At 43.8% G+C, this 922,746-nt stretch carries 848 protein-coding genes, 18 tRNA genes, 6 rRNA genes, 4 pseudogenes, 1 CRISPR repeat array and 1 riboswitch (2 of these 878 cut by a window edge); of the genes and pseudogenes, 555 read left to right on the top strand and 321 right to left on the bottom strand.

Annotated features, from left to right (window positions below):
• A protein-coding gene (locus MARME_RS17165; RefSeq protein ID WP_013662531.1) for a choline kinase family protein crosses the window boundary here: on the top strand, positions 1–194 show its 3' end. It extends 682 nt beyond the left edge of the window; 194 of the gene's 876 nt are visible here — the last part of the coding sequence; the start codon falls outside the window, past its left edge; it ends in the stop codon at positions 192–194.
• A gap of 18 nt (positions 195–212) precedes the next feature.
• Positions 213–887, top strand: coding sequence for a uracil-DNA glycosylase (gene ung / locus MARME_RS17160; protein WP_013662530.1), 675 nt, complete (start codon positions 213–215; stop codon positions 885–887).
• Between the two features lie 29 nt (positions 888–916).
• Here ung and MARME_RS17155 read toward each other — a convergent pair whose 3' ends face one another.
• The 4 genes from MARME_RS17155 to MARME_RS17140 form a co-directional block, all read right to left on the bottom strand.
• Positions 917–1,903: an ABC transporter ATP-binding protein gene (locus MARME_RS17155; RefSeq protein ID WP_013662529.1), complete on the bottom strand. Its 987-nt coding sequence runs from the start codon at positions 1,901–1,903 to the stop codon at positions 917–919.
• Positions 1,900–3,573, bottom strand: a complete 1,674-nt coding sequence (locus MARME_RS17150; RefSeq protein WP_013662528.1) for an ABC transporter permease — start codon at positions 3,571–3,573, stop codon at positions 1,900–1,902. The genes MARME_RS17155 and MARME_RS17150 overlap by 4 nt, the downstream gene beginning before the upstream one ends.
• 9 nt (positions 3,574–3,582) lie before the next feature.
• Positions 3,583–4,542: an ABC transporter substrate-binding protein gene (locus MARME_RS17145; RefSeq protein ID WP_013662527.1), complete on the bottom strand. Its 960-nt coding sequence runs from the start codon at positions 4,540–4,542 to the stop codon at positions 3,583–3,585.
• 199 nt (positions 4,543–4,741) lie between these two features.
• Positions 4,742–5,755, bottom strand: coding sequence for a hypothetical protein (locus tag MARME_RS17140; protein ID WP_013662526.1), 1,014 nt, complete (start codon positions 5,753–5,755; stop codon positions 4,742–4,744).
• A 398-nt stretch (positions 5,756–6,153) separates the two neighbouring features.
• Between MARME_RS17140 and MARME_RS17135 the strand changes: the two genes are divergently transcribed.
• Positions 6,154–6,843 carry a cytochrome b/b6 domain-containing protein gene (locus MARME_RS17135; protein WP_013662525.1) on the top strand — a complete coding sequence of 230 codons (690 nt, stop codon included), beginning with the start codon at positions 6,154–6,156 and terminating at the stop codon, positions 6,841–6,843.
• 80 nt (positions 6,844–6,923) lie between these two features.
• Here MARME_RS17135 and MARME_RS22900 read toward each other — a convergent pair whose 3' ends face one another.
• Complete coding sequence (locus MARME_RS22900) at positions 6,924–7,340, bottom strand: YebG family protein (protein ID WP_013662524.1); 417 nt, start codon at positions 7,338–7,340, stop codon at positions 6,924–6,926.
• A 190-nt stretch (positions 7,341–7,530) separates the two neighbouring features.
• Here MARME_RS22900 and MARME_RS17125 point away from each other — a divergent pair, with 190 nt between their 5' ends.
• The 5 genes from MARME_RS17125 (at position 7,531) to MARME_RS17105 (ending at position 11,810) form a co-directional block, all read left to right on the top strand.
• Positions 7,531–8,412 (top strand): mechanosensitive ion channel family protein, encoded by an 882-nt coding sequence (locus MARME_RS17125; protein WP_013662523.1) that lies wholly within the window; start codon positions 7,531–7,533, stop codon positions 8,410–8,412.
• Between the two features lie 3 nt (positions 8,413–8,415).
• The gene (locus MARME_RS17120; protein WP_013662522.1) at positions 8,416–8,994 is read left to right on the top strand and encodes a DUF1439 domain-containing protein; all 579 of its coding nucleotides are present in this window, start codon (positions 8,416–8,418) and stop codon (positions 8,992–8,994) included.
• A 139-nt stretch (positions 8,995–9,133) separates the two neighbouring features.
• Positions 9,134–9,613, top strand: coding sequence for an FKBP-type peptidyl-prolyl cis-trans isomerase (locus tag MARME_RS17115; RefSeq protein WP_013662521.1), 480 nt, complete (start codon positions 9,134–9,136; stop codon positions 9,611–9,613).
• Between the two features lie 285 nt (positions 9,614–9,898).
• Entirely contained in the window at positions 9,899–10,246 is a 348-nt protein-coding gene (locus MARME_RS17110) for a hypothetical protein (protein ID WP_013662520.1), read from the top strand.
• A gap of 187 nt (positions 10,247–10,433) precedes the next feature.
• On the top strand, positions 10,434–11,810 hold the full coding sequence (locus tag MARME_RS17105) for a class II fumarate hydratase (protein WP_013662519.1): 1,377 nt from the start codon (positions 10,434–10,436) through the stop codon (positions 11,808–11,810).
• Between the two features lie 122 nt (positions 11,811–11,932).
• On the opposite strand, the gene MARME_RS17100 is transcribed toward MARME_RS17105, so the two are convergent.
• The 4 genes from MARME_RS17100 to MARME_RS17085 form a co-directional block, all read right to left on the bottom strand.
• Positions 11,933–13,900, bottom strand: a complete 1,968-nt coding sequence (locus MARME_RS17100; RefSeq protein WP_013662518.1) for a methyl-accepting chemotaxis protein — start codon at positions 13,898–13,900, stop codon at positions 11,933–11,935.
• Positions 13,901–14,095: 195 nt separating this feature from the next.
• Positions 14,096–14,809: an aspartate/glutamate racemase family protein gene (locus tag MARME_RS17095; RefSeq protein ID WP_013662517.1), complete on the bottom strand. Its 714-nt coding sequence runs from the start codon at positions 14,807–14,809 to the stop codon at positions 14,096–14,098.
• Positions 14,810–14,925: 116 nt separating this feature from the next.
• A complete protein-coding gene (locus tag MARME_RS17090) occupies positions 14,926–15,183 on the bottom strand; it encodes a DUF3820 family protein (protein WP_013662516.1) in 258 nt (85 codons plus the stop codon).
• A gap of 13 nt (positions 15,184–15,196) precedes the next feature.
• The gene (locus tag MARME_RS17085; protein ID WP_013662515.1) at positions 15,197–16,093 is read right to left on the bottom strand and encodes a LysR family transcriptional regulator; all 897 of its coding nucleotides are present in this window, start codon (positions 16,091–16,093) and stop codon (positions 15,197–15,199) included.
• A 188-nt stretch (positions 16,094–16,281) separates the two neighbouring features.
• Between MARME_RS17085 and MARME_RS17080 the strand changes: the two genes are divergently transcribed.
• Both MARME_RS17080 and fghA read left to right on the top strand, forming a co-directional pair.
• On the top strand, positions 16,282–17,397 hold the full coding sequence (locus MARME_RS17080) for an S-(hydroxymethyl)glutathione dehydrogenase/class III alcohol dehydrogenase (RefSeq protein ID WP_013662514.1): 1,116 nt from the start codon (positions 16,282–16,284) through the stop codon (positions 17,395–17,397).
• Positions 17,398–17,469: 72 nt separating this feature from the next.
• Complete coding sequence (gene fghA / locus MARME_RS17075) at positions 17,470–18,300, top strand: S-formylglutathione hydrolase (RefSeq protein WP_013662513.1); 831 nt, start codon at positions 17,470–17,472, stop codon at positions 18,298–18,300.
• Positions 18,301–18,392: 92 nt separating this feature from the next.
• Here fghA and MARME_RS17070 read toward each other — a convergent pair whose 3' ends face one another.
• Positions 18,393–20,015 carry a methyl-accepting chemotaxis protein gene (locus MARME_RS17070; protein ID WP_013662512.1) on the bottom strand — a complete coding sequence of 541 codons (1,623 nt, stop codon included), beginning with the start codon at positions 20,013–20,015 and terminating at the stop codon, positions 18,393–18,395.
• A gap of 225 nt (positions 20,016–20,240) precedes the next feature.
• Between MARME_RS17070 and MARME_RS17065 the strand changes: the two genes are divergently transcribed.
• Complete coding sequence (locus MARME_RS17065) at positions 20,241–21,074, top strand: SDR family NAD(P)-dependent oxidoreductase (protein WP_013662511.1); 834 nt, start codon at positions 20,241–20,243, stop codon at positions 21,072–21,074.
• Here the strand turns inward: MARME_RS17065 and MARME_RS17060 are convergent.
• The 5 genes from MARME_RS17060 to sbmA all read right to left on the bottom strand — a co-directional run bounded on the left by MARME_RS17060 (position 21,062) and on the right by sbmA (position 26,317).
• Positions 21,062–22,114, bottom strand: coding sequence for an alpha/beta hydrolase (locus tag MARME_RS17060; protein WP_013662510.1), 1,053 nt, complete (start codon positions 22,112–22,114; stop codon positions 21,062–21,064). The two genes, MARME_RS17065 and MARME_RS17060, sit on opposite strands and share 13 nt — an antisense overlap.
• 134 nt (positions 22,115–22,248) lie before the next feature.
• Positions 22,249–22,536: an HlyU family transcriptional regulator gene (locus MARME_RS17055; RefSeq protein WP_013662509.1), complete on the bottom strand. Its 288-nt coding sequence runs from the start codon at positions 22,534–22,536 to the stop codon at positions 22,249–22,251.
• A 200-nt stretch (positions 22,537–22,736) separates the two neighbouring features.
• On the bottom strand, positions 22,737–23,117 hold the full coding sequence (locus MARME_RS17050; RefSeq protein ID WP_013662508.1) for a hypothetical protein: 381 nt from the start codon (positions 23,115–23,117) through the stop codon (positions 22,737–22,739).
• Positions 23,118–23,607: 490 nt separating this feature from the next.
• Complete coding sequence (locus MARME_RS17045) at positions 23,608–24,786, bottom strand: MFS transporter (protein ID WP_013662507.1); 1,179 nt, start codon at positions 24,784–24,786, stop codon at positions 23,608–23,610.
• A 265-nt stretch (positions 24,787–25,051) separates the two neighbouring features.
• The gene (gene sbmA, locus MARME_RS17040) at positions 25,052–26,317 is read right to left on the bottom strand and encodes a peptide antibiotic transporter SbmA (RefSeq protein ID WP_013662506.1); all 1,266 of its coding nucleotides are present in this window, start codon (positions 26,315–26,317) and stop codon (positions 25,052–25,054) included.
• A 205-nt stretch (positions 26,318–26,522) separates the two neighbouring features.
• Here sbmA and MARME_RS17035 point away from each other — a divergent pair, with 205 nt between their 5' ends.
• Positions 26,523–27,389, top strand: a complete 867-nt coding sequence (locus tag MARME_RS17035) for a PhzF family phenazine biosynthesis protein (protein ID WP_013662505.1) — start codon at positions 26,523–26,525, stop codon at positions 27,387–27,389.
• Between the two features lie 122 nt (positions 27,390–27,511).
• Here MARME_RS17035 and MARME_RS17030 read toward each other — a convergent pair whose 3' ends face one another.
• Both MARME_RS17030 and MARME_RS17025 read right to left on the bottom strand, forming a co-directional pair.
• Complete coding sequence (locus MARME_RS17030; protein WP_013662504.1) at positions 27,512–28,735, bottom strand: aspartate aminotransferase family protein; 1,224 nt, start codon at positions 28,733–28,735, stop codon at positions 27,512–27,514.
• A gap of 50 nt (positions 28,736–28,785) precedes the next feature.
• Entirely contained in the window at positions 28,786–33,609 is a 4,824-nt protein-coding gene (locus MARME_RS17025; RefSeq protein ID WP_013662503.1) for an NAD-glutamate dehydrogenase, read from the bottom strand.
• Positions 33,610–33,904: 295 nt separating this feature from the next.
• Here MARME_RS17025 and MARME_RS17020 point away from each other — a divergent pair, with 295 nt between their 5' ends.
• Positions 33,905–34,930: a GlxA family transcriptional regulator gene (locus MARME_RS17020; protein ID WP_013662502.1), complete on the top strand. Its 1,026-nt coding sequence runs from the start codon at positions 33,905–33,907 to the stop codon at positions 34,928–34,930.
• Between the two features lie 192 nt (positions 34,931–35,122).
• Here MARME_RS17020 and glnK read toward each other — a convergent pair whose 3' ends face one another.
• On the bottom strand, positions 35,123–35,461 hold the full coding sequence (glnK, locus tag MARME_RS17015) for a P-II family nitrogen regulator (RefSeq protein WP_013662501.1): 339 nt from the start codon (positions 35,459–35,461) through the stop codon (positions 35,123–35,125).
• Between the two features lie 129 nt (positions 35,462–35,590).
• Here glnK and MARME_RS17010 point away from each other — a divergent pair, with 129 nt between their 5' ends.
• On the top strand, positions 35,591–35,959 hold the full coding sequence (locus tag MARME_RS17010) for a hypothetical protein (protein ID WP_013662500.1): 369 nt from the start codon (positions 35,591–35,593) through the stop codon (positions 35,957–35,959).
• Positions 35,960–36,081: 122 nt separating this feature from the next.
• Here MARME_RS17010 and hemE read toward each other — a convergent pair whose 3' ends face one another.
• From hemE to MARME_RS16995, 3 genes are all read right to left on the bottom strand, one after another.
• The gene (gene hemE, locus MARME_RS17005) at positions 36,082–37,182 is read right to left on the bottom strand and encodes a uroporphyrinogen decarboxylase (protein WP_013662499.1); all 1,101 of its coding nucleotides are present in this window, start codon (positions 37,180–37,182) and stop codon (positions 36,082–36,084) included.
• 162 nt (positions 37,183–37,344) lie between these two features.
• Positions 37,345–38,163 (bottom strand): DUF2927 domain-containing protein, encoded by an 819-nt coding sequence (locus MARME_RS17000; protein ID WP_013662498.1) that lies wholly within the window; start codon positions 38,161–38,163, stop codon positions 37,345–37,347.
• Entirely contained in the window at positions 38,105–38,644 is a 540-nt protein-coding gene (locus MARME_RS16995; RefSeq protein ID WP_013662497.1) for an NUDIX hydrolase, read from the bottom strand. The genes MARME_RS17000 and MARME_RS16995 overlap by 59 nt, the downstream gene beginning before the upstream one ends.
• Before the next feature lie 300 nt (positions 38,645–38,944).
• On the opposite strand from MARME_RS16995, the gene astE reads away from it, so the two are divergent.
• The 38 genes from astE to MARME_RS16805 all read left to right on the top strand — a co-directional run bounded on the left by astE (position 38,945) and on the right by MARME_RS16805 (position 78,368).
• Positions 38,945–40,024 (top strand): succinylglutamate desuccinylase, encoded by a 1,080-nt coding sequence (astE, locus tag MARME_RS16990; protein ID WP_013662496.1) that lies wholly within the window; start codon positions 38,945–38,947, stop codon positions 40,022–40,024.
• 79 nt (positions 40,025–40,103) lie between these two features.
• Positions 40,104–41,225 (top strand): zinc ABC transporter substrate-binding protein, encoded by a 1,122-nt coding sequence (locus tag MARME_RS16985; RefSeq protein WP_013662495.1) that lies wholly within the window; start codon positions 40,104–40,106, stop codon positions 41,223–41,225.
• 104 nt (positions 41,226–41,329) lie between these two features.
• The gene (locus MARME_RS16980; RefSeq protein WP_013662494.1) at positions 41,330–42,307 is read left to right on the top strand and encodes a KpsF/GutQ family sugar-phosphate isomerase; all 978 of its coding nucleotides are present in this window, start codon (positions 41,330–41,332) and stop codon (positions 42,305–42,307) included.
• 37 nt (positions 42,308–42,344) lie between these two features.
• Complete coding sequence (gene kdsA, locus MARME_RS16975) at positions 42,345–43,202, top strand: 3-deoxy-8-phosphooctulonate synthase (protein ID WP_013662493.1); 858 nt, start codon at positions 42,345–42,347, stop codon at positions 43,200–43,202.
• Positions 43,202–43,792, top strand: coding sequence for a KdsC family phosphatase (locus MARME_RS16970; RefSeq protein WP_013662492.1), 591 nt, complete (start codon positions 43,202–43,204; stop codon positions 43,790–43,792). Before kdsA ends, MARME_RS16970 begins: the two co-directional genes overlap by 1 nt.
• 14 nt (positions 43,793–43,806) lie before the next feature.
• Complete coding sequence (kdsB, locus tag MARME_RS16965) at positions 43,807–44,586, top strand: 3-deoxy-manno-octulosonate cytidylyltransferase (RefSeq protein WP_013662491.1); 780 nt, start codon at positions 43,807–43,809, stop codon at positions 44,584–44,586.
• A 33-nt stretch (positions 44,587–44,619) separates the two neighbouring features.
• Positions 44,620–45,366, top strand: coding sequence for a hypothetical protein (locus MARME_RS16960; RefSeq protein ID WP_013662490.1), 747 nt, complete (start codon positions 44,620–44,622; stop codon positions 45,364–45,366).
• A 179-nt stretch (positions 45,367–45,545) separates the two neighbouring features.
• Complete coding sequence (locus MARME_RS16955; protein ID WP_041647970.1) at positions 45,546–46,472, top strand: type II secretion system protein N; 927 nt, start codon at positions 45,546–45,548, stop codon at positions 46,470–46,472.
• Positions 46,473–46,488: 16 nt separating this feature from the next.
• Positions 46,489–48,360: a type II secretion system secretin GspD gene (gene gspD, locus MARME_RS16950; protein WP_013662488.1), complete on the top strand. Its 1,872-nt coding sequence runs from the start codon at positions 46,489–46,491 to the stop codon at positions 48,358–48,360.
• A 137-nt stretch (positions 48,361–48,497) separates the two neighbouring features.
• On the top strand, positions 48,498–49,088 hold the full coding sequence (locus MARME_RS16945; RefSeq protein WP_013662487.1) for an LPP20 family lipoprotein: 591 nt from the start codon (positions 48,498–48,500) through the stop codon (positions 49,086–49,088).
• A gap of 273 nt (positions 49,089–49,361) precedes the next feature.
• Positions 49,362–49,757, top strand: coding sequence for a flagellar basal body rod protein FlgB (gene flgB, locus MARME_RS16940; protein ID WP_013662486.1), 396 nt, complete (start codon positions 49,362–49,364; stop codon positions 49,755–49,757).
• 2 nt (positions 49,758–49,759) lie between these two features.
• Complete coding sequence (gene flgC / locus MARME_RS16935) at positions 49,760–50,209, top strand: flagellar basal body rod protein FlgC (RefSeq protein WP_013662485.1); 450 nt, start codon at positions 49,760–49,762, stop codon at positions 50,207–50,209.
• Positions 50,210–50,219: 10 nt separating this feature from the next.
• On the top strand, positions 50,220–50,930 hold the full coding sequence (locus MARME_RS16930; protein ID WP_013662484.1) for a flagellar hook assembly protein FlgD: 711 nt from the start codon (positions 50,220–50,222) through the stop codon (positions 50,928–50,930).
• Positions 50,931–50,943: 13 nt separating this feature from the next.
• The gene (locus MARME_RS16925; RefSeq protein ID WP_013662483.1) at positions 50,944–52,641 is read left to right on the top strand and encodes a flagellar hook protein FlgE; all 1,698 of its coding nucleotides are present in this window, start codon (positions 50,944–50,946) and stop codon (positions 52,639–52,641) included.
• A 192-nt stretch (positions 52,642–52,833) separates the two neighbouring features.
• Entirely contained in the window at positions 52,834–53,571 is a 738-nt protein-coding gene (gene flgF / locus MARME_RS16920; RefSeq protein ID WP_013662482.1) for a flagellar basal-body rod protein FlgF, read from the top strand.
• Between the two features lie 26 nt (positions 53,572–53,597).
• Positions 53,598–54,383 (top strand): flagellar basal-body rod protein FlgG, encoded by a 786-nt coding sequence (gene flgG / locus MARME_RS16915; RefSeq protein ID WP_013662481.1) that lies wholly within the window; start codon positions 53,598–53,600, stop codon positions 54,381–54,383.
• An 18-nt stretch (positions 54,384–54,401) separates the two neighbouring features.
• Positions 54,402–55,070, top strand: coding sequence for a flagellar basal body L-ring protein FlgH (gene flgH / locus MARME_RS16910; protein WP_013662480.1), 669 nt, complete (start codon positions 54,402–54,404; stop codon positions 55,068–55,070).
• 33 nt (positions 55,071–55,103) lie between these two features.
• A complete protein-coding gene (locus tag MARME_RS16905) occupies positions 55,104–56,198 on the top strand; it encodes a flagellar basal body P-ring protein FlgI (protein ID WP_041648887.1) in 1,095 nt (364 codons plus the stop codon).
• Between the two features lie 14 nt (positions 56,199–56,212).
• Positions 56,213–57,229, top strand: coding sequence for a flagellar assembly peptidoglycan hydrolase FlgJ (gene flgJ, locus MARME_RS16900; protein WP_013662478.1), 1,017 nt, complete (start codon positions 56,213–56,215; stop codon positions 57,227–57,229).
• A gap of 127 nt (positions 57,230–57,356) precedes the next feature.
• The gene (flgK, locus tag MARME_RS16895; protein ID WP_013662477.1) at positions 57,357–59,336 is read left to right on the top strand and encodes a flagellar hook-associated protein FlgK; all 1,980 of its coding nucleotides are present in this window, start codon (positions 57,357–57,359) and stop codon (positions 59,334–59,336) included.
• A gap of 11 nt (positions 59,337–59,347) precedes the next feature.
• Positions 59,348–60,562, top strand: coding sequence for a flagellar hook-associated protein FlgL (gene flgL / locus MARME_RS16890; RefSeq protein WP_013662476.1), 1,215 nt, complete (start codon positions 59,348–59,350; stop codon positions 60,560–60,562).
• Between the two features lie 17 nt (positions 60,563–60,579).
• Positions 60,580–62,133, top strand: a complete 1,554-nt coding sequence (locus MARME_RS16885; protein WP_013662475.1) for an HD-GYP domain-containing protein — start codon at positions 60,580–60,582, stop codon at positions 62,131–62,133.
• Between the two features lie 209 nt (positions 62,134–62,342).
• Positions 62,343–63,206 carry a flagellin N-terminal helical domain-containing protein gene (locus tag MARME_RS16880; protein WP_013662474.1) on the top strand — a complete coding sequence of 288 codons (864 nt, stop codon included), beginning with the start codon at positions 62,343–62,345 and terminating at the stop codon, positions 63,204–63,206.
• Between the two features lie 486 nt (positions 63,207–63,692).
• Positions 63,693–64,553: a flagellin N-terminal helical domain-containing protein gene (locus MARME_RS16875; protein WP_013662473.1), complete on the top strand. Its 861-nt coding sequence runs from the start codon at positions 63,693–63,695 to the stop codon at positions 64,551–64,553.
• Positions 64,554–64,613: 60 nt separating this feature from the next.
• A complete protein-coding gene (locus tag MARME_RS16870; protein WP_013662472.1) occupies positions 64,614–65,057 on the top strand; it encodes a flagellar protein FlaG in 444 nt (147 codons plus the stop codon).
• Positions 65,058–65,091: 34 nt separating this feature from the next.
• Complete coding sequence (fliD, locus tag MARME_RS16865) at positions 65,092–66,483, top strand: flagellar filament capping protein FliD (RefSeq protein ID WP_013662471.1); 1,392 nt, start codon at positions 65,092–65,094, stop codon at positions 66,481–66,483.
• Positions 66,484–66,500: 17 nt separating this feature from the next.
• Positions 66,501–66,923, top strand: a complete 423-nt coding sequence (gene fliS, locus MARME_RS16860; RefSeq protein WP_013662470.1) for a flagellar export chaperone FliS — start codon at positions 66,501–66,503, stop codon at positions 66,921–66,923.
• A 4-nt stretch (positions 66,924–66,927) separates the two neighbouring features.
• Entirely contained in the window at positions 66,928–67,248 is a 321-nt protein-coding gene (locus MARME_RS16855; RefSeq protein ID WP_013662469.1) for a hypothetical protein, read from the top strand.
• On the top strand, positions 67,245–69,344 hold the full coding sequence (locus tag MARME_RS16850; protein WP_013662468.1) for a motility associated factor glycosyltransferase family protein: 2,100 nt from the start codon (positions 67,245–67,247) through the stop codon (positions 69,342–69,344). The genes MARME_RS16855 and MARME_RS16850 overlap by 4 nt, the downstream gene beginning before the upstream one ends.
• Positions 69,345–69,492: 148 nt before the next feature.
• Positions 69,493–70,683 (top strand): UDP-N-acetylglucosamine 4,6-dehydratase, encoded by a 1,191-nt coding sequence (locus tag MARME_RS16845; protein WP_013662467.1) that lies wholly within the window; start codon positions 69,493–69,495, stop codon positions 70,681–70,683.
• Positions 70,684–70,696: 13 nt separating this feature from the next.
• On the top strand, positions 70,697–71,857 hold the full coding sequence (locus MARME_RS16840) for a LegC family aminotransferase (RefSeq protein ID WP_013662466.1): 1,161 nt from the start codon (positions 70,697–70,699) through the stop codon (positions 71,855–71,857).
• Positions 71,854–73,029: a UDP-N-acetylglucosamine 2-epimerase gene (gene neuC, locus MARME_RS16835; RefSeq protein WP_013662465.1), complete on the top strand. Its 1,176-nt coding sequence runs from the start codon at positions 71,854–71,856 to the stop codon at positions 73,027–73,029. Before MARME_RS16840 ends, neuC begins: the two co-directional genes overlap by 4 nt.
• Before the next feature lie 9 nt (positions 73,030–73,038).
• The gene (neuB, locus tag MARME_RS16830) at positions 73,039–74,112 is read left to right on the top strand and encodes an N-acetylneuraminate synthase (protein ID WP_013662464.1); all 1,074 of its coding nucleotides are present in this window, start codon (positions 73,039–73,041) and stop codon (positions 74,110–74,112) included.
• A complete protein-coding gene (locus MARME_RS16825) occupies positions 74,102–74,761 on the top strand; it encodes an acetyltransferase (protein WP_013662463.1) in 660 nt (219 codons plus the stop codon). The genes neuB and MARME_RS16825 overlap by 11 nt, the downstream gene beginning before the upstream one ends.
• A gap of 10 nt (positions 74,762–74,771) precedes the next feature.
• Positions 74,772–75,824 (top strand): nucleotidyltransferase family protein, encoded by a 1,053-nt coding sequence (locus MARME_RS16820; protein ID WP_013662462.1) that lies wholly within the window; start codon positions 74,772–74,774, stop codon positions 75,822–75,824.
• Complete coding sequence (locus tag MARME_RS16815; RefSeq protein ID WP_013662461.1) at positions 75,821–76,795, top strand: Gfo/Idh/MocA family protein; 975 nt, start codon at positions 75,821–75,823, stop codon at positions 76,793–76,795. The genes MARME_RS16820 and MARME_RS16815 overlap by 4 nt, the downstream gene beginning before the upstream one ends.
• A gap of 86 nt (positions 76,796–76,881) precedes the next feature.
• A complete protein-coding gene (locus tag MARME_RS16810; RefSeq protein WP_223295056.1) occupies positions 76,882–77,562 on the top strand; it encodes an acylneuraminate cytidylyltransferase family protein in 681 nt (226 codons plus the stop codon).
• Complete coding sequence (locus MARME_RS16805) at positions 77,559–78,368, top strand: SDR family oxidoreductase (RefSeq protein WP_013662459.1); 810 nt, start codon at positions 77,559–77,561, stop codon at positions 78,366–78,368. Before MARME_RS16810 ends, MARME_RS16805 begins: the two co-directional genes overlap by 4 nt.
• Positions 78,369–78,376: 8 nt before the next feature.
• On the opposite strand, the gene cysC is transcribed toward MARME_RS16805, so the two are convergent.
• Positions 78,377–78,940, bottom strand: coding sequence for an adenylyl-sulfate kinase (gene cysC / locus MARME_RS16800; protein WP_013662458.1), 564 nt, complete (start codon positions 78,938–78,940; stop codon positions 78,377–78,379).
• Between the two features lie 186 nt (positions 78,941–79,126).
• On the opposite strand from cysC, the gene MARME_RS16795 reads away from it, so the two are divergent.
• The 6 genes from MARME_RS16795 (at position 79,127) to MARME_RS16770 (ending at position 84,657) form a co-directional block, all read left to right on the top strand.
• Positions 79,127–79,753, top strand: a complete 627-nt coding sequence (locus MARME_RS16795; RefSeq protein ID WP_013662457.1) for an NUDIX domain-containing protein — start codon at positions 79,127–79,129, stop codon at positions 79,751–79,753.
• Positions 79,743–80,726: an acetyltransferase gene (locus MARME_RS16790; RefSeq protein ID WP_013662456.1), complete on the top strand. Its 984-nt coding sequence runs from the start codon at positions 79,743–79,745 to the stop codon at positions 80,724–80,726. The genes MARME_RS16795 and MARME_RS16790 overlap by 11 nt, the downstream gene beginning before the upstream one ends.
• A 44-nt stretch (positions 80,727–80,770) precedes the next feature.
• Entirely contained in the window at positions 80,771–81,229 is a 459-nt protein-coding gene (locus MARME_RS16785; RefSeq protein ID WP_013662455.1) for a DUF1249 domain-containing protein, read from the top strand.
• 74 nt (positions 81,230–81,303) lie between these two features.
• Positions 81,304–81,897, top strand: a complete 594-nt coding sequence (locus MARME_RS16780) for a YqiA/YcfP family alpha/beta fold hydrolase (protein WP_148231046.1) — start codon at positions 81,304–81,306, stop codon at positions 81,895–81,897.
• Positions 81,898–82,051: 154 nt separating this feature from the next.
• The gene (gene parE / locus MARME_RS16775) at positions 82,052–83,950 is read left to right on the top strand and encodes a DNA topoisomerase IV subunit B (protein WP_013662453.1); all 1,899 of its coding nucleotides are present in this window, start codon (positions 82,052–82,054) and stop codon (positions 83,948–83,950) included.
• A gap of 98 nt (positions 83,951–84,048) precedes the next feature.
• Positions 84,049–84,657 (top strand): UPF0149 family protein, encoded by a 609-nt coding sequence (locus MARME_RS16770; RefSeq protein ID WP_013662452.1) that lies wholly within the window; start codon positions 84,049–84,051, stop codon positions 84,655–84,657.
• A gap of 3 nt (positions 84,658–84,660) precedes the next feature.
• Here MARME_RS16770 and MARME_RS16765 read toward each other — a convergent pair whose 3' ends face one another.
• The 3 genes from MARME_RS16765 to MARME_RS16755 all read right to left on the bottom strand — a co-directional run bounded on the left by MARME_RS16765 (position 84,661) and on the right by MARME_RS16755 (position 89,246).
• Positions 84,661–85,254 carry a rhomboid family protein gene (locus MARME_RS16765; protein WP_041647968.1) on the bottom strand — a complete coding sequence of 198 codons (594 nt, stop codon included), beginning with the start codon at positions 85,252–85,254 and terminating at the stop codon, positions 84,661–84,663.
• Positions 85,230–87,818, bottom strand: a complete 2,589-nt coding sequence (locus tag MARME_RS16760; RefSeq protein WP_013662450.1) for a reprolysin-like metallopeptidase — start codon at positions 87,816–87,818, stop codon at positions 85,230–85,232. The genes MARME_RS16765 and MARME_RS16760 overlap by 25 nt, the downstream gene beginning before the upstream one ends.
• 231 nt (positions 87,819–88,049) lie before the next feature.
• Entirely contained in the window at positions 88,050–89,246 is a 1,197-nt protein-coding gene (locus tag MARME_RS16755) for an amino acid aminotransferase (protein WP_013662449.1), read from the bottom strand.
• A gap of 191 nt (positions 89,247–89,437) precedes the next feature.
• On the opposite strand from MARME_RS16755, the gene MARME_RS16750 reads away from it, so the two are divergent.
• From MARME_RS16750 to cas6f, 9 genes are all read left to right on the top strand, one after another.
• Positions 89,438–90,619, top strand: coding sequence for a methyltransferase (locus MARME_RS16750; RefSeq protein WP_041648875.1), 1,182 nt, complete (start codon positions 89,438–89,440; stop codon positions 90,617–90,619).
• 225 nt (positions 90,620–90,844) lie between these two features.
• Positions 90,845–91,708, top strand: a complete 864-nt coding sequence (locus tag MARME_RS16745) for a WYL domain-containing protein (protein WP_013662447.1) — start codon at positions 90,845–90,847, stop codon at positions 91,706–91,708.
• 128 nt (positions 91,709–91,836) lie between these two features.
• On the top strand, positions 91,837–92,814 hold the full coding sequence (gene cas1f, locus MARME_RS16740) for a type I-F CRISPR-associated endonuclease Cas1f (RefSeq protein ID WP_013662446.1): 978 nt from the start codon (positions 91,837–91,839) through the stop codon (positions 92,812–92,814).
• Positions 92,811–96,185, top strand: a complete 3,375-nt coding sequence (gene cas3f, locus MARME_RS16735; RefSeq protein WP_013662445.1) for a type I-F CRISPR-associated helicase Cas3f — start codon at positions 92,811–92,813, stop codon at positions 96,183–96,185. The genes cas1f and cas3f overlap by 4 nt, the downstream gene beginning before the upstream one ends.
• Positions 96,186–96,413: 228 nt before the next feature.
• Complete coding sequence (locus MARME_RS22315; protein WP_013662444.1) at positions 96,414–96,581, top strand: hypothetical protein; 168 nt, start codon at positions 96,414–96,416, stop codon at positions 96,579–96,581.
• A complete protein-coding gene (gene csy1, locus MARME_RS16730) occupies positions 96,574–97,851 on the top strand; it encodes a type I-F CRISPR-associated protein Csy1 (RefSeq protein WP_013662443.1) in 1,278 nt (425 codons plus the stop codon). The genes MARME_RS22315 and csy1 overlap by 8 nt, the downstream gene beginning before the upstream one ends.
• Positions 97,848–98,843, top strand: coding sequence for a type I-F CRISPR-associated protein Csy2 (csy2, locus tag MARME_RS16725; RefSeq protein ID WP_013662442.1), 996 nt, complete (start codon positions 97,848–97,850; stop codon positions 98,841–98,843). The genes csy1 and csy2 overlap by 4 nt, the downstream gene beginning before the upstream one ends.
• Positions 98,844–98,884: 41 nt before the next feature.
• Positions 98,885–99,922, top strand: a complete 1,038-nt coding sequence (gene csy3, locus MARME_RS16720) for a type I-F CRISPR-associated protein Csy3 (RefSeq protein WP_013662441.1) — start codon at positions 98,885–98,887, stop codon at positions 99,920–99,922.
• Positions 99,923–99,937: 15 nt separating this feature from the next.
• Positions 99,938–100,543, top strand: coding sequence for a type I-F CRISPR-associated endoribonuclease Cas6/Csy4 (gene cas6f, locus MARME_RS16715; RefSeq protein ID WP_013662440.1), 606 nt, complete (start codon positions 99,938–99,940; stop codon positions 100,541–100,543).
• A gap of 129 nt (positions 100,544–100,672) precedes the next feature.
• A CRISPR array of direct repeats spans positions 100,673–103,821; the repeat unit is 28 nt; unit sequence GTTCGCTGCCGTACACGCAGCTTAGAAA.
• Positions 103,822–104,066: 245 nt separating this feature from the next.
• On the opposite strand, the gene MARME_RS16710 is transcribed toward cas6f, so the two are convergent.
• Entirely contained in the window at positions 104,067–104,765 is a 699-nt protein-coding gene (locus MARME_RS16710) for a pirin family protein (protein WP_013662439.1), read from the bottom strand.
• Positions 104,766–104,920: 155 nt separating this feature from the next.
• On the opposite strand from MARME_RS16710, the gene MARME_RS16705 reads away from it, so the two are divergent.
• Positions 104,921–105,823 (top strand): LysR family transcriptional regulator, encoded by a 903-nt coding sequence (locus MARME_RS16705; protein ID WP_013662438.1) that lies wholly within the window; start codon positions 104,921–104,923, stop codon positions 105,821–105,823.
• A 69-nt stretch (positions 105,824–105,892) separates the two neighbouring features.
• Complete coding sequence (locus MARME_RS16700; protein ID WP_013662437.1) at positions 105,893–106,831, top strand: AEC family transporter; 939 nt, start codon at positions 105,893–105,895, stop codon at positions 106,829–106,831.
• Positions 106,832–106,862: 31 nt separating this feature from the next.
• Here the strand turns inward: MARME_RS16700 and MARME_RS16695 are convergent, their stop codons facing one another.
• The 5 genes from MARME_RS16695 to MARME_RS16675 are packed head-to-tail and all read right to left on the bottom strand — an operon-like array spanning position 106,863 to position 111,176.
• Entirely contained in the window at positions 106,863–107,906 is a 1,044-nt protein-coding gene (locus tag MARME_RS16695) for a Gfo/Idh/MocA family protein (protein WP_013662436.1), read from the bottom strand.
• A gap of 37 nt (positions 107,907–107,943) precedes the next feature.
• Complete coding sequence (locus MARME_RS16690) at positions 107,944–108,630, bottom strand: YceH family protein (protein ID WP_013662435.1); 687 nt, start codon at positions 108,628–108,630, stop codon at positions 107,944–107,946.
• A 4-nt stretch (positions 108,631–108,634) separates the two neighbouring features.
• Positions 108,635–109,438 carry a sterol desaturase family protein gene (locus MARME_RS16685; RefSeq protein WP_013662434.1) on the bottom strand — a complete coding sequence of 268 codons (804 nt, stop codon included), beginning with the start codon at positions 109,436–109,438 and terminating at the stop codon, positions 108,635–108,637.
• A gap of 35 nt (positions 109,439–109,473) precedes the next feature.
• Positions 109,474–109,923, bottom strand: coding sequence for a DUF1801 domain-containing protein (locus MARME_RS16680; protein WP_013662433.1), 450 nt, complete (start codon positions 109,921–109,923; stop codon positions 109,474–109,476).
• A 56-nt stretch (positions 109,924–109,979) separates the two neighbouring features.
• The gene (locus MARME_RS16675; RefSeq protein ID WP_013662432.1) at positions 109,980–111,176 is read right to left on the bottom strand and encodes a MalY/PatB family protein; all 1,197 of its coding nucleotides are present in this window, start codon (positions 111,174–111,176) and stop codon (positions 109,980–109,982) included.
• A gap of 441 nt (positions 111,177–111,617) precedes the next feature.
• Between MARME_RS16675 and betI the strand changes: the two genes are divergently transcribed.
• The 6 genes from betI to galU all read left to right on the top strand — a co-directional run bounded on the left by betI (position 111,618) and on the right by galU (position 118,301).
• The gene (betI, locus tag MARME_RS16670; RefSeq protein WP_013662431.1) at positions 111,618–112,199 is read left to right on the top strand and encodes a transcriptional regulator BetI; all 582 of its coding nucleotides are present in this window, start codon (positions 111,618–111,620) and stop codon (positions 112,197–112,199) included.
• A 66-nt stretch (positions 112,200–112,265) separates the two neighbouring features.
• Positions 112,266–113,198, top strand: a complete 933-nt coding sequence (locus tag MARME_RS16665) for a choline ABC transporter substrate-binding protein (RefSeq protein WP_013662430.1) — start codon at positions 112,266–112,268, stop codon at positions 113,196–113,198.
• Positions 113,199–113,518: 320 nt separating this feature from the next.
• Positions 113,519–114,364, top strand: a complete 846-nt coding sequence (choW, locus tag MARME_RS16660) for a choline ABC transporter permease subunit (RefSeq protein ID WP_013662429.1) — start codon at positions 113,519–113,521, stop codon at positions 114,362–114,364.
• A 3-nt stretch (positions 114,365–114,367) separates the two neighbouring features.
• A complete protein-coding gene (gene choV, locus MARME_RS16655; RefSeq protein WP_013662428.1) occupies positions 114,368–115,564 on the top strand; it encodes a choline ABC transporter ATP-binding protein in 1,197 nt (398 codons plus the stop codon).
• A gap of 274 nt (positions 115,565–115,838) precedes the next feature.
• Positions 115,839–117,125: an MFS transporter gene (locus MARME_RS16650; protein ID WP_013662427.1), complete on the top strand. Its 1,287-nt coding sequence runs from the start codon at positions 115,839–115,841 to the stop codon at positions 117,123–117,125.
• 345 nt (positions 117,126–117,470) lie between these two features.
• Positions 117,471–118,301, top strand: a complete 831-nt coding sequence (gene galU, locus MARME_RS16645) for a UTP--glucose-1-phosphate uridylyltransferase GalU (RefSeq protein ID WP_013662426.1) — start codon at positions 117,471–117,473, stop codon at positions 118,299–118,301.
• A gap of 159 nt (positions 118,302–118,460) precedes the next feature.
• On the opposite strand, the gene MARME_RS16640 is transcribed toward galU, so the two are convergent.
• Entirely contained in the window at positions 118,461–119,249 is a 789-nt protein-coding gene (locus MARME_RS16640) for an inositol monophosphatase family protein (RefSeq protein ID WP_013662425.1), read from the bottom strand.
• A 387-nt stretch (positions 119,250–119,636) separates the two neighbouring features.
• On the opposite strand from MARME_RS16640, the gene MARME_RS16635 reads away from it, so the two are divergent.
• The gene (locus MARME_RS16635) at positions 119,637–120,356 is read left to right on the top strand and encodes an RNA methyltransferase (RefSeq protein ID WP_013662424.1); all 720 of its coding nucleotides are present in this window, start codon (positions 119,637–119,639) and stop codon (positions 120,354–120,356) included.
• 128 nt (positions 120,357–120,484) lie between these two features.
• Here the strand turns inward: MARME_RS16635 and gndA are convergent, their stop codons facing one another.
• Positions 120,485–122,008: an NADP-dependent phosphogluconate dehydrogenase gene (gndA, locus tag MARME_RS16630; protein ID WP_013662423.1), complete on the bottom strand. Its 1,524-nt coding sequence runs from the start codon at positions 122,006–122,008 to the stop codon at positions 120,485–120,487.
• A gap of 447 nt (positions 122,009–122,455) precedes the next feature.
• On the opposite strand from gndA, the gene MARME_RS16625 reads away from it, so the two are divergent.
• The 4 genes from MARME_RS16625 (at position 122,456) to MARME_RS16610 (ending at position 126,275) form a co-directional block, all read left to right on the top strand.
• The gene (locus MARME_RS16625; protein WP_013662422.1) at positions 122,456–124,012 is read left to right on the top strand and encodes a phosphoenolpyruvate carboxykinase; all 1,557 of its coding nucleotides are present in this window, start codon (positions 122,456–122,458) and stop codon (positions 124,010–124,012) included.
• A gap of 152 nt (positions 124,013–124,164) precedes the next feature.
• A complete protein-coding gene (locus MARME_RS16620; RefSeq protein WP_148231045.1) occupies positions 124,165–124,926 on the top strand; it encodes a TatD family hydrolase in 762 nt (253 codons plus the stop codon).
• A gap of 31 nt (positions 124,927–124,957) precedes the next feature.
• Positions 124,958–125,818 carry a sugar nucleotide-binding protein gene (locus MARME_RS16615; RefSeq protein WP_013662420.1) on the top strand — a complete coding sequence of 287 codons (861 nt, stop codon included), beginning with the start codon at positions 124,958–124,960 and terminating at the stop codon, positions 125,816–125,818.
• A gap of 40 nt (positions 125,819–125,858) precedes the next feature.
• Positions 125,859–126,275: a DUF1761 domain-containing protein gene (locus tag MARME_RS16610; protein ID WP_013662419.1), complete on the top strand. Its 417-nt coding sequence runs from the start codon at positions 125,859–125,861 to the stop codon at positions 126,273–126,275.
• A gap of 131 nt (positions 126,276–126,406) precedes the next feature.
• Here MARME_RS16610 and MARME_RS16605 read toward each other — a convergent pair whose 3' ends face one another.
• Positions 126,407–127,255: a hypothetical protein gene (locus MARME_RS16605; protein ID WP_013662418.1), complete on the bottom strand. Its 849-nt coding sequence runs from the start codon at positions 127,253–127,255 to the stop codon at positions 126,407–126,409.
• Positions 127,256–127,264: 9 nt separating this feature from the next.
• The gene (locus MARME_RS16600; protein WP_013662417.1) at positions 127,265–127,801 is read right to left on the bottom strand and encodes a YceI family protein; all 537 of its coding nucleotides are present in this window, start codon (positions 127,799–127,801) and stop codon (positions 127,265–127,267) included.
• A 141-nt stretch (positions 127,802–127,942) separates the two neighbouring features.
• Between MARME_RS16600 and MARME_RS16595 the strand changes: the two genes are divergently transcribed.
• Positions 127,943–128,833, top strand: a complete 891-nt coding sequence (locus MARME_RS16595) for a LysR family transcriptional regulator (RefSeq protein WP_013662416.1) — start codon at positions 127,943–127,945, stop codon at positions 128,831–128,833.
• Between the two features lie 37 nt (positions 128,834–128,870).
• Here the strand turns inward: MARME_RS16595 and MARME_RS16590 are convergent, their stop codons facing one another.
• The 3 genes from MARME_RS16590 to MARME_RS16580 all read right to left on the bottom strand — a co-directional run bounded on the left by MARME_RS16590 (position 128,871) and on the right by MARME_RS16580 (position 133,393).
• Positions 128,871–130,787, bottom strand: a complete 1,917-nt coding sequence (locus MARME_RS16590) for a beta-ketoacyl synthase (protein ID WP_013662415.1) — start codon at positions 130,785–130,787, stop codon at positions 128,871–128,873.
• A 179-nt stretch (positions 130,788–130,966) separates the two neighbouring features.
• A complete protein-coding gene (locus tag MARME_RS16585) occupies positions 130,967–132,022 on the bottom strand; it encodes a glucosaminidase domain-containing protein (protein ID WP_013662414.1) in 1,056 nt (351 codons plus the stop codon).
• Positions 132,023–132,409: 387 nt separating this feature from the next.
• A complete protein-coding gene (locus tag MARME_RS16580; RefSeq protein ID WP_013662413.1) occupies positions 132,410–133,393 on the bottom strand; it encodes a glutathione S-transferase family protein in 984 nt (327 codons plus the stop codon).
• Between the two features lie 121 nt (positions 133,394–133,514).
• Here MARME_RS16580 and MARME_RS16575 point away from each other — a divergent pair, with 121 nt between their 5' ends.
• From MARME_RS16575 to MARME_RS16565, 3 genes are all read left to right on the top strand, one after another.
• Positions 133,515–134,675 carry a GGDEF domain-containing protein gene (locus tag MARME_RS16575; RefSeq protein WP_013662412.1) on the top strand — a complete coding sequence of 387 codons (1,161 nt, stop codon included), beginning with the start codon at positions 133,515–133,517 and terminating at the stop codon, positions 134,673–134,675.
• Positions 134,676–134,956: 281 nt separating this feature from the next.
• Positions 134,957–135,598, top strand: coding sequence for a TetR/AcrR family transcriptional regulator (locus MARME_RS16570; RefSeq protein WP_013662411.1), 642 nt, complete (start codon positions 134,957–134,959; stop codon positions 135,596–135,598).
• Positions 135,599–135,616: 18 nt separating this feature from the next.
• Positions 135,617–136,240, top strand: coding sequence for a LysE family translocator (locus tag MARME_RS16565; RefSeq protein ID WP_013662410.1), 624 nt, complete (start codon positions 135,617–135,619; stop codon positions 136,238–136,240).
• 153 nt (positions 136,241–136,393) lie between these two features.
• Here MARME_RS16565 and upp read toward each other — a convergent pair whose 3' ends face one another.
• Positions 136,394–137,050, bottom strand: a complete 657-nt coding sequence (upp, locus tag MARME_RS16560) for a uracil phosphoribosyltransferase (RefSeq protein WP_013662409.1) — start codon at positions 137,048–137,050, stop codon at positions 136,394–136,396.
• A 216-nt stretch (positions 137,051–137,266) separates the two neighbouring features.
• Between upp and lon (MARME_RS16555) the strand changes: the two genes are divergently transcribed.
• Both lon (MARME_RS16555) and MARME_RS16550 read left to right on the top strand, forming a co-directional pair.
• The gene (gene lon / locus MARME_RS16555; protein WP_013662408.1) at positions 137,267–139,705 is read left to right on the top strand and encodes an endopeptidase La; all 2,439 of its coding nucleotides are present in this window, start codon (positions 137,267–137,269) and stop codon (positions 139,703–139,705) included.
• Between the two features lie 135 nt (positions 139,706–139,840).
• Positions 139,841–141,220 (top strand): MATE family efflux transporter, encoded by a 1,380-nt coding sequence (locus tag MARME_RS16550; protein WP_013662407.1) that lies wholly within the window; start codon positions 139,841–139,843, stop codon positions 141,218–141,220.
• A 330-nt stretch (positions 141,221–141,550) separates the two neighbouring features.
• Here the strand turns inward: MARME_RS16550 and MARME_RS16545 are convergent, their stop codons facing one another.
• On the bottom strand, positions 141,551–142,318 hold the full coding sequence (locus MARME_RS16545) for a TlyA family RNA methyltransferase (protein ID WP_013662406.1): 768 nt from the start codon (positions 142,316–142,318) through the stop codon (positions 141,551–141,553).
• Between the two features lie 123 nt (positions 142,319–142,441).
• Here MARME_RS16545 and MARME_RS16540 point away from each other — a divergent pair, with 123 nt between their 5' ends.
• On the top strand, positions 142,442–143,311 hold the full coding sequence (locus MARME_RS16540; protein WP_013662405.1) for a sulfurtransferase: 870 nt from the start codon (positions 142,442–142,444) through the stop codon (positions 143,309–143,311).
• Positions 143,312–143,341: 30 nt separating this feature from the next.
• Here the strand turns inward: MARME_RS16540 and MARME_RS16535 are convergent, their stop codons facing one another.
• Positions 143,342–143,659, bottom strand: coding sequence for a hypothetical protein (locus tag MARME_RS16535; RefSeq protein WP_013662404.1), 318 nt, complete (start codon positions 143,657–143,659; stop codon positions 143,342–143,344).
• 119 nt (positions 143,660–143,778) lie between these two features.
• Here MARME_RS16535 and MARME_RS16530 point away from each other — a divergent pair, with 119 nt between their 5' ends.
• The 4 genes from MARME_RS16530 to MARME_RS16515 are packed head-to-tail and all read left to right on the top strand — an operon-like array spanning position 143,779 to position 147,417.
• Positions 143,779–144,948 (top strand): nucleotide sugar dehydrogenase, encoded by a 1,170-nt coding sequence (locus tag MARME_RS16530; protein WP_013662403.1) that lies wholly within the window; start codon positions 143,779–143,781, stop codon positions 144,946–144,948.
• Positions 144,949–145,006: 58 nt separating this feature from the next.
• Positions 145,007–145,873, top strand: coding sequence for a glycosyltransferase (locus MARME_RS16525; RefSeq protein ID WP_013662402.1), 867 nt, complete (start codon positions 145,007–145,009; stop codon positions 145,871–145,873).
• 9 nt (positions 145,874–145,882) lie between these two features.
• Positions 145,883–146,635 carry a glycosyltransferase family 2 protein gene (locus MARME_RS16520; protein WP_013662401.1) on the top strand — a complete coding sequence of 251 codons (753 nt, stop codon included), beginning with the start codon at positions 145,883–145,885 and terminating at the stop codon, positions 146,633–146,635.
• Positions 146,635–147,417 (top strand): glycosyltransferase family 2 protein, encoded by a 783-nt coding sequence (locus MARME_RS16515; RefSeq protein ID WP_013662400.1) that lies wholly within the window; start codon positions 146,635–146,637, stop codon positions 147,415–147,417. The genes MARME_RS16520 and MARME_RS16515 overlap by 1 nt, the downstream gene beginning before the upstream one ends.
• Positions 147,418–147,527: 110 nt before the next feature.
• Here the strand turns inward: MARME_RS16515 and MARME_RS16510 are convergent, their stop codons facing one another.
• The 4 genes from MARME_RS16510 to MARME_RS16495 are packed head-to-tail and all read right to left on the bottom strand — an operon-like array spanning position 147,528 to position 151,496.
• Positions 147,528–148,340: a glycosyltransferase family protein gene (locus MARME_RS16510; protein WP_013662399.1), complete on the bottom strand. Its 813-nt coding sequence runs from the start codon at positions 148,338–148,340 to the stop codon at positions 147,528–147,530.
• 51 nt (positions 148,341–148,391) lie between these two features.
• Positions 148,392–149,408: a lipopolysaccharide heptosyltransferase II gene (gene waaF / locus MARME_RS16505; RefSeq protein ID WP_013662398.1), complete on the bottom strand. Its 1,017-nt coding sequence runs from the start codon at positions 149,406–149,408 to the stop codon at positions 148,392–148,394.
• Positions 149,401–150,348: an ADP-glyceromanno-heptose 6-epimerase gene (rfaD, locus tag MARME_RS16500; protein ID WP_013662397.1), complete on the bottom strand. Its 948-nt coding sequence runs from the start codon at positions 150,346–150,348 to the stop codon at positions 149,401–149,403. The genes waaF and rfaD overlap by 8 nt, the downstream gene beginning before the upstream one ends.
• 11 nt (positions 150,349–150,359) lie before the next feature.
• Positions 150,360–151,496 carry an AGE family epimerase/isomerase gene (locus MARME_RS16495; protein ID WP_013662396.1) on the bottom strand — a complete coding sequence of 379 codons (1,137 nt, stop codon included), beginning with the start codon at positions 151,494–151,496 and terminating at the stop codon, positions 150,360–150,362.
• Between the two features lie 98 nt (positions 151,497–151,594).
• On the opposite strand from MARME_RS16495, the gene hldE reads away from it, so the two are divergent.
• From hldE to MARME_RS16480, 3 genes are read left to right on the top strand one after another with little or no spacing between them, the layout of a single operon-like run.
• Positions 151,595–153,022, top strand: a complete 1,428-nt coding sequence (gene hldE, locus MARME_RS16490) for a bifunctional D-glycero-beta-D-manno-heptose-7-phosphate kinase/D-glycero-beta-D-manno-heptose 1-phosphate adenylyltransferase HldE (protein ID WP_013662395.1) — start codon at positions 151,595–151,597, stop codon at positions 153,020–153,022.
• Positions 153,023–154,807 carry a lipid A export permease/ATP-binding protein MsbA gene (gene msbA / locus MARME_RS16485; protein ID WP_013662394.1) on the top strand — a complete coding sequence of 595 codons (1,785 nt, stop codon included), beginning with the start codon at positions 153,023–153,025 and terminating at the stop codon, positions 154,805–154,807.
• A 20-nt stretch (positions 154,808–154,827) separates the two neighbouring features.
• A complete protein-coding gene (locus MARME_RS16480) occupies positions 154,828–156,066 on the top strand; it encodes a 3-deoxy-D-manno-octulosonic acid transferase (protein ID WP_013662393.1) in 1,239 nt (412 codons plus the stop codon).
• Here MARME_RS16480 and MARME_RS16475 read toward each other — a convergent pair.
• Both MARME_RS16475 and MARME_RS16470 read right to left on the bottom strand, forming a co-directional pair.
• Positions 156,053–156,598: a rhomboid family intramembrane serine protease gene (locus tag MARME_RS16475; protein ID WP_013662392.1), complete on the bottom strand. Its 546-nt coding sequence runs from the start codon at positions 156,596–156,598 to the stop codon at positions 156,053–156,055. The genes MARME_RS16480 and MARME_RS16475 overlap by 14 nt on opposite strands.
• Positions 156,591–156,869: a DUF6471 domain-containing protein gene (locus tag MARME_RS16470; protein ID WP_013662391.1), complete on the bottom strand. Its 279-nt coding sequence runs from the start codon at positions 156,867–156,869 to the stop codon at positions 156,591–156,593. The genes MARME_RS16475 and MARME_RS16470 overlap by 8 nt, the downstream gene beginning before the upstream one ends.
• A gap of 169 nt (positions 156,870–157,038) precedes the next feature.
• On the opposite strand from MARME_RS16470, the gene MARME_RS16465 reads away from it, so the two are divergent.
• The 10 genes from MARME_RS16465 (at position 157,039) to MARME_RS16420 (ending at position 165,685) form a co-directional block, all read left to right on the top strand.
• Entirely contained in the window at positions 157,039–157,443 is a 405-nt protein-coding gene (locus MARME_RS16465; RefSeq protein ID WP_013662390.1) for a DUF2170 family protein, read from the top strand.
• A complete protein-coding gene (locus MARME_RS16460) occupies positions 157,440–158,129 on the top strand; it encodes a PspA/IM30 family protein (protein ID WP_013662389.1) in 690 nt (229 codons plus the stop codon). Before MARME_RS16465 ends, MARME_RS16460 begins: the two co-directional genes overlap by 4 nt.
• A 132-nt stretch (positions 158,130–158,261) precedes the next feature.
• Entirely contained in the window at positions 158,262–158,909 is a 648-nt protein-coding gene (locus MARME_RS16455) for a YjfK family protein (protein ID WP_013662388.1), read from the top strand.
• Between the two features lie 30 nt (positions 158,910–158,939).
• Complete coding sequence (locus tag MARME_RS16450; RefSeq protein WP_013662387.1) at positions 158,940–159,359, top strand: DUF350 domain-containing protein; 420 nt, start codon at positions 158,940–158,942, stop codon at positions 159,357–159,359.
• A gap of 10 nt (positions 159,360–159,369) precedes the next feature.
• Positions 159,370–159,975, top strand: a complete 606-nt coding sequence (locus MARME_RS16445; protein WP_013662386.1) for a DUF1190 domain-containing protein — start codon at positions 159,370–159,372, stop codon at positions 159,973–159,975.
• On the top strand, positions 159,976–161,142 hold the full coding sequence (locus MARME_RS16440) for a glutathionylspermidine synthase family protein (protein ID WP_013662385.1): 1,167 nt from the start codon (positions 159,976–159,978) through the stop codon (positions 161,140–161,142). It abuts the gene before it with no gap.
• A 141-nt stretch (positions 161,143–161,283) separates the two neighbouring features.
• A riboswitch (TPP riboswitch) is annotated at positions 161,284–161,407 on the top strand.
• 44 nt (positions 161,408–161,451) lie between these two features.
• Positions 161,452–162,459, top strand: coding sequence for a thiamine ABC transporter substrate binding subunit (gene thiB, locus MARME_RS16435; RefSeq protein WP_013662384.1), 1,008 nt, complete (start codon positions 161,452–161,454; stop codon positions 162,457–162,459).
• A 20-nt stretch (positions 162,460–162,479) separates the two neighbouring features.
• Complete coding sequence (thiP, locus tag MARME_RS16430; protein WP_013662383.1) at positions 162,480–164,093, top strand: thiamine/thiamine pyrophosphate ABC transporter permease; 1,614 nt, start codon at positions 162,480–162,482, stop codon at positions 164,091–164,093.
• Complete coding sequence (locus tag MARME_RS16425; RefSeq protein ID WP_013662382.1) at positions 164,080–164,769, top strand: thiamine ABC transporter ATP-binding protein; 690 nt, start codon at positions 164,080–164,082, stop codon at positions 164,767–164,769. Before thiP ends, MARME_RS16425 begins: the two co-directional genes overlap by 14 nt.
• Before the next feature lie 49 nt (positions 164,770–164,818).
• On the top strand, positions 164,819–165,685 hold the full coding sequence (locus MARME_RS16420; RefSeq protein WP_013662381.1) for a DMT family transporter: 867 nt from the start codon (positions 164,819–164,821) through the stop codon (positions 165,683–165,685).
• 31 nt (positions 165,686–165,716) lie between these two features.
• Here the strand turns inward: MARME_RS16420 and MARME_RS16415 are convergent, their stop codons facing one another.
• Together MARME_RS16415 and MARME_RS16410 are read right to left on the bottom strand one after the other, a co-directional pair.
• A complete protein-coding gene (locus MARME_RS16415; protein ID WP_013662380.1) occupies positions 165,717–166,622 on the bottom strand; it encodes a DMT family transporter in 906 nt (301 codons plus the stop codon).
• An 8-nt stretch (positions 166,623–166,630) separates the two neighbouring features.
• Positions 166,631–167,512 (bottom strand): DMT family transporter, encoded by an 882-nt coding sequence (locus MARME_RS16410; protein WP_013662379.1) that lies wholly within the window; start codon positions 167,510–167,512, stop codon positions 166,631–166,633.
• A gap of 130 nt (positions 167,513–167,642) precedes the next feature.
• On the opposite strand from MARME_RS16410, the gene rpsF reads away from it, so the two are divergent.
• From rpsF to MARME_RS16375, 7 genes are all read left to right on the top strand, one after another.
• Positions 167,643–168,050, top strand: a complete 408-nt coding sequence (rpsF, locus tag MARME_RS16405; protein ID WP_013662378.1) for a 30S ribosomal protein S6 — start codon at positions 167,643–167,645, stop codon at positions 168,048–168,050.
• 23 nt (positions 168,051–168,073) lie between these two features.
• Positions 168,074–168,304: a 30S ribosomal protein S18 gene (gene rpsR / locus MARME_RS16400; RefSeq protein WP_013662377.1), complete on the top strand. Its 231-nt coding sequence runs from the start codon at positions 168,074–168,076 to the stop codon at positions 168,302–168,304.
• A 21-nt stretch (positions 168,305–168,325) separates the two neighbouring features.
• Complete coding sequence (locus tag MARME_RS16395; protein WP_013662376.1) at positions 168,326–169,189, top strand: YybS family protein; 864 nt, start codon at positions 168,326–168,328, stop codon at positions 169,187–169,189.
• Between the two features lie 23 nt (positions 169,190–169,212).
• Entirely contained in the window at positions 169,213–169,659 is a 447-nt protein-coding gene (gene rplI, locus MARME_RS16390) for a 50S ribosomal protein L9 (RefSeq protein ID WP_013662375.1), read from the top strand.
• 202 nt (positions 169,660–169,861) lie between these two features.
• Positions 169,862–171,235, top strand: a complete 1,374-nt coding sequence (gene dnaB, locus MARME_RS16385) for a replicative DNA helicase (RefSeq protein ID WP_013662374.1) — start codon at positions 169,862–169,864, stop codon at positions 171,233–171,235.
• 133 nt (positions 171,236–171,368) lie between these two features.
• Positions 171,369–172,922, top strand: coding sequence for a methyl-accepting chemotaxis protein (locus MARME_RS16380; RefSeq protein ID WP_223294987.1), 1,554 nt, complete (start codon positions 171,369–171,371; stop codon positions 172,920–172,922).
• Positions 172,923–173,096: 174 nt separating this feature from the next.
• Positions 173,097–173,558 (top strand): YehS family protein, encoded by a 462-nt coding sequence (locus MARME_RS16375; protein ID WP_013662372.1) that lies wholly within the window; start codon positions 173,097–173,099, stop codon positions 173,556–173,558.
• Between the two features lie 187 nt (positions 173,559–173,745).
• Here the strand turns inward: MARME_RS16375 and bioA are convergent, their stop codons facing one another.
• Positions 173,746–175,029, bottom strand: coding sequence for an adenosylmethionine--8-amino-7-oxononanoate transaminase (gene bioA / locus MARME_RS16370; RefSeq protein ID WP_013662371.1), 1,284 nt, complete (start codon positions 175,027–175,029; stop codon positions 173,746–173,748).
• 195 nt (positions 175,030–175,224) lie between these two features.
• Complete coding sequence (locus tag MARME_RS21585; protein ID WP_049787789.1) at positions 175,225–175,728, bottom strand: ComF family protein; 504 nt, start codon at positions 175,726–175,728, stop codon at positions 175,225–175,227.
• Between the two features lie 268 nt (positions 175,729–175,996).
• Between MARME_RS21585 and bioB the strand changes: the two genes are divergently transcribed.
• The 44 genes from bioB to MARME_RS16145 all read left to right on the top strand — a co-directional run bounded on the left by bioB (position 175,997) and on the right by MARME_RS16145 (position 222,672).
• Positions 175,997–177,052, top strand: a complete 1,056-nt coding sequence (gene bioB, locus MARME_RS16360; protein WP_013662369.1) for a biotin synthase BioB — start codon at positions 175,997–175,999, stop codon at positions 177,050–177,052.
• Entirely contained in the window at positions 176,973–178,214 is a 1,242-nt protein-coding gene (gene bioF / locus MARME_RS16355; RefSeq protein ID WP_223294986.1) for an 8-amino-7-oxononanoate synthase, read from the top strand. Before bioB ends, bioF begins: the two co-directional genes overlap by 80 nt.
• Positions 178,215–178,228: 14 nt before the next feature.
• On the top strand, positions 178,229–179,035 hold the full coding sequence (locus MARME_RS16350) for an alpha/beta fold hydrolase (RefSeq protein WP_013662367.1): 807 nt from the start codon (positions 178,229–178,231) through the stop codon (positions 179,033–179,035).
• Complete coding sequence (bioC, locus tag MARME_RS16345) at positions 179,016–179,879, top strand: malonyl-ACP O-methyltransferase BioC (RefSeq protein ID WP_013662366.1); 864 nt, start codon at positions 179,016–179,018, stop codon at positions 179,877–179,879. Before MARME_RS16350 ends, bioC begins: the two co-directional genes overlap by 20 nt.
• Positions 179,880–179,889: 10 nt before the next feature.
• On the top strand, positions 179,890–180,570 hold the full coding sequence (bioD, locus tag MARME_RS16340) for a dethiobiotin synthase (RefSeq protein ID WP_013662365.1): 681 nt from the start codon (positions 179,890–179,892) through the stop codon (positions 180,568–180,570).
• Positions 180,571–180,644: 74 nt separating this feature from the next.
• On the top strand, positions 180,645–181,823 hold the full coding sequence (locus MARME_RS16335) for an ABC transporter substrate-binding protein (RefSeq protein WP_013662364.1): 1,179 nt from the start codon (positions 180,645–180,647) through the stop codon (positions 181,821–181,823).
• A 10-nt stretch (positions 181,824–181,833) separates the two neighbouring features.
• Positions 181,834–184,398 carry a hybrid sensor histidine kinase/response regulator gene (locus MARME_RS21580; protein WP_013662363.1) on the top strand — a complete coding sequence of 855 codons (2,565 nt, stop codon included), beginning with the start codon at positions 181,834–181,836 and terminating at the stop codon, positions 184,396–184,398.
• Positions 184,395–184,757 carry a response regulator gene (locus MARME_RS16325; RefSeq protein WP_013662362.1) on the top strand — a complete coding sequence of 121 codons (363 nt, stop codon included), beginning with the start codon at positions 184,395–184,397 and terminating at the stop codon, positions 184,755–184,757. Before MARME_RS21580 ends, MARME_RS16325 begins: the two co-directional genes overlap by 4 nt.
• Positions 184,758–184,762: 5 nt before the next feature.
• On the top strand, positions 184,763–186,433 hold the full coding sequence (locus MARME_RS21575; RefSeq protein ID WP_013662361.1) for a two-component system response regulator: 1,671 nt from the start codon (positions 184,763–184,765) through the stop codon (positions 186,431–186,433).
• Between the two features lie 215 nt (positions 186,434–186,648).
• Positions 186,649–187,113, top strand: coding sequence for a helix-turn-helix domain-containing protein (locus MARME_RS16315; protein WP_013662360.1), 465 nt, complete (start codon positions 186,649–186,651; stop codon positions 187,111–187,113).
• Entirely contained in the window at positions 187,114–188,274 is a 1,161-nt protein-coding gene (locus tag MARME_RS16310) for a sensor histidine kinase (RefSeq protein ID WP_013662359.1), read from the top strand.
• Position 188,275: 1 nt separating this feature from the next.
• Positions 188,276–189,628 (top strand): sigma-54-dependent transcriptional regulator, encoded by a 1,353-nt coding sequence (locus MARME_RS16305; RefSeq protein WP_013662358.1) that lies wholly within the window; start codon positions 188,276–188,278, stop codon positions 189,626–189,628.
• 67 nt (positions 189,629–189,695) lie between these two features.
• Positions 189,696–190,061 carry a flagellar hook-basal body complex protein FliE gene (gene fliE, locus MARME_RS16300; RefSeq protein WP_013662357.1) on the top strand — a complete coding sequence of 122 codons (366 nt, stop codon included), beginning with the start codon at positions 189,696–189,698 and terminating at the stop codon, positions 190,059–190,061.
• A gap of 31 nt (positions 190,062–190,092) precedes the next feature.
• The gene (gene fliF / locus MARME_RS16295) at positions 190,093–191,769 is read left to right on the top strand and encodes a flagellar basal-body MS-ring/collar protein FliF (protein ID WP_013662356.1); all 1,677 of its coding nucleotides are present in this window, start codon (positions 190,093–190,095) and stop codon (positions 191,767–191,769) included.
• Positions 191,770–192,783 (top strand): flagellar motor switch protein FliG, encoded by a 1,014-nt coding sequence (gene fliG / locus MARME_RS16290; RefSeq protein ID WP_013662355.1) that lies wholly within the window; start codon positions 191,770–191,772, stop codon positions 192,781–192,783.
• Positions 192,784–192,787: 4 nt separating this feature from the next.
• Positions 192,788–193,585, top strand: a complete 798-nt coding sequence (locus tag MARME_RS16285) for a FliH/SctL family protein (RefSeq protein WP_013662354.1) — start codon at positions 192,788–192,790, stop codon at positions 193,583–193,585.
• Positions 193,586–193,595: 10 nt separating this feature from the next.
• A complete protein-coding gene (gene fliI, locus MARME_RS16280) occupies positions 193,596–194,945 on the top strand; it encodes a flagellar protein export ATPase FliI (protein ID WP_013662353.1) in 1,350 nt (449 codons plus the stop codon).
• A gap of 147 nt (positions 194,946–195,092) precedes the next feature.
• The gene (gene fliJ, locus MARME_RS16275; protein ID WP_013662352.1) at positions 195,093–195,530 is read left to right on the top strand and encodes a flagellar export protein FliJ; all 438 of its coding nucleotides are present in this window, start codon (positions 195,093–195,095) and stop codon (positions 195,528–195,530) included.
• Positions 195,531–195,538: 8 nt separating this feature from the next.
• A complete protein-coding gene (locus MARME_RS16270; RefSeq protein ID WP_013662351.1) occupies positions 195,539–197,332 on the top strand; it encodes a hypothetical protein in 1,794 nt (597 codons plus the stop codon).
• Positions 197,322–199,178, top strand: coding sequence for a hypothetical protein (locus MARME_RS16265; protein ID WP_013662350.1), 1,857 nt, complete (start codon positions 197,322–197,324; stop codon positions 199,176–199,178). The genes MARME_RS16270 and MARME_RS16265 overlap by 11 nt, the downstream gene beginning before the upstream one ends.
• A gap of 33 nt (positions 199,179–199,211) precedes the next feature.
• Positions 199,212–199,508: an STAS domain-containing protein gene (locus tag MARME_RS16260; protein WP_013662349.1), complete on the top strand. Its 297-nt coding sequence runs from the start codon at positions 199,212–199,214 to the stop codon at positions 199,506–199,508.
• Between the two features lie 2 nt (positions 199,509–199,510).
• A complete protein-coding gene (locus MARME_RS16255; RefSeq protein WP_013662348.1) occupies positions 199,511–201,202 on the top strand; it encodes a SpoIIE family protein phosphatase in 1,692 nt (563 codons plus the stop codon).
• 105 nt (positions 201,203–201,307) lie between these two features.
• Positions 201,308–203,266, top strand: coding sequence for a flagellar hook-length control protein FliK (locus MARME_RS16250; protein ID WP_013662347.1), 1,959 nt, complete (start codon positions 201,308–201,310; stop codon positions 203,264–203,266).
• A gap of 293 nt (positions 203,267–203,559) precedes the next feature.
• Positions 203,560–204,084 (top strand): flagellar basal body-associated FliL family protein, encoded by a 525-nt coding sequence (locus MARME_RS16245; protein WP_013662345.1) that lies wholly within the window; start codon positions 203,560–203,562, stop codon positions 204,082–204,084.
• A gap of 9 nt (positions 204,085–204,093) precedes the next feature.
• On the top strand, positions 204,094–205,083 hold the full coding sequence (gene fliM / locus MARME_RS16240) for a flagellar motor switch protein FliM (protein WP_013662344.1): 990 nt from the start codon (positions 204,094–204,096) through the stop codon (positions 205,081–205,083).
• Positions 205,084–205,088: 5 nt separating this feature from the next.
• Positions 205,089–205,541, top strand: coding sequence for a flagellar motor switch protein FliN (fliN, locus tag MARME_RS16235; protein ID WP_013662343.1), 453 nt, complete (start codon positions 205,089–205,091; stop codon positions 205,539–205,541).
• Positions 205,542–205,572: 31 nt separating this feature from the next.
• Positions 205,573–205,959, top strand: coding sequence for a flagellar biosynthetic protein FliO (gene fliO / locus MARME_RS16230; RefSeq protein WP_013662342.1), 387 nt, complete (start codon positions 205,573–205,575; stop codon positions 205,957–205,959).
• A complete protein-coding gene (gene fliP, locus MARME_RS16225; RefSeq protein WP_013662341.1) occupies positions 205,949–206,704 on the top strand; it encodes a flagellar type III secretion system pore protein FliP in 756 nt (251 codons plus the stop codon). Before fliO ends, fliP begins: the two co-directional genes overlap by 11 nt.
• 2 nt (positions 206,705–206,706) lie before the next feature.
• On the top strand, positions 206,707–206,976 hold the full coding sequence (gene fliQ / locus MARME_RS16220) for a flagellar biosynthesis protein FliQ (RefSeq protein WP_013662340.1): 270 nt from the start codon (positions 206,707–206,709) through the stop codon (positions 206,974–206,976).
• Complete coding sequence (fliR, locus tag MARME_RS16215; RefSeq protein ID WP_013662339.1) at positions 206,977–207,759, top strand: flagellar biosynthetic protein FliR; 783 nt, start codon at positions 206,977–206,979, stop codon at positions 207,757–207,759. It abuts the gene before it with no gap.
• Entirely contained in the window at positions 207,752–208,888 is a 1,137-nt protein-coding gene (gene flhB, locus MARME_RS16210; RefSeq protein WP_013662338.1) for a flagellar biosynthesis protein FlhB, read from the top strand. Before fliR ends, flhB begins: the two co-directional genes overlap by 8 nt.
• A gap of 24 nt (positions 208,889–208,912) precedes the next feature.
• The gene (gene flhA / locus MARME_RS16205) at positions 208,913–211,039 is read left to right on the top strand and encodes a flagellar biosynthesis protein FlhA (protein WP_013662337.1); all 2,127 of its coding nucleotides are present in this window, start codon (positions 208,913–208,915) and stop codon (positions 211,037–211,039) included.
• A 143-nt stretch (positions 211,040–211,182) separates the two neighbouring features.
• Positions 211,183–212,451, top strand: coding sequence for a flagellar biosynthesis protein FlhF (gene flhF, locus MARME_RS16200; RefSeq protein WP_396627733.1), 1,269 nt, complete (start codon positions 211,183–211,185; stop codon positions 212,449–212,451).
• Between the two features lie 100 nt (positions 212,452–212,551).
• Entirely contained in the window at positions 212,552–213,289 is a 738-nt protein-coding gene (locus MARME_RS16195) for an RNA polymerase sigma factor FliA (RefSeq protein WP_041647962.1), read from the top strand.
• Between the two features lie 58 nt (positions 213,290–213,347).
• Positions 213,348–213,728: a chemotaxis response regulator CheY gene (locus MARME_RS16190; protein WP_013662334.1), complete on the top strand. Its 381-nt coding sequence runs from the start codon at positions 213,348–213,350 to the stop codon at positions 213,726–213,728.
• Positions 213,729–213,741: 13 nt separating this feature from the next.
• Positions 213,742–214,530, top strand: a complete 789-nt coding sequence (locus MARME_RS16185; RefSeq protein WP_013662333.1) for a protein phosphatase CheZ — start codon at positions 213,742–213,744, stop codon at positions 214,528–214,530.
• A 12-nt stretch (positions 214,531–214,542) separates the two neighbouring features.
• Positions 214,543–216,897, top strand: a complete 2,355-nt coding sequence (locus MARME_RS16180; protein WP_013662332.1) for a chemotaxis protein CheA — start codon at positions 214,543–214,545, stop codon at positions 216,895–216,897.
• Positions 216,898–216,922: 25 nt separating this feature from the next.
• A complete protein-coding gene (locus MARME_RS16175; protein ID WP_013662331.1) occupies positions 216,923–217,987 on the top strand; it encodes a protein-glutamate methylesterase/protein-glutamine glutaminase in 1,065 nt (354 codons plus the stop codon).
• Positions 217,987–218,724 (top strand): motility protein A, encoded by a 738-nt coding sequence (locus MARME_RS16170; RefSeq protein WP_013662330.1) that lies wholly within the window; start codon positions 217,987–217,989, stop codon positions 218,722–218,724. Before MARME_RS16175 ends, MARME_RS16170 begins: the two co-directional genes overlap by 1 nt.
• On the top strand, positions 218,717–219,559 hold the full coding sequence (locus MARME_RS16165; protein WP_013662329.1) for a flagellar motor protein MotB: 843 nt from the start codon (positions 218,717–218,719) through the stop codon (positions 219,557–219,559). The genes MARME_RS16170 and MARME_RS16165 overlap by 8 nt, the downstream gene beginning before the upstream one ends.
• A gap of 67 nt (positions 219,560–219,626) precedes the next feature.
• Complete coding sequence (locus tag MARME_RS16160) at positions 219,627–220,400, top strand: ParA family protein (protein WP_013662328.1); 774 nt, start codon at positions 219,627–219,629, stop codon at positions 220,398–220,400.
• Positions 220,401–220,407: 7 nt separating this feature from the next.
• Positions 220,408–221,733, top strand: coding sequence for a chemotaxis protein CheW (locus MARME_RS21570; RefSeq protein WP_049787788.1), 1,326 nt, complete (start codon positions 220,408–220,410; stop codon positions 221,731–221,733).
• 11 nt (positions 221,734–221,744) lie between these two features.
• Complete coding sequence (locus MARME_RS16150; protein WP_013662326.1) at positions 221,745–222,236, top strand: chemotaxis protein CheW; 492 nt, start codon at positions 221,745–221,747, stop codon at positions 222,234–222,236.
• A 19-nt stretch (positions 222,237–222,255) separates the two neighbouring features.
• Positions 222,256–222,672 carry a DUF2802 domain-containing protein gene (locus MARME_RS16145; RefSeq protein ID WP_013662325.1) on the top strand — a complete coding sequence of 139 codons (417 nt, stop codon included), beginning with the start codon at positions 222,256–222,258 and terminating at the stop codon, positions 222,670–222,672.
• Here MARME_RS16145 and MARME_RS16140 read toward each other — a convergent pair.
• Positions 222,663–222,911, bottom strand: coding sequence for an EscU/YscU/HrcU family type III secretion system export apparatus switch protein (locus MARME_RS16140; RefSeq protein ID WP_013662324.1), 249 nt, complete (start codon positions 222,909–222,911; stop codon positions 222,663–222,665). The genes MARME_RS16145 and MARME_RS16140 overlap by 10 nt on opposite strands.
• Entirely contained in the window at positions 222,911–224,749 is a 1,839-nt protein-coding gene (locus MARME_RS16135; protein ID WP_013662323.1) for a flagellar hook-length control protein FliK, read from the bottom strand. The genes MARME_RS16140 and MARME_RS16135 overlap by 1 nt, the downstream gene beginning before the upstream one ends.
• 170 nt (positions 224,750–224,919) lie before the next feature.
• Here MARME_RS16135 and ccmA point away from each other — a divergent pair, with 170 nt between their 5' ends.
• From ccmA to MARME_RS16080, 12 genes are all read left to right on the top strand, one after another.
• Positions 224,920–225,522, top strand: coding sequence for a cytochrome c biogenesis heme-transporting ATPase CcmA (ccmA, locus tag MARME_RS16130; RefSeq protein WP_013662322.1), 603 nt, complete (start codon positions 224,920–224,922; stop codon positions 225,520–225,522).
• A 2-nt stretch (positions 225,523–225,524) separates the two neighbouring features.
• Positions 225,525–226,187 carry a heme exporter protein CcmB gene (gene ccmB, locus MARME_RS16125; protein WP_013662321.1) on the top strand — a complete coding sequence of 221 codons (663 nt, stop codon included), beginning with the start codon at positions 225,525–225,527 and terminating at the stop codon, positions 226,185–226,187.
• Positions 226,187–226,930 carry a heme ABC transporter permease gene (locus tag MARME_RS16120; protein WP_013662320.1) on the top strand — a complete coding sequence of 248 codons (744 nt, stop codon included), beginning with the start codon at positions 226,187–226,189 and terminating at the stop codon, positions 226,928–226,930. Before ccmB ends, MARME_RS16120 begins: the two co-directional genes overlap by 1 nt.
• The gene (gene ccmD / locus MARME_RS21930; RefSeq protein WP_083799804.1) at positions 226,920–227,144 is read left to right on the top strand and encodes a heme exporter protein CcmD; all 225 of its coding nucleotides are present in this window, start codon (positions 226,920–226,922) and stop codon (positions 227,142–227,144) included. Before MARME_RS16120 ends, ccmD begins: the two co-directional genes overlap by 11 nt.
• Positions 227,128–227,589 (top strand): cytochrome c maturation protein CcmE, encoded by a 462-nt coding sequence (gene ccmE, locus MARME_RS16115; RefSeq protein WP_041648848.1) that lies wholly within the window; start codon positions 227,128–227,130, stop codon positions 227,587–227,589. Before ccmD ends, ccmE begins: the two co-directional genes overlap by 17 nt.
• 66 nt (positions 227,590–227,655) lie before the next feature.
• Positions 227,656–229,596, top strand: coding sequence for a heme lyase CcmF/NrfE family subunit (locus MARME_RS16110; RefSeq protein ID WP_013662319.1), 1,941 nt, complete (start codon positions 227,656–227,658; stop codon positions 229,594–229,596).
• Positions 229,593–230,102, top strand: a complete 510-nt coding sequence (locus tag MARME_RS16105) for a DsbE family thiol:disulfide interchange protein (RefSeq protein WP_013662318.1) — start codon at positions 229,593–229,595, stop codon at positions 230,100–230,102. The genes MARME_RS16110 and MARME_RS16105 overlap by 4 nt, the downstream gene beginning before the upstream one ends.
• A 22-nt stretch (positions 230,103–230,124) precedes the next feature.
• Positions 230,125–230,553 carry a cytochrome c-type biogenesis protein gene (locus MARME_RS16100; protein ID WP_013662317.1) on the top strand — a complete coding sequence of 143 codons (429 nt, stop codon included), beginning with the start codon at positions 230,125–230,127 and terminating at the stop codon, positions 230,551–230,553.
• Positions 230,550–231,662, top strand: coding sequence for a tetratricopeptide repeat protein (locus tag MARME_RS16095; protein WP_013662316.1), 1,113 nt, complete (start codon positions 230,550–230,552; stop codon positions 231,660–231,662). The genes MARME_RS16100 and MARME_RS16095 overlap by 4 nt, the downstream gene beginning before the upstream one ends.
• A 64-nt stretch (positions 231,663–231,726) precedes the next feature.
• Positions 231,727–232,782 carry a cell division protein ZipA gene (gene zipA, locus MARME_RS16090; RefSeq protein ID WP_013662315.1) on the top strand — a complete coding sequence of 352 codons (1,056 nt, stop codon included), beginning with the start codon at positions 231,727–231,729 and terminating at the stop codon, positions 232,780–232,782.
• Positions 232,783–232,928: 146 nt separating this feature from the next.
• On the top strand, positions 232,929–234,971 hold the full coding sequence (gene ligA, locus MARME_RS16085; protein WP_013662314.1) for an NAD-dependent DNA ligase LigA: 2,043 nt from the start codon (positions 232,929–232,931) through the stop codon (positions 234,969–234,971).
• Between the two features lie 2 nt (positions 234,972–234,973).
• Positions 234,974–235,207 carry a YheU family protein gene (locus MARME_RS16080; RefSeq protein ID WP_013662313.1) on the top strand — a complete coding sequence of 78 codons (234 nt, stop codon included), beginning with the start codon at positions 234,974–234,976 and terminating at the stop codon, positions 235,205–235,207.
• A 112-nt stretch (positions 235,208–235,319) separates the two neighbouring features.
• On the opposite strand, the gene luxS is transcribed toward MARME_RS16080, so the two are convergent.
• Entirely contained in the window at positions 235,320–235,832 is a 513-nt protein-coding gene (gene luxS / locus MARME_RS16075; protein WP_013662312.1) for an S-ribosylhomocysteine lyase, read from the bottom strand.
• A gap of 84 nt (positions 235,833–235,916) precedes the next feature.
• Positions 235,917–237,191 carry an L-methionine/branched-chain amino acid transporter gene (gene yjeH, locus MARME_RS16070; protein ID WP_013662311.1) on the bottom strand — a complete coding sequence of 425 codons (1,275 nt, stop codon included), beginning with the start codon at positions 237,189–237,191 and terminating at the stop codon, positions 235,917–235,919.
• Between the two features lie 160 nt (positions 237,192–237,351).
• Between yjeH and MARME_RS16065 the strand changes: the two genes are divergently transcribed.
• The 12 genes from MARME_RS16065 to rrf (MARME_RS16010) all read left to right on the top strand — a co-directional run bounded on the left by MARME_RS16065 (position 237,352) and on the right by rrf (MARME_RS16010) (position 249,829).
• Positions 237,352–237,783, top strand: a complete 432-nt coding sequence (locus MARME_RS16065) for an Lrp/AsnC family transcriptional regulator (RefSeq protein WP_013662310.1) — start codon at positions 237,352–237,354, stop codon at positions 237,781–237,783.
• A gap of 128 nt (positions 237,784–237,911) precedes the next feature.
• Positions 237,912–239,606, top strand: coding sequence for a chloride channel protein (locus MARME_RS16060; RefSeq protein WP_148231044.1), 1,695 nt, complete (start codon positions 237,912–237,914; stop codon positions 239,604–239,606).
• Positions 239,593–240,015 (top strand): protoporphyrinogen oxidase HemJ, encoded by a 423-nt coding sequence (gene hemJ / locus MARME_RS16055; protein WP_013662308.1) that lies wholly within the window; start codon positions 239,593–239,595, stop codon positions 240,013–240,015. Before MARME_RS16060 ends, hemJ begins: the two co-directional genes overlap by 14 nt.
• Positions 240,016–240,038: 23 nt before the next feature.
• Positions 240,039–241,322, top strand: a complete 1,284-nt coding sequence (gene hemL, locus MARME_RS16050; RefSeq protein ID WP_013662307.1) for a glutamate-1-semialdehyde 2,1-aminomutase — start codon at positions 240,039–240,041, stop codon at positions 241,320–241,322.
• 124 nt (positions 241,323–241,446) lie between these two features.
• Positions 241,447–242,337 carry a CDP-diacylglycerol--serine O-phosphatidyltransferase gene (pssA, locus tag MARME_RS16045; RefSeq protein WP_013662306.1) on the top strand — a complete coding sequence of 297 codons (891 nt, stop codon included), beginning with the start codon at positions 241,447–241,449 and terminating at the stop codon, positions 242,335–242,337.
• Positions 242,338–242,438: 101 nt separating this feature from the next.
• Positions 242,439–243,431, top strand: a complete 993-nt coding sequence (gene msrP / locus MARME_RS16040) for a protein-methionine-sulfoxide reductase catalytic subunit MsrP (protein ID WP_013662305.1) — start codon at positions 242,439–242,441, stop codon at positions 243,429–243,431.
• Positions 243,431–244,078 (top strand): protein-methionine-sulfoxide reductase heme-binding subunit MsrQ, encoded by a 648-nt coding sequence (locus MARME_RS16035; RefSeq protein WP_013662304.1) that lies wholly within the window; start codon positions 243,431–243,433, stop codon positions 244,076–244,078. The genes msrP and MARME_RS16035 overlap by 1 nt, the downstream gene beginning before the upstream one ends.
• A 256-nt stretch (positions 244,079–244,334) precedes the next feature.
• Positions 244,335–245,873 (top strand): 16S ribosomal RNA (locus MARME_RS16030).
• A gap of 72 nt (positions 245,874–245,945) precedes the next feature.
• Positions 245,946–246,022 (top strand) — tRNA-Ile (locus MARME_RS16025).
• Between the two features lie 129 nt (positions 246,023–246,151).
• Positions 246,152–246,227: transfer RNA gene (locus tag MARME_RS16020), tRNA-Ala, on the top strand.
• A gap of 338 nt (positions 246,228–246,565) precedes the next feature.
• A 23S ribosomal RNA gene (locus tag MARME_RS16015) occupies positions 246,566–249,452 on the top strand.
• A 262-nt stretch (positions 249,453–249,714) separates the two neighbouring features.
• Positions 249,715–249,829, top strand: a 5S ribosomal RNA gene (gene rrf, locus MARME_RS16010).
• The 16S, 23S and 5S rRNA genes sit together here with 2 tRNA genes alongside, the layout of an rRNA operon.
• A gap of 179 nt (positions 249,830–250,008) precedes the next feature.
• Here the strand turns inward: rrf (MARME_RS16010) and MARME_RS16005 are convergent.
• Positions 250,009–250,371, bottom strand: coding sequence for a hypothetical protein (locus MARME_RS16005; RefSeq protein WP_013662303.1), 363 nt, complete (start codon positions 250,369–250,371; stop codon positions 250,009–250,011).
• Between the two features lie 303 nt (positions 250,372–250,674).
• Here MARME_RS16005 and MARME_RS16000 point away from each other — a divergent pair, with 303 nt between their 5' ends.
• From MARME_RS16000 to MARME_RS15980, 5 genes are read left to right on the top strand one after another with little or no spacing between them, the layout of a single operon-like run.
• Complete coding sequence (locus MARME_RS16000) at positions 250,675–251,421, top strand: MipA/OmpV family protein (protein WP_013662302.1); 747 nt, start codon at positions 250,675–250,677, stop codon at positions 251,419–251,421.
• 11 nt (positions 251,422–251,432) lie between these two features.
• Complete coding sequence (locus MARME_RS15995) at positions 251,433–253,280, top strand: serine hydrolase domain-containing protein (protein ID WP_013662301.1); 1,848 nt, start codon at positions 251,433–251,435, stop codon at positions 253,278–253,280.
• Complete coding sequence (locus MARME_RS15990) at positions 253,264–253,938, top strand: hypothetical protein (protein ID WP_013662300.1); 675 nt, start codon at positions 253,264–253,266, stop codon at positions 253,936–253,938. The genes MARME_RS15995 and MARME_RS15990 overlap by 17 nt, the downstream gene beginning before the upstream one ends.
• Positions 253,931–255,046, top strand: a complete 1,116-nt coding sequence (locus MARME_RS15985) for a sensor histidine kinase (protein WP_013662299.1) — start codon at positions 253,931–253,933, stop codon at positions 255,044–255,046. The genes MARME_RS15990 and MARME_RS15985 overlap by 8 nt, the downstream gene beginning before the upstream one ends.
• A gap of 11 nt (positions 255,047–255,057) precedes the next feature.
• Positions 255,058–255,819: a LytR/AlgR family response regulator transcription factor gene (locus tag MARME_RS15980; RefSeq protein WP_013662298.1), complete on the top strand. Its 762-nt coding sequence runs from the start codon at positions 255,058–255,060 to the stop codon at positions 255,817–255,819.
• 427 nt (positions 255,820–256,246) lie between these two features.
• Here the strand turns inward: MARME_RS15980 and MARME_RS15975 are convergent, their stop codons facing one another.
• Entirely contained in the window at positions 256,247–256,468 is a 222-nt protein-coding gene (locus MARME_RS15975) for a hypothetical protein (protein WP_013662297.1), read from the bottom strand.
• A gap of 142 nt (positions 256,469–256,610) precedes the next feature.
• On the opposite strand from MARME_RS15975, the gene MARME_RS15970 reads away from it, so the two are divergent.
• From MARME_RS15970 to MARME_RS15960, 3 genes are all read left to right on the top strand, one after another.
• Positions 256,611–257,429, top strand: a complete 819-nt coding sequence (locus MARME_RS15970; protein ID WP_013662296.1) for a LysR family transcriptional regulator — start codon at positions 256,611–256,613, stop codon at positions 257,427–257,429.
• A 386-nt stretch (positions 257,430–257,815) separates the two neighbouring features.
• Positions 257,816–258,295 (top strand): GNAT family N-acetyltransferase, encoded by a 480-nt coding sequence (locus tag MARME_RS15965; protein ID WP_013662295.1) that lies wholly within the window; start codon positions 257,816–257,818, stop codon positions 258,293–258,295.
• A gap of 18 nt (positions 258,296–258,313) precedes the next feature.
• Complete coding sequence (locus tag MARME_RS15960; RefSeq protein ID WP_013662294.1) at positions 258,314–258,814, top strand: GNAT family N-acetyltransferase; 501 nt, start codon at positions 258,314–258,316, stop codon at positions 258,812–258,814.
• A 135-nt stretch (positions 258,815–258,949) separates the two neighbouring features.
• Here MARME_RS15960 and cpxA read toward each other — a convergent pair whose 3' ends face one another.
• A complete protein-coding gene (cpxA, locus tag MARME_RS15955; protein WP_013662293.1) occupies positions 258,950–260,359 on the bottom strand; it encodes an envelope stress sensor histidine kinase CpxA in 1,410 nt (469 codons plus the stop codon).
• A complete protein-coding gene (locus MARME_RS15950; RefSeq protein ID WP_013662292.1) occupies positions 260,359–261,072 on the bottom strand; it encodes a response regulator in 714 nt (237 codons plus the stop codon). The genes cpxA and MARME_RS15950 overlap by 1 nt, the downstream gene beginning before the upstream one ends.
• Positions 261,073–261,262: 190 nt before the next feature.
• On the opposite strand from MARME_RS15950, the gene MARME_RS15945 reads away from it, so the two are divergent.
• The 3 genes from MARME_RS15945 (at position 261,263) to MARME_RS15935 (ending at position 263,188) form a co-directional block, all read left to right on the top strand.
• The gene (locus MARME_RS15945) at positions 261,263–261,784 is read left to right on the top strand and encodes a CpxP family protein (RefSeq protein ID WP_013662291.1); all 522 of its coding nucleotides are present in this window, start codon (positions 261,263–261,265) and stop codon (positions 261,782–261,784) included.
• Between the two features lie 256 nt (positions 261,785–262,040).
• Complete coding sequence (locus MARME_RS15940; RefSeq protein WP_013662290.1) at positions 262,041–262,697, top strand: hypothetical protein; 657 nt, start codon at positions 262,041–262,043, stop codon at positions 262,695–262,697.
• Between the two features lie 182 nt (positions 262,698–262,879).
• A complete protein-coding gene (locus MARME_RS15935; RefSeq protein ID WP_013662289.1) occupies positions 262,880–263,188 on the top strand; it encodes a DUF1272 domain-containing protein in 309 nt (102 codons plus the stop codon).
• A 72-nt stretch (positions 263,189–263,260) separates the two neighbouring features.
• Here MARME_RS15935 and MARME_RS15930 read toward each other — a convergent pair whose 3' ends face one another.
• Positions 263,261–264,343, bottom strand: a complete 1,083-nt coding sequence (locus MARME_RS15930; protein ID WP_049787787.1) for a methyl-accepting chemotaxis protein — start codon at positions 264,341–264,343, stop codon at positions 263,261–263,263.
• Between MARME_RS15930 and MARME_RS21925 the strand changes: the two genes are divergently transcribed.
• Positions 264,342–264,482 carry an alpha/beta hydrolase gene (locus MARME_RS21925; RefSeq protein WP_083799801.1) on the top strand — a complete coding sequence of 47 codons (141 nt, stop codon included), beginning with the start codon at positions 264,342–264,344 and terminating at the stop codon, positions 264,480–264,482. The genes MARME_RS15930 and MARME_RS21925 overlap by 2 nt on opposite strands.
• Before the next feature lie 304 nt (positions 264,483–264,786).
• Here MARME_RS21925 and MARME_RS15925 read toward each other — a convergent pair whose 3' ends face one another.
• Positions 264,787–265,890: a hypothetical protein gene (locus MARME_RS15925; RefSeq protein WP_013662288.1), complete on the bottom strand. Its 1,104-nt coding sequence runs from the start codon at positions 265,888–265,890 to the stop codon at positions 264,787–264,789.
• Between the two features lie 273 nt (positions 265,891–266,163).
• Positions 266,164–268,560, bottom strand: coding sequence for a phosphoenolpyruvate synthase (gene ppsA / locus MARME_RS15920; RefSeq protein WP_013662287.1), 2,397 nt, complete (start codon positions 268,558–268,560; stop codon positions 266,164–266,166).
• 234 nt (positions 268,561–268,794) lie between these two features.
• Here ppsA and MARME_RS15915 point away from each other — a divergent pair, with 234 nt between their 5' ends.
• The 18 genes from MARME_RS15915 (at position 268,795) to MARME_RS15830 (ending at position 283,329) form a co-directional block, all read left to right on the top strand.
• Positions 268,795–269,631 (top strand): pyruvate, water dikinase regulatory protein, encoded by an 837-nt coding sequence (locus tag MARME_RS15915; RefSeq protein ID WP_013662286.1) that lies wholly within the window; start codon positions 268,795–268,797, stop codon positions 269,629–269,631.
• 331 nt (positions 269,632–269,962) lie between these two features.
• Entirely contained in the window at positions 269,963–272,620 is a 2,658-nt protein-coding gene (rnr, locus tag MARME_RS15910) for a ribonuclease R (protein WP_013662285.1), read from the top strand.
• Between the two features lie 23 nt (positions 272,621–272,643).
• Positions 272,644–273,405 carry a 23S rRNA (guanosine(2251)-2'-O)-methyltransferase RlmB gene (gene rlmB / locus MARME_RS15905; protein WP_013662284.1) on the top strand — a complete coding sequence of 254 codons (762 nt, stop codon included), beginning with the start codon at positions 272,644–272,646 and terminating at the stop codon, positions 273,403–273,405.
• 110 nt (positions 273,406–273,515) lie between these two features.
• Positions 273,516–274,583 carry a nicotinate-nucleotide--dimethylbenzimidazole phosphoribosyltransferase gene (cobT, locus tag MARME_RS15900; RefSeq protein ID WP_013662283.1) on the top strand — a complete coding sequence of 356 codons (1,068 nt, stop codon included), beginning with the start codon at positions 273,516–273,518 and terminating at the stop codon, positions 274,581–274,583.
• A complete protein-coding gene (locus tag MARME_RS15895; protein WP_013662282.1) occupies positions 274,573–275,352 on the top strand; it encodes an adenosylcobinamide-GDP ribazoletransferase in 780 nt (259 codons plus the stop codon). The genes cobT and MARME_RS15895 overlap by 11 nt, the downstream gene beginning before the upstream one ends.
• A gap of 67 nt (positions 275,353–275,419) precedes the next feature.
• Positions 275,420–276,025 (top strand): histidine phosphatase family protein, encoded by a 606-nt coding sequence (locus MARME_RS15890; protein WP_013662281.1) that lies wholly within the window; start codon positions 275,420–275,422, stop codon positions 276,023–276,025.
• A 128-nt stretch (positions 276,026–276,153) separates the two neighbouring features.
• Positions 276,154–276,786 carry a trimeric intracellular cation channel family protein gene (locus tag MARME_RS15885; RefSeq protein WP_013662280.1) on the top strand — a complete coding sequence of 211 codons (633 nt, stop codon included), beginning with the start codon at positions 276,154–276,156 and terminating at the stop codon, positions 276,784–276,786.
• Positions 276,776–277,390, top strand: a complete 615-nt coding sequence (gene cobO / locus MARME_RS15880; RefSeq protein WP_013662279.1) for a cob(I)yrinic acid a,c-diamide adenosyltransferase — start codon at positions 276,776–276,778, stop codon at positions 277,388–277,390. The genes MARME_RS15885 and cobO overlap by 11 nt, the downstream gene beginning before the upstream one ends.
• The gene (locus MARME_RS15875) at positions 277,384–278,418 is read left to right on the top strand and encodes an endonuclease/exonuclease/phosphatase family protein (RefSeq protein WP_013662278.1); all 1,035 of its coding nucleotides are present in this window, start codon (positions 277,384–277,386) and stop codon (positions 278,416–278,418) included. Before cobO ends, MARME_RS15875 begins: the two co-directional genes overlap by 7 nt.
• 132 nt (positions 278,419–278,550) lie before the next feature.
• Positions 278,551–278,994, top strand: a complete 444-nt coding sequence (locus MARME_RS15870) for a hypothetical protein (RefSeq protein ID WP_013662277.1) — start codon at positions 278,551–278,553, stop codon at positions 278,992–278,994.
• Positions 278,995–279,005: 11 nt separating this feature from the next.
• Positions 279,006–279,209, top strand: a complete 204-nt coding sequence (locus tag MARME_RS15865; RefSeq protein ID WP_013662276.1) for a hypothetical protein — start codon at positions 279,006–279,008, stop codon at positions 279,207–279,209.
• 2 nt (positions 279,210–279,211) lie between these two features.
• Positions 279,212–279,718 (top strand): superoxide dismutase, Ni, encoded by a 507-nt coding sequence (sodN, locus tag MARME_RS15860; protein ID WP_013662275.1) that lies wholly within the window; start codon positions 279,212–279,214, stop codon positions 279,716–279,718.
• 4 nt (positions 279,719–279,722) lie between these two features.
• Complete coding sequence (locus MARME_RS15855) at positions 279,723–280,022, top strand: S24/S26 family peptidase (protein ID WP_013662274.1); 300 nt, start codon at positions 279,723–279,725, stop codon at positions 280,020–280,022.
• 184 nt (positions 280,023–280,206) lie between these two features.
• Entirely contained in the window at positions 280,207–280,830 is a 624-nt protein-coding gene (locus MARME_RS15850) for a YitT family protein (RefSeq protein ID WP_013662273.1), read from the top strand.
• 157 nt (positions 280,831–280,987) lie between these two features.
• Positions 280,988–281,518, top strand: coding sequence for a GNAT family N-acetyltransferase (locus MARME_RS15845; protein ID WP_013662272.1), 531 nt, complete (start codon positions 280,988–280,990; stop codon positions 281,516–281,518).
• A gap of 48 nt (positions 281,519–281,566) precedes the next feature.
• Positions 281,567–282,253 carry a pseudouridine synthase gene (locus MARME_RS15840; protein WP_013662271.1) on the top strand — a complete coding sequence of 229 codons (687 nt, stop codon included), beginning with the start codon at positions 281,567–281,569 and terminating at the stop codon, positions 282,251–282,253.
• A 14-nt stretch (positions 282,254–282,267) separates the two neighbouring features.
• Positions 282,268–282,642 carry a DUF2750 domain-containing protein gene (locus MARME_RS15835; protein WP_013662270.1) on the top strand — a complete coding sequence of 125 codons (375 nt, stop codon included), beginning with the start codon at positions 282,268–282,270 and terminating at the stop codon, positions 282,640–282,642.
• Positions 282,643–282,714: 72 nt separating this feature from the next.
• Positions 282,715–283,329 (top strand): TetR/AcrR family transcriptional regulator, encoded by a 615-nt coding sequence (locus tag MARME_RS15830; RefSeq protein WP_013662269.1) that lies wholly within the window; start codon positions 282,715–282,717, stop codon positions 283,327–283,329.
• 66 nt (positions 283,330–283,395) lie between these two features.
• On the opposite strand, the gene MARME_RS15825 is transcribed toward MARME_RS15830, so the two are convergent.
• Positions 283,396–286,854, bottom strand: a complete 3,459-nt coding sequence (locus tag MARME_RS15825; protein ID WP_013662268.1) for a hybrid sensor histidine kinase/response regulator — start codon at positions 286,852–286,854, stop codon at positions 283,396–283,398.
• A 132-nt stretch (positions 286,855–286,986) separates the two neighbouring features.
• Here MARME_RS15825 and MARME_RS15820 point away from each other — a divergent pair, with 132 nt between their 5' ends.
• From MARME_RS15820 to MARME_RS15810, 3 genes are all read left to right on the top strand, one after another.
• A complete protein-coding gene (locus MARME_RS15820) occupies positions 286,987–287,337 on the top strand; it encodes a DOPA 4,5-dioxygenase family protein (protein WP_013662267.1) in 351 nt (116 codons plus the stop codon).
• A 159-nt stretch (positions 287,338–287,496) separates the two neighbouring features.
• Positions 287,497–287,979 carry an FKBP-type peptidyl-prolyl cis-trans isomerase gene (locus MARME_RS15815; protein ID WP_013662266.1) on the top strand — a complete coding sequence of 161 codons (483 nt, stop codon included), beginning with the start codon at positions 287,497–287,499 and terminating at the stop codon, positions 287,977–287,979.
• 465 nt (positions 287,980–288,444) lie between these two features.
• A complete protein-coding gene (locus tag MARME_RS15810) occupies positions 288,445–288,987 on the top strand; it encodes a porin family protein (RefSeq protein ID WP_013662265.1) in 543 nt (180 codons plus the stop codon).
• A 599-nt stretch (positions 288,988–289,586) separates the two neighbouring features.
• On the opposite strand, the gene MARME_RS15805 is transcribed toward MARME_RS15810, so the two are convergent.
• The 5 genes from MARME_RS15805 to MARME_RS15785 all read right to left on the bottom strand — a co-directional run bounded on the left by MARME_RS15805 (position 289,587) and on the right by MARME_RS15785 (position 293,385).
• On the bottom strand, positions 289,587–289,784 hold the full coding sequence (locus MARME_RS15805) for an RSP_7527 family protein (protein ID WP_013662264.1): 198 nt from the start codon (positions 289,782–289,784) through the stop codon (positions 289,587–289,589).
• 104 nt (positions 289,785–289,888) lie between these two features.
• Positions 289,889–290,533 carry a 5,6-dimethylbenzimidazole synthase gene (bluB, locus tag MARME_RS15800; RefSeq protein WP_013662263.1) on the bottom strand — a complete coding sequence of 215 codons (645 nt, stop codon included), beginning with the start codon at positions 290,531–290,533 and terminating at the stop codon, positions 289,889–289,891.
• Positions 290,534–290,699: 166 nt separating this feature from the next.
• Entirely contained in the window at positions 290,700–291,221 is a 522-nt protein-coding gene (locus tag MARME_RS15795; RefSeq protein ID WP_013662262.1) for a hypothetical protein, read from the bottom strand.
• A gap of 129 nt (positions 291,222–291,350) precedes the next feature.
• Positions 291,351–293,117 carry a sodium:solute symporter family protein gene (locus MARME_RS15790; RefSeq protein ID WP_013662261.1) on the bottom strand — a complete coding sequence of 589 codons (1,767 nt, stop codon included), beginning with the start codon at positions 293,115–293,117 and terminating at the stop codon, positions 291,351–291,353.
• Positions 293,118–293,121: 4 nt separating this feature from the next.
• Positions 293,122–293,385 carry a DUF4212 domain-containing protein gene (locus MARME_RS15785; protein WP_013662260.1) on the bottom strand — a complete coding sequence of 88 codons (264 nt, stop codon included), beginning with the start codon at positions 293,383–293,385 and terminating at the stop codon, positions 293,122–293,124.
• Positions 293,386–293,697: 312 nt separating this feature from the next.
• Between MARME_RS15785 and MARME_RS21565 the strand changes: the two genes are divergently transcribed.
• Entirely contained in the window at positions 293,698–294,492 is a 795-nt protein-coding gene (locus MARME_RS21565) for a MipA/OmpV family protein (protein WP_013662259.1), read from the top strand.
• 101 nt (positions 294,493–294,593) lie between these two features.
• Here MARME_RS21565 and MARME_RS15770 read toward each other — a convergent pair whose 3' ends face one another.
• Entirely contained in the window at positions 294,594–295,406 is an 813-nt protein-coding gene (locus MARME_RS15770; RefSeq protein WP_013662258.1) for a flagellin N-terminal helical domain-containing protein, read from the bottom strand.
• Positions 295,407–295,602: 196 nt separating this feature from the next.
• On the bottom strand, positions 295,603–297,045 hold the full coding sequence (locus MARME_RS15765; RefSeq protein ID WP_013662257.1) for an aminotransferase-like domain-containing protein: 1,443 nt from the start codon (positions 297,043–297,045) through the stop codon (positions 295,603–295,605).
• A 241-nt stretch (positions 297,046–297,286) separates the two neighbouring features.
• Between MARME_RS15765 and MARME_RS15760 the strand changes: the two genes are divergently transcribed.
• The 4 genes from MARME_RS15760 (at position 297,287) to MARME_RS15745 (ending at position 298,899) form a co-directional block, all read left to right on the top strand.
• Positions 297,287–297,499, top strand: coding sequence for a hypothetical protein (locus MARME_RS15760; RefSeq protein ID WP_013662256.1), 213 nt, complete (start codon positions 297,287–297,289; stop codon positions 297,497–297,499).
• A gap of 11 nt (positions 297,500–297,510) precedes the next feature.
• Positions 297,511–298,119, top strand: a complete 609-nt coding sequence (locus tag MARME_RS15755; RefSeq protein ID WP_013662255.1) for a LysE family translocator — start codon at positions 297,511–297,513, stop codon at positions 298,117–298,119.
• Position 298,120: 1 nt separating this feature from the next.
• Positions 298,121–298,402 carry a GIY-YIG nuclease family protein gene (locus tag MARME_RS15750; RefSeq protein WP_013662254.1) on the top strand — a complete coding sequence of 94 codons (282 nt, stop codon included), beginning with the start codon at positions 298,121–298,123 and terminating at the stop codon, positions 298,400–298,402.
• Between the two features lie 119 nt (positions 298,403–298,521).
• Positions 298,522–298,899: a VOC family protein gene (locus MARME_RS15745; protein ID WP_013662253.1), complete on the top strand. Its 378-nt coding sequence runs from the start codon at positions 298,522–298,524 to the stop codon at positions 298,897–298,899.
• 71 nt (positions 298,900–298,970) lie between these two features.
• Here MARME_RS15745 and MARME_RS15740 read toward each other — a convergent pair whose 3' ends face one another.
• From MARME_RS15740 to MARME_RS15710, 7 genes are all read right to left on the bottom strand, one after another.
• Complete coding sequence (locus MARME_RS15740; protein ID WP_013662252.1) at positions 298,971–299,972, bottom strand: serine/threonine protein kinase; 1,002 nt, start codon at positions 299,970–299,972, stop codon at positions 298,971–298,973.
• Between the two features lie 170 nt (positions 299,973–300,142).
• Positions 300,143–301,426 (bottom strand): response regulator, encoded by a 1,284-nt coding sequence (locus tag MARME_RS15735; RefSeq protein WP_013662251.1) that lies wholly within the window; start codon positions 301,424–301,426, stop codon positions 300,143–300,145.
• Between the two features lie 207 nt (positions 301,427–301,633).
• Positions 301,634–302,284: a 2OG-Fe dioxygenase family protein gene (locus MARME_RS15730; RefSeq protein WP_013662250.1), complete on the bottom strand. Its 651-nt coding sequence runs from the start codon at positions 302,282–302,284 to the stop codon at positions 301,634–301,636.
• A gap of 173 nt (positions 302,285–302,457) precedes the next feature.
• Positions 302,458–304,488: a glycogen debranching protein GlgX gene (gene glgX, locus MARME_RS15725; protein ID WP_013662249.1), complete on the bottom strand. Its 2,031-nt coding sequence runs from the start codon at positions 304,486–304,488 to the stop codon at positions 302,458–302,460.
• Between the two features lie 87 nt (positions 304,489–304,575).
• Entirely contained in the window at positions 304,576–306,744 is a 2,169-nt protein-coding gene (gene glgB, locus MARME_RS15720; protein WP_013662248.1) for a 1,4-alpha-glucan branching protein GlgB, read from the bottom strand.
• 75 nt (positions 306,745–306,819) lie between these two features.
• Positions 306,820–309,939, bottom strand: a complete 3,120-nt coding sequence (locus MARME_RS15715; protein ID WP_013662247.1) for a glycoside hydrolase family 15 protein — start codon at positions 309,937–309,939, stop codon at positions 306,820–306,822.
• A 406-nt stretch (positions 309,940–310,345) separates the two neighbouring features.
• Positions 310,346–311,896, bottom strand: a complete 1,551-nt coding sequence (locus tag MARME_RS15710; protein ID WP_013662246.1) for a methyl-accepting chemotaxis protein — start codon at positions 311,894–311,896, stop codon at positions 310,346–310,348.
• Between the two features lie 292 nt (positions 311,897–312,188).
• Between MARME_RS15710 and MARME_RS15705 the strand changes: the two genes are divergently transcribed.
• The 3 genes from MARME_RS15705 (at position 312,189) to MARME_RS15700 (ending at position 314,172) form a co-directional block, all read left to right on the top strand.
• Positions 312,189–312,905, top strand: a complete 717-nt coding sequence (locus tag MARME_RS15705) for a phosphatase PAP2 family protein (RefSeq protein ID WP_013662245.1) — start codon at positions 312,189–312,191, stop codon at positions 312,903–312,905.
• A 120-nt stretch (positions 312,906–313,025) separates the two neighbouring features.
• On the top strand, positions 313,026–313,451 hold the full coding sequence (locus MARME_RS21920) for a YqaA family protein (RefSeq protein ID WP_083799796.1): 426 nt from the start codon (positions 313,026–313,028) through the stop codon (positions 313,449–313,451).
• 19 nt (positions 313,452–313,470) lie between these two features.
• Positions 313,471–314,172 carry an SPOR domain-containing protein gene (locus tag MARME_RS15700; protein WP_013662244.1) on the top strand — a complete coding sequence of 234 codons (702 nt, stop codon included), beginning with the start codon at positions 313,471–313,473 and terminating at the stop codon, positions 314,170–314,172.
• On the opposite strand, the gene MARME_RS15695 is transcribed toward MARME_RS15700, so the two are convergent.
• The 3 genes from MARME_RS15695 to MARME_RS15685 form a co-directional block, all read right to left on the bottom strand.
• On the bottom strand, positions 314,169–315,194 hold the full coding sequence (locus tag MARME_RS15695) for a pectinesterase family protein (RefSeq protein ID WP_013662243.1): 1,026 nt from the start codon (positions 315,192–315,194) through the stop codon (positions 314,169–314,171). The genes MARME_RS15700 and MARME_RS15695 overlap by 4 nt on opposite strands.
• 350 nt (positions 315,195–315,544) lie before the next feature.
• A complete protein-coding gene (locus MARME_RS15690) occupies positions 315,545–317,680 on the bottom strand; it encodes a TRAP transporter permease (RefSeq protein ID WP_013662242.1) in 2,136 nt (711 codons plus the stop codon).
• Between the two features lie 259 nt (positions 317,681–317,939).
• The gene (locus MARME_RS15685) at positions 317,940–318,965 is read right to left on the bottom strand and encodes a TAXI family TRAP transporter solute-binding subunit (protein WP_013662241.1); all 1,026 of its coding nucleotides are present in this window, start codon (positions 318,963–318,965) and stop codon (positions 317,940–317,942) included.
• A gap of 374 nt (positions 318,966–319,339) precedes the next feature.
• Between MARME_RS15685 and MARME_RS15680 the strand changes: the two genes are divergently transcribed.
• From MARME_RS15680 to MARME_RS15670, 3 genes are all read left to right on the top strand, one after another.
• Positions 319,340–319,948, top strand: a complete 609-nt coding sequence (locus MARME_RS15680) for an HAD family hydrolase (protein WP_013662240.1) — start codon at positions 319,340–319,342, stop codon at positions 319,946–319,948.
• A gap of 107 nt (positions 319,949–320,055) precedes the next feature.
• The gene (gene acs, locus MARME_RS15675) at positions 320,056–322,011 is read left to right on the top strand and encodes an acetate--CoA ligase (RefSeq protein WP_013662239.1); all 1,956 of its coding nucleotides are present in this window, start codon (positions 320,056–320,058) and stop codon (positions 322,009–322,011) included.
• Positions 322,012–322,203: 192 nt separating this feature from the next.
• Positions 322,204–322,839, top strand: coding sequence for a response regulator transcription factor (locus MARME_RS15670; protein WP_013662238.1), 636 nt, complete (start codon positions 322,204–322,206; stop codon positions 322,837–322,839).
• Between the two features lie 15 nt (positions 322,840–322,854).
• Here MARME_RS15670 and yidD (MARME_RS15665) read toward each other — a convergent pair whose 3' ends face one another.
• Complete coding sequence (gene yidD, locus MARME_RS15665) at positions 322,855–323,088, bottom strand: membrane protein insertion efficiency factor YidD (RefSeq protein WP_013662237.1); 234 nt, start codon at positions 323,086–323,088, stop codon at positions 322,855–322,857.
• Positions 323,089–323,228: 140 nt separating this feature from the next.
• On the opposite strand from yidD (MARME_RS15665), the gene MARME_RS15660 reads away from it, so the two are divergent.
• Entirely contained in the window at positions 323,229–324,116 is an 888-nt protein-coding gene (locus MARME_RS15660; RefSeq protein WP_049787832.1) for a prephenate dehydratase, read from the top strand.
• Positions 324,117–324,152: 36 nt separating this feature from the next.
• Here the strand turns inward: MARME_RS15660 and MARME_RS15655 are convergent, their stop codons facing one another.
• A complete protein-coding gene (locus tag MARME_RS15655) occupies positions 324,153–324,914 on the bottom strand; it encodes an alpha/beta fold hydrolase (protein WP_013662235.1) in 762 nt (253 codons plus the stop codon).
• A gap of 276 nt (positions 324,915–325,190) precedes the next feature.
• Between MARME_RS15655 and MARME_RS15650 the strand changes: the two genes are divergently transcribed.
• A complete protein-coding gene (locus MARME_RS15650; protein WP_013662234.1) occupies positions 325,191–325,796 on the top strand; it encodes a CDP-alcohol phosphatidyltransferase family protein in 606 nt (201 codons plus the stop codon).
• Between the two features lie 120 nt (positions 325,797–325,916).
• Here MARME_RS15650 and yfaE read toward each other — a convergent pair whose 3' ends face one another.
• The 4 genes from yfaE to MARME_RS15630 all read right to left on the bottom strand — a co-directional run bounded on the left by yfaE (position 325,917) and on the right by MARME_RS15630 (position 330,838).
• A complete protein-coding gene (gene yfaE / locus MARME_RS15645; protein ID WP_013662233.1) occupies positions 325,917–326,219 on the bottom strand; it encodes a class I ribonucleotide reductase maintenance protein YfaE in 303 nt (100 codons plus the stop codon).
• Positions 326,191–327,324 (bottom strand): class Ia ribonucleoside-diphosphate reductase subunit beta, encoded by a 1,134-nt coding sequence (gene nrdB / locus MARME_RS15640; protein WP_013662232.1) that lies wholly within the window; start codon positions 327,322–327,324, stop codon positions 326,191–326,193. The genes yfaE and nrdB overlap by 29 nt, the downstream gene beginning before the upstream one ends.
• Positions 327,325–327,520: 196 nt before the next feature.
• Positions 327,521–329,785: a class 1a ribonucleoside-diphosphate reductase subunit alpha gene (nrdA, locus tag MARME_RS15635; protein WP_013662231.1), complete on the bottom strand. Its 2,265-nt coding sequence runs from the start codon at positions 329,783–329,785 to the stop codon at positions 327,521–327,523.
• A gap of 315 nt (positions 329,786–330,100) precedes the next feature.
• Positions 330,101–330,838 (bottom strand): heparan-alpha-glucosaminide N-acetyltransferase, encoded by a 738-nt coding sequence (locus MARME_RS15630; protein WP_013662230.1) that lies wholly within the window; start codon positions 330,836–330,838, stop codon positions 330,101–330,103.
• 19 nt (positions 330,839–330,857) lie between these two features.
• Here MARME_RS15630 and MARME_RS15625 point away from each other — a divergent pair, with 19 nt between their 5' ends.
• Positions 330,858–331,427 carry an alpha-ketoglutarate-dependent dioxygenase AlkB family protein gene (locus MARME_RS15625; RefSeq protein ID WP_013662229.1) on the top strand — a complete coding sequence of 190 codons (570 nt, stop codon included), beginning with the start codon at positions 330,858–330,860 and terminating at the stop codon, positions 331,425–331,427.
• 43 nt (positions 331,428–331,470) lie between these two features.
• Here MARME_RS15625 and MARME_RS15620 read toward each other — a convergent pair whose 3' ends face one another.
• From MARME_RS15620 to MARME_RS15610, 3 genes are read right to left on the bottom strand one after another with little or no spacing between them, the layout of a single operon-like run.
• A complete protein-coding gene (locus tag MARME_RS15620) occupies positions 331,471–332,241 on the bottom strand; it encodes an SDR family NAD(P)-dependent oxidoreductase (RefSeq protein ID WP_013662228.1) in 771 nt (256 codons plus the stop codon).
• A complete protein-coding gene (gene hisD, locus MARME_RS15615) occupies positions 332,234–333,568 on the bottom strand; it encodes a histidinol dehydrogenase (RefSeq protein ID WP_013662227.1) in 1,335 nt (444 codons plus the stop codon). The genes MARME_RS15620 and hisD overlap by 8 nt, the downstream gene beginning before the upstream one ends.
• A 20-nt stretch (positions 333,569–333,588) precedes the next feature.
• Positions 333,589–333,888, bottom strand: a complete 300-nt coding sequence (locus MARME_RS15610; RefSeq protein WP_013662226.1) for an antibiotic biosynthesis monooxygenase family protein — start codon at positions 333,886–333,888, stop codon at positions 333,589–333,591.
• Positions 333,889–334,128: 240 nt separating this feature from the next.
• On the opposite strand from MARME_RS15610, the gene MARME_RS15605 reads away from it, so the two are divergent.
• The 5 genes from MARME_RS15605 (at position 334,129) to MARME_RS15585 (ending at position 339,045) form a co-directional block, all read left to right on the top strand.
• The gene (locus tag MARME_RS15605) at positions 334,129–335,061 is read left to right on the top strand and encodes an NAD-dependent epimerase/dehydratase family protein (RefSeq protein ID WP_013662225.1); all 933 of its coding nucleotides are present in this window, start codon (positions 334,129–334,131) and stop codon (positions 335,059–335,061) included.
• Between the two features lie 96 nt (positions 335,062–335,157).
• Entirely contained in the window at positions 335,158–335,652 is a 495-nt protein-coding gene (locus tag MARME_RS15600) for a cupin domain-containing protein (protein WP_013662224.1), read from the top strand.
• A 110-nt stretch (positions 335,653–335,762) separates the two neighbouring features.
• Complete coding sequence (locus tag MARME_RS15595) at positions 335,763–336,980, top strand: MFS transporter (protein WP_013662223.1); 1,218 nt, start codon at positions 335,763–335,765, stop codon at positions 336,978–336,980.
• 115 nt (positions 336,981–337,095) lie between these two features.
• Positions 337,096–338,031: a LysR family transcriptional regulator gene (locus MARME_RS15590; RefSeq protein ID WP_013662222.1), complete on the top strand. Its 936-nt coding sequence runs from the start codon at positions 337,096–337,098 to the stop codon at positions 338,029–338,031.
• Positions 338,032–338,067: 36 nt separating this feature from the next.
• Complete coding sequence (locus MARME_RS15585; RefSeq protein WP_013662221.1) at positions 338,068–339,045, top strand: fumarylacetoacetate hydrolase family protein; 978 nt, start codon at positions 338,068–338,070, stop codon at positions 339,043–339,045.
• A gap of 103 nt (positions 339,046–339,148) precedes the next feature.
• Here the strand turns inward: MARME_RS15585 and pdxH are convergent, their stop codons facing one another.
• From pdxH to MARME_RS15565, 4 genes are read right to left on the bottom strand one after another with little or no spacing between them, the layout of a single operon-like run.
• The gene (pdxH, locus tag MARME_RS15580) at positions 339,149–339,790 is read right to left on the bottom strand and encodes a pyridoxamine 5'-phosphate oxidase (RefSeq protein ID WP_013662220.1); all 642 of its coding nucleotides are present in this window, start codon (positions 339,788–339,790) and stop codon (positions 339,149–339,151) included.
• Between the two features lie 4 nt (positions 339,791–339,794).
• Complete coding sequence (coq7, locus tag MARME_RS15575) at positions 339,795–340,427, bottom strand: 2-polyprenyl-3-methyl-6-methoxy-1,4-benzoquinone monooxygenase (RefSeq protein ID WP_013662219.1); 633 nt, start codon at positions 340,425–340,427, stop codon at positions 339,795–339,797.
• Between the two features lie 12 nt (positions 340,428–340,439).
• Complete coding sequence (locus MARME_RS15570) at positions 340,440–340,781, bottom strand: histidine triad nucleotide-binding protein (RefSeq protein WP_013662218.1); 342 nt, start codon at positions 340,779–340,781, stop codon at positions 340,440–340,442.
• Between the two features lie 55 nt (positions 340,782–340,836).
• Positions 340,837–343,146: a 7TMR-DISM family protein gene (locus tag MARME_RS15565; RefSeq protein ID WP_083799792.1), complete on the bottom strand. Its 2,310-nt coding sequence runs from the start codon at positions 343,144–343,146 to the stop codon at positions 340,837–340,839.
• Between the two features lie 31 nt (positions 343,147–343,177).
• Here MARME_RS15565 and MARME_RS15560 point away from each other — a divergent pair, with 31 nt between their 5' ends.
• Positions 343,178–343,429 carry a hypothetical protein gene (locus MARME_RS15560; RefSeq protein WP_013662216.1) on the top strand — a complete coding sequence of 84 codons (252 nt, stop codon included), beginning with the start codon at positions 343,178–343,180 and terminating at the stop codon, positions 343,427–343,429.
• 136 nt (positions 343,430–343,565) lie between these two features.
• On the opposite strand, the gene purD is transcribed toward MARME_RS15560, so the two are convergent.
• The 9 genes from purD to dsbD (MARME_RS15515) all read right to left on the bottom strand — a co-directional run bounded on the left by purD (position 343,566) and on the right by dsbD (MARME_RS15515) (position 354,675).
• The gene (gene purD / locus MARME_RS15555) at positions 343,566–344,852 is read right to left on the bottom strand and encodes a phosphoribosylamine--glycine ligase (protein ID WP_013662215.1); all 1,287 of its coding nucleotides are present in this window, start codon (positions 344,850–344,852) and stop codon (positions 343,566–343,568) included.
• Between the two features lie 30 nt (positions 344,853–344,882).
• A complete protein-coding gene (gene purH / locus MARME_RS15550; RefSeq protein WP_013662214.1) occupies positions 344,883–346,457 on the bottom strand; it encodes a bifunctional phosphoribosylaminoimidazolecarboxamide formyltransferase/IMP cyclohydrolase in 1,575 nt (524 codons plus the stop codon).
• Positions 346,458–346,544: 87 nt separating this feature from the next.
• The gene (gene fis, locus MARME_RS15545; RefSeq protein ID WP_041648813.1) at positions 346,545–346,823 is read right to left on the bottom strand and encodes a DNA-binding transcriptional regulator Fis; all 279 of its coding nucleotides are present in this window, start codon (positions 346,821–346,823) and stop codon (positions 346,545–346,547) included.
• A gap of 168 nt (positions 346,824–346,991) precedes the next feature.
• The gene (gene dusB, locus MARME_RS15540; protein WP_013662212.1) at positions 346,992–347,981 is read right to left on the bottom strand and encodes a tRNA dihydrouridine synthase DusB; all 990 of its coding nucleotides are present in this window, start codon (positions 347,979–347,981) and stop codon (positions 346,992–346,994) included.
• Positions 347,982–348,262: 281 nt separating this feature from the next.
• Entirely contained in the window at positions 348,263–349,612 is a 1,350-nt protein-coding gene (locus tag MARME_RS15535; protein WP_013662211.1) for a DUF3426 domain-containing protein, read from the bottom strand.
• Positions 349,613–349,641: 29 nt separating this feature from the next.
• The gene (gene prmA, locus MARME_RS15530; RefSeq protein WP_013662210.1) at positions 349,642–350,529 is read right to left on the bottom strand and encodes a 50S ribosomal protein L11 methyltransferase; all 888 of its coding nucleotides are present in this window, start codon (positions 350,527–350,529) and stop codon (positions 349,642–349,644) included.
• Positions 350,530–350,704: 175 nt separating this feature from the next.
• Positions 350,705–352,045, bottom strand: a complete 1,341-nt coding sequence (accC, locus tag MARME_RS15525; RefSeq protein ID WP_013662209.1) for an acetyl-CoA carboxylase biotin carboxylase subunit — start codon at positions 352,043–352,045, stop codon at positions 350,705–350,707.
• 21 nt (positions 352,046–352,066) lie between these two features.
• Complete coding sequence (accB, locus tag MARME_RS15520; RefSeq protein ID WP_013662208.1) at positions 352,067–352,513, bottom strand: acetyl-CoA carboxylase biotin carboxyl carrier protein; 447 nt, start codon at positions 352,511–352,513, stop codon at positions 352,067–352,069.
• A gap of 245 nt (positions 352,514–352,758) precedes the next feature.
• The gene (dsbD, locus tag MARME_RS15515) at positions 352,759–354,675 is read right to left on the bottom strand and encodes a protein-disulfide reductase DsbD (RefSeq protein ID WP_013662207.1); all 1,917 of its coding nucleotides are present in this window, start codon (positions 354,673–354,675) and stop codon (positions 352,759–352,761) included.
• An 87-nt stretch (positions 354,676–354,762) separates the two neighbouring features.
• Here dsbD (MARME_RS15515) and MARME_RS15510 point away from each other — a divergent pair, with 87 nt between their 5' ends.
• The 3 genes from MARME_RS15510 to MARME_RS15500 are packed head-to-tail and all read left to right on the top strand — an operon-like array spanning position 354,763 to position 357,188.
• The gene (locus MARME_RS15510) at positions 354,763–355,629 is read left to right on the top strand and encodes a putative periplasmic lipoprotein (RefSeq protein ID WP_013662206.1); all 867 of its coding nucleotides are present in this window, start codon (positions 354,763–354,765) and stop codon (positions 355,627–355,629) included.
• An 11-nt stretch (positions 355,630–355,640) separates the two neighbouring features.
• Positions 355,641–356,690 (top strand): DUF2333 family protein, encoded by a 1,050-nt coding sequence (locus MARME_RS15505; RefSeq protein WP_013662205.1) that lies wholly within the window; start codon positions 355,641–355,643, stop codon positions 356,688–356,690.
• Positions 356,691–356,693: 3 nt separating this feature from the next.
• Complete coding sequence (locus tag MARME_RS15500) at positions 356,694–357,188, top strand: GNAT family N-acetyltransferase (RefSeq protein WP_013662204.1); 495 nt, start codon at positions 356,694–356,696, stop codon at positions 357,186–357,188.
• Here MARME_RS15500 and MARME_RS15495 read toward each other — a convergent pair.
• Positions 357,185–358,534, bottom strand: coding sequence for an anti-phage deoxyguanosine triphosphatase (locus MARME_RS15495; RefSeq protein WP_013662203.1), 1,350 nt, complete (start codon positions 358,532–358,534; stop codon positions 357,185–357,187). The two genes, MARME_RS15500 and MARME_RS15495, sit on opposite strands and share 4 nt — an antisense overlap.
• A 125-nt stretch (positions 358,535–358,659) precedes the next feature.
• On the opposite strand from MARME_RS15495, the gene MARME_RS15490 reads away from it, so the two are divergent.
• Positions 358,660–358,959: a LysR family transcriptional regulator gene (locus MARME_RS15490; RefSeq protein ID WP_013662202.1), complete on the top strand. Its 300-nt coding sequence runs from the start codon at positions 358,660–358,662 to the stop codon at positions 358,957–358,959.
• 51 nt (positions 358,960–359,010) lie between these two features.
• Here MARME_RS15490 and MARME_RS15485 read toward each other — a convergent pair whose 3' ends face one another.
• Together MARME_RS15485 and pabB are read right to left on the bottom strand one after the other, a co-directional pair.
• Positions 359,011–359,691, bottom strand: a complete 681-nt coding sequence (locus MARME_RS15485) for an NUDIX hydrolase (protein WP_013662201.1) — start codon at positions 359,689–359,691, stop codon at positions 359,011–359,013.
• A gap of 3 nt (positions 359,692–359,694) precedes the next feature.
• Positions 359,695–361,095, bottom strand: a complete 1,401-nt coding sequence (gene pabB / locus MARME_RS15480) for an aminodeoxychorismate synthase component I (RefSeq protein ID WP_013662200.1) — start codon at positions 361,093–361,095, stop codon at positions 359,695–359,697.
• A gap of 67 nt (positions 361,096–361,162) precedes the next feature.
• Between pabB and MARME_RS15475 the strand changes: the two genes are divergently transcribed.
• The 6 genes from MARME_RS15475 to MARME_RS15450 all read left to right on the top strand — a co-directional run bounded on the left by MARME_RS15475 (position 361,163) and on the right by MARME_RS15450 (position 365,895).
• The gene (locus tag MARME_RS15475; protein ID WP_013662199.1) at positions 361,163–362,044 is read left to right on the top strand and encodes an alpha/beta fold hydrolase; all 882 of its coding nucleotides are present in this window, start codon (positions 361,163–361,165) and stop codon (positions 362,042–362,044) included.
• A gap of 87 nt (positions 362,045–362,131) precedes the next feature.
• Complete coding sequence (locus MARME_RS15470) at positions 362,132–363,532, top strand: DUF5610 domain-containing protein (RefSeq protein ID WP_013662198.1); 1,401 nt, start codon at positions 362,132–362,134, stop codon at positions 363,530–363,532.
• 198 nt (positions 363,533–363,730) lie between these two features.
• A complete protein-coding gene (locus tag MARME_RS15465; protein WP_013662197.1) occupies positions 363,731–364,231 on the top strand; it encodes a GspH/FimT family protein in 501 nt (166 codons plus the stop codon).
• Complete coding sequence (locus tag MARME_RS15460; RefSeq protein WP_041647955.1) at positions 364,225–364,548, top strand: hypothetical protein; 324 nt, start codon at positions 364,225–364,227, stop codon at positions 364,546–364,548. Before MARME_RS15465 ends, MARME_RS15460 begins: the two co-directional genes overlap by 7 nt.
• Complete coding sequence (locus MARME_RS15455) at positions 364,545–365,471, top strand: type II secretion system protein (RefSeq protein ID WP_013662196.1); 927 nt, start codon at positions 364,545–364,547, stop codon at positions 365,469–365,471. The genes MARME_RS15460 and MARME_RS15455 overlap by 4 nt, the downstream gene beginning before the upstream one ends.
• A gap of 7 nt (positions 365,472–365,478) precedes the next feature.
• Complete coding sequence (locus MARME_RS15450) at positions 365,479–365,895, top strand: hypothetical protein (RefSeq protein WP_013662195.1); 417 nt, start codon at positions 365,479–365,481, stop codon at positions 365,893–365,895.
• 28 nt (positions 365,896–365,923) lie between these two features.
• Here the strand turns inward: MARME_RS15450 and MARME_RS15445 are convergent, their stop codons facing one another.
• Entirely contained in the window at positions 365,924–366,169 is a 246-nt protein-coding gene (locus MARME_RS15445; RefSeq protein WP_013662194.1) for a PP0621 family protein, read from the bottom strand.
• A 73-nt stretch (positions 366,170–366,242) separates the two neighbouring features.
• Between MARME_RS15445 and MARME_RS15440 the strand changes: the two genes are divergently transcribed.
• Entirely contained in the window at positions 366,243–367,880 is a 1,638-nt protein-coding gene (locus MARME_RS15440; RefSeq protein WP_013662193.1) for an NAD+ synthase, read from the top strand.
• 387 nt (positions 367,881–368,267) lie between these two features.
• A complete protein-coding gene (locus MARME_RS15435) occupies positions 368,268–370,778 on the top strand; it encodes a bifunctional diguanylate cyclase/phosphodiesterase (protein ID WP_013662192.1) in 2,511 nt (836 codons plus the stop codon).
• 95 nt (positions 370,779–370,873) lie between these two features.
• On the opposite strand, the gene dapA is transcribed toward MARME_RS15435, so the two are convergent.
• Entirely contained in the window at positions 370,874–371,746 is an 873-nt protein-coding gene (gene dapA / locus MARME_RS15430) for a 4-hydroxy-tetrahydrodipicolinate synthase (protein WP_013662191.1), read from the bottom strand.
• A gap of 313 nt (positions 371,747–372,059) precedes the next feature.
• Here dapA and MARME_RS15420 point away from each other — a divergent pair, with 313 nt between their 5' ends.
• Positions 372,060–372,674, top strand: a complete 615-nt coding sequence (locus MARME_RS15420) for a LysE family translocator (RefSeq protein ID WP_013662190.1) — start codon at positions 372,060–372,062, stop codon at positions 372,672–372,674.
• 150 nt (positions 372,675–372,824) lie between these two features.
• On the opposite strand, the gene MARME_RS15415 is transcribed toward MARME_RS15420, so the two are convergent.
• The 3 genes from MARME_RS15415 to MARME_RS15405 all read right to left on the bottom strand — a co-directional run bounded on the left by MARME_RS15415 (position 372,825) and on the right by MARME_RS15405 (position 377,152).
• The gene (locus MARME_RS15415) at positions 372,825–373,757 is read right to left on the bottom strand and encodes a DHH family phosphoesterase (RefSeq protein WP_013662189.1); all 933 of its coding nucleotides are present in this window, start codon (positions 373,755–373,757) and stop codon (positions 372,825–372,827) included.
• 50 nt (positions 373,758–373,807) lie between these two features.
• Positions 373,808–376,432: a GDSL-type esterase/lipase family protein gene (locus tag MARME_RS15410; protein WP_013662188.1), complete on the bottom strand. Its 2,625-nt coding sequence runs from the start codon at positions 376,430–376,432 to the stop codon at positions 373,808–373,810.
• Between the two features lie 111 nt (positions 376,433–376,543).
• Positions 376,544–377,152, bottom strand: a complete 609-nt coding sequence (locus tag MARME_RS15405) for a flavin reductase family protein (protein WP_013662187.1) — start codon at positions 377,150–377,152, stop codon at positions 376,544–376,546.
• A 711-nt stretch (positions 377,153–377,863) separates the two neighbouring features.
• Here MARME_RS15405 and MARME_RS15400 point away from each other — a divergent pair.
• The 3 genes from MARME_RS15400 (at position 377,864) to MARME_RS15390 (ending at position 382,884) form a co-directional block, all read left to right on the top strand.
• Positions 377,864–379,786 (top strand): PrkA family serine protein kinase, encoded by a 1,923-nt coding sequence (locus tag MARME_RS15400; protein ID WP_013662186.1) that lies wholly within the window; start codon positions 377,864–377,866, stop codon positions 379,784–379,786.
• 256 nt (positions 379,787–380,042) lie between these two features.
• Positions 380,043–381,338: a YeaH/YhbH family protein gene (locus MARME_RS15395; RefSeq protein WP_013662185.1), complete on the top strand. Its 1,296-nt coding sequence runs from the start codon at positions 380,043–380,045 to the stop codon at positions 381,336–381,338.
• A complete protein-coding gene (locus MARME_RS15390; protein ID WP_013662184.1) occupies positions 381,319–382,884 on the top strand; it encodes a SpoVR family protein in 1,566 nt (521 codons plus the stop codon). Before MARME_RS15395 ends, MARME_RS15390 begins: the two co-directional genes overlap by 20 nt.
• 82 nt (positions 382,885–382,966) lie before the next feature.
• On the opposite strand, the gene MARME_RS15385 is transcribed toward MARME_RS15390, so the two are convergent.
• Positions 382,967–383,146, bottom strand: coding sequence for a hypothetical protein (locus MARME_RS15385; protein WP_013662183.1), 180 nt, complete (start codon positions 383,144–383,146; stop codon positions 382,967–382,969).
• A gap of 281 nt (positions 383,147–383,427) precedes the next feature.
• On the opposite strand from MARME_RS15385, the gene MARME_RS15380 reads away from it, so the two are divergent.
• Positions 383,428–384,360 carry a LysR substrate-binding domain-containing protein gene (locus MARME_RS15380; protein WP_013662182.1) on the top strand — a complete coding sequence of 311 codons (933 nt, stop codon included), beginning with the start codon at positions 383,428–383,430 and terminating at the stop codon, positions 384,358–384,360.
• A 56-nt stretch (positions 384,361–384,416) separates the two neighbouring features.
• On the opposite strand, the gene MARME_RS15375 is transcribed toward MARME_RS15380, so the two are convergent.
• The gene (locus MARME_RS15375) at positions 384,417–385,076 is read right to left on the bottom strand and encodes a putative 2OG-Fe(II) oxygenase (protein WP_013662181.1); all 660 of its coding nucleotides are present in this window, start codon (positions 385,074–385,076) and stop codon (positions 384,417–384,419) included.
• A 252-nt stretch (positions 385,077–385,328) separates the two neighbouring features.
• On the opposite strand from MARME_RS15375, the gene MARME_RS15370 reads away from it, so the two are divergent.
• The 11 genes from MARME_RS15370 to MARME_RS15320 all read left to right on the top strand — a co-directional run bounded on the left by MARME_RS15370 (position 385,329) and on the right by MARME_RS15320 (position 400,411).
• Positions 385,329–385,775: a hypothetical protein gene (locus MARME_RS15370; protein WP_013662180.1), complete on the top strand. Its 447-nt coding sequence runs from the start codon at positions 385,329–385,331 to the stop codon at positions 385,773–385,775.
• Between the two features lie 6 nt (positions 385,776–385,781).
• Complete coding sequence (locus MARME_RS15365) at positions 385,782–387,020, top strand: hypothetical protein (protein ID WP_013662179.1); 1,239 nt, start codon at positions 385,782–385,784, stop codon at positions 387,018–387,020.
• On the top strand, positions 387,017–388,069 hold the full coding sequence (locus tag MARME_RS15360; RefSeq protein WP_013662178.1) for a DUF2169 family type VI secretion system accessory protein: 1,053 nt from the start codon (positions 387,017–387,019) through the stop codon (positions 388,067–388,069). The genes MARME_RS15365 and MARME_RS15360 overlap by 4 nt, the downstream gene beginning before the upstream one ends.
• The gene (locus tag MARME_RS15355; protein ID WP_013662177.1) at positions 388,035–389,075 is read left to right on the top strand and encodes a hypothetical protein; all 1,041 of its coding nucleotides are present in this window, start codon (positions 388,035–388,037) and stop codon (positions 389,073–389,075) included. Before MARME_RS15360 ends, MARME_RS15355 begins: the two co-directional genes overlap by 35 nt.
• Positions 389,065–389,595 (top strand): DUF4150 domain-containing protein, encoded by a 531-nt coding sequence (locus MARME_RS15350; protein ID WP_013662176.1) that lies wholly within the window; start codon positions 389,065–389,067, stop codon positions 389,593–389,595. Before MARME_RS15355 ends, MARME_RS15350 begins: the two co-directional genes overlap by 11 nt.
• Positions 389,596–389,635: 40 nt before the next feature.
• Positions 389,636–393,793 (top strand): toxin VasX, encoded by a 4,158-nt coding sequence (locus MARME_RS22590; protein ID WP_013662175.1) that lies wholly within the window; start codon positions 389,636–389,638, stop codon positions 393,791–393,793.
• A 34-nt stretch (positions 393,794–393,827) separates the two neighbouring features.
• Positions 393,828–395,747 carry a TMEM134/230 family protein gene (locus MARME_RS15340; RefSeq protein WP_013662174.1) on the top strand — a complete coding sequence of 640 codons (1,920 nt, stop codon included), beginning with the start codon at positions 393,828–393,830 and terminating at the stop codon, positions 395,745–395,747.
• Positions 395,748–395,831: 84 nt separating this feature from the next.
• Complete coding sequence (locus MARME_RS15335) at positions 395,832–396,125, top strand: hypothetical protein (RefSeq protein WP_013662173.1); 294 nt, start codon at positions 395,832–395,834, stop codon at positions 396,123–396,125.
• Positions 396,126–396,159: 34 nt separating this feature from the next.
• Positions 396,160–398,079 carry a hypothetical protein gene (locus tag MARME_RS15330; RefSeq protein WP_013662172.1) on the top strand — a complete coding sequence of 640 codons (1,920 nt, stop codon included), beginning with the start codon at positions 396,160–396,162 and terminating at the stop codon, positions 398,077–398,079.
• A 33-nt stretch (positions 398,080–398,112) separates the two neighbouring features.
• The gene (locus MARME_RS15325) at positions 398,113–398,457 is read left to right on the top strand and encodes a hypothetical protein (protein ID WP_013662171.1); all 345 of its coding nucleotides are present in this window, start codon (positions 398,113–398,115) and stop codon (positions 398,455–398,457) included.
• A gap of 34 nt (positions 398,458–398,491) precedes the next feature.
• On the top strand, positions 398,492–400,411 hold the full coding sequence (locus MARME_RS15320; RefSeq protein ID WP_013662170.1) for a hypothetical protein: 1,920 nt from the start codon (positions 398,492–398,494) through the stop codon (positions 400,409–400,411).
• Positions 400,412–400,662: 251 nt separating this feature from the next.
• On the opposite strand, the gene MARME_RS15315 is transcribed toward MARME_RS15320, so the two are convergent.
• From MARME_RS15315 to leuS, 4 genes are all read right to left on the bottom strand, one after another.
• Positions 400,663–402,678 (bottom strand): methyl-accepting chemotaxis protein, encoded by a 2,016-nt coding sequence (locus MARME_RS15315; protein ID WP_013662169.1) that lies wholly within the window; start codon positions 402,676–402,678, stop codon positions 400,663–400,665.
• A gap of 103 nt (positions 402,679–402,781) precedes the next feature.
• Entirely contained in the window at positions 402,782–403,822 is a 1,041-nt protein-coding gene (holA, locus tag MARME_RS15310) for a DNA polymerase III subunit delta (RefSeq protein ID WP_013662168.1), read from the bottom strand.
• 40 nt (positions 403,823–403,862) lie between these two features.
• Positions 403,863–404,399, bottom strand: coding sequence for an LPS-assembly lipoprotein LptE (locus tag MARME_RS15305; RefSeq protein WP_013662167.1), 537 nt, complete (start codon positions 404,397–404,399; stop codon positions 403,863–403,865).
• 95 nt (positions 404,400–404,494) lie between these two features.
• A complete protein-coding gene (gene leuS, locus MARME_RS15300; protein ID WP_013662166.1) occupies positions 404,495–406,942 on the bottom strand; it encodes a leucine--tRNA ligase in 2,448 nt (815 codons plus the stop codon).
• Between the two features lie 171 nt (positions 406,943–407,113).
• Between leuS and MARME_RS15295 the strand changes: the two genes are divergently transcribed.
• Positions 407,114–407,530, top strand: a complete 417-nt coding sequence (locus MARME_RS15295) for a hypothetical protein (RefSeq protein WP_013662165.1) — start codon at positions 407,114–407,116, stop codon at positions 407,528–407,530.
• Between the two features lie 337 nt (positions 407,531–407,867).
• Here MARME_RS15295 and hepT read toward each other — a convergent pair whose 3' ends face one another.
• From hepT to MARME_RS15275, 4 genes are all read right to left on the bottom strand, one after another.
• The gene (gene hepT, locus MARME_RS22585; protein ID WP_041647951.1) at positions 407,868–408,287 is read right to left on the bottom strand and encodes a type VII toxin-antitoxin system HepT family RNase toxin; all 420 of its coding nucleotides are present in this window, start codon (positions 408,285–408,287) and stop codon (positions 407,868–407,870) included.
• Positions 408,284–408,694, bottom strand: coding sequence for a nucleotidyltransferase domain-containing protein (locus MARME_RS22580; RefSeq protein WP_041647950.1), 411 nt, complete (start codon positions 408,692–408,694; stop codon positions 408,284–408,286). The genes hepT and MARME_RS22580 overlap by 4 nt, the downstream gene beginning before the upstream one ends.
• Before the next feature lie 240 nt (positions 408,695–408,934).
• Entirely contained in the window at positions 408,935–409,903 is a 969-nt protein-coding gene (locus tag MARME_RS15280; RefSeq protein ID WP_013662162.1) for a transposase, read from the bottom strand.
• Positions 409,904–410,035: 132 nt separating this feature from the next.
• Entirely contained in the window at positions 410,036–410,545 is a 510-nt protein-coding gene (locus MARME_RS15275) for a tetratricopeptide repeat protein (protein ID WP_013662161.1), read from the bottom strand.
• 320 nt (positions 410,546–410,865) lie between these two features.
• Here MARME_RS15275 and MARME_RS15265 point away from each other — a divergent pair, with 320 nt between their 5' ends.
• A complete protein-coding gene (locus MARME_RS15265) occupies positions 410,866–411,813 on the top strand; it encodes an IS30 family transposase (protein WP_013660108.1) in 948 nt (315 codons plus the stop codon).
• 216 nt (positions 411,814–412,029) lie between these two features.
• Here the strand turns inward: MARME_RS15265 and MARME_RS15260 are convergent, their stop codons facing one another.
• The 10 genes from MARME_RS15260 to miaB form a co-directional block, all read right to left on the bottom strand.
• Positions 412,030–412,356: a cytochrome c-type biogenesis protein gene (locus MARME_RS15260; protein ID WP_013662160.1), complete on the bottom strand. Its 327-nt coding sequence runs from the start codon at positions 412,354–412,356 to the stop codon at positions 412,030–412,032.
• Between the two features lie 11 nt (positions 412,357–412,367).
• A complete protein-coding gene (locus MARME_RS15255) occupies positions 412,368–413,729 on the bottom strand; it encodes an RHS repeat domain-containing protein (protein WP_013662159.1) in 1,362 nt (453 codons plus the stop codon).
• A gap of 578 nt (positions 413,730–414,307) precedes the next feature.
• Positions 414,308–415,459, bottom strand: a complete 1,152-nt coding sequence (locus tag MARME_RS15245) for an RHS repeat-associated core domain-containing protein (protein ID WP_013662157.1) — start codon at positions 415,457–415,459, stop codon at positions 414,308–414,310.
• Positions 415,460–415,543: 84 nt separating this feature from the next.
• Positions 415,544–416,296 (bottom strand): ankyrin repeat domain-containing protein, encoded by a 753-nt coding sequence (locus MARME_RS15240; RefSeq protein WP_013662156.1) that lies wholly within the window; start codon positions 416,294–416,296, stop codon positions 415,544–415,546.
• An 8-nt stretch (positions 416,297–416,304) separates the two neighbouring features.
• On the bottom strand, positions 416,305–422,280 hold the full coding sequence (locus tag MARME_RS15235; protein WP_013662155.1) for a SpvB/TcaC N-terminal domain-containing protein: 5,976 nt from the start codon (positions 422,278–422,280) through the stop codon (positions 416,305–416,307).
• Between the two features lie 99 nt (positions 422,281–422,379).
• Positions 422,380–423,957: an apolipoprotein N-acyltransferase gene (gene lnt / locus MARME_RS15230; protein ID WP_013662154.1), complete on the bottom strand. Its 1,578-nt coding sequence runs from the start codon at positions 423,955–423,957 to the stop codon at positions 422,380–422,382.
• Position 423,958: 1 nt separating this feature from the next.
• Complete coding sequence (locus tag MARME_RS15225) at positions 423,959–424,825, bottom strand: HlyC/CorC family transporter (protein ID WP_013662153.1); 867 nt, start codon at positions 424,823–424,825, stop codon at positions 423,959–423,961.
• A gap of 12 nt (positions 424,826–424,837) precedes the next feature.
• Complete coding sequence (gene ybeY, locus MARME_RS15220; protein ID WP_013662152.1) at positions 424,838–425,305, bottom strand: rRNA maturation RNase YbeY; 468 nt, start codon at positions 425,303–425,305, stop codon at positions 424,838–424,840.
• A gap of 2 nt (positions 425,306–425,307) precedes the next feature.
• Positions 425,308–426,354 carry a PhoH family protein gene (locus MARME_RS15215; protein ID WP_013662151.1) on the bottom strand — a complete coding sequence of 349 codons (1,047 nt, stop codon included), beginning with the start codon at positions 426,352–426,354 and terminating at the stop codon, positions 425,308–425,310.
• A 51-nt stretch (positions 426,355–426,405) separates the two neighbouring features.
• A complete protein-coding gene (miaB, locus tag MARME_RS15210) occupies positions 426,406–427,758 on the bottom strand; it encodes a tRNA (N6-isopentenyl adenosine(37)-C2)-methylthiotransferase MiaB (RefSeq protein WP_013662150.1) in 1,353 nt (450 codons plus the stop codon).
• 188 nt (positions 427,759–427,946) lie between these two features.
• Between miaB and MARME_RS15205 the strand changes: the two genes are divergently transcribed.
• Entirely contained in the window at positions 427,947–428,636 is a 690-nt protein-coding gene (locus tag MARME_RS15205) for a hypothetical protein (RefSeq protein ID WP_013662149.1), read from the top strand.
• 49 nt (positions 428,637–428,685) lie between these two features.
• Here the strand turns inward: MARME_RS15205 and MARME_RS15200 are convergent, their stop codons facing one another.
• Both MARME_RS15200 and MARME_RS15195 read right to left on the bottom strand, forming a co-directional pair.
• Entirely contained in the window at positions 428,686–429,327 is a 642-nt protein-coding gene (locus tag MARME_RS15200) for an OmpA family protein (protein ID WP_013662148.1), read from the bottom strand.
• A gap of 107 nt (positions 429,328–429,434) precedes the next feature.
• Entirely contained in the window at positions 429,435–429,887 is a 453-nt protein-coding gene (locus MARME_RS15195; RefSeq protein ID WP_013662147.1) for an EVE domain-containing protein, read from the bottom strand.
• A 194-nt stretch (positions 429,888–430,081) separates the two neighbouring features.
• Between MARME_RS15195 and MARME_RS15190 the strand changes: the two genes are divergently transcribed.
• Positions 430,082–431,182, top strand: a complete 1,101-nt coding sequence (locus MARME_RS15190) for an HD domain-containing phosphohydrolase (protein ID WP_013662146.1) — start codon at positions 430,082–430,084, stop codon at positions 431,180–431,182.
• Between the two features lie 186 nt (positions 431,183–431,368).
• The gene (locus MARME_RS15185) at positions 431,369–432,229 is read left to right on the top strand and encodes a histone deacetylase family protein (protein WP_148231041.1); all 861 of its coding nucleotides are present in this window, start codon (positions 431,369–431,371) and stop codon (positions 432,227–432,229) included.
• 38 nt (positions 432,230–432,267) lie between these two features.
• Here MARME_RS15185 and MARME_RS15180 read toward each other — a convergent pair whose 3' ends face one another.
• From MARME_RS15180 to MARME_RS15170, 3 genes are all read right to left on the bottom strand, one after another.
• Entirely contained in the window at positions 432,268–432,903 is a 636-nt protein-coding gene (locus tag MARME_RS15180; RefSeq protein WP_013662144.1) for an RluA family pseudouridine synthase, read from the bottom strand.
• 33 nt (positions 432,904–432,936) lie between these two features.
• Positions 432,937–435,759 (bottom strand): RNA polymerase-associated protein RapA, encoded by a 2,823-nt coding sequence (gene rapA / locus MARME_RS15175; RefSeq protein ID WP_013662143.1) that lies wholly within the window; start codon positions 435,757–435,759, stop codon positions 432,937–432,939.
• 167 nt (positions 435,760–435,926) lie between these two features.
• On the bottom strand, positions 435,927–436,541 hold the full coding sequence (locus MARME_RS15170; protein ID WP_013662142.1) for a YigZ family protein: 615 nt from the start codon (positions 436,539–436,541) through the stop codon (positions 435,927–435,929).
• Positions 436,542–436,649: 108 nt separating this feature from the next.
• On the opposite strand from MARME_RS15170, the gene MARME_RS15165 reads away from it, so the two are divergent.
• Positions 436,650–437,936 carry a DNA recombination protein RmuC gene (locus MARME_RS15165; protein WP_013662141.1) on the top strand — a complete coding sequence of 429 codons (1,287 nt, stop codon included), beginning with the start codon at positions 436,650–436,652 and terminating at the stop codon, positions 437,934–437,936.
• Positions 437,937–438,050: 114 nt separating this feature from the next.
• The gene (locus tag MARME_RS15160) at positions 438,051–439,394 is read left to right on the top strand and encodes an SAM-dependent methyltransferase (RefSeq protein ID WP_013662140.1); all 1,344 of its coding nucleotides are present in this window, start codon (positions 438,051–438,053) and stop codon (positions 439,392–439,394) included.
• A gap of 187 nt (positions 439,395–439,581) precedes the next feature.
• Here MARME_RS15160 and MARME_RS15155 read toward each other — a convergent pair whose 3' ends face one another.
• From MARME_RS15155 to MARME_RS15135, 5 genes are all read right to left on the bottom strand, one after another.
• On the bottom strand, positions 439,582–440,751 hold the full coding sequence (locus tag MARME_RS15155; protein ID WP_013662139.1) for a cation diffusion facilitator family transporter: 1,170 nt from the start codon (positions 440,749–440,751) through the stop codon (positions 439,582–439,584).
• Positions 440,752–440,922: 171 nt separating this feature from the next.
• Positions 440,923–441,831: a recombination-associated protein RdgC gene (locus MARME_RS15150; protein ID WP_013662138.1), complete on the bottom strand. Its 909-nt coding sequence runs from the start codon at positions 441,829–441,831 to the stop codon at positions 440,923–440,925.
• A gap of 3 nt (positions 441,832–441,834) precedes the next feature.
• Positions 441,835–442,413, bottom strand: a complete 579-nt coding sequence (locus MARME_RS15145; protein ID WP_013662137.1) for a thymidine kinase — start codon at positions 442,411–442,413, stop codon at positions 441,835–441,837.
• A gap of 80 nt (positions 442,414–442,493) precedes the next feature.
• Entirely contained in the window at positions 442,494–442,829 is a 336-nt protein-coding gene (gene ybfE / locus MARME_RS15140) for a LexA regulated protein (protein ID WP_013662136.1), read from the bottom strand.
• Positions 442,830–442,988: 159 nt separating this feature from the next.
• On the bottom strand, positions 442,989–445,007 hold the full coding sequence (locus MARME_RS15135; RefSeq protein ID WP_013662135.1) for a carboxy terminal-processing peptidase: 2,019 nt from the start codon (positions 445,005–445,007) through the stop codon (positions 442,989–442,991).
• A 120-nt stretch (positions 445,008–445,127) separates the two neighbouring features.
• On the opposite strand from MARME_RS15135, the gene MARME_RS15130 reads away from it, so the two are divergent.
• The 3 genes from MARME_RS15130 to MARME_RS15120 all read left to right on the top strand — a co-directional run bounded on the left by MARME_RS15130 (position 445,128) and on the right by MARME_RS15120 (position 447,993).
• Complete coding sequence (locus MARME_RS15130) at positions 445,128–446,429, top strand: M18 family aminopeptidase (protein WP_013662134.1); 1,302 nt, start codon at positions 445,128–445,130, stop codon at positions 446,427–446,429.
• A 393-nt stretch (positions 446,430–446,822) separates the two neighbouring features.
• Positions 446,823–447,449 carry a LysE family translocator gene (locus MARME_RS15125; protein ID WP_013662133.1) on the top strand — a complete coding sequence of 209 codons (627 nt, stop codon included), beginning with the start codon at positions 446,823–446,825 and terminating at the stop codon, positions 447,447–447,449.
• A gap of 88 nt (positions 447,450–447,537) precedes the next feature.
• On the top strand, positions 447,538–447,993 hold the full coding sequence (locus MARME_RS15120) for an Lrp/AsnC family transcriptional regulator (protein WP_013662132.1): 456 nt from the start codon (positions 447,538–447,540) through the stop codon (positions 447,991–447,993).
• Positions 447,994–448,112: 119 nt separating this feature from the next.
• On the opposite strand, the gene MARME_RS15115 is transcribed toward MARME_RS15120, so the two are convergent.
• Positions 448,113–448,985 carry a DMT family transporter gene (locus tag MARME_RS15115; RefSeq protein ID WP_013662131.1) on the bottom strand — a complete coding sequence of 291 codons (873 nt, stop codon included), beginning with the start codon at positions 448,983–448,985 and terminating at the stop codon, positions 448,113–448,115.
• Positions 448,986–449,277: 292 nt separating this feature from the next.
• Positions 449,278–450,087: a serine O-acetyltransferase gene (cysE, locus tag MARME_RS15110; RefSeq protein ID WP_013662130.1), complete on the bottom strand. Its 810-nt coding sequence runs from the start codon at positions 450,085–450,087 to the stop codon at positions 449,278–449,280.
• Positions 450,088–450,204: 117 nt separating this feature from the next.
• Between cysE and MARME_RS15105 the strand changes: the two genes are divergently transcribed.
• The gene (locus MARME_RS15105; protein ID WP_013662129.1) at positions 450,205–450,534 is read left to right on the top strand and encodes a hypothetical protein; all 330 of its coding nucleotides are present in this window, start codon (positions 450,205–450,207) and stop codon (positions 450,532–450,534) included.
• 257 nt (positions 450,535–450,791) lie between these two features.
• Here the strand turns inward: MARME_RS15105 and mnmC are convergent, their stop codons facing one another.
• Entirely contained in the window at positions 450,792–452,813 is a 2,022-nt protein-coding gene (gene mnmC, locus MARME_RS15100; protein WP_013662128.1) for a bifunctional tRNA (5-methylaminomethyl-2-thiouridine)(34)-methyltransferase MnmD/FAD-dependent 5-carboxymethylaminomethyl-2-thiouridine(34) oxidoreductase MnmC, read from the bottom strand.
• Positions 452,803–453,354 carry a peptidylprolyl isomerase A gene (locus MARME_RS15095; RefSeq protein ID WP_013662127.1) on the bottom strand — a complete coding sequence of 184 codons (552 nt, stop codon included), beginning with the start codon at positions 453,352–453,354 and terminating at the stop codon, positions 452,803–452,805. The genes mnmC and MARME_RS15095 overlap by 11 nt, the downstream gene beginning before the upstream one ends.
• Positions 453,355–453,558: 204 nt before the next feature.
• On the opposite strand from MARME_RS15095, the gene MARME_RS15090 reads away from it, so the two are divergent.
• A complete protein-coding gene (locus tag MARME_RS15090) occupies positions 453,559–453,843 on the top strand; it encodes a SelT/SelW/SelH family protein (RefSeq protein WP_013662126.1) in 285 nt (94 codons plus the stop codon).
• 85 nt (positions 453,844–453,928) lie between these two features.
• Here the strand turns inward: MARME_RS15090 and MARME_RS15085 are convergent, their stop codons facing one another.
• Both MARME_RS15085 and MARME_RS15080 read right to left on the bottom strand, forming a co-directional pair.
• On the bottom strand, positions 453,929–454,225 hold the full coding sequence (locus tag MARME_RS15085) for a YciI family protein (RefSeq protein ID WP_013662125.1): 297 nt from the start codon (positions 454,223–454,225) through the stop codon (positions 453,929–453,931).
• A gap of 3 nt (positions 454,226–454,228) precedes the next feature.
• Positions 454,229–454,765, bottom strand: a complete 537-nt coding sequence (locus tag MARME_RS15080; protein WP_013662124.1) for a septation protein A — start codon at positions 454,763–454,765, stop codon at positions 454,229–454,231.
• 66 nt (positions 454,766–454,831) lie between these two features.
• On the opposite strand from MARME_RS15080, the gene MARME_RS15075 reads away from it, so the two are divergent.
• The 6 genes from MARME_RS15075 to MARME_RS15050 all read left to right on the top strand — a co-directional run bounded on the left by MARME_RS15075 (position 454,832) and on the right by MARME_RS15050 (position 460,221).
• Complete coding sequence (locus MARME_RS15075) at positions 454,832–455,686, top strand: PHP domain-containing protein (RefSeq protein ID WP_013662123.1); 855 nt, start codon at positions 454,832–454,834, stop codon at positions 455,684–455,686.
• Between the two features lie 111 nt (positions 455,687–455,797).
• Positions 455,798–456,418 (top strand): L-threonylcarbamoyladenylate synthase, encoded by a 621-nt coding sequence (locus tag MARME_RS15070; RefSeq protein ID WP_013662122.1) that lies wholly within the window; start codon positions 455,798–455,800, stop codon positions 456,416–456,418.
• Positions 456,419–456,528: 110 nt separating this feature from the next.
• Complete coding sequence (gene rluB, locus MARME_RS15065; RefSeq protein ID WP_013662121.1) at positions 456,529–457,425, top strand: 23S rRNA pseudouridine(2605) synthase RluB; 897 nt, start codon at positions 456,529–456,531, stop codon at positions 457,423–457,425.
• A gap of 22 nt (positions 457,426–457,447) precedes the next feature.
• Positions 457,448–457,909 carry a DUF1499 domain-containing protein gene (locus MARME_RS15060; protein ID WP_013662120.1) on the top strand — a complete coding sequence of 154 codons (462 nt, stop codon included), beginning with the start codon at positions 457,448–457,450 and terminating at the stop codon, positions 457,907–457,909.
• Positions 457,910–457,951: 42 nt separating this feature from the next.
• Entirely contained in the window at positions 457,952–458,686 is a 735-nt protein-coding gene (locus MARME_RS15055; RefSeq protein ID WP_013662119.1) for a winged helix-turn-helix domain-containing protein, read from the top strand.
• 5 nt (positions 458,687–458,691) lie between these two features.
• On the top strand, positions 458,692–460,221 hold the full coding sequence (locus MARME_RS15050) for an ATP-binding protein (protein WP_013662118.1): 1,530 nt from the start codon (positions 458,692–458,694) through the stop codon (positions 460,219–460,221).
• Between the two features lie 169 nt (positions 460,222–460,390).
• Here MARME_RS15050 and MARME_RS15045 read toward each other — a convergent pair whose 3' ends face one another.
• Positions 460,391–461,317, bottom strand: a complete 927-nt coding sequence (locus tag MARME_RS15045; RefSeq protein ID WP_013662117.1) for a LysR family transcriptional regulator — start codon at positions 461,315–461,317, stop codon at positions 460,391–460,393.
• 145 nt (positions 461,318–461,462) lie between these two features.
• The gene (gene argF / locus MARME_RS15040) at positions 461,463–462,368 is read right to left on the bottom strand and encodes an ornithine carbamoyltransferase (protein WP_013662116.1); all 906 of its coding nucleotides are present in this window, start codon (positions 462,366–462,368) and stop codon (positions 461,463–461,465) included.
• A gap of 221 nt (positions 462,369–462,589) precedes the next feature.
• Between argF and grxD the strand changes: the two genes are divergently transcribed.
• Both grxD and MARME_RS15030 read left to right on the top strand, forming a co-directional pair.
• The gene (grxD, locus tag MARME_RS15035; RefSeq protein ID WP_013662115.1) at positions 462,590–462,919 is read left to right on the top strand and encodes a Grx4 family monothiol glutaredoxin; all 330 of its coding nucleotides are present in this window, start codon (positions 462,590–462,592) and stop codon (positions 462,917–462,919) included.
• 87 nt (positions 462,920–463,006) lie between these two features.
• A complete protein-coding gene (locus MARME_RS15030) occupies positions 463,007–463,630 on the top strand; it encodes a peroxiredoxin (RefSeq protein WP_013662114.1) in 624 nt (207 codons plus the stop codon).
• 135 nt (positions 463,631–463,765) lie between these two features.
• On the opposite strand, the gene MARME_RS15025 is transcribed toward MARME_RS15030, so the two are convergent.
• The 3 genes from MARME_RS15025 to MARME_RS15015 form a co-directional block, all read right to left on the bottom strand.
• Positions 463,766–464,716: a LysR family transcriptional regulator gene (locus MARME_RS15025; protein ID WP_013662113.1), complete on the bottom strand. Its 951-nt coding sequence runs from the start codon at positions 464,714–464,716 to the stop codon at positions 463,766–463,768.
• 172 nt (positions 464,717–464,888) lie between these two features.
• Positions 464,889–465,767: a LysR substrate-binding domain-containing protein gene (locus tag MARME_RS15020; protein WP_013662112.1), complete on the bottom strand. Its 879-nt coding sequence runs from the start codon at positions 465,765–465,767 to the stop codon at positions 464,889–464,891.
• A gap of 35 nt (positions 465,768–465,802) precedes the next feature.
• On the bottom strand, positions 465,803–466,795 hold the full coding sequence (locus MARME_RS15015; protein WP_013662111.1) for a 2-hydroxyacid dehydrogenase: 993 nt from the start codon (positions 466,793–466,795) through the stop codon (positions 465,803–465,805).
• Positions 466,796–467,175: 380 nt separating this feature from the next.
• On the opposite strand from MARME_RS15015, the gene MARME_RS15010 reads away from it, so the two are divergent.
• The 3 genes from MARME_RS15010 (at position 467,176) to MARME_RS15000 (ending at position 469,403) form a co-directional block, all read left to right on the top strand.
• On the top strand, positions 467,176–467,385 hold the full coding sequence (locus MARME_RS15010) for a cold-shock protein (RefSeq protein WP_013662110.1): 210 nt from the start codon (positions 467,176–467,178) through the stop codon (positions 467,383–467,385).
• 154 nt (positions 467,386–467,539) lie between these two features.
• Complete coding sequence (locus MARME_RS15005) at positions 467,540–468,091, top strand: DUF2058 domain-containing protein (RefSeq protein WP_013662109.1); 552 nt, start codon at positions 467,540–467,542, stop codon at positions 468,089–468,091.
• Between the two features lie 373 nt (positions 468,092–468,464).
• Complete coding sequence (locus MARME_RS15000; protein WP_013662108.1) at positions 468,465–469,403, top strand: porin; 939 nt, start codon at positions 468,465–468,467, stop codon at positions 469,401–469,403.
• Between the two features lie 309 nt (positions 469,404–469,712).
• Here MARME_RS15000 and MARME_RS14995 read toward each other — a convergent pair whose 3' ends face one another.
• A complete protein-coding gene (locus MARME_RS14995) occupies positions 469,713–470,015 on the bottom strand; it encodes a hypothetical protein (protein ID WP_041647946.1) in 303 nt (100 codons plus the stop codon).
• 306 nt (positions 470,016–470,321) lie between these two features.
• Here MARME_RS14995 and MARME_RS14990 point away from each other — a divergent pair, with 306 nt between their 5' ends.
• Positions 470,322–470,984 (top strand): cupin domain-containing protein, encoded by a 663-nt coding sequence (locus MARME_RS14990; RefSeq protein WP_013662106.1) that lies wholly within the window; start codon positions 470,322–470,324, stop codon positions 470,982–470,984.
• On the top strand, positions 470,981–471,685 hold the full coding sequence (locus MARME_RS14985) for a fumarylacetoacetate hydrolase family protein (protein WP_013662105.1): 705 nt from the start codon (positions 470,981–470,983) through the stop codon (positions 471,683–471,685). Before MARME_RS14990 ends, MARME_RS14985 begins: the two co-directional genes overlap by 4 nt.
• Before the next feature lie 26 nt (positions 471,686–471,711).
• Here MARME_RS14985 and MARME_RS14980 read toward each other — a convergent pair whose 3' ends face one another.
• The gene (locus MARME_RS14980; RefSeq protein ID WP_013662104.1) at positions 471,712–472,185 is read right to left on the bottom strand and encodes a DTW domain-containing protein; all 474 of its coding nucleotides are present in this window, start codon (positions 472,183–472,185) and stop codon (positions 471,712–471,714) included.
• Positions 472,186–472,503: 318 nt separating this feature from the next.
• Between MARME_RS14980 and MARME_RS14975 the strand changes: the two genes are divergently transcribed.
• Both MARME_RS14975 and MARME_RS14970 read left to right on the top strand, forming a co-directional pair.
• Positions 472,504–472,716, top strand: a complete 213-nt coding sequence (locus MARME_RS14975) for a cold-shock protein (protein WP_013662103.1) — start codon at positions 472,504–472,506, stop codon at positions 472,714–472,716.
• Between the two features lie 43 nt (positions 472,717–472,759).
• On the top strand, positions 472,760–473,449 hold the full coding sequence (locus tag MARME_RS14970; RefSeq protein ID WP_013662102.1) for a glutathione S-transferase: 690 nt from the start codon (positions 472,760–472,762) through the stop codon (positions 473,447–473,449).
• A gap of 48 nt (positions 473,450–473,497) precedes the next feature.
• Here MARME_RS14970 and MARME_RS14965 read toward each other — a convergent pair whose 3' ends face one another.
• Complete coding sequence (locus MARME_RS14965; RefSeq protein ID WP_013662101.1) at positions 473,498–474,340, bottom strand: outer membrane protein assembly factor BamD; 843 nt, start codon at positions 474,338–474,340, stop codon at positions 473,498–473,500.
• Between the two features lie 120 nt (positions 474,341–474,460).
• On the opposite strand from MARME_RS14965, the gene rluD reads away from it, so the two are divergent.
• The 4 genes from rluD (at position 474,461) to iolG (ending at position 480,331) form a co-directional block, all read left to right on the top strand.
• Positions 474,461–475,444, top strand: coding sequence for a 23S rRNA pseudouridine(1911/1915/1917) synthase RluD (gene rluD / locus MARME_RS14960; RefSeq protein WP_013662100.1), 984 nt, complete (start codon positions 474,461–474,463; stop codon positions 475,442–475,444).
• A 73-nt stretch (positions 475,445–475,517) separates the two neighbouring features.
• Positions 475,518–476,258 carry a peptidoglycan editing factor PgeF gene (pgeF, locus tag MARME_RS14955; protein WP_013662099.1) on the top strand — a complete coding sequence of 247 codons (741 nt, stop codon included), beginning with the start codon at positions 475,518–475,520 and terminating at the stop codon, positions 476,256–476,258.
• Positions 476,259–476,448: 190 nt separating this feature from the next.
• Complete coding sequence (clpB, locus tag MARME_RS14950; protein ID WP_013662098.1) at positions 476,449–479,034, top strand: ATP-dependent chaperone ClpB; 2,586 nt, start codon at positions 476,449–476,451, stop codon at positions 479,032–479,034.
• Positions 479,035–479,329: 295 nt separating this feature from the next.
• Positions 479,330–480,331 carry an inositol 2-dehydrogenase gene (iolG, locus tag MARME_RS14945; protein ID WP_013662097.1) on the top strand — a complete coding sequence of 334 codons (1,002 nt, stop codon included), beginning with the start codon at positions 479,330–479,332 and terminating at the stop codon, positions 480,329–480,331.
• Between the two features lie 124 nt (positions 480,332–480,455).
• Here the strand turns inward: iolG and MARME_RS14940 are convergent, their stop codons facing one another.
• The 13 genes from MARME_RS14940 to MARME_RS14880 all read right to left on the bottom strand — a co-directional run bounded on the left by MARME_RS14940 (position 480,456) and on the right by MARME_RS14880 (position 488,614).
• A complete protein-coding gene (locus tag MARME_RS14940) occupies positions 480,456–481,112 on the bottom strand; it encodes a TIGR04219 family outer membrane beta-barrel protein (RefSeq protein WP_013662096.1) in 657 nt (218 codons plus the stop codon).
• A 106-nt stretch (positions 481,113–481,218) separates the two neighbouring features.
• Positions 481,219–481,293, bottom strand: a tRNA-Gln gene (locus MARME_RS14935).
• 20 nt (positions 481,294–481,313) lie between these two features.
• Positions 481,314–481,390 (bottom strand) — tRNA-Met (locus MARME_RS14930).
• Between the two features lie 15 nt (positions 481,391–481,405).
• Positions 481,406–481,480: transfer RNA gene (locus MARME_RS14925), tRNA-Gln, on the bottom strand.
• A 14-nt stretch (positions 481,481–481,494) separates the two neighbouring features.
• Positions 481,495–481,571: transfer RNA gene (locus MARME_RS14920), tRNA-Met, on the bottom strand.
• Positions 481,572–481,580: 9 nt separating this feature from the next.
• Positions 481,581–481,655, bottom strand: a tRNA-Gln gene (locus tag MARME_RS14915).
• A 232-nt stretch (positions 481,656–481,887) separates the two neighbouring features.
• On the bottom strand, positions 481,888–482,979 hold the full coding sequence (ychF, locus tag MARME_RS14910) for a redox-regulated ATPase YchF (RefSeq protein WP_013662095.1): 1,092 nt from the start codon (positions 482,977–482,979) through the stop codon (positions 481,888–481,890).
• Positions 482,980–483,023: 44 nt separating this feature from the next.
• Positions 483,024–483,608: an aminoacyl-tRNA hydrolase gene (gene pth / locus MARME_RS14905; RefSeq protein ID WP_013662094.1), complete on the bottom strand. Its 585-nt coding sequence runs from the start codon at positions 483,606–483,608 to the stop codon at positions 483,024–483,026.
• Between the two features lie 19 nt (positions 483,609–483,627).
• A complete protein-coding gene (locus MARME_RS14900) occupies positions 483,628–484,206 on the bottom strand; it encodes a 50S ribosomal protein L25/general stress protein Ctc (RefSeq protein WP_013662093.1) in 579 nt (192 codons plus the stop codon).
• A 69-nt stretch (positions 484,207–484,275) separates the two neighbouring features.
• Entirely contained in the window at positions 484,276–485,223 is a 948-nt protein-coding gene (locus MARME_RS14895) for a ribose-phosphate diphosphokinase (RefSeq protein ID WP_013662092.1), read from the bottom strand.
• 89 nt (positions 485,224–485,312) lie between these two features.
• Entirely contained in the window at positions 485,313–486,218 is a 906-nt protein-coding gene (gene ispE, locus MARME_RS14890) for a 4-(cytidine 5'-diphospho)-2-C-methyl-D-erythritol kinase (RefSeq protein ID WP_013662091.1), read from the bottom strand.
• A gap of 14 nt (positions 486,219–486,232) precedes the next feature.
• Positions 486,233–486,808 (bottom strand): lipoprotein insertase outer membrane protein LolB, encoded by a 576-nt coding sequence (gene lolB / locus MARME_RS14885; protein ID WP_013662090.1) that lies wholly within the window; start codon positions 486,806–486,808, stop codon positions 486,233–486,235.
• Positions 486,809–486,811: 3 nt separating this feature from the next.
• Complete coding sequence (locus MARME_RS14880) at positions 486,812–488,614, bottom strand: tetratricopeptide repeat protein (protein WP_013662089.1); 1,803 nt, start codon at positions 488,612–488,614, stop codon at positions 486,812–486,814.
• 278 nt (positions 488,615–488,892) lie between these two features.
• Between MARME_RS14880 and hemA the strand changes: the two genes are divergently transcribed.
• The 3 genes from hemA to prmC are packed head-to-tail and all read left to right on the top strand — an operon-like array spanning position 488,893 to position 492,140.
• Entirely contained in the window at positions 488,893–490,212 is a 1,320-nt protein-coding gene (hemA, locus tag MARME_RS14875) for a glutamyl-tRNA reductase (protein ID WP_013662088.1), read from the top strand.
• Positions 490,209–491,297, top strand: a complete 1,089-nt coding sequence (gene prfA, locus MARME_RS14870; RefSeq protein WP_013662087.1) for a peptide chain release factor 1 — start codon at positions 490,209–490,211, stop codon at positions 491,295–491,297. The genes hemA and prfA overlap by 4 nt, the downstream gene beginning before the upstream one ends.
• A gap of 6 nt (positions 491,298–491,303) precedes the next feature.
• Positions 491,304–492,140, top strand: a complete 837-nt coding sequence (gene prmC / locus MARME_RS14865; RefSeq protein WP_013662086.1) for a peptide chain release factor N(5)-glutamine methyltransferase — start codon at positions 491,304–491,306, stop codon at positions 492,138–492,140.
• 180 nt (positions 492,141–492,320) lie between these two features.
• Here the strand turns inward: prmC and yaaA are convergent, their stop codons facing one another.
• Positions 492,321–493,106 carry a peroxide stress protein YaaA gene (gene yaaA, locus MARME_RS14860; RefSeq protein ID WP_013662085.1) on the bottom strand — a complete coding sequence of 262 codons (786 nt, stop codon included), beginning with the start codon at positions 493,104–493,106 and terminating at the stop codon, positions 492,321–492,323.
• A gap of 90 nt (positions 493,107–493,196) precedes the next feature.
• On the opposite strand from yaaA, the gene MARME_RS14855 reads away from it, so the two are divergent.
• The 3 genes from MARME_RS14855 to MARME_RS14845 all read left to right on the top strand — a co-directional run bounded on the left by MARME_RS14855 (position 493,197) and on the right by MARME_RS14845 (position 496,111).
• Positions 493,197–493,397, top strand: a complete 201-nt coding sequence (locus MARME_RS14855; protein WP_013662084.1) for a hypothetical protein — start codon at positions 493,197–493,199, stop codon at positions 493,395–493,397.
• Between the two features lie 56 nt (positions 493,398–493,453).
• Positions 493,454–494,359 carry a hypothetical protein gene (locus MARME_RS14850; protein ID WP_013662083.1) on the top strand — a complete coding sequence of 302 codons (906 nt, stop codon included), beginning with the start codon at positions 493,454–493,456 and terminating at the stop codon, positions 494,357–494,359.
• Positions 494,360–494,557: 198 nt separating this feature from the next.
• Complete coding sequence (locus MARME_RS14845; protein WP_013662082.1) at positions 494,558–496,111, top strand: methyl-accepting chemotaxis protein; 1,554 nt, start codon at positions 494,558–494,560, stop codon at positions 496,109–496,111.
• Positions 496,112–496,186: 75 nt separating this feature from the next.
• Here the strand turns inward: MARME_RS14845 and MARME_RS14840 are convergent, their stop codons facing one another.
• The 4 genes from MARME_RS14840 to hemC are packed head-to-tail and all read right to left on the bottom strand — an operon-like array spanning position 496,187 to position 500,491.
• A complete protein-coding gene (locus MARME_RS14840; protein WP_013662081.1) occupies positions 496,187–497,428 on the bottom strand; it encodes a heme biosynthesis HemY N-terminal domain-containing protein in 1,242 nt (413 codons plus the stop codon).
• A complete protein-coding gene (locus tag MARME_RS14835; protein ID WP_013662080.1) occupies positions 497,425–498,786 on the bottom strand; it encodes a uroporphyrinogen-III C-methyltransferase in 1,362 nt (453 codons plus the stop codon). The genes MARME_RS14840 and MARME_RS14835 overlap by 4 nt, the downstream gene beginning before the upstream one ends.
• A complete protein-coding gene (locus tag MARME_RS14830) occupies positions 498,776–499,558 on the bottom strand; it encodes a uroporphyrinogen-III synthase (protein WP_013662079.1) in 783 nt (260 codons plus the stop codon). Before MARME_RS14830 ends, MARME_RS14835 begins: the two co-directional genes overlap by 11 nt.
• A 6-nt stretch (positions 499,559–499,564) precedes the next feature.
• Complete coding sequence (gene hemC / locus MARME_RS14825) at positions 499,565–500,491, bottom strand: hydroxymethylbilane synthase (protein WP_013662078.1); 927 nt, start codon at positions 500,489–500,491, stop codon at positions 499,565–499,567.
• A gap of 194 nt (positions 500,492–500,685) precedes the next feature.
• On the opposite strand from hemC, the gene argH reads away from it, so the two are divergent.
• A complete protein-coding gene (gene argH, locus MARME_RS14820; protein ID WP_013662077.1) occupies positions 500,686–502,086 on the top strand; it encodes an argininosuccinate lyase in 1,401 nt (466 codons plus the stop codon).
• Between the two features lie 143 nt (positions 502,087–502,229).
• Here the strand turns inward: argH and MARME_RS14815 are convergent, their stop codons facing one another.
• Positions 502,230–503,204 carry a hypothetical protein gene (locus MARME_RS14815; protein ID WP_041647944.1) on the bottom strand — a complete coding sequence of 325 codons (975 nt, stop codon included), beginning with the start codon at positions 503,202–503,204 and terminating at the stop codon, positions 502,230–502,232.
• Positions 503,205–503,417: 213 nt separating this feature from the next.
• Here MARME_RS14815 and lptM point away from each other — a divergent pair, with 213 nt between their 5' ends.
• From lptM to trxA, 6 genes are all read left to right on the top strand, one after another.
• On the top strand, positions 503,418–503,558 hold the full coding sequence (gene lptM, locus MARME_RS22895; RefSeq protein ID WP_013662075.1) for an LPS translocon maturation chaperone LptM: 141 nt from the start codon (positions 503,418–503,420) through the stop codon (positions 503,556–503,558).
• Positions 503,559–503,569: 11 nt separating this feature from the next.
• Positions 503,570–504,823, top strand: coding sequence for a diaminopimelate decarboxylase (gene lysA, locus MARME_RS14810; protein ID WP_013662074.1), 1,254 nt, complete (start codon positions 503,570–503,572; stop codon positions 504,821–504,823).
• A gap of 16 nt (positions 504,824–504,839) precedes the next feature.
• A complete protein-coding gene (dapF, locus tag MARME_RS14805; RefSeq protein WP_013662073.1) occupies positions 504,840–505,676 on the top strand; it encodes a diaminopimelate epimerase in 837 nt (278 codons plus the stop codon).
• Between the two features lie 31 nt (positions 505,677–505,707).
• Positions 505,708–506,373: a DUF484 family protein gene (locus MARME_RS14800; RefSeq protein ID WP_013662072.1), complete on the top strand. Its 666-nt coding sequence runs from the start codon at positions 505,708–505,710 to the stop codon at positions 506,371–506,373.
• Positions 506,373–507,086, top strand: coding sequence for an HAD family hydrolase (locus tag MARME_RS14795; protein ID WP_013662071.1), 714 nt, complete (start codon positions 506,373–506,375; stop codon positions 507,084–507,086). Before MARME_RS14800 ends, MARME_RS14795 begins: the two co-directional genes overlap by 1 nt.
• Positions 507,087–507,252: 166 nt before the next feature.
• Complete coding sequence (trxA, locus tag MARME_RS14790; RefSeq protein ID WP_013662070.1) at positions 507,253–507,579, top strand: thioredoxin TrxA; 327 nt, start codon at positions 507,253–507,255, stop codon at positions 507,577–507,579.
• Between the two features lie 100 nt (positions 507,580–507,679).
• Here the strand turns inward: trxA and MARME_RS14785 are convergent, their stop codons facing one another.
• Positions 507,680–509,059, bottom strand: a complete 1,380-nt coding sequence (locus MARME_RS14785) for a M23 family metallopeptidase (protein ID WP_148231038.1) — start codon at positions 509,057–509,059, stop codon at positions 507,680–507,682.
• Positions 509,060–509,200: 141 nt separating this feature from the next.
• Here MARME_RS14785 and tyrS point away from each other — a divergent pair, with 141 nt between their 5' ends.
• From tyrS to rrf (MARME_RS14755), 6 genes are all read left to right on the top strand, one after another.
• Entirely contained in the window at positions 509,201–510,505 is a 1,305-nt protein-coding gene (tyrS, locus tag MARME_RS14780; protein WP_013662068.1) for a tyrosine--tRNA ligase, read from the top strand.
• 205 nt (positions 510,506–510,710) lie between these two features.
• A complete protein-coding gene (locus MARME_RS14775) occupies positions 510,711–511,730 on the top strand; it encodes an AraC family transcriptional regulator (RefSeq protein WP_013662067.1) in 1,020 nt (339 codons plus the stop codon).
• A gap of 173 nt (positions 511,731–511,903) precedes the next feature.
• Positions 511,904–513,922 carry an acyl-CoA dehydrogenase family protein gene (locus MARME_RS14770; protein ID WP_013662066.1) on the top strand — a complete coding sequence of 673 codons (2,019 nt, stop codon included), beginning with the start codon at positions 511,904–511,906 and terminating at the stop codon, positions 513,920–513,922.
• 502 nt (positions 513,923–514,424) lie between these two features.
• Positions 514,425–515,965: ribosomal RNA gene (locus tag MARME_RS14765) — 16S ribosomal RNA — on the top strand.
• 357 nt (positions 515,966–516,322) lie between these two features.
• Positions 516,323–519,210 (top strand): 23S ribosomal RNA (locus tag MARME_RS14760).
• 262 nt (positions 519,211–519,472) lie between these two features.
• Positions 519,473–519,587: ribosomal RNA gene (rrf, locus tag MARME_RS14755) — 5S ribosomal RNA — on the top strand.
• A gap of 247 nt (positions 519,588–519,834) precedes the next feature.
• Here the strand turns inward: rrf (MARME_RS14755) and MARME_RS14750 are convergent.
• A pseudogene (locus MARME_RS14750) lies at positions 519,835–520,985 on the bottom strand (IS256 family transposase).
• Positions 520,986–521,411: 426 nt separating this feature from the next.
• On the opposite strand from MARME_RS14750, the gene MARME_RS14745 reads away from it, so the two are divergent.
• On the top strand, positions 521,412–522,122 hold the full coding sequence (locus MARME_RS14745; protein WP_013662065.1) for a ZIP family metal transporter: 711 nt from the start codon (positions 521,412–521,414) through the stop codon (positions 522,120–522,122).
• Positions 522,123–522,174: 52 nt separating this feature from the next.
• On the opposite strand, the gene MARME_RS14740 is transcribed toward MARME_RS14745, so the two are convergent.
• The 4 genes from MARME_RS14740 to MARME_RS14725 are packed head-to-tail and all read right to left on the bottom strand — an operon-like array spanning position 522,175 to position 525,267.
• Positions 522,175–523,158 carry an FAD:protein FMN transferase gene (locus MARME_RS14740; RefSeq protein WP_013662064.1) on the bottom strand — a complete coding sequence of 328 codons (984 nt, stop codon included), beginning with the start codon at positions 523,156–523,158 and terminating at the stop codon, positions 522,175–522,177.
• A gap of 48 nt (positions 523,159–523,206) precedes the next feature.
• A complete protein-coding gene (locus MARME_RS14735; RefSeq protein WP_041648780.1) occupies positions 523,207–524,514 on the bottom strand; it encodes a DUF3570 domain-containing protein in 1,308 nt (435 codons plus the stop codon).
• On the bottom strand, positions 524,501–524,725 hold the full coding sequence (locus MARME_RS14730) for a DUF4266 domain-containing protein (RefSeq protein ID WP_013662062.1): 225 nt from the start codon (positions 524,723–524,725) through the stop codon (positions 524,501–524,503). Before MARME_RS14730 ends, MARME_RS14735 begins: the two co-directional genes overlap by 14 nt.
• A gap of 5 nt (positions 524,726–524,730) precedes the next feature.
• A complete protein-coding gene (locus MARME_RS14725; RefSeq protein ID WP_013662061.1) occupies positions 524,731–525,267 on the bottom strand; it encodes a TlpA disulfide reductase family protein in 537 nt (178 codons plus the stop codon).
• A 146-nt stretch (positions 525,268–525,413) separates the two neighbouring features.
• On the opposite strand from MARME_RS14725, the gene dsbD (MARME_RS14720) reads away from it, so the two are divergent.
• From dsbD (MARME_RS14720) to MARME_RS14690, 7 genes are all read left to right on the top strand, one after another.
• Positions 525,414–527,276 (top strand): protein-disulfide reductase DsbD, encoded by a 1,863-nt coding sequence (gene dsbD, locus MARME_RS14720; RefSeq protein WP_013662060.1) that lies wholly within the window; start codon positions 525,414–525,416, stop codon positions 527,274–527,276.
• 269 nt (positions 527,277–527,545) lie between these two features.
• On the top strand, positions 527,546–528,355 hold the full coding sequence (locus tag MARME_RS14715; protein ID WP_148231037.1) for a response regulator: 810 nt from the start codon (positions 527,546–527,548) through the stop codon (positions 528,353–528,355).
• Between the two features lie 208 nt (positions 528,356–528,563).
• Positions 528,564–529,088: a P-loop NTPase family protein gene (locus tag MARME_RS14710; protein ID WP_013662058.1), complete on the top strand. Its 525-nt coding sequence runs from the start codon at positions 528,564–528,566 to the stop codon at positions 529,086–529,088.
• Positions 529,089–529,224: 136 nt separating this feature from the next.
• Positions 529,225–529,569: a carboxymuconolactone decarboxylase family protein gene (locus tag MARME_RS14705; protein WP_013662057.1), complete on the top strand. Its 345-nt coding sequence runs from the start codon at positions 529,225–529,227 to the stop codon at positions 529,567–529,569.
• Positions 529,570–529,799: 230 nt separating this feature from the next.
• Positions 529,800–531,035 (top strand): argininosuccinate synthase, encoded by a 1,236-nt coding sequence (locus MARME_RS14700; RefSeq protein ID WP_013662056.1) that lies wholly within the window; start codon positions 529,800–529,802, stop codon positions 531,033–531,035.
• Between the two features lie 251 nt (positions 531,036–531,286).
• Complete coding sequence (locus MARME_RS14695; RefSeq protein WP_013662055.1) at positions 531,287–532,180, top strand: ribokinase; 894 nt, start codon at positions 531,287–531,289, stop codon at positions 532,178–532,180.
• Positions 532,181–532,201: 21 nt separating this feature from the next.
• Positions 532,202–533,146 carry a nucleoside hydrolase gene (locus MARME_RS14690; RefSeq protein WP_013662054.1) on the top strand — a complete coding sequence of 315 codons (945 nt, stop codon included), beginning with the start codon at positions 532,202–532,204 and terminating at the stop codon, positions 533,144–533,146.
• Positions 533,147–533,297: 151 nt separating this feature from the next.
• Here the strand turns inward: MARME_RS14690 and MARME_RS14685 are convergent, their stop codons facing one another.
• From MARME_RS14685 to MARME_RS14660, 5 genes are all read right to left on the bottom strand, one after another.
• Complete coding sequence (locus tag MARME_RS14685; protein ID WP_223294983.1) at positions 533,298–533,576, bottom strand: hypothetical protein; 279 nt, start codon at positions 533,574–533,576, stop codon at positions 533,298–533,300.
• A gap of 193 nt (positions 533,577–533,769) precedes the next feature.
• Entirely contained in the window at positions 533,770–535,107 is a 1,338-nt protein-coding gene (locus tag MARME_RS14680) for an aspartate aminotransferase family protein (RefSeq protein WP_013662052.1), read from the bottom strand.
• A 353-nt stretch (positions 535,108–535,460) separates the two neighbouring features.
• Positions 535,461–537,002 (bottom strand): tripartite tricarboxylate transporter permease, encoded by a 1,542-nt coding sequence (locus MARME_RS14670; protein ID WP_013662051.1) that lies wholly within the window; start codon positions 537,000–537,002, stop codon positions 535,461–535,463.
• 4 nt (positions 537,003–537,006) lie between these two features.
• Positions 537,007–537,480, bottom strand: a complete 474-nt coding sequence (locus MARME_RS14665) for a tripartite tricarboxylate transporter TctB family protein (RefSeq protein ID WP_013662050.1) — start codon at positions 537,478–537,480, stop codon at positions 537,007–537,009.
• Between the two features lie 109 nt (positions 537,481–537,589).
• The gene (locus MARME_RS14660; protein WP_013662049.1) at positions 537,590–538,573 is read right to left on the bottom strand and encodes a tripartite tricarboxylate transporter substrate binding protein; all 984 of its coding nucleotides are present in this window, start codon (positions 538,571–538,573) and stop codon (positions 537,590–537,592) included.
• A 194-nt stretch (positions 538,574–538,767) separates the two neighbouring features.
• Here MARME_RS14660 and MARME_RS14655 point away from each other — a divergent pair, with 194 nt between their 5' ends.
• The 3 genes from MARME_RS14655 to MARME_RS22715 all read left to right on the top strand — a co-directional run bounded on the left by MARME_RS14655 (position 538,768) and on the right by MARME_RS22715 (position 541,471).
• A complete protein-coding gene (locus MARME_RS14655; RefSeq protein ID WP_049787784.1) occupies positions 538,768–540,441 on the top strand; it encodes an ATP-binding protein in 1,674 nt (557 codons plus the stop codon).
• On the top strand, positions 540,438–541,127 hold the full coding sequence (locus tag MARME_RS14650) for a response regulator (protein ID WP_013662047.1): 690 nt from the start codon (positions 540,438–540,440) through the stop codon (positions 541,125–541,127). The genes MARME_RS14655 and MARME_RS14650 overlap by 4 nt, the downstream gene beginning before the upstream one ends.
• A 209-nt stretch (positions 541,128–541,336) precedes the next feature.
• Complete coding sequence (locus tag MARME_RS22715) at positions 541,337–541,471, top strand: hypothetical protein (protein WP_013662046.1); 135 nt, start codon at positions 541,337–541,339, stop codon at positions 541,469–541,471.
• A 63-nt stretch (positions 541,472–541,534) separates the two neighbouring features.
• Here MARME_RS22715 and MARME_RS14645 read toward each other — a convergent pair whose 3' ends face one another.
• The 10 genes from MARME_RS14645 to metG form a co-directional block, all read right to left on the bottom strand.
• Positions 541,535–543,175: an EAL domain-containing protein gene (locus tag MARME_RS14645; protein WP_013662045.1), complete on the bottom strand. Its 1,641-nt coding sequence runs from the start codon at positions 543,173–543,175 to the stop codon at positions 541,535–541,537.
• Between the two features lie 97 nt (positions 543,176–543,272).
• A complete protein-coding gene (locus MARME_RS14640) occupies positions 543,273–543,890 on the bottom strand; it encodes a cache domain-containing protein (RefSeq protein WP_013662044.1) in 618 nt (205 codons plus the stop codon).
• Between the two features lie 248 nt (positions 543,891–544,138).
• Positions 544,139–544,774: an endonuclease III gene (gene nth / locus MARME_RS14635; RefSeq protein ID WP_013662043.1), complete on the bottom strand. Its 636-nt coding sequence runs from the start codon at positions 544,772–544,774 to the stop codon at positions 544,139–544,141.
• A 17-nt stretch (positions 544,775–544,791) separates the two neighbouring features.
• Positions 544,792–545,556 carry an electron transport complex subunit E gene (locus tag MARME_RS14630; RefSeq protein ID WP_013662042.1) on the bottom strand — a complete coding sequence of 255 codons (765 nt, stop codon included), beginning with the start codon at positions 545,554–545,556 and terminating at the stop codon, positions 544,792–544,794.
• 59 nt (positions 545,557–545,615) lie between these two features.
• Positions 545,616–546,233 carry an electron transport complex subunit RsxG gene (rsxG, locus tag MARME_RS14625; RefSeq protein WP_013662041.1) on the bottom strand — a complete coding sequence of 206 codons (618 nt, stop codon included), beginning with the start codon at positions 546,231–546,233 and terminating at the stop codon, positions 545,616–545,618.
• Entirely contained in the window at positions 546,233–547,291 is a 1,059-nt protein-coding gene (rsxD, locus tag MARME_RS14620) for an electron transport complex subunit RsxD (RefSeq protein ID WP_013662040.1), read from the bottom strand. The genes rsxG and rsxD overlap by 1 nt, the downstream gene beginning before the upstream one ends.
• Positions 547,292–550,381 (bottom strand): electron transport complex subunit RsxC, encoded by a 3,090-nt coding sequence (gene rsxC / locus MARME_RS14615; RefSeq protein ID WP_013662039.1) that lies wholly within the window; start codon positions 550,379–550,381, stop codon positions 547,292–547,294.
• Positions 550,381–550,977, bottom strand: a complete 597-nt coding sequence (gene rsxB / locus MARME_RS14610) for an electron transport complex subunit RsxB (RefSeq protein ID WP_013662038.1) — start codon at positions 550,975–550,977, stop codon at positions 550,381–550,383. The genes rsxC and rsxB overlap by 1 nt, the downstream gene beginning before the upstream one ends.
• A 9-nt stretch (positions 550,978–550,986) precedes the next feature.
• The gene (gene rsxA, locus MARME_RS14605; RefSeq protein WP_013662037.1) at positions 550,987–551,568 is read right to left on the bottom strand and encodes an electron transport complex subunit RsxA; all 582 of its coding nucleotides are present in this window, start codon (positions 551,566–551,568) and stop codon (positions 550,987–550,989) included.
• 420 nt (positions 551,569–551,988) lie between these two features.
• On the bottom strand, positions 551,989–554,040 hold the full coding sequence (gene metG, locus MARME_RS14600; RefSeq protein WP_013662036.1) for a methionine--tRNA ligase: 2,052 nt from the start codon (positions 554,038–554,040) through the stop codon (positions 551,989–551,991).
• Between the two features lie 324 nt (positions 554,041–554,364).
• On the opposite strand from metG, the gene apbC reads away from it, so the two are divergent.
• From apbC to fadA, 13 genes are all read left to right on the top strand, one after another.
• Positions 554,365–555,432, top strand: a complete 1,068-nt coding sequence (apbC, locus tag MARME_RS14595) for an iron-sulfur cluster carrier protein ApbC (RefSeq protein WP_013662035.1) — start codon at positions 554,365–554,367, stop codon at positions 555,430–555,432.
• Between the two features lie 39 nt (positions 555,433–555,471).
• Entirely contained in the window at positions 555,472–556,062 is a 591-nt protein-coding gene (dcd, locus tag MARME_RS14590) for a dCTP deaminase (protein ID WP_013662034.1), read from the top strand.
• Positions 556,059–557,132, top strand: coding sequence for a CobW family GTP-binding protein (locus MARME_RS14585; RefSeq protein ID WP_013662033.1), 1,074 nt, complete (start codon positions 556,059–556,061; stop codon positions 557,130–557,132). Before dcd ends, MARME_RS14585 begins: the two co-directional genes overlap by 4 nt.
• 317 nt (positions 557,133–557,449) lie before the next feature.
• The gene (locus tag MARME_RS14580) at positions 557,450–559,252 is read left to right on the top strand and encodes an acyl-CoA dehydrogenase C-terminal domain-containing protein (RefSeq protein ID WP_013662032.1); all 1,803 of its coding nucleotides are present in this window, start codon (positions 557,450–557,452) and stop codon (positions 559,250–559,252) included.
• Between the two features lie 130 nt (positions 559,253–559,382).
• Entirely contained in the window at positions 559,383–559,700 is a 318-nt protein-coding gene (locus MARME_RS14575) for an SCP2 sterol-binding domain-containing protein (RefSeq protein WP_013662031.1), read from the top strand.
• Between the two features lie 173 nt (positions 559,701–559,873).
• Entirely contained in the window at positions 559,874–561,562 is a 1,689-nt protein-coding gene (locus tag MARME_RS14570; protein ID WP_013662030.1) for an AMP-binding protein, read from the top strand.
• A 184-nt stretch (positions 561,563–561,746) separates the two neighbouring features.
• Positions 561,747–562,502: an enoyl-CoA hydratase-related protein gene (locus MARME_RS14565; RefSeq protein WP_013662029.1), complete on the top strand. Its 756-nt coding sequence runs from the start codon at positions 561,747–561,749 to the stop codon at positions 562,500–562,502.
• 541 nt (positions 562,503–563,043) lie between these two features.
• Entirely contained in the window at positions 563,044–563,526 is a 483-nt protein-coding gene (locus tag MARME_RS14560; protein ID WP_013662028.1) for a DUF3015 domain-containing protein, read from the top strand.
• Between the two features lie 95 nt (positions 563,527–563,621).
• Positions 563,622–565,502, top strand: coding sequence for an Lnb N-terminal periplasmic domain-containing protein (locus tag MARME_RS14555; protein ID WP_013662027.1), 1,881 nt, complete (start codon positions 563,622–563,624; stop codon positions 565,500–565,502).
• Between the two features lie 302 nt (positions 565,503–565,804).
• Positions 565,805–566,557 carry an electron transfer flavoprotein subunit beta/FixA family protein gene (locus tag MARME_RS14550; RefSeq protein WP_013662026.1) on the top strand — a complete coding sequence of 251 codons (753 nt, stop codon included), beginning with the start codon at positions 565,805–565,807 and terminating at the stop codon, positions 566,555–566,557.
• Positions 566,554–567,483 carry an electron transfer flavoprotein subunit alpha/FixB family protein gene (locus MARME_RS14545; RefSeq protein ID WP_013662025.1) on the top strand — a complete coding sequence of 310 codons (930 nt, stop codon included), beginning with the start codon at positions 566,554–566,556 and terminating at the stop codon, positions 567,481–567,483. Before MARME_RS14550 ends, MARME_RS14545 begins: the two co-directional genes overlap by 4 nt.
• 85 nt (positions 567,484–567,568) lie before the next feature.
• Positions 567,569–569,728, top strand: coding sequence for a fatty acid oxidation complex subunit alpha FadB (gene fadB / locus MARME_RS14540; protein ID WP_013662024.1), 2,160 nt, complete (start codon positions 567,569–567,571; stop codon positions 569,726–569,728).
• A gap of 28 nt (positions 569,729–569,756) precedes the next feature.
• Positions 569,757–570,935 carry an acetyl-CoA C-acyltransferase FadA gene (gene fadA / locus MARME_RS14535; RefSeq protein WP_013662023.1) on the top strand — a complete coding sequence of 393 codons (1,179 nt, stop codon included), beginning with the start codon at positions 569,757–569,759 and terminating at the stop codon, positions 570,933–570,935.
• 64 nt (positions 570,936–570,999) lie between these two features.
• Here fadA and MARME_RS14530 read toward each other — a convergent pair whose 3' ends face one another.
• Together MARME_RS14530 and MARME_RS14525 are read right to left on the bottom strand one after the other, a co-directional pair.
• Positions 571,000–572,214, bottom strand: a complete 1,215-nt coding sequence (locus MARME_RS14530) for a multidrug effflux MFS transporter (protein ID WP_013662022.1) — start codon at positions 572,212–572,214, stop codon at positions 571,000–571,002.
• Between the two features lie 32 nt (positions 572,215–572,246).
• Positions 572,247–572,933, bottom strand: coding sequence for a Crp/Fnr family transcriptional regulator (locus MARME_RS14525; RefSeq protein ID WP_013662021.1), 687 nt, complete (start codon positions 572,931–572,933; stop codon positions 572,247–572,249).
• 251 nt (positions 572,934–573,184) lie between these two features.
• Here MARME_RS14525 and MARME_RS14520 point away from each other — a divergent pair, with 251 nt between their 5' ends.
• Both MARME_RS14520 and MARME_RS14515 read left to right on the top strand, forming a co-directional pair.
• The gene (locus MARME_RS14520) at positions 573,185–573,805 is read left to right on the top strand and encodes a LysE family translocator (RefSeq protein ID WP_013662019.1); all 621 of its coding nucleotides are present in this window, start codon (positions 573,185–573,187) and stop codon (positions 573,803–573,805) included.
• 174 nt (positions 573,806–573,979) lie between these two features.
• Positions 573,980–575,434, top strand: coding sequence for a TrkH family potassium uptake protein (locus MARME_RS14515; RefSeq protein ID WP_041647941.1), 1,455 nt, complete (start codon positions 573,980–573,982; stop codon positions 575,432–575,434).
• Positions 575,435–575,448: 14 nt separating this feature from the next.
• On the opposite strand, the gene MARME_RS14510 is transcribed toward MARME_RS14515, so the two are convergent.
• On the bottom strand, positions 575,449–577,119 hold the full coding sequence (locus MARME_RS14510; RefSeq protein WP_013662017.1) for a glycosyl hydrolase family 79 N-terminal domain-containing protein: 1,671 nt from the start codon (positions 577,117–577,119) through the stop codon (positions 575,449–575,451).
• A gap of 263 nt (positions 577,120–577,382) precedes the next feature.
• On the opposite strand from MARME_RS14510, the gene MARME_RS14505 reads away from it, so the two are divergent.
• Positions 577,383–578,699, top strand: coding sequence for a DUF3422 domain-containing protein (locus MARME_RS14505; RefSeq protein WP_013662016.1), 1,317 nt, complete (start codon positions 577,383–577,385; stop codon positions 578,697–578,699).
• Positions 578,700–578,850: 151 nt separating this feature from the next.
• On the top strand, positions 578,851–579,528 hold the full coding sequence (locus tag MARME_RS14500; protein ID WP_013662015.1) for an anti-sigma factor: 678 nt from the start codon (positions 578,851–578,853) through the stop codon (positions 579,526–579,528).
• A gap of 62 nt (positions 579,529–579,590) precedes the next feature.
• Here MARME_RS14500 and MARME_RS14495 read toward each other — a convergent pair whose 3' ends face one another.
• The 5 genes from MARME_RS14495 to trpB form a co-directional block, all read right to left on the bottom strand.
• Positions 579,591–580,448, bottom strand: a complete 858-nt coding sequence (locus tag MARME_RS14495; protein WP_049787830.1) for a helix-turn-helix domain-containing protein — start codon at positions 580,446–580,448, stop codon at positions 579,591–579,593.
• A gap of 208 nt (positions 580,449–580,656) precedes the next feature.
• Positions 580,657–583,764 carry an efflux RND transporter permease subunit gene (locus MARME_RS14490; RefSeq protein WP_013662013.1) on the bottom strand — a complete coding sequence of 1,036 codons (3,108 nt, stop codon included), beginning with the start codon at positions 583,762–583,764 and terminating at the stop codon, positions 580,657–580,659.
• Positions 583,761–584,903, bottom strand: coding sequence for an efflux RND transporter periplasmic adaptor subunit (locus tag MARME_RS14485; protein ID WP_013662012.1), 1,143 nt, complete (start codon positions 584,901–584,903; stop codon positions 583,761–583,763). Before MARME_RS14485 ends, MARME_RS14490 begins: the two co-directional genes overlap by 4 nt.
• A gap of 251 nt (positions 584,904–585,154) precedes the next feature.
• Entirely contained in the window at positions 585,155–585,943 is a 789-nt protein-coding gene (trpA, locus tag MARME_RS14480; RefSeq protein ID WP_013662011.1) for a tryptophan synthase subunit alpha, read from the bottom strand.
• A gap of 3 nt (positions 585,944–585,946) precedes the next feature.
• Positions 585,947–587,212, bottom strand: a complete 1,266-nt coding sequence (trpB, locus tag MARME_RS14475) for a tryptophan synthase subunit beta (protein WP_013662010.1) — start codon at positions 587,210–587,212, stop codon at positions 585,947–585,949.
• A gap of 181 nt (positions 587,213–587,393) precedes the next feature.
• Here trpB and MARME_RS14470 point away from each other — a divergent pair, with 181 nt between their 5' ends.
• Together MARME_RS14470 and MARME_RS14465 are read left to right on the top strand one after the other, a co-directional pair.
• Positions 587,394–587,948: a TetR/AcrR family transcriptional regulator gene (locus MARME_RS14470; protein ID WP_013662009.1), complete on the top strand. Its 555-nt coding sequence runs from the start codon at positions 587,394–587,396 to the stop codon at positions 587,946–587,948.
• Positions 587,949–588,251: 303 nt separating this feature from the next.
• Entirely contained in the window at positions 588,252–589,115 is an 864-nt protein-coding gene (locus MARME_RS14465) for an isocitrate lyase/PEP mutase family protein (protein ID WP_013662008.1), read from the top strand.
• A gap of 99 nt (positions 589,116–589,214) precedes the next feature.
• Here MARME_RS14465 and MARME_RS14460 read toward each other — a convergent pair whose 3' ends face one another.
• The gene (locus MARME_RS14460) at positions 589,215–590,453 is read right to left on the bottom strand and encodes a multidrug effflux MFS transporter (protein WP_013662007.1); all 1,239 of its coding nucleotides are present in this window, start codon (positions 590,451–590,453) and stop codon (positions 589,215–589,217) included.
• Positions 590,454–590,650: 197 nt separating this feature from the next.
• On the opposite strand from MARME_RS14460, the gene MARME_RS14455 reads away from it, so the two are divergent.
• Positions 590,651–591,151: a hypothetical protein gene (locus MARME_RS14455; RefSeq protein ID WP_013662006.1), complete on the top strand. Its 501-nt coding sequence runs from the start codon at positions 590,651–590,653 to the stop codon at positions 591,149–591,151.
• Between the two features lie 125 nt (positions 591,152–591,276).
• On the opposite strand, the gene MARME_RS14450 is transcribed toward MARME_RS14455, so the two are convergent.
• A complete protein-coding gene (locus tag MARME_RS14450) occupies positions 591,277–592,551 on the bottom strand; it encodes a nitrate regulatory protein (protein ID WP_013662005.1) in 1,275 nt (424 codons plus the stop codon).
• 181 nt (positions 592,552–592,732) lie between these two features.
• Here MARME_RS14450 and MARME_RS14445 point away from each other — a divergent pair, with 181 nt between their 5' ends.
• Positions 592,733–593,566, top strand: a complete 834-nt coding sequence (locus tag MARME_RS14445; protein WP_013662004.1) for a dioxygenase family protein — start codon at positions 592,733–592,735, stop codon at positions 593,564–593,566.
• Positions 593,567–593,649: 83 nt separating this feature from the next.
• A complete protein-coding gene (locus MARME_RS14440) occupies positions 593,650–594,543 on the top strand; it encodes a GNAT family N-acetyltransferase (protein ID WP_013662003.1) in 894 nt (297 codons plus the stop codon).
• Positions 594,544–594,584: 41 nt separating this feature from the next.
• On the opposite strand, the gene MARME_RS14435 is transcribed toward MARME_RS14440, so the two are convergent.
• From MARME_RS14435 to xdhA, 5 genes are all read right to left on the bottom strand, one after another.
• Positions 594,585–595,118, bottom strand: a complete 534-nt coding sequence (locus MARME_RS14435) for a methylated-DNA--[protein]-cysteine S-methyltransferase (protein ID WP_013662002.1) — start codon at positions 595,116–595,118, stop codon at positions 594,585–594,587.
• On the bottom strand, positions 595,115–596,494 hold the full coding sequence (locus MARME_RS14430) for a DNA-3-methyladenine glycosylase 2 family protein (protein WP_013662001.1): 1,380 nt from the start codon (positions 596,492–596,494) through the stop codon (positions 595,115–595,117). The genes MARME_RS14435 and MARME_RS14430 overlap by 4 nt, the downstream gene beginning before the upstream one ends.
• Before the next feature lie 88 nt (positions 596,495–596,582).
• Entirely contained in the window at positions 596,583–597,893 is a 1,311-nt protein-coding gene (guaD, locus tag MARME_RS14425; protein WP_013662000.1) for a guanine deaminase, read from the bottom strand.
• Positions 597,894–597,942: 49 nt separating this feature from the next.
• The gene (gene xdhB, locus MARME_RS14420; RefSeq protein ID WP_013661999.1) at positions 597,943–600,306 is read right to left on the bottom strand and encodes a xanthine dehydrogenase molybdopterin binding subunit; all 2,364 of its coding nucleotides are present in this window, start codon (positions 600,304–600,306) and stop codon (positions 597,943–597,945) included.
• Positions 600,299–601,807, bottom strand: coding sequence for a xanthine dehydrogenase small subunit (gene xdhA / locus MARME_RS14415; RefSeq protein WP_013661998.1), 1,509 nt, complete (start codon positions 601,805–601,807; stop codon positions 600,299–600,301). Before xdhA ends, xdhB begins: the two co-directional genes overlap by 8 nt.
• 431 nt (positions 601,808–602,238) lie before the next feature.
• Between xdhA and MARME_RS14410 the strand changes: the two genes are divergently transcribed.
• Positions 602,239–603,000, top strand: a complete 762-nt coding sequence (locus MARME_RS14410; RefSeq protein ID WP_013661997.1) for a substrate-binding periplasmic protein — start codon at positions 602,239–602,241, stop codon at positions 602,998–603,000.
• A gap of 15 nt (positions 603,001–603,015) precedes the next feature.
• Positions 603,016–605,055, top strand: coding sequence for a putative bifunctional diguanylate cyclase/phosphodiesterase (locus tag MARME_RS14405; RefSeq protein ID WP_013661996.1), 2,040 nt, complete (start codon positions 603,016–603,018; stop codon positions 605,053–605,055).
• Positions 605,056–605,240: 185 nt separating this feature from the next.
• On the opposite strand, the gene MARME_RS14400 is transcribed toward MARME_RS14405, so the two are convergent.
• From MARME_RS14400 to MARME_RS14360, 9 genes are all read right to left on the bottom strand, one after another.
• Positions 605,241–606,515: a glycerate kinase type-2 family protein gene (locus MARME_RS14400; RefSeq protein ID WP_013661995.1), complete on the bottom strand. Its 1,275-nt coding sequence runs from the start codon at positions 606,513–606,515 to the stop codon at positions 605,241–605,243.
• Positions 606,516–606,571: 56 nt separating this feature from the next.
• Positions 606,572–606,949: a VanZ family protein gene (locus tag MARME_RS14395; protein ID WP_013661994.1), complete on the bottom strand. Its 378-nt coding sequence runs from the start codon at positions 606,947–606,949 to the stop codon at positions 606,572–606,574.
• Between the two features lie 25 nt (positions 606,950–606,974).
• Positions 606,975–608,357, bottom strand: coding sequence for an ATP-dependent RNA helicase DbpA (gene dbpA / locus MARME_RS14390; RefSeq protein ID WP_013661993.1), 1,383 nt, complete (start codon positions 608,355–608,357; stop codon positions 606,975–606,977).
• 85 nt (positions 608,358–608,442) lie between these two features.
• A complete protein-coding gene (locus MARME_RS14385; RefSeq protein ID WP_013661992.1) occupies positions 608,443–609,378 on the bottom strand; it encodes a LysR family transcriptional regulator in 936 nt (311 codons plus the stop codon).
• 61 nt (positions 609,379–609,439) lie between these two features.
• Positions 609,440–610,453, bottom strand: a complete 1,014-nt coding sequence (locus MARME_RS14380) for an ABC transporter ATP-binding protein (RefSeq protein ID WP_013661991.1) — start codon at positions 610,451–610,453, stop codon at positions 609,440–609,442.
• A gap of 2 nt (positions 610,454–610,455) precedes the next feature.
• Positions 610,456–611,451, bottom strand: coding sequence for an ABC transporter ATP-binding protein (locus tag MARME_RS14375; RefSeq protein ID WP_013661990.1), 996 nt, complete (start codon positions 611,449–611,451; stop codon positions 610,456–610,458).
• A gap of 19 nt (positions 611,452–611,470) precedes the next feature.
• Positions 611,471–612,412 (bottom strand): ABC transporter permease, encoded by a 942-nt coding sequence (locus MARME_RS14370; RefSeq protein ID WP_013661989.1) that lies wholly within the window; start codon positions 612,410–612,412, stop codon positions 611,471–611,473.
• Positions 612,409–613,389, bottom strand: a complete 981-nt coding sequence (locus MARME_RS14365; protein ID WP_013661988.1) for an ABC transporter permease — start codon at positions 613,387–613,389, stop codon at positions 612,409–612,411. The genes MARME_RS14370 and MARME_RS14365 overlap by 4 nt, the downstream gene beginning before the upstream one ends.
• Positions 613,389–615,017, bottom strand: a complete 1,629-nt coding sequence (locus tag MARME_RS14360; protein WP_148231036.1) for an ABC transporter substrate-binding protein — start codon at positions 615,015–615,017, stop codon at positions 613,389–613,391. The genes MARME_RS14365 and MARME_RS14360 overlap by 1 nt, the downstream gene beginning before the upstream one ends.
• A 423-nt stretch (positions 615,018–615,440) precedes the next feature.
• Between MARME_RS14360 and MARME_RS14355 the strand changes: the two genes are divergently transcribed.
• Positions 615,441–616,031: an acyl carrier protein phosphodiesterase gene (locus MARME_RS14355; protein WP_013661986.1), complete on the top strand. Its 591-nt coding sequence runs from the start codon at positions 615,441–615,443 to the stop codon at positions 616,029–616,031.
• A 328-nt stretch (positions 616,032–616,359) separates the two neighbouring features.
• Positions 616,360–618,852, top strand: a complete 2,493-nt coding sequence (locus tag MARME_RS14350) for a GEVED domain-containing protein (protein WP_013661985.1) — start codon at positions 616,360–616,362, stop codon at positions 618,850–618,852.
• Here MARME_RS14350 and MARME_RS14345 read toward each other — a convergent pair.
• The gene (locus MARME_RS14345) at positions 618,828–619,745 is read right to left on the bottom strand and encodes an AraC family transcriptional regulator (protein WP_013661984.1); all 918 of its coding nucleotides are present in this window, start codon (positions 619,743–619,745) and stop codon (positions 618,828–618,830) included. The two genes, MARME_RS14350 and MARME_RS14345, sit on opposite strands and share 25 nt — an antisense overlap.
• Before the next feature lie 205 nt (positions 619,746–619,950).
• Between MARME_RS14345 and MARME_RS14340 the strand changes: the two genes are divergently transcribed.
• Positions 619,951–620,877, top strand: a complete 927-nt coding sequence (locus MARME_RS14340; RefSeq protein WP_013661983.1) for an alpha/beta hydrolase — start codon at positions 619,951–619,953, stop codon at positions 620,875–620,877.
• Positions 620,878–620,990: 113 nt separating this feature from the next.
• Here MARME_RS14340 and MARME_RS14335 read toward each other — a convergent pair whose 3' ends face one another.
• Entirely contained in the window at positions 620,991–621,836 is an 846-nt protein-coding gene (locus tag MARME_RS14335) for a TSUP family transporter (protein ID WP_013661982.1), read from the bottom strand.
• Between the two features lie 150 nt (positions 621,837–621,986).
• Here MARME_RS14335 and MARME_RS21560 point away from each other — a divergent pair, with 150 nt between their 5' ends.
• Both MARME_RS21560 and MARME_RS21905 read left to right on the top strand, forming a co-directional pair.
• Complete coding sequence (locus MARME_RS21560) at positions 621,987–622,484, top strand: LysR family transcriptional regulator (protein WP_049787783.1); 498 nt, start codon at positions 621,987–621,989, stop codon at positions 622,482–622,484.
• The gene (locus tag MARME_RS21905; protein ID WP_083799787.1) at positions 622,478–622,894 is read left to right on the top strand and encodes a LysR substrate-binding domain-containing protein; all 417 of its coding nucleotides are present in this window, start codon (positions 622,478–622,480) and stop codon (positions 622,892–622,894) included. Before MARME_RS21560 ends, MARME_RS21905 begins: the two co-directional genes overlap by 7 nt.
• Before the next feature lie 52 nt (positions 622,895–622,946).
• Here MARME_RS21905 and MARME_RS14325 read toward each other — a convergent pair whose 3' ends face one another.
• A complete protein-coding gene (locus MARME_RS14325; protein WP_013661981.1) occupies positions 622,947–624,083 on the bottom strand; it encodes a DNA alkylation repair protein in 1,137 nt (378 codons plus the stop codon).
• Positions 624,084–624,450: 367 nt separating this feature from the next.
• Between MARME_RS14325 and MARME_RS14320 the strand changes: the two genes are divergently transcribed.
• The 6 genes from MARME_RS14320 (at position 624,451) to MARME_RS14295 (ending at position 630,953) form a co-directional block, all read left to right on the top strand.
• The gene (locus MARME_RS14320) at positions 624,451–624,873 is read left to right on the top strand and encodes a GNAT family N-acetyltransferase (protein WP_013661979.1); all 423 of its coding nucleotides are present in this window, start codon (positions 624,451–624,453) and stop codon (positions 624,871–624,873) included.
• A 175-nt stretch (positions 624,874–625,048) separates the two neighbouring features.
• On the top strand, positions 625,049–626,026 hold the full coding sequence (gene ylqF / locus MARME_RS14315) for a ribosome biogenesis GTPase YlqF (protein ID WP_013661978.1): 978 nt from the start codon (positions 625,049–625,051) through the stop codon (positions 626,024–626,026).
• Between the two features lie 86 nt (positions 626,027–626,112).
• On the top strand, positions 626,113–626,493 hold the full coding sequence (locus MARME_RS14310; RefSeq protein ID WP_013661977.1) for a YacL family protein: 381 nt from the start codon (positions 626,113–626,115) through the stop codon (positions 626,491–626,493).
• A 159-nt stretch (positions 626,494–626,652) separates the two neighbouring features.
• Positions 626,653–627,240, top strand: coding sequence for a hypothetical protein (locus MARME_RS14305; RefSeq protein WP_013661976.1), 588 nt, complete (start codon positions 626,653–626,655; stop codon positions 627,238–627,240).
• A 273-nt stretch (positions 627,241–627,513) separates the two neighbouring features.
• Positions 627,514–629,871: a fatty acid cis/trans isomerase gene (locus tag MARME_RS14300; protein WP_013661975.1), complete on the top strand. Its 2,358-nt coding sequence runs from the start codon at positions 627,514–627,516 to the stop codon at positions 629,869–629,871.
• A 101-nt stretch (positions 629,872–629,972) separates the two neighbouring features.
• A complete protein-coding gene (locus MARME_RS14295) occupies positions 629,973–630,953 on the top strand; it encodes an LLM class flavin-dependent oxidoreductase (RefSeq protein WP_013661974.1) in 981 nt (326 codons plus the stop codon).
• 153 nt (positions 630,954–631,106) lie between these two features.
• Here the strand turns inward: MARME_RS14295 and MARME_RS14290 are convergent, their stop codons facing one another.
• Both MARME_RS14290 and MARME_RS14285 read right to left on the bottom strand, forming a co-directional pair.
• Positions 631,107–632,027, bottom strand: coding sequence for a lysophospholipid acyltransferase family protein (locus MARME_RS14290; RefSeq protein WP_013661973.1), 921 nt, complete (start codon positions 632,025–632,027; stop codon positions 631,107–631,109).
• Positions 632,020–632,733 carry a 3-deoxy-D-manno-octulosonic acid kinase gene (locus tag MARME_RS14285; RefSeq protein WP_013661972.1) on the bottom strand — a complete coding sequence of 238 codons (714 nt, stop codon included), beginning with the start codon at positions 632,731–632,733 and terminating at the stop codon, positions 632,020–632,022. The genes MARME_RS14290 and MARME_RS14285 overlap by 8 nt, the downstream gene beginning before the upstream one ends.
• 139 nt (positions 632,734–632,872) lie before the next feature.
• Here MARME_RS14285 and MARME_RS14280 point away from each other — a divergent pair, with 139 nt between their 5' ends.
• A complete protein-coding gene (locus tag MARME_RS14280) occupies positions 632,873–633,889 on the top strand; it encodes a glycosyltransferase family 9 protein (protein ID WP_013661971.1) in 1,017 nt (338 codons plus the stop codon).
• On the opposite strand, the gene MARME_RS14275 is transcribed toward MARME_RS14280, so the two are convergent.
• Positions 633,882–634,838 (bottom strand): methylenetetrahydrofolate reductase, encoded by a 957-nt coding sequence (locus MARME_RS14275; protein ID WP_013661970.1) that lies wholly within the window; start codon positions 634,836–634,838, stop codon positions 633,882–633,884. The genes MARME_RS14280 and MARME_RS14275 overlap by 8 nt on opposite strands.
• Before the next feature lie 200 nt (positions 634,839–635,038).
• On the opposite strand from MARME_RS14275, the gene MARME_RS14270 reads away from it, so the two are divergent.
• The 3 genes from MARME_RS14270 (at position 635,039) to gcvA (ending at position 638,072) form a co-directional block, all read left to right on the top strand.
• Positions 635,039–635,581: a DUF1285 domain-containing protein gene (locus tag MARME_RS14270; RefSeq protein WP_013661969.1), complete on the top strand. Its 543-nt coding sequence runs from the start codon at positions 635,039–635,041 to the stop codon at positions 635,579–635,581.
• 114 nt (positions 635,582–635,695) lie between these two features.
• Positions 635,696–637,036: a DEAD/DEAH box helicase gene (locus MARME_RS14265; protein ID WP_013661968.1), complete on the top strand. Its 1,341-nt coding sequence runs from the start codon at positions 635,696–635,698 to the stop codon at positions 637,034–637,036.
• A gap of 124 nt (positions 637,037–637,160) precedes the next feature.
• A complete protein-coding gene (gene gcvA / locus MARME_RS14260) occupies positions 637,161–638,072 on the top strand; it encodes a transcriptional regulator GcvA (RefSeq protein ID WP_013661967.1) in 912 nt (303 codons plus the stop codon).
• A 95-nt stretch (positions 638,073–638,167) separates the two neighbouring features.
• Here the strand turns inward: gcvA and MARME_RS14255 are convergent, their stop codons facing one another.
• Positions 638,168–639,883, bottom strand: a complete 1,716-nt coding sequence (locus MARME_RS14255; protein ID WP_013661966.1) for a lytic transglycosylase — start codon at positions 639,881–639,883, stop codon at positions 638,168–638,170.
• Between the two features lie 100 nt (positions 639,884–639,983).
• Positions 639,984–640,760 carry a hydroxyacylglutathione hydrolase gene (gloB, locus tag MARME_RS14250; protein ID WP_013661965.1) on the bottom strand — a complete coding sequence of 259 codons (777 nt, stop codon included), beginning with the start codon at positions 640,758–640,760 and terminating at the stop codon, positions 639,984–639,986.
• Positions 640,761–640,844: 84 nt separating this feature from the next.
• Between gloB and MARME_RS14245 the strand changes: the two genes are divergently transcribed.
• Genes MARME_RS14245 through dnaQ form a run of 3 tightly spaced genes read left to right on the top strand, consistent with a single transcriptional unit; the run spans position 640,845 to position 642,737 of the window.
• Positions 640,845–641,585, top strand: coding sequence for a class I SAM-dependent methyltransferase (locus tag MARME_RS14245; RefSeq protein WP_013661964.1), 741 nt, complete (start codon positions 640,845–640,847; stop codon positions 641,583–641,585).
• A complete protein-coding gene (gene rnhA, locus MARME_RS14240) occupies positions 641,582–642,025 on the top strand; it encodes a ribonuclease HI (protein WP_013661963.1) in 444 nt (147 codons plus the stop codon). Before MARME_RS14245 ends, rnhA begins: the two co-directional genes overlap by 4 nt.
• A gap of 4 nt (positions 642,026–642,029) precedes the next feature.
• On the top strand, positions 642,030–642,737 hold the full coding sequence (dnaQ, locus tag MARME_RS14235) for a DNA polymerase III subunit epsilon (RefSeq protein ID WP_013661962.1): 708 nt from the start codon (positions 642,030–642,032) through the stop codon (positions 642,735–642,737).
• A 69-nt stretch (positions 642,738–642,806) separates the two neighbouring features.
• Here the strand turns inward: dnaQ and MARME_RS14230 are convergent, their stop codons facing one another.
• From MARME_RS14230 to fepB, 5 genes are all read right to left on the bottom strand, one after another.
• Positions 642,807–643,082 (bottom strand): hypothetical protein, encoded by a 276-nt coding sequence (locus MARME_RS14230; RefSeq protein ID WP_013661961.1) that lies wholly within the window; start codon positions 643,080–643,082, stop codon positions 642,807–642,809.
• A gap of 321 nt (positions 643,083–643,403) precedes the next feature.
• Positions 643,404–644,186, bottom strand: a complete 783-nt coding sequence (locus MARME_RS14225; RefSeq protein ID WP_013661960.1) for an ABC transporter ATP-binding protein — start codon at positions 644,184–644,186, stop codon at positions 643,404–643,406.
• Between the two features lie 12 nt (positions 644,187–644,198).
• Positions 644,199–645,239 (bottom strand): iron chelate uptake ABC transporter family permease subunit, encoded by a 1,041-nt coding sequence (locus tag MARME_RS14220; RefSeq protein ID WP_013661959.1) that lies wholly within the window; start codon positions 645,237–645,239, stop codon positions 644,199–644,201.
• A gap of 10 nt (positions 645,240–645,249) precedes the next feature.
• Complete coding sequence (locus MARME_RS14215) at positions 645,250–646,299, bottom strand: Fe(3+)-siderophore ABC transporter permease (RefSeq protein WP_013661958.1); 1,050 nt, start codon at positions 646,297–646,299, stop codon at positions 645,250–645,252.
• A complete protein-coding gene (gene fepB, locus MARME_RS14210; RefSeq protein ID WP_013661957.1) occupies positions 646,286–647,341 on the bottom strand; it encodes a Fe2+-enterobactin ABC transporter substrate-binding protein in 1,056 nt (351 codons plus the stop codon). The genes MARME_RS14215 and fepB overlap by 14 nt, the downstream gene beginning before the upstream one ends.
• A 240-nt stretch (positions 647,342–647,581) precedes the next feature.
• On the opposite strand from fepB, the gene MARME_RS14205 reads away from it, so the two are divergent.
• The 5 genes from MARME_RS14205 to MARME_RS21550 all read left to right on the top strand — a co-directional run bounded on the left by MARME_RS14205 (position 647,582) and on the right by MARME_RS21550 (position 653,086).
• Positions 647,582–648,748, top strand: a complete 1,167-nt coding sequence (locus MARME_RS14205; protein ID WP_013661956.1) for an isochorismate synthase — start codon at positions 647,582–647,584, stop codon at positions 648,746–648,748.
• Complete coding sequence (locus MARME_RS14200; protein ID WP_013661955.1) at positions 648,745–650,460, top strand: (2,3-dihydroxybenzoyl)adenylate synthase; 1,716 nt, start codon at positions 648,745–648,747, stop codon at positions 650,458–650,460. The genes MARME_RS14205 and MARME_RS14200 overlap by 4 nt, the downstream gene beginning before the upstream one ends.
• Positions 650,461–650,564: 104 nt before the next feature.
• Positions 650,565–651,470: an isochorismatase gene (locus MARME_RS14195; RefSeq protein ID WP_013661954.1), complete on the top strand. Its 906-nt coding sequence runs from the start codon at positions 650,565–650,567 to the stop codon at positions 651,468–651,470.
• The gene (dhbA, locus tag MARME_RS14190; RefSeq protein ID WP_013661953.1) at positions 651,470–652,327 is read left to right on the top strand and encodes a 2,3-dihydro-2,3-dihydroxybenzoate dehydrogenase; all 858 of its coding nucleotides are present in this window, start codon (positions 651,470–651,472) and stop codon (positions 652,325–652,327) included. Before MARME_RS14195 ends, dhbA begins: the two co-directional genes overlap by 1 nt.
• A 60-nt stretch (positions 652,328–652,387) precedes the next feature.
• Complete coding sequence (locus MARME_RS21550; protein ID WP_013661952.1) at positions 652,388–653,086, top strand: 4'-phosphopantetheinyl transferase family protein; 699 nt, start codon at positions 652,388–652,390, stop codon at positions 653,084–653,086.
• Here the strand turns inward: MARME_RS21550 and MARME_RS14180 are convergent.
• From MARME_RS14180 to hpf, 6 genes are all read right to left on the bottom strand, one after another.
• Entirely contained in the window at positions 653,081–653,407 is a 327-nt protein-coding gene (locus MARME_RS14180) for a TusE/DsrC/DsvC family sulfur relay protein (protein ID WP_013661951.1), read from the bottom strand. The two genes, MARME_RS21550 and MARME_RS14180, sit on opposite strands and share 6 nt — an antisense overlap.
• A 157-nt stretch (positions 653,408–653,564) precedes the next feature.
• On the bottom strand, positions 653,565–653,894 hold the full coding sequence (locus tag MARME_RS14175) for a DsrH/TusB family sulfur metabolism protein (protein ID WP_013661950.1): 330 nt from the start codon (positions 653,892–653,894) through the stop codon (positions 653,565–653,567).
• Positions 653,895–653,905: 11 nt separating this feature from the next.
• On the bottom strand, positions 653,906–654,259 hold the full coding sequence (locus MARME_RS14170) for a DsrE family protein (protein WP_013661949.1): 354 nt from the start codon (positions 654,257–654,259) through the stop codon (positions 653,906–653,908).
• 20 nt (positions 654,260–654,279) lie between these two features.
• Positions 654,280–654,672, bottom strand: a complete 393-nt coding sequence (gene tusD / locus MARME_RS14165; RefSeq protein ID WP_013661948.1) for a sulfurtransferase complex subunit TusD — start codon at positions 654,670–654,672, stop codon at positions 654,280–654,282.
• 308 nt (positions 654,673–654,980) lie between these two features.
• Positions 654,981–655,637 carry a Bax inhibitor-1/YccA family protein gene (locus MARME_RS14160; protein ID WP_013661947.1) on the bottom strand — a complete coding sequence of 219 codons (657 nt, stop codon included), beginning with the start codon at positions 655,635–655,637 and terminating at the stop codon, positions 654,981–654,983.
• Positions 655,638–655,900: 263 nt separating this feature from the next.
• The gene (gene hpf / locus MARME_RS14155; protein ID WP_013661946.1) at positions 655,901–656,218 is read right to left on the bottom strand and encodes a ribosome hibernation-promoting factor, HPF/YfiA family; all 318 of its coding nucleotides are present in this window, start codon (positions 656,216–656,218) and stop codon (positions 655,901–655,903) included.
• A gap of 246 nt (positions 656,219–656,464) precedes the next feature.
• On the opposite strand from hpf, the gene MARME_RS14150 reads away from it, so the two are divergent.
• From MARME_RS14150 to MARME_RS14100, 11 genes are all read left to right on the top strand, one after another.
• Positions 656,465–657,364: a DnaT-like ssDNA-binding domain-containing protein gene (locus MARME_RS14150; RefSeq protein WP_041648743.1), complete on the top strand. Its 900-nt coding sequence runs from the start codon at positions 656,465–656,467 to the stop codon at positions 657,362–657,364.
• The gene (locus tag MARME_RS14145; protein ID WP_013661944.1) at positions 657,315–658,091 is read left to right on the top strand and encodes a replication protein P; all 777 of its coding nucleotides are present in this window, start codon (positions 657,315–657,317) and stop codon (positions 658,089–658,091) included. The genes MARME_RS14150 and MARME_RS14145 overlap by 50 nt, the downstream gene beginning before the upstream one ends.
• Positions 658,092–658,240: 149 nt before the next feature.
• A complete protein-coding gene (locus MARME_RS14140; RefSeq protein ID WP_013661943.1) occupies positions 658,241–658,882 on the top strand; it encodes a response regulator in 642 nt (213 codons plus the stop codon).
• A 45-nt stretch (positions 658,883–658,927) separates the two neighbouring features.
• Positions 658,928–660,751: an excinuclease ABC subunit UvrC gene (uvrC, locus tag MARME_RS14135; RefSeq protein WP_013661942.1), complete on the top strand. Its 1,824-nt coding sequence runs from the start codon at positions 658,928–658,930 to the stop codon at positions 660,749–660,751.
• 132 nt (positions 660,752–660,883) lie between these two features.
• Positions 660,884–661,465: a CDP-diacylglycerol--glycerol-3-phosphate 3-phosphatidyltransferase gene (pgsA, locus tag MARME_RS14130; protein ID WP_013661941.1), complete on the top strand. Its 582-nt coding sequence runs from the start codon at positions 660,884–660,886 to the stop codon at positions 661,463–661,465.
• A 73-nt stretch (positions 661,466–661,538) separates the two neighbouring features.
• A tRNA-Gly gene (locus tag MARME_RS14125) sits at positions 661,539–661,613 on the top strand.
• Between the two features lie 23 nt (positions 661,614–661,636).
• Positions 661,637–661,710 (top strand) — tRNA-Cys (locus MARME_RS14120).
• A gap of 13 nt (positions 661,711–661,723) precedes the next feature.
• Positions 661,724–661,810 (top strand) — tRNA-Leu (locus MARME_RS14115).
• An 89-nt stretch (positions 661,811–661,899) separates the two neighbouring features.
• A tRNA-Gly gene (locus MARME_RS14110) sits at positions 661,900–661,974 on the top strand.
• A 29-nt stretch (positions 661,975–662,003) separates the two neighbouring features.
• Positions 662,004–662,077, top strand: a tRNA-Cys gene (locus MARME_RS14105).
• A gap of 16 nt (positions 662,078–662,093) precedes the next feature.
• Positions 662,094–662,180: transfer RNA gene (locus MARME_RS14100), tRNA-Leu, on the top strand.
• Between the two features lie 460 nt (positions 662,181–662,640).
• Here the strand turns inward: MARME_RS14100 and MARME_RS14095 are convergent.
• The 6 genes from MARME_RS14095 to MARME_RS21545 all read right to left on the bottom strand — a co-directional run bounded on the left by MARME_RS14095 (position 662,641) and on the right by MARME_RS21545 (position 670,763).
• Positions 662,641–664,287: a DUF4041 domain-containing protein gene (locus MARME_RS14095; RefSeq protein ID WP_013661940.1), complete on the bottom strand. Its 1,647-nt coding sequence runs from the start codon at positions 664,285–664,287 to the stop codon at positions 662,641–662,643.
• Between the two features lie 309 nt (positions 664,288–664,596).
• Positions 664,597–666,228 (bottom strand): methyl-accepting chemotaxis protein, encoded by a 1,632-nt coding sequence (locus MARME_RS14090; RefSeq protein ID WP_013661939.1) that lies wholly within the window; start codon positions 666,226–666,228, stop codon positions 664,597–664,599.
• Positions 666,229–666,581: 353 nt separating this feature from the next.
• Positions 666,582–666,986: a DUF4279 domain-containing protein gene (locus MARME_RS14085; RefSeq protein WP_013661938.1), complete on the bottom strand. Its 405-nt coding sequence runs from the start codon at positions 666,984–666,986 to the stop codon at positions 666,582–666,584.
• A gap of 224 nt (positions 666,987–667,210) precedes the next feature.
• Positions 667,211–667,558 (bottom strand): GFA family protein, encoded by a 348-nt coding sequence (locus MARME_RS14080; protein WP_013661937.1) that lies wholly within the window; start codon positions 667,556–667,558, stop codon positions 667,211–667,213.
• A 325-nt stretch (positions 667,559–667,883) separates the two neighbouring features.
• Positions 667,884–669,722, bottom strand: a complete 1,839-nt coding sequence (gene nadN, locus MARME_RS14075; RefSeq protein ID WP_013661936.1) for an NAD nucleotidase — start codon at positions 669,720–669,722, stop codon at positions 667,884–667,886.
• Between the two features lie 330 nt (positions 669,723–670,052).
• Positions 670,053–670,763 (bottom strand): S24 family peptidase, encoded by a 711-nt coding sequence (locus tag MARME_RS21545; RefSeq protein WP_013661935.1) that lies wholly within the window; start codon positions 670,761–670,763, stop codon positions 670,053–670,055.
• A 111-nt stretch (positions 670,764–670,874) separates the two neighbouring features.
• On the opposite strand from MARME_RS21545, the gene MARME_RS14065 reads away from it, so the two are divergent.
• Together MARME_RS14065 and MARME_RS14060 are read left to right on the top strand one after the other, a co-directional pair.
• Positions 670,875–671,096: a YdaS family helix-turn-helix protein gene (locus tag MARME_RS14065; RefSeq protein ID WP_013661934.1), complete on the top strand. Its 222-nt coding sequence runs from the start codon at positions 670,875–670,877 to the stop codon at positions 671,094–671,096.
• Between the two features lie 307 nt (positions 671,097–671,403).
• Positions 671,404–671,829, top strand: coding sequence for an acyl-CoA thioesterase (locus MARME_RS14060; protein WP_013661932.1), 426 nt, complete (start codon positions 671,404–671,406; stop codon positions 671,827–671,829).
• Positions 671,830–671,891: 62 nt separating this feature from the next.
• On the opposite strand, the gene MARME_RS14055 is transcribed toward MARME_RS14060, so the two are convergent.
• Both MARME_RS14055 and MARME_RS14050 read right to left on the bottom strand, forming a co-directional pair.
• Positions 671,892–671,976, bottom strand: a tRNA-Leu gene (locus MARME_RS14055).
• A 105-nt stretch (positions 671,977–672,081) separates the two neighbouring features.
• Complete coding sequence (locus MARME_RS14050) at positions 672,082–673,314, bottom strand: EAL and HDOD domain-containing protein (protein ID WP_013661931.1); 1,233 nt, start codon at positions 673,312–673,314, stop codon at positions 672,082–672,084.
• Positions 673,315–673,617: 303 nt separating this feature from the next.
• On the opposite strand from MARME_RS14050, the gene MARME_RS14045 reads away from it, so the two are divergent.
• The 10 genes from MARME_RS14045 to MARME_RS14005 all read left to right on the top strand — a co-directional run bounded on the left by MARME_RS14045 (position 673,618) and on the right by MARME_RS14005 (position 687,149).
• Positions 673,618–673,693, top strand: a tRNA-Ala gene (locus tag MARME_RS14045).
• Positions 673,694–674,021: 328 nt separating this feature from the next.
• On the top strand, positions 674,022–674,192 hold the full coding sequence (locus tag MARME_RS22570; RefSeq protein WP_013661930.1) for a hypothetical protein: 171 nt from the start codon (positions 674,022–674,024) through the stop codon (positions 674,190–674,192).
• 108 nt (positions 674,193–674,300) lie between these two features.
• Positions 674,301–674,552, top strand: a complete 252-nt coding sequence (locus tag MARME_RS14040; protein ID WP_013661929.1) for a type II toxin-antitoxin system ParD family antitoxin — start codon at positions 674,301–674,303, stop codon at positions 674,550–674,552.
• Complete coding sequence (locus MARME_RS14035) at positions 674,545–674,841, top strand: type II toxin-antitoxin system RelE/ParE family toxin (RefSeq protein ID WP_013661928.1); 297 nt, start codon at positions 674,545–674,547, stop codon at positions 674,839–674,841. Before MARME_RS14040 ends, MARME_RS14035 begins: the two co-directional genes overlap by 8 nt.
• Positions 674,842–675,235: 394 nt before the next feature.
• A complete protein-coding gene (recC, locus tag MARME_RS14030; protein WP_013661927.1) occupies positions 675,236–678,703 on the top strand; it encodes an exodeoxyribonuclease V subunit gamma in 3,468 nt (1,155 codons plus the stop codon).
• Positions 678,700–682,401, top strand: coding sequence for an exodeoxyribonuclease V subunit beta (gene recB, locus MARME_RS14025; protein WP_013661926.1), 3,702 nt, complete (start codon positions 678,700–678,702; stop codon positions 682,399–682,401). Before recC ends, recB begins: the two co-directional genes overlap by 4 nt.
• Positions 682,388–684,406 (top strand): exodeoxyribonuclease V subunit alpha, encoded by a 2,019-nt coding sequence (gene recD / locus MARME_RS14020; protein ID WP_013661925.1) that lies wholly within the window; start codon positions 682,388–682,390, stop codon positions 684,404–684,406. Before recB ends, recD begins: the two co-directional genes overlap by 14 nt.
• A 184-nt stretch (positions 684,407–684,590) precedes the next feature.
• Positions 684,591–685,601: a tryptophan--tRNA ligase gene (locus MARME_RS14015; protein ID WP_013661924.1), complete on the top strand. Its 1,011-nt coding sequence runs from the start codon at positions 684,591–684,593 to the stop codon at positions 685,599–685,601.
• A gap of 57 nt (positions 685,602–685,658) precedes the next feature.
• Positions 685,659–686,513: a Tim44 domain-containing protein gene (locus tag MARME_RS14010; RefSeq protein ID WP_013661923.1), complete on the top strand. Its 855-nt coding sequence runs from the start codon at positions 685,659–685,661 to the stop codon at positions 686,511–686,513.
• 123 nt (positions 686,514–686,636) lie between these two features.
• Entirely contained in the window at positions 686,637–687,149 is a 513-nt protein-coding gene (locus tag MARME_RS14005) for a chemotaxis protein CheW (protein ID WP_013661922.1), read from the top strand.
• 169 nt (positions 687,150–687,318) lie between these two features.
• Here MARME_RS14005 and MARME_RS22165 read toward each other — a convergent pair whose 3' ends face one another.
• Positions 687,319–687,495 carry a DUF6435 family protein gene (locus MARME_RS22165; protein WP_013661921.1) on the bottom strand — a complete coding sequence of 59 codons (177 nt, stop codon included), beginning with the start codon at positions 687,493–687,495 and terminating at the stop codon, positions 687,319–687,321.
• Between the two features lie 587 nt (positions 687,496–688,082).
• Between MARME_RS22165 and MARME_RS14000 the strand changes: the two genes are divergently transcribed.
• The 10 genes from MARME_RS14000 to MARME_RS13960 all read left to right on the top strand — a co-directional run bounded on the left by MARME_RS14000 (position 688,083) and on the right by MARME_RS13960 (position 694,685).
• The gene (locus tag MARME_RS14000; RefSeq protein WP_013661920.1) at positions 688,083–688,601 is read left to right on the top strand and encodes a hypothetical protein; all 519 of its coding nucleotides are present in this window, start codon (positions 688,083–688,085) and stop codon (positions 688,599–688,601) included.
• A 27-nt stretch (positions 688,602–688,628) separates the two neighbouring features.
• Entirely contained in the window at positions 688,629–689,807 is a 1,179-nt protein-coding gene (locus MARME_RS13995) for a hypothetical protein (RefSeq protein ID WP_013661919.1), read from the top strand.
• A gap of 169 nt (positions 689,808–689,976) precedes the next feature.
• Complete coding sequence (locus MARME_RS22890) at positions 689,977–690,192, top strand: phage integrase N-terminal SAM-like domain-containing protein (protein ID WP_083799786.1); 216 nt, start codon at positions 689,977–689,979, stop codon at positions 690,190–690,192.
• An 82-nt stretch (positions 690,193–690,274) separates the two neighbouring features.
• Positions 690,275–690,427, top strand: a complete 153-nt coding sequence (locus tag MARME_RS22710) for a tyrosine-type recombinase/integrase (protein ID WP_083799785.1) — start codon at positions 690,275–690,277, stop codon at positions 690,425–690,427.
• A 44-nt stretch (positions 690,428–690,471) separates the two neighbouring features.
• Entirely contained in the window at positions 690,472–690,951 is a 480-nt protein-coding gene (locus MARME_RS21890) for an IS91 family transposase (RefSeq protein ID WP_083799783.1), read from the top strand.
• Positions 690,952–691,615: 664 nt separating this feature from the next.
• On the top strand, positions 691,616–691,873 hold the full coding sequence (locus MARME_RS22310) for a DUF7683 domain-containing protein (protein WP_190273407.1): 258 nt from the start codon (positions 691,616–691,618) through the stop codon (positions 691,871–691,873).
• Positions 691,874–691,981: 108 nt separating this feature from the next.
• Positions 691,982–692,374: an SMI1/KNR4 family protein gene (locus MARME_RS13975; RefSeq protein ID WP_013661915.1), complete on the top strand. Its 393-nt coding sequence runs from the start codon at positions 691,982–691,984 to the stop codon at positions 692,372–692,374.
• 77 nt (positions 692,375–692,451) lie between these two features.
• Positions 692,452–692,907: a hypothetical protein gene (locus tag MARME_RS13970; protein WP_013661914.1), complete on the top strand. Its 456-nt coding sequence runs from the start codon at positions 692,452–692,454 to the stop codon at positions 692,905–692,907.
• 495 nt (positions 692,908–693,402) lie between these two features.
• Positions 693,403–694,023, top strand: a complete 621-nt coding sequence (locus MARME_RS22560) for an SRPBCC family protein (RefSeq protein ID WP_223294981.1) — start codon at positions 693,403–693,405, stop codon at positions 694,021–694,023.
• Between the two features lie 416 nt (positions 694,024–694,439).
• Positions 694,440–694,685 (top strand): hypothetical protein, encoded by a 246-nt coding sequence (locus tag MARME_RS13960; protein WP_013661913.1) that lies wholly within the window; start codon positions 694,440–694,442, stop codon positions 694,683–694,685.
• 54 nt (positions 694,686–694,739) lie between these two features.
• Here MARME_RS13960 and MARME_RS21885 read toward each other — a convergent pair.
• Positions 694,740–695,015 (bottom strand): annotated as a pseudogene (locus MARME_RS21885) (transposase); the annotation flags it as partial.
• 132 nt (positions 695,016–695,147) lie between these two features.
• Here MARME_RS21885 and MARME_RS13955 point away from each other — a divergent pair.
• From MARME_RS13955 to MARME_RS13930, 6 genes are all read left to right on the top strand, one after another.
• Entirely contained in the window at positions 695,148–696,116 is a 969-nt protein-coding gene (locus MARME_RS13955; protein WP_013661912.1) for a transposase, read from the top strand.
• Positions 696,117–696,327: 211 nt separating this feature from the next.
• Positions 696,328–696,723 carry a hypothetical protein gene (locus MARME_RS13950; RefSeq protein WP_190273406.1) on the top strand — a complete coding sequence of 132 codons (396 nt, stop codon included), beginning with the start codon at positions 696,328–696,330 and terminating at the stop codon, positions 696,721–696,723.
• 95 nt (positions 696,724–696,818) lie between these two features.
• Complete coding sequence (locus MARME_RS13945; RefSeq protein ID WP_148231034.1) at positions 696,819–697,151, top strand: hypothetical protein; 333 nt, start codon at positions 696,819–696,821, stop codon at positions 697,149–697,151.
• 107 nt (positions 697,152–697,258) lie between these two features.
• Entirely contained in the window at positions 697,259–697,885 is a 627-nt protein-coding gene (locus MARME_RS21540) for a DUF3885 domain-containing protein (RefSeq protein WP_013661909.1), read from the top strand.
• A 539-nt stretch (positions 697,886–698,424) separates the two neighbouring features.
• Positions 698,425–698,802: a hypothetical protein gene (locus tag MARME_RS13935; protein WP_148231033.1), complete on the top strand. Its 378-nt coding sequence runs from the start codon at positions 698,425–698,427 to the stop codon at positions 698,800–698,802.
• A gap of 356 nt (positions 698,803–699,158) precedes the next feature.
• Complete coding sequence (locus MARME_RS13930) at positions 699,159–700,358, top strand: YopJ family acetyltransferase (RefSeq protein ID WP_013661907.1); 1,200 nt, start codon at positions 699,159–699,161, stop codon at positions 700,356–700,358.
• 286 nt (positions 700,359–700,644) lie between these two features.
• On the opposite strand, the gene MARME_RS13925 is transcribed toward MARME_RS13930, so the two are convergent.
• On the bottom strand, positions 700,645–701,457 hold the full coding sequence (locus MARME_RS13925; RefSeq protein ID WP_013661906.1) for an SHOCT domain-containing protein: 813 nt from the start codon (positions 701,455–701,457) through the stop codon (positions 700,645–700,647).
• A 259-nt stretch (positions 701,458–701,716) separates the two neighbouring features.
• On the opposite strand from MARME_RS13925, the gene MARME_RS13920 reads away from it, so the two are divergent.
• The 3 genes from MARME_RS13920 (at position 701,717) to MARME_RS13910 (ending at position 704,758) form a co-directional block, all read left to right on the top strand.
• Positions 701,717–702,256 carry a GNAT family N-acetyltransferase gene (locus tag MARME_RS13920; protein WP_013661905.1) on the top strand — a complete coding sequence of 180 codons (540 nt, stop codon included), beginning with the start codon at positions 701,717–701,719 and terminating at the stop codon, positions 702,254–702,256.
• Positions 702,257–702,377: 121 nt separating this feature from the next.
• On the top strand, positions 702,378–702,632 hold the full coding sequence (locus MARME_RS13915; protein WP_013661904.1) for a TIGR03643 family protein: 255 nt from the start codon (positions 702,378–702,380) through the stop codon (positions 702,630–702,632).
• A 242-nt stretch (positions 702,633–702,874) separates the two neighbouring features.
• Entirely contained in the window at positions 702,875–704,758 is a 1,884-nt protein-coding gene (locus MARME_RS13910) for a methyl-accepting chemotaxis protein (protein WP_013661903.1), read from the top strand.
• Positions 704,759–704,889: 131 nt separating this feature from the next.
• On the opposite strand, the gene MARME_RS13905 is transcribed toward MARME_RS13910, so the two are convergent.
• Positions 704,890–706,188, bottom strand: coding sequence for an inosine/guanosine kinase (locus MARME_RS13905; RefSeq protein WP_013661902.1), 1,299 nt, complete (start codon positions 706,186–706,188; stop codon positions 704,890–704,892).
• A gap of 108 nt (positions 706,189–706,296) precedes the next feature.
• Between MARME_RS13905 and MARME_RS13900 the strand changes: the two genes are divergently transcribed.
• Entirely contained in the window at positions 706,297–707,049 is a 753-nt protein-coding gene (locus tag MARME_RS13900) for a HesA/MoeB/ThiF family protein (protein ID WP_013661901.1), read from the top strand.
• A 102-nt stretch (positions 707,050–707,151) separates the two neighbouring features.
• Complete coding sequence (trxB, locus tag MARME_RS13895; protein ID WP_013661900.1) at positions 707,152–708,105, top strand: thioredoxin-disulfide reductase; 954 nt, start codon at positions 707,152–707,154, stop codon at positions 708,103–708,105.
• Between the two features lie 80 nt (positions 708,106–708,185).
• Here the strand turns inward: trxB and ppa are convergent, their stop codons facing one another.
• Positions 708,186–708,716, bottom strand: a complete 531-nt coding sequence (gene ppa, locus MARME_RS13890; RefSeq protein ID WP_013661899.1) for an inorganic diphosphatase — start codon at positions 708,714–708,716, stop codon at positions 708,186–708,188.
• A 276-nt stretch (positions 708,717–708,992) separates the two neighbouring features.
• Between ppa and ihfB the strand changes: the two genes are divergently transcribed.
• The 5 genes from ihfB to MARME_RS13865 all read left to right on the top strand — a co-directional run bounded on the left by ihfB (position 708,993) and on the right by MARME_RS13865 (position 712,118).
• Positions 708,993–709,298 (top strand): integration host factor subunit beta, encoded by a 306-nt coding sequence (gene ihfB / locus MARME_RS13885; RefSeq protein ID WP_013661898.1) that lies wholly within the window; start codon positions 708,993–708,995, stop codon positions 709,296–709,298.
• Positions 709,299–709,370: 72 nt separating this feature from the next.
• On the top strand, positions 709,371–709,694 hold the full coding sequence (locus MARME_RS13880; protein WP_013661897.1) for a LapA family protein: 324 nt from the start codon (positions 709,371–709,373) through the stop codon (positions 709,692–709,694).
• Between the two features lie 6 nt (positions 709,695–709,700).
• Positions 709,701–710,873, top strand: a complete 1,173-nt coding sequence (gene lapB, locus MARME_RS13875; RefSeq protein ID WP_013661896.1) for a lipopolysaccharide assembly protein LapB — start codon at positions 709,701–709,703, stop codon at positions 710,871–710,873.
• 34 nt (positions 710,874–710,907) lie between these two features.
• A complete protein-coding gene (pyrF, locus tag MARME_RS13870) occupies positions 710,908–711,612 on the top strand; it encodes an orotidine-5'-phosphate decarboxylase (protein WP_013661895.1) in 705 nt (234 codons plus the stop codon).
• 200 nt (positions 711,613–711,812) lie between these two features.
• Entirely contained in the window at positions 711,813–712,118 is a 306-nt protein-coding gene (locus MARME_RS13865) for a ComEA family DNA-binding protein (RefSeq protein ID WP_013661894.1), read from the top strand.
• A 127-nt stretch (positions 712,119–712,245) separates the two neighbouring features.
• Here the strand turns inward: MARME_RS13865 and MARME_RS13860 are convergent, their stop codons facing one another.
• A complete protein-coding gene (locus MARME_RS13860; protein ID WP_013661893.1) occupies positions 712,246–713,958 on the bottom strand; it encodes a SulP family inorganic anion transporter in 1,713 nt (570 codons plus the stop codon).
• 26 nt (positions 713,959–713,984) lie between these two features.
• Positions 713,985–714,860, bottom strand: coding sequence for an MBL fold metallo-hydrolase (locus MARME_RS13855; protein WP_013661892.1), 876 nt, complete (start codon positions 714,858–714,860; stop codon positions 713,985–713,987).
• Between the two features lie 332 nt (positions 714,861–715,192).
• Here MARME_RS13855 and uvrB point away from each other — a divergent pair, with 332 nt between their 5' ends.
• The 7 genes from uvrB to MARME_RS22555 all read left to right on the top strand — a co-directional run bounded on the left by uvrB (position 715,193) and on the right by MARME_RS22555 (position 720,155).
• Complete coding sequence (uvrB, locus tag MARME_RS13850) at positions 715,193–717,223, top strand: excinuclease ABC subunit UvrB (protein ID WP_013661891.1); 2,031 nt, start codon at positions 715,193–715,195, stop codon at positions 717,221–717,223.
• Positions 717,224–717,233: 10 nt separating this feature from the next.
• On the top strand, positions 717,234–717,419 hold the full coding sequence (locus MARME_RS13845) for a hypothetical protein (RefSeq protein ID WP_013661890.1): 186 nt from the start codon (positions 717,234–717,236) through the stop codon (positions 717,417–717,419).
• A gap of 129 nt (positions 717,420–717,548) precedes the next feature.
• On the top strand, positions 717,549–717,824 hold the full coding sequence (locus MARME_RS13840; protein WP_148231032.1) for an EF-hand domain-containing protein: 276 nt from the start codon (positions 717,549–717,551) through the stop codon (positions 717,822–717,824).
• A gap of 105 nt (positions 717,825–717,929) precedes the next feature.
• Positions 717,930–718,006 (top strand) — tRNA-Val (locus tag MARME_RS13835).
• 764 nt (positions 718,007–718,770) lie between these two features.
• Positions 718,771–719,013, top strand: coding sequence for a DUF4177 domain-containing protein (locus MARME_RS13830; RefSeq protein ID WP_013661888.1), 243 nt, complete (start codon positions 718,771–718,773; stop codon positions 719,011–719,013).
• A gap of 2 nt (positions 719,014–719,015) precedes the next feature.
• Positions 719,016–719,219 carry a membrane protein insertion efficiency factor YidD gene (gene yidD, locus MARME_RS22885; RefSeq protein WP_013661887.1) on the top strand — a complete coding sequence of 68 codons (204 nt, stop codon included), beginning with the start codon at positions 719,016–719,018 and terminating at the stop codon, positions 719,217–719,219.
• Between the two features lie 399 nt (positions 719,220–719,618).
• Positions 719,619–720,155 carry a hypothetical protein gene (locus MARME_RS22555; RefSeq protein WP_013661886.1) on the top strand — a complete coding sequence of 179 codons (537 nt, stop codon included), beginning with the start codon at positions 719,619–719,621 and terminating at the stop codon, positions 720,153–720,155.
• A 33-nt stretch (positions 720,156–720,188) separates the two neighbouring features.
• Here MARME_RS22555 and MARME_RS22705 read toward each other — a convergent pair whose 3' ends face one another.
• A complete protein-coding gene (locus MARME_RS22705) occupies positions 720,189–720,323 on the bottom strand; it encodes a hypothetical protein (protein WP_013661885.1) in 135 nt (44 codons plus the stop codon).
• A 9-nt stretch (positions 720,324–720,332) separates the two neighbouring features.
• The gene (locus MARME_RS21875; protein ID WP_013661884.1) at positions 720,333–720,482 is read right to left on the bottom strand and encodes a hypothetical protein; all 150 of its coding nucleotides are present in this window, start codon (positions 720,480–720,482) and stop codon (positions 720,333–720,335) included.
• An 80-nt stretch (positions 720,483–720,562) separates the two neighbouring features.
• On the opposite strand from MARME_RS21875, the gene MARME_RS13820 reads away from it, so the two are divergent.
• From MARME_RS13820 to MARME_RS13810, 3 genes are all read left to right on the top strand, one after another.
• Positions 720,563–720,922, top strand: coding sequence for a hypothetical protein (locus tag MARME_RS13820; protein ID WP_013661883.1), 360 nt, complete (start codon positions 720,563–720,565; stop codon positions 720,920–720,922).
• A gap of 219 nt (positions 720,923–721,141) precedes the next feature.
• The gene (locus tag MARME_RS13815) at positions 721,142–721,720 is read left to right on the top strand and encodes a hypothetical protein (RefSeq protein WP_013661882.1); all 579 of its coding nucleotides are present in this window, start codon (positions 721,142–721,144) and stop codon (positions 721,718–721,720) included.
• 45 nt (positions 721,721–721,765) lie between these two features.
• Positions 721,766–722,290 carry a phosphotransferase-like protein gene (locus tag MARME_RS13810; protein WP_013661881.1) on the top strand — a complete coding sequence of 175 codons (525 nt, stop codon included), beginning with the start codon at positions 721,766–721,768 and terminating at the stop codon, positions 722,288–722,290.
• A gap of 69 nt (positions 722,291–722,359) precedes the next feature.
• Here the strand turns inward: MARME_RS13810 and MARME_RS22880 are convergent.
• The 8 genes and pseudogenes from MARME_RS22880 to MARME_RS13775 form a co-directional block, all read right to left on the bottom strand.
• Positions 722,360–722,560, bottom strand: a pseudogene (locus MARME_RS22880) (IS110 family transposase); the annotation flags it as partial.
• 79 nt (positions 722,561–722,639) lie between these two features.
• Positions 722,640–724,928 (bottom strand): TonB-dependent receptor, encoded by a 2,289-nt coding sequence (locus tag MARME_RS13805; RefSeq protein ID WP_013661880.1) that lies wholly within the window; start codon positions 724,926–724,928, stop codon positions 722,640–722,642.
• A 110-nt stretch (positions 724,929–725,038) separates the two neighbouring features.
• Positions 725,039–726,007, bottom strand: a complete 969-nt coding sequence (locus MARME_RS13800) for a siderophore ABC transporter substrate-binding protein (protein WP_013661879.1) — start codon at positions 726,005–726,007, stop codon at positions 725,039–725,041.
• Between the two features lie 12 nt (positions 726,008–726,019).
• On the bottom strand, positions 726,020–726,778 hold the full coding sequence (locus tag MARME_RS13795; RefSeq protein ID WP_013661878.1) for an iron ABC transporter ATP-binding protein: 759 nt from the start codon (positions 726,776–726,778) through the stop codon (positions 726,020–726,022).
• The gene (locus MARME_RS13790; RefSeq protein WP_013661877.1) at positions 726,775–727,725 is read right to left on the bottom strand and encodes an iron chelate uptake ABC transporter family permease subunit; all 951 of its coding nucleotides are present in this window, start codon (positions 727,723–727,725) and stop codon (positions 726,775–726,777) included. The genes MARME_RS13795 and MARME_RS13790 overlap by 4 nt, the downstream gene beginning before the upstream one ends.
• Positions 727,722–728,663, bottom strand: a complete 942-nt coding sequence (locus MARME_RS13785) for an ABC transporter permease (RefSeq protein ID WP_013661876.1) — start codon at positions 728,661–728,663, stop codon at positions 727,722–727,724. The genes MARME_RS13790 and MARME_RS13785 overlap by 4 nt, the downstream gene beginning before the upstream one ends.
• A gap of 121 nt (positions 728,664–728,784) precedes the next feature.
• Positions 728,785–730,131: a putative histamine N-monooxygenase gene (gene basC / locus MARME_RS13780; RefSeq protein ID WP_013661875.1), complete on the bottom strand. Its 1,347-nt coding sequence runs from the start codon at positions 730,129–730,131 to the stop codon at positions 728,785–728,787.
• Between the two features lie 58 nt (positions 730,132–730,189).
• Positions 730,190–733,087, bottom strand: a complete 2,898-nt coding sequence (locus MARME_RS13775; protein WP_013661874.1) for a condensation domain-containing protein — start codon at positions 733,085–733,087, stop codon at positions 730,190–730,192.
• A 265-nt stretch (positions 733,088–733,352) separates the two neighbouring features.
• On the opposite strand from MARME_RS13775, the gene MARME_RS13770 reads away from it, so the two are divergent.
• Positions 733,353–735,233, top strand: coding sequence for an AMP-binding protein (locus tag MARME_RS13770; RefSeq protein ID WP_013661873.1), 1,881 nt, complete (start codon positions 733,353–733,355; stop codon positions 735,231–735,233).
• 78 nt (positions 735,234–735,311) lie between these two features.
• Here the strand turns inward: MARME_RS13770 and MARME_RS13765 are convergent, their stop codons facing one another.
• The 3 genes from MARME_RS13765 to MARME_RS13755 all read right to left on the bottom strand — a co-directional run bounded on the left by MARME_RS13765 (position 735,312) and on the right by MARME_RS13755 (position 739,787).
• Positions 735,312–736,901, bottom strand: coding sequence for an ABC transporter ATP-binding protein (locus MARME_RS13765; RefSeq protein WP_013661872.1), 1,590 nt, complete (start codon positions 736,899–736,901; stop codon positions 735,312–735,314).
• The gene (locus MARME_RS13760; RefSeq protein ID WP_013661871.1) at positions 736,898–738,508 is read right to left on the bottom strand and encodes an ATP-binding cassette domain-containing protein; all 1,611 of its coding nucleotides are present in this window, start codon (positions 738,506–738,508) and stop codon (positions 736,898–736,900) included. The genes MARME_RS13765 and MARME_RS13760 overlap by 4 nt, the downstream gene beginning before the upstream one ends.
• A gap of 127 nt (positions 738,509–738,635) precedes the next feature.
• Positions 738,636–739,787 carry a histidine decarboxylase gene (locus tag MARME_RS13755; protein WP_013661870.1) on the bottom strand — a complete coding sequence of 384 codons (1,152 nt, stop codon included), beginning with the start codon at positions 739,785–739,787 and terminating at the stop codon, positions 738,636–738,638.
• A gap of 214 nt (positions 739,788–740,001) precedes the next feature.
• Here MARME_RS13755 and MARME_RS13750 point away from each other — a divergent pair, with 214 nt between their 5' ends.
• The 8 genes from MARME_RS13750 (at position 740,002) to MARME_RS13725 (ending at position 748,617) form a co-directional block, all read left to right on the top strand.
• Positions 740,002–742,284 carry a condensation domain-containing protein gene (locus MARME_RS13750; RefSeq protein ID WP_223294980.1) on the top strand — a complete coding sequence of 761 codons (2,283 nt, stop codon included), beginning with the start codon at positions 740,002–740,004 and terminating at the stop codon, positions 742,282–742,284.
• A 525-nt stretch (positions 742,285–742,809) separates the two neighbouring features.
• On the top strand, positions 742,810–743,469 hold the full coding sequence (locus MARME_RS13745) for a YoaK family protein (protein WP_013661868.1): 660 nt from the start codon (positions 742,810–742,812) through the stop codon (positions 743,467–743,469).
• Positions 743,470–743,808: 339 nt separating this feature from the next.
• Positions 743,809–744,234: a MarR family winged helix-turn-helix transcriptional regulator gene (locus MARME_RS13740; RefSeq protein ID WP_013661867.1), complete on the top strand. Its 426-nt coding sequence runs from the start codon at positions 743,809–743,811 to the stop codon at positions 744,232–744,234.
• A 38-nt stretch (positions 744,235–744,272) separates the two neighbouring features.
• Complete coding sequence (locus MARME_RS13735) at positions 744,273–744,929, top strand: aldo/keto reductase (RefSeq protein ID WP_013661866.1); 657 nt, start codon at positions 744,273–744,275, stop codon at positions 744,927–744,929.
• Between the two features lie 611 nt (positions 744,930–745,540).
• Complete coding sequence (locus MARME_RS22800) at positions 745,541–747,349, top strand: methyl-accepting chemotaxis protein (protein ID WP_013661865.1); 1,809 nt, start codon at positions 745,541–745,543, stop codon at positions 747,347–747,349.
• 502 nt (positions 747,350–747,851) lie between these two features.
• Positions 747,852–747,986 carry a hypothetical protein gene (locus tag MARME_RS22700; protein WP_013661863.1) on the top strand — a complete coding sequence of 45 codons (135 nt, stop codon included), beginning with the start codon at positions 747,852–747,854 and terminating at the stop codon, positions 747,984–747,986.
• A gap of 11 nt (positions 747,987–747,997) precedes the next feature.
• Positions 747,998–748,216 carry a hypothetical protein gene (locus MARME_RS22540; protein ID WP_223294979.1) on the top strand — a complete coding sequence of 73 codons (219 nt, stop codon included), beginning with the start codon at positions 747,998–748,000 and terminating at the stop codon, positions 748,214–748,216.
• Positions 748,141–748,617, top strand: coding sequence for a LysE family translocator (locus tag MARME_RS13725; protein ID WP_263053289.1), 477 nt, complete (start codon positions 748,141–748,143; stop codon positions 748,615–748,617). The genes MARME_RS22540 and MARME_RS13725 overlap by 76 nt, the downstream gene beginning before the upstream one ends.
• A 267-nt stretch (positions 748,618–748,884) precedes the next feature.
• On the opposite strand, the gene MARME_RS13720 is transcribed toward MARME_RS13725, so the two are convergent.
• A complete protein-coding gene (locus MARME_RS13720) occupies positions 748,885–750,612 on the bottom strand; it encodes an FAD-binding oxidoreductase (protein ID WP_013661862.1) in 1,728 nt (575 codons plus the stop codon).
• Positions 750,613–751,346: 734 nt separating this feature from the next.
• Between MARME_RS13720 and MARME_RS13715 the strand changes: the two genes are divergently transcribed.
• The 16 genes from MARME_RS13715 (at position 751,347) to MARME_RS13640 (ending at position 763,397) form a co-directional block, all read left to right on the top strand.
• Positions 751,347–752,519 carry an AAA family ATPase gene (locus tag MARME_RS13715; protein ID WP_041647938.1) on the top strand — a complete coding sequence of 391 codons (1,173 nt, stop codon included), beginning with the start codon at positions 751,347–751,349 and terminating at the stop codon, positions 752,517–752,519.
• A gap of 143 nt (positions 752,520–752,662) precedes the next feature.
• On the top strand, positions 752,663–753,988 hold the full coding sequence (locus MARME_RS13710; protein ID WP_013661860.1) for a helix-turn-helix domain-containing protein: 1,326 nt from the start codon (positions 752,663–752,665) through the stop codon (positions 753,986–753,988).
• Between the two features lie 230 nt (positions 753,989–754,218).
• On the top strand, positions 754,219–754,518 hold the full coding sequence (locus MARME_RS13705) for a RebB family R body protein (RefSeq protein WP_013661859.1): 300 nt from the start codon (positions 754,219–754,221) through the stop codon (positions 754,516–754,518).
• 44 nt (positions 754,519–754,562) lie between these two features.
• Positions 754,563–754,832 (top strand): RebB family R body protein, encoded by a 270-nt coding sequence (locus MARME_RS13700; protein WP_013661858.1) that lies wholly within the window; start codon positions 754,563–754,565, stop codon positions 754,830–754,832.
• A gap of 32 nt (positions 754,833–754,864) precedes the next feature.
• Entirely contained in the window at positions 754,865–755,131 is a 267-nt protein-coding gene (locus MARME_RS13695) for a RebB family R body protein (protein WP_013661857.1), read from the top strand.
• Between the two features lie 102 nt (positions 755,132–755,233).
• Positions 755,234–755,500 (top strand): RebB family R body protein, encoded by a 267-nt coding sequence (locus tag MARME_RS13690; protein WP_013661856.1) that lies wholly within the window; start codon positions 755,234–755,236, stop codon positions 755,498–755,500.
• 87 nt (positions 755,501–755,587) lie between these two features.
• On the top strand, positions 755,588–755,809 hold the full coding sequence (locus MARME_RS13685; RefSeq protein WP_013661855.1) for a RebB family R body protein: 222 nt from the start codon (positions 755,588–755,590) through the stop codon (positions 755,807–755,809).
• Positions 755,810–755,828: 19 nt separating this feature from the next.
• Positions 755,829–756,329: a RebB family R body protein gene (locus MARME_RS13680; protein WP_013661854.1), complete on the top strand. Its 501-nt coding sequence runs from the start codon at positions 755,829–755,831 to the stop codon at positions 756,327–756,329.
• Between the two features lie 74 nt (positions 756,330–756,403).
• Positions 756,404–756,760, top strand: a complete 357-nt coding sequence (locus MARME_RS13675) for a hypothetical protein (RefSeq protein WP_013661853.1) — start codon at positions 756,404–756,406, stop codon at positions 756,758–756,760.
• Positions 756,761–756,857: 97 nt separating this feature from the next.
• Positions 756,858–757,847 (top strand): hypothetical protein, encoded by a 990-nt coding sequence (locus MARME_RS13670; RefSeq protein ID WP_013661852.1) that lies wholly within the window; start codon positions 756,858–756,860, stop codon positions 757,845–757,847.
• A gap of 48 nt (positions 757,848–757,895) precedes the next feature.
• Entirely contained in the window at positions 757,896–758,741 is an 846-nt protein-coding gene (locus MARME_RS13665; protein ID WP_013661851.1) for a hypothetical protein, read from the top strand.
• Positions 758,738–760,351: a hypothetical protein gene (locus MARME_RS13660; protein WP_013661850.1), complete on the top strand. Its 1,614-nt coding sequence runs from the start codon at positions 758,738–758,740 to the stop codon at positions 760,349–760,351. The genes MARME_RS13665 and MARME_RS13660 overlap by 4 nt, the downstream gene beginning before the upstream one ends.
• Before the next feature lie 74 nt (positions 760,352–760,425).
• Positions 760,426–760,701: a hypothetical protein gene (locus MARME_RS13655; RefSeq protein WP_013661849.1), complete on the top strand. Its 276-nt coding sequence runs from the start codon at positions 760,426–760,428 to the stop codon at positions 760,699–760,701.
• Positions 760,702–760,976: 275 nt separating this feature from the next.
• Complete coding sequence (locus MARME_RS21870; RefSeq protein WP_013661848.1) at positions 760,977–761,918, top strand: eCIS core domain-containing protein; 942 nt, start codon at positions 760,977–760,979, stop codon at positions 761,916–761,918.
• A gap of 40 nt (positions 761,919–761,958) precedes the next feature.
• Entirely contained in the window at positions 761,959–762,648 is a 690-nt protein-coding gene (locus MARME_RS13645; protein WP_013661847.1) for a hypothetical protein, read from the top strand.
• A 35-nt stretch (positions 762,649–762,683) separates the two neighbouring features.
• Positions 762,684–763,397 carry an N-acetyltransferase gene (locus MARME_RS13640; protein WP_013661846.1) on the top strand — a complete coding sequence of 238 codons (714 nt, stop codon included), beginning with the start codon at positions 762,684–762,686 and terminating at the stop codon, positions 763,395–763,397.
• A gap of 49 nt (positions 763,398–763,446) precedes the next feature.
• On the opposite strand, the gene MARME_RS13635 is transcribed toward MARME_RS13640, so the two are convergent.
• Positions 763,447–764,469, bottom strand: a complete 1,023-nt coding sequence (locus tag MARME_RS13635) for a LysM peptidoglycan-binding domain-containing protein (protein ID WP_013661845.1) — start codon at positions 764,467–764,469, stop codon at positions 763,447–763,449.
• Positions 764,470–764,685: 216 nt separating this feature from the next.
• On the opposite strand from MARME_RS13635, the gene MARME_RS13630 reads away from it, so the two are divergent.
• The 7 genes from MARME_RS13630 (at position 764,686) to MARME_RS13600 (ending at position 771,890) form a co-directional block, all read left to right on the top strand.
• Entirely contained in the window at positions 764,686–766,098 is a 1,413-nt protein-coding gene (locus MARME_RS13630; RefSeq protein ID WP_013661844.1) for an ATP-binding protein, read from the top strand.
• A 306-nt stretch (positions 766,099–766,404) separates the two neighbouring features.
• Positions 766,405–767,016, top strand: coding sequence for a hypothetical protein (locus MARME_RS13625; RefSeq protein ID WP_013661843.1), 612 nt, complete (start codon positions 766,405–766,407; stop codon positions 767,014–767,016).
• A 298-nt stretch (positions 767,017–767,314) separates the two neighbouring features.
• A complete protein-coding gene (locus tag MARME_RS13620) occupies positions 767,315–767,959 on the top strand; it encodes a hypothetical protein (protein WP_041647936.1) in 645 nt (214 codons plus the stop codon).
• A gap of 136 nt (positions 767,960–768,095) precedes the next feature.
• Complete coding sequence (locus MARME_RS13615) at positions 768,096–769,121, top strand: cyanobactin maturation protease PatG family protein (protein ID WP_013661842.1); 1,026 nt, start codon at positions 768,096–768,098, stop codon at positions 769,119–769,121.
• Between the two features lie 33 nt (positions 769,122–769,154).
• Positions 769,155–769,967, top strand: coding sequence for a cyanobactin maturation protease PatG family protein (locus MARME_RS13610; RefSeq protein ID WP_013661841.1), 813 nt, complete (start codon positions 769,155–769,157; stop codon positions 769,965–769,967).
• A 16-nt stretch (positions 769,968–769,983) separates the two neighbouring features.
• Positions 769,984–770,913 carry a cyanobactin maturation protease PatG family protein gene (locus MARME_RS13605; protein WP_013661840.1) on the top strand — a complete coding sequence of 310 codons (930 nt, stop codon included), beginning with the start codon at positions 769,984–769,986 and terminating at the stop codon, positions 770,911–770,913.
• A 101-nt stretch (positions 770,914–771,014) separates the two neighbouring features.
• A complete protein-coding gene (locus tag MARME_RS13600; protein WP_041648702.1) occupies positions 771,015–771,890 on the top strand; it encodes a hypothetical protein in 876 nt (291 codons plus the stop codon).
• A 74-nt stretch (positions 771,891–771,964) separates the two neighbouring features.
• Here the strand turns inward: MARME_RS13600 and MARME_RS13595 are convergent, their stop codons facing one another.
• Entirely contained in the window at positions 771,965–773,050 is a 1,086-nt protein-coding gene (locus tag MARME_RS13595) for a GGDEF domain-containing protein (protein WP_013661838.1), read from the bottom strand.
• A 281-nt stretch (positions 773,051–773,331) separates the two neighbouring features.
• Here MARME_RS13595 and MARME_RS13590 point away from each other — a divergent pair, with 281 nt between their 5' ends.
• The 5 genes from MARME_RS13590 (at position 773,332) to MARME_RS13570 (ending at position 776,197) form a co-directional block, all read left to right on the top strand.
• A complete protein-coding gene (locus MARME_RS13590; protein ID WP_013661837.1) occupies positions 773,332–774,093 on the top strand; it encodes a sulfite exporter TauE/SafE family protein in 762 nt (253 codons plus the stop codon).
• Between the two features lie 226 nt (positions 774,094–774,319).
• Complete coding sequence (locus MARME_RS13585; protein WP_013661836.1) at positions 774,320–774,529, top strand: cold-shock protein; 210 nt, start codon at positions 774,320–774,322, stop codon at positions 774,527–774,529.
• A gap of 147 nt (positions 774,530–774,676) precedes the next feature.
• Positions 774,677–775,270: a hypothetical protein gene (locus tag MARME_RS13580; protein ID WP_013661835.1), complete on the top strand. Its 594-nt coding sequence runs from the start codon at positions 774,677–774,679 to the stop codon at positions 775,268–775,270.
• Positions 775,271–775,435: 165 nt separating this feature from the next.
• On the top strand, positions 775,436–775,666 hold the full coding sequence (locus tag MARME_RS13575; protein ID WP_013661834.1) for a hypothetical protein: 231 nt from the start codon (positions 775,436–775,438) through the stop codon (positions 775,664–775,666).
• Positions 775,667–775,726: 60 nt separating this feature from the next.
• Complete coding sequence (locus MARME_RS13570; RefSeq protein ID WP_013661833.1) at positions 775,727–776,197, top strand: CreA family protein; 471 nt, start codon at positions 775,727–775,729, stop codon at positions 776,195–776,197.
• Between the two features lie 189 nt (positions 776,198–776,386).
• On the opposite strand, the gene MARME_RS13565 is transcribed toward MARME_RS13570, so the two are convergent.
• Positions 776,387–776,632, bottom strand: a complete 246-nt coding sequence (locus MARME_RS13565; RefSeq protein ID WP_013661832.1) for a hypothetical protein — start codon at positions 776,630–776,632, stop codon at positions 776,387–776,389.
• 265 nt (positions 776,633–776,897) lie between these two features.
• Complete coding sequence (locus MARME_RS13560) at positions 776,898–777,800, bottom strand: LysR family transcriptional regulator (RefSeq protein WP_013661831.1); 903 nt, start codon at positions 777,798–777,800, stop codon at positions 776,898–776,900.
• Between the two features lie 139 nt (positions 777,801–777,939).
• On the opposite strand from MARME_RS13560, the gene speB reads away from it, so the two are divergent.
• The 7 genes from speB (at position 777,940) to MARME_RS13525 (ending at position 785,137) form a co-directional block, all read left to right on the top strand.
• Positions 777,940–778,896, top strand: a complete 957-nt coding sequence (gene speB / locus MARME_RS13555) for an agmatinase (protein WP_013661830.1) — start codon at positions 777,940–777,942, stop codon at positions 778,894–778,896.
• Between the two features lie 23 nt (positions 778,897–778,919).
• A complete protein-coding gene (locus MARME_RS13550; protein ID WP_013661829.1) occupies positions 778,920–779,768 on the top strand; it encodes a sugar phosphate isomerase/epimerase family protein in 849 nt (282 codons plus the stop codon).
• Positions 779,769–779,816: 48 nt separating this feature from the next.
• Complete coding sequence (locus tag MARME_RS13545; RefSeq protein WP_013661828.1) at positions 779,817–780,863, top strand: isopenicillin N synthase family dioxygenase; 1,047 nt, start codon at positions 779,817–779,819, stop codon at positions 780,861–780,863.
• A 69-nt stretch (positions 780,864–780,932) separates the two neighbouring features.
• Positions 780,933–781,727 carry an ABC transporter substrate-binding protein gene (locus tag MARME_RS13540; protein WP_013661827.1) on the top strand — a complete coding sequence of 265 codons (795 nt, stop codon included), beginning with the start codon at positions 780,933–780,935 and terminating at the stop codon, positions 781,725–781,727.
• Positions 781,728–781,861: 134 nt separating this feature from the next.
• Positions 781,862–783,412, top strand: a complete 1,551-nt coding sequence (locus MARME_RS13535) for an amino acid ABC transporter permease/ATP-binding protein (RefSeq protein WP_013661826.1) — start codon at positions 781,862–781,864, stop codon at positions 783,410–783,412.
• 40 nt (positions 783,413–783,452) lie between these two features.
• Positions 783,453–784,208: a class II aldolase/adducin family protein gene (locus tag MARME_RS13530; RefSeq protein WP_013661825.1), complete on the top strand. Its 756-nt coding sequence runs from the start codon at positions 783,453–783,455 to the stop codon at positions 784,206–784,208.
• 2 nt (positions 784,209–784,210) lie between these two features.
• A complete protein-coding gene (locus MARME_RS13525) occupies positions 784,211–785,137 on the top strand; it encodes a 2-hydroxyacid dehydrogenase (protein ID WP_013661824.1) in 927 nt (308 codons plus the stop codon).
• 284 nt (positions 785,138–785,421) lie between these two features.
• On the opposite strand, the gene MARME_RS13520 is transcribed toward MARME_RS13525, so the two are convergent.
• From MARME_RS13520 to MARME_RS13485, 7 genes are all read right to left on the bottom strand, one after another.
• Positions 785,422–785,913: a hypothetical protein gene (locus tag MARME_RS13520; protein WP_013661823.1), complete on the bottom strand. Its 492-nt coding sequence runs from the start codon at positions 785,911–785,913 to the stop codon at positions 785,422–785,424.
• 13 nt (positions 785,914–785,926) lie between these two features.
• Positions 785,927–786,415, bottom strand: a complete 489-nt coding sequence (locus tag MARME_RS13515) for a hypothetical protein (protein WP_013661822.1) — start codon at positions 786,413–786,415, stop codon at positions 785,927–785,929.
• Between the two features lie 570 nt (positions 786,416–786,985).
• Positions 786,986–788,410 (bottom strand): gamma-aminobutyraldehyde dehydrogenase, encoded by a 1,425-nt coding sequence (locus MARME_RS13505; protein ID WP_013661821.1) that lies wholly within the window; start codon positions 788,408–788,410, stop codon positions 786,986–786,988.
• Positions 788,411–788,533: 123 nt separating this feature from the next.
• Positions 788,534–789,343: an ABC transporter permease gene (locus MARME_RS13500; protein WP_013661820.1), complete on the bottom strand. Its 810-nt coding sequence runs from the start codon at positions 789,341–789,343 to the stop codon at positions 788,534–788,536.
• Positions 789,333–790,289 (bottom strand): ABC transporter permease, encoded by a 957-nt coding sequence (locus MARME_RS13495; RefSeq protein ID WP_013661819.1) that lies wholly within the window; start codon positions 790,287–790,289, stop codon positions 789,333–789,335. The genes MARME_RS13500 and MARME_RS13495 overlap by 11 nt, the downstream gene beginning before the upstream one ends.
• The gene (locus MARME_RS13490; protein WP_013661818.1) at positions 790,286–791,323 is read right to left on the bottom strand and encodes an ABC transporter ATP-binding protein; all 1,038 of its coding nucleotides are present in this window, start codon (positions 791,321–791,323) and stop codon (positions 790,286–790,288) included. Before MARME_RS13490 ends, MARME_RS13495 begins: the two co-directional genes overlap by 4 nt.
• 183 nt (positions 791,324–791,506) lie before the next feature.
• Positions 791,507–792,658, bottom strand: a complete 1,152-nt coding sequence (locus tag MARME_RS13485; protein ID WP_013661817.1) for an ABC transporter substrate-binding protein — start codon at positions 792,656–792,658, stop codon at positions 791,507–791,509.
• A 370-nt stretch (positions 792,659–793,028) separates the two neighbouring features.
• Here MARME_RS13485 and MARME_RS13480 point away from each other — a divergent pair, with 370 nt between their 5' ends.
• The 16 genes from MARME_RS13480 to MARME_RS13405 all read left to right on the top strand — a co-directional run bounded on the left by MARME_RS13480 (position 793,029) and on the right by MARME_RS13405 (position 802,504).
• Complete coding sequence (locus MARME_RS13480) at positions 793,029–793,940, top strand: LysR family transcriptional regulator (protein WP_013661816.1); 912 nt, start codon at positions 793,029–793,031, stop codon at positions 793,938–793,940.
• 17 nt (positions 793,941–793,957) lie between these two features.
• Complete coding sequence (locus MARME_RS13475) at positions 793,958–795,436, top strand: gamma-aminobutyraldehyde dehydrogenase (protein WP_013661815.1); 1,479 nt, start codon at positions 793,958–793,960, stop codon at positions 795,434–795,436.
• Between the two features lie 49 nt (positions 795,437–795,485).
• Positions 795,486–795,911 (top strand): VOC family protein, encoded by a 426-nt coding sequence (locus tag MARME_RS13470; RefSeq protein ID WP_013661814.1) that lies wholly within the window; start codon positions 795,486–795,488, stop codon positions 795,909–795,911.
• Positions 795,912–796,245: 334 nt separating this feature from the next.
• The gene (locus tag MARME_RS13465; RefSeq protein ID WP_013661813.1) at positions 796,246–797,439 is read left to right on the top strand and encodes an AraC family transcriptional regulator; all 1,194 of its coding nucleotides are present in this window, start codon (positions 796,246–796,248) and stop codon (positions 797,437–797,439) included.
• A gap of 82 nt (positions 797,440–797,521) precedes the next feature.
• Positions 797,522–797,722 (top strand): RebB family R body protein, encoded by a 201-nt coding sequence (locus MARME_RS13460; RefSeq protein ID WP_013661812.1) that lies wholly within the window; start codon positions 797,522–797,524, stop codon positions 797,720–797,722.
• 68 nt (positions 797,723–797,790) lie between these two features.
• The gene (locus MARME_RS13455; protein ID WP_013661811.1) at positions 797,791–798,054 is read left to right on the top strand and encodes a RebB family R body protein; all 264 of its coding nucleotides are present in this window, start codon (positions 797,791–797,793) and stop codon (positions 798,052–798,054) included.
• Positions 798,055–798,086: 32 nt separating this feature from the next.
• Positions 798,087–798,347 (top strand): RebB family R body protein, encoded by a 261-nt coding sequence (locus tag MARME_RS13450; RefSeq protein WP_013661810.1) that lies wholly within the window; start codon positions 798,087–798,089, stop codon positions 798,345–798,347.
• A gap of 106 nt (positions 798,348–798,453) precedes the next feature.
• Positions 798,454–798,708 carry a RebB family R body protein gene (locus tag MARME_RS13445; protein ID WP_013661809.1) on the top strand — a complete coding sequence of 85 codons (255 nt, stop codon included), beginning with the start codon at positions 798,454–798,456 and terminating at the stop codon, positions 798,706–798,708.
• Between the two features lie 40 nt (positions 798,709–798,748).
• A complete protein-coding gene (locus MARME_RS13440; RefSeq protein ID WP_013661808.1) occupies positions 798,749–799,012 on the top strand; it encodes a RebB family R body protein in 264 nt (87 codons plus the stop codon).
• A 72-nt stretch (positions 799,013–799,084) separates the two neighbouring features.
• Positions 799,085–799,378: a hypothetical protein gene (locus MARME_RS13435; protein ID WP_013661807.1), complete on the top strand. Its 294-nt coding sequence runs from the start codon at positions 799,085–799,087 to the stop codon at positions 799,376–799,378.
• 86 nt (positions 799,379–799,464) lie between these two features.
• Complete coding sequence (locus tag MARME_RS13430) at positions 799,465–799,890, top strand: RebB family R body protein (RefSeq protein WP_013661806.1); 426 nt, start codon at positions 799,465–799,467, stop codon at positions 799,888–799,890.
• The gene (locus MARME_RS13425; protein WP_013661805.1) at positions 799,887–800,156 is read left to right on the top strand and encodes a hypothetical protein; all 270 of its coding nucleotides are present in this window, start codon (positions 799,887–799,889) and stop codon (positions 800,154–800,156) included. The genes MARME_RS13430 and MARME_RS13425 overlap by 4 nt, the downstream gene beginning before the upstream one ends.
• Positions 800,157–800,164: 8 nt before the next feature.
• On the top strand, positions 800,165–800,443 hold the full coding sequence (locus MARME_RS13420; RefSeq protein WP_013661804.1) for a RebB family R body protein: 279 nt from the start codon (positions 800,165–800,167) through the stop codon (positions 800,441–800,443).
• 187 nt (positions 800,444–800,630) lie between these two features.
• A complete protein-coding gene (locus MARME_RS13415) occupies positions 800,631–800,819 on the top strand; it encodes a RebB family R body protein (protein WP_013661803.1) in 189 nt (62 codons plus the stop codon).
• 18 nt (positions 800,820–800,837) lie between these two features.
• Positions 800,838–801,104: a hypothetical protein gene (locus tag MARME_RS13410; RefSeq protein WP_013661802.1), complete on the top strand. Its 267-nt coding sequence runs from the start codon at positions 800,838–800,840 to the stop codon at positions 801,102–801,104.
• Between the two features lie 437 nt (positions 801,105–801,541).
• Positions 801,542–802,504: a linear amide C-N hydrolase gene (locus MARME_RS13405; protein WP_013661800.1), complete on the top strand. Its 963-nt coding sequence runs from the start codon at positions 801,542–801,544 to the stop codon at positions 802,502–802,504.
• A gap of 90 nt (positions 802,505–802,594) precedes the next feature.
• On the opposite strand, the gene MARME_RS13400 is transcribed toward MARME_RS13405, so the two are convergent.
• Complete coding sequence (locus MARME_RS13400; protein ID WP_013661799.1) at positions 802,595–803,296, bottom strand: hypothetical protein; 702 nt, start codon at positions 803,294–803,296, stop codon at positions 802,595–802,597.
• Positions 803,297–803,564: 268 nt separating this feature from the next.
• Here MARME_RS13400 and MARME_RS22305 point away from each other — a divergent pair, with 268 nt between their 5' ends.
• The 4 genes from MARME_RS22305 to lodB all read left to right on the top strand — a co-directional run bounded on the left by MARME_RS22305 (position 803,565) and on the right by lodB (position 808,473).
• Positions 803,565–803,741 carry a hypothetical protein gene (locus MARME_RS22305; RefSeq protein ID WP_013661798.1) on the top strand — a complete coding sequence of 59 codons (177 nt, stop codon included), beginning with the start codon at positions 803,565–803,567 and terminating at the stop codon, positions 803,739–803,741.
• Entirely contained in the window at positions 803,734–804,960 is a 1,227-nt protein-coding gene (locus MARME_RS13395; protein WP_013661797.1) for a hypothetical protein, read from the top strand. The genes MARME_RS22305 and MARME_RS13395 overlap by 8 nt, the downstream gene beginning before the upstream one ends.
• A 220-nt stretch (positions 804,961–805,180) precedes the next feature.
• Positions 805,181–807,361, top strand: coding sequence for a CTQ-dependent lysine 6-oxidase LodA (lodA, locus tag MARME_RS13390; RefSeq protein ID WP_013661796.1), 2,181 nt, complete (start codon positions 805,181–805,183; stop codon positions 807,359–807,361).
• Between the two features lie 2 nt (positions 807,362–807,363).
• Positions 807,364–808,473, top strand: a complete 1,110-nt coding sequence (lodB, locus tag MARME_RS13385; RefSeq protein WP_013661795.1) for a lysine-epsilon-oxidase maturase LodB — start codon at positions 807,364–807,366, stop codon at positions 808,471–808,473.
• Between the two features lie 76 nt (positions 808,474–808,549).
• Here lodB and MARME_RS13380 read toward each other — a convergent pair whose 3' ends face one another.
• From MARME_RS13380 to MARME_RS13355, 5 genes are all read right to left on the bottom strand, one after another.
• Positions 808,550–808,810 (bottom strand): XRE family transcriptional regulator, encoded by a 261-nt coding sequence (locus MARME_RS13380; protein WP_223294978.1) that lies wholly within the window; start codon positions 808,808–808,810, stop codon positions 808,550–808,552.
• Positions 808,811–809,007: 197 nt separating this feature from the next.
• Positions 809,008–810,135, bottom strand: a complete 1,128-nt coding sequence (locus MARME_RS13375; protein WP_013661793.1) for a hypothetical protein — start codon at positions 810,133–810,135, stop codon at positions 809,008–809,010.
• Positions 810,136–810,737: 602 nt separating this feature from the next.
• A complete protein-coding gene (locus tag MARME_RS13365) occupies positions 810,738–811,340 on the bottom strand; it encodes a DUF2589 domain-containing protein (protein WP_013661791.1) in 603 nt (200 codons plus the stop codon).
• Between the two features lie 66 nt (positions 811,341–811,406).
• Positions 811,407–811,904 (bottom strand): DUF2589 domain-containing protein, encoded by a 498-nt coding sequence (locus MARME_RS13360; RefSeq protein WP_013661790.1) that lies wholly within the window; start codon positions 811,902–811,904, stop codon positions 811,407–811,409.
• Positions 811,905–812,014: 110 nt separating this feature from the next.
• Positions 812,015–812,653 (bottom strand): DUF2589 domain-containing protein, encoded by a 639-nt coding sequence (locus tag MARME_RS13355; RefSeq protein WP_013661789.1) that lies wholly within the window; start codon positions 812,651–812,653, stop codon positions 812,015–812,017.
• 433 nt (positions 812,654–813,086) lie between these two features.
• Here MARME_RS13355 and MARME_RS13350 point away from each other — a divergent pair, with 433 nt between their 5' ends.
• From MARME_RS13350 to MARME_RS13335, 4 genes are read left to right on the top strand one after another with little or no spacing between them, the layout of a single operon-like run.
• Positions 813,087–814,556, top strand: coding sequence for an SLC13 family permease (locus tag MARME_RS13350; protein WP_013661788.1), 1,470 nt, complete (start codon positions 813,087–813,089; stop codon positions 814,554–814,556).
• 13 nt (positions 814,557–814,569) lie between these two features.
• Entirely contained in the window at positions 814,570–815,754 is a 1,185-nt protein-coding gene (locus MARME_RS13345; protein WP_013661787.1) for a hypothetical protein, read from the top strand.
• Positions 815,741–816,421: an HAD family hydrolase gene (locus MARME_RS13340; protein ID WP_013661786.1), complete on the top strand. Its 681-nt coding sequence runs from the start codon at positions 815,741–815,743 to the stop codon at positions 816,419–816,421. The genes MARME_RS13345 and MARME_RS13340 overlap by 14 nt, the downstream gene beginning before the upstream one ends.
• Positions 816,418–817,569, top strand: coding sequence for a transporter substrate-binding domain-containing protein (locus tag MARME_RS13335; protein WP_013661785.1), 1,152 nt, complete (start codon positions 816,418–816,420; stop codon positions 817,567–817,569). Before MARME_RS13340 ends, MARME_RS13335 begins: the two co-directional genes overlap by 4 nt.
• 185 nt (positions 817,570–817,754) lie before the next feature.
• Here the strand turns inward: MARME_RS13335 and MARME_RS13330 are convergent, their stop codons facing one another.
• From MARME_RS13330 to MARME_RS13315, 4 genes are all read right to left on the bottom strand, one after another.
• Complete coding sequence (locus MARME_RS13330) at positions 817,755–818,348, bottom strand: hypothetical protein (protein WP_013661784.1); 594 nt, start codon at positions 818,346–818,348, stop codon at positions 817,755–817,757.
• Between the two features lie 69 nt (positions 818,349–818,417).
• Entirely contained in the window at positions 818,418–819,101 is a 684-nt protein-coding gene (locus MARME_RS13325) for a hypothetical protein (protein ID WP_013661783.1), read from the bottom strand.
• A 36-nt stretch (positions 819,102–819,137) separates the two neighbouring features.
• Positions 819,138–819,437 carry a hypothetical protein gene (locus MARME_RS13320; RefSeq protein ID WP_013661782.1) on the bottom strand — a complete coding sequence of 100 codons (300 nt, stop codon included), beginning with the start codon at positions 819,435–819,437 and terminating at the stop codon, positions 819,138–819,140.
• 10 nt (positions 819,438–819,447) lie between these two features.
• Positions 819,448–819,900 carry a hypothetical protein gene (locus MARME_RS13315; RefSeq protein ID WP_013661781.1) on the bottom strand — a complete coding sequence of 151 codons (453 nt, stop codon included), beginning with the start codon at positions 819,898–819,900 and terminating at the stop codon, positions 819,448–819,450.
• Between the two features lie 171 nt (positions 819,901–820,071).
• On the opposite strand from MARME_RS13315, the gene MARME_RS13310 reads away from it, so the two are divergent.
• Positions 820,072–820,329, top strand: a complete 258-nt coding sequence (locus MARME_RS13310) for a hypothetical protein (RefSeq protein ID WP_013661780.1) — start codon at positions 820,072–820,074, stop codon at positions 820,327–820,329.
• Positions 820,330–820,388: 59 nt separating this feature from the next.
• Here MARME_RS13310 and MARME_RS13305 read toward each other — a convergent pair whose 3' ends face one another.
• The 3 genes from MARME_RS13305 to MARME_RS13295 are packed head-to-tail and all read right to left on the bottom strand — an operon-like array spanning position 820,389 to position 823,246.
• Positions 820,389–821,378, bottom strand: a complete 990-nt coding sequence (locus tag MARME_RS13305; RefSeq protein ID WP_013661779.1) for a hypothetical protein — start codon at positions 821,376–821,378, stop codon at positions 820,389–820,391.
• A gap of 49 nt (positions 821,379–821,427) precedes the next feature.
• Entirely contained in the window at positions 821,428–822,375 is a 948-nt protein-coding gene (locus MARME_RS13300; protein WP_013661778.1) for a lamin tail domain-containing protein, read from the bottom strand.
• Positions 822,353–823,246: an N-acetylmuramidase family protein gene (locus tag MARME_RS13295; RefSeq protein ID WP_041647933.1), complete on the bottom strand. Its 894-nt coding sequence runs from the start codon at positions 823,244–823,246 to the stop codon at positions 822,353–822,355. The genes MARME_RS13300 and MARME_RS13295 overlap by 23 nt, the downstream gene beginning before the upstream one ends.
• Before the next feature lie 450 nt (positions 823,247–823,696).
• On the opposite strand from MARME_RS13295, the gene MARME_RS21530 reads away from it, so the two are divergent.
• A complete protein-coding gene (locus tag MARME_RS21530) occupies positions 823,697–825,796 on the top strand; it encodes an RICIN domain-containing protein (RefSeq protein WP_013661776.1) in 2,100 nt (699 codons plus the stop codon).
• A 59-nt stretch (positions 825,797–825,855) separates the two neighbouring features.
• Here the strand turns inward: MARME_RS21530 and MARME_RS13285 are convergent, their stop codons facing one another.
• Both MARME_RS13285 and MARME_RS13280 read right to left on the bottom strand, forming a co-directional pair.
• Complete coding sequence (locus MARME_RS13285) at positions 825,856–826,554, bottom strand: VOC family protein (protein ID WP_013661775.1); 699 nt, start codon at positions 826,552–826,554, stop codon at positions 825,856–825,858.
• 113 nt (positions 826,555–826,667) lie between these two features.
• Positions 826,668–827,357, bottom strand: coding sequence for a GntR family transcriptional regulator (locus MARME_RS13280; protein ID WP_013661774.1), 690 nt, complete (start codon positions 827,355–827,357; stop codon positions 826,668–826,670).
• A gap of 260 nt (positions 827,358–827,617) precedes the next feature.
• On the opposite strand from MARME_RS13280, the gene MARME_RS13275 reads away from it, so the two are divergent.
• The 8 genes from MARME_RS13275 to MARME_RS13240 all read left to right on the top strand — a co-directional run bounded on the left by MARME_RS13275 (position 827,618) and on the right by MARME_RS13240 (position 834,948).
• Complete coding sequence (locus tag MARME_RS13275; RefSeq protein ID WP_013661773.1) at positions 827,618–828,631, top strand: ABC transporter ATP-binding protein; 1,014 nt, start codon at positions 827,618–827,620, stop codon at positions 828,629–828,631.
• Positions 828,632–828,653: 22 nt separating this feature from the next.
• Positions 828,654–829,988, top strand: coding sequence for an ABC transporter substrate-binding protein (locus MARME_RS13270; RefSeq protein WP_013661772.1), 1,335 nt, complete (start codon positions 828,654–828,656; stop codon positions 829,986–829,988).
• Between the two features lie 53 nt (positions 829,989–830,041).
• Positions 830,042–830,896, top strand: a complete 855-nt coding sequence (locus MARME_RS13265) for an ABC transporter permease (protein WP_013661771.1) — start codon at positions 830,042–830,044, stop codon at positions 830,894–830,896.
• A 1-nt stretch (position 830,897) separates the two neighbouring features.
• A complete protein-coding gene (locus MARME_RS13260; protein ID WP_013661770.1) occupies positions 830,898–831,707 on the top strand; it encodes an ABC transporter permease in 810 nt (269 codons plus the stop codon).
• A 47-nt stretch (positions 831,708–831,754) separates the two neighbouring features.
• On the top strand, positions 831,755–832,456 hold the full coding sequence (locus tag MARME_RS13255) for an aspartate/glutamate racemase family protein (RefSeq protein ID WP_013661769.1): 702 nt from the start codon (positions 831,755–831,757) through the stop codon (positions 832,454–832,456).
• A gap of 163 nt (positions 832,457–832,619) precedes the next feature.
• Positions 832,620–833,453, top strand: a complete 834-nt coding sequence (locus tag MARME_RS13250) for a TauD/TfdA dioxygenase family protein (RefSeq protein WP_013661768.1) — start codon at positions 832,620–832,622, stop codon at positions 833,451–833,453.
• 89 nt (positions 833,454–833,542) lie between these two features.
• Positions 833,543–834,490, top strand: a complete 948-nt coding sequence (locus MARME_RS13245) for an SPFH domain-containing protein (RefSeq protein WP_013661767.1) — start codon at positions 833,543–833,545, stop codon at positions 834,488–834,490.
• Positions 834,490–834,948 (top strand): NfeD family protein, encoded by a 459-nt coding sequence (locus tag MARME_RS13240; protein WP_013661766.1) that lies wholly within the window; start codon positions 834,490–834,492, stop codon positions 834,946–834,948. Before MARME_RS13245 ends, MARME_RS13240 begins: the two co-directional genes overlap by 1 nt.
• An 84-nt stretch (positions 834,949–835,032) precedes the next feature.
• Here MARME_RS13240 and MARME_RS13235 read toward each other — a convergent pair whose 3' ends face one another.
• Entirely contained in the window at positions 835,033–835,536 is a 504-nt protein-coding gene (locus MARME_RS13235) for a GNAT family N-acetyltransferase (protein ID WP_223295048.1), read from the bottom strand.
• A gap of 369 nt (positions 835,537–835,905) precedes the next feature.
• Between MARME_RS13235 and MARME_RS13230 the strand changes: the two genes are divergently transcribed.
• From MARME_RS13230 to MARME_RS13175, 13 genes are all read left to right on the top strand, one after another.
• Positions 835,906–837,348: a sensor domain-containing diguanylate cyclase gene (locus tag MARME_RS13230; RefSeq protein ID WP_013661764.1), complete on the top strand. Its 1,443-nt coding sequence runs from the start codon at positions 835,906–835,908 to the stop codon at positions 837,346–837,348.
• Between the two features lie 350 nt (positions 837,349–837,698).
• Positions 837,699–839,276: a cytochrome ubiquinol oxidase subunit I gene (locus MARME_RS13225; protein WP_013661763.1), complete on the top strand. Its 1,578-nt coding sequence runs from the start codon at positions 837,699–837,701 to the stop codon at positions 839,274–839,276.
• Between the two features lie 4 nt (positions 839,277–839,280).
• Positions 839,281–840,417 carry a cytochrome d ubiquinol oxidase subunit II gene (gene cydB, locus MARME_RS13220; RefSeq protein ID WP_013661762.1) on the top strand — a complete coding sequence of 379 codons (1,137 nt, stop codon included), beginning with the start codon at positions 839,281–839,283 and terminating at the stop codon, positions 840,415–840,417.
• Positions 840,418–840,580: 163 nt separating this feature from the next.
• Positions 840,581–840,688, top strand: a complete 108-nt coding sequence (gene cydX, locus MARME_RS13215; RefSeq protein ID WP_013661761.1) for a cytochrome bd-I oxidase subunit CydX — start codon at positions 840,581–840,583, stop codon at positions 840,686–840,688.
• A gap of 3 nt (positions 840,689–840,691) precedes the next feature.
• Entirely contained in the window at positions 840,692–842,479 is a 1,788-nt protein-coding gene (gene cydD, locus MARME_RS13210) for a thiol reductant ABC exporter subunit CydD (RefSeq protein WP_013661760.1), read from the top strand.
• Positions 842,445–844,127: an amino acid ABC transporter ATP-binding/permease protein gene (locus MARME_RS13205; protein WP_013661759.1), complete on the top strand. Its 1,683-nt coding sequence runs from the start codon at positions 842,445–842,447 to the stop codon at positions 844,125–844,127. The genes cydD and MARME_RS13205 overlap by 35 nt, the downstream gene beginning before the upstream one ends.
• Positions 844,128–844,363: 236 nt before the next feature.
• Entirely contained in the window at positions 844,364–844,897 is a 534-nt protein-coding gene (aroQ, locus tag MARME_RS13200) for a gamma subclass chorismate mutase AroQ (protein WP_013661758.1), read from the top strand.
• 244 nt (positions 844,898–845,141) lie between these two features.
• On the top strand, positions 845,142–845,354 hold the full coding sequence (locus MARME_RS21865) for an NUDIX hydrolase (protein WP_083799774.1): 213 nt from the start codon (positions 845,142–845,144) through the stop codon (positions 845,352–845,354).
• A gap of 22 nt (positions 845,355–845,376) precedes the next feature.
• Positions 845,377–845,589, top strand: coding sequence for an NUDIX hydrolase (locus MARME_RS21860; RefSeq protein WP_083799773.1), 213 nt, complete (start codon positions 845,377–845,379; stop codon positions 845,587–845,589).
• Positions 845,590–845,617: 28 nt separating this feature from the next.
• Positions 845,618–846,085 (top strand): GNAT family N-acetyltransferase, encoded by a 468-nt coding sequence (locus MARME_RS13190; protein WP_013661757.1) that lies wholly within the window; start codon positions 845,618–845,620, stop codon positions 846,083–846,085.
• A gap of 23 nt (positions 846,086–846,108) precedes the next feature.
• A complete protein-coding gene (locus MARME_RS13185; protein WP_013661756.1) occupies positions 846,109–846,507 on the top strand; it encodes a YiiD C-terminal domain-containing protein in 399 nt (132 codons plus the stop codon).
• A gap of 31 nt (positions 846,508–846,538) precedes the next feature.
• On the top strand, positions 846,539–846,922 hold the full coding sequence (gene gloA2, locus MARME_RS13180; RefSeq protein WP_013661755.1) for an SMU1112c/YaeR family gloxylase I-like metalloprotein: 384 nt from the start codon (positions 846,539–846,541) through the stop codon (positions 846,920–846,922).
• Positions 846,923–847,927: 1,005 nt separating this feature from the next.
• Positions 847,928–848,425 (top strand): REP-associated tyrosine transposase, encoded by a 498-nt coding sequence (locus MARME_RS13175; protein WP_013661754.1) that lies wholly within the window; start codon positions 847,928–847,930, stop codon positions 848,423–848,425.
• Positions 848,426–848,605: 180 nt separating this feature from the next.
• Here the strand turns inward: MARME_RS13175 and MARME_RS13170 are convergent, their stop codons facing one another.
• The 3 genes from MARME_RS13170 to MARME_RS13160 form a co-directional block, all read right to left on the bottom strand.
• Positions 848,606–848,896: a hypothetical protein gene (locus MARME_RS13170; protein WP_013661753.1), complete on the bottom strand. Its 291-nt coding sequence runs from the start codon at positions 848,894–848,896 to the stop codon at positions 848,606–848,608.
• 26 nt (positions 848,897–848,922) lie between these two features.
• Positions 848,923–849,756, bottom strand: coding sequence for a hypothetical protein (locus MARME_RS13165; protein ID WP_013661752.1), 834 nt, complete (start codon positions 849,754–849,756; stop codon positions 848,923–848,925).
• 166 nt (positions 849,757–849,922) lie between these two features.
• Entirely contained in the window at positions 849,923–850,945 is a 1,023-nt protein-coding gene (locus MARME_RS13160) for an N-acetylmuramoyl-L-alanine amidase-like domain-containing protein (RefSeq protein ID WP_013661751.1), read from the bottom strand.
• 232 nt (positions 850,946–851,177) lie between these two features.
• Here MARME_RS13160 and MARME_RS13155 point away from each other — a divergent pair, with 232 nt between their 5' ends.
• Positions 851,178–853,382, top strand: a complete 2,205-nt coding sequence (locus tag MARME_RS13155) for a transporter substrate-binding domain-containing diguanylate cyclase (protein ID WP_013661750.1) — start codon at positions 851,178–851,180, stop codon at positions 853,380–853,382.
• Positions 853,383–853,443: 61 nt separating this feature from the next.
• Here MARME_RS13155 and MARME_RS13150 read toward each other — a convergent pair whose 3' ends face one another.
• Positions 853,444–854,652, bottom strand: coding sequence for an MFS transporter (locus MARME_RS13150; protein ID WP_013661749.1), 1,209 nt, complete (start codon positions 854,650–854,652; stop codon positions 853,444–853,446).
• A 103-nt stretch (positions 854,653–854,755) separates the two neighbouring features.
• Between MARME_RS13150 and MARME_RS13145 the strand changes: the two genes are divergently transcribed.
• Positions 854,756–855,634 carry a LysR family transcriptional regulator gene (locus tag MARME_RS13145; protein ID WP_013661748.1) on the top strand — a complete coding sequence of 293 codons (879 nt, stop codon included), beginning with the start codon at positions 854,756–854,758 and terminating at the stop codon, positions 855,632–855,634.
• Between the two features lie 22 nt (positions 855,635–855,656).
• On the opposite strand, the gene MARME_RS13140 is transcribed toward MARME_RS13145, so the two are convergent.
• Both MARME_RS13140 and MARME_RS13135 read right to left on the bottom strand, forming a co-directional pair.
• The gene (locus tag MARME_RS13140; RefSeq protein ID WP_013661747.1) at positions 855,657–856,823 is read right to left on the bottom strand and encodes a DUF1501 domain-containing protein; all 1,167 of its coding nucleotides are present in this window, start codon (positions 856,821–856,823) and stop codon (positions 855,657–855,659) included.
• Complete coding sequence (locus tag MARME_RS13135) at positions 856,823–858,193, bottom strand: hypothetical protein (protein WP_013661746.1); 1,371 nt, start codon at positions 858,191–858,193, stop codon at positions 856,823–856,825. The genes MARME_RS13140 and MARME_RS13135 overlap by 1 nt, the downstream gene beginning before the upstream one ends.
• Positions 858,194–858,449: 256 nt before the next feature.
• On the opposite strand from MARME_RS13135, the gene MARME_RS13130 reads away from it, so the two are divergent.
• The gene (locus MARME_RS13130) at positions 858,450–859,856 is read left to right on the top strand and encodes a coniferyl aldehyde dehydrogenase (RefSeq protein ID WP_013661745.1); all 1,407 of its coding nucleotides are present in this window, start codon (positions 858,450–858,452) and stop codon (positions 859,854–859,856) included.
• Positions 859,857–859,915: 59 nt separating this feature from the next.
• Here MARME_RS13130 and MARME_RS13125 read toward each other — a convergent pair whose 3' ends face one another.
• The 4 genes from MARME_RS13125 to MARME_RS13110 form a co-directional block, all read right to left on the bottom strand.
• Complete coding sequence (locus MARME_RS13125; RefSeq protein WP_013661744.1) at positions 859,916–860,371, bottom strand: MarR family winged helix-turn-helix transcriptional regulator; 456 nt, start codon at positions 860,369–860,371, stop codon at positions 859,916–859,918.
• Positions 860,372–860,682: 311 nt separating this feature from the next.
• On the bottom strand, positions 860,683–862,002 hold the full coding sequence (locus MARME_RS13120; protein WP_013661743.1) for a TRAP transporter large permease: 1,320 nt from the start codon (positions 862,000–862,002) through the stop codon (positions 860,683–860,685).
• Positions 861,995–862,501: a TRAP transporter small permease gene (locus MARME_RS13115; protein WP_013661742.1), complete on the bottom strand. Its 507-nt coding sequence runs from the start codon at positions 862,499–862,501 to the stop codon at positions 861,995–861,997. Before MARME_RS13115 ends, MARME_RS13120 begins: the two co-directional genes overlap by 8 nt.
• Before the next feature lie 196 nt (positions 862,502–862,697).
• The gene (locus tag MARME_RS13110) at positions 862,698–863,750 is read right to left on the bottom strand and encodes a TRAP transporter substrate-binding protein (protein WP_013661741.1); all 1,053 of its coding nucleotides are present in this window, start codon (positions 863,748–863,750) and stop codon (positions 862,698–862,700) included.
• A 278-nt stretch (positions 863,751–864,028) separates the two neighbouring features.
• Here MARME_RS13110 and MARME_RS13105 point away from each other — a divergent pair, with 278 nt between their 5' ends.
• From MARME_RS13105 to MARME_RS13080, 6 genes are all read left to right on the top strand, one after another.
• Complete coding sequence (locus MARME_RS13105) at positions 864,029–865,585, top strand: acyl CoA:acetate/3-ketoacid CoA transferase (RefSeq protein ID WP_013661740.1); 1,557 nt, start codon at positions 864,029–864,031, stop codon at positions 865,583–865,585.
• A gap of 86 nt (positions 865,586–865,671) precedes the next feature.
• A complete protein-coding gene (locus MARME_RS13100; RefSeq protein WP_013661739.1) occupies positions 865,672–866,880 on the top strand; it encodes a thiolase family protein in 1,209 nt (402 codons plus the stop codon).
• A gap of 33 nt (positions 866,881–866,913) precedes the next feature.
• A complete protein-coding gene (locus tag MARME_RS13095) occupies positions 866,914–867,675 on the top strand; it encodes a crotonase/enoyl-CoA hydratase family protein (protein ID WP_013661738.1) in 762 nt (253 codons plus the stop codon).
• Positions 867,676–867,698: 23 nt separating this feature from the next.
• Positions 867,699–868,466: a 3-hydroxyacyl-CoA dehydrogenase gene (locus MARME_RS13090; protein WP_013661737.1), complete on the top strand. Its 768-nt coding sequence runs from the start codon at positions 867,699–867,701 to the stop codon at positions 868,464–868,466.
• Positions 868,467–868,607: 141 nt separating this feature from the next.
• Positions 868,608–870,464: a feruloyl-CoA synthase gene (locus tag MARME_RS13085; protein WP_013661736.1), complete on the top strand. Its 1,857-nt coding sequence runs from the start codon at positions 868,608–868,610 to the stop codon at positions 870,462–870,464.
• Between the two features lie 342 nt (positions 870,465–870,806).
• A complete protein-coding gene (locus tag MARME_RS13080) occupies positions 870,807–872,126 on the top strand; it encodes a methyl-accepting chemotaxis protein (RefSeq protein ID WP_013661735.1) in 1,320 nt (439 codons plus the stop codon).
• Positions 872,127–872,235: 109 nt separating this feature from the next.
• Here MARME_RS13080 and MARME_RS13075 read toward each other — a convergent pair whose 3' ends face one another.
• Both MARME_RS13075 and MARME_RS13070 read right to left on the bottom strand, forming a co-directional pair.
• Complete coding sequence (locus MARME_RS13075) at positions 872,236–874,548, bottom strand: FdhF/YdeP family oxidoreductase (protein ID WP_013661734.1); 2,313 nt, start codon at positions 874,546–874,548, stop codon at positions 872,236–872,238.
• A 9-nt stretch (positions 874,549–874,557) separates the two neighbouring features.
• Positions 874,558–875,394, bottom strand: a complete 837-nt coding sequence (locus MARME_RS13070; protein WP_013661733.1) for a formate dehydrogenase accessory sulfurtransferase FdhD — start codon at positions 875,392–875,394, stop codon at positions 874,558–874,560.
• Positions 875,395–875,652: 258 nt separating this feature from the next.
• On the opposite strand from MARME_RS13070, the gene MARME_RS13065 reads away from it, so the two are divergent.
• Positions 875,653–877,077, top strand: a complete 1,425-nt coding sequence (locus MARME_RS13065) for a peptidoglycan DD-metalloendopeptidase family protein (RefSeq protein ID WP_148231031.1) — start codon at positions 875,653–875,655, stop codon at positions 877,075–877,077.
• A gap of 286 nt (positions 877,078–877,363) precedes the next feature.
• Here the strand turns inward: MARME_RS13065 and hisA are convergent, their stop codons facing one another.
• Positions 877,364–878,143, bottom strand: coding sequence for a phosphoribosylformimino-5-aminoimidazole carboxamide ribotide isomerase (hisA, locus tag MARME_RS13060; protein WP_013661731.1), 780 nt, complete (start codon positions 878,141–878,143; stop codon positions 877,364–877,366).
• A 266-nt stretch (positions 878,144–878,409) separates the two neighbouring features.
• On the opposite strand from hisA, the gene MARME_RS13055 reads away from it, so the two are divergent.
• Positions 878,410–878,844, top strand: a complete 435-nt coding sequence (locus MARME_RS13055; protein WP_013661730.1) for a BLUF domain-containing protein — start codon at positions 878,410–878,412, stop codon at positions 878,842–878,844.
• 20 nt (positions 878,845–878,864) lie between these two features.
• The gene (locus MARME_RS13050; protein ID WP_013661729.1) at positions 878,865–880,556 is read left to right on the top strand and encodes a methyl-accepting chemotaxis protein; all 1,692 of its coding nucleotides are present in this window, start codon (positions 878,865–878,867) and stop codon (positions 880,554–880,556) included.
• 158 nt (positions 880,557–880,714) lie between these two features.
• Here the strand turns inward: MARME_RS13050 and MARME_RS13045 are convergent, their stop codons facing one another.
• The 3 genes from MARME_RS13045 to folX are packed head-to-tail and all read right to left on the bottom strand — an operon-like array spanning position 880,715 to position 885,297.
• Positions 880,715–881,518, bottom strand: a complete 804-nt coding sequence (locus MARME_RS13045) for a hypothetical protein (protein ID WP_013661728.1) — start codon at positions 881,516–881,518, stop codon at positions 880,715–880,717.
• Positions 881,515–884,925 (bottom strand): transcription-repair coupling factor, encoded by a 3,411-nt coding sequence (gene mfd / locus MARME_RS13040; RefSeq protein WP_013661727.1) that lies wholly within the window; start codon positions 884,923–884,925, stop codon positions 881,515–881,517. Before mfd ends, MARME_RS13045 begins: the two co-directional genes overlap by 4 nt.
• Positions 884,926–884,928: 3 nt before the next feature.
• Complete coding sequence (gene folX / locus MARME_RS13035) at positions 884,929–885,297, bottom strand: dihydroneopterin triphosphate 2'-epimerase (protein WP_013661726.1); 369 nt, start codon at positions 885,295–885,297, stop codon at positions 884,929–884,931.
• Positions 885,298–885,753: 456 nt separating this feature from the next.
• Between folX and MARME_RS13030 the strand changes: the two genes are divergently transcribed.
• The 10 genes and pseudogenes from MARME_RS13030 to MARME_RS12985 form a co-directional block, all read left to right on the top strand.
• Entirely contained in the window at positions 885,754–887,091 is a 1,338-nt protein-coding gene (locus MARME_RS13030) for a Na(+)-translocating NADH-quinone reductase subunit A (RefSeq protein ID WP_013661725.1), read from the top strand.
• A gap of 3 nt (positions 887,092–887,094) precedes the next feature.
• Positions 887,095–888,291, top strand: a complete 1,197-nt coding sequence (locus MARME_RS13025; protein ID WP_013661724.1) for an NADH:ubiquinone reductase (Na(+)-transporting) subunit B — start codon at positions 887,095–887,097, stop codon at positions 888,289–888,291.
• Entirely contained in the window at positions 888,284–889,081 is a 798-nt protein-coding gene (locus tag MARME_RS13020) for a Na(+)-translocating NADH-quinone reductase subunit C (protein ID WP_013661723.1), read from the top strand. The genes MARME_RS13025 and MARME_RS13020 overlap by 8 nt, the downstream gene beginning before the upstream one ends.
• Positions 889,082–889,083: 2 nt before the next feature.
• Positions 889,084–889,746: an NADH:ubiquinone reductase (Na(+)-transporting) subunit D gene (locus MARME_RS13015; RefSeq protein ID WP_013661722.1), complete on the top strand. Its 663-nt coding sequence runs from the start codon at positions 889,084–889,086 to the stop codon at positions 889,744–889,746.
• Positions 889,746–890,354, top strand: a complete 609-nt coding sequence (nqrE, locus tag MARME_RS13010; RefSeq protein ID WP_013661721.1) for an NADH:ubiquinone reductase (Na(+)-transporting) subunit E — start codon at positions 889,746–889,748, stop codon at positions 890,352–890,354. The genes MARME_RS13015 and nqrE overlap by 1 nt, the downstream gene beginning before the upstream one ends.
• Before the next feature lie 42 nt (positions 890,355–890,396).
• A complete protein-coding gene (nqrF, locus tag MARME_RS13005) occupies positions 890,397–891,623 on the top strand; it encodes an NADH:ubiquinone reductase (Na(+)-transporting) subunit F (protein ID WP_013661720.1) in 1,227 nt (408 codons plus the stop codon).
• Positions 891,624–891,687: 64 nt separating this feature from the next.
• On the top strand, positions 891,688–892,701 hold the full coding sequence (locus MARME_RS13000; RefSeq protein WP_013661719.1) for an FAD:protein FMN transferase: 1,014 nt from the start codon (positions 891,688–891,690) through the stop codon (positions 892,699–892,701).
• A gap of 94 nt (positions 892,702–892,795) precedes the next feature.
• On the top strand, positions 892,796–893,029 hold the full coding sequence (gene nqrM, locus MARME_RS12995; RefSeq protein ID WP_013661718.1) for a (Na+)-NQR maturation NqrM: 234 nt from the start codon (positions 892,796–892,798) through the stop codon (positions 893,027–893,029).
• A 21-nt stretch (positions 893,030–893,050) separates the two neighbouring features.
• Entirely contained in the window at positions 893,051–894,445 is a 1,395-nt protein-coding gene (sthA, locus tag MARME_RS12990; protein ID WP_013661717.1) for a Si-specific NAD(P)(+) transhydrogenase, read from the top strand.
• Positions 894,446–894,551: 106 nt separating this feature from the next.
• A pseudogene (locus tag MARME_RS12985) lies at positions 894,552–894,982 on the top strand (helix-turn-helix domain-containing protein); the annotation flags it as partial.
• Positions 894,983–895,063: 81 nt separating this feature from the next.
• Here MARME_RS12985 and MARME_RS12980 read toward each other — a convergent pair.
• A complete protein-coding gene (locus MARME_RS12980; RefSeq protein WP_013661716.1) occupies positions 895,064–895,621 on the bottom strand; it encodes a hypoxanthine-guanine phosphoribosyltransferase in 558 nt (185 codons plus the stop codon).
• Between the two features lie 51 nt (positions 895,622–895,672).
• Positions 895,673–896,446, bottom strand: a complete 774-nt coding sequence (locus MARME_RS12975; protein WP_263053288.1) for a YihY family inner membrane protein — start codon at positions 896,444–896,446, stop codon at positions 895,673–895,675.
• A 378-nt stretch (positions 896,447–896,824) separates the two neighbouring features.
• Between MARME_RS12975 and MARME_RS12970 the strand changes: the two genes are divergently transcribed.
• The 8 genes from MARME_RS12970 (at position 896,825) to MARME_RS12935 (ending at position 905,343) form a co-directional block, all read left to right on the top strand.
• A tRNA-Arg gene (locus MARME_RS12970) sits at positions 896,825–896,901 on the top strand.
• Between the two features lie 115 nt (positions 896,902–897,016).
• Entirely contained in the window at positions 897,017–898,351 is a 1,335-nt protein-coding gene (gene tig / locus MARME_RS12965) for a trigger factor (RefSeq protein WP_013661714.1), read from the top strand.
• Between the two features lie 75 nt (positions 898,352–898,426).
• The gene (clpP, locus tag MARME_RS12960; RefSeq protein WP_013661713.1) at positions 898,427–899,059 is read left to right on the top strand and encodes an ATP-dependent Clp endopeptidase proteolytic subunit ClpP; all 633 of its coding nucleotides are present in this window, start codon (positions 898,427–898,429) and stop codon (positions 899,057–899,059) included.
• Positions 899,060–899,079: 20 nt separating this feature from the next.
• Complete coding sequence (clpX, locus tag MARME_RS12955; protein ID WP_013661712.1) at positions 899,080–900,363, top strand: ATP-dependent protease ATP-binding subunit ClpX; 1,284 nt, start codon at positions 899,080–899,082, stop codon at positions 900,361–900,363.
• 193 nt (positions 900,364–900,556) lie between these two features.
• Positions 900,557–902,944 (top strand): endopeptidase La, encoded by a 2,388-nt coding sequence (gene lon, locus MARME_RS12950; protein ID WP_013661711.1) that lies wholly within the window; start codon positions 900,557–900,559, stop codon positions 902,942–902,944.
• A gap of 121 nt (positions 902,945–903,065) precedes the next feature.
• Positions 903,066–903,338: an HU family DNA-binding protein gene (locus tag MARME_RS12945; RefSeq protein WP_013661710.1), complete on the top strand. Its 273-nt coding sequence runs from the start codon at positions 903,066–903,068 to the stop codon at positions 903,336–903,338.
• Positions 903,339–903,346: 8 nt separating this feature from the next.
• Positions 903,347–903,423 (top strand) — tRNA-Asp (locus tag MARME_RS12940).
• 78 nt (positions 903,424–903,501) lie between these two features.
• Positions 903,502–905,343: a SurA N-terminal domain-containing protein gene (locus MARME_RS12935; protein ID WP_013661709.1), complete on the top strand. Its 1,842-nt coding sequence runs from the start codon at positions 903,502–903,504 to the stop codon at positions 905,341–905,343.
• A gap of 76 nt (positions 905,344–905,419) precedes the next feature.
• Here MARME_RS12935 and MARME_RS12930 read toward each other — a convergent pair whose 3' ends face one another.
• The 7 genes from MARME_RS12930 to MARME_RS12900 are packed head-to-tail and all read right to left on the bottom strand — an operon-like array spanning position 905,420 to position 913,304.
• On the bottom strand, positions 905,420–906,337 hold the full coding sequence (locus tag MARME_RS12930) for a Dyp-type peroxidase (RefSeq protein WP_013661708.1): 918 nt from the start codon (positions 906,335–906,337) through the stop codon (positions 905,420–905,422).
• A gap of 43 nt (positions 906,338–906,380) precedes the next feature.
• On the bottom strand, positions 906,381–908,228 hold the full coding sequence (locus MARME_RS12925; protein WP_013661707.1) for a BatD family protein: 1,848 nt from the start codon (positions 908,226–908,228) through the stop codon (positions 906,381–906,383).
• The gene (locus tag MARME_RS21525) at positions 908,222–909,955 is read right to left on the bottom strand and encodes a VWA domain-containing protein (protein WP_013661706.1); all 1,734 of its coding nucleotides are present in this window, start codon (positions 909,953–909,955) and stop codon (positions 908,222–908,224) included. Before MARME_RS21525 ends, MARME_RS12925 begins: the two co-directional genes overlap by 7 nt.
• Positions 909,952–910,965 carry a VWA domain-containing protein gene (locus MARME_RS12915; RefSeq protein WP_013661705.1) on the bottom strand — a complete coding sequence of 338 codons (1,014 nt, stop codon included), beginning with the start codon at positions 910,963–910,965 and terminating at the stop codon, positions 909,952–909,954. The genes MARME_RS21525 and MARME_RS12915 overlap by 4 nt, the downstream gene beginning before the upstream one ends.
• Positions 910,958–911,416, bottom strand: coding sequence for a DUF4381 domain-containing protein (locus MARME_RS12910; RefSeq protein ID WP_013661704.1), 459 nt, complete (start codon positions 911,414–911,416; stop codon positions 910,958–910,960). The genes MARME_RS12915 and MARME_RS12910 overlap by 8 nt, the downstream gene beginning before the upstream one ends.
• Before the next feature lie 4 nt (positions 911,417–911,420).
• The gene (locus tag MARME_RS21520) at positions 911,421–912,335 is read right to left on the bottom strand and encodes a DUF58 domain-containing protein (RefSeq protein WP_013661703.1); all 915 of its coding nucleotides are present in this window, start codon (positions 912,333–912,335) and stop codon (positions 911,421–911,423) included.
• Positions 912,336–913,304, bottom strand: a complete 969-nt coding sequence (locus tag MARME_RS12900; RefSeq protein WP_013661702.1) for an AAA family ATPase — start codon at positions 913,302–913,304, stop codon at positions 912,336–912,338.
• Positions 913,305–913,431: 127 nt separating this feature from the next.
• Here MARME_RS12900 and MARME_RS12895 point away from each other — a divergent pair, with 127 nt between their 5' ends.
• Both MARME_RS12895 and MARME_RS12890 read left to right on the top strand, forming a co-directional pair.
• Positions 913,432–913,653 carry a DUF2835 domain-containing protein gene (locus MARME_RS12895; RefSeq protein WP_013661701.1) on the top strand — a complete coding sequence of 74 codons (222 nt, stop codon included), beginning with the start codon at positions 913,432–913,434 and terminating at the stop codon, positions 913,651–913,653.
• A gap of 45 nt (positions 913,654–913,698) precedes the next feature.
• Entirely contained in the window at positions 913,699–914,733 is a 1,035-nt protein-coding gene (locus MARME_RS12890) for a quinone-dependent dihydroorotate dehydrogenase (RefSeq protein WP_013661700.1), read from the top strand.
• Between the two features lie 72 nt (positions 914,734–914,805).
• Here the strand turns inward: MARME_RS12890 and rmf are convergent, their stop codons facing one another.
• Positions 914,806–915,015, bottom strand: a complete 210-nt coding sequence (gene rmf, locus MARME_RS12885) for a ribosome modulation factor (RefSeq protein WP_013661699.1) — start codon at positions 915,013–915,015, stop codon at positions 914,806–914,808.
• Between the two features lie 122 nt (positions 915,016–915,137).
• On the opposite strand from rmf, the gene rlmKL reads away from it, so the two are divergent.
• The 3 genes from rlmKL to MARME_RS12870 all read left to right on the top strand — a co-directional run bounded on the left by rlmKL (position 915,138) and on the right by MARME_RS12870 (position 918,648).
• A complete protein-coding gene (gene rlmKL, locus MARME_RS12880; RefSeq protein WP_013661698.1) occupies positions 915,138–917,303 on the top strand; it encodes a bifunctional 23S rRNA (guanine(2069)-N(7))-methyltransferase RlmK/23S rRNA (guanine(2445)-N(2))-methyltransferase RlmL in 2,166 nt (721 codons plus the stop codon).
• A gap of 117 nt (positions 917,304–917,420) precedes the next feature.
• Entirely contained in the window at positions 917,421–918,278 is an 858-nt protein-coding gene (gene purU, locus MARME_RS12875) for a formyltetrahydrofolate deformylase (RefSeq protein WP_013661697.1), read from the top strand.
• A gap of 109 nt (positions 918,279–918,387) precedes the next feature.
• The gene (locus MARME_RS12870; RefSeq protein WP_013661696.1) at positions 918,388–918,648 is read left to right on the top strand and encodes a hypothetical protein; all 261 of its coding nucleotides are present in this window, start codon (positions 918,388–918,390) and stop codon (positions 918,646–918,648) included.
• A 135-nt stretch (positions 918,649–918,783) separates the two neighbouring features.
• Here MARME_RS12870 and asd read toward each other — a convergent pair whose 3' ends face one another.
• Complete coding sequence (gene asd, locus MARME_RS12865) at positions 918,784–919,641, bottom strand: archaetidylserine decarboxylase (RefSeq protein WP_013661695.1); 858 nt, start codon at positions 919,639–919,641, stop codon at positions 918,784–918,786.
• Between the two features lie 38 nt (positions 919,642–919,679).
• Entirely contained in the window at positions 919,680–921,149 is a 1,470-nt protein-coding gene (locus MARME_RS12860) for an HDOD domain-containing protein (RefSeq protein ID WP_013661694.1), read from the bottom strand.
• 126 nt (positions 921,150–921,275) lie between these two features.
• Between MARME_RS12860 and motA the strand changes: the two genes are divergently transcribed.
• A complete protein-coding gene (motA, locus tag MARME_RS12855) occupies positions 921,276–922,130 on the top strand; it encodes a flagellar motor stator protein MotA (RefSeq protein WP_013661693.1) in 855 nt (284 codons plus the stop codon).
• 13 nt (positions 922,131–922,143) lie between these two features.
• A protein-coding gene (locus tag MARME_RS12850) for a flagellar motor protein MotB (RefSeq protein ID WP_013661692.1) crosses the window boundary here: on the top strand, positions 922,144–922,746 show its 5' portion. It continues 300 nt past the right edge of the window; the window shows 603 of its 903 coding nt (coding positions 1–603); its start codon is at positions 922,144–922,146; its stop codon lies off the right edge, out of view.

Genomic DNA, 922,746 nt, shown 5'->3' with positions numbered 1-922,746 from the left:
TCTTGATTGAAGCCTACGATGACACTCTGAACGTGCAGGATACCTTGAAGACCATTCATGACTATGGCTTCGCTTACGCTTTGCGGGAGATGGCATGGTTGCTGTTAAAACACGTGATCAGTGTCGATGATCATCAGTCTTTAGATTATTACCGCGAGTTTAAAGACACCAAAAAGCTTAACCCCTTTATTTAATTGTTAGATGTGAAGAATATGTTGAATTTGACGTCAGATTGGCTCGAAAAACTCGCACCAGAAATTGAAAAAGACTATATGTTGTCGTTAACGGACTTCTTGGATTCAGAGAGCCAAAAAGGCAAAGTGATTTATCCTGAGGCGGAAGAGCGTTATACCGCATTAAATTGTACGTCTTTTGACAATGTGAAAGTCGTGATCCTTGGACAAGACCCCTATCACGGGCCAGATCAAGCGCATGGCCTTTCTTTCTCCGTAAAACCGGGCATCAAAGTCCCGCCTTCGCTGGTTAATATTTATAAAGAACTTGAATCGGATTTAGGCATTCCCGTCGCGCAGCATGGTTATCTAGAGAGCTGGGCGAACCAAGGTGTCTTACTGCTAAACAGTGTGCTGACGGTGGAAGCAAGTAAGGCAGGAGCGCATCAGAAGAAAGGTTGGGAAACCTTCACTGATCGAATAGTTACGCTTCTAAATGGGGAGCGAGAGGGTATCGTGTTTCTGCTCTGGGGGTCGTACGCTCAGAAAAAAGGCAAAATGATAGACAGATCAAAGCACTTAGTACTAGAAAGTGTTCACCCATCACCGTTGTCGGCATATCGTGGCTTTTTTGGCTGTCGACATTTCTCTGAGACTAATACCTACCTTAAGCAGACTGGGCAGGCCCCAATCGATTGGGCGGCTCATCTGTAAAAGACTTTGAACCTTTAAATGGCAGAGCGTTAAGAAAGTTTTACCAAAAGTTCGTCTTTTAGGGACACGGCTATCGATTGCTTTTTCTGATAGGGTTGGCCGCTATATAGGCACACTCTGTGTCCATTGAGACTGGCAACAATTTCGAAACGATCGTCTAAAAAAAGGCAATCTTCAACTTCCATGGTTAGAGCATTTTCATCGGTGTCTGATGCGAGGTTAAAAGCGGTTCTTGGCACTAGCCATTCGCCTCTTTCTCTTTTTAGTAAGTCACCGTCAAGTAAGTTTCCAGCGTTTAAAAACTCACTGGCCCAGCGGCTGGCGGGTTTTTGAAACAGCTCAGTTGGATTCGACAGCTGATGGATATAACCGTCTTTCATGAGCGCAATTCTATCTGAGAGAAGCTGCGCTTCACGTCGGTCGTGCGTAACGTTAACGCAGGTAATGCCCATTTCGCCAGTAAGTTGTCGAATTTCCAAACCTAACTCTTCTCTCAAATTGGCATCAAGGTTAGAAAGCGGTTCGTCTAACAAGATAATCTGAGGGGAAGCGGCTAACGCACGAGCAATGGAAACGCGTTGTTTTTGTCCGCCAGACAGTTTTTCAGGCAGTTTTTGGTCATGTCCAGTTAACTTGACGAGTTCAAGGACTTCGTCAACGCGCTGTTTGATTTCTGAGACGGGGCGTTTTTGCTGTTTCAAGCCAAACGCAATGTTTTCATAGGTACTCATATGAGGCCAAAGCCCGTAGTCTTGAAATACGTACCCTAATCCTCGTTTTGCAACGGGCAAAAATTGTTCTTTGTCTCGGTCAACAAAGGCACCTGAAAGCGTCTGAATACGCCCTGTATCTGGAAATTCTAAACCCGCAATGATCCTTAGTAAGGTGGTTTTTCCACAACCCGATGGCCCGAGTAAGGTTAGAAACTCACCTTTCTCAATAGTCAGGTTAATGTCATGAAGGATTGTTTTATCTTCAAACGATTTAGAAATATTACGTATGTCAATTGCGTTCATCGGGCATGTCTTTTGGCTAGTAATTGTCCAAGCGCAATCAACATACCGGAAACAACGATGACAACAAAACTCATTGCCATACCGGAGCTGACAGAGCCCTGATCAAATTGGTTAAACACATAGGTTGCGACGGTTTCAGTACCTGCTGGTGCCAATATTAGCGATGCAACTAACTCTCGTGTTGAAATAGCAAACACGATGCACCCTGCAGCGACAGAGATGGGTATGAGAAGAGGAAATAAAATGCGGCGTGCAATTAATAAAAGGTCTGCGCCATAAATCGCAGCCGCTTCATCGAGAGAGGCTGGTAGTTGTTTCATTGCCGCCGTCAGCATACGTATAGGGTATGACAGCATTAAACAGGTGTATGCCAGCAGTAAAATAAACAGTGTATTGTAGGGCGTTACAGGAAGAAATTTCTGATTCCACGTGAGAATTAAGCCAACCGACAAAACCATCGCAGGCATGGCGTTGGGTAGCAGCGACAGCGCATCCAGTATTTTGTGACCTTTTGGCTTGAGTCGTATTAACGTAAAGGCGACCAACATACCAATGACAGCGGTAATTAAAGCGGTCATTAGAGCCAGAGTTAAGCTGGTATAAATAGCGTCTAAAGCGCCATCATCCAATGAAAACAGTGTTTGATACGCTTCTAGAGAAAGGTTATTCCAGTGCAATCCCCGAGACATGGTTTGCATCATGGAAGAGGTCAAAATAGAGAAGAGAGGGACCACGACCGTAAACACAGCGACAAAGAAGAAAATCCCGTGGCTAACTAGCATAAAGCCTTTGTGGTTTAGTGGCTTTGAAGCCATGGTTTGGTTATCAACGCTGTCAGTGTAGCGCTTACTAATGGCGATTTGTATTAGATAAACGCTGATCGCAATGGTGATTAGGAGTAAGGACAAGACGGAAGCGCCGGGGAGATCAATGGGCCAGTCGGTCAGCTTCTCTTCGATTGAGGTGACGAGAACACTAAAACCAAATCGGCTACCTAAAATGTCTGGTGTGCCAAATTCTTCTATGGTCAGTGCAAATACAATTAACCCTGTGGATAGTAATGTAGGCACGATCAAAGGCAATAGAATGCGAAATGCGATCTGTACTGAACCAGCGCCATAAATCTTAGCGACGTCGCTGTAACGGTTGCCGACCACCTTGAAGGCATTAACAGCCGCAAAGTAAATCAATGGGAAAAGGTGCAATGTCATCACAAACACCACACCACTAAAAGAGAACAAAAAACCTGATAGATTAAGATCGAACCACTGATAAAAAAAGCCGTTGAACTGAAACATTTGAATCCACGCCATCGACGCAATGTAAGGCGGAATCAAAAAAGGAATCAAAAAAAGCACATCCCAGATTCGTCCGTAGTGGTCGTGCATACGACTACGAAGGTAAGCCAAGATGACCGCGATCATAATGGACATCAAGGTAACAGAGAACGCCAAACGTAGCGTATTCAGCGTGGATGTTAAAAGATGTGGGTTACTAAACTGAGGTATAAAGTTGCTGAACGGCCGAGCAAACGACAGTTCGTTAAAGCTTGGAAATATGGCAAACAGCACCACGGAAATCACCGGTAACCCGATGATCAAGAACAGAGAAAAAATAGAGACAAGGTTAAACGCGAGAGGGAGACGACTCCCTCTCGCGTTGGAATACATCGACATTCCTTATTGTCCCATAATGCTCGCAAACTTGTTCTTAGTTGCCTGCGCGTGCGCTGCTGCGGTCATTTGGTCAAACGTGATTAGTTTTAGATCATCAAACCCTGGACGTGATGTAGAGATGTCTGTTCTAGCAGGCAAGATTAATGTATTTGACACCATATTTTGACCTTTGTTAGACAAAATATAATCGACAAAGCGCTTTGAGGCGTCTGCATGTTGGGTTGATTTAAGAATCATAATCGGGCGTGGCGCGAGAACCGTGCCGTCTTCTGGGTAAATAACGTTTAGCGTTTCGCCTTTCTTCTTAAGACCTAACGCAATGTAGTCAACCGCACCAAATACGACGGACTTTGCACCCTGAAGGACGGGGTTTAGAGCCGCCTTGTTTGCTCCAGGAATCAGAATGTCGTTTTGTTTCAGGCCGGAAAACAACGTCCATGCATCGTCGCCCATTTTTTCAGTTAGACCTTCTACAAGCGTTAAAGCCGAGCCTGATTTACTAGGGTCGGGCATAGTAATCTGGTTTTTGTACTCCGGCTTCGTCAAGTCAGACCAAAGCTTAGGTTCTGGCAACGTACTTTGAGTGTTGTAGGCAATTGCCAGTACCGCTGCACCTTGAGAGACATAGGTATCAGACTTCAAAAAGTCAGGAACGTTTTTCGCATTAGGAGATTGATAAGGTAGTAATTCTCCAGCCTTCGTTAGCGTAATAGCATGACCTAATGATGATGAAATCATGACATCAACATGTGGATTCGACTTTTCAGCTTGATAGCGGGACATGATCTTGCCGCCTGTCGCCTGATAAAGATCTACTTTAATACCAGAGTCTTTTTCAAAGTTCTTGACGAGGGATTTAGACAATCCTTTTGGGCCAGCTGAATAGACAGTGATTGTTTCCGCTTGAGCGTTTAGAACTGCACCGGAAAGTGCGAGAACAGAGATCAAATGCATGAACTTCATAATGAATCCTTTGTGTATTGGTGCAAACCAAACTAATAATCCTCCTAATTTGTTGCGGAAATATGACGAAAAAATGAACAGTTTTAGGCGTCGATCTGAGGAAATCAGTCAATGAAGAGGGAAAGTGAGGCATTTATCTTAATTTTGATGACCGTAAATGCTTTCTTGGTTGCCGGTAATGATCACCGGTATTTTTTGATCAAGATTTAATCGGAAGCGACAGAATGGTTACAAACATGTCTTCATCGTCTGCGTCTTTGGGGCCTACTTCATAGAGTTCGAGAGCGGGTTTTGAACGGTTGTAGCGATAGCCATTTATCGTTGCTTGAACATTCAGTACTCGCCACGCTAAATAAAGGTGTTTGTATGGTCCATGGTACCTAAGTTGTAAATAATGGCTTGAAAATCGAATGCATTCGGGATGTAAGTTGCAATCCGTCAATCGTTGAACAGGCACCCCTAATTTTCCTGTGAAGCTATGAGTACTAAGGTCTGCTTTTGTATAAATGGCAAAACATCCTCCTGTGGGAGGGTTCTCGGGCCCTAAGGCAACGAACAGCTCATGGAACCCAATCTCCATGACTTGTGAAATGGATTGTTCTGTCGCTTCAAATGGGCGGATCACAGCATCAAGCGTATCAAGTCTTTGGCAACCTTCTAATTCAAACGTAATGCTGGAACGATGTTGAATTTTTCTTTCCATCCTATTTTTTAAAGAAATAAGCGATAACTCGATGTCCAAGGTAATATGAGATAAATGTTTTTGCAGTAAGTGTCGTCTAAAAAAAGGTATTTTTCCCTCAACATCAAAGGTGATAAGGGTGTTGTGTGATCGTTGGGTTAGGTGGGCATAGATGGTAAAGGACTGCCAGTATAGGCTTGGGCTGTCGATCAAAAAGGTAGCGACTTGCTCAACTTCATCTTCGGATTGTCTTTGAACGCTCGTCGGAGCAATCTTGTTACTCTCAATTATCAAAGACGACGCGGAAATGGATTGGCTATCAAAGTAGTCTAGTTGTATGTCTGCATCAGGGTCGTATGAGCGCCAAACGCACCAGCTTGGCCACGTCGCTAGGTTTGCAATTTCTTTATAAACCTCATTGCTGTCTGCTTCTATGTATTGATGTCTTTGAAACTGAAAATGTCCATGCGTTATTAGCCAATACACTAAAGCAATGAGAATACTTCCTACGACTAAACCTAATACAACCATATGTCCCATCCATCCAAGTGTGAGCGTATTACGAATGCTTCCTTAATTTTCTAAATGGATTGCTTGTTTAGAAAACGCATTAAAAGAGATCTTTGTATGACTGCTACGTGCTCCAATACCTTATTAAAAATAGATGCGAGATGTATATTTATAACTCATAAACTCCGCTTTTTTGTCTATTTTTACCTTGTTTTGGCGTCGCTCGTGACTCCGTGCAAAGGTCTATTAAAATAAAAAAGCAATATTTAAACCAAGAAGGAAACGTTATCGTTTTTAAAAAGTCTACTTTTCACCATGAATTTGTTATTTTTAATATAGATTGCGTTTGCGAAAACTTCCTTAAACTGAATCAAGAATTGAATAAATTGGCGCTGTGAGCGTATAACTGGAGGGCGATAATGAATAAAGCGAGTCAAACGTTAGTGTGGGATTGGCCAATTAGAGCATTTCACTGGTTATTAGTGGCTGCATTCAGTGTTTTGATTTTTACGGGTAAATCAGACGAAGATTATTTTCAGTGGCACTTTTATGCTGGATATATAATGTCTGCATTGATTATCGCTCGCGTGTTATATGGCTTTTTCGGGTCAAAGTACGCCCGCTTCAGTGAGTTTGTAAAAGGCCCTATTAGCGTATTGCAATACGCAAAGTCCTTGTTATCGAGCATGAAATCGCCCACTAAAGGAGATAAGCATGCAGGTCACAATCCAATTGGCGCATTAATGGTGGTGTTACTTATTGTATTGCTAAGCGCTCAGTGGATTTCCGGACTTTTTTCGAGCGACGAGGTGTTTTGGTATGGGCCGTTTTATGAAAGTGCTTCAGACGATACTCTTGAAACCATGGCGTATATTCACCATACCTTGCCAGACATCATGCTCTATCTTGTCGCTTTTCATATTGCCGCGGTTTTGTTTCATGAACTGAAACTAGGAGAGCGGTTAGTGCGAGCAATGATAACGGGACGAAAAAGCACGGCAGAACTTGTGGATGGAACAGATTCAGCAAGCACACCGCGTATCGCAACGATTATATGTCTAGGGTTGTCGCTGGCTTGGTTAGCATGGCTTATAAGCTTACCGATTTAAGAGCGGTGTTTTTAAATTCTGTTAGATGTTAGGTGTAGGCAATTCGTATTTGCCTACACCTTTCTCCCACGTTTTTTTGATTACGCGGCATCAGTATCTAGGTAATCATCGACCGCTTCAAACTGCGTGGTGCTTTCAGAGATATCGTCTTCTGAATAGGCGGTGTCTTCGTCTGGTTCGATAACGAGTTCATCCAACAGGTCGGGTGACTTAGGTTGAATGTCTGACGCTTTTTCAGAGGTAGCATCAAGCGAAGGTTTCGTTTTTTTGCGTTTGTTGCCAAGCGCTGCGAGCACGTCATTCTTATTGTTAGCTAAGAACATGGCCAGTGTCTCGACTTGAGCAGGGTCTTCTAGTATATATCCAGATGAGATAAGGTCTGCTAAGGCATCAGCGGTATCCAGCAATTTGTCATACGCATCAGCATCAGACTTGTTCGTAAAGGTCATTTTTTCACTTCCGTTACGTTCTACAACATATTTAATAATTACAGGCATAATTGAGCACCTCTCAGATAATATACTGTATAAATATACAGTATATAGCTTCATTGTCTAGTCCTATTTGTCCTGTATTATGCTGTATGGAATGGATACGTTTGTTTTAGTGGTTGTCAGCACAAAACAGCGAAGGTCATTGGTGCTAATATCGTTCTTACTATGATTTATTTTTGAAGGTCTATAACGGGTGAATTTCGATTTCTCACAACTTAATATGTCTGATTTAAATTGGACGTTTTTATCTACTAATTCTGAACTTCCCTATACGCTGGTTTGGGTGGTCGCTATCCTTGTTCTTCGGCGATATACCAAAAGGTTAGTACGTATTCACCCACGCTTAGAGCACGATATTAAAAGACAACGGCTGAATGCCATTGATAATTTTTTAAACTTATTGATGGTCGTCGGGTTAATCATTATATGGTCGACTGAACTTCAAAATATTGCTATATCCATCGCCGCATTTATTGTGGCGTTAATTATAGCGTTAAAGGAATTTATTCAGTGTATTGTCGGGGCATTTTATAAGGCCAGTGCTCGACCATATCAGGTCGGAGATTGGGTCAAAATAGGTCAATATGAAGGTGAAGTAACGGACAGTGATTGGCTTTCGACAACCTTATTTGAAGTTGACCTTATCGGCAGAAGTTATGCCTATACAGGTAGAACGACCGTCGTGCCAAATAGTCAACTATTGACGTCTGCGGTTCAAAACTTGAATTACATGCGCCGCTACATTGAGCATAGTTTTTCCATATCAAGACACACTGATGACGTGAATCTGTTTGAAATTAAAGATGAGATTTTAGAACGATTGCGAGAGTACAGTGAGCACTTTCACGAGGTCGCGATTCGATATAATAGTCTGATTGAAAAACGGCTGGATATTAAGATCTCGGGTCCAGAACCTAGAGTCAGAATAACGACAACATCCGAAGGATTTAATGTGTTTACCGTCTCTTTATTTTGCCCAACAGAAGAAGCGGTCGAAATTGAGCAGAAGGTCACAGAAGATTTTATGCATCTTTGGTTTAAAAAACGAAATATAAGACAATTGGAACAAGGTTAAAGAATGAGAAAGACTAGTTTACTGCTGATCGTGCTTTTTCCGCTGTTTTTAAGCGGCTGTAATGGCGTGAGTTTAAGCGAGGAAGCGCTGAATAGAGAGGTCGCAACAAGGTTGGCAGAAAAACAACCTGACCGAATTAGGCTGACATTGGAAGACAAAGCACTGGATCTCGTATTGTTAGTTAAGCGTGCAGATATTGATTTGAGCTCGGAGTTTGGCGGTATTGTTAAAATCGTCTTGGATACGGATATTCAAGGCTCAATAGAAGCCTTTGGAAAAACCTTTACGATGACGACATCCTTGGTGCCAAAACTAGAGTCGGGCGTTCGGCTTGATGACGATCTGGTTTATCTCGTTGCCCCTAAACTGACTGAAGTCTCTGTACAGGGAACGAACTTTAGCGATCAGATGCTCAGATCAACCTTGGGAAGTGTTCACGATGAGTTAGAGCAAGCGATTGTACAGTATTTTGATGTGCATCCTATTTATCGCTTAGATCATAATGCAACTGAGAAACTGGCAGCAACGCTCATAGATGAAATACACATTACCGATGATGCCTTAGAGTTTGGTGTTTTTTAGAGCGCTTGTTTGTTAAGCCTTCGCTGTTACTTCTTTGTTAAAAACTCTTTACCAACCGCTCTTTATTAGGCAATGCTTCCCAATGTAATTAGCTCGTGTAAAATTGCGCTTTTGCTTACGAGCTCTCTAAGGAACCAACATGGCAATTTCTAAAAACACCGTAGTGCAGTTTCATTACACTTTACGTGAGGGTGATGAGCTGATTGAAACGTCCGCTGGCAGTGATCCACTTGCCTATTTACACGGTCACGGCAACATAATACCTGGCCTTGAGAAGTCAATGGAAGGCAGAGATACAGGTGATCAATTTGACGTCACGGTTGCATGCGCTGATGCATACGGTGAGCGTAAAGACGATGCTGCTCAGCAGGTGCCGATTAAGCACCTTCAAGGCGCTAAACGTTGGAAGCCTGGAATGGTCGCAATGATTAAAACGGATCAAGGGATGCGTCAGGTTACCATCATTAAAGCAGGTCTTAAGCATGCGACGGTCGATACAAATCACCCGTTAGCAGGCAAAGAGCTTACCTTCTCGGTAGAGATTATCGATACTCGTGAAGCATCAGAAGATGAAGTCGCACATGGCCATGCTCATGGTGTGGGCGGTCATCACCACTAATCTTAGCGAATACAGCTAATCCGTATCTTTTGATCTTATTAGCCCATCACCGCGTAACCTTAGTGATTTTCCCTAAGGTTACGCTTTAGAAAGTTTCCTCTCTAAATAGCATTTATCAATTCGCCGTTTTCATAAAGTGCCGTTCATTCGCTCAAACTTGATCTGAAACATTAAATTAATGATTCTCATTATAAAAAATAAATAATTCTTACTTCGTTCTTGACAGAGTACGTATCCTGACTCAATATGATAATTATTATCATTTGCATCCTTGAGAGGTTAGCTATGAGTCATTTTATTGTTCCTTTTTCAGTACTTGAGCAAGTTATTAAACGAGGGCACTGCGAGGATTCTCCTCAGGTGCTAGAGCATTACTTAAAAACCTGCGAGCGTTACGCGGAACGACTAAACGTATCGGATGCAAATACTTTGTATCGTCGCGTGTTCGATGTATTGCTAGAAACCATCTGTGATACAAACGTCGCGTATCACTGGAGATCAATGTGTCTTGATCATATCTATCGACCTCTTCAAAAGCTAAACCGCTTAATTATCACTGAGCAGGACGCGACAGACTATTTCCAATTAGAGCAAGCCTTACGCACGCTAAGTCGTCGTTACTTAACGCAATAGCAATCTATCCGTCAGAGGCGAGAGCTTACTCTTTCTAGGGTTCCCTCGGGACCCCGTGTGGAAGAAAGAGTATTCAAAGCACTTGCAAAAAAGTGCTGATAAAAAGTACTGACAAAATGTACTTAAAAGAAAAGTACTGAGTAAAAAAGTGTTTTAGAAAAAGTACCTAAAAATGAGTGATATAAACGTGAATGTACGCATAGAAAAAGACAGTATGGGGGAACTTCAAGTACCCGAAAATGCGCTGTATGGCGCTCAAACTCAACGTGCAATTAACAATTTTCCGATCAGTGGGAAACCAATGCCAGAAGCGTTTATCCGAGCGCTTGTACTGATAAAATTGGCGGCTGCACGCACCAATTTTAAATTGGATTGTGTGTCGAAAGACGTTGCTGGTTCGATTGAGTCTGCGTGTAATGAACTTCTCGAACAGAATGATATTATGCAGCATTTCCCCGTTGATATTTTTCAAACGGGCTCGGGCACCAGTTCTAACATGAATGCCAATGAAGTCATTGCAACGCTGGCAACAAAGCACGCCACCGATAATGTGAACCCTAATGATCACGTCAATTTTGGGCAGAGTAGTAATGACATCATTCCTAGTGCCATTCATGTAAGTGCAGCGATTGAAATTTCTGATGTGTTATTGCCTGCGCTACAGCACTTAAAAGCTCGAATTTCAGCAAAGGCGACGGCGCTAAAAGGGGTTACGAAAACAGGCCGTACGCATTTGATGGATGCGATGCCCGTTCGGTTTGATCAGACATTTAATGCATGGGCGTCGCAGATACAAGATAACATCGACAATCTAACCGCTGTAAAATCAAAACTACTGCGTTTAGCTCAAGGTGGAACGGCGGTTGGGACTGGCATAAATGCTCATCCTGAATTCGCTACGCTCATCGCAAAAGAATTGGGTAATCTTACCAATGTTGACTTTGTCCCAGCGGATGATTTCTTTGCGCTCATTGGCTCCCAAGATACCGTAGTAGCGGTGTCTGGAGTATTAAAAACCATTGCAGTTACTTTTATGAAAATTGCAAACGACTTGCGTTGGATGAACTCGGGTCCACTTGCTGGGTTAGGTGAAATTACATTAGAAGCACTCCAGCCTGGCTCCTCTATTATGCCGGGTAAAGTAAACCCAGTTATTCCTGAAGCGACAGCCATGGTCGCAGCGCAAGTCATCGGGAATGATACGACGATCACGATTGGCGGGCAGTCTGGAAACTTTGAATTAAATGTGATGTTGCCTGTTATCGCCGCTAATTTATTGTTCAGTATTGAGTTGCTTTCAAACAGCGCCGTCTTATTGGCTGAAAAAGCGATCGACACGTTAGAAGTGAATCAAGATAAGCTGAACGAAGCATTGGATAAGAATCCAATTCTTGTGACGGCATTAAACCCCATCATTGGTTACCTAAAAGCTGCCGAGATAGCCAAGCTGGCTTACCGAGAGGGTCGAGCGATCATTGACGTTGCAGAGCAGGAGACTGACCTGAGTCGTGAAGAGCTAACGAGGCTGCTTGATCCAAAGGCATTGACTGAAGGCGGGTTATAGACACGCTCTTGGTCATCTTTCGTCATAAGTTCTGCCCTTCAATCATCCGAATCTAGTGACTGGCATCAATTAGACTCGAACAGGGCATAGGGAGCGTTTTCGCTCCCTTTTTTTAGCCTTTTTTATTCTGTCTTGAAACGAGTCACCATAGCGAAAAGGTGTTTGCTCAAGGAATCCTGTTGTTTACAAAGTGTCGCTACTTCGTCAGAAATGGAGGAGATATGGTGTGCGGAATCACTGATGTTTGTGATGTTCGCATTCACATCTTCCGTAACGGCTCGTTGCTCTTCAGCCGAGGCCGCTGTTTGCATGGTCATGTCTTTCATTTGCTTCACAACCTCTTCGATTTTATTAAATGCGTTAAGTGCTTCCATTGAAAGCCCTGTTGCGTTTTCGGATTCGTTGAGGCTTTCGATCATAGAACGTGAGGCCTGACTGGTTTTGCTGGATAGCTGTGTCAGTATGCCACCGATCTGCTCCGTTGATTCTTGAGTTCGTTGTGCCAAGCTACGAACTTCATCTGCAACGACTGCAAATCCTCGACCTTGCTCTCCAGCTCGCGCGGCTTCGATTGCTGCGTTTAAGGCAAGTAAGTTTGTTTGTTCTGCGATGTCTTGAATCGTCGATAGAATTTGATTGATGTTACCGGTCTCTTTCTCCAAATCCGAAATGATTCTATTCGATTCCTCCAGTCGACTTCCAAGACGCGTAACGCCGTCGGCATTAGTTTGGATAAGCTTCTTACCCGCAACGGTTGTTTCCAGCCCTTGCTCGGAGAATTTAGCGGTGTGAACGCAGTTCTCGGCCGCTTCGTTCGCCGCAAGCACCATTTGCTGACCCGCTGCCGAAATCAGTTCAATAGATTGCAGTTGATCGCCGGTTGAGCGCGCGACATCGTGCGCTTTCTCTGCGGTTTTCGCCGCCGTGTCGTCAATTTCGATACTAGAGTGTTTAATGTCTTGAATGAGTTTGCGTGTTGCTTCGATAAATTGGTTAAACCAGTTTGAGAGCACACCGGTTTCATCATTTGAATCGGTGTCAATTTTAGCAGTTAAATCGCCTTCACCTTCGGCGATGACTCGCAGGTGTCCAGAGACAGATTCGATTGGAGTAATCAAGCGTTTGGCAATAAAGAAGCTAAGTAGGATAAACGCGATCAACAAAACACTACTGACTAAAATCGTTGTCTTAATGAGTTCGATTGAGCCGGCATAAATTTCTGATGTTGGAACCAATCCAACAAATTTCCATTTTAGAGTGGGGGAGGTGTAGACGTTCGCCGCATAGTCTTTTCCTTCGAGTGAGAAACGGACTAGGCCAGATGAGGTATTTGCTATTTTTTGATACGCCTCACCGCTAAGGCTGTTGACCGCTTTAAAGTTATTTTCAGGATGCAGCGCGTCGACCAGAATGGTCCCACCGTCCTCAATTACCATTAGGCTGCCTTCTTTACCTAGTTTGGTTTGTCGAGCCATTTCCGTCAGGGTTTTTATCGAGAAATCGATCGCAACGACACCGCCTAGCTGATTACCTTTATTATACGATCGAACCGCGGATACATAGACTGCATCATCAGGCTCCCAGTAATAAGCTTCTCTTAAAACGGTTTTGCCTGCGTTTTTAACCGCTATATCATACCAAGGTTCATTTTTAGGGTGCCACTCGCTGTACCCGTAAGTGCCCGGCCATTCCATGTAACCGCCGTCTTTGTCCCCCATATAGACGTAAACATAGTTTGGGTTGTTCTTGCCTAGATCCTCAAACATATTGAAAAGAGCGGCTTCTCGTCCACCTACTTTTTGTGACACAGCGCTGGGTGCCTTGCCGGATGTTTCATAGTAGGTTGTAAGTGGTGCGGCATTCGCGGCGGTAACGTTATCGCTTTCAGAGAGGTAGCCGACCACATGTCGTATGTCGTCAATAAATTGATCAAATGACTTTTCGACAGCGGCGAGTGTTTGGTTACTGTTTTCAGAAAAGTCTTCTAAAGCTTGATTGGAAGACAGTACTGCGGTGATTATGGTTACTAGGGCGACGGGGAGTAGTGTCGCGACCGAAAATGCTATGAGCAGCTTGCTCTTAATTTTCATAGATAGATCTCTCGAAAGCCATCGTTATAATTCGAGATCTTTACACAACGACTAAGCGCTCTATTACCGTGCTAAAAATAGATTGGTTATTGATTCGCTCTCGACTTCGTATATAGGTCTCATTCTGATATTTCTATTTTTAATGATATATATTACGAAGTCGAGACAAATAAATATTTATTATGAGCGCACTATCTAGGGCGTATTATTTAGCTCGTCAACGAGCGCATTTACGGCAGCCGCACTTGCATGTATTTGGGTTGTGTCAAACAAAGGTATTGCGAGATCTTGTTGTTTGATGAGTAGAGTGATTTCTGTGCAGCCAGCGATGACGCATTCTGCACCTTCAGACCGAAGCTTTTCAATAATTTGGAGATAATGTTTTTTTGACGAGGCGCTGATTTTTCCCTGACAAAGCTCCTTATAAATCACGTTGTGGATTATTTCTCTGTCTTGTTCATTTGGTATGAGAACCTCTAAGCCATAGTTTGCCGACAGGCGTTTGACATAAAACTCACTTTCCATCGAAAAACGTGTGCCTAAAAATGCGACTTTCTTATAGCCTGATTCGACAATCAATTCAGCGGTTTTATCCGCAATATGTAGAATGGGAAGCTGGCATTTTGCTTGTATCTCAGGCACCAGTTTATGCATGGTATTGGTGGCAATGACGAGGAAATTGGCGCCTGCTTGTTCGAGTCTTTGCGCTTCGCTTGATAATACCTCGCCGAGCATTGGCCAGTTGTCTGCGTGCTGAAGCGCCGCGATTTCAGCGAAGTTGACACTGCTTAGGAGTATTTTGGCTGAATTTAAACCGCCCAGCGCTTTCTTAGTGTCTTCATTGATGATCTTGTAATATAAGCTGGTGGACTCCCAACTCATGCCACCTAATATTCCAATCGTTTTCATATCACACGCCTTGTTTGCCATTTTCTATTAGTGTAGAGCGAAGGCAATACTTTGTCCCGATACAGATGATCATCATTAAAAGGAGGACTGTATTGCAGTATTGCGATATCTCATCGTTAAAACTTGATACTGATCTGCGCTTTAGAGCGAGTGGGCTCTTTGGGTGCTTTCAATGGCTCGACGAGGTTTTCTAGCCCGTTTACTTTGATTTCAAGTGTTAGCTGGAGCCATCGACCTAGATTGCCTTCAGGCCAGCCTTCATGAGAAAACCACAGTAAGTAAGGCTCGGGTAAGTCTATCAGCAACTGACCTTGATATTTGCCAAACGGCATTGTTTGGCGAGCTACCTGTACTAAATCTTCTTTTTCAAACATCTTAATCGTCTCACTAGGTCGATATGTCGAGAATCTTATCATGTTCAAAGCGGTGAATCAGAAAATCACACACTGCTTTTAACTTGGGCGATGGCGTTTGTGATTTCGGATAGACCAACCACACGCCACTGTAGGGATATTGATATTGCGATAATAATGGTACGAGGCGACCTGAATCGAATTCTTTTCGAACGTAATAATCGGGTAATTGGGCAATTCCCAATCCCTTTTTGACCGCGTCTAGTAAGGCTAGACCAGAGTTGCTGCGCCACTGACTGCTGACTTTGACTTCTTTACGTTGGCCATTTTGCTGAAATAGCCAATGGTTCTTGGAGCCAATTAAACATTTATGTTTATTGAGCTCAGATAAGGTGTGCGGCATACCGTATTGATCTATGTATTCTCGCGAAGCACACAGGAATTCTTGACGATCGCAAAGACGTCGAGACAGTAGACTAGAGTCTTTCATTGCCCCCATCCGAATGGCCAGATCGTAATTTTCCTCGATCAGATCCACGGCGCGGTTGGTAAGGTGTAGATCCAACTCAATTTTGGGGTGGGTAGTCAAAAAGTCGTTCATGACTGGTGCTATGTATCGCTCACCAAAGGTCGTTGCGCAGGTCATTTTAAAGGAACCAATCGGCGCTTGATTCAGTGATGAAATGACTTCTTCGGCACTGCTGAGAGCGGCAGGTAAGCCTCGGCAATGTTGATAATACAACTCACCCGCTTCACTTAAGCGAATCCGTCGGGTTGTGCGAAACAAGAGTGTGCTGCCCAGTTCGGATTCCAGTTGCGTCACTAAGCGACTGATATGAGAAGCAGAGACACTTAGTTTTATGGCCGCTGCTGAAAAGCTGCCCTGTCGAACCACTTCTACGAAGGCTTCCATTGCTTCCCAGTTTTTCATTATGGTGGCCTCAATTGATTCAATATAAGATGTTATATTATAACTATTTGGTATGGTTTTTAAAACATTATTGCTATATGGCAATAATAAATTGCCAAAATGAACATTATCGCCTCAATGATTTACGACTAAACTCCTTTTACTTAATGTAGAAAATGTCGAATTCAAACCAATTTTTGGAGTGCGCAATGAAATGTAAAGCAGCTGTTGCTTGGGGACCAGGCCAACCGTTAAAAATTGAAGAAGTGGATGTTCAGGACCCACAAGCTGGCGAAGTACTTGTTCGCATGGTGGCAACAGGTGTTTGTCACACTGACGCTTTTACTCTATCAGGTGACGATCCAGAAGGTATTTTCCCTGCTATCTTGGGTCACGAAGGCGCGGGTGTCGTTGAAGCGGTTGGTGAAGGGGTTACCACGCTAAAACCGGGCGATCACGTGATCCCTTTGTACACGGCTGAGTGTGGCGAGTGTAAATTCTGTAAATCTGGCAAAACTAACTTGTGTCAGGCGGTTCGTGAAACTCAAGGTAAAGGCTTAATGCCTGATGGTACTAGCCGTTTTAGTATTAATGGCGAGCCTATTTTCCATTACATGGGCACGTCAACTTTTTCTGAATACAGTGTGGTACCTGAAATTTCATTGGCGAAAATTCACGTCGATGCGCCGTTGGAAAAAGTGTGTCTACTAGGTTGTGGTATCACCACAGGTATTGGTGCGGTATTGAACACGGCTAAAGTCGAAGAAGGCGCAACGGTTGCTGTATTCGGTCTGGGCGGCATTGGTTTATCTGTGATCCAAGGCGCGCGCATGGCGGGTGCTTCGAAAATTATTGCCATTGATATTAATGAATCTAAATTTGAAATGGCGACTCAATTTGGCGCAACCGATTGTGTTAATCCGAAGAACTTTGATGCGCCAATTCAGCAGGTAATCGTCGACATGACGGATGGCGGCGTGGATTACTCGTTCGAATGTATCGGTAACGTACAAATTATGCGTCAAGCACTTGAGTGCTGCCATAAAGGGTGGGGTGAATCCATCATTATCGGTGTTGCGGGTGCGGGCCAAGAAATTTCTACTCGCCCATTCCAATTGGTAACAGGCCGCGTATGGAAAGGCTCTGCTTTTGGTGGCGTAAAAGGGCGCAGCCAATTACCAGGTTATGTGGAAGACTACATGAATGGCAAAATCGAAATCGATCCATTTGTGACTCATACTATGTCGCTGGAAAAAATCAACGACGCTTTTGATCTTATGCATGAAGGTAAGAGTATTCGTACCGTGATTCTGTTTGATCAGTAAGAGTGAGCCTATACCGTAATTCAATGATGCGCATCGTCCACGAATGGCGGTGCGAATCCTAAGGAGAACAATATGGAACTCATATCCAGCACTAAAACCTTCGGCGGCTGGTTAAAGCGATACAAACATGAGAGTTTGTCTGTAAAAGGTGACATGACCTTTGCCATTTATTTGCCACCTCAGGCTGAAAACCAAGCGGTTCCGGTAGTGTATTGGTTATCTGGCTTAACTTGCACGGATGAAAACTTTATCCAAAAAGCCGGCGCATTTAAAAAAGCGGCCGAATTGGGCTTAGCCATTGTCTGTCCCGATACCAGTCCTCGCGGTACCGATTACCCAGAAGAGCATGATAGTTATGATTTTGGCTCTGGAGCGGGATTCTATGTGAATGCGACAGTGGACCCTTATCGACATAGTTATCATATGTATGATTATGTTGTTCAGGAGTTGCCTCACTTAGTTGAAGAGCATTTCCCTGTCACCCAAAAACGTTCAATTTCTGGACATTCTATGGGTGGACACGGTGCATTAATATGCGCACTGAAAAATCCAGGATGTTATCAGTCTGTTTCCGCATTTGCTCCGATCTCAAACCCAACTCAGTGTCCGTGGGGGCATAAGGCTTTTAAAGGCTATTTGGGTGAAGATCAGGCGACTTGGGAAGAATGGGATGCTTCTTTGTTGGTTGCGAACGCGAAGGAAAAACTGCCATTGCTGGTGGATCAAGGGGAAGCAGATGATTTTCTGGTTGAGCAATTGAAACCAGAAGCATTAGAAGCGGCTTGTCTTGCCGCGGATCACCCTTTAACTTTGCGTCGCCAGCCGGGATACGACCATAGTTATTATTTTATCGCGTCGTTTATTGATGATCATTTAGAACATCACGCAAGCGCCTTAAAGTAATGTGATTTGAAACTCTAACGAGCTTATCGCTAAAAAGCCGGTAAATGTCTTATTTACCGGCTTTTTTGTGCTTCTAAAATAACGTAAAACGCTTAAGAAAATTTAAATTGGTTAATTTGAGAATGCAGAGAGTTGGTCATTTCCGCAATTAACTGGCTACCGTCACTGAGTTGTTTTGTGTCTTCAAGCACTCTTTCTGAGACATTTCGTATTCCTAGAAGGTTTTCGTTGATCTCTTCTGCCACTGCGCCTTGCTGGCTGGCCGCTGTCGCGATATGGTGGCTGCGGTCTGAAACATCGTTAACTTCCGATGTCATATGCTTCAGCTTATCGGACGCGATATTCATAATTTCAGCGCTTTCTTCTGCTTGCTGGGTACTATTCTTCATTGATTCAGCTGCTGTATTAGACTGACTTTGAAGGGTAGCAATGATCTTTTGAATTTCAACGGTTGATTCTTGAGTGCGACTGGCAAGTGATCTTACTTCGTCTGCAACAACGGCGAAACCACGTCCCATTTCACCTGCGCGTGCTGCTTCGATAGCGGCATTCAATGCGAGAAGGTTTGTTTGCTCTGAAATGTCTCCGATAACGTCGAGGACGGCATCGATGTCCGTGGTTTGCTTTAATAACTGGATAATAACCTGATTCGCATCTTCCACGTGACGGGTTAATACGTGAATGTTTTGATTGGTTTCACTCAAATTTTGACTGCTTTCCTGCGTAATAGTTTGAACGGATTGCGTCGCGATGGCCGTGTCTTTTGCATGCTGTGCGACGTCTTTTATGGAGTAAGACATTTCATTCATTGCCGCGGCAAGCTTATCTACTTCTTGAAACTGATTGTTGACGCCACTCTTTGTACTTGATGTGTTTTCATTCATTTGAACGGTGACAGATTGAAGCTCGTTGATTGCATCTGCAACGCTACTAAGAGTATGGCTTAGCTGCTCTGACAAGGTGTTGGCGGCAAAGGCTAATTTTCCTATTTCATCATTTCGATTAATAGACACTCGCTGCATCATATCGCCTTGAGCCAATATTTGTAGATGGTTCGTAACCTGTTTAAGAGGTTGGGTGATATTACGTACTAGCATAGCGCTTAGCATAACCCCAATGGCGACAATGATCCCTTCTATGCTTGATGACAGCTTAAAGGATGCCCAGAATTCGTTTGTCACTTCTGAATACAGTACACCGGCACCGACAACCCAACCCCACTCATTTTGTTTTTTGACATACGATACCTTGGATTGACCTTCGTCGGAGTTCGGTGGCATAAAGTAATATTCGACAAATCCTTCACCCTTGGATTGCGCGACGTCAACCATGGCCTGCCAGTGGTGTTGTCCTTTAGCGTCTTTGACATTCTTCATGTCTTTGCCAACGGAGGAGGGGCGTAGCGGATGTGCTAGGAGTGTGTGATTAAGGTCATTTACCCAAAAATACCCTTTATCTCCAAAACGAAGGGAAGAAACTGCTTCAAGTGCCTGTCTTTGAGCTTCATCTTTACCAAGCTCGTTTGTTTTGTCGACATAGTGATTTATAAGGGAGTACGCATTTTCCACTTGTTCTTTCACTTGTTGCTTTCGACCATTTAGTAAGGTGTCATACAGTTCCGTATAGGCTGCCGTTTCGAACGTGATCATTATGATTAGAAATCCTGCTACTAATGACCAAAGCTTTGTCGCCACTGATATGTTTTTTAGTGCCATAAATCCTATCTCCAAGCCTTATGGGGTGGGCTAAAACGCCCCCATTCCCCTCTGTTATTATTACGGAGAATTATCGACTTATATAAAACTCAAGTGCTGACATAGATCAATAGATGTACTAAATGCTATAAAATGCTCTAATAAACATCACTTTTTCGAGTGTGTATTAAACGAGTGGAAAATATACGCTCGAACGATGATATTGAAGAATAACAAGGGTGATCAATGAAATTTTCGGTTTTAATAACAGGTTGTTCGTCTGGTATTGGTTTGGAAGCCGCTAAACGGTTACAGACCTTAGATTATTTGGTTGTCGCCAGTGTTCGAACCGAGAGCGATGTTGAAGTGCTCAAGCAGCAAGGGATAAAACATGTTGTTGTGTTAGACCTCGCTTCTGAGGAGTCGATAAAAAGCGGGCTTAATAGCGTGTTAGAGATTACCGGGGGGACATTATATGCGTTGTTTAATAATGGCGCTTACGGACAGCCTGGAGCGGTAGAGGATTTACCTACTGCGGCGTTAAGGCTTCAGTTTGAAACGAACCTGTTCGGCACTCATGAGTTAACAACTCGTGTAATAAAAATCATGTTGCAGCAAGGTTATGGTCGAATAGTGCAGAACAGCTCTGTATTGGGTATGGTCGCAGCACCTTTTCGAGGCGCATACAATGCCAGTAAATTTGCGTTAGAAGGGTTAACGGATACGATGCGAATGGAGCTTTCAGACACGCCTATTCAGGTGAGTTTAATTGCGCCAGGCCCAATTGAAAGTCAATTTAGAGCCAATGCCTTAAAGGCACTTCAAGCAAATATTAATATTGCCGAAAGTCGTCATCAAAAAGGCTATGATGAAGCCATTGAGCGCCTCTCTAACCCAGGTCCAGCGTCAAAACATACGCTTCAAGCGGAAGCGGTGGTTGCTAAACTTCGACATGCATTAGAAGCTAAGATGGCAAAACCTCGATATTTTGTAACAACACCGACATATGTAGCAGACGTATTGAGACGCGTACTCCCAACCCGCTTGTTAGATCGAATTATGCGTGCTCAAGGGAGCTGATCAAGCCAAACCGAAATACTCGCAATGTAATTCTTACGAATGTGCTCTGGTGACAAGTAAAGATCATGGTAACCACCTTCGACCTTTTTTGTTTCAAGATTGCGGTAAATTTGGTTCGCCGCGTTCATCATACTGTCGATATTCAGAACGCCATCACCAGCGGTCATTTTTGAGCATGATTTTTCATGTCTGGTCGTTTTATCTGAGTGACACATCAGAGTAGGGAGGGAGACTTGAGGGGCTTCTAAAAGCTCTCTTTGTGTCTTAATGACTTCTCTTAGCCACCTAAATGACAAAGGAAAACCGTTGGCGGGCTTCCAATCTAATCGATAATTCCATTGTCCTTCATAATGCTTATGTATTGATTTAGAGTAAGTGTTCACTTCGTTACTGTGCTTTGAGATAAAAGGAAGTGTGGTGGTTAAAAAGTGAATGACCGACGTTACTCTTTTATTCGTTTGAGGTGAGAAGGGCAAGGCCAAAAATGGGCTGTTAAGTATTAACCCTGACACCGTTGCCATATTCTCTAAAAGACGGCTTGTCTGTTTGTCCGTACCGGGTTTTTGAACGGCGTCGATCACTTGTATAAAACGGGAGGCAATCAGTCCACCTGTGGAATGGGCTAGAATCACACACTCTTCATAACCCTCTTTTTTTATGGTTGTTAGCGCTGATATTAGGTCGTTATGGTAAACAGACAATGAACGACAGCGATTCTCAGGTTGTTGAGGACGAATGGATCGACCGTACCCTTGCAGATCTATTGCATAAAACGCCCAGTCTTGCTCAGTGAGCAACTCAGCGAGACCGGATTGAAAGAAGTAATCGGTATAACCGTGTAAATAAAGTATAGCGCGAGAGGCGGTTGCTTTAGGTTGATGTTGTACCAACGTAGATTCAGAAAAACGATCATTAGACCTAAACGTCAATGTCCTATACGTGAAAGCATCGCCGAGATGATCTGTTGTCTTGATACTGCTTTCTATTGTGTGAACGGTTGAAAGCTTCATCGCTGCGATAGTGTAAAGGTCTTTTGTCACGGGCTACTTCCCTTAATGAGAAGGCGAAACATAATCGCCCAGAACTCAACGAAACGCATTGTTAATTTCCGAGCTTGTTATCATCATGTCGCCTTCTCAGCGTGCTTTATGTGGGTCGACAAATGTATAAGTGTCTAATCGAACAAGCGGTCTCCCAATTGGTCGATTGTTATCTTTGCTTTTCTGATGGTGAGCTCAAGACACTGGTCGCGGCCTGGCACTAGATCTGACCGGATAAACTTATGGTTTTTTTGACTCTCGCCTTCACCTTTCGAAATACTGGCAGCGACACGAAATTGGCCACCTTCACTTATTGGCGCTGGAGTAATGGAAAAGCCATTGTAATCGATGCTCTCTTCTACGGGTTGTGATTGGGCGTCAGCACCAGAAAATAAATTTTTAAGCCCAGATAAAAAACTCATTGTAATACTACCTTTTAGCGTGTCATTTAATGTAGACGTTATAATAGTCGCTTTACTAGACGATAGCATCAAAACGACACGGTTGGCGAGTTGGTCTATGTAAGAAAAGTGATTGGGTAAGAGAGCGTTCTGTGAACGCGTGAGGCAGAGGCTCTATTTGCCGCTTTTTAGCTAGGCCGCAGTGTTCTGCCCGTCCTTCGTTATATTCCTTTCTGGAAGAGCTTATAAAGGCCGCTAAAATCGGAGCTGTGAGTTGCTTCTTGTTTCTCATCTGAGTTTAGGAAATGCTCGTGATGAATAATGTTGAGATGATTAAACAAAATGGCATTGGCATCAATCGCTGTAAAGTTGTCCTTGTACCATCGACACCATGCTTGCAGTTCAGATAACCAAGTGGGAATTAAAGAGGTAGGTAAGCTTTCTACTAATTGATCAGCCGCAAATAAGCAGTCATGGTTTGCTTGCAGTTTTGCACTTTTATCTTCACTCACGAGCACGCCGAACAAAGAGCTAAGACTTTGATTCAACCTCTGTCGTCGTTCTTGTATGACAGTCTGTTGTACGTTAAGGGATTCAATCATGTTAAACCTTCCTTTTGCTTCTAGAAGCAGGCTATTGCCGAGTGCGTCGAGCCAATACTACTCAAATCATTATCAATAACGCCTTAGAGTAGTTATCGCCTAAGAAGTAAAAGGGTTAAGTAAAGTATTATTAAAAAGTGGCGTTCTTTCGCCATAATATTTTGGGGTTTTTACACAAACGTTCATTATAGTTTCATAAGTTTACACTTAATAGTTAAACTTTTGGATCTAATTGGTGAATAACACATATAATCTATTATGATTTCTTGAGAATATCCCCTAAAGTGCGACTTTAAGTTGTTAAATTTAGTTAAAGTGCGTTAAATCGGCATTATTGGTAATTAATATAGTTATTGTAAAATCGGAAGGTAGGGGCTTGGTGAATAGATCTCAGAAGACTGCTTGATGACGAATTTAAGAAGTGCATATTGTGAGTGCAAACAAGGATAAGCGCAACAAACGATAGAAGTGCTGCGCTTATGGTGATACGTCAACTCGGCTCTGTATAAAGTTCTGCTCTTTTACGAATTGCGGCGATGGTAATCATTGCACAGAATATCAAAGGAACCATCATTAGGTTCAAGAGTTCCCATCCCAGTAAATTTTGCCAATAACCCGCCAATAAGCTGGCTACTGCGCTACAGCTAAAAACAACCAAATCGTTAAGTCCTTGTACTTTGGCTTTTTCTGCTGGTCGGTAAGTGCCTGTTAATAGACTTGTTGCGCCTATAAAGGTGAAATTCCAGCCGATACCTAAGAAAGCCAATGCAATACTAAAATGCCAATAAGTTGCGCCAAATTGCGTTAGCGCAATACACGCAACAAGCATTAGACAGCCTGTTTGAATCACTTTACTACAGCCAAATTTGCTGATGAGCTTGCCTGTAAAAAATGAGGGTGCGAACATACCCAGAACATGCCATTGAATGGTCGAGGCAGTGTGACTGAAGTCATGACCTGCATGCATCATTGCTAGTGGCGTGGCCGTCATAATTAATACCATCACGCCATATCCGATCGCACCTGCGACGATAGCACCGACTAAATCATTTTGTTTCAGAAGCTCCCTATAGCTTCTTGTTGGGCCTTTTTGTTCTTCAATAGTTGGCTTTTTTAACGGTAAGGTTTGAATCAGAACCATCGTGATGAGGTAAACAACAATGAGCGCTAGAAACGCACCCTGATACTGGATATCTGGAATCCAGTTCTCAAACCAGATTGCAAGATTAGGCCCCAAAATCGCTGCAATAACACCAGCGCCCATAATCAAGCCAATAGCCTGTGGTATTTTGTTTGACGGAGCATGTTCTGCGGCGGCATAACGGTATTGCTGGCTAACGCCTATAGACATCCCCAGCATGAATGTACCACAGCAAAAAATATAGAAGTTGTCGACCGACAAAGCCATGTAGGCTAAACAGGCGCCGACAACGCCCAGTACATTGCCAATTAGAAAGCCCTTCTTTCGACCCACCCATTTCATAACATGTGCAGCGGGAAGTGTGACAAACATGAGACCAATGTATTGAAGTGCAATAGGCAGCGTTGCATACCCTAGTTCGGGGGCCAAATGTTGACCGACCAATGCCGTCACCGAAATAAGGAGTATATTGCCAGTTATAAGCAGAGCTTGTCCGAGGGCGAGTCCCCAAACATTAATTCCAAACATAGTCAGTCCAATAGTGAAACGAATAGAAAGTGGTTTCTATTAAAGGCGCTCTGTTAAACATAAATGAGAGAGTCTACGAGACCGCTAAAAAGCCACGCCTACGCCTATAGGTAGTTGCAAATTCAGTCTCAATTGACTTGAGCTTAGTTAGGGCAACAATTTAGCTAGGAGTATAACGCTTAGCTTTATGGCTGTGCTAGTTAATATGAGTGTGGTGAGATGGTATAGATGTTCTACCACACTCAATTTGATTAATTTATGGTGTCTAAGCGTTATCTATTGTCATTGAAGCTTCATTTTCGCCGATTTCTTTTTCAAAAGCTTTAAGACGTTTGTGAATAGAGAGGAGCTCTACTATCGTGGTCCATGAGCTCACCAAAAACTGAAAGGAGCCTTCAACTTGGTTAAATGCAGAAATGATTCTTTGCATGATACCCAACGTAAACGCACCTGCAACGATAGACGGCCCGAGTGCGATAAAAGGTATGAACTGGCCGAAACCTAGATAAGAATATCGAACGACATTGAAGTACAAATAATGGAAATAGAGTTTGAAATAGTTTTGTCTGACTCCGCTGAAGAGTTCTTTTAAATGCTCCGGCTCCGCCCGTTCAACATGATCTTCTCCGTAGACTAGCTCTTTGCGGTAAGCAGCTTCAACTTTTTGATTGTTGAACTCAAGGCCAGGCAATTTTATACCTGAGATGGCAAGTAATGCTGTACCAAATGCAGACCAAAGAATAGCAACAAATACTAGTGCTTGTGGTACTTCTCCTATTAATGGAAGCTCTTTTACATAACTGGAAAGCGTCCATAGAATTGGGAGGAAAGCGATAAGAGTCATGATTGAATCTAGAAAACGTACCCCTAATCCTTCGACAATAGAAGCGAAGCGCATAGTGTCTTCTTGAATACGTTGGGAAGCCCCTTCAATATGTCGCACGTTTCCCCATTTTTTCGTGTACGCATTGTTCATTGCAGTACGCCAGCGGAAAACATAATGGCTGATAAAGAAGCTTTTAAATATAGATACAGTCATGGATATCAGAACGATTACTGTGACGGAAGACAGTTGGAAGAAGTACTCTTGTAAAGTGACTTCTCCAGGAGTTGTTAGACTCTTTTGAATAAGGTCGTAGAAAGTGCCATACCATTCATTGATCCAAACACCAACCTGAACGTGGAACCAGGTGATAAACATAATTAGTGCCGACCCCGCAACAGACCACTTAGCCCACTTTTGTCCACCGTATATCATCCACCCAGCAATAAATAAGCCATAACAAACAGCCATATACTGGCATAGCCAGTAGTTGAGCGCAGTGCTTTGGGTGCTTTGAAAGGCTGCTTGAGCCGCAGCGTCTGCTTCAGCAGACAGTGTTGCGGGGAAGTCAACCCCAAAGAAGTACGCTAAGCTCAGTGTGCTTCCAAGATCTTGCACAAGCGTGTACCAACCAGTGACACATAATAGTGCCCATATAGCGAAGCTTAGAAAAAATAATCTGGGTTTGGGAAAAAAGGAATCGAACACGTTTGGGCTCTCTATTCAATAATTTTGCACAGTTTGTCAGCTTAAACCACTTACTTAACAAGAACAATGAAGTAGATGGTCGTTATCGTCTCAGACTTCACAAAACAACATAAGTTTCATGGTTGTCTATCCATATTTAAAACACTAAGCTGTGTTTTTGTTTTAGAAAACAGTTTTCAATGTTTCTTGCACAGAAGGTGCCGAGTTGATATCGAATAATATCGTTTACTTAGTCAATGCGTTTACATTCCAAGGTGTTGGGGGGAATCCAGCTGGTGTCGTGCTGCACGCTGATTCACTACCAAAGGAAGAGAGACAAAGAATAGCAACGAAAATTGGTGTGTCGGAAACGGCGTTTGTTAGTCGCAGCGAAGTCGCAGATTTTAAGATTGAGTTTTATACGCCAACAAGTGAAATTGATTTTTGTGGGCATGCAACATTAGCTACATTCTGGCTAATGAACCGCTTAGGTGTGTTAAATACAGGTCAGTATTGCCAAGAAAGTAAGGTCGGTGTTCTAGGGGTTGAAATAGATGGACAGGGCTTTGTGACTCAAGAGCAAGTTAAACCTCATTTAAAGGGGTATTTATCTGCATTCGACTCTATCGAATTGTTCGGTATGAATAAATCTATGTTCAATGAAGGTATGCCAATGCCAGAGATAATTTCAACGGGAGTGGCTGAAGTGTTAATGCAAGTACCTAATGGGGTACTGGATAAACTGAATCCTAATTTCGAATTAATAGAACGGTTTTCGAAAGAGCATAACGTATTGGGTTTTCATATTTTTGAAGTGAATCCAGCCGTCGAATATTTTACAGCAAGCGCTCGAAATTTCGCGCCGCTGGTAGGCATCAACGAAGAATCTGCGACAGGCAGTGCATGTGGTGCTTTGATCACCTTCATGTTCAGACATTATGGTATTGATGAGGCGTGGTTCGAACAAGGAAGAGTGTTAGGCAGTCCGTCAGCGTTGCATGCGTCACTTGATATTCAAGACGACGAAATTCAAAAAGTCTATGTAAAAGGGACTGCTAATTTAATGCGACAGTGGAGCTTGAGCGGGTTCTAACCGCTAGTAGAAAAAGCAAAGGCGTTTGATTTTGATATCAAACGCCTTTTTTTTGAGCTAACAAATGCAACTAAAAGGTTTGCTACTTATTGCGATTCAGTATGTTGTTACTTCAGGCGCTGTTATTTAGTTGATAATGTCTCAAGCACAACTTTGATCGTGTTTTCAAAGCGCTCAAGTCCGGCTTTGATGTCTTCTTCTGGAATGATCAGTGACGGCGCTAGGCGGATAACGTTTGGCCCGGCAACCAATATAAGCAAGCCTTGGTTTGCACTTTCAGCGAAGAAGTCTTTACCGTGTCCAGCGAGTTCATCGACCAGTTCGGCACCGATTAACAGCCCCATACCTCGAATGTCTTTGAATACATTGTATTTGTCGTTAATCGCTTTTAAGCCTTCCACGTATAACTCATGACGTTTCTTAACGCCACTAAGAACCTCGTCAGTGCCGATAATGTCGATCACCGCTTCGGCAATAACGCAGGCCATAGGATTGCCGCCATACGTGCTACCGTGCGTACCAAAAGCCAAACTGCTTGCGATTTTCTCTGTGGTTAACATTGCGCCGACAGGGAAACCATTGCCTAACGCTTTTGCCGACGTAAGAATGTCAGGAGTGACACCCAGTTGTTCGTACGCGAAGAACGTACCGGTACGACCCACACCAGATTGCACTTCATCGAAAACAAGCAGTGCATTGTGTGCATCACATAGTTCACGAACCTGTTTAGCAAATTCAAGGTTGGCTGGAATAACGCCGCCTTCTCCTTGAATCGGTTCCATCACAACAGCACATGTTTTATCTGATATCAGCCCCTTGAGTTGCTCAATATCATTATAATCACAATGTTTGATGCCTCCCGGTGCGGGTTCAAAACCTTCCGTGTATTTTGGTTGTCCGCCGACGGTAACCGTAAATAAAGTACGACCATGAAATGACTTATAGAACGAAATGATTTCATGCTTTTCAGGGCCAACATGATCGTACGCGTAACGTCGAGCAAGTTTGAAAGCAGCCTCGTTTGCTTCACCGCCGCTGTTCGCGAAAAAGACGCGTTCAGCAAAGGTTTTTTCCGTTAGCTTTTTCGCTAAACGGAGTGCAGGTTCGTTGGTCATCACGTTGGATAGGTGCCAAAGCTGATCCGCCTGATCGCGCATCGCTTTTACCAATGTTGGATGAGAGTGCCCGAGTGCGGTGACGGCGATGCCGCCAGCAAAATCGATGTACTCTTTTCCATTTTTATCCCAAACGCGAGAGCCTTCACCGCGCACTGGAATAATATCCGAAGGTGCGTAGTTTGGAACCATTACTTCGTCAAAGGTTGCTCTCGTTACTTGCTCTGTCACTTTATCTACCTCTTAAAATTCCGGCGGTCAGTCGTTTGACCGCCTTAGGTTTATATCAGATTTCTTAGCTCACGAATAGCAACAGAGATCATTGCTAGGCTTAAATCTGTTTCTGTTTTTATTTCGTTAAAGGTCGCGCGATAGTGACTAATATTGTCACTGTTTAGCTCACGCCAATGACTCAAACGTTCTTCTAGTTCGTTGATCTCTGCACTCGTTTGAATGACTTCTTGAGTCAACGTGCGAAGTCCGTTATCGACTTCGTCGCCAAGACCTGCTTTGGCTCTACGAGACCACATGTCGTCAGCCGGTAAGTCATTAACACTATGACGTAACCAATGAAGGTCCAAATCAGTTTCGAGCGTGAAGTACGTCTGAGCGACGTCTAATACTTCTCGATCTGTGTTAGTGGCCACTCGAATGATATCCAAACCGTAGAACAAGTAATGGTTTGAGGTCATTGCTTTCGCAACATCTTCAGGAACACCTTGTTCAGTCAGTGATGCCGTCAACTCGTCCAAATGCGCTAGGCTTGGTTCGGTTAGAATCGCCTGCATATTGGCGCGAATGGCTTCGACACCAGGTTTGTAAGTCTCGATCAAGCGTTGAATCGACAAGCTTTCACGCGTATTTCGTAGTAACCATAATGTCGCGCGTTCAGCCAAAACCTGAATGCGGATGAGCAGCTTATTGAGAACATCGTTTTCAACTTGGAAATCAAGATTGTTGATCGCATCCCAAAGTGCAGGGATGCCAAAGATCTCTTCGGCTGCCATGTAAGCACGCACAATGTTCAATGCTGACGCACTGGTTTCTTCCTGAACATGGGTGCCAAATGTCGGCCCCATACGGTTACCGACATTATTGGTAACGTGCGCTGCCACAATTTCTTGCGCCAGTGGGTGAGTTGCCATGTCGTCGCCAAAACGTTCGGTTAACGGCTTCGGGAAGTAATCTTTAATCTGCTCAATCAAATCCGCATCACTGCCGATACCGTCTTCCACCAACTGTGTGTAGAACTTAATCTTGGCATATGCGAGCAGTACCGAAATTTCGGGTCTGGTTAGACCAGCTCCTTTGTTCATACGTTTGCGAATTTGACCGTCTGTTGGCAAGAACTCGATCTGACGGTGCAAGCGGCCTTCGCGAACTAGAGACAACATTAAACGCCAATGGTCAGCCAGTTTCTCTGAGGCTTGTGAATTTTCCAGAGACAAGACATGGCTTTGGCCAACGTTGTGACTAAGTACCAGTTCGCCTACTTCGTCCGTCATTTCTGCTAAAAGCGTGTTGCGTTGCTTTTCAGTCATATCGCCATTCTCGACGACACGGTTAAGCAGAATTTTGATGTTTACTTCGTGGTCAGAGCTGTCTACGCCGGCAGAGTTGTCGATGGCGTCAGTACTCATCAAACCGCCATTTTGCGCAAACTCGATTCGTGCTCTCTGAGTTAAGCCGAGGTTACCGCCTTCACCGACAATCTTGCATCGTAGTTCATTACCGTTAACGCGCAGTGCATCGTTGCCGCTGTCGCCTGCGTCGGCATGTGACTCAGATTCCGATTTTGCATAGGTGCCGATGCCGCCATTCCAAAGTAGGTCGACAGGGGCTTTCAAAATGGCAGAAATTAAATCGGTCGGCGCCATTGATTTCGCATTGCCTTCAATGCCAAGCGCTTTACGAATATCTGCGTTGATTGGAATGGATTTCGCGCTACGACTAAAGATGCCGCCGCCTTTTGAAATCAACGCTTTGTTGTAGTCTTCCCAAGACGAACGAGGTAATTCGAATAAGCGTTTACGTTCTTCGAATGAAGCCGCCGCCTCTGGTGTCGGGTCGATAAAAATGTGCATGTGGTTAAACGCAGCGACCAAACGGGTATGTTCAGAAAGCAGCATGCCGTTACCGAATACGTCACCTGCCATATCGCCAATGCCGACTGCGGTGAAATCCGTTGTCTGACAGTTGAGGCCAATTTCTTTAAATTGACGTTTAACCGACTCCCATGCGCCGCGTGCGGTAATGCCCATTTTCTTATGGTCGTAACCGTTTGATCCCCCAGAAGCGAATGCGTCGCCTAACCAAAATCCGTATTTCTCAGAAATGCTGTTCGCAATATCAGAGAAGGTGGCTGTGCCTTTATCGGCTGCAACAACTAGGTATGGGTCATCTTCGTCATAACGAACTACTGAAAGTGGTGGTACAACTTCGTTTTGTACTAGGTTATCAGTGATGTCCAACAAACCAGAAATGAACGTGGTGTAACAACGCACTACTTCTGTTTGAACTTCTTCACGAGACGCGTTTTTCTTCAATTGCTTAGCAACAAAGCCACCTTTTGCTCCAGCTGGAACGATAACGGCGTTTTTAACCATTTGCGCTTTAACCAGCCCTAGGACTTCAGTACGGAAATCTTCCATACGATCTGACCAGCGAAGGCCGCCACGAGCAACTTTACCGCCTCGCATGTGAACACCTTCAACCCAAGGTGCGTAGACGAAAATCTCGAACTGAGGTCGTGGCAAAGGGACAGCAGGAATCTGAGTTGGATCCAGTTTGAAAGACACGTAATCTTTCACGTCGCCGGATTCTGAGACTTGGTAGAAGTTAGTACGAAGCATTGCTTGAATAACGGATAGATAATGCTTAAGGATTCGATCCTCATCCAGGTTTGCAACCTGATCAAAGGCCGCTTCGAGCTTTTCTTCTAGTTTTGCAATTTTGTCTTCGCGTTTGCTTTCCATTTCTGGATGGAAGCGTTGCTCAAAGAGTTGTACCAATAATTTCGCAATATTAGCGTTTTTCTCTAATGTTTGTTGCATGTACGGACGTGAGAACGGAATTTGCAACTGATTTAGATATTTAGTCACGGCACGAAGCATAGTGACCTGACGCCACGTTAGAGATGCATCCAGTACCAAGGCATTGAATCGATCGTTTTCAACACGGCGTAAGAAGACCTGATTAAACGCGTCTTGGAAGGCTTCACGTTGTGTCTTTTTCTCTAGGTTGACGCCGTCGTTCACACTGATCGCAAACTCTACAACCCAAGTGTTGGCTTTGCCGTCACCATTCTGGTCAAGTTCGTACGGGCGAGCTTCTAGTACTCTAAGCCCCATGCACTCAAGTATTGGAAGTACATCAGATAGAATAAGCGTTGTACCAGAACCGTATACTTTAAAGAAGTAGTTGTTCTTTGACTGACCCACTTGGCGATACAAATGCGTTGTAATGTCGCCCTCGCTTGCTAACTCGTTTAAACGTTCAATGTCTAAAACGGCCGCATTAGGAGAAAAGTCTTCACGGTAAGCCGCTGGAAGGTAAGGCGCGTAAGCTTCGAAAAGCTGATTGCCTTTTTCTTCACCCATGCTGGTATGCAGCGCTTCGAGAAGTTTGTCTTCCCACGACGCCATTGCTTCCTGCATTTTTGATTGAATGTCTTGAGCATCGATAACGCGATTCGTTTGCGGGTCCGCAATTTGAATAGTGAAATTGACACGTGCTAGGACTAATTGTGAGAACTGAACGTTGAATTCAGAGCTTGTGCCATTGCAAGCTTCCATAAGGATTTCTTGCATCTTGATACGCATTTCGGTGTTGTAGCGATGACGTGGAACATAGACCAATGCGTTAAGAAATCGGCCATAAATGTCCTTACGTAAGAAGACACGTAATTGTCGACGTTCCTGTATTGCTAAGATACTTTCGATTGTGTGAGCCAGCTCCTCAGCGGGGGCTTGTAGCATCTCATCACGAGGGTAGCTGTTTAGAATGTGCTTAAGGTTTTTGCCTTTATGGCTGTTATTGTCAACGTTAATATTGTCAACAATGTACTCAAGCTTCTTGCGTAGCAACGGGATATCTTGAAGGCGTGCAACATACGCGGTTGACGAGTATAGGCCAAAGAAGCGCCACTCTCCGACAACTTTACCGTTTTTGTCGAACCGTTTTACTCCTAAGTAATCTAAGTGAACGGGGCGATGTACGGTAGATATAGCCGTCGATTTAGTAATAACTAATATGTTGTTTGGATCAACAGCAAGTTCAGCTAGGCGGTCGCTTAGAGTGATATCTCGTTTCACTTTGCGCTTATCAAGGTCGCGGAATGTCCCCATTCCTGATCCATCAACAAGTTTAAGGTGTGTTTCTTTGTCGCCTTGAACTAAGTCGTATTCGCGGAAACCTGTAAAGGTAAAGTGGTCGTTTTCTACCCAGCGTAAGAAATCTAAATTCTCTTGGTGGGTCGGGTCGTCTTTCAGATGCTTAAATGTTGATGACTCTTTAATAATGTCACCAAGCTTGGCTTTCATGCCAGACCAGTCTTGTACAGATTTCACTACGTCGTCTAGAGTAGAAAGCAATTCTTGCTTAATCTGCTCCATAACATTGACGTCAGACAGGCGGTCCACTTCGAAGCGAATAAGTGCTTCGTTAAAGTGATTGTTAATATCCAGCTCTATGGACGTTAGTTCGCCTTTCTTAGAGCGAGTAACGGGTACCATTGGGTGCGCTGTAAAATGGATGGTGAGTCCAAGTCGAACCAATGCCATGTTAAAAGAAGATACTAAGAACGGCATGTCGTCTGTTAGTACTTCAATAACAGTGTGTGTTGACTGCCAGCTGTGTTCTTCGTAGTTCGGGTTATAAACACGAACTTTAGGCGTGCCAATAGTGCGTTGCTTCATGAAATCCCATTGGCAGACGATATTGCCGTATAGGTTTTCAATGGATTCATTTTCCATGTCCTCAATCAGAAGGTCATGAAAATAAAGTTGGCTTAGGTTAATTAGCTGCGCGGCTTCGGTGGCGGAAAAGTGATCGTGAATTTCTGCTTCAATTCTGGCGATGATTTCGCCTTTTTTGCTGTCAGTCATGTTAACTCATCCTCATGAGTGGGGGTGGTGGTCTAAACTTATTATTTAGTTATATTTATGTCAGAGCTTCTTCGAACCCGCATTAACCATTATTATGAAAAATACAGTGTTTTAGAAGTTTGCTACTTTTTTAATAGCGACATTTTGTTATATCTTTGTGTCGCAACAATTAAATATAGCTGAAAAAAAGAAAGCTGAGCTCTTAATATTCATTCTAAACCAAATTACATCGCTTTATAGTGGCTTATAGCAGGAAAATAAATTGGACAAAACTAGATATGCATCACGAGAAATCATGAAAGTAGGTCAAAAACCTCAAAAGTACGGTTTTTTACTACTTCCGGAGTTCTCTATGTTGGCCTTCTCATCGGCAATCGAAACCCTGTATATGGCGAATTGGGTGAGTGGTAAAGAGCTATACCGGTTTTGTACTATAGGTAAAAATACGAAAGATGTACTTTCGAATTCTGGCACGTTGTCTGTTGCTCAGTACCTTGCTAATGATGCTCCAAATGACCTTGATGCTGTCTTTGTTTGTGGGTCTTCTCCCGTTACACAGAGTGATGATCCCACAATGGAATCGTGGCTTAAACGTATGTCCTCAAAGGGGGTGTCTTTAGGAGGGATTTGTACAGGAAGCCACTTACTGGCAAAAGCGGGTCTATTGGATGGGTATCGAGCGACAATACATTGGTGGAGCATTTCAAATTTGAGGGATGACTTCCCGAAAACCATTGTATCTAATCATTTATTTGAAGTGGACCGAGATCGTTATACTTGCAGTGGGGGAACGGCTGCAATGGATATGATGTTGTTCCTGATAGGTAAAGAGCATGGAATGGAACTCGCGAGTAGTATTTCTGAACAATTTGTTTGCGAGCGCATCCGAACGCATGAAGACCCACAACGGATTCCTCTGCAAGCGCGAATTGGAACAGGACAGCCGAAATTAGTAGAAGCGGTTCAATTAATGGAAGCGAATATTCGTGAGCCTCTATCGTCAGATGACATTGCTTACCATGTTGGGGTATCACGGCGTCATTTGGAAAGGTTGTTTAAACAAAGTTTAGACACGGTGCCCTCAAGATACTATTTGGGGATCCGGCTTAAGCATGCGAGGCAACTGATTACTCAAACGGATCGTTCAATACTAGAAATAGGTCAAGAATGTGGTTTTACGTCCGCGCCGCATTTTAGTACGACTTACAAAGGCTTTTTTGATGTGACGCCTAGAGAAGAGCGAAAACTGCTTTCAGAGACGATAAAAAGTGGAGAGCCTGTTGATCGCAAGAAACGCCAACTTTGGAAAAAAACACGGTAGTTCTTTGAGTTCACTTTTTTGTGATCTCGTGTTAATAAGGGCGTTGAGGCGTTTAAGATAAGTGCTCAGGAAAGGTTCTGAGCAGAGGTTCTGAATAGAGAGATTATGGCATCGTATAATATGGCTCTACAGGCTGCTACAGGCTGCTTAGGGGTTATAGGTGGCCAGCTTGTAGCAGTAAAGAACTAGAGCTTAAACGGCATCAGAGCCAGTTTCGCCGGTACGAATTCGTATAATCTGTTCAAGATTAGTCACAAAGATTTTACCGTCACCTATTTTTCCAGTGTTGGCACTTTTCTGGATTATTTCAATCGCGTGATCAACTTCGTCATCGGCCACAGCGAGTTCTAATTTTACTTTCGGTAAAAAATCGACCACATACTCAGCACCTCGATATAGCTCAGTATGGCCGCGTTGCCTGCCAAATCCTTTTACTTCCGTAACAGTGATGCCGCTGATCCCAATCTCCGAAAGTGCTTCACGAACTTCATCAAGTTTAAACGGCTTCACAATCGCTGTGACTAACTTCATTGCCTGTCTCCGACATATCTAAAAAATTATGCCGTTAAAAGTATCACTCAATGCCAGAGTTCGCCACCAAAGTTCGTTCTTTAGACTATATTTACGGCCTGCCTTAATAAAAATAATTGAGATAAGACCATGAACCATGGCGAAATGATTAAGTTTGAAGCGGGTGTGGATGATTTTGTTGGTCATCTTAAATCCGAGCTGCGACGGAATGCATTGCAGCTTAAAAAGGTGTCAGTACCGCAATGTTTGGCGACCTACAGGGTGAGTAACTTGGAAATGCAAGCGCATTTAAGATTGGTCTTATTGGGGTACCCCAACGGAGAGCCGATTGCCAGAGTGTCGTGGTTGGGAAGCTCGGGAGAGGAACGAACATGCTGCTATGTCAACGACGTGTTTGAAGCGATTACGCTGAAATCTAACGGGCGTTGGGTTAGAAGTAAACGAAATCCCAAGGAAACGTGTTTACGAGAACTTGCGCATCTGCTAGATGGTTCTTGATTTGTTAGAGGGTGTCTGATTTTTTGATTAGGCGATTTTTAGGGGAAGGGGCATTAGTAAAGGAGGTTCTTTCGGAGAACCTCCTTCGTAAGAAGGGCAACTAGAGCAATGCTCGATTTCGACTAAAGTTCATTTAAGGAATCTAGGTCGTCAAAGGCTGGTTCGTGATATTGTCGCCCTAACTCATGTACCGCATCAATTAGAAATTTAGGGTGATCGGGGTTCACATATTGATGAATACCATGCCCTAAATTAAATACATGCCCAGAGCCATGTCCGAACCCTTCTAGAACCAAAGCGACTTCTCGTTCTATTACATCTTTGTCTGCATAAAGTACGCACGGATCGATATTACCTTGAAGAGCTACGCTCTCACCAACGCGCGCGCGCGCTTCCGCGATATCGGTTGTCCAATCTAGACCTAGTGCATCTGGGCCTGCTGCGGCCATATTTTCAAGCCATTGACCGCCGTTTTTCGTAAACATGATAACAGGGATTTTTTTGCCTTCGTGTTCGCGAATTAGTCCGTCCATGATTTGTTTCATATACATTAATGAAAAGCGCTGATACATCGGACCACTTAGCGCGCCACCCCACGTATCAAAGATTTGCACAGCTTGTGCTCCGGCTTTAATTTGACCATTTAGGTAATCTATAACGGATAATGCGAGCTTATTCAGTAATGCGTGCAGTACATCAGGTGTCTGATACATCATGGCTTTGATGTGTCGGAAGTCTTTGCTTGATCCACCTTCAACCATATAGGTAGCGAGCGTCCAAGGGCTTCCTGAGAAACCAATAAGAGGCACTTTTCCGTTTAGAGCCTTACGGATGGTTGTAACGGCTCTCATTACGTAGTCTAAGTCTGTTGTTGTCGCAATGGGAAGGGCGTCAACATCGGCTTTCGAGCGAACAGTGTGTTTAAACTTAGGGCCTTCGCCAGTCTCAAAGTAAAGCCCAAGCCCCATTGCATCGGGAATGGTCAGAATGTCAGAAAATAAAATAGCCGCATCCAGCTCATATCGCTCTAGTGGTTGCAGTGTTACTTCACATGCGAAGTCTTGGTTTTTACATAGACTTAAAAAATCGCCTGCCGTAGCGCGAGATGTACGGTATTCAGGAAGGTAGCGACCTGCTTGACGCATCATCCATACTGGGGTTGTGTCTACAGGCTCTTTTAATAGGGCACGTAGGAAACGATCATTTTTAAGCTCTGGAAACATTCAATCACTCCGACTATTGCGTACTCTCAACTGTATTCTTAAGAGTCGCCAGAAAAATATGACGGCATTTTACCGTAATGAGACGAAAAAACAGAAAAATAATATTATTTTATGACTCGGGTTAAGAAAAAGCTGTTTTTCCGCTCATAGGTTTTAACGTCCTTAGTCTCCTAAATAGCGTTTGAGGCTGTATTCCTGAACCAAATTGATTGCATTTTCAATCTCTTTAGTTTGATGAAGGTCTTTCATAATGTCGGGTAGAATTGCTTTTGTTTGCGTTACGTTGAGTCCAGTTTTTAGTCTGGGGGAATAAAGCGTTCTAAGTAATAAATAGTCGAGAGGGCTCAAGTAAATGTCGGTGCTCACATCATTAAATATGGAGGGGAAAACATCGCCTGAATCGTTTGGAAGCCCTAATAACTGAGTGATTTCTTCGACAATGCAATCTAGAAAACGCGCTTTTTGACGAGCGTAGTCAACGGGGATTATGATGACACTTTTGGTAATTTCGCTGTGTGTGTTTGTGAAAATTTTACCAAGGCAAAGAGCTTCGTCTAGTGCTTTTCGGCTTTTGTTGGGGTCGCCAGCGTATTGTCTAACTTTGTCTTCCATTTGATTGTAATACGTAAATATGGCATATAGATTGGCCTCCTCTGGGTCGAGCGTAAAGTCAATTGGGAGCCCTGTTATGTGAGAAAGGTGTTGTGCGTGAACGCTTAAGAGTTCTTTCTGAAAGGCGCTATCCCCCGCGTCACTGCTAAAAAAGATTTTTACGGGTTGTTCCCATCTAATGATCTTTGGATTTGCGGTTTTTTTATACTCTCTTTCAAGCGCGATCTTAATAAAGCTATTTTCTATATAGGCATCATGTTGCCATCGCTCAATGGCAAAAGTGCCATGAGAGAATAAACAGCTCCATATACTACAAAGGATCAGAAGGCTGTGCTTGCGTACGATGTTCGGCATAGTATTTAAAGGCATCTAAAGAGTCCGGTGTGAATGACAACCCTTCTGGGTTGCTGAGTATAAATTCAACTGACATTTCTTTAACAGCGGCCACTTCTTTGGGTTGAAGTGTCAGTTCCCCATGTTTTGTCTTATCATAGCAGGCGGAATACAGTTTCCCCCAAATTCGATAACCTTCCCCCTCAGTAAAAAATACGCCGTGAGACGTCAGCGGAAGTGAAACGCCGAGCTCTTCTTTTAATTCTCTTTCAGCACATAACTGGTAGGATTCGCCACTTTCAACCACACCGCCAGTCGTTATTCCGAAGTAGCCTGGGCAAAACTCTTTGTCGTCCGTTCTTTTTTGAACAATGAGCTTCTTTTCAGGGGTAAATACCAGTACATAGGTTACTCTGTGTATGTCGACGCCAAAGCGCATTTTTTTGCGAGATACTTCGCCAACGACGGTATTGTTTTCATCAACTAGCGCGATGATTTCTTCTTTAATGGGTGTCAATGTTAAGCCTTATGTGAAAGTCAAAAGCAGCGCTTTTTTTAATGTGTTCAGAGCGATTGGATCTAAGGTGTTCCTCCTAGATCGTATACTGTATTGCGCGTCTTATCTGTAGATAAAAAATCCCAACTAAAGAGTATCTATGTTTACAGTATATTAAAAGGAACAGCTCTTCATTTCTTGCTTTTTAAGTTGGCTTCCTTTCCAAAATGCGACCTGCACTTGCGCCATCTCTATTCGATTATAGGCTGATGCGCGGTATTTATGTAGCATAGAGCAAAATGCAAAACTTAGGGCAAGGTGATGATGATTCCTGACAATGACTTTCTGGCGCATACACTGAAGGCGTTAGATAACAACGACAGAGCCTCCGTTGACTATGGCTCGTTTATCGTTGTTACAGAGGGGCTTGGCGTGCTTCGCTTTGAACCTAAGTATCAAAGCGAAGCAAGTGGAGCAAGTGTTGATCAGAGTGGTATAGAGCGAATTGTTGTTTCAAAGACTAAATTTCAACCGGTGAGTTTGGTTATTTCGGTTGGGATACATGGTAATGAAACCGGGCCAATGGAATTGGTGAATCAGATCGTTAAAGATATGCTAAATCAAGATTTGTCTCCCTCTATTCGGCTATTGATTATCATTGGTAACCCACATGCTGCGGTAAAAGGCGAACGGTTTTGTGATGTAAATTTAAATCGCCTGTTCTTAGGTGCTCATAAAAACTACATCGGAAGAGAAGTAAAAAGGGCAATTTTTTTAGAGCATTGTGTGACGCGGTTCTTTGATGAGGCACCGGCAAACCACACTCGTCTTCATTATGATTTGCATACCGCAATTCGAGGGTCGAAATACAAAAAATTTGCAGTGCACCCTTATATAGGCAATAAGCGCTACAACCTTACGCAGTTTTCCTTTATTGCTGAATGCGGTATTGAAGCAGTGCTTTTGTCCCATCAACCGACGACCACGTTTTCTTATTATAGTTATGCAGAACACGATGCTCAGGCCTTTACTATTGAACTTGGGAAGGTACATCCATTTGGACGAAACGACTTATCGGAATTTGAGGCGATCAATGTTGGCTTAAGATCGTTAATAGAAACAGGGGCGCTTGTATCTAGCGAACGCTATGTCTCTATGAAGGTTTTTAAGGTGATTGACTCCTTAGTGAAAGATTCGGACGGTTACAGGCTTAATATTCCCGATGATATGGAAAACTTTACGCCTTTTGATAAAGCGACAGTGCTCGCAGAGTCGGACAAAGGTCGTTATGTCATTAAGCAAACAGGGGATTCCGTCGTCTTCCCAAATGTTAATCTTCCGGTAGGGCAAAGAGCTGGGCTTGTTATTAGAGAAGTAAAAAATAAGGATCTTTTTTCCTAGAAAGGAATTGCGCTTGAACTGCTGGGTCAAAAATCGTAGTGTTACGTTATAACATTGGTATCTTTTTCGGAGATTTAGCATGAAGAAAACGTTCGCTGCGTTAACTGCACTTGGCCTATCAGGAGCCGTTAGCGCTGATCCTGTTGTTGTTACAAGTATTAAACCTGTCAGTATGATTGTCGCAGCTATTGCGGGTGACCACGCGAAGGTTGAGCAGATTGTCTCAAACAACGCTTCTCCACATGACTTTGCACTGAGGCCTTCTGATCTTCGTAAATTGTCTAACGCTGATTCTATTGTTTGGGTGAGTCATTCTTTAGAGCATTTCCTTACTAAACCGATCGCTAATTTAAATGAGTCCAAAGATATTGAGTGGGCTGATTTAAGTGGTGTACATCTTCAAAATTTTGGCGACAAGCATGAACATCATCATGATGAAGATCATGACGAGCACGAAGATCATGATGATCATCACGACGAACATGCTGATCATGACGAACACGAAGGCCATGATGAGCACCACGACGAACATGCTGACCACGATAATCATGACGAACACGAAGGCCACGATGAGCACCACGACGAACATGCAGGCCATGACGAGCATGAAGGCCATGATGAGCATCACGACGAACATGCTGACCATGACGAACATGAAGGTCACGAAGGTCATCATCATGACCACAGTGGTGTGAACCCTCATGTATGGATGGATCCACACAATGCGATGGTATTGGCAGAAGCAGTAAAAGATCAGTTAAGCAAAATCGACCCAGACTCTGCAGCTTACTATGAAGAGAACTTCCATGAGTTTGAAGAAAGCGTGGAAGAAGCAGAGCATAAGATAGAGCATGAGCTTGAAGACGTTAGCGACGTACCATATGTTGTTTTCCATGATGCGTATGGTTATTTCGAATCTCACTTTGGTTTACACAATGCGGGTGCGGTTACTTTAAGCCCAGAGCGTAAGCCTGGTGCGAAAACAGTTGCGGATATTCGTGAGCGTATTCAGGAACACCAAATCCAGTGTATCTTCAGCGAGCCTCAATTTAGTCCTGCCATTGTTGAGACATTAGTGGAAGGGACGGACGTTAAGACCGCTGTATTAGATCCACTTGGTGGCAAAATCGAGATTGGTAAAAATGCTTATGTCGCGTATCTGAAGTCGCTAGAGGCATCGTTTATCAGCTGTTTGAAATAAGTGTTAACGCGTTTTAGTAACGCCCAACGGAAGGCCCAATTCACCTAGTCGAATTGGGCCTTCGTCTGTATAATACCGCCAACTCTAAACTCATGAGATGGCTTATGAATCATAGCTCTCACGCATTACGTTTAAGCGATGATGCAATTCTCCAAAGCGCTAGAACGACTCTGGACACTCAGGCAAATGCCTTGACTGGATTGTCTCAACGACTTTCAAATGAATTCTCTCAAGCGGTAAAGATGATCTTGGCGACATCTGGGCGCGTTATTGTTTGTGGAATGGGTAAATCTGGGCTCATTGGCAAAAAGATCGCCGCTACTTTAGCCTCTACAGGCACACCTTCCTTTTTTCTTCATCCCGGAGAAGCGTTTCATGGCGATTTAGGCATGATTCAAAAAGAAGACCTTGTTTTACTGATCAGCTATTCAGGGGAAACGGAAGAGGTAATTCGCTTGCTTCCATCGTTGAGTAATTTTGGTAATCCCCTTATCGCGATTGCGGGCAACCCTTCTTCTACCTTGGCGACGCACAGTCAGTGTTTCTTAAATATTGCTGTAGATCGAGAGGCTTGCCCAAATAATTTGGCTCCGACAACCTCTACCACGCTGACTGCTGCAATTGGCGATGCCTTAGCGGTGGCTTTGATGGAATGCCGAGACTTTCAGCCTCAAGATTTTGCCCGTTTTCACCCGGGCGGCAGTTTAGGTAGAAAGCTCCTGACGCGTGTTAAGGATTTGATGCATAAAGATAACCTTCCAACCTGTGCGCCTTCTATGCCGTTATCTGATGCTATTTCAGTGATGACAACAGGACGCATGGGGGTGGTGCTAATTGAAGATGAAAAACGTATTGTTGGCATCTTTACTGATGGGGATCTACGCCGTGCCTTATTAACAAAAGGTGGGGATATTATGTCGAAGTCGATGGCAGAATTGATGACAGCAAACCCTAAGACGATACATGAAAGTGTGATGATCGTAGAAGCGGAAGAGCGTATGATCAATGAAAAAATCACCTTGCTTGTCGTTGTAGACGATTCAGATTCTGTTGTAGGGTTGTTGGAAATTTACGATCGATAGCTCATATCGTTGCATCTATTTTTTTAGGTAATTAATTATGGCTCAAACAAGTAAAGTTATACGAATAGGCAATAAAGTGGACGTTGCCAACCATCTACCATTTGTCTTATTTAGTGGTGTGAATGTTTTAGAGTCCAGAGATTTAGCGATGCAAGTTGCCGAAGCGCATGTAAAGGTGACAGAAGAGTTAGATATTCCTTATGTTTTCAAAGGGTCATTTGATAAAGCAAACCGATCTTCAATCAATTCCTTTCGTGGGCCGGGTTTGGATGAAGGCCTAAAGATTCTTGAAGAAATTAAAAACACATTTGGTGTGCCAGTCATTACAGATGTTCATGAAATAGATCAATGTGCGCCTACGGCCGAAGTGGCAGACGTTATTCAATTGCCTGCGTTCTTGTCTCGTCAAACGGACTTGGTTGTTGCGATGGCGCAGACGGGCGCTGTTATTAACATCAAGAAGGCCCAATTCTTAGCGCCACATGAAATGAAGCATATCCTAACGAAGTGTCAGGAAGCTGGGAACGACCAGCTCATGCTCTGTGAGCGTGGCACAATGTTTGGCTATAACAACCTAGTGGTTGATATGCTTGGCTTCGGTGAAATGAAAAAATTTGATTTCCCGGTTATGTTTGATGTGACGCACGCCCTGCAACGACCGGGTGGTCGTTCTGATTCAGCCGACGGTCGAAGAGCGCAGGTGACTGAACTTGCTCGTGCAGGAATGTCGCTTGGCCTGAGTAGTATGTTTCTTGAGACTCATCCGTCGCCTAACGACGCACGATGCGATGGGCCGTGTGCATTGCCGCTGGATAAGCTCAGTCCATTTTTGAAGCAAATTAAGCAACTTGATGAGTTGGTTAAAACATTCGACGAGCTGGATACAAGCGCTTAATGGATACTCAGTTTTTATCGCAATACAAAGAAATTTCGGAAGACCCTTCTTTTATTGAGAGGTTGCAGGTCTTGTCTTTGGTTATTTTCGACGTTGACGGTGTTTTAACTGACGGCAGTCTGTTTTATTCAGGCTCAGGTGAGGAAGTTAAGTGCTTTAATGTCAAAGATGGCGTAGCGATGAAACTCTTGCCGAAATGGGGGGTGGATGTTGGTGTGATCACAGCGAAAGATTCAGCACCTTTACGCAAACGTATGGAAGATCTTGGGGTAAAACATTTTTACCCTGGCTGTCATGATAAGGCCGCTGCATTCAAAGACCTTCAAAGTAAGTTGAATATTAAGTCAAACAATATCGCTTACGTCGGAGATGACGTTGTTGATTTGCAGGTGATGCCTTTAGTTGGTGTTTCGATTTGCCCGAGCGATGCTCATCTCGTCGTGGCGCGTTACTGCGATGTTCGATTGAATGTTGGGGGTGGAAAGGGCGCTGCACGCGAAGTCGCAGACTTGGTGTTGGCGTCTAAGATGCCCTTAGAAAAAGCGTATGATTTAGCGATGCAACCAGAGTTCGAGTCGAAACAGAATTAAGAGATTTTAACATCATGACGAACCTTCCTGATTTTCATATTGTCATCCCCGCTCGTTACGCGTCCCAGCGTTTTCCTAAAAAGTTATTGCAAGACTTAGGGGGAAAGCCTGTTCTTCAGTGGGTTTTTGAACTTGCTAAAAAGGCCGGTGCTAAAAGTGTTACGGTCGCAACAGATCATAAATTGATCTATGACGCGGCGGCTTCGTTTGGTGCCGATGTCCTGATGACTCGAGAAGATCACGAGAATGGTACGGAACGACTGGCAGAAGTCGCTTTGGCTAAAGGCTGGTCTGATGATGAAATCGTGGTCAATGTTCAGGGGGACGAACCATTTTTACCGATAGGTTTGGTGCATAATGCGGTCGCGGCATTAGCTGGAGACACCGTGTCAGAAATGGCAACGGTTGCGTGCAAGATCGATCAAGTTGATGAGTTATTTAACCCGAATATTGTAAAAGTGGTACTCTCTGATAAAAATAGAGCGCTTTACTTTAGTCGTTCACCGATGCCTTGGGATCGGGAGAGGTTTGATAGTGCGAGAACCTCGATTGCGCTTTCAGATGATTATGTCGCCTATCGCCACGTGGGGCTTTACGTGTATCGTGTTGGACTTTTAGCTCGATATGCTGGAATGGCGGTTTCTCCGCTGGAAAAATGGGAGAAATTGGAGCAGTTGCGTTTTTTACATCACGATGTAAATATCCAAGTGGCGATTGCAGAGTCTTTACCGCCACATGGCGTTGATACGATCGAAGATCTTGAAACGCTACGTCATTTAATTGCCTCTCGTTAGCATCTTATATAAGAGAATCAAAAGGAAGTCGCCATGACCACTCGTCGAGTCGTTACCCACACAATATGGATTATTCTGGTGTTGTGCGCATCCGTCTCTTGGTATTTGCCATTAAATTATTGGCAGCCTCTTATCCAGCGTTTGGCTCTATCACCACAAATTTCAATTCAAACGTTAGAAGGTCATTGGTGGGGAGGGCAGGCTAATATTAAAGTGCCTAAGCTTAAAGGGCTGATTTCTATACGTTGGAACGGCGTACCCTTGTTTAACAATGCTGATATCAATATTGAGCATAATCAGTTTCAAATTTTAGGTGGGGCACGCGCCGATGGAGAAGGCGTTAGTTTTGATATAGATTACGCTAGAGTTAAGGCGGATATTGCCAACCCCATGTTGTCGGCGCAAAGAGTTGGCTTATCTGGCTTGCCTATTTATTTGAGTAAATGGCAGGCGAATTGGAATTGGGGTGTGTTAATGCCTACCTCTATTTCAGGTGAAGGGCACTGGTCGTCAGGCGATATTTTCTTTAGAAACGGAAATCGTTCTCAGAAAGCCGTTGTTTCGAATTGGCAATTATTGGTCATTACTCAAGAGAATCAGCCGCGTTTTGGTTTGCTTAATGCAAAAGGCGATAAAATGGTAGATATAAAGGGACTAGATAATGACGAGTTTGAATTGTCTATTATGCCGGCCTTTTTAAAGGCGCTTGGCATGAATTGGACAGGTGATCCTACTTATCCTGCTTTTGTTCTTGTTCAGCCAATTGAGCTGTCTATGTAATGCTCGTTATTAAGCAGGTCCTTTTTGATAGTTGTGTAGCCTCATAAATGTTCGACATGGGGGCTTGATGGAAGTAAAGTTGTTTCAGTTTATATTTGTCTCAGTCGTTTTTGCTAAAGATTAGTGTCTGATTTATACAGAAATTGGAAAAGATAAGTTGAGGATTAACTAACGTGTCAATGTTGCTTTCAAATGCAACTAAATCAATCTTGATTTTTAGTAGCGTTACTCTGATTGCATGGCAAACAGGAAAAGTTGTCACAGAAACTCTTATGGGAAGTGATGATCTGTATTTGCCAAGTATTCACGAGCCCAAACGACAGCCTACAGCGGTTTCTATTCCTACCCCGTCTAAGGACATGTTTGGTGTGCTTCCTGTCGTTAAGAAGGAAGTGGTCGAAGATAAGACGATAAAGAAAACAACATTAAGTTTGCTCCTTAAAGGGGTGTTTCCTGCATCTGAAAAACAGAATGGGATGGCAATTATCACGTCCAGAGGGGCAAAAGATAAGCTTTACAGCGTGAATGATGAAATATCTTCTAACGTCCGTTTGAGCGAGGTATTTGATACCTATGTCATTATTGAAAGGTCGGGCATCAAAGAGAAACTTTCTTTTCCCGATGCGACAAATAGCTTGTTTACCGCCAGTTCTAATTCGGATACTTTGCCGATAGCTGAGAACAAGCGTGCTCAGTCGGCAGTTTTGCCCGGTAGTGCTCGATCTGCTTATCAATCTATGTCTGGTGATTTGAAAGAATATGGGAAGTCTACCGCACAAAGAGACCCTTTGATTGAAGACTTAAATCAAATGACGGTGAAAGAGTTGATTGACAGCTATGAGAGTAAGTTTTTAGAGGATCCTAATAGTTTGTTAAGTTCGACAGGGCTTGAAGCAACTGGCAGTTCATACAAAGTGGTCGCAGGAAGTCCGTTGACTCGAGTTGGATTACGGGCAGGCGATGAAATTGTTTCGGTAAATGGTCAATCCGTAGGAAATGTATCTAAAGATTCAGGGTTAGCAAGTGTGATGCGATCTCAAGGGGTTGCACGAATTGAAATGCGTCGAGGATCACGACGTTTTTTTGTAAATTATCCTGTGAGATAGGAAAAGGATCGTATCTGTGATTAATGTAGTAAAAAAGGCGTTACTTGTTTCACTGTTGTGTCCTGTTTTGGCGTTTGCACAAACCTGGAAGGTGAATCTCCAAGACGCGGATATCAATTTATTTATCAGGCAAGTGTCTGAAATTACAGATAAGAGCTTTATCATCGACCCCCGTGTGAAAGGACGCGTAACGGTGATATCAAATGCGGATCTAGATAAAGAGTCTGTGTTTAAGCTTTTCTTGTCTGTTTTGTCAGTTCATGGCTATGCTGCGATTGAGTCCGACGAGGGGATTAAAATATTGCCTCAGAATGTGGCTAAGCAAGGCGGTCTTACATTTGATAAAGATGGTCGAACCGCGGGAGAACTTTTGGTTACGCGGGTTATACCGATAACAAACGCTGTTGCTTCAGAGCTTGTGCCTATTTTACGTCCTCTTATCCCGCAGTACGGTCATTTAGCCGCCGTTAACGAAGTGAATGCATTAATCATTAGTGATCATGCTGCCAACATTCGTGAGCTTGAGGACATTATTTCTCGACTAGACAGTACCGTCGAAGGCCAAATTCGCGTTGTTAGGCTTAAGCATGCGTGGGCTGGTGACTTGATTGAAATGTTAAGTCAGCTTGTTGAAGGCGCGGAAGCGGGTAATGGCCGAAAAAGCTCTGCGTCAAACACCAGTAAAATCATTGCGGATGAGCGCACAAACCGCCTAGTACTTAAGGGGAAAGAAGCAACACTAGATCAGATTGAGGATTTAATTCAGCAGTTGGATCAGCCTTCCGACTCTACGACGAGACTTAAGGTAATTCCTCTTCGTTATGCCGATGCGAAGACGACCGCTGAGCTTATTACAGGGTTACTGAGTGCCGAGAAGACAGCGCAGAGCTCAGATAGACCCGAAAGCTCTTTTGTGCAGGCTGACGAATCCTTAAATGCGCTTGTGGTAAGTGCAGAACCCAATGTCATGGCGGATATCTTAGGGGTTCTGAGTGAGCTGGATATCCCTAGAGCGCAAGTGTTGATCGAAGCCATTATTGTGGAAGTGAAAATGGAAGGCTCTGACGCGCTTGGCTTTCAATGGTTGTTTGGAGACACAAGTGACTCTACAACGCCTGTGTTGGGAACCAACTTTAGCTCTGCTGGGTCGAGCTTGACCGACATTGCTACCTCGGTTGTTGCAGGAACGCCAACGTTATCAAATGGCATAACGGTTGGAGCGGCGTCGTTTAATAGTGATGGTGATTTGAATATGGCAGGCATACTTCAAGCCATCGAAAGTAATTCTAATTCGAACTTATTGTCTACACCAAAGATCATGACACTCGACAACCAAAAGTCGAAGATTCTGGTGGGCGAAACGCGTCCGTTTCAAACAGGCGGTTATTCCGATTCTAGTAGTAGTGCGTTTGTCACTACTTCACGCGAAGACATCGGTCTAACCTTGGAAGTGACTCCGCATATTAATGCGGACAATGAAGTTAAAATGGAAGTAAATCAAATTGTTGAAGCAGCTTCTCCCGAAGCGAGCTCTTTAGGTACGATTACCACGAAACGAGAAATTGAAACGACGGTCATTGCTGGCAATCGTAAGACCATTGTTCTAGGTGGTTTAATTGAAGACAATGTTGTCGAAGTGGAACAAAAAGTACCGCTATTAGGTGATATTCCTATTTTGGGAGCGCTGTTTAGAAGCAAATCATATGAAAATAACAAGAAAAACTTGTTGGTTTTCATTAGACCTACTATTTTGCGAAGTGCCGTTGAGGCGGAAGATATGGCGCAATCAAAGTACAAATCGTTTAGGTCAATTGAATTGCAGATGCCGATCGAGGCAACACGCGCAGATTCGTTAGACGGCTTGTTTAATAACCCGTTAGTTCAATAGTTTATTGACTCAAAATCTATTGAATAGAGTTGTTTTAAATAGAGTTGCTTAAGTAGAAATAGAAAGGTGTTTGCTACTACCTCAAACAGTATGCAGACCAAAGTGATAAACATACGCCGGAATAGAGGGACAGAGAAATGAAATTAAAATTTTTAGGGTTAGGTGTTTTGGCGCTTGCGGTTGCAGCGTGTAGTTCCACAGATAAAAAAGAAGAATCAGTGGCTCCTGTTGTCGCGTGTATGTTTGCTGATGGTTCAAGCCAGCCTGCTCCTGAATGGGTGTGCGGAGCGCCAATTGACGGCATTAGTTTGTCTGCGGTTGGTTACAGTGAAAAGTCGGCCGCGGGTTATAATTATATGAAGCAAATGGCTGCAACTTCTGCTCGTGTTGAGCTCGCACAAGTATTGAGTGTTGATGTGCAAAACATGGTTAAGCAGTATGTTGAAACCACTGGTGCGGGCGACACTGAAACGGTCGATCGAGTGAATTCAGTTGTCACAAAACAAGTAACGGAGCAAACATTGATAGGTTCTCAAGTTGTCCGCCAAATGCCGACTCCGTCAGGTGGCTTGGTGGTTGCAGTAGGCCTAGATCCAGAGCAAGCAGGCTCTTTATCTGAATCTATCTTGCGTACGTCGATGAAAAACAATGCAGCCTTGTTCCAAAAGCTTCAAGCTGAGAAAAGTTTTGATGAGCTAGCAGCTGAGATTGCCAAACGTCAAAATTAATTCATAACTATTACGTTATAAGTCGTTTCTTAGTTAATAAATATGGTCTACATATATTAAAAGCCTTGAGGGATTTCCCCAAGGCTTTTTTATTGCCGCTTTTTGCCACTCTTGTCGTTTTGTTTGTTGCCGCTTTGGCCGTTAAAACACTGGGGAACCTTATATATAACGGTGTTTTCGAATTGGCACTCAAATTGCTTTATGTTGTGAGGTATAAGGTGGAATATTTTCAATAGCCTATAATTGGCTGATCAGAGTGAATTTGAGGGTAGTATGGCGATCACTTTTCAACAAGCTTTTGCAGGGCATGACGAAACATTAAAGTTTCGCAGTGCGCGCGCGTCTGTTTTAGCGAATAACATCGCAAACGCGGATACCCCTCATTACAAAGCAAGAGACATTACCTTTGATTCAATGTTGCAAAGTGAAGTGAAATGCTTGGACCTTGCGGGTAACGATGATCAACATATTGATGGTTCAAGTACATTTGGCTCTGATGATGCTCTCCTGTATCGCAACCCAAGTCAGCCGTCGTTGGACGGAAATACAGTGGATATGCAAAGAGAACAGGCGGAGTTTGCTCAAAACACCTTGCAGTTTGATACGAGTTTCTTATTTTTAGATAGAAAAGTTAGCGGCATGAGAAAAGCGCTGACAGGAGGGCAATAATAATGTCATTAAATAATATTTTTGCGATCTCCGGCTCGGCAATGAGTGCTCAGACCATTCGCTTGAATACGGTTGCGAGTAATATTGCCAATGTTGATAGTGTGGCAAGCTCTGTGGATGAAACCTACCGTGCAAGAAAGCCTGTTTTTGCTGAGATGATGGAAGAATCCATGCGTGAACGCGGCTGGCGTGATGTTTCTGACGATGACTTGCAGTCCGGCGTGGGCGTGCAAGTTGCAGGTATCGTTGAGTCTGATGCGCCACTGCAGCCAAGGTACGAACCTGACCACCCTATGTCTAATGAGGAAGGGTACGTTTTTTACCCGAATGTAAATCCTGTTGAAGAAATGGCCGATATGATGTCTGCATCTCGTTCTTTTCAAACAAACGTCGAAGTAATGAATTCTGCCAAAAGCATGATGCAAAAAATGCTGAGTCTTGGGCAGTCTTAGGAGATAAAAAATGGCTGATACTAGCGCAACAACAGGTCTGAATTCATTAATTGCTCAATATGGCACCGATTCAGCTAAAATTAAAGCAGGTGTGGCAACTGATTCGAGTTCGTCTACGTCGTCAAGTGATTCGCTTGCGGACAAAAATGTTTTTATGGAGCTGTATATAGCGCAGCTTAAAAACCAGGATCCTACTGCACCTCAAGAAACGGGTGATATGGTGTCTCAAATGGCGGAGTTTAGTTCGCTTGAGCAGTTAACAGATATGTCGTCCACTATGACGTCTATGTCTGAGGCTCTCGTCTCTAGTCAGGCATTGACTGCATCTACGTTAGTTGGAAAATCAGTGTATGTTGATCAAGACACGATTTCATATGATGGTAGTACAGATGCCTATATTAAAGCGACTATTCCTTCGGATTCCAGCGCGACTACCGTCACTATTACTGACTCTGATGGAAATGTTGTTAGAACAGATAGTCTTGATTCTGATGGTAAGTATACGTGGGATGGTGAAGATGATTCAGGAGAGGCTGTTGCAGCTGGTGATTATAGCGTCTCTGTAACGTCTAGTGAAACATCCGGTGAGGTAACTCAATTAACCTCGCAGGTGGCAAGTCGAATTAATGGTGTTAGCTTAAATGGTACAGACGGCACTTCGTTGAATATCAACGGCTACGGCACACTAAAATTAACAGATACTATCGATATTATCGGTTAAGCGGAGAATTCTCATGGGTTTTAACACAGCACTTTCAGGTATCAAGGCATCCGCAGATTATTTGGGCGTCACAGGTAACAATATTGCGAACGCTGATACGACTGGCTTTAAAAAGTCTCGTATTGAATTTGGTGACTTGTACAATACAAATGTTATTGGCTCGGGCAGCAGTAATACCATTGGTAGTGGTGTCAGTGTGAATAACGTTGCGCAAGATTTTTCTGCGGGTAATTACAACGATACTGGCAATAACCTCGACGTTGCTATTGATGGTAGTGGCTTTTTTGTAGTGGATCAAGGAGGTGTACAGACATACACTCGGGCAGGTGATTTTAAGTTAGATGAAGAGGGTAACCTCGTTACTAACGACGGTGGTTTTGTACAGGGTTATAACTCTGTGAATGGTTCGATTGGTGGTACACTAGAAAACCTTAAAGTACCTACTGAACGTATTGCCCCTCAGGCTACGACGAGTGTTGAAATTCAGGCAAATTTAAACTCCAGTGCTGAAGATGTTCCACCTTATATTTCTCAATCATTTGATCCGTCTGACACGGATACATATACCTACGCACAAACTGTAACAGATTCTGCTAATAATGTTGTAACGCTTTATTATGCAAAGTCAGAGACACCAAATACTTACCAAGTTTATATGACGGTCAACGGTGAGCTGCAGGATGACAGTGGCAATGCCTTTTTGGGTGACTATTTTGTTACTTTCGATGATGCTGATGGTAGCTTGACTAACACGGCTTACTCTGCTGTTTATAGTGGTACAACAGAACCTACTGTTGGTGATATTCCCACAGTGGCGCCCATTACGCCTACGACAATACCTCTGAATTATGCGGATGCGACTGCGACGGTTAATAATACCCCACTTGGCGACATCAACCTTGGTGCTGGGCTTGATCCGAGTGCAGGGGAGTTGACTACGTCAGAAGGTCACGCTCGTGAAAGCTTTGATCCACAAGATGCGAACACTTACACCTATAATAATACGAACACAATCTATGATTCATTGGGTGAGGCGCATACTGTCGGTTATTATTTTATAAAGCAGGGTGAGGATAATACGTGGGAAGTTAAGGTGACCGTTGATGGTGAAACGACGGATGCGAATGGAAATCTTTACTTGCCAGAAGACACTATTGTTAAGTTTGATTCAAGTGGTAACTTAACAGGGACATTTACGGGATATGAGCCTTATACCACCCCGGTGCCAGCAACGGATTTAACTATCACAGGTTGGGATCCAACGAATTTGACTGGCGAGTTAGAAATTAGCTTTGATGATTCCACTCAATACGCTATTACGAGCACAGATACTTTTTCACAAGATGGTTTTGCAGCGGGTGAATTGCAAGGCGTTAGCTTTGATGAAGATGGATTCTTAGTTGCGACCTATACAAACCAACAAACAGCGACGTTGGGGCAGATTGCGCTAGCGACCTTTGATAATACGGATGGTTTGAATCCATCGGGTGATACTGGTTGGGTGGCAAGTTCCAGCTCTGGAGCGGCAAATATCGGCAAGGCAAATACCGGTACTTTGGGTAGCATTAAAGGTGGCTCTTTAGAAGAGTCAAATGTGGATCTGACCTCTGAACTTGTTGCCTTGATAGAAGCTCAAAGAAACTATCAAGCGAACTCGAAGACGTTAGAGACTGAAAATACGGTTACTCAAACGATAATTAACCTTCGTTAAGCGTTTACGGGTTAAAGACAGACACAAAAAAGCCGACGAAAGTCGGTTTTTTTGTGTCTGTCTTATTTTTAAAAGGTTTTTAGAGGTTGTGGTGAGCTTCTTTAGTTGATGATCTGAAAGTGGCATGAAATTTGATTGCATTAAGTAATTGTAATATTAATTCGATTTATTTTTTGTTGATTGGAGTCAGTAATGGATAGAGCCTTGTATTTGGCCATGAGTGGCGGCACTCAAGTGATGAATGCACAGGGTATTCATGCCAACAACTTAGCCAATGTCGCGACAACCGGTTTTCGAGCTGATTTTGAGCAAGCTCGTTCCATGCAAGTCAATGGCGATTATTACCCCTCGCGTGTCTATGCCATGACTGAAAACCCTGGCACTCGAATGGAAAGAGGGGTGATGATTGAAACTGGGCGAGATATGGATGTAGCAATACAGGGGGATGGTTTTATCGCTGCTATGGATGCGACGGGACAAGAAGTCTATACCCGCGCAGGCGACCTTCAATTGACCTCCGCAGGCCAGTTGGTTACTGGAACTGGGTTGCCAGTGCTTGGTAGTGCTGGGCCTGTTTTTCTCCCCCCGTTAGATGCATTGCATGTTGGGTCTGATGGCACTATCTCATTTATTCCGCAGGGCGGTGATGCTACGCAAACGACGTCAATTGGTCGAATTAAGTTAGTAAATACGGATGGTGAAAATCTTACTAAAGGCAATGACGGCTTACTGCGTACAAAGAATGGACTTCCGCTTGATGAGGACAATAACATTAAGCTGATATCGGGCTTTTTAGAAGGCAGCAATGTAAATGCAGTTGAAGAAATGACAGAGATTATGGAACTGGCTCGTCGTTTTGAAATGAACATCAAAGTAATGGATTCTGTTAGACAAAACGCCACTGCATCGGCAAAAGTCTTAGAACGTTAGATAATTTTTTATAGGTAGTAGCGATTATGCAAACAGCACTTTGGACAGCGAAAACCGGCCTGACGGCAATGGACAGGCAGCTAAGTGTTATTTCTAACAACTTAGCAAACGTCTCGACGACTGGCTTTAAGAAAGAGCGCGCTGTTTTTGAGAATTTAATGTACCAAACGCTAAAATCCCCAGGTGGGCTGAGTGCGCAAAATACGGAGCTACCATCTGGTTTGCAAATTGGTGCGGGTGTTCGAGTAACGGGGATGCAGAAGAATTTCGAAGAAGGCGATTACAACGTGACAGACAGAAATTTAGATGTCGCTATTCAAGGTGCAGGTTTCTTTCAAATTACGCGTTCAGATGGTACAACGGCCTATACTCGAGACGGTTCCTTTCAATTGAACAGCGAAGGTCAGATGGTGGACTCTAGCGGCAACCTTCTTGATCCGCAAATTTCTTTTGATAGTGATGTTGTTGATATTACTATTGGAGATGATGGTACTGTCTCTGTATTGCGAGCGGGTGAAACGGATCAAGAAGAGATCGGATCCATTACGATTGCTAATTTTATTAATCCAGCTGGTTTGTACTTTTTAGGTGGAAACCTTTATGAAGAAACATCAGCGAGTGGTGCGCCAATCGTCGGTGTTCCTGGAGAGGAAGGACTTGGGGAGCTGGGCCAAGGTATGTTAGAGGCTTCCAACGTTAATTCAGTTGAAGAACTGGTAAATATGATCACAACGCAACGAGCTTATGAAATGAACTCTAAGGTGATTTCTACCGCAGATGGCATGCTTGGTTTTGTGACTCAGCAGCTTTAATTATTATAGGTCTGGACCATGAACCGTTATCGTTCTTTTTTGTTTGTTTTTCCTATTTTACTCGCTGGCTGTGCCGCGGTGGACCCTGCTCCAAAGGCTGATGATCCATTTTATACGCCAGTCGTGCAACCCACACTGCAATATTCTAAATCCGCAGACGGTGGTATTTATCAGGTAGGAATGGGTGATGTGTTTTTTGGTGATAAAAAAGCGCGAAGTGTCGGTGATATTTTAACCGTTACTCTTTCTGAAAGTACGAGTTCTACAAAAAGTAATGCTGCGAACCTGAGTAAAGACTCAAGCGCGACTATTGGCAATCCAACAATATTAGGTGTTCCCATTGGTTTAGATACGACGGTGCCTTCAGTGACCTCTGAGTTTTCGGGCAGTGCGGACGCAAATCAAAGTAACAGTTTAACAGGCAGCATAACGGTGACAGTATATGAGGTGTACCCAAATGGTTTGCTCGCTATCCGCGGAGAAAAGTGGATAACGTTAAATCAAGGCGAAGAATACATTCGACTGTCAGGATTGGTCAGAGAGGAAGATATTGGAGCGGATAATACGGTACAATCTAATCGATTAGCTGATGCCCGTATTGCATACTCTGGTACCGGTGAATTGGCTGCTGGGAGTGAGCAAGGATGGTTGACCCGATTTATAAATTCTAAATGGATGCCCTTCTAATCGTGTTTATATAAAGAGACGTTGATTATGGTTATGAAATGCTGTGTACGCCTGATAATCTTGTTTACACTTGTGGTGTCACAGTTGTCATTAGCTGATCGATTGAAGGATATTGCCTCTGTTGCAGGGGTACGAGAAAACCAATTGTTTGGTTATGGTCTTGTCATTGGTCTCAATGGAACGGGGGATAACACCGACTTTACGAATCAAAGCTTCCTTAGTATGTTGAACCAATTTGGTATCAACTTACCGGCGGGTACCGATGCTGATTCCGATAACGTCGCGGCTGTCTCTCTAACCGCTACTCTTCCTCCATTTTCTAAACCTGGTCAGCAAATCGATGTGACGGTATCTTCGTTAGGTAATGCGTCGAGCCTTCGAGGCGGTACCTTGTTGTTGTCTGCGCTAAAAGGTGCAGACGGAGAGGTCTATGCGATAGCACAGGGAAACTTAGTCGTTGGTGGCTTAGGAGCGCAAGGTGCAGATGGTTCTCGTCTATCTATTAATATTCCTACAGTTGGGCGCATCCCTAATGGTGCTTCGGTCGAAAAAGTCGTTCCGAGTAGCTTTAACCGTGGCGATACGTTGACGTTTAATCTTAATCGTCCCGATTTTACAACGGCGAAACAGGTCGCAGATAAAATTAACGGGCTTTTGGGGCCGGGAGTGGCGACGAGTTTAGATGCCACTTCGATTCGTGTAACGGCGCCACGTGATCCCTCTCAGCGCGTGACCTTTCTTTCTATATTGGAGAATCTCGATGTTCAGCTTGGCGAAGAGCGAGCAAAAATTGTCATAAATTCTCGAACGGGTACTATTATTATCGGGCAGCACGTTAAAGTGTCTCCTGCTGCCGTGACGCATGGCAGTCTAACCGTTACGATCAAGGAGAATCCTGAAATAGGCCAACCAAATGCACTAGCAGGAGGGGAGACTATTTTAGCGCCGAGATCGGAAATTACGGTCGATGAAGACAGTGGTCATATGTTTGTATTCGATCCTGGCGCGTCGCTTAATGATATCGTTAGAGCGGTAAATCAGGTTGGCGCTGCGCCAGGAGATGTGATGGCGATTTTAGAGGGCCTTAAGCAAGCGGGTGCAATTAACGCTGATCTGGTTGTTATCTAGATATAGGTGAAAATATGAGTCGAATAGGTGCTAACGAATTTTTTGCTGATTTTTCATCATTAGCGAGGCTAAAAACTCAGTCTCAAAAAGACCCTGATGCTGCATTGAAGCAAGTTGCCAAAGAATTTGAATCTATTTTCATCAATATGATGTTTAAGAACATGCGCAGTGCGAATGAGAATATTGGCAGCGATCTATTTAGCTCAAGTCAGATGAAGCATTATCAGGAAATGATGGACTCTCAAATGTCTCAATCCCTCGCTAACAATGGCGGAGTGGGGTTGGCCGATGCTTTGATTCGCCAGCTATCGAACAGGAGTGGTGTCGAAGCTACTCAGGCGTCATCGTCGATGACTCGTTCAGATTCAGATTGGTTGTCTCAATTAAATCGAATAGACTCTGGTCAACTAAATACCATGGTTAAGCTTGCTGCTGACAATGCGGCAAAAAGTGATTCGGAAAAAACAGCCCCTCAAAGCTCTATTTCGCAAAATTCTTTGTCTCAAAGCTCGTCATCCCAGAACTCTTTGCCCCCAAACACGGTATCCGCAAAAGAGGTGATTTTTGACTCCCCTGAAGCGTTTGTTGAAGCGCTTTGGCCTTTAGCTAAGCAAGCGGGGGAATCTATTGGGGTTGACCCTAAGGCTATTTTAGCTCAAGCCGCATTAGAGTCTGGTTGGGGAAAATATCCAATTGCTAAAGAAGATGGCAACGCTAGTTTTAATTTATTTGGTATTAAGGCGGATTCAAGATGGTCCGGCGATAAAGCGGTTGTTAATACGCTTGAATACCGAGATGGTATCGCTAAGAAAGAGCGCGCTGCTTTTCGGGCGTATTCTTCTTTTCAAGACAGCTTTATCGACTATGCTGACTTCCTAGATACAAGCGAGCGGTATAAAGATGCCTTACAGGCAGGTGACGATGCTGCAATGTTTGCCGCCTATCTGCAAAAAGGTGGGTACGCGACAGATCCTGATTATGCGACTAAAATTCAAAATATCCTATCAAGTAAATGGTTTACTCGCCTTTAGAGCTTGCGCACAAGAGCATTCGCTCATTGCTCTATGAATACCAAAAAATTGGTAAAGTAATTGCATAGCTTACCGATAATATATTTGTAACGAGTCGTTGCTTCATATCGTTTTTAGAGGTTTAGCTATGGGTACCAGCCTATTAAATATTGGTCTTTCCGGTCTTCAAACCAGTTCGGCGAGAATATCCACGGTAGGTCAGAACGTTTCAAATGTTGATACTGAGGGCTATAACCGTCAAGAAACGGCCACGAGCAGTGTGTTAGGTGGTGGAGTTAAAATCAACGACACATCTCGCCTAGTAGATCAATTCCGCAATCAACAAGTTTGGTCTGACAATTCGAAACTCAACTATTACAAAACCTACTCGTCTATGATGGACAACATGGATAATGTGGTCGGTGAAGACAGCGTTTCATTAAATACCTACTTGAGTAAGTCTTTTACCGATTTACAAACAGCCAATAGCGACCCTAGTTCAAGCTCCGCTCGGAATACGGCTTATTCTAGCTTTGAGAGTCTTGTACAGCGATACAATGAAATGGCTTCCATTGTTGATGAGCAAAAAACGACAGCAGATAAGCAAATTAATGCAGTTGTTGAAAGTGTAAATGAAATAACCAGTCAGATCTCTAATTTGAATACTGAGATCCTGAAACAAGAAACGCAAACCGGCACATCTGCAAATGAATTGAGAGATCAGCAAGAGCAGCTTGTTACTGAGTTATCTAGTTACCTCGATATTGATGTGGCATATGATGATAATGAATTGATGACGGTTAAACTGGCAGGAAGCACGCCGCTTGTACTACAGGGAAGTGCTAATGAAATTTCTCTTGAAAGAGAGTCTTCAGGCTCAGACAACCTAACGTTAAAGGTAGATTTTGGTTCCCACGATGTGGGTGCCTCGACCGATGATATCGGAGGGAGTTTAGGGGCTCTCATTGATTATCGTGACGAATTTAGTGATGAAGCAGAGCGTACTCTTGGGTTACAGGCTCTTGTTCTAGCTGACTCTCTAAACACGCAAAATAAGCTAGGTTTGGATGCTGATGGTAACTATGGTAATAATTTGCTTTCGACAGGTGATATAGAAGTTACACCTAACGATGATAACGGATTTAGCAGTGGCGACATTAAAGTAAGAGTGACTGAAGGTGCGTCGAATGAGCTGACAACTAACTCCTATGAAGTCGAAATGATTTCGAATACACAATTTGTTGTTAAGACGTACAACGCGAATGGTAAGGTGGTAGAGCAATCGAATCCAGTAGATACATCGACAGCGACACCTAACTCCGATGGGTACTTTGAAGTCGATGGCTTTGGAATAGAGGTCCAATTTGACACTGGTGGGACTTACTCTACTGAGGATAAGTTTTCCTTTGTGCCGACGGAAGGTGCTGCTAAAAACCTTGAATTATCAGCGTCAAACGGCGATGACTTTGCATTAGCTTCCCCTATTTCTGTTTCAAAATCGTCTTCGAATTTGTCCGACGTTGAAATTAGTGTTTCCACAATCACTAACTTGGATCCTGCAACGTCAGGGTTTAGTGTTGGTGGCGGATTAGATTCAACCGCACCTCAGTCTATTGTATTTACACCAGACAATACTACGTATGAGGTTCGAGACGGCGCAGGGAATACATTGGCAACCGTCGCTGGTGTTACGGACTATACTAACCTTCTAGAACAGGCCGGACTTGCAGCCGCCGCAGGGTATGATATTTCAGTGTCTTCAGCCCCAAAAGCGGGAGATGAATATAATATTGAATTCAATACGGACAGCGAGAATGATAACTATAATGGATTATTACTTGCTGAGATTCAGAATGCTTCTTTAGTGAATGGTAGTGAGACTTTGACGGAAGCTTATTCTTCATTTGTGACTAGTGTTGGTAGCCTTACTTCTACTTTGTCTTCAAATGAAACGGCTGCTGAAACTGTGTATAACCAGTCGGTCAACAGCAAAGATCAAATTTCTGGCGTAAGCTTAGATGAAGAGGCGGTGAACTTACTTAAATATCAACAATCTTACTCTGCGTCTGCCCAAGTTATTTCGGCGGCTAGAACAACATTTGACACCCTTCTGGGTGTTGTAGGATAGAGGAGAGCGCTATGAGAGTCACTAACCATATGATGTATACGCAAACGGCGCAGTCATTGGCGAAAGCGAACGAGCGTTATATGAATATCAACGAAAAAATCTCGGAAGAATCGAGTATCGTTCGTCCAAGTGATGACCCAAATGGGGCGGGTCAAGTACTGAATTATCAGGCTGAAAATGCGCGTAATGATCAGTATGAAAAAACGATGACACTTGCGAAAAATGCATTAGATTACGAAGAGGTATCGTTAGATAGTTTAAATACCTCTATGGACCGGGCTAACAGGCTATTGATTCAGGCTCAGAACTCAGCTAATGATGATGTTGATCTAGAGTCCATAGCAGAAGAACTCTCGCTTATTGTCGATTCCATGGCTGATCTAATGAATTCAAAGGACGCTAACGGGAATTATATTTTTTCTGGGTCCGATTCAGCTAGTCCTACAATGTCGAAGAATGGGGCAGGTGAGTACGTATATGGTGGTAACGAAACACAAAATTATGCTCAAATTGCTGATGGTGTTTCAATTCCAGTTAATGATACGGGAAAGAAGGTCTTTCAAGATGTTTGGACACGTAACACTTTTACGGCCACCGTTACAGCTGGCGGGGCGACATTGACGTCATTAGTGGATGATCAAGACGCTTACGATAAGTTTGTTGATGATAATTATGATGCGATAACGCCTGCCAATAATACTTATACCCTTTCAACGACGGCTGGCGCCCCTAATTCATACAGCTTTACGGATGTAAACGGAAATGTCGTTGACTCAGGTACCTATGAAGATGGCAATGCCATTAATGTTATGGGCATGTCTTTTACAATGGACAGTGCTGGCTCGACTGTGTCTGTCACGCTTGATACGCCGACTAGAGATAATGTTCTTAACGAATTAAACAATACTATATCCGTATTAAAGGATAGTAATGCGACCAGTGCGGAAAGAACTGCAGCATTGAGAGACGCGACAACCAGTATTAAAAATACGCAAGAAACTGTTGGTACTGCATTGTCTGAAGTCGGTTCTAGAATAAATACCATTAGCGCTCGAGAGGGTTATATCTCTTCCAAAGAGACCTCTAATACATTGGCGATGAATGAAATTGCGGGAATAGACCTAAGTGAGGCGGCTACCGAATTGCAGTCTGCTAACACCGCCGTGAGTGCAACGCAGTCTTTGTTTACTCGCCTTGCAAGCTTATCTTTATTTAATAGCCTTTAGTGTTTTAGGGATCTTGTGTGTCAATAGAAGACGTAGATCATTGTTTCGGAGTAGACATAAATTATGGCTACTTTGACATATCTGAGATCCTAGAGGCGATCAGGATAAAGTCTGATGTCTTGTCAGATTCTCGCGTATCAGGTCTAATCAAGAAGCATTCAAAAAAACATCAAATAGTTCATGTTGTTATGCGTCAAGTTGCGCTTGATGAACTCAAACCTTTGTTAAACGATTCTTTTCTTCCTTATGATCCTTATTTTAAGGAGTCGTCGATCGCAGGGTCTCATAGAGAGCGGCGATATGATGCGGAAGAGCGCTTTTTGCTTTTGTGTCTTTCGATTGCAATGGGCAAGTCTGTCCGAAGTATTCGTCGTTTAAATAAGCGCTACAGCTCCAGCTATCTTAGAAATATGTATCCAAAAGGTGTGAGCCTCTATCGTTATCTTCGAAGGATGCTTAATGATCATACTCGAGACTATATAATGGACTATAAATCCGGTAAGTATGATGAGTCGCTTCAGGAATCCCTCATAGATCCTGATGACAGTGTAAAGGATGTTAAGAGTGATAATACTGAAGGGAAACCTTTAGATTCTGTGCCAATCCAGCCTGCGCCGATGCCGACAAAAGAAAAAATTGTTAGAACGGTACCTTTTAGGGAGGAGGTGGATTCTGCGACAGATTTGATGGAAGAGGGGCTTCAGCAGCTTCAGAGCCTCTTTGAATCTGTTCGCCGTGGAGACGTTTCGGATTTAGCTTTGTTGGATCAACTTTGTAAAAAAATAAATCGCTCTTACCTTCGTAATCCTTATGCGCTCTTGGTTCTTAGGCATATTAAAAGTGCTGACAATTATCTTGCTCAGCATATGATGGGAGTCGCGGTCTTATCTTGTCATATGGGGCACGAGCTGGGTTTATCTAATGATTATATTCATGCTATCACGTTAGGTGGATTGCTGATGGATATAGGTCGTTCAAAACTACCAAATGAAATGATAAACAAAACATCCAAGCTTACAGATGCGGAGTTAGGGTTGTTTCATAAGCATATTGACTTTGGGCAACGGATTCTGTCGGCGTTTGAGAGGTTGCCTAAAGTTGCCTATCTTATGTTGGCTGATCACCATGAGAAGCCAGACAGTACAGGCTATCCAAAAAACAAAGAAGGCACTGAAATTAGTATCTACGGCAAAATCGGCGCTATCGTAGATGCCTATGATGCAATGACATCTGAGCAGGCTCACAAATCTTCAATGGGTGCTATTAAGGCGCGCCAGATTTTGATTAAAGAAAGCGGGGTCTCGTTTGATAAAGAGATCGTTGCTGTGTTTGTTAAGAGTATTGGCGTTATTCCTGTCGGCAGCTGTGTTCAGTTGTCAAATGGCAGAATCGGTTTTGTTATGACCCTTAATCGTAAAAAAGAGCCCTCTTTAGTTCGCCAGGTCTATAGTCTGTCTAGTAGTGCATTGATGGCTGCGACGGATATGCAAATTGATGTGGTCGATGTAGAGGTTGTTAAGGAAGTGAACCCATCTGATTTTAATATTCAATTTACCCGCTATATTTTCTAATTTTCTCTAAAGATATTTTCCTAGCTGACGATAAGCTTTGCATCTAAAGTGCATCTCTAATTTAGGTGTTAAAAAATCTAAAAAAAGTTAAAAAAACGTTAAAGATTTTTTAAGCTGATCCGATAAATAGAATATGCAAAGGGCAACCAAATAACTAACTAAATCAAATGGTTGCTATGAAGAAATAATTAATTTCTAGGAGAATTATCATGGCTTTATATGTAAATACAAATACCTCTTCTTTGAATGCTCAGAACCAGCTAACTAAAACTGGAAGTACGCTTGATACAGCGTTCCAGCGTTTGTCCTCTGGTCTACGTATTAATAGCGCAGCAGACGATGCGGCGGGCCTTCAGATCTCCAATCGTTTAACGTCGCAAATAAACGGCTTGAATCAGGCTGTCCGAAATGCAAACGACGGCATCTCTCTGGCTCAAACTGCAGAGGGAGCGCTAGATGAAACAACTAATATGTTGCAGCGTATGCGTACTCTAGCAGTTCAGTCTGCAAACGGTTCGAATACGGACGAAGACCGAGTTGCTTTGCAACAAGAAATGGGTCAGTTGGCAACTGAGATTGATCGAGTTGCAACGACTACCACCTTTGGTGGGCAAAACCTTCTTGATGGAACTTATGATGGTCAGTTTCAGGTGGGCGCCGATGCAAACCAAACTATTTCGTTTAGCTTAAGTACTGTTAATACTCTTGGTGCTGCAGGCGCGGGTTTCCAAATGTCTGGTTTGAATAGTGCTGGTTACCTAGCTTCGACAATTTCGATTTCGGCAGCATCTTTAGCTCAGTCCGTTATTAGTCAAATAGACAATATGATTGCGGCAGTAGACTCAAAACGAGCTGAATTGGGTGCAGTTCAGAACCGTTTTAGTTCTACCATTAATAACTTGAGTAATATTTCGGAAAACGTATCAGCTGCGCGTTCTCGTGTAAGAGATGCGGATTTTGCAACTGAAACGGCTACTTTAACAAGTGCACAGATCTTACAGCAAGCGAGTTCTACGATTTTGGCTCAGGCAAATCAGCGTCCGCAAACAGCGATTTCATTGTTGGGAGGCTAGTCTTTAAAAAAATAAAGCGGCTGATCAGGCCGCTTATGTGAAGAAAACTCGAATACGGGAGGCAAGAGGTTTGGCGATCGTATTCGAATGTTTTTGCTTCTTTCTCCTAGAAGTAATTGTTAGCCAAGTGTTGAAGGCACTTGGCTTTTTTTTGTGAGGTTGGCGCCTCACATATACTGTTTAGCACATTCTATGCCAACTAAAAAAAGCCCCTGATGAAGCTATTTAATGATAATTCACGAAAAAAAAATAAGAAAAAAGCGTCTCCTAAGTACTTGATATGAAAGCTTTTGCCGTTTTTGTAGGCTTTTTTTTGCCATGATGGGAAAAAAAATATCATCTTTTTTCTAAAGCAACTCTAATTATTGCCGTTACCTAATATAAGAGGTTTTTAATTGTGTATATATATCAGAGGTTGGCGCCTCAGATACACATCACGAGTCTACTTGCTAGTAGGCTTATAATGGCGAAAAATAGGAGGCTGTCATGGCTTTATACGTTAATACTAATACGTCATCTTTGAATGCGCAGAACCAGTTAACTAAAACTGGAAGCACGCTTGATACTGCGTATCAGCGTTTGTCATCAGGGTTGCGAATAAACAGTGCGTCTGATGATGCGGCTGGTCTACAAATTTCAAACCGTTTGACTTCTCAGGTTAATGGTTTGAATCAGGCAGTTCGTAATGCGAATGATGGTATTTCTTTGGCACAAACTGCTGAAGGTGCGCTAGATGAAACGACCAATATGCTTCAACGTATGCGTACTTTGGCAGTTCAATCTGCGAACGGTTCGAATACGGATGAAGACCGTTCTGCGCTTCAAGAAGAAATTACTCAGCTTGCAACAGAGATCAATCGTGTTGCAACAGACACTACTTTCGGTGGCCAAAACTTACTTGATGGCACATATGACGGTCAGTTTCAGGTAGGTGCTGATGCAAACCAAACGATTTCATTTAGTTTGAGTTCGGTTAACACGCTTGGTGCTGCTGGTGCTGGTTTCCAGATTTCTGGCTTGAACAGCGCTGGTTACGTAGCATCAACGATTTCTATCAGTGCTGCATCTTTAGCTCAATCTGTAATTACTCAAGTCGACAATATGATTGCCGCGGTTGATTCAAAACGAGCTGAGCTAGGTGCTGTTCAAAACCGCTTTAGCTCTACTATCAATAACTTGAGTAATATCTCTGAAAATGTATCTGCAGCACGTTCTCGTGTACGTGATGCAGACTTTGCAACAGAAACTGCGACACTTACTAGTGCGCAAATTCTACAGCAAGCAAGTTCTACTATTTTGGCTCAAGCAAACCAACGTCCTCAAACAGCCCTTTCTTTATTAGGCTAATTGAGCGATGCTTAAAAGCTGGAGCTTTTGCTCCAGCTTTTTGCTTTATGGGAGGCACTTATGTCTATTAGCTCCGATGTATCAAAACAGTCATTAACGCAACTGCATACCGGCACTGATGTTCAGTCAAATGCTCGTGAATTCCAAGAAGTCCAAAAAAAAGAAGCTCAAGTTATTAAGAAAAGTGTCGATATTACACCTGATAAAGATGCTAAGAATACTTTCGAGAATGAATTGTCCAATGCCACGAGTGAAGAAATTCTGTCATTCGAGGAATCTCAGACAGACGAAGTGAACCTGAAAATGAGACAGCTAAATGTATCGCTTTCCTTTGAACTTTCTGAAGAAGGCGGCGATAATGTAGTTAAGGTTATTGATCGAGAAACAGGTGATCTTGTACGTCAGATTCCAACAGAAGAATTTTTGAAAATCTCCAAACGTATTGATGATATATTTGAAGAAGTAAGCGACTTAAAAGGCAGTCTGGTCAATAGTGAAGTGTAATCTGGCTAATTAATTAGCCAAAGGAGCTATAAAAATGTCAGTATCATCACTAGGAGTAGGGTCTGGAATAGATCTTCAAACGTTGCTCCAAAACATGGTTAGCGTGCAGAAAGACACTAAAGTAAAGGCCTACGAGTCTAAAATTAGCGATTATAAGTCTGAAGTATCTGCATATGGCGCTATAAAGTCTGCTCTTGAGACCTTCGAAAAAGCCGTTGAATCTTTAAATGATGAAGATCTTTTTACAGGTCGGACGGCAACTAGCACTCAGCCCGAATCTGGTGATATTGTTTCTGTAACAGCAGATAAAGAAGCTGCAAATGGCTCTTACAATGTATCTGTTAGCCAGCTGGCTCAAGGTAGTCGAAGTGTTAGCTCGGCAGGTCTATTTTCCTCTACCGATGATGTAGTCAGTGCAACGGGAGGCGATTTAACTTTCACTGCTGGTTCAGATACTTTTACGGTATCTGTTGCTGCTGGCGCGACGTTATCCGAGGTCCGCGAGCAAATAAATGATTCAACTGATAACTTTGGTGTTTCAGCTAACTTAGTTGACGATGGCAACGGTAACGTATATCTGACCTTAGGTTCTGATGTTACAGGCTCAGGTAATGACCTGGTCGTTACAAATACCGACGCTACCTTAGACAGCGTTTCATCCGTAGCAACAGGGGCTGGTTCCGCGGGGTTGTCTATTGCCACTGAAGACGCGGCACAAGATGCTATTATTAATGTTGACGGTATTACGATTAATAGTTCTTCCAATACATTTGAAAACGCGGTTTCGGGCTTAACCATTAAGGCATTGGCGCAATCCGAGACTGGAACCGATGGTAACCCCGAGACCGCCAAGTCTGTCATTGATTTTGATACGGAATCTGTAAAAGAGACATTGGAAAGCTTCGTTGAATCCTATAATGCGTTGTTTACGACTTTTGACAAGTATTCAAGTGCTGGTGATATTTTAAATGGCAGTAGCCTTATTCGCGGGTTAGAAGGGCAACTCAACTCAAACTTGATGACAACTTTTACAAATGCCGGAGATCTTTCGACTATCTTTGATATCGGAATTGAAATGGATGATGATGGGAAGCTGTCTCTCAATAGTACTGACTTTGATGACGCTATGGAAAATAGCTACGATGATGTAGTGACACTGTTTACTGGCGATAATGGTATCGCTAGTATCATGGACAGCTATCTTGAAAACTTTACTGGTTCTTCTGGGGTTTTAAAAGACTTGAGTGACGCGGCGCAAACGTCTGCTGATAGTAAGGAAGAAGACAAAGAGAACTTTGAGTATAGGATAGGACTTTACGAAGCGCAGTTAAAGAAAAGGTTTTCAAATTTAGATGTTTTATTGGCAGGTTTGAATAATAGTGGTACAGCGCTTCTAACTAGTTTAAGTAACTTGAATCAAAAGTAAGAGATTGAATAACACATATGTATGGTAATAAAGGCATTCAGGCTTATAAAAAAGATTCGCTGAAAGCGGATTTGGCTTCTGCAGACCCTCATCGAATTATTCAGCTTCTGATGCAAGGAGCTTTAGAACGCCTTGCTCTCGCAAAAGGTTTTATGGAGCGAAAAGACCTTGAAAACAAATCTACGACACTTACTCGGGTAGTGGAAATTATTAACGCTCTACGTGATTCATTAGACAGAGATGCTAACCCAGAGCTCGTAGATAATTTAGATGGTTTGTATGAGTTTATGATTCTACAAATTCACGAAGCGAGTGTATCTCTTGATATTTCTAAGATAGATTTAGTTATGAAACTTATGCTTGAAATAAAAGGTGCATGGGATCAAATCAGCCAAGCTGATAAAGATGAAGCATATGCACAGCAAGCGATGAGTGAGTAGCTTAATGCCACGAGCGGATGCATTCTATTTCGAGCTAAACGCGGTTTTAGAGAAAGCGATAGAAATTAAGGATTTGGATACGATTTTTGAGCTGGAAAAGTATATATCAAAATGTCACTTTGACAGGCTAAAACCAGAAGAACTAGCGAGTAATGAAAAGATCCTTCGAACATTAGGGGAAAATATTCAACGAGCGGCTGAAATTGTTAGAGTAGAGCAGGAAAATATTGAGAAAGAGCTCGAAACAGTTAAAGATAAGCAAAATAGCGTAAAAAATAATCGAGCTAAAATTGTCAGCTACCATAAGGTTAAAAATCTTAAATGAAAGAAAACGCCTTTCTTGTCGAAGAAGAACTCTTAACTAGGTTAAATAAAGGCTATCAGCGTTTAGTTGAAAATGATCATGTCTTCAGTGGCCGGTTTTCTAAAAACCTTTCTGTCATAAAAAAGTTCTTCCCTGATGTTTATGATGTTATTGAGGGCTACGAGCCATCCGAAAAAAATGTCTTTTTAGAAAGTGATGGAGCATTAAATATTCTCTTTAAAGACACTGGGTTTACTCTGTTTTCAGAGTCTCCGTTCGATCAAATCGAGAAAAAATACACATCCTTTTGTAGTAACCCTCTATGTACGACAGTTAGCTTGAGTACTGATGTATCTGACAATACGAGACATGAATATTATTTAAGTAGAATACACACTCGTATCAAAGAGGTACTGAAGACAACGGAACGAAAAAGCGAACTCCCAGATTTTGCTGGAGGGGTTTTACTTTTTGGTTTTGATTTAGGTTACCAGCTCGTTCGAATTCTAGATAATCACCATGTTAAACATATTTACATCTATGAAGAAAACTTAGACTTATTCTACTATTCCCTTTTTGCCATAGACTGGCAGTGGGTAGTTGATATTATTGAAGAGAGAAACTCTACATTACACTTTTTTTTAGGTGTAGATGAAAAGCAGTTTATGAATGATTATGTTAGAACTCTGCGTTTTAACGGTCTATATATGGCTGCCCATACTTATTTATACATGAGTTACAGTCGTGAGCATATTGAAGATGTATTGAATGAATTTTTTAATCAATATGTTCGTCAGATTATGGGTTGGGGTTTTTTCGATGATGGTGTTATTGGGATTGCTCAGTACTTATCCCGACCAAAAGAGCGAACGCGCTTAGCTGTTATTCCAGATCTTTCGATAAAAAAACAAATTAATTTAGCCAACTGTCCTCTTTTTATATTGGGTAATGGACCGTCGTTAGATGAACATATTGATCTAATAAAAAAACACTACGATGATGCCATCATTTTCTCTTGTGGTACTACTCTTAATACATTAAAAAAATATGGTATTAAACCTGACTTTCATGTTGATGTTGAGCGGATGAGACATACAGCTGAAAAAATAGAAAAATTAGGTCCGGATTACTTGTCAGGTATAAATGCTCTTACAGTTAATGTAATGCATCCAGATTTTTATCAGTATTTTGATAACTCAATAATAGGTTTGAAACCAAGTGAGCCTATTTCTTCTATTATGATGCTGAGTCGTATTGTATCAGTGGGAAATCGTCAGAAATTATCGACCATGCATTATTCATCCCCAATAGTCGCGAACTTGGCAATGTCTTATGCTGAATTGTTCCGCTTCTCTGATGTATATCTGATAGGAGTGGACTGCGGTTTTAGAAAACTTGACAAACACCACTCTAAAAGCAGCGGCTACTATAATGATGATGGCTCGAACTCAGGTTTATTTAATAATAATTCTCAGCTGCTAAAGCGACCGGCAAACTTCGGCGGACAAGTTTTTACTACTACGTTGATGGATACATCTCGTGTCCAAATTGAGCTTAGTATTGTCAGATCAAAGAAAGTTAATAAGCTATTTCAGTGTTATAACTTATCTGATGGAGTGAAAATAGAAGGTTCTACGCCATTACGAGAAGAAAGTTTACTAATTCCAGATTCTCCTTCTGGTTTCAAGAAAAAGGTTATTAAACATATTTTAGAGACGTTCTCAAATGCTGAGGATGCTTCTTTTGAGGGGAAGGAACTTTTAGATGTTGTTGATACATTTAGAACGATCTCAAAAGAGTTTTCTAATATTCTAGCACGTGACTTCGATAATGAAGTGCAGATTGTTGATGCGTTCTCTGAGTTTAACTCTTTATTGATGCAGCAATACTACAAGGGAACACCATTTGTTTGTGAGCTTATGTATGGGTCTTTTGTTTACTTTGCTAATGAAGTCGTAACGATGATTTTTCATAATGAAGATGATTATACTGATATTGCGAAAGAGCAAATACAGTTTTTTATAGAGTTTATTGAAGAAATGCCAAGCCAATTAGAAAACTATTCGAATTTCGTGGATAAAGGAAATGGATATTTAGACGGTTTGTATAACTTCTAATTATTTTTGCATTTCAGATCTCTACTTTTTAAATATAAGCTATCTTTATAATATTTTAGATTAGATGAAAAGTAGAGGCTTCTTTTAAATCTACTTATAAAATTTTCTTGTTTCAAATAGTGTGAGATTTAGTGGGCTAAAGCAATAGATGAAAGATATATTAGAGCTTGTTGGTCGAGAAACCGATCTTTTTTCGGAAGATATTATACTTCGTGAGCGAAAAATTGAGGATATAGTGTCTCGTTCCTCGTTTTTGGTTCTTGGCGCCTCTGGTTCTATCGGTCAGGCTGTTACAAAAGAAATATTTAGGCGCGGGCCTGCTAAATTACATGTCGTCGATATTAGTGAAAACAATATTGTTGAGCTAGTTAGGGATCTTCGAAGTGAATACGGCTATATCGATGGAGACTTTAGGAGCTATGTTCTTGATGTCGGCTCTACTGAATACGAGGCATTTTTTAAGGCTGATGGGAAATATGATTATGTTCTAAACCTTTCTGCTTTGAAACATGTTCGAAGTGAGAAAGACCCTTATACTTTGATGCGCATGATCAACGTCAATATATTTAATACAAATAGAACTCTTGAATTAGCGATTAAAAGTGGTGTCAAAAAATATTTCTGCGTTTCAACTGATAAAGCGGCTAACCCAGTCAATATGATGGGGGCTTCGAAGAGAATTATGGAAATGTTTTTGTCTCGTTTTAGCAAGGAGATAGACATTTCAACTGCTCGGTTTGCAAATGTCGCATTTTCTGATGGCTCTTTATTGTATAGCTTTAGAAATAGACTATTAAAAAAGCAACCTATAGTCGCGCCTAATGATGTTAGACGTTACTTTTTGACTCCTCAGGAGTCAGGTGAGCTTTGTTTAATGTCATGTCTTTTTGGAAAAAATGGAGATGTTTTTTTTCCAAAACTTGATGATTCGCAGCACCTTATTACCTTTTCTGAAATCGCTCGTCGTTATCTCAAGCAGCAAGGCTATGAGGCGCTTGAATGCGAGAGTGAGAGCGAGGCACGAGATTACGGTTTCCAAAAGTGTGACTCTAAGTTATGGCCATGCTTCTTTTCATCCTCAAATACTACTGGGGAAAAAGATATTGAAGAGTTTTTCACCGATCTTGAAACTCTGGATATGGAACGATTTCGTAGTATCGGGATTGTAAAGTCTGGTGGCGAACCTGAGGATGATATTCTCGATGAGTTTGAAAATTCTATTAATGAATTGAGATTAAGAGGAAGTTGGAGTAAAAAAGAAATTGTTTCTTATTTTCTTAAGGTATTGCCGGAGTTCTCTTACGTTGATGTCGGGAAATATTTAGACAGTAAAATGTGACTTTATTATTCATATGGAAAATTTGTCAGTAATAAAATTTATTAGAAACCTATATCAAACGAATAGTAATATTCCATTACATGCCCCTATATTTTACGAAAAAGAAAAATCATACGTAGCGGAAGTAATAGACAGTACATTCGTTTCTTCTGTAGGGCGCTATGTCGACGAATTTGAGCGCAGAATTGAAGCTTTTACTGGCGCCGAAAAAGCAATCGCAACGGTAAATGGTACGGCGGCACTTCATACTGCTTTGTATCTAGCTGGTGTCGCTGATGGAGATTTAGTTCTTACACAGGCTCTGACTTTTGTTGCTACTTGTAATGCCATTCGGTATTTAGGCGCAGATCCTATCTTTATCGATATATCTATGGATAGTCTAGGTATGTGTCCTGTCGCGCTCGAAGAGTATTTGGAGCAGAACGCCTACACAAACGATAAAGGGTGTTTCCATAAGCTTAATGATCGTGCAATCAAAGCAATATTACCTATGCATACTTTTGGTCACCCAGTTGATTTAGACTCCTTAGTTGCGACATGCAATAAGTGGGGGTTAACGTTGATTGAAGACGCTGCAGAAAGTTTAGGTTCATTTTATAAAGGCATTCATACCGGATTGCATGGCGATTTTTCAGCAATAAGTTTTAATGGCAATAAGATCATTACTACTGGCGGTGGTGGTATGCTGCTATGTAATAGAGTCGCGATGCAGGAAAGAGCCAAACATATTACTACAACTGCTAAAGTTGCTCATTCTTATGAATATTATCATGATGAACTTGCTTTTAATTATAGAATGCCAAATCTCAATGCGGCTTTAGGTTGTGCTCAAATAGACTCATTGCAGAAAATAATAGCAGATAAAAGAGAGATAGCTTCTTGTTATGAAGCTTTTTTTGAGAATAGCAATTTGAACTTTGTTAGTGAGCCAAAATACGCTAAGTCTAATTACTGGTTGAACGCCGTAATATTCCCCAATAAAGTAGCTCGCGATGTCTTTCTGAATGAAACGAATCAAAATGGTATCTTTACTCGACCTGTATGGAGGCTGATGAATGAATTACCTATGTTTTCGCAGTCTCTAAAAGGCCCACTTAATAATTCTGAATACATTCAAGATCGACTGGTTAACTTACCTAGTTCCTCAAGGAATCTACAGAAGGATACTGAATGAAAGAATATCCTAAAAAAGTAGCTGTTTTTACGGGAACACGAGCAGAGTATGGGCTTCTGTTTTGGCTTCTCAAAGACATGAAGGCTGATACAGAGTTTGAGTTGCAATTGATTGTTTCAGGGGCGCACCTTTCACCTGAGTTTGGATTAACTTATAAACAGATCGAAAACGATGGGTTTGATATAGATGAGAAGATTGAATGCCTGTTGTCATCAAATACTGCTATTGGTGTTGCTAAAAGTTTTGGGTTGTCCGTGATAGGTATATGTGATGCTTTGTCTAGATTAAAGCCGGATTTCATGGTAGTTCTTGGTGACCGCTATGAGACCTTAGCGGCTGCTCAAGCCTCAATGTTTTTACATATTCCAATTTTACATATACATGGTGGGGAAGTGACCGAAGGCGCATATGACGATGTCATTAGGCACTCTCTTTCAAAGTTGAGCACGTTACATTGCACATCAACGGAGAGTCATCGCCATAGAGTTATTCAGCTTGGTGAGCACCCAAATAGAGTTTGCAATGTGGGGGCACTAGGATTAGACAACCTGCGTCGCCTGGAACTTCTTTCTAGAGATGAGCTTTCAACTTCAATCAACTTCAAGCTTAATAGGCCGTACTTTATCGTGACTTATCACCCTGTAACTTATGGGGAGGAGGATCCAAAGGAGACGATGGTAGCGCTATTAGAGTCTTTAGATCTGTTCCCTGATCATCAAATACTCCTTACATATCCTAACGCTGATGAAGGCGGAAGAGCTGTTATCCCATTACTTGAGGATTATGCTGCTAGCCAACCAGATCGCGTCGCTTGTTTTAAATCGTTAGGGCAGTTACGTTATCTTAGTGCTGTTAAGTATTCTAGCGCTGTTATTGGGAATTCTTCGAGCGGTATTATCGAGGTGCCGTCTTTTAGTAGGCCAACAGTAAATATAGGAATACGACAAAAAGGGCGTGAGTCAGCAACGAGCGTTATCCATGCAAATGTAAATAAACACGCCATTGTTAGTGCTATCAATCAGGCACTCGAATGCTACTCGGACCTGGAGCTCAACCCTGCCCTCAACCCATATGATAAGGGAGATGCGAGTTCCGAGGTTATTAAGCTTCTAAAGTCTTTTAACTCTAAAGACCTTAAGTCTTTTTATGATATTAGTTTTGACCCTCAGTAAGGGAAATAGATGACGTTAATAATTGCAGAAGCTGGTGTAAATCATAATGGCGATGAAAAGTTAGCATTTGAACTGGTAAAAGCTGCCTCTGAAGCTGGCGCGGATATTGTCAAGTTTCAGACCTTTAAAGCTGAAAGTCTAGTGTCTATTCATGGTAAACAAGCAGAATATCAACGCAAAAGTATGGGGGTTGAAGAGTCTCAATTGTCCATGTTAAAGCGGTTGGAGTTGCCTTTTGACACTTATATAGCATTAGCTAAATATTGTGCTGAGCTAGGGATTGAATTTTTATCTACTGCTTTTGATTCTGAAAGTTTATCATTCCTTGTTAATAATTTAGCGCTTAAACGCTTAAAAATTCCGTCGGGTGAGCTGACTAATGCGCCTTTCTTACTGGAGCATGCTCGAACGGGGTGTGATCTTATATTATCGACTGGAATGGCATCAATTGATGAAATCGAAGCAGCACTTGGCGTGTTGGCATTTGGTATGTTATCGGAAACAGATAAAGCGCCTTCAAAGCTATTGTTTGAACAAGCATACTCCTCTAAAGATGGAAAGCGTTTGCTGAAAGATAAAGTCACTATACTACACTGTACTTCTGCTTATCCCGCTCCAGTTACCGATATTAACTTACGAGCTATCAATACGCTAAATGCTACTTTTGGATTAAGAGTGGGGTATTCTGATCATAGTAAGGGAATAGCAATATCAACTGCTGCGGTAGCCTGTGGTGCGACGGTAATAGAGAAACACTTTACTCTAGATAAAAATATGGAAGGTCCTGATCATAAAGCGTCTCTAGAACCAAAAGAGTTATCAGCTATGGTCAATGCCATTCGCGAAGTAGAGCAAGGACTAGGTCATGCGATTAAGGCCCCTACCGCCTCAGAACTCGAAAATAAAGATGTCTCTAGAAAAAGCTTGGTGGCTCAGACTGCTATTATTGCGGGGGAGTCTTTTACTAAAGAGAATGTTGTCATTAAAAGGCCTGGAAATGGTATGTCCCCCTACCTTTATTGGAGTTTATTAGATAAACAAGCAACGAAAGATTACCTTCCAGGGGACTTGATTGTTGAATGATGATAATTTCCCCCTTATCTTAATTGGCGGAGGTGGCCACGCCTCTGTTCTTGCAGATATTCTCATTTCTCAAGGTCGTGAGATAGCAGCGGTTGTTTCTCCGGAGATTTCTAATGTTAGGCGTATTCTTGCCGATACACTTCATATAGAGTCCGACGAGCAAATATTGAAATTTGACAATCAAAGTGTACGTTTGGTGAATGGAATAGGGCTAATGCCTAATTCTCAAAACAGAAAAAAGGCTCATCAGTATTTCGTGTCATTAGGTTATCGATTTGAAACTGTTGTTTCTGACAGTGCGTTAATATCGACTCATGGCTGTATTGGCAAGGGAGCACAAGTGTTATCTCGTGCTGTTGTCAATACTGGATCATACATAGGAGAAAATAGCATCGTGAATACATCCTCTGTGGTAGAGCATGATTGTTCTATTGGGGAAGGTAACCATATTGCTACTAATGCAACATTATGTGGTCATGTTGTTACTGGTGATGATGTCTTTATCGGTGCCAATGCGACAATAATTCAAGGTGTGACTATTGGAGCGTCTTCTATCATTGGAGCTGGTGTCGTTGTAACGAGAGATGTTGCGCCTAAAAGTATACTCTACGCACCTAAGTCGCACATTAGCACACTTGGCAATAGATAAGGTGAAAGCAATGAATTGGGGCCAAATTATTTTAAAATCTGAGGATACAATTCAAAAGGCGTTGGAAATTATTAATAGTGAGGCACTAAGAATCGCTCTTGTTGTAGATGACAATGAAAAGCTAATTGGTGTTATTACTGATGGTGATATTCGTCGCGGAATTTTAAATGGTTTGTCTCTTACTGAATCGGTAGGTGCAGTAATGACAACGAATCCCGTAACAGCAGAAGTTGGTACGAGTAAGCGTAAGTTAAGTAATATTATGGGTGAAAAAGGCATTTTATCGATTCCATTAATAGATGATTTTGGGAAAATAGCAGGGTTAGAAACCTTGCATAGTGTTTCTCGAAAGTCTATCTATAAGAATCCTGTTTTTATTATGGCTGGAGGCTTTGGAACTCGCTTGCGTCCGCTTACTGATTCATGTCCAAAACCAATGCTACATATTGTCGATAGACCAATTTTGGAAATTACTTTAAAAAGTTTTATCAAAGCGGGTTTTGAGCGGTTTTATATCTCAACTCATTATATGCCCGAAAAAATAACGGAACATTTTGGCGATGGCTCTAAATTTGGAGTTGAAATAAATTATATTTATGAAAATGAGCCTCTAGGAACTGGGGGAGCTTTAGGGTTATTACCTGAAAAGGCTGATAAAAGCCTTCCTTTGATATTAATTAATGGCGATATTTTAACAAATGTTGATTTTCAGAGTTTACTAGATTTTCACAATACGAATAATGCGGAAGCGACAATGTGTGTTCGGGAGTATGACTACCAAATTCCTTATGGTGTGATAGAAGGTGTAGGCAGCAGAGTTGTTGATATAAAAGAGAAACCTATACAGCGTTTTTTCGTAAATGCAGGTATCTATGTGCTTTCTCCAAATATATATAGCTCTGTTCCAAGTAATCATCATTTGGATATGCCAGAGCTATTGGAACGTAATATGAACGCGAATAAAGACGTACTCATGTTCCCCATACATGAATATTGGCTTGATATTGGTCGAATGGAAGATTTTAATCGAGCTCAGTCTGATATCCATTCTTTAAAGCTATGATAATAGTCGAGTCATATGCCGTTATTGGGCTAGGAAATATTGCTGAGCGTCATAGAAAAAATCTGAAAACCTTATTTCCTAGCTCGAAAATCTATGCTCTTAGTGCCAGTGGACGTCAGATTAGTGAAACGATTAGTTTTTGTGATGATGTTTTAGACTCTATTGAAGAGATCATTGCACTTAATGTTAAGTTTGTGATCGTTGCTTCTCCTGCCTCATTGCATACTCAACACTCTTTACTCCTTATTCAGGCTGGTATACCTGTGCTAATTGAGAAGCCTTTATCGCTCTGCTCTCAAGATGCACTTAAAATTAAAGAAGCGTCTGATGTTTTTAATACGCCAGTATCAGTCGGTTACTGCTTACGCTACTTGTCTTCTTCTGATGTAGTTAAGAATTATATACAGGAAGGAAAGATCGGAACTTTATTTCATGTATCTGTCGATACGGGTCAGTATTTGCCTGATTGGCGACCTAACAAAGCGCTTAGTGAAACGGTGTCAACGAAATCTGAGCTGGGTGGTGGAGTGTTATTCGAGCTTAGCCATGAGTTTGACTACCTAATGTGGCTATTAGGTCCTCTTAAAGTGAAATCTGCAATATTAGACACGAGTGACATTCTAGCACTGGATGTTGAAGATTCTGTAGATATTATTTTAAAATCTGACAAAAATGTGACTATAAATGTACATTTAGATTTTCTTCAACGAAAAGCACATCGTTACTGCCGATTCAAAGGAAGCCAAGGAACAATCGAGTGGGATTTAATAAATAATCGAGTTTTTTTATTATCTCCCTATGAAAAGGAGCTTGTTTTCTCTGATGATACGGTAAATTCAAATAGTATGTATCTTTCTATGTTGCTTGATTTTATAGGTCAGATAGATAACAGCATTAACTATAGAAGTAATTTTTTTGATGCTATTGAAGTCGTCACAGTCATCGAAAAAATAAAATCGAATGATTTTTAGAATTATTTTTCAACTCTAAAAATCTAGATCATTTATATAACCTCTTTTTTTTATATAAACTATTTTGGAGTCAAATTTTGAGAAAAGTGTTTGCCTTTATTTTTGCTAGAGGGGGCTCTAAAGGGGTTAAGAAGAAGAATATCCGTGTATTGGGCGAAAAGCCTTTAATATGCTGGTCTATAGATCTTGCTAATCGTATGGAGTTTGTAGACTCTACTTATGTATCGACCGATGATAGCGAGATTTCAGAGGTTTCCACTCGTAACGGGGCTATGCTTATAAAACGTCCAGATTATTTAGCGTCTGATTCTGCACCTGAGTGGTTAGCATGGCAGCATGCCGTGAATTATCTTATTGAGGAGGGGAGCGCGACCCCGAACGATATTTTTATTTCTTTACCTGCCACATCCCCCCTTAGAACGTATGATGATATAAATGGGGCTTATCAAAAATATGTTGAAGTAGACTCTGATATTGTCGTTACAGGTGTTTTGTCTCATAGAAACCCGTATTTCAATATGCTTAAAAAGGGAGATTCAGGTTATGGGCTTGTTATTCCATCCGACGTTTCTCGCCGTCAAGATGCTCCCGAATGTTATGACATTACGACAGTGTGCTATGTTACGAGTTTTAAACATATACAAAGTGCGAAGGGCGTCTTAGACGGTAAAGTAGAGTTGCATAGTGTAAGCCAACGTTCCGCACTAGATATAGATACCGAACAAGATTTTAGGCTGGCTGAATTCTTATTGCAGGAGATGGTATGAGCGTTGTAAAAACATTATTTAGTTTACAGGGCAAAAATATCTTAATAACGGGTGGTTCTGGTCATATTGCCAAAACTGTCGCTCGAGCGTTTTACTCTTGTGGAGCAAATTTGATTCTCATTGACCAAAATGAGGATGCTCTACGTGAGGCTAAGGATGACTTACTTAAGGCTGGCACTGATGAGCAGCATATCTATATTTCAAGAGTTGATTTAGAAAATGGGTCTGAGGTAAGCCGGTTTTTACAAGAAATAAATGATGGATATAGTACGCTTGATGTGCTTATAAATGCGGCTGCATTTGTTGGCTCCAGAGACTTGGATGGGTGGGCTGTACCATTTCTTGAACAATCTGTTGATACTTGGCGACGTTGTCTCGAGGTGAATCTCACAGCCCCATTTACCTTAATTCAAGGTGTGTTTCACCTGATGAATAATGCAAAATCACCTAGTATAATTAATGTTAGCTCGATCTATGGACAGGTAGGTCCTGATATGAGTCTATACCATGGAACGGATATGGGTAACCCGGCCGCATATGGGGCAAGTAAGGCTGGTTTAGCTCAGTTAACTCGATGGTTATGCACATCCTTGCCGTCTAAATTCCGAGTTAATACTATTACTCCAGGAGGCGTAGAAAGAGGTCAAGATATTCATTTTAAAGCCCGTTATTGCGAAAAAACTACAACTGGACGAATGGCAAAGGAAGAGGATTTGGTCGGAACTTTTATGTTATTAGCAAGCGACGCAGGAAGTTATATTACTGGTCAGGATATTGCTATCGACGGCGGCTGGACAGCAAAGTAACGTACTATTTAGAGTATGTGATTTAGAGCGCCAGCATTGGTATTAGTGCTAAGTTGTTTCTTTCTTAATAAAACCTCTAGAAGTTGATTTACCATCTCATCAAGTTCTTCAATCGCCGTATCGAAGGTTAGTTCTGGATTTATAGGTGCCTCGTAAGGGGCATCTATGCCTGTCATTCCTTTTATCTTTCCTTGTTTGGCCTTCATGTATAGGCCTTTGGGGTCACGAGCTGCGCAAACTTCGATTTTAGTTGATAGGTAAATTTCAATAAAATTGCTCTCTTCAAACAATTTTCGAGCATTTTCTCTATCATTAATATACGGCGAAATAATGGCACAGATCGGAATGGTTCCAGTATTGCTGACAATTTTGGCAACGTGAGCCATCCGTCTTATATTTTCGCTTCTGTCTTCTGGCGTCAAGGATAAGTCGCTGCATAGCCCCTTTCTTAGTTCATCACCATCAAGTATATAGCTACTAACGCTTTGTTTATCGAGTTTTTCTTTTAGTGCCTGTGCAAAAGTAGATTTACCTGACGCAGAAAGGCCTGTTATCCAAATACAAGGTGTCATAGGTGCAGCTTCTCTAAAACTTCTATCCCAAGAACAATAAAACAGATATGTACTTTATAATAAAAATCATCAACTTAGTATATGAAATAGTCCCAATTCTTGACTTAGTGGGCATTAATATTTTCGTTGTTAATATTGCATGATAGACTTATGCAAATATTTCACCGACTTCACAGAGCCCCCGCAATGCCAATCATGCGAACATACTCTCAACAAGATGTTGAAGTTGTAAATGACGAATGTGTTTACGACGGTTTCTTTAAAATGCATAAGCAAAATCTTCGCCATAAAAAGTTTAACGGCGAGTGGAGCGAAATCTTTACCCGTGAAATGATGGTGCGAGACGATGCAGTGTGCGTGCTTCTATTTGACCCAATACGAGATAAAATTCTTCTGATTGAGCAGTTTAGGCCTTGCCTCCCTAAAAGCGAGTCTCCGTGGTTAATTGAACTGGTTGCTGGCATGGTAGAAGAAGGCGAGAATGACGAAGAGGTTGCTCGTCGTGAATCTTTTGAGGAAGCGGGCGTAGAAGTGAAGCGTTTAGAATATATGTTCAAATTTGTCCCTTCACCAGGTGGCCTAGTAGAATATCTTCGCATGTATGCAGCGGAATTTGATGCCTCAAAAGTTGACCTTAATCGATCTCATGGACTCGATTCAGAAAATGAAGATATCAAGTTGCATCTTTTTTCCAGTCAGGAGGCCATTGCCCTGTTGGAGGAAGACATTGAAAACGCAAGTACTATAATGGGATTACAGTGGTTTGCTCTCAATAAGAATAAGTTAATGAAAAAGTGGGTTGATGAAGTTTAGTTGTATCGTACAAAATGTGCTGGGCCGTTTTCCTTTACTGAGGCCGCTTGTTGGGTTGATTTCCTTTTTGTTCATGTGTTTCAACGTATTGTTTTGGGCGGGCGGGCTTCATATTATCGCCATTGGCTTTTTATTTCCTCGCCGTTTTAACGAGTCGAAGGTCAATGAGACTTGTAACCAATGTTTTGCGGGTTGGATTCGCACGAGTTACTGGTGGTTTAACAAAGTACTCGGCGTAGAGTGGCAGTTTGATGACGGTATGAAACGTGATTCCGCTTCATGGCATTTGTCCATCGCAAATCATCAAAGTTGGGTCGATGTCTTTATTATATTGTCTCAGCTTGAAGGGCGCGTCGTGCCACCTCGCGTCTTCATGAAGCAGGCCTTGTTTTGGATTCCGTTAATTGGGACCGCGACGCGGATTATGGGCTTTCCATTTATGAAGCGTCATAGCAAAGAAAAGCTTATCAAGCGTCCCGAATTAGCGGGAGAAGATTTAGAAACAACACGGCGTTCGTGTAAACGATTCGCCAAAACGCCCAATACCGTACTAAGCTTTGTTGAAGGAACTCGCTATACTGAACGAAAGCACCGTCAGCAAAGCTCGCCCTATGGACGGTTATTAAAACCAAAAGCGGGTGGCATAGGTTTTGTTCTCAAAGCGATGCCCGGTAAATTTGAAGACATTATTGATATTAATGTCGTATACCCTCATAAGCAGAACAGTTTTTGGGATTTGCTATGTGGCAGGCTTGCAGCAGCGAAAGTATCAGTACGAAATATTGCGATCCCCGCGTTTCTTAAAGAGCCGGATACCGATCCGCTAGGCCGAGACCGAGAAGCGTTTTTTAGTTGGTTTAATCAATATTGGTATGAGAAAGATCGTAGACTAGACGCTGAAATAAAAACCTGGGAACAGGAGCTAGCGCGAGAGAAACGCAGCCAAACTAGGGAAAGTTCTGCGATGAAGTAATGCCCAGCATGCTTCAATCATTATAACTTTACACTGGATAGGCGATGACAAAACAACACTATGTTCCAAATCTTGCAGAGCTTCAGCTATTGGGCGAATTAAATTATCGCCGGATAGGTAAAGTGCTGCGCACAAAAGAAGAGGAGCGTGAGTGGCACTTTGCGATCGATACGTCTGGTCATCAACGAAGCTGTCTAAGTCTATCTTTAAAAGACGAGAGTCGATTTACGTCCGAATTGCTTTTGGAGTTCATGCCAGAAACCCAAAGCGAGTTAATGTTTGATGCCAAGCTTAAAATGATCATTCGGTTGTATCATGATGTTGGGTTAGCTGAGATTACCGACGGCCATCGGCAATTTCGTGGCAGTTACCCGTACCCCAATGATGAAATGCGCCATAAGGATGAGAAGTTCCGTTTGAATCAACAGCTCGCCGACTTGCTAGAACTGTGCTTGAAGCACGGTCACCGTCTGGATGATGTGTCTTTTATTCAGATGGCTTAGGCACCGCTAGATTCTTAAATAAGCAGTTTCCAAATACTCCTTAAATTCCAGGTATGCCCTTAAAAGTACCCGCTATGACACTAATCTACGTACATGGTTTTAACAGCTCAGAACGCTCATTTAAATCTCAACTTATAAAGCAAGCGATGGCCTCTATTGGAAAAGAGGCTGATTTTTATTGCCCTAGATTACATTGGCAGCCCTATTTGGCTATTCAGCAATTAGAAGTATTGATCGAAGGTAAACTCGCATCTGGTCAGAATGTCGCGTTAGTTGGAAGCTCACTTGGTGGTTTTTACAGTCTATACTTATCTGAAAAATATAACCTTAAAGCCGTGCTGATTAACCCTGCTGTCGAAGCGCCGATCTTGTTACAAGATTTACTTGGTGTTCAGGAAAACCCTTATACAAATGAGCGCTATACTCTGACGCAAACACATATCGAAGAGTTACAAACGATAGATGTCACAAAGCCTACAGGGAACAACATATGGCTTATGCTTCAAGAAGGCGATGAAGTGCTGGACTATCAAGCTGCGCTCAATCGGTTTAAGCAAGTTGAGCGTCTTACTCATGAAAAAGGCGGAGACCACAGCTTTGTAGACTTCGATCGTTTTGCCGAAACCATTTTAGAGTTCACGGGCGTTATTGATCGAACGTGTCGTTAATTGACGCCACTTGCATGTTTTGAGTAAAACGTCTTGTGCCAGCGAGAAGGGAATAGCTGTACTCATTACCTTTTCCTACGACATAGTCATTTATTCAAAATGACACCTTTGATAGACTCCCTCCTAGCAAATTTTTTTGGAAGTAACTAACCGTATGTCAGTAAAAGAATACAACGCAGGATCGATAGAAGTATTAAGTGGTCTGGAGCCAGTGCAAAAGCGCCCTGGCATGTATACAGAAACCACGCGACCAAATCACTTAGGTCAAGAAGTTATAGACAACTCTGTCGACGAAGCGCTTGCGGGGCATGCGGATAAAATAGAAGTAACGCTCTACAAAGATGGCTCACTGAGCGTAGAGGATAATGGTCGTGGTATGCCTGTTGATATTCACCCTGAAGAAGGTGTCTCAGGGGTAGAGCTGATCTTAACCAAACTGCATGCGGGCGGTAAGTTCTCAGGTGACAGCTACCAGTTTTCAGGTGGTCTTCACGGCGTGGGTGTATCCGTTGTAAACGCTTTATCCAATCAGCTGGACGTTTGGGTTAAGCGAGATGGTAAGCAGTATCACATTGCTTTTGCCGATGGTTTTAAAACTTCTGAATTGGCAGAGGTTGGTACGGTAGGCAAAAAAAATACCGGAACAAAAGTAAAGTTCAAAGCAGACCCAAAGTACTTTGACTCAGCTAAATTTTCGCTGTCACGTCTTCGCCACTTATTGAAAGCAAAAGCGGTATTGTGTTCTGGTTTACACGTCGTTTTTGTGGATCAATCCGGCAGTGAAGAGACTCGAGAAGAATGGTTCTACCAAGATGGCTTAAAAGACTATCTCGCACTTGCAAATAAAGGCTACGAACTTCTACCTGAAGAGCCGTTCATCGGCTCCTTGATAGAAACCACACAGGGTGTTGATTGGGCGGTACAGTGGTTGCCAGAAGGCGGAGAGCTAATTACCGAAAGTTATGTAAACCTTATTCCAACAGCCCAAGGCGGTACTCACGTAAATGGGCTGCGCACAGGCTTGTTGGAAGCGATACGAGAGTTTTGTGATTTCCATAACTTACTTCCACGCGGCGTCAAGCTGACCGCAGAAGACGTGTGGGAGCGATGTAGCTATGTGTTGTCTGCAAAGCTGCAAGAACCTCAATTCTCAGGTCAAACCAAAGAACGCCTTTCGTCACGCCAAATCGTACCGTTTATTACAGCGACAGTAAAAGACGCGTTTAGTCTGTGGTTGAACAAACACGTTGAAGACGCACAAAAAATAGCCGACGTTATTATTTCGAGTGCGCAAAAACGCATGCGCGCCAGCAAAAAAGTAGTGCGTAAGAAAGTGACTCAAGGCCCTGCTTTACCCGGAAAGCTGGCTGATTGTGCGGGTCAAGATTCAAGTCGAAGTGAGCTCTTCTTAGTGGAAGGGGACTCTGCGGGCGGCTCTGCAAAACAGGCTCGAGACAAAGAGTTCCAAGCGATAATGCCGTTGCGAGGTAAAATCCTAAACTCATGGGAAGTGGATCAATCACAAGTGCTGGCTTCTCAGGAAATTCACGACATTTCCGTCGCGCTAGGCGTTGACCCAGGGCAAGAGGACTTATCCGGTTTGCGCTATGGAAAAGTCTGCATTTTAGCCGATGCCGACTCCGATGGTTTGCACATCGCCACATTGCTGTGTGCGCTTTTTGTAAAGCATTTCCCCACACTTGTGAACTCTGGTCATGTCTTCGTGGCGATGCCGCCGCTATATCGTATCGATATTGGTAAAGAAGTGCATTATGCGCTGGATGATGAGGAAAAAGACATCATCATTCATAAAATTGAGGCAGAGAAAAAGCGCGGTAAACTCGACGTACAGCGTTTCAAAGGTCTGGGTGAGATGAACCCGCCTCAACTGCGTGAAACCACCATGGCGCCAGATACACGACGCTTGATTCAGTTGACAATGGACGACCCTTTGGAAACCGGTGAGGTGCTCGATAAGCTGCTTTCGAAAAAGCGAGCAGCCGATCGAAAAGATTGGTTGGAAACATACGGAAACTTAGCCATTATTGACTAGTGAGTATAGAGAGCCGCGTTCAAAAATCATGAGCAATGCGTTTCTCTTGCTATACTTAAGGTGATATAGGATCGAAAAGGATTCTTACAAGAGTGATTATGTCAGACGAAAGCAATAATAATGAAAGTGTTGAGGCGTTATATTCGCGCCTTGATCACTACCTTTCGACCTTGGGATCGGACCGTTCCATTATGGGGGTATCCGAACTCGATGGCTTTTTGACGGCAGTCGGTTGCGCGCCGGATTCGCATATCCCTGGCGATTGGCTCTGGGCCATTTGGGGGCCAGAAGACGAACAACCAAACTGGGAGTCCAAAGAGCAGGAAGAAGAGTTTCTCGGTTTGGTCATGATCATGTACATGGAATCTGTAAATGGCTTAATTCAAGGGGACTTGCATCCTGTTTACCTCGAACACACCGCGCCAGACGGCAAAGTAAATATAATGATTGAGGACTGGTGCGTCGGTTTTATGCGCGGCGCGCATCTTCTAGGCTTAAACTACTCTGCGGATAAAGCGTTTATCGATGAAGTTATGGCCTGTGTTCGTTTATACGGAACGGAAAAAGGCTGGCAGAAACTTGAAGGTATGACGGAAGAAGAGCGACAGTTTTGGCGTAGCACGTTGGAAGAGTCGATCATGCGTTTGGCGCAGTTTCATCATCCTGAAATCGAAGTCGTGCCGACAGGGTCGCGTATTGTTCACTAGTGTCTAAGCAATTTTAACGTGCTTTGCATTCCAATGCCTAATAGCGAGCAAAACTATAGCGCCTAATATTCCCCCTGTAAACGCCACCCAATGCTGCGTTGTCGCGCCACTATACTGTATTAAATAGTCTGGCGTTTTCGTGAACAGCAATGCCACACCAAGACAAATAAGCGTGACCACTTGAATCAATCTCGAGTATTGAGAGACCACTAAAATCCCGAAGCTACACCAGCCGATCACTAAGCTTGATGAGCCAGAATAGAACCAGTTATCGCTTCTCAAATAAAGCGAACAGTCGATAAGAGCAATAAGATAAACGCTAATCACGCTCCAGCTTTTCAGAGAAACTTGCTTATGTGATACAACAAAAATACATACCATTCCAATACAGTTCGTAAACGCATGCATGTAATTTAAATGGGTGAAATGCGCACTGATTAAGCGCCAAGGCTCTGAGAAAAAGGCTGCACTCGACAGCCTCCAGTGATGTTGCCATCCATCCTCGAATGGCAACATCATGACAACCACAAACGTGATAAAGGCGTAAAAGTAGTGAACGCCTAACGAATTACCTAGGGTTGATTGTGTTTTTGGCAAAGCGGCCAAACCGTTTTGTTGAAGCGAGCGATATCATTGATCATGTTTACTCTCTCGTTCATTTCATCATCAGAGCGGATCACATCGCTTAACGATACATTAATCATTCCACAAAGCTGCTTGGCTTGAGCAAACTCTTTAGCATCCAGCCCCGGTAGCGGTTCGCCTCGCCCTCCTTGGGTAATGAGACGGTAATCCTCAGTATTTTTTACTCGTTCTAGCTCGCCTTTAAGCCAGCTAGATTTTTCCGGTTGAGCGTCTACCGTCGTACAACCCGTTGTTATCATGCCTATCAGTGCCCCTGTTAATGTAAGTTTGGTAAATTTTCTCCCTTTTACTAAAGAGCTGCTTAGTGTTAACAAGATTAACGGTATATAAAAAAGGAAGGAGGTTGAGCCAGATAGGAAAGAGCTCCCTGAACTCGAATTGCTAATGCTGGTGGTGTTATTGCTATTGCTGCTGTTAATAACTGAAGGGACGCTACGTGGCGTACAGGATTGAGAGGGCGATGTTTCGGATCCATTAAACGTAAAGTGACAGGGCGATAACGCGAAAAAGCTTTTGTTACTGCAGCGAAGCATAATATAGCGATTAGCAATGTTCAGGTTAGGTACCAAAATTGTAGTTTGCCCCGTGTTTTGTATATTCTCCGCCAGTATTTTTTCACCTGCTCCAGAGAAAGCGGTGTTTCCTTCATCTGCGATGAGTACATCGACATTCGAACAATTCACAGGAGATGAGGATGTATTGGCAACATTCCAGTTAAGAGTAACGGTTTCTCCTGTGTCTGCAGTGACATTAGAGTTTGGTGATGTGATATAAAAAGGGCCAGAATTTGAGTCAACCGTCACCACCTTATCGTCGTAGTTACTCCCCGCTAGACTGTTTCCGTTACTATCGGTTTGTCTCACTGTTAATCTGAAATTTAAATTTCGGCTACTTGCTGGGTAGGTCTCCCCTAGGGATAGTTCTCCATCAACGAGGTCTTCTAATCGTGGTAGGTAGCGCGTTGCACTAGTTACAGTCTCCCACGACCTGAAAAGAGTTCGAGTTCCATCGTCAGCCATGGTTGTAACTGAGGTAGAGGCGTTACCTGTATCCATTTCCTCCCAGATATAGGTTAGGTTGTCATTCTCAGTGTCTGTCGCACTGCCTATGAGCATGAAGGGTGTGTTTGCAGGGATAGTTATGTCGTCACCAGCGTCGACAGCGGGTGCAGTATTGGCTTGCGAGGTGACCGTGCCACAGCTTGAGCCTATCGTCGTTGCTAAATAGTTATTAATTTCGTTGATACTGTATGCATGAAAATGTGGCGTTGAGTTGTTTTGTAGGTTTAGTATTCCGCATATTCCTGCATATGCCATTATGGTTGAGCCGCTGCCGGGTTCTACGGCCGAGTCTTCGTTTCTATTTCCAGAACAATTACCTGTTGTCCCATTAAATGTATGATTGGCACCAAATTGATGTCCGACTTCATGAGCAACGAAATTAATATAGAAGGCATCGCCAGTAGGGGAGGGGATCCCTGTAACGCCTTGTGCTTTTTTTTCGTTATCACAAACCGAGCCAAGTGTAGCAAGTCCGCCGCCGCCAGTATTTACGATGTGCCCAATATCATAGTTCTCGTTGCCAACAATTGAATCAAGAAAGGCTTTATTATAACTGATGTCGTTACTGCTGTTATCAAAGGGGCCAGCGTTAGCACTGTTCACGATTGTGTTTGTACCTGATACCAAGGTGAAGGTGATGCCTAGATCTTTTTCGTATACCTCATTTAATCTGTTCACCATAGTCACAATGCCCGCGAGTGCTTGGGATTGTCCGCCATAAAATTCGGTAAACTGATACGATGCAGAGACTGCCAAACGATAGGTTTTTAGTGTCGGCGTATAAGAAGCGGTTCGCTGTTGCACTGCTGCGCTTTCAGTGTCGCCCTGAAGCACTGTTTCGTTAAAATTAGAGTCTAACCCGTTACTGCTACGTGCATAGTAGCTCGCATAGTTGTTTGTTTCTCCAACATGAGTTGGATCAAGTGTCACTTGTCCGTTTTGTGTATCAAATAACCCTCGAAAGCCAAGTTCAGATACATCGAAACGACCACTGAGTCCTGTATTATCAACGGCATAGCCTTTGAATTGACGCATGTCGGGAAACTGTTCAGCAACTGACTCACTCATAACATGCGTAGGCGCTAAAATATATTCAATCGATTGACCATCAGGAAGCGGTAGATCAATACGATATTCGCTTAAGCTGGTATCAAGAAGATACTGCTTCAAATCATTAAAATCACCACTAAGTGGACGAGTTGAATCCGCTTTGACCAACTTGTGTGATTGATTGTTTTCTTGGCTGTCTGTTTGGTTAACGGTTTGATCAATGTTCAACGAGCTTGATTTTGCAAACGTCTCCAACGTCGTGCTTCTATCATGAAAATAAGACGTATTCGGGAATGCAAATGCCATGCTACTGCTCATAATCGCAATAGAGGTATAAGTGATCAGTCTCGACAGAATATTAACAGTGTGGTGATAAGCACTTTTAGATGAGCTAGAGAGAAACACGTTACTTCCTTGATGAAAACATAAGACATCAGAATAGTACGATTAAAGCATGGCTAGAGCAATGTGACTCAAACAGTTTCGGTTCGACGGCTTGCTGTTGATTTACGACGGACAGCTTAATAATGACACGACTCAAGAGACAGGAATAAAAAAGCCCGTCGATGAGTCTTAGACGAGCTTTTTCTCTACTTTGCATTAGTGTTTTATATCTTTTTTATCAACAACTAATCGCTAACCAACGACTTTCGCGATGCTTTCAGACAAGTAATCAATATTTTGATCACTGATGCCTGCAATACTCATACGGCCAGAGTCAGCAATGTAGATAGAGTACTCAGAACGAAGCTGACGTACTTGTTCTAAAGATAAACCAGAATAGGAAAACATACCGCGTTGTTGCTCAATAAAGCTGAAATCTTTGCTTGCCCCAGATGCAGCAAGCTTTTGCACAAGCTTAGAACGCAAGTCATTAATACGATCACGCATCTGCGTGACTTCCGTTTCCCACAGTGCTTTAAGATCTGGGTCCGTCATAATTGTGTGTACTAGAGTCGCACCGTGTGCTGGTGGCATTGAGTAGTTCGCACGAATCGCTTGTCCTATGATCGAAAATGCGTTCTTCGCTTCCTCAGCGGTTTCAGCAATAACGCTCAAACCACCGCAACGATCACGATAAATACCAAAGTTCTTCGAGAACGAGTTCGCAACTAACAAACTAGGTACGCGTTCAGCCATATAGCGAAGCCCTGCCATATCTTCTTCAAGGCCGTCGCCGAACCCCTGATAAGCCGCATCAATAAGCGGCAACAAGTTGCGCTTATTCACCAACTCAGTCAGCGCTTCCCAGTGCTCAAGGTTAAGATCTACGCCCGTTGGGTTGTGGCAGCAAGCGTGCAACAACAACACGTCGCCTTCAGTGGTTTCTGCTTCAAGCGTCGCCATCATTTCTTCAAAACGAACGCCATTTGTGACGGCATCGTAGTAAGGGTAGGTAATGACCTCAACACCAGCAGAGTTAAAGATGGATTGGTGGTTCCCCCATGTTGGGTCGCTTACCCACAAACGTGCGCCGTCAAGGTTCGCGCTGATAAAATCGGCCGCGACTTTAAGCGCGCCAGTGCCGCCCGGTGTTTGAGTCGATTGAATACGACCTTGCTTAATCACATTGCTGTCTTTTCCTAACAACAGATCCTGAATAATCGGCGAAAACTCAGGTGCGCCGTATACTCCCAAATAGCTTTTGGTAATCTCATTTTCCACCATAAAGGCTTCGGCTTTCTTAACACTTTCCAAAATAGGAGTTTGGCCGGAATCGTTCTTATAGACACCCACACCCAAATCGATTTTTTTAGGGTTCGTATCTTGTTGGTGAGCAACGATTAATGCCAAAAGTGGATCGCCTGGAACAGCCTTTAGATGTTTAAACATGGTTTAATAGATTCCTTAATGTTCGTGTTCGCGCAGTGCCGCGTCGTTGAATCGAAAAATGAGACGATTCAACGACAGAAAAGAGACCATTATTTTGCCCCAATAACGCTAAAATACAAATCTTTATCTGGCTAAATTGAAATACAGCTGTATATAATTCTTTACACACCTCAAGACTGATGCACGTGTTGATGCAAAACTTATCCTTAACTGACAAATTTAAAGCGTTAGACCAATGGCTGACAGCGACTCAACCTCTATGGCAAGTGGCAACCTTCGCCCAGACCCATTGGCCGTGGCAACACGACTACCCGAAATTGGTTGCGTATTTAAAGCAGCATGATGATCTGCCGCTAGAAGACGTCCTTAGTGATATCGAAAAGGTCTTGATCGAACACGTAGACGGCTTTCAGCCAGCGCCATTCATATCGCTAAATGAGCTTGAAGCATCGCAAAAGCGAGAATTGCCGAGCTACTTTAAATCAGGAATAAAAGGGCGCAAGTGGGCACAAATCGAATCATTTTCGAAACTTGTTCCTATTGCTGACTCAACCCTTGAGTGGTGCGCCGGAAAAGGCCACCTAGGCAAAGCCATTGCTTACCGAACTCCAACCAGAGTGGTCAGCTTAGAATGGCAACAAGCACTGTGTGACGCGGGTGAACAAGACGCCCAAAAGCTAGCGCTCAACCAAACGTTCGTGTGTGCCGATGTGCTAAAAGGCGAAGCGAATGACGCATTACAACAGGTAAAAAGCGCAGTGGCGCTTCACGCTTGCGGCGATTTGCATCGTATACTCATCGAACAAAGTCTGGCAAACCAGCTCGATGCCGTTACCCTGTCGCCTTGTTGCTACCACCTGACCCAAGAAGACACCTACACACCGCTTTCAAAAACCGCGCAACAATCGACACTCAAGTTAAGCAAACATGACCTAAGGCTAGCGGTAAAAGAAATAGCTACCGCCGGAAAGAGAGAGCAAAAGCAACGTGATCGAGAGCTGACCTATCGATTGGGCTTTGATGCATGGCAAAGACAACACAGGCAAATTGACGAATACTTACCCGTCTCAAAAGCACCTGACGCCATAATGAAACAAGGCTTCGACGCCTACTGCCAATGGGCTGCCACGCAAAAACAACTTACTTTACATTCTCTTGAATCCTTTTCTGAGTACGAACAAATAGGTGACATACGAAAGCGCCGGGTACTCAAGGTGGAAGCAATCACTCAGTACTTTAGAAGGCCGCTTGAACTTTGGCTTGTACTTGATCGCGCACTGCGTCTTGAAGAATCGGGTTACCGTGTTGAAATAGGGGAGTTCTGCGATAAAAGCATCACCCCTCGTAATCTATTGATTCGAGCGACAAAATGAGCGAGCCTCGATAGACATCAACAAACGACCTCTTTTCTCTTCCATTTTACAAATCCGAACTTGAGTTCCGTATAACGCATCCTTTACAGTGTTGTCTCCTTAAAGAAGGTACTTTAAAGAAGACACTTTAAAGAAAACACCTAAAAAGCGTTAAAGGGCAGCCTAAATACAGGAAGCGTTTACAGAAGTCGTCAAATAAGAGGCGGCGACTAAAAAGGAGCGTAAATGGAAGACAAAGCGGCAGGACATTTAAAACAACGCGAAGGTCACCAACACCATTGGCTGATTGAACTGATTGTCTTTTGGGAAGGGCAGATCAACGCCACACGCCTGATAGAAACGTTCGGCATCACCCGCCAAACCGCTAGCCAGTGGCTCAAACAATACCAAGACGACACCAACAACACGCTGAAATACAGCGCCACGGCAAAAGCGCAGGTCATCACACAAGACTTTACCCCTCGTTATATCAATCAAACCATCGATGAATATTTAAACTGGCTTGAGCTGGGTTCCTTTCCTTCTGAATCATTGACTGGAAGTGAGCGCTCACATATTTATAAAATCAGACCGCCTAATCGGTTTGTTTCACCCCTCGTAATACGGCCATTGATCAAAGCCATACGCAATAAAACCGCCGTCGATTGCGAATATTTATCCGTTAAAAGCGCTGACCCGATTGGCAGGCTCATCTACCCACATTCGTTCGTAAAAGCCGCCAATCGCTGGCACATTCGCGCTTATTGTGAATACCGCAAAAACTACCTCGATTTCGTGATAAGCCGCTTTCAGAGCGTCGAATACGATGGAAAACCCGCCCAAAATTCTCATCACGACGACACCCATTGGAATGCAGAAATAGAACTGATACTCGCGCCCGATTCACGGCTGAACGACAAACAAAAGCGCGTTATCGAGCAAGATTACGGCATGGAAAACGGCCAGCTCATCATCAAAACACGCGCAGCACTCGTCAAATACACCCTCGACGATTTACAGATAAAAACCAAAATGCTCGAAGCCGACCCACAGGCCCAGCAACTGATATGTGTTAACTACCCTGACATAAAACAATGGCTCTACGACTGAATTCAGGTAAAACAGAATCAGACCTGTAAGGTTGCCTTACATGTGTAAATTTACAGTGTTGTGGGAGAGAAGGGGAGCGTGAGAGAGTGAATACACGCCATCGAGTTAAGGATTAAAAGGAGTAGAGAATGGAGCAGTTTTCGCCATCGGACATGAAAACCATATTGCACTCAAAGCGAGCCAATATGTACTACCTAGAATACTGTCGCGTCATGCAAAAAGACGGGCGTGTTCTCTACTTAACCGAAGCCAAAAAAGAAAATCAGTACTACAACATACCGATTGCCAATACGACTGTCCTTCTATTAGGAACCGGAACCTCCATTACGCAAGCGGCAATGCGAATGCTGTCACAAGCGGGAGTGCTGGTGGGCTTTTGCGGAGGTGGTGGCACACCGCTTCATATGGCCAGTGAGATTGAATGGCTGACACCGCAAAGCGAATATCGACCAACTGAATATCTACATGGTTGGCTGCAATTCTGGTTCGACGACGACAAAAGACTTGCAGCAGCCAAGTGCTTTCAAAACGCTCGAATCGACTTTTTAGACAAGATCTGGAACAAAGACAAAGATCTAAAAAGCGAAGGTTTTACCACTCAAGACAGCATGCTATTGAAGGCGTTCGAAACCTTTCATCAACGTACCGAAGATGCCAAAAAGCAGTCTGACTTATTGTTAACCGAAGCGCAGCTTACCAAGGTGCTTTATAAATTCGCAGCCAACACCATGAAAATAGAAGACTTTACGCGTCAGCATCAATCGACCGACATAGCCAATGACTTTCTCAATCATGGTAACTATTTAGCCTATGGACTGGCCGCAAGCTGTTTGTGGGTACTGGGCATTCCTCACGGCTTTGCCGTTATGCATGGTAAAACTCGTCGAGGCGCTTTGGTGTTTGATTTAGCCGACTTAATTAAAGACGCCATTGTGCTGCCTTGGGCGTTTGTCTGCGCGGCAGAAAACGCCACTGAACAAGAATTTCGGCAACAGATCCTGCAAAAATTCACTGACCATAAAGCAATGGACTTTATGTTCGATACGGTTAAAACCATCGCTCTACAGGATTACTCCTCAGCGCAAATTGAGGAACAAAACCTATGATGGTGACCTTGGTTTCTCAGTGCGAAAAAAACGCCCTCAAAAAGACGCGCCGAGTACTTGATGCCTTCGCCAACCGAATCGGCGACAACACATGGCAAACCCTCATCACAGAAGACGGATTGCTCACCGTCAAAAAAATGCTGCGCAAAACCGCCAGTAAAAATACCGCCGTGAGTTGTCATTGGATACGGTCAAGATCAAGAAGTCAGTTACTTTGGGTGGTGGGGAATCGTAAGAAATTTAATGACGAAGGTGTCGTGCCAGTTAATACCACAAGGCGAAACCTTCTAAAAAGTGAGATAGAAAACGATTGGCATTATCTGCCCTTAATCAAAAGCTTAACTGCCGTCGCTGCCTTGTTGCATGATTGGGGCAAAGCGAGCGCGCTTTTTCAAGAAAAGTTGACACCTAATAGCAAAAACACCTTTAAAGGCGACCCAATACGCCATGAATGGATTTCCGTTTTATTGCTGCATGCTTTAGTAAAAAGCTCAGATGGTACAGATGAAGGCTGGCTAACACAGTTAAGTAACGGCAGCCTTAATGAAAATGAACCGAAACAACCGTTAGTGAATATCACCTCACCACTTGGTTCCTTGCCTCCTCTTGCTCAATTGGTTGCGTGGTTAGTTGTATCGCACCATAGATTACCGCTGCCCCCTAATCAAAATGACTTTAAAGCGGAAAAGGCAGAAAGCATAGAGCAGATGCTCAACCGCATTCAGCAAACATGGGGTTATGAAAATCGCTACGATGAGGCCGAATACGCTCAGCGCGTTAAAAAGTGTTTTCAGTTTCCCAAGGGGCGACTAGGTCAATCAAGCAAATGGCTTTCCAAGTTAAAACGCTGGTCAAAGCAGCTTCTCGAACATCAAATGCAAGCGCAAACCTGTATTGAAAATGGCAGCTTTCGACTGGTGCTCACCCATGCCAGATTGTGCCTCATGCTGGGCGATCATTATTATTCGTCACAAGATGCGGCAAAAAATTGGCAAGACAAAACGGGTCTATTCGCCAATACGGACAGAAAAACCAAAACACTAAAGCAAAAACTCGATGAACATCTCGTGGGCGTAGCGCATCATGCGACACAAACAGCGCATTTATTGCCCGCATTTGAAAAAGAACCGCCCGTTGCCGAAGCGGTGCAAAGCTTGCGAAAGCCTAGTCCAGCTGGCTTTAAATGGCAGGATAAAGCGGTTCAGAAAATTCAATCTTGGAGTGCTGAAAAACAACGAGACAAAAAGCACTGTGGTTTTTTTGCAATAAACATGGCAAGTACAGGTTGTGGTAAAACCTTCGCTAATGCCAAAGTCATGCGAGCCTTGTCGAAAGATCAAAAAAGCCTGCGTTTCATTTTGGCGTTAGGGTTGCGTTCTCTCACATTGCAGACTGGTCACGAATATCGTGAGCGGGTAGGATTGGATGAAAGTGAACTTGCAGTACAGATTGGCTCTCGTGCTGTGATTGAATTGGATCAGCGTAACGCACAGAAAGACAAGCTGGACGAAAACGCTTATGAGATAAGTGGTTCAGAATCGCAAGAAACGCTTCTCAGTGGGCATATTGACTATGATTGCGCGATCCCAGAAGAAGGGTTAGCAACGGTTCTGACGCAAACTCGCGACAAAGCCTTTTTATATTCTCCTGTCTTAGCCTGCACCATCGACCATATTATGGGCGCGACCGAGACCAAGCGAGGAGGTCGCTATATTCTGCCAACGCTGCGTTTGATGTCGTCGGATTTAGTCATTGATGAAATTGATGATTTCACCAGCGATGACCTCATTGCGATTGGTCGATTAATTCAACTTGCAGGTATGCTTGGGCGAAAAGTCATGATCTCCTCAGCCACCATTCCGCCTTATATGGCTGAAGGCTATTTCAACGCCTACCGCGAAGGTTGGAACCTATATTGTCAAACTCGCGATGCGGAACACACCATTGGCTGCGCTTGGATAGACGAGTTTACGACCAAAGTATCGAACATCGCTTCCCACGAATTAAAAGCAGCCATTCCAGAATACCGTCAACAACATGCGGATTTTATTGCTAAGCGCGTAGAGCAACTTAACAAACAGCTCGCTCGGCGCAAAGCCACACTGGTGGAATGCCACGAGATTATTGAAAAGCATCAAACCCAGCGCCAACAAGACGCCACAGTAATCGAAAGCAAACAAGACGCTTATTTCAAAGCCGTATTTGAGCAAGCTTGGCAATTGCATAAAAATCATTATCTAAAAGACGAGCAAACCAATCTAAAGGTGTCATTTGGCGTGGTTCGAGTGGCAAATATTTCACCCTGTGTCGCATTGACCCGCTACCTATTAGAGCAAGACTACCCTGAAAGCATTCAAGTTCGTGTTATGGCTTACCACAGTCAGCAAGTCATGTTATTGCGCTCCGAACAGGAAAAACATCTAGATGATGTGCTTAAGCGCAAAGAAAAAAGTGGCGACGCGCCAAAAGCCTTTAGCAATGACATTATACGCGCTCACCTCAAGAGCATTCGTTCCAGTCATCCAGAGGCCAAAAATGCCCTATTTATTCTTGTGGCGACACCAGTAGAAGAGGTTGGGCGTGATCACGACTTTGATTGGGCAGTGGTAGAACCTTCCTCGTATCGGTCGATTATTCAATTAGCAGGGCGGGTAAAGCGCCACCGCGAAGGCGAAGTAGGACAACCCAATATTGGTTTAATGCAATACAACCTCAAAGGCTTACGACATTCGAGCGATGCGGATCAAGTTGTCTTCCATCGTCCAGGGTTTGAAAGCGGCAAAGTCTTACTCAATAACAAGCGCCTAGATCAATTGCTGGATGTGGAAAAAGTACAACAGCGCCTCGATGCGGTGCCAAGAATCCAACAACCACAGCACATTCAGGCAAAAACCATCAATAAAGCAAAAACCGCCAGCAGCCTTTCTGACCTAGAACATATTATGAACTGGCATTGGTTAGCAAACTACAAAGACAACGGAGCAGGGAAACTGGGTGGCTGGTTAACACAACATTGGTTTTTAACTGCCTTGCCTCAAGCGTTAACGCCTTTTCGTGGTGATGACAGTACCTTAAAAATTTACCTTGTATTTGATGACCGTCATCAACATCTAACATTTTGCGAAAAAGACGATGAGGGGCATCCTGTTAATCGTGAAAGCGTGCTTAATATTCAACATGTTTCACTCAGTGACGTGGCGCGAGCTCGATTATGGCTAACGCGAGATTTTAAGGAGAGCTGTGAACAACTGGCACAGGAAAAAGATACAACGCCTTATATCGCGTCATTGCGATATGGAGAAGTGCGATTTAATTTCGACGAGAAAAAACACTATTTGTACAGCGACCAACTGGGATTGGTAAAAAAATAGAAAAAGGCCAGTTGAACTGGCCTTTGAGTAAGCTGCGTGTACGGCAGTTAAGAGAAGAAGAGTAATGTAACTACTCTATTGTATTTTCTAAGCTGCTTTTCAGCAGTTTGATAATAATAATAGATTTTGATTTAAAGTAAATAATTAACTTCTCTATTGTATGGTTGATTATCTTCTTTTTCTACTCTATTCTGATTGATAATTAGTCAATTTAGGGTAAGTGCGTTGATGAGTAAACGACTTGTAAAAAAAGAGACGGTAACAATTACACGGACTGAAGAAATTAGCGTGCTAGAAGAGGAAGGGAAAGTAGCCGACTGGAAAAGAGGTATGGTCGCTCTAATTGTTCAGCTTCTAAAGCGATTTAGTATCTGGAAAGGAAATGATGATGGATAAAAATATACAGGCTTTCTTTGAAGAAAGAAAAGCCGCTTGGTTAAAGAAAAACCTCAAAGCCTCCATGTCTGAGGTTGAGGTCAGACAAACAGAGCAAGAGTGTGATGAGGTCTTTGCGCTTAAAAATTGGCTACCGAATGCTGCAAAACGAGCAGGGCAGATGTCCATTTCAACGCATCCGTGTACTTTTAGCCACCCTAGTGCTAGAAAGAATAAAAACGGCTACGCCAGCGCGATTATAGCTCGCTCAAATCGTGGTGAAGATGGCTTCTTGCGAACGGGCAATATAGACGTAGAAGCCGATGCCTTAGGGAATGCCGCAGCGCTTGATGTATACAAGTTTCTCACACTCAAGCTTGCAGACGGCCAGAGTTTGATACAGCATATCGAGCAAGATTCAGAGCAATCTAAGTCGTTATTGGAATTATCTAACATCGCCGAAGGTGAGACTTACGAGCAGCTTAAGCAAGGCTTTCTTGCAATGACGTCAGTGGATGACAATGTCATTACCAGCTCGAAAATTAAGCAGGTGTATTTTCCTGTCTCGTCTGATTCGACAAACCAAGCGTATCATCAACTGTCTATATTGACACCTTCTGGTATTGTTTTTGAAATGCGTAAACGTCTCGATGCAATGCGCTTTGGTGATGAAATCAAAGCCGCAAGAGAAAAACGTAAAAACAACGAACAGCATGAAAACTACCGTGAAATTTACGACCTAACCACGATAGGTTACGGCGGCACCAAACCTCAAAATATCAGCGTATTAAACAACCAAAATGGTGGTAAAGCACACTTATTAATGAGCTTGCCTCCTCAAATCGAAAAACGCGATATTCACTTCCCGAACACCGATTTTTTTGCTCAGTCCATTAACTATTTTAAATGCCGCGATACCTTTTTGCGTTTACACAAGCTGTATCAAAGCGATGAAAACAACATGCATGTGCGAGCTGACAGGGATGACATGTACCAAAATATAGTGGATTACATTATCGAAACCATGTGGCAAGTCCGCTCCGTTGCATCCGAGCAATATCTGGAAACCATGAGTCAGTTAAATCAAACGCAAATCATTTGGTTGTGTGCACATACCGCTGAGATTCGTGACACCACTGATGATTGGTTAGATGCGATTCTTTCATCGATTACACAATTTGTCTTTCATGGTTATGAGAAAGTCTTAGGTAAAAAAGCCGTTAAGCTAGGTGATGCAGAGAAAAAGCACATGGCTAAGATCGTTGAACAAAACAAGGAGATGTTGCGATGAGTGATGTGAAAAAGTTGCTGATGCTCCCACATATCCAAGTGCATAATGCTAATGCTTTATCCAGCCCCTATACCATTGGCTTTCCAGCGATGACGGCATGGCTCGGAGCGGTACATGCTTTACAAAGAAGGCTCAACCAACATGGCATAGGCGTTCGCTTTGAGGCCGTTGGTGTGGTGAGTCACGATGTCAACTTGCAAACTTACAAAGGTACTAACGATTTCGTCTCATCTATTATTGGCACAGGGAACCCGCTAGACAAATCTGGGGAGCGTTCATCCTTTATTGAAGAAGCCCGTTGTCACCTAGAAGTGTCATTAGTTATAGAGTGCAGTCATATAGAAATAGAAGATCAAGAACAAGCGCTTGCAGCGATTGTCCATCTTTTAAATGGCAGTATGAAATTAGCTGGCGGTGACATTCAAAAATTCACCCAACCCTATTTTATGGTTGTTGAAGAAGGCGATGATGAAAACATGCGTCGTTTCAAACGTGCCCTTATGCCGGGGTATGCGCTTATTGAGCGACGTGACCTCATTGTGGAAGCCATGAAGGAGGGGGCAGACGCACTCGAAGCGATTATTGACCACCTAGCGATTCACCATACCTGCACGGTCTCTCAAGCAGACAGTGAAAAAGAAAACGAAGAAGAAAACGCAGCGGGTGAAAACATCGAAAAGGTTGATTGGAAAACGCACCGTAAAACCCGAGATGGTATGTCATTAGGGTGGTTAGTGCCTATCGCAACAGGCTTCCAAGGCGTCAGTGAGTTAGGTGAGGCCAAGAATCAACGAGACCCAGATACACCGCATCGTTTTGCTGAAAGCGTGGTAACACTTGGTGAATTTAAAATGCCGCATCGTTTGAACCGAGTAGAAGAACTGCTATGGCGCTATCACCAAGAAGGCGACCTCTATCTGTGTCATCAATCCTCTCATGAGCACTTGTCCTCTTCATTAAACGAAGATCAAGAATACTCTGAATTCGAATAGCAGAAACACAACATTAACGTTTGAAAAAAGGAATATTAAACATGGCTAAAAAAGACAACAACATCGCATCTGTATTGGCATTCGAAAAGAAACTGGTTCCGAGCGACGGTTATCTATATGGAACAAGCTGGGAGTCTAGAAAAGACAGCAGCCAAGTAAAACCACTTAATCTTCAAGAAAAATCGGTACGAGGTACCATCTCGAACCGTCTAAAAGCAGCGGTAAAGAATGACCCCGCTAAGCTCAATGCAGAAGTAGAAAAAGCAAACCTACAACGTGTTGATGCCTGTTCTTTAGGAACCGATCAAGACACCTTAAATCTACAATTTACCCTAAAAGTACTGGGTGGCATTTTTAAACCTTCCGCCTGTAATAATGCGCTCTTTAAACAAAGCTACGAAACCGCTGCCAAAGCCTATATTGAAACGCATAGCTTCAAAGAACTCGCGCGCCGTTATGCTATTAACCTTGCTAATGGACGCTTCTTATGGCGTAACCGCGTGGGAGCAGAGCAAATTGAGATCATTATCTCTGCTCGAAATGGGGAAACGAATGAAGAATTTACATTTAACGCGTTTGATTTCAGCACGCGCCACTTTGACACGACAACCGCTGATATTGACGCATTAGCAGCATTGATCGCAAAAGCCTTAGCCAGCGAAGACGGCTTCTTATTGTTGGACGTGAATTGCTTTGTTCAAATGGGTCGAGCTCAAGAAGTCTACCCAAGTGAAGAACTAGTGTTAGACAAAGGCAAAGGTGAAAAAAGTAAAATTCTTTACCATGTTGGCGGTGTAGCAGCCATGCACTCACAAAAATTGGGCAATGCGCTTCGCACAATCGACACTTGGTATGCTGAATTCCAAGATTCAGACTTGTCTGTTGGCCCAATAGCCATCGAACCTTACGGCGCGGTAACGAATTTAGGCAAGGCCTTTCGTACGCCAAAAGACAAACAGGATTTTTACAGCTTTTTCGATGTTTGGGCGCGTGGCGAACAACTAAGTCGAGAAGAAGACGAACATTATGTGATGGCAACGCTTGTCCGTGGCGGCGTATTTGGTGAAAGTGACAAATAAACACAAGGAAAGTCCATGAACTACTATCAAGACATTACACTGTTACCCAGTGACGATATCGGCATGCACTTTTTATGGTCTAAAGTCATGATGCAATTACATCTGGCTCTCGTCGAGATACAAGATGCAAACCAGAAAGCGCCAGTCGCCAGCAGCTTTCCGAACTATCGTGAAGCTGCACAAAATAAACCGGCGTACGTCGGGAATAAGATCAGGCTATTCGCCACGAACAAAGCAGACCTAGAGCGCCTTAATATTCAGAAATGGATGAACCGCCTAGAAGACTACTTGCACATTAAATCCATTTCAGAAGTAGACCCGAGTAAAGTGCAAGGCTACGAATCTTTTAGCCGACTGCGTAAACCCGGAAACGTCGACTACATGATTCGTCGTCGTATGAAAGGGTTAGACAAAAGCCATGAAGAAGCCAGCGACTACTTTAAAGACTATAAAGTGAGTGATAACTTTAAACGACTGCCGTTTATACAAATGAAAAGCTTACAGAAAGACCGAGAGTTTCGTTTGGTGGTTAAACGCAAAACCTTAGAACAAGCTGTCGAAACAGACTTTGTGTTTAATACTTATGGATTAAACAAAGACGTCGCATTACCCAAGTTTTAACCAATAAATTTCGCTCTTTAAAAATTGATATAGAAAACAACGGGTTACGATATAGGGCAAAACATAGGTAAAAATAGGTATTTTTACCTAACTCTATATTGTGACTCGTTTTTTTGCTGATAAACTATAGTTCGCTGCCGTACACGCAGCTTAGAAAGCATCCATGAATCCATTCACAGCAAAGCATAAGTTCGCTGCCGTACACGCAGCTTAGAAATTTAAGTTGTTTCTTAGCATACGCTTAGTACGGTTCGCTGCCGTACACGCAGCTTAGAAATAATGTACGGGATGTGCTTCGATTCTGCTAATGTTCGCTGCCGTACACGCAGCTTAGAAATAAATAATGTGCTTCTACTTTTTCCCTAGTGTGTTCGCTGCCGTACACGCAGCTTAGAAAGCTATGCCGCAACTATCCGAAGGGGTGTCTTAGTTCGCTGCCGTACACGCAGCTTAGAAATTCTTGTCAATCTCTTTTATAGATAAATTGTCGTTCGCTGCCGTACACGCAGCTTAGAAATATAAGATGCTCTAGCGGATATGATAGAGGAGGTTCGCTGCCGTACACGCAGCTTAGAAATTCACAAGATGTTTGTAATGAGTTAAGAGAGGGTTCGCTGCCGTACACGCAGCTTAGAAAAATGTCGTAAACTGTGCCTCTGGGAGGTAACCGTTCGCTGCCGTACACGCAGCTTAGAAATCCACTCTGTCAACTCTAGGTATCATATGAATGTTCGCTGCCGTACACGCAGCTTAGAAAAGAAGATGCAAGGGTTTACATTAACGCAGTGAGTTCGCTGCCGTACACGCAGCTTAGAAACCCGACATTGAAACAGCAATACAGGCCAAAATGTTCGCTGCCGTACACGCAGCTTAGAAATCATCATCATCTGGTTCATAAGTGTATGTTTGGTTCGCTGCCGTACACGCAGCTTAGAAACAACAAAAAGCGAATGAAGCGTTTTTGCTGGGGTTCGCTGCCGTACACGCAGCTTAGAAATGACCCGATTCTTAAACATATCGCACGCTCTTGTTCGCTGCCGTACACGCAGCTTAGAAATTTGGCATAAAGGTTCTTTACACCCCCACCCAGTTCGCTGCCGTACACGCAGCTTAGAAATTTGGCATAAAGGTTCTTTACACCCCCACCCAGTTCGCTGCCGTACACGCAGCTTAGAAATTCATTCCAAATCCCAAATAACGCAAGTCCCTGTTCGCTGCCGTACACGCAGCTTAGAAATTAGCGAGACTATGAAAAATAGCAAGCAAGAGGTTCGCTGCCGTACACGCAGCTTAGAAATTAGAGCCATTGGGGTTCCTGTTTCCACTGTTGTTCGCTGCCGTACACGCAGCTTAGAAATCCTTATACAGCGTGTACACGTTGTCTTCTGAGTTCGCTGCCGTACACGCAACTTAGAAAGAAGAGGTAAACGCTAAAAAAGGTAATAAATTGTTCGCTGCCGTACACGCAGCTTAGAAAGCCAAGCCCCGCCACTTGAGCAAGCAAATCCAGTTCGCTGCCGTACACGCAGCTTAGAAATTGTCGGGATCGTTGCGCCCTCCACCTCGTATGTTCGCTGCCGTACACGCAGCTTAGAAATTGTTAATCGTTTGATTCATTTGTTCCCCTTGGTTCGCTGCCGTACACGCAGCTTAGAAAACCCACTCCCTCGATTCTCTGCTCTAGCTCTTGTTCGCTGCCGTACACGCAGCTTAGAAACGACGCGTTAGTCGTAGCGTTAAGACGCGCCAGTTCGCTGCCGTACACGCAGCTTAGAAAGCAACACTACCAAAGCTTGCCCTTATATCTTCGTTCGCTGCCGTACACGCAGCTTAGAAAATAACGATATAAGAGGATTTTGTTATGGTAGAGTTCGCTGCCGTACACGCAGCTTAGAAATAACAAGCATGTATCCCGGGGGTGGGGATGTAGTTCGCTGCCGTACACGCAGCTTAGAAAATAACGTAGAGCCGTTAAAGTTCAAAAACTCTGTTCGCTGCCGTACACGCAGCTTAGAAAACAATGTGGGCAAGTTACAGTCCAAACTTTTAGTTCGCTGCCGTACACGCAGCTTAGAAATCTGAGATATTCCAGTATGCTCGTGTGCACGAGTTCGCTGCCGTACACGCAGCTTAGAAATAGTTGAAGGCGTTAACGCTCTTAAAGGCGAGGTTCGCTGCCGTACACGCAGCTTAGAAATTAATGATAAGCGGTTTAAAGAGTAACAACACGTTCGCTGCCGTACACGCAGCTTAGAAATATGTGTCTACATAAGGAAAGTGAGCTAGCATGTTCGCTGCCGTACACGCAGCTTAGAAATAGAAGATAAGGTAACTCAACTAGGTGAAGACGTTCGCTGCCGTACACGCAGCTTAGAAATTTATAAGAGGGGCTAGTAAAGCTCCTTTAAAGTTCGCTGCCGTACACGCAGCTTAGAAACGTAACGCTCGCTATGAGGTAAATGGGTTGAAGTTCGCTGCCGTACACGCAGCTTAGAAATCCGCACAATTACTAGAACAGATTCAGCCTATGTTCGCTGCCGTACACGCAGCTTAGAAATTGCCGAAGGGAGTGAACATAAACGGAAACTATGTTCGCTGCCGTACACGCAGCTTAGAAACTTAGAAAAAACGCAGACAAGGCAATATGGGCGGTTCGCTGCCGTACACGCAGCTTAGAAATTGTGAACGTTGTTTGTGTTTTGACAGGGGAAGTTCGCTGCCGTACACGCAGCTTAGAAAATTTTGAAGGTGAAGTAGGGGATGGTGAACCAGTTCGCTGCCGTACACGCAGCTTAGAAACTCAATCGCGCCGTAATCCGTGTTTGTAACGGGTTCGCTGCCGTACACGCAGCTTAGAAAACCAGATGGCCGAAATTATCTATGCCCTATCTGTTCGCTGCCGCACACGCAGCTTAGAAAGCGCCATGCTCCCGCCGCCTCGCAAGCGAGAGGTTCGCTGCCGTACACGCAGCTTAGAAATAGATTGTGGTGTTCAGATTCCGCTTGAGCGGGTTCGTTGCCGTACACGCAGCTTAGAAAAGCAAACAGCATTCAACACTCTGAAAAAACTTGTTCGCTGCCGTACGCGCAGCTTAGAAAGAAGCTGTTCGATGTATGCAGTAATCTGCCCGTTCGCTGCCGCACACGCAGCTTAGAAATCGACTTCTGGCGTTTTCGTACTCTGCTTTTATGTTTGCTGCCGTACACGCAGCTTAGAAAGCATCAGCGGTTTTTTATGCCTAAGCCTCGCGTTCGCTGCCGCACACGCAGCTTAGAAAGATACAAGGTCAGGGTGGGGGTCTAATCTGGGGTGTTAACGGATCTTGCGGTGATTAGGCGTAAGCCTTTTGAGAATTATTTAGCATTAGATTTTTGGCTTGGTAAACTGGATGTGTGTAAATGATGATGTCGGTTTATAGAAATATCTAGACCCTTCCCTAACCCTCCCCTTAGTAAGGGGAGGGAACCAGAGCAGTTCGCTGCTGAATACATGGTTTGGTAAGGGGAGGGAGCAAGAGGATGGTTACACTAGATCAAATAGGATGGCTTTGACGCGTTGCTCTTGGTCATTCTGTAAGGTTAGTGTGTCTTCACTTTGGATCATTGCGCCGTCTCCTGGTCGCAGTGTGGTGCCGTTATTGAGTGTGAGTTCACCTTCTATTTGGTGTACGTAGTAACGGCGTTCGCTGTTTGCGTTGACGGTTTCTGTTTGTCCTTTTTCCAGTATCACTTGCATCAATTGCATGTCTTGTTTGATAGCAAGGGTGCCGTGTTCACCCGTTGGGGTGATGATGGGGGTAATCCCTGCGTCTTCTCCAAACGCTTTTTGTTGGTAGCCGGGTTTGCCGCCTTGTTTGTTTGGTTGTATCCATATCTGTAGAAATTTCAGCGTTTCGTCGTCTTTCGCGTTGAATTCGCTGTGGTAAATACCTGCGCCTGCGGACATGAGTTGGTATTCGCCTTTTGGCAGTTCTTTTATGTTACCTACGCTGTCTTTGTGGGCGATTCGGCCTTGGGTTACTAGGCTGATGATTTCCATGTCGCGGTGCCCATGAGTGTCGAATCCCGCACTCGGTGCGACGGTGTCATCGTTTATGACTCGTAGGTGTGAAAAGCCCATGTGAGCAGGGTCGTAATAGCTACCAAATGAGAAAGTATGGTAGCTGTCTAGCCAGCCAAAGTTAGCGTGACCTCGATCGTTTGCGTTGCGTAATGTGATCATTTGAAGCTCCTGCGTTACCTGAAGTAAGCGCCTATCATTAATATGCCGTCAGTATAAGTGGGCTTTTGATAAGTGAAAAACGGAACATTTTGAGCTTTTATTTCAAAAAAATTGAAGGTTAAATAGAGGCACGAATCAGTTAGGTGATGTGGCTTATGCATAATGCGATTACGTTGGATAATTTGCGAGTAGTGGAAGCGATTCGTCAGTCGGGCAGTTTTGCGGGGGCGGCTCAGGTGCTGCATAAAGTACCTTCTGCGCTGACTTATACGGTAACCAAGTTGGAGGACGATCTTGGGCTGTTGCTGTTTGAGCGCAGTAAGAAAGGCGCGCGTTTAACGGCGGCGGGAACCTTGGTGTTGGAGCAGGGGCGCCCGATATTGGAAGCCGTAGCACGATTGGAAGAGTCGATGCGTGCGTTTGAAGCAGGTTGGGAGCCGTGTTTACGTATTGCTCATGATGTTATTTTGTCGACAGGGCCTTTGCTGCAGGTAATCGGTGAGTTTTTGGATCGGGAGCTACCGGTTGAGGTGGTGTACGATTCTGTGGCGGTAGGCGGCGGTTGGGACAGTTTGATATCGGAGCAGTGCGACATTGCGGTGGGTGTGTCGGGGGATTTTCCTAAAGGCGAGTTTGAGGTGAAGGCGATTGGGACGTTTTCGTTTCTGTTCGCGATTGCTCCAACCCACCCTTTGGCGTTGTTGGATCGGCCTGTATCGGCGCAAGATTTACGTGAGTATCCTTCGATTGTGGTCTCCGACAGTTCAAGAGTTCTGCCGAAAATCAGCAGTGGCATATTCGAAAGTAAGCAGACGGTGAAGGTGCCTGATATGGCATCGAAGATAGCGGCTCAGTGTATGGGGCTGGGCGTTGGTTATTTGCCAACACATTTGGTGCAAGATAAGCTGAAGGATGGCAGTTTGGTTGAGCGTGAGTGTGAGATTCCAAGAGCGGATATGACGGCGTATATCGCGTGGCGAAAGGCGAAGAAAGGTAAGGGACTGCGTTGGTTTGTGGAGCATTTGAGTGCTGCCGATTGGGGATTATGTCGTGATTAATGAGACAGTTAGCGTCAGCCAATACCAAAAGCTAGAACCCGTATTACGAACAGTAGTAGGGAAGATGCTATGACGATTATATTAGCGGTTTTGCCGGTCTTTTTGTTGCTGGTGCTGGGTGTATTCTTGCGACGTATCCGATTTTTGCCAGACGATACGTGGGTCGGTTTTGATCGTCTTGTGTATTGGGTGTTGTTTCCTGCGTTGCTGTTTAATAAAACAAGTCAAATCGATCTTTATAGCCCCATGATCCCGACTTATGCGACCTTGTTACTGGGGGCGTTGGTGGTGACGGCGGCGGTGAGTTTTTTAGGTGGCTTTTTGTTGAAACTGGCACCGCCACAAAACTCCTCTTTGCTTCAGGCGAGTGTGCGTTATAACACCTTTATTACGCTTGCGATTGCTCAACAACTTTATGGTTCTGAAGGTTTGGTGCTCGCTACGATTGGTGCGGCCGTATTGATCCCGACGATTAATGTGTTTTTGGTCATCAGTATGGTGCTTATGCACGGTGATCGTAACGCGTCGGTCATTAGGTTGGTAGTAAAAGAGCTGTTTCGAAACCCCTTGGTGTTGTCTATTGCGACAGGGTTGAGTGTTAACGCATTGGGTTGGTCTCCGGTGTTGATTCTAACAAATGTGACTGAGATTTTGTCTCAGGCGACTTTGCCGTTGGTGTTGTTAGCGGTGGGTGCAAGTGTTCGTTTGGACGCGGTGAAAGATGTGGGGAAGGCGTTTGTTTGGGGAAGCGTGTCGCGAATGCTGGTGTTTCCTGCGGTTATTTTCGCATTGTGCGTGCAGCTGGATATCAGTGGTTTGCCCGCTGCGATTGCTTTGTTGTTTGGCTTTTCTCCCACGGCGACCTCGGCATATGCCTTGGCGAGGCAGCTTGGAGGCGATGCGCCACAAATGGCGGCGCATATTACGCTTCAGACGGGTTTATGTTTGGTGACGATTCCATTGAGTATTGCGTTGACGCAATGGTGGATGGAAGGCGCGTTTTCTTAGGTGAGAAAGCGCGCTCGCTCTGAGGTTAATGTTAGTGCTTGTGGTGGTGATGCTCGTGATGGTGGTGATCGAGCTCATCTTGATCGAGGCTTGTGCCGTCTTCAGGGTAAATCACGCCCATGTCTTGTCTGATTTCATCCATGGTGGACAACTGGTTTAGGGTGTTTTGCCAGCTGTGGTTGGGGCTTTGAAGCAGCCCTTCAATGAGACAACGGTTTACTTCTTCGACTTCGAATTGATAACCCTCACCTTCGTAATCAAATTCGACAGCACGTTCTGAGTTGTCTGCTTTTATCAAGCGTACCGATTTGCTTTTGTACCATTCAGGTCCAAATTCAATGTAGCCTTGCGTACCTGTTAGTGTTGCTCTGTTGGGAGCTGGGGAGAGGATGGAGGCTTCGAGTGAAGCCAGTTGTCCGCTTTCCCAGCCAAGCATGATTTGTTCAAAAAGGTCGACGTCGGTGTCACCTATGACAACTTGGTTTTGGACAAAATCAGGACGGCCTAAGAAGAGCTGCGCCAAGAAAATAGGGTAGATGCCCACATCCAAGAGTGCACCGCCACCTAGCTCAGGGTTAAGCAGGCGATGCTCTGGGTCAGTTGGGCCTTTGAAGTTGAAACTGGCTTGGATGCCGAGCAATTCGCCAATTTCCCCTTCTTCTATCCATTCTATTGCTTGTTCGAGCGCAGGAATGAAACGCGTCCACATGGCTTCCATCATAAAGACTTGATGGGCTTCTGCGAGTTCGAATAGCTCTTTGGCTTGTGCTTCGTTGAGGGTAAAGGGCTTTTCACACAAAACGGCTTTTCCCGAGAGGATGGCGGCGCGTGCGAGTTCGTAATGGGTGGAGTGCGGTGTGGCGATGTAGACAACATCGACTTCTTGGCTGTTTATTAGTGAGTAATAATCAACCATGGCGAGTTCGATGTCGTGATCATTGGCAAACGAGTCTGCATTGTCTTTGTTACGGGAAGCGACGGCTTTCAGTGTTCCTGTTTTTGCGTGTCGGAAATCGTTCGCAAAGGTACGGGCGATGTTACCTGTACCGAGTATTCCCCAGCGTACTTCGTTCATGGGTCGCTCCTAAATCTTGCAGGTGTAAGTTCTTAGATTATAGCCGATCTGCTTGTTCTAGCGTCTCTAGTCTTTCGGTTAATTCCGCTAATTTTGATTCAAGTTCGTCAATTCGTTTAATTGCATCTGGCAGGCTGGGTCGTGTGGCGTTATTTGACTGGGTTGTGGAGGTAGTGCTTTCCGCCTCATGAAGGCTCGCGTCTATGGCTTCGCGCTCAAGGCACAGTGTGCTTTGAAAGCGTCTTTCCCTTCTGCCCGGTTCTTTAGGCAACATTTCGATAAAGGGGCCGCCTGTCATTTCTTTTAGGTTGGCGAGGGCTTCATCGACTTCGTGTAAGCTGCTAAACGTATGTAAACGCCCACTTCGTGATCTTATTTCTCCCGGTGTTTGTGCACCTCTTAGCAGTTGCAGACACACGACGGCGGTTTCGCCAGCGCTGAATTGCAGGTCAGAAAACTCGGTATTGCAGAACCTATGTTGATATTTGGCAACGCGGCTACCCAATGTCACTTCTGTGATGAGTGCGCGTTCGACGAGGGTTTCTATGGTGTCTTGAACATCTAATTCAGAGTAGTTGACCACGGGATCACGACTGGATTTTTGATTACATGCATTCACTAATGCATTTAGGCTGAGCGGGTACTGTTCTGGTGTAGTGATGGATTTTTCAATTAGGCAGCCAATAACGCGTGCTTCCATGGGATTGAGTTCGTAGTAAGACATTCGGTTAGTCCCCTTTTACTTCTTTTGTTGTTCTTGAATGAGTCCAAAACGGCATGGTAAAGAGTGACAGTATGCCTTTAGGTTCATACTGCTTTGTTTGTGGTAAGCCAATGGCAATTTGTAGGTCGCCTTGTTTTGCCGAGTGTGTGTAACTGTCGAAGATTTTGTCCCAAATGCTTAGGAAAAAAGCGTAATTACTGTTGGCTTCGTTTATGTCTCTTGAGTGGTGGATTCTATGATGGTCTGGCGTGACGATTATGAGACGAACGATTTTTTCTATCTTCTTGGGTAACCGAGCATTGGTGTGGTTAAACAAGGAGGCGGCATTTAATAATATATCGAACAAGAGTACAGACAGTGCTGGAATACCGAGTACGACAATCACAGCGGATTTTATACAGAGTGAGAGCAAAATTTCCAGTGGGTGAAAACGGACTGCTGAACTGATGTCCAGTTCTGGGTCCGTATGGTGCACGCGATGTAAACGCCAGAGTAGCGGCACGGTGTGAAAGACGCGGTGCTGCCAGTAAATGGCCACATCTAATAATACGATGCCAACAAATACGGAAATCGTACTCGGTAGGTCAATGTAGGTTAAGAGCCCCTCATTGTAGGAATAGGCGACAAGACTTAGCAGCGTCGGTTGGGCGACTCGAACGACGAGTACGCCCGATGAGAACAAAAGTAAATTATGGCGCCAGCGATAACGCCACTTTTGTAAAGTCGAACGCGGAGAGCGCCACTGCCAAACAATGAGTGCAGCAAAAACGGCAAAAAAAACGATAACGCGTAGCGTGTAGTCTGTCATTTATTTCCATGAGATTGCCATGACGGGCTCTATTTTTAATGAATTGATTTTTTTTGCAATGGATATTTTCGAAGTGTGTCTACTTTTAGCTTCCCTAATAACTCAGCGATGACGTTTAAGTTGCCTTCGTTGAGTTTTTTAAAGGAGATACAGTGATCACCAAACGACGCTTTTTTGAGCCTCTCTCTAAAGCTAAAGCCTTCGTCTTGGATGTCGAAATCATCAAAGATCAGGCTGACACGCTTTTGGTGAGCGATCACACTGAAGGTCCAGTGTTGACCAAGATAAAAGACTGGCACACCTCGCTCAAGGTGAAGTGTGGCTTCTGGTGCAATTAACTGGATTAAACCAATGAGTTGGCTCAGGTCGCTGCGCACTTCGGGCGCAGCTTCGCTGATGTAGTTTGTCACTTCGATCTCGTCGCCCGCTATTGTGGGAGTGTCGATCGTTTGACTCGCCTCAACCGATGTCGATTTACCGTGCATATACACCTCCTGAAGGTGTCGGTTGAGAAAGCGTAACGTATTGTTTTGATGAGATTTTAGGTTTTATCTAATGTCGATATCGCCTTCGAAATTCGCATCATCGCTTGCTCAATAATGGATGTAGGACACCCAAAGTTTAGGCGAATAAACTGAGAGTTGCCAAAGTCTGATCCAGACGAAGTTGCGACTCCTGCCTCCAAAAAGAAGCGATATGGATCGTCTAAATTGAGCTCTGAAGCGTCTATCCACGCGAGATACGTCGCTTCGCTAGAGGCCATTTTTAGGGGTAAATCTTTTAATGAATTTTTTATGAATTCACGATTCTTCCTTAAATAGGCAAGCAATTCTTGACGCCATGCTTCGCCGTCTTTGTAAGCGGCTTCTGCGGCAACAAGACCGAGTAAGTTTGGATCTGGAACAACGCTCTGTCTGGCTTTGTTGAACTGTGTGCGCAACTGATTATTGGCTATAACTGCAAAGGCATAGCCTAACCCTGCGACGTTGTAGGTCTTGGAAGGCGACATTAAGGTAATTGTGCGTTGAGCGGCATCTTCATTCAGGCTTGCAATGGGGATGTGCTTTTGGTCGTCTAGGATCAAATCACAATGTATCTCATCGGATACAATAATGAGGTCGTATTTTTTGGCTAGGGCGTGAATTTCTTCAAGCTCTTCCCGGCGATATACGGTTCCACCTGGGTTATGTGGATTGCACAGCATGATCATCTTGGCATTTTTTGCAGCGCACGCCGTTTCGAATTTTTCTTTATCGATGACCCAACGATCCTTTTCGCTCATGTTGTCGATAGCCTTTTCGGTAATGCTTTCGACTGAGTTTTCGATCAGCAAGGGTACTGACTCCAAGTGACGGTTAGCCAGTTCAGGTGCTTTTGTTAAGTGGTAGTAAACAGGGCCCGGCACGATGATGCTGTCATCTTCTGAGGTAAGCGCCCGAGCGGCTAAATGAAGTGCGCAAACAAGGCCAGGTAGGTGGATAAGATGGTTGGCTTCTACTTGCCAGTCGTAAGCATTCTGGCAATGGTTTACTAGGATGCTTTTCAATGACTCAGGGATCATTGTGTACCCTAATACGCCTTCTTCGACACGCTTTTGAATGGCTGTTTTTATGCAGTTTGGTGAGTCGAAGTCCATGTCGGCTACCCACATAGGGATGACATCATCGGAATATCGATTCCATTTAGCACTGCTCATGTGTGTACGGTCAATTACCTTATCAAATACGGATTTGTCCATTTTGCTGCCTTTTGTGTTTTTGCTTTTATTTCGTATGTCTGTGTTACGTGTTCTCTACTTTGAAATATTGTGCGAATAAACTCAATAGTAATTGTTGGTTCAATAATGATTGAAAAAAGCAAAAATTTAGTACGTTTTTCGAGCGATAGAGCGTCGCTTTTGGTGCTAATTATAGAATTACGTCTGAGTTAGTATTGATTTAGACATTTGAATAACCGTTCTCGGGGTGAAATTAGAGGTACAAGTTGTCTTTGTGTTATCTCCATCTGAAAAATGGTGTGGGTATTCGCTTAGGTCGTAAGGTAATGACGCTTGGATGTGGGGTTAGACATGAGAGACCGACTAATTTGAGCTCTAAATATATTGTATAATCGCTTGACCCTTATAAAGGACTCATCCTAGTATTGCTTTCATTGAATGAGTATTTAATAAAGGGTCACTATGCCAAAAGTCGGAATGCCAGAGATACGAAAGCCTCAACTTGTACAGGCTGCTATTCAAGCTATTGATAAGTATGGTTTTTCTGGTGCTACGGTAGGGGTGATAAGTAAAAAGGCGGGTGTGTCACCCGCGATTATTAATCACTACTTTGGTGGTAAAAATGGGCTCTTTGAAGAAACAATGAAAACCTTGATTAGAGAATTTTTCGAAATTCTCAGTCAGGAAAGAGAGCTGGTAAAAAATTCGACAACGAAAGAAAAAGTGATGTCGGTTGTTCGTGCCAGTATCAACCAAGCACAAACGAAACCGGAAATTGTAAAAGTGTGGATGGGCTTTTGGGCATCATCAATGCATAGCCCATCGTTGTACCGTTTACAGAATGTGTATGCGCGTCGATTGCAAACCACACTTGTTATCGTGCTCAAAGAAGCGTTTGAGGGCGAAGAGGCTCGAAACATTGCCGCAACTGTGGCAGCAATGATTGATGGAATGTGGCTACGTGGATCTCTCGCAGGCGATTTAGATTGCGATAAGGCTGCGGGACACATTCGAGATTACCTAGATTTAGTTTTTGAGCGTTAGAGAGAGTCGATTGTTCAAAAACTAAATTTGAAGAGTACTTGTTCTACTAAAAGAAGAGGAAATATCATGTTTAAGAAAGTAACTAAGACAGCACTTGCTGTCGCGCTAGCAGGTTCTGCATCTTTGTCGATGGCTGATTGCTCCACGGTTCGTTTTTCTGACGTTGGCTGGACTGATATCACAGCTACGACCGCTGTAACGTCCGCTGTTCTAGAAGGGTTGGGCTACAAAACGAAAACTCAGTTACTTTCTGTGCCTGTTACATACAGTTCGTTAGCAAACAATGACATTGATGTCTTCCTTGGTAACTGGATGCCAACGATGACGGCAGATATCACGCCGTATTTAGAAGCAGGCACAGTAGAAGATCTAGGTCCAAACCTTAACGGTGCAAAATACACGTTGGCGGTGAACAAAGCGGCTTACGATGCAGGTGTAAAAGATTTCGCTGACCTTGCTGAGAATCGCCGTAAGTTCTCTGGTCGTATTTACGGTATTGAGCCAGGTAACGACGGTAACCGCTTGATTCAAGACATGATCGACACAAACGCATTTGATTTAGGTGACTTCCAGGTCGTTGAATCGAGTGAAGCGGGTATGTTGTCGCAAGTTAGCCGCAGCGTGCGTCGTAATAAGTGGATTGTGTTCTTAGGTTGGGCGCCACACCCAATGAATGCTAACTTCGAGATGGAATATCTATCTGGTGGTGATGATTACTTCGGACCGAACTTTGGTGGTTCTTCAGTGCATACCAACGTGCGTAAAGGCTATGTACAAGAGTGTTCAAATGTTGGTGCGCTACTAACGAACCTTAAGTTTACGCTAGACATGGAAAACGAAATCATGGGTTCCATTCTGGACAAAGGTGAAAGCCCAGAAGCAGCGGCAACGAGCTGGCTTAAAGCAAACCCTGCTGCTCTAGATTCTTGGTTAGAGGGCGTGAGCACGTTGTCTGGCGGTGAAGGTCTACCAGCTGTTAAGTCGCATTTGGGCCTTTAAGACTAAGTTTTTATTAGTCTACGGGCCTTAATGCTCAGCTTTTGCAGAGCGAAAGTTCTTGAGAGCTAAGTACAGAAGCCGTTGTTGATTATCTTGATCATACTGCTGCTTCGCAAAGTCACGCATTAAGTGGCTTTCTTGTGATTTTGAGCGTTTCAGTCAGTCATCGTTTATCGATGTTTTTTCCGTCGAAGCGCTCAAAGTCATCATTTATGTAATTTGTCGTTTATTCTGGTTTTTGGTGTTCGTAATTTTGATTCGGGCAGAAGGTATTAGAGTGACGTTGCAAATCTTTTCTAAACGAACAATCTGGAGACAATATGGATTGGCTAACGGACAATAAAATCCCTCTTGGCGATGTAATGGAAACCTTTGTTAATTGGTTGGTGGACGCAGCCGCAGTATTTTTTGATTTTATCGCGATCACCCTAGAAACCATCATAATGGCATTGGTGGATGTATTTGAGTGGATTCCTCCGCTAGCATTGATTGCTATGATTGCTGTCGGCGCTTGGTTTTTGCATAGAAGCGTTGGTCTGGTTGTCTTTATCGTTGCCGCCTTATTGTTAATTATTAATTTAGGTTATTGGCTTGAGACAATTCAAACTCTTGTGTTGGTTGTTTCGGCGACATTTGTGAGTGTGTTAATCGGTGTGCCTATTGGTATTGCCGCGGCACATAGGCCTTGGTTGTATACGATACTTAGGCCAGTATTAGATTTAATGCAAACGATTCCGACGTTTGTCTATTTGATCCCTACCTTAATTCTGTTTGGCTTGGGTTATGTCCCAGGTCTGATTTCAACGATTATATTTGCTATTGCCGCGCCTATTCGTTTGACTTATCTAGGTGTGAGTAAGGTGCCGAGTGAATTGCTTGAAGCCGGTTTGGCGTTTGGCTGTACAAAGTCTAAATTGCTATACCGTGTTGAGCTGCCTGCAGCCATGCCTAGTATCATGGCGGGAGTAACGCAATGTATCATGCTTTCCCTTTCAATGGTGGTTATCGCCGCGCTTGTCGGTGCTGATGGCCTGGGTAAGCCAGTGGTTCGCGCTTTGAATACCGTTAATATCTCTCAAGGGTTTGAAGCGGGTGTCGCGATTGTATTGGTGGCGATTATTCTTGATCGTATCTGTAAAACTCCATCATCCAAAAACGAGGGCTAAGTTATGTCGGCAGTGGTTCAAATAGAAAATATTGACATTGTGTTTGGTGACAATACGAAAAAAACGCTCGCGTTAATGGATAACGGTGGGACGCGCGATAAAATCTTAGCGGAAACTGGCGATGTCGTTGGGGTTCATGATGCAAACCTTCAAGTTAACGAAGGCGAAATCTGTGTGCTGATGGGGTTGTCTGGCTCAGGTAAATCGACGTTATTACGTGCCGTGAATGGCTTAAACCAAATTACGCGTGGAAAGTGCTTGGTTCGAGACGGCGAGCGCATGGTCGATATGGGTGATTGTGATGAGGCAACGCTTCGTCACATGCGTACACATCGTGTCTCCATGGTATTTCAAAGCTTTGCTCTAATGCCTTGGTTAACGGTATTGGAAAACGTAACGTTTGGCTTAGAAATGCAAGGCATGGGCAAGAAAGAACGTATCGAAAAAGCAACAGAGCAGCTAAAGATGGTTGGCCTTGATAGATGGGCTGATAAAAAACCAGATGAGCTGTCTGGCGGTATGCGACAGCGTGTCGGGTTAGCGCGAGCATTTTCGATGGATACCGACGTATTGCTCATGGACGAACCGTTTTCAGCACTTGATCCGTTGATTCGTTCTCAACTGCAAGATGAGTTGATTGAGTTGCAAAGACGTCTTAAGAAGACCATTATTTTTGTAAGTCATGATTTGGACGAAGCTCTTAAGATCGGTTCAAAAATCGTGATTATGGAATCCGCCAAGATCATTCAAGAAGATGTTCCTGAGCAAATCGTTTTAAACCCAGCAACAGAGTACGTTGAAAAATTTGTGGCGCACACTAATCCATTGAATGTATTGCGTGGTAACTCTTTGATGACACCGATTTCCGAATTGGAGTCTCGTGACGGTATGCTTATTGCCGAAGAGGGCGTGGCAATTAAGCTGAACGGTAATAAGCTTGAGCAGGCTTTTGTTAACGGCAGTGAAGTGTCTATTCTGAAGTGGGATACGGATTTGAGCATCGAGTCATTACCAAAAAATGTGGTTCTACAAGTGCCACTGGAGATCTCGATGCGTGAAGCGGTTGAGATTCGTTACCACTCGAATCACTTGATGGTGTTGGAAAAAGACGGGGAATGTTACGGTGTTTTAGGTGACCATCATTTGTACCATGCCTTGCTTGGAAAGCACTTTGGTAAGCAAGGTGAGGTCGCTGCCTAAATTAATTTTAGTTATACCTCTAACTTTTTTGTATCTCTTATCAACGGGGGAGTCAGTCATGGCTCCCCGTTTTTGTTTTTATGCATGGTTTGAGCTCTAAAGTTTAGGAATTTGTCGCTAAATTACGCTAACTTTAATGATTGCAACCTTATTTTCTATGAGTATATTAGCGCCTGAGACTTACCCTAAATAGGCCTTGTTATTGCGCTTGATAGTAGGGATATCGGTTGTTTTTGTGTTTCTATTCATTTTGCATTGATGGTTGGAGTAAGGCGTGTTTAAACAAACATTGTTGCCCATTTGGAGTCTGCTTTTCGGTATTGCGCTGATTACTGGTGCCAGTGCGTTACAGAGTTCTTTGATTGGGATACGTGCGTCGATTGAGAGCTTTGATACGACCGCGACGGGCTTAATCATGTCCTCTTACTACATCGGTTTTATTATCGGTTCTTTAGTTGTGCCTGATTGGGTGAAAAACGTTGGTCATATCCGAGTGTTTGCGGCGGTTGCTTCGTTGGCTTCCATTACTATCTTAATGCAGTCCGTTGTGGTTAATCCTTGGTTCTGGATGCTTATGAGAATGGGAACGGGGGTTTGCTACGCCGCGTTGTTTATTGTTACCGAAAGCTGGCTCAATGCAATTTCAACTAATACCACACGAGGTCGGCTGTTTTCTGTTTACATTATAGAAGTGTGGGCGAGTCAAACTCTAGGTCAGTTTCTTTTGAACGTTGGTTCGCCAAGTGGTTTCGAGTTGTTCATTCTTACGTCCGTGTTAATTTCATTTGCACTTGTGCCTTTATTATTAGTAAGAACGCCGTCACCGACCATCAGCGTACCTGAGAAGCTCAATATGATGGGATTGGTGAAAAGCGCACCATTAGGTGTGACTGGCGTCTTGATCGCAGGTGTTACCTCTGGCTCCTTACTCGGGCTAGGGGCGTTATATGCTAAATCGATTGGTCTGAATGTCGCAGAAATTTCTTTGTTTATCGGTGCTAGCTATCTGGGGGGAATGTTATTGCAATGGCCAATTGGAAAGCTATCTGACCGTCAAGATAGGCGCTTCACCCTGATGTGGGTGGCGCTTATAGCAACGGGGGTGTCATTGCTTGTGCCATTTGGTAATCAAAATAACGAGCTGACTATGTTACTTGCTGGCATGTTTTGCATAGGCGCGTTTAACTTTCCTTTGTATTCGTTGGCATCATCTCATATCAACGATCAACTGCGACCTGAACAAATTTTATCGGCCAGTAGTGGCATTATCTTGTTAAACGGTGCTGGTGGTGCGATGGGTCCTTTGATTGCGGCAGCGTTAATGGACATATTTGAAATAGATGCATTATTTTGGTTTTTAGCGGGTATGAACTTACTCGTCTGCATTGTGGCTGCTTATAGAATTAAAGTTCAGCCGCCGATGGTAATCGAAGATCAGAGCGACCAGATCCCGGTTGGTATTGCTGTGAGTTCCGTCGCAACAGCGGAAATGTTGGTTGAAGCGGATACAACCAATACGGTTCTAAATGAAGAAGTTAACGAAGTTGAAATAAAGCTCTAGTAAGCTTTACAGCAATTTATAGGGTGATACCTTTATTTTATATCTTTTCAATGCTCTTTTTTGGTGCGTTTTAAGGGGCTTTTACTTTTAAGCTGTAAAAGTAGCCTGCTTATAAAAGGCTGAGCCACGCGAGGTAAGTCGTGTGACTGTCGTTCCTATCCATTAGAGGCGAGGTCGCCATGTAGAGGGTCTCTAGATAGCCAATTGCTACGTCATAGGATAGGATGGCTATTCTTCCTCTACTGCGCTTATAGAGGGTATTGATGTTGCCAATTTTCTTTTTATATTTAGCTGGCACATCATTTGTATAATGGCACTAAGGTTTTAAAAAAATAAGGAATATCTATGATTCGCAAATGTTTGTTTCCTGTTGCCGGTTACGGTACGCGATTTTTACCAGCAACTAAGTCTATGCCTAAAGAGATGTTACCCATCGTAAATAAGCCTTTAGTGCAGTATGGAGTTGAAGAAGCAGCTGAAGCAGGTCTGGACAATGTTGTCTTTGTTACGGGGCGCGGAAAGCGCGCGATTGCCGACCATTTTGATATTAGCTACGAATTAGAGCATCAGATCTCTGGAACAAGTAAAGAGCAATATTTAGAAGGCATTCGCCATCTTATAAACAATGTGAACTTTTCGTTTACTCGACAAAATAACATGTTAGGTTTAGGGCACGCTATTTTGACGGGAGAGCCTCTTGTAGGTGATGAGGCCTTCGGTGTCGTTTTAGCCGATGATTTGTGTATGGGGCTTGAAGACGATGGCGTGATGGCGCAAATGGTAAAATTGCATAAGCAGTTTCGATGTTCCATTGTTGCAATCGAAGAAGTGCCAGAAGACGAAGTGCATAAATACGGTGTTATAGAAGGTGAGCTGATGACAGATGGGCTCTATCGTGTCACCGATATGGTTGAAAAGCCCGCTAAGGAAGAGGCGCCCTCTAATCTTGCAATCATTGGTCGCTATATTTTAACACCTGATATTTTTGATAAAATTCGCAATACACCTCCAGGTAAAAATGGCGAGGTGCAGATTACAGATGCTATTCTTCAGCAGGCGAAAGAAGGGTGCGTGCTGGCGTACAAATTTAAAGGTCGACGCTTTGATTGCGGTAGTGTTGATGGCTTCGTTGAGGCAACGAATTACTGCTATGAAAATATCTATAAGCAAGGTTAAGGCTGGCTAAAGATATGCCGTAAGCCGTTGCTTAACGGGTTTCAATTATATAAAAAAGCCCGATGCTTTGATAAAGCATCGGGCTTTTTTAATATGTCTCGAGTTTTATTATATCACGAGGAATATCTGCTCTGCGCACTTTACACTCTGTGTTGTGCGTTAGTTAAAGTGTTTATTCAACAAAGGTAAAAGACTTTTTATCATACGGGGGTTTGCACATAATACGTGGCCAGACTGAACGCTTGGTGCACCGTCAAAACCCGATGCGATGCATCCTGATTCTTTTGCGATAAATACACCTGCTTGCAATTCCCATTCTTGAAGCTCTAGACCCCAAGCCGCATCGACTCGGCCTGCTGCAACATTAGCAAAGGTTAGCGCAGGCGCGTCTTGCATAATGGCACGACCACCTTTTTCAGCAACTTCTTGTAACACTGCTAATTGGCTAGAAATATAAGGTTGAGTAGCAGAAGTACCTGGGAACTGAGTAGCGATAGTTGCTTGCTCAACTAAGCGTTCTTGGCTTGTTCTAATACGAGAGTTATTTAGGTAGGCACCTCTTCCTTTAGAGGCATAAAATTCGTCGCGAGTTTTTGGATTAACAATAACCGCGTGCTCGACTTTGCCCGCAACAACGTAGCTGATCGTGGTAGCGAATCCAGATAAGCCTCGTGTAAAAGCATGTTGGCCTTGAATTGCATCAACAATCCATTCGCCTTCTTCACCATTTTGTACCGTACCTTGCAAGCGAGTGGTGATCGTGTCTGCAGGGTAGGCTTTTTCTAGGATTTGAACGATTGTTCGTTCAGCATTCATGCAAATACTATTGTAGATCTCGGCAGCCTGTTGCCCTTGTTCTTTATCAAACAAGATCTTTTCTTGTGTGTGTTGAATAAAATCAGATGCGGCGCGCGCAGCTTTTAAAGCGACATTAATTTTAGGTTGCATTGAAATACCGTAATAATTGATTCAATAGATACATGCAGATATCGTCTTTTGAACGACATGTTGCGACAAAGTGTTAAAGAGCGTGTATTCGTCTAAAAGGCTAAGGTCTAATGAGTTAGGGTCTTACGTCTTTAGCGAATACGGTAGGGCATGAGTACTAACTACATGAGTTCTGACTATATAGTACGATACGTCTACTTTAATATTTTATTAAAAGGGAGATGAAACGTTTCTCAGCTGCCCGAAATTCGGATGTGGATTGTAGCCGAGATGAACATCTTATACCAGTGATAATTTGGCTAAAATTTGAGCTTATTCGCAGGCGTTCCTTCATTCTGCTAGTATGCGTTACATTATTAATGTAACTAAATTAAGAACTCACTTTCCATGACTGAAAATATTCGAATAGTGCTGGTTAATACGTCCCATCCCGGCAATATTGGTGGTGCCGCGAGAGCGATGAAAAACATGGGGCTGTCCAAACTTGTGTTGGTGTCCCCAAAAGTGTTTCCAAGCGAGGAGGCAGTCAGCCGAGCATCAGGGGCGTCAGATCTTCTTGATAGTGCTGTTGTTGTTGATACTTTAGAAGAGGCGATATCAGATTGTCAGCTTGTGATTGGGACCAGTGCTCGGGAGCGTCATATCCCTTGGCCTCTGTTAGATCCGAGAGAATCTGCTGAATTAACGTATAAGGAAGGTTTAGAAACTGCATTCGTATTTGGCCGTGAAGATAGAGGCCTTACTAATGAAGAGCTTCAACGTTGTCACTATCACGTCCACATTCCTTCTGTTGAGGCTTTTAGTTCGTTAAACCTAGCAACCGCTGTTCAAGTGATCGCCTATGAATTGCGTATGAAATTACTGTCATTGGGAGATAGCCCGATTGTTCAGTCTAAGTGGGATGTACCGGCTGCAACGAGCGAGCAAATGGACCATATGCTTGAGCACCTTGAAAATGTGTTGGGAGAGATTGAGTTTTTGGATCCGAAAGCACCGAGACAAGTGATGACAAGATTTAGAAGGCTTTATCAGAGAGCGCAGATGGACCAACAGGAAATGGGAATGTTGCGAGGTGTGTTGACGGCGATCGAGAAACAGTGTCGCTAATAGACTTAAGCTAGTTTAGCTCTCATATCTATAAAGATAAATGTCTAAAAAAAGCAAAAATAAAAGGCGAGCCAAAGCTCGCCTTTTATTTTAGGGTCTAGCCCTTCGCAGTATAGAGTGAGTTTGACTTAAACTTTTCGTTCAGGTCGACCATCTTCTTGCCAATGAGTATGAAACTTTTCACCTCGCTCACAATCTACGCGCTCGTATGAGTGTGCTCCGAAGTAGTCTCGTTGCGCTTGTAACAAGTTAGCGGGTAAGACTTCTGAGCGGTAACCATCAAAATAGGCTAACGCAGAAAAGAAAGACGGGGTGGGTATGCCAGATTGTGCCGCCAATATGACTGCTTTACGTAAACTTTTTTGTTTAGTCGCTAATGCGTTTGCAAAATAGTCGTTTAGCAAAAGGTTTTCTAAGTTGGCATTGTCGTCGAATGCTTTTGCAATCTTCTGTAGGAAAGAAGCTCTGATAATGCAGCCGCCGCGCCAAATTTTTGCAATGTCACTGAAGTTTAATGTCCAGTTGTATTCGGCTTGAGCGGCTTTCATAATCTGAAAGCCTTGTGCGTAGGCGCAAATTTTCGCGCAGTACAGAGCTTCTTCGATTGCATTTTCTACTTCTGTTGCGTCAAGCTCGCCAAATTCCGTATCGCCAATTAGGGTTTGAGCGGCCATTTCACGTTCTTGTGTGAGTGTGCTCAGAGCGCGAGCATAAACCGACTCGCTTACTATGCCTGCCGGAACGCCTAATTGTGTCGCGCTGATAGATGTCCATCGACCAGTGCCTTTTTGACCGGCACTGTCGAGAATCATATCAACTAATGGTGCACCGGTTTTTTCATCATATTGCTGAAGAATATCGGCGGTGATTTCAACTAAATAGCTGTTTAAAACGCCTTTATTCCAACGCTCAAATAGCTTCCCAATCTCTTCAGGTTCATAGCCCAGTAACGAGCGAATTAGATGGTAGGCTTCGCAGATTAACTGCATATCGGCATACTCGATGCCATTGTGAACCATTTTCACATAATGGCCTGCACCATTTGGTCCAAGATAAGCGGTGCATGGCTCGCCCTCTGTGACCGGTTTGCCAGGAGTGCGTGACTCGATTGGTTTACCGTTTGAGTCCACTTTCGCTGAAACGGCTTCCCACATGGGTTGCAAGTATTTCCATGAGTCAGCGTCGCCGCCAGGCATCAAAGAAGGTCCAAAGCGAGCACCGACTTCTCCTCCTGATACTGCCGTGCCAAAGAATTTGAGCTTATCTTTGTACTCTGCTTCTCGGCGTATCGTGTCTGTCCATTGGCTGTTACCACAGTCAACGACAATATCGTCTGGCTCCAAGCCGGCTTCGATAAGGTTGTTGCATACTGCATCAACAGGGTTTCCTGCTGGTACAAGCACTACGATGACTCTGGGTTTTACTAGTTTGCTCAGCATGTCTGACATGCTGTCACAACCGTAAATTCGTGGTGTCGTCTCATCTTTCGGGCGCTCACGTTCTTCTGTTTCAAGAACATCTGTTACTTTTTGAGCATCCAGATCAAAACCTGCAACTTTATAACCATGGTCTGCCAAGTTTAGCGCTAGATTTTTGCCCATAACGCCTAATCCGACAAAACCAATATTGCAGCTCTGATTCGTATTTTGCATAGCTTTCGATCAACCTTAATGTGTTGGAGGGGTTCGAGAAGAGATCATACCATGATCGGTTAAAAAAAAATGCTGCAAAATAGATTCCAAATTAGCAAAAAGTAATAAAATTACATTGATAATGATTTCTATTTGCGTGCTTTTAAGATCTTTTTTTAGAAATAAAATTACATATTTGAAAAAAATAAACGGCTAAAAGGGCGTGTTTGGTGGAAAAATGAACGTGAATGACTCCGTTTTCGTGCCTTCAGTTTCTTGTTTTCTCAATGCTATGAAATATATAGAAATTATATTGTTTTTCATTTTCAAAAAAGAAATAAAATAACATGTGGTTATAACAATATTTTTTTTTAGAAGCTTTTGTTACTATTTAAATAACTTTTTACGAACTACGACAATAACGATAATTATAAATTCGAACCCCTTAGTCCAGAGGATAAGCAGAACATGAATCAAAGATCAGATGATGCCATCATTCTTAGAAACCAAACGACCCCTCAGCTAGTTGAGTACGCACTTGCGAATGGCGAAGGCCAGCTTGCTGATAATGGGGCTCTCGTTGTTGAAACCGGTGCTCGTACAGGGCGTTCTCCTATGGATCGATTTATTGTTGAAGAGTCTTCAACAAAGGATGCGATACATTGGGGGCCAGTAAACAGAGCGTTTCCTGAAGAAAAATTTGCGCCTCTTTGGGATCGAGTGACTGACTACTTAGACTCTAAGACATCGTTTGTTTCTGATATTCACGTTGGTGCAGGGGATGTTCATTACATTCCTGTGATCATGCGTACTGAAACCGCTTGGCATCATTTGTTCGGTCGCAATCTATTCATTCGACCAGAGACTTATAACCCAACGAGTAAAGGGGAATGGCAAATACTTAATGCCCCAAGCTTTGAATGTGATCCAGAGCGAGATGGTACGAACTCTGATGGTTGTGTCATTTTGAACTTCGCCGAGCGTAAAGTTCTTATTGCTGGTATGCGTTACGCTGGTGAAATGAAAAAGGCTATGTTCTCTGTGCAAAACTTCTTGTTACCTGAAAAAGAAGTGTTGCCGATGCACTGTGCTGCAAACGTTGGTAGTGAAGGTGATGTTACTTTGTTCTTCGGCCTTTCTGGAACAGGTAAAACAACCCTTTCTGCAGATCCTGAGCGTTTCCTTATTGGTGATGACGAGCATGGTTGGGGTAAAGACACTGTCTTCAATATAGAAGGTGGCTGTTACGCGAAGACAATCGATTTGTCGCAGAAAAACGAGCCTGTTATTTGGAATGCAATTAAGTTCGGTACCATTGTTGAAAACGTTGTGTTGGACTCAGAAACGCGTGTTGCTGATTACACAGATACGTCATTGACTCAAAATGGCCGTGCTGGTTACCCACGTGAGCATATTGAAAAGCGTGCTGAAGACAACCGTGCCGGTGAGCCGAATGCTATTATCTTCCTAACTTGTGACTTAACAGGCGTGCTACCTCCAGTATCTATTTTAAGTAAGGAAGCGGCTGCGTATCACTTCTTGAGTGGTTATACTGCATTGGTTGGTTCTACAGAGATGGGTGCGGGCTCTGGTATTAAATCAACCTTCTCAACGTGTTTCGGTGCGCCTTTCTTCCCACGTTCTGCTGATGTATATGCTGATTTGTTGATCAAGCGTATTGAAGAGTTCGGAAGTAAAGTCTACCTTGTGAATACTGGTTGGACAGGTGGAGCGCACGGTAAAGGTGGTAAGCGTTTTAGTATCCCAACAACGCGTGCTGTGATCGCTGCGATTCAATCAGGTGCATTGGCTGACGCTGAAACTGAATTCCTTGATAAATTGAACCTATCTGTTCCTGTTAGTGTGGAAGGTGTGGACTCTGTACTTCTTAACCCTCGTAATACATGGGAAAGTACAGCAGATTACGATGCTCAGGCAGAGAGCTTAATTGGTCAGTTTGTTTCAAACTTTAAGAAATTTGAAACAGTGTCTGAAGAGATCGTGAAAGCGGGTCCATCTCTTTAGGCTGAAAGGCCGTTTTAGCAACTCTGATATTAAGACGAGTTTGCTAGTCTTTTTAAAAACCGCGCATATTGGTTATGCGCGGTTTTTTCATTTTTGGACTATTCGCTTAAGATAGCTACAAGATCTCGATGGATTCGGGTAATCTATTGAATATGATAGATAGTCATTGTCATTTAGACTTTCAGGTTTTTGATCGTGATCGAGAAAGCATTGTTCAAACATGCTTATCATTGGGCGTCGATGGGCTGTTGGTTCCTTCGACAACGGTTACAAGCTTTAATAAGGTGCTGGAGTTAGCTAAACGCTATCCGGTGATACGTCCTGCACTCGGGTTGCACCCCTACTTTTTGAACGGTAAGGTTCAGAGCGATCTTGAGGAGCTTAGTGTTTACCTTGAAAAAAATGATGTGGTAGCTGTCGGAGAGATAGGCTTAGATAATTGGCCTGGCTGTTGTGATCTCGATGTTCAAATAGAGGTCTTTGAAAGCCAATTAAAGATCGCAAAAGCAATGAGTTTGCCTGTTATCTTGCATGCTCGTAAAAGCGAAGACTTGCTCTTGAAATCTATCAATAGGTTAAAATTTGATTGCGGAGGCATAGTACACGCATTCAACGGAAGTTTAGATCAAGCTAAGCGCCTCCATGCGCTTGGTTTTGTATTTGGGGTGGGCGGTACGATTACTTACGAGCGTGCAAAAAAAGCTCGAAGAGTGCTGGCGTCGCTTCCTGATAGTGCAATTGTTTTAGAGACGGATTCTCCCGATATGCCGTTGCACGGTTATCAAGGTGAGCCAAATATGCCTTATCGAGTATTGGATGTGGCTCGATGTGTGTCAGAGATTCGAGGCCAGTCGGTCGATATGGTCTCAGCAATGACAACCAATAATTTAAAAAGAACGTTGCCTAACTGGTAGAACATAATACGATTTGAGTGGTTTGGAAAGTATGGCAGTTAATAAGCCGATTAGAGTTTTGTTGCTGGGTTCTGATACAGAGCTTGGCGAAGCGATTCGTGATTATAAGCAAGTAGAAAATGAATTTCAGTGGTTTGAGTGCGCGACAAAGGATGTGGTCACTTCTCTTGAGCACGATACGCTAGAGTACGATATCGATTTTATTATCGACACTTACAGTTTACGTCATGCGCCAGAAAATACGTATGAGGAATTTAAGAAGCTAGCTCAGCAGAAATTATTGACGTTGAATGTGCCTGTATTTATGGTGAGCAGCGTGCGTGTGTTTTCTGGTGATCGGAATGCAGCGTATATGGAAACGGATATTCCAGATGCAGGTTCTCGTTATGAAAGCGCTTTGATTTCAATGGAGCAGATGTTGCTCGGCGCAGAGCGAAACATTGTGTTAAGAACGGGTTGGCTGTTTAGTGGCATGCACGATGACTTTGTTTCTAGTACGATAGGTCTAATTCAAAGTGGCGTAAACCTTGCTTATCAAGACAATGTTATAGGTAGCCCAACACCCGTTACGGACGTCGCTAGGGTAACTCACTCTATGATTAAACAGAGTTATAACGGCGCCGAAAATTGGGGTGTTTATCATTATTGTTGTGCAGAAGAAGTGAGTTGGCTGGGATTGGTTGAGGCTATTTTGGCCACTGCGAGTCAATTTGACCCACGAGCACAGAGTGAAATGGACAGCATTAATGATTCTTTGGCAAAAGAGGAGGGTGTAACTGATATACAGCGCCAATCCCTTTCGTGCCGGAAAATATTTAATCATTACGGTATAAAACAAAGATCTTGGCGACCGACGTTACGGAAGCTAATCAAAGACCTATATAAAAGGTAAGTAGTTTTAGTTTGGCATAAAAAGGGACGGAAGCGTCGACATGCAAAAAATTAATCATAAAGCGGTATTTTTAATTTTTATTTTGGAGATGGTGTTTGGGTTTCTTTGGTACTCAGCGGCACCTGCTTCTCTACTCGGTGAAGCCCACTCGTCGCTGGCTGTTTCTGAAATGGAATACGAACTGCTATTGGGTTTTTCCCTAGCTTGCCTCTTGCTGACCTATTTTTCTGCTTGGCTCTTGAGTCGTTTTTCTATTTCGATATGGTTGGATAAATTTTTAGCCATTATTGGAATCTGGCTGTTTTGTGTCCTTCCAAATTTTGTATTTGTATGCATCTATTTCGATGTGGAAAAAGTCAATATAGTGTATTTATTGGCATTTGGTTGTTTTTGTTCGCTACTAAATGCGTTGATCTTACCACTATGGCGCTCTTCGAGATCAATCTTTAAGGGTTAGGTTAGTCGATAGATGGGATGACTGGTAGGCAGGGTGAATAGCAGCAGGAAACAGCTAACTCGCCGAATATCTAACAATAGAAATAAAAAAGCAGCTATAAAGCTGCTTTTTTATCGTCTTTTAAAGGCGCATTAATATAATGAGCTTTCTGGCCATACTTGCCATAGACAAATGCCAGCGACGGTTCCCGCAATTAGGGTATTTGGTACAGCGCCAATAATCAGTGATTTAATGCTGTTGTCTTGTTCAAACACTCGGCTGCTAATAGCGCTCACGATGGGGGTTAATCCTAGTGCAATAACAACCCAAACAGGCAGGTCTGCCAGTACATGCGATTGCGCAAGTAAACCACCTAGTATGAAAACGGAGACGGCGACACCAGATTGGCTATTTGTTTTTGTGAAAAAGCAAATAGCCAGATAGCCAAAGCTTGCAGCTGCCACTGCCCCAAGCAGTTGTCCAATCAATAAGCTTCCGCCAATTGACATGACTGGGGATGCGGTTGCAGCGGCGATGACGATGGACAGCATTGGTAAGTGGTTTGCGTCATCGGATTTGCCTCTTGTAATAAGAGCAAATACGATGATTGTTGCAAATCCAGACAATACGGCCCAGCTTAGGCTTGCTGTTCCCCCTTGGTGTTTTAAAACCGGGCTAAGCAAAAGATAATAGCTGACCGCTAGCAGCGCAAATACTGCAATAAGCTTTAGCTTTTCTACTTCTAGTTTCTTTGTTGCTACTATGGCGATAAGGCCTAAGATAGTTGATACAACAAGGAAATCCATTGCTCTTGTTGGGGGGAAGTGTAGCCCTGTATGGATAACGATTAATCCCGTTAAGAAGCCAGCAACAAAACCCAACGGAGTTGCACTTGGCTTCCACTTTGCTGTTAGCCAAGTTACCAACAGGGCCGCTAAAATAGGGTACACTGCTGTGTGTAGCAGCATGATCAGGTTTGCATTACCGGCTTCTTCGTACATATTGCTACCTTACTTACGGATGCCTTCGATGAATACTTCTAGCTCAGTTTCATCAGTAACACCTGGGATGAAGTAGGTTACACCGAAATCACTGCGCTTGATGGTTGCTTTTGCTTCGAAGCCAGCGCGGTAACCACCCCATGGGTCTTTTCCTTCGCCGATTTTTTCTACGTCGAATTCAACTGTTTTTGTTACACCGTGAATGGTTAGTTCACCTTCAAGCTCATTACCGTTGAAGCTTGTGCTTTTGAAGGTGATTGTTGGGAATTGCTTAACATCTAGGAAGTCTGGGCTACGTAGGTGTTTGTCACGTGCTTCGTGGTTAGTATCAACGCTTGCTGATTGGATAGTTAGCTCAGCGGAACCAGATTTTTCGCCTTCGTAAGTAAACTCACCAGTGATGTCGTTGAAACGACCAACTGTTTTACTTACACCAAGGTGACCGATTTCGAACGTTACAAACGAGTGGCCTGGATCAATAGTGTAATCTGCTGCATTAGCTGCGCCAGCGGCTAGCACTAGAGAAGCGATTGCTAGATGTTTCATAGGGTGTCTCCGTTTATGTATTTAAGTTGTGCTTATAGTATAGATTTAATATGATTGATTCATAATCCTTAAAATTACAATTCAATATTTCATTATATGAAATAAAAAACATGAAACTTTTCACAAAAAGTGAGAATGATAATGGATAAATTTCAGGCGATGAGGGTGTTTTGCCGAGTATACGAAGCGGAGAGCTTTAAAAGTGCCAGTGAGACGTTGGATATATCAAGGCCGATGGTGACTCGATATATAAACACGCTGGAAGAAGTGCTGGGCGTGAAGTTGCTACAGCGTAATACGCGTAATATCAGTATTACACATGCGGGCAATTTATACTATAAGCATTGCGTTGCTATTTTAGAGGCGCTTGAAGAGGCTGAGAATGAGCTAAACGACCTGTCTAATTCTCCTAGAGGGCGTTTGAAGGTAAGCGTGCCAATGGATTTTGGCTTGTCTCATATGGTTCCAATCTTTAATGAGTTCCGGAAGCTCTATCCAGATATTCGGATCGATGTTGATTTTAATGACCGTCGTGTAGATTTGACAGAGTCGGGTGTTGATATTGCAGTAAGGGGAGGTGACTTAGGTGGCGACTTATTTGTAGCTCGCCCGCTTACCGAGTTTAAAGGTCACGTATGTGCTTCGCCAGAGTACTTAAAAACGTATGGTGAGCCTAACGTTCCGCAAGATCTTATAGAGCATAATTGTTTGCTCTATAGCTTAGCGCCGTCTCCTAATAAGTGGACCTTTATAGATAGCAAGAATGATGAATTTGATGTTCTTGTTTCAGGAACGTTTGCGGCAAATAATGGTGGAGCTTTGACTAGAATGGCGCTAGAAGGGGCTGGAATTATTTACCAGCCAGATTTCTTGGTCGATAAATACATTCAATCAGGACAATTGGTGCCGATCTTGACAAATTTCAGAGGTTATATTGGTAAGTTTCACGCGGTTTACACGCAAAGACGACTTCTGCCTAAGCCAACTCGGCTACTATTGGAGTTTATGATTGAAAAGTTGAGAGCAGCGTAGCTCTCAACTTGCTTTCAAGTAACTTGCGTTAGTTAAATTACGTTAAATCACCGTACTCACTTTCGATATTTAAGTCGACTTCCATGTTGTAGCCAGGCAAACGGATGCAAGAGTCACTTATTTCAAGTTGATCTCCTCCAAGTACATCGTGGCCGAATCGGTAAATAGGTTTGGTTTCGCCTCTAATTGCAGATTGATTGTATTCTTCAGCTGCTTGTTTGGTCTTTTCTACTTTCTCGATGTATTCGTCGAATTGTTGTTGGCTGTATCGCTTTTTCAGCATTTCGAGCGCTTTATGTGGAGAAATAAGCACTGCTGTAGAGTTATTCCCACCGAAGCCTTTTGAATTCAGTAGCGCTGCTTCGAAGTATTCTGCACCGTAACGTTGATGTTCTAACTGAAAATGCAGGCCTTCAGTATAAACATCGTCTGCAATGGCATCGGACGTCGTGATCCCAGGTAAGATGCCATCTTTCCAGACCCCTAGGGAAAGGTGTAATTGGTCTCCACCTGCGGTCCCTTGGGAATGCCCTAGAAACGCTTTCATAGCCGTTACTGGGATATTGGTTGCACCAAAGCTGGTTGCAGCTTCACTAAGCACGTGACTTTCTGTTACGCGGTTTTGCGGTGTGCTGGTACCGTGGGCTTGAATAAAGGTTTTACTTTTTAAAGATGCTTCACCAAGTAAGGATCTTAAGTACGCCATTGCTTTATTCATTGTTAGGTAGTTGCCAATACCCGGGGCAGAAATTGACTTCTTGTGGCCGTCTGCATGTGAAAACACAGCAGGGAGTGCTCCATGGATGTCTGCGCCGAGTTCAATTGCCAGCTCGTCATCCATAATAAGAGTCCACTGACTTGACTCGCCAATTGTAAATCCGCAGTTCTGTGCAAAGGGGCGGCAAGTTTGAGTGTGATCAGGTTCTTTTTGATTGGTTAGTTTGTCTAGTGCTAACAGTGCGGTGTCTTCAGCGAGCGCTCCCATAGTGCGGAAGCCTTCAATGATCTCAGGAGTGATTGGCGCATCGCTGCCACCCACCATAGCGACGCGGAATTTACCGGATTTTATTCCATCAATTGCTTTTTCCAGATTGAAGAAATACGTTGCACATGCACCAATAGAAGTACCTACTGTGCCTGTTGACCCCATAATATAAGCGTTTACAAAGTCGGCTGGCATCTGCGCATAGCCTAGTGGTAAATGCTTAGATGTGGTTCGCTTGCCCATTAAAGCAGACTTGAGCATGCCACCAAAGCCAAGGTCGTCCATTTGGCCAATTGAGTTTGCTGCAAACACGGCGACCTGATCGGGGCGCACGTTGTCACGAATCGTTTCCCAATCAATACCTGAGCTACGGATTGCATCTGATGCGCCGTATACGGTCATTTGAAGGCCGCGTGGATGGTTGCGACTTTGGTAAAGTTTCGATGGGTCAAAGCCCGTTGGGAGTTGACCTGCCGCTTTAACAGATAACTCTTTGGTGTCTTTAAAGAGGGCGTCTAGTCCGCCGTCAACAGTGACTTGAACTAAGTTGGTATCAATTTCCTGAATTTGCCAATTTGCTGGTGTATTGTTTGGTAATGACTTTGCTTTAATGGAGAAACTAAGCTTTTCATCTGTATTGGCAGCGGAAAGCGATGTCGCTTTGTGAATGCTGACATTGTCTACATCAAATAAATCTGGGTGGATTCGTCTAATGAGCGTCTTTGCAAGCAGCTCTTCTCCGATCGATTCGATTAGCGTTTCTGCATTGAGTTGCTCACCTTCGCGAGTGAGCCAAGTACCATTTTTGTATTCTGCCATATTGGTGAGAGTGGCGAGGTCTAATAGTACGTCCTGCTGGGTGTCGCTCGGTAATAGATCAAAAACAATGCGACGATAAGCTTGATGAAATGATGTTCGTCCAGCTGAATTGATTCCGCCAAAGCCAACGATAACAGGTAAACGGGTCAATGGAACCTTCCTCGTTTTGTCAAAATAAATAAATTCGCGTCATTGTAAATGATGAGGTCGCATTACTACCAGCCCGATCATAAGGAAAACTAGAGCAAGTTGCTCAAACTTACGGATTTATTGAGGTGATATTGTAAAATCGTATGTCGATTTATTGTGATATAACTATTGGTAATATCTCAGTTGTTCAAGGCCGTACTGACGTATCCATCGATTTCTCGATTGAAACGCCATAATCGATTGTATTGAATTAAGCCTTCTATTTCGTCTACATAGGCTTGCCCTCTCTGAGAGTAGCGTATTAGACCAGCCGCCAACGCTTTGCCTGATATGTTTAGGCTTCTAGACCTAAGGTCTGCACGAATCGCTCTTAATTCTTTGTAGGCTGCATTAGAGTTTAGGTTATCGATGTAGGCAAATACGGATTGTCGTGCGTCAATGAATTTTCTGACTTCATGTGCAGCGTCATCTGCTCGCGAGTTAGGAACTAATCCACATCCTTTTCGGAAACACCATTGTCCAAAATAGTTATTTCCCATTAATGCGAACCTTGATGTCCCCCACGCTGATTCGTTGGCAGCTTGAGCTAAAACAAGAGACGCTGGAATAATGTCTAGTTTGATTAACAGCGTTTCAATATGGTGTTTTTCTAGTTTGTCTGTTGGTGTCAGTCTATGCAGTTTTCTCTGCTTATTGATCCAAGCAGAGTCATCAGAGGATAGTGTGTTGATATTGTCAAGGTAGGCTTTTAGTCGGCTTCTATCTTCCAGTAAGAGGTTGTTCTTTTCCCTGACAAAAGGTGTTAGGTAGTCGAAAAAGGTTTCTTTACGGGTTTTGACATCAGAGATAGCGGCAAAATCAGGTTTGTTTGGATCTATTGGGTGAGTTTCGAAGTAGTTTTTTTCGTCTTCACTGCTACCGGGAAGAGGTGAATCGTCTTGTTTGGCCGTTTCTTTGGGAGATGGCGCACTTTCCTCGTCTCCAGTGCTTTTGGCTTCCGTCGCTGAACCCTTGCTCTCAGACTCGTTTTTAGAAACTAAAGCATCGGTCGTTTTTGATTCTTTTTGAGTGGACTTTTTTTCGGGAGTGCTTTTTGAGCTTGCAACATCGCTAACTCCAGTATCGCTTTTCGAAAAGCCACTAGTCTTAGGTTCTTGCGTTTCAGACGGATCTATTTTTAACCAAAGCACAAAGATAAGTGCAAAGGAAATAATCCAAAGAATTTTTCTTTCCATAAGGACTGCAGAGTATACCGTATGTTAAAAGTAATGATCAGAAAGTACGCAAATTGTACAAGACGATTTTCTATTATCTCAAAAAAAACGGCCGTTTTATAGTTTTCTAGTACATCACTTTGTAACTGTATGAAATGTATTCAAATGCGTGGGTGCTTATTTGCTGATTTTAAAGGTAATTTTCTGAAGTGCTCTTCCTGTTTGGTCAGAAAGAGCTTCGGTTTTCAGTAGAAGATTAATTGAGACCTTTGCACGACGACTACGCTCTCCAATACAATGTTAAAAAGAGACTCAAAATGCTCATTTATAATGCATAAACTCCGCTTTTTCGTCTATTTTTGCCTCGTCTTGGCTTTGCTCGTGACTTCGTGCAAATGTCTCTAATTATTATAAATAAACGTCTTTGAATATTTCAGTCGGGCCAAGCGGAACCACACGGCTAGGGTTGATCATATCGTGGCTGTAATAGTAGTGGCGTTTAATGTGGGTGAGGTTGACGGTTTCTTTAATCCCTTTGGTCTCATAAAGTCGCTGTAGATAGGCGCTTATATTTGGGTAATCGATTATTCTTTTCAAGTTGCACTTGAAGTGCCCGTGATACACCGCGTCAAATCGTATCAATGTTGTAAAAAGCCGCCAGTCGGCTTCTGTTATTTGATTGTTGATCAAAAAGTCTTGATGAGTCAGTATGACTTCGATGTCGTCTAATGTTTTAAATAATGGTAAGACCGCTTCTTCATAGGCTTCTTGGGTAGTCGCGAAGCCGGATTTATACACTCCGTTGTTAACGGTATGATAGATTTTTTCGTTTATTTCATCGATGTCGTTCCGTCGCTCTTGTGGGTAGAAATCTAGCGTATTCCCCGTAATATGATTGAAGGCATCGTTGAACATGCGGATGATTTCAGAAGACTCGTTTGAGACAATGGTTTGCTGCTTTTTATCCCATAGTATTGGAACCGTCACTCTGCCGCTGTAGTTGGCGTCTGCTCGTGTGTAAATATCGTGAGCAAATTCGGATTGGTAGAGTGGATCGCCTGCTGTAACGTCTTTGTCTAAGAAGTCTTGCTCTTCTTTGAACTCCCAGCCGTTTGATAGCATATCTGGGTGGACACAAGAGACACTGATGATGTCTTCGAGAGACTTTAGCTTACGAAAAATGAGCGTTCGATGAGCCCACGGACAAGCAAGGGATACATATAAATGATATCGCCCTTTTTCGGCCGGGAAGTTGCTTTGGGCGTTTTGTTCGTTCTGCGTTTCTGATGTGATCCAATTGCGAAATTGAGCTTCGCTTCTTACAAACTTTCCTTTGTTTGCTTTAGTGTCATACCACTGATCATGCCATTTACCATCGATGAGTAACCCCATACTTACCTCTAAACTAAATTGAATTACGATAATGTTAATGAAAATTAAATGTTTTCGGGGCAATATATTGGCTGTATATCATCGAAGTTCTCGATCTATTGAATAAATATGTTGGAAAAGCATGCCCGACGCGATTAAAGCTTTAGTTCTTCCTTTCTTATTTTTACTTATCGGTATTTTAGCGAGCACTCAGGCGAGCAACATTCCCACGGTATGGCTACAAACTTTTCCTGTCGTGGTTGCTGCCGTTTTTATTGTTCTTTTGGGGCTGTCTTGGCGTTTCAATAAGGGGCGTCTAATCCTTGTTGTATTTGCTTTGAGTTATCCTGCTCTAATGCTCGAAGTTTTTCCTAACCTTGAAGCATCGAGCTTTGTTACGGTCGCACTATTAGTACTTTTTATTACAAGCTTGGTTAAGGAAAAAGGTTTTGCAAACCGATTCTCTTTTAATCGGTTGTTGTTTATTGGCATGCTCGTGCTTTGGAATGTGGCCGAAGTGAAAGGTTGGATTTCATTTGAAAAGTTGGATCAGTTTGTTCTTCCAATGCTTGATAAGACACTAAAATCCACTGTCCTTGTTGTGATCGAAGTGGCGGCGATTGGGGTCATATTGATTCGAGCGTTATCCTTTAATGATCGGTTTTTGGCAAGCGTTTTAGCCAGCTCTGTTGCACTGGTTGTCATGCATTATCTGCCGCTAACGATGAATCAAATGTTGCTTATTCTTGTTACACAAGGTGGGCTGTGGGCTTGGTTTTTACTTTCTGAAAGTCATCGTATGGCTTATAGGGATGAGCTTACTGGGCTTGCTTCTCGCAGAGCATTGAATGAAGACTTTATGGCGTTACCGAAGCACTACGCGATCGCCATGGTCGATGTTGATCATTTTAAGAAATTTAATGATACCTATGGTCATGATATGGGCGATGAAGTTCTCAGACGAGTTGCAAAGATATTGGCTGAAGGTTGTTACTATGGGTCTGTCTATCGTTATGGCGGTGAAGAGTTCTCCATATTATATCGGGGTAAAAAAGTCGCTGAAGCCCAAGACGAGTTGGAATCCATTCGTAGTTGGATAGAAGAAGAAAAGATAGAAGTGATTCATCGTGATAGTAAAAAGTATGTTTCCGTCACCGCAAGTTTTGGCCTCGCGGTAGGAAGTGATCAAAATGAAGGCTTTGAGACGCTAAAAAAAGCAGACGAATCGCTTTATCAGGCTAAACGAAAAGGTAGAAACCGGTTGATCATACATGGGGTTCGCGGTAAAAGTGCGACTAAATAGAAAATATTGAACGATCGGTCAAAATTTTTATTGCGCTTAAGGTCGTAACGTTATAGTCTGGATATTGCCAATGTGGTACGGCGGTTCAAAAATAGCGATTGCCTACGTTTTTTTACCGCTGTGAGGGGAATGGGGAGCTAAATAGCTCCCCTTTTTTATTTTTGGCGTTAAAATACCTACCTTACTAATTGGAAAATAATCTTGAATGAATCACGTCGGATTCTCTTTCCATTGCAGGACGCTTCTTCCCCATTAATAAAATAACGTAGTGAGAGGCTATTTTGTCAGAAGAAAAACGCGCTAAAGATCAGCTCAAAGCCCATATCAGAGCTCAAAATGAACAGCTTATTTTGGAGGCGGCCGAAAGGGTATTTGCACGCCAGGGGCTTACTAAAACTACAACTCAGATGATTGCAGATGAAGCAGGACTTCCAAAAGCAAACATTCATTACTACTTTCGTTCAAAAAAAGACTTGTTGGAAGCCGTTCTAGGACGCATTTTAACACTTTGGCTTAACTCGGTTAGTCAATTTAAATACGAAGACGGGCCAAAAGTGTGCCTGACTCGTTATATCAGTGAGAAAATAGAACAGTCTCAAAACCATGTTAATGCTTCGAAGGTATTTGCGATGGCGTTAATCGGTGAAGAGCCTTACGTTCTAGAGTATTTACGTGAATATTTCGTCGGCGAATTGCAAAAAGAACGACTCACGATTGAGCGCTGGGTTGACGATGGACTGATGAAGTCGGTTCCTGTTGAACATTTGTTTATTAGTCTTTGGGCGATGACTCAGACTTACGCTGATTTTGATGCTCAAGTGAAAATTTTATTGCGAGCGCCTCAGCTTGACGATGAAACCTATGATGATGCAAAAAGCTTTATAACGCGCATGGTGTTGGCTGTTTGTGGTATTGAAGAATAACGTTTAAAAGAGCCAAGTATGAGTATCGAAAGTGCCATTACGTTTAGCATTGCTGTTTTTATATTTAGCATAACACCCGGTCCAGGTGTCTTTGCTATTATTGCTCGAAGTATGGCATTTGGTGCTCGAAGTGCGATACCGCTTTCCGCAGGTATGGCATTGGGAGACATTGCTTATTTGATTATGGCCTGTTTTGGTTTGGCGACGATTGCGACACGGTGGGAAGAAGTGTTTTTAGCGATTCGATTTATTGGAGCGGCTTACCTTATTTACCTAGGTTGGAAGATGTGGACTTCTTCGTCTCAGAGTATCGACAATGAACAGAAAGCATCTACATCGCGAGAGCCTATGTTTAAAGGGATGCTTCAAGGCTTTGCTATTTCTTCGTCGAACCCGAAGGTTGTTCTCTTTTATATTGCATTTTTGCCCACGTTTTTGGACGTAACGGCATTGAGTGCACAGGATGTCGCGATTACGTCTGTATTGGCCTATATTGCTTTGATGCTGGGCTTATCATTAATCGCATACAGTGCTTCTCAGGCTCGTCGTTTGATGAAAACTCAAAGGGCTCAGCAGCGACTTAACCGTGGAGCTGGGTCAATCATGATTGGGGCGGGCGCCTTTTTAGCGTTAAAAAACTAGCCGCTTCAATTTAGGCTTAAGGCATTCTTAAACTGAATGGAAAAATAGAACGAAACAGAACGAAAAAATATAACGAGAGTTAAGGTGACATTGCTTTCGTTTAAGTCACCTTAACTCTCGGGTATCATTTAATGTTTTTCGAATGACGTTAACTCATCGAGTTCCGTAAATTCTATCGCCCGCATCGCCGACACCTGGGCGAATGTAGGCCTTTTCATCTAATTCTCGATCAATTGATCCAACGTATATTGGCACGTCACTATGCGCCTCTTTAAACGCTTCAATTCCTTCTGGGGCGGCAAATAGGCAAATAAATCGAATGTCTTTAGCGCCCATGCCTTTCATTTTATCAATGGCGGCGATGGCTGAATTTCCGGTCGCAAGCATGGGATCCACGACGATAATCGTACGTTCTTCAACCGAATGAGGCATTTTTAAGTAATATTCCACCGGTTTTTTGGTTTCCGGGTCGCGGTACATGCCAACATGGCCAACTCGAGCGGATGGAGACAGTTTCAATACGCCTTCAGCAAGTCCATTCCCCGCCCGCATTATCGTTACAATACACAGCTTCTTCCCTTTTAAGACTGGGCTCATTGCTGTCTCTAGAGGAGTTTCAACGGCGATGTCAATGGTTTCTAGATCACGAGTAGCCTCATAACCAATGAGTGTTCCCAGCTCTTCAACAAGCATTCTAAACTCTCGAGTACTGGTGTTTTTATCACGTAAACTCGTGAGTTTATGCTGTACGAATGGATGTTCGACAAGGTAAACATCTGAGTAACGTGTCACAATTTCGTCTCGTGTCATGGTTCTTTCCCTCAATAACAATCGCTTAATCATACCATAGGCATTTCGCGTGAATGCAATTTTCCTGTCTATTAAGTCAGTTTTGATAATTGCTATAGAACGGTTGTAATTTTTGTCTTTGCCACTACATATTTTTCATCAATTAATATTTTGCTCCTCTGTGAAGTCGGTGATTACTCTTCCTAAGAGTTGAGCGTTTGTAGAAGGTGAGTAGTTGTGAGTGATGACAATGTATATGAACAGCCAGAGGGCGAGATTGTTGATGAGAACTCTGACGAGGTTGTAATCAGCGACCCTAAGGCACTGGCATTGCCGGACGATGTATTGCCTGATACCTTGTTTATTTTACCTGTTTCTAGCCGTCCTTTTTTTCCAGCCCAAGTTCAACCCGTTATGGTGGATGCAGAGCCTTGGGAAGAAACATTAGAACGCATAGCGGAATTCCCTCAAGCCGCAGTCGGACTAATTTACGCTGAGAAGACCGCCAATGGCGGCGCTCCAAATGTTGCGAACTTTAAGCAAATTGGTTGTGTAGCGCGGATTCACAAAGCGGAAAAGCAAGATGAAAAGATTACGTTTTTGGCTCAAGGGTTAAAGCGTATCGAAATTGTTGAATGGCTAGAGACGGAAGCCCCTTACCTTGCAAGAGTACGCTATATCAATGACTCAACTGTCGCTGATGAAGAAGCAAAAGCGTATTCCATTGCTATACTGGACGCGATCAAGGAATTGATTCGCCTAAATCCGCTTTTCAGCGAAGACTTACGTCAATATCTTGGACGCTTTTCATTTAATGAACCCGGCTTATTAGCAGATTTTGCGGCTTCAATTACTTCAGCAGAGCCAAACGAACTATACGAAGCGTTGAGTACGCTACCTGTTATAGAAAGAATGAAGCAGTCTTTGCTTTTGTTAAAAAAAGAACTGGAAATAGCGCATTTACAGAATGAAATTTCGGCGGAAGTGAATGACAAAATTAGTAAACATCAGCGTGAGTTCTTTTTAAAAGAGCAGCTAAAAGTTATTCAAAAAGAGCTTGGTCTTTCTAAAGATGATCGAACTTCCGATATTGATACGTTTCAGGAGCGCTTAGACGGAAAGAATGTACCCGATGCCGCCTATGAAAAAATTGAGGACGAGTTACACAAGCTCAGTATCCTTGAGACAGGATCACCTGAATATGGCGTGACTCGGAACTACTTAGATTGGGCAACCTCATTACCTTGGGGGGTGCATTCGGAAGATAACCTCGATATCTCAAAAGCAAGAGAGGTATTAAATGGTCATCATTCTGGATTGGACGATGTCAAAGATCGAATCATTGAGTTTTTGGCGTTGGGTGCGCATCGAAAAGAAATGGGCGGTTCCATTATGCTCTTGGTTGGTCCTCCTGGTGTGGGGAAAACATCCATCGGTAAATCTGTTGCAGCAGCATTAGGGCGAAAGTTTTATCGCTTTAGCTTAGGTGGGATGCGTGATGAGTCCGAAATTAAGGGGCATCGCCGAACGTATATCGGTTCGTTGCCAGGTAAGTTCGTTCAGGCGCTCAAGGACGTGCAGGTCGAAAATCCCGTTATTATGCTGGATGAAATCGATAAGATTGGGTCATCTTTCCAAGGAGACCCAGCGTCTGCGTTATTAGAAGCACTGGATCCTGAGCAAAACAGCGAGTTTTTAGATCACTATTTAGATATGCGGATCAACTTATCTAAGACGTTGTTTGTGTGTACGGCGAACCAACTGGACACTATTCCAGCGCCGTTGCTTGATCGTATGGATGTGATTCGCTTGTCCGGTTACATTGCTGAAGAAAAGGTTGCCATTGCCAAGCAGCATTTGTGGCCAAAACTACTTAAGAAGAATAAATTGCTTAAGAAGCAGCTTAATATCACAGATGCGGCGCTTAAGCATATTATTGAGTACTATGCACGCGAAGCGGGTGTGCGTGGATTGGATAAACTTCTTCAAAAAGTGTTGCGTAAATCGGTTGTGCGTTTACTCACGAGTGAAACAGAAAGCATTAATGTTGGAGTAAAAGACCTTGAAGACTTGTTGGGGATGCCGTACTTCCGACCGGAAAAAACATTGAAGGGAGTCGGTGTTGTGACCGGTCTAGCGTGGACCTCTATGGGAGGAGCGACCTTACCTGTTGAGGCGAATAAAGTGCATGAGTTGACCCGAGGCTTGAAGTTGACCGGAAAACTCGGTGAAGTCATGAAGGAGTCGGCGGAAATTGCGTATTCGTATGTGCTTTCTCATACAAAGAGTTATCAGAGTAATCCTGAGTTTTTCGATAAGTGCTTGATTCACTTGCACGTACCCGAAGGTGCGACCCCTAAAGATGGCCCTAGCGCTGGTATTACGATGGCAACGGCACTGATGTCGCTAGCAAAAGGACAAGCGGTTAATCGTCCTCTTGCTATGACTGGAGAACTCACGCTGACAGGGCAAGTGTTGGCCGTTGGCGGAATCCGAGAGAAAATTATTGCAGCGAAACGCAGTAAGGTGAATGAAATTATTTTGCCTGAGGCGAATCGTCGTGATTTTGAAGAGTTGCCTGACTCAGTGAAAGAGGGGATATCTGTTCATTTTGCTGAGCGTTTTGCCGATGTTGAAAAAATCGTTTTCGGAAAACTGAGTAACGATGTGCACTAATTAATCAAATATTGCATAAAAACAAACGAAAAAACAAAAAAGCCGAGCGATATGTTCGGCTTTTTTGTTTGGTCTTAGGTAGAATGTCGCGAATTGTTTTTACCGTGCATAAACGCAGGATTTAGAGGCTCAGGCATGCCTAAACAGGCAAAATTTACTCAAGGTTCAACATTAAAACACATTGTGACGATGTCGTTTACAGGTGCACTAGGGCTAATGATCATGTTCCTAGTAGACCTCGTCGATATGTTATTTTTGTCGATGTTGGATGAGCGAGAAGCCGTTGCTGCTGTGGGCTTTGCCAGTGCGATTATGTTCTTCACTATCTCACTGTGTATTGCGGTGTCGATTGCCGCAGCGGCGATGGTGTCGCGTGCTATTGGCAGTGGGGATATTGAGCTTGCAAAAAGACGTGCGGTTAACGTTTTGGCTTATGGCATTCTTTTCTCTACCGTGCTTGTCTATCTGGTATGGCCTAATATTCCTCACATTTTGCTTTATATTGGAGCCTATGGCCGAACACTCGATTTGGCGACGGATTATCTACAAATTGTGATGTTGGGCTTACCTGCCGTAATGATAGGGATGATTGGATCCGGTATTATGCGGGCACTTGGCGACGCTCGGCGTGCAATGTACGCGACGTTAGTCGGCGGTATTGTTAATGCTGTGTTGGACCCCATTTTAATTTTCCTATTTCGCCTCGATGTTCAAGGCGCAGCCCTTGCTTCTTTAATTGCACGGTTTTCTATGGTTGCTGTGAGCTACTATGGCGTCGTTCACGTACATAAAATGCTGGGCGAATTTGATCTGATGGACTTCTTTAAAGATGTTCGTCCCATTTCATACATAGCGTTGCCAGCCATGTTGACTAATGTTTGTACGCCTTTAGCAAACGTTATTGTTATGGAGTATGCGTCGAGTTACGGTGATGATGTCGTTGCTGCGGTGGCTATAGTAGGTCGTGTTATTCCCGTTGTGTTTGGTGGCTTATTTGCATTGACGAGTGCCGTTGGTCCGATATTGGGGCAAAATTATGGTGCTCGCCGATTTGATAGAATGCACAATACGATCTCCAGTGCGGTTACGTATTCGTTTTCTTATACTGCGGTGGTGTGCTTGTGTCTATTTTGGTCAAAAGAGTGGCTGATTGTTATGTTCAGCGCGTCCAAAGAAACGGCCGAAATGATCCGCTTCTTCGCCACTTATATTTCATTTAGCTTTCTATTTCAGAGCCTTATGTTTATCGCTATCGCGGCGTTTAACAGTCTTGGAAAGCCGTTCAATGGCACTATGTTGAACTTCTGTCGAGCAACGCTCGGAACGTGGCCGCTCATCTTCTTTTTTACCTTGTTTATGGATGCGAAGGGAGTTTGGATGGGGCAAGCGGTCGGGTCGATTATTTTTGGTAGCATTGCCTTGGTGATGGTGCGACGTTTTATTAACGAGCTTGAGTCGAAAGAGGTTAATGAAATCGAGTTAAAAGAGTCACTGCCCTACGACGATGTTGCGTAACGCGACTCTGTTTTTATATTTAGGTTTGTTTAGATTCAGGTTTAGATTCGGTGAGGCGAATCTAGGGAAGGTACGAATAAGTCTTATGAGCTTCAGTCTTATCAGAGAAACAGTCTATTAAGGCGAGAGTGAGCAGGAATGTTAATACCTTTCAATTACTCTTAACGAAGATAGGCTGTTTCTCTGAAAGACCCAAAGGGCGTGGGCTAAGCTTTCTTTAATTCTTTGTTAACTTTCTTGCCAATATGCTCAATATTGGACAGCGAAACTTGCCTCGAATAAAGAAGAGTTATCCACACGCTGAAGCCAGTGGACTTGTTCGTACCTTCCCTAGGCTGGAGTTTGACGTTGAGCGATCATAAGGTATTCTTGGTTACCGTCACCGCCTTTTATGACGCTTTTTTCATAGGCAATAAGGGTGAAGCCAAGGTTTTGTGCAAACAAGATCATCTCGTCTTTTAATAGACTCACTCGTTGCTCATCTTTCACTATTCCCCCTTTACTTACAAACTCTTGTCCAACTTCAAACTGCGGTTTGACTAGAGTAATCAAATAGCCGTTTTCAGCCAACAAAGAGGGTAGTTGAGGAAGAATCTTCATTTGTGAAATGAAGGAGACATCCATGACAATCGCATCAAATCCCTTTGTAGGGAAGTGCGGTTCTAAATCATTTTTGTCTAATGAGCGCGCATTGATGCCTTCAAAGCAGATAACACTCTCATTATTTCGAAGCGTTGGATCAAGCTGATCATGTCCGACTTCGACTCCAACGACCTTTTCAGCGCCATGCTGCAGTGAACAATCCGTGAAACCGCCTGTGGACTGGCCAACATCCAAAACAGCAAAACCTTTGAAATCAATGTGATATTGTTTCAACGCTCCTTCAAGCTTTAATGCCCCTCTGGACACGTATCTATCTGACTCGTCTTTTTGAATGTCTAATTGGGTGACTTCTTCGAGTTTTAAGCTTGGCTTTGTAATCAATTGCCATGTTCCGTTAATGTGAGCGGAAACCTTTTTTTGATTGATAAAAGATTGCGCTTGGGAGCGGGATTTGGCAAGGCCGGATTCAGTGAGAAGAACATCAATGCGTTTCATAAGGGGGCTAATAGAATGAAGAAAAGAGTGAAGTTGAGCGCGCAATAATAGCAAAAACTTAGAAATCTAAGTAGTCTGTCTCGTAGATTATTTTGTAACGTCAGAACGTAAAGGGCCTCACTTATGACAATAAAAACATTGATTTCAGTGGATGAGCTATCTTCCTTGCTTGGAGGTCGCGATTTAGTCGTCCTTGATTGCCGCTTTTATTTAACAGACTTAGAAAAAGGCGCTCGTGTTTACCAAGAGTCACATATCCCGGGCGCTATTTTTGTTGATCTACATACTCAGTTAGCCGGTACCGAAACCGAGTTTACGGGGCGACACCCTTTACCGTTGGAAGTCGAGTTTAGCGAGCAACTCGCCAGTTGGGGGATCGATCCAAATAGCCAAATTGTTGTTTATGATGATATGGGGGGCGCCTTCGCTGCCCGTGCATGGTGGATGTTAGCTCAGCAGGGCTTATCTGTTAGGGTATTAGATGGCGGTTTCCCTGAGTGGCGTCGTTCTGAAAAGCAAGTCACTGTCGACGTGCCTGATGTCGCCTTGTCAAAAGATAAGATCGAGGTCTCGTACCCTTGGCTTATTCAGGAAGATCAAATAGTAAGTAATTTCGAATCTAATCAATATATTCTGATTGATGCGCGAATGCAGGATCGCTTTAACGGCGAAAATGAAAATATGGACCCGGTTGCAGGGCATATTCCTGGTGCTTTAAATCGGCCGTTTTTTGATAATTTAAATGAGCAACAGGTGTTTAAATCAGAAGAACAATTAAAAGGTGAATTTGAAGTATTACTAAATGCCGAACACAATGTCGATATTGAAGACAGCTCCAGCGTGTCTTCTTTGGTCCACTACTGTGGGTCGGGGGTCACTGCATGCCACAATGTGTTAGCGATGAATCAGGTTGGAATAGAGGCAAAATATGTTTATGTTGGTTCATGGAGCCAATGGGCAAAGCGAATGGTTAAAATGATGGAGTCGCACTGACTCCATCATTTAAATTTGTATGAGGCGGTTCTAATGAGGCCGCTCTCCTGCAATCATCATTTGAACTTCTTCATGATTTGTTCCCCAGATGTGTTCTTTGATCGTCGCTAGAAAGCGATTGGCTTCGTTCAACGTCACAATGCCGTCTAACAATTCGACACCGATCCCTTCCCCGGTAAAGTAAAAATGCCAGATATGGTTATTAATGGAGACTTTACCTATACCGTTGTCGAAGTCCATTTGCTTAAAATCATAGAGATGCGGGACAAAGGCAGACATCTCAGACCCACCTTCTCCGTAGGCTAGTTCCGGAATATAGCCTTGGCGATCAACGAGTTCAAACTTCATATAGTTATCCTTTTTTTTGTTTTAGTAGCTATAGTGTTAGGAAAGACGCTTTAACGTAAGTGTAGTAGACGTGTCGTAAGCTAGGAAATTAAAAACTCCAAATTTTGAAGGTAAGCAACATGAAGATAGCTGTAGTCGGAACAGGGTATGTCGGACTTTCTAACGCATTATTGCTCGCAAAACGAAATGAAGTGGTTGCATTGGATATTGTTTCCGAGAAAGTTGAAATGCTAAACAAAGGATTGTCTCCTATAGAGGATGACGATATCCAACGCTACTTAAAAGAAGAGGACCTTAACTTTAAAGCGACATTGGTTAAAGAGGAGGCATTATCTGATGCTCGCTATGTCATTATTGCAACGCCAACGGATTATGACCCTGAAATGAATTACTTCAATACACATCATGTGGAGAGCGTTATTCAGGAGGTAAAGACGATTAACCCTGATGCAGTAATGGTTATTAAGTCGACGGTACCTGTGGGGTTCACTAAGGATTCAAAAGAACGGTTTGGAGTAGAAAATCTTATTTTTTCTCCTGAGTTTTTAAGAGAGGGCAAAGCGCTTTACGATAACTTATATCCTTCTCGAGTTATCGTTGGCGAAAAGTCGGAACGGGCGAAGGTGTTTGCAGAGCTTCTTGTTCAAGGATCTAATAAAGTTGATGTGGATGTTTTATTCACAGACTCAACTGAAGCTGAGGCCATTAAATTGTTTGCGAATACATACTTAGCAATGCGTGTCGCTTTTTTCAATGAGCTGGATACCTATGCAGAGACGCTGAACTTGGATTCTCGACAAATTATTGAAGGGGTCGGATTAGATCCGCGCATTGGGAAACATTACAATAACCCGTCATTTGGGTACGGAGGGTATTGCTTGCCAAAAGACACGAAACAGCTTTTGGCGAATTATGATGCGGTTCCAAATAATTTGATTAGGGCGATAGTTGACGCAAATGTAACGCGCAAAGACTTTATAGCGAATGAAATTTTGAAGCGCAAACCCAAAGTAGTCGGTATCTACCGTTTAGTAATGAAAGCGAAGTCTGATAATTTTCGTGCGTCTGCAATTCAAGGCATTATGAAACGAATAAAAGCGAAAGGGATAGAAGTTATAGTCTTTGAGCCAGCGTTAGATGCAGAAAGCTTCTTCAATTCAAGAGTGATTGATGATCTTGAAAGCTTTAAAGCGGAATCAGATGTCATTATTGCCAACCGGGTGACTGAGTCTATTCATGATTGTATGGAAAAAGTATATACACGCGACTTATTTGGTGGGGATTTGTAGAGGACGCGAAGGGTGTTCTACTGTTAAAATAGTCTGAACATTGTAGTTAGGCTTTTTAATGAAAATTAGTGCTTTTACCTTTATTAAGAATGGTGTTTTGCTTGGATACCCTTTCGTGCAAAGCATTCAGTCAGTATTGCCCCTTGTTGACGAGTTCGTAATTGCGGTTGGTGAGTCCGAAGATAACACTCTTGATGTGCTTCGAAGTATAGAGAGCGATAAAATTCGAATCATCGAAACTGTGTGGAATGATAAGATGCAAGCTCGCGGCTATGTTTACGGTCAGCAAAAAATGATCGCCCAGTTTAGTTGTACTGGTGACTGGGCATTTTATGTTGAAGCTGACGAGGTGATTCATGAAGAAGACCTTCCTAAGATTAAACAAGTCTGCGAACAATATTTGCATGATGATGAAGTTGAGGCCGTCGCGTTCGATTATTATCATTTTTACGGCAATCAAAACACCTATATTGACTCTTCTCATTGGTATCGCTCTGAAGCCCGAATCATAAAGAACTCCATTCGTACTTATGCTCCTGATGGTTTGTACTGGATTGTGTTGGATGGGCGAAAGAAGCGCCGTTACCCTCGAGCAGTAAGGCCTGGTGTAAAAATGTACCACTATGGGTGGACTAGAACGACTGCTCAGCTTCAAGCAAAAGACGATCGTGTCAGTGTTTATTGGGGAAGAAACGCGGATGAAGTGTCTTACGATGAAATTGACCCCAATATTATGCGCAAATTTTCGAGTACTCACCCTGCCGTAATGCATGACTCTTTTGAAGACTCCAATGTAGAGTTGTTTGTGCCGAAGCCTAAAAATGGCATTCCAAAACAATATAAAAAGTATCGGATGAAGGATAAGTTAGAGTCTATCTTCGGGATTGACCTTAGTAAAAAACATTACTCTCTTGTAAAAAGGTAAGGCTCAAAGATGTCTACAGTTGGAGCTTTGCTCATTGTTAAGAATGAAGAAGAGAAGCTTGCAGAGTGTCTAGATTCACTGTCTACTTGGGTTGATCAAATTGTTGTTGTTGACTCTGGAAGTACTGATAGCACATGTGAAATAGCAAAAAAGTATACTAAACATGTTTACTCTCACTGTGAGTGGCCAGGTTTTGGAAAGCAAAGGCAGGTTGCTCAAAGTTATCTTACGACAGATTGGGTATTTGCCATTGATGCTGACGAAGTTGTAACCGATGAGTTAAAACAGAGCATACTTAAAGAGACAAAATCGACAGAAAGAGCTTTGTTCTCAGTTAACCGCTTGAGTAGCGCATTCGGTAAACAAATTCGATACTCAGGATGGAGCCCTGATTGGATTGTTAGGCTTTATCCTCGGGAGATGGCGGGTTATAACGATGCTTTAGTACATGAAAAAGTCATCGCCTCTAAAGATATCCCAAAACGAAAGTTATCGGGTTATTTGCTTCATGACACTTATGAAAGTTTGCATCACTACTCTGTAAAAACGACCTCTTACTTGAAGGCTTGGTCGGATGATCGGGAAGGGAGGCCTTCTTCTTTGTCAAAAGCTCTTTTGCATGCTTTTGCGTGCTTTATCAAAATGTACATTATTAAAAGAGGCTTTTTAGACGGTACGCATGGCTTTGTTTTAGCTTGGCTTGCAGCACATTCAACCTTTTATAAATATATTGACCTTTGGCTTAGAGGAAGAAAAAAATAATGAAAGTATCTTTAATTGTCACGACATACAACTGGAAAGAAGCGCTTGCAGTGACATTAAATAGTGTGCTTTCTCAGAAAGTAATGCCTTTCGAAGTTATCGTAGCTGATGATGGCTCCCGCGAAGACACTAAAAAGGTGGTCGACTCTTTTATTTCGAAATTCTCTATTCCTTTAATTCATTCTTGGCAAGAAGATACTGGCTTTCGACTTGCGGCAAGCCGTAATAAGGCAATAGCAAAAGCTTCTGGAGATTATCTTGTTATTGTTGATGGAGATATGTATTTACCCCCAAGGTTTATCGAGTCTCATATTATAAATGCTAAAAAAGGTCATTTTGTACAAGGGGGGCGAGTTTTACTTGGAGAAGACGTAAGTGAAAAACTATTAGAAAATGGTCGTCGCCCTACGATTTTTTCGAAAGGAATTAGAAATCGCCATAATATGATCGACTCATCTATCTTAAGTCGCATATTTACCAAAGTAAAAAATAATGATAGATCGACAAGAGGTTGTAATTTTGCGCTTTGGAGAGAAGATGCAATACGAGTAAATGGCTACAATGAAGATTTTGAAGGTTGGGGAAGAGAAGACAGTGAAATGGTTGTAAGGCTTTTAAACTCAAACATTTCTCGACTTTACCTTAAATTTAAAGCAGTTGGGTATCATATATACCATGTTGAAAATAGCAGGGAGCAGCTTCAGGTTAATAATGACATTTATATGAAGACATTGTCAGAAAAACTTATTTTTTGTAATAATGGAATATCTCAATATCTATGAATTACCCTATTGTTGCCCCTAAATTCAGATAATAAGTGCAACGTAGTAAGACAGGTTTAGTCAAAACTTCAGCACTGAGCGACTACTAGACTAAGTTATCCGTAGGTTCCTTAGAGTATTTTATCTTGAACCCATCTCGATATATGTCTCTTGGTTTTTATTTGATTGGCCATTTCAGGTGAATCCAATAAAGCTTCTTTTGACTTTTTTTCCAGTAGTTCGTTTGATTGGTCATGAATATAGTTTTTAGGTCCTTTATGCCAATAGTGAAAGACACTATTGTCACCAAGCGTAATAATTTCCCCTTTTTCAGAAAGTGTTTTTCCTAACGAAAATTGTTCAGCAGTGTGGGTCGAAATTAAAGGAACAATTTGTTCCATTAACCATAAGGCAGTGTTCAGTAATGTTAGGCTCTTATTGCATATACCTATTACCCCCGAGTTATACATTGAGCAGTTTTTAGTACATAATATCTGACCGTAATCTTTATGTTCAAATTGTTTATTGAAAATTTGGCTATAATGCCTCGAGTGTCGTTGTTTACTTAGCTTTCCCTCAAATTTGTGCATTAGAAAACTTGATTCAGTTATGTGATTAAAATAACTTGAAATATCTTTTTTTATGATAGTGTCAGAATCAAGGAAGATTATTTTTTTCGCATGGTTCTCTAGAATATACCGAAGCCCTGCTAGTTTTAATTTAAAATGATAATCTGAACTCTCCATCCATTTTGACTTCATACTGAGGTCTAGAGGGACTATTGTTAGTCGAGGGTGTGGTGGGAAAAAATCAACGAGCTCCGATAAAATAATAATATTAGAAGATTTCATTTTATCTAGAACACTACAGATGCTTATAAGAGCTTCTCGGTAGTATTTTTGATTAGTGCCATATAAAATATAAACAAAAGCTGTATCTAACATAAAATTTCGTGCTCTCTTATAATGTTCTAAATTGGTCTTTTCGAAGAAAAGCTAAGTTTCGCTGAGGGATGGAGTAATATATTGGATTACATCACTAGCAGGAAGGTTTGTCTGACAATTTGTATGCCCCAAAGGACATTGCCTTTTAAAGCATGGTGAGCAATCAAGATGTAAATTATGAATGATCTTATTGTCAGTAAGAGGGGGTGTAAACAGCTCGCTGGTGGAACCATAAATACCGTGTACCTTGGTACCAACTGCGGCAGCGACGTGCATTAAGCCCGAGTCATTACTGACTGCAATGTCCGCAGCTCCTAGTAAATCGATAGCGTCAACGAGTTTCGTTTTACCGCATAAATTGATCGCCTCCTCACCAAGTTCTTCAAGAATACGATCTCCGTCCTCAGAGTCCTTCGGCCCTCCTAGTGTCCAAACTTGGTAGCCTTTTTGGAGTGCCGCTTTAGCAACCTCTCTAAAGTGCGATATTGGCCACTGTTTAGAAGGGCCGAACTCAGCACCTGCCATTAGTGCAATTGCAGGTCTATCTGAAAGTCCCAATGTTGTGTAGAGGTTCGCTTGGTTGTCTGAGTTGACGGTTAATTTAGGCTCTGGCAAGGACGTAGGAGGATAAGCGTTGTGCAGCTCCTCTCCAAGAGAGACAAAACGTTTTACTGTCTGGTTTAAAATACTCTTATCAAGTTTGCGTCGTTCGTTTAAAAGAATGTATCGCTGCTCGCCGTGAAACCCAACTCTATGTGGGATTGAGGCAAAAAAGGGCACGAGCGCCGACTTCCAAGAACGCGGAATTGTAATCGACTTATCGTATTTCTCAGCTCGAAGTGACTTTCCTAAATTGCGTCGAGTCGAAATCCCCCATTCGCCATGCCCTGTTGGTAGACTAATGGCGTTTCGAACTTCTGGCATACGAGCTAGAATTGGTGCTGACCAGTTAGGTCCGATAACATCAATGATGCAATCCGGCTCAATGTCTTTTAAGCGAATAAATAGGCTCTGGGCCATGACCATATCGCCTACCCAAGAAGGGCCTACAATTAAATATTTAGTCACGACTGTCTAACCATGTCATGTAATCTTTCACGCCTTCTGAAAGGCTTCTAAAGTTGCCAGTGTAGCCAGAGTCTCGCAGTTTACTGATATCTGCCTGAGTAAAACTTTGATAAGCGCCTTTTAAATGCTCTGGGAATGAAATGTACTCAATTTCACCTTTTCCATAATGTTCTATCACTGTTTCAGCGATGGTTCTAAAAGGTTCTGCATGTCCTGTGCCCAAATTGAAAATGCCAGACTTGTCGTCATTTTCGAGGAACCATAATTTGGTTTCGACTAAATCTTCAACATAGATAAAGTCTCGACTTTGCCCGCCGGCTTCATAGCCGTCATAAGCGCCGAACAGTTTTGGGTTTTCTCCTGCAAGTACTTGATTGCGAAGATGGAAAGCGACACTTGCCATGGACCCTTTGTGGTTTTCACGCGGCCCATAGACGTTAAAATATCGGAAGCCGACGATTTGTGATTTTGCTTCTGGAAGAATAGTTCTAACGTATTGATCAAATTGAAACTTTGAAAACGCGTACATGTTTAGCGGGTTTTCGTGGTCTCTTGTTTCTTGAAAGATTGGTCCAGCACCATAAACCGATGCAGAAGAGGCATATGAAAAAGACACTTTGTTTTTTAAGCACCAATGTAACACCGCTTTTGAGTATTGGTAATTGACGTCCATAACATATTTGCCGTTCCATTCGGTGGTTGCTGAACATGCACCTTCGTGGAATACGGCATCAACTTTCAAGTTAAGAGCGTTTGCTTTTACTAACTCAAGAAAGTCGTACATGTCCATGTAATCAGCAATGTTGAGATCGGAAAGGTTTAGGCATTTTTTACCGTCAGTAAGATCATCTACTAAAAGAATATTGGTAATGCCGCGTTTGTTAAGCGCTTTGATGATATTACTACCGATAAAGCCGGCTCCGCCGGTGACTATATACATGCTGCGTTATCCTATTTAGTAAATTCAGTTTGCGACCAGTTTATCACTTCGTTTAGACCTAAGAAAATATGGTAGGTCGTGGTGCCTGGTAGAGGGATATTTTTCGGGGAATCGTCTTCATTTAAATACTCGTTCCATCTGCCGTCTGCTGTAAAGTAATGATCTTTTAAAAACGATAGAGCTTTTTCGAAACGATCTAATTTTTCGTTTTCGTCCAGATCAATGACACACAACGCTTTTAAGTATTCTGTTATCGGCCAAATACGCTTTTCAGTGTCTAGTGTTACGTAGCTATCAGCATGGATTTGGTTAAACACGCCACTTTTTTCAGAAATTCCATGTTTAGACGCGATAGACCAAAGCTTATCTGCAATCTCTATGTTCATTGAATTTGGAGAAACTTTGTTTGCCTTATGCAGTAGCCATATCCACTCAAAGTGGTGCCCTGGCTCAATGATGTGTCCTTCCGACGGGTGAACTTTCCAGTTTTTTAGAAAAAACTCTCGTAGAGTATTGGTTATTGGATCAAAAAACGCGGAACGTGCAAGCGTTAGTAACTCACCAATTTGAATTTTATAGGCAGTTTCTTGTGTCACTTCGTATGCGGCAAGGTAACCTTCAAGTAAATGCATGTGAGGGTTCTGTCGTCGAATCAAGGAGCGATCTATAGGGTAGCTCTCCTCAAAACCGCCAAACTCTGAACGCATATTATCTTGTAAAAAATCGTGAGTTACTTGTATTTCATTAAGTGCTCTTTCGTCGCCTGTTGCTTTGAAGTAATGACTGAACGAGAGTAAAACGAACGCCAGAGCGTAAGCATCAGTCTTGGTATCGAGCTTTTCTAAGTCGTCATTTAAGGAAAATATCCACCGTTGATCCTGTTTAAAATGAGCCAGAATGAAATCAAATAACGGCGTTAGCAAAGAGTTGTTGACGCAATCAGAGTAAGACAAAGAAGCATGACTTAATGTATAAAGTTGGCGACATTGAGTCAGTAGGCGTACACGACCAACCTTATTTCTTTCCCAATTGTGTCGCATGCTTTCATAGCTAAAGCCGCGTAAAGGATCAAATGCATGCTCTTGCCAGTTTTTCAAAATGCCGTGAAAAAACAGGTTTTGACAAGAAATGAGACTATTTTGAAACATATTTATGTAAGCTCGGGTTTAGATGATTTTGGTGTGTCCAACTTAGAGTGCGACTATGATAAGATGTCGGCCTTCAAAAATCGATGATTAAAGCATTTATGAACTCTTCTTACTTGAATTTTAAAGATAAAAACATACTTGTAGTAGGCGATGTAATGTTGGATCGCTATTGGCATGGCGGCACTTCTCGAATTTCGCCTGAAGCCCCTGTGCAAGTTGTGAAAGTCTCTAATATTGAAGACCGCCCTGGTGGTGCAGCCAATGTCGCCCTGGGGTTAGCTAAGTTAGGCGTCTCGGTCACTTTAGTGGGTGTAGTCGGTGACGATGAAAATGCGGGTATACTTAAAAAGTCGCTAGAGAAGGAAGGTGTAGAATGTCACTTTGTTTACTCTCCAGCGCTTCCTACTATTACTAAACTGCGAGTGATTAGCCGCCATCAACAGCTAATACGCCTTGATTTCGAAGAGCGTGAAGACACACTTGAGCAAAATGAGAAGATCTTAGAAGCGGTGACCGAGTGTTTACCCAATGCAAATGCTGTCATTTTCTCTGATTACGCGAAAGGCTGTTTAGCGGGTGTGCCTGATCTAATTGAAGCAGCGAATAAACAGAACGTGCCCAGCTTTGTTGACCCGAAAGGAAACGATTTTTCTATTTATCAAGGCGCAACACTGGTTAAACCGAATTTAAGTGAATTTGAAGCGATCGTTGGCAAGTGTGAGAGCGCTAAAGAAATTGTTGACAAAGGTAATGCGCTTCGAGAGAAACATAGCTGGGATGCCTTGTTAGTCACACGCGGTGAAGATGGTTTGGTTTTACTGCAAGATAATCACAACCCTTTCTCACTGGCTACGGCGGCTAAGGAAGTATTTGATGTTACAGGAGCAGGCGATACGGTGATCGCTGCTCTTACAGCAGTATACGTAACTAGTCAGCGTTTTGTTGATGCCGTTGAGTATGCGAATCAAGCCGCTGGTTTTGTAGTCGGAAAACTTGGAACCGCCTCTATTACCTCGGAGCAGTTAGAGGTCATCATGTTTGCGCGCTCGCGAACGACTAATTTTGGTGTTTTATCGCCAGAGCAAGTGCGAGAACAGATTAAACTTGCTCAACTTAATGGTGAAAAAGTAGTTTTCACCAACGGGTGTTTTGATATTTTACACCCCGGGCATGTTGCCTATATGAGGCAAGCAAAAGCCTTAGGTGATCGGTTAATTGTAGCCGTAAATACTGATGCATCTGTAAAGCGTCTTAAAGGTGAAAAGCGCCCCATTAATGATCTTAAGCATCGAATGGCGGTACTAGAAGGTATTGGTGCTATTGATTGGGTGACTTGTTTTGACGAAGACACTCCTAAAGAACTGATCGAAGCATTGTCACCTGATGTACTCGTCAAAGGCGGCGACTACACGATTGATAGTATTGTCGGAGCGGATCACGTGATTAATTCCGGTGGTGAAGTAAAAGTCTTAACCTTTGTCGATGGTTACTCGACGACTTCAATTATCGAAAAGGCGAATGGCTAAATGCAAAAAGCAGCTCAAGCTTCTTCGAAAGATGCTCAACACAAACCACTAGATGAGTCAGGCTTAAAGGTTTATTTACGTCTCTTGGGCTATATACGTTCTTCTTGGTTTTATTTTGCTCTAAGTGTATTTGGTTTTGTTTTGTACTCCGCAATGGAGCCAGCTCAAGCTTGGATCTTGAAACACATAGTTGATGTAGTATCTAACAATGAGATTGCGGAAAATAGACTACTCATCCCGCTTGCGATACTGGTGATTTTTATTATTCGTGGTTTGGGTACCTTTCTAGGTAGCTACTTTATGGCCTTGATAGCCAATAAAGTGGTATACGATCTAAGAACCAGTATGTTTGAAAAAATGGTCGTGTTGCCTTCCAACTATTTCCACAGCATGCCTTCGGGGCGCTTACTCTCAAAAATTACGTATGATACCGAACAGGTAACAGGGTCTGTTACCTCCGCGATTAAGGTCATACTTCGCGAGGGTTTTACCGTTGTTGGTTTGCTGGGTTACATGCTCTACATTAATTGGAAACTGTCGTTATTGTTTCTGATTATTCTTCCTGTTATCGGATTAGTCGTATCTTATGCTTCTAAGCGTTTTAGAAAGCTAAGTAAGCGCATACAAGGTGCGATGGGGGGAGTGACTGATGTGGCTTCTGAAGCCATCAAAGGGCAGGAAGTTGTTAAAATCTTTGGTGGGATTGAATACGAAACCAAACGTTTTCGTGATGCGGCCCATGAAAATCGCCGATCTCAACTGAAAATGGAGTTAACCAAAGCACTTAATACCCCTATTGTTCAGTTTCTAGTGGCGATTTCGCTCTCTGGCTTAATTTGGTTGGCACTTGACCCAACGTTCAGTGACAACATGTCATCAGGCGATTTTGTTTCTTTTATTACCGCCGCTGGCATGCTCAGCAAACCGATGCGACAGCTGACGGAAGTGAACAGCATCCTGCAGAAAGGTATCGCTGCCGCTCAAAGTATCTTTGAGTTTATTGATATGGACGAAGAAGTTGACCAAGGTAAACGACGTTCAAATTCCCTAAAGGGAGAAATTCGTTGGGAGGATGTGCGTTTTCAATACCCATCTTCGGATAAGTTGGCATTGAACGACGTCAGCTTAACGCTTGAAGCGGGTAAAACGTTGGCTTTAGTGGGGCGCTCTGGTGGCGGTAAATCAACCATCGCAAGCCTAATTCCTCGTTTTTATGACGTCACGGGCGGCCGTCTTTTAATCGATGGTCATGAAATACAAGACTATGACCTGACCTCATTGCGGGACAAGATCGCACTGGTTAATCAGAATGTTGTATTGTTTAATGGCACCATTCGAGAAAACATCGCTTATGGTCGATTGCGGAATACACCAGACCAGAAAATAATCGACGCTGCTAAAGCCGCGAATGCACTCGACTTTATTCAAGAACTAGAAAACGGGTTTGATACCGTCGTTGGTGAGAATGGTGTATTGCTTTCGGGTGGACAACGTCAGCGTATCGCAATTGCTCGTGCGATCTTGAAGAATGCGCCTATTCTTATTTTGGACGAAGCGACTTCTGCATTGGACAGTGAATCAGAGCGAGCAATTCAGCAAGCCTTAGATACCTTGATGGAGAACCGCACTACCATCGCGATTGCCCATCGACTCTCAACCATAGAAAAAGCAGATATGATTGCGGTAATAGATCACGGGGAGATCGTCGAAGTCGGTACGCATTCTGAACTTCTTGAAAAAGACGGTGCTTATGCACAGCTTCACAAACAGCAGTTTGCAGAATAAATAGGTTCAAATAAGCGTCTATGTGGTTATATCAAGTACTGCTTAAATGTCTCAAACCTGTTTTGATGAAAAAGGTTCGGCGCTATCAGGCGAGTTATTCAAATTATCGTCTTGAAGAAGTGTTTGGAAACTGGCCTGAAACCAAAGTCGAGTTCTGGTTGCATTGTGCCTCAGTGGGTGAAGTCTTAGCAGCCAAAGAGTTAGTAGCTCGGTGGCTTGCAGCTCACCCACAGCAAACTCTCTTACTAACCACTGTCACGCCGACGGGAGCTGAACAAGCGATTAAGCTGTTTGGTAATCAAATCGTACATCGTTATTTGCCTATGGATTATCCGGCGTATGTGAATAAGGCGCTGAGTCAGGTTCAATGTCGGCGAATGGCAATCATTGAGACGGAACTATGGCCTAACCTTTTAAAAGGTCTTAAAGCCAAAAACATTCCGATCTGTATTGTTAATGCTCGAATGAGCGAAAAGTCGGCGAAAAACTACAAACGATTTTCAGGCTTCTCTCGTAAGCTGTTTGCTTTCCCCGATTTATTTCTCGCTCATCATGAAAATGACTCAGCCCGCTTTATTGAGCTTGGCGCGAGGCATGTAGAAGTGTCTGGCAGTATTAAGTTTGACGTTATGCTCTCACAAGATGTGCTTGAGTCAGACTGGCGGGAAGCGCTTGGTTCAAACCGCTTTGTTTGGATCGGAGCCAGTACGCATGACGGTGAAGACGAAGTCTTACTTGCTGTGCACAAAACATTAAAAAATACCTTTCCCAATGCTTTGCTTATTCTTGTGCCAAGGCACCCAGAGCGCTTTGAAAGTGTCACGAAACTTGCCAATCAGTTTTTTTCAAAAGTAGAAAAACGTTCTGACGATAAGACCAATAATTGGTGTGACACTGATGTGTTAATTGGCGACAGCATGGGTGAGCTTATGCGCTATTATCAAGCTTCTGACGTTGCTTTTGTTGGCGGCAGTCTAATTGAACGTGGCGGACATAACCCAATTGAGCCTGCCGTACTAGGAAAGCCCATTTTAGTTGGGCCTCATACCTTTAATTTTAAAGAAATTACTCAATCCTTGATTGAAGAGGGTGGAGCACTACGTTGTGAAGCGAAAGATGCGCTTGTTAAAGCTCTAATAGCACTAAGCGAAAGAGATAATAGGGTAGAAATGGGGCAAAAAGCGCTGGTTTATGCTCAAAAGAATCAAGGGGCGTTGGAGCGCACGTTAGAGCACATTGAAGAGCTTACTTCTGTCTAAGTAATATCGATAGCACAACGCCTGAAATGAACCCCCAGAAATGCGCAGCCCATGAAATATAAGGTAGGAAGCTAACGAGCGAAAAAAGTGCTCCGCCGTAGGTAATAAAAGCGGCAATAGCAATTAACCAGTTGCGTATACTAGGGTTGAATAACGCGTTGGAAAACATAAAGCCAAGTAACGCAAACACCATTCCCGAAGCGCCGACTATGACATGACTGCTTCCAAAGCACCAAACTCCGATGCCCGAGCCAAGAGCGCCAAGGGTCATTATATAGCGTAATTTATTTGATCCGACTGACGCTCTCAGCAAACTCCCTAGAACAAGTAAAGGAAGGGTATTCGAAATCAAATGGTAAAGTCCTGCGTGTAAAAACGGTGACAATACTATACCGTATAAACCATCCAGCGTTCTTGGGCGAATTCCAAATTGATTTAGATTGATCCCGACTAAAATAATGTTGGCGAAAAATACGCCCCAGATAGCGATAACAAAATACGTTATTTCTGCTGGGATGATTTTCTTAAACATTTTTTACCTGCTTTAGGATCTCTTGCAGCGCAGTGTCTTCCAACTCCAATACATCCACGATGACTGCAAATAGATCGGCGGAAAACATGCCTTTATGTGTTTTGCTACGTAAATTCTCTGGCGTCATACAGATTCCCTTTTTATCCAATGCCATAGATAGGTCTTCGTACTTCATCCCTTTTAATGCGAGAGACGAACGAATGTAACGAGTGATTGCAAGTTTATAGGGAGATAGAGAGTGTCGGTTTTTAATATTTTGATCTGGGTTCATTATGTTCGTTATTTGATTAAATATGATTGATTTATAGTGATTAAGCCCATATTAACTATACCTTCGATGCACTGCAATGAGCATAGATCATAGTTGACAGTTGTTTTCTAGGTGCTATATTCGTTGCTTATGTTACACGCTCTTCTGTCGTTATTAAAAGGAAAACTTTATGTCCTGGAACAAAGATACACTGTTGACGCTCATTGAAGCTCAGCCTAATTGGGTTGTAGAGCCAGAAGGTGAGTGTCTAAATATTTCTAATGATGAAGGCATTGATGTTTTTGTCTATGTGGGCAATCAGCAAATTTTGGTCGAGACAGCGTTATTTTCAGCGGCGAATGTCAAAGATAAAGACCGTTTGAACAACCTCATTTTACGCAGCCATCAGTTAGTACCGCTAACCTCTATCTGCATTAAAAACATCGGTGATGATGAGTACTACATTGCATTTGGTGCGTTATCCATTGACAGTAAAGAAAGTGTTGTACTGGAAGAGATTGAAACCCTTTTCAATAATGTATCCGAGTTTCTTGAGTTATACAGTGACGACCTAAATATGGAGATCGTACTATGAGCCTGAAAAAATTATGGACAGCACTTCGTGGTGCAACCAATGAAGGGATCGAAGCCGTTGCTGATTCTCAAGCGATTCGCATACTGGATCAAGAGATGCGTGAAGCGAAAAAAGAGCTTCAATCTTGTGATGAAAGTCTAACTCGTATTATGGCGAAACGTAAATTAGCTGAAGGCAAAGTATCGGCATTGAAAGCGGATATCGAAACCTATACGAATCATGCTATTGCAGCGAGCGAGACTGATGAGGCATTAGCGATCGAATGTGCTGATAGAGTCAGTGAATTAGAATCTACTCTTGACGTTGAGCAAGGTATTCTTGATAGCTTTTTATCTTCTGAAAAGTCTTTGAAAGCCAATATTTCAAAAGCAAAAACCAATGTTCGTCGCATGGAGCAGCAGATAGAGCAAGTGAAAGCAACAGAGTCTGTTCAACAAGCACAAGTTGCTGTATCGACTCGGCATATGGGTGCAAATAGCAAAGTCAAAACTGCCTTAAGTAGCCTTGATCGTATTAAAGAAAAGCAAAAGCAACGCAGTGCTGAGTTAGACGTTGCCGAAGAGCTAGCGGCTGAAGAGTCCGGTAGTTCATTGGACTCTAAATTAAAAGCGGCAGGTATTAAATCGGGAGCAAGCAAAAGCGGTTCAGACAAGCTTGCGCAGTTACTTGCTTCTAAGAAAGGGTAGAGGCGTATAATATAGCCGCGTTTGCGCACGGAGCATCATATTAAGGCGCTGCGGCTATATTTATACATTTTTTGTAAGCTAAATAACGAACCTTTATGGGATTCTGTTAAGGTTACGACTAAGAGCGAGACTATGTTTTCGTCACTTTTTAAGAAAAATAAACCAAAGTCCCCATCTCAAGATACACCTTCTATTATGGGGTTGCGCTTAGGTGGTAGTTTTGAAATAGACCCACTTTTAATGCGAATGACGCAAGACAGTCTAGTCATTGATAACGCTGCTTCTAGCTACATAATAAAGGCGGCAGGAATCGCAGAACTTGATGGAACGTGGATGTTTCGTTTTTATACGGATGATGATGCCTTTCTCCAAGTCATTGCTGAAGGCGGTAAAAAAGCGGAAGACGTTGTTGATGTAAAGCTTTTTCATTTTTACGACACTCAAGATATCGCCTCCCAAAGTGTGTGGGATACCTTGTTAAACCAACAAATAGGCACGCCGACTTACGAATTAGAAAACCATCTTTATCAGAGGGTTTGGACCTCTGCGAGCGACTACCACAATCCTGTATATGTACAAGAACGTACTTATGACGACGAAGGTGAAATGTCAGAAACGGATCAATTTATAATGCTATTTGAGCGTGAAATAGCCAATGATTGTACTGAATCACTCTTCCTTTCAGCGGAGGAAAGTGAGCAGCAAGGTGGGTTAAATCGCTGTTTTGTGTTAAGTACTGGTATTACACTAAGCCCTTCTCAATTAACAATCCATGGTTAATAACTAATCATTTACAAACAAGGAATTTTTATGGATCCGCAAGTGCAAGACCTTCTCATAAGTGTTGGTAATTTTGGTGGCTATTTTGGCCTGGCTCTCTTATTCGTCGTTGTCTTTACTTTCGTGTACTCGTTCATTACCCCTCATGACGAATGGAAGTTGATTAAATCCGAACAAAATACGGCGGCTTCTATTGGTTTAGGTGGCGCTATCATTGGTTTTTCAATTGCGTTGGGAGGCGCGGCATCCAACTCGGTTTCTATTGTCGATTTCGCTATTTGGGGGCTAATCGCACTCGTCGCGCAATCTCTCGCATTTGCCGTGGTTCGATTCATCTTTATGCCAAAAATTGTTGCTCGAATCATTGCCAATGAAGTGAGCGCAGGGATTATTCTCGCGTCGGTCAGTGTTTCCGTAGGGGTACTTAATTCAGCATGTATGACTTATTGAGGAGTATATTGTGAAAAGAAGCCAATATATTAGCCTTAATAAAATGCGCAAAGAAGGTCCGAAGCATCCCGCGTTTCGACCACTTACGCTCGCGATTGCAGCGATTACCTTAACGGCATGCAGCCAGCCTGATGAAGAAGTAAAGGTTGTATCTTCTGTTGAAGACTGTACTGCGAATACCACACTTTCGTTGCAACAATGTCAGGTCGCGTATCAAAAAGCGATTGAAGAGTCGGTACGTACTGGTCCTAGATATGGAAGTGAGCGGCAATGTGAAGAAGATTTTGGTTATGATCAATGTATCAGACCGCAATCCTCTGGCTTTTTTATGCCGATGTTGACCGGCTTTATGATAGGTAACATGTTGAATAATAGAGCCTATACCTATAATCCCGTTTATCAATATCGTAATTCAGGATCATCCTATCGTAATAGGTTGATGACAGCGGATGGCGCTATTATTGGTACCCCTGGAAAGCGTTCGTATTCTGTTCCTCCTTCAGCATTGAAGCCAAAACCAAAAGTAACGCGCACAGTCTCGCGCGGAGGTTTTGGTGCGGTGGCATCTGCCAAGTCAAATTGGGGCGGTGGTAAATCGAAAGGGTGGGGCGGCTAGATGTTTCGCATCCCTACTGCTGAACGGTTAAATTGGCAACAAAAAGCAGAAGAGTTTGGCTTTGAGTTTCATACCATGTATGGGGAAAAATACTGGGATGAAAGTGCCTACTATCAGTTTACATTAGAACAGATTGAAAAAGGCATCGAAGAGCCCACAGAAGAAGTTCACCAGATGTGTTTAGCGGCGGTTGAGCGCGTTGTGAATGACGATGCCTTGTTGCGACGCTTTTGTATACCAGAGGCCCAGTGGGACTTTATTCGTCAATCTTGGACTAACGGTGACCCTAGTTTATATTCTCGATTAGATTTTGCGTATTCTGGTAAAGGAGACGCAAAGCTATATGAAAATAATGCGGATACTCCTACCAGTGTTTACGAGACTGGTTTTTGGCAATGGCTTTGGTTGCAAGATAAAGTCGATGCAGGCAAGCTGTCTAGCGCTTCAGATCAGTTTAATAGCTTGCAAGAAAAGCTGGTAAATCGTTTTAAAGAAATAAAATACCTAACGCCAGACCGAGTTTTGCACTTCTCTTGTTGTAAGGACACTCCCGAAGATCGTGGCACGGTTCAGTATCTCGAAGACTGTGCCAATGAGGCGGGCATCGAAACGGACTTTGTGTACATTGATGATATTGGTCGGGATGAATTCGGCCATTTTACGGACCTGAAAAATCAAGTTATCAGTTCAATGTTCAAATTGTATCCTTGGGAGTTTATATTTCAGGAGGCGTTTTCTGAGCACCTTGGAAGCAATAATATCCGTTGGTTGGAGCCTCCTTGGAAGAGTATTCTTTCCAATAAAGCGCTTTTGCCCATGTTATGGAAAATGTTTCCTAACCATCCGAATCTGCTGCCTGCATTTTTTGAAGACGAGCTGCATTTGGCAACAGGCTTAGACTCTCTTGTTAAAAAACCAATCTTTTCTCGTGAAGGTTCGAACATTTCATTTATTGGGGATAATGCCGATATTGAAGCGTCATCCGGCCCCTATGGTGAGGAAGGTTTTATCTATCAAGCGACGCATATGCTGCCAAAATTTGGTGATAGTTATACATTGATCGGCAGTTGGTTAGTCGATAATCAAGCGGTTGGCATCTCGATCAGAGAAGACAGCAACCCCATCACTCAAGACATGAGTCGATTTTTACCGCATGTTATTCTTTAGCCTCATTAAAAGCCCTGTGTTACGTCATAACTTTAAATAAGAAATCATCAATCAGTGAAAGTGCGTAGTTTATGCAATTTAAGATGTATGTCCTGTTACTTTAAAGTGACTTTGATTTAATTGCTGATTACAATAAACCCGATTTATCTCTTGGGGTGCCATACATCTGCTCATCTATCGATGAGCTGTGTGGCTGAGAAGCTTTGCTAACCCATTGAACCTGAACCAGATAATGCTGGCGTAGGAATTGAGATAGCGAGTCTTGTCTTGCCATTTCTGCTGTACGCCGCTCGTAATTGGAGCGACCTGATGTCTTTTAAAAAAACTTTGTTAACTGCCTTTTCTGCATCTGTGATGTTGGTTACAGCAAGTTCTGCTGTTGCTGCATCTACATTAAATGTTTATACCTATGATTCGTTTGCCTCTGACTGGGGCCCGGGTCCAAAAATCAAAACAAAATTCGAAGCACAATGCGATTGTACTTTGAACTACGTCACGTTGGATTCTTCGGTTGGTATTCTCTCTCGTGTTCAGTTAGAAGGATTAAGCTCTTCGGCTGATGTGGTTTTGGGGCTTGACCTAAATGTAATGGAAGCGGCTAAGAAAACCGGTTTGTTAGCAGAGCATGCTGTTGACACTTCTAACGTGAATGTTGCTGGTGGGTGGAGCGACAAATACTTTGTTCCGTTTGACCAAGGTTATTTCGCGTTTATTTACAACAGCGAAGCGATGGCTCAACCACCTAAAAGCTTAAAGGAAGTGGTTGAAAATAAAGATTTGAGGGTGATCTATCAAGATCCTCGTACTTCGACGCCTGGATTGGGGTTGTTGCTATGGATGAAGTCCGTCTATGGTGACAGCGCAGATCAAGCATGGGAAACGCTTGCTTCTCATACGGTAACCGTGACAAAAGGTTGGTACGATGCGTATAGCTTATTCCTTAAAGGAGAAGCAGATGTGGTACTGAGCTACACAACATCGCCTGCGTATCATGTTGTTGCCGAAGGTGAGACAAAATACAAAGCGGCCCCAGCATCAGAAGGTTTTTATCCTCAAGTAGAAGTAGCCGCGACGCTTAAAAATGCACCTAATAAAGCGTTGGCGCAGCAGTTTATGTCGTTTATTTTGACGTCTGAGTTCCAAAATACAGTTGCGACGGGAAACTGGATGCTGCCGGTCATTGATGACGTTAATGAGTTGCCTGAGATTTTCTCTCAATTACAGCAGCCTACGAAGGTACTGACGCTTCCTGCTAATGATGTTGCGGAACACCGTAAAGCTTGGATTAACGAGTGGTTAAATGCGACAACTCGATAGTCGTTCATTTGGGTTCGTGAATGGGTGATTTTATTGTTGGGAAGCGAACCTTTTTGAATACTTTTCTACGATCACATTGGCCCGCCTTAGGCGGGCTCCTGTTTTATCTTTTGGTTGGCTTTGCGGCCTTCTTTTCCCTATTGCTGTACTCATCGCCTGTTGAGTGGGCGGGCTATCTTCAAGAGCCTTATCTTTGGCGTCTTATCCGGTTTTCTTTTCTTCAGGCTTTGTTAAGTACGCTTATTAGCATTGCGTTGGCGATACCTGTGGCTTCTTGTTTGTATCACCGACATTTTTGGGGGCGACGCTTTCTTCTGAATTTGTTTGCGGTTTCTATGGTGGTGCCAGCGATCATTGCCATTTTAGGCATCGTTATGGTGTACGGTAGCAATGGCGTGTTTAGTGGTGTTGCGGATGTGTTTGGCTTATATGGTTTGTTTGGTATTTTGCTCGCCCATGTCTTTTTCAATATGCCATTGGCAGTGCGTCTGATATTGCAGGTGTATCAGATGATTCCTGATGCTCAGTGGCGTTTGGCGAATCAATTTGGTTTTGGTCGTTGGTACGCGTTTAAGATTATTGAATGGCATTATATTCGTAAAGCGTTACCCGGTGCTTTTGTTCTCATTTTCATGCTGTGTTTTTCAAGTTTTGCGGTCGTGCTAAGTTTAGGAGGAGGGCCTAAGTCGAGTACGTTAGAAGTGGCGATTTATCAGGCGTTACGGTTTGATTTTGATATTGCCAAAGCGAGTTTTTTGTCACTTCTACAAGTGTGTATCTGTTCAGTTGTTGCATGGTGTGTGTATCGCTATTCTCCCGTTTTAAGTCAAGATGTTAGCTTGATTGAAGGGCAACGAAGTCAATTTAAAGGGGGGAGGTTATCCCTACTTATCGATGTTTTAGCGTGCCTGATGGCATTGTTGCTCATGGTGCCGCCGTTTTTAGCCATTTTTACACCTGTTTTCAGTGCATTATTTTGGACGACCCTTTTAGATGACGCGCTTTGGCATGCTGTTATGGTCTCTCTGAAAATTGCATTGCCTTCTGCATTGCTTTCGCTACTGCTGGCAGTTTGCGTGGTGTCACTTGCAAGAAGTAGTTTGTTTAGTTTACGTTATGCTAAGTGGTCGTTTCGCTTAGAGCAAATGGGCAATTTGGTATTAATGGTACCGAGTATTGTGTTGGCAACGGGTCTATTTTTAATCTTGCGAAATTTGGGTGTCGGTTTTGGTTATACCTTTTGGGTGGTGGTTTGGGTTAACGCGGTAATGGCTCTTCCTTTTGTTATTCGCTCTATTGCGCCTGTTTTTTATCAGTATGAAAAACGCTATCAATTTCTGTACGAATCCTTAGGTATTAAGGGGTGGCAGCGTTTTAAACTGGAGTGGCCATATACGCGTTCAGGTTTAGCTCAAGGTATTGCCTATGCATTGGTTTTGAGTCTAGGTGATATGGGGGTCGTGGCGTTGTTTGGCAGTCAAGATCTGCTTTCATTACCCTTGTATTTGTTTCAGCTCATTGGTTCATACCGTATTGAGCAGGGCGCGTGCGTCGCTATTGTGTTGTTATTGCTTTGTCTTATTTGTTTCTATCTTACTAATCGAATTATAGGCGGAAAAATTGCTAGAATTTAATCTGCATTATCAGTGGGATGATTTTAGCGCGCATTATCAGGCTAAGATTGATAAAGGCTTTACGTGTTTGCTTGGCGGAAGTGGTGAAGGAAAAAGTACACTGCTGTACCTTTTAGGTGGTTTTCTAAAAGGAGAAGGGCAAGCGCGTTTTGATGGGCGGGATGTGTTTGCGTTAGAACCCAGCCAACGACCCATTACGACTCTTTTTCAAAGTGACAATGTTTTCCCTCAGTTGAGTGTTTGGGACAATGTTGCTGTTGGTATTCATCCTTCACGAAAGCTCTCGTCGACAGATAAGGCGCGAGTAATGCAGTCACTTGAAAAAGTGCAGCTCGACGCTCTTTCAATGAAGTTCCCCGGGGAACTATCAGGTGGTCAGGTGCAGAGAGTATCGATCGCAAGAGCATTGGTTCGGCAGCAGCCAATATTGTTACTAGATGAACCTTTTAGTGCATTAGACCCTTCGCTCAGGCGAGAAATGTTGAGCCTTGTTAAACAGCTGACGCACGAGCAGCGTTTGATTGCCTTGATGGTGACGCATTCTCCTGATGACGCGATATTTGTGGATGGAAACGTCATACTTGTCGATAAGGGAAAGCTTGTAGCACAGGACAGTGCACAAGTATTAACAGGAAGGAGTCGCAACGTTCATTTTGAACGATATTTAGGGCTCTAACTTCCAGCTTTATGGTTGTTAGCCTATTTTAATGACCATGAGGTAGTTTGTGTCGCAAGCCGTATTTAAAGTGCGTAAAGGAATTTACGCAACCATTTCTTACGCATTTATTATGTCCATTGCCGCTGTCGGCGCCAAGCAAGTTCAAACTGAAATACCGGTCTCTGTATTGGTTTTTTGGCAGAGTCTATTTTGTGTCGTTGTTCTGTTGCCTCAAATGCGTGGCAAGTGGGAAAAACGTTCTTTTGATACGATTAAAATCCATATTCTGAGAAGTGTGGGTGGTTTTGTCGGCTTTCTTTGTTATTACTTAGCATTGAATAAAATTCCTTTGGTTGAAGCGTCGCTTTTACGCAGTAGTGCTCCCCTGTGTGTCCCGCTTGTTGTGTTGCTTGTATACAAAATATTGATTCCTAAGGCGCGTTGGATTCCGCTATTGCTTGGTTTTGTGGGTGTTGCGTTGGTGATACACCCGACTCCAGAAAACCTTAACCCTTGGCATGTGGTTGGCTTTCTTTCGGCCGTTGGCTTGGCTTTTTCGATGGTCACAACACGTATGTTAAGTACTAAAGTCAGTTCTCACGAAACCATGATTGTTTACTTTGGTTTTTCGGCTTTGTGCTCTTTTATATTGGCGATAAGTCAGGGGCATTCGATTGCTTTACCTGTTAATACTTGGGGGTGGGTGCTGGTTGTCTCTGCAACACTATATGTAGGTATGTATCTTTATACCTTGGCGTATACCTATGCGCCTGCCAGTCTCGTTTCCCCTGTAAGTTATGTCGGTATTGCTTTCGCAGGGTTTTGGGGGTGGGTGATTTGGGGACATGTGCCGGATATCTATGCAGTAGCTGGCACGGTCTTGATATTTACAAGTGTGGTTTTGAGTGCAAAGGTCGCTAAAAAAGTTGCTTGAAATGAGTTGAACGTTTCCACGGTGGTGGCGCCTAGTTTTGTATGCGTTGAATTCTGTTATTTAGTACGGTAGCCGTTAAAATGCCGCTTAAGATAAAAATAACGCCGAGTAAATGAAAGGTCTCTAGGGTTTCTCCCAATAAGGGGATTGAAAGCGCGACGCTGAAAATAGGCATTAAATGAATAAAGTGGCCGGCGCTTGCTGGGCCTATTTTTTCAATGCCTTTGTTCCAGCAGATGAAAGCGGCGATCGATGCGAAAGAAGCCATATAGAGCAATACTAGCCAGTTATTTGCAGTAAGCTCTGCAACGGAGTGGGTGCCAAAGGCCAGATAAATGGGTGCTTGTATAAGCGTTCCTATGATAGCTGTTACGCTAAAAAAGGCATAGAGCGACATGGCTTTTGGGCGCTTGGACAACAGAACGGAATAGAGCGCCCAGCTTGAAACGGCAGCAACTACCCACATGTCGCCATGTGTAATGGTTAAATGAAGTAGCGTGTCTATACTCCCTCTACTGACAATAACGGCAGCGCCTATTGTCGATATCGCAATTCCTAAATTTTGTAGTGGGCTAGTACGGCTACCGAGTAGTATGCGTGCCACTAACATAATCAAAATGGGCATTAACGAGTTTAGAAGCACAGCGTTAGTAACGGTTGTTGTTGTCAGCGCGATGTAGAGAAATAGGTTGTAATTACAGACGCCTAAGCCGCCCATTAGGATAAGCAATGGAAGGCAGTCTTTTATGATCTGACGTTCGCGTAGTATTGCTTTATAGGTAAAAGGCAGCAAGAAGGCGCATGCTAGCAGCCACCTTAAAAATGACATTGTATAAGGGTCCATGCCTTGATTAAGGGTTATTCGCCCAAGAACATAGTTTCCAGACCAAAAGACAATCGAGAGTAGAGGGAAAATATAGGCGTTCGTATTTTTCAAAATGGTGGCTACTTTGTTTTTTTCCAGTTTTGAACAGTTAATCCTGTCAAAATGCAGGCTAACCCAATTACAGTCGATATGAGTATCGGCTCATCCGCAATTTGCGAAAGCCAAACAATCGATAGAATGGGAGAAAGGAAAATTAGGTTGGCTAACTGGCTTGTTCTTTCCGCTCGCTTCATCGCTAAATTCCATAAAATGAAGCTTACTCCCATTTCAAAGAAACCAATATAAATGGAGGGGAGGAGTCCGTTATCTGGCCAATTTTGAAATGCACCTGTAAGCAGCGCATAGATTGCAATGAGTGGTAATGCAAAAGCAAAGTTAAGCGTAAGCCCTATTAAATTAGGGCGTTTGTCTTTCGTATTGATCAGCCAATATAGTGCCCATATGAAGGTGCTGATGAGTGCTAGAGAGACACCGAGGACGTTGGCAAACTCAAGTGAGAATACGTTTCCTCGAGTGGCAATGTAAAGGACGCCAAAGTAGCAACAAAAAGCGGCAATAAGATCCGCGAGGCGCAATCTCTGCCCTAAAAAAGGGACGGCCATAAAGCTTAGAACAATGCCCCAGGTGTAGTTAATCGCTTGAGCTTCTTGAGCGGGGAGTTGTTCGTACGCATACAGCAATATTAAATAATAAACGAATGGATTGATGCCCCCCAAAAGCAAAGAGGTTTTCCACTCTTTTCTCCCAAACTCGATCAGTTTTTCTAGCTCTCTATTTTTAATAATGATTGAAAGTAGAAAAACGAAGGATGTAAATGTCGCGATGAGAAGTAGTTGAACGGGAGAGTAATGTCGAAGTGCGAGCGAAAACGCGGTCGCAACGGTTGACCAAAGTAACACGGCCCCGAGCCCAAATAACATTGCCTGTCTTTGATTGGTCATTAAATATCCTTAAATGGGTTTGTTTCTTTGAATGTGTGTTATATAATGCGCGTCCCCGTAAATCAATACTCCTTGTCTCACAGCTTTACACGGGGGAAGCGTGGAGACTAACAATCCATAAGGAGCTTAAATGCGTCATTATGAAATCGTGTTTCTGGTTCATCCAGATCAAAGCGAACAAGTTCCAGCTATGATCGAGCGTTACACAAACTTGATCACTGAAGATGGTGGCCAAGTTCACCGTCTTGAAGACTGGGGCCGTCGTCAACTAGCTTACCCAATCAACAAAATTCATAAAGCTCACTATGTTCTTATGAACATCGAAGCTTCTGAAGCGGTACTAGCTGAGTTAAATGATACTTTCCGTTACAACGATGCGATCATCCGTAACATGGTTATCCGTCGTAAAGATGCGGTAACAGAAGTTTCTCCAATTAAAGCTGCTGAAAGCCGCGAAGATCGTCGCCCTCAGCGTGAAGAGCGTAAACCTGAAGCACCAGCGAAAGAAGAAGCTGCTGCTGAAGATTCAGCTGAATAATAGAATTTAATTAGGAGACTCTCATGGCTCGTTTTTTCCGTCGTCGTAAGTTCTGCCGTTTTACTGCAGAAGGCGTTAAAGAGATCGATTACAAAGATCTTGATACTTTGAAAGGTTACATCACTGAAACTGGTAAAATCGTACCTAGCCGTATTACTGGTACAAAAGCTCGTTACCAGCGTCAGCTAGCGACTGCTATCAAACGCGCTCGCTACATTGCTTTGCTTCCTTACACTGACAGCCACTTTAATTAATAGGTCTGTAGAAGCCCTGCTATGAGCGGTCTAGCTGATTGGGTGATGAAAAAGAGAATGAATGCCATTATATCTGTGGCTGCTTTCTCTGTCATCCCTGTTATGTTTTGGTTAGCCGCCGCCATTTTAGGTTTGGTGGTGCTTCGAAAGGGTGTAAAAGAAGGGATTCCTGTATTAGCTTGGGGAGGGCTGCCAGCTTTATTGCTGTGGTTCTTTCAAGGCGATGCAACAGCGCTAATGGTGCTACTGGATACTTTATTATTGGCTTATATATTAAGGCTGAAAGTATCTTGGAGTTGGGTGATATTGTCAGCAAGTTGGTTGGCAATTCTATCCGCTTGGTTACAACCGCTGATTATGCGGGATATGTTGGAGTTTGCGACTGAGCTTACACAACATATTTTAGCGAATCAGAATGGTACGGTTGGGCTCTCGAAAGAAACGATATTTCAAAAGTCTGTTATTGCGATATCGGTTGTTCAAGTTTTTGCTTCTGTTGGTGCCTTGTTTTTAGCAAGACGTTGGCAAGCGGGATTGTACAACCCTGGAGGGTTAAAAAAAGAGTTTCATGCTCTTAGGCTCCCTGTTCCGTTTGCTCTTGCGCTAGTCGCAATGGTGTTTATCGGAGAGAGTCTTGAAGGGCAGTTTGAAATTTTTGCCAAGGCGTCTATTCCTGCTCTTGTATTGCCTGGTTTGGCTTTGGTACATGGCGTTCTAGCGAAAAAAAGAATTGGGTTGGCCGGATTGGTGCTGTTCTATTTAATCGGCTTATTTATGTTGAATGTGTACTTTTTGAGCGTGGTGATGGTCTTGGCCATTATTGATAGCTTTGTAGATATTCGCAGTCGTTTTAAAGCGAACCCTTCCGGCTCAAACGAAAGCTAAAGATTTTATTAGAGGTGATCGAGATGAATGTTATTCTACTCGACAAAGTAAACAAGCTAGGTGGTATCGGTGACGTTGTTACTGTAAAACCAGGTTATGCTCGTAACTTTTTGATTCCGAACAACAAAGCTGTAATGGCGACTAAAGTTAACTTGGCGACATTCGAAGAGCGTCGTGCTGAGTTAGAAGCAAAAGCAGCAGCACGTACTGCTGAATCACAAACTCGCGCTGATGCGATCAATGGTAAGACAATTACTATTGAAGCAAACGCGGGTGATGAAGGTAAATTGTTCGGTTCTATCGGTACTCGCGATATTGCTGATGCAATCACTGCAACTGGTTCAGAAGTATCTAAATCAGAAGTTCGTCTTCCTGAAGGTGCTATTCGCCACACTGGTTCTTTCGAAATTGACGTTCAACTACATTCTGATGTAGTTGCTACTGTCACTTTGGAAGTAACAGCTCAGTAATACTCATAACATTTTTGTTATGGTATGAAGCATTAAAAAGGGTGTCCAAATTCATGGATGCCCTTTTTTTATGGTTGATGTTAAGCTTTGATTGACATCAATATTTAGGGGAGTTTCCCCTGATAAATATAATTCGATTCATAGATCTTCTAGTCCTATAGATTTTCTAGAGTCACAGATTTTCCATAAAGAGTGATAAAGCGTGCAAGACGACGACAGTGTAGCCAGCATTAAACTTCCACCATACTCAATTGAAGCCGAAAGGTCCGTTGTAGGCGGCTTGATGCTTGATCCTGAAGCTTGGGATCGAGTGTCTGAATTGGTTGTAGCAGATGATTTTTATCGCCCTGAGCATAACCGTATTTTCTCCGTCATAGCAAAACTCGCGGATGAAGTTGAGCCTATCGATGTAGTAACTATCGGTGAGCGTCTAGACAAGCGCGGCGAGCTTGAAGATGTGGGCGGCATGGCGTATCTCATTGAAATGGTTGAGGCGACACCCAGTGCTGCGAATATTGCGTCGTATGCGGATATCGTTAGAGAGAGAGCGTTATTAAGGCGTTTGATTTCAACGACAAATGAAATCACCGATAGAGCATTTCACCCAGAAGGCATGAACGCCGCTGAGGTGCTTGATGAAGCTGAGCGAAAAATCTTTCAGATAGCAGAAGGTGGTGAGAAAAAAGGCGGGCCTAGAGAGGTTGCGGACATTCTAAGCGCTACCGTCGACAAGATCGATGAGCTTTATCACCAGGAAGGGTCAATTACGGGGTTGAGTACGGGTTTTACGGATTTAGATGCAATGACGTCAGGTTTACAGCCAGCTGACTTAGTTATTGTTGCCGGTCGACCTTCAATGGGTAAAACTACATTCGCGATGAACTTGGTTGAAAATGCCGCTATGATCAGCGAACTTCCTGTTATCGTATTCAGTCTAGAGATGCCCGCAGAGCAGTTGATGATTCGTATGCTGTCATCGTTAGGGCGAATAGATCAAACTCGAATGAGGTCAGGCCAACTTATACAGGAAGACTGGGATAAGTTGATGTCGGCTGTAAAAATGCTGAAAGATAGAAAGCTATTTATAGATGATACGGGCGGGATTAGCCCCACTGAGATGCGATCTCGTGTCAGGCGTATTGCCCGAGAGCATGGAGGCGTTGCATTGATCATGGTCGATTACCTTCAATTGATGCAGATTCCTGGTTTTACAGAAGGGCGTACCAATGAAATTTCTGAGATCTCTCGATCTCTTAAAGCGATTGCTAAAGAAATGAGTTGCCCTATGGTTGCACTGTCTCAGCTTAACCGTAGTTTGGAGCAAAGACCAAATAAGCGCCCAGTAAACTCAGATTTGCGTGAATCTGGAGCGATAGAGCAGGATGCGGATGTTATTTCTTTCGTCTATCGTGATGAGGTATATCACGAAGATACGCCTTACAAAGGCATTGCTGAGATTATTATCGGTAAGCAGCGTAATGGTCCGATCGGAACATGTCGATTGGCGTTCGTGGGTAAGCATACTCGGTTTGAGGATTTGTCTCCCGATGCTTATCAAGATTTTGGTGACGATTAATGTGTCCTTAGTCTCCTTAACATTGCTCCTTAATTTTGACAGTTAGTGGTCGGCACTGTTGCTTGTTCATGTTATTAATAGAGCTCGTTTCAAATAATTACAATTATCGAAGGTCGAAGAGAATATGCGTAAAATGCCTGTAACAAATCGAGAAAACGATTTTTCGAAAGACATGGTGTTGGTTTCAAGTACTGATGTCAAAGGACGTATAACATTTGTAAATGATGCATTTTGTTCGGTTGCAGGCTATGAGCGAGATCAGCTTATCGGTGCACCTCACAACCTAATTCGACATCCAGATGTGCCGCCTGCCGTTTTTGCAGATATGTGGGCAAACCTTAAGCAGGGCAACAGCTGGATGGGATTGGTTAAAAACCGTTGTGAAAATGGCGATCATTATTGGGTGAGCGCACATGTTAGCCCACTGCTAGATAACGGAAAAGTAATCGGATATGAATCCGTTCGCCGAAAAGCGACCGTTGAAGAAAAAAAGCATGCTCAATCTGTATATGATCGAGTGAACGCTGGAAAATCGGTTGCGCCAACAGCGACTAAAATACAGGCGGCTTTATTTCAGCAGCTTTGGATAAGCACGCTTCTGTTTGCGGTAATTGGTTTGGCGGGTTTAAGTAGCAGTTATTTGGCATTGCAAATTCTCGCACCTTTAGTGGCTTTAATTGGTATTGTCCTAACCCTTGGTCAGCGGTCCGAGTTAACGGAAACCTTATCGTCTTTGCCGAAAGAAGCGCATAATCCGATAGGTCAGTACTTGTATTGTAAAAGTATTGGTTCACAGTCAGCGATTCGTTTTGCTCAACTTCATAAAGAGGCCGCTGCTCACACCTTTAGATATAGGCTCGCGGAAGGCTCATTACAGCTTAGAAATAGGGCTTCTGAAGCAAAAGGGAATGTTACCAATAACCTATCCAATTTTAGCAAGCAGCGAGAAACCTACGCGAGCGTAGCCTCTGCGACGTCTCAGATGCTTGCAAGTGTTAACTCAATCTCCGAAAACGTAAGGTTGACCGCAGAGGAAACCGAAGCGGTGAGTGCGCAGGCGCGTGAAAGTCAAACGCTTGCACAAGATGCCGGTTCGACGATCCGAAAAGTATATCAAGAGATTAGCGATGCTAAGACAGTTGTCGATGTGTTAGCGAAGCAGAGCGACAAAATTAATGAATTGGTAAGCTCGATTAGTGACATTGCTGAGCAAACCAACTTGTTGGCACTTAACGCTGCAATCGAATCTGCTCGTGCTGGCGAGGCAGGGCGTGGTTTTGCTGTTGTTGCCGATGAAGTTCGAGCTCTCGCTATACGTACTCAAAATGCGACACAAAGCATTAATGATACGACGGAAGAGCTTAAACAAAATACCAATGACGTATTCAATACCATTGATAAAGGTACGGAAGTGGCGCAACTAGGGGTTGAGCGTATTAATTCGGTTGCTGAGAATATGGTCGAAATTGACATAGCAATTGGTAAAGTGGTCGAGATGACTTCCCAGATTAATGTCGCTACCAATGAGCAAACACAGGTTGCTGAAGCGCTAAATGAACAGATGCACCAAGTTGAGCAGCTTAGCCTACAAGCCAGTGAAAGAGCTCAGAGTATCGTGTTGAATATTTCGCACATCGAAGAAGAGGCTTATGAGCAAGGTAATTTGGCTGATCGAATGAAGCAGTAGTTTATGCACAAGGCGTATTAGCGGATGTGTAATACGCCTCGACAGAAAAAACAAAAGCTTGCCCCATGGTTTTACTATTGTATTTTGTAGGGGCTAGAGCGCAAACCTGATAATATCCACGTCTTCTGGTGATCACGTTGATAACGCCGGATTTACCTAAGACTAGGAAGCATTTTGAATAATAATGATATCTTACGCCGTGTACGCTACACCTTTGATTTAAAAGACAGTGTAGTTAGAGAGGTTTTCTCTTCAGCTGACTTTAGTGTGACAGATGAACAAATCACATGTTGGCTGAAAAAAGACGACGACAGCTCCTTTGTTGAATTAAGCGACAAAGAGCTGGCCGCATTTTTAAACGGTTATATTAACTTTAAACGTGGCAAGCGTGAAGGCGAGCAGCCGAGATTGGAAGAGACGCTGAGTAACAATGTTATATTCCAAAAGCTGCGCATCGCTTTGAACCTGAAAGCGGAAGATATTTTAGAGATTATGCTGCTTGCAGAATTCCGTTTAAGTAAGCATGAACTCAGCGCGTTTTTCCGTAAGCCTGATAACCGTCATTATAGAGAGTGCAAAGACCAAATTCTTCGGAACTTCTTGCAAGGCCTTCAGCGTAAATATCGTCCTAGCTAATTTTAGAGTCGTTCGAATTTGAAAGGTACTGTCTAATAAAGAGCCTTAGCTTTTCGTCTACTTGTTATCTAAATTAATAGAGTCATGGCTCCTGAATTCAAGTTCAAAGCCCTGACTCTTTTACTTGGTGCTATTTTTAGCCTTATTTATCCACACGTTGAAGTCAGTGGGCTTGTTCATACCTTCCCTAGCCAAGTTCTGAGGCGACGTCAAAAATAGCAGTGCTAAGCTTTTCAATCTCTTGCTCGGTAATGATATATGGAGGCATTAGATAGATGAGCTTCCCAAAAGGACGAATCCATACCCCTTTCTCAACGAATTTAGGTTGTATCTCATGTAAATTCACTGGTGTGTTGAGTTCGACAACGCCGATAGCGCCGAGGCATCGGATGCTTTTTACATTAGAAAGCGTTGCGCATCGACTTAGGTGCTTGTTTAACCAGCCTTCTATCTGGTTAACCTTGGATATCACGTCGTTTGATTGGATAAGCTCTAAACTGGCATTAGCGACGCTGCATGCTAATGCATTTCCCATAAACGTAGGACCGTGCATAAAGACGCCGTCATTGTCACTGATGCCCAGTGCAACTTTGTCGTTGGTCAGTGTCGCGGCTAATGTCATATAGCCACCTGTGAGTGCTTTGCCTACGCACATCAGGTCTGGTGAAATGTTGCAGTGGTCGGCGGCAAACATTTTGCCAGTTCGGCCAAACCCTGTCGCAATCTCATCAAAAATTAAGAGAATATTGTATTGATCGCAAAGTGCTCGAATTTCGTCTAGATATCGTGGGTTATAGAAGCGCATACCGCCTGCGTTTTGTACGACAGGTTCGATGATGAAGCCTGCAAGCACTTCATGATGCTGTTTAAAAAGTGTTTCTATCTCTTCTAAATAGCTTGGGTCTAGCGGCGTATTAAAACCAGTAGGTGGTGCGCCGACAAAGTGCTGTGAGGTCAGCGCTTTGCTAAATAAGCCGTGCATGCCATTGACTGGGTCACACACGGACATCGCAGCAAATGTATCACCGTGGTAGCCACTGCGAGAGGTCGCGAAGAATTGTTTTTCTGGGTGCCCTTGAGTGTTCCAATATTGAATGGCCATTTTTAAGGCGACTTCGACAGAAACTGAGCCAGAATCAGATAGAAAGACACGTGTAAGGCCTTGAGGCGCGATATTAACTAGCGTTTCGGCTAATTCAATGGCTGGGCGATGAGTTAGTCCACCGAACATGATGTGCGCGAAATCGTCAATTTGATTTTTCAAGGCTTGGTTTAGCTTAGGGTGATTATAGCCATGAATCACGCTCCACCAAGACGACATGCCGTCGACAAGTGTTTCTCCCGTCGCTAGCGTGACTTCGCAGCCATTGGCGTGGTCGACAAGAAAATGCGGCGATGGATTAGTCATTGACGTATATGGATGCCAAAGGAGTTGCTTGTCTAACTCAATGTAATCGTTGGTGTCTTTCATGAATACCTGCATTTTTTCGTAAACGGTAGAGTGTCTGAACTTGTCTGTGCTTAACGTGTTTTTCAACTTTCTCTAGTAAGAGAGACTAATAAAGCCGCTAAAGCGGTGACTAAGCTTGGCGCATGGTATCCAAACTTTTATGCATTGACTAGCGTCGTTTTTGTTATTCATTTTTACATTCTTATATGTTCCGACTTATAGAGACGGCGGCGTTCTAGCGATAACCCAAACGTCAACGGAGGAAGCGCCTGCTTTTAAAAGTGTTTTGGTGCAGGCTTCGAGAGTGGCGCCAGTAGTCATGACATCGTCAATCAATACGACGTGTCCGCTCAGTGTGCCAGCGAATTTAAATAAAGAGGTTGGAATAGTCAGTCGTTTAGAGCGCTTCTGTCGGTGTTGTGGTGCAGTATGTTCGACCTTGGTTAAATGCACTCTCTGAATTGGTCGTTCCCGTTTCGAGATATGGTATACAGATTGTTTAAGAGTCCTATATAAAACGTCGTTGCTGCATTTACCTCGTTCTCTTATGCGTTTTATATGACTAGGCACGGTCACCCATAATGAAGGGATGTCGTGTTTGTAATGTTGTATTACTTTTTGAGCGAGTAAATCGCAATAAATTCGAAAGTTATAGTTATTGTCGTGAAACTTAGCGGCGCGAATTAGATGTCGATTGATTTTTTCATAATCGGTCGCCACTATACAGCTCTTCCAGGGTCTCGTTGTTGATTGGCAATCGCCACACAAATATGGAAACTTTCCTGCTATTCCACATCCTTTGCATCGTGCTTGGTTGGTATTGAGTAATGGGAGACACCAGTTGCAAAGTGATGACGAGCTAGGCTGCTTGCATAAATAGCATTGTTTAATTAGTGATCTATAGTAAATCTTGGTGAAAAGTCTGGTTGACAGGTGTGACCAGTCCATTAATATTGCACTCCATTGCATATTTGATTTTGAGGGTATTATGTCCATTACTGACTATTCCACACCACGTTTCGATTGGACGTCGGCGGAAATACAGGCGCTATTTGATCTTCCGTTTATGGATTTGTTGTTTAAAGCTCAGTCCGTTCATCGCGAAAACTTTAAACCAAATCAGGTGCAAGTCAGTACGCTTTTATCCATAAAAACAGGTGCTTGCCCAGAAGACTGTAAATATTGCCCGCAAAGTGGACACTATAATACAGAGCTTGAAAAAGAAAAGCTCATGGAAGTCCAAAAAGTACTAGAAGAAGCGAAAGCTGCGAAAGACAAGGGCGCGACACGTTTTTGTATGGGCGCGGCTTGGAAGCACCCTTCCAAGAAAGACTTTCCTTACGTTCTTGAAATGGTAAAGGGCGTCAAAAACTTAGGTCTTGAGTCTTGTGTTACGTTAGGCACTCTTACTGATGATCAAGCAAAAGAGCTGTCTGGCGCAGGATTGGATTATTACAATCATAACTTGGACACGTCACCTGAATATTACGACAGCATTATCTCAACTCGTAGCTATCAAGAGCGTTTAGATACGCTGTCACGCGTTCGTGATTCCGGTATTAAACTATGCTGTGGCGGCATTATGGGGATGGGAGAGGAGCAAAAAGACCGTGTCGGTTTGCTACGTCAGCTTTCTCTTATGACGCCGCATCCGGAAAGCGTGCCAATTAACATGTTGGTTAAAGTTGCTGGTACGCCACTTGAAAACGTCGACGACTTAGACGAGTTTGACTTTATTCGTACGATCGCTGTTGCACGTATCATTATGCCGACGTCTCACGTACGTTTATCAGCAGGTCGCCAGAGTATGTCTGAGCAGACTCAGGCTTTGTGCTTTATGGCGGGTGCAAACTCCATTTTCTATGGTGAGAAGTTGCTTACCACGGATAACCCAGAAGCGGATCAAGATCGTATGTTGTTCAAAAAGTTGGGCATAAACCCAGAGCAGCGCGAAGAGCATTCGGATGAAGCGGTTGTCGAGGCCATTGAAAGTCAAGCGCGTCAGCAAGCTGAATCAAAAATGTTCTATGATGCCAGTGCGTAGGACGCTGCCCGACTGGATCATAACAACAGTCGAAGAAAGGAAAAGTGCGAACCTTTATCGTCAGACTGAGGTACTCAATGCACCTCAATCTGTATCGCCTGTAATCGAAGGAAAAGCGTTTCTTTCTTTTTGTTCGAACGATTATTTGGGGTTAGCGTCGCATCCAACTATAGTGAAAGCCCTTGCAGAAGGTGCTGAACGTTATGGTGTTGGAAGTGGCTCAGCGCATCTAGTCTGCGGACACCTTTCTCCTCATGATGGGCTAGAACGCGCATTGTGTGATTGGTTAGGCGTCGATCGCGTGATGCTTTTTAGTACGGGTTACATGGCCAACCTTGCAGTATTAAGTGCATTAGGTCGTCATTGTGACACGGTGATTCAAGATAAATTGAATCATGCCTCGTTAATCGATGGGGCTAAGTTATCCGAAACGTCCACTCGTCGCTATTTGCATGCTGATCTACAAAGCGCTAAGAAGCTTATCGATAAGCAAAGTCGCCCTACCTTGCTGGTAAGTGATGGCATCTTTAGTATGGATGGCGACATCGCACCACTCAAAGGCTTGCTTGATCTGCTGTTGGAGAGTGAGCATCTCTTTGTGGTGGACGATGCACATGGTTTGGGGTGCATGGGAAGTAATGGTTTAGGTTCTCTTTCTTTATCAGGCCTGAGTGCATCCTCTGTCTCAGCGTTAATTGGTACCTTTGGAAAAGGGTTTGGTACAGCTGGTGCCTTTGTTGCTTGTTCCCATGAGATGGCTGAGTACTTAACTCAATTTGCTCGCCCTTATATTTATACAACGGCAATGTCACCTGCTATGGCTTACGCAACCAAGGTAAGTCTTGAGTTGATTCGTTCAGAAGAAGGTGAGCGTTTGCGTCATCGACTGGTATCAAATATCGAGCTTTTCAAGCAGCGAATGCATTCTTTGGACTTGGCGTTGATGCCATCAAGCAGCGCGATTCAACCTGTTATGATTGGCTCTAGTGCACGAGCAATCGAATTAAGTGCGTTGTTACGTAATGAAGGAATCTTGTGTACTGCAATTCGCCCACCGACCGTGCCAAACAATCAAGCTAGGTTGAGAATTACATTAAGTGCTGCGCACAGTCACAATGATATCCATCGCTTGTGTGATACGCTTGAAAGATTCGTTAATTAAGGTTTATGTCTATCATGAGAACGCCAATAGAAACGCAATCATTTGGTAACAGTGAAAACCTGGCGGTTTTTATCGTGTCTGGTTGGGCAATGCCCAAAGAGATCTTTAATGAGTTTGCCGAGCGTCTTTCTGAACGCTTCTACGTTGTTGTCGCTAGCCTTCCAGGGGTCACTTGCAGCGAAGAGTGGCGTCGAAAAAATCGTATTGGACCGAACTATGACGTTGACGCATTGACAGAGCAATTGATTCGAGTGGCTCCTTCCAATGCTTGGTGGTTAGGTTGGTCTTTGGGTGGAATGGTGTCGACTTACGTTGCAGCGCGCCGATCAAGTTGCGTCCAAGGGCTTATTACTCTTGCTTCTGCGCCAAGCTTTGTGGAGAGGGAAGGTTGGTCATGCGGCATGCCGCTTAAAGAGTTTGATTTGTTTCAAAGTCTTGTGCAAAAAGACGCTAAAAAAGGTTTAAAACGGTTCGTTTCATTGCAAGCTTCTGGGGCGAAGGATGAGCGCGCTTTAACGAAAGCCATCCGATCAATACAAAATGAAGAATTGATTGATGAAGCGGCTTTGACTGGCGGTTTGTATTTATTGAAGTCGCTTGATGTTAGGCGCGAGCTTGCATTGCTTGACCTGCCTAATGCTCATTTTTATGGTAAGCAAGATGCGCTCGTTAATTTTGCTTCTTTGGGGGCACAGCTCCCTCATAATGAGCTTCAAACCGTTGAGTTTATTGACGATTCTGCGCATCAACCGTTTATGGAGTGCTCAGAGCTTTTCTTAGAAAGAGTGACTGCTTTTATTGATGCCAACCGAATTAGATAAACATCGTTATAAATCTTCTGTCGCTCGTCATTTTAGTCGAGCTGCAACAACCTACAATGATTACGCAGACTTTCAAGCGCAGGTCTTAAGGGAGCTAACTGCCTTCTTACCTGACACGCTTCAGTGCGATATAGCAACGCCTCAAGCGGCTTTACTTAATACTGAAGCGTTTGAGGCTAGGGGCGCTGGAGCGGTTCCGATATTAATTGATTTAGGGGCTGGGACGGGAAGTAGTTCGAGAGCCTTAAGAGAACGGTACGGTAATCAGCCACATGTGTTATCAATGGATATATCCATTGATATGCTTAAGAAGTTAAAGGCTGATAGCGTCGCGGCCGATGTCTGTGTCGCAGACTTTGAGCGACTTCCCGTAAAGTCTTCAAGTATCGATCTGTTTTTCTCCAGTCTTGCTATTCAGTGGTGTCTGTCAGTAGATCAATTGTTTCATGAAGTGAGTCAAGCCTTGGCTTTGAATGGTGAGTTTGTTTTTTCGACATTATTAAACGGTTCTATGATTGAGCTGGAAGATGCATGGCGTCAGGTGGATCAAAAACCGCATATTAATCATTATTTATCAGAGCACGATATACTGAAAACGGTTGAAAGGCATTCGTTTGAAGTGGTCTCATTCGAATCAAGAAAGATCACTATGACGTTTCCTACGGTTAAACAGGCTTTGTATTCGCTCAAAAAAATTGGCGCTTCGCTTGTCGTTGAAGGGCAAAAAGAGTTTATGTCTAAGAGTAAATGGAAGCAATTTGTGCGTGCTTATGAAAAGCATCGAATCGACGAGGGCATTCCTTTAAGTTATCAAGTTTTGTTTGCGCGTATTCGTAAAAAGTAAGAGAGCAAGAATGAAAAAACGATTTTTTATTACGGGTACAGATACCGACGCCGGAAAGACGTACTTTTCTACAGGGGTGTTGAAAGCTGCCGTTCGTCATGGAGACAGAGCGTTTGGCTTAAAACCTATTGCAGCAGGCGCTGAATATATTGACGGTAAGCTATGCAATGACGATGCACTTGCAATTCAGGCATCAGGTAGTATTGCGCTGGCGTATGAGCAAATAAACCCTGTTGTTCTTGAAGAGGCGATCGCTCCGCACATCGCTGCGGCACATGAAGGAAAGCTTATTACGAGCTCGCGGCTCGAAGGTTATATAAAAGGATCTGCGCTTCTACCGCATGACTTTATGATTGTTGAAGGTGCAGGTGGATGGCGAGTACCACTTAATGACCGTGAATTGCTTTCTGATCTTGCTAAGTCTCTTGGGTATCCTGTGATTTTGGTTGTAAATATGAAGTTGGGTTGCCTTAACCATGCGTTATTGACGATTGAATCTGTTATTAGGGATGGTTTAAAGGTTGCTGGATGGGTGGCGAATCAAGGAAAGGATACGATGGCGTGTTATGAGGAGAACCTAGCAACACTTAAACATATGATTCAGGCGCCGCTATTGGGGGAGTTGTCTTGGATGCCAGATGATAATGTTGCTTCGTCTGAGTTTGATGCTATCTATCATGCTTTAAGCTAGTAATATTAAACAAATAAGGGAAAATGTTATAAGGTTAAGAATACTCAATTGAATATTTTGTAGTGGGAATCATTATGTCGCGTTTTCCGTACTTACTTATAGGTTGCCTGCTTTCTCTTTTATCATCTAGCGTGTTTTCTTCTATCAACATTGGGTTAGTCGCGTCGTTCGACGGTGGGCAGCAAGCGCGTTCGTTTGACTATCAGTACGGTATTCAAGCCTTTTTCAATCGCATTAATCTCGATGGTGGAATTAAAGGCAAAGCATTGGCTCTCGAGGTGCTTAACGATCACGCAAATGGGGAACTTGCTGCCTCAAATGCTCAACGCCTAATTATCAGAAAAAACGTGGTGGCCTTGCTTGGTGGAGATCAATTGCAAACGGCGGAGGCTATTCAGCGTGTAGCAACCCGAGAAAAAGTGCTTTATTTAAATTCATTGACGGCCCGCGCTAGCCTGTATGGGAAGGTGGGGTATGTGCTTAACTTGAGGCCATCAATGTTAAGTGAGTTGGATGTTTTGTGCGGGGCGTTAGCTGATAAGCAACGAGAACGTTTAGTAATCGTGTATGCGTCGGATCATGGCTATTCTGAACTGGTTGCCGAAAGCTGTTTGTCGAAACATTCTGCCGTATCGGTAAAAACACTTCAATTTAGTGCGTCTAGGTCGTCTATTGAGCGAGTTAAGGGCACTCTTGCATCGTTAGAAAAGCAAAATGTTATTTTCATTGGCACACGTGGTGATTTGTCGCCTTTGCTAAGTCAGGTTGACGTTCTTCCTGATTCTAACGGGTATTATTTCTTATCTAGTGCCGATGTGGGTAGTTTTGCCTTAAAAGAGGGAGGAGAGACTAACGTAAATAGTATTCATTACCTGCCTGCTAACTACTTGTCATCTGAGGCTTATTCGAATTATATGTCGGACTTAAAGCAATTGAGTCCTTCTTTAGTGCCCTCAAAAATAGGTTTTGAAGGCTACCTTGCAGCCTTGGTTTTAACGAAGGGATTGGAGGCGGTTGTTAGCCCGTTTGAAATTGAAGACCCTAATGATTTGTTTAGGTTGCCTCTATCCGTTGCTCGTAAACTGACCGGATGGGTGCAAACAGGTGGTCAAAACTCCTTACCTCAAGAGTTAAGCAATGCTTTGAATGTGATGCATACTTTGGATTTAGGTCTTGGTCTGTATTTAGGGTTTGATGGCGAACAAAATTTTCTGAAATTTCCACTTCATATGACTGAATTTCAACGTAACTAGGAGCCATAGTATGTCTCAGGATATCCAACTCGCGCGAGTGAAAGCGCCTGTACTGATCCCGCTTTTATCTGCTCTGTTCGTGTTATGGTTGGCATTTGTATTAATTGCTTGGCTTTGGCTCGAAAACGTCAGACAGCGCGAGCTTGAGTCATTAGCGGGTCGGTTTGATGAGCAGGTCTATCGCTCTCAGTTAACGGTTTCTCAAGTTGTACGAGAGAGGCTCCATTGGTTAGATGACGTTTCTCAGGAGTTAGAGGTCGACGATTCACACAAGCTTCAGGACTTATTGTATAACACCGCGGAAGCAATGAATGTCGAGCGCTTGGTTTGGCTCGATAAGAGCAAGCATATTCAGTTGGATTATTCTCGTCGGATGCTTTCGAACGAGGCATTGATTACCCCTACAACATTGGATCAACTCACACCTTCTTCCACAATTAAAATATTAAAGAATGGCGAATTGGTTATTAGAACCATCGTGTCGTTTGGCAAGAGTCAGGATTCATTTGTATTGGTGGATGTGTTGTTTAGTGATGCGATTTTAGATGTTGCGCGTAATCAAGGTCTATACACTAATATATATGCTAATAAAGACGTTTTAGACTTATCTCTATTCAATCAATATAGGTCTTCATCAACCTTATATGATGCCGCTCCAAGTCATGAGCTCCAATCTATTGCGAGTAGTGACGCCGTTATAAATCATTCAATATTCTCAAAAGTATTTGAGCGTTATTTGATCTCTGAGTCTCCAAATATATTTTACCAACCGGGTTTTGAGAGAGATGAACATTTATTTGATATCGCCATTATTCCTTTAATCGATACTAAAGGCGATGTTATTTCTCATGTTCTTGTTTCTAGGTCGGCTGATGAAACCAATGATGAGATCTATTGGGCGCAGGCGATTATTACCATTATTTCGTTAGTGGTCGCAGGAATACTTTTTGTTTTCTTCTATTGGTTGTTAGGGCGGATCGAGCGCAGAATTCATGCGGGAGAAAAACGTATTATAGAAGAGAGAGATCGGTCAGAAGGGCTAAGGCTACAATCAGAAACACTGCGTGTTGAAGCTGAGGAGCATAGAGAATCCGCTGAGCGAGCGCGTGATGACGCTGAAAAAGCGAGTGCGGTGAAATCGGAGTTTTTAGCCAAAATGAGCCATGAGCTTCGAACACCTTTAAATGCGATTATAGGTCTTTCTGAAATGATGCATGAGGATGCTGTTGAGTTTGGGGATGAGGATTATATAGAGCCTTTAGAGAGAGTTGTTCGTTCGTCTAAGCATTTATTGAACTTGATTAATGAAATCCTAGATATCTCTAAAATAGAAGCTGGAAAAATGGAGCTTAGCGAAGCAGAGCTTGATTTTGATGCAGTATTAGAGGAAGTTTTTCAAACGGTTGAGCCGATTGCTAAAGGTAAACCCTTATCGTTCGAGTATGAGTCAGCCTCTGTTGGCGTTATTGTTGGGGATGCGCTTCGAATAAAGCAAATATTTTTTAACCTTTTGAGTAATGCAGTTAAGTTTACTGAGAGTGGTAAGGTTAAATTAAAAGTCGTTGAGCAATCAGATCAATTGCAGGTTGATGTTATCGATACCGGGCTCGGCATGTCCATTGAGCAGACGGAGACACTTTTCCAAGATTTTGTTCAAGTTGATTCAAGTGTGAATAGGAAATTTGAAGGTACGGGGCTCGGGCTGGCAATTAGCCGTCGTTTCGCGAGGATGATGAACGGTGATATCACAGTGCAAAGTGAAGTGGGAAAAGGCTCTGTTTTTAGTGTCAGATTGCCAGTGAAGCGAGTGAGTCAAACTCAATCCAATGTTGAGCACTTAAAGGGCAACATCAATGTACTTGTTATCGATGACGATCTTGAGACCGTGTCATATATCTCTAAAATATTAGAGCCTAGATGCCATGTTGAGACAGCTAAAAATGGGGCTGAAGCATTAGAAAAAGCTCGAGACTTAAAGCCAAAACTCATTACACTGGATATAGAGATGCCTGTTTTAAATGGGTGGGACACCTTGGCGGCGTTAAAGGCAGATCCAGAATTAAGCGATGTTCCTGTTGTCATTATTTCGGTAACCGATGAAAAAGAAAAGGCAGCGACTTTAGGGGTCGATAATTATCTTGTTAAGCCGATTACGCAAGAGAGTCTAGAGCGTGTTTTCGGCTCGCTAGATTGCCTAGATTCAACTAAAGTTTTAATAGTGGATGATTCAGAAGATATTCGTATTTCAGCCAAGCGGCTGTTAGAGAAAAGTGGCGCAATGGTAGCGCAAGCTGGGAACGGTTTGGAAGCGCAAGCTGAAATGGTTAGAAAGGCCCCTGACTTAATTTTATTGGACTTGATGATGCCAGAAATGGACGGCTTTGCCTTTTTGGAATGGCTCAAAGATCGTCCAGAATACAATGATATTAAAGTCTTTATTATGACGGCGATGACGTTGACAGAGCAGCAAAAGCGCATGTTGGAAAAGCGAGCGAATGCGGTTGTTACCAAAGGTAGTGAAGGTATGACAGCCTTGTTTAAAGAAATCGACGCGTTACTTTGTGAGTCAGAATGATGTCGAAGCAAGTGCTCTATGTCGAAGACAACGAAGATAACGTGTATATGTTGTCGCGACGACTAAAGCGTAAAGGTTGGGAGGTTGATGTAGCGTTTACTGGTGAGGATGGTGTCAAAATGGCCAGTGATAAAGCATACGACTTAATTTTAATGGACTTAAGCCTTCCAGGAATTGATGGGTGGCAGGCAACTCAAATATTACGAGATAAAGGGGTGGCGACGCCAATTATCGCGTTGTCTGCACACGCAATGCAGGAACATATTGATCAGGCTATATCTGCTGGAGCGAATGACTTTGATAGTAAGCCTGTTGATTTTACACGTCTATTAGAAAAGATGTCGAAGCTTGGAGAATAAGTTTTATGAGTGAGCCTAGGATGCTAATCGTTGATGATAACGACGATAATCGCTATACCTTAATTAGACGGCTCCGACGGCTTGGTTACCCAGATTGTGATGAAGCTGAAAATGGTCAAGTTGCGCTCAATATGATTCGTGAGGGCTCGTATGACCTCGTTTTTTTAGATCTAATGATGCCTGTTATGGATGGCTTTTCGACGTTGAGAGCGCTGCGAGAAGAGGGACTATCAGACTATCTACCCATTATTATGATCTCGGCGGCAGACGATTTAGATAATGTCGCGAAGGGAATTGAGCTAGGCGCTGAAGATTATTTGTCTAAGCCATTCAATCCAACTCTGCTGAGTGCTCGTACAGCGTCAGCTCTAGAAAAACGTGCGAAGGCCATTGCGAGCCTAAATGTTGCTAAATACTGTGATCCAATATCGGGTTTGAAAAATAAACAAGGTTTGATGGAGGATCTAAATGCGGATGAGGCTGTGTCTGCGGCTATCGGCTTTAAGTTGTCCAAGTACAGTACAGTCGTTTCATCTTACGGGCAAGAAGTTGCAAGTCACTACTATTCTAGTCAGGTAAAGACACTTAAGTCTTTGGTGGATTTGGCTTATACGCAGGTGTTGGGTATTTATCGACCATCAGATGAGTCGATCATACTGACGTTTACCGATGTTGATTCAGAAACGCTAATTCAAATTGCGGATCAATTGCGTAGTAAGCTAAGTGGTCGTAAGCAACTTGAAGAGGGGGCTGTTAATGAAGAGGTGCTGGCAGGAGCAGTATTAGAGCTCGGTAGTTTGTCTTCTACAGAAATTATCCAGCGCTTAACGTCGTCACTTGCACAGGCTTCTACTTCAAAGCCTGTTGCGTTATATAACTCTGACCATGCTTCTCAAGCGTTGCGGCGAATACGAATCGAAGCAGATCTAAAAGAAGCGATTGACCAGCAAGCTCTAAATGTTCACTTTCAGCCACAAGTCAATGTTTCTAGCAAAAAGATTGTGGCTGCCGAAGCGTTGGTTCGCTGGAATCACCCTGAAATGGGGATGATTTCACCTGCTGAGTTTATCCCTATCGCAGAAGAAAGTGGCATGATTGTCGCTCTTGGGGAAGTAGTTTTTGTTAAAACGTTAAAAACGCTAAAGTCTCTTGACGCGTTAGGGTGTTCTGTGCCGGTGAGTATCAATATTGGCTCGGATCATTTTCTCATGGGAAACTTTGTGGAGTGGTGCGTCAATACTGTTGAGAAAGAGCAGGTAGCGATACAGTTTGTAAAACTGGAATTAACCGAATCTGCTTTGTTGAGTAGTCTAGAAGACGGTGTCAGAGTGTTAGATAGGCTTCGCGAACAAGGCTTTAAAATTGCTTTAGACGACTTTGGTACGGGTTATTCTTCTTTATCATATCTACTTGAGTTGCCACTCGATCAACTAAAAATTGATAAACAGTTTGTGGATATGCTGAGTAAAGATAAGCGTTCCGAAAAGCTATTGTCTCACCTTGTTGGAATGGCGCATGAACTTGAGTTGCAGGTTGTGGTCGAAGGTGTCGAGAGTGAATTTCAAGTGGCGTTTATGGAGCATGCTGAAGCAGACCTTATTCAAGGCTATTACTATTATAAACCTTTACCTCAGGATGAGTTTATACGTGTATTGTCTGAATCTACTGAGGGTTAGTGGAAGAAAGTGAACGTAGCCTCTTGAGCTTTATTCATTGTTAAGTTTCTATAGCCAAAAGGCTCAATATTGGACTTTAAAACTTTCCGCAAATTAAAAAAGTTAACCACACTCTGAGGTCAGCGGGCTCGTTCATTGTTTCCTTACGGTCTTTTTGCTGGCATTGTGATGGGCTCCATCGTATATTTAACTCATTGTTTATTGGATATATTTTTATGAAAGCCTGTGTGATTGGCTTATCTCAACAAGAGTATCAAACTTTAATACCTGTTTTACATTTTTTAGAGGTAGATTGGTCTTATGAGTTTGATATCTCTGACATATTGATTGCTGGCGCTGACATTCCAATTAATGATTTAAGTAAAGCGGGCATACCGTTTATTAGTTTGTGTGACTTGCCTTTAAATTATGATAATGAGCTAGGGTGGTCGCGTCCTTTACCTTGGAAGCAGGCTGATATTGTACCGATCTTTAATAAGATTCTTGAATCTGGGAAGATGCCGCGTCAGGCAGGAGTGAACCTCAACCTTCATGTTAGACATTTAGAGTCTCTGTTAATTCGTCAAGCGCTCGTTGCTTCAAAGGGTGTGGTCTCTCAGGCTGCGCAGATGTTACAAATTCAAAGAACCACTTTGATCGAAAAAATGCGTCGGTACCACATTGATAAGTCGGAGTATTAAGTGACAAAAGATGAGGAAATTACGCAATTAAAGGAAGCGTTTGAATCCTTTAAAGAGACATCAGAGGTATTAAGTCAATCCTATGCTGATCTTCAAGGGCAAGTTGCTATATTAAGTGAGCGACTTGCTCAGAGTGAAAGAGCGAAAATAGAGCAGGAAAGTCAAAATAATCAGCTAATTAAGCAGTTTCACCAGTTGTTTCTTTCTATGCCTGTCGGTGTTTTGTTGATTAATGCCGAAGGTCGTATCGTGATGACAAACCCTATCGTAGAGCGTTTGCTGGAAGTCACCTTATTGGGCGAAAGCTGGTCAAGCATTGTGCCAAAATGCTTTAGTCCTCAAGAGGATGATGGACACGAAGTGACGCTAGTGTCAGGTCGGCGAGTAAGGGTAGAGACCTCATCGCTAGGTGATGTGCCAGGGCAGTTGATTATATTAGTGGATCTCACAGAAACGCATTTGCTTCAAAAGAAGTTGTCGCATCATGAAAGACTTTCTAATATTGGGCGTATGGTCGCGGCGTTGGCTCATCAAATAAGAACGCCACTGTCATCCGCAATGCTTTATGCTGGGCACCTGCAAAAAGACGACATACCTGATGATTTGCGGAAAAAATTTACGGGAAAGTTGTCCGAGCGACTAAAAAATATTGAACGTCAGATACGGGATATGCTGATTTTTTCTAAATCGGACATCAAGCTGGATGAAGCCGTACCGATTGAAGAGTTCTACAATGCATTAACGGCTTTGACATCAGAGGTGAGCGAGCAAGCGAATCATAATGTCGCTGTGCACCTTGATGTTAATGATGCTAGCAACCAGTTTATACGTTGTAATAGAGATACGCTTATCGGGGCGATTACTAATTTGGTTAGTAATGCTATCGAAGCTTCTGTATCTACTGCTTCTCCTGTTGAGCTCGTTTTAGAAGTCGTTGACGATAATTTAGTGGTACGTGTTCAGGACAGCGGAATAGGTATGAGTCCGCAAAAACTGAAAGAAATTGATGAAGGTTTTGTTACTACGAAGCAGCATGGAACAGGGCTAGGTATGATGGTGGTGAAAGCGATTGTCAGAGCACATCATGGTGTATTTAGATTGATAAGTGAAGAGGGGAAGGGAACGTGCGCATATGTCTACATCCCTCTGCTTAGGAGTTGAAATGAATAAAGTGAAGTTGCTCGTAGTCGAAGATGATCGAGGGTTAGCGGAGGCGCTAGAAGACACGTTACTGCTAGCAGGGTACGATTGCAGTATGGTTGGAAGTTCCGAAGAGGCGATTTTAAGTCTAAAAAAACAGTCGTATGATATGGTTGTTTCCGATATAAACTTGCCAGGAATGGATGGCTACGGTCTGTTGAAACATGTCACCGATCATTACCCAGAGTTGCCTATTATGTTAATGACGGCTTACGGTGATATTGCTCATGCTGTTGAGGCGATGCGCGAGGGAGCGGTTGATTATTTGCTTAAGCCGTTTGAGGAAGCAGAGCTGCTAGAAGTCATTCAAAAGCATACCGCTGGTGCTTTAGATAATAAAAGTTCTACTCTAATCGCAGTTGATCCATCAAGTAAAGCAATGGTCGATTTAGCAAAGCGCGTTGCAGTAACGGATTCTACCGTGCTTATTTGCGGCGAAAGTGGGACAGGGAAAGAGGTGCTTGCAAATTATATTCATACCTCGTCTGATCGTGTTAATCAGCCTTTTGTTGCAATCAATTGCGCGGCTATCCCTGAAAATATGCTAGAAGCAATATTGTTTGGGTATGAAAAGGGCGCATATACGGGAGCAGTAAGCTCTCAGGCTGGTAAATTTGAACAGGCAAATGGCGGCTCGATTCTGTTAGATGAAATTACAGAAATGGATGTTGGCCTTCAAGCGAAATTGCTTCGGGTATTGCAGGAACAGGAAGTCGAGCGTCTGGGGGGGAAGAAGCCGATTAAGCTTGATGTGCGCATTATTGCCACCACAAACCGCGATTTAGCAAGTTATGTTAAGGAAGGCGGCTTTCGGGAGGATTTATATTATCGTCTCAATGTATTCCCTTTGAAGTGGTCGCCTATCAGAGAGCGTAAGGGCGATATTATTCCAATTGCCGAGTCTCTTTTAAAGAAACATGCAGTCAAAATGAGATTGGGGGAGGTTGTATTGATGCCTTCCGCTCAAAGCAAATTGGAATCGCACCGTTGGCCTGGAAACGTGCGCGAATTGGATAATGTAATACAAAGAGCGCTTATATTGTGTTCGGGAAGCTCAGTAGAAGAGCAGCATGTCGTATTTGATATGTTGAGCAGTGAACAGGTCGTTGAGCCAGAGTCGCAATTGGAAGAGAATGAAGATGCTGCGTCGATTCTTGGTAAAGGTGTTCAGCAGCATGAGTTTAGAATTATTGCTCAGGCATTAATTGAAGCTAAGGGTAAGCGTAAGGATGTTGCGGAAAAATTGGGCATTAGTCCCCGAACATTACGGTATAAGATAGCTAAAATGCGTGAATTTGGTTTAGAAGTTGATTGATCTTTTTATCTAGTTTTAAATAGCCTTATGCTAAGCTATAAGAACAATGGTCCAAAGCGAGTGAAATATGGTCACAAATAGACCAGATATTAATCAAGTATTGTCTCAGATGCGCCAAATGCGGGAGCAAGTTCAGTCTCCTTCTGATTCTTTTAATAGAGTTAATAGTCAAGATGGACTCAGTGTTAACGATGTGACATCGGCTGATAAATCAGAGTTCTCTGATATGTTGAAGCAAGCTATTGATCAAGTTAATTCGAATCAGAAAGCAGCAACTGCACTTGCGCAAGCATACGAGCGTGGAGACCCGAATGTCGATTTGCCTGAAGTAATGATTGGGTTGCAAAAATCCAGCATTTCGTTCGAGGCGATGACTCAGGTCCGAAACAAGTTGGTTGACGCCTACGAGAAAATTATGAATATGCCTGTATAATACGGGCAATAACGTTTAGGCGCCGAAGTAGATGGATAACGTTCCAGCACAACAATCTGAGCAAAAGCTGTACATGGAGTTGCTGACTGGCTTCAACAAGCTGACGGTAATCCGCCAGCTTGCTTTGATGGTCGGTCTTGCTGCGTCTATAGCAATCGCACTCGCGGCAGTACTGTGGTCTAGTGGACCTGATTATAAACCGGTTTTAAGTAGCATTACTGACTATAACGCTGACCAAATAGTTGAAATCCTCAATACCAATAGTATTCCTTTTAAACTGGATCAAAATACTGGCGCACTGCTAGTTGAAGATGAGTACTACCATCAGGCGAGATTGAAGTTGGCCGGCTCTGGAATTGTCTCTGACAAAATTGTTGGCCTAGAAATTATGGACCAGGATCAGGCGTTAGGAACCTCGCAGTTTATTGAAACGGCTCGTTATCGTCGAGGTCTAGAGGGAGAATTAAGTCGCACTATTACTAGCCTTCAAAGTGTTAAATCTGCTCGCGTGCATCTGGCAATACCAAAAGAGTCAGTTTTTGTTCGAGATACTCGAAAGCCGACTGCTTCAGTATTCTTAGAATTGTATCCTGGGCGACGCTTAGATCGAAGTCAGGTTGATGCTATTGTGAATTTGGTTGCTTCTAGTATCTCTCAATTGAGTGATAAAGACGTTACCGTTGTCGATCAGCGTGGAACCTTATTAACAGATAAAGACTCTTCGTCTGAGTTGTCGATAGCAGGAAAGCAATTTGATTACACTCGACGTGTCGAGGAAGTCATGTTGCGACGAGTAAACAATATTTTAATGCCAGTTGTCGGATCTGGGCGTTTTAAAGCCGAGGTGTCGGCCGACATTGATTTTACAGCGGTTGAGCAAACCGATGAGCAATATAACCCGGATCTTTTAGCACTTAGAAGCGAGCAAACGTTAAAAGAGCGTCGTTCTTCTGCGGGAGGTAATAACGGTGTTCCTGGCGCGTTGACGAATCAACCGCCTGGAGCGATCAATGCGCCAGAGCAAGCTGCGGTAAATGGTGCGCCAATTGGTGGTGGCTCAGGTTCGTCTGGAACGGGTCAGTCAAAAGAAGAAACAACACGAAACTTTGAGTTGGATCGAAGTATTAGCTATACGAAACGTCAGCAGGGTACAGTGCGCCGTCTTTCGGTTGCAGTTGTGGTGGATGACGTTGCGTCGCTCAATACAGAAACCTCCGAGATAGAGCGAGCCCCTTGGAGTGATGAAGAGCTCAGCCGTTTGACTTTGCTGGTTAGAGACGCTGTTGGCTATGACCCTTCGCGAGGCGACAGTGTGAGTGTCATTAATTCGCCGTTTGCTTTACCTGAGCCTCCTGTTGCGCCAGAAGTGATTCCTTTTTACAAACAAACTTGGTTCTTGAATTTGCTTCAGCCTGCGTTGGTTGGTTTGTTTATTTTGATCTTATTGCTTGTTGTGGTGCGACCAATTCTTAAAACGCTTAGTGAGCAAAATAAAATTGCAGTGGCAGAAGATACGGAAGCGGCTATCTTCGCCGATGAAACAGATGAAATATCGGACGATCAAGTGTCTTTAGTCAGTGCTGAGGATGTTATGGTGCCTGGCTCACCTGAGAAGATTGACCGTCAATTAAATGCGATACGCGGCTTGATAGCGGAAGAGCCGGAGCGTGTAGCACAGGTAGTAAAACAGTGGGTTATGGAAGGGTAAATGAGCGAAGCGTCTCCTGGTGAAGATCTCACGTCGATAGAAAAAGCGGCTGTTTTACTTATGTCGCTTGGCGAGTCTGACGCCGCACAAATACTAAAGCATATGGGGCCGAAGGAAGTTCAAAGAATTGGCCAGACCATGGCTCAACTTGCCAATGTGCAACGCCATCAGGTAGAGAAAGTACTTGATGACTTTTTGATTCTGGTTGGTGATCAAACCGGTCTTGGGCTTGGCGCGGATGGCTACATTCGTAATATGTTAAAAGAAGCGCTTGGTGAAGAAAAAGCGGGAAGCTTAATTGACCGCATTCTACTGGGCGGCAATACAACTGGTCTCGATACGCTGAAATGGATGGAGCCGCGCGCTGTTTCTGATGTTATTCGGTATGAGCATCCGCAAATTCAGGCGATTGTAATATCGTATTTGGACTCTGACCAAGCTGCTGAAATACTAGCAAACTTCGATGAGCGTGTAAGATTGGATATTCTTCTTCGTGTAGCTTCGTTGGAAACGGTTCAACCAGCAGCACTTCAAGAATTGAATAACATTCTCGAGCGACAGTTCTCCGGTAATCAGTCCACTCAGTCGACCTCTATTGGTGGTGTTCGTACTGCGGCAAATATCATGAACTTGATTGACAGTTCGATCGAGTCTGAATTGATGGAGTCGATACGTGATGTAGATGAAGATCTTGCCAATACCATTCAAGATATGATGTTTGTTTTTGATAACTTAATTGATGTCGATGATCGTGGTATACAAGCGATTATGCGTGAAGTAGAGTCTGAAACACTCATTCTTGCGCTGAAAGGTGCTGACCCTGATATGCAAGAGAAAATATTTAAAAACATGTCTTCGCGAGCGGCTGATATGCTAAAAGACGATTTAGAGGCAAAAGGTCCTGTAAGAGTGAGTGAAGTTGAAGTTGCGCAAAAAGAGATTTTGGCAATTGCGAGAAGGTTGGCCGATAACGGAGAAATCGTTCTTGGCGGCGGCGGCGAGCAGATGGTTTAATTGAATGACGGAAAATGGGCCAGGAAAAGATAAGAAATTAACCGCATACGAACGTTGGGAACTTCCTAATTTAGATAGTGATACCAAAGAGCAGACCTCCATAAGAGAGACGGCTTTGCATATCAAGGAAGAGAATGCGCCAGTAGTAGAAGAGATTGAAGAAGAGTCTCTTGTATATGAGCCGCTAACAGCTTCTCAGCTAGAGGAGATTCGCTCTGCAGCATACGATGAAGGTTTCATTCAAGGAGAATCTGACGGGTATGCAAAAGGTCATTCAGAGGGTGTCGAAGCTGGTAAATCAGAAGGCTTTGAGCACGGTAAAGAAGAAGGGATGAAAGAAGGCGTCGAGCTTGGTAAGGCTGAGACGATCGAGCAAGGTAGTGTTTTATTACAGCAAGTAGAAAATACGCTCAATCAAGCTTATCAAGAACTCATTAAGCCTCTTGAGTCTTCTCGTACAGAATTGGAAGCAATGTTATACAAGTCTGTTCAATCTCTCGTTGAGGCTATTTGTGAGCGGGAGTTAAGTGTTCATAGTCAGGATATGCTCACAAAAGGACTTTCTCAAGCCCTAGACTCAATCGGTGAGTATGAAGGGAAGGTCAAACTGACTGTAAACCCTTCCGATAGAGAGGCACTAGAAACAGTTGGTGCGCTTGATAGATTGAATATTCAAATTGACACTGATGAAGGCATGCTCGAAGGAGGGTTTGTTTTGAACTCGAATTCTTTTTTCGTAGATGGCACCGTTGAATCTAAATTAAGCTCTGTCTTTGAGCAATTAAATATACCTTCCGAATAATGATGTAATTATGCCCTCTATATTAGAACGAATGTCTCGATTGGATTCGCTTAACGTTCGTGTTTCTTCTCCTATAGTCGAAGGGAAAGTGACACGAATGGTTGGGCTTACAATGGAAGCGGTTGGCTGTAAAGTGGCGCTAGGTGACCGATGCAATGTTCAAGTAGGGGCCAGTAAATGGGTTGAATCAGAGGTTGTTGGATTCAATGGAAAGCTGACTTATCTAATGCCTACTGAGGCGATAGAGGGAATTGCTCCTGGAGCACGTGTCGTTCCATTAGATGACGACAGTCGCATGCCGGTAGGTGATCACTTACTGGGGCGTGTTATAAATGGCTTGGGGCGACCATTAGATGGACGAGGCCCTATTACCTCGGATGAGTCTATCTCGTTACAAGGTGAGATTATAAACCCGCTACAACGTAAGCCGATATCAGACACCTTAGATGTTGGAATAAAAACCATCAATAGCCTTCTGACGGTTGGTAAAGGTCAGCGATTGGGGCTTTTTGCTGGTAGTGGTGTCGGTAAGAGTATGCTGCTCGGTATGATGACACGCTTTACTGAGGCCGATATCACGATAGTGGGGCTGATTGGTGAAAGGGGGCGTGAGGTTAAAGAGTTTATCGAACAGATCTTAGGTGAAGAAGGTCTTGCTAAGTCTGTGGTTATTGCATCTCCTGCCGATGACTCTGCGCTAATGCGCTTACGAGCAGCAATGCTAACAACTCGAATAGCTGAATATTTTCGAGATCAGGGTCGTAATGTATTACTGTTGATGGATTCGTTGACTCGATACGCTCAAGCTCAACGTGAGATAGCGCTTTCTGTTGGAGAGCCTCCCGCAACAAAGGGATATCCACCTTCTGTGTTTTCAAAGCTACCTCAACTTGTAGAAAGAGCTGGGAATGGTAAAGAAGGCGGTGGTTCGATTACCGCATTTTATACTGTTTTAACCGAAGGGGATGATCAGCAGGACCCTATTGCGGATGCTTCCCGCGCGATATTAGATGGTCATATTGTTTTGTCTCGGCGTTTAGCAGAGGAAGGGCATTATCCTGCGATTGACATCGAGGCATCTATTTCAAGGGCGATGCCTCATATTGTTAGTTCTGAGCATTTGCAGGGAGCGATGCGAGTGAAGCAGCTCTATTCGAAATTCCAGCAAAACCGAGATTTAATATCCGTTGGTGCTTATAGTAAAGGTAGCGATCCCGATCTTGATCAGGCAATTATGTTAATGCCTGATATTAATGATTTTCTCAGACAGTCTCTCTCCGAGAGCTTCAATTTAGAACAAAGTCTTGAAAAATTGGTGCAAGCGCTTACTTCTAACCAACAAATTGCCAACAAAACCTAATTATTGGTATTTTCTTATCTGCTTTTGCTAGTATGTCTTAATATAAGCAAAATAACGTGTAACACCTTGATTCAGGCAATAATTCTTATTAATTTGCTGAGAAGGTGGAAGAGCGTATTTCTATTGTTGGTAACGGTCGAGATTTTAATGGTGAAAAAGTCTGCTCGAATGCAAGTGCTGGTGAATTTGGCACAACGTGAAGAAGACAAAGTTTCCGAGCTTGTTGCAAGCGAGCGGCAGAAAGTTGATCTCGATAAACGCAAGCTTCAAGACCTCATGAGTTATGCGGAACAGTATGACCAAGAGCGAAATCTACTGGGAATGTCCTCTCATTTGGCGATCAACTATCAACATTTTGTTGACAGACTACAACAGGCTATACGCCAGCAGGAAGGTCAAGTTGCTCGATCCGAACAACAGTACAATATGGCTATGCGGCGTTGGCAAGCCGCTAGAGCTAAAACAAAAGGAATGGATTGGTTAAAGGATAAGTCTGTTATTGAAGAAGACCGGCTAGAAGCGAAATTAGAACAGGTGCAGAACGATGAGTTTGCAGCACGAAAGTTTTTTGATAATAGTCGCTAATTTCTTGTATGACGTTTTCTTCTGATTCCTCTATTGCAGCCACTCTACAACGGATTCAAGATGTAGAGTATGCGTTGATGAACTATTCGATGAACCCTGTTTATTGCCTTCGAGAAGTTCAAACAATACTAGCCAGTTTAATGGAACTAGAATCTATAAGTGGTACCCCTGTTAGCGTTCTGTGTCGTTTTGTTCATCGGTATGTTCAAGGTGAAATTTCCAAAGGGAGTCGATATGGTGCGAATGTGGTTGGTAACCTCTTTGGACAAATGGATGGCATCCGGTCGATTATTGCGGCTAATTCTTTTGAACAATCAAAAAGTACGTTGCAACGTTTAACTGGACTCCCTGTTTGGTCTGATAACTTGCTCACTGCCAATGATGTGAGTAGCCGTCTCTATTATGCTACTCCTAAGGTTAACTTTGATGAGATTGTTGATTTTCTACCTGCATTGGAGTCGCTTGGATCCTTAATTCTAGATGCTGGGGATGATGTACATATCTCTTTAGAAACTAAGCAACCTATTAACTGGTTGTTGTCTCGTTTTCCTGCTTTTGATTGGTCTGTCGCACAAAATACTTCTCTTACCTACCCAGAACAAGAATATCGAAAAGAAGGCTTGAACGCTTTTTTGAATGCTTCACCCAATATTACGCTTGCTCGTCAAGGGAGACTTTCCCATCATGAGATCAAGAGCATGGAGTCTTTACTTCAATCTTCTGTTAGGAAGCACTACACCAAGGCTGCTGATTGCGTTGGTTTAGAGACTTGCTTGTCGCCAAATTATTTTGTGCCCCGTGTTTTAATGGATAAGCGTAATCTTGTTTCCCAAGAAATATGCGATTTTATGACGGTTGCAGGGCATGCTTGTATGTTTACTTCGTCTGGAGGCAATTGGTTGCCTCGTTTGCTGGGAAGACAGTCTTGTGTTGTTGAGGTTGTAGTCGTTGATATAGCTGGAAGGCAATTTTGCTTCCCCAGTACATCATTATTGATCGGCTTTGACAGAGATAGGTTCGAAGCAGAGGAAGCCTGCGTTATTGACTACTCTATCAATGAAGGGTGGGGGGTAACTGAGTGGGATGGTGTTCAGTTTAAGAATAACGGACAGCGGTTACTTAAATTGAAGCTTTTTGATAAAGAGGCCTGGCTAGCCTGCGATCACTTCCAAATTGACTTTGCACTTTCTTATAACTCACAAATAAGTACGAATGATCGTTTAAACGTCTGGTCGACCGATCATCACGGTGTTTTGATTGAGCCAAATCTAGTGTCATTGCTGTTTGAATATGATGAGATGGTATTATCTAAATGTTTGCTACTTCAAAGAAATGTAAAGAGTGAGCATCAAAACAAGGTGTTGTTAGGGGGGGACGAAAGGCTTGTGCCTCGAACATTCGAAATGGTGAAGGGACAATATATTGTCAGCCCTAGTGATGCGGTGGTTGAAGTTATTTCTGCTCATGATCTTTTGTTTTTAGAGGATGAAGTTCGATATTTTGACCAGTTAATACCATTAGTCTCTGCTGAGGGAGCGATTTATAATCAACGTGATTTGGTTGTGGTATTTCAGGCGCTTGACGGCTTTGTGTTTGGGGTTAGAGTGTTGAGTGAAGTGCACACAAAAGAAGAAAACCACGTCGCTACGTTCACGGGTGAACTTCTGTATGATAATGGATATCGAATGAAATTTTGTACACTAAATGATTTTGCTGCTCGTTTTGACTGGGAGGCAATATCTAATATGGCTCAACGTTTGACCCATATGCTGTCTGAGGGTTGTGTGAAAAATGGTGACTGAAAATAATAATCAAAATTCAAGTATAAAAATATCTGACTTTATTATACGACATAGTTTACTTATTGTTTTGTTGGTGATTTGCGCCTTTGGGTCAGGATATAAATATATTAATGAAGCGTGGCAGTCCCATAGCGACGATGCGACTTATTTTATTAATATTGAAACTCGTATTATTGAATTAAAGACGCGAATGCTCATGTTGACGCAGATAGAGGATGAGAGCGAATTTTTGAGCTTTGCGTTAGCAACTAAGTTAAATATAAGTGGTATCGCATCAAGTCTAGTCGACGAAGGGATTGAAACAAGCAAGCTCAATAGTATCCATTCTATTGGCTATGATGCATTTTTAGACAAGGTACTGCTTAAAAGTAACGTGATGTCTAACTTAGCGCTTTTAGAGGATCAACGATTTGTTGTCGATAGTGCACGACTGGCCTCGGAACTTTCGTGGTGGAAGTATGGGGATCGTCGATGGTTAGCTGTTTTTGTCGCGTTGGTATTAGCGTCTTTATTTTATTTTGTGTTTTTTGCGTTTAGGGTTCAACATCGAATTGAAGGCGGCGTGCATTATTTGCATACGGTTGTTGATAAACTTCATAATCCAAATGTCCATGCTTTGGTTCCGTTTGAACGAAAAGATGAGTTTTCAGAGCTTGCTCGTTATGTGGAAAGTACGATTTTAAACATTCGATACGATCTGAACGATGCAAACAACACGTCTGATGTATTTAAACTTGCCTTTCAGTATTCTGCTTCGCCCGTTTTAATCATATCTCGTTCGGATGCGGTTATTGAGTTCTCAAATCGTGCCTTCAACTCTTTATGGGCTGGGTATTATGAAACGCTTTCGAGACTTCTACAGATTGATTGGTCACTGGATACATCAGAGGATGGTGTGTTCGAAGATTTGGACGGTCTGATTTCTCAGAATGAGGTGGTGCTAAAATTCGCAACTGAACGCTATGTTGTTCGTTTTATTGATATTGACGAATTGGGCGAGAAGCAGGACTTCTGTTTCGCTATATTTGAAAAAATTGATCCTGTTAATGAATTAACGGTTCTAAATGCTTCCGTTTCTTTGATGGCGAATGGAGCTTGGAATGTCCCTATTCGAATTATGGACCCAGGTTCTGCTTTTTACGATGTTTCGACGAATCTTGAAGGCCTTAGAAATCAAGTCCAGTTTGTTTTTAACGAATTACAAAATACGAACCCTGAAGAAAAGGCGCCGATTACCAAGTTACAACAAATACCAACGGTCTTTCACCAAAATATCCACCATAATCAAGCTGAAGAATCTGAAAGACGCCGAGAATACATAGAGTTGCGCCAAGCGATGGAAGACTTAGTGCAAAATGCACAGAGCTTGAAGGTAGGTTTTAATGCCATTTATGCTAATTTGGATACGGATCTTGGCAGTCATCAGCATGTTTCTGATGATCAAATGAGCGACAAGATTCACGATGCTAAGTTAAGTGTTTTGGATGTGAAGCGAGCAATTCTTCCTGTTATGGAAGAGGATATTGGTGTATCGCATCGGCGAAATATGATTGACCTACTTCATGATATTGATCTTGTTATAGAGCAGTTATCTATTGATGAGAAGAGCGTTAGTAAGGTTAGTGACGATAAGGAGAGCGTTGATCAACATTCAGAGATTTTTAGACTCTTAAAAGACTGTAGCGTGAGTTATGATGCTAAGTTGAGTGTGTTCGTTGAAAGTCTTGAAGACTACTGCGAACGTATCAAAAAATTAGAGGATGAACTTTTCTCTAAACAAGACGATATGCCAGAGTTAAATGAATCGGACTCTCAGAATCGCTTAGATTCGTGGGATGATTTCTAATTAAAACCTGACGTCGATAATATGGAGGTCTAGATGATTAATTGCGTTAAGCGTGATGGCGTCGCCACCATAGAGATACAGGGTGCGTTCGATTTTAGTTGCCATAAAGGCTTTACTGAGGCAATTGAAAAGCTAAAAGCGGAGGAAGTGGTTCGTGTAGATTTATCGCAAACCACATATTTGGACAGCTCTGCTTTAGGTATGTTGATCCTTTTACGTGATCATGTGAAGGTGGTAAATGGTAGCGTTGTGTTATTTAGTCCAGATGAGACTGTTAATAACGCATTAAAAATGGCAAACTTTGATCGACTGTTCAAAATAGAGCGATAGTAATGGACCAAACGCTTAACATTTTAATAGCGGATGATAATCCTTCTGACAGAATGCTGTTAGAAGCAATGCTGAGTCAGTTTGGTCACAATGTCATTACGGCAGTTGATGGCCATGAAGCTGTTGAAATGTTTGACCCTAATCGAATTCAGCTCGTCTGCTTAGACGTTAAAATGCCTCGTAAAGATGGCTGGGAAGCGGCTGTTGAAATTCAAAAAATAGCGGGAAGCGCATTCGTCGCTATTGTCTTTCTATCTGGTGTTACTGATCCTGTTGCGCTGTCAAACTGCCTTAAAGTGGGTGGAACTGACTTTATCTCCAAACCCTATAGTCCAACTCTCGTCACGGCTAAACTAAAAGCGATTGCTCGTCTCCTTCTTTTGCACAAAAAGCTATCAAAGCAACACAATGAATTGTCGGCTTTTAGTCAAAAAATGGTTCAGGATCAAGAAGTTGCTAAGATGGTCTATGAACAGATTACTCGTTCGAACAGTCTCAATGATCCTTGTTTAAAAACTCTTCATCGTGCGAGCCATATCTTTAATGGCGACGTTATCTTGGCTGCTTATAAACCTAATGGAGGGATGCATTTTCTGTTGGGGGATTTTACAGGGCACGGTTTGTCAGCGGCAATTGGCGCGCTACCATTAGCCGATATATTCTTCGAATGGACTGAGAAAGGCTTCTTGATGAAGCAGATCTTACCCGAGATTAACAAAAGATTGCACTCTGTTTTGCCGAGTAATATGTTTTGTAGCGCGGCTTTTATTGATGTCAATATTTATAATGAAAGTATTGAAATCTGGAATGGCGGGTTGCCAGATTTGCTACTGTTTCGAGAGAATGAGCGACTTCCTAGATTGTTTAAATCCATGTGCTTACCATTAGGCGTTGCGGATGAATACGAGTTTGAATGCGTGACTGAAATGGTGTCCTTTCGGTCCTCGGATGTTCTATTGGCATTTTCTGATGGCGTTTACGAGGCGAAGGGGGTAGGCGATAGAGTGATGTTTAACGATGCTCTTGCTCCACTATATGATGGTAATGTAGCCCATGGGAGTCAATTTGACTGGCTTGAAAAGACGCTTTATGAAAAAGGAATAATAGACAACCCGCATGACGACCTGTCGTGCCTAGCGATTGAGCTGGATCGCGAAAAAGGCTTTATTTCTGATCAAGCCAGCTATCTAAAGCAGCATACTAGGGTACCTGCGAGCTTTGCTTTTGAGTATTCTCTGGACGCAGACTCGCTTAGGTCCACAGATCCTCTGCCGTATGTGTTGCAAATTTTGACGACGGTGCCAGGTTTGAATGAGCATTCAAGTCAAATTTTTATGATTCTGTCTGAAATGTATTCTAACGCTTTAGAACATGGGATTTTGAAGCTTTCCTCCCTCTCCAAGCAAACAGTTGAAGGTTTTGAGTTCTATTATTCCGAAAGGGAAAAACGTCTTTCAGAGTTGGCTACTGGAACCGTTACGATAAGAGCGAAGGTGGAAAGTACCTGCGATGTCGGCACGTTGGAACTATCCGTTGAAGACAGTGGCGATGGTTTTGATGTCGCTAACTCGAATAAGGAACTGGAGCTGATTGATATACCATATAGCCGCGGTATCCCGTTGTTGAAGCAGCTTTGTGGGCAAGTAGAGTTTTCAGACAAGGGAAACTTTTTAAAAGTGGTTTATACTTGGTAAGTACTTTTTGTCACTGACCACCTTTCCTATTTTTTATGATTTCCTCTTTCTCTAATTAGTTGGCCTTTTAATTGCTTTGGTAATTAGGATTAGTTGGAGAGAGTTATGTTAAATCCCGAGCCCATTCAAGTTAAAAACAATTTACTTAGTACGTCTTCCCGGTCGAACGTCGCTTCTAAATCGTCAAGTGAGTCGTCTTTTGGTGAGCATTTTTCTAAGTTTTCGTCTTCTAATGATGAAACTACTCGCTACTCTCGATCAAATTCCACTTCTATATCACAAGGTCAGGTGAGGGATACTGACAACCTCGTAGCTAAAGAAGTGTTGCCCGAAGAGTCTGTAAAGTCTCAAGATAAAGAGCTGTTACCTGAAGAAACTGCCAGATCTAAAGATAAAGAGGTCTTATCTGAAGAGACTTCCAGACCTCAAGATAAAGGTCAAAGTAAAGAGGAAGGTGCTTTCGTAAACTCAAAACAGAGCCATACGCAAGGGGGAAATCAAGAGGATGTTGATGTTGAAAAGGAGAAGGCGGCTTCTGATAATAAAGAAACGTCAGAAGATGAATTGGCGTCTCAACTGGTTGTTGACGAAAAAGGGTGGAGTGAAAAAAGCGGCAATGTTTTGCACTCTGAGCGCCATGATGCGGAAAATACTCTCTCAACTGACTCCGAATTGTCAAATGATGAGGTGAGTTCCGAGGTATCTAACGCAGATTTCGCTGAAGTATCTAGAGAAGCATTAGGGCCTAATGACCTAATTAAATTAGAAAGTAAAGACGGGGAAGTCCAGACCGTCAATACGGCAGATATTGATTATGGTGATTTTTCTGATGATCTTAATTTGAACGGAGCGATTAATTCAAAAACGGACGCAAATAAAGTTGTTCATAATGAGAATATTCTAAGTGATGTTGGCGCTGAAAAGAGCCTTAGTGCCACAATTGGTTCTACGTCTGCTTCTATTGCCGATAAGGTTAATTTAGCTGCTGAATCCGTTTCACTCGAAGAGGGGGCTATTTCAGAAGACGCAGAGGCTGTGATACGTTCAGCTACTGCCAATAATATCGAACCTTCTACTTCAATAGCGGAAAAACTGTCTAATGCTGTCGTTGCATCAGCCCCAATTTTAAAAGGATTAGAGAAGACTGCCGATAAAGTAGCCAATCTTGACATTCAAAGTGCGAATGCGATTGAACTAAGTGATGGTGACTCGGAGTTAGAAGGTGATAATTTAGATTGGGTGATATCTCAAATAAAGTCTAGTGGTGTAAATCAACCGTTACAGAACCAGCATAGTCTTTCTCTCACTGGCGCAACCTCCACTTCTTTTGCTAATAGCTCACCTCTTTCGAACGGTTTACCTTTAGCTAACGGTGAAGGAGCACTTAATGAAAGTGATGTAGTGCAGGATATTCTCGAAAATGTCGATGATGAAATTTCGATTGAGCCTGACTTAGAGTTTGGGGATCTCAAAAAGAAAGAGTTAGATTCTACGCTTGTGAAATTGTTTGGCGCTAGTGAGGGTGTTGAAGCAGGAAATGGACTGACTTCGAATGCCGTAGCGAGCGCAACTCAGTCTGCTATCTCCAATACAGCCCGTGTTCAAGGGCAGGCTGTTCCTAGTTATATCATGAGTAATGTGCCTAACTCTCCTGAGTGGGCTGGAGAAATGTCGCAGAAAGTCTCTATTATGAAGACTGATGGTATCAAAACAGCACATATTCATTTAGATCCGCCGGAATTAGGAAGTCTCACGGTAAAGGTTCAGGTTGATCATGATGGCAATACTCAAGTTAGTTTTGTAGCAAGCTCCCACGTTGCTCGAGACGCGATCGAATCGCAACTTTCAAGGTTGCGCGAAATGCTGGCACAGCAAGGTATGAATTTAGATAATGTCGATGTTGATGTTTCTAGTGGTGGTTCTCAAGCTGGAAGTACCTCGAAAGAAGGGAACGGTCAAGGTAGAGCTTCATCAGGGAGCGGTGACGATACTAATGAGCTAGGTGAAGATGTTCGGCTATATGAGCTTCATGAAGAAAAACAAGGAATTGATTATTACGCATAGTCAGTCTTTTAGGGCTCTTTGTGAGCTAGAAATGACGAAAGCGCATCGCCTATATCTAAATTTAGGTTTAGGGAGTGAGCCGTCTTTTTATTCAAAAGTCGGTGAATTAGTATAGTTTTAACTATCTATTTGATTTTATTGTTGTATTGGCGATGCATTACGAAAGTACTAAGATTTATTATTTTTTGATAAACAGATGGTGATTCCTGCTATTCTTTGTAAAATAGCCTAATAGAAGGTTCAACTGCTTGCTAATAAGCGCGCTATTTCAAAAAATGAATGATGGGTAATGCATGGCTGACGAAGATAACTTAGATGTAAGTGCAGAAGATGGAAAAAAAGGCGGGAAGAAGAAGCTTATCATTATTCTTGTCGCAGTATTGATTCTTCTGGGTGGCGGTGGTGCAGCTGCCTATTTGTTTCTTTTTAGTGGTGATGAACCACTACCAGAGGAAAGTAGTGTTGACGATGCGGCAGCGCAAGCTGTTCAAACAGACGGGCCTGCTATTTATTTGGAGTTAGATCAACCCTTTGTTGTTGATTTTATGGTTTCGGGGCGTCAGCGTTACCTTCAACTTAAAATGACGCTTAAGTCTCGTGATCAAGTGCAAATTGATGCGGTCAAGATTCATATGCCATTAATACGCAACAGTTTAGTATTGTTGTTCTCTAGTCAATCTTTCGACGAACTTCAGACGCTTGAGGGGAAAAAGGCGTTGAAACAAGCAGCTCTTGAGTCTGTGAATAATATTCTTACTCAGGAAACTGGAGTCGGAGGCATGCAAGACGTGTTATTTACCAACTTTGTGATGCAGTAGAACTACTATATGTCTGCGCAAGATTTACTGTCTCAAGACGAAATTGATGCTCTCTTACATGGAGCGGATGAGAAACCTGAAGAGGATGATGCAGATGCGGGCGGCATAGCCTCGTATGACATTACCAGTCAGGAGCGAATCGTGCGTGGGCGAATGCCTACGCTTGAGATGATAAACGAGCGATTTGCGCGTTATACTCGAATTAGTTTGTTTAATCTTTTACGCCGAACCGCAGATGTTTCTTCAGGTGGTTTGCAAATTATGAAGTTTGGGGAGTATGTTCATACTCTCTATGTTCCTACCAGTTTGAATTTAGTTAAATTTCGCCCACTTAGAAGTACCGCCTTGTTCATTTTGGATGCGAAGCTAGTGTTCAAGCTTGTGGATAACTTTTTTGGTGGGGATGGGCGACACGCTAAAATCGAAGGGCGAGAATTTACTCCGACAGAGATTCGCATTGTTCAGCTCATGCTAGAGCAAGTATTTGTTGACCTTACGGAGGCGTGGGCGCCCGTACTGAAGTTGGAGCTTGAATATATTAGCTCTGAAGTGAATCCAGCCATGGCGAATATTGTAAGTCCGAGTGAAGTTGTTGTGGTTTCAACATTTCATATAGAGCTTGATGGCGGCGGAGGTGAACTTCATATAACACTCCCGTATTCTATGATTGAGCCTGTAAGAGAGTTGTTAGATGCTGGTGTTCAAAGTGACGTGGATGAAAAGGATGATCGTTGGGGGAAATCTCTCGAGCAGGATGTACAAGATGTAGATGTCAACCTCCATGTGAATATCGCGAGCAAAAAGATAACGTTAGGCGATGTGTTGAAGTTTAAAACGGGTGATGTGATTCCAATCGAAATGCCCGAGTATGTTACGGTAAGAGCAAATAATGTTCCGACATTTAGAGGAAAGCTTGGTTCGAGTAATGGCAAGTACTCTGTTCAAATGAAAGAAAGTATCAAAGCTCAAATGAAAGAAAGTCTTAAAAATTCTAGGTAGTAGAGATGGCAGAAGAAGAGAATCCAGACGCAGCAGGAATGGACAGCGAATTAGCAGATGAATGGGCAGCGGCCATGTCTGAATCTGGCGATGAAGCTACAGAAGATGTTGACGATGTTTGGGCTGAGGCGATGTCTGAACAAGAGGTTAAGCCTGTTCAGTTTGATGAGCTTCCTGCGACAACAGACGGCGCTATTAGCTCCGATTTAGATCTTATAATGGATATCCCTGTCAATCTTTCTATGGAGTTAGGGGGCACAGATATTGCCATTCGAAATTTACTTCAGCTTACGCAAGGCTCAGTGGTTGAGTTGGATCGTTATGCTGGAGAGCCGCTTGATGTATTGGTCAACGGCACTCTAATTGCTCACGGGGAAGTGGTCGTTGTTAATGACAAATATGGTATACGCTTGACTGACGTGGTAAGTCCAAGTGAACGCATTAAGCGGTTGAAATAGTTTGTCTCGCTCGTTTAGTTTGCTTAATTTTATGGCAAAAGCTAATTTGCTCCTCCTGTCTTTGTCTTCAGGGATCTCTTATGCATCAAATACGATGGGAGATTTGGCGACAACATCTCAGGTTTGGCGCACGTTTTTAGGTTTGGCGGTTGTGTTAGCATTGGTCCCTTTGTCTTTGTGGGGGATCAAAAAATTGCAATCAGCACAGCTACGTTTACATCGCTCCGATATAAATGTAATCGCTGTCCAGTCGTTAGGAACCAAGGAGAAGCTGGTGTTAGTAGAGGTTGAAGGTAAGCGTTCTTTGCTTGGGGTGACTGCTAATTCTATAAATAAGCTACAAGACTATCCTGAGAAAGAGGGCAGCTTTCGATCTGAGATGTCAAAAGCGGAAAATGACATAAAAAATGAAGCTTAGAGCATTATATAGTTTAGTTTTACTTCTTGCTGGTTTGGTTGTTCCTCTTCAAGGGTTAGCAGAGACTGGGCTTCCGGCAGTCTCGGTCACAACGAATCCAGATGGCAGTCAAGAATATACTGTCTCACTTCAAATACTCTTTATAATGACTGCATTAACGCTATTGCCCTCAGCGTTAATTATGATGACTTCATTTACTCGAATTATTATTGTACTGTCTATTCTTCGGCAAGCTTTAGGTTTGCAGCAAGCGCCTTCAAATCAAATTATTCTCGGTATGGCGCTGTTTTTAACTCTTTTCATAATGGGCCCTACTTTAGACCAAATTAATGAATCTGCACTTCAGCCTTATTTGAGTGACAACATGACGTCCTTGCAGGCAGTTAAAGCCGCTTCGATTCCAATCCGGGAATTTATGTTGGGTCAAACAAGAGAGGATGATATTGCTCTATTTGTTAAGTTGGCTGGTAAAGAAGGGCAGATTCCCTCTTTAGAGGATCTCCCTTTTACAATACTGATGCCTGCTTTTGTGACTAGTGAACTTAAAACCGCTTTTCAAATTGGTTTTATGTTGTTTATTCCTTTTCTTATTGTGGATATGGTGGTCGCGAGCGTATTGATGGCGATGGGCATGATGATGCTATCTCCAATCATCATTTCATTGCCATTTAAGATAATGCTCTTTGTTATGGTTGATGGCTGGTCTATGATTATGGGTACTCTTGCCGCTAGTTTTGGAGTTTAGATGTGGATCCTCAAGTAGTATTAGACTTGTATGGTCAGGGCTTTTACCTGATTGTGTTGTTGGTTGCTGCTGTAATGGTGCCTAGTCTGGCTGTTGGTCTAATGGTTAGTATTTTTCAGGCAGCCACTCAAATAAATGAGCAAACACTCTCTTTTCTCCCTCGCCTAATTGTCACAATTCTTACAATTATGTACCTCGGTCCTTGGTTGCTTACTAAATTGACTGACTTTACTAATGAGCTTTTTATCAATATTCCAATGATGATTGGATAGATGTTTTACTTAGATACCGATCAACTTCTCAATATTACAATTAGTTTTTTACTTCCTTTTTTTCGTGTTGGTGCCTTTTTAATGGCTTTGCCTCTGTTTGGAAGTCGCTTGGTCAGTGTTCAGGTGAGAATATTGTTCGCTTTTGTTATCTCTATAGCAATTACTCCAATAGTTGATATTCCAAGCTTTGATCCGATCTCGGTAGCGTTTATTCCGCTCATTGCTGAGCAGTTGTTGGCAGGGTTTGTGATGGGGTTTGTTATCACCATTCTTTTTCAAGCATTTTCGCTTGCAGGACAGCTTGCCGCAATGAAGGCCGGGCTTGGTTTTGCTATGTCTAATGATCCTGCAAATGGTGTTACTGTTGCGACGATGGGGCAATACTTTCTTTCGATGGTTGGGTTGGCGTTCGTAGGGACTAATGGTCACCATGTTATGTTCGAATTTATTGTAGAAAGTTTCGATTATTGGCCTATTGGTAGTGGGTTTGCTTTAGAGCGTTTGTGGGATGTTGTTCAGCTTGGTGGCTGGATGTTTGAAAAAGCGCTTCTAATTGTTTTGCCACTTACGGTGGCAGTGTTGATTATGAACGTTTCGTTTGGTGTTGTTGCTAAGGCATCCCCGCAGCTGAATATTTTTGCATTAGGCTTTCCTGTGATTTTGTTGTTTTCTTTGCTTTTCTTCTGGATGATGCTTGGAGATTTTTTAGATATTTATAGACTGTTTTTTGAAGATATTATCGTTTGGATGAAAGTTAAATGGGGGATCTCGTTTAATGGCTGAAAATGAAGATGGTACAGAAAAGACCGAAGATGCCAGCTCGAAAAAATTAGATGACGCTAGAAAAAAGGGGAACGTAGCGAGGTCTAAGGATTTAAGTTCTGCCGCATTACTTATTGTGGCTGCTATGTCGATCTATTTTACAGGGCGTATACTGGCGATTGATTTAGGTAACTTGTTCCATTTTAATTTTGTTATAGAAAGGCAGGACCTTTTTGACAAGGCTCGAATGATTTTTCATTTGTATGAGTCGGCGGTTGGTGTGATTGACTCTATGATCTTGTTGATGGGGGTTTTGGCGGTCGCTGGTATTGTTGGGAGTATTGGTATCGGTGGTTTGAATTTCTCTTGGGAGCCGTTAACCCCTAAGCTAAGTAAGTTAAACCCTATTAGTGGCTTAAAGCGAATTGCTTCCGTACAGTCATTGGTTGAGTTATTGAAGTCTATTGCGAAGGTTTTGCTTGTTGGTAGTATTGCAACCGTTGTTATTATGCTGTATTTGCCAGAACTTTTAGGGTTGCCTTTTGAGTCTGTTGGAAATGCTGTACAGCATAGTACGGAAGTGTTGATATGGGCGTTTATCTTTGTTTCGTTGGCTTTGGTATTTATTGCTGCAATAGATATACCTTTCCAGATATGGAAGCACAGCAATGATTTGAAAATGACCAAGCAGGAGGTAAAAGACGAACATAAACAAGCTGAAGGTGATCCGCAGGTTAAAGGTCGAATTCGTCAGATGCAGCAGCAGATGGCGATGAATAGAATGATGTCTGACGTACCTAAGGCAGATGTGATTATCACCAACCCAACTCACTTTTCTGTCGCGTTGAAGTATGACACAACTAGCTCTGATGCTCCTGTTGTTTTGGCGAAAGGGCCTGATTTTATTGCTATGAAAATTCGAGAAGTAGCGAACTTCTACGAGATCCCCGTGATACAATCACCAGATCTTACTAGGGCTATCTATAAACACACAGAAGTAGGCGAGCAAGTGCCTGAAGGCTTATTCAAGGTGGTTGCGCAACTCTTAGCATATGTATTTCAATTGAAAAATGTACAAAAAGGTGAGGGCCATCCTGGCGCTCTTCCCCAATTTGATATCCCAGATGACTATCAATGGGATGGACTATGACTTTTATAAAAAATAGGTTGGCGAGTGGAGTTTGATAGACAGCGAATAATAGGGCAAGCCCGAGGTATTGTAAGTGGTAATTTAGGCGTGCCATTTATCTTGCTCGCATTGTTGGCGATGATGATTCTGCCATTGCCAGCATTCCTGCTAGATGTTCTTTTTACCTTTAATATCGCATTAGCAATCGTAGTATTGTTAGTCGCAATTTATTCGTTGCGCCCTTTGGATTTTGCAGTCTTTCCGACCGTATTATTGATATCGACCCTTATGAGGCTGGCTTTGAATGTGGCCTCTACGCGAGTTGTTCTGCTTTATGGTCATGAAGGCGGGGATGCTGCTGGTAAAGTGATCGAAGCCTTTGGTGAGGTTGTTATTGGTGGGAATTACGTTGTTGGTTTTGTTGTTTTTGCCATTTTAATGATTATCAACTTTGCAGTTGTAACGAAAGGTGCTGGTAGGATATCGGAAGTGAGTGCGCGTTTTACTCTTGATGCAATGCCGGGCAAGCAAATGGCTATTGACGCTGATTTGAACGCAGGCATGATTGATGCTGATCAGGCGCGGGAGAGGCGCTCTGAGATTGCCTCTGAAGCCGAGTTTTATGGGTCGATGGACGGTGCTTCTAAGTTTGTGAAAGGTGATGCGGTTGCTGGGTTATTGATCTTAGGGATTAATATCATTGGTGGCTTGGCGATAGGTATGGCGCAGCATGGTTTGACCTTTTCTGATGCAGTTGAGCGTTATTCTCTATTAACCATAGGTGATGGTTTGGTAGCTCAACTGCCATCGTTAATGCTCTCTACCGCCGCTGCTATTATGGTTACCCGTGTCAATGAATCTGGTGATATGGGGACTCAAGTATATGGTCAGATGTTTGGCTCTACAAAGGCTTTATATATTGCCGCTGCCATAATGACCATTATGGGTATTGTGCCAGGCATGCCGCACTTTTCTTTCTTGTCGCTTGCAGCAGCACTTGGAGGGTTAGCATATTTTCTTGAATATCGTAAAAAGAAACAGGCGCAGACTAGAAAACCAGGTTCTACTGTGAGTAATACTGGAGCGAGCAAGGATAAAACAGCGCCGGAACAAAAAGATTTAAGTTGGGAAGACGTTGCGCCTGTTGATATGCTTGGCCTTGAAGTTGGGTATCGTTTGATTCCTTTGGTTGATAAATCGCAAGGTGGTGAGCTTTTGGCGCGTATCAAAGGGGTTCGAAGAAAGCTGTCTCAGGATTTGGGCTTTTTAGTTCCAAGTGTTCATATTCGAGATAACCTTGATCTGATGCCTAATGCTTACCGAATTACCTTGATGGGTGTGAGTCTTGCAGAAGCTGAGGTGCATCCCGATAAGGAGCTAGCAATCGATCCGGGTCAAGTATTTGGAAAGATTGATGGGATTCCTGGAAAAGACCCTTCATTTGGGCTAGAGGCGGTTTGGATTGATCCTAAGAAGCGAGATCAGGCGCAGACGTATGGGTATACCGTTGTCGATGTTAGTACGGTTGTTGCAACTCATATTAACCAAGTTATGTTTAAGCATTCTTATGAATTAATTGGTCATGATGAAGTGCAACAGCTATTAGGGTTACTTAAGCAGCATAATCCGAAATTGGCAGAAGAACTGGTACCGAATGCAGTGCCGTTAAGTGTATTGCTGAAAGTGTTACAGAATCTTCTTATCGAAGGGGTGCCATTGCGCGATATGCGCACAATCGCTGAAGCGATAATGGGCGTTCAGCCGAAGACTCAAGATCCTATGGTGTTGACTGCCGCAGTTCGTACTTCACTATCACGAATGATAATTCAAACTCTGGCTGATGGTGTAGAGGAAATTCCAGTATTGACCTTGGACCCCCAGTTGGAAAAAATGTTGATGCAGACAGTGCAGCAGAGTCAGCAAGCAGGGGTTAAAAATGAAGAAGCGCTCATACTCGAGCCTTCTATGGCAGAACAGCTTCAGTCTTCTCTTAAACAGTCTGCAGAGCAGCAAGAGGCAATGGGGAATACGCCTATATTGGTTGTTTCAGCGCCGATTAGACCAATGCTTGCGCGTTTTATGAGGTTTGGAATGGTGAATATGGCCGTTTTGTCCTATCAAGAGGTTCCAGATCACAAGCGGATCGCCGTAGTTGGTGTTATTGGGCAGTAATAATGGGCTCGAATTGATATTCATGTATATGATTTTGCTGCTATATTTATTGAGATCTTTGGGTTAAGCTATGGATTTGTAAGAAAAATAGTATCCGAAGGAATTCTCACTTTATGCAAATTAGGCGATTCAGGGCACCAGATATGCGCCAGGCTATACGGAAAGTCCGTGATGCCGTGGGGCCTGATGCTGTTATATTGTCTAATCAGAGGTTGCCAAGCGGTGAAATCGAAATTACGACTGCATTGGATTATGACGGGTCGTTACCTTCTGGGCTGTCTTCTTCATCCCCAAGTGGTCGCGATTACCCTCTTTCATCAAATGACCCGAAAAGGGCCTATCAAGAGCGTTTAGCGCAAGCCCGCAACAGCCAGCCGCCAACTCAACGCCCATCGCCAGAACCAACTACTTTTTCAAATGACTCTTTTTCTGCTGCTCGGCGTGATGAGCCTTCTCAAATAGAGGAAGCACTTTCAATAAAAAATTCAGAGTCCCCCTCCCAACTAATAGAAATGGAAAGGGAATTAGAACGGCTCAAGTCTGAATTAAAAGAAACCAAAGAGCAGATAGAAGATAAAGCAGAGCATTCTGCGAAAAGTAATTATTCTGAGACTCCTGAACAGTATATTCAGGGCAGGTTGGTGAAATTAGGCCTGTCAGATATTGTAATAGAGAAAATTGTTGATCATTCTAATTTTCTCGGAAGAGAGGATGATTGGAAAAAAGCGCTGTCTCGATTGGCAGATTATTTACCTGTGGCGCGGCAAGATATGGCTCATATGAGTGGTTGCATCGCATTTATGGGGCCAACTGGCGTAGGTAAGACAACATCGATTGGTAAAATAGCCGCGCAACATGTATTGAAAAATGGTGCGGACAGTGTTGTGCTTGTTACAACTGATACTTATCGAATTGCGGCGCATGAGCAATTGAGAACATTTGGTCGAATATTAAATGTTCCCGTTGAAGTGGTTAATGAATACTCTGACCTCAATGAAGTGCTGGATAAATATTCAAATTACTCTCTTGTGTTAGTAGATACTGCAGGAATGAATCCTAGAGATAGAAATTTAGAGCGACAGCTAAAAATGATGCAGAAAGCTAGAGGTTATTTGAAAAAACTGCTGGTTTTACCTTGTACAAGTCAGCGGCAAGTATTAAAAACGGTAGTAGATGTTTACTCTCAGATTCAGTTAGACGGTTGTGTTCTTAGTAAAATTGACGAGTCTGCCTCTCTAGGTGAAGCAATTAGTGTTGTCATTGAAGAAGGCTTGCCGGTTATGTATGTAGCTGATGGGCAACGAATACCGGATGATATTGAACCTGCGCGCGCGCATAACTTAATTAGTCGCGCAGTGTATACGGCAGAGCAGTATGGTCAGTTGTATGGGTCACTAAAGTATGGGAGTTAGTAAAAATATGTTATTAGTGACAGCATATAATAATTGAATGTAGTACATTTAAGTTGCGCACTGGTAAATCAGTGTTGGGAAAAGGTGAAAACGCGGTTTTATGCAATCAAAGCACGGTTATAGTACCTATTCGAAAAAAGCAGCTCTTTCTATGGATGCCATTATTCAACAATATGGTTATCTGGTTAAAAAGATTGCTTACCACTTGCTAGCTCGACTGCCCAATCATGTGGACGTCGATGATTTGACGCAAGCAGGAATGATTGGTCTGATAGAAGCGTATAAACGTTTTGAGTCGACTAAGGGAGCTTCGTTCGAAACTTATGCAGGCATAAGAATTCGAGGCGCCATAATGGATGAAATGCGTAAAAGTGACTGGGCTCCAAGATCGGTAAGACGAAATGGAAGGGCGGTCACTGAGGCAATTAAAGAATTAGAAGGTAAGCTTGGACGAGACGTAACAGATAATGAAGTTTCTGAGCACATGGGAATTAGTGTTGATGAATATCATGAAATTATGCGTTCATCGATGTCGACACAGCTTTTTAGTTATGAAGAAATGCTTGAGAGCGAGCATGGAAGTAACGAAATTAATATAGAGTCGGATGATTCCCAGCCTTACGATGTTGTTGAAGAAGGAGGGTTTCAAAAGCAACTAGCGGTTGAAATAGATAAACTTCCTGAAAGAGAAAAGTTAGTTTTATCTCTTTATTATAACGAAGAACTAAATCTGAAAGAGATTGGTGCTGTACTAGGTGTTAGTGAGTCTAGGGTAAGTCAAATACATAGCCAAGCGGCTATGCGTTTGAGGGCTAGATTAACGGATTGGCGAGACTAATATTATATGAGTATTGAAATACTACCTTTGTGGTGTGGAGGTTGCATTGGATAAAAACATGAAAATCCTGATTGTTGATGACTTCTCAACGATGAGACGAATCATCAAAAATTTGCTTAGGGATTTGGGATTTACCAATACGGTTGAAGCGGATGACGGCACGACAGCGTTACCGATTCTTCAAACAGGAACCATCGACTTCCTTGTAACTGATTGGAATATGCCAGGTATGACCGGGATTGAGTTGCTTCGTGCTGTACGTGCGGACGACAAACTCAAGACGATCCCAGTGTTAATGGTTACCGCAGAAGCTAAGCGGGATCAAATCATTACCGCTGCGCAAGCTGGTGTAAATGGTTATGTAGTAAAACCATTTACAGCGGTTGCACTTAAAGAAAAAATCGAGAAGATTTTTGAGCGAATTGATTCTGCGAAATAATAGGGGCCTTTGAATGTCAGATTTTAAGGAATCTAAGCTTGGGGATTTCGAGACTACCGTAAAAGACGGTGCTATCGATTTACTTAATAAGCTTGAGGCCGGCGACTTTAGCGGTGCTATTAAAATCATCCAAGAACTGAGTGAAGCTCGCCATAAGAGTTTTTATCATGAAGTAGGTACGTTGACTCGTAGTTTGCATGATGCTATCCGGGACTTCCAAATAGAGTCCATGGAAGATGTGTTAGAAACTGCGGACGGTGATAACAATTCACGAATCACAGATGCATCTGATCGTTTGACTTATGTTACCGAAATGACCAGTTCTGCTGCGAATAAAACGATGGATATGGTCGACAGCAGTGTTCCGGTTGCAAGCGAGTTGAAATCTCAGGCCGAATCACTGCATAAAGATTGGAATCGTTTGATTCAACGCGACTTAACACCACAGGAATTCCGAGAGTTGTATAAGCGTATCGATGCTTTCTTGGGGTATACCAAAGACAGTGCGAACACCTTGCATGGCAATTTGAATACCATCCTACTAGAACAAGGATACCAAGATCTAACCGGGCAAGTAATCGCTCGTGTGAGTGAGTTGATTAGAGATGTAGAAGAGAAACTCGTTCACTTGGTGGCTGTCGCAGGACGCGTAGACAGCATCTCAGGGCTCGAGCACGAAATTGCCGAAAAGGAACATGATGATAATCGAGGTCATGGTCCGGCGGTCAATACTGAAAACAACCCAGAAGTACTGAATAGTCAAGACGAAGTAGACGACTTGCTATCAAGTCTTGGTTTCTAAGAGGAGCTGAGGATGAGTTTCGAGGTCGATGAAGAAATTCTACAGGATTTTTTGGTAGAAGCTGGTGAAATCCTGGAGCAGCTTTCCGAACAATTAGTAGATCTAGAACAAAACCCTGAAGACAACGCGTTGCTTAATGCGATCTTTAGAGGATTCCATACGGTTAAAGGTGGCGCAGGCTTCCTTCAATTAACTGCATTGGTTGATTGCTGTCACTATGCTGAGAACGTGTTTGATATATTGCGTAATGGTCAGCGAGTCGTTGATGCTGAGTTAATGGATGTGGTATTACAAGCGCTCGATTCTGTTAATGAAATGTTCGAAATGGTTCGTAGTGGACAAGAGCCAGAACCTGCAGACCCTGAACTCATCAATGCTTTGAGTCAGTATGCTAAGCCTCCTTCTGCTGAAGAGTTGGCGTCAGCCGATGAAGAAGACGAAGTAGAAGAGCCTGAGGAAGAGGAACCTGTTTCTAGTGGTTCCGTTGAGCAGCAAAAAGGCGAATCCGATGATATTTCAGATGATGAATTTGCCTCTCTTCTTAATGCGCTTGGCGACGAGGCTCCGAAACAGGAAGATGAAGCCAAAGCGGATGCTGGAAGCGATTCGGATGACATCACCGAGGATGAGTTCGATGCCTTGCTCGACCAGCTTCATGGTGGTGGCGCCCCAGGAGTTGACGACAGTGATGCAGATTCTAAGAATGGAGCGTCGTCAAACGCAGCTCCTAAAGAGTCTAAATCCGATGCGGAACCTACTTCTGATGATATTACAGAAGATGAGTTTGAAGCATTGCTGGATCAGTTACATGGCTCTAGTGCACCGGGTGTTGATGATGACGCTGCTGCGGACGTTGTCAAATCAGCTGAACCGAGCCAGAGCGCCGATACTAAGAGTGCGCCAGAATCAGCCGCCCCTAGTGGTGCCGAGTCTGATCTGATTACAGAAGACGAATTTGAGTCTCTCTTAGACAGCTTACATGGTAAGGGTGCTCCAAGCAAAAATGCTGCTAGCGAGTCAGTTACTGAGTCGAAACCTAAAGCCGATAAGGCTGAGGCCAGCGAGAAAAAAGCAGAGCCTAAATCAAAAGCGAAGCCTAAAGCAAAACCAAAAGCAGCTGCACCGAAAAAAGCTGTTGCGCCGAAAGCTGCAGATGCTGCACCGAAAGAGTCTAAGGAGAGAGCGAATGCTCCGGTAGCTCAAGAAACGACTGTTCGTGTTGACACTAAACGTTTAGATGACATCATGAACATGGTCGGTGAGTTGGTATTGGTTAGAAATAGGCTTGTTCGACTAGGTCTTCAAAGTGAAGACGAGTCGATGTCTAAAGCTGTATCAAACTTAGATGTCGTAACTGGCGATCTTCAGAATGCGGTTATGAAAACCCGCATGCAACCAATTAAGAAAGTATTTGGTCGATTCCCACGAGTGGTTCGAGACCTAGCTCGAAATCTTAAGAAAGAAGTTAATCTTGAGCTTCGCGGTGAAGATACCGATTTGGATAAAAACCTTGTAGAGGCATTGGCGGATCCATTGGTTCACTTGGTGCGAAACTCGGTTGACCATGGTATAGAATCGCCAGATGTTCGAGAGGCAAACGGCAAACCTCGTATGGGGCATGTAATTCTTTCTGCTGAGCAGGAAGGTGATCATATTCTGTTGTCCATCGACGATGATGGTGCAGGTATGGATGCTCAAGTGCTGCGTAATAAAGCGGTAGAAAAAGGGGTTATGGACGCTGATGCGGCTGAACGCTTGTCAGATGAAGAAGCGTTTAATCTTATCTTTGCTCCTGGTTTCTCAACGAAGAAAGAAATTACGGATGTATCTGGCCGTGGCGTTGGTATGGACGTGGTGAAAACCAAGATCAATCAACTGAATGGTACATTGGAAATACAGTCTGTTCTTGGGCAAGGGTCGCGCTTTAGTATTAAAGTGCCACTAACCTTAGCCATTATGCCAACATTAATGGTGACGTTAGGCGATCAAGCGTTTGCGTTCCCATTGGTGAGCGTAAATGAGATCTTCCACCTTAATCTTAAAAAGACAAATGTGGTAGATGGTCAGCAGGTTGTCGTTATTCGAGGTAAAACGTTACCAATCTTCCACCTTAAGAGTTGGTTGGTGAAAAACGCCGATTATAATTTAACACCTGAAGAAGCGCATGTTGTTGTGATTCAGGTCGGTATGACTGAAGTTGGGTTTGTAGTAGATCAACTTGTTGGTCAAGAAGAGGTGGTTATTAAACCGCTCGGTAAAATGCTACAAGGTACTGCTGGTATGTCTGGTGCGACAATTACGGGCGATGGTCGCATTGCTTTGATACTGGATGTGCCGAGTATGCTGAAAAACTACGCTTCTCGATAATCGGTTTGAGCTAGGAGTATAACGTATGCCTGTAAAGGTATTGGTGGTCGATGATTCTGGTTTTTTCCGTCGTCGATTGGTTGAAATTTTTGATGCAGACCCTCGCCTGAAGGTGATAGGGACAGCGAACAACGGTAAAGAAGCGGTAGAAAAGGTTCAGTCCTTATCACCTGATGTTGTGACCATGGATTATGAAATGCCAGTTCTGGATGGCATTTCAGCGGTTACTAACATCATGAAGCTGAAACCTACGCCGGTGTTAATGTTTTCTTCGCTTACTCATGAAGGGGCGCAAGTAACATTGGATGCCCTTGAGGCGGGTGCTGTTGACTTTATGCCTAAGAATTTTGAGGATATTTCTCGAGATTCTGCTGTGGTGAAGCATACATTGGTTGAGCGTGTTATTACGGTTGCTAGAACACGCTTAGGTGGTGGTAAGGGACCTGCTCAACCGGTCGCTAAGAAAGCAGTAGCTAAGAACATCGTTACTGAACGTGGCGTAATTATTCCGCGAGCACGTAAAAAAGTCGGTCTTGTTGCAATCGGTACATCCACTGGTGGCCCTATGGCACTACAGACGGTTCTTAAGCGATTGCCTAAAGACTTTCCTGTGCCACTTGTGCTAGTACAGCATATGCCTGCAGCCTTTACACATGCTTTTGCAGAAAGGCTTAATCATATTTGTCAAATTCAGGTTAAAGAAGCTCAGGACGGTGACAAGCTGCAGCCAGGCGTCGCGCTACTTGCTCCAGGCGGTAAGCAAATGATGGTTGATCCTCGTAATGGTGGTTGTGTCCGAATATTGCAAGGTGATGAGCGACTCAATTACAAACCATCTGTAGATGTTACTTTCGGGTCCGCATCTAAATGTTATCCAGGCAAAGTTCTCTCTGTTGTTATGACGGGTATGGGAGCTGATGGCCGCGAAGGCGCTCGTATGCTAAAAGATACTGGGTCTCGCGTATGGGTGCAGAGTGAAGATTCTTGTGTTATTTATGGCATGCCTATGGCCGTAGAGAAAGCGAACCTTGCTGATGACGTTATCCATCTAGATCATATTGGTGACCGGATTATCAAAGAGGTTTTCTAGTGGATTTCCTAACGATAGGCGGTTTGCTAGTCGCATTTTGTTCTGTATTTCTTGCGAACTGGCTAGGAGGAGGGGAAGTTATTCTCCTTCTCAATCTGCCTTCTGCCATTATTGTTATCGTGGGTAGCATGGGAGCAACTCTCATGCAAAGCAGAGTCAAAGATGCGTTAGACGCTGCTAAACTCCTTAAATGGTCTCTCTTCCCTCCTAGTTACGACCTCCAAAAAGCAAGGCTACTCGTTGGTACTTTATCCAATAAAGCTCGGCGTCTTTCTCTTGTTTCTTTGGATGCTGATATCGCTGCACTGGGTAACTCTTTCGCTACTCGAGCATTGCAAATGGCGATTGATGGTGCGGACCCAGATATGCTCTATGAAAGGCTTCATGACGAAGCGATTCGTATTCGAGATAAGCGACAATCGAGTATTAGCTTTTTAGAATCCGTTGGTGGATATGCGCCGACTCTAGGGATAATGGGATCTGTACTGGGGCTCATTCAGGCAATGGCTAACTTAGACAGCCCAGAAGCACTCGGTCATGGTATTGCTGTCGCGTTTGTTTCGACCCTTTACGGGCAAGGTTTTGCGAACCTTGTTGTTTTCCCTATTGCCAAAAAGCTTTCTAACTACTGTGATCAGGAGTTGCTTTATAACCAGCTTTTGATCGATGGGGTACATGGCATTGCTATTGGGAAACACCCTCAGCGGTTAGATTTAGAATTGAGCGGCTATGAATGAGCGCCCCAAACCTATAGTTCGTAGAAGACGCGAGCCTTACAACCCTAGAAGTTCAGCTGACAAAGGAAAAGATCGCTGGGTGCTATCCTATGCAGATTTCATTACGTTGTTATTTGCTTTCTTCGTGGCGTTGTATTCTATTTCTTTAAAGCAAGCTGGCAATGAAAAGCAACTTACAGAAACATTGAATGGTGTTTTTGATGCAGTCCAAAAATCGGTTAAACCGATTAATATCGGTGATCCTATTATCGGGGAGCCAGATGGTGAGGAGATTCTTGAGGTCGAACCCGAAGAGGCTGAGGAGTCTGTTTCAAAAGGGGAAGAAGGTTCTCCCGATAATTCAACACCTTCCCAAATATACGACCTTTTAAACGAAGTAATTTCATCACAGTTTTCTTCTTTAACTCAATCGGGGAAAGTATCGATATCGGAAAATGAAAGCTGGATTAGCTTGGAACTAAAGTCCGGTCTTTTATTTGGTGAGGGGGAATATGAGTTAACCAATGAAGCTGTTGCGTTGCTCATTGTTATTTCAAATATATTGAATTCGTACCCTTCTCCTGTTTTGGTGGAAGGTAACACCGATGATCAACCCGTTTCTGGCGCTGCGCCTTTTTCATCCAATTGGTCGTTATCCAGTTTGCGAGCGTCTGCTGTAGTGGATGAGTTAGTCTTTCGTGGTGTAAACCCGAAACTGATTGCCCCAATTGGTTTTTCAAGTGAACACCCCAAGGTTAGAAATCGAAATGATGACTCAAGAGCTCAAAATCGTCGAGTTACGCTTAAAATCAGTAAGTTAAGGACGGATAATCTCTACGATTACTTGTTTAATTAGGCCGATACTGTATATGATTACAAATATTTTATATAAATAGTCTTATTGAAAACGTTGGGGAGATAGAGTGCACATTTGGGCGGTAGCAAATCAAAAAGGTGGTGTTGGAAAAACAACAACAGTTGTGACCCTGGCCGGCCTCTTGGCAGATGCTGGTCATCGCGTGTTAATGATTGATTTGGATCCTCATGGCTCTCTAACAAGCTATTTTAGATTTGATCCTGATTCTATTGAGCACAGTGGTTATGACCTATTTCAGGTCAATGGAAAAATTCCAGATAGTTTACCTCCGACTTTGATTTTAGAAACTGGACACCCTAACCTCTCCCTGCTTCCAGCGTCAACAGCGTTAGCGACGCTTGAGCGACACGCTCAAGCCCAAGGTGGAATGGGGCTTGTTATATCAAAGACATTGGCTATTCTCTGGGATGACTACGATTATGTTTTGATAGACAGTCCACCGGTATTAGGCGTCTTGATGATCAATGCGTTGGCGGCATGCCAACAATTGGTGATTCCGGTGCAAACTGAGTTCTTAGCGATAAAAGGTTTAGAAAGAATGGTAAGGACGCTCAGCATGATAAATCGTGCTAGAAAACGTCCCGTTCCCTATACAATAGTCCCCACATTATTCGACAGACGTACTCAGGCTTCGAATAAGAGCTTGAGAAGTATAAAAGAAATATATGATGAAACGGTATGGCACTCTGTTATTCCTGTTGATACAAAGCTTAGAGATGCGAGTACAGCGGGGATCGCGCCATCAGCGCTGGATGCAAACGCCAGAGGTGTAAAAGCTTACGCTAGTTTAATGGACTCCTTACTTAACCCACCTGGGTAAGATGGTAATGAAAGATACAAAAACTCAAGAGCAGGAGTTAGTTGGTCCACAGAAGGCGTTGCAAAGATACTTAGATGATCTATTGCAGGACGCCACTGAGCCTTCTATGTCTGCTGAATTATTAGTAGAAAACACGCTTCCGTCAGAAGAGCAACTTGCTGAAGAGCCTGACACTGTTTCTGAAGACTTGTCTTTTCAAGAAGAACTTGGTGATTTACAGACTAACGACGCAGCACTTGAAGAAAATGAACACAACTCTAGTGATAGCCTCAATGACGAGGAGGGCGAGCTTGATGCATTAGATTTGTCTTTTGCTGACTTTGAGGCAGCGATTCAACCGCTTCAACAAGAGTATGAGGCGGTAAGTGAATCCACGGTAGCAACGGCGACAGTGGAAGAAGACTCCTTGGGTCTCGGGCTTACTGTGGGGACATCTGAGTTGTTGTCGATGGACGAGCAGTTGTCCGAAGCGTCGACGCTAGAAGATCTGCCAACCGAAGCGTTAGATGCCGAAGCTTTGGAAATAGAAGACGCGGTAGAAGAGCACGCTGAAGTTGTTTTAAGTTCTCTGGAAGATGAAACTGAGTCACTTGAAGAATTAGCCCCAGAAATGGAGGTAGATTGGCCGAGTGAAATGGCGGCCCTTGACTCTGTTGTATCTGAAGACTTTGATTCTGATAGCGTAGAAAGTGTTGTTGAAAACAATTTAGCTGAAAGCAGCCTAGCCGATAGCGACGTCGTTGATAGAACGGTAGTTGAAAGTGATGTGGTTGATGTTGAAGCTATAGAGCCTGAAAGTATAGCGGATGTTGAGCCTGAGCTCGAGCTAAAGAAGCAAGTTGCTCCTACGGATCCGTTGCCTTGGGCTCAGAGCCGCTTTGAGTGTTTGCTTTTTTATGTTGGTAAATTAAAGTTGGCCGTTCCATTAGTTGAGTTGGGTGGTATACATCAAGGTAATGATGAAAAGCTGACGGCTATTTTTGGCCAACCTAAATGGTTCTTAGGTATGTCTAACGTCGGTGAGTTTAACCTTCGTACAGTGGATACCGCTAAGTGGGTTATGCCCGACCATTATGAAGGCGAACTGAAAGAGCATTTTAAGTTTGTAATACAGCTTGATCGCTCTGATTGGGGATTAGCATGTGAGTCGGTTGCAGAAGCGATAACATTAGAGCCGTCTGCGGTGAAATGGCGTTCTGACCGCAGTCGAAGACCTTGGTTAGCAGGAACTGTGATTGATCATATGTGTGCAATATTAGATGTACAAGGTTTTATAACATTGTTGGAAGACCCTGATAACGGTTTTCGAAAACACTTAAAGCATGTGGACTGAGGAGGTAGCTTATGACTACTGGTCGCGCGTTAAAAGAAGCAAAAGAACATGACGATCCAATGTTGCAATGGGTGACATTCCGATTGGACAGTGAAATTTATGGCGTCAATGTTATGCAAGTGAAAGAAGTGCTTCGTTATACGGAGATTGCACCTGTTCCTGGAGCGCCTTCATTTGTATTGGGGATTATTCATCTTCGAGGTACGGTTGTCACTGTTATCGACACGTGTCAGAAGTTTGGGCTATCGAGTGGAGAAATTACGGACTCGACTCGGATCATGATCATGGAAGTTGAAGGCCAGATCATTGGTATTTTAGTGGACGCCGTATCGGAAGTTGTTTATCTAAGGCAGTCTGAAATCGAAGTGTCTCCTTCAGTGGGTAATGATGAATCTTCTAAATTTATTCAGGGCGTCTGCCATAAGAACGATATACTTCTCATTTTGGTTGACCTAGATAAATTGTTATCTGAAGATGAGTGGACTGAAATTGGCTCGCTCTAAGCATTTGTGTGGTTTATAAATGGAATCGCAGTGGATATTTAACCTGCTACTTGTTCTGCAGTTTGTGTTTATTATTGCTTTGGCTGTCTGGAGTTTTAGGCTGTCGTCTAAGCTTAAGCACTCAATGAAAGAGCAAGAAAAGGCGGATGCGAATCAGAAAAAACAGGTGCAGGTCCTAGCTTCTGGTTCTATTGGTATGGGGCGCCGTTTAGTCGCTATTGAAAAAAAGCTCAATATTGCCGTCGAGAGACAGTCAGAGATTATTTCAAAAGAAAGTACGGGTGGCGTTTCTTACAATCGAGCGATGGAATTGCTTGAGATGGGGGCGACGGTTGACGATCTTGTTTCGAAGTGTGGTTTAATTCGAGCAGAAGCCGAATTAATAAGTTTGTTAAAAAGTGAATCCCGCAGAAATTCAGACCACCCTTACTCATAAGCTTTCTTAATATTGTGAGCAAAAGCAATTATTTCTGCGACGGCTAAATAGAGCGATTCTGGAATTTCGTCGCCGATTTCCAGTGTCGCTAACACCTCTACTAACTCCGGGCTTTCATGTAGTAAGACATCATTTTCTTCGGCGACTTCCATGATACGCTCAGCCAGTAGGCCGGAACCTTTAGCCGTTACTTTTGGCGCATTTTGGTAATCGTATTGTAAGGCGACTGCTTTTTTCATTAGGTTCTCACATCAATCAGTCTTTCTGTTGTGGGCAACGGCTTTTCTTCTTCGTCTTTGAACTTGGTAATAAATGAGTCCAACCTGTCTAATTGGATGTCTTTGCTTTGCAATGACTGCTTTAAAGATGGAAACTGAGTTTTAATGATTTTTTCCGTTGTTTGGTTCTCTACGGCAAAGAGCGCACTGACCTTTTTTTCTTGAACACTGACCCTAGCTTCAAACCTTCCGGTTTCTTCAAAGTCGAACTTTAATTGGACTAACCACCTTCTTTTATGAGGTTCTAGATCGTTTGTTTCTTTGTCTTGGTCGATCTTGAGTTTCACCATTGATTGTTCTGAACCATTTTTAATTGGAAGCTCTACATGCAATGGATATAGGGTGTTGTCTGCGCTAGATTGTTCTACAAAATGTCTGAGTTGATTTGTTGATATACGGTCTATTGCACCTGCAATGGAGTTCATTGAGTTTGTGATGTGTTGATTGTTTGATATAGGTTGTTTGTCGCTCGCTGCATCCGTATTTTGTTGAGCGTTTTGCAGTCGTATTAGGTTCAGTTTCAGATCTTTAGGCACTTCATCAGTATGCCTCGCTAGATTCGATTCAGCAAAGACGCCACTATTTAATATTGCACTTTTTAGAGCGTTTGGAGAATCAACGAAACTTGCTAGGTTAGGTAATGTTTTAACGAGCTGATTTAAAGCGCTTTGAACTTTTGGCGGCAGGGGTTCGCCGCTCGATGATATGTTTTGCAAGAGTTTGAGTGTGTTTGTAAATTCTTGCAATGTAAGTTGGTTAGGAAGAGACTGCTTTAGCGCTTCTGTTTGAGGTGTGGCCGAGTTTGGAGTGACTTGGCTTGGCGTGAGCTGGATCTTACCTTGTTTATCGACAAATACCTGTATTGACTCACCTGCTTTTAGTGGTGTTTTTGTGGTTAAGGTGAACTCTTGAGTTCCGTCAGTAACCGTGGTTTGAAAGCTAGTTGTTTGTTGGTTATTCTGCGGCGCTGGATTTTGAGCGGTTGTGGCATTCGTCAATGTATTCGCGTTGATGTTCGCAGAGCTAGGTGCCGCATTAGTGTTGGGTTGAATATTAGAGGCCTGAGCCAAATTTGACGGTGTATTAGAATTAGTTGGTGTTGCGGAATTAGATGGCGTTGCAGAATTAGAGAGCGGAATGGAGCTAGAGAGTGCTTTCAAGGTGAAAAATTCAGAGACAACTTTAATATTTGCTATGACCTCTTTCGAGGAACTTATTTGGTTTGTACCTGTTTGAGTAGTCGCTGCTTGATTTGTGCTTGTATTGTTAACGTTTGCTTGGTTACTCGTGGTCGAGGCATGTGTGTTTTGTACTGGGCTACCACCTCTAGGAGGAGCATAGGTAAGTGTTGTTGAGCTGTTATTTGTCGATTGCGCTGGGAGCTGACTATTGCTTTGGCTTTGAGCCGGACTATGTTGAACGGAGGTAGTCGGACTCGCAACGCTATTTGATCGAGTGCTATTGATTATCAAGGTTGGGCTTTTACCGGTTGCATCTAGGCTACCTGAATCACCGGCTTTTATATTCGAGTTTGGTGTGTCATTCACAAGTGTGTAGGGTTGAGACTGATTGTTCGTCACTCGAATAAACTGCGTTGCCCCTTGCTGGGTTTGTGCTGTTTGAACGGACGTTACTTTGATTGGCTGGATGCTGTTTATAAGTTTTAGCTCACTGGTCAGCGTCGCTATCTTCCCTGTTAATGCTCCCGCACCGTTGCTATCAACTTTTTTACCATTGACATTACTATCAGCAATATTAGTCTTGCTGTTATTTAACAATGAGTTGATGTTGGAAAACATTATTTTTTTGATCCTTCGAAAGATATTTGTACTGTGTTTCTTTTATAATTGCGTCGCGTTTCTTTTATAATAGCTCAGAGAGCGGTTCTACGGCCCCGCACTTTTCCTAGATTAAGGTCGAACGTCATTTCTATACATAACGGCAGGGTGAGACAAAACTTTTGCGAAACATGATGTTATTGAGTGTAGAGCGCCTCGAAATTGAACGAGATGATAGGGTGCTTTTTTCTCCAATCACATTCGATCTATTGAAAGGCGAGATTATTAAAATAACCGGAGAGAACGGTGCGGGTAAAAGCTCGATATTGAGAGCAATACTGGGCTTTCTAAGCATTTCTGATGGCTCTATTCGCTATTTAGGTGGGCATTCTAAAGCGTCGTATGCTGAGTTTTTAAAAGAAGTCTTGTATATCGGTCATACAACGGGCGTGAAAGATAGCCTTACTGTTAGGGAAAACTTAACCCTGTTAAATGGGCCATTGCGTGACGACCAATTAATCAAAGTGGTAAATAGGCTACAACTTCAAGATTGTTTAGAGCAATTGTGTAGACAGCTATCAGCAGGGCAGAAAAAACGTGTTGCGCTAGCAAGTCTTTGGTTAACGACGTCTAGCATATGGGTGCTTGACGAACCGATTGCCTCGTTGGATTCTTCAGGGCAATCTATTGTTGAGGGAGCATTACTGGATCATCTCAAAGAGGGCGGTGCTGTTATTATGACGACTCACCAAGCATTAACAATACCTCACTACAAAGAGATAATTGTTCGTTAATCATGACTTACTTTTCGGTTCTTCAGGCAGAATGTCGTTTAGCGTTGCGACGCAAGCAAGATATAGCAAATTCACTTTTGTTTTTTGTGGTCGTCATTATGTTGTTTCCAATTGGTGTGTCCGCCTCGCCGTCCTTTTTAGCGCCGGCTTCGTCAGGGATTATTTGGTGTGCGGCGTGTCTTGCTTCTATGTTGGCGTTGGATGGGATTTTTAGAGAAGACCTTTCTGATGGGTCTATCGATCAGTGGCGTATTAATGGGTTAATGGTTGCATTTGTGGTGTTAGGCAAAGTATTAATTCGTTGGGTTACCTTTATTGTTCCTTTGCTTGTTTTAGTACCATTTTGTGGCTTTGCCTTGTCGTTACCGCCATCGTTAATGCTTGATACTATCTTTAGTCTTTTGGTTGGAACGCCTACATTGTTCTTATTAGCGGCAATTGGTGCGTCCGTTACTGCGACGCTAAGAAACGGTGCGGTATTAATGATTTTGATCGTTGTCCCTCTTTATTTACCTGTTTTAATTTTTTCAACTGGATATGTGAAAGCATCGGATTTAGGCGTGCCTGGTAATGGGCAAATTGCTTTATTACTTGCGTTTCTTTTGGTTACGTTAGTGTTGTCTCCTTTCTTTTGTTCTGTATCTTTAAAAGCGAGTGCTGAATAATGAATTGGTCATGGTTTCATCGGCTTGCTGCACCAAAGAGCTTTTATTATTTCTCTAAGCGTTGGGAAGTGTTTTTCCTTTGTTTTGGGGCACTGCTGCTTATTGTTGGAGTGGTGTGGGGGCTTGCCTTTGCTCCGCAGGACTATCTTCAAGGCAACAGTTTCCGCATTATCTATATCCATGTTCCAGCCGCTATCGTTGCTCAAGGTTTTTATGTCGCGATGGGCGTTGCCGCTTTTATTCAGATTGTTTGGCGCATGAAATTAGCGCCTGTTGCTGTTCAAGCATTTGCGCCGGTCGGTGCTTTAATGGCTGCGCTAGCACTAATAACGGGGTCTATTTGGGGCCGACCAACATGGGGAACATGGTGGGAGTGGGATGCGCGGATCACCTCAGTACTTATTCTGTTTATTATGTACCTAGGAATTATTGCGATACACAATACTTACAATGATCGTAAGCTATCAGATAAACTGAGTGCCGTCGTTGCGTTGGTGGGGTTAATCAACCTTCCGATCATTAAGTACTCGGTCGATTGGTGGAATACCTTGCATCAGCCTGCGACGTTCTCGTTAACTGAAAAACCGAAAATGCCTGTGGAAATGTGGCTTCCATTGCTCTTCACCGTTATTGGTTTGTACCTTGTTTCAATTGGTATTGCGTTTATTCGTATGCAGACATACATCTTGGAACGAGAAAAGAAAACTCGGTGGGTTGAAAGTGAGATGACAAATGACTTTTGATTCGTTTGAAAGCTTCTTAAAAATGGGAACTCATGGCGTGTATGTGTGGTCTAGCTATGGGGTATTTCTTGTTTCGCTATTCGCGTTGTATTTTTATACTGTACGAGATCGAGTTAAGAAGAAGCGGCGCCTTCGAAAACGGCTCAAATCTCTTTCTAAATCTAAAACTCAACCTTCTTCATCAAGTGATTCGTTTAATGCACCCAGAACGTAAAAAGAGAGCCATTGTGCTTGTGATTATATTGATACTTGCGGGTGCTGTGGTCGGGTTAGTGGCGTATGCCCTTAGGCAAAATATCAATTTGTTTTACTCTCCGACTCAAATCGCTGTTGGAGAGGCACCGTTGGACTCGACGATAAGAGCGGGTGGAATGGTAAAACTAGGGTCCGTGGTAAGAGATCAGAAAACGCTCGAAGTCACGTTCCTGATAACAGATTACGCTCATAGCGTGCAGGTTATATACGATGGCATTTTGCCGGATTTATTTCGAGAAGGGCAAGGCATTGTTGCGCGTGGGAAGCTAACCGAAGCGGGTAACTTCATGGCTGAAGAAGTGCTGGCAAAGCATGATGAAAACTATATGCCACCTGAAGTATCTGATGCGTTGAATGTCGCCAAGAAAAGCGCGCAAATTGATCGTATAAACCAGAGTGAATAGCCCAATGAAGGTATTTTTAATAGAACAGTCAAGGCAGTGTTTTGTGCTTAATTGGGAAAATAATCAATGATTCCTGAGTTAGCGCATTTTAGCTTGATGCTTGCGACATGCTTCGCGGCATTGGGTTTTGTCGTGCCCTTAGTGGGTTTATATAAACGAGACTCGTTGCTTGTTAGGTTTTCGTTGCCGCTAACCTACCTTGTGGGGGCGGCAGTGCTGATTGCTTTTGTTGGACTTTGTTATTCCTTTTCTGTGGATGACTTTAGTGTTCTTTATGTGGCGGATAATTCCAGTCGATCATTGCCTTTTGGGTTCAAAATTAGTGCGGTATGGGGTGGTCACGAAGGTTCGTTATTACTTTGGGGGCTCATACTATCGGGTTGGAGTTGCTGTGTAGCGTATCGAAGCCGGCATCTTCGAGAAGACGTAAGAGGGATTGTCTTAGCGGTACTGAGCTTGATTTCTTTAGGCTTTTTGTCTTTTCTGCTATTTACCTCGTCGCCTTTTATTCGATTGCTTCCCAATGTACCTCAAAGTGGAGGCGACCTTAATCCACTTTTGCAAGACTTTGGTTTGATCATTCATCCGCCGATGCTGTATATGGGCTATGTAGGATTTGCTGTCCCGTTTGCGTTTGCCATTGCTGCCTTAGTGACGGGGGAGATGAATGCACAATGGGCTCGTTGGGTTCGACCTTGGGTAAACTTTGCGTGGGCTTTTTTAACGGTCGGTATTGCACTTGGAAGCTGGTGGGCATATTACGAGTTAGGCTGGGGCGGTTGGTGGTTTTGGGATCCAGTAGAAAATGCGTCGTTTATGCCATGGCTTGCGGGGACAGCGCTCATACATTCGTTAGCGGCGTCAGAGAAAAGAGGGGTATTTAAAAGCTGGACTCTGCTGTTAGCAATTTTCACCTTCGGTCTGTCTTTTCTCGGCACATTTCTTGTTCGCTCTGGGGTACTCACATCCGTACATGCCTTTGCGTCGGATCCTTCGAGAGGCGCTTATATCTTAACGATGTTGTTGCTGATTGTTGGTGGTGGGATGCTGCTATTTGCATTGCGTGCTTCCACTTTACGAACGGAGTCATTTTTTGAGTTTTCAGGCAAAGAGAGTTGGCTACTTCTTAATAATATCTTGCTGACAACGTTAACACTGATTGTTTTGGTCGGAACGCTTTCACCTTTAGTGTTGGAGTCAATGGGAATGGGGCGCGTATCCGTCGGCCCTCCTTATTTTAATGCCGTATTTAACCCGATTGCTTGTGCGCTTATTTTCTTGATAGGTATTGGGCCTATTTCTAGATGGCAAGCAACGAGTCCTTTGTACCTGTTACGCGTTAGCTGGTTTCCATTTGTTTTAGCGGTTGCTATCGCGTCATTTTGTTTTCAATTTCTTGTGTTTGATCTGTTTGCCTTTTTAGCGTTTTCGATAGCGCTTTGGGTGGTGATTATGACAATAAGAGATTTGATAGGTAAGGTTATCGTTAAAGATATCAACGTGTTTGAACGAATGCGACGGCTTCCTATGAGCCTCTATGGAATGCACGTGGCTCATCTCGGCGTTGCAATCAGTTTAATTGGCGTGATCCTTGTTAGCCTTAATTCAGAGGAACGTTTTGTTCGTTGGCATATTGGGGAATCGGTCGATGTAAAGCAATACCAGTTTATGTTGATGGATGTCGGTGTTAAGCGGGGAGCAAACTATATTGCCCAAGAGGCGGTCTTTCAAGTATCAGACAATAATGTCGCATTAGGGGAGATGATTCCCGAAAAACGTTATTATCAAACGCGCGGACAAGTGATGACAGAAGCAGCATTGTCGCCTGGTTTTACCCGTGATTTGTACATCGCACTTGGTGAAAAGTACGATGATGATTCATGGAGTGTAAAAATTTATGTGAAATCTTTTGTTCGTTGGATATGGTTAGGCGCACTTGTCATGATGCTGGGTGGCATACTCGCTGCGCTTGATAAACGATTTAAACACCGTGGAGTAGCTGTGTGAAAAAAGCCCTTTTTTTTATTCCGTTTTTAGTGCTAATTTTTTTAGGAAGTTTCTTTTATTTTAACCTAGACAATAATCATGAGCAGATGCCATCTGCTTTAATTGGCAAGGCTGCTCCTGAATTTAAATTGATTGATTTAGAAACGAATGAGGTTATGACTCAGGATCAGTTACCGAAAGGCCCATACTTAATCAATGTATGGGGAACATGGTGCCCAGCGTGCGCACAAGAGCACGAGTATTTGATGACGCTTGCCGAGCGCGGTGTGAACATTGTCGGTGTCGACTATAAAGATGAAATGAAACCTGCGCTGGCGTGGTTAGAGCAACGAGGGAACCCATATAGCACAGTGATCTTTGATGAAATGGGGAGCTTAGGAGTTGATCTTGGTGTCACTGGGGCTCCTGAAACCTTTGTTGTGAACCGCGACGGTGTCATCGTTTACCGTCATCAAGGTGTTGTGAATGAAGATGTATGGCAATCCTTAAAGACTTTCGTCGAATAACGGCTGAAAAAGAGAGCAACGTATGGTCGTTCGGTTAGCCTTTCTTATTACTTGGTTTGTCTGTCTAGGCAGTTCGTCAATGAATATCGCTTGGGCAGAATCAATTCATCAGTTTGAGTCGCCACTAGAACAAGCGCGTTATGAACAGCTGACGCAAGTGTTGAGGTGTCCAAAGTGTCAAAACCAAAGTTTATCGGATTCAGATTCTGCGATAGCGTCTGATTTACGAGATGAAGTATATCGGATGATTACGTTAGGGAAGTCGGATAACCAAGTTAAAGAATATATGGTTGCCCGTTATGGAGAGTTTGTTTTGTATGAGCCTGTTTTTGAACCACATACCTTCTTTCTATGGTTTGCTCCTTTTGGCTTCTTATTAATTGGCGTCATCGTATTTGTGCTGGTGCTGCGAGCTCAACGAAAACAAAGACAGCAACAGGAGGAAGTGTGACGTTAACCCTTTCTATTGTTTGTTTATTGCTTACTTCTGTTTTAACACTGGTTTGGTTTGTTTCTCGAACTATGGCAGCAGAGCGTATGGATGTACCGGAAAACCAATTGAGTAATGAACTGTCAGGGTTGTCTCGAAGCAAAAGGCTGATGAGAATGGCCGTATTTGGTGGCTCGATAATATTTATCGTCCTTTCAAGTACAGTGCTTTATAAAAAACTGGGCTATCAGGAAGATGTGTCATTTGTTTCTGCGCTACGTAGTGGGTTGGTCGACTCAAACCTGAGTACCGAGTATTTAGTCTATCGATCTAAGCGTTATGACCATTATAGTGATTGGTACTATTTAGCCGACCATTACCTGGCTAATGGTCAATACCGTTTGGCGAATTCGGCCTACAAAAATGCACTTGAACGTATGCCTAACGACAGTGCAATGAACGACAAAACTCGAATATTAAACGGAAATGCCGAAGCACTTTTTATGCTTTCGAATAACAAGGTCACGCCGGATTTAGTTAGCCTCGTTGAGCGAACTCTGGTACTTGATCCAGAAAACTCTTCCGCTCTAGGCTTTGCTGGTGTTATTGCTTATAACAAAGGTGAGTTTAATCGCGCATTCTTAAACTGGGGAAATGCCTTTCGTTTCAGTCCATCCGCTCAGGAGCGTTGGACTTTACTGCAAACAATGCGTCGAGCCCAGACGATGATAGAGACTGATCCAATCTCAGTCGCTCAGTTTCAATCAAATAAGAGTGCTGGCGCTACGTTAGCGACGATATCTAATGTAATTTATTTAACCTTAGCCATTCCTGATGATGCTAATATAGCGTCAGGAGCAGAATTTCTGGTGTACGCTAAAGTAGACAGTGTGCCTTATCCAATTTGTGTTCAAAAAGTGGCGTTACCCGATGCGTTAGGAACGATCCTTTTAACAAATATGGACTTTATGATAGAGGGGAAAACATTGGCGGATTTTAGTAAGGTTGATATATTGGTTCGAATGTCCACACAAGGTGGTCAAGAGCTTGCAAATGGACGCATTGTCGGCGAATTATTAGGCGTTCCAACCAATGCTCAAAAGATTTTTGAAGTGAATGTCGTCTTATAATTGAAACAGAACGACGTTCGTCTGATAATACCCACAATTTTATTGATTTAATTCGGAATTTGTAATGGATTTTAGCTTGCGCGAGTGGCTAATTTTAGTAGGTGTCGTGATTATTATCGTGATACTTGTTGATGGATACCGTCGGTATCGAAAAAACCAACTGGCTTTAAATAGTAGCGAATACGAAGACGACGATGAGTTTGTCGATCCTGAACGGGCCTTAAAAGAAGCGGTAATGAAACGTGAGCTGCCAAATGGTGGTGCTCGTCCAGTATCGTCATCTAGGGAGGCGCCAGACCCTATTGCGAATGCGTTTGAAAATGCACGCAAGACCAGCAGTGCCCCGTTAACGGAAATGCCTCATAAAGTCGATGCTGGTCCGCAAATAGAGCGAGACGACGATATTCGTTTGGATGAATTAGAGTCCTTAGTACCTGAGCGCTTTGACGCCTCGGAAGCAACATCAGCGGATCAAGATTATTCAGAGCCTGCTCCTCAGTCAATTGACGAAGACTATGATGACGTGTTGCTAGACCCTACGTCTGAGCTTACAGAGGATAGATACGACGATGACGTCAATGATCCAGAAGACTATGAGCGTAATTATTCTTCTGTTGATGTTGATCAAGTCACACCTCAAGGGGAGCTTGAAGAACATGACGAGCATGATGATGAAGCCGAAATAGAAGAGGTCATTGTCATCAATGTCTTCGCGCCTGAAGACAATCCATTTGCTGGGATGGAGTTGCTTCAACTCGTTATAAACTGCGGTATGCGTTATGGTGAGATGGATATCTTTCATCGTCATGAAGAAGGTTTCGATCGTGGGCGTGTTCAATTCAGCATGGCAAATGCGATTGAGCCAGGCACATTTGATCTAGATTCAATGGGCGAAACAACGTCGCCTGGCGTTAGCTTTTTCATGGGGTTACCGGGGCCGAAGAACAGCATGAAGGCTTTCGACTTTATGCTGGAAACCTCGCAAACTCTAGTACGGAATCTTGGTGGAGAGTTAAGAGACGATCGCCGCAGTCCGATGAGTGAACAAACCATTGCTCATTGTCGACAGCGGATTCGCGATTTTGAACGACGTAAACTTACCAGACAAAAAAATACGTAGCTCTTATGCAGTAACTATGTAGCACTAATGTTGCTAAAGACATTTAGACAAAGGCCCCTAGGGGCCTTCTCTATTTGTAAAGATATGAAATATAAAGATATGAAATATAAAGATATGAAATATAAAGATATTAAAGAAAGTACATTATGACCGATGCCCAAACCCCAAGTTTAGAATACGTGAAGACACTGGTTTCTCAGTTAAATGACTATAGTTATTCGTATCATGTAAAAGACGATCCAAAAGTACCTGATTCGGAATACGATCGGTTATACAAAGCGTTGCAGTTGATTGAACTCAAAAATCCACAATGGATTCAGCCAGATTCTCCAACTCAACGTGTCGGGGAAAAGCCAGACACAGGCTTTGCTAATGTTGAACATACGGTGGCTATGTTGTCTTTGGACAACGCTTTCGATGATGATTCCATGTTGGAGTTTAATGAGCGTGTTAAAAAGCTCTTAAATGAGTCCGCCGATATCGAGTTTTGCTGTGAACCGAAGCTTGACGGGCTGGCGATTAGTTTGCGATACGAGGACGGTGTACTTGTACGAGGTGTTACTCGCGGTGATGGCCTTTCGGGCGAGGACATAACCTCTAACATACGTACTATTCATACGGTTCCTCTTAAATTACGTACTGATACGCCGCCACCGGTAGTGGAAGTTCGTGGTGAAATCTACATGCCAAAAGAGGGGTTCGAAGTACTCAATGCGCTTGCAAAGCAAAAAGATGAAAAGCTGTTTGTAAACCCTCGAAATGCGGCTGCAGGTAGTTTACGTCAACTAGACCCTAAAATAACCGCATCTCGTCCGCTTGTTCTATGTGCTTATTCAATCGGATTTAGTGAAGGTTGGACTCAGCCTCAGAGTCATTATGATGGACTGATTCAACTTGGTGATTGGGGCTTTAAGATCAATGACCGTATGGAGCGCGTAACAGGTATTCAAGGGTGCCTATCATATTACGAAAAGTTGAACCAAGATCGCCCCGCGTTAACCTATGACATCGATGGTATTGTTTACAAAGTAGATAGTATTGCCAAGCAACAGGAGCTTGGTTTTATTGCAAGAGCGCCACGATGGGCAATTGCACGCAAATTTCCCGCTCAAGAAGAAATAACCCAAATTAAAGGTATTGACTTTCAAGTGGGGCGAACAGGGGCGATCACCCCCGTTGCTCGACTTGAGCCGGTTTTTGTCGGTGGTGTTACCGTTTCAAATGCGACGTTACACAACAAAGATGAAATCGCTCGTCTTGGGGTTCGGGTTAATGACTGGGTTATTATCCGTCGTGCAGGTGATGTCATCCCCCAAGTTGTTCAAGTGGTATTGGAAAAACGTCCTGAAGGTACTGTTTCGGTGGAATATCCAGATTCTTGTCCGGTTTGTGGTTCTCATACCGAGCAGGTTGAAGGGGAGGCGGTTATACGTTGTGCTGGTGGGTTGGTTTGCAATGCGCAATTAAAGGAAAGTCTAAAGCATTTTGTGTCTCGTAAAGCCATGGATATTGACGGTTTAGGGGATAAACTGATTGAGCAGCTTGTAGACAACAAGCTCGTACAAACGCCAGCTGATATCTATAAATTGCATGAAAAAGAAGCGCGCCTTCTTGATCTTGAAAGGATGGGAGACAAGTCAGTCGATAAATTGCTTACCTCGATTGATGCGTCAAAAAACACCTTGTTCAATCGATTTATCTACGCATTGGGTATTCGTGAAGTGGGTGAGGCGACCGCGAAGGCATTGACTAAGCATTACAAAGCCTTGGATGCTTTGATTCAAGCAGATCAAGAGTCCCTTATCCAAGTGTCTGATGTTGGTCCTATTGTAGCTCAGCATGTACAGCGATTTTTTGAGCAAGAGCAGAATATCGTCGTTATAAATGAGCTAATTGAATTAGGCATACAATGGGATGCGCCAGCAGAAGCTGCAGGTGAAAGTGAGCAACCACTTCTCGGAAAAACATATGTTGTAACCGGGACGTTAAACGAGTTCACAAGAGAGGAAATCAAAGAAAAGCTACAGCAGCTTGGAGCAAAAGTCAGTGGTTCGGTATCAGGCAAAACGGACTGTTTAGTGGCGGGTGAAAAGGCGGGTTCTAAGCTGGCTAAGGCTCAATCTCTTAATGTCCCTGTTCTAGACGAACAAGGGATTATCGCTTTCTTAAAAGAACAGGGAGCAATTTAGTTATGGATACTATAGTGCCTTGGGAGTCTCTAGAAGTGGACACGCTGAATAATGTATTAAAAGATATTGTGACGCGTGACGGTACCGATTACGGTGACTATGAGTTGTCTGCGGAGCAAAAAATAGCCCAAGCAAAGCACTCGCTTCAAAGTGGGGAGGCTGTCTTGTTGTTTGATACAGAAAGTGAAACGATCAAGATGGTTTTGAAAGATCAGCTGTCGTATTTTGACTACTAAGTACAAGTAGTTGAACTGAAACGTGAATAAAAAGAGCCGCCAAACTTAAGCTTATAATGTTAAGTTTGGCGGCTCTTTCAGCTACCACTAGTGATAGTAATATCGACTGCTATTAGCTGTGTTCTTTGAGGAACTCTTCGCTCAAGTAAAGCTCTTTGTTGCTATTGACCTGTACATCACGGTCTAGAATGTTTTTAGCAATTTCTTGAGCTTCTCCCAATGAATGCATTTCATAAGTACCACATTGGTATTCGTTTAACTCTGGAATATCGCCTTTGTTTTTTACTTTTAAAACGTCTTCCATCGCTGCTTTCCAAGACGCTGCAACAGTTTCTTCAGTAGGCGTACCGACTAGACTCATGTAAAAACCAGTACGACAGCCCATTGGCGAAATGTCGATAATTTCTACAGAATCACTATTTAAGTGATCACGCATAAAACCAGCAAACAAGTGCTCTAGAGTATGTATGCCTTTTTCGGACAGAATCTCTTCGTTTGGTACGCAAAAACGAAGATCAAATACGGTAATCGTGTCGCCTTTTGGGGTTGCCATAGACTTGGCGACTCGAACGGCCGGAGCGTGCATGCGAGTGTGGTCTACACGAAAGCTATCTAAAAGAGGCATAATTTTTTCCTATCATTCTTTAAACATTATGGTACGAGGTTTAGAAGAGGTATACGTTGCTTCGTTAAACTCGGACTGATGATATTATTGTACATGAATTTCAGCGCTTGGAACGGCGCTTTTCTTTTCTTTATAAAGCTCGATTGAAAATGCGAGTACGAGCGCTGCAATAGCGAATAAAAATTGCTCTCCCGTCAGGTAAATAACGACTATGCACGATAAGCATCCTAAATAGGCGGCGATTTTCGTATTGCCAGTAAGCAGGCGAGTTGCCGTTATACAGGTCAGTGTATAAATCAGAACGAACGCGCCGTTTGTCATTTCTACGAGGATGTCGATTGACCACCCAGAGAAGTGAGTGAAAATAATAGAGACAAGGCAGACTAAGCTCACCAGCAATACGGCGCGTCTAGGCGCGCCATTATCTGATAGAGTTGAAAATACAGCCGGAAGCGCGCCATTTTTAGCCATACTTTGAATCATTCGCGAAAAGCCAAGAATATAAGCGCCTACATTTACAAAAACAATGATGAAGGCAATAAAGGCGAATGCTCGTTTGCTTTGCTCACCAAAGACGACCCCAACAAGGAGAGCCAGTGATTGGCTGTTGGTTATGTCATCTCCGTAGGTGTCGTATTGAGCAATAAGAAGCACCACCGTTAGATACAGCAGGACGACAATCGTGATTCCTCCAAGTAATGCAATGGGAAAGTCTCGTTTTGGTTTTTTAAATTCTGCTCCCATATGAGCCATTACTTCAATGCCTAAAAAACACCAAAAGACGGTTCCGATAGACAACAGTGTTGTATCTATTTCTGACGTGGTTTGAGGGAGTGTGAGATTGCCTACGCTACCCTTTACGTTCCCTTTTAGCGCGAGAGCAACCACACAAAGTGTTAAAACAGCGACAATCATGATTTGTATCTTTGAAGAACTACTAACGCCGAGGAGTCCATAGCAACACAGTAATAAGAGCGTTAGGAGTGAGAAGTGCAGCAAATAGGATTCGCTTAGCCCTAATGAGACCAAAAGATATGCAGCGGCGATCTTGATTGCAACAGCGGGCCCTACCAATAAAATACTTAGGAATATCCAGCCAACACTTTTCTCAGCGACAGGTCCGAAATGTTGACCGATATAATGTGACGCACCGCCCGCAGAGGGAAAGTGACTGCCAAGCGAAGCAAATACAAAGGCGATGGGAAGGGCAAGGATCACGGTTGCTATCCAGGCGTACATTGCAAAGTCGCCCGCTTTTGTGACCGAAAGTGCAGGCAAGAACATAAGGCCGGCCCCCACAAAGGTCGTCACCGTCATCGCAATACCTTGTATTGGCCCTAAAGATCTCTGGTATTCCATTGAATTAATCCTGATAATTGGTTGTAAACAAAGAATAATTACTTTTTAGAGTCATTGAACTGACAAAGTGTCGTTTTGTACCGTCATTTTCATGGAATCTTTTACAGATTGCTGTTCTTGTTGGGGTTTGACTGAAAAATGAAGTGAGCATTTAATATATATGCAACTAGATAAATACGATCAAAAGCTTATTGCGCTTTTAGTAGAAGAGGCGCGACAATCTGTCACCGAGCTCAGCAAGCGTGTAAACTTGTCTCGGTCTGCTGTAACTGAAAGGATAAAGCGGTTAGAAGATAAGGGCGTTATTACGGGGTATCATGCATCGATAAATCATGATGCTGAACACGCGGTAATGGCTTATTTTTCATTGACCTTTCGGCCTTTGTCTTGCGACCTGATTCAGCCTTACGTAGAACAAATTCCAGAAGTAAAATTAGCACACTCTATTAGTGGTGATGTTGATATGATTTTATTGGTTGAATCACCGAGCATGACTCGCTTGAATGAAATCCGTATTGAAATTGATAGTTGGCCTAATATTAATAAAGTGCTTACTCATATGTGTTTAGCAACTCGCCTTGACCGAAAATAAATACGCTTAGACCTAAATAGAAGCCAAGAAAATGTTTAATAGACGTATAACCTTTAAAGGAGAGCGGCCTGAGAAACTTTAATTTCACCTTGAAATGGCGAGGGAGCCAAAATCAGAGTCAAGGTTTATTGTTATTATCCGTTCTCGCTATTTTGTCCGGGCTTGTCAGTGGACTGGTGATGATTAGCCTTGTGTCATTGGTTCATTTTGCTTCTAGCTTTATTATTCCTGGTCATCCCGAAAATTACGAAGCACTTTCCGTTATCGAGCGTCTTGTTATCCCCAGTACTGCCTGCCTTCTGATCGGGGTGTTCTGGTGCTTGCTTCCGTCTAAAGTACAAAAAGTAGGTATTCCTTATGTCGTAGAACGACTCAATTACCATCAAGGGAATCTGCCCTTAGCGAATGCGCTTGCTCAGTTTATCGGTGCATTTATTGGTTTGGTAGGTGGTCTTTCTATCGGTAAAGAAGGGCCCGCCGCACACATAGGTGCGACGTTTGGTAGCCAATTAGGGCAGAAGTTTCGGCTTTCTCATGCAAATGTTGAGGTGTTACTGGCATGTGGTGTGACGGGAGCGATTGCGGCGGCGTTTCAAACGCCTTTAGCAGCAGTATTGTTTACATTTGAAGTTATTTTTATACGTTACAGTATGACGCAAGTGCTTCCTGTTCTTTTGTCTGCGGTGACAGCTACTGTTTTAAGTCAGTGGATATTAGGACGCTTTGAGTGGTTTGATGTTGTGGCGATGGATGTGCCAAACTTTGATTTGTCCCTTTCAATAGTGTGTCTTGTGCTTGTTGGCTTGATCGTTATTTTATCGAGTTTATTTTTTCAGATACAAAAGTGGTTATGGCGTTTTGCTGGTTTATCCATATGGCTTCGTTTCTCCTGTGTGGCGTTGATCACCGCTATTGTTGGAAGTGTTTTCCCACAAGTATTAGGTGGCGGGTACGACACGATTAACTTGGTTTTTTCTGGACAAGTTATTGCGACGTCTCTTATTTTAATCGCTTTCCTAAAAATGTTTCTCACGGCCACCTCGATTGGCTTAGGTATTCCGGGTGGTATGATTGGGCCTACTTTTTCAATTGGCGGGTTGATGGGGCTTCAAGTCTCGGTTTGGTTTGATACAGGTTTACCCATCCCGATTGAAACGGCTTTGTTTGTATTGTTAGGAATGGCTTCAATGATGGCCGCGTGTTTTCAGGCGCCATTGGCGGCATTGTTAGCTATGCTAGAAATGACTCATACATCGGAAGTTATTTTCCCCGCGATGTTTGTTATCGTGCTTTCGTGCTTGATAACGAAACTGATTTTTAGGCAAGATTCTGTTTTTGTTGAACGCTTAAATTATCTTGGGCTCTCTTCTGTATTGAACCCTATCGAACGTCAGCTTCGTTCCCACACCATTGAGCCCGTGGCTGATCCCGCAATATCGGTTTCAAATGTTGCAAAATTCGAGCAAATAAAAGATTTTGCTTCAAATATGATAGACTACGTTTACGTATGCAAAGGTGGACAATGGTATGAAATTTCCGTATCTGAATTGCTTACTAAAATGTCGTTGCTAGAGTACGGGCCACAACCATGGTTAAAGCCATTAGGGGGCGAGCTTGGCTTGTGTACAGACGAGATGCTTATTTCGCCGATAATCGAAGTTGAAGAAATGGAATCGCTTATAAAGTTGCTTTCAATATTTAAAGAGACGTCTGCGAACAAGTTACTAATAAACCTAAAAAAGTCGGATCAACTCTGTGTGGTTACTCGACAAAGGTTAGATGAATTTTTTCTAAAGGAAACATCTCGGAATGTTGTGGATTAAAGCCTTTCATATCGTCGCTATTGTCTGCTGGTTTGCAGCACTGTTTTACCTACCTCGACTATTTGTCTATCACGCGAGTGCAACGGATAGAGAAAGTATCGAACGTTTTAAAATCATGGAAAGAAAACTCTATCGCGGTATTATGACGCCCTCTGCAATTGCGAGCGTTGTATTAGGTGTATGGTTGATGAGTTACGCAACGGAATACTATATGTCTTCGGGTTGGTTTCATGCCAAGTTGACGCTGGTTTTACTGTTACTTGGTTATCATCACGCGTGTGGCCGATTACTTAAGAAATTTGCACAAGATAAGAACACACGCAGTCATGTATTTTTTCGATGGTTTAACGAATTTCCCGTGTTAGTTTTAGTGGGGATTTGTATTCTTGTCGTTGTTAAACCTTTTTAATTTTATTGATGGATTTGAAACAGATGAGTCGTTCTGAAACCTTATATGCACGTGCCCAAAAACACATTCCTGGTGGCGTAAACTCTCCAGTAAGAGCGTTTAATGGTGTGGGCGGCACCCCCGTATTTTTTCAAAAAGGCGATGGCGCGTACATTTTTGATGAGGATAAGAAACGTTACATAGACTATGTTGGTTCATGGGGGCCAATGATTCTTGGTCATTCTCATCCAAGTGTCATTAACGCTGTGCGCGATCAGCTTGATTCAGGGTTGAGCTTTGGTGCTCCCACGGAAGTTGAAATCGACATGGCTGAAAAGGTATGTGAAATTGTACCGTCTATGGACATGGTTCGTATGGTTAACTCGGGAACCGAGGCGACTATGAGCGCAATTCGTCTTGCCCGTGGTTATACCGGACGAGACAAAATTGTTAAGTTTGAAGGCTGCTATCATGGCCATTCAGATTCGCTGTTAGTAAAAGCAGGTTCTGGTGCATTAACGCTAGGTGTTCCAAACTCGCCAGGTGTGCCCGCTGATCTTGCGCAGCATACCGTAACGTTACAGTTTAACGATATTGAAGGCGTAAAGCGTTGTTTCAAAGAAATTGGTAGTGAGGTGGCTTGTGTAATCGTAGAACCTGTAGCAGGTAATATGAATTGCATTCCTCCAATTCAAGGTTTTCTAGAAACGCTACGAGAAGTGTGCACTGAGTCAGGAGCCGTATTGATCTTTGATGAAGTGATGACTGGTTTTCGCGTTGCATTAGGTGGGGCGCAAGAGCGTTTTGGCATTACTCCTGATCTTACTACTATGGGAAAAGTCATTGGTGCCGGTATGCCAGTAGGGGCGTTCGGCGGAAAGAAAGAGATCATGGAACATATCTCTCCTTTAGGGCCGGTATATCAGGCAGGCACATTATCAGGAAATCCAGTCGCTATGATCGCGGGGCTGACAGTGTTGAACCAAATTACGGAACCCGGTTTTTATGCGTCGCTTGAACAGAAAGCGCAAAAGCTGATGGATGGCATTAAGCAGGCAGCAAACGAGATTGGTGTTTCGGTTTCTACGGTTGTTGTTGGTAGCATGTTTGGCTTATTTTTTACAGAAGCTGATAGAGTAACGACGTTTGCAGAAGTACAAAAATGCGATGTCGAAAAATTCAAAAAGTTCTTCCATTATATGTTGGAAGAAGGGGTCTATCTTGCGCCGTCTGCCTATGAAGCGGGTTTTATGTCCGCAGCTCATTCGGAAGAAGATATTCAATACTCAATCGAAGCGGCAAAACGATCGTTCGCTAAGCTGGTATAACTCGGTTTATTGAATTTGATTCGTGGTTATAAAGAGTTTGTCTAAGCAGCAAAGCTTAGGCCTCTGTTATTGCACTGCTTTTAGCTTGATTGGAAATTGACCGAAATAGGAATGAACTATCATTATGTCGATTGAAGACACACAAATGAAAGATACAGATATTAAAAATACAGAACCTGAAATGTCTAATGTCAATACTGAAAATGTAAGCTCTGATAAATTGAGCGCTGCGGCTGTAGGTTCTAGCGCCAACGACTCTAAACCCGAGGAGTCGAATGCAGAAAGTGTAAGTGAAGCAAAAGAGAAGGTGACTAAACAACCTCATAAAGGGGTATATTTACTGCCTAACTTGTTTACAACAGGAGCCCTTTTTTCGGGGTTCTATTCGATTATTGCTGCTATGAATGGCGAATTTAGCAATGCCGCGATTGCCATTTTTATCTCAATGATACTTGATGGGCTTGATGGGCGCGTTGCTAGGTTGACTAGAACACAAAGTGCATTTGGCGCAGAATACGACTCGCTTGCTGATATGGTGTCATTCGGTATTGCCCCAGCGTTAGTTGCATTTACTTGGTCATTGGCTCCGTTGGGGAAAGTGGGTTGGATTGCCGCATTTATTTACGCTGTCGGAGCTGCGCTTCGTCTGGCGCGCTTCAATACCATGTTAGGCGTGGAAGAGAAGCGTTACTTTACGGGGTTGCCTAGCCCGGCTGCCGCGGCGATTGTTGCTGGTGTAATTTGGGCCGCGACTGAAAAAGGCCTATCTGGGGCTGATATTGCTAGTTGGATGGCGATGCTTGTGCCGATCACAGGTCTTTTAATGGTTAGTAATGTCAAATACCGTAGCTTTAAAGACCTAAATCTTAAGGGGCGTGTGCCATTTGTTGTGTTGCTAATTTCAGTACTTGTTTTGATCTTAGTAGCACTTGAACCTGCGATTGTTCTTATGGGCGTCTTCTGTCTATATGGCCTTTGGGGAATAGGCGGGATATTTTTTAAAGCACTTCGGTAATATTTCTGGAAGTAAGCCGACTAAACTAATAGAGAGTGTAGTCGGTTGGAACTTCTTCAGCATGACGCACTCTACTCGTTTATTACTTGCAGGGGCGCGTCATGCAAATCAAAATTGCAAAACCATCGGACTGTCACGAAAGCACGGTCACTCCAAAGTCTGTCTATCTTAATCGTCGTCAATTTATGCAGGCTGGCTTAGCGAGCGGAGCGGCGCTTTCTTTTCCTGTGAATGCGATTGCCAGTGTTCAAAACGGGAATCCTCTACTTCCGCCTGAATCATTAAAACCCTCGTTTGCTTCTATCATTGAGACGCCTTTTGGTAAAACTGAAACCTCTGCGCCTTTCGAAACCGCAACAACGTATAACAACTTTTATGAGTTTGGTTATGGCAAAGGGGATCCGGAAAAGAATGCCGAGTCGCTAAAACCTTATCCTTGGAAAATAACTATAGAAGGTGAGGCGGATATCACAGGTGCTTTTGATCTTGAAGACTTAATTAAAGACAACCAGTTAGAAGAACGTATTTATCGCCTTAGGTGTGTCGAGGCATGGTCTATGGTTGTGCCTTGGGTGGGGATTCCACTAGGAGCGCTATTAAAGAAATTTAAGCCGAATTCAAAAGCCAAATACGTATATTTCGAAACCCTTTATGATCCTTCACAAATGCCAGCTCAAAATGGAAATTCTTTAGACTGGCCGTATCGTGAAGGGTTACGAATTGACGAGGCCATGAACTCCTTGTCTTTATTAGCGGTAGGTATGTATGGAAGTATTCTACCAAATCAAAATGGAGCGCCCGTAAGATTAGTCGTACCTTGGAAGTACGGGTTTAAAAGTATTAAATCCATTGTCACTATTCGCTTCGTTGAGCAGATGCCCCAAACCACATGGAGTATGTTAGCGCCAAATGAGTATGGATTTTATGCCAATGTGAATCCGGGGGTGGATCATCCGCGCTGGTCTCAGAAACAAGAGCGTCGATTACCGGGAGGCTTACTTTTTCCAAATGTTATCGATACGCAGATGTTTAATGGTTATAAAGAAGAAGTCGCTTCGTTATACAGCAATATGAATTTAACTAGGTTCTACTAATGAAAGTAAGGGCTTTTGATCATCCCTATAAAAAGTATGCATTTGTACTTTTTAGTTTACCAATGGGCTGGGTGCTTGTTTCTTTGTTTAGTGGACGTTACTTCCCTGATCCAGCTGAGCCGGTAATGACGCTAACGGGAATTTGGGCTGTTGTGTTTTTGGTACTTACTTTGTTGATGACGCCTTTAGCTAAGATCTCAAAAATGAAGTGGATGAACCGCTTTAGACGTTTTATTGGTCTTACAGTATTTTGGTATAGCTCAATGCACCTTCTTGCTTATTTAATGCTGCATGCTGGTTTTAGCTGGCTTTGGATTAAAGAGGACCTATTAAAGCGGCCTTACATCTATGTGGGGTTTGTAGCTACGGTCATTCTCCTTGTGTTGGCTTTAACGAGCTTTAAGTTTGCAATAAAGAAACTGCGTAAACATTGGAAGCCTCTACATCAACTTGTTTATCTTGCTGGCGTGTTGGTTCTTCTGCATCTTTGGTGGCAGGTTAAAAGTGATGTAAGTGTTGCTATGTACAGTTCTCTAGCGCTGATACCTATACTCTTACAGCGTCTCAATGCAGCTTATTTCAAGCGCTATCTAAATAAAATTAAAAAAACTGAAAAAAGGACTTGCACTAAATCTGTAGATCCTTAATATACGCCCTCGCTGACACGGACAACCACTCAGAACAACGAGTGAGACACTAAGAGGAACACTTCTTAGGATTGCCAAGTCAGCACGCTCTTTAAAATAGATAATCAGATAATTTGTGTGGGCGCTCGCTGGAGACTTCTAAAAAATTAAAGTCTTTGATGAGTGAACACGTCAATTCGCTTTACGGTCTTTCAACTTAGGTTGGAAGACAAATAGTTAAAGTCAGACGTTATTCATGAGTTAGAGCAAATTCTTTTAACTGAAGAGTTTGATCATGGCTCAGATTGAACGCTGGCGGCAGGCTTAACACATGCAAGTCGAGCGGAAACGATGATAGCTTGCTATCAGGCGTCGAGCGGCGGACGGGTGAGTAACGCGTAGGAATCTGCCTAGTAGAGGGGGACAACATGTGGAAACGCATGCTAATACCGCATACGCCCTTTTGGGGAAAGGAGGGGATCTTCGGACCTTCCGCTATTAGATGAGCCTGCGTGAGATTAGCTAGTTGGTGGGGTAAAGGCCTACCAAGGCGACGATCTCTAGCTGGTCTGAGAGGATGATCAGCCACACTGGGACTGAGACACGGCCCAGACTCCTACGGGAGGCAGCAGTGGGGAATATTGGACAATGGGGGCAACCCTGATCCAGCCATGCCGCGTGTGTGAAGAAGGCCTTAGGGTTGTAAAGCACTTTCAGAAGTGAGGAAGGGTGCTTGATTAATACTCAAGTACTTTGACGTTAGCTTCAGAAGAAGCACCGGCTAACTCTGTGCCAGCAGCCGCGGTAATACAGAGGGTGCAAGCGTTAATCGGAATTACTGGGCGTAAAGCGCGCGTAGGTGGTTTGTTAAGTCAGATGTGAAAGCCCAGGGCTCAACCTTGGAATTGCACCTGATACTGGCAGGCTAGAGTACGGTAGAGGGATGTGGAATTTCCTGTGTAGCGGTGAAATGCGTAGATATAGGAAGGAACATCAGTGGCGAAGGCGACATCCTGGACTGATACTGACACTGAGGTGCGAAAGCGTGGGGAGCAAACAGGATTAGATACCCTGGTAGTCCACGCCGTAAACGATGTCTACTAGCCGTTGGTCGATTTTAGATTAGTGGCGCAGCTAACGCGATAAGTAGACCGCCTGGGGAGTACGGCCGCAAGGTTAAAACTCAAATGAATTGACGGGGGCCCGCACAAGCGGTGGAGCATGTGGTTTAATTCGAAGCAACGCGAAGAACCTTACCTACTCTTGACATCCAGAGAACTTAGCAGAGATGCTTTGGTGCCTTCGGGAACTCTGAGACAGGTGCTGCATGGCTGTCGTCAGCTCGTGTTGTGAAATGTTGGGTTAAGTCCCGTAACGAGCGCAACCCTTATCCTTATTTGCTAGCAGGTGATGCTGAGAACTCTAAGGAGACTGCCGGTGACAAACCGGAGGAAGGTGGGGACGACGTCAAGTCATCATGGCCCTTACGAGTAGGGCTACACACGTGCTACAATGGCGCATACAGAGGGCGGCGAACTTGCGAAAGTAAGCAAATCCCAAAAAGTGCGTCGTAGTCCGGATTGGAGTCTGCAACTCGACTCCATGAAGTCGGAATCGCTAGTAATCGTGGATCAGAATGCCACGGTGAATACGTTCCCGGGCCTTGTACACACCGCCCGTCACACCATGGGAGTTGATTGCTCCAGAAGTAGCTAGCTTAACCTTAGGGATGGCGGTTACCACGGAGTGGTCAATGACTGGGGTGAAGTCGTAACAAGGTAGCCCTAGGGGAACCTGGGGCTGGATCACCTCCTTAAACGATAAGAAGCTCTGGTGAGCGTTCACACAAATTATCTGATATCTGTGTTAGTGAGTGTTGTAAATTTTTGGGTCTATAGCTCAGTTGGTTAGAGCGCACCCCTGATAAGGGTGAGGTCGGCCGTTCAAATCGGCCTAGACCCACCAAAAAATCCTTATAGCGTCGTTATGAAGTTAGCTCGCATAGAAAACTATGCTTCACAACTTCAAGCCTTGTTCTAAGCCTTTTGGTATTGAATTATAAGATTTTCGTTTTATAATTCTGCAGCGATATATGGGGCTATAGCTCAGCTGGGAGAGCGCCTGCTTTGCACGCAGGAGGTCTGCGGTTCGATCCCGCATAGCTCCACCACTTCTTCTAAGTGGTGATCGGAATACAACACATATATATAAAACCCTAAGCAAGATGCTAAGCCAGTTGGTTGTTTTAATTAACATCATCAGCTGAGGCTTCTTAGTCTCTGACTTAGTGTTTTTAAGCACTAAACTTGCTCTTTAACAATATGACTTTTTGAAATAGACGATAATCAAGCGTCAAACCGGTGGATTGATATTCGGATCTCTTAATTCCTTCTGAGATTTGAGTAAACAATCTAACAATCGTAAATCCAAAGAGGTACAAAAGCTCTTTGGTATGTAGTTCAATGTTTCTGATTCAGTATTACTGAATGAGATCATTTTGGGTTATATGGTCAAGTGACCAAGCGTGCACGGTGGATGCCTTGGCAGTCAGAGGCGATGAAGGACGTGGTAATCTGCGATAAGCTTGGGGGAGTCGATAAACAGACTTTGATCCCAAGATTTCCGAATGGGGAAACCCACCCGCTTGCGGGTATCGTAACGTGAATACATAGCGTTACGAGGCGAACGAGGGGAACTGAAACATCTAAGTACCCTTAGGAAAAGAAATCAATTGAGATTCCCTTAGTAGCGGCGAGCGAAAGGGGATTAGCCCTTAAGTTGATTTGGTGTTAGTAGAAGACTCTGGAAAGGGTCGCCATAGTGGGTGATAGCCCCGTATACGAAAATGCCTTATCAATGAAATCGAGTAAGACGGGACACGTGATATCCTGTTTGAATATGGGGGGACCATCCTCCAAGGCTAAATACTCCTGACTGACCGATAGTGAACCAGTACCGTGAGGGAAAGGCGAAAAGAACCCCAGTGAGGGGAGTGAAATAGATCCTGAAACCGTGTACGTACAAGCAGTGGGAGCCGACTTAGTTCGGTGACTGCGTACCTTTTGTATAATGGGTCAACGACTTATTTTCAGTAGCAAGGTTAAGCATGTAGTGGAGCCGTAGGGAAACCGAGTCTTAATAGGGCGTTTAGTTGCTGGGAATAGACCCGAAACCGGGCGATCTATCCATGAGCAGGTTGAAGGTTGAGTAACATCAACTGGAGGACCGAACTCACACACGTTGAAAAGTTTGGAGATGACTTGTGGATAGGAGTGAAAGGCTAATCAAGCCCGGAGATAGCTGGTTCTCCTCGAAAGCTATTTAGGTAGCGCCTCGCGTATTGCCGTTGGGGGTAGAGCACTGTTTGGGCTAGGGGGTCATCCCGACTTACCAACCCCATGCAAACTCCGAATACCAATGAGTATGAGCGCGGGAGACACACGGCGGGTGCTAACGTCCGTCGTGGAAAGGGAAACAACCCAGACCGTCAGCTAAGGTCCCAAAGTTACAGTTAAGTGGGAAACGATGTGGGAAGGCTTAGACAGCTAGGAGGTTGGCTTAGAAGCAGCCACCCTTTAAAGAAAGCGTAATAGCTCACTAGTCGAGTCGGCCTGCGCGGAAGATATAACGGGGCTAAACTGTACACCGAAGCTACGGATACTAGTTTACTAGTATGGTAGAGGAGCGTTCTGTAAGCCGTTGAAGGTCAAGCTGTAAGGCAGGCTGGAGGTATCAGAAGTGCGAATGTTGACATGAGTAACGATAAAGGGGGTGAAAAACCCCCTCGCCGGAAGACCAAGGGTTCCTGTCCCATGTTAATCAGGGCAGGGTGAGTCGGCCCCTAAGGCGAGGCTGAAAAGCGTAGTCGATGGGAAACAGGTTAATATTCCTGTACCGATGTATATTGCGATGGAGAGACGGAGAAGGCTAGGCCAGCGCGGCGATGGTTGTCCGCGTTTAAGGTTGTAGGCTGAGGGTTTAGGTAAATCCGGACCCTCTTAAGGCTGAGAATTGATGACGAACCCTCTTTTGGGTGAAGTGGTTGATGCCATGCTTCCAGGAAAAACTTCTAAGCTTCAGATATACATAGACCGTACCCCAAACCGACACAGGTGGTCAGGTAGAGAATACCAAGGCGCTTGAGAGAACTCGGGTGAAGGAACTAGGCAAAATGGCACCGTAACTTCGGGAGAAGGTGCGCCGGTTAGGGTGATGAGACTTGCTCTCTAAGCTTTGATCGGTCGAAGATACCAGGTGGCTGCGACTGTTTATTAAAAACACAGCACTCTGCAAACACGAAAGTGGACGTATAGGGTGTGACGCCTGCCCGGTGCTTGAAGGTTAATTGATGGGGTTAGCGTAAGCGAAGCTCTTGATCGAAGCCCAAGTAAACGGCGGCCGTAACTATAACGGTCCTAAGGTAGCGAAATTCCTTGTCGGGTAAGTTCCGACCTGCACGAATGGCGTAACGATGGCCACACTGTCTCCACCCGAGACTCAGTGAAATTGAAATCGCAGTGAAGATGCTGTGTATCCGCGGCTAGACGGAAAGACCCCGTGAACCTTTACTATAGCTTCACAGTGAACTTTGAACCTACTTGTGTAGGATAGGTGGGAGGCTTTGAAACTTGGACGCCAGTTCAAGCGGAGCCAATCTTGAAATACCACCCTGGTATGTTTGAGGTTCTAACTCAGGTCCCTTATCGGGATCGAGGACACTGTGTGGTGGGTAGTTTGACTGGGGCGGTCTCCTCCCAAAGAGTAACGGAGGAGCACGAAGGTGCGCTCAGCATGGTCGGAAATCATGCATAGAGTGTAAAGGCAAAAGCGCGCTTAACTGCGAGACAGACACGTCGAGCAGGTACGAAAGTAGGTCTTAGTGATCCGGTGGTTCTGTATGGAAGGGCCATCGCTCAACGGATAAAAGGTACTCCGGGGATAACAGGCTGATACCGCCCAAGAGTTCACATCGACGGCGGTGTTTGGCACCTCGATGTCGGCTCATCACATCCTGGGGCTGAAGCCGGTCCCAAGGGTATGGCTGTTCGCCATTTAAAGTGGTACGCGAGCTGGGTTTAGAACGTCGTGAGACAGTTCGGTCCCTATCTGCCGTGGACGTTTGAGATTTGAGAGGAGCTGCTCCTAGTACGAGAGGACCGGAGTGGACGAACCTCTGGTGTTCCGGTTGTCACGCCAGTGGCATTGCCGGGTAGCTATGTTCGGACGGGATAACCGCTGAAAGCATCTAAGCGGGAAGCCTCCCTCAAGATGAGATCTCACTGGAACTTTAAGTTCCCTAAAGAGCCGTTCGAGACTAGGACGTTGATAGGTTGGGTGTGTAAGGGTTGTGAGGCCTTGAGCTAACCAATACTAATTGCTCGTGAGGCTTGACCATATAACACCAAAGTGGTTTTGAGAAAGACTGCGAAGTGCATATGAATTTACGACGCTCTTGATGAGAGAGTGGGTTTGAAGTTTGATTAGAGTTATTTCAAAAAGCATTGTTAAAGCACGCTGATTGCGTTGAGTAATTCGATCGATTAATTAGATTGAAAAAGCCAGCAGAATCAGTAAGATAAGCCAAGTAACGAACTTGTGTGTTTTGGGAGTAGATCAGAGAAACAATCGATCACCCAGAACGAACACATCCCAGTTTGCTTGACGATCACAGAGGCGTTGAACCACCTGATCCCATCCCGAACTCAGAAGTGAAAAGCGCCATCGCCGATGGTAGTGTGGGGGATCCCATGTGAGAGTAGGTCGTCGTCAAGCTTCTAATACAGAAAGCCCTGATCAGAAATGGTCAGGGCTTTTTCTGTTTCTGGACTGAACCAGACCGAGAATCTTGCAAGCAAACACCCCCTAAAAGTACGTAAAATCCATTTATCTACTTGTAGATAAATGGATTTTACGTACTTTTACCAAGGGGAGGGAATACTGACAATAGTCAACTAAACAGGGTTGTACTGCTCAACTAAGCGTTCAATATAATTTTCGAACCCCTTCATTCTAAAGTACATAACTAAGTTGAAAGCAGCCAAAATTAGCATCATCACAGGTACTACAATTGGAGGGTTGTCCGAATCGATAGTTTGTACGACTACTAGCAAAAGGCATGCTATTAAGAATGAAATACCAATACCGATGGGAGTAAGTGAGGGATTATTTGAGGTGACGGAAAGTTGGCCGTTTTCATACGACTTTTCTACTTCTATTTTTGAAAAAGTACGTTTGATGGCAATTCGGTTTACGTAAATTGGCTCGATTTTATATCCCTTAGCCTTACATAGAGTCGAGAGCTTGTCTAAATCCATGAGTTTGTCCTTTAAAATCCGTACAATATTCTAGCGTATAAACTATCAAAAGTAAGCGTTTCCTTACTTTTAGGTTTCTGGGTATATGTTTGTAGTGACTTGATTCGTTCAAACTATACTTATTATGGCTAACTAGACAGTAGAGCGTATTAACTAACCTAATGGCTTCCTACTTTCCTTTCTAAAAACTCGTTCTATTCACCATTTATCTCGCAAATATACCGTTAGTCGATTGGACTCGCGAGGCTTGTGAAGAGCTGTCAAAGTCACCCTCATCGTCATGTTTATAAATGGGAGAGAGTGATGCAAGCATCTTTAAATCGTTATTTAGTGGTAGGAGCACTGTGCACTACGATAAGCGCGGTCGCACAAGCCGACAATGGTTTTGAAGCAACAGTGGGAGTAGGTCTGGCGTTGTTACAAAGTCATGTCAAAGGAGAAGGGAACGAAGCGGAACTCTTTCCTATGGTTGAGTTGAGTTACGCTGATTTTAGTCTGTCCCCAGACGGCTTAGGCTACACCTACGAGCTAACGCCACTAAGTGCGTTGTTCTTTAGTTTAAGCACCCGCGATGCAAGCTTTGATAGCAGCAATACAAAGCTGTCGAATTTGAACAAGCGTGATGATGCGGGTGAGTTTGGCATTGCTTGGGTTCAAACGTCACCTTCGATGGAGTTGACGACTTATTTAATTAGCGACATTAGTGATACACACAAAGGCTATGAAATTGGCGTTGATCTAGGTTTGCCTACTACGTTTGCTGGCGGTTACTTGACCCCCAGCATTGGAGTGAGTTATCTGTCAGAAGATTTAGTGAATTACTATTACGGCGTGTCACAATCTGAGGTGACTGGCTCAATAGGTTCCTATGAGAGTGATGGCAGTTTTGGAGCAAATGTTGGCTTGGAGTACGTTTATAAAATCTACTCAGGCTGGCATAGCTATACCGCTGTATCAATGGAATATTTGGGCAGTGGGATAAGTGACAGTAGTATTGTTGATCGCGACACGGTTTGGTCTGGTGTGATCGGCATAGTCTACGAGTTCTAAGGGAGGTTGCTATGAAAAGGGCTACTAAACTGTGGAATGTAATAGTGACTTCGTTATGCGTCTTGTCAGGTTGCTCGTTGACCCCTTCTAAACCTGATTTTGCCGCCGATCAATCTGCGGCTGAGGCATATATACAAGCGAGTCTGACATGGCAAATGAGCGAAACACGCCGTCAACATGAGTTGGCCTCGATTACAACCCTTTTAGTGGATCAAGACGAGGTGCTGTTTTCTACAAGCCAAGGGTATGCTGATCTAGATGAAGATCTAGAGACCGGTCTTGATACGCCTTATCGAGTCGGATCTATCACGAAAGTATTTACTGCCATTGCTTTATTACAGCTTGTTGATGAGGGAAAGGTGGATATCGACGCACCACTTAAGCGCTATCTACCTGAGTTCAATATTCACACATCGTATGGGCAAGAGCTTATCACGATAAGACGTGTGTTGAGTCATCAGTCTGGTTTGCCATCAGGCGTAGATAAAGGCTTTACGCGCTATGCTGCCATAGACGATTTAGTCCCCATATTGAACGAGACGTTTGTGAGTTTTGCTCCAGATGTTGTGTTTAATTACTCTAACGTAGGGTTTACTTTATTAGGCCTTGTTATCGAGCGGGTCTCAGGGGAAAGCTATGACGGATATTTGGATAAACATGTTTTCTCGCCTCTAAAGTTACATCAGTCGTTTGTTGGAAAACAAGATGTGCGACTTGCTCATGGATATGAATCGTTGGATGAGCAAGAGCTACCTGAAATTCGAGACATCGCCGCTGGTGATATTGCAATGAGTGGACATGACCTTGCTCGGTTTGCTCAGGTTTTATTGAATCGTGGCATATATCAAGACGAGCGCGGCGAAACTCGGCGTTTACTTTCTGAGTCTTCGTTTAATGAGATGTTTTCTGTCCAAACGGATCAATCTCTTTTAGACAGTGATTTACCTATTGGTTTAGCTTGGTTGTTGTTCTCTCCTGTTTCGACTTTGTCAGACATGCCCAGTTTCGCTTGGCATGGCGGCACAACGTTCTTTTTTCACTCTAGTTTGATGCTTAACTTTGAGCTTGGTATTGCCAGTGTGGTGTTGACGAACTCGATCGAAGGAAGTGATGCAGTCGTTGAAATAGGAAGTGAAGCGTTGGCGCTGGGCTATGAGCTAAAAACGGGTAAACCGTATTTGGCTCATACAGAGCCAACTGTAGTCACTAAGAAGTTAACTACAGAGAGAGAGGTTTCTGGTCAGATAGTACCATTTGATGAGAGTACATTAAAGCAGCTCGAAGGCCGTTATTTTATGCCCCATGTCGGTGAATTTTCCTTAGTACGTTCTGATAGTAGTAAGAGCATGAAGGTCGTATCTGAGTTTGGTGAGCTAGATGTTATTCGATATAGCGATGACTCTTTTGGTGTTCAATATAAAGAGCTTGGCTTTCTTCCTTTTGAAAGCGAAGAGCTGAATCAACTTCGTATTGAAATTAAACACTATGATGATCATCTTCTGTTAAAAGAACGTAATGGAGTTGTCTTTGCTCAAAAAGCCCCGTCACTAAGTCCTTTGAAAGGAAACTGGCGTAACGCATTAGGACAATATCGACACGTTAATCCAGACGAAGATCTTGCTATTGAGCATGTCCAACTCAGGGAAATGGATGGATACCTCATAGCTGACTTAACCGAAGAAGGGGAAAAAGAAACGATCTACTTCGAAGTACAGGATGAATACAGAGCGGTTTCTATCGGTTATCAACGTGATACCAAATATAGCCTTATTTTGCGTTCGACTGATAGCTGTGGTTGGCAACTGAATTATCTAGGCGTCATATTGATTAAGGAGGTAAACGATGAAGACTGTTATTAGTCAATCAATAAAAGTAAAGCTGTCTGGTTACCTATCCTTGATTCAGGGGGCAATTTTTCTGATTAGTATACTCTGGTACGTTATCTTGCTTATGCCTATCGGGGTTGAATTGAGAGCCCTATCTGTCGATCAACTGGCGCTGATAACGGAGCACAAGGGTATGCTACAGTTGTTTTATGGTATTGCCTATGTCTTATTCGCACTGTTATTGGTTGGTCTGAATATAGCCATATGCAAAGTTGATAACACCTCGATAATGAACAATATTGCTTTGATTATGGGCTCGATTTGGAGTGGTTTTTTGCTAGGATGTGGTCTCTTAGTTATAGCGAGTTTTGAATACATTGCTATGCCTCACTCTGATAACTCGATTAAATTGAACTTACTGATGTTTGTCAGCGTAATCGTTGAGGCGATTGGTGGTGGAAATGAGCTAGTTGGTGGAATATGGGTGGCGAGTATCAGCATTTCTCTAAAAAAGGCGTGTCATATCGGCTCGTCGCAATGCCTGCTTGGTTTAGCGATCGGAGTGATTGGTATCATGACGGTTGTGCCTTCACTGGGCGAATTAGGGGCGCTTTTTGGTATTGGTATGATTGTTTGGTTCGCGGCGCTGGGCGTAACTCAGTTGAAATCAAGGGAGGGCGCATATGCATAACCGAAAAGGGATATTATCGACCATAGATCGTAATGAAATTATTAGAGATACCATACAAACGTTTTTGATCTGTTGTGTTATTTCTATGCTAGTTTGGTGGTCTGGAGGTGGTGAGTTTTGGGTGACCTTTCAAGTCTCGTTGGTGTTTGGAGCAGCATGCTTAACGGCCGTACGTTTAAGTTTGTACTTTATTAGTCCTTATACGGGGGCCTCAATATCCGTATTGCTCGGCTTTTTGGTCGGCGTATCCGTTGGGCTTTTAAACTTGTTCCATCAGATCTACGGTGACGTATCGAAAATTTTGGACGTCCCTTTGTCTGAACTGCTATTAAAAATATTGTTTAGTGCCTTGGTCACTTATGTTTTCTTCAGTTCTCACCGACTCACTCGAAAGAATCGCGAACTACAAGAACAAAAACTGAAAGCGGTCACTCAGGAAAAGGAAATTGTTGAGGCAAACTTGAGGTTGTTGCAATCTCAGATTGAACCTCACTTTCTCTTTAATACACTGGCAAATATCAAAGTGCTCATTGAGCTTGATAAAGACGCGGCAAAACGCGTATTGGATGATTTGACTGGCTTACTTCGCGCTTCGATCATGAAGTCGCATGATAAAAGCATCTCAATTTCTGAAGAAGTTGAACTAGTGCGAGCATACCTGTCAATTCAGAGCGTTAGAATGGGGGATCGTCTAACATTTGAAATTGAGTGCGATGAGGATCTAAAGCGACTATCTTGCGCGCCTTTTCTTATTCAGCCCATTGTCGAGAATGCCGTTCATCATGGAATAGAGCCTAAAATGAACGGTGGAAACATCTCAGTAAGTATTACCTCAAATAACGATCAATGCTCGATTTTAGTACGTGATACTGGGCTAGGCTTACAGGAAGGACTTGATCACAACGCAAAGACAACTCATAACAAGGTAAAAGGCAACGGCATTGCACTGGCGAATATAAGAGAGCGAATGCGGTTAATGTATTCAGATGAATCGACACTTGTTGTCGAGAACTGGTATAAGGACAATGGTGACCTTGGAGGCTGCTTAACGTCACTAAGTTGGCCGTTAAAATACTCGCCTGAGTTGACGAAAAGCGCACTATCGTAAGGAGTGCAACGATGAATATCCTAGTGGTTGACGATGAACCTTTGTTGCGTTTCCATCTTCAAAAAATGCTCTCCGACCTTTGGCTAGATGTCGATACTGTTTTTACTGCGGGTTCAGGAATTGAGGCATTGGATGTGATCGAAGAAATCCAACCTCATACCGTATTTATGGACATAAAAATGCCAGGCTTGAGTGGTCTAGAAACGGCGAAAAGAATTCGCGATTTAGGTTATGCAGGTCACCTTGTATTCGTTACGGCGTACGACGAGCATGCCATTGAAGCCTTTGAACAAGAAGCAATTGATTACTTGTTAAAACCACTGGATGAGAAGAGGCTATTGGTTTGTATCGAACGACTGAAAAAACAAAGCCAACATGTAACATATGAACTGAACGAACAGAGTCTTAGCCGCCTGTTGAATTTGTCTGATGGCGTTTCAGAACCCTGCTCAGAGCTCAGATGGATCAACGCGCAACAAGGCGAAAAGCTACGTGTTATTGATGTCTACGATGTGCGGTGCTTTATCGCTGAAGATAAATACACTACCGTTGTAACAGATCAAGAGTATTTAATTAGAACTCCTATTAAGCAGCTCATCACCAGCCTAAAAAGCGACGAATTTTGGCGAATACATCGTTCCATAATCGTACAGGTCAAAATGATTGAAAAGGTAGTCAAAGATGATGCGGGACGCTTATTTGTGCATTTGCATGGCGTTACCAAGCCATTACCGGTTAGTCGAGCGAACATGCACCTTTTTAAGCAGATGTAGCTTACGTTATTGTGGGCGTACACTTGAGCTAAAGTGGATAAAATTACTTACTTGCTTATTAGTCAATCCAAGGGCGACTTCGAGTCTTAGGTTGTTATTGGCCTTAGGCTATTGTTTATGTGAAAGTTGAAGGTCACCGCTATTGGTGTTTATGAGGTTGATGGTTTACTGTTATTTCAGTTTTAGTCTTTTAGATACTCAGAATATTGAGCTTATTTGTCTATGAAAATTGACTATAGAAATCTCAGACACCGACCTATCTCGATGTAACTCAAACTCTCGTATAAATAGGCCTGAATCTGGTATCGTTGCCCTTAGATCAGCTGCTTATAGCTCATGGTTATACTCAAATTATTTGGTGACGTTAGAATACCGCCAATGGGTAGTTGATATCTCCCCACCTACTCAATCATGAGTGGTGCAAATATTATCTGAATTTTCGACAATAAAAACGTTTTCTAAGTGTGGTTATCGGCCACAAAAAAAGCTTAAGTGCGTAAATCTTTATTTTTGAAGTCTTCCTACAATGATCTTCATAAAATGTTTGCTCTTCTATTTGCTTTGCTGTTTTTGACGCATTAGGGAACGGGCGTACTCCAATTCCAGTCTGTGTTCGTACGCTTATTTCATTATCAACTTCTTTTGTCATAACCCCCTCCTTTTTATCACAACTATTGCCATACAAAGGTGTTATTGGTTCTTCGATAAATAAAGTAGACCCCTCATTGACTCGTATTTATGATACAAGGGAATTTATTTTCACCAATGAAATAGTTTGAAAAGGTCTTTTCATGAATGATAAATATATTGATTGGAATGATTTAAAACTCTTCCTTGCTGTTGCTCGAGAAGGAGGACTCTCTGCGGCGGCAAGATCTACTCAACGTAGCCCCGCAACACTAGGCCGGCGGATGCATCAACTTGAGAGGGTGATGGAGCGAGAGTTATTTCATCGGCATGATAGAGGTTATGAATTAACCACCGACGGCAAGGCGTTGTTAGAAGAGTTTACCCAGATTGAAGCACAAATTTTACGTCAAACTGCACCCTTATCTACCGCATTAAGACCTTTAGTTAAAATTTCTGCAGGCACTTGGACTACGCATTTATTAATAAAACGTCTAGACATGCTGACAACCCCACAATCCAATACTTTAATACGCTTTGTGGCAGAAGAAAAAATCCTATCTATTTCTCATCGCGAAGCGGTTATTGGGTTTAGGAACCAGCGACCGACGGAAGACTTTCTGGTATGCCGTAAGTTGTCTCGTGTTGAATTTGCGCCCTATGCAACAAAAAACGCGCCAGATTTATGGATAAAAGTGATTGCTAACACGCCGTCAGCTGGATGGCTAAATCGCTCCATTGGCAATAACATAGTTTGTGAAGTGAATAACCCTAGAAGCAGCCTCGATCTAGCAATTGAGGGCAATGGTATTGCCTTATTGCCGACCTTTATTGGTGATATGCATCCTCAGTTACTTCGTGTTGGAAAAACAATCGAAGAATTGAGCCACGACCAATGGTTAGTGACACATCATGAAGATCGTTATCTACCCGAGGTGAGGAGTTTAATTCAACGAATTTCTACCCTGTTTGAGTGCTATTAGCAACAAAGAGAAATGCAAAGGGTAAACTAGTTACAAAGCTCAACAGTGTTTTTTGAGCCTAATAAAGAATAAAGGCTCACTGTAAAAAAGTAAGGGAGCTACAGCATGAAAAAAGAACGCTTGCGATAAGAATAATCTGAAGGTTGTAAATTAAGTAGCGCTGTCGTTTAGCAGAGCACGACTCAGTGTTAGAGTCGAATAGAGCGATTCATATAGTTTGCCTTGCAATTGGCTTAATAGCTTTTGTCTTATACTGCTCAATCGCTTTTGATTCTAAGAATGTGCCGTTAAGATGTGCACATTACTCAGTTACGAAATAGATGAGGAAGATGAGCACTTTTTTGTTCCGTAAACCTCATGTTTGTGTCTAAAAAAATGGAGTCTTTATGTCGTTATTAATAAGGGAAGCAAATCGCAACGATTCTGGATTGATTCTTCGGTTCGTTAAAGAGTTAGCGAGATATGAAAATGCAGAGCATGCAGTTATTGCAACTGAGTCATCAATTGAAAGCTCTATTTTTAGTGAAAGTTCGACGACTCGTGCGTTAATCTGTGAGAAAGACGGTTGCCCTATTGGCTTTGCAGTTTACTTTTTTAACTATTCCACTTGGCTTGGAAAGCACGGGCTCTATCTTGAAGGTTTATACGTATCGCAGTCAGAACGAGGGAGTGGAGGTGGCCGCGCCCTACTAAAACATTTAGCGAAGATAGCGGTAGATAAGGGATGCGGACGGTTTGAATGGAGCGTCCTAGATTGGAATGAACCTGCTATTAATTTTTATAAATCTCTTGGTGCTAAACCGAAAGATGAATGGGTTGGATATCAGTTAACGGGTCAGGATCTGTTAGAACTTGCAGATTCGTGAATTGCTAGGAGTCTTGTTGTGTACAAAGTAGAAAGAGCAATTTTTCCATCAGATTTAAACGATGTACTTGAGTTATATCAAGAATATGTAGGGAGTACGTCAGCCGATCTCGCTTTTCAAGGTAATGAAGAAGAGTTTTCTCACTTACCTGATAAATATAGTTCTAACGAATCAAAAATCTTTTTAGCGAAAGTGAATGGCAATTCTGTGGGTTGTGCAGCATTTCGAAGGGTGGACGACGCTACTTGTGAAATGAAAAGAGTGTATGTTCGTCCCAGCGCACGCGGTAGTAAGTTGGGCGCTAAGTTGGTTGAGCAAGTATTGCTAGAAGCAATTAAGAGTGGATATAAAAAGATATGCCTTGATGTGCTACCTGAGTTCAAAACAGCCTCGACGTTGTATAAGTCATATGGCTTTGTACCGCATCCGCCTGTTACGAATAACCCCGTTCCCGGAACCGAGTTTATGGGGTTGGACTTAGAGTGTTATCGTCAAACATTGGAGCGAGGGAGTCGCTGAATGTGGTTTTGCTCTGATTCTTCACGTTAGTTAATGCACGTAGCTTCAGGCCTAATTTAACAAGCTTTTTATTTCAAATTGAGTTCATCTACACAAGGGCACTTATTTTAGAGTACTTACCTTATCGTGATGACTTTACAGCGCTAATGGTACTGATATTTCCACTTTGAGCCCTCCAAGCGGGCTTTTGAGCGCTTTAATTGTCCCATTATGTTGTCGTATAGCATTTTCCGTAATAGCAAGGCCTAGCCCAGTACCGCCGCTGTGTCGATCCCGTGCGGTAGAGACTCGGTAAAAGGGTCTAAAGATGGATTCGAGTTCCTCTTCTGGGACGCCATCACCATTGTCATTAACGTAAATATCAAGTTGATTATCTTGAATATGAAACGAGACTTGAACTTTGTCTTTGCCGTAGTAGATGGCATTTCTGACGACATTCTCAAGGGCGCTAATTATGAGTGGAGGGTGGCAATGAAGTGAGCGCTCAGGCACTTCATCAAACGTAAACGTTTTGCCGGTTTGCTCCGCTTCGAATTTAAGGTCTACAAGTAACGCTTCCCATAAGCTTGAAAGAGGCTGGCGTTCTCGTTGATTGTGACTGTCTACTTGCATTCGGGACAGCTCTAAAAGTTGCCCAATCATCATTTCAAGCCGTTGAGCTTCGGTATCAATACGGGTGAGCTCGGCGCTTTCTCCTTGTTTTCTTGTCGCTAATGCATTCGCCATTCTTAATCGAGTTAAAGGAGAGCGTAGCTCATGAGAAATATCGGAGAGTAGGCGCTGCTGGCGCGAAATCATGTGATTGACGGACTCAACCATATGATTGAAGCTGATTCCTGCTTGTTTAAACTCTGATGGCCCTTTTTCAAGCTTAGGATCTATATCGAACGTACCTTTTGCCACTCGCTTAGCGGCATTCTCTAATCGCCTAGCAGGTTGACTAAGTGCCCAGGCTAACCAGAGCAGTAAAGGCGTACTAACTAACATGGTTGCAAGCAAAAGGCGGATAGGGCTGTCTAGCAAGCCGATTAAAAAACCTAAAGGCGGTTCGTTCCATTTCATACCGACGTATAAAAAATAATTGTCGTCTGCTAGTTTAATCGGTACAGGGCCTGACAGCATAAAACGACCGTATAGACGCATCATCGGCTTGTCGCTTCGCTCAATTGATGAGATGAAATTACGTATGGCCTTGTAAGATAAATCGCGACGCTCAGTCCCTAAAAGACGTCCTTCATAGTCGGTTAAAAAGAAGCGTTGTCTACCGTCACCGTGTTTGTCTTTGTTTTTGTCATCTATTTTTTTGAATCGCTTTGGTTCCGTCAGTATTGGAACAATTTCTTCGATTCTATTGAAGTGGCTGAACCGACTCTCGATCTGATCACGAAATGTCAAAAGCTGTTCAAGACGTTCTGGTGGAACCTCTGTTTGTTTGCGTGGGTCGAAGTGAGGGATGGCTAAAACGACGATGAGTACCAGAAAAAGCGTAAACCAAAAGATAGCAAAGATTCTACCGTAAAGGCTGGTGATGAAAGGCAGTTGCATTATTCCCCCTCAACCAACAAGTAGCCTCGGCCACGCAGTGTTTTTATTCTTGGTTTACCGTTACTCCATTCCGGCAGTTTTTTTCGTAAGTTAGAGACATGCATATCAATGGCGCGATCAAATGGTGCAAGTCGTTTGCCTAAGACATCTAAACTAAGTGCTTCTTTAGTCAGTATGCTACCGGGGTGCTCAATAAAGTGCTGGAGAAGTGCGAACTCTGTACTCGTAAGGTCGAGTAGAGCATCGCCACAATACGCTTCAACTCGTCCCGGATAGAGTGTTAAATCAAAGTAGTTACGACTGTCGGGGGCGTTACTTTCGGCTTTGCTGTTTTCAGCTCTATTCGTTTCAGTATTCGGGGCTCTTCTTAAGATCGCTCTAATACGAGCGAGCAGTTCGCGTTCGCTGAATGGTTTTGGTAGGTAATCGTCAGCACCTAGCTCTAAACCGACCACGCGATCAATTTCCTCGCCTTTTGCGGTTAGCATTAAGACGGGCAAATCGGATGATTCTCTAAGACGTCTTAGCGTGTCGATACCGTTTAGTTTTGGCATCATGACGTCCAGCAGTACCATATCGATGGTGTCATCGATTCTATCTAGCCCTTCTTCGCCATTATGGGCAACCGAAATAGTGAAGTTTTCAAAGCTCAAAAGCTCTTTGAGTAGATCGGTTAGCTCTATGTCGTCGTCAATGATGAGAATGTGCTGCATGTGTTGTACCGCCAAAATACCGCTTGATTCTGTTCATTTTACTGGGAAATGACCATGTAAGTCATACCTTTACGTTACTTTACTTTCTCCAGACGTCAGTTTACCTAGCAGATTCTATTCTGTATCCAAGCGTTGTGAGAGCAGCGACTTCAATTTTCTAGACAACTGATTGAACACAAAGGATCGAATTATGAAAAACGCTAAAAAGCTAATTGTTGCAGCAATCGTACTTCCACTGACTTTGAGCGCAACAGGTGCGTTCGCTTTTGGTGGTAAAGATCATGGTCGAAAGTTTGAGTCAAAGATGGAGCGTGGCTTCTGTGGTGGCGGCATTGACCGTGGTATGTTCAAAAAACTGGATTTAACGGATGAGCAAAAAGACAAAATTAAGTCGTTAAAAAGTGAAAACCGAGTGCAAAAGAAAGCGTTCTTTGTTGAGCACTTTTCAAAGGATATGAAAGAACGTGATGCAAACCGAGCGAAGGTACAGGATCTTGTTTTAGCAGAAAGCTTTGATGCTGAAGCGGCAAGTCAGCTAGCCGATGAAATGGCAAAGAAGAAATCTCTATTGATGGTTAAGAAGATGGAAGCGCAGCACGCTATGCTGAGTGTACTTACGGCCGAACAAAAAGAAAAATTTGTCGCTTTTCAGAAAGAAAAAGTAGAACGTTGTGAAGAAAAAGTGATGCGTCATATTGAAAAGGGTCAGTAGTCGATAAATCTTCTCTTTTATCTGAATACTTAGAAAAAGGAACGATCAGAATGGTCGTTCCTTTTTTGTTTTCTAGATCCCATCAACATTAAGTGCCCGCTTGATTGTCTTCGCTGGTGGTTTTGGCCGCGAGATGAGTTAACTCTACTGTTATTCTGTGTTTCAAAATAATTTATGGTGAGCTGTATTTTACGGTTTATGGTTTGACGTGTATAAATGAAACAAGGAACTCTTCTTGTTTAAAAGGCTTTAGATCATGGACTCTCAGGTTGAATATGTAGATATAGCGTTAGCAGGGCGACTTGAAACATTAAGACAAGACTTTTCTCTGCACCTTAAAGGCATTGTTCCTCATGAATTATGTCGCTTATTGATAGAATCGATAGATCATCGCTCACCTCGCTGTATCGAAAAAGGGGATGTGGACAAGGAGATCATTAAACAATGTGAAAAGAATGTATTTACGGATGAGTTATGTGCGCTACTTGATGCATATTTTGAACAACAAGGGTATCAGGTTATGTGGCCCCGTGTTGATGTCGTCGGTGATGATGCTTTGACCTCTTACGCCAGTACGACATGGCATCTCGATCATGGGCTAAAAGGGTCGCTAAAGCTCTTTGTCTATCTGGACTCGGTGGCTGACCATGGTTGTAATACTCTTATGTTTGATCGAGGTAGAACGGAACATTTAAGGCAAGCGGGTGCATTTCCTCTTTCTTTGGAAGAACGAAAAGATGATTTGACGTGTGAATTAGAAAAACTTCACTTATCTACAGAGCATATTTCATTCGATCTTGAGGCTGGTGACATATTGTTGTTTAGTCCCTTCGTCTTGGCACATCGTTGCTTACCTCCACAAAAAGGAAAGAAACGCCATACAGTTTGTTTTACTGTAACGCCTTTTTTTTAGTGTCAGGGGGCGACATTACTGGGCTTTTTCACAGCGTCGTCTATCTACAAGCTGCTTTTGCTCTTCTATTGTTGGATATCTTTGTGGCTATATTGACCCGACATCGTTACCTTCAAATAACGCTCATTTAGTCGTAGATTACATATCAATGATACTACGTTGATTTTATATGTGGAGGCCGTATGCTGGAGTTAAGAGCGAACTGTGAATGTTGTGATAAGGATTTGCCCGCTGAATCCCAAGAGGCAATGATTTGCAGTTATGAATGCACGTTTTGCTGTTCATGTGTTGAGGAGATTTTAGAAAATGTGTGTCCGAATTGCGGTGGTGGCTTTTCTCCTCGTCCGATTAGACCTAAGCTGGAAAGGAGAGATGGCGTGAGCCTTGTGACACAACCTGCAAGTAACCGTCGTGTTCATACAAGTTATACATTAGAAGAGCTGCAGTCGTTTGCACAAACGATTAAACATATTCCAGCCAATAGTCGTTAAGCGAACTGCGATTACTTTTGCAGTTCGCTTAACGAGTTTTTGTTTTCGAGCCTTATTTTACAGAGAAGTAGCTCACACTCTGATTTGGGTTCTGAGATAAGTCGTCCAAGTGTGAAACGGTTTCACGGCAGCTGACAATCGAGTCCGCTGTGTTTTGGACCATTCCAGAGATGCGCTCAACATGTTCAGACAACTCGTCCGATGCTTGTTTTTGCTCGACGTTGAGTTGGCGACCCCTCGAATAATATCCAATGTTTCTGTAGAGCTTTGTTGGATATTTGAGGGCATGTCTGTGACTTTGCTTGAGCTGGATACACTTTGTTCGACTTGCGGAAGAATCGATTCTAGTGCGCCAGCAACGGTTTCTGTCTCTGACTGGATTTCTTGAATCGTTCCGGTTATCTCCTGAGTCGCATTGGCGGTACGAGACGCAAGTGTTCGAACTTCATCGGCAACGACCGCAAACCCTCGCCCTTGTTCCCCAGCACGCGCTGCTTCAATCGCTGCGTTAAGAGCAAGCAAATTTGTTTGCTCGGCAATCTCACTGATAACATTTACGATATTACCGATCTCATTGGACTTCTCTTTCAAGCCTTTAAAGTCTTCAATCGAGCTGGTGATCTGGTCAGAGATATCATTGATGACCACACTTGATTTACGAACTAGACTTTCGCCGTTTGAACATAGCTCAAATGATTTTTCTGAGTTTACTTCTGATGAGCGGGAATTATTTGAAATTTCGTTGATACTACTTGATAGCTCTGTGATCGCTGCCGCAGTCGACATCGATGCTTCTGACGAGGATTTAGAGTCTTGTGTAATACTTTCAAATTGGTGTGTCAGTTCACTACTTGCCTTACTGAGCTGATTAGCACCGCTTTGAATGCCTGCAACCATGTTTTTAAGGGAGGCTTGCATTCCTGAAATGGAACCGAGCAGGCTGTCTTCTTTGAATTTCCCTTCAATCTGTTTGCTTAGGTCGCCTTTAGCAATGGACTGCGTAACTTCCACGGCGTAGTTTAACTCGCCACCTAGCTTGTTTAGAACAGTACGGAACATGAAAAGACAAACGCCAACAATCGCAGCCAGAATAATAAGGGCAATAATGATGAATTTAGTGGCGAAGTTCCAGTAGGCATTGTCTACGTCATCCATGTACACACCATTACCCATTACCCATTACCCATTACCCATTACCCATTACCCATTACCCATTACCCATTACCCATTACCCATTACCCATTACCCATTACCCATTACCCATTACCCATTACCCAGTTCCATTTTGGGGTGAAGGTTTTTCCGTTCATCTTTAACACTTTATGGTCTAGACCGGGTTTCGAATTAAGTTTTACGTCAAATTCAAACGGTGAAGCTGCTGATTGTAGTGCAGCGACGTCCTGGGCGTAAGATTTTTGAAAGGAACCTATTTTTTCCGCTTTTACATGCACTCGGGCGGTGGCATTGTGGTCATTTGCCCAAATGTAAGAACTTCCTTCCCTTTAAGGAGCGTTTTTACTGACGCTAGGAGACAGCGGCTATTTTAATCGCCGCCTCCTTAGTCATTGTTTTTAAAAGGACCTCGTTTAAAGAAAGTATTAATCTGCGTCAGGCTCAGTCGAGTTGACTTCGGCGCTGTTAGAGTTCGATTTGACTAATTTAAGCTCTGCTTTTAGTTGATCTATCGTCTTGTTCAGGTCTTCATCTCCTTCCTTCTGAGCCTTAATAAATGCAGTAATTGCGTCGCCTTGAGATCGGATAGGGGTGTTTCGGTAATCTTTCGCGCCTGCTGCCTGCGAAATATCGAACAGAAGCTTCTCGTAACTTAAGACATAGCCTTCGAAGTCAGTACGTGACATAGCATTTAACTGCTTAGCGGTATCTGCTATATGATCACAGTGATCGAGTGAAAATAGGACTGCATTAGCTTTTTGTTCTATTTGGATGGTTTCTCTCGGGCTTGTCGCAATAAAGGCTTTTGCTTCGGTTAAACTGGCATTGGCTTGCTCAAAGCTTTTTGGTGCATAACGGGAGATGCGGTCATCTTTAAGCTCGTTATAACGATTTTGTGCGTCAGTCAGATAAATTGTTGTCACTGTTTTGATTTCCAGAGCGCGCTGTTTCTTAATGAGATCTGGCTGTTCATCAATAGCGTCGTCCACATCGCCGTCAGCGATATAGGAAACAAGCTCTTTAAGGTCTCCTTCCAGTTCTTGTGTGGTTTCTGGGTAGTATTTCTGAGAGTCTATTTTTCTCAATTGGGTCTGGTAATCAAAGGCGTCAGCTAACGAGGTTTTTGCCTGTGTGCGAATGGCTTCGCCAGATTCCAGTTCGGTATTAAATGCCTCTAGCGATTCGTACGCTGCTTCGATGTAGGTTTGAGAGGTGAGCAAGCCGCTGCGGTTATCGGCTTTAGTTGGGTCAAACTGGAACTCGCGGTAATGTTCTTTTGTGTCTGCAAGTGCTTCTTCTGCTGCTTCCAACTTCCGCGGAGCAAACCAATCTAACTCTGTTTCCTTTGCGGTTGCGAGTTTACTTTCAGCTAGGTCTAGTGCGTTTTTGAACTCGTTGACCTGAATCATCGCTTGAGACTCACTTGCGCTGTCCGCGAGACTTGCTGTGGAGTCTGGACTGGTTGCACAACCTGTCATTAAGAGCGATCCGGAGGCCAATGCAATGGCCAATATTGACGCTTTACTCATTTCCTTGCTCCCTGAATTAACTCATAAGTGTTATTTGATTCGTTGAAAATCATTCTAGAAGGAATTGTAAATTGATGGAAGGGAACGAGAGAGAATATGTGAATTTGTAATAAACTTGTTATGTTAGAAATGGTTTCTCACTCAGAAGGCATCGATAAATAAAAGTGGAGCTAGCTTTGAAAAATCAAAAACCTCACCAAAATAGGTGAGGTTTTTGATAATTAGTGCTTATTTCTGCTGAATCAACAATAAGTTAAATAGGAGCAACTTCAATTAAACTGCGTCTTTTTTGTTACTGCCGTTGCTTTGTGTTTCACTAAGGTGTAACCACGTTTCGATGACTGTATCAGGGTTTAGAGACACACTTTCGATACCTTGCTCGACCAGCCAATCTGCAAAGTCGGCGTGATCAGAAGGGCCTTGCCCACAAATACCAACGTATTTTCCTTTAGCACGGCAGGCGTCAATCGCCATTTTGAGTAATTTCTTAACCGCAGGGTTACGTTCGTCAAATTTATCAGCAATCAGACCCGAATCGCGATCTAAACCCAGTGTTAGTTGAGTTAGGTCATTTGAGCCAATTGAGAAACCGTCGAAGTACTCCAGAAATTCATCTGCAAGTAACGCGTTGGACGGCAGTTCACACATCATAATGATTTTAAGACCATTTTCACCGCTAGAAAGTCCATGCTCAGCAAGCAGTTCTGTCACTTGCTGGGCTTCTTCCAATGTACGAACAAATGGGATCATAATTTGAACATTGGTTAAGCCCATTTCGTTACGAACGCGCTTAACAGCTTGACACTCCAATGCAAAACAATCTCTGAATGAATCGTCAATATAGCGAGCTGCGCCACGGAAACCCAGCATTGGGTTTTCTTCATCTGGTTCGAACAATGGACCGCCGACTAAATTATGGTATTCGTTCGATTTAAAGTCTGATAAACGAACAATGACTGGCTTGTTTGAGAAGGAGCAGGCTAATGTTGCTATGCCTTCTACAAGCTTATCGACGTAGAATTCAATCGGGCTGTTGTAGCCTGCAATTCTATGATCGATCTCTTCTTGAATACCTGCGTCCATCTCAGAGTAGTTGATTAACGCTTTAGGGTGAATACCAATCATGCGGTTTATGATGAACTCTAGTCGAGCTAAGCCCACACCAGCATTAGGTAACATTGCAAAGTCGAAAGCGCGATTTGGGTTTCCGACATTCATCATGACTTTGACAGGTGCTTCTGGCATGTTGCCTACTTCTGAGGTAACAACATCAAACTCTAAGTTTCCTTGGTAAACAAAGCCCATGTCGCCCTGTGAACAGGATACTGTGACGTTTTGCCCGTCTTTTAATACTTTGGTCGCATCGCCACAACCGACAACCGCAGGAATACCGAGCTCGCGTGCAATGATCGCAGCGTGACAAGTTCGACCACCACGGTTTGTGATAATCGCCGATGCACGTTTCATGATCGGCTCCCAATCAGGGTCAGTGATGTCTGTCACTAGAACATCGCCCTGTTGGATACGATCCATTTCAGTAATCGAAGACAGCACTTTCACAGCGCCAGAGCCGATCTTATGGCCAATAGCACGGCCTGTTACTAAGACTGACGAGGTTTCTTTTAGATTGTAACGCTCCATACTTTGAGCGCTTGATTGAGATCGAACGGTTTCTGGGCGCGCTTGTACGATGTAAATTTTGCCATCGATCCCGTCTTTCGCCCACTCAATGTCCATTGGACGCTGATAGTGTTTTTCGATGATCATAGCTTGGCGAGCCAAGTCTTCAACTTCTTCATTAGTTAGCGCGAATTGATTTTGATCTTGAAGTTTTACAGGAACGATTTTAACGAAGTCATCGCTGCCTGGCTCTGCGTATTCCATTTTCTGAGCTTTACTTCCCAGAGTTTTACGAACAACTGCAGGGCGCTCATTTTCTAAGGTCGGTTTATGAACATAGTACTCATCTGGATTGACCGTTCCTTGTACTACCATTTCACCAAGACCATAGGCCGCTGTGATAAAGACGACCTCATCGAAACCAGATTCGGTGTCAAGTGTGAATAATACCCCTGACGAACCTATGTCACTTCGAACCATTTTTTGAATGCCAGCAGATAAGGCAACACCTTTGTGCTCAAACCCTTGATGGACGCGGTATGAGATAGCACGATCATTGTACAATGATGCAAACACGCGTTTGATGGAGGACTTGATATTATCTAGTCCTTCGACATTTAGGTAAGTTTCTTGCTGGCCAGCAAACGATGCGTCTGGCAAATCTTCTGCCGTTGCAGATGAGCGTACAGCAAAGGAGGCTGCCTCTCCTTGGTCTGCACTTAATACTTTAAATGCTTCTTCAATTTCTTTGTTGAACTCATCGGAGAACGGCGCTTCTTCAACCCAGTTTCGAATCGTGTCACCTGCTTGCGCAAGTGCTTGGACATCATCTACGTCGAGAGAGTCCAGTAGTGAATGAATTTTGTCATTCAACCCACTTTCTTCTAAAAACGTTTGATACGCATAAGCAGTCGTTGCAAAACCATTAGGAACTTGAATATTAAGGTCCGAAAGGTTCGAGATCATTTCCCCAAGCGAAGCGTTTTTGCCGCCTACTTCGCCCACGTCATCCAGACGTAACTCGCTAAACCACTTTATAAATTGACTCACATTAGTCTCCAAACGTATGCATAATTTTTTTATTAGAAGAAGCGACATCAACGAATTTCGCTTTTTTCAACAAAATTGAAACTCAAGGGTTGTCAAACCTTAGGAAGCTATGAAAGTTTAAATTAGGCTTTCGTATAAATGCTTTCCTACATGCCTAGGATGTATTGTATGTAGAGCTAAGTTATTGAATAAAATCGATTATTCGATGTTGTTTTATTTCAATCGGAATTTTAAATGTCGTTACATAACAACAAAAAGGGTAATAAACGGATGAAAGTGTATTTCGTATCTGATGGCACGGCGATCACCGCTGAGGTATTTGGGTCTGCTATGTTGTCGTTTTTTGATGTCGATATCGAGGCGGAAAGCGTGCCTTTTTTAGCGACTATTGATCAAGCAAATGGTTTTGTCCAGCAGGTGAATGAAGAAGTAGAAGTGGGTAAGGCTGCCCTCGTGTTTTATACGATTTCTGATCCAGAGATAAGTGAGGTTGTGCAGCGTTGCGAAACACACTGTTATAACTTATTTGGTGATTTGCTTTCGCCAATCGAAAAGGCGCTTGGCGTTCCGGCACAACCGAATGCGCAGAAAGCGCATGGTATGAAAGCAGGGGTCTATGATATTCGTATTGATGCAATTAACTACGCATTGGCCAATGATGACGGTGTATCTATCAAAAATTTCGAAGAAGCCGATGTCATTTTGCTTGGTGTCTCTAGATCAGGAAAAACACCGACGAGTCTTTATATGGCAATGCAATATGGCATCAAGGCTGCCAATTACCCATTAAATGAAGACGACTTTAGGGCTGTTGGTTTACCTAGAATACTGCGGCCTCACAAATCTAAACTTTATGGACTCACTATCGACCCGCAACGCTTGCATGAAATTCGTTCTGGGCGGATGGCTGCGTCGAAATATGCATCCCAAAGACAGTGTCGATATGAAATAGAAGAAGTGGAGGCTATTTATCGTCAGGAGCGTGTTTCGTTTTTAAATACAACGCTTTTGTCAGTGGAAGAAATTTCCACCAAAATCATGGCAGAGATGCAATTATCGCGACATCGATAAGCGTAAAAGCGCGAGAACCTATCTAATTCTTCGATTGGTTCTCTAAAATGCCCCGTTTTTTGTCATAAAACCGACAAATTAAATTTATGACGGCGGTTTTGCCAGATAGAAAAGAGGTAAAAAGTAACGCGGTGGGTCGAATTGTTGTGTAATTACATACAGTTTTAATATTGCCGTGCTAAATATGGGTTCTAGAAGGGTGTTGTGTGAAGCTTATTAAAGGTGAATACACTATACTATGATCCATAAAGAAGCTGGCGGCCTTTGCTTCCCTTATGTTTGAGTCGTTTGCTTTTCCTAGAAAAGAGTCTCCTAAAAGGACAAAAGTAGTTTGAGTAATAAAAAAGTGAATGATCCTTTTTCGGATCGCGAAGCGTCCAAGTATGATAATCCAGTACCTAGCAGAGAGTTCATTCTCGAACACATTGCAAAATTAGGCCAGCCAGTTACACATCCCAGTTTATGTCATGATTTTAATCTTACTAAAGATGACGAAATTGAAGCCCTGCGACGTCGTTTAATTGCGATGAGTCGCGACCACCAGCTACAAAGCAACTTTGACAATGAATACACTTTGATTGAATCGTCTGACTTAATAGAAGGTCGTGTTCAAGGTACGAAAGATGGTCACGGTTTTCTTATTCGAGAAGATGCTGATGATATCTTCCTTTCACCACGTCAAATGCAATCGGTTATGGATGGTGACATTGTTGTAGGACGCCTGTCCGGTAGAACGGTAAAAGGGCGATTAGATGGTGTGGTTGTTGAGGTAAAAGAGCGTAAACATACTCAAATCGTCGGACGCTATTACGAAGAGAGCGCGACCGCATTTGTCACGCCTGAGAACCCGAGAATCACGCAAGATGTCTTGATTGACCAGTTTTCTGGCTTGACGCCAAAACATGGGCAATATGTTTTAGTAGAGTTTCTTGAGTACGGTGATCGAAATTCAGCGGCCAAGGGGCTAATTAAAAAGGTGCTAGGGGACTTTATGGCTCCTGGAATGGAGATTGATGTCGCGATACACCGATACGATATTCCAAATGTGTGGCCTAAGTCTGTCGAAAATCAGGTGAAGCACTTTGGAACTGAGGTTGTCGAAGAAGATAAAGCCAACCGTGTCGATCATCGAGAAACGCCATTTGTCACGATCGATGGCGAAGACGCTCGTGATTTTGACGACGCCGTTTATTGTGAAAAAACACCGGGTGGTTGGAAGCTGTTCGTTGCGATAGCGGATGTTTCGCATTATGTGAAAAAAGGCTCTGCATTAGATAAAGAAGCGATCGTGCGTGGTAACTCCGTTTACTTCCCAGGTCGTGTTGTTCCTATGTTGCCAGAAGTCTTGTCCAACGGCCTGTGCTCACTGAATCCAGATGTCGACCGTTTAGCGATGGTTGCCGAGATTTCCCTAACGTCTCGCGGAAAAATGCGAGGTTTCAAATTTTACGAAGGGCTTATTCGTTCTCATGCTCGTCTGACGTATTCAAAAGTCGCTAAAATGATCGACGCTGAGCCAGATGAACAAGGTACTGAACTTCGTCAACGTTACGCTCCGATTGTTTCCCATATTGATGACCTTCATGGCTTGTACAAAGTGTTGAGAGAAGCTCGTGAGCAACGTGGCGCGATGGATTTTGATACGGTCGAAACACGTATGGTGTTCGACGAACATTCTAAAATCGATCAAATTGTACCAATAGAACGTAACGATGCACATAAACTTATAGAAGAGTGTATGTTGTGTGCGAACGTTGCTGCGGCCGAGTTACTTTTAAAAGCAGACCTAGCAGCGCTATTTCGTGTTCATGAAGGTCCTAAAGAAGAAAAGCTGCTGGCATTGCGTACTTACCTGTCCATATTAGGACTTGAATTAGAAGGTGGCCTTAAACCGACGCCGATGGACTACGCAAAATTGGGCGAGGCCATTCGAGAGCGAGCGGATTCGCGAAGCATTCAAACAATGATGCTAAGGTCGATGTCACAAGCCGTTTATCAAGCGGATAATCTTGGTCACTTTGGTTTGCACTATGAAGCTTATACGCATTTCACCTCGCCTATACGTCGTTATCCCGATTTGCTCGTACACAGAGCCATTCGTTACCTTATTCGTGGTGATGGTGCGCCAAAAGTTCGTCAAGTCTATAAGGTACCAGGTTCAGATAAGCTGAAAGCAAACAAAATTTATGGTTATGATCATGCCGATATGGACGGTTTGGGTGATTCTTGTTCGACGACAGAAAGACGAGCAGACGAAGCGACACGCGATGTTGAAGCTTGGTTGAAGTGCCAATATGTTGAACAGCATTTGGGCGAAGAGTTTGATGGCATTATTACCGCGGTTACTCCATTTGGCGTGTTTGTTGAGTTAGGTGGTTTATTTGTTGAGGGTCTTATTCATATCTCTGGGCTAGGTAATGATTACTTTATTCATGATCCCGAGCATCAAGCGATCATTGGAGAGCGCACGGGTAAGTCGTTTAAACTGGGTACTAAGGTCAAAGTAAGTGTATCAAGCGTGAACTTAGATCAACGTAAAATAGATTTAAGCTTGGTTCAAAATCGCCCTGAAAAGCCGAAAAAGCGCGTTGAGAAAACGGAACTGTCTGAGCTTGAAATGCAGTTAGCACAACTTCCTCCGATGGAATTGGGAGGGCGTAAACCAAGCTCTGAAGGGGCGTCTAAATCAAATAATAGAGGTGAAAAGGAAAGTTGGAGCACCTCTAAGCGTGATGCTGAAAAGCAAGCCGACGCTAAAAAAGGGAGGAAAAAGAGCCCTCGTAAAAAGGTGAGCCTAAACAAAGGCAAACCTAAGACAAAAGAACAAAAGGCCGAAAAAGCGAGAAATAGCTCTGAAGCTAAGAAAAGTAATTCGGTTAAGAAAAGAGCTGTGAAAGGCGCAACGGATAAAAAAGTTGTGCCTGACGTAAAGAAAAAGAAAGCACGTAAGTCTAAAAAAAGTAATGCGAAACGACGTGCTATTGATTAAGTAGAAAGAGTAAGAAAGACAATATGTCGAATTTAGAATGGGTATATGGCATTCACGCTGTTGAAAATGCGCTCACTCAGCAGCCGGAAAGGGTGAAAGACGTTCGCTTCCAAGAAGGGCGAGACGATAAGAAAACACAAAGGCTGATGCAGTTGTGTAAAAAGAATGGTGTGCGTTTTCAAGTTGTCCCGCGCAAAGTGTTGGATCAACTGTTTGCAAAAAGCAAAGAGCGTGTGGTTCACCAAGGCGTCGTCGCTCAAGCGACGATGACCAAGGCCAAAGACGAAGCTGAGCTGCATAAGCACGTTGAGGCTTTAGAAGAGACGCCGCTGATCATCATTTTAGATGGTATAACCGATCCGCATAATTTAGGTGCTTGTCTTCGAAGTGCCGATGCAGCGGGGGCACATGCAGTCGTGATGCCAAAAGATAAGTCAGCTCCGTTAAATGCGACGGTCAGTAAAGTTGCGTGCGGCGCGGCTGAGAGTATGCCTGTTTTTGCTGTGACGAATTTAGCGAGAACGATGAAAAAGCTGCAAGACCAAGGTGTCTGGATATTTGGTACGGCAGGTGAAGCGACGGACATGTTGTACGATCATGACTTGACTATTCCAACGGCAATTGTAATGGGAGCAGAAGGCGATGGTATGCGCCGCCTTACTCGCGAACAATGTGATTATCTAGTTAAGTTACCGATGGCTGGCGTGGTATCGAGTTTGAACGTTTCCGTGGCTACCGGTGTTTGCTTGTACGAAGCAGTGCGTCAGCGTACAAACAAAGCGTAATTACGCGCATGAATGTTTGCATTCTATAAGTTGTGTTTTAAAGATGGTGCTTCCCGCACCGTCTTTTTTGTTATTTGAGCCCTCTATTTTTGATGCTGAGTGAGAAATGCATGTCGGTATTTGATCAATTTTCGATTCCTCCTTCCAGTCGTTCTCTTGAACGAGATATCCAACATAAAATCGATACAAAGACTAAGCCTCCAGGCTCGCTGGGCGTGCTCGAAGTACTTACCGCTCAATTGGCAAAGATTCAAAACTCGCTAACACCGTCAGTCGACCATGCTCAAATGATTGTGTTTGCTGCCGATCACGGTATTGTTGATCAAGGTGTCAGTGCGTTTCCTCAAGAAGTGACACCTCAAATGGTCGGGAACTTTCTGGCTGGTGGCGCGGCTGTTAGCGTATTTTGTAAGCAGCATGATGTCGCGTTAAAAGTGGTGGATGTGGGTGTTAACGCAGATATTCCAGCTCACCCACTGTTAGCAAGTGCCAAAGTAGCGTATGGCTCGAAAGACTTTATGCTTGAGGCCGCAATGAGTTCACGTCAGTTAGAGCAAGCGCTTGTTGTTGGTGTAAATCAGGCCAATGCAGCGATAGATTCGGGCGTGAACCTTATGATGTTCGGAGAAATGGGCATTGGTAACACTTGCGTCGCTTCTTGTATGTTGAGTGCGTTGACGGGCATGTCAGGAGAAGAAACGGCAGGCCGTGGGACGGGTCTTAGCAGCGAGGGAGTCTCACATAAAGCGAAAGTGATTCAAGCCTCTCTTAAGCGAATAGAAATCGCGTTAGGGAAGCCAATGGCGTCTTGGTCTGCTCAGGATATCGGTGAGCAATGTGGTGGCTTTGAAATCATCGCCATGGCTGGAGCTATGCTGCAATCAGCGCAAAGGGGAGTGGCTTTTGTTGTCGATGGCTTTATTTGCACAGCAGCCTATGCTTTTGCAATGAAAATACAAAGCAACTTATCTGATTATGCTATTTTTGCCCATCAGTCTAACGAAACGGCGCATCAGGCGATCCTTCAACATCTTAATGTTAGACCTGTTCTCACGTTAGATTTACGTCTTGGTGAGGGCTCCGGTGCGATTTTAGCCTATCCTATAATTAAAAGTGCAACGGTATTTATGACCCAAATGGCAAGTTTTGCGGATGCGGGAGTAAGCGATGGTCAATAAACTGAGTCCCTACTTAACTGGTTTTTTACGCAGTGTTTCAACCTACACTCGCATCCCAGTAAAAGCCAATTGGGAAGAGCAAGATGGGATCGCGCATCCCGTTTGTTTTTTACCCTGGGTAGGGCTCATCGTTGCGGTTTTAAGTGCGTGGCCTCTTTTATTTTTTAGCTGGAGTGACGAGCTACAAGCCATCTTTATGCTGCTTAGTGCAGTATTAATCACGGGTGCGTTTCATGAAGATGGTCTACTGGACTCGGCTGACGGCCTTGTTGGAGGCTGGAATCAAGAACAGCGCCTCGCAATAATGAAAGACTCTCGAATAGGCAGCTTTGCAGCCATCACCGTTGTGTTTTCTATTCTGATTAAATGGTGGCTGTTAACGCAGTGGATCGATAATAACGAATGGCAAGGTGGTGCGTTGTCGGTATTAGGGGGATGGATAGCAGTCCATGTGCTTGCTCGAATTTTGCCTTTGTTAATGATGAGTAGTTTGTCATACGTTTCGAGCGCACAAAGCAAATCTGCGTCTATGATTGCTAAGCTTTCTTTTCGAGATTGGTGTGTTGCTTTAAGCTCTCTACTACTGTGTTTTATCTCTGTTGGTCTAATCTCTTTGCTTTTATCAATTATCGCGCTTGGTATTTTCTTTCTTATCGCTCGCGTCTATCTTAACAGGCGAATTCGAGGTTTTAATGGCGATACATTGGGCGCAGTAGAGCAGATCTCAGAAGCGTTGGTCATTTTCTCGTTATTGGGGTTTGCCGCATAACGAGGGCTTTAGCAATATCTCTACATTTGCCTATAGATTCCGACAGTAAGGTTTGATTGTTTTAATTATGAAGTTGTTTTTAGTGCGCCACCCCGAACCCGATGTTGAGAAAGGGTTTTGTTACGGTAAGTTAGATGTGCCTATTGTGTCGTCTTGGCATCAAGATGCTGTTTACCTTAGTCAATGGCTTGAGCGTCGGCGTCTTCCCAAAATACAAAGCTTCCACAGCCCTCTGTCCAGAGCCTCTAAGCTTGCGTTAAGCGTGAATCCCAATTCAAAACCCATAGGCGAGCTTGCGGAATTAGACTTCGGTCTATGGGAGGGACAAAATTGGTCGACTATTTCGCGTGAAGAAATAGACGAGTGGGGGGCTGATCTGCAATTCTCAGCCCCTTACAAAGGTGAATCGCTCGAAGACCTAAGGCTCAGAGTGATGCCCAAGGTTAACGCCCTGATCGACGAGGCGGACAGTGATATTGTCCTTTATACGCACTCGGGCGTTATTAAGGTAATTGTAAGTGTGTTATGCCAGTGGCCCGTCAGTGAATGCCATAGAATTAATATCGGTTATTCTAGTGTGACTCAACTAACGATCAATGATGATAGAGATAATCGATACATATCGTTAGACCTATTAGGGGCTGGTGATTGGGTCGGTCTGGCGGTTGAGTAGTGTTGGCGATTAGGTGATGTTGGCGATTAGGTAGCGCAAGCAGGGCTTTAGCCGCCTTAAAATAAATCAGTGTCATCGCTAAGTAAGGTCGAGTTCACGTGAGCTCACAGTAGAGTGTAGAGGTTTCAATGTTGTTGTATTGGTTTGGCATGTTTGGCATCGCAGCATTTGCCATTACGGGAGTAATCTCGTCCGGTAAACGAGATATGGATTTGTTCAGCGTCGTGTTGTTAGGCATGGTGACGTCATTAGGTGGTGGAACAATTCGTGATGTTATTTTATCGGTCGACGCGGTGTATTGGGTCGACGATGTGTCTTATGTATGGGTTGCCTTTTTGTCTTCCGTGTTCGCTTTTTTTGCCGTTCGTGTCATCGAAAATAGGCAACAGATCTTCGAATACGCCGACTCGTTTGGACTTGCGCTATTTACCGTGGCGGCCGTCGAAAAAGTACTGAACTATGGCTTCTCTTCTATCATTGCAATTGTCATGGGTGTGATTACCGGTGTCGCTGGAGGAATGATTCGGGATTTGTTAAGCCATAGGCCTCCCTTGGTTTTAGGAAAAGAATTTTACGCGACGCCAGCATTTCTGGGTGCTTTATTGGTGGTCTCTCTGGAAAAAAATATTCCTTTTCATGAATTTAATTCCGTTTACGGTGCCGCTTTGATCTTTATACTCAGGTTATTCGCAATACACAAAGGCCTATATTACCCAAGTTGGCTACTATACAAAAAGAGAAGTAAACACGATGCCGAATAAAACAGAAGAAGAGAAAAGAGCGATACAAGAAGCCAAATTGCTTAAGAAAAAAGCGGTGGTTGATGAGCGTATCGCAAAGGCGACCATTGAACGTGGTGTCAGTATATTGTTAACGGGCAATGGTAAGGGAAAAAGTTCCAGCGCATTTGGGACGATGGCTCGTGCTTTGGGGCATGGTCGTAAATGCGCCGTCGTACAATTTATAAAGGGTCGTACCGAAACTGGCGAACAGAAATTTTTTGGCGCGTTACCGGACGTAGAGTTCCATGTCATGGGACACGGTTTTACGTGGGAAACACGTAACCCTGAGTTAGAGCAAAAAGCGGCGGAACAGGCGTGGGAATTAGCTAAGGGTCTGTTAGCAAACCCAGAAGTGGATTTTGTGCTACTGGATGAAGTCACCTACATGTACAAGTATGGATACTTACAAGTAGAAGACCTTTTGGCGGCGTTAGAAAGTCGACCAAAACATCAAAACGTGATGATGACAGGGCGAACTGCGCCTAGAGCGTTACTAGACTCTGTGGATACGCACAGTAAAATTGCCAATGAACGCCATGCTTTCGCCTCAGGTGTCAAAGCGCAAGAAGGAATCGAGTGGTAGCCTTTAGAGTTGCTACTTTCAATGTGGCGTTTAGCCGAACTTATTCTGGAGAACTAGAAGCCGCGATTGATCGAGGAACAGATAAGCAAGTTTCTGCTGTTCGGCGGATCGTAGAGCGTTATTCACCAGATGTCCTTTTGCTGAATGAAGTGGATTACTCTCCGAACAGTTTGTTGAAAGATAAACTCATGCGGCTGCTGTCTGGTTCGAAAAAACCTCCTTTTCGGTATGTTTTCTTTGAGCCAGTAAACACGGGAATACCTTCTGGTTTTGATTTGGATCGTGATGGTATTGTTGGATGTGAAGCATCTGATGCCTGGGGCTTTGGCTCTTATCCCGGTCAATATGGGATGATGTTACTATCACGCTACCCGATCAATATTGAACGCTCACGAACCTTTAGACGCTTTTTATGGAAAGATCTACCGAAGGCCCAGCTACCAACGCTGGGCGATGGTTGCGACTACTACACTCCAGAGGAGTTAGAGCTGTTTCCGCTTTCCTCGAAATCTCATTGGGATGTTTGTGTGGAGGTTGACGGAATACCTATTAGCTTTCTCTGTTCTCATCCAACACCTCCCGTATTTGACGGTGCTGAGCGCCGAAACTTTCATCGGAATCAAGATGAAATTAATTTCTGGCGTTATTACTTAGATGGCTCGTCTGCACTTGTTGACGATTCTGGTCATAAGGGAGGAATAGAGAACGAGCATTTTGTGGTACTTGGCGACCTAAATGCAAGCCCGTATGAAGGTGAAGCCAGCAAGACGTCTATTCAAGCTCTCCTAAGCCACTCCAAGATTCAAATGACTGAGCTTCCTAAAAGGTTGGGATGGAATCCTATCTCAAATGCTGCATACCACACCGCGTCGTGGGGGCTTGGTGTTGATTATGTACTTCCATGCAAGCGCCTTTCTCCCGTGAAACAAGAAGTGGTTTGGCCTGATCGGCACAGTGAGACATTGTTCAATGATTGCCTCATCGCCTCGGATCATAGAATGGTGTATGCCGATCTGGTTGTTATGTGAACCATGGCGATTTGACAGGGAGTAGTCATCGTGTGAATGGCAATTACATAAATGAGATTTATTCCTATTAAAGCTGGACTTATTTGTGATTGTGAATAATAATGATTCTCAATATGTTTTTCGGAGATCATTATGCAGCATTGGGAAAGATTGACTAGAAAAGCGAATATTGCATTCACTAATCAGGCGTATTTAGAATCTGTTGATTTAAACTTGAGTGCGTTAGCCACTGCTCAGAAAGAGTTCGACCTGCAATTTGGTGTCGATGCCGAGTCCGCGGTCGCTGCGAATATTGTTAGCTATTTAAATTTAGCTGAATCGTACGCCGCAATGGGCGATCTTCTTACCGCGAACAGCCACTATGAAAGTGCGATTAACTTTTTAAGCTCTATTGTCATTCGACCATCGATTAATCAAGAACAAACGGATTTGATCCACCGAACTGTTAATCATGTTCGTTTTGAGTGGGATCTATTTAGTCAGAGCAATCGCAGTGAACTTTCAATGCAATTATCAAAGAAAAGCATAGAGAAGAAAGTGTCAATCAGCAGAGTGTCTGCTCAGGTTATTCATTAGGAGGTTGTAGAGTGTTTAAAAGTGCGAAGTGGTACTTAGTGTTTACGTGGCTGCTTTCAAGCAGTGTGTTTGCTCATCCGGGACATGATCATCAACATTGGAGTAGCGGAATCATTCATGGCATTTTCTACTTGTCGATATTGATTGTCATGTTTGTCGCGGGTGTGTTTGTCACGAATTTAATGAATAAACGTAAACGTGATAGAGAGGAATAACAATGATTCATTCGATACTTAAAATAGTTGATAAACTGAAGCCTTTCGACCGCGTTAAAGCTCATTGTGATATTCCGTGTAAAATCTATGATCCTAATGGTGCGATTGTGGCCGCCATGACATGCGTTCGTATGATGGACTTGATAGAAGAAATTGGAGCGAAAGAGACACTTTCTTTGTCGGATCACGCGCAACTTGCTCGTTTGGTTAATGAAAAAGAGGTCGCGTGTCGCACAGTAAAAGAAGAAGTTCGAATCATTTGGGGAGACTATTTTAAGGCACCTCAATTCGCGAAATTTCCGGATGCGTCGGAGCTGGTTCATAGCATTATGATGCAAGCCTCAAAATGTAAGCAATCGATTGCCAAATCGGAAGCAGCGGAATTGGTTGAGAAAGTGAATCAGTTCGCAGATATGTTTTGGCAAACCAAAGATGTACCGACTTATCGAGCGATCGTACCTTATCCACCAGCATTAGAAGCGGTTTTTCCGGACCTAAAAGGTTCGTAAACCGATGTTTAGGTTATTTAAGGTTGAGGGGGACAGTATGTCTCCCGATATCCTAGACGGCGATTTTATACTTACTTTCAAGTGGTTCCGTCAGATTCGTGCTGGACAGCTCGTGGCGGTGGATCATGAAACCTATGGTTTTATTGTCAAACGAGTGGTTAAAGTTGCTCAAGATGGGCAGCTATGGTTAGAAGGAACAAATCGAAATAGCCTGACGCCGGAACGTATTGGCTGGGTTTCTCCTCGAAGAGTACTTGGAAAAGTTTGGCTATGCAGTGGTTCTCGTGCTTGTAAGACAGAGTAATATTATTGAGTGTAAAGAAAACTGTACACACAATGGGTCCCCCCTGAAAAACGATTCAATATTCAACGTGCACCTTTGGCGTTGCTTCATTAGAATACCGCCTATTCCGCATTTACGAAGTTGCAACCAAGTACATTGGCTTCAGTGTCTGGGAAACTATTGAAATTTTTTAAGGTGATAATTGATGGCATCAACAGCGGCTATGGTGAACAAAAAAAGTCATACATATTTCGAAGACGCGCAGGCATTACTGATAGGGGCAGTCATTATCGCTCTTGGGATTAGTTTCTTTACGAAAGCTGGTTTGCTGACAGGGGGAACTGCTGGTCTGGCTTTCTTGGCTCAATACGCTTCCCCATTTTCATTTGGGCAAATTTTCTTTGTTATAAATATTCCCTTTTATTATTTAGCGTTCCGCTGTCTCGGATTAGAGTTTACTTTAAAGACCTTTATTTCTGTATTTTTAGTGTCGGTATTTACTGAATTGACACCTTATTTGATTTCTTTTGACAATATTAATCCAGTGTATGCAGCATTTGCTGGTGGCTTTTTAATTGGAGCAGGTTTCCTCATGCTGTTTAGACACAACGCGAGCCTTGGAGGAACGAATATTCTTGCGAAATATATGGCTGACAAATACGGTTGGTCTATTGGTAAGTTTCAAATGGCGGTCGATAGTTGCATTGTTATCGCATCGGTTTTTATTGTTGATCTTGAACTAGTGGGCATTTCAATAATGGGGGCAATTTCTCTAAACATTATCTTGGCGGTAAATCATAAACCAGGGCGCTACAATCCTGGTGTTTAAAGAGCTATTTGTATTTTGATCTGTGATTTGCCTCTTCCGTTATCAATTTTAATGCAGTAATTAGAAAGCAGCTGAAGCCTTTCAGCTGCTTTCTAATTCACTAACGCCCTCAGCTCGGTTATCATAAGCGGATTATTATCAAAATAGGAAAGTTCGTTTGGAGCTTATAAAAGTTGATAACCTGTCTCCGTATCTTGACGACCTTGTTGTACTCTTAATTGACGGTGTCGATTCGAGCTCTTCAATTGGTTTTCTCTCCCCTTTAAGTGAAGACGAAGCGAAAACGTATTGGCTTTTCGTTAACGATGAGCTGCAACAAAATGCCTGCCAGATTGCGCTTGCTCGATTAAACGATCGTGTGATCGGTGCAGTGCTGTTAAATTTTTCCCCGAAAGCAAACTCTATTCATAGGGCAGACATCGAGAAATTGATGGTGCATTCCGAATATCGCGGACAAGGAATAGGGACAAAACTCATGATGGCAGTCGAAAAAGTGGCTGCATCCTACCAAAAGCAACTACTAGTGTTGGACACCAGAAGTGACGAACCCGCGTCTAATTTGTATAAAAAATTAGGGTGGCTCGAAGTTGGACAAATTCCGAACTACACCCGAAATGCGAGCGGTTCGTTACAAGACAGTAGTATTTTTTACAAAGAAATTGAAACTACGAATGACCTTCTTGTGTAAGGTACCTTTGGACGTTTTTTTAGAAGATTTTAGACAGAGAGAAGCGAGTTGAGATTAGATTATTTTCTTGCGCATACCACAAGTTGGTCCCGTAAAGAGGCTAAGCGTTTTATCGCGAAGGGTAAGATTCGAGTAAATGGCGATGTAGTGACTAAGCCCAATGCCTCAGTTACAGAAGACTGCAAGGTGGAATCTCACGGGGAAGTGATTTTATGGCGTAAAGAGAAGTACTTTGCTTTATATAAGCCTGCTGATTATGTCAGTGCTTTGGAAGACTCAGAGAGTCCTGTTCTTATTGATTTGATTGAGCCAGAAGAAAGGAAAAATCTTAAAATAGTGGGGCGATTAGATAAAGACACAACAGGGCTGATCTTTTTAACCACGGATGGGCAATGGCTTCATCGTATCACGTCACCGAAACATGATTGTTATAAAACGTATCGTGTCTATTGCGCCGACCCTATCTCCGAAGCAAACTGTAAGAGTTTGGAAACGGGTGTCATGTTAAATGGAGAGGATCTTCCGACTTCGCCTGCCAAAGTAGAGAGGGTTTCTGACACTGAAATTCTCTTAAGCATAAAAGAAGGTAAGTACCATCAAGTAAAACGGATGTTAGCTGCGGTTGGGAATCGAGTTGAAAAGTTGCATCGTGAGGCGATTTCAGATGTCAACTTGGATGGGTTGCAAGAAGGTCAATATCGGATATTGACTGAAGACGAAATTTTTCAATTTTAATAGGGTGCTCTGTTATGACAAATGAACTTTCTACTGATCAACGTGTTGCGTTACTCGTTGCCCCAGACGCTGAGCGTCTTACCTATTTCGTAGAAAAAGTGAAAGAAAGTAAGGAAGTCTGGAGCCTGAGTAATGAAGAAGGCTACGTTATGGTTGAGACGGATGACGGTGATTGCGTTATGGTCTGGCCAGATGCCGAATTCGCTGCACAATGGGCGGTTGACGAGTGGGATGATTGCGAGCCAGTTGGTATTGCACTGGAAGAGTTTCAGTCTACTTGGATACCAAGCTTAGAAAAAGATGAGATTACACTGGCTGTGTTCCCAAACATCGAAGATGAAGGAAGATTAACCAGCGCTTCAGAATTAAAGGTGCTGTTAGAGGGCTAAACGTTTTTATAGGGCGTATGTTATTGTATAACCTAAGTTCTCTACTTAGGATTGAGAGGAAGAAGAAAATAAATGAGTAAAAGGCAGGCAAACCGTGAAGAGATTTACTCTCGCATTTTGGACGCAGCTGAAGTCGAGTTTGGTTTAAAAGGATTTAATGGAGCGAGTTTACAACATATCGCAGAGCGAGCGGGGATACCAAAGCCAAACGTCGTATATTATTTTCAGTCTAAAGAAAACCTGTACCGTCAGGTTCTAAATCAAATTATTTCTAATTGGAACGATCTATTTGATAAGGCGACGGTGGATGATGACCCCGCAGTCGTTCTGGAATCCTTTATCCGCACTAAGTTGAAACAGAGCTTTGATAACAACCGTTCTTCCAAAATTTTTGCAATGGAAGTGATTCAAGGCGCCAATCATATCGGCGAGTACTTGAAAGAAGACTTGAGGCCTTGGCTTCAATCACGCGTTGCTGTTTTAGAAAGCTGGATGCAGGCTGGAAAGATAAAACAACTCGACGCAGTGAGTTTGATTTTTATGATTTGGGCAACGACTCAACATTACGCTGATTTTGAAGCTCAAATTAGTGCTCTCACGGGCAAAGAGGGCTTTAGCGAAGACGATATTGAAAAGGTCGGCGATACTGTCACTAGCATTATCTTATCTGGCTGTGGGCTTCGATAATAACGCCTGCTTTATTCTAATGGTCTGCATTTATGTTGGCCATTAGAACTGGTATTTGTAATCTTCTTAACTGACTTTCTTACGTGAATGAATATGTTGTATTAATGATCTCAGCTTCGCGGGTTTCGCGGGTTTTGGCATATAAGTGACATTTTCGAAATCACATTGCTTCTCTAACGCAGACGATCTTACCGCCGTTATTAGGACAGCAGGAAGTTCACAGGACCATTTTTCGCGTAAGCGGTTAATCAGCTCTAATCCGTTGAGGCTTTCACCCAATTGGTAATCGACCAGAAGCAGCTCTGGCGCATTCTCGGTTGCCGTATCGAGCGCAGAGTCGGGAGTCTTAAAGCATAAACACGAACAATTCCATCTTGTAAGCAGAGTCTTCATTGCTTCTAGGTTCTTTTCGTCATCGTCAATACACCAAACATGGCAATTTTCTAACAATGAGATGAGGCTCGGTTTCTTTTTTGCGTCCATTAATACCGTCGGTGAAGGAGGCGCTTCGCTTGGCGCTAAAATGGTAAAGCAGCTACCATGATGGGGCGTTGAACGTACATCAATGGTAAGACCAAGTACCTTTTGCATACGTTTAACAAGTCCAAGGCCTAACCCTATTCCGCTTTCCGTATTATTGTCCCAACGATAGAAATCGTCGAAAATATTAGAGAGTTGCGACTCTGGAATACCAACACCTGTATCCCAGACCTGAATACTGACGTGGTCCTTACGTGCCCTCGCACTAATAAGCACTTTGCCTTTTGGGGTATATTTGATGGCATTCGATACGAGGTTTTGGACAATACGGCGCAAGTAAACAGGATCGGTGTTTACGTAAGCGTCCTGTATTCGGTGGCGTAATTCTATTGCTTTGTCTTTAGCAATGACGTCGAATTCTGAAATAATGGGATTTAGAACGTCCGCAAGGTTCACAACCTCTAAGTTCGGCTTTACAGCGCCTTGATCAAACTTTGCGATTTCTAAGAGGGTCGCTATGAGCGTTTCGGTCGATTCTAATGCATTGGACAATTGTTGTGAGACGCCATTAGCATCGTCCGGTAAAGAAAAGGACTGTAAGGCGCTCATATAGAGCTTAGCTGCGTTTAGAGGCTGAAGAATGTCGTGGCTTGCGAGTGCCAAAAATTCAGTTTTTGATGCGTTTGCTTGCTCTGCTTCTGCTTTTGCTTTTCTAAGCTCTGCTTCTGCGTTTGCGCGTCGTTGATTCTCTTGGCGTAGTGCTTTGTTGATACTCTGAACTTGTTCTGTGCGATCTTCAATATGTTTAGTCAGGTCTATATTAGCTTCTTCTAGAGCCTGCTGGCTTTCGATGTGTTCAGTTACATCGGTAAAAGACGTTACAAACCCGCCATCAGGTAAGGGGTTACCGACCATTTCAATGACTCGCCCATTGGCTCTACGTCGTAAAAAACGGTGGGCTGAACCTTGTTTTAATCGCTTTAAACGCTTATCAACAAGTGTATCAATTTCGCCAACACCACATTCTCCATTTTGAGCGTTCAGACGTATTAGCTCCTCGACTGGCAACCCAATTTTCAATAAGCCATCTGGGTAGTCATAAATGGACTGATAGGTCTTATTCCAAGCAACCATACGCTGCTCTTTATCGACAACGCTAATGCCTTGATCGAGGCTGTCTAGCGCCGTAAACAGTAAGTTTTGACTGAATTGGATGGCTTGAGTCGTTTCATCGAGATAGGTAACCATCTCTTCGACTTTAATTTGCTTATCAACGAGTAACGAGTTGATAAGTGTTCGGGCAGATGAGCCGCCTAAAACGCCGCCTAAAACACGTTCACAATAGTCTATGAAAATTCGGCTAGGAGGAGCGTTTACTGGTAACTGTTCTGTGTAATTACTTTCATAGGTTTTTAGAACTTCTTCTGTTTTTCGTTTCCCTAAAAAGGTCTCAAGAAGCACGAAAAGGTCGGCATTGACCGCTTTGCTTTTGGGTTTAAAAAAACGATGCTCCATTTCCGATCTGGGGGTCACAAACGCCGTGGCTTGGATTCGGTCCGCTAATCGTTCCGTGGCAAGCAGTGAGCCAATGATATACGCCGTTGTGTTTGCAAGCACACTAATCAAAGCGCCCCAACTTATCTGCTCAGAGCGAGATTGATGTTGAATTACAGTGTTCTCTATGCCATTCGAGGAGGGCAGGAGCATCCACAATGCCCAACATAAAAAACCTGTTACCAGTCCAGCGTATACGCCATAAGCATGCCCTTTTTTCCAATATAGTCCGCCGACAACCGAGGGTAACAATTGAAAAACGAGTGAGAATGCGAGTAGTCCAGTCCCTGTCAGGGACTCATTGTTTGCGTGCCCTTTATAAAACAGAAAGGATAGTCCTAAAATACCGGCCATCGCAAAACGTCGGATGTTCAAGATGCGTCGTCGGTCAATCGGGCGTATTTGAGTGGAGCCGCCGCTGGCGAGCATGAGTGGAAGAATGACGTCATTTGAGATCATAATACTCAAGGCAAAGGTTGCAATAATGATCATTGCTGTCGTCGCCGACATTCCACCAAGAAAAATCAGCATCTGCAGAAAAATATTATCCGAGTTCAGAGCAAACTGAATGACGTAAGTGTCCGCATTAACGTTTGTCCCAAAAAGGCTCTGGCCAGCCAATGCGATAGGAGGGATGATGAGTGCGAATAAAAGTAGATAAACAGGAAAAAGCCATCGAGCCATATTCGATTGCTTATTACTTTCATGATCTACGACAGTAACGTGAAATTGTCTTGGAAGGCAGACAATGGCGGCAGCGGCCATCAGTGTTTGCATAATGAAAGGAAAGGTTAGCCACTGGTCCGAATGCCAGACGCTGAAATCAAAGTTCAGATGAATGTCGTCAAAGTCTGCATGATAGGCGCTGTATACCGCCACCATACCCACGGCAAGAATGGCAATCAGCTTAAATAGAGATTCTGCTCCAATGGCCAGCATCATTCCAGATCGATACTCTGTTACTTCCACTTTTCGTGTGCCAAATAGCATGGCAAATACACCAACCATGAGCGTTGCTATAAACACCACGAGTGTTGCTGAACTGTCGTCTTGATTCACGAAAAGGGCGAAATTTGAGCCAATCGCTTTAAGTTGCAGTGCGATATAGGGAATGATGGCCAGTACGGCAATAAGGATAACAAGGGGAGCTGTTAAAGGACGCTTTCCATACCGAGACGAAATAAAATCAGCGATGGATGTAATATTTTGCTTGCGACTCACATAGATCATTTTTCGAATGAATGGGAAAGCAAGCGTATACAATAAAATGGGGCCTAATAATATAGGGAGATAAGACCAACCAGAGCGAGTCGCTTCGCCAATCGCGCCATAGAATGTCCAAGCGGTACAGTAAATGGCGAGGGAGAGACTATAGACGGCAGGGTGTCTAGTGAGTTTTTTTGCGATAGGTCCTTCTTTGTCTCCCCAAAGAGCGATCCAAAAAAGCCCAAGTATGTAAAGAATTGCGAGTACAATCCAAAAAGCCGTCATTCTTAAACTGCCTTGCTTAAGTTTTCTAATTGTCTTGTTACTCTAGCATAATGTTAGCATTTCATATGTACGACAATGGTCGTGCAGAAGCGACATCGTCTTTCAATACTATTTGTTTAAAAAGCAACGATTATGATTTTGAATAACAAAAATATCTTAGCCTATCATGCTCATATTTATTATGCGGATTTAGACGGGCTTGAAAAAGCGCGTGAATTAGCGAACGCGGCGAACGCACAATTCTCTATTAAAGTGGGCCGATTCCATGAAAAAAAAGTAGGCCCTCATCCAATGTGGAGCTGCCAATTATCCTTTTTGCCTTCTGAGTATGGAAGCATTCTACCGTGGCTTATGCTTAATCGCGGCGATTTGGACTTATTCGTTCACTTTGTAACTGGGGATGATTATTTTGATCATACGCAAGGAGTGAGCTGGCTGGGTTCTTGTTATGAATTAAATTTATCCCAGTTTACGCAAAGATAGGCCGTATTTTGGGTGGTCATCAGTATGTTGCTTAGTTACCATAGACCAAACGGGTGCGTTAAGTATCAGGACATAAAGGTAGAAGATCCGAAAGGCTACTTTTTTAATCGCTTGGATCGAACAGGCGTTTCCCGCTTTCAAAAAAATTAGGAGAATATAATGCAAATCGCACCGAACAAAGTTGTTAGCATGCACTACACACTAACTGATGAAAATGGCGAGACAATTGATTCGTCTGCTGGTCAAGAGCCTCTACTTTTTTTAAGTGGCGCACAGAATATCATTGAAGGTTTGGACTCCGCTCTTCAAGGTAAAGTAGCTGGTGATAGTTTAAAAGTAGAAGTGCAGCCTGAAGAAGGTTACGGCCCTATTCATCAAGAGCTTATCCAACTAGTGCCTCGAGATAACTTTTCAGGTGTAGAAGAGATTGAAATTGGTATGCAGTTTATGGCCCAAACGCCGGGCGGTCAGCAGCCAGTGACGGTTATCGCTATTGAAGAAGACGGTATCATGCTAGATGGAAATCATCCTTTAGCAGGAAAAGTTCTTAACTTTGATGTTGAAATTATCGAAGTACGTGAAGCATCAGAAGAAGAACTTGAACACAGCCACGCACATGGTGAAGGTGGTCATGAGCACTAAGAGTGCTTAATCGAGATAATAAAAAGGAGCCATTGGCTTAATGTTGTTCAGCTAAGTGGAGCCGCATTGCAAGATATAGAATATCTTGTCTTTGATTACTGACAATACGAGGTCTAAGTGATCTCGTATTGTCATTATAAGAGTAGATCCCTCTCCCTGATTTTAGCTATTTAAGCTTGATCTCTATTATTGATTCCGGCTCGGTAGCTGCCTTCATTATCCTCCATGGTTACCTTATAAACCATGTTGCTGCTTTGAGAGCTAATCGATTTTATTCATACCTCAGGCCTTTCAACATATGTGGGAATTTCGCGCTCTAAAAAGCTTTCAACCCTTAGTTAATTTTTTTCGAATTAAAGTGATTTTACAATATCTTTTCTAATTTATCTGTATATCAATTAATTGTAAGTATGTGTAAGCTTATGGCTCGTTTAAATAACATTATTTTTAAGGAAGTTTGAAGGAATGAAAAATAAAAGTATATGCGGCTTGGTATTTGCTCTTTCACTTGGCGCATCTGCAGTACAAGCAAACGATTTTTACACTGGTATTCAATATTCAAAACTTACTTCTGAGCTGAGTAATTCTCTTGGGGGAGCTACAGCTAACCCAACTGCAATTAATTTAGTAGTAGGTAAAGAATTGAGCGAAAACTTTTCAGTTGAGGCCTTTATTGGTAAGGGGATTAGCGATGATGTTCCTGGCTCGGCAGACTTCTCTGTAGAGTTGGATAACTTAGTTGGAGCTACGGTTCTAGGCACTTATCCGGTATCACGAGAGTTAGATGTATATGGGAAAGTTGGATATGCTCAGATTGACTACAGTGATACTGACGGTGATAAAGCTGACGGTTCTGGTATTGTCTATGGCATAGGAGCAAAATATAAAGTTACTCAAGATGTTAGCTTAAACGTTGAGTTCTCAAAACTCCCTGATAGCAAATATGATAATTATGATATTGATATAGACACTCGCGCGCTTAACCTTGGAGCATTCATTACCTTTTAATAGGTGATAAATACTATTGCGCTCCGTAAAGAGTTGCGACCCAAAGAGTAACGTTGATAAAAGCCTGATTTCTAATATAACAGAATTCAGGCTTTTAAGTTTCTGGGTTAGCTGAAAATAGTTTGAATCTAAAGCGAGTGTGTAAAGGAGGCTAAAAGGTCTAAAGTGACCTATCTGAATATTGGGCAATAGAAAGCAAAGGCTGTTTAATTTTCCTATCTATAGCCACCTATTTTGCTGAAAATCTCCCCAGTTTTATCGATAACGCTAGAAAATCGAACAAGAGGTCTACTAGATAAATTTGTTTAATTTACTAAGAGGCAGGCCTAGGGGACACTATTGGCTTATAGCATTCTACATTAGGTGTGTTGGGTCGGTCATATAGCGACAACCAAGTTGAAGTTAAATACATAGAACGACTATTTTAACAGATGAAATATGTAATTTACTTTAATACACAAAGATAACTAGGTCTAGTAGTAGGCTTTGAACTATAAAGAATTCAAAGACAAGATATCTAGTATCATGCAATGTAGCTCTGCTCTACAGAACTACATCAAGCCATTGGCTCCTTTTTTATTATTCAAAAGAATAACGAATTACGCTGGTTGATGACCTGCTACTTTAACATTCGCTTTGAAGGTCATTTTTGACTTGATCCATGTTACAGATGCAGCGATCGATTTTGCAATGAACTCTGCACGTTGAGCGCGTGCGATTGCTAGGTCTAGTTCGCTTTGAGTCATGTAGCTTGTGTCGATGTTTTTGATAAGGTCTGCAACTGTATTCGTTTTCATAATGGCGTCTCGTCTGGCGGCTGTTCTAAGATGTTTTTATTTTAGGAGTGAAATGCTTTTGAGACAAACGATATAAATTCGCGCCATACATGAGAAAAACTAAACTATTTTTGCCATTTTTCAAAGTGAATCGAATTCTTTACTTCTCTTCTACTTTGCCAGCCATGTCGCTCTAGGTCGGGAGTGTCTTGAAACGCTTCTACATACCCCAGACAAAAGTAACCAATAATGTCGAGGCTTTCTGGAATGGCGAGATTTTCACGAAGTACATCGTCGAGCAATATGCTCACCCATCCAACGCCGATGTTCTCCGCGCGCGCAGCAAGCCATAAATTTTGCGCTGCACATACCGCACTGTACAAATCCATTTCAGGCTTAATTGTTTTACCAAGGACAATATCGCCCGTTCTTGAACGGTCGCAAGTTAGACAGATGCCAATTGGTGCTTCTTCTATTCCTTCCAGCTTGAGTGTTTGGTATTTCTCTTTTCGTTCGCCATCAAACATGTCGGCTGATTGTTGGTTTGCTTGTTGAAAGCCTTGTTTTATTTTTTGCTTTGTTTCCTTCGAGCTGACAACAACGAAATCCCATGGTTGCATAAAGCCGACACTAGGAGCATGGTGAGCTGCTAAGAGTATGCGATCTAACACCTCTTTAGGGATAGGAGTGGGAAGGAACTCTCTGCGAACATCGCGTCGAGAAAATAGGACTTTGTAAAAAGAGTCGCGTTCAGCTTCGGTAACTTTCATTAGGCCATACTCTGTTAAGTTGGCTCGTTATACCAAGAATGTGTAAAAAAGCCAAACAGCCGCGATTGCAAATTATGCTGGGCAACATGAAAAAATCGACATGACTTTTTGTTTTATATGACAGGCAATGTTTATAAAAAGCCAGATTCACCTAACGCGAAGTGGCTTACGCATGACACAGTTCTTGCTTTAGTGGATCGTCGCTTTTTAGTGGCTTCCATTCTTTTGAAATAGTCGGTTTGCCCGGTTGCGGAATGTCGAGCAAATTTGTGAAGTCTGCTCTCATGTTTAAGCCACAATGAATCACTTGTGGGACACGTTTTGCCAGTTGGCGACGCTCAAAGAAGTATAAATCAACGAGAACAAGGTCGGGGTTCGCGTGATTTTTGGCGGCTCTTTCAATGTCTACGGCAATGAACCTCAATGTTTGAGGATACAGATAACTCCATGGTCTCCATGGGGCTTTTTCTTCTACGGTTTTTAAGACAATAACCCCTTCAGGAAGTCGGCTTGATTGATGATCAAACCAGGTGTATTCACTGTGGATTTGAAACGTAAGCATGGACAACCCTGCAAAGCTAGGGATAAGCCATTTTGGTGCTTTGCTCAACGTGAATTTACGAAGCGCGAGTGCTATGCCTGCACCAGCAAGCCCTGCTGAGATGGTTGCAAAAAATTCCCAAAACATAGTGGTTCCTAATTCTTATTATTTTAGATTCAATCGAAACGCTACTAGCGTAACGAACTAGGTACCTAAACCACTGGTACCTAGTTCGTTACTCTTTAGTTAGTTACTGCTTAGGCATTCACTCAACGATTAGTGATCAACAGCCTCACCAGCCCCTTTAGGGTAGCGAACGCTTTCCACAAGGTCTTGAATCTCACTCGGAACTTCTTCTGTAGCGGATGAGACCGCGAAAGCAACGGCAAAGTTGATTACAGCGCCGATGGCTCCAAAAGAAAGTGGTGAGATGCCAAATAACCAGTTGTCAGGCGTATTCGCAAGCATATTGGTTCCAGGAATGAAGAACCACCCGAGGTAAGTAAAGATATACACAAGGGTGGATAAGATCCCTGCTAGCATACCTGCTACCGCCCCTGTGCTGTTTACGCGTTTGGAGAATATGCCCATCATGAGTGCAGGGAATATAGACGCGGCAGCAATACCAAATGCAAGAGCGACGACTTGTGCTGCGAAACCGGGTGGATTCATCCCTAGGAAAGTCGCGACGACGATTGCTACAAACATGGATATTCGCGCTGCTAAAAGCTCTCCTTTTTCCGATATATCTGGGTTTATCGACCCTTTGATTACGTCATGACTCACGGCCGATGAAATCGCAAGCAAAAGTCCAGCGGCAGTGGATAACGCAGCAGCAAGGCCGCCAGCGGCGATTAAACCCACTACCCAACCAGGTAAGTTCGCTATTTCTGGGTTTGCTAGGACCAGTATGTCTCTATTTACGGTGAGTTCGTTGCCGTCCCAACCACGTTCTTCTGCTTGCACTTTAAAGGCGGGTGTATCGTTGTAGAATTGTATCCTTCCATCGTCGTTTTTGTCTTCGTACTTAATAAGCCCGGTCGTTTCCCATGTCTGAATCCAGTCAGGTCGTTCGTCATAGCGAATAGCTTGTTCGGTCGGCCCTTCAGGATAAATCGTGGTCATCAAATTTAGGCGTGCCATTGATGCAACCGCAGGTGCCGTCAAGTAGAGAAGCGCGATAAAGACAAGAGCCCAGCCAGCCGACCAGCGAGCATCCGCTACTTTTGGTACGGTGAAAAAACGAATAATGACATGTGGCAAGCCTGCTGTACCTATCATCAATGATAGGGTAAACAAGACCATGTTCAATTTGTTGTCTACATCGGCGGTATAGTCCCTAAAACCGAGCTCTCGAACGACTTCATCCAATTTTTGGAGAAGCGGCATACCAGACTCGACATGATTGGAGAATAAACCTAATGCAGGAATAAACGTATCGGTTAGTTGTAGAGAAATAAACACGGCCGGAATGGTATACGCCACAATAAGAACACAATATTGTGCTACTTGAGTGTAGGTAATGCCTTTCATTCCTCCTAAGACCGCATAGAAGAATACGACGATTGAAGCAATGATAAGGCCAGTATCTTTGCCTACTTCTAAAAAGCGTGAGAACGCGACACCTGCGCCTGTCATTTGCCCAATGACATAGGTAACGGATGCTGTGATCAAGCAGGCAACAGCCACTAGTCTGGCTGCGCGGCTGTAGAAGCGATCGCCAATAAAGTCTGGTACCGTAAATTTACCAAACTTCCTTAGGTAAGGTGCTAGCAGCATGGCCAGTAGGACGTAACCCCCCGTCCAACCCATAAGGAAAGTTGAGTTAGCATAGCCTCCTGCTGCGATAAGTCCCGCCATGGATATAAAGGAGGCCGCGGACATCCAGTCTGCTGCCGTCGCCATCCCATTCATAACTGGGTGGACGCCACCGCCTGCTACATAGAACTCTTTTGTTGACCCTGCTCTCGCCCAAATTGCAATTCCAAAGTACAGCGCGAAGGATGCACCAACAAATATGAGGTTTATTGTGAATTGACTCATTCTATTACTCCTCGTCTAGGCCAAACTCTTTGTCTAGCTGATTCATTTTCCAGGCGTAGAAAAAGGTGATTAGAATGAAGGTAATGATGGAGCCTTGTTGAGCGAACCAGAAACCTAGGTCAGTACCTCCAACAGGAATACCTGACAAAAGAGGGCGAAATATCATTCCACCGCCATAGGAAACTAACGCCCATATGATGAGACAGCCAGCAATGAGACGCACATTTGCTCGCCAGTAATTTTCTTGATTTTCAGTATGATCGGACACGTTTGTACCCCTTTTATTATTTTTATGTAGGAAACGGATCATTGAAATACCGCTAAATGAACGACTTTCAGAAATTCCGCTTTTATAACCTAGCACTTGATTTTATTTTTCGAATTGAGACTTTAGTCTTACTTTTGGCGTTGATGATGGGATTTAGTTATCGTTTTCTAGGTGATGTTTTGTCCAATAAGGATCTAAAGCGAGTCTTTTCAGAATGACGAATCGCTATATTGCAATAGACCGTATGAAGGTTAGTATTTACGCAATTCATCTTGAATGCTGATTATTTACACAGATAAAAAGGAGCAGGGTATGCGTTTGATGTCGAATCATTGCGAGGTTCATTCAAAGCGTTTCGCGGGTCAAATGAAGCGTTATGGCAAGCTCGGTTTAACCAGTATTGGAATGATCTGTGGTGAGTCTGTTTACGCTACAGACTTTTCGGCTATGTTGGGCGCAGCGGTGGTGTCTTCTGAGAGTGTGATTGTTGGGGAAGATGATGATGACCTTAAGCTCTATCCTTATGCAAAACTAGAGTATGGTAATTTCTCCATATCAAAAGACGGAATTGGCTTGGCCTTTGAATTAAATGAAACGGACAGCTTGAGTTTTCTTCTGTCTAGCCGAGACAGTGCTTTTGACTCATCAAATGCCGCGTTGAGAGCAATTGATACACCGGATGATGCGATCGATTTAGGGCTGACTTGGAGTACAAAGACCAAATTTGCAGAATATGGAGTGTCTGGAATAACGGATGTCAGTGATACGCACAATGGTTATGAGTTGTCGTTTTCAGTAGCGAAACCCATGCGTGCCTTAGGTGGCCTTTTAAAACCGAGTGTAGAGCTGTCACTCCAAAGTGAGGACATTGTAGATTACTATTATGGTGTGAGTGCTTCAGAAGCAACCTCTGAACTGGCGGCATATAAGGGCAAGAGTGCACTTTTAACGTCTTTGGGCGTGCAGTACTTGTATCAACTGACAGACAGCTGGGTAACATTGACTTCTGTGTCATATACACATTTGGGGGCTGGCATTACAGACAGTCCTATTGTTGACAAAGACAGTGCTTGGTCAGGGGTGTTTGGTATTGCCTATAAATTTTAGATATCAATTTTAGAAAAAGAGTGCTTTATATTTAGACATAAAAAACCAGTAGTGCAGGCTAACACTACTGGTTTTGAGCTGTTTCTTAGGAACAATTTTTGCTAAGAGCCTAATAATAAGCTTAAGCTTCGTCCTGCGTCTGCATTTGCCTGCGCTTGTACAGAAACGGAGGACTGTTCTCTGATGCTTGCGGCAATTTGTTCACTTACAGCAGCGGCATAGTCAGTGTCTTGAATACGAGAGCGAGCAGCAGACTCATTTTCTTGCGCTGCTAGCAGAGAATCAACTCGACTGGTAAATGCATTTTCTGTTGCGCCGTAGTCAGCTTGCAAACTTGAAACGCTATCAATACTGTCGTCAATTGCTGTCAAAGCTGTATCTAATGAGCTTTGATCTGTAATATCTAACGAAAATAATCCCGTTCCAGTCAGTGTATTAGCAAGGTCATTGGTAGTGACGCCCAACGTTGAATCAGCATCGGCTCCAACTTGAAAGTCAATCGATCCGTCTTCGGACAGTAAATCTGTTCCTGCAAATGAAGTCTGATCGATTGTGTCTTGTATGTTAGCAATCAGTTCATCTGCTTGTTGCTGAAGCGCCTGACGATCAGAATCGGAATAAATACCATTGCCAGCTTGTACCGCTAACTCTCTTAGAGACGTAAGATCATTTGTCACCGATTCGAGTCCGCTTTGTGCTATTTGCGTTGCAGAAATACCTGAAACACTGTTTGCAACCGCTTGACCGTTTCCGTCAATCTGACTTGTAAGGCGATTCGCAATCGCAAGGCCCGCTGCATCATCAGATGCGCTGTTAATACGTAGGCCACTTGCTAGGCTTTGCGACGAGCTTGCTAAGGATTGTGTTGCACTTGAGCTCGCATAGCTTGAGCCTGAAATTCCACCGATACTCATGTATTTATCCTCCTCGCATTTGCGAAGACTAGGTTACTTTAGATTAAGTATAGTTCGGTTCAGAAAAGAACAAAAGTTGATCAGTTACATTTTAGTCACGTTTTAACATAAAGTTACATATAGCATGGAGATTCGAATCTGGCAAAGTGCTTTTGATAAAAAGAAGTCGTTAAGATATCTAATGCCTCTGATTGTTTTAAGCGCGTTTTTTTTGTTGTTTTGTCTCGAGTGTGTTCATATTTAGCAGTATGTTGCCCAGTATTTTTAGGGCTTCCAGCCGAATTTCTGGTGTTCTATCGCAGTAGTTTAATCGTAAGCAATTGCGATATTTTCCGGTCGCAGAAAAGAGCTGGCCTGGCGCCACATGTACTCCGTGTTCTTGTGCTTTTTCTGAAAGCTTTACCGCATCGTATCGTTCTGGCAGTTCGACCCATAAGACGAACCCCCCTTCTGGATAGCTTACCAGTGTGTCACTTGGAAAATACGTTTTAATGCCATTTAGCATCTTATCTCGGGCTTCTTTGTAGTGTTTCCTCATTACTCTGATGTGTTTGTCATACCCGCCTTGCCTTATAAAGTTAGCAATGGCGATTTGAGGCAGAGTAGGGCACATAGAGCTGCTAACATATTTGATATGCGTAACGTTATTTCGGTACCGACCTGGCGCAATCCAACCAACCCTGAATCCAGGAGCAAGCGTTTTTGAGAAAGAGCTGCACAACAAGACGCGGCCATCTTCGTCATAGGCTTTGATTGATTTTGGACGAGGGAATTCGTAAACCATATCGCCGTAAATATCGTCTTCAATAATGGCAATGTCATATTCTTGGGCAAGTTGGTATAAGGCCTTTTTCTTTTCTTCAGGCATCACGTAGCCAAGTGGATTATTTACAGTCGGTGTTACCAAAATCGCTTTTATTGGCCATTGGTCTAAAGCGAGTTGTAATGCCTCTATACTCATACCGTTGCTTGGGTCAGTAGGTATCTCAAGTGCTTTTAGGTCAGCGGCTTTTATGGCCTGCATAGCACCATAAAAGCCGGGCGATTCGACCGCGATGATATCCCCTCCCTTTGTGACGGCCTTTAAACACACTGACAGTGCTTCCTGGCATCCAGAGGTAATGACAATGTCATTTGGGTGTAAAATACAGCCTGATGCGGCGGTTAGCCTTGTAAGTTGCTCTCTTAGACTGTAATCCCCGCGAACATCTCCATAGACCATACCTTCATGAGGTCTATTTTTATTGAGTTCATACAGCGATTTAAGTAGCGGTTTTAATGTTTTTGACTGCATATCAGGCATGGCATGTTGTAGTTGACAAAATGCTTCTTTTTCACGACTTAAAAGCATGTTTAAAACATCTTCCCATAAAGAAACATCCAGTGGTCTTTGAGGTGGTCGCGATAATTTAGGCATGCTGATGACATGACTTGTTTCAGGAACGAAATAGCCCGATTTAGGTCGAGCTTCAACAAGCTGTTCCATTTCTAAAGTACGGTAAGCTTCTTGAACGGTTGAGATACTAACACCGTGTTCATTTGCCAATTGGCGGACGGAAGGTAATTTGTCGCCACTTTTAAAGAACCCAAGTTTTATGTGCTCTCTCAATCTGTCAGCAAGTTGTGAGTACAGTGTCATATCTCGCTCCGTGTATTAGTTTCGACCATACAATTAAATATACACCTAAATTTACTTTGTAATAAGCATACAGAAAAAGGGAAAAATAACCATACAGATTGAATTTAAGTGAACTGTATGTCGAGATGTATGCTTCTCTGAGTCTAACGAATATTTGCTTACAGCCTTAAACTGAACGAGTTCCTTAAGGGAGGTGCGAAGAAACTTTCCTTAATCATTCGTAAACGTAGAGGGGGCTATTATGCTTATTATCGCATTGTTTAACCACGTTCAGGACTGCTTCCTAAAGTATCAAACACGTAAGCAGCTTAATAATATTAGCGTATTGCAACAAAAAGATGTTGGACTTCATGCCAACGCCTTAAATGAAGAAATAGCGAAAGCAAATTGCATTGTTTTGATAAAAGAGCTGGTATTTGACGTGCCATTTTTCCACAACCGTAAACGCTATTAAGGAGGTAAGCTGTGGACGTGTCCTTAGTTTTTGCCGTTGCTGTCTTTGCTTTTATTACTTCTGTTACCCCAGGGCCAAACAATGTCATGTTGCTGGCCTCTGGGGCGCAATATGGTTTCATCAGAACATTACCACACATTCTTGGTATTGTGACGGGGGTGGCGATGTTATTACTTTGTACTTTACTCGGACTCGGGGCTCTGTTCACCTTGTATCCGGTGTTGTATTCGATTTTGAATGTCATTGGCTGTGCTTATCTACTCTGGTTAGCGTATAAAATTGCAACGTCACCCGTTGTTGAGTTAAACGAGGCGGATCACTCTTCAAGAGGGCCTTTGCGTTGGTGGGAAGCGGCGTTGTTTCAATTCGTGAACCCCAAAGCTTGGATGATGGCTCTTGGGAGTGTGAGTACATTTTCGATGCAGGGTGAGCTTTACGCTCAATCTGGAGTAATGATAATGTTGGCCTTTGCGTTACTTGGGTTCCCCGCTATTTCGATTTGGGCAGGAGCAGGAGCGAAAATACGTATTTGGCTCGACACACCTTCACGTAGGCGTATATTTAATTTGGTTATGGGTGGATTGACCGCCGCAACGTTAATTTTGATTCTAGGAAACTAAGTTGAACGATTGGTCTCTGTATTTGGTCAGAACCTGCATGAATACGCTTTATACTGGGATTACGACGGATGTAGAGCGTCGTTTTCTTGAACATTGTTCTGGTGGTTCAAAAGGGGCTCGCTATTTGCGTGGAAAAGGGCCCCTTTCTTTGGTTTGGCATGAGCAAGTCGGGTCAAAAAGTGAGGCATCAAAACTAGAGTATCGTGTCAAAAAATTATGTAAGTCAGACAAAGAGAGATTGGCAGCAGGCCTTATCTCTTTAGACGTTTTATTGAAACGGTGACGTACATCCCAGAAACAAAAAAGGGCTTGTTTTTGTCCGCCTCTCTTCGTAGCATAATTAGGGAAGTTTAGAAGACTCATTCTTTGTTTCCCGTAAGCAAAATAAAGGAGAGTGGGAGCGTGATTAGTCATATTGATCATATAGTTCTAACGGTTGCTGATGTTGAGCAATCGGTTCGGTTCTATGAGGACGTGCTAGGGATGGAAGCGGTAACCTTCAGTAATGGGCGGCGTGCTGTAAAATTTGGAAATCAAAAAATAAACTTCCATACGGCTGGACAAGAACTTAGAAATCACGCGTTGGAAGGCAGCGGAGATTTATGTCTTATTTCCGATTGGAAAGTAGAAGAGATTACGGCACATTTACAGGCCAAACAGGTAAGCATTCTCGAGGGACCTGTTGAGAAAACAGGCGCAACGAGTACGATTATATCCGTTTATTTTAATGATCCTGACAATAATTTAATTGAAGTCAGCGTGCGCTCTGAGAGTATTTAATTATCGATAGTATTGTTGTTGAGAGTGCTTATTTGTTGAGATTAAGGCTATTAAAATTAGCGCCCGTTGAGTTATTCTGTATCATTTCGCCATTGAGCCTTTAGATCGATTAATTCTTTTCGTAGCCCAAGCCAATAGTCTTGAGTACCAAACCAGGGAAAGGCTTTGGGGAAAGCTGGATCATTCCAGCGTTGGCTTAACCAAGCCGCGTATCTTACGGTTCGTTCTAGTTTGAAAGCGTCAATAAGCGCAAGGCTACGTCTATCGAATGGGTGGTGGCTTTCATACCCTTCAATTAATTCACTCAATTGCTGTTGGTGGTGTTCTTTGGCGGTAAGATGCAACCAAATATCCTGACAAGGGTACCCCGTTTGAATATCATCGAAGTCGAGTAGCACCATCCCTGTAATGGATTTCAATAAGTTAGATGCGTGGCAGTCGCCATGTATCGTTTGTCGCTGTATCGAACCTGATTGACTCATCACGTCTTTACTCATTTGCATGAGGCTATCGAATAGAGTGATAAACTCTTTCTGCAATGCATGAGGTAGGGTACTTGTTTGTGTTTTTGATACGTCACTAGGGCTTGCGAGTAACCACTTGATTTGAGATTCAATGCTTTCAATTAGCGAAGGAGACTGTCGCCCTATGAGAGGGAGTTTGGTTAGTACACTGTGGGTTTCGCCAATCAGTTCCCCTATTTGAAATAGGTCATCTAAATCTTCTGCCTCGGGCGCATTACCGATCACTTTGTTAGTCAGGCTGAGTCGAAAATTCGCATGCTCAAATAAGGTTTGGCCGTTGAATGCTAAGGGGGCGGCTACAGGCACGCCTTTTTTTTCTAGTAGTGAGAGTGCTGTGTGCTCTTCTAGAATTTGCTTATTGCTCCAGCGATCTGGCCTATAAAACTTAGCGATAAGGGCGGGGCCATCTTCCATTCCGACTTGGTACACTCGATTTTCATAGCTGTTTAGTGGGTATATTTGGTAATTAGTATATTGGTCTGATGAAGACTCAACAGCGTCGATAATAACGTCAGGAATGAGTTGTGAAAAAGGATGTTCTGAATGCATAGTGGTTTACTGCTAAGTAACAAGTGGGTTTATAGTATGAGACAAGTCGGTCGAATGAGTGGGGGCTGCTCAATAGGTAAATAGCCCTCTGTACCCACTTTTGATAAGAAGAGTGTACCATGAAAGGAATACGTTTAATTTACACTTATTGTCGCTATTGCAAATTGTCGCTATTGCAAACCTAAACGCTTTTTAAGTGTATATTCTTGAGCCTCTGTTAGCGGTGCGGCCATGCCATCATCCATGAGTCTGCGCCATGTTTTCCAAGATTTTACTGCTTCCCCCACATGGTTTCGGGTTACGTATTGTTGAACTTCAATACGAAAAGAGTTCGAGACGGCCGTCGGGTTTTGTTTGCCTATAATTCTGAGGCGTGTAAGCGAGCGCTTAAATTTGTCGTTGAGCTTTTTTACATCGGAACCTTCTTCAATCATTTGAGTTATAGATTGAAGGTGCCCGTAATAAAGGTCATAGGTTTCTGCTTCCGTGTCTCGTGACAAACGAATAGCGCGAGAGTAAGCGAACTCTGCCATCTGCCAGTCTTTGACTTTAGTACTGAGCTCTGCGAGTCGTTTGCTTCGTTCGATCGATCGAGGAGATACTTCGAGGACTGATTTTAGCGCGATTTGAGCCTGTTCGTAATTTTCAAGCTTTTCATGTGCATCGGCTAATGTGTCGTAAGCAGAGAGAAAGTGCCGACTTAAAGTAATGGTTTGCTCTAAGCTTTTTATGGCGGCGACAATGGCGCCTAATTTTAGCTCACACTGAGCAATGCCGTAGTGCGCCCATGCGAGGTTCTTGTGTTCCTTGATGATGACAAGATAGTGGGTTTTTGCTTCTTTGTAACGTTGGAGCGCGAACAAAGCCTCGCCGATTGATTTCTGGCAAAGATGAGTATACTGAGGAAGGGTTGCTTTAATTTCTTTTGCCAGTTCTATGACTTTCTCATAATCTTGATCCATTCGAGCTTTATTTAATGGCTCAAAGACTTTTTTCTGCTGACGAACTTTTCCAAGTCGTCGTATAAAGGCTTGTGGCGGAAAGGGTTTAACGAGATAGCTATCTGGTTGGTACTCTAATACGCTAACGACCGCTTCATAGGCGGTGTCCGCTGTGATCATAATGAAAATGGTAGAATGATCTAGAGAGTAGGTCTTACGAGTTGTTTCAAGAATTTGCTGGCCGTCAATCGAACCACCTAAATTAAAGTCTGATAGAACAATATCGTATTTAATGTCCAGAACACGTTTTATCGCAGATTGCCCAGAAGGCTCAATGTCTATCTTCTGGTAGCCTAGACTTGTCATCAGGGACTTAAGCATTAACCTCATTTCTCCGAGGTCTTCAATAATTAAGACTCGTTTTTTTGAGATGTTTTTATCTACTTGTGCTTTCTTCTTACCTGAATCCTGTGAATCAACCGCTTTAAACGCTGGAATATCTACATCTACCACAATCAAACACCTTAATAACGTTGCTCTTATCCCTTTATAGCATGTAGTTATCTTGCGTCCTAGTCGCTTATGTTTTAGTCGGTAAATCGATTTAATTGAATAATTATTAAAAACCTATGTAAAACAGATGGATAGGGCCATGAAAATTAATCTAAAAGTTTCATGGCCCTCGTTGTTTTGACGCTCGAATTCAATGATACGAGAGTGTTAGTGATATAAATTCGCAGTTAAAACAAAGACGTCCATATAGCCTAAATCGCCGTCACTCGGTTCGATTGCTTTTGCACTGTGAAAGAATTTTTTATCATTAAGGATAACGAATTCACCATGATCGAATGCGTGGCTAATAAAAGCTGGGCTGTTTTCACTTAAATGGACGTTAATGCTGCCTCCTTCTATGTTATGCCGTTGAATTACATAGATGCCAATTCGATCAAAACCGTCTTGATGGATACCTTCAGGGGCGACTTCTGCTTTTTGATGATCTGCGAAGATACGCAGCTGGTGGACTTCGATATGTGTGCCGTATTCGACCCCCGACATATGTTTAAAGTGTTCAAACATCTCAAGGAACATGGGATCTTCGATCACGACGCCTTCAAGTTCCTCATATCGTCTTACTACGTTGCCCTGAAAGTGGTTGATGCTTTCATCTTGAACAAAGGGGTGCGTGGGCAAATGCTCTAGGTGCCCTTGTAGAAAACAAAACCTAGAATAGCGTCGTATGCGATAGCTGCCATCGGCGTACGGATTATTCGGTAAACGGTCAAATGAGGGGGATAGGTGGTTCACGCATTGACGGGTTAATTGACCGAGCTCTAGATAGAAGGGTTCTGTGGTATGTGTTGTCTTTTTCATTCTCAAGTCCTCGTGCTAACTGGGTAAGTCGCATTCTCCAAATCTATTAAGATTGGCAACGTTAGCGAGCGCCTTGTGAGAGCAAGCTAACGTTTTGGATGACTCTGTAAGTGTAGACCCGATTCGCGCGGATCTGAAATTGAGGTTGAAAGCAGTAGTTTGTTTTTGGGACTCTAAGGTAGCAGTTTCACCAAAGCGACGCTACGTTCAGTAATATGTAGGTGGTTGTCTCTCATGGCAACCCCTGGAGTATAGAAGAGTAACTGATGCTGGCGTGCATTTTTTATAAGCGGTACGTCTAACACCTGATCTTCTCGATAGAATATCAACCATAAACGGGATGAAAGGTCCGAAGTGGTAAACAATACCGATAGAAAATCTCTTTCGCTTTCTGACCAGTCTTCATTTGACATAGGTCGTCCAGCTTCATTGACCCATTCTACTTTATCTGACTCTTTATATTGATAAAGCGGGTCGTCTTCCAAAAATACTTCTGCAAGTACAGGGTAGGCTTTTCTCAAGTTTAATAGCGTTTTGATCGCGCTTTGTAATTGCTCTCTTTCATCGCTATTTTGCCAACCTAGCCACGTCGTTTGATTGTCTTGGCAATAGGCATTGTTGTTGCCGTGTTGGGTGTGCGATAGTTCATCACCTCCCAAAATATGAGGAGTGCCTTGACTCAAGAGTAGTGTTGCTAAAAAACACAGCTGTTGGTTTAGCCTTTGCGCTTTAATGCGGTTGTCTGAAGTGGGTCCTTCAACACCAAAGTTCTGGCTGATATTATCGCCATGACCATCGCGATTGTTCTCCATATTCGCATGGTTATGGCGTCTGTGGTAAGAGACCAAGTCATGCAAGGTGTAGCCATCGTGATAACTGATGTAGTTTACCGAGTGTAATGCACACTTATAGCCTTTGTGGAATACATCACGAGAGCCCATAAATCGTGTTGCGAATTCGCCAACAATTCCTTCATCACCGCGCCAAAAGCGTCTGACTATGTCTCGATACTTGTCGTTGCACTCTAGAAAACCTCGTGGAAAGTTACCGACTTGATAGCCGTTCGGGCCGATGTCCCAAGGCTCCATGACTAAACAGGTTTCACTTAATACAGGGTCTTGTAAAATGGCTTGCAACAGTGGAGAAGTTGATGAAAAGTCGTGTTTTTCCCGTCCTAAGTCGACCCCTAGGTCAAATCTGAAACCATCTACGCCCATGACATCAACCCAGTAACGCATGCTGTCGCAGATCAATCGCACTGCTGCTGGATGGTAGGTGTTTACACAGTTCCCACAACCTGTGTAGTTCAAGTATTCGCCATTTTCGTGACGATAATAACGTGCGTTATCGAGTCCTTTGAAGCTGAAACTCGCTTGATCTAACTCGCTTTCAGCGGTGTGGTTGTAGACAACATCGATAATGACCTCAAAACCTGCTCTTTTGAGTGACATAATCATTGTTTGACACTCAATGACAGGGTCTTCTACCGCGTATCTGTGGTCTGGTGTAAAAAAGTTAATTGGGTTGTAGCCCCAATAATTTTGTAACCCTAATTTTTGTAGGTGCCTTTCATTGGCAAATGCAAAACAAGGCATAAGTTGAATGGTTGTAACCCCAAGCTCTTTTAGATGAGAAATACCTTGTTCCGAGACAACGCCTAAATAAGTGCCTTTTAACTCTGGAGAAACTTCAAGGTTCTTACTAAAGCCTTTTATGTGTAGCTCGTATAAGCTCCGTTCTGCACCTTTAACGCTAACTCTAGCGGGTGCATCGTCTGGTCGCGTGATTGTTTTGACTATTGATTTTGGGACGTAGTGAGCGGTATCAATAGGATTGAAATGCCCATCAGAGTACATAGCTGACAGGTCTGGATGCCACTCTAATGTGCCTGTAAGAGACTTGGCATAGGGGTCAATCAGTAGTTTATGCCGGTTAAACATGAGCTGGTCTTTTGGTGAAAAGGTGCCTTCTGCGCGAAACCCATAATGCTGCCCTTCCTTAAGGCCAAGAACTTCCATATGCCATATACCACGATGATGTGAAACAAAGGGTATAACATGCTCTTCTTCATCATTCTCGTTAAACAAGCAAAGGTATATTTGGGTAGCGTCTTCTGAAGCGACAGCGAAATTCACGCCTTCATCCGTGACATTCGCTCCTAGTGGGAGCGGGCTGCCTGATCGAACTAACGGAGCTAATGGCATAATGCTCTCCTATTGGCAGATTTGACAGAATTTCGCTGATTCACTTTTTTCCCCATTTGACAGTTAGCTCTCAGTTCACGGATAAAACTAAGATTTCCATTTATAGATTACAGTTGAAAGTGGTGGAATATCGAGCATGACACTGTCGTTTCTACCGTGGTTTTCAATGCTTTCAGCCTCAAGCGTTTGTGCCGTGTGGAACCCACTTCCACCATAGATAGAGGCATCAGTATTTAAAATCAGGTCATAGCGCCCTAATTTTGGCGCACCTATCCGGTAACCTTTGTGAGGTGTTGGTGTAAAATTCACAACAACGATCAGTAATTCATCTTTTGCCTTAGATTGCCTTACGTAAGCAAGAATGGAGTTTTGACTGTCATCATAAGAAAGCCATTCAAATCCTTGATAATCGTGATCTAGTTGCAGCGCAGGCTCACCGGTATAGAGGTGATTTAAGTCTTTGACCAGTGTTTGTAGCCCTTTGTGGTAATCGATATCGAGCAAGTGCCAGTCTAGGGATCTAGTGTGGCTCCATTCTTGACCTTGAGCAAATTCGTTCCCCATAAAGTTTAGTTTCTTACCGGGGTGAGTAAACATGTAGCCATTGAACGCCCTAAGGTTTGCAAACTTCTGCCAGCCATCGCCGGGCATTTTGTCGATCATAGAGCCTTTTCCATGAACCACTTCGTCATGTGAAATAGGCAGCATAAACTGCTCATTAAAGGCGTATACCATGGAGAAGGTGAGCTCACCCTGATGGTATTGACGGTGAATCGGGTCTTTCTTCATATACTCTAAGGTATCGTTCATCCAGCCCATATTCCACTTGAACCCGAACCCTAGGCCGTCCATATAGGTCGGTTTAGACACGCCTGAAAAGGCGGTAGACTCTTCTGCAACTGTGAAACAACGTGGGTGGTTCAAGTAAACCGTCTCATTCAGTTGTTTCAAGAACGCAATCGCTTCGTAGTTGTGATTGCCGCCATGAACATTTGGAATCCATTCGCCGTCTTCGCGTGAGTAATCCAGATACAACATGGATGCAACCGCATCGACTCGCAGGCCGTCAATATGGTATTCCTCTAACCAGAAATTTGCGTTGCTGATTAGGAAGTCAACGACGTGTTCTTTACCAAAATCGTAGATCAAAGAGTTCCATTCGGGGTGCCAGCCTTTTTTCGGGTCTTCGTACTCGTACTGATGGGTTCCATCAAAGTTCGCGAGCCCATGGCTATCGGATGGGAAATGCGCTGGAACCCAATCCATAATGACACTGATTCCAGCTTGATGGAATGCATCGATTAACGCTTTGAATTCGTCTGGTGTGCCGTATCGAGACGTTACCGCGAATAAGCCAACAGGTTGATAACCCCAAGACCCATCAAACGGGTACTCCATAACAGGTAGCAGTTCTACGTGCGTATAACCCATTTCGACAACATACGGTACAAGTTGCTCTTTCAACTCTAGATAAGTAAGCGACTCGTTGTGCTCTTTCTTTCTCCAAGAGCCGAGATGTACCTCATATATACTGACCGCTTCTTCGTAAATATCTGATATAGGTCGCGACATCCAGCTTTCATCATTCCAGTGGTACTGGGATTCCTGTACGACACTGGCAAATGAAGGAAATTGCTCGATTCGTTTTGCAAAGGGATCGGTTCTATGTGGCAGTAGGTCGCCTGATTTTGCTCTGATTTCAAACTTATATTTCGCGCCATCTCGGACATCAGGAATGAAGAGTCGCCATACTCCGTCGCCATTGCTCGACATCGGATGGATACGGCCGTCCCAGCCGTTAAAGTCGCCCACGACGTATACTGAACGAGCTGCGGGGGCATAGACAGCAAATCGAGTTCCATCGATCGCTAGAGAATCCGTTACTGGCGCACTTTGAAACAGAGCGCCTTCTTTTTGGTAAAGGGTTGCTTTGTGATGCTCAGGATCAGCAAACGTTGCTTGATTAAACTGATAAGGATCGACGAAGGTTGCAGTATTGCCGTCTGAGAATGTGATTCTGAGACGGTAGTGGAAAAACGTTTTTTTATCCGACCACTGACAAGAGAACAGTCCGCTGTCAGTGTTTAAATTCATTTTCCCAATGACTGAGTCTGCGTCGATTGCAAGTACATCGATCGCGACGGCATCAGGTCGCCAAACGTTAAGTTTCAAGTCTTTTTCTTCAGTCCAGTGTAGGCCAAGGAATCCGAAAGGGTCGGAACAGCGGGCATTTACAATGTCTTCAAACAGATCCATTTACTTCTCCAACCTGAGATTTATTATTAGATGTATCCTATATAGCGATTTTGACGCACCACACTTTAATCGTTTTTACGCTTGGTGTTGTTGGCTGTGTTGCTTACTTACTGCCCAGCGAAGGTATTGTCCTACTTTGCTTGGGGTAAGTTGTGCGAACTCGTCTAGCGCTATTTCTTCCGTGCTTTGCTCTGGATGCTTTTGCTTCACTTCTTTAGCTCTATCATGCGCAGCTTGTGAAACAAGAACGGGTAAATTCACCTCGCTCAATAGAATATTTCCTTTGTGCTGCTCGCAGAACTGAATAAATGCATACAGAGCTTCAAATATAAGGCTCTTATACCAGCTAGGGTGAATGTCTGATGTCAGTGATTCTACGAGTAAGGCGAAGGTATCTTCACCGGGCGTCATCGAACTCAGCGTGCGTTTGCAATCCAATATGGTATTACTCTGTGTGTCTCCGAACACAATGTATTGTGCGTGACTAAGAGAATCCCACAGTTGCGCCAGCATGTCTTCTGGTAATTTCGTGATGAGCCCTTGCTCTGTTCGCCAATCGAACCAATCGACGTCCTTCATTTTGACATCGGTGCTATTAACACTTTGATTGTAGCGGAGTTTTGTTGCTACGTGGGTAAAGTCCTCATGTTTCTGTATCAATACGGCTTTCAGTGCTTGATATAGCGCATAAGGGGTCGCACTCGCAAGAATATCAATAGAGGGTCGTGTATCTTCCGAATCAAGTTGACGAGCACACAGTAGCGCTAAGCTATGAATTCGAATGGTACGGACACCATCAAAATACTCAGGGTGGATTTTTATAAGCGCGCCAGCAATTGAGATAATTTCATGGTGTAAGACCATGGTTAGGCTGGAGGACGACGCATGGTGTATTAAGTCTAAAATTTCTTTTTGATGCAATGGCGATGAGATGTGAGTTTCGTTCTCTTGAGAATCGCCTAATACCAGTACTCGTTGGCGCACGGTAATGTCCGCGATATAGGTCGCCAAATCCGTCGACGGTTTAATCATCAAAGAAAACAACCTTCTAACCGAGTACCAATCACCGTGTAAAAGCGCTTCAACGTAGACTGAATCCATCACCTTATAGGCCGTAACTGCTGGCATCGAGTTCGGGATGGTATTCATTAACGCGCGTCTATGCCCCAACTCTACTAGCGTTTCGATTGCTAAGGGGAGAGGAGGGGTATCCAGAAGCTTCGACAAAAGCGAGTCAGTATTAAGGTCATATAAATGGGAGCAATCCACCTCGGTTACGGTACGGTCAATAGGCCAAGGCTCTTCACTCACGACAAAACGTGCGCCTAATTGACGATCTTTCGTTGGTTTTATTGTCATAGACCGCCTAGAACCAGACTTGAATGCATTTTTCGCTGATTGAGGCGTGACATGAAACTCATCACATTCGTGATTTTGTAACTGGCGGATAAAGTCTAATAACTCTGAGCTGTTTGGCATTTCACACATTGCATCATCGATGAGCACTGTAAATACTGCGTTTGCTGGGTAATACCAGTGCGAATCAATGATTTTTAACTCATTCTGAATGTGTTCTTTAAACAGGGTTGGGTCTGTTTTTGTGTAGTCTTTATCTTCATTTTGAATCCACGAAAGACAAAGGTAGTTCTGGTCATTAATAGTGAAAGGCTGAGAAGTCGCTAAGCTGTTTAATGCACGTGAAGGTCGGCCCGTTAGGCCGAGGTTGTCCGAGGCGCCAAGATAGTGATAAAGCTCTATTAATTGTTCCGAGCTTATGACACCAACGGGGGCAATTTCATCAATGGTTTGGCATAGGCAACCTGCTTGCACCAGTTGCTCTTTTACTTTTTCATTCTTAGCTAAGACCACCATCGAGGTAGAGACGGATTTTCTATTATGCTGTACTTTATGTAAACCAAGAGGGTCCAAGTCATCCGTCGTGATGAGTTCTTCGTCAATCATTTTGCCGACCAAATATAGGCTTTGCGCCCATACTAGGGGGAGATTGTCGTTTGGTAGCCGCTCTTGAGAACCTGGCTTCTCTTTTTCCGCAAGAATCTTGTCTTCTGGCACATAATAGAGTTCAGGGAGGAGTCTTTCTCCATCCCTTTCAACCATTAACTCTTCGAGCTTATAGCGGTAGAAATTGGCACTCTCCCAGTCTCTAGCAAAGAGCCTATCAATATATAGATAGGTATAAAATAATGGCCATTCGGATTCTATGTGTTCGAAGTTAATCAGCTCATCGTGTTCGTAGTAAATTCGACTGTGATCTTCTATCACGGTTTGGTGACCGTCTAGTAAGAATCGCTTACAGCCGTAATTTCCACCCAGTTTATCTAAGATTTCTTTTCGTGTTTTTCGCGTGAGCTTTTCATCGTTTAACGCAAAGGCAGGAAAACTGATGATGCTTAGCAGCGCGCCATCGACTTCTTTAGAGCGTGATTCTTTAGGCAGAAGTGATTGCAGAACGGAACCTGCCCGAGCGACGGCATCTGCGAAAGAATGTATAACGGCCCATTCAGGGCCGTCATTTCCAAATAGATTGAGGCCATCTAAAGCCTCCATCGCCGCCTTTGCCATTCCTACAGAGCTGGCATTTATTTCAGCTTTACCGTTATTTACTTTGTTGCCTCGTTCCCAAATACCGTAATCGGGCGTGCGATAGGTCCGAGAGATGTAGTAAATGAGGTTCTGTATGAAGTTCAGCTCTTCGCGATTATAGATGAGCTTGCTTCCAGCTTTTGTCATTTGTGCGAGCGTTAGTAAATAGAAACTTGTGGCATCAATTTGAAGGTGACCCCACGCGTCATCCGCAACGACTTCTAGCCCAGTCTTCGTGTCGTATTTCGCGTGTAAAGAATCGATCGGATCTAAGCTGTGTTTAAATGCTTCTACTTTCGGTGATTGACGCATCATTGCAAATAACAAACCGCGCATCATTTTAATGCACGTATATTCTAATTCGTGCGCTCGTTTGTCGGGATTTGAGGCTCGTTTGTAAGCCAAGTAAAGGGCCCACACCGCTTGAATACTGTATACATTGTCTCGAACCCATGCGTCCGTGTAGTCACCGTGGTTATTGACACTGGTGCTAGCGGGAAAAAGGCCTGTTACAGGGTGTTGACGAGATAAAATGACATTTTTAATGTGGTGATATAGAGAATCAAGCTTGCTCTGTGTATCTGACGCCATTAAGTGATCCCTTAATTACAAGTTGCGAATTCTAAAAACGTATTGTTTATTAATTTAGTTGTGAAGTGTTAAGTCCCTATGAATCGCGACGGTCCGTTTACATAAAAAGTTGAGTAAGCACTGAAAAATTAGGTGACTTAAAGTACGCTAATTTGTCTGCAATAATCGCGCCTTAAAAGCCTAGATTTTTATGGGGCTTAAAGCAAACGCTTCCTTTCTTTATATTCACTTAAATTTAGCAGAGATTCGAATGTTACGCATAATGGTTGAATGGCATCTGATTTCGTTCTCGTTATGCCGTGTTTTGCACAGCCTTCCTTAACCTGAAAAGATCAAGAATTAAGAAGGCCTTGATAAGTCGTAAAGAGGAGATCAAGGAGAGCCCTAAGAAGGGCTTTCTTGTTTTCTATGTTCGGTATTGCGCAACGACGCTGCTAAGTTCTAGCGCGCATTCCTCTATGTGATTCACGGACGTTTCTATTGCGATAGAGTTGTGTTGTGTTTGGTCGCATACATTGCCGATATTGTTTAACGTGGTATTTACTGTATTTGAAATATCATATTGGTTGTCTGAACCTGCTTTGATCTGCGCGTTTAGTTCAGAAATGGTTAATACACCCTGTGCTATATCATTAAAGGCCGTTTCGGCCTCCGACATTCTTTCGGCTCCTATGTTTGCCGTATCTTGTGCTTTTTCCATAATATCAACCGTGTTGAACGTCTGGTTTGTAAGCTGCTCAATTAAACGTCCAATTTCCCCTGCAGCATGTTGAGATTGCTGGGCAAGTTGTCGTACTTCGTCGGCAACAACGGCAAAACCGCGACCTTGCTCTCCTGCACGGGCGGCTTCTATAGCAGCATTTAACGCAAGTAAATTGGTTTTATCTGCGACTTCGGAAATGATGCTCAAACGGTCGTTTATATGTTTAACGTCTTCCCTTAGCTGCTGAAATTGCGTGGCGGCTTCACCGACTTCTGATGAAAGGTTTTGAATATCTGCATTGGCTTCATGCATGGTATGAAGGCCGCTTTTTGAATGCTCTCCAAGGTTATTTGCCGCAAGGTTAGCTTCTTCTGCGATGTTGAGTATCTGATTCACTGATTCCATGACATTGGCCATGGAATCAATAGCACTTTTCGTGTCTTTTTGCTGTGTGTTTACGCCGTCCGTCGTGGCCAATGTGGCTTTATTTGTTTCTATTATGACATTGTCTAATGCTTGGCTGGTGTTCCCTATTTGGCGAACAATGGCGCGGAAACTGGATACCATATGATTAAATGCATCGGCCATCTCACCCATTTCGTCGTGACCATCAAATTCAACTCGTTGAGTGAGGTCTCCTGATTGTTTTACGGAACGCATAGTATCGCAGAGTTTGGTGATTCGAATAGTGACAAGGCTAATGATCGTCAAGGCGGTTCCGCCTATTACGATGGTTAATACTGCGACAAGTATCCCAAAATCAATCAATGCGCTTTTAAATGCATCATAGACAATATTCATACTGGAAACCGCAACAAGCCTATAGTTGCCATTCAACTGGTGTTCGCTAAGTAGTTTGGAAGCAATGAGCACCGACATGGGTGATGCCCCGTTAGGTGAGGCAATGTCAGCAATACTTGGGTTTAGTGCAAAGTTAACTGACTGAAACGATGTATTTTCAATCCATGATGGGGCATAAATGGTTTTCTTATCTTTACCAAGTAGGACGTATCCAGATTGAGTAGGGGGATGGAGTGCTTCGACTTTTTGGATTAGCTCTTTCTCATTAACAGAAGTTAGGCCTGAGGCCGCAGCATCAACCATTACCTGTGTTTGATTTAATAAACTCTTAAGATTGGTTTGATAGAGTGAGTATAAAGATACAAAAATTAACGCGGCGGTGCCGAGTGACATAAGGCCAATAATCGCCCAGAGCTTGTATTTGATTTTTACATTGTTTACACGCTTGATCATATAGCCTCCTGCAACAGTCCTTTACATTCTACGGGGAGTTGTAGGGGATTAGTAACGTCTAAGGTTGATTTATGTCAAAAAAACGGTGGTTAGATTACAGACGGTGACATTGACGACTTTCTGGAATTTAGCCAAAAGAGTTCTATTTTAAAATAATTGAATAAGAATGAATTACGTAATAAAGTTGAAAGCTATGTGTGCTTTAGTAAGATTACATTACATTTTTGTTATGGCTTTGGTGTCATAATCTTTGATGTTATTCCACAATCAGATCAAAAAGAGATTATTTAAGATGTTTAAGCCTTGGAAGTTTGGTGTCGCACCGGCTTGTTTTGTTTTATGTGCTGTGTTGTTTTCTGTGTGGCCCGAACTCGACTTATATGTGAGTGGACTGTTTTACGATTCTGCAACGTCGAGCTTCCCTGCTAACGACAATTCATTTGTGAAATTTATCTATTGGATTTTTAAAGAGATGCCCGCTGTCATCGTCCCTGTATTGTTGGGGTTGTGTGTGTTGACGTTATTCAAAACTGGGCCTGAGTGGAGCAAAGCCCACAAACGTAAATGGTATTTTATGCTTGCGTTCTTATTGGTTGGCCCTGGTATTATTGTTCACACTGGTTTTAAAGACAATTGGGATCGTGCACGTCCACGTCATGTCGTAGAGTTTGGTGGTAGTAAACAGTTTACGCCACCACTGGTTGTCAGTGATCAGTGTAAGAAGAACTGCTCATTTGTGAGTGGCCACGCCGCCATGGGTTTTGCATTTATTGCACTCGGTTGGGTATTAAAGAGTCGTCCTTGGCTTTTCTTTGGGCTTGGCTTGGGTCTATTTGTGGGTGGAATAAGGGTCCTTCAAGGAGGGCACTTTTTGAGTGATATCATTTTTAGTGGGTTTATATGTTACGCAAGCGCATGGGTAATGGCGCGTTGGATAATCGATACTTGCCCGCTGGAACGGAAAAAACGAGAAGCTGAAACTGAAAAAATGCAGTCCAATGCTGTTTAAACTCATGTGACACCGCATAATTCCATGTAACAATCTCATGTAACGTGTATATTGCTTCAGCTCTAATCCATTGATTTGGCGTGATCGTCTGATGCGCTATCCAATCTAGGCCGCTATTTTTTGCTTGATCTACTTTCCCTCTTTAGCACGTCGTTTTTATCGTCGACTATTTTACCGGGCGGCTCGGAAGCGCTGCTGCTTTATTTGACTCAGACGTCGACCTATTCGTTGATAGCGCTGTGGGTTATCGCAAGTGTCGGGAATACGTTAGGGGGGTTAACGAACTGGTTATTAGGACGTTATTTGTATCGGTTTAAGGAACATAGACTTTTTCCAATTTCTAGCACACAACTTAATAAAGCGACACACTTCTTTCATAAGTACGGTACAGCATCCCTTTTATTCAGTTGGCTTCCTATAATAGGTGACGCATTGTGCATATTAGCAGGCGTCTCCAGAGTGAGACTTTTCATTTTCTTTGTTCTTGTTTTGTTTGGTAAATCTGCTCGGTATGCCATACTCTTATTGGGTGTAGAGTATCTTTGATTAGTCGAGGTGTGAAAGAGTGGGTGATCTAAAGCATGTATTTTGCTGGAGTGCGGCGAGCTTGGCTTTACTAAGCTTAGTCGGTTGTTCTTCTTTGACAGGAACCTCAAATGTTCTCTCGAATGCGGAATTGCAAAATCATGTAGCGGCTCACGCCACAGAAATAAATACCATCAAACCTCAGATGGAAGAATTGGAACGAGAGCAAGCCCTTCTAAAAGAGGACTTAGTTGACCTTGAACAGAAGATAGCTAAGCTACAGCGATCGCCAGTGGTGCAAAGTGCTAGCGATACGACGAAAAAAGCAGGGATGAAGGCTTCACCAGAAGAGGAGGTGTATTCGAGTCGAAGCGAACCTGTTGTCGCGGATTTTAAGTCTGGTCGAAATGCGTCAGGGAAAGGTATGTCTACCAAAGTAACCTCTATGTCGTCTAATCAGTACTCAGGTCAGTTCTACGGCGTTCAATTGGCGGCTTACGCGAGTAAATCTCTAGCGATGAAAGGCTGGCAAAAAATTAGTCGTGCAAATCCGATAGATTATGTCGATACAGCCCCTCTTATTAAGCGCCATACGATAAAAGGAAAAGTGTATTATCAGCTGAAAGTTGGGCCATTTGTTGAGCGGTCGTACAGTGTTGATTTTTGCAATATGCTAAAACAGCAACGTGCTCAAACCTGTCTTATTACTCGCTACGATGGCGAGCCTTTTTTGAGCCCTTAGCCTGCAATCTTAGGGAGCCACCCTTCTAGAATAGAATCGATAGAATATTTGTGGGCATCCAATGAGCTCAATTGAAAACGCGTACTGTTTGCTCCGGGACCATGGCATTGATACTCGTTAAATCGTGCGTCACATTCAGGTAAAAAATAGATCTGATTACCATGTTTGTCTTTCCCGCCCATTTTATCCCAACCATAGATATGGTCGCCCATAAAACACCGGATAAAGGTTGTTTTTCCAATTGCATTTGGGTCGGCATATTTACCATCGGAAAATGAGGTGGTTGGGTGCCAAGGTCTCCCTAATGCATAGCTTTGTATTGGGATATCCGCGCTTTCTTTAACGAGCTGGCAGTCAAGAAATGTGAGGCCGAACTCCTGATCTAGTGGTGTGCTTGGGGCGGTGAGATACCCCATACTTTTTAAACTTGTTGGTGTATTTCGTGCGACGACTGTGCATTGATCAAATACCGCATTGCCGTTTCCAAAAATAAAATCGATATTACCTGTAATATCACACTGGTAAAAATAGCTTCTTGAACCCTTTACAAACAAGGTGTCTTGAAAGCCTTGGAGTCTAACATCATCAATAATGCATCTGTCGCAATCGTTCCCCAATAGAAGTGCGACGGCTTGAGTATGTTTTACTCGGTCGTTAGAATCGAGTGCCAGTAAAGCATTATTTATATAATCAAAGTCATTGCGTATCGTTAGCGATGTTAGGCTGCAATCTGTTGCGTTTATCATGAGTGTTCTGCTGCCAAGCGTACTAATGAGTTCACCGCTGTTATTAAGTTGTCCCGCGACCATGCTTCCTGTAATAACGGTATTTTTTTTGCCTGCTCCTACTAGGTGTACATTGTTCCGAGTGATATTGAGTCGTTCTTCATAGACCCCCTCATCAATATGTATTGTGAATGGGCGATTGTCATCAGGAGCACTTTGCAAAGCGTGGGTTATGCTTGAAAAAGTACTCGGTTTACGTGATTGGGAGACATGCGCGCTGTAGTGTGTTTTACTCATTTCATACTCTTCCTAAGACCTTTGCACGACTACTACGCATTTCTATGCCGGGTGAAAAAATAGATTCGAAATGCGTATTTATAGTTTATAAACTCCGCTTTTACGTCTATTTATACCTTGTCTATTTATGCCTTCGCTGTGACTTCCTGCTGAGGTCTTGTTTTATTTCCGGTGCAATTAAACAGAATAATAGAAGAGAAAACAGAGTATTTAAACTGATATTTAAAACGGCGTTTCAAATATTTATATAAAGGTGAGATAAATCGATAGGTAGGTGTGTTTTAAAACAAAGCGGGACGAGCTGCGCGCCCCGCTTTGTTTTTAGTGCTTTGTTTGTTCTAGCGATTTCGTTAGTTTGCGCTTTTCGCATTGTAGCTGCGGTTTGTGATAACGAAAATGATTAGGAACACGACAAGGCCAATAGCGTTTACAGCAATAGGAAGATGTGGCCAAAGCATAGCGCCAGACGCGGCCAGTGTCACAATACGAGTGAGAATGTTCAGCTTGTCTTCAAGGTAGCCTTCCATTGCTGCGACTAGAGCATATAGACCAAAAATTCCGAAAATGGTTAGCTTTAACAACTCTAGTGGCTCACCACCAATGAGAGGGGTATAGGCCATCATCAATGGGATGATATAGAGCCCTTTCGCGAGTTTCCAAGCGGTCACGCCCGTGCGCATTGGAGGGGTTTTTGCTATTGCGGCAGCAGCGAAAGCGGTGAGACAAACCGGCGGAGTGACATTACTGTCTTGGGAAAGCCAAAAGATAATCATATGAGCCGTTACTAGAATCATTGCGACGGACTCAGCTCCCAACGCTTGATCCATTAGCATGCTTTTAAAGTCTGCAGGAACTTGAGAGACCAGTGCTTGGGCTTGCTCAATAGGCATGCCCTGCGTAAGTGTACCTAATACGCTTGGATCAACCAGCATGAAAATCGCTGATGCGGCTTCAGGTAATTGCCCCGACGCAATTTGATCAACGAGCTGGCTTTCTGCAATGAGGTTAAAAATGGCCGGTGCTGATAAGGTTCCTAACACGATATACGATGCAGTGACAGGCAAGCCCATGCCTAAAACGAGTGATGCGATAGCAACAAGAATGATCGTCCAAAGTAAGCTTCCTCCAGCCCAATCAGTGATAAGAAGAGAGAAGGTATTACCGACGCCCGTGGTGCTAATGACGTTTACCACAAGACCAATCCCAACTAATAGGACTGCTGTTGTAGACATGTTTTTGGCGCCTTGTGCCATCGCATCTAATATCGCCAACGGTCCCATTCTGTGTTGCTTCGATAGCCAAGATGCGGCAATAACCGATAAAATACTAATGCCAGCCGCATAAGTTGGTGTAAAGCCTTGAATGAGCAAGGTAACTAAAACGGCGAGCGGAATGGCATGATGCCAGCCTTCTTTGAGAACGTCTTTTATCGATACACCGTCATCGTCAGTTGATGTCACGTTGCTTCGTTTTGCTTCTACTCTGACAAAAAACGCAACAGACAAAAAGTAAAGTAGAGCGGGGATGGCTGCAACACCAATAATAGTGACGTAAGACACCTGTGTATAGGATGCCATTATAAAGGCACCTGCGCCCATAACTGGAGGCATCAGTTGACCGCCCGTTGAGGCTGCGGCTTCGATTCCTGCTGCAAACCTTGCAGGGAAACCTGCGCGCCTCATAAGAGGAATGGTGATGACACCAGTTGAAACAGTGTTAGCAACAGACGAACCGGAAACAGAGCCCATAAGTCCTGAACCTAAGACCGCTACAAATCCAGGGCCTCCGATCATTTTGCTGGCTAGGGAGCGAGATAATGTGATGATGAATTCACCTGCGCCAGATTTTACTAAAAAGGCACCAAACAGAATAAACATGAAGACAAAACTCCATGAAATTCGTGAAATAGAGCCGAACATACCGTCGGTACTGAAGAAGCTTCGATAGAGCAGTGTTTCTAAGCTTAATCCTGGAAAAGAAAACGCTCCACTAATCCATTGTCCCCACAGTACAACGTAGGAGAGTGCAACGAGTATGAGTGATGGTATGAACCAGCCGGTTGTACGTCGGATCAATTCTAAGGAGAGAATGATAGCAATCGACGAAAAAATCCAATCGCCCGTGGAAAAGACCACTCCCCGTTCGTACAGTGCGTCTTCAAACAGTGCAATATAAAACACCGTTGCGATTAGCAATAAGACAATTAACGAATCAATCGCAAAGGCAATTTTACTGTTTCTAAGCGACGGATGAGCGGGAATAAGCAAAGCACAGAGAGTGCCGAAGCCTGCAAAGTGGAAGGCCGACACCCAAAGTTCTGGGAGGGTTCCTAATGTGTTGATATAAATGTGTGCAATGGCAAGGAAAATACTAAATCCGAATACAACACGATTTATAAGAGGGGTATTTCGATGTTGTGTTTCGAATTCTTCCAGATTTACATCTTGGTCAATATGGCTATCCGCCGATGTGTTTGGAGACGACATACGTATTGTTCCTAACTTGGGTCGTGGTTTTTTAGAGAGGCAAGTCTCTGCCTGCTACAAAAAATGGTGTTACAGAAAAAGCGTGTGATAGAAAACTTTATTAGAAAATAATCTGTCAGTAAGCCCATGATTGACATGGGCTTACTGACTATTAAACCCTTTGTCGATAGGTTCAATATCGACATTCGGCTTAGCCTTAATCACAGATTGGCTTTTTATACGCCGACATTTCAGGGCTTAGTTACAGCTTCCACAAACTCTAATTAGCAATAAGTGAATCCGGTATTTCAATACCTTGTTCCTTATAGTAGCGTGCCGCACCTGGGTGCAGAGGCACTGGTAATCCAGCAATAGCCTTGTCAATAGACATGACTGATGTCGCTTTGTGGATTGCGCTGAGGTAAGGCAAGTTTTCGTACAAAGATTTTGTTAGCTGATAAATATCTTCTTCCGATGTATCGGCTCTGGTCGCCAAAAAGTTAGGCTGGGCGATGGTATTAATCGCTTTTTCCTGGCCGGGATAAGTGTTTGCAGGAATCACATAACGAGTCCAAAGGTCATAACTGCCATTGGCCTCTTTCATTTGCTCATCGGTGAAATCCAATACTTTTACTTTATTCCCCATTGATGCATACAAGCGAGTAACCGCACTGACAGGTACTCCGGCAGGGGTGTTCATGCCTTCGATGTTGCCGTTTTGCATCGCGTCTGCACTTGGGCCATAACCCATAAAGGCTAGAGAGAATTTATCAGGGTCGATGTTTAGTCCGCTTAAAAGCTGTCGACCAGACCCTTCAGTACCAGAGTTTTTCTTACCAATGGAGAACTTGTTATTCGAGCCTTCAAGGTCTTTTAGGTCTGCTACGGTGCCAGTTTTAGCAAGGTTTTTTCGTAAAACAAAGTGTTCTACGTTTTGCCAAAGCATACTGACAGAGCGAAGTTCAGTTTGTTTGCCCGCTTGTTTTAGTGGGCCTTCTCCATTCCACGCCCAAGCACCGTATAAACCTTGTAAGATCGCAAATTGAGCCTGGTTTTCACGAAGGAGCTTTACGTTTTCACCTGATCCAGCTGAACTGATGGCCGACAACGACATACCAAATTTAGGTTGAAGTTTTACCTTACTCAATGTTGCGATGGCGACGCCAACTGGGTAGTAAGTACCGCCAGTTGAGGCCGTTGCTAAGATGTAGTCTCTGTCAGCTGCGTTCGCTGTCACCGTGGCACCTGACATGGTCGCGACGGTTAGGCCTGCAATAAGTGACTTTTTTAAAGAATTCAGTTTCATTTTATTATTCTCCAACTTATTAAGGTTAAAACAGGATTTTTAGCGGTTTACTTGTATCAGTGAACTTCTATTCGTGAACCTTTATTAATGTTCCTTGCCCCGTTGTCCTTTGTGTCCTGATGGAACACTGAGCCTTATTAAAGGCTTTCATGCCCAAAATTACAACCCATCATAAATTTTGCTAATGAGGGCTGCCTATTTGATGTTTAAAAATCGCTATGTAGCGTTGTCGGTATGTCTTTAGATCTCAACAGTAAACGTCATCTTGATCAGTTTTTTTCTTATGGCATAGCCGTTTGTAAGACTTGTTCGCAGCTTCGTTAGCCTATATTGTAGAGACGATTCTCTTATAGGTTAGCTAGGCATTTAAGAATATGCACCAGATAAAGGTCGTGTTATTTGACTTAGGAAATGTATTGGTCGATTTAGGTGATAAAAGTCGAATTGCGTCGTTCTTAAATACAGATGATACGTTGGAAGTAATATGGCGTAAATGGCTTACCTCAGAGGCCGTTGCCAAGTTCGATTCAGGCAAAATAGGGCTCGATGAGTTTGTGAACCAATTGATGAATGAAGTCGGTCATCATGGAGATAAGAGCCAGTTTAAAGAAGCCTTTGTGGCCTGGCCAAATGGTTTGTTTGACGGCGCAATAGAGCTTGTAAAGGCTGTACCCAGTCACTTTCATAAAGCGATCTTGTCTAATACAAATGCAGCGCATTGGGGACGCCTGATGGATGAAATGGGGTTGTCTAGTCAATTTGACAGTTACTTTGCCTCTCATCAAATGGGTCTGGTTAAGCCGGATCGCTCATCTTATTTACATGTAATAGATGCGTTAAACGTATTGCCGCAAGAAATTCTATTTATGGATGATAACAAGCTAAATATTGATGCGGCGCAGGGTCTTGGTATTAATGCCTTCTTAGTGCGTGGTGTTCAAGAAGCCAAACGTTGCTTGCAGGATAACAATATCCTATCGTAAGAAACGATTTATATAGACTAAAGTGTAATAGTGTTCGTCTAGCGTACCGCTATTCTAAAAAGACCAACTTCGCATCCAAATATAAAAATTAACAACGGAGCAGTGAGATGACACAAGAAGTAAGCGATTTTCAGCGCAAATTTAGCCCAGCTGGAACCGTTCCGCATGACGTCTTTGAAGAGAACTATCAGGCTTCTATTTCTAACCCCGAGGTTTTTTGGGGAGAAATGGGTAAGCGGCTTCATTGGTTTAAGCCTTATTCCGTCGTGAAAAATATCAGCTTTGCTCGTAATAACGTCAGCATCAAGTGGTATGAAGATGGCGAACTAAACGTTGCCTATAATTGTATTGATCGTCATCTTCCTGAGAAAGCGAATCAAGTTGCGTACTATCTTGAAGGTGATCAAGAAGGGCCGTCTGATTCCATTACCTACCAAGAGCTTCATGATGAAGTAGGGCGTTTGGCCAACGCGCTAAAATCTCAAGGAATCGTAAAAGGCGACCGCGTTGCTATTTATATGCCAATGATCCCGCAGGCGGTTTATGCCATGTTGGCATGTGCTCGAATCGGTGCTATCCACAGTGTTATTTTTGGTGGCTTTTCAGCCAGCGCTATTGCTGATCGCTTGAATGACTGTGACGTAAAGCTCGTCATGACGGCAGATCAAGGCAAACGCGCAGGAAACTCAATAAATCTTAAAAAGAATGTCGATATGGCGCTGGCGGATAACGCCTGCCCGTCAGTAAAAAATGCAATGGTTTATCGATATACGAAGGCTGACATAGAGTGGAACGAAGACATCGACCTAGACTGGCAAGCGTTGGTTGATGAGCAAAGTACGGATTGTCCTGCAGTGTCTATGAATGCCGAAGATCCTCTTTTCATTTTGTACACGTCCGGATCGACAGGCAAGCCAAAAGGCGTTGTTCATACGTCAGGAGGCTATTTAGTGTATGCGTCTATGACTCAAGAAATTGTCTTTGGTTTACAACCGGATGATGTTTACTGGTGTGCGGCGGACGTAGGATGGATTACGGGTCATAGCTATATGGTATATGGTCCTCTTGCCAATGGTGTCACAAGTGTTCTGTTCGAAGGGGTTCCAACCTATCCTGATGCGGGGCGCATTGGCCGTGTCGTTGATAAGTATAAAGTAAATCTTCTTTATACCGCACCAACCGCGGTGCGCGCGTTAATGGCTAAAGGTGATGAAGCGATCGAAACCAGCTCACGAGATAGCTTAAGAGTACTCGGTAGTGTGGGCGAGCCGATCAATCCTGAAGCGTGGTCTTGGTATCATCAAAAGATTGGCAATAGCAAATGTCCTATTGCGGATACATGGTGGCAAACCGAAACCGGTGGTATGATGATGACGCCTAGGCTAACGGAGACCAATGTTAAGCCTGGAGCCTGTACGTCTCCTATATACGGCGTTCAACCTGCGTTAATGGACCCGAATGGTAATGTAATCGAAGATCAAGGCGTAGAAGTTGAGGGTGGGCTAGTACTTACTGATTCATGGCCGGGTCAAGCAAGAACGGTGTATGGGGATCATGAAAGGTTTGAACAAACCTATTTTAGTACCTATGACGGCGTGTATTTTACTGGAGACGGTGCGCGTCGGGATGCCGATGGAGATTATTGGATTACCGGTCGAGTAGACGATGTATTGAATGTCTCAGGGCATAGGTTGGGGACTGCTGAAATTGAAAGTGCTCTGGTAGCGCATCCATCGGTGGCAGAAGCGGCGGTGGTTGGTTACCCGCATGACCTGAAGGGCCAAGGGCTTTATGTTTATGTGTCACCGATTGCGGGTGTAACTCCCGATGACGCGCTTACGAAGTCAGTACGGCAGTTTGTTCGTCAGGAAGTCGGTCCCGTCGCGACGCCCGATTTGATTCAATGGACGGTACGTGGTTTGCCTAAAACTCGCTCTGGTAAAATAATGCGAAGGATTTTGCGAAAAATTGCCGCGAACGAGCATGAGCAGTTAGGCGACACCACTACCTTAGCTGACCCTAGCGTTGTTGATGATTTAATTGATAACCGACTAAATGATTAAATTCGGCTTGTTGTCGTTAGCGTTGGCGTATTGCTTCTGTTGACTTTACGTTTGCGTGACTGGCTTTTTTACTTTTCTCTTAGTAGAGTCTTCCACACTAACAAAAAAGTATGATGTGGAAGGCTCTCTTGTCTTTTGGTGTTCAATAGATTCTTCTATGTCTTTACTCAATAATGATGAGAAGGACTTACCGTGATTACTCTGGCCATAGCGGATGACCATCCCTTATTTCGCAGCGCTTTAATTGGTGCCCTGAAGCAAGAATTCAACGATGTCTGTATCCATGAGTCGGATGACCTAGACTCAACGATTGAGATGCTGCAACAACATTCTGACCTGGATTTACTGTTGTTGGATTTAAACATGCCGGGGTGTGGCAAGTTATATGGCTTGATACGTATTCGTACGGATTTTCCTGACGTTCCCGTTGCCGTTATTTCTGGCTCAGAAGACAACAAAATCATCTCAACTGTTATTGAGTCTGGTGCATTAGGCTTTATTCCGAAAACCAGTGAACCGTTTCAGTACGCGTCCGCTATAAATTCAATATTAGAGGGTGATATTTGGATTCCTAAAAATGCGGTTCTAGAAAACCAAAACGACGTTAATTTGGACATGCAGAAAAAAGTAGCTGAGCTGACACCTCAACAGTTTAAAGTGCTGTGCTACTTGCATGAGGGGATGTTGAACAAACAAATTGCTTATGAGTTGAATATCTCTGAAGCAACAATTAAGGCACACATTACCGCTATTTTCCGTAAGCTTGGGGTCAACAACCGAACTCAGGCGGTATTGATAGCAAGTGATCTGGAACTAAGTCGAACGTAAGGATGTGCTCTCTGACTACGAGTTTTGTTTCTTTTCGTTTTTTGGTACCGGGTCCAGACCACCGTCACAGCCCGGGTGACAGCGACCGAGCCTTTTCATTCCGAGCCAAACCCCCTTTAAAACGCCATGCTCTTCAATGGCTTCAATCATATATTGTGAACAGCTAGGGTAGAATCGACAGTTGCTCCCCAGCAATGGACTAATAAAGTATTGATAGCCTTTGACTAGGTAAATAAATAGTATTTTCATTGTATTTGATCGTTTTGTTAGCCGACAGGCGAGCATTTCTGATGTATCGTAACACCTTCTTATCATTTCATCGAATGGACTTACCGTTTCATAGAATAGGCCTACCGTTCCATAGAATAGAGAGTATTTTGAAAAAATTTATGTCTGACCATTCTGTATCTACCTATAAATTTGATCCGTCTGCCGCAAACATTGTTGCTTACCAAGGGGAGCCGGGGGCGTATTCTCATTTAGCATGCAAACACTCTTTTCCTGACTGGACGGCTGTACACTGTGCGACGTTTTCAGATGCGCTAACGATGGTTGAAAATGGCGACGCTTATTACGCAATGATCCCGGTTGAAAATTCGACGGCAGGTCGAGTAGAGGAAATATATCGAGAGCTTAAGCGCACAGAGTTATATGTGGTAAAAGAGCACTTTGAACCTGTAAACCATTGCTTACTTATAAGAGAGAGCTCAACAACCGCGCATATCAAGAGAGTAGGAAGTCATCCTCAAGCATTGGCGCAATGTGATAGTAATATCAAAGCATTGGGTGCTGTAAACGTCGCTATGTACGATACGGCAGGAGCAGCAAAGCACTTGTCTGAAAATGACGATGATACATTGGCTGTGATTTCATCTGAGCTTGCAGCGGAGCTTTACGGATTACAAATAGCAAAGTCTCATTTTAACGATGTTGCTGGAAATACAACCCGATTCTTGGTTTTTTCACGCCAGCAAAAACAGCCAGAATTTGAGTTAGATAAAACGTATATAACCTCGTTTATGTTTCGGGTAAGGAACATACCAGCGGCGCTATATAAAGCCATGGGCGGCTTTGCCACACGCGGTATCAATATGCTGAAACTTGAAAGTTACATGGTGAATGGGCATTTTACGGCGACACAGTTCTATGTAGATGTAGAAGCGCATTTTCAAGAGTCGAAGATGCAGGCGGCACTGGAAGAGCTGATGTTTTTCTCTGAAGAAATTCGTATCCTTGGTACCTATGAAGCAGACTCGTACCGTAAGGATAAAGCTTAAGCGATACCCTTACTCTGGTGTTTTAAAAAAGCGTTTTTAATGTTGAAGAAAACGTTTTACTAGGTTAGTAAAAGGAACAGGCTTTTCAGCGTGTAACCAGTGGCCAGTATCAGGGATGACCTTGACACTCGCTTCAGGGAAGAAGGCAACAGTTTCTTGCGTGTGTTTTTGTTGTATATAGTCTGAGTTAGCCCCTTTTATAAAGAGCGTTGGCTTGTTGTATGGCGCGCTCAAACGGGGTTTGACTAGAATGGTTGAATAGCCTTCTTCGATGTTTTTACGCGCAAGTGCAATGGAGAAGCCCGACTCCTCTTTTTTAAGGTTTTTTAATAGAAACTGCCTTACTCCGACACTACTTTCAAATTTTGCGAGAATATCGTCAGCCGCTTTCCTAGAAGCTGGGCGCTGCGAATCTATTTCAGCAAGTCCCTGAAAAATCTCTAAATGACTCGGTTGGTAGTCGACAGGTGCAATGTCTACCACGATGAGTTTTTTGAACTTATCAGGGTAGTTCGATGCCAGCTGCATCGCTACTTTTCCTCCCATAGAATGTCCCAGCAAATAGCATTCATCTATATCAGATTCTGTCATCCATGAGACGATAGAATCCGCCATTTTTGGGTAACTGAGTGCTTCCATTGGTGATGATTTTCCATGATTCGGTAAATCTAGACAATGGACGGTATAAAATTCTGACCAAGATTGTGCGATCGAATGCCAGTTGTCGGCATTGCCAAATAAGCCGTGAAGAACGATCAAGTCTGGTTTATTTTCGCCGTATTTCTTTGAGTGGATCATAGTGTACCTTATCTAAACTGCATGTCTTTTAGTGTACTGCAATCGAGCACTTCATCCTATTTCCTTGTTTGAAATTTTCTACATAAGGTTGGCATATTAGATTGTCTTTCTAGCTCGTTGAGCTACAGTCGCTGATCAAACTCTTTTTTGTAACATGAGAAAGGAAAGCCTAGGTTAGTAAAGGTTAGCTAGAAAGCAGATTGTATTGATTCGTCTAGAGACTGCGATTAAGCTATTTGGAGTATTGTTGCTCCTTTTATTGATCAGGATGTTGCTGTGTTAGACACAAGACTGTTGCCTATTATCAAGAAACCATTAAACCTGATTGCTAAGGTGTTGGATACTTTTGGGGTGAGCGCTAATTACGTGACGATAGCGGGTTTTTTAATCGGAGCCTGCGCCATCCCACTTTTATGGCAGCAGCATTATGTTTGGGCGCTTATTGCGATCCTTTTGAACAGAATCTGCGATGGTATTGACGGCGAGCTTGCTCGTATAACCGAGCCTACTGATCTAGGCGGCTACTTAGACATAACGCTTGATTTTATATTTTATTCGGGTGTTGTGTTTGGGTTTGCATTAGCTCAGCCAGAGATAAATGGTTTAGCCTCCGCGTTTCTTATTTTCTCTTTCATGGGAACGGGAGCAAGCTTCCTTGCGTTTGCGATCATGGCGGAGAAGAGGCACATTGAAACACTCGAATACGGCCGTAAATCGCTTTATTTTATTGGTGGTCTGACAGAAGGCACAGAGACGATTGCTTGCTTTGTTTTAATGTGCCTTTTTCCCGATTACTTTATTCAGATAGCAGTGGCATTTGGATTGATGTGCTGGCTCACGACGGTTACTCGAATTTATGCGGCTTACCGCACGTTAAAATAGTGCTAACGGCCGTTGCTTCTCAAGGGTACTGTTTTAGCTAGAGAGTACTGTTTTATTAGCTCGAGAGCACAGTGTTAGTTAGATAGTACTGTGTCAGCTAAAGGATAGTTTGTCCGTTTATTAGTCGTTGAAAAATGCGATCTCAATATCGCTTTTGACGATGGCACAGCAGGCTAATAAAAAGCCACTTTGAACCCATGCTAGCGGTTCGAAAGGGTATTCTATTTGCCCCCAAAGTAATCGTATAGAACAAGACGAGCAGTAACCTTCGCGACATTGATACTCAATATGCAGTCCTGCTCGTTCTAGTTGAGGTAAGAGAGGTTCATCTTCCGTGACTAAGAATTGCTTCTTGCCCAGTAGTACTCGATGAACCGTGTCTTTTGAAGCGTGATTAGAGGTCAAAGTCGTCGAATTCTGCATCGTCGAGATCGTTATCTATTTGACCTACAAGGTATGAGCTTATTTCAGCTTCTTGCGGTGCCACTTGAACATTGTCGCTTACTAACCACGCATTAATCCAAGGGATAGGGTTCGATTTTGTTTCAAAGGCAGGCTCAAGACCAACGGCTTGCATGCGCACGTTAGAAATGTATTCGACATATTGGCCTAAAATTTCTGCATTCAGACCAATCATAGAACCATCTTTGAACAAATATTTTGCCCATTCTTTTTCTTGCTGTGCCGCTTCTATGAAGATATCAGTGATTTCCTGACGGCATTCTTGGGCAATGATGGCCATCTCAGGATCATCTTTACCAGAGGTCATCAAGTTTAACATGTGCTGCGTGCCTGTTAAGTGCAAGGCTTCGTCACGCGCGATCAGCTTAATGATTTTTGCATTGCCTTCCATAAGCGTTCTTTCTGCGAATGCAAAGCTACACGCGAAGCTAACGTAGAAACGAATCGCTTCCAATACATTAACGGAGGCTAATGTGACGTATAGAGCTTTTTTTAGAGCCTTCATCGAAACATCAACTTCGCCCTTACCGGGCACGTTATGTACGCCTAATCCAAGTGTATTGTATAGATTCACTTTTTCGATTAAGTCATCATAGTATCTTGAAACACTGTCGGCGCGTTTTGTAATTTCTTCATTGACGATGATGTCATCGAAAATAACGGTTGGGTCATTAACGATATTTCGAATAATGTGGGTGTACGAGCGACTGTGTATTGTTTCACTGAAAGACCAAGTCTCAATCCAAGTTTCAAGTTCTGGCAAAGAGACGATAGGGAGTAGAGCAACATTAGGAGAGCGGCCTTGGACACTATCAAGCAGTGTTTGGTATTTTAGGTTGCTCAAAAAAATATGTTGTTCGTGCTCTGCAAGGTTTAAGAAATCTTTGCGATCACTGGATAAATCAACTTCTTCTGGACGCCAGAAAAAAGACAGTTGTTTCTCGATAAGCTTTTCAAAAATAGGATGTTTTTGCTGGTCATAGCGAGCTACGTTGACGTTTTCGCCTAAAAACATGGGTTCTTTTAAACTGTCGAATTGCTTGCGATTAAAAGTTGAATAGCTCATCGCTTAATAAGGTCCTCAGATCATTTGAAACGGCTTCTTATATGTGATCTTTAACACAATAGAAGCGGCGCTCACAGAAAAGCATCCATTATAATGGATGCTTATAATAAAATGGTATTTCTTGTTAAACGTAACACAACAAACATTGGATGAGGCTGTGTTACGTTTTCGTCAGTTACGGCACGAATTAAGTCGTTTAGATCTTACATGCGCCGCTTGCACAGTCATCCATGTCATCTTGCTTATCTTCCGCGCCATCACGTGTGTTGTGATAGTACAGCGTTTTGACACCTAACTTATAGGCAGTTAATAAGTCTTTTAGGATGACCTTCATAGGGACTTTCTGAGACTCAAACTTTTGAGGGTCGTAGTTTGTATTCGCAGAAATAGATTGGTCTACGAACTTTTGCATGATACCAACGAGTTGCAAGTAGCCGTCGTTTGAAGGAATACTCCAAAGCAATTCGTACTGATCTTTCAGGCGTTCGTATTCTGGTACCACTTGTTTCAAAATACCGTCTTTACTCGCTTTAACGGAAACGAAACCACGAGGAGGCTCAATACCGTTTGTTGCATTACTTATCTGTGAAGACGTTTCAGAAGGCATTAGAGCGGACAATGTTGAATTACGTAATCCGTATTCAACGATGTCTTTACGTAGGCTTTCCCAGTCATAGTAAAGCTCAGAAGAGACGATTTTGTTGACTTCTTCTTTATAGGTATCAATAGGTAGAATACCTTTCGAGTAAGTCGTTTCGTTAAAGGCTTTACAAGGGCCAAACTCTTTCGAGAGTTTATTCGACGCTTTGAGCAAAAAGTACTGAATCGCTTCGAATGTCTTGTGCGTAAGCTCATTTGCACTGCCATCAGAGTAACGAACACCGTTCTTCGCAAGGTAGTAGGCATAGTTGATCACGCCGACACCCAGAGTACGACGCAATTCAGTCGCATTTTGTGCTGCTGGGATAGGGTAGTTCTGATAATCAAGCAAAGCATCCAGAGCGCGGATAATAAGTTCTGATAGCTCTTCCAACTCATCAAGGTTTTCAAGCGCACCTAAGTTAAACGCAGATAAGGTACACAGTGCGATTTCGCCGTCTGGATCAGACACATTTTCTAGTGGCTTAGTAGGCAGAGCGATTTCCAAACATAAGTTACTTTGCTTGACGGGCGCCACTTTTGGATCGAATGGACTATGAGTATTACAGTGGTCAACATTCTGTAAGTAGATACGGCCTGTACTAGCTCGCTCTGACGCAAATAGTGTAAACAGTTCGGATGCTTTAACTGTTGATTTACGAATAGAGTCGTCTTGCTCGTACATGGTGTATAAGCGATCAAATTTTTCCTGGTCTGCGAAGAAGGCATCGTACAAACCGGGAACATCGGACGGGCTGAACAGCGTGATGTTGCCACCTTTGATAAGGCGTTGATACATCAAGCGGTTAAACTGTACGCCGTAGTCAAGGTGACGTACGCGGTTTTCTTCTACACCACGGTTATTCTTCAACACTAGCAAGCTTTCTACTTCTAAGTGCCAAATTGGGTAAAAGACGGTTGCTGCACCACCTCGTACACCGCCTTGTGAACAGCTTTTTACGGCTGTTTGGAAGTGTTTGTAGAATGGGATGCAACCAGTATGGAATGCTTCGCCACCGCGAATAGGGCTGCCAAGAGCGCGAATTGCACCGGCATTGATACCAATACCTGCGCGTTGACTGACATATTTCACAACAGCGCTTGATGTCGCATTAATGGAATCCAAAGAGTCGCCACACTCGATAAGCACGCAGCTACTGAACTGACGAGTTGGTGTGCGGATACCAGACATGATTGGTGTTGGTAGCGATAACTTAAATTGAGAAACGGCGTCGTAGAAGCGTTTGATTAGATCTAAGCGTGTTTCTTTTTCATAGTTTGCAAATAAGCAAGCAGCAACAAGGATATAGATAAACTGAGGGCTTTCGTAAATTTCACCGGTAACTCGGTTTTGAACCAAGTATTTACCTTCCAGCTGCTTTACTGCTGCGTAAGAGAAGTTCATATCACGAGAGTGGTCGATAAACTCATTAATCTGATCAAGCTCTTCTTTGCTGTAATCATTTAGGATATGTGCATCGTAGCGGTTTTGTTCTACGAGGTTGCAAACGTGCTCGTACAGACGTGGTGGTTCAAACTGACCGAATGCTTTTTTACGAAGGTGGAAAATAGCTAGACGAGCAGCTAAGTATTGATAATCTGGTGTGTTTTCTGAAATTAAGTCCGCTGCAGACTTGATGAGCGTCTCGTGGATGTCGGTTGTCCGGATGCCTTCGAAAAACTGAATTTGAGCTTTTAACTCTACTTGGGAAACTGAAACATTTTCAAGGCCTTCCGCTGCCCATGTAATTACTTTATGGATCTTCTCCAGATCAATATTCTCGGTTACGCCGTTACGTTTAGTAACTGTGAGAGTACTCATGTTTTAGGTTCCCATCGGTGTCTATCATGTTGTGTTTAGAACACTGTATCTAGTATGTGAGTTTAGATCAAGACACTAGATGTAGTGTAATAAGGCTTACTATGAGACGAACAATAGAGATCATTTAGGTTAAAATCAAGGCTTGAAAATTCATCAGTTTTGCGCCTCTCTCAATCTTTTTATCTGAGATTAGTAGTCACTTACGTCGCCCGATAGATAGACTCTAGAAAAGCGAGCTGGCAAGCCCATAATGGGATTTAAACAAAAAAAAATCCGCCTCATACTTCTTGTTTTATATCAGTTTAAAAAGAGGAATTAGATGAAGAAGTTGATGAGATAATGAGCAGCCGCTACAAGAGTGAAAAGAATGATCTGATGTATCAGGTAAACTCGCAAAGCGTACCGCCCGAAGAAGGTAATTGCCGCTGTAACAAGGTTGCTGGGAACCATGAAAGTATGGATTTTTAAATACCCTAATATCGGGCCTATGAAGACTACGCTGATCCAAGGAAGCGGCGCAATAATATCGACGGTTTTTCTAGGAAGGTGTAGATCGTTGTACAGGAAATGTTTAAAGTCTGGAAAGGCGAACCAATCTGTTAACCAATATATAGCAGCAATGACAATCCCGAGAGCTAATGAAATAACGGGTCTTTGAGCTAATGGTCGAACAGCAATGGAAGCAAAGAATATGAAGTGTAATATTCCAAAGAATATCCATTGTTTGGGAAAGACTATGTAAGTCACAAGAGAAATCAAGGTGGCAGCGAACAGTAAAACCGCCATGTGTTTTCTAAAACGAGAAAAGGGTTGGCCAGCGTGTACCGCTAAGTAACTTGACCAGCCAATGGCAGATAAAAATAAAAATACAATAACCGTTCTAAATCCAACCCAAAAGGGCGCTGTCAATGAATAGTCTAGATACCCAAAATGTCTGAGATCCCAACAAAAATGAAAGACAATCATTAGAAGCACCGCAGTACCGCGATAAATGTCTAAAAAAGCACTGCGGTTGTCAGGTCTATGAAGTTGGTTTAAGTTTAGGGACAACACAATCAAGATTCCAATATCTATGTATGATGCACCTTATCGCTATATTCCGCCGAGCTCAAGTAATGGCGATAATTTTCAATTATTGCGACAAAAAATAGATTGGCAGCAAGAATCATTGATGATGTTTGGGAAAGAGATATTGGTTCCGAGGCTAGTGTCTTTTATTGCTGACGATGGGCTTCAGTACGCTTATTCTGGTAAAACTCACTTTGGTTATGGCTGGCCAGATTGGATGAAGGTTTTTAAGCACCGAGCAGAAGTGTTTGCAGGCCAATCCTATAACTCGGTGTTAGCCAATCTTTATCGACATGGCGATGATTATATGGGCTGGCACAGTGATAATGAACGAGAACTTGGACCGGCTCCTGTTGTAGTGACATACAGTGTCGGGGCAGAACGTGACTTTTTACTTCGCTTAAAGCACAACCACAAAACGAAAACGTCGATAAAACTTGAAAACGAAAGTTGGCTAATTATGAGCGCATCAGCTCAAGTTTTATGGCAGCACTCGCTCCCTGTTAGGAAAAAGGTAACAGAGGAGCGAATCAGTTTAACGTTTAGGCAGATTCTTAGAGAGGCTTCACACTGAGATGTAAATTGGTGAATAATTAAAACGACATGAGAAGGTTGTTTTAATCTGCCGTCCATCCCCCGTCGATTAACATGCTGCTTCCTGTCATCATGGACGAGGCGTCCGAGGCAAGAAAGACGGCCGCTCCCATAAGATCTTCTATTTGACCAAGACGACCAAGCTTTATTTTTGATAATACATGAGTGCGAAAGTGTTCATCTTCGAGAAAAGGCTGTGTCATCGGCGTCTCGATAAATGTGGGACAAATGGTATTGCTGCGGATTCCATATTCAGCCAACTCAACCGCAAGGGCTTTATTGAATCCTTCAATTGCCCACTTCGACGCACAATACAGCGTTCTGTTAGCACTACCAACGTGACCCATTTGAGATCCGATATGAATTAAAGAGCCCGAAATATTAGCCTGTATCATATGCTTCGCAATTTCTTTGGTCATAAATATTGTACTTTTTAGATTAAGGTCGAGGACGGCATCATAGTCTTCAAGATCTAGATCTAAAATGGATTTTGGACGATTTGTTCCGGCATTATTTATGAGTATATGAAACGGAGGTTGGTTGCTACAAAAACGCTGTACGTCCTCATAGTTCGACACATCAAGCGAAACTGCTTCCGCTAGAAAGCCTTCGGCTTTTATCGCATTGGCGGCGAGCGTCACGTCTTCTTTATTTCTAGCGACTAAGGTAACGTGTGCGCCTGATTGAGCCAAAGCGGTGCTAAGGCCCAATCCTATTCCCCGGCTAGCACCGGTAACAAGAGCTCGCCTTCCCTCCAAACTAAAACTGGGGGTATGGGGCAAGGAATTAATCATTCGCTATGGTCTCCGGAGTAGGGGGAGCTATACCTGCATACGGGACATCGCGATGTCCATATCGGCGTACTCGAATATTGGCTTGCTCTCCGTGACCTGAAAAACCTTCAAGGTCACACAGTCTTGAGCAATACTCTCCTATGAGCGCAGACGCTTCGTCCGTCATCACCTTTTGATAGGTACATGTCTTAAGAAACTTTCCGACCCATAAACCACCTGTGTAACGTGCCGCTTTTTTAGTCGGCAAAGTGTGGTTTGTTCCAATGGCTTTATCGCCGTAGGCAACATTTGTTCGAGGCCCTAGAAAAAGGGCGCCATAGTTTGTCATCTTGTTCAAAAAAAAGTCGGGGTCGACAGTCATAACTTGAACGTGTTCTGATGCAATATCGTCGGCAATGGACACCATTTCGTCATAACTTTCCGCAACGATGACTTCACCAAAGTTTTCCCATGCAATGCGTGCGTGTTCTGCAGTAGGTAAAATTTTAAGTAACCTTTCAATCTCTGAAATCGTTTCGCGTGCGAGTTTTTCTGAATTTGTCAGTAATATACCTGGGCTATCTGGACCGTGCTCTATTTGTCCTAGTATGTCTGTAGCGCACAGCTCTGCGTCGACACTTTCGTCGGCAATAATTAGGGTTTCTGTTGGCCCTGCAAATAGGTCAATTCCAACGCGACCAAACATCTGCCTTTTGGCTTCAGCCACAAAAGCATTACCTGGTCCAACCAAAATATCGACAGGCGAAATGGATTTTGTACCCAAAGCCATCGCACCTATGGCTTGAATGCCACCAAGCGCATAAATTTCATCTGCCCCTGCCATCGCTTGAGCCGCTACGATTGCGGGCGCTAATTTACCTTCAAATGGCGGCGCACAGGTAATGACTCTTGGAACTCCGGCGACTTTTGCTGTTATTACTGACATATGAGCAGAGGCGAGCAATGGGTATTTACCGCCGGGAACATAACAGCCCGCTGAATTTAAAGGCAAATTTTTGTGTCCCAATATAACACCCGGAAGCGTCTCTTCTTCGGCATCTTGAATGGAGTTACGTTGAATTTGCGCGAAATGGCGAACTTGTTTTTGTGCAAACTCGATATCTTTGAGTGCTTGAGGGGACAAACTGTCGATACATGCTTGAATTTCTGCACTTGATAGTCGGTAATCCTCACGGTCCCAATTGTCGAACTTTACAGAGAGCTTGCGTATTGCCGTATCGCCATTTTGTTCAATATCTGCCAAAGTGGTTTCAACAATGTCTCTAACTTTACGATCATTGTTCGATCTTATGTCCATTCCAACACTTTTTTTAATCCAGTGTGCCATAACAACCTCTTATTATTTTATTAGAACGCCTCTAGTACTTGCTTTACGTGCTCAACTTTTGGTGGTTTTTCAAAGAAGGGGGATGCGAGTTCTCGCCATTTTTTAAAACCTTCTGAATTTTTGAAGGTAACCATATGATCTTCAACCGTGTTCCACCCCACGATAAGTCGATAATGATTGGGGGTCTCAATTGACCGTTCGAGTTTTAGACCGATACATCCTTTGGCTTCTTTGAAGTGCTGACTGGCTTTATATACGGCCTTTTCAAAATACTCTTCTTGTCCGATCAATACTGATATTTCTGCAACCTCATAAATCATTTCTAGCTCTCTCATTATTTTTAGAGGGAATCTTAATGTGAATGTTTTTATTTGGATGTTCAATAAAATCAATATTGATTGTTTGGAATAAGGCTATTTGTAATTCCGATAGGGTTGTTGGTGATATTTTAAATCTTGTTTGCTAGTTTGTTTTTAAGTCTTTTGGGATGATTTATTAAATCAAAATATCGAATTTATATTTAGTGTCTACTTTTTGAATAAGATTTGGGAATAAGTGTTTTGAATATATTAATTACGGGTGCAAATGGCTTTGTTGGTAGTGCTCTTGTAAAAGCACTTTCTAAGAATAAAAATAACTCGCTTACATTGTTAGATACAGCGTTTTCCAATGTTCAACGACGCTCAGAGGAGGGGATTCGATTTGTCGAAGGGAGCTTTAGTAGTGAGATGGTTCGACAAGAGTTTTTAAAGGATGGTTCAGATGTCCTTTTTCATCTAGCGTCGGTGCCTGGCGGGGCGGCAGAAAAAAATCCGGACTTATCGAAAGCAATCAATCTAGATGCAACGCTTTCATTGTTCGACGAGGTGGCGATGAAATCACCTCAATCTCGGTTGGTGTTTAGTAGTTCTATTGCTGTGTTAGGACAAGATCTGCCTCAACAAGTGACAGATGATACACCTGTGTCTCCAGCGTTGACATATGGAGCGCATAAAGCCATGGCGGAATTGGCTTTGGCCGATATGAATCGTCGTAAGTTATTAAACGCTGTTTCCGTTCGCCTACCAGGGATTGTGGCTCGTCCATTAAGTAACAGTGGTTTAAAGTCTGCATTTATGAGTGATGTTTTTCATGCGTTAAAGAAGAGAGCCTCTTTTGTTTCTCCGGTGTCACCGAATGCGACACTTTGGATTATGTCCGTTCAACAATGTGTTGCTAACTTAATTCAGGCTTCTAGTATCAATTCCGATAATTTGGCTTTAAAAAATGCAATCACACTGCCTGCAATTCGCTGCTCTATGGTGGAGTTAATAGAAGAAATTAATACACAGTTAAACAATCAATCTAATGTAGTGACTTATGAGCCGGATGATGAGCTGGAGCGTGCGTTTGGATCTTACCCAAAATTAGAGACTCTGTTAGCCGATTCTATTGGTTTAAAACACAACGGGACACTAAAAAATCTAGTTAACGATGTATTAGAAAATTTATAACAGCTTAACAAATGAATGTTGTCGAAAATTTAGATTATAAATTTGACGATATTTACGTTTATTCCATGTTTTCGGTTGCAATAAAGGCAAATTAATATGAAGAGTACCTCTCTTGTTAGGCGTGTCGTCACTGGTCACGATGAAAAAGGTAACGCAGTAATTTGGAAAGATAACGCCCTTCCTCCCCAATATATGCCTCAGAATGAAGATGCTGAATTTACGTTGATCTGGTCCACGGCAGAACTTCCTGTTGACAATAATGACCCAGTCGATGGTATTGAGCGTGATGCGGGCGTTACTTTAAAAGGAGGCTCCGTTATCCGAGTAGTCGATATGCTGCCCGGTAAGGAATCTCCCATGCATAGGACAAACAGCCTTGATTACGGTGTCGTTATTTCCGGTGAGTTGGAGTTGGTGCTCGATGATGGTGTTAACACTCGACTTTATCCTGGAGATATTGTTGTCCAACGAGGGACGATACATCAATGGCGTAACCCGAGTGATGTAACAACGTGTCGTATCGTGTTTGTTTTAACCGAAGCATTCCCTGTCAATATAAAAGGAACACCACTAGAAGAAGTACATCCTTGAACACTATCTGTAAAACAGATTTCGTGTATTTGATATCGCGATTAGTGCCACGTAATCCTGTTCGTTAGCATAAGAATATAGCCCTCTAATAAAAACAATACGGTGATAATATGAGTCAAGAGAGAAGCGCAGGAAACCTACAGGGAGTCGTGTTAATACTTCCGATTACGTTGACGGTAATGGGAGCGGCTCTTTTAGCTCCGATTGTGCCTTTGTTAATGCAGCAGTTCAAGGATATTGAAAATGCCATATATTGGGTCCCCTTGTTACTGTCGATTCCGGCATTATGCATTGCTTTAGGGGCTCCGGTCGCGGGCATTCTTGCCGATAAAGTAGGGCGTAGGAAGCTGCTTATCTGGTCGATGATTATCTATGCCTTCAGTGGTATGTCTCCGATTTTACTTTCTGATTATTGGCCTATTTTTATTTCCAGAATCTGTGTTGGGCTTTGTGAAGCTGTGATCATTACTTGTTCAACGACGCTGATAGGCGATTACTTTTCGGGTGATAAGCGAGATAAATGGCTTGGCAGCCAGGCTGCGTTAGCGACCGTGACGGCGATGTTTCTTTTCCCTTTGTCAGGTTTTTTAGGGAGTCAGTTTGGCTGGAAAGGTCCATTTTTACTCTATGGTAGCAGCCTTATTTTGGCTATTTTGGTGCTTTTATTTACTTGGGAAAACCGTTTTTCAAGCCGTCAACGCTCGGTTGAATCTGATGAAAAGAAAGCAAGCAGAGGGCGGTTGCCAAAGTCACATATGCTCACTGTGTGCGCGTTTACGCTGGTAGGTGGTGTGTTCTTTTATATCCTGATGTTTCAACTGAGTACGGCTTTGGGGCACTTTGATATAAATGATGCGTCCTTGTCTGGTTTGTTGTTATCGATTACGGCTCTTGGTGTTCCAATAGGTGCTATTGCTTATCGTTATGCACACAAATTACTCGGTACAAAAAGTTTGGTGTTCTTAGAGTTTGCAATTTTAGCGGTGGGCTTTATTAGCATGAGCCACGCTGAAAACTATCAATGGTTTATATTAGCGGGCTTTTTTAATCAATTTGGCGCAGGCATGCTGCTGCCGACCATGTTAACTTGGGCGGTGTCCAAATTGGAATTCGATGTTCGGGGATTAGGGGTAGGTATATGGCAATCCACCTTTGCTTTTGGTCAATTTGTTAGCACCCTTGCGTTTTCATGGGTAGCGACGCAAGTGGGGAGCGAAAACTACTTAAGTACCTTCCAAATATTTGGTGCCATTGCATTGCTAACCTGTTTTATTGCTGCTCTTTTTCTTAGAAAGCAAATGTCAAAAAAACAAGAACAATACGCATAAACGAGTAATCTGAGTGACGGATATTAAGAGGCCTGACTGAATGAGTGTGGTGTATTTTAGAGTTGAATTCGCTGTTCAGTGATGTCATCTTGCTCTTAATAACCTTGGAGGATACATGCGATTAAATCGACTGGATTTGAATTTATTAGTGGCGCTTGATGCTCTTCTCACTGAAAAAAGTATTACGCGTGCGGCAGATCAAATCTGCCTTAGTCAGCCTGCAACGAGCGGTGCTCTGGCTCGGCTAAGGGAGTTTTTTGAGGATGAATTGTTATGTAGAAATGGGGCTCACATGGTATTAACGCCTTTGGGGGAAAGCTTGAAAATCCCTGTTCATAACATACTCATGCAGATTCAAACGACTGTAGAGCGTCGTTTAGAGTTTGAACCAGCTAGCTCAGAACGCTGCTTTAGGGTCTTATTAAGTGATTATACGTCGACTACGTTAATGGCAAAAGTGGTAAGGCAAATCTCAGACATTGCACCACGTATGAAGTTAGAGTTGATTGCTCCAACAAATGACCCTCAGGGAAAGTTGGAGCAGGGGAATATTGATTTTCTAATCATGCCAGAAAAAGAACTATCGGATAAACACCCAAAAGCTAAGTTGTTTGATGAAGACTTTGTCGTCATTGGTTGCCAAAACAATCCTTTTTTAGAGATTGAATTAACACAAGAGACGTATTTGTCTCTTAGTCATGTATCAGTCCGTTTTGGGTCGCAACGCAAACGGAGTCAGGATCAAATTATTTTGGAGCAACAATATGGAATTGTTCAAAAAGTGGATGTTGTGACATCTACTTTTGCATCAATTCCCCAATTTTTACCAGGGACAAACAGAATCGCAACGGTATATCGTCATCTTGCAGAAGAATGGGTTAATTTTTTGCCTCTGAAAATAATGCCAGTGCCTTTGCTGCTTTCTTCTATTCCGTGGGGTATACAGTGGCATTCTTATCGGGATTTGGATCCTGCTATTCATTGGTTAAAAAGCGAAATACTTAAGGTTGTTGAAATACACTACGAAACATCAAAGACAGCACCGCTTTAGAAGCTTCTACGTAGGGCGGTGTTTGAGGAGTACGTTATGAAATTAGCAACGATCAAAAATGGGCATCGAGATGGGCGCTTAGCGATTGTTTCTCGCGATTTGACGAAGGCTGTTTATGCTGGAACCATTGTCGATACGATGATTGAAGCGCTTGAAAACTGGCATCAAGTCGAAACGCCTCTTAGAAATCGCTACGCCTTACTCAACAAGGGATGCTTGAACGAAGCGTTTGATTTTGACCCGATCAAAGCCATGGCGCCTTTGCCGCGGTGCTATCAGTTTGTGGATGCCTCAGCATTTTTGAACCACGGCAATATTATGGAACAAGCCTATAACCTTGATGTAAAAAAAGAACAAACCATTCCCATTTTAGTTCAACGTCAGAGCGATGACTTTTTAGGTGCTCGCGATGATTATACGTTTCCGAGTGAAGCTGATAATGCTGACTTTGAAGGGGAATTTGCGGTTATTGTTGATGATATGCCGATGGGTATCGGTACAGAAGAAGCAGAAAATCATATTAAACTGGTTCTTACCCTAAATGATATGAGTATGCGTACGCATTTATTTAGAGAGTTACAAATGGGTTTTGGCTTTATAAACGCCAAGCCTGCAACGGCGTTTAGCCCTGTGGCCGTTACTCCCGATGAATTAGGTGACGCTTGGCATAACGGACGTGTTTGTTTAAATATGGATGTTACACATAACGGCGTGAGGTTTGGTAATCCAAATGGCCGTGAAATGGACTTTAGTTTTGGTCAAATTTTAAGTCATTTAGCTTACAACCGGAATCTTAAAGCGGGTGCCATAATCGGATCCGGAACGGTATCTAATACCAATTGGAAGGAAGTTGGTTCTGCTTGTTTGGCGGAGCGACGTGCATTGGAATTGATCGAGTATGGCGAGTGTCGTACAGAGTTTCTTAAGTATGGTGATCGATTGACGTTTGACGTTAAAGGAACGGATGGACGTTCTGTATTCGGTTCAATTGAACATACAATGATGCCTTCCTAATGGATCTGGTATCAATGTATGTTGCTTTAAGATAGCTGCTGCATTTCTGTTTTTATCTGTTTAACAGTAGCTTCCTCATATGAAAAAGCGACTGTTCGCTCGATTAAGGTGCTTTCCTTACTCTACTCCAGCTGTCGTTTTCAAATGTGTAAATGAGCCGGTCGTGTAGACGGCTAGGGCGGCCTTGCCAAAACTCAATGGAGTTGGGTTTGACAATATAGCCTCCCCAGTTTGATGGACACGGAACGTCGCTCTCTTTCAGTTCTTCGTCGAGTCGATTAAATTGATCGCTTAAAAACGCTCTGTCTTTGATTATCTGACTTTGAGGAGATGTGGATGCGGCGATCTGGCTCGCTCTTGGTCGGGTCGCAAAGTAGGCTTCTGACGTTGCCTGATTCGTTTTCTCAATTGTACCTTCTATTCGGATTTGCCTAGACAGAGGTGCCCAGAAAAACGTTAAGCAAACGTGGTTATTCGCTTCAATATCTTGGCCTTTATCACTGTCGTAATTAGTAAAGAAACTAAAACCCGATTCGTCGCGCTGTTTCAGAAGAACAATCCGGCTGTGAGGCTTATGCTCTCTATCTACGGTGCTTAACATCATCGCAGTCGGATCATCTTGACATGAATCGATAGCCAGCTTTAACCATGAATCGAAAAGGCTGAGTGGGTCATCACCCGCTTTTTCTTCTAATAAATCATCGAATTGGTAATCACGACGAATGGAATGTAGGTCTCTGTTCATTCTTCTAAATCCGGTAAGTTGATTTGGTCATCACTTTAGATACATGGGTCATAACGTTCATGACGGGCGCTGGGAAGACATATCCGCCTGAATCTATGGCCGCTTGTCGGTGTTTTGCTTCATCAATGTGCATTTGCTTCAGAATCGCTCGGCTACGTTGATCTTGTGCGGGGAGTGCTTCCATGTGCTTATCAAGATGCAGACAGACTTGATCTTCTGTAGCCGCTACAAAACCTAAGCTAAGACGGTCACTTATCAAACCCGCTCCTGCGCCGATCATAAAAGAGGCGCTATAGAAGAGTGGATTGAGGTGGCTTGGACGACTGCTCAGTTCATATAGGCGCTCTTCACACCATACTAAGTGATCGATTTCCTCATCCGCCGCGTGCTCCATTTCGTCCCGAACCGTGTCTAATTTGGCGGTCAGTGCTTGGCCTGCATACAAGGCTTGCGCGCAGACTTCCCCTGTGTGATTAATACGCATTAACCCTGCAGCGTGTTTGATCTCTGACGAATTTAACTCACTGTGTGTTTCTGAATGAGCTGGGTTCGCCCGCTGAGCTTTTGCAACCTTAGGAGTAAGGGTTTGCAGTGCACGGTCAAGCTGAAGAATCGCTTTGTCTATTTTTGATAGCATTTCTGACTCCTATTAACCTGGAGGCCATGTCATTTGTCGACCGCCAAGTACATGCATGTGAATGTGGTAAACCGTTTGACCGCCCATTTCGTTGCAATTCATCGTAACGCGGAAGCCATCGTCACTGACGCCTTTTTCCTTTGCTACTTTAGCAGCGACGATCGGCAACTTACCAATTACGGGGGCATCTTCTTCACTAATGTCATTCAAAGTACTGATGTGTTTTTTAGGAATGACCAAAAAGTGCACGGGTGCTTGAGGCATGATGTCTTCAAACGCAATAACGTCGTCATCCTCATACAAAATGGTAGCAGGGATTTCTCGGTTAATGAGCTTGCAGAATAAGCAATCCATGGTGTCTCCTGTCGTATCGTGTTTATTATCTAGTTCATTTCTGTCAGTGCAATACTCAAGGGGTTGCTTTATTGACTTCTGACAAGTTATTTCTTACTAATCGACGTGTGACGCCAGTTAAGTAAGGTACGAGTTTCACCTCTATTTCGGATTCGCTGATCATAGAATCGAATCCAATGATCTGACTAAATGCGGTAGACATTTTTATGTTGTTTGTAATGAGTACACAGCGGTCTGTATTTTTTAAGAGTGGCTTTACTCGTTTTAGATCTGGAATAGGCAGGTTCTTTTGATCCTCAAACATAATAAGAACATGGCCTATATTTAGCCCCTGACTCTCTTCAAATAAATGTGCTAGTTCACTTTGTTCTTGAACTTGGATGATACTAGAGGACCAATTTTGGAGCAGTATTAGTGTCTTACTCATCAACGGGCTGCTTTCTCCGTATACAACAACTTCAAAGTCGTTGCCTGAAAGCAAATCAAACGATGTCTGTTCTTTTTGTTCATGGGCAACGATTGGGAATTCTACCACGACCGTTCGCTCTTTTGATTCACCGGTGAACCAAAGCTTGCCACTTAACTGCTTTACGACGGCTTTTATGTAACTCAAGCTTATATCTACTTTATTTGGGTCTTCAAATATACGTACTGGAACCGGGTTGCATTCAATCTTTAATGTCTGTATCCCTTCTCGTTTGTCTGCGGTCACTGAGAAATTCATATCAAGCGTTTGATCTGTGAAGTGTTTGAATTCCATCATTAAGATTTCGATTAGATGGCAAAGCAATTCAATGTTTTCAAGGACTTCAATGTTTTCGATACTTTTTGTCGATAGTTCAATGACAGATTGATCTTGATCGAGTTCATGGAAACGAAAATACGCTCTCTCTATAACACTAATGATTGATTCAGATTGCGGAGGGGGGCGTTGAGGTTTATCTTTTAATGCATGGTAGAAATCGATTCGATCTACTATGTGTTTTAGATTATTGGTTGCAGCCTTGCCTGTCTCCAGTAGAGCTTCATTCACGTTAGGCATTTTATCAAGGTTGCTGATGAAGCCGTCGTATACTTTGATTTGTCTACGTAGTCTACTTGATAAATCAGCATACAGTGCGGGGTTGTGAACACTCGTTTCTTTAACGGCATGAGAAGCACGTCCAATAAACGGGTTAAGTCTCATAATCATGGCTGAGTAGTGGATTAACGCCTCAGCAATGATGGATGAGGTTAAGCCCCACTCAAACCAAAACTCACTTGGAATAATGCCATAGGCCGCTAGAAGCCACGTTGTGTGACCAACAGATAATACGGTGCGAGCAAGAACGTAATAACCTGAATAAGGTACCTTCTTTATTTGAGCATAGACCGCTATGCAGAATAGAAAATAAAGGGTTAAAAAAGCAATGCTTGAAAGGTACAGAATGTTGAGTGTTTGAGGAGTGATCGCGTAAATAGCGGCTAGGAAAGCGTTGAGCAAGCCGACCCCGTAAATGACTTTATCTAACTTTGGAAAAACATTCTTAGTATCCAAATACAACCTGGAAAAAAGAGAAATTGCGGCAATACAGGTTAAGGCGGCAAGGTTATAAAGCCTTTCTTGAAGCCCCGTATATTGAGGAAAAAATTGATATACCTGACCATGCAGGGCCAAATGCAAAACGGCGATACTGATCAGCATACACCCATATACCATATACATGGAGTGTCGACTTGTTATATAGAAGATCAAGTTGCTGAGGAAAAGTATTGCTAATATTCCCATCATCACCCCAGTCACCGTAAAGTCCAACTGAGAGCGCTTGCTAAATGAAGAAAGGGTTTCGATGTTGGCGCTAACGTTTATGGGGAGCCGCGACGACGCTTTTACATAGAGTGTAAAAACGGGAGGTGTATTTGCAGGTAGTGGAAAAATGTAATTTGCATGATTAACAGGGCGGTTTTCGAATGGTCGCAATTCACCTGTTTCGGCTTGAGCTTGTGCATCAAAGATACTCGGCATATAAACATCCAAGTATTGGAGCCTTGGTGCATGGACACTCAACACGACAGGAGTTGAAATGCTCGTCTGGATTGCTACTTTCAATTTAATCCAAATATTGCCGTCGACCAATCCGAATTGAAGAAACTCTTTGTCTAGTGGCAGAAAACGGCGATCAATATGATCATTTTCAAGGTCTTTGATACCAAGCTGCTTTGATTCATCAATATAATAGCTTCCGACCTCCCCAATGTTGATAGAGGTATCTTTACTATTAATCAAAGCGATATCATTAGATGCCCATGTGAGACTGCTAATTAGGGCAAAGAAGAGTAAAATAAATCGATAAAACAAAATACTAAGCCTGATCATCCATTCCATTAGGCATCATTATTAACTGATAGGGGACTAAATGCTATATCCAATATTAGTCGAGTACTATTTATGGTTCTGCTTCGCATTGTTGGGCGTTACGTGGATAACGCGAAAGCAGCATCCAAAGCTTAGACAAAACTTACTGTATTTATATGGAATGATCTCCGTATTAGGTTTTTTACTGGCGTTAGATTGGGTGGCCGGCGTCATTTTTGGTCTCATCGTCTTGGAAGTTGGTAAAGTCTTCAAGCAGTGGTTGGATAAAAAGCAAGCAGGACTAAAAAAGTAATCGATATACGTTTGGTGCGAGGCTAAGTAAAACCAGAATGCTTAGGTGTCAGAAGGCGTAAAAGACCTATAAACGAAAAGGGCTTGTTCAATGAACAAGCCCTTTTTTAAGAGATATAAACGCGTTTACGAGCGACTTATTTCTGCTCGCGAGCAATTGCTCTGTGGCCGATGTCTGTGCGGAAGTAAACATTATCCCAAGAGATCTTGTTTACCACATCGTAAGCCCCTGCTTGCGCTTCACTTACTGTTTCGCCTAGAGAGACAGCACATAATACTCGTCCACCATTGGTTGCGACTTGGCCTTCTTTGTCGGTTGTGCCTGCATGGAAGACTTTTTGGTGCGCTGGCAGTGTTGCATCGTGCCCTGTAATAATATCACCTTTGTTGTAGCTTGCAGGGTAACCACCCGCAGCTAAAACGACACCCAAACTGGCTCTTGGATCCCAATCTGTGTGAACTGAGTCAAGTGTTCCATTAATCGCAGCAAGACACATTTCAACTAGGTCGGAGCGAAGACGCATCATAATCGGCTGAGTCTCAGGGTCACCAAAGCGGCAGTTGTACTCAAGCACTTTAGGTGTGCCGTCTTGAGCAACCATAACACCCGCATATAGGAAACCACGGTAGCGATTGCCTTCCGCGTTCATGCCTTTAACCGTTGGCATGATCACTTCATTCATAATGCGCTCATGAATTTCAGATGTGACAACTGGCGCTGGAGAGTATGCACCCATACCACCAGTATTTGGACCAGTATCACCATTATCACGCGCTTTATGGTCTTGGCTTGATGCCATAGGCAGAACGGTTTCACCATCCACTATGACGATAAAGCTTGCTTCTTCACCAACAAGAAACTCTTCGACAACAACACGATGACCTGCATCACCAAACGCGTTGCCTTGCAGCATATCTTCAACAGCTTCAATGGCTTCCGCTTCAGTCTGAGCTAGGATAACGCCTTTACCTGCGGCAAGACCATCTGCTTTAACAACGATTGGAGCGCCTTTTTCTTTGATGTACGCCACAGCGGGTGCAATCTCTGTAAAGTTTCCATATTCCGCGGTTGGAATCTTGTGGCGTGCAAGGAAGTCTTTAGTGAACGCTTTTGAGCCTTCCAATTGAGCGGCTGCTTCAGAAGGACCAAAAATAGCTAAGCCAGCGGCTTCAAATGCATCAACAACACCGATTACAAGTGGTGCTTCAGGGCCAACAATGGTTAAGCCGATACTATTTTCTTTTGCAAATGCGACTAACTCGTCAATAGCAGTAACACCGATATTAACGTTCTCTACTTTTTGCTCTAAAGCGGTACCTGCGTTGCCTGGTGCAACGAAGACTTTCTCAACATTTTGAGATTGTGCTGCTTTCCAAGCTAAGGCATGCTCACGGCCGCCATTACCGATAATGAGAATTTTCATATTTACTTTCCTTTAAACCTGCAATGAAACTTAGTGGCGGAAGTGGCGCATGCCAGTGAATACCATCGCCATTCCGGCCTCGTCTGCCGCAGCGATCACTTCTTCATCGCGCATAGAGCCGCCCGGTTGAATCACAGCAGTAATGCCCGCTTGAGCTGCTGCATCAATGCCATCACGGAATGGGAAGAACGCATCCGATGCCATAACAGAGCCTTCAACTTGTAGGTTTTCATCTGCTGCTTTGACTCCAGCAATTTTAGCACTGTATACACGGCTCATTTGGCCTGCACCAACACCAATTGTCTGACCTGCTTTCGCATAGACAATGGCATTAGATTTAACGAATTTTGCAACTTTCCAAGCAAATAGAAGGTCTTTTAATTCTTCCTCAGAAGGTTGGCGTTTAGAAACCACCTTAAGGTCGTCTAAGGTGATCGCACCGTCATCACGGTCTTGAACAAGAAGACCACCATTGACACGTTTGTAGTCTAAGGCGGTAGGTTTTTCTGAGGACCATTCACCACATTCTAGAAGTCGCACATTTTGTTTTGCAGAAACAACTTGCTTCGCTTCTTCGCTCACACTTGGTGCGATGATGACTTCAACAAACTGGCGATCAACAATCGCTTGAGCGGTTGCTGCATCTAGTGGCTGGTTGAATGCGATAATGCCGCCAAATGCAGATGTAGGATCTGTTTGGAAAGCAAGATCGTACGCTTCAAGCTGAGTGGATGCTGTCGCAACACCACAAGGGTTGGCATGCTTAACAATAACGCAAGCGGCTTCAGAAAAGCTCTTAACACATTCAAGAGCAGCGTCTGTGTCTGCAATGTTGTTGTAAGAGAGTGCTTTCCCCTGAATTTGTTTAGCAGTGCTTATAGAGGCTTCTTGAGGGTTTGCTTCTACATAAAACGCCGCTTTTTGATGTGGGTTTTCACCGTAACGCATTTCTTCTTGCTTGTTTAGCTGAAGATTAAACGTACGTGGGAAGTCTTCGCTTCCACCTTCCACTTTTTTACCAAGGTAGTTTGCGATCGCGCCGTCATAGTTAGAAGTGTGCTCGAATGCTTCTACAGCAAGGTCAAAACGTTGATCGTAAGTCAGACCACCGTCTGTTTTTATCGCGTTGATAATGCCTTCGTAATTTGCTGGAGAGACTACAATAGCAACATCTTTGTGGTTTTTGGCCGCAGAGCGAACCATAGTCGGGCCGCCGATATCGATGTTTTCAATTGCCAAAGGCAGGTCGCAATCTGGGCGTGCAATGGTTTCTTCAAATGGATAAAGGTTAACAACAACCATATCGATTTCGTTGATGCCATGTTCTTTCATGACAGCACCGTCGATATCTCTACGTCCCAAAATACCACCGTGAACTTTAGGGTGAAGTGTTTTTACACGACCGTCCATCATTTCAGGGAAGCCTGTGTAATCGGATACTTCCGTCGCTGCAACACTGTTTTCCAACAATAGACGGTAAGTTCCGCCTGTCGAAAGAATTTCAACATTTTGTGCGACTAGTTCACGAGCGAATTCGACAATGCCTGTTTTGTCGGAAACACTGATTAGTGCGCGTTTAATTTGGGTTACGTTTTGATTTGCCATTGTGGTTCTCGCAATCTAGTTAACGTGATAAATAAAAGGGGAGTGAGTTGGTAAAATGAAAAAAGGGCGCCAAGACGCCCTTTTTTGCTATAGCATACCGTATTGCTTTAATTTTTTACGCAATGTGCCTCGGTTTAAACCAAGAATAGTCGATGCTTTGGTCTGATTGTCCTTCGTGTAGTTCATAACAGACTCAAGTAGAGGAGCTTCGACTTCTGCCAATACTAATTGGTAGAGATCCGTAACAGGTTGCCCGTCTAAATGAGTGAAGTAGTTTTGAAGAGCCTTTTCTACGTTGTCACGAAGAGTTTGTGACTGCTCCGAAGATGCAGACTGGAACGTTTGAGTGTGTGTTTGTTCTACCACAGAATAACCTTTTAGATTTAAGCCAACTATATAAGTTAAAACGAGGATACAAGAAGCTCGTGTTAACTCAATATGAAGCATTCGTTGCGCTCTTTATTACAGGGAGTCCCCGCGATAAAAAAACGTAATGTCTGCCTTTTACTAAGTTTGTTTCTGAGAACGCGTCGTTTATATATGTAACGATGTGCTCTTGCGAGAAACAAAAAAACTTTCCAATACGTCTAACTGCTCGTTTGCATCGTCTGTTTTATTAAACAGACTGCGAAATGAGCTCGTATCTGCCAGTGTTTTTAGATACCAACCGACATGCTTGCGTGCAATTCTAATTCCCATAAATTCACCATAAAACTGATGCAGTGCTTTTACGTGCTCAACAACAGTTTCTTTGATACTTTCTATATCTGGCGAAGGAGGTAGTTCCCCATGACGCAAGTAATGGTTTATCTCATTGAAGATCCAAGGTCTTCCTTGAGCTGCTCTGCCAATCATGACAGCGTCAGCCTTTGTGTATGTCATTACACGTTGAGCTGTTTGTGCATCTGTAATGTCGCCATTTGCGAAAACAGGGATGCCGACGGATTGCTTTATTTCTGCAATGGTGTCGTATTCGGCTTCGCCTTGAAATTTGCAGGCTCGAGTTCGGCCGTGTACCGCCAATGCTTGTATTCCGCAATCTTCTGCAATTTTTGCGATGGTCAAGCCATTACGCTGTTCGGAAGACCACCCCGTACGAATTTTTAATGTAACGGGTACTTCTACACTATCAACTACAGATTTAAGTATGTCTTGGACAAGTGATTCGTCTTTCAGTAGCGCAGAGCCCGCAGCTTTGTTCAGCACTTTTTTCGCGGGACAACCCATATTGATGTCGATAATTTGAGCGCCCAATTCGACATTTTTTTGTGCCGCTTCAACCATCATCTCAGCATTTGCACCTGCAATTTGAACTGATCGTGGCTGGATTTCTTTGTCATGAACGAGTCTATGCTTGCTCTTTGTGGAATTCCAAAGCCGTACGTCAGAGGTCACCATTTCAGATACAACTAAACCAGCACCCTGTTGATAACAAAGGCGTCGAAATGGTAGGTCTGTTACGCCAGCCATCGGCGCTAGAATAACGGGCCTATCTATATTGTATGAGCCAATAGCGAAAGCCATATTGCTCCTGAAAACTGAATCAAATGTTAAAGATCTGTAACTCTGTCGAGCGGGCGAGAATAATACCTATGGGAATTGTTTTTTTGAAGTCTTGACAATGCAAAAATTGGCTATTTTTTGTTCTTATTTGCATCTTATCGAAGGATTTGGCTGTTGGGCACGCTTCTAAGTCTTTCTTTAGCCAATTATTAGTCTTTCTTACACGATTAAGATAGATGGTATTCGGCAGTTGCGATCCAGTGACTTTTGCCTAAAGTACACGCTTTGCCTAAAGTACACGCTTAGTACGATCTTGTATCCGATGAATACACTTTAAGTTCATGCGTAACAGCACTCGCCCCCGGGTCAACAATCGGAATAACTAAGTGAATAGGGGTGTTTGGTGGCATGTAGGTTATGTCGAGAAAATCTCTATGTAAGTAGCTCTCTGGTGCGAACAGCCTTGCGGCAACAGGTGAGCCATTTAGATCGTAAAACTCAAGTGCAATTTTAGGCATAGGCTGAGCGTACGCGCTCGTATTTGTCATGATCGCATTGACCAGTAATGCATTTGGTTTTTGTGGATGGCTTTGAATTCGAACATGTTGAATAGAAATCGCAGTTACATTTTCAAAGGCTGGGAGAGCGCACCCTATATAGGTACACGCGGTGCGATAAAGTCCTCTAAATTGTTCAGAACGACTTCCTTGATCAAAGAAGTGAGTCAATACTTGGCTCGCCAATATGACAATGCCAATTACAACGCCAAGGAACCAAAGGAGCGTGCGCTTGCTCTTTATCTGAGTTGTTGTCGGCTCCTCTTCCACAAGCTGAGCGAGGCTGTTTGTTGCAGCGATTGAGCTCATTGATTCTTGCAGTTCGAGCTGGCCATTACTTAACTTTGGTGTCTGATCTGATACATTTTGCGCTAGCGAATGTAGGGCTTGCATATAATCAGGCTCGTCGTTTTCAGAAGCTTCGTTAGAGGCTCGGTCGGGCTGTGAGCTTACATTTCTATTGAGTTGTGCGTTTTTTGAGCGAGCTAGTGGCTCTGGTGAGGGTTCTAGTGTGCTCTGAGAAGTGTCGCTCCCAGAAATACGCTTTGTTGTCGATGGGCTGCTTAAATTGGCTTCGATTTCAGCAAGCTCTAATTCCCAAGGTGCAGGCTCATCGTTAGAGTTTGTTCTTGTGTTTCCTTGAGGACGAGCCTGTTGCGATATGCCTGTGTTGAACTGCTCGCTTTCGAGCGGTGCAATTTTGAAGTCATCCTTTGGTGGTTCGCTCACTAACTCAAGGTCGTCTTCTTTAAAGAGAGTATTTAACCAGTTAGGGTTAACAATCTCTTCGTCCGCTGCCGTAAATAGAGGCGGACTGTTTGCATGTGAATTGTCTTTCTGTGCGGGTTGCTTTTGTTGGCCAGAGTCAGCTAGCTCAGGTGAGTTCTGATTATTGTTTGCTGTCTTTGACGTAGAGTCGTCATTGGAGGGTGCTTTAGAAAGAGAAGGTGGTGCAGAGGGCGTCGCTGCTTGTGCTTCGAATATATGGAAGCACTGGCCGCATCGAACTTTTCCAGCAGCCATCTTTAAAACATCATCGGTTACACGAAATGCAGTAGAGCATTTTGGACAACGAGTAATGAAATTACCAGCCATTTCGACGAACGCCTTCCTTTTCTATCTTGCTATTTTTTCGTGGCAACAATTCGAATCCACTCTTCTTTTTCGACAACACTTTCTATGTCAAACCAAGGCTTGTACGCTTCAACAACATCTTCTGCTTGATTTGCTAGTACACCGGAAAGCGCTAGTTTTCCGCCTGTTTTTACGGTTGCAGAAATAGTTGAGGAAAGCTCAGCCAAAGGCCCTGCTAGAATATTCGCAACGACTAAATCAGCTTGCAAATCGGAGTCGTACGGTGGAAGTTTTACTTCATATTTTGAAGATTCTATATTATTTCGTTCTGCATTTGCACGGGTTGCTTCAACGGCTTGTGGGTCGATATCGATACCAATCATTTGTTTAGCGCCGAGTAAAAGTCCTGCAACACCTAAAATGCCAGAGCCGCAGCCATAGTCAATAATCGTTTTATCTTTGCAATCAACGCTGTCTAGCCATTCCAAGCACAGCGCCGTTGTTGGGTGAGTGCCGGTTCCAAATGCTAGACCTGGATCGAGCATCAGGGTGATCGCATCTTCATCTGGCACTTCTCGCCATGTTGGACAAACCCAAAGTCGATTTCCAAATTTGATAGGATGGTAGTTATCCATCCATTCTCGAATCCAGTCTTTATCTTCGAGAATTTCAATTTTTAGATCGATGTCTGTTTGCCCTAGTTTTTCAGCACAGTGTTCTATCACTGGGCGGATGTGTTCGATATCGGAGTCAGCCTCAAATAGGCCAGTGACCTTAGTGTGTTTCCACAAAGGGGTAGTGTTTAAATCAGGCTCGTAGACGGGATCATCATATACATCTTCAAAAGTCACCACCATAGCGCCACATTCTAAAAGAGAATCTTCAAAAGCGGGGACATGGTCTGGTGTGGTGTGGATGCGAATCTGTAGCCAAGACATAAAAGTGAATCGTCCTAAGTGTACTTTTCCCGATATAAGACTGAAGTAATGAGCTTGTTTATAATCGGTATATGAGAAGGAAATAGAAAAGACGCATCACAACTTATGTTTTGATGCGTCTTGAAGCTCAAACTGTCTGGTTACATTACGATGTAATTCAACAGTGGTCAATAAATTATAGACCGAGTTTCTTTTCAAGGTAGTGGATGTTAACGCCACCTTCGATAAAGTTCGGATCCGTTGCAAGATCCTGCTGTAGAGCGATATTCGTTTTGATGCCGTCTACAAATGTCTCATCAAGCGCCACAGACAATCGTTTAAGAGCAAGCTCTCGGCTGTCTGCGTGACAGATGATCTTAGCGATCATAGAGTCATAGGTAGGTGGCACCAAATAACCGCTGTAGAGGTGTGAATCTACGCGAACACCCATGCCGCCGGGAGCGTGGAAGTAATTCACCTTTCCGGGACTTGGCATAAAGGTTTTAGGGTCTTCAGCGTTGATTCGAGCTTCAACAGCGTGGCCTTTGATCTTAACGTCTTCTTGTTTAATAGAAAGAGGTTGTCCAGAGGCAATTCGCAACTGTTCCTTGACGATATCGACACCTGTTACCATTTCAGTAACAGGGTGCTCTACCTGAACACGAGTGTTCATCTCAATGAAGTAGAAACCACCATCTTCATATAAGAATTCAAAGGTGCCGGCGCCACGATATCCAATCTTAATACACGCGTCTACACAGGCTTGTAGGCATTGTGCTCGTGATTCTGGATCAAGCATTGGCGCAGGCGCTTCTTCCAAAACTTTTTGGTGACGGCGTTGTAAAGAACAATCGCGGTCATAAAGGTGAACGGCATTGCCTTGACCATCGGCGATGACTTGAACTTCGACATGGCGAGGGTTTTGTAGGAATTTTTCCATATAAACCGTGCTGTCGCCGAAGTATGAGCCTGCTTCAGACTGAGTGATACTAATGGACTTTAAGAGGCTTGCTTCATTGTGAACAACTCGCATTCCTCGACCGCCGCCACCGGCAGCCGCTTTTACGATCACAGGGAACCCAATTTCACGCGCTATTTTTATGCACTCTTCTGGATCAGAAGGTACAGGGCCATTTGAACCGGGTACAGTAGGTACGCCTGCTGCTTTCATGGCTTTGATAGCGGAAACTTTATCGCCCATTAAGCGAATAGTTTCTGCTTTTGGTCCGATGAATGTGAAGCCAGAGTTTTCAACTTGCTCTGCAAAGTCTGCATTTTCAGCAAGGAAACCATAACCTGGGTGGATAGCAGAGGTATCCGTCAATTCAGCGGCGCTAATTAGAGCAGGGATATTCAAGTAGCTGTCTTTGGATGGGTTCGGGCCGATACAAATTGTTTCGTCTGCCAAACGCACATGAAGTAGGTCGCGGTCTATTTTTGAATGTACTGCAACTGTTTTAATACCGAGCTCTTTACATGCACGAAGAATTCGAAGTGCAATTTCGCCTCGGTTTGCGATCAATACCTTATCAAGCATGATAAAACCTATAGCTGTGAATTAAACAATTGTTACAAGAGGTTGATCAAATTCAACAGGTTCGCCGTCTTCGGCCAAGATAGCACCAATTGTGCCTGCTTTGTCCGCTTCAATTTGGTTCATCATCTTCATTGCTTCAACGATACAAATAGTGTCGCCAACATTTACTTTCTGGCCAACTTCAACAAATGCTTTCGCACCAGGAGCAGATGCTTGGTAGAAAGTACCTACCATTGGAGATTTTACTGCATGGCCTGAAATTTCAGCAGGCGCAGCGTCTTGAGCAACGGGAGCAGGAGCTGCAGCGGGCGCAGCGGCTACGGGAGCAGGAGCTGCAACGGTAGCAACTTGAACTGGAGCGCCACCGCGACTAATGCGAACGGCTTCTTCGCCTTCTTTAATCTCGATTTCGTAAACGTTGGATTCTTCAAGAAGCTCGATTAGTTTTTTAATTTTACGAATGTCCATGATGGTACTCTTTCTGTCGTATTGTATGAAACGCCCAATAATAAGGATCAGGCTTTAAAGTAAATTTTGTTAACGTCGAGAACGGCATTACCTTGTGCATCAAATTACGTCCTTGATTAAACGGTGATTCGTAATTTGATATATTTCTCTGGGTTATTTGACCGTAAATTATCGTTAAAATACGCGAAAATGTCCAGTTTTGTCGGTAAATATGCTAAAACTATATTTTGAGGTTATAAATTGATCTACTGTAAACTTTGCTGTGTTGTTGAGAGTAACTGTAGTCGCTGAATGACCTCTGTTTTAGTCGGTTCGCCAATGATTTTAAGTTGTGCTTCTTCTTGCCCTTTACGGTTTATAAAAATGAGAGAGGGCGGTCCAAATAAATTCAGATGTTGCATTAATTGTTTGTTGTCTTGTGTATTGTCAGTAACATCAACTCGCACTATTTTGATATGGCTCCAATATGGCATGACGTCAGTCGATTTGAATATTTCTTCTTCTATTACTTTACAGCTAATGCACCAGTCCGCGTAGAGATCCAATACAATGGGGCTTCCTTGATAGTCCATTTTTATTTTTTGTAGTTCTGTTAGTGAGCCAATGGTCACCGCGTACGGGACGTCACGGCTTTCAGTTATTGCGGTACTGGAGCTCGTTAGCGTTTCAAATGGCTCAATGGGATTGCGAGCACCACTTAACGCACCTATAGCAAGGCTAATGCCCATCACACCAGAGATGAGAGCACAGAACCAGCGTATAGGGTGAGACTGGATTGAAACAGACCTATGAATGAAGTAGGAAGTAAGCATTAAGAAGAAGATAGCCCAGAGTAAGACACTTAATTGTCCATCTAAGTATCTTGATAGCAGCCAAATAGCCACGCCAAGCAGGCCGAATCCCATAATGGATTTGATGTCGTTCAGCCAATCTCCGTTTTTAGGAAGGATGCTGGCCCCGAAAAAGCCGACTAGCAGCAATGGCACACCCATGCCAAGCGCCATCGTGAATAACATTACAGCGCCATACACACTGTCGCCTGAGCTGCTGATGTAGAGTACGACTCCTGCAAGTGGTGCGGACACACACGGTGACACGATGAGCGTGGCAATGACGCCTGATAAAGCCACGGCAGCATATTGTGATAGTGAAGCGCGTTGAGAGTTTGATTCAAGCTTAGTCGAATAAGATTGCAATCGGTCTGTAATAAAAGCGGGTAACCTTATTTCGTAAACTCCAAACATTGCCAAGCTTAAAAGAAGAAAAAGAAACGCACTGATTGAAATGATGAAGGGGCTTTGAAGGGTGGCTTGTAGGTTTAGTTGTGTTCCGAAAAGTCCTGCCAAAGCGCCGATGGCAGCATAAGTAAGTGCCATTGAAATTACATACACGGCTGACAGAGCAAGACCTTTTAAAGCAGATGACTTGGTGCCCACTACAATAGCACTGACAATCGGGATCATTGGCAGAACACAAGGCGTCAATGACAAAAGTAACCCTAAGCCAAACATGATAGCTAAGCTTGCCATCCAGGAGTCGTTTGTTAAGTGGTCAATAACATTGGCCGCGATAGAGGGTTCTGGTGTTGATGCTTTTGTCTGAAGGCTGTTCTGCTCAATTGGTTTCTCTGCCTTTGCGTCGTTTGTACTCTCGTTGTTTATAGAGAGAGGCGCTTTCGATACGCCAGAGTCCGATTGGGTTACGGTAAAATAAATAGGTGAAGATTGTGGCGGGTAGCACAATCCTCGTTCTGCACACCCTTGAAACCCAATTAAGGCTTCTAGCTCGGTTCCATTTTCGAGGTCACCTACGGGTGATATATCGACTGAAAGAGAGTTATGGTAGACCTCGACATCGCCAAAATAAGGGTCAGTTTTGGGTGTGCCCGATGGAATATTGCTAAAGGTTAATTTGTTACCATCTCGGCCTTTGAGTTTTAATTGATGTTTGTACAGATAATACCCATCTTGGATGTCCCAGGTCGCGATGAGATGCTCCCCTCTCTTGTTTACAGAGAGAACAAAGGCTTGCTCGACTGGCAGAAACTCAGGATTATTTGAGCGGCTATTGGCGCCAAAAGAAGAGCCGAAGTCGAATGCGTTTGCAAAAGAGGCACTGATAAGCCAAAGGAAAATAGAAATACTACGTAAAAAGTGTGTCATTTAAAAAATTGTCGTGGGAGTTTTCATATTAATGTCAGCACTATAGACTACCAGTGCGATAAAAAGTTGCCATACGAGAGACCTAAATTGATAAAAAAGTACTTTTATTTCCTAGTTACCGCTTTATTGCTATCAGGCTGTGCTGGGACGCCGACGCAAAAAGAGAATCAACCTGCCGTACTTTCTGAGTCAGGCTCTGGAAATAATGGCGGAATCTCTGTTGAAAAAATGCAAAATGATACGATCAATCAAGATGTTTCTAATAAAGAAAAGTCGACTGCCACTGATGCGGTCGAAGGTGACGCCGTTCAAGCTGATGTAGACTCACGTGCTCAGTCGAGAGAAATCGTAAAAAGCAAAGATGAAATAGTGAACCGCTTGCTGTATTTAGCGGGTGTTGCCTACGATAAAAAGCGACTATTAACGCCAGAACACGATAACGCCAACCTTTATTATCAGGCAGCGCTTGGAAGAGAACCTAGTAATTACTATGCAACACAGGGGCTGGCTAAGATAGTTGAAACGTATGTAGATTGGGCGCAATCAGCGGCGTCCAATCATCAATATCGTACCGCTTATCGTTATTTGGAAAATGCAAAATCGGTCAACACGCAAGATCCATTGATATCTGAGACTGAAACTCAAATATCCAGTGAAGAGCGTGAGTTAAAACGTAAGAGAGCGAGCATGGTAAATGGAAATAACCCTATTGTGTCGAACCGCTACTATTTACCTCCCAATCTATTTAGATTGAGTGAAGAGGAGATTCTTGCAAAAATGCAACCTATTATAGATAGAGTAGCAGCGAAGCAAGAGCGCCTGGTTATTAATTGGGCAAACGATAAAGAGGCGCGAACGATTTATCAAATTGTTAACAGTCGTACGCCAGAATTTAGAGTAAGGGCGATGATTCATCATCGAACTGATTATTCAATAGAACTTAAACCACATTAGGAAGCAATTGCATGGCGAATTTTATTGATCGCATTGCGTTTTGGAAGCATACCGATAATTTGTCAGGTATAGGCAAAGGCGCAGTCGCGGGTCTGTTAGTTATTGTATTACTCATTGGGGGGCTTGGATTCTATTGGAGCCAAGCGCCGAGTGAATTTGACGTCGTTGCAGCCGCGAAAGCACGCGCAGAAGAGCGGGGTTATTTAAACAATAGCAAGAAACTAGCGGTGGGTTATACCACGACAAATACACTCTATGAGATGGTTGATACGTTGCTTGAGAAGCCGGGCGGTTTCATTACAAATGACATCATGCCTCCAGGTGTCTTTATGGATAATATGCCTGCTTGGGAATTTGGTGTATTGGTTCAGGCGCGTGATCTTGCGCGCGCATTGAGAAAGGAATTTAGTCGATCGCAATCTCAATCGACCGAAGATGTGAATTTAAAAGTGGCTGAGCCTCAGTTCAACTTTGACAATAAGAGTTGGGCGTTGCCTTCAAGTGAGAGTGAATACCAAAAAGGTAATGATGAATTACTCGAGTATTTGGATCGTTTAGCGAACAAGTCTGAGTCAAATGCGCAATTTTACGCGCGCGCCGATAACCTACGTGATTGGCTATCAGACGTATCGACGCGATTAGGTTCACTCTCTCAGCGTCTGTCTGCAAGTGTGACTAAGGTGCGTGAAAATACGGATCTTGCGGGAGATCCGACCGCACGTCAGTCTACCGCAACGGGATCTCATACCTATGTTCGTACACCGTGGACCAAAATTGATGATGTATTCTACGAAGCTCGTGGCGCAAGTTGGGCATTGATTCATATTTTGAAAGCAATCGAAGTGGACTTTGTCTTTACGTTGCAAGATAAAAATGCGCTGGTGAGCTTACGTCAGATTATTAGGGAACTAGAATCGACACAGGCAACGGTATGGTCTCCAATGATCCTAAACGGAAGTGGTTTTGGCATGTTAGCGAATCACTCTTTGGTTATGGCATCTTATATATCACGAGCAAATGCAGCGATTATTGACCTACGTAGGTTACTAGAACAAGGTTAACTTGTGTCAGGTTTGACTCCCTCCGCTATCAAGGTGCGTTATGCTGTCTTAGATGACGCGCCGGCTATTTTAGAGATCTATCAACAACATATACCGTTTGATGATATTAACCTTTTGTCGGCTGTCCATTGGATAGAGCAGGCCAATTCGCATCGACCGATGTGGGTTGCGACTATCGATGGGGAGCTTATAGGATGGTGTTCGTTAGAGTCCTATTATGGTTTGAAGGTGTTAGATCATATGGCCGAATTGAGTCTCTATATCGCCAAAAGTTGGCGGCGAAAGGGAATAGGGCGCCAGTTAATGGCGGAAGTGATGGCAAACGCACTTTGTATAAACTTAACTAACCTTGTTGTGAATGTTTTTTCCGGGAACGAATCCAGTATTCGATTTTTTGAAAGTTTGAATTTTCAACGATATGGCGCACTTCCACGCGTCGTAAAAATGCCCCATCACACAGAAGATATTATTGTAATGGGGCTGGAAATTACGGGTTAGATCGGTTCAAAGACGGAGCCGACACTTGGAACAAAGAACGTGTTGTACATTCGGCTGGCATAGTCATCGGTCATAGAGGACATATAGTCACATATGATGCGTTGACTATTGTGTCCGGCCTCTTCTGCGGCTCGCCATTCGGCTGCAATTTCTCTTGGCAGCAGTCGATTTGGGTCAGCGTTCAAAGTCTCAAAGATTTCAAGTAACATTTGCTGGCCTTTGTATACGAGCATCTGTACTTCTGGTCGTTTAATAATGTGTTGCATCTCAAAGTTTTTTAATGTGGCTAAGGCTTCTTTTTCAGCCTTTGGTAGTGCTGCGTTGTATCGTAGGAGAGGGTGCTCAAAGTGCGTGTTCTCTGTGATTTCGCAAGAGGTGATAAACCAGCTAACGAGGTTGCCAATTGCTTCTTTCCTGAGATGACTTTTACCGCTAAATAATTGTTCACGAACGGTCTTAAGATGGGTATTGAGGTAGGGCGTGTCTAGTTTGGCAAGCTTTGGCTCAAGATGCTCGCACCACATGTCCCGTGTGACCATACCTAAAACAATGGCGTCCTCTAGATCATGAACACCGTATGCGATGTCATCAGCTAGGTCCATAATTGAGGTATCGAAGTTACTATATAAAGAGGATGCGTGATTTTTACCTGTTGTAGAGGTTGTTCTAGTTAACCTTTCTTTGTCAGTCGTGCTAAACGGTGACAATATCCAGTCCAATAAGTCTGCTTCTTCGGTATAGATGCATTTTGGTGGAGACCATTGCTTTGCCTGAAATTGTCTTAAATTATTGGGTTTGTCTGGATAGGTACCAACGACCTGGTCATGCAGTACAGGGTATTTCAATACGCCCAACATGCTTCTTCGTGAGACATCCATTCCAAACTCTTCGGAATACGAGCCTCGCTTCGCTAAGATTCTGAGAGACTGGGCGTTGCCCTCAAAGCCACCATGCTCGGTCATCATATAATTTAAGGCGACTTCGCCTCCATGACCAAAAGGCGGATGCCCAATGTCATGGCTAAGGCAGATCGTTTCAATCAATGCGTCATCAGCAAGCCAGGGCAGAAAGCTCGTATTGTCGCTGTACCGATGTCTAAGGTGAAAGGCGATGCCGCCGCCAATCTGAGACACTTCTAATGAGTGTGTCAGCCTAGTGCGGCTGTAATCATTTTGACGGATGGCGAGTATTTGAGTTTTGGATTGAAGCCTTCTAAATGCCGCGCTGTGAATAATTCTCGCTCTGTCACGTTGATACACTGTTCTGTAATCATTGTCCCGATTAACTTTCGGGCCTGATTGGCGCTCCGCCCATATCGAAAAATCGTCTTGCTTACTATGTTGCATTTACTCTTCCTCGTCCAATCCAAACGCCATACTGCATTTATAAATAAGTCATTAAAACACGATGTAGGTCAATGTCCCAATAGTGGCGTGGGGGCATAATGACATTCTAATCATAAGGAAACATTATGCTTAATACACAACATCTATCGACATTTAAGGTGCTTGTCGAAACGGGCAGCTTTACTCAAACTGCAAAGTTATTGGGTTTGACGCAACCAGCGGTCAGTCAACACATTCAAAAGCTTGAAAAAGGTTTGGGGAGCTCATTGTTAATTCGCCATGGAAGGAGTACAGAGTTAACACCTGCTGGAAAGTTATTATTTGATCACGTACGAGAGTTGGAGAAATGTTATGAACGTTTCTTAACTATTTGGAGTCGGCAGGCTTGTTTGGATGAACTGCAAGTTGAGAAAAAATCGGCTTAGTAGACCGACTAGCGAGGACGCTTAGATAGGCTTATTAGTAAGGTAAGGCGATTATTTTCTAGCGTGGTTTAGTGTGTGATAGAGTCCGTGCAATATGCCTGCTGTCACACCCCATATTCGGATCTTTTTATATTCGACTTCGAAATATCCTCGCGTAACACTGCCTATTTTCTTTTCTTTGTAGCGGTAGTTTCTTGGGTCCAAAAGGTACGACAATGGGACCCAATGAACGCTCTCAACTTCATCTTTGCTTAAGCTGAGCTCACTTTGGCGAGTCATTTCGGCAACAATGGGTTTGATGCAAAAGCCAGATATGGAGCAATACTCTCCAAGTTCGCCAAGTAGGTCGAAACAATCAGGTGCTAAACCGACTTCTTCAAGCGTTTCTCTAAGCGCCGTATATTGAATGCTTGAATCTTCAGGGTCATGCTTCCCACCAGGAAAAGCAATTTGACCTGGATGGTTGCGCATGTGGAGTGCTCGTTGAGTCAACAATACTTCTAAGTTGTTGCTTGCTTCATCTTGACGAATAGGAATCAAAACGGCTGCCGCACGCAAAGCCACTTTTTCTGAACTGATTCCATATTTGTCCGAATAGTGCGCGAGCATTTCAATGCGCTCTTCGTCTTTTTGAATTTTAAAGTGAGTATTACCTACGTTGAGCGCCGTACGAATGTCCTCGATATCGACATCAAGAGGAGGGGATTCTAAAAAATGCTCTACATCAGTCACTTTCTACTTCTCCAAGAAACCTTGTTCTAAAGTATGAGTCAATTTTCCAACTTTAGTAAAGGTTTCTTGATATTCTTCTTCACAAACAGAGTCAGCAACCAGTCCGCCGCCTGCCCAGCAGTGAATAAAACGGCCATCGGCAACCATCGTCCTAATCGCAATATTTGAATCCATTTGACCATTGTTACTGAAATAGCCAATTGAGCCGCAATAAGCGCTTCTGACATGAGGCTCTAATTCATCAATGATTTCCATTGATCTTATTTTCGGCGCGCCGGTAATCGATCCACCAGGAAAGCTTTGGTGAAAAACTTTTATATGATCCTGTGTTTTTTCGATTTTACCTTCGACTGTTGATACAAGGTGGTGCACGTTTGCGTAGCTCTCTAACGCAAACAGTTTGGGGACACTGACTGAACCTGTAACACAGCTTCGCCCTAAGTCGTTACGAAGTAGATCGACGATCATTAGATTTTCTGCGCGATCTTTGGTTGCATTTAACAACTCTTCCGCCAGAGATCGATCTTCTTCCGGTGTTGCTCCTCTTGGGCGTGTGCCTTTAATCGGTTTAGACTCAACTCGGCCTCTATCACACTTCAAAAAACGTTCAGGAGAGTGCGATAAGATAGCGGCTCCGGTTCCTAGCTCGATATACGCCGAAAAGGGCGTTGGTACGGACGTTCTGAGTGCCCTGTACGCTTGATAGGTATCGCCTTTATAACGAGCTGAAAAGCGCTGAGCTAGGTTTACCTGATAGCAATCACCTGCCTGAATGTAGTCTTGAACTTTACGAAACTTCTCCGAATACTCTTCTTCCGTCATGTTAGACGTAAAGTGGCCGCTCAGCTTAAAAGACAAAGGTTCAATATTTTCGCTTAGTTTAAATCGCTCTAGCAGATCTTCTTGTTCATCCAAGCACCAAGGCGTCATCATTAAATAGGTTTCGAGCTTTTGATGATCGGTAATCAAAGCCCAACCATACAGGCCGATGGATAGATCTGGTAAGAGAATATCGTCAATTCCACTGTTAGGCAGAGTTTCAACATACTGCCCAGTTTCATACCCGTAGTAGCCCATTAAACCGCCTGTAAATGGGATGTCTTTCGGCGCATTTTTTGCCCAAATTTCCTCGACATTATGCGCCATAATCTCATCTAAAATATCGAGTGGGTTTTGGTGGTTTCCTATATTGTAAATCGGTGAATCCCGCCAAATTAACTTGGTTTCTTCCTGTTTAGCTGTGATCATCGCGATTGGGTCGGCGACGATCATATCGTACCTAGTATCGCTAAACGACTCATGATTGCTGTCTAGCAAAATGGGCATTGGTAGATCGCGATAGTGAGCAAAAAGCTCAACCAGCGATGACTGATAAGGTAGGCTTATCAGTTTTATTTCTGACATAATTCAACCGTTTACAAATTCAAATTTAATTCCCTTTATTGAATGGGGGGTTATGAGGAAATTTAAAGTGTCAGAGATCAATTATCTTAATCTAGAAAATGTGACATTGCGTTATCGGCTAGTCTATAACCCTGATAGTAAGACCAAGGCGTCGTGTTTAATGCTACATGGAGCAGGTGTTGGGGCTGACATTACTTATTTGCCAATTTTAGAGCACTTGAATTACTGGCGATGGATTTTATTACCAGACTTAACCGGTATGGGAGAAAGTTACTTCCTTGAAAAAAAAGAAAAGCCAGTATCCATTGACTCATTGGCGTTGGAAATAAATGCATTATTGATGTCATTGGAATGGGATGTATTTGATCTAGTCGGGTATTCACTCGGTGGGCTTGTTGGCCTGCGATTGAATCAGTTGCGTAAAGAGCAGCGCAAAGTACCCTCTAAAATGGCTTTGCTTGAACCAGCGTCCCTAGATAGAGAAGACCTTGCTACACTTGCTATTGTCCGTGAGCGTTATCGAGAAGCGTCAACGGTCATCAGAAAAACGGGCGACGTTGAACAAGGTGTCGCTCTTTTTATGAATAGCGTAGCGCCCAACCGTAGAAAACACCCTGTAGCAGAGGCCACGACTCAATCTAGGTTGGCACATAGACCGCATGGGTTCGCGTATGCACTTGATGCTGTTACGAACTGGGTTCAAGACATGGTGAATAATCCAGATGCCCGTAATGAACTGATTGAATGTGTCGATTCTGCTCTGCTTTTATCTGGCGCGTTAAGTAACGAAGCACTTAGATCACACTATGATGCCCTTGCGTCAAGGTATCCTAACTGGCGTCATTCTGTTTTGAGTGGCTGTGATCACAGTCTACCTTTTCAAAAGCCTAAGCGAGTAGCAATGCTACTAACTGATTGGTTTGAAAGCGAGTTGGATAGCGGCGAATAAAAGATCAATAAATAATCAAATATTCTTTAAAGTTTCTTTACGGTTGGGCGTTAAGATAGTCATAGTGAATGATTTTTGGGAGGCATCATGGCGGCGTCGATAAATGGGTTAAATGACTTAACAGGTAGACTGTTAAATGGAAATAAGCAAAACACTGAAAGTTCGTCGACTCAGTCGTCTTCTAGCCAAAGTGCACTCGCTGCAGGAGATGAGTACAGCCCTGCATCGGGTTCAACTCGTGCGTTGGGAGTCGTACAGCAGCGCGTACAGATGTCATTTTCTGAAACGGTATCTTATACCTCTAAATCGTCATCCTTTTCTGCTCCCGCCTTTGAATCTCAAATGGATTTTTCACCAGAAGCGGTATCCAACCGAATTCTAGGGTTTGTTGGTGGTTACATGGATAAGCTGAAAAGCGAAGGTGCTGATGATGACCGCTTAAAGTCCGTGCTGGAACAAGCGGAAGAAGCCATTGCAAAAGGCATGGAAGATGCAATGGGGAAACTTGAGGATCTAGGGTGGTTAAATGAAGAGGTTCAAGAAAATATAGATAAGACTGATAGCCTGTTAGACGAAGGTTTACAGGCATTGCATGAGTCTTACTTTGGTGCTTTTAAAGATTTGGACGACGCTACACTGCCTGCGAACAAGGTTAATGATCAAGCCTCCAATTCGATTGATCCAAAATCAGAAATCAACCGAATTTCCCGAAATTTTGCTGAAAGCTATTCTCGTACTCAATCTTCTGAAATTGAAATCAAAACAGCCGAAGGTGATACGGTTAAACTAAATCTATATGCGTTACAAGCCGCTGCGCGTGGTGAGAGCTATGATGTGTCTGAAGAAGGTTTGAGCTATCAGCGTTACGAAAGTTCAACGAGTGGCTTTAAGTTCGAATACGCGGTGGATGGCGATTTGAATGAAGAAGAGCAAGAAGCGATAAACGACCTTGTAAACTCATTAGGGGATATTGCTGATGAGTTTTTCGATGGTGATTTAAGCTCTGCGTTCGAAAAAGCGCTTGAGGTTGGGTTTGATACGGAACAACTTTCCGGTTTCACCATGAACCTTAAAATGACTCAGACTTATCGCTCCGCTCAAGCGACCAATGCTTATGCCAATACGGCGGACCAAGGTTTGGCCGCTTCGTTGAAAGAACCGTTAGCGGAATATAAAGATTCCTTATTATCGGCAGTTGAAAAATCCTCTGAGTTGTTTGACAACTACCGAGAAATTATTCAAAACAGCTTAGAAAGCATGTTTGAAATGCGTCAAGCCGAAAAGGATAAGGAAGAGGGTGGTGATCAGGACAGCAAGAGCGCCAATAATTTGCCCGATTTTTATGAGTTTCAGCGTTCATTGATCGAAAGGATGGCTGACTCGATGTTTGGCTCAGCGAATCGCGACTCGTTAGGTAATGAGCAGGGTAGCACTGAGTCAGGCAGTTCTGAGTCGAGTGGCTCAGAATCAAGTACTGAAACGCCATAAACTGATTTGAAATAGCGTAAAGGAAGGGACTTATTCTCTCGGTTAAAATAGTTCAATTATGTGTGCTTTAAACGAGTAAGGTCTAAAGGAGTAAGATCTAAATGATTAAGATTTAAATCAGTACAATGTAAGAAATTACTCTTTGCGAGTTTCTTGCTAAAGGGTTTCTATCTATTTAATGGAGACAAGGAGGTTTCCATGAATCTACAAAAGGCATTTAGCCTTTGGGAAGTACTTTGCGTGCTTCTTATTCTTTCTTTGTTGGCGGCTTCAAATGCCACGTCCAGTGTCTTGTCTTATTACCATTCATGGTCTGATAGGCAGCAACTGCATCAAGCAAATCGCCAATTACAGACGGCCATCGCGACGTCGCGATCTTTAGCCATTCGTTCTGATTCTCCTGTTCAATTATGCGGTGGAGTGTCCTGCAATGGTCGCTGGTCGGACGGTATTTCACTGCTTCAAAGTGGTCACTCGACGCCTTATCAAACATGGGCATTTCCAGAGTTAATTGACCTTGTTTGGCGAGGTTTTCCTGCTCGTAAGACGGCTATTTCGTTCTTGCCAACTGGTATATCTAATTTCCAAAATGGCTCTTTCTACTTTTGTTTCAAAGGTATTCAACAGATGCGTGTCGTAATCAACAAGGCGGGCAGAGCGTATGAAGACCCTGCCTTTATAGCGGGTGGCGCATGTTAAAGCGCGATTACCAAGGATGGGTGTTGCTTGAGATGGTACTTAGCATGATGGTCATTGCTTTTTTACTCCATTTTTCGAGACCTTTGGTTTCAAACAGCAGTGATCAAATTAATGAACTTGTATTGCAGCAGTCTCAAATTAGCCAGAACCACTTTAAAAGACGTTATCTTCAAATAACAGGGAATGAGTTGATTACGAGTTTTCCTTCGACAAAAGCGGAGGGCGTGCCATCGAGTGAGTCTACGTCATTTCCTCGATGCTCTATGTGTACAGGGACACTTTTTAGAGCATGGGCAGAGAAGGCAAGCAGGCAATGAGATGTTCGGCAAGAGGCGCAATAAAAGCGACAGTAAATGGCTTTTTGTTGATTGAAGTGTTGACGGCCTGCGCCATCTTAGGTCTATGTCTGTCAATCTTAATTCCTGTTCAGCAGTGGTTAGTTCGAACTCAGTCTCATCAGCAAGATGTCTTAAATAAGGCTCAGAAGCGAAGAATCCTGGAAAGCCAGTTTGAAGCTCAATGGCAGAGCATCGGAAAATTTGGCTGTTCAGGTGTACCAAGATCGATTGTGATCGGTAATGAGTTCAATGCCCCACTTTCTAATAGAGCGTTCGCTTCGGGTTCTGATTGGTTAAAAGGGCTGCGTCTCGGTGAGTGTGTTGCAGAGTACCATCAAACAGGGAGCCACCTAGTCGGCCAATTCTCGGGTTGCAGTATCAATCAAATTAATACCTTTCAATTGGATCAATGTTCAAGGTCTTTCTCAGTCAATACTTCCCTTAATCATGATGGTCGTTTCAACATTACCCTTCCGTCCGAATTAATCGAAACCAGTGGGCTAATAGCTTCAAGTGAGCCTACGTTATGGTATGTGGCTTTCGGACAAGCTGGGAGGAATGGACTTTGGAAAAAGTCAGAGTTGGAGCGAGCCGCTCAAGAGATAGAGTCGGGCGTTGAGCATATCGCGTTTTATCCACTGCTGGATACAGACGGAGATGGTAATGCGGATGCAATTTCAACTGAATACGGAGCAGTAATGTCGAGCCAAGTAATTGGGATTTGGGTGGAATATGTTTATCGCTTTACTCACTGCTCGACGTTGGTTACAGCGCCTACTTCTCATGTTGGCTCGGGTTCTAGCACAGTCGTCCACTATACCAACTTCAGAGAGAAGAGATGGTCCTATGATCCATCATGCGAGAGCGTTGCTGGCTACTTGCTTGAATTAGGTGTGAAATAGGAGCGTTATGAAACGAGCACAAAGAGGTTGGTTTTCAGCGCCCGCTATTGTCATTACGGTCATCTTTTCAGCCGTATTGGTGGCGCATTATCATGAAATTTTAGATAAACGTATGTTGCTTATGAAAAACGCGGCGGCTGATACGAGGGGGTTATCAAATGAGGCTGGTGGAATTGAACGTGATGTACTTTTTCAGCGGCCCTCCCAGTTAAGTGAGTGTGTGTCGTTTTGTCCTCTTACGACGGTGAATTGGAAGCAAGAGTCTCTATTTGGTAGGCGCTATTGGTTTACAAGCCATTATATTGTCAATGAAAATGGCGATCGTTTAACGCGTGTATGCATAACACAGGATAAACACACAACACGTTGTTTCTGGCAGAAAAACCGCACACAATTAGGCAGTGCGCGGATTGTGATCCGGTGAACCCGATTTTAAGGGGATGATGTTTTCATTAACCCTTTTGAAATTGTTTTAAATGGCCCTGAGAGCAAAAACGATTGCCTTGAGTGTCCTTAATTGACTCCGATTCAGGGACATAGGTTCCGCAATGTGCGCATGGCGTCATTTTTTCACCGGGTTTCGACTGACTGTTTTTAGCATTTCGCGTCTTCTGTTTACTCAAATATTGGCTTACTTGGCGATATATTGTCCAACCAATAAAGAAAATCAGAAGAAAAAGTATTAAACGTACGATCATAAGCTTTACCTTACTTAGGCAATTCCACGACAATATAGCCTTGGTTTAATAAAGTGTAACGAGTAACCACAACATGACCCTTAGAGTTGCAATGGCCCAGCTTGATATGCTGGTCGGTGATATAAAGAATAACACAGAGTCTGTAATCAAAGCTGCGCATGAAGCACGCGATCATCATCAAGCAGATGTTGTTGTATTTCCAGAGCTTACTTTAACGGGTTACCCGCCCGAAGATCTACTACTTCGACCTAGTTTAGACAGTCGAATAGAAGATTCTATTCAGACTATTCTAAATGAAGTGCATGACATTTATGTCGTAGTTGGGTATCCACGTCGAATTGATGGCGATTTATTCAATTGCGCTGGTGTGTTTCACCAAGGTCGTATGCTGGGAGAATACGCTAAGCAAAAGCTTCCCAATTTTAAAGTCTTTGACGACAAGCGCTATTTCGAAGAGGGGACAGAACCTCTTATCGTTGATGTTAAAAATGTCAAAGTTGGCCTGAGTATTTGTGAAGATATTTGGCACCCTGAACCAAGCCTTCAAGCTCAAGAAGCCGGAGCCGAGCTGATCATCAATTTGAGTGCGTCGCCTTTCCATATCGAAAAGATGGGTGTTCGCGAACAGTTATTGCACCAAAGAGCGGTTGAAACACAGTTGCCTATCGTATTTGTGAACTACATGGGCGCTCAAGACGAGTTGGTGTATGAAGGCGGTTCATTTGTGGTTAACGCTCAAGGCCAAAAAATAGCACAGGCACCGTGGTTTGAGTCGGGTATTTACACCGTCGACTTCAGTGTTGAAGAGACTCGAACGCAAAAAGTAATACCTCTAGCCAGCACGGTCGCCCCTGCGCTTAGTATCGAAGAAAGCGTATACCAAGCAATGGTACTTGGGCTTCGAGACTATATAGAGAAAAATCGCTTTAAAGGTATTGTACTGGGGTTAAGCGGAGGGATTGATTCTGCGTTGTCGTTGGCCGTTGCGGTAGACGCGATTGGCGCTGATCGAGTCCAAGCCGTTATGATGCCTTATACCTATACGTCTTCAATGAGCCTCGAAGATGCGGAAGAAGAAGCGACATTGCTGGGTGTAAATTACAGCGTATTGCCTATTGAGCCAATGGTTACCGCATTTATGGAAACGCTCGCGCCAGAGTTCGAAGGTTACGCGAAAGACACGACAGAAGAAAATCTTCAGGCACGAACACGTGGTGTCACCCTGATGGCTATTTCCAATAAAAAGGGTTATATGGTATTGACCACCGGCAACAAAAGTGAGATGGCGGTTGGCTATGCGACGCTTTACGGTGATATGGTCGGTGGCTATTCAGTCTTAAAAGATGTCTTTAAAACACTGGTATTTAAGCTGTGCCGTTATCGAAATACGTTAGGGTATGTCATTCCCGAGCGCGTTATCACCCGCCCGCCTTCTGCTGAGTTAGCGCCAGATCAAATTGATGAAGATTCATTGCCTAGTTACGATGAATTGGATGAAATCTTACATTTGTACATTGAAAGAGACATGAGTGCTGAAGCCATTCTTGAAATTGGGCAATTTGATCGGGAAACGGTTTATAGGGTGCTGCGATTGGTTGACCTCAATGAGTACAAGCGCCGACAAGCTCCAACGGGCGTTCGGCTTACTGAACGTGGATTCGGACGTGATCGTCGTTACCCGATTACGAACGGTTGGCATATTGGCGATTAACAAGATCGCGTCTTTTTTATAGCGTCGAAGTATTGCTTCGACGCTTGTTTAGCTAAGATATTTGTCGTTATCAAGCAGAGTCTGTAACAGTAATCCCTCAATTAGTTTACGACTTGCTACATTTTGCTTCACCTCTAAAACAGAATAATTTTCATATCACTTCTATACTCTTCTTAGTTGAAGGTATGCAGGCAAATTTTACGACGTTCATTGCTGTATTTTCACTAATACGGCTTTGATGCGTCTACCTATTTAAATTGAAGTAGCGGATATTGGCCTTCCTTGGATTTATTCGTATTTTTGGTTTTTTTGAATAGTTAATCTGTCGTTCTGTTCACCATAAGGAAATGCGACGTAACACGTACTGCGCTTTTTTGGAGGTGTATTTTGGGGAGTTTATACCCATTCGTTATTGAGTCTGACGCTGATCTTGAAAAGCTTAAGCATTCTTTTGACTTGAAAGATGAAGCGTATCTGCTGCTTGCTCCGAATTTAGGTGACTATATGGTGACGTGGGCGAGTCGTTCTGCTCATAGTATGTTGTCCCTTCCTACGTTAAGTAACCCCGTTAAATTAGCTGCATGCTTTTCTCACGAGTATGAGCAGAGCGTTAAAATGTTTGAGGAAAGCCTTAGAGATTGTTTATTTGATCAACAGTTGACCTTAAATGGGTTAGGTAAGCCTACGCTCAACTTGATGTATATACCGTTTGAAACGTCTGGACACGAAGAAAGGTGCTTGCTTCAGTTAAGTATTAAAGATGTCACGACCGACATTGAGCGCAAGCTAGAATCGGTTCTATTGTTTGAAAATGTGGCAGAACATTCTCCAGATGTAATTATCCGCTATGACTGTCTTGGCAGGCGAATGTATGCCAATAAAGCATTTGAAACGGTCACGGGTGTTGAGGTAAAGAATGTCATCGGGCGCACTCCCAAGGAATATTCTGGTGTTGGGGTTGCGGCGAGCTATTTGCAGGAATTTGTCGCAGACATTGTTAAAACGGGAGAGTTCAAAGCAGGGGAGCTAAACCACAGCACTCCAGATGGTAGTCGAATCATTTTTGATTTGCATGGCATTCCTGAGTTGAATAAAGACGAAGAAGTTGAGTCGGTGATTCTAATTGGTCGGGACGTAACGGAAAAGAAACGTTCAGCGGAGCAAATGCGTCAGAGTGAGTCACGATTCCGCAGTTTAGTTGAAAACTCTCCAGATTTAATTGCACGATTTGATGATCACTGTCGTCTCCTTTACGCAAACCCTGTATTAGAGCGGCTTTCTGGGACTCCATTTATCCACTTCCTAGGACTGAGTTTTACCGATATAGAAAAGCATATTTATACTAAACTTGAGGAAGTTGCCACGCTCGCCGAATCTCCGATTGATGAAAGTATGCGACAAGTGCTTAAGACGGGGACGAGTGTCGAGATTGAGCGGGAGATCCCCAGTACTTCAGGTCCGATGAATTGTATAGTGAGTTTGACGCCTGAATTTAATGACCGCGATGAGCTGGTTTCTGTGCTTGCGGTTTGCAAAGACATGTCTGAAGTGAAGCGTTATCAAGAGCAAGTACGCTATTTGTCCTATCATGATTCACTAACTGGATTGCCAAATAGAGCGACTTTTCTGAATGACGTGAGAAAGCGTTTGATAAGTAACAGTAAAGCCTCTGCTATGAAACTTGGGTTACTAGTATTTGGGCTGGATCACTTTAAAGGCGTTAATGACAGTTTAGGTTACGAATACGGTGACCTTATTCTAAAAAGTATTTCCAATCGGTTACGAGATATCCTTCCGAAAAATGCGATTATTGCTCGACTGGGGGGTGATGAATTTGCCGCCATGCTTCCCACTATCCCAGACCGCGAAGAGTTTGTGTGCATGGCGACGAACATTAGCGGAGAGCTTTCTCTTCCGGTCTTGATTGGTCGCAAAGAAATGCCGATATCAATTAGTACAGGCGCCTGTTTATATCCAGACGATGCGTTTGAGCTTGACAGTTTGGTTCGTTACGCAGACTCCGCTTTGTACGCGGCGAAGCATGAGCAACGCGGATCGGTTCGTTTTTATACCCCTGAGTTGACCAAGCAAGCTCAAGAACGTCTTCAAATGCGAAATGATCTGCGACGTGCACTCAAGAACAAAGAGTTTATTCCGTATTATCAACCGAAGTTTGACCTACAAACACGAGAGGTATTGGGAGCAGAAGCGTTAGTTCGGTGGAACCATCCTGAAAAAGGGCTTGTTCCGCCATTTGACTTTATTCCCGTGCTTGAAGAAATGGGCTTGGTCGAAGAGGTCGATATGATGATGCTGGACATGGTTTGCGGTCAGCTGGAAAAGTGGCAGCAGCTCACTGATACTGGCGGAAAAATTGCGGTCAACTTTTCTGGTTTGCAATTTAAGTATGAAAAATTACTAGATAAGGTCGTAGACATCATCGAATCGCATAAACTGACGCCAAAAGCGATTCAAATAGAGGTAACCGAAGGCGTGTTGCTAGAGCATCATGACCAACTGCCTCTCATATTTAGAGACTTTAAGGCGCTTGGTTTTTCTATTGCGCTCGATGACTTTGGAACGGGCTACTCTTCACTCGGCTACTTATCTAAGTATCCTATTGATACGTTAAAAATTGACCGCTCTTTCGTAAACAATATCAATAAAAATGAAGCAGATGATATTCTGATTAAAACCATTGTCTCGATGGCTCAAAATTTAAAAATGGATGTGGTTGCCGAAGGGGTCGAAACGAAACCGCAAGCCGATTGGCTGGCGTCGATTGGCGTTAGAATTGTTCAAGGCTACCTTTTTGGCAGACCCATGAGTGCAACGAACTTTGAAGCGGCATTCTTGCAGGATGACGGCATTGCTGCGCACCAGACCCAAATCTCGTAGACATATTTGTAGGCGTATCAAAATGCTAGTTGGTTAAAGCGCCCTGAATCAATATTGAGCTCAGGGCGCTTCTATTGAGAAGTTCTCGAAAAGTCCTAGATAAGTTCGAGCGAAGTCATTGCTTCTTTAATGGCGCGTTTCGTCGTCTCGCTTAATGGTATCATCGGTAGACGACACTCTTCTGAACACAGTCCCAATAGTGATAATGCGTATTTTGCGCCAGTTGGGTTTGGCTCTAAGAACAGTGCTTTATGTAGCGAAAATAACTTATCTTGCAATATTGCCGCCTCGCTAAATTTCCCTTCTCGGCACAAGTTGTGTAGTTCGACCGTTTGCTTTGGTGCGACATTCGCCGTTACTGAGATACAGCCATTACCGCCCCCGACGTTATAAGCAACTGCCGTGACGTCATCACCGCTTAAGAAAGAAAATGGTTTTGAGATTAATGCTCTTTCCTGAATAGGGCGAGTTAAGTCGCCAGTCGCATCTTTAATACCGATAACGCGTTCTAGTTGAGCGAGTTTTGCAACCGTATCCACGTCTAACCCAACGATTGTTCTAGGTGGAATGTTGTACAGCACAATAGGCAGTGCCGAGTTATTGTGTACGTGCTCAAAATGGGCATACAGGCCTTCTTGATTTGGTCTGTTGTAGTACCCTGCTACTTGAAGCGTAGCGTCCGCTCCAGCCTTTTCGGCATGGCGAGCGTAAATCACGGCTTCTGCTGGATTGTTGGAGCCTGCTCCCGCTAAGATAGGGATCGCTTTATTTGCTTCTTCAACGGTAATTTCAATCACACGTTTATGCTCGTGCTCTGTCAGAACGGGTGATTCGCCAGTAGTACCTACGGGAACCAGACCATCAATGCCCTGATCAATTTGCCAGCGTACAATTCGTCGCAGAGCGGCTTCGTCCAGCTCATTGTTGCTAAAAGGTGTGATTAGTGCAGTGATTGCGCCTTGAAACATGCTTTACCTCTAATTAACTTGTCTTGAAGTTAGAGCAGCATGTTGTTGAGGGAGGTCCCGTCAGCAAACATGCTGCCGGGAAAATACTTAACTTATCGTATCCACACGCCAGCGCCGCAAAGCTTCTTAGCTTTACGTTTATCGCCTTTACGTTTGGATGCAACAAGTTGAAAAGTCATAATATAAAATACAAAGTGGTTATGTTTGTGTCAGTACATCGTGGCGGTTTTTGGGCTTTACGTCAACCTCTTTTTTGGTCATGCTTGCATCGAACCAAACATACTCTGAGTATTGTCGATAAAGAGGAATAGGAATGACGTTAGCAAGTTGGTTGTCGTTGGTTATGATTTGCATTATGGGAGCCTTGTCTCCTGGCCCAAGTTTGGCGGTTGTATTACGTGTCACGCTAACTCAGTCTTCTAAGCATGGTGTCGCGACTGCCATTGCTCACGGTTTTGGTGTTGGCCTGTGGGCCATTGTTTCTATGGTTGGGCTAGCGGTGCTGATTCAAGAGTACCCGCAAGTGTTTTATTGGGTGTCTGTCTCTGGTGGAGGCTATTTGATCTGGATGGGGATCAAAGCCTTGAAATACGCTGGGAAGGGGGAGGTTACCGAACCGAGTACCAGTGTATCAAGCTATCTGATGGCAATGAGAGATGGCTTGCTTGTGTCTTTACTTAACCCTAAATTAGCGTTGTTTTTTATTGCATTGTTTAGCCAATTTATTAAGCCTGAAATGGGCGTTCTTGGTCAGATAGAAATGTGGGCAACGGTTGTTTTTATTGACAGCGCTTGGTACATCATCGTCGCATTACTTTTGGCTGGTGGCCCTATTATGACATGGTTACGTCGTAACGTTCGCTGGGTTGATAGAGCAATGGGAAGTATTCTGATTGTGCTCGGAACTAAAGTCGTATTGAGTTCATGATGACGTTGAGTGCCATATAAAGAGTCACATAAGAACAATCACATGAAAAAGCCACTCATAACGGAAATCCGCATGAGTGGCTTTTTTTAAATACTTTTTTGCAATCGCATTTATGTCATCAAGAAAAACTGCTGTTAGGCTGTTCTATAGTTATCCGTCTTGATTAATCTTTGCGATGATGTCATTTAGTTTTTCATCCGCCAAGTCATTTTCAACTTGGCAAGTTCCTGCATTTAGGTGACCGCCGCCGCCATAAGTAAGGCACAATTCACCAACGTTAGTGTTAGATGAACGGTTTAGAATGGATTTACCAATCGCAAAAACCGTGTTTTGCTTTTTCAATCCCCACATTTTGTGGATAGAGATGTTGCAATCTGGGTATAACGCATAGATCACAAAGCGGTTTGTGGTGTAAATCGTTTCTTCATTGGTTAAGTCGAGAACAACCAAGTTGTTATGGACGGTTGCACAGCGTTGAATTTGCTCTTTGGCTTTCGCGTCATGGTCAAAATACAACTCGGTTCTTTCCTTGACGTCTTCGAGTTCTTGTATTTCTTCAATCGACATATCCTTACAACAGTCGATTAATTTCATCATTAGCTGGTAATTTGAAATGCGGAATTCACGAAAACGTCCAAGTCCTGTGCGCGCATCCATGATGAAGTTCAACAGCACCCAATCTTTCGGATTTAACACTTCATCTTCATTGAATTGCGCCGAATCGCCTTTATCAACGGCGTCCATCATATCAACGGATATGTTAGGAAACTTTTCCTTACCGCCATAATAATCATATACGACGCGCGCAGCTGAGGGCGCTTCTGGGTCAATAATATGATTTTCAATGTTACCGTCATTTCGTACGGTTTCACTTAAGTGGTGATCAAAGGCTAGATTGCAACCTGCCACATAGGGAAGGTTGGTGGTGATGTCATTTGCACCAATTTCAATTTTGCCATCTTGCATGTCTTTGGGGTGAACGAACAGTATGTCGTCGATCATGTCCATATCTTTCAATAAAACGGCACATACAAGCCCATCGAAGTCACTGCGGGTTACTAGTCGGAATTTTTTTTCTGTCATTGCTATTGTCCGTACGTGAATACTTTTCTAATACTAACAGTTATGTAGACCTAATTTCTTGATTCAAATATAAAATTTTGTAACGTAAGAAGTTCCTTCGTCCATACTTTGTAAGCTTTCGCGTTTAAGTGAAGTCTGTCATTCTCAAAATAAGATTCGTCAATATCCCCATTTTTATCCAGTAGTTTTGAAAATAAATCGAGATAACGTGTATTTGGGCGCGATTTTGCGAGCATTTCGAGCTGTTTATTGGTCTTTTCTATGTTCGCTCGTAGCTTCTCACGCGTTGGACTCGACTTAATACTCAAGATGGTTACTGGAATACCTGGAAGGTATTGATCTATTTTTTCAAGCAGTGCCACGTAATGTGAGACCACTTTGTTCGTGGATTTGTTGTTGCCAATGTCGTTATCTCCCACGTATAGCACGATTGATCGTGGCGAATGCGGGATGACAATTCGTTCAAAGTAATAAACGCACGCTTTAATACTGGCACCACCAAAACCCAAATTAATGGCGTCATGAGGTTGGAAGGCACCAGAGAAATTGTCCCAGAGTCGCATAGTTGACGAGCCATAGAAGGCAACGGCATTATTACCATGTCCTCGGTTATTGACTCTAAATTCTAACTCTCGCACATCTGACTCAAACTCAACGTCAATTTGGTTGACGCGTCGGACATTCGAGCGATAGCCCTGTTGGTAGCTTAGTACTGGCTGGGCTTTTATTTCCTGAGAAAGTGACTCTGCTTCTTCGACGTAACCTCGATAAGTCTGTTTGTATTCCGCTAAAAAGGTATTTAACGAGTTGGAGTCTTCAACATCAACAACCTCTGAAATACGAAAAGCCGGTTTTATCACGACGGTGTAGATATTATGGTCGACACGGCGATCGAAATTTGCAACGGCAATTGGAACGATCCAAGGCTCTTCTTCACCTTTGAGTGCGTCTGCAAGCTCGAACACATAAGGGAGAAGCTCCCCCGGTGATTCTGTGGTGGGAAAGCTTTTCCCTTCGGGAGAAATAAGCAATGGTGTGCCATTGCGAAGTGTTTCTTTGCCTAACTCAATAAAATCGTTATGGCTTTGAGTGCCTTTCTTTAGGTCATCCCAGCTTGTTACGAAAATGTTTCCAAAGCGTTCATAGAAATCATCCCGCCAGTATTCATGGTCCTTACTGCGACGAACCACTCGTTCTCCCGTTTTACCGTACTGCTTGTCGATGACCATCGTATTGATAAACTGCGCGTCAAGAGAGAAGCGAAAGCCGTTCGGTAGCTGGGTGCTCTCTGCCCCCATCAGGTGATTATAAATAAAAATGGTATTTGGGCTTCTAGGTAAATTTTCTAGCCCTTTTATGACGTAGGGAGTTTGCTGAAATGCGAGTTTAAAAAGCTCCGATGCTTTACGTCGGACATCATGTGCGTGCATTTCCAGTGGCAACTCATGAATATGATCGTAAATAGACATCAACTGACGGTAGAATGCGTTTTCCCGTTGCTGATCTTTTAAAATATCGAGGCACATTCCAGAGATGGTTCGTTCTATCTTTTGTCCAAAATGCAGACACTCATATAAAATACCGAACGCTTCGTCTGTTGTGACGACAGAGCTGAGCAGTTTTCCAACCTTATAAAGTGCCGAACTAACAGGAAGAACCGCGCTGTTTTGTTCAATAACGTTGTTTACGGCCAACACTTCATCATTTGCGATCTGAGACAAATACCTCATTCGCGCAGCCAGCAAATGGGTGCCGATTAGCCAAATTAATCTCAACCAATATTTAACGCTTGTTTTCGGAGAGTCGTTTAAAATCGATATTAAATCTTGTTTACTGATAAATAAAATTGAAGAGTCTCGGGACGAAACAATAGAGGTGCGGTTCTTCAAGTTGAGATCCGATGTACACCATGCCAGCACGGTTCCTGTGCGTGAGATTGAGCGTGTGGTGATAATCTCCCCTCGATCAGTTTGGTAGCTGATAATCGCTTTCCCTTTTGCCAGCAAGTATATGCCATCCGCATATTCGTCCTGCTGAGAAATAATATCGCCTTGATGGGCTAATATAATAGACGATTTTTTGGCAAATGAGTGTAACTCTGCTTGGGTAAAACCTTCAAAAAAAGCGGAATTGCTAAGTAGTGTCGTTGCTTCTTTTAGAGTATGTTGTTGGGATTCTGGGTCACGTAATGGTCTCGTTTCTTCAAACGCGAGAGATTCGTTTGCAAAGAATGGGCGAGTTTGATTTTGTATGTTGGTAAGTACCGGAAGGGATTCAGTATAAACGAAACGTAAAAAGGCATTACCAAATTCAAGATCCGATTCAATTAATTTTACGAGTTCAAGGATCGGCCAGCTGATTAAGGTTGTCGCTTTCGTTGCATGAAAGCTCGTCGCATAGCGGGATGGGTGTCTGAAAGCAGACCAGCCTATTGGAGAATACTGCTCGCTTATTAAGCCAACATGATACGACTTTTGTTGTTCTCTAAGTGGAATCGTAATGGCGATTTCACCGTCTAGTAAAAAATAGATCTCCTGCCCAATTTCAAACTGCTTCGCTAAGGATTCGCCAGCACTGAGTTCTTTCAATGTGCCGCACTGCTTTAGAGCGTCGATGATTGTTTCTGGTGCATCTTGTGTGAACGGAAGACCTGGTACGATTTCGTTTGTGTCCATCTTGGTACCTCATTAATAATCTGCTACACCGGAAAAAGAGCTAAAACCCCCCTTGAGTCAGCGCGTGGGGGAGCATGCATACCTTTCTCAATACCTACCTAATTTACTCGTTTATTTTGGTCGCTTAAGTGTCAAGGAGCCGCCGAACGTTGCGTAGTCACTGCCACCTAAGCGGCCTAGCGGATTCAATATACTTGCGCTTACTGTTGTTCTTTGTTCATCCGTTGTTACGAGCTCATCGTCAATATAGACGGCCTGAATTTCAAGATAGCACGCTTCGAACCCTGCATCACCAAACTGGTGGACATCGTATAAAGAACAGTGCATGGCGACTTTCGCTTCGCTTATTCGAGGTAAGCTATCTACGAACGGTGCTATTGTGACGCCAGAACGTGTCAATTCTGTGTCGTGGTAGTCAAGTGTCGCTGCACTTTCATTTACCGCGTTTGCGTGCTCTAAACTAGGGATATGCAAAACGCATTCCTTTGTTCTTAAAAGGTTTTTCTTTGTATCTTTAGGCGTATCACTGGATTTGTTTCCAATGGAGACAACCACTAAAGCGGGATCGGAGTTTAATGCTGCAAAGTAAGAAAAAGGAGCAAGATTAAATGAACCATCCTCATTTTCAGTCAAGATCCAAGCAATTGGACGAGGTGTGATTGTTTGCGTCATCAAATGATAACGTTGATTGCTACTGAGTTCATTGAAGTTAAAATCCACTGTTTACCTCTTTCAGTCTAGGTATGACGATCGAGTGCTTCATACCGACATTTTGTTTTTCGAATCAACTAATTGTGCTGTAAGGGCCGCCTAATTAGTACCCATTTCGTAGCCTAATATTGGCTTAATTTACGTTAACTATGTGCAATTATTGCGAAACGACACATATTGCATCAAAAAGTTAAATTTCTCTTAAACGCTTTATTTTCAGCGACTTAATGCGCTATCACCTTGTTTTTGTGAGGATTTATTTTAAAGGTGTTTTAAACGCCAACCTTGTTAACCTAGAAGATTATGCTAAACCTTTCATATAGGCGAATGTGTTTTTCAGCTCTTTAAATAAGGGGGTGAGCAAAACGAAATGATCCAGCGCTCGGCGCGTAGATATCGCTTCTAACACCCGCTTTTAGCTCTTTGTAAACGTCGAACCTGACAGTGGTGTGTCGCGTAACTATTTGCAAGCTTAGCTCATTCGATTTTCTATTTTCTACGTTCGAGATGCAACGCGAGTAGCGCTCTTTTTCAGAAAAGCTTTTTAAAATAAGTGACGTTGGAAAGAATATTGCTCGTATAAAAAATGAACAGTTAAACCGAGTTTAGTCAAACGTAAGGCGTGATCAGGGGCAAGGAGCATGTTGCCCTAGTGTTTAGGGATCAGTGCTTCGGCGTTTTGTATCTTTCCTTGCTATACCTAATTAAGGGGAAGCCGAGATGAGTATATTTGAACATATCCAAGCCCGATTTGATGCTCAACAAGACGAAGAGATTACGTTGGATGAGTATTTAAACCTTTGTAAAACGGACAAATCTGCATACGCTTCACCCGCAGAGCGTCTTCTGATGGCAATAGGAGAGCCTGAGGTCATTGATACGTCCAAAGACTCTAGGTCAAGTCGAATATTTTCCAACAAATTAATCAAGCGTTACCCAACTTTTGAACATTTCTATGGAATGGAAGAATCCATAGAACGTATTGTGGCGTTTTTAAAGCATGCCGCGCAGGGGCTTGAAGAATCCAAACAGGTTCTTTATTTACTTGGTCCTGTTGGGGGGGGGAAATCATCGCTGGCTGAAAAGCTGAAAGAGATGATGCAATCTGTTCCATTCTACGCCATTAAAGACTCCCCGGTCTTTGAGTCGCCTTTGTCTTTGTTTGATTTAAATGAAGATGGGCAGATATTGGAAGAAGACTACGGCATTCCCGGTCGATATTTGAAAGGGGTTATGTCGCCGTGGGCATCAAAACGACTGAAAGAATTTAATGGTGACATTCAACAATTCAAAGTCGTCAAAATTTACCCTTCTGCTATCAAGCAAGTGGCCATTTCAAAAACGGAACCTGGTGATGAGAATAACCAAGATATTTCATCGTTAGTCGGTAAGGTTGATATTCGTAAGCTTGAGTTCTTTGAGCAGAATGACGCGGATGCGTACAGCTATTCCGGTGGTCTTTGTCGAGGTAATCGCGGGATCATGGAATTTGTTGAGATGTTCAAAGCGCCGATTAAAGTGTTGCACCCTTTACTAACCGCGACTCAAGAAGGCAACTACAACGGCACCGAAGGTCTTGGAAGCATTCCATTTGACGGCATTATACTTGCGCACTCGAACGAGTCTGAGTGGCAGTCTTTCAAGAACAACAAAACAAATGAAGCCTTTATCGACCGTGTTTATACCGTTAAAGTGCCATATTGTTTACGTGTATCCGAAGAAATGAGCATTTACATGAAGTTGCTCGAACACTCTTCTTTGGACAGTGCGCCATGCGCTCCAGATACGCTTAAAATGCTCGCTCAATTCACTGTGCTTTCACGCATGAAGGACCCTGAGAACTCCAGTCTTTACTCAAAAATGCGTATTTACGATGGTGAGTCATTAAAAGACATCGATCCTAAAGCGAAATCACTGCAAGAGTATAAAGATGCGGCGGGTGTTGACGAAGGAATGGATGGCCTCTCAACCCGGTTTGCTTTTAAGATTTTGTCTCGGGTATTTAACTTTGACCCCATAGAGGTAGCCGCCAACCCTGTTCACCTAATGTATGTTTTGGAACAGCAGATAGAGCAAGAGCAGTTTGATCAAGAGCGACATGATCGCTATTTGCGTGCGCTTAAAGAGTATTTAGCCCCTAGATACGTTGAATTCATAGGAAAAGAAATTCAAACAGCGTATTTAGAATCCTATTCTGAATACGGTCAAAATATATTTGATCGATACGTCACCTACGCTGATTTTTGGATTCAAGATCAAGAATATCGTGATCCAGAAACGGGCGATATTCTGGACAGATCGGCCATAAACGACGAACTTGAGAAGATAGAAAAACCAGCGGGTATCAGCAATCCGAAAGACTTTAGGAATGAAGTCGTGAACTTTGTGTTAAGAGCGAGAGCGAACAATGCGGGTAAAAACCCAAGCTGGTTAGGCTATGAAAAGCTACGTGTTGTCATTGAGCGGAAAATGTTCTCTAACACGGAAGACTTGCTACCTGTTATTTCGTTTAGTGCTAAATCGTCAAGTGAAGAGAAGAAAAAACACAATGAGTTTGTGAAGCGAATGGTGAAGCGAGGCTATACCGAGAAGCAAGTTAGACTGTTGTCGGAATGGTACTTACGTGTTCGTAAATCTCAGTAACGGAAAACGAAAGCTCCAGAGTAAAGCGAGCAGATTAATCTACTGAGTTCGTATGTTGGGTAGGTTAGTGGTAAAGCAAAAGAGCCGTTAAGTCTAAACGGGTAATTGCATAGGCTTAATGGCAATACTGCTCGCTTTATACCGCTTTCAATGAGTTTGCAGCGTTGAGGTAAGTTTGATGGATCAAACCGTACCCATTAGCAAACTTTTAGAAGGCGGCACTTGGCCGACAAGATGATTATGAGGAGGTGCGTGCATGTCATATATTATCGACCGCCGCCTAAATGGTAAGCACAAGAGTAGTGTTAATCGTCAGCGTTTTTTACGTCGCTATCGCCAGCATATTCGCAAAGCGGTAGAAGAGGCCGTAAATGAGCGTAGTATCAAAGATCTTGACCGAGGTGAGAAAATCACCATCCCTCAAAAAGACATACATGAACCGAATTTTGGTCATGGTGAAGGTGGCCGCGGCTCTATTGTTCATCCAGGTAACAAGGAGTACACAACGGGTGACCGTATTCCCAAACCTCAGGGCGGTGGTGCGGGTTCCGGTAGTGGTCAGGGAAAGCCTGGCAATCAGGGAGAAGGGGAAGATGATTTCGTTTTTCAAATTTCCCAAGATGAGTTTTTAGATTATGTTTTTGAAGACTTAGCCCTACCTAACCTCCTTCGAAAAGAGTTAAAAGAAGTCAAAGAATTTAGCTTGCGTCATGCTGGGATTGTGTCGGAAGGTACACCGTCCAAGCTCAATATTGTTCGCTCAATGCGCAATGCCTACGCTCGTAGAATGGTGATGAGCGGAGGTTCTCGTCGTAAGCTTCGTGAAGCGGAAGAAGAGCGAGAAAAGCTGCTTGCAGAGTGTGATGGCGAGGTAGATCCGGCTCAATTAGCTTGGTTAGATGAAAAGATTAAGCTACTCAAAGAAAAGATCGAACGAACCCCATTTTTAGACACGTATGACCTTCGCTATAACCACCATGTTAAAGAACCAAAACCCAGCAGCAAAGCTGTGATGTTTTGTGTCATGGACGTGTCCGGTTCAATGACGCAGGAAACCAAGAACATTGCAAAACGCTTCTTTATTCTGCTTTATCTCTTTTTGACGCGAAATTATGAAAAAATCGACGTTGTTTTTATTCGGCATCACACAAGTGCTAAGGAAGTATCGGAAGAAGAATTTTTCTATTCCCGTGAAACTGGCGGAACCATTGTTTCAAGTGCCTTAAAATTGATGAATAAAATTATCGATGAGCGTTACTCCCCTGATGCTTGGAATATCTATGCGGCTCAAGCGTCCGATGGTGACAATTGGGATGATGATTCCGAAATTTGCCGCAAATTAGTGGCCGATGACATTATACAAAAGCTTCAATACTTCACTTACATCGAAATTACACCACGAGACCATCAAAGCCTGTGGCATGCTTATGATGTCTTGCAAAACCAATTCCCAGATTACTTCTCAATGAGACACATCGTTGATGTTGGAGACATCTATCCTGTCTTCCGCGATTTGTTCCAAAGGAGGCAGCATGACTCGAACAAGCAATAGATCCGCTAGTAGAGCGACCAGTAAAGGTAGTAAAGCCAGTAAAAGTAAGAACGGTTTTTTATCCCAAGGCCCTGATTGGACTTTCGAGCTGATACAAGAATATGACGAAGAGATTGGTAAGATTGCCTCTGAATTTGGCTTAGATACTTATCCAAATCAGATCGAAATAATCAGTTCAGAGCAAATGATGGATGCCTACGCATCAGTGGGTATGCCGTTAGGATACAGCCATTGGTCTTATGGTAAGCAGTTTCTTGAAGTCGAGCAAAACTACAAGCGCGGTCGTATGGGCTTAGCGTATGAGATTGTTATCAACTCTTCGCCTTGTATTGCCTACTTAATGGAAGAGAACAACATGATGATGCAGGCGCTCGTGATTGCTCATGCCTGTTATGGCCATAACTCCTTCTTTAAAGGAAATTATCTTTTTAAGACCTGGACCGATGCAACCGCCATTATCGACTACCTTGTGTTTGCTAAGAAGTATGTCCAACAGTGTGAAGAGAAATATGGCATCGAAGAAGTTGAGTTAACATTGGACTCTTGTCATGCGCTGATGAACTTTGGTGTAGACAGGTATAAACGTCCGGTTCCTCTTTCCATTCAAGAAGAAAAAGCTCGACAAGATGAGCGTGAAAAAGCGCTTCAGCAACAAGTAAACGACCTCTGGAGAACCATTCCCAAATTTGGTAAAAGCGCTGGAGAGCAGAACAAAGAGCGTGTTTTTCCTGAAGAGCCTCAAGAAAACTTACTGTATTTTTTAGAGAAAAATGCGCCGTTACTTCAACCTTGGCAAAGAGAGCTGATACGCATCGTTCGTAAAATGGCGCAGTATTTTTATCCTCAACGCCAAACTCAAGTGATGAACGAAGGGTGGGCGTCGTTTTGGCACTATACGCTAATGAACGAACTGTATAACAGAAAGAAAGTGGACGAAGGCTTTATTCTGGAATTCTTGCAGTCTCATACGAACGTTGTTTTTCAACCTGAATTTGATTCGTCTTATTACAGTGGGGTCAATCCCTACGCGTTAGGTTTTGCGATTTATACGGATATCAAGCGCATGTGTGAAGAGCCGACTGATGAGGACCGACACTGGTTCCCTGACATTGCGGGTGGTGATTGGCTAAAAACACTCGATTTTGCGATGCGAAACTTTAAAGATGAGAGTTTCATACTGCAATTTTTATCACCCAAAGTCATGCGTGATTTCCGCTTCTTCGGCATTGAGAATGATGTACTGGATCCTTTTGTTGAAGTGAAAGAAATCCATAATGAAGAGGGCTTTCAACGTCTGCGTCAACGACTTGCTCAGCAATACAATCTGAGTTATCGAGAGCCCAATATCCAAGTTCAACGAGTCAACATAGATGGCGATCGAAGTATTGTACTGCGTCATGTAATGGATAACGACCGGCCCTTAAATAACGATACGGTCGAAGTGATCAGGCACTTTCGAAGGCTATGGGGGTTTGATGTGAGATTGGAGTCTTGGAACGCCGAGGGGCAAGTTCAAACGTACGCTTGTGGGAATGAAGAGACTTAAGGCGCGTTCAAGTGTTACTCTGACAGCGCCTACTAACTAAATGGAGCTGTCAGAATTTTTGCTAGCACGTAATTACTCTAGACTAACGTCCGAATGTAACCGCTCGGCGTATATTGGCGCGTGATAGACCCATGCCTGATAACTCTAAATCACTGTATGCTTCAAGTTCTTTGATAACGAAAAGGTGTTTTTTACGAGTCGCTAATTTGGCTTGAAGTGAGATCAACCAAGAAGTGAGCGTAGTAAAAGTTGTGCGTGCCATAATTAGCCTCCATAAGATATAAAAACAATAAATAGGATAAAAAATGAGAATATACGATTGAAGAGAAGGTATTTCCCCTCCCGTATTAACAGGCACGAATCAGAAAGTTGTCGTTGTAGACTATTCTTGTTTTTATAGAGGCTTTTACTGTGCTTCGGCCTGTTTCTCTATAGAAAAGCGCGTGGGCTTTCTTGCGGCACATTCTAGTTACATCACGATATACTCTCCATCGATTTGTTCTAAACATAATCTATAGCTTTGCTAAAGAGAGGTTGATTTAAATGGCTGATTACCTTCCCCTTCGAGCGCTTAAAGCATTTGAAGCGACGGCTAGACTTGGGAGTTTTAAAAAAGCCGCTGATGAACTGCATGTAACGACTGGGGCAGTGAGTCAGCAAGTGAAAACCTTGGAAGACATTTTAGGTGTCAAGCTTTTCCATCGGCTGCACCACAGCTTAGAATTGACCGATGCTGCTAAAGCTGGCTTTGGCAAAATCGAGTCTGGCTTTGATCTACTCAATGATGCCATGCAGTCAATTCGAGATTGCGATACACAAGCGGCGCTGAAAGTATGGGTCGCTCCTTCATTCGCGAGCAAATTTTTACTCCCCAAGCTGAAGCACTTTTCAAACCTGTATCCAAATACCGATTTATCCGTATTTGCGAGCGACATTATGATTGGCTCAGGCGAAGCTGCCGGAATGATTCCCGCTAAGTCATTTCATAAGAAAGACATTGATATCGGTATTTTTTATGGCAGAAGTGAGTTTAAAGATTATCGGGCCGATAAATTGTTTGGTGTTGATATTGTTCCTCTGTGCAGCCCGACATTAATTTGCGATTCAGGGCATCCCTTACAAAACGTCGAAGATATGATGTTTCATAGTCTAATACACGATGATACGGCCAACGAAGGGCGACCAGATTGGAATGGGTGGCTTAGACTAGCGGGCGTTCATCATATCAACGCGGATCACGGTATTCGGTTCAACCAAGTATCGCTTGCGCTCGACGCAGCGGTCGACGGGCAAGGTATCGTGCTCGGAATAAAGCAATTGGCGGAACAAGAGCTCAAAAACGGACAACTTGTCATTCCGTTTGGGCCAGAGGTTACGTTGGATTACGCTTATTACATTGTCAGTTTAAAAGATACTCAAAACGAACCTAGTATCCGAGCATTTCGTGAATGGTTACTGGAATTGACGACGGGATAATAAAGATGCCATCTGACGGTTGACATCTCTGGCGGCTGGCAAGTGCCAGCGAAAACCTAATACAACTCGGTAATACTGTTAAAGGCGATAACGATGCGGTCTTGTTTTCCAAAGTAAGGCAGCGCCGAATGCTTAAGATAGGACGGAAACAGGACCACTTGTCCGGATTGAGGCGTGATATCCCAAACGCCATGTCCTCCGATGTAGGCAGTAGCAGGGTCTCCAAAGTGATCGGCGTTGACTCTCGGATCATAAAAGCGATTTTTTCCGCCTATGCTGTCTGTCTCCGACGTGTTTCCTGGATCGAGGTAATAAATACCACACCATGAACAATTTGGGTGGGAATGCATATCATGATAACCGCCGCTTTTCGTTACGTGATACCATGACTCTATAATATGGCTCTCCGCTTCTGCCCCGTCTGGCCAAAATGTCTGATTTAAGTCGGTTACGACCTCTAGAATAGCCTCTTCCAATAACCTGCGAAGCTCCATTACCGTCGGATCTTCACTGTCTAAAAAGTCAAACGTGCTTTCGCTTAAATTATGCTTGGCTGTCTCAGCGACCAAACTGTCGATGGCGCGACCTTGTTGTTTTTCTGAATGTCGAATGTGCGTGATGAGATCGTCTTTTAAAAAGTCGTGATCGGGTAACGTAAACGAAAACAGGGGCGTTGCCCAAATATCCTGAGCGTCGATGTGAGCGTTGTCTGACATAGGTGAATTAACCGTGAGTAGGGAGTGAGAACGCGATGGATAATAGCTCGATTTGCATAAAAGTGCACGTAGAGTAAGTGAGCCTATCTGCCACCTTTTTAGTCAATGAGGTTTAAGAGTGTGCCTTTAAGCCGAGTTGACACTCGATCGCTTCCTTTCTATACTGCGCCCCAAATTTCGGTGCTAAAACACCACATTGATTTTAGATAAAGATGAGCAGGAACGCTCATAAAAATCATTAAGGGAATATTCATGTCTGTTAGTACAAGTCCAATTGTCCTATCTCAATCGAAAGTAAAAAGCAGCTGCCTGACTAAAATCGCCTCCGTCTCACCGAATGGAAATATCACCGTATGGCTTTCGCAAAAGCAAGTTGATGTGCTTTATTGCGCCCGCGGGCTTCCCGAGCTACAAGTGGAAGACTGGGTTATTATCGACGAAACGGAAGAGGGATCTGTCATCATTCGTGATGTGATTGACAACATTCACGGCCGCCGTGGTGGCGTGATGGAATATACCGAAGAGGAAGGCCACGCGCAGGTGAGTATGCCTAAACATGTTGACCGCTTAACCGTCGCTTTGGGGGATGCCCGAATAGAACTTAATCGCAACGGTAACCTTCGACTAAATGGAAAAAATATTCTGAGTGAATCCTCAGGGTTGCATCAGTTGTCCGGTCAACCCGTAAGTTTGAACTAAACGCTCGTGATTAATCAAGATCTGCTTTTTCAGAAGCATTTGGCGGGGGCGGAGTCGCTTATAAATCGACGAGCACGTTTGCTCAAAAAGGCGTGTAACGGCGCTCAGCACCAGGCAACTCGACAAAAGCTGATAGGTCATCTTAGCTATCTCGGAGATTTCCCTAATGAGATAGATTTCACGGACGCCAAAACGATAACGTGCCAGCTTTGTGTACTCGCATTGCAACCTCGATTCAGCCGTGAGGTTGAACGTGTCGCAACTGAGCTAACAGAAGCGAACGTCTTTGATCATTTAACTCTGGTTTTCGAAGCGATAGACATTACCGGTTTTACCCTTTGGAAGGCCGTACTTCAATATATCATTTTGCGATCTCTTCTTCCCGACGACGTCTCTTGGAAACTTGTTGCTCGTTTTTCACCATTGCTGGAACCAAGCTCATTAGTAAGCCCGACTAAAGGGGTGTTGTTCTATCCGGGGCAGCTTTCTGCGTTGGCCTGTCAATCTACCTTTGTCGTAGACAGTATGCTTAATCCAGCGTTTCAGTTAATCGGAGAGCAAGCGTTCGAAGCCGATTTGTATTGGTTTGCGCTACGGCTCAATAAGTCAGGACATCATCAAACTAGTGAATTTATGCGCCGATGGTTAGACGTGGTGCCAGGGTCTCCTTGGGCATTAAGAGCCAGTATTGTATCTGGACGAGCAGAGTTTGCGTCTGCGCTACATCAAGCAGTGAAGAATGAGAATATAGAAGCGGTTGAGTTGGCCTTACATGGTTGCCCTGAGCACCTCGTTTTTTGTCTTGAACTGTTAAAGCTCCCCCGCTTCAATAAGCAGGCCGCAGAACTGTGGGAAAGGTTAACTGCGACACCATTGACAAAGAGAGCTCGCATTCAGACGGTGGGAAGCAACTCTGATGCCGATGCATCAGGAGATCACGTCTCAACCAGTAATGGAGGCGGAAACGTAGAGAAGGTTGGAGATGATGCTGGAGATGAGGTCGGAGAGTGGGCATGTCCAGACGACGCCGAGAAACAGTATCGTCAACTTGATCCAAGCCTAGCGTACTGGCGAGGTCAGCCTTTCAGTCAAAAAGCCTTAGTGATAGAGAGCTTGCATTCCTACGGCGCTCACAGCGAGCGGATGTTACATACGGTATGGGCACACTGCCAAACGAATTTTGTCTGTCTTCCCAATGAACCTAACCGTCAGCGGCAGGCGAGACTGAAAGAGGTTGCGACATGATTGAAGTACTCCCGCAGGGAGGTTTGCAGGCACAGGCGTTTCAAAGCTGGAATGCAACAGGCGAGAAAATCTGGGTAGTGGCCGTAAAAGCGTCTTATGCATACGATTTGGATGGCAGTGTTACTTGTCTAGAAACAAGCGAACCGTTAACACCTGCAGACCGATACCCAGAAGATGACCCTGCTAATTTTGCCCTCAATGCGACAACGGATTTAGTACCCTTTAAAAAAGGCGCTGAAATACTGTTGTATGCACACGCATACAGTGAGCAGCCAACCCATCGAATTCTTGTAAAAGCTGAGCTGAAAACCGTACGAGAGCATTGGCAAAAGCAATTGGTCGTCATTGGCCCCCGCTATTGGCGACGACGCCTTCTAGATTATTATCCGAGTAACCCTGAGCTCATTACAGAATTGCCAGTGTCATATGAGTACGCATTTGGAGGGAAGAATCCACACAAGGAGCACGATGTGTATCTTGCTAACCCTGTAGGGCGAGGGTACGTTGCTCGAGGCAAGGCCAAAGGTAATCCGTTGCCGCAAGTTGAGCATTTGAATGATCTCATTAAGAAACCTCGATATAAAGCCGTTCCATATGGTTTCGGGCCGATCGGGTTGCATTGGGAGAGTCGATATAAACTGTTTCCCGAGATTGATGAGCGAGCGCTTCATGAAGGAGAGTTTCCCTATCGAGCGGCTTTGCCTAAGGCGCTTTATAATTCTGCGCCCAAAGATCAACAGTTGGAAAACACCTTGATTGGCATGGTAAGTGTCAAGCTAACAGGTATGACCAAGGGGCTATCCGCCACTGAGTCATTAACATTGCCCCTGCATATTCCGAGCATAGAGTGTCAGATGATCACCCGCCAGCAAACTCAGACGACGGACTTACAGGCTGATACCTTGATTATTGATACAAAGGAAAAGCGTTTGCATCTGGTGTATCGCCACTCAATGGCAGGGTTTTCAGAACGGTTCCAAGTACAAGCCGCTGTAAAAATTAAGGATGAAGAACATGAGTGCGAGTCACTGGTACATAAAAGCTGCTAGTGCTTGTACGGGGCAGGGCGTAACCCCCGCTCAAATCTATGCAGGCGTTCAGACGACGAGCAGTCGTGTAGTTCCATGTTCGTCTTTAACGGTGAATTTCGAAGGAGTCGTTACCTCAAGCCTAGTTTGTCCTGTGAATGATGATGTGATCGAGCCAGGTAGTCGTTGTGCTGTTCTAGCAGCACAGGCACTGAGTGAGTTTGCTAAAACGTGCGACGTCATGCCCATGGAAGGTGCCATTGCACTTCAACTTGGTAGTACCGTACAGCACGACACGTTTATGGAGGACCTAAACAACGCGCTATTTCAGCTTGGCCTGCAGGATATCGGCAACCGATTAGACTCGTTAGAAAAGGTTTTTATAAGCCAGCCGGAAGATTGGTCCAAATTAGAAGCATTTGAAGAGGTTATTTGGTTGAGCGTCGATAGTTTGTTAAACCGAACAAGCATTGATGTATTAGAAGACCATATTGCCAATGAAATATACCCTGAAGGCATTGTTCCAGGTGAAGCGTCTGCCATTTTATGGCTTAGCAAGTTTAATGAAAGCATGTATAACATAGACAAAGCTAACATGGACAATAACCAAGAAGAGTCATATAAAAACAGGTCTTACATAGATGAGCGTTTTGCAAGGCTGAGGGTGTATCAGAGTAGTTGGCGTCGTTTGGAGGAACTACATAGCGACCATGCTGAGATTGAGCCACTGCAGCACCTAATGGTGAACTCTGTCAGTGCCTTACCCAAACAACAAAGTGCTTGGTATCAATGGATTGGACGGCTGAAATTGACTGATACTCAAGCGATTGAACAGGCGCCTCACCTTTGGTTAGCGCGCAGTTTTGGTTACGTAGGCGTCGCCAGCGCAAGTATTGGAGTACTGTGTGCGCTGGGTTATTTAACCTTGTCGTTAGCGACCACAACAAGCGCTTGGTTGGTTGACGCTCAGCTCCCGCAAGGCTATCACCTATATAAGATTGAGCAAGGAAAGCAAGATGTCGAATAATGTTTTGATAAATGGCAGGACGGCGGTGCACGCCGGTTCAAATGGCACTGTAATGGCGATTGACGTTTGTCTAACACAGGTTGGTCCGCCCGTTGTGCCGATCCCCTATATGAATGCCTCACAAAGTGCAGATGCAGATAAAACCGCAGACAGTGTCAAAATAAACGGTAATCCAGCGTGTCACGTTAAATCGGTTTTCGCGAAAAGCAGTGGCGATGAAGCGGGCAACCGCAAAGGAATTGTTTCTGGCAAAATCAGTGGCGAAGCCTGTTTTATGTCCAGCTCGTTTGATGTACTCATCGAAGGAGAGCCTGCGGTTCGCGCCATGGATTTGATGGTGTCGAATGCCCAAAACACCCCCCCTATGCCGCTTATGCAAGCGGTCGGTATGCCTGCTCTAGCGGCCACAGTGACTGCTCCAGAAGAACTAGAAACCATTACAACTAACGTAATCAGCATTGATCAATACAGCGACGGAAACGCAAGCGGGTACACGCAAGCAGAAGAGCCCTCTGAATAGAGTAGTCGATATAAAGCGATAAATATAAGGACATAGCAACATGGTACAAAGCTTAGCGCTAGCTTCCTCTGGAAAAGTAACCGAAGACCCAAGACTTCGGGAAATGGTTATGGAAAATGTCACAGAAGGCGAGAAAAAATTATCGCTTATATTTCGTGACGACAAACACGGGCACAATAAGATTCCGCTTTATCGAGGGATTCCCGTCCCCAAAGAGGAGCCGCAAGAAACCCAGCAAGTCGCACTGGTGCCAGCTTACTTTGCTTTTCGTGATTACGACACAATCGACCCTGAACGAGAACAATACAACAGGCCGCTAAGAGATGGGTGGCTGTATATTTACCTGAATGGGTATCTTTGGCGAGAGTTACAGGTCGTTAGTGAAGGCCAAACAGGTTGTCACTACCGAGATGTTAATTTGGCCTACGAGAGACGATCCTACCCAAGAGCCGCTACCGGCGAAGTTTGTCGAGAAGTGGTGCTCCCCGCACGTATTAATGACGAAGATGCGGTTGTTCAGGTGGGTTTTTCTGAGCAGCAATGGAGCTGGGAGCGGATTGACCAACTTGGTGGAATGAACGACGAAGACCCGCGCCAGAACTACCCAAATGAGGGACGCGAGCGTGCCGTAACCTCCTACAGTGATGAGTTTTGTGAAAAACAGCGCACTCAGCGCCTTACGCTTTTGGAACACCTTAGCGCTTATAGAATGCATTTCGAAGGGCTTGATGAAAGCAGCCCAATACGGCTTAGAGAATCCGAAGAGTTCGACCCCGAATACCGCAAGCACATATTGCTGCAACTACAGCAGAGTGTGCCATTCGTGGTTATTGAGGACGCAATTGGTCAAGCGAGGTACTACGCAGAAGCTCAGTCAGAAATGATTGATTTGCTCAGTAGTTTGGTAAAGACCATGACCAATGCGGAGTTGCCAGCGGATGCTCACCCACTGCATCGTAAAAACGCCGATGAGCTTCGTCAAAAAGTGGCGGACTGCCGTCTGGCGACCTTGCTGAATCAGCACTACTTTGCCCCCATCGATCAGCAACTCCAGAGAGACGATTTGAGTGAAGATGAGCGCGAAGCATTGGATAAACGCGTAGAAGAACGTGAATTGCTGGACAAAAATCTGATGCAAGACACCCTCAATGCTCAAGCGTGCGATGACATTATTTTTAAAGCATTAGAGTATCGAAGAGCATTGATCGAGGTGTTAGACAGCCCAAAATTATTAGCTGCCCTGCACGACTTTCATTCGCTCGAACGGGCGCATTGGTTTTGTTTGCTTCACCTCATGAGTGATCTTATTGAGCGCCTCAGTCAGCCCGTCGCGCTTGCTTATAAAGACCTCTTTTTGGATCTCGATGACTACGCCCTGCATCTTGAGAATGATCTCGGCGTCGAGTTCATCAGACGCTTAACGGGCACTCATCTCACTCTTGAACCCCACCCTATAAAGAGCCTGCTTTTCCCCAAACTCAAAGGCGACCAAGACGATCCATTAGCCATTGATATGACAACGCCAGCGCCAGACGCGTTGCAATTCGACCCCAACAAAAGCCAAACCACCATGGCAGGGTTAAAAGGCGGTGAGTACTTAAACTGGCCTCCCATAAAGGTAAACGGTCGCACGGTGAATATGCAGGAGTTTGTCAGCCAAGCCCTTGCTCGCTTTACATTAAGTTTGGCGACGGTACCGCCTTTGCCAGAACAAGCACACCCTGCAGAAAGTACGATGCTGCAGGCGTGGCGTTTTATGGGGCATGCTGTCCATGCCTATGGCGCTAGGGTCTCGGAAAAAGCGCACGCTAACGTCAGCAGTATACAAAATGCTGAGATTGAAATAGGTAGCTCCAAAGAGAAGATAGCTGAAGAAAAAGCAAAGCGTTCAGGTAATCAAAAGAGGTTCGAAGAATTAAGTCAAAAACAGGGTGAGTTGAATAAAAAGATTAACGAAGCAAAGAAGAGCCTTAAGGATAGTCAAAATAACCTTGCTGATGCCCAATCCTATCGAAAGCAAAACTTGGAAGGCTACGGCAGCATCGAAAAGCTGAAAAACGCCAATATCGTGGCATACAGTCGAGTCCTTGTGCTAGACGAGCAAATCGCTTTGCTAGCAGAAGAGCAAACAGGCTTACGTAGGGAAATAAGCCACACTCAACAAAAACAACAGCAGGTTAATAATGCTTTAAAAAACGTCGACACCCAAATTCAGGCGTTAAAGCAGTCTAAAGGGGTGTTAAGTGCCAGTACCCTTAAAAGCGTGCGTAACCTCAAAAAACACAATGCCAGTGTCGCGAGTTTGTATGCCTTAATGGCGGGCGATCAGCTGGAAGTCTTGCATATTTCGCACAACGACCTGCTGGCGGATCGCATACCAGATGGGCTAATGCCCATGAGCATGCCAGGCCGTCTTAAACGCCTAGAAGAGATGCTCGACATTGCAAAACGTTTTAAAAACCACAAGGGGGAGTGGGCTAACGTTGAGATCGATGCGAATCGACAGGTGCGTGTACCAGTAGACCTGGCCATTAATGACATGGATCGGTTGCAACAGTATCTCGCCTACATCACACACAGTCAGCTCGATGACGTCGTCAAAGACAGTCAAAGCCGTGTGAAACAAGTGGCTTTAAAGATGGGGGCGATTTCCGATGAACGAGCAAAAGTGAGTGACGAAATCGCAGAGAATGAGAAACGGGCCAAGAGAATTGAAAACAATGAAAAGCGCCTCGCCGAGATAGAAAAGCAGATAACACGAGACAAGCAAGGCGTCTACCACTTGGGTGCAATGAGCAGTGGCAATGGCAAGGTGCTTACGGAGACTCAGAACCTAATCGATAAAAGCAGTAACAAAATTCTCGAACTGGAAGGCACGATAGAAAAATACCAAGGCATTCTTGATCAGGGGCATTTACAACGGCACTTTAAAGGTCGGATGAACACTCTGATGTACCTCAATGGCGGCATGATGGTCTTTGAGTCATACAATCTCAGCTCAGCGGCGGAGTCGTTTATAGACGATAGAAGTTACCGTAAGTTTATCGACTTTGGCAGTGCACTGATCGACTTCGCCGCGACGCTTTTTTCTGCCATACAATATGTCCATGAAGCCAAATACGGCACCGCTAAGCAGATTAAAAAGCGATTATACGGTTCACAAGCTGATACTCAAAAGTTTGTCAAAACCTTGGCGGTCGATGAAAAAATTCTTTCACGAAGTGTCAGAATTCAAACTTTTTCGATTGGCTTTAACGCTGCCTCAGGTGTACTGAGTGCGATCATCAGTGGCATTGATGGCTACAATCGCTGGCTGGTTGGAGACAAAGATGCAGCGATGGCTTACGGGCTCACCAGTATTGGTTTTGTGATGACCGCAGCGGCAGCATTGCCTATGCTGGCTAGTATGGCCTTGACGTTAAACATAGCAGGCTTTTTACTGATTGCAGGTGGTTTTGTAATGGTGTATCTATTTACCGATACACCTGCAGAATCACTGTTGAAAAACAGCCCTTTTGGAATTGACCCTGAAGCGCGTTTTAGTTCCGGTGGTGAGGGGTGGACCTTGCCATTTGGTTTAACTGAGCGCCCTTTTCTAAACTGGAAGCAAAACCGTGAGCAGGCCTACCACGAAATACTCAGTTTTTTCTATGCCCCACGTATCCAGTTTAAAGGTGAGTGGTTGATCGACAAAGAATATTGTGAGTTTACGATCAGCACGCCAGCCTTATCAAACAAAGGTCGGTATCACCTTGAAATACAAATTCAACCCGCCAATATGGAGACTTGGGTGTTGCTTGCCATGATTAACGGCGCTACCAATAATACACTGGAAGCGACCAATTCCGATTGGATTCGTTTAGAGGTTGACGGAGCACACCACCGAATTCGGCTCCACAAAAAGTTGCTGTTAACCTTTGAGCAACACACCCACAATTATGGTTGGTTCAGCCCAGCGATCGCATCAGAGTGGCATCTTAGGTTGCGTATAAAAACCTTCCCGAATGGTCCGCAAGCAACCTTGTTCCCAGGAGCAAAAACACATTATATGTTGCCTGCACCAGAGCGCGATGAGCAAGGTCGAGCGTTAATCGATGATAATCCTGTATCCGATGCAGAAGCGATGGAACACAGCTGGGTGACGATGGAGAAATCAGTGGTGAATAAATTTGAAGGACTAGGATGGAGTCAGGGATGACCAACCAAAACAACAAACAAGGTAATGGAGTGATATGAGCAATCAGGATGATTTGGATTGGATTGATCGAATAGAAAATCCCATTATGGGCAAAGTCAAAACACGTTGGCCGGATTGGCGCTGCACGCAAGAGTTCACCCCCGACACGCGCCCAGTCAGAAAGGCCGAAAAGTTACGAGGGCAAAAGGTCGAGCCACTGGCCTACTATGGTCATCACACACCGTTTACAACAAAAACAGATGGCAATCAATGGGTTATCAAGACGTCGAACAAGGTGATTGCGTATCGAGCTTATGCATTGATCGCTTTGTTTATAACAATGATTTGGTTTGGTCTATATCTTTTTGCTCTGTACCACGGAGGGAAAGACAGTCTTGGCATGCTTTACCTGAGTCTTATCTGTTTTATCCCAGCTCTCTATTGGATCATTCAAGCTCGTCGACATGGCGAAGACAAATGGGTGGTGTTTGATCGCCGTACCGGCAATGTGTGCTTTTGGGACAAAGAGGGCAAGCGCTCGCTGACGGTGCCATTTGAGCAAGTAAATTGTTATTGGACACCAGTATTTCGACGTGGACTGAGTCATAACTTTTACTTTATGCCCATGGTAAACCTACCCAATGAGCGACATCGTTGGTGGCAAGTGTATATGGGCTTTCCGAGTGATTATGCTCAGGCGCAATATTATTGGAGTGTGATCACCGCGTTTATGGACAACAGTAAACCCCTTCCGATGGTGGCGGGACTCTACCATCACCTCATTTGGATGGAAAGAAACGGCTATACCCTTGATGACATTACCCACGGCGGTAAAAGCGCCACCGAAGAGGAACTCTATGAAATCTTCGAAGAAGTCGAAGCCAAAATCGAAGTAGAAAAAGATAAAGCGCGCAACCTTTTGAAAGGAACAAAACACTTTAGTGCCTCTGCTCTGATTGATTTTTATAAACATGCACCAGGGTATGCGAATGAAGAAGTCTTAACGACTATTTCCATTTTTATCCTGCATGGCATCAGTAGTCTAAAACATAGCAGCTTGATGAGAGATGTGGATTTCATGGAGTCGCTTACTATGGAGGTCTACTGTCGTGAGATGTGTAAACTGATCCAGTTTTTTGGTCCTTTAGTGAATGCAGACATGGCCGCAAAAGGTAAGACAAAAGAGGAGGAAGGAGAAGAAGGCCAGTTCTTAGTCGATCTAAACGCCCTAGACGATATCTATTATGAAGGGCTCGATGCGGACATAGAAACGGTATTATCTGCATTTAAACGGATGATGTTCCAACCCGAGCACTTTAATGCTGACGGCATCATCGAACTCTACCAAAACAAACCCCACTTTATAGCGCACATTCTTGAGACAAGCATATTAGCTCAAGTCGAACTGGCAGTGAGAGACATGGTTGAATCAGGCGATATGATGTTTGGGTTTGAAGAGCTGATAACACGAGAACCGTATTGCAAGGAACTCAACAAGCTACTCCAGTTCTTTGGTCGTGTTAATAACGTAAATCTGGATCGAAGCAGAGTGAAAAATCCAAGCCGTTATATGGATCTCGATGCGTTGGATGCGATCGACTATGAAGGGCTCGATGCGGACATAGAAGCGGTACTGTCTTCATATAAGCGGATGGTGAGCGATGCCGAGCACTTTAAGGCTGATAGCATCATCGAACTCTACCAAAACACGTCAAACTTTATCGCGATCGTTCTTGAGCGAGAAATTCTTTCTCAAGTCAGATGGTCAGTGAGAGAGATAGTTGAGTCAGGCCGTATGATATTTGGCTTTGAAGGTAAGACAACACGAGAAGCGTATTGCAAGGAACTCAACAAGCTACTTCAATTTTTTGGTCAGATTGAGAACGCTAAGATGGAACGTGAGGGTTATACCGACCCAAATGATTACATGGATCTACATGCATTGGATGATTTGGATATGACTCCACGGCCCTAAGCGAGAACAAGACAAGCGACCAATTCCGATTGGGTTCGTTTAGAGGTTGATGGAGCGCGCCACCGAATTCGGATCCATAAAAAGTTGCTGTTAACCTTTGAGCAACACGCTCACAATTATGGTGTTTTCAGCCCAGCGATCGCATCAGAGTGGCATCTTAGGTTGCGTATAAAAACCTTCCCGAATGGTCCGCAGGCAACCTTGTTTCCAGGAGCAAAAACACACTATATGTTGCCTGCACCAGAGCGCGACGAGCAAGGTCGAGCGTTAATCGATGATAATCCTGTATCCGATACAGAAGCGATGGAACACAGCTGGGTGACGATGGAGAAATCAGTGGTGAATAAATTTGAAGGACTAGGATGGAGTCAGGGATGACCAACCAAAACAATAAACAAGGTAATGAAGTAATATGAGTAATCAGGATGATTTGGATTGGATTGATCGAATAACGAATCCTATTATGGGCAAAGTCAAAACACGTTGGCCGGATTGGAGCTGCACGCAAGAGCTCACTTCCAACACGCGCCCGGTCCGAAAGGCCGAAAAGTTACGAGGGCAAAAGGTCGAGCCATTGGCCTACTATGGTCATCACACACCATTTACAACTGATACTGACGGCAATCAATGGGTCATCATGACGTCGAATAAGGTCAATGCCTATCGAATGAATGCGTTAGGATCTTTGTTTATAACAATGATTTGGTTTGGTTTATATCTTTTTGCTCTATACCACGGAGGGAAAGACAGTCTTGGCATGCTTTACCTGAGCCTTGTTTTTTTTATCCCAGCTCTCTATTGGATCATTCAAGCTCGCCGACATGGCGAAGACAAATGGGTAGTGTTTGATCGCCGCACTGGCAATGTGTGCTTTTGGGACAAAAAGGGCAAGCGCTCGCTGACGGTGCCGTTTGAGCAAGTAAATTGTTATTGGACACCGGTATTTCGCCGTGGATTGAGTCATAACTTTTACTTTATGCCCATGGTAAACCTACCCAATGAGCGACATCGTTGGTGGCAAGTGTATATGGGCTTTCCGAGTGATTATGCTCAGGCGCAATATTTTTGGAGTGTGATTACGGCGTTTATGGACAACAGCAAACCCCTTCCTATGGTGGCTGGACTCTACCATCATCTCATTTGGATGGAGAGAAACGGCTATACCTTAGATGACATTACTCACGGCGGTAAAAGCGCCACCGAAGAGGAACTCTATGAAATCTTCGAAGAAGTCGAAGCTAAAATCGAAGTAGAAACAAATAAAGCGGACAACCTTCTGAAAGGAACAAAACACTTTAGTGCCTCTGCTCTGATTGATTTTTATAAACATGCACCGGGGTATGCGAATGAAGAAGTCTTATCGACTATTTCCATTTTTATCAAGCATGGCATCAGTAGTCTAAAACAGAGCAGCTTGATGAGAGACCTGGATTTCATTGAGTCGCTTACTATGGAGGTTTACTGTCGTGAGATGTCTAAACTGATCCAGTTTTTTGGTCCTTTAGTGAATGCGGACATGGCCGCAAAAGGCTTAATAAAAGAGGACGAAGGAGAAGAAGGTCTGTTCTTAGTCGACCTCAACGCCCTAGACGATATCTACTATGAAGGGCTTGATGCGGACATAGAAGCGGTATTATCGGCATTTAAACGGATGATGTTTCAACCCGAGCACTTTAATGCTGACGGCATCATCGAACTCTACCAAAACACACCGAGTTTTATAGCGAACATTCTTGAACGAAGAATTATAGCCCAAGTCGAACTGGCAGTGAGAGACATGGTTGAATCAGGTGATATGATGTTTGGATTTGAAGAGCGGATAACACGAGAAGCGTATTGCGAGGAGCTCAAAAAGCTGCTTCAGTTCTTTGGTCGTGTTAATAACGCGAATGTGGATCGTAACAGAGTCAAAGACCCAAGCCGCTATATGGATCTACATGCGTTGGATGCGATCGACTATGAAGGGCTTGATGCGGACATAGAAGCGGTACTGTCTTCATATAAGCGGATAGTGAGCGATGCCGAGCACTTTAAGGCTGATAGCATCATTGAACTCTACCAAAACACGTCAAACTTTATCGCGATCATTCTTGAGAGAAAAATAATAATCCAAGTCGAGTTAGCAGTGGAATACATGGTCGAATCAGGCGATATGTTGTCTGGATTTGAAGGTAAGATAACACGAGAAGCGTATTGCAAGGAATTCAACAAGTTACTTCAATTTTTTGGTCAGATTAATAATGCTGATGCTAAGCGTAAAGGCTACACAGACTCAAATTCTTACATGGATCTACATGCGTTGGATGATTTGGATGTGACTCCACGGCACTAAGCGAGAACAATACAAGCTACCAATTCCGATTGGATGCGTTTAGAGGTTGACGGAGCACACCACCGAATTCGGCTCCATAAAAAGTTGTTGTTAGCCTTTGAGCAACACACTCACAATTATGGTGTTTTCAGCCCAGCGATCGCATCAGAGTGGCACCTTAGGTTACGCATTAAAACCTTCCCGAATGGTCCGCAGGCAACCTTGTTCCCAGGAGCAAAAACACACTATATGTTGCCGGCACCAGAGCGAGACGAGCAAGGTCGAGCGTTAATAGATGATAATCCTGTATCCGATGCAGAAGCGATGGAACACAGCTGGGTGACGATGGAAAAATCAGTGGTGAATAAATTTGAAGGACTAGGGTGGAGTCAGGGATGACCAACCAAAACAACAAACAAGGTAATGAAGCGATATGAGCAATCAGGATGATTTGGATTGGATTGATCGAATAGAAAACCCCATTATGGGCAAAGTGAAAACACGTTGGCCGGATTGGAGCAGTACCCAAGAGTTAACTTCCAACACGCGCCCGGCCCGAAAGGTCGAGAAGTTACGAGGACAAAAGGTCGAGCCACTGGCCTACTATGGTCATCACACACCATTTACAACAAAAACAGATGGTAATCAATGGGTTATCAAGACATCAAACAAGGTGATTGCGTATCGAGCTTATGCATTGATCGCTTTGTTTATAACAATGATTTGGTTTGGTCTACATCTTTTTCTTTTATATCATGGAGAGACAGACCGTTTTGGCATGCTTTACCTGAGTCTTATATGCTTTATCCCAGCTCTCTATTGGATCATTCAAGCTCGTCGACATGGCGAAGACAAATGGGTGGTGTTTGATCGCCGTACCGGCAATGTGTGCTTTTGGGACAAAGAGGGCAAGCGCTCGCTGACGGTGCCGTTTGAGCAAGTAAACTGCTATTGGACACCGGTATTTCGCCGTGGACTGAGTCATAACTTCTACTTTATGCCCATGGTAAACCTACCCAATGAGCGACACCGTTGGTGGCAAGTCTATATGGGCTTTCCGAGTGATTATTCTCAGGCGCAATATTATTGGAGTGTGATCACGGCGTTTATGGACAACAGCAAACCCCTTCCGATGGTGGCTGGACTCTACCATCATCTCATTTGGATGGAAAGAAACGGCTATACCTTAGATGACATTACTCACGGCGGTAAAAGCGCCACCGAAGAGGAACTCTATGAAATCTTCGAAGAAGTCGAAGCTAAAATCGAAGTAGAAACAAATAAAGCGGACAACCTTCTGAAAGGAGCAAAACACTTTAGTGCCTCTGCTCTGATTGATTTTTATAAACATGTACCGGGGTATGCGAATGAAGAAGTTTTATCGACTATTTCCATTTTTATCCTGCATGGCATCAGTAGTCTAAGACGTAGCAGCTTGATGAGAGGTCAGGGTTTCATGGAGTTGCTTACTATGGAGGTTTACTGCCGTGAGATGTGTAAACTGATCCAGTTTTTTGGTCCTTTAGTAAATGCGGACATGGCTGCAAAAGGTAAGACAAAAGAGGAGGAAGGAGAAGAAGGCCAGTTCTTGGTCGACCTTAACGCCCTAGACGATATCTATTATGAAGGAATGGATGCCGACATTGAGACTATGTTGGCCTCATATAAGCGGATGATGTTTGAAGTCGAGCATTTTAATGCTGACGGTATCATTGAACTCTACCAAAACACACCGAGTTTTATAGCGAACATTCTTGAACGAAGAATCATATCCCAAGTTGAACTTAGAGTGAGATACATGGTTGAATCAGGTGATATGATGTTTGGATTTGAAGAGTGGATAACACGAGAAGTGTATTGCGAGGAGTTAAAAAAGCTACTTCAATTCTTTGGTCGTATTAATAACGCAAATCTGGATCGCAGCAGAGTGAAAAATCCAAGCCGCTATATGGATCTCGATGCGTTGGATGCGATCGACTATGAAGGGCTCGATGCGGACATAGAAGCGCTACTGTCTTCATATAACCGTATAGTGAGTGATGCCGAGCACTTTAAGGCAGATAGCATCATTGAACTCTACCAAAACACGTCAAACTTTATCGCGATCATTCTTGAGCGAGAAATTCTTTCTCAAGTCAGATGGTCAGTGAGAGAGATAGTTGAGTCAGGCCGAATGATATTTGGATTTGAAGGTAAGATAACACGAGAAGCGTATTGCAAGGAACTCAACAAGTTACTTCAATTTTTTGGTCAGATTGAGAACGCTAAGATGGAACGTGAGGGTTATACAGACCCAAATGATTACATGGATTTACATGCGTTGGATGATTTGGATATGACTCCACGGCACTAAGCGAGAACAATACAAGCGACCAATTTCGATTGGGTTCGCTTGGAGGTTGACGGAAAAGCGATCTGGGCAGAAGATAATTTAACCCAGATCTAAACTGACAGACATTGGTTCAAAATGAAGCAACTGCACAGATCTGGTCTGTGCTAGTACAGGTGAGGGCTCCACAGATCCGAGTCTCTACGTAAACTGCCATCACTAAATTGAAAAGTGCAGCATCCATTCGGTTTTGTGCTGCACTTTTGATAAGCCTTTTATATTGTTTGATTCGCGCTTTGTTGCAAGATGGCTAAGGTCTTAGCTTCAGAATCTATTTCTACAACGCGCCGAGACATGGCGTCTATCGCTTGAATACTTGTGTTAGCATCCAATGAGGCACTTTGTGATGATTGGCTTAGGGTTTGGATTTGCGAAGATAAGTCATGTGTATCGGTCTGCATTGAGCTCATAAAAGCGTCGATGGCTTCTACATTTGCTTCGATTAACTGAACAGCGCTGCTGACCGCATTGATGGTTTCGCTTGTCTGATCCAAGCTTTGCTGTGTCGTTTGTGACAGCTGCCGAACCTCATCAGCTACAACGGCGAACCCTCGTCCAGCCTCGCCAGCACGCGCAGCCTCGATTGCAGCGTTTAACGCGAGTAGATTTGTTTGATCCGCTATTCCAGAAATCGTGCTTAAGATGTTTAATACTTCTCTTGTATTGTCGCTAAGAGCTTCGACGCTGCTGACCATTTTCTTGCGATCTTCTTCTTGATTCGAGATTGAAACGTTAAATTGGTCAAATTTTTGTGTAACATCGGTGACGACGTCTTGTGTTTCAGACGAGTACTCGGTCACTCTGTGGAAGCTATTGGTAACGTCTTCAAGGAGTGGGCGATATTCAGACAAGCAATCGATGAGGTGCGCTTGTAATTTAGAGATTTGGCGTAGGCTATTTTGTTCAATTTTCTCAAAATAAAGGCGGAAGTCGCTGTATAGAATTGGGAAGCGTTCGACAAAACGGTCATTAAACACTTGGCCTTTTTGTAGTTTAAAAAAGAACAGCCCCGTCAGTGTTTGATTCATATGCACGCCCAAGAGTTCGCCAAACGTCGAGAGTCCGGTCGCTTTGAGATCTTTAAAGGCTGTTATCTTCGACAGGCCGGAAGCATTGTTTAGTCTGCGTAAAATACAGTCGTGGGCAATCATTGCGACAGGAGAGCTTGGTTTTTCACGCATAAATTGATCGAACGCGGACTGTGTAGAAGCGGCAAAGTCGCCCGCTTTCACGAGGATTAACTCGTCACCGAAGTTCAAATCACAGAAAAAGTGCACGATTTTGTTCTCTGCGTCGATCGATGCGACAGACCGAATGTAAAGCTCATTATCGATCTCAATCGCGAAAGAATGACCAACGAGTTTGGTCTCAAGTTGCTCTACTGAGCACTTAAAATAAGCACACAGCTCATCGACGAGGTTTGAAACATTCCCCGACTTATCGAGTACCGAGGTAACGGTTCGTGTAAGAGGGTTTGCCTCCGCAACCATAAACGAAGCCTGGGTTTTCGAAAAATTATGCGTGTTGAGAATGCCGTATCGGCAATCTTCCGACAGCTTAATGAAAACGGCAATTGCACTGTTAGGGGTAACGGCTTGGCCGTTGTAAAGGCTCGCGTCTTTGAAGTCGAGCTTTCCTCCTGCTGACCCTCCGATAAAATAACAGGGGAACTTCCCGCTGTCGTACAACGCTTTCATAAAGAAGTTTTCGCTTGAGGAGAGCCCATCAAAATAGGTGAGTGCTAACGTATCCTGAAAGTTAACCGGAAATGCTACCGAGAGTTTTTCTATCTCAGACTTAAGACGTTCGATTCTTTCATTCTTACTTAGTTTGGGGGTTCCAAGCTTTAAATCTTCACAATGGAGAGGAATGGTTTTGATATCGACGGATTTGATGAGCGCGTCACTGAAAGATTGGAGAACAATCGTCTCCCAATGATCTCCTGTGCTTTGATAGAGGCAAGATTGTTGGCTATTCAGCTCTCCAGAAGACATTAGCCCGATGACGTTTTTGCAAAATGGCGTCGCTCTTTGAATTTGCTCCATGGTACGTTGAAAATCAACGTGAGGGGAGACAAACACAAGAATTAACTGAGTCTTTGCATTCTTAAAGCTGAGTTGATTAAAGTCTGTTGCGTTAATCTGTGATGAATCTAGCTGAAGTATTTTTGTATATTCCGGCTCTGATGTTGCTCTTGTGTTTGTACTATATTCTCTTTTAAACCAAGCCATCCAATCCTCCGGCAAGAAACATTATTTATAAGTAAATACTCTACTGTATGCTTGGAGGATGACGATGACGATGACAAATGTCAATTTTAGTGTAGATTAGACGTTACAGATTATTGATCGGGATATCCAATTCCGTCATAGCGGGTTTTTGTCCACAAAACATTAATACCATATTGCGCAATCCAATGCTGAGATCGGGGCCTTCCAACCCTTTAATGGTTTGATCTAATAGAGCGAGATAATTTTGCATGTAGGGAAGCGTGCTCGGATTATGTCTTGCGTAGGCTCGCTCATACATTGGAATGCGTTTATCCCAAATTCTCAAGCTTCGACAGGCGGCACGAAAGTCCGAGGTCTTAGATGCGTGATAAAGATCAACCAAGGTTTGAACTTCGCGATTCAACAACCAAAGTATGATAGTGGGCTCAACGCCTTCCGCAACGAGTTGGTGGAGGCAATGTAAAGCTTCTTTGATTTTGCCTGCTAAGAGGCGATCACTTAGATCATAGATACTGTAGCGACTGCTGTCTGTCACCGAGTTTGCAACGGTTTCTAAGTCTATTTGAGCGCCTTCTCCTTGGCTTAAAACCAACTTTTCTAATTCTTGAGAGATCGCAAGCAAATTACCTTCGCCCCGTTCGCAAATGAGTGCGGCGGCGTCTTGGCTAATGGTTAGACTAAACTTTTTGGCTCTTTGTTGTACCCAAGCGGGAAGCTTGTTGGTATCAATTGGCCAAATTTGTACGAAGACGCCTTGTGATTCTAACTGGCTAAACCATTTGGCTTTTTGTGTTCTTGCGTCCACTTTCGGGAAGCTTAGAAGAATGACATTGTCATCGGAAAGTGATTGACCCAGTTGAGTAAGCGCTTTGGAGTGCTTTTCACCTAATTTATCGATCTGAATATCAAATAGTCGGCGGCTTGAGAAGAGAGACAGAGCTTGTGATTCGTTGATCACATCTTGCCAGTCAAACTGTGCATCAGCGACAAAGCGTAGCCTTTCTTCTATGCCTTGCTCTTTCGCGGCTCTTCTGACGCTGTCCGCTGCTTCTTGGCACAACAGCGTCTCATCGCCAGATACGATATAGATCGGCGCAAGCCCTTTGGCGAGTTGTTGATCCAGTTGGTCTGGTCTAACTTTCAAAAGTTGATACTCTCTTCGTCTGTCCGTCTTTCATAACGCTTTACAGAGGCGCATACGCTAAATCGAAAACTAGCTGTTTTGCCAACTGCTCACTGAGTCGTTCCATCTCTTGTAAGTTATACGCAGATTTAGTGCTTTCTTCTGCATCTTGATTAGTAAGGACAGAACTGGTTTCGATGTTTCTCGGTCCATAAAGAGATTGTCCACTCTCATCACGGATGAAATAGCTGGAGGAGACAGTGCGCTGAATCTGAGTTACATCATTTGTTGTACTATTGCGTGCCAGTACGGTATCTGACGACGCCAACTTATTAATTTTTAATTCGAGAATATCTTTAAGATCAACGCTCGTATCATCTTTAGACACAAGTGTTACACCTGCTTTGGCAAGCTCGGATCTTAAAGTTCGGTCAAAGTCAGCAGAACTACTTTGAGACGTAAGAATTAGAATTTTAATCCTTTCAGGAAGCGGTGTTTGCCCACGAAGATGAAAGCCACATGCAGACAAAGAAAGTGTGATTAATGCGATCAGTAGCGTGAACTTGCCGTCCATTGAAAGCCAATTAAATGATCTCAAACTAAAAACTCCAATTAATAACGAGATGAACCCTGTGTGTAACAAATAAAGGGTAGCGCAAACTACCCTTTATAATTACTCATTTAGCATAGAGCTTAATTCGCAACGATGTTAACCAATCGGCCCGGAACAACGATTACTTTACGTACCGTCTTTCCTTCGATGAACTTTTGTACATTCGGATTAGCCAGTGCCAGCGCTTCGATCTCTTTATTATCTGCTTTAGCAGAAACCAGAATCTCAGCACGCTTCTTGCCTAATACTTGAACAACAATAGTGAGCTCATCTTTTACAAGCGCTGCTTCATCAACCGTTGGCCATGTTGCATTCACAACGTTGCCTTCATGGCCGAATTTACCCCATAACTCATGCGCAACGTGAGGAACAATAGGAGAAAGCAATAAAATTGCCGCTTCCAGAGCTTCGCGTTCAACGGCTAGACCTTGTTCAGAGCGGTCTTCAAATTTACTGATTTCGTTACACAATTCCATTACCGCAGCAATGGCCGTGTTGAATGTTTGGCGACGCTCAATATCATCGCTGACCTTAGCAATCGTCTCATGTGTTTTGCGACGAAGTGCTTTTTGCTCACCAGACAAGGCATCGACGTCCAGCGCTACTTTATCGCCAGCGTTTAAATGCTGATAAGACAAAGACCATAAACGACGTAAGAAACGAGATGCGCCATCCACACCTTTGTCATTCCATTCCAGTGATTGTTCTGGCGGAGCGGTAAACATCATAAACAGGCGAACCGTGTCCGCGCCGTATTGCTCAATCATTTCCTGAGGGTCAACCGTGTTGCCCTTAGATTTCGACATCTTAGAACCGTCTTTGTTCACCATACCTTGTGTTAATAGGCGTTTAAATGGCTCATCCGACGTTACTAGGCCTGCATCGCGAAGCAGCTTGTGGAAGAAGCGTGCGTACAACAAATGTAAGATCGCGTGTTCTACACCGCCAATGTATTGGTCAACAGGAAGCCAGTAGTTTGCTTCCTCCGTCAACATTGCATCGTCTGCTTCTGGACAGCAGTAGCGAGCGAAATACCAAGATGACTCCATAAAGGTATCAAACGTATCTGTTTCACGTTCAGCGGCAACACCGTTGTAAGTGGTTGCAGAGAAGTCAGGGTTATTCTTGATCGGTGAATTAACGCCATCCATAACCACGTCAGTCGGCAGTATGACAGGTAGTTGATCGACTGGTGTCGTTACAACCGTGCCGTCTTCAAGGTTGATCGTCGGGATTGGTGTTCCCCAGTAACGTTGACGGCTCACACCCCAGTCACGTAGACGGTAGTTTACCTTTTTCTCACCGATGCCCTTGTCAGTCATCCAAGCGCAGATTGCGTCAAATGCAGCTTTGAAATCCAATCCATCGAACTCACCGGAGTTGCATAATAGGCCTTTCTCAGTGAAGGCTTCTTTGGTTAGATCGATCTCTTGATCGCCCGCTGGTGCAACGACTTGTTTAATAGGTAGATTGTACTGCTGTGCAAACTCAAAATCGCGTTGATCGTGTGCGGGAACAGACATTACTGCGCCAGAACCGTATTCCATCAAAACGAAGTTTGCTGCAAATACAGGAACGGACTCACCGGTAATGGGGTGAATGGCTTTAAAGCCAGTGTCCATGCCTTTCTTCTCAACCGTTGCTAAATCTGCTTCGGTAGTCGACGTGTTCTTGCTCTCGTCAATGAATTCAGACAGTGCTGAGTTTGTTTCAGCGGCTTCAAGAGCAAGCGGGTGAGTGGCAGCGACTGCAACGTAAGTCACACCCATTAATGTGTCTGGGCGAGTAGTGTAAACGGATAAACGTTCTTCTTTGCCTTCAACAGCAAAGCTGAACTCTAGGCCTTCAGAGCGACCGATCCAGTTACGTTGCATCGCTTTTACTTTGTCAGGCCAGCCGTCTAACTGATCCAGATCGTTTAGAAGCTCTTCTGCATAATCGGTGATCTTGATGAACCATTGTGGGATCTCTTTACGGACAACGGGTGCTCCTGAACGCCAGCCGCAACCATCGATAACTTGCTCGTTCGCCAATACCGTTTGATCAACTGGGTCCCAGTTAACGGCAGATGTTTTTTTGTACGCTAAGCCTTTTTCAACTAACTGAGTGAAGAACCACTGTTCCCATTTGTAGTATTCAGGAGTACAAGTCGCAATTTCACGATCCCAGTCATAACCAAAGCCTAGCTGCTTCAACTGGCCTTTCATGTAGGCAATGTTTTCTGTTGTCCATTTCGCTGGCGCGGTTTTGTTTTTGATCGCGGCGTTTTCAGCAGGCATACCAAACGCATCCCAACCCATTGGTTGAAGTACGTTTTTACCCAGCATACGTTGGTAGCGAGAAATAACATCGCCAATAGTGTAGTTACGAACGTGTCCCATGTGCAGTCGGCCGCTTGGGTACGGAAACATAGATAGGCAGTAGTATTTTTCTTTGGTGGTGTCTGCCACGGCTTTAAATACTTTGTTTTCATCCCAAAAGGTTTGCGCAGCTTGTTCAATCTGCTGCGGATTGTATTGCTCTTGCATGTTTGATTGCACTCTTTATAAGCGTTAGGTCAGTTTGTGATCCAAAAAAGCATCAAAACATGATGCAAATTAGAAAAAGGTTAAACAAGCCGACAGAATCGAAAAATATTCGCTATTTTATATAGATGCGCGCCTGATTAGAAGGCGCATTGTTGAGGAGTTGCCAAAACTATGAAAAAAGATCCTATTAATAGTCAAAATCAACTCGATTTGATTGAAGAAACACAACGCACAATAGAAGGTGCGGCAAATTGGCTTTTAGAAGATGTGTCTCTTCTAAAAGCTTACTGGCACGATAAATTTGCCTATACCGAAGCGTGGGTCGATGCAAACTGGCATTTGCTTACCGAGGAAAGCAGTGAGCTGGTTAAATCGCTCGATGAGAAAGAAGACGTGGCATTGTTGTGGTTGCTCAATAATGCAAATAATAACCCTGTGCCGCTCGAAAAGTGCAGCGTTACGACGACTGAAGTGCAAGCGGGTCGTTATATTTGCATGTCATGCGGTCATGAAAACACGCATGCTGGCGGAGCGTTAGGAACCTGCGAGGTGTGCCACTATGGTCTAATGTACTATCAAGGCGAGTAGTTGTTCGCCCTGATAGTAGTCAGCTTCTTTTAAATAGCTATTTCTTATTAAGGTGTTTTATTTTTAATATTTAATCTATGCAGGTTTCTCCACTATCCTGTCTGTATACCGATAGAGGAGAACGTTTATGAAATACCTAGAGCTTTTAATCGACACATTAGGCAAAAGCGCCGCATACGAACAAAGTTTAGAGCAAGACGAAGATTGGACCGGCTGGGACGCGTGGGTACATGTTGAGTAAACACAGTATGCTGTTTGTGTTTTGAACCTAGCGGCAGAGGTTATTGTGTCGCTAGGTTCAGGCATATTTAATGGCACGATTGATTGCTATTGAGCTTTATTCTGATAGCTCTTTAAGCCCTTTCTCGATAAATATAAAGATGTCATTGTAATATCGATTTATGACAACGGATCGAACTACTTCAGGGTTGATATTCAAGTAGTCATGAACTAATGCGTTTCGAAGTCCAATAATTTTTCGCCAGTTAGTGAGCTCGTCCAATGAAACATATTGGTATTGAGAGAGTAACTCAAACGCCTCATACGCTTCCACTGGACTTCGCTTTGCTAGCTTTTTACACCAGTGTTTTGATACACCAATACAGGCTTCGATTGATACTTGTAAGCTACGTTCGCACGCTCGATATTCAATAGGAGACCAGTTACGGTGATTAAGAATATCTGCAAGCTCATCTAACTCCAGTTTATAGCGTCTAGAGTTTGATTTCATCGATGTGATGTAAAGTGAATCTATCATGCTTGTTCGTTCTCGAAATGGGTAAGATGGTACTGAAGGTCTAATTCGATTTTAGACATAATAACAGACTCTTTACTCATTCGGATTCCATTGTTACGACAATACAACAGCTCGCCATTAATCGCATTAAAGGCGATAGGGAGAGGAGCACTTTCAACATCTAATATGCTGAGTTTGCTAGGGGGTAAATTCAAAGTTTTACGCCATTCTTCTGCGAGTAATTCTGGACGTAATCGGTTATCCAGTGGATCGCGAATTTTCCTATCGAACATAACCGCCAAGTCGAAATCACTTTCTAAATGCGCATTGCCTTTTGCTCTTGAGCCATACAGCCAAAGAGCGTTAACACTGCTATTAGACTCAGACAGTGTGATTAACGTATCGATGATTATTTTTTGGAAGAGCATGGGTCGCTGTCAAATTTAGTGATTTTGTCAGACTAGCAAGTATAGCCACTTGCATCCATCTTAAATAGAGTATCTTTAATATAAGACATCGCTGATATTAATGAACCTGCGAACTTAGTATTTCTCGACAGTTTTATTGAACACTCAGCGAGATAGGGGGGCGTTTCTAAAATTTTAGGCATACGAAGTACTCATATAGTAAATATCGTAAGAATCGGAGTGATTTTTTAGCGGGTTGAGCTAGGCGAGCAATTTGGCACACCTTCTATTTAGCCGAGCTTTCGGATTAGCCCCCGTGTACATTTTTAAACTCTCCTCAGAACCTACTACGCCATGTGAGTTTGACTCAAATTGAGTCGAAATTGCTATCCAGTTCTCGTGAGAACCCCCTATTCGCTGCAAGATAGGGGATAGTGAAAGGTCAATAGCCCCTCGTTTATCTTCCCTTACAACTCGTCCAGTTAGATCAACTAGATCAAGGTAGTCTATAAGTTTAAAGGCAATGCCAGTAGGTTGGTTTTCTCGCTCATTGCCAATAAATGGCATGAGTTCTTTTGGTTGTTCAGCTTTCTTTGCCGCCTCAACGCGTTTCTTAACACTGGTGAATTCCGACTTTTCAGGGGTATTGGAGATTTTTACGCGCAAAGGGTTTAAGTCTACGTAAGCCATACAAGCAATCAGAGCAGCTTCATCTAACAGAGCTTGAGACTTGAAACGTCCCTCCCAGAATCGTCCGGTGCAACCATCTTCAACGTTAGCCTGACGAGCGATGGGTTCGTTTAAATCTTTCATGAACCAACTGATATCCATAAGCCTTTGGCGATACGTTTCCGCAGTAAGCTCTACCATTTCCATCATCCCCTTCGGCATATCGTCACCTCGTATATACCTTTGAGTAAGCAAAGTACCTTTGTGGAGCTTATGCCAGCGTTCGATAACCTCGCGAGTTGTCCAACTTTTGGCTTCTTTCTCGTTCACATGCAACACTACATGAATATGATTGCTCATCACTGCATAAGCACAGACATCAATAGAAAATAGCTGTGTTAGAAACAAAAGACGGTTTTCAATCCAGTCACGACGGTGCTCGAAGTCTTTGCCTGTTACAGCATCTTTTCCGCAAAGAAAGGCGCGTCGAACACAGCGAGAAATGCAGTGGTAGTAGGGAGTATTAGATAAACTGATTTGTTGGCTTCTTGGTCTTGGCATGCGGAAATTCCTTTTCCTTTAGTTTGTTATGCGAGGTTAGCGAGATAGCGGATTGGCGTCAATAAAGTTGTGCGTGTCCACTATAGATTCAACTATAGACTCAATAGTGACCTCCACTATAGTGTTAGAATATCAGTCTTTCTTAGATTGAGAGAATATCTCGTCTAATGCTTCCCTAGCTGGAATGTGCCCTTGTTCTGCTGACTTTTTAAACCAGTCTATTGCTTTCATTATATCTTCCTGAACACCAACACCTTCTTGATACATCTCTGCGATATAGCATTGACATACAGGATCTCCCTTATGGGCGGCTGTACTCCACCATTCAAAGGCTTTTTCATAGGACTGTTCGCCATTTAAGCCATAATAATATATACAAGCAAGATTTCTCATAGCGAAAGCATTGCCTTTTCTAGAGGCTAGTTCTAACCATTTTTGGGCTTCATCGTAGTTTTTTTTAAGAAGTTCCCCTGTAAGGTATCGAGTCCCCAGCTCTGATTGCCCCCGAATATGTCCAAGCTCTGCTGCTTTGAGTAAATTTGGTATTGCGACCTTGTCGATATTGCCATCAAAGCCAGCATAAATAAAAAAATGAATTTTTCCTTTTAGACTATTAAAATAGTTAATTAGCTGGAAATGCATTTATTATCCCCCATATAGCCACAACTTGAATCATAATAATGGAAAGTAAATAGAAAGTGGGGTTCTTTTTGATATAGGTCGAAAATTTTATATTAGCTATGGTAAATAAATAGTTAATAATTATTGCTCCGAAAATTACTATTGCAATAAAGTTGTGCGTGTCCCACATAGTCTTAAGAAGCTTGCCGAGCCTAACTGTGGGTGGGTGTCCTATAGGCCTAAATTCTGATAATAAGTGCGACACTGCAAGACAGGTGTAGAAGAAGCCAACTGCTGAAGTTGGTACACTTCTTTTCACCACAAAAACAAGCAGTACAAACATGAATTATCAGCAGTTGACCGAAGGGAAACGATACCAGATTTCCGCTCTTTTAGAACAAAAAATGTCAGTGCCCAATATAGCCAATGCCATTAAGTGTCATAAAGCCACGGTTTATCGTGAATTAAAGCGTAACAGGCAAGCAAAACGCTATTGCCCTAAGGAAGCACACACTCTTTGTCTAACAAGACGAAAGAGGTCTGCAAAGTATCGAATACCAACAAAAACGATCAATTATATACGGACTCTTATTGAGTTTGACTGGAGTCCAGAGCAAGTATCTAACGTATTGAGGCTATGTGGCGTTCCAGTCAGTCATGAGTGGATTTATCAATACATTCATGATGATAAAAGGCGCAAAGGAATACTTTACCGACACTTAAGGCAGGGTCATAAGCGCTATCGAAAAGGCAAACGAACAAAAGATGAAGTTATAAAGAACGCTGTATCCATAGAGGAGCGTCCTGATATTGTCGATACGCGAAAACGTTTTGGAGATTGGGAGATAGACACGGTTTTAGGTAAAAGTGGAACAGGCTCGATTGTCACGCTACTTGAGCGAACGACGCGTTTTTACTTGATAAAGAAAGTGAATTCAAAGTCTGCCGTAGATGTCACTCAAGCGACAATAGAGTTGTTAATGCCCTTTAAAGATCACGTACATACGATTACAGCAGATAACGGTAGAGAATTTGCTCATCACGCTAAGATTGCAGAAGCGCTGGATACCAAAGTCTATTTTGCCCACCCTTATAGCTCTTGGGAGCGTGGCGCGAACGAAAACAGTAACGGTCTTTTAAGGCAATATGTGCGTAAAGGAACAGATTTAAGAGAGATTGAAGATGACATGATTCACTGGGCGATGACGAGAATCAACTATCGCCCAAGGAAGTGTTTAGGGTTTAAGCAGCCAGCAGTCGTATTTAAAGAGATGTGCTTAGCGGCTTGAAATGAAAAGTGTCGCACTTCGAACTTGAATTCAGGTCCAATCTTGAAGCTTCGATGAGTCGGTCCATTCAAAATAAGAAACGTTGTAGCCTTTCTTCTTATACATATCATATATGCTATAAACGATTCTTTGACCTATATCGTGCATGCCCCCTACAAAAGCGGTAATACTAGTGACGGCGTGAACGTCTAATCGCGTTTCGCCAATTAGGGGACTCTATGGTGCTGCATGCCACGTTTCGACTTCAACCCTATCAAGAGAGTGTGATTCATCTAAATATAGTAAGATGTAGTTCCTTACCCATTTATTTTTGTCTTCCTCAGGTTTCCGTGCTTGATACCGATTATCATAGTTGTTGTAATTATAACTCCAGTTTTGTTCTTCTAGGAAATCTATAATCTCCTGTTCACTTGCACCTCTATTTAAATGCTCATGAATATACGACTTCAATTCATTTGCTGACATTGTGTCTCCATTTTTACAGCCAACTAAAAATATGCATAATGCAATAGTAATAGATAAAATGATTTTTAAATTTTTCATAGAAGAAGCCCTTATAAACCTTGATCCCATCCTGGAACACCAACTACTGGAGTTGGTCTATCAATTCCCAAATGCTCTACAAATGAGAACGCATAAGAGTTGCTATTGGGGCCTGATGGGAAGTAGGCTATTTTCTTACTGTTGATGTTGGCAGCATAGGATTTCATGTCTGATACGACACTATCATATGAAACTGCTAGTTCTGCAACTTCTTGAATGAATTTTGTGTCTTCTGGTTTATCAAATGGTGTTAGGCTATCCCATGTTGTAGCATGCGCTTTAATTGTTCCAAATCCGTATCCTCCGAACTCTCCATATCCCGCTGATGCTGATGCTGAGCCGCCTTGACTCGCTGATGTGGATGCTGCACCTGATCCAAATGCAGTATTAGCGCTAGGGCCCGCTCTAGTCATATATATTTGACCTGTGGTCGGGTCTTCAACCATAACAAAGGTGTGGTATTGGCCATGTACGCCGTACCCCGCAGCTTGAGTGTAGCCAAACTTGATCTTAACAAGCCCTTTTTTTTCAGTTTCGTTTCGTTTTTTTTCTAATCTATCTAAAATATTGTTGCGTTTGGCTGAATAGTAATCGAGCCTCTTAAGCTGAGCTTTTCTTTGCCTTTTATTCTGATAGTCATGCTTTATGCGCTCTTTTGCTTCCGTTTTACTAAAGCCATTCCCCCCACGCTTACGATCCCTAGATTTTTCTCTACGTATCTTATCATCGGTATGAGGATCATGAATAATCTCTCTAAACCCACTAGGATCAACCAACCTCAAAGGACTGTTCCATACGTAACTATAACGGTTGTAACTCTGGAGGTAGGTAGGTTTGTTGATAAAAGGATCCGCACTGGTAAACCTTGCGATCTCTGGGTCATACACCCGACCATTCATGTGGATTAATTCTACATTATCCAAATGCTCGTGGTTGGTGAATCCGCGATTGATGCCAAAGTTCGCTAGGCTGATGATGTCGATCGGTTGCGCATCTTCAATGGTGGGCAAGTCCATGCGTTTGCCCCAAGGGTCGTAGAATAGGCGTTTGACTTCGCCTGTTTCACTGACGGTGGCGATGAGGGTGTTGAGGTCATCGCGTAGGGTATAGGTGACTTTCTCGGCATTGCTATCGACTTTTTCAACGATTGCAAAATCGCCTAGCTGGATTCGGTGGTAGGTGTGTCCGTCACGAATTTCTTTTTCATACGCACCAATGTAGTAGGTGGTGCTGGCGACGGTGCCAGTATTGACCTTTTTGAAGCGCGCTTGATCGGGGCCGTAGGTGAAGGTGGACACCTCGGAGCCTTTACTAATACGGTTTGGCTTATTAAAGCGGGTGTACTGGAACGTTCGTCCGTCGCCAGAGGCCATATTGCCATTGGGGGCTATGACGTCAATGGCAATATGATTGGGTGTCCCATATTAGTTTCTGAATCGTGAGTGGGTGTCTATTAGGATAACTCTACACAGTCTAATAATAGGCCGGATATACGGCAGTACGACCCTTTATTCATGATGATTGACTAGAAAAGATCAAGATTGGTTAATAAGAGAGTAAAAAATCACCCTGAAAAGAGTTACTCGGTTAAGTGCAGCCTTGACCTAGCCGGAGCGTCCATATATGGCTTGTATAGATTTTCCTTGTCTAGATTAGGGGAATTCTCCAATTGTCCAAAGCCAAGAAAAGACAAGAATATATGAAAATATTAAGGACCAAAATGACCGTGGATGAACTCTAACTATATAAATTAGTATTTTTAAGGGGCCTACTAGTAGAATTTTTTCTCGAATAGCCCATTTAGGGATTGAGCTCTTAAATGGAATGTCGAGCTCTTCAAAAAGATCATAAGCAACCTTGAAAAAAAGATACATAACTCTAGAAAATAAAGGGAATATAAAAAATATAAAGAGTATTAATGTGTTGTTGTCCATTCATAAAAACCTATTAATCAGTCAAATAAACTTGACAGCGATATGTAGTCACCGATGCCTGCTGAAAGGTGACCTCCGGGAGTAGGAATACCAAGATTTCCATCTATAGAAGTCATGCCACTACTATTTTGAGAAGCTTGAAGTAATCCACTTGCGCCGACTTCAACTTCAGAAGAGGAGCCGGAATAGTTATTAACATCTGTTGGCAGTTTTTGACTTAATCCAACTCCCGTATCCCAATCAACCCCCCCATAAATTGAACCAAATACTCCCCAATCATCTCCGTAGTAAGCTCCCAATTCAAATCCGATACCAACAACCACGAAAAAGTCGAATGTAAATGCCGTTCCGGTAATCTGTGTAAGGGGAGGTTCTGAGGTTTTCGGGGTTATTTTTTCATTTTCATATTCATCACGTGAAGGTCTATCATCATCCCAACCGTCGTCATTATCGTAGTGCCCATCGGCATAATCTTTAGCGTCTCCTTCTCCACTTTCTTCGTCATAATCATCGGAATAAGGGTCTAGATAGCTACCATCGTCGTCAATCTCAAAGCCGCTTGGATCTGTATATCGCAATGGATTGTTCCAAGTATAGCTATAGCGGTTATAGTTTTGTAGATACGTAGGGTCTTGTATGATTGGATCCGCACTGGTAAACCTCGCGATCTCTGGGTCGTACACCCGACCATTCATGTGGATCAAGCCTACATTATCCAAATGCTCATGGTTGGTGAATCCGCGATGGATCCCAAAGTTCGCTAGGCTGATGATGTCGATTGGTTGAGCATTACCAATGGTGGGTAAGTCCATGCGTTTGCCCCAAGGGTCGTAGAACAGGCGTTTGACGTCGCCCGTTTCACTGACGGTGGCGATGAGGGTGTTGAGGTCATCGCGTAGGGTATAGGTGACTTTCTCGGCATTGCTATCGACTTTTTCGACAATAGCAAAGTCGCCTAACTGGATTCGGTGGTAGGTGTGTCCATCTCGAATTTCTTTTTCATACGCGCCAATGTAGTAGGTGGTGCTGGCGACGGTGCCGGTATTGACCTTTTTGAAGCGGGCTTGATCGGGTCCGTAGGTGAAGGTGGACACTTCAGAGCCTTTACTAATACGGTTCGGTTTATTAAAGCTGGAGTACTGGAACGTTCGTCCGTCGCCAGAGGTCATATTGCCATTGGTGGCTATGACGTCAATGGCAATATGATTGGGTGTCCCACATTAGTTTGTGTGTGCCTTAGATATTGCATTAATTCAAGGCTCTAAATGGACTTGCTCCCCACGATCCCTCAAGTATGCTACAACTTTCATGCACCATTCATATAGCTTATTGTCCGGATCAATTAGATTTCGATTTAATCTGTCTTCGATTACATCAATAATTGTTGTCCCCCATTTATCCTTAATATGATAATCAGCACCTTGCTTCAACATATAGTATACAATATCGTACTGGTTTAGAGTGGTTGCGGCCATCAATGCTGTTTCTCCCGAGGCGTCAGTTGTATTAACGTCTGCACCAAACTCGATTAGCAATTTTATATGTTCAAGTTTTCCTGGTGAGACTGTATCAACAAGAATTGGTAGTTTCCTTTCGGGGTTGTAAAAATTTGGGTTGCCTCCATATTTTAAGGCTTCCTCTAGAAACCAAGGATCATCCTCGCCAGCGGCGAACGTCATTACTGAGTCTCCCCCACGTATAATGATATTGGGATCAGCTCCATTTTCTAGTAAAGCCTGAAAACCTGTCCTATTGCGAGCGCCAAATGCCCACATCAGTGACGTCATATTATCTTTTCCAGTGTCGTTTATCCTTGCTCCTTCGCTTAATAGCTGTTTAATCGCTCTCTCATCTCCTCGTGCGGCAGCTATACTTAAATCAATGCTTTTTTGATCTTCGAAGAATTCCTGTATCTGATGACCTTTAACTTGGTCGCCTAAATACTCATATGCGGTTAATGATCCAGCTACAAATAACACGATTGTCACGATAACTCTTAATATCATTTTTGCTCCTATTGCACTGTATCCAAAGCTTTTATAACACTATCCATACCATGCATATTAGTTTGTAAGACTGTGCTTGCACCAAATACAGAGGCGGGTGTTCCCCAAATGCTACTCAGGTTATGTGTAGGGGGGAGGCTAATTCGCACACCCAATGCGCTTGCGAGTGGGGTTGTATCTTGCAGGCTTGACAGTATTTCTCCTTCAACGTAGTAGGCTTTTACTAATTGAGAAGCTTCATGAATATTCCCGCCATAGTTCTTAATCGTATCTTCAGTAACTCCGGCTGCATTGAATGTAGTTGCTTTTATACCGTGCACTACTGAAGCTGCACTTGCCAACCCTCCTCCCAGAGAATGCCCTGTCAATGAAAAGTTGCTAGTGCCTTTCGAGAGGGTTCTTGCGATTTTTCGGGTATTCCTAATTGCTAGGTCGTATTGCTTCGAAAACTTTCCTAAGCCTTGTTGAAAGTTATTAACCCAATCTTTACCTGTTTCCGTTCCCGCAAATGCGTAAATATACTCGTTTTCTATAGAATCATAGTAGAGCCTAGACTTAAATCCCGACTTATCGTGAAGAAAATCGATGTCTTCGAGTCCTAAATCGATCAACTCCTGAGCTGATACTGGTGAAACCCCTTCTGGTAGGTGCCCCCCTTTTCCATAAACATGCCGATTAATCATAGCGTCACGTTTCTTTTCTCTAGCAATTCTTTGATTTTTGCGATCCCATTTTTTTATGCGATCCCAAGCTTTTTTTACCGCATCCTTAACCCTATCCCAAGTACTTTTCCCCTCGGTCTCAAACCCACTGGGGTCTGTATATCTTAGTGGGTTATTCCAAACATAACTATAGCGGTTATAGCTTTGAAGGTAAGTTGGCTTTTGTATCAAAGGATCCGCACTGGTAAACCTTGCGATCTCTGGGTCGTACACCCGACCATTCATATGGATCAAGCCTACATTATCCAAATGCTCATGGTTGGTGAATCCTCTATTGATCCCAAAGTTTGCTAGGCTGATGATGTCGATCGGTTGCGCATCTTCAATGGTGGGCAAGTCCATGCGTTTGCCCCAAGGGTCATAGAATAGGCGTTTGACTTCGCCTGTTTCACTGACGGTGGCGATGAGGGTGTTGAGGTCATCGCGTAGGGTATAGGTGACTTTCTCGGCGTTGCTATCGACTTTTTCAACGATTGCAAAATCGCCCAGTTGGATTCGGTGGTAGGTGTGTCCGTCTCGAATTTCTTTTTCATACGCGCCAATGTAGTAGGTGGTGCTGGCGACAGTGCCGGTATTAACCTTTTTGAAGCGCGCTTGATCGGGGCCGTAGGTGAAGGTGGACACTTCGGAACCTTTACTAATACGGTTTGGCTTATTAAAGCTGGTGTACTGGAACGTTCGTCCATCGCCAGAGGTCATATTGCCATTGGCGTCGTAGCAGTAGTTACCTTTGCCAGTAATGCTAGTGACGGCGTGTGGGCCGGCTTGAATGCCACAAGGGTTCTGACCGTAGGTGTAGTCGCCGACGTCGGTTTTTTGGGTAATGTTGCCCAGCGCATCGTACTGCATACTTACCGAGTTATGAGAGCTGCCCGCGATGCTTGTCGTGTAGGCGGTTAATCGGCTGAGATTATCATAGGTGTAGCCCACGTTAACATTAGAGAAGTATTCGACTTTGTTGCTTAGGTTGCCAAGCTTATTCCAGTTGTAGAAGTAATACAGCAGGCCGTTGTTGTTGAGTTTAACATCAATGCTTTCAACGTTTTCGATGTCTGAGCGGTAGCCTTTTTCTGTTGTCAGTGCGCCATTGTTCATTGCGTACTTTTTGAGCATGCCACGCGCATCAAAGCCAGTGGTTTCCCATAGCACATTGCTGCCGTTGGTGATTTTATCGGCAAAGCCCAATGTCGGATGGTAATGGGTACTGGCCGTATAACCAGTAGGGTAGCGTGTCGACGTTAAGCGAGCGTACTGATCGTATTGGTTTGTATGCTCGTACGTATCGCCATCGATACTGGTAATTGTTCTGTCGAGCTGTCCTTGTGTTGTATAGATGTAGCGCTCAGTTTTTCCGTTACCTTGCATCGAGCAAAGTTTGCCTACCCCGTTGGCACAGCTGTCATACGTCCAGTAGCTGTGAGTGTCACTGGCATGACGTTCTTTCATGCGACCAAGTGCATCGTAGGTGAAAGTCGTCGTTTGTCCGAGTGCATCGGTTTGGCTTTTCAGTTTGCCGTCGAGGTAATAGGTATAAGACCACTCTCCCATATCTGGGTCGTTCATTTGAGTTTTGCGACCAAGTAGGTCATACCCTAATTGAACTTGATTGCTACTGGAATCGGTTGTTTGTACTAAGCTGCCAAGCGCATCGTATTGGAAATCTACTGTTTCACCGTTGTGGTCAATGGTTTGGGTAATTTGTCCTAACGCATTACGAATTTCTTGCTTTTCTCGTGTTCCGTCTGTCGTAACCAGCTCAACTCTGGTTTCTCGCTCATTGAAGTGTTGAAAGCGCTGGTTCCCATTTGGAAAGGTCTCTTTTATCACGCGATTAAGGACATCGTATTCTTTAACCGTAACCTGTTGATCATTCAAACCATCGGAAACGTAGTAGGGGGAATAGGATTTCGTTTCGCGGCCTAGTTCATCGTATTCTACTTTTTGGATGATGGTTTCGACTTTGCCTTCTTTTAGACCTTGGGTGTGCGTTTCTATCAACTGATTGTTTGCATTAAAGTATTGCACTGTATCGGTTGTTAGCGTACTCGACTGGGTTATCTTGTATTGAGCGCCCGATACTCCGTCGCATGAATCACACCATGCTCTATCCCAACGCGTCGTTTGATTATTAGCCGTTTGTGTTGCCTTTCTGCCAAAGCTGTCATACGTGACTGAGGCGACTTGGCCGTCAATCGCGGTCGTACTGGTGGCTAACCACGGAAAGCGACTGTCTTCGTAGCGATAGTGTTCGGTTTGGTTGAGTGCATTGGTTGTACTGGTAAGTTGATACGGAGCTTCATTATTGTAAGACAGTGATGTTGTACGGGCGGCGATATCTGCACCAGTCAATGTCGTCGAAGCTAATTGTCCACGAACATTGTATTTATATTCTGTTTGCGCTTTTAGTGCAGCATTGTCAGGCTCTTGTGTCTTAGTTTTGAGCTGACCGTTCTGATCGTAATCAAAGTGCTGGGTGCGCGTTAAGCGGTTGTCTTGTCCGTAAGGAAGTTGTCCATTAAACACTTCTGACGTTGTTGTTTGACGCTTCAGCATGGGTGGACGATTAGCAAATTGTCCATCGGCGTAGTAGGTGTAATGTGTCTCGGTTTGATTTATTTTTCCGCTTAGCTCATTACAGGTTTTAGGTGTTGCGGAAAGGAAAGGGTTGCTTTTCGCAACACACTCGGTCGTTGTACTTATTTGGTAGTTAAAATCACTTCCAAATAAGTCATAACTTGTTTCAATCGATTGTGTGCTGGTAAAGAGGTCGTTTAAGTCCTTTTTAACCGTCGTGCTGGTTTTCGGATAGGAGAAGAATGTCCCAGACTTTTTCTCTGTATTGTACTGGGTTGCCGTGCGTGTCAACTCGATGTCGCCTAGCTTTGATACGACTTGAACAGGCATGCCCGTTGTGCGGTTTTCCCAATCTTGGGAGTAGGTGGTTTCGGTGACGATGCCTGTTTGCTCGTCAGTGCGAGTGATTTTTTCGAAGCCTAGGGAGCTTTGAGTTTTCTTATTAATTAGATGACGACTAAATTTATAAGAAATTGAACGAGCGATGTTGTAGGAGGATTTAATTGTATACTTTGATACAACAGGACTTTTTATTGGGCTAGTTAATGTAGGGTATTGAGAAGTATAAGAGGCATCTTCTATAAATTTATTATAATTGAAGGCTGTTGTGACACCCTTACCGTCAAATATTGCAGATAGTATGTTAGCTTTTTTATTTTCTGTTGTTATAGATTGACAGCTTACAAAACTATTAGACCCTGTAGAGCTGCCAACTGCTCTACAATAACTGCTATTATTTTCGCCATTTATCTTTACCCACCAACGTCTATTTGAATATCCCCAATCACTCATAGATATTTGGGCGTTCTCGATGTTTGTTCCAGTGGATAATGCGCAAGCTATAAAGCTTCCGGAACCAGTTGAAGCTCCAACAGCTCTACAGTAATCAGAGCGGCCGTCTCCATTGAAGTCAACCCACCAACGTCTATCTGAATACCCCCAATCCCTCATAGGAATTTGGGTATTTTGTAAGCTTGTTCCTGCGGAGAGTGCGCACGCAATAAAGCTCCCAGAGCCGGATGAAGCTCCAACGGCCCTGCAGTAGTCGGATCGACCATCTCCATTGAAGTCGACCCACCAACGTCTATCTGAATATCCCCAATCACTCATTGGGATTTGGATGTTTTCAACGCCTGTTCCGGTGGATAGTGCACACGCAATAAAGCTCCCAGAGCCCGATGAAGCTCCAACGGCCCTGCAGTAGTCGGATCGACCATCTCCATTGAAGTCGACCCACCAACGTCTATCTGAATATCCCCAATCACTCATTGGGATCTGGATGTTTTCAATACCTGTTCCGGTAGACAATGCACACGCAATAAAGCTCCCAGAGCCTGATGAAGCTCCAACGGCCCTGCAGTAGTCGGATCGACCATCTCCATTGAAGTCGACCCACCAACGTCTATCTGAATATCCCCAATCACTCATTGGGATCTGGATGTTTTCAATACCTGTTCCGGTAGACAATGCACACGCAATAAAGCTCCCAGAGCCTGATGAAGCTCCAACGGCCCTGCAGTAGTCGGTTCGACCGTCTCCATTGAAGTCGACCCACCAACGTCTATCTGAATATCCCCAATCACTCATTGGGATTTGGGTGTTTTCAATGCCTGTTCCGGTGGATAGTGCACACGCAATAAAGCTCCCAGAGCCCGATGAAGCTCCAACGGCTCTGCAGTAGTCAGAACGTCCGTCGCCGTCAAAATCGACCCACCAACGTCGATCATTGTATCCCCAATCAGAAATTTGGTGTTTTATAGCGCTATTTTCTTGTCCTTGTTTTTGCCAAGAAAAATTTGAAGTAGGGAGGCATTGGGTATCTACACAACGCTTAATACTGTCTAGTCGAGCTGGCGAAGCAGAAGAAAAATCGTTGTATGAAAATAGGAAATATGTCTCTAATTTAGATCCCCAGTGTATTTTTGAAAGTACATGGCTGCTGATTTTCTGTGAATCTGCAGAAAAAGAGATATCGCGGTATTTTGAGTCTATGTAATCTAGGTGGATTGTATAATCACTATAAGATATTTGAACTAATTGCAAATTTCCTTTTTGCATTATGGTTTTGTATTTATAGCTTAATGAGTTGTTTTTAATGTCTGTTACTGAGCGTAAGGCCCATTCTAATATTGAGCCAGCATGCTTACCGTTTGCAATTAGTTTGGAATCACTTGTATCGCCATATGTGTATATGTGTCCGTTTGATGCAACTACTTTCCAAAATTCAGGTGCTCCATCACTTCCCCCAACCGATACCACTTTTAAATTAGGATTACTTTCCGGTCGATACTCCGCACCAACACTGCCGTATGCGCCACTTACAACTTTGAGTTTCTGGCCATCCAGACAAAAACGGTCATTGTTAAAATTAACGGCTTTGATAAAGCCATCTTGCGCCATATTGGCGTTACAGCGCGTAATTTCGGATAAGCCTGTTAATGCCCAGCCAACACCAAGCAATCCATTTCCACGTTGGCTGTTGTAGTTTAAAGCAAGGTTAGGTTGTAACCCGTTTATGCCGGGCGGTACTTCAATGGGGATAGTGTAAGTGGCGGCGCCAGAAGGAGATACGCCAGCTTCACCAGGGATGGATCCTACAAGGGTGTCTGAAAAGGCGCTGCGAGCGAAGAGTAAAAATAGGGCAGTAGTGATGGTCGTAAGAACAATACGAACGGCAGATGTGCGCATCGACAGCTTCCTTCCTTGGTCAGTCTTTTAGAAAAAATTGAATATTAGTGCAATTATTTTACAAAATTTGACGTAATTGTAAAATAATTGTTTGTTTAGTCAAGATTTTGCTGGCTTTCTATCCAAGTAAACCGTCCCAATTCCCAAAACAATCAAGAGCAAAATCAACCCATAAAGGGGTAAGTTGCCGTATCTAACATAAGGTGTAATACCACTTGTGGTGTGGATTTCACCTTCTAAGGTTGCTCTTACAAATTGGGGGAGCATGCCTTTAATATTGCCGTTGTGATCGATGATGGCGGTAATGCCAGTATTGGTGGCGCGAAGTACGGGTCTGCCTGTTTCTTTTGCACGAAACTCTGCGATCTGTAGATGTTGCCACGGGCCAATGGAGTCACCGAACCAGCCGTCGTTGCTGATGGTAATGAGTAAATCGCTGTCTCTTATCATCTTTCGAACCAGTTCAGGGTAGACAATTTCGTAACACACAAAGGGTGCCACGCCGAGCTCGCCTGCTTGAAGGACAGGTTGGTTGGGCTCGCCTAAACTGAATTCGGACATTGGCATGCCAAAGATGTCGAGTATCGGCCCGACCCATTCGCTAAAGGGGATGTATTCGCCAAAGGGAACGAGGCGCTGCTTATTGTATAAACCGAAACCGTTTCCCGTTGCCCAGACGGAGTTGTAAAAGGTTTGCTTTTCTTTATCCCAAACAGGGACGCCTGTTATTAAGGTTGTCTTACTTTGTGCAAGCTCGTCGGAGAAGCTTTTTAGGTGGGGCTCTACTTGGCTGAGTAGATAAGTAATGGCAGTTTCAGGCCATATGACGAGATCGGCATCCAGATGATTAATGGTGGCTTGTTGGTAGTAGGCGAGAGTTGGCCCTGCTTGATCGGCCAGCCATTTTTCATCTTGTGGCAGGTTGCCCTGAATTAATGAGACTTTGAGTGTTTCTTTTTCTTCGACGTATTGAGGCGAGGTGGCGTTGAGCCATGCGCTTGTTCCCCATAGCGCCAGTAGAATGAGGCCGAGTAGTGCATTGCTTATGCGCTTTTCCCATACAATACAGGCAAACCAGTGGGCTGTAAGCAGGACAATGAAGCTTGTAAGCCAAATGCCACCAATAGGCAGTAGTTCGAAGAGCCACGTATTTTGAATTGCGTAGCCTGGAAGTAGCCAAGGGAAGCCTGTAAACAACACAGCCCTAAGCCCTTCAAATGCAAGCAAGGAAAGGGCTGTAATCAAAGAAAGAGGTAAGACATTGTATTTAGTGCGGATGTGCCAGCTTAGCCAGCCGGCCAGCCCCCAATACAGAGCCATGACAGCGACAAACCCAAATGTTATGGCGATGGCGATGACTAAACTGACTTGGCCAAAGTTCGCAATGCTGACGTAAATCCACGATACGCCAGCGCCGAAGAAGCCTAGTCCTAAAGCGAGTCCTCTATATAGAGCTTGTTTGGCTTTGTGGGCACTTAAGATTGCAATTGGGAACGCAGCAGAGGAAACAAAGTAAGCGGGCCAAATCTGATAAGGATCAAATGCGAGCACGCCGATAGCGCCGCTTAGAACAAGCAAGACAATAAAGAGGTATTCGTTTGTATTAATTTTGCTTGCTAGGCGGCGACACCACCCCAAGCCATCTTGATTAACTTGGGTGGTGTTTGAGGCTTGCATGTTAGATCACGTCTTCCTGAGTGGATTGAGTTACTTGAATGGTTTTGACTCGGCGACCATCGGATTTGATGATGCTGAAATGAAAACCATTGAATTCGATTTCTTCACCGCGATTCGGAACGTGGCCAAATTGCTGAACGATGATGCCACCTATGGTGTCAAACTCTTCTTCGCTAAGTTCTGTTTTGAAAAATTCATTGAACTCTTCGATAGAGCATAAAGCGGGTACAAGGAAAACCTTGTTATTGTCCGTAGGTTGAATTGCTTCGCTGTCTAATTTATCGGTTTCGTCTTCGATTTCACCAACGATTTGCTCAAGTACGTCTTCAATTGTGACTAGACCGGACACACTGCCGTATTCGTCTAACACGATGGCCATGTGGTAGCGTTTGGTTCGAAACTCGTTAAGCAAAACGTTTAAGCGTTTGCTCTCAGGAATGAAGTTCGCTGGGCGCAAACGAGCTAAAAGATCGTCTTGGTCTATTTCTCCGGCTTTAAACAGTAGAGGCAGTAGATCTTTTGCTAATAAAACACCTAGAATTTCATCAGAGTCTTCACCTACAACAGGGAAGCGAGAGTGCGACGAATCAATGACCTTGCGAATGGATGTCTTTGGGTCATCTTCAGACTTAATGACAATCATCTGAGAGGGCGGAATCATGATGTCGCGGGCTTGAACTTCAGATACTTCTAATGCACCTTCAGCAATAGAGAATGCATCTTGATCAATGACCTCCGATTTCACTGCAGTGTCGAGTAGGTTGATAATGTCTTTTCTACTTCTCGGTTCGTCATTAAAGGCTTGCGCTAAACGTTCGAACCAGGATTTTTGATGATCACTGGAGCTACTCGATCGATCTTCACTCATTGTTGTTAGAACTCACTCTACTAATAAATATGGGTCTGGAATGTTTAAGGTTGCTAAGATTTGAGTTTCCAAAGCTTCCATTTCTTCTGCTTCATCATCCTTTATATGATCATAACCGCGTAAATGCAATATGCCATGCACGACCATATGGCACCAATGGTGATTTAAGTCCTTTTTTTGGTCTCGGGCTTCTCGCTCAACAACTTGACGGCAAATGACCAAGTCGCCTAATAGCGGGAGTTCAACGCCATCTGGAACTTCAAATGGGAAGGATAAAACGTTTGTTGGTTTGTTTTTGCCACGATATTCGTTATTTAGTGTTTGGCTTTCTTCTTCGTCAACCAAACGTATTGTCATTTCATAACAAGTATCATGGTCTTTAGGCAGTGCGGATTCTGCCCAAAATTCGAACTCTTTATGAGACGGCAGGCCGTCGTTTTCTTCGGTGGCAATTTGAAGATCTAAATCCACATTTTGCATGTTTATCTATTCGCCTCGACTTTTTCCGCTGCTTTCGCTTTTTCGCGTTCTAGCGCTCTTTCCTTCTTCTCGACTTCTTGTTCTTCATCGAACTTGTCATAAGCCTCAACAATGCGTTGTACCAATGGATGACGTACAACATCAGCAGAAGCAAATTGAGTCATGCTAATGCCGTTAACATTGTCGAGTACGTGCATGGCGTGAGCCAAGCCAGAAGAAGTGCCTCGCGGCAAGTCGATTTGAGTACGGTCGCCGGTGATCACTGCGGTTGAACCAAACCCAATGCGGGTTAGAAACATTTTCATTTGTTCGCGTGTGGTGTTCTGGCTTTCGTCGAGAATAATGAAGGAGTTGTTTAGTGTTCGGCCGCGCATAAAAGCAAGTGGTGCGATTTCGATCACATTTTTCTCGATCAATTTATCGACCAGTTCAAATCCCAGCATTTCGTATAGTGCATCATAAAGAGGGCGTAAGTAAGGGTCGATCTTTTGAGTAAGGTCACCAGGTAGGAAGCCTAACTTTTCACCTGCTTCGACAGCAGGACGTACTAGCATGATTCGCTCAACTTTATCGGCTTCTAGTGCTTCAACGGCGCAGGCGACGGCAAGGTAGGTTTTACCCGTTCCAGCAGGCCCGATACCAAAGTTAATGTCGTGTTTACGAATTTGCTTTACATAGTTTTGCTGATTTTTACCTTTGGGTTTGATATACGCTTTACGGGTTTTTATCACCAACGCATCTTTTTCTGGTTTGCCTTTTGCGAGAGCCTCAATTGCCGACTCTTGTAAATATAGGTGAATTGTCTCAGCAGAAATGTCCTTCTGAGCTAACGCCTCGCGATACATATTTTGTAACAGCATCTTTGTCGCGGCAACACGATCAGTGTCTAAGCCACTGATGTTGAAGTTCTCACCACGGTACTGAATGGTAACATCGAGGCGTTTCTCGATCAGTTTCAGATGTTCGTCGAGTTGACCGCAAAGGGCTGCGATAGCAGGAGCCTCAACAGGCTCCAAGCGTAATTGCTGTATTGTTTGGGTTGTTTCCAAGAGAGACCTTTATTTGCTACTGAATATGTCGATAAAGCGTTTATCGAAGATTTATAACTGATAATCGTCATCAAGTTCTGAACCCGCTAACTCGCCTAATAGAGAGTTAGGGTAGGCATCAGTAATGACAACATCGGCAAACTTACCAATTAATTTTGGATCATCTGCTCGGAAATTAACAATTCGATTGTTTTCGGTACGGCCTTGTAGTTGACCTGGGTCACGTGGTGAATAACCACTTACAAGAATTCGCTCAATATTGCCCACCATGTTTAGACTGATGTCGTAGGCTTGCTGCGAGATACGGCGTTGCAAGATCGCAAGACGCTCTTTCTTCAATTCTTCTGGCGTGTCGTCTTCAAGATCAGAAGCGGGAGTGCCGGGGCGTTGGCTGTAAACGAAACTGAAGGAGTGATCAAAGCCAATTTCTTGAATGAGGTTCATCGTATCAATGAAGTCGTCATCGGTTTCGCCTGGAAAGCCAATAATAAAGTCTGACGATAAACTAATTCCAGGTCGAGCGTCTTTAATGCGGTTAATTTTATCAATGTAATATTGACGGTCGTGGCCACGCTTCATTGCACTAAGAACATTATTTGCGCCACTTTGAACAGGCAAGTGCAAATGACTGACAAGTTTTGGTTCTGTTCGGAATGCCTCAATAAGACTGTCTGTGAATTCGACAGGATGCGATGTTGTAAAACGAATGCGTTCAACACCCTCAATACGAGCGATAGCGTGGATGATATCTGCAAGATCGGCTTCATCGCCGTCTTGAGTTTCACCGCGGTACGCATTTACGTTTTGGCCAAGTAGGTGAATTTCACGAACGCCTTGCTCGGAAAGTTGAGCGACTTCTTTTAATACATCTTCATAAGGGCGGCTAACTTCTTCGCCACGTGTGTAAGGAACGACGCAGAATGTACAGTATTTACTGCAGCCTTCCATTACGGATACAAAGGCTTCTGCACCTTCAACGCGTGGAGCGGGGAGGTGGTCAAACTTCTCAATTTCTGGGAAGGTAACGTCGGTTATCGGGATATGAGTTGCGGCAGCGTCGACCATTTCTGGCAGCTTATGCAGCGTTTGAGGCCCAAAAATCATATCTACATGTTTTGCGCGTTTGCGAATATTATCGCCTTCTTGGCTGGCCACACAGCCACCAACACCAATAACGAGATCTGGGTTCTTTGCTTTTAGCTTCTTCCAGCGCCCTAGTTGGTGATAAACCTTGTCTTGCGCTTTTTCACGAATGGAACAGGTGTTAAGAAGAAGGACGTCTGCTTCTTCTGCGTTTTCTGTTATTTCCATTTCGTGACTATCACCCAACAAGTCAGCCATACGAGACGAGTCATACTCGTTCATCTGGCAGCCGTGAGTTTGAATGAATAATTTTTTTGCCATGTAAATCTGTAAACCTAAAAATGTGTGTCAAATGACTTTGTGCACATTATATTGGGCTTTAAGGCGGAAGCCCAGAGGCAAGACGAACTATTCCGTTTTAGTGTCGTTATAAACTCCTAAACTTAGGCGACATTTCCGTTTTGTTTGCATAAAATGAAAATGTGGTCAAATTAGGATAGGGAGAGTGCGTGCGTAAGCTAGTCGGTTTAGGGTGTTTTACAGCGCTTTTTAGTCAGTTTATTTTGGCTGAAGAGTTGGCGTTACCAAATTTCGAGGCGGGGGTTGGCGTTGGTGGTGCTTCTAATGCTAACGCTTATGATCTGGACTTAACCATCAACATCCCCTTGCCATATTATATGAGTGGTCAACTCCTGCTTGATAGTGATTTCATTAGTGGTGATGGTCCATTAGGAAGTTATTCGCAATCTGAGTTCTCGGGTTTGGTGTATGTGCGTAATCAGAATGGTCGATTAGGCTTTGGGCTGGGGCAAAAACAAAACAAACCACGGGATAGCCGTCGCTCGAGCGAATCCACGGTGATTGGGAGGGCAACTGCTGCATTTTATATTGGTAATTTTACCGTTTCGACCATGTATATTAACTATGATTCTGATTTAGATAATGCGTCGTCAAGCGAGTCTGGTTTTACCTACTTTCCTACAGAGCACCGCAGTGTATCGTTATTTCGAGAGGTGTTTGATAACGAAGAGGCCTGGCGAATTGAAATGGCTTCGAAATATGATAAGGAAGGGTTGTCTAGTATTCGTTTGATCGCGCGAGATGGCTCATCAGAGGACTCATTTTATCTCGCGCTTCAATACCGATATTACTTTGATCGAAGTTATACGCTCAAAGAAAGAAATCGATTGTTTTATTAGTTGGTCAAGTGTGATGATTTATCAAATGTAGACGCTTAACGCTTAACGCTTAACGCTTAACGCTGAATGCGTCTCCTGGTGTTTTGTAGTCCCACACCGTCCACTTTAATTTGGGGTAAATCTCTTTTGCTTGGAATTTAGACACAACGCTTGCTTGAACGCGTCGGTTTTTTCTGCGCTCAACATCCGTTTCATTTGGGTACATTGGACGAGATTCGCCGTATCCTAAGGCAACGATGCGCTCTATATCGATTTTAAATTTTTCTGACAACGCCTTAGCAATAGATTGTGCACGGCGTTGAGATAGAATTTCGTTAGATTCTTCATCTCCGATATCGTCAGTATGGCCTGTGATAATAGCGATGGTGTTTGGATTCTTTTGTAGGAACTTACCTAACTCTACTAAGCCGGGATAGTATTTAGGTTTAAGATTATATTTGCCAGTCTCGAAATGAACATCGAGCTCACTAGAAAGCGTTTTTACCGTATGGCTGGGACAGCCATTGTTATCAATTAAGCTTTTTAATGGGGTGTCCGGGCAGGTGTCGCGAGCATCAATAACACCGTCTTTGTCTTGATCCTTCAAGCGCTCATAGATGCTTGGGCTCAATAGAGTGTTTGCTTGGCTAATGTTGCTAAGCAGAGAGGCTGAAAGCAAACAGAACGTAATACTAACTGACATCCATTTCATTATTTAGTGATCCAATTCGTTTAAATAGTGGAAACGTAATGTAACAGGTTTAGACCAAAAAACAACCAGACCCCCCTGCTTTTCAGTATAAACTTTCGTTATACTTTTTATGTCATTTTGGCTATTAAGTATTGTGCATGCTCATCGGAAAGTGGAATGATTGACAGTCGGCTTCCTTTTTGTAAAAGCTTAAAACCAGATAATACGGGGTCATTTTTCATATCTTTTAACGTCAGTGGTGTGGGCAATTTCGAGATAAATTCAATGTCTACCATAAACCATCTTGGGTTATCAGGTGTTGATTTGAGATCAAAGTATGGGCTTGTTTCATCCCAGCTCGTATTATCTGGGTATGCTTCTTTATTTACCGATGCGAGGCCAACGATGGCGGGAACTTTGCAGCTAGAGTGATAAAAGAAGACAGTGTCGCCCATTTTCATCTCTTTCATAAAGTTGCGAGCTTGATAGTTTCGAACGCCATCCCAAGGTGATGTTTTCAAGTTTTTTAAATCATCTATCGAGAAGGCGTCTGGTTCAGATTTCATCAGCCAATAGTTCACAAAAAATATTCCTATATTTGCACAATAAAACAATCATTTGATTCATAATTCAATAGATTGTAACTACAATGAGGCATATAAGTGAATGATGGCTGCGAAAATGTGTGGTGCAGCTGCTTCTCAGTGCTTAACTTTCAGTTAATGACATTACTTAGCTTCCCAAAGGAGCGATTTTAAGCGACGGAAAAATAAGTATGAGTCAATTTGCGTGTAAAGAATTCTCAGCGTTAGACAAAGAGCTTAAGGATGATCTTTTAGAGTGCTACCAGGAAGCGCAGCAAGAAATAGAAGAAGTAATTAACGACATAGAAGACAACGGCTTTTCGTTTGATAAGTTGGATAACTTATTTCGTTCTCTTCATAGTATGAAGGGAAATTGTTCTGTTTGTTTTCTAGATCCTCTTGTGGATGCTCTGCATCGACTAGAAGAAATCGTCGATGGTATGCGCGGTGGCTACATTAAGTACGATTATCATCTTGGAGCGCTGATCAATGTCGTAATTGAGCGTGTGTATGCTTTATTGCTGGATCTGTATAAATATCATGGTGCGGACACGGCTCAAATACAGTTAATTCAATCTCATTTAGATAGTATTTACGCAGAAGAAGACGACTCTCAGCGCCCGGAGATGGCGGAAGCTTTCATCGCTATTTTAGAGGATGGAGCCAATGAAGAGGACGATGAAGACGCCTCAAAAAGTTTTGTAGTAAAGGTCGAGTTTACAGAAACTCAGCAAGCCGACATTGATTTGTTTAAAGAGTTTAGTACGCGGTTAAATCGACTATTAGGCTACTCTCCAGAACGAGGGGAGCGTATTCTTAAGCTTGCTCAGCTGATTAACAATGAATGCGCCAGGCCAGTGGATCCCGTTCAGCTAAGTGCTGCTGCCTATATGCATAATATGGGAATGGCAATGATATTAAAGTGTAAAGATGACGAAGCGGCGAGAGAGCAAGCAGAACGAAACCACCCTTTAATTGGTGCGCAGTTATTAAGTAAACATCCCGGCTGGGACGACGCAACCGCGATGGTGAGTGCATATCAAGAGCGGTTTGATGGTACAGGTTACCCTGAAGGTTTAGTGGGCCCACTTATTCCACAAGGAGCGGTGATTCTGGCTATGGCAGTTAAGTTTATAGACATTGTTTGGGGGAAATCGGGTGACGAATATAAAAAGAGTGCCATGCGAGCCATTCAGAAGGTGAATCAACAAAGCGGGAAACGTTTTCCTCCTCATCTGATTGATTCGTTCAACAAAGGAATCCGAAAAGTTCTGGTTGCCCGTAGTAAGTAATGCTACTGGGAAGACGGTTGTTTAGAAGTAGGGGCCTAACAACAAGTGCCTTTTATACTCTGTGTCATTTAGAAACAGTGATGCCTAAGTTAATTCATGATATGACGTATTTGTAAGTAGATTGTGATTCCATTTGTTTTCCACCCCAATTATTCCATTCCGTTTCCTTCGAATCATCGATTTCCTATGTCTAAATTTCGGTTGTTGGCTGAGCAGCTTAGCGAGCTCGGTATCCTGACATCCGAAAACTGCTTTGAGCCTTCGCCGCTTTCGTTAACAGCGTTAATGCGCGCTCATGATAAACATTATGTGCAGCGTTTTGTGCGTGGTCAGCTGACTCAAAAAGAAGAAAAAGAGATCGGCTTGCCTTGGAGTGAATGGCTCGTCGAGCGAACATTGCGGGCTGTTTCTGGCACGATTTTGACGGCTGAACTCGCGTTAGATCATGGCTTGGCATGTCATTTAGCGGGTGGGACGCATCATGCGCATCCTAGCCACGGTGCGGGCTTTTGTATATTCAATGATCTAGCAGTAGCGTCGATCGATTTAATTCATCGAGGGCTAGCAAAAAAGGTCATGATATTAGACTGCGATGTGCATCAGGGCGACGGCACAGTGGCTTTTTTCACGAACAGAGACGATGTGATTCCTGTTTCTTGGCATTGTGATGAAAACTACCCCGTAGATAAGCATCAAGGAGGCGTTAATATTGCCCTTCCAAAGGGCGCAGACGGCAAGTGTTATCTGTCCGTACTCAAAGAAACCTTACCAGATCTGCTATTAAGATATTCTCCAGATTTTGTATTTTATGATGCCGGTGCTGATGTGCATATAGACGATCGTTTAGGCTTTTTAAATCTAACAGACGATGATGTGCGGATGCGTGATCGATATGTTCTCGAAACCTGTTTAGATTTAAGTTTACCTGTCGCCTGTGTTATCGGAGGCGGTTATGACCGCCAAGAATATAAAGTGGCTCAGCGGCATAGTATTTTACATCAAGTGGCTAACGAGATAGGAAATGAACGGCGTTTGGCGTTCATTTAGCTTATTTGTCGTAGTGAGTTGGATTTATGGAAATGACTCTATAAAAAGACACAGGGCGCAATAAACTTCACCCAAGCGGATGTAAAGGGATGAGCGAACTCTATACGGTAAGCATGTAAAAGTAGTCGCTCATCTTGATTCGTATATAAGTCGTCGTAAAACTCGTCTCCCACAATGGAGTGTCCTAGGCTCTGCATATGTACTCGAAGTTGATGAGATCGACCTGTGATCGGACTTAAACTCACGAGCGTGTTGTTCCCGACTTGTTTAATTGGCTTCCATTGTGTTATCGCGTCTTTTCCCCATTCCGTGCAAATCATTTGTCGTGGTCGATTGGGCCAGTCGCAGCGTAAAGGCTTACGTACCGAGCCACACTGCCCAATGGGCGTGCCTCGAACAATCGCGAGATACTCTTTGTCTACTTCTTTTTCTCGAAATGCTTTGTACATCCGTTTTTGACATTCAAGGCTTTTCGCTACCAGAATTAAGCCGGATGTTGCATGATCAAGGCGGTGCACGGCGTAAGCTTCACCACAATACTGCTCTGCTCGATGCAGTATTGAGTCGAGTTTTTCTGGACCACGACCTGGTACGGATAAGCAGTTTTCTGGCTTATTCAGCACCAGCAGCCATTCGTCTTCATAAAGAATGTCTAAAATAGGAGGGCGTTCCACAGTCGTGCGTTGTCCAACAGTGACCAAACCCGATTATTCGGGTTTGGTGGTTAGAATGATACGAATCGCATCGAGGCGAATCTGGTGTTCATCAATGCGTTGTAAACCTTCGCTTAAGTTTGTTTCTAGCAGGTCAATGTCTTCCTGTGAAACGGACTTATTCTGAGTTCGCAGTTCGCATAGTCGATTTATTTCACTCTGCCAACGATGTTTGTAGTCTTCTTTGGCTTCATGAACCATAGGACGTGCGAGCTCTTGAGCGTTAAGTTGATGTGCTTGTAATAGCTCAATCAAGTCCTTGCGCAGGGCTGCAACCCATTGCTCGGCTACTCGGTTAGGCACCCCTTTTAGCTTTTCTGCCCATTTGTCTGCGGTAAATTGGCTATGAAGGAATTTCGCATTCTTATCAGACAACTGCCAGATGGGGGTCATTGGTAAAGATTGCGCTAGTTTCAACCTCGGGTGCGCACTGGCTTCAATGACAAACATTGTTTCCAGTAACACAGTGCCCTCTGGTAAAGCAGCAATAGGAAGAATCGCGGATGTAAGTTTACCTGAGTCAAAGCTCTGAACTTCGTCCATCAGCATGTTAATTAATGGGTGTTCCCAAGTCGCAAAGGCGACGTCTTCTCGTTGACTTGCTTGACGGCGGTTTAGCATAAGGGCTTTGCCGTCATCATCAATTCCTGGCAAAGCTTCTACCATCATATCGCTTGATGGACGAAGGAACCATGATGATTGGTCAGGCGCGTCGTTCAAACAATCTGCGTAGATATTAAATGCATGAGTAACTTGTTCAATGTAATCATGCAGGCCTTGCGTGGCTTCATCGTTGATCTGGTTGATTAACTCTGCTGCGCGATCAGGGCGACAAGAGGACATTTCTAACAACCTGTTCCGGCCTTCATCCATTTGCTTGAGTAAGTTGTCATGGAATGCATTAGCTTCCAATAGCAAGCTCTTGTCATCATCTTGGCCTGTTATAAAAGCATGTAACGGCTCTTTAAACGCCATGTTTACCTTATCACCCGCGCTGGTGGTGCGCTCAAAGGCATTTAACGCATGGTGGTACCATTGGAATAAGCGCTCTTGAACACTGTTCTTAATGTACGGAATGTGGATTTCAACCGTGTTTCTTTGACCTAGTCGATCGAGGCGACCAATACGTTGTTCTAGTAGATCAGGGTGTTCGGGTAAATCGTACATGACCAAATTGTGGCTAAATTGAAAGTTGCGACCTTCACTGCCAATTTCTGAACACACTAAAATTTGGGCGCCGTCATCATCAGCAAAGTAGGCTGCTGCTCTGTCGCGATGAATAAGTGGCATTTGTTCATGGAAATCCGCACTTTGAAAACCGGCAAATGTAAGCTGGTCATTGAGCCATTGTGCCATGTCGGCGGTATGACAAATAACCAGTACTTTGTCTGCCTGGCATTCTAAAAACTCTTTTAGCCAAATCCAGCGTGGATCAAGCTCCCAAAGGCCGTGATCGACCTCCATTTCTGGAAGAACATGTCGTGTTGCTGAGTCGAAATGTTCATTGTTTTCCAGCGGATAGGTGTTCAGATGACGCTCAGGAAAGCCACCGATCGCCGCTCGGGTGTTACGAAATACTTCACGCCCCGTACCATGTTGGTCGATAAGCCAGCTAATGGCATCTTTAGCCGCTTGAATGCGTGCTTTTGTGTTTTTGCTTTCTAAGTTTTCGAACCAGTCTTTAAGTTTGACATTTTCAAGGTAGTTGCCAAACAGTGTTTTCCAGTCGGTATCCGATGGCTCGAAACCTTCCTCGGTAAGCGGGAGAAGCGCTTCCGCTAGTTCCGCTGCGGCTTTGAATTCACCCTGTTGTGCTTGATAAGCCTCGAAGTCGTGATAACGATCAGGGTCAATAAGCTGAAGACGAGAGAAGTGCTCTCTTTCACCTGTTTGTTCAGGCGTGGCACTCAATAGCAGTAAAGACTCGGTATTCGCTGCCAATCGCGCAACAAGTTGATAGCCAATGCTTGGTGTTTCTGGGTCCCATGACAAGTGGTGTGCTTCGTCGACAATAACAATGTCCCACTCTGACGCGATCATATGCTGGGCGGCTTTACCGTGTTGGCAAACAAAATCGATCGGCGCTATAACAAAGGGTTGTTGGTCGAATGGGTTATCGTCGCCTTCCATAAAGTCTTCGTAAACAGACTCGTTGATCAAGGAGAAAGGCTGGTGAAAGCGACGTAACATTTCGACGAGCCATTGGTGCTGTAGGTTTGTCGGCGTTAAGATCAGCGCGCGTTTACTTAGCCCATTCATGACTCGGTGGTGTAGGATCAATCCTGCTTCGAGTGTTTTCCCCATACCCACCTCATCACACAATAGAGCGCGAGAGCGTGGGCGGTTAGCGATGTCGTGAGCGAGGTAAATTTGATGCGGCAGTAATTCTGCCTTTAACCCCATTAAACCTCGAACAGGAGAAGCGGCAAGTAATGCTTGATGCTCTAAGGTTTTTCTACGTAAGTCGAACCACATGCGACGGGCGGGAGATAGCGCCAGAATAGAGTCGAGTTCGTTCTTGTCGTTTCTGGGGAACGAAATTTCAGATTCGTCTAACCACTCGGAGCCGACTTTATAGAACATTAAGTTCTCGACTTCTTTTATCTCGCTTACTGTGAAGGCTTCGTTTTCAAACAGTAGTTGATCACCTGTGGTGAGTGTTCGGCGTACTAAACTGGTTTGGGAAACGGAGTAATTACGTTCAATTTCAGAATCTGAGAAGAACAGAGTAAAGGATTTGCTTTGAGTTTCAATGATGGTGCCGACACCCAGATCAGGTTCGTTTCGGCTACTCCAGCGTTGTCCAGTTTGATACATAATTCGTTTTCCAATTTTACTTAAATGTCGCTATTAAAGGGTGTTGATCTATTTATGCCTGAAGTTTGAAGAATAGGTTAACTTCAGTACTTTTCAATTTGCTTCATGTTCAACCGTAGTCTATTACTTCACTGCTTATTGGTTTTATCTATATTTTTTTGCTTTGGTTAGTCTTCGGGGCTAATGAATTCAATGCTGCCCTGACAAAGGTCAACTAAACTTTTTTTGTGATCGCTCCAAGTTCGTTCAATGACCGCAAGTGAGAGTTCAATGTGTTCGTTGTATTGCTTTTCGTTAATCTCAATGTCGCTATTTTCTAGCCAATACTCCACTTTACCAAGCAACGCGTATGCGATTTTGATTGTGATGTTGACTCGTGGATAAACCTGTTCATATTCGACTTGTGTTAAGGCTTGTTGAACGGCTTGACTGTATGCACGGACTAATCCACCTGCTCCTAACTTGATGCCACCAAAATAACGAGTGACAACCACTGTGATCTCACCAAAATCAGAGTGCTGTAAGACATTGAGCATGGGTTTTCCTGCTGTTCCTTTTGGTTCTCCATCATCACTTTGATCCCAAAGATGGGCGTTGTTGGGTAAGCCCGCAACAAATGCCCAACAGTTGTGGTTAGCGTCAGGATGGCGCACGCGCAGTTCGTTAATGAAGCGTTTGGCTTCGTCACGGCCTTTTGTCCGCTTTATAGTCGTAATGAACTGACTATTTTTGATCTCTAGGTCGAAGCGTTGCTCGTGAGTTGGGCTTAGGTAGTAATCCATGTAAACTTCATTTAACGTTTTGTTTTTAAAAACACTTTTTATGCTGCATGGGAATCACGGGATTCCGATGTTGTGCAAGGTGTTCATTTTAAGGTGGATTAAAGCTTTATGTCAGATTGGGCTCTTCAATCGTCAAGTTGGGTGCTAATAGGTGTTGCTATAAGTGTGCTTGTTACATCACTCATAGCGATGCTTATTGTACAGCGTATACGGCGTCAGTGGCAGCTTGACAGCGAAAAAAATAGGGATGAACTGTCTAATAAAACACTACTTTTGAATCAGGCTCGTGAGCAAATCCACATTCTTGAAAAAGAGTCGCTAACCCTTGAGCAGCAATTTGCCGCTGCGCAAACGATTTGGCAAGAAAAAGAACAGTTTTATCAAGAGCAGAAAAAACAGAATGAGCTGCAGTTTCGTCAAATGGCCAATGACATTATGCGACAGCAAGGTGAGCATCTCGCCAAAGAAAATGAGCGGCAGTTGGGGTCACTACTAAATCCTCTCGGAAGCCAGATTCAAAAATTTCAGGAAAAAGTCGAAAAAAGTTATGAGGAGGAAGCGCGAGAGCGCTTTTCACTTGTTCGAGAGATTCGAAACTTACAACAGCTGAATCAAAAAATCAGTGATGATGCTTTGTCACTTACCCAAGCATTGAAAGGTCAAAATAAAATTCAAGGCGGATGGGGAGAAGTTATTTTAGAGCGTATCTTAGAGCGCTCTGGTTTAGAGAAAGGGCGTGAATACGAGGTTCAGGTTTCCGCACAAAATGAAGAGGGCCGAAGGCTTCAGCCAGATGTTGTGATATATCTCCCTGAGGGAAAGCAGGTTATCGTTGACTCTAAGATGGTATTGGTGAGTTACCTCGCCTATGTTGAGGCGGAGACGGATGAGGAGAGGCAGGCGGCACTTAAACTGCATTTAGAGGCAGTTAAACGTCATATGAAAGAGTTGAGTGCCAAGTCATATCATGATCTACCTGGTGTAAGCTCAGTGGATTTTGTATTGATGTTTATCCCTATTGAGGCGGCATTCGGTCTCGCGTTACAAGCTGATAATGGTTTGTTCGGAGAAGCGTTTGAGCACAACATTATTATCGTGGGGCCATCGAATCTGTTAGCGACACTACGTACTGTTCAAAATATTTGGCGTAATGAAAAACAAAGTCAGAATGCCATTGAAATTGCGCGACAGGCGGGGGCCATGTATGACAAATTCGCCAGTTTCGTGGAAGACGTAGAGGAAGTGGGCGATCGTATCGAACAAGCTAGTCGATCCCAAGAGTTAGCGATGAAAAAGTTGCGTTCTGGTCGAGGAAACTTGGTTGCACGAGCGGAGCGACTTAAAGAAATGGGAGCGAAAACCTCAAAAGCCTTACCTAGGGAGCTAGATGAGTAATCGGTTCTGTGTTTTTTGTTGGAATTTAGATGTAATTGCCTGTAATTGTTTATTGAGTATGCAATGCGTTATTTTAAAAGCACTTATAAAAAACTGGACTCTCTAGGAGTGTGTATGTTGGATAAAAATGCGTCGAAAAACGATTTGACGTTAGAGCTCAATGAGCTGGTTGATGTCATGTTGGATTCTGCCCCTGAACGGTTAATCGCGAATAAGTCCATTGTCGATCGTCTCGTAGAATTATTATGCGATGTTACAAAAATAGAGCTTCATCCAGCACTTTTTCGAGACGAGCACGCCACTACGACATCCAAAGGTCGAGCTGTATCGATGACGACAGCAGCGCAGTGCGCTGAAGAGTTTATGCGCACACAGGTTTTTATTCGAGGCGCTTACAGCGCAATTACTGAGCAGCTTAAAGGGAAGGAGAGTATTGAGCTTCTCTACGGAGGAACGGGTCCTTTTGGTCTGATTGTATTGCCTCTGTTGCATCGTTTTGCGCCCGAACAGGTTCAATTAACCTTGCTCGATATTCATCCTGAGTCGTTAGAAGCGCTTGAACACGTTATAGAGGTTTTACAGGTCTCTGATTATATTCGAAGCATTCAGTGTGTGGATATTCTTGAATGGGATGCCCCTGCTAAAGCCTTCGATGTTATTGTGTCTGAAACAATGAAGATGTTATTGAAAGATGAACCTCAAGTGTCCATCTTTCGACATCTCGCACCGTCGTTAAAGGACGGGGGAACACTGATACCAAGGCAAGTTCAGCTCGACGCATGGATAACTAGTGATGGAAAGGAGCGAAATGAGTCGCATCATATTGGACGATTTTTTACACTTGATCTGGCCTCTTCACTGGCGTTATCTCTTCAGAGCGAACCTAAAATTGAATGCAGCTTAGAGCTTCCGACTCGGCAAAATAAGGTGGTAGATTTAACCTTAACAACGTATATCCAAGTCTATGGCGAAGAGTGGTTATACGACAATCAATGTTCGTTGAATCTAACATTTTGTATAAATGATATAGAGCCGTCCGAAAGCGATGGGAAAATACATTTTTGGTATGAGTTTACTCGGTTGCCTCGATTTGCGTTTAAATACGATGTTGATGCCAACGCGTTGGAAAAGCTTACTTTGTTAGCGGATCCTCTGGAGCAAAATTCAATTGGCATACCTTATATTAAACATTATTGGCAAAAGCATCAGCTTATCAAGACGGGTAGGTACAATAGCAACACGCTTGGTAACGCTAAGTGTGAAAACCTCGAAGACAGGTGCGCTTTGGAACATCAAATGCTGGTGGCATTAAATTTACCGTTGTACGAAACGTTGCAGGAAGTTTATCAATCGAGAACTGAAGAAGAGTTTTGTGACTTTATTTTAGGGAAAAACAATGGCGTGCTAAATCCTTCACAAATAGTTGAGGTTACTCAGCTTGCCTCTCAGATAAGTTAATGGGAAGTGTCCCACATTAAGAGCTGCTTCAAAGTAAGGGGAGGTCAGAGTAACACTAGGTTAGAGTAACACTAGGCCAGTGTAGTACTAGATCGGACTAAGAATGGGCCTGAGTAGGGAGAATCTATTCTTAGTCCTTGGGCTGATCCCCTGCCTTAAATGTACTTATTTAAAGCGCGAAAATACCTTATACGTCGCTATAAGACCAGGCTACGGAGTGATGTTGCCCGTATGGTAGTGTGCTTAAATCCATTTTTAATCCGTTTGTTTTCATTTCTTGGTGAGACGAGTCTATCTTGTCCGCAAGCGCGTGGATTACGATCGTTAATGAGTTATCAAGATAATGCAGTTGGGTTTTATTTAAATCAATGTAGTCTCGGTGCAATCGTAATACAAAACCTAGATCCGCCAAAATCTGATCACGTGCAGGCATATTAAGTTGAGCAGGCTTGGTTAGCCCCTCTTGTGGAAGAGAGTCTGTATTTTGAACTCGGTCATCGGTATCAACGTGTACCAATACGTCTTGGACCTGAGGGTGTGCTTTCTTGATAGTATAAACAACCAAGTCGCTTAGATAGTGCCCTTCACTGACGCTTGCGTGAGCGGGTACATGGATATGCAGATCCAAGTATATTTTTCCTGCCATTGAGCGCGCGCGCATGTCATGAGGTGCCATGATATTTTGTAGGCTATCCACCGTATTTCGTATGTTGTTAATAACTGCAGGATCTGGAGCCGTATCAACAAGTTCACTCACATTTTCCCAAATCATCGAGAACGCAATTTTAGCGATTAGAGCAGCGACAATGATGGAAGCCAGCGTATCAGCCCATTGATACCCCCAAAAAACGCCACCTAACCCAATAAGAACTGCGATTGAGGAGAGTGCGTCGGTTCTGCTATGCCATGCGTTGGCGATTAATAAGCGGCTCTGTATTTTTTCACCAGCTCGTTTGGTGTAATGGAATACTCCTTCTTTGACGACAATTGTCAGTATTAAACTAGCGATGCCGTACCAAGTGACGGTTGCTTGAGAAGTGTTAGTGAATGACTCGAAAGCGATGCCTGCGGCAACGACGATAAGCACCATTCCAAGCAGCACAGTAGCAAGTGTTTCATACCTTAAATGGCCGTATGGATGGTTTTCATCTGGCGCCTGCCGTGCTTGAGAAGTGGCAACTAAAACGAACGCATCTGTTAATAAATCAGACAAGGAATGGATGCCGTCTGCAATCAAGGCTTGAGATTGAGAGAAGTAACCTGCGACAATTTTAGCGATACCTAATATAGCGTCGCAGACTGCACCAACGAGTGTTACTTTTTTAGTAATTTGTTGTTCTTCAAGCAGTTTTTTCATATTTTTTTCTGTCGCAGGCTATTTGTATCAGCTTTCTTATGACTGAAAATAACTCACCATATAGGTGAGTTATTGTGAAAGGTTTGCCACATCTAGTATGGCAAACTTTCTCCCCAAGCTTATCCACGAAATCTGTGGAAAACGTTCTATGTGGATTATTTGTGGAGTAACTTATTCATTGTTTGATGAAATCTCAAACCAGAGAGAAAGGGAATCAAAAAGTTCTCGTAGAGTTAGTGACATTAGCGCGAAGTTCGCGTCCATATCGGCTAATCCTCCCCCCTGTGAATCATTAAACGCTGCGTCTTTTAGTGTGTCGTCAAATTTCACTTTTCTCAAGGTTAAGTCGTCATGCAAAACGAATGACACTTTATCAGTCCACCTTAGTGCGACATTTTTTACGGACATTCCTTGCTGAAGGTGTTGTGTGACATCTTCAGACAAGGGTTCTAATGATTTAAAGCGAATGGTTGCTTTGTCTTCTGAGCTGTCTTGAATTTCGCACTCGTCGCCTGTCTCCAAGCTGGCAGGAACGTCATTTTTGATTAGCCAGTCGGTCATTATAGAGGTGGGTGAAACCTGCGCTTGCAGCGGTGTCATAGGGAAGCTGCCAAGCGTTGTTTGCAAGTGTTTAAAGAGTAGCTCTGTCATTCCTGCATTGGTGCTGTTTAGAACCAGTATATTGGCTTTTAGATCTATGTATCCCCAAATATCGGATCGTTTGGAGAAGGCTCTTGGACGGAGCGTAAAGACAAGCTCATCTTTCATGTCTTGTTTTTCTTTACGGCCAACTTTTCGACCTTCGACCAATTCAATTTCCGATACTTTCGCTTCAAGCTCTTCGCGCACGACGGCAGCGGGCAGAACTTTCTCTTCTTTTCCTGCTCTGAAAAGCAGGCAACGATCGCCTGCGAGCGTCCATTGTTCACTGTTTCGTATGAGAGGCAACCAGCCGAACGAATGCTCTTCCTGAGAGCCGCACTCCTTTAAAGGAAAGTCTGGAATCTTTGAAACCAGCTCGTTTGTATCGAGGTTTTCGGTATCTTTTAGCTGAAATATCTGTACGTTTTTAAACCACATAACTTATCCTTTTACCGCCTCTCTAAAGTGTTTTCGGCATACTGATACATAGCGGTCATTTCCGCCAATTTCGACTTGTACGCCTTCTTTAACCGGAATACCGTTCGTATCGAGCCGAACGACCATGGTCGCTTTGTTACCACAATGACAAACCGTTTTTAGTTCTATTAATTTGTCTGCCCAGGCGAGCAATGCCTGGCTGCCTTCGAATAATTCGCCTTGAAAGTCCGTTCGAATCCCAAAAGCGAGAACGGGAATGTTCAGTATATCAACGACGTCGCAAAGTTGTTCGACTTGCGATTTAGTTAAGAATTGAGACTCATCAATTAAAATGCATCCTAGCATGCTTTGTTCGTGTTCCTTGCGAATCAACTCAAGCATATCTGTGCTGCTATTGAAGCTTGTCGCTTCGGCCGAAATGCCTATGCGGGATGTAATTGTGCCGGATTTATATCGGTCGTCGATCGCGGCTGTGAACAGCTTTACCCGCATACCTCGTTCACGATAATTATGAGCAGATTGAAGCAAGACTGTCGATTTTCCTGCGTTCATCGCGGAGTAATAGTAATAAAGTTTTGCCATATCTTATATCGTGTACATGTGTAATGTGGTTTGTATGTGAGTTCTAGCTAGAAACACAGTGTTCTGCCCGCTGTAATCGATTATTCGCTGCTTTCGACTGTCTTTGGTTTTTTAACCGTCGTTACGTTGTCTTTTTTTAACTTGAATTTAGACTTCGAGTAGGCCAGCGCAACTTGCATCGTGAGCCATTCGGCTCGTTTTAATTCATTCGCATCGCACAGCGCGTCGAGTTTTTGGATTGTTTCGTCGTCGAGGATGATTTCAAGCCTTTTTAGCCCCGCTGCTTTTTCTTTTTCTCGTTGAACTCGCTTGTTTAGCTTTAGTTGATCTTTGCGCCCTAGCGGGTGCTTTTTTGGCCTGCCTCGCGTTTGGCCAAACAGGTCAATGGTATTTCGATCAGAAGAGGCTTTGGCCATTTCAGTGTATAAACCTTAATCAAAAACAAATTGAAATAGGGCGATATAATATATGGGATAATCTGCGCCGCAACAAAAAAACGAAAAGTTTTCAAAATGACGTAAAAAAGCCAAATCTCGACAGGTAGATTTGGCTTTTTTTGACTTGAAAGAGCGTACTTATTTGAGCTGGTTTGCCGCAATGAAGTCGAGCATGACTTCTGCCGCTTCTTGTGCGTATGGATCGTCTTCCGAAGGCTCTATTTCGTCTTCTTTAGTAATAGGGTCGAGTCCTAAGGCCTTACGACGTTTGTTTTCCCGCGCAATGCTCTTTTCTTTACCTTCTTCACGCAATTGTAAGCGAGCCTCTTCATTCAAAGAGATACTTTTAAAGGTGGAGGCTTGCTCGCGCACATCGTTAATTTGATCAACCATAGCAACGAAATTAGGTTCTTCTTTCATACGTTGTTCATGGCGAGGTTCAAGAACGGGAAGGTAATCGTCCATTTTCCAATAAACGGCGTAGCGTGTTTCGTGAATTTTGTCCCAAGGTAAGGGGTGTTTCAGAGCGCTTTCGCCAACACTTTTTTCATCAAGTAAAGACGGAAAGGCGATGTCGGGGTGAACCCCTTTATGTTGTGTACTTTCGCCTGATACACGATAAAATTTCGCTTGTGTGACTTTTAGTTGGCCTTTGTCCATTTCTTGTAGCACTTGTACCGTGCCTTTACCGAATGTTTGGCCACCAAGGATTAGAGCTCGTCCATAGTCTTGTAACGCTGCTGCTACGATTTCTGATGCAGAGGCGCTCATTCTATTAACCAGTACGCCAAGTGGGCCGCTGTAGGTAACGCTAGGGTCGCGATCTCCCATGACACTGACGCGCCCGCTGGTGTCTTTGATTTGAACAATCGGGCCTCGTGGTATAAATAACCCTGCTAGCGAGTTCGCTTCTTGTAATGAGCCGCCGCCGTTGTTACGAAGATCAAGCACGATGGCGATTACGCCTTCCTGACGTAGTTCTTCAATCAGTTTTTTCGTGTCTCGTGTGGAACTCTTGTAATCTCTGTCTCCAGCTTGAATAGCAGCAAAGTCGGAATAAAAAGTAGGCAGCTCAATAACACCTACTTTGTATGTTTCACCACCGCGTTCTACATTGATAATTTTTTTCTTAGCGGCTTGGTCTTCAAGTTTTACCTTTTCACGCGTGATATTGATGGTTTTTGTTGTCTGACCATCGCCTTTCGCAGGTTGAATTTCTAAGTACACCTTAGTCCCACGTTCGCCACGAATCATATCGACAACGTCGTCAAGGCGCATGCCAACAACGTCTACCATCTCTTTATTATCTTGACCAACAGCAAGAATGCGGTCATTTGGCGCGAGTTCATTCTGCTTTTCTGCTGGGCCTCCAGGTATTAGGCGAACTACTTTTGTGTAGTCGTCATCGTATTGCAGTACCGCACCGATCCCTTCTAAAGATAGGCTCATATTAATATTGAAGGTTTCAGATGCACGCGGAGCAAAATAGGTAGTATGAGGGTCGAGTGCAGCGGTAATGGAGTTTGCAAATGTTTGAAAGACGTCCGCTGGCTCAGTTTGTTCAATTTGCTTTAATTGATTGCGATAGCGCTTTTCGATAACGGATGCAATTTTGTCGACGGGTTCGTCATTGAGCTTGAGAGTAAGGGCTCTGTTTTTGATTCGCTTGCGCCAGTATTCATCGAGCGCCTGTGGGGTTTCGGACCATTGAATGGTATCGAAATCGACGTTTAGGCTTTCTTCCTTGGTATAGTCGAAGTTTGAGACCATATCAGGAAGTTCTTTAACTAATTGGTTTAGTCGATCTTCAACGCGATGCATATACAGGTTGTAAATGTCGTACGCTATTTGTGTTTTGCCATCACGCAATGCGTCATCAAGCTCTAGACGGTGTTTTGACAGTTTGTCGATATCACTTTTTAAGAAGAAGCTCTTGGTTGGATCGAGTGAATCCAAATAAAGGTCGAAGGCACTCGCTGAAATTCGATCATCGATTGTTGGTCTGTTATAGTGAACAGCCTCCAGCATTTCGGTGAGTTCTTTAGCCACTTGATCGTAATCATGAGGTTGCTGGAGATCGGTGTAAGCGTTTGCGAGGCTCGAAGTAAGTGAAGCGCCAGCGACAAGTAGGCTTACTAACAGGCGTTTATAATTCATCCGCGATAGATACTCTTCGTCTAATTGTGTAGGTTATTAAAATCATATTAGACCTGCCTCAATAAGGCTAGTCTAGTCGTAAAAAAGTCATTTAATAAGGTATTGTCTTTACGGGAAATTATGGAATCATCAAACTTTAATCCGTCACTGCTTCGCTTTTTACAGTCTTCCCCCACACCGTTCCATGCGACACAGAGCATGAAAAGTCGATTGCTGGAAGCTGGTTTTCTCGAATTAAGAGAAGATGACAACTGGGTCATTGACGAAGGTGGGCGTTATTTTGTTTCGCGTAATGACTCGTCTCTTATTGCGTTTACAACACCAACGTTAGATTTTTTTAATACGGGTTGGCGGATGATTGGGGCGCACACTGACAGTCCATGCTTTAAACTGAAACCGAATGCGCAAGTAACGCGTCATGGGCATCACCAGCTTGGTGTGGAAGTTTATGGCGGCGTATTGCTGCATACGTGGCTCGATCGTGATTTGTCAATGGCAGGGCGGGCGACCTTTAAGACAGAATCTGGCGATATAAAAAGTCGGTTGATTGATTTTAAAAAGGCCATCGCGACGATTCCTAACCTTGCTATTCATCTAAATAGAGGCGTGAATACGGATGGATTTGCAGTTAATCCTCAGGAAGAAATTCTCCCAATTCTTTGTGATGCAACGAATGAGTTTGAGCTTAAGCGAGTGATTCAGCAACAGTTAGAAGCAGAACATGACGGCTTGAATATTAGCGCAATTCTGGATTTCGAGCTTTCGATGTACGATGCTCAAGCACCTGCGATCGTAGGGTTACACGACGAATACATTTGCTCTGCTCGTCTTGATAATCTACTAAGTTGTTTTGTTGGTATGGAAGCACTGATCGCGTCAGATTATGAACGACCAAGTTTGTTGATCTGTACCGATCACGAAGAGGTAGGAAGTTTGTCTACCTGTGGTGCAAATGGCCCGTTCTTAGAAGATGTCTTACGCCGATTGTCACCCAACCCCGAGCATTATGTACGAGCGATTCAAAATTCCATGTTGATCTCGGCAGACAATGCGCATGCCTTACACCCTAATTACGCCAGTAAACATGACAAGTTGCACGCGCCATCAATTAACCAAGGCGCGGTGATCAAGGTAAACAATAATCAACGTTATGCAACCAACAGTGAGACTTCTGCAGTATACAAAGATCTCGCTGAGCAAGAAGGCTATGATGTGCAAACCTTCGTTGTGCGCAGTGATATGGCGTGTGGCAGTACTATCGGTCCGATTACGTCGGGGGAGATCGGAGTTCCGACTCTTGATATTGGTCTACCGACTTTTGGCATGCATTCCATTCGCGAAACGGCTGGCAGTAAAGATGCATATGGGTTGTATAAAGTACTTTCTCGCTTTACAAAACGCGCAACTTTGATTGACCGATAAGCGTTGTTCCAAAAATTACGCTTATTTGAGTCTAGGGTTACATAAATAGAGCAATTGGAAAGTGCCAAAACCAGCCGTCACATCTGTAAATCATAGAGACATGTGGCAGCTAGGGAAGGTGTGAACAAGTCCACTGGCTTCAGCGTGTGGATAACGCTTCTTTATTCGAGGCAAGTGTCTCGAGGCAAATGTCGCTGTCCAATATTGAGCATATTGGCAAGAAAGTTAACAAGAATTAAAGAAAGTTTAGCTCACGCCCTTTGGGTCTTTCAGAGAAACGGCCTATTTTTGTTAAGAGTGATTGAAAGGTATTAACATTCCTGCACACTCTCACCTTAATACGCTGTTTCTCTGATAAGACTTATTCGTACCTTCCCTAGATAGGAGAGAGAAATGAGTTTTTCAGTTTGGCTCGCGTTAGTCCCTTTTCTGACATTGCTTGCCCTTACACCCGGCCCGAACAACGTTACTTCCATGTATAACGGTATTTACCAAGGTGTTTTACCTGCAACGATTGGGGCCACTGGTAGAAACTTAGCATTTGTTATTCTAATGAGTGTTTCTGCGGTTGGGCTTGGCGCTGTGATCGTCAGTTCTGCATTTTGGTTTAATGTTGTTAAGTGGTTTGGTGTTTTTTATTTACTTTATCTTGGTATCAAAACTTGGCGCGCTCCGGTTACGCAAGTCGACGAGACATCTTCTTTTTCAAGGAGCTCCTCAAGTATGCTTCCTTTGATTCGCCAAGAGTTTTTTATTGCCATAAGTAACCCTAAGGCGATTTTGATTTTTACGGCGATATTTCCTCAACTCATTGATGTCGCTATGCCTCTTGCACCTCAATTTTTCATTATTGGTATTACCTTTCTATTGGCTGAGTACTTTTCTGCCTGTATGTATGCGTATTTTGGGATGCAGCTAAGGCGTTATTTATCGAGCGCGCGTTGGATATCTCGAGTGAACAAAGCAATTGCTTCTCTTTTTATTTTCGCTGGTAGTGTGTTGGCGAGCTCCTCTCGTTAGGGGAAACGCTAAAGTAGAAAGCGCGACTGTTTAAATTTTTGAGTGCGTTGCTTAGTGCATGTTTTTCTGATCTGTTTGAAAAGGCGATATGGATAAAATTAACTGGAAAATTATAAAAGCATTAGAGGAGAACGCCCGCTTGTCATACGCCGAGTTAGGCAAGCAGGTTCATTTGTCTGCACCAGCTGTAGCGGAAAGAGTGAGAAAGTTGGAAGAGGCTGGTGTTATTACGGGTTATGGAGCGAAGATCAATCTTGAAAAGGTTGGCATTCCTATTACTGCAATAGTGGAGTGTCAGGTGTATCGAACCAAGGAAAGGGAGTTCAAAGCACTTGTGCTTTCACAAAAAGAGGTGGTTTCTTGCTATAACGTTACTGGCCCCTATGCTTTTATTTTAAAGGTCTCCACGCATTCATTGTCGAAACTTGATGCGTTGCTTGAGCGCTTAATTGACCTGAGTGATACTAACACTATGATGGTGCTGACGACGCCCATTGATCGAGAGTTACCGCTCAATGCAGAAGATGTTGAGGCGTTACTTTGAGTACATTTCTCGTCACGAAAGCTATTGTCTAAGCACTATTGTTTAAACGCGACAACTAAAAAACGGCTATTTTGAAACATAAGCAGCTCGAAGAGGGAATCAACGAGCTGCTTGTTTTATTATGCGGTTACTGAGAGCGTTTTTTTGGATTGAGGCCACTGGCTGATGATCATGCCAGCGAATATGAGTGTGCAAGCGAAAATGGCCCGCGCGGTAAGCTCTTCACTTAAAAATATCCAACCTCCTAGAGCGGCAAAAACAGCTTCAGTTGAAAGGATTAAAGCGGCAATGCTTGGAGAGACCCCTTTTTGCCCTAACATTTGTAACGAATAAGCAATAGCTGACGATGCAATGCCTGTATAGGCAATCGGTAGCCAGCTTACTTCTATCGCGCTCCAAGACACTTCTTCAATTGAGAGAGCAACTCCCCAAGAGAGAGCGGCGACGACCATCAGTTGTATGACGGAAAATGTGATCACCGGAACACGATTAACGAAGTGATTAACAACCAATACATGGGATGCCCAGAAGAATGCGCCAACTAGCATCAAGCTATCGCCTTTATGCACCGTTAAGTTGGGTCCGACAGTTAATAGATAAAAACCAACGACGGTAAACGCTATTCCAAACCAAACTTTTCGCTCAATTCTATGTTTTAGGAATAGTCCCATTAGTGGCACGATAAGCATGTAAATGGCCGTGATAAAGCCTGCATTCGCTGTACTTGTGTACTGTATGCCGACCTGCTGCAGTGTTGATCCAATAAAAAGTATAACCCCGCCAGAGAGTCCGGCTTTTAATGATACAGCTAGATCAATAGTGCTCTTTCTGTCAAAAATAATGGCGAGTGGCAGCATGGCTAATGTAGCCAGTGTGAAGCGAGCAGCATTAAATCCATATGGACCCAGTTCTTCCATGCCGATGTTCTGAGCCACAAAGGCAAAGCCCCAAATTGCGGCGGTAATCCATAAAAATAGGTGGGATATAGACATAATTCTCTTACTTATTCGGGTTGATGTTGAGCTTCATTTTAGTGTGTGAAAGGGGTTGTAATACAGTTTAATTCTTTCGTTTTAAAGGTGTTGATCTTAATAAAAGTGGTTTTTTTATGGTGATTACTTTGGAATCGAAAGTGGTTGTTTCAAAATATCGCTAAGCAAATGAAGGAAGCTTTATTTGCTACGATTTAATTTACGTCGATGCAAGAGGTGCTCTAAAGTGAGCTCATTGTATGAGGGAAGTAGCAAGGCGATAGGATAGGCAGGGTATCGCCTTGCTGCACTCTTATTTTTCTTTAATGCAATTTGAAATGGAATGGTCCATCGCTCTTGACGGCTCAGGCTCTCTGTTTCGGCCTACTACTTTTGCAGGTACACCCGCTACGGTAGTGTGTGCTTTTACTGCTTCAAGAACGACGCTCCCTGCGCCCACTTTGGCGCCCTCGCCTACTTCAATATTACCGAGGATTTTAGCGCCTGCGCCAATTAATACGCCAGAGCGAATTTTTGGATGTCTGTCGCCATGTTCTTTGCCAGTACCGCCTAGTGTGACGGACTGAAGGATGGAAACGTTGTCTTCTATCACACACGTCTCGCCGACGACTAAGCCCGTTGCGTGGTCAAGAAGAATGCCACAACCAATTTGTGCTGCTGGGTGAATGTCGACACCAAATGTCATCGACATCTGACTTTGAATATAAAAGGCTAAGGTTTTTCTGTTTTCATTCCAAAGCCAATGAGCAACTCGATAGGCCTGAAGTGCATGAAAACCTTTGAAAAACAGCAAAGGTGTTGTATATCCGTCCGATGCAGGGTCACGTTCATTTATTGAAATTATATCTTTTTCTACGCGTCGAACTATGTCAGAGTTAGAAGCTGTCATGGCTTCTTCAAACACTTCACGTAATACCATGGCCGGGATTGAGCTGCTGTCTAGCTTGTTAGCCAGCAGAAAACTCAAAGCCGAAGCCAAGGAGTCATGGCGTAAAATGGTCGTGTTGAAGTAACTCGCTAATATGGGTTCTTCATGAGAAAGGTGTTTTGCTTCCTCTTGAAGCGATCGCCATAAATTGTCCGATGTTACGTTAGCGTACATAGTATTACTCAAGATCTATTTACCTGTATTGATTCACAGCTAGAATGAAGGTTATGGGGTTAGCATGTACGAAAACAAGAGTGCAAGTAAAGTAAATACTGTCTGCTTGGAGATAATATGAATCAAAAAACGGTTGCTGATGCGTTAAATGTATTTTATGAGTTGGGTTCTGCGCTATCAGACGCATACTGGGAAACCAATGACATCGATAATAAAGACATTTTTTTTGCAATGAAACTCATGCTTCAAGAAGAGCTGGATGAGCTTCATAAGTTAAGTATGCAAGACCATATTTATCCTTACGAACCGATTAATCCAAATGTTGTTCGTTTGAGTGGTAAGCTGCGAACCTTGCATAAAGGACTGGATGATATCGTGTATAGACCGCAAACACTGATGTTGCTTGAGGAGTTGATTCCAAGCGCCTGTGATTTATTTGAAAAATAGTGTTTTGTAAGACCTTGTGTCATTACACAAGGTCTTACAAGGTTGTGTTTCTGTTTTTAGTGATTTCACTCTCTTACCCGTCGTCGAGTTGGGTGGGATCTAACTAGTGCTTGCTGTATATTCCTCAATCGCAAGATTACGCCAGAATTTAGGTCAAGCTAGCTAGTGAAGGTGCGAACAAGTCCACTGGCTTCTGCGTGTGGATAACGCTTCTATATTCGTACCTTGCCTAGAAGTAGAAGCAACCTAGAACCTATTTAGAGGTCGCCTCGTTTTAGTGCTCTTACAGTGAAACGAGAAGGGTGTAACGCGTCCACACACGTTTGCTCTATCGGCGCGATTTGTCCAATGATCAAAGAGGTCAAATAGCGAGCAGATAGCGGGGCACTAACAAGTCCGCGTGAACCATGCCCTATGTTGACAAAGAGCCCTTCGACAAACTCCGTATTGTCTTCTGTTTCCCACTTCGCGTTTTTGCTGAGAGGCGCGAATGCTGACGTCAAGTAGTTTTTATCCATTACTGGGCCGATGATTGGGCAGTAATCAGGTACGGTGCATCGAAGTGCAGCTCGTCCTGTTAGTTTACTGATATCCACTTTCTTAGGGTCGATATTTATCAGGTGACTTAACTTTTCTAAGTTCTTGATATGGTCTTCTTCACGTACCAGTGAGTCGTTATTTTTTAAATCGTATGTTGCGCCAAAGTTTAAGTGTTTTGATAGTTGTGGCGAAACGTAACCTTGTCCACAAATAACGGAGTCAAAAGAGAGTGATTGATCGAAAGTGCTCTCTGGAAAAGCTGGCTTTAGTGCCTCAAGAGGCGCATGTGTAACTTGTCCTCGAATCGCTTTGGTTTGCAATGGCAACCATTGATCCAGCATGTCATGATTGTTTGCTGTACAAATGACGACGTAGTCGAATTTCTCTGAATTGTTCGTGTCAAACGCTTCAAATGTTGGCTCTGTCTTGTTTTCTTTATGGAGCTTTTTGAGGGGACGATTGAGGGAAATATGAATGCGGTCGTGAGAGAGCAAACAATGGCAGGCTTCGGCGGGTTTTATCCAGCCGGATAACGGTAGGAATAGCCCTTTCTCAGCCCCTCGTTTTACAATATCGTCTGGATAAAGTTGTTTTTCTAGTATTTGAGTGAGCTTGTCTGACTCTTGACTGTTTTTAGGTTCTTGTTGAAGACCGCATTGGCTCCACCAAATGTCTTTTGAGTCAGGGTTAGTATCTCGCTTCTGATAATGATGGTAGTAACGGTTGGCGTATAAATAGGACGCCAAATAATAGCGGTTGGCAGGTGTATCTTGATTGGCAAGTTTCGGGTAAAGCATTCCTTGGATATTGCCCGATGCGCCGCTTGCGATACGATCTGAACTTTCCCAAACTTGTACTTCAATACCTTGCTCTGCAAGCGCTCTTGCGGTTGTCGCCCCAGCAATGCCTGCTCCGACGATTAATGCCTTCTTTGGGAGAGGCTTTTCGACCAATGGTTGGTTTTTTATGTCACTTCTAATATGAAACCAAGGTTTCTTTGACTCGACAGCTGTAGATTTGTTTTCGATAAAGTGGCCAATGGCCATTTCTCGTTTGTGCCCGAATCCCTTTACTTTTTGGACATTAAAGCCGTGTGACTTTAGGCCTCGTCTTACTATCCCTGCTGCGGTAAAGGTAGCAAATGACGTTTTGTTATAGCTGAGTCTCTGTATTTGAGAAAAAAGCTCGTCACTCCACATTTCAGGGTTTTTGCTGGGAGCAAAGCCATCTAGAAACCATGCGTCAATCTTGCCGTTTAATGAGCTGAAGCCCTTGCTCGCCTCACCAAAGTAAAGTGACAGTGAGACATTGTCGCCAATAAAGTCCATGTGATGGAGTCCAGCGCACAGCTCTGGGTAATCTTTGATTAACGCGGCGGATTCAGAGCGAAGAGAGTGCCAAGATTCCAATGCTTTTTTTAGTGCTGTTTTATCTAGGGGGAACTTTTCGACAGAAACAAAGTGGAGTTTTGCGTTTTGAGGAGCAACTTGGTTAAAAAGTTGAAGAGCGCAGAGAAAGTTTAAGCCCGTACCAAAACCTGTTTCAGCGATGCTAAATGTCTGGCCCGCTTTAAGTGTTCGGAATCTCTGTTCTAGGTCATTGTGTTGTAAGAAGACGTATTTTGATTCTTCAAGTCCCGCTTCTTTATCGAAATAAACGTCATCAAACTCGTTCGAGCGTGGGACGCCATCAGGGCCCCAGTGTAATGCTGGGGCCTCAAGTCTATAGTTATTTAACACGTACAACTTTCTCTATGATAACCGGTGATTTTGGAACGTTACTGTAGGGACCGACATTATGTGTCGATACATCGGCAATATTGTCAATAATATCCATGCCTTGTATTACATCGCCAAAGACGGTGTAACCTGCTCCACCACGCGCGCCATGGTTTAAGAATGGGTTGGTAACTTGGTTGATGAAGAACTGTGAAGTGGCGCTGTTTGCGTTTTGAGTGCGAGCCATAGCGATCGTTCCACGATCATTGTACAAGCCGTTGTTGCCTTCATACGGCACTGGTGGACGTGTGCTTTTCTTGCCCATATCTTGAGTAAAGCCTCCGCCTTGAATCATAAAGCCCTTCATGACACGGTGAAAAATCGTGCCATCATAAAAGCCATCGTCGACGTATTTCAAAAAGTTGGCCACTGTATTTGGTGCGGCTTGATCTGCGAGATCAATTCGGATGGTGCCTTTGTTGGTTTGTATATCGACTTGTGTCGCGAAGGCATAACTCGTGAAAAGTGTAAAAAGGAGCCCTAAGACGAGACTTTTTTTCATTTTTTTCTTTCCTATTTAGTTGGTGCCTCTATATTAGGTGACTTCGTTACAGAAAAACAGATTGCTTGGTCGTGTAGGCGGGTTAAAAGCTTATAAACTCATCGTTATCGGTGTGTTTAGTATGCTTAATCGTTAGGCTGGGGAGTTGAGTTGATAAGCTAAGTAATTGAATTGTAATATAATTTAAAAGTGAGTTGCGAAACTATGAGAACAGCGGTTGTAGAAATTGAATACTGTACTTTGTGTCGTTGGATGCTGCGAGCAGCATGGCTTGCTCAAGAAGTGTTAACCACCTTTGATGCGGACGTGAAAAGCGTTACTTTGATACCAACTGAAGGCGGAATCTTTAAAATTAGGGTGAATGGGGAAGAAGTGTGGTGTCGTAAAAAGGAAGATGGGTTTCCTGAAGCAAAAGTATTGAAACAGAGAATACGGGACATTATTGACCCTGAAAGAGATCTAGGGCACTCGGATAAAACACATAATTAAAGTCATTATATAAAGATAGAAAAAAGATAGTCGTGCTGCCTTTTTTCTATCTGAGTTTGGGATAAACGTTGAATTTCTATGTGTACTAGAAGACTTGCTTGAACGGTTTTACTTCGACCTTTTCGTAGACGTTAGCCTCTAGATAAGGGTCTTCAGAAGCCCATTTTTTAGCCTCTTCTAAAGAATTAAACTCGGCAACGATAAGGCTGCCAGTGAATCCAGCTTCGCCTGGGTCGTTTGTGTCGATAGCTGGATTAGGGCCTGCAAGGATTAATTTTCCTTTCTCACGCAAATTCTTTAATCGCTCTAAATGTGCAGGGCGTGCAGACTTGCGGCCTTCTAAACTGTTTTTATGATCGTAACAGACAATAGAGTAAAGCATATTCTAGTCCTTATTTTGCATATGGGCAGACAAGTAAATGCCTTGAAGAACGATAAATACTAAGGTCATGCCAAGAAGGCCAAATAGTTTAAAGTCGACCCAAATTTCCTCACTGAAGTTAAATGCCACGTACAAATTTGTTAAGCCTGAAACAATGAAGAAACCGACCCATGCTAGATTTAGTGTGCGCCATACTTTGAAGGGAAGAGAAATTTTATCGCCCATCATACGTTGTATTAGGTTTTTGTTTCCGATGAACTGACTGCCTAAGAATGCAAGAGCAAATAGGCCGTTTACGATCGTTGGCTTCCACTTAATGAAGTCGCCGTCACCCATTAGGACGGTTGCGCCACCGAGTAAAACAACCAAGGCGAGGGATACAATGTGCATCTTCTCTATTTGCTTGTGTTTCCACCAAGTGTAACCAACTTGCAGTATGGTTGCCGGAATAAGAACCGCTGTCGCGATTATGATGTCGTTGGTCATCTTGTAGACGACGAAAAAAACGATAATAGGTAAAAAGTCGAATAGAATTTTCATATTAGAACCAGTTTATGTATGCTCAGGAGATAATAACGGCCTAAAAAGAGAATTAACAGCTTTAAAATGGATCACCTTCGTTATAAAAAAGTCGATTTGCATATGCACTCATTGGCCTCCGACGGCGTTTTTGCTCCCGCAGTTTTAATGCAAAGAGCATACGAGAACGGCGTAGAGGTTGTAGCTTTGACTGACCACGACAGTTTGAATGGCTTGGATGAAGCACGATGCGAAGCCGTTAAATTAGGTATGAAGTTTATTAACGGCGTAGAGCTTTCTGTGCAATGGATGGGGGTGCCTATTCATTTAGTCACATTAGGCTTTGATATGGACAATGATGCGGTCAACACGGTTGTTAATGCTAATCAACAGGTTCGTATTGAGCGAGGCAAAACCATTGCTGCTTTATTAATGAAGCAAGGTTTGCCTGATATATACGAGGAGGCGTTGGAGGAGGCTGGAATCAGTCAATTGGGTCGTCCTCATTTTGCCAAGGTGCTGGTTAAAAAAGGCTTGGTAAAAGATATGAATAAAGCGTTTGATAAACACCTTAATAATAAGCATCTTGGTGGAAAGCTCCGCCAAGTATGGCCTGAACTATCTGATGTTGTTCATCAGCTTAATTCAAGCGATGTATATACGATTGTCGCTCATCCGAAACGTTACCCTTTAACCGTGACTAAATTAAAGCGAATGCTAACCGATTTTAAGGTCGCGGGCGGAAAGGGGATAGAGGTCGTATCTGGCAATGAGAAGCCAGACTCAGTGAGGTTATTGGAGCGGTTATCTCGTGAATATGAGTTTGCTGCTTCTGTCGGCAGCGATTTCCACGGACCGTTTGGTCCATGGACTGAAATCGGCAAGTATACGCCTATTCATGAATCAGAGGTGTCACCGATTTGGTATCGCTGGTTCGCCTGAGGCGTATTAAGAATCCCCTAGGCCTCATAGCTTGGGGTTTTTAGGCTAAAATTTAGCAGTACGTTGATTTAGTTTTTCATGAAAGTAGCGTGTTAACGCGAGGAGAGTTGATTGAGTCAGTTTTTTCAGGTGCACCCCGACAACCCACAAGTGCGTTTAATTAAGCAAGCCGCACAGATTGTACGAGAAGGTGGTGTGATAGCTTATCCTACTGACAGTGGATATTCGCTAGGATGTCACATTGGTGATAAGAAAGCGCTTGAAAGAATTCGAACAATTCGAAGGTTAGATGATAAGCATAATTTTACGCTGGTGGTTCGAGACTTGTCTGAAATCTCGACCTATGCGCGATTTGATAACGTCATGTACCGCCTGTTAAAGCACAATACCCCGGGGCCATATACCTTTATATTTAATGCTACGTCTGAAGTGCCTAGACGCTTAATGCATCCAAAGCGTAAGACAATCGGAATAAGAATTCCTCAAAGCAATATTGTGTCAGCACTTTTGGATGAATTAGGCGAGCCTCTCATGAGTGCATCTTTAATTTTGCCCGGTGAGAGTGATCCAATGATGGATCCATACGATATTCGCGGAACGCTTGAGCATCAACTAGATTTAGTTATTGATGGTGGTTATTGTGGTATGGAACCTACGACGGTTGTGCACATGGACTCGGAAGATATTACTGTCTCTCGAGTGGGAGCGGGAGATCCGTCGCCATTTATGTAAAAAAGCATCCCGATTAGTGATGCCAGATATGCGTTCGACAGGTATAATGTCGCATAATTTTAATTGTAGGTTAATAGGGTTGCTGCGAAGCATTCCCACATGAGGTCGTAATGGACGAAAAATTACAGAAAGTGCTTGCTAGAGCTGGTTTAGGATCTCGAAGAGAGATGGAAAACCGTATACGTGAAGGTCGTGTTGTTGTTAATGGTGAAGTAGCAACATTAGGTGACCGAGTTGGTTTAGAAGATCAAATTGAATTGGATGGTTATCCTGTGTCGGTGAGTGGCGCGGGGCAAAATCGTCGAGTTATTATCTACAATAAACCGGAAGGCGAAGTGTGTACCCGCAAAGACCCCGAAGGTCGCCCTACGGTATTTGATCGATTGCCAAAATTACGTGGTGAACGATGGATCGCGGTTGGTCGTTTGGATATAAATACGTCTGGCTTACTGCTTTTTACTACGGATGGAGAGTTAGCGAATCGTTTAATGCATCCTTCCACTGAAATTGATCGTGAATACCTAGTCCGCGTCATGGGGCAGGTAACAGATGAGCATATAGCGACTTTGAAAAAAGGCGTTTTGCTTGACGATGGTATGGCGAGTTTCTCCGATGTTGTTGATGGTGGCGGTGAAGGTATTAACCATTGGTTTTATGTTTGCCTAATGGAAGGCCGTAATCGTGAGGTTCGTCGACTTTGGGAATCGCAAGGGTTAAAAGTTAACCGCCTTAAGCGTGTGCGTTTTGGTCCAGTATTCTTGCCGTCTAAAGCGAAGGTAGGACGTTGGGTTGAGATGGAAGAGGCCGAAGTAAATGGTCTTTGTGAGCTTGTTGATATTAAGCCAGCTCCAATTAAGCAAAAAACAAAACAGGAACAAGAAGACCTGAAAAGACGACGTGCTAAACAGGTTCCTGGCAAAGCTCGACGTACTAAAGGATTTGATTGGCAAAGCTCTGATAAGCAAGAGTTTAAGCCGAGAAAGCCCGGAAAACGCTCGTTTCGATAGTCTTGTAGTGGAGTAGAATCAAATGGGAATGATACGCTGGATCTTGTTAGCTCTTATGGTGCTTGGTGTCGGATTCTTCGTGTTTGTTGACATTTATAATACGCGCCCAGAAGAGTTGGGTGTGGAAAATGGAAGGTTTGTTCCTTGCCCTACGTCGCCAAACTGTGTGTCCAGCCAGGCGGACGTTAGCGATGCTGTTCATTATGTTGAGCCCATTGTGTATCACGGATCAATGAAAGATGCTCAGCTTAAAATAGAGCAATACTTTTTAGGTGAGGGTAATGCTCATATTGTTGAAAGCCGTTTAGGGTATCTTTATTTAGAAAGTTCTAGCGATATTTTTGGCTTCATTGATGATGTTGAATTCTACTTTCCAGAGGCGGACAGTGTCGTTCATGTACGTTCGGCTTCTCGTGTTGGGTATGATGACCTAAACGTTAATGATGAACGAGTTAGACAAGTTCGAGAACTTCTAGTAAATTGATTTTACTGGTTTAATAAAATTAAAATAGGACGAGGATGGCCCATGAGTGTGGATGATAGTCAATCAATCCTGATTGTTGAAGACGACGAGCGGCTCGCTTCTTTGACGCAAGAGTATTTACAGAAAAACGGATTTAAAGCCGAAATTGAACCTGATGGACGTAATGCTATCTCTCGCATTATCAATGAGCAGCCTTCTTTAGTCGTGTTAGACCTAATGTTGCCTGGTGCGGATGGCTTTACCGTATGCCGCAGTGTTCGTAATGACTATAAAGGTCCTATTTTGATGCTGACAGCACGTAGTGATGATGTCGATCAGATTCTAGGGCTAGAGATTGGTGCAGATGATTATGTATCTAAGCCTGCTAAGCCGAGAGTGTTACTGGCTAGAATTCAATCGTTATTGCGACGTAGTACACAAGATGTCGATCTAAGTAGTTTAGAAAGCAAAGAGGAACAGACGCTAACGTTTGGACCTTTGGTGGTCGATAATTCTCGCCGTGAAGCTTGGTTGGTTGATGAAAGCTCAGAAAAAACTGAGATTGAACTAACCAGTGCTGAGTTTGATTTGCTGTGGTTATTGGCCAGCAACGCTGGCCGTATCCTGAGTCGCGAAGAAATATTCAGTGAGCTACGCGGCATTGAGTATGACGGTCAAGATCGTTCTGTTGATGTTCGTATTTCCCGCATTCGGTCCAAGATTGGAGATGATCCAATTCACCCTCGCCGAATCAAGACGATTCGTAGTAAAGGCTACTTGTTCGTTAAAGAGGTGTAGTAAGTATGCGAGCAGAAGTATGGCGTCTCTATCGTCATTTATTGATCGGTGGAGGTGTCATCATTGCTTGCTGTTACGCGGCAATTGAATTCACGCAACACCAATTTAGTGTCTCAGAATACGAGCAACATTTGTGTGCTGACGCCGAAATTAATGCCGCGGCGCTCCTTCTTATCCCCGGTTATGACCCCTCTGGGAGTCACCTATCTTGGCGGTTTGGCTCAGAGGCAAGCGGCGTATTAGATGCTCAAAAAGTCGTGAACCTGCTTAGTAACGAAAATTGGCTTTATTTATCTGACCATAACTTTAAGCTTTCATTAGTCGATGACAATAAAACCTTGCTCACAGGTGAAAGTATTTCTGAGCATGGTTTTGCCGGTCACTTATTCTCCAGTCAAAATAGCTTCGAAGCGCTCTTAAACTCCTTCCTAAAATTCGACGACAAATTAGCCATACTCGAAAGCTTCCAGTGTATATCTGCGAAGCTGATTGACCGCGTTGATTTTGTACCAGAAGGGCGTCTACTTGGATCGCATGGGTTGGGCTTCGATACGTCTTATATTTGGTCCCCTAAAGATTCAGATAAATCAGTCTTAATTGGCATCGCTAAATCACAAATGGTGTCTTTTACTGTCGTTGTCGTCAGCGTTGTGGCTATGGCGATTGTGGTGATGTTGCTGCTAATCTGGCGAGAGTTAGTAACACTTGAAGTAAAGCGTAAGACGTTTGAGAGCATTACTCGTCAAATAGCCCGAGGTCGAAGCGGTTTGCCGAAAGGGATACCAGACAGCTCAGGTACCTTGAAAGAGCTGGCTTATTCGTTTGATTCTATGTCTTCGCACATTCAGAGGTTGTTGAAAGTGCAGCGAGAAATGATCAACGCTATTTCTCATGAACTTCGTACTCCTATTGCACGCTTACGCTTTGGGTTGGAAGTCGTAAAAGATGAGATTGACGAAAGCGCTCATAACACAATTTCAGCGCTTGAAGACGATGTAGAAGAGTTAAATACATTAGTCGATGAAGTATTAACGTATGGTAAGTTAGAGGAAGGTTCTCTGGCGCTTAATTTTGAGGAAACGAGTATTCGTCAGTTAATTGATGGTATTCTTGAGCACAACCAACCCTTGCTTAAACACCTGAATGTTTCTGTTTTCATTGATGACGACGACGAAGTCATCGCGGATGCTCATCATCTTCATCGCGCACTTCAAAACCTCATTCTGAATGCTTCTAAGTACGCTAACGTTGCGATTTCAATTCGCTTTTCTGCCGATGATTCACGTTGGCAGGTCGACATTGAGGATGACGGTCCAGGGATCGCATTTGAGGATCGAGATAAAGTCTTTATTCCTTTTCAGCGTTTAGATAACTCTCGAACTCGTGCGTCAGGGGGATATGGACTGGGTCTTGCAATAGTGCAGCGAATTGCTTTTTGGCATGGCGGTGCGGTGTTGGTCGATTCCAGTGGCTTGGGTGGCGCTAAATTCAGCTTGATTTGGTCTAAAAATCAACACAGCGAATCGGTGTCTTAGCTTAGGTCTTTGATTTTTTAGAAACGCTTATAGTGACTGAGTGCAGTGCGAAGTCGCTATAAGCGTTTTAATTAAGCGGTCTCTTTTCTCTTTGCTGCGCTAGTCCATTTTTTGAGACAGTCCCTTTGTTGAAGCGTTACGTTATTAACGTAAATGCTAAGTCAGAATACTATAACTCTGGCGACAAGATGCCTCGTAGGTTTTTGAAGCAGGTCTTTTTCGCAGTGGTTACTAGGTCCTCCATATAAGCATTTTCAAGTTGATCTTTTCTTATTGCTAAATAGAGCTTACACCAGACTCCTTCTTCTCCAAGCGACTTAGTAATAACATACTGTCTATTGGTGTATTCGGTTAACGCCCAATTGGGTAGGCAACTGATTCCTCTTCCGCTAGCGACTAGCTGCATCATCATAAGTGTCAGTTCACTATGACGAATTCTTGCTGGTGATATGCCTGCAGGGCCTAGGAAGTGCTTAAATATGTCTAATCTTTCCGTTTCAACAGGATAGGTGATCAAGGTTTCATCGGCTAAGTCTTCAGGCTCTAAGAAGTCTTTTTTTGCCAATGCGTGGTGCCTTGAGAGTGCGACTAGCGATTCATATTGGAAGAGGGGAATGTATTCAATATTTGGTAAATCTTGTGGGTCGGATGTGACAACTAGATCCAAGTCCCCACGAGCTAATGCTGGTAAAGGCATGAAGCTGAATGCCGTTGACAGGTCTAGCTCGACATCAGGCCAATGTTCGCGAAAATGGTCGATGGTTGGCATAAGCCACTCATAACAACTGTGGCATTCTATTGCGATATGCAGTCGACCGCTTTCGCCTTCCGCAAAGCGTTGAATATCTCTCTGAGCGGAACGAAAAGAGACCAACACGTCATCAGCAAGCTGAAGTAGTCTCAGGCCGGCACTGGTAAATCGTACGGGTTTGGTTTTTCGAATGAATAAAGAGCAGCCGAGTTTCTCTTCTAAATCTTTTAGTTGGTGTGATAGGGCGGACTGAGTTAAATGTACGCGTTCCGCGGCTTCTACTAGGCTTCCTGTTTCCCGAAGTGCAGTTAGAGTTTTTAGGTGCCTAACTTCAATTATGCTCATATGGGTCTGTTTTCGTGAGTTTGTTTGAATTTGAGTCTATGTTTAACGCTGTATTGGAGAGCACAGTGGTCGTGTAAAAGTCTCAATGTATTAAAAGAAAAAAAGCCCGATAGACCAAGGCCTAACGGGCTTTTAGGTGATTCTGTTACTTACAAATCAAAAATTCAAGTAATGCTTTTTGAGCATGCAGTCTGTTTTCCGCTTCATCCCATACGACAGAGTCTGGATGATCTATAACACCAGCGGTGACTTCTTCACCACGGTGAGCAGGAAGACAATGCATGAAGAGTGCGTCGTCATGTGCTAAGGACATCAGTTCTTCATTGACTTGAAAACCATCAAAGTCCTTTTCTCGCTGCGCTTGCTCTTCTTCTTGACCCATGGAAGCAAATACGTCAGTAACGACTAAGTCTGAATCTTTCACTGCAGCTTTGGCATCATTTGTAATAGTAACAAACGCTTTGTTTGCAGTGACCAATTCGGCATTTGGCTCATAGCCTGTTGGACAAGCTACGACAAGATGAAAGTTTAAAATGGCTGCTGCATTTATATAAGAATGGCACATGTTGTTACCATCACCAACCCAAACGACTTTTTTGCCTTCAATGCTGCCTCGGTGTTCTTCGTAAGTTTGCATGTCTGCAAGTAGCTGGCAGGGGTGAAAGTCATCTGTTAACGCATTGATAACGGGAACAGAGGAGTTTTGAGCGAAAACTTCAACTTTATCATGTTCGAATGTGCGAATCATAACGGCATCTACCATACTGGAGATAACCTTTGCACTGTCTTCGATTGGTTCACCTCGCCCCAGCTGTGTATCGCGTGGTGATAGAAAGAGGGCATGTCCGCCGAATTGAGCCATACCGGATTCAAAGGAAACACGTGTGCGGGTCGATGACTTCTCAAAGATCATTGCTAAGACACGATTTTTTAACGGCTCATAGATGACGCCTTCTCGTTGCATTTTCTTTAGTTCAATTGCTCGAGAAATAAGCTGTTTAAATTCTTCGGTCGTAAGGTCTTTAAGGGTCAAAAAATGCCTTGGCGCCACTGCCTGTTACTCCTGTGAATAAGTGTTGTTTAAAGGGGAAATCGGACAATTTAATACAGACTTTTGGCAGAGTAAAGTATAAGTCGTGAAAACCCTATAAAACTTGGGGTTGTAATTTAGTAGTAAGACCCAATAAACTTCCGCATGAGTAGCACTTTGTAGATAAGAAAAAGTTGGCAGAGTGAAGAAAAAATTTTGATAATCGACGAGGTTTTCGCATCGTGAGTAACACAATTGAAACCATAAAAGAGCAGATTGAGAGTAACGATATTCTTCTATATATGAAGGGAACGCCTCGTATGCCGCAGTGTGGCTTTTCTTCTCAAGCCGTTCAAGCACTAATGTCTTGTGGTGAGCGTTTTGCATTCGTTAATATTTTAGAGAACCCAGATATTCGCGCTGAGTTGCCAAAATACGCAAACTGGCCGACTTTTCCGCAGTTGTGGATTAAGGGTGAGTTGGTTGGTGGTTGCGATATTATTGTCGAAATGGCCCAAAATGGTGAACTTGAGCCAATGGTTAAAGACGCCGTTTCTGACGCAGAAGAGTAATGAGATCGGGCTGACTGTAGTTAGCCCTTCATGTAAGTCGTAATGTGAATTTTAAATAACAGAGTATAAATAAGGGGATTTTATACCATGTCTATTCTAGTAGGTAAGAAAGCACCAAACTTTACCGCACCAGCAGTATTGGCTGACGGTCAGATTGTTGACAACTTTAATTTGTCTGAAACGATCAAAGGAAAATACGCAGTTGTATTTTTCTACCCGCTTGATTTCACTTTTGTATGTCCTTCTGAAATTATTGCGATGTCAAACCGCATGGAGCAATTCCGTTCTATGGGTGTTGAAGTGATTGGTATCTCTATTGATTCACACTTCACGCACAATGCTTGGAGAAATACGCCCGTTGAAGAAGGTGGTATCGGTGCAGTTGAATATACACTTGCTGGCGATATGAACCATGCTATTGCTCAAGCATATGGCATTGAGTCTGAAGGTGGTGATTCATATTACCCTGCTGGTGTCGCTATGCGTGCATCGTTTGTTATCGACCAAAAAGGCATCGTTCGTTCTCAAATAGTAAATGACGAACCTATTGGCCGTAATATGGATGAGCTTGTTCGTATTGTTGATGCGCTTCAGTTCTTCGAAGAAAATGGTCAAGTGTGCCCTGCTGGCTGGAATAAAGGTGACAAAGGTATGGTAAACACTCCTGATGGTGTTGCTTCTTACCTTAAAGACAGCAGCGAATCTCTGTAATTCGCTAACAGCTGATTTTGCATTGAAAGACCGCCCTTTTTTGTAGGGCGATTTAAAAACGCGCTATCTCTAAGGAGATGAGCGCGTTTTTTACGTCTAGTTGTTTTGTTATGAGCCTTGTCTTAACTATAAGCGCTAGCGACTTTGCGCTTTGAGTTCGTTAGCAACTGCAATGACTTGCTTTCGGAACCATATGTGGCTGGCGTCGTGATGTAAAAGAGGGCTCCAAATCATCTTAAGTTCGATGGGAGGGATGGTAAAAGGAGGCTCTAATATGACGAGATCAGGGTTGTTACGATTTACCATGGCAACCTTTCTTGGCAGAGTTGCTATGAGGTCTTGCTCCATGGCGAGATGCATCGCCGTATGATAGCTGCGAGTGAAAACTCGAATGCTGCGCTTTTTACCTTGCGCTTGAAGCGCTTCATCTACCCAGCCTAACTTCTGTACATCCGTTGGATCCATACCAACTCCAACCCCAAATCCGGTTTTACTAACCCAAATATGTTGGGCTTCAAGGTAGGTTTCTAAATTGAAGTTTTGAGCGATCGGATTATTGCTCGCCATCATACACACGAACGTGTCGTGCCAAACGCTTTTTTCGTGGAAGGATTGAGGCAGCTCTTCGAAGCGGTTTATTGCCATATCAATCTTACCAGCTTCGACATCATGAAAAGTCACATCGGACGGCGTCATTATGTCTAGCGTAATACCTGGTGCTTTTTCCCGAAGAAAGTTTAATAACCTTGGGATAACGGTAGACGCTGCGTAATCACTTGCCATGATCCGATAAACGCGTGTTGACGTTTTTTCGTTAAAGTCGGCTTCGGGTTGCAATGCTTCTTCGAGCTCTAGTAAGACTTTACGCACAATAGGCTGAAGGCGTAGCGCCTTTTCTGTTGGTTTCATGCCTTCGCTTGTGCGGACGAGCAGAGGATCTCCCATTAAATCTCGCAGACGTTTTAAGCCGTTACTCATAGCGGGTTGAGTAATATTAAGCTGATTGGCTGAGCGCGTTACATTGCATTCTCTCAATAGGACGTCTAAATAAATGAGAAGATTTAGATCAATTTTTTTTATATTCATTTTGATGATGTTTTGGGTGGTGTGAATAGAATTGGTGAATCTATTTTAGAGATATGTAGGGAAAGTACAAGAGCCCAAGCGATATCGCTTGGGCTCTGATTATAGTTCATCGATATCGTCATGGGCGTCAATTAACATGATTTTCTTGAAGTGCATTATTTTATTTGAAAGGCTACTCTGCCGAAAGCAATTTGCACTGATCGATAAATCGTTCTGCGTTTTGAGTCAGGGCTGTATTTCTTGGGGTAACAATTAAAAGGTTGCGGTTCAATTCTAATGGTGTTTTATAGAGCTGAATTAGGCCCGCTTCTAATTCTTGAGACACGGCTAGTTTAGATAAGCAACCTAAGCCCATTTTATGTATAACGGCTTGTTTAACCGCCTCCATATGGTTCAGAGACAGTGTTACATTTAAGTTTGGGATAGAGGCGCCCATTGCTTGCTCAAGAATATTTCTTGTTCCCGATCCTGCTTCGCGCATAACCCAATTAGCGTCTCTTAAATCATCCCAAGAAAGTGATGTGGGGCTGTCTTCTTTGGCGGAACCAAAGACAACTAATTCATCTTTTAGCCATATTGATGTCGCGAGTTCAGCGTGTTGACAGTAACCTTCGATAAAGCCGACTTCTGCTTTCCCGGTAAGCAGTTGCTGAATCACTTCTTGCGTATTCCCAATATCAAGGTCAAAGCGAATATTCGGATGTGCCTCTTTGAACAATGCCATTTGCTTGGGCATTAAATAGTTCCCTACACTTACGCTCGACGCAATGTGTAAGGAGCCACTTAATTCGTCAGACTCTCCCATGCTTTCAATTTGTTCAATCTGGCTTAGAACGGCCCTTGCTTGAGGTAGTAAGCTTCTTGCTTGAGCAGTGATCTGCAAACGCTTCCCATGCCGTCTGAAAAGCGGGCGTCCCAGTAGTGTCTCTAACTCTCTAAGTGCCTGGCTCGCAGCGGGCTGGCTAATGGCGACAAGTTCTGCTGCAGCCGTAACGGAACCTGTGTGAACGACAGCTTCGAATATTTGGAGTTGGCGCAGGGTGATTCTCATAATTCTCACAAATAATTGATTAAGGTATGAGAATTCTAAAGTGTGTGGTCAGGGATTGGCACTCCATTTTTAAAACTAATTAAATTATTGAGCGTGGTTTCTGCGATATGTTGCAATGCAATGTCGGTAAAATAGCCTTGATGGCCCGTAACAATAACGTTTGGAAAGGTTAAAAGAAGCTGAAATACGCTGTCGTATACAATGTGATCTGACATGTCTTCAAAGAAAATATTGCCTTCTTGCTCGTAAACATCCAGTCCTAAGTACCCTATTTTTCCAGTATAGATATTGTCTATTGCTTCTTGAGCGTTCACCAACGCGCCTCTGCTCGTATTGATGATCATAATGCCGTCTTTCATTTCCTTTAGTGTTCTTTCGTTTATAAGGTGATGTGTCGAGGCATTTAGTGGGCAGTGTAAGCTAATAATATCTGCTTTACGGTAGATGTCATGTAAGTCCGTATATTCACACCCCATTTCAATCAGTTGATCGTTTGGAGAAATGTCATAACAGAGGACATGGCAACCAAACCCTTTCATAATCCGACAGAACGCTTGACCAATTCGACCTGTTCCTATGCAGGCGACGGTTTTTCCTTCTAGGTTAAAGCCCAGCAACCCTTCGAGTGCAAAATTATTGTCTTTCACTCTATTATAGGCGCGATGAGTTTTTCGATTGAGTGCCAAAATCAATGCCACGGCATGTTCGGCGACAGACGTTGGGCTATAATCGGGAACGTGGAAGACTGAAATGCCATTGGCTCTTGCAGATACTAAATCTACGTTATTGTATCCAGCACATCTTAGTGCGATGCATTTAATATTAAGCGCAGCAAGTTCCAATATAACGTCGCGGTTTAAGTCGTCGTTTACGAAACAGGAAACACCGTCAAACCCTTTGGCGAGAGTCATGGTTTCTAAGCTTAATCGACTTTCAAAAAAATGAAATTCGATCCCGCTTTCAGATTCAGCAACGTTCTCGAGAGTTCGCTTGTCGTAGGGTTTGCATGAGAAAACCGCGATCTTCATTTGTATCACCTTGTTCTATCGCCTTGTAGGAGGTGTTCTCAGGAATGAGAATCATCACTTTCACTATAGACGCGAATATTTTTCAACCCAATTCAAAATGACAAAAGCTTTGACCTTGAACAAGGTTTCAAAGGGAAAAATGTTTATATGAAAGAAAATAGGGTGAATAATGTCTAAATGTTCGTTGACCGCCGTTAACAAAGCGTTCTACAATCATATTGTTTAAAAGAGTTGGAAATATTTATGTCCAGAGTTACAGCGCTGCAAGTGTTGACCTGTTCAGTCATAAGTAATACCGAGTTTTTTTAGCACTTCCCTCGTGCTGGCTTTACTTAAGGTTGGCTGAGAAAAAATGAACATTAAACATACAGGAAAGCACTATGTCTAACGTAGTAACTGGTACAGTTAAATTCTTCAACGAAACTAAAGGTTTCGGTTTCATCACTCAAGAACAAGGTCCAGACGTGTTTGTACACTTTTCTGCGATCAACGTTTCTGGCTTCAAAACTCTTGCTGAAGGCCAAAAAGTTCAGTTTGAAGTTGCTGATGGCAAAAAAGGTCCAGAAGCTCAAAACGTAACGCCTCTTTAATATTTAAAGCGCGTACAATGAGTGTAAAAAAGGCAGCTTTGGCTGCCTTTTTGCGTTTCTAGCGATTCATAAAATATAATTGCCTCCTTTTTGCGATTTTATAAAACCTCTTAATCGCAGCCTCCTTAATTTAGAGACACAGAGAGAAAACGACATGGCGGGTAAGTCACTTCAAGAGCAACTATTAGGCGCTGGTATCGTCGATAAAAAGAAAGCTAAGAAAATCAAAGCCGAAAAGTTGCAAAATAAACAAAAAGCAAAAAAAGGTCAGTTAGATACACAAGAGGAAGAGGCTCGTAAGCGTGCGCTTCAGCGTCAAAAAGAAGAAAAAGTGGAAAAAGATAAGCAGCTGAACCTAGAGCGACAGAAAGAGCTGGAGAAAAAAGCGATTGCCGGTCAAATTCGCCAAATGATCATAAACAATAAGGTCGACAAACAGGATGGTGATGTCGCATATAACTTCACCGATAATAAGGTCGTGAAGAAGATGTATTTGAGCGATGCAATGCACAAAGAACTTTCTGAAGGCAAATTGTCTCTTTTAGTTCTTGAGGGCGAGTACCTGCTCGCACCTGCTGCAATAGGTGAAAAGATAGCGGAAAAAGATGATTCTTATATATTGGTTTTAAATACGAAATCAGAAGAAGCCTTAGATGAAGATGACCCTTACGCTGAGTTTGTAATTCCTGATGATTTAATGTGGTAGATATATTCACTTTCTAGAACATATTTTAAAAAGGAAGCATTGAGGCTTCCTTTTTTTGTGCGCTAAAAAGGCGTAGTCATATCTAAATTAGGATAATAAGTGTGGCGTAGTGGAAATAAATCGATTTATCTGATGTTTATTTAAGTGATTGATATTAAAAGAAAATGAGAATTTTCTGGGTTTTATTGTGCACCTTCAGTTTAAGTTAATGCAATATTTCAATAAAAGTGCATTACCGCAGGATAAGATGTGCAAAGACTCTGCCTTGTGTTGATCAGTAATGTCTGTTTCGAGGATTATTCACCCGTTGAGTGCAATTAAATAACAAAGTTTGCATATTGAACGCGTAATAATTTCATAAAGGAAACGAAGAATGAAAAAATCAATCATTGCTCTTGCTGTCTCAGGTGCAGCGCTTGCGTCTGCTTCCGCATTTGCCGCAGACGAAGTTACTTTTACTCCATACGGTAACATTCAGTTAGTTTATGCTGACTCCGATGCTAACCATTCTGAGATTAAAGATAATGGTTCAACTTTCGGTTTCAAAGGCGAAACAAAAGTTAAAGATGATCTAACAGCATTCTTCAAGTATGAGCTGGAAGCTGATGCGGATGAGAAAACAAATGACATCGCAGTGAATCTTGATCAAGCGTATTTGGGTGTAAAGGGGTCAATGGGTAAAGTTCAAGTAGGTACATTTGATAGTATCTACAACAATGCTATTCAAGATGGCGTTGATCAACTTGAGTATATTGGTATTAGTGGTGCTGCGACTACTGCTGAAGGCGACACAATCGCTTACTTCTCGCCATCTATGAGTGGTTTTGAAGTACAGCTTTCTGCTCAAGTGAAAGGGAAAGCGGATGATGATGTACAGGCAGCGGAAACAGCTACGGTAAAAGCAGGTACAACAGAAGACGGTACAGCTTTGACGTTTGTTGCAAAGTACTCAGTTGATGCGTTGACAGTGGCGTTTGGTTACGACTCGCTAGATAACGTTAACGGTGCTGAAGAGACTATGGGTTTATCAGCTGAGTACAAGTTAAACGAAGCCTTGTCTCTTCGTGCTAAGTACGAAGAAAACGATGATGTAGATAGCCGCTTTGGTCTAGGTGCTCGCTATGCTTACGGAACGGGCGACGTTTATGGGTCATACCAAAATGTAGATCCAGATAGTGGTAACTCATACGATGAGTACGCTATCGGCGCAACTTACAATGTTGCTTCTACTATGTATGTATACGCTGAGCTTGGTCAAGTAGAAGCTAGCGAAGATGATGTAACAGCGCTGGGTGCTACTTACGTCTTCTAATTTTTCTTTTTGTTAACTTGTGTTTTAGATAATAAACGCTTGTTTACTCTAGAGCTCTAATGGCCGCATCTTTGTCTACATAGAGCTCTATGTTAAGCCTCGCAATTTCTCTCACTGAACATGAATTTGTGTGAAGATCATTCAAGGTTCCATAATCTTCAAATTGTTTGTAGATCTATTGGAGCTTTTTTAGGTGCATGCTTTTAGCATGCACCTTTTTTTATGTTCTTTGTGTGGGCTACCAGATTAACCGTCAGAACGTCTAATGGTAAAACCCCTACACCTTGGCGACAAGTATGAGTTAGCTTACTATTTAAACTCGCTGTCAATGAATGCCTTCTTTTGTTCGTAAAATAAGCCTATGGCTTCCTTATCAATAAAGTCTTTCATCGTTTGTTGCCTGCTCATGGCCTTTTCTTCCTGCGCTTTCGAGAAAGCATCTCGTAAGCTGTAATACAGCTCCTCTCTTAGCTCCATGTCAAAAAGGCTGTTGTTAGGCCATTCGTCTTTATCTGTCGAGCTAAATAGATGTTGAAGAACTTGTACTAATTCGTCGTCTTTGGGTAAACATTGCTCTTCGTTGTACTGAAGAGTCGATTTTTCTGCGTTCATGCATGATGTCTTTATGTCAAAGAACGCTCTGTTGCAGCAGTAGGACATATAAAATCTTCGTATCTATTGTTAGTTTGTTTTTTTTGAAAGCAAATTGGATACCAATAATAAAAACTGCCTATAAGTTAAGGGCTTATAACAAATAAGGTTGTTTCCTCGTTGTTTGTATCTAATAAGACTGACCAAATAGTTCACAATGGCGTTAAAAAGGTGCAATGTTTTGCCTATTTTTTATACAGGTGTTTTAATAAATGGATGATATATCGGGAAATAAACCATTTTTAAACGCTGTAGTGGAGTTGGCCCATGTTTAATATGAATTTTGCAGAAAGTATTATCGTCGATACTGCGAATTTGGAGTGGCAGCAGAGCCCCATGGCTGGTGTAGATCGTAAACCTTTGGCCAGAGAGCAAGCCGAGCGTGGTCATGCTACAAGTATAGTCCGCTACGCGGCTGGCTCCGTCTTTAGACCGCACCCCCATCCTCTCGGGGAGGAAATTCTCGTATTGTCTGGCATATTTAGTGATGAGATGGGCGAGTTTCCTGCTGGCACTTATTTTCGAAACCCTCCCGGGACCAGTCATGCACCTCATAGTGCCTCTGGTTGTGTTCTTTTCGTTAAATTACATCAATTTCTTGAGCATGATTTGAATCAAATTGAGGTGTCGGTTGAAGCAATACGACATCCTAATTGGAGAGGAGTGCAGCACCTTTATGAATTTGAAGGGGAGAATGTGTTTGTGTGCTCGCTGAACGCTAATGAGGCGTTACCTCATGTTATAAAGAGCTCAGAGCCTATTGAGCTATTTATAATTGAAGGGCAATGCGAATACGATAGTGTGTCAATGGGAAAGCACAGTTGGCTTCGCACTCCTTATTTCAATAAAGGGGCTTTTAATATCACGTCTCCCGTAATATTCTGGGTGAAACAAGGGCATTTTTCAGTCGATTTTACGAGCAATCTATGAGTAATAATTACCTATTTGAGCCGCAACCACATAACTGTTTACCTATCTTAAATTCTGACAAGTTGTTTCCTATTAATCGAGTCTATTGTGTTGGACGAAACTATGCTGAACATGCAAGAGAGATGGGAGACGACCCTGATCGCGATCCACCATTCTTTTTTTGTAAGGATCGTACCTGTGTGTTTCCTGTTCCTTTTTCCGAGACCAGAGATCTGATTTACCCTTCAGTGACCGAGCGACTTGAGTATGAAGTTGAGTTGGTGGTGGCACTAAAATCGGGTGGAGAAAATCTTAGTAGGGAGCAGGCAATAGAGTCTATTTTAGGGTACTCGGTAGGGCTTGATATGACGCGCCGAGATTTACAAACGAAAGCTAAGAAAAAAGGGCGTCCCTGGGAAGAAGGAAAGGCGTTCGATTATAGTGCTCCGATGTCTCCCATTTGTCTTAAATCCGACACCCTTCTGAAGGAAGATGAAAAAATAAGCTTACAGGTGAATGGTGATATTAAGCAGCTTAGCTCACTGGATCATTTAACTTGGTCAGTAACCGAAGTGATCATGAAACTATCTGAAAGCTTCCTATTAAAACCGGGTGATTTAATTATGACGGGGACACCTGAGAATGTCGGTGCAGTTGTTGTTGGAGATCAAATAACAGCGAGCATTGAGGGTTTAGGTGAGATCGTTTTGAATGTGGTCTAAAGGCAATATCTAAGGAAACTATAAGTCTAGTTTATGAGGTTGTTGAAACGTTCAAATGCCATCTCAAGTTTTTGAGCGTCATTCAATTCAGAGCGTTGTTTCAATAAGTGCATGATGACTTCAGCGGTGCATAAACCTCCTTCTACTTGATTTCGTCTGCGTTTAAACCGACTTTGCACGCCCTCTATTGTATAGTGTTTGAAATGTTTTAAGTAGGGTGATTGGTTGTACATCTTTTTAGCTTGTTGCCAAGTGCCGTCCAAAATCACGATGTTTTTATAATCTTGCAAACAAAGTTCGGTTCCCTGTTCCGTATGGTCTGCCTGTTTGGGGTAAATCAGTAGCGTATTTTTCAAAGGCAGTTGAGTGATCTTTGGTGACGGAAATTTTCTTTCCCATATGATTTGTTCGCAACGTAGTGTCAATGTGGAGACAGAAAGGTTCCCTGAACTGTTATCTTTTTTTAACTCTTCGGAGTGTGTGAGTAACCAAAATTTCATATCGTATGGAGTTCGCTTTTCTGTTTATTTAAGAAAATCAATTTCTTGCAAAGAGTATCGCATTTTACCTTTTGTTGTTATTTTATTTATTAAATCGGCATTTATTTCCTTTTAACTAGTTACGATTTTTTACAAACTAGCTTGATATGTGCTTTTAATTTTATTTTTATGGGCATATTATCGAATTGTTACTGTTTAAAATTGGATTGATCCGAGTTTGCAATAACTAAAAAAGGAAAAGTGAACGTAGATATTTGCGGATCGCTCAGAATAAAACGCTACTTAAGATGAGTAGTTATAAAGATATAAGAGGTTGGTATGTCAGGTCAGTTAGTTTCCGGTATCGTTAAATGGTTTAACGACGAGAAAGGATTTGGTTTCATCGAGCGCGAAGGCGGTCCAGACGTTTTTGTTCATTTCAGAGCAATCAACGGTACCGGTCGACGTTCTCTGCAAGAAGGTCAAAAAGTGACTTTCGAAGTGACTCAGGGTCAAAAAGGTCCACAAGCAGAAAACGTGACAGTCGTTTAATTGTTTTCTATTATGAAAAAACCACGCATTGCGTGGTTTTTTTATGCCTAACAAAATAGATTACTGCATGCCATTACCGATTTTATATTCCTTTCGTCGTTGCCCCTATGCTATCCGTGCTCGTTACATTCTGACTTTGCTAGACGTGCCTGTACAGCTACGAGAAGTTGTGCTCAAAGACAAACCAAACGCATTACTTGAATTAGGTGGGCGTACAACCGTTCCTCAGATGGTGTTAAGTGATGGAGGTCGCTTAGAAGAAAGCTTGGATATTATTCATTATGCGCTTCAGCACACGGGTAAGGATAGTGTTGACGAATTATGGCCATCTACACCTTTAAAACGAATTAAAATCAACACATGGGTGAGTTATAACGATACTCGATTTAAATATTGGTTGGACCGATATAAATATTCAGATCGACATGATGAGTCAGAGTCCTTTTATCGAGCCAAAGCTGAAGTCTTCATTAAGCGTCTTGAGAAGCGACTTAGTCACCAGGCGTTCGTTCTATCGACTGCATCGCCAACGATCGCGGATGTGTGTTTATTCCCATTTATAAGGCAGTTTGTGGGGGTGGATACAAAGTGGTTTGAAACGAGCGAATATGCAAACGTGAGGCGTTGGTTGAATTGGTTTTTAGAAAGTACAGAATTTAAAGCGGTGATGACTAAATTTGAAAAGTGGCAGCCTGAGCAGGACGTTGTTCTTTTTCCTGCACAGGCTAAGTAGGGCTAGAAACCAATTTGGCTGGTTTTCAGTAATCGACTTGTTGCGCCTCTAATCTATCGCACCGAGGCTGACCCAATATAAAAAGTCTGGATCCGCGTCTTTTGGTAGCTCAAACGGAATGAATTTTCCTTCAGCATCAATATATTTTGAGTTCGGGTAGTTCTTTGTTAACACGCCTAAGTTGGTTTTTGCAAGTTCGTATTGTTCCATGTTCAAATAAGCCTGTATCGTTACCGCAATTGCCTCTTCAACGGAATTGGAGCTTGGATAGTGTTGAATGACTTCTTGAGCACGTCGCAAGGCGGAAATGGGGGCGTGTCGTTTAAAGTAGTAGTGAGCAACCTGTAATTCATGATCTGCTACCGTATTTCTCAAATAGATCATCCTTGCTTTCGCATCCACCGCATAGGGGCTTTTAGGGAAGCGCGCCAAGAAATCTGCGAACTCGCCAAATGCCTTTTCAAATTCATGGGCATCCCTTTCGGCTGGGTTCAAGTCCAGGTAACGACCTAAGAAGGTTTCTGCGCCTTTATAGGTAGACAAGCCGCGCATGTAGTAAGCGTAATCAAGCGCATCTGAATCTAGGTGATTGCGTATAAAGCGTTCAGCTGTTGCATGAGAGGCGATATAATCACCGCTTTCATATTGTGCGTATATAAGGTCTAGTTCTGCACGTGTGCTAAAGTCACCAAATGGGTAGCGAGCAGTCAAGTCTTTTAGGTGTTTTACTGCCGTAGCAGGTAAACCGTTATCGAGCGCCTCTTGCGCTTTGTCGTAATATTCTTGTTCTGGTAAGTCTGGCTCTCTTACTGTTTGGTTAGAACAAGCACTTAAAATCGAGTAAAAAGTCACGATTACCAACATTCGTGGCAACGTACGAAGAAATCCCATGTATAATCACTACCTTAGTTAATAACTCTGCCATCTAATGAAACATTTGAAGGGCAAGTTGTTTAGAATCCACGATTTTCGCAATGCGGCAATCGAAACATTGAAAGAAAGTAATATTGTATGGCAGAGCGCATAGTAAAAGAAGCCCAAGTGCCGTTTGAATCTTCCGGTCAACGCTTTGACCAGATTACGACGGAATTGTTCCAAGATTTTTCACGATCCAGAATTCAGGCATGGATAAAAGAGGGAGCGCTGCTTGTTGATGGTAAAGCGTGTAAAGCAAAAGAGAAGCTGCTTGGTGGAGAGGTCGTCTCTCTTGATGTCGCTCTTGAGGAGCAAGAAGCTCACGAAGCGCAAGATATTCCGATCGACATAGTTTATGAAGATGAGCATATTTTAGTCATTAATAAGCCTGCCGGACTGGTTGTTCATCCTGCTGTTGGTCACCGTGAAGGGACACTTTTAAATGCAATTCTACATCACGCGCCAGAAACGGCTCACGTACCTCGTGCAGGCATTGTTCATCGTCTTGATAAAGAAACCACTGGGTTGATGGTGGTTGCGAAGACACTGCAAGCTCAGACCGATTTAGTGGCACAGTTACAAGAGCGTAGTATGGGTCGTGAATATGAAGCGATTACTATCGGCGTGATGACGGGGGGAGGTATGGTGGATGAGCCAATAGGCCGTCACCCAACAAACCGCCAACGAATGGCAGTCGAGCCTATTCATGGTAAAGATGCGTTGACGCATTATCGACTGTTAAAACGGTTTAAAAACCATACTCATATTCGTTTGAAGCTCGAAACGGGTCGTACGCATCAAATACGAGTGCATATGTCACACATTCAATATCCTTTATTGGGTGATCCTCAGTATTCAGGCCGGTTGAAAATGCCTAAGGCATGTGGAGAAGAGTTGCAAATCACGCTACGTAACTTCCGACGTCAGGCGTTGCATGCAAAACGACTGGAGTTGAATCATCCGTTTACCGGTGATTGGATGGAATGGGAAGTAGACTTACCTGACGACATGGCTGAGTTACTAGAGGTGTTAGACCGCGATATGGTGGAGTCTGGTAGTAAGGATTCAGAATACTTCTAATCACTAGAGCATGATAATAAGGGTGACGTATGTCACCCTTATTTGTATCTAATGCCCTTACAAGGTTAATGAGATGACTGCAAAAGCGAAAGTAATCGAGGCAAGTTGGCCAGTACCTAAGCATGTGCGGGCGTTCACCACGACTCGGCAAGGGGGAGTGAGTGAGCAGCCTTATTCAGGGTTTAATTTAGGAGCGCACGTTGGGGACAGTGCTGATTTTGTAGCGAAAAATAGAGCCAAACTTGTAGAACAGTTTAGTATTCCAAATCCTATTGTTTGGTTAAATCAGACTCATAGCACATCTGTCGCTGTTCTACCTAACGACATACCGCATGAGGCTGATGCTTCTGTGGCATCGTCGCCAGTTCAAGTTTGTGCTGTGTTGACGGCAGATTGTCTTCCTGTCGTATTAACTAATGTGTCTGGTACTAGAGTGGCGGTCGTGCATGCTGGCTGGCGTGGATTGTGCCAAGGTGTCATTGAGGAAACACTGTCTCAGTTTTCTCAAGAAGAGCAAGTTATCGCTTGGTTGGGGCCTGCAATTGGTCCAAACGCGTTTGAAGTTGGTGAAGAGGTTAGAGTTGCATTCATCCAGAAAATGCAATCTGCTGAACGTGCTTTTAAGCCCTCTATAAATGCCGGAAAGTGGTTTGGTAATTTATATGAGCTCGCTAAGCAGCGTCTTAATACTTGTGGTGTTTTTGATGTGTATGGCGGAGATCACTGCACGTTTTCTGAGGAAGATTTGTTTTATTCCTATAGACGCGATGGTGTAACTGGCCGCATGGCAACATTAGTATGGATGGAGCGGTAGAAGTCTCCGTTCATTCATATTGAGCCCGTTAGAAGAGGCTGTAAAAGGAAATATAGGTTGATGGTCTCAAAATATGATGACTGTCAAAAAAATGACACTTCTGTATTGAAATCCTACTATCCCATACCTATTAAGTAATTAAACATATCGCTTACTACAGAATATTAGCTATTTAGCTTGGAGGTCAGACATGCGAATTGATCGACTTACTAGCAAGTTGCAGCTTGCATTATCAGATGCGCAGTCCGTCGCGCTCGGTCAAGATCATGGTTATATTGAATCCGTTCACTTGATGATCGCAATGCTTGATCAGCAGGGCGGAAGTACTCGTCCCATTCTTCAGCAGTCTGGGGTTCAGGTAAACAAGTTTCGTGAGACGTTAAATGAGATATTGACACGCCAGCCAACGGTTAAAGACCACGATGGCAACGTTCAAATGTCCCCTGAGTTGGGGCGGTTGCTTAACCTAGCCGATAAAGAGGGACAAAAACGCAAAGATCAATTTATCTCTTCAGAGTTGATCTTACTTGCCATGTTTGATGGCAAAGATGATCTAGCGAAGTTGCTAAAAGCGACAGGAGTCACGAAAGGTGATATTGCGGCGACGATTGATCATGTGCGTGGAGGTGACGCCGTTAATGACGCAAATGCAGAAGAAAGTCGTCAGGCATTGGACAAGTACACCGTTGATTTGACTGAGCGTGCGGCAGAAGGGCGTTTGGACCCCGTTATCGGACGAGACGATGAGATTCGCCGAACCGTGCAGGTGTTGCAGCGTAGACGCAAAAATAACCCCGTATTAATTGGTGAGCCAGGAGTCGGTAAAACAGCCATTGTGGAAGGGCTTGCTCAGCGAATTATTAATGGAGAAGTGCCGGAAGGGCTAAAGAATAAGCGTGTTTTATCGTTGGATATGGGGGCCTTGATTGCTGGAGCAAAATATCGAGGAGAGTTTGAAGAGCGCCTCAAGGCGGTTTTAAACGAGCTTGCGAAGCAAGAAGGGCAGATTATCCTGTTCATTGATGAAATTCATACAATGGTAGGAGCGGGTAAGAGTGAAGGCTCAATGGACGCTGGAAACATGCTGAAACCTGCGTTAGCGCGTGGTGAATTGCATTGTGTCGGTGCGACTACCTTAGACGAGTATCGACAGTTTATTGAAAAAGATGCTGCTCTAGAGCGACGCTTTCAAAAAGTGTTAGTGGAAGAGCCTACTGTGCTGGATTCTATTGCGATCTTGCGTGGTCTAAAAGAGCGTTATGAGGTGCATCATGGTGTCGATATTACTGATCCAGCGATCATTGCTGCAGCTAAACTCTCTCATCGTTACATCACCGATAGACAGTTACCAGATAAAGCCATCGACTTGATCGACGAAGCTGCGAGTCGAATACGAATGGAGATGGATTCTAAGCCTGAAAATTTAGACCGGTTAGAGCGTCGCCTTATTCAGTTGAAGATAGAGAAAGAAGCACTTAAAAAAGAGACAGACAGGTCGTCGAAACAGCGGTTAAAAGAGCTGGAAAGCGAAATAGAGCGTTTGCAGAAAGAGTACTCAGACCTTGAGGAGATTTGGAATGCAGAGAAAGCTCAGGTTCAAGGTGCGCAAAAGCTAAAAGAGGAATTGGAGCAGGTTAAGCAAGAAATGGAAGAGGCTCGCCGCCAAGGGAATCTAGCAAAAATGTCGGAGCTGCAATACGGAGTAATTCCGATGTTGGAAGCAGAAATTGAGAAGGCGACATTGGCTGAAGAAGGAGAGCAAGAAACGCAGCTATTGAAAAACCGTGTTACAGAGGAAGAGATTGCGACTGTTGTCTCGCGCTGGACGGGTATTCCTGTTGATAAGATGCTTGAAGGTGAGCGTGAAAAATTGCTGAGAATGGAGGATGTATTGCATGAATCCGTGATTGGGCAAGATGAAGCCGTTAACGCTGTTTCAAACGCGGTTAGGCGATCACGCTCTGGTCTTGCGGACCCTAAGCGTCCCAACGGCTCATTTCTATTTTTAGGGCCAACCGGTGTGGGTAAAACTGAACTCTGTAAATCGCTTGCGAAATTTTTGTTTGATACTGAGCAGGCAATGGTGCGTGTCGACATGTCTGAGTTTATGGAGAAGCACTCTGTTGCGCGCCTGATTGGTGCTCCTCCAGGCTATGTTGGATATGAAGAGGGGGGGTACTTGACTGAGGCGGTAAGAAGGCGCCCTTATTCCGTACTGCTGCTCGATGAAATTGAAAAGGCGCATCCTGATGTATTTAATATTCTCCTTCAAGTTCTAGATGACGGCCGATTAACTGATGGTCAGGGCCGGACGGTAGACTTTAGAAATACGGTGGTTGTCATGACCTCAAATCTAGGCTCAGATTTGATACAAGAGTATCAAACGGACGATCAATACGAAGAGATTAAATCAAAGGTGCTTGACGTTGTTGGTACTCAGTTTAGGCCGGAATTTATTAACCGAATCGATGAAACAGTTGTGTTCCACCCGTTGAGAAAAGAGCAGATAGCGGGCATCGCTAAAATTCAACTGTCTCACCTGAATGAGCGCTTAGAAGAAATGGGAATGGCGCTAACACTATCGGATTCGGCTATGTCTCAGTTGGCTGAGGTAGGCTATGATCCAGTGTATGGTGCTCGGCCTCTGAAACGAGCAATACAGCAATGGATAGAAAACCCGTTAGCAAATGAGCTTCTATCGGGCACATTTGTCAGTGGAGACCATATTCGAGTGGAAACCAATGGTGGTGAAATGTCCTTTGTTAATATGACGTAAATGCGCGCAGTATTCATGCTAAAGACTTAGTGTGTTGTATTTGATTCATAAAAAACCTCATACGTGTTTGCGTGTGAGGTTTTTTATGGAATTTTTATTCTGTTTTTTGATCTATTTGCGCTGTATATTGAGTATTAAGTGGAATATATATTTCATTTAATGCATGGGGCTCAACGCTTTTTTGTATTATTGAGGGTATCAAAAGGTTCTTTTTGAACTTAATGTGTAGCGTTACGTACATTCGTTTGTTTCTGTAAAAATCATAAATATAAAAAAGAGATAAGAAGGACATACTATGTTGAATTTTGCTTTGTTCGGCGCAGGCCGAATTGGAAAAATGCATGCGAAAAATATTCAGTCTATGGCGCAAGCCAACCTAAAATATGTGTTTGATGTGTATGCACCTGCGGCACAAGATGTCGCAGCGGCTAATGGTGCGCAAGCGATTTCGACGATTGATGAAGTGTTGAATGATTCTGAGGTAGACGCTGTATTGATCGCGACCAGCACCGATACGCATGTTGACTTGATTATACAGGCAGCAAAAGCAGGTAAGGCGATTTTATGTGAAAAGCCTATCGATCTTGATACAGAGATTGTTAATCGTTGTCTCGATGAAATTAAAGAATGTCAGGTTCCCATTCAAATTGGTTTTAACCGTCGTTATGATCCGAGTCATGCGGCAGCCGCGAAAGCGGCACAAGATGGCGGTCTGGGTAAGCTTGAGCAGGTCGTAATTACAAGCCGTGATCCCGGTATGGCACCTGTAGAGTATTTAAAGTCCTCAGGTGGTATTTTTAGAGACATGATTATTCATGACTTTGACATGGCTCGCTTTGTTCTCAATGAAGAAATTGTAGAAGTCCAAGCGATAGGCAGCGCCTTAGTCGATGAAAAAATCACAGAAATCGGTGATGTTGATAGTGCGATGCTGATTATGAAAAGTGAATCCGGTAAGTTGGTTCATGTAAATGGCTCACGTCGCGCGTCATATGGCTATGATCAGCGTGTAGAAGTGTTTTGTGAAGGTGGGATGGCTATTTCAAACAACCAAACTGCAACGTCATTAGAGCGTTACACAAAACACACCACGCAAGAAAAGGCCCCTCTGCATAACTTTTTTATTGATCGCTATGAGGATGCATACAATTTGCAGCTCATTTCGTTTATTGAAAATGTTGAGGCAGGAACGCCAGTTACACCAAGCTTTGAAGATGGCCGTCGAGCTCAAATGCTTGCCGATGCGGCTCAAAAGTCGTTAGAAACCGGTGAGAAAGTCGTTCTGGCTTGGTCTTAATGAAATAAAAAAAAGAGCCACTTATTCGTTCCCTTAGAACATCTATAGGTGGCTCTTTTTATTAGACTAATAGCAAGCGAAAGGCATTGCGTATTAGCGACAAAGTATTTGCTTTGACGTTCTATTAAAAGTCTATGAAAGCACCGATAAATGCGCCGTCAAATTCTGTTTTTACGTCGATGTTGCCTTCGTCAATTGTGAAGTGCGCTTGACGGTAGCCAGCTTCCACACCCACCAAGAAAGGTGATTCGTATTTCACCTTATAGGTCATGTCTGTAATGCTTGAATCACCGATAGACAGTGTTTTCAACTCTCCACCAAACTTCACAGGAAGGCCTGGAAGAGCAACATAGGCAGCTAGATAGCCTGATGGCAGAAGTACGCTTTCAGACGCGCTAGAAGAGCCTGTAGAAGCATCAACATCCATGCTTCTCAAAGAAATACCTGCATCAAGGTCGAGCCATAGTAGTCCATCTAAAAATTCGTAATACAAAGTGTAGTCTGTTGTATCAACTTTAATCTGTGTGTCTGCAGATTTGGTTTCTAAGCTACTACCTTGAAGACGAATATTTGGGATGACAGGAATCGGGTGCTCAAATGCAACGCCAAAGTATCCTGTGTTTTCTGCAGAAAGATCTTTATTTGCAGAAGTGCCGCTGATGCTTCCGTCAAACGTAGCATCTGGCATGTAGTAGCCTGCTTCAGCAGTGAGTCCAAGTACGTCTGCTTGTGCTGCGCTGCCAGCAAGGATGAGGGATGATGCGATTAGAGCTCGTCTCATAGTATGGTTTCCATCATAATGTTTAGGAATTTTACGCTATTATAGAAGTTTCATTGTGAACTTCTAGAGACAAATTGAAATAGTGAACTTTAGAAAGGGAAAAATGTGGCTGGGGTGGCAGGATTCGAACCTACGCATGACGGGATCAAAACCCGTTGCCTTACCGCTTGGCTACACCCCAATAGTGTGTATTGTATTTAGTGGTGGCTATGACTAGATTCGAACTAGTGACCCCATCATTATGAGTGATGTGCTCTAACCAACTGAGCTACATAGCCTAAATAAGATATTGATGGCTGGGGTGGCAGGATTCGAACCTACGCATGACGGGATCAAAACCCGTTGCCTTACCGCTTGGCTACACCCCAACTAATCAAAAAGTTGGTGGCTATGACTAGATTCGAACTAGTGACCCCATCATTATGAGTGATGTGCTCTAACCAACTGAGCTACATAGCCTTTTGTCTGTGGCTGGGGTGGCAGGATTCGAACCTACGCATGACGGGATCAAAACCCGTTGCCTTACCGCTTGGCTACACCCCAACAGACATACAGAAACGTTTTTTCGTAATTGCTTACTGCGTCTCTGTGGCGCGATATTATTCATATAACCCGTTGTAGGGTCAAGTCTTTTTCCAAACTATTTTACAATTAGTGCTAATTAATTTTAAAGTGATTAATAACTGATCTAATTGGCTGGAAAAATCCCCAATTGAGAGATATCGCCTTCTTCAAATGGGGGTTAAGTTTTCTAACTAAAATCCTTCAACGCATATTAAACATTGAAGCGGAAGTGCATAACATCGCCATCTTTGACGATATAGTCTTTTCCTTCGAGGCGCCATTTACCTGCGTCTTTTGCGCCGTTTTCGCCTTGGTACTGTATAAAGTCGTCGTAGCTGACCACTTCTGCACGAATGAACCCTTTCTCAAAGTCGGTATGAATAACACCAGCCGATTGTGGAGCTGTTGCGCCTTGTTTTACTGTCCATGCCCTTACTTCTTTTACGCCTGCGGTAAAGTAGGTCTGCAAGCCTAGTAATTCGTAGCCTGCTCGTATAACGCGATCAAGGCCTGGTTCGCTCATCCCCATTTCATCTAAGAAGTCTTGCATTTCTTCGGCGTCTAGCTCGGAGATTTCGGCTTCAAGCTGGTTGCAGATAGGAACCACCATAGCGCCTTCAGAAGCGGCTATTTTAGTAACTACCTCAAGGTGTGGGTTGTTTTCAAAACCATCTTCAGAAACATTGGCAATATACATCGTAGGCTTTGTGGTAAGTAAATGAAGTTGTTTCACTTCTTTAGCCTGGTCGTCTGTAAATTCCATGGTTCGAACCGGCTTGCCGTCTTCTAGATGCTGTTTAATAGATTCTAAGAAGGCTTTGTGAGCAATGGCATCTTTGTTGCCACTTTTCGCCGTTTTAGCGGTTCTAAAGATTTGCTTATCGATGGATTCAAGGTCCGCAAAAATAAGCTCTAAGTTGATTACTTCAATATCAGCCGTAGGGTTTACTTGATTGGCGACGTGAATGACATTGTCGTCCTCAAAGCATCGTACAACGTGTGCGATCGCATCTGTTTCGCGAATGTTGGCTAGAAACTTGTTTCCAAGGCCTTCACCTTTGGAGGCGCCTTCAACCAAGCCTGCAATATCAACGAATTCCATTGTGGTCGCTAATACGCGTTCAGGCTTTACGATTTCTGCCAGAGCATCAAGCCTTGGGTCTGGCATAGCGACGATACCAGCGTTAGGTTCGATGGTACAAAATGGGAAGTTCTCTGCACCAATGCCTGCTTTGGTGAGAGCGTTAAAAAGAGTTGATTTGCCGACGTTTGGTAAGCCGACGATACCGCAGTTAAAGCCCATAATCGTTCCTAAAACTGTGTTGCTGTAAGTTTATGCTTTTAAGTTTAAGCTTTGAAGCTGTGAAGGTGATTCATCGCATTACTTAATTCGCCACGCACTATGTCGTCGCAGTAGCGCAATGATTCGTCTATTGTTTTTTCTATCTGATCGTATTCCTCGGTAGGTGCTTTTTTTAGTACATAGCTCGCAACTTGGCTGGCGTGGCCTGGGTGGCCAATACCGATGCGTAAGCGCCCAAAATCTCTATTATTCCCTAATTTTGAAATAATATCTTTGAGGCCATTGTGACCGCCATGACCGCCACCTTTTTTGAGTTTTACTGTACCAGGAGGAATATCAAGTTCGTCATGTATGACGAGCACTTGTTCAGGAAGGATTTTATAGAACTGACAAACGGCTTGAACCGATTTGCCGCTTAAATTCATATAGGTCGTAGGAATGAGTAAGTAGCATTCTTCACCACCTATATAAGCTTTAGCAAATTCGCCAAAGAATTTTTTCTCGGAGCGAAGAGAGCACTGACTCTGACGAGCCAGTGCTTCTATCCATTGAGCGCCAGCATTGTGGCGAGTGTTTTCATATTCTGAGCCTGGGTTACCAAGGCCAACGAGTAATTTAAAAACTGCCACAATACCGCCTACAATGTTATTAACGCTTAGCTTTACCGATACGAGCGATAGGCTGGTTGTGATCTCCACCTTTTAGTAGAGCAACCAATTCCACGCCTTCTGGTAGTTGAGCATCAGACAAGTGGAAAATTTGACCTAGTTGACCGTCGATAGCGTCAACGATTAGAGAAGCTGGTAGGTCTTTTGGAAGACAACGTACTTCTGCAAGCTTAGCTTCAACAGAAAGGCGTCCACCTTGAGCTTTAACACCTTCACTTTTCTCTGCGTTTACGAATTCAAGAGGGATGCGAGTAGCAATCGTCTTGTCTTCAGCAATACGTAGTAGGTCAACGTGCATTACGTCGCCAGTAGATGGGTGGCGTTGTAGAGACTTAACCAATACTTTTTGTGCAGCGCCATCGACAGAAACTTCAACAACACTTGTCAAGAAAGCAACGTTAGCAACAGCTTTAACAAGTTCATTGTTTTTGAAAGTAACAGATTGAGCTTCTGTCTCGCCACCGTAGATGACAGCAGGAACTAAACCTTGTTTGCGAAGGCGGCGGCTCGCACCTTTACCTTCTTCTGAGCGTGGAGCTGCTTCGATAATAACAGTCATGATATTAATCCTAATAAAATTTTAATGAGTGCCCAGAACTGCGACCGGTTCCGAGCGATATCGTTTGGATTAGGCCCCAAACATGGCACTAATAGACTCTTCGTTGCAAACGCGACGAACAGCCTCTGCCAAAATGTCAGACATCGACAATTGGCGGATTTGTTTGCAGTTCTGTGCAGCTTGTGTGAGAGGAATAGTATCCGCTACAACAAGTTCATCAAGCACCGAATTGCTTATGTTTTCTATTGCTTTCCCCGATAGTACTGGGTGTGTACAGTACGCTAGTACTTTTTCTGCGCCGTGCTCTTTTAGTGCTTTCGCGGCAGCACAGAGTGTTCCGCCTGTATCACACATGTCGTCGACGAGAACGCAGGTTTTACCTTCCACATCACCGATTAGGTGCATTATTTGCGCTTCATTTGCACGTGGGCGGCGCTTGTCAATAATGGCAAGGTCTGCATCATCAAGCATTTTTGCGAATGCTCGTGCACGAACAACACCACCTACATCTGGTGATACAACGGTAATATTTTCATGCCCTTGACGCTGTAAGTCGTCTAGTAGCAATGGAGTTGCATATACATTATCTACCGGGATGTCAAAAAATCCCTGAATTTGGTCAGCGTGCAAATCAACGGTTAATACACGATTGATACCCACTGCAGAAATCATGTCCGCAACTACTTTGGCTGTAATTGGCACCCTAGCAGATCTTACTCTTCGGTCTTGGCGTGCATAACCAAAATAGGGAATAACAGCGGTAACTCGTGTTGCAGACGCTCGTCTCAACGCATCTGCCATTACGATCAACTCCATTAGGTTGTCATTACTTGGCGCGCATGTAGACTGTATTATGAAAACATCTTTACCGCGTACGTTTTCATTGATCTCGACCGTAATTTCACCATCGCTGAATTTACCTACGGTAGCGTTACCGATAGGCAGTCCCAGACGACGTACAACCCTGCGTGCGAGTTCAGGGTTAGCATTACCGGTAAAAACCATCAACTTAGACACTGTATATACCTTTTGTTCTTTAGCTATAAAATAGACTGGCTAGGCGGCTAACTGAATAGCGTAATACGATCAAGTGATGGCGTTGATTTCTATTCATCTGGCTTACTTAATTCGCTGTTGAGCCGCAGGCTCTTTTGCTTCTTAATCCACTGGTTGAGTGCTAAATGAGTAGGAGATACGTTGCAACCTTGACAAACCCAAGTCTGCCATTTTTTGGGTACTGACGCTCTCACTCGCTCAGCGTCTTCGATCGTGTTATAAGCTATAAATAAGCACGCGCCTGTTCCGGTTAGCTTTACGTCACCGTAGTCTTGAAGCCATTCAAATGCCTCGTTCACTTCAGGATTATGCTTTTTTACAACCTCTAAACAGTCGTTTTGTCCACTCAGCTTTAAAGCGTGCGCTATTCTGATGGGCGGGGTGTCTCTTGTCAAATATTTATCGGCAAAAATTTGACCAGTTGCGACATGGCAATCTGGTTTTACCAGTAGATAAAATGGGGTTTCCGGCTCTACTGGTGTTAGGAGTTCACCTATTCCTTCTGCAAAGGCTGCGTTTCCTCTTACAAAAACGGGTACGTCAGCTCCTAAGTGTCTGCCAATGTTTGCGAGTGCATCGGTCGATAGGTCGCATTGCCATAGTTGGTTAAGCGCGAGTAACGTTGTTGCTGCATTGGAACTTCCTCCGCCGATCCCCCCTCCCATTGGTAGACGTTTCTTTAGGGATATGTTTGCTCCAAACGCTTCATTTTTTGCGAAGGGCTTTAGGGCTTGAGCAGCCTTGTATATTAAGTTTTCCTCTAGGGGGACGCCTTTTATTGCCGGTAATATATGGACTAGGGCGTCGTTTGTAGTAGTAAAGTCAAGTTGATCGCAGACATTAATAAACTGGAAAATAGTTTGTAGCTCGTGATAGCCGTCGTTTCGGCGTCCTGTAATGTGCAAAAATAGATTGAGCTTGGCGGGTGAGGGGAGAGATATTGAGTGGTTCGTCATGGTGTTTGATTCGTTTATTGAACGGTCCAGTTTGTAATAATCAAATTAACTCGGTACGGCGGCTTAGAAACTTGTATCTTTCTAGGGAGTTCTAAGTTGTTTACATCCATATAGCTATTGTACGACACTTCCCAGCCATCTTGTTCTATGCGCTTAGGTAAGGTGATGTTGTCAGGTTGATTTTCAATACGAGCTTCACTAAATGGGTAAGGCAGTCCTCGGATCCAGTATTTCACCTGTGCAACGGGAAAGCGCCAACCAAGTTGAGAAAATAATAAGCGTTCTGCGTTGTCGCCTGTCACTGTTTGATCGCTGTTTTTTAACGTAACAATACCATCCTTTGTTTTGCTAAGTTCAGTAGAGCCCTGTCCGAAAGGCCCGACTATATTGAGTTCAAATGCTTCGTTAGTATGGTGCCAATTAAAATTGCCAGATATAGCATCGTCTTTTGTCCTAATTCCAACTCTTCCTTGAGTGTCCCATGCGGATATCTCTGAGGCATCAGTAAATTGTTTTTCAACTTTGTTCGGTTGAGATGAACAGGCCGCTAAGAATGCGCTGATCGCGATTACTGCTAATTTGGTTTTCATAGATCAGTTTTGTAGCTCCGTAATTAAGTCGGGGTTTAAGCGATTTAGTGTTTCCATCAATACAGGGTATTCAGGTGTGATTTGATAAGCCTTTCGCCAGATGTCATTTGCTAGAGACTGATGTCCTTGACGCCAAAGCGTTTCACCATAGTGTGCACCTATTTCGGCGTCTTTTAACAGCTCCCACGCTTTTTGCAGGTAAAAGGTAGCCTGATCCAAATCGTCTCGTAAAAAGAGTACCCAGCCGAGACTGTCGATAATAGCAGGATCATCATTGTCTATAGCATACGCTTTTTCTATGTAGTTTTGAGCAAGTTCAAGGTCGTTTGAGTTAACCAGTATGGTATACCCAAGCGCATTCAGATACTGAGGGTTGTCAGGACTGCTATCGACTAATTTTTTGAGCTCGGCGATAGCCGCTTCCCACTGATCGAGAGATTCAAGCAATATTGCTTTTTTATACCTTATTGCGTCGGCGTTTGGGTGTGCTTCTAGGACGGTATTAATAAATTCAAGTGATAAATCTGGTCTTTTGTTGTACTCGTGTAGGCCTGCAACAGACATGGTTTCTTCTTGAAGTTTTTCCTCGTTGAGTCTCTCAAACACAAGCGCATTAATCTCATTTTCACGTTTCAGGGTATACAGCAAACGAATAATCTGTTGAGTTGCGTTCCACGCCAATGGTCCGTCTACTGTTTTTAGGGTGTTGAGCGCTTCAATAGGCTTACCGAGTTTATTCAGCGCGTCTGCAGTGAGTAGTTTCGTTTGATCCTGAAAACCATACTGTTTTTCAGGCAGACTGTTTAGCACACTTAATGCATTGTCATAATGATGATGCTCAAGTAGTTTGCCAGCGAAGGTAAGGCCAAGTTGAGTTTGATCAAAGCTGGACAGTTTTGCATTATTATAAAGCTCTGATGCGCGGGTGAGTTGATTGTCCGCAACTAAAAGCTCAATCACAGGAATCAATAAATGCTTGCTGTTTGGGAAATCGTTGAGGCCTTTTAACAGAGTTTCAATAGCCGCTTCTGTTTTACCCAGTTGGTTTTGTGAGTACCCCAAAATAACGTAGAGTGATTTGCATTCTGTCTTTGGCGCGGTTTCAAATAAGTTGTCAATAATAGCAGCTTCAACAGCGGTGTAGTGACCAGAAAAAAAGTCCAAACGATTGTTGCTGAGTTGTAAGTAAATATTTTTGAGGGCGCCTTTGGGGAGTTCGTCGAGCGCAAGACGAACGGTTTCTAAGGTATCTACTTCTCTTGAATGTTGGTCTAGAAAGGTCGGTAAAAATTGCAATGACACATCATGTTCAAGTGCGCGTGAAATAAGCTCCGAAGCTTGTTTGTATCGACCGCTAGCAAAATAAATTTGCAGTTGCAAAGGGTATGGCTCTTCCGCCTTCGGGTCGATGGAAATCCATAAATTAGTGCTTTCTTCAATATACGCGGGGTTTTGACTAGCTATGGCAATGTTGGTTACGCGTTTTGCCATGGCAGGGCTTTTTTCACTGCGTAGTATTGTTGCAAACTTGTCATATGCAGCGCCCGGACCCTCTCTTTGCAGCAAAAATTCCGCTTCAAGTAATTTTGTCAGATGCTCATTCGAGACATGTTCGTGTGTTTCTGACTCAAAATTGAATGTACTTGATTGTTCGGTTTGCAGCTCGGCAGTCGAATCTTGCTCTTGATTCACCGCACATGCGTTTATCCCTATTGCTATAGATAGGAAGGTAGCCACCTTTGATATAGGTAGGCGATGAAGTGAAAATGCCGTCCTTAAAAGACTGCGCTGGTCAGCATTAGTCATATTTTTTCCAAAGAATCGTTCCATAGCTGCTTATGTTAGCTTTGTCGTGGCATTGTGTCAGTGACAAAATGGTTTAGCCATTAAATTGCGTCAATAATATTTATTGACTTGATAGGGGTGCGAAACCCTCGTGTTTATACGTATAATACGTGCTCTTTGTGTAAGGTGTTAGCGGGAACCATTAATATTAATGGAAACCATTTTCAGTAAGCCAATAAAGCTTGCAAAAAACACAACATCTTCTGGTTATGATCTCGTTTGAAGAGAAGAGTTCCTGAATGCCTCTAATTACTGTGGGAGTTAACCACAAGACAGCGCCAGTTGCTATTCGAGAGAAGGTTGCCTTTGCTCCTGAGAAAATGATGGAAGCGTTATCTTCTCTCACCTCAGAGCAAGTGGCTAATGAGGCCGTGATTGTTTCAACATGCAACCGTACCGAGCTGTATTGCACGGTGAGTGACTTTGCTAAATTGGACGATGTTGTCGAATGGTTAAGTCGGTATCACGGTGTTGAATATGATGATCTTCGTAAATACTGCTACAGCTATGTAGAAGATGAGAGTATTCGTCATATTATGCGCGTAGCGTCCGGCTTGGACTCTCTGATTTTAGGTGAACCTCAGATTTTAGGTCAGGTTAAATCTGCGTTTGCTGTATCGGAAGAAGGGCGATACATAAGTCGAGATTTACGTTCTTTATTTCAGAAAACATTTTCTGTCGCGAAGCAGGTCCGAACGGATACAGCAATTGGTGAAAACCCTGTGTCCATCGCGTTTGCTGCGGTCAGCCTAGCTCAGCGTATTTTTGCAGATATTCGTCAAAGTACAGCGTTGTTGGTTGGTGCCGGTCAGACAATTGAATTGGTCGCACGACATCTTAAAGAAGCCGGTATAAAGCGTATTATTGTCGCTAATCGTACGTTAACCCGAGCGGAAACGCTGGCTAAAGAGTTGGATGCAGAAGCAATATTGTTAGGTGAGCTGCATGACTTTTTACCGAATGCAGACATTGTTATATCGTCTACAGCCAGTCAGTTGCCCATTATTGGCAAAGGCATGGTGGAACGGGCGACCCACAAACGTCGTCATAACCCCATGTTGTTGGTCGATATTGCGGTACCACGTGACATTGAGCCTGAAGTAGAAGAAGTTAAAGACGCATACTTATATACGGTTGATGACCTGCACTCGGTTATTGATGAAAATATAAAAGCCCGAGAAGACGCTGCTAAAACCGCTGAAGATATTGTTGAGAACGGCGTTCAATCCTATCGGCGTGCGGTGGAGTCACGCAAGGTATCCGATTTAATTGTTACTTATCGGGCGAAATCAGAGCAAACAAAACAAGCTGAGCTTGAAAAAGCCCTTAAGAATTTACAATCTGGGCAAAATGCAGAGCAAGTGGTTGCAAAGCTTGCGCATAGCTTGATGAACAAACTGATTCACGCGCCGACGCTCTATATGAGAGAGGCGGGAGCGCAAGCTGACGAGAATGCTCTGGATATCGCATCGTCGGTCCTTGGCCTGTTGGATGATAGAGAGAGTCAATCTGGCAGCAATGATAAAAAATATAACGAAGAAAAAGACAACAAAGAATGAAAGAATCGATAAAGTTTAAATTAGAAAGCTTAGCAGAGCGTTACGAAGAACTGGCGGCGCTTTTAAGCGAAGCGGATGTGATCATGGATCAAAACCTTTTCCGCAATTATTCAAAAGAATATTCTGAATTAGAGCCAGTGGTAAAATGCTTCGAAGAGTATCAAGTAGTTTTAGAGAACCTTGAAGAAGCGCAATTGATGTTGACGGACTCTGACCCAGATATAAAAGAGATGGGGCAAGAAGAACTGAAGTCTGGCAATGAGCAAAAAGAAACTTTGCTGTTAGACCTACAAAAGCTACTTCTACCAAAAGATCCAAATGATTCTAAAAACGTCTTTCTTGAGGTTCGAGCGGGAACGGGTGGTGATGAAGCTTCGATTTTTTCTGGCGACCTTTTCAGAATGTATTCACGTTATGCAGAAACTCAGCGCTGGAAAGTTGAAATTGTGAGTGCTAATGAAGGGGAGCATGGTGGCTACAAAGAGATTATCGCTCGAATTGTTGGAGAGGGAGCTTACTCAAAGTTGAAGTTTGAGTCGGGTGCGCATCGAGTTCAACGAGTTCCTGCGACAGAATCTCAAGGTCGAATCCATACCTCAGCGTGTACCGTAGCGGTGATGCCTGAAATGGATGAAGTCTCCGATATCGATATAAATAAAGCGGACCTTAGGATTGATACCTTCCGAGCATCGGGCGCGGGTGGGCAACACGTTAACAAAACCGATTCTGCTATCCGTATTGTACATTTACCGACCGGCGTTGTTGTTGAGTGTCAGGATGAACGTTCTCAGCACAAAAACCGCGCAAAAGCCATGGCGTTGCTTGCGTCTAGGTTAAAAGCGGCGGAAGAAGATAAAGCGGCAGCGGAGCAATCAGAAACGCGTCGTTCTTTAGTTGGAACGGGAGATCGTTCTGATCGCATCCGTACGTACAACTATCCTCAAGGCCGTGTTACTGATCACCGTATTAACTTGACCCTATACAAACTAGATGAAATCGTTGCTGGAGATCTAGATGTACTGGTAGGTCCACTTGTTAATGAGCATCAAGCCGATCAACTGGCGACACTGGGTGGCGAAGGTTAATCTCCTATGAGAATTGATCAATGTTTAAGAGAGGCGCAACAGCGCCTCTCTTCAGTTAGCGATACCGCGAAACTGGATGCCGAGCTTCTGTTAGCGCATTGCATGCAAGTTAGCAGAACCTATTTGTTTACTTGGTCTGAAAAAGACATTGAACCAGTGTGTTTGACTCGGTTTTATCGTTTGCTTGAAAGAAGGCTGGTGGGCGAACCAATTGCTTATCTAATCGGTAAGCAAGATTTCTGGACGTTAGAGCTTGACGTTTCGCCGACCACCTTAATTCCGAGACCCGATACGGAACGATTGGTTGAGGTTGCTCTGGATTTAATTGCAGGAGTAGAGAAGCCAAATATACTGGACCTGGGAACAGGGACAGGAGCGATTGCTTTGGCGTTGGCCTATGAGCGTAAAGACGCATTAGTCAGCGGTGCGGATTGCGTAAAACAGGCTGTTGAACTTGCGACGCGAAATGCTGAAAAGAACGCATTAAGTGTTAATTTCATTCATAGCGATTGGTTTTCAGAGGTGCCATCCGATAACCAGTTCCATCTTATTGTTTCAAATCCACCTTACATTGATCCGAATGATAAACACTTATCGCAGGGCGATGTACGTTTTGAGCCTGATTCAGCGTTAACGGCCGATCAAGAAGGAATGGGGGATATTAATCGAATACTGAGTGAAGCACCTCATTACCTGCATGACACTGGTTGGCTTGCATTTGAGCATGGCTATGATCAAGGAGAAAAAGTGCGGCTCGCTTTTGCGTCTCGTGGTTTTCTATCTGTCGAAACGTTTGCGGATTATGGTGGCAACGACCGCGTGACCATTGGTCAAAAGCAGTAAGCATCAAGGGTGCTAGTTGAAAGAGTATAAGTTTAAGATAGTGAGAGCGAGAAGAGTCGTCGCAGCGAAAAGCTAAAGCAGAGCACCAGCAAGCCTGCAATTTAGTATTAAGAACTAGCAAGGTCTTGTAGCTAGTCTACATTAGACCTTGCTCATATTCTTGATGTTGTCAGTCAGCGCTTATTTTTTAGACGGCTGGTCTCTCTCGAAGCGAATAAATACAGGCGCATTCTCGGAAGAGCGTGCTTCGTCATATTGGTAACCGTCGTAATTAAACGCTTTTAAGTCTTCCAGCGTGTTTGCATTGCTATCTAGCAGGTAGCGCACCATCATTCCTCTTGCTTTTTTTGCATAGAAACTGATGACTTTAAATTGCCCATTTTTTTCGTCTAAGAAGTTCGGTGTTATGATCTGTTTGCTGATCTTTTTGATATTGACGGCTTTGAAGTATTCATTCGACGCTAGGTTAACCAATAGTTCGTTGTCTTCTAATTCGTTTTCAAGCTCGTTAGCGACTTTGTCTCCCCAAAATTGATACAGGTTTGTGCCATTTGGATTGCTGAGTCTTGTCCCCATTTCGAGGCGATATGCTTGCATCTTATCTAAAGGTTTTAGCAGACCGTATAAGCCGCTCAATATCCGTAAACGCTTCTGAGCCTGTTCTATTGTCTCTTTGGGAAGCGAATACGCGTTTAGGCCTGTATAAACATCCCCCATGAAAGTGAATACTGCTGGGCGGCTGTTTTCATCGGTATGCTGGATATCCCAATCTTGATAACGTTCAACATTTAGAGTGGCCAGTTTGTCGCTCAATTTCATTAAATCTGCGATGTCAGCAGGGGAATAGGGTTTAATGGTGTCAATCAATGTTTGAGCCTCTTCTAGGAAAAGAGGTGTTGTTGTTTCGTTTGTCGGTGGTGTGCTGTCTAAATCCAATGTTTTTGCTGGAGAAATCAAATATTTCATCTTACTGCCTAATTTCAGTGATTGCGTTTTATAAAGATTATCCATAGAGTGTCGATAGATATCTACAGAATAAGACGATAGAGACTCTTTATGGATAATAACTTGATTCCGTTTCCGGTAAACAAAAAGCCAAAAGAAAGACTTGAAACTCGCTCGAGTGAGTCAATTTCAACTGCTGAGTTGGAAGAGCTAAGAGATGCATTCGATGATGCTCGAAAAGAATGGCCGTTAGAGTTAAGTGAACTTCCTGAATGCAATCGTATTGTTCCTTCTAAGGTTGCTCGATCTTAAAATTCTCGTGAGTGTAGCGCTAAACGCTGCCTAACTCTTGGTTGTTGATTCTATTCATGATTGCTTTTGTAGTAAGACATTCCCTGCCTTTTATGTTCGTGGCGGCGTTATTAGGTTTTGCGCTACCTGATGCGTCTGCGTCTGTATTTCCTTTTTTACCTTATGTACTTTTCTCTTTGATGTTGCTGACTTTATTAAGTATGCAGCCGTCAAAGGTGTTGCGATATTTAATTGGGACGAAGGTCTGGTGCTACAGTCTTATACATGGCGCGGGTTTTATGGCGTTACTTAGTTTCTTGAATGTTTTTATATCGATGGACTCGGATCTGATGTTAGCGGTGATGGCCGTAGCGGCAACAGGCTCCTTGTTTGCAACGCCAGCTATTGTTAGAGCGTTGGGATTCGATGCGATAGAAGCGATGGCGATGACCATCGCAACCACTTTATTGCTGCCATTTCTCATTATTCTAACCGTGTATTGGTATCCGACTTCGAATGCGGAGTTAGACTTGGTAGCTTATGGCCTGAGGTTGCTGATCTTTATCATCAGCCCACTGGTACTGTCTCATTTATTAAGACGGTTATTATCAGCCAATACCCTAGACCGTATTTTAATGCGGACGTCGAAATATACGATATTATTGGTGTTTGCGTTTCCGTTTGGGTTAATTGGTTACTTTCGTAATTTGTGGGATCAGAATTCCATCTTGGCTTATCAATACCTATTAATTGCGTTTCTATTAAGTGCGCTGTTTTTCTTAGGAGCGATGTCTGTTTATTGGCGGTTTGGAAAAGAGGCTGCATTGACAGCCGCCATTACATCCGGAAATCGAAACGTCTTATTAACCTTTACCATTGCTAGTGGTCTACTGGGTCCTGCGTTCTTACCTTTAGCAGGCGCTATGCAACTTCCAATGTACCTATTGCCCGCTATTACTAAGCTTTTGCACCGAAAGCTATAAATATATCTTATCTCTCTTTTTAATGAATACAGTTTTACTCTTTTTCTCGCACATTTATTTGGGTGAGCTATATTCAATTATTTTTATTAATTACATTTTTTTATATCGAATATTGCTAATATAGTTACTTGCTTTTATGGGTTGGTCGGTCCAGCTTTAAAGTGAAGTCTTAAGGCTGATTAAGGAATATTTATAATAATGAGAATCAATAAACCAGTGACAAACAATGAGCAAACATTTGCAGGTGATGTGAAGCTCGTATCGACAACGGATCTTAAAGGGCGAATTACCCATTGTAATGGTGCGTTTATTAAAATTAGTGGCTACACGAAAGATGAGCTGATTGGCAGTCCGCATAATCTTGTACGACATCCAGACATGCCCGTCGCTGCATTCGACGTGATGTGGCAACACCTTAAACGAGGTGAGCCTTGGATGGGGTTGGTGAAAAATCGCTGTAAAAATGGCGATTACTACTGGGTAGACGCGTACGTTACTCCTGTAACGGATAATGGGAAAGTCGTTGGTTACGAGTCTGTAAGAAGCGTGCCGTCGCGCAAGGATGTACAGCGGGCAGAGGTGCTTTATAAGTCTATCAACGCGGGTAAGACGAAACGTAGTGTGCCTGACTGGGCTACTTATACGGTCATTGCCGTACTGGGTGTTCTCTGTTCTATCTTTGGTAGTGTGGTCTACGGCTTGGAGTTCGGCGTATTCGCTTTATTGGTGAGTTCTCTTTTAGTCTCTTTACTGCTTGGCTTAAAAGTTGCCAAGTATAAGTCTGCGCTAGATCGCTTTTTATCAGGCTCATTTAGGCATCCGTTAGCCGTTTACTCCTATACGGACTGTGATGCTTTTTTGGGATCGGTTGAAGTCGGAATAAAGAGCAAAAATGCGCATTTAGATACGGTATTGACGCGTATTGAGGACGAGTCTGGAAAGGTCTCCGATCAGTCTAAAATTGGCTTAACTCAAACCTTGGAAGCCACAAAGAATATTAATAAGCAGCAACGAGAAACAGAGGAAGTCGCAACGGCGATGCATCAGATGACGACAACGATTACTGATGTATCGAGTCATGTGCAAAATACTGCCGATAGTGCTAAAGAATCGACCAGTATCGCTAGCGATGGACGCAAGGTTATTTTCGAGACGAAACAGTCAATCGAAAGTCTAAGTGGTCAAGTTGCTCACATTAATCAGACGGTTCAAGACCTGTCTAATCAGTCGGAAAAAATTGCCCAAGTAGCTCAAATGATTGATCAAATTGCTGAGCAGACCAACTTGTTGGCTTTGAATGCTGCAATTGAAGCCGCGCGAGCTGGTGAGCATGGCCGAGGCTTTGCCGTTGTTGCAGATGAAGTTCGTCAACTTGCAATGCGTACTCAAGGTTCAACAAAAGAGATTCATGAGATTATAGAGTCCTTAAGAATAGGGGCGCAAAAATCGGTTGAGATTGCTGAATCTGGAATGGCGAGTGCTTCTGAAGGCGTAGGTAAAATGGAGTCAGCGGAGCATGCATTAGATGCAATTGTCGATACCGTGACAAACATTGCAGATATGGCAACTCAAATGGCAGCGGCAGTAGAGGAGCAGGCAAGCGTGGCAGAAGACATTAATCGTCAAGTTGTGACCATATCAGACCTTGCAAATAGAAGCTTGTCAAAATCACACGATTCTAGTGAGAGTATTCGAATGCTTCAGGATGTGTCGTCAGATATGCATGAACTGGTGGTGCGTTTTAAACGCTAAACACGTGCTTGTGTTAAAAGTAAAAAGCCGCCAGTAGAGCGGCTTTTTGTTTAGCTTTTATTGGCACGCCAATAGCTAAGGAAGTGGAAGGCTTTTTAGAGTGTCGTCAGGTGCTTTGATTTGGGAGAGAAGTAAGCTCTGACTTGCAGGCTCATCCCCCATGGCTTTTAGCAAACGAGCTAACTCCGGTAAGGCTTCACTATCACTATCTAATGCTAGTGCGCTTTGATAGTAATCCTTGGCTTTTCCCCATAGCTTTAGCTGCTGGCTCAAGCGGCCACATGTTAAGTAGAGGTTGGCGCTTCCTATTTCTTTTTTAAGCCAGCTTTCTGCCTGACTTAACGCTTTTTTAGCATTCTTTACTTCTACACCAGAGCCCAGAGTCCCATAGAGCTTGGCGAGATCATCCGACCATTCTTTATTAAGGCTCTGTCGAATGTAGCTTTCAGCTCTTTTGTCGTCGCCAAATTGTATTAATGAGCTTGCATAGAGCAGGCGAATTTCATTGTCTTTTTCCAGACTGTCGAGCTTTTGCCAAACGGCTTCAAGCTCTTTTACCAGGCTTGCTTTGTCTTTTCCAATTTTTGTCTGAAATGTTATACGTTCAAGCAGGGCTAAAAATGCATTACGTTCTAACTCGAGCATATTGGTTTCGTCGAATATGCCGTTTTTCGTCAGAGTTGGCTTAAGAGCTAATAATGCATCCCAGTCTTTAAGCTGGGTATAGACGGTTACCAGCATTTTTAGAATTTGCCGATGTTTAGGCTTTAGCTTGTTGAGCCTCAATAGGGTAGCTAGTGCGCTTTCATAGTGTCCTTGCTTGACTTGAATTTGGCTTTGGGCAAATCCAATGGCAAATTCTGCTTCAGGTGCAGATTTGTGTGCAATTCTTAATAGCTCTTTTGAACGGGTGTGATCATCTTGTTCACTGGCCGCGTACGCTGCACCAATGTAATTGATAAGAGGGTAGGGGACTTTCTCTGCGCTGGTGGTTAAGAGTTTTTCTGCTCGTTTCCAATTTCCGCCTACAAGCTCAAGCATTCCTCTAATCGTATTCTTAGACGCCCGTTTTTGTACTAGCTTCGCCGTGACCTTATTAAATGAAGAGCTAGGTCGAATCAGGGTAAACAAAACACTTTTTAGACTGTTTAATATGATAAGTGTCACTATCATGGCGGCAACCATGACCCATAGACTGGTCTCTATCGTGACGCCTTTAAAAGCAATCAGCACATAGCCAGAATCCTGTTTCATTAACAGACCAAGCAATCCCCCAAATACGAGCATCAAAGCGATTGCAGCAATGAACTTTCTCATGCGCTTACTCCTTCAGAGCGGATGTCTTTATCTACCGGTTTAGGAGCGGCAGGCGCCGAGTCTGTCGCCGGAGAGGCTTGTTCGACTGTTGACTTGTCTGCTTGGGTGTTCGATGTCTTTGCCTCATCGTTGCTTTCTGGCGGGGAAGTGGCCGTGGTTAGGTCTTGAATGCTGTTTCCTTGAGAGGATGCATTCCACTGACCCATAAGTGTCTTAATAGCGCTAAGCGATGCTCTTGGCAAAGGGAGTTTTTGGTCTGGGTTAACTTGCTGCAATGCCGTCAATGATGTTAAGAAGGCACTCGTTGCTTTCGCTTCGACATCGAAATAGTTAGCAATGGCGTCAGCGACTTTGGCGAGAGCACTTTGATAAACCGTTTTCTCTCCTTTTACAAGAGCAACTTGGGCCACTTCAATTTGTAGTTGGACACCTGTTACTAGTTCTTGGTATTCAGCAGGTGGTAGCAGTGCTTTTATTGGCTTTCGATCATAGTTGATGACAATCAAAGATTTTAGCCCTTGCCAAAAACTGTCCGCAATCTCACTTGCACTGACTGTAGAAGAAGGCGCTTCTGTCATAGATGGCTCTTCTGTTTTTTGCCACTCTTTTGAGGGTTCAAATTGAGGCAAGGTTGCGACACTGTCGTAAAGTGCATTAAGTTGTAAGTAAAACCCTTCTAGGTCAAATGCCCCTACTGATTTAAGTGACTGAATGTCTTTAGCGATTGCTTTTCGAGTATCGAATAAAATAGGGTCTTCCATATCTGCAAGAATATTGTCTGCATTTTGAAGAAGTGCTAACGCATTCGTATGATCTTTTTCCAAAAGTAATCGTTGGTTGGCAAGTCGGATCAAATATTGAGCTTCGGCAAGTTGCCAATCTTCTTTTGAGACGCTGCTTAATGTATCAAGTTTGCTTTGGATAACAGACAGCTGTTTAGTGGTCTCTGTGATTTTTTCAGCATTCGCCGCTTGTGCTTGTGTCGCCGATGAGGTTTGAGTAAGCGCCTGCTTTGTTAAGTTGGAAACCTGATTCAACTGCGATGTCAGTTGATTGATTTTTGTAGATAGGGCGTTATTTTGGCTAATTAGCTCCGAAACTTGAGCATCGACATTCGACTCAAGGCTCTTTAAATAAAGCCAACCTGATGTACCAAGTGATGTGACAGCAATTGCAACGGCCAAACCGCTTACCATTAAGCTTCCGCTTTTCTTCGGCGAATGATTGATTTTCATTTTCGTTTTGTCTGGAGTATTTGTGCTGTTTAGGTTTTCATCAGGTGGAGTCACGTTTGTGTCTGCCTGTTCTAAGGTGTTTGATGGCTGAATGTCGCTGTTTACATCTTTGTTATCGGTCATCTTTGCGTCCTAAGTGCTGCAAGGTTGCTTCGGTTAAGCGACTGTCATCGGCGCCGTTTGCATTTATAATGTTCTTCCAGCCAAGTTCTGAGGCAGTGTCTGCGACACGTTGGCTAGGTACAAATATAGGCTTGTCTAGCCAGCTTGCTTGATACTGCATGATATCCTGAGTGAGGTTGCGAAGGCTATCCTCACTTGTAGACCATATTAAGTCAGGTTCGTCTAAGAATAAAAAAGTTTGTGCGCTATAGTTTGGCTTTATGCGTTTGTATAGTTCAAGCAAATCTACGCTTGCGCCTTTTGCTTCTAACCCATCTGCAAGAGTTGGTCTTCCGCCCTCGCCACGTACGATCAGTATTTTTTCGTCTGTTAGCTTAACGGGCTTGAGCCAATTTAAAAGTGCTTCTGATGTAAAGCCGGGATTAGAAAGCGCGGGGAAGCCTAAATCATTTAATGTTTTGGTTGTCCCTTTACCTATTCCAATCCAGTGTAGTTGAGCTGGCAGCATAGGCCAGCATTCCTCTATTCGTTCCGCCCCAATTCTAGCTGCATTCTTACTTACAAATATAACGTATTTGTATAAGTCTAAGTCAAACAGCTGCGATTGAATTGAGCGGATTTTATCGTCCTCTTCAAATGCCTCAATATAGAGTGAGGGCAACGGAATTGGTTGTGCCCCAAGAGAGGTTAAATGTGCGCAGGTCGACGCATTTTCTGGCTCAGGTCGCGTGACTAAAACTCGAATGCTTGATAAAGGCTTTTGTTCCGTCATTGCCGTTTACTTACCGTATACGTCATCAAGGATTCTTTGAGCACCACGGTTAAGCAGGTCTTCAGCAAGCGTAATGCCTAACTGCTCGGCATTTTGAGGAGCCCCCTTAATGTCGCCAGTAATCATTTGTTGGCCATCGGTACTTCCGACCAGTCCTCGCAGCCAAATTTCACCGTCACTTAATGTCGCAAAGCATGCGATTGGAGCCTGACAGCCACCGTTTAAGCGTTTGTTGACGGCTCTTTCTGCGGTTACTCGATAGTAGGTGTCTTGATGCTGAAGCGGTGCGAGCAATTCGAGTATGTCTTTATCGTTGTCTCTGCACTCTATCCCCATTGCGCCTTGTCCGCCTGCAGGCAGGCAGTAGGTATCGGATAAGCGGCTTTTAATGCGATCTTCTAGCTCCAGCCGAATCAATCCCGCGGTAGCCAAAATGATGGCATCGTATTCATTATTATCGAGTTTGCCTAATCGAGTGCCGACGTTGCCTCGTAAACTTTCGATTTTGAGGTCGGGCCTATGTTGCTGAATTTGGCACGCTCTTCGAAGACTAGAAGTGCCAAGAACGCTGCCTTTAGGGAGTTCGTCTAAGCTGCTGTACTTGTTCGATACAAACGCATCGGATGGGTCTTCGCGCTCACATATGACCGCAAGCCCTAAGCCTTTTGGAAATGCCATAGGAACATCTTTCATTGAATGTACTGCGATGTCCGCTCGGCCGTCTAGCAATGCACTTTCGAGCTCCTTGACGAAAAGGCCTTTGCCGCCGATTTTGGATAGTGGTGAATCTAGGATTTGATCGCCTTTGGTTGTCATCCCTAAAAGCTCGACGGTAAGGTTTGGGTAAAGCGTTTCAAGCTGTTTTTTTACGGTGTTTGCTTGCCACAATGCCAGTTTACTTTCCCGTGTCGCGATCACAATCTTATCTTTCACACTCTCTCCTGCTATATGAGATATACATTATTTGTTGATGATAACGCCTTACAAGGGAAACTGCGAATATGTTCCGCATCAGGTAACGATGTTAGGCGTTGTTAAATGTAACTTTATCAGGCTATTAGCCTTTATATGTAGACTCTCATAAGGTAATCTTGCGCAACATTGATATAAGTTTGGGAAACGGATAAATGACTGACTCGAATAATGCCACTAACCAGCAATGGGGTGGGCGCTTTTCAGAACCTGTTGATGCTTTTGTTGCAAGATTTACAGCATCGGTTGAGTTTGACCAACGTATGGCGAAACAAGACATCCAAGGGTCTGTTGCTCACGCCACTATGCTCGCTAAAGTAGGTGTACTTACTGATGAAGAGCGTGATCAAATTATTCAGGGTCTAACTGAAATTCGCGAAGAAATTGAAAAGGGCGAGTTTAACTGGTCTATCGAACTTGAAGATGTCCATATGAACATCGAAGCTCGTTTGACTCAAAAAATAGGTATCACCGGCAAAAAACTGCACACCGGTCGTTCACGTAATGATCAGGTCGCGACGGACATTCGCTTATATATGCGTGATGAGATCGACTTTTTGTTGGAAGAGATTACTCGTCTGCAGCAAGGTATCTTGTCTCTTGCTGCAAAGAATACCGATACAATTATGCCTGGGTTTACTCACCTGCAAACGGCACAGCCAGTTACGTTTGGCCATCATTTAATGGCTTGGTATGAAATGGCGCAACGTGATTATGAGCGTCTATTAGACTGCCGTAAACGAGTCAATATCCTTCCACTTGGTGCAGCTGCGCTTGCTGGAACGACTTACCCAATCGACCGTAACATGACGGCTGAGTTATTGGGTTTCGAACGTCCAACGTATAATTCGTTAGATTCTGTGAGCGACCGTGATTTTGCGATCGAGTTCACGGCCGTTGCCGCGACAACCATGATGCATTTATCTCGTTGGGCTGAGGAAATGGTTATGTGGGCATCCGCACAGTTTAACTTTATTTTCTTGCCCGATCGTTTTTGTACTGGCTCATCGATCATGCCGCAAAAGAAAAACCCAGATGTGCCTGAGTTAGTGCGTGGTAAAACTGGCCGAGTTTATGGTCACCTAATGAGCTTGCTAACCTTGATGAAGTCTCAATGCTTGGCATACAACAAAGATAATCAAGAAGACAAAGAGCCGCTTTTTGATACGGTTGATACGCTTAAAGGGTCATTGCGCGCATTTGCAGACATGATTCCAGCGATCGAAGCTCGCAACGAATATATGTATGAAGCTGCTCGTCGTGGTTTCAGTACCGCAACGGATTTGGCAGACTACCTTGTTCGTAAAGGCGTTGCGTTCCGCGATGCTCATGAAATTGTTGGTAAGGCAGTGGGCTTTGGCGTTGAGCAAAGTAAAGACCTCTCTGAAATGACGCTTGAAGAATTAAAAGGCTTTGGTGACATTATTGAGAACGACGTATTTGATGTGTTGACGTTAGAAGGTTCTGTAGCCGCACGTGATCATGTTGGTGGTACTGCTCCAGCACAGGTGAAACTTGCGATAGAACGAGCTGAAAAAGAGTTGTCAGCGCGCTAATACACGTAATAGAAAGACGAGTGAATAAGCTTTATTGACGACCGTCTGTCACGTACGTAATGAAAGCCGCAGAGGTGATACCTCTGCGGCTTTTTCGCTTTTATCTTGTTTAAAATACGAGATGTCCCTGTAGAAGGGCGAAGTTACTCTTGTGTGAAAAGGCCATTGAGTGGGGATTCAGGCGCCAAAATATCGGTGGTTATATTCAGCTCAAAATGGAACGATTTCGTTTGCCCGTTGCATCCGTCCAATGCGATGACCCAATCATCGTCGCTGCCCAATTCTGGTATTTTCCAACATACACCGTGAATATCGACATATCTCGTGCCATCTCCATCTTCGGTAATGACGTACTCTGTGTCTGACTGCTGACCTTTTAGGTATTCACGTTGATCTTTCTTTGCTTGTTCTATCGCTGCGATTAATTCAGGCGAAAATATGTGTTCATTTTCAGCCTTCGCTTTCGTTGTTGAGATGTCTTGCTGTTCGAAATCGAGCAGTGTCCCTTTTTTTGACATCAATGTCGGTTCATTGCTTTTTGTTGAATCGTGATTCTTTGTTGTTTGTGATGTAGCAGAAGTATTTGAAATTGGCTTTACTGAATTATCGGCTGGGTGGGCAGCTGGGTGTTGAATGGGGGGGGCAGTCTGTAAGCTTTCCCCAATATTTTTAGGGGCTGTATTAGTCGGGGGGGGAGTCAAAGAAAGGTCTGTATCAGGCGTTGTTTCGATTGTAGTTGGGTTGTTGTTTGTTTCTGGCGAGGACGTGTTCTCTGCTGGAATAATTGATTTATGGATTGTCTGTTTAAGATTAGATAGACCCAGGTTAGCTTTAGCTTCTCCAATATTTGTGGTCCGTTGTTCTTTGGTTTTAACGAGAGCATCAGAGTGAAGAATAGAGACTTCTATTGTCCTGGTTGGCTGAGAAGTGGGGTGTGATGTCAATGATATGCTGTCTAACGCATACAGTACTAAAACATGTAATAAGACAGCAATGACAATGACGAACGTAATTTTTATCGCCCTTTTATAGAACGGGGGCGTATTACATTCTGCGAGCTGAAGAATGTCTTCGGGTCGCATATCGTTCGCCTGCTTTTTAATTGCCTCTAACGTCATTAATTAAACATCGTTTTATTGGGTGTGATGACATTACTGCCACCCTGTTTTTTTGCTATTTGGAAAATGGTTCTCATTACTAAGAGACTACATCAAAAGGAGGGATTGCCCAAACGCTTATGTGTTAAGAATGTCGGTTAAATGAAATTACAGGGTTGGGAAACCATAAGCCTACAAGTATACTGTTCAAGATAAAGTTAACTGAGTGCAAAGATGATGTATAGATGGTTATTTGCTTTCGTTTTTATAACGTTGCTAAGTGCTTGTGGTAATAAAGGGGCATTGTATTTACCCGATGAAAAAGCCTCTGAGCCAAATCAAGATACAAGTTCATCGCAAAACGCTCAAAATTGAGGACCCCCCCATTGGATTTTTTTAATTATACCGACCAAACGTTGTTTGCTGAAAATGTATCCTTAGAAACGGTTGCAGAGCAGTTTGGTACCCCTACGTACGTCTATTCTAGAGCAACGTTTGAAAGGCATTACAACGCCTACGCAGATGCGTTTGCTTCTCATCCTACTTTGGTTTGTTATGCCGTAAAAGCGTGTTCCAATATCGCTATATTGAATGTATTGGCTAAACTGGGAGCTGGGTTTGATATTGTATCGATAGGAGAGCTTGAGCGCGTTGTTCGAGCGGGTGGTGATCCATCGAAAGTGATGTTCTCAGGTCTCGGTAAGCAAGAACATGAAATGCGTCGAGCGTTGGAATTGGGGATTCATTGCTTCAATGTTGAATCTGAGCCAGAGTTATATCGCCTTAACAAAGTCGCAGGTGAACTGGGTGTGAAGGCGCCCGTTTCCATGCGCGTGAATCCAGATGTTGATGCCAAAACTCATCCTTACATATCCACTGGACTGAAAGAAAATAAATTTGGTATCGACATCAAAGACGCGCCGAGAATTTATCAAGTTGCAAATGAGATGGCTCACTTAAATGTGATGGGTGTGGATTGTCATATTGGTTCCCAGTTGACGGAACTCAAGCCTTTCCTAGATACATTTGATCGATTGATTACGTTGATTGATGAGCTAGCTGGTCTTGGCATCGAAATCAAACACATGGATTTAGGTGGTGGGTTAGGTGTGCGATACCGTGATGAAGTGCCGCCTGAACCAGCCGATTATGCACAACTAATTTTAGATAAAATGAAAGGGCGCGATATTTCATTAGCGTTTGAGCCGGGGCGCTCTATTGCCGCGAATGCGGGCTTGTTGTTGACGAAAGTCGAGTTTTTAAAGTGTACTGAACACAAAAACTTTGCGGTCATTGACGGTGCTATGAATGACTTAATTCGACCTTCTTTGTACAGTGCGTGGATGAATATCGTTCCTGTTAATTTGGAAGCAACGTCAGAAGGCAAGCGTATCTACGACCTTGTTGGCCCTGTGTGTGAAACGGGTGATTTTTTAGGCAAGGATCGAGAGTTGGATATCCAAGCTGGCGACTTGCTTGCTGTTCGTTCGGCAGGCGCATACGGCTTTACGATGGCATCTAATTACAACAGCCGTAATCGTGCTGCCGAAGTGATGGTAGATGGCGACGTTGCGCACTTGATCCGAGAGCGTGAAGATATAGATCATCAATTGGCTGGCGAACAGCTGTTGCCTGAGTAGGCTCAAGGAGAATAGCGTGTTATTGAAATTCTCTAAAATGCACGGTTTGGGAAACGATTTCGCAGTTGTCGATGCCGTTTCTCGTAAAGTGTATTTCAATAAAGAGCAAATTGAGTTTCTTGGCGATCGAAATCGCGGTATAGGCTTTGATCAGTTGCTCATCGTTGAGCCACCGACCAGTCCTGATATGGATTTTCGCTATCGTATTTACAATTCAAACGGTTCTGAAGTTGAGCATTGTGGTAACGGTGCTCGTTGTTTTGCTAAGTTTGTGATCGAGAAAGATCTGACGAATAAATCGGTGATCAATGTCGAAACAAAACAAGGCCAGATTCAGTTACATGTTCAAGATGATGGCGAAGTAACGGTTGACATGGGCGCGCCGTCATTTGCGCCTGCTGACTTGCCTTTTGATGCAACGGAAAAGCAAGATGACTTATATACTTTAAACCTAGAAGGCTATGGCTCGGTTGAGCTTACACCTGTTTCTGTTGGAAACCCACATGCCGTTATTCGAGTAGATCGATTGACGGATGAGATAGTATCGACAGTAGGTCCGCTCGTTGAATCTCACTCAGCGTTTCCAGCCAATGTAAATGTTGGTTTTATGGAAGTGATGAGTCGCGATGAAGTCAATCTGCGTGTATACGAGCGCGATGTAGGTGAGACGCAAGCATGCGGAACCGGTACATGTGCAGCGATTGTTGCAGGAATTCGTCAAGGTTGGTTGAATTCGAAAGTAACCGCGCACCTGCTTGGTGGGGATTTAAGAATCGAATGGCAGGGCGAAGGCTCTCCTATTATGATGACTGGCCCAGCCACTAAGGTATTTGAAGGCCAAATATACCTTTAAAACGTTTAACATAGTACAGGTGTAGTATCGAATGAAAGATGAGGATGTCGTAGAGTACCTTAAGAATACACCGGACTTTTTTGTTCGAAATGCAAACTTGCTGGAATCTATGACGGTCCCTCATCCGGTTCATGGTGGTGCAATCTCTTTGTTGGAGCGGCAAGTTCAGCTTTTGCGTCAAACGTCCGAGAGTCATCGTAGTCAATTTGATGTACTGGTTAATGTTGCGCGTGAAAACGAAGCAACCATGAAAAAAAGCCGTCGCGTTGTTGTCAATGGGCTCGGGTGTGAGTCGCTCGACGATTTTGCTGCGATGATTGATGACGTGATTAGAGAGGAGTTTGATATTCCTTTGCGATCGCTGATCTTGTTCTCTGATACAGAAATCAATTCTTCTGTAAGAACAGCGACATGGGACGAAGCGGGCGAGTTGTTAAAAGAAATGCTGTCCAAAGGCGGATGTTATTGCGGTGTACTTTCGATCGAGGAATCAAAATTTCTTTTTCCGGCTCACAGTGACGAAGTGATGTCATCAGCGGTGCTACCGTTAATATCGAGAGAAAACGGCCAAATTCACTATCATGGTGTATTGGCGCTTGGTTCACGAAGACTTAATGATTTTGATAAGGAAAAAGGCGCCTTGTTCCTCGATTACTTGTCAGATTTACTCAGTGCAATCTTAATGAGGCTCTTGTAATGACGTTAATCACCTTTGATTTAGATAATACATTGTGGGACGTTGATCCTGTTATTGTGAGAGCCAATCACGCGATGGAAGCGTGGTTTGAGGAGCGTTTTCCTGGTTTTCATGACATGTTTGATGCAAGCGCCTATGAAAAAATTAAATCAGAGGTGATCGATAACGCACCGAATGTAGCTCATGATGTCAGTGAAATACGCAAACGAATTTATGTGAAAGCCTTTCGTGAATACGGTTTGCCAACGGAAGAGGCTCGCCAAATATCTCAGTCTGCGTTCGATCACTTTTATGCTTGGCGTCAAAAAGTAGATTTGTATCCCGAAGCAAAAAGTTCGATAGCGGTCCTAGCGGAGCATTATCGAATGGGCGTCATTACCAATGGAAATGCGGATGTTTACCACCCATCTGTCGGTTTAGGTGCCTACTTTGAATTTGCATTGCGTGCTGATGAAGTTGGAAGAGCGAAGCCTAACCCCGAAATTTTTGAAGCGGCTGCGGTTCAAGCCGATGTAGATACGAAGGATATTATTCATATTGGCGATCATCCTATAGATGATGTTCAAGGTGCGGCTCAAGCCGGATGTCGAACAATTTGGTTTAATCGACATGGCGCGCGGCATTGGAAGACCGATTGGGATATGAAGCCGGATTCCGAGGTGCACTCGTTGCGTGAATTGCCGACGGCGATTGCCGAGCTTGGTGTTTTCTAACTCCCCGTAATGTTTGTAACCATTTGAGTGTGGCTGAATTTAACCGCTTAATTCAACAAATAGTATGCACCTATTAAGTTGTTAGTCGTAAATGATTTTTCATTATCGGGATTGATGCTACACTATGCCCATTATTTAAAAGTATTAACTGTTTAAGGAAACTCTAATGAGCGAAAACATTCTTAACATTACTGATGCTCAGTTTCAAAGCGAAGTTCTTGAATCTGACGTTCCTGTTATTGTTGATTTCTGGGCACCTTGGTGTGGTCCATGTAAAATGATTGCACCTATCCTTGCGGACGTCGCTGATGAGTTCGAAGGTAAGGTTAAAGTCGTTAAACTGAATGTTGATGAAAACACAGAAACGGCTCCTAAATACAATGTTCGCGGTATTCCTACGCTAATCATCGTTAAAGGTGGTGAAGTGGCTGCGACTAAAGTTGGTGCAGTTACAAAGTCTCAACTTATCGACTTTGTTCAAAGCGCGCTTTAAATTACGAGAGTACGTTTTTATCAAAAAAGCAGCTAATTTAGCTGCTTTTTTTTGGTCTTATGGTTTTCATTAGACAATATTATTTTTTCCAAATGCGCTTCTAAAATGTTGTGGCGTGTCGCTTCGATATCACCTCGTTTTTCTGCCCGAATGCGTCGGAATAATGCTGACTAAGCTCCGTCATTACACTTCTAGCATACGGCAAATACTTTTTTAATGAGTCTTTGCTCATCGGAGAATCATGCGGTATCTCGACAGTCATAGGGTCTTTGTGAATGCCATTAATACGAAATTCAAAATGCAAATGGGGGCCGGTAGCCCAACCTGTTTGGCCAACGAAGCCAATTAAGTCTCCTTGTTCTATATAACGGTTTGCTTGTAAGCCTTTTTTAAATCCTTGTAAATGGGCGTACAGTGTTGAGTAGCCCTGTCCATGCTCGATAATAATCGTGTTCCCATATCCTTTGAGTTCGCCAACGTATTTGACTTTACCTGCACCTGCTGCCTTTACTGGAGTGCCGCTTTTGGCGGCGTAGTCGACGCCTTGATGGGGTTGCGATGTCTTAAAAATAGGGTGCAGTCTATTTGGGTTGAATTTAGATGATATACGAGTGAAGTCGACGGGACTTCGTATAAAAGCTTTTCGCATCGACAGTCCGTCTGGTGTGTAATAATTAAACTCATCGCCGTCATCATAACGAATAGTTTGGAAGCTTCTGCCTATATTAATAAAGTTCGCCGCTATAATATTGCCTGTTCCTAACACTTCGCCTTCTAATTCATTCTCTTCGTAAAGTAGGCTAAACGAATCGCCTTTTCGTATATCGGTCGCAAAGTCTATGTCCCACGCAAATATTTGTGTGAGTTGAATGAGTACGGATTGTGGAATCCCCGCCTTTATCCCATCGACAAAGATAGAGTTTGTGATTGTGACCTCTTTATAGATCTGTTTCGTTTCGGGCTTAGTAAGCTGTACTACGAATGAAAACTGACCATCTTGCTGCCGCTCATATAAAGTTCGTTTCAGCTTGCTTTGAATATAGGTTAATTCTTTTAGCCGTCCTTCTGGGAACTCTGCTTTAACGTTTAGGGTTTGTCCTGGTTGTATCCTCAGTAGCTCAGAATTTGCGTCACGGGCATTGGCCACACGGTAAACATCTTGTTGAGAGATCCCCATACTAGAAAGAACAGTCGACAGAGAATCCCCTGAGGCAATGGTGATCGTTTGCTCTATGATGTCTTTTTTATTGTTTTTTAAATGTTGGGGTGTCGCGACCTCGTACAAGCCGTTTTTTGTTGGAGTCGTGCCGAGTGCTTCTTTAGATGAGGCTGTCTTTGATATTTGGATCTGTTGTTGGGGGCGTGGGCTGTCATTGCTAACTGAGCCACCATATACAGCATACAGTGCGAACGATAGGGCGAAAATAAAAGAACCTAGCGCAAGCATTAAGATGGTTTTTTGAGAAAATTTGTTGATCAAGCGTAATTACCGCAATTTCTTTGAATTAATCCTTATCATCCTAACAACATTGCTTTTATAATTGAACGCTTTGTAATCTTGGGCGGAGTAAAAGTCGCCTAATTAACTCATTCTTAATTATTTGAATAACGGATCGAAAACATGACGGTAGGCATTAACGACCTTTTGGCGGATTTACAGGCTCGCGGGCTGATTGCGCAAATGACAGCGGAAGAAGAGCTGCGTGCTCATTTGGAAACTGGTAGTCGTACTCTTTATTGTGGCTTCGATCCAACTGCTGACAGTCTTCATTTAGGTCACCTTGTGCCTTTACTTGTGCTGAAGCGTTTCCAAGACGCAGGGCATAATCCAATTGCGTTAGTTGGCGGCGCGACAGGACTGATCGGCGATCCTAGCTTTAAGGCGGCAGAGCGTCAATTAAATACGGCTGACGTGGTTGCTGGATGGGTCGATAAAATTCGTGGGCAGGTGAGTCAATTTGTTCAGTTTGATGAAGTAACTAACCCTGCACGTGTTGTTAATAACCTTGATTGGGCCGGTGAAATGAATGTGTTGGATTTCCTACGTGAAATCGGTAAGCACTTTTCAGTTAACGCCATGATTAACAAAGAATCGGTACAACAACGCTTGAATCGTGAAGGTGCTGGCATTTCGTTCACAGAGTTTTCATATGCTCTACTGCAAGGTATGGACTTTGCAGAATTAAATCGTGCTTATGGTTGTACGCTTCAGATTGGTGGTAGCGACCAATGGGGTAATATTGTTGGGGGTATTGATCTTTCGCGCCGTCAAAATCAATCTCAAGTATTTGGTTTGACTGTACCTCTTGTTACAAAATCGGATGGTACTAAATTCGGAAAAACAGAGTCTGGCGCGGTATGGCTTGATCCTAAGAAAACGTCTCAATATGCTTTCTACCAATTCTGGATGAATACGGCGGATGCAGATGTATACAAGTTCCTTAAGTACTTTACCTTCCTGACGATGGAAGAGATTGATGCGATTGAGCAAGCAGATAAAGAAAGTACAGGCAAGCCACAAGGCCAGTCTATTCTTGCTCGTGAAGCAACTAAGCTAGTTCATGGTGAAGAAGGGCTTGCAGCGGCTGAGCGTATTACTCAAGCGTTGTTCAGTGGGAAAGCGGATCAGTTGAGTGAACAGGATCTAGAGCAAATCAAGTTAGATGGATTGCCAAGCAGCTCACTTGTTGAGGCAAACCTAGCAGAAACGCCTCTAACGTCTTTACTAGCGGAAGCCGGACTTGCTGCATCAGGCAAGCAAGTTAAAGATGCGCTTCAACGTAATTCAGTCTTTGTTAATGGCGTTGCTAAGGGAATAGCAGATAACATGTCTGCATCTGATATCTTTGCGGCGGATAATGGCTACTACGGCAAGTACTTCCTTGTGAAGCTAGGTAAGAAGAAACATCACTTATTTACGCTTTAGTCATTAAGGCTTGGTGTATCGAAATAATAAAAAAGGCGCTTAGGCGCCTTTTTACGTTTATGGCTTCAATTCGTGGAATATAGTAAAGGACTATAATAGTCTGATTGCCATAAGTGGATACCAAAATATTTGTCGCTATGCCGTTGATCGTAACGTTAATAGTGCTATCTTACTTACCTACCTAATTTAATCACTAGGGAAGGCCATGCCTCGAATCAGAGAAACCCTGACAACATCTAACCACTATATTGGCAGACTTTATCGTCTTGCTGTCGAAAAAGGCTTAGATGCAGATTCTCTTTTTAGAGAGGCTGATTTGTCTCCTAGCGTTGTTGATGATCCTAATTTACAGATAGAAATTGAAAAATTAGCGGGTGTTGTTGAAGGAATCTGGACCCTTCTTCAGGATGAATCAATGGGATTGTCTCGATCACCACTTCCTGCGGGTTCGTTTTTTATGATGGGGCGAGTGACTGTACATGAAGAAACGTTAGGTAAAGCGCTTTATTTAGCCGCCCGTTTTTATAACATGATCTCAAATGCTTATGAAATGGCGTTGATTGAAACGGAGGATCGCGCGACCTTAGAGTTTAGGATGGCAGACCTAGATCTTGATTCCTCTCATTTGTTTTCCGATATGACGCTTTTGGCATGGCACAGCTATTCCTCATGGCTCATACAGGAGCGTATCCCTTTACTTGAAGTTTGTTTTCCTTATGCGGAGCCTTTTGAACAACATGATTATGTTGAACTCTATCCGTGTGAGCGTCGATTTAATCAACCTGTGCTTTCAATTACTTTTAGTAATGTGTTTTTAGATTGCGAAAACAGGCAAAGCTTAGATTCGTTAAAAGCCTATATGAAGCGTTGCCCGATTGAATTGTTTTTAAAACAGCCAGGAGACATTAGTGTTGCCAGTGATTTGCGTTCCTTGCTTAGTAAGTCCTTTGAAGAAGGCTTTCCTACCATCGATGAGGCTGCGAAAACGCTTCATATGTCCCGTCGAACGCTTATACGCAAGTTAGACAAAGAAGAAACGTCCTATCAGGAAGTTAAAGATCGGATGCGTATGGATAGGGCTTGTTTTTGGCTTGCTCAGAACGGCGTGTCTATTCATAAGGTCGCTGAAAAAGTGGGCTTTTCGGATGCGGCTGTCTTTTCTAGGGCGTTTCGTAAGTGGCTGGGGTGTACACCGACCGAGTATCGAGACCGATTTTTTAGTTAAGCAGCTTGGTATTTGTCATAATTGGCTTTACTGGCACTTTATGCAAAGTAAATCGGCATTTCATGCTATTTCTACTCTCCTTACTATCACGTAAATTTCTATAAAGACACAACGAAAAAGCCCTTCACTCAAAGGTCGTCGTTCCAAGTCATAATAATTAGAGGAATTTACGCATGAGTAACTATTCACAAGACTCTGTATCGGCAGAAGCTCTCAAAGCTGCTGGTGATTCTGCACAAGCTGAAGATGTTTCTGTATTGGAAGCGGCTGCAAACGCGGCGGATCGACGCCTTGCTGCGACCAAATCCAGTTTGGTTGAAAGAATGATTTATGGGCCACAACCCGACATAGAGGAACTTTGTTCGGGTGGGAAAAATATGAAGTCCTCTGTAACGGAAGAGGCGCAAGAGATTTTGCATGAGGCGATGGAATGTCTTAATAAAGGTGAGGCATTTGGAACAGATGGGAAAATAACGTCAGAACTCCGCCACTCAGTAGCCAAAAAAGGAGCGTATGGATTTACTGTTCCTACTGAATATGGTGGTAAAGGAAAGCGATATAGCGAATTCGCGTGTTTGACTGAAGAATTTGCCTCTCAGGGGTTAGGTGCTTTGTCAGTTGAAATATCTGGGCAATTGACTATCGGTTCGAGTGCGTTACTGGGATACGGAACGTCTTTTCAAAAATCTCAATATCTCCCTTCTATCAGTAGTGGTCAATTAATTGCCTTTGCGCTTACTGAGGTCGGTGTGGGCGTTAATGCTAAACGTGTTCAAGCTTACGTCGAGGCAGATGAAGAGAATAAGTGCTGGCGGCTTTATGCTGAAGGTGAGCGTAATAAGCTTTATATTACCAGCGCGACTCACGGTGGGCTTATGGCAATCGTGGCTAGAAAAGGGAAAAGCAGTAAAGAGTTGGCTTTGTTTATTGTCGAGTTACCAGAAGAGGACATTGACGCAGAGTTTAGCTTTAGTTGTAAAAGCTCGAATGTCAGTGCCTTTCAACAGAATATTAATTCAAGAATTAGTTTTAGACATTTTCCCATTCCGTATGAGCAAGAGATTCAAGGGAATGGTGTTGAGGTACTATTTTACTGTTTAAGAATGGGCCGTTGTATGCTGGCGGCTCAAGCGGCAGGCTTTCAGAGAATGATGGCGTCTGATGCAGCTTACTATGCTCAAAAACGAGAAGGAGTAGGGGGCAAGGTAATCAAGCATGAGCTTCCCCGCCTTGGTTTAGTTAAAATATTAGGTGGTGCGCTAACGGCGCAGGCTTTGTCTCATCTTTCTCTTGCACAGGATCAGGATAGAGTTGATCTAGCGGGGTTAAGAGATGTCACTAAGTCTGCCAGCGCTCATTATTTACTTGAGTCCCTAATTGCTTGCGAGCGAGTGATGGGAGGCCGAAGCTTAGATAAAGGTTCACGCATTTCAGATATTAGGGCGACCGCACATGCTTTTGGTATTGTGGAGGGCGAAGATGACTTGATTCGTTTAGGTATGGTTCGAGATCTAACTAAACGATTCACGACGGATTATATGTCTGGGTTGCTTAATGTATTGCAGAAAACTAATCTGGACAAAGGCGGTAATTCCCTTCCCGCGGATAAACGAATATTACGTTTGAATGTCGCTGCATTTATGGCGTATCCGCTTCGATCTATAAATATTGTTTTATCATTGGTTATGAAACCGGATTTTTGGAAACTTTCAGGTTGGGTTGTCGAAAATGCTTTAGAACGGGTAAAGGCGGGCATTACGAAAGTGATTCCGACTTGTTTTAATTCGCGGTACCGCAAGATCCCTAAAATGTTTAGAAATCATATACGTTATGCAGAACGAGAGTTAAAACGTTGTCGTTGGGATTATTTCAAAATAAGTCTTGTCTATCAGTTAGAGTTAACACGGGCTCAGATCCCTCTACAAAGGTTAGGTCAAAAAATCGAAACTCTCATGTGTATAGCGACATTATGTGGTCATGCTAGTCAACTCGATAAAAGTAGCCAACGTGTCGCGCTCGCTCAAATTGAGATCTTGAGGTCAAAGTTAGATGGTGGTAATGCCTCTACTCGTCGCATTGACAGACTGCGTAAAGCAGTCTCTTTAGTGGTAGAGGATGTAATGAGAGGAGAAAACGCCCTTATCAATAAAGTGGAACCGCAACATTATGCCCACCCTTGGGAAGATGAGTAGGCAGGGTCTTAAATAAGAGATAAGGGATTGATCGTTTAAAAGGCGCCTCGGCGCCTTTTTTGTACCTTTATGGTCTGTATAGCACCTATAAAGAAAATAGGTGGATTTATTTTATAGGGTGATAATGTGCTGTAGTCCTTTACTGATGCGGGTTGTAGCCAAATTTAAACTTGTCTTTTTGACCGCCAGGGCGACTTTTTCAATAAAAAGGTGAAAAAGGACTTGCACTAAATCTGTAGATCCTTAATATACGCCCTCGCTGACACGGACAACCACTCAGAACAACGAGTGAGACACTAAGAAGAACACTTCTTAGGATTGCCAAGTCAGCACGCTCTTTAAAATAGATAATCAGATAATTTGTGTGGGCGCTCGCTGGAGACTTCTAAAAATTAAAGTCTTTGATGAGTGAACACGTCAATTTGCTTTACGGTCTTTCAACTTAGGTTGGAAGGCAAATAGTTAAAGTCAGACGTTATTCATGAGTTAGAGCAAATTCTTTTAACTGAAGAGTTTGATCATGGCTCAGATTGAACGCTGGCGGCAGGCTTAACACATGCAAGTCGAGCGGAAACGATGATAGCTTGCTATCAGGCGTCGAGCGGCGGACGGGTGAGTAACGCGTAGGAATCTGCCTAGTAGAGGGGGACAACATGTGGAAACGCATGCTAATACCGCATACGCCCTTTTGGGGAAAGGAGGGGATCTTCGGACCTTCCGCTATTAGATGAGCCTGCGTGAGATTAGCTAGTTGGTGGGGTAAAGGCCTACCAAGGCGACGATCTCTAGCTGGTCTGAGAGGATGATCAGCCACACTGGGACTGAGACACGGCCCAGACTCCTACGGGAGGCAGCAGTGGGGAATATTGGACAATGGGGGCAACCCTGATCCAGCCATGCCGCGTGTGTGAAGAAGGCCTTAGGGTTGTAAAGCACTTTCAGAAGTGAGGAAGGGTGCTTGATTAATACTCAAGTACTTTGACGTTAGCTTCAGAAGAAGCACCGGCTAACTCTGTGCCAGCAGCCGCGGTAATACAGAGGGTGCAAGCGTTAATCGGAATTACTGGGCGTAAAGCGCGCGTAGGTGGTTTGTTAAGTCAGATGTGAAAGCCCAGGGCTCAACCTTGGAATTGCACCTGATACTGGCAGGCTAGAGTACGGTAGAGGGATGTGGAATTTCCTGTGTAGCGGTGAAATGCGTAGATATAGGAAGGAACATCAGTGGCGAAGGCGACATCCTGGACTGATACTGACACTGAGGTGCGAAAGCGTGGGGAGCAAACAGGATTAGATACCCTGGTAGTCCACGCCGTAAACGATGTCTACTAGCCGTTGGTCGATTTTAGATTAGTGGCGCAGCTAACGCGATAAGTAGACCGCCTGGGGAGTACGGCCGCAAGGTTAAAACTCAAATGAATTGACGGGGGCCCGCACAAGCGGTGGAGCATGTGGTTTAATTCGAAGCAACGCGAAGAACCTTACCTACTCTTGACATCCAGAGAACTTAGCAGAGATGCTTTGGTGCCTTCGGGAACTCTGAGACAGGTGCTGCATGGCTGTCGTCAGCTCGTGTTGTGAAATGTTGGGTTAAGTCCCGTAACGAGCGCAACCCTTATCCTTATTTGCTAGCAGGTGATGCTGAGAACTCTAAGGAGACTGCCGGTGACAAACCGGAGGAAGGTGGGGACGACGTCAAGTCATCATGGCCCTTACGAGTAGGGCTACACACGTGCTACAATGGCGCATACAGAGGGCGGCGAACTTGCGAAAGTAAGCAAATCCCAAAAAGTGCGTCGTAGTCCGGATTGGAGTCTGCAACTCGACTCCATGAAGTCGGAATCGCTAGTAATCGTGGATCAGAATGCCACGGTGAATACGTTCCCGGGCCTTGTACACACCGCCCGTCACACCATGGGAGTTGATTGCTCCAGAAGTAGCTAGCTTAACCCTTCGGGGATGGCGGTTACCACGGAGTGGTCAATGACTGGGGTGAAGTCGTAACAAGGTAGCCCTAGGGGAACCTGGGGCTGGATCACCTCCTTAAACGATAAGAAGCTCTGGTGAGCGTTCACACAAATTATCTGATGGCTATGAGTTCTCATAGCAACCTATCTTAAAAGTGTTTTAGAACAGAGTTCTAAGCAAGAAGTTTGACTGATTTACTCATCAAGCATCTGACTTAGTGCTTTGCACTAAACTTGCTCTTTAACAATATGACTTTTTGAAATAGACGATAATCAAGCGTCAAACCGGTGGATTGATATTCGGATCTCTTAATTCCTTCTGAGATTTGAGTAAACAATCTAACAATCGTAAATCCAAAGAGGTACAAAAGCTCTTTGGTATGTAGTTCAATGTTTCTGATTCAGTATTACTGAATGAGATCATTTTGGGTTATATGGTCAAGTGACCAAGCGTGCACGGTGGATGCCTTGGCAGTCAGAGGCGATGAAGGACGTGGTAATCTGCGATAAGCTTGGGGGAGTCGATAAACAGACTTTGATCCCAAGATTTCCGAATGGGGAAACCCACCCGCTTGCGGGTATCGTAACGTGAATACATAGCGTTACGAGGCGAACGAGGGGAACTGAAACATCTAAGTACCCTTAGGAAAAGAAATCAATTGAGATTCCCTTAGTAGCGGCGAGCGAAAGGGGATTAGCCCTTAAGTTGATTTGGTGTTAGTAGAAGACTCTGGAAAGGGTCGCCATAGTGGGTGATAGCCCCGTATACGAAAATGCCTTATCAATGAAATCGAGTAAGACGGGACACGTGATATCCTGTTTGAATATGGGGGGACCATCCTCCAAGGCTAAATACTCCTGACTGACCGATAGTGAACCAGTACCGTGAGGGAAAGGCGAAAAGAACCCCAGTGAGGGGAGTGAAATAGATCCTGAAACCGTGTACGTACAAGCAGTGGGAGCCGACTTAGTTCGGTGACTGCGTACCTTTTGTATAATGGGTCAACGACTTATTTTCAGTAGCAAGGTTAAGCATTTAGTGGAGCCGTAGGGAAACCGAGTCTTAATAGGGCGTTTAGTTGCTGGGAATAGACCCGAAACCGGGCGATCTATCCATGAGCAGGTTGAAGGTTGAGTAACATCAACTGGAGGACCGAACTCACACACGTTGAAAAGTTTGGAGATGACTTGTGGATAGGAGTGAAAGGCTAATCAAGCCCGGAGATAGCTGGTTCTCCTCGAAAGCTATTTAGGTAGCGCCTCGCGTATTGCCGTTGGGGGTAGAGCACTGTTTGGGCTAGGGGGTCATCCCGACTTACCAACCCCATGCAAACTCCGAATACCAATGAGTATGAGCGCGGGAGACACACGGCGGGTGCTAACGTCCGTCGTGGAAAGGGAAACAACCCAGACCGTCAGCTAAGGTCCCAAAGTTACAGTTAAGTGGGAAACGATGTGGGAAGGCTTAGACAGCTAGGAGGTTGGCTTAGAAGCAGCCACCCTTTAAAGAAAGCGTAATAGCTCACTAGTCGAGTCGGCCTGCGCGGAAGATATAACGGGGGCTAAACTGTACACCGAAGCTACGGATACTAGTTTACTAGTATGGTAGAGGAGCGTTCTGTAAGCCGTTGAAGGTCAAGCTGTAAGGCAGGCTGGAGGTATCAGAAGTGCGAATGTTGACATGAGTAACGATAAAGGGGGTGAAAAACCCCCTCGCCGGAAGACCAAGGGTTCCTGTCCCATGTTAATCAGGGCAGGGTGAGTCGGCCCCTAAGGCGAGGCTGAAAAGCGTAGTCGATGGGAAACAGGTTAATATTCCTGTACCGATGTATATTGCGATGGAGAGACGGAGAAGGCTAGGCCAGCGCGGCGATGGTTGTCCGCGTTTAAGGTTGTAGGCTGAGGGTTTAGGTAAATCCGGACCCTCTTAAGGCTGAGAATTGATGACGAACCCTCTTTTGGGTGAAGTGGTTGATGCCATGCTTCCAGGAAAAACTTCTAAGCTTCAGATATACATAGACCGTACCCCAAACCGACACAGGTGGTCAGGTAGAGAATACCAAGGCGCTTGAGAGAACTCGGGTGAAGGAACTAGGCAAAATGGCACCGTAACTTCGGGAGAAGGTGCGCCGGTTAGGGTGATGAGACTTGCTCTCTAAGCTTTGATCGGTCGAAGATACCAGGTGGCTGCGACTGTTTATTAAAAACACAGCACTCTGCAAACACGAAAGTGGACGTATAGGGTGTGACGCCTGCCCGGTGCTTGAAGGTTAATTGATGGGGTTAGCGTAAGCGAAGCTCTTGATCGAAGCCCAAGTAAACGGCGGCCGTAACTATAACGGTCCTAAGGTAGCGAAATTCCTTGTCGGGTAAGTTCCGACCTGCACGAATGGCGTAACGATGGCCACACTGTCTCCACCCGAGACTCAGTGAAATTGAAATCGCAGTGAAGATGCTGTGTATCCGCGGCTAGACGGAAAGACCCCGTGAACCTTTACTATAGCTTCACAGTGAACTTTGAACCTACTTGTGTAGGATAGGTGGGAGGCTTTGAAACTTGGACGCCAGTTCAAGCGGAGCCAATCTTGAAATACCACCCTGGTATGTTTGAGGTTCTAACTCAGGTCCCTTATCGGGATCGAGGACACTGTGTGGTGGGTAGTTTGACTGGGGCGGTCTCCTCCCAAAGAGTAACGGAGGAGCACGAAGGTGCGCTCAGCATGGTCGGAAATCATGCATAGAGTGTAAAGGCAAAAGCGCGCTTAACTGCGAGACAGACACGTCGAGCAGGTACGAAAGTAGGTCTTAGTGATCCGGTGGTTCTGTATGGAAGGGCCATCGCTCAACGGATAAAAGGTACTCCGGGGATAACAGGCTGATACCGCCCAAGAGTTCACATCGACGGCGGTGTTTGGCACCTCGATGTCGGCTCATCACATCCTGGGGCTGAAGCCGGTCCCAAGGGTATGGCTGTTCGCCATTTAAAGTGGTACGCGAGCTGGGTTTAGAACGTCGTGAGACAGTTCGGTCCCTATCTGCCGTGGACGTTTGAGATTTGAGAGGAGCTGCTCCTAGTACGAGAGGACCGGAGTGGACGAACCTCTGGTGTTCCGGTTGTCACGCCAGTGGCATTGCCGGGTAGCTATGTTCGGACGGGATAACCGCTGAAAGCATCTAAGCGGGAAGCCTCCCTCAAGATGAGATCTCACTGGAACTTTAAGTTCCCTAAAGAGCCGTTCGAGACTAGGACGTTGATAGGTTGGGTGTGTAAGGGTTGTGAGGCCTTGAGCTAACCAATACTAATTGCTCGTGAGGCTTGACCATATAACACCAAAGTGGTTTTGAGAAAGACTGCGAAGTGCATATGAATTTACGACGCTCTTGATGAGAGAGTGGGTTTGAAGTTTGATTAGAGTTATTTCAAAAAGCATTGTTAAAGCACGCTGATTGCGTTGAGTAATTCGATCGATTAATTAGATTGAAAAAGCCAGCAGAATCAGTAAGATAAGCCAAGTAACGAACTTGTGTGTTTTGGGAGTAGATCAGAGAAACAATCGATCACCCAGAACGAACACATCCCAGTTTGCTTGACGATCACAGAGGCGTTGAACCACCTGATCCCATCCCGAACTCAGAAGTGAAAAGCGCCATCGCCGATGGTAGTGTGGGGGATCCCATGTGAGAGTAGGTCGTCGTCAAGCTTCTAATACAGAAAGCCCTGATCAGAAATGGTCAGGGCTTTTTCTGTTTCTGGACTGAACCAGACCGAGCTTCTGGAAAGGTCTTATTCCCTCCCCTTACCAAGGGGAGGGCGAGGGTGGGGTCATAAAGCCGCGTACATCAGAAGTTGCTCATGCAAACCGACAACATCCTTTACATCACCCCAAAAGAGAAAAAAGGTACTGTCCCAAAAAGTGTGTCTATTCTCTCATTTCATTGCTTCACTCTTTATTTAAACAGGTGGCTTTTCTGGAAACGACTAACCGGGTGACGATAAGTCGAACTATTCATATCTATGGCCACTTTGCTTAAAAGCGTTAATACCGACTCGACGCTAGGCATCGAATTTCGGATTTTCAACGTCCGTTTGAATGCTTTATTTAAACGCTCTATCCAGTTCGTTGTATAAATCATATTACGGATATCATATTCAAAACTAAGATACGTTGCATAGTAAGATAGCCAATCAGCATCCTCTAGTCGCTTTAGGTGTGGATAGTAATGACGCCACTTTATTGAAACGGCTTTGGCTCTTTTTAGGAGAGCATCTTTTGTATCATCTCGATTCTCTAGCTGAAAAATGTCGCTGAGATCCGAGACCATTTCTGGACGATGCTGCTTTTTCGTTTTGTTAAGGATAGAACGCTTGAGGTGTAGAATACACTTTTGAATGGGCGCTTTAAAATGCGTCTCAAGCGTGCTGTCTAATCCGGTCAGGTTATCGATAACAAACAAATCTGATTGTTTAAGACCTCTGTTTTTTAAATCAATGCAGATCTCATTCCACACGCTGGCTGATTCTGTCGGTGCATTGTAGATACCAATTACCTCACGTGTCATATCTGGCAACACCGCAAGGGCTATGTAATACGCTTCGCTGGAAACTCGTTCACGCCTCGTTTTTACAAAGGTTGCATCAAGATAAATGATAGGATAATGCTCAGCTAATGGACGCTCTCTAAATGCTTGCATGGCCTCTGATAAGCTGGAAGTGATGCGGGATACTTGGCTTTTTGACAGATGTTGTCCGTATATTGTTTCGGTAATGGACTCAATATCACGGGTGCTCAATCCTTTTACATAAAGTTCAAAGCAAAGCTCATTGAGTGAGTCTGCTTGATCTTTCATGACCTTAAGTAAGGTTGGTTTAAAAGCTCCTAAGCGATTTCTGGGAATTTGCAAAGACAGTGAGTCACCCACACCATAGCCACTCACAGAACGGTAACCGTTTTTTTTGCTGCCTCTAAATAGGCGTTACGCTCAGCCTTCATTAGACTGTTCATTACTATCTCTAACAACCGGTTCACACCGTCGGGTTGTGATGTGAGTTGATCAACAACGGCTTGTATCTGAGTTTGATTTAGCTTTAAATTATTCATAGTTTCTCTTTTGTTAAATGGCTTGTTTTTTGGTCGAAACAATGTCATTTAATGAGAGAGAGGCTTCTTTTACAACACCTCGTTAGACACACTTATTGGGACGGTATGAGAAAAAACCGCTATCTATACGTAGATACATAGAGTTCCTTCACTAAGGTTAGTTAGGGTCATACGCACTCGCAACGCCAGAATACCTTCCTAAATATCGAATTCTAAAGATTCATGTAGTTTCCTTTCTCACCTTTTTGCTTTGGCTACCTTAAGCCGTAAAAGTGTATTAGTATCAGTGTGATAGGTAAGTGATATCTAGACATACTCTTTCTCAATTGCAGTTCCTGATTGGTCTGAGGATTAGCTTTATATTCAATCGCAAAAAAGAATGTTTCAACTACCACGTTTGTTTACTAACAGTCTAGGAAGACTAAAATGCCTCCATTACAGTTAGCGTTTACTCTGACCTTGATCGCGGGTATGGCGATGCCCATTGGCGCAACCGTCGCTCACTTTCTCCACATCAAGCCGCGTTGGTTAGAACGAGAAATATTACATGGTATTACTGCATTTGGTGGAGGGGCTTTGCTGTCTGCTGTTGCATTAGTGCTCGTCCCAGAAGGTATTTTGTCTTTTTCACCGTTCGTTGCAGCTATGTTATTTTTATTTGGCGGTATTGGGTTCATGTTGCTGGACTATTGTTTGTCTAAACGTGGCACTTCCATGAGTCAGCTGGTTGCTATGATGTCTGATTTTATTCCAGAATCGTTGGCGCTCGGAGCATCTGTTGCTGCTGGAAATCGAAACGCTATGTTAATCACATTGTTAATTGTAATGCAGAACATACCTGAAGGTTTTAATGCCTTTAGGGAGCTACGTGATGCAAAGGGCTACACAGCCTTAAAGATCATTACGATCTTTTTTATATTGGCGCTAATGGGGCCTGTTGCAGGCGTCATCGCCTATATTTGGTTGTCTGAGTGGCAAAGCATTATTTCTGGGATTATGTTGTTTGCTGGCGGTGGTATTTTGTACATCGTATTTCAGGATATTGCGCCGCAAGCCGTACTGGAAAAGCATTGGGGGCCTCCGCTTGGAGCGGTATTAGGTTTTGCTCTTGGGCTCGTCGGGTTTATGCAAGCCTAGAGATTGAAGAGTACGCGAATTGAATATATATTATTTACTGCTCCTGTCGCCTTTAGTCCGATATCGAAAGCCAGTATGGCATGTTCAATGATTCAAGGAAGTGGTTTGCTTCTGCCCCCTGTAACAAGGCTAATGTAGATAGTATGCCTGCATTGACGCAGGTTGGTGCCGCGACTGTAACGCTTCGTGGAGCATCGGTTAATGCCCATCCATTAATTGGGTTTAATACATGAGAATAGCGAACACCATCTTTTATCAGAAAGCGTCTGCTGTCGCCTGATGTCGCAAGTGCTCCCGATGAGAGGGCAATAACGTGTTTGGCATTTGTGTGGTCGTTTATCGATTCTATGCCGACTTTCCAGCTTTCTCCATTTAAGCGTCTTCCACTACAAGCAAGATCCCCACCACAGTTAATCAAAATAGCGGCTTTGGTTTTTGACAAAGTAAAACGGCAGATGTTGAGCATTTTGTCGACGGCGTATTCTTTACCAATACCACCAAAATCCAGTTCCATACCAGAAGGTAGGGTTAGCAGCGAAGGTTCACTTAGATCCCATCCCAATGAGTTCCAACCGACCTTAGTTAACAATGTATCGATGACTTTTTGGGTGGGGAGGTTGTCGCTACCGTCAAATTTCCATGCTCTTCTTAGGATACCGGAAGTAATGTCAAAGAGCCCTTCAGATGCATGAAAGGCGTGATGAGCGAATAGCATCAATTGGGTTGTTTCGTCGTCTAGTTTTTGAATAGCATCGGGCTTCGAGTGAATATCAGAGAATGTGTTGTTTTGCTGATAGCGACTGAACTTATGCTCTATTCGCCATGCTTCAATGATGGCTTTTTGAGCAGAGGAAATGACTAGATCAAGGTATTCGCATTCGATTAATATAGAGCAATTGCTCGCCATACAATCGAATTTTATGTGGTAGGCGTTGAGGCTCTCTCGCCACAGAGTTGGGTTAGGATGACGAGATGGATTAAGCGACGAGTCTAAAATTAACTCTTTGATAAACTCCATACCTTCGATAAATTCCATAATGCCTCTTGAGATGAACGCCCTCTAATGAATAGAGGGCGAGTAACGTTAAAACTTATACCCTGCGATGAACATAGCTGCATCCATACTGGGATATAGGTCCTGAGAGGCCAACTTTCCATAACCTTTATCGCCAGAACTCTCTTGGTGGTATAGGGAAAAGCGCGTATAAAACTCCGTTTCATCCGCAAACTTGTAGCCGTATTTTAGGCCTATGGTATAAGTATCCAAATCCCCCAAACGATAGTCCGCGCTCGCAAAATCAACATCCGTATAATTGCTTGCGTTTAAATAACGATGATAGAAGTCTGCTTTACTTTGTGTGTACCAGCGAAGTTGCGGCTCTAAGTATTGTTTATCAAACCGAAATCGGTATTTGGCGTCAATGGTATGAGAACTGATTCCCCAGTCATCGAACATATATCGGTAACTTAAATCGAGAATGTCATTGTTATCAAGTTGATATTTAGTTTGCCAGTAAAGGCTTTGCTTCAAACGTGAATCAGGACGCTTCTCATATAAGTATAAATCTCGACCATTACTTTGAAAATTACCGCCAAAGTTTGCGCCAGCGTTGTCATCAATAACCGAGATAATTTTGTAGGGATCGGTTAGGTAGCCAGAGCTCGTGCTTAGTGCGTAGTTAAATTGCATGATGGTACGTCGGTTAATAACCTGTGTAACACCAAATACTGCGTCAACGAGACTTTTACTTTCAGAATCACTACGTTGAGAAAATTCGCTGTCAGTGCTGCTCAGTGGCATTTGCACTAAACTCGTCGGTACGCCGCCCTCAGGTGTTATTGTGTCGTTAGACAGGTTTAGACCTAGGGTTAGCGTTGCGTTCTTTTGGTTTAAGTAACGTGACAAGCTGCTGTTAACACCAACAGATTGATAATCATGTTCGCTAGACAAATACCCTCCAACACCGTATGCCCAATCTCGGTTTATAGGAGCTGACCAGTTGGTTGAGAGTGCAATTCGAGTATCTCTGAATGTATCGTCTAAAGGTTGTTCACTCGCTGCCACATCGTAAGAGCCATTACCAGAAGGACGAGTAAAGGTTTGAACATGGTCACCTGGCGTCGCGCCATTGGGTGAAGCCCCAGTTAATGTATCTGCAACCAGTTTGAAATTGAGCTTGGTTTCCTCATCATAATTCTTTGTTGCGCTAATAACCGGCTCAGCAGCAGAAACTCGACCATCACTTTCTGAATAAAGTAAAAAAGCGGAATCTACGTCCCAGCTTTCTGCAGCGTTCACAGCAGGAGAGGTGCCAGCAATCAGTGCGCAGCTCGCTGCTGATAATATTTGCGCTAAGTCGCGGTGTTTTTGATTTTTTTTAGTTACAGCCACAGCCGCCACCTCCGAATCCTTGTCCGCCACTGCTGGCTTCTTTACTGAAATAAATATGGTCATTTAGACTACTTTCGATCGGGTCACTGATAAGGTTCATTTCTTGTTGAGCTAGAATGTCTCTTTCCCAAGGCTTTACCCCTAGGTCGCTACACCCCGTGACGGCGATGGATATTGTCAAAAAAGCAACAGCGCTAATAAGTGTTCGCATCTAGATTAATCTCCTTTTTCGGATAACAACTGAGTAATCGCGGATTCATAATCTGCTATGTTCTTTTCATGGAAGCCGACATGTGTTGCTCGGATTCTTCCATCACGATCCATTAGAAAACTTGTTGGCATACCGATTACACCAAAGTTCTCTGGCAGCTCGGCCGCAGCATCGAATAACACCGTAAAACCGGGTTTAAATTCGGTTAAAAAGTCCAGTGCTTGTTGTCGATCTTGATCCAAATTTATGGCAATGATCTTGAGCCCCTGAGCTTTGTATTTTTCCTGAATATCAGTCATCCAAGGAAACGAAGCTCGGCAAGGGCCACACCATGAAGCCCAAAAGTCCACTAGTAAAACTTGACCACTCTCCATTTCTAACGACATTTTTTTGTTAGTTTGATATTCCGGCAGCATGACCGATAAATGGGGTGCTAACTTAGCGTTAGCGGGCGGTGTGATGTCGTCAGCCCATAATGCGGGAGATGAGAGTAGTGCGCTAGAAAGCGCTGTTAGTAAGAGGTATTTAGTGTGCTTGATCATGGTGCTATTCCCAAAAAAGATACTTTGCCAACAGTAGGGGGGAATTCTTAAGGGAACATTAAGGATTACGATGAAAAGACGTAAGGTTTGCTTAAGGTTTGCTATTTATAGTGTGTGACTCAACGCGCATTAAGGAATAGTTAGTGATGTTTTCATTAGTTTTAGTTGGTCAAATCAAACGTTTGGCTGTGTCTTTTTTGGTGATGTTTTTAGCAGTTCCTGCATTTTCTGGCAGTGATTTCCTACCTCCTACAAAGGCGTTTCAACTACACGTTGATGACGCTAAAAGAGAGATTCATTGGAATATTGCTGATGGCTATTACTTGTATGAGTCTCGTGTGAGTGTATGGCAAAGTGACGATAAGTCGGTGTCTATTCCGTTTCATTTCTTAACGAAATCAGAGCAAAAGGACGATCCTAATTTCGGTCTGGTGCGTGTTTTTCATAATCAAATGGCCATTTCAATGGATGTTGAAACTGCGAAGCAGGTTGATTTGACGGTGTCTTATCAAGGTTGCGCCGCGGCGGGGCTATGTTATCCCCCACAAACGAAACAAGTCTCTTTTTACGCGATTAGTGCGATCAATGATAATACTGACGAACCTACGCGGACGCTTGACTCCATGTCTACTTCCGCAACTTCTACCTCTATCGTCAAGCCTAGTGATAGTCCTGCGCAGACGATGGCTACGGCTTCAAATGAAGGCGAAGAAGGGCGTCTCGTGAAGTTGCTATTAAACGGTGGAAGTGTCTGGGTCTTACTTACCTTTTTTGTGTTGGGGTTAGGGCTTACTTTTACCCCTTGCGTGCTGCCAATGATCCCTATTTTGGCAGGTATTATTGCTGGTCAGGCTGGGAATATTACGGCCAAAAAAGGGTTTTTCTTATCTCTGTCGTATGTACTGGGAATGTCTTTTTCCTACAGCATGGCGGGCGTGCTGGTGGGGCTGTTTGGTGCACAGTTGAATCTTCAGGCTTTATTTCAAACCCCCAGTGTATTGATTGGTTTTAGCTTGTTGTTCGTTCTTTTATCTTTGTCCATGTTTGGCTTTTATGAGCTGCAATTGCCGGTTTTTGTGCGTGATAGGTTAGACAAATTGAGTCAGAAAAGTGTTGGTGGGCCGTACCTAGGTGTTGGCATTATGGGGGCTATCTCGGCATTGATTGTTTCACCCTGTGTGTCTGCCCCTTTAGCGGGGGCATTGATCTATATTAGTACGACGGGTGATGCCGTATTGGGCGGTAGTGTATTGTTCGTAATGAGCTTAGGGATGGGCGTGCCTTTATTACTTGTTGGCTTAGGTGGTGGAAAATACCTTCCTAAAGCAGGTATGTGGATGATGCAAGTAAAGGCTGCGTTTGGTGTCATTCTATTAGGTGTGGCTGTGGCCTTGCTCTCTCGTATTTTGCCTGACACGGTCAATGTGTATCTATGGGCGGGGCTTTGTATCGTCTACGCTGTTCACCTTTCTCCATTTCAATCTGGAGAAAATGGTTGGGGTAAAACCCGACAGGGAATTGCGTTGATGTTACTGATATATGGAACGGCCTTGTTAACATCTGGTTTAGCAGGCAAGCCCAGTTTAGAGAAACCGTTGGGGTACGTTGCTTCAGTTTCGAATGCCATGGTGATGGAAAACGTAACGCCTTTATTTGATCGTATGCGAGATGTTGATGCGCTTGAAGAGGCGATGCAGCAGGGAATGCAGCAAAACAAAGTGGTGGTTGTCGATTTGTATGCAGACTGGTGTACTGCATGCATAGAGATGGAGAAGAGCGTATTTAGTAATCCTGAGCTACAAATTTACTCCGAGAAGGTTTCATTTTTGCAGCTTGACCTCACCGACAATACGACCGCTCAACAAGCGTTTCTAACGAAATACGGTGCCTTTGGGCCTCCTACAGTGCTGTTCTTTTCGCCCGATGGGGGTTTAGTTAACCTTCGTCAAGGAGAAATGGATCTGACGCAGTTTAAGCAGGTCTTACAATCTACCAGAGAGAGCTTTTAATCGAGTGAGCTAAGTGAGCGCTTAGCTGTCTTTAGCAAATCAATTGTGTTGACTATCTTTGCATCGCGATCTTGTCTATGTGTCAAGGTCATCATATAAACATGCTATGGCAACTCCCTTGCTATGGCATTTTTTGTTGGTATGCTAAATATTGTGATTTAGGGAAACTCTAAAGGAATTCCTAGGTGAAAGTATGTGGCAAGTGCATTGATGATTAATCTTAACGGTGCGTTTGCTGGTCAATGCTTTTCTCTCTAAAGGGTGAAACTGTGAAGAATGTTAGCTTTTTAGTCGTTGATGATAATCAATCTTTTCGTTCTATTGTAAAGAGTACAATCAATGATCAATTGGGAAGTCTGCGCGTCATATCGGCTGTAAACGGTTTGATTGCAAAACTTATTTTGCAAAAGCAAACGGTTGATATTGTGATATCCGATGTGGATATGCCACGTTTAGATGGCTTTGAGCTACTTTCCTTTATGCGTTCACACCCAAAGCTTAAGCATATTCCTTTCATCATGATGACCCCAGAGGATAGTAAGGAGTTTGTGTGCAACGCAATTGAGCAGGGAGTAACCGAGTATCTAGTTAAGCCATTTACGATTGAAAAGCTTGAAGATGCTATTAGGCGTTCTTGGTACGGCGCTGAGCAACGGCGTAACGGGCGCATATCTAATTTACCTTCTCATACGCTCGAGGTCAGTTTTTCCGATGGCCATACCTTAAATGCGAGCGTTGTTAATATTAGTGCATCTGGTATTCGTTATGAGGTTCAGTATATTGATGAAATTAGACTGTTTTCAAAATGTTCAGCGAGTTTATCCGTTGATATTTCTAAGACACGGACTGTAAGCGTCGAGACTTTAGTTTGCGATATTGTTCGTGTAGAAGCCGTTGATTTTTCGAACTCACATTCTCGTCGGTGCTATGTCGCAGTGAGTGTGAATGACGTTGAGAGTGGCGGGAATGCGTTAAACGATCTGAATAGGTTAATAGATGTGTTAACACGAGAAGGCACTTCGCAATCTGAAAGCGAATTTGATTCGGTTAATGAGTTAGCTGGTGGCCCCGATCTTTAGTTTTGAATTTAGCGGCTCGTTGACACAAGGTGATGTATGTCACATCATCGACAGATGAGTATAAAAGTTATCCAACAAGATGCACGAATTATCATCATTCCATAGGAATGGTGGGATTTTTAATGTGCACTTAATTTTAGAAACCCCGCCCAAGAGGCGGGGTTTCTATTTCTGCTTCTTGCGCTTTGCTTTAGAAGAAGGAGATAGCATGAAAAAAGTAGCCGTATTCGGTAAACCAGGCAGTGGAAAGTCTACATTAAGCAAACAGCTAGCTGAGGCGACCGGTATTGAACTGCATGCTTTGGATTCCATTTTATATCAGCAAAATGGAAAAGAAGTAGACAGAGAGTGTTATGAAGACACTCATAATCACATTCTCACCACCGACACTTGGATCATTGAAGGCTTCGGCCCTCTTAATTCGCAAGAGTCATTTAACAAACGCCTTGAAGCAGCAGACACTCTGATTTACATAGACTTGCCGTATCCCATCACGTATTGGTTTGTGACTAAGCGTTTCTTGAAAGGTTTATTTCAGAAGCCAGAAGGCTGGCCTGAAGGGGTTTCGGTAGTGAAAGGAACATTGGAAAGCTACAAAGTTCTAAAGTTGTGCCCCATGTTTTGGAATGATCGCTTTATGCAAAGAATAGAAAAGGCATCAGTCAATAAATCTCTGTATGTAATACGTTCAATCGCTGAGCTTAATCGGTTTGTGGGCGGGCATGTTCAATAATTGAAGACTAATGGGCTGGCATAACGATGAAACGTGTTTTGTACTGATTTATGTGTTGCTTCTATGTCTTGGGTCAATTCTTGTCTTTCGTTTCTCATTTATATTAGTTTTTTCTAATGTTAATGGGGACAATTTTATGAAGAGTTATAAAGACATTAATCAAGAACAAAATGCGTTGGCTCGTCAGTACCGAGCTGCGTCGCCAGATATTCTAAATGGCTTTATGACGATGCATAAGGCGGCCATGCAAGACGGTGCTTTATCACCAAAAATAAAAGAAATGATGGCGGTGAGCATTGGTATCGCCGCTCGATGTGATGGTTGTATTGCGTCTCATGTTAAAGCTGCACTAAGAGCAGGGGCAAGTCGTGAAGAGTTATTAGAAACCATTAATGTCGCGGTTATGATGGGAGGTGGCCCTTCGATCATATATGGCACCCAAGCTCTAGGCGCAGTAGATGAGTTTTTGGCTGACGACTGATGACTAAAAGGTAAATTTTAGCGCTTTTGTAGGGGCATGCGTTTGATTTCAATCGCATGGACATAACCACAGAATCGGGAAGAAAGTTGCCCGCTTTTTAAGGTTATATTGAATCACTTTGCTTGCGAATGCTTCCGCTAAGAATTAAACTACAGGCCCCTTTAATTTTAATCTTATCCGACGTCATTTTTTGATGTCGAGCGCAATCTCATCTGAGGAGAATATAGAGAATGTCTGACGTGAAGAAGGTAGTGCTAGCCTATTCTGGCGGCCTGGACACTTCCGTAATTGTGAAGTGGCTTCAAGAAGAGTATCAGTGTGAAGTAGTCACCTTTACTGCTGACCTAGGTCAGGGAGAAGAAGTAGAGCCTGCTCGCGCGAAAGCTCAAGCGTTAGGCGTTAACGAAATCTACATCGAAGATTTACGCGAAGAATTTGTTCGTGATTTCGTATTCCCTATGTTCCGCGCCAATACGATCTATGAAGGTGAATACCTATTGGGTACATCAATTGCCCGTCCATTGATCGCGAAGCGTTTGATTGAAATTGCAAACGAAACCGGTGCCGACGCAATTGCACACGGAGCAACCGGTAAAGGCAATGATCAGGTTCGTTTTGAGTTGGGTGCCTATGCCCTTAAACCTGGCGTAAAAGTAGTTGCTCCTTGGCGTGAGTGGGATTTGACTTCCCGCGAGACATTGATGCAGTACTGTGAAGATCATGATATTCCGGTTGATTTCTCTACTAAGAAGAAAAAATCGCCTTACTCAATGGATGCTAACCTTCTGCATATTTCGTTTGAAGGCGATCAGCTTGAAGATCCTTGGGTTGAGTCTGAAGAAGACATGTGGCGTTGGTCTGTGTCTCCTGAGCAAGCGCCAGATACACCCACTTATATTGAAATTGATTACGACCAAGGTAACCCTGTTGCTATTAATGGCGAGCAGATGTCACCTGCGACTATCCTTGAAACACTAAACAAAATCGGTGGAGAAAACGGTATTGGTCGTATCGACATCGTAGAAAACCGTTTTGTAGGTATGAAAGCACGTGGTTGTTACGAGACGCCTGGAGGCACAATCATGCTTCGCGCGCACCGTGCGATGGAGTCAATCACACTTGACCGTGAAGCGATGCACCTTAAAGATGAACTAATGCCTCGTTACGCGAAAGTCATTTACAATGGCTTCTGGTGGTCAGAAGAGCGTCGTATGCTTCAAGCTCTTATCGACGCATCTCAAGAGTTTGTATCGGGTACAGTTCGTCTTAAATTGTACAAAGGTAACATTGAGGTTGTTGGTCGTAAGTCTCCTTACAGCTTATTCGACAGCGCTGTTGCGACATTTGAAGACGATGCAGGCGCATATGATCAAAAAGATGCGGCTGGTTTTATCAAGTTGAACGCGCTTCGCATGCGTATCGCAGCACAGAAAGGTCGTACCTTCCTTGATCGCGACGATAAATAAGTGATTTTTAACCAGTTAGTTTTATGCTAACTGTTGAGATTTTCAAAAACGCTCTGCTATTCGCAGGGCGTTTTTTGTTTATATTGAACAAACATTTATTTAATTTGACCGATTGGATTGTTTTTGGGTTTTCTAATCGCGAAAAACATGCTTTTATAGCGAACTATTTGTGATAAATAACAACATGTCTATCCTGATAGCAAGTGCATTGCATCTGGTTGGTATGATGATAGTGGTATAGGAACAATGAAATGACAATCTACAATTTCGGCTCAATTAACCTTGATCATGTTTATCAAGTTGATCATTTCGTTAGGCCTGGGGAAACAATGGCCTCGGAAAGCTACCAGTGCTTATTGGGCGGTAAAGGGGCAAATCAATCTGCAGCTCTCGCTAAAGCGGGCGCTGATGTAAAGCATGTTGGAGCGGTGCATACGGTCGATAAACAAGTGCTAAGGCAATTGCAAGAAATAGGCGTAGATACCGCACTTGTAGCGCAATTGGATATGCCTACTGGTCACGCTATTATTCAGATTAATAAGAGTGCTGAGAACTCGATTATTTTATACCCTGGTGCAAATCATTGTTTAACCGAAGCTCAAGTTGACGAGGTCTTGAAAAAAACATCTGAGGGGGATTGGGTGCTACTACAGAACGAGACAAACCTCGTAGATTACGTAGCACGTCAGGCGAAAAGTAAATCGCTAAAAGTCGCCTACAATCCTGCCCCTATGAATGTTGAGATGACCAAGCCGCTTCTTAGTAGCATTGATTTACTCATTGTAAACGAAGTCGAAGCAATGGATTTAGTAGCGGTAAGCTCTATCGAAGAGGCCGTTGAGGCGATGCCCAAGCATTACCCTGATCTAGCGGTCTTAATGACGCTTGGAAGTGACGGCGTGCGTTATTTTGATAAGGGTGTTGACCTTTATGTACCTGCATTTTCTGTGGATGCTATAGACACAACGGCGGCAGGAGATACGTTTATTGGTTTTTCTATGGCGGCGTTATTTAATGGTCAGTCAATAGAAGATGCGATTAAACAGGGATGCGCGGCATCAGCAATATGCGTGACTCGCATAGGCGCACTCGCTGCGATTCCAGAATTAGAAGAAGTGACAACCTTTATGTCACATCAGCAATAATTAATTGTAAGGAAGTCGATCATGACTCGTAAAATAATCATAGATACAGATCCTGGTGTTGATGATGCTATGGCGATCTTCTTCGCGTTTCAGGCAAAAGAACTTGAGGTTCTCGGTCTTACTACGGTATTCGGTAATGTGCCTGTTTCTCTAGCGACGGATAATGCATTAAGGTTGACGGAAATAGCGGGCGTTGATGTGCCTGTTGCTGAAGGGGTTAGCGTACCGAGTGTGATAGAGCCGCGACCACATCCTGATTTTGTTCACGGTACTGATGGCTTCGGTAATATCGATTGGCCTGCTCCAAAAGGCAAGGCAGTGACATTATCCGCTGCGGAATTCATTGTTGAACAAGTCAGAAAGTATCCAGGCGAAGTGACCATCGTTGCATTGGCACCACTTGGAAACTTAGCAAAAGCACTTGAGCTAGACCCTGAAATTGCAAACCTTGTAGATGAGGTTGTGTTAATGGGTGGAACCGCTCATGAGTTTGGGAATGTATCCCCTGTAGCGGAAGCAAATGTTATTAACGATCCTCATGCGGCTGATAAAGTATTTACGGCCTCTTGGCAGGTGACTATGATCGGTTTGGATGTAACGCATCAGGTAGTTATTGGGAATACTATTTTAGAGAGAATTAAAGAGAAGCAGCCAGAGCAAGGTGGTTTTCTTTATGATTGCGCCCAACACTATATTAAGTTTTACAGTGACCGTTTCCCTATTGATGGGTGCTATTTTCATGACGCGTCGACCATTGCATACTTGTTAGACCCAAGCCTCTTTACCTTGGAACGTGGACCGATTCGAGTCGCTTGTGAAGGCATCGCATTAGGGCAAACTATTTTTGCACCTGAAGGCTTGTCATACCCAGAGCCTCATTGGGAGGGTATCCCTTCTACGCAAGTATGTATGGAAGTGGATGATGAACGACTGCTAAAATTATACGAAGAGACAATGACCGCGTAAAAGAGTGTGCCTATGGCATAGCGGTTGCTGGCTGCGAATATAGCGCCACTTGTATTGCTGTCTTAGTATTAGAATAGAAAAGGCCCAGAATCATCTGGGCCTTTTCTATTTAACGGTTGTCTAATGACAGGTTTATTTGATCTAAGAAGGTTTATTGGTGGGCTTGCACAAAATCTTCTATAAAGCCTTGATCTTTCTGATTGATGTTGTGAAACGACAGTTTAATGTAATGTAGGTCGTGTTCGTTTAAAACGACGGATATGGGGTCGCAAATCGCTTTAAGCTGAGCCAGCTTACCTTCATGCATTGCATTTAATTCAAGTTTGACCTTGCGACTACCTTCTAATGCAATCGGAGATTCTATTTCGACTTGTGTTGAGGATATATGAGTGCAATGGACATTGGTTGTATGGCCATTTGTTAGAAACATTTTCCCTGCCCAGAAGCATCGTACATAAGAAGCGCTTTTCATGTTCACAATGAGTGCCTATATCTAAACTAAACTCTGCAAAAAACTTACAAAAATTCACCTGTATTTTGTGTGGATTATCGCTCCATTCTTTTGTTCCTTCAACAAAAAAAGCCCTAAATAGGGCCTTTTTAGTGAAATATTAAGGAATTGATTAACTCACTTCTTTGAATGTTTCTGCGAGCGCATTGATTAGACTGTCTATCTCGGATTGCTCTACTGTAAAAGGAGGAGCGAGCTGAATAGTGTCGCCACCGTAGCGCACATAGAAGCCTTTGTCCCACATAGACATCGCGATCTGGAATGGCCGTTTTGAAGCGTCACCGTCTAGGCTCGCGATTGTAATACCTGCTGCGAAGCCATAGTTTCTAATATCCGTAACCATTGGATCCGCATCGCGCAGTGAGTGAACGGCATACTCCCAATTGCCGCTCATTTCTTTGACTCGTTCGGCAAGTTGCTCTGTTTGGATCAGGTTGAGAGAGGCCAGGCCAGCAGCGCAGGCAAGCGGGTGCGCCGAGTAAGTGTATCCGTGTGGTAGCTCAAGCATATGCTCTGCGCCGCCCGTTTCCATAAAGGTATCGTAAATTTCTTGCTTGAAGGCAACGGCGCCCATTGGGACGATTCCGTTTGTGACCTGTTTTGCCATAGTGATGATATCGGGCGTGACGCCAAATGCCTCGGACCCCGTGCGAGCTCCCATACGGCCAAAGGCGGTAATTACTTCGTCAAAGATTAGCAGGATGTCATGTTGATCGCAGATTTCTCTGAGTCGATCTAAATAACCTTTTGGCGGGACAATAACCCCTGCAGAGCCTGACATCGGCTCAACGATTACGGCTGCAATGTTAGAGGCGTCATGCATGGTTATCAGATCAAGGAGTGCCTCAGCTCGTTCTGAACCAATATAAGACATGCCTTTGGAGAATTCAGAGCCTGGCGCTTGAGTATGTGGAAGGTGGTAAGAATCTAAACCTTGACCATACAGAGTACGGTTCGCTGGGATCCCGCCAACACTAAAGCCGGAAATGCCGGCGCCATGGTAGCCTTTTGCGCGACCTATGAATTTGGTTTTCGTGCCTTTGCCTTTTTTACGCCAATAAGCTCGAGCAACTTTTAATGCTGTATCGACAGATTCTGAACCAGAGCCTGTAAAGAAAATTCGATTTAGCTCTTGGGGCATAAACTCGGTAATCTTTTCGGCTAATAGAAAGGACTTTTCATGACCGAATTGAAAAGCAGGTGAGTAATCAAGTGTATTGACCTGCTTTGTTATCGCTTCGTTGATTTGTTGTACATTGTGTCCGAGACCACATGTCCATAAACCGGATAAACCATCGAAAATTTTGCGACCATCTGTATCTGTGTAGTAATGCCCCGCAGCGGATTCTATAAGGCGTGGGTCTTGTTTGAATTGACGATTTCCCGTGTACGCCATCCAATGTGCGTCCAATTGTTTCTGCGTTAATCTAGACTTAGATATATGACTCATGGCGTCTTCTCTGATAATGGTTTAAACAGATAAAGATCATGAACCTAACGTATGGTTAAATAAATTATTAAGTATTTAATTATAGATAAGTATTCACTTAACGTACTTTGTAGGGAAGGTTCGAATCAGTTTTATGAGCTTCAGTCTTATCAGAGACAGGATTGTTTCCTTCATTAAAAAGGCGAAGGTACTTATTTGAACAAGTACCTTCTTTGAGTCAATACCCTTTTTTGAGCTAATACCCTTTTTTGAGCTAATACCTTTTTTTGAGCCAACAGCGTCGTGAGAATGCGCTCCATCTTCAAGAGCGCATCTTTCCACCAGAGAGGGGCTTCGTTATTTTTTATCCGCTGTTAGCCGCCTTCGCCATGATGAGCTGTCGCTTTAATACCACTATTTTTTCTGCGTTCAAGCAGCTTTGTAATAACAGGCATGACGAATAAAACGGCGGCGATAATCATTATCGTCAGTGTCAAAGGGCGCTCCCAGATAAAAGACAAACTGCCGTCGGACATCACTAATGAACGGCTTAGATTCTGCTCCAAAATCCCTCCAAGAATGTACCCTAACAGCATAGGGGCCATCGGGAAGTCCAGTAGCTTAAGGAAAATAGCTACTAGCGTGATAAACACCATCATTTGGATATCAAAGGTGTTAAAACTGACCAGATAGACGCCAGTTACTGAGAAGAACAAAATCAACGGAATCAGAATTGGGCGCGGAATCGCAAGCAACCGAGAAATATACGGAATCAAGGGAAGGTTCAGAATCAAAAGAACCAGATTACCGAAATACATTGAGATGATAACAGACCAGAATACATCTGGATTATCGACAAATAAGCGTGGCCCCGGCTGTACACCCGCTGCAATTAAGGCTCCAAGCATGATAGCGGTGGTTCCAGATCCCGGAATACCTAAGGTGAGCAAAGGAACAAAGGAGCCTGTTGACGCCGCATTGTTAGCCGTTTCCGGAGCCGCTAGACCACGAAGAGCGCCTTTGCCAAACTTCAGTTTTTCTTTCACAGAAGCGAAGTTTCTTTCCATACCGTATGCAAGGAAAGAGGCGATGGTCGCGCCAGCACCGGGAAGAACGCCGATAATAAAGCCAAAGACAGAGGATCGTGCAACCGTCGGAGCAACTTCTTTCACCTCTTCTTTGCTTAGCTTCATGCTGCCCAATGCCGCCATGTCAATCTCAGGGTCTTCCTCAAGATGTTGGCGTTTCATCACAGACATGACGACCTCGGTTAACGCGAAGGTGGCCATCGCTAATAAGAGGAAGCTCACACCGTCTAGTAGGTCTACGCTACCAAAAGTGAATCGTGGTGCGCCTGTCATTGTATCTATGCCGACGGTAGAGATCATTAGACCAAATACGGTCATAATCATCGCCTTAATGACCTGACCTTTACCCGAAAAAGCTGCAACGGCGGTAAGCCCTAATACCATCAATGCGAAATAGTCGCTTGATTGGAAACTGAGCGATACTTTTGCTAATGCTGGAGCAGCAAAGAGAAGAATAACGGCGCCAATCGTCCCGCCTGTGAATGAGCAATAAGCAGCTAGAGCCAACGCTTTGCCTGCGTTACCTTGTTGCGCTAGGGGGTAGCCGTCAAAAGAGGTCACAACGGTGCTGGCACAGCCGGGAGCATTGATCAAGATAGAAGAGGTTGATCCGCCAAATACCGCACCATAGTATACTCCTGCCATTAATATGATGCCAGATGAAGGGTCAAGGCCATAGGTAATTGGGATCATCAGAGCAACGGCTGAGATGGGGCCAAGTCCAGGAAGCATCCCGATAAACGTACCGGCAAAACACCCCACCACGACCATTAAAATATTGAACGGCATGAGTGCGGTGCCGAGTCCTGTAAAAATACCTTCTAACATAACCTTAACCTCCAAACAGCATTGTGATTAAACGCCCTGGAGCGAGATAAATATCAAGCAACTGAGACAAGGCAAACCAAATAAAGACCGCAAAGGGGACGGATGCAATGATTAAGGTTTTCGGTCGTCTTTCTCCTAGTAGCCAGTATCCGCCTACGAGGAAGAAAATAGTAGAAATCAAAAAACCAACCCACTCTAAAGCAAAACTAAACAGGACGACTAGAGTCAAAAGTTTAATGATAATGGGGAAGTCGTAACCTTTTAGAGATAAACGGTCTTCGGCGTTTCGGCTTGCTGTCACGATCAAAGCCAGTGATAAAATGATCCCCATAATCGCAAGTATGTTAGGCAGTGTTTGCGCGTTAAAAGGTTCGTATTCGTCACCAGGTAACATTGAAATATCACCTGTATAGAAACCATAAGCAGCTGAAAGGCACAAAAATACCAGTCCGCCAATATGATCTTTAGTAATAACCATTTGGTTCACCTTTGAGTGTCAACCGTACAAGAAGTACATAGAGTGAAGCTTCAAACGAATTCAGCTGGCGTTTGAAGCTTCAGATAGAATGTAGGTAAGTGTTGGGCTGTTATCTAAGGAAACCCAGTTCACGCATTAAGTTGCCAACTTCCACTTCTTGCGCTTCTAGGAAGGAAACGAAGTTTTCGCGAGGAAGAAAAATTTCGGTCCAACCGTTGCGGTCACGAACTGCAGACCATTCGTCGGTTTTATACATTTTGGCTAATGTGTCAGCGTACTCATCTGCTTGCGCATCTGGCAACCCTGGTGCAGCAAAGAAGCCACGCCAGTTAACGAATGTCGCGTTATAACCCAACTCTTTTAGTGTTGGTACTTCTGGAGCTGTTGCCGAACGATTCTCCCCTGTGATCGCTAGAATACGAACTTCACCGGCTTCCGCCAATGCAATGGCTTCACTAAAGCCCGTCGATAGAACGTGTGCATCTCCAGAAAGGATACCTGCCATTGCTTTACCACCCGCGTCGTAAGCAACGTATTTTAGTTTACGTGCATCGCCACCTGCCGCTTTAAATGCCATGGCAGCAACTAAGTGATCCATGCTACCGCGCGCCGAACCGCCTGCAATGGCGACAGAACGAGGGTTTTCTTTGTAATCATTCACAACGTCTTGGAACGTCATGTATTTGGAGTTTGTAGGAACAACGAATGCGCCATAGTCGCCGATTACTGCTGCGATGGGAGTGAGGTCACGGAAAGACTGAGGGAATACTTTCGTTAAAGAACGTATAACGATAGGGGTGGAGTTCACCATTAAGGTGTCGTGACTTTGATCTGCTTTCTCGATTAGGCTCGCAATGGCTTTACCGCCACCACCGCCAGATAGGTTTTCGTAAGACGCGCTTTCAATCAAGCCCGATTTAGTGAGGGCTTCACCCACCCCGCGCGCGGTTCCATCCCAACCACCGCCAGCGCCACCAGGAATGAGAAAGTGAACTTCGTCTACTGCCGCTTGAGTCATACCTGCGCTTAGACCCGCTGTAAGAGCCGCTGCTAGGATGCTTGCGCGTTTGTTGGCTAGAAATTTAGGTAACATGATTATTCCTCTTATTGTTTTTACATGTTTATTACGTGTTTTCTTAGTAACGTTTTCGAATATAGGTCTAACTCGGGAAGAACAAAATATTTTGTGTTTAATGAGTGTTAGGGGCATAAAATCTATTTTGTTCATTCTGTTTACAGGAGCTTTTGCACGATCTTGTATATGATAAAAAGAAAAAGAATGAATTTATGAGTCGTATATTGAGAGCGTTTAAGTTTAAAAAGCTGCGAGAACTGAAGTTAAAGACACGAATGACCTTAGTTCTGGGCGTAATGGCTTTGATACAAACAGGTGGTTTGGGGGTATTCGCATTGAATTACCTTGATAACGCACTTGAAGATCAAATGGCAGCGCGCGCGCTAGAAGTAGCAAAGACCATTGCTATTGTGCCAGAGGTGGTTGAAGCGGTCGCGAATCGTAATAGCGAAGTGCTACAACCGTTGAGCTTGCTACTTGCTGATGCCTCTCATGCTCGATTTGTCGTGATTGGTGATAAAGTTGGCGTTCGCCTTTCTCACCCGAATGTTGAGCGACTCGGCAAACCCATGCATGACGATGAAGGGGACCATAACGAAATTGCCTTACTTGAAGGCAAGTCTTATACGCAAGTCGCAGTAGGAAGTCTCGGGCCATCGATTCGAGGCAAAGCCCCCATTTTTTCAGTAGATGGCGAGAGCGTTATTGGTATTGTGTCTGTTGGCTTCGCTCTTACTTCCTTAGAAACCATTCTGATTAGTTATCGAACAACACTTATTGTTGTCATATTAGGTGCCTTTGTTCTCAGTGTCCTGATCGCGATCTGGTTTGCCAATCATTTCAAAAAAGCGATTTTTGGCTTAGAGCCAGAGCAAATCGGCAGTTTATTTGAAGAACGCAATGCAACCCTTGAGTCCGTCCGTGAAGGTATTATTGCGATTAACGCTGATGGTGAAGTCACAACGTTTAACCGTGCTGCTGTAAACACTCTAAATTTGCCTGATAAGGCCTCATTAATGGGGCAGCCCATCAATAAAATCCTGCCAGATAGCCAACTTTTTGAAGTACTTGAAGACGGACAGCCGCAGTTTGATCGCGAGTTCTGGCTTGGTGATTTATGCTTGATTGCTAACCGATTGCCAGTGAAGGAAGGCGAAAAAATCATTGGTGTTGTTTCCAGTTTCAGGCCTAAAAATGAACTGGATATGGTGAGTCGAAAATTAACGCGAATAAAGCAATACGCGGACAGTTTACGAAGTCAAACTCACGAATACTCGAATAAATTGCATACTATTGCCGGCTTGATCCAGATAGGTGCAACGAAGGACGCATTGGCACTTATCGGTCAGGAGACTGAAAATCATCAAGCGTTAATGCATCTGCTGGTGGAAGCGGTGCCAGATCCCATCTTAGCGGGCTGTTTGTTGGGTAAATTTAACCGCGCCAGAGAACTAGGGCTAATGTTGACGATAGATTCAGAAAGTCATATGACGGATATTCCCGATCATATTGCTCGTGAGCAACTAGTCAGTATCTTAGGTAACTTACTTGATAACGCCTTTGAAGCCACCCTTGAGCATTCGGGACGAGGAGGTGAGGTTACATTGACAATGACGGACTTCGGTAACGACTTAATTTTTGAAATCGAAGATCAAGGAGCAGGTATTCCAACAGAACTGCAAGAGCGCATTTTCACCCGTGGTGTGTCTTCTAAAAATGAACCTGGTCATGGCATTGGTCTGCATCTAGTGCACACCTTACTGCAAAGAATCAGTGCGACGGTTACTATCGAGCCTGCAGATACTGGCGGTAGCCGATTTACTGTTTATATCCCCAAAATAACCCCCTCAAAAGAAAATAAAACAATGATAGGAGTGGTGTCTTGAGTTCTGTTATTAGTGTAGTGATTGTCGAAGATGACGTCAGAATTGCGGAAATACAAAAACGATTTTTAGAACGCATAAATGGCGTTGAACTAGTGGGCATTGCACACGGATTGGCTGAAGCAAGGGATCTTATTTCGATATTAAAACCGGATTTACTGCTGCTGGATGTTCAGTTTCCTGATGGTAATGGGTTGGATTTATTACGTGATATTCGAGCTGAAGATCAATCGACAGACATTATTCTGATTACTGCAGCCCGAGAAACGGAAACACTTCGCGCTGCGCTGCATGGCGGTATCTTTGATTACATTCTTAAGCCGCTAGTCTTTGAACGGCTACGCGATGCATTGAATAACTATATGACGCATCTGGAGAAGCTAAATGCATTGCAAACGTTTGCTCAAAACGACGTTGACCAGCTTTTAGGAAATACTTCAGGGAATGCTGCTCAACAACTGCCAAAAGGTATTGACGCGTTGACTCTAAACAAAGTCGCTGAGGTTGTGCGAGAGGCCGCAGAGCCATTAAATGCAGAAGAAGTCGGTAAACTGATTAATGCAAGCCGAACGACAGCGAGAAGGTACCTTGAATATTTGGTGAGTTACGGTGAGTTGATGGCAGAAGTTAGCTATGGAAGTGTTGGTCGCCCTGAACGTAAGTACAGTTTGACAAAGAAGGCGTCTTAATACTTTGTTATCGGCTGAAGGAGGTGAACGTATGGTGAACTTTAACGATACGTACGATTAATTCAGATATAAAATTTCATTTTAAGGTCTTTTTTATGAACTTTTGATGACAATTATGTTTCAGCTGTTTTAAAAGGAGGACTTTTCTCCTACGATGGTTTCGTCGTTACTGAATTGCGACATGACAAAAAATAATAAGGAGTCCAAACATGGCTAAGAAAGACGTTAAATCTGTATCTAAAGAAGCTAAGTCACTGAAAAAAGAAATTAAAGCTCGCAAAGAGAAAGTCGCAAAGCAAAAATCAAAAATTGCTAAGCTTAAGAAAGCTCTAAAAAAAGCTTAAGAACGCGCAATGAAAACTGAAAGCTCGTGTGACATAGACTCCGCGAGCCTTTCACAGTCTTCCTTAAGCGGCTTTCATTTTTTCAGAGTGAGACTTCTCTAATATCGCTAATAGTTTTTCAATGGGCATCGATCTGTAAAAATACCAACCTTGCCCGATTGCTGTCGGCGCTTTTTCCCGAAAAAGTTGATACTGCTCTTCTGTTTCTATCCCTTCAAAAACGACGACCACATCTAAATACTCAATCATTTTTAGTATTCCGAGCAAAGAGTAGTTCTGGATTGTGTTCGCCTCGATCGATTGAGTAAACATTTTGTCGACCTTTAATTCATAAGGTTCGAGTGTAGAAAGCCATTCTAAGTTGGAGAACCCGGTACCAAAGTCGTCCAGAGAAATTAGGTAGCCTTCTTCTGACAGGTGTTTTGACGATTCGGACATGGATTTGTTATTTGATGATGTTCTTTCTGTTATTTCTAGAATGATCTGATTTACGTTGATGTTGTAAGGCTCTAGGGCATCACGAAGAAACAAATGAAAATTTGGCTCAGTCAGTATCTCAGAAGAGAGGTTAATGCTTACGGAAAAGCTTGAATCGTTTTCTAATTGATCATGCAGTTCACCTAATACTTTCAAGATAAACTTTCGTGATAGTTCGTTGATGAGACCGAGCTCTTCTGCGGACGTGATAAATAGGTCTGGTGGTACTTGCCCGAGGCGCGGATCATGCCATCTAGCAAGTGCTTCTACCCCTATGATTTTCTTATCAAAAAGCTGAAGTTTTGGTTGATACTCTGGTGTTATCTTGTCTTTTTTAATGGCTTGTTTTAGTTGTCTGATAAAGAGTTTTGGACCTGATCGATAATGCCCATAAAGCACAACAATCAAAGCGCCGATTAATAGGTTTAGAATCGCAAGCGAAATAAGGGCTGGGTATCCCAAGCGATAAAGCCCCAATTTACGATTTATAACTAATATACAGGTATCGGTAATGCCATCGCAGAATGTTCGTTTAATAAAGCGATTTGGAATTGGAAGGTAGTTTAATATCGAGTCGGGGAGGTCTTTCGCATGATTGATGGTGTTTAAGCTGATATCACCGAAGACTTTGTAAACGAAATTCTCATTTGATGAGTACAGAATTCCACCAAAATGCGATGTTGAGGTGTGGCTATAAAGCTCAAAATCCTTCATATACAAAGAGGAAATAAATGCGACGGTATTGCCTCTACCAAAGAACGGAGAGGTATTGTCATTGATGTCTTTTTTATTTTGATTGTTCCAAAAGAGAGTGCCTTCTTTACTGATAATATCGGGTGATGGCAGCTCTAAAGGGCGCTCAAGTATGCCTTGTTTAACACTACACAGCATTTTTCCATCTTGGATACGGCCAACGTCTCCAATGTAATGATATTTATCGATAAATTCCCTAAGACGTTTGAAATCCTCCTTACTACACAGTGTGTTTTCATCATCAGCTTGGATAGTAAGGCTTTGCTTGATTTGAAATTGTACTTGAGTCGCTGTGGTTAGGTTTTCTAAGCCGTAGTCTTTCAGATAAGAAGAATGGTATAGGATGATAATAAGATGCAGAAGTACTGGAAAAAAAATAAGTGAGCTAAAAATAAATAGTGCAGCATACGACGAAAAGTAAACTCGATTATTGAGATTCAGTAACGATATAAACGTATGTGCATTTATTGTCATAGAAAGCAGCCGAATAAATAGTTAATCATGTAACCTAGTCGTTCAAGCGAAGAGTAATCCCCCTAAGCTTGTTTTTGCGATCATCGATAAAAAAGGGTTATTGCTTTTTATTTTGTAATAAGTAAAAGCAGCCAGCCCAAATTAGAGTGCAGATAAGAAATACCGTTAGTGTGTACGTTTTCATGTATTTCCACAGTAACGTGTTAATGTCGTCCAAATACACGCCGTAGCCTATGACCCAGTTCCAATCGGGAAGTCTGGTTATGCCATTAATTTTAAATATCTTTTTATTAGAAAACGGCTTTAGGTTTGTCGCCTCTCTAAAAATAATGTCTTCGTCTGATAGGGCGGTGATGTGTCTTAAATATGAGCTTTGAAAAACACCAATTTTTTCTGGTCTTATATGGACACGAGCAATCGCGTCGGAATCATTTGCCCATACATAAGCGTGTTCATGTTGCATGTTAGAAAGAAGCTTAACGACTTGTATTTCAGCCTCTTGTCTCGGCATGTCTCCTCGTTCTGCTTTTTCGACAAAAACATTTGCGTTGTGAACGGCGAACGCCAGAACGGATTGGATTTCACGCTTGCTACTGTCTACAAGCGTTGCTTTTATTAAGTTTAGCCCAATACCCAGAAAAATAATTAGACTAATCACCATAATAAGGGTGAGAGACCACACTCTTTGTCGGTAATTTAGATTCATCCCAGTCATATATACTCCGAAGATGTGCCGATTTATCAACCTAGATTGACGTCTTCCTGACGTAAAAAATAGAATGATATGAATCATCTTATAATATGCTGAGTTTCTTTAAAATCAAAGATGCGATCAAAATGTGTATATTTGTCGCACTTCGAACTTGAATTCAGGGGCGAGTGTAATGGAGAGTTTTGTTACATAGTCGCTAAGATAAAGCGTAAGTAGCGCTGTTAGTCATAGTGCTTAAGTGAGAATGCTTATTAGCTCGATGTTTTTTCTTTGAACTCGCATAAGTCTTCAATAATGCACGCATCGCATTTCGGTTTACGGGCGGTGCATATGTAGCGGCCATGAAGAATTAGCCAATGGTGTGCATCGAGAAGGAACTCCTTTGGCAAAAATCTAAGCAGTTTTTGTTCGACTTCAAGCACGTTTTTACCAGGGGCAATTTTAGTTCTATTAGACACTCGAAATATATGAGTGTCGACGGCCATAGCGATTTGACGAAATGCTGTGTTTAGAACCACATTGGCCGTTTTTCTACCAACACCAGGTAAGGCCTCTAGCTCCTCGCGAGTTTGAGGTACTTCACTGTTGTGTTGTTCGATCAGCATTTGGCACGTCTTAATTGCGTTTTCGGCCTTCGCGTTAAACAGTCCGATGGTCTTTATGTAACTCTTCAAGCCGTCTACACCTAAAACGAGCATGGTTTCTGGTGTATTTGCGACGGGGAAGAGCTTACGTGTCGCTTTATTCACACTGACATCTGTTGCTTGCGCAGAGAACAGCACGGCAATCAGTAACTCGAAAGGGGAGTTGTATTCTAGTTCCGTAACGGGGTTCGGGTTCTCTGCTCGTAAGCGTGTAAATATTTCGTGTCGCTTTTCTTTGTTCATTGCGTTAGAAGCCTTACTTATCCTGTTACTCGAACTCGGCGGGACTCGGTTTTTTGACCCGCTGTGCGAATACGCTCACGTTCTTTTTCACGTTCATCAAAGTGGTTTTTTACGGCTATAAGTAACCCTAATCCAATAAAAGCACCCGGTGGTAATATTGCAAATAAGACATCGGGGTAATTAGGGAATACCGTCAGCTTCCAGCTTGCGGCGCTTTCTCCAAAGAGTAGCTGCATGTCGCTGAACAAGGTGCCTTGACCAATCAGTTCTCGCATGCCGCCAAGGACAGATAAGATAATCATGAATCCTAACCCCATCATGACACCGTCAAGTGCAGAAGGTAAGACGGAGTTACGGCTAGCGAAAGCGTCTGCTCGACCGAGGATTGCACAGTTAGTCACAATCAGAGGAATGAAGATCCCTAGAATTTGGTACAGTTCGTACGTGTAGGCTTGCATGATCAGTTCGATACACGTTGTAAATGAAGCAATTATCATGACAAAAGCTGGCAGGCGCACGGCGTCAGCAACATAATTTCTAATCAGTGACACCGCAATGTTTGAACCGACTAAAACCACCATAGTGGCAAGGCCAAGGCCAATTGCATTGACGACTGTACTGGTAACCGCCAATAGTGGGCACAGACCTAAAAGCTGTACCAATGCAGGGTTATTTTTCCAAATGCCGTTGTAGATGATTTCGGCGTAATTCGGACCGTCCTTTACTGGTGTTTCAGCGGTATTTGTGTCCGTACTTTCTAACGGTAATGTTTCTTCACTCATTTTGATTCCTGACTTGGCTACTCTCTAACGAAACTCGTTGATGGTTCATGAGAGGTTGGTTAATGAGACAATAGCTCAGCTTTGTTTTTATCAAAGTAGATAAGTGTATTCTTTACAGCTCTTACGACAGCTCTTGGTGTAATTGTGGCACCAGTAAATTGATCGAACTGGCCGCCGTCTTTCTTTACGCGCCAGTTTTCAAGTGTTGGGTTTGCAAGGGATTTCTCTGCAAAAGACAAGATCCAACTGGATTTCTTTAAGTCCACTTTATCGCCAAGTCCGGGTGTTTCCTTGTGGCTAATGACGCGAGATCCAGTAACGACGCCGTTTCGGTCTATCGAAACCAAAAGGTCTAAGTTACCGTTATACCCCCCCGGCGCGACGGTTTCGAAGATAATAGCGGTGACTTCTCCATCCTTCTTGGCGACGAACGCTTTAATTGGGTCTGGGCTTCCAAGCAATGGGTCTGCAGCGAGTTCAATCGCGCTATTAGGTAGATCATTGTCATAGCGCGACTTTGGCAATATTTCATTAAATGCATCGATCTGAGCCTGAATAATGTTGGCTTGAATCGTTGACTCAGTCACTTGATGTGTCGTTGCAATCAAGCCTGCGGTTAAGACAGCGAAGATGCCTAGGCCAATCGCGTTGCGTTTGATAGAAGCAATCAATTCCATTAGTTGTCATCCCCATATTTTAAGCCTTTTTTAGCCTTTTTATGACCATAAGCCCGCGGTTGTGTGTAGTAGTCAATTAAGGGGGCCGCAAAGTTCATCAAGAGTACAGCAAATGCAACGCCGTCGGGGTAACCACCCCAAGTACGAATGATGTAAATGAGTATTCCTATTCCAGCGCCGTATACCAGTTTTCCTTTATTACTAGTGCATGAGCTTACTGGGTCGGTTGCGATAAAGAAGGCTCCAAACATCGCTGCGCCTGACGTTAGGTGGAACCAAGGTGTCGCGGCATGACTTGGGTCGATTAAGAAAAACAGTGATGCAATGACCGCTAAGGCAGCAAGCAGAGCCACGGGAGTGTGCCACGTAATGATGCGTAACTTGAGTAGAAATAAGCCGCCTAGTAAATAGGCTAAGTTCACACTGATCCAGTTTGTTAGGCTTGCGCTTTGTAGACCAAGTACAGAGGCAAATGCATCTGCTCGGTCAGCGCCTTCCGCGTGTTTAAAGGCATCTAATGGGGTTGCCATGGTATAACTGTCAACGGTTGGAAGGTGACTAAAGATGGCTTGTAAACTTTGGCTGAAGCTTGGTGTTGTTCCCGCTTCGATAAGGTGTTGCGCGCCAATCCACTGAGTCATAGGCACCGGAAAGGAAACCAGCAATATAGCGTAGCCAACCATGGCTGGGTTGAAGGGGTTGTTGCCAAGCCCACCGTAGACTTGTTTCGCTAGCACAATCGCCACACCGACGCCTGTTACTGTTAGCCACCAAGGCGCAGTAGGGGGCAATGCTAAAGCGAGTAAAACCGCAGTCAGTAGCGCACTGTAATCTTTTAAGAAAAAAGCGACTGAACGCTGACGAACTTTAAGCAGCGCGGCTTCAAAAACAATGGCGGTAGCGCAGGCAATAACCAGATTAATAAGCGTACCAAATCCAAACAGCCACGTTTGAACAGCGAGACCTGGAATAGTCGCTAGAATAACCATCTGCATAACCCAAGCCGTTCTTTGGCCTGCGCGTTGAGTGTGTGGAGAGGTAACCCTCAATAATGCCATTTATCTATTCTCTTGCTTATTAGTCAGCGCTTCTAATGTTGAATCCGCTTCCAGTTGTTTCTGTTTTGCCAGCGTTAGCTCTTGTTGTATTTGCTCTGCATTTTCAGGTTCAAGGTCTAATCGTCTAGTGAGCTTGTTGACCTGTGCTTTAGCAAGTGCTGCGGCTACTTTGTGCTTTTTTAGCGTTTCTTTATCAAGGTCATTCGAAAGCGGCTCAACAGCCTTGCCTGATGCCGTTTTGTCCAACGGTTCTTTAGTCAGTGTGTCTTTAGTTGGCACATTCGATTGATTTATTGTCTCTAGCTCAGCAAGTTTTTGTTCGGCTTCTTTAAGCTTCGTCGGTAAACCCGATGCGATAATATCGTCTTCTGATTTGCCCTGATCCTGAAGCACTGCTATGCCTTTTTTAGCTTTGTTGACTGCTGCTTTTGCAATGGCTAAATCAATTTTGCGTTTCTTCTCGTCGTCTGAAATCGCTGCCGTTGAGGGTTTCGATTGAGAATCTACACTTGCAGTCTTCGAGCTATCTTGACTTGGTTGACCGCCTTTAAGAGACGATTCAAGCTCGTTTACTCTAGATTGCGCATCGGCAACCTGCTGCTTAAGACTATCAATATTGTCTGCGTTAATTTCAATGGCTTTTTGAAGCGCTTTATCCGCTTTCTTGGCAGCCGCTTTTGCGATCGCAGTATCAATTTTTAGTTTTTTTAACGCGTCTTGATCGACTTGACTCGTTGAAGCTGCGTTTTTCTCAGCACCAGAGGTAGGAGCAGAGTCAGACAGTTGCTTTAGTCGAGCTTCGGCCTCAGACAGCGTTTTTTGGAACCCTTCGAACTTGTCTTTTAGTTCGTTATTGTCTGGATCGTCCTGACGTTGTTTTTCGATTTTCTTTAGCTTGGTGCTAGCCAAAGCGACGTCGATTTTTGCCTTTTTCAGTTCATCACTCATCGCGGGCTTTGTTGATGATGTGCCACTACTGGATGTACTGTTATTAGACTGTGCTTGCGTCAGTTTTGCTAACTTAGCTTGAGCGACACTTAACTCTTTTTCAAACCCTTCAAGCTTGTTTTGAAGTTCCGAATTATTTGGGTCTTCCGTTAATTGTTTTTGAACTTTTTTAACTTTGGTTCCAAGTAAGGCGACATCGACTTTCGCTTTTTTTAGATCGTCGTTTACTGGAGCTGTCGCTTGGTTACTTGAGTTCGCTAATGTCGCCAGTTTTTCTTGCGCCGCTTTCAAGTCTTTTTCAAAGTTGGCTGCTTTTTCTTTCAGTTCTGTATTGTCTGGGTCGTCGGCGAGCTGCTTTTGTATTTTCTTCAGCTTGGTGCCAATCAAAGCTACGTCTACTTTGGCTTTTTTCGCTTCGTCGCTCAGCACCGGTTTTACAGCCGCTTTTGGTGCAGGCGCGCTGGCTACTTTAGCTTCCAGTTCTGTTATGTCTTTTTTGAGTGCATCTACTTGAAGTTGAATCGTATTAATGTCTTCGGTGTGTTCTTTCTCTTGCGCTTCAAGTAATGATTTTTCAAGCTTCTTCAGTTTGCCCTTAGCAATGGCTAGATCCACTTTTGCTTTTTTCGAGTCGTCACTCATTGCAGGAGCAGCAGTCGGCGCAGGTTTTTTCACTTTTGCGTCATTCGCTTTAGCTGGCGTCGCTTTTTGTCTCGCTAAACGCTTGGCCTCCTTCTCAGCGGCCTCCGCTTCTTGTCTTGCTTTACGAGCTTCAAAACGTTGCTTCGCGATATCTGACTTAACCGCAGCTTCCTTCGCTTCTCTGATTTCGGCTTTAGTATGGCGGTAGTATTGAACTAAAGGAATGCTACTAGGGCAGACGTAAGAACACGCACCACATTCAATGCAGTCGAATAGGTTGTAATGTTCTGCTTTTTCGTGCTCTTGGCTTTTAGAGAACCACAATAGTTGTTGTGGCAATAAGCTGGCTGGGCAGGCCTGCTCACACATACCACAACGTATGCAGGGTTGTTCAGGAGCGGGTTCAGGAAGCTCTTTTTTAGAGGCCGCAAGGATACAGTTGGTTGTTTTTACGACTGGCACTGTATCTGCATTTAGCGTGAAGCCCATCATAGGACCGCCCATCACTAAGCGATTTAGCTTTTTATCAATTGTGCCTGCGTATTCGAGTAAATGAGAAACAGGTGTTCCGAGAAGCACTTCAACGTTCTGTGGTGCTTCAAATGCATCCCCCGTCAACGTTGTGTAACGTGTTATCAAGGGCTTACCATGATAAATAGCATCGTAAATCGCGGTACAGGTGCCCACATTCTGACAAAGTACGCCGATATCCGCAGGGTGTCGACCACTTGGCACTTCTTTATTTGTTAGCAATTTTATAAGTTGCTTTTCACCGCCAGAAGGGTACTTAGTCGGCACAACGGCAACTTGAATGGTACTGTTTCGTTCTCGTATAACCTGCTTTAAGGCAGCAATGGCGGTCGGTTTATTGTCTTCAATCCCGATAACAACCTGCTCGGCTTCAACTAAATGTTGAAGTATTTCAATGCCTAATATGAGCTCTAATGTACGCTCGCGAATCAGCATGTCGTCGGCGGTAATATAAGGCTCACACTCAGCCGCATTGATTATAAAGTGAGACAGCGGGTGTTTGTGTGCCCCTTGCAACTTTACTTGAGTCGGAAAACCAGCGCCGCCCATTCCGACGATGCCCATTTCTGATAAGTAAGCCAATACGTCTGTTTTACTGATAGTTTCCCAATCTGTAAGAGGGGATAGTTCAGTCCAAGTGTCGTTCCCATCAGGTTGAATAATGAGGCACAGATCCTCTAAGCCTGATGGGTGAGCGATTGGTCGCAATTCAATGTTTGTAACCGTTCCTGACGTCGGGGCATGCAAAAAGCTGCTCAAAAAACCGTTGTTAATCGCAACAGACTGTCCTTTTTGAACGGTCTCACCCACTTTTACCAGCGGACGTGAAGGTTGCCCAATATGCTGGCCTAACGGTAAAACAAGTTCGGTTGGAAGGCTTGGGCGTCCCAATGGTAATTGTAAAGATTGAGTTTTATTTTCAGGTGGGTGAATACCACCGTGAAAAGAATATACAGCGGGCGCTTGCATTAAGCTTGAGCCTCCAAACGACGATCAGTAGCAATAATATTGACAGACTGTGCTGCAACACCTTCAGGTTTTTCCCATGACCAAGTTTTTGTATTCACACCAACTTCGACCATATCAATGCAATCAACAGGACAAGGTTCAACACATAGGTCGCAACCAGTACATTCATCAGCAATAACGGTGTGCATTTGTTTCGCTGCCCCCAAGATGGCATCAACAGGGCACGCTTGAATACACTTAGTGCAGCCGATACATTCATCTTCACGAATCACAGCAACGCGCTTTGCTGGAGACTCTTCGACATCACCGTCTAAAGGAAGGGCTTCGACATCGAGTAAGTCAGCCAGAGCTTGGACGGTTGCTTGTCCACCTGGCGGGCATTTATTAATCGCTTCTCCGTTCGAGATTGCTTCCGCATAAGGGCGGCACCCAGGATGACCACACTGGCCACATTGAGTCTGTGGGAGAATCGCGTCTATTTGATCAACAATTGGATCGCCGTCCACTTTAAAGCGAACATTTGCGTAACCTAGTACCGCTCCAAAAACCAGAGCGAGGGCGACTAGAATACCAACAGCAAGTAGAATGGTTAGCATGTGTCGCTCCTATATTTGCACTAGGCCAGTGAAGCCCATGAAAGCAAGCGCCATGAGACCCGCAGTGATCATGCCTATCGCCGACCCCTTAAAAGCAACTGGGACGTCAGCGACATTGATTCGTTCACGCATCGCGGAAAATAAGATCAGTACAAAGGAGAAGCCGACCGCCGCACCAAAGCCATATAAAAGGGATTCTACAAAACCGTTTTGTTTGCTGGTGTTTTGCAATGCAACGCCTAAAACCGCACAGTTTGTAGTAATCAAAGGCAGGAATATACCCAATACACGATATAAAAGAGGGCTGGTTTTCCTCACAACCATTTCGGTAAATTGCACAACAACGGCAATAACCAGAATAAATGAAATAGTCTTAAGATATTCAAGACCAAATGGCTGCAAAATAAATTCGAAGGTAAGATAACTGCATAAGCTTGAAAGCGTTAATACAAACGTCGTTGCCATTGCCATACCAATAGAGGTTTCAAGTTTGCCAGAAACCCCCATGAACGGGCATAAGCCTAAAAACTGCACCAGTACAAAGTTGTTTACCAGAATTGTACTGACCAATATTAAGAGATATTCGGTCATCTCACTTCCAAAATTTGATGTTAATACGTAAAGAGCAAAACTTATGAGTAAATGTGAACGTTGTCTTTGGTAACGTTCTTTTTCCAGTGGCGCTTATTCTATAAAAAATACGCCTTATCATTGTTTACGAATCGTGTTTTTTTTAGGCCTTTTTACAACGAGCATTTCAGCGTCTTACTCTTAGTGAGTACGTTGAGTGAGCGCTATACGATTGCCACACGAATCGTAAGATTCTTTGAGCGTAACTATACCAAGCTACTTATAACTAACAAGTCTATAGACCTATAACTTCTAGTTTAATTTTGAATAAAACATATCGGCTTCTGTTATATAAGCTAGATCAATGCAAAACCGCCTGTTTAGAAGCAGGCGGTATTTAAAGAGAATGATTCTCGTTAATTTATTGAAGGCGATAGAGGTCTACATGACTCGCTGGCCTGGTTTCGCACCATCATGTGGTTCAAGAAGGTAGATGTCTTCTCCACCTGGTCCAGCCGCCAGTACCATGCCTTCAGATAAACCAAACTTCATCTTACGCGGAGCAAGGTTCGCAACCATGACGGTTAGCTTGCCTTCAAGGTCTTCGGGTTTGTACGCAGACTTAATGCCAGAGAATACGGTTCGTGTTTCACCGCCTAAATCTAATGTTAGTTTCAGTAGCTTGTTTGCTTTCTCGACATGTTCCGCTTTGGCGATAAGAGCAATGCGAAGGTCTACCTTAGCGAAATCGTCAAAGTTAATTTCCTCTGCGATTGGATCTTTACTTAACTCAGTCTCTTCTTGCTTAGGCTGATGAGCTTCCTTTAATGCGGCTTCGGCGGCGGCCGCCTCTTTACTGTCTTCGATCATAGCCTCGATTTGTTTGCTTTCGATGCGAGCCATTAACGGTTTGAACTTGTTAATAGTGCGGCCAAACAGAAGTTCAGAGCGATTATCCCATGTCAGCTCTTTTCCTAAAAAGGCTTCTGCATCTGTGATCAGTGTTGGCAATACAGGTTTCAAATACGTCGCCAATATAGCAAACAGGTTTAAAGAAACTGAGCAGACTTCTTGTACCTTAGGTAAGGTATCTTCGCTCTTCGCGAGTACCCAAGGCGCTTGATCTGCAATGTATGTATTTGCGATGTCTGCTAGGCGCATGGTTTCACGGATGGCTTTGCCATATTCACGAGTCTCGTAAAATTCAGCGATTGTATCACCAGCGTTAATGAAATCCTGAATCATGTCGTTTTCTGCTACGTCGGTAGCCAGTTGACTGTCGAACTTTTTATTAATGAAGCTTGCCGTACGGCTGGCAATATTCACGACCTTGCCGACAACATCCGAGTTTACTCGTTGTACGAAGTCTTCAAGATTTAGGTCAATGTCATCGACACTGGAATTTAGCTTAGCAGCATAGTAGTAACGCAGATATTGTGGGTCCAAATGATTTAAATAAGTACGGGCCATAATGAACGTGCCGCGAGACTTGGACATTTTTGTACCGTTAACAGTGACATAACCGTGAACGTTTACGCCCGTTGGCGTGCGATAACCCGCACAATCAAGCATGGCAGGCCAGAACAGCGCGTGGAAGTTAACGATGTCTTTACCGATAAAATGATACAGTTCGGAATCAGCATCTTTAGCCCAGTAGTCATCGAAGTTCAGACCTTCTGTACGATCACAAAGGTGTTTAAAGCTTGCCATGTAACCAATCGGGGCATCGAGCCAAACGTAGAAGTATTTGCCGGGAGCATCTGGAATTTCAAAGCCAAAGTAAGGCGCGTCACGGCTAATGTCCCATTCTTGTAAGCCTGAATCTAACCACTCAGATAATTTGTTTGCGACTTGCGTTTGCAATGTGCCACTGCGGGTCCACTTTTGCAAAAACTCTTGAAACTCAGGTAGCTTAAAGAAGTAATGATCCGAGCTTTTTTCAATCGGCGTCGCACCTGAATAGACTGAGCGAGGGTTGATCATTTCCATTGGCGTGTAAGTCGCAGAACAGACTTCACAGTTATCGCCGTATTGATCTTCCGCTTTACATTTCGGGCAGGTACCTTTTACGAATCGGTCTGCGAGAAACATACCTTTTTCAGGGTCGTATGCCTGAGTGATTGAGCGGACTGAAATTTTTCCATTGTCACGTAACGCTTGGTAGATACTGCTAGACAGCTCTTGGTTTTCGCTAGAGTGAGTAGAATGGTAATTGTCGTACCCAATCAGGAAGTCATTAAAATCCTTCATGTGCTCCGCTCGAACGCCGTCAATAAGTTCTTCTGGCGTGATGCCATTTTGTTCGGCACGGATCATGATTGCAGTGCCGTGAGCGTCATCAGCACATACCGCGTTACACACATGGCCGCGCAGTTTCTGGAATCGAACCCAAATATCGGTTTGAATGTGTTCCAGCATATGACCCAAGTGAATCGGACCGTTGGCGTAAGGTAGGGCGCTGGTAACTAGGATTTTTCTTTGCGTTTGTGCCATTTTGTATAAAGCCTGCTGGAGTGTGGTTTATTACCCGTATTCAGTATGTTAATGCTGACGATTAATCGATTTTTGCCTTTGTAATGGCAGTATTTATCATCATTTACATCATAACTACGCGGATTGGAATCTGTAACGGGTGATCATATTCATTTCTAATTGGCGGACATTATAAGAACCTGCTAAATAGGTGCAAGGTTTGACCTTGCTTTTCGTAAATTCGTCCCCATTTTGTCGGTAATTACCTGTCTATTTTTAAAAGCACCAACTAAACCTTGTGGTGAGGCCAGCCAGTTAGTGTCCCTCTTATTCCAGGAGAAGTTCATGTTAACGGATCAAGAGATATTATCAGCTCTTGCGCAGCTTTCGGATGAAAATACCGGAGTGCCTTTTGGCGATGTATGGAATATTGAAACGAGTGAGCACGCCGTTTCGATTCGCCTTTCTCTGTCTTATTATGCGGATCGAGAAAAAGACTCAATCAAAAAGCGGGTTATGTCGGTTATTAATGACGGACGTACAGTCAGCTTAGAGATTGATAACAACGTGGTTGCAGCGTCAGTACAAAACAACTTGCCAGGGTTAAATGGCGTTAAAAATGTCATTGCTGTCGCGTCGGGAAAAGGCGGTGTCGGCAAATCGACAACGACGGTCAACTTGGCGCTTGCAATGGCGAAAGAAGGCGCGAAAGTAGGTATTTTGGATGCCGATATTTACGGCCCAAGCCAAGGAATGATGATGGGCTTTTCGTTGGAAACGAGACCGGGGGTTAGAGACGATAAATTCTTCGTTCCTCCCGTTGCTCATGGTATCCAAGTGATGTCCATGGCGTTTTTAACGACGAAAGAGACGCCTGTCGCATGGCGAGGCCCCATGGTTACGGGGGCATTGATGCAGATTTTGACGCAAACAGATTGGGAAGAATTAGATTATTTGTTTATTGATATGCCGCCGGGTACCGGGGATATTCAGTTGACGTTATCGCAAAAAGTACCTGTTACTGGCTCCGTGATTGTGACCACACCGCAAGACATTGCTTTGTTGGATGCACGTCGTGGTATTGAAATGTTCCGCAAAGTGAATATTTCTGTACTGGGTGTCGTTGAAAACATGTCGACGCACATTTGTTCCAGCTGTGGCCATCAAGAAGCAATATTCGGTGAAGAGGGCGGTCAAACGTTAGCTCAAGAATACGGCGTCGGCGTGTTGGGTAAATTACCGCTTAGTATGTCGATTCGAAAACAAGCTGACACAGGAGCGCCTACTGTTGTGAGCGAGCCTGAATCCGATATCACCGAGATATATCAGTCGATTGCACGCAAGCTAGGTGCTACTCTAGCGACCAAAACAGAAACATTCGAAATGCCAACGATTGGCATGAGTGACGATTAAGCTGTTTTTCAATGATAAAGCAGTGAAATAGGTAAAAGAATGCGACTTTCAGACAAAGATATTATTAAAGCATTGGATAGTGGGGACATCGTTGTTGATCCGCGCCCTGATAATTCTGCAATAAGCGGTGTTTCGTGCGATTTACGTCTCGGGAATTCATTTCGTACGTTTCAAGGGCACCCTGCGCCCTTTTTGGATCTGAGTGGTCCGAAAGAAGCTCTAAGTGAGACGATTGAATCTGTGATGAGTGACGAAATTATCATCGCAGACGATACCCCATTTTTTATTCATCCTGGGGAGTTGGTTCTGGGAGTGACAAAAGAAAGTGTCACTATTCCCGAATACCTAGTCGGCTGGTTGGATGGCCGCTCCTCTCTTGCACGCCTTGGGTTAATGGTTCACGTCACGGCGCACCGAATTGATCCTGGTTGGAGTGGCGGCATTGTTTTAGAGTTTTTAAATGGTGGAAAGCTGCCATTAGCGTTACGGCCTGGTATGACAATCGGGGCTATTAACTTTGAGACAATGAGCAGTCCTGCAGATAGGCCTTACAATAAAAGAGACAATGCAAAATATCGCGATCAAAATTCAGCGGTAGGCAGTCGAATCGGAGGCGATAAGTCTCTGTGATATACAAAGATATTCCCGTTAATGTCATCACAGGCTTTCTCGGGTCTGGAAAAACGACGTTAATAAAGAATTTATTGACGAAAGTGCCCAAGGGTGAAACATGGGCGGTATTGGTCAATGAATTTGGTGAAGTAGGGATTGATGGCGCCTTGTTAAACGGCTTAGGTGCCACGATCAAAGAAGTGCCGGGTGGTTGCCTTTGTTGTGTGACATCGGCTGCTTTTAGTGCGGGATTGAATTCCTTAATCAAGCACGTTAATCCAGATCGGATTTTAATTGAACCGACCGGAATAGGGCATCCAGCTCAGATTATGGCTCAGTTAAAAGCGGATTCTTATAAAGGTGTTCTGGATGTTCGAGCCTCTGTTTGTTTGCTTGATGTGCGCAACCTTCAGGACCCTCGTTACCTAGGGCACCCTGCTTTTTTTGATCAAATTGATCAGGCTGATGTACTGGTTGCTGCCAAAGCTGATCAGTATTCTCAAGAGGAAAATGAGCAGTTTCTTACCTTTGTTGAGCAATTGAAGGAGGCTAAGAAATACGTGTATTCTTTAAATGGTGAGGCGTCTCCTTTATGGCTAGATCATTCACGAATTAAAGATAGCCCTCAATCGCACAAGCATCATTCTCACGACCACGACCACGACCACGACCACGACCACGACCACGACCACGACCACGACCACGACCACGACCACGACCACGACCACGACCACGACCACGACCACGACCACGACCAAATAAAAGTCATTGAGGGTGAGTTTGCTACTTTTTATGAAAAACGCGATGAAAGCCTTTGTAGTGTCGGCTGGGTCATGAAAGAAGGTGTTGTTTTCGATCCATCTCGTGTGCGACGACTCGCGAGTGTCTTGCGTAATGACGCGGGATTTTGGCGATTAAAAGGGCAGCTTCAAGTGACTTCTAGCTCCTCGATTGATTGCAATATCACTCAATCAGAAGTCTATATTGAAGCGAATGATATCGCTGTGCAATCGCGTTTAGAATGCCTAGCGGGTTCTGAAAATAGCCTTTATCGGCTTAAAGAATTGATAGAAAAAGAAATTTTCTGAGCGTTTTACAAGCTTACCTAAACCGCCGCTTCACTCCGCGAAGCGGCGTTCCTACTTAGCCTTCCTGTTTTTGACTAATCTACTAACAAAAATCTTCATAGCTTGGTGAATTTTGTTACCGAACTTGGTTCGTTTTGTCATTGAGAGATCTCCGGTTATGAACGACTCTTTGTAATATGCAATAAAAACATATCATCCGTTCCTTCTGTTTGTTTTCATAAAAGAAGAAGCCTTGAATGAAGGTCCCCTCAAATAGGGTGTTCGGAGACATGCGATGTTACAACGACGGATAAAAACAATAATGAGGTCTTAAGGTCATGCCAGAATATAAAGCGCCATTGCGTGATATTAAATTTGTTACAGAAGAAGTTCTCGATATCAATAACCATTATGCAAATTTGGCTGGTGCAGAAGAGGCTACGCCTGACATGGTTGCCGCAATACTGGAAGAAGGCGCCAAGTTTGCTGAACGTGTCCTGTCGCCATTAAATCGCATTGGGGATGAGCAAGGTTGTACTTTCAAAGATGGAGAGGTTACGACACCTGAAGGCTTCAAAGAGGCGTATCAGCAATACGTTGAAGGTGGTTGGCCTTCTTTATCCCATGAAGAATCGGTGGGCGGTCAAGGCTTACCTGAGTCTTTAGGTATGATGGTCACAGAGATGATCGCGACATCGAATTGGTCTTGGAGTATGTATCCAGGCTTGAGTCATGGCGCAATGAATACGCTCGAACAGCATGGTACAGATGAACAGAAACAAACCTATCTTACTAAACTCGTAACAGGCGAGTGGACAGGCACCATGTGTTTAACGGAGCCGCACTGTGGAACGGATTTGGGCATGTTAAAAACGAAAGCAGAGCCTAATTCTGATGGAAGCTACGCTATTTCGGGGACGAAAATTTTTATCTCTGCGGGTGAGCATGATATGGCGGACAATATTGTTCATATCGTATTGGCTCGTTTGCCAGATGCGCCGGCTGGAACCAAAGGGATCTCTCTGTTCATTGTTCCTAAGTTCAATGTTAACGAAACGGGTGATGTCGCGGATAGAAATGCCGTTAGCTGTGGCTCGATCGAACACAAGATGGGGATCCATGGTAACGCCACGTGTGTTATGAATTTCGATGGTGCAAAAGGGTTCTTAATCGGGCCGCCAAATCGTGGTCTTAATTGCATGTTCACTTTTATGAATACGGCGCGATTAGGTACGGCTCTTCAAGGTTTGGCGCACGCAGAATGGGCCTATCAAAATTCGGTCGTTTACGCTAAAGACCGCCTTCAAATGCGTGCTCTGTCTGGCGCTAAGTCGCCTGATAAAGCCGCCGATCCAATCATAGTTCATCCTGATGTTAGGCGTATGCTACTTACCCAAAGAGCCTTTGCTGAAGGCGGCCGTGCTTTGATTCACTACAGCTCGCTTTTGGTCGATAAAACGACAAAAGGGTCTGATGAAGAAAAAGCAGAAGCCGAAGAGCTTTTGTCCTTGCTTACACCGATTGCCAAAGCGTTTTTAACCGAGACAGGGTTTGAATCAGCCAACCAAGGTCTACAGGTGTTTGGTGGGCATGGTTTTATTGCCGAGTGGGGGATGGAGCAAAACGTACGTGATAGTCGAATTTCGATGCTCTATGAAGGCACAACAGGTATTCAAGCACTGGATTTGTTGGGGCGTAAGGTGCTTATGACTCAAGGTGCGACGCTTCGACGTTTCACTAAAATTATTCATAAGTTCTGTAAAGAGCATAAAGGCGATAAGCGTTTTAAAGGCTACATCAACGCTCTAAGTAAGCTAAACAGTGAATGGGGAGATGTAACGCTTAAAATCGGTATGAAAGCCATGAAAAATAAAGAGGAAGTCGGCGCAGCTTCTTTCGACTACTGTATGTACTCTGGCTATGTTGTGTTGGCGTACTTTTGGGCGAGAATGGCGGTTACTGCACAAGTGAAACTTGATGAAGGTTCATCCGAGCAAGGTTTCTACACAGCGAAGTTACAAACTGCTACTTTTTACTATGAGCGAATTTTACCGCGTACTAGAGGGCATGTTGAAACTATGCTGTCAGGCGCTGATAACTTACTTGCGATGGAAGAGGACAACTTTTTGTTTCTTGGTTAGAAACCGTTGTTTCATTTCGGCACATGAGTCTCTCATGTGCCGAAATGTATAGAAATTGTATAAAAAGTCCTAACGTTTAAACGTTAATTTCGAAAACAGACTAAAATAAAAATGCAGAGAAGGTGAAGTTATGAGTGATGTAAAAGCCATATTTGATTCAATGGTAAGCCGATTTGATGCGGATGAAGCTGATGATATGGATGCCATCTTTCAATTTGATATCGATGACGGTAAACAGTATTTCGTCATTGTTGATGACTCTGGCTGTGCTTTGTCAGAAGGTGAACATGATGATCCTACTGTAACGCTCGAAATGGACGCCGAAACATTAAAAGCGGTGATGGGTGGTGAATTAGATGGCATGGCGGCCTTTATGCAAGGTAAAATCCGAGCAGATGGAGACATCATGCTAGCAACTAAATTGACTCAAATTTTCCCCAACGAATAAAGTAACTTAGTTTGAACTAGAGGCGGTGAATAATGCCTTTGATAGCCATTTTTTCTTATATGGCTGGTTGAAAAATTGTTTTCAGTTTCTCTAATATACTTGGCCTTAGCGTTGTCTTTGCTAAAGCCTGATTGCTGGCGATTCTCCTATAACAAGAACAAGTGGAGCTTTATATGCCGAATGAACATGCAGTAACGGCCTGTTTCGAGCCTGGTCTGGCGGTACCAGTCTCATTAAATCCGCAGAACTTCCAAACCATATTGGAAGTTCTCACGTCATCATGTGAAAAATTTAAAGATCTTCCCGCATTTAGTTGCATGGGAAGAACGCTGACTTATCGAGAGCTGAATGAAAAGTCAGATCAGTTTGCAGGATACATTCAAAATCACACCGATCTCCAAGTCGGTGATCGTATCGCAATTCAACTTCCTAACGTTCTTCAATACCCTGTTGTGGTATTTGGTGCGTTAAAAGCAGGTTTGGTTATCGTAAATACCAACCCTTTATATACCCCTAAAGAGCTTGAACATCAGTTTAATGACTCGGGCGTAAAAGCCTTAGTTGTACTGGCGAATATGGCGCATACGGTCGAAAAAATCGTTCACAAGACGGGGATTAAGCACCTGATTATTACTGAGCTGGCAGACTTCCATCCTCCTGTAAAGCGAGTGTTGATTAACTCTGTTGTGCGGTATATCAAAAAAATGGTCCCCGACTACAGTTTACCTGAAGCAAAGCGCTTAAATGACGTACTTGCTCTAGGTAAAGGTTTGCCCTTGCGGAAAGTGAAGGGAGAGCAAAAAGACATTGTCGCGCTCCAATACACCGGCGGAACAACCGGAGTAGCAAAGGGGGCGATGCTCACCAATGCCAATTTAATTTCGAATATGCACCAATTGTCTTTTAGGTTAAAAGAGCATTTAAAAGAGCAAGAGGAGCTGTTTATTGCGCCGCTGCCGCTGTACCACATATATGCCTTTTTGATTCACGGTCTTACTTTGTTTGAGCGAGGTGGTCATACCGTCTTAATTCCAAATCCTAGAGATCTTCCGAACTTCGTTAAAGAGTTGAATAAATGGAAGTTTACGGGCTTTGTCGGTCTCAATACTTTGTTTGTTGGCTTGTGCAATCGAGATGATTTCAAAGCCGTTGACTTCTCTAATCTAAAAATAACGTGTTCAGGGGGGATGCCTCTAACACACGCTGCTGCGGATCAATGGAAAGAGTTAACGGGTTGTCAGGTGGTCGAAGGGTACGGATTAACAGAAACCTCTCCTGTTGTGTCGTTTAACCCTATCGGATATGAAAAAGTCGGTACGATCGGCTTGCCTGTTGATGAAACAAAAGTAAAAGTGATTGATGAAGAAGGCCTTGAATCTCCTCAAGGTGAGCCGGGTGTCTTGTGTGTTAGTGGACCTCAAGTCATGAAGGGTTATTGGCAACAGGAAGAAGCAACGCGTGATGTGATGACGAAAGACGGCTTTCTTATTACCGGTGATATTGCCGTGATTCACGACGACGGTTATTTGCAGATTGTTGATCGAGCCAAGGATATGATCATTGTTTCTGGGTTCAATGTCTATCCGACTGAAATTGAAGATGTGTTGTGTTCCCATCCCGATGTTTTGGAAGCCGCTGCGATTGGTGTAGAGGACGATAAAACAGGGGAAGCGGTGAAGGCGTTTATCGTCTTAAGGAATGCAGAGAAAGAGCCTTCGACAGGAGATATCAGAGCATACTGCAAAGAACATTTAACGCCTTATAAGGTACCGAAGTTTGTTGAAGTACGTAAAGAGCTTCCAAAAACAAACGTCGGTAAGGTGTTGAGGAGGGCGCTTCGTGAGGAAGATCAATCAGCTTGATCTTGAGTTTAGGGCTTTTGTCTCTAGAAGTCATATCCTTCATGTTGAGTGCCAAGCTGAGTAGAGCTTGGCACTCATAGAATTGTTCGGTATTGCACGTGATCAGAGCGCCTCAATTAAGGGTGCTGTAAGCAAGTCTAACTTTCTATAACGCACTCAAACACTTCTCGAATTGGAGTCTTACATGTCGGAACATATCGTTGAACTTATTGAAGACGGTGTTCAGTATCTTCGTTTTAATCGACCTGAAAAAAAGAACGCGATTACACTCGATATGTATCAACAGATGAGTGACTTCCTTCATTCTGCTGAGGCAAACGACAATGTCAGAGTGACGCTGATACATGGTGAAGGTGAAGATTTCACTGCGGGCAATGATATTAATGAGTTTATTTCAATTGCTCACTCCCCCGATAAAATGGCCAGTACGCTCGCATTCTTACAAATACTAACGAGCTATAAAAAACCGTTAATCGCCGCCGTGGAAGGACGAGCAGTGGGTATTGGCGCAACGATGTTGTTGCACTGCGATTTAGTGGTTGCCGCGCGCGAGGCGGTATTGAAGTTTCCATTTGTTCAATTGGGGTTAGTACCTGAAGCGGCCTCTAGTCATTTGTTGCCCAAATTGGTTGGCCACCAGCATGCATTTGAGGTGTTGGTATTGGGGGAAGAAATTAGTGGCTTAGAAGCATTAGATTATAAGTTGGTTAATAAAGTATGTGAGTCTGGAGAAGCGTTGGATTTAGCCAAAGCATTGGCCCATAAAGTTGCGACTTTGCCTCGTGAGGCCGTTATTCTATCGAAAGATTTACTGAAGTATCGGGGCCAAGATGATGTTCAGATGGCACTTATGAGAGAGGCTCGAATCTTTAAAGAGCGGTTAAAGTCTCGTGAAGCAAGTGCTGCTTTTAGCGCATTCCTTTCTCGGCCAAAGGCTTAAGGAAGGTGTGAACAAGTCCACTGGCTTAAGCGTGTGGATAACGCTTTCTTATTCGTACCTTCCTTAACGTTTAATCAACTTTCTAGGGAAGGTACGAATAAGTCTTATGAACTTCAGTCTTATCAGAGAAACAGCCTATTAAGGCGAGAGTGAGCAGGAATGTTAATACCTTTCAATCACTCTTAACGAAGATAGGCTGTTTCTCTGAAAGACCCAAAGGGCGTGGACTAAGCTCTCTTTAATTCTTTGTTAACTTTCTTGCCAATATGCTCAATATTGGACGGCGAAACTTGCCTCGAATAAAGATGAGTTATCCACACGCTGAAGTCAGTGGACTTTTTCACACCTTCCCTAGGTTAATCATTATTTTTTGAGTGTGTTTTATACAAAATCGAAAATATTTCGAAAATAAGACAAAGTTCTTTTACACAGAGAAGCAGGTAGATATAATCGCAATCTGTTAGGGGCTATATTGATGGATTATTAAGATGTAGTCGCTGCAAATGGATTTTAAATTTATATTATGGATATAGGGAGTATTATGAAAAAGCTTATCCTTTCTGCCGCTCTGGCAACTGTTTCTGTTTCTTCTTTCGCTGCTGGTGGCCACGGTCCTGCTGGTTGTGGTCTAGGTTCTCAAGTTTTTAGCGATGCAAATGCTTGGTACGAGCATGTACTTGCTGCAACAACTAACGGCACTTCTGGTAACCAAACGTTCGGTATGACGTCTGGTACGTTAGGTTGTGAAGACGCAAATGGCCCATTCTCTAGCAGTGTTGCTGTTTTCATTAATGATAACTTGGAGCCTTTAGCGGTTGATTCTGCAAAAGGTCACGGCGAAACACTTGCTGCTCTTAGCCAATTGATTGGTGTTGAGTCTCAAGATCAAAAAGTATTTGAAGATGCTATGCAATCTAACTTTGATTCGATCTTCGCATCTGCAGATGTAACGTCTGCGTCAGCGTACCAAGAGATTGTTGACGTGATGGAGCAATCTCCAGAGCTTGCTAAATACCTAGGTTAATTTAACCTATATTTTGAAAAGCGCTAGAAGTAGATAAACTCTACTTACTAGCGCTTTTTTATGCCTATTCTTTTTACTTTAATGCGCTTCGCCCTATGTTGATCAAACCAAAGTTCGCAAACCTGTTCACGCTATTGACGACTGTATTTTTTAGTATGTTGATTAGTGTCAATACCCATTCAATGAATTTAGAAACACTGTCTCAGGATCCACAATGGCGAGACTTACTGCATTATCATCGCGTCGGGATCAACTTTGATAATGGCAGCCAAATAGACGATGGGCGCTTTTTCTTATCTTCTGATGGAAGTCAGGATCCGCTTTCTGAACTAGAACATACCTTTGAGTTTTTTCAGAAGTCTAAAGACGAACAGCTCGCTCTTAACCCAGATGTTAAAGCGGCACAGTGTCGTTTCCCCGCTCGCTTGGTTTGGCTAAAGAACAAAATGCCCGACGTGCCTTTTATTGATGTAGATTGTCCTGAATTTAATAAGTGGTTTGACGACTTAAATGGCGAAAAGTTGTATTTGGTGTTTCCTGCTGCATATTTAAACAGCCCGTCTTCAATGTATGGACATACCTTGTTTCGTGTGAAAAAACGTGGAAACAACAACCCTTTACTTGATTCCGCGGTTAACTTTGCAGCGAATACTGATCCCAATGATAATGAGCTTGTCTTTACCTACAAAGGGCTTACCGGAGGCTACCCTGGCGTCGCGTCAATCATGCCTTATTATCAAAAAGTGAAAGAGTATAGTTTCCTTGAAAGCCGAGATATTTGGGAATATGAACTTAAGTTATCTCAAACTGAACTTGACCAATTTTTACGTCACATATGGGAAGTGCAATCCGCGCACTTTGATTATTATTTCTTCTCTGAAAACTGCTCCTATCAATTACTGACGCTATTGGATGCGGCGGTAGAGGGCCCTGGATTGGCTGATTCGTTCGACATTTGGGCTATTCCTGTTGATACGGTACGAGCATTAAACGCCAACGGGTTGTTAGCCGATACAACCTATCGACCGTCTGTTATGAATCGTATGAACTATATGATGGACGAGTTGAGTGAACGTCAAGTTTCAATTGCAAAACAATTAGTTGAAAGCGTAGAGCTTGATTTAAGTGATTTAGAGGCTTATGGCAACTACGATCAAACGCGCATCATCGAGGTGGCATACGAATACAGTCGCTATTTATCGGCTAGGAAGAAATCCTCTCTTAGCCATCTGAGCAGTCGTTCGATAAAGTTGTTGTCCCTGAGAAGTAAAATGGGCGCACGATCAGTCTTTATGGATATGCCAACACCAGAAAAACGAGACGACGAAGGGCATAAAACTCAAAGGGTGTCTTTTGGAGGACTAGTAAGAGACGACAAAGGGTTTGGAAGACTGGAATACCGACCATCGTATCACGATGTTTTAGACCCGATCGATGGCTACTTACCGGGTGCGGAACTTTCCATGCTCGGTGGTGCTTTGAGAGTAAACGACGAGATGGACGTTGAGTTGGACTATTTGAACTTCGTTAACATCATGTCTATGTCTCCAAGAACGGCCTTAATGACACCGAAATCGTGGAAAGTAAATGCCAGTTTAATACATGATATACGACAATCCGACGAGCTCGTATTCAACTTACAGGGCGGAGTCGGCGCAACATACACTTATGGTCAAGGGTTGGTGGCGGTGTTCCTAAATGCCAGTGCATCAATTGACAACGAGTATAAGCATGGCTATTTGACAGAGGTTGGGCCTGAAGTGCGATGGCTTATTCAAGGTCAAAAAAGCTCATTTTATACCGGTTATCAATATTGGAGTGACACAAAGCGTTTATCTGATGCAACGCACCGTTTTTCTGCGGGTGTCGGCCTTATGATGTCTGATGATCTTCAGCTAAGAGGCGAAACCCAATATATTAAGACGAATCAGTCGGACTGGCTCAATGGCCACGTCTCACTGATGTATTATTTTTAACACTCTTAAAAATGGCGTTGAAGGAAAATGTTCATACCTCAACGCCATTCCTCTCTCTTTTTCTGCTGTTTACCCCCTGTAAATCAAACGATCCGCGTTGAAATTTCCTCCAATGACATTTTTTGTTAGTCAACAGGCGCTTTTTTGTTATTGAGGAAAGTCGTATCCCAGCTAGTATTTAATAACTATAGATTACCGAGTTGATCGTCAACATAATGTAGATCAGCTCAGTACCAACATCTGCTAAAGTTTGAATGGTTAATCGTTCTCGGACTGAGCTTAAATAAAAATTAGAGGGGCTTATGAAGATACTAGTTGCTGTAAAACGGGTCATTGACTACAACGTTAAGGTCCGTATTAAACCCGATCACTCTGCGGTCGATCTAACAAACATAAAAATGTCGATGAACCCTTTTTGTGAAATCGCAGTTGAAGAAGCGATTCGATTAAAAGAAAAGGGCGTGGTTTCTGAAATCATCGTTGCTTCCATCGGGTCAAAGGCGTGCCAAGAGACACTTCGCACTGCTTTAGCACTCGGCGCTGATCGTGCTATTCAAGTTGAGGCTGAGGATGCATTGGATTCTCTTTCTGTCGCTAAATTATTGTCCAAAATAGTAAAAGAGGAAGGTACGGATTTAGTGATCATGGGTAAGCAAGCCATTGATTCAGACAATAATCAGACGGGTCAAATGCTTGCAGCTCTGTTAGATGCTCCGCAAGCAACGTTCGCTTCGGAAGTCGCCATTGAAGGTGGTGAAGCCATCGTCACTCGTGAAGTAGACGGTGGGCTACAGACCTTGGCGGTTAAATTACCCGCGGTTATTACCACTGACCTGCGTCTCAATGAACCGCGTTTCGCGAAACTTCCCGATATTATGAAAGCGAAACGTAAACCGCTTGATGTAAAAACGCCAGAAGACCTCGGTGTGGAAATAAAATCCACTCTGGAGATTGTGTCGGTAACCCCACCACCAGAACGCAGTGGCGGCGTCAAAGTAGGATCAGTATCCGAGCTAGTAGACAAACTTAAGAACGAAGCGAAGGTGATAGCATGAGCGTTTTAGTCATTTCCGAACACGATAATTCAACTCTTAAACCTGCGACTCTAAACTCGATCACGGCTGCGCTTGAAATTGATGGTGATGTTCATGTTTTGATCGCTGGTAGCCAATGCAGTGACGTTGCAGATCAAGCTCAAAAGGTAGCGGGTGTCTCTAAAGTATTGGTTGCCGACAATGCGGCTTATGAACATCAGTTGGCAGAAAATATTGCCAAATTAGTGGTCGAGCTTGCATCGGACTATAGCCATGTCATGACGCCTGCCACCACGACGGGTAAAAATTTGCTACCACGTGTTGCTGCGCTGCTTGATGTCGCACAGATCTCAGACATTATCAAAGTAGAAAGCGTCGATACCTTTGTGCGCCCAATTTATGCAGGTAACGCCATTGCTACCGTGAAGTCATCAGATTCAGTGAAAGTGATTACTGTGCGTGCAACGGGGTTTGATGCGGCGCCAGCAGAAGGCGGCAGTGCTGACATTGCGACGCTTAATCAAGTGATTGAATCTGATCAAAGTCGATTCGTTTCAGATCAGTTGGTTGAGTCTGACCGTCCAGAGTTGACGGCCGCCAGCGTCATTGTTTCGGGTGGGCGCGGTATGGGCAGCGGTGACAATTTTGCTCTTCTTGAAGGGGTGGCTGACAAACTTGGTGCAGCCATAGGCGCATCACGCGCTGCGGTTGATGCAGGCTTTGTTCCCAACGATATGCAAGTCGGTCAAACCGGCAAAACGGTTGCACCAGATTTGTATGTTGCTGTTGGTATTTCTGGAGCGATTCAGCACCTTGCTGGTATGAAAGACTCGAAGGTCATTGTTGCGATCAATAAAGACGAAGAAGCCCCAATCTTTCAAGTTGCCGATTACGGTCTTGTGGCAGATTTGTTTGACGCTGTACCAGAGTTGGAAAGTAACCTTTAGAGGTTACTTTTTGCTGTTGATGTGAATTGCTCATTCGCTTTTTCATTTAATCCTAAGACGTAAAATAAGAATAACGGAGACCATCATGATCTATGACGGACAAGCTCTCAAGGTGACGAAAGAGGCAGACGGTGTTGCGACGTTAACCTTGGACCTTGCAGGGGATTCGGTAAATAAGTTTAACAGCCTCACGCTTAACGAACTTGCCGAAGCGGTTGACTCACTCAAGCAAGAGCCCGATGTTAAAGGCCTCATCATTAACAGCGCTAAAGATGTATTTGTTGTCGGCGCCGACATCACAGAATTTGTGAACTGGTTCAAACTATCGGACGAAGAGTTGTCAGATAAGTTGCGCGATGCGCATCAGATCTTTTCAGATATATCTAATCTTCCTTTTCCGACGGTTGCTGCAATAAATGGGATTGCTTTAGGCGGAGGGATGGAGCTTTGTCTAGCGTGCGATTACCGAGTTATGGCGCAAAAAGCGAAGATCGGACTGCCTGAAACTCAGCTTGGAATTTACCCTGGTTGGGGTGGAACGGTTCGATTACCTCGTCTGATTGGTGTAGATAACGCTTGTGAATGGATTTGTGGCGGCGCTCAAAAGCGCAGTGAAGATGCGTTGAAGGATGGAGCGGTCGATGCGGTTGTGCCAGTCGAAAAGGTCGTTACGTCAGCGCGACACCTTATCCAGCATGTGATCGATGGGAAGCTCGATGTCATGGCTCGTCGAGAAGAGCTTCGCGCGCCGATGGTATTTTCTCCGATAGAAAAAATGATGGTATTTGAATCCGTGCGTGGCGTGGTCGGAGCCAAAGCGGGTAAACACTACCCAGCGCCGATGGCGGCCATCAAAACGATGGAAAAAAACGTAAGTCAGACTATCGAAAAAGCCTGTGAAACAGAAATCAAAGGTTTTGTTAAAGTGGCAAAAACGCCGGTAGCAAAATCATTGGTTAACCTGTTTTTGAACGATCAATACGTTAAGAAAGCAGCCGGTACTTTCTCCAAAGGAGCGGATCCGGTAAAACAGGCCGCAGTACTTGGTGCGGGTATTATGGGTGGCGGCGTGGCTTATCAGTCTGCCTCAAAAGGCACGCCGATTATAATGAAAGACATACGCTCAGAAGCCTTGGATTTAGGTCTTTCTGAAGCCAATAAGTTGTTTGGCAAGCAAGTAGAGCGCGGTCGCTTAACAAATGAAAAATCGATGAAGGCACTTAACAGTATTGTTCCCGCGTTAAGTTACGGTGAATTTGAAGGTGTCGATCTTGTCGTTGAAGCCGTCGTTGAAAATGTCAATGTTAAAAAGTCTGTCTTAGCCGAAACTGAAAATCATATCCGTGATGATGCTGTATTGGCATCAAATACCTCGACTATCTCCATTACCGAATTATCGAAAGCGCTAAAACGGCCAGAAAATTTCTGTGGAATGCACTTTTTTAACCCAGTGCACCGCATGCCATTGGTGGAAGTGATACGTGGTGAAAAATCCAGTGATGAAGCCGTTGCGAAAACGGTCGCTTACGCACAAGCAATGGGGAAAACGCCTATTGTTGTTAACGACTGCCCTGGGTTCTTAGTAAACCGCGTACTGTTTCCTTACTTCGCTGGCTTCTCTCTCATGATGAAAGAGGGCGCAGACTTTCAGAAAATTGATAAGGTGATGGAGCGGTTTGGTTGGCCGATGGGGCCAGCCTATTTGATTGATGTCGTCGGTATTGATACGGCGTATCACGCAGATCAAGTCATGGCAGACGGTTTTCCAGATCGTATGACTCATGATGGTAAGAATGCCATTGATAAACTGTTTGAAGTAGAGCGATTCGGCCAGAAAAATGAAAAAGGTTTCTATCGTTATGAGCAGGATCGCAAGGGCAAACCGAAGAAGATCTATGACCCAGAGATTACGACGTTATTAGCGGAAACAGTCGACGCAGCCGGAACAAACGGCGAACTAAGCGACGAGGACATCATTGCAAGGATGATGATTCCACTTTGTATTGAAACGGTTCGATGTGTTGAGGAAGGGATTGTGAGCTCTCCAGCAGAAGCAGACATGGGACTTATTTATGGTATTGGTTTCCCTCCATACCTTGGTGGTGCATTGCATTATCTCGATCAAATGGGATTAAAGGCGTTCTGCGATTTAGCAGATAAATACAGCCATTTAGGTAAATTGTACCAGCCAACAGCGCGCATGCGGGAAATGGCCGATAACAACGAAACCTATTTTCAAGCATAAGCCCCTTGGCGAGATAAGGAGACAAGCAATGAAACTGAATCCAAATGACGTTGTAATTATTGACGCTGTTCGATCACCAATGGGCAAGTCAAAAAATGGCGTATTTCGTAATGTACGAGCAGAAAACCTGTCAGCAGCCCTAGTAAAGGCGCTGTTTAAACGTAATCCTGATGTAAGCCCTAATGATGTCGAAGACTTAATTTGGGGTTGTGTTAACCAAACATTGGAGCAGGGCTTTAATGTCGCCAGAGCCGTTGCGTTACTTGGCGGGTTACCTGTTACATCCGCTGCGCAAACGGTAAACCGCTTATGCGGCTCATCGATGTCTGCCATTCATACTGCGGCTCAGGCCATTATGACAGGACAGGGTGATGTGTTTGTGGTTGGTGGTGTTGAGCACATGGGACATGTTCCTATGATGCACGGGGTTGATGTGAATCCAGCCTTGTCAAAGCACATGGCAAAAGCCTCTATGATGATGGGGGTAACGGCTGAAATGCTCGGGAAAATGCACGGTATTAGCCGAGAGGCGCAAGATGAGTTCGCTGTTCGCTCGCATCAACGTGCTCACCTTGCGAGTATTGAAGGGCGTTTTGCGAATGAAACGGTTTCTATAGAAGGGCACGACGCAGAGGGAAATAAAGTGCTGGTTGAAGTGGATGAAGTTATTCGCCCTGAAACCACAATGGAGACATTAGCCACATTGAAGCCCGTGTTCATGCCTAAAGTCGGTACGGTCACTGCGGGTACATCGTCGGCCCTATCGGATGGCGCGTCAGCCATGCTTATGATGTCAGCTGCAAAAGCCGAAGCGCTTGGTTTGAAACCCATTGCTAAGGTTCGAAGTATGGCGGTTGCGGGTTGTGACCCCGCTATTATGGGATATGGCCCAGTTCCAGCGACAAAGAAAGCGTTAAAACGTGCAGGATTGAGTATAGAAGATATCGACCTTGTTGAATTGAATGAAGCCTTTGCCGCGCAGTCTCTACCTGTTATGAAAGACTTGAAGCTACTTAATGTAGCGGATGAAAAAGTAAACCTGAACGGCGGCGCGATCGCTCTAGGTCATCCATTAGGTTGCTCAGGCGCTAGGATCTCAACAACCTTACTGCATGGAATGCAGCATAAAGATGTCAATTTAGGTCTTGCTACCATGTGTATTGGTATGGGGCAGGGGATTGCGACTGTATTTGAGCGATTAAATTGATAAAATAAAATCGGATGAAATATAAAGCATCGAATGAAAAGCCCCAATTGGGGCTTTTTTCGTTTTAGGCTTTAACGAGCTGACTCTTTCTCGTTAAGGTCAACATAACAAAGATCAAGGAAACCAAACTGCAGAAAGTCATCGCTAAGATCATTGGTAGAGGCTCTTCATTCATATAAGGGCCTAAAAGAGCGACAAACGTAGGGCCAACAGCAATTTGCAATGTACCCAATAGAGCAGAAGCCGTTCCCGCGATATGACCGTGGCTTTCCATCGCTAGAATGGACGTTGTTGGAATAACCAGAGCCACCGCGCCACTTGCAATCATATATAAGCCCATAAAGAAAAACAGTGAATCGATTCCTGCAAGGTAACCAAATGCCATTGCCGACATGGTCAATGTACTGGTCCAAATACCAAATTTAATAATGGTCTCAATACCAAATCGTTGACACAGCTTTGCATTCATTTGAGCAGAGAAGAAAAACACCGCAGCGTTAAGACCAAACGCAATACCATATTGTGTTTCGGTCAAATTGTAATGCTCAATCAAGACAAAGGGAGAGTTAGCCAGATACACAAAGAAGTTGGCTAGAGCGAAACTACTAGCAAGTACAATTCCCATGTATTTAGGGTCATTTAATAAAATCAGATAAGCGTTTAAGGTGCTGCCTTGGTGCGGTGTAGCGTCGCGCTTAACCTTTGGATAGCTTTCTTTTAATCCAAAGTAGATCAAAACCAATCCTAGACCAGCGCAGATTGCAATGATCGTGAAAACGCTGCGCCATCCAGATAGTGCGATAACACTGCTTCCGACAAGCGGGGCCAGTATAGGTGACACGCCGAATACCAACATGAGTAATGACATCATTTTTGTTGCTTCAACGCCAGTGTAAAGGTCTCGGACTACAGCGCGAGCAACCACAATACCAGCAGCGGCACCGATGCCTTGAAGGAATCTAAATACGATGAGCATGTCGAGAGACACTGCGTAGACGCAACCAACCGTGGAAAGGAAAAAGACAGCCATTCCGAAATACAGGGGTGGCTTTCGGCCGACTTTATCTGAGATCGGACCGTAGAACAGCTGTGATACACTTTGAGCGATTAAGAATGCGGTCAAACTCAATTGCACTTCTTGAATACCGACGTTAAAGGTTTGGCCAATTTTAGGTAATGCTGGCAAATACATATCGATTGCGAATGGTCCGATTGCCGATAATAGACCGAGTATTATGGCGACTCGGTAGAAACCTGCCTTGTTTGCTTCAGTACTCATAAATTCTCTCAAATAGTATTTTAATGACTCTTTTACAGCTCGGTGCGAGTGATACTCGACGGTGACAGCCTCTTTAAGTCAATCACCTCAAGGTGTTTCGCTTTCACTTTAATTGTGTGTTCGTTTACTAATTGCTTAATAACGCGATTTAATTGTCTTATTGAAATACCCAGCAAGTTCCCCAATTCCTCTCGATTTTCGAGTTTGAAATGTAAGCCTTCTGAGTTCACTTTCGATCTTAAATAGCGTTTTACTTTCTCGTATGCCGTATTACCCGCTCGCGGTTGAAATAAGCTCGATCGGTGGAGCTTTTCACTGAGCTGAGTACAGACAAATCGTAGAAAGCGTGGATCGTTTAATGCGTATGTCTTTGTTATCTCAATGGGCATGCCCAAAAGTAACGTGGGTTCAACGGTAAAAGCATTGCAGTAGCTCACGCCAAATTCACCGTTAAAGAGCTCAACTTCGCCAATCAATGCCGCTCTTGATTCAAATGCGAACACGGCTTGTCTGCCTTCTGCATCAATTTGATCAATAAGTACTTTGCCCTCCACGAGAAAATACACGTAATCTAATCGCTGGCCTTGTATAAAAACCTGTTGATTGGCAGAAAACTCAAATAGAACGAGAGACTCTATCGCTCGCGTTGGCAGAAATGTATCAAGTTTGTGTTCCGTAATGAACTGAGCTCTTAGTAACGCTTTGTCTGAGCGCTTCAATGAACACCTCATTTTCAAAAACTGTGCACATTGTAACCTCGTAATGTGAGGAAAAAAGGACAAATGACCATATTTGCATTTTTCTCCTTTTTTCACTTTTGAGACGAAATCGTGGGTACAGAAATGAATTTTTTTCCGACGAGTCTGCATCTTTATGGTTCAAACGGAACAGCATAAACTGACTTCGACCTCTCTAAAAAAAAAGTTAAAAAAGAAAAGTTAAAAAAGAAAAATCACCAAAAGGAGTACTCATGATGGATATTGTGAATTACGGGATGATTCTCGCTGCGGCGGTTGTAGCCATTGCAAGCCCTGGCCCTGCAACATTAGCGATTGCAGGAGCGTCAATGAGTCAGGGAAGAGGTTATGGGTTTGCGTTAGCGGCGGGTGTCTTAACGGGCTCGTATTGTTGGTCGATGTTAGCGGCTTTCGGTCTTGCTTCAATTATGTATACGCACGCGTGGCTTTTCGAACTAATTAAATATGTGGGAGCCTGTTACCTTCTATTTTTGGCTTATAAGTCAATACACTCAGCGGTGAAACCTCAGAAGAGTTCCGTGACGCCTACACACATCGTCAGTAAAACGCGTGCTTATGCTAAAGGTGTTTTAATTCATTTGACCAACCCAAAAGCGATTTTATTTTTCGGCGCACTGTATTCCATGGGAATGCCGCATGATGCGACGATGTTAGATGTTTTTTCTGTTATCGCGCTTGTTGGATTCGTTAGTTCTACGATTTTTTTCGGGTATGCCGTCTTGTTTTCAAGCTCGAAAGCAAGGCATGTTTATCTAAAGTCTCGCCGCGTATTTGAATCTGCTTTTTCGATTTTCTTTAGCGTGGCCGCTTGGAAGGTTTTAACCAGTAAATAAATCCATCTACCCAACATATCTATGGCGCTGAAAATTTAGTCTGTTTAAAATACGATAAGACCTTTGCGCTACGGGAGCTCTCCTTACACGGTGTTGTGCTGTCGTACAAAGGTTTCACTATTTTGGTCTATCGAGTTGATAGGCTAAGCCGCCAGATTGATAAAGTGACGTAGTATGCTTAGAGTTCCGTTATTGTTGAGGTTGCTCGCCATGCCGCTATTGTGGATGGGGATTGTTCAATTATCATTTGCGGAGCTGTCGTACTTCTTTTTCAAAGATAACGTTGGTGATGCGTTCTTTGAAAGCGCAGCGGTAGTGACTTTATTGGCAACGTTTTTTTTATTGTACATGCGGCGCTTTCCATTCAATGCGGTTTCCACCAAAGAAGCGATTCTATTTGCTGTATTAACCTGGTTTACCGTTGGCTTTCTCGGTGCTGTTCCTATCTTTATTATCACGGGCGTCAGTTGGACTGATGCCGTTTTTGAGTCGATAAGTGCCTTAACCACAACGGGAGCGACAGTTCTGAGTGGTTTAGATTATATGCCTAAAACCTTCCTTCTATACCGTCAGTTTCTTCAATGGATGGGGGGACTTGGTGTCGTGATCTTTGTTGTTGCGGTGTTGCCTATGCTGAACGTAGGCGGAATGAAGCTCTTAAAAGCGGAAACACCAGGGCCGATGAAAGATGACAAACTATCCCCTAGAATAAAAAACAGCGCTGACCGCCTGTGGTATGTCTATCTTGCGTTAACGTTGATTTGTGCCTTAGCGTATTGGCTGGGTGGTATGTCGGCATACGATGCGATAGCCCATAGTCTCGCGACCATTTCAACAGGTGGTTTCTCGACGCACGATTCAAGCATGGGTTATTTTGATAGCTCACTTTTACTCTGGCTCTGTAACTTTTTTATGATTGCTGGGGCGATTAGCTTTGCGTTGCATTACCGTGTGTTTAAAGCGAAACGTTTTAAGCAATACATTAAGGACGAAGAATGCTTGTTCTTTCTTTGGATTATTTTAGCCTTCTCTCTTGTTGCGGCGGGCGTGCTTTATTTTAGTGGGTACCATCACTCGGTATATGAGGCAATTTCCCAAGCCACATTCCATGTCATTTCGTTTATTACCAGTACCGGCTTTGGTGCCGGCGATTTCTCCTCTTGGCCGATGTCATTAATGTTGCTACTGATTGTGGTCGGTTATATAGGAGGGTGTGCTGGCTCGACGGCGGGCGGTAATAAAGTGATTCGAAGTGTTATCGCGTTCCGTACTCTTGTGATCGAATTAAAGCAGATGGTACATCCCAACGCCGTGTTTGTTTTGAAGTATCAAAAAAGGCCAGTGGCAGATCAAATTCGTAACAGTATTATTGCGTTTATGTGGCTGGTATTTGTGACCAGCATCATTTTCACTTTTTTGGTGATGCTGACAGGCGAAGATTTTGTGACGTCTTTTAGTGCTGTTTCCGCGTGTGTAAACGTATTGGGCCCAGGTTTTGGCGACATAAGCAGTAATTTCGCACCACTCAATAGCTTTGCGAAGTGGCTACTTTCGTTCGCGATGGTATTCGGACGTCTCGAATACTTTACGGTTATTGTATTGCTCACACCGTATTTGTGGCGTAGCTAATGAGCTATATGTTATTAATCTTCATTGGTGTTTTGTGCATCCGATGCTAATGAAATAACGTTAATTGGTGCAGGTGCAGGAACTGTATCAGGTTTGATTTCTTCATCTGGGTAAAGTGGTATGACGTTATTAATTTTGGCGGGTGTAGGTTGAGCTGAGTACACTTCATTGCTTGGGCTATTATTCGTTTCTTTTAGTGTCGTTTGGTGTTCGAAACACCAAAAATTAATGCTGTAAGGGCTGACTAAGTTTAACTTCGAAAGCTTTGGGAAGTCCCGTAACTTAACTTTTCCGTTATTAAATTTGGGCTTGGCGCCGTTAATACGAACTTTTTTGGATGTTAGCGATGCGGCGGTGATTTCGAATCGCTTTTTTTTGGCTCCAAAATTGTGGCAGAGTATACGCTTGGGTTTAGATGTCATATTTATGATGAGCAAGGTGCATTTGCCCTCTTTTTTCCCGCTGTGACAATAGGCCTGAATATCAGGGTCGAAACATTCAACCTGGTATACCTCTTGCCCCATTAATTTCCCCCAAAGCCAACTTACCCAATAATCTGGGTTGGGTTTGAGCGTTTTGCGGTTGATAAGAGCGTAATCACCGCCTATCAGACTTTGGCGTACCATGGTCGTTTGACCAAGCAGCGCACCTCTCCCTAACTGGTCTGCCCACCAAAAACAGGATGCAAAGCGGTCAGACAATTTAGCTTGGCCGCCGCATTGGGCAGATCCAGTTTCGCCAGTCCAAAGCGTGGCGCTAGGCTGGTGTTTGTTACGCCATCGAGATAGTTGGCGAGCGTATTGCTCAAAGTCGTCTAATGACGACGGAGCAATGACTTTTTCTAACGTCGCGGTTCGTGTCCGCACAGGGGAACGTTTGCTTTGAAATGGGTAATAATGCCAATCGATTATGTCTAATCGTTCTTCCATATTGGCAAGAAGATGTGTCGTAATATTGGAAAAGGGGCGAATTGTTTCGCCTAGTTTTGGCCAAAATGCACTGCCAGGACCTGCGATACGAGAATCTGGAGACACCATTCTGACCAGACGACAAAATCGGTCGTAGTCTTTAGCAAGCTTGTTGGCAGAAGGTTGGGAACGAATACCATGGAACGCCCAATATGCATTCAGTTCGTTACCCAGTTCACAGACATCAATTTTATAGCCCTTCTGACGACAATATTGCAATAAGCCTTGAGTTTCTTCAGGCAACCAGTCGCCATGTTGCTTACGGTTAAAGAGACCATATTTAAACGTGAACATAAAGCCGAGTTGGTTACGCTCTACAAATTGATGCAGTGCATCCCATATTTGTTGGGTAATGATTAGAGGGGCTGGATCTGAAGGCGTGCGGCTAGTTGTAAAATAATGTACTTTATCGGCTTCTGATCCACCTACTCTCAGGTAAGCTGGTCCCAAAGCTTGAACCAATAAATCCAGCTTTTTTTGGTTCAAGTCGATGGGAGGGATGCGCTCCGTACCCAATCCATCTTTTGTTTTTTGGCTGCCTTCCCACCAAAAACCACCCGCCACAACCGAAATGTCAATCGAGAATGACAGGTATCTTTCTTCCACTCTCTGGACGGGGGTTAACGATTTTAATGTGACAATGGCGGTCTTATTCGGTCGGTTAAACTTGCTTAGTTTGCTCTGTGCTGGCTTGCGTCTAAGTCTCAATGAAAGCAAAAGACATTCTCCTTATAACTAGGCCGAAGGCCCTTCTTTTTAATTGCATGACAAGCGACTTATTCGTGATTTATCAAAGCTAATTTTTTTGATCAGCGTGCTTTTATAGATAAAATCTACCTTCTCAGAAAAATATGACAGCGAAATGACGCTTTTATGAGAGTAATCACGCTGCAATAGTGCACTTGTGTTTGAATTTTTTCCAAAAGATAGGCATAAATAACATTATTTTTAACGATTCTGAGACGTCACGACGCAAAAAAATGACAACAACAAATCCTTACCAGCTCTCTATACATCCTCAGCGAGACGCGCTTTATGCCGAACTTCATTCAAGACAATTTCAGGTTATTAAAAGCCCGTCGCGTGTTAGTTATCTGGCTATTATGTTGGATTCGGAAGGAAAATTAGCAGACTTTTTGCATTTCTGTGATTTGTTTCGCCGCTATGGATTGGTTCCACCGGCAGAGGATGGAGCCTGTCTAGAGTTTGAAGTAAATGACATTCGTATAAGGCGAGAAACTCACTCAGAGTTTGTGTCTTATCTTGTGATTAATGAAGGCGGGCCTTTTTTAAGGGACCCTTTTGCAACCACGTCGCTGCAAACTCTCCCGCCAAATTGGGTTGCTAATATGGTGGGTGTTGTGGTCGCGGCATTCCATCTTGCGGTTGAAGATGCGCGCGAACAAGTTGAACCCGAATTGGCCGAAGTAAAATCTTTCTTTGAAGGCATGCGACTTGTCGGTAGTCAGCCGCAAAGTGGCGATGCTCAGCTCTGGACAAGTTTTCAATTACACAGTGATGGCTGTGGGCGTTTTCTTGTCTACAACCGTAATATGAGTGACAGCCAATTAGGTCGTATGGTTCGAAGAATCATAGAGATCGAATCATATCGTCTGATAGCGCTGCTCGGTTTGCCCATGGCAAGAGAGTACAGTCGACAATTGAGTTCAATGGACGACAAGCTTGCTTCAATGACGTCATTATTAAGTGAGAACACACTGAAACAAGATGAACCTGAATTACTTGCAAAGCTCATCGATATGGCCGCGTGGGTTGAAGATGCCCGAGCAAAATGCACGTACCGTTTCAGTGCGACCATTGCGTATCATGAGCTTGTTCTCAAAAGGCTGCAAGAGCTCAAAGAAGACGAAGTATCGGGACATCTGACGCTCACTGAATTTATGACGCGTCGTTTAACGCCTGCGGTTCGAACGTGTAAAACGACAAATGAACACCTAGAGAGCTTATCAACGCGAATCGACCGTGTTTCCGACATGATGCGAACCAAGGTTGAAATGTCGATTCAGGCGCAGAATCAACACTTACTTGCATCAATGGATCGGCGTTCTAAAATACAACTTGCGATGCAACATACAGTAGAAGGCTTATCCGTTGCCGCTATAAGTTATTACAGCGTTGGGCTAGTAAAGCATTTAATAGAGGCCGTTTACGAACAAGGTGTTAGTTTTGATAAAAGTCTTGTTGTTGGTCTGTCTGTACCATTGATTGTTGGTGGTGTATGGTTTACTACTAGAAGAATACACAAAGGGTTCCTCAAGTTAGCAAAAGGCCAATAAATAAGCCCGAACTAAGCCTGAAGGACGTTGCGATTACAACAACATGTCTCAATGTATTGGTGACCGTTTTATTTGCAACCGACTTATGACATTTTGCAGCTTGAATTCGAATAATAAAATCCAACAGGGCGCAATAACAGGTCATTAGCCTATGAATAATGATAAAAAACACAAGGACAGTCTTCTTGCCGCTGAGTACGCAGCGGGGATCTTATCAGCCTCAGACGCTCAGGAGTTCGAACGCCGCTTGTCGACGGATAGCGCGCTGACTGGCGAATATGAGTACTGGGTAGAGCGTTTAGGCGAGCTGTCGAGTCAATCACCAGAATCCATGTCACCTACGGTTTGGCGAGCATTGATTCGTAAAGCCATTGAAGACGATGATAAAGTCAATGTGCTGCCTAGGACGCGTTTCAAAAAACGCTTTACTTGGTTAGCGCTTATGGTGTTTTTCATTACGTGCGCCATTTGGTTGGTGTCTCCCACTCAATTTAAAGCTAAGTATCAAACACAAATTGTTGCGATAGAAGAAGGTATCAAATTAAACGTTCAGTTTGACGATGTGACAGACCGCATTCGAATATCGCCTATTGAAGGCCGTATCGCTGACAACAAAGATCTTGAGTTGTGGGCGATTGTTGGACGAGATGAACCAGTTTCTTTAGGTGTAACGGATCTATCAGAGACTCAGATCAAAGCGATTGATCCAGCGATTGTAAATAGTATCAGTGTATTACGTGTCATTATAACCGAAGAAGCGAAAGGTGGCTCTCGTTCGGGCGTACCCAGTGGAGAGTTAATGGCGGTAGGATACGTGCAACCTAGATAATGCTTTTCCCTATATAGAACAGATACGGTGGTGATTAGAACAGTTACCACCGTAAATGACGGTTACGATACAATGGGAATTTGAAACGAAAATGTAACGCCGCCCGTTTGACTCAGTTCGATGCTTCGAACCATTTCTACAAAGAACGCGTGTGCATTAATTTTGAGCTTTTTCTTCTCCGCAAGGTTAAACAAGTGTTCAAGTGCTGTTAAATAGCCTACATCTCCTGTTATATACACGTCGCTGCAAAAATAAAGCCCCTCAGGGATAAAGAAATCATACTCTTGTACATCGCTTTGCCAGTCTCCTATTGTCGTATGAATTTCACTCCAACTGTTTTCCAATTGATCTATTGGTGTTGCACCGAGTAGTCGTGTTGATCGGGCCCCATAAGTTGCAAAAATAGCATCCCAATCCGTGTTACTAAGCCATACTTTTTTAACCCCTCTTGGAGGGTACCAGATTAACTCAGTTGTCATAAACTGTGCTAACTCTTGTTCCAGAGACGTATTTCTTCCAGGGTGCGCAAGTTGGTTTAAAAACGTTGTGGTTTCTTTCGGTGTTGAGTTTTTTCCCATGCCTTGGATGTGTTTCGCTGTTACACCCAGTTCTCGCTTGAGTGCTTTTCCAAGTGCTTGCGAAGACGAAAAACCGCACTTTTGCGCGACATTTGTGATGTTTATTGAAGTATCGCTCATCAATAGATTTACTGCGATTTGAAGCCGCAGTCTATTCATATATTGTCCGGGTGTTTCGTTAAAAAACTCTGTAAATTGGCGATGGAAATGATAAGGAGAGATTGAACAATGAGTGGCGATTTGTTCCCAAGACATATGCTCTTCAAAGCTTTCATACATCAGATGTAACGCTTGTTCAAATCGTTTTCGACGATGCTTAGGTAGCCTATTAAGTAGTGCCATCTCTGGCACTAAGAGGGCAGGAATGTTGATACTTGTCTCTTTACCGAAGTAGGTCACAAAGGAAAGCTCATAAGATAAAGTAAGAAACAGTATCGGATGTTGAGAGAGTTAAATCAATTTAATCACTGTATTTCGCATCACACTCTTATTTTGCACCGCGCTCTTAGTGGGTAAAAGCGCGGTGCAAGAGTGCAACCTTTGTTACCGATTAAGCGTTTTTCAACGAGCCCTCTGTGCGTGGCTCTGACATTTTTCTCGACGTTAACCCTAGCAAAATGGGAATTAATATAAGCGTTACTGTGGTAGCGAAGAGTTCACCGAATACGAGTGACACTGCCGCAGGTTTTAAATATTGCGCTTGTTCCGCACTTTCGCTTAGCAACGGCAAAAGCCCGCATACCGTGGTTATGGTGGTTAAGAAAATGGCGCGAAAACGACTGGTTCCTGTGGTGATTAATGCCTGCTTAAGTGGCATTCCTGAACGAAACTCGCTGTTAAATCGTGTGATCAATACCAGAGAATCGTTGATGACAATCCCTGTCATCGCCATCATCCCGAACATAGACAATAAGCTTATGGGCAAATCCATAATGTAATGGCCAAATATCGAACCCGCAAAACCAAACGGAATAACCGCCATTATAATAAAAGGTTGCCAATAGGATTTTAGCGGCACCGCAAGCAAAATATATATGAACAAAATCGTTAGGATCATTGCCGATTTAAAGCCGCTTGATACTTCACCAATCTCTTCAAATTCACCACCTGCTCGTATATTTACATTTGGGTATTCGTGTTGGAGGGCATGAATCGTATCTTGCAACTGTGCCATGGTTTGTTCAGGAGGCTGAATAGAGCGATTTTGCTTCCAATACACATTGATCACCTGATCTCGGTTACGGCGATAAACAACTTGCGGCTCTTGTTCGAGTTTTAGTTCTGCTATATCGCCCAATACAACTTGTTTTCCTTCGGAAAGCATCACACTGGCGTGCTTTAGTTGTGCAAGGCTCATTCTGTCTTTACGCGGATATTGCAGTAACACTTTGGTTTCTTGGCCTTGTTCAAGCAATCGATGAATCGCTCGCTCCCCGAATGCTTCCCCTGCTAAACGGGCTAACGCGCTTTGAGTCAGCCCTAATTGTTGACCGTATTCATTCAGCAATAAACGAACCTGAAGCTGTCCATCTTTGCCGTTATTATAGACATCTGCAACACCTGGTAGTATCGACAAGGCTTGCGAAAGCCGAGTGCTAACGCGTTTCGCTAACTCTCTATCGGCTGAGGTGACAGACAGAAAGGTTTTGCCAGCAGGAGAGTCGCCGGAGCTGAACTGCACTGAATAGGCTCCTTCAATACTGCCTGTGTGCTGGCGCCATCTGTCGATTAATAAATTACCCGGGATTTTACGCAGTGCTTCACTGGTCAGCTCTGCTGTTATTTCAATATCTCCATAGCCATCCGACCAAGAGAGTAGATTTTTAACAGGGTCTTCTGTGAGGGAGAAACGCTTAACGAGTGATTGCTCTACTTTTTCCATAGATTGTTCAATTTGATACAATGCACTTTTTTGGAGAGGAAGTGGTGCATTGTCTTCTAATGAAACTTTTGCGGTTAGGTAGCGGCCGGGAATTTCAGGAAAGAGAGCGCTTCGAATACTGCCCGTTGACCACATACCGTAAGCCAGAACAATAAAAGCAATAAAGCCAAGTAAAGTGGCGAATTTAAACTTTAACGCTGTCTCCAGTGTTTGTTGGTAAATCTTGAGGTTAAACCAAGTTAGCCCAGATTGAGCAATGGATTGTATTTTTCCTATCCAACCTTGAGGTTCTGAAGAGAAGCGGCTTTGGGCAAGGTGAGAAGGGAGTATAAATTTACTCTCTATCAGAGAAAATATCAGGGCGAAAATAACAACTGCCGAAAACCCTGCCAATACTTTTGCTAGATCATTGTTAATCCATAGCATGGGTGAAAAGGCGGCAATGGTGGTCAATACACCAAAAATGGTAGCAACTGAGACTGAATGTACGCCTTTCCAAGCTGCAAGTCGGCCGTTTTTTTTGTGATCGTCTGTAGAGCGAAGAAGGCTTTTTTGTTCGTGAATTGCTTCGCCCACTACAACGGCATCGTCAACAAGAATGCCCAGAACGAGGATAAAACCAAATAACGTAATATCGTTGATACTGTAATGAGTAAGATTCATCGCGGCAAGTGTTCCTGCAATAGCGACAGGTATGCCCGCAGCTACCCAAAATGCCAGTTTTAGGTTTAGAAATAAGCCTAGTAAAACGATGACAATTATGAGCCCTTGCCAGGCGTTATCGCCCAATCTAAACAATTGATCTTCAATATAGGGCGCCATATCGGCCAGTGTCGTTAATTGAATGTCGTTGGGTAAAATTCGCCGTTGTTCTGAGAGCGTATCGGCAATTGCGTCACTGACTTTTAGTAGGTTATCGGTTTGACTGGTGCTGATTAGTAGCGCAATTGCGTTGATTCCATTGTTACGAACGATTGATCCACTTTGCTCAAATCCGCGATGTATGGTTGCAACGTCATGCAAATGAATGGTTCCTGACGGGCCTGATAATACGACTAACTGACCGAGTTTTTGAAGATTGTCAGCGTAGCCGTCACCTCGTACCATAATACGACCTTTGTCGCTCACTAATTCTCCTGTTTTAAACTCTAACGACATTTTTTCAATGGCGGATGCCAAATACTCTAAGTTCATTCCTAATTCTTTTAGATGATCTGAATTGGGTTGGATCACCAGTTGTGATTTTCGATGTCCCCAATTTTCGACATTGGAAATGTTAGGTTGTTTTCTAAGGGCTTGCTCTACTTGTAATGCGATGGGTTGTAACTGATCGTCGCTTCTGGCACCAGATATCACAACAAAGGCAGCCAAATTTGTAAATGCTTCTCGGGTAATTTGAGGTTTTTCCGCTAGAACGGGGAAATTGCTAATGGCATTTACATTGTTCTTTACGTCCTCCAATAGCTGATCTAAATCTGCGCGGTTGGTTTTTCGTACAACCACGCTTGCCATACCTGCACGGGATTGGCTGATGATTTGTTTTATTCCAGCCACTCCGCTAATGGATTCTTCTATTCGTTGGGTGACGCTCTCGTCAATTTGTTTCGCCGTGCCTCCAGGGTAGGCAACGTTTATGACTAAAGCAGATGGTGCGATTTGAGGGAAGGATTCAACCCTAAGTTGACTGATCGCCATCACACCGCTGCTTAAAATAGCAAGCATAAGTAAATTTGCCCCGACGGGATTGTGGATGAACCACTTTGTTAACCAATTCATTCCGTCTTCTCCGTTGACAATGTGGCGTTAAGTGGTTGAGGGGACACTTGTTTGCCCGGCAGCATAGAGATAAGAGGGTAAACAACGACGTCACGAGTAGCATTGCTGTTGTTGTCGAAACGGACGAAAATTTGATTTTCTCTTTGCTCAATGAGGGTTACTTTCTCTTGGTTAAGGCGGTTATTTTCATTAAGAGTCCAAATAAAGCCGTCTCGTGTCAGACTACTAATAGGCAAAGCAACGATGTTGGGTTGCTCGCTTAAATTCAGTGTGACTTTGACTTGTTGGTTTGCAAGTAAGGGCTTATTGCTTTGGTATGGTTGTGTTACCGAAAGGGTAATCTGTCGTTGTCGAGTGATTGGGTCAACTTCAGGAGAGATAAAGCGCAGGTGTGCTGGCCATTGGTTACCTGCGCGATCGTTGACGGTTATTTGGTTGGTTTTAAGTGCCTGCTGTGCTTTGCGCCAGTTCAATTCAGAAATAGGAAGTGTAATATTCAAAGAATCACTGGATGCTAGTTCAAACAAAATTTGTCCAGCTTCCAACCATTCGCCTGGGCTAACATATCTATGGGTAATAATCGCATCGAATGGCGCAACAATCGTCGCTTCTTCGAACGACTTTTTGGCGCTGGCATAAAAATACTCTGAGCGGCTAAGCTCAGCTTTAGCCGCAGAAATTTGAGGTTCAAGTCGAGCAAATGGAGAGCTTTTTTGTGACTTTCGTGTTTTTAAAATGACCGCTTGTTGGTGTTGTGTTTTTTCAAGGTTCAGTTTGGATTGTGCTAGTTCACTTTTTGCTTGCGCTAAATTGGATGCAAGATTAGACGTATCAAGACGAACCAGAGGCGTTCCTTTTTTAACGAGCTGACCGGGTTCCAGTAACGGATCCAGCCAAATAAGCTGAGCGTTGCTTGTGGCTTTTATTTTTACAGGCCAACGCTTCGCCGTTGTTGCTAGCAGTGACAAATGTGATCTGTGGTAAGTTGGAACCGCTGACAAAACCGTTGTCGGAGGAAGTGAATTAGCAGATGCCTCTTTTTTGGGAGAGGATTTGGGTTCCAGCTCGTCAACGACAATGACAGCTAAAAGAATAGCACCGACTCCTGCGATGATTGCGAGTACGTTCTTTAACTTCATAATACTCTTCTACCTCAAATTAACGACTAAATAAACAGTACATAAGTGAGTTGAAGTATCTCTAAAAGGAAGGAAAAAGAAGTGTCCCAAATTGCTATTTGCGCAAAAAACCTTAGGAGTAGTAGGGCGTAGACTGAGAATTATCAGAGCGTCAGTAATTAATGAAGAGTCATTAACGACGACCAGTAACAAAAAAATTATTAGAAGAGATTTGGGTTTACCCCGTTAAGGGCAAACCCAAATTTTGAATGTTAATGGCTAAACAGTTCCTTAAATAAAGCGATTCCTGTTTCTTGACCGCCTTGGTTGTAAGCATCTAACAAAGCCGAGCCCAGAATGGCGATATCGGCATGACCTTCGAGCTCTTTTATTTGCTCTCGTCGACGCAATCCAAATCCAACGCCCAATGGCGCACTTGAATCGCTTTGGATCGAAGCAAGGTAGTGTTGAAGCTCGGTTTGCGCACCTTCACCATCGTGATTGGAATTACCCGTCACTCCAGAACGGGCCACACAATAGAGAAAGCCTTGAGCATTTGATGCAAGAAATGCCATTCGATCCTTTGGTGTCACCGGCGTAACCAACCAAACCGGATCTATGCCGTGCTTGTCACAGGCTGCTCTTAAGCCCCCAGCTTGCTCATAAGGTAAGTCAGGTAGAATCAGTCCTAAAATGCCTTCTTCAGCGCATCGCTCAACCAGTTTATCTAAGCCGTATCGATACATTGGGTTCAAGTAACTCATCAACACTAAACGGCTTTCAGGGTATTTTTTAGCTAATTGGCCAATATCCTTAAGACACTGCTCAACGGATAAGGTTTGTTCTAACGCCTTGTGGCAGGCTGCAACGATTGTTGGGCCATCGGCAACAGGGTCGGAAAAAGGGAACTGAACTTCGATAAAATCCGCACCGTTCTCAAGTAGAGTGCCCATCCACGTTAAGCTCTCTTCAACAGTAGGGTATCCATAGACAACGTGAGTCATAGACAGAATGGGTTTGGACTCGCGTTTAGCGTTTATGTAGTTTGCTAATTGACTCATTGTCTATGCCTCCTTTTCTGTTTTTTTAATCAACGTATCTTTTTCGTAGTCTTCTAAGTAGTCGTTTAAGAAGTTAGGGAACGTAGGGTCTTGCAGTGCTTTTGCGACGTTGAAAATGTCTTTATCACCACGACCAGACAAGTTAATGACGATGTGAGTGTCTTTCGACATCGAAGGCGCATCTTTAAAGGCGCCTGCTAATGCGTGAGAGGATTCAAGTGCAGGGATAATGCCTTCATTTTTCAAAAGTAACGTGCAGGCATCGACCACTTCATCGTCCATAGCGTAGGTCATATTGATGCGGCCTTCTTTCGCCAAGTGCGCGATAATAGGAGAGACACCAACGTAATCTAAACCGGCGGAAATAGAATGGGTTTCTTGAAGTTGCCCCGCATCATCCTGAATAAAGATGCTGGCAAAACCTTGGGCAATCCCCGGTGTGCCTAAATTATGGGACAAACGAATAGAGTGCTCGCCCAGCTTTGTGCCTTTACCGCCTGCTTCGACACCCACCATTTCGACGTCTTTGTCGTCTACAAATGGAAGGAACAGTCCGCAAGCGTTAGAGCCGCCACCGACACAAGCGTAGAGTTTATCTGGGTATCGACCAAACTGAGCCTTACTTTGCTCTTTGACCTCTTCGCCGATGACAGACTGAAAGAAGGCCACCATTTCAGGGAAAGGAGCACAGCCACAGGTTGTCCCTATTAGGTAATGGCTGTCTTCGTGTGTCGAAGACCAGTCTCGTAATGCTTCGTCTAATGCGTCTCTTAGTGTTTGAGAACCTTCTGTTACAGGGACAACAGTCGCACCTAATTGCTCCATCCAGAAGACATTTGGGTATTGGCGTTTTACATCTTTTGCGCCCATATAAATGGTGCATTCTAATCCCAAGCGAGCACAAACGAGGGCGGTTGCGATACCGTGTTGCCCAGCGCCTGTTTCAGCTATGACGCGTTTTTTACCCATGCGTTTAACAAGCAACCCTTGGCCAATCACATTGTTCATTTTGTGCGCGCCAGAATGGTTTAAATCTTCACGTTTTAAGTAAATCTGCGCACCACCAAAATGTTCTGTTAAATTCTTACAGAATGTAAGTGGCGTAGGGCGACCTGAGTATTCTTGCCATTGTTGTTTTAGCTCGGCGATAAAGGCAGGGTCATTCTTCGCTTCTTCGTAAGCGTTCAGAATTTGTTGTTGGCTGGAGTAGAGTATTTCTGGAATGTAGCTTCCACCAAACTCACCGTAGTAACCATTATCGCTTTGCATCTTTGCATCCTCTGTTTACGAAAAATATATTTTTTAACTAAACGGTATAGTTAATTTAATTCTTATTGATGAATTCGTCAAGCTTCTGTTTGTACATTTTTTATATGAATTTTTCGCACGGCAGGTAATCTGAAATCGTGGCATAATCCCCCAACAATTTTCAGAAGGTAGTAGAATAATTATGGCAAGAGGACGACCTTCCAAAAAAGGGCTGATCGCAGAAGCCGCTCAACGACTGTTTAACCAATCGGGTTATCAAGGAACCAGCATTGATCAGGTCGTTGTCGAAGCTAAGGTATCCAAGCCAACTGTGTATAGTAATTACGCTTCTAAGCTATTGCTTTGGCAAGAAGTACTCCAATCTGTGATTGACGCAAACCAAACTGAATTTAAGGTTTTATTGGATGACTTGATTACCAATAAAGTGACGTTTGCCGAAGGGTGGATCAATATTTGGCAAAGTTGGGTTGAAAGCCAGAATCGCATGGTGGTTTATCGCATCCACTGGGGCGAGAGTCACAAACTGACCGAAGCCGAGTTTGAGTTGTTTAAAATCTTTGAGTCACAACTAAAGTCAGTATTAATTGCTTGGATGGAATACCATCAAATACCTAAAGAGGCATTTTTTCCGTTGAACTCGATGACAAAGGAAGCCTGTTTAATTCGTAAGTTATCTCAATGCGATGCGTTGGAGCCGCTTTATTTGCTTGAGCTCATTGAGTCGTTGGTATCATAACGTTTAAGGCTCAACGCTCGTTACCAATATATGTAAACCGATTTTTAAGCTGGTTTGCTTCTGTAAGTATTGAATGCACTTCAAATTCGATTTTAGATGTTAGAATATTAACCAAATAGTCAATATGTTTGTTGTAAATTTCCAACATAACGCTAATGAATAACAAAATTTCGCTTTCAGTGCCGGTTCTGGGGTGAGATATGTTGTTAAGTTAGATAAAATCGCGCTCAGTTTTTAGTTTAGAATTGTAAGTTATTAGTGCATTACCAAGCCACAAATTGGTAATACTTCAGGAGTATTTTAATGGCAACCCCTTCCCAGCATGACCTTCGTAAAGACTTTCGCGCTTTGTTAGAAAGCGACCAATGTTACTATACCGCTTCGACATTTGACCCCATGTCTGCGCGTATTGCTGAGGACTTGGGCTTCGAAGTGGGTATACTCGGTGGTTCTGTTGCCTCTCTTCAAGTGCTTGCTGCTCCTGATTTTGCCTTAATTACCTTAAGTGAATTTGTAGAGCAGGCTACACGTATTGGTCGAGTGGCGAGACTGCCTATCATTGCCGATGCTGACCACGGGTACGGAAACGCGTTAAATGTGATGCGTACCATCGTAGAGCTTGAGCGCGCAGGGGTTGCAGCGCTTACAATTGAAGACACATTGTTGCCAGCCAAATACGGCCATAAATCAACAGACTTGATCCCGTTGGAAGAAGCCGTTGGCAAAATTGAAGCCGCACTAGAAGCTCGTATCGATCCTGCAATGTCGATTATTGCTCGTACTAACGCAGGGCAACTAACTACAGATGAGACCATCGAGCGCGTAAAAGCATACGAAGCAGCGGGAGCTGACGGTGTTTGCATGGTGGGTGTTAAAGACTTTGAACACCTAGAGGCTATCAGCGCTCACGTAAATATTCCACTTATGCTGGTGGCGTACGGTAACCCCAAATTGGCAGATCGAGAACGATTGGCTAAAAATGGTGTACGCATTGTCGTCAATGGACACGCCGCTTACTTTGCCGCTATCAAGGCGACTTACGATTGTTTGCGTGAACAACGTGGCATTGAAGAAGGCACATTAAATGCTTCTGAGTTGTCTGTTCGATACTCGACGCTTGATCAAAGCCGTGAATTTGCCCGTCGATTTATGGATGTAAACGAGTAAATACTGAGCCTCATTTCATAACCAGTAAAAAAAAGCCCGTCTTAGTAATTAAAACGGGCTTTTTAACTTTATCCTTACGTGGTGCTGATTGCTGCTAGCTTAAACAGCTAGCGCATCCAAGTTTGTGTCTTGTTTACGGCCTCTCTCTGCCCAAATGACCAAGCACAAAGCTAGGCTACCTAAACACGAGAACCCAACACATAGAGGAATGAGCGAGTTGTCGTACATTTGCCCAATAAGTGTTCCCAAGCTCATGGACATCAACGAAGAGACACACCCAATAACCGCAGATGCGATGCCAGCAATGTGACCCATTGGCTCCATAGCGAGTGCATTGGTGTTACCAAACAGCATACCAAAGCAGAAAAATAGACAGGTTGCAAAGACCATAAACATCCAGAATTGAATCTCAACGACGGCATGTAACGCAAGAAATATTGCAGACACTGCTACGATGCCTGAAATCGCTCGAATGACAATGGTTTGCATACCGAACTTACCAACAATTTTTGCGTTGACCATCGAAGAGAATCCAAGGACCAATGCAAGAGCACCGAAGTAAAAACTGAATGCGTCTCCTACTTTAAATTGATCCTGAAAGATTTGTTGAGATGAGTTCAGGTAACCAATAAAGCTACCAAAGAAAAGCCCCATACAGACTGTGTAAGAGGCTGTAATTCTATGGCTGATGACTTCCTTAAAGGCGACACCGAAGTCTTTCATATTAAGCTTAATGCGCTTTTCTTTTGGCAGGGTTTCTTTAAGACGCAGCGTAATCCAAAGTAGTAAAATGGCGGCGTAGACAAAGTACATCTCAAAAATAGCTTTCCAATCTGCGATTGCCATCATAAGTAGCCCTAATGAAGGCGCTATTGCTGGAACCATCACAAAGATAAGCATAACAATGGACATGGTTTTTGCCATTTGTATGCCTTTAAACGCATCACGAACAAGCGACATGGCGGCGATATAGGGACCAGATATACCGAGGCCTTGGATAAAGCGCCCAATAAGTAGGCTTTGCATATCGTTAGCAAAAAAGCAGAGCACCGTGCCAATCAGATATAAAGAGAAGCCAATAAACAAAATAGGCCTTCTACCTAATGCGTCAGATAAGGGGCCTGCGATGAGTTGCCCAGATGCCATCCCCAAAAATATCATACTGATGAGTAATTGAGGTTGGTTAGCATGCTCCGCTTGCATATCACCACCAATGACACCTAATGCCGGCAGTAACGCATCAATCGAGATTGCTACAATCGACATTAATAATGCGACGAGTAGGGTAAACTCTTTAGATCCCAGACCGGATGCTAACGTACCTTGATCTTCATTCATGGTAACTCCATCGTAAGCTAATATGTGCACGTTTTTGATTTAACGCACGTTTTGTTGAAAAACCATTATAAAACCCATTTTCGTTGCTAAAACGAAGAATATGTGGATTAAATGAGAAACGGCGCAAACACAAATTGAAAGAAAGTTAGTCTATTCGTTGCTAATCTAAGGTTGAGAATGGACTGCGGAGTGACGTTGTGCAGAACACAGTTGAGGAAAAGCTGGAACTCGAGCATCATGCGGCACGGCTCTTCATGCGTTGGTATGAGCGTAATACTGGCAAGAAGATTCGGCATATTTGGCATAATAAACCCATTAGGCCCGATGTTTCATGTGTGTTTGAAGGAGAGCGTCTTGATCTTGAGATCGCCCATCTTTATGGAAGTGAAGAAGAGGCGATGTCTATTCTTGGGCGCAATCTTACCGATAAAACGCGAGACTTTCTTCGTAACTTGGAGAAAGAGCCAGATCACCGCTTATTAAAAGCGCTTAACCGAATATTGGATAATAAAGCGGAAAAACGCTATCAGACAAAACGTGTCTGGTTGGTGATTCGCAATGCTCACCCAAGTTGGACACGGTTGGACATCAAAGCATTAGAGCATCATATCTCTGTTCCGCATCATCACCCATTTGAAAAAATTTGGATTGTTGGCGATATGGAGGGAAAAAGCGGCATTGCACGTTTGTATCCCTAGTAAAGATACGAATAGCTTTGTGAGCTGCGTCTCAAAAAATCAAAGGGCGTACCGTACTTCGAGTCAAATTGGCGTTCTTGTCGTTTACACTAGTGCATTTAAAGTGACGTGTTAAAGCCGTACAGTTAAGGTTTGTTGGTTAGCATACTCGCAACACTAATAATGTTTTCTGCAATATCAATGATGCGTTTGTTCCCGTCCATCGCTGCTTGTCGAAGCTGTTTGTAAGCTTGTTCTTCATCAACCTTTTGAGTGGACATTAAGATGCCTTTTGCTTTTTCAATTTGCTTGCGCTCGTTTAGTGTCTGTTTTGCTGCGGATAATTCTTCACTGACTTTTTGTAAATGCGTGGCTTGACGTTGTACTAGGTCATAGAGGGAGTGGGCGAGTTTCACGTTCACCCCCTGTGAAATACTGACCGTGGTGTTAGTTTTATTCTCGTCCATGGCTGTTAGTGGTGACATCGGTGGTTCTTCATAGTTCGCCAGCTTAACAAGTTGTTCTTTATGAAGTCGTAGTTCTTCTTCTGCAAGCGTGATTTTGTCCTGACTCAGTTTAAGAAGTTCTTCCGTCATCTGTTTGACGATCGTTTGCATGCCATCAATGCGCACCGTGGCGGCTTGATACCAGACTTCGCTAATAGAGGTGGGTACGCTATTTCCCGATTGGAACCGAGTAATGAGTTGGCGCATTTTCCCGAGTTCGGCTGTCGCTTCGTCTTCTTCCAGCTGCCTCCATAAAGCATTTGGAATGGCTGTTGAGAAGTCACACGAAATGGAAAAACATCGTTGTTGTGCTTCTTGTAATGCGTGGATTTGATCTCTCGTCGGGCTGTTGAACTCTCCTACTGTAAAGCCAATGACGCCCCATGCGCGTTCTTGCCCTGCGTACTCTTTACCTTGTACGAAATTAAACAGCGCTACCAATGCGCGAGTGATGTCTGGATCATTTGATATGTCCGCCGCTTCAAAAATAACGGACAGTAACCCCGCGATCAGATGATTAAAGAACTTTGTATTTTCAGACGCTTTGACCTTTTGTTGGGAGAGCTGCGCTCTAAATTGCGGCAAATCGTCTAACTGGTGCAAAACAAAGGCGATGCTGCTATAAAGCCGAATAGTCGACGAACCGCAGTTTTTCAGATCAAGCCATTCAAGCGCTTCGATGAACTGATCAAGTGCGGCTTGCGTTATCTTAAGTTCCGCTGTGCGCTCTTTTGCAAACCGATTGCCTTCTGACACTAGGAACGAATTGGATAGCCCGCGTTCTTTTTGCAATTCATGGATTAACTCCGTGACACGAATTACTAATTTACTGCTTAGCATTAAGCGTTTTAAGGCATTAATTTCCGACTGTTTCGCGGCGAGTAAAAAGTTTTCCGTATTGGGTTGGGTCTTCATATTGCGTAAAACTCTAAAGAGGACAGTAAGATAAGTTAAGCAAGGTTTGTTCCGTTTGGGAAGTGCTAATATTTCTAAAGCAGGCTTGTACACGGCCCTTTCTAATTTTGGCAGTATGCTTTGTTTGCTTATACTATTAGACAACCAGATCTTTAAAACTGAACTTTAAAAACGGTGCAGCATGCCAAAAACTATTTCTCGACGACGTATCTTTAAGTGGACAGCAAGTTGTCTTGCGGGTGTATCGGTAGCGGCAATTCAAGGTTGCAAAGGCTCGTCTGGTTCGCTTTTTTCCTTTATGAGCGGGGAGGAGTCAGATCTTTTTGACGCAATACCGACGAAACGTTATGGGGCAAAGTGGCTGACCGGAGGCACGGCTTCGTTGCAATCTAGCTCGTACCCTAAACCGTTCTTAGAATTGGCGGCGAACAGTTTATGTGAATTAACACCTAAGTTAACAGAGGGGCCTTGTTATTCAACGAGCCCTGTACGACAAGATATTTCGGGAGGGCAGGACGGGATACCTGTGCGCCTTTATTTTCAGGTCGTTGATATTGACTGTCAGCCACTAAGTAACGTCGATGTCGATATTTGGCATTGTGATGCGAATGGTGTTTACAGTGGAGACGGCATGAGATCTGAAGAGTTTTGTTCAGGCGGCAATGAAGAGTACGTTAAGCACAAATGGTTTCGTGGGATACAACCGACTAACGAGCAAGGTACTGTTTATTTTGAAACTTGCTTCCCTGGCTGGTATCCCGGGCGTGCCGTGCACATTCATATGACCGTCACGAAAAATGGACGATCTTATACCACGCAAGTGTCGTTTGATGATGCGTTAGTAAAATCCATTACGACACAAGCGCCATTGTATTCAGAGCGCGGTACGCCCGATACGAGTAACGACTCAGATCGTATATTTCCAGATGGCGATGACAAAACCCATGAAATGGAAACCATGCAGCTCGACGACGGTTCAATCGTGGCTTGGAAGACCTTAGTCGTATCGGTATAAGTTCACAGCTAAGAAATTGAGAGCCTTCAAAGTGCGCCTCATTTCGACTCGACGGTAATTTACACAGTAAGGCAAGGGATTCAATGTCTAATAAAACTTTCTCAATTAAAACGATGACAACGGTTGAGCTTAGTCTCGCTGTTGAATGGGCGGCGGAGGAAGGCTGGAACCCTGGCCGTTTCGATGCGTCGCTTTATCACGCTGCGGACCCTAATGGTTTTTTGATGAGCTATCTTGGGGAAGAGCCCATTGGCTGCATTTCGGTTGTGAAGTACGACGACTCATTTGGTTTTCTTGGCTTTTATATCGTCAAGCCTGAGTGCCGAGGTCAAGGTTATGGCATTCAGATTTGGAACGAAGGGCTTCGTTATTTAGAGGGCTGTAATATTGGCTTGGATGGGGTTCTCGCTCAACAAGAGAACTATAAAAAATTTGGTTTTAAGCTCGCCTATCGCAATATTCGGTTTGAAGGTACTGGGGGCGTTGAGTCGTTAGATGGCTTAAACGCACAGCTAAATACACAGTTTAATGCACCAAATAGCGCTAGGCTTGTTAGGTTGGGTGACTTGCCTTTAGAAAAAATTCAGGCTTACGAAAGGCCATTTTTTCCAGCAAATCGCGCTGGTTTTAATCGCTTATGGATAAATCAACTAGATGCAGAAGCCATTGGTATCGTCGAAGGCCATGAGTTGGTCGCGATGGGTGTGATTCGAAAGAGTCGTGATGGTTATAAAATAGGGCCGCTGTATGCAGATACTCCTGATTTAGCAGACACTCTGTTTTTGGCGTTGAATGCGGGCACTGCAAAAGAGGATAGAGTCTTCCTCGATGTTCCCGAGATCAACGCATCAGCGTTGTCTTTGGCAAGTCGTTACAATATGGAGCCTTCATTTGAGACGGCTCGAATGTACACAGGCGTATTTCCTGAATTGCCATTCGAGCGTTTCTTCGGTGTGCTGTCATTCGAAATTGGTTAGATGAAGGATCTGTGCTTCACCCTCAAAAACCACGGACGTATTTAGTCTAAAAATTGGGTTTTATCTTGTCTGCGGTGAATCGCATCGTTCAGCGCTTCTAGATTATCGCTATTGCCTTTTAGAGCGATCCCTTCGTGCTCTAGAAGCCATTGCTTTCGAGCGACGCCGCCTGCGTAGCCGGTCAATGTTCCTTTACTGCCGATTACCCTATGGCAAGGGACAATCAGGCTGATGGGGTTTCTTCCGTTCGCACCACCAACCGCACGAACGGCTTTGGGGTTGTTTAACTTCTCAGCGATGTCCAAATAGCTCATTGTTTTTCCAAACGGGATGGTCGTAAGTACTCGCCAAACACGGTTTTGAAACTCTGTGCCTTGCATATCTAAGGGCAGTTGAAAGTCATTCAGCTGTCCTGAGAAATAAGCGTGTAGCTGACTTTTGCATTCATCGATAATAGGGCTTGGTATAACTTCTGTTGTTTGCTCGCCACAGAAAATAACCTGAGTAATGCCTTTGTCAGAGGCTTTAATTTCGATCTTGCCCAAAGGGCTTTCAAAGTAATCGTTATAGGTCATGACAGTTTGCTCCAAAGTTGAAACGTTAAATAGCTATTCCATGGTGAGGCAAGTGTTGGGTCAATGTTTGCCTTGGACTGCTTAATGGCTTTTTTGACACCTAAATCGCCCACTAAAAGAATGTTCGGATCACTTAACCCTCTTAAGCGAGCGTATTGTATTGTCCAGTGACCAATTCCTGTTATCGAGTTCCACTCATCGGTGTCATCCGGCGATGCGGCATTGCAATAGTAATGACTAAACTGGATGAGTGTGTTTTTTCTCGATTGTGGGATTTTAAGAAACGCTAAGTCACTTTGAGAAACCGCCGTGGGAGTAGGGAAGTGCTTTAACTGCTGCGACTCTTTCATCACGTCTTCCCCTAATTCCTCCACCAGCTGAGCGACTAAATTTTTGGCGGCGGTAACGGATATCTGTTGGCCAAGAATGGCTCTAATGCCCGCTTCGTAAAGACTCCAAATGCCGGGAAGCCGAATGCCTGATGTGAGTGGAAAGTGAGTGCCTAAAGCGTTAGATAAATCGGACTCAATGACGGTTAGGTCTGAATCCAGATCGAATAAGCGCCGAATATTGTTGACGACGGCTTTTAACGCTCGGATGTCATCTATTTCTATATCGGTTTGAAATTGGTGCGCTTCAGGTTCATGGCGAAGCGTAAAGTGCCCTTTTGTACCATTAAGTTCGAATGTCCTGCCATAACCGTTGTCGTCACACCATTCCATAGTTGGAATCATTCTTCGCTTCAGAAACTGGACAAGGTGAGGCCAGTTTAAAGGCGGTCGATACGCCAGTGTCAGACGAATAACCGATGTCTTCGCGCTTTTTTCTTCTCGTATTTGTGTTGGAGACAAATTGAGTTGGTTTTTAAAGCAATCATTAAAGCGTCGTATGCTGTTAAATCCGCTAGCCAGTGCGATTTGTGACACGGGCAATGGCGTTTGATGGAGCAGTTTTTTTGCAAACAAGCATTGTTGATACAAGGCGTAGCGCTTCGGTGAAACACCGATGTGTTGACGAAATAATTTGCGTAAGTAACGGTCTGTTACGCCAAGTCTTGTCGCCAGTTGTTGCAGGGAATGTGCTTGAAGGTAGCCCTCGTCAATGATTTTGATTGCTCGTTCCAATGTCGCGCCAACGCCTTTCCAAGCCGGGGAGCCGGGCGCGCTGTCTGGGCGACAACGAAGGCAAGGTCGAAACCCAGCGTCGGCGGCTAAAACAGCGTTGGGAAAGTAGGTAACGTTTTCCTCTTTTGGTGTACGCACTGGGCAAATTGTCCGACAGTAAATCCCCGTGGTTTTGACCGCAATAAAAAACTTACCGTCAAACCTCGGGTCCCGCGATAACCGAGCTTTGCTACATACATTGGTGTCTAACATAGCGCCTTCTTGAGTCAAAATATGCTTTGCATTATATCTTGGTTGAGAAACGGCGCTAGCCAGATTCGGAACTGATGGTAAAAATGGCTTAAGACATTATCGTCTTAGCATAGACTCTTTCGCCCATAGAGTACGTTTCCTTGATGGCTCTGTCATCGCCTAGAGTCATGAAGATAAACAGTGCCTCTTCGATGTCTTTTACATTTGCTAAGCGGTTCGCAATAAGAGGTGTAGCTTGTTTGTCTAAAATCACAAAGTCCGCTTCTGTCTCTGGTTTTAGAGTGCCTATCTTGTTTTCCAATCGTAAGGCTTTTGCGCCTCCTAATGTAGCAAGATACAGAGACTTGATTGGGCTTAGATTTTCTCCTTGTAACTGAATCACTTTGTAGGCCTCACCAAGCGTGGTCAGTAATGAGAAGCTCGTGCCTCCACCGACGTCTGTACCAAGCCCAACATTGATACTATGCTCTTCTGCTTTATCCAGCTTAAATAAGCCGCTGCCAATAAATAAGTTGGACGTTGGGCAGAATGAAATGGCTGAGCCAGTGTCGTGTAAGCGGTGATATTCGCTGTCACATAAGTGAATACCATGTGCGAAAACAGAACGTTCTCCCAGTAGGTGGTGTTTATCGTACACATCGAGGTAGTTGTCACTGTCAGGGAACAGTGATTTGACCCACTCACATTCGTCTACGTTTTCAGATAAATGGGTGTGTAGGTATAAACGATCAAATTCTTTTAGTAGTTTGCCTGCCTGATGCAGCTGTTCAGGTGTGCTGGTGGGCGCAAAACGGGGGGTGACCGCATAATGAAGGCGGCCTTTTTCGTGCCAGCGTTCAATGAGAGCTTTGCTGTCTTTATAGCTACTTTGAGGTGTGTCTGTCAGGTAATCTGGTGCATTTCTGTCCATCATGACTTTGCCGCAGATCATTCTTAGGTTTTGCTTTTCGACTGTTTCGAAAAACGCATCAACCGATTCTTTGTGTACCGTGCCAAACACCAGTGCGGTCGTGGTACCGTTTCGAAGCAACTCGTTAGTGAAGCGTTCGGCAACGTCGGTAGCGTGTTCCTTGTCTTTGAATTTACTCTCTTCTGGGAAGGTGTATTTATTCAGCCACTCTAGAAGTTGTTCGCCGTATGCGCCAATCATATCGGTCTGAGGGTAATGAATATGGGTGTCGATAAAGCCCGGCATAATCAGCGCGTCAGGGTGTTCTTCTACTTCTACATCGGGGTCAAGTGTCGCAAGGAGGTCATTAGCCGCGCCAAGTTGTTTAATAATGCCATCTTCAACCACTAAGATACCATCTTCATAATAGTCGTAAGCCTTGTCATTGCCGACTTTAGAAGGGTCTGCGATGCAGTGGATGATGGAAGAGCGCCATGCTTTCGTTGTCATTGTATTCTCTTTAAATCTGTCTATTGTAAGGGCTGTCTCGAACGGTAAATTAGCCAGCCATGTCCTGTTTGAGTTGTTCTATTCCCATTAGAACTCGTTCAGGTGTCGCGGGTGCGTCAATGTTTGGGTGAATTTTATAATCCCCAATTGAAGCGACCGCGTCTTTTATCGCACACCATGCGGCAATACCAAGCATAAACGGTGGCTCGCCGACGGCTTTAGAGTGATATACCGTGTCTTCAGGGTTCTTTCTGCTTTCGACAAGGTTAACGCGTAAATCAACAGGCATATCGGCAATGGCTGGGATTTTATAGCTGGCTGGGCCGTTTGTCATAAGACGGCCTTTATCGTTCCACACCAATTCTTCTGTCGTGAGCCAACCCATACCTTGAACAAAGCCGCCTTCAATCTGACCTATATCAATGGCGGGATTCAACGTCGCGCCGACATCGTGCAAGATGTCCGTTCGGGTAAATTTATATTCGCCCGTTAGTATATCAACGATTACTTCACAGCAGGCTAACCCATAGGCAAAATAATAAAACGGTCGGCCAGCGGCCTTTTCTCGATCGTAAAAGATCTTTGGTGTTTTATAATATCCAGTTGAGGATAACGATACTTGGCTGACATAAGCGAGTTCGATCAACTCTTTAAACGATAAGTAATGGTCGGCGGCTTTTACTTGACCATTCTTAAACTCTATTTCTTTCTCTGTCACTCTAAACTTTGTACAAAGAAGCTCGATTAAGCGCTGCTTAATGGTTAGTGCTGCATTTTGTGCAGCTTTACCATTTAAATCCGTTCCAGACGAAGCGGCAGTCGGTGAGGTATTAGGGACTTTTTCGGTATTTGTGGCGGTGACTTGAATGGTATCCACTTCGACCTGAAATACTTCAGCAACGATCTGTTGGACCTTGGTGTTTAGACCTTGACCCATTTCGGTACCGCCATGGTTCAAATGGATACTGCCATCGGTATAAACATGAATCAAAGCGCCTGCTTGGTTCAAAAAAGAGTTCGTAAAGGAAATACCAAACTTAACAGGCGTAAACGCCAAGCCTTTTTTGAGATAGGGGCTATTGTCGTTAAAGCGTTTGATCGCCTCTCTGCGAGCATAGTAGTCGCTGCTTGCGATTAACTCTTCCGTCATCTCTGGCAAAATATTGTGCTCGACGGTTTGGTGATAAGGCGTGATATTACGAGTACCTTTGCCATAGTAGTTCAGCTGGCGAACGGCTAAGGGATCTTTGCCAAGCTTATGAGCGATGGCGTCCAGAATCTCTTCCATAGGAACCATGCCTTGCGGCCCGCCAAAGCCGCGATAAGCGGTGTTCGACGCCGTATTGGTCTTGCATCGATAGCCTGTAATCGTAGCGTGTTCAATAAAATAAGCGTTATCTGCGTGAAACATCGCGCGGTCGACAATAGAGCCAGATAAATCGGGAGAGTAACCGCAGTTTCCCGCAAGGTCCATGTTCATTGCTAGTACTTTGCCGTCGTCATCAAAACCGACATCGTAGCGAACGTAAAATGGGTGGCGTTTCCCTGTCATCGACATATCGAGGGATCTCGGTAAACGCATTTTTGCTGGGCGTCCGGTTAGATAAGCGGCGACGGCACATAAGCAGGCAATCGGAGCCGCTTGTGTTTCTTTTCCTCCAAAACCGCCGCCCATACGGCGCATATCGACTAAGACCTTATTCATTGGCACACCCAGAACGGAACCGACAAGTTTTTGGACTTCCGTGGGGTTTTGAGTTGAGCTGAAGACGATCATGCCATCATCTTCGGTTGGCATTACTGAGGCTACTTGAGTTTCTAAATAGAAGTGCTCTTGCCCACCAATATTCAGTTCGCCTTTCATGCGGTATTTGGCGCTGTCTAGCGCTGTGCTACTGTCACCGATGACCAGCTGATGGCTGTCTTGTACAAAGTGTTCTTTTTCTAATGCTTCTTTTACATCGAGGATGGCGTGAAGCGGTTCGTACTCTATTTTTACCTTTTGCGCGGCCAGAGTGGCGGCTTCATGGGACGTAGCAGCGATCGCGACGATAGGTTGTCCATAGTACTCGACGATGTTTTCAGCCAGAAGTGGATCACCTGCGAGTACTGGGCCCACATCAAGTTCACCCGGCACATCTTTCGCCGTAAAGACGCGAACCACGCCAGCTACATCGAAACAACCACTCGAATCGATGTTGATAATATGGGCGTGTGCTTCGGTACTGGTGTGTACGCTTACATGGAGTTGATTAGGGAACTCGAGTTTATCGTCAATGTAAAGCGCTTCGCCGCTGACATGCTTGTCTCCGCTTTCGTGCTTTATTCCACGGCCAACACCGGTTTTCAATTCACCTTTAAATTGAGCTTCGAGCTGTGCCTGACTGAGTTTAGGAGAAGAATGATTAGACATAGGACGTTACTCTGGTTGCGTCGTAGGCTAGGGCATCATAAGCGCTAGAGTGTGTGCTTTGTTCCGCACTTTGCTCAATAGAGCTCTCTATAAAGTACTTTCGTAATAGGTTTTGAGAGACCAGTGTGCGGTATTGGTGGCTGGCTCGAAAGTCTGACAACGGAGAAAAGTCAGTTGCGAGTGCTTTACATGCGCTTTCAATGGTTTCTGAACGCCATTCTTTACCCAGTAAGCTGGCTTCAGCTGAGGTCGCACGCTTAGGAATCGCCGCCATACCACCGAATGCTAATATCGCCGTAGAGACTTTGTTGTTACTGAGTTCAATGTTAAATGCGCCGCATACCGCGGAGATGTCGTCGTCTAAGCGTTTAGAGACTTTGTACGCCTTAAAGGTACTTTGGGTGTTTGGTTTCGGGATCACAATCGTTTCGATAAACTCGTTGTTCGCCAACGCCGTCTTTTTGTAATCGATAAAGAAGTCTTCAAGCAAGAGGGTACGAGTACCTTTGTGGCTTCTGAGTACAATAGAGGCGCCGAGCGCAATAAGAAGTGGAGGCGAATCACCTATGGGGGAAGCATTGCCAATATTGCCTCCCAATGTACCTTGATTACGAATTTGAAGAGAAGCAAACCGATGAAGCAAAGCGCCAAAATCTGGAAAATACGTTGCCAGCACGGAATAGCAATCTGATAACGGCGTTGCGGCGCCAATTTTAATCTCTTTAGAGTCCGAAGAGTCTTCTATCTTGTTTAATGCGGATACATTGCCTAAGTATATAAGCGACTCGATAGCGCGATTGAATTGCGTTACTTCAAGAGCGAGATCGGTTCCACCCGCAAGTAGTTTCGCATTTGGGTGATTATTTAGAAGCTCACTGACTTGGTCTATGGTAGTCGGTAAATACACTTCTCTGCCGTTACCTGTAAGAACTGCTGGGTCCGTTGGTGAAAGCGTTTTTAAGCGCGCGATCGTGTCTTGTTCGCTAGTATCGAATTGATCGTCTTCGGCGCTCTGAATAGTTTGTTTGGCGGCTTCTATAATAGGGCGGTATCCAGTGCATCGACAGAGATTCCCTGCCAGCGCTTCTTGAATTTCAGCGTTATCTGTTTGCCCGTCTTGGTTCTCTTTATGGCTTTTTTGTAGGGCAAAAAGCGACATCACAAAGCCTGGGGTGCAAAAGCCACATTGAGAGCCGTGGCAGTCTGCCATCGCTTGCTGTGTTGTGTGCAGTTTTCCTTGATGTTTGAGGTCTTCTACTGTGATGAGCTGTTTACCGTGAAGAGCACTGATAAAGGTTAAGCAGGAGTTGATAGAGCTGTATTTTAGTTTATCGCCGTCGACTTCAGCCAAAACAACGCTACACGCTCCGCAATCTCCCGATGCGCATCCTTCCTTTGTTCCCGTTTTTTTAAGGTGCTGTCTTAGGTAGTTAAGCACGGTCATATTAGGGTCTAGATGCGCTTCCTGCCTTAGTTCTTGATTGAGTAAAAATTGAATCACGACACGACTCCTAACCCTCAAAATTGGTCCTAATCGATACTTATAACACGCTTCTTGTCTGAAGAAGAGCAAACTAGGTATCGCTTGATTTATAATTTGGTAAGCAATTCTCATGCAAGAATGTACAGAATAATTAATAAAACTTTGACCGAATGGTTATATTTTGTCAATAAGATTTGTTAACTGGAAATCGACGTTGTCGTGATTAGGGCAGTGAGCAATATGTAAGCATATGTTGCTTATTCTGATCGAAATAGGCGGGATAGTAGTTACGAACATTAACATTTTCGCTTTTTGTGTAGTGTAATGTTGCGTTCGGTTGTTTTGTTTTTATTTCGTATAGATTCAAGTAATGTACAAAGATTAAACTATTACACCTTACTTGGTGTAGGGGATTTTTCGGACCATCGAGTAACGAAAAAGGATTATATATGAGGAATTCCGTTACCGTGACAAAGTTTCTGTTAGCTGCGCTGATTTGCGTTTTTTCGTCGTTCTCTTGGGCTGAGTCTCGTTCGCCTGTTACTTTTTATATTGTTGACTACCCACCTTATCTCATTGAATCGGATGACCAAGGGAAAGTATCTGGAATGGACGTTGATATCGTTCGCGCTGCTTTTAAAGAGGTAGGGATCGAGGCGTCCATAAAAGTGATGCCATGGAAAAGAATTGTGAAATCCATGAAGCGGGGCTTAATAGCAGGAACAATTAGCTGCTCTATACGTCAGGAACGTAATGGCTATATGTTATTTAGTGATCCGATCAGTCAGGTCACTCAAGTCGCAGTGAGCGTGGCAAATCACAATATAAACGATGTGTCATCTATAAAGGACTTGTCCAAATACAAGGTAATAGGAGTAGAAAATTGGGGCCTACTTAAGGATTTGACCAAGAATGGCGTTAAATTTGATACAACGAAAAATATCGAAAACGGCATTACCAGCCTTTTATACCGCGACGTTGATGTATTTTTTAACGGAGCGGAAACCACTGCCTATCAAGCAAAATTAATGGGCGTTCGCCACAAGCTGGCTTTTTCTTCCCTCAAGGATATTCCTTCGACGGCTTTGAGATTGTGTGTAAGCAAAGCATTCCCTCATAGCCAAGAAATTATTGAAGCGTTTAGTAAGGGGCTGACATTAATTAAAAGTAATGGATCCTATGATTCTATTCGACTTCACTATCTAAATTAGGTGCCAGTCAAACGTATGGGTATTCGCATTAAACAACGTCTTGCAATTCGGCACGCTAGATACATTTTATTGCTGTCGCTTTCTATCGGTTTATTCTCGTCATTACTCCAAGTGTATCTTGATTTGTTGGATGAAAGAACGCGTCAAATCCACGAAATTGAGAAGGTTCTCTCTTTTCATACAGACGCCGCAACGCAAGCTGTTTATAACCTAGACGAAGATGTTTCTAAGAATATCGTTGAATCAATTGTATCCGACAAACGTTTTTATAAGGCGTCTATCATTGATGATTTCGGCGACGTATTAGCAACGAGTACGTTAGACAAACCAGAAACCGCGACTTGGTTACTTCAGCTTAGCGACAGTATGCTCGACATCCCTGATCACTTTGTTTCTAAATTAGCATTACGAGAGTACAGCTATTTTCCTGGAAGAGTGGAAGTGTGGGTCGATGTCAGTTTTGTCGCAAAAGGGTTTGCGCGTCGCGCTATTACGACCGCGTTTACCGGACTTTTATCAACCTCGCTCCTCACACTTATTCTACTTATTGTGCTCTATCGAGGCTTGTCTAAACCGATTATGGACATATCTCGGTGGGTTGAAAAGTTCAGTTCACGCAATCAACTTACTAAGGACCCGTATAGTCGGGATGACGAACTGGGGGACTTAGTCACGTGTTTCAAAGAAGCATGGCAAGAAAGAGATGATGCCGAAGCCCAGATACACAAACTAGCTTACTTTGATTCACTTACCCAGTTACCTAATCGAAGGTTACTGATTGAGATGCTCACACGCGATATTGAATCGCATGCGGCCACTAAATTGCATGGCGCGGTGATGTATTTCGATATTGACCGTTTTAAGACCATCAATGACTCGCTAGGTCACTCTATCGGTGATTTGCTGTTATGTGAGATTGGCAAACGCGTGTTGGAAGTCATTCCAAAGAGTGCGACCTGTGCTCGATTCGGTGGCGATGAATATGTTGTATTGCTTTCCGACATGGGCTTAAACCGTGAGGCATGCTCACTTGCAGTGAAGGACGTTGCATCGACCTTGTTGAAGCGTTTGTCAGAGCCGATGGAAATTGAAGGTAATGTACTGCATTGCACGGTTAGTATCGGTATTGCCCTTTTTCCAGAAAAAGGCAATACCTGTTTGGACATTATTAGACGTGCCGATACCGCACTATATGGCGTAAAAGCGGCGGGGAGAAACGGTTACCAGTTTTTTGACCAAGAAATGCAGCGAGTCGCGAGTCAACAACTTTCTATTGTAGAGGGGATTCACGTTGCATTGGCCGAACAACAATTTGAACTTTGGTTTCAGCCGCAGTTAGATGCCAAAGGTAGAACCACAGCGGCAGAAGCGCTTATAAGGTGGCGTCATCCTGTTCAAGGTTTGGTATACCCAAACGATTTTTTAGAGGTTGCCGAAGAAAGTGGCCAAATAAAGCGAATTGGGCTTTGGGTTATCGAGGAAGCGTGTCGTTTATTGGCTGGTTGGCGCACAACGGGGTTACCTGAGTGCTTCGAGAGAGTGTCCATTAACGTTAGCCCGTCACAGTTTATTGAAGGAAGCTTTATTGCTCGAGTGATAGAAATCTTAGAACGGCATGATATTCCGGGCTCGATGCTTGAGTTTGAGATAACCGAAAATATGTTGATCCGTAATTTTGAGATCGCTTCTACAAAAATGGCGACCTTGAAGGAGCTTGGTATCACGTTTGCGATTGATGACTTTGGAACAGGGTATTCTTCTTTAAAATACTTGAGCAATTTGCCTTTGGATGTCTTGAAAATTGATCGGTCTTTTGTGACTAACCTTCATCAAGAGTCTAGCGAAACGTCGATTGTTGAGCTGATCATGGCAATGGCACAAAAGCTGGATCTTAGAGTCATTGCAGAGGGGGTGAGTAGCGTTGCGGAGAAAGAGTGTTTGGACCAATTAGGTTGTCGTTTCTATCAGGGCTTTTTATTCTCTCGTCCACTAAAAGCCGAGCTGTTCTATAAAGACTTGAAGGAAGATCGCTATATAGAACACTCGAGCTGTTAAGATGTCTAAGTGATGTATTTGCAGTTATGTCACTTTTTAACTTTCTAGAAGAGACATTACTTTCTAGACGTGCTGTTATCCGCTAGAAGTGCGGTTATTTAGGGTTATAAATGAGTATTCAAGTCTCTTTTTAACACTCTTTTTAATACTGTATCGGAGAGCGTACAGCAGTTGTTAAAAGGTCTCTACTTGTCGATAAAAATGGCGCGAAAGTCATTCACATTGGTCAAAGTAGGCCCTGTGTCGATTGAGATCCCCAGTTTTGAAAAAAAGGTATGAGCATCATTATTGTCTAGGTAGTCGCTAGGCTTGATGGATTTCTGTTCGGCTAACTCCAATGTTTTGTCCGTCATCAGCGCTCCTGCCAACTCCGCTGCGCCGTCGACCCCGTCTGTATCGCACGCGATGGCCGAAATGCCTTTTTCTCCTGCTAGTTGAATGGCTAACGACAGCAAATATTCGACGTTTCTACCACCGACGCCATTTCCTTTGATTGTAACGGTCGTTTCCCCTCCAGAAAGCAGTACGCAAGGAGGTTCTATTGGCTGCTTGAAAGTACGAACTTGCTTTGCAATCCCCGCCATGACTTTACCGACTTCTCTTGCTTCTCCTTCAATACTGTCACCTAAAATCAGGCTTTTTATACCTAGATTTTTGGCACGCTTGGCGGCGGCTTCGAGTGCCATTTGTGGTGTAGCGATAAGGTGGTTTTCGCAATTTTTTAGGATTGGATCATCAGGCTTAATGGTTTCATAGTTGCCCGCTTGCAAATTTGCTCTAACCGTGTCAGAAATTGGGATTGAATACTTATCGATAATGGTGAGGGCATCGGCGCATGTCGTGGTGTCGCCGACTGTAGGGCCAGATGCAATAGAGGGCAAATCGTCGCCAGGGACATCAGAGATCAAAAGAGTCATTACTTTTGCCGGAAAACAAGCCGCGGCAAGTTGACCGCCTTTTATTTTAGAAAGATGACGGCGTACGGTGTTCATCTCGACGATGTTTGCGCCACATTTAAGAAGTGCCTGATTGATTTCTTGCTTTTCTTTTAGTGATACCCCGTCAACTGGGCAGGGCATCAGTGCTGATCCGCCTCCTGATATGAGTACGATCACCTGATCCTCTTCGCTTAAGCCACTGACTTCATCTAAAATTGCGTAAGCTGCATTAAGACCGTTTTCGTCGGGAACGGGGTGAGCGGCTTCTAGAATTTTGATGTGGTCACATTTTACCGCATAGCCATAACGGGTAACGACGGTGCCTGTTAGAGGGCCGTCCCAGCTTTCTTCTAGCGCTTTTGCCATTGCAGCTGAGGCTTTTCCTGCGCCAATAACAATTGTTTTTCCACTGGTTTTTGTAGGAAGATGACGAGGGATGCATTTATTTGGCTGTGCAACATCAAGCGCAGCATCAAATAACGAGCTGAGAAACTGGGTATGCATGAGTTCTGAAGATGACATTATAAGCTCCTAATTTGGTTCTATATTGCTTTCCTTAAACCTTACTTAAGCAGTTTCTATGCCATGCGCTCTTTGTATTTTTTGAGTGTTTTCAGTAGGAGGGTCGCAAAAAGCACAATAACAACACCAGCGGCGTCAGCGAAAAAATCGAGCCATTCCCCATAACGGTTTACATAGGGTTGTATTAGCTCTATTGCGCCGCCCCAAAGAATGATAAGGACACTGAAGCGGTAGAATCGTTTTATTGGGCCCAAGCAGCAAAGCAAGGCCCAGCCCCCGAAACCGACGATATGATGTAGCTTGTCGCCGCCGGGTACAGGAGGAAGTTCATCGGCAGGAAGAAGGGTCGCAAATGAGATGATCAAGAAACCAATCCAGAAGCCAACGCGTTGAGCTTTCGGACTTTTTAGAAACTGAAATACGCTCTCTTTCATACTCGGTTGGTCGCTCTTGTCGTGCTTATCGAAGAACGCGGGACTTTATTGTTCGCCCTTTGATCTTTTTGTTCGCTAGGGATTTGACCACCTTACGCGCTTGCTGGGCTTCCACTGCAACATACGCTTGAAAGTCATAAATATCGATTTTGCCCACAGCGCTTTTTTCTAGGCCGATTCCCGCCGTCAACGCACCTAAAATGTCACCCGGTCTCAGTTTGTTCTTACGGCCAGCGTCAAAAGCGATGGTCGCCATTTCTGGTGTGAGAGAGTACGACAATGGTGTCTCGGGCAGATCGATAAACTCCGGTGTAATATCGAATCGTTCAATAATTCCTTTCAGTTTGTAGTCGTCTTTATCCGTAATAAAGCTGAGGGCTTGCCCAGAGTGCCCTGCTCGGCCTGTTCGACCTATGCGATGAGTGTGTACATCGATATCACGTGTCGTGTCGAAGTTAATAACCAGATCAATTTCTTTGACATCAATACCTCGTGCAGCAACATCCGTTGCAACCATTATGCAGGCACTTTTATTGGCAAAGCGAACCAGTACTTGATCACGTTGTTTTTGTTCTAAATCACCGTGAATAGCAACGGTGCTGACGCTTTGCTCATTGAGAAAATCGGCAACGGCTTGCGTATCTGCTTTGGTATTACAGAAAACAATCGCCTGTCGTGGTCCAAAGTAAGCCAGAGAGTCGAGTAAGGTTTCATACTTTTGCGCTTTTTCAGTGCGAGCAAAAAATTGCTTGATGTCTGGCTTTAAGTCTTGATTGACTTCGATTTGAATTTGACTCGGGTTGTTTTGGAACTCGTTACTGATTTCTTCGATGTTGTCGCCATAGGTCGCACTAAACAACAAGGTCTGGCGTGTACTAGGGGTTTCTAATACGACTTCTCGGATACTGTCAACAAATCCCATGTCTAGCATTCTGTCAGCTTCGTCTAACACCAATGTGTTTAGGTATTGTAAAGACAGCGTGCGTTTTCTTAGGTGCTCTAGCAGGCGACCCGGCGTACCGACGACAATGTGAGCGCCATGCTCAAGGGAGCCTATTTGAGGGCCAAAGGGCATTCCACCACACAGCGTTAACACTTTGATGTTGTTCATGAAGCGCGCAACGCGGCGAATTTCTTTTGCCACTTGATCGGCAAGTTCACGTGTTGGGCACATGATCAAAGCTTGAGTCGAAAAATAACGCGGGTTAATTCTTAACAGTAACCCAATTGCAAAAGCGAGGGTTTTACCACTGCCTGTTTGCGCTTGTGCCAGCAAATCTTTTCCTTCCAGTATATCTGGCAAGCACTGCTCTTGAACGGGGGTAAAACCTTTAAATCCCATATCACCGAGAAGTTTGGTGAGTTCTGAGGGTAAAGCGAGCGGTAAGGAATGAGAGAAGTTGGACACGATGTTTTGACTCAGGTAGTTAGCATTCGCGCCATCATACCAGAGCCGCCCATTAATGTACTTAGATTATCCAAAATAGACGGAGTTAAAGCCGTCCTTTACTATCAAGGTAGTCTTTTAATTGCTGCCAAAACTGATGCAAGTTATTACTTTGGTTGTGTTTGTCTCGATAAAGGCGCAATTCCAGCGGTATGTGCCAGTTTTCATCGCCCGCCAGTGCGACTTTTCCGTAGCTTAATGTGTCTTCAAGTAGGCTTGCCGGAATCCATCCTATGCCATAACCCTCTTTGACCAAGGCTTTCACACTGACAGAATTGTAGTTTTCCGTTAGCGTTTCCAGTTGAGGCACTTCTCTTTGTCTCTGCAAATGATGCTGAATCACAGGATGTAAGAATGAGTTATCATAATAACCTATGTAAGGAAGAGGACGTTTTCTTGACCCTGGAAGCTCAAACCTTGCTTCACCTTCTACGTCTGCGGCACTAATGGGCAACAGTGCTTCTCGACCAACGACGAGATAATCATATTGGTTATCGTCAAGCTCCCGTAAGAAATCGATAGCAGGGTGCCAAAAGCACAGCATCAAATCCGATTGCTTGTCTTTTAGTGAGTTGATGAAGTCTACGCCAATCCATGAGCTTGATTTCATATTCACATCCATAGAGACATCAATGCTCTGACAAAATGGCTCCAGCGCATCTTTATAGAAGCTAAGGAACAATGTCTGTGTGGTAACAAAGCTGATCCGAGACTCTTCCAGTTTTTTGATTTCCTGACATTTCTCTTTTGTATCACGTATTTGGCGTGTAATGAGTTCTGCGCTTTGTAAGAACACTTCACCCGCTGGGGTGAGTGACAGCGGCAGTGTATTACGATCAATCAAGGTCACTTTCATTTCTTCTTCAAGCAACTTGATTCGTCGACTGAACGTGGGCTGTGTGACATTCTGCTCATCCGCTGCTCTAGAGAAATGTCGCGTTTTTGCCAAAGCAATAAAGTCTTCGAGCCATCTTATTTCCATAGGGCGGCTCCTTTTTGGCAAGCAAGGAAAGGAACATTAGGTAGAGTGATCAATAATAAAATCATAGAATTCGACCCTCCTCAAGCGCATGGCAGGCGACACTTGAGCCGTCTTTTTGGACTTTCATCGCAGGCGATTCAGCAAAGCAGCGTGGCGTGGCGTGAGGACAACGAGCCTGAAAAACGCAGCCAATTGGCTTTTCCATTGGCGTCGGAACTTCACCACTTAGTTTAATTAACTCAGGTGCATTCGTATCCAAACGAGGAATAGCGGAAAGCAACGCCCGTGTATAAGGGTGTTTAGGCGATGAAAACAAGGATTCTCGTGATGCCAGTTCACACACTCGCCCTAAATACATCACAGCGACGCGAGTTGCGAAGTGTTCTACGACAGCAAGGTCGTGGGTGATAAACAGATACGTCAGGTTGTATTCTTCTTGTTTATCCATCATCAAGTTCAGGACTTGAGCCTGAACGGACACATCCAACGCCGCCAAGGGTTCGTCCGCGACAATAAATTCTGGCTCAACAGACAATGCGCGAGCAAGCGAAATTCGTTGACGCTGTCCGCCCGAGAACTCGTGGGGGTATCGATCCACGGCGTCGGCGTGTAAGCCTACCGACTCCAATAGCTCTTCTATTTTTTCCTCTATTTCACGCGTCTTCATTTGGGGGTTATGAAAGGATATTGCTTCGCGTAGTGTTTGATAGACCGTCATTCTAGGGTTTAAAGACCCATAAGGGTTTTGAAATACCATCTGCATTCGTCGGCGATATAAAAGACGCTCTTTATCGTTTAGATGGTCAATGCGCTCGTTGAGGTAATGGATTTCTCCCGCGCTTGGCGGCGTTAAGCCCATAAGCGTTCGCGCTAACGTGGATTTACCGCACCCTGTCTCCCCGACAACGCACAGCGTTTCGCCTTTTAATATGGTTAGATTAACCCCGTTTAAGGCATAAACGCTTTCTTGACGACGATGGAACTGGCCTTTTCGAAAGCGGATTCGATTAATAAGCCCAGTGTCTTTGGTAAAAACCTTTTCGAGGTTGCTAATTTGAATAAGAGGAATCGACATTATCAATATTCCCCCAGAGAAGCGCGTTCTTCTTCGAACATGTCCTCAATCAAAAAGCAGGAAACAGTCGAAATACCACTGTTAATGAACTCAGGCTGCTGGGTTTTGCACTTGTCTGTCGCGTAGGGGCAGCGATTGTGAAAAGCGCAGCCACTTGGTCTATCTGAAAGTGACGGCATACTGCCTTTAATTTGGTTGAGTCGCTGCCCAGGTAATGACATCTGGGGCAGTGCGTTTAGCAGTCCTTGGGTATAAGGGTGTTGAGGGTCATTGATCAGTTCAAGCGTCGGACCTTCTTCAACAATTCGACCTGCGTACATCACCAGTGTTCGCTCTGCTACTTTTGAGACAATGCCTAAATCATGGCTTATTAGAATCAGTGCAACGCCGTTCTTCTTACAAATTTCTAGCAGCAGCTGAAGAATCTCTGCCTGAATGGTCACGTCTAAGGCCGTGGTTGGTTCGTCTGCAATAATGATGTCTGGTGTTAGAAGCAGTATCGCCGCGATGATCACTCGCTGTCTCATCCCACCTGATAATTCATGAGGATATTGATCAAACCGCTTTTCAGGAGAGGCGATTTGCACAGAAGCGAGCTTCTCTATCGCGATATTTTTTGCTTCACGGTAAGTAATATTAGTATGGCTTTTTATGGCTTCAACCAATTGTTGGCCAATCGTTAGTACTGGGTTTAAGGTCATCATTGGGTCTTGGAAGATCATTGCAATTCGCTTGCCCCGAACCTCCTGCATGTGACGTGGTCGAAGGCCAATAATCTCTTTCTTATCGAGCTTGATTGATCCTGATTTTATAAACCCTGGTCTCGTGATTAAGTTAACCATTGAGAAACCTAAAATCGATTTTCCAGCACCGGACTCACCGACAAAAGCAATCCGCTCTCCACGCTCCAATGAAAAGCTAATGTCTATAAGAGCAGGAAGTTCTTGTCGCCCTATACGGAAGGATACATTTAAATCTTTGACTGATAATAAGCTCATGCTTTGCTTCCGTTCTGCATCATTGTTTGTAGGTTCGCGGGTTTAAGTAGTCGCGTAACCAATCGCCTAACAGATTCATCACCAAGATAAGCCCGATCAGAGCGACGCTAGGAATGACGCAAATCCACCATGCACCGGAGAACAAATATCGAAAACCGGAGGAGATCAATGCCCCTAAAGAGGGTTCAGTGGAGGGCATGCCAAGACCAAGAAAAGAAAGTGCTGCTTCAGCAATGATGGCATTCGCAATTTGGATCGTGAAAATGACGAGAACGGGCGTCAATGTGTTTGGCAAAATATGCCTGAACATGATGCGTGTCTTACCAATGCCCATTACTCTCGCGGCATCGATATACTCTTTTTGTTTTTCGGCAAGTACCGAGGCGCGAATCGTACGGGCAAACAGGGGCCACTCAGCTAAACCAATGACTAATATGAGCATCAACATGGCGAGGTCTTCGTAGGTGTCCACACCAAAGGTCGCTTGGAAAATAGCGAGAAAAACAATCGCTGTCATAATCGTAGAGAAGGACAATTGTACATCGGCAAAACGCATTAGAAAGCTATCAACCCTTCCTCCCACATAGCCTGATATTAGCCCGATACTTATTCCGATAAAGGCTTGTATTGCAACGGCGAGAATACCAATGGTTAACGAAAGGCGCGTACCGTACAAAATCACAGACAACAAATCTCTTCCTTGTGAATCCGTACCGAGGAGGAAACGCTCATCTCCACTGACCCAATAAGGCGCAATTTCGGCGTTCAGTAAGTCCATAAAATTTGGATCATTAATGTCGTAAGGCGCAATTAAGGGCGCCAAGACGCTGACAACACAATAGAAAATAAACGCAGCGCAGGCCATGATAGCGAGCTTGTCGCCAACCACGCCAGCCCAAATATGATGTAAACGGTTGGCATGTGAAAGATGGGAATATTCACCGGGTTTGTGACCGATCATAGCGTATGACTCTCTAATTTCACCGTAGGGTTTGCCAATCCATATATCAAATCAACAAGTGTATTCGTCACAACAAAAATGCCGCCGACGACGATCAGATACGCAGAGATGAGAGGGGTATCTGCATGCCCCACTGCTTCAATAAATAAGAACCCCATACCGGGCCACTGGAAGATGCTCTCTGTGAAAATAGTGTAGGCGATGAGTGTGCCTGTCTGAATACCGCCAATAGTAATAACGGGAAGAGCGGTATTTTTTAACGCGTGGATAAAGTAAATTCGAGCCGGGGACAAACCCTTTGACCAAGCAAAGCGAATGTAATCAGACTCTAAAACTTCCAGCATTTCAGCCCGAATGAGTCGGATAAAAATAGGCATAATAGCAACAGAAAGTGAAAAAACGGGCAGTGCTAAATGCGCGAGGCCATCTTTAGACAATAGTCCTGTTTCCCAAGAGCCAAAAACGGGAACGGTTTCCCCTCGGCCAAAGCTCGGCATCAGTTGCAGTTGAATAGAAAACACATACACCATCAAAATAGCAATAATAAAAATCGGTATGGAGATCCCCAAGGTACTGATTAGCATCACCGCTCTTGAAAAGAGGCTTTTAGGCTTAATCGCAGCGGCAACACCACAAGGCGTCGCAACCAAAATCATGACTAAGATTGTGCATACAACAAGTTCAAGTGTCGCTGGCAATTTCTCTAGGATAAGGCCAAGAGCCGGTTCTTTATGGAAATAAGACATTCCAAGGTCGCCATGACTGACGCCTTTCAGGAAGTGCCAGTATTGGACGGCCACCGGTTTATTTAACCCAAGTTCATCCCTTAGCGCCTCTCTCTCAGATTGGCTCACTGTCGGGCTCAGTAATTGTTGTGTTGGATCCCCGATTTGACTTTGAATGGCAAAACTAATGACAGATATAACAAGCATCACTGCGACGGCTTGAATTAACCGACGAAATAAGAAATGCAGCATTAATCACGGGTCCCTTTGTTTTCAGTGATAATAAGGCGGTCAATATAAGGGTAGTTTTGATCATTAACAACGTTTTCGAAGTGAACGTTCTCTTTGGACGCCCAATTTAGCGATTGCCAAAATAAAGGAACCACAGCCGCATCATTGTGAAGGGTTCTTTCAACGCTTTGCAATAACCTGATTCTTCGCTCTGGATTCATCTCTGTGTTTGCTTGACCAATGGCTTGATTGATACTTGGGTTACAGTATTCGCTCGCATTGTACGCGCCAAGCCCAGATGAGCCATCTGGGCACGCCACTAAGAATTCGAATAGATTATTAGAGTCAAGCGTATCAGATTGCCATGTTACCATCATTAGATCGGCACTTCGTCGATCAAACTCTTGATAATATTGAGCCTTTGGCAAGGTCTTGAGGTTCACTTTTATGCCCACTTTAGACAACATGGACGCGATGGCCTCTGCGACCAGTTTGTCGTCCACATAACGATTGTTTGACGCCATCATGCTAACGCTTAACGTGTCTTTATAGCCGGCGTCTTCTAAAAGTGCTTTTGCTTTCGCGAGGTTGTATTCTGGTTTTAAAGACGAAACGTGCCCTAAAAAGCGGTCGGCGCTTAATTGTCCTGCGGGGGTTCCGTATCCCTTTAAGATTTTATCGACAATCAGTTTTTGATTGATAGCTAGGTTTATGGCTTTTCGGACTCGAATGTCTTTTAGAGCAAGGTTTCTCTCTTCATTCATATGCAAGAGCGCAATGCGAGTGCCTTGCAGTGTTCTTACTTTAATGCCTTTTTGCTGTTTCATTCTTGGGATATCGATTGGAGATATCGGGAATATGAAATCGACATCACCAGACAGCAGGGCGGCTAAACGCGTGGATGCATTTCTAATGGGGGTCAGGATTAATTTATCTACATTGCCTTTCGACTCTTTGTCCCAATAATGTGGGTTGCGTTTTAGAACGGTCTTAACCCCCGTTTTTCGCGCTTCGATGTAATACGCGCCAGTACCAGAGACATTTTTCGAGGCGAACGTTTCGCCATACTTCACAATCTTATCTCGGTCTTTAAAGTAGACGCGATCCATTGGGAAAACGTAGGTCATCACATTAAGGGTCAGTGGGTTTGGAGCGACGCTGATGATATCAATCGTATAAAGGTCAATGATTTTAGTGCCTTGAATGGTGTCAAACATGGCGCGAAAATCGGGAGAGCCTTTTAACCTGTTTATCGTATAAGCAACGTCTTTCGCGCTGAAAGCGTTACCCGTAATAAACTGCACGTCTTTTCGAAGGTAAAAACGAACGGTTTTTGGATCTATTTGTTCCCACTTCGTAGCAAGTCTTGGTTCCAGAGAGCCGTCTTTCTTCCATCGTACCAATGGATCGTAAACCAAATGAGAGAATTGTAAACTGCTTTCGGACAAGAGTTCATGAGGGTCGAGAGAGACAACGTTGTTGTCAAATGCCATGCGCAAAGTCGCAGCATGCGCCTGTAGTGCGCATACGCTCACTGCAATAGTGAGGAGTAATGTCGTCCGCTTTGTGAGACGTCGGATGACAGAAGAAAAAAAGTGTCGAGCTCTGTAAAACGTAAAAGCGGTTTTATCGCAGTAATCGTTGTTCATTTTTATGATCATTATTGGACTATGAAGGCCTTCTCTGGAAAGAACTAAAGTCAAAGACGCAGTTGATCCTTCCGAAATAGAATGCCAGTTATAACTTATTTTAGTGGCATTCAAACGTTTTTATAAAGGCTGTTTCCAAACACTAAACAGACAATCGCTGAAGCCAAACGTACTTTCAACTTAAGATATTCAAGGGGTCCATGATCATCATGATCAAAAGACATAGTACAAATTTGAGTTTGCTATTGCGAGTGTTAATATCAAGTAAGGCTGATTTTTCTGTCTTACTAGTCAATATTTGTCGTAATTGATCCTAATACATGCCTTTATTTGAACTCACTTCCGAGATTAATCTACATTTTGAGGCAAACGAGGCATGTTAAAAAACAAGAGTAAAACCGAAAGTAAAAACGAGAGTACCAATTGAATTACATTGCGCACCTTCATATCGCGGATATAACGAATACGTCGTTCGTTGGTAATCTTGTTGCTGACTTCGGCCTTCAGCCCGAGGTTGATTCCGAACTCTATCGAGGCTGGGTATTGCATCAAATGGTCGATTCCTTAGTGGATCATCATGCCGCGAGTATTGAATACCGCCAAATTGAGCGAAAAGGCCGCCGTAGATTTTCAGGGATAGTGCAAGACATTTTTATGGACTACTGGCTCGTTCAACATTGGTCTCGCTTTAGTGATGAATCCTTTCAATCGTTTTCAGAAAAAGCCGTAACATCGTTATCAGCGGATTTGCGGATGTGTCCTCCACGACTGCATTCCATGGTGGAATCGTTAGTGGAATATAATTGGTTACCTAATCTCGGTACGATAGAAGGCATCGAAAAAGCGATACGCTCCATTCAACGACGCTGGCGTCATGGTCATCATCTATCTCCATTTTTGGACGACATTCACGCAGAGCTGGCTTACGTCGAGCCCGTTTTCTTAAGCCTTTACCCAGAGGTGCTAGAAGCATCGGTTCGTTTCCAAATGGGCGTGAAAAAGACACAAACATAAAAAAGCCGAAGTAATGCCACTAATGTCAGTGGATTTACTTCGGCTAAAAAGGGCTTTTGGGCCCGATCGAGAGAACACCCAGAGCAAACAGTGAGCAGATCAGGAAATCTCTCATGCCTTTCTGGATAAGATTGAGTATAGGTGTAAACCAAAAAATAACGTTGACTTGGATCAGCGCTTTTTACTTTTTTAGAGCCGTTGTTTGTTTTTGTGATCTTCTCTATTCCGCAGGCGCTCTTATGCCGCATGTAAGACTGTTTGTTGCAGCTTGAAAATCAATTTCTAAACGGTAAACTGTCCAAATATTAATCATGAAAGGGAATTTACGGTGCGCATATTATTGCTGTTTTTAATGGCGCTATCTTTATTCGGATGTACAGGCGGTAGCTCTGATGATTCGAGTACCTCTTCTCCCAGCCAACCTGATACTCCTGTTGAGCCAGAGCCAGAGCCAGAGCCAGAGCCAGAGCCAGAGCCAGAGCCAGAGCCAGAGCCAGAGCCAGAGCTAGGCGAGAACCGAGCCCCTTATATTGACGTTAAGAATGATGTAGTCGCAGAACTCGAAAGCACTACGCTGATTGGCTTTCAGGTAACGGATGCCGATGACAATTTAAAGCGTGTTGATGTCGAGTTGCTGTCTCCTTTTGTCGATGGTGCTCGTTTTAATTACAGCGTGTCATCTCAGGAAGAGGGTGGTCTGTATCAGCTGAGTATTTCGCTCAAAGAGGCATTACTTCAGCGTACACTCATCTTTAATATAGAAGCGGAAGATACTCTCGGAACCATATCCAATAAAACCTTGTATGTTTATCCCATTAGCACTCGCGCAAAGCAGCTATTACCGTCAGGTATGGTGCGGTTTATTGATCGCGATGGCTCGTCACAGCAAATAGAAGGCCTTGCACTCATAAATGCAAAGAGCTCTACGCTTGCCGTATCAAGCGTAGAGCTCGGGTTAGCTTCAGGCAAAATTGCCTCGTCGGAGAAAAGAGCATTAGCTACGCGAGAGATTTCTGAAAACGATGCTTTTGTAGAGGTTGATTTATCGTCCGTATCGCTTAATGTCGCTGATGCCTATTTTTACGTAAGGCGATTTTCTGCATCGGGAGAGGTGTTAGACGAGGTTTTTACACCGTTGTTTGACTATAAAGGAAATACCCCTGTATCCGGCAAAGGGGGAAGTTTGAGGTCAGGCCGTTATCATTTTGGGGAAGATAAACCGTCGCTTCAAACACACTCGTATGTAGATGGTAATACCGAGTGGTGTGAGTTCGACAATGGTTTTTCATTCGTACACGACATGAGTAATGAAACAGATAATCGTTCCCCCGTAGTAATAGATGACCAACTTTTTCCCGCTTTCCGTTTTGATTGCACAACCCAAAAGTTGAATGAAAATCGCCCGTTAAGAAACAGTAGTTTTGATGACTTAGTAGTGAACTACAGCCCTTTGAATGATTCATTATTTGGCAGTTACGTCGTTAATAATTTGTATTTATCCCGAATAGGTTTGTTACCTCAAGAGAGTAAAACACGCATTCGAGCACATTACGGTGTGCGCCAAGACAACGCATTCTGGCAAAAAGGGTATGCGGATATTGGCGAAGGATACCTATTTAGTTTTTCATTTTCGGATTTGGAAACCATTGCTCACGAAGTCAGTCACGGATTTACAACACGCTTTTCCAATCTTGGACTGGACGGTGTAGATCGTGCCGTTGCAGAAGCTTTTTCCGACATCGCTGCGGTTAGCGCTGAGTATATGGTAAAAGGGGAAACAAACTTCCTATACGGAGAAGACTCCATTCAATTTTGGACTTTTGAAGCCGCGAGGAACCTAAAAGATCCGAGTAAAGACGGGGCTTATGTCCAATATACGGAAGATTTAGATCTAACAAATCCATACAAGGGAATTGGCCTGCTTACTAAGCCTTTTTACGTTCTTGCGACAACAAAAGAGTGGGACGTAATGAAGGCATTTGATGTCTTTCTGTGGGCTAATATGAATTGCTGGTCGCCGGGGTTGACCTTTCTCGATGCGGCGCAATGTGTTGCTGACGGGGCGGATCCCCTAGGCTTGGAAAAGATTGATGTTGTACGAGCATTTTCTAGAGTGGGAATGAATCTTAATTCTGATCAACCGATTGCTGACTTTGAACATCAATCCGTTGGATTACAGGCAAACTTTACTGGAAAAAGTGTCGGGTCTGATACGGTCGGCTGGGCTTGGAATTTTGGAGATAACCAGACATCTCAGCTTCAAAATCCATCTCATATGTACTCAAGTTCCATAGAAAACGCCTTGGTTTCGTTAAAAGTAACGAATAGCCAAGGTCAATCAAACACCTACTCTGAAGAGATCAGTGTATCTGATGGTTACTGCGTTAGTCTCAAGGAAGAAGAGTGGGCAGTGACTCAAGACTTTTGGATTAGCCAGCTTACATTAAATGGAATCACCTTTGCCTCGGGGAATGCTTCATATCAGGCTGCGACAAATAAATCGTCGCCGATAGCGTTAAATATAGGTAGCACGTATTCATTGGACGCGACTATAGAAGGCAGTGATCTGCCTAATGGATTCGCCAATGTCGTTCGAGTATGGCTGGATTTGGACGGGAACAAAAAGTTTGAATCAAATGAGCTGCTTATCGATGAGTTCTATACTCAAACCTCGAATTTAGAATTGAGTATTCCTGATAGTGCGGTAACAGGACATGTGCTCATGAGAGTCGTTTACATGAACCAGCATGTTATGTACGACCCGTGCGTTGATAAGATTGACGGCGAGATCGAGGACTACTGGGTGAACTTGGTCGAATAAGCGTCTTCAATCGGAGGGACACCATACATGCGTTTGTATTCTCGACTAAATTGCGAAGGGCTTTCGTAACCGACAGCAAACGCGACTGAGGCGATATCACTCTCGGTCGATGTTAAACGCATTCTTGCTTCCTGTAATCGAATTTTCTTTTGGAATTGAATAGGAGACATCGACGTCGCCAATCGAAAGTGACGATGCAGCGAGGTGGTGCTCATTCCTGCTAATTTTGCGAGCTGTTCGACCTTAATGGTTTGATTAAAATTGTCACGGATCCAGTGTATGGCAGTGCTGATTTTCTTTAGCGGGCTTTTTGTCATCGCGAGACGTTTTAATATTCCACCTAAATCACTTTGCAAAAGTCGCCAATGAATTTCTCGTTCTAGAGCTGGCGCAAGTATTGCTCTATCACTTGGTGTTTTTAGTGTGCGAATGAGCCTACGGACGGCGTCAAGCAACTCATCTGAAGCTTTACCAACACCTAAACCCACGCTGATGTTTGGTTGAAGCATGTCGTCTTTAGATTCTTGCAGAAGTGATCTAAGGATCGATAAATTCAACTTGATGCCGATGGCAAGAGACGGATGGCTTATAGACCCATTAATATGATGAAGAGTAATCGGTAGGTCGACAGAGTTTATAAACATTTCTCCAGAGTGGTATGTAAACCTCGCTTCGTCGAGAGACAGCGTTTTTGATCCTTGAACCATAATCGACGCAGTGGGTTCAGCCAAATGATGGAGCGTAGGGATGAACGAGTCGTAGCAAGCAATGTACAAAAATGGAAGCTTCGAGCAAGGCTCTCTACCGTCGTTACCGTATTCTAATGCCAAGTCTATAAGCTCTTCTAACATATTATGGTTCATACCCAACTTAACCAAGTCTTTAAAAAGCATATACGATCTAAAAGTCAGCATCAAAACGATTTTGCATTTTCATGTGGCAGTAATCCTCGTTTCATTATCTACAAGTGAACGGAAAAGACTGAGTTAAATTTTTGGTAGGATTAGGCAAGAAGTTGGTGGCATCGAATTTTAAATATCCTAAGCGTTTCAATAAGCTTTCTTTAATAACTCAAACAGTGATGGAGTGGGGTAATTAATGAAATGCATAACGTTTAAAAACAGAGAGATCAATATCGCCGGACATCTATATTTGCCAAATGAGTTTGATGAATCCAAACAATATGCAGCACTTATCTTAGCGACGCCGGGCAGTAGCGTAAAAGAGCAGATAGGCGGGATTTATGCAAAAAAACTAGCGCGAGCAGGCTTCGTGACGCTCACCTTCGATCCATCATATCAAGGGGAAAGCGGTGGAGAGCCACGCGATCTTGAGGAGCCATCAACTCGTGTCGAAGATATCCGTTGTGCAGTTGATAATTTGATGACTCAATCTTTTATCGACGAGGCAAGAATTGGGCTCATTGGTATTTGCGCAGGAGGAGGTTACGCAGTGAATGCAGCGCTTACTGACCATCGCATTAAAGCAATCAGCACCGTCGTTGCGACCGACATCGGTCGAGCATTCCGTCAAATAATACCAATGAATGATCGGCTTACGTTGCTAGCAGAAATCGGTAAACAACGCACAGCAGAAGCACGTGGCGCCTCCCAACGACGTGATCCTTGGATTCCTGACAGCTTAAAAGGGGCAGAAGCGACAGGCATCGACGATCCTGCAACACTTGAGGCTGTTACCTTTTACCGTGAATCACAGTATTGTCACCCGAATTCCACCAATAGGTTACTTTTTACAAGCTTTGGACATCTACTTGGTTTTGATGCGCTTCATCTGGTGCCCGAGTTTCTTATTCAACCGCTTGAAGTGATTGTCGGTGGGAGGCGTGGCAGTACTGGGCAATATGAAAGCGGAGAGACTCTGTATAGCCTAGCGCCGACGACGGATAAAAGCTTCTTCGAAGTGGACGGCGCAGGGCACTACGATTTGTACTACAAGACCCAATACGTCGATCAAGTTATAGGTGAGCGACTGGTGCCATTTTTTTCCAAACATCTGGTCAAATAAAACAGATGGGAGGCACTATGTTGGCTGAGCTTGTCGAAGCCGTTTAATTCCTTCGACAAGCTCAGGGAGCGGTGATTCTGGATATTCAAATTTTTTATTTAGGACTTTTACCCCTAATTCATTATTGAAGACATAACCGTGGACAAGTGATCAGACGATAACTCTTCATAAATCAGTTTGCTTGTCATGAGCAATGTTACTGTGATGAAAACAGGACGAACGATGGTATCGCCTTTGGAAATAACGACTTTGCTGCCAATGACAGAGCCAATGACTTGCCCCGCGCCCATGGCGAGCCCGATACGGTAATCCACCGCGCTAATTCCTAGAAAGAAAAATAACGACACGAGGTTGCCCATTAAGTTGAGCGGTTTGGTCATGATGGACGCTTGTTTGATGGTGAAGCCAAGCAAGATCACGAAGGCTAACATCCAAATGGAGCCTGTTCCTGGGCCGAAGAAACCATTGTAAAAACCAATGATTAAGCCGCAGGAGATCATAAAGGATCGGGTGCTTGTTTTACCTTGCGTTGCTTCTGTGCCTTTGATTCGCTTAGAGAAAATCGCATAGGTTGTAATGCATACCATTAAAATGGGCAGCAGTATTTCGAGTGTATCTTTATCAAACAAACTGACTGAGTATGAGCCTGCCAGAGCGCCAATAGCGGTGAAGGTGATCCCTGTAATTAAACTCTTTGCCTGTATTTGGTTATGAAGTAAAAAGGTGATGAAGGCCGTGGATTCACCAATGACGGCTTGTAGCCTGTTGGTGCCCAAAGTCAGGATCGGCGGCACGCCTGCGATTAATAGACTTGGAATGGTGATTAAACCTCCACCGCCCGCAATGGCGTCTACTACGCCTGCGCAAATGGCAACTAAAAACAAAAACAGTAAGACATGGCTGTCTAGGGTGAAAGCGTCTAGATTGAAAGCGCTTAAGCTAACAATGAATTCTGGCATAAATGATGGCCTCCTTTCTAATGGTTACTTTCTCGTGGTTACTTTCTAATGGTTCAAAGTCGTGGTGGATAAAAGCAGGTCATATTAGTAACATCAAACATCATGTATAAAAATTAATGGTTTGTTAATCTAATAGTTAGGCTGAACTTAATGTTAACCTCTCAAGACATCGAATTCTTCGTCGCGCTTTCTCAAAGTAAGTCATTAGCGGCCACCGCGAGAAAGCTGAATGTAACGCCACCCAGTGTGTCCCAGCGTTTGCAAGCACTGGAACAAAAGCTCAAGGTCAAGCTGGTCGAGCGCGGTTCTAGGGCAATTTCATTAACGCTGGAAGGGAATGTCTTGTTTGAGGAGGGCTTAGCTGTTTTAAAGCAGATTGAGCTACTAGAAAGTAAGGTCGCAGAAAAAAACCAAGCCATTTCTGGAAAAATTCGAGTGGTGGCGCCAGTTGGTTATGGTACTGAAAAAGTGTCGCCCTTGGTGGCGGAGTTTCACAAAATCCACCCATTGACTCATATTGAATTGATATTGTCTGATACGCCAAATTGGACTCAGGTTGACCCGCCAGACGTGGTGATCTATATCGGTCAATTAAAAGACTCTTCTCTTAATCGTATTGTTTTAGAAAAAACCAACGTTTCCTGTTAGCGTCGCCCAATTATTTAAAAAATGCGGCTCCGATTAATACCCCTCAAGATTTGCTAAACCATGAGTGTCTTGTCATAAGAGAGAATGATGACGATGTCACACTATGGAAGTTAACGAACAAAAAATCAGGTGAGACGACCAGTGTGCGGATCAGTCCCTCTTTGATGAGTAACGTGGGGCCCGTGATAAAAAACTGGGCAGTTAATGGTTATGGCATTATGCAGCGATCAGAATGGAATGTGTTAAACGAAATGAAAGACAACAGGTTGCAAGTTGTGTTGCCGGAATACACCTTTCCCAGTGCAGATATCGTGGCGCTGGTCTCTTCTACCAGAGATAAGCGCCCTGCGAAGATCAACGCCTTTATTGATTTTTTGAAAGAACATCTATCAAACAACTCGACGGATTAGGTTGAGCAGGTTTGTCGTTAAAAGTCTGTGGTTAAAGGCCTGTCCTAAAAGATCATTTTTCAAGGAAAAACTGAAACTCAGATTTTGCAATGGAGACCCCGTTGACGATGATCTCAATAGCGTGTTGCCCTGAGTAGTAGGTTCGTGTTGTCACCTGTTTAAACGGGTGTCGCTTGCTAAAGTTAAGCGTTTCTCCTGCTTTAAGAATCACTTTCTTACCTTTGAACACTTTGGGTGACGTGACACCATTTTTCTTCTGATGATGAATAATATAATCGATCATCAAAGACTGGTTTTCAGGCGTGTCGGATTCAAGGAGTAATTCAAACTCCAGATGTTCGTTTAAGTAAACGGTGGGTGTTTTTATTTTGAGTGCGGCGTCTTTAAGTTCTACCGGAAAGTAACCAAACACTTGTAACGCGGTTGGGTGGCTTTGTTTTAACAAGGTACGGCACGCATGGCGTATGAGTTTTACACGATTTTCGTCCGCATCGGCCATCCATTTTAGAGCCGTGTTTGCCGCAAGGTCTGGGTGATCTTTGGCAATGTCATTGAGATTATTGGCGACAGAGCGGCGCACGTATTCTTCAGGGTCGTCTTTTAATGTTTCGAGTAATTCAATGACAGGCTCAGGGTCTGTAATAAAGTCAGGCAATTGCATCGCCCAAGGAAGGCGAGGGCGAATGCCTTCGGAGACTAAGCGCCGAACATGGTAATTTTCGTCCGTTGTCCACTCTTTCAGAGTCGCGAGTGTCTTTGACTTATTGTCTGACAGTAGAAAGTAACGTATGCCGAATTCAGACGAAAATCGTTTCGTCATTTCTTTTAATAAGGTCATGGATAAATCATGGTGATCCTGTCCGTACAAGCCCACATAATCCGCCATTGGCATAATTGCCCAACCAACAATGCCGTCTTTATCTGGCGTTAACCCATAAATATCTTCTGTTTTATAGGGGCGTAAGCTAGCCAAAAGAATGTCAGACGCCATCGTAAAATCGTCAGGTAAATAGCGAAACATCGCATCTGTGATGTGTTTGGAGCGTTCTTTTAGCTCTAAATCGGTGAGTCCATTCGTGGCGAATTCAACAAAACCGACTTGATCGAAACCTTCCCAAGCGGCTTGAAAATGTAGCGCCATTGATTGGATTACGTGAGGGTTAAACTTGTCTTTGAAAAGCTCGGGCATGAAGCTGTGCCTTGTCTATTAGAAATTTGGTAGAGATTATAGACGTATCTTATGTCAGATTCTGTCAGTAGGTTAGGAGGATTACTGGAGTATGTAACTTTGTTCGCTGGCTGGCGCCTTAGAGTCGTTGATCCCTTCGACAGGCTCAGGGAACAGATCTAACAACTATCTGCTCTCTTGAAGCATCGACCTACGATAAAACGGAAATCAAAAAGGAGAGTAAGGTGATCGAATCTAATGCGATTGAAATCTCTGAAAAGCGCGTTGTGGTTATTGAGTTGGGCGTTTACAAAAAAGACGAGGAGTGGTATGTCATTCTGTCTGCTGTATATTAGTTCGTGACTTTGGACTGAGTAGGGTAGGAATAATGGGATACGTAATTAGGGCAGCATTAGAATCGGACGCTCAAGGTATTAATGAGGTGTCTCAATACCTTGGATATTCAGCACTTTCACTTTCAGAATCTCTTTTAAAACTTCAAGCCTTGCTAAACTCATCCAACGATTGGGTTTACGTTGCGCAGTTAAACGATCATGTTGTGGGTTGGTTACACCTTTTTTATGCTCACAGGCTTGCGTCAGAGAGCTTTTATGAAATTGGTGGTTTGGTTGTGTCTGAAGACGTTCGTGGTCAAGGGATAGGTCGGGCGCTCGTGCAGTATGCTTTAGATGCGCATAAAGGTAAATTTCGAGTAAGGTGCAATGAACTTCGCACTGACTCACACCAATTCTACGAAGCAATTGGGTTCAGTTCTAGTAAGAGCCAGCGTGTATTTCAAATACGGTTATGACGTCGATTTAGTCTCATTCTTGGACAGCCAGTGCTGTAGTGTCTAAATTTTCTATAAGCGCTTTGTCGGTCACTAGTTTTTCTATCAAGTAAGTCGCGCTTTTTCTATCAAGTAAGTCGCGCTTTTATGTTAGACTCCCCCGCCGCCAAGCAATGAATGAGTAAGAGGTGACGCCGTGAGTGTTCAATGGTTCCCTGGGCATATGAATAAAGCCCGTCGGGAGATCGAAAAAGTCATGCCCCAAGTGGATGTTGTTATCGAAGTTCTGGATGCTCGAATTCCAGACGCGAGCCAAAATCCCATGTTAACGACCTTGCGCGGCGATGTTCCCGTTTTACGTCTTCTCAACAAAAAAGATTTGGCGGATAAAAAGCGTTTAGCGCTTTGGTTAGACCATTGGAAAGACAGCGACAGCATTGTTGCTCATCCATTTTCTACGCAAGATAAGTCCGATGTGACTAAGATTAACCAATGGGTTCGTCAAATGGTTCCGCATCGTGGCACCGCAGAAAAACCGATTCGTGCCATGATCGCTGGTATTCCAAACGTTGGTAAATCGAGTTTAATGAATGCTTTGCTTGGTAAGCGTGTTGCAAAAGTGGGTAATGAGCCTGCTGTCACTAAAGCCCAGCAAAAGCTAAAAGTAACCAACGGTTTTCAGGTACTCGACACACCTGGCATTCTCTGGCCCAAAATAGAAAACCCAGATGCCAGCTATCGTTTAGCTGTGACTGGTGCTGTACGAGATACGGCAATCGATTACGAAGAAGTTGCATTGGCAGGGTTGGTGTTTTTCATTAACGATTACAATGACGAGTTAGTTAAGCGCTATAAGCTGAAAACAGCGCCAAAAGATCCAGACGATACGTTGAACATTATTGGTTCCAAACGTGGCGCATTGCGATCGGGCGGCGTAATCGATGTGCATAAGGCGGCGGAAGTGTTTTTATCGGATGTTCGCAGTGGCGCAATTGGTCCTTATGTGATGGAAACTCCCGATATGGTTGAACAAGAGTGGCAGAAAGTGGAAGAGGTGAAGGCGAAGAAAGAAGCTGAGCGTCAAGCACGATTAGCCGCAGCGGTTCCGCAGCGTCAGCAAGAACAAAATAAAGCGCATCGAGACAAACGTTCTGATGAGCCTAAGACTGAATAAACGTATATAGAAAACCAAGGCTTGTCGATCTGTTAGCCTGAAAGTTTAAAGTAAGAAAACATGCAAGAAGAACGAGGTTAATCACAGTGGATTACGAAATCGCCTTTGATCAAGAAAGTAACGCTTACCGAGTCTTCACTGATGTGGAGTTTACGGCGATCGCTGAATGGATAAGCGACTATTTAAATGAAAGGGAAACGGTGCAACGAGTACTTCAAGCGGTTAACCTCGCAGAAGCGGAAGGCGAGGAAACACGTTTTAAACATGGTAACTTTGATATCGTGATTTCCAAAGAGGGCGCGGCGGTGAGTCGACGTGTCGATATGTCTCAAATGGAAGACGAAATTAAAGCGATGTTTGATACTCAAAATAGCTTCTACCAAGCGTCAAATGATGGCATTCAAGCCGAGTGTGGATTGGATGATCTTATTGATATGGTTGAAAATTGGTACGAAGTCCTACAATAAGTTGTTAGTCTGCATCGCAAGGTTTAAACTAGCCTAAGTTGCTCACTTGGTGATTCAATACCAGTGTAAGCAGTGAACAAAGTTAGTTGTTGATTTAGCTAGTAGTTAATTAGCTCGTTGTTTATTTAGTTAGTCGTTACGCCTCTTAAGGGAGCCAGCATGCTCATCGAATTGGAAAAAGCCCGCACTCGAAAAAATGTCGTACGAATTTTTCGAGAAGATTTAGATGGCCCAGATAACTGGACAGATGGATTTGTAATAGATGCCAATGAAGAAATGGTGTTGCTGCAATTGGTTGATGATGGCGTTCACCTGAACGGTTATCAGATACTGTTTTTAGAAGACATCAGTGATTTTGTGCACCCCGCTCCTTTTAATGATTTTCAAAAGCGCGTTCTTGAACTTCGAGACGAAGAAATTGAAGACCCAGATGTCGACCTTGATGACCTTGCTGTTTTGCTGGTGGACATCAGTGAAGAGTTTGGCCTAGTCACTCTGCATCGTGAAGAAGTTGAACCAGACAGCTGTGAAATCGGCCGAGTAGTACGTGCTGATGCCGTAAGCTTTGAACTTGAAGAAATCGGTTCAGATGCTCGTTGGTTTGATGAAACATTTGAGTATGATTTATACGATATTACTCGAATTGAATTTGGCAGCTCGTATGAAGAAGCGCTGGTTCTCGCCAATGATGATATGGGCGAAGACGCGTACGAGTTAGCAGAGAAGTACGAAGAAGAAAGCGTGTAAGGAAGTCTCGCTTTCGTTTCCTACTTACTACCTGTTGTTCGTTTAGATAGCCGTGAGCTTAGGGTTGTTGGCCTATAACAGCCTTTAGCACATAGCTTACTGTTGGCGACTTGAAGCTAGCAGAATAGAGTGAGCAACTGAAAAGACGCCGTTCAAAGTGACTCGTTTGCCGCTTATTTGAGTGACAAGTAAATGAGTTATTTTGAACGGCGTCTTTGGGTTTTAAGTGGGCGTTAGAATTCGGTAAGGATGTTGTATTCTGAAAGTTGATTAATGACCATTATGTCACGAAGAATTTCTGTCGTTTTTATTTTTTTGTTGCTTACTGGGTGTGCGGTTTATGCTACTCAGAAAATGGATCAGGCGTATGGACTTCCCTCGTTAGAGAATCGGGAGCAGGTTGCTTCCGCCGATGAAGCCGCGTTTTTCAATGGCGAAGTGAAGCCTATCTTAGATCGGCGATGCGTCTCTTGCCACGCTTGTTACGACTCTCCTTGCCAACTTAAACTAACATCCAAAGCTGGAATTGAAAGAGGTCTCTCGAAGGATCTTGTTTATGATGGCACTCGCTTACTCGCTTCCGATCCAACGCGTTTATACATTGATGCACAGTCGCTCACGGATTGGCGAAAAAAAGGCTTCAACCCAGTATTAAATGAGCGTTCACAAAGTCCAAGTGCCAATCTCAATGCCAGTGTCCTCTTTCGAGCGCTTAGTCTAAGACGGGAGCAGGGCGATTTTACCCAAGAAGTTCTCGGCGATGAATATGACTTTGCCTTGTCACGCGATCAGCAATGCCCAACAATTGAAGAATACAATGCATTTGAAAAAACGCATCCTCATTGGGGAATGCCCTACGGGTTGCCTGCGTTAACGGACCAAGAACACACGACTATCACGCGTTGGTTGGTTAACGGTGGCGTTATTCCTGATCCTAAGCCTTTGTCCAACGAACATGCTGACAGTGTGTCGGATTGGGAATCTCGATTTAATCTCGACGACTTAAAGCACCGCTTAGTTTCGCGTTATGTATACGAACATATTTACCTATACAGCTTATATTTGGATGAAAGCGATGTGCGTTTTCGTCTCGTGCGTTCTAAAACGCCACCGGGTGAACCAGTCAGCATTATTGCGACACGTCGCCCGTATGATGATCCAAAGGTCGAACGCGTTTATTATCGTTTAGTGCCAGAGCGGGAAACAAAAGTTCAGAAAAACCACATTCCTCTTGCGTTGACAGAAGCGCGATATGACTTATGGATGAGCTATTTATATTCACCAGATTATCAGGTCGAATCATTACCCAGTTACGACTATGACGTTTCGACGAACCCCTTTAAAGCATTTGGTGTCATACCGAGCTACGGGCGTTATCGTTTTCTGTTAGAACACGCGCAAAATACCATAATGGCTTTTATTAAAGGGCCGGTATGTCGTGGGCAAGTGGCGGTGAACGTCATCAATGAACAGTTTTGGGTGTACTTTGTGAACCCTGAGGTCGATTACCGCAATGAAATGTCGGTTTTCCTTAACGGTCAGGCGCAGCACCTCGATATGCCAGCAGAACTGAGCAGTAATGCGTTGCCGATTAGCTCATGGGTACTGTATTCAGAGAAACAAAAAGACTATATGTCAGCGAAAGCGCAGTTAATCGAGAAGGCTGTGGCTAAAGGTTTACCGATTGATATGTCGTTGATTTGGGATGGCGATAAGCAAAATCAAAATGCAGCGCTGACCGTATTCAGGCACTTTGATAATGCGACCGTTGTCAAAGGACTAGTCGGCGAAGCGCCTAAAACGGCTTGGGTAATCGATTATCCTCTTTTAGAGCGCATTCATTATTTACTCGTGGCGGGCTTTGACGTGTACGGCAACGTCGGGCATCAACTGGTTACTCGCTTATATATGGATTTTCTTCGTATGGAAGGCGAGATGAACTTTTTACTGCTTCTTCCTAAGGATGAGAGAGACCGACTACGCCAGTTTTGGTACCGCGAGGCGAACCAAACGATTAAGGATTATATATTCGACGATTACCTGAACGTCGATGTGCCGACCAATATTTCTTATGGGACAGGCTCACACAAACGTGAGCTTATTGAGAAGTTAAGTCAGCGTCTAAAACCTGTTTTGAACCAAGATTATGACGTTAAAAATCTTGCGCTCAATTCGACGGAGTTGGCAGCATTACAACACCTTGCGTTGATTAAAGGTGGAGGGCTCCAGTTTTTACCTGAAGTGTCGGTGGTGTTGATTACGGATAAACAAGGTGCGCCGAAAGATGTGCTAAGCGTTATTCACAATCGGGCTCACTTGAATATCTCAAGTTTATTGGATGAAGAGGACGCACTTGCGCCCGAAGAAGATACCGTCACCCTTGCGAAAGGGGTTTTGGGAGATTATCCCAATGTCTTTATGACGGTTTCAGAAGATCAGGTGATCGACTGGGTGCATACGATTGGCTCGATGGAATCTAAGCAAGACTACGTTAATCTCTTAAATCGGTTTGGCGTGAGGCGAACTAATCCAAGTTTTTGGCAGGTGAGTGACGCGATTGGCGAGCTCAATAAGAAGGCGCGCCCCATGGAAAGTGGCGTTCTGGATTACAACCGATTAGAAAATAGATAAAACGAGCGCTAAAAGATCCTATTTCGCTGCATACTTTATAGTTGAGAGAAGAAGGGTTCGACCTGATAATGACACCAATACATATTAAATTGGGTTATTAGATGGTTACGTATTCTATTTTAGATTTAGCGCCCATTGGTGAAGGGCGCTCTACTCACGAGTCGCTAACCGAGTGTGCTCGCGTTGCGCAGGCAGCGGAAGCATCTGGCTACCAGCGTTATTGGTTGGCAGAGCATCACGGCATGAAAGCGGTTGGCAGTTCTGCAACCTCAGTTTTACTTTCCTATGTTGGTGCGAAAACGGAGTCCATTCGAATTGGGTCAGGCGGTGTTATGCTTCCCAACCATTCTCCATTGGTGATCGCGGAGCAATTTGGCACACTGGCGGAACTTTACCCTAATCGTGTTGAGGTCGGTCTTGGTCGAGCGCCTGGGACAGACATGAGGACAGCACAAGCGTTGCGTCGTAATGTGAACGAAAGCGTCGATTCCTACCCGCAAGATATTCAAGCACTTCAAGATTATTTCGATAATGGACACAACGGGATTCAAGCAACACCAGGTCATCAAACTCATTTGCCTATTTGGATGCTGGGTTCCAGTCTTTATAGTGCGCAATTAGCCGCTGAACTTGGGTTGCCCTTTGCGTTTGCTTCTCACTTTGCTCCTGATTATTTGATTCAAGCGATCACGATATATCGTCGACTTTTCAAGCCGAGTCAGCAGTTAGAAAAGCCCTATGTCATGGTAGGAATCATGGCTTCAGTGGCTGAGACCGATGAGCAAGCGAATTATTTGATGACGTCTTCTCAGCAGCAGTTTTTAAACCTTCGTCGTGGCGTCAGCGCACCGTTTCCGAAACCGACTGACAATATGGAAGGCTTGTGGTCACCATCGGAGAAACACATGGTTGAGCATACATTGCAATACAGTGTGTCAGGTTCCAAAGAAACCGTTCGCTTTAAACTAGAGCGCTTCCTTGAGGCAACCAAAGCGGATGAAATTATTGCCTCGTTCCCAATTTATGACACCAATGCAAGACTCGACGCGATACGCGGTTTTGGCGAGGCGATTAGAACTTAGAATCGCGTTTTTTACTTTAAACTTTGAGCTTCTGTGAGCTTTGAACTTCTGTGAGGTGTGGGCGTGAGGGGGAGTGTTGGCCTCTGAGCTTAATGTCTGTACTCACTCCTCACGTTACAGAGTGCGATACTCAGTGAAGAGCCAGCAAGAAGATTAGTACGGAGAAGGATCTTCGGGGTTCGGCTGGTTCTTAAAGCGTCTGTGTGTCCAGAAGTATTGCTCTTTCTTCGGTTCAATGATCTCTTCGAACAATGAATTCAATCGCGTAGCATTGGTAACGTCATCCTCGCTCGGAACATTTTTCACATGTGAGAGTGTTAGCACGTAACCTGATTCGGTACGTGTATAGTCATACAACACAATAGGGGCTTTGCTCATTTTAGCGATTCGGCCCACATGAGAAATGGTCGCACACTCTCTTTTGAAAAAGGGGGCGAAGACGGAATTTTTTCGGCCGTAATCTTGATCCGCTGCGAACCAAACGATCTTATTGTCTTTCAGTGACTTGATGATTTCTCTTGTGTTGCTTCGTTCAATGGTTTTCTTATAGGCGCGCTGTCTTTGGCGCTCCATGACCCAATTGATCACTTTATTGCTTTGCAGCTTGTAGATTGGGTGGACTTCAATGTGTCTCGCAAGCTGTATGCCACATAAATCAATCGGGGAGAAATGAGCGCCGACTAACAAACAGCCTCTTCCGGCCGCAAGCGCTTCATTGATGACCTCGTCGCCATTGAACTGTGTGCGTTTCGCAATGTGGTCGCTGTTTCGAAACCAACTGGTCATGGTTTCAAACAAACCTTGACCTATGCTTTCAAAATGCCTTTTTGAGAGTATATTTCGTTCATCGAGAGGCATGTTGGGGTAGCAGATTTCTAAATTGACATCGCAGATGCGACGTCTTCTAGGGGCGAGCTTATACAGCAGGCGGCCAACGTATGTTCCGAGTGTGCGTTGTACTTTCCAAGGCAAAAAACTCAAGCAGTACGCGATGCCTATAAAGATCCAGGTCGGCCAATATTTAGGCGCGATAAAAGCACGTAGTCCTTGATTGAGTGTGGTTGATTTAGCCATTTTTGTAACCGTCCAATAGGTGTTCTAGGTTGGCTTCTTCAACGTGGAAATTGGCGTGTTTTTGTTTCTCTTTTTCAAAAGAACGCTTTAATCGATCTAAATTATTATCTCTTAGTTTTTGAGTCATATTGCGTTGTCCGCACTTATCAAAATCGATAATCCATACTTTATGTTTTGAATCTATCATAATGTTATGGCAGTTCAAATCTGAGTGAAACACATCGGAATCATGCAGGCGCTTGATCTCTTGACCGATCGTACGCCAGTCCAATTGGCTGTGTTTGCCTTCTAAGATCCAATTAAAGAGATCATCGGCGTCAGGGATGGTTTTTGTCAGCAACCATGCTTCATAAAGTAAGCCTGATTTGCGGTACAGCCCTGCAATAGGTGTGGGAACATTTAACCCTTTTGTGACCATGTATTCGAGCAAATTGAGTTCTTTATACGGCCGAGTCCTTTTTAAAGAACTGAACACAAAGCAGTATTTATTGAACTTTGCAATTAAGCCGCCACGGCGATATCTTCTGAGAACGGCTGGGCCAGCGGGGGAGTCGATAAACCAGACTTCACCTCTTCCTGAAGCCGTTTTTAATAGTCGCTTTGTGCGTTTCCAATAATTTGGATCGAACCAGTTTTGCGCCGCATTTAAGTTTGCTTGGCTGGTCATTAGAGTGATTTTACTGCTGAGCTGTTGAGCGACTGGCATAGATCTCTTTATCTTGGAAGGGCAATACGGCTCGAAACGCTGAAATTGCGCTAATTGTGTTTTATAAGTGCTTGATTGCACACATTATAGAGTGGATATTCTATAATGTCCGCCAATTTTAATCAGTATAAAGAGTGACATGCAAAACCAGCCTGATAAATCGATTCAACGCATTTTAGTCGTACGACTCTCGGCTATAGGCGACGTGTGCCACGCGATGGCTGTCGTTGCTCGTCTTCAGGAACGTTACCCCCACGCTGAAATCACGTGGATAACGTCACCACTTGAAGCCAATTTGGTGCGTTTATTGCCTAAGGTTAATGTCGTTATATACGATAAAAAGTCAGGTTTAAAAGGCATGTTAGCACTGAGACAATCGCTGAAAGCAAATTATTACGATATCTTGTTGCACATGCAGTGGTCTTTACGAGCAAGTTTGTTAACGCGTATGGTTCGCGTGCGACGAAGAATTGGCTTTTCAAAGGCTTTCTCAAGAGAGAAGCAGCATTGGTTTGTGAATGAATGGGCTGATGAGCCGAAAGGCGCTCATGTTTTAGACAGTTTGTTATCCATTGCCGCGCCTTTGGGGATTGAGACGCCCCTGATTCCATGCCCTTTGGACTTGCCTACGTCTCCTACAGAGTCACCGCTTCCCGACGAATACGTCGTATTGAACCCCAGTGCCTCAAAAGCAGAGCGCAATTGGACGTTCGAGGGCTATCAGTCAGTCATTCGTTACTTACGAGAGAAAAAACTCGCGGTTGTGCTAACCGGAGGCCCAAGCGCAAAGGAGAAAGCGCTGGCAGGCCGTTTGATGGCTGAGGGCGTGATCAACTTAACGGGACAGACTAATTTACCAGAAATGATGTCGGTATTGCGCGATGCTAAGCTTGTTATCAGTCCAGATACGGGGCCTGCTCATATGGCTACCTTAGTCGGCACGCCAGTATTGGGGTTGTATGCGCATTCAAATCCTAGACGGACAGGGCCTTATCGAGATTTAGAGAGGGTGGTCAGTGTTTATGAAACATTGGCAGAAAAAGAATATGGTAAGGCCGTATCCGAGCTGCCTTGGGCGACAAGAGTGCATGACCCGAAGGCCATGCAGTATATTCAAGAAGACGTAGTGTTAGAGCAGCTTAGTCAGCTTATTTGATTTGTTGTTCCGCAAGCTTGAGGTCAAGCGTTGCTTTAAGTAGTTTATAAAGACGAATAGATGCGTCAATTTCTTCCTTTCGGTTTGTCAAACTTTCGATGTTTAAGCCTAATGGCACACCAAGCGGCAGAGCCGTCTCGATAATTTGTTCTAATGCAGCACGACAAATTCGAATGGACTCTTCTAGTGGTTTTTTGGCGTCCAGAATGCGGTGCTTGGTCGCGTCAGGAACAGAGATACCAAGCCATTCCATAAACTCCAATGTTTTTGTGCTACCACAGGGTGTAAAGGTCAAAATAATGCGCTTAGGAGTGATGTCTTGCTCTTTGCAGCTACGAGCGTACTGACTAATCAGGTCGATCGTAGCTTGCGGGTTATACACGGCTTGAGAGACAAAGAAATCACAACCTGATTCAGACTTTTTCAGCAAGCGTTTGTGCTCATCGCCTTTCTTAGCATGGCGTTCTGCAATCGTAACACCGCCAAGGTTGAACGGTTGAGGTGCATTTTCGAGCGCCTCGTAGGCTTGCGGTAGAGGTAGCGAAATTTGACCGTCAGACGACGGCGCACCAACAAGCACTAAATCGCGAATACCATAAACGTTCCAAGCTTCATCAAGCCAGTTGCTGAACTCTGCTTTACTGCGAGCTGCAACGCTTTTATAAGTAATGACAGGTCTTTCAGACAATTTGCTTAAACGTTTTGACCAAGCACGCGGATCATGAGTTTCCATGAATGGGAAAGGGCGAGGTTTAGCAATACGACTGCTTTCATCTTGAATGTCATAAACAATCATTCCGTCGTATTCAAGTTCCGAAAGGCGCCCTAGAAGCTTAGCGCTGATTTCTTGCAGCTTGTCTTCTTCTGTTGAAAGTTTCGGCGGAGTCGTACCGATAAAGTAAACGCCGCGAGTTGGATCTTGAAATTTGCTTGCTAGCTCAGTAGTCATGATAGTGCTCTTTTATTTTATGTGTGAGCGGCTTTGGTAATATAGTGTCCACTCAGCTATATGTGTATCTGATGGCATTAGTGTATCAGTGAATTTATTTCAGGTTGATATTATTAACTTGATAAATACTAATGTTAAAGTGAGACATCCTAATTAGATAAAGTGCCAATGTGGAAATAACGCAATCAAAAGAGAATAAAATGGCGTCAATTAATTTAGATATGATTTCAGAAACCGACGGGTATCCACCAGTTGATCAATGGAAACCGGCGTTTTGTGGTGATATGGATTTAGTGATCAAGCGTAATGGAGACTGGGTTCACGAAGGTGGCAAGATTAAGCGCGAGAAGTTGGTCACCTTATTTAGTCGAGTGTTGTGGTTCGATCAGTCAGAATATTTTCTAGTAACGCCACATGAAAAAGTCCGAATTCAAGTCGAAGACGTCCCGTTTCTGATTACTCAATGCGACTGGGTAAGACCCGCAAGTGGGCGTCCTTACTTTAGGATGATAACGTCGACCAATGATTGCTTACAGCTCGGTATCGATACCGACCTTGAATTGCATGAATGTGACGGTGAGTTTTGTCCCTATGCAACGATGCGTCATGGTATGCGTGCGAGCCTCCATCGAAATGTGTTCTATGATTTGGCTAATAACCATGCAATAGAAGAGATTGAAGACGATCAAACGAGCTGGTGGGTTGAAAGCGCAGGCAAGCGCTACTGTATAGGCAGAAGCTAAGGTATACTTACGGCCAAGGAAATTTATCCGCAGTTTCCTTGATATCGACCCAATATATGAACCCAGTTGCGTTTAGAAATCTACCTTTGCAACTGAATTTAGAGGAATACCTGTTTGCTTTTTAAAGATTTCGGTTTAGATACCCGTTTAATGCGCTCACTTGAGCACTTTGGCTACGATACTCCAACGCAAATTCAGGAGTGCGCCATACCGGAAGCAATTGCAGGCAGAGACTTGTTGGCGTCTTCCAAAACGGGGTCAGGTAAGACATTTGCTTATCTATTACCTGCGATAAACCGAGTGTATCAGCGTAAGGCCTTATCACGCCGTGACCCGCGTGTTGTGGTTTTAGTGCCTACTCGTGAATTGGCAAAGCAAGTTTACGGACAACTTCGCACCTTACTTGCTGGTAGTCGTTTAACCTCCGCGCTTATTTTAGGGGGCGAAAACTTTAACGACCAGCACAAAGCCTTGCAAAAAGACCCACATTTTGTCGTAGGGACGCCAGGACGATTAACGGATCATCTTGAAAAACGACACTTGTACCTTGAAGGGACTGAGCTGCTGATCTTGGATGAAGCAGATCGTATGTTGGATCTAGGTTTTGCGGATTCAATGCGCGCAATCAATAACGCCGCAAGCCATCGTCAGCGTCAAACACTTTTCTTCTCTGCAACATTGGATAACACCGACGTGAGTGTGATTGCAGAAGAGCTATTACGAGAGCCTTCTCGTGTTGCTGTGGGTCATGGTACCGATCAACACCAAGATATTTCTCAACACGTATTCTTGTGTGATCACTTAGATCACAAAGAAGCGTTGCTGAAGCACCTTGTGTCTAATGCTGAATTAAAGCAAGGCATCGTGTTCACCGCGACCAAACAAGATACCGTGCGTTTGTCTGAATTGGTCACATCCTGGGGCTATACCTCAGAAGCGCTGAGTGGCGATTTAAGCCAAAGCGCTCGTAATAGCGTCATGGAAAACTTCTCTCGTGGTAAGTTTCAAATCTTAGTGAGCACCGACATTGCCTCTCGTGGTTTAGACATCGCCGCGGTATCGCATGTCTTTAACTTTGATGTGCCAAACCCCGCTGAAGAGTTTGTGCACCGCACCGGTCGAACAGGTCGTGCTGGCTTTAAGGGCGACGCCTATACCTTTGTTGGGCCAAAAGACTGGTACAACTTTAAAGCGGTTGAGGAGTTCCTAAAAATACAATTTACGACCGAGCAGGTCGAAGGCTTGGAGCCAAGCTTTAAAGGATTAAAAGCGAAGAAAACGGGGGCGAAAGCGGCGAATAGGAAAGGGCAAAAAGCGAAGCCTAAAAAAGCAGATAACCGTCAGGCTAAGCGTAAGTCATCAAAAACCGTCGTGCATGATAATCGTCAAGATGGTTTTGAACCGTTTAAATTACCTAAGAAAAAACTCAATCCAGCCGATAATGATGAGAGTTAGCCCAATTTTCTCAATCTAAGTACCTGTATTGTGAAGTGAGCTATACTCAATTCAAATTGTATTGAATTATGTTGTTTCAATTTTGTCTTGTTATGCGCATTAAGGAGTTACGTTTATTAATCGTTTGCCCCCGTTAAATTCACTTAAATGCTTCGAATCGGCTGCACGTCACGGAAGCTTTAATCGTGCTGCGAACGAGCTAAACGTGACACCTTCCGCAATTAGCCACCAAATTAAAGGGTTGGAGAGCTTTTTGGGGATTGAGCTTTTTAGGCGCACGAAGCGAAAAGTTATTTTGACCGAAGCTGGAGAACAGTATATTGGTCCAATTAAAAGCATCTTCGAGCAATTAGAAAGCGCGACCGCCGATTTAAAGAGTGCGCAAAAGGGCGGTTACCTGAGCCTTGCCGTAGCGCCTGCCTTTTTGACTCGTTGGCTCATGCCGAGAATGGAATCGTTTCAGGCTCAATATCCAGATATTGAATTGGAGATCACCTCGTCGATGGGTGCGGTTGGCCTCTCTAATTCAGACATCGACATGGCGATTTATTTCGGCAATGGTGAATGGGACGATCTCGAAGTGCATTACCTTCGACCTATTTCACTTGCACCCGTATGCAGTCCAAAACTCATTAAACCGAATCAACCAATCAACACGCCAGAAGACATGCGTTTTTATCCTTTGCTGCACGTCAGTAAGCGCAGAGATGAGTGGCATGATTGGTTAAAGCAAAATGACGTTGATCCTAAGTTTTTCCGTCGTGGTCTGATGTTATCAAGTGGTTCATTGACCGCAGGTGCTGCGGCTCAGGGGCTAGGGATTTCGCTTGCTGACTCAGGGCTATTGAGTGAAGAGATTAAATCGGGTGAGCTGATTTTACTGTTCGATCATCATTTAAGAACCAATCGTTCCTTCTACTTAGTGTACGAAAAACGTCGCGCGGTAACACCTGCGATGGCTGCGTTTAAGGAATGGTTGATGGAAGAAACTCGAAAAGAAAACGTTGTTGCGGATATTGAGGCAAGTAAAAAGTAGGCGGATGTGCTGCTTGGCTGCTTTGGCCTTATTAGGGCTGCTTGCTTCATGTAAGCCGCCCTAATAAGTGCTCTTATTTATCGCTCTAGCGACTTTTACCCACCAACGACGTTCACCAGTAGCGTCACCTTATCGCCAGGCTGTACGTACTTTTTAGAGGAAACCTTCGGGTTCCATTTGCGGATATCATTTAAAGACACTTTGAACTTGCTTGCGACACGTGCAAGAGAGTCGCCTGAGCGCAGTGTGTACACAACTTTCTTAATGACACTCTTACGACCGTTGGTTTTAGCGGTCGCCTTGTTGCTCGCTTTTACCCAAACGACAAGTCGTTTACCGGGGTGAAGTGGGTCGCCTAGTCCCATGCTGTTCCAGCGCGCGAGCGTCTTAGAATCTGTGTTGTACTGTTTTGCTATCTTCCACAAACTGTCGCCAGCTTGAACGGTATAGTTAAGCTTTGTTCTGCTTCTAGAAGGCGATCGAGATTGCTTAGTAAGCAGTCGTTGATGAGAGCTCAATGTATAGCTTTCGATCTTATTACCCGCGACAGGAATCATCAATTGCTGACCAACGCGGATAAGTGACGATGAAATTTTGTTTACATCCTGCAAGACGTCTACGGTCGTATTGTGGGATTTGGCAACGCCTAGCAGGTTATCACCGGCTTTTACGGTATAACGAACCCATGTAACGCGGTCTTTAGGGGTAATCGAAGCCAGTTTTGTTCGGAACTCTTTTGCTTTCGAAATAGGCACCAATAATCGATGAGGTCCGTCTGGAGCAGTGGCCCATTGGTTGAATCCTGGGTTCAGCAGATAGATCTCGTCGATGCTAATGTCAGCCATGTTAGCGGCTTGCGCTAAATCAATCTGGCCGCCAATGTTAACCTCTTCAAAGTACGGCTTATTGGCGATGAAGTACGTTTCATAGCTGTATTTTTTAGGGTCTTTAATGATCTTAGCGAGAGCCAGTAGTTTCGGTACGTAGGCTCGTGTTTCTTTTGGTAGGTCGAGAGACCAAAAATCAGTCGGTTTGCCTGCTTTTTTGTTTTTACGAATGGCACGCATGACGGTGCCTTCACCGGAGTTATAAGACGCTAGTGCGTGTAACCAGTTGCCATCAAACATTCGGCTTAGCTTAGTTAAGTAAGCGATTGCTGCTTTTGTCGACAAGGTTATGTCGCGTCGACCGTCGTACCACCAGTTTTGGTCAAGGCCATAGATTTGACCTGTTGATGGAATAAATTGCCAAGGGCCTGATGCTCGGCCATGGCTGTAGCCAAATGGGTCGAACCCACTTTCAACAATCGGAAGAAGCGCAATTTCCAATGGTAGATTGGCTTTTTCCAATTCTTCGACGATGAAATAAAGATAACGCTCGCCACGTTTTGAAACGCGAGTTAGATAATTGGGGTGTGAGCTGTACCAACGAAGTTGTGAGCGAAGGCGTGGTTCATCAACATCAAGGTTAAGTTCGTATCCTGCTCGGATACGCTCCCAAATGTCTTTGGGAGGCAGTGGCTTAGCTGGCTCTACGGCAACTTCAGGTTGTTGAGAGGTTTCTTTGTCAACCTGTTGTTCAGTTTCGCTTTCAGGGCCAGACTTGTCTGCGACCGTTGGAACGCTGTCAATCAAGCCTTCTGCTTCGGTATCCGTGCCACCTATATTGGCATTGTTTATTTCAGACGTTGCGGTGTTTGATTCCGCGTTAGCCAGCTCGCTTTCGGTTGTATCGTTGCCTTTTTTGACGAGCCCCTGACAACCTGAAAGTAATATGCTTAATAAGAATACGCCTAAAATGTTTTTGATCATGAAATGCACAATTTTTGGTTAAAGTGAGCGAGATTTTATCTCGCTGGTTGCGAACGTCAACTAAAATACGCCAACTGGCTCAAATAGCGGTAAAAATCTTCTAAAATAAGTCTTTTGCTCTGCGAATTTGAGCAAATGCCCCTGCTGGTGTGTAATCCGGTGTTTGATTTAATTGATGCGCAGCCGCGTCGACAACAGTGGGTACTGAGGATCTAAAAAATGGATTGGTTGCCAGTTCTAGTTCAAGCGTAGTGGGAAGAGTCGGTGCGACGAACCCTCTTAGCTCTTGGCAAGAGGCCTCACTGTCGATCAGTCGCTGATTAGTTGGCTCCAACGACTTGGCGAACTTATAATTGGCCAGTGAATATTCGTGCGTGCCATACATAAGGGTTTCTGGTGCAAGCGTACCGATTCTGGAAAGTGAGGCGTGCATTTGTTCTGGAGTGCCTTCCATTAAGCGTCCACATCCGCCTCTAAAAACCGTGTCGCCACAGAAGATAAGAGAGTGGTCAGCGTCTTGGCTGACAAAGCAAATATGGTCTAAGGTGTGTCCCGGTGTTTCCCAAACCGTTAAATCGAGGTCAAAGATACGGACGGTGTCACCTTCTTTAACGGGGTGGGACACCAATTTTGGATGTAGATGTTCTGGACCATAGATGGGACAGGTAAACTGGCATTTTAGCGCCAAAATACCATTGGTGTGATCCCAGTGATGATGAGTAACGATAATACCTTTAATCGTTAGATTGTGCTTCGCACAGTGTGTTTGAACCGGCTTGGCATCGCCAGGATCTACGACCCAAACATCAGAACTATCATTATCCTGGATTAACCAGATATAATTATCCTCAAGTGAGGGAAGCGGGTAAATCGTCATATTGTTGTTTCTCTCGACTAAACTTATGCATTAGCTCGCATCTTTAAATAAGGTGCATATAACAACACTAAAGAGCAATATTGTATGTTGGATGACCAATCAAGACAATTTTTCCAGCAGTGGTATCAAACGTCGCTTGGTGAGCAGCTACTAAAACGAGAGATTCAGGCGATAAATGAAGAGATGGATCATGGCGTAGGGTACTACCTGTCGATCCAAACGCCTTTAAAAGCGCTCGATATTACAAACCATAGGATGCGTGAGGCATTTCATATTGCTCCAACGTTAGAATTGGGCGCTCCGGATTCGAGCATCATTGCGCGTTCAAGTGAATTACCGCTTGAGGGCGATGGCGTTGATCTTCATGTATTACATCACACATTAGATGTATCGCTTGAGCCTCATGATGATTTGCGTGAGGCCGCGCGAACGCTTTTACCAAGTGGTAAGCTGATTATCGTTGGGTTTAACCCATGGAGTATGTGGGGAATAAGGCGCGTGTTTTCTAAGCGTAAAAAAGCCCCGTGGTGTGGTCGCTTTATTAGCCATGCTCGATTAGAGGATTGGTTGAAAGTGGCGGGACTGACACTTGAGAAACGCCAGTTTATTTCCTATGCCCCACCTGTGCAGTCAGATAAGTGGCGTAGTCGCTTTCACTGGCTTGGTCAGTATTTTAAATTTTTAAAGCTGCCATTTGGTGGTGTTTACATATTGACAGTCACAAAAGAAACAAAGCGATTTATACCGATTAAACCAAGATGGAGAGGTGCTCGTGTTCGAGTAACGCCTCTCACTAAACCGACAATAAAAGAGATTTCAGATTGAAAGAAGTAACAATCTATACTGATGGCGCATGTAAAGGGAACCCCGGAATTGGTGGGTGGGGCGCTTGGTTAACCTTCGGGCAGCACGAAAAAAAAATGTGCGGCGGTGAGCACGATACCACTAATAATCGCATGGAATTAATGGGTGCGATTGAAGGCTTGAAAGCGTTAAAGGAATCTTGTGTTGTGACACTTTATACGGATTCTTCTTACGTTCAAAAAGGTATTACGCAATGGTTAGCAGGCTGGAAGAAGAAAGGTTGGAAAACCGCTTCAAAACAACCCGTTAAGAATCAAGATTTATGGCAGAGCTTAGACAGCGAATGCCAGCGCCATGATGTGACTTGGAAGTGGGTAAAGGGCCATGCTGGCATTGAAGGCAACGAAATTGCCGATCAATTAGCAAACCAAGGTATCGATGAGTTGAGAGCGAAGGGCTAAACAGATGAGACAAGTCGTACTGGATACGGAAACAACGGGCATCGACCCCAAACAAGGCCACCGAATTATTGAAATTGGGTGTGTTGAGATGATTGGGCGTAAGCTCACCAAGCGTCATTTTCATGTTTACATCAACCCCGATAGAGAAGTCGAAGAAGAAGCGTTTCAGGTTCACGGAATCAGCAATGAGTTTCTGGCTGATAAGCCGCGCTTCCATGAGATCGCCCAAGAGTTTCTGGACTTTATCCGAGGGGCGGAACTTATTATTCATAACGCACCTTTTGACGTCGGCTTTATGGATCATGAATTCTCCATGCTTGGGAACTTCCCTAAAACAAGGGATGTTTGTGAAATCTTCGATAGCTTGGTTTTTGCACGTAAAAAGCATCCGGGCGCGAAAAACAACTTGGACGCATTGTGCCGCCGTTATGGCATAGATAATTCGCATCGTGAACTGCATGGCGCACTGCTTGACTCCGAAATCCTAGCAGATGTTTATTTGCTTATGACGGGTGGGCAAACCAGTCTAGGCTTATCAATGAATGACGGTAGCGAAGGCGGCGATTCGGACAATGTGGGCGAGATTCGCAGACTGTCTCCAGATAGACCTATGTTAAAAGTATTGCGTGCGAACGAGACTGAAATGGCCGCTCATGAAGAGCGTTTGGACCTAATCGATAAAAAATCAGGTCAGTCTCTTTGGAGAAGTTAACCTCGACAGTTTAGGCTTTTCTTTTTTATTTCAGAGTCCTATTTGGTGTTTAAGACGGAGAAACGCGCTTTATAACGCGTTTCTCGTTGTCTGTTGAGTCGGAAAAGCATGAGAGCGTTGGGTGTTTACCTCGGTTGCAAAAATTGGCAGCCTTGTATCGGGTTGTACTTTCATCAGGATAAAATCCATTAAGGCATAAAGCTGCTCGCGATTCGCTGGCGTCGCGCTAACAACGCTACAGTTCGGGTCAAAAAAGCTCATAGAGTTGTCTGCTTCCTTCATCAATCCCATGGCGTGGCTTTTGCTTTCTATAATAAACACCTGTTCAATCGGTGCATTATCCACGATAGATTCCAGTTCTTTATTAAATAACGGTTCTTCCTCACGAGGTAAACGGTGCCTTAGCGCTTGGTCGCCGCATTAGTCGATTTATCTCAGAGCATCTGATGATAACCACTTCTTTGTTGCTCGCTTTCTAGATAGGTTATTTTTTGGGTAAGCGATCTCTTAAATAAGTGTCTTAACCGTAAGAAACGTTCCCTAGATTTTATAATTTTTTTAGAGAGGCTACTTTCTAAGAAAAAACATCGACGCTTTCTGAGAAAAAACCGGCAAGCGAGGGGCGAGTGTCGCCAATTTGTTTGCTTCCTAACGCAAATTGAAGAACTAATATCTCCCCTTAGGGACAACCATCGGTGTACCCGAAATAGGGTCTTTTATGATGACGGATCGCAAGCCAAATACATTTTCGATAAGGGTTTCGTTGACAATGTCGTTAGGGTTGCCCGTGGCGATGATGCGTCCTGATTTCATCGCAATAAGATGATCAGCATAGCGACAGGCGTGATTGAGGTCGTGAAGCACAGCAACCAATGTACGTCCGTTTTTTAAATTAAGGTCTTTAAAAAGATCTAATAGCTCGATTTGGTGAGCGATGTCTAGATAGGTCGTCGGTTCATCTAGAAGCAGCAGTGGCGTTTCTTGTGCTAATGCCATTGCGACCCAGACCCGTTGCCTTTGCCCGCCTGACAGCTGATCTACCTGTTGAGAGGCGAACTGAGCCGTGTCTGTTACGTCCAACGCTAGGTTCACAGCTCGTTGATCTTCTTCGCTCCATGGTTGAAACCACTTTTGGTGAGGGTATCGGCCTCGCGCGACAAGGTCGGTCACTTTAATCCCATCGGGTGCGGTAGCTGTTTGTGGTAACAGGCCCAAGCGCTTAGCAACGGTTTTAGTCGTCAGTGAATGAATGTCTTCACCATCGAGCAGTATTTGACCTTTTTGAGGGGGTAATAATCGGCTTAAGGCTCTTAGAAGGGTCGATTTGCCGCACGCATTTGGCCCAACGATTACAGTGAACTTACCCTCAGGAATCGAAACACTGAGGTCTTTTGCAATTTCATTTTGATCATAGCTCAGCGTGACAGAGTGTGCGTTAAGTATTGTCATAGATTTGATGTGTTAGTTTTTTGATTCATTTGAGATTAAATATACGAGATATAGACCACCCACACTGATCGTGACTAACCCCACAGGCAGCTTGGTGCTTGGTAATGCGTATTGTGCGAGACAGTCCGCAGACAAGAGTAACAATGCCCCCATTAACGCCGCTGCAAAGAGTGAACTTTCGTTGGTGTTTTTTGAAGATAGGTTTAATCGTTTGGCTATTTGGGGCGCAGCTAAAGAGATAAAAGCAATGGGCCCTGTTATAGCGGTTGGAGCCGCTGTTAAACAAACTCCGAGCAACAATAGTAAGAGTCGAGTTTTATTAACGCTTACGCCCAGAGCCGCTGCTAAATCGTCGCCCATTTCCAGCAGTTTCATTCTGGTCACAAGAAACGCAGAAACGATAAGCAAAAAGCCTAAAAATAGACTGATAGGAAGCGCCTTTTCCCATGTTATGCCATTTAAGGAACCGATACTCCAAAGTGCTGCTGTCATCGCGGTTTCGAGAGATACATAGAGAGAAAGCCACATATTAAAGGCGGTCAGCATGGCGCTGATTGCGATGCCTACAATGATCAGCCTGAACCCAGACATGCCATTACGATAGGCGAACAAATAGACGAGTAGTGCAGCAAATAATCCGCCGCCAATGGCGCCAGATACGATGAACCAAAATTGCGTGCCAATGAAGGCCATTGTCAGCAGCACGCCCGTAAAGGCTCCGACATTAAACCCCGTGACATCGGGACTACCAAGAGGGTTTTTAACTAAAGATTGAAAGATAGCGCCACTGACTCCAAGTGCAGCGCCGATTATGATCGCTGAAAAAATACGAGGCGCGCGCCATTGCCAAATAACTGTTGACTGTATCGGCTCAAACAGCGAGCCATGGGTGATTTTTAATGCTAGGTCTGTTATTTGGCTGTGTGACAGTTGTCCGTTAAATAATGAGAAAAAAGACAGGGCAAACAATCCAAACACAACCACAATGAAGGTTCGGCTCGGTTTGTAGGAGGGGAGTGAGCTTTGACTTGCTCTTATGAAGGTCTTCATCATTAAATGATCCTCACAGCTGGCTTGCGCTTTTTTTACGCGCTAAGTAAATCAAGATTGGTGCACCAACAAAGGCAGTCACGACAGACACCTGTAATTCACTCGTTAAGATCACACGGCCGACGATGTCTGAAAAAAGCAGCAAAATCGGCGTGAGTAAGCAGCAAAACGGAATGATCCAACGTTGATCTGGACCGACCATCCATCTCGCAATGTGGGGCATCATTAGGCTGACAAACCCTATTGGCCCCGCAGCCGCCGTTGCACAGCCACATAACAAGGTAATAATGACTAAGCTCGCTGCTTGGACTTTGACGATATGAGTACCGAGCGTTGATGCCAGTGCTTCTCCTAAGCCCATTGCATTTAACGAGGGCGTTAGAGCGAATGCGCCTAAGCAGCCAAGTGTCACGACTGGTGCGATAAATAGGGGAATATCTAATGTTCTTGCGTCTAAGCTGCCAACAACCCAAAACCGTACCGCATCAAACGCATTAGGGTTAAAGAGGGTCAGCCCCGAACTAATTCCACCCAGAACCGCGCCAATAGCCACGCCTGCTAATGTGAGTTTGAGAGGGTCTGGGCGTCCTTTCGTTTGTCCGATGGCGTAGACCAGTAGACTCGTTACGAGCGCGCCAACCGAAGAAAATATAAAAAATTCCCAAAGTGTCGTGACGCCTAAAAAAACAATACCAATTGCAATGGCTAAGCTCGCTCCAACGTTTACGCCTAATATGCCTGGATCAGCGAGAGGGTTTCGAGTAATCGCCTGAATAAGTGCGCCTGATACGCCAAGTGCCATCCCGACAAACAGTCCGTTTAATGTCCTAGGTATCCTTCCTTCCCATATTATGGCACTGTCTAGCCCAAGATCCCTTCCTTGAAGAATCTGAATTATAGTGGAAACAGAAATAGGCCTAGAGCCAATAGCAAGACTTACTACCATTGCAATCAGAAGCACAGCGATACTCGCGGTTAGCCAGAACAAGCGCTTTTTTCGCGTTAAAGAAACATGTCCCTGTATTCGTACAGAGTTTACTAGTGAGGAGTCAGAGGCTTGCATTGGCGTGTTTTTCTTTGAACAAGCGACTTAGTCGATCAATTAAATTACTCGCACTGTAGTAGTCCATCCTAAAGGTGTCGTTACCGACGGCATATACTGCGTCTTGCTGAACGGCTGGAATGTCTTTTAGGTAACTGTTCGATTTCACTTTCTTTTCCTGTTCTTTTTCAGCAGAAAAGAGCAGTAGCGTGTTACCAGTGACTGCATCAGGTAAGCGCTCACCTGTTGCGATGACGATGTCACTTCGTTTGCCCATGCTGATGTCACCTTTTACGGATTCAGGCAGTATGGCGAGCGAAAAGCCTAGCGCTTTTAGCAGGCGGCCTTGAGCGGACTTATCGGTCCAAATGTTAGCGCCAGTGCCGTCTGCGTAATAGACCATAGCGGTGGTTGGTTGCGCTGGGAGTGTCACCGTTTCTTTAAAGTGCTGAACTTTTGATTCGAATTCTGTAATCACCGATTTAGCGTTGTCTTCTTTGCCTAAAAAGTCTCCAAGCAAGGTGGCCAGCTGCATCCAGCTTTTATTGTCATAGCGAATAATGGCGGTAGGGGCGATGGATTTTAGTTGATCATAGAGCTTTCTCGCTGAGTCGCCTCCTGTCGCCGAAATCAAAATTAGATCGGGATGTTGTGCGACGATGGCTTCTGCATCTGGTTCTCTTTGATACAGTGAGACAAGATTTTGCTTATCGGCTATGTCACTCCATTGACGCATGAATCCATTTCTATCAGCGACAGAGGTGTTGGCGACGGTGCCACCTGACGCAATCACGGGCGCTTTTATGGCGAGTAGCGTACCCGTCATGGTGACGCTGGTTGAAACGATACGCTTGGGTGGCGCGTCGAGTGTTACCGGACCTTTACTTGTCATGAGGGTTCGAGGCCAGCCACTGGGGTCTTTTGTCACATCGTCAACTTTTAAGCCTGCGCTTTCTGAGTGCTCGCACGCAGAAAGCGCAAGGCTTGTGATCATGGCCAACGCAAGTTTAGCAAGCGCAGAAGAAAGAGCATGTTTCAGTGAAGGTGTGCGTGTGGTTGGCATAACGATATCCCTGCGAAGTAGAACCGAGCGCTATGTTAAACATTTCTTAATTATATTAATAGTAGTGATAAGGATTATCATTTATAAATTTGGTTTTAAGGGTTTTTCTAAAAGTCGTTATCTTCTAAATTTTGTGCAAGAAAAAATAACGTTTTAAAAAAGAGCTAGATAAACTTAATGATAGCTATTATCATTTAATAATGATTTACATGATCATTTGAAAAATAGAGGCTCTATTTCATGGACACACTTGTTTCAGGCTTTTTCGATTCTGCTTCCGTTACAACCTCTATGCCATTTTTATTTTATTCAAAGTCGAGTTCGGTAAGGTGTCGAGGCGCAAAAAGCGTTTTAGAATGTCCTCTCACGGATCCGACATTCAGCCGAAAGCTAGATGATCTCTTTAATCGAGAGAAAGCGCAGGGAGTCGACAATCCTATTGTCGTGGGTGCGATACCGTTTGATTTGGCGCAACCCTGTCATCTCATGGTTCCACAGTGGTTTACGTTCCAATCCGCCCCGCCGTTTGATATGTCTCAGTTTAATGACACAGGTTTTAAACACAGGGTACGTGCTCATCAATTTGTTCCTAACCACGATGTATTTATTCAATGTGTTGAACAGGCCCTTACTCGGTTTGACGATACGGATTTGAAAAAAGTCGTGTTATCGCGCTTATTGGAATTAGAGCTTGATAAAGACGTTGATTTAACGCGTCTAATGGGGAATGTGATGGCACAAAACCCTAACGCCTATCACTTTAATATTCCCGTTAAGGGGGGCGTTATGATTGGCGCGAGCCCCGAGTTACTGATTCGGAAAAAAGACGAACGGGTGTACTCAAACCCATTAGCCGGGTCCGCAAAGCGTCAAGATGATCAAGCGCTCGATGGCGCAGCAGCCGATGCGCTTTGGCAGTCGAAAAAAGACCAATACGAGCATCGCCTCGTTGTTGATTCCATTCGTTCCGCTATATCGGGTTACGTTAGTGATCTGAGGATTCCAGAAGAGCCTTCGCTTGTAAACACGCCGACCATGTGGCACCTCTCAACTCAGATTGAAGGATGCGTAAAAGAGTCTGCTACCAATACCTTTGATTTGATAAAAGCCATTCACCCAACGCCCGCGATGGGAGGAACCCCGACTCAACACGCTAAACAGGCGATCGATGAGATTGAACCGCATGACCGCCATTTCTTTAGCGGCTTAGTCGGGTGGGCTGATTCAAAAGGGAATGGAGAGTGGGCCATCGCGATACGTTGTGCAGAAGTCAACGGCGCGTTTGTCCGACTCTTTGCTGGGGCTGGCGTGGTACCTGACTCCAACCCTGAGAACGAATGGATTGAAACCGGAAATAAGATGCGCACTATGTTAAATGCCTTTGGAATTAAGAGGGATGCATTATGAAAACGCCATTTACGCCTTGGCCTACGGAGTTTGCACAGCAATATCGTGATAAAGGCTATTGGATTGATTCTCCTTTAACGGATTTGATTACAAAGGGAGAGGACGCTGATACGGCGATTATTTGTTCAGGAAGAGCGGGGCTTGAAAATCAGGATCTCAGTAGAGTGTTTAGCTATCGAGAACTAAGGGAAAAAGTGAGTTTACTGGCTTACTATTTTTCCAACGATTTAGGCTTGAGAGCCGGTGACACGGCTTTAGTTCAGTTGCCAAATATTGCCGAATTTTATGTCGTTTACTTTGCGTTAATGAAAGTCGGCGTGGTCTCGGTAAACGCACTCTTTAGTCATAACGAACGAGAGCTCAGGTCTTATTGTGAGCAAATACAGCCCACTGTCTTTGTTGGTAGTACGGCGCACAAATTGTTTGCATCGCCGAAGTTTGCGGCAGAACTAAAGGTGCTATCGACGAACCTGAATCATTTCTTATTGGTAGAGCCTTCGGATTGGGCCGATTGTATTGATGATATTTTGGTTGAGATCCTTCCCGAAAAGGATAAAGCCGTTGCTGCTATTGAGGCATTAGAGAACGAACGTGCACTAAAAGAAGTGTCAGAAAATGTCGCCTTCTTCCAGCTTTCCGGAGGCAGTACGGGGACGCCAAAGCTGATTCCTCGTACTCATAATGACTACTACTTTAGTATTCGCCGAAGTGCCGAGATTTGTGAGCTTTCACGAGCGACGCGTTACCTTTGTGCTTTACCTTGTGCACACAATTACCCGATGAGTTCTCCCGGTGCATTTGGCGTGTTTTGCGCAGGAGGGACAGTCATTATGGCCTCTAGCCCTGAACCGCAGTTGTGTTTTGACCTGATCGAAAAATACCACGTTAGTATGGCCTCATTAGTGCCTCCCGCTGCAGCAATGTGGGTTGATGCGGCAGAATCTCAATCTCATAACCTTGAAAGTCTACGCCTTATACAAGTGGGCGGTGCAAAGTTGAGCGATTCTCTCGCGCGGCGTATTCCTGAAGTATTGGGTTGCCAATTGCAGCAAGTATTGGGGATGGCGGAAGGGCTGGTTAATTACACCCGTTTAGATGACGACATTGAAACCATTATCACAACACAAGGAAAGCCAATGTGCTCATTGGATGAAGTAAAGGTTGTAAATGAAGTGGGTGAAGAGGTTCCGAAAGGCGTCGCAGGAGAGTTAGTTACTCGCGGCCCTTATACAATACGCGGATACTTTAATGCACCAGAACACAATCGTACCGTCTTTGATGAGGAAGGCTTCTATTACAGCGGAGACTTAGTTCGTCAGGATGAGAGAGGGTACTTAACGGTGGTTGGACGAGATAAGGATCAGATTAATAGAGGTGGCGAGAAAATTGCCGCAGAAGAGGTCGAAAACCTACTTTTGAAACATGAGCTTATTATGCACAGTGCGCTTGTTTCCATGCCAGACAAAACAATGGGGGAAAAGAGCTGCGCTTTCATTGTTCCAAAAGTGAAAGCACACCCTCTTAAAAGTGTCGGCTTGCGGAAGTATTTGCGCACACACGGTATCGCGGATTACAAGATTCCTGATCGTTTTGAGTTCATAGAAAGCCTTCCGCTTACACATGTTGGTAAGCCTAATAAGGTCGCATTAAGACAAATGATTAGTGACCGTCTTAGTCTCGAAAAGGCATCGTCTCGAAAAGGCATCGTCTAGAAAAAGCTTAGTCTCTACAGCACATGTTTCTAGAGCTCATGTTTCTAGAGCTCATGTTTCTAGAGAAAAGGCACAGGCATAAATAACGTAAACAAGGATTTGACATGGCTATTCCATCTATAGCAACTTACCCAATGCCAACGGTCAACGACTTCCCGAAAGGCAAAGTGGACTGGCAGCTCGACCCTAAACGAGCGGTTTTTTTAATTCACGATATGCAGGATTACTTTCTGCGCTTTTACGATCAGGGTTCAGACTTAATCCAGACGTTGAAACAGAACCTTGTTGATATCAAAGCATTTTGCCACCAACAGGGGATTCCTGTTGTCTATACCGCACAACCCAATGACCAAGCGCCAGAAGATCGTGCCTTATTAAATGATATGTGGGGGAGTGGGTTAAACGACTACCCTGAACTGCAACCTGTCATCAGTGAATTGACGCCCAGCGAGATCGATACGGTGCTGGTTAAATGGCGTTACAGTGCGTTTCATCGCTCAAACTTACAAGAGCTAATGCAAGGTTGGGGGCGTGATCAACTTATTATCGGAGGAATATACGCGCACATTGGTTGCATGATCAGTGCGGCGGATGCCTTTATGCGAGACATTCAGCCCTTTATGGTTGGGGATGCGTTAGCGGATTTTAGTGAAGATGAGCACAAAATGGCACTGTCGTATACGGCGGGGCGAACGGGGCGTGTCGTCTCCACAGAAGATGTTCTTTTGTCTGCTAAGCATTCAGAAGGCGCAACCTCAGAAGAGCCTTCTATGACCTTTGATTTGTTAAAAGCTCAGGTATTGGAATTGATTGATGAGGACGACCTCTCTGAATTTGAGTCGGATGATGAACTCATTGATTATGGATTAGACTCTATTCAAATCATGAGCTTCGTTACTAAATGGCGAACGCTCGGTGTCGAAGTGACCTTTGCAGAGTTAGTGCAAGCGGCTTCCTTAAACGGCTGGTGGGCGCTAATTGAGCGTAAGCAACAAAAGGTAGCCAACTGATGCCTGTTGCTCAAACAGTCACTCATCGTCCTGCTGCGCCTGATCCACTAGACTTTACAGGTAAAACCGTTTGGGTAACGGGTGCTGGTCGTGGCATTGGTCGAGAAGTGGCGTTGCAATTTGTAGAGAGAGGAGCCAACGTCGTTGGCTTCGACCTTCAATTTGAGAAGGCTGACGTGACGACCAGTCCTTTAGAGGCGCTAGCGCAGAGCAAAGAGCAAAGCTCGGAGAAAGAGCGCGGAACCTTGATTAATGTTGAGTTGGACATTAGTGATGAAAGTGCGGTCGATAAGCAGGTTTCTAGGTTGCTAAAGGAGAGTTCAGCGCTGGATATCCTCGTCAACGCCGCTGGCATTCTTAGAATGGGCGCGGTTGAGGACACCTCACTAGACGACTTTAAAAAGTGTTTTGATGTCAACGCAGGCGGTGTATTTCTTATGCTAAGAAGCACCATCCCTCATTTTAAGAAACAAAAATCAGGCTGTATTGTGACGATAAGCTCAAATGCTGCGAAAGTGCCGAGGGCGAATATGGCCGCTTATTGTGCATCGAAGGCCGCTTTGTCCGCGCTAAATAACACAGCAGCGCTTGAGTTAGCGCCCTATGGTGTACGTTGTAATCTTGTTTGCCCAGGGTCGACCGATACACCGATGCAACGCATGCTTTGGACCAGTGATGATGCTGAATCAAAGACCATTCAGGGCTTTCCTGAGCAATATAAGCTCGGTATCCCACTGGGTAAAATCGCTCAACCAAGTGAAATTGCGCAAACGGTCCTATTCTTTGCTTCGCCGATGGCGAGTCACATTACAATGCAGGATGTTGTTGTTGATGGTGGCGCAACGTTAAATGCCTAATGCGGTTTAAATGATTGTTTGAATGACAGATATCTCACTCAAATCGGGTATGATATCGCCATGACAACAGTATCTTACCTACCTTTAAAAAATGCGGGGATATCCATCCCCGTTTCGTATTTCCCCTTTCAGACGGCGCTACTTCGTGAGTACGAGACGTCTTTCTTCGGACAACTTCCAGCGGACTATGGGAAATGGGTCGCTAAACGCAAAGTGAGTTTTCTTGCTGGGCGTCTTGCTGTACAGCAACTCCTAACGCATTTGGATCTACCCAATATGGCGGTTCTTAAAGCGGAAGATGGAAGCCCTATATGGCCTAACGGTTGGAAAGGGAGCATTGCGCACGCGAATGATCAGGCCATAGCCAGTGTGTTGCCGGCTCAATCCGTAGCGGAATCGAGACTGCAAGGATTGGGCTTGGATGTTGAGAATCTTGATAAAACGGAAATCGTGCTTGAGACTCAAAAAATGATTGCGGTGGAACGTGAAGTGTCGCTGTTGGAAAGCGTGGGTTATGACAAGGCCGTTGCACTTCTAATGATCTTCTCGATCAAAGAAAGTGTCTTTAAGGCTGTCTACCCAAAATACGGCGTCTATTTTGACTTTCTGGATGCTGAGTTAGTTTCAGTGAATCGGTCCGAGGAATGGGAAGTACGGCTCACGAGAACGCTTTCAGAGACCTTCCCCGCGGGCTTTCCACTAACGGTCAAAGCTTGGGTTGAAGAAAGTCGTGTGTACTCATACTGCTATTGGTTATAGACAATTCGCGGGTTTGGGCAGTCCAGCGATTTTTGCACCAAGCTTTGGAGGGCTGCCGGGAAACAATGTCATTAAATAGATGCTTTTGCCTTTGTCTGCCCCGAGTTTTTTCGACACGGCTTTTACCAGTGGGCGCATTGCTGGGGACACTTCAAATTCCTTATAGAAGTCTCTCAATAGGTAAATGATGTCCCAATGAGCGTCCGTAAGCTCAATGCCTTCCACTTCTGCAATTTCGGTTGCAAGTGATTCACTCCAGTCGTTTAGGTCTAGTAGATAGCCTTCTTCGTCTAGGGCTAAGTTTTGATAACTTGGTTGCATATTTCACCTTCTATCTAGGAGCCTAAGGCCCTAGGTAGGAATATTAAGTTTGTGGTATTGGTTGTTGTGAAAGCGTTGCACAACCCCATGCAAAGCTCTCTCTAGTACTAACTGTCTATTTCGGATTGTCTAGTGCTGGTTGTCGTAAGCTAGCGTATTACCAGCTAATAATTCGATCGCATTCAGCGGTAAGTTCTAGCCACTGATTATCGTCAATAATTTGGTAAATCGATTCGTCTACCTTTAGGCCGTGTGCTTTGGCATCAATTTCTCGAACGAACAAAGTGACGGACTGTTTTGTTGATTGCTCTTTTAATTGCTCTTTTGATTGTTCTGGGGCTTGAGCAGACAGAACAGGTGTACTTTTTAAGGCTCTAAGCACGCCAGATTCAAACAGCAGGATCGAGTCCCCGTTTTGTAGTGACAGTTGCCAATCTCGTTCAATCGACGCAGGGTACTGAGCTTTATTTATTTGATGTAGAGTCATGAATGTTGACCTTAAAAACGAATAATCTGCGAATGCTCGCGTAGTATTTTAGACCAAGCATTCTCATCGACCGCTGTAACGCCAGACCAAACAGCGTGTTTAGGCGAGTAGAGCTCTAGATCAAATTCCAAGGCGTAAATCTCTTCTATGTCGTAAAACTCAAGTCCGTCGAGTAATTTATAAAGGTGCTTACCCTGTGCTTTTTCAGGCAATTGCTCTTCTAAAAGAAGGCTTACGCCGTCGCCTGAGAACGCGAGAGAAACAGGTTGCTCGAATGTTCCGAGTACCAACGCAAGGTCAAGTCCTTCTTTTGCGCTTGTCGTCTCATACGGTGAGGACGAAAATAAAATGAGCGTTTTTTGCATCGCTAAATCCTCGTAATTGACTAACGAAATTGAACCACTTTATCCGCTAAACTGTTTAGCTCTACCCACGTTCCTAGACCTTCTAGCTGAAAATGATCGGAGCAGTTGTGTGCGTTTAGCTCGTGACGTTTGCTTTCATTTTCATTGAGAACGCCACGCCTAATTGCAGCGGCAATGCAAACATACAGCGGAGTATTAGATAGTTTATGGAAGGCTTCCCATTCACTGAGTACATTGTATTCATCACGTGGCGGGTTGGCTAAGCGGTTCGCTACCGCGACACCTTCTTCATAAAAGAAGACGCCTAATAATTCATGTTCATGATGAGCGTCAATACGTTGCGCGAACGCCAATGCAGACTGGCAAGCTTTTGATTGAGTAGGGTGGCCCGTGACTAAAAGAGCGTATTTCATGTTGTCGTATCTTAAGCGTCTGAGTCTATGGGAAGCATGTCTTTAAAAAGAGAGCGTATAAAAAGAGTGTCTAATAAAAAGGCGTTTAATAAACAGTCGCATCATAAAGCTGGTATCAAGCGGTCATTGTTTAGCTTGAGCAGAACCAAATGATATCGAACCTAGTGCGATGATATTTATTAAGATAGCACCTGTTGCGATAGTACCAATAAATAAGGCCGCAGTCAGCGGCCTTATTGTGTTCTGATTTTCTATCGTGCTTATTGTTCTAACGTAGAAGGCTAGGTTAGAACTAAGCGGTTAATAGATTAATCGTCGCTAGACATACCCATAATAGATAGGATGCTTAGGAACATGTTGTAGATGGAAACGTATAACGTTACCGCTGCAGTAATGTAGTTTGTTTCACCGCCGCGTACGATTTGGCTTGTTTGAAGCAAAATAACCGCGCCAGAGAACAAGGCAAAACCCGCAGAGATAAATAATTGCAACGCTGGCATTTGAATGAAGAAACCCGCAATTATCGCAAATACAAGAACGAAGAAGCCAACAGTGATGAAGCCACCGAGAAAGCTAAAATCTTTCTTAGAGATCAGAGCGTAAGCAGAAAGGCCAAGGAACGATAGACCTGTGATGCCAAGCGCGCTCATGATCATACTTGCGCCACCTTGAATGCTTAGGTAAGCATTTAGGATAGGCCCCAACGTTAACCCCATGAAGCCAGTCAGTGCGAATACGCACAGTAGGCCAATGGCGCTGTTTTGAAATTTGTGAGTTAAAAATAGAAGGCCATAAAAACCAACCAAAGTAATAATAATACCAGGGTGTGGTAAATTTAAGGCCATGCTAACGCCGGCTGTGAATGCGCTGAACAACAAAGTCAGTGCTAATAGGCCGTAAGTATTACGAAGCGTCTTATTTACGACCTCTGATGATGGTACCGAAATAGCGTCTGTATAACGCATTGGGGTTCTCCTTAAAGTTTTGGTCTCTACTATAGACATAATATGGGGGGTTACGGTTCAAACTTCAAGGATCAATTTGTTATAGATATATGAAATCTTAGGAAGAACGGTTTTAAAAGAGGCTTAAGGCGAATTATCGAGAGGTTTTGTCTTTTATGTCGATTATTTTCGTATCTAGAAGCGCCCTCTAGGAGGGCGCGTTGTTAGGGGTGAAAAGTAGTCGTCTTTAAAAATAGCGATCAACCAAACGTAATAGATAGAGATTAAGACGCAACGACTGATTTGTGTGTATTGGCATTGAGTTTGGTTTTGTGTTTTTCGACCTGCCTAACGAGCTTGTCAATCATGCCATCAATCGCATGAAACAGTCTCTCTTCGGAGGTTGCTGCGGCGAATATTTCCTTGCCTGGTAGATGAACCCTTGCTTCGGCTTTTTGTTCTTTGCTGTCCTTCATTAGCGTGACATTCACAGAGGTAATTTGATCAGTAAGCTTTGATACTTTGGTAAGCTTTTCGTTGACATGATCTTTGATCGCGGGAGTGATATCGATGTGATGGCCTGTGATGTTAATTGTATGCATACAACTTTCTCCTCAGTAAATCGTGTCGCGAAGTGGAATGGAATACTACTCTTTTGTTGCGGCACAACTTCAGCATAGAAGGGGCTTTTTTCGCTGTCAACAGCAAAAAAGTACGATGACATACTTGTGTCATATTCTTGTGTTACCGACGAAAAATTTTCTTGATATCGCATCTTGGTTAGAGTTATCGTGATAAACGGTGCACGTTCTGGTAAACTTCTTTGCCCACGATTTTTAGTGATTCCTATGCACGATTCAAAGTTCACATTGCCATTATCATTCAAGCTCGCCAGTGAAATTGGGCTAGAAGAAAGTGTGTTGTTGTCTTTTTTACGACAGAATGCGTTTGTGATGCGCAACAATGTTCTGCACTTCCCTGACGATTCATTAATGACCTTATTGTCTTTTTGGACAACGCCGATTTTGATCAGGCACTTAAATAGCCTGCAGGCCATGAATCAGCTTAGATATCGACGTACCGAGGCGGGAATTGATGTACAGCTTGCTGAGGTAACCGCGTCGCCGGTGACGTCAAATGTAGCGACAGAAACGGGGCAACCTGTTCAACCAAGTCGATACCCTGATCTAGATGAAGGTGATGTCGTTTCAAAAGTGGGCAAACTTCAGCGAGCAGCCAGAGAGAAATCGAACGTAAGCGCAGACAGACGGCAGGACTCAGGTCATGCGATGCCTTCCTCACGATCGAAGTCGGCAGCACCGCAACCGCAACCTATCGTCGCCAACCACCGAGCGAAAGCAGACTCGAACTTTTCAGCAAATCATCCTGCTCCGTCCGATCGACGAGGCGTGTCTGATTTTGATATCTACTTGGAGCAGAAAGAGCGAACGCGTCAGCCTGATCAATGGCTACCTGAAGAGGCGACGATAGAGCAAATTTGTCAATCGGGCATTCCTCGTCAGTTTGCCACGGAGCTTCAACCTGAATTCTTACTACGTATTCGAGAACAGCGCAAAAATGTACGTACATGGAACAGTGAATTCTTTAAATACGTGAAACGACAATGGCAATATAAACAATCAGATAGGCAGTCCTATGAAGGAACCTCAGTCAGCTCATCATCTGGCAAATCCTCTCGTGAACAAATTAGCAGCGCCCTCACAAACATCCACGACACAGACTGGTAACGCAAGCGCTGACCAACATTCCGCTGATAGCTCACAGCAGACAGAAGAGCAACAACGCACCCGCTTGCTGGTAAATATGTTGTTTGCGCGTTTCAAGGCGATATATACCCATAAATTTGCCTCAGCATACAGCACAACAGAAGAAGTGAAGCTCGCTAAGCGCGAATGGGCGATTGCGCTCAAAGGTTTTAAAGAACCGTTATTGGCTTACGCCGTCGAGCGAGCGAAAGAGCAATTCGCATGGCCGCCGTCTATTTCAGAGTTTTTAAAGGTCATTCATTCTGCTTACACAGCTTATGGATTGGTAGAGCCTCGGGGAGCCTATGCAGAAGCGGCGCGTTGTCGTATCGACCCGCGGGAATTTAAATGGTCTCATCCTGTTGTTTTCCATGCTGGCTGCGAAGTGGGGTGGTTCAAACTGAAAACAGAAGAAGAGCATGTCACTTGGCCGGTATTCGAAAAAGCGTATTTGTCTTTGATGGATCGGGTTATCGAAGGCGAAAGTTTTACCATACCAACGGTGACTCTGATTGAAAATAAAGCGACTTTGAATGTCGTTCAAATTATCAGCGAGATTGCTGCCTCCTTGTCGACCTCGGAAGATGAGATTGCACCGATGCTATATTACCTTCACAAAACCCCTAACACATTGATCCGTAAGCAGTATAGAGAAAAAGCGCTAAAGCAGCTTTTAGCGTTGGGATATCAAGGAAATATCCCAGATTAAGGGGTAGAATGTTTAAAAACGTAAACAATGTAATTAAATGCACATATTTGTCTAGGCTGAAACCGCGCTAAGAGATAATATAAAGAATAAGCGGTAGATAACGATAAAGCCTGTAAAAAGCTATAAATGTATTGGGTGGTGAGGCAACAGTGCACAAGATACTCATAGTGGATGACCACGATTTAGTGTGTGAAGGATTAAAACGAGTTTTGCAGGATGCGCCAAACTTGGTAGTGATTGGCGTAGCTCATAGTGGAGAAGAGGCCCTTGAGTTTATACGTGAAGAACAACCAAACATCGTGTTGATGGATGTTCATATGCCAGGCATCGGTGGACTAGGAGCGACTGTGGAAATTACACGTCGTTATCCCTCTATTAAGATCGTTGCCCTGTCAGCGATGGACGACAACCCGTACCCAACCAAGTTGATTGAAGCGGGAGCAAGTGGTTACGTCACCAAAGGCGCTGAATCACTAGAGCTTTTGGATGCAATTGATACTGTATCGAAAGGTGAGCGTTACATTTCTAAGAGTGTTGCGCAGAAAATTGCACTTGCAAAAACCTCTTCGATAGATGGTGACTCGCCGTTACACGCCTTGTCTGAAAGAGAGCTACAAGTCGCTCAAATGATCGTGGATTGTAAAAAATCCAACGAAATTGCCGATCAATTGAATGTCAGCCCTAAAACGGTCAGTACGTACCGAGCTCGCATTTTCTCTAAACTTAACATTGAAAGTGATGTTGAGCTGGCTCGATTAGCGATGCGCTATAACATACTCGGTCTAGGTTAATTTACTTCCTTCCAAAGAGCTTCAAAACGTATATAACGAGGTTGCGTGGACAATTCAGAGTTTGACCCTAAGCATTTTGTTCGTCACTTAACGACAAGGCCGGGGGTCTATCGAATGTATGGCAAAGACGAGTTGCTGTATGTTGGTAAGGCAAAAAACTTAAAAAATCGAGTGTCTAGCTATTTTCGCGCAACGGGACTAACGACCAAGACGATGGCGTTGGTGAGTCGTATCGACGCCATAGAAATTACGATCACAAAAAGCGAAACTGAAGCGCTTCTGCTTGAACAAACTCTAATCAAGCAACATCGTCCTCCTTATAATATTTTACTTCGCGACGATAAATCATACCCTTACATCCTTTTGTCACATCATGACCATCCCGCGCTCTTGTTTCGAAGAGGCGGAAAGAAAGTAGAGGGTAAGCTTTACGGCCCATTCCCCAGCGGTACTGCAGTAAGGGAAAGCCTAAGCACCATGCAAAAGGTGTTTAAGGTTCGTCAATGTGAAGACTCCTACTACGCCAACCGAACCCGTCCTTGTCTTCAATATCAAATCAAACGTTGCTCCGGCCCTTGCGTCGATGGGCTTATCGCGGATGAAGAGTATGCAAATGACGTTCGCCACGCACGTATGTTTTTGGAGGGTAAGAACCAAGAACTTGTTAGTGAAATTACCGCGCAAATGAAAACGGCGGCGGTGGATATGGAGTTTGAGCGCGCCGCTGAGCTGAGAGATCAGGTCGTGCAGCTCAAGCACATTCAAGAAGAGCAGAATGTCTACGGGCAAAGCGGGGATGCTGACATTGTTGCTGCGATTATCCAGCCCGGCGGCCTATGCGTGCATCTAATGCTGGTGCGTCAAGGCAAGGTAACAGGCAGTAAAAGTTACTACCCGAAAATGCCGATAGAAATTTCCGAAGCCGAGTTGTTGAGTAATTTTGTCGCCCAGTTTTACTTGTCTGGCGGGCATGAGCTGCCTAAGTCGATTATTCTCAGTCACGACGTAGAAGATATGGATGTTCTTCAAGCGGCACTGTTCGAAACCTCAAAACGAAAAGTAGAAATCACGTCTCAAGTTAGAGGGCAGCGCGCACGCTGGTTAGATCTTGTTAAGCTAAACGCCGAGCAAGGTCTGCAAGCCCGCTTAATGGATAAGCGTAACCACTTTAGTCGTGTGGCCGCGTTGCAAAAGGTATTAGGCTTCAAATCTCCTCCGAGCCATATGGAGTGCTTTGATATCAGTCATTCAAGCGGTGAGGCCACCGTAGCATCGTGTGTCGTATTTGGGCCGGATGGGCCGGACAAAAAGCGTTATCGCTCATTTAATATTGAAGGCGTTGAAGCAGGCGATGATTACGGTGCCATGAAACAAGCGCTTCAGCGCCGCTACAAAAGAGTAAAAGACGGTGAAATAGACGCGCCAGACGTCTTGCTGATTGACGGTGGTAAGGGGCAGCTAACGCAAGCAGAAGACGTACTAAAAGAGCTAGGTTTGGTGGATATCTTTCTACTGGGTGTTGCCAAGGGTGATACTCGTAAACCCGGACTAGAGACCTTGTACATTGGTTCTAAGGAAGACGAAGTGGTTTTGCCGCCCGACTCATCGGCATTGCACCTAATTCAGCACATACGGGACGAAGCGCACCGCTTTGCCGTCAAGAGTCACCGTCGTCGCCGCGATAAGAAGCGCCGACATTCCGTGTTGGAAGAAATACCAGGCGTTGGACCAACGCGAAGAAAAGACCTTCTTACTTCTTTTGGTGGTTATCAAGAGTTGCTCGCCGCGAGTCAGGAAGAAATAGCCAAAGTTAAAGGAATTAGCGCAAAAAAAGCAGAAGAGATATACCAATACCTCCATAAAAGTTAAGCTATGAGTATCATCTGCGCGTGCCCCCTTAAAAACTGAAACACTTTGGAGTGTATCATAGTGGTACGAGCAGAGAACCTTGCTTTGTTTAAAGTCGAAAATTTTCATTAAGCTGTATTCGTTTGGACAACAATGAACATACCTAATATTCTGACATCGCTTCGCATTTTCATGATTCCTATTATGGTGGGGCTCTATTACCTGCCTTGGGAAGGGAAGTATCACACCTGCGCCATTATTTTTGCCATTGCTGCGTTTACCGATTGGCTCGACGGCTTTCTTGCCAGAAAGTTAGATCAAGCCACCCCGTTTGGTGCGTTTTTTGATCCTGTTGCAGACAAGGTGATGGTCTCAGTTGCACTGGTGTTACTGATCGCTAGCTATTCAACTCCGCTAATGACATTGGCTGGCGCCGTGATCATAGGGCGCGAAATTGTGATTTCTGCGTTACGTGAATGGATGGCGGAAATTGGCAACCGTGCAAGTGTGGCAGTGTCCTACGTTGGTAAACTAAAAACAGCCATGCAAATGTTGTCCATCGTTATCTTATTAGGGAATAAGCCGGGGACGGAATGGGCAAACGTTGGTGAGTGGGTGCTTGTGGTTGCCGCGTTGCTAACGCTTTGGTCTATGTATGTCTACTTAAAAGCGGCATGGCCTTCGTTAATGCCCAACAAAGTAGATGAAGCGGACGCAAACGAAAAAAATGGCTAAGTAGGCAATTTATTTAGATTTTTCCCTTGACCTTGAGGCCAAAATCCATAAAATATGCACCACTTCTTGAGACGCGGGAATAGCTCAGTGGTAGAGCACAACCTTGCCAAGGTTGGGGTCGCGAGTTCGAGCCTCGTTTCCCGCTCCATCTCAAAAAGTTTCTGAATAAAAGGCCGGATGGCAGAGTGGTCATGCAGCGGACTGCAACTCCGTGTACGCCGGTTCGATTCCGACTCCGGCCTCCATTCAGAAAGTACTGCCCGGGTGGCGAAATTGGTAGACGCACAAGACTTAAAATCTTGCGATAGAAATATCGTACCGGTTCGATTCCGGTCCCGGGCACCATTTGGTGCCTTTTCTCGTTTTAGAGAGCTCTAAAGCGAACACTCATTAAAGTGACATCAAATACATAACTTCCGAGATAATGGAAGCGTGCGGGAATAGCTCAGTGGTAGAGCACAACCTTGCCAAGGTTGGGGTCGCGAGTTCGAGCCTCGTTTCCCGCTCCATCTTTATCTCAAAAAGTATCTGAATATAAGGCCGGATGGCAGAGTGGTCATGCAGCGGACTGCAACTCCGTGTACGCCGGTTCGATTCCGACTCCGGCCTCCATTCAGAGATACTTACTGCCCGGGTGGCGAAATTGGTAGACGCACAAGACTTAAAATCTTGCGATAGAAATATCGTACCGGTTCGATTCCGGTCCCGGGCACCATTTGGTGCCTTTTTTATGCCTGTCTTTTATTCCTTTTCCAATAGCTCTGTTGCGTAGGGGCGCTTAACAGGTCTAGCGCGCTCTGAGCCTCTTCGTAGCAAATTATCTATCGCTCGCACCTCGAAATAAAGTACATTTTATCGAACCCTTCAAGGAAAGCCGTATTTATTCCATAGAATTCTAGTGGCGCGCTTATTGTTGATACGGGGATATGCGGCAGATCTCGCAAAAATAGTGCTTAGCGGTCTGAGTATGGTGTAGATGTTTGGTGAGGTTTGGCTCTTTCGGTCATTAAATAATAGTTGACCAGAGTTTTGTGCGAAGCTGAGAATCGATTGTGTGTGCCTGTGTTGCTTTATTTGGCCCACTAATGCGTTACCTAGGCTTTGTATAAAACCATCAATATCAGGTGTTTGGAGAAATGAGGAGCCTAACCATTCAACGAATGTGGCTCCTATTCTTAAGCTGTGGCTTTTTCGTTATTTAGTAGCGCCATTTCTTTCTCGATAGCTAATGACTCTCTATACTCCTCGGCATCTGCTTTCATTGTCCAATGAATATCTGTGATGTCTTCTGCTTCAATAGCGCTTTTTATATCTGAAAGTGGCAATTTGAAAAACTCTTTTCTCGGGTTAACTTTATTCACTGATTGAGTGTAGAAGGCTTTGTGTAGTGCCTTCTCAAGTGATGGCGCATCTTTAGAAAATATCATTGCATGTACGTCAAAGCCAAACGGTACAGAAGCGTCGCCCAGTTCTTTTACTCGATCAAGTGGTTCAAGTCTCCTTGTCATCCCTACTTTATAGATATGTTCCCCAAAGCTGCCAATATTACTAATAATATAGACGTGTCCTTGCTTGGTTTGTTGGGCCATAGAGACCGCTCGTTGTCCTTTCAGCTCCGCTTCAGATAGCTTTGACTCAAGCTCTGCAAGTTGTGCTTCATATTGTTTCTTTTGGTCATCCGATGCGTCGGATAGCTCTTTTCGTGCCTTTTCTAATGCTTTTTGAAGTAATCGTTCTTCCTTTTCAGCTTCTTTTATAGCTTTCTCCATCTCGCGGCGTGCTTTGTCTTCTTCGCGGATTTGTTCTCTAATAGCTCTTTGTTCCGCGAGCGCTTGCTGTTTGAGTTCATGAGTGGCGACTGCCCACTTAAGTTCATCTAGACGAGCATCTAAAAACTCTCGTGATATACGGGCGTTCCTAAAGGGTTTTCCGTTATGATTTACAAGGGCGAAGGCGTCGATAATCTCTTGTTTAATCTTTCCTAAGTTATCATGCTTCACCTTTGATAGTGCAGAATCGACCTTGCCATTAAATGCATCAATTACAAAATGAATAGCATATTTGCGTCGGTTTGGTTCGGCGTAATCGCAGTCGGCTGCTCTGCCGATACTAATTAACTCTTTAATGCGCTTGCGTTGGGTTTTTAGTTGTTCACCGGCTTCTTTGTGGCTGAATTCTTCTGCCAGTTCATCTAGTAAGGTGTGGTTTGGGATTATGTAATCGTCTTTGTAGCCATCAATAGCATTCTGCATCGCTATGATTGCGTCTTGATAGTGATCGGCTTTACTTTTCGCTTCGAGTGCTTCGCCAGCTATATCTTGAGCACGTTTGTTGGCGTATTCGATTATTCTATCTGATTCGACTAATGCTTCGCTTTTTAATTGTTCTGATTTTTCTAGTGCTTTTTCTTGGGTCTCTTTTCCATTTCGTCGCAGAAGTTGAGCTTCTTCTTTAGCATCTAGTATGAGTGATGCGGCCTCTTCTTGGGCGCTATTAACGATTGTATAAGCGTCATCTTTGCTCTTTTGAATTGCCTTACGTGCTTTTTCATCTGCTTCAGCTAAAGCAACGCGTGCTGTTTCCGTAAGTTTTGTTGCCTCGTTCCTGAGTTGTTCTGCCTCGACTTCCGCGTCAAAAATTGGAGAAAGTTTTTGTCTTAATGATTCAACTTCACTTTGGCATTTCGAGTTCCTGTCACTTAGGTTATTAAATCGTTTTTTGAAGGTACGTGCTCGAATCCAAAAAAAGATTGCTAGGCAGACAGGAGAGAGGAGAATAAGAGATCCAATAATAGCTCCAGCAGTCGATGTGTTTTGTTCCATGAATGTGCTCCCTGTACGATGGAGTTCCAATATAACGTAACTTCTAGAGAAATAAAATGTGATGTATTACGTTATTGAATCAATAGGATTTCGGTGTCGTTGAGGTAGAAAGCACAAAGTCATCTTTAGGTCGGAAGGAGTTTTATCGCTGGTGTGATTGGGTTTTGTGGGGGTGAGTTAAGTCTTGCAGTAGATCACGATACGAATGTTTGTAAAACCATCAATATCAGGTGTTTGGAGAAATGAGGAGCCTAACCATTCAACGAATGTGGCTCCTGCTGTGTTCAGGTTCTCAAGTTGCTTTCGAGTTTAAATTTTGAATTTACTTACTTGTCCATTTAAGTCCGACGCTAATACCATGAGTTGGTCGCTGGCGTCTGAAAGTTGCTCGGCTCCTTTGGCTGTATCTTGTGCAGAGTTGCTGATTCTTGTTAGGGAGGAGTTGATCTCCTCTGATACTAAATGTTGTTGCTCGCTGGCTGAAGCAATGTGCGTGTTCATTTCCGTGTTATTGCTGATTGATTGCGTAATATCAACAAAGCTTTGGCTGGCTTCAGTTGCTTTGATGCCAACTTGGTCAGTTTCTTCTCTGCTCGTTTCTACTGATTGTACTGCGACACGTGTACCTTGTTGAAGCTTTTCGATTGTGCTTTGTATTTCAGTGGTTGACGTCTGTGTTCGCTGTGCCAGAGTTCTTACTTCATCCGCTACGACTGCAAACCCACGCCCCTGTTCCCCAGCACGTGCCGCTTCTATAGCCGCATTGAGTGCAAGTAAATTAGTTTGCTCTGCAATGTCGTTGATGACATTAACCACTGAGTTGATGTTAAGAGTGTCGTTATCCACAGATTTTATCTGGTTAACAACGTTCTCCATATTGTTCTTTAGGGAGCTTGCAGCATGGACGGTGCTTTCCATTACGGCGTTACCACTATCTGCTTTATCTTGCATGATTTTTGTATTTTGATTGGCTTGTTTGGCCTGATCTGCAACCTCTAATGAAGTCGAAACCATTTCATTCATTGCACTCGAAACATGTTCAATCTCTTCTCTTTGGCTGTTTATGTTTTTGCCTGCCATTGAGCTGATCGAGGTCATTTGAGAAGCAGCGCTAGTCAGTTGTTGAGTGGCATTACTGATTCCTGAAATTAGAATGCGTTGCTGCTCTTGCATGTGATTAAAATTTGCTGCAATTCTCGCGAGTTCATTCTTTCCTTTGCTTTCAATGTGCATTGTTAGGTCTGATTCCGTTGATACTTTTCGCATTGCATTGTTGAGTATATCGAGCGGTGTGATGATCGATTTATTTATGACATAGCCCGAAATAATAAGGAGTAGGATAATAAGTGCAGTCAGCACCCAAAGTAGTATTTTCTGCTTTTTGTAGTCGGATTGGATGTCTTCACGTTCTTGTTTAGCTACGGCTAGCTGTAAAGCCACGAGTTCGGTGATTTTTTCGCTGATTGGATCAATGGTTTTATACAGTGGGCCATTAAATGCGCTGACTGTGTTCTTTAGATCTGCTTCAGTGGTGTTTTTTAATGCGCTTTCTAGTTGGTCTAACGAATTGTTTGCATCTATAAATAATGCTTCGGCTTCATGGGCTAACTTTGCTTCTTCGGGTTTGAGAGCGGTCGCCATGTATTTTTGCCACTTTTGCTTAATCTCGCTTCTTGCTTGCTGTATTCCTCTAAGTGCTTCTGGGCCCGTCATAAGTCCAGCGTCGGCTTTGTTAACAGCATCGATCACAAAGACTGCGTAGTTATCTGCAATGGTTTTTAGGTCTTCTAAAGGAATGACCCTGTCTTCATAAATTCGCCCGACGCCTTCGTTAGCTTGCTTTAGGTCAGATAAAGAAATTAAGACGACTGCAATTATGCCAATAAGTGGTAGTAAGGAATTGAGGTTTAACCTTGTTTGAATCTTTAGATTTTTAAGCATGCAGTCTCGTCCTTTGGATGTAAAATAATCGGCGTTTACTATAAGATGCGATTAGTTTTTCTTATAATTCTATTAAGTTATATCTATTATATTTAAAATTTATATTCATTATTCATGGGTTTTAGGCTGGTGTGACTTCTCGATAAATCAACCCGAAAATAGAAGCTAAGAGGTAATTTAGTTGTACATAAGGTTTATAATAGCAGTCTTAAAAAATATTGCTCTTCAACGTGTTAGGAATACGAGCGGCTTTCTAGTGTAATTAATACCCGCCACGCTAGATGTTACTATGTTCGAACTTCATCATTTTGTTTTTGATGGTTTGGTGTCTTTGGGGTGGGCGCTATAGTTTGTTATGTGGTAATTATGGACAAGCTGAAGTCAATTTTTAGTTCACTGAATAATTCGAGGGCTTGGTGTGATAGGTCTACACCTGCTATATGGTTATTTGATCTATAACCGCAAAACACATCTATTTTTGCTGTTTCTTTTAGTGTTAGTAAGTATTCCTTATGAGGCTTAAGAATACCCCACAAAGCAAGTAAGTGTTTTTCGAGTGATTCCTCTTCTTTTAGTCCTGATTCTAGACTCCACATATCATGCTTATAAGGGGGAGTCTTAGCTCCTCGACGTTCGCCTTTTTTATGCTTGCTCGTTGGCGTTATTCCTAGTGTTTTTTCAATCTCCTCGAAGTCTATTTTAGTCTCTGAAAATATTCTTAGAGTGGCTGAATTATCAAAGTAGAGCTCTTCTTCCATTGTTTAGTTCTCAGGTTTTTTACATATTGTGGTTTAAACGTTTTGCAGAAGAGCAACAATGCTCATGAACGTCGGGAGAGTTTCTGTGTCTCTATAGGATAAATTTACATCGTGCACAATGTGATTTCCCTTTAAATTTTGTGTTGCTTAAGTCGTTTCTAAGTCGAGTTTTTTCTAATTCATTCTAAGCGTATTGCTATATGTTGCGTTTCCAATCGTCCTCCCTAAACCATACCTTTACCAACCGTCGCTCGAACAGGAATACCTTCTGGATCAAACCCTTCAAGGCAAAACACATTGATTCCATAGAAATCAGGCGTCACACTTTTTTTATGAAATGGGTAGATGCCACAAGTCTTGCAAAAGTAGTGTTCAGCGGTATGAGTATGGAACTGATATTTAGTGAGGTTTGCCTCTCCAGACTTTAGACGAAAGTTGCTTTCGTGAACCTTGAGCCTTAGTGCGTTTTTACGGATGCATATAGAGCAATCGCACGTTGTCAGTTCAGGAAAATCTGTCTCTATTTCAAATTGTATTGCCTGACAATGGCATGATCCGAGGTGGGTTTCCATACTTTCTCCTGACGCTTAAACTTATAAGGTGCTAGTAGAATAATATAGGGAAGCGAGCGTCGAGTCGCTCTTGGTCATGTTAATCACGACGTGACTTCCTACTTCCCTGTTTCTGCAAAGTCTATTTGTTACCATTTACCATAGATTAATCGCAAGCTCAGGCTTTGATGGTGTTTTATTTTTGGTTGTGAACAGAGTTTCGGATAGGGAGCTAACTAAAAAAATACCGCTAAGTGAATCTAGCGGTATTTTCTGGAAACGACTCACGATCACAGCGCGCTGCAATCGTGAGTGTTTATAACAAGAAGCGAAGGTGAACCAGTGGTTACTGTTTCACGCCGTCTTTGTTGATGAATACTTGGGTTGAGTATTCAGCTAAAGGCAGTTTGTCGATTGTGCCGACTTTCATCACGTAATCAACAAAGCTTTGCGCGTAGTCTAGGTAAGTATCCAAAACGCGCCCTTCTTTCACGACTTTGCCAAACGTTACGTAGCCATCTTTACCGCCCGCAATGTAGTCATTTGTCGCCACTTTATAAGTTGCGTTTGGATCGAGTGGTTTCCAGCTTTCGCCTTTTTTCATGACTTCTAGATCATAGAAACGCTTCCCTTTTGGCATGGTCGCGTTCACTTTCCAGCGTAACCCCGACGCATAAGGGTAAGCGCCTGTTGAGCCGCCTTCAGCGGTTGCGTAGTCAAAGGCTTCTTCGAGTACCGTGTGTATCTCTTCGCCTGTCATGTCCAGTTCAACGATGGTGTTGGAGAATGGAAGCAGTGTATAAGCATCGCCAATGGTCAGGTTACCTTCTGCAATATCAACGCGGACGCCACCGCCGTTTTGAATGGCAATATCGGACGTTTTACTCATGTTGCGGAACGCTTTTGCAACAATGTTGGAGATGTCTGCACCGTGGCTGGCCGTCATTGAGCGATCACACAGTTTAGAGCGGCCTTGGCCTGGAATACGCTCAAGACACAGCGTGCTTGCAGATCGACCGATGACTTCGCCTTTCATTGCGTCTACTTGAGTTGAGAACTTCGCTAACGTCGCCGCTGCGGATGCATCTTCTTCGACAATCGATAAGTTGTCGTTGCTGGCGATATCGCTATACACGGCATCGCGTGCAGCACCCGTTAACTCAACGCGCTTGCCGTCCGCATTTTTACGTTTGAAGCTGTCTGCTAACAGGAGGTGAGGGGTGCCGGCACAGCTCGTAACAACACCGTCTTTGTTCCATGAAACGTCTAGCTCGCCCACAACAGCGGAGTATTGCCATGCCTGAGCAACACACACTGGATTGCCGCTCGCATCAGACACTTTAGTTGGATAAGGGCCTGCTGCGTCGAGACCGACGGATGCGAAATCACCCAGTAGCGTGTGCGAATCGCCGCCAATGATAACGTCGACACCTTCCAACTTAGCGGCAAGTTTTAGGTCGTTTTGGTACTGATAATGGGTAACCAGAACGATTTTATTAACGCCCATTGCTTCAAGTTCGTTAATGTATTTTTGTGATGTTTCTGCTTCATCAAGGAAGAGGGTGCTTGCGTCTGGGCTAGAAGAATTTTTGGTCTTGTTGGCAATGTCGATCCCGATAAAACCGACTTTTTCGCCGTTGTATTCTTTGATTGTGTAGGGCGTGAAGTAATCTTCAGCGGTATCAATCGCAAGAGGAGAAACGCCCACTTCCGGCTTCACGTTTGCAGATATAACGTCCGTTGTGCAGTTCGGATCTGAATTTAACCAATCAAGGAATTTAACTAAGCCCTCGTCTCCAGCATCAAATTCATGGTTGCCCAAAGTAAAGACATCAAAGCAGGCTTCATTCATCAGCGCCGCGTCAGCTTCGCCTTTGAAGAGCGTGTAATACAAATCGCCTGTGATGGCGTCACCCGCGTGAATTTTGACAACAGGCGTGTCAACGCTTGTGATCTCATCGATCTCCGTTACAACGGAGGGGAACCCTCCAACTGCCACGCGCGTTTTCTTACCACCTAATGTTAGATCGACACCTTTGTCGGCCGTCAGGTGAGAGTGGTGGTCATTGATATGAACGATTTTTAGATCAAGAGGCTCGTTCGGCTTGGATGTCGACGAAAGCGATTGGCAGCCTGTGAGGAACAGGGATGCGGCCGCCGCCGTTACGAAGGTTTTTCTAAGCATAATGACTTCCTTTGCGATGATAGGGTTTATTGATAAACACTCGTTGCAACACGTTACTTTACACTGATCGAATACAGTTATAGCTCTAGCAGAAAAAAGTACCATCTATTTATGCCAAAAATGTTAAACAAATGTTAATGCGAGTGACTCAGCCTTAACTTGATCACCTTCTCTATTTCGTCTTGTCGTGAGGGAGTCTATAAGGCCATTTCTATCGAGCTGATAGAAATGACGGGGAAGGCGCAGGTAACTAGCAAATAGTGCTAGGGAAAATAGGTAACTAGAAAATAGTGATAGAAAAAAGTAGATATAAAGAAAAAGGGGGATCGATTAGATCACAGCAGAGTACCAGAACACTCGACCAATGATACGAATGTTGTCTACTTGGTCTTTTGTTAGCGCTTCGTCTTCTATTGCTGGGTTTGAAGATCGAACCGACAGAGCGCCGTAAGGTAATCGATAGAGGTAACGAACGCGCAATAGTTCTCCGTGTACAAACGCGTATATTTTGCCATCGGTTATACTCGTATCTTCTGTGTCGACGGCGACAAGCGCGTTGTTCGGAAGTACCGGTGCCATGCTGTCACCAGATAACGAGAACGCAAGAGCGTTCGCAGGCTCGATGCCCGCGTGTTCTAGTAGACTGGCGTTAAATATCATCGCTTCGCTTGATGTCGGGCGCTGTGTTGTCGTGAGCTCACTTTCTTTTAGGTACGGCAGCTCGATACTCTGTGTCGAGTGATGTGCGCGTGACGGTTGAGCAATTGAGGAGACGGTATAGTCAGCTAACGGCTCATTGAGTTGCATGTGGCTTTTGGTTTCTCTCATCAAGCCTGTTCCGTATTCCAGCCATTCCGTTCTAACTTTTGTCAGCGCTGCGATCGTTTCTACTTTTTCGCGTCTTGGGTGAGATTCGCCATTGAGCCACTTATTTGCGGCTTTCACCGTGGTTCCTGTTTTTTTCGCGAGCCATGCACCTGCACCGTGGCGCTGGATATCAATGGAGTGCAATGCTTTTGCTAGGCGATCTGAGAATGACACGCTTGCTTCCCGTAAATTAATGAACTTAAAGTTCAATTATTAAATACTATTGAGGAATTTTCAGTTCACATTTATGATGTACTGAAAGTACATATTAATGGAGGTTCCTATATGCGTGCATTAAAGGATTTAATAAAGGAGGTGGATGGCGGTGTTCCGGCGGTTGCTAAGGCGTGTGGTGTAAGCTCTCGCGCAGTGTATAAATGGATGAAACGAGGACGACTGCCCAGAACGGATTATTCGGGTGAAACAGCGTATGCGCTAAGAATTGAGAAGTTGAGCGGTGGAAGAGTGACGGCCAGCGCTTTGTTGATATATGGCCGTGATCATTAAAGTATCGGTTTTAAGCTTGTTGGTTTCTGATAATAAAGCTAATCTAAAAATGTTAAGTTCAAGGAGTGAAAAATGGAATTTGGAATTGGTATTTTCTTCGGTGTTATTCTTGCCGTCATTGTTATATATGGATGTGAGTTGTTTCCTAAAGTCGATCACGATACACACGACGACGGATTTTCGTAATCCGTTTTTTATTAATGCGCATTTTCTTAATATTCTCTTATCGAATTTCTACCGGTTGATATACTAGAAATCCGAGCTTATGTCATAATGAACGGATGTATAAAAAGGCAGAGGCGAATGTATGTCGAGTGAACCAGTAGAAAAAGGGCGTTTAACAACACGTACGGTGGCAATGCCCGCTGATACTAACCCGTCGGGTGATATTTTTGGTGGGTGGGTTGTGTCCCAAATGGACTTGGCAGCAGGTATATGTGCGGGACAACGTGCTCAGACACGTGTTGTAACGGTATCGATCGACGGTATGAGTTTTATTCGTCCTGTGAAAGTCGGCGATATTTTGGGAGTGTATACCTACGTTGAGTCGACGGGCAGAACGTCCATGAATATTCACGTAGAAGCTTGGGTGCGCCGAGGCCGTATTGGTCAGCGTGAGAAAGTAACAGAAGCTCTGTTTAAGTTCGTAGCGATTGATGCAGAAGGTAAATCTATGCCGATACCGGCTGAAGAAGATTTGCCAGATTACGTTGATCTGAATTCGGATTTCTAAAGGCATGAAAAAAGCCGCTTAATCGTAAGATTAAGCGGCTTTTTAAAATTTGAAGCTTTCGTTGGTACCAGTGGGCGGACTCGAACCGCCACGCCGTGAGGCAACGGATTTTGAATCCGTCATGTCTACCAATTCCATCACACTGGCGCGAAAACGTGGTGCGTATTCTATGACTTTTTTATAAAGTGTCAATCATCATTTCTAAAAAAAGCCCTAAAAAACGTAAAGAATTCAAAAAACTAAGCGCGTTGATTACTTCGTAAGCGATATTATTTCATTTGACCAGCGTGTCGCCTCGATAAAAGCGCTATTCAGTTTGCTCAGGGATTCTTTAGGGAGCTGAGTGAGTACCTTCCAATCCTGTTGTTCTTGAGACAAAGTAAAATACAGTACTTTGCCTAAGTGACCTTTATATTCACTAATGGCGGTACAAAGCTCATCGCTGAGCGCAATGTTTTTTAGCCCTTCTTGTGTTTCGATGCCAAAGAGTAAATCGATAGAGGACAGTAACCCGACGATAAATGCTTTGTCAGAATCGACATGCTGTAAGTCTTGTGCGAGCAACTGATTACATCTTGCTCTCACCAATGCAGTCTTTAATGAGCTGCTTTTTATGTCATCGTTGGCCGTTAGTGTCAGTATTGTTGCCCAGCATTTTAATTGTGCAAGGCCGATATAAATCACAACTTCTTTTATGGTTTCGACTTGTTTTGGAATGCCGCAAACTGGGCTTTTCAAAATTCTAAGAAATTGAAAAGACAATTGAGGGCTGCGCTCAACAATAGCGACAACCTCGTCGACCGAAACCTCATCGTCTTGCAGTGCGCTGACGAGGTTGAGTGCGTCTTTGACATGGGATTCTATTTTCTTTCCCTTAATAATCTCAGGACGTTGGAAGTAATAGCCCTGATAAAGATCGAACCCCGTCGACTTACAGAGCTCGAACATTGATTCGTCTTCGACCTTTTCCGCAATCAAAGAGATGCCCATTGCCTTTAGTTGCTCGATTTCTTTCAAAAACTGATTAGGTGGCGTGGCAATAACATCGACTTTAATAATCGTAATGTGCGGAAGAAGGGCATCATACTCTTGGTTAAAAAAATAATCGTCTAGAACAAATCGATAACCAGCGTCGCGCCAGCGTTGAACAGAGTTGATGAACTCATCGGTGATAACCTGATTTTCAAGGATCTCTATAAAAACCGTTTCACTCGGTATCGGTAAAAACGCATCAGAGATGATCAGGTCACGCGACATATTGATAAAAAAGGGATCGGACAAATCGTCTTCGTTTTGGCTAATGCCCATGCATAAGTTAACCAACACTTGGCTGGTGGCCACTTCGTTATTGTCAAAAACGGCGACATTTTGGGCGCGATCTCGAAAAAGCAGCTCATAGGCAAATATGGATTGATCTTCATAAAAAATTGGCTGTTGAGCCATCAGTAGATCACCCAGAGTTTGCTTTAATTCATCCGAGTTCATGTAATCTCGCCCCCGTTGCCCATGTGAAGTTACGCTTTTGTTTACTTGTTTTTATGGTTTCTTCTTGAAAGATGCTGTGTACTCATACCGAGACGTCGAACTTGGTGCCAGCTGCTTATCAAACTATATCAACGAATTATTAGAAAGTATGGCGCAAATTTTGATCGTTTTCTGTGACAAAATGTCAATAGAAACCCCATTGCGATATTTTCAGCGGCACAAATTTAGCGTCGCGATAATTTTGTGCGATTAGACGACTTGACAGAATCTTGCACGATCAATAAAATCTCGCCTACTTTTTGTGGGGCTATAGCTCAGCTGGGAGAGCACTTGCATGGCATGCAAGGGGTCAGCGGTTCGATCCCGCTTAGCTCCACCAAAAAGTGATCCTTGTCCGAAACCTGCTGGAAAAGCCTTATGGGCAGGGCGGTTTCAAAAGCTTGCATTGACTTACGTTCAGTTTTAACTTTTTTCTTATAAGAACGCTTCTTTTTCTCCAGTTCTTGGATTAAGCGCTCGTATGTTTTGATGATGGTTTTTCTAACCGTTTCAGCCAACGGTACGCTCTAACCATTTTTTAACCTTCACACCAATCTGCGCTAACTCTTTTCTGAGTGCTTTTGCATTTCATCCTGAAAACCTTCGAGCATGTTATTGCCCATTGATATAGAAAAATGTGCCAAGCGTAAGGTCTGAGGATCGTTGCCGTGGCCTTCTGCTGCTTTAATTTTGTGGATGAGCTGCTTATTGATCCTCGCGATATCTATGTAAGATACGGCATGAACTTCAGTCCAATGAAAGTATGGCTGCACGTAGCAATGAATATGAGAGATTACATCAGAGAAAAAGAGACAGTCATCGCCGTCCCTCTATTCTAAAACCAAACATTTCTTTGAGAATTACCTGTCCTTGGATGCAATTCTTTATGTCTAAAATTGACAATATTGGACAATCATGACTAATATGGAAGAAGAGAGGTCAATATTATGAATGTCAATTTAAGCCCAGTCTTCGAAGACTATATCAAGCAGCAACTTGATACAGGTATGTACAACAACGCCAGTGAAATCATCCGCGAAGCCTTACGCATCAAAATGCAACAGGATGAAGTTTATCAGGCCAAGCTAATCGCTTTACGCGCTGCCGTCACAGCAGGCTTGGAAAGCGGTGAGCCTGAGCCGTTTGATGTAAATGCCATCCTTGCAGAGGCTAAAGGACGCGCTGGCCTAGATGTTTAATATCTCTATTCGCCCCTTGGCTCGTCAGGATATGCTTGATATCTGGCAATATACCTACGACACATGGGGCACTTCCCAAGCTGACAGCTATATCAAAGATATGTCCGTGTCATTTGAGATGCTGGCAGAATCGCCGTTATTAGGCCGTGAAGCAGGCTATATTCAAGTTGGAATCCGTTTGCACCCCTACAAGCATTACATCATCTTGTATCAATTTACTGAAAACAAGCTGGATATTGTGCGCGTACTGCATGAACGCATGGATATTAGCCGTCATAAACTTACTTAATCTCTATATAAAGCCTGTGTTGTAACTGGCGTAATTGCCCTGCTAGCCAAAGAAATGCCACTTGCAGCGAGCCAAGCGTGAGTACTAAAAAAAGTAAGTAAGAAGGAGTGAGGTTAGGAAAGTAAGGCGCATGTCATTTTTGATTACTACTTTAATTGCCACTTTGATCGCCTTCGTTTAATCACAAAGCAGGTCGTTGCGTACACCTGCTTTGTGAGCTTGTATTGTTGTTTCACCTGATTTCGAAAACGCTATCTAGCAGCCATTGTCAGATAGCAGCCATTCTCAGAGAGTATTTACGCTCATTTGCTATATTTCTTTTTGGTTGCTCGTATAAAGTGACTATTCTGTTTAAAATTCATTGAGTTACTGTTTTCTCAATGAAGGGCGTCGTATGTTTCAACTTTACACAGGCAATAAACTGGAAGATTTGTCTGTTCTGCTCGCTAAAATCCTGAGCGTGAGTCCGCCGAAAAATGTATTTCAGAGCGAATGTATTTTGGTGCAAACTCCGGGGATGGCGCAATGGTTGAACATTCGATTGGCCGAGTTAATGACCGTGTCCGCCGGTGTCGATTTTCCACTTCCTTCAAGCTTCGTATGGCGTGTTTTTCAGTCAGCCTTGGACGATATTCCCGCTCAGAGTGCCTTTAACAAACCGTATTTAACTTGGCGACTCATGCGTATTCTCGAACGCTTTGAAGACAATGACGCGTTTTCTGATTTGTCGAATTACTTAGCGGAAGATGGCAGTCAGGTTCGTCGTTATCAGTTGTGCGCAACGGTTGCCGATATTTATGACCAATATTTGGTGTATCGTCCTGATTGGATCAGCGCTTGGGAGTCCAATCAAGAAGACTCCTTACCTCTTAAGTTACGTGAGAAATTTGAGGCGCAACCTTGGCAGGCGATCTTGTGGCGCGAACTCATGGCGGATATTTCACACGATGGCATGTCGCTGTATCATCGCGCGAACTTGCTTGAAGCTTTGGCCGACATGACGAAAAGCCAACCTCGCCCTTCATCGGTTCCAGAACGCATCTTTATTTTTGGTGTGTCGTCTTTACCACCGAATACGTTGAATGCGCTTCAAGTTCTCGCCAACAGCGGTTGGATAGAGATGCATCTTTTTCTGCAAAACCCATGTCGATTCTATTGGGGGGATGTGGTTGATAAGCACTTTGTAGGACGTGCGATCAAGCGCCAAACGCTAAAACCCGGCATGCATACGAATATGTTGCACTTAGATGCGAACCCGCTATTGGCAAGTTGGGGTAGGTTAGGCCGAGATTATATTGCGCAGTTGCAGGATGTGGCGGACGCTGAGTTAGAGATCTTTGACGACTATTTATTAGACGGCTTAGACGAAAACCAAGTCAGCCTTTTGCATCGTGTACAACAAGATGTGTTCACCATGGAAAATCATGGCGCGAAAGAGGAGCGAGAGCTCGTCGCGACGGCAGAATATCGACATACGGTTGCCGCATCAGATAGAAGTGTTCAAGTACACGTCTGCCATAGCCCGTTGCGTGAAGTTGAAGTGTTGCACGATCAGTTGCTTGCTCTTTTTGAAACAAACCCTGATTTAACGCCGAAAGACGTTATTGTGATGCTGCCGGATGTGAACCGCTATAGCCCTTATGTGAAAGCCGTCTTTTCACAAAAGGTGTTTCAAAATGCGGGTGGCCATCGTGCTTCTGGTTCCTCTATTGCTCAACCTCAGAACCGCATCGGACAAAGTATTCCGTTTGTTTTGATTGATCAGTCTGGCGGGTTAGAAAACCCTGTTGTTGATGCCTTTTTGTATTTATTAGGGCTTGGCGACAGTCGTTTTACCTTGTCTGAACTGATCAGTATTCTCGAAGTGCCCGCTGTCATGGCGAAATTTGATTTAACCGTTGAAGAGCTAGAACGGGTTCGTCAATGGGCGACGGAGGTCGGTGTACGCTGGGGGCTCACGGAAGAAACGGCCACACAGCATGATCTGCCGAAACAGACCATTCATACATGGCATCATGGCCTTAAACGTATGTTGCTTGGCTACAGTGTGGGCCACGATCATATTTGGCAGGACATTCTTAGTTACGGCGATATTGAGGGGCTGGAAGCCAGTATTGCAGGTAAATTAGCCGATTTTCTGGATAAGTTGCAGGCATCGGCAACGCACTTTTCCCAATCACAATCACCCGAAGGGTGGATTTCGACGCTCAACGCGTTATTGGCGGATTACTTCGAACTCACCGATGAAGACCCGTTTCGATCGCTTTTTACGCGCCACTTGAACACACTGCAAGAAGAGTGGCAGGGCGCAAATTTTCATGATGACATTGAGTTTCCGGTGATTCGCGAAGTGCTTGCGCCAAGGTTGCAAGAGAGTTCAGGCTCACACCGATTTTTAGCGGGGCGTGTCAATTTCTGTACCCTCATGCCAATGCGTTCCGTGCCGTTTAAAGTGATTTGTGTACTTGGTATGAACGAGGGGGATTACCCACGAAATGCCGTGCCAATGGGCTTTGATTTGATGGTGGGGGATTATCGAAGTGGTGACCGAAGCCCACGTGAGGACGATAAGTACCTTTTTCTTGAAGCGCTTATGTCCGCGCGCGATACCTTCTATTTGAGTTACGTGGGACGCAGTGTTCAGGACAACAGCGAGAAGAATCCATCGATTATTTTAAGCGAGCTGGTGGAGTACATAGGTCAGAGTTGTACGCTTGAACGTGATCGACTGAAAGAGCCTGATGTCTCAACTCAGAATATGATGTCCCATGTGGTGACAGAACACCCACTGCAACCCTTTAACGCGGATTACTACTCGGCGTCGCCTTTGTTAACCGACAACGAATCTTTGTTTAGCTATAACGAGCAGTGGTTGCCACTTTTCTATTTAGAAAACGTGTATGGGGAAAAATTTGATTCGTTTTCGTTTGAACCACTGACAGACTACGACGGCGATTTAAGTGAGCTTGATGTCGACGAGCTCCGACGCTTTTTCCGTCACCCTGCGCGCTACTTTACCCAAAAGCGCTTGCGCGCGTACTTGTCGTTTAACGAAGAAGACGAGCTGGAAGACGAGCCTTTTGCCTTAACGGGCTTGTCTGGTTATCAGATTAAAGTCGAGCTGCTAGAGGCCATGCTCAAAGACGAAGAGGCGGAGCTGATTGCACGCTTACCTTTTACGGGTAACTTGCCGTCTGGTTCGATGGGGAAGGTGGCGTTCGATGAGGTGGTGCAGCAGTGTCGTGGGTTATCTGAGGCCGTGAAGTCGCATGGCGTTGAAGCCTTGCCGGATCAGGAAGTGGATTTAACCTTAACGACTGAGGCCGGAACCAGTCGCATAACGGGGTGGTTGCCCATGACCAACGCAACCATGCGTGTGTCTTATCGGTTAGGGGATTTGACAGCGAACCAAAAGATCGTGTATTGGCTTGAGCATCTTTTGTTGAGTGCTCAGGGGACGCCGAAACGGCACGTATTTGTGAATGATGTTAAAGGCAAGGTCAAAACTCTGGAGTTCAGCGCCGTCACACCAGACGATGCACAGCTTCAATTACAAATCATGTTAACCCTGCTAAACAATGGGCTTCGGATGCCACAATTGCTTCCCGCCAAGTCGTCGGATACATGGTGCGCGTCCTACCTCAATAAAAAAGCGTTGGAATGTGAAGAGACGGCGTTTTCAAAATCGTTAGAAACCTATCAAGAGCTAGACGACGAGTATCATTCCGTTGAAGTGTCGGACCCATATTGGCAACGCTTTTATCCGAACTTGAGTGCGCATAGAGCGGCATTTGAGCAAAACGTGAGAGCTATCTGGTTGCCATTGCACCATCATTTAAAACCGTTGGAGAACAAAGCATGAGTGGTGATACCTTGCCTAATCTGAATGAAACGGTTGCCTTGGATGCTCACACTTTCCCATTGTTTGGAAAGCGACTTATTGAAGCCAGTGCGGGAACGGGAAAAACCTATACCATCGCAAACCTGTATTTGCGTTTGCTCGTTCCGTCTGGCAGCGAATGTGATCTCGAAAGGCCATTGACGGTCGATCAAATCTTAGTGGTAACCTTTACGGAAGCGGCCACGGCGGAATTGAAAGGGCGAATTCGGGTTCGTATACGCGCAGCACGTAAAACGCTTATGAGTGGGCACAGTGACGATGCTTTTTTGATGGAATGGCGAAACCACTTCACCGACGCGCAAATCGCCGATGGCATTGAAAAGCTTTTGTACGCTGAGAAGCAAATGGATGAAGCGGCCGTCTTTACGATTCACGGATTTTGTCAGCGCATGCTGAGTCAAAATGCGTTTGAGAGCCGCATGCTCTTTCGTCAGGAAATAGAAACCGATGAAATGGCGCCATTAACCGTCGCAGTCAAAGATGTATGGCGACGTTTTGTAGCGGATTTGAGTGAAACCGAAGCGAGTTTCGTGAGGCGTTTTTGGGCCGAGCCGATGGCGCTGCTAAAAGAACTGCGAGTATTGCAAAGCCAGCCAGACGCGCAATATCATCAAATCGACTTCGATTGGCGTTCGCATATACAAGCATTACGAAGCTCGATTCAAGACATCAAACAAACGTGGTTAAAGAGTGCGCCTGATATCATCGATGCGATGAACAACAGTGGCATAAAGCGCAACTTTTGGAAGAAGGACCCGTCGAAAGATATCCGTGCGTTAGAGGCGTGGGCTAATTCAAGCGCGCTGTCCGTGCCAGATTGTTTAAAGTTCATTGATGCACGTGAGCATGAAACGCGATTAGCGAAAGGCGGCGAAGCGCCACGTCACCGTATTTTTGCGCAAGTCGCGGAGTTAAGGGCATTATCAGAGTCTCTAGGGCAACTGAAATCCGTATTGATTCCCGAGCTTTGGCTGCAAGTTCAAGCGCGCATGCTTCGATGGAAGCGATCCACTCAATCCTTAACCTTTACCGATTTGTTGACGACGCTGGATTCTGCCTTGACGGATGAGTCTGAGCGAGTAGGGCAGCAGGTATTGGCCGAGCGCATTCGAACGACGTACCCGATTGCCCTGATCGATGAATTTCAGGATACCGATCCAGTTCAATATCGCATCTTTTCTAACATATACAAAGACGCGCATGAAGGGCAAAAGCAGATCGGCAAGATCATGATCGGCGACCCTAAGCAGGCCATTTACGCGTTTCGTGGTGCGGATATTTTTACTTACTTGTCGGCCAAAAAAGACGCCCATCAAATCTACTCATTGGCAACCAATTATCGCTCCTCTGCGGCCATGATTCGTGCCGTAAATGGGTTGTTTTCAACTCAGTCAAATCCATTTCAGGTTGAAGGCATTCCATTCGTTAAAGTCAAAGACCGAGAGGTTAAAACCACGTTTTATCGCCACGGCCAACCTCAAGCCGCGCTCCAATTTTTGTTTTTAGACGAAGAGCACCCTGTATCGGTGAAGCGCTATCGTGAAGCGATGGCAGAACGCTGTGCTCACCATTTGCATCGGTTGTTAAACGAAGGTCTTGAAAGCAGCGCAATGGTGGGTGACGATCCGATTCGCCCGAAAGACGTCGCGTTGTTGGTGAGTAACTTTACTCAAGCGCAATTACTCAAAAGCGCCTTGTCGGAGCGAGGTATTCCCAGCGTTTACTTAAGTGACAAAGGCTCGGTGTACGACAGTCAGGAAGCGACGGAGTTGCTGATTATACTCAACGCCATCATCGAACAAGGCAAAGAAAATGCGACGCGTTCGGCGCTCGCGACGGGGCTAATCGGCTGGACGCTCGAAGAGATCGATGCGTTAAATCACAATGACTTGAGTTATGAAAAATGGGCGCGAGCGTTTCAGCAGTATTGGCAACTGTGGGATGATAAAGGCTTGTTGCCGATGCTTCGAACGTTATTGGAAGATTTGTCTATCCCCGCCAGTTTATTGTCTCGGAAAAATGGCGAACGACGACTAACTGATTTACTTCACCTATTTGAAAAGCTGCAAGAAAAATCCCTTGAGTTGGATTCAAAAGAAGGCGTGTTGCGCTTTCTTCGTTTGTCGATACAGAATCCGAACGGAGACAGCGACGAGCAAAAAATACGCTTGGAAACTGATGCTGAGCTGGTGCGAATTGTCACCATCCACAAAAGTAAGGGCTTAGAATATCCAATTGTTTATTTGCCGTTTGCGTTCGCGCCAGTGCGCAATGCGTCCAAAGAGGCGTTATATCATGATCAAAACGGACAGTTAATGGTGTCGTTTGATCCAACCGACGAGGAAGCTCAGCAGCACTTCGACGAGGCTTACGCGGCCGAAATTCGTTTGGCTTATGTTGCACTAACTCGCTCAAAAGACGCGTGTTTTATTGGTTCGATGGAAGTCGGAAAAGGGCCAAGTAAGACCAAAGCGCCCGAGTTGCATAATCATTTGAGCGGCGTGGGGGCGTTGGTTTGTGAGGGCGAACCGTTGGACGCGGGGGATTTATTGCCAAGCCTAATGCGGTTTGCTGAACAGCAGGGCAATGCACTGGTGAAAGTCGAATCCATTGGTCAAGACGATGAGGCTTTGCCGCCATATCAAATGAACAATGACGCCGAATTAGACGCCCGCGTTCGCCAGTTTACTGGGCACATCGAGCGTGATTGGTGGGTTGGAAGCTATTCTTCTTTGGTCGTCGAAGCTCCGCACGAGGCGTCTGCTCAACCGGGGTTTGATGAATTGGACATTGATTCCGGTGCGGCCTCGAACCTACTCGATCAAGCCGTTGAGTCGCCCGATGAGCAAGCGATACCAGAAGAAGCCAGTCGATTTACTTTTCCGAAAGGCGCGAATCCCGGTACATTTTTGCACGATGTTTTGGAAGGAAAAGCCTTTAACGGCGTGACGTTTAAGAAGCAAACGCAGGATATGGGCTTTTCCGAATTATTAAAAGTCAGTAATCAGACCGCACTGGATGATTATTTCACTGCCCATGGTTATGAGGAATGGGCGGATGTGTTGCGAGGCTGGCTTCCTGATATGCTCAATGCTCCGATCATATCGGGGAGTGAGGGGCGTGCTATTTCTTTGTCCGATCTTGCGCCGGAGCAATGTAAAAAGGAGATGGAGTTCTATATTCCCGTTAGTAAAATGAACGCCCTACAATTGGATCGTATTGCGCGTTTGCACGACGTAGTATCGCAAAGTGCGCCGCCGATTCAGGATCGCCCGTTAAAAGGCATGTTGAAGGGCTTTATCGATTTGTTGTTTGAATGGGAAGGGCGTTATTACGTACTGGACTACAAATCGAATCACCTTGGTTATGCCTTTGAGGACTACAATCCAGACGCAATGCAGACCGCGATTGCAGAGCATCGATACGATTTACAATATCAGATATACACCTTGGCGTTGCATCGATTTTTAAAACAAAGGTTGCCGAACTACGATTACGAAAAACACGTCGGTGGCGTATGTTATTTGTTTTTACGTGGATTGCAAAAAGAGGGCGCAACGGGCGTTTTTTCGAATCGTTTAAGTCAAACGCATGTCGAAGCGATTGATGCTTTGTTTGCCAATGAACAGCAGGAGGAAAAGCAGTTTGGACTTCTCTAATTCAAGTGTTGAGTCAGACACAAAATGGTTTGATGCTTGGTTGTCTTCCAAGTCCATTCGTCCTGTTGATTTACAGTGGATTCATCACCTTCAGGATCATGTTTCATCGCAAGACGAATCTGTCTTGCTTGCGGGCGTGTTGGTCAGCGCCTATCTTGGGGCGGGACACACTTGCATCGACCTAACGGCGGTTTTCAATGGTGATTTAGCCGGGTTAGAGTTCCATCCGGCTCCAAGTGTTGTCCTGTCAGCGCTTGATATTCATAGCGTAGGTGCGTGGTATCGTCGCTTGAGCGACAGTCCACTGGTCGCCTTGTTTGATGGTGCGTCGTCTCATTCTGCTTCTAGCGCTTCTTTTTCTTTAGCTAGCTCTGCGCCTTTGATACTGACTGATGCTGGTCTTTTGTATCTGGCGCGTTACTTTTCTTATGAACAGAGTGTTCTGTCTTTTATCCAATTGCAAGAGTCGAAGGGTCGAAGGCAAGTGGACGGGCAGAAACTAGACTCTTTGTTTCCCAGTGATGTTCAAAGCAGTGAGTTAGATTGGCAGAAGATCGCCGTTGCGAACGCCGCGAGTATGGATTTCTCTATCATCAGTGGTGGGCCGGGTACGGGTAAAACAACAACGGTTACTAAACTGTTGGCGTTGCTTGTTTGGCAGTCTCTTGATGAAGCGGCTAACGAAGAGCGAGACCATTTAACAAACGAATTCCGAGAAAGCGATGCTCGCTTGCTCTCCAACGCTCTACATAAAAGCTCGCTGCCTCGAATTGCTCTAGCCGCGCCGACCGGAAAGGCTGCTGCACGTTTGACTGAATCCATCTCTGGCGCGAAGAAAAAACTCAATATTGCCCAACCCATTCTGGATGCGATACCAGAGACCGCCACCACTTTACATCGTCTTTTAGGGGCGGATTATGGGCGCTCTCAATTTAAACACCACAAACAAAACCCGCTTCACATCGATATATTGCTGGTGGATGAAGTCTCGATGGTGGACATGCCAATGATGGCAAAATTAATTGAAGCCTTGCCAGAGCATGCAAGGTTGGTGTTACTCGGCGATAAAGATCAACTTTCTTCAGTCGAGGCTGGAAATGTTTTAGGGGACCTGACCTTTGGCATTCAGCGCGAGAAAGTAACACGGGCGCAATTTACAGGGTTAACGGACTCATTGAACGCAGCGGAGCTGGAGCGTTTGTCCCGCCAAGTGATCGAACAAGCGCCTGCGATTCAGCGTCATTTATCACTCTTGAGTAAGAGTTATCGCTTTAATGACCAAAGTGGCATTGGGTTATTGGCGTCTGCGGTCAATCAATGTCAGGTTGATGGCACACTAAGAGTGCTTCGCGGCGACTACGATAACGTGTATTGGCGTTCGACAGATCTTAAAGAGACTCAACTGGATGTTGCAGCCTTGGCGCAGGGCTACAAAACCTATTGGGCTCAAGTCAGACAGCGTGTGGCGCCGGCAGAGCTGCATACCGCGTTTAATCAATATCAGGTGCTGACGGCGGTGCGCCAAGGGGTAATGGGCGTGGAATTCGTTAACGATGCACTGGAAACGTATTTCTACCGACAAGGTTATATAGAATCCCAATCCATGTGGTATCCGGGCAAAGCCATCATAATGACGCGAAATGATTCAAACACAGGGCTTTTTAACGGCGATATTGGGCTGTGCTTGCCAGATGAACAGAATGTCTTACGGGTTTGGTTTACTCTCGCCAACGGTGAAATGAAAGGCTTTTTACCAAGCCGCATTACCAGCTTTGAGCCGGTTTTCGCCATGACGGTGCACAAATCTCAAGGCTCCGAGTTTGAGCGTGTGACCATGATCCTGCCAAACAATGCGTCCCCTGTTTTAGGCAAAGAGCTTATTTACACGGGAATCACACGGGCAAAACACTATTTCGAGCTATGGGCGAACGAGTTTATTCTTCAAGATGCGTTGAAAAAACGCGTCCAACGTCGCTCTGGTTTAACGAAAGCGATCTGGCGTTAATGCTTGCAAAACGAATGTCGCGTCTTAGTTACGATTTTAAACATTGATAATGCATAAAAAAGCCTTACATAATCTCCTATTAGAAAGATCAAACCATAGAGTGACAAATGCGCATTTGGAAGTAATACCAACCTAAATTTTATGTTAGTGTATGCACTCTTAAGAACACAACCGAGTAGGAATAATGGGTAAAGAAATTGTTTTAACAGGTATCACAACCTCAGGAACGCCTCACCTTGGCAACTATGTTGGTGCGATTCGTCCGGCAATCGAAGCAAGTAACCGAGCAGACACGGAAGCTTTTTTCTTTCTAGCGGACTATCACGCATTAATTAAATGTCAGGATGCCGAGCGTGTGCAACAGTCTCGTTTAGAGATTGCCGCAACCTGGCTAGCGTGTGGGCTGGATACTGATAAGGCAACTTTTTACCGTCAATCTGACATTCCAGAAATCAGTGAACTAAACTGGTTACTAACTTGTGTCACTGCAAAAGGTCTGATGAACCGTGCTCATGCGTATAAAGCAGGTGTAGACGAAAACGTTGCGAGTGAGCAGGACCCTGATTTTGGCATTACGATGGGCTTGTTTTGTTACCCAGTGCTAATGGCTGCGGATATTTTGGCGTTTAATGCGCACAAAGTACCGGTTGGGCGAGATCAGATTCAGCACATTGAAATGGCGCGTGATATTGCGGGTCGCTTTAACCATATATATGGCAGCGAATTTTTTGTTATGCCAGAGGCGGTTGTTGGTGATAGTACTGCCATCCTACAAGGCCTTGATGGACGAAAAATGTCTAAGAGTTATAACAACACCATTCCGTTGTTTGACACTGAGAAAAAGCTGAAAAAAGGCATTAACAAGATCAAAACAAACTTGCTAGAGCCTGGTGAGCCGAAAGACCCGAATGACTCTACGGTATTTGAGGTCTATCAGGCGTTCGCGACCCCTGAGCAAACTGAAGAGATGCGTCAAAAATTTGCTGATGGTATCGCATGGGGCGAAGCGAAAAAGGAACTCTTCGAGTTGGTTAATGGTCAACTAGGAGACGCAAGAGAGAAATATTTAGAGCTAATGGCGAATCCAGCGCAGATCGAAGAAGTATTGCAAGCCGGTGCAGTAAAAGCCCGCGCTCGTGCTCGCGATCATATTAAGCAGCTGAGAGAAGCCGTTGGCCTTGTGAACTTTGTTTAACGTAAGCATAAACAAAGCTTCTTAGAACGATTTTATTTAAAACTGTGGAGTAATATCGTGAAAACATCTCTATATGCCATTTTAATGGCATTCGTACTGGCGATTGGGGGCGGTTTTAGTGCCGACCTTCAAGCCAAGAAATTAGGTGGTAGCAAAAGCTTCGGCAAGAGCTATTCAGTGTCTAAGCCATCGAGCTCTTCGAATAAGTCGGTTAATAATACGGCGACGAACAGCACAACCAAAAAGAAAAGTGGTTTTCTTGGCGGTTTAGGTGGTGGTTTGTTAGGTGGTCTTCTAGCAGGTGGTTTGTTCGCTGCCTTGATGGGCAGTGGTGCATTTGATGGGATTTCATTTGGTGACATCCTACTGTTTGCGTTGATTGGCTTCCTAATTTACAAGTTCTTTATCGCGCCGAAAAAACGCGCTGCTCAGCAAGCACAAGCTGCGGGTCACGGTGCTTACCGTGAAATGCCTCAGGATTCCTTTCAGCCTTCGCCGATGGCGGGTGGTGCAGGCTTCGGTGGTCAACCTGAGATACAGCTTCCACCAGGGTTCAATGAGCAAGCCTTTGTTGCTGAAGCGAAGAACCATTACATTGCTTTGCAAAAAGCGTGGGATGATAGTAATTTCGAGACCATTCAGGAATACGTTAGCCCAGAGTTGTATAACATGCTGAAAGAAGAGCGTGCGAAACTGGGTGCTGATAAACCGAAAACGGATGTTGTTTCTCTGATGGTTGACCTAGTTCGTGGTGAATTTATTGGCTCTACTGCGTCAATCAGTTTACAGTTCTCAGGTTGGATCAAAGAAGGCAGTGAAACGTCTGAAACAAAAGAAATTTGGCATTTAGAAAAAAATATGTCGGATGCGAGCTCAAGTTGGGTTATTGTTGGTATACAACAAGACAACTAATTGTTACGCAAATTTCTGGGCTAGATAGTGAAGTTTTAGCTATCATGTAAATGAGTCTGGTATCTGGGGGATCTACATGTAGATTCTCCAGTCGCCCAAATATAATGAGTATGGAAGTAGGCCATGTCTGAGATAGCGACTATTAAAGAATCTGGAAAAGGGTTAGCCTCTGAGAGTAGTAAAGGCGAACTGCTCCAATATCTAACCTTTAAGTTGTTGGAAGAAACATACGGTATCAACGTAATGCAAATCAAAGAAGTATTGCGTTACAGTGAAATCGCACCTGTACCAGGCGCGCCGATGTATGTTCTTGGTATTGTAAACCTTCGCGGTAACGTCGTGACCGTTGTTGATACTCGTGTTCGTTTTGGGCTGCCAGAGTGCACCATTAGCGACGATACCCGAATCATCATCATCGAACATGATGGCGAGCAGATTGGTATGTTGGTTGATGCTGTACAAGAAGTATTCTACTTGTATCAGGGCGAGATCGAACAAAGCCCAAGCGTCGGTAACGATGAAGCGCTGATGTTTATTCAAGGCGTATATCAAAAAGAGGAAGAGTTGGTTATCCTGCTTGACCTTAACCGTATGTTTGAAAGTAATGAAGCGCTAGGCATTGAAGCAATGATCTAAGCGTTATTACTCGCTAAACGCTAAAACCGCACTTGGCATCGCTGCCCCGTGCGGTTTTTTTGTATCTGCTTGAGCTTGCTCTATGACGCTATATATCAACGCTATTTAGGTCAAAGCGGCTTAGACACAGCGATTTAGATCACAGCCACAAAACGTACCGTTATTCGCTCTAATTGGGTGTTGCTTCCAATTTTTGAATTTCTTTATAAATATCCTCTGCCTCAGACGTCAGCATAGAATACCCTTTAATATCCCCATTGCGCTGTGCTTTCATCGCCAACTCGAGCTTTTCCGAATATTGCTTATTAAGCTTTTTCTTTGGGTCTTTTTTGAATATTGAAAACATCGTGCTCTCCTAGTGTCATAGGGTATATACGCAGCAAGTTAGCACTAGTCTCACACTTTTTTGAAATACTTTTGTCTCGAATACAAAAAAGGGAGGTCTATTGGCTGAAAGGCATGAATTGAAAAAGATAAGGATAAGCGGAAGAAAAAAGCACCCAACAGGACTCTCCGGTAACGGGATGCCACTGCCCTGCGTGCGGTGACGCGTCGGCACACTACATAGGCGAATTCACCTTGAACCGTTGGAAGCGAGAAAGATTAAGAACAGGCTAGTAGCATAAAACGAACAGGAACGTCAGCGAAAACAGAATCAGGTCAAAGAGCTTGAGGGATTAGGCTTGCCAATTGCCTAGCATCTGGGTAAAACTATAGAGATAGACGATAAAAAACGATCAAAAAGAGTCTTCTTAGCCTAATTTAAAGGCAAGAGCACTCGAAAACACACCGCAAAAACACAGGGACGTCACATCATGAAAAAAGCAAATTCCCTATATAAAGACGCGGCCGTTCAACAGACGGTTATAACTGCGGCTGCGCCGCCGTATAACCATTAATTGTTAGAGCTAGAAGCTACCCTCAGGAATGTCTATGACTGATCTTAAACAGCTAGTAAAAGAAGAAGTAGTAAAAAATATTATCGATAAGCTTGTTTTTGGTTTGATGGCCGCATTGATTGTTTTTGGAGTGCAGAAGTGCTCCGATACCAACCAGCGAGAACAGATAGAAAGAGAGGCAATACTGCGCCTAGATAGCGGCTTTGTTCTCAATGAAGCGAAAATATTACAATCTACTTTCTCAGATTACGTTTCTGTGATTGCGGAATCTATATCTTTGGTACTCCCACCCACCCAAGTGAAGGAGCAACAACTTCTCTTGCTAAGAGTTCGGATAGAATCAAGTGTTGAGGTTTTATCGGTGCATAGAAGTAGTATTGCCGCAGAATCTACAGCCTTTGTTGCTCAAATTACCGCATTGAATACTAAATTAAGATCGTTCGATAGTGGAAAGATAGAAGAGTACCAAGAAGATCTAAATGCATTAAAGATAAAATACGGCGCCCTTCTAAAAATTATTAAAACTTCTGCTATTGATTTACTTCCTGAATAGTGGAAATAGAAAATAGAGGCTATCCAAATGAAACAAGCAATTTACACCCTTATTTTGATGGCGGCACTTTCGCTATTCTCTGTGAGTGTTCTAGCAAACGGCGCAGATAATGCGCATGTCACTTTAGTTGAAACTTTCGGGTTGGCAACCAAGAAAGAGGGAGATAAATATAGAATTATCACCTTTATACCAAGGACATTTTTATTGTTTGATATAGACAAAGAAGAACCTGACCTAAAAGTAGGAAAGCAATACTTAGCGGCTACAACTCAAGACGGCGTAAGAGTCTTTTTGCTTGAAAGAGCTGTATCAAAAGGTCCGTTCAAAACTGTGTTTGGGGATCAAGATATTATATTCAACAAATCCCATTCAGTGTGTTTCAGTATTCAATGCGATCAACAAGATGATGACCAGTTGTTGAAAATTAATGCTGGTGAAGTATTCAAGGCAGAGGAGTTAAACATTGCGGGAACAGAAGTTTATAGGCTTGTTGGAAACAGAGGCAACAGAAACTCTGTTGATGAGGTTACTGGCTATATAAGCAAGGATCAGCTGGAGAAGCTTAACCATAAATCTGTGGTCACATATGCTACTCTTCGTCATCCTAGATATGGCCTTACAAGCTCTGAAGCTAAAGCTATTAATACTTCCTGTGGTCAAAAAATTGAGCGAGATGAAAGAAAAAACTTCGGAACCCTCTCTGAAGCGGACAAAGCGTTAATTTCTGCGTTTGGGGTCGCAGCTATTGGTGGGGGTGGCAACCTGCAGTTTAAACGCAGTTATGGCGGAGAAAGCAAGGAGGTTGTATACAAAGTATATGACGTTGTGGATAGGCGGATTGAACCCAACATTCAAACTACTTACGCGGCACAGATCGTATATAGATGCGATGAAAGCGATATTTTTGCAAAACGAACATTTATAGAGTCTCTAGCGATTATCAATACGACTACAAATTCTACCCATACATTTAAGCCAGAAGGTACTCCGGAAAATTTGCTTGAATATACAGGAGCGCCTTACATGTATAGTGTAAATAATTCTCGTCATTATTTTCAGATTATGGATAAGCTGTCTGAACAGTTCGAAAGCAGGGCCTTGGCTGGATATTTTTTAGCCGGATTCAATAGGAGTTGCAAAGGCAAGTATCGAAAGCGTGAAGAATCTTGTCAGCACTCAGCCTATGAAGGAAGCTCTAACAATTAAATGCCCCCGACCTCCTTTGTCGGCGGGTGATTTAGGCGTTGAACTAAGCCGCTTCGCGGAGCGTTCTTTGAATACCCCAAATTAGTCGTTAGCGACCAGACTTAACTGTCCTGTTAATTCATTATAGGAGAGTTAATATGTCTGCGTTACATCAAAAATCATTGATACAATGACCCTTGAAGGGTTATCCCCCCTGACTCAAAAAGCCTATCTTTATCAGATTGGTGAAGCGTCACGCTATTTTAACCTGCCGCCCGACCGTATCCGGCGGGCAGATATAGAGCGTTATATCCTACACCTTATACGGGATCAGGGACTGGAGTTGGTCAAGTTGCCGACAGAGTGTTCATGCTCTGAACTTTTTGTACCAGAAGGTGCTGTCTAGAAACCGTTTAAGAGTTGCTTTACCTCACCCCAATAAACAACAGCGTATTCCTGATCTCCTTTATCCAAACGAAGTACATCGAATGATCTCAGCCTGTGAACGAGGAAAGGCGAAAGCAGCGATGATGCTGGCTTATGCCACAGGCATGAGAGCGGGAGAGATTGTTAGGCTTAAGGTGTCAGATCTGGATGGTAAAAACAGCTGCATTAAAATCAGAGAAGGGAAGGCGAATTAGAAGGTGTTACACAGCATCAGCTTACTTCTAAACTAAATGAACTGATGTCTGTTCCTTGGGTAGTGTATTGCAAATCCGCACTGGAATACCAAGAGACCCTGATCCGCTACCTTGCTCGCTATACACATCGTATTGGCCTGAGTAATCACCGTCTTCAGTCTTGGGATGGTGAGCATGTTCGCTTATCGTACAAAGACTACCGAACGAATACACAAAGCCAGATGACACTCACACCCGAAGAGCTGCTAAGACGGTTTTTGCTTCACGTCCTGCCGAAAGGGTTCATGCGAGTGAGACACTACGGCTATATGTCGAATGCGATCCGACGAAAGAGCCTATTAAAAATACGAGAACAAGACACGCCCCGTCCTGAAAAAGAGAAAAAGGAGCCGGAAGAAAAAAGCACCCAACAGGAGTCTCCGGTAATAGGATGTCATTGCCCTGCGTGCGGTGACTCGTCGGCACACTACATAGGCGAAGTCACCTCGAACCGTTGGAAGCGAGAAAGATTAAGAACAGGCTAGTTGCATAAAACGAACACGAACGTCAGCGAAAATAGAATCAGGTCAAAGAGCTTGAGGGATTAGGCTTGCCAATCGCCTAGCATCTGGGTAAAACTATAGAGATAGACGATAGTAAACGATCAAAAAGAGTCTTCTTAGCCTGATTTAAAGGCAAGAGCACTCGAAAACACACCGCAAAAACACAGGGACGTCACATCATGAAAAAAGCAAATTCCCTATATAAAGACGCGGCAGTTCAACAGACGGTTATAACTGCGGCTGCGCCGCACTATAACCATTAATTGTTATGAGGCAGATATTTAAAATATGCTGATTATTTTTCTACTAACCATAATTGTTGTATTTTTACTTTTCAGATATGGGGTTTTCGTATTGGATCGAAATGTATTTAAATTTCAAATAAACCCTATCTTGAAAAAAGGGGTTATTTCTAATCTTAGAGATTTTAAAATCGTCCATAATTATATTGAAATGTGTTTTGAAAGAGACCCCGACAAATTTGAACGTGACCCAGACATGAAAAAGCTAGATAAAATGATGGGAGCGTACTATGACAAAACCTCATAACAAAACCATTAAGATTAGCCCACAAAAAGACCTAGGCTGGACGCGGAAAAAGCCGCGCGCCTCTTATGGTAGGCGTTATATGGTAAATCAATGATTGATGATGCTTTCAAAGTTAGGCGCTACATCACAGAATTTTTTGAAAAAAACAGAAGAGTTGATTGCTGAATACGATTTAAAATCTTTTGATCTCGTAAAGTTTCAAAATGAGCTCAATGAGCCAAACAATCGAAATCCAATGTTTGATTGTTACCCTATTAAAAAAGAGAATGTTAAATTTATTGAAAATTACACTATCAATAACATTGCGTGGGACTTCAAAAATAAATCATATTTTGTGGAAGCTCATGCTATATAACAAGCTAAATAATAAGGTAAAAAACAGTTGGCCGCTTTCTTCGTTCCTAAAAATTTTAGCCAACAATTTTTTGCCCATTATTAGGTAATTATAGCCAAGGAGAGGTAAGTGCCATTTAACTTATCAGAAGAACAATTATCCCAAACCGAGAAAGTTTTGGGAGCGAAGTTGCCTTCCGAATATCGAGAAGCAATGAAATTGGATAATGGTGGCGAGGCATCTACAGAAGAAGATGAGTGGGAGTTCTATCCGATTAAAGATACCTCTGATAGAAAGCGGTTGTCTCGAACATGCAATCACATTATAAATGAAACTGAATCATGCAAAGGCTTTGGTAATTTTCCAGAACAAGCCGTAGCAATTGCAAGTAATGGTCTTGGTGACAAAATGGTTTTGATCAAAGAGTCTGGTCAGTTTCAGAATCAGGTTTATTTATGGCTACCTGAAACAGGTGAACTGCAAGAGTTAGCGGAAACATTCAAGGAAATTGAAAAGCTATAACAAAAAATTCAAAAGGGACTGCCAAAATGCGGCATCCCCTTATTTAGATCGTTAGGCAACAAGGGGAGTCTCATAGTATGGAAAAGAATCAAGAATATGAATATTTCTTTAATTTATGGAGTAAATACGAAGATATAACAAATCAATTTAGCGCCCTTATAATTCAAATTCGTACCAAGGCTTTGGCATTAATAACAGCTATTTCATCTGCCATTACTGTCTTTGCTAAAAATACTGATGGGGTAAATTGGGAACTTCTTTTTGTATCATTTCTATTTCTATCATTTTTTTGGATATCTATTTGGATACTCGATTTAGGTTATTACAATGAGATGTTAAAAAGCAGTGTTAAAGCACTTAAAAAACTGGAAGAATCTGCACCTGAAATCAAAGATGATATAAAACCAAGTTTAAGCTCTTTTATTGATGCTGAGGTGGGTGGTACAATAAGTGTTAAATATTTTTATTCTGTTGTCATGATGGTTTTAACAGTAGCCAGTCTAGTTTCTGCTCACAACGTATATTGCGGATAAATTGCCTGACAAGCTGTTAAATAAGGATGAAAAACAGTTGTTTTTTGTCCTTAGTTGCTTATTTTAAGCAACTATTTTATTGCCTGTTAACAGGGGGTTATGAGTAAAAGATGAATTCGAAACATCCAAAATATATAGGCATTATTCTCGGCGTTCTTTACGGCTTATCGCTCAGGATTTTTTGGGAGGTAGAAGCTCTTCGAGACGTTGGAGGGCTGGTGATGGTATCGTTAATGTTTTTTCTACCGTTTGTAATCGGATTTATACGTATACACCTTGAATGCAAGGTTAGTCCCGATCTTCCCATAGGAAGAATGATATACAATATCATGGCAGCCTATTTTCTTTGCCCTATTGGCTACTGTAGTAACTCTATTGGAGGGAAGTATATGTATTGCATCGGTACTTCCCGCGTTTATGTTTTTCTCTAGTTTGGGAGGTATTGCAGCAGGGTATATTAATTGATACCTCGCAAGCAAAAGAAACTCTACGTTAATGTCGCTAGTAATATTGCCAATTTTGATAGCACCAATTGAGGTGAATTTTTTAGATTTAACTAACACCTACACAGTTGAAAACAGTGTTACTATTTATGCTTCACCAAGTATGGTTTGGAAGCAGCTTGGAGAGGTTGAATTAATTCAAGCTGATGAATTTGATGTAACACTTACGTCATTGATTGGTGTTCCAAGACCGGTTAAGGCTAGCATGAGCGCAGAAGGTATTGGCGCTGTAAGAACTAGTGAATGGGAAAGGGGATTCAGGGAAGTTATTACACATTGGGAACCGAACAAAAAAATGACTTACTCGTTCGATATCGATCCTGAAGCAATTCCAGATCATGCATTAGATAAGTACGTAAAACTCGGGGGCGAATACTTCTCGCCGTTAAATGGCGGATACTATCTTTCGGAAGACAGTGCTGGCAATACCGTCTTAACACTGAAAACTAGATTGCTCGACAATACCAATTTTAGTGTCTATTCTCGCGTTTGGGGTGAATTGATCTTCCGAGATTTTCATGATTCGCTGTTAAAGCTTATGAAGTCTAGATCTGAGAAATTTACTCATAACAAGTCAAGCAAGGAGGACGCGCTAACGCGCGCCGCGGCTTGAGACGTTAAATGTACATCATGAACGAAAGTAAAATATATATATCTTCGTTTTCAATATTGGCATTTGGGTATCTGTGCTACATGGGCCTCTTACTTCATTCATTGATATTCAGAGAGCATTAACCAAGGACTTAATTTTATAAGTCAGATTGGATTATGTTTTATGTGTCGCTAGTTTGGGTTGTGTGCGGTGTAATATCATTAGCGGGAGCGGCTTTTCTAATAAAAAAGGGTGTGGCTTCGAAAGCTGCTTACCTGCTCGGAATCTTCGCATTGGTGCCTGTATTATTCTTTGGAATAACAATAATTGAACAAAACATTTGAAAAAGTAGCCATGTTTGCGCTAAGCGCTGAACATCGTCGCTGTCGCTCCTCGGCCTATGCTAAAGGCGTTAGCATTTAGTCAGGAAATTTATCATGACGTTAGACGATCTTACAGTCAATTTTTCCCACTTAAAACGAGAAGAAGTTTTATCGGGCTGGGAATGGTTAATTGGTGACAAAAAGCTACCGATCTTACTAGCAGCTAGTGGAGATGCCTTTCTACAAAATGTGGAAAATAGGGGGATCTACTGGCTTGATGTTGGCGTAGGAGAATTAAACAAGGTCGCTGAAGATCGGTTACACAAGACACCCATTCGATTTGACGGTGCATATATTTAACTGTATAAATAAAAGGGCTATCCATTTAGAGCAACCAGACACTATATCTAGTGTTTACCTCGTTTTAATACCCTCATAGGTTAAGGGTTTTGTTGCTACTGACTGCTCAAGTAATCGATAAAATAATAGCCCCCTAGACCGCGATTTTCTTCTGTTAAATCTAAAGGTATATTCATCCAAGTAGTAATCAAGCTGCTTGGCTTGAACGGCACCTTGGTAGGTTCCCAATAGCCAGCGTTTCAACAAAGCTGCCACTCTATGAACTCCTGGCATGGTTTCGTGTGCTGGTATATCTGAACCAAGATGAACGGTCTTTTTTCTTGAGTATCCGATTTCACGGTTACGCAACCGGTTACGCAAGACACCCATTCCGGTTACGCAAGACACCCATTCGATTTGACGGTGCATACATTTAACTGTATAAATAAACAGTATATTTTATTTGGAAAAAGGAATTTCCGTATGTCGCGCCCAAGAAGTCAACAGGTCAGCTTGTCTGATACTCCTTATTATCATTGTATTTCTCGCTGTGTTCGCCGTGCTTTTCTTTGTGGAGAGGATGTCGTCACGGGCAAAAGCTTTGAACATCGTCGTGGCTGGATCGAAAACCGTCTCTTATTTCTAGCTCAAATATTTGCCATCGATGTATGTGCCTATGCTGTGATGAGTAACCACATTCATGTTGTTTTGCATGTGAATGAGCAAGACGCCAAGGACTGGACAACTCGTGAAGTGATTGAGCGCTGGCACAAGCTCCATAAGGGAACATTGCTCACTCAGAAGTACATCCGAGGTGAAGAGCTGCCAAAGGCTGTGATGGAGATGTTGGAAGTGACAGCCGAGACTTATCGTCAACGGCTCATGGATATTAGCTGGTTCATGAGGGACCTAAGTGAGCCAATAGCAAGGCAAGCAAATTTTGAAGATAATTGTACAGGCCGGTTCTGGGAAGGGCGCTTCAAGTCTCAGGCACTCTTGGATGAAGCTGCGTTAATTGCTTGCATGGCGTATGTCGATCTCAATCCACTCAGAGCGAATATCGCAGACACACCTGAAACCTCTCAATTTACCAGCTTAAAGAAACGAGTTAAGTCAGCGAAGCGTGCAGAGCAACCAAAAGAGTTGATGCCGTTTATAGGCAATGAAAGAGAGAACCAACCCATTGGAATTGCCTTTAAGCTTAAAGATTACTTTGATCTTGTTGACCTCACCGGACGCGTTGTTCGGGAGGATAAAAGAGGTTCAATCGATCTATCACTTTCGCCTATTTTACAAAGAGTAGGCATTTCTCACGAAAATTGGATAACGATTGCAACTCAGTTCGAATCAAACTCAAGCAGTATCGTAGGAGCAGAAGCAAGCTTAAAGGAATATTCGCACTCAAATCCTAAAGCCAGACCAAACCGAAGGTGCACAAGGCTACTCGCGTAATTTAATTTCCTGATAATCCCCCATCATTCCTAAACTGATCTAAGATCGTACAATATGATCGGTATGAGGCCGCTTCTTGCGTGAAAACTGAGAATAGTCTCCGGCTCACCATGAACTTCTAAGATAGGCGGTTTAACCGCTGGTTTTAAATTGATAGATTTGATAATGGCGCTGGAAAGTGTTTCGTGATTCTATGTAGTGGGTGTCTTGCGTGTTAAAATTTAAAAGCTTTCACAATGCTCGAATGGTTTTCGATCTATCAGAGTTTTATCGAGAAGCAACTGACGAAGACTTAACTCAGATGTCGCAACATGCTTCATTGGAAATTGCTGATCTTGCAAGTTTTATCTCAGAAGCCGATACGCAAGTAAGAAAGATGGCGCACTCTATTGAGAGTTCGGGTGTATTAGACAACTATACTGTTACGCAAATATCCACAGCTGCTGCCAATTTTCCTGACATTCCAGTCGTTGTAAATAATGGCAAAATAACATTGCCAAGTGACAAGAAAGAACTCAAAGAAGTGCTGCACTTTTTATTAGAAGATATATATAAAGGGCCGTTGTCTGGTAGCGATTACTTAACTAACTCTAAACGTGTTCGGTAGCATGCTAACAAGTCACTGCACTCGGAAATTTTACTCGCTTCGCTCCCAAAATTCCGGTGAGTGAGGCGTTAGCTGTACGAATTGAGGTTTGATAATTGGAACTGCTTTTAATTCTTTGTGGATTTTCATATGTGCTGGTAGGGATAGGAGGCATGTGCCACATTCTTAGCTTGCGAACTAAATACCACGATTTGTTTAAAGAGTTGGTTGCTAAAGGTGAATTACAAAACAAATATCCAAGCGGTGTAAGTTGGTTTGATTCCAACAACCACTGGATGATTAAGGCGTATAAAAATCAGTCTAACGAAAAGCTAAAAGAAATTGGTGAGTTACTCAGTGAGCTGTTGCCCTATTTCCCTCCGCCGCAGAATCTTTTTTTCACTATCGCTTACATAAAATGGTATAAGAGAAATAGGAAGTTTTTATGAGCACAGCTAACAAACCATTCAACCGGACGCCTACTCGCTGGCTGGCGCCCGTGCCTCGCAATTTTAGCCAGCAAGTTTGCGTCGTTTAATAGGGGCGTTAAGGCACCATGAGTATTCGATTAGAAATTGAAGGCAAGTTTGACGGTAAAGCTTTTAAAAGGCCCCTATTTTATAGCTTTGAGGGCGGCCTTCGCTTTGAGCTTGCTGAGGGTGGTACGCACTTAAATCAGTTTCTCACTGCGCATCGAAAAGCGATGGAAGTTTGTGGTCACATTTTTGGTGACTGTGAAGACATTACAGTTTGCGTAAAAGTCTACGGCGAAAAGTCACTTGTTTCTAGTGTATCAGTGCTTAGGTCATTACGTGAAGTTGGCCTATTTCCAAAATCTAATAAAGAGCACTGGAGTGAATTTGATGATGAGTGGGTCGATGATGAAGACTTCGCAAATTCTAGGTGGCATTACATTGCATTTGAAGTACCTCTGGAATGTCTTGTCAACGCGCTATGGTGCGCTTTAGCTACAGATTTAGGCGGTATCGAGCCAAGCCCTAGTGCAAATATATATCTATTTAACCTCGAAAAAAGCGTGATGATTTTCCCATACGATGACCGAGGCATGGATGTCGTAGGGAAAAACAAACTACTATTACAGGGTTTGTATAATCAGTTTGGTAATTACTTGTTAGATTACGATCGGGAGGCAATGGATGCAGTGTTCAAAAAATTGCCTTAACAAAGCAATCAACCGGACTCCGCTAAGCGTGGTTCGCTTTGCTCAAAATATCAAGCTTAGCTCCGCTCGGTTATTGTGGCGTTATGTTTCGGTTCTAAGATGAGAGTTTTTAAACTAATAATTTCAATTTCCATACTTGCTTGCATATTTTTTCCGTTGTCTCAGTGTTCAGTGGGAACGGTAGTGGAGATGGAAAGTGGCGGGGAAATAGTTCAGGTAGAACAGAATGATTCAAGCAGGACGATCATCGCCGTCAAAAGTACGCTCAGGGTGATGGTGGATACTGGCTGTTGCTTACTTTCTTAATGCCATTAGCACTTTGTGTGCATGTTTTTCGTCAGAGAGAGATACGGCGCTGGGAGCTGGTTTTACAAACTTTGTTGTGTGGGTGGTTGGGCTTTGTTATCTATTCGGTTGTTTACTCACCCTTCCATACCCCTTTGTGGGGAGGGCATGTACTAAGTACTGCATGTATAGCGTATTTGGGGGTAACAATTTTAGAATGGCGCAAAAACATAACCAGGTTATAACGGCGTTAAGTGAATAATCCGAGCATGGACAGAAAACCAGAACTAGAAAGAGAGCTACTTGACCTATTAAGCACGTTCTCTCCAACAATTGAGGTAGCGAACGATGCCTACCAATTGTCGGTTTCATTGGCTGCAAAGAGAGCAGAGGTCGTTTGGCCGCACCCTTTCCACGAAGTTTTTTTCGACTTTTGGGAGGGGGATAGGAAGGTGCTTTCAGAATCCTTCGAGTTCTATGAGGGAGAATCAGATACTGAGCTAATTGAGTATTTAAGCTCTGTTCTAGATCGCTTCCTTACCAATGCCATTAGGGTTCAAGTTCAAGGTAAGTTTTTAAAAACAACAGAGCTACAGTATCAGCAAGGTGATGTATGGAATTCGGTGTTCTAGCATCACTTAACAAGGCAATCTACGCATGTGTCGCCAAGGCGCCACGGACTCACCAGTGTGTGGTTCACCCGTAATTGCGGCGTTAGATTTCAAGAGTGAGTCCGTGAGAATAGAATCTTAGTTAATTAAATTGCGAAATCAATTCGAGCTAGAGAAAAAAGCTCTTGATGGAGTTATTTCTTGGGCAAAAAGTGACGAATTTGGATTAGCCTAAATTCAGATAATAAGTGCGACACTCATGGTTAAGTTGAGGTGGGTGGCCAACCGCTGAACCGCTGGTAGTAGGAACTTTTTTCAAAAAGGCCCCACTGACTTTATTTATGCCATATTTTTATTTTCGGTTGGGGAAAGGGTACATGCATATCAATGGGTTCAAATTATCATTACCAGATATATTTCAGGGTCAAGCGTCATTAAGTAACACAAAGAAAGAGAAAAAGCCTGAGCAGGAAGGGGTTGTGCAACCTCAGCCAGAATTATCTTCTAAACCTGCCAAGGCTAATTTGCCTACCCCTTCGTTAACGCAGCGCCTTAAGGAATATGCTTGTGGGTCTTCAAGCGTGACTCTTCATGATAAAAAAGAGGGTTCAAAAGCGTTACCAGATAGTCAGCTAGTCAGGCAGTCAGCGCTCAGTCGTGATCGAGTTTATTTAATGGCGTTGCCTGCTTTAAAACAAATCGATAAAGATAGTCGATCTGACCCTCTACCAGAGAAAGCACCGATTGTTCCTAGCCGACTTCAAAACAAAATTGATCAACTTAATCTACTGGATACGAAGTCGCTCGATAGCGATTTACATGATTACGCTCAACACGCTATTTCCTGTATTAAAACAGGTGAAAGTGGGGGTTATGAGATGAATAAATTTGATAAAAAGCTATTGCCGTTAATCGCCGAGGCTGAGAATAAAAGAACGCTAGGGCTCAATTTACATGTTTTCAAAAGTACACAAGAATGCACAGACGCTTTGCATCAAATGGAAGCAAAGACAAACTCAACTCGAAAACCAAACCATGTTCGAATTGTTTACCCACCTGCAAGTGGCGTCTCTCCAAACCACCATGCAGCTCTTGATGTTAAATTCACCCCTAAAAACCCGCCTTCTATTGTCGGCTTTGAGCCAGCAACATTTGAAAATTCGGTAATGCTTGAACATAGCTTAAGATATAGTATGCCGCATGCAAAACTGAATGTGGTTAATCCAGATATACAAAAGTCAGATTGGGATTGTGCCATGTTTTCACTTAATCACGCTTTGAAAGCTCATAAACATGAAGACGGGTATGTTGAGAAGCTTCATCAAGGCGAAAAAGGCTTGCCTATTCCTGCTGATTTCATGAAGCACGCTCATGCTAAGTCAAGCATTCAATCGCGTTTAGATAAGGGATGTGTCGTCTCTAAAGATAAAGAAGGCATACAGTCAGAAACATTAGAACATCGAAACTTAGCTTACCGAACGGAGCGAGGAGAAAGGGCCTTTAGTACTTCTATTGAAGGATTTCGTTTGCAAGAGATTCAACGGGCTGCGCTATATGTGGCGTCGCAGAAGTTATAAATTACGATAGTTTTAGAAGACGCCTGAATTCAAGCCCGAAGTGCGGCACTTTTTATCTCATGTAAATGGAAGAGATTACTCACTACTGTTAGTAATCTCTTCGGAATACATATCATGAGACCTTTGCACGACGACTACGCTCTCCAATACAGTGTTAAAAAGACACTCAAAATGCTCATTTATAACGCATAAACTCCGCTTTTTCGTCTATTTTTGCCTCGTCTTGGCTTTGCTCGTGACTTCGTGCAAAGGTCTCATCATTATGTAAATTCACGGAAAAAATTGGTTAAATGCGCCCCAATAGCTCCGCTTTTTTCGTATTAAACTCTTCTTGTGTGAGAACGCCAGCGTCAAATAACTTGCCTAGTCTTTCAAGTAAGGTGAAAATTTCGTCTTGTGTGCCTGACGACGTGTCCATCGTATTCGCGCTTGACGTTCCCATAACATTGTTTGGGTTGTTGATTTGTTGGTTATCAAAAACGCCATTGTTTTGTGGTGCTGGTTCCGCGAAATTGATTTGCGCGTTAGAAGGGGCTAGTGCGTCTTGCTGTTGCGTTGCCCCAGAAACGATTGGCAGTGTTTCAACGCCGATTTCGCCGAACTGGCTGGAAAAGCTAAGAGACGTATTTGACCCTTGTTGCTGACTGACGCCACCAATATTGTGATTGAGCGTATCGTAGACAGTGACTGCGCCGTTGAGCTCTACGGCCAATCGATTAGGGAATACTGCATAGCGTATGTTGTTTTGTGCACCGCTGCTAAACGGCTGGCCTAAATCGCCAGGCCACCATTGTAGGCTACCAGGCGTGTGAGCCGGAGCGACTGGGAACAATTGCATATTCGCTAGTGCATTTGACAGTTCAGAACACAGATTGTCGACGGTGTTTTTTAAACCATTGTTGAACATGTCTCCAACCATGGTCATACCTCCTTGCATCCATTGTCCAGAGCCGCCTAATTCAGGGCAGTTAAACTGTGCCATACTTCCATTTCCATTGTTTACGGCAACGAGCATATGAATGACTGCATCTTGACTAAGGCCGAATCGATAAGCAATGTCGCTGACTAAATTCTGGCCGGCAGGCGTTAGTTTTTGCATAAATTTCTTCCTAAAATAGAGTGCTTTTCGACGACGCTTGAAAATGCATTAGGGTTGAAGGAAGCTTGTTAATAAATCAACAAGCTTAAAATGAGAGTCTATGCCCATATTGTGACACATTATCGTGTGCGAGTGCTTATTATTTATACAAAAAGACGGCGCGAAAAGGCTAAATAAAAAGGCTTATTGAAAAGACCCTATAACCGCCTAAATAAAAGCCGTCTAAAAAAGCCAAACTAAACAAAGAGTGCATTGATTGATGAACATTTCGTATTCGACATCAAGGTTAAGAGTGTATGAATTACAAGAAGTAGACGTGGCTTCTAAGGTAAACAGAATAGGATTAAGTATTGTTGAGTTACTTACGCCGTCTGTGGTTCAAAGTCTACCGCCATACTTTCATGGCATTGATACAAGTACCAAAGCAGAGAGCTGGCTGACTAAGATGTTAGCCGAAAGCCGCTTGTGTGTCGTAGAAAGTAAAAATGCCGATGACGTAGTAGGTTTCATTTTCGCTTATGACGACGGGTCAGGAGACGTGAATATAGGCTATCTGCTTGGTGAGCAATATTGGGGAATCGGTTTAGCGGGTGAAATGCTGAGTGGTTTTATCGAGATTGCGTCTCATGTTTCATCTGATAACTCGTCTAATGGCTCAGACTGGAACGTGCTGATAGGTGGTGTAGACAACGATAATATCGCGTCAATCAAACTGTTGACTAAATTAGGCTTTCGGCCACGGTCCTCTCAAGGTTCTGAGGTGGCATCAGGCGTATCTTACTTTGCGCTGACATTGTAGTGCCTTAAGTTAAAAGTGACTTTTATATCGTATGTGAGCGGGGGACGCAGATCCGAACAGGCTTTAGACGCGTAAGAATTCGACGTTTATTGTTACTGCTAAGTTTGCGATGGAGTGAGGTATGGTATTTTCAGTTGATGAGTTATCGAGAATTATTGAAATGGCTTGGGAAGATCGAACGCCGTTCGAAGCCATCGAAGGCTTGTTTGGACTCCCTGAGCCGCGGGTTATTCTACTCATGCGCCGTTCACTGAAACCTAAGAGTTTTAAAGTATGGCGTGAGCGTGTTTCGGGACGCACAACGAAGCACCTTAAATTACGGGACCCGAACGTAATACGTGCGTACTCTTTTTCTCAATACAAGCTGCGCCATTAGCGTAAATATTAACCAAAACGTATTGAAGCAAAGACTTTCTTAATTGTGAAATAATGGCGTAAGTCTTTTATACAACAGGGTGTTGCCTTTTAATCTGTATGCGTTTTTAGGATAGTATGGTCGCCAAGGATTTTATAGACTGGTCTTAATAGCGAGAAGCAAGGAAAGCAGCTTTGATTTTATAAGCTTGTGCTTATTATCATCAAAAAATTGACCCTTAGTTGTGATCAAAGGATAAATGCATGTTTTCTAATATCAGCTTTCGAGTAAAGCTTTTAACGCTACTACTAACCGCCATTCTTGGTTTTGCGATTGTGACCGGCGTCGCCTTCAAAGGTCTCAATGAACAAGATGCCTCTTCGGTTCGCTTCGATACATTAACTGAGGTCGATAAAAATTTATCGTCGTTGGTCATTTCCATCATGAAAGAATCTGAAGCACTAAGCCGTGTGGATGATCAATCGTACACCGAATTTTTAGAACGGCAGCAAGACAAGTATAACCAGTTTAGCGCTACGTTAGCGGATGACGTTAACGTGCTGGTTGACTCGACTGCTCAGGATCATATACGACAAGTCGCTGCTGGGTTTAAGCGTTATAACGATTTGATGACGCAATTATTAGAGAGCAAACACAAAGTAGGCTTTACTGGCTCGTCTGGATTACGTGGCGAAGTTAAATTGTTGGGCGAAGCGCTTTTTGCAAAGGTCTCGCGCTTAAGCCTTATGAAGCAAGCTTTCTCTCCGGTACGTGAAGCGGAAAAAGTCTATATATTTGAGCCTACTAAAGAGAATAAAGAAGCATTTGATGCAGCCTTTAGCGCCTTTGCGGAAAAGGTGAAGAAGTACAATTTAGAGGATCGTTTTTCCGATGCGATGACGCCTTACTTAGCGGGTCTTTCCGTATTTGACGATGCGACCAAGCAATACAGCGAGTTACAGAGTCAATTTACGAGTGCGAGTGACGCTTTGAGCAGTGTACATCAATCTGCTTCGGCTTTTATGCAAAGTTTAGTGTCGAGTGCTCGAAGCGCTGCGCAACACAGTTCATCGCAAGCGAAAGTCAGTCTTTTGGCTGTGAGCATTATTGTGGCTGTCGTAGCAGCACTGATGATGATGGGCATTGGCCGCAGTGTAAATAATATGATGAGTCAAATTATTGCAGACCTAGGCAAAATTAAAGACGGGGATTTAACCGCTCAACTGGCTGTGAACAAAGCGCGAGGTGATGATTTTGATCAGCTCTGTGGCTCCGTAAATGAAATGACGGAAGGCTTGGGAGGTGTAATCGGTGATGTGATGTCGACGACTCAGGATGTGAATGACAAAGTCACTGAGCTAAATTCAGCGGTGTCGAGCATCACAAAAAGCAACCTCTCGGTTAGCCAACAAACCATTGAACTGGCGTCTTCTACACAGCAAATTTCTGCGACGATTTCGGATATTTCTGCAACGACCAACGATTTGAGTACGCAATCAAACGATACTTATGACTCTGCGAAAAAGGGCGCAGAAACCATCAATGATGCGCTTTCTAACCTTAGCAATACTATCGATATAGTGAACCGAACCAGTGTGAAATTGAATGAGCTGGGTGTCTTATCGAAGGATATTGACGACGTTATTGCGATGATTAATGATCTTGCTAATCAAACCAATTTGCTGGCGTTGAATGCCGCTATTGAAGCTGCTCGTGCGGGTGAGGCAGGTCGTGGTTTCTCTGTTGTCGCGGATGAAGTTCGGTTACTAGCCGAAAAAACCGTAGAGGCAACGTCTTCGATTACGGAAATTGTGAACACCATTCAATCCTCGACAGAGGAAGCGATAACAACCATGAGTAGTGGTCAGGAAAGCTTAAAAGCGATCGAACAATTGAGCGAAAATGCAGGCTTAGCGATTCGTGAAATAGAGCAAAATGCGCAAATGAGTTCCGCTACGTCGAATGATATGGCGCAGGCCGTCAAAGACATCTCTCAAACCGTGGCTCATATGAATGACGAAATGGACAATGTTGCACAGCTGCTCAAGACGGATCATGAATTTATTTCCAGTATTGGCAGCAATGCAGGCGATATTTACGAGCAAGTTCATCATCTAGATAGTAAAACTCGAACCTTTACTATCTAGACAGGGTATCTAGATGATCAAGCGTCTAACCTTGTATTCGCAATAAGCTATTTTCCAATAAAAAGCGCTATGTTGATTAGCGCTTTTTATTGAGATGCAATTAGTTGGAAAAGTGAGTAAGAAAGAAAAACTTACCTTTCCCAATAAGCTTCCTCTAGGCTGTCTTCTCTTTCTGGTAAACCTTTACTTAAACGTGGTGCGTTTTGCGCCAAAATCTCGTAACTCACGCGATTCGAGTATTTACAGATTTGAGCGAAGGAAGAGTAGGCGAGAAACGGCGCGGTATGTTTACTCGAACTTGGAACGGCTTGCTTATGATAGTGATTAGCTGAAATGTCGTGCAGCAACGCCGACAGTGCGCCATCACCAGCGCCATTTGTGTTCTTTATTTTTTCTGGGCCACCCATGTAAGGGTCAATATGAGAGTACACCTTCATTGGTTTCTTACAAAGGTTTCGCTTCATTGGGCGGCTAAACTCCCAACGATTGAAATCCGCGAGATCATCTGACTTTATCGGGTTGCTCGTTCCTCTTTTTAGTGAGTTTTCTACGTGCCCACATAGATACAAGCCTTCCGGCCCGTTTGTCAGCAGCACCATATCCACATCATCAAGAATGACTTTAGCGGCTAATAGCGGCTCTTTATGACCCGTTAATGCTTGTGCTTCTAACTCGTTCATTGCGAGCACAGTAACGTAATCGCGAATGAGCGCTAACAGCTCTTCTCGGTTTTCTTCTACTAAATGTTGTGTGCCGAGTGTGAGTACGACTGGCACATCGTGCTTTTTCGCATCTTGCAGTGCTTTTAGCATGGCGGGTTTGATCGGTTTGCCTTCATGCCTCAACGGATAGGCGCAGGTTACTAAAGAAGCGCTGCCAGCAATGATGTCTTCAGGAATGTGGTTTTCATTAAGTTCATCCATATCGCCCGGTGAAATGGCAAAGGTGCGCTCACCATCGGGCGTGATAAGTGTCACGCCGCGACCAATATCGCCGCTGACGCCCTGTAGATGGCTCATATCAACTTTGCTGCTGGTGGTGCATACATAGTGGTATTCAGGCGAACCTAACGCGATATTTGAGGACATAACGCCAAGTAAAACGGATTTATCGTCGGCCAATACTGAGTAGTTGTGAATGGTGTTGGCAATTGTTCCACCGGCAAAGTGGTCGGAAATACTGTTGTTCTTCATCAACTCCGCGTAGATTTTTTGTGCGGTATCAACATCGATTAGATTAGATAAGCCTTTTTTAATTGCGAACTTTTCTAAAAAAGCATCGTCGATGTTCGCGACGACATCTACAATAGTTTCATCTAACCCAACAATATAGGTATCCTTATTAGGCCTGACTTCAGTAGAAGGTAAAATGGCTTTTTCTTGGGATACTGGGAAGTAATGTTTGAGCTTTCGTCGGCCAGGAAATTTCATGCAGTGTGTCCGTCTTGATCGTGCTTATATTTAAGCAGCGGATAATATCAGATTTTTGACCCATCGGGCAGGATTAAGCTTATGGCGTCAGTTAATTAGAGTCAGTAAATGAACGAATCACAATTAAATAGATACAGTCGCCAGTTATTGCTACCTAACTTTGATATTGAAGGCCAACTTAATCTTAGTAGTAAACGTGCATTAATTGTAGGTGTTGGTGGGTTAGGTAACATTGCGGCGACGTATTTAGCAGGCGCAGGCGTTGGCACGTTAACCTTGTTGGACGACGATTGTATTGAAGAAAGCAATTTACCTAGACAAGTTCTATTTAATGAGAGCAATGTCGGCGAAAGTAAGGCGAAAGCGGCTAAAGATTTGTTAAACGCAAAAGCATCTGACGTTACGATCAATGCAGTCGAGAGTAAATTAAACGAGCACAATGCGGAGGCATTGGTCTCGGAAGTGGACGTTGTATTAGACTGCACAGACAATTTTAAAACGCGTAAATTACTGCATAGAGCCTGCTATAAGGCTAAGGTTTCTTTAGTAAGTGGTGCGGCCATTCGTTGGGAAGGGCAGTTGATCACGTTTCGATACGACACAGATGCGTCTCCTTGCTATGAATGTTTGTACCCAGAGTTGTCCGATCAAGCGTTAAGTTGTAATGAAAACGGCATAATGGGTCCAGTTGTGGGGGCAATGGGGGTGATGCAGTCTCTCGATGCTGTAAAACTGTTGAGTGACAAAGGTGAAGTTGCTCACGGTCGTTTGAAGATTTTTGATGGGTTTGCTGGAAGCTGGCGTGAAATGACCTTAACGCAAGATCCAGAATGTGCGTTATGTGCGCTTGAAAAATCATAGCGAGTCCCTATTTAAACAATTAAAGAAATTCTCTAAGCATTTGGCGTTTTTTCCGTTATCATCTCGCCAAATGATATTACAAGCCTTTTAAGGAGCGCTTAAATGAGCGAAGTTAAACACGCAAAATTATTGATCTTAGGTTCAGGCCCAGCGGGTTATACCGCCGCAGTCTACGCAGCACGTGCAAACCTAAGCCCTGTTATGGTGACAGGAATGCAAATGGGCGGCCAGCTAACGACCACGACCGAAGTGGACAATTGGCCTGGTGATGATCAAGGCGTTCAAGGTCCAGAGCTTATGGAACGTATGCGTAAGCATGCAGAGCGTTTCGAAACTGAAATTATTTTTGATCATGTCGGTAAAGTGGATCTGCAACAGCGTCCATTCCGTCTTGAAGGTGACAGCGGTGTCTACACATGTGATGCGTTGATCATTGCGACGGGTGCAAGTGCACAATACCTTGGTCTAGAAAGCGAAACTAAGTTTATGGGACAAGGCGTTTCTGCTTGTGCCACTTGTGATGGCTTTTTCTATCGCGGTAAAGACGTAGCTGTAATCGGTGGCGGCAACACTGCTGTTGAAGAGGCGCTTTACCTTGCCAACATAGCGAACTCAGTGACGGTTGTTCATCGTCGTGACAAGTTCCGTTCTGAGAAGATTTTGTCTGACAAGCTGCTTGAGAAAGCAGAAAACGGCAATGTAAAAATCGAATGGAACTCTCAACTTGACGAAGTATTGGGTGATGATGCGGGTGTAACAGGCATTCGTATCCTAAATAACCAATCTGGTGAGAAGAAAGATCTTGAAATTGCAGGTCTATTTGTTGCGATTGGTCACAAGCCAAATACAGACATCTTTGAAGGCCAGCTAGAAATGAAAGATGGCTATATTAAAGTTCAGTCAGGTTTGGAAGGTAACGCGACTCAAACGAGCATCCCAGGCGTTTATGCTGCGGGTGACGTTATGGACCATATCTACCGTCAAGCAATTACATCTGCGGGTACAGGCTGTATGGCTGCCCTTGATGCAGAAAAATTCCTAGACGATATGGAATAATCTGTAACGCATTACAGAACGAAAAAAGCCGATGCAAATGATATTTGCATCGGCTTTTTTGTAGCAGTTAAATCGCTGAATTATTGAGCGTTATACGCTTCAACACCTTCAACGAGTGCTTTGCGTGCTTCGTCAGCATTCGCCCAGCCATCAACTTTAACCCACTTACCTTTCTCAAGTGTCTTGTAGTTTTCGAAGAAGTGTTCGATTTGGTCACGTAGAAGCTGAGGAATGTCTTCAACGTCTTGGACGTTAGCGTATTCTTTGCTTAGTTTCTCGTGTGGTACAGCAACCAATTTTGCGTCTACACCCGCTTCGTCTGACATGTTTAGAACGCCAACAGGACGACAACGAATAACAGAACCCGCTACAACAGGGTAAGGCGTGATAACCAATACGTCGACTGGGTCGCCGTCGTCAGCAAGAGTATTGTTAACGTAACCGTAGTTTGCAGGGTAGAACATTGGAGCAGTCATGAAACGGTCAACGATTAGAGCGTCCATGTCTTTGTCTACTTCATACTTAACGGGGTTCGCTTCAGCTGGGATTTCGATGATTACGTTGATATCGTTTGGCACATCGCGGCCAGCAGGAATGTTATTAAAGCTCATTGTGTGTCTTCCAATGGTGTTATAAATGCCGAGCATTATAGAAGTTGGGAAGTCTTCGAACAAGTGCCTCGTCCTTTATTGCGACTATAGTTTGACGTTTTCTTCTCAGCTGTTTATTTGAGGGTGAGGTCGATTTATGAGGCGAAAAAGCGAATATTCGTAAAAAATAATAGAAAAAGTTAAGAAAAAGGGGGAGAGTTACGCTATAAGTTATTGCTTTCTTTCCAGATTTAGCTAATCTTAGCAAAGTGATCAAATTCTAGTCGAGAGGACGAGATGACGAAATCTGAGCTGATAGAAATGTTAATCGATCAGCAATCTCATTTGCCTGTGAAAGATGTGGAGCTCGCAATAAAAGCGGTTCTGGATCATATGTCTGAATCTTTGGCAAATGGTGAGCGCATCGAAATTCGCGGCTTTGGTAGTTTCTCACTGCACTATCGAGCACCAAGAGTAGGCCGCAACCCAAAAACGGGTGAATCTGTGGAACTTACCGCTAAATATGTTCCGCATTTTAAGCCCGGTAAAGAACTGCGAGAACTCGTAAATTTGGATGATACAGCTCATCATGAGCTTAATTAATGTGTAAGCGTACTCGAAATTTACACCAGACAACGGCATAATGTAGCGACAGTATTTTTAGGTGGGGACATTATGTTGAAATGGCTTAAACGCGTGCTGTTAGCCGCGTTGCTTATCGTTTTTCTAGTTGTCGGTGTGTTTTTCTCTATTCGCAACCCACAATTGATTACTTTGGACCTCGTTGTATGGCATGGTCCAGAGTTAAGTATCGCTCTCTACCTTATCTTAGCCTTCGCTGCTGGCGCTATTGTTGCCTTGCTGGCAAGTTCTGTTACGCTATTACGTTCTGACCGCCAAATAAAACTCCTATCCAAAAAGCTTGATAAAAATAGATCTGAGTTAGACTCTCTTCGCAAAGCCTCTCTGACGAAAGAGCTTGCGGTTAGCGAGGAGTAGACACACTTGACCGAGTTGGGGTTGTTTCTTGTTCTTTTTATTGCTCTGTTCGTTGGATGGGTGATGGGACGACGTCGTTCTGAAAAGCCGACGAAGCAAGAACTCAAAACCATTTCTTCAGACTACTTTCGTGGTTTAAATCACTTATTGAACGGGCAACAGTCCGAAGCGATTGACGCGTTTGTAGACTCTCTGGAAGTCAACTCCGAAACCTTTGATATTCACCTAACCCTCGGGAATTTGTTTCGAAAAAAAGGTGAGATAGAGAAGGCCATTAATGTCCATCAAAACTTGTTGGCACGTCCAGACATTGGTGAGCGTGAAATGCGCTTGGTTCAATTAGAACTGGCAAGTGACTTTATGTCAGCGGGTTTGCTAGACCGTGCGGAACGGTTGCTATTAAACATTGCTGCTAGAAAAACAGAGTTTCAAGCGCAAATCCTCACTTTACTCATCGACTTATATGAGTTTGAGCAAAGTTGGGACAAGGCCATTCGGATCAGCGAGCAATCACAAAAAGCAAAGCCGTCGGTAAAAGAAGCGCAACGTTTGGCACACTTTCACTGTGAGCTGGCGCAAGTTCAAGTAAAGAAAGAACAATGGAAACAAGCATTCACTCATTTTCGTAACGCGTTGGATGCGGACCCCAAATGTGTTCGTGCCAGTGTTGGTATGGCAGAGGTATTGTGTGAGCAAAGGCGTTACCGTGATGCCATAAAAGAGCTTAAAAACGTCGCGGAACAAGATCCTGATTTTATCCCTGTTATATTACCTAACTTAAAAGACGCGTATCAAAGGGTGTGGTCTGGAAGTGGCTATCACCAATTTCTGGTTGAGCAAAATAAAGACCATTCATCGGCGTCCTTAATTTTGGCGCTCGCTAAGCACTATGCTCAGGATGATAAACGGTTTGCAGAGCAGTTTTTGATTGAACAGCTTCGCATTCACCCTACAATTAAAGGGTTTAAAGAGCTCATTCAAATGCAACTCTCTGAAAGTCAGGGCGTCAACGAGCAGCATTTGAATGTCCTTTTTGAGCTGATCGATCAGCTTACGAAAGCGAAGCATAAATTCCAGTGCCGCCAATGTGGCTTTTCTGGGCATCAACTACACTGGCAATGTCCGAGCTGTAAAAGCTGGGGATCAGTGAAACCTATACACGGTCTTGAAGGCGAATAATCTCAAGGCGAAATTGAAAGAAAGAGGAATACGAATGACCTGCCAATCCCCAATTGTGGTGGCTTTAGATTTTCCAACACCTGCTCAAGCAATCGATATGGCGAAACGCTTAGATCCAGCCCTTTGTCGAGTAAAGGTCGGGAAAGAATTATTTACTAAAGCAGGTCCTGCAATTTTAGATGAATTGCATGCATTAGGGTTTGATATCTTTTTGGATCTTAAATTCCATGATATCCCTAATACGGTTGCAAACGCGGTGTCTGTTGCGGCCAAAGCGGGGGTTTGGATGGTGAATGTTCATGCATCTGGCGGTCGTCGTATGATGGAAGCTTCCGCAAATGCGCTGGCTAACATCCAAGATCATAATACCTTGCTGATTGCTGTAACGGTATTGACGAGTATGGATCAGACGGACTTGCAAGAAATTGGTATCGATTTGTCTCCAAGAGATCATGTCTTGCGCCTAGCAAATTTGGCGAAGTCGTCTGGCATGGACGGCGTAGTCTGCTCCGCACAAGAGTCTCAAATGTTGTCATCTGAGCTTGGCAAAGATTTTGTACTTGTAACACCGGGAATTCGCCCTATTGGATCTGATCAAGGTGATCAAAAACGCATTTTAACGCCCGCTGAAGCAATGGTGCAGGGCAGCCACTATTTGGTCATGGGTCGTCCAATTACTCAGGCCGCTGACCCAATTGCTGTGTTGATGCAAACGAACAAAGACCTCGGTGTTGCTTAGTGTAAGCTTAGCTTGAGCAACTACCGCGCTGCTTTTTCTGGCGAGAAGCGAAGATCTTTCTAGTAAGCTGTTGAGTTAAACGAGCAATCGAGCTAGGCTATCACGTAAGCCGACTCAGGTGAGTCGGCTTTTTTGTGTCTTTTAAAGACGTTTTACTGTGAAACCATGAAGGTTTCGAATTCAGATAAGGAAGTTAAAATATGCTAAATACCGCCATTCAATTATGGGCGCGCACTGCTGCGTGTGCCACACTCTTACTCTCTCTATTGTGTTTCTCGACCGCTGCACTTGCGGTAACGCCACTGGACGTTAATGCTGCGACCGCAGAGGAACTTGCGTTGATATTAAAGGGTGTGGGAACCTCAAAAGCCCAAGCCATTGTCACGTACCGTAATGAACACGGTGCATTTGCAAGCATCGAAGATCTCGTGAATGTAAAAGGCATCGGCTCATCGTTACTGGAAAAGAATCGCAGCTTTATTCGAGTCGCGAAAGAAACGGACTAGTCGTTAATTTGTACTAGTTTGTTCTCTTCAGCACTTCCTCATGTGCGTGCCTGCTGAAAAGTACGTTTAGCATGGGGAAGTGCGTTTAGTGGCTCCTTTCACTGATAAGCTCAACTAACAAATTCAGCTAAGAAGCCTCTAACAATGTTTCGACGGCTTGATGTTGGGTTAAAAAAATGTCGCCGGACAAATGCTGAATAAAAGTGGTGTTCTTCAGTTTGTCCATGACAGGGCCTTTGACTTCAGAAAGGTGCAGCTTTATCCCTGCTGATTGCAACCGAGCGTGGATCATTTCAATACTTTCCAGTGCACTCGAGTCAATCATATTAATAGCAGTGCACATCAGAACAACATGCTTAACATCGCACTGGTGGGCAACTAAGTAATTTACTCTGTCTTCTAAAACTCGTGCATTGGCAAAAAACAGATTCTCATCGATTCGCACTGTAATGATAGAAGGGTGTGTTTCTACCTCAAACCGTTTTATGTTTCGAAAGTGCTCTGTCCCTGGTACTTTGCCGACGACGGCGATGTGAGGGTGACTGGTATGCCATAGAAATAGCATAACCGAGAGCCCAACGCCGGTCATAATGCCCGCCTCGACACTGACTAATAGTACGACTAAAAACGTGGCGATCATCGCCGCCGCGTCGTGTTTTGAGTACTTCCAAACCGATAGAAACGTTTTGATATCGATAAGTTGTACAACAGAAACAATAATAGTCGCAGCAAGCACCGCATTGGGTAGATAATAAAAAGCGTCGGTTAAATAACTGAGCGTAATCAAGATAAATAAGGCGGTTAAAATGCCTGTCATAGGAGTTCGAGCACCAGCATCGAAGCTGACCACAGAGCGAGAGAACCCACCCGTTACTGGGAAGCCCGTACTCATGGCGGAGCTAATATTCGCAGCGCCAAGGCCGATAAGTTCCTGGTTTGGGTCGATACTTTGTCGTCGCTTTGCTGCAAAAGATTGTGCGACCGACACAGATTCAACAAATCCTACAATACTAATGAGCACAATAGAGGGAAGTAGTTCAGATAGTGTGCTCATTTCCCACTCAGGAAAAGCGAATGCAGGTAGGCCATTTGGTACGACACCAACGACACTCACGTCCGCTTTGATCAGTTCAAACCAAATAACCGAAAGCGTTGCTAATAAAACGACAAAGACAGGTGAGGCTTTGGCGACCAATTGGCTCGTGTTTCGAGCGAGACCGAAGCGTTGTAGCATCTCAGGTAAGTAACGTCTAAACCCAATGAGCACGGTAATGGAAGCTACTCCAAGAGCAAAGGTAACATAGTTACTGTTTGGAGCGTTTTCCGCCAAAGAGTGCATGAGCTCAGGCAAATTGTGCCCATTGGCGCGAATACCCAATAAGTGCTTAAACTGCCCGACCGCAATGATGATCGCAGAAGCACTGATAAAGCCCGATATGACAGGGTGGCTAAGAAGGTTCGCTAAGAACCCCAGTTTTAACATGCCCATTCCGAGCAGAAACAGGCCAGACGTTCCCGCCAAGAGAATCGTTATAGCGGTATATTCTGCCGTCCCGGGGGCGGCGAACTCCAACGCAGCGGCGCCAGTCATCATAGAGACAACCGCCACTGGGCCGACGGCAAGCGTGCGGCTGGAACCAAATATAGCATACGCCACAAGCGGCAAAATGCTGGCGTATAGACCGACTTCTGGCGATAACCCTGCGAGCATGGCGTACGCAAGACTTTGGGGGATCAGCATAACAGTGACGATAACGCTTGCTACCAAGTCGGCTTGAAAGTCCGACTTTTGATAGGTCTTTAGCCAGCTAATGGCAGGGATATACCGGTCAATATTCATTTCGGTTCGCTTCTTTTGCTTGATTTCTAAACGGCGTTTAACGGTATTTTTAAATAACGAATGCCGTTGTCTTCAGCTGGTGGTAGCTCGCCCGCTCGCATGTTTACTTGCACTGAGGGAAGAATCAGTTTCGGCATGCTAAGTGTTTTGTCCTTCGTCGTGCGCATCTCACAAAACTCGCCTTCGGAGACACCGCTATGAATGTGTGCATTTGAGCGCTTTTGTTCAGCCACCGTCGTCTCCCATTGGTACTCATCTCGACCGGGGGCTTTGTAGTCATGACACATAAAGAGTCGAGTGCTGTCGGGGAGGGCGAAAATACGTTGTATGGATCGATACAAGGTACTGGCATCGCCACCGGGGAAATCACATCGTGCAGTGCCGTAGTCAGGCATGAATAACGTGTCGCCTACAAACGCAGCGTCTCCGATGTTATAGGTCACGCATGCAGGGGTGTGGCCAGGTGTGTGCATGACCTCAATGGACAGATCGCCCAACGGCAGGCTTTGCGCATCGGACACGAGAACATCAAACTGCGAACCATCTCTTAAAAACTCGGGTTCAGCGTTAAACAAGCTGCCAAATGTCGTTTGTATGGTGGTAATGTGATCGCCGATCACAATGTCGCCACCTAGCTTCGATTTGAGATACGGTGCCGCAGATAAGTGATCAGCGTGAACGTGAGTTTCTAATATCCATTTTAGCGTTAAGTCATATTGCTTGATGTGCTCGATTATTTGATCGGCAGAATCAGAGCTGGTTCTGCCTGATGCGGCATCATAATCCAACACCGAATCAATGATGGCACACTCGAGAGACTTTGGGTCTGTTACGGCGTAAGACACGGTGAACGTTGCTTCGTCGAAGAAAGCAGTAACAAGTGGTTGGTCTGATAATGGCATGTGATTACCTTTAATATGGTTATAAGGTTATTTCTAAATAGAATATACTAAGTTTTTATATTAGTAAAACCTGATTTAATGCGTATATCTTATTAAAGCGGCTTAGTTCTATAGATTTGGTTATATGGGATGGTGGATCTAGCGTACATTTCGAGTGCATTTCTAGTTCACCAAACTGACACCTCGCGTGCGCTGCGAGTTCGAGAGCGACAGACAGTGTTTTTTTAAGTCAATCTTAGGAATCAGCTCGGACGAGAAAGCGAATTTTGCTAAGATAGGGAGGTTGGATAATAGTGATCAACATGAACCAAACTTGAGAGTAGGAAGCCGACGTGACTCAACAATTTGAAGTAGTATCAGCGTATCAACCTGCTGGTGACCAGCCAACCGCCATTGCGAAACTGACTCAAGGCATAGAGGCTGGATTAGCGCATCAGACATTGTTGGGTGTAACGGGCTCTGGTAAAACGTTTACGGTTGCAAATGTTATCGCGAACGCAAAGCGACCTACCATCATCATGGCGCACAACAAAACGCTGGCGGCTCAGCTTTATGGCGAGTTCAAAGAGTTCTTTCCAAATAACGCCGTTGAATATTTTGTGTCTTACTACGATTACTACCAACCAGAAGCCTATGTAGCGGCATCCGATACCTTTATCGAGAAAGACGCATCGGTAAACGAACACATTGAACAAATGCGCTTATCTGCAACAAAAGCCTTGCTTGAGCGCGAAGACGTTATTATCGTCGCAACGGTTTCTGCCATATACGGTTTGGGTGATCCGCAGTCCTATTTGAAAATGATGCTTCACCTTGATCGCGGAGACCGAATTGATCAACGCGCCGTATTACGTCGTTTAGCGGAGCTACAGTATTCGCGCAATGATTTAGTGTTCGAACGAGGGAATTTTCGAGTACGTGGTGACGTGATTGATGTGTTTCCAGCTGATTCGGAAGACACGGCGTTTCGTATTGAGTTGTTTGACGACGAAGTCGATAACTTGTCGATTATTGATCCATTGACCAATAAAACGATTCGAAAAGTCCCCAGAATCACTATCTACCCAAAAACTCATTATGTCACGCCTCGCGAGACCATCGTTGATGCCATTGAAAGAATAAAAACGGAACTCGATCAACGACTAGAACAGCTTAAATCGCTGAATAAACTCGTCGAGTTACAGCGTTTAGAACAACGTACGAATTACGATTTAGAAATGATGCAAGAGCTGGGTTATTGCTCTGGTATCGAAAACTACTCCCGTTATCTATCAGGTCGCCCCGAAGGCTCACCGCCACCGACCTTGTTTGATTACCTCCCTGCTAATGCCTTACTCGTGATAGATGAATCTCACGTTACCGTGCCACAAGTTGGCGCTATGTATAAAGGTGACCGTTCTCGTAAAGAAAACTTAGTGGAATACGGGTTCCGCTTACCGTCAGCATTGGACAACAGACCAATGCGCTTTGAAGAATGGGAATCGATCAAACCGCAGACTATTTTTGTGTCGGCGACCCCCGGCAAGTACGAAGCAGAACATCAGGATTGGGTGGTTGAGCAGATTGTTCGACCGACGGGGTTGATTGATCCAGAGGTAGAAATTCGTCCAGTCGCCACACAGGTGGACGATCTTTTATCAGAGATTAACCTTCGTCTTCCGACAGGCGAACGTATATTGGTCACGACACTGACCAAACGTATGGCCGAAGACTTAACCGATTACCTATACGAACACGGCATTCGGGTGCGTTACCTCCATTCAGATATTGATACCGTGGAACGAGTTGAAATCATCCGAGATCTTCGATTGGGTGAGTTTGATGTATTGGTCGGGATCAACCTACTTCGTGAAGGTTTAGATATTCCAGAAGTCAGTTTGGTCGCGATTCTCGACGCAGACAAAGAAGGCTTTTTACGCTCTGACCGTTCATTGATTCAGACCATTGGTCGAGCGGCTCGTAATGTGAACGGTAAAGCCATCTTATACGCAGATAGAATTACCGGTTCAATGGGGCGTGCCATTGAAGAAACAGACCGCCGCCGTGTGAAACAGCAAGCGTTTAACGAAGAGCACGGCATTGTTCCAAAAGGCATTACCAAATCGGTAGAAGACATCATGGAAGGCGCGTACAACCCCGGCGCAGGTAAAGGTCGAGGCAAGCAAACGCGTAAAGTGGCTGAGGCTTCAAAAGACTATCAAGTCGAAAGCATGGACGATGTGGCAGAAGTACGTAAGGCGATTATTAAACTGCAAAAAGACATGATGGAAGCATCGGAGAACCTGCAATTTGAACTGGCAGCAGGCTACCGCGATCAAATCCGAGTGTTGCAGAAAAAACTAAAAGAAGTTGGCGAACTGTAGAGGGCGAAAAATGTCACTGACATTGCGTAATCGAAATATTATCCGAGTCATCGATGGCGATGTCATCGTAAACTGCACCATCATCAAAATGTGTTTTGATTACGTGGTGGTCGTCTTTCGTGAGAACGAATATAAAGTGCCGTATGACAAAATTGACGAAGTCATTGGGCATGAGCTGCTTGTCCCAGTGAGCTAGCGTTTGAGCGTTTCTTTGTGAAAATGTAAACAAAGACGCAGGAATGAAAAGGCTGCGAAAAGCCGATTACGTCACGGTTCGGGCAGTGTCATACTGAGTGTTATCACCACTTTTAGTATGAATATTATTATGAGCCGAATTATTTTATTAGCGTCCCTCGTCCTGTCATTTTCCACGTTTGCACAAGATCGCCCAGAACCGCCAACTGGAGGAATGGGAGGAAAGCCACCTAGCTTTTCAGACTTTGACCAAAATGGCGATGGCTATATTTCCTTAGACGAAACACGTGGCCCGATGCAAAACGACTTTAACGACATTGACACCAACAGTGACGGGTTATTGACCGAATCTGAGATCGATCTTTTTATGAAAAATCATCGTCCGCCTGAATCACCACGCGATTAGAATTGACGCAAAGCAGAGCCGACAAAAAAGTTTATAAAACCTTAAAAATTATTAGCTTAGTGCTTGCCAATCGAATTCCTCTGCGTATAATAACCACCAATTCGTAGGTCTATAGCTCAGTTGGTTAGAGCGCTACCTTGACATGGTAGAGGTCAGCAGTTCGAATCTGCTTAGACCTACCAACGAATTCTACTCACTTCCTAAGTGAGTCACGAAAGCCGAACCTAGTGTTCGGCTTTTTTGTGCCTGAAATTTATGTCGCAGCGGCTTTTCAGATACCTTCCCGTTACTCAGGGTCGGTGCCAGCGGTGTTTCAGATTCCCTCCCCTTACTCAGGGTCGGTGCCAGCGGTGTCTCAGATTCCCTCCCCTTACTCAGGGTCGGTGCCAGCGGTGTTTCAGATTTCCTCCCCTTACTCAGGGTCGGTAGCAGTGGTGTCCCAGATTCCCTCCCCTTACTTAAGGGGAGGGTTAGGGAGGGGTCAGTGACTCGCTCGAAACAGAAAATCTACCAACAGGTAGCTCAGCCCGTAGCTCATACTAGGACACCTAGCTTGTTACACTCCCACTTTCGTTGATTCATCCGCTTGCTATGTCAGTAAAGTAGCATCAAATTGTCAGAAGCGAGAGCGACTAAGATCTGACTAATCGGCGCTCAGTGGCGTAACGAATTGACTAAAGGAACAACCATGATCAGGCGAAAGGTTCTGAGGGATTAGGCTTGCCAATTACCTACAATCTGGGTAAAACTAAAGAGATAGTCGAGCAGAAAACGTTCAAAAAGAGTCTTCTTCGTCTGATTTAGAGACAAGAGCACTCGAAAACACACCGCAAAGACACAGGGAGGTCGCATCATGAAAAAAGCAAATTCCCTATATAAAGACGCGGCAGTTTAACAGACGATTATATTTATTAGTACGCATTAAATCATATAAGGAAAATAATTAATGTTTGAATATAAAATGGTTCAAATTCCACCAAATATAGCTGTTCAAATGAAGGCCCATAAAGGAAATGAAGCTGCTGCATACTTAGAAGGTGTTGTAAATGAACACGCATCTGATGGGTGGGAATTTCAGCGTGTTGACAGTATTGGTGTTGATGTTCAACCTGGCTGTTTCGATGCCCTTAGTGGAAAGAAAGCTGAAAGAAATAGTTACTATGTAATAACATTCCGTAAGGAAAAGTAGCTTTGATTTGGCTATCTATAAAATTAATACTCTTTTACCGGGCAATCGCCCCAAAGAGACTACGTAATTCGTGTTTATTTGAGCCGACCTGCTCAGAATATGCGATTTTAGCTCTTAAAAAGTATGGTTTTTCTAAAGGTTGGTCCCTTTCATTTAAACGAATTACTAACTGTAAGCAACCTAATGGGGGAGTAGATTACCCATAAATATAACAAGGAAATCACGTCGGATATATTAGCAATACAGGCCACCCTTAACTTTTCACTATTGGTTAAGTCGCGTCAAATTGTCAGAAGCGAAAGCGACTAAGATCTGGCTAATTGGCGTTCAAACAACCGTGATCAGGTGAAAGGTTCTGAGGGGTTAGGCTTGCCAATTACCTACAATCTGGGTAAAACTAAAACGTTCAAAAAAGAGTTTTCTTAGTCTTATATAGAGACAATAGCACTCTAAAACACATCGCAAAGCCACAGGGAGGTCACACCATGAAAAAAGTAAATCTCCTATGTAAAGACGCGGCAGTTCAACAGACGGTTATAACTGCGGTTAAGTTGCCGTATGACCCTTAATTGTTGTAAGCGATAGAGATCACGGGAATAGTATCGATGCTTTGGAAAGAACCGGATTCGGGGGGAGATGGCCCTCCTGATTTACTTGAATTAGTTTCAAGTTTTAAAAGAAAAGTTAAGGAGTCGTTCCAATTAAAAGGACGATCATCTGATGTTGATGAAAGCGAAGAATTAATAGCCAAAGGAACTCACGATTGTACAGCTGACAAAAGAAGTTATTTTTTAGAACTGTATATTAAGTGCCGAAGCAGCAATAAAACAATTAAGAAAATAACGGTTACAAAGCCTTATAAAGTAGCTGCTTTGCTGACTGTTGTTTCATTTGGTGCAAGCCAGTTCATCGAGTATGTTGTTACTGACAATCGATATCCGTTAGGTGTTGAATACAGTTTACTAGATGTGTGTGTAAATTCTTCCGGTTACGCAATTCCATATGAAGGCTATCGATCAAAAAAGAAAATTTGCTTATGCGCTTTGGAGGAAACTATGAATGAAATTTCTTACATCCGCTACAAGGTCGATGAAGACAGATTTCAGGAGGTATTTAGGGATAACGCGAAAGAATGCAAGTAGCCTGCTTTAGTACCGCAGGCTACTCGTTAATGTTTAATCTTCTAAATACTCCTCGTTGTTTGGATTGTGAGCATCGGCCCAATCATCCATGTCAGCGTCATTGTTTGGGTTGTTTATATCTGACCAAAGATCAAGTTCTTCGTCAGTCATGTTTGATGTGTCTGGCATAGTAAGTCCTTATTTGGCCTTGGTGCTATTTTTAGCAGCCGCCGATTGCGCCTTAGCTGCGAAAGAGCCTTTCGGGGTTTTTCCGCCATTTGCTTTGGCGGTGGCTGACTGAATTCTTGCAGCAGCGGCCGAGGTCATGGGAGTCTTGATTTTAGACATGTTAGTCTCCTTAATTAAGTTAAATGTTGACCATCCCCGCTGGGATGGAAAATAGAGATTAGCAAACGAGAGGGGGACAAATGGGGACAGTAAGTACTCAAAAACTTCAGACCGAGATAAAGTCAATATTGGGGAAGCTTAAATGGTCTCATAAAAAGCTGGCCAGAGTCGTTTATGCCGAAAGAAACGATTTTGATAATGAGGATGAGATAGTTAGATTTGAAGAGTCCTTTAAAAAGGACTTGTCTCGACCAACAACCAAGCCAGAACGACTATCAGAGTATCTCATGATTCTCTCCCAACAAGACGAATTTCAAAAATCAGGCATGATTCTTCCTGTATATACAAAAAGCGGGGTTCTCAGTGAGACAATGGAAGAAGGCATGAAAGATATATCTTTATTCATTAATGGCTTGATAACCGATGAAAAAGGCTTATAACAATGCTATGAACTCGGACTGCAAAAAACCGCGCCGCTCGTACCTCACTATGCAGCTTTTTGGCTCTGACTATGGTTGGCGTTAGTTTATAGGGGAGCAAATGGAAGACTTAACTAGAATTTACTCAAAGAATCTTTTTTTCACGGCCTGTGTATTTGTAATGGGCCTTGTGATCCCTTATGCAAAAGGGCACTTTTAGCAGGGTGGATCTTAGTTTTATTGGCGGTTGTTCTCTATGGTTATATAGGTAAGCTGCTAATTGATCTCATCAAACAGCTAAGCAAAAAGGAAACTTCAATCAAAGAGCTTAAGTTCTTCTTCATTACATTGGCAGTGCTTTGTGCTGGCGGTTATTTTTTTATTGGAGTAATCGATGCAAAAGAGCAAATGATATCCGGCCTACGAGAGATTAAGGCTGTCGACAATTATGATTTGTTCTCATTCGACGGTTTCTTTAGTTACTTTCAAGACCTCACTCTTACTTATCTGAATAGCTTATATTACTCAGTAGTTGTTATGGCAACTTTAGGGGACTCGAAAATTGTCGCGGAAGATGGATTCAGTAGAATTATTATTGCCTTTGAAGTGGGGGCAGCCCTTAGCCTAACGATTTTTAAAATTGGTGAATATTATAGTGAGCGATCCTCGGCAGAAATTATGGAAACAGAGCGCCGAATATTAAGCGAGGTACAAAAAATCAACTCTAGCTATACGTTTGATTCTGAAGCTGGCTTTTGGGAGCGTACATTTATGAAACTAACTATTAAGTCCAGCCGAAGCAGAAAAGCGCGCGGCTAATTTAGGCATTATGTTTCAGAGCTTACCAAATAGAAGGGACTCTTAATGTCATATCAACTAATTGTAATTGACGGTCCATCATGCGTGGGCAAAACGCAGTTAGCGAAAGAATTGCAGAAGCAATTGTCTCACGAAGTCTGGCTTAATTTTTCAATTGATACCATCGTTTATACCTTGCATCAGATGATTCTAGATGGGTGTAATTATGAGAATAAGTGGGACACTCTTGACCGTAATGCGCTATTGGCAGGTACATTTTCATGCGTAAAGAGCCTATTGGACTGCGGTAACAAGGTGATTTTTGATGTTGTCGTCTCTACCGATCGTCGAGCAAATGAACTGTTAGGCTACCTAAATGAGTTTCGCGTTTTTTATGTAGGTTTAACCGCTGAGTGGGCGTGTTTAGAGCAGCGTGTAAATGCGCGTGAAGATCGCACGTTGTCTGAAGTAAAGCATGGGTATGAAACGACACCGAAGCATCTACCTTATGACATTCTAGTAGATACGACACAATGTGATTCGGTGTTAGTTGCGAAAGACGTTATCAAGGCGATGACACTAAAAGTTTAAAGCATCATCGTACATGAAACATAGCAAGAGGCTGTGGTGTCAATCGGTAGCTTAAACCTTTGGTGTTTGTCACATTGACCCATATCTGTCCATCGAATTTAAAATAGCAATTACTTTTTGATGTCAGGTTGACGCAGGTAATTATCGCGACTTTTTTGGCTTTCCTGATGTGACTCATCGTTGATACCGTTCCTTAAAAATGGAATTGGACTGAATGGTTGACACCATGGCCATGTATAGAACTGTGCGTACTTGATCTCGTCCACTTTTACCCATAAAAAAGGGCTGCATTAATTCATAATGGAGCCCTTAACGTTTGTATTATCTAACAGGTTTTAGCTTTAATATGTTAGAAGTTTACTGATGCTGAAACGTTGACGCTACGACCTTCTACTAAACCTAGATCGTTATAACTCGCTGTTGTCCAAGCTTCTTTATCTGCTAGGTTTTTGATATTCGCTCGGATGGTTACCGGCAGTTGAGCGATTGTTGTCGCATATCGAGCTCCCACATCAAAGATTGTGTAACCTGAAATAGAACTTCCATTGTCAGCGTTCAGGTATTGGCTAGAGACAGAGTTTGCATTGGCCGTTAAGGTTAGGTTTCGTACAAATGAAGTGTCCCACTCAGCCCCTAACTTTGCTTGCCAATCGGGAACGCCAGCCGCTTGATTGCCATCATTACTGCCTCCACTGGTAGCAGTGAGTTCGGCGTCGATGTACGCAAGTCCACCCATTAGACGTAGATTGTCAAGCGGTGAACCAAAGAAGTTCCACTCAAGTCCGCGGTTGCGCTGCTCACCATAGTAGCCGAATATATTGGTATCAGTATCGGTATAACTACTGGGCTTTTCAATCTCATAGAGGCTGATAGTATGTGTAAACAGGCCTTGATCAAGCTTTAAGCCAACTTCCTTCTGCTTAGTCTTGTACGGTGAGAAGATCTCTCCAGCATTCTCAGGCACCGTAGCACCGCCTCTAGCCGTGGTAGGTGCTGTATCCCCTTTGTTAAGCCCTTCAATGTAGTTAGCGTAGACCGATATATCATCCGTCAGTTTGATGACTAATGCAGCAGAAGGTGTAACGGCACTTTTGTCGTATTCAGTACCTGCTGATAACATACCGCCAGTTTGCGCTGTTTTAACTTGCTGATGACGCGCCCCCAATGTCAGTTGGTATTTGTCTTCCGCAAAAGAGAGCGTATCGGCTAAGCCGAAGCTGGTCAGGGTCGTTTCCGTCGTTAATAGTAGTGGGAAATTTAAGTCTATACCATCCGGGAGTGTTCCCCAGTCAGGGTTATAAATGTTGCTATTGATTGTGACCCCTCCAAATCTGCCAGCATACAAGTTGTATGTTTCGTCATAACGAGTCACATTGGTGGCGATTTCATGAATGACGGAGCCTGTTGTAAACTCGCCATTCAAGCCGATTTCGAGTGCAGTCCTTTTAGTATCATCACTTACGCCACCTAGCGTTGTTTCTATATCGCCAGCTGAGTTGATGATTTCCGCGCTGTCGGCACTCAATCCTGTATAGTTCCATTTAGTTACACCAGTCTTAGCGTATACGCTAAGCTGCTTACTGATTTCGTGTTCTCCTTGAATCATTGCTCCTTTCGTTTCGTTCTCATAAAAGGCCCAACTTGGATTTAAAAGGGTATCGGTGGAAGGAGGTGAAGGAATATCGACGCCCGATGCGACGGTAACACCCCGAGTCGGTGCATCTACATTTTCTTTTGTTTGATAAATATCTGCGGAGATTTTTGTTCGATCACCTCGCCAATCTAAACCAATCGAACCTAACTGTGATTCGTTTTCTTGATGGTCAATGGTTCCGTCACCCGATAAAAAAGCACCGTTTACACGTATGCCTAAGCTATTAGCTTCACCAAATCGTCGACCCACGTCAAAGCTTGCACCAATTTGAGAGTCGGAGATATATTTGGTCGTTAATTGAGTGAGTGGCTCATCATGCGCTCGTTTCATTGTCAGGTTAATTGTTCCACCTACAGAGCCATTTGGGGCCATACCATTTAGCATGGCAGAGGGGCCTTTCAAGACTTCAACACTCTCATACATTTCTGTCGCGCTGCGGTAGTAAGGCGCCATACCTGCTAAGCCATTCACTGTGGCATCGTTGCTGTTGGAGGTGAAGCCGCGAATCGCGTAGCTTTCTCGGCTTTCACCACTGGTGTTGCTGGTATAAACCGCTGGATCTGTTGTGCTGATGACATCGGAAATATCATTGGCTTGAATGTTTTCGATGTACTTTTCTGTATAACCAATGGCACTAAAAGGGGTATCTAAAGGGTCTTTATCCCCTAAAAAGCCAGTGTGGTTAGAGTCTAAAACTTGTCCGTCTGTGCCCGAGTAAACGGGCTTTTTTTCTTTTGAGGAAACGACTTTCAGTACAGGAAGCGTGACACTGCTTTTATCCTCTTCGAGATCGCTTGCTTTCTCTGTTTCTGTCTCTGTCTCTGCAAGCACGCTAGGGCTGTATAAGTAAGCTGCGCTCGCCGCAATTGCTAAGCTAAGAGCTGTTTTCTTAAACAGGCTGGATTGCTCTGTCTGGGCACTTTTTTTGTGCTTGCTGTTTAGGTTGGTCTGGTGTAATTCAAGTTGAGAGTGTAGAGAACTCATGTAACATCCTATTGTCGTTGTTATAGATTATAAGTGGTTTGCCTTAATAATATGTATAATAATCGTATTGTTAATGATAGTCATTATCAATAAAGTGCAAGAAAATTGATTTATTCTGTTTTATATCCCTTAGTAATGTCATCCAGCATGATGTTGATGGCAGTTGGACTTGAGGCTGCTATGTACCATGCGTCTGCATCCACAAACACAACATGGTTTGTTTTCCATGCTTTGGTTTGTCGCAAAAGAGGGTTACTTACATCGTCATAGTTAATCGTTGAGCGACGTTCCATGACTGCGGTTCGATCAACAATATAGAGAATATCTGGATCCGCTTGTTGGATGAACTCACTAGAGATTGGCTGTCCATGTAACGAGGCTTCAGCCACCTTGCTGGCCGTTTTAACGCCCAGTTCTTCGAAAACAAAGCCGTAACGTGAGTTTGGACCGAGGTTGCGGAAAGCACCATTGTTATGAAGTACCACCAATGCCTTTTCAGGGCGGCTGCTTGCTAATTGTTGTACTTGTTTTACTTTGCTTTGCAATTGTTCGACTTTTTTCTCAGCGAGCTCTTCTTTGCCGAAAATTTGCCCTAACGTGGTAAGGTGTTCTTCTACTTTGGTAATATGGTTTTTGATGCTGTCATCAAAATGTAGGGTGGGTGCAATATCTGCTAATTCTTGATAGTTTGCTGCGTGCAAAGGGGTCATTAAAATGAGGTCGGGCTTTAACGTGTGCACGCGTTCTATATTGGGTTGAACAATGGCACCTAAATCTTTAATAGATGTATCATTCTTATACTGTTTTAGGTAATGAGGGACGTAGTCTTTCACCATGCCTGCGATAGGTATCTCTAGTTGGTCTAGAAAGTCCACTTCATTCATGTCCAGTGCTGCCACTCGTTGTGGACGGTGGTCAATCACAGCAGTGCCCAGTTCATGAGTGACGGTGATAGGTTTAGAAAATTGATCGGTGGTAGAAGATGCAGTGGCGGCTGACTTATCCTCGCATCCCTGCAAAGTGATGGCTAGAACACCCAGAGTGGCAAGCCAATATTTATTTTTAATACGTAGATTCATACTATTCTCCATTTACTTATAGTAGTTGCAAAGGCAACCCCGTGGGCCTCGAACAATGTCAAATTCCAGTTCGTATAGATCGCTGAGGTTTGCTTCCGTGATAACGTTGTCTGAGGGACCACTGAAATGCAGTTCTCCCCCTTTCAACGCGACGATGTGATCTGAATAATTCGCGGCAAAGTTAATATCGTGTATGACTAAGACAACCGTACGTTCGTATTCATCGCAAAGACGGCGGAGCGCTTGCATAATCTGTACGGCGTGTTTCATGTCCAAGTTATTTAACGGTTCATCTAACAATAAAATGTCTGTTTGCTGGGCGATGGTCATGGCTAAAAAAGCCATTTGTCGTTGGCCACCGCTAAGTTCATCCAAATAGGCTTGACGTAAAGACTCCAAGCCTAAAAAAGCGATTGCTTCATCGACAATACGCTTATCTTCCTGTGTTAATGCGCCTCGGCTGTAGGGAAAACGTCCAAAAGAGATTAGCTCATCGACGGTCAAACGTAAGTTGAAGCCGGGTGACTGGCGTAGCGTCGCAACATGATGAGCGTATTGAGACGTTGGTATGTTATTAATATCTTTATTTTTTAGTGTTACATGACCGTTAGTGGGCTCTAATAGCTTAGCCATCATCATTAAGAGGGTGGACTTACCCGCCCCATTTGGTCCTATCAGCGAAGTAACGCTTTTAGAAGGAAACTCTAAGTCAATATTATTGAGTACGGGTTGTTTACCGTAATCTTTGCGAAGGTTGTGAACAGAGATCATGAGGTCCCTCTAGAACGGACAATCAAAAGAATAAAATAAGTACCGCAGACAAGGTTAACGAGGATGCTGACACTGGTTTTATAGTTGAAAACATGCTCAACGAAGAGCTGCGCAGTGAGAAAAATTACGATCGAAATAGCGCAGCCAAGCGGCAGTAAAATTTTGTGTTGATGTCGGCTTGCTAGGGCGTAAGCAATATTGGCAACAAAAACACCCATAAAAGCAGTCGGACCGACTAAGCTGGTGGAGACGGCGACTAGGATGGCAATCAATGCAAGATACAACTTCACATAGCGACGATGATCCACACCAAGCGACATAGATTGTTCTCGACCCAGCGCCATTACATCCAGTAGCGATAGTTTTTTGTAGCCAAACCAAAGTGTCACTAAAACCACAATGGAGCCATACAAAAGCGTATCGGACTTTGAACGGTTAAATGAGGTATAGCTTAATCCCTGAAAAATCGAGAACTCGCTTGGGCTGATACTCAGTTGGATATATTGTGTGGCGGTACTAATGACCATTGTAAGTACTAGGCCAAACAGCAATAGTTTGAAGATATCTTGTTTACAGCGAGGTAATAACCAAGCATGAAGAGCCCAAGAATATGACAACATCAAGACCAAAGAGAAGATGAAGCTGCCACCGCTGCTTAATAGGTTCTGGCCTTGGGCTCCCAAAAGAAACAGCAATAGAGCTTGCCACAATAGATAGACCGCTTCATAGCCCATAACCGAGGGAACTAGGATGCGATTCCCAACAATGGTTTGAAAGACAATCGCAGACACGGCTAAGCATATACTCGCCAAGATGATCGTTGCCAAGCGAACTAGGCGCTTTGGAATGATATAGTCAAAATCTAACCCAGAGTCTATAAAAACAAACGCGATCATTAAGAGAATAATAACGATCAGTGTCGTGCCGATTTTTACGGTCGTGCTCATCGTACCCCCTTTAAAATCAATGTAAGGAAGATGATTCCACCGACACCACCGGCGGTTAAGCCAATAGGAACTTCAAAGGGGTATAGCAATAAACGTCCTAAAATATCGCATATCAATAGTAAGCACGCCCCACCCAACGCTACCATTGGCAATGTTCGAGATAAGTTTTCGCCGTATTTTAATGCTACGAGGTTGGGTATAACGAGGCCAACAAAGGGAATTGCGCCAATGGTAATAACCGAAGTTGCTACCGTTATTGATACAAGGATCAGGCCGAGCGTGGCTGTCCAGGCGTAGTTGAGCCCAAGACTCGCTGACATGTCTTGCCCCATACCCAAAACGGTAAAACGATGCGCATAGGCGTAGGCTAAGATTACAATGGGGACAATAAGATAGATTAACTCATAATGACCTTGGACGACTTTTGAGAAGTCGCCTAGTAGCCAACCTTGCATACTTTGTAGAATATTATTTTTGTAGGCATAAAACTCTGCTACAGAGCTTAAAACGCTGCCATACATTAAGCCTAATACGGGGATTAAAACGGTATTTTTAAATTCGATACGGCGAATAATAGCGATAAAGAGTAGGTTGGCCAGTAAGCAAAAGACCACGGCAAACAAGACTTTGTTAGTGACGGTGGCGCTTGGCAGCATAGTCAACGACACCAGTACGCCCAATTTAGCAGCATCTAATCCGCCAGATGTTGCTGGCTCCACAAATCGATTTCGAACAATGTGCTGTAAGATAACGCCACTAATTGATAGTCCTACTCCAGTGAGGACAATAGCGACGAGTCGAGGTATGCGGCTTGCGGTGAGTGTAAGCCATACGCTTTGCGATCCATCTAATAACGCTTGCCAAGCAATAGGTCGAGAACCGACCATAAGCGAGACTAAGCACAATAGGAAAAATATTACAGATAACCTTAATGCCATTCTAAAAACAGTCACTTTATGTTTAAACTAAAAGAGAGAGAATGGCTTCTTGGTAAAATAAAAGACTAAAAACAGTCTTCTCTGTAAGAAGCCATTATGCAACATTATTTTTGAGACGTGGTTAGAGAGCGCTAAAATCGCATAGCGTCGCGTCTTCCGGAATACCGTAATTTTGGAAAGCAGTTGACTTTGATATTCTGTAATATGGCTTATCGAGAACCTGATTAATAATGTGTGCGTTTCTGTACGCGCCGATGCCGAGGTCGGGGCCACCTACACCTTGTTGATATATTTCAGGGTTTTGTATGAAAATTTTTCCGCGTCCGCTGTCACAACGTTGCGCGCTAAAATCTTTATTCACAATAAAGTCGTTATTAGCATCGGTCTCTAAAACGGATCCTTTAAGCTGTTCTAGCCAGGAAGGCCAGTGATGCTTATATCCTGTCGCCGCAATGACGGCGTCCGACTCTAAAAAGTAAGTTTGTTTGAGTTGGGTATGCTCACATTCAATTTTTAAACCATTCGTGAGGCCGATCTGTTTTATGGATTTAACACTGCAATTTGGACTTAATGTTAACCCCGGTGTGCGGCCACCAATGGAGCGTTCATACAATAGATCAAAGATATCGCTAATGGTCGAGCAACTAATGCCTTTGTATAATAGACCTTGATTGCTGGCAACTTCACGACGCTTATCTCGTGTTAACGTTTGAAAGTAGTCCATATAAGCGGGAGTAAAGCATTCCTGACCCAGTTTAGAATATTCCATAGGATGATACCCCGCTGATTGGGTAATCCATCGAATTGAAGCGCCTTGATCCACTTGCTCTGGTGTCAACGAGCGGAATAAGGCTAACACGCATTCGGCTGCGCTTTGTCCCGACCCTACCACTGTGACTTTCTGGCACTGCATTAGCGTTTCTTGTAGATCCGCGAATTCTGAGGCGTGACGTGCTAAAGGGTGATCGCACTGTGCGAGCCATTGAGGAATATTCGGTTGAGTCCCAACACCGACAGCAAGGTGTCTACTAGAATATGTTTTTGTTTGTCCAGAAGCTAATTCGCTATGAACAGTAAATAGATCGCTCTCATCATCATAAGAAACATGACTTACATTTTCGCCAAAATGGCAATTCTCTAGCTGATCAACAGCCCAACGACAGTAATGATTGTACTCAACGCGTGGTATCAAAAAGCTTTCATAATAATAAAACTGATACAAGCGATCTTGTTGATGTAGGTAGTTTAAATAGCTTAGTTTGTGGCATGGGTCAGCCATCGTAACTAAGTCAGCGAAAAAAGGGACTTGTAGCGTTGTGCCTGATAATAAAAGACCCTTATGCCAATTGAACTCTCTATTTCGCTCTAAGAATACAGATTCTATATCACTATGCTTTGATAATAATGCGGCTAAGCCAAGATTGAATGGCCCAAGGCCAATTCCTGTAATAGTGTTATTTATGTCCATTTTAATCTGACTCCGATAAATGAGATGTGTCGTTTCGGTGATTTAAAAATTGCGGTTTTTAAATAGACTTTTTTAATAAGTGTTCAACTTCATTTATGTTGCGACACTTAATGATGTCTTTTACTGACATTTTGAGAGAGAAAGTGTCATTTAAGCTGCTCATAATCCTTTTGAAATGTTGCGGTTTTAACCCCATGCTCATAAAGTTAGTGTCTTTATCAAGCTGCTTAGAGCCTTGTATTCCTATCACATCCGAATAAACTCTTGATATCTGATCTTGCATTGTTTGGTTGTCGTCGTGGGGTAGGCTTTTATCGCTACCTGGTGACTTCTTTTGTCGATCAATCAGATAATTAGAGGCATCAAAGTGAAATTCTTGCGTATTCACAATGTCATGAATCGCTGTTTTTAGAGCTTCAAGCAAGCTCATGACCGCAGAGGCTTCCAACGCGTCTATCACGTAGTCAATACTGAATATCAGCCCACCTTCTTTTTTCTTAGTAAATCGAATATCCATCGCTATTTGCGGCGTTTGTGTCAATCCACTGGCTAACTGCATAGTCTGATCTTTAGGGGGCGTGGGCCAAGAAAGCCCATTAGTAATAACGACAGGTAGGATCGGTTTCGCATTGCATTGTTCGACCAATTGACGTGCGATGTCGACGCCAGAAAATGACAGATATTGGAGCCCTTCATGGATGTCATTCTGTAGGTGCTTAGCTTTACCTGTGAGATCTAGTTGGTTGTGTTCCCAGGTAACGGCTATGAACGTCGAACGATTCGCTAGTGCACCTGAGTATAGAGGCAGAACCGGTAGCGCAGTGTAGATAAATTGGTCTTTTGACCAATACGCTAGTATTTCCAAAATGACGGACATGATGGCTGTATTTTTAAATAAGCCACGCTTAGCCGATAGTTTATAAAACTGACGATAGACCTTTTTATCTAGGGTGATATTGAGTCGTTCGAATTTTGCATCATTAATGCTCTCAAGAGGTTTTCGCCATGGAATTTGAGGAGCAAGTTTGATATCAGATAATTTTGTGCACCAGTATTCCCGCGCAGCTTCTCTGGGTACATCATTTTCTGGCTCATCCTGCTCTAACACCAAGGGCTCTGAATGGATGTCTTCTGACGCAAACAATTCATTCATGATCGTTGCAATGGCACGCCCATCGAGTATTAAAGCATCGAAACGAGCAAAGACTACAAGTTGCTCATCTGCCACTTTAAATGCCGTAATATTCCAAGGGGGTAGGTCTAAGTCAAACAGAGCGTGTGTGTATCTCGCTCGGTAACTGTCCATATAAACGGAGGCGGCTTGAGCTGACATCTCACTTAAATCGACCTCTATTAAGTTGGCGACGGCCTTTTTATGGACCGTTTGCGTGAGTTTATCTGGACAAATGTAGGTTCGCAGACTGTCGTGTTTCTTGATCAGCGAGTTAAGGCGCTCACGTAGAATCGGTAGAGAGAAATGACCTTTATATTCACGAAACTCCTGCATGGCGACGCCTCCCAATGGAAGCAAATTCGTACGTCCCAATAAATAAGCTTGTTGTATGGCAGAGAGTGGTTCTTCTTTCGGAGTCTGTTGTTGGTTTTCCTGATGCGTCGATGAACTTTTCCCATCGATAGTGTCAAGTAGGGTATTGCAGTCATGATCAAACAAATCTGGAGTGTGACATAGCGCTTTTAGAGTCTTTACGAAAGTGGTAAATACTTGGTTAACCCAGTGCAGCTCTAACGCATCTAAACGAATATCCCAATTGATTAAAACGCCGTTATCAATTCTTACTACTTGAGCATCGAGAGCGACTTGTGGGCCTTGGGATATACTCCAGTCCATTGAGCCAAATGCTTGTGTCACCTTTTCAGAGAAAAGTTTGCCACCAGATAAGTCTAATGCCGCGGTAAATACTACTGGCGCAATTTGTGTACTGCCATGATGGCGCGATAAATCGCGAAGTATATTAACGCCCGAATAATGAGAGTGTTCGAGCAGATGTACCATTTTAGACGCAATTTCTTGTGTGAAAGAGGCTAAACTTCGATGTTTTGCTTTATTGATATTCAATAAAAGGAAATTTGCAAAATCTCCTACGCAGCGGTCTGTCTCCGCCAAAACTGGTGCACGCCAAAAGGTTGGAACATTCAGTCTGAATTGACTATCTTGGATAAATTGATCAAGTGTGAATGCGAAGACACCCACAAATAAACTGGATAAAGTCAGCGTATTCTGACGAGCCAGAGTTTCGATTGATGTCAATTCACTAAGCGAAAGCCTCTCATGAAGACAATGGCTTTGCGCTGCGTTTGACGCATCTTTGATAAAGGGCAATGATGGGGCTGGGGCGATATCTTTCAAACGAGCCTGCCACCATTGACGATCACGTGTAGAGAGTTTGCGGTACTCACTATGATTCTTTAGCGCAGCGTGCCAATCAAAGAAAGACGGGACATTGGTGAATTCGGATTCAATATCGAAATAGAATTGCGCCAGATCTTCCATTATCAATCGAAAACTAGAGGGATCTACAGCAATCATATCGCTGTCAATGTGTAGGCGAAAACGATCCAGATCTATAAGACTTGCCGAGAATCGAATGACCTGACCACGGTTTAATTCTAATCGCTGATGCGTCCATTCATTACGTTTCTGCAATAGCCTTTCTTGCTTCGCCTGCTCGGTTAATTCCTTCAGGTCTTCTATTTCGAGAATGGGTGAGGGGGTATTAGGTATCTCTTGAATGTTAGCCTGACCGTCTTGGCACAAGATCATCCTAAGTATCGCATGTTCTCGATAAAGACGTTGAAGTGCCCACTCTAATTGGTGCAAATCAAGTGTTCGAGTATTAAATTCCGTGTAGAGATGCGCTGAAACACCTCCCAAAAAAACTGAATTGGCGTCACGTCCAAACCAGCATGCTGCCTGCATTGGGGTTAAATCGTTCATGTGCGTATACTTGGTTGACATCCTGATAATGATAAGCAATGCTACATGTTAATGATAATGATTACCATATATTTTCATGAAGGTTTTATCATTAATATGACGTTGATCAATAAAGAAGGGAACCTTTGTCGATGACTTATCTAATGCCAGACAAAGCTATTCAGCCAAGCTGGTGTCTATTTCAAGTTTACTCACTGAAACATCGTCCCTTTAAGTTTGATTGATTTTGAATAATTGAGATAACAGATAAGCGAAGAACATAGATATGAAACAGGTCATGGAGCAGGTTAAAGAACCCTTTTCACATAAAGCTCAAAAGCAAGCCAGAGTTGCGGACAGTGTTACCAACGAAGCTTGGCGTGAAACGGAACTTGAGGATTACATTGCCCTAATAAAGCACAATCTTTTTGCTAAGCAAGTAGATAAAACGGCTTTAATTTTTGCGGGACAACACGTTTCTTATGCAGAGATGGCGGAGAGTGTTCTTCGTATTATGACGGCCTTTGAAAAAGACGGGCTGAGCTCGGGAATGGTGGCGGCGGTTTGCTTGCGTAAAAGCCCAGAGTTCATATTTACCGTGCTGGCTTGTACGTTGACGGGGGTGATCTGGCTGCCCATAGATATGGATTCGCCAGCTGAGCGTATGCACTATTTACTAGAAAATAGCCGAGTGGATCGTGTGATTAGTCAAACGCCGATTGAGGGTAAAGCGAACTTAGACATCGCATCTTTGATGCAAATACCTAAGATGGCTACCGAAGACAGTATTTGCTATAGCTTAGATGAAACCCCCGCTTACTATTTGTATACCTCAGGAAGCACAGGAACGCCAAAATGTGTTGTGCTTAATCATCGCGCGACAGCAAATGTGATACAGGAAACGGTTCAATGTTGGAACATCACTGATAAAGATTGTGTGATGGCTGTCACGCCTTTTCATCACGATATGTCGGTATTTGATATTTTTGCTACGTTATCTGTAGGGGCAACTTTGGTGCTTCCTAGTCAAGAGCAGCAAAAAGATGCTCGTGCTTGGGCTGAGTTAGTGGCGCGACATAATATCTCGATTTGGGTGAGTGTGCCGGCTATTGTGGATATGTTGTTTACGTTGAGCGAGCCCGAGCAACTAAGTTCATTGAGGCTCATTGCTCAGGGAGGGGACTATATTAAACCGACCCTTATCGAGCGGATAAGAGGCCTCTTGCCGAACACGCGTTTATTTTCGTTGGGTGGGCCGACAGAAACCACTATTTGGAGTATATGGCACGAAATTCAAGATCATGATCTTGACGCTATTCCCTATGGTAAGGCGTTGGCTTTCAATCAATATTATATATTGAACGATCAGTTACAGCCTTGCGAAGTAGGTGAAGTCGGCAAAATGTATATGTCAGGTATTAATTTATCAAACGGCTATTTGCTTGATGGTCAACTGATTAAAAATGACTTTCTGCAAATTCGCAATACTCAACAATGCCTTGAGACTGTGTTTCAAATGTCCGATTTGGGCTATGAGAGAGAGGATGGTTCTATTATTTTTGCGGGGCGAGAAGAAGGCTATTTGAAAGTTAAAGGTGTTAGGATTTCGGCGATCGAAGTAGAAAATGCGCTTTCAAAGCACTCGCAGGTTAAAGACGCTATTGTACTTAGCTGCTCTCATCCTGAGGACGACTTGACTGAGTTATTGGCGCTTTATACCAAAGACGATGCGGTATCTGAAATGGTATCTAAGGTAGAGTTAAGAGAATATCTAAAACGCTCATTGCCTCTTTCACACATTCCTACCAAATGGCTATCTATTGAACGCTTGCCTTTAACTGTAAATGGCAAGGTAGATAGAAAAACACTGGCGAAATTTGCGCAAGAACACTTCTTTCCTTTGTCGACTAGTGCGCTTTGTGCGGCGTCAGATATTCGAGATTCAGTGCTTAACGTATTTAAAGAGGCTGTTGAAGTCTCGGAGTCTGTTTCTATAAGCGAACAAACACTCTTGTCAGAGCTTAATCTTCGACCTAAGCAATTGATGAAAATATCCAAGCAACTGGCCGATATTTTCTCACTTCCTGTCGACTTTTATAAGATTGCAAAATGTCGGACCCTAAAAGATGTCGTAGCTTATTTAGAGAAACAGAGCTGCGTAGCTTAGGTATTTTAACGTTAATGAGTAGATGGAGCGTGACGTAAGCATACGTCACGCTTTTTGTGTGTAGGTAAATAGCAGAGGTTAGTTCGTTAAGTCGATTGTCATATCTGGTTGCCAATGGGCTGTTTCTCTGTGTGTCACAAAAATAATTGTGGCGTCGAGTGAGCGCAAGTTCTCAATGATTTCCTCTTCTGTTGCGTTGTCCAGAGCGGAGGTTGCTTCATCCAGTATGAGGATGGGCGCTCCTTTAAGTAGTGCTCTAGCAAGGGTGACACGCTGGCGTTCTCCACCTGACAAGGCAGAGCCTTGTTGTCCGACAGATTGATGAATACCTTGATCCGAACGCGCGATAACCGCATTCAGAGAGGCTTGGCGCGCTGCTTCTACTACTTTCTGATCACTGGCATCAGGGTTACCTATACGTATGTTGTCGGCCAGAGTGCCAGTAAATACGATTGCTTCTTGAGGTACGTAAGCTATATGAGTGGCCAGTTCTTCATAGGAAAAATCGCTCAATGCCACTTCACCAAGGGTAATTTGGCCTGATTCTGGGTCATCAAATCGCATCAATAGCTCTAGTAAGGTGCTCTTGCCGCTGCCGCTGGGGCCTAAAATGCGTACCCTGCTGCCCTGTGGAATAGTCGTGTTGATTCCGTTTAATACTGGTGCGTGAGTTACCTCTTTTACTTGTAGTGGGTAGTGTTGAGGTGCTGGTTTGGGGTCTTTAGGTTCCGTCAATTGCGGTGCATGGGTTGTATTTTTTAGGCTCTCCAAAGAGGCTTTTAGATCATTTAAGCTTAGGCCTGCAGAAGCCAGTTCAACTAATGGTGCAGAAGCTCGTCCAGTTAATACGATGATCGCCAATAACAATATGGCATTTGTTTCACCTTCAAGAAGTATAAAGCCTGCGATACCCGCTATCGGTAGAATACTAGCCAGTGTCGAAACAAAAATGGCGAGAGCCGACGCTAAGTTGGTTTTAGCCAGTTCTTTTTCCTGTGCTTGCCAGCGTTTACTTATGCGCTCTATTGCGCCGATTGGGCCTGCGGCACTTCGTAATAGCTCAAGGTGGTCGACAAATTCTAGTGTCGCTGCTGTTGTTTGATTCTCATTCTGATGGCGTTTGGTATCGGCTCGTTTTAGTGCGCGTTGTGAGAAAAATTGTGCTAGCAAGGATAGGGCTAATAAAATGCCAGCGGCGAAGGCTGTTTTAATGCCTGCGACATACCCAATGCCTAGGATTAAGCAAGCGGGTAGTAAGGGAGCATGAAGAAAGCGTTGCAGTTGGTGAGCTGGAATGCTCATAAAGCCGGGAATGCCTTGTCCTGCTATGCGTGCGATTTGTGCTCGATGATCATTGTCGAACCAGGACAGTTTGGTTCGTGCCAATGCGTGCCCGAGGGCGGAATATAAGTCTCCTGCTAGCCTGACGCCGGTGAGATAACCTGCGCGGTTTACGATCACAGTGACAAACACGGCCAATCCTGCGCTCGTGCAAACCCAAAAGGGCGACCAATGATTGATCAAGGCCACAGCGAGTATGGTGTATGCAAAGGCTTCTAATCCTGCAACTAATATCCAGCCCAGACTTACGTTTATAATGCGCTGCCGAGCGGCTGTAGGCAGAGCGGAGAATAGTTTATTATCGGAGCGCTCTATCGTCTCTTTCATTGTTGGTTCTCCGATGTCATTGTCCTATTTAGCTCAAGTTTTGTGGCGGCGTGTACGGCGAGAGTCTCGTCGTGAGTGATCATGATGATTGTTTTGTCATCTTCTTCGGCTAGGTGTTTCAGCTCGACCATTAGACGCTCTACTTTTGTACTGTCTAGAGCGCTGGTGGGCTCATCCAGCAGGATAATCTTGGCGTCAGATAAGAACGCCCGTGCTAGTCCGAGGCGTTGGCGTTCACCGCCCGAGAGGATGACGGCAGACGTTTCCAGTGGAATGTTTAGTTGAGCTCGTTGTAGACCCGCTTCTAACTCGCTATCACTAGCATTGGGTGCTGTTAGACGTAAATTCTCTGCAACCGTTGCGGGGAGTACATCGCTTCCTTGAGGAATAAGCAGAACGTTCTTATGGCGAGTTAATTCATTTAGCTGCTGAATGTCGGTCTGTGCTAGGGTGATTTGGCCAGATTGTAAGGTTTCCTGACCCGCGATGATGCGTAACAAAGTGGTTTTTCCCACACCGCTTGGCCCAGTAATGATGTTTACAGCGCCGCTTTTGAAGGTAAAGTTTAGCGGGCTTTGTAAGGGAACGTCATCGATAGACATTTGTGCGTTCGTTAGAGTGAGAGGCGACGTATTTTCTAGAGACGTTGTTTTACCGGTAGGTAAAGGGGCCTGCTCTAAAAGAGATATGATTCTTCCCATCGCGCCCTTACCAGTACTGACATAATCAAGGCCATGGCCAAGCCTTAATGCCGGGGTAACAATCGCAAGACTAAAAAATATTGTGGCAGCTTGGGTTTCAATGTTGGCATCAAAGGTGATTAAGTAGGCTATTGCAAATGTGGCAACGGCTTGCAATAGTGCGACGGCCATGCCTGCCAGAGTTGCAACTTTACCGACCCACATAACCATACTGCTCGTAAAGCGCTTAGTTGCGTCGTCATAGGCTGCAAGCGCTCCAGATTGTCTACCGTATATTCGGTTGACTCGAATTCCGCGGGAGTAGTCATCGACTGCTGTAATAATTTCCCCCATTACTTTCATTCGGGCTTGGCCATCCCGTGCATTGATATGAGGGACAACGATTAGGTAGTAAAGTGAAGCCAATATTCCTGGTAATAACGCCCAAAGAGCAGATAGCCCTGCCATGTGAATCAGTAAAGCAATCGCGGCCAAAGGGACAATTACAAAGTTAGCGGCTTCTGCCGGTAAATGAGCAACCATGTGGTGTAATTTCTCGACATCATTCGAGACTAAGTCTCGCAAGCTTTGGTCGCTATGTTTGGCTAACGAGTGGTTGGGAAGGCGTACCAAATGGTTTGCAATTTGTCGGCGTAATCTGGCAGAAAAAGCGGATTCTCCATCGTGGGCGAGCCATGAGGCTAGGGCGGATGAAAAAGAGCCTAGTAGCCATAACCCTATTGCCATTGCAATCCAGAAGGGGGATAGTTCTTCGAGCAGTTGGGTTAAGCACCAAAGCGCTGCCAACATAGCCAACCCTGACAGCGACGAAATAACAGCGCCTGCCATGAGTTTTTTTAAAGCTGGCTGCAACGAATGCGCCATAGAGGGGTGAGTAAAGAGTGTAAGTAAAGAAGATTTACTCATGCAGATGCTCTCCTTCGTCTATGATTCCGCTTGTTCATAGGCAAAATATCCTTTTGGTTTTGATGTGGTTTTTGTTAGCTCTGGGCCAAACGGGGGTTGATAAAATGTACGTTTTGCCTCGCGGTACTCAAACGTAAGTCGAGCACTGAGGGAGTGTTGTTTGATCGAGGATGATGGCGTCGATTAGTTGATCGAGCTTTTTTGTGTCCTTATTATGCGGCATCGTAATTAAATGGGCTTTGTTACCCGATATGGCTAAGTGAAACTTCCGCCAAACGTTTTCAGATGGGCGAGGAAAAACAACCGTAACAGAGTTCGGGTTGCGCCAAGCAGGTATATTTTCAGCTTGCAGTCTTTCTACAGCGTATTGGGCTAAGGATAAGCAGTGTTCAATAGAGTGTCGCCAATCTGAAGCGGACTTTGATTGAATGGCTGCCCACATCATTAAGACCGAATGACCATTTCGTGAACCACTAATGGTTTGATCTTTTGCGGAAATATAGTCGATATCGACAGAAATCCGTTCAACATCTTTACGTCTTGCCACTACTATGCCGCAAGGGATAGGGCTACCTATCATTTTATGACCTGACACACTGATCGAATCGATGCCGTCAGCAAAACTGAAAGGTTGAGGTGAGCTTACAAAAGGTAAAATCATACCGCTTAATGCGGCATCTGCGTGCAAATAGAAGTCGTTTCTATCAATGCCTATTTGCTTAAGTCTTATTTGTATTTCATCGATATTATCGATCGCCCCTGACATGGTAGTGCCGATGTTGGCGAATATGATCGGCTGTTTTTCTTGGTTTAATTTAATTTTAGTGGTGAGATCATCGATGTCGATTTCGCCCGTAGCGGTGGTCTCAATAAGGCAAGACTTCATGCGCAATAGCTTAACTATTTTCGCCACCGAATAGTGCGTTTCCTTCGAATAATAAAGCGTTGAATTCGGAAAAAGCTCTCGTGCTATGTAGCATCCGAACATATTTCCCTCAGTACCGCCATTGGTGACATAGCCCCAGCTGTCTTCTGAATCAATATGAAACAGCTCTGAGAAATAGTTTAAAACATCTCTCTCGAAATCAAATGAGTTCAGGGCGTAATTGCTTGGTTCGCGCCAATCGCCACAATTATTGAGTGAAAATTTAAGAAACTTAAATAGATGTGAATAATCAAAATCAGCAGATTCAGGATAGCCAATATTAAAGTATTGATGCTCTAGACAGTATTGCCAAAAATTATTTAGCTGCTCTTGGTGCGTTGCTGAGAGGTTCATGATCATCTCCGTATGTATTTAAGACTCTACTGGCCGAGATCGGCAGTAGAGTTGAACTCGATAGAGGGTATCGCTTGACAACTAAGATTATACTAATAATAATGAGAATGATAATCAATATAATTTATATAAAAGTATTTTATTAGTTTTATATATGCAATTCTTGCGAAAACAGCCTTTAGGAGAAGACTTCCCAGTCAATAAAGGCATCTGATTGAAACGTCTGTTAGCCAGCGTTGCAACGTCTCGTATTGATTGTCTAAGAACTTCCTTAATTGGTCGTTTAATTTTTCACATTATGAATACAGGTCCCAGTATGTTTTTACAGGCTTCCGATATTTGCGAAGAAACCCCATCGAGTGTTACTGATTATGAAGAAAGGATTTGGCTATTACAGTTACAACAGCCTGAAGAAGTATCAAGGTCTATTAGTGCTTGGAAATTAAGTGAGGATATTAATCTTGACGCATTAGAAGGTGCGATACTCAAGGTTATTGAAGATGTGCCAAGCTTGAGTTGTCGATATGATTTTAATGACGAAGGAGAGGTCGTTAAATATTATGTGCGAGATGAAAATTTTAGTTTAAGCACTTTTTCTATAGAAGTTGAGATACCTCATTACCTGTCTCAGAGAGCGGCTTTTGATTGGCAAGCAGATCAACATCCGCCTTGTTATGCTGCTATTGTTTATGCTCTTCAAGAGCGAATTTTAGTTCTAGAATATCATCCGATCTTAGGTGAAATTACTTCACTAGAGGGCATTATTGATAAGATAACGCAGCAATATCAGCTGCTGTTGACCAAAGACAATTCTATATATACATCGCCTTTTGAGCGCCCTTTAGAACCCTCTCAAGAGAATCAATCAACAAACAATGTTTCACCGTCTGAAGATGCGGATTCGGTTGCTAATCTGATTCTAGATGAGTTTCGTTCCGTATTACATGAGCCTAATTTGTCACTTGAAGATGACTTTTTTGACTGGGGAGGGCATTCGTTATTAGCGACTCGAGTAATTGGAAAGCTGAATCAAAACTATGGCTTCGAGTTGAATTTTAATGACTTTTTTCGTTCTGCTACCGCTAAGGCATTGGCTTTGCAAGTGTCATCGACCAACAGCACTCTTAGCCAACAAGCAGAGCCTATTTTACATCACGCAGATTCAGCACCGCTCACGTTAGCGCAAGACTTTCTTTGGCAAGCTTATTCTGGCTACGATTTTAGTCCGATTTACAATCTTCCGTTTGCGATTACATTTTTAAATGAAGTCGATGAGAGTACTTTCTACAAAGCCTTTGAAGATGTATTGATACGTCATTCTGGTTTACGCACTCAGTTTCAGGTTCAAAAAGGTGAAGTGACCCAGAAGATTGTTTCTAGTGATGATCTAAGCGACTACAAGTGGTTTTGGCGAAGTGACGAGAGTGATGGTATAACGCTGTCTGATGAAGCGGGCTACAAGTTTGATCTCACTCAAGAACTGCCATTGAGAGTGCGTTTTATGGCTAGGAGTGGCGGAAAGCCACAAGTGTTGTCGATGTTGGTACATCACATGGTCATTGATGAGTGGTCGTTAAATACAATTATGCAGGATCTTTCTAAAGCGTACTTATCGCGCTCTAGTGACGAACTCCCTTACTGGTCGGAGCCTGTTCCCAGTATTTCCGAGTTTGCTCGATCACAAGCTCAACAGGGTGTGAATGCAGATCATCTTAGATATTGGACGAAGCAGCTTGAAGGGGCCTCGAAAGGTCTAAATTTGGTTCACCTGGAACCGGATCCATCGAGACAAGAAAAAACTGGTAGCATTAGCAGTTCGGCTGAATGGGCGGAGCTAAACTTGGGACTGGATGCGTTTTCTAAGTTGACCACTGTCGCTAGACAGTATCAGACCTCTCTTTTTGGGGTTTTATACTCTGCGATTGCCTTATCACTGCACAGTTACAGTGACTCGGATGAGGTGGTTATCGGAACTTCCGCATCTGGCCGAACGGAAGCGAATTTTTTTGATACTGTTGGTTATTTTACGACTATGGTTGCACACCGAGTCCGCTTTAATCAGCATCGTTCCGTAGCCGGTTTAGTGACAAGTGTGAGCGAGCAAATCAACGACTCTATGAGTTACGCTGATATTCCTATCAACTTGATTCAAGAAGCGGTTGGATGTCCGATAGAGGAAGGGTTGATGTTTGATGTGTATGTGCATATCCACTCAAACAATGCACTAAATGGCGCTTTAAAAAGTGCCTCTGGTGACCTCTTTTATCAGCAGATTCCACCTGAAAAAAATGACTCGATGTTTGGCCTACACTTCGAGATCATGGATGATGTTTTGCCTAACGGAGAGCACTCTCTACGTATCATCATAACGTATCAAAGGGAGCGCTATTCGAAATCACAAATCGAACAGCTTTCAAGTCGACTGAGCCAAATCTTGAATAGAGTGTACGTTGATGATTTGCAAGACTTAGCGCTTGAACAGTTTTATTCCTACTGATTTTTTGAAGTTAAATAATCACTCCTGCGAAAGCAGGAGTCTAGGAAGTACTTCGCAGTTTAGGCTATCTCTCCATAAAACCACCGCACAGTAAATTGGGCTAGTCTCGAAGTTGCGCTTTACAACACAAACTGAAAAGCTCACATAACTTTGCTCTATTGGTTAAGTCGCATTAAATTGTTGGAAGTGACAGCGACCAAGGCTAGGTGAGTTGGTGTTCAGTAGCGTAATCAGTTTAGTGGCAGAGCAAACAAGATCAGAAAAAAGGGTCTGAGGTGAGACTTGCCAATCACCTGCGATCTGGGTACAACTCTAAGGTAGATGAGCGAAAACGCTCAACCAAGAGTGTTCTTAGTCTGATTTAGGGGTAAGTGAACTTGAAAATACTCCGCAAAGACACAGGAAGATCGTATCATGAAAAAGCCCCTCCTAAATAAAGAGATGGCGGCTCAATAGACGGTTATAACTGCGGCCGCGCCGCGCCGTATAACCTTTAATTGTTATTTATAAAGGGGTGTTCAAGCATTGATTTCACAACTGCCAAAGTGGGTAGAGCTTGGGGCCTTCTTTTTGGCTTTGATCGCAGGTTGCATTAATGCAATTGGTTTGCTCGGGTTTGAGCATCAGTCTGTGTCGCATTTGTCTGGCACTGCTACCTTACTTGGCACTGAATTTCTAAGCTCATCGTTCCGAAAAGCATTTCATCTTGTAGGTATTTTGCTTTCTTTTTTTTGTGGTGCTTGCATTGCTGGCTTCTTACTACATGATTCAGCTCTTAAATTAGGCCGACATTACGATACAGCATTATTTATTGAATCCATTTTGTTGTGTTTATCGTCATGGCTTTTAATTTCAGGTTCATTTTACGGACATTTTCTCGCTTCGGCTGCGTGTGGGCTTCAAAATGCACTTGCTACCACCTACAGCGGCGCAATTATTCGAACCACTCATATCACTGGTATTGTTACCGATCTAGGAATAATGTTTGGTTCTGTGTTCAAAGGGAAAGCTCTTGATAAGCGGAAAACAAAGTTATTTTTATTTATAATTTTTGGTTTTATTCTTGGCGGTACGTGTGGTGCGTTGCTTTACATCGAATTTGCGTTTAAGGCTTTGTATGTTCCGGCGGCCGTATGTTTAATCATGGCGCTGAGCTATCGTGTTTATGCCAAAATTCACAGCTAATGAGCCTATCTGCTAGCTATTTTTGCGTTGTATTCTAAATCAACCAAAAATGAGAATACAACAGCTCATATAGGACTCTCAACTACGAGTGATACCGGACATCCAGCAGTTTACTTTTCCCAACGTCAGCGCGCTAATTCCAGGTTTCAAACCTATAGATTTGATTGGTGAGTATCTTGCTTATTCATCGGTTTATTATACCAATGTGCTTTCCATAGTATGGCTGCGAGAGTGGCGTGTCAGGAGATAGTAAAGATCGTTAGACGTCTCTCTTTTAAAAATAAACTTGAATATAGCTAGGTACCTAGCTGTATTGCGTTGATATTAGGGGGAGAGTTGATGGAAAAGTATGAAAAGAGTCTTGGTCACTGGATCAAGCGGTTTTATTTGTTAAGTGCTAGAGAAATGGATTGTCTACTTCAGCCTTACGAATTAGGGCGTACACAATGGTATGTTATGCATCATGTAGGTGAAGCCGGTACTCTGCCACAAAAAGACTTACAGTCAATTTTAAATATCGAGTCTGCAACGCTGACTCCGTTAGTTTCTGCGTTGGTAACCAAAGGGTGGCTTTTACAGCAACCATCACATACGGACCGACGCAGTAAAGTCCTAAGTTTAACTAAAGCGGGAGCTGAGCATTTCAAGGCGGTTCCGAATCCAATCGTTAAAGCAAGAAAAAAAGCATTGACTGGAATAGATCCATTGGAGGTTGAGCAAGCCAGAAAGATGTTAGAGCGCGCTGTTCGTAATTTGGAGGAATGACATGCAACCAAAATTAGGCAATAAAGTTATCAACCGGATTGATCAAAGAAGCGTTATTCCCTTATTCAAAGAACCTGATAGTTTCAACCAAGGTTGGTGTTAAGGTCGGAGTAAGTGGTCGTCCAGAACCGGCTGCAACGGCAGATGAAATTGAAGTTACTGTGAAACGAGATCTTGAAAACCTTGGGAAACCTTCATTAGATCTTGTGTTTTTAAGACTGGCGGGCGGCCCACTAAAAGGTTCTGGAGTGCCATTAGTGGAGTCAATGGAATGCCTTGCTGAGCTTCAAAAAATGGGCTTAATTAAACATATAGGGTTAAGTAGTGCGTCAATCGAGCAAATAGAAGAGGCAGCCTCTATCGTCAAGGTAGACGCGGTTCAAAATGCCCATTTTTTTGGAAGTCGAGACTCTTCTGATGTCGTTCACTTCTGTGACGCCGCTCAAATTCCTTTTTTTGCTTATTTCCCTCTAGGTATGGGCATGCTCATTCAAAAGAAAATTGATCTAGAATCTTTCGCTAAAGCACATAGTGTGTCAACGCAGCAGATAGCTTTGGCGTGGTTGCTTGCGTTATCTCCTACGATTGTGCCAATTCCAGGGGCTTCCAATATTGAGCATCTGAGAGAAAATGTCGCTGCTCTAGATATCAAACTTTCTCAAAGAGAAATGGAAGCCATACAGCGTCTTGTTTGACATGACTGTATATAAGCATTAGTTCTAACACAGGCTAAATAAAGTTCTAATACAGGCATCCCATAGCTTTGCTCGGTTGGTTAGGTCGCCTCAAATTGTTGGAAGCGAAAGCGCCTAAGATCAGATTAATCGGCGTTTTAGTCGCGTAATCCGTTGAGAGGCAGAGCAACCAAGATCAGAAACAAGTGTCCGAGGAATTCGACTTGCCAATCACTTACAACCTGGGTAAAACTACGTCGATAGACGAGTAAAAACGATCAAAAAAAGTCTTCTTAGCATGATTTATGGTCACTCCATGTAGAATCCCAAAATGCACTAATACGTATCACAGCCAGATCCATTTTGTGAGGTTGTATTCACTTTTAATAAGCGTCTATCTTATAAATAACGCGAGGGAAGATATTAACCTTCTTGCTCACTCCTGCCTTAAAAATAGGCTGCTTCTCTGATAAGACTGAAGCTCATAAGACTGATTCGTACCTTTCCTAGCAAACCATGCCATGTTTGATGGCTACTTTTCTAATGTCTCTCTATCGGAATGGGCATGAATATTGCCTTTAGTTAGTGAGTTTCTCATTCGTATCTTCATCATCCGCTGTAGAGGTCATAACATGTTAAATAGATTATTTAAAAAACAGAAAGCACCTCGTTTCGTTATTGACGATAGCCGCCTAAATGACATCTCTCAAAATCAAGATTCTGAAAAAAACCAACAGAATAGTACTCTTGAAACTTATACTCATGGTGTGTCTAGCGCACTGAATTTTTTGCAAAATTTACTCAGGTTTGCAAGTACAGCAGGGGAAGCTCAAGACAGTTTAATGCGCGAAATAGATGTTCGTTCTCATAATTTACGTACTGGGTTGAGCCAAACACGCGAAGAAATAGAAACCAGTACTAATGGCGCCAGCCAAGTTAGGGAGAATACTCGACAGTCGGTCGAGCAAAGAACCCTTGCAATCAGTAATGAACTGGCTCGTATTAGTCACGAATTGGACGCTAAAGCAGAAGGGGCGACTAAGGTTCTCAATAATATCGAAGACATCGGAAAAGGCATTCAATTGCTTGCGCTCAATGCCACTATTGAAGCGGCTCGTGCGGGAGATCAAGGACGAGGTTTTGCGGTCGTTGCGAAAGAGGTTGGTGAGCTTGCTAAAAAAACCATGGTACAAACCAATGAAGCGGTAAAACTGATTGATTTATCCAGTGTGACTCAGTCTCTTCAGAAAACGATGAGCACAATTGATCAGGAGCTCAACACGTTGGATGTGGAAATTGCGTCTTCCTTATCCGATATCCAAGCGCGTTTTTCTCAAATGTCTGATCGTTTAGAAACTATCAGTGAACACAATTCAGTGGTATTTGAATTGCTCGAAGCCAGTAAAGAATCCTCAAATCGAGCTATAAATAAGGTAGGTTGGGCTTCTGATATAACCCAATCTTTAGACTCTTATCTTACTCGCGATGAGGATTTGATCGAAGATGGCATTAACCAATTTTTAAAAGCCAATCATGTCTACAATACGCCTTCATTTGATAAATTAGCGGATATTAAAAAGCGTGGCGTCATTCGTGTTGCTGTAGACCCTGCATTGGTTGGTGTGACATTTCGCCGTTCATCCAATGGCGCTATTCAAGGTCTGGATGCGGAGTATGCCAGAGCCTTTGCTGATTGGTTGGGGGTCAAATGTGAATTCATAGAACATCCTTGGGATCTTCTAACCGAACTGTTGTTTGCAGGAAAAGAAAAGGGCCAACCCAACGCGGATGTGGTTTGGTGTGCCGTACCGCCTAGTGATTTTTATCAAGGTATTGCCTTTTCAGACACCTACACCTACCTCAAGTTTGTCTTGTGTCGCCAAGCCAATGACTCCTCAATCAAGCATCTGTCTGATTTAGAAGGCAAGGTGCTCGGAGTAGTTAATGACCCCGCTGCCTTAACCACGTTAGAAGAACAAGGTTTTCGTTGGGCAGAAAATGAGCACAAACCTGGCGGCAAGATAAAACTGTCAAACCTCATCGCTTATGGAGACATCTCAAGGGTGCACGATGCTCTGGCTAATGGCTCGATTGATGCTTTTGCCGCCGACCATCCTGTATTCCATTGGGCGTCGGTTAACCCGGCCAGTCCTTGGCATAACAAGGTCGAAGTGATTAACAGTATTTTACCTGATCCGTTTTATTACTCCGCGGTGGTCTCAGAGGAACCTTCTTCTTATCATCTATTGAAAGCCATCAATGACTTTATAGAGGAATTCAAACAAACGTCTAAGCGCTTAGACATTGAAAAAGAATGGCAAGGTGAGGCGATTGACCACACCCTTAGTTACCGAGACGAAGCGGGCGACCTGAAAGGCATTGATGAATTGCAATCGCTTTACTTAGAGCATCAAGAGAAATATTCCCTGATTGAAGCTTAACGTTTTATAGTGCAAATACTAATTGATAACTTATAAAGAAACCTTCTTCTTAGTTATTTCGGCGTTTTGGTTTTCTAATAAGACAGGCGCCCCATAACTTTATTGACGCCAAATCGATAACTCGTTCGTTTCAAATAACATACTCAAGGATGAGGAAGTTTCTCTTGGTATTTAACGATAGCGTCGAGATCAAGAAGCTAGTTTGTCTGACACTCCTTACTATCATTGTATTTCACGCTGTGTTCGCCGTGCTTTATCACTATGTGTCTATTGAAATTGAGTACTTTCATCGCTAAGAACTGTACGTTTACCATCGTACTTATTAATCTTTAATATGATAGACGTGACATTAACTCTAACACGACGATCTTTGCATGATTCGAGCATTCTGGATCTGTATCCGAGGTATGTATGTAAGCGATTTGAACAAACTCTTTGTGAGTGTCCAATCCGACAAATAATATGCTATGGTCAGACATGCTAACTCTCGTTGGGAGTTATTATGTCTAGTATTAAAATTGAAGCTAGCCACCCCGATACAGGTAAAATGACCTCAATACTACTGGCTGCACAAATGTCCTCTTGCAGAGGCGTTGTTATGGTCACCTGTAGTTTTTTATATGCTGAAATACTCTAAAGGTAAAGAACATGAATGATTTCGTTTCCCTAGTATCGATTGGGATGGCTTTCTTTGTCGTTGCTGTATCACCAGGGCCTGCGACTATTTCGAATGCAACGGTTGCGATGAGTCATGGTCGAAAGGTGAGTTTCATTTACGGTTTGGGCTTATCTTGCGGTCTTGTCTTCTGGGGGGGATCGCTGCGAGTGGTATGGGAGCAGTGCTTCAAAGTTCGTTCTACGTCCTGATGGTGCTAAAGGTCTTAGGTGGTTTGTACTTACTGTGGCTAGCGTTTGTGTCTGCTCGCTCTGCCTTGCAACCCGAATCCGAGAGCACAACATCAATTCAGAGCCGAAATTGGTTTTTTAAGGGGCTGTTGCTAAATATCTCCAATCCTAAGTCGGTCATTGCATGGATGGCCGCACTTTCCATTGGCTTGGATGCAAATGATAGTATTTGGTCGGTTGCCGCTGCTACGAGCGTTTGTATCGTTGTTGGGTTCGCGGTAAACGCATTATATACGCTTCTTTTCTCAATGAAAGGAGTGATGCAAGGGTATCAGCGATGCCGCCGTTGGGTGAGTGGTGTCGTGGCGGGTTTATTTACCCTAGCTGGGGTTGGCCTCATTCGTTCGGCTTTCGCTAGGTAAGTTTCAAGTTACATAGGATTCAGCTCGTCGTTATTCATCATGCGGTGATCCGTTTGTTCACTATGTGGGAGTGGTGGCATCAAATTTACTCACTGTCTAAGTGAGTTACGAAAGCAGAACCCAGTGTTTGGTTTTTTGCACCTAATAGTACAAGAGACGCCCAATATAGTTACTTTGCCTTAAAACTCGACAGAAGAGCCACGGATGTTGAGTTTGATAGTCCGGTTAAATGGAAGCCACGGCCTGTGGCTTCCATTTTGGCGGATATTAGATGATGGTTTTTCGAGTTCTTAGGTGATTGAATGTGTCTTTGACATACTTCTTTTTAACCTTTACTAACCTATCATAACTGTCGTTAAAATAGATTTCTGTTGGAATGGCTGGGTCTTTGAAACTGATAAAAGCACCATCAGTATTTTCGATTTCCGCTTCGCGCCCCATATCGATCCAATCCATTGCGCGGTTCGTGCTTATGTATACTTTGTTATCTTGCTGCTCTAGTTTTTGCTCAATGTCTAAGTTCCACCACGTCTGATATTGGATCGTGTATTGGCGATTACGATAAGGGAAGGCTATATCGGGTAGGTTATGTTGAGATTGATAGAACTCGCCTTGTATTGCCCCCAAAGTCACATAGCTAAACAATCCATTTTGCTCATTTTCAAGGCGTACTAAAGGGGAGGTGAGGGATTGTAAAAGTTGCTCATGGCCTTTCTTTTCGAGACCTTCTTTTTTGACAAAACGCGAGGTCAGTTTATGGGGAGCCGGCGCATCGTAATCCGGTGTGAAGGGGGTGCCTTCCTGTGTTAATGTGCCGCTTTTTCCTAGACGCTTACTGACATCATATAAGGAGTTTCTTGCCCAGTTACTCATCAGCCCATGGTCGTACTTGATATCGTATCCTGCGCCATGAGCTTCATGGATGGTGACTTGATCGCGTGTCACGTTTTTAAAGTAATCATGGATGAAGTTTTCCAGTTCCGCTTTGGTACCTTCCCAATAGCCGTACATTAGACTGTGATGATGCAGCTTGGTGACATCAGTAGTGTCGCTAGAGGAGGGAATCGCATTGATTTGGAGATTGGTGCCTAAGAGTTGAGGTGTCTCTTTTGACGTGATGGCCTTTTCCCATTGTCTGAGTAGCTTGATTGTGGGAGTGTCATTTTGAGGTGTGCAGTAGCGGTGTTTCGATTTTTTTTGTTTGGTCACATTCCATTCAATTTCAAAGCGATGAATTTCTTTAGGCAGAGCAAAGGTTTGGAGCTTGAGTTCTGTGATGATGCCGTAGCTCATGCCACCACCACCGCGCAGTGCCCAAAGCAGTTCTTGTTTATTCTCTTCTGTGTCTTTATCACTTAATTCGATGAGTGTTCCATCGCCAAGAATCAAGGTTGCACCAACTAATGATTCACAGCACATGCCATGTTTTCGTGTCCATGGCCCCCAGCCTCCGCCTTGAATAAAGCCGGTTAGACCGACAGTAGCACAGGTACCGTGGGCGATCATGCGCTCTTCTTCGGCCAGCTTTGGGGTCAGTTGGTAAAAGCGGTAGCCAGCACCAATGGTGGCGACGTTTGTATCTTTGTCTAGCTCAAAGTGCTTAAGGCCAGTGACATCAATGAGTATCACATTATCGCCGCTGCATTCCCCAGCGTGATCATGGCCGCCAGCGCGTACTCGAACTGGTAGTTCGTAATTGATGGCTGTTTTATAGGCTTGTTGTACTTCTTCTGTGGTTTGGCACATGACGATAACAAAAGGGTGATATTGGTAACGGGTGTTGAAAATCAGGCTTTCTGCTTGGTAGTTGTTTAGGCCTGGAAGAGTGGTTGGCCCGTTGTTTTGAGCGGTTAATAGGCGCTCGCTAGGGAAGTTGTTCGCGATCATCTCTTGACGAAATAATACGGCGTTATTAATGGCTGAAGTGTGAACTTTAAGTACCTCTGAACGTTGGTCTTCTGGATTTATTTGCTCGATTTTTTGGGCTTCTGTCATCGTTCATTCCTTTTGGTTAATAAATCGCACAATAAGGAAAGGTATTTGAAACCGAGGAAAAAAGCAGTATCAGTTTGGTGTCAATTGTCGGCTATGTTTAGACGTCGATTGCCGATAATACGACGAGTCGGTTTTTTTAAAGACTGTACTTAATCAAATCAAGTTTTGATTCGAATGGATGGGCTCTTCGTATTGTTGTGCTTATGTTGAGTATGAGCATTTGACGTTTTAGATCACGTCATTAATGTCGTATTTCTTGATTTTAGCGTCCCTTCCCTGGCTAAGTGTAATCAAGTGTAATTTACGTTTACACATTTATAAATTAGTTTAATACCTCACTTTTACATGAACCCCGCTCAATCTGGTCGGGGATTCTGCTTTTTAAGGGCTAGCGCATGAAATCAGTCCTTTCGCTCTGAAAAATATAATAAAATCATAACCTTGTTGGTTGATGTAGATTTATCAAGTCAAACGGTATCCAAGTCGTGTTCATTGCGATGGTAGGAGAGTATTGTGGATAAATTGTTACATGGACGTATCTCGATAAACAAACATACGCTCAAGTTATTGAGAAAAAAAAAAGCTATAGCCAAGAAAAGCTGGCTGAAGAGTGTGCAAAGCGTCGATTAGCGGTATCAGTCGCGTCTATTAAGCGTGCAGAAGCCGGAAAGAATATTTTGTTTAGGACGGTAACGCATTTAGCCTGTTTTTTTGATGTGTCTGTGGACTATCTTATGGAAGATGTACCACTGCCACTACTGAACTACGCTAAAGCGGTTCAGAAAGGCGATGAACCGTTTGTGGGACGAGATTGGGAGTTAGTGCAATTACAGCAACTTTATAACCTCAATTTATCGTCGCAGAGTGCCGCCTGTATTCAGGGTATGCAAGGGGTGGGTAAGACGGCGCTTATAAAGCGCTTTTTGGACCAGCTACAGCATACGAATAAACACTCTGTTTATGTACCTATCGAACCTAATGATGCTTTTACTCGCCGCTTTTGTCGGGCAATACTTTGTATTTCTAATGACCTTGATGACGCCAGTGTACGCCTTGTGATAAAGGCGCTGGCGAATACGTCATTACTGTATTTTTATTTATTGGACTGGGTTGGTGTAACGCTCGATTCTGCGGAGCGCTATGCATTATCTCACCTTTCTCCATCTCGATTAGGTGAACTAGAGGCGCTTGCTATGACGTTACTGGTCCAGAAAGCACTTGAATCCTCTGTTTCTGCGATCGCAATAGATAACCTACACGCTGCGAACTCGAAGCAGTTGCACTTTATTGAAGAGTTTATTGAAATCAGTAAAAAGCAGCGCCTTTTTCTGATTTTAGGACTAACTGATATTGGGCTTTTTACCTATCCCCCTGACTGGTTAAAACATGCTCACACAATCTCTTTGGGTGCGCTTAATGACAGTGCTTGCGAATCGTTGGCGTCTTTCTATACAAAACCTCAGTCACTTCCACCAAGTCAGCTTGAGTTGCTTAGGCAATTATCAATTAAACGTTCTAATGGGCATCCTGCCATTTTAAAAGCGCTGATTGAGTCTACGCAGGGGGACAAAGTGTTTCCTGAACCATTATATAAGACTACGATACGAACATTGCTGGAGCTAACACACGTTCAAGTTTCGTTGCTGAAGTTTATTGCTTGCGCTGGCATGGCGGTAAAAGTGGAGGTGATCGATTATTTTCTCTCTATAAAATCGGTGACGGGTATTAAACCTGTTCATGATTTGGTTTGTTTAGGGATATTGTGCCCCAAATCAAATTGCTACGTATTTCGTCACTTGTTGATTTGGGAGATCGTCTTGTCATTGGTAATAGACAGTGATCGCAAGGAGTGGAAAACGTTTTCGCAACGTCAAAAAAAGGAGCGTTATAAACACCTTCCTAAGTAAGTGATCCGAAAGTGATCCGTTTAATCGACTTGAATATCGCTAATTTTCCCTACGTAAGGTCATCTCGATAGCATGCTAACCGACTGAGGTTTGCATCGTTCGACATGACTTGTTTATCACGAATAACGTTGAGGGAAAGAGCAATGAATCAAGTTCAATTATCACGCCCGATTTCATTCGATGAAAACCAAGATGCTTGGGTTGGCTCCAGTTCGTTTATCCAGATGGCAAAGCAACAACTTAAGTTGATGTCTAAAAGTCGTTTGCCCGTCTTTATTCTCGGCCTGTCAGGAACAGGGAAGGCCATCGCCGCTAAAATTCTTCATGATTTAGGCTGTGCGGGACGCGCTCCATTTGTCACTGTTTGCTGCCATCAAATTGATCAAGACAACCTCGCTCGTGAACTGGAAGAACATCATTCGAGAGCGGGCGGAGGCAGTTTATACATTCGAAATATTGAATTGTTATCAGATCAGGGGTTAGACGCTCTCAAGCAATTTTGGTTGCGTTTTGATACCGCAGAGCAAGATGTACGTCTTTTAGTGAGCTCTTCTGATACCAAAAACATCACGTCGGTCGAATCAGGACTAAACGATACATTTAGCAATTGGCTTTACTACCACTGCCTGACTATTGAATTGCCTACTTTAATGAATCGACTCGAAGATATTGAGGGGTTGGTGCAGATGTATCAAGCGGAGAATCCAATGATTGCTCGGTTGTCGTTTCAGTCGAGTGCATGGGATGTGCTCAAAGGTTACACGTGGCCGGGTAATGTTAAGCAGTTGAAACGTTGTTTGGACAAGCTTGCGATTCAGGCAAATTCGTCCATAGTGAATCGTGAGGTATTGTTGGAATGCTTCCCATCGATGGCCACCGAGCGTGATAAAAAGGCGTCGGTTATTCAGAAAGACCTATTGAGTGTGAAAGTAAATTCAAAGGATATGATGTATCAATATGCAGGCGCTGATCTGAGTGTGCCGTCTACGAATAGTATTGTTCCAAACAATATGAACCCGTTGGGTAACATGTTCTCGGACGATGGTGACTTCTCTCATCATTCTATAAATCACCCTGCGTTAAACAAAGCCATTGTGTATTTGTATCACAATTATAAGAAGCCATTAAACATGGATGAGCTAGCAAGTCAGGCTTGTATCAGTCCCTCCCATCTTTCCTATTTGTTCAAACACTATTTAGGTATGTCTTTTAAACAGGTGTTGTTGCGTTTACGGATCGTGAAGGCAATGGCGCTTCTTGCCGAAAACCCTAATCGTCAGGTGACTCAGGTCTGTGATGATGTGGGTTTTTCAGATTTAAGTTTTTTCGTCAGAAAATTTAAGTCAACCGTCGGCATGAGTCCAGGTGTGTATCGGGATCAATATGGGCAAGCCGATTCCAGCCCTGAATTTCTGGTGGTTGAGGAGGCGCTATCGCATCCTTTGTTGCAACTTCCCATCCGGCATTGAGTCTTTTAATTCGAGTGTGAGCCTGCAAATTGGCATTTTACGGGATAAATACCAAGTGCTTACGAGTTGTTACCAACCACATACGAAGCGTTACCAATTCATAACCACCATGTTTTTCTAGACTTTGTTACAAGGTTTGCAATTGCTGAAAGAGATGATGAATTCAAACCTATTACATAGCAACGGCATTTAGTTGCAATTAAACGGACGAACTAAAATGAGGTTTTACTATGGCATTTCCAACAGCGGTCAATGACCAAATCACCGATTCGGTAACTCAAGCCAATGTCAAAGTGCTCGGCGATGCGCCTGCTTTGTCAATGGGTAATCTATTTCAAGCAACGTCTCAAGCGCTTGCTAACGCCGCACATAACGCGACGTCGGCACAGCAGCAAACAGGCGTCACTGCGCAGGCTGCGACAACAATGGGCGTAACCACCTTGTACTCAATAGATACGGCAAGTACAGGAATGGCGACGAAGGATATTTTGACGCCGCCAACGACTAAGGTTGCAGGCTTAGGCTCTTAATTTAATGCAAGATTTGATAATTAACCAAACAGAAGGACGTTAATATGGCTTTTCCAACCGCAGTAAATGATCAAATTACCGATTCAGTCACTCAAGCAAATGTGAAGGTGCTTGGCGATGCGCCAGCAATGTCGATGGGTAACCTCTTTCAAGCGACTTCTCAAGCTTTGGCAAATGCCGCTCATAATGCGACGACTGCTCAACAGCAGACCGCGATCACCGCACAGGCAGCGACCACAATGGGCGTGACAACCTTGTACTCCATTGATACTGCTTCTACTGGTGTGGCAACGAAAGATATTTTGAGTAGCTAACGGATCACTAGAAACCGGTAAGGAGTCGTTCTATGGCATTTCCAACGGCAGTAAATAGCCAGATTACCGATTCGGTAACGCAGGCCAATGTCCAAGTATTAGGGTCTGCGCCATCCGTTGCGATGGGGAATTTGTATCAGGCAACGTCGCAGGCGTTAGCGAATGCGGCGCACAATGCAACGACGGCACAACAACAGGCAAATATTACAGCGCAGGCTGTTACGACGATGGGCGTTAACTTGCTCTATTCCGTCGATACCGCGTCCACGGCTGTCGCGACGAGTAAAATCCTTGGTTAGTTTTGTCTTAACAAACACCAAATTAGTCACTCGACGCGACAGACGGACACTCGCGTGATGCTATTTGTCACGCTCATTAACTAGTTGAAAAGGAAGAATATTATGGCATTTCCAACAGCAGTAAACAGTCAAATTACCGATTCAGTTTCTCAGGTGAATACCAAGGTTCTTGGTGATGCACCCGCAGTAGCAACCGGTAATTTCATGATTGCAACCAGTCAGGCGCTTTCTAATGCCGCGCATAATGCGACAACAGGACAGCAAAACAACAGCATTACAGCGCAAGCTGCATTAACTCAGGGCGTGAATACTCTGTATACCGTTGATACAGCGTCTGCAGCAGTAGGCACTGCGAGAATCTATCGTTAAGGTAGATTAGGCGATATTAGTGGGTTCGCCTTCTGATATCGCCGGTTTTCGCTGACTTTAAATAGAAAATTGACCATAGGAAGGGAGATGGCTACGAATGCAGCGCCTCAATATGGAGAAGAGATAGCCACAGCTGCCGCCTTCTCTGTCGCGATGACAGAAGTTGCCATGGGGACGTCCATTAGTATGTTGATGGAAAACGCGGTGACGAATGAGTCACACTCGCAGTCCATTCAGAATGCGGGCGTCAGTCAATGTTGTGCACTCATGCTTGCGGCAGGCACAGCGGGAGCAACGAAGGGAATTTAAGCCTAATTAGGAGAACACAATGAGTAGTGTAAATGATCAAGTAACGGATGCCGTCAGTCAGATAAATACATTAATGACAGGTGGTGCGCCTTCTCAGTCAATGGGAATGTTAGATGTCACGGGTACCGAAACGATTGGTATGTCGATGTTTAATGCGGTGACGGCCCAGCAAAATGCTCAGACGTCGGCAACGGCAGCCATAACCGCCAGTTGCGCAAAAATGTTGCGTACGGATACGACACCCCCGCCGGCGGTGGATGCTGAGTCTAAAGAGGCGTTAGAGCTAAAGCTTGCCCAACTCAGCCTCGCAGAGGAAAAGCTTGAAAACGCATTGATTCTGTCGACGTTATCTGAGTTAGCGAAATCAAAAAAAGCAGTGACATCGGATTCTATAAGTACTGCCTTCAGCAGTGCTAAAGGTCTGGTTAAAGCAAAAACTCAAGCCGCCGAGCAGGCGCTTTTGAAGAAGGTGGAAGACTCTCTTGAAAAAACGATCGAGCAGGTGATTTCTGGTAATTAAAGCGAATAGAACATGTATGCGATGTTCTGGTGGATTCGCAGAGCAACACTAACTAGATAAATAGGTGAATCACTATGGCAGGTGAAGGAAATGTTAATTCCCAGGTTGTTAACACGGTTGACCAAATGCAAAACTCGGCGCTCAGTAGCAGTGTAATTAAGCTATCGGGAGCGGGCAAAGCCTATCAATCAATCTCACAATCGTCAGCGATTGCTGTGCAAGATGCGACGGACAACCTTCGAAATATAAATACCATGGCAACGACCGCAATGGGTGTGGCGTTGGCGCAAATGCTTGCGACGGGTAATACGGAGATGTACGGCGAAATCATAAAGCAGGCGAACACGATGATTGAAAACAGCACGAGTAACTTTAACGCGGTGGGTAAAGGTGCGAGTCAGTTATTAGATGAATTTACGACCGGCGGTTAGCGTACGGAGTTGGTAGTTTACGTTCATGGCGAAAGTTCGTAGTTGACGTTTGAAGTGAGTGTTCGAAGTGAGCGTTCGGAAGTTAAGGGAGGCGTATATGACGATATTAATAGAACAGACGAAATTAGAGTCGGTGGGTCAGTTATCCAATAAAACTCAGACGTTGTTAAGCTTAATTCCTCAGGGAGAGCAGTGGCTACAGGTGATGCTGAATGATAAAGAGCATACGGTGAGCTTTGCATCAGAAGCGGCATTTATTGAGGAGGTTGGACCTGGGCTACGTGATACGTCGTTGATTTATTTCCCGAACCTTAATTTGACCGTTGGTATTCAAGCTTTGTCCGCCATGTCTGAATCGGAGCTAATACTCCTCATCAGAAGCGATGCTTCGAGCAACAACGCGGCGATGAATAAGCTATTTTCTGAATATAGGTTAATTAATGATGAGGCCTTTAAAGTGTTGAATCCGCAGCTCATCAATCAGCCTCTTCGATGGAGTTCAACATTTGACGAGAACATCCAGCTATATCAAAGCTTGAGTTACGCGGATGGGCAATTCGATGTCAGTCAAAGTGTTAAGCAAGAAGCATCCGAATGGGCGCAAGAGCAGGCTCAAACGTTAGCGGAGTTCGGTGATTATTATTGTCTTTATTTAGCGCTGTATAACGATTCAGATGGCAACGCTCGTACATTAAATGGCATTTTGGCGCAGCTCCAACCGGTGGTTTTAGACAATTTAGATTGTCCTATCGCGACGTATGAACTGGATCAGAAAGCTTTGCAGCGTGCCATTGAGCAGTGGCAAGCAGAAGGGAACACACTGGGTTTTAGTACGCTTTCTGCTGGACTATTGAATGTTGGGCTAAACCTTAATCTTAAAAGCACCGAATCGATTGAATCCCAAGCGGAGTCCTATATCGCGAGTATTCAGAGTGTATTAAAGAACCAGTTGGCGACGGACAGTTACATTAATCAATCCGGTAAGTGTCGTCATTATGAGTATTCTCTAACGGACAGAACCATTTTGCTGAACCTGAACGCGATAGGGTGCTTAAGTTTGTTTAGTGATCGTCCAAAGGCCGTTTAGACGTCGATCTTTAGTTGAGAATTGAGTCGAGAAAAATAAGAGGGCGTTATGAAAACTCACCATACTACGTCTGGAAATATTACAACACCAACATCGAGCAATGAGAAAGAGAAAGCGCGTAGGTTGGGTATAAAGCAACTTGCAGACTTATCAACACCGATTGATATAAAGACGATGATGTCTAGTGTTGATGCCGTTCTAGAGCAAGCGATGCAATCCATAAATACCTCCCTTCAACTAACGACGCAACAAGTTGATGAGGCTAGACAGCGCTTGATGCAAGATCATCCATCATTGCAATCAATTTATCAGACTGAGCAAGACGAGCCTTCAGACCACCAACGTTCTAATTCAGTTGCTATGCACAACATGCAGGAACAAACGCTAGAAAGTGTAGATTCTATTTACGGCAACGCCAAAAAACGTCTTGCTTCTTTTCAGAGTGCAGTCGAAACATCAGAACAAAACGACATGAACAAGCTGCGTGGCCTAGATAAAGAGCTAGATAAAGAATCAGAAGCGTTAGAGCAGAAATACCAAGAACAAATTCAAAGCAGTGTGCTCTCTTATCAAAACAAGGTTGCCAGTCAGCATGATACTAAGAATGCCGCCGTACAGAAAAAGCAAGAAGCATTGACCCATTCTGCGTTGTTAATGCAGCAAAAGCTGGTTGCACAGCAACAGTCTTATGAGCAACAGGTTCTCTCTCAAAGCGGTCAAGCTCTGGAAACCGAATCACAAGCCGCACAACAGCAGCTCGATAATGCTAAGGACAGTGCGCAGGAGATGATGGAAACGACACAGTCGTCTATAGAGTCTAATCACGACCCTATAGAGCAAGATTTGGATGAAGCAAAAGCACTGCTGGATAACATCAAAGAGGTAAAAAAATGATTTCCCTTAAGTTTTCTGCTGTCGAGCTCGCGCCGGATACGGCTGTTAAGCAGAGCGCCGCCCAAAAGCAAATGGTTGAAGTGCTTGATCGACTGCAAAGTGTGCCGAAATACCATACGTTGACGCAAAATGACCGACTTCTACTCAAAAAAGAAGGCTATGCCCCAGATCTTATTGATAATTTAGTGGTTATTACCGAGCGTCAGGGCGCCGTGTCATCCTCTCATGATGATGAGATTGTCGTTGGTTTTACCTATGCAGCATTTGACCCAGCTTTATATGCAAATGAACAGATAAAGCAACATTTCGAGCATGTGAGTTCCGGTTGTTGTTACTTTTGTGAAAGCTTTCTTGCTTCCACTGGTGCGGGGGACATGAGCCATTATCGACCTGTTCAGTTATTGGAGGTAGACAAAGACAATGGGTTAAATACCACTGACCAATGTTCTCCTTATTTTGCGTTGGCATACGAGCAGGAAAACTTACTGTTTATTTGCCCTGAATGCGATGCAAAGCACAAAGCTGGGAAGTTTCCCGTAAAAGGGCCTCGCTTTCCAAGTGTTGATCTCGAGGAAGAACAAGCAATGCTGATTAACCCTTATCATGAGCAGCCCCGTGATTACATTCGTTTTAACCCTTTAAATGGGCACGCTTTTGCATTTGATAAAGTGTGCGCTTTTTATCAGGCTGCTCAACAGCTGAACAAAGAAGAAGTCGCGAACTTATTATGGCAACAACCAACGGCGATACCCAGTCAGCGAACCGTAGATGACCGTCTCTTGACGAACCAGGACATCGAAACGTCATATCAGGCTTGGTTGGCGCAAATGCAACCCGAGAGTCGAGGGGAAGCGACCATAACCACGCTGGGGCTTAATCGAACCGCGCTTGTTCTTGCACGCATGGCAACATTAAAACAATGTCGAGCCACCTTTCTTGAGCAAGGTAAGGATGCTGTTCCTCCATTGTTTTCTGAGCAAGTGGATACGATTGAATTTCGCAGTCTTGCGATTGACGCCTTGTCTACTTGGTACTGGCAACACAAACAGGCTGGTGGGCAAGCGACGTTAGATCAACAACCTAGGCTTTCTAATGACGCAGACGCTGAAGGTTCTCATAAAGCGATAGATGAGAGGGTCGATGAGGAGACTGGAGGCGTTCAACAGACTGATGATCAGGCGTCTAACCAGCAAAACCGTCATGCGCAGGGTGAAGATTTACCAAACGTCGATAAGCCTTCCCAAGAATTCACGAATCTTATCCCTCTAGAGCCTAAGCACGGCAACAGCTCAACGTACCCGATTTGGTTGCGATCTTGTTTAGCGTATTTAGTCATTGAGTCAGAGCTGGAGCAAGCGAATAAACGCCGATTAGTATGCTTATCAAGTCAGGATCGGTTTTACGGGCAAAAAGCCAAGGGTAAGTGTGTGTTTCTGCCGGTCGATTGGAACAAAGACACAGGCAACGTTATTAAAGTTCGTTCGCATCGTAATATTTGGGAGGCCTCTTTTTCTGAGCTGGCGGACTCTCGTCCTCAAGAGTTGGTGAATCTCTTTGCGAACAACGATGTTTGGGTAGAAGGTGACTACCCAGCGCTTGTCGGCCACTGACCGTATGGGCGGCAGATTTAATTCAACACCTAATGGTAATACAAAGGTAAGACCCATAAACAAGGAGATCGAAAATGAGTGATGAAAACCTTCAAGATTATGCGCAAGATGAAGTCGTGCAACAGGAACAGGTCGCAACCAATGCGGTTGCTTATTCTGATAGCGTCGTAGCAGAGCAAGCGACAGGCTACGCGACACAGACACCAGAAGAAGCAGAAGTGGTCGCGCGTCAGGCGGTAGAAGCGGCAGATCAAATGGTTGTTCAAGAGCTATATGGTGGTCAAGCAGTCATGCAGTCTGTAGAAGAAGCAGAGCGCCAAGCAACCGCAGCCGTCGCCGCTACTGAGTGAGTTCAAAGCGACGTCTATTTCATAGTCAGGCATGTTGCTCTTGCACCTTTGTCAGCGCTCGATAACAAAGGCCGTGATCGCAGCGTGCTTGATTCTGTTTTTACATTCTTTCAATATCTTCTCGCGCCTTTTCTCTTTTTCTTGCCCCTATTCAACGTGCCATTTTCGTCATATTTTCCAAGCGATGTGTCAGTTTTACCAAGTGATTTTCGAGCGTCTTTTGTAGAGTTATAGAAAGTCGATTTTGGACCACATTGTCGGAAGGAGTGTTCGCCATGGAAACTCAGCAATACTTGATGCTTACGCGATCAAAACGATCGATGAATGCTCGACATGAAATTCGTCGGAACAAAGCTCAAAGCATTCAAAGGTTACCTTTTTGCTTACGAAAAGGAATGGAAAAGCTTTCGGGAGTCGATCTAACAAATGTTCGTGTGCACTATAACTCCAGTAAACCTGCTCAAGTTCAAGCACATGCTTACGCTCAGGGCGAAGATATCTATCTCGCTCCTGGACAAGAGCATCACCTACCTCATGAATTGGGGCATGTGGTGCAACAAGCACTGGATATGGTCAAACCAACGGCCGTTTTGAATGGTGTTGCCATCAATGATGACCCAAGGCTCGAAGAGCATGCCACTGAGTTGGGGCACGTTGCAGAGCAAGTAGGCGGCTGTAAAAATGAAAAGACAATTCAAGCAATGTCTGATCATTTAGCAACAGAATCGTCAATGGATACTTACCTCACTGCGACCTTGGGTGATCATTTACTGTGTGAGAACTTAAAAAACTCCAGCGCTGGACATTCTGAAGACCGGTTTATTGACGAGGTACTGCCCGCGAGCGTTGGCTTTTTAAATCCAAATGCGGATAACGTTATCTTCTTGGGAATAAATAGAAGCCCATGTACTTCTACAGATTATTGTCAAAATGGGCAGCCATCAAGTAGTAAAGGAGGAGGGGCGCTAGGCTGTTCTGAGAGATTAATTCATTTAGTGAATCATGGGTTCTCTTATGGTGGACAGGTTTACCCCATTCGACTTGTTATCTCGTTTCGCAATTTATATGGCAGCAATGCTGAGAAACAAGCAAATTCAATGCAAGCGCTAACGGCGATGGCGGACACGGGACGAATTACGCTAGATACACAGCAGTTAGGTGGCCCGAGTTCACGTTTTTCTGGCACGGCAGCCACTAAGGCTGTGAGCGAACTTTAGTCTTATTGCAAACCGACTTATGACAACGGCAGGGGTAAGAATGATGTACGTTAATTTATCTGAAGGGGGGAAGTCCAAACCGTTTTCCTTTAGCAGGCGAAGTGTTGTAACTAGAAACCGGTTAAAAAGCATGCCGGCTTCTATTGAGGCTTGTCAGCTAACCCGAATGAGTAAAGGGGTTCAGTACGCGACAAGTGACGAAGATGCTCGTGATTGGCTAAGCAAAAATGTCAAAGATTGGAATACTTACCCTGAGGAAGACAGGGAGATGGCGATGGACATCGCGCTTGATAAAAATCAGGGGGTTGATGTTGCAAAAGGCCTACTTGAAAACGTGCAGTTTTCAAAGGATGTTGAGAAAAGAAGAGAGGAGCGGAGCGAATCTATTCTTGATGATTACGACGCGTATCATGGTGGTTTTGGGAATGATCTAGCGGAAGATGTATTTACTCTTATGAAGGACTCATATGTTGCTGGGAACCAAAATGTCACACTTGCTGGTGAATATACTCAGCAAGAAATACAGGGCGCAATCGATGCAATGAAAGCCTTTATTGATAATGGTGATTTGACTGAAAATATAACGAATGTTCATTTTTTTAGCCGTCAAGATAAAGCCGCAGTAGGTAAAGGTCGGGTAGGCGATACACTGGCCACACGAGGCGTGCAAGCAAACTTTATTGCTACGTGGCGAGGGAAAAAAATTAACGTTCATGTAGATACTGAATAGTCTTTCCGGCTATAAATATTTGAGGTTAATTCATTATGTATTGCGGTATAAATAAAACGTCAAGACAAAATAGAAGCACGCACGCGAAGTGTGTTCATCCGAAAGATATTCGCTTTTTTGTTCAGCTACGTTCAACTTCTGCTAAACGAGATCCTGCTGCCGATGGGTTGGAGCTCGTTCATAGTAAAAAGCAATTTAAACAATATTTATCGATGTTAAAAACGTGGCGTGATGAAGCGTTGTTAAAAAGCGATGTGAGTGAGTCTGATTATCAAGCATATAGAGAGAAGATTGAGACGGATAACAATACTCCTTGTTCTAATAAAAACTGGCGCAAAGAAGAGGAGATAGCTTGTGTTTGTGATGATCTTCGAGATTATGCATTGAGCAAGAAGACGTTAGACAGTATTGATGAGGACATTACACTGATCACCTCGAAGGGCGTCCCCGTAGGAGTCATCACGTTGCGTGTTCCGTATGATAATGACAATATCGACTATGAGATTACGGGATTCGTAAAAAAACCTGACTATAGCGGGTCTTTGAAATGGGCTGTGGACAAGTATCTTAATTCATTAAAGCCAAGAGTTTCAAAAGGAAAGACTGTTATTGGCGTGGATTCAGCTAAGAGAGCGGTAGGAGCGTATGAGCGCTATGGGTTTGAACCCACAGGGCAGGACGCGAATCACTACGGCAAGGAACATTGTGGCTGCCAGAAAATGATTCGCAGTGAGAGGAGCGAAAAGTAAAAGTGAAGCTCGGACGCGGAAAGCATTCCCACCCGAGCGTTTTGAAACCTTAAACCTGCGCCCACTGAATATAACCCGCTAAGGTCACACCTTGTTCAGTGAAGTAACCGGTCGCGCTATCATACAGATCGCTTGTCACGATACTCGGCACAATGGCGGCTTTTGCCGATGCGTAATCTTCCCACGTTGTGGACGTTCCCGAAGTCGTCTGATAATCGTTCTCTGTTTCGTCCCCTTCTGTGTATAGCTGAGGTGACAGTAGGTCGATATTGCTATCCGCGAAAAAGGATTGCATCAGAGCGTCTGCATCAGTAATGCCATAGGGGGCAGAGTGACTGACCGTTACCAGAACCTTGAGACCAGCGTCTTTTGCGGCTTTGAATGAGACTGCAAAGTCATTTTCCAAGTGACTGTCGCCTTCTTCAACATCGTACGCAACGCCTTCATAGCCTTCGAGTTTTCCTGACTGAATGGCGGACGTAATGTCTTGTAGTGAGAGGGCGGTAAACTTACCGTTATCATTGCCGCCACCAAAAGTTAAGTATTTTGTTCCTACTAGAGACGGTTTAACCTGATGGCTGTCCTGTAATGCTGTCGTTGGGTCGGTCCATCCACTAAAAGCAAGACTGAGCGTCGCATTTGACGGATTTGACGTTCCAGACCATGTCCAGTTCCAATAACCCATATTGATTGCATTAGGTGCTAAATTATCTTGAGTGGGGGCATCGCTTGATGTCGCTGGAATGTTGAGTACTTGTCCAACATCGATTGTTGAACCTGTAAGTGAGTTATCTTGCTCAATTTCTTCGTATGTTAACCCTTTGCATTGGGCTAAAGCCGCGGCAATCCCAGAAAAGCTATCGCCACTTAAAACAGTATAAAACCAGCGGTTTGTAGGCGTGTCTAATTGAGGGATCGTTAATAACTGGCCGATTTGTAGAGCAGAGGGTACAACGCTAGGGTTGGCCGCTTCTATTTGATCCGTCGTTATGCCCGCCGATGCGCTTATTTGATCGGCAATTTTTGATAACGAGTCGCCTGGTTGAACGGTGTATTTCAAAACAGTTTTCATCCTTATTTCCCTTTTTTATATTGAGAGGCTTTTGGTTTTGTAGAGGTGTTCAGTGTAGTGCCTTACCAAAGAATAGCTTGGTTAGAATGACTTTTATCGATCAAGCTAAAGAGCCGTTAGATCATGATATATACCAAATTCCTATGCTAATTCGACCAAGAGATTGTATTGGGTCATTACTATAGTAAGTTTTTAGTCTGCGATTGAGGGAAGGGTATGATCAACGATAACGTGATTGCGTACGCACCAGATAAAGATCAGCGCACGGCGTTACAGGCCAATGCTAAGACATTAGAGGCTTATTTATCATGGTGCGAAGTGGTCATACGTACTCGCATGCAGCTGTATTTTTTAGAAGAGTGTTCCCATAGTGATATAAAAGTCCATGAACCGCCAAATCATCATAGTGACTGGTCAGCCCTTGCAACCTATATACGACGTCAGCATTTAGACTTTCGTTCGCAGTTATTGTTGATATTGGCGCTAGTCCCCTATGTTAAGCCTCAGGTTTTTGATGTGTTTTTGTCGCGCAATGAAGGAACGGATCGACCTTATACTGAGTTTGGTTGTGTCGAGTATCAAGGGATGTATGTCGCAACAGGGGAAACGTTGGCGTTTCTTTTGGGTGGGAGCTCGGTTGAGACAAAACTTGAAATCCAGAGCTTTCTTACTAATAAGAAAGAAAAAAGCAGCGTTCGTGGAGACGATGAACACGTATTGCTTTCACTTATGACCGTGGAATCAGAGCGGCATGTGAACCCACTCAAAGACACCTTGATTCTGGCTCCAGAGCACGTTCCCCGATTTACAACGGGGCAAGCCTATAAAGTCGCGTTGGGGAGTGATTTCCCCGCTCAAATTATTGAATCGACGTTGTCCTTAGAGGATGTCTATTTGCCTGAAGATACTTTGGAGCAGTTGGCGGACATCAAAGACTGGGTAAACTTTGGCTCCATTTTACAGCACGATTGGAATATGAAAGATAAGATTCGAGTGGGTTTCCGTGCTTTGTTCTATGGTCCTCCCGGCACGGGTAAGACGATCTCGGTGACTGCGCTCGGAAATACGTTAGGCAAAAACGTCTACAAGGTTGACCTGTCTAGAGTGCATTCAAAATACATCGGAGAGACAGAAAAGAACCTAGAGAAAGTGTTTCGTTTCGCCGAGCAAAATGAAGCATTGCTTTTTTTTGATGAGGCGGATGCGGTATTTGGGCAGCGCACACAGACAACCAATTCGAATGACCAATATGCAAATCAGCATGTGTCTTATTTGCTTCAGCGGATCGAGCGATTCGATGGGTTGGTTGTCCTTGCTTCAAACTACAAAGAAAACTTCGATGATGCCTTCTTTCGACGTTTCGAGTCCGTTGTTCACTTTTCGCTGCCAAACAGCGAGCAGCGTCTGCGACTTTGGAAAGAAGGGTTTTCGGATAAAGCGCCGCTTGATGACGACATTAATTTTAATGATATTGCTATTCAGTACCCGCTTTCTGCTGCTCATATTATGAATGTGATTCGCCACGTTTCATTGCGTTCATTGGCAAAAGGTGGCATCGCGATTCGTTATCAAGATGTACTAAACGGCATAGAGCGAGAGCAAGGGCGAAAGGTTTCCCCAAGATGGTGAGCATCTCAGGTGGCAAGGGTAACGACGACTTTGGCAGATATTCATAGCATTTTACAAAACTCAAAATTGAAAAATACCGGAAGACCCTAATCTTTACCAAGTGCGCAAGAATAAATGCCAACTGAGCCGTAGAAACTTCCAAGTTGGTAAAAACTATGCTGAGTATAGTTAAACTCGCAAAGTCAGTGAAAGCTAAATATGGACTTTGGTTATCATCTGGTATCTCCCTAATCGTGCATATAGCCCCTTGGCGCGTATTGATAGGTGATCCAGGGAACTAAAACACGACTTAACGAGGTTGCTGGAATGGCGAATTTAAAAGCTCAAACGGAAAATGCAAAAGCGAATGCGAAAGGTTTTGTGGCTGATGGTGTCGTTACTTACGATGTCGCGAAAGACTATAAAAGTCAGGGTTACGAGTTTTGTATGCGTACTATAAAGCTGGATCCTCAAGACGATGACCCAAGTGTCGCGACTGAACGTGAATTGTTTGGCATTATGAGTACAGGCAAGGGAGGTGGCGCTCTCAGTTTAATGCCTCTAGTGGAGGCGGTGACGGAGCAGGAGGCTGCAACTGACGCGGCGAACCTTCTTAAGCGTCTCGAAGTGCTCGGTATACCTTTAAATATTACATTGTGGCTTGATGAAGAAAGCCTAAAAGAGCTGCATAACAGCGATGAAGCGAGAATAAAGACGTATCGAGACGAGTGGACGGACTTTGTTATTAAGGCTGGCTACTCTGCTGGCTACTACAAGGGTGGGTTATGTGATTGCTCTTGTACGTCGACGTCAGACAATGGCTCTACTGTGCTAGAAGCGCCTGAATGCGGCGTAGGTTTAAACGGACATACGTTAAAAACGGTTTCAATCGGAGAGAATTCTGGTACGTGTAAGATTCGCTGGGCCTATCTTTCTTAGACGATCTGTAAATAGTGTTCATTAAAAGTAACAAGCGATCAAAAAGCCACAGATGTCTTCACTGATATGTGTGGCTTTTTATTTCTATTGCCAGGCTTATATAGTGTGGTTTCTATTGCCCGCTAAGTCTTGGGCCGTTTAGTGAAACGAAAGCCCCAGGTCCCCATTCCCATAGTCCCATTCTTTATCCCGCTTTTTTAGTGTTTTTGCCAAGCAATTCGTAGAACGCACCAAGCCAGCTTTTGCAATCTGGTAAAAACTTAGTCGAATATTAGACAGGTTAAGGTGAGGTTAGGGTATGAATAAAATCAAACCAGCAGGAGAATGTTATGGCAGATGGCATTACGGCGAACCTGATGAAAAGTCGCCGCCGTCTTTGCCACTCAGTATTGCGTGGAGTGGTTGGACAGACGTGGCAACGGCACTGAAAGAAAGTGAACAGCTGTCCGCAGGCATGTCTGGAGACCGTTATATCGCATTTGGAGGTGGGGATGTAGCAGGGAGCTTTAATCCCTGTTGCGTAGACGCGGTGACTCGTGCCATCCAGTCTGGAATACTGAAGGATTACGGTTACGATGGCGTTTGTTACTGTCTTCAAGAGGGCGCAGCGGGTTTATCGGATGCACTAGAAGCATCTTTTTCGATTGCACGTCAGAACGGTTTTAAAGTTTTGGTGAGTTGTATACCGCCGTTCTCGTTTGTTGATGCGAACAAGCTGATGTCTAGTCTATTAGCCAGCGACAATATCGATATTTTTTCCCCCCAGCTCTATGAATCCTGGTTTGAACCCTACAACACTTATAGTGTGGTTGAGGGGGATTATGATTTTCAACATTGCAACGCTAAGTTTGTCGTTGATCTGACTTATCCTGAGTTGTATCGAGAAGCGAAGCAATTTTTTAGCGATAAAGGTCGAGAGCCTGAGGGGTATATTCTCAGGTAATCGCTCTATCGAATGGTGTCGTATTTTTTGCCAAATCGTTGCGATATCGGTTCTATCCAATCCCAAGTTACACCAATTTTAAATAAGGATAAGGCGTTACCTTTAATAGGTACTCGAACTGATCAGGATGATAGCAATGACAGATACTACGAATTCAGAAAACTCTGCGGCGGACGTCGACGTTCTGGAAAGCGCGTTACAGCCTGATGACGTCCCTAATGTCGCTTTAAATGCGGTGCCAAACAATCAAACGGCTCCCCAAAGCCTAATGGAAATCAGTGGAGAAGAGGTTACGCCTCCATTGGAACAGTTAGATGAAAGAGCGGATAAGGACGTGGTTCAGCGTCAATCATCCGCTCAAGAGACGACGTTTGTTTATGCGGTTGGCGAGTTAGCGCCTGTTTTTCCAAACCAAGGGTTGCAGCAGACATTTGATGCCGCAGCACGCGTTGTGGGTGTGAGTGAACATGATTATTACGCCGTTTTTAACTATCAGGATCCAACGACCAAAAAACGTCCCTATTTCTATATTGCAGAGCAGGTTCGCTGGGTATTAAGCATTAATAAAAAGAATTGTTATCAGGTATTGCCCCGTTCGCGTGAAGAGCTTTTGAATTTTATTGATGCGTTAAAGCCGTTGTCTGACAGTTTGCAGGAAGTTTTGTCTACTGTAATTGGGGTTGTTGTCGATGATTCGAAATCGGCCACGAGTGGGCTGACTAACGTTATTTGCAATCACTGCTTCAGTCAGACATTGGATGACTTACATAATCAATTAAAGCAGCAAACCGGTGTTGCTACTGCGGCGATACAAGACGTTCTGAAACAATTGGAATTTAGCCCGAATCAGGGGCGTACCGATTTTAATCGCGCTAAAAATTATCTGGCCTTTCGTTATCCTGCCATCTATTTGACGACCCATTCAATGAGCAATGGAAATAGCAGTTCTTCGGCTATTTCGTCGTTCTTTTTGGATAAAGTTACGACCAATTACTCAGATTTAAAATCACCACATACGGTCGTCGATATTGTGTTTCTTTATAAAAGCAAAACGACGAAACAGGAAAAATATTACTACTGCAGTGTGGACGTCACGACCCAGTTTCCTTTTATAAATTCGCCTTTGCAGGCGTTTATGCCTTTAACCCCAATAGCGAGCTGAGTCTTACTGACTGAATATAACAAGGATCAGATGATGAATACGACAAATGATATTTCAGAACAGGTTGGCTTGCATGAGGGTTTAGACAGCGAGGTGATTCAAAGAGCGTGTCACTGCACGACAGCAGGTTGCACATGTGATTCAACACAACCTGTGTATGCGTTGGGGGAGCTCAGGCCATTCTTTCCTTCATTAGATTTACAAAAAGAGTTTGCCGCTGCCGCGTCTTCTTTAAACCTAAAACCGGATGACTATTACGGTGTATTTAGCTATTCGTACACGGATAGCAGTTCAGGACTTTCTTTTCGACCCTATTTGTATTTGGCCGAAAAAGCGTGTTGGGCTTATAGCATTAATAATGTCGATACGTATCTCGTTGTTCCTCGATTTCAAAACGAGTTAGACGCACTCATTGACGCGCTTAATCCCTCAAACTCGCCACAGCAATCGTCTTTAATTGGTGAGCTAGGAGGTCTCGCTCCAGACGGGAAGTGTGATGATCTTCGTCTGCCGATCGTGATTTGTAACCATGTCGAATCCAATTCGACGAAAGACATGGCCCCCATTTCTCTCCAGCTTAATGACGGCGCCTCGAACGAACATCGAGCGATCAATTTTCTTGTGTTTAATTACGCGGCCATCTTACCTAAGGGGCTCGATCTACCAAAAGAGCTTTTGAGCCTAACGTATCAACCATATCAACAAACCGGGCGATCGTTGGTAGAGCTTGTATTGACTTACTATGAACAAGGTGTCGAGGAGTCTTACTCATGCGGAATTGATGTTACTGATCAATACCCGTTTGTTGATTTCCCCCTAAGACGCTATGTCCCAACCAACCCATAATTAAGGAGTCGCAGACATGAATTCAAACAGGCGCGAAGATCAACCTTTTGAAAATGCAGGTGTGGCTCGTTATCGCTCCAAACCTTCTATTGTTATTCAGCGAGAGCCATTTCAATCTGAGATGGAATTAGGCGTCGGTGGGGGACAGACAGATAAAGAGTATGTGTATGTCGTCGGGAGTGTAAATGCCTATTTTCCTAATTTGGGCGTAGAAAAGGAGTTTTACCAAGCCTGTTTACTCACAGGCGTGGACGTCTCAAGCCTCGAAAACATCAATGATGAGGTGTCTTTAGCCCGATTGAATCAAAGTGATAGTTTGAGCGCGACTTTGCATCAGGGTTTTAGTAAGCCTGAAAATGCCTACGTCGCACGTGAAATGAGCTGGGTGTTCAGTAATGTCGATAGCAACGAAGTCTACCGTATTTTTGCTGAATCGGATGAGAGTCTTATGCAGCTGGTGGCGGCATTAGGCGCTAAGCACGAGTCCATAATCATGATAGGTCAGCTAACGGGTAATGGGCATGTTCTTTTAAGTAATTTGATTCCGATTAAATCGACGCCCGTGAGGGCAAGTTTAGGGGCGAAGAGTGGTGATACTGAAATGCTTGCGCTCGCCGAGGAGATTCTTTCTTTAAACGCGAATAACGGCCTAAGCAATCAAGAGCGAGCTTTAAATTATTTGCTCTACAACAACACTAAGATTTACACGGAATCTTATGACTTTTGTTACAAGGCCAATGCCAGTGGTCCCAACCCCAGTGGTTACCAACTTGTGAGTGTGGATTTGTTACTCTCATGGAGCGGCGACCGGCTCGTCTCGAAAGTGGTATTTAACTATCAGGGCATTAATACCGGAGCGAAACAGAGTTGGTACAGCACGGTAGATGTAACGGGCGAATATCCTTTTATGCTGACGGATTGGAAGCGCTTTTTGCCGCAGTACTAAAGGCGTAAATGATTTATTTAAACTGTCATTCTAGATTCATTATTCTTCGTTATCTTGCAGGTGACTTTCGCATAGGGCGAAACTTTCAAGAGGAAGAATGTATGAAATCAATGATTGTTAAAGGCGTGTTGTTGAGTCTATCGCTTACCTCGGTCGCCGTGCTGGCTAATCCAGACGTTACTTCCAGAGAATACAAACTAATGCTGGATACCTCTAAGTTCAACTACGTGACTGAGCAAAGTGATGTCTTGGCGCTTGTGGGGGATGTAGAAAGCGTGGTTGAGTCGGCGATTAATCGAAATGTCAGCGGAACGCCCCAGTTAGAACGTGTTCGCGATGTTCACTTTTACGATACGCCCAATACTTGCCTGTTGAACGACATGGGGTATAGCTTTCGTGAACGTGTCGAGAATGGCATTTCTGAAGTGACACTTAAGTTTCGCAGCCCAGATCGCTACATTTCTGATTATGAAGACGTGTCGTCGTCCACATCTGGTTCAGAGACAAAGCTCGAAGCGGATGTTGGTGCTAATTCAATCAACAATTTCAAGGTTGTCTACGGGCATTCTACGACAGCCCCCAACACTCGTAACATCAATGATATGAAAGACGTTAATGCGCATTTTGATGGTTTCGACCATGACTATAATCTGAGCGATAATTTAGCGCTAAATGCAGTCGGCGGGCTTGATATTTCCGAGCGAGTTTATAAAGACGTGTATATCGACCTTGGATCGTACGACGCCGAAGTGAGTGTGACCTTGTGGTATCGTGATAACCCAGCGACCAATACCACACCATTGGTCGCGGAGGTTTCTTTTAAGTACAAAGATGCGAATGCGGACTACTCTCGTAAGGTTGTGAATCGCGCCAAACAATCGTTTGACGCGATTCGTACATTGACGTCTTGGGTGGACCCGAACTCACTGACAAAAACGCGATTTGTCTATCAATATGATCCAAATTTTTGTCAATAGATAGGCATTGGTTGTTATCGAGCCGTTAAACAAAGAATGGCAAGGCCTCTTTCTTGCCATTCTTTGTTTTGACGTTACGATTCGGTCGACTGTTTTGGGGAAAATAGAGCAACCTGATTTCGCCCGTTATGCTTAGCTTCGTACATTGCATTGTCCGCTTGTTGTACGATTGTTTCGAAGTCCTTATGGTTCGACAAACTTGATACGCCCAAACTCACCGTAACCGTACCTACATGTTGATAGGGAGAATGGCTGAGTATCGTTTGAAAGCGTTCGGCAATGGTCTGAATACGATCTGATTTGGGGTTTATCAGCGTTATCATAAACTCTTCTCCGCCCCACCGAGTTAGAAAATGGCGTTCTGGATAGACCGTGCGCAGCCGCGATGCTATCTCGATTAGAACCCTATCGCCAATATCGTGCCCAAATGTGTCGTTTACGCGTTTAAAGTGATCAACATCGATTAGAAAAACGCAGATGTCATCGTTAGGCTGAAGCTCTCTTAATTTATTTTGAAGGCCACGACGATTATTTATGTCGGTCAAAAAGTCTCTATCGGCCTCTTGCTTTGAGCGCTTAAGATCATTCGCAACCCTATCCAAATGACTTTTAACGTTCTTTTGATAAGGTGCCATGATGTACAACAGAATGCAGGCGGGTCCTAAAATTCCTAATAGTTCGTGACCTCGATCGGTATGCAGTTCCTCTGGGTTCATAAGGAGGTAGGAAATCAAAGGTAATGCGACAATCGCCCACACCAATACAATGTATTTTTTATAGTGTTTAGGCAGCATGATTAGACCGATTGCCAAGGTCGCTATGAAGATGCCTGTGATAGGCGGAAAGCGCTCAATTAAAGTCAGCTGGTCGTTCCACGCTGCCCAGGTGTGAATTAACGACGTTGGGACAAATGTAAGAAGGAACTGAATGATATAGAAGTGGATGACTCTGGAGATTCGCTTAGACGGAGCGCCATGGAAATAGATTAAAAGAGCCGTACCGATAACAACATTTATAGTTGGAAAAATAGAGTCGCCAATAAACTCTGTTCTATGAATATTAAAAAATACAGCGTATCCAACACTGCTCAAAATGGAAGCAATCAATAGGCGGTAAATTGCAGAAACAGTTATTAGGGCTTCTTTTTGTAAGTTATTCATCTACCAACCAATGTGATTTGGATTACTAAAGCCATAAGGCTAGATTTTTGCACGACTGTCATGATCTCTATGCTGTAATTAAAAATGGACTCGTCTTAGTGTCGCTCGCGACGTCGTGCAAAGTTCTCAAGGTAAAGTTTACGCGTTTTGTTGGCCTTAACGTATTAATAATTGTTGGAAAATGTTTATTTTCGATAAGGAAGAGAGGGCTGCTTTGAGTGATTCTCCGCTGAGATTCCGCTATCATCCACGCACTTTAAATCGCTCAGGAGGCTCGTCGGATGGATTACAGCATATTTACGGTTTCACTTCTTATTGGAACAGGTTTCATTGCTGGAATTATAAATACATTGGCGGGCGGCGGTTCAAATCTAACGTTACCTGCTTTAATGGTTATGGGCATGCCAGCGGATATAGCAAACGCAACAAACCGCGTTGGTGTGGTCTTACAAAATTTAGCGGCCACAATCGGCTTTAAAAAAGCAAAGAAAATAGATTCTCAAGATATCCTGCCAGTGATGATTCCGTCATTGTTAGGTGGAGTAGTGGGCGCATTTGCAGCGAGCTATGCGCCAGAAACATGGTTAAAACCGCTACTATTAAGTGCCATGATCGGTATGACCATTATCATGATCGTTAAGCCCGCCATGATAGCGCCGCCAGAAGGAACAATACCATTCAAAGTCTCTGAAAAGCCAAGTGCTTGGTGCGCTTTGTTTGTTGCCGGTGTCTATGGTGGATTTGTTCAAGCGGGCGTTGGGTTTATTTTGATCGCCGCGTTAGCGGGCTCATTGCGTTACGATTTAGTAAGAACCAACGCGTTAAAGATGGTCTGTACCCTAGGTTTTACGGTGTTGGCGCTTGCTGTGTTTATTTGGAATGATCAGGTGCTTTGGGTGCCTGGATTGATCTTGGCTTGCGGTACAATGTGTGGAGCGCATGTCGCAGTGAAACTGGCGATTAAAGCGAACCCTAACCACCTAAAGTGGTTTTTGTTTGTGATGACGGTCTGTGGCAGTGCGGCCGCTATGCTAAGTAATTAAGCATAGCGGACATTAAAATATGGTTTTTAGTTGACTTCTTCTTTGCTTGTCTATAAATTAGCCAAAGCTAGAAAGTTAGCTTCTTTTTTATCAGCTCCATTTCGTTGCGTTACTATTAAGTTCGTCGTCCTGTAGTTTTTAAATTTTTGTCTTTTTTTTGCGCTAATATCGTTTGTCGTCTTAATAAGATGCAAGCAAATCTAATTTTTTTTACAGGATAATTATTATGTCTAACAAAACGACTGGTACAGTTAAGTGGTTCAACGAATCTAAAGGTTTCGGTTTCATCGAGCAAGAGTCTGGTCCAGATGTATTCGCACACTTCAGTGCAATCACTGGTTCTGGCTTCAAAACACTTGCTGAAGGCCAAAAAGTTGAGTTCACAGTAGGTCAAGGCCCTAAAGGTCCTCAGGCTGAAGACATCGTAGCGCTATAATTTCAATAGCCGCTAGACAGAAAGCAAGCTTTTAAGCTTGCTTTTTTTGTGCCTGATTTTTATTAAAGGCAGTCATCAGCGTTGCGACTCACGATATTACGGTTTAGCATAGCGCCCCAGATTTAATACCGTATATTGGAGAGTGGCGTGAGTTCAGATAGAAACGAAGTAACGGCAAAATTAGAAAAAATTCGCACTTCTTGGTTACCTGCATTAACTAAATTATTTGGCGAGCCCGCAATGGAATCTGAATTTGTGGGTTTCGTGGTTGATGATGTTCCTGCCCCTTCTGCTTTGTACGAAGATGCGTCAAAGCCTTACACCTTCAAAATACGTATTCCTGAAAAAAGCCTTGATAACGATGTCATGTTGCTGGCGGATGTTGTGCACGAAAGCTGCCTTGGCCTTTACCCTTGCGGTTGGAATGTCGTTTCAGCAGGCAAAAAAGAAACCGTACTTTCTAAGGGCGTGGCCGTCTATGCGTCTTTGGTTGCCCTTAGATTTGTGTTCGGCGATGATTGCGTGGCGGACTACCTAACGGCGCTTGATGAGAAAGCGCCTGAAAACCTAGAAGCGTTTGAAGCGATCGAATTGTTATTAGAGAAAGATGCGCAGGCGATTATCAAGTTAAGAAACGTTCAGCCCTTTTTAAACAAAGTGACAGCGGATGATTGCCGCACGGCTGGTATCGCATTGGATGAAAGCGAGCTAAACCGCCTGTTAACGCCGTATACCATTTAAAAGCGTAACTCTTAAACGTCAGAAATTAAAAAGTGCAAATTAAAAAGGATAGATTATAGCGAAGTACTCGGTTTTACTTGAACTTTGAAGAAGTGCTTTCCATACTGTGGGGGCACGTCTGAAGGACGTATTCTATTGAATATACACATATAAAGGATGATCAAAATGGCGTTTCCCACCGCAGTAAACTCACAAATAACGGACTCAGTGTCTCAAATACCGACTTATGAAGGTGCGACCGCAGAGTTGTTTGGCGACCTCATCAAATTACTCAGTGTTGCCTCTCAAAAAGGAATATCGACGTCTCATCAAGCTTGCATACTCGTTACCGCCGCAGCGATGAGCGGTGTTGAATTAGAAATACCTGCGCTAGATCAATCGACTGAAACAGCGTAATGTTTGTCTTATTCATATGGATGAATAAGACAATCTAATTGATTAAAGGTAATCATTTAAATGAAAAAAATCCTGCTTGCACTCGGTCTGACAGCAATATTATCGGGTTGCTCAGACAATGAAGTCGGTGATGTGTCACTGGGGTTATTTACTCTTAAAGATATAAAAATATCCAAACTGTATGACGACAAAATCCCCGGTGTTACCTGTCATGTAGCCTCCATTGAGGCCAATTTGAGCTTCTCAGATCCGAGTGATAGTTCGATATCTTGTCGTCAAACAGGCGATATTACGCCTGAAATGATCGCCACAATCGATAAGTCTAAATCGGGCGAAGTGGTCTTTAAGAAGTCGAAAAGTATCTTCTTTAAAACCATGAAAGTGCGCCGTATTTACGATGCTGAAAATCAGACTTTGTTGTATTTATCCTATACAACTAAAGAGACGGAAGGCAGTTTTAAGCATAGCTTGTCTACCGTTCCTCTATGGGATACTAAGGCGTATCAAGAGCCAGTAGCCGTCTCACAATAAAAGGGTGGGTAATTTTCATAAGCACATAGATAAGGTTAGCTTGGTGCCTAGTATTGAGTTTAAAAATGGGATTATTAGAACTTGGTCTGTGATTTTACAAGCATTTACTCAATAAGAGAAAAAGCCAATCTCACATGGGGATTGGCTTTTTCGCATGAGTGCCTTGCTTATATTTTGGTTAGTTCACAATTATAGTGAATCTACGTAAAAATACGCACTGCTATCGCCAGGCATATCAACAGGGCCATGAGTCCCTTGTAAGCTTACACCATTAGATTTCGTCATATCGATATGCCAATAGCTGCCAGCAGGTGGCTGGATAACCGCTCCATTTGGAAGCTGTATAGAATTAGCACCACCTAATGGAATCGTTGTGGTATCTCCTAAGTTCTTAATAACGAGGCTTGTTTCTTCGAATTGAACTGAAATTTCCATGATATTTTCCTTAATAAATATAGTTTGTGTCAACTGACTAAATTTTTCACTCATTCAGCCAGTTGCAAATTAAATATAGATTAAGATGTAAATAATTATCAATTACACGGTGTTACACGAACCACTTTTCTCGTTTTTGTGAGCTTAATGCAAGTTAGAAGTTGAAGGGCGGATGATAGTGAAAGCTCGGACATACGCTTTAAAAATATTCTTTCAATTATTAGCTATGTGTATGAACTCTCAGAGCGGCAACAATTCCTCCACATCACTTGGCTTTTGTTTTGGTTTGTTTGATCAATAAATTACGCATGGTTTGAATAAAGGTTTCTCGGCTTCTGCCACGTCGGCAGATCATTGAGAAAGGGGCTTGATAACCAAATTCGCTTGGTAAAAGAGGTCTTAGTTGGTTCTCTTTTACCATGTTTTGCGCATAGTGCTCTGGTAGATAACCAACGTATTTACCTGAGAGGATAAGGGTTAACTGCGCTTCCATGCTTTCCACCGTTGCCGTACTGTGACCAAACCCTTTTCTCTTCAATTCTGTTGAATTCCAATAGCTTCGAGTAACAAGTCCACATTGAGCGACTTGCTGAACCGAGACTTGTTTTTGTATAAAAAGTGGGTGGCGGTGGCTGCAGTATAGCCAATGTTGTTCTCGATAAAGTTTTTCTTCGACTAGGTTATTCACACTGGATGGGAAGTTTCCGATTGCCATGTCTAAATGATTATTTAAAACGCCCTGTATTTGTTCGTTTGGGCTGCGAATTTGAAGGTTGATATGGACAGCAGGAAAGCGATCATTAAATTGACGAATAATATTGGGCATAGAGAGGGTTTCATCTAAAACAGTGGCGTCTAATACCGCAATTCGAAATGTGCCCCCTAAATCACCTTTGAGCATTTCTGTATGACGCTCTAGATCGTTCATTTCATCTAATAGTTTAATGGCTTGATGAAGAAACTGTTGTCCTTTTTCGGTCAATAGGAACCCTGATCTTCCTCGTTGGCAAAGGGTAAAGCCCACATAAGCTTCCAGTTCACTCATGTAATTGCTGATTGCAGATGTTGATAGATTAAGGTCTTGTTGTGCGCCGGAATAGCCTTGATGTTTGACAACAGATGCAAACACCTCAAGTAAGCGAATATTAATGTGCTTGTCAGGTTTCATCATTTCCTCTGTGTTAGGCAAAGATAATACTTCAGTAATTCCTGAAGTGATTATTTGTGATTTGCTATTTAACGGTCAAGTCTTGTTTTCTACTATCGAATGAAAGGTGAGATACCGTAACAGAAAAAGACGAGGGGTTATGTCCATAGAAAAGCCATTACATCAGCCGCAAAGTGGGAATGATATGCCGCGCTTTGGTGGCCGAGCCACTATGATGAGGTTGCCTTTTGTAGAGCAATTGGAAGAGTTAGATGCTGCGTTCATTGGGATCCCATTAGACATCGGCACGTCGCAACGTGCGGGTACTCGTTATGGTCCTCGTCAAATTCGAGCCGAATCCGTCATGATTCGCCCTTATAATATGGCAACAGGTGCAGCTCCTTTTGACTCGTTGAGTGTCGGCGATATCGGCGATGTTCCTATCAATACTTATAATCTATTAAAATCAGTTGAAATCATTGAAGATTACTATACTCAACTAAATCAATATCCCTTGGTTCCTTTAACCCTCGGTGGTGACCACACGTTAACACTGCCAATTCTAAGAGCGATCAAAAAAAAGCATGGCCCAGTGGCTTTGATTCATGTCGATGCACATACCGATACCAACGACAATATGTTTGGCGAAAAAATAGCCCACGGCACAACATTTAGACGCGCTGTTGAAGAAGGGCTATTGGATTGTGACCATGTTTTTCAAATAGGGCAACGTGCGCAAGGCTATTCCGCAGAAGACTTTAAGTGGGGTGAAAACCAAGGTTTTCAGCTCATCACAGCTGAACAATGTTGGCATAAATCTTTAGACCCTCTAATGCATGAAATAAGGCAAAAAATAGGTGATAGGCCAGTTTATCTTTCTTTTGATATCGATGGCATTGATCCTGCTTGGGCTCCGGGTACCGGGACACCTGAAGTGGGTGGACTAACCTCGATCCAAGGCCTTGAGATAGTGCGAGGCTGTAAAGGCTTAAACCTTGTCGGAGGTGATCTGGTAGAAGTATCGCCACCCTATGATGTCAGTGGCAACACGTCTCAGCTGGCGGCTAATTATCTTTATGAAATGTTATGTGTCTTACCGGGTGTGACCTACCGATAAAGCATTTAAGAGAGAATCACTCAATGCAGTTAGAATTGTTTAGAACCCTTTGGGGGGTGACATCGCCATTAGATGAGATAACCCCAAAGTTAAAAGAAGTCGGTTTTCAAGGAGTGGAAGCTCGCATTCCTCTTACTATTGAGGAACGTACAGTGTTTAAAGAAGGGTTGAAGCGTAACGAGTTGGATTATATTGCAATTCTCTTTACGGGTGGGGATGTTATCCCTGATCAGTCGGAAACTCCTCAACAGCATTTGCAGCGTATGGCGACCCTGATTGAATACGCAGGTGAGCTTGAGGCAAAGTTTATTAATGTGTTGCCGGGTAATGATCGTTGGCCTATCTCCGAGCAGGTAGACTTTTTTGGGCACGCTCAAGCGCTATCTGATAAAGCAGGTATTGTTTGCAGTTTTGAAACGCACCGTGGGACCTCTCTTTATAGTCCTTGGCTTACTTTAGACCTGATTCGTCAACTTCCAGAACTCAAGTTCACCATGGACATCAGCCATTGGATTTTAGTGTGTGAAAGGTTGCTGAATCGACCTGAAGATGATTTATTCGAATATTTAAAACGCGTGTTTCATATACAGGCACGAGTAGGGTACGACCAAGGTGCTCAAGTCCCTCATCCAGCAGCGCCTGAATATCAAGAAGCTTTAAAGTTTCATCAATCTCTGTGGGAATCAGTCTGGCAACATCATAAAGACGAAGGTCGTACTTCGACCACTATGACCACGGAGTTTGGACCGGACGGCTATCTACACCATTTACCCTTTACGAACGTTCCTGTTGCTGATCTATGGTCGTTAAACGATTGGATAGCGACAGAAGAGCAAGCCCATTTTAAACACTTTATTGAAAACTCTGTTTAGTGACGCTTTATTAAAACTTATCGCCTTAAACAGTCCTAAGGAGTCGTTATGAGTTCACATCAACAAGCCTTTACCCGCATTCCAGTGGTCAATGTGAGTGGTTTATTTAGCGCTTCACTTGAAGAGCGTATGTCCGTTGCAACTGAAATGGGCAAAGCGGCGAGTGAAGTTGGCTTTTTATATGTCACTGGGCATGGAATCCCTGCTGATAAAATTCAGGGACTTCGTAATGCTGCAAAACGATTTTTCGCGCAATCTACCTATGAAAAAATGCAGTATTACATCGGTTCGTCTAAAACGCACAAAGGCTTTGTGCCTGAAGGTGAGGAAATCTATGGGACGGGCAAGCCTGATAAAAAAGAAGCTTTTGATATTGGCTTTCCAGCGCCCGAAGATCACCCGTATGTGGTGAATAAAACACCATTAATTGGCGCCAACGATTGGCCAACGCTCGATGGCTTTAAAGTCCCTGCGTTGGATTATTATGACGCCGTTTTTGCACTGGGTCGTAAATTATTTTCTGGCTTCGCTTTAGCCTTGTCTCTAGAAGAAGATTACTTTGAGTCCATGGTGACATGTCCGCCTTCTAAGTTGCGCCTTATTCATTATCCGTTTGACGCAGATGCAGAAGATCGTCCTGGTATTGGCGCCCACACAGACTACGAGTGTTTCACTATGCTGCTGTCGGATAAACCGGGCTTAGAGGTTATGAATGAAGACGGTGTTTGGGTCGATGCACCTCCTCTTAAAGAAGGTGATGAAGAAGCATTAGTGATTAATATTGGGGACATGCTGGAAGTGCTAACGGCTGGACAGTTTATCGCCACTTCTCATCGAGTTCGTAAGGTCGCAGAAGAACGCTATTCTTTTCCTCTATTTTTCGCCTGCGATTACCACACTCTTATTAAACCATTGCCGCAATTTGATAAAGGGACGACGGAATACAAGGAGTTGAGCATTGGCGACCATATGTACAGTCAAGCTTTGCAAACTTATCGCTATTTGCGCGAAAAAGTGGGTAAAGGTGAGCTGTCATTACCAGAAAGAGCAACGGATGTTGCGACGTTTGGACACATGAAAAAACATAATAATTAGAACGGCTTAGAAAAACGAAAAATTTAAAATACACAAAAGCGAACAAAAGATTATTGAGGAACAAAGCGTATGAAACAATTGACAGGTAAATGTATTTCAGTATTTTCCGCCTTAAGTGCCGGGGTTTTGGCTCAAACTGCCGTAGCTGGGACCTTGACTGAGGGCAAATTGATCATCGGTATGGAAATCACCTACCCACCGTTTGAGTCCTATGATGGTGATGAAGTGGTTGGCTTTGATCCAGAACTCACGGCTTTGCTTGCTGCGAAAATGGGGGTAGAAGAAAGCTTTAGTGACAATAAATTTACCGGACTTATTTTGGGGCTTGGTGCAAATAAATTTGATGCGGTTATTTCGGGTATGTACATCAAGGATGAACGTTTAAAACAAGCCGATGCCGTACCTTATGCCCGTACTGGTGCGTCTATCATGGTGCCAAAAAACAGCAAAATCATGCCTAAAACAGATAAAGAGTTATGTGGCGTAAAGGTTGGCCTTCAGCAGGGGACGTCTTGGGTTAAGGCCTTTAAAAATTTATCTGATAGCTATTGTGTTCCAAATGGCCTAAAACCTGTAGTAGTGCAAGAGTTCCCATCGGCTCCGGAAGCCACGCAAGCCATGTTGTCAGGTAACGTTGAGGCTCAAGTTGAAATTGCAGGCGCTGCAAAAATGTTTATTCAACGTACAAAAGGTCGTATCCAAGTAAGTTCTACAGATTTGATTTACCCAAATACGCTGGGGATTTATGTGAAAAAAGGCAATGCTGAATTAAAAAGCGCTTTTGAAAAGGCAATGGCAGAAATTAAGGCGGACGGTTCCTACATGAAGTTAATAGAGAAATACGAACTGTCTCCTGTTAATTAAGGCGAAATAACAAAGGTAGGGGATCTTCTTTTTTCCTTTGCCTCAGTGACCTCCCTGCAGCGCTGTGTCACCTCTTACATGAAGTGTCACAGCGGTTTTTTTATTAAGCCTAAAACCAAAGCCTTGGAGATAATATGAGCTTAGATTGGGAATACTTCTTTTCACTGTTTACCATGTCTGCGTTTTACCGCGCCTGTGTCACCGTTGTTGTGCTCAGTACGTCGGCTTGGTTTTTGGGTTTGTTATTGGGCTTTTTGGTCGCCTGCGCAAAAATGTCGACAACACGTTGGTTAACGATTCCGTCGGGTATTTTTATCTGGTTTTTTCGCAGTGTTCCTCTTTTAGTGGTATTGGTCTTTGTCTATAACATGCCGCAATTGTTTCCCTCCACGGGGCCTTATCTTGGCGTTCCATTTATTGCCGGTTTGGTGAGTCTCGTCATTACAGAGGCGGCGTATATGGCGGAAATTCATCGCACAGGCTTATTATCCATTGGGAAAGGGCAGCGCGAAGCCGGGCATGCGTTAAGTATTGGTTTTCTTGGTGTTCAGCGTTTGATCGTCATTCCTCAAGCGTTGCGGATTTCGATGCCAGCATTAATTAATGAGTACGTGACCGTTATTAAATTAAGCTCTTTAGTATCGGCTATTTCTTTATCTGAAATACTGCAAACGGGCCAGCGTTTGTATTCACAAAATTTCTTGGTTATGGAAACACTGCTTGCTGTTGCGGTTTATTACGTCGGTATTGTGACCATTTTTGGTTCTGTATTGCAGTGGATTGAACGCAGAATGGACGTTCCATCACGTAAGCCTGAAACACTGTCAGAATCAGAGTGTGAAAAACTACGACAGCAGGCCCTTCCTATGCCCGTTCGACAAGCCACCGAGTCTAAAGGGCTACCTCCTGCTCTGCAGTTAAAGAAAATCAGTAAAAAATTTGGTGAGAATGAAGTACTTAAAGGGGTGGATATTAACATCGGCATAGGTGAAGTGATTAGCATCATTGGGCCATCCGGTTCAGGTAAAACGACCTTGATTCGAACGGTTAATAGACTTGAAACACTTAATGGTGGCGAAGTGGTGTTGTTTGGGGAAGACTTTATTCAAAGCAATCACTCATTAAGCATTAAGAAAACCCGCGCTGGTATGAAGCGCATCGGCATGGTGTTTCAGAGCTTTAATTTGTTTCCGCATAAAACCGCATTAGAAAATATTATGCTGGCGCCTCGTTATCACGGTGCGCCAAGTGATGTAAATGTTAATCGTAAACAAGCGTTGTATTTATTAGATCGTGTTGGCTTGTTAGCGCATGCAAATAAATATCCGCATCAGTTATCGGGCGGACAACAGCAGCGAGTAGCGATTGCCAGAACATTGGCTTTGTCGCCTGATATTATGTTGTTCGATGAACCAACTTCTGCGCTTGATCCTGAGATGGTCGGGGAAGTGTTGAAGGTGATTCAAGACCTAGCAAAAGAAGGGATGACATTGGTGATTGTGACTCATGAGATGGATTTTGCCATGTCTGTTTCTGATCGTGTTGTGATGATGGAGCACGGCGTTATTCAGGCGGATGCAAAACCGTATGATATTGAGAGCGCAGATACTGATGTGCCAGAACTGTTACGAATGAGGGCTTTTATGGGCATAGACAATACAGAAGTAAGCTCTCGTCTTTCTTAAATGCGAAGGCATCGTAATATAAGATAAGGAGCAACGAACCATGTTAATAGCACAGTCAGAAACAATGTCGAAAACCGAAGTTGAATTACGTCAAGAGCTCGCCGCCGCTTATAGATTAGCGGCGATGCTGGGCTGGGAAGATACGTTGTATACCCACTTTTCAATGCGCCTTCCTGGCGACGGTGAACCGAGGTTTTTGATTAATCCCTTCGGCTATATGTTTGATGAAATTTGCGCCAGTGATTTAATCGTCGTCGATATGAATGGGCAGGTAATAGAAGGCAACGCGGACTATAACCCAGCTGGTTTTACCATTCATAGTGCGGTTCATATGGCCAGAGAAGATGCCCATTGTGTTATTCATACCCACACATTGTCTGGAATGGCGGTTGCAGCGTGTGAAAATGGCCTGCTTAACTTGAATCAAATTAGTACCGAGTTTCATAAGCGTGTGGGATATCACGCGTATGAAGGCGTCGCTTTCAATTTAGAAGAGCGTGAACGTATTCAAGCATCATTAGGGCAAAATATAGCTTTAATTTTACGCAATCATGGTTTGTTAAGTGTTGGAGAAACGGTGGCTGATGCTTTTCAAATTATGTATTACCTTAATAAAGCCTGTGAAATTCAGCTCGCAGCAGGTCAAATGGCGTCTTTGTCACCCATTTCTACCATTCCAGATCACCTTGCTGATTATGTTTCTAGCCAGTTTAAAAAGGTGGAGCATGAGCGCCACCTAGTGTGGAAAGCATGGTTAAGGAAGCTCGATCGAATGGATGCTTCTTATAAGGATTAAATATGAGCGCTTATATCCTACTTGCGTCTAATGACAGTGAATTTAACGACGAGCTTATGTTGCACGCAAACCAGTATGAGCCTGATTTCGAATGGGTGCTGCCTGACGATGATCGAGCTTCGTGTGCGACTGTGGCGGCCTGTTGGTTTCCGGATAAAGACTTACTCACTCGATTCCCTAATATCCAGTGTTTGCACTCGTTGGCAGCAGGAGTAGAGCATTTAGGTGAGACACTTTTACATTCTTCATTGCCCATTTGCCGCATTGTTGATGAAGAGCAGAAAGTCGGGATGTTGGAGTATGTGTTGTGGGGTGTGCTCTATTTTCAGCGTGATTTTGATAGGGCGGTCGAAAACCAAAAGCGAAATCATTGGCAGCGTTACCCTCAGAAAAAAGCGGAAGAGATCACAATTGGCATAATGGGGCTGGGTGAAATCGGTGGGTACGTTGCTAATGGTCTTGCTAATCAAGGTTATAAAGTTTCTGGATGGTCTAGAACGGCTAAAAGCTTTGATAATATTCAATGTTTTTCGGGGAACAGTGGACTAGATCGTTTTCTGGAAAATACTCAAATAGTGGTTAATTTATTACCGTTAAATGATTCAACCTATCGGCTTATCAATGAGAGTTTTTTAGATAAGCTTCCTGATGATGCTATGCTGATTAACTGTGGGCGAGGTGGCCATATTTGTTATCAGGATCTTTGCAATGCTCTGTCTAGAGGAACGCTACGAGGCGCTATTTTAGATGTGTTTGACGATGAGCCGTTACAGGAGAGTAATGCGCTTTGGCATACCCCTAATGTACTGATTACGCCACATATGGCATCGGCTTCTTCCTCTCAGGTTCTTGTAAAGCAAGTGATAGACAATACACAGCGTTTTGTTGAAGGCAGAGATCTCATTAATACAGTGGGTTATGCTGATTAAGCGCTAAGGTCGCGCAATCGAGATTGCGTCGAATTGACTTTTTCGGGGGCGAGAGGGTAGAAGGGGCTGGGCTAGTACAGATGAGTATTCGTGAAAGCTAGGACACATTTTAAGCTCGTTCCCCTAGGGAAGCTGGAACATACAGTTTCAAGTAATTGTACCCAAAAAACACACCAGTCTGTTTGATTCATTTTAAGGTAAGGGTGTTCCAGCAAGTCGATTGAGGAGTACCTGATCTAGTTCTAAACTCTGTGGAGATGCAGAGCCAGTTCTAAGATTAGGTATCAAGCTAGTGGAGAATCGTAAGCCCCTGCTTCGTATTTTGCTTTTATGGCCTGCGTTGCTATGGCATTACCATTCGAGTGTTGATTTCCCCCTCGATTTCCACCTTGGTCCTTCTTCATCAATCCGCCATATTGCTCATGACTGCCATGCTTTCTTAGCAGATTCTGTCTTGTCGCTTTATCCAAGGATAGCCACCATTTCTCAAATGGTTCTCTTCCCACCGTAATTGCAGTAACATTGGTCGATTTACACTCCTTGCACTTCTTTGGTGGTTTTCCTAAGCCTGTATTCCCACAGTTATTACACTGCCATTGATTTTTTTTATCTGAGGTTTTTTTCATCAATTGTATTGAGTTGATTGTATTAATATGTGTTTTTTGAAAAGGATGCTTTATTGCCAAAGCTATATTACTTACATAACTTGATTTACTTAGACCACATACTGCTTGCCTCGTTTTATTTTCCTGTTTTCTCTCGACTTTTACATACATGTCTTGATCCTCCTTATCCCATCCGCCCAGTGTCATGAGCATGATATACGTATATGATGTGGCGTCCCAAGTCTTCATCGTAAGTACAGTTGTAACTAATATTTCCGTACACTGCATAACCCGTTTGCTGTCCATCACCAACTAAAATTGTTTGATTCTGACCAACACGTATTTGCGACTGGTTATCCCATAAATATTGATCTACTCTTTCTTGATCCATATGTGCAAATGCCCTATCGGAGTATCTTATTTCAGCCCTATCGTAATACTCGTGAGATAAGCGTTGAATTACATCCTGAGAACGGCTTTCGATTGCCCGAGATTTAGCAGTCATTATTGTTTGAGTGCAATTTATCGGAGCTTCGTCTATGTTTTTTTGAGCCACAGACCCTAGTCCATTATTTACAAACCCAAAACGTTGCTTTATACCATTCCTTTTTTGAATAGCTGATGTAGCAATAGCCCTTCTATTCTTATTTGATCTTTCTACTTGTGTATACATGTCTCATTCCTTTTAAGTCGGATTTTGCCACTTGTTATAGGCTTTATTTCATTGCCTATAACAACCTCGTGAACACCACTGTGGTCTTGATTAAAACTGCCTACTCCTTTAACCCTTGTTTCAGCTGTTCAAACACGCTCTTCCTACGCCCATTGTACTGTTCTGTGCGGCGGTGAACTCTTTTTCAACACCTTACCGTCCAATGGCGTCACTCAGCTCTACGATCATTCTGTATGTGTTTTTTTTCTGTATTTTGACTATAGAAAAATACAAATTCGGCCGCTTGGTAAAACCTAGATTTTGTTTGGTAAAACTTAGGGCCTTGTTGATCAGGAGGCTGCCCTCTAGGGTGAGCGTGTAAAAGGTAGGAACAGTCTTGGCCATGTAAGCTAGAAAATAGAAGGGAAGTTTTTCTCGAAGGGATCTGAAATTGTCTGTCTGCTTCGTGTTGCTAAGTTAATAAGTATAAAAGCACTATAAACTGTTTCCAAAGTGCAGTTTATAGTGCTTTTAGGAGGTATGGACGGACAGAATAGTCCGCTAGAGACCGTTAAAGGCCTGCTGGTATTTTTAGTGCTTCGTCATGATGTGTCGCACTACGGTGTAGTCTTCCAGTCCATACATAGACATATCCTTTCCGTAACCTGAGAGTTTCATTCCACCATGGGGCATTTCGGTAGCGAGTAACATATGGGTGTTGATCCAAGTACAGCCGTATTGTAAGCGAGCGGCCAAACGCGCCGCGCGGCCGGTGTCCTGAGTCCACACGGAAGAAGCTAGACCGTATTTTGAATCATTGGCGAACAGGAGAGCTTGTTCTTCTGTGTCAAATGCGGTGATGGAAATGACGGGGCCAAACACTTCTTCTTGGACGATTTCATCGTCCTGTTTCGTATGGGCTATGACGGTTGGCGCGTAGAAATAGCCGTCTCCCGGTATGGGGTGCCCGCCGGTGGTGATCTCTATGTGGTTAAGTGCTCTTGCGCGATCCACCATGTCACATACTTTTTGGAAATGCTGTTGGCTGATGAGTGGCCCCATTTCGGTGTCTTCTTGATAAGGGGTGCCGACCTTGATGGAGGAGACGGCTTCGGTAATGCGGCTAACCAGTTCGTCGTAGCGGCTTTTTTGCACATAAATCCGACAAGCCGCGGTGCAATCTTGTCCGGCATTGTAGAAGCCAAAGGCGCGTATGCCGTCAATCACTTCGTCCATATCGGCGTCTTCAAACACCAATACAGGGGCTTTTCCGCCCAGTTCCATGTGTAAGCGCTTCATGTTGTCGGTACTGGATTGGGCAATTTTTTGTCCCGTGGCGATGGAGCCTGTTAAGGAAATCATTCTGATTTTGTCGCTGTTGCTTAGGGTTGCGCCGACCGATTGACCAAGTCCGAAGACGATATTAACGACACCAGCAGGGAATATTTTGTTCAGGATTTGAGTGAGTTTTAGGGTGGTTAACGGGGTAATTTCAGAGGGCTTCAGTACTGCGGTATTGCCAGCGGCCAAAGCGGGCGCCAGTTTCCAGGCGAGCATCATTAGGGGGTAGTTCCAAGGTGTAATGGAGGCGGTTACGCCAATCGGGTCACGGCGTATCATTGAGGTATAACCCGCCATATATTCTGCGGACGCGGAACCCGTTAAGCAGCGACAGGCGCCGGCAAAGTAGCGAAACGTATCGGCAATGGCGGGGATTTCGTCGTCTAACATGGCGAGATATGGCTTGCCTGTGTTGTCGCATTCGAGTCGGGCGAGAGCTTCACCTTCGTCTTCTATGGCATCGGCCAGTTCTAATAGGTATTGCGCGCGGTCTTTCGGAGTGGTTAGTGACCATGTCTGGAAAGCGTTTTCAGCGGCCTCAATGGCTTCGTTAACCTGATCTGGTGTGGCTTCGGCAATGCTGGTCAGCACTTGCCCAGTGGTTGGGTTGTGGATGTCGATTGGTTGTCCTTTTCCTAAAACGAGCTGACCATTAATTAATAGTGTATTTTGCATGTTAGTTTCCTTGGTTGGCGTAGTTCAAGTGTGTTGTTTAGAGCCACTGTGCTTTGACTATGTGCTTTGGATATGTGCTTTGGCTTGTTTGGTCGACAAGGTCGTTTGAACGTGTCGTCGTGCTCATTTCTGGCTCCCTTCTACGGCTTCCCCTTGGTTTGTCATTCTATAGGCAAGCAAGACAGGAATCATAGTCATCAGCATGACGAACAGGGCGACCACATTGGTAATGGGCACGTCGCGAGGACGGGTCAATTGGTTGAGCAGCCACAGAGGCAGAGTGTTGTCATGACCAGCGGTAAAGGTGGTCACAATGAGTTCATCAAAGGACAGGGCAAAAGCCAGCATTCCGCCCGCGAGTAGAGCAGAACTCAGGTTGGGCAGTACTATGTAGCGAAAGGTCTGCCAGCCATCGGCACCTAAATCCATTGAGGCTTCAATTTGGCTATAAGAGGTTCTTCGTAACCGCGCCACGACATTGTTGTACACCAAGACCACACAAAATGTAGCATGACCGATGACAATGGTGAGCAATCCCGGTTCAATATCGAGCGCTTTAAAAGTGCTGAGTAAAGCGATGCCAGTGACGATTCCGGGCAAGGCGATCGGAATAATAAAGATTAAGGTTAAGGTGCTTTTGCCAATGAACTGACGGCGATACATGGCCGCTGCCGCCAAGGTGCCCAACACCAGAGAAATGAGTGTTGCGAGGGCGGCGACTTGCAGAGATAAGCCTAGTGCTTGAAATATATCGGCGCGCTGCGCGGCGGCGGCAAACCAATGCAGGGTAAAGCCTTGCGGGGGAAAACTAAACGCCGATTGTTCGGTATTAAAGGCGTACACCACAATAATAAGTATCGGAAAATGCAGTAAGAACAGCCCGCAATAGGCGGTTGCGCTTAACCATTTTGGGGCAGTGTGATTAAAGTGCATCGAAGGCTCCTAAGCGTTTTGCGAGACGAAGGTAAATGGCAATCAATAGGATGGGCACCAGAGTAAAGGTTGCCGCCATCGGCATATTGCCAATAGAACCTTGCTGAATGTACACCATGTTACCAATGTATAACCCCGGCGGTCCGACCAGTTGTGGAATGATGTAATCGCCAAGGGTAAGGCAAAAGGTAAAAATGGAGCCCGCCGCGATGCCTGGTACGGTCAGTGGCAGAATCACATGCCAGAAGGTTTTCAATGGCGTTGCGCCTAGGTCGGCTGAGGCATTTAGCAGTGAGCTTGGTAAGCGCTCTAATGAGGCTTGAATGGGCAAGATCATAAAGGGTAGCCAAATATAGGAAAACACCATAAAGCGCCCAAGGTAAGAGGTGGATAGGGTGTTGCCGCCGATGATGGATAGGCTGAGTAAATAGTCCAATACCTCACTTAAATGCAGCAAATGAATGAGCCATTGCAACACCCCATCGTTGCTCAATATGAGCGTCCACGCATAAGCCTTAACTATGTAACTGGTCCACATTGGCAACATTACGGCAAGGTAGAAAAAAGCTTTGGTTCTGCCTTTGGCATAGCGAGCCATATAATAGGCGATGGGGAAGGCGAAGATGGCGCTAAACACGGAGACGCAGATGGCCATGCTGACGGTACGTACTATGATGTCGTAGTTGGCGGGCTCAAAAAGTTGCCAGAAATTATCTAGGGTCAGATCCGGCACCACTGTCATGGTGAAGTCATCGAAGGTATACAGGCTTTGCCAAAGCAGGTTAAGCAATGGCGCAATGTATATGATGCTAAACCACAAGACGGGCGCGATGAGCAGGCAGCCTAAAAAGAGGTTTGGATGAAGATGCAAGGTGTCTGCGGTCGACCTTAACATTCTCTGTAACTGGTTACGCATGCGTGTGGGATGCGTGTTCGACAAGATCATGACTTGGCTCCATCAAGTTGTACCATGGCAGAAGGGAGCCAGCTTAATGACACCCTTGTACTTAGGTTTAATGGACGGTCTGCCAGGGCATTGGTGTGCTGAGCGCTTAGCTGTTCTCCAGTGTCCAGTGTGACGTTAAAGCGAGTGCTGGCACCGTGGTAAAGAATCTCGCTAATAGTGCCTTGGACACTGAGCCTATCTGGATGACTGGTCGTGCTTGGATTCATCTGGACCGGATCAAGCTGGATATGCTCTGGACGGATGGAAAAAGTGCGCGCACTCTCCGTTAAACGCAGGGCAAGTTGCTCAGCAATAATGTTGGTGGAGCCAACAAACTCGGCGACAAAACGGGTTTTGGGCGCATTGTACAGCGCTTTTGCGGTGTCCACTTGTTCGATTTTTCCCCGATTGAATACCGCAACTCGGTCGGACATAGACAAGGCTTCGTTTTGGTCGTGGGTGACGAAAATAAAGGTAATGCCGAGTTGCCGTTGCAGGCTTTTTAATTCGGTTTGCATTTGCTCTCGTAATTGTTGGTCAAGGGCCCCCAGTGGTTCATCAAGCAACAGCACTCGTGGGCGATTGACTAAGGCTCTAGCCAGAGCGACACGTTGCCGTTGTCCGCCTGATAGTTGGGCGGGCGTGCGCTTTCCGTAGGATGATAGGGACACCATGTCGAGGGCTTCTTGCGTTCGGGCTTTGCGTTCTGGTTTCGGTACGCCTTTGACCATTAAGCCGTAGGCGACATTCTCTTCAATGGTCATGTGGGGGAACAAGGCGTAATCCTGAAAGACGGTATTAACATCGCGTTGATAAGGCGGCAGATGCGCGGCTTCTTGTCCGTGAATCAGGATGCGACCTTGATTGGCTTGCTCAAACCCTGCAATGAGCCGCAGGCAGGTGGTTTTTCCTGAGCCGGAAGGGCCCAACATGGAAAAGAATTCACCTTCTTGAATGTGGATCGAAACGTCATTGACGGCAATCACTTCACCGAATTGACGGGTTACGTTCGAAAGTTCGACCGACGTACTCATAAAATTCCTATTATTGTTTAGTCATTATTGTTAGGTAGTTGTTGCTAAGTATTTGTAACTAGCTATTTGTTACTAGGTAATGATGGCTTGCGTCTCTCGCGTCTAAGAAGCTCAGGTTTGAGAGCTTCAGGTAAGCGAGGTGAATGGTCTATTTGTCACATAATAGACCATTCACCATCTGAGCTAGCGCCCGCCCATGATGGCAATGTAATCCTTAGTCCAACGACTGTAAGAAACACACGTGCCTTCGGCATCGCATTTGGATCGTGGGGTTTTCCAGAAGGTGACTTTATTGAAGTCGTTGTAGCCGTTTGTCTGGCAACCTTTGGCACCCAGTAATGGGTTGTTGTCACAGGCTTGTGGAACCGCCGGAACGGAGCCAAACCAGGCGGCCAAATCGCCTTGTAATTTTGGTGTGATCGACCAGTTTAGCCATTGGTAGGCACATATTGGGTGTTTGGTGTCGGTGGCCAGCATGGTGGTGTCGGCCCAGCCAGTGACGCCTTCTTTCGGTACTGTGGTGGCAATGGGTTCGCCTGAGGAAATTAATGCATTGGCTTGGAATGGCCAAGCGCTGGAAGCTGCAACGCCCTCGTTTTTGAAGTCACTCATTTGTACGTTGTAGTCATGCCAATAGCGGTGGATCAAGCTGTGTTGTTGACGCAGCAGGTCAAGCACAGCGGCATATTGGGTTTCGTTCAGTTCATAAGGGTCTTTGATGTTCAGTTCTGGGCGCGTGGCTTTTAAGTATAGCGCGGCATCGGCGATGTAAATCGGACCGTCGTAAGCTTGAACTCGTCCTTGATTGGACTTGCCATCTGGTAGAGTCATGGGTTCAAAGACCACCTTCCAACTGATGGGAGCGGATTTGAAAACCTGAGTGTTGTACATAAGAAGGTTGGGACCCCATTGGAAGGGAACACCGTAATGTTGACCATTGACGGTAAACCAAGGGGCATTTTTTAAGCGCGGGTCTAAGGTGTCCCAAGCGTTGATTTTGTTGATGTCGATCGGTTGAACGCGTTTGCCATAGATGAGCCTGAGTGATGAGTCCCCTGATGCGGTCACCAGGTCGTAACCGCCTTTGGCCATGAGGCTGACCATTTCATCTGAGGTAGAGGCGGTTTTCACATTGACGGAACACCCTGTGTTTTGTTCAAACTGGGTGACCCAATCGTAGGCGGGGTCTGTCTGGCCGCGTTCGATATATCCTGGCCAGGCGATAATGTTGACTTCGCCTTCGCCGGAGGCAGCGAAGACGTTAGCTGATAAGCCTATCCCACATGAGAGGAGACTGAGCAGGGCGGTTTTAGCGTTAAAGCGTGAAGCAATCATAGGCAGTCCTTCATAGTTCGTTTTTGTCAGCGTTCGTTTAAATCAAGCACTAGTGAGTGTTGCTTTTGGTGCTTGATTCGTCGTCAAAGTGAATTCAAAGGTTTAAATGCATGCTCAGAGGCATGGTCAAGTAAATGAATAAAGTATGCGAATTTTGCTCACTTTGTGCTTATCAGAATATCCATCCTTAAAAAGTCATAGCAAATACAAAATAAAGAACTTAGCTATCGATAAAAGCGATAACAGATCGAACTCTTTTGTGATATATCTGTTAATAGTGTGACGTTAAAAAGGAAAAAACGTGTGTTTTCAAATTTTTATAACCTCATTTACAGCCATAGACTAATTAGAAGGTAAGGGGAATATCAGCATGATGTCGCTTAGGCAAATTCGTTATTTTATTGCGATTGCGGAAACCGGGTCGGTCTCGGCGGCAGCCAGTGCGGTGTATATTTCTCAGTCCACGCTCACGACGGCCATTAAGCAATTGGAAGAAGAGCTCGGGGTGGGGTTATTTGAGCGCCACGCCAAAGGCATGGAACTGACTCATTTGGGGCATCAGTTTTTGCGGCAGGCGTATCTGATTATGGGCTCGGTTGAGAATGCCAAGCGGAGCTTGCAACAAAGTACTGATGATATCGCTGGCGTACTGAACGTGGGCGTCACCAGTATGGTCGCGGGCTATTATCTGGCGGATTTAGTGGCGCATTTTAAACGTGTTTATCACAATATTTCAGTGCGTGTGGTGGAAGACGAACGCGAATACATCGAACACCTTATTATTGGCGGTGAGCTGGATGTGGCGGTGCTGATGTTGTCTGATCTGGACAACCATTTCGCTTTTAATACAGAGGTGTTGACCTATTCTCGTTACCATATCTGGCTGCCACCAGAGCATGCGTTGCTGAAAGAAGAATCGTTGAACATGAAAAGTGTGCTTGAAGAACCGCAGATATTGTTGTCAACGGATGAAATGGAGCGGCGCATTCGTACGATCTGGGAGGCGCAAAATGGCCTGCCCAATATTGCTATGAAAAGCAGCTCAGTGGAAGCCGTGCGGAGCTTTGTGTCGGCTGGCATGGGAGTGGCCGTGATGCCGGAGATGGCTTATCGTCCTTGGTCTGTTGAGGGCGATCGGGTGGAAGCAAAACAAATACTCGATGTCTCGAATACCTTGGATATTGGGCTCTTATGGCGCCGAGGCGGTGTTAGAAATGAGCTTATCAATCATTTTATTGAGGTGGCGAGAGAGTCTATTTCTCAGCCCACATTTTCTGCTTAACCTGCTTGGTGAATACTATGACAGATGCATCTAGCTCGCCTAAATCGACCTCTTCTACAGCCCCACATTTGACCACTCAGATGCTTATTAATGGTGAGTTACAGGCAGGAGAAGGGCACTTAGAAACTGTGATCAACCCAGCCAATGCTGAGCATATTGTGCGCATTGCAGAAGCCTCGAACAAACAAATAGACGACAGTGTGAAGGCGGCTGAGATGGCTGCTAAGCTTTGGTCGAAGACGACACCGGCGGAGCGGGCTGGGTATTTGTTACGACTCGCCGATACGATCGCAAAAAATGCCGGTTATTTGGCGGATTTAGAAGCCTTGAATTGTGGTAAGCCACGGCATCTGGTTGAGCGAGATGAAATTTCTGCGGCGGTTGATGTGTTTCGTTATTTCGCGGGGGCGGTACGCTGTCGTCCCAGTACCGCAGCGGGGGAGTATTTTCCCGGTAATACCAGTATGACTCGAATGGATCCCGTTGGCGTTGTGGCTGCGATTGCCCCATGGAATTACCCTTTAATGATGTTGGCGTGGAAACTCGCGCCTGCCTTGGCGGCGGGTAACACCGTGGTGTTTAAACCATCTGAGCAAGCACCTTTGACGACCTTGGCATTTGCTCAGTGGGTAAGTGATATTTTGCCTCCTGGTGTGGTAAACATTGTTTTTGGACGGGGCGAAAGTGTTGGTAACGGCTTGATTAAGCATCCGGGAATTAGGATGGTGAGTTTGACGGGGGACATTTCAACAGGGCAAAAAGTGTTGCAAGCGGCTTATCGAACGGTCAAAAGGACGCATTTGGAGTTGGGCGGCAAAGCGCCAGTGATTGTATTGGACGACGCGGATTTGGCGAAGGTCGTGCAAGGGGTAACCGAGTATGGTTATTACAATGCTGGACAAGACTGCACCGCGGCCTGCCATGTTTATGCTGAAAAGGGCATTTATGAAAAATTGATGGCAGAGCTACAGGCAAGTGTGTCCCGCTTGACGTTTAATGACCCAGACGATGCGAAAAACGATTTAGGCCCTTTGATTACCGAACGACAACGCAACAGTGTGGCCAGTTTTGTCGAGCGTGCCGATGAATTGCCTCATGCTGAAATTGTCACGGGGGGCGCGATTCCTGATGTGGCGGGCTACTTTTATCAACCCACCTTGATTGCTGGCGTTAAGGTAAGTGATGAAATTGTACAGCGGGAAGTATTTGGCCCCGTGGTGTCGGTGACCTGCTGTGATAACGAAGAGCAGGCACTGGCGTGGGCGAATCAATCGGAATATGGCTTGGCCTCGTCGGTTTGGTCGGGCAACATCAAACGCGCTATGCGTCTTGCGTCACAGTTAGAATACGGCTGTACTTGGATTAATAATCATTTTTTATTACCCAGTGAAATGCCCCACGGCGGCCTTAAACGCTCTGGGTATGGCAATGACTTGTCGATGTCGTCGTTGGAGAACTACTCAGTATTGCGGCATATTATGATAAGTCATGATTAGAAAAAGATTGCGTTAGTCATTATTTAGAGAATAAATCAGGAGCGTTTTCATGAGTTTACAACCATTCCATCTAGCGATTCCCGTATACGATGTGCCGTTGGCGAGAGCATTTTACCGCGATGTTTTTGGCTTGGAAGAAGGGCGTTCCGCAGAACATTGGGTGGACTTTAATTTCTTTGGACATCAATTGGTGATTCATCATCACCCCAAAACTCCATCGCAAGAAAATGCAACGACGAATCCGGTGGATGGCCATGATGTGCCTGTGCCGCACTTTGGTGTCGTACTGACGTGGGATCAGTGGGAAGCATTAGCTGAACGACTTAATTCACTTGGTACTCGTTTTGTGATCGAGCCTTATGTAAGGTTCAAAGGTCAAGTGGGTGAGCAAGCAACGATGTTTTTGCTTGACCCTTGCGGTAATGCGCTGGAGTTCAAAGCCTTCAAAGATATGGGCCAACTGTTTGCTAAATAATCTTACTTTTTAGCGTTTTTATATCATTTCTGATGGCCATTCGGTCTGTTATTACTCATGTATAAAGTGAAAGGTTAACGTGCTGTCTTGCTTTGAAAGACGGCACGTTAACACGCTTCAATTCTATAGATAAGTCACGTTATTTTTTACTTATTTTCTGCTCTTTTGGTACAAAGTAATGGAGCCGTCATAAAAATTCCTCCTAAAAAAGCATCGTATTTGCGTACCTTTAATTGGTTTGACGGATAAATAGTGTGTTCTCACCGATTTATCCGTTACGAAGCGAATTAGCATGAAAGCTCAACACATAAATAATTCATAAAAGGAATTTAAGATGGATGAGCGCAACGAAGACCTTTATCTTAAAAGTAATGCAAGCAAGTACGAAGAGCTGCTGATTAGAAATGATGAATACCCATTAATTGGCGAATCGATGACAATGGAGCGATTGCGAAATCAAGTATATTTCGCTTCAAATGTTCGATATCCCATTTTCGTCACAGGGGAAGCTGGTACCGAAAAGCGCTCCGTCGCTAGAAAGATTCATGAAATACGTAACCTGCCGATGGACAAATTTATTTTTGTTCCCTCAACCATACATGACGTTAAGGCGTTTAAGCCTTTTTTAGAAAAAAGTATAGAACTTTCTCGTGGAGGTACCTTGTACCTTTCGGAAGTCGATAACCTATCAGCAGAAACGAAAGACTATTTAATGTCGGTTATTTTGGAAGGGGGGCTGGACCTTCTCAGTGGTTCTTCCAAAACACATCTCATTATTTCGTGCTCAAAGCCATTAATTTCAAATGGCGAACAACAGTTTATTGCCAAGCTTTTTGGGTGCTCTATTCCGCACTTAGAGTTAAATGTCGCACCGCTACGAGAGCGAATAGAGGACTTGCCCGCTCAGATAGACCATATTCTTGATAAGGTCTCAGCCGTCAAACCGATTATTCTTAATAAGAGCGCAATGAACTTGTTGCTTGGCTATCATTGGCCTGAAAATGTTGCAGAACTTCAGCGTGTAATATGCGTTCTCGCATCTTGCTACGAAGATGAAGTGACCGTCTCAGATATCCTTTCTACTGGAATTCTAACAATAGAAAATTCTAATACGGACATTGTCGACTCGCTTTTGAAGAATGATCTCACCCCCTTTGAGAATACGCACGTTGCCTTACGAAAAGCCATAAAGCATTTAGCAGAGAACTTTCGAGACCCTCTTTCATTGGAGGACCTCTCTAACGTGTCATTCGCTAGTCCTTCGCATCTTTCCTTTCTATTTCGAACCCATCTAAAGCTGTCTTTTAAATCGTTACTTGTTCAATTAAGAGTGAGGTTTGCTAAGGCGCTTATTGAGTCTTCGCCACAGATGAAAATTACCGACATTTGCCTCCAGTCGGGCTTTGGTGATTTGAGCCACTTCGAAAAAATGTTTAAACGATATGTGAATAACTCCCCACGAGAGTATCGCCGCCAGCTTAGATTAGAGACTGATATCTATGTTTCTAACTACATGAAAAACGCTTGATTATGACGCGATATCACCGAGTTTAAACGGCATATCGCTTTTAATATTAAGCACATAGAGACAAGACAACAGGCGGTGAAAAATGAAAGTCGATATTGAAAAAATGTTAGCTGAGTGGGCACCCGTTAGCTCGCGAGACATGTACTTGAATATGGTTTCTGACTCGTTGGGAAAAGCGTCTGAAAACACCACTCATGCGCAACAACAAATTCAAACGATTACTGTTACAAACACGGCGTTAGGTTCGGGCCTTATCTATTCCATCGCCGCAAAAGGGTCTTAGTGTTGCGATCGATTGGGTTTTGAGGTGCTTATTTCAAGCACCTCGTAAGCAAGAAAGGAGCATCTTATATGCCATTAAATGACGCAGTTACAGATTCTGTAACTCAAGTGAATACTGCCGTAGTTGGTGAGACACCCGCGATGGCTCAAGGAAATCTTATGCTTTCTACGAGTCAGGCAATGGGTTTTGCCGCTCATAACAGTACCGGGGCTAACCAGCAAGCGACGATCGTTTTGCATTCTGCGACAGTTCAAGGGATTAACTCTCTTTTCTCGACTGGTGCTGCAATTGTTGGTCGCAGCTCGGAAGCGATCTTAGAGAAAGAAAAGTAGTAAACGACGTTAACTAAAACGAGGAAAAAATTATGCCAGTAAATGAACAAATCACTGACTCAGTAACACAGGTGAATACAAAAGTAGTTGGTGAAACACCTGCTATGGCAATGGGTAACCTGTTGATGTCTACCAGCCATGCATTAAGTAATGCGGCTCACAACGCAACGGCAGCTCAGCAGCAAGCACAAATTACGATGCAGGCGGCAACAGTGCAAGGGGTTAATTCCTTGATGGCGATCGGCTCATCTGTGATTGGCCGCAGTTCTGAAGGCATCATTGAGAAAGGCTAATCGTCGCTTTTCTTAAGTGTTATTTAGGCTGTGCTACTTAGCTCCAACTGCTATTTAGCTCAAATTTAATGAATAACGACGCATGTAATCTTTAAAGGAGATAAAAATGCCAGTAAATGAACAAATTACCGATTCGGTCACACAGGTAAATACGAAAGTAGTAGGTGAAACACCTGCAATGGCAATGGGTAATCTGCTGATGTCCACCAGTCAGGCGTTAGGAACGTCTGCCCACAATGCGACAGCAGCACAGCAACAAGCTCAAATTACCATGCAGGCAGCAACTGTTCAGGGAGTTAACTCTTTGATGGCGATTGGCTCCTCTGTCATTGGTAGAAGTGCTGAAGGCATTATCGAATAATTTTTATTGATCAAAGAAAACACACTAGAAGGAAAATACTATGCCAGTAAACGAACAGGTTACCGATTCTGTAACACAAGTAAATACCAAAGTTGTTGGTGAAACACCTGCTATGGCGATGGGTAACTTGCTTATGTCGACAGGTCAAGCTTTAGGTACGGCCGCTCACAACGCGACGAACAGTCAGCAACAGGCGCAAATCACTATGCAAGCTGCGACGGTTCAAGGTGTCAACTCGTTGATGTCCATTGGTTCTTCGGTTATTGGCCGAAGTGCAGAAGGCATTATTGAAAAAGACGCGTAACACGCGCGTTTTCGCTTGGCACTCTGGGCACACTGATGTGCGTCCAGAGTGCGATTCGATAAGGAGAAGGGGATGAAAGACTTAAACACACCGCCAGACCAAGACGATTCAGCATACAGCGCAGCGAATCAATCGGTGGCTCAGTCGACAGCGATGGCGCTCGCCGATGCGACGGATAACCTACGTAACCTAAATACTTTGAGTACGACAGCCATCGGTACGGCACTGAGTCAGCTGTTGGAAACAGGCGATACAAAATACATTCAAATTATTGATCATGCCCAAAAAGTTGTCACGAACGGTGCTGAAAACTTCGGTGTAGTGGGCGAAAAAATTTCAAGTGTACTGAGCGAACGAACACCTTAAGTAGGCTATTTGAAGTGATTTCCAGAGGATCTCGCTCTTTTTACTAAAGTCAATTAAGTTTCGCTGAGTGCAGTTAAGGAGCGATGATGAAGCAACAGGATACCCGTTTTCAAAATGAGTTCGAGTATGAACTTCCTCAAAATGCGATGGATGATTTTAACACATTACAGTCGTTTTCAGCGCAGCCAACGACATTGTTAGAAACCACTTTGACCGACACGCTGGGTCTTTCGATGCATAACGCAGTGACCAATCAACAGCAATCGCAAATGACAACGGCAGCGTCCGTTACAAACGCTTGCGCGCGGCTTTTGCAAACCAAGTCTGCGGAGCCTATTAAGGTTGGGAAAGAGGCTAAACATGGAAAGAAGGCGCCTGAAGAGGCGGCTAGCTTTGACGTTAGTTCGTCTTCAGACTCAGAGGATTCGGATGATGTAAATGAGTCAGAAGACACGGAGAAGAAGTCCGGTTTTTTCCGGTTCTTTTTTCGATCTAAAAGGAGTAAATCGTGAGCAATGAAAATGCAATGCACTTTGATGTCGAAGCGCAACTCAAGCAAATCGAGCTGTTTACCGAGGAACAACGAAAAGAAATTGATGCCTTGCTAGAAAGCAATCAAACCTTTCATGTAGACGAAGAACCAACTGAAGCGCCAAGCGTGCAGAGAATTGAGCAGGAAGTTAGTGGCATGATCGATACCATTGAAAGTCAGCTGAATGAAGAAATGGAAAAAATTAATCAGCAGTTGCAATCCCTGCTGCCCAATGAAGTGAAATAGAGGTTCCTATGGCTAAGAAGAAACTTGTAAATGAGCAAATAACGGATTCCATCACGCAAACGAATACTCAAGTCGTGGGCAGCGCTCCCTCAACGGCGATGGGTAATTTTTATACCGCGATGGGGTTAGCAATGTCTAACCTAAACAACAACGCAACGAACTCACAACAGCAGGCTAACATTACCATGCAATCCGCAACGGTACAGGGTGTGAATGGACTTGCAGCAATTGGCACGGCCGTATTGGGCCGTGCCTCAGAGGGCATTGTTGAAAAAGACACGGAGTGATTTTGATTGTGCGCATTGAGGGACGGTTTTCTCTTTGCGCATTTTCTATCTGCCGACCGCTTTTATAGCAAGAGGCTGTGTTGATAGAAAGGCCGTGTTGATAGAGAAACTGTGTGATAGATAGGTCGTTTCGATAGATCGATCACTTTGATAGATAGGCCGTAGCCAGTATGCAGGAGCGACAAATATGAGCGATGACAAATCGAAAGATTTAGAAAATGTATCTAAGATGATCACACAGCTTACCGACTCTGCAATGTCCGACAGCATGGGTCTGCAAATGCAGAATGCGGTCACCATCCAGCAAAGTATGCAAACGATCAGTAATGCATCAACCTCAACCGCTTGCGCTTTGATACTTAGGCAAGGCGGCTAATAAGCTCGCCTCTCTCTTATGGCTGATGAAAGTACCACAGACAAAGCCAAACAGTCGGTTGCGCAATCGACTGCCATTGCCGTTCAAGACGCTGCCGATAACCTTCGTAATCTGAATACCATCAGTACAACTGCCATCGGTGTTGCTTTGTCTCAGCTTATTGCAACGGGCGATCCAAAGTATGTGCAGGTGATACAAGAAGCTCAAAAAGTAATGGAAAAAGGGACCGCCAACTTTGCTGAACTGGGTGGTAAAGCCGCTGAGGTGGCGAAAAAATTTGGCTAAACGTTGAGTAGTAGTCGCAATGGCGGGCGTCAGAAAATTCCATTAAAAACTTGAATTTTAAAAGGTTTTTGCCGCGTTTACATCTCAGGGCAAAGGTAGAGTGTACTTTATGACATTGTCATATTTAACACTCACCAGTTTTGATAACGGAGACATTATGCGATTACTGGACCTTTTTATGAATATTTGGCTTGCCTGCCTAACGTTTTACCTTTTAAATCCCGCTTTTAAAGCTGCTGTCGATTTATTATTGCCTTTTTGACACGTTTTTCCGTCGTAGCAAATGGTCATGTTTATACTTTCAAATAAGCGCCAGTTTGTTGTTGGCGTAATGCTGTGTAATCGATTTCTTCAGTCAAATATAGCTAAATACTCGCTCTTATTGCGCTGCCTGATGAGTTAGGTGAGCAGGCTAATGACATTGAGGAACGCTATAGATGTGCACTGATTTTATGTTACGCACTGACAATCAATTTTATGTAAATGGACGTTCAATGACACGTTCTGAGGAGCTACATTCCAAACTGTTTTTCCGAAAGGCTGGGCATGAATTCAAAGCAAAGGTTCGTCAATATCGTGCACAATATTCTTGGCGCAGCCATTACAGTTTTATGGGGATGAGTGTGTTGGGTCAGGATGCTGTAGTCGATGGCATGAATACAGAAGGCTTATCGGGAGGCGCCTTTTGGTCATCAAAAAGCTCGCTTCTTTCAAGGAATCAATCGGATGATGTGCTCGATAATTTAGATCTCCTACAGTGGGTTCTAAGCCAGTTCTCGACATGTCACCAAGTGATTCAAGCTTTAGGCAAGGAGGCGATTACCGATCGTTCGAAAAATGAGTTTTTTGAGTACCTGGAGCATTCCAATCAGAGTTCGCTGGTGGCGTCTTATGCAGCGACTCAACATGGTATCGATGAGGTAAATGCATTAATAAGCGATCATTGCCAGATGCGCTTTATTCTTTATGATCAAACAGGGCATTCGATTGCGATAGAGTGTATTGAAGGGAAAATAAGAGCGTATAACAATCCTGTCTATCTGTTACCTAGCCCTAAACAGTTTATTCGAACCGCGTTTATGAATCGACTAACGGTCTCTCCCGAGGTGGAGCAAAGGGTAATCGAGTTTAATTTTCATATTCTCAATACGTTCGACTTTGCCAAACAGGTCGATGACAATGGTTTTTCAGAAGAAGAAAATCATGACATTCAATGGGTTGTCAGCAAAGATTTGAGTAACCTTATTTTTTCTGTCTCGTTTCGTGGCGCCGACCAGATGTATTCAATTGACCTTAGAAACGTCAATTGGGATGCTTGGAATGGCATACACTATCAACCTTCTCTGTCGCTTGACTCTATGCCTAAGTCAAAACGAACGGCTGCGTATGCACTTACGTAGTATTATTTTTTTGGTTTTACCTATATAGGTATTAAGTGGACGAGACGCCCACTTTGATTGAGTAGTAATCAACGTATTCGTTTCGTTTTACTACTTTGCATCAATGGCCGCTTTTGAATGCAAGTATTTTGAAAGGACGTCAACGAATTGGTTTATTGCTAGTTCAGCCTCTTGTTCATTAACGATATTGTCGCTGATGTAGGCATCTATCTCCGAACGAATATGCCCGCCGTTTAAATTATCGCGCTCTCGTTGAGTCACAATTGCGTTAATGGCTAAACTAAACGCGAATGGATCTGTCTTGGAATAAATTCGATGTTGGCTGCCACTATTGCTGCTGTTCGGGTAACGAGGAGCAGCGTAAGAAACCATATATGGCTGAGTGGTTGGGTCGTTTCCAATTAACTCTTCACACGAAAATAACACAAAGTCGGTTGAGCGGAAGCGGTCCATGACATTATTGCAAATCGGCAGATCTGCCTCAATTGCCAAATTATAGTCACAGAAAAAGACATCTATCCCGTTAACTAGTCGATTCATCATCGAATCAAATGCTTTCTGAAGTAAATCAGGAAGCGCATCTTCCTCAGGCATTATGTCAAATTCTTTAGATTTGACGGAAAAAGTGTGTTGCCAACGAGCGAGCAATTCTCGTCCCGTTGATGTATCTCTATGCTTGTACGCCGTTTTATAACCACTGTCGAACATATCATCGATATCGGGTTGATCAGTAATAAAAGCATAATGACGTCCATCCGACGCCTCCCCCAAACGAAATAAAAGCTGTCTCATCACGGTCTCCTTGTCAAAATTGGTGCTTCAAGAGTAGATAAAAACAGAAAAAGAAAATCGGGTAAGGCTGGGATAAAAAAGGGGTTATGAATGTTTAGTTTGAGCCTCTGTGAGGGGGAGAGCGATGGGTTAACGCTGTTTTTTTGAATTCATTGATTCGGCGGAAATTGTCTTTTATTAACCTGAGAAGATAAGACTGAGAGACAGTAAATTTGTTCCAGTGGAAATACATATATCACTCTAGTTGGAAAGAAAGGAGACAAGAATAATGGCGCAGAATCCTATACGTATTAAGTCATTGACGCCACAAAAACAGAATGCGAAACGTAATACAGCGCAGGCGAAAGTAGAGGTGCAATTAGCGAAGGTATCGAATGAGTGGGCTGAATTGTTTCAGCAGTCCTATGAAACAGTACGAAAAGAGAGGGTGAACACGAATGGCTAATTCAATTAAGACCAAAGAGATGCAAAATGTCGCGAAGTGCTATCTGAACTTTATTAAGTTGTCTTCCTATAAAAAAATAGAAGAAATAAGTGATGAGTGTGTGAAGACGTTTTCAACGTCTAAGTCTCGGGGACTTGTGCTGGCCGTTCGAGGTTTTATGGGATTCGGTTACGCTTTGTCTGGAAGTATTAACGAAACAAAGTGGTATGCAAATCAAGCAATAGCGAGTTTAGAGTTTGATGATGTTAATAAGCGTTTTAAAGGCGATTTTCCTGTGTATATTCAACAACGAGCAGGCAATCAATGGATTGATTGGAATACTGCGTTACTGAATGCTAAGAATATCACTGATGGTAATTCGTATAATGTATGGTTCTTTTCAAACGGGGTAAAGTGTCTACAGGATATTGAAACGAAGTTAGACTCGTTCACACAACCAAAAGTACAATTTCAAGATAAGGAAACGGCCGGCGATATTGCGAATCATGGCAAGGCATTATTGATAAGCGATGAGTTTAAGCAGCTAAAATTGGCTGTCAAAGGGCTGTGGCCTAGCGCGCTTTCTAGCACCTACCAAGTCTTAAAATATTCTAGAGCATCAGGCGCCAGTTGGAGTAAAGATATTGGCGCCACGCCACTTAGTTTACTGAAGAAAAAGTTTGATTTGGGTCTTACTGACGCTGACAAATCTATATCGAGGTTAAGCGAAGACATAGTGAACGCATTTGGAGAAGTCGTGAATTCTTACGACAATCTGTTGGAAAAAATTGTAACCGGGCAAATGTCTATTCTAGCGGATGACGCTAAATTGACGAAAGGCAGTGCAACTCGCGAGGGTTTCACTGTTACAAAAGACATTAAGTTACTAGCGGTTTTGAAGGTAGCAATAATGAATGATCGGCGTTATATGCTCAAAGACCTTAATACTTTTCATAAATCTTCACAAATGGCGTTAGCATCGGTAGCCGTTTCTGCTTCCGTCACTAATGCCAGCCTCAAGATAATTGGGGGAGTAGTCGGTGTTGGTTTAGATGGCGTGAGACAGATGTTTGAAAACATTGGTTCTGCTGCTGCGGACGTAATGGAAAAAACAGCCACTTTGCCGGTTAAAATTGGTGAAGCAAAAATTGAGTTTTTAGAAACCGAAGTTTCAAGGTTAATTTCTGTTATTGAGACGGTCACTGAAAACTACAAATTGGCATTGGAGTTAGATAAATGAGGGTTCTATTTGTGAACAGAGATTAAGACGAATCAAATTACGCGATCTAATTTTAGATCGCGAATTTAACGTTGGGTCTTTCAGAGAAACAGCCTCCCTTGTCAAGAGGGATTAACTGATACTGAACTGATACTGCCGTACCTGCATTGCTCTGCTTAACTGAAAGACCATTCGTATAAAAACGGTTTATGGATTTTAGTTATCAACAAAGGAGTAAGTTATGGCGCTTTCTGTTCACCCTTCTATTGGTGTTGCCCGACTAGGTAATGCTAATACCGATAATTTTGTATTAAATCCGATGGAGATTGGTGGTCTTCCCTACGAGCATGATGTCGATCTCAAACCTACGACGACAGTCGTCAACTTTAAAGACGAGGCAGGTTGTATACGTCGACAGGGACAAGTGTTTAAAGTGTTTGGTGCGTCAAATGAGGAGCTGACCTTAGATTCGCCGAATGTAAAAAACATCGAATGGACGGTGCATCTAGCGAATAAAAAGGCGGCTTGGTATGAGTTTCGAGAACTAAATGGCAACCTTCTTTATGGGCGAGATAACAGTTATTCGGCGCGGGGTGTACCATGGAGAAATGCAAGTAAAACAGCGTCTAGTGAGCGGCAATCATTAATTATCGACCTAGGTCCGCGTTCAGTCAGCGGTGTAATGGCTACGGTTGAAATCAGTATTAACAATATTCCAGAGACGTATTTACATCCTTCCTATCCCTCTGGTGAGCTCCTACAGGGTTCAAAGCACTTTGAAAGTTTGGGAACCCTGCGTACTGACAGCCAAGGTCGCCTTATTGTATTGGGTGGTTACGGTTTTGCTGGGGGGAATACAGATCTCAGCGGTTATGGTGGTGGAGATGATTGGTATGACGATATTTCCGATGGCTCTGTGACTTGTGTCGTTACTTATAGTGATGACTCATCCGAAACCTCGACGGCTTGGATGGTAGTTGGCTCGCCTGACTTTGCCCCCGAAATTGTGAATATCTCGACACTAAGTGATACCTGTTTCGATGTTGGCGTGAGGAACTTCGACCTTGTTCCAGACATGTACGACAGCGCAACAGGGCATTATAAGTCAGATTATGTTGCCAATTTCGACCGTGATATCTTGCCTATTATTCAGCGTATCAGCCAGTATCAGTGGGTTTCTAATGTCCAATCGATGAGTGGCTTTTTTAGTTTTCAGTTCGATTATCGCGACGGTAGTGCCGCCAACAAGGCGAACCGTATGAAGTACTACAATTACTTCCGACAGCTAGATAACAAGGTAATTGGTGACTATGATCAGCCGCAGCAGGTCTTGATGAGCAGTGAGGTAGAGGGCGATATCTTGCCTTTGATGCCGATGAACTCAGGCAGTAACTCCGTGAGCAGTTCTAACTTTTATGACTTAACGGATAATGTCGTAGAGAAATTTCTTGCTTTGGATGCCACTCAACTCTTTTTGTTAGGGCAATGGGCTGAAGGAGAGTTCACAGCAGGTCCGGCGGACGATTATCCAGTAAGCGACATGGATACCGCAAGCATCGGCAATTGTGTTGGATTGCCTATGTGTCCAGGAATAGAAATGACCTGGAGTTTACAGAACCCCGTGATATACAAAGACGCTTATCAAATTAAACATTATCAGGATAAGGCCTATTTCGATGTGAATGGGCTTACACCTGAACGTGATGAGTGTGAAGAAGAGACGGGCTGTGAACCTGGTGATCTCACTAAGCGCATGGCTTGTCCTTGGCAGGCTGACTTCTTTAACTGCACGATTCAGACCGTCAACTTCAGTGAGCCAAGCGTCAATAAAGCAAGTCAGACGGAAACCGTCACATCTCGTACGCACTATGAATGGGGAAATTTACCGGCAGGCGTCAGTGTACCTGACCAATCGAGTGTGAGTGCGACCAAAAACGTCGATGAGAAAGTGCCTTTGCCGCCAGCTTACTACAGCTACTGGTGGCCACCGCAAAGCCCTTGGGATGTGTTAACTGGTGAACTTGATACTGAAGGCCAGCTGCACAGTCATTTGCCTGCGGGGCAACAAATTAACTATGCCCGTGGCATTAATAGTTACAGTCAGATGGTTGAGCATTGGTCTGCGTTGGCTTTTATTCGAGATCGTAACCAAAATAATGATGGTTTCCCATTCTTTACGGAGACGGAACGAAACCACGAATTGTTCGATTTTAAAGAGGTACTTGTTGGTCAAGTAACGGGCAATAGCGAGGATAATGAGACCAGTCTGCCTGTCTTCTTCATTAATGCCAATAAGGAATCTTTAGAAGGAAAGGGCACTAAAAAAGGTAAGTTGATGGCGTCTTACTTTGAAGAGAGAGCGTTTAGTAAGGTCCGTTCGAGCAACATTCGCCCTCGTTCAGGCACACGGATGCGAGGTTAGCAATGGAATCTTACGATGCTATTGTAATAGGAGGTGGCCCCGCGGGGGCCGCTTCCGCTTTGTCACTACTGACACACCACAACAAAAGGGTGTTGTTATTGGAGCGAGGCGACTTCTCCCAAGCACGCATTGGAGAGCAGGTGTCTCATAGTATTTTCGATTTTTTAGCGTATCTTGATTTGCCCGTTTCTGAGTTTGGAGAATCTTGTTTTTCGCCAAATTATGGGAAAACGAGTCTTTGGGGAAGTTCGATTGAGAGCCATCACCTAAGTATGTTCGCCACTCAAGGGGCAACCTATCAACTAGATCGAGCTGCCTTTGATGAAACCCTGTTAATGGCTTTTGTTGAGCGAGGCGGTACTGTTATCCCTCGTTGTAAGCAGATGAAAATTGAGCAGAGTGATTCTGTATGGCAAGTCCAATTTGTTCACCCTGAACAAGGCGAGCAAACGGTTTGCTGTGATTACTTAGTGGACGCGTCGGGAAGGCAAAGCAAGCTTAGTGCGATGCTTGGTGTTGAACCAGTGATGGACGATCAGCTTGTTGGTGTGGGGGCATTTATCCGCAACCCGGATAATGCTTTTGAGCAGCACCAACGTATTGAAAGCTGTGAATATGGTTGGTGGTATATGGCTGGCCTTTCGTCTGAATTGGCGGTCGTTACGTGTTTTACGGATATGGATATTATGCGGGAAATGCGTTTGAACAAGGCTTCTGTCTGGAATCAGTATTTGGCAGAAACCAGCGCGATTGCAGACTGTGTAAAAGGCAGTGAAACAACGCATCCTAAACTATGGGTAAAGCAAGCGCATAGCCAGTATTGCACCTCTGAATTGCCTGATAGGTTTATCGCTGTCGGGGATGCTGCTCTTTCCTTTGATCCTGTTTCATCAATGGGCATCGGCTTTGCGATGACCAGTGCCTGTCATAGTACGAGAGCGCTTGTTAGTGATTCTAAGGATGCTGTTCTGCAATACCAGCAAGACATGGCAAGAATATATCAAGAGTACCATGTGACCAAAACACGTATTTATCAACGTGAAAAGCGTTGGCCTAATCAGCTATTTTGGCAACGACGACACGCGTTTTCTGCGTTACAACATGCCTCTTAGCCTTTCAGACAATGAGCTAAACGAAGAGAGCCGACGATTGCCGGAGGCTCCCTTCGTTTATCATAGCTTATGTTTGCTATGCCGAGTGTCTTTGCTCTATTAGTTGTGGGTCTATTAGAATGTCTTTTATGTCTATTTGATAGAATAGAGCGAGGTTATTTGCCGTTCGATATAGTACGTTCATACCTAGTTCAGCGCGCTTGATAGAAGAAATAGAGACATAAATCCCTTTACTGATGCACTGTTCTGCGGCTTTTTCCTGACTGAGCCCTAATCGCATTCTAAGATCCTTTAAGCGTGTTACATCTAGGGCGACGCGTCCATCCATCGTTTTCATTCCGTTTTCTCCATATAGCATGACGTAGCGATCCGATATCTTGTAAAAGAAGCGTAGCGGTTAATTGAGCAGAAGCAAATTACACCGTATTACACTAATCGTTAAATGCTTTGTTTGGATTTACAAGCAGCGACAATGTACATCGCTTATTGCATGATTGACTGAGTCAAAGCATTCCCAAGTATTTATAACGGCGTTTAAGGCGAGCGTTTATACTCAAGACTAATATTTGCAGTCATCATCATGACAAATTGTAAAAGAGCGCTGTTTAGTTCATACCCGTCACGACTAAACTGAAATTTAAAATCTTTGAATGCGGCTTTTAAATCACGATAGTCATCTAGGGTTGTAAGCTTGATGGGAGATGTTCCACCTGGAGTCAGTTTCTTCGCTTCGACCCAATCATGATTAATGGCTATAGGGTCGATGTTTTCGTTTTTCTGGGAGCGAGCAGTATTAGGGTCAATGTCTTCGATTTTCGAGAAATGTATTACATAGTTAAAGGACAGTTTTTTTGTGCCATCGCATGACGACAATTTTTCTAATGCGACGTTTAGAATGGTTTTTCTTGGTGCTATCGCCGAACTGAGTTTCCAATAAGTTATTCTATGTTTGTTGAAATTATCGGCTAGGTTTTTTGTATAAGTAATGGTTTTTCTATTGTCGCTTTCCGCATAGGTATCAGCTTCAAAAAACGAGAAGAAACTTCCTCCTGCGCTAACTTTCCCTCCCGCTCCGATTTCAAATACAGACTCTTCTTTTTTAGAATTGCCACAACCCCATTCGACAGGAGACTTTCTAGATCTCGTCCAGCGAGGGTAATGGTGTGGCATTGAGTCTGGTGTGACGAGGTTGAAATTATAATCAAACTCGGCCTCAGACAGTCGTTTAGTTCTTTCTTTTACATCGTATTTATTGAGTTTTAGATCCAGATAAGGAGCAGGGTAGGTAAGTTCATAACTAAGCTCTTCGTCATCATCGTCTATAGATACCAGAAATTTAGCACCACTTTCAAACTGCTCATTTTTAATCTTTAAGGGACGTTTTAGGTAAGCGATAGGTTTTGTTATATTTTGATATTGGTCGTAGCCTCGTCGAATAATTTCACCTTCCAGCCCGCCTGGAGTAATGACCCTTAGCCTTCTTTTATAGGTATCGTTTATAGATGTTCTGACTTTCATTAGAACGGTACCTGGTTCAAGGAACGCTCTTACATTTTCGGATTTGGACACATAAAGAATATGACTCGTATTGATGACATAGTCGTCGGAGGCCAGTAGAGCAGTGGTGTAAAATAATATAAAGATTGATACGATTTTCTTCATTGTTTCGCCTATTTTTGAACTCTTAGTACTGTTAGATAAGGTACGAATAAGTCTTATGAGCTTCAGTTTTATTAGAGAAACAGCTTAATTAAGGCGAGAGAGAGTAGGAATGTTAATACCTTTCAATCACTCTTAACTAAGATAGGCTGCTTCTTTGAAAGACCCAAAGGAGGCCTACATGGATGTAGGTCATTAGGGCAACGCAGGCGCAGTTGCCGAGTGTGGGCTAAGCTCTCTTTCATTCTTCGTTAACGTCCTTGCCAATATGCTCAATATTGGACGGCGACATTTGTCTCGAGACACTTGCCTCGAACAAAGAAGCGTTATCCGCACGCGGAAGCCAGTGGGCTTGTTCACATCTTCCTTTGGTTCTATGTTTGTTTTAACGCGTCGTGTTTTATTTTTTCAAACTTCTCAAAGGCATTCGCAACAACGTTTGTTTCTTCACTTGATAGTGAAATTGATGTTCCGCAGTTTGAATTTGAGCACGTGAAGCTTTGCCCCGAGATCAGCAGTGTTGATTCAAAATAAATGGGGGACCCGCAGTCTGGACAGTCGATTGTTGATTTTATACTCATGTCGTTATTCCTATACACCGTGCATTAGTCTTTGTTGGGAATGGGGGTGAGGTTTTTGGAGAAGATATCAAGCATCATAGTGACGCCTTTAGGTAAGGGAAGCTGGCCTGCTTCCATGGTTACCTCGTAATTTGCTCCTGATTTCACGTTTCCAGTCGTTTTTGATTTTGAAGACAGCGTGCCATGAAGTTCTGTATCGAATTCGTGAGAATGAAACGTTTGTCCTATACCCGTGTTTGAGCTGCGTTTCTCTCTGTCTTCCTGTGTTTCTTTGGTGAACTCCCTAGAGCTTTTTATTTCCATGCTGAATGACACTTTTAGCGTTTCTATAGCCAGCGAGCTGATTGGAATGAGTGTTATCAGAGGAATGGAGAAGTCCATTGTTATTGGGTCCGATTGCAGTGCTCCAGAAGTGTCGAGCACTTGTCTTGAAAGCTTGAATGTGACCATTATGGGTTTTAGGTCGCTGCTATTTTCTGCCACTTTTTCAAAACATGTTGATAAGAGAAACTGTGTTTGAGCACGTGAAATCATGGCATTCGCATCGGTCGCTGCTTTAAGTGGGGCTCCTATCAAGGCTTTCATCGGTAGTCCGGTAAAGTTCTTTGCTAAACGTTTTTCGCTCATTTTATGGCCTCAAATCGTCTGTTATTTACCGTTGTCGAAAATGTACTAGCATAAAGCGCGTTTATGTTAGCCTGGAATTTGTGCTCGCAGAGCACGTTCGTAGCCGTCTATCAGTGTTTTTAAGCCTTCTGGTGGTTCGTCGCCAGTCAAGGTTATCTCAATGGTTGCATTGCCAGACGGAGCGCCATCCGACGAATCGTTGCTTGAGAAAAAGCTTCGCTTTCGAGGTTTAGGGAAAGACACTAAAAGTTTTTCATCTTTGTTGGTGGTGATATCCAACTCAGTAGTGAATTTAACTTCCATGATTCGTGGGGAGGATATCGGAACAAGCGCAAGCAAAGGAACTTCGGCAGTAACGGTTTCAATGCCGTCTGCGGTGCGGCTTGGAAACTGCATTGTACAGGTCTTTGGCCTCATGACTGAGTGGTTGTCGGACTTCGATTCGTCATCGGTAGTTTCTTCGAAAAAGCGGTTGATAAAATCAACCGTTTCTCCTTCTACTGATTTTGCAGCGTCTTTAACGCTCTTATGTATCGCGCGCATCAAGGCTTCAAATTCAATCATTACGTCTCCTCTTAGGCGGCAAAAAAATAGACGGCAAAAAAGTCGTCTCTACTCACATTTGAACGCCGACGTTTTACTTTATGTTAGCCATATTGAAGTGTGGCGTATTGCTATGTTCCATCGCTCCCAGCGTCTTTTAACATGATAGGGTCGATATTCTTTGTGAATGCATTAATGATGGTTGTGACACCGGTTGGTAAAGGAAGCTGCCCTGCATGAACATCGACTTCGTATTTGGCTTGGTTAGATGCCTCGTAGTGCTCACTTTGTTGAGAGGTTGTTTTGCTGTTGTGGGAGACAGAACCGTGAACTTCGACAGAAAATAGGCCAGCATTATACTTCGCGGTTAGATCCGCTTTCGCAGCAGTTTCTTGTTCACTGCTCGTTTCATGGTCTGTAGACGTTGAGCTTTTCACTTCCATTTCAAAGTGTACTTTAACGTCATCAACCGCTAGAGAGTTTAGTGGAATCAAAGTGAGTAGGGGGAGGTTAAACTGTACGTTAGCGGTTGGAGGGGTTGCCGCACTTCCATCTTGATTTATGATTGAGCGAGTGATGTTAAAGGACACCATGATTGGGTCTAAATTGCCAGTTGCGTCGTCTTTGTTGAAGCAAGTACTTAGCAAAAACTGAGTTTGTGTTCGAGCCATCATTCCATTTGCGTCAGTTGCAGCTTTCAGCGGAGCGCCCAAAAGAGATTTCATTGGTAGTCCACTAAATTGTTGCGCCATCGATACTAAGCTAGGCATCGTTTTTCTCCGTCTCATTTTAAATGATAGGAACAGAAAATTGGCATAGTAAAGACAGGTTAAACGGCTTCTAATCAGAGTTAACTAGTGTCGATTCATCATGCATTTTGCATGAACACAGCGTTTTTGTTCTTGTCCTTCTTATTACCCTATTTTCAGAATGCTTCCAATTCTTGATACTCGTTGGTGATACTACGAGTGTCTCAGCTTTTAGCATAGATACCTTTTAAGCATATGCAAATTACACTGTATTACACTTAGTGGGCGATGGGCTGACCGAGTCGCCTGAAGATCGCTGATTTGAGCACACAAGCTGCGTTCGTTGTAGGTCGGTAGGAAACGCGTTATTCCTACTTTTCTTCCCCGAGTTTTCCTCTCTAACATCAAAGAAAATTTCACCACGGTTTTTATATCAACTCTAAGAGTAAATGCTATGGATGAAATTTCTCAAGAGGCTGTTTCAGCCAAAAATGTACCGAAAAAAGCGCTTGATTATGATGTGTTGTTTCGGCTGACAGGTTGGCTAGTCACATTTGTTCTACCTCTTTTTTTGTATGTTCACTTACCCGAAAAAATCTATGAGCAATCTGGTGAACAAGGCGTTATTTTCTTAGCGCTTATTTCTGGGGCGGTCAGTATGTGGGTGTTTCGGTTAACGCCTAATTTTGTGCCTTCGATATTGGTTACCATCCTATCGGTGATTTTGAATTTAGCCCCACGAGAGATCGTCGTCGCAGGGTTTGGCTCTGATGTTATTTTTCTTGTTTTAGGCATGTTTATCTTCGCCGCTATGATGAGTACGTCGGGGCTCGCTAGGCGAATTTCATTATGGCTAACGGTGCGACTTCCAAATAATCGTTTTACCCAGCCATTTATATTATTTGGATTGGGTACGTTCTTATCCGCGTTGATTCCTTCTCCGCTGGGTCGCTCGGCTATCATGACACCCTTGGCGGTGGATTTGTCGAAGCTCTCTATTGATCCTCGTAGGCAAGCAACGTTGCAAGTCAGTGCAATGCAGGGGAGTTTTTTGCTCTGTACGATTTTTCTAACGGGGAATCCATTGAACTTTGTAATGCTTGGTTTTTTGGATTTACAAACACAGTTTTATTTTCAATGGGGAAACTGGTTTCAGAGCACCATTTTTGTCGGTGTTGTCCTTCTTTCGTTCTATTGTGTTTGGGTTGTTTGGCGATGCAGAAAAGAGCAAACCGTATCGGATGCGGAGGTTGAACAGGTAAGAGAAGAGCTGAGAAAACTCAAAGGATTTGATAACAAAGAGCGGGGCGCGGTGTTGGCTATGCTCGTCTTGATTGGCTCTATTTTGACGATGTCTTTCCATCATATCGCATTGGCGTGGATTACCTTGTTTATTGCCATGGTGATCTTTTTATTCGATGGGCTAAATGCAGGTGATATGCGAAACCGTGTTGATTGGCCGACCTTGATTTTTATTGCGTCGATCATGTCTTGGGGGCCAACGATTCAGCATCTTCAATTAGACAGTTTGGCACTCGAATACCTGCAATGGTTAGGCGTCTTTATTACTGGTAACCCTTTTGTGGGGATATTGGCATTAAGTGCTGTGGTATTCAGTGTGCGTCTCTTTTTTCCTGGGGCACCGACATTCGTTATTTTGATGAGTGTTTTGATCTCTATTTCTGGAGATTCCGCTTTGTCGCCATGGGTAGTGGGTTTTTGTCTGATCACCTTGAGCGAATCGTTCTTTCTTCCATATCAGCATGGTGTTGCATCTCAAGTGTTTTCCGCGTTAGGGGAGGAAAAGTTAATGCATAAAGAAATGCAGCGAACGTTCCTCACTTCCAATCTCTGGTTCTGCTTTGCTCGGATTGTCGCGCTGTGCGCCACATTACCGTATTGGGCGGATTTGGCGTTGATCTAAGGAGTATTCGAAAATGATGTTTTATAAATATGCGACTCGGTTGGTGATCATGGGCATTGTGCTGGGCGTCGCAGGGCTAGTATGGCAGCACAAACAAGACGAACCGCGTGTGTTTGTTATCCATTCCTATAATACCGATCTAAGTTGGGTTAACTCTATTGATGAAGGTATTTTAGCGCAACTAAATAGCGAGTTACCGTCAGCGCAAGTGCGTTTTCATTATATGGATTTGAAAAACCACAACGGTTGTAACTTCCGTCGTCGATCCACGCGAGATGTCTTGTACGGCATTATGGATTGGAAGCCGGATTACCTATTGTTGGTCGACGATCTTGCGCAAGAGTTGATTGGCGCTCACTACTTGGCGTACGAAAATAAGGTCTTTCCTGAAAAAAGTTTGGCTGAACGTTTGTTTGCGCAAGACTGTCCAGAACAAGATCTGGATTTTTATGAACAAACTTACGCTCAGAGCTGGGACTCGCTTCCTCAAATTGTCTTTGCTGGTGTGAATTATAGTGTGGAGCCTTACGGCTACTTTAATGCGGTAAATACGCAAGGTATTTATGAGCATAAGAACTTTGTGGCCCTGTCTGAAACTCTCTTAGACCTAAGTCGATATTGCGGCGATGAAAGAGCGACTGCCGTCTTACCATTGAACGATAACTCGCCCACCGCGCGCCGAGAACTTACGAGCTACCGGCAATTTAATTGGTTTCCATTGGAGTTGATGGAGCCAACGGCGGTGTCGACACTCGCAGAATGGAAGCAACAGGTCGCGCTCGCGAACGAAAATCGCGCCATGTTGCTTATTGCAAACTATCAACAAGTCGAGACCGAAAAAGGGAGCAAGCAGTTTGTTCCTGCTGATCAGCTTATTCATTGGACCGTGTCACATGCGCATTTCCCCGTCCTCGGAGCAGGAACCAACTTTGTCGACGATGGTGGGATGATGACAGTCGCGATCGCTGGGCTTGAACAGGGAAAAGAGCTGGTCAATCTAATGAAGCGTCCACGACAAGAACGTACCTTGGTTGACAGTGCTGTTAAGCGTGCTGATCAATTCCTAGTGGGGTTGGCTGCCCGCAAAGCCAAGCAGTCTTGTGATAATCGTTTGCCTAAAATTTACCAAGCCTACGCGAAAGAAACTGGCTTATATCGTTTTGAAGAAGTATCGGAGGTACTGTATGTCGAGCCCTAATCAATCCATGAAAGACGTTAGCTTGTATGTTTTTGATATGGATGGCGTTCTTGTTGACAGCCTTATGGTCATGGAAATGGCTTTTCGAGCCTCTATGTATGATTACTACGGCTACGCTGTCTCTCCGAATGCCATTGCTGAGCGTTTTAAGGAATACCGCAAACACCTTGGTAAGGGATTCAAGCAAATCATGGATGAGATCGGTTTACCTCATGAGCTTCATCCTCACTTTGTTCGGCACAGTCGTTATCTCGCGAAGTACGTCGTTGCCTATCCAGGCGTAGACCGCTTATTGCGAACCCTACGCGATCAAGGGAAGACGTTATGTGTTGCGACTGGAAAAGATGGCCAACGGGCGACAGAGCTGTTACGAAGGCTCAATTTACTGGCGTATTTCGATAAAGTTATTGGGTCGGATCAAGCGCCACCCAAGCCCAACCCCGTCGTATTGCTGAACTATATGCAAGCGTTCAATACCCTGCCAGAGCACACCTTGATGATAGGGGATTCTCCCGCGGATCTGCTGTGTGCAAAATCGGCCGGCGTTCGCAGTGTCGCGGCACTTTGGGGCTATACCGCACCACAAGAGTTAGAAATGTATCGTCCCGCATTTAGTTTTGAATCACCGGATGAAATGATGGAGCAGACTGAAGAGGTGTCTATATGAGAGCAGACCGCTTGCGGCTTATCGGAATGGCTCTCTGGTTATTTGTCTCCTCTTTTGCGTATGCCAGCTCTTACTCTTCTCACTGTCAAAATATTCAGACAAAAGAGCACAGTCGACCGCTTACGATAGCGGTCAGGTTTTCGCCTCCTTTTATCTACGAAGCGAGTGTTGCGACGCAGAAAAATGGCGGCTGGGAGGGCATTGCCATTGATTTATGGAGCACGATCGCGGAATGCTTAAACACCTCTTATCGCTTTAAAGAGTATGTTGATGATGAAAACTTATTAAGCGCGTTGAAACAAGGGGATGTGGATATTGCGCTTGGCGCGTTTGTTCCCACTGCTGAGAACGAGCGTATTGTCGATTTTACCCACAGTTATTTTCAAGGGCACATTGGCGTCATGGTCGCCAAAGAATCCGGTTGGGCAAATTTGTATCGATTGGTGCAGAACTTTCCTTTAATGGAAACCTTTTTTGTTCTGCTTATTTTATTGCTCGTTATGATCGCCACCGCGCTCTTGTATTGGCAAGCGGAGCAAAAGAACTTAAACCCATTGTTTACCGACGGCCCTTTGAAAGGGTTCTACAATGCCATGATCTGGTCCACCGTACTGGTGTTTTCTGGGCAAGGCAGTCCGTTTGAAGTTAAACATCGTGGTGGTCAAGTGCTGGTGATCATATTGATGTTTTTCGGTGTCAGCTTTGTCTCAATTGTGACGGCGTTGTTAACCTCGGCATTGACGTTGCAAGGGTTAGGCGCACAAATCACGTCCGTTGATGAGTTGGCACACAAAAACGTGGCGTATTTGAATATGCTTAACTCTGACTTGAGGGGCGAAACCATTGCTGAATGGCTACAGGACAATAACGTGACCGACAGTGAGCAGTTGTTTTCATGGACTCAAGTGATGTCGGCGCTTCAAGAAGGGCGATTGGAGGCAATTGTTCATTCAAAAGAGGAAATGCAATATTTGGTTAAATCAGGGTATTTAAAAGAGGTGAGCGTTTTGCCTATTACTCTAGAGCAGACTGACTATTCGCTCATTTTGCCAGACGGTAGCCCTATGACTGAATTGCTGAACCGTCAGATATTGGAAACGGTTCATAATTCGACTTGGCATCGACGTTTAGAGCGTTACGTTGACTGAAGCGGTTTAAGTTAAAGCTCTTCGTCAAACCTCTTTGTGTTAATGCCTTTATAAATTGATGTACTAGTAAATTGAAGTGCTAGTAAATTGATAGCTTAGCAAAATAAAGCATCGACACTCCTACGATCAATGTGGGAGCGTTACCAAAATAACCTTCCAGATATTTTCTCAAACTCAAGCTTGAACTAACATGCGATCAATAGGAAGCGCGGTTTTCCCTCTCTTTTTACATGACTGACTCTCGCAATTTGTGTACTGCCAGTCAGGCTCGTATCCAATACGTAAGCGCAGTCTGTCTGGTTATCGAGTGGTTTGAAGTAATCAAGGTCTTTCGTGGTAAAGCTTCCCCATATACCAATCAGTAGAGTGGTGTCGTGTGGTGCAAGGTGCTTTCTAAGCGTTCGCACGCGTCGAATATCGCCATAAAGCTTGTTTCGGTCTCGTGTGTTCTCAAGATCGCTTTTTTGCAAAACATGAAACTCAAACCAGTTAGTCTGTTTATCGCTCGTTATCTGAAGGTCTGCTTTTGAAGCGTATTTACGTTCACACGCTTCCACTTGATTCGTTTTAGGTAAAAACTTGATGTAGTCGCCTTGGTGTTGATAGGGCTCTGAATAGGTCACATCAGACCCGTTGAGTATGCCCTGAAGTACCTGGCTGATATCTAGGTTCAGCCAAGCTCTAATATAGGGTTTGGTTTGAGATTGAGAGGCGAGCTGATTTGCCTTGGTAAAGTCGTAATGTGCAGCGATTTTGGCGAGCAGTGTTTGTTGATTCATTTAAAATCTCCCTGAATAGCGTCTATTCAGGGTATCAAGTTACCTTAGTTGTCTTCTCGGGGAAAATGATCAGTAACCCCATTTTTTCTCTGGTCGTTGACTAACACTTTCGGTCTGTTTTGGTTGATTGAGCTGAGGTTGGTCAGGCTGTAGTTGATCAGACAGCGGTTGATGTGGCTCGGGCAACGTAAAGGACAGTCCTTTAGCCTCATTAGAGCCATGTATTTTGTTGGCCTTGGAAAAGGTATTGCAGTTTTCGTCATCTATCGTCTGATAGTCTAGCTTGTCATCAAGCGGCTCAGTCGCGTTGATGGTCTCTTTTTCAGCGGTCGAATCTTGGTCGTCCATTTTTTCCTCAGTCGATGAATCGAGATGCTCGCTGGCTTCTGTCTCTGTCTCAGCCTCTGTCTCATCTAGGTCGGTGTTGGAAGGAGGCGTATGAGAAAAGGACTCTTTAGGCATACTGGTAAGCGCGCTGGGCAATTGATTCAAAAAGCTCTGATATGGGTTAGCGTTAGCATCAAATTGAGCGACGGGTTCTCCTTCCTCAAGGTTTGCCAAATTAACGAGTTGACTGGCTTCGTTGAATGGCGGCTCTGATGTGCTGTGTTTTTGATCTGTGGTGATGGCAGACTCCGAAGCCGGTTCTTTCGTCTCCAATAGAGCGGCGGGCGGATTGTCTGAATGTTTTTGTTTGCGTTTTGCGCTTGCTTTGTATCGGACAATGACTCTTCGTCGTCTGCGTAATACCATCGTTGCTTATCTCCTTTTTAACGGGTCTCTCGTTATTCAAACAATACGGTCAGTTAATGTATGAAAGACTTTATTAACGGCATTTTGAATAACCGACTTCGTTGCTATTTGTTGGCTTAGCATTTCGGCTTCAATTACTTTTCGCTCACGTTCTAACTCATTTTCGAACTCGGATAGCGACAGCTCTCCAGATTCTCTAGCGGCGATTAACTCATTCATCGACGCTTCTCGCTGCTGAAGCTCCCGTTGAAATGAGTCTACGAGCTGAGGGGGGATATTGGCTTCTTCTAACTGAGTATTTAGCGACGAAAGCGCGTGCTCTAATAGTGAATTCATAGTGTTCTCCTTAGCTTTTCTTAGCCAGTTCGCCTCGTAATAAGGCGTTTAGAAGTCGATGATATTGGTCTAATCGACGTTTTATGATGAAGTCCGAAAGGACGCTCTTGCTTTTATGGTCTTTCATGTCTTGTTGCCAAAACGCTTCTAAAATCTGAGTTTGTTTTATGGTTTCTTGATTTTTTTCTCGTAGTAGCTGGCGACGCGCAAGGCTTCGAATCTGGACATCGATCTTAATATATTGATTTGAATAAGCAGCAAAAAGGCGTTCATCAGTAGGTATAGAGCGCATGGTCAAATAAAAGTAGTCTATGTCTTTTTCAATCTGTTGGATCTCGGATTCGGTGGTCGGGTCAAACGGCGATACGAGTTGTAATGAGCACCCATAGAGGCCGCAAAGTAAAACAAATACGATGGCTTGGATAAGGGTTGGAAGTCTTCGGCGCACGTTCGGCTTTTCCATTTTGTGTTTTCCTTCAGTCAGTTGAGAGCAATATTTAGATTATGCACTTATAGCGTGCGACAAACTTAGGTTAATCGACGATAAACTCGATTAAACAGAGGTTTCCCCTAGTTGTTGTAACGCGTTGATGTCAAAAAGAGCGATCTCATACTGATGTTAGGGGAAGCAAGAATGAGTGATATAGAAAAAGCGCTGAAACTGGTATCCAAAGGGTTTAAGAAAAAAGAGAAAGAGCTGAAGTTAACACCGGAGCAACTAGAGCAGTTGTTAAAAGTCTTTCTGCAAGTGCAAAGCGTGTTGCAAGGGACGGGAACGATAAAGGACTTGGAGAAAGAAAATAATAAAATGCTCGTTAAGATGGCAAAAACCTTTATCGAAGAAGCCGCCGAGAAAGCCAATGATGGTGGCTCGCCAAAGGAGTCAGATTGACCTTTCTAATACAGTCTTGTGCTAAACGTTGGGCTAAAGCGTTGAGTTAATGAGTTGAACTAAGAATTAGGAGGGATTCTAGAGTTCGTTGAAGGCGGCGCTAAAGGTTGCTGATGAGCAAGGTTTGCTTGTTTGCGTGTGTTGTCAATGACCTTATCCAAAAGCGTGAAAAGCACTTCAATACTGTACCCGGCAAGGAAGGCGAATGCCATTGGCGATAAAGCCATTTCCCCCATCTCGGGTTTAAGAAACCAGCCTGTAATCATACCGGCTAAGCAACCAAGCGTGAGTCTGAGTCGATACCCAATTTCTCGACTGGCACTGTAGGTTAAGCTCCGGACTTGTTGTAATAAGCTTCTTAGAACGAAGATAAAGGCACCAAGCAATCCATAAATTAAGGGTAGTACGTAGTTCTGAAGCATTTGTAGGAATGATTGAGCCGATATGAGGTGTGCCGAGAACTCGATACTGCTCCTATTACTCGCGACGTCATCGCCGAGTGTGGCGGCTATATCATTGAGTTGCAGTTCAAGTGTATTACCAAGCATCCAAACGTGATTCCATTTTTTGAGCAGCTGATAGTTTGCTTGAATATCAGCGGGTAAGGTTCCAGTTAAAGGCGTTGGAACAGAAAGCAACGAGTCTATTAGTGTATGACCAAATAAGTAGAACATTTGTGCTATGAGTAAGCACAGTAAGGTCAAGACGGTGTAACGGCGATACCAAGTGATGGTTTTTAAGGCACTGGGTGATGCCACTTTCCCATGAATGTGGCTCGGAACAACCGCTTTTATGCTCTCAATGGTAACAGGGTAGACTAGACGAGCAAGTTCATCGTAGCTATGCAGTAAACGCACCTCATCTTCATGAGTCCAATGCTTTGTATTGAGCTTTGCGTTAGCAGAAGTAATACCTTCTGCTACGCGTTGGTTGATCACGAGGTCGCCATGACGCACAACATAATGAAGCAACCGAATCCCATCTTCGACCAAGATAGTCAGTTCTTGAGACGGTGTTTTTAACGCATCGTTGGTTCCAGTATTTCTCATTATGTCATGTGCCTAGGGACCAAATGGCTTACTTGTTGTGTTTTCTTAGTTAGTAAGAATAGTGGCTAACATCGCGGTCTAAATAGTCAATCAAACGGCACTCGCCTTTCTTGTTACTCCAAATGGCGGTTGGGCTGTCAAAGCTGAACTCATTGTACTCAAGTGGCGACTTATGGGTATAAACGCGTACCGAGCCAAATGCTTCTATTTTTGACCCTTCAGGAAAGAGAAAGGTCTTCTTGTTGTTCATAGATTGGATGTGCCACCCAGCAATTAAGATATCGCAATCTGCAAGGTTGGTGATTTCCACATACTCATCTCCTTCACGACGAAATTCCTTCCCATCGTAATGAATGTGCGTTATCTCCACCTTGTCGCGAGCATGGTCGCCGTATGTAAGGCTGGAGACAAGGTTGTCCGCGCTATCGAAGAGTTGAGCGGTGTCTCCTCTGTCGTTCCAAATGGGTACATTGGAACCAAAAGAGTGTCCAGCTCTACCATGTGTGTCAACGATTAACGAGTTGAAGGGATGAAGGTAAGTATCGCTTGGGAAAATGTAGTCTTGTTTAGGTCCTGCACTGATACGCCAACCCGATATGTCAATGCTTAGCTCACCACGATTTAACAGGGTGACAGACTCATCAAGATGATTCATGACCCCTTTGTATTTTATCGTTTCGATTTGCACTTGAGACGTTGCTTGAAGCTTATTGAGCTTGCTCCAATATTCATCGATTTGGCTACGTTCTAGGTCAGTATTCGACGAAAATGCGCCCAGTAGTTGGGCGATTTCATGCTGAAGTTGCTTGCGGTTTAATGACATCTTTATTTCTCCTTTATTTAGATCAGCGTTTGTATCTGTGCCGGCTAAATCAATGGTGTCGTATGGAACGACAAAGGCAAATTTACAAAATGCGTTGAAGGCGGACGCTATGGACTCCGTCACTTTACTCCATGAATGAGAGTGTGTTGTCTTATTGTGCTCCGTGTTTTTCATAAGCTGCCTGCAGTTTCTCGTCGTAGTGGTTTTCAGCGTAGCTCGGTCCATTGTAATGACGTGCAAACGTCGTCCAGTCTAAGCTCTGGATGGATTCGAGCAGATGGTGGTTGGATTTAATGAAATTGACGAACGCAATTAGGTGATGTTTTTCTGCGAGAAACATGTCGCAAACAAAAGGTTCAACATCGTCGTACCCTGCGGTTTCGTGATTGAACCCCATGATCTGATAGCGACCGTACGAGGCAGACATTAATGCAGCTTCTCGGTCCAAAGACATGGCTTTCTGTAAGCGTTTGTACTCTTTTTCGCCGCCAAGGTATAACGACCTGTTCCACGACTTTGATGAAATGTCAGGGTGTGATTCGTCATATTGGTGTTGGCTGTATTTAGAGAATATGTGTGCTTCAAACAGTATGCACGGCATGCCACATTCGAAATAACCACTGCCAGATGACTCTACTTCCGACACCGCTTTTATGGCAGCGACATCGCATGACAACATCGTTGCAGCAAATTCGAAGTCTTCTTCTTTTAAGCCAGCCTCTGGCGTGATTTTTGGGAGAAATAAGTTTGAGACAGGCGATGCTAACTTGTTGACTGCCTTGATCAAGGCTTTATGACTTTTGCCATTCGGATCGATAACACCATCGGGGTTTTTGAACCCCAAAATAGCGCTTTGCATGGCGCAAATAGCGATGCAAGTCGGGGACTCCTCCGTGTTTTCGTTGATAAGGCCATCTTCAGCCAAAGTGTCTTCTAAGTCGATTTTTTTGCTGATGGCATTGAGGGATTTTTGCACCTCAATGACGTCATCAGAATCGTTGTGACCATTAATACCGACGGACGCTGAGAGTGTGAGATCAGACATTTTTTCACCTTTAGTTGATAAGTTGGTGAAGCTAACTGTAATCAAAACTAGAGCAGTAATATCGGGGAGAAAGCGTCGTTTATCTGTCTTATTTAGGACATGAGTATTTAATTTCGGATGTGAGACTCCGTTTTTAACGTCATTTTCAGTGTGAAACGGTGGCATAAGAGATAAAACTAAATGTATCTTTTTGTAATTTATCGGGGCGCTTTTCTGATATTTATAAACGTTACTTTTCAGTTAAATGGTTACTAAATTAGTGTAATTCAATATAAATTCAAAACAATGTTTTAATTCGTTTGTGTAATGTGTAAAAAATTAGCTAGATTTGTGTGATTTTAGTTTTTAAATTGGGTGATCTTTCTTTTTGAATGAATGCTGTTCTGTTAGGTTTGTCAGCGCTCGCTAAGTGAGCAGTTCGACCTATTATTTTAGTATTAAGGAATTGCTATGAACGCAAAGTACTTTAGAAACAATCATTGGAAGGTGTTATCTGGAGCAATTTTTATGGGAAGTGGCGCATTGCTGTCTTCCTCTGTTGTTGCTGCGGATTACTGTACGGACGCACCAAAGGATGGTGAAATTTATAAAATCGTCAATGTCGGCGCTGATAAACTGTTGGCTGCTGAAGATGGAACAAAGAAAGCAAATGTTCAGATTGAAGCGAATACCGGCTTAGCCTCGCAGCGTTTTTATTTAAACCAAAGTTCTGATTCCGGCGGCTGGGCAATCAAAGCGACAGATACTGGTTATGCTGTTACTGTCGATGGCGGCTCTAAAGCGAACGGGGGCAACTTACTTCAAAAACCCTATTCTGAAAGCGCTAGCCAAGAGTGGTCTCTGCAACAGGATGCTTCAGGTTCATACTCTGGTGCATATCAAATTGTAAATCTAAATTCTTCCTTGGCGATGACCGTTGCAGGGGCTGACGAAGGTGCGAACGTCTATCAAAACGAAGACGCCGGAGTGAGTTCACAGCGGTGGTGGCTTGAACCTGTTAATGCAGACTGTGATGGTGGTGCCAGCGTTTCACTATCCGGCAGTGCCGGAGACGGTTCGGTCACGTTAAGTTGGACGGATTCTGGCACAGGTTCTACCTATCAAATTATGCAGGACACGGACGGAGAGCCATCGGGACGAGTGCGTGTGGGTAAGGTGTCTTCATCCACGCACAGTTATACTGCGACGGGGTTGAACAATGGAACAACGTACTATTTTTGGATTAAATTCAAAAACAGCGACGGTACTTCATCAGACTCAAATGTCTTCAGTGCGACGCCTAGTGCGTCTTCCAGCGGAGGATCGACTTCCACTGCCGATATTTCAAGCTCTGCTGCGGCACCAACAGCAGCCGCGGCTTCCAAGGCGGGCGCTAACCGTGATCCAATGGTAAACGGTTTTCCTTCGTTCATTACCGCTAAAGTATCGGGCGCGACGGTGGTTTCAAGTGTGAGTGCACTTGAAAGTGCGATTTCTTCAGCCAGTGGGGGAGACGTTATTTACATCCGGGAGGGAACATACAGTACGTCGTCGACAATCGAGTTAACGGAGAGTGGAAACGCCTCTAAGCCGATTGTTCTGAGTGTATACCCGGGTGATGATCGTCCTGTTTTCAATTTCTCTTCTCAATCTGAAAGTAGTAATAATCGCGGTTTTGAGTTGTCAGGCAGTTATTGGCATATCTATGGATTTGATATAAAAAATGCAGGGGACAATGGCATGTTCGTGTCAGGATCTCACAACACCATTGAGTTTATGTCTTTCTATCGTAACTCAGATACGGGATTGCAGCTAGGTAATGGCGCAGCGTACAACTTCGTTAAAAACTCGGATTCGTATTACAACGCAGACTCGAGTTTAGAGAATGCCGATGGCTTTGCTGCGAAACTAACGGTTGGTACAGGGAACTACTTCTACGGTTGCCGTGCTTGGCAGAATTTAGACGATGGATTTGATGGTTATCTGCGTGACAATGGTTCGACTATTCTGACGACTCATGAGTATACGTGGATGATTCGCAACGGTTATCAAGAAAACGGCTCGCTAGGCGTGGGTGACGGCAATGGATTTAAAACCGGTGGCAGCGATAATAAAGACCTTGCTCACAATGGCATCTATATTAATACCATTGCTGCGGGCAACACGGCAGATGGTTACGACCAGAACAGTAACCGAGGTTCTGTGACCATTTACAATGCTGTGTCCTACAAGAATAGCCGTAACTTTGGATTGGGTGATAGCGGATCTCGTGAATTTAAGAAACTGACGATTAAAAACTCTATTTCTTATAATGGGTCCAATTCAGATCAGCTGAACGCAGATTCAATGAGCGTCTCCAAGAACAGTTGGCAAGTTGCCTCAGTGTCCTCATCTGACTTCCAGAGCTTGGATATCGATGAGCTACTACAAGATCGTCAAGAAGATGGCTCACTTCCAGTGATTGACTTTTTCCACCTGAAAAGTGGAAGTGACTTAATTGACGCTGGTACTGATGTTGGGCTGAATTACAATGGTTCAGCACCCGATTTAGGTTCATTTGAATCGAATTAATAATAAATCGTAGGAGCAAAAAAGCAGGGCATTTAGCCCTGCTTTTTATTTATAGTGTTTTAAACGGAGACAATTAATGGAAGATTTGGGCGTAGATCATAGGTTTTTCCTTGTCGCCCATTATCCAGTTCAAGTTCTAAAAGGTGGATGTTTGGCGGTACATTCGGTGAGTGACTTTCTTCTATCTGATCTTCTATCCTTTGCGTTTCTAGGAGTGTTAGCTGATCAATGTCACTAAGCGTTCTTTTTGTTTCGTCTGAAAAATGAGCACAGTGAAGCTGGACGTTCGTTACGTGTTCTGCGCCGTTCTTGTGGATAAGCGAATCGTCGTTGTTTAGTGTGTTACTCGGTGCTTTGCCAAAGCTCAAGAAAAACCACATGGGTTCTTCTAAACCCTGAGTACTGACTGGAATCGAAACGCCATTTGGTAAATAGCTGGGTTTGTAATCCCAATATTCCATCGTAAATGAAAAGCTGTTAATAGACGGTCTAAAGCACACGCCAAATGGAGAAACCGTCGGGTGTCTCGATGGAGTCAATCGTTGATAAAGCTGAGTTCTTGAAGTTGTGGAGCTGGTTGCTTCATGTTTGTCTACGAGATATAAAAATTCGAGAAACACATTGTTGAATCGAACGATTCGATTTTTTGTGCCTTGGCCTGCATGGCGGCGTCCTTGAGTTTCATTAAACCCTAAGTTGAAAAAGGCGTTGGCTTCTTCGCGAGATGGGGTCGCGATGAATACATGATCAATCTCCACGTTTACTGTCCCTACATTATGCGTTTTTGATATGAAACGTATTCAAAACATCATAAGGACGAAATCGGCTAACCGCCAGCGTGTAACTTTGTAAATATTAGGGAAGTCAGGCTTTATGGTTCGCTTTCTCTGAATACGTTCTCCATATCGACTTTTTTGTTCTCCCAAAAATCCAGTTTTAAGTGACTTTCAATATCAGCTAAATGTTGTTTCATATAGAGAATGGCGGCGTTTATATCGCTGTTTTCGAGTGTTTGTACAATGTTTTTATGGTCATCACAGCCACATAATTCTCCCGCTTCAATTTGATATAGAGAAATTATGAGCGAGCTTCGTGTAATGAGGTTTTGCAGCATGTCTGCAAGGACGGAGTTGCCCGCGAGCCGTGCTAAAAGAAGGTGAAATTCACCCGATTCTTTGATGATCTGCTCACGTTTATTTTGCTGAATGGCAGCAAGCTCAGTATTGAGTTGCTTTTTTAGAATGGCAATGTCCATTTGACGGCATTTTTCGCTCAGTATTTCAATGATCCCACGTTCGACAATGGATCGTGCGGTAAACACTTCTCTGGCTTCTTCCACAGACGGTTGCGAAATGCTGGCGCCTTTGTTTGGCACGATCGTAACGATGCGTTCTAACTCTAAGCGTTTTAGGGCTGAACGAACGTGATTTCGGTTGGCTTTTAAGCGCGTGACTAACTCTGCTTCTACCAATCGTGTTCCCGGCGGGAGGCGTTGCTCGGCGACCGCGTTGCTTATCGCTCGAACGACTCTTTGGATTTCAGTTTCTTTCTTAATAGACATAGAGATATTAGATTGTTAGCAATATTTAGATTAAGCCTAGCACAGCTTTATTTCACATCAAAATACTGAGATTGCACTCTAATTGATCATAAATGGTGAAAAATGCACTAATTTAAGATGTTTTTCCCATTATTTGTTCATGTATTCAAATCCAATATAAGCCTCTGTATTCAAGGTTTTGGTAAGAATGGCATCGCACTTGCAAACAATATAGAAAAGATTGCTAACAATTTATGGATAACTATTTGGGATTCTGAGCTATGTCGGGTTCGATAGAGTTAGTACAGACAACGAAGGTTTATGATCAAAATCCGGTCGTTGACGCGATTAATGTCAAGGTCGAAAAGGGGAGTTACTGCTGTCTGCTTGGGCCAAGTGGTTGCGGTAAAAGCACGACATTAAGGATGATCGCAGGCCACGAAACGGTGACGGATGGCGATATTTTATTAAATGATCGCAATGTGACACGGTTGACGCCACGACAACGTGGCACCGCCATGATGTTTCAAGACTACGCGTTGTTTCCTCATATGAACTGCCTAGACAATGTCTCATATGGATTGAAAATAAGCGGCGTCAGTAAGGCGGATCGATACGAGCAAGCCAATGAAATGCTCGGCCTAGTGAACATGGTAGAGCATGCGAATAAATTTCCGGATCAACTTTCTGGCGGTCAGCAACAACGAATCGCGTTAGCGAGGGCGCTTATTTGTAAGCCCGATGTTGTGCTCTTAGATGAGCCTCTGTCTGCTTTGGACCCGTTTCTTAGAATACAGATGCGCAAAGAGTTAAAGCAGCTTCAGCAAAAATTAGGCCTCACTTTTATTCATGTTACTCATTCGCAAGAAGAGGCATTTGCCTTAGCAGATCAAGCGATTGTCATGTCAGGAGGAAAAATAGAGCAAGTGGGATCGCCACGGGCTATTTTTGAATCCCCAAATACACCCTTTGTCGCCAATTTTATTGGTGGCCACAATGTGCTTAAAGCGTCTGGTTCCCTTGCATTTTTAAGTAAGGGGTCAGGCTCTTTGTTTTCGGTAAGGGCAGATCATATCTCGACGCAACCACGCTCTGAAAACGACATCACCGTCAAAGCCGACGTCATCGATGCGGAGTTTCAAGCCCAATTTTATCTCGTTGAATGCGTACTTGAAGACGGCCAAAGCATAACTTGCTACCTGTCTGAAGACACATTCGACGCGCGTTTGATATCCAGCGGTAAATCTATTCCCCTGTATTGGTCCGAAGAGCGGATCAATACGTTTCGTTGTTAGCTAACCTCAATGGAGACAAAAAATGAAAGACAAAACGGTCATTGATCAACCAAATCAGGACAACGCTTCTTCTGTCGAGACGGATCTTAAGTCTCCATCTGTGAGTCGCCGCTCGTTACTAAAAGGCGCGGCAAAAGCAGGCGTCGCTGCGGGTGCGATTTCCGGCTTTCCAATGATTTGGGCGCAAAATATAAAGAACGTGACGCTTCGTCAGTTTGGTACAGGCGTATCTAACCTAAATGCCATTGCCGATAAGTGTAAAGAAGATCTGGGCTTTAATCTGCAGCTCACCTCGCTTGATTCCGACAGCGTGACGCAGCGAGCCGTGACCCAACCTAAATCCTACGATATTGCCGACATCGAATACTGGATCTGTAAAAAAGTGTTCCCTTCTGGTGTTATGCAGCCGCTGGACACCAGTAAGTTAAAGAACTTCAGTAAAATCTCCCCCTTGTTTATTAACGGCAAGCTAACGTCAGATTCTGTTATTGCTCAAGGCACCGCGCCTCATACGGTTGGTTTTGTTGAATCGAAAGACTCTAAACGCTTTGCGACTGAGCAAACCAATTGGATGACGTTAATACCGACAATCTACAATGCCGATACATTGGGAATTCGCCCTGATTTGGTCGGCCGTCCAATCACGACGTGGGCAGACATAATGGACCCCGCGTTCAAAGGTAAAACATCGATACTGAATATTCCGTCCATTGGCATCATGGATGCGGCGATGATCTGTGAGGCGATGGGCGAAATTACATACGCCGATAAGGGCAATATGACGCGCGAAGAAATTGATAAGACCATCGAGATTCTGATCGCGGCGAAGCGCCAAGGGCAGTTTCGCGCCTTTTGGAAATCCTTTGACGAGTCCGTCAACTTAATGGCGTCTGGCGAAGTGGTGATTCAAAGTATGTGGTCGCCTGCGGTCGCAGCGGTACGAAGCCGTGGTATTCAGTGTACCTATCAGCCGTTAAAAGAAGGTTATCGTGCTTGGGGTGGTGGTTTAGGGTTGGCATCGCATCTATCTGGTTTGGAGCTCGAAGCGGCCTATGAATACATTGACTGGTATTTGTCTGGTTGGGTTGGAGCGTACCTGAATCGACAAGGTTACTACAGTGCAGCGCCGTCAACATCGAAAGATTATATGACACCAGATGAATGGGGTTTTTGGATCGAAGGTAAACCTGCGCAAGGCACTATTTTGAGTCCTGATGGCAACGTGATGGAAAAGGCAGGCGCGGTGCGTGATGGCGGTTCGTATTGGGAACGCATGGGGGCTGTTGCTTGTTGGAACTCCGTCATGGATCAAAACAAATACATGGTTAGGAAGTGGAACGAATTTATAGTTTCTTAAAAGGGGAAAGAGGATAGGGATGTCCTCATTTTTATAAGGTATGTAAATCGACCATGATATCGCCGAGACAAATACACAGTTACTGGCAAGCATTACCACTGACGCTCACATTGCTGGGGTTTTTAGTGTTTCCTATTTGCGTCATTTTAGTGGTGAGCTTTTGGGATTATAATGAGTACTCCTTAATACCGGATTTCATTCTGGAAAATTATGAGTTCTTGCTCACCTCAAAGGTGACGTTAAAGGCTTATATTCAGACATTTAAGTATGCGTTTCTCACTTGGTTTTTTACGTTTCTGATTGGCTTCACTGTTGCCTACTTTCTGGCGTTTCATGTGCGTAGTCAGAGAATGCAGACAATATTGTTCCTGCTTTGCACGGTGCCCTTTTTTACTTCCAACATCATTCGCATGATTTCATGGATTCCTTTGTTGGGGCGAAATGGACTAGTGAACTCGGCCTTACAAACCAGTGGTGTGATTGAACAACCTCTGGATTGGTTGCTCTACAGCGACTTCGCGATTATTTTGGCCTACGTCCATTTGTACACCATGTTTATGGTTGTTCCTATTTTCAACAGCATGATGCGCATAGACCGCAACCTTGTCGAAGCGGCCGTGGATGCCGGTGCGGCGCCTTGGCAAATCTTAAAAGACATTATTGTGCCGCTGTCAAAATCTGGAATTATGGTCGGGAGTATCTTTGTTTTTACGCTGGTAATGGGCGACTTTATCACGGTCAAAATAATGGGGGGTGGCATAAAAGCGAATGTGGCGACCTTAATTTATAATGAAATTTCGTTACTTCAATACCCTGCTGCGGCCGCAGGCGCCATTATACTTTTGATTACCGTGCTAATGATGCTGATGATTCTATTTCGACTCGTTGATGTACGTAAGGAGTTATAGCGTGGATAAAAGACCAGCGAGCTTCTATTTTCTCGGATTATTTTTTGTTCTTTTTACGGTTTTTCTATACGGCCCGAACATAACGATCGCAATCTTATCCTTTCAAGGTGAAAGCGGTGGATTAACTTTCCCCATGAGAGGTGTCTCCTTACATTGGTTTGGGCAGCTTTTTGAACGTCAGGCAGTAGGAGACTTTTCCAGTGCGTTATTGAGATCGTTTGCGTTGGGGTTGATGGTCATGGTTTGCACGGTTACGTTCTCATTGCTTGCAGGTCTTGCTTTTCGAAAGCGTTTCGTTGGAAGCAGTACCGTGTTTTACCTCACACTGACGAGCCTGATACTGCCATCGATTCTTGTCAGTCTAGGTATTGGTTTGATGTTTGACCGCTTTGGCTTCACGCCCAATTGGTTTAGCTCGGGTTTTGGCTCTCACTTGACGTGGACGTTGCCGTTCGGTCTGCTCATTATGTTTGCAGTATTTAATCGGTTTAACCCAAGCTATGAAATGGCGTCGGCCGACTTAGGGGCAACGACGTTACAAACTTTTCGTTTTATTCTTTTGCCTTTGTTAGCGCCTAGTTTAACGGGCATTGGCTTATTTGGGTTCACGTTAAGTTACGACGAATTTGCTCGCACCTTAATGACATCGGGCTCTTTGAATACTCTGCCTCTAGAGCTGTTTGCCATGACAACGAATGTAACCTCACCTGTACTGTACGCCTTGGGTACCGTCACGACCTTGGTGTCGCTTTGCGTCATTTTGCTCACATTAGTGTTGGTTAAGCAGTTAAGGAAGGCGCGAACCAGGTGACAATATTGAGCGGGGCAATGAGTGCCTAATATGATAAGGATGAACCGATGACGATTGCGATTATAAACCCGAATGCATCACACTCCATGACTCAACAAATGCAGGCGTCCTGTTTGAATTTATCGCTGCATAATGAGACACGATGGTATGAGTGCTTGGCTAGCCCCGTCAGCATAGAAGGGCACAGCGACGGTGTTGAAGCAGCGTATCACTTGCTTGAAAAAATTCGACAACTTGAAAACTCCGACGTACCGCCGAAAGCTTATGTGATTGCGTGTTTTGACGACACTGGATTGGATGCCGCGCGTGAGATTACGGCATCCCCTGTCATTGGGATCGGAGAGGCAGCGATGCATGCGGCAAGCTTTGTTAGTCAGAGCTTTGTTGTGATGACAACGTTAGAGCGATCCGTTTCGATTCTGGAACGCAATCTGAGTCACTATGGATTAGTGAATCGCTGTGGCGGTGTTTATGCATCGGGCTTGCCTGTCTTGTCTCTTGAAAGCAATGAGGAAAGTTACGATGTTGTAAGAAGCGCTGCGAGTAACGTATTGCAAGCGAACCGAGGAGACGCACTCGTACTTGGCTGCGGTGGAATGAGTCACTGGGTGGAGCGCTTACAGAGTGATATCGGTGTGCCGGTTTTGGATGGAGTGCGTATTGCTATTACCTTTGCCGATGGCTTTATCTCGCTAAAACTCGCAACAAGTAAGGTAGCGGGTTATGCGTGGCCGGAAACCAAAGCCTAAAATCAATAAAAGCCTGAAAAATCAAATCTCGTACAAAGTGCTATCTCATACAAAGTGCTAGCTCGGCCGTGTATTTGGTTTTAGGAGGAGCTTTGTTTTTCAGTTATTTGTTTTTCCGTTATGATCACACCTATAACCGTTTGATCTAGCGTTGAAAACATTTATGAAAATTACGCCATTGAGTCGGCATATTGGCGCCGAAATCTCTGAGTTGCAGCTTAACGACCTGTCTGAGCATGAATTTAGTCGGCTTTATTCCGCGTTTCTAGAGTATAAGGTTCTGTTCTTTCGCGACCAAGAATTAACCCCTGATCAGCATTTTGCATTAGGTCAACGCTTTGGCGAATTAGAACCTCCTCATCCATTTTTTCCGCATGTTGAATCACATCCTCAAATTGTTGTCATCGAAACCAGTCGAGGTAATCCTCCAGGTGAAAGCTTTTGGCATACGGACATGACTTTTCAGAGATTCCCTCCAAAGTGCTCTATTTTGCACGCGCAATATGTGCCTGAACGTGGGGGAGATACCTTGTGGTGCTCGATGGCCGCCGTTTGGCAAAGTTTGCCAGAGTCTCGTCGCCAAACTTTGAAGGGGCTTGAAGCATGTCATCAATTGCACGCATTTAAAAATAGCCGTTACGATCAAACAAACGAACAGGGCGAAAGCATCGTCGATGAAAAGAGCGCTCAGTATCCGCCTGTCTTTCATCCTTTAATGTACGTTCACCCTGAAACCCAAGAAGAAACGCTGTTTATTAATGAACAATTTACGCGCTATATCGACGGCATGACACCACTGGACAGCGAGGCATGCCTACAAGAATTGTTTGAGATCGCCCGGCAGGACGTGTTTCAGGTTCGGTTTTCTTGGAAAGCTGGGTCAGTCGCTATTTGGGATAATCGTGTCACACAGCACTTTGCTGTTACAGACTATGGTGATACGCCACGTAAGTTGCATCGAGTAACGGTGAAAGGGGCCGAGAATAATTCGGATTAAGAGAATTGCTACTCTTGATATACATGAAGATAGGCGTACTATCGCACTTTTAACAATCGGCTAAATTCAACTCTATAGGATGTAAAGAAATGGAAGAGCTAGATTTTATTTTTGACTATGTCGCGACCATACCGGTTTTCTTATTTATCTTGGTGGTGGTTTTTCTCAAACTGTCCATTAAGTTTGTGCCGCAAAACAGAGCTTTCTTGGTTGAGCGTTTTGGGAAGTATCAGTCGACTAAAGAAGCTGGGCTAAATTTCATTGTGCCTTTTATTGATAAGATTGCCGCTAATCGATCCTTAAAAGAACAAGCCGTTGATGTCCCTTCTCAGAGCGCGATAACGCGCGACAATATCTCCCTTACGGTGGATGGAGTGCTTTATTTTCGAGTTCTTGATCCTTATAAAGCAACGTATGGCGTCGAGCGATACGTCTTTGCCGTCACGCAATTGGCACAGACAACCATGCGTTCGGAGTTAGGTAAAATGGAGTTGGATAAAACGTTTGAAGAGCGTGATCAGTTAAATACAAACATTGTCTCTGCAATAAACGAAGCCTCTAGTCCGTGGGGAATCCAAGTTTTACGTTATGAGATCAAAGACATTATTCCACCGCAATCTGTGATGGAAGCAATGGAAGCTCAGATGAAAGCCGAGCGTGTGAAACGAGCGCAAATCCTTGAATCGGAAGGCGATCGACAAGCCGCTATCAACCGTGCAGAAGGTGAAAAACAAGCCGTTGTATTAGCTGCTGAAGGTGAGAAGTCTGAGCAAGTTCTTAGAGCGGAAGGTGAGGCGCAAGCTATTATCGCCGTTGCGAATGCGCAAGCTGAGGCATTGCATAAAGTCGGTGAAGCAGCGAATACGGATGAAGGCCAAAAAGCCATCCAACTGGATCTTGCCTCGAAAGCCATTGACGCTAAGAAGTCCATCGCGAAAGAATCGTCTATGGTTATTATACCTGACAACGCAACAGACGCAGCGTCTCTTGTCACTCAAGCCACCAGCATTATTAATAAATTGAACGCGAAAAACTAATGGATTTACTTAACGAATATCTAGTTCAAAGCCTCGCCATTATGGGGATAGCACTGTTAGTGATCGAAATATTGGTCCTTGGCTTCAGTACGTTTGTTCTTTTTTTCGTCGGCGTCGCCATGATCATCACGTCACTGTTGGTGTACGTTGATATCGTTCCAGAAACGTGGACCGCATCGGTTCTCACCATTGCGATACTCAGCGTAATATTAAGTGCGGCTCTGTGGCGTCCGTTTAAAAAAATGCAAGGTAAAGTCGATCATACTCCGGTAAAGAGTGACTTTGTTAGGCACGTTTTTATTTTGGAAGCTGACATCGGACCGACGTCTCCAGGAAGTTATCAGTATTCAGGGATCACTTGGAAAATCGTCTCTGAAAGCGAGCTTTCAGCGGGAACAAAAGTCGAAGTAACGGAAGCTCAGGTTGGGGTAATGTACGTTATGGCGGCAAGCCAATAGAGGAAAATTGGGCTAGGCAATAAGCATTTAGGTAATAGCCGCAAAAAGAGCGGTCTTCCTATTGTTTCGTCTCTTTAGTGGCGATTACCATGGCTCACCTTTGATGGTAATCGCCTTTCCTGTTAGAGGCGTGCCGCGATACATCAAAATAAAGTCGTCGCTGCTTGTTGCGACGCCCTTTTGCAAGAAGGAAACAGTCCCCTGAAACTTCCGATAGCCATGCTGTTGGTAGTAGCTTTCTAATCGATGAGGGCAGAAAAGGGTAAAGACCTCCGCGAGCGTGTTTGCATGCTCACAATGATGGAGGTGCTTGAACAGTTTTGAAGGTAAGCCTTTTCCTTGATGCTCGGGTCTAACGACCACATCGCCGACACCAACCACATCAATGCTGCGTTCATCTAAGGTTAATTGGTAGCGGCCATAACCCAAATGTGCTGCCGCCAATTGACCAACCTCTCTACTGTATAAGTGCCAATCCGGCTGCGACCAATCGATGTTTTTTCCTTCTGCGGGGAAGACTTGCTCCCGCCAACGGAATAAGTGCTCGAACTCTTCTTTCGACATTGAATCTGAAAATTGTATGTCCATCACGTTAGAACCTTGGTCATGACGTTCCATAGAACGGGAGTGTTGAAAAGGTTACCTTGCAAGCATAATGATGCATGGAAAGTGTTGCAAGTGGAGCGCAGTACGTTGAGTGCTTGTTGTTACTGTGCCATCCACGCGTTCACACCTTCCTTACGCTGTTTTACCGTTAATCTGTAATCCCAGCTTTCTTTCTAAATTTGTTTTCTATGCTTATTTCTTGTTTTTTCGGTCGATTTCCTTACAATTTGCGGGTATATGTTCGTTGAAGTGGTTTTTGTAGCTCGGTATATAGGATGTTTAAGTAGCCAAAGAATCGGTTCTTCCCAAGTTATTCTTAATTAGGTTTCGATTCAATTATTGTGCTCATCTATGATAGTAAGTAAACGCTTAAACGTCTTGGCAATTGGAATTATTGTGCTGTTGGGTTGCATCGCAACCAGTCTGACCAGTTACTTTTTTGCAAAACAATCTGTTTACGAACATGTAAGTGAACAGATCCTTCCTCTTTCAAGTGATAATATCTACTCTGAAATTCAGCGAGACTTGCTGCAACCTACCTTAATCTCATCGTTAATGGCCCATGATTCGTTTGTTCATGATTGGTATTTAGAGGGGGAAAAAACACCCGATCAGATGGTGAACTACCTCAAAAACATTCAAACGAAATACGACACAATCACAGCATTTTTTGTCTCAGAACAAACGCGAAAGTATTACCACAGCTCGGGGGTACTGAAAACCGTGTCTGAGAGTGACGTTCACGACGCTTGGTACTTCGAAGCAAAATCTTCCTCTCTTCCCAATGTTATAAATATTGACAGCGATACGGCCGACGCAGAACGTATAACGGTATTTGTAAACTATCGAGTTATAGATAATTCGGGTGTTTTTTTAGGGGTGATCGGTGTTGGCCTGTCCATGAACTTGGTTGATTCTCTGATTGAATACTTCGACGCGCGCTATGGTCGCAATGTGTATTTTATCGACCGCTCTGGCGAGGTGATGTTTAATGGCGCGCACCAACATGACCTTTCTTTTCGAGAGACGAATAAAGCGTCGTTTGAGCAAGCATTTTCGTCAATGGTTACCGCTGATTCGAGTTCCGTTTCGTTTAATGCTCCGCAAGGCAAGACTGTATTTTTGAACAGTCGTTATATTCCTGAATTTAATTGGTATTTGATCGTAGAACAAGTTGAAGACGGTGACACCGAAGAGGTCGAAAGAGCCCTAATCATTAATTTGGTGCTGTCTGGTGTCGTGAGTCTATGTATTTTGGCCTTCGTACACTGGGTCACTCGAGGGTACAGCAATAAATTAGAGCGAATGGCACGCTACGATCATTTAACCGGAGCGGTCAACCGCCAAACATTAGATGTATTGTTTCAGAAAGCGATTGGTTCCTCGAATAAAAAGCAAGAAGCGCTTTCTTTGGTGTTGATCGATATTGATCACTTCAAAAAGGTGAACGATAACTTTGGGCATCAAGCGGGTGACAAAGTGATATCTGGGGTGGCTAGGATCATGAAAAACCTGCTGCACAAAGAGGATATTATTTGTCGTTGGGGCGGAGAAGAATTTCTATTCATTCTGTCCAATACCGATAAAAGCAAAGCGACGTCATTGATTAAGACGCTATTGAATCGTATCGAAGACACGAAGTTTGACGTGGGTGAGAGTACGGTATCCATCACAATAAGTGCAGGTCTGACTCAGCTTAACACCGATGAATCTTTACCTCAGGCGATTGCCCGTGCGGATGCGCGACTGTATCAAGCCAAAAAAGAAGGGCGCAATACGTTCAGAAGTGGTTAATGACTTTTGAGCGTCTCGCTTTTACTTCCTTTTATTCGTGTTTTTATTCTTTCTTTCACTTTTTCTTTTGGCAGTTTTTTTTCAATTTTGAATGCCTGCCAAAAACATGATCTAGATCATAAAATGTCGATCATCTTGGTTGCTGAGCCTAGTCTAGGCCGAGTTTCTTGATCTAACGCAATACTCTTTTCTGCACCCTTACCCATAATGCGTACTTATATTAGGTCTCGATGGACGAGGCTTAATAGTGTGGCGGTTGAACAACAAGAGCATACAGCAAACCAATATTTGGTTTCACTAAATGCCTGATAAAAAACGCCTTTCATTTACGTATAACATGGGTTGAGATCATGATTAACGAAGCAGTCGTAGATCTGTCAAGGTTACAGTTCGCTCTAACGGCCATGTACCACTTTTTGTTTGTACCTCTGACCTTGGGCATGTCTTTTCTTCTTGCGATTATGGAGTCTGTATATGTCATTACAGGCAAGCAAGTTTATAAAGACATGGTTAAATTTTGGGGCAAGTTGTTTGGTATTAACTTCGCACTGGGTGTAACAACCGGTTTGACGATGGAATTTCAATTCGGAACAAACTGGTCGTACTACTCACACTACGTAGGAGACATCTTTGGTGCTCCTTTGGCAATCGAAGGCCTAATGGCGTTTTTCTTAGAATCGACGCTAGTCGGTTTGTTCTTCTTCGGTTGGGATAGACTTAGCAAAGTAAAACACTTACTAGTCACTTGGGGTGTTGCGTTAGGCTCTAATTTATCCGCGCTTTGGATTTTGATCGCGAACGGCTGGATGCAAAACCCGGTCGGTTCTGAGTTCAACTATGAAACCATGCGAATGGAATTGGTCGATTTCGGTGCTTTGTTATTCAACCCAGTGGCTCAGGTGAAATTTGTACACACTGTGTCAGCGGGTTATGTAACCGGTGCGGTATTCGTATTAGCTATTTCTAGCTACTACCTACTTAAAAATCGTGATCTTGCCTTTGCACGCCGTTCTTTTGCCATTGCCTCTGCTTTCGGTTTAGCTGCGTGCCTAAGCGTTATCATCTTGGGTGACGAATCTGGCTATGAGTTAGGCGAAGTTCAACGAGTAAAATTGGCAGCAGTCGAAGCCGAGTGGGAAACCCACGAAGCGCCAGCGCCTTTTACTGTGATCGGCTTTCCTAATCAAGAACTGGAAGAAACGGAGTTTGCGCTGCGTATACCTGGCTTAATGGGGTTGATCGCAACTCGCTCTCTTGATGAAGAAGTCATGGGGATCAAAGAGCTTAAAGAGCACAATCGCCAGCGTATTATCAATGGTATTTACGCCAACCAGTTGCTTGAAGAGCTACGTGATGGTTCTCAAGATCCGCTAGTGAAAGAAAACTTTGATAAGGTAAAAGACGATCTTGGTTACGGTCTGTTGGTGACTGCCTTTTCAGAAGATATGAACAACGTGACCTCTGAGCAGATCGATATGGCCGTGGATTACTCTATTCCACATGTCGCGCCTTTGTTCTTCTCTTTCCGTATCATGGTTGCGTGTGGCTTCTTTATGTTGCTCGTCTTTGCCATTGCTTTCTACCAAAATGCGCGCCGCAAGATTGGTACTAACTCTTTCTTCTTAAAAGTGTGTTTGTTCACCTTGCCTATGCCTTGGATCGCCTGTGAGACAGGTTGGTTTGTCGCGGAATATGGTCGTCAGCCTTGGGCTATTGGTGAGGTATTACCGGTCAATGTCGCCGCTTCCAATCTAACTGCCGGTGAGATTTGGTTATCTATGGGGCTTATGACCTTGCTGTATACCGTCTTCTTAATCGCTGAAATGTACCTAATGATTCGCTTTGCGAAGCAGGGGCCATCCAGCTTGCATACTGGTCGCTATGCGCTTGAAAAAGAGACTGAGCAACTAAAAGCACAAGGGGTATAAGAAGATGGATTACGAAATTCTAAAAGTCATTTGGTGGGTGCTGGTGGGTGTCTTGCTAATCGGTTTCGCCGTTACCGACGGCTTTGATATGGGGGTTGGCTCTTGGTTGAATATCTTGACCAAGGAAGACAGCGAACGCCGTATCATGATCAACTCAATTGCGCCGCACTGGGATGGAAACCAAGTATGGTTAATCACCGCTGGTGGCGCACTATTTGCGGCATGGCCTATGGTCTATGCGACGTCTTTCTCAGGCTTCTACTTCGCGATGATTTTGACATTGGCGGCTTTGTTCTTCCGTCCTATCGGTTTTGACTATCGTTCTAAACTGGAAGACAAAACATGGCGTAGTGCATGGGACTGGGGAATCGGCTTCGGCTCTGCTGTACCACCAATCATCTTTGGTGTCGCGTTCGGAAACCTTTTACAAGGTGTACCGTTTGAGTTTGATAAGTTTATGCACGTGACGTACACAGGGTCATTCTTTGGTTTATTAAATCCGTTCGCGATTTTATGTGGCTTAGTTAGCTTACTTATGATCATGACGCAAGGTGGTGCATGGTTGCTGATGAAAACCGAAGGCAGCTTACACAATCGCGTCGCGTTCGGAACCTTGATCTCTGGTGTATTGGCCGCTCTGTTGTTTGTTCTTGCCGGTGTCTGGTTAGCGATGGGAATTGATGGTTACGTCTTGACCAGTGCTGTTGACGGCAATGCAGCGATGACGCCGTTAATGAAAACAGCGGAAGTACAAGAAGGCGCGTGGCTTGCTAACTATGAAAAAGTGCCTGCTTTAATGTTGGCTCCTATTCTAGGGATCGCTGGTATGTTGATCGCGGCAGTGTCTGCAAAAGCAGGGAAGGGCGGAAGTGCATTCTTATTCTCTTCTCTGGGCATCGCTGGCATTATCGTGACGGCGGGTGGCTCTATGTTCCCGTTCTTAATGCCTTCTTCTAGCTTCCCAAGTATGAGTTTGACAATGTGGGATGCGACATCAAGTGAAACAACCATGATGATTATGTTTGTTGTGGCTTGTATCTTCGTACCGATTGTCTTGGCATACACACTGTGGAGTTACATCGTTATGTTTGGTCGCTTAACAAAAGAGCACATCGCTAAAAACAACCATTCTTTGTACTGAGTGCGTTGATTATACGGACCTTCAAACTGGCTAAGACTCATCAGTTTGGAGGTCAATAAGCGGCACAGGACTATAGTAAATGTGTCGGCAACGTTGTTACGTGACGATAGGGAGTGGAGAGCAATGTTCTCTACTCTATCACCCAAATTAAGAGAGATAGATTATGTGGTATTTTGCATGGGTTCTAGGGGTATTATTGGCTTGTTCATTCGGCATCATTAATGCGGTATGGCTTGATTTCAAAGGCTACGAAGGCGAGCCACAGGACTAAGCTATGAAAAAGGCCAATGTTAAAAACAGCAACAAGGCCGACAAACGCTCTGGACGTGTGGTCACTCCAGAGCGTTTGTTTCTAAAAGACCTTGCTCAATCGCAGTCTAAAACCTATCGATGGGTGAACTGCTTAGGGGTGATCATTGCCGCTGGCATTGTTCTGCAATCACTCGGATTGGCTGTTGTGTTTGCCGATTTGGTATTGAATGCCTCAGTCGATATACAAATGCTGATTGTTGCGGGCATTGGCTTCTTATCAAGAGTGTCTTCACAATATATACGCGAACTGTTAAGTGCCTCCGCGAGCCGAAATATTCGCTTTTCATTACGCCAGAAGACCATCTCTCATCTTGCAAAACTCGGCCCGAAAAGACATCAGATAGAAGAAGACGCGGCATTATCGACACGTGTCTATGAGCAGATTGATGCCTTAGACGATTTCTTTACGCGCTACAAACCTCAGGTTTTTCTGGTGACCGTGATCCCCTGCGCCATTCTAGCGAGCGTGGTTTGGGTTTCTTGGATTGCGTTTGGCATTTTTATGTTAACCGCGCCGTTGGTTATTTTCTTTATGATTCTGGTTGGACACAAAGCGGCGCAAGCCAATAGACGACAGTTTAAAGTGTTGTCACTGCTTTCAAATCAGTTTAGTGATTTAAACCAAGGTTTAGCTGAGCTGAATCGCTTGGGACAAACGACAACCGCTCGTGACCGACTCTCTGACAGCGCCGAGCGGTATCAAAAATCGACAATGAGTGTTTTAAGGCTCGCGTTCCTATCGACGGGTACATTGGAATTATTTGCTTCCGTATCGATTGCGATGGTTGCCTTGTATTTAGGGTTAGGGTTGTTAGAGCAACTACCTTGGTCAGTAGGCAGCGCGCCCGTTACCTTGAGCGAGGCATTCTTTTTATTGCTGCTTGCTCCTGAATTTTACTTGCCACTGCGTCAACTGGGTAATGATTACCATGCGAAACAAAAAGCCGAAGCAGCGGCAGTGGATTTGATCGATATCTATCGTGTTACCGCGGAAACTCAGACACAAGACAACGACAATGAGCGCAAGGGCGATTTGAGCGAGCAGGTGATGCATCCTGAATTTGAAACAGGCGCGTTGATTGTCATGAGACACCTAGGTTGGCAACAAGCGGGAAGGCAGCGTTTGAATGCCTTTACGGCATCGATTCGAGAAGGCGAGCGGGTTTGGCTTAAAGGTGAATCCGGCATTGGAAAATCCAGTTTGATGACGATTCTGCTTGGCTTCGAGCAACACTATGAAGGCAGCGTTAACGTCGAGGGTGACGAGTTGAAATCGTCTGATTTAACGCATTGGCGCCAGCGCTTGGCTTGGATTCCTCAAAAGCCTGAATGGGTTCAAGGCACTATTCGTCAAAATTTAGAATTAGGGATTGGTCGTTGTACTGAAAGCGCCTTAAGAAATGCGTTGGTACAGGCGAAATGTTGGGACTTTGTTCAACAATTGGAGTTTGGACTGGACTCTTCTATTTCCGAAGCGGGCACGGGGCTTTCTGGTGGGCAAATGCAGCGTTTATCGATTGCCCGCGCTCTGTTGACGCAAGCCGATATTTGGCTGCTCGACGAACCTTGCTCTGGCCTTGATGAAGAAACGGCCGAGCAAGTACTTAACACCATAGACGATGTGTCTCATGGTAAAACAATGCTGATTATCAGCCACGACACGCATCCGGTTTTTTGGGCCGATACATTTTGGACCTTAACAAAGGAGGGTGTACATGCCAAAGCGCAAATCAAACGTTCTTACGTTTAAATCGTTACTCTTACAGAACCCATTTGGCTTAATTGTCGCCGCTTCGATTGGTGCGATCGCAAGCTTGGCAGCGGTTGCTTTGTTAGGGATTTCAGGTTGGTTTTTATCCGCAGCGGGTCTGGCGGCGGTCGTCGGGACAGCCCTGACGTTTGACTTCCTGACGCCCGGTGCGCTGGTGCGTCTGATGGCCATCTTACGAACCGCAGGTCGTTACGGGGAGCAAGTGTTCTCTCATGATCACCTGTTAGGTTTACTTCGCACTTTGCGTCTATGGGTTTGGGATCAGCGCAAGAACTTGCCGTTTATCGAGCTGAATAAACAAACGAAAGGCGATCTTTTGCAAAGGCTAATTGGCGACCTTGATCAGATCATAAAATGGCCTCTTGCCGTCGTGATGCCTTGGTTATACGCCAGTCTAGGGTGTTTGTCTTTGGTGGTTTTGAGTGCTTTCATTGTGCCCACATTATGGCCTTGGGTTGTGGTGTTCTCGGCGATACAACTTGTTTTGTTGCCGTGGCTAGCACATCGCTTGTGTTGCGTATCAGTCTTTAAAATGCAGGCCTTATCAACGCATAGGCGAGCACGTTTTATGAGTGTGTTTGGCGCTTTAATTACGCTCACGATTCGAGGGAGTTGGACTGGGTATGCGCGCAAATTACAAACCCTCGATAACCGTCAAAAAGAAGAGCAAGCGCGTATTCAAAGAACCAGCAGTGCAGCGAAGTACCTTACTCAGATTACAACCTTCGCCTTGATCGCGGTGACGTTACGACAAGTACTCAGTTATACAGATGGGGTACTGGTTCTTGACCAAGGTATTCAGGCGACTTGGCTCGTTGCATTATTACTGGTTATGCTGGCGGTAAATGAACTAATTCAGCCTCTATCCATTGCCTTTATTGCACAGGGACAGTCTAAGGTTGGGCTTAGACGGTTAAATCAAATTGCAGAGCAAGGAGTTAATGAAGAGGCTCCCGCTTGTAAGTTGGGAGTGACGATTCGGTTTGAAGACCTTGTGGGTGGTTACCGACAAGATATACAACAGAAGACCTCTCTGATGGGAATAAACGGTGATGTTTCATTAGGTGAAAGTCTTCGAGTTGTCGGTAAAAGTGGCGCAGGGAAGTCGACCCTACTGGCGACGCTTGCGGGCGATTTGCCTTTTAGTGGATATGTTTACTTAGGCGATAGAAATTTGGACGAAAGAGAAGCGAGTATCACCTCAAACGCTCATTGGTACAAGCAGGTTGCTTACCTCCCACAAAACCCCATTATCTTCCAGCAAAGTCTGGCTTCTAATCTTCGATTAGGCGCACCCAGTGCAACAGATCAAGAACTGGTCAATGTGCTACGGGTTCTAGGGTTGGGAGAATGGCTAGAGAGTCTTCCAAATGGCCTGGATACGCTGCTCGGTGCACAAGGACGAGATGTGTCTGGTGGGCAAGCGCGTCGAATTGCCTTGGGCCGCGTACTGCTTAGAAAAGCGCCGCTAATGTTACTCGATGAACCGTTTGACGGGCTAGATTCTGCTAGTATCCAACGGGTTTGTGATGCTATTTCGAGTCACTCTTACTCCCCGGACTATTTAATTTACGTCAGTCATATTGATAGCCCGCTCGATCAAATGGCCATGCCTCTAAAAGTATAATGGCGCTTTTTGCGTCATTATTCCCTCCGCGTTTCTGTTAAACGTGCACTCTGTGTCGCAGGTCTTCACACTTTATATCAACTGTTAAAAAGCTTGAATGAAAGGCGAATTTTCTCAGAATACGTAATGCCGTAGCTGGAGTAATGTGTTGAATTCGACGAAGATAAATTGCGGTTTCGAAACAGTACTCTGGCCAGTAGGCCTTTTAATCAAATGAAAAAAGTTAAGGAAGATTTATGAAAAAAATACTGTTAATGCTAATGGCTTTCGCTTCAATCTCTGCATGGGCGGACGATGTATCGAGCGAACTGATTCATTCGATCAGCGAGCGTTTGAGCTACATGGAAGACGTTGCTTTGTATAAAGCACAAAAGCATGTGCCTATTGAGGATGTCGCGCGCGAGAAACTTGTTGTCGATGAATCTAAAATGTCCGCGAAAGAAAGCGGTTTAGATCCTGAGTCGATCGAGGCGTTTTTCAGAGCGCAGATCTCTGTCGCGAAAGCGATTCAATACCGTGTACGTGCGGATCTGCTATCGACGCCCTCGGAGCAACAACCCAAAGATTTGGTCAAAGAAGTGCGACCTGCATTAATTCACCTAGGCGACGAAATTATTCTAGGTATGTCTAAGTACTTAGAGGAACATAGTTCGTTTCGAGACGTCAGTTTTGAAGAATTTAGTACAGACGTCAACATTGGTTATGTCACTGAATCAGATAAGAGACTGCTGTACGATGCTCTTCTGAAAGTCGCACCGCTAGCGAGTTAATCTGTAAGAGACTGCCAGCTCTGATCCACCGCTGGCGGTCTCTTTTTCGTCTTGCTATTCCTTGTTTAGTCTTCGTTTAGTCTTCGTTTACTTAATGGATAGATGCCGACCATCGATGCAGCAATAAGCAGACGCAAAATAGGATGTTTATATTGTGCATGCTACCTCAATCATTTCTCTCAGTTAGTATCATGTTCCGAACGGAGTATAATGCAAAGACCATTGTTAATTGCAGTATAACCTCATGAATAACGACGCGTTTTTAAACATCATAGACAGTACACCTCTGGTGTCGATTGACATTATTTTGGAACGGTCTGATGGCCTGTTTTTAGTGGGGAAACGTGTCAATAAACCCGCAGAAGGCTACTGGTTTGTGCCTGGGGGGGCGCATTCGCAAAAACGAGCCCCTACAAACCGCAATGCAACGAATTTCAAGTACCTAACTGGGTTTTGATATCGCCATTCAGGATGCTCAAATGATTGGTGCATTTGATCATATCTATGAAGATAATTTTAACGCCGTGGAAGGTATAAATACTCACTACGTTGCGTTGGGCTACAGAGTAAAAATGAACCCTTCGAAACAAGTCAGCTTCGATACTCAGCACTCAGAAATGAAATGGATGACAGAGAAGGATTTAATGGCAAGTGAATTTGTACACGCAAACACAAAAGCGTATTTTAAATGATCTTTTAATTAGATGACTGGCTAACTCAATGGAAATTAAAAAAGTCCCGTGGCAAGACACCATTTCAATTCGACACCAAGTACTTTGGCCAGATAAAACACCAGAGTTTTGCCATGTTGAAGGTGATGACCATGCTTTTCACTATGGGGCCTTTATTCACGGTAAACTAGTGTGCGTTGCCTCTATTTTTATCACGGACAAGACTGCACGGTTGAGAAAGTTTGCAACGCTGGATGAACATCAAGGCAAGGGGATTGGCAGCGCAATACTCACGCATATTTTGAATGAACTGAATTCATTAGAAATAAAGGACATGTGGTTTGATGCGCGTGATTCTGTTGCCGGCTTTTATCAAAAATTTGGCTTTGATGTCATGGGCGAGCCATTTTTTAAAGGGGACATACTCTATGTCAAAATGGGCGCGGACCTTGTCGATGTCGTTAAATCGCCAGTGTCTTCCGGCGATCTTCAGCATAGTGCGGATAATGCTAAATAGGAACAAACAGGTAGGAAAATAGAATGAACCTAGATGCGATTCCACCTCTTGATAAGCTCGGTATTAAGCTTGTCTCTTGCAGTGACGCCGAAGCGATTTTTTCGCTTCCATTTGAAGGTAATCAAAACGACAAAAACACGGTATTTGCTGGCAGCCAGTATTCGGCATTGGTGATAGCAGGTTGGTATCTGGTGGGGCGTTGGGCTGAAATACATGGGCTGGGTGATAAAGTTGCCATAAAAGAAGGCAATGTGAGTTACCCGAAAGCCGCGCAAAGTGAAGTGACTGTCCAAGCGCGGTTTGAGGAAGAACCGAATCAGCGTCCAAGTGGGCATTACAAGAGTATAGTGCGGATTGAGGCTCGGGATAAAGACGGCGATTTAGTGAGTCAGTTGATCGCAGATTATCGAATCTTGATGTAATGGCAACACGTAAAATTACGAGAGTGCATTCATGATAAAGGGTATCCATCACGTCGCTATTATTTGCTCGAACTACGCGGTTTCGAAGCATTTCTATGTGTCTATCTTAGGGCTTGAGATCATTGCTGAAAATTATCGTGAAGCCCGTGACTCTTACAAGCTTGATTTAAAACTGCCGAATGGTAACCAAATCGAGCTCTTTTCCTTTCCTGATCGACCAAAACGCCCAAGTTACCCAGAAGCTCAGGGCCTTAGGCATTTGGCGTTTTATGTCTCGTCGGTAGAAGACACCGTGGCGTATCTAGCAGAGCATGGGGTGACCACCGAACCTGTTCGCATAGACGAATATACGGGCAAAAAATACACCTTTTTCAGTGACCCAGACGATTTGCCATTAGAGTTGTACGAGGCTTAGACCATAGTGAATTCCATTTAGTCGTTCTCTTTTGCTAGTACACATCTTGAACATAGCGTCTTCCAACATGGGGTATTTGGGTGATCGGGTGTGGGTTAAATGTCGGATGGCGTCGCAAGCTCCTTATCCGACCTACATAGTTAGGTCATCGTGGGACGGGTGTTGTAGGTTGGAAAAGCGCAGCGCCTTCCAACATGGGGTATTTGGTTGATCGGGTGTGGGTTAAATGTCGGATGGCGTCGCAAGCTCCTTATCCGACCTACATAGTTAGGTCATCGTGGGACGGGTGTTGTAGGTTGGAAAAGCGCAGCGCCTTCCAACATGGGGTATTTGGTTGATCGGGTGTGGGTTAAATGTCGGATGGCGTCGCAAGCTCCTTATCCGACCTACATAGTTAGGTCATCGTGGGACGGGTGTTGTAGGTTGGAAAAGCGCAGCGCCTTCCAACATGGGGTATTTGGTTGATCGGGTGTGGGTTAAATGTCGGATGGCGTCGCAAGCTCCTTATCCGACCTACATAGTTAGGTCATCGTGGGACGGGTGTTGTAGGTTGGAAAAGCGCAGCGCCTTCCAACATGGGATATTAGGGTGATCGGGTGTGGGTTAAATGTCGGATGGCGTCGCAAGCTCCTTATCCGACCTACATAGTTAGGTCATCGTGGGACGGGTGTTGTAGGTTGGAAAAGCGCAGCGCCTTCCAACATGGGGTATTTGGTTGATCGGGTGTGGGTTAAATGTCGGATGGCGTCGCAAGCTCCTTATCCGACCTACATAGTTAGGTCATCGTGGGACGGGTGTTGTAGGTTGGAAAAGCGCAGCACCTTCCAACATGGTGTATTTGGGTGATTGGGTTTGGGTTAAATGTCGGATTGTCTCGCAAACTCCTTATCCGAACTACGTTTTACACACGATTTCGTAGGTTGGAAAAGCGCAGCGCCTTCCAACATGGGGCGTTTGGGATCGTTGAATGGTTTCGAGTCATTAATTTTTAAACAAGGAGGTTATATGCAATATCGAAGATGTTATGTGGAGGGTGGAACGTATTTTTTTACGGTAAATCTGCACAATAGAGGGACGTCTTTATTAGTAGAGCACATTGAAGAATTACGCGAGGTTGTACGCTTTGTAAAGAGTGCAAGGCCATTTGTTATTGATGCTTGGGTGGTATTGCCAGATCATTTACATGCAGTTTGGACGCTACCAAGAGGCGATGCAAATTATTCAATCCGTTGGCAGGAAATTAAAAAGCGTTTTTCGAAAGCATTACCTAAAACAGAAAGTCTGTCATCTTCAAATCTCAAGAGAGGCGAAAGGGGCATATGGCAGAAACGCTTTTGGGAACATTGCATCAGAGATGAACAGGATTATCAGCGTCATATAGATTATGTGCATATCAATCCATTCAAGCATGGTCTGGTTACTCAAGTGAAAGATTGGCCATATTCAAGTTTTCATCGAGCGGTGGAACTAGGGCAATATCCTCAAAACTGGTGTGGAGTATAGACTCTAGTTGCGTCGATTATTGAGACATCGAGTGATGTCGGATGGCGTCGCAAGCTCCTTATCCGACCTACATAGTTAGGTCATCGTGGGGCGAGTGTTGTAGGTTGGAAGGGCTAATGGGAGGCAAGATGAAAAATTAGACGTTATTCTTCATCTGGTCCTAAATTCCTCTAACTTTCTTTAGTACCAATACCCATAGGGGAAATTTTTGGGGTCTTCCGGAAGCTTTTTCCAGCCTGATACATTGTCTATGTAGCGCCGTTTAAAATTCCGCCTCTGTACACCATACGAAGGCAGGCTTCCCATCAAAGATAAAAGATCTTTTGCTTGCTGTGAATCTCTTCCTTGCCGACGGATGGTAGATACTAATACTGGATATAACTTCCGGTACGTCTCTTCTGCAACCGATTTGTCTTTGTGAATGCCATATAAAAATGTGGCTGTCGAAAACAACCTGTTAATATTTTCCATATATAATCCTTTATTATTTTAGTTCCTTAGCGTCGGAATAGAGGGCGACGGAATAGGAATATCCGAACAGAGAGCATAAGCGCTGGAACGAGGTAGATGAAACATAAAAACAGCGTCTCCCTGATCAGATACCCTCCCGCACTAAATTCAAATACCAAACCGATACCTTTTGAAAGCAACAAACTGACCAAAATTAAGTCTGTTAGTCGAATGCTAATTGATAGGGAGTTCTTACAAAAATATCGATACAAGAGACAAGCTAAATAGCCGATAAAAAGCACCCCATTTGTCAGGATCACGCCATGTGGGATCGCCATTAACAGTAACTTGGAGACAAAGATAAGGCAGAAGAAGCTAGTAAGGTGTAGAAAAAGAAGGGTAGTCATTCCCCACAATTCGATAAAGTTTGCTAGCCTAAATTCCTCGATCGTTGATTCGAGAGTTGAGGATAGACGCCACAATGCATATACGCTTGGAAAACTGAACAATACACACAGAATAGTATATGTCTCGCCGTCCAACTGACTAGCATGTCGTTCGATTATACTTTCCCAAACAATGCATAGGTTGCTAAACAAGAAGACTATTCCTACTGCCCGTAAAAGCACCTTAGACTGAATGAATTTCGGGATAGGTCTATTAAATGCGTAGAGATATAAACCATATAATGCTCCCGGAAGTAGAATGCTGCTTATATAATCGAAAAGGGAATAATCAAAAAGAATATAGCCCAAAATAATGTGATTTGGCGTAACGCTAATTGGTGTGGTAAATGCTGTCCAAACCGCTTGGCAAACGACCGAAATCTGAACGAAAAGCAACACTTTCCACCCAAATTTGGGAGATATAACAGAGATCATGTTCCATCCTTAGTAATCATGCTCGCATCCGTGCGCACAAGCGAAATGGGATGCTAACAAAGCTACGCAATCGAATAAAGCCCTAAATTCAGATCGTAAGTAAGGTTAATAGGGGCAGATGCAAGGCTCGACTCTATTCTTTATCTGACCCCAATTTCCACCCCGCTTAATACTGGCGGTCTTTTAATACGAGAACATTAAAGCCTTTGAGAGACGAGTTATCTAAGTATTTTGAGAAGTAGGTAATGAAGTCTTCGTCTATAACGTGTTTGTGTGTTTGGCTGGCGTGTCTAAGATACAGGCGGTTGCCTTTTCGAATTGCAATGGATTGATGGGAAACGTTCATGTTGGTACCAATCCATTTTTTAATGTTCCAATTTGGACGAACCATGCTGATAACGCTGCCGGACGGGATTCTATCTAGGATGCGATGGTTAATCGAGTTGCCATTTACATCTTTGCTTTCGCCTTCTTTTGATTTGCTCTCTTTTAACTTGTCTTCTTTTAGATAGATCGCTGAAAGGGGAACGTATGCAATGGTACTGTTCTCTGGTTGAAAGTGTCGTCCTTCTTGTTGAAGTTGGGCCAGGCGCTGCTTACATGAAAGCGAGTGTTCGCTTTCGCATTTTAGACGGTTTGCTTTCATGTTTTTGTACCAAGAAGGTTTGTCTATCGTAGCTTGAGCGAGTTGGACATCGTCGGGGGCAACTAGGTGAGTAATGTCTGTGAGTTTATCTTGGTTGTTTGGAATCCAATCTAAGCTTGGGAAATGGTTTCGATAAATAAACTCGACTTGTCCGTTTTTGTAGCGAAGTTGCTTTAGGTTCTTCTCAAACGTCGCTTTTGACTGTGACATAGCGCCAGCTACAACGGCTTCTACATAGGTTGTGCAATCAAACACATCGAAGCGTATGAGAGGGTCTGTATCATATACACCATGAGCGCCTTCACCTAGGCTGCCATCTTCATATTTTGCGCCCAATAAGGTTTCGCTTATGGCTTCGATCCTTTTCGCTCTGTGGCTATTGTCGCCTTGTTGCATTGGTTCTTTGTGATTTACCATCGAGAAAAATGGTTCTTCGTACGGTGTTTGTTGAGCAAAGACTTGCAACGACAATAGCACTAAAGACAGTAGCGCTGAAAAAGTAACGAGGGTGTTGGCTTTTGAAAAGTGCGTGATGCTAAACATGATCTGATTTTCTTTCCCTTGTTGTAAGTCGACGGCTGCGATTCCATCTCAAGATTGACCCTTTTAGAGTGAGTGTGCACGAACAATTGTCACACTGTTAATGTAAGCATGGAGTACAAGAGTAAAGAAAGCGAAAGAAATTAATACTAGATTCGAAAAGGTATTTCGTAATAAGGTAACGTTATACGTCCGGTTTACTGGGATAGAACTCTGTTATGCGAAAGAGGTTACGTTGAAGAAGTATCGTGTTTTTAAGTGGCTAATCAGCTTTTTAATCGTATTTGCTGAAGGGACATTTGCCATGGATACGGGGCTGGCTTTGACGAGAGAAGAAAGTGAGTTTCTTATGCAAAATCGGTCCTTTTCGGTTTACGTGGAGCGAAACTTTGCTCCCTTCTCCTTTTGGGATGGCGTACAGCTAAGCGGCTATTCTGTCGATTTTGCCAACCTCATTGCACAACGACTTGGGGTGTCATTTCACTATAAAACAGAGGCGACAAACTGGAAGTCGGCAGTTGATAAATTTAAAGAGGGAAAAATCGACATCATCGCGCAGATGACGTCGTCCTCTGACCGAAAAAGCTATGCGCTTTTCTCTCAGCCATATATGAGTCACTATCATTCGATCGTGGTGCCTAAAGAAAAACGCGCTGAACTAAATTCACTCGAAAAACTAAAAGGCAAGGTGGTTGGGGTTATCAATGGCTACGCGGTGCAATCAGAGCTTAGCGAACATTACCCGGAAATTGGCTTGCGTTTGTTTGAGGATAATAAGCAACTGGTTGAAGCGGTTATGCTAGGGCGTGTTGACGCCTCCATCGCCACGCATCAAGTGGTGCAACGCAGTATCACGTCTAATTTCATTACTGATATTGTGAGTATTCCAATATTGGATAATATTTATTTCCCCATCGTTCAGGAATCATTTGGCATCCAAAAAAGTGAGCGATTATTGGCCTCTGCAATTGGTAAAGCCATTGATTCTCTTAGTGTCGAACAAGCCAAATTACAAGTGAAGTGGTTTGGCGACTCAGTGCCCAAATACGTTGCGCTAACGGAATCGGAGAGTAACTTTCTCAATGCATTTGGGCCTATAAAATATTGCATTGACCCTAAATGGAAACCGCTTGATTTTGAAAACAGTTTAGGGGAACCAGATGGCCTATCAGCCGACGTTTTAGCACTGTTTATGCAACGCAGCTCTATTCGGTTTCGATATGTACCGACAGCGAGTTGGGCTGATTCCGTTAAAGCGTTAAAAGAGCGGCAGTGTGACGTCTTAGCAATGGCCGCTCAAGCTAAAGAGCGAGATGCCTTTATGACGCTTAGTACGCCATATGCGAATTTTCCAGTTGTGGTCGCGACGCAAATACACCAACCTTTTGTGAGTCGAGTCGACGATATTTTGGATAAAACATTTTCAGTAGTACGAAGCTATTCCATCGTTTCTTCGCTGCGTCATAAATACCCAAATATAAAACTGATAGAAGTCGATAAGGCCTTAAATGGGCTCAAAATGGTGGCATCGGGTGAGGTATATGGTTACCTTGATTCGGTCGCCTCGATTAGTCACGTGGTCGAAGAACATGAGATGGCTGGCATCAAGGTGTCGGCGAAAATGGATGAAACTTTTTCCTTGGGTTTGGGAGTTCGAAACGACTACCCAGATCTGATTTCGATAATTAATAAGCACGTTGAGAGTATTGAACCCACGATTATGCAGTCGTTAATCAGTAAAAGAGTTGCGATTCGATATGACATCAGTACGGATTACAGTTTGATTTGGAAAGTACTTTTTGTTGTGGTCGTTTTTGCGTTATTTGTCATATTCAGATATCGCGAACTGGCAAAAATGAATAAAAAAATTCAACTGGCCTACGACGAAATGCATGCTGCGAAACAAGAATTAGAGCTTCTGGTAAGCCAGGATTATTTAACTGGACTGTTTAACCGGAAGAAGCTCGATGAGCTTATGGCACGTGAGTGCATTGAATCAAAGCATTATGGCCGCCCTTTAGGCGTAATTATGATCGACATCGATCATTTTAAAGACGTCAATGACACCTATGGACACAGTGTTGGTGATGACGTTATTGGTTGTATTGCAAGGCTTTTAAAGCAGCATGCCAGACCGTCCGATAAAGTGGGTCGTTGGGGTGGAGAAGAGTTTATGGTGTTGTGTCCGAATACCCCTCCTGACGAGTTGATTGCGTTTGCAGAAATGATTAGAGCACAGGTTTCTTCCTATGACATCACGATCGTCGGTACGAAAACCATCAGCCTTGGCCTTGCTGTTCTTGAGCCTTTTGAAACTGTTGTTGAACTTCATAAACGTGCGGATAACGCGTTGTATGTCGCCAAAAATAATGGACGAAATCGAGTCGAGTTCCTTGAACCAAGTGCTTGCTTAGCGGAACAGGGCATTGAGCCATGTTAACGGGCTAGTTCCTAGCGAATTGTTCCGACTCACTAGCTTTAGACTCGCTAGCTTTAAGCAATCAGTTAGAAGGGCATTTCGATATTATGGCCTTTCTATTGTGTTGACGTAAAAGATGAATTTCTAACGTCAACACAGCCCCTAATATGATCCATGAGCCAACGATAATGGCGTTCCAACCGCCGTAGTGCCAAAATGGATCAAGATAGAACCCACCCAAGCTCGCCCCCAAATAATAGAACACTAAATACAATGAAGATGCGCTTGCTTTTGCTTTGTCTGCATTACGGCTTACGAAGGCGCTGCACGTTGAATGGCAAACAAAAAAGCCAAAGCTGTTGGTGAGTAAGCCTAAAATGATTGCTAGAAGCGAATCCCCAAGAGTCACTAAAGAGCCAATTATAAAGATCGACGTCCCCATAATCATAATACTAGGTTGCGTGAACCGAGTGGCTAGTTTGCCTGACAGTGCCGAGCCTAATGTACCCGCTAAATAGGTCAAAAATAGAAGCCCAACATATTTTGCACTCAGACTATAGGGTGCTTGTTCTAATACGAACGTAATATAGCTGTATTGATTTATGAAAATGAAAAAGCTGAAGCCACCGATTAGATAGCAGGTTAGAAGCCGTCGGTTTTTGAGGTGTGCGGCGATGTCGCCTTTGATGGACTTAACATTGAGTGTTTTTGGCTGAAAATGCTTGGATGGCGGGAGCAAATAGAACACGCAGAGTAAGCAAACAGCACTGATGACGCTCATTAAGCCAAACGTCGCAAAAGGCCCAATCCATTCTCCAAAGAAACCACCGATGAGCCGGCCACCAATCCCTCCGATTGAATTGCCGCTAATATATAATCCAACCGCGATAAGTAAGGCGTCGGGCGCGTATTCATCACTAAGGTAGGCGACTGCTATGGCGGGTAAGCCTGCTAAAAAGAAGCCTTGTATCCCTCGTAATGCCAATAACATTTCATAGTTTGCCACAAAGGATAAGCAAAACGTTGTAAGCGTGGTGCCAAGGAGTGTTAGCAGCATAAGCCCTCGGCGTCCTAACGCATCAGAGAGAGGGCCGTAGATGAGCAAAGACAGGCCAAGTGTAAACGTGGTGATGGTAAAGCTACCACTGGCTTGAAGGGGGCTGATTGAGAAGGCATTAGCAAGCATAGGCAGTAACGGCTGAGTAACGTAAACGTTAGCAAACACCATAAAAGAGCCTATGACTAGTGCGAACGTACCGCGCCAGAATACGGGGCTGTTGGTTTGGATCACAGTGCTTTCCTTAATGTGTCTTGATTAATGCATAGCGCCACTATACTCTGGGCAAACGGATCATTAAAATATATTCAAGTTATCAAAATAATAAGAGTTACTGATGGATATAAAACAGCTTAGATACTTTGTTGCGATAGCAGAGCTTGCGAGCTTTACAAAAGCGGCGGAACAACTCGGTGTGGCACAACCTGCTGTTAGTATGGCGATTAAGAAACTAGAGACGGATTTAGGGTTAACTCTAATACACAGAGCGGATCGTAATATCAGCCTTACTGACGAAGGCAATAGGCTTCTTCTTCACGCTCGAAAAATAGTTCAGTCCACAGACGATGCTTTATTAGAAATGCAAGAGCTGAAAGGATTCGAACGAGGTGAGGTTCGGGTCGGTATTCCTAGTATGTTGGGGTCTTATTATTTTCCTCCTATTTTAATGGCATTTCGGAATCGCTTTCCAGATATATCGCTTAAGGTTATCGAAGGTGGCACTTGGCAGCTACAAAAAATGTTGGAAAATGGGGAGCTTGATTTAGGCGTGATTGTTGCAGAATCACTGCCTGAATCCTTAGAGACACAGCGATTGCTTCAACAGGAAATGAAAGTTGTGGTGGCGACTGATCATTTGTTTAGTAAAAAGGAATATGTCACGCCGGCAGAGTTTTTTAAAGAAGAGTTGGTCATGTTCAAAGAGGGCTACTTTCACCGCCGAATTATCGACAAACTTGCGGAGGAGGCGGGCGTAAAGGCCAATATTGGGTTTGAAACAAACCTAATACCGCTTATTAAATCCATTACAGAGCAAGGGTTCGGGATTTCGACCATGCTTTCAATGGTGATCAGTGATGAAGACCAACTGATTACGCGCTCATTTGAACCCAGTATTTGGTTAGACCTAACGATAGCATGGCGTAAAGACAGCTACTTATCTAAGGCCAATCAAGCATTTTTGGAATTTGTATGTGAACAAGGACGAGACATATAACACGGCCAAGTTTAAAACTCGCTCACAAAGACGTGTAACTGTTTAAATTGCTTCTCATCTCTTCTATTGTTGTTGAAGTCGTCGATGCGAAATCCAGCGCGCCTAAATAGGTGTTCGATTGGACGAGCGAAATCGACTGATTTAGATCGACGCCTAGTGTCTCTAGCACAAATGCACGCACCTCAAGTGGGTCGAGTGTCGTGAATGAGCCATCCGGTTTTGTATAAACCCGAGTGTTGCTGTCGGACTGTAACGCAGATGCGTAGCTTTTTCCTATGTGACTGATACTACCTGCGCCACCCACTAATAAGCCTATTTGATGATCTCCATGATCCCAGCCATTCGAATTGTTGATATAGTAATTTCGGCCAAAATCTCCACGCAATAATATAACAATCGGTTTTCCTTGATCCTCTATTTGGTTGTTTGCGGCGACTAATGCCGCTGTTAGATTTGACATTTTAGGGCGATAATTATTAAAAGCATTGCTGTGCATATCCCAGCCTCCAAAGGGGATCGACGCATAAACGGTACTGTCACTGGCTTGAATGTAGGACAACACGGAGAGAATTTCGAGACCGATGTCTGATTCATATGTGTTTGCATATTGATCGCGAATCGTTTGCGCGCTGTTTAGAGAGCTGGCTGCCAATTGCAGCGCTTGATGCTCACTACTGCCTAGATTGGAATAGAGGCTGGTGATCGTGTCTGCTAAGTCACCTTTATCGAAAGGGTTTGTTAATTCTCCATCCGTAGAGATGTAGCCAGTCTTGCGCCCCACAAGGGACTTTCCACCACTTCCTATCGCGATAAGTTGCGTGCCTGACGGTAAGTTTTCTGCCTGACCAAGTACGTTATAATCCTGACAAAAACCATGTGCTTTCGAGTTATGCCAAGGCATGATTGAGAACAACGATAAACGGTTTGCAGAAAGCAAGGTTTCTAAGTTCTCTCCTCCAGATTCTTCCCAAAATCCGTTGTCTGTAAGCGTGATTCCGCTGTATCCACTAATGCCTTGGCTCTGAATAAATTCAGCTTCGGCGATGGCTGAGGAGGCGCCACCATACAAAAAGATTTCGACGACAGACACGTTATCTGTACTTAATTTGGAAAACACGTTTGACGATATTAACGGTAGAGAAGCGCCCAAACTGGCTGATTTTAATAAGCTGCGTCTAGATATGTTCATTATGAAGCGACTCCGTGCTCATACAGTGCGTAATTCATTGCGGCGATACGAAGCGCCGTATTAATTTTATCGCTATCAGAAGTTTGCTGGGCAATTAAATCTTCAAATTGAGTCGGGTACGTATGATCTTCTCTCCATAGAATGCGATGTGCATTTTGAAGAAGAGCGGTGCTATTCTCAACGTTTCGTGCGAGCTCTAAATATATCGCTTGAGAATATCCATAATTCCACTGCGATGAGAAGCTGCCAGCTTCATTGGTGTAAATCCTCTCTAACAGGCTGGATATATTACCAATGTTCAATGCATTCCAAGTGGCTTGGCTGCGCTCAAGTTTTGACAGCATAGGGCGAGTGCCAATTTGATCCATTAAGTTCAAAAACACTGTGAAATCATTGCGTCTTACCTGATAATTTCCTGATTTTAAGGCAGGGAACAGTACTTCTTCTGGGAACTTTGTTCGTGTCACTGATGCCATATTTTCATGGAACAATGCCACTAAGTAGACTTCTCTAAATGTTGTTGCATTGATCTGCTGAAGCTGTCCAATTACCTCGCGGTCTTCATAGCCATACAGCTGCTTGACGATGTGAGTGTAGACATGCGGTAAAAAATCGTCGTGATTTACAACAAATTGATAGAGTTCGCCGGGAGTGGTTAATAGTTCGCCTAAAATTTCCTGTGCCTCTGTGTTGACTTCAAGGCTCTTCTCAAGGCTACCAGTGCTCTCATTAAAGGAATAATTTTTGAGGATCTGCGCTGCTTTAGGAACCAAATCATCCTGAAAAAGCCCGAGATAAATTTCTAAGACCTCTCGACCATTATCTTCGGGGCTACGAAAGCGTGCCCAAAACATCTCTGACAAGAAATATTCGTAAACATAGTCTTTTATCGATGTGTCGTTTGCAACGGCTTCTCGGATGTCGTGGAGGTGGGAAATCACTAAACTGTCTGACACCGTCGCAAGTTCACTCCCGACCGCGAGAACAAACGTATTGGATAGCTGATATGTAATCCAGTTATCGAAGAATTCTTTACTAAGAGGGTTGCCGTGACCTAAATGGATCATTAAATAGATGATTGGATTATCTGTTCTTTCATAGCGTTCTAAGTATGGCTCAAGGTCATAATAAAATGCGCTATCACTCGTCGAAAAATGGGTTAGTGCGGCTGAGTAATCGAATAATGCTTCGTTATTGGGTAAATAGAGTGCGACTGCGCCTTGTCGGCTTAGCAGTTGATTGGAATTTGGTGTTGAAGAATTGTCCGTTGAGCTGTCAGTGTCGCTTGATTTCTCTTCAGAATCGCCACCACCACAAGCTTGAAGTGCTACTGCCGCCCCTGTTATGAATGCTCGCTTCTTAATATCCATAAAGCAGTGCCCAAGAAATAATCAGTTTCGTCTATTCTCCTAAAAAAAGAACAAAGATTAAATCATTTTTTACATTAAAATTACATTTTGAAGGGGGTCGATTATATAACGACGCATATGTTTATATTTTCATAATCTATATTTATTAAAGCGTATATATTCATAGACTATTATAATGCATTAGTTATTGGCTTTTGTAAATCATATGTTTTTGGTGCATATTAATGTCTTGATGAAATAACTTTAAAGGTCCGCTATGAATCCTTTTTTACAACTTGATTCGCTTCTTGACACTCAAAAAAAGGCTTTCTTAGCTCAACCCAATGAACCTTTGTCGATCCGGTTAAATAACCTTAATCAGCTTAAGCACTCAATATATGAAAACCATAATGCATTAATTGAAGCTGTTGATACCGATTTTGGTGGGCGTTCCACAGATGAAACGAATATAGCAGAAATACAGGTGTGCATTGATGCGATTAAGTATGTATCTAAACACCTCAAGAAATGGATGAGACCGTCTTTACGAAAGGTTGGCATTGTTTATTGGCCAGCGATAAATAAAGTGGAGTATCAGCCTTTGGGCGTTGTTGGGATCATGTCTCCTTGGAATTACCCCATTCAACTGGCACTTGTGCCATTAATCTATGCATTAGCTTCAGGTAATCGCGCCATCATAAAACCGTCAGAACTGACGCCCGAGACCAACAAAGTATTGCAGCATATTGTCGAAAAAGCATTTCCGCCTGAACACGTTGCCCTTGTTGAGGGTGACGCTGATTTCGCTGCTTATTTTTCTTCAATGGCTTGGGATCATCTTATATTCACTGGATCAACCAGTGTGGGTAAGAAGGTTATGGAAGCGGCGTCGAAGAATTTAACTCCGGTTACACTTGAGCTAGGGGGAAAGTCCCCTGCATTAGTATGTGAAGATTTCAATATTAGAAAAGCGGCGCAAAGAATTTGCTTCGGAAAGTGCGTTAACAGCGGTCAGACATGTGTCGCACCTGATTATGCGCTGGTTCCCAAAGAACAGGTAAATTGCTTTTTAGAAGAACTCGAGCACGCCTTTCAAGACATGTATCCCTCTGTTGTAGACAATCAAGACTATACATCGATCATTTCAGAAGAACACAAAGCTCGTCTTGAAAAGATGATTGAAGATGTGAAATTACAAGGTGCGAATGTCATACAGCTTAATCCGGCCAATGAAGACTTTTCAAAGACGAAAAAACTGTCATTACATTTAGTCAGCGAAATAGAGGGTGCGCCAGATTTAATGCAAGAGGAGATATTTGGGCCTATCTTGCCTATCATCGCATACGATACATTAGCCGACGCACTGGATTTTATAAATGATCGACCTAGTCCGTTAGCCCTGTATTGTTTTAGCGATGATAAGGTGGCTCAACGCGCCGTGTTAGATAAAACACATTCTGGTGGCGTGTGTATTAATGATACTTTGTTTCACTTGATTCAAGACGATTTGCCGTTTGGTGGTGTAGGAGAGTCGGGAATGGGGCAATACCACGGACCAGAAGGTTTTTTGAGTTTATCGAAGGCTAAGCCGATCCATATAAAAGGTAAATTTTATACTGGACACTTGTTTTATCCGCCTTTAAATACAACGCTTAAAAAAATGCTTAAGAAGATATTTTTCTAATGCTTCCCTGCATTTATTTGGGGCCAATCGAACCGATATTCAGGGTCTTGTATAGTAGCTTAGTCTGAAAGGGTTCTCAGTGTTTCCAGTAGCCAAGCGACCTCTTTTTCGTCTTTTAAACAAGAGGTCATCTCTTTTTCATGATCCATGACTCGTTTGCTCGCTGTTTTGAAAAAGTCATTTCCTGTTTGAGTCATATACAATGCATATGAGCGACGGTCTGATTTTGAAGGTCGGCGTTCAATGATTTTCATTTTTTCAAGCTTATCTACCGCTGCGACCATGGCGGATCTGTCATTGCCTAAGGCTTGAGCGATTGCGGTTTGTGTTCTTCCAGGGTTGCTCTCCACAAGAGCGATCACTGCGAATAAACCAGGGCTAATGCCTAAATCCGAGAAGACTTCGCTAAAGGTAGCGAAGAAGTTCATTTGTGCTCTTCTTAGACGGTATCCGACGACCTTATCGAGTAGACCGTAATCAATTTTGTTATCTGCATCTTTGTTTTCGGGTGACATAGCATTCCTTAGAAATAGTTCGTAATCGATTGTTATTTTTTAGGTTAATAGCATCTACTTGCAATGACGATATTTTTATTTAGGGGTTTTATAGATTACGTAAGGGTGTGATTGTAATACAAATTGCAATTAACATGAAAACTGACTTCCTTTTCAGCGTATATCAGAAGAATTGTTCAGAGATTATTTGGCTCTTAATAGATTATCTGGACTAAATTCAGGGTTAGCTTATTTTAATTCTGGTCGATTCAACAGCGGGAAGCATCGCATCAAAAATTGAGCGTTTGCTTCCCGCTACATTGTTTTTACAATCAAGCAATCAGATGGACGAGGCCAAGTGTAATGCTTGGGAATAAGATCAGAAGAGCGACCCTAACCACATCAGAGATAAGGAAGGGTACGACACCTTTGAAACACTCTTTCAGTTTAAGATCTTTATCAAATGATTTGATGATAAAGACATTCATACCGACTGGCGGGGTTATCAATCCAACCTCTACAACGATCAAAGCCAGTATGCCGAACCAAATGCCGAGATCTTCTACAGGTATTCCAAAATCCATCGATATAATCATAGGGAAGTAGATCGGAATCGTCAGTAGAATCATTGCAAGGCTGTCTAGAAAACACCCCATTACCAAGTACGTGAGCAGCATTAACACCAAAATAGTGTAAGGAGACAATCCAGAGTTAGAGATAAGCTCAACACCCATGTCAGGCAGTTTAGACAACGCAATAAATACGCTGAAGAGGTCGGCACCCAACACGATAAAGAAAATCATGGCAGAGGAAACCGCTGTGCGCGTTAGACATTCCAAAAGTCCGTCCGTACGCATTTTACCGTGAGTTATTGCAAGCAATGCTGTAAGAATTACGCCTACCGCAGCGGCTTCTGTTGGGGTAAATAATCCAAAGTAAATTCCTCCAAGTACGACTAAGAAAATCCCTGTGATGTGCCAGACATCTTTTGTGGATTTTAGCTTTTGCATGAAGGTTGTTTTTTCACCGCGAGGCCCAGAATCTGGGTAAATACGTACGTACACAGCGATTGCAACAATGTATCCAAATGCCGCTAAAAAACCTGGAATGAATGCAGCGATGAACATTTTTGCAATATTTTGTTCGGTTAAAACGGCAAAAATGATCAATACCATAGACGGCGGAATTAAAATACCTAATGTCCCACCAGCAGCCAATGCCCCAGCAGCTAAGCTGCCTGAGTATTTAAGGCGTTTCATTTCGGGTAAGGCAACTTTACCCATGGTTGAAGCGGTCGCCAAGGAGGAGCCACAGATTGCTCCGAAAGCCGCGCATCCCGCTACGGCCGCCATTGCTATACCACCGCGTTGACGTCCGATCCACGTATTACATGTTTTGAAAAGCTCTGCGGTAATGCCGGAGCGTGTCGCCAGCTCTCCCATTAGGAGAAACAGAGGAACAACCGACAGATCATAACCTGAAAACTTCGAAACCGGTGATGTTCCTAAGTATTCCATGAGGGCAGGTGTGCCGCCAATAAAAGAATAACCAATGGCACCACACACCATCATGGAGACAGCGATTGGGATCCGTATGCTCATAAGAACAAGCAGTAAGCCCATCATGACAAACGCTAATTCAATGTTAGTCATTGTGTTTACCTCCTAGAACCGCCGCCGTTAAATTGTATAAACCACATACGCTGCAAAGCGACATGGATATGACCCCTGCGACGTACATCCACCAAGCGGGTAATTCTAAAATCATAGATTGCTCAAAATATTCATTTGCCTCTATGCCACTGAGAGCTAATCGATAGGCAAAAACAATGGAAAATACCGTAAAAAGAAGATCGCCAATGGAATCTAAAAAGCGAATAGTTTTGTCTGTGCAATGAGCCGTAAAGAGGTCGACGACGATGTGTCCACGTCGCACATAACACAATGGTAGAAAGAAAAAGACCGCAATAGCTAACCCCATCTCAGTGATTTCATAATCGCCTTCCACTGATTGGCCAATCGTTGTTCTACCCACGATACTTATAACCGTGACAGCGGCAATGCTAAAAATAACGAGTCCGCCCATGAGCGCAAAAACATACGCGAGCTTTCCTAAAGGGGTTTTACTTACATCAGCAGTAAATAGAGTCATCGTACAGCACCTGATCATTTGCCCATGTTTATTTAAAACGCATCAAACCTGATGGCGCTTTATATAACACTGAGCACTAGTCATATCTTAAATTATTTAAAATAAACGTTTAGCAATGGTTCGTTGAAGCTGTCGAACGACAGGTCGTCGTCCGACAGAATAGGTGGCTTTTTACAGAAGTGCCAGTAAACGAGAGTTAGAAGTTCTCATACTTTTTGATCAGTGTTTTTGCTTTTTCAAGTAGACGTTCTGCGTCGTATCCGTCATCGTTCATGTCTTCAATCCACTTCTCGGTAACGGGTGCAAGCGTCTCTTTCCAACGATCGTATTCCGCTCCTTCGATTGTGCTGAACGTATTGCCACGATCGACTGCATCTTTGCGTGCACCGATTTCGTATGCATCAAATGCATCACCGATAAAGCCTGCTAGTGGTACACCTGAGTTTTGGTCGATCACTTTCTTAAGATCGTCCGGTAGGCTGTTGTAGGCTTTCTTGTTCATTGAGAATATGAAGAACTGAGTATAGAACCCGCGATCACCTTTGAACTCTGTATGATGTGGTGCAAGTTCATGGATTTTAAGAGGTTTAACAACTTCAAATGGTAACGCTGTTACATCAATTACCCCTTTAGATAAGGCACTTGGCATTGATGGAACAGGCATAAAGACCGTATTTGCACCAAGGATACCCAATGCGCCGGCCATCATTTTGTTTGGCGCTCTTACTTTTAGGCCGTCCAAATCTTCCATTGTTTTGATGTCTTTCTCACGAGAATGGAAAGAGCCCGGGAAGTGCGTATGAAGAGCCAATACGTGAACATCTTTCAGTTCATCTTGCATTTCAGTCTCTGCGTATTCTTGCAGAGCCATACTTGTGATTCGTGCAGAAAGAGGCACGAATGGCAGCTCAAATGCGGTTGCTTTTGGGAAACGGCCTGGCGTGTATCCACCAACCGTCCAAGTAATGTCTGCAATCCCTTTACGAGCTTGGTCAAATAGCTGTGGTGGCTTACCGCCTAATTGCATCGCTGGGTAAAGCTCGATGTCGATTCGACCATCGGATTGCTTTTCGATTTTCTCAGCCCATGGCTTTAGGAAATTAGCTTGTGCGTTAGACATAGGAGGAAGCATGTGATGAAGCTTGAATGTATATTCAGCTTCTGCGAATGCCTGTGCCGGGAGTAATGCACTTGTTGATAAAACTGTACCAGCTAAAAGAGCCAGAGCGTTTGCTTTCAACTTTTTCATCGATAACCACCTTAGGATTGTTTTTGTTTTAATTAGTGTTCTTGTGCGTAACAAATGAACTGTTTTACGGCATCAACACAAAACGGTTCAAGATTATCTATATTTTTGACACAGCCCTAGCTTATTTGCAATGAACTCTACGCTTAATTTTTCGCCGACGGTATTCAAAAAATGCAAACACAGCCAAAAATGTTTGTTTTTATAATAGTTGTGTTATACAACTAAAAGAGTGGTTTTTACCCTTGCAAATAAATAGAAAAAATCAATGAGGGATTGTAATGAGCAAGATAATTTCTTTGGAAAAAGCGGCGGAACTCATCCCCGATAACGCCTCCGTCGCTTGGTCAACTATTGGTATGTCTTTCTTTGCTGAAGCGGTCGCAAAGTCAGTTGAACAACGCTTTTTGGAAACAGGACATCCACAAAATCTTACATTAATTCACGATTGCGGTTGTGGTGATGGTAAAGGAAAGGGGATGTCTCACCTTGCTTATGAAGGCCTTGTTAAGCGACTTATCTCCGGACATACAGGTCAAGCGCCCAAAATGGCGAACATGATATCAGAAGATGAGATAGAGGCTTACCTTCTCCCTCAGGGCGTTCTGACAACCATGTGGCGTCAGATCGCCGGAAATAAACCGGGTGTTATTACGAAAATCGGTATGGGAACGTACGTCGATCCACTGGTTAGCGGCGGAAAGGTAACCTCCCTTGCGAAAGAAGATTTGGTCAAGCGAATCTCAATCGAAGAGGAAGAGTGGCTATTGTACAAAACCTTCCCACTCGATGTGGTTGTGATTCGTGCAACGACAGCGGACGAAGACGGCAATTTGTCTGTAGAAGAAGAAGCGATGTTGGCTGAAATTTTACCGATGGCTCAGGCGGTCAAGAACAGAGGCGGCATTGTCATTGCGCAAGTTAAGTTCATTGCTGAGCGTCATTCTATCCACCCGAAAGAAGTGAAAGTTCCGGGCGTACTGGTGGATTACATCACAGTGGCACCGGAAGAAGATCACATGCAAACCATCGGAACAACTTACAACCCCGGCTTAGCGGGTAATTCTCGTGTTCCTTTAAATGCTATTCCTCCCATGCCTTTCAGCGATAGGAAAGTCATTGCTCGCCGCGCTGCGATGGAGCTTGAATCAAATGTCATGGTGAACTTGGGAATAGGGATGCCAGATGGAGTTGCCAGTGTCGCAGCGGAAGAGCAAGTCACTCGACACTTTACGCTAACAACCGAGCTTGGCACGTACGGTGGCATTCCTGCGTCAGGTCCTGATTTCGGAGCGGCGTGGAACGCAGATGCCATCATTGAACACGAAGCCCAATTCGATTTTTATGATGGCGGTGGTCTTGATATCGCATTTTTAGGATTGGCTCAGGCTGATCAGTTAGGCAACTTAAATGTCAGTAAATTTGGTCCTAAAGTCGTCGGCCCCGGCGGTTTTATCAATATCTCTCAAAGTGCCAAAAAAGTGGTCTTTTGCGGAACGCTAGAGAACGGAGCCAAATTGTCGTTTGAAAACGGCCAAGCGAAGGTGATTCAAGAAGGAAAAGTTAAGAAGTTTGTCCAATCTGTCGACCATATAACCTTTAGTGGCGCGGTCGCTCAAGCAAATAAAAAACCTGTTTTATTTATTACCGAACGGTGTGTTTTAGAGTTAAGAGAAGAAGGCATGGTGTTGACAGAGATTGCACCGGGATTGGATTTGGAGCGTGATGTATTAAGTGCTATGGCGTTCACTCCTATTATTGCTGAAGACCTGAAAACCATGCCTGAAGAAATCTTTCAGGAGAGTTGGGGCGGTCTTGAAAAATACATTATTGGGTAGACCGCAATTATCAAGGTGATTAACAAAATGAGCCGTTGTCCTATGTGCGGCTCAAGCTTAAAGAATTAGAATAAGAGGCAAGCAAGATGGCTTTTTCGAATGTAGAAATTCCTTATGGTGCGTACTGGTCTACGCCCTTTACAAAATGGCAGGGCTCTCTTCAGCACCTGCACTCTATGAAGTTTGCCGCTCACGTTGCAAAACAAGAATTAGCGAAGCGTGCTATTGATCCGGAAATTTTTGATTCGGGTGTATTGGGTATCACGATAAATCAATACCAGTCTTTTAACGGTGCGCCATGGCCACTTCATGAACTCGGTGCAACACGAACACCAGGCCATGCCATAAATCAGGTTTGTGCAACTGGAGCAAGAGTTCTGTTTGCCGGAGCGACAGAAGTCGATTGTGGACTAAGTGACGTGTCATTAATTATGACTGCGGATCGTTGCTCAAATGGGCCTAATATTTACTATCCAAACCCTAGAGGCATTGGAGGGCAGGGTAAAACTGAGGATCAAGTCTTCTACAACATGATGAACGACTGCGTTGGTGGGCATTCCATGTTGCAAACGGGTGAAAACGTTGCGAAGCAATTTGATATCACTCGTGAAGAGCTGGATGACGTTACGGTACGTCGTTATGAGCAATATCAAGATGCGCTAAAAGACGATCAAGCGTTTCAGAAGCGTTTTATGACGTTGCCTATGTCGGTTCCAACGCCTAATTTTAAGAAAGAAGACACGGTTCTCACTGGCGATGAAGGTGTTTTCCCAACCACGCTTGAAGGGCTGCAAAAACTCAAACCTATTATGGAAGGCGGTGTGGTGACCTACGGGAACCAAACCCATCCAGCTGACGGTAACGCAGCTGTCATTATGTGCCGTTCTGAAAGAGCACAAGAATTGGCCACGCGACCAGAAATTAAAGTTGAACTGATTGGTTTTGGCCAAGCTCGCGATAAATTGGCACACATGCCTGCCGCACCTATAGAAGCGTCAAAACGTGCATTAGCAATGGCGGGCATCGAAATGAAGGATGTAAAAGCCATCAAAACGCACAACCCGTTTGCGGTCAATGATGTTGCGCTAGCAAAAGCATTCTCAATTGATGTGATGGAAATGAATAACTTTGGTTGTTCGCTTATTTGGGGGCATCCTCAAGGCCCAACCGGTATGCGCGCGATCATCGAATTGATCGAGGAATTAGTGCTTAAAGGTGGTGGTTATGGACTGTTTACAGGTTGTGCCGCAGGCGACACTGGAATGGCAACGGTTGTACGAGTTTCGGACCGTTAATCGCATTCAAAGAATAATAATACAGAGGTATCTATGAGCGAATACAAATTTATTAATTTCACTGTAGACAACGGTGTCGGTCACCTTGAGTTAAATCGACCAGAAAAGAAAAATGCGATTAACGACAGCTTATGTTTAGAAATAGAGCATGCTTTTATCAACCTTCCTGATGACGTCAGCGTAATTGTTTTTTCTGGCAGTGGTCCAGAGTTTTGTTCGGGACTGGATCTTGCGGAACATAAAGCACGTGAGCCGTTTGAAGTCGTTAAGCATTCTAATATGTGGCATCGCGTATTTGGACACATTACAAACTCTGGTATTCCGGTTGTTGCGGCGATGCACGGTGCTGTTATAGGTGGCGGATTGGAGCTGGCGATTACGGCACATGTTCGTGTAACAGACGAAACTACGTTTTATCGTTTGCCAGAAGGTAAGCACGGTATCTTTGTTGGTGGCGGCGCATCGGTCAATGTTGCGAAAGTCATTGGCACAAGTCGAATGACAGAAATGATGCTAACGGGCCGAAACGTCGATGCCCAAGAAGGCTATCGTATCGGACTTGGCCACTATGTTGTTGAAAAGGGTCAAGCATTACAAAAAGCCTTTGAAATCGCACAAGGCATTGCAAAAAATTCAAAGTACTCCAATTGGGCTATGACAACAGGGCTGCGTAATATTGAAAGCATGGCGGCAGATCAAGGGTTATATACGGAATCATTGCTGTGCGGTATTACTCAAACGAGCGAAGAAGTTAAAGCGAGAATAGACGCCTTTCTGAATCGTAAAAAGTCCTAACCCATTCTCAGAAGGAGATTATTATGCAAGTTAAAGGTAATCATTTTGTTGTAACAGGATCCGCATCAGGAATAGGGGAAGCGGTTGCTCGTCGTCTGCACTCACTCGGGGCTTCCGTGAGCCTTGCTGATGTAAATGAAGAAGGGCTAAAGAGAGTCGCGCAGAGCCTAGGTGAAAGAGTGTCGTATGCAGTGACGGATATTTCCAACGAAGAGTCAGTACAAGCAAGCTTGGATGCGGCGGAAAATGCATTTGGTTCAATATACGGTGTTGTAAACTGCGCAGGTATCCCAGGTGCGGAGCGCGTGGTTGGTCGTGAAGGGCCACATCGTTTTGAGACATTTGAAAGAGCGATTCGCGTCAACCTTATGGGTACGTTCAACATGATTCGCTTAGCGGCGAATAAAATGCAGGCGAATGAGCCATTGGATACGACCGAGCGCGGTGTGATTATCAATACGGCTTCTGTGGCGGCGTATGATGGGCAAATCGGCCAAGCCGCGTATGCCGCATCAAAAGGTGGCGTGGTCTCTATGACGCTGCCTATTGCAAGAGAGCTGGCCCGTTTTGGTATTCGTGTAATGACGATTGCCCCTGGCATTTTCAAAACACCTATGATGGACGTATTGCCAGAAGAGGTTCAAAAATCACTTGGAGAGGCAGTACCATTTCCTCCGCGCTTAGGTGACCCCGATGAGTTTGCGGGACTTGCTCAGCATATTATCGAGAATTGTATGCTGAATGGCGAAGTGATTCGTTTGGATGGCGCAATTCGTATGACCGCAAAATAATAAAATACGCGCCGAAGTTAAGAAAAAACCAATGTTAATAAGATGCAATTTGCGTGAATGAAACGCCTTTTGTGTCTTGTTAGCTCCAGAGAGAAGAAATAAAAGCCACATAAAAATAAGTACGTGGTTTGGGAGCAGAAAATGAACACAGGTTTTCATCCTCTAAATGTGGTAGCACACCCGATCAATGTCAGCCATCGTGAAGACGGGTCTCAGTTAGTTGAAAGTCAAATGCCCTTGGATAATTTTGCTCGGTGCTGGACGGACCGACTGGAATACTGGGCAGAGCAAACACCTGATACCGTGTTTGTCGCGCAGCGAAACGATCAAGGGGAGTGGGATAAGGTAACGTACCGACAAGCGGTGCAAAGAATTCGTAAGATTGCGTCATGGCTTATTAAGCAGCCTGTTAGCGTCGAGCGTCCAATCATTTTCTTATGCGGAAACAGTGTTGAGCATCTTATGCTGGCATTAGCCGGAATGTACGTCGGAATCGCTCATGCCCCTGTATCGCCTGCTTATTCATTGATTGCAACGGATTACTCGAAGCTTGAACACATCTTTGATTTATTAACGCCAGGGTTGGTTGTTGTCGATACTCTTGCGCCTTACGAGAAAGCAATCAAATCCGTTTGTAAGGATGTAAGTACGCCCGTGGCCGTCATTAATGGCGATGTAACACCTACCAGCATTCAAAATCCTACGTTCTCATTCTCAGAGTTTTGGGATACAGATATCGATCCTGCAATTGATCGTGAAAATCAGCGCGTTGACGGTGATACGGTTGCGAAAATCTTGTTCACCTCTGGCACCACAGGCATGCCGAAAGGGGTGATGAACACCGAACGAATGATTTGTGCCAATCAAGTGATGATCGGACAAGTAATGCGCTTTCTTACTGAGCAACCGCCTGTGATGGTGGATTGGCTTCCTTGGAACCATACTTTTGGCGGCAATCATAATGTTGGTATAGCACTTTATAATGGCGGCTCGCTTTATCTCGATGATGGTAAGCCGACCCCTAAAGATTTTGATAAAACGCTGAAGAACCTCGCAGAAATCGCACCTACGGTGTATTTCAACGTGCCAAAAGGGTTTGAGTTATTGGTAAAAACGCTGAAAGAAGATTCTGTACTGGCTGAAAAATTCTTTTCTCGTCTTCAGTTTACCTTTTTTGCTGCCGCTGGCTTAGCTCAACACATTTGGGATGATTTGGATAATCTTGCTATTCAATATACGGGCAAAAAGATTCCTATGTTAACGGGGCTTGGGTGTACAGAAACAGCACCGTCCGCTACGTTTGCCTCTGTTGAAGAGTCCGCTTCTGGTGTTATTGGCGTTCCGGCTCCGGGTGTTTCTTTAAAGCTGGTTCCTAATCAAGGAAAACTAGAGGCGCGTGTTAAAGCGGTGACCGTCATGCCGGGTTACTGGCGTATGCCAGACGTCAATGCTAAGGCATTTGATGACGAGGGTTACTATTGTTTAGGCGATGCATTTGCGTATTTAGACGCGGAACAACCGCAGCGAGGCTTCCGATTTGACGGTCGTGTATCAGAGAACTTCAAGCTAGACAGCGGTACATGGGTGAATGCTGGTGTTTTAAAAGCGAAGTTTATAGAAGCGTTTGCACCTTACGTTCAAGATATTGTCGTGTGCGGTACAAACCGAAGCTATATTACAGGGTTGGTATTCCCTGATGTTGCGCATTGCCGAGGTTTGGTTGCCGATGCTGAGGACTTAAGTGTCGACGCTTTGCTAAATTCGCCCGAGGTGATTAGCGCGTTCAAAGAGAAGCTTATCAAATTGGCCGAATCGAACACGGGAAGCTCGACGCTCATTAAGCGAATTCAGGTTCAAAGTACTCCGCCATCCATCGACGCGCACGAAGTAACGGATAAAGGTTCTCTTAACCAAACTGCAGTGCAAGTGAATCGGGCAGACAAGGTTGAGTTGATGTACCAAAACCCAGCGGATGCGACGGTTATTTCGCTAACATAAGGTGCAAATATTGTGTAATAAACAATAGTCTTTAATATTTTTGCTCTAAACAAAAAACGCAGCTAATAAGTTGCGTTTTTTGTTTAGAACGCTTAACTAGTTGAAATCAATTGGATTCTTGGTGCTTTCTTGACTCTATGCATATAAATGTAATTTATTGTAATTTGGTATGTAAATGGTTGTACCGTTTGTGTGATATTTGATGTCAATTACGATCAGGTTTGTGTATACCAGTACATCTAGTTTGCAATTGGCTTGTTAAAAGCTAAGTTGAACGTTACAAAAATATAAGATGATTCAATATCGTCTGCTTTTTCCTAAAACCAAATACTGGAGTTGAAGATGTTTGGGTCGAATAAGTTAAAAAGTGAAAACGCACAGTTAAAGGAAGAACTTTCTTCATTGCGTCAGATAGTGAAGAGCATGGACAGTGATTTAATCAGTTTAAAAGTGTCTGTCTCTGGCGTGATCGAAAAAGCGAACTCACTTTTTCTCTCTGAACTGGATTATTCCGAGAATGCGGTGTTAGGGAAGAAACTCATCGACCTTGTTCCTACTGATGCGAGAGGATCCGATCATTATCGATTGGCGTCGAAAGCACTGAATGAAGGTAAACATTGGGCCGGTGCAATGCAATTAATCGACGGCACGAACAAGCAGGCGTGGCTGCGATTTGTTGTTCAACCTGTTTGTTCTGCGTCAGGCGCGTTAGACCACTTTGTTGTTTACGGAAGTAATTTGACAAGAACGATTGAAGCGTCAATCGAACATGAAAATCTAATCAATGCACTCCAGAGGTCAACCGCGGAAATTGAGTTTGATTTAGACGGCAATTTTATTGATGCGAATGATCGTTTCTTGATGGCTATGGGCTACTCTAAGCAGCAACTTGAGGGTAAACATCACCGTATCTTCTGTTTTGCAGAAGAAGCGGAGTCTGCTGAATATCGAGACTTTTGGAAAAAACTTCGCCGTGGTGAATTCGTTGCAGGTCGATTTAAGCGAATCGACAGCCGTGGGGAAACCGTGTGGCTTGAAGCGTCTTACAACCCAATTTCCGATGCGCAGGGAAAACTGTATAAAGTGGTAAAATTCGCGACGCTTATCACGGATCAAGTGAATCAAGAATTAGCTATTAACAAAGCCGCTAGCATTGCTTATGACACTTCTCAAACAACCGATACCACGGCAGTTAAAGGATCCGAGATCATTAAGAACACCGTTGAGGTCATGGGTGGACTCTCTCATCAGATGACGATGGCCGCGACCGGGATTGCGGATCTTGATGATCAGTCACAAAAAGTAGGCGAGATTATCAAGAGTATTAGTGACATTGCGGAGCAGACCAACTTACTTGCATTGAATGCGGCCATTGAAGCGGCCCGTGCAGGTGAGCAAGGTCGAGGCTTTGCTGTCGTTGCTGATGAAGTTCGTCAATTAGCGTCTCGCACATCGAAAGCGACCGAAGAAATTGCGGACGTTGTCCAACGAAATCAAGAGCTTGCCACTAAGGCCGTAAATTTGGTCGAAGAAGGGCGTAAACAAGCAGAGCAAGGCTTAGAATACGCAAATGAGGCGGGCGAGGTTATTGTTGATATTCAACAAGGTGCTCGTGAAGTGGTTCAGGCGGTAGAACAGTTTGCTAGTCGTCTTAGCGACTAGATAACTAGATAACTAGATAAGGCCTGAATACGCCTTATGGTTTTAGCGGGTCTGGTGCATTGTATATTTGTACCAGACCCGTTTTAGTTATGCTGTCTTAGACGATGTTTTAGTTTTTATGAGCAATATACGACTCATCCAGTTCAGACTCAGAAAGCTCGACAGCGATGCTTTTTGATGTTGGCGTTTGACTGTGGTCTCCAACGCTCTCAAGAGGGACTAAGGGATTGGTTTCTGGGTAATAGGCGGCAATGTTCCCAACAGGGATATCATAAGGGACTAACTTAAAGCCTTTGGCGGTTCGAGCGATATCGTCATCCCACAAAGACGTGATGTCCACACGTTGCTCTCCCCTGAACCCTAATCGCTCGATGTCTGCTGGGTTCATAAATATCACTCTACGTTCGCCTTTTACCCCTCGATATCGATCATTTAAACCGTAAATAGTGGTGTTGTATTGGTCGTGAGATCTAAGCGTCTGAAGTATCAGTGTTTTGTCCGTTATCTGAGATCGTGTTTTATCATGCAAAATATGGTCGGGTAACGCATGTGAGTGTATTAAAATGCTGTTAGACGGGGTGTTCCATTGACGCTCGCGCGCGCTGTTACCTAAATAAAAGCCGCCCGGTGCGCTTAATCGTTCGTTGAAGTCGGAAAAGCCTGGAATCGTTTGCGCAATATCGTTTCGAATGTCATCGTAGTTTCCTACTTTTTTCATCCAGTCGATTGGGTGTGAGCCCAATACTGCGTCTGCTAGTAGGGCAATAATGTAGGGTTCCGATTTCTGCTGTTCACTGAGAGGTGTTACTACGCCGCCTGATGAGTGCACCATGCTGAATGAGTCTTCTACTGTCACTTTTTGCGGGACGCCATTTTGCATATCGATGTCGGTGCGTCCCAAACAGGGAAGTATATAGCTGTTTGGGCTGGTAACCAGGTGCGATCGGTTTAACTTGGTACTAATTTGAACGTTTAGATCGCAATTCGACAATGCTTTAGAGGTTAACTCTGAGTCCGGTGTCGCCACAGCAAAGTTACCACCAAGCGCAACAAAGGCTTTTATCTTTCCATCTAACATAGCTTGAATGGTTGGCACAACGGCTAGGCCGTGGTTGCGAGGCGGGGTGAAATTGAAATGACGTTGCATGGCATCGAGAAAGGCATCGGAAGGCCTTTCGTTGATTCCCATAGTACGATCCCCTTGTACGTTGCTGTGTCCGCGTACTGGGCAAGCACCTGATCCCGTTTTACCGATATTGCCACGTAGACTTAAAAAATTAACGATTTCATGAATGGTGGCCACAGAATGTTTGTGTTGAGTGATTCCCATCGCCCATGTACAAATAACCTTATCGCTCTGACAGTATACGTTTGCGGCGTGTTGCAGCTCATCCATGGATAAGCCGGATTGCGTTAAAATGACATCCCAACTCGTGGAACGAACTTGACAAAGGTATTCTTTAATACCAGACGTATGCTCATTGATAAAATCCCAATCGAGGATGGATTCGCCTTGGTCTTCTTTTTCCAGTAGCAATTTCACAATGCCGCGCACTGCTGCCATGTCTCCACCTATCTTAGGGGTGAAATACGCAGTATTAAGAGGTTTTGAACCATTGGTTAGCATTTCAACTGGGTTTTGAGGGTGCTGGAAGCGTTCTAGCCCTCGTTCACGTAACGTATTAAACGTTAATACTTGAGCGCCGCGTTCAACCACTTCTCTCAATGTGTCTAGCATTCTTGGGTGGTTTGTGCCGGGGTTTTGACCAAAGACAAACACGGCGTCGGCATGCTCAAAGTCTTCAATGGTGGTGGTTCCTTTACCGATGCCAATGCTGCCTGTTAATGCGTAACCACTTGCTTCGTGACACATGTTAGAGCAATCAGGAAAATTATTGGTGCCGTACGCGCGGACAAACAGTTGATATAGAAACGCAGCTTCATTACTCGCTCGGCCCGACGTATAAAATGCCGCTTCATTAGGAGAGTCTAGTGACTTAAGCTTTGCCGCGATTTGTTGGCTGGCTTCTTGCCAGCTAATGGGTTCGTAGTGATCCGTTTTAGGGTTGTAGCGCATTGGCTCGGTTAAGCGGCCTTGATACTCTAAAAAGTAATCGGATTGCTCTTTTAACCAAGAGACACTGTGTTTTTCGAAAAATTCAGAATCAACTTTGCGACTGGTGGCTTCCCAGTTAACGGCTTTTGCACCGTTTTCACAAAACCGTATACGAGACGGATCGTGTTTTTCACCCCATGCACAACCTGGACAGTCGAACCCTTGTGGTTGATTGGTTTTTAAGAGCGTATTGATATTGCGAACGGCATTGTTGCTCTGTAGAAGGTGTTTTGTTGTGCTTTGAAGTGCACCCCAACCACCCGCAGGGCCTTTGTAAGGGTCAAGGGTGTCGTCTTTTTTTGTCATTATTCTTTCCTATGCATAGACTCTGGGTGAGTCGACTCTCGGTATATGTACGATTCGTATACCTGCATTTTTTGCCATCTGCACCGCTAAACTGCTCGGTGAGGCTAAATGGATTAAGCTAGCAAGATTCGCACGCGCTGCTTTTTGTACTAATTCTGTGCTGCATCGGCTTGTCATGATGCAGTGCTGGAACGCCATCGTATTGTTTTGCTTTAACTGTTTTCCGATTGCTTTATCGAGAGCATTATGGCGACCAATGTCTTCTGCGCTACTCTCTACTTGTCCTTTGTTGTTCAGGATGACTGCACAGTGTATGCCGCCCACCGTCCGTCCAATCTCTTGATGTCGCGTCAATGTCTCTCTAGCCGTGTTAAGAATCATGGTATCGAGCTCAGCGATAGAGTGGGGCTCCATACCCTTTATGTCCGTATTTTCGTCGTCTATTTTATGGTCAATTTTGGGAAAAGCGAGATCTAACGATTCTATTCCGCAAAGACCGCAGCCAGTTTTACCAAGTCTTGTGCGTCGATGATGTTTAAATTGAGACAGTTTTCTGCTCGTTAGCGTAACGTCTGCCAATAGACCTATATTCTGAGTATTGGGGATCTGTGTTTCAGATAGGACGATATCTTTGATTTCATTAAAGGTATCGATAATGCCTTCGGTAAATAAAAAACCTATAACGAAGGCTTCGGTGTCTACCGGTGTGATCATCATGACGGAATAACTGATACCTTCGATCGAGATCGCAACAGGAACTTCGTTAACGATGGTTTGCCTATATTGCTGCCCGTCGGGAGTGACGTAATCAGTGGTTACTGTCTCATTAACGTTCGAAGAGGTCATGCGCTTGATCTATCTGAGGTTATTGTTTGGGTGAATATCTTACGACTATGTACGTCATGAGGACAATCATGTTTGTGTTTTAGTGTTTAAAAAATGCTCGGCGGCTATCTTTATTTAAGATAATACGGCCGTCTTTGAGGATATTTTGTAGAAAGATCCTTGCTTAGGTCATCTATTTGATATTTTGTCTTGTGCTTCTGCGTACCTTCGATAGACTGTCCATTTAATTTAACGCAAAGAGTTTAAGAAGTACGCAGTATGTCACGTATACACAGAAGGTCTGGATGGATGCCGTCAGGCCCTCGCCTTTGGATAGTCATATTAGTATCCGTTTTTGTGCTTTTTTTAAGCATTTATGAAAGCATGGTCTCTGATGATTCCAGAGAAGACGAGTATGACGCGCTTCCAAATAATAAAATAAGTTTAGCGCCGATTGAGGGCACGATTCCCGAGCCTCCGAAGATTGCCATTCATAGCATTCCTTCTATGACGTCAAGCACTGAGCGCATTGGTCAGGGGGATCTTCTCGATTCAGCTCCCGATACGTCTAATGGAAAGTCATCAGACCTCATTGATAGCTCTATAGAAGAAGTGCGTAAAGAAGCACCTAAGCCAAGTCTCATTGAGCACACCATTGTGTCTGGTGATACATTGGAGGCCATTTTCCAAAAATATGGCATAGCAACCAATACGTTATATAACATCTTAGAGGCGGACCAAGAGTATTTGGTATTAGAGCCGCTTCAAGTTGGCGATAGACTGCGTTTTGAAATAGATGAGAAGAACGAGCTTACGAGATTGTCACGTCGGATAGACCCTAGTAAAACCATTGCTTATGAACGCCACGATAATGGCGGCTTTGTCTACAAGGAAGAGCTTAAAAAGATTAACTGGAGCCATGAAACCGCGCATGGCAAGGTTAAAGGCAGTTTCTATTTATCGGCAAAACGTGCTGGCCTGAAAGATCGTAACATCATGGTCATTAGTGAGTTGTTGAAGAATCGCTTCGATTTCCGTCGAGATTTGCGTGCAGGCGATACGTTTGATGCCGTGTTTAAGCAAGGCGATGTAGATGGCGAGCTGGTGGGAGGCCGCCAGCTTGAGGCTGTGCGTATTAAAGTACGTGGTAATTATTATCAGGCGTTTTTACACAATGATGGTCGTTACTACGATGAAAAAGCTCAGAGTTTGACACCCGCATTGAGGCGTTGGCCGACATTGCAGAAATACCGTATCACATCCAAGTTTAATCCAAATCGCCGACACCCTGTTACGGGGCGTCTATCTCCCCATAATGGCACCGATATCGGTACGCCGAATGGCACAAAGATCATTGCCACGGGGGATGGTATTGTGACGCGTACGGCGAATCATCGATATGCGGGTCGGTATCTCGTTATCGATAATATCGGTAAGTACAGCACGCGATTCTTGCATTTAAGTAAGATATTGGTTCGCAAAGGTCAGCGCGTAAAGCGAGGGCAGGTTATTGCTCTATCGGGAAGCACAGGGCGCGTCACTGGGCCGCATTTGCATTACGAGCTGCATGTTAATGGGCGTCCGGTTAACCCCATGACGGCTAGAATTCCGACGATGCAATCGATCCCAAAGAAAGAGCGATCTGAGTTTGAAGAGCACGTTGCGGCATGGGACGGCATGATGGATGCGACGGATAATTTGTAGCAGCTATTTTGACGTTTTATCTGATTTTTTAATAAATGTAATGAATTTAGTGGAACTTAAGCAAACAGGGGGAGTCTCACTCTTTATCTTGGTTTGAAAGTGATCTCATCAAGGTGTCCCCTTTATCTTATAGCTTCGTGATTTTAGCTTTGAATGCCGCCCCATAGTATTTATGGGGCGGCTTTTTTCTTCATGGGAAGGCGCTTTGGGGCAGTTAAGCTTGCCAAAATACATACTACGCAGTGTTATGCAATGAGTTCGGGGTGATAAGACTGAATAAGTTGCTTTAAGCCGGTTCAGCGGCTGCTTGTTTGTTCCAACCAATGCATTCTTCTAAGTTGACGCCGGAACCGCCGAAAATATCCAATGCGCTGCCAATTGTTAAGTCGACATTTCCATCAGACAGGGTTTGGACTTTTTTCAGGTCTTCTAAAGAGCGAGCGCCCCCAGCGTAGGTCGCATTGACTGGGCTGTGTTTGCCGATTAGTGCCACTAATTCTTCATCAATACCAGCTTGCAGCCCTTCGACATCGGCAGCATGTATCAAGAATTCGTCGCAATGCTGCGCGAATTCATAAAGATTTTCTTCATTAATGGCTGTGGATGTAACGGTCTGCCAGCGGTTGGTGGCAATATACCAGCCATCTTTGGTGCGACGGCAGCTTAGGTCTAGCACAAGACGATCTACGCCCGTTTCACGTTTTATTTTATCCAGACGATCCCAAGAAAAAGCCCCATTTTTAAATAGATAGGAAGTAACAATGACGTGCGAAGCGCCTGCTTTTAAATACTCGGTTGCGTTTTTGGCTGTGACACCGCCACCATACTGTAATCCGTTTGGGTAGGTTCGCAAGGCACAAATGGCTTGTTCGTGGTTCTTTTTGTCCTTTCCAAGAGCGATAACGTGTCCGCCTTTTAGCCCATGCTTTTTATAAAGGTCTGCATAGTATTCTGCGTCATATTGACTGATGAAGTTCTCTGTTGCTCCGCTGTCATTCAGGCTGCCGCCGACGATTTGTTTTACCTTGCCTTGGTGTAAATCGATACAGGGTCTAAATAGTGTCACTGGTACTCCGTATGAGCGTGTCATTTTCGATATGGGGAATGAATAATTGTAAAACGGAAGTGCCACAAAACAAATCTAATTTTGATAAAAGACATTAAAATGATGTGGATGTATAAGGTTTACTTATCACTCTTAGACCTGTGGCGGTGCTTTTGGTGTTAGCAAAAAGTCACAAAATAAACACATATTCCAACGGTAAACGAAGTAGGATTGCTTCATTATCTAATATAAGACTTTTATATAAGCGTTATTCAAGGATCAAATCCATGATTTCCATCACCTATCTAAGTAGGGCTGAGCATCATTTCTCTGATGCGGAGTTGATGTCGATGTTGGAGTCTTTCCGTGCCAATAATGGTCGCAACGGCGTGTCAGGCGTGCTTTTGTATAACGGCGCAGGGACCTTTATTCAGGTATTGGAGGGGGAATCTAGCGACGTTGAGCCGCTTTATGAGCGAATCAAGCAAGATACTCGTCATTCAAAAGTGGTCTGTTTGCGAAAGGCTATCGTTCAAAGTCGCCGCTTCGCAGATTGGAGAATGGGTTTTAGAAACCTGACAAGAGACGTGGTCGACGATACGAGCAAGATGACGTTATTTTTAAGCGATGACAAGTTAGAGCACTTCGTTTCGGAAGATGCCGACTTTGCATTGAAAGTTCTGACTAGCTTTCGAGACAAAACACGAGAGCTTATTTTCTAAGAGTATTGTAAGGGGGCTCTATGTCCAGGTTCAAGATATCTAATAAACTGATAATAATGACGGTGATGCAAATTGCTTTGCTCTTGGTTGTTGGGTTGTTCTCAATTTCCCAAATGGCAAAAATAGGAGGCGAAATCAAAGAGATCGCTCATGATCATCTCCCTCTAACTGAAACTCTGACGCTGGTCACTGAGCATCAATTGCAGAATGCCGTCGCCATTGAAAAGGTTATTTCTCACGCGCTATTGGATAAGGTCAAAGGTAAAGATATCTCTGCAGAGTCTGCGGATCTGATTGCGAAGCTTAACAAAAACATGAAAAAGCTCCACGACGAAATTGTCGAGGCCGAGCAGACTATCGTGACGCTAAAAGCAGAAGTGCATTCCAGCGAAGCGAAAAAGGAATATGATCACGTTCTCGTAGAGTACAAAAAAGTAGAGAACGAATACTTTGAAGTGGAGCGAATGGTTGCTGTCTTTTTGCAGCATATTACTGACGATGGTATTGAAAGCGCGTTAGATGAAATTCCAGCTATTGAGCATGCAAACGAGGCATTGGATGAGCATCTTATTGAGGTTCTGAACGAGGTTCAGCAGTTTTCAATTAATTCCGCTGCTATTGCCTATGAAGATGAGCAGAACGCAGTAACGGTCATTATTGTGGCCTTGGTGGTTTCTATTGTGTTGGGTGTGGTGGTTGCGTACTCGGTTGGCCTATCCATTACTCGCCCACTTAAAAAGCTGATGGCAAGATTGGAAGATTTGGTCTCAGGTGAGGGTGATCTCACATTACGCATGAACCTTGATGCCAAAGATGAACTTGGCGATGTTGCGAATAAGTTAGATCTGTTTATGGGCAAGCTGCATGGAATTATTGTCAATGTGTCTAAGTCGTCCGACTCACTTAATGCAAGTTCCGAATCAGCGGTCGGCGTTATTCATAATACGTTAGAGGGTGTTGAGAGGCAGAAAACGGAAACGGCAGTGGTGGCCAGTGCTATCGATCAAATGAGTAGTGCGACAAGTGAAGTGGCGCGAAGCACAATGGAAGCGTCTGATGTCGCCAATAATGTGCGTGAGCTTGTCTCTAAAGGTAAGACTGCGGCAGAAGAGAATCAGAAAATTACTTCTCAGTTGTCTAAAGAGGTTCAAGATACCTCAAACAGTATTGATAATTTAGTAAAAGAGACCGATAACATTGGTGCGGTATTGGACACGATTCAAGGTATTGCCGAACAAACTAATTTATTGGCTTTGAATGCTGCTATTGAGGCTGCGAGGGCTGGCGAGTCTGGTCGAGGTTTTGCAGTTGTTGCTGACGAGGTACGTTCTTTGGCTCAAAGAACACAAACATCGACTGTTGATATTCAAAACTTGGTCGAGAACCTTCAGAAAGGCGCTGAAGACGCCATGTCTCGCATGAATAAAGGGGTAGAGATAACACAGCACTGCTTAGAGATAGGTCGTGAAACGGCAGATCATTTTGATAATGCCGTGCATGCTGTAAACGAAATAGCCGACTTGAACCGTCAAATTGCCGCCGCTGCTGAAGAGCAATCTACGGTCGCAGCTCAGATTCAAGGCAATGTTGAAAACATTAATACGATCGCTCAGGACACAAGCGCTGACGCTCAGCAGGTTGCGGAGGCTAATGAAAATATCGCGACGAATGTAGTGAGTCTGAATTCGGATTTGAATCAATTCAAGGTGTAGTGCACATCGCTTAGGTACTGGCTAGTATGCTGGGTTGACGGATCGTTCGTTACAGCGAAGTATGGCTAATTTGAAGCGGTTATTTCGTATAAACAATTAATGTAGAGTGAATAAAAAAGGCCTTTCTTCGAAAGGCCTTTTTTTGTTTATTGAGAACCTTATTCAAGCTCATTTGAGGTCAGGTCTTCTTGGGTTTTGTTTTCTCCCAAATCTGGGGTAAAGGACTCTAGTGCTTTTTGTTCAATGGCGTCTTCCAGTTCCATCGGAACAAAGTACAAAAGGGTTCCGATAATGGGGTGGTCTAGGTAATTAATTTTCTTGCTGGCGGTTTTGTTTTTCAGCGCTAAATTAAATACTTTGGTTGGTCTATTAAATGTCGTGTTTTCTATTGGTGCGGCATCCGTGTTCTCGGTATCGCTTTGAGGGCGATCCACGTTATTGTCTTGGGGCAGTGCAGACGGCGTTAAGTCGCTCTCATCATGCGCGAACAAATAGTGATGATAGTTCAGCGTTGTTTCAAGATAGCGTCCTAGTTTGACCGAAAACTCTCCTGACAAATCAGCATACCCGTTCTCGTTTACCGTACTGTGAAATGTTTCATGATGGGTGAAACCTGCTTCTGGGAATATCAGGGTCCACTTTTCATTAGCGAGTATTTTCGCGTGCTTCCCTACTTTTTCATTGAACCGGTCAAATGTATTAAATAGAGGTTCTATCGTGGCTGGCAGGGTGGTGCTGTCAGCGCTGTCCACTGGAATGTCGTACGATGGGATCGTCGTGCTGTTTTTGATCTCTTGGTACGTTATTTCCTCCGTGGATGTGCCTTGTGGCCACTCAAATGTGAGGAGGTAGGCTTGGTATGCTCGTGCCTTATCGGGATCAATACTCGCTAAGTCGATCTCTGTTGCGTAAGAGTACGTTGTAAATGCGGTGGTGATTATGAGTAGCTTTGCGAATTTCAATGTAATAGTTCCAAGGTCTTATAGGTTTGTTGGAATCTGTCGTCGGCACTGGTCATGCTTACAACATATCGCAAGGTGTCTGCTCCAGCTAATCTAAACTGATTTGGCTTTTTCTGAATGAGCTGGATGAGTTTCATCGGATCAACCGGTGTTTCTTTACCAAAATGAAGTTTTCCTTCTTTTTGGTTGGCTTCTATTTTTACTATACCTAATTTTTCGGCCTTTAACTTTAGGCTTGTTTGCCTAAATAAGTTTTTGGTTGCGTCGGGCAGTAAGCCAAAACGGTCGATCATTTCGACTTGTAGTTCTTTTAGAGCGTCCTCGGTTTCCGCATTTGCAATGCGCTTGTAGAGCATGAGTCGTGTGTGCACATCGCCTAGGTAATCGTCTGGAATGAGAGCGGGAATGCGTAAGTTGATCTCAGTTTGCATTGGAGAGGTGATGTCCACGTTGGGGGCTTCTCCGTTTTTAAGCGACTTGACTGCCCGATCGAGCATCTCCATAAACAGCGAGAATCCGACGTGCTCGATATGGCCGCTTTGACCTTCGCCTAGTAGTTCACCTGTTCCGCGAATTTCCAAGTCGTGTGTGGCAAGTGTAAAGCCTGCTCCAAGCGTGTCGGCCATGGTAATGGCTTCTAACCTCTTTTCTGCGTCGCCTGTTACTTTTCGGTCTTGAGGGGTTAGTAAGTAAGCATAAGCTTGGTGGTGTGATCGGCCGACCCGACCTCTAAGTTGGTGAAGTTGAGCAAGGCCAAATTTGTCGGCCCTGTTTATGATGATGGTGTTTGCGTTCGGGATATCGATGCCTGTTTCGATAATAGTCGAACACACTAGAACGTTGGAACGTTTGTGGTAGAAGTCTGACATGACTTGTTCTAGTTCTCGTTCACGCATTTGTCCATGACCGACTATTACGCGTGCTTCAGGTACCAGTTCTGTTATGAATTCGGCGGCTTTTTGAATGGTCTCGACTTCATTATGAAGGTAGTAAACCTGTCCACCGCGATGCAGTTCCCGCAAAATGGCTTCTTTAATTTGGTGATCGTCCTTTTTCTTGACGAATGTTTTGACTGATAAGCGTTTCGCAGGCGGTGTTGCAATGATTGAAAGGTCTCTGATGCCGGACAGCGACATATTCAATGTACGAGGGATTGGTGTTGCAGTCAGTGTTAGTACGTCGATTTCTGCTCGAAGTGCTTTAAACTGATCCTTCTGTTTTACGCCAAATCGATGTTCCTCATCGATAATTACCAGTCCCAAATTGGAAAACTGGATGTCGCCCTGTATGAGTTTGTGTGTGCCAACGACGATGTCCGATTTGCCTTCTTCAAGTCGAGAGATGGCTTCTTTTGTTTGTTTACCTGATCGAAAACGGGACAGTAGTTCAATTTGAACAGGCCAGTCCGCAAAGCGGTCGCAGAAGTTTTCGTAGTGCTGCTGGGCTAACAGTGTGGTTGGCACTAAGACAGCAACCTGTTTGCCGCTTTGAACCGCTAAGAAGGCAGCACGCATTGCGACTTCAGTTTTACCAAAGCCAACGTCACCACATACTAAACGATCCATCGGTTTGCCCGTTGACATGTCTTTTATAACAGCGTCAATTGCCATTTGTTGGTCTGGCGTTTCTTCGAATGGAAAGCTGGCTGAAAATAAGGCGTATTGGTCGTCTGGTTTGGAAAATGCGTAGCCTGATCGTGCTTCACGTTTTGCGTATATTTCTAACAGTTCCGCCGCTGTGTCGCGAGCTTTCTCTGCGGCTTTTTGTTTGGCGATGCTCCACTTTTCTGTGCCCAGTCTATGCAGTGGTGCATTGTCTTCGTCAGCGCCCGTGTATCTTGAAATAAGCTGTAGGGACGATACCGGGACATAAAGCTTTGCTTCGTTGGCGTAGCCAAGCGTCAGTAGCTCAGTTTCCTGTCCGTCTATTTCTAAATTGGTAAGTCCTAGATAACGGCCAACTCCGTGATCGATGTGGACAACAGGCGCGCCTAAGCGAAGCTCGGTCAAATTTCGAATGATCGCATCTTCGTTTACGTCGGAGTGTTTGCGTCGTCTTTGTTGAGACACACGCTCACCCATGAGTTCGCTTTCTGCAATGACTGCGTAGGCTTCGTTTTGAATGAAGCCGCGCGTTAGAAGTCCTTCTGTTATCGCAAACGTGGGTTTCTTGTCGGTGAATCGTTGCCAGTCGCCTATGTATTCTGGTTTTAGGTTGTTCTTGTTTAACAGCTCTATTAAAGCCTCTCGTCTGCCGGCGCTTTCCGCGCAGATTAAGATAGGCAGGTTTTGTGATTGTAGAAACTTGCTTAGGCTCTCTAGTGGGTTGTCGAGTTTAGAGTTGACGGTGAGCTCGGGTATCGTAGAGAAGACGTCGTTTGTGCCTTCTTCGTCAAAGACTGCGGCGGCAAATTTGTTTAACTCGGCAAATATTTCGCTGTCTTCTAGAAAGACTTCTTTTGGCGTGAGTATTGGTCGCTCTAGATCGTAGTTTAATGACTCGTGTCGAGATTTTATATCCAACAGTGAAGAGGCAATATAGTCATTGACTGTCTTGCTTCTAACGATGCAGGTACTACTGTGTAAGTAGTCAAAAAGGCAATCCGTTTCTTCGAAGAAAAGAGGCAGGTAGTACTCGATGCCTCCAGGCATGAGTCCTGATGATATGTCTTGATAAATAGGACTCGATAACGGGTCAACGTCGAAACGTTCCCTGAAGCGCTGACGAAAAAATTGTATGCCATTTTGAGTCGTTGGAAACTCTTTCGCAGGCAGTATTTTTACTTCCTTAACTTTCTCTGTGCTGCGCTGTGTTTCGGGGTCAAAGTATCGGATGCTGTCTATTTCAGTGTCGAACCAGTCAATCCTAATAGGGGCGTCCGCTCCCATCGGAAAAACATCCATAAGAGCGCCGCGTATAGAAAATTCGCCGTGTTCTCGAACAGTGTCTACATTTAAATAGCCGCCATTCGTTAAGCGGTTAGCCAATGTCTCTGTAGAAACGCTTTGATCGGTTTTAACGTGGAAGCGTTGTGAGTCTATGTGGCTTGCTGGACATAGCCGAGTCATTGCCGCATTTATAGTGGTTAATATGATGGATGATTTTGTGTCACGAAGGTTTGCTAGTGTTTCTAAGCGTTGAGAAATAATATCCTGATGCGGTGAAAAAGCATCGTAAGGTAGGGTCTCCCATTCGCTAAATCGCAGTACTTCGGTTTCATTCTTTATTAAAAAGGACAGCGCGTCTTCAAGGTCATTAAGCTCTGAAACCGTGTTTGCTATAAACAAAATAGGGCATGAGTTTGTTTTGCTGAGTTCAAGAAGCTGTACGGCATGTAATGTGCTAGGTATACCTTGGAAGGTGTTTTTGTAGCCAGGCTTAGTGTTTAGCTTGAAGCGGTTGTCCATAAGTTATTGGTCTTTAGAGGCGGTTAAGGTGAAAGAAACAGAATCTGCAAAGCGAAGAGCGTGTGGCTTGTCTATTTCGACGGATGCTTTTTTGACTTGATTAGGTTCGAGGCAAATGTCCAGAACATCAGCAGCCAACTTTTCCAGTAGTAAAAAACGGTTTGCTTCGACATGCGCGATGATTTTCTTGCAAATGGTTTTGTAATTAACTGCGTTATCGACATCGTCCGTTGAGCAGGCGTTGGTAGCTGGGTATTCAATAGAGGCGTTTATAATAACATCTTGTTTGTTACTGCGCTCTTCATCATTGAAGCCTATGTAGGTCCTTAATCGAAGATCCTTTATGCATATTTTGGCGTGATGGCTTTGCAATGCTTAACTCCTAAATTTGATAGATCAATAGTTTGTTTGGTGTTTCTGTTGCCACGGGTTTTACGCTGCCGATATTGTCTCGGTTTTAAAATAGTGTGGCAACCGCGTCATGATGGAAATTTGCAGGTATATTCTGGAAGGAGTGCGTTGGCAATGAAAAAACAAAATAGTCGTTTAATAACAATATGGTGAACCGTTGGCGATTTTTTCTCCATTTTATGAGATTTATTTCGTTATTTAGCAAGAAAAATGCAAAGAACGGTGGTAAAGGAATTACCACATGGTAGTCAAAGGAACTAATGATCTCTATAATACTCCGGTTTTTTGGTGAAGTGAGATTGTGTTTTTTAAATGTCATAAAAGACGTTTATTAGAAACTGGGTTGTTGTCCCGGAGGGGAATCTAGTTTGAAGGCACAAACGCTTTGGTGTTCAATTTCATTGTTGGGCAGAACATATGTATAAAATTACAAACGGCCTAAATCTACCGATTAGCGGAGCCCCCAATCAAAAGATTGATAATGCTCCTGCAGCGAAGTCGGTTGCGGTTATCGGCCCTGATTACCATGGTATGAAACCTACTATGCTGATCAAGGAAGGTGACAAGGTCAAAAAGGGACAGGTTATCTTCACAGATAAGAAAACGGAAGGTGTGAAGTACACTGCGCCCGCTTCAGGCGTCGTTTCTACGATTAATCGTGGCGAACGTCGTATGTTACAGTCGGTAGTGATTGATGTAGAAGGCGATGATTCTGTCGAGTTCGCGAAGTATGCGGGCTCAGATTTGAACTCTTTAGATCGAGATCTTGTTGTAACGAATTTAGTTGACTCTGGACTATGGACCGCTTTTCGCACGCGACCATTTTCAAAAGTGCCAGCAGTTGATACTGCGCCTCGCTCTATTTTTGTGACGGCGATTGATACAAATCCTTTAGCTGCCGACCCAGAACTTGTGTTGGCTGACAACGCAGAAGCTTTTGCTGATGGTTTAACGGTTCTTTCTCGTTTGACCGAAGGTAAAGTGTACTTGTGTAAGGCACCTGGAAGTAAAATTCCAACAACCTCTGATGTTACAGTAGAAGAGTTTGGTGGTGTTCACCCAGCAGGGTTAGCCGGTACTCATATCCACTTCTTGGATCCAGTGAGTGATAGCAAAGTCGTTTGGAGTGTTAACTACCAAGACGTTGTTGCGATTGGCAAGCTGTTTGTTCAGGGTGAATTGTATACTGATCGTGTTATTTCACTCGGTGGTCCTCAAGTTAATAATCCTCGTCTACTTCGTACGCGCTTAGGCGCGAATCTAGATCAGATTGTTGCAGGTGAGCTAAAAGAAGGCGAGAACCGTATTATTTCAGGTTCTGTGCTTTCTGGACGTAAGGCGTCTGGACCATATGGTTACGTCGGTCGTTACCACAATCAAGTTTCGGTTATTCGTGAAGGCCGCGAACGTCAAATGATGCACTATTTACGTGCAGGTGTTGAAAAGCACTCTGTTCTAAATGTGTTCTTATCTAAATTGTTAGGTAAAACTAGCTTTGATATGACGTCGACCACAAACGGTAGTGATCGTACGATGTTACCTTTAGGTCACTTTGAAAACTTGATGCCGATGGATATTTTACCAACACAATTGCTGCGTTCTATCGTCGTTAATGACACAGAAGTGGCTCAAAAGCTTGGTGTGTTGGAGTTAGATGAAGAAGATCTTGCTCTGATGACCTATGCGTGTTCTGGTAAATTTGAATACGGCCCAATCCTTAGGGATTGTCTAACTCTGATTGAGAAAGAGGGTTAAGTTATGGGTCTTAGAAAAATTCTTGATAAAATGGAACCTGAGTTCCATAGTGGCGGTAAGTATGAAAACTGGTACGCGCTTTACGAAGCGGTTGATACCATTTTTTACCGCCCGAGCAGTGTAACAAAGACCAATGCACACGTTCGCGATGCGGTTGATATGAAACGCATCATGATTTTGGTTTGGATGTGTACCTTCCCTGCTATGTTCTTTGGAATGTACAACATAGGTTTGCAAGCCAATAGTGCGATGGACGCCATGGGTGTTGATGGTGGTGAATCTTGGCGTCATGCGATCATCGGTGCGTTAACGACGTACGATGTATCAAGTGTGTGGGATAATATGATTTATGGCGCGATGTATTTCTTGCCTGTCTATTTGACCACCTTTGTCGTTGGTGGCTTCTGGGAAGTTTTGTTCGCAGCTGTTCGTAAACACGAAGTGAACGAAGGGTTCTTCGTAACGTCTATTCTGTTCTCTCTATCTCTGCCTGCGACTATTCCTTTGTGGCAAGTTGCTTTGGGTATCACATTTGGTGTGGTGCTTGGCAAAGAAGTCTTTGGTGGAACGGGTAAAAACTTCCTTAACCCTGCGCTTGCTGGCCGTGCGTTCTTGTTCTTCGCTTACCCTGCTTCAATGTCTGGTGATGCTGTTTGGACGGCAGTGGATGGCTTCTCTGGGGCGACTATGCTTAGTCAAGCTGCCGCAGGTGGCGTAGATGCGTTGAGTATTTCTTGGTCTGATGCGTTCTTTGGCTTTGTTCAGGGCTCGATGGGTGAAACGTCAACTCTCGCTATTTTGATTGGTGGTTGTGCCTTATTGATAATGAGGATCGCTAACTGGCGAATTGTCGCAGGCGTTATGCTTGGCATGGTGCTCACGTCTCTATTGTTTAACGCAATAGGCTCTGACACCAATCCGATGTTGGCAACACCTTGGTACTGGCACTTAGTCATGGGTGGCTTTGCGTTTGGTATGATGTATATGGCGACTGACCCTGTTTCGGCTTCGATGACCAACAAAGGTAAGCTTTTCTACGGCGCTTTGATCGGTGTAATGGTTGTTTTGATTCGTGTCGTTAACCCTGCTTACCCAGAGGGCATGATGCTTGCAATTCTATTTGCAAACTTATTTGCGCCATTTATTGATCATTTTATTGTTCAGGCAAATATTAAGCGGAGGATTGCTCGCAATGGCTAGTGGAAACGATAGCATTAAAAAAACCATTACGGTTGCGCTTTCTCTGTGTTTTGTTTGTTCTATCTTTGTTGCAGCAGCAGCAGTTGGCTTGAAGCCAATTCAAGAGAGCAATAAAGACCTTGACCGTAAAACAAACATTTTGTCTGCAGCAAACATGTTAGATCCTAACCGTTCTGTTTCAGAGGTTTTCTCAACGATTGAAAAACGTTTGGTAAATCTAGAAACAGGAAGTTTTGCAACTCAGGCTGAGTTGGATGCAGCGGGTATTGATCTAGACACTTATGTTCAAAGAGATGCGTCTCGTAACCCTGCTTTGTCTATCGCGTTAAGCGGAGAAAATGATCCTGCAGCGATCAAGCGCCGAGTTAAATTCGCAACGGTTTATTTGGTTAAATCGGGCGATACAATCGATCGTATCATTCTTCCTGTTCACGGTTATGGTCTATGGTCTACTCTTTACGGTTTTATGGCCTTAGAGAAAGACTTTAGTACTGTGATTGGTCTTGGTTTCTACGAGCACGCAGAAACCCCTGGACTGGGTGGCGAGATTGATAATCCAAACTGGAAAGCGTTGTGGAAAGGTAAAGAAGTTTACGATGCTCAAGGTAAGGCTGTAATCGGTCTGGCTAAAGGTGCGGTTGATAGCTCTGATCCAGAAGCTTCTCATAAGGTTGATGGCTTGTCCGGTGCAACGTTGACAAGTCGCGGTGTGACGCACTTGGTTCAATACTGGCTTGGTGATAACGGCTTCGGTCCTTTCCTTGCAAAATTGCGTAAAGAGGGAGTGTAAACATGTCTGATGTGAAAAAGGTTCTTTTTGGCCCTATCTTGTCAAACAACCCGGTTGCACTGCAGATTCTGGGTATTTGTTCGGCGTTGGCTGTAACGAGTAGTTTAAATGTAAGTTTGGTTATGGCGGTCGCATTGACGCTAGTAACAGCATTTTCTAACTTGTTTATAGCGACTATCCGTAGCCATATTCCAAACAGTATTCGTATCATTGTACAAATGATCATTATTGCGTCTTTGGTAATTGTGGTTGATCAGGTGCTTAAAGCATTCGCGTACGAGATCAGTAAGCAATTGTCTGTGTTCGTCGGTCTGATCATTACAAACTGTATCGTAATGGGTCGTGCTGAAGCCTATGCAATGAAAAATGGCCCAGCAATGAGCTTTTTGGATGGTATCGGTAACGGCTTAGGCTACAGTGCGATGTTGATCATCGTTGCTTTCTTCCGTGAGCTGTTTGGTGCCGGAAAACTGTTCGGTATCGAGGTGTTTGCTACGGTGCAAAATGGCGGATGGTATCAACCGAACGGTCTGATGCTTCTTCCTCCAAGTGCCTTCTTCGTAATCGGTTTGGTTATCTGGGCGCTTCGCGCGTACAAGACTGAGCAGGTTGAAGAACCAGAATTCAAGATTGCTGCTAATTCACGAGTTCAGGAGGCGCACTAATGGAACACTTTATCAGTCTTTTTATTAAAGCCATTTTTGTTGAAAACATGGCGCTGGCTTTTTTCTTGGGTATGTGTACTTTCCTTGCCCTTTCTAAGAAAGTAGAGACAGCGATTGGCTTGGGTATTGCGGTTGTAGTGGTATTGGCCATTACGGTTCCGCTTAATAACTTGCTTTACAAAAACCTTCTGCAAGACGGTGCGCTTGAATGGGCTGGGTTGCCAGATGTTGATCTGAACTTCCTTGGTTTGTTGAGCTATATCGGTGTTATTGCAGCGGTTGTTCAGATACTCGAAATGACGTTAGATAAGTATATGCCAGCGTTGTATAACGCGTTAGGTGTGTTCTTACCTCTAATTACGGTTAACTGTGCCATCATGGGTGCCTCTCTTTTCATGGTTGAGCGTGACTACAACTTCAGTGAGAGTCTCGTTTACGGTGTCGGTGCTGGCGTTGGTTGGGCATTGGCTATTGCCGCGTTGGCCGGTATCCGTGAGAAGCTTAAGTACTCTGATGTTCCAGCAGGCTTACGTGGTTTGGGTATTACCTTTATCACTGTTGGTTTGATGAGTTTGGGCTTTATGTCATTTTCTGGTGTGCAGCTTTAATGCTGCATGCTTTAGGACAACCAAGAAGAAGGTTTTACTAACATGGTCAACTTAGAAATCATTCTGGGTGTGGTGATGTTTACCGCTATCGTGCTTGCGTTGGTTGCCATTATTTTGGCTGCTCGCGCTCGCTTGGTTAGCACCGGTGACGTTACAATACGCATCAATGGCGAAAAGGAAGTGACAGCGCCTGCTGGCGGTAAGTTGCTTCAAACATTAGCAAACAGCGGTATCTTTCTATCATCTGCATGTGGTGGTGGCGGTACGTGTGCGCAATGTAAATGTAAAGTGATGAATGGTGGTGGCTCAATGCTATCTACTGAACAATCTCACTTTACTCGCCGTGAAGAAAAAGAAGGCTTCCGCCTTTCGTGTCAGGTTGCTGTAAAGCAAGACATGGATGTGGAAGTACCTGAAGAGGTATTTGGAGTTAAAGCTTGGGAATGTACGGTGGAGGCAAATGACAACGTTGCAACCTTCATCAAGGAGCTAACGCTTCGTCTTCCTGAGGGCGAAAATGTAGATTTCAGAGCAGGTGGTTACGTTCAGTTAGAAGCCCCTGCGCATACTGTAAACTACAAAGATTTCGTTATTGATGACGAGTACCGCGAGGATTGGGATAAGTTCAATCTTTGGAAATTCGTTTCTAAAGTGGATGAGCCGATTATTCGCGCTTACTCAATGGCAAACTATCCTGAAGAAAAGGGTATTGTTAAATTCAATATCCGTATTGCATCGCCGCCTCCAGGCAAAGATAACGTACCTCCAGGTCAAATGTCTTCATACGTATTTAGTTTAACGCCTGGCGATAAAATTAAAGTGTATGGTCCATTTGGTGAGTTTTTTGCGAAAGATACTGACGCTGAAATGGTGTTCATTGGTGGTGGTGCTGGTATGGCACCGATGCGTTCGCACATCTTTGATCAGCTTAAGCGTTTGAAGTCGTCTCGTAAGATGTCTTTCTGGTATGGCGCGCGTAGTCTTCGTGAAGCATTCTATACGGAAGAGTATGACATGCTTCAAGGCGAAAATGAGAACTTCAAGTGGCATTTAGCACTGTCTGATCCATTGCCAGAAGATAACTGGGAAGGGTACACTGGATTTATTCATAATGTGCTTTATGAAAACTATCTGAAAGATCACCCAGCGCCTGAAGATTGTGAGTTCTACATGTGTGGGCCTCCAATGATGAATGCGTCTGTTATTAAGATGCTAGAAGATCTCGGAGTCGAGAACGAAAACATCTTGTTAGATGACTTTGGTGGCTAGTCACCAGCCCTAAGGCCCACCCATTCTGGTGGGCTTTTGTTTTAATAGTGTTTGCGAAGAATATATGAGAAACAAAGCACTTCTAGCTGGTCTGGCTATTGTAGCCGTCGCTGTTCTTTATCGTTTATTTTCATTTACTCCTGAGTTGGTCGGGTTCTCCGGTCCCACGATGGGGACAACCTACACGGTTAAGTTTATTACTCATAAAAACGCTCCTGATGAAGCGATGATTAAAGACTCTGTTGATCAGGTGTTGGTTAAGGTTAATAAGTTGATGTCAACTTATGATCCCAGTTCAGAGTTGTCTTTATTTAATCGTTCTGCTGCAGGTCAGTCTTATGAGGCCTCTGATGATATTGCCTATGTTGTCAATGCCGCGCTCAAGATAAGTGAGCTAACCGACGGTGCTTATGATGTTACTGTGGGGCCGCTTGTTAATTTGTGGGGGTTCGGTCCTGGTAAGCACGAAGATAGGGTGCCGACACAGGAAGAGATTGAAAGTGCTAAGTCTAAAGTTGGTTATCACTACTTGAGTTTAGATGGCAATCAGTTGAAAAAGACAAAAGATGTCTATGTTGACTTGTCTTCTATTGCAAAGGGTTATGGTGTCGATCAGGTTGCACTTACTCTGGAGCAATATGGAATCAATAATTACCTTGTAGAAGTGGGTGGTGAGATTCGAACTAAAGGGATGAAGCTAGACGATGCTCATTGGGAGATCGGGGTAGAGAGCCCTGCGGGTGGACACAGTATTGCTCAGAAAGTGATTCAGGCGGATAACCTTTCGATCGCAACTTCGGGCGACTATCGTAACTATTTTGAAAAAAATGGTGTGCGATATTCACATACAATAGATCCAAAAACAGGAAAACCCATTACCCATAGACTAGTCTCTGTTACTATTATCTCAGATAGTGTGATGTTAGCGGATGGTTTGGCGACAGCGATCAATGTCTTGGGGCCTGTAAAGGGCTTGGAGTTTGCTGAGCGAAATGATATTGCCGCGTATATGCTGGTAAAAGAAGATTTCGGTTTTAAAGAAGAATATTCAAAAGCGTTTAAGCCTTATCTAAATTAAAAGCGTTATCGATGATTCGTCGGTATCGGTGTTAACACAGAAAGTGTTGGCATCCGATTGATTTGGGTTTGGGTAATACGACGTTGGAGGTTTTATGTTAACCATCATTTTGGCGTTTGTTTTAATGTTGTTGCTTGTAGCAGCAATGGCTGTCGGTGTACTTATGGGGCGTAAGCCTATTTCCGGCTCTTGTGGCGGTATGAGTGCACTTGGTATGGAAGTCGCTTGTGATATTTGCGGTGGCGATAAAGGAAAATGTGAAAAGGAAACGAAAAAGGCACGCGCCTCTGCTAATTCAGAAGATCAATTTTATGACGCTTCTAAGTAAAGATTAATTTAAGGGGAAACTATGACCACGAGACATTACGATGTCGTTGTATTAGGAACAGGGCCTGCCGGAGAAGGCGCTGCAATGAACGCAGCCAAAGCTGGTAAGCGTGTTGCAGTGGTGGAAGCGAGTCCTAAAGTGGGGGGGAGCTGTACTCATTTGGGTACAATTCCGTCTAAAGCGCTTAGGCATGCAGTTAAAGAGATTATTGCGTTTAATACGAATCCGATGTTTCGGGATATTGGTGAACCTCGTTGGTTTTCGTTTCCTAAAGTATTAAATCGCGCAAATAAGGTGATTGATAAGCAGGTTATGGGGCGGACTGAATATTACGCTCGTAACCGAATTGATATCTTTTTTGGGCGTGGCCGCTTCAAGGATGCAAATACAATTGAAGTAAACACCTATGAGCGTGGTCCTGAATTACTAGTGGCTGAGAAAGTGGTTATCGCTACTGGGTCTCGTCCATACCGCCCAGAGAATATTGACTTTGATCATCCTCGAATTTATTGCTCGGATACTATTTTAAGTTTAAGCCATACTCCACGATCTTTGATTATTTATGGTGCTGGTGTCATCGGCTCTGAGTATGCGTCAATCTTTTGTGGATTGGGTGTAAGGGTTGAGTTAATTAATCCAGGTAAAAAGTTACTAAGCTTTTTGGATGATGAAATAACCGACGCATTGAGTTACCACTTGCGTGATAGTGGAGTGTTGATTCGCCACAATGAGACATATGACTCTGTGGAGACAACAGAGCGTGGTGTTGTAATGCACATGACATCTGGTAAAAAGTTGCGTGCAGATGCGCTACTGTTCTGTAATGGTCGATCTGGTAATACCAAAGATTTGGGGTTAGATGCTATTGGTCTAGAAGCAAATGCTAGAGGTCAGTTAGCGGTTAATGATACGTATCAAACACAAGTTGATAACGTATATGCGGCAGGTGATGTAATCGGTTGGCCGAGTCTAGCAAGTGCGGCATACGATCAAGGCCGCGCAGTTGCCGCGAATATGTTTGGTATAGAGGGTGGTCACTTCATTAGCGAGGTGCCAACTGGTATTTATACTATTCCTGAAATCAGCTCAGTGGGTAAAACTGAAGCTGAACTGACTAGCGAAAAGGTGCCTTACGAAGTAGGTCGTGCGTTCTTTAAGAACACGGCACGTGCTCAAATAACGGATGAAGCGGTAGGGATGTTGAAAATCTTATTCCATCGTGAATCGTTAGAAATTTTAGGTATTCACTGTTTTGGTGACCAAGCGTCAGAGATCGTCCACATTGGACAGGCGATCATGAAGCAGCCAGGTGAGCAGAATACGTTAAAGTATTTCTTGAACACGACGTTTAACTACCCAACGATGGCGGAAGCCTATCGTGTTGCGGCTCTGAACGGTTTTAACCGAGTGTTTTAAGCTGTTTTGGTTACGTTATATTAAAAAGCCGCAAAAGAATGTCTTTTGCGGCTTTTTTTGTTTGTTTGTTCCGTCCTGAAATAGGTTTACACCTAGGAGACCTATTATGGGGACATCAAGTAATACCAAGCGCAAGCGTACTCAACGTGACTATACAATGGGCTTTAAACTACAGATAGTGATGGCCGTCGAAAAAGGCGACATGACTTACAAGCAAGCTCAAAAGATCTATGGAATCCAAGGCCGATCAACAGTGCTGACTTGGCTTCGAAAACACGGCAAAATGGATTGGTCTACCAAAGTGAGGCGACCCATGTCTAAATCCCCGAAAGCAAAAGAAACACCCGCTCAAACAATCAAAAGACTAGAGCGAGAGTTGGAAGATGAGCAACTGAAAAATCGTTTACTCAATACGGTGGTTGATATTCTGGACGCTGAGCACGGGATGAGCCTTAGAAAAAAGTATATAGCCAAGGAGCGAGACGCCTTCAAGCTGAAGAAAAAATCAGTTTAAGTCGTTCTTGCCAGCTTCTTGGCACTGTCTCGTCCTAAAATACGTTGACGATTTTAGGACGAGACAGTTTGCTCTGTTATGTCGGCGTAGTAAGCAAGACTCTGTTAGGTGCCTTTAACGGCGTAGATGCCTTTAAGGTTTCGAAAGTAGCCTTTGTAGTCCATGCCGTAGCCAAATAAGAATCTGTCTTCTACTTCTGCACCAATGTATTCTGGCGTCATTTCTACTTTTCTGTCATGCAGTTTATTGACGGTTGTTGCACTGGATACGCTCTTGGCGCCATTGGCTTTGAACCATTCCACGATTGCTTTCAGTGTGTGTCCTTGATCAAAAATGTCGTCCATTACAAGAACATGACGGCCTTTGAAATCAATTTGAGGGTAGCTGTGCCACTTCAGTTCGATTTGTCCTTCAAGCTCCATCCCATAACGCGTTGCATGAACATAATCTAGCTCAAGTGGAAACTCTAATTTTTCCAGCAAAGCGGCCGTAGGGATTAGCCCTCCGTTCATCACGCACATAACAATCGGGAGTTTATCGCCAAGATCTTTTGTGATTTGAGTGGCGAGTGTATCGATGGCGTTGTCTAGCTCTTCAGAGCTGAGCAAGCAGTCGGCTTCCTCTAGAATGTTGTTTAGTTCTTGAATCTTTTGAGTGGTCATATTTAATTGGTCATAAATAACAAGATGATTGATTTTAACTCATTGAATTAATTATTGCGATTGGCGGTATTCGTGCAGTGTTGCATTTAAGCAAATAGTCGCTAACACAATCACCCAGCTTGCTTGCAGCCACACTAAAAAAATTGGCAAAGCCGCAAATGCACCGTAAATGACTTGGTAGTTTGCGAAGAACTGAGCGAAATTGGCGAAGAGGGTGTTAAGGAGTATTAAGGAAAAGGCTCCGATGGCTGAGCAAATTAGTGAGAGTTTTATAGAGGAGTTTGTATTTGGGGCTAAATAGTTCAGCAATAACAGCATGAAGGTATAAATTAGAAATTTACCAATATCAAAGAGTTTGTCTATGAATTGGCTGAGCTCTATACCTGCTAGTTGATAAGAAATTAAAGTGCCATAAAGGCTGAGCGATGCTGCTAAGAGGATTGGGCCAAGCGTTAATATTGCCCAATATGTAAGCAGTTTATCTTTGATTGAGCGTTTATCGTGAATCCCCCAGATTGACTGAACACTGTTTTCAAAACTATTTAGTAATAATAGGGCGGTGAGAAGCAGTGTCGCAAAGCCAGCAAGAGAAAGGTTCTTAGCTTGATCTGAAAAACTCAGTAAATAGGTTATGACTTCGTTGCTGCTGCCTGGAGCAAGGTTTGATTCAATAAAGCCAATGAGAGTGGATTCTAGTGAGCTTAGTGCGGGCGTTAGGCTTAAAATACCAAATATGATGGTAATGATTGGAACTGCGGCTAAGAGCGAAGCGAGTGTGAGTTGGGCGGCTTTTTGAGAGGTGGCGCTGTTGTTGAATCGTTTCACGCTCTCTTTCATGATGTTAATTAAGTGTGACCTAATGTCTAATGCGTGCATATTGAATTGTTTTCCGCCGAGTTTTCTGGATTTTAACGTTAAAATGTGCAAATAAAACTAACAATGCACATTGATAGTGCAAAGTGCAATATTGTGGCGCACTGGGCTTGCGTTACTTCAATGTCGAGGATACTATATAACCGTTCCTTTTGTGATATTTGTACCGCTGAATAGTCAAGATCTTTTCTTGACCCGTTTACGGTTCCTTGGTGACAAAATGTCATATTTTTAGCCCAGTTTATTAAAACTGGGCTTTTTTATATCTTTCTGTTGACGGGACACAATCGATCTCTATAATAGCCCACCACGAAAAACGTAATGAGTTTTGCGCCTGTAGCTCAGTTGGATAGAGCATCCGCCTTCTAAGCGGACGGTCAGGGGTTCGAATCCCTTCAGGCGCGCCATTTCAGCCCATTGCTTAAATGTAATCAAATTTTGGTCTTGTTGATTGTTTTGCTTACTAAGATTTCATCTATTGCCTACGTCAACAAGTGAAGCAAGCTCCCAAGAGGAAGTTTTATGCAAGTTTCAGTAGAGACAACGTCTCCTATCGAACGCGTACTTACAATCAGCGTTCCTGCTGCCCGTATTGAAGAAAAAGTTAGTGCTGAAGTCGCTAAAACAGCTAAGACCGTTCGTCTTGACGGTTTTCGTAAAGGTAAAGTACCTGTTAGCGTAGTGAAAAAACGCTACGGTCAAGGTATTCGCCTAGAAGCTGTTGAGCAAATTATGCGTGATGCCTACATTGAGGCGGTTCAAGCAGAGTCTATTCAACCAGCAGGCATGCCTTCAATCGAACCAAAAAATATTGAAGAAGGCGCTGATCTGGAATTTACAGCGAAAGTTGAGGTTTACCCAACTATCGAATTAGCTGATGCTTCTAAGCTTGAAGCTAAGCGTGTTAATTCTGAAGTAACAGATGCTGACGTTGATACGATGCTAGAGACTCTACGTAAACAAAACGCAGAGTGGACTGTTGTTGAGCGTGAAGCGAAAGACGGCGATCAAGTTACTATGGATTTTGAAGGTTTCATCGGTGATGAAGCATTTGAAGGTGGTAAAGCAGACGACCATAAATTGGTTTTAGGCTCTAACACAATGATCCCTGGTTTCGAAGCAGGCGTAGAAGGTATTAAGGCTGGCGAAGAGCGCACTATCGAAGTGACTTTCCCAGAAGACTACCAAGCTGAAAACCTTAAGGGTCAAGCAGCTACGTTCAAAGTGACTGCAAAAGAAGTTGCAGAGCAAATTTTACCAGAGTTGAACGACGAGTTCGCTGAGAAATTTGGTTTGGGCGATGAGCCAACGCTAGATGCATTGCGCGCTGAAGTACGCAAAAACATGGATCGCGAGCTAAGTCAGGCGATTAAAGCTAAACTAAAGAACAGCCTGTTTGATAGCCTATTAGCTAACAACGAGCTAGACGTACCTTCTTCTTTGGTTGACCAAGAAGTAGACGGCCTACGTGAGCAAGCTGCTCGCCAATTTGGTGGTCAAGGTTTTGATGCTTCTCAGCTACCAGCGGAGTTGTTTCAAGATGAAGCAACAAAGCGTGCTAAACTGGGACTATTAATCTCAGAAGTTATCAAGCAAAATGAACTAAGTGTAGATGATGATCGTGTTAAGGCTTTCTTAGAAGATATGGCGCAAGCTTATCAAGAGCCTCAACAGGTTGTAGAGTTCTACCTAAACAACAAAGAGCAGTTGGCACAGGTTCAATCTGCTGTACTTGAAGAGCAAGTTGTTGATAAACTTCTAGAAAGCGCTCAAGTGGTAGAATCCACTTTGGGTTATGAAGACGCTATTAAGCCAGAAGCGCCAGCTGCAGAAGCAGAAGAAGGCGAAGAAGCATAAGTTTTAGCTTATAATTCTATACAAGGCCGATATAGCGTATGCTATGTCGGCTTTTTTGTTTTTAAGGAATGCAATATGAATTTAATGACCCCGACTACTGGTCCTGTAGCGATCACAAGTAATGGCCTTGTCCCTATGGTTATCGAGCAAACCGCTCGTGGTGAACGGTCTTTCGATATTTATTCTCGTCTGCTTAAAGAAAGGGTTATTTTCCTCGTTGGTCAGGTCGAAGACCATATGGCTAACTTGGTCGTAGCGCAGTTGTTGTTTCTCGAATCCGAGAATCCAGATAAGGATATTCATTTGTACATAAATTCTCCTGGTGGTTCTGTTACCGCAGGAATGTCGATTTATGACACAATGCAATTCATTAAGCCTGATGTTAGTACGATGTGCATCGGTCAGGCAGCGAGTATGGGAGCACTGTTGCTTACAGCAGGCGCAGCGGGTAAACGTTATTGTTTGCCTAACTCTCGAGTAATGATTCATCAGCCGCTTGGTGGCTACCAAGGGCAGGCGTCTGATATTGAGATTCATACGCGCGAAATTTTGTCTATTAAGCATCGTTTAAATGAAATTATTGCTCATCATACAGGCCAACCGATTGAAAAGGTGGCTGAGGATACGGATCGCGATAACTTTATGAATCCTGAGTCTGCTAAAGAGTATGGATTAATTGACGATATTTTAGAAAAGCGTCTAGCTTAAATTATTAAGGGTGGGATTTAATGTCTGATGATAAGTTTAGCCGAGGTGACCACTCTGATCGGCTACTTTATTGTTCGTTTTGTGGTAAGAGTCAAGACGAGGTAAGAAAGCTAATTGCGGGACCTTCGGTCTACATTTGCAATGAGTGTGTTGATTTGTGCAATAACATCATCACACAAGAGTTAATGCAAACGGATGACGCTGAAGAAGCTTCTGATGAGTTGCCTACGCCGCTTAAGTTGAGTAAATCTCTTGATGACTATGTTATTGGTCAGGAACGCGCTAAAAAGGTGTTGGCTGTTGCGGTCTATAACCATTACAAGCGCTTGCGTCACCAAAGTAGTAAAGACTCTCCAGTTGAGCTCGGTAAAAGTAATATTCTTTTAATCGGCCCCACAGGGAGCGGTAAAACGCTACTAGCACAAACGTTAGCGCGCGTTCTCGATGTTCCGTTTACGATTGCTGACGCGACGACGCTGACGGAAGCTGGGTATGTTGGTGAAGATGTTGAAAACATTATTCAGAAGCTACTTCAGAATTGTGACTACGATGTAGAGAAGGCGCAACGAGGGATTGTTTATATCGACGAAATCGATAAGATTTCGCGTAAATCCGACAATCCGTCTATTACTCGCGATGTATCAGGTGAAGGTGTTCAACAAGCCTTGTTGAAATTGATCGAAGGCACGGTTGCTTCTGTTCCTCCTCAGGGTGGACGCAAACACCCTCAGCAGGAATTTTTGCAAGTAGATACGTCAAACATCTTGTTTATTTGTGGTGGTGCGTTTGCTGGACTTGAGCGTGTCATAAGTGACCGTACTGAGAAAAGTAGTATTGGTTTCTCGGCAACCGTGAAGAGTAAAGACGAAGGTCGTACTTTCTCAGAAGCGATTCACCAAGTCGAAACAGAAGACTTAGTGAAATTCGGTCTTATTCCTGAGTTCGTTGGTCGATTGCCTGTTGTTGCTACCTTGTCTGAACTAGATGAAGAAGCGTTGATGACAATTTTGAGTGAGCCGAAGAATGCGCTTACTAAGCAATATCAGCATTTGTTTGACCTAGAAGGCGTGGAATTAGAGTTTACCGATGAGTCTTTGCGCGAAGCAGCGCATCTGGCACTTGAGCGTAAAACCGGTGCACGTGGTTTGCGTAGTATCCTTGAATCTGCGTTATTGGATTGCATGTATGAGCTGCCAAATCGATCGGATGTGGTCAAAATTGTCATGGATGGAGCCTCTGTTCGTGGTGAGTCGACGCCATTGATGCTTTTAGAAAAAGAAGATTCAGCCGCAAATAACGCCTAAAATAGACGGCGTATATGATTTTAAAAACCGAGTTGCGTTCGCTACTCGGTTTTTTTATGGCAAAGTATTTGCAAAATACTTACTAGAGGTTCAATACTTAGAACGAAACGCTTGTAATTTCTCCCTTTGTCCCAATCTCTATACAACAAAGCTCGTCGCAATTATAAGTCTGCGACCCGGATTGGAAAATAATATGTCAAATATGCTAACACTGCCTATGTTGCCGCTACGAGATGTAGTGGTTTACCCGCACATGGTGCTTCCATTGTTTGTTGGTCGCACAAAGTCCATTGAAGCGCTTGAAGCCGCTATGGATGACGACAAGCTCGTTTTTCTGGTTGCTCAACAAGATGCTTCTAAGGACGACCCCGTTCAAGAAGATCTATATAACGTCGGAACAGTTGCTAAGATTATGCAATTACTTCGTCTTCCAGATGGGACCGTTAAGGTTTTGGTGGAAGGCAAATATCGTGCAACGCTAAATGCCTTGTCCGACGGTGAAGAGTTTATTTCCGCTACGGTTGATGAGTTAGCCGCTTCAGACGAAGATCAATCAGAGTATGATGCGATTAGAAATGCTTTGCTTAAACAGCTTGATGACTATGTTTCTGGTAGCAAGCGTATTCCAAGTGAAGTGGTTACTTCCGTAAAATCCATCGATGATTTATCTAAATTGATAGATAGTATTACAGGTCATATGAGCCTGAAGCTGGAAGATAAGCAAAAAGTGCTAGAGTTGATCTCTCTCATTGAGAGAGGAGAATACTTGATGGGATTGATGGACGGTGAATTAGACATCGCCCATCTTGAAAAAAGCATTCGTAGTCGCGTTAAGAAACAAATGGAGCGCAGTCAGCGAGAGTACTATTTGAATGAGCAAATGAAAGCCATTCAAAAAGAGCTTGGTGATATGGACGAAGGAGGTAATGAGCTGGACCTGCTTCAAGAGAAAATTATTGAAGCCGGTATGACTGAAGAGGCTACCGAAAAAGCCGACGCCGAACTTAAAAAACTTAAGATGATGTCACCTATGTCTGCTGAGGCAACAGTGGTGCGTGGCTATATAGATTGGTTAATCTCTTTACCATGGAAAAAGCGCTCCAAAGTTCGCAATGACCTTGCGTATGCTGAAAAAGTATTGAACCAAGATCATTATGGTCTTCAAGATGTAAAAGAGCGGATATTAGAGTTCTTGGCCGTTCAGCAGCGTGTCAAGAAAGTAAAAGGGCCTGTATTGTGTCTAGTAGGGCCTCCAGGTGTCGGTAAGACTTCTCTTGGGCAATCGATTGCTAAAGCGGTAAATCGAAAGTATGTACGTATGGCGTTGGGTGGCGTTCGTGATGAAGCAGAGATTCGCGGACACCGTCGGACATACATTGGTTCGATGCCCGGAAAATTGCTTCAAAAGCTTGCAAAGGTCAAGGTTAAGAATCCGCTATTTTTACTCGATGAGATCGATAAAATGGGCATGGATCACCGCGGCGATCCCGCTTCTGCGTTATTGGAGGTGTTGGATCCAGAGCAAAACCACACGTTCAATGACCACTATTTAGAAGTGGATTATGATTTATCGGATGTGATGTTTATTTGTACATCAAATAGCATGAATATTCCGGGGCCGCTTTTAGATCGTATGGAAGTGATTCGTATTCCCGGGTACACAGAAGATGAAAAACTTAACATCGCGAAGCGTTACCTGTTGCCTAAACAAGTTAAATTAGCGGGCCTTAAAGATAAAGAAATCGCACTTGCTGATGACGCCGTGATGGACGTTGTTCGATACTACACTAAAGAGGCTGGTGTACGTGGTTTAGAGCGCGAACTTAGTAAGATTTGTCGTCGTGTTGTTAAGCAGCAAGCGTTAAGTAAAGATAAGACTACCGTTGAAGTGACGTCTGAAAATTTGGAAGACTTTTCTGGTGTTCGTAAATTCAGTTACGGCAAAGCGGAAGATAAAAATCAAATTGGGCAAGTGACTGGTTTAGCTTGGACGTCTGTTGGTGGTGAACTGTTGACGATTGAGGCCGCAGGTGTTCCTGGTAAAGGGCGTCACGTTAAAACGGGGTCTCTTGGTGATGTTATGCAGGAATCTATCCAGGCTGCTCTCACCGTTGTCAGAAGTCGTTCTCTTGCATTAGGCATTGATGACGATTTCCATGAAAAGGTCGATCTTCATTTGCATGTTCCAGAAGGGGCTACGCCAAAAGATGGTCCGAGTGCTGGTATTGCGATGTGTACTGCTATGGTTTCAGTGCTTGCTAAAGTGCCGGTCAAAGCGTCTGTTGCAATGACGGGTGAAATCACACTTCGAGGAGAGGTTCTTCCTATTGGCGGCTTAAAAGAGAAGCTGCTCGCAGCCCATCGAGGTGGGATTAAAACGGTCGTTATTCCAAAAGAGAATGCCCGTGACTTGAAAGAAATCCCTGACAATATCGTCGCCGATATGGAAATTGTACCCGTAAAATGGATTGATGAGGTGTTAGATGTTGCCTTAGAGTACATTCCTTCACCAAAAGAGGCAAAAACTGCCTCAACTAAAGAAAAAACTGTTGATGAACAAGAAACTGTAAGTCATCATTAGGTCAGTTCCCTGTATTGACAGGGCATAGGAAGGGCTTGTATAAATGCTCGACTTCTCGGAAAGCTTTTTTTAGCGCCGATGATAATACTAAGGAACCACGAAGATACTGAAGGGGTACAACGTGAACAAATCTGAATTGATTGATGCTATTGCCGCGTCTGCTGATCTTTCTAAAGCTGCTGCAAGTAATGCTTTAGATGCTACTTTAAAAACAATTGAAGAAGCACTCGTTAAAGGCGATCAGGTTACTTTAGTTGGTTTTGGAACTTTCCAAGTTAAAGAGCGTGCGGCTCGTACTGGCCGCAACCCTCAAACAGGTGCAGAGATCCAAATTAAAGCCGCTAAGGTTCCTAGCTTTAAAGCAGGTAAAGGTCTAAAAGACGCTGTAAACTAAGGCATTGAGGAGCAGTAGTTCAGTTGGTTAGAATACCTGCCTGTCACGCAGGGGGTCGCGGGTTCGAGTCCCGTCTGTTCCGCCATTAGATACAAAAAGGTGTATTCCCCGCGGAATGCACCTTTTTCGTTTTACATAACTTAAATTTGAGAATGGAGGCAGAATGCTCCAAGATATTAGAGATCGGTCGCAAAGCCTAATTGTGAAAATCATCATAGGCTTCATTGTTGTGACTTTCGCTCTTTTTGGGGTTGATGCATTGGTTACAAGTTTCAATTCTTCTGAGACAGTAGCTGAGGTCGACGGCAAAGAAATTACACGTACTCAGGTTCTTCAAACTGCAGATACGCAGCGACGACAGCTTATCTCAATGATGGGGAACAATATTGATCCTTCATTGTTAGATGAGAATTTACTTCAGAGACGAGCGTTGGATAGCTTGATTGAGCTTGCTGTCTTGAAGAATCAAGCGGACGGTTTAGAGCTTGGTGTATCCGATGCTCAAATAGACAGCTTGCTTGTCAGTGCAGAACAATATCAAACGGATGGTGTGTTTGATCAGAACAAGTATTTGAATGCGATTCGCAGTTTAGGGTTTACTCCGTTAGCGTATAAAGAGCGTATCAAAGAAAGCTACGTATTAAGTCAATTGCGCTCCGCTGTTACAGAATCAGAGTTTGCATTACCTAGCCAAGTTAACGCTATTTCTGAGTTGCAAAATCAAAAACGTACATACGAATATGTGCAATTCTCATTAGCGGATCAAACTGAGCAAACCGATGTGACCGATGGTGAGTTGCAAGCTTACTATGATGATCATCAGCAAGACTTTGTTTCTCCTGAACAAGTGAAGATTAGTTACGTTGTTGTTACTACAGATGCGTTAGCAACTAATGTGAAAGTAACGGATCAAGAGCTTCAAAACGCGTATCAAACAGAAATCGCTGGTCTGGATACGGAAGAGCGAGATGCTTCGCACATATTGATTGATACAAGCATCCGATCTGAAGATGAGGCGAAGAGCATTATTGCTGAGATTCAAAGTAAGTTGGCGAGTGGCGATAGTTTTGCTTCGTTGGCAAAAGAGTACTCTGATGATCCTGGGTCGAAAGACGTTGGAGGCGAGTTAGGCTTTGTTGCTAAAGGGGCTTTAGGTGAGTCTTTTGAAAGCTTCGAAGATGCTTTGTTTGCTATGAACGTCGGAGACATTCAAGAAGCTGAAACGCAATACGGTCTTCACCTTATTAAGCTAAATGCGATTGATAAGGCAGATGCACCAACATTGGAAGAGTTAAGAGATCAGTTGACGGCTGATATCACTGCTCGTAAGGCAAAAGACGCCTTGTTGGATGCCCAAGAAAATATTGCGGATTTAGCTTATGCGAGCGATGAGCTAGCGCCTTTAGCGGATGAATATGGTTTAGACGTTGAGACGAGCGACTATTTTGGTCAGTCTGGTGGCAATGATGTGATTACTTCTGAGCCAACGGTGATTAGTGCAGCCTTTAGTGATTCGGTTAAGCAAGATGGTCAAAACAGCGATCCGATTGAGCTAGGTGATGATAAGATTGTTGTTATTCATGTAGATGATCATAAAGCAGAGTCGCCGTTGTCTTTCGAAGATGCTAAAACTGAGATTGCTTCAACGTTAATCAAAGAAAAGGCTGAATCGATCATTTCAGAAAAAGCGGCAGAGCTTTTTGCTGACGCTTCACAAGATTCTGGCTGGGAGAAGGTAGAATTAGCACCACGAGGCCAAGATGAAGTCACGTCCTTGGTGTTTTCTATGCCTCACCCTGTAGAGGGGACAGTACAGACAGCGGTTAAGTCTCTAGTGAATGGTGATGTTGTCGCACTTAAGCTGTTAGACGTTGTGGCAGGGGAGAGTGACAGTGATTCTACTAGAACAGACGCTTACACGCGGTTTGTTACTCAGAACCAGGCGCAGTTAAACTCGGCTTCTCATTTGGAGCTTGTAAAAGACCTTGCGGAAATTGAGCAGTAACTAGACGTATTTGTGATATTAAAAAGGCGCTTATTTAAGCGCCTTTTTTTATGCTTCTGATTTTGTTAGAAGGTTATTAGAGCTGATTGAAAAAAGAGGTTGAAGGAACGAAAAACAGGCTGCCATATCGGGCATCTGTATATTGCATTAGGTGATCAGAGTGACCGTCTTCATCGCCAATGATCATACTCTTAAGCATCTGATTGAAAATTTCGGGTTTTCTGACGTAGCTCGCGAACATCAAACCTTTTTCAGTTAAGTTTCCGAAAGGCATGCTTTGACGTAGGATCTCCAGTGATTTGCCATTTTGGTCTTTTATTGAGGCTCGTTTGGTGTGTGCGTGAACACTTTTTTCTGCGGCTGGGAATTCAATATCATCCTCTTTAGTGCGTCCGTATACTTGCTCTTGTTCCGTGGTAGACAGCGTTTCCCATTTGGGGAGGTTGTGAACAAACTTCATTACGTTTAAGTATGACCCGCTTCGATATTCTGGGTCTTCGTCTTGGATGAGTGCGGTTTGTGCTCGGCTTTCTCCTTGAGGGTTTTCGGTACCGTCAACGAAGCCGGTTAAGTCTCGATTGTCTAAATATTTAAAGCAATCTGTCTGCGATACTATTTCGACACTGTTTCCGAATAGATCGACAATGGCTTGGGTTAACGAGAACGTCGCGTCTTTCCTAATTGAGCGTATATGTACGCATATATCAATGTGTTCCGGGCCAACCTCAATATATTTACCCTTAAAAGAAGGGAACTCTTCTAAGTATTTTGGTTTGGTTTGAGTAAAGAGTTGGTTCCAAGCATAGATAGAAAAGCCAATAGTGGCGAAAAGGTGGGTGCCTGCGAACTGGCTTTGTTTCTTCTCGACGGTTTCTAGAAAGTGCTCTAAGGCTTTAAGAGCGATGTTTTCTTTGCCGGATACGATGTTTAGAGATACGAATGTCGCGTCGCTTGACGCTTCTGCGCATACTCCAGATTGACTATGAATAGGCATGGTTGTTTCCTATAGTGGCTTGCTAGTTGCTAAAAACTAACAATTAAAAATTTGGATATAGAGTTTTAAGTTGGCTAGCCTGGCTGGGTTTGGTAACCCCTGTTCGATATTCTTCTATGGCGTCGGCAAGGCTATGGCCGCTCCACTGAGTGATTGGCTGGTTGGAGTACATAACTAGTTCAGCTTCCATCAGAAGCTGGGTTATTTTAGGGGACCCAGTAAGCCGTTTGATGTCTTCAATTCCTTTTACTTCTGCATCGCCCCAACGATGGCGCGCCCATTCAAGTAAGTTGTTTCTTAGGTTCGCTAAATCATCTTGTTTGCAGCATTTTATCAAGCTGTGGTAGGCATCGTCTTCGGTGTTTGTGCTTAGAGGAGCGAAGCTTTGCAATGTTGGCACCTCATCGACCTTATCGGATGGTTGGGAGTGCTTTGCACGTCGGTACCATATGAATAATAAGATGGATGAGAGAGAGATAAAGCCAATGGCAGTCCAGATTGCCCAACTGGACTTGTCGTCTTTTGAATCTTGTATAACTAAGTCGACCAAAGGAGCATCGCTTGTAGGTTCTGGAGTGTTCTTTTTACGTTTAGCCAATGAGATCGGAGCAACGGATTGGCTTTGTGGGGCAATGTTGTTGGCATTATTTTGATTGTTGCTGGAGTTTTCAGTTTGCTCTTGAGATGTTTTGCTTTGTTCTATCACACTTCCATCAATATCTGCAACGTCGATGGAGGGCAGTGTTTTTCGCGCGATTTCATAAGAATTGGTAAGGCTATTCCAATAGGGGATCTGGATTTCGGGGAGGGTAAGGTTACCTGCTTGAGTTGGAACCACCTCGATGCGAATTGTTTCGCTACCTTCTAAACCCTCACTGGTTTTTCGGCTGTCTAATTTGCTTGGAGAGGGGTAAAGTTTGTAACGAGCTGTACTTGGGTAGGCAAGCTGAGGCAGTTGTTCAGGTAGTGCGCCTTTTGCTCTAATTTCAATATCCCATACTAGAGTGTCGCCAATTGCCGTTGTTTCTTGCGAAGGTGTGAGAGACGATTCAATGGCAACGGACTTTGCTACTAGCCAGTTGTCAACTGGATAGCTGGCTGGAATCGATTGTACTTTTAGGTCGATTGGAGTGCTTTGTACACTGACCATCCTGCGACCAGAATTAGTGGCAACCATAGCGTGAATAGATTGGGCTGGTATGCGCACAATGCCACTTCGTTGAGGAAAGGCTAAGTAGGTGCGGGTTAATACCTCATAGGAGCTGCCGTTAACATTTTCATACTTGCGTTGATCGTCAAGAAGTCTTTCTACGGTTAAATCAGGGCTGGCGGGTACAGATACGTCAGCATTTTCCAGTTGCACTGACGTATAGATTTTTACATTGATTAGGGTTTGTTCTTGAACGTAAGGCGATATATCAGACACATCCATACTAATCATAACGGGCGGATTGCCATGCTGATCAAGTAATTGTGGAGAGGGCTTTACTTCAACCATTAACCTATTTGATTTGTGGTCGCCGATAGAAACGGGTGGAATTTCAAAGGTGCCAACGGACTTAGGCATTAGATTAACGACCCAGTAACTCAAGGCTCTGCTTGTTCCCAGATTGAAGCTGAATTGGCTGTTTTGGCTTTTTCCTAGAATTTTAAAGTCGCGTTTAAGGGCGGATAAATCTGGCCCTTGTCCTGTTTGTGCAAAATCAGCGCGCAATGTTAATTTGAACGGTTGGTTTTCAGTAACAATGTTTCGGTCAACAGAAGCGACCACGCTATCGGCCAGCGCAGTAATGGGGGTAAGCAACAAGAAAGCGATAAAAAGTATAAATGCCACAGTTTGTTGTAGGTGTTTAGTCATTGCTGTCATTACGTTGTGGGCAAATACTACCATGGTTTATTGCCATCCTCTTGAGCGCTAATGTTTTCATTTCTTCTTTGTTCGTGCAGATACCAAAGTTTGCGTTGAAGCAACGTTCCCGGGTCGTCTTGAATTTGTCTTAACCATTGATTCAATGCCTGACTTTTCTCTTTGGATTTACTTGTGTTTTCGTTGTGCTCTTTTTCTTTTTTATTATCGCGCTGTTTTTGAGATTTGTCTTGTGGGTTTGAGTCATTGTTTTGATTGTTTTCTTTAGAATCATCTTGGTTTTTGTCATCACTTTGCGATGAATTAGACTCTTGTTGCTGTTGCTGTTGCTGTTGCTGTTGCTGTTGCTGTTGCTGTTGCTGTTGCTGTTGCTGTTGCTGTTGCTGTTGCTGTTGCTGTTGCTGTTGCTGTTGCTGTTGCTGTTTTAGAAGATAGTCTAAATTTTGTTGAGCTTCTTTGAAATCTGGAGTTTGTTTCAGGGATTCTTTATAGGCAGAGATCGCGTTTTCAATGTCTCCACTTTGAGCAAGGGCATTTCCCAAGTTGTAGTTCTCTTTAGGGCTTAGCGGTTTGCCGCTTAATAATTGTGCCGCCTTTTCGTAATCTCCCGTTGCGTATTCTGCCGCCGCTTTCCAGCTTGGATCTATAAACAGTGACTTTGCTGTTTCCCAGTCGCCCATTTCTACTGCTGCTTGTCCTTTTTGGTCAGGTGTTTTAAACACGTCCCAAATGGTGGCTTGACTGATGTTTGGAGTGGAAAGCACGGCGATAAGCAATATTGCAATTCCCATGTTTCTAAATAAGTAGAGTAAGTAAAACAAAAAAGGCAAAGCGAACCAATGACTGGATTCTGTCCAGATCTCTCCAGAGATGTTGCTCTCTTCGTTATTGGGTTGTTGAGCCGATCTTGAAATCAGTGTTGATTTTAACGCTTGACCGTCTTCAGAGATCGATATTGATTTCGCGCCAATGGATGAAGCTAGGTTGTTGATACGCTCTATCGGTACGGTTGGGATGATGACCTTACCTTTGTGCTTTAGCGATTCGCCATTTGGTAAAAGAATAGGGGCGCCAGTGTTGTCACCGATGTAAATAAAAGAGGCATTGAGACGTGAGTTGCTAAGTGTGTTTTTTAGATAGTCAGCCTCTTGGTTACTAAGGTCGTCTAAAAAGAAAATGATATTTGCTTGATCTGTCGGAGATAGCAATTCAAGTGCTACCTGTGTCGCTTTAATCGTATTGCTGCCATAGATCGGCATGATCAATGGATCTAGCGCCAAGGTAAAGTGTTCTATCGTCTTTTTATCGTCAGTAAACGGACTGATGACAAACGCGTCGCCAGCGTATGCAACGAGTGCGAATTGTCCTCCTTCTGATGAATCAAGTAAGTCTCTTATTCGCTGTCTTACTTTGGTTTGGCGATTGGGTTTAATGTCCGTAGCGTACATAGAAAGCGACTGGTCGACGATTAAAATCGTTTTATCATCGATCGAAAAAAGTGGCTTGATGTCCTTAGTAAAGCTTATGCCAGCCAAGGCTATAGACAGCGATATGAAGGCGAAGGGGGCAAGCCAGCTCACCAGTGTTCGATCGTTTTTTACTTGAAGGTAAGGGAGTAAGTTTGAATCAACCATACGCTCAATGTCTTCTGACGAATGCTTGATTCGAAAGACAGTCGCACACACAAGAATGAAGGGGATTGCGATCAGCCAAAGAGGGCGAGCAAAGTGGAGGGTGTCTAGGAGTGTCATTTTTTTGTCCTCCATCGAAGTATCACGTTGCCCTTGTTGACTATTGTTCCTAGCGTAAGCAGTCCAGATAGAATTGCAAACCAAATGAAGAGAGAGTCTTTTGGTCTTTGCCACATTTCTTCAGAGGGCGTTGGTTCAATGTTGTTTATATCCCCGTATATTTCTTCTAAGTCGGACGTACTTTTGGCGCGGTAATACTTTCCGCCAGTCAAGCTAGCGACGTTTTCTAGTAGAGCTTCGTCAAGATCTTCTGATGGGTTAACGGTTTGAGGGCCAAAAAAGCCTTGTACTTCCATTTCGTCGGCGCCAATACCGATAGTGTGTATGGTTACACCTTGTTCAGCAGCGAAGTTTGCAGCCTGAAGGGGGCTTACTCTACCTGCTGTGTTAGCGCCATCGGTCATTAAAATAAGAACTTTTTTATCCGATGGCAGTTCCGAAAGCTGCTTAATGCCTAGCCCAATGGCGTCACCAATCGCGGTTTTTTCACCTGCGAATCCAATTTGAGTCTCCTGTATTAGCTGTCGGACCGTTTTAGTGTCGAAGCTGAGTGGTGCTTGAAGGTAGGCTTTTGTGCCGAACACAATAACGCCTATCCGGTCTCCTTTTCGTTTCTCTATAAAGTCGGATAATACATGCTTGGAAATAACGAGCCGATTGACTGGCCGACTTTGATAATACATATCAGAAATTTGCATGCTGCCAGATAGGTCGAGCGCAACAAATAAATCCCTTCCAGACGGTGTGATTTGAGTCGGAGAGCCGACCCAAATAGGGCGTGCAATTGCAACGACCAAGCTGATCCATGCAAACATTAACAGTATGTTGCTCGTTTTGAACCAGCCCTCAGGTGAGGGTGTTGATGCTGTGCTGCTGGGTAGGGCATGGCTGCTCCACCAATATGTTGTTTGGTTACTCTCTTTTTCCATCGTACCGTATTTTTTAAACGCGATGATAAGCAGCGGAATTGGCAAAGCGAGTAACATCCAAGGCCATTCGAATTCAATCATGGTGTGTGCGTATCCAATGCATAGTCGTTGTGTACAATGAGGAAAGTTGATTTTCCGTGATGTCTATTTTTGGCGCGTATGGCGCTAAAACAAAGAAGTCACCAAGAGCTAAAAAGGTGTGTTTTTTCTGCGTTTTGTCGAGGTGAGGAATAAGCTCTGTCATTGCGAGAGAGGCTAACTCAGGACGACCTGCTGATAGTAAAGAGCGTTTGATTAGTTCATGACATAGAATCACTTTCGCTGCCGAATTCTTCTGTTTAAATTCAGTCTTTAAAATATGTATTGCTTGGCGTCTGTAGCCCCTTTTTTTATATCGTTTTCCGATTCTGTAAGTGACATAAAGCGCTGTTCCCAAAATGAATAATAGAATAAGCCAGAACCACCAAACTGGTGGCCAGTTTGGAATGGCTTCGGGTAACATGTAGGCTTTGTTTGGCAGTTCAAGTTCCATCTGATTACCTTAAGCATCCGTGACGAAGCAATGAGTTTACGATAGACAATGGAGACTCTTTTAAGTCATAGCTTAGAAATCTCACGCCTAAGGATATTAGGTCTTTTTGTAGCCTTAGTTTATTTAGCTGGTATTGGTTGTCGATTGTGTTTTCATGAGCGGGAGAGATATGTCGCGTTAATTTTCCCATTGAGGTCATAAAGGTGTAAGTGCCTTTTGGTAGCTGCGCAGCGTTCGAGTCTTCTATCACAATCCAAGTGAGCTGATTTTTCTTGGCTAATCGTTTGAAATATTCTTTGTCCGTAGGGCTTAATGAAACTTTGTCTGTCAGGATAATAATGTTGTTAGAACGCAGTTTGGTCGAGGTTTTATCTAAGATATTCACCTCGTCAGTCGTGTGCTTTGTACGTTGTTCTAATCGTGACATGTCGACTAGCAATGTTTGGAACCTCTGCCAGTTTTTTGTCGTTAAGTTTGCATGCCTTTCATTTCCATACTGATAAATATAGCCAAACCTGTCGCCAAGGTGCTTTATTCTTCCACCAATGAGTGCGCCTAATTGCGCGTATCGGGTGGAAATAAAGGTGTCTCTTGTGCCGAAATAGGCGTTTTGAGATAAATCCGTAATCAATACGTGACTGTGTTCTTTTTCTTCCTCGAATACTCTTGTATGCGGCTCGCCTGTTCTTGCTGATACTCGCCAATCAATGTGTCGTGGCTCGTCCGACGGTTGGTAAGCTCTCAATTCCTTTAGCTCAAGGCCATGACCCTTTAATCTCACTTTATGTTCGCCGTGTTCAGAACGAGACTTCATACGGTTTGCTTTTTGTTTTTTTAAAGAGGCGGCTAAGCACATCAATTCTTGAATTGATGTGCTATTGAGTTCTGGCTGCTCGGGGCGCTGTATTCGTTGTAGCATTTAAATAACGGGGACTTTGGCTAAAATAAGTTTGATGATGTCGTCGCTGCTGAAGTTATTTGTTTCGGCTTCGAATGATGGCACGATCCGGTGACGAAGCACTTGAACTGCGATCTGTCGAACATCGTCGGGCGTAACAAAATCTCTGCCCGCGATGAGTGCATTTGCTCTTGCGCATCGATCTAGTGCAATTGTTGCTCTTGGGCTGGCGCCAAATTCAATAAGCTGCTGGTCGTCACTTACTTCATCTATGTATTTTGACGGGAATCGGGTGGCCATAACCAGCTCGACAATATATTGCTCTACCGACTCTGCCATATAGAGAGACAGCGCCTCATTTTGCAAGTTCATAATATCGTCAGGGTTAACAATATTTGTCTGCGAAGATTGCTCTGTTTCACCGCTATCTTGTTGGCGAACTAGGCGCATGACGGCCAGCTCCGTTTCTTTTGATGGGTAGTCAATGATCAGCTTCATTAAAAACCGATCCAGTTGAGCTTCTGGCAGCGGGTAAGTACCTTCTTGTTCTATCGGATTTTGTGTTGCGATAACAAAAAATAAATCCGGAAGGGCGTACGTTTTTCCGCCTACGGTAAGCTGACGTTCTCCCATCGCTTCAAGTAGGGCTGATTGAACTTTTGCAGGTGCTCTGTTTATTTCATCGGCCAAGACAACTTCGTTCATCAATGGGCCGGGGGAAAAAGAAAATTGCCCTGTGTCTTGTTGAAATACATCAGAGCCTGTGACGTCCCCTGGTAATAGGTCGGGAGTGAACTGGATACGTTGGAAACGGGCATTCATCGACTTTGAGAGTGACTTGGCTGCGGTTGTTTTCGCGATTCCAGGAGGGCCTTCCAACAAAATGTGGCCATTAGCAACGAGCGCGATAAGCAGGTCGCGAGTTAGCTCCTCTTGACCGAGGATGGATTGGTTTAGATGCTCTTTTAGTTGGTTTAAGGTGTCAATCATCTAACCTAACTTCCTTATACTTCTATTAAAAATAAGACTTTGAACATATAATAAGGGCAATATTACGCAAATCAATCGGTGTATAACGCTACGCCGATGTTATATCTAATTTTGTTTAGGAACGGAAATGGCAAGAATTGTAATAGATGTCAATTTATCTGCTTTCAAATACAAAGAAATGTACAAAGGGACAGTGAAGAATTTAGTTGCACACAGCCGTGATGGTAGAAAGGTGCAATTACCGCTTATAGCGTTTCAAAAATTTGTTACGCATCATGGATTATACGGTTCTTTTGAAGTTGAATTTGACGAAAACAAGAAGTTAATTGGAATTAATAAAATTAGTTAGCCATACACATAAGAACAACTTAATTATTTTAAAAGGTCTTTATTAATGTACGATCTCGCCAGATCTCTTCTTTTTAAATTGGATCCTGAAGTCTCTCATGAGCTGTCTTTAGATCTTCTTGGTGCGTCGGGGCGTCTCGGGTTAAGCGGTTTGTTTCCAAAAGTCCCTCATTCTTCTCCTATTGATGTGATGGGGTTGAGATTTCCCAATGCAGTTGGTCTTGCTGCAGGCCTAGATAAAAACGCAGATGCTTTTGAGGCGCTTGGTGCGCTTGGTTTCGGTTTTGTGGAAGTGGGTACAGTGACGCCGAAAGGACAAAGCGGAAACCCTAAACCTCGTCTCTTTAGGTTGCCAGAGCACGACGCTGTTATAAACCGAATGGGTTTTAATAATAAGGGTGTTGAACATCTAGTCTCTCGAGTTAAAAAGCACGGGTATAAAGGCATATTAGGCATTAATATCGGTAAGAACTTGACGACGTCTGTTGACGATGCTGCGAGCGACTACCTCAAGTGTCTAGAGGAAGTGATTCCCTATGCCGATTATATTACGGCAAATATTAGCTCTCCAAATACGCCAGGCCTGCGTTCTCTTCAATTTGGTGAAAGTTTAGCAGAGCTAATCTCACCACTTGTAGAAGCTAAGAAGCGATACTTTGAAGAGTATGGAAAAAACGTTCCTTTAGCCGTTAAGATTGCGCCAGATATGACGGATGATGAAATTAAATTGGTTGCGGATACGCTAGTCGAGCAAAACGTAGATGGTATTATCGCAACGAATACGACACTCTCGCGTGATGCTGTAAAAGGACATCGTCATGAAGAGGAAGCGGGTGGGCTAAGTGGTGCCCCAGTACGCGAACAGTCAACTCACGTTGTTCGTATCCTATCTGACTATTTAAAGGATGAGCTTCCCGTTATTGGTGTGGGCGGCATTTTAAGCGGCAAAGATGCGGTCGAAAAATTGGAAGCGGGTGCAAAATTGGTTCAAATTTATTCTGGGTTCATATACAAAGGGCCGGAGCTAGTACGCGAAGCCATCACAAGTACAGACGCGTATTTAAGAGAAGTGAGCCGCTAGAGCTAAAAGGGCCAACTTTGAAGTTGGCCCTTTTAGTATATTCGGTTCTACTTAGAAAGATAAAAGAAGAGGTTACTGAGAGAAACTGGCAGCTTTATAGGTGCCATCAACAGGGGTTAATCCGTTCCACATATCTTCACGTCCTTCACGCCAGCCTGTTAACCAGTCTTGTCGGGCTTGAGTGTGACAACGTTCGCTGAGGGCTTTGGAGCGTCCAGCCATGCCTGCTCTGTAGCCTTTAACATATGCACGTTGATGAAGATCTCTTTTCTGTTTCTTCATAGGAGTTTTCCTCTCATTTAGTTTTTCGTCGTCGAGCTTTAACGAATAGACTAGAAAAAGCGACTTGTCTAAAAACACTTTGCTCTATAAAGAGTAAAAAAATTAACTAAAAAGTAATAAAAATGACAGAAAACATGAATGATCAATTAGATGCAAGCGCTACTTTCTCTATAGAACTTACGTGTCCAATTGGTTTGGAGAACGTTTTAGAGAATGAATTACACGAATTAGGCTTAACAAATACTCGTTTAGGTGAGGCGCAGGTTAAATTAACGTGTGACTTAAGAGGTATTTATTTAGCGTGTTTGTGGTCTCGGGTGGCGACACGAGTAATGTTGCCCCTTACGCATTTTAATATGGATTCGGCGGATGACCTATATCAAGGTGTGAAAAGCATCGAATGGTCTGATCACCTATCTGTTCACAGTACTATTGCCATTGATTGTCACGGTACTAACAAAGAGATTCGCAATACTCAATTTGGTGCACTGAAAACGAAAGATGCGATTGCGGATTACTTCGTGGAAAAATCAGGACAACGCCCAAACGTAGAGAAGCAGCAACCGGACGTTCGTATTGCTGTTCGGGTGAAGCGCGAGAAGGTTACGGTCAGTTTGGACCTGTCTGGCGATAGTCTGCATAAGCGCGGTTATCGTCAACAGGGCGGCATGGCACCACTAAAAGAAAATTTGGCAGCCGGCATGTTGTTGCGTGCGGGATGGTCTAAGAACAGTCAATTTTCTCAACTAGTCGATCCTATGTGTGGGTCAGGCACATTTTTAGTTGAGGCTGCGCTGATCTCATTGAATATTGCGCCGGGTTTGCGTCGTCAATATTGGGGCTTTAAAGGTTGGAAGCAACATGATCATCGTCTTTGGCAGCAGTTGCAGGATTTCGCCAAAAACGAGCGAGTTTCTGTGGACGATTTGACCGTTACCTTTCAAGGTACCGATCGAGAGCAGAAAGCAATCGCTGCCGCCCGTGAAAACATTAAGCGAGCCGGCTTAACGGGGATTGTTGAGGTTTCTTTAAGTGCGTTTCAGGAGCACGACTTTAGCTGGCAGGGCAGTACGCCATTGGTCATTGTAAACCCTCCTTATGGGGAGAGGCTTGGTGATGAGATGGCGCTGATTTCATTGTACTCGCAGCTGGGTTATTGGGTGACGGAGAATGCTTTAGGTGGCGTTTGTGCATTACTGACAAGTAACGACCAGCTTGCAAGACAAGTTCCAATTAGACCAGAAAAACACACTCGGATATTGAATGGCGGTTTGGAGTGTCGTTTTTATCTATTCCCTGTTGTTGAGGGTAGCATTAAGCGGGGTGATAGGCAGCAGGCTGTTATGAGTCAAGGTGCTCAGATGTTTGCTAACCGACTTCAGAAGAATGTGAAGAAGTTTAAAAAGTGGTTAGCTGCCGATAAAGTAAGCTGTTATCGGGTCTATGATGCAGACATGCCTGAGTACGCGGTTGCAATTGATATGTACGATGATTGGGCTCACGTTCAGGAATATCAAGCGCCAAAAAGCGTTGATGAAGAAAAAGCGCGAGTAAGATTAATGGAGATTGTGACAGCCATACCGAGCGCTCTAAACATCCCTGAGACAAACGTCGTTGTTAAGCACCGCCAGCGTCAAAGTGGTAAGCAGCAGTACGAAAAGGTTGCAACCTCTCAACATGAAATGATAGTGCAAGAGCATGGCTGTGATTTTATTGTTAATCTAAAAGATTACTTAGATACGGGGCTGTTTTTAGATCATCGCCCTGTTAGGAAATACATTCAAGACAATGCCAATGGCGTTCGCTTTTTGAATTTATTTTGCTATACCGCCTCTGCTTCTGTGCATGCTGGTCAAGGTGGTGCAAGGTCGACTTTAAGTGTTGATATGTCAAATACGTATGTGGACTGGGCGCGTCGTAATATTGAATTAAATGAATTTTCCGACCGTGATCACGGCGTTGTACGAGCGGATTGTTTTGAATGGTTAAGAAAGTCGACGAATGAATTTGACTTTATCTTTATGGATCCGCCTACCTTCTCAAATTCTAAGAAAATGTCTAATGTGCTGGATATTCAGCGGGATCATGTTGAGTTGATTGACCTCGCAATGGCTCGCCTTTCTGATGGGGGCCAGTTAGTATTCTCAAATAACTACCGACGTTTTGTTTTGGATTCAGAGTTATCTGAGCGTTACGTTGTTAAAGATATTACGGCGCAGACGTTAGACCCAGACTTTCAGAGGAATAACCGAATTCACCAATGTTGGGTGTTTCAAAAACGCGGTTAAATTTCCTAGCTATTGTAGCGTCGTTCTGGCTGTTGTAGAGATACCTTGACTGGTTTGAGCCCAGGTATCTTACATCGAAATTGTTTATGTTATTAAGTTTAAAGTATTAAGTGTCTTATGAAAAATCACTATCGTTTAGTTATTAGTTGCCCTGATCGTGTCGGTATTGTTGCCGCAGTAAGTCAGTTTCTGAATGAGCGACAGGGCTCAATTGTTGAGGCGAGTCACCACACTGATCCTGAGCAAAAATGGTTTTTTATGCGTCATGTGATTGATGCAGAATCGTTAAATATTAGTGTTGAGGAGTTTCGAGAGCAGTTTGCTCCGATAGCAGATCAGTTTGATATGACTTGGTATGTTAACGACAGTGCAGATCGTCCAAAAGTGATGTTGTTGGCGACAAAAGAGTCGCACTGTTTGAATGACATACTACACCGTTGGCACACGGGTGAATTGAGTTGTGACATCGTCGGTGTGATTGCCAATCATGAAGAACTTCGTTCTATGGTTGAATGGTATAAAGTACCTTATCACTGCATTCAGGTTCCAAAAGAAGATAAGATGCCCGCTTTTCAAGCGATAGAGAAGTGCATTGATGACTCTGAAGCGGATACGATTGTGTTGGCGCGTTATATGCAGATTTTTCCAGAGTACCTTTGTGAAAAGTACCGTCACCGCGTTATCAATATACATCACAGCTTTTTACCTTCGTTTATTGGTGCGAAGCCATACCATCAAGCGGCAGTGCGTGGGGTGAAGCTTATTGGTGCGACGTGTCATTATGTGACCGCTGACCTGGATGCTGGCCCTATCATTGAGCAAGATGTTATTCGAGTTCGACACAGTCATACTGCTGCCGATATGGTTCGACTGGGTAAAGATATAGAAAAATTAGTTTTGTCTCGAGGGCTTCGATATCACCTTGAAGATCGTGTGTTGGTGCACGGAAATAAAACGGTTGTTTTTTCTGAATAAAACGCACTTGATGTTATAAGACGTTAATTTTGGCGTTAATAAAGTTTTGTTATTCCAATTATTGTCTATAGTTAGATCATAGAACTTAAAGGCGATTGAGGGTCAGATAATGAAACTTAAATTGACGCCAACCCAAAACCTCTGTGTTGGGTTCTTAGAGTCAGGCTATGAGCTGATTCAGTTGGATGAACAGTTTTTCTTTGTCAAAGGGGATCGACGGCAAAAGGTTTTACCTAAAACATTAGAGGCGCTTGTGAATCGCGGAGCGCTTTTACATCAAAAAGACGGCTCATACTGTCTCACTGATGAGTTTATGGAGCATAGGAGGCGAATGAGGTCTCCCGATTCAGCACAAGCAATAAGGCATTGATGTAAAAGAAGTGATATCAAATGTTTGTGGTGCTCATTCGGTCGTTGGTTGGATGAAAAGTGCAGAATAAAATAAAAAAGCCGCTAGTTTAGCGGCTTTTTTATTTCTGTTAGGTTATGGTTTTAAATGCTTTTTCTATGAGTTGGTTGTGCCAAATAGCATGCCCATTTTAGTTGGAGTGTCGGCTTCGAGTGTTTCTTCCCAGTTTATAGCGTCTTTCCCAAACAAGACGATTGCCGTGGAACCGAGTTTAAATCGTCCTAGCTCGTCGCCTTTCTTGAGCTCGACGTCGTTTAGTTTCTCATAATCCCAAGTGGTGACGTGTTTGCTAAAGGGGGTTGTTTGTCCTACCCACACAGTCTCGATGCTTGCTACAATCATGGCGCCAACCAATATAACGGCCATCGGACCTGCTTTTGTATCAAAGATGCAGACTGTGCGTTCGTTGCGAGCAAAGACGCTAGGAATTTGTTCCGCTGTTACCTTGTTAACTGAAAATAGCTTTCCAGGAACGTGGATCATTTTTTTTAGTTTGCCGTCCAGAGGCATATGGACTCGGTGATAGTCTTTGGGAGAGAGATATACGGTTGCGAATTTCCCGCCAAGAAACTGGGTAGACAGTTCTGAGTCGCCACCAAGTAGGGCGGTGAGGCTGTAATTATGTCCTTTTGCCTGATAAATGGTTCCATATTCGATATCACCTAGTTGGCTTATCGCACCGTCAGCAGGGCAGGCAATACTGTTTTCAGTATTTGTAATAGGACGTAGTTCAGGTTTAATGGCTCTAGTGAAAAAGTCATTGAAATTTCGGTATGAGAAAGGGTCTTCATTGATTGCCTCGCTCATATCGACATTGTATTTTTTAACAAATTGGCCAATGAATGTTTCTTTAACCCAGTTGTTTTCGCATTCTGCGATCCTTCCAACAAATCTGGACAGAGCTTTTTGAGGTGTTACGTGTTGGGCTAGGGCAAATAACTGGTCTTTATTCACGAAAGACTTCCTGTGTAAGTAATGTTATTGATTTTGGATTATTGGCTGACGATAGTGAGAAGTTGTTTCACTATTTTATAGTCGTTCTCACTGAACGCTTTTCGTGTCTCAAGCCAATAGATGTGGTGTTCACCTTCTGAGACTGGTGTCGAGGCGAGTATAAGGTTGCCATTGTCATCGACTATTTGGTCTGAGGTATCGGGCAGTGTCTTTAATACTTGTTGAAGCTTTTTATCCGACAGCAATACAGCGGTTCTTTTCTGTTTTAAGCGGTCGAAGGTGGTTGAAGGGTTATTCCACTTTATCGCTTTTATGACTTCAATGTCGTAGCCATATTGAAGAATGGGAGACAGAGCTCCTTTGCTTTCAGAATACTTGAAAATAATTGTGTGCTGAGCAGAGCTGATGTTTACCCTGATAACTTTCAACACCAGCGCAGCTTTTTGTTTATTGCTCAATCCTGGCGCTTCAAGTGCTTTTCGCAACTGTTGTTCGGGTGTGATGTCGCTTTTTTTGGTTGCTCTGACTTGGCTTGTCTTTGTATACAGAAGTGGTGACAGAAGCTGTCTAGCTAAAGGTGGTTTTGCGTCGCTTATAAATTCGGCGGCTGCTTCCACCGCGCCATAATGCGTCGCTTGAATGACTTTTCCGAGTTTGTCATGTAATACGGCAGCAATGACTCGATAAAAAAACACAAGCTGCTTGCTTCCCCATCCTAGAACATCCGCTTCTTGGGCCACTTTTGATGCGCAATAGGACAATATTAAATGCCCATTTGCGAGAATGGTGAGGCGTTTGTCTTCGGAAAACCCCGGTATTTGATCTGCGTGTTTTGTTAAGTTTGCTAAGCTTTGTAACTCTTTTGCAGACGGTATGTGCTTCGTTAAAAAGGAATTGATCACAATCTCAGGTGCGTTCCAATATTGCATCATTTTCACTGTTAACTCATCAATACGACATCCGAGGTGTTCTAGTTCCGCTTGAGTGGCAGAAATCCCCTTCTTTAATTGATGTGTGATTTCAGTCATTTGCTCATTAGCGTGAAACCATAGAAGCCATCTAACGGCGTTCCTGAAAAATGTCACCCAAAAAACATCGTCAATGTGGCTAATGTTTTTTTCGATTGCCCATCGTTTAGCAATAGCGGCAGCTTCGTAACTGACCTGAATTTCTTTTAAGAAGCTGTTCTGCTCCGGGTTTTTGCGCGAGTATTCATAGGGTTCAAGTTGGTCTAGGACGCGTTCGATGCCACTCATACCAATCATGGAGGCTGCATGATTGGGGGTCTTGATATCGGAACGTTTGTTCGGTACTACCTTGTTCGCTTCATTGAGAATAGCGAACGCGAGCAGAGGCTCAGATGCGATGTTTGAGCGCATTCTGTCTAGGGTTTCATAAGGCGATTTTATTTGATTTTTTAATCTGGCAAGATTGCTCGCTTCGACGGGAAACTTCTTGTCCTTTAAAAAAATTAGCCATTCTTCAAGGTTAAAGGGTGACTTGTTCATCATAGCTCGTTACATTTAAACCCTAAGGGAAAACTCCCGCTGTATTGAATGTGAAATCCTTGATTTTATTAATCATACTGTATATTTCGCACAGAGCATACACTGTGTGAATTTAAGGAATGAAATATGTTTGCACTGCTAGGTATATTAGTAGTCATTGTTAGCGTTGTGACAGGGTATCTTGCTTCTCACGGCAATATTATTGCTTTGTGGCAGCCATTTGAAGTGCTCATCATTTGTGGTGCGGCACTCGGCGCCTTTATGATTGCGAATAGTCTTACGCTTCAAATTCGTGTGTTTAAAATGATCCCTCAGATTTTTTTGGGAAGCCGCCACAAAAAGGAGTTTTATAAGCAGCTTCTCGGTGCACTCTATTCGTTATTTCAAAAGAGTCGCTTAGAGGGCTTTCTCGCCATTGAGAATGATATCGAGCTTCCGTTCGAGAGCAATGTCTTTCAGCGATTCCCGGATGTTCTGAATGATGAGCATCTCATTTACTTTTTAACCGATAATTTCCGAATTTATACGTTAACGGGGCTGCCTTCCCATGAATTGGAGGCGCTGATTGACGAAGAGATTGAGCAAATTAGTGAGGAACTAGAGAAACCTGCTCACGCTGTTAATCGCGTTGCGGAAGCGCTTCCGGGTTTTGGTATTGTTGCGGCTGTTTTGGGGATCGTGATTACGATGGGCTCTATTGGCGGGTCGATGGAAGAGATCGGCACTCACGTCGCGGCGGCACTTGTTGGTACGTTTTTAGGGATTTTCTTTGCTTACGGTTTTGTTGGTCCGGCATCGGCGCATCTGGAGGCACTCGGTCAACATGAGTTGAAAGCTTATATGTGTGTTAAGGCGGCAGTGATCTCCATTGTATCAGGTCATCCTCCAGCGGTTGCAGTAGAAACAGGTCGTAAGCTATTACCTCCTGAAATGCGACCCAGTTTTCTCGAGCTATCAGAAGATATTAAGCAATATCGTTAACGGAGTCGCTTAGATGTCTGGTGAAGAGTTAGTCATTCGACGAGTCAAAAGAAGGAAGAAAGCGGGGCATCATGGTGGCGCTTGGAAGATCGCGTTAGCGGATTTTGCGTTGGCGATGATGGCGTTTTTTTTGGTTCTTTGGATCATTAACGTGGCGTCACCGCAAGAATTGGCGGCAATTGAAGGCTATTTTAATGATCCTCTAGGGCCGTCGACAGCGGGCTATAGTGCCAATCCTATTGATTTAGGGGGGAGCCCTGCAAAGAGTAATGAGAAAAAACTGGATTTAGGTCTTCCTGAACCTGGAAGTACCGAGCAAGTTACGCAAGAACGTAAACAGGGTGAAGGCAACGACGGCAAAGAAATTGAACGAATGAATGCGTTGCTAGAGCAGGAACTAAAGCGGCAAGGTCTCATGAACTCTGAGGAAACGAATATGCGGATTGAGATTACTCCGCAAGGGGTCAGAATTACGCTGTTGGATGACCCGACCAAGCCCATGTTCGAACGCGGAAGTGCCCGATTAATGCCCGACTCGGAGAATGTGTTGTTAGGTATTGGAAGTATTTTAGCTAGGCTTAAAAATCCGATTTCTATTTCTGGTCATACTGACTCC

It is taken from the genome of Marinomonas mediterranea MMB-1, assembly GCF_000192865.1.
Lineage (GTDB): Bacteria > Pseudomonadota > Gammaproteobacteria > Pseudomonadales > Marinomonadaceae > Marinomonas > Marinomonas mediterranea.
The sequence above is the reverse complement of the archived record's forward strand: the minus strand, read 5'-3'. Positions and strand labels throughout refer to the sequence as shown.

Excerpts from the sequence above, each read along its gene's own strand:
- MARME_RS17050 (WP_013662508.1), bottom strand. The coding sequence starts at position 23,117 with ATGATTGAATCCCTTAACGTACAACAGACTGTCATACAAGAACGACGA.
- MARME_RS13245 (WP_013661767.1), top strand. The coding sequence starts at position 833,543 with ATGGAAGAGCTAGATTTTATTTTTGACTATGTCGCGACCATACCGGTT.
- flhB (WP_013662338.1), top strand. The coding sequence starts at position 207,752 with ATGGCTGAAAATGAAGATGGTACAGAAAAGACCGAAGATGCCAGCTCG.
- rmf (WP_013661699.1), bottom strand. The coding sequence starts at position 915,015 with ATGAAGAAACAGAAAAGAGATCTTCATCAACGTGCATATGTTAAAGGC.
- MARME_RS13205 (WP_013661759.1), top strand. The coding sequence starts at position 842,445 with ATGCCAAAGCGCAAATCAAACGTTCTTACGTTTAAATCGTTACTCTTA.
- MARME_RS12860 (WP_013661694.1), bottom strand. The coding sequence starts at position 921,149 with ATGAACAAGTCACCCTTTAACCTTGAAGAATGGCTAATTTTTTTAAAG.
- MARME_RS13295 (WP_041647933.1), bottom strand. The coding sequence starts at position 823,246 with ATGTCTGATCTCACACTCTCAGCGTCCGTCGGTATTAATGGTCACAAC.
- ychF (WP_013662095.1), bottom strand. The coding sequence starts at position 482,979 with ATGGGCTTTAACTGCGGTATCGTCGGCTTACCAAACGTCGGCAAATCA.
- MARME_RS14670 (WP_013662051.1), bottom strand. The coding sequence starts at position 537,002 with ATGTTAGAAGGTATTTTTACAGGACTCGGCACCGCACTCATGCCGTTC.
- MARME_RS22710 (WP_083799785.1), top strand. The coding sequence starts at position 690,275 with ATGATCTCAGCCTGTGAACGAGGAAAGGCGAAAGCAGCGATGATGCTG.
- MARME_RS15165 (WP_013662141.1), top strand. The coding sequence starts at position 436,650 with ATGTCAGATTGGGCTCTTCAATCGTCAAGTTGGGTGCTAATAGGTGTT.
- MARME_RS22540 (WP_223294979.1), top strand. The coding sequence starts at position 747,998 with ATGAATGATTTCGTTTCCCTAGTATCGATTGGGATGGCTTTCTTTGTC.
- MARME_RS14290 (WP_013661973.1), bottom strand. The coding sequence starts at position 632,027 with ATGGCTAAATCAACCACACTCAATCAAGGACTACGTGCTTTTATCGCG.
- trxA (WP_013662070.1), top strand. The coding sequence starts at position 507,253 with ATGAGCGAAAACATTCTTAACATTACTGATGCTCAGTTTCAAAGCGAA.
- nqrF (WP_013661720.1), top strand. The coding sequence starts at position 890,397 with ATGGTCAACTTAGAAATCATTCTGGGTGTGGTGATGTTTACCGCTATC.
- cas1f (WP_013662446.1), top strand. The coding sequence starts at position 91,837 with ATGGAGCAGTTTTCGCCATCGGACATGAAAACCATATTGCACTCAAAG.
- MARME_RS15380 (WP_013662182.1), top strand. The coding sequence starts at position 383,428 with ATGGCTGATTACCTTCCCCTTCGAGCGCTTAAAGCATTTGAAGCGACG.
- MARME_RS15965 (WP_013662295.1), top strand. The coding sequence starts at position 257,816 with ATGTCGTTATTAATAAGGGAAGCAAATCGCAACGATTCTGGATTGATT.
- MARME_RS12900 (WP_013661702.1), bottom strand. The coding sequence starts at position 913,304 with ATGATTGACACCTTAAACCAACTAAAAGAGCATCTAAACCAATCCATC.
- rlmB (WP_013662284.1), top strand. The coding sequence starts at position 272,644 with ATGTCGAATTTAGAATGGGTATATGGCATTCACGCTGTTGAAAATGCG.
- MARME_RS13920 (WP_013661905.1), top strand. The coding sequence starts at position 701,717 with ATGAACATTTCGTATTCGACATCAAGGTTAAGAGTGTATGAATTACAA.
- purD (WP_013662215.1), bottom strand. The coding sequence starts at position 344,852 with ATGAAAATTCTCATTATCGGTAATGGCGGCCGTGAGCATGCCTTAGCT.
- MARME_RS15660 (WP_049787832.1), top strand. The coding sequence starts at position 323,229 with ATGTCTGACCATTCTGTATCTACCTATAAATTTGATCCGTCTGCCGCA.
- MARME_RS13690 (WP_013661856.1), top strand. The coding sequence starts at position 755,234 with ATGGCATTTCCAACAGCAGTAAACAGTCAAATTACCGATTCAGTTTCT.
- MARME_RS13610 (WP_013661841.1), top strand. The coding sequence starts at position 769,155 with ATGAATACGACAAATGATATTTCAGAACAGGTTGGCTTGCATGAGGGT.
- MARME_RS17010 (WP_013662500.1), top strand. The coding sequence starts at position 35,591 with ATGAACCATGGCGAAATGATTAAGTTTGAAGCGGGTGTGGATGATTTT.
- MARME_RS14320 (WP_013661979.1), top strand. The coding sequence starts at position 624,451 with ATGGGATACGTAATTAGGGCAGCATTAGAATCGGACGCTCAAGGTATT.
- MARME_RS15245 (WP_013662157.1), bottom strand. The coding sequence starts at position 415,459 with ATGACCTCTGGCGACGGACGAACGTTCCAGTACTCCAGCTTTAATAAA.
- MARME_RS13420 (WP_013661804.1), top strand. The coding sequence starts at position 800,165 with ATGGCTAAGAAGAAACTTGTAAATGAGCAAATAACGGATTCCATCACG.
- cas3f (WP_013662445.1), top strand. The coding sequence starts at position 92,811 with ATGATGGTGACCTTGGTTTCTCAGTGCGAAAAAAACGCCCTCAAAAAG.
- MARME_RS13585 (WP_013661836.1), top strand. The coding sequence starts at position 774,320 with ATGTCTAACAAAACGACTGGTACAGTTAAGTGGTTCAACGAATCTAAA.
- MARME_RS15975 (WP_013662297.1), bottom strand. The coding sequence starts at position 256,468 with ATGACAAAAGAAGTTGATAATGAAATAAGCGTACGAACACAGACTGGA.
- MARME_RS16785 (WP_013662455.1), top strand. The coding sequence starts at position 80,771 with ATGACAAAACAACACTATGTTCCAAATCTTGCAGAGCTTCAGCTATTG.
- MARME_RS16690 (WP_013662435.1), bottom strand. The coding sequence starts at position 108,630 with ATGTCTTACTACGAACTCAATCCCATGGAAGCACGCGTTATTGGCTGC.
- MARME_RS15145 (WP_013662137.1), bottom strand. The coding sequence starts at position 442,413 with ATGGCAAAACTTTATTACTATTACTCCGCGATGAACGCAGGAAAATCG.
- fliN (WP_013662343.1), top strand. The coding sequence starts at position 205,089 with ATGGCAGAAGAAGAGAATCCAGACGCAGCAGGAATGGACAGCGAATTA.
- MARME_RS22700 (WP_013661863.1), top strand. The coding sequence starts at position 747,852 with ATGTCTAGTATTAAAATTGAAGCTAGCCACCCCGATACAGGTAAAATG.
- clpB (WP_013662098.1), top strand. The coding sequence starts at position 476,449 with ATGCGAATTGATCGACTTACTAGCAAGTTGCAGCTTGCATTATCAGAT.
- apbC (WP_013662035.1), top strand. The coding sequence starts at position 554,365 with ATGTTAACGGATCAAGAGATATTATCAGCTCTTGCGCAGCTTTCGGAT.
- thiB (WP_013662384.1), top strand. The coding sequence starts at position 161,452 with ATGTCTTTTAAAAAAACTTTGTTAACTGCCTTTTCTGCATCTGTGATG.
- MARME_RS15050 (WP_013662118.1), top strand. The coding sequence starts at position 458,692 with ATGCGAGCAGAAGTATGGCGTCTCTATCGTCATTTATTGATCGGTGGA.
- lptM (WP_013662075.1), top strand. The coding sequence starts at position 503,418 with ATGATGTATAGATGGTTATTTGCTTTCGTTTTTATAACGTTGCTAAGT.
- MARME_RS15325 (WP_013662171.1), top strand. The coding sequence starts at position 398,113 with ATGCGTTTAGAGGTTGACGGAGCACACCACCGAATTCGGCTCCATAAA.
- fliO (WP_013662342.1), top strand. The coding sequence starts at position 205,573 with ATGGCAAAAGCTAATTTGCTCCTCCTGTCTTTGTCTTCAGGGATCTCT.
- MARME_RS13925 (WP_013661906.1), bottom strand. The coding sequence starts at position 701,457 with ATGCAAAAACTAACGCCTGCCGGCCAGAATTTAGTCAGCGACATTGCT.
- yjeH (WP_013662311.1), bottom strand. The coding sequence starts at position 237,191 with ATGGAATACCAGAGATCTTTAGGGCCAATACAAGGTATTGCGATGACG.
- MARME_RS14430 (WP_013662001.1), bottom strand. The coding sequence starts at position 596,494 with ATGTTAGACACCAATGTATGTAGCAAAGCTCGGTTATCGCGGGACCCG.
- MARME_RS13250 (WP_013661768.1), top strand. The coding sequence starts at position 832,620 with ATGAAAATTACGCCATTGAGTCGGCATATTGGCGCCGAAATCTCTGAG.
- ppa (WP_013661899.1), bottom strand. The coding sequence starts at position 708,716 with ATGAGCTTTAATAACATTCCTGCTGGCCGCGATGTGCCAAACGATATC.
- cobT (WP_013662283.1), top strand. The coding sequence starts at position 273,516 with ATGTCGGTATTTGATCAATTTTCGATTCCTCCTTCCAGTCGTTCTCTT.
- MARME_RS13620 (WP_041647936.1), top strand. The coding sequence starts at position 767,315 with ATGAATAAAATCAAACCAGCAGGAGAATGTTATGGCAGATGGCATTAC.
- MARME_RS13475 (WP_013661815.1), top strand. The coding sequence starts at position 793,958 with ATGACAGATGCATCTAGCTCGCCTAAATCGACCTCTTCTACAGCCCCA.
- MARME_RS13225 (WP_013661763.1), top strand. The coding sequence starts at position 837,699 with ATGATTAACGAAGCAGTCGTAGATCTGTCAAGGTTACAGTTCGCTCTA.
- MARME_RS16100 (WP_013662317.1), top strand. The coding sequence starts at position 230,125 with ATGGTCGTTCGGTTAGCCTTTCTTATTACTTGGTTTGTCTGTCTAGGC.
- MARME_RS13840 (WP_148231032.1), top strand. The coding sequence starts at position 717,549 with ATGAGCCGAATTATTTTATTAGCGTCCCTCGTCCTGTCATTTTCCACG.
- MARME_RS16515 (WP_013662400.1), top strand. The coding sequence starts at position 146,635 with ATGAAAGTATCTTTAATTGTCACGACATACAACTGGAAAGAAGCGCTT.
- MARME_RS14040 (WP_013661929.1), top strand. The coding sequence starts at position 674,301 with ATGAATGTCAATTTAAGCCCAGTCTTCGAAGACTATATCAAGCAGCAA.
- miaB (WP_013662150.1), bottom strand. The coding sequence starts at position 427,758 with ATGGCAAAAAAATTATTCATTCAAACTCACGGCTGCCAGATGAACGAG.
- ccmE (WP_041648848.1), top strand. The coding sequence starts at position 227,128 with ATGCACCCAGAACGTAAAAAGAGAGCCATTGTGCTTGTGATTATATTG.
- MARME_RS16665 (WP_013662430.1), top strand. The coding sequence starts at position 112,266 with ATGTTTAAGAAAGTAACTAAGACAGCACTTGCTGTCGCGCTAGCAGGT.
- MARME_RS15150 (WP_013662138.1), bottom strand. The coding sequence starts at position 441,831 with ATGTGGTTTAAAAACGTACAGATATTTCAGCTAAAAGATACCGAAAAC.
- MARME_RS15240 (WP_013662156.1), bottom strand. The coding sequence starts at position 416,296 with ATGATATTAAGAGTTATCGTGACAATCGTGTTATTTGTAGCTGGATCA.
- MARME_RS14095 (WP_013661940.1), bottom strand. The coding sequence starts at position 664,287 with ATGGAACAAAACACATCGACTGCTGGAGCTATTATTGGATCTCTTATT.
- MARME_RS13830 (WP_013661888.1), top strand. The coding sequence starts at position 718,771 with ATGTTTGAATATAAAATGGTTCAAATTCCACCAAATATAGCTGTTCAA.
- MARME_RS14445 (WP_013662004.1), top strand. The coding sequence starts at position 592,733 with ATGCCAAAAACTATTTCTCGACGACGTATCTTTAAGTGGACAGCAAGT.
- MARME_RS16780 (WP_148231046.1), top strand. The coding sequence starts at position 81,304 with ATGACACTAATCTACGTACATGGTTTTAACAGCTCAGAACGCTCATTT.
- MARME_RS13415 (WP_013661803.1), top strand. The coding sequence starts at position 800,631 with ATGAGCGATGACAAATCGAAAGATTTAGAAAATGTATCTAAGATGATC.
- MARME_RS16260 (WP_013662349.1), top strand. The coding sequence starts at position 199,212 with ATGATTAATTGCGTTAAGCGTGATGGCGTCGCCACCATAGAGATACAG.
- MARME_RS21870 (WP_013661848.1), top strand. The coding sequence starts at position 760,977 with ATGGAAACTCAGCAATACTTGATGCTTACGCGATCAAAACGATCGATG.
- hepT (WP_041647951.1), bottom strand. The coding sequence starts at position 408,287 with ATGATAGATTCACTTTACATCACATCGATGAAATCAAACTCTAGACGC.
- MARME_RS16285 (WP_013662354.1), top strand. The coding sequence starts at position 192,788 with ATGACGGAAAATGGGCCAGGAAAAGATAAGAAATTAACCGCATACGAA.
- fliM (WP_013662344.1), top strand. The coding sequence starts at position 204,094 with ATGTCTGCGCAAGATTTACTGTCTCAAGACGAAATTGATGCTCTCTTA.
- MARME_RS13455 (WP_013661811.1), top strand. The coding sequence starts at position 797,791 with ATGCCATTAAATGACGCAGTTACAGATTCTGTAACTCAAGTGAATACT.
- fliR (WP_013662339.1), top strand. The coding sequence starts at position 206,977 with ATGTTTTACTTAGATACCGATCAACTTCTCAATATTACAATTAGTTTT.
- MARME_RS16270 (WP_013662351.1), top strand. The coding sequence starts at position 195,539 with ATGACGTTTTCTTCTGATTCCTCTATTGCAGCCACTCTACAACGGATT.
- MARME_RS13485 (WP_013661817.1), bottom strand. The coding sequence starts at position 792,658 with ATGATTGCTTCACGCTTTAACGCTAAAACCGCCCTGCTCAGTCTCCTC.
- rluD (WP_013662100.1), top strand. The coding sequence starts at position 474,461 with ATGGCAGAGCGCATAGTAAAAGAAGCCCAAGTGCCGTTTGAATCTTCC.
- MARME_RS13785 (WP_013661876.1), bottom strand. The coding sequence starts at position 728,663 with ATGGCATTAAGGTTATCTGTAATATTTTTCCTATTGTGCTTAGTCTCG.
- MARME_RS14725 (WP_013662061.1), bottom strand. The coding sequence starts at position 525,267 with ATGATCAAGCACACTAAATACCTCTTACTAACAGCGCTTTCTAGCGCA.
- MARME_RS16610 (WP_013662419.1), top strand. The coding sequence starts at position 125,859 with ATGCAAAAAATTAATCATAAAGCGGTATTTTTAATTTTTATTTTGGAG.
- MARME_RS22580 (WP_041647950.1), bottom strand. The coding sequence starts at position 408,694 with ATGCTCTTCCAAAAAATAATCATCGATACGTTAATCACACTGTCTGAG.
- MARME_RS17140 (WP_013662526.1), bottom strand. The coding sequence starts at position 5,755 with ATGGTTGTATTAGGTTTAGTCGTAGGAAGTATTCTCATTGCTTTAGTG.
- sodN (WP_013662275.1), top strand. The coding sequence starts at position 279,212 with ATGATTCATTCGATACTTAAAATAGTTGATAAACTGAAGCCTTTCGAC.
- pyrF (WP_013661895.1), top strand. The coding sequence starts at position 710,908 with ATGACCTGCCAATCCCCAATTGTGGTGGCTTTAGATTTTCCAACACCT.
- MARME_RS14695 (WP_013662055.1), top strand. The coding sequence starts at position 531,287 with ATGACAATCTACAATTTCGGCTCAATTAACCTTGATCATGTTTATCAA.
- MARME_RS21875 (WP_013661884.1), bottom strand. The coding sequence starts at position 720,482 with ATGTCTAAAATCAAGACTCCCATGACCTCGGCCGCTGCTGCAAGAATT.
- MARME_RS15375 (WP_013662181.1), bottom strand. The coding sequence starts at position 385,076 with ATGTCAGACAACGCTCACATCGACGCTCAGGATATTTGGGCAACGCCC.
- hisD (WP_013662227.1), bottom strand. The coding sequence starts at position 333,568 with ATGGCACACTGGATTAAAAAAAGTGTTGGAATGGACATAAGATCGAAC.
- MARME_RS15935 (WP_013662289.1), top strand. The coding sequence starts at position 262,880 with ATGCTGGAGTTAAGAGCGAACTGTGAATGTTGTGATAAGGATTTGCCC.
- MARME_RS15940 (WP_013662290.1), top strand. The coding sequence starts at position 262,041 with ATGGACTCTCAGGTTGAATATGTAGATATAGCGTTAGCAGGGCGACTT.
- MARME_RS15565 (WP_083799792.1), bottom strand. The coding sequence starts at position 343,146 with ATGGAATGGATGATCAGGCTTAGTATTTTGTTTTATCGATTTATTTTA.
- MARME_RS14050 (WP_013661931.1), bottom strand. The coding sequence starts at position 673,314 with ATGAACTCGGATGAATTAAAGCAAACTCTGGGTGATCTACTGATGGCT.
- MARME_RS16635 (WP_013662424.1), top strand. The coding sequence starts at position 119,637 with ATGACTGAAAATATTCGAATAGTGCTGGTTAATACGTCCCATCCCGGC.
- MARME_RS14365 (WP_013661988.1), bottom strand. The coding sequence starts at position 613,389 with ATGCTGCATTTCTTATTTCGTCGGTTAATTCAAGCCGTCGCAGTGATG.
- MARME_RS17065 (WP_013662511.1), top strand. The coding sequence starts at position 20,241 with ATGAAATTTTCGGTTTTAATAACAGGTTGTTCGTCTGGTATTGGTTTG.
- MARME_RS16640 (WP_013662425.1), bottom strand. The coding sequence starts at position 119,249 with ATGCAACCTAAAATTAATGTCGCTTTAAAAGCTGCGCGCGCCGCATCT.
- MARME_RS15740 (WP_013662252.1), bottom strand. The coding sequence starts at position 299,972 with ATGCATTCAGAACATCCTTTTTCACAACTCATTCCTGACGTTATTATC.
- MARME_RS13360 (WP_013661790.1), bottom strand. The coding sequence starts at position 811,904 with ATGATTGAATTTGAAGCCTTGATGCGCGCGATACATAAGAGCGTTAAA.
- MARME_RS16675 (WP_013662432.1), bottom strand. The coding sequence starts at position 111,176 with ATGGACAAATCCGTATTTGATAAGGTAATTGACCGTACACACATGAGC.
- MARME_RS13765 (WP_013661872.1), bottom strand. The coding sequence starts at position 736,901 with ATGAAAGAGACGATAGAGCGCTCCGATAATAAACTATTCTCCGCTCTG.
- MARME_RS15680 (WP_013662240.1), top strand. The coding sequence starts at position 319,340 with ATGCACCAGATAAAGGTCGTGTTATTTGACTTAGGAAATGTATTGGTC.
- MARME_RS15970 (WP_013662296.1), top strand. The coding sequence starts at position 256,611 with ATGAATGATAAATATATTGATTGGAATGATTTAAAACTCTTCCTTGCT.
- csy3 (WP_013662441.1), top strand. The coding sequence starts at position 98,885 with ATGGCTAAAAAAGACAACAACATCGCATCTGTATTGGCATTCGAAAAG.
- dnaQ (WP_013661962.1), top strand. The coding sequence starts at position 642,030 with ATGAGACAAGTCGTACTGGATACGGAAACAACGGGCATCGACCCCAAA.
- MARME_RS13175 (WP_013661754.1), top strand. The coding sequence starts at position 847,928 with ATGCAATATCGAAGATGTTATGTGGAGGGTGGAACGTATTTTTTTACG.
- MARME_RS16695 (WP_013662436.1), bottom strand. The coding sequence starts at position 107,906 with ATGAACGAAGTACGCTGGGGAATACTCGGTACAGGTAACATCGCCCGT.
- MARME_RS16575 (WP_013662412.1), top strand. The coding sequence starts at position 133,515 with ATGCCCGACGCGATTAAAGCTTTAGTTCTTCCTTTCTTATTTTTACTT.
- MARME_RS16325 (WP_013662362.1), top strand. The coding sequence starts at position 184,395 with ATGATGTCGAAGCAAGTGCTCTATGTCGAAGACAACGAAGATAACGTG.
- choW (WP_013662429.1), top strand. The coding sequence starts at position 113,519 with ATGGATTGGCTAACGGACAATAAAATCCCTCTTGGCGATGTAATGGAA.
- MARME_RS15995 (WP_013662301.1), top strand. The coding sequence starts at position 251,433 with ATGAAAAGGGCTACTAAACTGTGGAATGTAATAGTGACTTCGTTATGC.
- MARME_RS13405 (WP_013661800.1), top strand. The coding sequence starts at position 801,542 with ATGTGCACTGATTTTATGTTACGCACTGACAATCAATTTTATGTAAAT.
- cydB (WP_013661762.1), top strand. The coding sequence starts at position 839,281 with ATGGATTACGAAATTCTAAAAGTCATTTGGTGGGTGCTGGTGGGTGTC.
- leuS (WP_013662166.1), bottom strand. The coding sequence starts at position 406,942 with ATGCAAGAGCAATACAATCCGCAGCAGATTGAACAAGCTGCGCAAACC.
- MARME_RS13330 (WP_013661784.1), bottom strand. The coding sequence starts at position 818,348 with ATGAATCAACAAACACTGCTCGCCAAAATCGCTGCACATTACGACTTT.
- rsxB (WP_013662038.1), bottom strand. The coding sequence starts at position 550,977 with ATGCTAACCATTCTACTTGCTGTTGGTATTCTAGTCGCCCTCGCTCTG.
- MARME_RS13440 (WP_013661808.1), top strand. The coding sequence starts at position 798,749 with ATGCCAGTAAACGAACAGGTTACCGATTCTGTAACACAAGTAAATACC.
- MARME_RS13080 (WP_013661735.1), top strand. The coding sequence starts at position 870,807 with ATGTTTGGGTCGAATAAGTTAAAAAGTGAAAACGCACAGTTAAAGGAA.
- nrdB (WP_013662232.1), bottom strand. The coding sequence starts at position 327,324 with ATGAGCTATTCAACTTTTAATCGCAAGCAATTCGACAGTTTAAAAGAA.
- MARME_RS13685 (WP_013661855.1), top strand. The coding sequence starts at position 755,588 with ATGGCTACGAATGCAGCGCCTCAATATGGAGAAGAGATAGCCACAGCT.
- MARME_RS14965 (WP_013662101.1), bottom strand. The coding sequence starts at position 474,340 with ATGGGATTTCTTCGTACGTTGCCACGAATGTTGGTAATCGTGACTTTT.
- MARME_RS21560 (WP_049787783.1), top strand. The coding sequence starts at position 621,987 with ATGTTAACCTCTCAAGACATCGAATTCTTCGTCGCGCTTTCTCAAAGT.
- MARME_RS16460 (WP_013662389.1), top strand. The coding sequence starts at position 157,440 with ATGAGCCTGAAAAAATTATGGACAGCACTTCGTGGTGCAACCAATGAA.
- MARME_RS13625 (WP_013661843.1), top strand. The coding sequence starts at position 766,405 with ATGGCGAATTTAAAAGCTCAAACGGAAAATGCAAAAGCGAATGCGAAA.
- betI (WP_013662431.1), top strand. The coding sequence starts at position 111,618 with ATGCCAAAAGTCGGAATGCCAGAGATACGAAAGCCTCAACTTGTACAG.
- lodB (WP_013661795.1), top strand. The coding sequence starts at position 807,364 with ATGGAATCTTACGATGCTATTGTAATAGGAGGTGGCCCCGCGGGGGCC.
- MARME_RS13600 (WP_041648702.1), top strand. The coding sequence starts at position 771,015 with ATGAAATCAATGATTGTTAAAGGCGTGTTGTTGAGTCTATCGCTTACC.
- MARME_RS14410 (WP_013661997.1), top strand. The coding sequence starts at position 602,239 with ATGAGGAATTCCGTTACCGTGACAAAGTTTCTGTTAGCTGCGCTGATT.
- MARME_RS17055 (WP_013662509.1), bottom strand. The coding sequence starts at position 22,536 with ATGAGTTTTTTATCTGGGCTTAAAAATTTATTTTCTGGTGCTGACGCC.
- rsxG (WP_013662041.1), bottom strand. The coding sequence starts at position 546,233 with ATGGAATTGATTGCTTCTATCAAACGCAACGCGATTGGCCTAGGCATC.
- MARME_RS14205 (WP_013661956.1), top strand. The coding sequence starts at position 647,582 with ATGGACACACTTGTTTCAGGCTTTTTCGATTCTGCTTCCGTTACAACC.
- MARME_RS13110 (WP_013661741.1), bottom strand. The coding sequence starts at position 863,750 with ATGAAAAAGTTGAAAGCAAACGCTCTGGCTCTTTTAGCTGGTACAGTT.
- MARME_RS17095 (WP_013662517.1), bottom strand. The coding sequence starts at position 14,809 with ATGAAAACGATTGGAATATTAGGTGGCATGAGTTGGGAGTCCACCAGC.
- MARME_RS17085 (WP_013662515.1), bottom strand. The coding sequence starts at position 16,093 with ATGAAAAACTGGGAAGCAATGGAAGCCTTCGTAGAAGTGGTTCGACAG.
- MARME_RS15000 (WP_013662108.1), top strand. The coding sequence starts at position 468,465 with ATGAAAAAATCAATCATTGCTCTTGCTGTCTCAGGTGCAGCGCTTGCG.
- MARME_RS15990 (WP_013662300.1), top strand. The coding sequence starts at position 253,264 with ATGAAGACTGTTATTAGTCAATCAATAAAAGTAAAGCTGTCTGGTTAC.
- MARME_RS16705 (WP_013662438.1), top strand. The coding sequence starts at position 104,921 with ATGCATAATGCGATTACGTTGGATAATTTGCGAGTAGTGGAAGCGATT.
- MARME_RS14880 (WP_013662089.1), bottom strand. The coding sequence starts at position 488,614 with ATGACTAATGCTGACCAGCGCAGTCTTTTAAGGACGGCATTTTCACTT.
- MARME_RS13235 (WP_223295048.1), bottom strand. The coding sequence starts at position 835,536 with ATGGACATACAATTTTCAGATTCAATGTCGAAAGAAGAGTTCGAGCAC.
- MARME_RS14035 (WP_013661928.1), top strand. The coding sequence starts at position 674,545 with ATGTTTAATATCTCTATTCGCCCCTTGGCTCGTCAGGATATGCTTGAT.
- cysE (WP_013662130.1), bottom strand. The coding sequence starts at position 450,087 with ATGTACGCTAACGTAACATCGGACAATTTATGGCGATCGCTTCAAGAG.
- MARME_RS16625 (WP_013662422.1), top strand. The coding sequence starts at position 122,456 with ATGAATCAAAGATCAGATGATGCCATCATTCTTAGAAACCAAACGACC.
- MARME_RS14370 (WP_013661989.1), bottom strand. The coding sequence starts at position 612,412 with ATGATCGGTCACAAACCCGGTGAATATTCCCATCTTTCACATGCCAAC.
- MARME_RS15715 (WP_013662247.1), bottom strand. The coding sequence starts at position 309,939 with ATGGCGTCAGATACACAGAGCAAGCTTGATTCTCTATATCACCACATT.
- MARME_RS15115 (WP_013662131.1), bottom strand. The coding sequence starts at position 448,985 with ATGTCTATATCCCACCTATTTTTATGGATTACCGCCGCAATTTGGGGC.
- MARME_RS15360 (WP_013662178.1), top strand. The coding sequence starts at position 387,017 with ATGATTGAAGTACTCCCGCAGGGAGGTTTGCAGGCACAGGCGTTTCAA.
- galU (WP_013662426.1), top strand. The coding sequence starts at position 117,471 with ATGATTCGCAAATGTTTGTTTCCTGTTGCCGGTTACGGTACGCGATTT.
- MARME_RS15005 (WP_013662109.1), top strand. The coding sequence starts at position 467,540 with ATGGCGGGTAAGTCACTTCAAGAGCAACTATTAGGCGCTGGTATCGTC.
- MARME_RS13130 (WP_013661745.1), top strand. The coding sequence starts at position 858,450 with ATGAATCCTTTTTTACAACTTGATTCGCTTCTTGACACTCAAAAAAAG.
- MARME_RS15825 (WP_013662268.1), bottom strand. The coding sequence starts at position 286,854 with ATGACGGCTTTTTGGATTGTACTCGCAATTCTTTACATACTTGGGCTT.
- MARME_RS13395 (WP_013661797.1), top strand. The coding sequence starts at position 803,734 with ATGGCTAATTCAATTAAGACCAAAGAGATGCAAAATGTCGCGAAGTGC.
- MARME_RS16380 (WP_223294987.1), top strand. The coding sequence starts at position 171,369 with ATGCCTGTAACAAATCGAGAAAACGATTTTTCGAAAGACATGGTGTTG.
- MARME_RS22310 (WP_190273407.1), top strand. The coding sequence starts at position 691,616 with ATGATGCTTTCAAAGTTAGGCGCTACATCACAGAATTTTTTGAAAAAA.
- MARME_RS13305 (WP_013661779.1), bottom strand. The coding sequence starts at position 821,378 with ATGAGAAATACTGGAACCAACGATGCGTTAAAAACACCGTCTCAAGAA.
- clpP (WP_013661713.1), top strand. The coding sequence starts at position 898,427 with ATGAATTTAATGACCCCGACTACTGGTCCTGTAGCGATCACAAGTAAT.
- lodA (WP_013661796.1), top strand. The coding sequence starts at position 805,181 with ATGGCGCTTTCTGTTCACCCTTCTATTGGTGTTGCCCGACTAGGTAAT.
- MARME_RS14640 (WP_013662044.1), bottom strand. The coding sequence starts at position 543,890 with ATGACTGGGATGAATCTAAATTACCGACAAAGAGTGTGGTCTCTCACC.
- MARME_RS16905 (WP_041648887.1), top strand. The coding sequence starts at position 55,104 with ATGAAATGCTGTGTACGCCTGATAATCTTGTTTACACTTGTGGTGTCA.
- MARME_RS17000 (WP_013662498.1), bottom strand. The coding sequence starts at position 38,163 with ATGCCTTTAAATACTATGCCGAACATCGTACGCAAGCACAGCCTTCTG.
- MARME_RS15560 (WP_013662216.1), top strand. The coding sequence starts at position 343,178 with ATGCTATATCCAATATTAGTCGAGTACTATTTATGGTTCTGCTTCGCA.
- MARME_RS17080 (WP_013662514.1), top strand. The coding sequence starts at position 16,282 with ATGAAATGTAAAGCAGCTGTTGCTTGGGGACCAGGCCAACCGTTAAAA.
- MARME_RS15135 (WP_013662135.1), bottom strand. The coding sequence starts at position 445,007 with ATGAATTATAAACGCCTGTTAGTAAGCCTACTTGTCGCTGGCGCTTCA.
- MARME_RS13000 (WP_013661719.1), top strand. The coding sequence starts at position 891,688 with ATGAGAAACAAAGCACTTCTAGCTGGTCTGGCTATTGTAGCCGTCGCT.
- MARME_RS15160 (WP_013662140.1), top strand. The coding sequence starts at position 438,051 with ATGTTGGATAAAAATGCGTCGAAAAACGATTTGACGTTAGAGCTCAAT.
- MARME_RS15340 (WP_013662174.1), top strand. The coding sequence starts at position 393,828 with ATGAGCAATCAGGATGATTTGGATTGGATTGATCGAATAGAAAATCCC.
- recB (WP_013661926.1), top strand. The coding sequence starts at position 678,700 with ATGAGTGGTGATACCTTGCCTAATCTGAATGAAACGGTTGCCTTGGAT.
- MARME_RS13165 (WP_013661752.1), bottom strand. The coding sequence starts at position 849,756 with ATGATCTCTGTTATATCTCCCAAATTTGGGTGGAAAGTGTTGCTTTTC.
- MARME_RS12935 (WP_013661709.1), top strand. The coding sequence starts at position 903,502 with ATGCTCCAAGATATTAGAGATCGGTCGCAAAGCCTAATTGTGAAAATC.
- MARME_RS14295 (WP_013661974.1), top strand. The coding sequence starts at position 629,973 with ATGGTTACGTATTCTATTTTAGATTTAGCGCCCATTGGTGAAGGGCGC.
- MARME_RS13645 (WP_013661847.1), top strand. The coding sequence starts at position 761,959 with ATGATGTACGTTAATTTATCTGAAGGGGGGAAGTCCAAACCGTTTTCC.
- MARME_RS15980 (WP_013662298.1), top strand. The coding sequence starts at position 255,058 with ATGAATATCCTAGTGGTTGACGATGAACCTTTGTTGCGTTTCCATCTT.
- MARME_RS14570 (WP_013662030.1), top strand. The coding sequence starts at position 559,874 with ATGCCGAATGAACATGCAGTAACGGCCTGTTTCGAGCCTGGTCTGGCG.
- MARME_RS13365 (WP_013661791.1), bottom strand. The coding sequence starts at position 811,340 with ATGAGCGAAAAACGTTTAGCAAAGAACTTTACCGGACTACCGATGAAA.
- MARME_RS16250 (WP_013662347.1), top strand. The coding sequence starts at position 201,308 with ATGTTAAATCCCGAGCCCATTCAAGTTAAAAACAATTTACTTAGTACG.
- MARME_RS16530 (WP_013662403.1), top strand. The coding sequence starts at position 143,779 with ATGAAGATAGCTGTAGTCGGAACAGGGTATGTCGGACTTTCTAACGCA.
- MARME_RS13535 (WP_013661826.1), top strand. The coding sequence starts at position 781,862 with ATGAGCTTAGATTGGGAATACTTCTTTTCACTGTTTACCATGTCTGCG.
- MARME_RS16605 (WP_013662418.1), bottom strand. The coding sequence starts at position 127,255 with ATGTACGAAGAAGCCGGTAATGCAAACCTGATCATGCTGCTACACACA.
- ccmD (WP_083799804.1), top strand. The coding sequence starts at position 226,920 with ATGACTTTTGATTCGTTTGAAAGCTTCTTAAAAATGGGAACTCATGGC.
- bioB (WP_013662369.1), top strand. The coding sequence starts at position 175,997 with ATGTCCATTACTGACTATTCCACACCACGTTTCGATTGGACGTCGGCG.
- MARME_RS14775 (WP_013662067.1), top strand. The coding sequence starts at position 510,711 with ATGCCTCGAATCAGAGAAACCCTGACAACATCTAACCACTATATTGGC.
- MARME_RS13325 (WP_013661783.1), bottom strand. The coding sequence starts at position 819,101 with ATGGTATTACGCAGACGACGAAGAGTCATTGTCCGATACAAAGCAAGC.
- MARME_RS15060 (WP_013662120.1), top strand. The coding sequence starts at position 457,448 with ATGGGAATGATACGCTGGATCTTGTTAGCTCTTATGGTGCTTGGTGTC.
- MARME_RS13660 (WP_013661850.1), top strand. The coding sequence starts at position 758,738 with ATGATTTCCCTTAAGTTTTCTGCTGTCGAGCTCGCGCCGGATACGGCT.
- parE (WP_013662453.1), top strand. The coding sequence starts at position 82,052 with ATGTCAGTAAAAGAATACAACGCAGGATCGATAGAAGTATTAAGTGGT.
- MARME_RS15610 (WP_013662226.1), bottom strand. The coding sequence starts at position 333,888 with ATGATTTATGAGGTTGCAGAAATATCAGTATTGATCGGACAAGAAGAG.
- rpsR (WP_013662377.1), top strand. The coding sequence starts at position 168,074 with ATGGCTCGTTTTTTCCGTCGTCGTAAGTTCTGCCGTTTTACTGCAGAA.
- MARME_RS13615 (WP_013661842.1), top strand. The coding sequence starts at position 768,096 with ATGACAGATACTACGAATTCAGAAAACTCTGCGGCGGACGTCGACGTT.
- MARME_RS14395 (WP_013661994.1), bottom strand. The coding sequence starts at position 606,949 with ATGAAAGAGAGCGTATTTCAGTTTCTAAAAAGTCCGAAAGCTCAACGC.
- MARME_RS14170 (WP_013661949.1), bottom strand. The coding sequence starts at position 654,259 with ATGCAAAAAACGCTCATTTTATTTTCGTCCTCACCGTATGAGACGACA.
- trpB (WP_013662010.1), bottom strand. The coding sequence starts at position 587,212 with ATGCAAAGCGATAATGGTTACTACGGTGAGTTTGGTGGAAGCTACATT.
- MARME_RS14090 (WP_013661939.1), bottom strand. The coding sequence starts at position 666,228 with ATGCTTAAAAATCTAAAGATTCAAACAAGGTTAAACCTCAATTCCTTA.
- MARME_RS14340 (WP_013661983.1), top strand. The coding sequence starts at position 619,951 with ATGAAATGCATAACGTTTAAAAACAGAGAGATCAATATCGCCGGACAT.
- rapA (WP_013662143.1), bottom strand. The coding sequence starts at position 435,759 with ATGTATCAAACTGGACAACGCTGGAGTAGCCGAAACGAACCTGATCTG.
- MARME_RS13905 (WP_013661902.1), bottom strand. The coding sequence starts at position 706,188 with ATGAAATTTCCTGGCCGACGAAAGCTCAAACATTACTTCCCAGTATCC.
- MARME_RS15495 (WP_013662203.1), bottom strand. The coding sequence starts at position 358,534 with ATGCAACATAGTAAGCAAGACGATTTTTCGATATGGGCGGAGCGCCAA.
- dusB (WP_013662212.1), bottom strand. The coding sequence starts at position 347,981 with ATGGCTTTCGCTATTGGCTCATACAATATAGATAGGCCCGTTATTCTA.
- flgG (WP_013662481.1), top strand. The coding sequence starts at position 53,598 with ATGCAAACAGCACTTTGGACAGCGAAAACCGGCCTGACGGCAATGGAC.
- MARME_RS14375 (WP_013661990.1), bottom strand. The coding sequence starts at position 611,451 with ATGAGCTTATTATCAGTCAAAGATTTAAATGTATCCTTCCGTATAGGG.
- MARME_RS21530 (WP_013661776.1), top strand. The coding sequence starts at position 823,697 with ATGAACGCAAAGTACTTTAGAAACAATCATTGGAAGGTGTTATCTGGA.
- MARME_RS13275 (WP_013661773.1), top strand. The coding sequence starts at position 827,618 with ATGTCGGGTTCGATAGAGTTAGTACAGACAACGAAGGTTTATGATCAA.
- MARME_RS15010 (WP_013662110.1), top strand. The coding sequence starts at position 467,176 with ATGTCTAACGTAGTAACTGGTACAGTTAAATTCTTCAACGAAACTAAA.
- MARME_RS14015 (WP_013661924.1), top strand. The coding sequence starts at position 684,591 with ATGGGTAAAGAAATTGTTTTAACAGGTATCACAACCTCAGGAACGCCT.
- MARME_RS14345 (WP_013661984.1), bottom strand. The coding sequence starts at position 619,745 with ATGCTTTTTAAAGACTTGGTTAAGTTGGGTATGAACCATAATATGTTA.
- MARME_RS16970 (WP_013662492.1), top strand. The coding sequence starts at position 43,202 with ATGGATACTCAGTTTTTATCGCAATACAAAGAAATTTCGGAAGACCCT.
- MARME_RS15830 (WP_013662269.1), top strand. The coding sequence starts at position 282,715 with ATGAGTAAAAGGCAGGCAAACCGTGAAGAGATTTACTCTCGCATTTTG.
- MARME_RS14705 (WP_013662057.1), top strand. The coding sequence starts at position 529,225 with ATGAAGAGTTATAAAGACATTAATCAAGAACAAAATGCGTTGGCTCGT.
- MARME_RS17110 (WP_013662520.1), top strand. The coding sequence starts at position 9,899 with ATGAGTCATTTTATTGTTCCTTTTTCAGTACTTGAGCAAGTTATTAAA.
- MARME_RS16880 (WP_013662474.1), top strand. The coding sequence starts at position 62,343 with ATGGCTTTATATGTAAATACAAATACCTCTTCTTTGAATGCTCAGAAC.
- MARME_RS16135 (WP_013662323.1), bottom strand. The coding sequence starts at position 224,749 with ATGTTTTCCAACATCAACTCATTGTTAAATAACAGCAAGACTAATATT.
- kdsB (WP_013662491.1), top strand. The coding sequence starts at position 43,807 with ATGACGAACCTTCCTGATTTTCATATTGTCATCCCCGCTCGTTACGCG.
- trpA (WP_013662011.1), bottom strand. The coding sequence starts at position 585,943 with ATGAGTCAATTAGCAAACTACATAAACGCTAAACGCGAGTCCAAACCC.
- MARME_RS13375 (WP_013661793.1), bottom strand. The coding sequence starts at position 810,135 with ATGAAGAAAATCGTATCAATCTTTATATTATTTTACACCACTGCTCTA.
- fliE (WP_013662357.1), top strand. The coding sequence starts at position 189,696 with ATGGTCACAAATAGACCAGATATTAATCAAGTATTGTCTCAGATGCGC.
- MARME_RS13065 (WP_148231031.1), top strand. The coding sequence starts at position 875,653 with ATGTCACGTATACACAGAAGGTCTGGATGGATGCCGTCAGGCCCTCGC.
- rsxA (WP_013662037.1), bottom strand. The coding sequence starts at position 551,568 with ATGACCGAATATCTCTTAATATTGGTCAGTACAATTCTGGTAAACAAC.
- tusD (WP_013661948.1), bottom strand. The coding sequence starts at position 654,672 with ATGAAATACGCTCTTTTAGTCACGGGCCACCCTACTCAATCAAAAGCT.
- bioD (WP_013662365.1), top strand. The coding sequence starts at position 179,890 with ATGAAAAAACGATTTTTTATTACGGGTACAGATACCGACGCCGGAAAG.
- MARME_RS17070 (WP_013662512.1), bottom strand. The coding sequence starts at position 20,015 with ATGGCACTAAAAAACATATCAGTGGCGACAAAGCTTTGGTCATTAGTA.
- pdxH (WP_013662220.1), bottom strand. The coding sequence starts at position 339,790 with ATGAACAGAGACCTACATTCCATTCGTCGTGATTACCAATTCGATGAT.
- MARME_RS14500 (WP_013662015.1), top strand. The coding sequence starts at position 578,851 with ATGAATAATGATAAAAAACACAAGGACAGTCTTCTTGCCGCTGAGTAC.
- MARME_RS13760 (WP_013661871.1), bottom strand. The coding sequence starts at position 738,508 with ATGAGTAAATCTTCTTTACTTACACTCTTTACTCACCCCTCTATGGCG.
- argH (WP_013662077.1), top strand. The coding sequence starts at position 500,686 with ATGACTGACTCGAATAATGCCACTAACCAGCAATGGGGTGGGCGCTTT.
- MARME_RS13015 (WP_013661722.1), top strand. The coding sequence starts at position 889,084 with ATGTCTGATGTGAAAAAGGTTCTTTTTGGCCCTATCTTGTCAAACAAC.
- MARME_RS14065 (WP_013661934.1), top strand. The coding sequence starts at position 670,875 with ATGCGTGCATTAAAGGATTTAATAAAGGAGGTGGATGGCGGTGTTCCG.
- MARME_RS16410 (WP_013662379.1), bottom strand. The coding sequence starts at position 167,512 with ATGACCAATCAAAGACAGGCAATGTTATTTGGGCTCGGGGCCGTGTTA.
- MARME_RS13345 (WP_013661787.1), top strand. The coding sequence starts at position 814,570 with ATGATGTTTTATAAATATGCGACTCGGTTGGTGATCATGGGCATTGTG.
- MARME_RS13790 (WP_013661877.1), bottom strand. The coding sequence starts at position 727,725 with ATGAGCACGACCGTAAAAATCGGCACGACACTGATCGTTATTATTCTC.
- MARME_RS13670 (WP_013661852.1), top strand. The coding sequence starts at position 756,858 with ATGACGATATTAATAGAACAGACGAAATTAGAGTCGGTGGGTCAGTTA.
- MARME_RS13460 (WP_013661812.1), top strand. The coding sequence starts at position 797,522 with ATGAAAGTCGATATTGAAAAAATGTTAGCTGAGTGGGCACCCGTTAGC.
- ispE (WP_013662091.1), bottom strand. The coding sequence starts at position 486,218 with ATGACGAACCACTCAATATCTCTCCCCTCACCCGCCAAGCTCAATCTA.
- MARME_RS14460 (WP_013662007.1), bottom strand. The coding sequence starts at position 590,453 with ATGAATGAAGATCAAGGTACGTTAGCATCCGGTCTGGGATCTAAAGAG.
- rlmKL (WP_013661698.1), top strand. The coding sequence starts at position 915,138 with ATGACAGAAAACATGAATGATCAATTAGATGCAAGCGCTACTTTCTCT.
- upp (WP_013662409.1), bottom strand. The coding sequence starts at position 137,050 with ATGACACGAGACGAAATTGTGACACGTTACTCAGATGTTTACCTTGTC.
- MARME_RS16930 (WP_013662484.1), top strand. The coding sequence starts at position 50,220 with ATGGCTGATACTAGCGCAACAACAGGTCTGAATTCATTAATTGCTCAA.
- MARME_RS15025 (WP_013662113.1), bottom strand. The coding sequence starts at position 464,716 with ATGAATATAAAAAAAATTGATCTAAATCTTCTCATTTATTTAGACGTC.
- MARME_RS14450 (WP_013662005.1), bottom strand. The coding sequence starts at position 592,551 with ATGAAGACCCAACCCAATACGGAAAACTTTTTACTCGCCGCGAAACAG.
- MARME_RS16120 (WP_013662320.1), top strand. The coding sequence starts at position 226,187 with ATGAATTGGTCATGGTTTCATCGGCTTGCTGCACCAAAGAGCTTTTAT.
- MARME_RS16805 (WP_013662459.1), top strand. The coding sequence starts at position 77,559 with ATGAGCGTTGTAAAAACATTATTTAGTTTACAGGGCAAAAATATCTTA.
- aroQ (WP_013661758.1), top strand. The coding sequence starts at position 844,364 with ATGAAAAAAATACTGTTAATGCTAATGGCTTTCGCTTCAATCTCTGCA.
- MARME_RS16510 (WP_013662399.1), bottom strand. The coding sequence starts at position 148,340 with ATGTTAGATACAGCTTTTGTTTATATTTTATATGGCACTAATCAAAAA.
- MARME_RS16475 (WP_013662392.1), bottom strand. The coding sequence starts at position 156,598 with ATGTTTAAGAAAATCATCCCAGCAGAAATAACGTATTTTGTTATCGCT.
- MARME_RS15370 (WP_013662180.1), top strand. The coding sequence starts at position 385,329 with ATGTCTGTTAGTACAAGTCCAATTGTCCTATCTCAATCGAAAGTAAAA.
- iolG (WP_013662097.1), top strand. The coding sequence starts at position 479,330 with ATGTTGAATTTTGCTTTGTTCGGCGCAGGCCGAATTGGAAAAATGCAT.
- MARME_RS15125 (WP_013662133.1), top strand. The coding sequence starts at position 446,823 with ATGAGTTTTTCAGTTTGGCTCGCGTTAGTCCCTTTTCTGACATTGCTT.
- MARME_RS15105 (WP_013662129.1), top strand. The coding sequence starts at position 450,205 with ATGAATCAAAAAACGGTTGCTGATGCGTTAAATGTATTTTATGAGTTG.
- MARME_RS12980 (WP_013661716.1), bottom strand. The coding sequence starts at position 895,621 with ATGACCACTCAAAAGATTCAAGAACTAAACAACATTCTAGAGGAAGCC.
- MARME_RS14505 (WP_013662016.1), top strand. The coding sequence starts at position 577,383 with ATGACAACAACAAATCCTTACCAGCTCTCTATACATCCTCAGCGAGAC.
- lnt (WP_013662154.1), bottom strand. The coding sequence starts at position 423,957 with ATGCAAGCCTCAAACACCACCCAAGTTAATCAAGATGGCTTGGGGTGG.
- MARME_RS22590 (WP_013662175.1), top strand. The coding sequence starts at position 389,636 with ATGGTACAAAGCTTAGCGCTAGCTTCCTCTGGAAAAGTAACCGAAGAC.
- MARME_RS15730 (WP_013662250.1), bottom strand. The coding sequence starts at position 302,284 with ATGAAAAAGACAACACATACCACAGAACCCTTCTATCTAGAGCTCGGT.
- csy1 (WP_013662443.1), top strand. The coding sequence starts at position 96,574 with ATGGATAAAAATATACAGGCTTTCTTTGAAGAAAGAAAAGCCGCTTGG.
- MARME_RS14815 (WP_041647944.1), bottom strand. The coding sequence starts at position 503,204 with ATGACGTTAGAGGCAATTAAAAAGCAGGCGAACGATATGCGACCCGAA.
- MARME_RS17045 (WP_013662507.1), bottom strand. The coding sequence starts at position 24,786 with ATGTTTGGAATTAATGTTTGGGGACTCGCCCTCGGACAAGCTCTGCTT.
- MARME_RS12895 (WP_013661701.1), top strand. The coding sequence starts at position 913,432 with ATGGCAAGAATTGTAATAGATGTCAATTTATCTGCTTTCAAATACAAA.
- MARME_RS13865 (WP_013661894.1), top strand. The coding sequence starts at position 711,813 with ATGCTAAATACCGCCATTCAATTATGGGCGCGCACTGCTGCGTGTGCC.
- MARME_RS13185 (WP_013661756.1), top strand. The coding sequence starts at position 846,109 with ATGAACCTAGATGCGATTCCACCTCTTGATAAGCTCGGTATTAAGCTT.
- acs (WP_013662239.1), top strand. The coding sequence starts at position 320,056 with ATGACACAAGAAGTAAGCGATTTTCAGCGCAAATTTAGCCCAGCTGGA.
- MARME_RS16700 (WP_013662437.1), top strand. The coding sequence starts at position 105,893 with ATGACGATTATATTAGCGGTTTTGCCGGTCTTTTTGTTGCTGGTGCTG.
- gloA2 (WP_013661755.1), top strand. The coding sequence starts at position 846,539 with ATGATAAAGGGTATCCATCACGTCGCTATTATTTGCTCGAACTACGCG.
- ung (WP_013662530.1), top strand. The coding sequence starts at position 213 with ATGTTGAATTTGACGTCAGATTGGCTCGAAAAACTCGCACCAGAAATT.
- MARME_RS13050 (WP_013661729.1), top strand. The coding sequence starts at position 878,865 with ATGTCCAGGTTCAAGATATCTAATAAACTGATAATAATGACGGTGATG.
- MARME_RS14990 (WP_013662106.1), top strand. The coding sequence starts at position 470,322 with ATGTTTAATATGAATTTTGCAGAAAGTATTATCGTCGATACTGCGAAT.
- MARME_RS13410 (WP_013661802.1), top strand. The coding sequence starts at position 800,838 with ATGGCTGATGAAAGTACCACAGACAAAGCCAAACAGTCGGTTGCGCAA.
- MARME_RS14245 (WP_013661964.1), top strand. The coding sequence starts at position 640,845 with ATGTTGGATGACCAATCAAGACAATTTTTCCAGCAGTGGTATCAAACG.
- MARME_RS15445 (WP_013662194.1), bottom strand. The coding sequence starts at position 366,169 with ATGATCGTACGTTTAATACTTTTTCTTCTGATTTTCTTTATTGGTTGG.
- MARME_RS14485 (WP_013662012.1), bottom strand. The coding sequence starts at position 584,903 with ATGAAGTTAAAGAACGTACTCGCAATCATCGCAGGAGTCGGTGCTATT.
- MARME_RS15795 (WP_013662262.1), bottom strand. The coding sequence starts at position 291,221 with ATGTTTTGGGAATTTTTTGCAACCATCTCAGCAGGGCTTGCTGGTGCA.
- MARME_RS14255 (WP_013661966.1), bottom strand. The coding sequence starts at position 639,883 with ATGATCAAAAACATTTTAGGCGTATTCTTATTAAGCATATTACTTTCA.
- pgeF (WP_013662099.1), top strand. The coding sequence starts at position 475,518 with ATGACTGCAAAAGCGAAAGTAATCGAGGCAAGTTGGCCAGTACCTAAG.
- MARME_RS13915 (WP_013661904.1), top strand. The coding sequence starts at position 702,378 with ATGGTATTTTCAGTTGATGAGTTATCGAGAATTATTGAAATGGCTTGG.
- fadB (WP_013662024.1), top strand. The coding sequence starts at position 567,569 with ATGATCTATGACGGACAAGCTCTCAAGGTGACGAAAGAGGCAGACGGT.
- MARME_RS15095 (WP_013662127.1), bottom strand. The coding sequence starts at position 453,354 with ATGAAAAAAAGTCTCGTCTTAGGGCTCCTTTTTACACTTTTCACGAGT.
- MARME_RS16745 (WP_013662447.1), top strand. The coding sequence starts at position 90,845 with ATGGAAGACAAAGCGGCAGGACATTTAAAACAACGCGAAGGTCACCAA.
- MARME_RS16450 (WP_013662387.1), top strand. The coding sequence starts at position 158,940 with ATGGATCCGCAAGTGCAAGACCTTCTCATAAGTGTTGGTAATTTTGGT.
- fadA (WP_013662023.1), top strand. The coding sequence starts at position 569,757 with ATGAAACTGAATCCAAATGACGTTGTAATTATTGACGCTGTTCGATCA.
- fliG (WP_013662355.1), top strand. The coding sequence starts at position 191,770 with ATGAGCGAAGCGTCTCCTGGTGAAGATCTCACGTCGATAGAAAAAGCG.
- MARME_RS15320 (WP_013662170.1), top strand. The coding sequence starts at position 398,492 with ATGAGCAATCAGGATGATTTGGATTGGATTGATCGAATAGAAAACCCC.
- MARME_RS14285 (WP_013661972.1), bottom strand. The coding sequence starts at position 632,733 with ATGCCAGTCGCTCAACAGCTCAGCAGTAAAATCACTCTAATGACCAGC.
- MARME_RS14980 (WP_013662104.1), bottom strand. The coding sequence starts at position 472,185 with ATGAAATTTTGGTTACTCACACACTCCGAAGAGTTAAAAAAAGATAAC.
- MARME_RS16035 (WP_013662304.1), top strand. The coding sequence starts at position 243,431 with ATGAAAGTAAGGGCTTTTGATCATCCCTATAAAAAGTATGCATTTGTA.
- MARME_RS15590 (WP_013662222.1), top strand. The coding sequence starts at position 337,096 with ATGCGATTAAATCGACTGGATTTGAATTTATTAGTGGCGCTTGATGCT.
- MARME_RS14060 (WP_013661932.1), top strand. The coding sequence starts at position 671,404 with ATGTCGAGTGAACCAGTAGAAAAAGGGCGTTTAACAACACGTACGGTG.
- MARME_RS13545 (WP_013661828.1), top strand. The coding sequence starts at position 779,817 with ATGAGTTCACATCAACAAGCCTTTACCCGCATTCCAGTGGTCAATGTG.
- MARME_RS16440 (WP_013662385.1), top strand. The coding sequence starts at position 159,976 with ATGTTTCGCATCCCTACTGCTGAACGGTTAAATTGGCAACAAAAAGCA.
- MARME_RS16525 (WP_013662402.1), top strand. The coding sequence starts at position 145,007 with ATGAAAATTAGTGCTTTTACCTTTATTAAGAATGGTGTTTTGCTTGGA.
- rsxC (WP_013662039.1), bottom strand. The coding sequence starts at position 550,381 with ATGCAAGCGCCCGCTGTATATTCTTTTCACGGTGGTATTCACCCACCT.
- MARME_RS13145 (WP_013661748.1), top strand. The coding sequence starts at position 854,756 with ATGGATATAAAACAGCTTAGATACTTTGTTGCGATAGCAGAGCTTGCG.
- MARME_RS14515 (WP_041647941.1), top strand. The coding sequence starts at position 573,980 with ATGCTTAGAGTTCCGTTATTGTTGAGGTTGCTCGCCATGCCGCTATTG.
- MARME_RS14855 (WP_013662084.1), top strand. The coding sequence starts at position 493,197 with ATGGATAATAACTTGATTCCGTTTCCGGTAAACAAAAAGCCAAAAGAA.
- prfA (WP_013662087.1), top strand. The coding sequence starts at position 490,209 with ATGAAAGAATCGATAAAGTTTAAATTAGAAAGCTTAGCAGAGCGTTAC.
- sthA (WP_013661717.1), top strand. The coding sequence starts at position 893,051 with ATGACCACGAGACATTACGATGTCGTTGTATTAGGAACAGGGCCTGCC.
- MARME_RS16495 (WP_013662396.1), bottom strand. The coding sequence starts at position 151,496 with ATGTTTCAAAATAGTCTCATTTCTTGTCAAAACCTGTTTTTTCACGGC.
- MARME_RS13500 (WP_013661820.1), bottom strand. The coding sequence starts at position 789,343 with ATGCACTTTAATCACACTGCCCCAAAATGGTTAAGCGCAACCGCCTAT.
- MARME_RS13495 (WP_013661819.1), bottom strand. The coding sequence starts at position 790,289 with ATGATCTTGTCGAACACGCATCCCACACGCATGCGTAACCAGTTACAG.
- gndA (WP_013662423.1), bottom strand. The coding sequence starts at position 122,008 with ATGCAAAATACGAATCAGAGCTGCAATATTGGTTTTGTCGGATTAGGC.
- MARME_RS14085 (WP_013661938.1), bottom strand. The coding sequence starts at position 666,986 with ATGGAAGAAGAGCTCTACTTTGATAATTCAGCCACTCTAAGAATATTT.
- MARME_RS15710 (WP_013662246.1), bottom strand. The coding sequence starts at position 311,896 with ATGATCAAGCGTGTAAACAATGTAAAAATCAAATACAAGCTCTGGGCG.
- MARME_RS14685 (WP_223294983.1), bottom strand. The coding sequence starts at position 533,576 with ATGTTTCTAACAAATGGCCATACAACCAATGTCCATTGCACTCATATA.
- ligA (WP_013662314.1), top strand. The coding sequence starts at position 232,929 with ATGACCGATGCCCAAACCCCAAGTTTAGAATACGTGAAGACACTGGTT.
- MARME_RS15085 (WP_013662125.1), bottom strand. The coding sequence starts at position 454,225 with ATGCTTTACTCTATTGTCTGTTACGATCATAAAAACAGTTTAGAAGGC.
- MARME_RS13265 (WP_013661771.1), top strand. The coding sequence starts at position 830,042 with ATGATATCGCCGAGACAAATACACAGTTACTGGCAAGCATTACCACTG.
- MARME_RS16455 (WP_013662388.1), top strand. The coding sequence starts at position 158,262 with ATGTTTTCGTCACTTTTTAAGAAAAATAAACCAAAGTCCCCATCTCAA.
- nqrM (WP_013661718.1), top strand. The coding sequence starts at position 892,796 with ATGTTAACCATCATTTTGGCGTTTGTTTTAATGTTGTTGCTTGTAGCA.
- MARME_RS14400 (WP_013661995.1), bottom strand. The coding sequence starts at position 606,515 with ATGTCATCTTCAGAACTCATGCATACCCAGTTTCTCAGCTCGTTATTT.
- MARME_RS13445 (WP_013661809.1), top strand. The coding sequence starts at position 798,454 with ATGCCAGTAAATGAACAAATTACCGATTCGGTCACACAGGTAAATACG.
- MARME_RS16770 (WP_013662452.1), top strand. The coding sequence starts at position 84,049 with ATGTCAGACGAAAGCAATAATAATGAAAGTGTTGAGGCGTTATATTCG.
- MARME_RS14795 (WP_013662071.1), top strand. The coding sequence starts at position 506,373 with ATGACGTTAATCACCTTTGATTTAGATAATACATTGTGGGACGTTGAT.
- MARME_RS13550 (WP_013661829.1), top strand. The coding sequence starts at position 778,920 with ATGCAGTTAGAATTGTTTAGAACCCTTTGGGGGGTGACATCGCCATTA.
- MARME_RS16350 (WP_013662367.1), top strand. The coding sequence starts at position 178,229 with ATGAGAACGCCAATAGAAACGCAATCATTTGGTAACAGTGAAAACCTG.
- bioA (WP_013662371.1), bottom strand. The coding sequence starts at position 175,029 with ATGAAAGACACCAACGATTACATTGAGTTAGACAAGCAACTCCTTTGG.
- MARME_RS14440 (WP_013662003.1), top strand. The coding sequence starts at position 593,650 with ATGTCTAATAAAACTTTCTCAATTAAAACGATGACAACGGTTGAGCTT.
- MARME_RS14305 (WP_013661976.1), top strand. The coding sequence starts at position 626,653 with ATGCTCATCGAATTGGAAAAAGCCCGCACTCGAAAAAATGTCGTACGA.
- MARME_RS13970 (WP_013661914.1), top strand. The coding sequence starts at position 692,452 with ATGGAAAAGAATCAAGAATATGAATATTTCTTTAATTTATGGAGTAAA.
- MARME_RS16315 (WP_013662360.1), top strand. The coding sequence starts at position 186,649 with ATGAAAGCCTGTGTGATTGGCTTATCTCAACAAGAGTATCAAACTTTA.
- MARME_RS13170 (WP_013661753.1), bottom strand. The coding sequence starts at position 848,896 with ATGGAAAATATTAACAGGTTGTTTTCGACAGCCACATTTTTATATGGC.
- MARME_RS13380 (WP_223294978.1), bottom strand. The coding sequence starts at position 808,810 with ATGAAAACGATGGATGGACGCGTCGCCCTAGATGTAACACGCTTAAAG.
- MARME_RS16480 (WP_013662393.1), top strand. The coding sequence starts at position 154,828 with ATGTGGTTATATCAAGTACTGCTTAAATGTCTCAAACCTGTTTTGATG.
- MARME_RS14300 (WP_013661975.1), top strand. The coding sequence starts at position 627,514 with ATGACCATTATGTCACGAAGAATTTCTGTCGTTTTTATTTTTTTGTTG.
- flgC (WP_013662485.1), top strand. The coding sequence starts at position 49,760 with ATGTCATTAAATAATATTTTTGCGATCTCCGGCTCGGCAATGAGTGCT.
- MARME_RS16080 (WP_013662313.1), top strand. The coding sequence starts at position 234,974 with ATGGATACTATAGTGCCTTGGGAGTCTCTAGAAGTGGACACGCTGAAT.
- yfaE (WP_013662233.1), bottom strand. The coding sequence starts at position 326,219 with ATGCAGAATTCGACGACTTTGACCTCTAATCACGCTTCAAAAGACACG.
- MARME_RS16000 (WP_013662302.1), top strand. The coding sequence starts at position 250,675 with ATGCAAGCATCTTTAAATCGTTATTTAGTGGTAGGAGCACTGTGCACT.
- bioF (WP_223294986.1), top strand. The coding sequence starts at position 176,973 with ATGAAGCGGTTGTCGAGGCCATTGAAAGTCAAGCGCGTCAGCAAGCTG.
- MARME_RS13775 (WP_013661874.1), bottom strand. The coding sequence starts at position 733,087 with ATGAACGATTTAACCCCAATGCAGGCAGCATGCTGGTTTGGACGTGAC.
- MARME_RS13320 (WP_013661782.1), bottom strand. The coding sequence starts at position 819,437 with ATGAATTCACTATTAGAGCACGCGCTTTCGTCGCTAAATACTCAGTTA.
- MARME_RS15850 (WP_013662273.1), top strand. The coding sequence starts at position 280,207 with ATGGCATCAACAGCGGCTATGGTGAACAAAAAAAGTCATACATATTTC.
- MARME_RS13800 (WP_013661879.1), bottom strand. The coding sequence starts at position 726,007 with ATGAATCTACGTATTAAAAATAAATATTGGCTTGCCACTCTGGGTGTT.
- MARME_RS13240 (WP_013661766.1), top strand. The coding sequence starts at position 834,490 with ATGGATTTACTTAACGAATATCTAGTTCAAAGCCTCGCCATTATGGGG.
- msrP (WP_013662305.1), top strand. The coding sequence starts at position 242,439 with ATGCAAATCAAAATTGCAAAACCATCGGACTGTCACGAAAGCACGGTC.
- rpsF (WP_013662378.1), top strand. The coding sequence starts at position 167,643 with ATGCGTCATTATGAAATCGTGTTTCTGGTTCATCCAGATCAAAGCGAA.
- MARME_RS15200 (WP_013662148.1), bottom strand. The coding sequence starts at position 429,327 with ATGAAATGGATGTCAGTTAGTATTACGTTCTGTTTGCTTTCAGCCTCT.
- MARME_RS15080 (WP_013662124.1), bottom strand. The coding sequence starts at position 454,765 with ATGAAAATTCTATTCGACTTTTTACCTATTATCGTTTTTTTCGTCGTC.
- MARME_RS13995 (WP_013661919.1), top strand. The coding sequence starts at position 688,629 with ATGAAACAAGCAATTTACACCCTTATTTTGATGGCGGCACTTTCGCTA.
- cydX (WP_013661761.1), top strand. The coding sequence starts at position 840,581 with ATGTGGTATTTTGCATGGGTTCTAGGGGTATTATTGGCTTGTTCATTC.
- MARME_RS15170 (WP_013662142.1), bottom strand. The coding sequence starts at position 436,541 with ATGGATTACTACCTAAGCCCAACTCACGAGCAACGCTTCGACCTAGAG.
- fliD (WP_013662471.1), top strand. The coding sequence starts at position 65,092 with ATGTCAGTATCATCACTAGGAGTAGGGTCTGGAATAGATCTTCAAACG.
- dcd (WP_013662034.1), top strand. The coding sequence starts at position 555,472 with ATGCGACTTTCAGACAAAGATATTATTAAAGCATTGGATAGTGGGGAC.
- MARME_RS13710 (WP_013661860.1), top strand. The coding sequence starts at position 752,663 with ATGAATCAAGTTCAATTATCACGCCCGATTTCATTCGATGAAAACCAA.
- MARME_RS14835 (WP_013662080.1), bottom strand. The coding sequence starts at position 498,786 with ATGACCGATAACAAAGATGTAAACAGCGACATTCAGCCATCAAACACC.
- MARME_RS13190 (WP_013661757.1), top strand. The coding sequence starts at position 845,618 with ATGGAAATTAAAAAAGTCCCGTGGCAAGACACCATTTCAATTCGACAC.
- MARME_RS13795 (WP_013661878.1), bottom strand. The coding sequence starts at position 726,778 with ATGATCTCTGTTCACAACCTTCGCAAAGATTACGGTAAACAACCCGTA.
- accB (WP_013662208.1), bottom strand. The coding sequence starts at position 352,513 with ATGGACATTCGTAAAATTAAAAAACTAATCGAGCTTCTTGAAGAATCC.
- MARME_RS16535 (WP_013662404.1), bottom strand. The coding sequence starts at position 143,659 with ATGAAGTTTGAACTCGTTGATCGCCAAGGCTATATTCCGGAACTAGCC.
- MARME_RS21925 (WP_083799801.1), top strand. The coding sequence starts at position 264,342 with ATGTACACACCATTACCCATTACCCATTACCCATTACCCATTACCCAT.
- MARME_RS15330 (WP_013662172.1), top strand. The coding sequence starts at position 396,160 with ATGAGTAATCAGGATGATTTGGATTGGATTGATCGAATAACGAATCCT.
- rluB (WP_013662121.1), top strand. The coding sequence starts at position 456,529 with ATGGACGAAAAATTACAGAAAGTGCTTGCTAGAGCTGGTTTAGGATCT.
- ybeY (WP_013662152.1), bottom strand. The coding sequence starts at position 425,305 with ATGCAAAATGTGGATTTAGATCTTCAAATTGCCACCGAAGAAAACGAC.
- MARME_RS22800 (WP_013661865.1), top strand. The coding sequence starts at position 745,541 with ATGTTAAATAGATTATTTAAAAAACAGAAAGCACCTCGTTTCGTTATT.
- coq7 (WP_013662219.1), bottom strand. The coding sequence starts at position 340,427 with ATGCTATCAAAAATAGACAAAGCGATTCTTCAGCTTGACCGTGCACTG.
- hemL (WP_013662307.1), top strand. The coding sequence starts at position 240,039 with ATGAGTCGTTCTGAAACCTTATATGCACGTGCCCAAAAACACATTCCT.
- fliI (WP_013662353.1), top strand. The coding sequence starts at position 193,596 with ATGCCCTCTATATTAGAACGAATGTCTCGATTGGATTCGCTTAACGTT.
- MARME_RS17120 (WP_013662522.1), top strand. The coding sequence starts at position 8,416 with ATGAGAAAGACTAGTTTACTGCTGATCGTGCTTTTTCCGCTGTTTTTA.
- MARME_RS14710 (WP_013662058.1), top strand. The coding sequence starts at position 528,564 with ATGAAAAAAGTAGCCGTATTCGGTAAACCAGGCAGTGGAAAGTCTACA.
- MARME_RS15120 (WP_013662132.1), top strand. The coding sequence starts at position 447,538 with ATGGATAAAATTAACTGGAAAATTATAAAAGCATTAGAGGAGAACGCC.
- MARME_RS21550 (WP_013661952.1), top strand. The coding sequence starts at position 652,388 with ATGACAACAGTATCTTACCTACCTTTAAAAAATGCGGGGATATCCATC.
- MARME_RS16685 (WP_013662434.1), bottom strand. The coding sequence starts at position 109,438 with ATGACAGACTACACGCTACGCGTTATCGTTTTTTTTGCCGTTTTTGCT.
- MARME_RS16710 (WP_013662439.1), bottom strand. The coding sequence starts at position 104,765 with ATGATCACATTACGCAACGCAAACGATCGAGGTCACGCTAACTTTGGC.
- dsbD (WP_013662060.1), top strand. The coding sequence starts at position 525,414 with ATGTTTTCATTAGTTTTAGTTGGTCAAATCAAACGTTTGGCTGTGTCT.
- MARME_RS13020 (WP_013661723.1), top strand. The coding sequence starts at position 888,284 with ATGGCTAGTGGAAACGATAGCATTAAAAAAACCATTACGGTTGCGCTT.
- MARME_RS13635 (WP_013661845.1), bottom strand. The coding sequence starts at position 764,469 with ATGAAAACTGTTTTGAAATACACCGTTCAACCAGGCGACTCGTTATCA.
- flgB (WP_013662486.1), top strand. The coding sequence starts at position 49,362 with ATGGCGATCACTTTTCAACAAGCTTTTGCAGGGCATGACGAAACATTA.
- MARME_RS13930 (WP_013661907.1), top strand. The coding sequence starts at position 699,159 with ATGCATATCAATGGGTTCAAATTATCATTACCAGATATATTTCAGGGT.
- MARME_RS21525 (WP_013661706.1), bottom strand. The coding sequence starts at position 909,955 with ATGACACTCCTAGACACCCTCCACTTTGCTCGCCCTCTTTGGCTGATC.
- MARME_RS21580 (WP_013662363.1), top strand. The coding sequence starts at position 181,834 with ATGTCTCAGGATATCCAACTCGCGCGAGTGAAAGCGCCTGTACTGATC.
- MARME_RS13120 (WP_013661743.1), bottom strand. The coding sequence starts at position 862,002 with ATGACTAACATTGAATTAGCGTTTGTCATGATGGGCTTACTGCTTGTT.
- pgsA (WP_013661941.1), top strand. The coding sequence starts at position 660,884 with ATGAACATACCTAATATTCTGACATCGCTTCGCATTTTCATGATTCCT.
- metG (WP_013662036.1), bottom strand. The coding sequence starts at position 554,040 with ATGGCACAAACGCAAAGAAAAATCCTAGTTACCAGCGCCCTACCTTAC.
- MARME_RS12910 (WP_013661704.1), bottom strand. The coding sequence starts at position 911,416 with ATGGAACTTGAACTGCCAAACAAAGCCTACATGTTACCCGAAGCCATT.
- MARME_RS15765 (WP_013662257.1), bottom strand. The coding sequence starts at position 297,045 with ATGACACTGTACTCACAACTTGCTGACAGATTGAGAGAGCACATAAAA.
- MARME_RS15155 (WP_013662139.1), bottom strand. The coding sequence starts at position 440,751 with ATGAAAAAACTGCTTGAAGAACAACAAATTACTAAAAAAGTAACACTC.
- pssA (WP_013662306.1), top strand. The coding sequence starts at position 241,447 with ATGTCGATTGAAGACACACAAATGAAAGATACAGATATTAAAAATACA.
- dsbD (WP_013662207.1), bottom strand. The coding sequence starts at position 354,675 with ATGACACACTTTTTACGTAGTATTTCTATTTTCCTTTGGCTTATCAGT.
- MARME_RS16520 (WP_013662401.1), top strand. The coding sequence starts at position 145,883 with ATGTCTACAGTTGGAGCTTTGCTCATTGTTAAGAATGAAGAAGAGAAG.
- hemJ (WP_013662308.1), top strand. The coding sequence starts at position 239,593 with ATGTTGTGGATTAAAGCCTTTCATATCGTCGCTATTGTCTGCTGGTTT.
- MARME_RS14225 (WP_013661960.1), bottom strand. The coding sequence starts at position 644,186 with ATGACAATACTTAACGCACACTCTGTCACGCTGAGCTATGATCAAAAT.
- MARME_RS15810 (WP_013662265.1), top strand. The coding sequence starts at position 288,445 with ATGAAAAATAAAAGTATATGCGGCTTGGTATTTGCTCTTTCACTTGGC.
- MARME_RS16985 (WP_013662495.1), top strand. The coding sequence starts at position 40,104 with ATGAAGAAAACGTTCGCTGCGTTAACTGCACTTGGCCTATCAGGAGCC.
- MARME_RS14680 (WP_013662052.1), bottom strand. The coding sequence starts at position 535,107 with ATGAGTCATATATCTAAGTCTAGATTAACGCAGAAACAATTGGACGCA.
- MARME_RS22165 (WP_013661921.1), bottom strand. The coding sequence starts at position 687,495 with ATGTTTTCAATATTCAAAAAAGACCCAAAGAAAAAGCTTAATAAGCAA.
- MARME_RS15455 (WP_013662196.1), top strand. The coding sequence starts at position 364,545 with ATGAGATGTTCGGCAAGAGGCGCAATAAAAGCGACAGTAAATGGCTTT.
- MARME_RS15355 (WP_013662177.1), top strand. The coding sequence starts at position 388,035 with ATGAGTGCGAGTCACTGGTACATAAAAGCTGCTAGTGCTTGTACGGGG.
- fliJ (WP_013662352.1), top strand. The coding sequence starts at position 195,093 with ATGGTGAAAAAGTCTGCTCGAATGCAAGTGCTGGTGAATTTGGCACAA.
- MARME_RS15770 (WP_013662258.1), bottom strand. The coding sequence starts at position 295,406 with ATGAGTATCGGTGGAATTTCAGGCTCAAGCTATGCGAGCTCAAGTGCA.
- astE (WP_013662496.1), top strand. The coding sequence starts at position 38,945 with ATGATGATTCCTGACAATGACTTTCTGGCGCATACACTGAAGGCGTTA.
- MARME_RS13255 (WP_013661769.1), top strand. The coding sequence starts at position 831,755 with ATGACGATTGCGATTATAAACCCGAATGCATCACACTCCATGACTCAA.
- MARME_RS15925 (WP_013662288.1), bottom strand. The coding sequence starts at position 265,890 with ATGAGTAAAGCGTCAATATTGGCCATTGCATTGGCCTCCGGATCGCTC.
- MARME_RS14325 (WP_013661981.1), bottom strand. The coding sequence starts at position 624,083 with ATGCCCGAGCTTTTCAAAGACAAGTTTAACCCTCACGTAATCCAATCA.
- nth (WP_013662043.1), bottom strand. The coding sequence starts at position 544,774 with ATGAACAAAGAAAAGCGACACGAAATATTTACACGCTTACGAGCAGAG.
- MARME_RS15885 (WP_013662280.1), top strand. The coding sequence starts at position 276,154 with ATGTTGTTGTATTGGTTTGGCATGTTTGGCATCGCAGCATTTGCCATT.
- MARME_RS15225 (WP_013662153.1), bottom strand. The coding sequence starts at position 424,825 with ATGAGTGAAGATCGATCGAGTAGCTCCAGTGATCATCAAAAATCCTGG.
- MARME_RS13705 (WP_013661859.1), top strand. The coding sequence starts at position 754,219 with ATGGCATTTCCAACAGCGGTCAATGACCAAATCACCGATTCGGTAACT.
- MARME_RS15280 (WP_013662162.1), bottom strand. The coding sequence starts at position 409,903 with ATGCCAAGACCAAGAAGCCAACAAATCAGTTTATCTAATACTCCCTAC.
- MARME_RS15705 (WP_013662245.1), top strand. The coding sequence starts at position 312,189 with ATGTTTAAGCCTTGGAAGTTTGGTGTCGCACCGGCTTGTTTTGTTTTA.
- MARME_RS16150 (WP_013662326.1), top strand. The coding sequence starts at position 221,745 with ATGACTACTGGTCGCGCGTTAAAAGAAGCAAAAGAACATGACGATCCA.
- MARME_RS14465 (WP_013662008.1), top strand. The coding sequence starts at position 588,252 with ATGGCAACCCCTTCCCAGCATGACCTTCGTAAAGACTTTCGCGCTTTG.
- MARME_RS15585 (WP_013662221.1), top strand. The coding sequence starts at position 338,068 with ATGAAATTAGCAACGATCAAAAATGGGCATCGAGATGGGCGCTTAGCG.
- flgK (WP_013662477.1), top strand. The coding sequence starts at position 57,357 with ATGGGTACCAGCCTATTAAATATTGGTCTTTCCGGTCTTCAAACCAGT.
- MARME_RS14730 (WP_013662062.1), bottom strand. The coding sequence starts at position 524,725 with ATGCGAACACTTATTAGCGCTGTTGCTTTTTTGACAATATCCATCGCC.
- MARME_RS13280 (WP_013661774.1), bottom strand. The coding sequence starts at position 827,357 with ATGTCTATTAAGAAAGAAACTGAAATCCAAAGAGTCGTTCGAGCGATA.
- MARME_RS14080 (WP_013661937.1), bottom strand. The coding sequence starts at position 667,558 with ATGGAAACCCACCTCGGATCATGCCATTGTCAGGCAATACAATTTGAA.
- MARME_RS13115 (WP_013661742.1), bottom strand. The coding sequence starts at position 862,501 with ATGACTCTATTTACTGCTGATGTAAGTAAAACCCCTTTAGGAAAGCTC.
- MARME_RS12890 (WP_013661700.1), top strand. The coding sequence starts at position 913,699 with ATGTACGATCTCGCCAGATCTCTTCTTTTTAAATTGGATCCTGAAGTC.
- MARME_RS15235 (WP_013662155.1), bottom strand. The coding sequence starts at position 422,280 with ATGCGCACATCTGCCGTTCGTATTGTTCTTACGACCATCACTACTGCC.
- fliS (WP_013662470.1), top strand. The coding sequence starts at position 66,501 with ATGTATGGTAATAAAGGCATTCAGGCTTATAAAAAAGATTCGCTGAAA.
- MARME_RS15505 (WP_013662205.1), top strand. The coding sequence starts at position 355,641 with ATGGCGAATTTTATTGATCGCATTGCGTTTTGGAAGCATACCGATAAT.
- MARME_RS14180 (WP_013661951.1), bottom strand. The coding sequence starts at position 653,407 with ATGCAACCAAGTTATCAAAACTTAGCCCTAGACGAAGAAGGCTATCTA.
- MARME_RS22900 (WP_013662524.1), bottom strand. The coding sequence starts at position 7,340 with ATGCCTGTAATTATTAAATATGTTGTAGAACGTAACGGAAGTGAAAAA.
- MARME_RS15315 (WP_013662169.1), bottom strand. The coding sequence starts at position 402,678 with ATGGCTTGGTTTAAAAGAGAATATAGTACAAACACAAGAGCAACATCA.
- MARME_RS16980 (WP_013662494.1), top strand. The coding sequence starts at position 41,330 with ATGAATCATAGCTCTCACGCATTACGTTTAAGCGATGATGCAATTCTC.
- MARME_RS14160 (WP_013661947.1), bottom strand. The coding sequence starts at position 655,637 with ATGCGTTATACAGACGCTATTTCGGTACCATCATCAGAGGTCGTAAAT.
- MARME_RS14520 (WP_013662019.1), top strand. The coding sequence starts at position 573,185 with ATGATGGATATTGTGAATTACGGGATGATTCTCGCTGCGGCGGTTGTA.
- MARME_RS22560 (WP_223294981.1), top strand. The coding sequence starts at position 693,403 with ATGTCGCTAGTAATATTGCCAATTTTGATAGCACCAATTGAGGTGAAT.
- MARME_RS13300 (WP_013661778.1), bottom strand. The coding sequence starts at position 822,375 with ATGAAAAACACGGAGCACAATAAGACAACACACTCTCATTCATGGAGT.
- MARME_RS13100 (WP_013661739.1), top strand. The coding sequence starts at position 865,672 with ATGGCTTTTTCGAATGTAGAAATTCCTTATGGTGCGTACTGGTCTACG.
- MARME_RS13590 (WP_013661837.1), top strand. The coding sequence starts at position 773,332 with ATGGATTACAGCATATTTACGGTTTCACTTCTTATTGGAACAGGTTTC.
- MARME_RS16595 (WP_013662416.1), top strand. The coding sequence starts at position 127,943 with ATGGATAAATTTCAGGCGATGAGGGTGTTTTGCCGAGTATACGAAGCG.
- MARME_RS13560 (WP_013661831.1), bottom strand. The coding sequence starts at position 777,800 with ATGAAACCTGACAAGCACATTAATATTCGCTTACTTGAGGTGTTTGCA.
- ccmA (WP_013662322.1), top strand. The coding sequence starts at position 224,920 with ATGATGTTATTGAGTGTAGAGCGCCTCGAAATTGAACGAGATGATAGG.
- MARME_RS16185 (WP_013662333.1), top strand. The coding sequence starts at position 213,742 with ATGTCAGATTTTAAGGAATCTAAGCTTGGGGATTTCGAGACTACCGTA.
- MARME_RS12925 (WP_013661707.1), bottom strand. The coding sequence starts at position 908,228 with ATGGTAGTATTTGCCCACAACGTAATGACAGCAATGACTAAACACCTA.
- MARME_RS13435 (WP_013661807.1), top strand. The coding sequence starts at position 799,085 with ATGAAAGACTTAAACACACCGCCAGACCAAGACGATTCAGCATACAGC.
- MARME_RS15185 (WP_148231041.1), top strand. The coding sequence starts at position 431,369 with ATGTCTAAATTTCGGTTGTTGGCTGAGCAGCTTAGCGAGCTCGGTATC.
- MARME_RS14215 (WP_013661958.1), bottom strand. The coding sequence starts at position 646,299 with ATGCAAGCCTCTGACTCCTCACTAGTAAACTCTGTACGAATACAGGGA.
- MARME_RS21890 (WP_083799783.1), top strand. The coding sequence starts at position 690,472 with ATGTCTGTTCCTTGGGTAGTGTATTGCAAATCCGCACTGGAATACCAA.
- nadN (WP_013661936.1), bottom strand. The coding sequence starts at position 669,722 with ATGCTTAGAAAAACCTTCGTAACGGCGGCGGCCGCATCCCTGTTCCTC.
- MARME_RS13025 (WP_013661724.1), top strand. The coding sequence starts at position 887,095 with ATGGGTCTTAGAAAAATTCTTGATAAAATGGAACCTGAGTTCCATAGT.
- basC (WP_013661875.1), bottom strand. The coding sequence starts at position 730,131 with ATGGACATAAATAACACTATTACAGGAATTGGCCTTGGGCCATTCAAT.
- thiP (WP_013662383.1), top strand. The coding sequence starts at position 162,480 with ATGGGTGATTTTATTGTTGGGAAGCGAACCTTTTTGAATACTTTTCTA.
- MARME_RS13090 (WP_013661737.1), top strand. The coding sequence starts at position 867,699 with ATGCAAGTTAAAGGTAATCATTTTGTTGTAACAGGATCCGCATCAGGA.
- MARME_RS13310 (WP_013661780.1), top strand. The coding sequence starts at position 820,072 with ATGAGTGATATAGAAAAAGCGCTGAAACTGGTATCCAAAGGGTTTAAG.
- MARME_RS16600 (WP_013662417.1), bottom strand. The coding sequence starts at position 127,801 with ATGAAACATCTAGCAATCGCTTCTCTAGTGCTAGCCGCTGGCGCAGCT.
- MARME_RS13465 (WP_013661813.1), top strand. The coding sequence starts at position 796,246 with ATGGATGAGCGCAACGAAGACCTTTATCTTAAAAGTAATGCAAGCAAG.
- MARME_RS15805 (WP_013662264.1), bottom strand. The coding sequence starts at position 289,784 with ATGAAAACGAATACAGTTGCAGACCTTATCAAAAACATCGACACAAGC.
- MARME_RS16180 (WP_013662332.1), top strand. The coding sequence starts at position 214,543 with ATGAGTTTCGAGGTCGATGAAGAAATTCTACAGGATTTTTTGGTAGAA.
- MARME_RS14940 (WP_013662096.1), bottom strand. The coding sequence starts at position 481,112 with ATGAGACGAGCTCTAATCGCATCATCCCTCATCCTTGCTGGCAGCGCA.
- MARME_RS16195 (WP_041647962.1), top strand. The coding sequence starts at position 212,552 with ATGCAATCAAAGCACGGTTATAGTACCTATTCGAAAAAAGCAGCTCTT.
- MARME_RS14665 (WP_013662050.1), bottom strand. The coding sequence starts at position 537,480 with ATGGTTATTACTAAAGATCATATTGGCGGACTGGTATTTTTGTGCCTT.
- MARME_RS13085 (WP_013661736.1), top strand. The coding sequence starts at position 868,608 with ATGAACACAGGTTTTCATCCTCTAAATGTGGTAGCACACCCGATCAAT.
- MARME_RS16265 (WP_013662350.1), top strand. The coding sequence starts at position 197,322 with ATGGTGACTGAAAATAATAATCAAAATTCAAGTATAAAAATATCTGAC.
- motA (WP_013661693.1), top strand. The coding sequence starts at position 921,276 with ATGTTTGCACTGCTAGGTATATTAGTAGTCATTGTTAGCGTTGTGACA.
- hemE (WP_013662499.1), bottom strand. The coding sequence starts at position 37,182 with ATGTTTCCAGAGCTTAAAAATGATCGTTTCCTACGTGCCCTATTAAAA.
- gloB (WP_013661965.1), bottom strand. The coding sequence starts at position 640,760 with ATGACGATTTACCCGCTTCCCTCACTTGAGGATAATTATATCTGGTTA.
- MARME_RS13525 (WP_013661824.1), top strand. The coding sequence starts at position 784,211 with ATGAGCGCTTATATCCTACTTGCGTCTAATGACAGTGAATTTAACGAC.
- MARME_RS22305 (WP_013661798.1), top strand. The coding sequence starts at position 803,565 with ATGGCGCAGAATCCTATACGTATTAAGTCATTGACGCCACAAAAACAG.
- MARME_RS14845 (WP_013662082.1), top strand. The coding sequence starts at position 494,558 with ATGAGAATCAATAAACCAGTGACAAACAATGAGCAAACATTTGCAGGT.
- fepB (WP_013661957.1), bottom strand. The coding sequence starts at position 647,341 with ATGCCAACCACACGCACACCTTCACTGAAACATGCTCTTTCTTCTGCG.
- flgF (WP_013662482.1), top strand. The coding sequence starts at position 52,834 with ATGGATAGAGCCTTGTATTTGGCCATGAGTGGCGGCACTCAAGTGATG.
- MARME_RS14745 (WP_013662065.1), top strand. The coding sequence starts at position 521,412 with ATGCCTCCATTACAGTTAGCGTTTACTCTGACCTTGATCGCGGGTATG.
- MARME_RS13700 (WP_013661858.1), top strand. The coding sequence starts at position 754,563 with ATGGCTTTTCCAACCGCAGTAAATGATCAAATTACCGATTCAGTCACT.
- MARME_RS15470 (WP_013662198.1), top strand. The coding sequence starts at position 362,132 with ATGGCGGCGTCGATAAATGGGTTAAATGACTTAACAGGTAGACTGTTA.
- MARME_RS16945 (WP_013662487.1), top strand. The coding sequence starts at position 48,498 with ATGAAATTAAAATTTTTAGGGTTAGGTGTTTTGGCGCTTGCGGTTGCA.
- trxB (WP_013661900.1), top strand. The coding sequence starts at position 707,152 with ATGAGCGAAGTTAAACACGCAAAATTATTGATCTTAGGTTCAGGCCCA.
- MARME_RS16465 (WP_013662390.1), top strand. The coding sequence starts at position 157,039 with ATGTCCTGGAACAAAGATACACTGTTGACGCTCATTGAAGCTCAGCCT.
- MARME_RS17145 (WP_013662527.1), bottom strand. The coding sequence starts at position 4,542 with ATGAAGTTCATGCATTTGATCTCTGTTCTCGCACTTTCCGGTGCAGTT.
- MARME_RS13900 (WP_013661901.1), top strand. The coding sequence starts at position 706,297 with ATGAACGAATCACAATTAAATAGATACAGTCGCCAGTTATTGCTACCT.
- xdhB (WP_013661999.1), bottom strand. The coding sequence starts at position 600,306 with ATGTCTAATCATTCTTCTCCTAAACTCAGTCAGGCACAGCTCGAAGCT.
- MARME_RS16960 (WP_013662490.1), top strand. The coding sequence starts at position 44,620 with ATGACCACTCGTCGAGTCGTTACCCACACAATATGGATTATTCTGGTG.
- MARME_RS14630 (WP_013662042.1), bottom strand. The coding sequence starts at position 545,556 with ATGAGTGAAGAAACATTACCGTTAGAAAGTACGGACACAAATACCGCT.
- MARME_RS13680 (WP_013661854.1), top strand. The coding sequence starts at position 755,829 with ATGAGTAGTGTAAATGATCAAGTAACGGATGCCGTCAGTCAGATAAAT.
- MARME_RS16145 (WP_013662325.1), top strand. The coding sequence starts at position 222,256 with ATGGAATCGCAGTGGATATTTAACCTGCTACTTGTTCTGCAGTTTGTG.
- MARME_RS13565 (WP_013661832.1), bottom strand. The coding sequence starts at position 776,632 with ATGGAAATTTCAGTTCAATTCGAAGAAACAAGCCTCGTTATTAAGAAC.
- MARME_RS14000 (WP_013661920.1), top strand. The coding sequence starts at position 688,083 with ATGACTGATCTTAAACAGCTAGTAAAAGAAGAAGTAGTAAAAAATATT.
- glnK (WP_013662501.1), bottom strand. The coding sequence starts at position 35,461 with ATGAAGTTAGTCACAGCGATTGTGAAGCCGTTTAAACTTGATGAAGTT.
- MARME_RS13400 (WP_013661799.1), bottom strand. The coding sequence starts at position 803,296 with ATGAGACAGCTTTTATTTCGTTTGGGGGAGGCGTCGGATGGACGTCAT.
- MARME_RS16550 (WP_013662407.1), top strand. The coding sequence starts at position 139,841 with ATGCCTAAACAGGCAAAATTTACTCAAGGTTCAACATTAAAACACATT.
- MARME_RS16190 (WP_013662334.1), top strand. The coding sequence starts at position 213,348 with ATGAAAATCCTGATTGTTGATGACTTCTCAACGATGAGACGAATCATC.
- MARME_RS13490 (WP_013661818.1), bottom strand. The coding sequence starts at position 791,323 with ATGAGTACGTCGGTCGAACTTTCGAACGTAACCCGTCAATTCGGTGAA.
- bioC (WP_013662366.1), top strand. The coding sequence starts at position 179,016 with ATGCCAACCGAATTAGATAAACATCGTTATAAATCTTCTGTCGCTCGT.
- nrdA (WP_013662231.1), bottom strand. The coding sequence starts at position 329,785 with ATGAGTACTCTCACAGTTACTAAACGTAACGGCGTAACCGAGAATATT.
- MARME_RS13910 (WP_013661903.1), top strand. The coding sequence starts at position 702,875 with ATGTTTTCTAATATCAGCTTTCGAGTAAAGCTTTTAACGCTACTACTA.
- cobO (WP_013662279.1), top strand. The coding sequence starts at position 276,776 with ATGCCGAATAAAACAGAAGAAGAGAAAAGAGCGATACAAGAAGCCAAA.
- guaD (WP_013662000.1), bottom strand. The coding sequence starts at position 597,893 with ATGACAACGAAAGCATGGCGCTCTTCCATCATCCACTGCATCGCAGAC.
- MARME_RS13770 (WP_013661873.1), top strand. The coding sequence starts at position 733,353 with ATGAAACAGGTCATGGAGCAGGTTAAAGAACCCTTTTCACATAAAGCT.
- MARME_RS16395 (WP_013662376.1), top strand. The coding sequence starts at position 168,326 with ATGAGCGGTCTAGCTGATTGGGTGATGAAAAAGAGAATGAATGCCATT.
- MARME_RS17090 (WP_013662516.1), bottom strand. The coding sequence starts at position 15,183 with ATGTTTGAAAAAGAAGATTTAGTACAGGTAGCTCGCCAAACAATGCCG.
- MARME_RS15055 (WP_013662119.1), top strand. The coding sequence starts at position 457,952 with ATGAGTGTGGATGATAGTCAATCAATCCTGATTGTTGAAGACGACGAG.
- MARME_RS14900 (WP_013662093.1), bottom strand. The coding sequence starts at position 484,206 with ATGACTGTTATTATCGAAGCAGCTCCACGCTCAGAAGAAGGTAAAGGT.
- MARME_RS15255 (WP_013662159.1), bottom strand. The coding sequence starts at position 413,729 with ATGGCCTCTGGCGACGGACGAACGTTCCAGTACACCCGCTTTAATAAG.
- MARME_RS13105 (WP_013661740.1), top strand. The coding sequence starts at position 864,029 with ATGAGCAAGATAATTTCTTTGGAAAAAGCGGCGGAACTCATCCCCGAT.
- yaaA (WP_013662085.1), bottom strand. The coding sequence starts at position 493,106 with ATGAAATATTTGATTTCTCCAGCAAAAACATTGGATTTAGACAGCACA.
- flgL (WP_013662476.1), top strand. The coding sequence starts at position 59,348 with ATGAGAGTCACTAACCATATGATGTATACGCAAACGGCGCAGTCATTG.
- MARME_RS14200 (WP_013661955.1), top strand. The coding sequence starts at position 648,745 with ATGAAAACGCCATTTACGCCTTGGCCTACGGAGTTTGCACAGCAATAT.
- MARME_RS14700 (WP_013662056.1), top strand. The coding sequence starts at position 529,800 with ATGTCTGACGTGAAGAAGGTAGTGCTAGCCTATTCTGGCGGCCTGGAC.
- MARME_RS15625 (WP_013662229.1), top strand. The coding sequence starts at position 330,858 with ATGTATGATGCACCTTATCGCTATATTCCGCCGAGCTCAAGTAATGGC.
- MARME_RS13430 (WP_013661806.1), top strand. The coding sequence starts at position 799,465 with ATGAAGCAACAGGATACCCGTTTTCAAAATGAGTTCGAGTATGAACTT.
- MARME_RS13070 (WP_013661733.1), bottom strand. The coding sequence starts at position 875,394 with ATGACCTCTTCGAACGTTAATGAGACAGTAACCACTGATTACGTCACT.
- glgX (WP_013662249.1), bottom strand. The coding sequence starts at position 304,488 with ATGCCATTAGCTCCGTTAGTTCGATCAGGCAGCCCGCTCCCACTAGGA.
- nqrE (WP_013661721.1), top strand. The coding sequence starts at position 889,746 with ATGGAACACTTTATCAGTCTTTTTATTAAAGCCATTTTTGTTGAAAAC.
- MARME_RS13335 (WP_013661785.1), top strand. The coding sequence starts at position 816,418 with ATGAGAGCAGACCGCTTGCGGCTTATCGGAATGGCTCTCTGGTTATTT.
- MARME_RS14470 (WP_013662009.1), top strand. The coding sequence starts at position 587,394 with ATGGCAAGAGGACGACCTTCCAAAAAAGGGCTGATCGCAGAAGCCGCT.
- MARME_RS15690 (WP_013662242.1), bottom strand. The coding sequence starts at position 317,680 with ATGTCGTCTCCAAACACATCGGCGGATAGCCATATTGACCAAGATGTA.
- hpf (WP_013661946.1), bottom strand. The coding sequence starts at position 656,218 with ATGCATACAATTAACATCACAGGCCATCACATCGATATCACTCCCGCG.
- MARME_RS13450 (WP_013661810.1), top strand. The coding sequence starts at position 798,087 with ATGCCAGTAAATGAACAAATCACTGACTCAGTAACACAGGTGAATACA.
- MARME_RS14550 (WP_013662026.1), top strand. The coding sequence starts at position 565,805 with ATGAAGATACTAGTTGCTGTAAAACGGGTCATTGACTACAACGTTAAG.
- ybfE (WP_013662136.1), bottom strand. The coding sequence starts at position 442,829 with ATGGCCAAAGCCTCTTCTGATCGAAATACCATTGACCTGTTTGGCCAA.
- MARME_RS15260 (WP_013662160.1), bottom strand. The coding sequence starts at position 412,356 with ATGAAAAATTTAAAAATCATTTTATCTATTACTATTGCATTATGCATA.
- luxS (WP_013662312.1), bottom strand. The coding sequence starts at position 235,832 with ATGCCTCTTTTAGATAGCTTTCGTGTAGACCACACTCGCATGCACGCT.
- MARME_RS15045 (WP_013662117.1), bottom strand. The coding sequence starts at position 461,317 with ATGAGCATAATTGAAGTTAGGCACCTAAAAACTCTAACTGCACTTCGG.
- MARME_RS13315 (WP_013661781.1), bottom strand. The coding sequence starts at position 819,900 with ATGGAAAAGCCGAACGTGCGCCGAAGACTTCCAACCCTTATCCAAGCC.
- MARME_RS15570 (WP_013662218.1), bottom strand. The coding sequence starts at position 340,781 with ATGGATTGCTTATTCTGCAAGCTCATTAACCGAGAAATCCCTGCTACC.
- kdsA (WP_013662493.1), top strand. The coding sequence starts at position 42,345 with ATGGCTCAAACAAGTAAAGTTATACGAATAGGCAATAAAGTGGACGTT.
- MARME_RS14005 (WP_013661922.1), top strand. The coding sequence starts at position 686,637 with ATGTCTGAGATAGCGACTATTAAAGAATCTGGAAAAGGGTTAGCCTCT.
- MARME_RS15395 (WP_013662185.1), top strand. The coding sequence starts at position 380,043 with ATGTCATATATTATCGACCGCCGCCTAAATGGTAAGCACAAGAGTAGT.
- fghA (WP_013662513.1), top strand. The coding sequence starts at position 17,470 with ATGGAACTCATATCCAGCACTAAAACCTTCGGCGGCTGGTTAAAGCGA.
- MARME_RS13230 (WP_013661764.1), top strand. The coding sequence starts at position 835,906 with ATGATAGTAAGTAAACGCTTAAACGTCTTGGCAATTGGAATTATTGTG.
- MARME_RS17135 (WP_013662525.1), top strand. The coding sequence starts at position 6,154 with ATGAATAAAGCGAGTCAAACGTTAGTGTGGGATTGGCCAATTAGAGCA.
- MARME_RS14560 (WP_013662028.1), top strand. The coding sequence starts at position 563,044 with ATGAAAAAGCTTATCCTTTCTGCCGCTCTGGCAACTGTTTCTGTTTCT.
- MARME_RS15655 (WP_013662235.1), bottom strand. The coding sequence starts at position 324,914 with ATGATCCACTCAAAGAAATACGGCGAAAATAAACCAGACTTGATCGTT.
- MARME_RS14655 (WP_049787784.1), top strand. The coding sequence starts at position 538,768 with ATGAGTCGTATATTGAGAGCGTTTAAGTTTAAAAAGCTGCGAGAACTG.
- MARME_RS15945 (WP_013662291.1), top strand. The coding sequence starts at position 261,263 with ATGAAAAACGCTAAAAAGCTAATTGTTGCAGCAATCGTACTTCCACTG.
- MARME_RS15350 (WP_013662176.1), top strand. The coding sequence starts at position 389,065 with ATGTCGAATAATGTTTTGATAAATGGCAGGACGGCGGTGCACGCCGGT.
- MARME_RS22315 (WP_013662444.1), top strand. The coding sequence starts at position 96,414 with ATGAGTAAACGACTTGTAAAAAAAGAGACGGTAACAATTACACGGACT.
- MARME_RS16245 (WP_013662345.1), top strand. The coding sequence starts at position 203,560 with ATGGCTGACGAAGATAACTTAGATGTAAGTGCAGAAGATGGAAAAAAA.
- MARME_RS22715 (WP_013662046.1), top strand. The coding sequence starts at position 541,337 with ATGGCTAAGAAAGACGTTAAATCTGTATCTAAAGAAGCTAAGTCACTG.
- MARME_RS17155 (WP_013662529.1), bottom strand. The coding sequence starts at position 1,903 with ATGAACGCAATTGACATACGTAATATTTCTAAATCGTTTGAAGATAAA.
- MARME_RS14985 (WP_013662105.1), top strand. The coding sequence starts at position 470,981 with ATGAGTAATAATTACCTATTTGAGCCGCAACCACATAACTGTTTACCT.
- csy2 (WP_013662442.1), top strand. The coding sequence starts at position 97,848 with ATGAGTGATGTGAAAAAGTTGCTGATGCTCCCACATATCCAAGTGCAT.
- MARME_RS15535 (WP_013662211.1), bottom strand. The coding sequence starts at position 349,612 with ATGGCTGGTAATTTCATTACTCGTTGTCCAAAATGCTCTACTGCATTT.
- glgB (WP_013662248.1), bottom strand. The coding sequence starts at position 306,744 with ATGGATCTGTTTGAAGACATTGTAAATGCCCGCTGTTCCGACCCTTTC.
- lon (WP_013661711.1), top strand. The coding sequence starts at position 900,557 with ATGTCAAATATGCTAACACTGCCTATGTTGCCGCTACGAGATGTAGTG.
- MARME_RS15685 (WP_013662241.1), bottom strand. The coding sequence starts at position 318,965 with ATGAAACTGAATTCTTTAAAAAAGTCACTTATTGCAGGCCTAACCGTC.
- MARME_RS14490 (WP_013662013.1), bottom strand. The coding sequence starts at position 583,764 with ATGAATTGGTTAACAAAGTGGTTCATCCACAATCCCGTCGGGGCAAAT.
- MARME_RS14850 (WP_013662083.1), top strand. The coding sequence starts at position 493,454 with ATGATTGCTTTTGTAGTAAGACATTCCCTGCCTTTTATGTTCGTGGCG.
- MARME_RS13125 (WP_013661744.1), bottom strand. The coding sequence starts at position 860,371 with ATGTCACCCGAAAACAAAGATGCAGATAACAAAATTGATTACGGTCTA.
- MARME_RS21575 (WP_013662361.1), top strand. The coding sequence starts at position 184,763 with ATGAGTGAGCCTAGGATGCTAATCGTTGATGATAACGACGATAATCGC.
- cydD (WP_013661760.1), top strand. The coding sequence starts at position 840,692 with ATGAAAAAGGCCAATGTTAAAAACAGCAACAAGGCCGACAAACGCTCT.
- MARME_RS14270 (WP_013661969.1), top strand. The coding sequence starts at position 635,039 with ATGGCGTCAATTAATTTAGATATGATTTCAGAAACCGACGGGTATCCA.
- MARME_RS16875 (WP_013662473.1), top strand. The coding sequence starts at position 63,693 with ATGGCTTTATACGTTAATACTAATACGTCATCTTTGAATGCGCAGAAC.
- MARME_RS14555 (WP_013662027.1), top strand. The coding sequence starts at position 563,622 with ATGTTGATCAAACCAAAGTTCGCAAACCTGTTCACGCTATTGACGACT.
- MARME_RS15400 (WP_013662186.1), top strand. The coding sequence starts at position 377,864 with ATGAGTATATTTGAACATATCCAAGCCCGATTTGATGCTCAACAAGAC.
- MARME_RS15440 (WP_013662193.1), top strand. The coding sequence starts at position 366,243 with ATGACCCTTAGAGTTGCAATGGCCCAGCTTGATATGCTGGTCGGTGAT.
- MARME_RS16175 (WP_013662331.1), top strand. The coding sequence starts at position 216,923 with ATGCCTGTAAAGGTATTGGTGGTCGATGATTCTGGTTTTTTCCGTCGT.
- MARME_RS14770 (WP_013662066.1), top strand. The coding sequence starts at position 511,904 with ATGAGTAACTATTCACAAGACTCTGTATCGGCAGAAGCTCTCAAAGCT.
- MARME_RS13595 (WP_013661838.1), bottom strand. The coding sequence starts at position 773,050 with ATGAATAACTTACAAAAAGAAGCCCTAATAACTGTTTCTGCAATTTAC.
- MARME_RS14380 (WP_013661991.1), bottom strand. The coding sequence starts at position 610,453 with ATGTCGATTCCTCTTATTCAAATTAGCAACCTCGAAAAGGTTTTTACC.
- MARME_RS15855 (WP_013662274.1), top strand. The coding sequence starts at position 279,723 with ATGTTTAGGTTATTTAAGGTTGAGGGGGACAGTATGTCTCCCGATATC.
- MARME_RS13665 (WP_013661851.1), top strand. The coding sequence starts at position 757,896 with ATGAAAACTCACCATACTACGTCTGGAAATATTACAACACCAACATCG.
- MARME_RS14150 (WP_041648743.1), top strand. The coding sequence starts at position 656,465 with ATGCACGATTCAAAGTTCACATTGCCATTATCATTCAAGCTCGCCAGT.
- MARME_RS22705 (WP_013661885.1), bottom strand. The coding sequence starts at position 720,323 with ATGCCAGACACATCAAACATGACTGACGAAGAACTTGATCTTTGGTCA.
- MARME_RS15075 (WP_013662123.1), top strand. The coding sequence starts at position 454,832 with ATGGATCACCTTCGTTATAAAAAAGTCGATTTGCATATGCACTCATTG.
- MARME_RS14565 (WP_013662029.1), top strand. The coding sequence starts at position 561,747 with ATGTCGGAACATATCGTTGAACTTATTGAAGACGGTGTTCAGTATCTT.
- MARME_RS13470 (WP_013661814.1), top strand. The coding sequence starts at position 795,486 with ATGAGTTTACAACCATTCCATCTAGCGATTCCCGTATACGATGTGCCG.
- lolB (WP_013662090.1), bottom strand. The coding sequence starts at position 486,808 with ATGAAAACCAAATTAGCAGTAATCGCGATCAGCGCATTCTTAGCGGCC.
- flgH (WP_013662480.1), top strand. The coding sequence starts at position 54,402 with ATGAACCGTTATCGTTCTTTTTTGTTTGTTTTTCCTATTTTACTCGCT.
- MARME_RS13055 (WP_013661730.1), top strand. The coding sequence starts at position 878,410 with ATGATTTCCATCACCTATCTAAGTAGGGCTGAGCATCATTTCTCTGAT.
- MARME_RS15450 (WP_013662195.1), top strand. The coding sequence starts at position 365,479 with ATGAAACGAGCACAAAGAGGTTGGTTTTCAGCGCCCGCTATTGTCATT.
- MARME_RS14645 (WP_013662045.1), bottom strand. The coding sequence starts at position 543,175 with ATGACAATAAATGCACATACGTTTATATCGTTACTGAATCTCAATAAT.
- MARME_RS16305 (WP_013662358.1), top strand. The coding sequence starts at position 188,276 with ATGAATAAAGTGAAGTTGCTCGTAGTCGAAGATGATCGAGGGTTAGCG.
- MARME_RS13855 (WP_013661892.1), bottom strand. The coding sequence starts at position 714,860 with ATGCCATTATCAGACCAACCACTTGTTACTGCTTTCTTCGACGAAGCA.
- MARME_RS13810 (WP_013661881.1), top strand. The coding sequence starts at position 721,766 with ATGTCATATCAACTAATTGTAATTGACGGTCCATCATGCGTGGGCAAA.
- MARME_RS13575 (WP_013661834.1), top strand. The coding sequence starts at position 775,436 with ATGGCGTTTCCCACCGCAGTAAACTCACAAATAACGGACTCAGTGTCT.
- MARME_RS13030 (WP_013661725.1), top strand. The coding sequence starts at position 885,754 with ATGTATAAAATTACAAACGGCCTAAATCTACCGATTAGCGGAGCCCCC.
- MARME_RS13520 (WP_013661823.1), bottom strand. The coding sequence starts at position 785,913 with ATGTATGTAAAAGTCGAGAGAAAACAGGAAAATAAAACGAGGCAAGCA.
- MARME_RS15490 (WP_013662202.1), top strand. The coding sequence starts at position 358,660 with ATGCTTAATACACAACATCTATCGACATTTAAGGTGCTTGTCGAAACG.
- MARME_RS16795 (WP_013662457.1), top strand. The coding sequence starts at position 79,127 with ATGCCAATCATGCGAACATACTCTCAACAAGATGTTGAAGTTGTAAAT.
- bluB (WP_013662263.1), bottom strand. The coding sequence starts at position 290,533 with ATGAAAGTTACCGAAGCTGAACGCGACTCTTTTTACAAAGTCCTATTT.
- ihfB (WP_013661898.1), top strand. The coding sequence starts at position 708,993 with ATGACGAAATCTGAGCTGATAGAAATGTTAATCGATCAGCAATCTCAT.
- MARME_RS13540 (WP_013661827.1), top strand. The coding sequence starts at position 780,933 with ATGAAACAATTGACAGGTAAATGTATTTCAGTATTTTCCGCCTTAAGT.
- MARME_RS16580 (WP_013662413.1), bottom strand. The coding sequence starts at position 133,393 with ATGGGGTTACTCATCGATGGTAAATGGCATGATCAGTGGTATGACACT.
- MARME_RS16615 (WP_013662420.1), top strand. The coding sequence starts at position 124,958 with ATGGCAGTTAATAAGCCGATTAGAGTTTTGTTGCTGGGTTCTGATACA.
- MARME_RS13640 (WP_013661846.1), top strand. The coding sequence starts at position 762,684 with ATGTATTGCGGTATAAATAAAACGTCAAGACAAAATAGAAGCACGCAC.
- tyrS (WP_013662068.1), top strand. The coding sequence starts at position 509,201 with ATGACGGTAGGCATTAACGACCTTTTGGCGGATTTACAGGCTCGCGGG.
- MARME_RS21565 (WP_013662259.1), top strand. The coding sequence starts at position 293,698 with ATGCGTTTGATGTCGAATCATTGCGAGGTTCATTCAAAGCGTTTCGCG.
- MARME_RS14690 (WP_013662054.1), top strand. The coding sequence starts at position 532,202 with ATGACTCGTAAAATAATCATAGATACAGATCCTGGTGTTGATGATGCT.
- MARME_RS14530 (WP_013662022.1), bottom strand. The coding sequence starts at position 572,214 with ATGAGTACTGAAGCAAACAAGGCAGGTTTCTACCGAGTCGCCATAATA.
- MARME_RS13860 (WP_013661893.1), bottom strand. The coding sequence starts at position 713,958 with ATGAATATTGACCGGTATATCCCTGCCATTAGCTGGCTAAAGACCTAT.
- MARME_RS13140 (WP_013661747.1), bottom strand. The coding sequence starts at position 856,823 with ATGAACATATCTAGACGCAGCTTATTAAAATCAGCCAGTTTGGGCGCT.
- MARME_RS13675 (WP_013661853.1), top strand. The coding sequence starts at position 756,404 with ATGGCAGGTGAAGGAAATGTTAATTCCCAGGTTGTTAACACGGTTGAC.
- MARME_RS14840 (WP_013662081.1), bottom strand. The coding sequence starts at position 497,428 with ATGAGAAAGTTCATTGCTGCAATCGCTTTGATGCTCGTATTTGGGGGA.
- MARME_RS14740 (WP_013662064.1), bottom strand. The coding sequence starts at position 523,158 with ATGGAATTTATCGAAGGTATGGAGTTTATCAAAGAGTTAATTTTAGAC.
- MARME_RS17150 (WP_013662528.1), bottom strand. The coding sequence starts at position 3,573 with ATGTATTCCAACGCGAGAGGGAGTCGTCTCCCTCTCGCGTTTAACCTT.
- MARME_RS15820 (WP_013662267.1), top strand. The coding sequence starts at position 286,987 with ATGATTTTGAATAACAAAAATATCTTAGCCTATCATGCTCATATTTAT.
- MARME_RS13095 (WP_013661738.1), top strand. The coding sequence starts at position 866,914 with ATGAGCGAATACAAATTTATTAATTTCACTGTAGACAACGGTGTCGGT.
- MARME_RS16870 (WP_013662472.1), top strand. The coding sequence starts at position 64,614 with ATGTCTATTAGCTCCGATGTATCAAAACAGTCATTAACGCAACTGCAT.
- speB (WP_013661830.1), top strand. The coding sequence starts at position 777,940 with ATGTCCATAGAAAAGCCATTACATCAGCCGCAAAGTGGGAATGATATG.
- MARME_RS12915 (WP_013661705.1), bottom strand. The coding sequence starts at position 910,965 with ATGATTGAATTCGAATGGCCTTGGATGTTACTCGCTTTGCCAATTCCG.
- MARME_RS16005 (WP_013662303.1), bottom strand. The coding sequence starts at position 250,371 with ATGGATTTAGACAAGCTCTCGACTCTATGTAAGGCTAAGGGATATAAA.
- accC (WP_013662209.1), bottom strand. The coding sequence starts at position 352,045 with ATGCTTGATAAGGTATTGATCGCAAACCGAGGCGAAATTGCACTTCGA.
- MARME_RS16335 (WP_013662364.1), top strand. The coding sequence starts at position 180,645 with ATGTCGCGTTTTCCGTACTTACTTATAGGTTGCCTGCTTTCTCTTTTA.
- MARME_RS16140 (WP_013662324.1), bottom strand. The coding sequence starts at position 222,911 with ATGAAAAAAGCAGTCGCCTTACAATACGATTACCAAAATGCGCCAAAA.
- MARME_RS15790 (WP_013662261.1), bottom strand. The coding sequence starts at position 293,117 with ATGAGTCAATTCACAATAAACCTCATATTTGTTGGTGCATCCTTCGCG.
- MARME_RS15390 (WP_013662184.1), top strand. The coding sequence starts at position 381,319 with ATGACTCGAACAAGCAATAGATCCGCTAGTAGAGCGACCAGTAAAGGT.
- MARME_RS14220 (WP_013661959.1), bottom strand. The coding sequence starts at position 645,239 with ATGATGAAGACCTTCATAAGAGCAAGTCAAAGCTCACTCCCCTCCTAC.
- MARME_RS13340 (WP_013661786.1), top strand. The coding sequence starts at position 815,741 with ATGTCGAGCCCTAATCAATCCATGAAAGACGTTAGCTTGTATGTTTTT.
- hemA (WP_013662088.1), top strand. The coding sequence starts at position 488,893 with ATGCCTCTAATTACTGTGGGAGTTAACCACAAGACAGCGCCAGTTGCT.
- MARME_RS13740 (WP_013661867.1), top strand. The coding sequence starts at position 743,809 with ATGGAAAAGTATGAAAAGAGTCTTGGTCACTGGATCAAGCGGTTTTAT.
- MARME_RS22890 (WP_083799786.1), top strand. The coding sequence starts at position 689,977 with ATGACCCTTGAAGGGTTATCCCCCCTGACTCAAAAAGCCTATCTTTAT.
- MARME_RS15265 (WP_013660108.1), top strand. The coding sequence starts at position 410,866 with ATGAATTATCAGCAGTTGACCGAAGGGAAACGATACCAGATTTCCGCT.
- MARME_RS14660 (WP_013662049.1), bottom strand. The coding sequence starts at position 538,573 with ATGTTACCTAAATTTCTAGCCAACAAACGCGCAAGCATCCTAGCAGCG.
- MARME_RS16545 (WP_013662406.1), bottom strand. The coding sequence starts at position 142,318 with ATGAAACGCATTGATGTTCTTCTCACTGAATCCGGCCTTGCCAAATCC.
- MARME_RS13805 (WP_013661880.1), bottom strand. The coding sequence starts at position 724,928 with ATGAGTTCTCTACACTCTCAACTTGAATTACACCAGACCAACCTAAAC.
- MARME_RS16840 (WP_013662466.1), top strand. The coding sequence starts at position 70,697 with ATGGAAAATTTGTCAGTAATAAAATTTATTAGAAACCTATATCAAACG.
- rfaD (WP_013662397.1), bottom strand. The coding sequence starts at position 150,348 with ATGTATATAGTCACCGGCGGAGCCGGCTTTATCGGTAGTAATATCATC.
- MARME_RS13135 (WP_013661746.1), bottom strand. The coding sequence starts at position 858,193 with ATGGATATTAAGAAGCGAGCATTCATAACAGGGGCGGCAGTAGCACTT.
- purU (WP_013661697.1), top strand. The coding sequence starts at position 917,421 with ATGAAAAATCACTATCGTTTAGTTATTAGTTGCCCTGATCGTGTCGGT.
- MARME_RS13715 (WP_041647938.1), top strand. The coding sequence starts at position 751,347 with ATGGAAGATGTACCACTGCCACTACTGAACTACGCTAAAGCGGTTCAG.
- MARME_RS15870 (WP_013662277.1), top strand. The coding sequence starts at position 278,551 with ATGCAGCATTGGGAAAGATTGACTAGAAAAGCGAATATTGCATTCACT.
- MARME_RS14405 (WP_013661996.1), top strand. The coding sequence starts at position 603,016 with ATGGGTATTCGCATTAAACAACGTCTTGCAATTCGGCACGCTAGATAC.
- MARME_RS22555 (WP_013661886.1), top strand. The coding sequence starts at position 719,619 with ATGCTTTGGAAAGAACCGGATTCGGGGGGAGATGGCCCTCCTGATTTA.
- MARME_RS15410 (WP_013662188.1), bottom strand. The coding sequence starts at position 376,432 with ATGGACACAAACGAAATCGTACCAGGTCTTCCGTTCACACAAGATGCA.
- hldE (WP_013662395.1), top strand. The coding sequence starts at position 151,595 with ATGAACTCTTCTTACTTGAATTTTAAAGATAAAAACATACTTGTAGTA.
- MARME_RS15600 (WP_013662224.1), top strand. The coding sequence starts at position 335,158 with ATGAAGAGTACCTCTCTTGTTAGGCGTGTCGTCACTGGTCACGATGAA.
- clpX (WP_013661712.1), top strand. The coding sequence starts at position 899,080 with ATGTCTGATGATAAGTTTAGCCGAGGTGACCACTCTGATCGGCTACTT.
- MARME_RS13505 (WP_013661821.1), bottom strand. The coding sequence starts at position 788,410 with ATGCAAAATACACTATTAATTAATGGTCAGCTCGTTTTAGGAAAAGGA.
- MARME_RS13570 (WP_013661833.1), top strand. The coding sequence starts at position 775,727 with ATGAAAAAAATCCTGCTTGCACTCGGTCTGACAGCAATATTATCGGGT.
- MARME_RS13880 (WP_013661897.1), top strand. The coding sequence starts at position 709,371 with ATGTTGAAATGGCTTAAACGCGTGCTGTTAGCCGCGTTGCTTATCGTT.
- MARME_RS15015 (WP_013662111.1), bottom strand. The coding sequence starts at position 466,795 with ATGAAGATCGCGGTTTTCTCATGCAAACCCTACGACAAGCGAACTCTC.
- MARME_RS16845 (WP_013662467.1), top strand. The coding sequence starts at position 69,493 with ATGAAAGATATATTAGAGCTTGTTGGTCGAGAAACCGATCTTTTTTCG.
- MARME_RS15295 (WP_013662165.1), top strand. The coding sequence starts at position 407,114 with ATGAAAAAAGATCCTATTAATAGTCAAAATCAACTCGATTTGATTGAA.
- MARME_RS13355 (WP_013661789.1), bottom strand. The coding sequence starts at position 812,653 with ATGCCTAGCTTAGTATCGATGGCGCAACAATTTAGTGGACTACCAATG.
- MARME_RS15465 (WP_013662197.1), top strand. The coding sequence starts at position 363,731 with ATGAATCTACAAAAGGCATTTAGCCTTTGGGAAGTACTTTGCGTGCTT.
- rplI (WP_013662375.1), top strand. The coding sequence starts at position 169,213 with ATGAATGTTATTCTACTCGACAAAGTAAACAAGCTAGGTGGTATCGGT.
- MARME_RS13515 (WP_013661822.1), bottom strand. The coding sequence starts at position 786,415 with ATGTATACACAAGTAGAAAGATCAAATAAGAATAGAAGGGCTATTGCT.
- fliP (WP_013662341.1), top strand. The coding sequence starts at position 205,949 with ATGAAGCTTAGAGCATTATATAGTTTAGTTTTACTTCTTGCTGGTTTG.
- MARME_RS15190 (WP_013662146.1), top strand. The coding sequence starts at position 430,082 with ATGAGTCAATTTGCGTGTAAAGAATTCTCAGCGTTAGACAAAGAGCTT.
- prmC (WP_013662086.1), top strand. The coding sequence starts at position 491,304 with ATGAGAATTGATCAATGTTTAAGAGAGGCGCAACAGCGCCTCTCTTCA.
- MARME_RS15890 (WP_013662281.1), top strand. The coding sequence starts at position 275,420 with ATGAAGTTGTTTTTAGTGCGCCACCCCGAACCCGATGTTGAGAAAGGG.
- MARME_RS21865 (WP_083799774.1), top strand. The coding sequence starts at position 845,142 with ATGAATAACGACGCGTTTTTAAACATCATAGACAGTACACCTCTGGTG.
- MARME_RS16565 (WP_013662410.1), top strand. The coding sequence starts at position 135,617 with ATGAGTATCGAAAGTGCCATTACGTTTAGCATTGCTGTTTTTATATTT.
- msbA (WP_013662394.1), top strand. The coding sequence starts at position 153,023 with ATGCAAAAAGCAGCTCAAGCTTCTTCGAAAGATGCTCAACACAAACCA.
- choV (WP_013662428.1), top strand. The coding sequence starts at position 114,368 with ATGTCGGCAGTGGTTCAAATAGAAAATATTGACATTGTGTTTGGTGAC.
- MARME_RS16255 (WP_013662348.1), top strand. The coding sequence starts at position 199,511 with ATGGACCAAACGCTTAACATTTTAATAGCGGATGATAATCCTTCTGAC.
- neuC (WP_013662465.1), top strand. The coding sequence starts at position 71,854 with ATGAAAGAATATCCTAAAAAAGTAGCTGTTTTTACGGGAACACGAGCA.
- MARME_RS21860 (WP_083799773.1), top strand. The coding sequence starts at position 845,377 with ATGATTGGTGCATTTGATCATATCTATGAAGATAATTTTAACGCCGTG.
- MARME_RS15620 (WP_013662228.1), bottom strand. The coding sequence starts at position 332,241 with ATGATTAATTCCTTGCCCCATACCCCCAGTTTTAGTTTGGAGGGAAGG.
- MARME_RS16110 (WP_013662319.1), top strand. The coding sequence starts at position 227,656 with ATGATTCCTGAGTTAGCGCATTTTAGCTTGATGCTTGCGACATGCTTC.
- MARME_RS16470 (WP_013662391.1), bottom strand. The coding sequence starts at position 156,869 with ATGAACCCAGATCAAAATATTAAAAACCGACACTCTCTATCTCCCTAT.
- MARME_RS12930 (WP_013661708.1), bottom strand. The coding sequence starts at position 906,337 with ATGCCTATTCATAGTCAATCTGGAGTATGCGCAGAAGCGTCAAGCGAC.
- MARME_RS15415 (WP_013662189.1), bottom strand. The coding sequence starts at position 373,757 with ATGACAGAAAAAAAATTCCGACTAGTAACCCGCAGTGACTTCGATGGG.
- MARME_RS14495 (WP_049787830.1), bottom strand. The coding sequence starts at position 580,448 with ATGGCACTACTTAATAGGCTACCTAAGCATCGTCGAAAACGATTTGAA.
- yidD (WP_013662237.1), bottom strand. The coding sequence starts at position 323,088 with ATGAAAATACTATTTATTTACCTAGTCAAAGGCTATCAATACTTTATT.
- MARME_RS14970 (WP_013662102.1), top strand. The coding sequence starts at position 472,760 with ATGCCTAACAAAATAGATTACTGCATGCCATTACCGATTTTATATTCC.
- MARME_RS15020 (WP_013662112.1), bottom strand. The coding sequence starts at position 465,767 with ATGAGAATCACCCTGCGCCAACTCCAAATATTCGAAGCTGTCGTTCAC.
- pabB (WP_013662200.1), bottom strand. The coding sequence starts at position 361,095 with ATGTCAGAAATAAAACTGATAAGCCTACCTTATCAGTCATCGCTGGTT.
- MARME_RS16620 (WP_148231045.1), top strand. The coding sequence starts at position 124,165 with ATGATAGATAGTCATTGTCATTTAGACTTTCAGGTTTTTGATCGTGAT.
- MARME_RS15760 (WP_013662256.1), top strand. The coding sequence starts at position 297,287 with ATGCTTATTATCGCATTGTTTAACCACGTTCAGGACTGCTTCCTAAAG.
- dapA (WP_013662191.1), bottom strand. The coding sequence starts at position 371,746 with ATGTTTCAAGGCGCAATCACTGCACTAATCACACCTTTTAGCAACAAT.
- MARME_RS15985 (WP_013662299.1), top strand. The coding sequence starts at position 253,931 with ATGCATAACCGAAAAGGGATATTATCGACCATAGATCGTAATGAAATT.
- MARME_RS21570 (WP_049787788.1), top strand. The coding sequence starts at position 220,408 with ATGAAAGATACAAAAACTCAAGAGCAGGAGTTAGTTGGTCCACAGAAG.
- MARME_RS13480 (WP_013661816.1), top strand. The coding sequence starts at position 793,029 with ATGATGTCGCTTAGGCAAATTCGTTATTTTATTGCGATTGCGGAAACC.
- MARME_RS16955 (WP_041647970.1), top strand. The coding sequence starts at position 45,546 with ATGTTGCTTTCAAATGCAACTAAATCAATCTTGATTTTTAGTAGCGTT.
- MARME_RS15950 (WP_013662292.1), bottom strand. The coding sequence starts at position 261,072 with ATGCAGCACATTCTCATCATTGACGACGACATAGAGCTAACCGATCTA.
- MARME_RS15385 (WP_013662183.1), bottom strand. The coding sequence starts at position 383,146 with ATGGCACGCACAACTTTTACTACGCTCACTTCTTGGTTGATCTCACTT.
- tig (WP_013661714.1), top strand. The coding sequence starts at position 897,017 with ATGCAAGTTTCAGTAGAGACAACGTCTCCTATCGAACGCGTACTTACA.
- MARME_RS14280 (WP_013661971.1), top strand. The coding sequence starts at position 632,873 with ATGCAAAACCAGCCTGATAAATCGATTCAACGCATTTTAGTCGTACGA.
- MARME_RS15130 (WP_013662134.1), top strand. The coding sequence starts at position 445,128 with ATGGAATCATCAAACTTTAATCCGTCACTGCTTCGCTTTTTACAGTCT.
- MARME_RS15815 (WP_013662266.1), top strand. The coding sequence starts at position 287,497 with ATGCAAATCGCACCGAACAAAGTTGTTAGCATGCACTACACACTAACT.
- MARME_RS16755 (WP_013662449.1), bottom strand. The coding sequence starts at position 89,246 with ATGTTTAAACATCTAAAGGCTGTTCCAGGCGATCCACTTTTGGCATTA.
- MARME_RS21540 (WP_013661909.1), top strand. The coding sequence starts at position 697,259 with ATGAGTATTCGATTAGAAATTGAAGGCAAGTTTGACGGTAAAGCTTTT.
- MARME_RS13270 (WP_013661772.1), top strand. The coding sequence starts at position 828,654 with ATGAAAGACAAAACGGTCATTGATCAACCAAATCAGGACAACGCTTCT.
- MARME_RS14975 (WP_013662103.1), top strand. The coding sequence starts at position 472,504 with ATGTCAGGTCAGTTAGTTTCCGGTATCGTTAAATGGTTTAACGACGAG.
- MARME_RS13695 (WP_013661857.1), top strand. The coding sequence starts at position 754,865 with ATGGCATTTCCAACGGCAGTAAATAGCCAGATTACCGATTCGGTAACG.
- MARME_RS13075 (WP_013661734.1), bottom strand. The coding sequence starts at position 874,548 with ATGACAAAAAAAGACGACACCCTTGACCCTTACAAAGGCCCTGCGGGT.
- MARME_RS15420 (WP_013662190.1), top strand. The coding sequence starts at position 372,060 with ATGACGTTAGCAAGTTGGTTGTCGTTGGTTATGATTTGCATTATGGGA.
- MARME_RS13820 (WP_013661883.1), top strand. The coding sequence starts at position 720,563 with ATGGGGACAGTAAGTACTCAAAAACTTCAGACCGAGATAAAGTCAATA.
- MARME_RS15695 (WP_013662243.1), bottom strand. The coding sequence starts at position 315,194 with ATGAGTAAAACACACTACAGCGCGCATGTCTCCCAATCACGTAAACCG.
- MARME_RS14545 (WP_013662025.1), top strand. The coding sequence starts at position 566,554 with ATGAGCGTTTTAGTCATTTCCGAACACGATAATTCAACTCTTAAACCT.
- MARME_RS16540 (WP_013662405.1), top strand. The coding sequence starts at position 142,442 with ATGACAATAAAAACATTGATTTCAGTGGATGAGCTATCTTCCTTGCTT.
- neuB (WP_013662464.1), top strand. The coding sequence starts at position 73,039 with ATGACGTTAATAATTGCAGAAGCTGGTGTAAATCATAATGGCGATGAA.
- MARME_RS13845 (WP_013661890.1), top strand. The coding sequence starts at position 717,234 with ATGTCACTGACATTGCGTAATCGAAATATTATCCGAGTCATCGATGGC.
- MARME_RS17025 (WP_013662503.1), bottom strand. The coding sequence starts at position 33,609 with ATGACTGACAGCAAAAAAGGCGAAATCATCGCCAGAATTGAAGCAGAA.
- MARME_RS13530 (WP_013661825.1), top strand. The coding sequence starts at position 783,453 with ATGTTAATAGCACAGTCAGAAACAATGTCGAAAACCGAAGTTGAATTA.
- dhbA (WP_013661953.1), top strand. The coding sequence starts at position 651,470 with ATGCCTGTTGCTCAAACAGTCACTCATCGTCCTGCTGCGCCTGATCCA.
- cysC (WP_013662458.1), bottom strand. The coding sequence starts at position 78,940 with ATGACACCTTGTATTTGGATAACAGGCCTTTCTGCGTCAGGTAAATCT.
- MARME_RS14995 (WP_041647946.1), bottom strand. The coding sequence starts at position 470,015 with ATGAACGCAGAAAAATCGACTCTTCAGTACAACGAAGAGCAATGTTTA.
- zipA (WP_013662315.1), top strand. The coding sequence starts at position 231,727 with ATGGATTTTAGCTTGCGCGAGTGGCTAATTTTAGTAGGTGTCGTGATT.
- MARME_RS13960 (WP_013661913.1), top strand. The coding sequence starts at position 694,440 with ATGACGTTAGACGATCTTACAGTCAATTTTTCCCACTTAAAACGAGAA.
- MARME_RS15275 (WP_013662161.1), bottom strand. The coding sequence starts at position 410,545 with ATGCATTTCCAGCTAATTAACTATTTTAATAGTCTAAAAGGAAAAATT.
- MARME_RS13630 (WP_013661844.1), top strand. The coding sequence starts at position 764,686 with ATGATCAACGATAACGTGATTGCGTACGCACCAGATAAAGATCAGCGC.
- purH (WP_013662214.1), bottom strand. The coding sequence starts at position 346,457 with ATGGCAAATCAAAACGTAACCCAAATTAAACGCGCACTAATCAGTGTT.
- MARME_RS21520 (WP_013661703.1), bottom strand. The coding sequence starts at position 912,335 with ATGCTACAACGAATACAGCGCCCCGAGCAGCCAGAACTCAATAGCACA.
- MARME_RS15915 (WP_013662286.1), top strand. The coding sequence starts at position 268,795 with ATGTCGTTACATAACAACAAAAAGGGTAATAAACGGATGAAAGTGTAT.
- MARME_RS13955 (WP_013661912.1), top strand. The coding sequence starts at position 695,148 with ATGTCGCGCCCAAGAAGTCAACAGGTCAGCTTGTCTGATACTCCTTAT.
- MARME_RS16815 (WP_013662461.1), top strand. The coding sequence starts at position 75,821 with ATGATAATAGTCGAGTCATATGCCGTTATTGGGCTAGGAAATATTGCT.
- MARME_RS14175 (WP_013661950.1), bottom strand. The coding sequence starts at position 653,894 with ATGACTCTACATCAAATAAATAAAGCTCAGTACCCTGCGTCGATTGAA.
- MARME_RS15595 (WP_013662223.1), top strand. The coding sequence starts at position 335,763 with ATGAGTCAAGAGAGAAGCGCAGGAAACCTACAGGGAGTCGTGTTAATA.
- MARME_RS13655 (WP_013661849.1), top strand. The coding sequence starts at position 760,426 with ATGAGTGATGAAAACCTTCAAGATTATGCGCAAGATGAAGTCGTGCAA.
- MARME_RS14195 (WP_013661954.1), top strand. The coding sequence starts at position 650,565 with ATGGCTATTCCATCTATAGCAACTTACCCAATGCCAACGGTCAACGAC.
- mfd (WP_013661727.1), bottom strand. The coding sequence starts at position 884,925 with ATGGACAACCGCTTCAAGCTAAACACTAAGCCTGGCTACAAAAACACC.
- MARME_RS15030 (WP_013662114.1), top strand. The coding sequence starts at position 463,007 with ATGTCTATTCTAGTAGGTAAGAAAGCACCAAACTTTACCGCACCAGCA.
- MARME_RS16680 (WP_013662433.1), bottom strand. The coding sequence starts at position 109,923 with ATGCACGGTAAATCGACATCGGTTGAGGCGAGTCAAACGATCGACACT.
- fliF (WP_013662356.1), top strand. The coding sequence starts at position 190,093 with ATGGATAACGTTCCAGCACAACAATCTGAGCAAAAGCTGTACATGGAG.
- MARME_RS16165 (WP_013662329.1), top strand. The coding sequence starts at position 218,717 with ATGAATGAGCGCCCCAAACCTATAGTTCGTAGAAGACGCGAGCCTTAC.
- MARME_RS16820 (WP_013662462.1), top strand. The coding sequence starts at position 74,772 with ATGAATTGGGGCCAAATTATTTTAAAATCTGAGGATACAATTCAAAAG.
- recC (WP_013661927.1), top strand. The coding sequence starts at position 675,236 with ATGTTTCAACTTTACACAGGCAATAAACTGGAAGATTTGTCTGTTCTG.
- MARME_RS16925 (WP_013662483.1), top strand. The coding sequence starts at position 50,944 with ATGGGTTTTAACACAGCACTTTCAGGTATCAAGGCATCCGCAGATTAT.
- flhF (WP_396627733.1), top strand. The coding sequence starts at position 211,183 with ATGCGCCAGGCTATACGGAAAGTCCGTGATGCCGTGGGGCCTGATGCT.
- MARME_RS13605 (WP_013661840.1), top strand. The coding sequence starts at position 769,984 with ATGAATTCAAACAGGCGCGAAGATCAACCTTTTGAAAATGCAGGTGTG.
- MARME_RS13350 (WP_013661788.1), top strand. The coding sequence starts at position 813,087 with ATGGATGAAATTTCTCAAGAGGCTGTTTCAGCCAAAAATGTACCGAAA.
- MARME_RS12870 (WP_013661696.1), top strand. The coding sequence starts at position 918,388 with ATGAAACTTAAATTGACGCCAACCCAAAACCTCTGTGTTGGGTTCTTA.
- MARME_RS16585 (WP_013662414.1), bottom strand. The coding sequence starts at position 132,022 with ATGGAAAGAAAAATTCTTTGGATTATTTCCTTTGCACTTATCTTTGTG.
- MARME_RS13755 (WP_013661870.1), bottom strand. The coding sequence starts at position 739,787 with ATGAACCTCTCAGCAACGCACCAAGAGCAGCTAAATAATTTTTGGCAA.
- ccmB (WP_013662321.1), top strand. The coding sequence starts at position 225,525 with ATGACTTACTTTTCGGTTCTTCAGGCAGAATGTCGTTTAGCGTTGCGA.
- MARME_RS17115 (WP_013662521.1), top strand. The coding sequence starts at position 9,134 with ATGGCAATTTCTAAAAACACCGTAGTGCAGTTTCATTACACTTTACGT.
- MARME_RS13160 (WP_013661751.1), bottom strand. The coding sequence starts at position 850,945 with ATGTTTAGCATCACGCACTTTTCAAAAGCCAACACCCTCGTTACTTTT.
- MARME_RS15930 (WP_049787787.1), bottom strand. The coding sequence starts at position 264,343 with ATGGATGACGTAGACAATGCCTACTGGAACTTCGCCACTAAATTCATC.
- MARME_RS14275 (WP_013661970.1), bottom strand. The coding sequence starts at position 634,838 with ATGACTACTGAGCTAGCAAGCAAATTTCAAGATCCAACTCGCGGCGTT.
- MARME_RS14575 (WP_013662031.1), top strand. The coding sequence starts at position 559,383 with ATGAGTGATGTAAAAGCCATATTTGATTCAATGGTAAGCCGATTTGAT.
- MARME_RS14435 (WP_013662002.1), bottom strand. The coding sequence starts at position 595,118 with ATGACCTATAACGATTACTTTGAAAGCCCTTTGGGCAAGATCGAAATT.
- cpxA (WP_013662293.1), bottom strand. The coding sequence starts at position 260,359 with ATGCAACTGCCTTTCATCACCAGCCTTTACGGTAGAATCTTTGCTATC.
- MARME_RS16065 (WP_013662310.1), top strand. The coding sequence starts at position 237,352 with ATGCAACTAGATAAATACGATCAAAAGCTTATTGCGCTTTTAGTAGAA.
- rsxD (WP_013662040.1), bottom strand. The coding sequence starts at position 547,291 with ATGGCATTATTGAGGGTTACCTCTCCACACACTCAACGCGCAGGCCAA.
- MARME_RS14385 (WP_013661992.1), bottom strand. The coding sequence starts at position 609,378 with ATGGAAATAAGATGGCTCGAAGACTTTATTGCTTTGGCAAAAACGCGA.
- MARME_RS16855 (WP_013662469.1), top strand. The coding sequence starts at position 66,928 with ATGCCACGAGCGGATGCATTCTATTTCGAGCTAAACGCGGTTTTAGAG.
- cas6f (WP_013662440.1), top strand. The coding sequence starts at position 99,938 with ATGAACTACTATCAAGACATTACACTGTTACCCAGTGACGATATCGGC.
- MARME_RS16790 (WP_013662456.1), top strand. The coding sequence starts at position 79,743 with ATGAAGTTTAGTTGTATCGTACAAAATGTGCTGGGCCGTTTTCCTTTA.
- MARME_RS17020 (WP_013662502.1), top strand. The coding sequence starts at position 33,905 with ATGAAAGTAGGTCAAAAACCTCAAAAGTACGGTTTTTTACTACTTCCG.
- MARME_RS14360 (WP_148231036.1), bottom strand. The coding sequence starts at position 615,017 with ATGAACAACGATTACTGCGATAAAACCGCTTTTACGTTTTACAGAGCT.
- MARME_RS16850 (WP_013662468.1), top strand. The coding sequence starts at position 67,245 with ATGAAAGAAAACGCCTTTCTTGTCGAAGAAGAACTCTTAACTAGGTTA.
- MARME_RS15835 (WP_013662270.1), top strand. The coding sequence starts at position 282,268 with ATGACAAATGAACTTTCTACTGATCAACGTGTTGCGTTACTCGTTGCC.
- MARME_RS15090 (WP_013662126.1), top strand. The coding sequence starts at position 453,559 with ATGAGAACAGCGGTTGTAGAAATTGAATACTGTACTTTGTGTCGTTGG.
- MARME_RS13720 (WP_013661862.1), bottom strand. The coding sequence starts at position 750,612 with ATGACAGAAGCCCAAAAAATCGAGCAAATAAATCCAGAAGACCAACGT.
- MARME_RS16750 (WP_041648875.1), top strand. The coding sequence starts at position 89,438 with ATGCAAAACTTATCCTTAACTGACAAATTTAAAGCGTTAGACCAATGG.
- MARME_RS14335 (WP_013661982.1), bottom strand. The coding sequence starts at position 621,836 with ATGCCAGAATTCATTGTTAGCTTAAGCGCTTTCAATCTAGACGCTTTC.
- MARME_RS17100 (WP_013662518.1), bottom strand. The coding sequence starts at position 13,900 with ATGAAAATTAAGAGCAAGCTGCTCATAGCATTTTCGGTCGCGACACTA.
- MARME_RS14800 (WP_013662072.1), top strand. The coding sequence starts at position 505,708 with ATGAAAGATGAGGATGTCGTAGAGTACCTTAAGAATACACCGGACTTT.
- flgJ (WP_013662478.1), top strand. The coding sequence starts at position 56,213 with ATGAGTCGAATAGGTGCTAACGAATTTTTTGCTGATTTTTCATCATTA.
- MARME_RS14580 (WP_013662032.1), top strand. The coding sequence starts at position 557,450 with ATGCCAGAATATAAAGCGCCATTGCGTGATATTAAATTTGTTACAGAA.
- MARME_RS15895 (WP_013662282.1), top strand. The coding sequence starts at position 274,573 with ATGGTCAATAAACTGAGTCCCTACTTAACTGGTTTTTTACGCAGTGTT.
- prmA (WP_013662210.1), bottom strand. The coding sequence starts at position 350,529 with ATGTCTTGGCTACAGATTCGCATCCACACCACACCAGACCATGTCCCC.
- MARME_RS15460 (WP_041647955.1), top strand. The coding sequence starts at position 364,225 with ATGTTAAAGCGCGATTACCAAGGATGGGTGTTGCTTGAGATGGTACTT.
- MARME_RS14830 (WP_013662079.1), bottom strand. The coding sequence starts at position 499,558 with ATGACGGAACAAAAGCCTTTATCAAGCATTCGAGTTTTAGTCACGCGA.